Origin of the sequence: Pseudomonas bijieensis (genome assembly GCF_013347965.1) — a bacterium.
In the GTDB taxonomy this organism is placed as follows: Bacteria; Pseudomonadota; Gammaproteobacteria; order Pseudomonadales; family Pseudomonadaceae; genus Aquipseudomonas; species Aquipseudomonas bijieensis.
In genome coordinates, this window is the sequence record NZ_CP048810.1 from 288,358 (window position 1) to 1,211,103 (window position 922,746).

At 60.6% G+C, this 922,746-nt stretch carries 762 protein-coding genes, 3 tRNA genes and 26 pseudogenes (2 of these 791 cut by a window edge); 426 read left to right on the plus strand and 365 right to left on the minus strand.

Annotated elements, in window-relative coordinates; genetic code table 11:
• From GN234_RS01125 to GN234_RS01145, 5 genes are all read right to left on the minus strand, one after another.
• A protein-coding gene (locus GN234_RS01125) for an acyl carrier protein (RefSeq protein WP_163858301.1) crosses the window boundary here: on the minus strand, nucleotides 1-824 show its 5' portion. Its footprint begins 262 nt before the window's first position; only the first 824 of its 1,086 coding nucleotides appear in the window; it begins with the start codon at nucleotides 822-824; its stop codon lies beyond the left edge, outside the window.
• Between the two features lie 119 nt (nucleotides 825-943).
• On the minus strand, nucleotides 944-2,707 hold the full coding sequence (locus GN234_RS01130; RefSeq protein ID WP_109753133.1) for an FAD-dependent monooxygenase: 1,764 nt from the start codon (nucleotides 2,705-2,707) through the stop codon (nucleotides 944-946).
• Nucleotides 2,708-2,710: 3 nt separating this feature from the next.
• On the minus strand, nucleotides 2,711-3,322 hold the full coding sequence (locus tag GN234_RS01135) for an HAD-IB family hydrolase (RefSeq protein ID WP_116832642.1): 612 nt from the start codon (nucleotides 3,320-3,322) through the stop codon (nucleotides 2,711-2,713).
• On the minus strand, nucleotides 3,312-4,832 hold the full coding sequence (locus GN234_RS01140; RefSeq protein ID WP_176687664.1) for a class I adenylate-forming enzyme family protein: 1,521 nt from the start codon (nucleotides 4,830-4,832) through the stop codon (nucleotides 3,312-3,314). Before GN234_RS01140 ends, GN234_RS01135 begins: the two co-directional genes overlap by 11 nt.
• Before the next feature lie 81 nt (nucleotides 4,833-4,913).
• Nucleotides 4,914-5,927, minus strand: a complete 1,014-nt coding sequence (locus GN234_RS01145) for an SDR family oxidoreductase (RefSeq protein WP_109753130.1) — start codon at nucleotides 5,925-5,927, stop codon at nucleotides 4,914-4,916.
• Nucleotides 5,928-6,426: 499 nt separating this feature from the next.
• Here GN234_RS01145 and GN234_RS01150 point away from each other — a divergent pair, with 499 nt between their 5' ends.
• On the plus strand, nucleotides 6,427-7,023 hold the full coding sequence (locus tag GN234_RS01150; RefSeq protein WP_109753129.1) for a TetR/AcrR family transcriptional regulator: 597 nt from the start codon (nucleotides 6,427-6,429) through the stop codon (nucleotides 7,021-7,023).
• 10 nt (nucleotides 7,024-7,033) lie between these two features.
• Here GN234_RS01150 and GN234_RS29950 read toward each other — a convergent pair whose 3' ends face one another.
• Nucleotides 7,034-7,207 carry a hypothetical protein gene (locus tag GN234_RS29950; RefSeq protein ID WP_233459514.1) on the minus strand — a complete coding sequence of 58 codons (174 nt, stop codon included), beginning with the start codon at nucleotides 7,205-7,207 and terminating at the stop codon, nucleotides 7,034-7,036.
• An 82-nt stretch (nucleotides 7,208-7,289) separates the two neighbouring features.
• Here GN234_RS29950 and GN234_RS01160 point away from each other — a divergent pair, with 82 nt between their 5' ends.
• The gene (locus tag GN234_RS01160; protein WP_109753128.1) at nucleotides 7,290-8,201 is read left to right on the plus strand and encodes a bifunctional helix-turn-helix transcriptional regulator/GNAT family N-acetyltransferase; all 912 of its coding nucleotides are present in this window, start codon (nucleotides 7,290-7,292) and stop codon (nucleotides 8,199-8,201) included.
• Nucleotides 8,202-8,207: 6 nt separating this feature from the next.
• On the opposite strand, the gene GN234_RS01165 is transcribed toward GN234_RS01160, so the two are convergent.
• Nucleotides 8,208-8,951, minus strand: coding sequence for a GntR family transcriptional regulator (locus tag GN234_RS01165; RefSeq protein ID WP_109753127.1), 744 nt, complete (start codon nucleotides 8,949-8,951; stop codon nucleotides 8,208-8,210).
• 133 nt (nucleotides 8,952-9,084) lie between these two features.
• Between GN234_RS01165 and GN234_RS01170 the strand changes: the two genes are divergently transcribed.
• The 5 genes from GN234_RS01170 to GN234_RS01190 all read left to right on the plus strand — a co-directional run bounded on the left by GN234_RS01170 (nucleotide 9,085) and on the right by GN234_RS01190 (nucleotide 15,109).
• Nucleotides 9,085-9,924: an ABC transporter ATP-binding protein gene (locus GN234_RS01170; protein WP_109753126.1), complete on the plus strand. Its 840-nt coding sequence runs from the start codon at nucleotides 9,085-9,087 to the stop codon at nucleotides 9,922-9,924.
• Entirely contained in the window at nucleotides 9,921-10,922 is a 1,002-nt protein-coding gene (locus tag GN234_RS01175; RefSeq protein WP_176687665.1) for an ABC transporter substrate-binding protein, read from the plus strand. The genes GN234_RS01170 and GN234_RS01175 overlap by 4 nt, the downstream gene beginning before the upstream one ends.
• 7 nt (nucleotides 10,923-10,929) lie before the next feature.
• On the plus strand, nucleotides 10,930-11,679 hold the full coding sequence (locus GN234_RS01180; protein WP_109753124.1) for an ABC transporter permease: 750 nt from the start codon (nucleotides 10,930-10,932) through the stop codon (nucleotides 11,677-11,679).
• 61 nt (nucleotides 11,680-11,740) lie between these two features.
• The gene (locus GN234_RS01185; RefSeq protein WP_176687666.1) at nucleotides 11,741-14,110 is read left to right on the plus strand and encodes a CehA/McbA family metallohydrolase domain-containing protein; all 2,370 of its coding nucleotides are present in this window, start codon (nucleotides 11,741-11,743) and stop codon (nucleotides 14,108-14,110) included.
• A 234-nt stretch (nucleotides 14,111-14,344) separates the two neighbouring features.
• A complete protein-coding gene (locus GN234_RS01190; RefSeq protein ID WP_176687667.1) occupies nucleotides 14,345-15,109 on the plus strand; it encodes an SDR family NAD(P)-dependent oxidoreductase in 765 nt (254 codons plus the stop codon).
• Nucleotides 15,110-15,180: 71 nt separating this feature from the next.
• Here GN234_RS01190 and GN234_RS01195 read toward each other — a convergent pair whose 3' ends face one another.
• The 13 genes from GN234_RS01195 to GN234_RS01255 form a co-directional block, all read right to left on the minus strand.
• The gene (locus GN234_RS01195) at nucleotides 15,181-16,236 is read right to left on the minus strand and encodes a hypothetical protein (protein WP_176687668.1); all 1,056 of its coding nucleotides are present in this window, start codon (nucleotides 16,234-16,236) and stop codon (nucleotides 15,181-15,183) included.
• Nucleotides 16,237-16,268: 32 nt separating this feature from the next.
• Nucleotides 16,269-18,086 (minus strand): hypothetical protein, encoded by a 1,818-nt coding sequence (locus GN234_RS01200; protein ID WP_176687669.1) that lies wholly within the window; start codon nucleotides 18,084-18,086, stop codon nucleotides 16,269-16,271.
• Between the two features lie 3 nt (nucleotides 18,087-18,089).
• Nucleotides 18,090-19,394, minus strand: coding sequence for a hypothetical protein (locus tag GN234_RS01205; protein WP_176687670.1), 1,305 nt, complete (start codon nucleotides 19,392-19,394; stop codon nucleotides 18,090-18,092).
• A gap of 19 nt (nucleotides 19,395-19,413) precedes the next feature.
• Nucleotides 19,414-20,334, minus strand: a complete 921-nt coding sequence (locus GN234_RS01210; protein ID WP_176687671.1) for a hypothetical protein — start codon at nucleotides 20,332-20,334, stop codon at nucleotides 19,414-19,416.
• A 177-nt stretch (nucleotides 20,335-20,511) separates the two neighbouring features.
• Nucleotides 20,512-22,899 carry a hypothetical protein gene (locus tag GN234_RS01215; RefSeq protein ID WP_176687672.1) on the minus strand — a complete coding sequence of 796 codons (2,388 nt, stop codon included), beginning with the start codon at nucleotides 22,897-22,899 and terminating at the stop codon, nucleotides 20,512-20,514.
• Between the two features lie 10 nt (nucleotides 22,900-22,909).
• Nucleotides 22,910-24,052, minus strand: coding sequence for a hypothetical protein (locus tag GN234_RS01220; protein ID WP_176687673.1), 1,143 nt, complete (start codon nucleotides 24,050-24,052; stop codon nucleotides 22,910-22,912).
• On the minus strand, nucleotides 24,022-25,476 hold the full coding sequence (locus GN234_RS01225; protein WP_176687674.1) for an alkaline phosphatase family protein: 1,455 nt from the start codon (nucleotides 25,474-25,476) through the stop codon (nucleotides 24,022-24,024). Before GN234_RS01225 ends, GN234_RS01220 begins: the two co-directional genes overlap by 31 nt.
• The gene (eboE, locus tag GN234_RS01230; protein ID WP_176687675.1) at nucleotides 25,466-26,695 is read right to left on the minus strand and encodes a metabolite traffic protein EboE; all 1,230 of its coding nucleotides are present in this window, start codon (nucleotides 26,693-26,695) and stop codon (nucleotides 25,466-25,468) included. The genes GN234_RS01225 and eboE overlap by 11 nt, the downstream gene beginning before the upstream one ends.
• Nucleotides 26,692-27,576 (minus strand): TatD family hydrolase, encoded by an 885-nt coding sequence (locus GN234_RS01235; RefSeq protein ID WP_109753112.1) that lies wholly within the window; start codon nucleotides 27,574-27,576, stop codon nucleotides 26,692-26,694. The genes eboE and GN234_RS01235 overlap by 4 nt, the downstream gene beginning before the upstream one ends.
• Before the next feature lie 39 nt (nucleotides 27,577-27,615).
• Nucleotides 27,616-28,389 (minus strand): EboA domain-containing protein, encoded by a 774-nt coding sequence (locus tag GN234_RS01240; RefSeq protein ID WP_176687676.1) that lies wholly within the window; start codon nucleotides 28,387-28,389, stop codon nucleotides 27,616-27,618.
• Complete coding sequence (locus GN234_RS01245) at nucleotides 28,386-29,276, minus strand: UbiA family prenyltransferase (RefSeq protein ID WP_176687677.1); 891 nt, start codon at nucleotides 29,274-29,276, stop codon at nucleotides 28,386-28,388. Before GN234_RS01245 ends, GN234_RS01240 begins: the two co-directional genes overlap by 4 nt.
• The gene (locus tag GN234_RS01250; protein WP_176687678.1) at nucleotides 29,273-31,147 is read right to left on the minus strand and encodes a 3-dehydroquinate synthase; all 1,875 of its coding nucleotides are present in this window, start codon (nucleotides 31,145-31,147) and stop codon (nucleotides 29,273-29,275) included. Before GN234_RS01250 ends, GN234_RS01245 begins: the two co-directional genes overlap by 4 nt.
• Nucleotides 31,148-31,352: 205 nt before the next feature.
• Complete coding sequence (locus tag GN234_RS01255; protein WP_176687679.1) at nucleotides 31,353-32,168, minus strand: helix-turn-helix transcriptional regulator; 816 nt, start codon at nucleotides 32,166-32,168, stop codon at nucleotides 31,353-31,355.
• Nucleotides 32,169-32,261: 93 nt separating this feature from the next.
• Here GN234_RS01255 and GN234_RS01260 point away from each other — a divergent pair, with 93 nt between their 5' ends.
• Entirely contained in the window at nucleotides 32,262-33,218 is a 957-nt protein-coding gene (locus GN234_RS01260; protein WP_176687680.1) for a threonine dehydratase, read from the plus strand.
• 302 nt (nucleotides 33,219-33,520) lie between these two features.
• On the plus strand, nucleotides 33,521-34,030 hold the full coding sequence (locus tag GN234_RS01265; protein WP_167659325.1) for a hypothetical protein: 510 nt from the start codon (nucleotides 33,521-33,523) through the stop codon (nucleotides 34,028-34,030).
• Between the two features lie 63 nt (nucleotides 34,031-34,093).
• On the opposite strand, the gene GN234_RS01270 is transcribed toward GN234_RS01265, so the two are convergent.
• From GN234_RS01270 to GN234_RS01290, 5 genes are all read right to left on the minus strand, one after another.
• The gene (locus GN234_RS01270; RefSeq protein WP_162893907.1) at nucleotides 34,094-34,684 is read right to left on the minus strand and encodes a helix-turn-helix domain-containing protein; all 591 of its coding nucleotides are present in this window, start codon (nucleotides 34,682-34,684) and stop codon (nucleotides 34,094-34,096) included.
• A gap of 53 nt (nucleotides 34,685-34,737) precedes the next feature.
• On the minus strand, nucleotides 34,738-34,899 hold the full coding sequence (locus GN234_RS01275) for a hypothetical protein (protein ID WP_162893838.1): 162 nt from the start codon (nucleotides 34,897-34,899) through the stop codon (nucleotides 34,738-34,740).
• A 121-nt stretch (nucleotides 34,900-35,020) separates the two neighbouring features.
• On the minus strand, nucleotides 35,021-35,734 hold the full coding sequence (locus GN234_RS01280; protein WP_109753105.1) for an ABC transporter ATP-binding protein: 714 nt from the start codon (nucleotides 35,732-35,734) through the stop codon (nucleotides 35,021-35,023).
• A gap of 3 nt (nucleotides 35,735-35,737) precedes the next feature.
• Nucleotides 35,738-36,583, minus strand: a complete 846-nt coding sequence (locus GN234_RS01285; RefSeq protein ID WP_109753104.1) for an ABC transporter permease — start codon at nucleotides 36,581-36,583, stop codon at nucleotides 35,738-35,740.
• A 63-nt stretch (nucleotides 36,584-36,646) separates the two neighbouring features.
• Complete coding sequence (locus GN234_RS01290; RefSeq protein WP_109753103.1) at nucleotides 36,647-37,639, minus strand: aliphatic sulfonate ABC transporter substrate-binding protein; 993 nt, start codon at nucleotides 37,637-37,639, stop codon at nucleotides 36,647-36,649.
• Between the two features lie 303 nt (nucleotides 37,640-37,942).
• On the opposite strand from GN234_RS01290, the gene GN234_RS01295 reads away from it, so the two are divergent.
• Nucleotides 37,943-38,890 carry an ABC transporter substrate-binding protein gene (locus tag GN234_RS01295; RefSeq protein ID WP_109753102.1) on the plus strand — a complete coding sequence of 316 codons (948 nt, stop codon included), beginning with the start codon at nucleotides 37,943-37,945 and terminating at the stop codon, nucleotides 38,888-38,890.
• A 90-nt stretch (nucleotides 38,891-38,980) separates the two neighbouring features.
• Here the strand turns inward: GN234_RS01295 and GN234_RS01300 are convergent, their stop codons facing one another.
• Nucleotides 38,981-39,529 (minus strand): TetR/AcrR family transcriptional regulator, encoded by a 549-nt coding sequence (locus tag GN234_RS01300; protein WP_233459515.1) that lies wholly within the window; start codon nucleotides 39,527-39,529, stop codon nucleotides 38,981-38,983.
• 211 nt (nucleotides 39,530-39,740) lie between these two features.
• On the opposite strand from GN234_RS01300, the gene GN234_RS01305 reads away from it, so the two are divergent.
• Both GN234_RS01305 and GN234_RS01310 read left to right on the plus strand, forming a co-directional pair.
• Nucleotides 39,741-40,949: an efflux RND transporter periplasmic adaptor subunit gene (locus GN234_RS01305; RefSeq protein ID WP_109753100.1), complete on the plus strand. Its 1,209-nt coding sequence runs from the start codon at nucleotides 39,741-39,743 to the stop codon at nucleotides 40,947-40,949.
• A 16-nt stretch (nucleotides 40,950-40,965) separates the two neighbouring features.
• Complete coding sequence (locus tag GN234_RS01310; protein WP_176687682.1) at nucleotides 40,966-44,130, plus strand: efflux RND transporter permease subunit; 3,165 nt, start codon at nucleotides 40,966-40,968, stop codon at nucleotides 44,128-44,130.
• A gap of 58 nt (nucleotides 44,131-44,188) precedes the next feature.
• Here GN234_RS01310 and GN234_RS01315 read toward each other — a convergent pair whose 3' ends face one another.
• The 3 genes and pseudogenes from GN234_RS01315 to gstA all read right to left on the minus strand — a co-directional run bounded on the left by GN234_RS01315 (nucleotide 44,189) and on the right by gstA (nucleotide 46,862).
• Nucleotides 44,189-45,148, minus strand: a complete 960-nt coding sequence (locus GN234_RS01315; protein ID WP_176687683.1) for a quinone oxidoreductase family protein — start codon at nucleotides 45,146-45,148, stop codon at nucleotides 44,189-44,191.
• Nucleotides 45,149-45,223: 75 nt separating this feature from the next.
• On the minus strand, nucleotides 45,224-45,877 hold the full coding sequence (locus tag GN234_RS01320; RefSeq protein WP_233459516.1) for an AraC family transcriptional regulator: 654 nt from the start codon (nucleotides 45,875-45,877) through the stop codon (nucleotides 45,224-45,226).
• 384 nt (nucleotides 45,878-46,261) lie between these two features.
• A pseudogene (gstA, locus tag GN234_RS01325) lies at nucleotides 46,262-46,862 on the minus strand (glutathione transferase GstA).
• Between the two features lie 113 nt (nucleotides 46,863-46,975).
• Here gstA and GN234_RS01330 point away from each other — a divergent pair.
• From GN234_RS01330 to GN234_RS30265, 3 genes and pseudogenes are all read left to right on the plus strand, one after another.
• Complete coding sequence (locus GN234_RS01330) at nucleotides 46,976-47,881, plus strand: transcriptional regulator GcvA (protein WP_163858324.1); 906 nt, start codon at nucleotides 46,976-46,978, stop codon at nucleotides 47,879-47,881.
• Nucleotides 47,882-48,057: 176 nt separating this feature from the next.
• Nucleotides 48,058-48,687: pseudogene (locus GN234_RS30260) on the plus strand (PAS domain-containing protein); the annotation flags it as partial.
• Nucleotides 48,688-48,849: 162 nt separating this feature from the next.
• A pseudogene (locus GN234_RS30265) lies at nucleotides 48,850-49,323 on the plus strand (methyl-accepting chemotaxis protein); the annotation flags it as partial.
• Here the strand turns inward: GN234_RS30265 and GN234_RS01340 are convergent.
• Nucleotides 49,304-50,941, minus strand: a complete 1,638-nt coding sequence (locus tag GN234_RS01340; RefSeq protein WP_109753092.1) for an ATP-binding response regulator — start codon at nucleotides 50,939-50,941, stop codon at nucleotides 49,304-49,306. The pseudogene GN234_RS30265 and the gene GN234_RS01340 overlap by 20 nt on opposite strands.
• 131 nt (nucleotides 50,942-51,072) lie before the next feature.
• Between GN234_RS01340 and GN234_RS01345 the strand changes: the two genes are divergently transcribed.
• Complete coding sequence (locus GN234_RS01345; RefSeq protein ID WP_163858325.1) at nucleotides 51,073-51,462, plus strand: hypothetical protein; 390 nt, start codon at nucleotides 51,073-51,075, stop codon at nucleotides 51,460-51,462.
• Nucleotides 51,463-51,515: 53 nt separating this feature from the next.
• Here the strand turns inward: GN234_RS01345 and GN234_RS01350 are convergent, their stop codons facing one another.
• Nucleotides 51,516-52,013 (minus strand): hypothetical protein, encoded by a 498-nt coding sequence (locus tag GN234_RS01350; protein ID WP_116832614.1) that lies wholly within the window; start codon nucleotides 52,011-52,013, stop codon nucleotides 51,516-51,518.
• A gap of 309 nt (nucleotides 52,014-52,322) precedes the next feature.
• The gene (locus GN234_RS01355) at nucleotides 52,323-52,961 is read right to left on the minus strand and encodes a response regulator (RefSeq protein WP_163858326.1); all 639 of its coding nucleotides are present in this window, start codon (nucleotides 52,959-52,961) and stop codon (nucleotides 52,323-52,325) included.
• A 104-nt stretch (nucleotides 52,962-53,065) separates the two neighbouring features.
• On the opposite strand from GN234_RS01355, the gene GN234_RS01360 reads away from it, so the two are divergent.
• The 5 genes from GN234_RS01360 to GN234_RS01380 all read left to right on the plus strand — a co-directional run bounded on the left by GN234_RS01360 (nucleotide 53,066) and on the right by GN234_RS01380 (nucleotide 59,690).
• Nucleotides 53,066-54,673 (plus strand): ATP-binding response regulator, encoded by a 1,608-nt coding sequence (locus GN234_RS01360; RefSeq protein ID WP_176687685.1) that lies wholly within the window; start codon nucleotides 53,066-53,068, stop codon nucleotides 54,671-54,673.
• Nucleotides 54,674-54,886: 213 nt separating this feature from the next.
• Nucleotides 54,887-56,941: a 2Fe-2S iron-sulfur cluster-binding protein gene (locus GN234_RS01365; protein WP_176687686.1), complete on the plus strand. Its 2,055-nt coding sequence runs from the start codon at nucleotides 54,887-54,889 to the stop codon at nucleotides 56,939-56,941.
• A gap of 184 nt (nucleotides 56,942-57,125) precedes the next feature.
• On the plus strand, nucleotides 57,126-57,755 hold the full coding sequence (locus GN234_RS01370; protein WP_109753087.1) for a glutathione S-transferase family protein: 630 nt from the start codon (nucleotides 57,126-57,128) through the stop codon (nucleotides 57,753-57,755).
• 103 nt (nucleotides 57,756-57,858) lie between these two features.
• A complete protein-coding gene (locus GN234_RS01375) occupies nucleotides 57,859-58,779 on the plus strand; it encodes a LysR family transcriptional regulator (protein ID WP_163858328.1) in 921 nt (306 codons plus the stop codon).
• Nucleotides 58,779-59,690 carry a LysR family transcriptional regulator gene (locus GN234_RS01380; protein ID WP_176687687.1) on the plus strand — a complete coding sequence of 304 codons (912 nt, stop codon included), beginning with the start codon at nucleotides 58,779-58,781 and terminating at the stop codon, nucleotides 59,688-59,690. Before GN234_RS01375 ends, GN234_RS01380 begins: the two co-directional genes overlap by 1 nt.
• 3 nt (nucleotides 59,691-59,693) lie before the next feature.
• Here GN234_RS01380 and GN234_RS01385 read toward each other — a convergent pair whose 3' ends face one another.
• Nucleotides 59,694-60,602, minus strand: a complete 909-nt coding sequence (locus GN234_RS01385) for an AraC family transcriptional regulator (RefSeq protein ID WP_176687688.1) — start codon at nucleotides 60,600-60,602, stop codon at nucleotides 59,694-59,696.
• Between the two features lie 110 nt (nucleotides 60,603-60,712).
• On the opposite strand from GN234_RS01385, the gene GN234_RS01390 reads away from it, so the two are divergent.
• The 3 genes from GN234_RS01390 to cynR all read left to right on the plus strand — a co-directional run bounded on the left by GN234_RS01390 (nucleotide 60,713) and on the right by cynR (nucleotide 62,471).
• Entirely contained in the window at nucleotides 60,713-61,060 is a 348-nt protein-coding gene (locus GN234_RS01390; protein ID WP_060741839.1) for a carboxymuconolactone decarboxylase family protein, read from the plus strand.
• A 200-nt stretch (nucleotides 61,061-61,260) separates the two neighbouring features.
• Nucleotides 61,261-61,491 carry a hypothetical protein gene (locus GN234_RS01395; RefSeq protein WP_109753083.1) on the plus strand — a complete coding sequence of 77 codons (231 nt, stop codon included), beginning with the start codon at nucleotides 61,261-61,263 and terminating at the stop codon, nucleotides 61,489-61,491.
• 59 nt (nucleotides 61,492-61,550) lie between these two features.
• Nucleotides 61,551-62,471 carry a transcriptional regulator CynR gene (gene cynR / locus GN234_RS01400; RefSeq protein ID WP_176687689.1) on the plus strand — a complete coding sequence of 307 codons (921 nt, stop codon included), beginning with the start codon at nucleotides 61,551-61,553 and terminating at the stop codon, nucleotides 62,469-62,471.
• Here cynR and GN234_RS01405 read toward each other — a convergent pair.
• Together GN234_RS01405 and cynS are read right to left on the minus strand one after the other, a co-directional pair.
• Nucleotides 62,407-63,066, minus strand: coding sequence for a carbonic anhydrase (locus tag GN234_RS01405; RefSeq protein ID WP_176687690.1), 660 nt, complete (start codon nucleotides 63,064-63,066; stop codon nucleotides 62,407-62,409). The two genes, cynR and GN234_RS01405, sit on opposite strands and share 65 nt — an antisense overlap.
• Nucleotides 63,067-63,176: 110 nt before the next feature.
• Complete coding sequence (cynS, locus tag GN234_RS01410; RefSeq protein WP_176687691.1) at nucleotides 63,177-63,644, minus strand: cyanase; 468 nt, start codon at nucleotides 63,642-63,644, stop codon at nucleotides 63,177-63,179.
• Nucleotides 63,645-63,871: 227 nt separating this feature from the next.
• On the opposite strand from cynS, the gene GN234_RS01415 reads away from it, so the two are divergent.
• Nucleotides 63,872-64,372, plus strand: a complete 501-nt coding sequence (locus tag GN234_RS01415) for a GNAT family N-acetyltransferase (protein WP_176687692.1) — start codon at nucleotides 63,872-63,874, stop codon at nucleotides 64,370-64,372.
• Between the two features lie 23 nt (nucleotides 64,373-64,395).
• Here GN234_RS01415 and GN234_RS01420 read toward each other — a convergent pair whose 3' ends face one another.
• From GN234_RS01420 to GN234_RS01430, 3 genes are all read right to left on the minus strand, one after another.
• A complete protein-coding gene (locus GN234_RS01420; RefSeq protein ID WP_176687693.1) occupies nucleotides 64,396-65,277 on the minus strand; it encodes an AraC family transcriptional regulator in 882 nt (293 codons plus the stop codon).
• A 109-nt stretch (nucleotides 65,278-65,386) separates the two neighbouring features.
• Nucleotides 65,387-65,785 (minus strand): VOC family protein, encoded by a 399-nt coding sequence (locus GN234_RS01425; RefSeq protein WP_176687694.1) that lies wholly within the window; start codon nucleotides 65,783-65,785, stop codon nucleotides 65,387-65,389.
• 91 nt (nucleotides 65,786-65,876) lie between these two features.
• Entirely contained in the window at nucleotides 65,877-66,833 is a 957-nt protein-coding gene (locus GN234_RS01430; protein WP_176687695.1) for a DMT family transporter, read from the minus strand.
• Between the two features lie 74 nt (nucleotides 66,834-66,907).
• Here GN234_RS01430 and GN234_RS01435 point away from each other — a divergent pair, with 74 nt between their 5' ends.
• Complete coding sequence (locus tag GN234_RS01435) at nucleotides 66,908-67,762, plus strand: LysR family transcriptional regulator (protein WP_176687696.1); 855 nt, start codon at nucleotides 66,908-66,910, stop codon at nucleotides 67,760-67,762.
• A 43-nt stretch (nucleotides 67,763-67,805) separates the two neighbouring features.
• Here the strand turns inward: GN234_RS01435 and GN234_RS01440 are convergent, their stop codons facing one another.
• Nucleotides 67,806-69,512, minus strand: a complete 1,707-nt coding sequence (locus tag GN234_RS01440) for an amidase (RefSeq protein WP_176689542.1) — start codon at nucleotides 69,510-69,512, stop codon at nucleotides 67,806-67,808.
• Between the two features lie 244 nt (nucleotides 69,513-69,756).
• On the opposite strand from GN234_RS01440, the gene GN234_RS01445 reads away from it, so the two are divergent.
• From GN234_RS01445 to GN234_RS01475, 7 genes are read left to right on the plus strand one after another with little or no spacing between them, the layout of a single operon-like run.
• Entirely contained in the window at nucleotides 69,757-70,434 is a 678-nt protein-coding gene (locus tag GN234_RS01445; protein WP_176687697.1) for a thermostable hemolysin, read from the plus strand.
• Nucleotides 70,424-71,905, plus strand: a complete 1,482-nt coding sequence (locus GN234_RS01450) for an AMP-binding protein (RefSeq protein ID WP_176687698.1) — start codon at nucleotides 70,424-70,426, stop codon at nucleotides 71,903-71,905. The genes GN234_RS01445 and GN234_RS01450 overlap by 11 nt, the downstream gene beginning before the upstream one ends.
• Nucleotides 71,902-72,576 (plus strand): TenA family transcriptional regulator, encoded by a 675-nt coding sequence (locus GN234_RS01455; protein ID WP_176687699.1) that lies wholly within the window; start codon nucleotides 71,902-71,904, stop codon nucleotides 72,574-72,576. The genes GN234_RS01450 and GN234_RS01455 overlap by 4 nt, the downstream gene beginning before the upstream one ends.
• Nucleotides 72,563-73,372 carry an SDR family oxidoreductase gene (locus GN234_RS01460; RefSeq protein WP_163858338.1) on the plus strand — a complete coding sequence of 270 codons (810 nt, stop codon included), beginning with the start codon at nucleotides 72,563-72,565 and terminating at the stop codon, nucleotides 73,370-73,372. Before GN234_RS01455 ends, GN234_RS01460 begins: the two co-directional genes overlap by 14 nt.
• Nucleotides 73,369-74,013 carry a tetratricopeptide repeat protein gene (locus GN234_RS01465; protein ID WP_163858339.1) on the plus strand — a complete coding sequence of 215 codons (645 nt, stop codon included), beginning with the start codon at nucleotides 73,369-73,371 and terminating at the stop codon, nucleotides 74,011-74,013. The genes GN234_RS01460 and GN234_RS01465 overlap by 4 nt, the downstream gene beginning before the upstream one ends.
• Before the next feature lie 11 nt (nucleotides 74,014-74,024).
• Nucleotides 74,025-74,687, plus strand: coding sequence for a response regulator (locus GN234_RS01470; protein WP_109753070.1), 663 nt, complete (start codon nucleotides 74,025-74,027; stop codon nucleotides 74,685-74,687).
• The gene (locus GN234_RS01475; protein ID WP_176687700.1) at nucleotides 74,684-76,051 is read left to right on the plus strand and encodes a sensor histidine kinase; all 1,368 of its coding nucleotides are present in this window, start codon (nucleotides 74,684-74,686) and stop codon (nucleotides 76,049-76,051) included. The genes GN234_RS01470 and GN234_RS01475 overlap by 4 nt, the downstream gene beginning before the upstream one ends.
• A gap of 20 nt (nucleotides 76,052-76,071) precedes the next feature.
• On the opposite strand, the gene GN234_RS01480 is transcribed toward GN234_RS01475, so the two are convergent.
• The 3 genes from GN234_RS01480 to GN234_RS01490 form a co-directional block, all read right to left on the minus strand.
• The gene (locus GN234_RS01480; protein ID WP_109753068.1) at nucleotides 76,072-76,491 is read right to left on the minus strand and encodes a DUF6691 family protein; all 420 of its coding nucleotides are present in this window, start codon (nucleotides 76,489-76,491) and stop codon (nucleotides 76,072-76,074) included.
• A 2-nt stretch (nucleotides 76,492-76,493) separates the two neighbouring features.
• Nucleotides 76,494-76,928, minus strand: coding sequence for a YeeE/YedE family protein (locus GN234_RS01485; RefSeq protein WP_109753067.1), 435 nt, complete (start codon nucleotides 76,926-76,928; stop codon nucleotides 76,494-76,496).
• A gap of 251 nt (nucleotides 76,929-77,179) precedes the next feature.
• Entirely contained in the window at nucleotides 77,180-78,103 is a 924-nt protein-coding gene (locus tag GN234_RS01490) for a universal stress protein (RefSeq protein WP_163858341.1), read from the minus strand.
• Nucleotides 78,104-78,521: 418 nt separating this feature from the next.
• Here GN234_RS01490 and GN234_RS01495 point away from each other — a divergent pair, with 418 nt between their 5' ends.
• Nucleotides 78,522-79,433, plus strand: a complete 912-nt coding sequence (locus GN234_RS01495) for a universal stress protein (RefSeq protein ID WP_176687701.1) — start codon at nucleotides 78,522-78,524, stop codon at nucleotides 79,431-79,433.
• Between the two features lie 56 nt (nucleotides 79,434-79,489).
• On the opposite strand, the gene GN234_RS01500 is transcribed toward GN234_RS01495, so the two are convergent.
• Nucleotides 79,490-80,053, minus strand: a complete 564-nt coding sequence (locus tag GN234_RS01500) for a GNAT family N-acetyltransferase (RefSeq protein ID WP_176687702.1) — start codon at nucleotides 80,051-80,053, stop codon at nucleotides 79,490-79,492.
• Between the two features lie 335 nt (nucleotides 80,054-80,388).
• Between GN234_RS01500 and GN234_RS01505 the strand changes: the two genes are divergently transcribed.
• Both GN234_RS01505 and GN234_RS01510 read left to right on the plus strand, forming a co-directional pair.
• Nucleotides 80,389-81,093, plus strand: coding sequence for a phosphoribosyltransferase (locus GN234_RS01505; protein WP_176687703.1), 705 nt, complete (start codon nucleotides 80,389-80,391; stop codon nucleotides 81,091-81,093).
• Between the two features lie 179 nt (nucleotides 81,094-81,272).
• Complete coding sequence (locus GN234_RS01510) at nucleotides 81,273-82,040, plus strand: EAL domain-containing protein (RefSeq protein WP_109753063.1); 768 nt, start codon at nucleotides 81,273-81,275, stop codon at nucleotides 82,038-82,040.
• Between the two features lie 98 nt (nucleotides 82,041-82,138).
• Here the strand turns inward: GN234_RS01510 and GN234_RS01515 are convergent, their stop codons facing one another.
• Both GN234_RS01515 and GN234_RS01520 read right to left on the minus strand, forming a co-directional pair.
• Nucleotides 82,139-83,482, minus strand: a complete 1,344-nt coding sequence (locus GN234_RS01515; protein ID WP_109753062.1) for an OprD family porin — start codon at nucleotides 83,480-83,482, stop codon at nucleotides 82,139-82,141.
• A 35-nt stretch (nucleotides 83,483-83,517) separates the two neighbouring features.
• On the minus strand, nucleotides 83,518-83,940 hold the full coding sequence (locus GN234_RS01520) for a helix-turn-helix domain-containing protein (protein ID WP_109753061.1): 423 nt from the start codon (nucleotides 83,938-83,940) through the stop codon (nucleotides 83,518-83,520).
• 274 nt (nucleotides 83,941-84,214) lie between these two features.
• Here GN234_RS01520 and GN234_RS01525 point away from each other — a divergent pair, with 274 nt between their 5' ends.
• The 7 genes from GN234_RS01525 (at nucleotide 84,215) to GN234_RS01555 (ending at nucleotide 91,988) form a co-directional block, all read left to right on the plus strand.
• Nucleotides 84,215-85,204 carry an MBL fold metallo-hydrolase gene (locus GN234_RS01525; RefSeq protein ID WP_116832596.1) on the plus strand — a complete coding sequence of 330 codons (990 nt, stop codon included), beginning with the start codon at nucleotides 84,215-84,217 and terminating at the stop codon, nucleotides 85,202-85,204.
• A 293-nt stretch (nucleotides 85,205-85,497) separates the two neighbouring features.
• A complete protein-coding gene (locus GN234_RS01530; protein ID WP_176687704.1) occupies nucleotides 85,498-86,229 on the plus strand; it encodes a GntR family transcriptional regulator in 732 nt (243 codons plus the stop codon).
• Between the two features lie 132 nt (nucleotides 86,230-86,361).
• A complete protein-coding gene (locus GN234_RS01535) occupies nucleotides 86,362-87,651 on the plus strand; it encodes an MFS transporter (RefSeq protein WP_109753058.1) in 1,290 nt (429 codons plus the stop codon).
• A 28-nt stretch (nucleotides 87,652-87,679) separates the two neighbouring features.
• Entirely contained in the window at nucleotides 87,680-88,510 is an 831-nt protein-coding gene (locus GN234_RS01540; RefSeq protein ID WP_176687705.1) for an amidohydrolase family protein, read from the plus strand.
• A 193-nt stretch (nucleotides 88,511-88,703) separates the two neighbouring features.
• A complete protein-coding gene (locus GN234_RS01545; RefSeq protein WP_176687706.1) occupies nucleotides 88,704-90,887 on the plus strand; it encodes a PAS domain-containing sensor histidine kinase in 2,184 nt (727 codons plus the stop codon).
• On the plus strand, nucleotides 90,884-91,285 hold the full coding sequence (locus GN234_RS01550; protein ID WP_109753055.1) for a response regulator: 402 nt from the start codon (nucleotides 90,884-90,886) through the stop codon (nucleotides 91,283-91,285). The genes GN234_RS01545 and GN234_RS01550 overlap by 4 nt, the downstream gene beginning before the upstream one ends.
• 259 nt (nucleotides 91,286-91,544) lie before the next feature.
• A complete protein-coding gene (locus tag GN234_RS01555) occupies nucleotides 91,545-91,988 on the plus strand; it encodes an HIT family protein (RefSeq protein WP_176687707.1) in 444 nt (147 codons plus the stop codon).
• Between the two features lie 23 nt (nucleotides 91,989-92,011).
• Here the strand turns inward: GN234_RS01555 and GN234_RS01560 are convergent, their stop codons facing one another.
• A complete protein-coding gene (locus GN234_RS01560; RefSeq protein WP_109753052.1) occupies nucleotides 92,012-92,869 on the minus strand; it encodes a LysR substrate-binding domain-containing protein in 858 nt (285 codons plus the stop codon).
• Between the two features lie 242 nt (nucleotides 92,870-93,111).
• On the opposite strand from GN234_RS01560, the gene GN234_RS01565 reads away from it, so the two are divergent.
• The 9 genes from GN234_RS01565 to metC are packed head-to-tail and all read left to right on the plus strand — an operon-like array spanning nucleotide 93,112 to nucleotide 103,267.
• Nucleotides 93,112-93,954 carry a transporter substrate-binding domain-containing protein gene (locus tag GN234_RS01565; RefSeq protein WP_176687708.1) on the plus strand — a complete coding sequence of 281 codons (843 nt, stop codon included), beginning with the start codon at nucleotides 93,112-93,114 and terminating at the stop codon, nucleotides 93,952-93,954.
• 53 nt (nucleotides 93,955-94,007) lie between these two features.
• Nucleotides 94,008-94,859 carry a transporter substrate-binding domain-containing protein gene (locus GN234_RS01570; RefSeq protein ID WP_176687709.1) on the plus strand — a complete coding sequence of 284 codons (852 nt, stop codon included), beginning with the start codon at nucleotides 94,008-94,010 and terminating at the stop codon, nucleotides 94,857-94,859.
• Nucleotides 94,856-96,280, plus strand: coding sequence for an FAD-binding oxidoreductase (locus GN234_RS01575; protein ID WP_109753049.1), 1,425 nt, complete (start codon nucleotides 94,856-94,858; stop codon nucleotides 96,278-96,280). Before GN234_RS01570 ends, GN234_RS01575 begins: the two co-directional genes overlap by 4 nt.
• Nucleotides 96,277-97,488 (plus strand): aminotransferase class I/II-fold pyridoxal phosphate-dependent enzyme, encoded by a 1,212-nt coding sequence (locus tag GN234_RS01580; RefSeq protein WP_176687710.1) that lies wholly within the window; start codon nucleotides 96,277-96,279, stop codon nucleotides 97,486-97,488. The genes GN234_RS01575 and GN234_RS01580 overlap by 4 nt, the downstream gene beginning before the upstream one ends.
• Nucleotides 97,485-98,219 (plus strand): amino acid ABC transporter permease, encoded by a 735-nt coding sequence (locus GN234_RS01585; protein WP_109753047.1) that lies wholly within the window; start codon nucleotides 97,485-97,487, stop codon nucleotides 98,217-98,219. Before GN234_RS01580 ends, GN234_RS01585 begins: the two co-directional genes overlap by 4 nt.
• Nucleotides 98,209-98,997 (plus strand): amino acid ABC transporter permease, encoded by a 789-nt coding sequence (locus GN234_RS01590; protein ID WP_176687711.1) that lies wholly within the window; start codon nucleotides 98,209-98,211, stop codon nucleotides 98,995-98,997. The genes GN234_RS01585 and GN234_RS01590 overlap by 11 nt, the downstream gene beginning before the upstream one ends.
• Nucleotides 98,984-99,820: an amino acid ABC transporter ATP-binding protein gene (locus GN234_RS01595; protein ID WP_109753045.1), complete on the plus strand. Its 837-nt coding sequence runs from the start codon at nucleotides 98,984-98,986 to the stop codon at nucleotides 99,818-99,820. Before GN234_RS01590 ends, GN234_RS01595 begins: the two co-directional genes overlap by 14 nt.
• Before the next feature lie 30 nt (nucleotides 99,821-99,850).
• The gene (locus GN234_RS01600; protein WP_025569695.1) at nucleotides 99,851-100,450 is read left to right on the plus strand and encodes a cysteine dioxygenase family protein; all 600 of its coding nucleotides are present in this window, start codon (nucleotides 99,851-99,853) and stop codon (nucleotides 100,448-100,450) included.
• 45 nt (nucleotides 100,451-100,495) lie between these two features.
• On the plus strand, nucleotides 100,496-103,267 hold the full coding sequence (metC, locus tag GN234_RS01605; protein WP_176687712.1) for a cystathionine beta-lyase: 2,772 nt from the start codon (nucleotides 100,496-100,498) through the stop codon (nucleotides 103,265-103,267).
• 60 nt (nucleotides 103,268-103,327) lie between these two features.
• Here the strand turns inward: metC and GN234_RS01610 are convergent, their stop codons facing one another.
• The 5 genes from GN234_RS01610 to GN234_RS01630 all read right to left on the minus strand — a co-directional run bounded on the left by GN234_RS01610 (nucleotide 103,328) and on the right by GN234_RS01630 (nucleotide 108,457).
• Nucleotides 103,328-104,047, minus strand: a complete 720-nt coding sequence (locus GN234_RS01610) for a sulfotransferase domain-containing protein (RefSeq protein WP_109753043.1) — start codon at nucleotides 104,045-104,047, stop codon at nucleotides 103,328-103,330.
• Nucleotides 104,040-104,999 (minus strand): hypothetical protein, encoded by a 960-nt coding sequence (locus GN234_RS01615; RefSeq protein WP_176687713.1) that lies wholly within the window; start codon nucleotides 104,997-104,999, stop codon nucleotides 104,040-104,042. The genes GN234_RS01610 and GN234_RS01615 overlap by 8 nt, the downstream gene beginning before the upstream one ends.
• Before the next feature lie 3 nt (nucleotides 105,000-105,002).
• On the minus strand, nucleotides 105,003-105,914 hold the full coding sequence (locus tag GN234_RS01620) for a Rossmann-fold NAD(P)-binding domain-containing protein (protein ID WP_109753041.1): 912 nt from the start codon (nucleotides 105,912-105,914) through the stop codon (nucleotides 105,003-105,005).
• 113 nt (nucleotides 105,915-106,027) lie between these two features.
• Entirely contained in the window at nucleotides 106,028-107,311 is a 1,284-nt protein-coding gene (locus GN234_RS01625; protein WP_109753040.1) for a hypothetical protein, read from the minus strand.
• A 54-nt stretch (nucleotides 107,312-107,365) separates the two neighbouring features.
• A complete protein-coding gene (locus tag GN234_RS01630; RefSeq protein ID WP_109753039.1) occupies nucleotides 107,366-108,457 on the minus strand; it encodes a hypothetical protein in 1,092 nt (363 codons plus the stop codon).
• 770 nt (nucleotides 108,458-109,227) lie between these two features.
• Between GN234_RS01630 and GN234_RS01635 the strand changes: the two genes are divergently transcribed.
• Nucleotides 109,228-109,746 carry a hypothetical protein gene (locus tag GN234_RS01635; RefSeq protein ID WP_109753038.1) on the plus strand — a complete coding sequence of 173 codons (519 nt, stop codon included), beginning with the start codon at nucleotides 109,228-109,230 and terminating at the stop codon, nucleotides 109,744-109,746.
• 22 nt (nucleotides 109,747-109,768) lie between these two features.
• Here the strand turns inward: GN234_RS01635 and GN234_RS01640 are convergent, their stop codons facing one another.
• Nucleotides 109,769-110,560 (minus strand): response regulator transcription factor, encoded by a 792-nt coding sequence (locus GN234_RS01640; protein ID WP_025569585.1) that lies wholly within the window; start codon nucleotides 110,558-110,560, stop codon nucleotides 109,769-109,771.
• A gap of 138 nt (nucleotides 110,561-110,698) precedes the next feature.
• Here GN234_RS01640 and GN234_RS01645 point away from each other — a divergent pair, with 138 nt between their 5' ends.
• Nucleotides 110,699-111,802, plus strand: a complete 1,104-nt coding sequence (locus GN234_RS01645) for a polyamine ABC transporter substrate-binding protein (protein WP_109753037.1) — start codon at nucleotides 110,699-110,701, stop codon at nucleotides 111,800-111,802.
• A 149-nt stretch (nucleotides 111,803-111,951) separates the two neighbouring features.
• The gene (gene tssI / locus GN234_RS01650) at nucleotides 111,952-113,280 is read left to right on the plus strand and encodes a type VI secretion system tip protein TssI/VgrG (RefSeq protein ID WP_176687714.1); all 1,329 of its coding nucleotides are present in this window, start codon (nucleotides 111,952-111,954) and stop codon (nucleotides 113,278-113,280) included.
• A 222-nt stretch (nucleotides 113,281-113,502) separates the two neighbouring features.
• On the opposite strand, the gene GN234_RS01655 is transcribed toward tssI, so the two are convergent.
• A complete protein-coding gene (locus GN234_RS01655; protein ID WP_109753035.1) occupies nucleotides 113,503-114,471 on the minus strand; it encodes an AraC family transcriptional regulator in 969 nt (322 codons plus the stop codon).
• 101 nt (nucleotides 114,472-114,572) lie between these two features.
• On the opposite strand from GN234_RS01655, the gene GN234_RS01660 reads away from it, so the two are divergent.
• A complete protein-coding gene (locus tag GN234_RS01660; RefSeq protein ID WP_176687715.1) occupies nucleotides 114,573-115,823 on the plus strand; it encodes an MFS transporter in 1,251 nt (416 codons plus the stop codon).
• Between the two features lie 62 nt (nucleotides 115,824-115,885).
• On the opposite strand, the gene GN234_RS01665 is transcribed toward GN234_RS01660, so the two are convergent.
• A complete protein-coding gene (locus tag GN234_RS01665; RefSeq protein ID WP_162893835.1) occupies nucleotides 115,886-116,227 on the minus strand; it encodes a winged helix-turn-helix transcriptional regulator in 342 nt (113 codons plus the stop codon).
• A 73-nt stretch (nucleotides 116,228-116,300) separates the two neighbouring features.
• Between GN234_RS01665 and GN234_RS01670 the strand changes: the two genes are divergently transcribed.
• On the plus strand, nucleotides 116,301-116,870 hold the full coding sequence (locus GN234_RS01670) for a carboxymuconolactone decarboxylase family protein (RefSeq protein WP_025569596.1): 570 nt from the start codon (nucleotides 116,301-116,303) through the stop codon (nucleotides 116,868-116,870).
• A gap of 64 nt (nucleotides 116,871-116,934) precedes the next feature.
• Nucleotides 116,935-117,471, plus strand: a complete 537-nt coding sequence (locus GN234_RS01675) for a dihydrofolate reductase family protein (RefSeq protein WP_025569598.1) — start codon at nucleotides 116,935-116,937, stop codon at nucleotides 117,469-117,471.
• A gap of 9 nt (nucleotides 117,472-117,480) precedes the next feature.
• On the opposite strand, the gene GN234_RS01680 is transcribed toward GN234_RS01675, so the two are convergent.
• The 8 genes from GN234_RS01680 to GN234_RS01715 form a co-directional block, all read right to left on the minus strand.
• Nucleotides 117,481-119,247 (minus strand): S8/S53 family peptidase, encoded by a 1,767-nt coding sequence (locus GN234_RS01680; protein ID WP_176687716.1) that lies wholly within the window; start codon nucleotides 119,245-119,247, stop codon nucleotides 117,481-117,483.
• A gap of 97 nt (nucleotides 119,248-119,344) precedes the next feature.
• The gene (locus GN234_RS01685; protein WP_176687717.1) at nucleotides 119,345-119,911 is read right to left on the minus strand and encodes a DUF6630 family protein; all 567 of its coding nucleotides are present in this window, start codon (nucleotides 119,909-119,911) and stop codon (nucleotides 119,345-119,347) included.
• A 38-nt stretch (nucleotides 119,912-119,949) separates the two neighbouring features.
• On the minus strand, nucleotides 119,950-120,243 hold the full coding sequence (locus GN234_RS01690; RefSeq protein ID WP_163858367.1) for a hypothetical protein: 294 nt from the start codon (nucleotides 120,241-120,243) through the stop codon (nucleotides 119,950-119,952).
• Nucleotides 120,244-120,290: 47 nt separating this feature from the next.
• The gene (gene arsH, locus GN234_RS01695; RefSeq protein WP_176687718.1) at nucleotides 120,291-121,025 is read right to left on the minus strand and encodes an arsenical resistance protein ArsH; all 735 of its coding nucleotides are present in this window, start codon (nucleotides 121,023-121,025) and stop codon (nucleotides 120,291-120,293) included.
• Nucleotides 121,026-121,321: 296 nt separating this feature from the next.
• The gene (locus tag GN234_RS01700) at nucleotides 121,322-121,483 is read right to left on the minus strand and encodes a DUF2986 domain-containing protein (protein ID WP_163858372.1); all 162 of its coding nucleotides are present in this window, start codon (nucleotides 121,481-121,483) and stop codon (nucleotides 121,322-121,324) included.
• 35 nt (nucleotides 121,484-121,518) lie between these two features.
• Nucleotides 121,519-122,442, minus strand: coding sequence for a hypothetical protein (locus GN234_RS01705; RefSeq protein ID WP_176687719.1), 924 nt, complete (start codon nucleotides 122,440-122,442; stop codon nucleotides 121,519-121,521).
• Nucleotides 122,443-122,596: 154 nt separating this feature from the next.
• Entirely contained in the window at nucleotides 122,597-124,063 is a 1,467-nt protein-coding gene (locus tag GN234_RS01710; RefSeq protein ID WP_233459517.1) for an FAD-binding oxidoreductase, read from the minus strand.
• Nucleotides 124,060-124,677, minus strand: coding sequence for a YebB family permuted papain-like enzyme (locus GN234_RS01715; RefSeq protein WP_233459518.1), 618 nt, complete (start codon nucleotides 124,675-124,677; stop codon nucleotides 124,060-124,062). Before GN234_RS01715 ends, GN234_RS01710 begins: the two co-directional genes overlap by 4 nt.
• A 113-nt stretch (nucleotides 124,678-124,790) precedes the next feature.
• On the opposite strand from GN234_RS01715, the gene GN234_RS01720 reads away from it, so the two are divergent.
• Nucleotides 124,791-125,525 (plus strand): helix-turn-helix domain-containing protein, encoded by a 735-nt coding sequence (locus tag GN234_RS01720; RefSeq protein WP_163858376.1) that lies wholly within the window; start codon nucleotides 124,791-124,793, stop codon nucleotides 125,523-125,525.
• Nucleotides 125,526-125,565: 40 nt separating this feature from the next.
• On the opposite strand, the gene GN234_RS01725 is transcribed toward GN234_RS01720, so the two are convergent.
• Together GN234_RS01725 and GN234_RS01730 are read right to left on the minus strand one after the other, a co-directional pair.
• Complete coding sequence (locus GN234_RS01725) at nucleotides 125,566-126,594, minus strand: alpha/beta hydrolase (protein ID WP_176687720.1); 1,029 nt, start codon at nucleotides 126,592-126,594, stop codon at nucleotides 125,566-125,568.
• Between the two features lie 25 nt (nucleotides 126,595-126,619).
• On the minus strand, nucleotides 126,620-127,066 hold the full coding sequence (locus GN234_RS01730) for a cyclophilin-like fold protein (protein ID WP_176687721.1): 447 nt from the start codon (nucleotides 127,064-127,066) through the stop codon (nucleotides 126,620-126,622).
• Nucleotides 127,067-127,191: 125 nt separating this feature from the next.
• On the opposite strand from GN234_RS01730, the gene GN234_RS01735 reads away from it, so the two are divergent.
• The 5 genes from GN234_RS01735 to GN234_RS01755 all read left to right on the plus strand — a co-directional run bounded on the left by GN234_RS01735 (nucleotide 127,192) and on the right by GN234_RS01755 (nucleotide 133,518).
• Nucleotides 127,192-128,085, plus strand: coding sequence for a LysR family transcriptional regulator (locus GN234_RS01735; protein WP_109753012.1), 894 nt, complete (start codon nucleotides 127,192-127,194; stop codon nucleotides 128,083-128,085).
• A 306-nt stretch (nucleotides 128,086-128,391) separates the two neighbouring features.
• The gene (locus GN234_RS01740) at nucleotides 128,392-128,874 is read left to right on the plus strand and encodes a formate dehydrogenase subunit gamma (protein ID WP_109753011.1); all 483 of its coding nucleotides are present in this window, start codon (nucleotides 128,392-128,394) and stop codon (nucleotides 128,872-128,874) included.
• Nucleotides 128,868-130,427 carry a formate dehydrogenase beta subunit gene (locus GN234_RS01745; protein WP_176687722.1) on the plus strand — a complete coding sequence of 520 codons (1,560 nt, stop codon included), beginning with the start codon at nucleotides 128,868-128,870 and terminating at the stop codon, nucleotides 130,425-130,427. Before GN234_RS01740 ends, GN234_RS01745 begins: the two co-directional genes overlap by 7 nt.
• Entirely contained in the window at nucleotides 130,424-133,300 is a 2,877-nt protein-coding gene (gene fdhF / locus GN234_RS01750) for a formate dehydrogenase subunit alpha (RefSeq protein ID WP_176687723.1), read from the plus strand. Before GN234_RS01745 ends, fdhF begins: the two co-directional genes overlap by 4 nt.
• On the plus strand, nucleotides 133,297-133,518 hold the full coding sequence (locus tag GN234_RS01755; protein ID WP_109753008.1) for a formate dehydrogenase subunit delta: 222 nt from the start codon (nucleotides 133,297-133,299) through the stop codon (nucleotides 133,516-133,518). Before fdhF ends, GN234_RS01755 begins: the two co-directional genes overlap by 4 nt.
• 92 nt (nucleotides 133,519-133,610) lie before the next feature.
• Here the strand turns inward: GN234_RS01755 and GN234_RS01760 are convergent, their stop codons facing one another.
• The 9 genes from GN234_RS01760 to xylA form a co-directional block, all read right to left on the minus strand.
• On the minus strand, nucleotides 133,611-134,141 hold the full coding sequence (locus tag GN234_RS01760) for an AidA/PixA family protein (RefSeq protein WP_163858383.1): 531 nt from the start codon (nucleotides 134,139-134,141) through the stop codon (nucleotides 133,611-133,613).
• A gap of 272 nt (nucleotides 134,142-134,413) precedes the next feature.
• On the minus strand, nucleotides 134,414-134,932 hold the full coding sequence (locus GN234_RS01765) for an isochorismatase family protein (RefSeq protein WP_176687724.1): 519 nt from the start codon (nucleotides 134,930-134,932) through the stop codon (nucleotides 134,414-134,416).
• A 366-nt stretch (nucleotides 134,933-135,298) separates the two neighbouring features.
• Nucleotides 135,299-135,577, minus strand: coding sequence for a fructose-bisphosphate aldolase (locus tag GN234_RS01770; RefSeq protein ID WP_176687725.1), 279 nt, complete (start codon nucleotides 135,575-135,577; stop codon nucleotides 135,299-135,301).
• 247 nt (nucleotides 135,578-135,824) lie between these two features.
• Nucleotides 135,825-137,219, minus strand: coding sequence for an epoxide hydrolase family protein (locus GN234_RS01775; protein ID WP_233459519.1), 1,395 nt, complete (start codon nucleotides 137,217-137,219; stop codon nucleotides 135,825-135,827).
• A 14-nt stretch (nucleotides 137,220-137,233) separates the two neighbouring features.
• A complete protein-coding gene (locus tag GN234_RS01780) occupies nucleotides 137,234-137,695 on the minus strand; it encodes a GNAT family N-acetyltransferase (RefSeq protein WP_176687726.1) in 462 nt (153 codons plus the stop codon).
• On the minus strand, nucleotides 137,695-138,831 hold the full coding sequence (locus GN234_RS01785; protein WP_176687727.1) for a sugar ABC transporter permease: 1,137 nt from the start codon (nucleotides 138,829-138,831) through the stop codon (nucleotides 137,695-137,697). The genes GN234_RS01780 and GN234_RS01785 overlap by 1 nt, the downstream gene beginning before the upstream one ends.
• Nucleotides 138,832-140,388, minus strand: a complete 1,557-nt coding sequence (gene xylG, locus GN234_RS01790; RefSeq protein WP_109753001.1) for a D-xylose ABC transporter ATP-binding protein — start codon at nucleotides 140,386-140,388, stop codon at nucleotides 138,832-138,834.
• A gap of 184 nt (nucleotides 140,389-140,572) precedes the next feature.
• Complete coding sequence (gene xylF / locus GN234_RS01795; protein WP_109753000.1) at nucleotides 140,573-141,574, minus strand: D-xylose ABC transporter substrate-binding protein; 1,002 nt, start codon at nucleotides 141,572-141,574, stop codon at nucleotides 140,573-140,575.
• 148 nt (nucleotides 141,575-141,722) lie between these two features.
• Nucleotides 141,723-143,039 (minus strand): xylose isomerase, encoded by a 1,317-nt coding sequence (xylA, locus tag GN234_RS01800; RefSeq protein ID WP_176687728.1) that lies wholly within the window; start codon nucleotides 143,037-143,039, stop codon nucleotides 141,723-141,725.
• Nucleotides 143,040-143,193: 154 nt separating this feature from the next.
• Between xylA and GN234_RS01805 the strand changes: the two genes are divergently transcribed.
• The 3 genes from GN234_RS01805 (at nucleotide 143,194) to GN234_RS01815 (ending at nucleotide 146,251) form a co-directional block, all read left to right on the plus strand.
• Nucleotides 143,194-144,381, plus strand: coding sequence for a XylR family transcriptional regulator (locus GN234_RS01805; RefSeq protein WP_109752998.1), 1,188 nt, complete (start codon nucleotides 143,194-143,196; stop codon nucleotides 144,379-144,381).
• 244 nt (nucleotides 144,382-144,625) lie between these two features.
• Nucleotides 144,626-145,753 carry a saccharopine dehydrogenase family protein gene (locus GN234_RS01810; protein ID WP_109752997.1) on the plus strand — a complete coding sequence of 376 codons (1,128 nt, stop codon included), beginning with the start codon at nucleotides 144,626-144,628 and terminating at the stop codon, nucleotides 145,751-145,753.
• A gap of 3 nt (nucleotides 145,754-145,756) precedes the next feature.
• Nucleotides 145,757-146,251 carry a DUF2269 family protein gene (locus GN234_RS01815; RefSeq protein WP_109752996.1) on the plus strand — a complete coding sequence of 165 codons (495 nt, stop codon included), beginning with the start codon at nucleotides 145,757-145,759 and terminating at the stop codon, nucleotides 146,249-146,251.
• On the opposite strand, the gene GN234_RS01820 is transcribed toward GN234_RS01815, so the two are convergent.
• Nucleotides 146,248-146,733: a thiol-disulfide oxidoreductase DCC family protein gene (locus GN234_RS01820; RefSeq protein ID WP_109752995.1), complete on the minus strand. Its 486-nt coding sequence runs from the start codon at nucleotides 146,731-146,733 to the stop codon at nucleotides 146,248-146,250. The genes GN234_RS01815 and GN234_RS01820 overlap by 4 nt on opposite strands.
• Before the next feature lie 112 nt (nucleotides 146,734-146,845).
• Between GN234_RS01820 and GN234_RS01825 the strand changes: the two genes are divergently transcribed.
• Nucleotides 146,846-147,724: a hypothetical protein gene (locus tag GN234_RS01825; RefSeq protein ID WP_116832570.1), complete on the plus strand. Its 879-nt coding sequence runs from the start codon at nucleotides 146,846-146,848 to the stop codon at nucleotides 147,722-147,724.
• Here GN234_RS01825 and GN234_RS01830 read toward each other — a convergent pair.
• Nucleotides 147,721-147,957, minus strand: coding sequence for a hypothetical protein (locus GN234_RS01830; RefSeq protein WP_116834230.1), 237 nt, complete (start codon nucleotides 147,955-147,957; stop codon nucleotides 147,721-147,723). The genes GN234_RS01825 and GN234_RS01830 overlap by 4 nt on opposite strands.
• A gap of 150 nt (nucleotides 147,958-148,107) precedes the next feature.
• Here GN234_RS01830 and GN234_RS01835 point away from each other — a divergent pair, with 150 nt between their 5' ends.
• Nucleotides 148,108-148,449 carry a YajG family lipoprotein gene (locus tag GN234_RS01835; protein WP_109753375.1) on the plus strand — a complete coding sequence of 114 codons (342 nt, stop codon included), beginning with the start codon at nucleotides 148,108-148,110 and terminating at the stop codon, nucleotides 148,447-148,449.
• Between the two features lie 105 nt (nucleotides 148,450-148,554).
• Here the strand turns inward: GN234_RS01835 and GN234_RS01840 are convergent, their stop codons facing one another.
• Nucleotides 148,555-149,457 carry a LysR family transcriptional regulator gene (locus tag GN234_RS01840; protein WP_163858404.1) on the minus strand — a complete coding sequence of 301 codons (903 nt, stop codon included), beginning with the start codon at nucleotides 149,455-149,457 and terminating at the stop codon, nucleotides 148,555-148,557.
• A 92-nt stretch (nucleotides 149,458-149,549) separates the two neighbouring features.
• Here GN234_RS01840 and GN234_RS01845 point away from each other — a divergent pair, with 92 nt between their 5' ends.
• The 4 genes from GN234_RS01845 to GN234_RS01860 all read left to right on the plus strand — a co-directional run bounded on the left by GN234_RS01845 (nucleotide 149,550) and on the right by GN234_RS01860 (nucleotide 153,229).
• Complete coding sequence (locus tag GN234_RS01845) at nucleotides 149,550-150,557, plus strand: aldo/keto reductase (protein ID WP_109752992.1); 1,008 nt, start codon at nucleotides 149,550-149,552, stop codon at nucleotides 150,555-150,557.
• 108 nt (nucleotides 150,558-150,665) lie between these two features.
• A complete protein-coding gene (locus tag GN234_RS01850) occupies nucleotides 150,666-151,460 on the plus strand; it encodes a DeoR/GlpR family DNA-binding transcription regulator (RefSeq protein WP_109752991.1) in 795 nt (264 codons plus the stop codon).
• Nucleotides 151,461-151,591: 131 nt separating this feature from the next.
• Nucleotides 151,592-152,518 carry a Gfo/Idh/MocA family protein gene (locus tag GN234_RS01855; protein WP_109752990.1) on the plus strand — a complete coding sequence of 309 codons (927 nt, stop codon included), beginning with the start codon at nucleotides 151,592-151,594 and terminating at the stop codon, nucleotides 152,516-152,518.
• A gap of 15 nt (nucleotides 152,519-152,533) precedes the next feature.
• Nucleotides 152,534-153,229: a tRNA (adenine(22)-N(1))-methyltransferase gene (locus tag GN234_RS01860; protein ID WP_176687729.1), complete on the plus strand. Its 696-nt coding sequence runs from the start codon at nucleotides 152,534-152,536 to the stop codon at nucleotides 153,227-153,229.
• 176 nt (nucleotides 153,230-153,405) lie between these two features.
• Here GN234_RS01860 and GN234_RS01865 read toward each other — a convergent pair whose 3' ends face one another.
• The 4 genes from GN234_RS01865 to GN234_RS01880 all read right to left on the minus strand — a co-directional run bounded on the left by GN234_RS01865 (nucleotide 153,406) and on the right by GN234_RS01880 (nucleotide 157,004).
• The gene (locus GN234_RS01865) at nucleotides 153,406-153,783 is read right to left on the minus strand and encodes a hypothetical protein (protein WP_176687730.1); all 378 of its coding nucleotides are present in this window, start codon (nucleotides 153,781-153,783) and stop codon (nucleotides 153,406-153,408) included.
• A gap of 57 nt (nucleotides 153,784-153,840) precedes the next feature.
• The gene (locus tag GN234_RS01870; protein ID WP_233459520.1) at nucleotides 153,841-154,566 is read right to left on the minus strand and encodes a CPBP family intramembrane glutamic endopeptidase; all 726 of its coding nucleotides are present in this window, start codon (nucleotides 154,564-154,566) and stop codon (nucleotides 153,841-153,843) included.
• A 90-nt stretch (nucleotides 154,567-154,656) separates the two neighbouring features.
• A complete protein-coding gene (locus GN234_RS01875) occupies nucleotides 154,657-155,427 on the minus strand; it encodes a class I SAM-dependent methyltransferase (RefSeq protein ID WP_176687731.1) in 771 nt (256 codons plus the stop codon).
• A 332-nt stretch (nucleotides 155,428-155,759) separates the two neighbouring features.
• Complete coding sequence (locus GN234_RS01880) at nucleotides 155,760-157,004, minus strand: acyl-CoA dehydrogenase family protein (RefSeq protein WP_176687732.1); 1,245 nt, start codon at nucleotides 157,002-157,004, stop codon at nucleotides 155,760-155,762.
• Nucleotides 157,005-157,381: 377 nt separating this feature from the next.
• On the opposite strand from GN234_RS01880, the gene msuE reads away from it, so the two are divergent.
• From msuE to GN234_RS01915, 7 genes and pseudogenes are all read left to right on the plus strand, one after another.
• Nucleotides 157,382-157,945, plus strand: a complete 564-nt coding sequence (gene msuE, locus GN234_RS01885; RefSeq protein WP_109752984.1) for an FMN reductase — start codon at nucleotides 157,382-157,384, stop codon at nucleotides 157,943-157,945.
• Nucleotides 157,946-157,984: 39 nt separating this feature from the next.
• Nucleotides 157,985-159,082, plus strand: coding sequence for a dimethylsulfone monooxygenase SfnG (sfnG, locus tag GN234_RS01890; RefSeq protein WP_109752983.1), 1,098 nt, complete (start codon nucleotides 157,985-157,987; stop codon nucleotides 159,080-159,082).
• Between the two features lie 14 nt (nucleotides 159,083-159,096).
• Nucleotides 159,097-160,257, plus strand: a complete 1,161-nt coding sequence (locus GN234_RS01895; protein ID WP_176687733.1) for an AMP-binding protein — start codon at nucleotides 159,097-159,099, stop codon at nucleotides 160,255-160,257.
• 13 nt (nucleotides 160,258-160,270) lie between these two features.
• Nucleotides 160,271-161,053 carry an ABC transporter ATP-binding protein gene (locus tag GN234_RS01900; RefSeq protein ID WP_109752981.1) on the plus strand — a complete coding sequence of 261 codons (783 nt, stop codon included), beginning with the start codon at nucleotides 160,271-160,273 and terminating at the stop codon, nucleotides 161,051-161,053.
• Between the two features lie 67 nt (nucleotides 161,054-161,120).
• Entirely contained in the window at nucleotides 161,121-162,002 is an 882-nt protein-coding gene (locus tag GN234_RS01905) for a branched-chain amino acid ABC transporter permease (protein WP_109752980.1), read from the plus strand.
• A gap of 11 nt (nucleotides 162,003-162,013) precedes the next feature.
• Nucleotides 162,014-163,081, plus strand: a complete 1,068-nt coding sequence (locus GN234_RS01910) for a branched-chain amino acid ABC transporter permease (protein WP_116832562.1) — start codon at nucleotides 162,014-162,016, stop codon at nucleotides 163,079-163,081.
• A 72-nt stretch (nucleotides 163,082-163,153) separates the two neighbouring features.
• A pseudogene (locus GN234_RS01915) lies at nucleotides 163,154-164,480 on the plus strand (ABC transporter substrate-binding protein).
• A gap of 63 nt (nucleotides 164,481-164,543) precedes the next feature.
• On the opposite strand, the gene GN234_RS01920 reads toward GN234_RS01915, so the two are convergent.
• A complete protein-coding gene (locus tag GN234_RS01920; protein ID WP_109752977.1) occupies nucleotides 164,544-165,647 on the minus strand; it encodes a sigma-54 interaction domain-containing protein in 1,104 nt (367 codons plus the stop codon).
• 309 nt (nucleotides 165,648-165,956) lie between these two features.
• Here GN234_RS01920 and GN234_RS01925 point away from each other — a divergent pair, with 309 nt between their 5' ends.
• The 3 genes from GN234_RS01925 to GN234_RS01935 all read left to right on the plus strand — a co-directional run bounded on the left by GN234_RS01925 (nucleotide 165,957) and on the right by GN234_RS01935 (nucleotide 169,814).
• On the plus strand, nucleotides 165,957-167,216 hold the full coding sequence (locus GN234_RS01925; RefSeq protein WP_176687734.1) for a serine hydrolase domain-containing protein: 1,260 nt from the start codon (nucleotides 165,957-165,959) through the stop codon (nucleotides 167,214-167,216).
• Nucleotides 167,217-167,333: 117 nt separating this feature from the next.
• Nucleotides 167,334-168,671 (plus strand): alginate export family protein, encoded by a 1,338-nt coding sequence (locus GN234_RS01930; protein ID WP_109752975.1) that lies wholly within the window; start codon nucleotides 167,334-167,336, stop codon nucleotides 168,669-168,671.
• Between the two features lie 39 nt (nucleotides 168,672-168,710).
• Complete coding sequence (locus GN234_RS01935) at nucleotides 168,711-169,814, plus strand: polyamine ABC transporter substrate-binding protein (RefSeq protein ID WP_176687735.1); 1,104 nt, start codon at nucleotides 168,711-168,713, stop codon at nucleotides 169,812-169,814.
• Between the two features lie 51 nt (nucleotides 169,815-169,865).
• On the opposite strand, the gene GN234_RS01940 is transcribed toward GN234_RS01935, so the two are convergent.
• A complete protein-coding gene (locus tag GN234_RS01940) occupies nucleotides 169,866-170,477 on the minus strand; it encodes a TetR/AcrR family transcriptional regulator (protein ID WP_109752973.1) in 612 nt (203 codons plus the stop codon).
• Between the two features lie 523 nt (nucleotides 170,478-171,000).
• Between GN234_RS01940 and gabP the strand changes: the two genes are divergently transcribed.
• The 4 genes from gabP (at nucleotide 171,001) to GN234_RS01960 (ending at nucleotide 177,146) form a co-directional block, all read left to right on the plus strand.
• Entirely contained in the window at nucleotides 171,001-172,401 is a 1,401-nt protein-coding gene (gene gabP / locus GN234_RS01945; RefSeq protein WP_116832559.1) for a GABA permease, read from the plus strand.
• Nucleotides 172,402-172,709: 308 nt separating this feature from the next.
• On the plus strand, nucleotides 172,710-174,431 hold the full coding sequence (locus tag GN234_RS01950) for a type I secretion system permease/ATPase (RefSeq protein WP_109752970.1): 1,722 nt from the start codon (nucleotides 172,710-172,712) through the stop codon (nucleotides 174,429-174,431).
• Complete coding sequence (locus tag GN234_RS01955) at nucleotides 174,424-175,794, plus strand: HlyD family type I secretion periplasmic adaptor subunit (RefSeq protein ID WP_109752969.1); 1,371 nt, start codon at nucleotides 174,424-174,426, stop codon at nucleotides 175,792-175,794. Before GN234_RS01950 ends, GN234_RS01955 begins: the two co-directional genes overlap by 8 nt.
• A gap of 2 nt (nucleotides 175,795-175,796) precedes the next feature.
• Entirely contained in the window at nucleotides 175,797-177,146 is a 1,350-nt protein-coding gene (locus tag GN234_RS01960; RefSeq protein ID WP_176687736.1) for a TolC family outer membrane protein, read from the plus strand.
• 680 nt (nucleotides 177,147-177,826) lie between these two features.
• Here GN234_RS01960 and GN234_RS01965 read toward each other — a convergent pair.
• Nucleotides 177,827-183,439 (minus strand): putative Ig domain-containing protein, encoded by a 5,613-nt coding sequence (locus GN234_RS01965; protein WP_176687737.1) that lies wholly within the window; start codon nucleotides 183,437-183,439, stop codon nucleotides 177,827-177,829.
• A gap of 382 nt (nucleotides 183,440-183,821) precedes the next feature.
• On the opposite strand from GN234_RS01965, the gene GN234_RS01970 reads away from it, so the two are divergent.
• The 3 genes from GN234_RS01970 to hemN all read left to right on the plus strand — a co-directional run bounded on the left by GN234_RS01970 (nucleotide 183,822) and on the right by hemN (nucleotide 187,117).
• The gene (locus tag GN234_RS01970) at nucleotides 183,822-184,265 is read left to right on the plus strand and encodes a CopD family copper resistance protein (protein WP_109754268.1); all 444 of its coding nucleotides are present in this window, start codon (nucleotides 183,822-183,824) and stop codon (nucleotides 184,263-184,265) included.
• A 93-nt stretch (nucleotides 184,266-184,358) separates the two neighbouring features.
• Nucleotides 184,359-185,732, plus strand: a complete 1,374-nt coding sequence (locus GN234_RS01975) for an oxygen-independent coproporphyrinogen III oxidase (RefSeq protein ID WP_176687738.1) — start codon at nucleotides 184,359-184,361, stop codon at nucleotides 185,730-185,732.
• Nucleotides 185,729-187,117 (plus strand): oxygen-independent coproporphyrinogen III oxidase, encoded by a 1,389-nt coding sequence (gene hemN / locus GN234_RS01980; RefSeq protein ID WP_109754266.1) that lies wholly within the window; start codon nucleotides 185,729-185,731, stop codon nucleotides 187,115-187,117. Before GN234_RS01975 ends, hemN begins: the two co-directional genes overlap by 4 nt.
• 187 nt (nucleotides 187,118-187,304) lie before the next feature.
• On the opposite strand, the gene GN234_RS01985 is transcribed toward hemN, so the two are convergent.
• Nucleotides 187,305-189,983, minus strand: coding sequence for an excinuclease ABC subunit UvrA (locus GN234_RS01985; protein ID WP_163858435.1), 2,679 nt, complete (start codon nucleotides 189,981-189,983; stop codon nucleotides 187,305-187,307).
• A gap of 195 nt (nucleotides 189,984-190,178) precedes the next feature.
• On the opposite strand from GN234_RS01985, the gene GN234_RS01990 reads away from it, so the two are divergent.
• From GN234_RS01990 to nahK, 9 genes are all read left to right on the plus strand, one after another.
• Nucleotides 190,179-191,657 (plus strand): hypothetical protein, encoded by a 1,479-nt coding sequence (locus GN234_RS01990; protein WP_109754264.1) that lies wholly within the window; start codon nucleotides 190,179-190,181, stop codon nucleotides 191,655-191,657.
• A 284-nt stretch (nucleotides 191,658-191,941) separates the two neighbouring features.
• Nucleotides 191,942-194,110, plus strand: a complete 2,169-nt coding sequence (gene nosR / locus GN234_RS01995; RefSeq protein ID WP_233459521.1) for a transcriptional regulator NosR — start codon at nucleotides 191,942-191,944, stop codon at nucleotides 194,108-194,110.
• A gap of 53 nt (nucleotides 194,111-194,163) precedes the next feature.
• Nucleotides 194,164-196,083 (plus strand): TAT-dependent nitrous-oxide reductase, encoded by a 1,920-nt coding sequence (nosZ, locus tag GN234_RS02000; protein WP_176687739.1) that lies wholly within the window; start codon nucleotides 194,164-194,166, stop codon nucleotides 196,081-196,083.
• Nucleotides 196,084-196,109: 26 nt separating this feature from the next.
• Nucleotides 196,110-197,429 (plus strand): nitrous oxide reductase family maturation protein NosD, encoded by a 1,320-nt coding sequence (locus tag GN234_RS02005; RefSeq protein ID WP_176687740.1) that lies wholly within the window; start codon nucleotides 196,110-196,112, stop codon nucleotides 197,427-197,429.
• The gene (locus GN234_RS02010; protein ID WP_116832551.1) at nucleotides 197,426-198,343 is read left to right on the plus strand and encodes an ABC transporter ATP-binding protein; all 918 of its coding nucleotides are present in this window, start codon (nucleotides 197,426-197,428) and stop codon (nucleotides 198,341-198,343) included. Before GN234_RS02005 ends, GN234_RS02010 begins: the two co-directional genes overlap by 4 nt.
• Entirely contained in the window at nucleotides 198,340-199,170 is an 831-nt protein-coding gene (locus GN234_RS02015) for an ABC transporter permease (RefSeq protein ID WP_116832550.1), read from the plus strand. The genes GN234_RS02010 and GN234_RS02015 overlap by 4 nt, the downstream gene beginning before the upstream one ends.
• A 32-nt stretch (nucleotides 199,171-199,202) precedes the next feature.
• Nucleotides 199,203-199,730 carry a nitrous oxide reductase accessory protein NosL gene (locus GN234_RS02020; RefSeq protein ID WP_176687741.1) on the plus strand — a complete coding sequence of 176 codons (528 nt, stop codon included), beginning with the start codon at nucleotides 199,203-199,205 and terminating at the stop codon, nucleotides 199,728-199,730.
• 241 nt (nucleotides 199,731-199,971) lie between these two features.
• Nucleotides 199,972-201,135: a nitric oxide-sensing protein NosP gene (nosP, locus tag GN234_RS02025; protein WP_109754257.1), complete on the plus strand. Its 1,164-nt coding sequence runs from the start codon at nucleotides 199,972-199,974 to the stop codon at nucleotides 201,133-201,135.
• On the plus strand, nucleotides 201,065-203,707 hold the full coding sequence (nahK, locus tag GN234_RS02030) for a hybrid sensor histidine kinase/response regulator NahK/ErcS' (protein WP_411828781.1): 2,643 nt from the start codon (nucleotides 201,065-201,067) through the stop codon (nucleotides 203,705-203,707). Before nosP ends, nahK begins: the two co-directional genes overlap by 71 nt.
• Nucleotides 203,708-203,852: 145 nt before the next feature.
• On the opposite strand, the pseudogene GN234_RS02035 reads toward nahK, so the two are convergent.
• The 6 genes and pseudogenes from GN234_RS02035 to GN234_RS02060 all read right to left on the minus strand — a co-directional run bounded on the left by GN234_RS02035 (nucleotide 203,853) and on the right by GN234_RS02060 (nucleotide 209,064).
• Nucleotides 203,853-204,520 (minus strand): annotated as a pseudogene (locus GN234_RS02035) (response regulator).
• Between the two features lie 58 nt (nucleotides 204,521-204,578).
• Nucleotides 204,579-205,112: a PQQ-dependent catabolism-associated CXXCW motif protein gene (locus GN234_RS02040; RefSeq protein ID WP_116832547.1), complete on the minus strand. Its 534-nt coding sequence runs from the start codon at nucleotides 205,110-205,112 to the stop codon at nucleotides 204,579-204,581.
• 250 nt (nucleotides 205,113-205,362) lie between these two features.
• The gene (locus tag GN234_RS02045; protein WP_109754254.1) at nucleotides 205,363-206,157 is read right to left on the minus strand and encodes an ABC transporter permease; all 795 of its coding nucleotides are present in this window, start codon (nucleotides 206,155-206,157) and stop codon (nucleotides 205,363-205,365) included.
• Nucleotides 206,154-206,885, minus strand: coding sequence for an ABC transporter ATP-binding protein (locus tag GN234_RS02050; protein WP_109754253.1), 732 nt, complete (start codon nucleotides 206,883-206,885; stop codon nucleotides 206,154-206,156). Before GN234_RS02050 ends, GN234_RS02045 begins: the two co-directional genes overlap by 4 nt.
• Nucleotides 206,882-207,871: a YVTN family beta-propeller repeat protein gene (locus tag GN234_RS02055; protein WP_109754252.1), complete on the minus strand. Its 990-nt coding sequence runs from the start codon at nucleotides 207,869-207,871 to the stop codon at nucleotides 206,882-206,884. Before GN234_RS02055 ends, GN234_RS02050 begins: the two co-directional genes overlap by 4 nt.
• Nucleotides 207,872-207,897: 26 nt before the next feature.
• Nucleotides 207,898-209,064: an ABC transporter substrate-binding protein gene (locus GN234_RS02060; RefSeq protein ID WP_176687742.1), complete on the minus strand. Its 1,167-nt coding sequence runs from the start codon at nucleotides 209,062-209,064 to the stop codon at nucleotides 207,898-207,900.
• A gap of 154 nt (nucleotides 209,065-209,218) precedes the next feature.
• Here GN234_RS02060 and GN234_RS02065 point away from each other — a divergent pair, with 154 nt between their 5' ends.
• From GN234_RS02065 to GN234_RS02075, 3 genes and pseudogenes are all read left to right on the plus strand, one after another.
• On the plus strand, nucleotides 209,219-209,485 hold the full coding sequence (locus tag GN234_RS02065) for a hypothetical protein (protein WP_109754250.1): 267 nt from the start codon (nucleotides 209,219-209,221) through the stop codon (nucleotides 209,483-209,485).
• Nucleotides 209,486-209,487: 2 nt separating this feature from the next.
• Complete coding sequence (locus GN234_RS02070) at nucleotides 209,488-210,741, plus strand: HAMP domain-containing sensor histidine kinase (RefSeq protein WP_176687743.1); 1,254 nt, start codon at nucleotides 209,488-209,490, stop codon at nucleotides 210,739-210,741.
• A pseudogene (locus tag GN234_RS02075) lies at nucleotides 210,741-211,380 on the plus strand (response regulator). The gene GN234_RS02070 and the pseudogene GN234_RS02075 overlap by 1 nt, the downstream one beginning before the upstream one ends.
• A gap of 187 nt (nucleotides 211,381-211,567) precedes the next feature.
• Here the strand turns inward: GN234_RS02075 and GN234_RS02080 are convergent.
• Nucleotides 211,568-212,212: a pentapeptide repeat-containing protein gene (locus tag GN234_RS02080; RefSeq protein WP_176687744.1), complete on the minus strand. Its 645-nt coding sequence runs from the start codon at nucleotides 212,210-212,212 to the stop codon at nucleotides 211,568-211,570.
• 248 nt (nucleotides 212,213-212,460) lie between these two features.
• Entirely contained in the window at nucleotides 212,461-214,317 is a 1,857-nt protein-coding gene (exaA, locus tag GN234_RS02085; protein WP_109754246.1) for a quinoprotein ethanol dehydrogenase, read from the minus strand.
• Nucleotides 214,318-214,571: 254 nt separating this feature from the next.
• Between exaA and pedF the strand changes: the two genes are divergently transcribed.
• The 31 genes and pseudogenes from pedF (at nucleotide 214,572) to nudC (ending at nucleotide 252,225) form a co-directional block, all read left to right on the plus strand.
• Entirely contained in the window at nucleotides 214,572-215,033 is a 462-nt protein-coding gene (pedF, locus tag GN234_RS02090; RefSeq protein WP_109754245.1) for a cytochrome c-550 PedF, read from the plus strand.
• A 5-nt stretch (nucleotides 215,034-215,038) separates the two neighbouring features.
• A complete protein-coding gene (locus tag GN234_RS02095) occupies nucleotides 215,039-215,914 on the plus strand; it encodes a substrate-binding periplasmic protein (RefSeq protein ID WP_176687745.1) in 876 nt (291 codons plus the stop codon).
• Nucleotides 215,915-215,924: 10 nt separating this feature from the next.
• Complete coding sequence (locus GN234_RS02100; RefSeq protein ID WP_116832540.1) at nucleotides 215,925-216,683, plus strand: quinoprotein dehydrogenase-associated SoxYZ-like carrier; 759 nt, start codon at nucleotides 215,925-215,927, stop codon at nucleotides 216,681-216,683.
• A gap of 16 nt (nucleotides 216,684-216,699) precedes the next feature.
• Nucleotides 216,700-217,635, plus strand: coding sequence for a quinoprotein relay system zinc metallohydrolase 1 (locus GN234_RS02105; protein ID WP_116832539.1), 936 nt, complete (start codon nucleotides 216,700-216,702; stop codon nucleotides 217,633-217,635).
• 284 nt (nucleotides 217,636-217,919) lie between these two features.
• A complete protein-coding gene (locus GN234_RS02110; RefSeq protein WP_109754241.1) occupies nucleotides 217,920-219,695 on the plus strand; it encodes a PQQ-dependent methanol/ethanol family dehydrogenase in 1,776 nt (591 codons plus the stop codon).
• Nucleotides 219,696-219,989: 294 nt separating this feature from the next.
• On the plus strand, nucleotides 219,990-221,510 hold the full coding sequence (gene exaC, locus GN234_RS02115; RefSeq protein ID WP_176687746.1) for an acetaldehyde dehydrogenase ExaC: 1,521 nt from the start codon (nucleotides 219,990-219,992) through the stop codon (nucleotides 221,508-221,510).
• Nucleotides 221,511-221,779: 269 nt separating this feature from the next.
• Nucleotides 221,780-221,851, plus strand: coding sequence for a pyrroloquinoline quinone precursor peptide PqqA (pqqA, locus tag GN234_RS02120; RefSeq protein WP_003243383.1), 72 nt, complete (start codon nucleotides 221,780-221,782; stop codon nucleotides 221,849-221,851).
• Nucleotides 221,852-221,983: 132 nt separating this feature from the next.
• Nucleotides 221,984-223,141, plus strand: a complete 1,158-nt coding sequence (gene ercA / locus GN234_RS02125; protein WP_109754282.1) for an alcohol dehydrogenase-like regulatory protein ErcA — start codon at nucleotides 221,984-221,986, stop codon at nucleotides 223,139-223,141.
• The gene (locus tag GN234_RS02130) at nucleotides 223,125-224,495 is read left to right on the plus strand and encodes a hybrid sensor histidine kinase/response regulator (protein WP_109754239.1); all 1,371 of its coding nucleotides are present in this window, start codon (nucleotides 223,125-223,127) and stop codon (nucleotides 224,493-224,495) included. Before ercA ends, GN234_RS02130 begins: the two co-directional genes overlap by 17 nt.
• Nucleotides 224,496-224,655: 160 nt before the next feature.
• Nucleotides 224,656-225,861, plus strand: a complete 1,206-nt coding sequence (locus GN234_RS02135) for a DUF1624 domain-containing protein (protein ID WP_176687747.1) — start codon at nucleotides 224,656-224,658, stop codon at nucleotides 225,859-225,861.
• A gap of 385 nt (nucleotides 225,862-226,246) precedes the next feature.
• A complete protein-coding gene (gene mqo / locus GN234_RS02140) occupies nucleotides 226,247-227,890 on the plus strand; it encodes a malate dehydrogenase (quinone) (RefSeq protein ID WP_109754237.1) in 1,644 nt (547 codons plus the stop codon).
• Between the two features lie 476 nt (nucleotides 227,891-228,366).
• Complete coding sequence (locus GN234_RS30270; protein WP_116832535.1) at nucleotides 228,367-228,969, plus strand: transposase; 603 nt, start codon at nucleotides 228,367-228,369, stop codon at nucleotides 228,967-228,969.
• Between the two features lie 68 nt (nucleotides 228,970-229,037).
• A complete protein-coding gene (locus GN234_RS02150) occupies nucleotides 229,038-230,600 on the plus strand; it encodes a ShlB/FhaC/HecB family hemolysin secretion/activation protein (protein ID WP_411828799.1) in 1,563 nt (520 codons plus the stop codon).
• A gap of 17 nt (nucleotides 230,601-230,617) precedes the next feature.
• Nucleotides 230,618-232,417, plus strand: a complete 1,800-nt coding sequence (locus GN234_RS02155; protein ID WP_176687748.1) for a DUF2341 domain-containing protein — start codon at nucleotides 230,618-230,620, stop codon at nucleotides 232,415-232,417.
• 10 nt (nucleotides 232,418-232,427) lie between these two features.
• Nucleotides 232,428-232,853, plus strand: coding sequence for an ExbD/TolR family protein (locus GN234_RS02160; RefSeq protein WP_003201710.1), 426 nt, complete (start codon nucleotides 232,428-232,430; stop codon nucleotides 232,851-232,853).
• A gap of 2 nt (nucleotides 232,854-232,855) precedes the next feature.
• A complete protein-coding gene (locus GN234_RS02165) occupies nucleotides 232,856-233,560 on the plus strand; it encodes an energy transducer TonB family protein (RefSeq protein ID WP_116832532.1) in 705 nt (234 codons plus the stop codon).
• Between the two features lie 40 nt (nucleotides 233,561-233,600).
• Nucleotides 233,601-235,292: a putative porin gene (locus GN234_RS02170; RefSeq protein WP_176687749.1), complete on the plus strand. Its 1,692-nt coding sequence runs from the start codon at nucleotides 233,601-233,603 to the stop codon at nucleotides 235,290-235,292.
• 15 nt (nucleotides 235,293-235,307) lie between these two features.
• Nucleotides 235,308-235,955, plus strand: coding sequence for a DNA repair protein (locus tag GN234_RS02175; protein ID WP_176687750.1), 648 nt, complete (start codon nucleotides 235,308-235,310; stop codon nucleotides 235,953-235,955).
• A 22-nt stretch (nucleotides 235,956-235,977) separates the two neighbouring features.
• A complete protein-coding gene (locus GN234_RS02180; RefSeq protein WP_109754230.1) occupies nucleotides 235,978-236,457 on the plus strand; it encodes a YbjN domain-containing protein in 480 nt (159 codons plus the stop codon).
• Nucleotides 236,454-237,398, plus strand: a complete 945-nt coding sequence (locus GN234_RS02185; RefSeq protein ID WP_176687751.1) for a peptidylprolyl isomerase — start codon at nucleotides 236,454-236,456, stop codon at nucleotides 237,396-237,398. Before GN234_RS02180 ends, GN234_RS02185 begins: the two co-directional genes overlap by 4 nt.
• A 238-nt stretch (nucleotides 237,399-237,636) precedes the next feature.
• A complete protein-coding gene (locus GN234_RS02190) occupies nucleotides 237,637-238,617 on the plus strand; it encodes a LysR family transcriptional regulator (protein WP_176687752.1) in 981 nt (326 codons plus the stop codon).
• A gap of 133 nt (nucleotides 238,618-238,750) precedes the next feature.
• Nucleotides 238,751-238,855, plus strand: a pseudogene (locus GN234_RS02195) (GNAT family N-acetyltransferase); the annotation flags it as partial.
• A gap of 158 nt (nucleotides 238,856-239,013) precedes the next feature.
• Entirely contained in the window at nucleotides 239,014-239,508 is a 495-nt protein-coding gene (locus GN234_RS02200) for a hypothetical protein (RefSeq protein ID WP_109754226.1), read from the plus strand.
• A gap of 117 nt (nucleotides 239,509-239,625) precedes the next feature.
• The gene (locus tag GN234_RS02205) at nucleotides 239,626-240,297 is read left to right on the plus strand and encodes a DUF3313 domain-containing protein (protein ID WP_109754225.1); all 672 of its coding nucleotides are present in this window, start codon (nucleotides 239,626-239,628) and stop codon (nucleotides 240,295-240,297) included.
• A gap of 125 nt (nucleotides 240,298-240,422) precedes the next feature.
• Nucleotides 240,423-240,923, plus strand: coding sequence for a thiol peroxidase (gene tpx / locus GN234_RS02210; protein WP_109754224.1), 501 nt, complete (start codon nucleotides 240,423-240,425; stop codon nucleotides 240,921-240,923).
• Between the two features lie 191 nt (nucleotides 240,924-241,114).
• Nucleotides 241,115-242,431, plus strand: coding sequence for an MdtA/MuxA family multidrug efflux RND transporter periplasmic adaptor subunit (locus GN234_RS02215; RefSeq protein ID WP_163858479.1), 1,317 nt, complete (start codon nucleotides 241,115-241,117; stop codon nucleotides 242,429-242,431).
• On the plus strand, nucleotides 242,428-245,523 hold the full coding sequence (locus GN234_RS02220; protein ID WP_176687753.1) for an MdtB/MuxB family multidrug efflux RND transporter permease subunit: 3,096 nt from the start codon (nucleotides 242,428-242,430) through the stop codon (nucleotides 245,521-245,523). Before GN234_RS02215 ends, GN234_RS02220 begins: the two co-directional genes overlap by 4 nt.
• 182 nt (nucleotides 245,524-245,705) lie before the next feature.
• A complete protein-coding gene (locus tag GN234_RS02225; protein WP_176687754.1) occupies nucleotides 245,706-248,810 on the plus strand; it encodes an efflux RND transporter permease subunit in 3,105 nt (1,034 codons plus the stop codon).
• Nucleotides 248,807-250,282 carry an efflux transporter outer membrane subunit gene (locus tag GN234_RS02230; RefSeq protein WP_109754219.1) on the plus strand — a complete coding sequence of 492 codons (1,476 nt, stop codon included), beginning with the start codon at nucleotides 248,807-248,809 and terminating at the stop codon, nucleotides 250,280-250,282. Before GN234_RS02225 ends, GN234_RS02230 begins: the two co-directional genes overlap by 4 nt.
• A 293-nt stretch (nucleotides 250,283-250,575) precedes the next feature.
• A complete protein-coding gene (locus GN234_RS02235; protein WP_176687755.1) occupies nucleotides 250,576-251,388 on the plus strand; it encodes a crotonase/enoyl-CoA hydratase family protein in 813 nt (270 codons plus the stop codon).
• 6 nt (nucleotides 251,389-251,394) lie between these two features.
• Nucleotides 251,395-252,225, plus strand: coding sequence for an NAD(+) diphosphatase (nudC, locus tag GN234_RS02240; RefSeq protein ID WP_176687756.1), 831 nt, complete (start codon nucleotides 251,395-251,397; stop codon nucleotides 252,223-252,225).
• On the opposite strand, the gene GN234_RS02245 is transcribed toward nudC, so the two are convergent.
• The 8 genes from GN234_RS02245 to GN234_RS02280 all read right to left on the minus strand — a co-directional run bounded on the left by GN234_RS02245 (nucleotide 252,193) and on the right by GN234_RS02280 (nucleotide 261,635).
• Nucleotides 252,193-252,972 (minus strand): TSUP family transporter, encoded by a 780-nt coding sequence (locus tag GN234_RS02245; protein ID WP_116832522.1) that lies wholly within the window; start codon nucleotides 252,970-252,972, stop codon nucleotides 252,193-252,195. The genes nudC and GN234_RS02245 overlap by 33 nt on opposite strands.
• A 266-nt stretch (nucleotides 252,973-253,238) precedes the next feature.
• Nucleotides 253,239-253,994 (minus strand): ABC transporter ATP-binding protein, encoded by a 756-nt coding sequence (locus tag GN234_RS02250; protein WP_176687757.1) that lies wholly within the window; start codon nucleotides 253,992-253,994, stop codon nucleotides 253,239-253,241.
• Nucleotides 253,988-255,046 carry a FecCD family ABC transporter permease gene (locus tag GN234_RS02255; protein WP_176687758.1) on the minus strand — a complete coding sequence of 353 codons (1,059 nt, stop codon included), beginning with the start codon at nucleotides 255,044-255,046 and terminating at the stop codon, nucleotides 253,988-253,990. The genes GN234_RS02250 and GN234_RS02255 overlap by 7 nt, the downstream gene beginning before the upstream one ends.
• Nucleotides 255,043-256,221: an ABC transporter substrate-binding protein gene (locus GN234_RS02260; protein WP_176687759.1), complete on the minus strand. Its 1,179-nt coding sequence runs from the start codon at nucleotides 256,219-256,221 to the stop codon at nucleotides 255,043-255,045. The genes GN234_RS02255 and GN234_RS02260 overlap by 4 nt, the downstream gene beginning before the upstream one ends.
• Nucleotides 256,222-256,283: 62 nt before the next feature.
• Nucleotides 256,284-258,713 carry a TonB-dependent receptor gene (locus tag GN234_RS02265; protein ID WP_176687760.1) on the minus strand — a complete coding sequence of 810 codons (2,430 nt, stop codon included), beginning with the start codon at nucleotides 258,711-258,713 and terminating at the stop codon, nucleotides 256,284-256,286.
• 89 nt (nucleotides 258,714-258,802) lie between these two features.
• Entirely contained in the window at nucleotides 258,803-259,768 is a 966-nt protein-coding gene (locus GN234_RS02270; protein ID WP_176687761.1) for a FecR domain-containing protein, read from the minus strand.
• A complete protein-coding gene (locus GN234_RS02275; protein WP_109754210.1) occupies nucleotides 259,769-260,284 on the minus strand; it encodes a sigma-70 family RNA polymerase sigma factor in 516 nt (171 codons plus the stop codon).
• Between the two features lie 118 nt (nucleotides 260,285-260,402).
• A complete protein-coding gene (locus tag GN234_RS02280; RefSeq protein ID WP_109754209.1) occupies nucleotides 260,403-261,635 on the minus strand; it encodes an MFS transporter in 1,233 nt (410 codons plus the stop codon).
• 282 nt (nucleotides 261,636-261,917) lie between these two features.
• Between GN234_RS02280 and GN234_RS02285 the strand changes: the two genes are divergently transcribed.
• Nucleotides 261,918-261,991 (plus strand) — tRNA-Cys (locus GN234_RS02285).
• 193 nt (nucleotides 261,992-262,184) lie between these two features.
• A tRNA-Leu gene (locus GN234_RS02290) sits at nucleotides 262,185-262,271 on the plus strand.
• Between the two features lie 233 nt (nucleotides 262,272-262,504).
• On the opposite strand, the gene GN234_RS02295 is transcribed toward GN234_RS02290, so the two are convergent.
• Complete coding sequence (locus GN234_RS02295) at nucleotides 262,505-262,867, minus strand: NUDIX hydrolase (protein WP_176687762.1); 363 nt, start codon at nucleotides 262,865-262,867, stop codon at nucleotides 262,505-262,507.
• Between the two features lie 287 nt (nucleotides 262,868-263,154).
• On the opposite strand from GN234_RS02295, the gene GN234_RS02300 reads away from it, so the two are divergent.
• Both GN234_RS02300 and GN234_RS02305 read left to right on the plus strand, forming a co-directional pair.
• A complete protein-coding gene (locus GN234_RS02300; protein WP_109754207.1) occupies nucleotides 263,155-263,340 on the plus strand; it encodes a hypothetical protein in 186 nt (61 codons plus the stop codon).
• Nucleotides 263,341-263,427: 87 nt separating this feature from the next.
• Complete coding sequence (locus tag GN234_RS02305) at nucleotides 263,428-263,655, plus strand: PLD nuclease N-terminal domain-containing protein (protein WP_109754206.1); 228 nt, start codon at nucleotides 263,428-263,430, stop codon at nucleotides 263,653-263,655.
• 23 nt (nucleotides 263,656-263,678) lie between these two features.
• Here GN234_RS02305 and GN234_RS02310 read toward each other — a convergent pair whose 3' ends face one another.
• The 3 genes from GN234_RS02310 to GN234_RS02320 form a co-directional block, all read right to left on the minus strand.
• Nucleotides 263,679-263,873 (minus strand): hypothetical protein, encoded by a 195-nt coding sequence (locus GN234_RS02310; RefSeq protein ID WP_109754205.1) that lies wholly within the window; start codon nucleotides 263,871-263,873, stop codon nucleotides 263,679-263,681.
• 94 nt (nucleotides 263,874-263,967) lie between these two features.
• Entirely contained in the window at nucleotides 263,968-264,198 is a 231-nt protein-coding gene (locus GN234_RS02315; protein ID WP_109754204.1) for a hypothetical protein, read from the minus strand.
• Nucleotides 264,199-264,362: 164 nt separating this feature from the next.
• Entirely contained in the window at nucleotides 264,363-264,617 is a 255-nt protein-coding gene (locus GN234_RS02320; RefSeq protein ID WP_053125507.1) for a DUF6555 family protein, read from the minus strand.
• A gap of 217 nt (nucleotides 264,618-264,834) precedes the next feature.
• Between GN234_RS02320 and GN234_RS02325 the strand changes: the two genes are divergently transcribed.
• Nucleotides 264,835-265,734: a polysaccharide deacetylase family protein gene (locus tag GN234_RS02325; RefSeq protein WP_163858503.1), complete on the plus strand. Its 900-nt coding sequence runs from the start codon at nucleotides 264,835-264,837 to the stop codon at nucleotides 265,732-265,734.
• Nucleotides 265,735-265,846: 112 nt separating this feature from the next.
• The gene (locus GN234_RS02330) at nucleotides 265,847-266,038 is read left to right on the plus strand and encodes a DUF2188 domain-containing protein (protein ID WP_163858505.1); all 192 of its coding nucleotides are present in this window, start codon (nucleotides 265,847-265,849) and stop codon (nucleotides 266,036-266,038) included.
• 75 nt (nucleotides 266,039-266,113) lie between these two features.
• Here GN234_RS02330 and GN234_RS02335 read toward each other — a convergent pair whose 3' ends face one another.
• From GN234_RS02335 to GN234_RS02345, 3 genes are all read right to left on the minus strand, one after another.
• Entirely contained in the window at nucleotides 266,114-267,910 is a 1,797-nt protein-coding gene (locus GN234_RS02335) for a DAHL domain-containing protein (RefSeq protein ID WP_176687763.1), read from the minus strand.
• 276 nt (nucleotides 267,911-268,186) lie between these two features.
• Nucleotides 268,187-269,047, minus strand: a complete 861-nt coding sequence (locus GN234_RS02340; RefSeq protein ID WP_109754200.1) for a prohibitin family protein — start codon at nucleotides 269,045-269,047, stop codon at nucleotides 268,187-268,189.
• A gap of 127 nt (nucleotides 269,048-269,174) precedes the next feature.
• Nucleotides 269,175-269,262, minus strand: a tRNA-Ser gene (locus GN234_RS02345).
• Between the two features lie 124 nt (nucleotides 269,263-269,386).
• On the opposite strand from GN234_RS02345, the gene GN234_RS02350 reads away from it, so the two are divergent.
• Together GN234_RS02350 and GN234_RS02355 are read left to right on the plus strand one after the other, a co-directional pair.
• Nucleotides 269,387-270,058 (plus strand): Bax inhibitor-1/YccA family protein, encoded by a 672-nt coding sequence (locus tag GN234_RS02350; RefSeq protein ID WP_014338124.1) that lies wholly within the window; start codon nucleotides 269,387-269,389, stop codon nucleotides 270,056-270,058.
• 400 nt (nucleotides 270,059-270,458) lie between these two features.
• Entirely contained in the window at nucleotides 270,459-271,808 is a 1,350-nt protein-coding gene (locus GN234_RS02355) for a hypothetical protein (RefSeq protein ID WP_109754199.1), read from the plus strand.
• A 42-nt stretch (nucleotides 271,809-271,850) separates the two neighbouring features.
• Here the strand turns inward: GN234_RS02355 and GN234_RS02360 are convergent, their stop codons facing one another.
• Nucleotides 271,851-272,288: an Lrp/AsnC family transcriptional regulator gene (locus GN234_RS02360; protein ID WP_109754198.1), complete on the minus strand. Its 438-nt coding sequence runs from the start codon at nucleotides 272,286-272,288 to the stop codon at nucleotides 271,851-271,853.
• Nucleotides 272,289-272,424: 136 nt separating this feature from the next.
• On the opposite strand from GN234_RS02360, the gene GN234_RS02365 reads away from it, so the two are divergent.
• Complete coding sequence (locus tag GN234_RS02365) at nucleotides 272,425-273,318, plus strand: DMT family transporter (RefSeq protein WP_116832513.1); 894 nt, start codon at nucleotides 272,425-272,427, stop codon at nucleotides 273,316-273,318.
• A gap of 18 nt (nucleotides 273,319-273,336) precedes the next feature.
• Here the strand turns inward: GN234_RS02365 and GN234_RS02370 are convergent, their stop codons facing one another.
• From GN234_RS02370 to GN234_RS02450, 17 genes are all read right to left on the minus strand, one after another.
• On the minus strand, nucleotides 273,337-274,962 hold the full coding sequence (locus GN234_RS02370; RefSeq protein WP_176687764.1) for an NADP-dependent glyceraldehyde-3-phosphate dehydrogenase: 1,626 nt from the start codon (nucleotides 274,960-274,962) through the stop codon (nucleotides 273,337-273,339).
• A gap of 233 nt (nucleotides 274,963-275,195) precedes the next feature.
• Complete coding sequence (locus tag GN234_RS02375) at nucleotides 275,196-276,110, minus strand: autotransporter domain-containing protein (RefSeq protein ID WP_116832512.1); 915 nt, start codon at nucleotides 276,108-276,110, stop codon at nucleotides 275,196-275,198.
• A 294-nt stretch (nucleotides 276,111-276,404) separates the two neighbouring features.
• Entirely contained in the window at nucleotides 276,405-278,864 is a 2,460-nt protein-coding gene (locus tag GN234_RS02380) for an autotransporter family protein (RefSeq protein ID WP_176687765.1), read from the minus strand.
• A gap of 179 nt (nucleotides 278,865-279,043) precedes the next feature.
• Nucleotides 279,044-279,808 (minus strand): endonuclease/exonuclease/phosphatase family protein, encoded by a 765-nt coding sequence (locus tag GN234_RS02385; protein ID WP_269154783.1) that lies wholly within the window; start codon nucleotides 279,806-279,808, stop codon nucleotides 279,044-279,046.
• Nucleotides 279,809-280,081: 273 nt separating this feature from the next.
• Nucleotides 280,082-280,846, minus strand: a complete 765-nt coding sequence (locus GN234_RS02390; RefSeq protein WP_109754192.1) for a PIG-L deacetylase family protein — start codon at nucleotides 280,844-280,846, stop codon at nucleotides 280,082-280,084.
• Nucleotides 280,847-281,095: 249 nt separating this feature from the next.
• Nucleotides 281,096-283,255 (minus strand): glycogen debranching protein GlgX, encoded by a 2,160-nt coding sequence (gene glgX, locus GN234_RS02395; RefSeq protein WP_176687766.1) that lies wholly within the window; start codon nucleotides 283,253-283,255, stop codon nucleotides 281,096-281,098.
• 206 nt (nucleotides 283,256-283,461) lie between these two features.
• Nucleotides 283,462-283,803 (minus strand): DUF2934 domain-containing protein, encoded by a 342-nt coding sequence (locus GN234_RS02400; protein WP_116832509.1) that lies wholly within the window; start codon nucleotides 283,801-283,803, stop codon nucleotides 283,462-283,464.
• A gap of 20 nt (nucleotides 283,804-283,823) precedes the next feature.
• Entirely contained in the window at nucleotides 283,824-286,610 is a 2,787-nt protein-coding gene (locus GN234_RS02405) for a malto-oligosyltrehalose synthase (RefSeq protein ID WP_176687767.1), read from the minus strand.
• On the minus strand, nucleotides 286,607-288,685 hold the full coding sequence (gene malQ / locus GN234_RS02410) for a 4-alpha-glucanotransferase (RefSeq protein WP_176687768.1): 2,079 nt from the start codon (nucleotides 288,683-288,685) through the stop codon (nucleotides 286,607-286,609). Before malQ ends, GN234_RS02405 begins: the two co-directional genes overlap by 4 nt.
• Complete coding sequence (gene treZ, locus GN234_RS02415; protein ID WP_116832506.1) at nucleotides 288,682-290,484, minus strand: malto-oligosyltrehalose trehalohydrolase; 1,803 nt, start codon at nucleotides 290,482-290,484, stop codon at nucleotides 288,682-288,684. Before treZ ends, malQ begins: the two co-directional genes overlap by 4 nt.
• Before the next feature lie 7 nt (nucleotides 290,485-290,491).
• Nucleotides 290,492-292,063, minus strand: a complete 1,572-nt coding sequence (glgA, locus tag GN234_RS02420) for a glycogen synthase GlgA (protein WP_176687769.1) — start codon at nucleotides 292,061-292,063, stop codon at nucleotides 290,492-290,494.
• A gap of 647 nt (nucleotides 292,064-292,710) precedes the next feature.
• A complete protein-coding gene (locus GN234_RS02425) occupies nucleotides 292,711-293,673 on the minus strand; it encodes a D-2-hydroxyacid dehydrogenase family protein (protein ID WP_116832505.1) in 963 nt (320 codons plus the stop codon).
• Between the two features lie 11 nt (nucleotides 293,674-293,684).
• Entirely contained in the window at nucleotides 293,685-294,716 is a 1,032-nt protein-coding gene (locus GN234_RS02430; RefSeq protein WP_163858514.1) for an alpha/beta fold hydrolase, read from the minus strand.
• An 85-nt stretch (nucleotides 294,717-294,801) separates the two neighbouring features.
• Nucleotides 294,802-295,236, minus strand: coding sequence for a YqaA family protein (locus GN234_RS02435; protein ID WP_116832503.1), 435 nt, complete (start codon nucleotides 295,234-295,236; stop codon nucleotides 294,802-294,804).
• Nucleotides 295,236-295,682, minus strand: a complete 447-nt coding sequence (locus tag GN234_RS02440) for a DUF411 domain-containing protein (protein WP_109754182.1) — start codon at nucleotides 295,680-295,682, stop codon at nucleotides 295,236-295,238. Before GN234_RS02440 ends, GN234_RS02435 begins: the two co-directional genes overlap by 1 nt.
• A 250-nt stretch (nucleotides 295,683-295,932) precedes the next feature.
• Nucleotides 295,933-297,927 (minus strand): methyl-accepting chemotaxis protein, encoded by a 1,995-nt coding sequence (locus GN234_RS02445; RefSeq protein WP_109754181.1) that lies wholly within the window; start codon nucleotides 297,925-297,927, stop codon nucleotides 295,933-295,935.
• 143 nt (nucleotides 297,928-298,070) lie between these two features.
• Entirely contained in the window at nucleotides 298,071-298,208 is a 138-nt protein-coding gene (locus tag GN234_RS02450; RefSeq protein ID WP_014338251.1) for a hypothetical protein, read from the minus strand.
• A gap of 150 nt (nucleotides 298,209-298,358) precedes the next feature.
• Here GN234_RS02450 and GN234_RS02455 point away from each other — a divergent pair, with 150 nt between their 5' ends.
• The gene (locus GN234_RS02455; protein WP_003202135.1) at nucleotides 298,359-298,547 is read left to right on the plus strand and encodes a hypothetical protein; all 189 of its coding nucleotides are present in this window, start codon (nucleotides 298,359-298,361) and stop codon (nucleotides 298,545-298,547) included.
• Nucleotides 298,548-298,556: 9 nt separating this feature from the next.
• Here the strand turns inward: GN234_RS02455 and GN234_RS02460 are convergent, their stop codons facing one another.
• Complete coding sequence (locus tag GN234_RS02460; RefSeq protein WP_109754180.1) at nucleotides 298,557-298,937, minus strand: fe2+ zn2+ uptake regulation protein; 381 nt, start codon at nucleotides 298,935-298,937, stop codon at nucleotides 298,557-298,559.
• A 295-nt stretch (nucleotides 298,938-299,232) separates the two neighbouring features.
• On the opposite strand from GN234_RS02460, the gene pvdQ reads away from it, so the two are divergent.
• Entirely contained in the window at nucleotides 299,233-301,581 is a 2,349-nt protein-coding gene (pvdQ, locus tag GN234_RS02465; RefSeq protein ID WP_176687770.1) for a bifunctional acylase PvdQ, read from the plus strand.
• Nucleotides 301,582-301,758: 177 nt separating this feature from the next.
• Here the strand turns inward: pvdQ and GN234_RS02470 are convergent, their stop codons facing one another.
• Nucleotides 301,759-302,760 carry a FecR family protein gene (locus tag GN234_RS02470; RefSeq protein ID WP_163858517.1) on the minus strand — a complete coding sequence of 334 codons (1,002 nt, stop codon included), beginning with the start codon at nucleotides 302,758-302,760 and terminating at the stop codon, nucleotides 301,759-301,761.
• Between the two features lie 159 nt (nucleotides 302,761-302,919).
• A complete protein-coding gene (locus GN234_RS02475) occupies nucleotides 302,920-307,752 on the minus strand; it encodes a dermonecrotic toxin domain-containing protein (protein WP_176687771.1) in 4,833 nt (1,610 codons plus the stop codon).
• Between the two features lie 293 nt (nucleotides 307,753-308,045).
• Here GN234_RS02475 and GN234_RS02480 point away from each other — a divergent pair, with 293 nt between their 5' ends.
• Nucleotides 308,046-309,077 carry an Ldh family oxidoreductase gene (locus tag GN234_RS02480; protein ID WP_163858521.1) on the plus strand — a complete coding sequence of 344 codons (1,032 nt, stop codon included), beginning with the start codon at nucleotides 308,046-308,048 and terminating at the stop codon, nucleotides 309,075-309,077.
• Nucleotides 309,078-309,178: 101 nt separating this feature from the next.
• On the plus strand, nucleotides 309,179-309,892 hold the full coding sequence (locus GN234_RS02485) for a GntR family transcriptional regulator (RefSeq protein ID WP_176687772.1): 714 nt from the start codon (nucleotides 309,179-309,181) through the stop codon (nucleotides 309,890-309,892).
• A gap of 149 nt (nucleotides 309,893-310,041) precedes the next feature.
• Here the strand turns inward: GN234_RS02485 and GN234_RS02490 are convergent, their stop codons facing one another.
• The 3 genes from GN234_RS02490 to GN234_RS02500 all read right to left on the minus strand — a co-directional run bounded on the left by GN234_RS02490 (nucleotide 310,042) and on the right by GN234_RS02500 (nucleotide 313,117).
• The gene (locus GN234_RS02490) at nucleotides 310,042-310,992 is read right to left on the minus strand and encodes a PDR/VanB family oxidoreductase (RefSeq protein ID WP_109754174.1); all 951 of its coding nucleotides are present in this window, start codon (nucleotides 310,990-310,992) and stop codon (nucleotides 310,042-310,044) included.
• Nucleotides 310,989-312,074, minus strand: coding sequence for an aromatic ring-hydroxylating oxygenase subunit alpha (locus GN234_RS02495; RefSeq protein WP_116832494.1), 1,086 nt, complete (start codon nucleotides 312,072-312,074; stop codon nucleotides 310,989-310,991). The genes GN234_RS02490 and GN234_RS02495 overlap by 4 nt, the downstream gene beginning before the upstream one ends.
• Before the next feature lie 137 nt (nucleotides 312,075-312,211).
• Nucleotides 312,212-313,117: a LysR substrate-binding domain-containing protein gene (locus GN234_RS02500; protein WP_163858529.1), complete on the minus strand. Its 906-nt coding sequence runs from the start codon at nucleotides 313,115-313,117 to the stop codon at nucleotides 312,212-312,214.
• Between the two features lie 159 nt (nucleotides 313,118-313,276).
• Here GN234_RS02500 and GN234_RS02505 point away from each other — a divergent pair, with 159 nt between their 5' ends.
• The 9 genes from GN234_RS02505 to GN234_RS02545 all read left to right on the plus strand — a co-directional run bounded on the left by GN234_RS02505 (nucleotide 313,277) and on the right by GN234_RS02545 (nucleotide 324,850).
• Nucleotides 313,277-314,401 (plus strand): NAD(P)/FAD-dependent oxidoreductase, encoded by a 1,125-nt coding sequence (locus tag GN234_RS02505; protein WP_176687773.1) that lies wholly within the window; start codon nucleotides 313,277-313,279, stop codon nucleotides 314,399-314,401.
• On the plus strand, nucleotides 314,391-314,720 hold the full coding sequence (locus GN234_RS02510; RefSeq protein WP_116832492.1) for a (2Fe-2S)-binding protein: 330 nt from the start codon (nucleotides 314,391-314,393) through the stop codon (nucleotides 314,718-314,720). The genes GN234_RS02505 and GN234_RS02510 overlap by 11 nt, the downstream gene beginning before the upstream one ends.
• Nucleotides 314,713-316,086, plus strand: coding sequence for an FAD/NAD(P)-dependent oxidoreductase (locus tag GN234_RS02515; RefSeq protein WP_176687774.1), 1,374 nt, complete (start codon nucleotides 314,713-314,715; stop codon nucleotides 316,084-316,086). Before GN234_RS02510 ends, GN234_RS02515 begins: the two co-directional genes overlap by 8 nt.
• On the plus strand, nucleotides 316,083-316,433 hold the full coding sequence (locus GN234_RS02520) for a RidA family protein (RefSeq protein WP_176687775.1): 351 nt from the start codon (nucleotides 316,083-316,085) through the stop codon (nucleotides 316,431-316,433). The genes GN234_RS02515 and GN234_RS02520 overlap by 4 nt, the downstream gene beginning before the upstream one ends.
• Before the next feature lie 144 nt (nucleotides 316,434-316,577).
• On the plus strand, nucleotides 316,578-317,360 hold the full coding sequence (locus GN234_RS02525; RefSeq protein WP_109754167.1) for an ABC transporter substrate-binding protein: 783 nt from the start codon (nucleotides 316,578-316,580) through the stop codon (nucleotides 317,358-317,360).
• Between the two features lie 80 nt (nucleotides 317,361-317,440).
• Entirely contained in the window at nucleotides 317,441-317,857 is a 417-nt protein-coding gene (locus GN234_RS02530) for a GlcG/HbpS family heme-binding protein (RefSeq protein ID WP_109754166.1), read from the plus strand.
• Nucleotides 317,858-318,094: 237 nt separating this feature from the next.
• Nucleotides 318,095-318,931: an AraC family transcriptional regulator gene (locus tag GN234_RS02535; RefSeq protein ID WP_176687776.1), complete on the plus strand. Its 837-nt coding sequence runs from the start codon at nucleotides 318,095-318,097 to the stop codon at nucleotides 318,929-318,931.
• A gap of 54 nt (nucleotides 318,932-318,985) precedes the next feature.
• Complete coding sequence (locus GN234_RS02540; protein WP_109754164.1) at nucleotides 318,986-319,588, plus strand: LysE family translocator; 603 nt, start codon at nucleotides 318,986-318,988, stop codon at nucleotides 319,586-319,588.
• Between the two features lie 153 nt (nucleotides 319,589-319,741).
• Complete coding sequence (locus GN234_RS02545) at nucleotides 319,742-324,850, plus strand: dermonecrotic toxin domain-containing protein (RefSeq protein WP_176687777.1); 5,109 nt, start codon at nucleotides 319,742-319,744, stop codon at nucleotides 324,848-324,850.
• Here GN234_RS02545 and GN234_RS02550 read toward each other — a convergent pair.
• Nucleotides 324,845-325,795 carry a class I SAM-dependent methyltransferase gene (locus tag GN234_RS02550; protein ID WP_176687778.1) on the minus strand — a complete coding sequence of 317 codons (951 nt, stop codon included), beginning with the start codon at nucleotides 325,793-325,795 and terminating at the stop codon, nucleotides 324,845-324,847. The two genes, GN234_RS02545 and GN234_RS02550, sit on opposite strands and share 6 nt — an antisense overlap.
• Before the next feature lie 88 nt (nucleotides 325,796-325,883).
• The gene (locus tag GN234_RS02555; RefSeq protein ID WP_116834227.1) at nucleotides 325,884-326,567 is read right to left on the minus strand and encodes a murein L,D-transpeptidase catalytic domain family protein; all 684 of its coding nucleotides are present in this window, start codon (nucleotides 326,565-326,567) and stop codon (nucleotides 325,884-325,886) included.
• Between the two features lie 162 nt (nucleotides 326,568-326,729).
• Between GN234_RS02555 and GN234_RS02560 the strand changes: the two genes are divergently transcribed.
• Complete coding sequence (locus GN234_RS02560; RefSeq protein WP_176687779.1) at nucleotides 326,730-328,292, plus strand: L,D-transpeptidase family protein; 1,563 nt, start codon at nucleotides 326,730-326,732, stop codon at nucleotides 328,290-328,292.
• 2 nt (nucleotides 328,293-328,294) lie between these two features.
• On the opposite strand, the gene GN234_RS02565 is transcribed toward GN234_RS02560, so the two are convergent.
• Nucleotides 328,295-328,924, minus strand: a complete 630-nt coding sequence (locus GN234_RS02565) for an NAD(P)H-dependent oxidoreductase (protein ID WP_176687780.1) — start codon at nucleotides 328,922-328,924, stop codon at nucleotides 328,295-328,297.
• 82 nt (nucleotides 328,925-329,006) lie between these two features.
• Between GN234_RS02565 and GN234_RS02570 the strand changes: the two genes are divergently transcribed.
• From GN234_RS02570 to GN234_RS02585, 4 genes are all read left to right on the plus strand, one after another.
• Nucleotides 329,007-329,630, plus strand: a complete 624-nt coding sequence (locus tag GN234_RS02570) for a TetR/AcrR family transcriptional regulator (protein WP_109754159.1) — start codon at nucleotides 329,007-329,009, stop codon at nucleotides 329,628-329,630.
• 569 nt (nucleotides 329,631-330,199) lie between these two features.
• Nucleotides 330,200-332,761 carry a nitrite reductase large subunit NirB gene (gene nirB / locus GN234_RS02575; protein ID WP_176687781.1) on the plus strand — a complete coding sequence of 854 codons (2,562 nt, stop codon included), beginning with the start codon at nucleotides 330,200-330,202 and terminating at the stop codon, nucleotides 332,759-332,761.
• A complete protein-coding gene (gene nirD / locus GN234_RS02580; RefSeq protein WP_109754157.1) occupies nucleotides 332,761-333,147 on the plus strand; it encodes a nitrite reductase small subunit NirD in 387 nt (128 codons plus the stop codon). Before nirB ends, nirD begins: the two co-directional genes overlap by 1 nt.
• A gap of 50 nt (nucleotides 333,148-333,197) precedes the next feature.
• Nucleotides 333,198-333,638: a CBS domain-containing protein gene (locus tag GN234_RS02585; RefSeq protein WP_176687782.1), complete on the plus strand. Its 441-nt coding sequence runs from the start codon at nucleotides 333,198-333,200 to the stop codon at nucleotides 333,636-333,638.
• 3 nt (nucleotides 333,639-333,641) lie between these two features.
• Here the strand turns inward: GN234_RS02585 and GN234_RS02590 are convergent, their stop codons facing one another.
• Nucleotides 333,642-334,679 carry an AraC family transcriptional regulator gene (locus tag GN234_RS02590; RefSeq protein WP_163858544.1) on the minus strand — a complete coding sequence of 346 codons (1,038 nt, stop codon included), beginning with the start codon at nucleotides 334,677-334,679 and terminating at the stop codon, nucleotides 333,642-333,644.
• Between the two features lie 9 nt (nucleotides 334,680-334,688).
• Nucleotides 334,689-335,603 (minus strand): GGDEF domain-containing protein, encoded by a 915-nt coding sequence (locus GN234_RS02595; protein ID WP_116832483.1) that lies wholly within the window; start codon nucleotides 335,601-335,603, stop codon nucleotides 334,689-334,691.
• A gap of 473 nt (nucleotides 335,604-336,076) precedes the next feature.
• Here GN234_RS02595 and GN234_RS02600 point away from each other — a divergent pair, with 473 nt between their 5' ends.
• The 5 genes from GN234_RS02600 (at nucleotide 336,077) to GN234_RS02620 (ending at nucleotide 342,768) form a co-directional block, all read left to right on the plus strand.
• On the plus strand, nucleotides 336,077-338,599 hold the full coding sequence (locus tag GN234_RS02600; RefSeq protein ID WP_176687783.1) for a TonB-dependent receptor: 2,523 nt from the start codon (nucleotides 336,077-336,079) through the stop codon (nucleotides 338,597-338,599).
• 196 nt (nucleotides 338,600-338,795) lie between these two features.
• Nucleotides 338,796-340,721, plus strand: coding sequence for a phytase (locus GN234_RS02605; RefSeq protein WP_176687784.1), 1,926 nt, complete (start codon nucleotides 338,796-338,798; stop codon nucleotides 340,719-340,721).
• Nucleotides 340,722-340,785: 64 nt separating this feature from the next.
• Nucleotides 340,786-341,493, plus strand: coding sequence for a protein TolQ (tolQ, locus tag GN234_RS02610; protein ID WP_109754151.1), 708 nt, complete (start codon nucleotides 340,786-340,788; stop codon nucleotides 341,491-341,493).
• Between the two features lie 13 nt (nucleotides 341,494-341,506).
• Complete coding sequence (tolR, locus tag GN234_RS02615; RefSeq protein WP_176687785.1) at nucleotides 341,507-341,953, plus strand: protein TolR; 447 nt, start codon at nucleotides 341,507-341,509, stop codon at nucleotides 341,951-341,953.
• A complete protein-coding gene (locus GN234_RS02620) occupies nucleotides 341,950-342,768 on the plus strand; it encodes an energy transducer TonB (RefSeq protein ID WP_176687786.1) in 819 nt (272 codons plus the stop codon). Before tolR ends, GN234_RS02620 begins: the two co-directional genes overlap by 4 nt.
• 84 nt (nucleotides 342,769-342,852) lie before the next feature.
• On the opposite strand, the gene GN234_RS02625 is transcribed toward GN234_RS02620, so the two are convergent.
• The 5 genes from GN234_RS02625 to GN234_RS02645 are packed head-to-tail and all read right to left on the minus strand — an operon-like array spanning nucleotide 342,853 to nucleotide 348,402.
• Entirely contained in the window at nucleotides 342,853-343,749 is an 897-nt protein-coding gene (locus GN234_RS02625; protein WP_176687787.1) for an AraC family transcriptional regulator, read from the minus strand.
• A gap of 30 nt (nucleotides 343,750-343,779) precedes the next feature.
• Nucleotides 343,780-344,247, minus strand: coding sequence for a response regulator (locus GN234_RS02630; RefSeq protein WP_109754147.1), 468 nt, complete (start codon nucleotides 344,245-344,247; stop codon nucleotides 343,780-343,782).
• Nucleotides 344,244-346,556: an ATP-binding protein gene (locus tag GN234_RS02635; RefSeq protein WP_176687788.1), complete on the minus strand. Its 2,313-nt coding sequence runs from the start codon at nucleotides 346,554-346,556 to the stop codon at nucleotides 344,244-344,246. Before GN234_RS02635 ends, GN234_RS02630 begins: the two co-directional genes overlap by 4 nt.
• On the minus strand, nucleotides 346,553-347,221 hold the full coding sequence (locus GN234_RS02640; RefSeq protein ID WP_109754146.1) for a response regulator: 669 nt from the start codon (nucleotides 347,219-347,221) through the stop codon (nucleotides 346,553-346,555). Before GN234_RS02640 ends, GN234_RS02635 begins: the two co-directional genes overlap by 4 nt.
• Nucleotides 347,218-348,402 carry a sensor histidine kinase gene (locus tag GN234_RS02645; protein WP_176687789.1) on the minus strand — a complete coding sequence of 395 codons (1,185 nt, stop codon included), beginning with the start codon at nucleotides 348,400-348,402 and terminating at the stop codon, nucleotides 347,218-347,220. The genes GN234_RS02640 and GN234_RS02645 overlap by 4 nt, the downstream gene beginning before the upstream one ends.
• 173 nt (nucleotides 348,403-348,575) lie before the next feature.
• Here GN234_RS02645 and GN234_RS02650 point away from each other — a divergent pair, with 173 nt between their 5' ends.
• The 4 genes from GN234_RS02650 to GN234_RS02665 all read left to right on the plus strand — a co-directional run bounded on the left by GN234_RS02650 (nucleotide 348,576) and on the right by GN234_RS02665 (nucleotide 353,208).
• On the plus strand, nucleotides 348,576-349,097 hold the full coding sequence (locus tag GN234_RS02650; RefSeq protein ID WP_109754144.1) for an SgcJ/EcaC family oxidoreductase: 522 nt from the start codon (nucleotides 348,576-348,578) through the stop codon (nucleotides 349,095-349,097).
• Nucleotides 349,098-349,263: 166 nt separating this feature from the next.
• Nucleotides 349,264-349,773: a sigma-70 family RNA polymerase sigma factor gene (locus tag GN234_RS02655; protein ID WP_109754143.1), complete on the plus strand. Its 510-nt coding sequence runs from the start codon at nucleotides 349,264-349,266 to the stop codon at nucleotides 349,771-349,773.
• A complete protein-coding gene (locus tag GN234_RS02660) occupies nucleotides 349,773-350,717 on the plus strand; it encodes a FecR domain-containing protein (protein ID WP_176687790.1) in 945 nt (314 codons plus the stop codon). Before GN234_RS02655 ends, GN234_RS02660 begins: the two co-directional genes overlap by 1 nt.
• A 67-nt stretch (nucleotides 350,718-350,784) precedes the next feature.
• Nucleotides 350,785-353,208: a TonB-dependent receptor gene (locus tag GN234_RS02665; protein WP_176687791.1), complete on the plus strand. Its 2,424-nt coding sequence runs from the start codon at nucleotides 350,785-350,787 to the stop codon at nucleotides 353,206-353,208.
• A gap of 36 nt (nucleotides 353,209-353,244) precedes the next feature.
• Here the strand turns inward: GN234_RS02665 and GN234_RS02670 are convergent, their stop codons facing one another.
• The 4 genes and pseudogenes from GN234_RS02670 to GN234_RS02685 all read right to left on the minus strand — a co-directional run bounded on the left by GN234_RS02670 (nucleotide 353,245) and on the right by GN234_RS02685 (nucleotide 356,238).
• Nucleotides 353,245-353,646 (minus strand): hypothetical protein, encoded by a 402-nt coding sequence (locus GN234_RS02670; RefSeq protein ID WP_003202036.1) that lies wholly within the window; start codon nucleotides 353,644-353,646, stop codon nucleotides 353,245-353,247.
• A 147-nt stretch (nucleotides 353,647-353,793) separates the two neighbouring features.
• A pseudogene (locus GN234_RS02675) lies at nucleotides 353,794-354,755 on the minus strand (IS110 family RNA-guided transposase).
• A gap of 376 nt (nucleotides 354,756-355,131) precedes the next feature.
• The gene (locus GN234_RS02680; protein ID WP_109754140.1) at nucleotides 355,132-355,611 is read right to left on the minus strand and encodes a nuclear transport factor 2 family protein; all 480 of its coding nucleotides are present in this window, start codon (nucleotides 355,609-355,611) and stop codon (nucleotides 355,132-355,134) included.
• A 48-nt stretch (nucleotides 355,612-355,659) separates the two neighbouring features.
• Nucleotides 355,660-356,238 carry a TetR/AcrR family transcriptional regulator gene (locus GN234_RS02685; protein WP_109754139.1) on the minus strand — a complete coding sequence of 193 codons (579 nt, stop codon included), beginning with the start codon at nucleotides 356,236-356,238 and terminating at the stop codon, nucleotides 355,660-355,662.
• A 121-nt stretch (nucleotides 356,239-356,359) separates the two neighbouring features.
• Here GN234_RS02685 and pssA point away from each other — a divergent pair, with 121 nt between their 5' ends.
• From pssA to GN234_RS02740, 11 genes are all read left to right on the plus strand, one after another.
• Nucleotides 356,360-357,703: a CDP-diacylglycerol--serine O-phosphatidyltransferase gene (gene pssA / locus GN234_RS02690; RefSeq protein WP_109754138.1), complete on the plus strand. Its 1,344-nt coding sequence runs from the start codon at nucleotides 356,360-356,362 to the stop codon at nucleotides 357,701-357,703.
• A gap of 11 nt (nucleotides 357,704-357,714) precedes the next feature.
• Nucleotides 357,715-358,731 (plus strand): AraC family transcriptional regulator, encoded by a 1,017-nt coding sequence (locus tag GN234_RS02695; RefSeq protein ID WP_109754137.1) that lies wholly within the window; start codon nucleotides 357,715-357,717, stop codon nucleotides 358,729-358,731.
• 247 nt (nucleotides 358,732-358,978) lie between these two features.
• A complete protein-coding gene (locus GN234_RS02700; protein WP_176687792.1) occupies nucleotides 358,979-359,950 on the plus strand; it encodes an NAD-dependent epimerase in 972 nt (323 codons plus the stop codon).
• A gap of 32 nt (nucleotides 359,951-359,982) precedes the next feature.
• On the plus strand, nucleotides 359,983-360,726 hold the full coding sequence (locus tag GN234_RS02705) for a glycosyltransferase family 2 protein (protein ID WP_176687793.1): 744 nt from the start codon (nucleotides 359,983-359,985) through the stop codon (nucleotides 360,724-360,726).
• A gap of 1 nt (nucleotide 360,727) precedes the next feature.
• Nucleotides 360,728-361,021, plus strand: a complete 294-nt coding sequence (locus tag GN234_RS02710) for a lipid-A-disaccharide synthase N-terminal domain-containing protein (protein ID WP_109754136.1) — start codon at nucleotides 360,728-360,730, stop codon at nucleotides 361,019-361,021.
• A 100-nt stretch (nucleotides 361,022-361,121) separates the two neighbouring features.
• Nucleotides 361,122-362,546, plus strand: a complete 1,425-nt coding sequence (locus GN234_RS02715; RefSeq protein ID WP_233459522.1) for an ArnT family glycosyltransferase — start codon at nucleotides 361,122-361,124, stop codon at nucleotides 362,544-362,546.
• A 379-nt stretch (nucleotides 362,547-362,925) separates the two neighbouring features.
• On the plus strand, nucleotides 362,926-364,590 hold the full coding sequence (locus GN234_RS02720; protein WP_176687795.1) for an AMP-binding protein: 1,665 nt from the start codon (nucleotides 362,926-362,928) through the stop codon (nucleotides 364,588-364,590).
• Between the two features lie 16 nt (nucleotides 364,591-364,606).
• The gene (locus GN234_RS02725; protein ID WP_109754133.1) at nucleotides 364,607-365,368 is read left to right on the plus strand and encodes an SDR family NAD(P)-dependent oxidoreductase; all 762 of its coding nucleotides are present in this window, start codon (nucleotides 364,607-364,609) and stop codon (nucleotides 365,366-365,368) included.
• A gap of 12 nt (nucleotides 365,369-365,380) precedes the next feature.
• A complete protein-coding gene (locus GN234_RS02730) occupies nucleotides 365,381-366,571 on the plus strand; it encodes an acetyl-CoA C-acyltransferase (RefSeq protein WP_162893830.1) in 1,191 nt (396 codons plus the stop codon).
• Nucleotides 366,572-366,580: 9 nt separating this feature from the next.
• Nucleotides 366,581-367,708, plus strand: coding sequence for an acyl-CoA dehydrogenase (locus tag GN234_RS02735; RefSeq protein WP_109754132.1), 1,128 nt, complete (start codon nucleotides 366,581-366,583; stop codon nucleotides 367,706-367,708).
• A 13-nt stretch (nucleotides 367,709-367,721) separates the two neighbouring features.
• Complete coding sequence (locus tag GN234_RS02740) at nucleotides 367,722-368,495, plus strand: enoyl-CoA hydratase (RefSeq protein ID WP_109754131.1); 774 nt, start codon at nucleotides 367,722-367,724, stop codon at nucleotides 368,493-368,495.
• Between the two features lie 260 nt (nucleotides 368,496-368,755).
• Here GN234_RS02740 and GN234_RS02745 read toward each other — a convergent pair whose 3' ends face one another.
• The 8 genes from GN234_RS02745 to GN234_RS02780 all read right to left on the minus strand — a co-directional run bounded on the left by GN234_RS02745 (nucleotide 368,756) and on the right by GN234_RS02780 (nucleotide 376,940).
• The gene (locus GN234_RS02745) at nucleotides 368,756-369,907 is read right to left on the minus strand and encodes an acyl-CoA dehydrogenase family protein (protein WP_163858574.1); all 1,152 of its coding nucleotides are present in this window, start codon (nucleotides 369,905-369,907) and stop codon (nucleotides 368,756-368,758) included.
• Between the two features lie 3 nt (nucleotides 369,908-369,910).
• On the minus strand, nucleotides 369,911-371,017 hold the full coding sequence (locus GN234_RS02750; RefSeq protein WP_109754129.1) for an enoyl-CoA hydratase/isomerase family protein: 1,107 nt from the start codon (nucleotides 371,015-371,017) through the stop codon (nucleotides 369,911-369,913).
• Between the two features lie 134 nt (nucleotides 371,018-371,151).
• Nucleotides 371,152-371,859 (minus strand): HPP family protein, encoded by a 708-nt coding sequence (locus GN234_RS02755; protein ID WP_176687796.1) that lies wholly within the window; start codon nucleotides 371,857-371,859, stop codon nucleotides 371,152-371,154.
• A gap of 177 nt (nucleotides 371,860-372,036) precedes the next feature.
• Complete coding sequence (locus GN234_RS02760; RefSeq protein ID WP_163858578.1) at nucleotides 372,037-373,416, minus strand: UDP-glucose dehydrogenase family protein; 1,380 nt, start codon at nucleotides 373,414-373,416, stop codon at nucleotides 372,037-372,039.
• 97 nt (nucleotides 373,417-373,513) lie between these two features.
• A complete protein-coding gene (locus GN234_RS02765; RefSeq protein WP_109754126.1) occupies nucleotides 373,514-374,449 on the minus strand; it encodes a LysR family transcriptional regulator in 936 nt (311 codons plus the stop codon).
• 67 nt (nucleotides 374,450-374,516) lie between these two features.
• Nucleotides 374,517-375,056, minus strand: coding sequence for a hypothetical protein (locus GN234_RS02770; RefSeq protein WP_176687797.1), 540 nt, complete (start codon nucleotides 375,054-375,056; stop codon nucleotides 374,517-374,519).
• A gap of 41 nt (nucleotides 375,057-375,097) precedes the next feature.
• Entirely contained in the window at nucleotides 375,098-375,901 is an 804-nt protein-coding gene (locus GN234_RS02775) for a putative hydro-lyase (RefSeq protein WP_116832462.1), read from the minus strand.
• Nucleotides 375,902-375,992: 91 nt separating this feature from the next.
• Complete coding sequence (locus GN234_RS02780; protein ID WP_109754123.1) at nucleotides 375,993-376,940, minus strand: LysR family transcriptional regulator; 948 nt, start codon at nucleotides 376,938-376,940, stop codon at nucleotides 375,993-375,995.
• A gap of 253 nt (nucleotides 376,941-377,193) precedes the next feature.
• Between GN234_RS02780 and GN234_RS02785 the strand changes: the two genes are divergently transcribed.
• Nucleotides 377,194-378,477: an MFS transporter gene (locus GN234_RS02785; RefSeq protein ID WP_162893829.1), complete on the plus strand. Its 1,284-nt coding sequence runs from the start codon at nucleotides 377,194-377,196 to the stop codon at nucleotides 378,475-378,477.
• 118 nt (nucleotides 378,478-378,595) lie between these two features.
• Nucleotides 378,596-379,834 carry an OprD family porin gene (locus GN234_RS02790; protein WP_116832461.1) on the plus strand — a complete coding sequence of 413 codons (1,239 nt, stop codon included), beginning with the start codon at nucleotides 378,596-378,598 and terminating at the stop codon, nucleotides 379,832-379,834.
• A 3-nt stretch (nucleotides 379,835-379,837) separates the two neighbouring features.
• Here the strand turns inward: GN234_RS02790 and GN234_RS02795 are convergent, their stop codons facing one another.
• Together GN234_RS02795 and GN234_RS02800 are read right to left on the minus strand one after the other, a co-directional pair.
• Nucleotides 379,838-380,518, minus strand: coding sequence for a class I SAM-dependent methyltransferase (locus GN234_RS02795; protein ID WP_116832460.1), 681 nt, complete (start codon nucleotides 380,516-380,518; stop codon nucleotides 379,838-379,840).
• Nucleotides 380,519-380,581: 63 nt separating this feature from the next.
• Complete coding sequence (locus GN234_RS02800; protein ID WP_116832459.1) at nucleotides 380,582-381,211, minus strand: LysE family translocator; 630 nt, start codon at nucleotides 381,209-381,211, stop codon at nucleotides 380,582-380,584.
• 157 nt (nucleotides 381,212-381,368) lie between these two features.
• Between GN234_RS02800 and GN234_RS02805 the strand changes: the two genes are divergently transcribed.
• Nucleotides 381,369-382,748, plus strand: a complete 1,380-nt coding sequence (locus GN234_RS02805; RefSeq protein ID WP_176687798.1) for an XAC2610-related protein — start codon at nucleotides 381,369-381,371, stop codon at nucleotides 382,746-382,748.
• An 83-nt stretch (nucleotides 382,749-382,831) separates the two neighbouring features.
• Here the strand turns inward: GN234_RS02805 and GN234_RS02810 are convergent, their stop codons facing one another.
• Entirely contained in the window at nucleotides 382,832-383,455 is a 624-nt protein-coding gene (locus GN234_RS02810; protein WP_176687799.1) for a TetR/AcrR family transcriptional regulator, read from the minus strand.
• A gap of 112 nt (nucleotides 383,456-383,567) precedes the next feature.
• Here GN234_RS02810 and GN234_RS02815 point away from each other — a divergent pair, with 112 nt between their 5' ends.
• Entirely contained in the window at nucleotides 383,568-384,572 is a 1,005-nt protein-coding gene (locus GN234_RS02815; protein WP_176687800.1) for an NAD(P)-dependent oxidoreductase, read from the plus strand.
• A gap of 101 nt (nucleotides 384,573-384,673) precedes the next feature.
• Here the strand turns inward: GN234_RS02815 and GN234_RS02820 are convergent, their stop codons facing one another.
• From GN234_RS02820 to GN234_RS02830, 3 genes are all read right to left on the minus strand, one after another.
• Nucleotides 384,674-385,198, minus strand: a complete 525-nt coding sequence (locus GN234_RS02820; RefSeq protein ID WP_176687801.1) for a hypothetical protein — start codon at nucleotides 385,196-385,198, stop codon at nucleotides 384,674-384,676.
• A gap of 130 nt (nucleotides 385,199-385,328) precedes the next feature.
• Nucleotides 385,329-386,876, minus strand: coding sequence for a TerC family protein (locus GN234_RS02825; RefSeq protein ID WP_176687802.1), 1,548 nt, complete (start codon nucleotides 386,874-386,876; stop codon nucleotides 385,329-385,331).
• Between the two features lie 234 nt (nucleotides 386,877-387,110).
• Nucleotides 387,111-387,716, minus strand: a complete 606-nt coding sequence (locus tag GN234_RS02830; RefSeq protein WP_116832455.1) for a class I SAM-dependent DNA methyltransferase — start codon at nucleotides 387,714-387,716, stop codon at nucleotides 387,111-387,113.
• Nucleotides 387,717-388,083: 367 nt separating this feature from the next.
• Between GN234_RS02830 and GN234_RS02835 the strand changes: the two genes are divergently transcribed.
• The 4 genes from GN234_RS02835 to GN234_RS02850 all read left to right on the plus strand — a co-directional run bounded on the left by GN234_RS02835 (nucleotide 388,084) and on the right by GN234_RS02850 (nucleotide 393,232).
• Complete coding sequence (locus GN234_RS02835) at nucleotides 388,084-388,767, plus strand: hypothetical protein (protein ID WP_176687803.1); 684 nt, start codon at nucleotides 388,084-388,086, stop codon at nucleotides 388,765-388,767.
• On the plus strand, nucleotides 388,764-390,758 hold the full coding sequence (locus GN234_RS02840) for a hypothetical protein (RefSeq protein WP_176687804.1): 1,995 nt from the start codon (nucleotides 388,764-388,766) through the stop codon (nucleotides 390,756-390,758). Before GN234_RS02835 ends, GN234_RS02840 begins: the two co-directional genes overlap by 4 nt.
• Nucleotides 390,759-390,771: 13 nt before the next feature.
• Nucleotides 390,772-391,743, plus strand: a complete 972-nt coding sequence (locus tag GN234_RS02845; protein WP_176687805.1) for an ATP-binding protein — start codon at nucleotides 390,772-390,774, stop codon at nucleotides 391,741-391,743.
• Between the two features lie 415 nt (nucleotides 391,744-392,158).
• Nucleotides 392,159-393,232 (plus strand): hypothetical protein, encoded by a 1,074-nt coding sequence (locus tag GN234_RS02850; protein ID WP_176687806.1) that lies wholly within the window; start codon nucleotides 392,159-392,161, stop codon nucleotides 393,230-393,232.
• A gap of 85 nt (nucleotides 393,233-393,317) precedes the next feature.
• On the opposite strand, the gene GN234_RS02855 is transcribed toward GN234_RS02850, so the two are convergent.
• Complete coding sequence (locus GN234_RS02855) at nucleotides 393,318-393,785, minus strand: helix-turn-helix domain-containing protein (protein ID WP_176687807.1); 468 nt, start codon at nucleotides 393,783-393,785, stop codon at nucleotides 393,318-393,320.
• Nucleotides 393,786-394,006: 221 nt separating this feature from the next.
• Between GN234_RS02855 and GN234_RS02860 the strand changes: the two genes are divergently transcribed.
• From GN234_RS02860 to GN234_RS02870, 3 genes are all read left to right on the plus strand, one after another.
• A complete protein-coding gene (locus tag GN234_RS02860; RefSeq protein WP_176687808.1) occupies nucleotides 394,007-394,738 on the plus strand; it encodes a metallophosphoesterase in 732 nt (243 codons plus the stop codon).
• Between the two features lie 499 nt (nucleotides 394,739-395,237).
• A complete protein-coding gene (locus GN234_RS02865) occupies nucleotides 395,238-395,735 on the plus strand; it encodes a hypothetical protein (protein ID WP_176687809.1) in 498 nt (165 codons plus the stop codon).
• Between the two features lie 53 nt (nucleotides 395,736-395,788).
• Nucleotides 395,789-396,424 (plus strand): HAD family hydrolase, encoded by a 636-nt coding sequence (locus tag GN234_RS02870; protein ID WP_176687810.1) that lies wholly within the window; start codon nucleotides 395,789-395,791, stop codon nucleotides 396,422-396,424.
• Between the two features lie 27 nt (nucleotides 396,425-396,451).
• Here the strand turns inward: GN234_RS02870 and GN234_RS02875 are convergent, their stop codons facing one another.
• Nucleotides 396,452-397,567 (minus strand): DUF3800 domain-containing protein, encoded by a 1,116-nt coding sequence (locus GN234_RS02875; RefSeq protein ID WP_176687811.1) that lies wholly within the window; start codon nucleotides 397,565-397,567, stop codon nucleotides 396,452-396,454.
• Between the two features lie 652 nt (nucleotides 397,568-398,219).
• Between GN234_RS02875 and hmgA the strand changes: the two genes are divergently transcribed.
• The 5 genes from hmgA to GN234_RS02900 all read left to right on the plus strand — a co-directional run bounded on the left by hmgA (nucleotide 398,220) and on the right by GN234_RS02900 (nucleotide 404,032).
• Complete coding sequence (gene hmgA / locus GN234_RS02880) at nucleotides 398,220-399,506, plus strand: homogentisate 1,2-dioxygenase (RefSeq protein WP_176687812.1); 1,287 nt, start codon at nucleotides 398,220-398,222, stop codon at nucleotides 399,504-399,506.
• A gap of 22 nt (nucleotides 399,507-399,528) precedes the next feature.
• Nucleotides 399,529-400,827: a fumarylacetoacetase gene (gene fahA, locus GN234_RS02885; protein WP_176687813.1), complete on the plus strand. Its 1,299-nt coding sequence runs from the start codon at nucleotides 399,529-399,531 to the stop codon at nucleotides 400,825-400,827.
• The gene (maiA, locus tag GN234_RS02890) at nucleotides 400,824-401,456 is read left to right on the plus strand and encodes a maleylacetoacetate isomerase (RefSeq protein ID WP_176687814.1); all 633 of its coding nucleotides are present in this window, start codon (nucleotides 400,824-400,826) and stop codon (nucleotides 401,454-401,456) included. Before fahA ends, maiA begins: the two co-directional genes overlap by 4 nt.
• A gap of 50 nt (nucleotides 401,457-401,506) precedes the next feature.
• The gene (locus GN234_RS02895; RefSeq protein WP_176687815.1) at nucleotides 401,507-402,874 is read left to right on the plus strand and encodes an MFS transporter; all 1,368 of its coding nucleotides are present in this window, start codon (nucleotides 401,507-401,509) and stop codon (nucleotides 402,872-402,874) included.
• A 357-nt stretch (nucleotides 402,875-403,231) separates the two neighbouring features.
• Complete coding sequence (locus GN234_RS02900) at nucleotides 403,232-404,032, plus strand: IclR family transcriptional regulator (RefSeq protein WP_176687816.1); 801 nt, start codon at nucleotides 403,232-403,234, stop codon at nucleotides 404,030-404,032.
• 263 nt (nucleotides 404,033-404,295) lie between these two features.
• On the opposite strand, the gene GN234_RS02905 is transcribed toward GN234_RS02900, so the two are convergent.
• Nucleotides 404,296-405,273: an EthD domain-containing protein gene (locus GN234_RS02905; RefSeq protein ID WP_218950895.1), complete on the minus strand. Its 978-nt coding sequence runs from the start codon at nucleotides 405,271-405,273 to the stop codon at nucleotides 404,296-404,298.
• A 64-nt stretch (nucleotides 405,274-405,337) separates the two neighbouring features.
• Entirely contained in the window at nucleotides 405,338-406,534 is a 1,197-nt protein-coding gene (locus GN234_RS02910) for an MFS transporter (protein WP_176687818.1), read from the minus strand.
• 142 nt (nucleotides 406,535-406,676) lie between these two features.
• Between GN234_RS02910 and GN234_RS02915 the strand changes: the two genes are divergently transcribed.
• From GN234_RS02915 to GN234_RS02930, 4 genes are all read left to right on the plus strand, one after another.
• Nucleotides 406,677-407,600, plus strand: a complete 924-nt coding sequence (locus GN234_RS02915) for a LysR family transcriptional regulator (RefSeq protein ID WP_176687819.1) — start codon at nucleotides 406,677-406,679, stop codon at nucleotides 407,598-407,600.
• Between the two features lie 418 nt (nucleotides 407,601-408,018).
• Entirely contained in the window at nucleotides 408,019-408,978 is a 960-nt protein-coding gene (locus tag GN234_RS02920; RefSeq protein WP_176687820.1) for an MBL fold metallo-hydrolase, read from the plus strand.
• Nucleotides 408,979-409,690: 712 nt separating this feature from the next.
• Nucleotides 409,691-411,073, plus strand: a complete 1,383-nt coding sequence (locus GN234_RS02925) for an MFS transporter (protein WP_176687821.1) — start codon at nucleotides 409,691-409,693, stop codon at nucleotides 411,071-411,073.
• A gap of 306 nt (nucleotides 411,074-411,379) precedes the next feature.
• Complete coding sequence (locus GN234_RS02930; protein WP_176687822.1) at nucleotides 411,380-412,738, plus strand: OprD family porin; 1,359 nt, start codon at nucleotides 411,380-411,382, stop codon at nucleotides 412,736-412,738.
• 103 nt (nucleotides 412,739-412,841) lie between these two features.
• Here the strand turns inward: GN234_RS02930 and GN234_RS02935 are convergent, their stop codons facing one another.
• From GN234_RS02935 to GN234_RS02945, 3 genes are all read right to left on the minus strand, one after another.
• Nucleotides 412,842-413,765, minus strand: a complete 924-nt coding sequence (locus GN234_RS02935) for a LysR family transcriptional regulator (RefSeq protein WP_176687823.1) — start codon at nucleotides 413,763-413,765, stop codon at nucleotides 412,842-412,844.
• 381 nt (nucleotides 413,766-414,146) lie between these two features.
• Entirely contained in the window at nucleotides 414,147-414,509 is a 363-nt protein-coding gene (locus tag GN234_RS02940; protein ID WP_176687824.1) for a hypothetical protein, read from the minus strand.
• A 116-nt stretch (nucleotides 414,510-414,625) separates the two neighbouring features.
• The gene (locus GN234_RS02945; RefSeq protein WP_176687825.1) at nucleotides 414,626-415,573 is read right to left on the minus strand and encodes a tyrosine-type recombinase/integrase; all 948 of its coding nucleotides are present in this window, start codon (nucleotides 415,571-415,573) and stop codon (nucleotides 414,626-414,628) included.
• Nucleotides 415,574-415,771: 198 nt separating this feature from the next.
• Here GN234_RS02945 and GN234_RS02950 point away from each other — a divergent pair, with 198 nt between their 5' ends.
• Nucleotides 415,772-416,761, plus strand: coding sequence for a DNA-binding protein (locus GN234_RS02950; protein WP_176687826.1), 990 nt, complete (start codon nucleotides 415,772-415,774; stop codon nucleotides 416,759-416,761).
• Nucleotides 416,762-417,100: 339 nt separating this feature from the next.
• On the opposite strand, the gene GN234_RS02955 is transcribed toward GN234_RS02950, so the two are convergent.
• Nucleotides 417,101-418,057, minus strand: a complete 957-nt coding sequence (locus GN234_RS02955) for an aromatic alcohol reductase (protein ID WP_176687827.1) — start codon at nucleotides 418,055-418,057, stop codon at nucleotides 417,101-417,103.
• A gap of 96 nt (nucleotides 418,058-418,153) precedes the next feature.
• Here GN234_RS02955 and GN234_RS02960 point away from each other — a divergent pair, with 96 nt between their 5' ends.
• Complete coding sequence (locus GN234_RS02960) at nucleotides 418,154-418,612, plus strand: winged helix-turn-helix transcriptional regulator (protein WP_176687828.1); 459 nt, start codon at nucleotides 418,154-418,156, stop codon at nucleotides 418,610-418,612.
• Nucleotides 418,613-418,618: 6 nt separating this feature from the next.
• Here the strand turns inward: GN234_RS02960 and GN234_RS30150 are convergent.
• From GN234_RS30150 to GN234_RS02995, 8 genes and pseudogenes are all read right to left on the minus strand, one after another.
• Nucleotides 418,619-418,912 (minus strand): annotated as a pseudogene (locus GN234_RS30150) (transposase domain-containing protein); the annotation flags it as partial.
• Entirely contained in the window at nucleotides 418,909-419,316 is a 408-nt protein-coding gene (locus tag GN234_RS30155) for an IS66 family transposase zinc-finger binding domain-containing protein (RefSeq protein ID WP_325073124.1), read from the minus strand. The gene GN234_RS30155 and the pseudogene GN234_RS30150, both read right to left, overlap by 4 nt.
• Nucleotides 419,237-420,106 carry an HNH endonuclease gene (locus GN234_RS30160; RefSeq protein WP_176687829.1) on the minus strand — a complete coding sequence of 290 codons (870 nt, stop codon included), beginning with the start codon at nucleotides 420,104-420,106 and terminating at the stop codon, nucleotides 419,237-419,239. The genes GN234_RS30155 and GN234_RS30160 overlap by 80 nt, the downstream gene beginning before the upstream one ends.
• A complete protein-coding gene (locus tag GN234_RS02975) occupies nucleotides 420,103-421,686 on the minus strand; it encodes an AAA family ATPase (protein ID WP_176687830.1) in 1,584 nt (527 codons plus the stop codon). Before GN234_RS02975 ends, GN234_RS30160 begins: the two co-directional genes overlap by 4 nt.
• Before the next feature lie 356 nt (nucleotides 421,687-422,042).
• The gene (locus tag GN234_RS02980; RefSeq protein ID WP_176689548.1) at nucleotides 422,043-424,226 is read right to left on the minus strand and encodes a DEAD/DEAH box helicase; all 2,184 of its coding nucleotides are present in this window, start codon (nucleotides 424,224-424,226) and stop codon (nucleotides 422,043-422,045) included.
• Nucleotides 424,227-424,269: 43 nt separating this feature from the next.
• Nucleotides 424,270-425,565, minus strand: coding sequence for an ATP-binding protein (locus GN234_RS02985; protein ID WP_176687831.1), 1,296 nt, complete (start codon nucleotides 425,563-425,565; stop codon nucleotides 424,270-424,272).
• Complete coding sequence (locus tag GN234_RS02990) at nucleotides 425,562-427,982, minus strand: tellurite resistance TerB family protein (RefSeq protein WP_176687832.1); 2,421 nt, start codon at nucleotides 427,980-427,982, stop codon at nucleotides 425,562-425,564. The genes GN234_RS02985 and GN234_RS02990 overlap by 4 nt, the downstream gene beginning before the upstream one ends.
• A gap of 333 nt (nucleotides 427,983-428,315) precedes the next feature.
• Nucleotides 428,316-428,468 (minus strand): hypothetical protein, encoded by a 153-nt coding sequence (locus GN234_RS02995; RefSeq protein WP_176687833.1) that lies wholly within the window; start codon nucleotides 428,466-428,468, stop codon nucleotides 428,316-428,318.
• 101 nt (nucleotides 428,469-428,569) lie between these two features.
• Between GN234_RS02995 and GN234_RS03000 the strand changes: the two genes are divergently transcribed.
• Entirely contained in the window at nucleotides 428,570-428,911 is a 342-nt protein-coding gene (locus GN234_RS03000; protein ID WP_176687834.1) for a hypothetical protein, read from the plus strand.
• A 22-nt stretch (nucleotides 428,912-428,933) separates the two neighbouring features.
• On the opposite strand, the gene GN234_RS03005 is transcribed toward GN234_RS03000, so the two are convergent.
• The 5 genes from GN234_RS03005 to GN234_RS03025 form a co-directional block, all read right to left on the minus strand.
• Nucleotides 428,934-429,335 carry a helix-turn-helix domain-containing protein gene (locus tag GN234_RS03005; RefSeq protein WP_176687835.1) on the minus strand — a complete coding sequence of 134 codons (402 nt, stop codon included), beginning with the start codon at nucleotides 429,333-429,335 and terminating at the stop codon, nucleotides 428,934-428,936.
• Between the two features lie 641 nt (nucleotides 429,336-429,976).
• Complete coding sequence (locus GN234_RS03010) at nucleotides 429,977-430,294, minus strand: hypothetical protein (protein ID WP_176687836.1); 318 nt, start codon at nucleotides 430,292-430,294, stop codon at nucleotides 429,977-429,979.
• An 80-nt stretch (nucleotides 430,295-430,374) separates the two neighbouring features.
• Nucleotides 430,375-432,339, minus strand: a complete 1,965-nt coding sequence (locus GN234_RS03015; protein ID WP_176687837.1) for a DUF3732 domain-containing protein — start codon at nucleotides 432,337-432,339, stop codon at nucleotides 430,375-430,377.
• Nucleotides 432,336-432,824 (minus strand): three component ABC system middle component, encoded by a 489-nt coding sequence (locus GN234_RS03020; protein ID WP_176687838.1) that lies wholly within the window; start codon nucleotides 432,822-432,824, stop codon nucleotides 432,336-432,338. Before GN234_RS03020 ends, GN234_RS03015 begins: the two co-directional genes overlap by 4 nt.
• Nucleotides 432,821-434,095, minus strand: a complete 1,275-nt coding sequence (locus GN234_RS03025) for an ABC-three component system protein (protein ID WP_233459523.1) — start codon at nucleotides 434,093-434,095, stop codon at nucleotides 432,821-432,823. The genes GN234_RS03020 and GN234_RS03025 overlap by 4 nt, the downstream gene beginning before the upstream one ends.
• Nucleotides 434,096-434,630: 535 nt before the next feature.
• On the opposite strand from GN234_RS03025, the gene GN234_RS03030 reads away from it, so the two are divergent.
• From GN234_RS03030 to GN234_RS03055, 6 genes are all read left to right on the plus strand, one after another.
• The gene (locus tag GN234_RS03030; protein WP_459213874.1) at nucleotides 434,631-436,511 is read left to right on the plus strand and encodes a DUF4209 domain-containing protein; all 1,881 of its coding nucleotides are present in this window, start codon (nucleotides 434,631-434,633) and stop codon (nucleotides 436,509-436,511) included.
• A 249-nt stretch (nucleotides 436,512-436,760) separates the two neighbouring features.
• Entirely contained in the window at nucleotides 436,761-437,516 is a 756-nt protein-coding gene (locus GN234_RS03035; RefSeq protein WP_176687840.1) for a hypothetical protein, read from the plus strand.
• Nucleotides 437,517-437,539: 23 nt separating this feature from the next.
• Complete coding sequence (locus GN234_RS03040; RefSeq protein WP_176687841.1) at nucleotides 437,540-437,692, plus strand: hypothetical protein; 153 nt, start codon at nucleotides 437,540-437,542, stop codon at nucleotides 437,690-437,692.
• A 297-nt stretch (nucleotides 437,693-437,989) separates the two neighbouring features.
• Nucleotides 437,990-440,056: an ATP-dependent nuclease gene (locus tag GN234_RS03045; protein WP_233459524.1), complete on the plus strand. Its 2,067-nt coding sequence runs from the start codon at nucleotides 437,990-437,992 to the stop codon at nucleotides 440,054-440,056.
• Nucleotides 440,053-442,041 (plus strand): UvrD-helicase domain-containing protein, encoded by a 1,989-nt coding sequence (locus GN234_RS03050; RefSeq protein ID WP_176687842.1) that lies wholly within the window; start codon nucleotides 440,053-440,055, stop codon nucleotides 442,039-442,041. The genes GN234_RS03045 and GN234_RS03050 overlap by 4 nt, the downstream gene beginning before the upstream one ends.
• Before the next feature lie 254 nt (nucleotides 442,042-442,295).
• A complete protein-coding gene (locus GN234_RS03055) occupies nucleotides 442,296-442,988 on the plus strand; it encodes an ImmA/IrrE family metallo-endopeptidase (protein WP_176687843.1) in 693 nt (230 codons plus the stop codon).
• Between the two features lie 129 nt (nucleotides 442,989-443,117).
• On the opposite strand, the gene GN234_RS03060 is transcribed toward GN234_RS03055, so the two are convergent.
• Nucleotides 443,118-443,486, minus strand: coding sequence for a histone-like nucleoid-structuring protein, MvaT/MvaU family (locus GN234_RS03060; RefSeq protein WP_176687844.1), 369 nt, complete (start codon nucleotides 443,484-443,486; stop codon nucleotides 443,118-443,120).
• Between the two features lie 303 nt (nucleotides 443,487-443,789).
• Between GN234_RS03060 and GN234_RS03065 the strand changes: the two genes are divergently transcribed.
• From GN234_RS03065 to GN234_RS03075, 3 genes are all read left to right on the plus strand, one after another.
• Nucleotides 443,790-444,917, plus strand: coding sequence for an alkene reductase (locus GN234_RS03065; protein ID WP_176687845.1), 1,128 nt, complete (start codon nucleotides 443,790-443,792; stop codon nucleotides 444,915-444,917).
• 44 nt (nucleotides 444,918-444,961) lie between these two features.
• The gene (locus GN234_RS03070) at nucleotides 444,962-446,671 is read left to right on the plus strand and encodes an RNA-directed DNA polymerase (RefSeq protein WP_176687846.1); all 1,710 of its coding nucleotides are present in this window, start codon (nucleotides 444,962-444,964) and stop codon (nucleotides 446,669-446,671) included.
• Nucleotides 446,672-446,832: 161 nt separating this feature from the next.
• Nucleotides 446,833-447,051 (plus strand): antitoxin Xre/MbcA/ParS toxin-binding domain-containing protein, encoded by a 219-nt coding sequence (locus GN234_RS03075; protein WP_176687847.1) that lies wholly within the window; start codon nucleotides 446,833-446,835, stop codon nucleotides 447,049-447,051.
• A 173-nt stretch (nucleotides 447,052-447,224) separates the two neighbouring features.
• Here the strand turns inward: GN234_RS03075 and GN234_RS03080 are convergent, their stop codons facing one another.
• Nucleotides 447,225-447,539, minus strand: coding sequence for a DUF7693 family protein (locus GN234_RS03080; protein ID WP_176687848.1), 315 nt, complete (start codon nucleotides 447,537-447,539; stop codon nucleotides 447,225-447,227).
• Between the two features lie 141 nt (nucleotides 447,540-447,680).
• Here GN234_RS03080 and GN234_RS03085 point away from each other — a divergent pair, with 141 nt between their 5' ends.
• The 4 genes from GN234_RS03085 (at nucleotide 447,681) to GN234_RS03100 (ending at nucleotide 451,960) form a co-directional block, all read left to right on the plus strand.
• Nucleotides 447,681-448,496, plus strand: coding sequence for an NADPH-dependent oxidoreductase (locus GN234_RS03085; RefSeq protein WP_176687849.1), 816 nt, complete (start codon nucleotides 447,681-447,683; stop codon nucleotides 448,494-448,496).
• Between the two features lie 136 nt (nucleotides 448,497-448,632).
• Nucleotides 448,633-449,667, plus strand: coding sequence for a hypothetical protein (locus GN234_RS03090; protein ID WP_176687850.1), 1,035 nt, complete (start codon nucleotides 448,633-448,635; stop codon nucleotides 449,665-449,667).
• Nucleotides 449,668-449,724: 57 nt separating this feature from the next.
• Nucleotides 449,725-450,867 (plus strand): hypothetical protein, encoded by a 1,143-nt coding sequence (locus GN234_RS03095; protein WP_176687851.1) that lies wholly within the window; start codon nucleotides 449,725-449,727, stop codon nucleotides 450,865-450,867.
• Nucleotides 450,868-450,940: 73 nt separating this feature from the next.
• The gene (locus GN234_RS03100) at nucleotides 450,941-451,960 is read left to right on the plus strand and encodes a hypothetical protein (protein WP_176687852.1); all 1,020 of its coding nucleotides are present in this window, start codon (nucleotides 450,941-450,943) and stop codon (nucleotides 451,958-451,960) included.
• Nucleotides 451,961-452,080: 120 nt separating this feature from the next.
• Here the strand turns inward: GN234_RS03100 and GN234_RS03105 are convergent, their stop codons facing one another.
• Nucleotides 452,081-452,590, minus strand: coding sequence for a hypothetical protein (locus tag GN234_RS03105; protein WP_176687853.1), 510 nt, complete (start codon nucleotides 452,588-452,590; stop codon nucleotides 452,081-452,083).
• 555 nt (nucleotides 452,591-453,145) lie between these two features.
• Between GN234_RS03105 and GN234_RS03110 the strand changes: the two genes are divergently transcribed.
• The 4 genes from GN234_RS03110 to GN234_RS03125 all read left to right on the plus strand — a co-directional run bounded on the left by GN234_RS03110 (nucleotide 453,146) and on the right by GN234_RS03125 (nucleotide 457,573).
• Complete coding sequence (locus GN234_RS03110) at nucleotides 453,146-453,436, plus strand: hypothetical protein (RefSeq protein ID WP_167655374.1); 291 nt, start codon at nucleotides 453,146-453,148, stop codon at nucleotides 453,434-453,436.
• Nucleotides 453,433-453,711, plus strand: coding sequence for a hypothetical protein (locus tag GN234_RS03115; protein WP_176687854.1), 279 nt, complete (start codon nucleotides 453,433-453,435; stop codon nucleotides 453,709-453,711). Before GN234_RS03110 ends, GN234_RS03115 begins: the two co-directional genes overlap by 4 nt.
• A gap of 1,224 nt (nucleotides 453,712-454,935) precedes the next feature.
• Nucleotides 454,936-455,391 (plus strand): (2Fe-2S)-binding protein, encoded by a 456-nt coding sequence (locus tag GN234_RS03120; RefSeq protein ID WP_116832454.1) that lies wholly within the window; start codon nucleotides 454,936-454,938, stop codon nucleotides 455,389-455,391.
• A gap of 49 nt (nucleotides 455,392-455,440) precedes the next feature.
• Nucleotides 455,441-457,573 carry a xanthine dehydrogenase family protein molybdopterin-binding subunit gene (locus GN234_RS03125; RefSeq protein WP_176687855.1) on the plus strand — a complete coding sequence of 711 codons (2,133 nt, stop codon included), beginning with the start codon at nucleotides 455,441-455,443 and terminating at the stop codon, nucleotides 457,571-457,573.
• A gap of 31 nt (nucleotides 457,574-457,604) precedes the next feature.
• Here the strand turns inward: GN234_RS03125 and GN234_RS03130 are convergent, their stop codons facing one another.
• The gene (locus tag GN234_RS03130; protein WP_176687856.1) at nucleotides 457,605-458,513 is read right to left on the minus strand and encodes a LysR family transcriptional regulator; all 909 of its coding nucleotides are present in this window, start codon (nucleotides 458,511-458,513) and stop codon (nucleotides 457,605-457,607) included.
• A 206-nt stretch (nucleotides 458,514-458,719) separates the two neighbouring features.
• Between GN234_RS03130 and GN234_RS03135 the strand changes: the two genes are divergently transcribed.
• From GN234_RS03135 to GN234_RS03170, 8 genes are all read left to right on the plus strand, one after another.
• Complete coding sequence (locus GN234_RS03135; RefSeq protein WP_163858657.1) at nucleotides 458,720-459,037, plus strand: DUF3861 domain-containing protein; 318 nt, start codon at nucleotides 458,720-458,722, stop codon at nucleotides 459,035-459,037.
• Entirely contained in the window at nucleotides 459,034-460,176 is a 1,143-nt protein-coding gene (locus GN234_RS03140) for a DUF3500 domain-containing protein (protein WP_176687857.1), read from the plus strand. The genes GN234_RS03135 and GN234_RS03140 overlap by 4 nt, the downstream gene beginning before the upstream one ends.
• A gap of 195 nt (nucleotides 460,177-460,371) precedes the next feature.
• A complete protein-coding gene (locus tag GN234_RS03145) occupies nucleotides 460,372-461,091 on the plus strand; it encodes a response regulator (protein WP_134926628.1) in 720 nt (239 codons plus the stop codon).
• Nucleotides 461,088-462,503 carry an ATP-binding protein gene (locus GN234_RS03150; protein WP_163858661.1) on the plus strand — a complete coding sequence of 472 codons (1,416 nt, stop codon included), beginning with the start codon at nucleotides 461,088-461,090 and terminating at the stop codon, nucleotides 462,501-462,503. Before GN234_RS03145 ends, GN234_RS03150 begins: the two co-directional genes overlap by 4 nt.
• Before the next feature lie 395 nt (nucleotides 462,504-462,898).
• Nucleotides 462,899-463,393, plus strand: coding sequence for a DoxX family protein (locus tag GN234_RS03155; protein WP_163858663.1), 495 nt, complete (start codon nucleotides 462,899-462,901; stop codon nucleotides 463,391-463,393).
• A gap of 22 nt (nucleotides 463,394-463,415) precedes the next feature.
• The gene (locus GN234_RS03160) at nucleotides 463,416-464,597 is read left to right on the plus strand and encodes an efflux RND transporter periplasmic adaptor subunit (protein ID WP_176687858.1); all 1,182 of its coding nucleotides are present in this window, start codon (nucleotides 463,416-463,418) and stop codon (nucleotides 464,595-464,597) included.
• Nucleotides 464,594-467,692 (plus strand): efflux RND transporter permease subunit, encoded by a 3,099-nt coding sequence (locus tag GN234_RS03165; RefSeq protein ID WP_370873678.1) that lies wholly within the window; start codon nucleotides 464,594-464,596, stop codon nucleotides 467,690-467,692. Before GN234_RS03160 ends, GN234_RS03165 begins: the two co-directional genes overlap by 4 nt.
• Entirely contained in the window at nucleotides 467,689-469,065 is a 1,377-nt protein-coding gene (locus GN234_RS03170) for an efflux transporter outer membrane subunit (protein WP_176687859.1), read from the plus strand. Before GN234_RS03165 ends, GN234_RS03170 begins: the two co-directional genes overlap by 4 nt.
• Nucleotides 469,066-469,184: 119 nt before the next feature.
• On the opposite strand, the gene GN234_RS03175 is transcribed toward GN234_RS03170, so the two are convergent.
• The 7 genes from GN234_RS03175 to GN234_RS03205 all read right to left on the minus strand — a co-directional run bounded on the left by GN234_RS03175 (nucleotide 469,185) and on the right by GN234_RS03205 (nucleotide 476,327).
• Nucleotides 469,185-469,685, minus strand: a complete 501-nt coding sequence (locus GN234_RS03175) for a lipocalin-like domain-containing protein (RefSeq protein WP_109754113.1) — start codon at nucleotides 469,683-469,685, stop codon at nucleotides 469,185-469,187.
• 46 nt (nucleotides 469,686-469,731) lie between these two features.
• Nucleotides 469,732-471,054, minus strand: coding sequence for an NTP/NDP exchange transporter (locus GN234_RS03180; protein ID WP_109754112.1), 1,323 nt, complete (start codon nucleotides 471,052-471,054; stop codon nucleotides 469,732-469,734).
• 69 nt (nucleotides 471,055-471,123) lie between these two features.
• Nucleotides 471,124-472,176 (minus strand): oxidoreductase, encoded by a 1,053-nt coding sequence (locus tag GN234_RS03185; RefSeq protein ID WP_176687860.1) that lies wholly within the window; start codon nucleotides 472,174-472,176, stop codon nucleotides 471,124-471,126.
• Between the two features lie 44 nt (nucleotides 472,177-472,220).
• Nucleotides 472,221-472,481, minus strand: coding sequence for a DUF2790 domain-containing protein (locus GN234_RS03190; RefSeq protein ID WP_109754110.1), 261 nt, complete (start codon nucleotides 472,479-472,481; stop codon nucleotides 472,221-472,223).
• A 137-nt stretch (nucleotides 472,482-472,618) separates the two neighbouring features.
• On the minus strand, nucleotides 472,619-473,959 hold the full coding sequence (locus GN234_RS03195; RefSeq protein WP_233459525.1) for a heavy metal sensor histidine kinase: 1,341 nt from the start codon (nucleotides 473,957-473,959) through the stop codon (nucleotides 472,619-472,621).
• Between the two features lie 32 nt (nucleotides 473,960-473,991).
• Entirely contained in the window at nucleotides 473,992-474,696 is a 705-nt protein-coding gene (locus GN234_RS03200) for a heavy metal response regulator transcription factor (RefSeq protein ID WP_109754108.1), read from the minus strand.
• 197 nt (nucleotides 474,697-474,893) lie between these two features.
• Nucleotides 474,894-476,327 (minus strand): HD domain-containing phosphohydrolase, encoded by a 1,434-nt coding sequence (locus GN234_RS03205; protein ID WP_176687861.1) that lies wholly within the window; start codon nucleotides 476,325-476,327, stop codon nucleotides 474,894-474,896.
• Between the two features lie 114 nt (nucleotides 476,328-476,441).
• On the opposite strand from GN234_RS03205, the gene GN234_RS03210 reads away from it, so the two are divergent.
• From GN234_RS03210 to GN234_RS03280, 15 genes are all read left to right on the plus strand, one after another.
• A complete protein-coding gene (locus GN234_RS03210) occupies nucleotides 476,442-477,203 on the plus strand; it encodes an alpha/beta hydrolase (RefSeq protein WP_109754106.1) in 762 nt (253 codons plus the stop codon).
• Between the two features lie 172 nt (nucleotides 477,204-477,375).
• Nucleotides 477,376-478,929 carry a GMC family oxidoreductase gene (locus tag GN234_RS03215; RefSeq protein ID WP_176687862.1) on the plus strand — a complete coding sequence of 518 codons (1,554 nt, stop codon included), beginning with the start codon at nucleotides 477,376-477,378 and terminating at the stop codon, nucleotides 478,927-478,929.
• 450 nt (nucleotides 478,930-479,379) lie between these two features.
• Nucleotides 479,380-481,605, plus strand: coding sequence for a type VI secretion system Vgr family protein (locus GN234_RS03220; RefSeq protein WP_109754104.1), 2,226 nt, complete (start codon nucleotides 479,380-479,382; stop codon nucleotides 481,603-481,605).
• Nucleotides 481,606-481,621: 16 nt separating this feature from the next.
• On the plus strand, nucleotides 481,622-482,080 hold the full coding sequence (locus GN234_RS03225) for a DUF6484 domain-containing protein (RefSeq protein WP_109754103.1): 459 nt from the start codon (nucleotides 481,622-481,624) through the stop codon (nucleotides 482,078-482,080).
• A gap of 15 nt (nucleotides 482,081-482,095) precedes the next feature.
• Complete coding sequence (locus GN234_RS03230) at nucleotides 482,096-483,211, plus strand: DUF2169 family type VI secretion system accessory protein (protein WP_176687863.1); 1,116 nt, start codon at nucleotides 482,096-482,098, stop codon at nucleotides 483,209-483,211.
• Nucleotides 483,208-484,245, plus strand: a complete 1,038-nt coding sequence (locus GN234_RS03235; protein ID WP_176687864.1) for a hypothetical protein — start codon at nucleotides 483,208-483,210, stop codon at nucleotides 484,243-484,245. The genes GN234_RS03230 and GN234_RS03235 overlap by 4 nt, the downstream gene beginning before the upstream one ends.
• On the plus strand, nucleotides 484,245-485,327 hold the full coding sequence (locus tag GN234_RS03240; RefSeq protein ID WP_109754100.1) for a PAAR-like domain-containing protein: 1,083 nt from the start codon (nucleotides 484,245-484,247) through the stop codon (nucleotides 485,325-485,327). The genes GN234_RS03235 and GN234_RS03240 overlap by 1 nt, the downstream gene beginning before the upstream one ends.
• 10 nt (nucleotides 485,328-485,337) lie before the next feature.
• Nucleotides 485,338-486,246 carry a hypothetical protein gene (locus GN234_RS03245; protein WP_163858684.1) on the plus strand — a complete coding sequence of 303 codons (909 nt, stop codon included), beginning with the start codon at nucleotides 485,338-485,340 and terminating at the stop codon, nucleotides 486,244-486,246.
• A gap of 37 nt (nucleotides 486,247-486,283) precedes the next feature.
• Nucleotides 486,284-487,570 carry a TIGR02270 family protein gene (locus tag GN234_RS03250; RefSeq protein WP_116832443.1) on the plus strand — a complete coding sequence of 429 codons (1,287 nt, stop codon included), beginning with the start codon at nucleotides 486,284-486,286 and terminating at the stop codon, nucleotides 487,568-487,570.
• A 450-nt stretch (nucleotides 487,571-488,020) separates the two neighbouring features.
• Nucleotides 488,021-497,629 (plus strand): non-ribosomal peptide synthetase, encoded by a 9,609-nt coding sequence (locus tag GN234_RS03255; protein WP_176687865.1) that lies wholly within the window; start codon nucleotides 488,021-488,023, stop codon nucleotides 497,627-497,629.
• Nucleotides 497,626-515,430 (plus strand): non-ribosomal peptide synthase/polyketide synthase, encoded by a 17,805-nt coding sequence (locus GN234_RS03260; RefSeq protein ID WP_176687866.1) that lies wholly within the window; start codon nucleotides 497,626-497,628, stop codon nucleotides 515,428-515,430. Before GN234_RS03255 ends, GN234_RS03260 begins: the two co-directional genes overlap by 4 nt.
• The gene (locus GN234_RS03265) at nucleotides 515,420-516,736 is read left to right on the plus strand and encodes an MFS transporter (protein WP_176687867.1); all 1,317 of its coding nucleotides are present in this window, start codon (nucleotides 515,420-515,422) and stop codon (nucleotides 516,734-516,736) included. The genes GN234_RS03260 and GN234_RS03265 overlap by 11 nt, the downstream gene beginning before the upstream one ends.
• A 16-nt stretch (nucleotides 516,737-516,752) precedes the next feature.
• A complete protein-coding gene (locus tag GN234_RS03270; protein ID WP_109754094.1) occupies nucleotides 516,753-517,532 on the plus strand; it encodes an SDR family NAD(P)-dependent oxidoreductase in 780 nt (259 codons plus the stop codon).
• A 179-nt stretch (nucleotides 517,533-517,711) separates the two neighbouring features.
• A complete protein-coding gene (locus tag GN234_RS03275) occupies nucleotides 517,712-518,644 on the plus strand; it encodes an NAD(P)-dependent alcohol dehydrogenase (RefSeq protein ID WP_176687868.1) in 933 nt (310 codons plus the stop codon).
• A 33-nt stretch (nucleotides 518,645-518,677) separates the two neighbouring features.
• Nucleotides 518,678-519,349 (plus strand): helix-turn-helix transcriptional regulator, encoded by a 672-nt coding sequence (locus GN234_RS03280; RefSeq protein ID WP_116832438.1) that lies wholly within the window; start codon nucleotides 518,678-518,680, stop codon nucleotides 519,347-519,349.
• A gap of 205 nt (nucleotides 519,350-519,554) precedes the next feature.
• Here the strand turns inward: GN234_RS03280 and GN234_RS03285 are convergent, their stop codons facing one another.
• Nucleotides 519,555-520,436 carry a LysR family transcriptional regulator gene (locus tag GN234_RS03285; RefSeq protein ID WP_176687869.1) on the minus strand — a complete coding sequence of 294 codons (882 nt, stop codon included), beginning with the start codon at nucleotides 520,434-520,436 and terminating at the stop codon, nucleotides 519,555-519,557.
• A gap of 153 nt (nucleotides 520,437-520,589) precedes the next feature.
• On the opposite strand from GN234_RS03285, the gene GN234_RS03290 reads away from it, so the two are divergent.
• Nucleotides 520,590-521,798 (plus strand): MFS transporter, encoded by a 1,209-nt coding sequence (locus GN234_RS03290; protein ID WP_176687870.1) that lies wholly within the window; start codon nucleotides 520,590-520,592, stop codon nucleotides 521,796-521,798.
• 20 nt (nucleotides 521,799-521,818) lie between these two features.
• Here GN234_RS03290 and GN234_RS03295 read toward each other — a convergent pair whose 3' ends face one another.
• The 8 genes from GN234_RS03295 to GN234_RS03330 all read right to left on the minus strand — a co-directional run bounded on the left by GN234_RS03295 (nucleotide 521,819) and on the right by GN234_RS03330 (nucleotide 530,556).
• Entirely contained in the window at nucleotides 521,819-523,138 is a 1,320-nt protein-coding gene (locus tag GN234_RS03295) for an MFS transporter (protein WP_116832437.1), read from the minus strand.
• Nucleotides 523,135-524,376 carry an acetylornithine deacetylase gene (argE, locus tag GN234_RS03300; RefSeq protein ID WP_176687871.1) on the minus strand — a complete coding sequence of 414 codons (1,242 nt, stop codon included), beginning with the start codon at nucleotides 524,374-524,376 and terminating at the stop codon, nucleotides 523,135-523,137. The genes GN234_RS03295 and argE (GN234_RS03300) overlap by 4 nt, the downstream gene beginning before the upstream one ends.
• A 23-nt stretch (nucleotides 524,377-524,399) precedes the next feature.
• Complete coding sequence (locus GN234_RS03305; RefSeq protein WP_005733019.1) at nucleotides 524,400-525,347, minus strand: EamA family transporter; 948 nt, start codon at nucleotides 525,345-525,347, stop codon at nucleotides 524,400-524,402.
• A 46-nt stretch (nucleotides 525,348-525,393) separates the two neighbouring features.
• Nucleotides 525,394-526,677 carry an ATP-grasp domain-containing protein gene (locus GN234_RS03310; protein WP_176687872.1) on the minus strand — a complete coding sequence of 428 codons (1,284 nt, stop codon included), beginning with the start codon at nucleotides 526,675-526,677 and terminating at the stop codon, nucleotides 525,394-525,396.
• A gap of 9 nt (nucleotides 526,678-526,686) precedes the next feature.
• Nucleotides 526,687-527,544, minus strand: coding sequence for a TauD/TfdA dioxygenase family protein (locus tag GN234_RS03315; RefSeq protein WP_176687873.1), 858 nt, complete (start codon nucleotides 527,542-527,544; stop codon nucleotides 526,687-526,689).
• A complete protein-coding gene (locus GN234_RS03320; RefSeq protein WP_116832435.1) occupies nucleotides 527,535-528,704 on the minus strand; it encodes an NAD(P)/FAD-dependent oxidoreductase in 1,170 nt (389 codons plus the stop codon). Before GN234_RS03320 ends, GN234_RS03315 begins: the two co-directional genes overlap by 10 nt.
• Nucleotide 528,705: 1 nt before the next feature.
• A complete protein-coding gene (locus tag GN234_RS03325) occupies nucleotides 528,706-529,713 on the minus strand; it encodes a pyridoxal phosphate-dependent aminotransferase (protein ID WP_232200816.1) in 1,008 nt (335 codons plus the stop codon).
• Between the two features lie 132 nt (nucleotides 529,714-529,845).
• Nucleotides 529,846-530,556 (minus strand): iron-containing redox enzyme family protein, encoded by a 711-nt coding sequence (locus GN234_RS03330; RefSeq protein WP_109754084.1) that lies wholly within the window; start codon nucleotides 530,554-530,556, stop codon nucleotides 529,846-529,848.
• A 301-nt stretch (nucleotides 530,557-530,857) separates the two neighbouring features.
• On the opposite strand from GN234_RS03330, the gene GN234_RS03335 reads away from it, so the two are divergent.
• The 10 genes from GN234_RS03335 to GN234_RS03380 all read left to right on the plus strand — a co-directional run bounded on the left by GN234_RS03335 (nucleotide 530,858) and on the right by GN234_RS03380 (nucleotide 541,551).
• Nucleotides 530,858-531,415 (plus strand): helix-turn-helix domain-containing protein, encoded by a 558-nt coding sequence (locus tag GN234_RS03335; RefSeq protein ID WP_109754083.1) that lies wholly within the window; start codon nucleotides 530,858-530,860, stop codon nucleotides 531,413-531,415.
• Between the two features lie 157 nt (nucleotides 531,416-531,572).
• A complete protein-coding gene (locus GN234_RS03340; protein ID WP_176687874.1) occupies nucleotides 531,573-532,592 on the plus strand; it encodes a LacI family DNA-binding transcriptional regulator in 1,020 nt (339 codons plus the stop codon).
• Entirely contained in the window at nucleotides 532,576-533,580 is a 1,005-nt protein-coding gene (locus GN234_RS03345; protein ID WP_109754082.1) for an ABC transporter substrate-binding protein, read from the plus strand. The genes GN234_RS03340 and GN234_RS03345 overlap by 17 nt, the downstream gene beginning before the upstream one ends.
• A gap of 15 nt (nucleotides 533,581-533,595) precedes the next feature.
• On the plus strand, nucleotides 533,596-534,450 hold the full coding sequence (locus tag GN234_RS03350) for an ABC transporter permease (RefSeq protein WP_411828800.1): 855 nt from the start codon (nucleotides 533,596-533,598) through the stop codon (nucleotides 534,448-534,450).
• Nucleotides 534,447-535,241 carry an ABC transporter permease gene (locus GN234_RS03355; RefSeq protein ID WP_116832430.1) on the plus strand — a complete coding sequence of 265 codons (795 nt, stop codon included), beginning with the start codon at nucleotides 534,447-534,449 and terminating at the stop codon, nucleotides 535,239-535,241. The genes GN234_RS03350 and GN234_RS03355 overlap by 4 nt, the downstream gene beginning before the upstream one ends.
• Nucleotides 535,238-536,269, plus strand: a complete 1,032-nt coding sequence (locus tag GN234_RS03360; RefSeq protein ID WP_176687875.1) for an ABC transporter ATP-binding protein — start codon at nucleotides 535,238-535,240, stop codon at nucleotides 536,267-536,269. Before GN234_RS03355 ends, GN234_RS03360 begins: the two co-directional genes overlap by 4 nt.
• A 25-nt stretch (nucleotides 536,270-536,294) precedes the next feature.
• A complete protein-coding gene (locus GN234_RS03365; protein WP_109754078.1) occupies nucleotides 536,295-537,125 on the plus strand; it encodes a phosphodiesterase in 831 nt (276 codons plus the stop codon).
• Between the two features lie 178 nt (nucleotides 537,126-537,303).
• A complete protein-coding gene (locus tag GN234_RS03370; RefSeq protein WP_176687876.1) occupies nucleotides 537,304-538,623 on the plus strand; it encodes an OprD family porin in 1,320 nt (439 codons plus the stop codon).
• Nucleotides 538,624-538,824: 201 nt separating this feature from the next.
• Nucleotides 538,825-539,298: a (2Fe-2S)-binding protein gene (locus GN234_RS03375; RefSeq protein WP_176687877.1), complete on the plus strand. Its 474-nt coding sequence runs from the start codon at nucleotides 538,825-538,827 to the stop codon at nucleotides 539,296-539,298.
• 12 nt (nucleotides 539,299-539,310) lie between these two features.
• Nucleotides 539,311-541,551, plus strand: coding sequence for a xanthine dehydrogenase family protein molybdopterin-binding subunit (locus GN234_RS03380; RefSeq protein WP_176687878.1), 2,241 nt, complete (start codon nucleotides 539,311-539,313; stop codon nucleotides 541,549-541,551).
• 46 nt (nucleotides 541,552-541,597) lie between these two features.
• Here the strand turns inward: GN234_RS03380 and GN234_RS03385 are convergent, their stop codons facing one another.
• The 3 genes from GN234_RS03385 to GN234_RS03395 all read right to left on the minus strand — a co-directional run bounded on the left by GN234_RS03385 (nucleotide 541,598) and on the right by GN234_RS03395 (nucleotide 544,810).
• Nucleotides 541,598-542,506 carry an AraC family transcriptional regulator gene (locus GN234_RS03385; protein WP_116832424.1) on the minus strand — a complete coding sequence of 303 codons (909 nt, stop codon included), beginning with the start codon at nucleotides 542,504-542,506 and terminating at the stop codon, nucleotides 541,598-541,600.
• Nucleotides 542,507-542,751: 245 nt separating this feature from the next.
• Nucleotides 542,752-543,498, minus strand: a complete 747-nt coding sequence (locus GN234_RS03390) for a YkgJ family cysteine cluster protein (RefSeq protein ID WP_176687879.1) — start codon at nucleotides 543,496-543,498, stop codon at nucleotides 542,752-542,754.
• Between the two features lie 238 nt (nucleotides 543,499-543,736).
• Nucleotides 543,737-544,810, minus strand: a complete 1,074-nt coding sequence (locus GN234_RS03395) for an alpha/beta fold hydrolase (RefSeq protein WP_176687880.1) — start codon at nucleotides 544,808-544,810, stop codon at nucleotides 543,737-543,739.
• A 309-nt stretch (nucleotides 544,811-545,119) separates the two neighbouring features.
• Between GN234_RS03395 and GN234_RS03400 the strand changes: the two genes are divergently transcribed.
• Nucleotides 545,120-545,728, plus strand: a complete 609-nt coding sequence (locus tag GN234_RS03400) for a hypothetical protein (RefSeq protein ID WP_176687881.1) — start codon at nucleotides 545,120-545,122, stop codon at nucleotides 545,726-545,728.
• Nucleotides 545,729-545,856: 128 nt separating this feature from the next.
• Here GN234_RS03400 and GN234_RS03405 read toward each other — a convergent pair whose 3' ends face one another.
• The gene (locus GN234_RS03405; protein WP_176687882.1) at nucleotides 545,857-547,368 is read right to left on the minus strand and encodes a methyl-accepting chemotaxis protein; all 1,512 of its coding nucleotides are present in this window, start codon (nucleotides 547,366-547,368) and stop codon (nucleotides 545,857-545,859) included.
• Between the two features lie 179 nt (nucleotides 547,369-547,547).
• On the opposite strand from GN234_RS03405, the gene GN234_RS03410 reads away from it, so the two are divergent.
• The gene (locus GN234_RS03410) at nucleotides 547,548-548,696 is read left to right on the plus strand and encodes a MalY/PatB family protein (protein WP_109754069.1); all 1,149 of its coding nucleotides are present in this window, start codon (nucleotides 547,548-547,550) and stop codon (nucleotides 548,694-548,696) included.
• A gap of 163 nt (nucleotides 548,697-548,859) precedes the next feature.
• Here GN234_RS03410 and GN234_RS03415 read toward each other — a convergent pair whose 3' ends face one another.
• On the minus strand, nucleotides 548,860-549,264 hold the full coding sequence (locus GN234_RS03415; protein WP_176687883.1) for a VOC family protein: 405 nt from the start codon (nucleotides 549,262-549,264) through the stop codon (nucleotides 548,860-548,862).
• Between the two features lie 185 nt (nucleotides 549,265-549,449).
• Between GN234_RS03415 and GN234_RS03420 the strand changes: the two genes are divergently transcribed.
• On the plus strand, nucleotides 549,450-550,307 hold the full coding sequence (locus GN234_RS03420; protein WP_176687884.1) for an SDR family oxidoreductase: 858 nt from the start codon (nucleotides 549,450-549,452) through the stop codon (nucleotides 550,305-550,307).
• 65 nt (nucleotides 550,308-550,372) lie between these two features.
• On the opposite strand, the gene GN234_RS03425 is transcribed toward GN234_RS03420, so the two are convergent.
• The 3 genes from GN234_RS03425 to GN234_RS03435 are packed head-to-tail and all read right to left on the minus strand — an operon-like array spanning nucleotide 550,373 to nucleotide 551,856.
• On the minus strand, nucleotides 550,373-550,816 hold the full coding sequence (locus tag GN234_RS03425) for a DUF421 domain-containing protein (RefSeq protein ID WP_109754066.1): 444 nt from the start codon (nucleotides 550,814-550,816) through the stop codon (nucleotides 550,373-550,375).
• A 7-nt stretch (nucleotides 550,817-550,823) separates the two neighbouring features.
• Nucleotides 550,824-551,342 (minus strand): hypothetical protein, encoded by a 519-nt coding sequence (locus tag GN234_RS03430; RefSeq protein WP_109754065.1) that lies wholly within the window; start codon nucleotides 551,340-551,342, stop codon nucleotides 550,824-550,826.
• Nucleotides 551,343-551,355: 13 nt separating this feature from the next.
• Entirely contained in the window at nucleotides 551,356-551,856 is a 501-nt protein-coding gene (locus GN234_RS03435; protein ID WP_116834224.1) for a CinA family protein, read from the minus strand.
• A 167-nt stretch (nucleotides 551,857-552,023) separates the two neighbouring features.
• Here GN234_RS03435 and GN234_RS03440 point away from each other — a divergent pair, with 167 nt between their 5' ends.
• A complete protein-coding gene (locus tag GN234_RS03440) occupies nucleotides 552,024-552,635 on the plus strand; it encodes a Yip1 family protein (RefSeq protein ID WP_109754064.1) in 612 nt (203 codons plus the stop codon).
• A 36-nt stretch (nucleotides 552,636-552,671) separates the two neighbouring features.
• Here the strand turns inward: GN234_RS03440 and ligD (GN234_RS03445) are convergent, their stop codons facing one another.
• The 4 genes from ligD (GN234_RS03445) to GN234_RS03460 are packed head-to-tail and all read right to left on the minus strand — an operon-like array spanning nucleotide 552,672 to nucleotide 558,840.
• Nucleotides 552,672-555,299: a DNA ligase D gene (gene ligD / locus GN234_RS03445; RefSeq protein ID WP_176687885.1), complete on the minus strand. Its 2,628-nt coding sequence runs from the start codon at nucleotides 555,297-555,299 to the stop codon at nucleotides 552,672-552,674.
• Complete coding sequence (locus GN234_RS03450) at nucleotides 555,296-556,459, minus strand: carboxylate-amine ligase (protein WP_109754062.1); 1,164 nt, start codon at nucleotides 556,457-556,459, stop codon at nucleotides 555,296-555,298. Before GN234_RS03450 ends, ligD (GN234_RS03445) begins: the two co-directional genes overlap by 4 nt.
• Nucleotides 556,431-557,444 carry a methyltransferase gene (locus tag GN234_RS03455; protein ID WP_176687886.1) on the minus strand — a complete coding sequence of 338 codons (1,014 nt, stop codon included), beginning with the start codon at nucleotides 557,442-557,444 and terminating at the stop codon, nucleotides 556,431-556,433. Before GN234_RS03455 ends, GN234_RS03450 begins: the two co-directional genes overlap by 29 nt.
• 10 nt (nucleotides 557,445-557,454) lie before the next feature.
• On the minus strand, nucleotides 557,455-558,840 hold the full coding sequence (locus GN234_RS03460; RefSeq protein WP_176687887.1) for an iron-containing redox enzyme family protein: 1,386 nt from the start codon (nucleotides 558,838-558,840) through the stop codon (nucleotides 557,455-557,457).
• A gap of 393 nt (nucleotides 558,841-559,233) precedes the next feature.
• Here GN234_RS03460 and GN234_RS03465 point away from each other — a divergent pair, with 393 nt between their 5' ends.
• Nucleotides 559,234-560,571, plus strand: coding sequence for a cation:proton antiporter (locus GN234_RS03465; protein ID WP_116832412.1), 1,338 nt, complete (start codon nucleotides 559,234-559,236; stop codon nucleotides 560,569-560,571).
• A gap of 12 nt (nucleotides 560,572-560,583) precedes the next feature.
• Here the strand turns inward: GN234_RS03465 and GN234_RS03470 are convergent, their stop codons facing one another.
• Nucleotides 560,584-561,120, minus strand: a complete 537-nt coding sequence (locus tag GN234_RS03470; RefSeq protein WP_109754058.1) for a hypothetical protein — start codon at nucleotides 561,118-561,120, stop codon at nucleotides 560,584-560,586.
• 151 nt (nucleotides 561,121-561,271) lie between these two features.
• Between GN234_RS03470 and GN234_RS29960 the strand changes: the two are divergent.
• Nucleotides 561,272-561,503: pseudogene (locus GN234_RS29960) on the plus strand (hypothetical protein).
• 188 nt (nucleotides 561,504-561,691) lie between these two features.
• Here GN234_RS29960 and GN234_RS03475 read toward each other — a convergent pair.
• Both GN234_RS03475 and GN234_RS03480 read right to left on the minus strand, forming a co-directional pair.
• Nucleotides 561,692-563,620, minus strand: coding sequence for a hybrid sensor histidine kinase/response regulator (locus tag GN234_RS03475; protein WP_176687888.1), 1,929 nt, complete (start codon nucleotides 563,618-563,620; stop codon nucleotides 561,692-561,694).
• A 65-nt stretch (nucleotides 563,621-563,685) separates the two neighbouring features.
• Complete coding sequence (locus GN234_RS03480; RefSeq protein ID WP_176687889.1) at nucleotides 563,686-565,989, minus strand: ATP-dependent DNA helicase; 2,304 nt, start codon at nucleotides 565,987-565,989, stop codon at nucleotides 563,686-563,688.
• 227 nt (nucleotides 565,990-566,216) lie between these two features.
• Here GN234_RS03480 and GN234_RS03485 point away from each other — a divergent pair, with 227 nt between their 5' ends.
• On the plus strand, nucleotides 566,217-567,179 hold the full coding sequence (locus GN234_RS03485; protein ID WP_116832135.1) for an IS110 family RNA-guided transposase: 963 nt from the start codon (nucleotides 566,217-566,219) through the stop codon (nucleotides 567,177-567,179).
• A gap of 30 nt (nucleotides 567,180-567,209) precedes the next feature.
• Here the strand turns inward: GN234_RS03485 and GN234_RS03490 are convergent, their stop codons facing one another.
• Nucleotides 567,210-568,886: a VRR-NUC domain-containing protein gene (locus tag GN234_RS03490; protein ID WP_176687890.1), complete on the minus strand. Its 1,677-nt coding sequence runs from the start codon at nucleotides 568,884-568,886 to the stop codon at nucleotides 567,210-567,212.
• Between the two features lie 223 nt (nucleotides 568,887-569,109).
• Between GN234_RS03490 and GN234_RS03495 the strand changes: the two genes are divergently transcribed.
• Nucleotides 569,110-569,334, plus strand: a complete 225-nt coding sequence (locus GN234_RS03495; protein ID WP_109754053.1) for a YgdI/YgdR family lipoprotein — start codon at nucleotides 569,110-569,112, stop codon at nucleotides 569,332-569,334.
• Nucleotides 569,335-569,452: 118 nt separating this feature from the next.
• On the opposite strand, the gene GN234_RS03500 is transcribed toward GN234_RS03495, so the two are convergent.
• The 8 genes from GN234_RS03500 to GN234_RS03535 form a co-directional block, all read right to left on the minus strand.
• Entirely contained in the window at nucleotides 569,453-571,306 is a 1,854-nt protein-coding gene (locus tag GN234_RS03500; RefSeq protein ID WP_176687891.1) for a polyurethane esterase, read from the minus strand.
• Between the two features lie 49 nt (nucleotides 571,307-571,355).
• Nucleotides 571,356-574,415, minus strand: coding sequence for an autotransporter serine protease (locus GN234_RS03505; protein ID WP_176689551.1), 3,060 nt, complete (start codon nucleotides 574,413-574,415; stop codon nucleotides 571,356-571,358).
• 221 nt (nucleotides 574,416-574,636) lie between these two features.
• Nucleotides 574,637-575,986 carry a TolC family outer membrane protein gene (locus tag GN234_RS03510; protein WP_176687892.1) on the minus strand — a complete coding sequence of 450 codons (1,350 nt, stop codon included), beginning with the start codon at nucleotides 575,984-575,986 and terminating at the stop codon, nucleotides 574,637-574,639.
• Between the two features lie 14 nt (nucleotides 575,987-576,000).
• Nucleotides 576,001-577,335: an HlyD family type I secretion periplasmic adaptor subunit gene (locus tag GN234_RS03515; protein ID WP_176687893.1), complete on the minus strand. Its 1,335-nt coding sequence runs from the start codon at nucleotides 577,333-577,335 to the stop codon at nucleotides 576,001-576,003.
• Nucleotides 577,332-579,107, minus strand: coding sequence for a type I secretion system permease/ATPase (locus GN234_RS03520; protein ID WP_176687894.1), 1,776 nt, complete (start codon nucleotides 579,105-579,107; stop codon nucleotides 577,332-577,334). The genes GN234_RS03515 and GN234_RS03520 overlap by 4 nt, the downstream gene beginning before the upstream one ends.
• Before the next feature lie 152 nt (nucleotides 579,108-579,259).
• Nucleotides 579,260-579,682, minus strand: coding sequence for an AprI/Inh family metalloprotease inhibitor (locus GN234_RS03525; protein WP_109754271.1), 423 nt, complete (start codon nucleotides 579,680-579,682; stop codon nucleotides 579,260-579,262).
• A 71-nt stretch (nucleotides 579,683-579,753) separates the two neighbouring features.
• Nucleotides 579,754-581,211: a serralysin family metalloprotease gene (locus GN234_RS03530; RefSeq protein WP_109754048.1), complete on the minus strand. Its 1,458-nt coding sequence runs from the start codon at nucleotides 581,209-581,211 to the stop codon at nucleotides 579,754-579,756.
• A gap of 333 nt (nucleotides 581,212-581,544) precedes the next feature.
• On the minus strand, nucleotides 581,545-582,450 hold the full coding sequence (locus GN234_RS03535; protein WP_176687895.1) for a LysR family transcriptional regulator: 906 nt from the start codon (nucleotides 582,448-582,450) through the stop codon (nucleotides 581,545-581,547).
• Nucleotides 582,451-582,577: 127 nt separating this feature from the next.
• On the opposite strand from GN234_RS03535, the gene GN234_RS03540 reads away from it, so the two are divergent.
• Both GN234_RS03540 and GN234_RS03545 read left to right on the plus strand, forming a co-directional pair.
• Nucleotides 582,578-584,041: an MFS transporter gene (locus GN234_RS03540; protein ID WP_176687896.1), complete on the plus strand. Its 1,464-nt coding sequence runs from the start codon at nucleotides 582,578-582,580 to the stop codon at nucleotides 584,039-584,041.
• A gap of 193 nt (nucleotides 584,042-584,234) precedes the next feature.
• On the plus strand, nucleotides 584,235-584,513 hold the full coding sequence (locus GN234_RS03545) for a DUF1652 domain-containing protein (protein WP_003201764.1): 279 nt from the start codon (nucleotides 584,235-584,237) through the stop codon (nucleotides 584,511-584,513).
• Nucleotides 584,514-584,659: 146 nt separating this feature from the next.
• Here the strand turns inward: GN234_RS03545 and GN234_RS03550 are convergent, their stop codons facing one another.
• Entirely contained in the window at nucleotides 584,660-587,125 is a 2,466-nt protein-coding gene (locus GN234_RS03550) for a UvrD-helicase domain-containing protein (RefSeq protein ID WP_176687897.1), read from the minus strand.
• Nucleotides 587,126-587,362: 237 nt separating this feature from the next.
• Between GN234_RS03550 and GN234_RS03555 the strand changes: the two genes are divergently transcribed.
• Nucleotides 587,363-588,058, plus strand: a complete 696-nt coding sequence (locus GN234_RS03555; protein ID WP_109754044.1) for a pirin family protein — start codon at nucleotides 587,363-587,365, stop codon at nucleotides 588,056-588,058.
• A gap of 54 nt (nucleotides 588,059-588,112) precedes the next feature.
• On the opposite strand, the gene pgm is transcribed toward GN234_RS03555, so the two are convergent.
• From pgm to GN234_RS03575, 4 genes are all read right to left on the minus strand, one after another.
• Nucleotides 588,113-589,759, minus strand: coding sequence for a phosphoglucomutase (alpha-D-glucose-1,6-bisphosphate-dependent) (gene pgm, locus GN234_RS03560; protein ID WP_109754043.1), 1,647 nt, complete (start codon nucleotides 589,757-589,759; stop codon nucleotides 588,113-588,115).
• 91 nt (nucleotides 589,760-589,850) lie between these two features.
• Complete coding sequence (locus GN234_RS03565; protein WP_109754042.1) at nucleotides 589,851-591,248, minus strand: aminotransferase-like domain-containing protein; 1,398 nt, start codon at nucleotides 591,246-591,248, stop codon at nucleotides 589,851-589,853.
• A gap of 96 nt (nucleotides 591,249-591,344) precedes the next feature.
• Complete coding sequence (locus GN234_RS03570; protein ID WP_109754041.1) at nucleotides 591,345-592,835, minus strand: hypothetical protein; 1,491 nt, start codon at nucleotides 592,833-592,835, stop codon at nucleotides 591,345-591,347.
• Between the two features lie 679 nt (nucleotides 592,836-593,514).
• On the minus strand, nucleotides 593,515-594,540 hold the full coding sequence (locus tag GN234_RS03575) for a zinc-dependent alcohol dehydrogenase family protein (RefSeq protein ID WP_109754040.1): 1,026 nt from the start codon (nucleotides 594,538-594,540) through the stop codon (nucleotides 593,515-593,517).
• A 257-nt stretch (nucleotides 594,541-594,797) separates the two neighbouring features.
• Here GN234_RS03575 and GN234_RS03580 point away from each other — a divergent pair, with 257 nt between their 5' ends.
• A complete protein-coding gene (locus GN234_RS03580) occupies nucleotides 594,798-595,712 on the plus strand; it encodes a LysR family transcriptional regulator (protein ID WP_109754039.1) in 915 nt (304 codons plus the stop codon).
• Nucleotides 595,713-595,918: 206 nt separating this feature from the next.
• On the opposite strand, the gene GN234_RS03585 is transcribed toward GN234_RS03580, so the two are convergent.
• The 4 genes and pseudogenes from GN234_RS03585 to GN234_RS03600 all read right to left on the minus strand — a co-directional run bounded on the left by GN234_RS03585 (nucleotide 595,919) and on the right by GN234_RS03600 (nucleotide 599,519).
• On the minus strand, nucleotides 595,919-596,311 hold the full coding sequence (locus GN234_RS03585) for a RidA family protein (RefSeq protein ID WP_116834222.1): 393 nt from the start codon (nucleotides 596,309-596,311) through the stop codon (nucleotides 595,919-595,921).
• Between the two features lie 1,137 nt (nucleotides 596,312-597,448).
• Nucleotides 597,449-598,219: a molybdopterin-dependent oxidoreductase gene (locus GN234_RS03590; RefSeq protein WP_176687898.1), complete on the minus strand. Its 771-nt coding sequence runs from the start codon at nucleotides 598,217-598,219 to the stop codon at nucleotides 597,449-597,451.
• Entirely contained in the window at nucleotides 598,212-598,772 is a 561-nt protein-coding gene (locus GN234_RS03595; RefSeq protein WP_411828801.1) for a cytochrome b/b6 domain-containing protein, read from the minus strand. The genes GN234_RS03590 and GN234_RS03595 overlap by 8 nt, the downstream gene beginning before the upstream one ends.
• A 134-nt stretch (nucleotides 598,773-598,906) precedes the next feature.
• Nucleotides 598,907-599,519, minus strand: a pseudogene (locus GN234_RS03600) (hypothetical protein).
• Nucleotides 599,520-599,734: 215 nt separating this feature from the next.
• Here GN234_RS03600 and GN234_RS03605 point away from each other — a divergent pair.
• Together GN234_RS03605 and GN234_RS03610 are read left to right on the plus strand one after the other, a co-directional pair.
• The gene (locus GN234_RS03605; RefSeq protein ID WP_109755453.1) at nucleotides 599,735-600,430 is read left to right on the plus strand and encodes a heavy metal response regulator transcription factor; all 696 of its coding nucleotides are present in this window, start codon (nucleotides 599,735-599,737) and stop codon (nucleotides 600,428-600,430) included.
• Nucleotides 600,403-601,797: a heavy metal sensor histidine kinase gene (locus tag GN234_RS03610; protein ID WP_176687900.1), complete on the plus strand. Its 1,395-nt coding sequence runs from the start codon at nucleotides 600,403-600,405 to the stop codon at nucleotides 601,795-601,797. Before GN234_RS03605 ends, GN234_RS03610 begins: the two co-directional genes overlap by 28 nt.
• A gap of 58 nt (nucleotides 601,798-601,855) precedes the next feature.
• Here the strand turns inward: GN234_RS03610 and GN234_RS03615 are convergent, their stop codons facing one another.
• Nucleotides 601,856-602,362 carry a nuclear transport factor 2 family protein gene (locus tag GN234_RS03615; protein WP_109755451.1) on the minus strand — a complete coding sequence of 169 codons (507 nt, stop codon included), beginning with the start codon at nucleotides 602,360-602,362 and terminating at the stop codon, nucleotides 601,856-601,858.
• Nucleotides 602,363-602,441: 79 nt separating this feature from the next.
• Nucleotides 602,442-603,299: an SDR family oxidoreductase gene (locus GN234_RS03620; RefSeq protein ID WP_233459527.1), complete on the minus strand. Its 858-nt coding sequence runs from the start codon at nucleotides 603,297-603,299 to the stop codon at nucleotides 602,442-602,444.
• A gap of 123 nt (nucleotides 603,300-603,422) precedes the next feature.
• Between GN234_RS03620 and GN234_RS03625 the strand changes: the two genes are divergently transcribed.
• Nucleotides 603,423-604,880 carry an MFS transporter gene (locus tag GN234_RS03625; protein WP_176687901.1) on the plus strand — a complete coding sequence of 486 codons (1,458 nt, stop codon included), beginning with the start codon at nucleotides 603,423-603,425 and terminating at the stop codon, nucleotides 604,878-604,880.
• A 1-nt stretch (nucleotide 604,881) separates the two neighbouring features.
• Here GN234_RS03625 and GN234_RS03630 read toward each other — a convergent pair whose 3' ends face one another.
• On the minus strand, nucleotides 604,882-605,742 hold the full coding sequence (locus tag GN234_RS03630) for a LysR family transcriptional regulator (RefSeq protein WP_025569826.1): 861 nt from the start codon (nucleotides 605,740-605,742) through the stop codon (nucleotides 604,882-604,884).
• 118 nt (nucleotides 605,743-605,860) lie between these two features.
• Between GN234_RS03630 and GN234_RS29965 the strand changes: the two genes are divergently transcribed.
• Together GN234_RS29965 and GN234_RS03645 are read left to right on the plus strand one after the other, a co-directional pair.
• Nucleotides 605,861-607,723: an NAD(P)-binding domain-containing protein gene (locus GN234_RS29965; protein WP_233459528.1), complete on the plus strand. Its 1,863-nt coding sequence runs from the start codon at nucleotides 605,861-605,863 to the stop codon at nucleotides 607,721-607,723.
• 150 nt (nucleotides 607,724-607,873) lie between these two features.
• Nucleotides 607,874-608,527: a hypothetical protein gene (locus GN234_RS03645; RefSeq protein WP_025569559.1), complete on the plus strand. Its 654-nt coding sequence runs from the start codon at nucleotides 607,874-607,876 to the stop codon at nucleotides 608,525-608,527.
• 145 nt (nucleotides 608,528-608,672) lie between these two features.
• On the opposite strand, the gene GN234_RS03650 is transcribed toward GN234_RS03645, so the two are convergent.
• Complete coding sequence (locus GN234_RS03650) at nucleotides 608,673-609,608, minus strand: AraC-like ligand-binding domain-containing protein (RefSeq protein WP_109755448.1); 936 nt, start codon at nucleotides 609,606-609,608, stop codon at nucleotides 608,673-608,675.
• A gap of 571 nt (nucleotides 609,609-610,179) precedes the next feature.
• Here GN234_RS03650 and oxdA point away from each other — a divergent pair.
• The 9 genes and pseudogenes from oxdA to GN234_RS30275 all read left to right on the plus strand — a co-directional run.
• The gene (gene oxdA / locus GN234_RS03655; protein WP_176687902.1) at nucleotides 610,180-611,235 is read left to right on the plus strand and encodes an aliphatic aldoxime dehydratase; all 1,056 of its coding nucleotides are present in this window, start codon (nucleotides 610,180-610,182) and stop codon (nucleotides 611,233-611,235) included.
• 87 nt (nucleotides 611,236-611,322) lie between these two features.
• Nucleotides 611,323-612,189 (plus strand): transporter, encoded by an 867-nt coding sequence (locus GN234_RS03660; RefSeq protein WP_176687903.1) that lies wholly within the window; start codon nucleotides 611,323-611,325, stop codon nucleotides 612,187-612,189.
• Between the two features lie 160 nt (nucleotides 612,190-612,349).
• On the plus strand, nucleotides 612,350-612,874 hold the full coding sequence (locus GN234_RS03665; protein ID WP_025569551.1) for a group I truncated hemoglobin: 525 nt from the start codon (nucleotides 612,350-612,352) through the stop codon (nucleotides 612,872-612,874).
• 303 nt (nucleotides 612,875-613,177) lie between these two features.
• A complete protein-coding gene (locus GN234_RS03670; RefSeq protein ID WP_109755444.1) occupies nucleotides 613,178-614,692 on the plus strand; it encodes an amidase in 1,515 nt (504 codons plus the stop codon).
• A 76-nt stretch (nucleotides 614,693-614,768) separates the two neighbouring features.
• The gene (gene nthA, locus GN234_RS03675; protein ID WP_176687904.1) at nucleotides 614,769-615,431 is read left to right on the plus strand and encodes a nitrile hydratase subunit alpha; all 663 of its coding nucleotides are present in this window, start codon (nucleotides 614,769-614,771) and stop codon (nucleotides 615,429-615,431) included.
• Between the two features lie 19 nt (nucleotides 615,432-615,450).
• The gene (nthB, locus tag GN234_RS03680) at nucleotides 615,451-616,104 is read left to right on the plus strand and encodes a nitrile hydratase subunit beta (RefSeq protein ID WP_025569547.1); all 654 of its coding nucleotides are present in this window, start codon (nucleotides 615,451-615,453) and stop codon (nucleotides 616,102-616,104) included.
• Nucleotides 616,101-616,541 (plus strand): nitrile hydratase accessory protein, encoded by a 441-nt coding sequence (locus GN234_RS03685; RefSeq protein WP_109755442.1) that lies wholly within the window; start codon nucleotides 616,101-616,103, stop codon nucleotides 616,539-616,541. The genes nthB and GN234_RS03685 overlap by 4 nt, the downstream gene beginning before the upstream one ends.
• Nucleotides 616,542-616,600: 59 nt before the next feature.
• Nucleotides 616,601-617,278 carry an energy-coupling factor ABC transporter permease gene (locus GN234_RS03690; RefSeq protein WP_176687905.1) on the plus strand — a complete coding sequence of 226 codons (678 nt, stop codon included), beginning with the start codon at nucleotides 616,601-616,603 and terminating at the stop codon, nucleotides 617,276-617,278.
• Nucleotides 617,279-617,554: 276 nt separating this feature from the next.
• Nucleotides 617,555-617,670, plus strand: a pseudogene (locus GN234_RS30275) (methyl-accepting chemotaxis protein); the annotation flags it as partial.
• 137 nt (nucleotides 617,671-617,807) lie between these two features.
• Here GN234_RS30275 and GN234_RS03695 read toward each other — a convergent pair.
• A complete protein-coding gene (locus GN234_RS03695; RefSeq protein WP_109755441.1) occupies nucleotides 617,808-618,701 on the minus strand; it encodes a LysR family transcriptional regulator in 894 nt (297 codons plus the stop codon).
• A gap of 99 nt (nucleotides 618,702-618,800) precedes the next feature.
• On the opposite strand from GN234_RS03695, the gene GN234_RS03700 reads away from it, so the two are divergent.
• Nucleotides 618,801-619,970 (plus strand): mandelate racemase/muconate lactonizing enzyme family protein, encoded by a 1,170-nt coding sequence (locus GN234_RS03700; RefSeq protein ID WP_109755440.1) that lies wholly within the window; start codon nucleotides 618,801-618,803, stop codon nucleotides 619,968-619,970.
• Between the two features lie 102 nt (nucleotides 619,971-620,072).
• On the plus strand, nucleotides 620,073-621,380 hold the full coding sequence (gene dctA / locus GN234_RS03705; RefSeq protein WP_176687906.1) for a C4-dicarboxylate transporter DctA: 1,308 nt from the start codon (nucleotides 620,073-620,075) through the stop codon (nucleotides 621,378-621,380).
• A gap of 103 nt (nucleotides 621,381-621,483) precedes the next feature.
• Here dctA and GN234_RS03710 read toward each other — a convergent pair whose 3' ends face one another.
• Nucleotides 621,484-622,110, minus strand: a complete 627-nt coding sequence (locus GN234_RS03710) for a TetR/AcrR family transcriptional regulator (protein ID WP_162893826.1) — start codon at nucleotides 622,108-622,110, stop codon at nucleotides 621,484-621,486.
• Nucleotides 622,111-622,210: 100 nt separating this feature from the next.
• On the opposite strand from GN234_RS03710, the gene GN234_RS03715 reads away from it, so the two are divergent.
• Both GN234_RS03715 and GN234_RS03720 read left to right on the plus strand, forming a co-directional pair.
• Nucleotides 622,211-622,969: an SDR family oxidoreductase gene (locus tag GN234_RS03715; RefSeq protein ID WP_116832393.1), complete on the plus strand. Its 759-nt coding sequence runs from the start codon at nucleotides 622,211-622,213 to the stop codon at nucleotides 622,967-622,969.
• 252 nt (nucleotides 622,970-623,221) lie between these two features.
• Nucleotides 623,222-623,956, plus strand: a complete 735-nt coding sequence (locus GN234_RS03720) for an NADPH-dependent F420 reductase (RefSeq protein WP_233459529.1) — start codon at nucleotides 623,222-623,224, stop codon at nucleotides 623,954-623,956.
• 56 nt (nucleotides 623,957-624,012) lie between these two features.
• Here the strand turns inward: GN234_RS03720 and GN234_RS03725 are convergent, their stop codons facing one another.
• The gene (locus GN234_RS03725; protein WP_116832391.1) at nucleotides 624,013-624,930 is read right to left on the minus strand and encodes a LysR substrate-binding domain-containing protein; all 918 of its coding nucleotides are present in this window, start codon (nucleotides 624,928-624,930) and stop codon (nucleotides 624,013-624,015) included.
• Between the two features lie 190 nt (nucleotides 624,931-625,120).
• Here GN234_RS03725 and GN234_RS03730 point away from each other — a divergent pair, with 190 nt between their 5' ends.
• The 5 genes from GN234_RS03730 (at nucleotide 625,121) to GN234_RS03750 (ending at nucleotide 630,148) form a co-directional block, all read left to right on the plus strand.
• Entirely contained in the window at nucleotides 625,121-625,870 is a 750-nt protein-coding gene (locus GN234_RS03730; RefSeq protein WP_109755436.1) for an SDR family NAD(P)-dependent oxidoreductase, read from the plus strand.
• Nucleotides 625,871-625,964: 94 nt separating this feature from the next.
• Nucleotides 625,965-627,266: an MFS transporter gene (locus GN234_RS03735; protein WP_163858786.1), complete on the plus strand. Its 1,302-nt coding sequence runs from the start codon at nucleotides 625,965-625,967 to the stop codon at nucleotides 627,264-627,266.
• 17 nt (nucleotides 627,267-627,283) lie between these two features.
• Nucleotides 627,284-628,132, plus strand: a complete 849-nt coding sequence (locus GN234_RS03740; protein WP_109755434.1) for a transketolase — start codon at nucleotides 627,284-627,286, stop codon at nucleotides 628,130-628,132.
• Nucleotides 628,129-629,151 carry a transketolase family protein gene (locus GN234_RS03745; protein WP_109755433.1) on the plus strand — a complete coding sequence of 341 codons (1,023 nt, stop codon included), beginning with the start codon at nucleotides 628,129-628,131 and terminating at the stop codon, nucleotides 629,149-629,151. The genes GN234_RS03740 and GN234_RS03745 overlap by 4 nt, the downstream gene beginning before the upstream one ends.
• A gap of 52 nt (nucleotides 629,152-629,203) precedes the next feature.
• Complete coding sequence (locus GN234_RS03750; RefSeq protein WP_176687908.1) at nucleotides 629,204-630,148, plus strand: alpha/beta hydrolase; 945 nt, start codon at nucleotides 629,204-629,206, stop codon at nucleotides 630,146-630,148.
• A gap of 66 nt (nucleotides 630,149-630,214) precedes the next feature.
• On the opposite strand, the gene GN234_RS03755 is transcribed toward GN234_RS03750, so the two are convergent.
• The 3 genes from GN234_RS03755 to GN234_RS03765 all read right to left on the minus strand — a co-directional run bounded on the left by GN234_RS03755 (nucleotide 630,215) and on the right by GN234_RS03765 (nucleotide 633,620).
• Complete coding sequence (locus tag GN234_RS03755; RefSeq protein WP_176687909.1) at nucleotides 630,215-631,663, minus strand: APC family permease; 1,449 nt, start codon at nucleotides 631,661-631,663, stop codon at nucleotides 630,215-630,217.
• 203 nt (nucleotides 631,664-631,866) lie between these two features.
• Nucleotides 631,867-632,607 (minus strand): IclR family transcriptional regulator, encoded by a 741-nt coding sequence (locus tag GN234_RS03760; protein ID WP_176687910.1) that lies wholly within the window; start codon nucleotides 632,605-632,607, stop codon nucleotides 631,867-631,869.
• A gap of 44 nt (nucleotides 632,608-632,651) precedes the next feature.
• Complete coding sequence (locus tag GN234_RS03765; protein WP_109755470.1) at nucleotides 632,652-633,620, minus strand: helix-turn-helix domain-containing protein; 969 nt, start codon at nucleotides 633,618-633,620, stop codon at nucleotides 632,652-632,654.
• Between the two features lie 215 nt (nucleotides 633,621-633,835).
• On the opposite strand from GN234_RS03765, the gene GN234_RS03770 reads away from it, so the two are divergent.
• From GN234_RS03770 to GN234_RS03780, 3 genes are all read left to right on the plus strand, one after another.
• The gene (locus GN234_RS03770) at nucleotides 633,836-635,209 is read left to right on the plus strand and encodes an aspartate aminotransferase family protein (protein WP_109755429.1); all 1,374 of its coding nucleotides are present in this window, start codon (nucleotides 633,836-633,838) and stop codon (nucleotides 635,207-635,209) included.
• Nucleotides 635,210-635,251: 42 nt separating this feature from the next.
• Nucleotides 635,252-636,706: an aldehyde dehydrogenase family protein gene (locus GN234_RS03775; protein WP_163858790.1), complete on the plus strand. Its 1,455-nt coding sequence runs from the start codon at nucleotides 635,252-635,254 to the stop codon at nucleotides 636,704-636,706.
• A 105-nt stretch (nucleotides 636,707-636,811) separates the two neighbouring features.
• Nucleotides 636,812-637,375, plus strand: a complete 564-nt coding sequence (locus GN234_RS03780) for a cytochrome b (protein ID WP_109755427.1) — start codon at nucleotides 636,812-636,814, stop codon at nucleotides 637,373-637,375.
• A gap of 99 nt (nucleotides 637,376-637,474) precedes the next feature.
• Here the strand turns inward: GN234_RS03780 and GN234_RS03785 are convergent, their stop codons facing one another.
• A complete protein-coding gene (locus tag GN234_RS03785; protein WP_176687911.1) occupies nucleotides 637,475-638,812 on the minus strand; it encodes an alginate export family protein in 1,338 nt (445 codons plus the stop codon).
• 481 nt (nucleotides 638,813-639,293) lie between these two features.
• On the opposite strand from GN234_RS03785, the gene GN234_RS30165 reads away from it, so the two are divergent.
• The 12 genes from GN234_RS30165 to GN234_RS03840 all read left to right on the plus strand — a co-directional run bounded on the left by GN234_RS30165 (nucleotide 639,294) and on the right by GN234_RS03840 (nucleotide 648,472).
• Entirely contained in the window at nucleotides 639,294-639,437 is a 144-nt protein-coding gene (locus GN234_RS30165) for a hypothetical protein (RefSeq protein ID WP_325073154.1), read from the plus strand.
• Nucleotides 639,438-639,511: 74 nt separating this feature from the next.
• Nucleotides 639,512-640,276 (plus strand): hypothetical protein, encoded by a 765-nt coding sequence (locus GN234_RS03790; protein WP_116832386.1) that lies wholly within the window; start codon nucleotides 639,512-639,514, stop codon nucleotides 640,274-640,276.
• A gap of 224 nt (nucleotides 640,277-640,500) precedes the next feature.
• Nucleotides 640,501-642,009, plus strand: a complete 1,509-nt coding sequence (locus GN234_RS03795) for an alpha/beta hydrolase domain-containing protein (protein WP_176687912.1) — start codon at nucleotides 640,501-640,503, stop codon at nucleotides 642,007-642,009.
• Between the two features lie 21 nt (nucleotides 642,010-642,030).
• A complete protein-coding gene (locus tag GN234_RS03800; protein ID WP_163858795.1) occupies nucleotides 642,031-642,513 on the plus strand; it encodes a DUF6644 family protein in 483 nt (160 codons plus the stop codon).
• Nucleotides 642,514-642,552: 39 nt separating this feature from the next.
• A complete protein-coding gene (locus tag GN234_RS03805) occupies nucleotides 642,553-643,041 on the plus strand; it encodes a DUF6644 family protein (RefSeq protein ID WP_116832383.1) in 489 nt (162 codons plus the stop codon).
• Nucleotides 643,041-643,775 carry a DUF6162 family protein gene (locus tag GN234_RS03810; RefSeq protein WP_116832382.1) on the plus strand — a complete coding sequence of 245 codons (735 nt, stop codon included), beginning with the start codon at nucleotides 643,041-643,043 and terminating at the stop codon, nucleotides 643,773-643,775. The genes GN234_RS03805 and GN234_RS03810 overlap by 1 nt, the downstream gene beginning before the upstream one ends.
• A complete protein-coding gene (locus GN234_RS03815; RefSeq protein WP_163858799.1) occupies nucleotides 643,772-644,704 on the plus strand; it encodes a metal ABC transporter solute-binding protein, Zn/Mn family in 933 nt (310 codons plus the stop codon). Before GN234_RS03810 ends, GN234_RS03815 begins: the two co-directional genes overlap by 4 nt.
• A gap of 14 nt (nucleotides 644,705-644,718) precedes the next feature.
• Nucleotides 644,719-645,399 carry a metal ABC transporter ATP-binding protein gene (locus GN234_RS03820; protein ID WP_232200779.1) on the plus strand — a complete coding sequence of 227 codons (681 nt, stop codon included), beginning with the start codon at nucleotides 644,719-644,721 and terminating at the stop codon, nucleotides 645,397-645,399.
• Nucleotides 645,396-646,301: a metal ABC transporter permease gene (locus tag GN234_RS03825; RefSeq protein ID WP_109755417.1), complete on the plus strand. Its 906-nt coding sequence runs from the start codon at nucleotides 645,396-645,398 to the stop codon at nucleotides 646,299-646,301. Before GN234_RS03820 ends, GN234_RS03825 begins: the two co-directional genes overlap by 4 nt.
• Nucleotides 646,298-647,293: a metal ABC transporter solute-binding protein, Zn/Mn family gene (locus GN234_RS03830; RefSeq protein WP_233459530.1), complete on the plus strand. Its 996-nt coding sequence runs from the start codon at nucleotides 646,298-646,300 to the stop codon at nucleotides 647,291-647,293. The genes GN234_RS03825 and GN234_RS03830 overlap by 4 nt, the downstream gene beginning before the upstream one ends.
• Nucleotides 647,294-647,348: 55 nt before the next feature.
• Nucleotides 647,349-647,639 (plus strand): hypothetical protein, encoded by a 291-nt coding sequence (locus GN234_RS03835; RefSeq protein ID WP_232200777.1) that lies wholly within the window; start codon nucleotides 647,349-647,351, stop codon nucleotides 647,637-647,639.
• Between the two features lie 8 nt (nucleotides 647,640-647,647).
• The gene (locus GN234_RS03840; RefSeq protein ID WP_109755415.1) at nucleotides 647,648-648,472 is read left to right on the plus strand and encodes a DUF4198 domain-containing protein; all 825 of its coding nucleotides are present in this window, start codon (nucleotides 647,648-647,650) and stop codon (nucleotides 648,470-648,472) included.
• Between the two features lie 37 nt (nucleotides 648,473-648,509).
• Here the strand turns inward: GN234_RS03840 and GN234_RS03845 are convergent, their stop codons facing one another.
• From GN234_RS03845 to GN234_RS03890, 11 genes are all read right to left on the minus strand, one after another.
• On the minus strand, nucleotides 648,510-648,917 hold the full coding sequence (locus GN234_RS03845; RefSeq protein ID WP_109755414.1) for a hypothetical protein: 408 nt from the start codon (nucleotides 648,915-648,917) through the stop codon (nucleotides 648,510-648,512).
• Nucleotides 648,914-649,900: an acrylyl-CoA reductase (NADPH) gene (gene acuI, locus GN234_RS03850; protein ID WP_109755413.1), complete on the minus strand. Its 987-nt coding sequence runs from the start codon at nucleotides 649,898-649,900 to the stop codon at nucleotides 648,914-648,916. The genes GN234_RS03845 and acuI overlap by 4 nt, the downstream gene beginning before the upstream one ends.
• A gap of 84 nt (nucleotides 649,901-649,984) precedes the next feature.
• Complete coding sequence (locus GN234_RS03855; protein ID WP_109755412.1) at nucleotides 649,985-650,818, minus strand: oxidoreductase; 834 nt, start codon at nucleotides 650,816-650,818, stop codon at nucleotides 649,985-649,987.
• Nucleotides 650,819-651,136: 318 nt separating this feature from the next.
• Nucleotides 651,137-653,392, minus strand: coding sequence for a beta strand repeat-containing protein (locus GN234_RS29925; RefSeq protein ID WP_218950896.1), 2,256 nt, complete (start codon nucleotides 653,390-653,392; stop codon nucleotides 651,137-651,139).
• The gene (locus tag GN234_RS29930; protein WP_218950897.1) at nucleotides 653,326-654,894 is read right to left on the minus strand and encodes a M10 family metallopeptidase; all 1,569 of its coding nucleotides are present in this window, start codon (nucleotides 654,892-654,894) and stop codon (nucleotides 653,326-653,328) included. The genes GN234_RS29925 and GN234_RS29930 overlap by 67 nt, the downstream gene beginning before the upstream one ends.
• Before the next feature lie 90 nt (nucleotides 654,895-654,984).
• Nucleotides 654,985-656,325 (minus strand): TolC family protein, encoded by a 1,341-nt coding sequence (locus tag GN234_RS03865; protein ID WP_176687913.1) that lies wholly within the window; start codon nucleotides 656,323-656,325, stop codon nucleotides 654,985-654,987.
• A 1-nt stretch (nucleotide 656,326) separates the two neighbouring features.
• Nucleotides 656,327-657,637 carry an HlyD family type I secretion periplasmic adaptor subunit gene (locus GN234_RS03870; protein WP_232201567.1) on the minus strand — a complete coding sequence of 437 codons (1,311 nt, stop codon included), beginning with the start codon at nucleotides 657,635-657,637 and terminating at the stop codon, nucleotides 656,327-656,329.
• A gap of 19 nt (nucleotides 657,638-657,656) precedes the next feature.
• Nucleotides 657,657-659,372, minus strand: coding sequence for a type I secretion system permease/ATPase (locus GN234_RS03875; RefSeq protein ID WP_176687915.1), 1,716 nt, complete (start codon nucleotides 659,370-659,372; stop codon nucleotides 657,657-657,659).
• Between the two features lie 284 nt (nucleotides 659,373-659,656).
• Nucleotides 659,657-660,949 (minus strand): beta-ketoacyl-ACP synthase II, encoded by a 1,293-nt coding sequence (gene fabF, locus GN234_RS03880; protein ID WP_116832376.1) that lies wholly within the window; start codon nucleotides 660,947-660,949, stop codon nucleotides 659,657-659,659.
• 52 nt (nucleotides 660,950-661,001) lie between these two features.
• Complete coding sequence (locus GN234_RS03885; RefSeq protein WP_109755406.1) at nucleotides 661,002-664,082, minus strand: efflux RND transporter permease subunit; 3,081 nt, start codon at nucleotides 664,080-664,082, stop codon at nucleotides 661,002-661,004.
• Nucleotides 664,079-665,188, minus strand: coding sequence for an efflux RND transporter periplasmic adaptor subunit (locus GN234_RS03890; protein ID WP_176687916.1), 1,110 nt, complete (start codon nucleotides 665,186-665,188; stop codon nucleotides 664,079-664,081). The genes GN234_RS03885 and GN234_RS03890 overlap by 4 nt, the downstream gene beginning before the upstream one ends.
• Nucleotides 665,189-665,395: 207 nt before the next feature.
• Between GN234_RS03890 and GN234_RS03895 the strand changes: the two genes are divergently transcribed.
• Both GN234_RS03895 and GN234_RS03900 read left to right on the plus strand, forming a co-directional pair.
• The gene (locus GN234_RS03895) at nucleotides 665,396-666,856 is read left to right on the plus strand and encodes an efflux transporter outer membrane subunit (protein WP_176687917.1); all 1,461 of its coding nucleotides are present in this window, start codon (nucleotides 665,396-665,398) and stop codon (nucleotides 666,854-666,856) included.
• A 44-nt stretch (nucleotides 666,857-666,900) separates the two neighbouring features.
• A complete protein-coding gene (locus tag GN234_RS03900) occupies nucleotides 666,901-667,686 on the plus strand; it encodes an SDR family NAD(P)-dependent oxidoreductase (protein ID WP_109755467.1) in 786 nt (261 codons plus the stop codon).
• A gap of 124 nt (nucleotides 667,687-667,810) precedes the next feature.
• On the opposite strand, the gene GN234_RS03905 is transcribed toward GN234_RS03900, so the two are convergent.
• The 4 genes from GN234_RS03905 to GN234_RS03920 all read right to left on the minus strand — a co-directional run bounded on the left by GN234_RS03905 (nucleotide 667,811) and on the right by GN234_RS03920 (nucleotide 671,217).
• Nucleotides 667,811-669,082 carry an OmpP1/FadL family transporter gene (locus GN234_RS03905; RefSeq protein ID WP_176687918.1) on the minus strand — a complete coding sequence of 424 codons (1,272 nt, stop codon included), beginning with the start codon at nucleotides 669,080-669,082 and terminating at the stop codon, nucleotides 667,811-667,813.
• Between the two features lie 50 nt (nucleotides 669,083-669,132).
• On the minus strand, nucleotides 669,133-669,957 hold the full coding sequence (locus tag GN234_RS03910; protein WP_232201563.1) for a thioesterase family protein: 825 nt from the start codon (nucleotides 669,955-669,957) through the stop codon (nucleotides 669,133-669,135).
• Between the two features lie 113 nt (nucleotides 669,958-670,070).
• The gene (locus GN234_RS03915; RefSeq protein ID WP_109755402.1) at nucleotides 670,071-670,691 is read right to left on the minus strand and encodes a TetR/AcrR family transcriptional regulator; all 621 of its coding nucleotides are present in this window, start codon (nucleotides 670,689-670,691) and stop codon (nucleotides 670,071-670,073) included.
• Nucleotides 670,692-670,791: 100 nt separating this feature from the next.
• On the minus strand, nucleotides 670,792-671,217 hold the full coding sequence (locus tag GN234_RS03920; protein ID WP_018601473.1) for a VOC family protein: 426 nt from the start codon (nucleotides 671,215-671,217) through the stop codon (nucleotides 670,792-670,794).
• A gap of 101 nt (nucleotides 671,218-671,318) precedes the next feature.
• On the opposite strand from GN234_RS03920, the gene GN234_RS03925 reads away from it, so the two are divergent.
• The 8 genes from GN234_RS03925 (at nucleotide 671,319) to GN234_RS03960 (ending at nucleotide 684,139) form a co-directional block, all read left to right on the plus strand.
• Complete coding sequence (locus GN234_RS03925; RefSeq protein WP_176687919.1) at nucleotides 671,319-672,197, plus strand: LysR family transcriptional regulator; 879 nt, start codon at nucleotides 671,319-671,321, stop codon at nucleotides 672,195-672,197.
• 247 nt (nucleotides 672,198-672,444) lie between these two features.
• Complete coding sequence (locus GN234_RS03930; protein ID WP_109755466.1) at nucleotides 672,445-673,209, plus strand: substrate-binding periplasmic protein; 765 nt, start codon at nucleotides 672,445-672,447, stop codon at nucleotides 673,207-673,209.
• Between the two features lie 337 nt (nucleotides 673,210-673,546).
• On the plus strand, nucleotides 673,547-674,800 hold the full coding sequence (mexE, locus tag GN234_RS03935; RefSeq protein ID WP_109755399.1) for a multidrug efflux RND transporter periplasmic adaptor subunit MexE: 1,254 nt from the start codon (nucleotides 673,547-673,549) through the stop codon (nucleotides 674,798-674,800).
• A gap of 15 nt (nucleotides 674,801-674,815) precedes the next feature.
• Nucleotides 674,816-677,995 (plus strand): efflux RND transporter permease subunit, encoded by a 3,180-nt coding sequence (locus tag GN234_RS03940; protein ID WP_003202298.1) that lies wholly within the window; start codon nucleotides 674,816-674,818, stop codon nucleotides 677,993-677,995.
• On the plus strand, nucleotides 677,992-679,413 hold the full coding sequence (locus tag GN234_RS03945) for an efflux transporter outer membrane subunit (protein ID WP_176687920.1): 1,422 nt from the start codon (nucleotides 677,992-677,994) through the stop codon (nucleotides 679,411-679,413). Before GN234_RS03940 ends, GN234_RS03945 begins: the two co-directional genes overlap by 4 nt.
• A 346-nt stretch (nucleotides 679,414-679,759) precedes the next feature.
• Nucleotides 679,760-680,818: a tetratricopeptide repeat protein gene (locus GN234_RS03950; RefSeq protein WP_109755397.1), complete on the plus strand. Its 1,059-nt coding sequence runs from the start codon at nucleotides 679,760-679,762 to the stop codon at nucleotides 680,816-680,818.
• Between the two features lie 151 nt (nucleotides 680,819-680,969).
• Nucleotides 680,970-682,472, plus strand: a complete 1,503-nt coding sequence (locus GN234_RS03955; RefSeq protein ID WP_176687921.1) for an ATPase domain-containing protein — start codon at nucleotides 680,970-680,972, stop codon at nucleotides 682,470-682,472.
• The gene (locus tag GN234_RS03960; protein ID WP_176687922.1) at nucleotides 682,469-684,139 is read left to right on the plus strand and encodes an ATP-binding protein; all 1,671 of its coding nucleotides are present in this window, start codon (nucleotides 682,469-682,471) and stop codon (nucleotides 684,137-684,139) included. The genes GN234_RS03955 and GN234_RS03960 overlap by 4 nt, the downstream gene beginning before the upstream one ends.
• Nucleotides 684,140-684,345: 206 nt before the next feature.
• On the opposite strand, the gene GN234_RS03965 is transcribed toward GN234_RS03960, so the two are convergent.
• From GN234_RS03965 to GN234_RS03985, 5 genes are read right to left on the minus strand one after another with little or no spacing between them, the layout of a single operon-like run.
• Nucleotides 684,346-684,723, minus strand: coding sequence for a response regulator (locus GN234_RS03965; protein ID WP_109755394.1), 378 nt, complete (start codon nucleotides 684,721-684,723; stop codon nucleotides 684,346-684,348).
• Nucleotides 684,716-685,996 carry a hybrid sensor histidine kinase/response regulator gene (locus GN234_RS03970; protein ID WP_109755393.1) on the minus strand — a complete coding sequence of 427 codons (1,281 nt, stop codon included), beginning with the start codon at nucleotides 685,994-685,996 and terminating at the stop codon, nucleotides 684,716-684,718. The genes GN234_RS03965 and GN234_RS03970 overlap by 8 nt, the downstream gene beginning before the upstream one ends.
• A 5-nt stretch (nucleotides 685,997-686,001) precedes the next feature.
• Nucleotides 686,002-686,589: a chemotaxis protein CheB gene (locus GN234_RS03975; RefSeq protein WP_109755392.1), complete on the minus strand. Its 588-nt coding sequence runs from the start codon at nucleotides 686,587-686,589 to the stop codon at nucleotides 686,002-686,004.
• A complete protein-coding gene (locus GN234_RS03980) occupies nucleotides 686,586-687,401 on the minus strand; it encodes a CheR family methyltransferase (protein ID WP_109755391.1) in 816 nt (271 codons plus the stop codon). The genes GN234_RS03975 and GN234_RS03980 overlap by 4 nt, the downstream gene beginning before the upstream one ends.
• The gene (locus GN234_RS03985; protein WP_176687923.1) at nucleotides 687,401-690,883 is read right to left on the minus strand and encodes a response regulator; all 3,483 of its coding nucleotides are present in this window, start codon (nucleotides 690,881-690,883) and stop codon (nucleotides 687,401-687,403) included. Before GN234_RS03985 ends, GN234_RS03980 begins: the two co-directional genes overlap by 1 nt.
• A gap of 259 nt (nucleotides 690,884-691,142) precedes the next feature.
• Here GN234_RS03985 and GN234_RS03990 point away from each other — a divergent pair, with 259 nt between their 5' ends.
• The 11 genes from GN234_RS03990 to GN234_RS04040 all read left to right on the plus strand — a co-directional run bounded on the left by GN234_RS03990 (nucleotide 691,143) and on the right by GN234_RS04040 (nucleotide 703,161).
• Nucleotides 691,143-691,514 carry a response regulator gene (locus GN234_RS03990; RefSeq protein WP_109755389.1) on the plus strand — a complete coding sequence of 124 codons (372 nt, stop codon included), beginning with the start codon at nucleotides 691,143-691,145 and terminating at the stop codon, nucleotides 691,512-691,514.
• Nucleotides 691,515-691,591: 77 nt separating this feature from the next.
• Entirely contained in the window at nucleotides 691,592-692,884 is a 1,293-nt protein-coding gene (locus GN234_RS03995) for a glycosyltransferase (protein WP_116832368.1), read from the plus strand.
• Between the two features lie 70 nt (nucleotides 692,885-692,954).
• A complete protein-coding gene (locus GN234_RS04000) occupies nucleotides 692,955-693,860 on the plus strand; it encodes an AraC family transcriptional regulator (RefSeq protein WP_109755387.1) in 906 nt (301 codons plus the stop codon).
• Between the two features lie 293 nt (nucleotides 693,861-694,153).
• Nucleotides 694,154-695,464 carry an ABC transporter substrate-binding protein gene (locus GN234_RS04005; protein ID WP_163858824.1) on the plus strand — a complete coding sequence of 437 codons (1,311 nt, stop codon included), beginning with the start codon at nucleotides 694,154-694,156 and terminating at the stop codon, nucleotides 695,462-695,464.
• Nucleotides 695,465-695,627: 163 nt separating this feature from the next.
• Complete coding sequence (locus GN234_RS04010; RefSeq protein ID WP_053184628.1) at nucleotides 695,628-696,563, plus strand: carbohydrate ABC transporter permease; 936 nt, start codon at nucleotides 695,628-695,630, stop codon at nucleotides 696,561-696,563.
• A gap of 10 nt (nucleotides 696,564-696,573) precedes the next feature.
• Nucleotides 696,574-697,404: a carbohydrate ABC transporter permease gene (locus GN234_RS04015; protein ID WP_109755385.1), complete on the plus strand. Its 831-nt coding sequence runs from the start codon at nucleotides 696,574-696,576 to the stop codon at nucleotides 697,402-697,404.
• A 39-nt stretch (nucleotides 697,405-697,443) separates the two neighbouring features.
• Complete coding sequence (locus GN234_RS04020; protein WP_116832367.1) at nucleotides 697,444-698,547, plus strand: ABC transporter ATP-binding protein; 1,104 nt, start codon at nucleotides 697,444-697,446, stop codon at nucleotides 698,545-698,547.
• Between the two features lie 15 nt (nucleotides 698,548-698,562).
• A complete protein-coding gene (locus GN234_RS04025; protein ID WP_163858828.1) occupies nucleotides 698,563-700,044 on the plus strand; it encodes a mannitol dehydrogenase family protein in 1,482 nt (493 codons plus the stop codon).
• A gap of 210 nt (nucleotides 700,045-700,254) precedes the next feature.
• Entirely contained in the window at nucleotides 700,255-701,742 is a 1,488-nt protein-coding gene (gene xylB / locus GN234_RS04030) for a xylulokinase (protein WP_116832365.1), read from the plus strand.
• Between the two features lie 12 nt (nucleotides 701,743-701,754).
• Nucleotides 701,755-702,693: a carbohydrate kinase family protein gene (locus GN234_RS04035; protein ID WP_176687924.1), complete on the plus strand. Its 939-nt coding sequence runs from the start codon at nucleotides 701,755-701,757 to the stop codon at nucleotides 702,691-702,693.
• A gap of 204 nt (nucleotides 702,694-702,897) precedes the next feature.
• A complete protein-coding gene (locus GN234_RS04040) occupies nucleotides 702,898-703,161 on the plus strand; it encodes a DUF2790 domain-containing protein (RefSeq protein WP_109755380.1) in 264 nt (87 codons plus the stop codon).
• A gap of 81 nt (nucleotides 703,162-703,242) precedes the next feature.
• On the opposite strand, the gene GN234_RS04045 is transcribed toward GN234_RS04040, so the two are convergent.
• From GN234_RS04045 to GN234_RS04060, 4 genes are all read right to left on the minus strand, one after another.
• A complete protein-coding gene (locus GN234_RS04045) occupies nucleotides 703,243-703,542 on the minus strand; it encodes a DUF1652 domain-containing protein (RefSeq protein WP_109755379.1) in 300 nt (99 codons plus the stop codon).
• Between the two features lie 319 nt (nucleotides 703,543-703,861).
• Nucleotides 703,862-704,926: a threonine ammonia-lyase, biosynthetic gene (gene ilvA / locus GN234_RS04050; protein WP_176687925.1), complete on the minus strand. Its 1,065-nt coding sequence runs from the start codon at nucleotides 704,924-704,926 to the stop codon at nucleotides 703,862-703,864.
• Nucleotides 704,927-705,288: 362 nt separating this feature from the next.
• Entirely contained in the window at nucleotides 705,289-706,437 is a 1,149-nt protein-coding gene (locus tag GN234_RS04055) for a PQQ-dependent sugar dehydrogenase (protein ID WP_109755377.1), read from the minus strand.
• 47 nt (nucleotides 706,438-706,484) lie between these two features.
• A complete protein-coding gene (locus tag GN234_RS04060; RefSeq protein ID WP_109755376.1) occupies nucleotides 706,485-706,826 on the minus strand; it encodes a hypothetical protein in 342 nt (113 codons plus the stop codon).
• A gap of 275 nt (nucleotides 706,827-707,101) precedes the next feature.
• Here GN234_RS04060 and ku point away from each other — a divergent pair, with 275 nt between their 5' ends.
• Nucleotides 707,102-707,992: a non-homologous end joining protein Ku gene (gene ku, locus GN234_RS04065; protein ID WP_176687926.1), complete on the plus strand. Its 891-nt coding sequence runs from the start codon at nucleotides 707,102-707,104 to the stop codon at nucleotides 707,990-707,992.
• Nucleotides 707,993-708,129: 137 nt separating this feature from the next.
• Nucleotides 708,130-710,010 (plus strand): annotated as a pseudogene (ligD, locus tag GN234_RS04070) (DNA ligase D); the annotation flags it as partial.
• Between the two features lie 15 nt (nucleotides 710,011-710,025).
• Here ligD (GN234_RS04070) and lpxO read toward each other — a convergent pair.
• Nucleotides 710,026-710,925, minus strand: a complete 900-nt coding sequence (lpxO, locus tag GN234_RS04075; protein WP_109755465.1) for a lipid A hydroxylase LpxO — start codon at nucleotides 710,923-710,925, stop codon at nucleotides 710,026-710,028.
• A 403-nt stretch (nucleotides 710,926-711,328) separates the two neighbouring features.
• Here lpxO and GN234_RS04080 point away from each other — a divergent pair, with 403 nt between their 5' ends.
• Nucleotides 711,329-712,918, plus strand: a complete 1,590-nt coding sequence (locus tag GN234_RS04080; RefSeq protein WP_003181279.1) for an ABC-F family ATPase — start codon at nucleotides 711,329-711,331, stop codon at nucleotides 712,916-712,918.
• 210 nt (nucleotides 712,919-713,128) lie between these two features.
• Nucleotides 713,129-714,322, plus strand: a complete 1,194-nt coding sequence (locus GN234_RS04085; protein ID WP_116832359.1) for an MFS transporter — start codon at nucleotides 713,129-713,131, stop codon at nucleotides 714,320-714,322.
• A gap of 105 nt (nucleotides 714,323-714,427) precedes the next feature.
• Here the strand turns inward: GN234_RS04085 and GN234_RS04090 are convergent, their stop codons facing one another.
• Entirely contained in the window at nucleotides 714,428-715,465 is a 1,038-nt protein-coding gene (locus GN234_RS04090; protein ID WP_176687927.1) for an alpha/beta hydrolase family protein, read from the minus strand.
• Nucleotides 715,466-715,649: 184 nt separating this feature from the next.
• Entirely contained in the window at nucleotides 715,650-716,258 is a 609-nt protein-coding gene (locus GN234_RS04095; RefSeq protein WP_109755371.1) for an FMN-dependent NADH-azoreductase, read from the minus strand.
• A 128-nt stretch (nucleotides 716,259-716,386) separates the two neighbouring features.
• On the opposite strand from GN234_RS04095, the gene GN234_RS04100 reads away from it, so the two are divergent.
• Nucleotides 716,387-717,295 carry a LysR substrate-binding domain-containing protein gene (locus GN234_RS04100; protein ID WP_109755370.1) on the plus strand — a complete coding sequence of 303 codons (909 nt, stop codon included), beginning with the start codon at nucleotides 716,387-716,389 and terminating at the stop codon, nucleotides 717,293-717,295.
• Nucleotides 717,292-717,642 (plus strand): MmcQ/YjbR family DNA-binding protein, encoded by a 351-nt coding sequence (locus GN234_RS04105; RefSeq protein ID WP_109755369.1) that lies wholly within the window; start codon nucleotides 717,292-717,294, stop codon nucleotides 717,640-717,642. Before GN234_RS04100 ends, GN234_RS04105 begins: the two co-directional genes overlap by 4 nt.
• A 4-nt stretch (nucleotides 717,643-717,646) precedes the next feature.
• On the opposite strand, the gene GN234_RS04110 is transcribed toward GN234_RS04105, so the two are convergent.
• A complete protein-coding gene (locus tag GN234_RS04110; protein WP_109755368.1) occupies nucleotides 717,647-718,066 on the minus strand; it encodes a DUF1294 domain-containing protein in 420 nt (139 codons plus the stop codon).
• Nucleotides 718,063-718,893 (minus strand): undecaprenyl-diphosphate phosphatase, encoded by an 831-nt coding sequence (locus GN234_RS04115; protein ID WP_109755367.1) that lies wholly within the window; start codon nucleotides 718,891-718,893, stop codon nucleotides 718,063-718,065. Before GN234_RS04115 ends, GN234_RS04110 begins: the two co-directional genes overlap by 4 nt.
• A gap of 273 nt (nucleotides 718,894-719,166) precedes the next feature.
• On the opposite strand from GN234_RS04115, the gene GN234_RS04120 reads away from it, so the two are divergent.
• The 9 genes from GN234_RS04120 (at nucleotide 719,167) to GN234_RS04160 (ending at nucleotide 727,507) form a co-directional block, all read left to right on the plus strand.
• Nucleotides 719,167-720,801 (plus strand): methyl-accepting chemotaxis protein, encoded by a 1,635-nt coding sequence (locus GN234_RS04120; protein ID WP_116832355.1) that lies wholly within the window; start codon nucleotides 719,167-719,169, stop codon nucleotides 720,799-720,801.
• A 300-nt stretch (nucleotides 720,802-721,101) separates the two neighbouring features.
• Complete coding sequence (pnuC, locus tag GN234_RS04125) at nucleotides 721,102-721,665, plus strand: nicotinamide riboside transporter PnuC (RefSeq protein ID WP_109755365.1); 564 nt, start codon at nucleotides 721,102-721,104, stop codon at nucleotides 721,663-721,665.
• On the plus strand, nucleotides 721,662-722,186 hold the full coding sequence (locus GN234_RS04130) for an AAA family ATPase (RefSeq protein WP_176687928.1): 525 nt from the start codon (nucleotides 721,662-721,664) through the stop codon (nucleotides 722,184-722,186). Before pnuC ends, GN234_RS04130 begins: the two co-directional genes overlap by 4 nt.
• Before the next feature lie 322 nt (nucleotides 722,187-722,508).
• Complete coding sequence (locus tag GN234_RS04135) at nucleotides 722,509-722,955, plus strand: hypothetical protein (protein WP_176687929.1); 447 nt, start codon at nucleotides 722,509-722,511, stop codon at nucleotides 722,953-722,955.
• Between the two features lies 1 nt (nucleotide 722,956).
• Nucleotides 722,957-723,550 carry an adhesin gene (locus tag GN234_RS04140; RefSeq protein WP_176687930.1) on the plus strand — a complete coding sequence of 198 codons (594 nt, stop codon included), beginning with the start codon at nucleotides 722,957-722,959 and terminating at the stop codon, nucleotides 723,548-723,550.
• A gap of 59 nt (nucleotides 723,551-723,609) precedes the next feature.
• Nucleotides 723,610-724,587, plus strand: a complete 978-nt coding sequence (locus GN234_RS04145) for a heme utilization protein (protein WP_109755362.1) — start codon at nucleotides 723,610-723,612, stop codon at nucleotides 724,585-724,587.
• A 104-nt stretch (nucleotides 724,588-724,691) separates the two neighbouring features.
• Nucleotides 724,692-725,372 carry a C39 family peptidase gene (locus tag GN234_RS04150; protein WP_109755361.1) on the plus strand — a complete coding sequence of 227 codons (681 nt, stop codon included), beginning with the start codon at nucleotides 724,692-724,694 and terminating at the stop codon, nucleotides 725,370-725,372.
• 58 nt (nucleotides 725,373-725,430) lie between these two features.
• Entirely contained in the window at nucleotides 725,431-726,177 is a 747-nt protein-coding gene (locus GN234_RS04155; protein WP_163853757.1) for a hypothetical protein, read from the plus strand.
• A 46-nt stretch (nucleotides 726,178-726,223) separates the two neighbouring features.
• Nucleotides 726,224-727,507 carry a transporter gene (locus tag GN234_RS04160; RefSeq protein ID WP_109755359.1) on the plus strand — a complete coding sequence of 428 codons (1,284 nt, stop codon included), beginning with the start codon at nucleotides 726,224-726,226 and terminating at the stop codon, nucleotides 727,505-727,507.
• A gap of 139 nt (nucleotides 727,508-727,646) precedes the next feature.
• Here GN234_RS04160 and GN234_RS04165 read toward each other — a convergent pair.
• A pseudogene (locus tag GN234_RS04165) lies at nucleotides 727,647-728,973 on the minus strand (sigma-54 dependent transcriptional regulator).
• Nucleotides 728,974-729,314: 341 nt separating this feature from the next.
• Between GN234_RS04165 and GN234_RS04170 the strand changes: the two are divergent.
• The 3 genes from GN234_RS04170 (at nucleotide 729,315) to nhaB (ending at nucleotide 732,652) form a co-directional block, all read left to right on the plus strand.
• Nucleotides 729,315-729,581, plus strand: coding sequence for a hypothetical protein (locus GN234_RS04170; protein WP_109755357.1), 267 nt, complete (start codon nucleotides 729,315-729,317; stop codon nucleotides 729,579-729,581).
• Nucleotides 729,582-729,764: 183 nt separating this feature from the next.
• Nucleotides 729,765-731,054, plus strand: a complete 1,290-nt coding sequence (locus GN234_RS04175) for a hypothetical protein (RefSeq protein WP_176687931.1) — start codon at nucleotides 729,765-729,767, stop codon at nucleotides 731,052-731,054.
• A 95-nt stretch (nucleotides 731,055-731,149) separates the two neighbouring features.
• A complete protein-coding gene (gene nhaB / locus GN234_RS04180; protein ID WP_116832350.1) occupies nucleotides 731,150-732,652 on the plus strand; it encodes a sodium/proton antiporter NhaB in 1,503 nt (500 codons plus the stop codon).
• Nucleotides 732,653-732,824: 172 nt separating this feature from the next.
• Here nhaB and GN234_RS04185 read toward each other — a convergent pair whose 3' ends face one another.
• From GN234_RS04185 to gnd, 3 genes are read right to left on the minus strand one after another with little or no spacing between them, the layout of a single operon-like run.
• Complete coding sequence (locus tag GN234_RS04185; protein ID WP_109755354.1) at nucleotides 732,825-733,646, minus strand: HAD family hydrolase; 822 nt, start codon at nucleotides 733,644-733,646, stop codon at nucleotides 732,825-732,827.
• The gene (zwf, locus tag GN234_RS04190) at nucleotides 733,643-735,163 is read right to left on the minus strand and encodes a glucose-6-phosphate dehydrogenase (protein WP_109755353.1); all 1,521 of its coding nucleotides are present in this window, start codon (nucleotides 735,161-735,163) and stop codon (nucleotides 733,643-733,645) included. The genes GN234_RS04185 and zwf overlap by 4 nt, the downstream gene beginning before the upstream one ends.
• A complete protein-coding gene (gene gnd, locus GN234_RS04195; RefSeq protein WP_109755352.1) occupies nucleotides 735,160-736,140 on the minus strand; it encodes a phosphogluconate dehydrogenase (NAD(+)-dependent, decarboxylating) in 981 nt (326 codons plus the stop codon). The genes zwf and gnd overlap by 4 nt, the downstream gene beginning before the upstream one ends.
• A gap of 274 nt (nucleotides 736,141-736,414) precedes the next feature.
• Here gnd and GN234_RS04200 point away from each other — a divergent pair, with 274 nt between their 5' ends.
• On the plus strand, nucleotides 736,415-736,588 hold the full coding sequence (locus GN234_RS04200) for a DUF6026 family protein (RefSeq protein WP_018601582.1): 174 nt from the start codon (nucleotides 736,415-736,417) through the stop codon (nucleotides 736,586-736,588).
• A 388-nt stretch (nucleotides 736,589-736,976) separates the two neighbouring features.
• Nucleotides 736,977-738,716, plus strand: coding sequence for a phosphoethanolamine transferase CptA (locus GN234_RS04205; protein ID WP_176687932.1), 1,740 nt, complete (start codon nucleotides 736,977-736,979; stop codon nucleotides 738,714-738,716).
• 24 nt (nucleotides 738,717-738,740) lie between these two features.
• On the opposite strand, the gene GN234_RS04210 is transcribed toward GN234_RS04205, so the two are convergent.
• From GN234_RS04210 to GN234_RS04225, 4 genes and pseudogenes are all read right to left on the minus strand, one after another.
• Entirely contained in the window at nucleotides 738,741-739,235 is a 495-nt protein-coding gene (locus GN234_RS04210) for a GNAT family N-acetyltransferase (protein ID WP_163853763.1), read from the minus strand.
• A 56-nt stretch (nucleotides 739,236-739,291) separates the two neighbouring features.
• Nucleotides 739,292-740,414 (minus strand): annotated as a pseudogene (gene zapE, locus GN234_RS04215) (cell division protein ZapE).
• Between the two features lie 259 nt (nucleotides 740,415-740,673).
• A pseudogene (locus tag GN234_RS04220) lies at nucleotides 740,674-741,016 on the minus strand (nuclear transport factor 2 family protein).
• A 51-nt stretch (nucleotides 741,017-741,067) separates the two neighbouring features.
• A complete protein-coding gene (locus GN234_RS04225) occupies nucleotides 741,068-741,784 on the minus strand; it encodes a helix-turn-helix transcriptional regulator (RefSeq protein WP_109755347.1) in 717 nt (238 codons plus the stop codon).
• Between the two features lie 269 nt (nucleotides 741,785-742,053).
• Between GN234_RS04225 and GN234_RS04230 the strand changes: the two genes are divergently transcribed.
• On the plus strand, nucleotides 742,054-742,524 hold the full coding sequence (locus tag GN234_RS04230) for an LEA/WHy family protein (protein WP_109755346.1): 471 nt from the start codon (nucleotides 742,054-742,056) through the stop codon (nucleotides 742,522-742,524).
• A gap of 1 nt (nucleotide 742,525) precedes the next feature.
• On the opposite strand, the gene GN234_RS04235 is transcribed toward GN234_RS04230, so the two are convergent.
• A complete protein-coding gene (locus GN234_RS04235; RefSeq protein ID WP_176687933.1) occupies nucleotides 742,526-743,449 on the minus strand; it encodes a carbon-nitrogen hydrolase family protein in 924 nt (307 codons plus the stop codon).
• Between the two features lie 86 nt (nucleotides 743,450-743,535).
• On the opposite strand from GN234_RS04235, the gene GN234_RS04240 reads away from it, so the two are divergent.
• Nucleotides 743,536-744,444 carry a LysR family transcriptional regulator gene (locus GN234_RS04240; protein WP_116832342.1) on the plus strand — a complete coding sequence of 303 codons (909 nt, stop codon included), beginning with the start codon at nucleotides 743,536-743,538 and terminating at the stop codon, nucleotides 744,442-744,444.
• Nucleotides 744,445-744,447: 3 nt separating this feature from the next.
• Here GN234_RS04240 and GN234_RS04245 read toward each other — a convergent pair whose 3' ends face one another.
• A complete protein-coding gene (locus GN234_RS04245; RefSeq protein ID WP_003181187.1) occupies nucleotides 744,448-744,702 on the minus strand; it encodes a hypothetical protein in 255 nt (84 codons plus the stop codon).
• Between the two features lie 158 nt (nucleotides 744,703-744,860).
• Between GN234_RS04245 and GN234_RS04250 the strand changes: the two genes are divergently transcribed.
• Nucleotides 744,861-745,178 (plus strand): ElaB/YgaM/YqjD family protein, encoded by a 318-nt coding sequence (locus GN234_RS04250; RefSeq protein ID WP_163853770.1) that lies wholly within the window; start codon nucleotides 744,861-744,863, stop codon nucleotides 745,176-745,178.
• 182 nt (nucleotides 745,179-745,360) lie between these two features.
• Here GN234_RS04250 and GN234_RS04255 read toward each other — a convergent pair whose 3' ends face one another.
• From GN234_RS04255 to GN234_RS04265, 3 genes are all read right to left on the minus strand, one after another.
• Nucleotides 745,361-747,238 carry a feruloyl-CoA synthase gene (locus GN234_RS04255; protein WP_176687934.1) on the minus strand — a complete coding sequence of 626 codons (1,878 nt, stop codon included), beginning with the start codon at nucleotides 747,236-747,238 and terminating at the stop codon, nucleotides 745,361-745,363.
• A 139-nt stretch (nucleotides 747,239-747,377) separates the two neighbouring features.
• Nucleotides 747,378-748,826, minus strand: a complete 1,449-nt coding sequence (locus GN234_RS04260; protein WP_176687935.1) for an aldehyde dehydrogenase — start codon at nucleotides 748,824-748,826, stop codon at nucleotides 747,378-747,380.
• 108 nt (nucleotides 748,827-748,934) lie between these two features.
• Nucleotides 748,935-749,765, minus strand: a complete 831-nt coding sequence (locus tag GN234_RS04265; protein ID WP_109755341.1) for a p-hydroxycinnamoyl CoA hydratase/lyase — start codon at nucleotides 749,763-749,765, stop codon at nucleotides 748,935-748,937.
• A gap of 214 nt (nucleotides 749,766-749,979) precedes the next feature.
• On the opposite strand from GN234_RS04265, the gene GN234_RS04270 reads away from it, so the two are divergent.
• The gene (locus tag GN234_RS04270; RefSeq protein WP_109755340.1) at nucleotides 749,980-750,468 is read left to right on the plus strand and encodes a MarR family winged helix-turn-helix transcriptional regulator; all 489 of its coding nucleotides are present in this window, start codon (nucleotides 749,980-749,982) and stop codon (nucleotides 750,466-750,468) included.
• Between the two features lie 12 nt (nucleotides 750,469-750,480).
• On the opposite strand, the gene GN234_RS30280 is transcribed toward GN234_RS04270, so the two are convergent.
• The 7 genes and pseudogenes from GN234_RS30280 to GN234_RS04300 all read right to left on the minus strand — a co-directional run bounded on the left by GN234_RS30280 (nucleotide 750,481) and on the right by GN234_RS04300 (nucleotide 760,098).
• Nucleotides 750,481-751,395: a methyl-accepting chemotaxis protein gene (locus GN234_RS30280; protein ID WP_411828802.1), complete on the minus strand. Its 915-nt coding sequence runs from the start codon at nucleotides 751,393-751,395 to the stop codon at nucleotides 750,481-750,483.
• Nucleotides 751,384-752,439, minus strand: a pseudogene (locus GN234_RS30285) (methyl-accepting chemotaxis protein); the annotation flags it as partial. The pseudogene GN234_RS30285 and the gene GN234_RS30280, both read right to left, overlap by 12 nt.
• Before the next feature lie 112 nt (nucleotides 752,440-752,551).
• A complete protein-coding gene (locus tag GN234_RS04280; protein ID WP_109755338.1) occupies nucleotides 752,552-754,987 on the minus strand; it encodes an efflux RND transporter permease subunit in 2,436 nt (811 codons plus the stop codon).
• A gap of 43 nt (nucleotides 754,988-755,030) precedes the next feature.
• Nucleotides 755,031-756,110 carry a WD40/YVTN/BNR-like repeat-containing protein gene (locus tag GN234_RS04285; RefSeq protein WP_176687937.1) on the minus strand — a complete coding sequence of 360 codons (1,080 nt, stop codon included), beginning with the start codon at nucleotides 756,108-756,110 and terminating at the stop codon, nucleotides 755,031-755,033.
• An 84-nt stretch (nucleotides 756,111-756,194) separates the two neighbouring features.
• Nucleotides 756,195-757,556 carry a DUF1329 domain-containing protein gene (locus tag GN234_RS04290; RefSeq protein ID WP_109755336.1) on the minus strand — a complete coding sequence of 454 codons (1,362 nt, stop codon included), beginning with the start codon at nucleotides 757,554-757,556 and terminating at the stop codon, nucleotides 756,195-756,197.
• 18 nt (nucleotides 757,557-757,574) lie between these two features.
• Nucleotides 757,575-759,221: a DUF1302 domain-containing protein gene (locus tag GN234_RS04295; protein WP_109755335.1), complete on the minus strand. Its 1,647-nt coding sequence runs from the start codon at nucleotides 759,219-759,221 to the stop codon at nucleotides 757,575-757,577.
• A gap of 109 nt (nucleotides 759,222-759,330) precedes the next feature.
• A complete protein-coding gene (locus GN234_RS04300) occupies nucleotides 759,331-760,098 on the minus strand; it encodes a coniferyl-alcohol dehydrogenase (protein WP_109755334.1) in 768 nt (255 codons plus the stop codon).
• A 274-nt stretch (nucleotides 760,099-760,372) separates the two neighbouring features.
• Between GN234_RS04300 and GN234_RS04305 the strand changes: the two genes are divergently transcribed.
• On the plus strand, nucleotides 760,373-762,202 hold the full coding sequence (locus GN234_RS04305; protein ID WP_109755333.1) for a sigma-54-dependent Fis family transcriptional regulator: 1,830 nt from the start codon (nucleotides 760,373-760,375) through the stop codon (nucleotides 762,200-762,202).
• A 110-nt stretch (nucleotides 762,203-762,312) separates the two neighbouring features.
• On the opposite strand, the gene GN234_RS04310 is transcribed toward GN234_RS04305, so the two are convergent.
• From GN234_RS04310 to GN234_RS04325, 4 genes are all read right to left on the minus strand, one after another.
• Nucleotides 762,313-762,966: a TetR/AcrR family transcriptional regulator gene (locus GN234_RS04310; protein ID WP_176687938.1), complete on the minus strand. Its 654-nt coding sequence runs from the start codon at nucleotides 762,964-762,966 to the stop codon at nucleotides 762,313-762,315.
• 65 nt (nucleotides 762,967-763,031) lie between these two features.
• Nucleotides 763,032-764,003, minus strand: a complete 972-nt coding sequence (locus GN234_RS04315; protein WP_176687939.1) for an alpha/beta hydrolase — start codon at nucleotides 764,001-764,003, stop codon at nucleotides 763,032-763,034.
• 19 nt (nucleotides 764,004-764,022) lie between these two features.
• Nucleotides 764,023-765,465 carry a coniferyl aldehyde dehydrogenase gene (locus GN234_RS04320; RefSeq protein WP_109755330.1) on the minus strand — a complete coding sequence of 481 codons (1,443 nt, stop codon included), beginning with the start codon at nucleotides 765,463-765,465 and terminating at the stop codon, nucleotides 764,023-764,025.
• A gap of 383 nt (nucleotides 765,466-765,848) precedes the next feature.
• A complete protein-coding gene (locus GN234_RS04325; RefSeq protein WP_116832335.1) occupies nucleotides 765,849-767,156 on the minus strand; it encodes an OprD family porin in 1,308 nt (435 codons plus the stop codon).
• 316 nt (nucleotides 767,157-767,472) lie between these two features.
• Here GN234_RS04325 and mhpT point away from each other — a divergent pair, with 316 nt between their 5' ends.
• Nucleotides 767,473-768,684, plus strand: coding sequence for a 3-(3-hydroxy-phenyl)propionate transporter MhpT (gene mhpT, locus GN234_RS04330; protein ID WP_109755328.1), 1,212 nt, complete (start codon nucleotides 767,473-767,475; stop codon nucleotides 768,682-768,684).
• Nucleotides 768,685-768,695: 11 nt separating this feature from the next.
• Here the strand turns inward: mhpT and GN234_RS04335 are convergent, their stop codons facing one another.
• Entirely contained in the window at nucleotides 768,696-769,598 is a 903-nt protein-coding gene (locus tag GN234_RS04335) for a helix-turn-helix domain-containing protein (RefSeq protein ID WP_116832333.1), read from the minus strand.
• A 246-nt stretch (nucleotides 769,599-769,844) separates the two neighbouring features.
• On the opposite strand from GN234_RS04335, the gene GN234_RS04340 reads away from it, so the two are divergent.
• Entirely contained in the window at nucleotides 769,845-770,618 is a 774-nt protein-coding gene (locus GN234_RS04340; protein ID WP_109755327.1) for an L-iditol 2-dehydrogenase, read from the plus strand.
• Between the two features lie 194 nt (nucleotides 770,619-770,812).
• On the plus strand, nucleotides 770,813-771,664 hold the full coding sequence (locus GN234_RS04345) for a CAP domain-containing protein (RefSeq protein WP_176687940.1): 852 nt from the start codon (nucleotides 770,813-770,815) through the stop codon (nucleotides 771,662-771,664).
• A 201-nt stretch (nucleotides 771,665-771,865) separates the two neighbouring features.
• On the opposite strand, the gene GN234_RS04350 is transcribed toward GN234_RS04345, so the two are convergent.
• The 3 genes from GN234_RS04350 to GN234_RS04360 are packed head-to-tail and all read right to left on the minus strand — an operon-like array spanning nucleotide 771,866 to nucleotide 775,023.
• A complete protein-coding gene (locus GN234_RS04350) occupies nucleotides 771,866-772,663 on the minus strand; it encodes a transglutaminase family protein (RefSeq protein ID WP_109755325.1) in 798 nt (265 codons plus the stop codon).
• Nucleotides 772,660-773,610 (minus strand): alpha-E domain-containing protein, encoded by a 951-nt coding sequence (locus GN234_RS04355; protein WP_003201699.1) that lies wholly within the window; start codon nucleotides 773,608-773,610, stop codon nucleotides 772,660-772,662. Before GN234_RS04355 ends, GN234_RS04350 begins: the two co-directional genes overlap by 4 nt.
• Before the next feature lie 3 nt (nucleotides 773,611-773,613).
• Nucleotides 773,614-775,023 (minus strand): circularly permuted type 2 ATP-grasp protein, encoded by a 1,410-nt coding sequence (locus GN234_RS04360; protein ID WP_003201697.1) that lies wholly within the window; start codon nucleotides 775,021-775,023, stop codon nucleotides 773,614-773,616.
• Between the two features lie 631 nt (nucleotides 775,024-775,654).
• Here GN234_RS04360 and GN234_RS04365 point away from each other — a divergent pair.
• From GN234_RS04365 to GN234_RS04395, 7 genes are read left to right on the plus strand one after another with little or no spacing between them, the layout of a single operon-like run.
• On the plus strand, nucleotides 775,655-776,245 hold the full coding sequence (locus GN234_RS04365) for an amino acid synthesis family protein (protein WP_116832332.1): 591 nt from the start codon (nucleotides 775,655-775,657) through the stop codon (nucleotides 776,243-776,245).
• Between the two features lie 45 nt (nucleotides 776,246-776,290).
• Nucleotides 776,291-777,124: an alpha/beta fold hydrolase gene (locus GN234_RS04370; protein ID WP_116832331.1), complete on the plus strand. Its 834-nt coding sequence runs from the start codon at nucleotides 776,291-776,293 to the stop codon at nucleotides 777,122-777,124.
• On the plus strand, nucleotides 777,121-778,602 hold the full coding sequence (locus GN234_RS04375) for an aldehyde dehydrogenase (protein ID WP_176687941.1): 1,482 nt from the start codon (nucleotides 777,121-777,123) through the stop codon (nucleotides 778,600-778,602). The genes GN234_RS04370 and GN234_RS04375 overlap by 4 nt, the downstream gene beginning before the upstream one ends.
• Before the next feature lie 12 nt (nucleotides 778,603-778,614).
• Nucleotides 778,615-779,100, plus strand: a complete 486-nt coding sequence (locus GN234_RS04380) for a flavin reductase family protein (RefSeq protein ID WP_109755322.1) — start codon at nucleotides 778,615-778,617, stop codon at nucleotides 779,098-779,100.
• A 46-nt stretch (nucleotides 779,101-779,146) separates the two neighbouring features.
• Entirely contained in the window at nucleotides 779,147-779,551 is a 405-nt protein-coding gene (locus GN234_RS04385) for a carboxymuconolactone decarboxylase family protein (protein ID WP_109755321.1), read from the plus strand.
• 60 nt (nucleotides 779,552-779,611) lie between these two features.
• Complete coding sequence (locus GN234_RS04390) at nucleotides 779,612-780,364, plus strand: GntR family transcriptional regulator (protein WP_109755320.1); 753 nt, start codon at nucleotides 779,612-779,614, stop codon at nucleotides 780,362-780,364.
• A gap of 1 nt (nucleotide 780,365) precedes the next feature.
• On the plus strand, nucleotides 780,366-780,929 hold the full coding sequence (locus GN234_RS04395; protein WP_109755319.1) for an NUDIX hydrolase: 564 nt from the start codon (nucleotides 780,366-780,368) through the stop codon (nucleotides 780,927-780,929).
• A 6-nt stretch (nucleotides 780,930-780,935) separates the two neighbouring features.
• Here GN234_RS04395 and GN234_RS04400 read toward each other — a convergent pair whose 3' ends face one another.
• Entirely contained in the window at nucleotides 780,936-781,229 is a 294-nt protein-coding gene (locus tag GN234_RS04400) for a DUF1330 domain-containing protein (RefSeq protein ID WP_176687942.1), read from the minus strand.
• 82 nt (nucleotides 781,230-781,311) lie between these two features.
• Between GN234_RS04400 and ribBA the strand changes: the two genes are divergently transcribed.
• The 8 genes from ribBA to GN234_RS04440 all read left to right on the plus strand — a co-directional run bounded on the left by ribBA (nucleotide 781,312) and on the right by GN234_RS04440 (nucleotide 789,412).
• Nucleotides 781,312-782,421 (plus strand): bifunctional 3,4-dihydroxy-2-butanone-4-phosphate synthase/GTP cyclohydrolase II, encoded by a 1,110-nt coding sequence (gene ribBA, locus GN234_RS04405; RefSeq protein ID WP_176687943.1) that lies wholly within the window; start codon nucleotides 781,312-781,314, stop codon nucleotides 782,419-782,421.
• A 283-nt stretch (nucleotides 782,422-782,704) separates the two neighbouring features.
• Nucleotides 782,705-783,730 carry an ABC transporter substrate-binding protein gene (locus tag GN234_RS04410; protein WP_109755316.1) on the plus strand — a complete coding sequence of 342 codons (1,026 nt, stop codon included), beginning with the start codon at nucleotides 782,705-782,707 and terminating at the stop codon, nucleotides 783,728-783,730.
• Complete coding sequence (locus GN234_RS04415; protein WP_176689554.1) at nucleotides 783,727-784,650, plus strand: ABC transporter permease; 924 nt, start codon at nucleotides 783,727-783,729, stop codon at nucleotides 784,648-784,650. The genes GN234_RS04410 and GN234_RS04415 overlap by 4 nt, the downstream gene beginning before the upstream one ends.
• A gap of 6 nt (nucleotides 784,651-784,656) precedes the next feature.
• Nucleotides 784,657-785,466: an ABC transporter permease gene (locus tag GN234_RS04420; protein ID WP_053125546.1), complete on the plus strand. Its 810-nt coding sequence runs from the start codon at nucleotides 784,657-784,659 to the stop codon at nucleotides 785,464-785,466.
• Nucleotides 785,467-785,483: 17 nt separating this feature from the next.
• Nucleotides 785,484-786,635 carry an ABC transporter ATP-binding protein gene (locus GN234_RS04425; protein WP_109755313.1) on the plus strand — a complete coding sequence of 384 codons (1,152 nt, stop codon included), beginning with the start codon at nucleotides 785,484-785,486 and terminating at the stop codon, nucleotides 786,633-786,635.
• Between the two features lie 44 nt (nucleotides 786,636-786,679).
• Nucleotides 786,680-787,165, plus strand: coding sequence for a flavin reductase family protein (locus GN234_RS04430; protein ID WP_109755462.1), 486 nt, complete (start codon nucleotides 786,680-786,682; stop codon nucleotides 787,163-787,165).
• A gap of 29 nt (nucleotides 787,166-787,194) precedes the next feature.
• Complete coding sequence (locus tag GN234_RS04435; protein ID WP_109755312.1) at nucleotides 787,195-788,238, plus strand: LLM class flavin-dependent oxidoreductase; 1,044 nt, start codon at nucleotides 787,195-787,197, stop codon at nucleotides 788,236-788,238.
• 175 nt (nucleotides 788,239-788,413) lie between these two features.
• Nucleotides 788,414-789,412, plus strand: coding sequence for an acyltransferase family protein (locus GN234_RS04440; RefSeq protein WP_325073128.1), 999 nt, complete (start codon nucleotides 788,414-788,416; stop codon nucleotides 789,410-789,412).
• 69 nt (nucleotides 789,413-789,481) lie between these two features.
• On the opposite strand, the gene GN234_RS04445 is transcribed toward GN234_RS04440, so the two are convergent.
• On the minus strand, nucleotides 789,482-791,596 hold the full coding sequence (locus GN234_RS04445; protein ID WP_176687945.1) for a TonB-dependent siderophore receptor: 2,115 nt from the start codon (nucleotides 791,594-791,596) through the stop codon (nucleotides 789,482-789,484).
• Nucleotides 791,597-791,806: 210 nt separating this feature from the next.
• Between GN234_RS04445 and GN234_RS04450 the strand changes: the two genes are divergently transcribed.
• Nucleotides 791,807-793,603, plus strand: a complete 1,797-nt coding sequence (locus tag GN234_RS04450) for a methyl-accepting chemotaxis protein (RefSeq protein WP_176687946.1) — start codon at nucleotides 791,807-791,809, stop codon at nucleotides 793,601-793,603.
• A gap of 196 nt (nucleotides 793,604-793,799) precedes the next feature.
• Here the strand turns inward: GN234_RS04450 and GN234_RS04455 are convergent, their stop codons facing one another.
• Together GN234_RS04455 and GN234_RS04460 are read right to left on the minus strand one after the other, a co-directional pair.
• Nucleotides 793,800-793,997 carry a YbdD/YjiX family protein gene (locus GN234_RS04455; protein ID WP_003201656.1) on the minus strand — a complete coding sequence of 66 codons (198 nt, stop codon included), beginning with the start codon at nucleotides 793,995-793,997 and terminating at the stop codon, nucleotides 793,800-793,802.
• Nucleotides 793,998-794,010: 13 nt separating this feature from the next.
• A complete protein-coding gene (locus tag GN234_RS04460; RefSeq protein ID WP_116832321.1) occupies nucleotides 794,011-796,071 on the minus strand; it encodes a carbon starvation CstA family protein in 2,061 nt (686 codons plus the stop codon).
• A gap of 314 nt (nucleotides 796,072-796,385) precedes the next feature.
• On the opposite strand from GN234_RS04460, the gene GN234_RS04465 reads away from it, so the two are divergent.
• Together GN234_RS04465 and GN234_RS04470 are read left to right on the plus strand one after the other, a co-directional pair.
• Nucleotides 796,386-797,747, plus strand: coding sequence for a cache domain-containing protein (locus GN234_RS04465; RefSeq protein WP_116832320.1), 1,362 nt, complete (start codon nucleotides 796,386-796,388; stop codon nucleotides 797,745-797,747).
• 31 nt (nucleotides 797,748-797,778) lie between these two features.
• Complete coding sequence (locus GN234_RS04470) at nucleotides 797,779-798,411, plus strand: response regulator (RefSeq protein ID WP_109756583.1); 633 nt, start codon at nucleotides 797,779-797,781, stop codon at nucleotides 798,409-798,411.
• A 115-nt stretch (nucleotides 798,412-798,526) separates the two neighbouring features.
• On the opposite strand, the gene GN234_RS04475 is transcribed toward GN234_RS04470, so the two are convergent.
• Both GN234_RS04475 and GN234_RS04480 read right to left on the minus strand, forming a co-directional pair.
• Complete coding sequence (locus GN234_RS04475; RefSeq protein ID WP_176687947.1) at nucleotides 798,527-799,399, minus strand: SDR family oxidoreductase; 873 nt, start codon at nucleotides 799,397-799,399, stop codon at nucleotides 798,527-798,529.
• Between the two features lie 56 nt (nucleotides 799,400-799,455).
• Nucleotides 799,456-800,685, minus strand: coding sequence for an arabinose transporter (locus tag GN234_RS04480; protein ID WP_176687948.1), 1,230 nt, complete (start codon nucleotides 800,683-800,685; stop codon nucleotides 799,456-799,458).
• 141 nt (nucleotides 800,686-800,826) lie between these two features.
• Here GN234_RS04480 and GN234_RS04485 point away from each other — a divergent pair, with 141 nt between their 5' ends.
• Both GN234_RS04485 and GN234_RS04490 read left to right on the plus strand, forming a co-directional pair.
• Complete coding sequence (locus GN234_RS04485) at nucleotides 800,827-801,465, plus strand: TetR family transcriptional regulator (RefSeq protein WP_109756586.1); 639 nt, start codon at nucleotides 800,827-800,829, stop codon at nucleotides 801,463-801,465.
• 108 nt (nucleotides 801,466-801,573) lie between these two features.
• The gene (locus tag GN234_RS04490; RefSeq protein WP_116832317.1) at nucleotides 801,574-802,365 is read left to right on the plus strand and encodes a transporter substrate-binding domain-containing protein; all 792 of its coding nucleotides are present in this window, start codon (nucleotides 801,574-801,576) and stop codon (nucleotides 802,363-802,365) included.
• A 159-nt stretch (nucleotides 802,366-802,524) separates the two neighbouring features.
• On the opposite strand, the gene GN234_RS04495 is transcribed toward GN234_RS04490, so the two are convergent.
• The 3 genes from GN234_RS04495 to GN234_RS04505 are packed head-to-tail and all read right to left on the minus strand — an operon-like array spanning nucleotide 802,525 to nucleotide 805,433.
• Nucleotides 802,525-803,544, minus strand: a complete 1,020-nt coding sequence (locus GN234_RS04495) for a TRAP transporter substrate-binding protein (protein ID WP_109756588.1) — start codon at nucleotides 803,542-803,544, stop codon at nucleotides 802,525-802,527.
• Nucleotides 803,545-803,595: 51 nt separating this feature from the next.
• Entirely contained in the window at nucleotides 803,596-804,876 is a 1,281-nt protein-coding gene (locus GN234_RS04500; RefSeq protein ID WP_109756589.1) for a TRAP transporter large permease subunit, read from the minus strand.
• A complete protein-coding gene (locus GN234_RS04505) occupies nucleotides 804,873-805,433 on the minus strand; it encodes a TRAP transporter small permease (RefSeq protein ID WP_163853806.1) in 561 nt (186 codons plus the stop codon). The genes GN234_RS04500 and GN234_RS04505 overlap by 4 nt, the downstream gene beginning before the upstream one ends.
• Before the next feature lie 933 nt (nucleotides 805,434-806,366).
• Between GN234_RS04505 and wecB the strand changes: the two genes are divergently transcribed.
• From wecB to GN234_RS04535, 6 genes are all read left to right on the plus strand, one after another.
• Complete coding sequence (wecB, locus tag GN234_RS04510; protein WP_109756616.1) at nucleotides 806,367-807,593, plus strand: non-hydrolyzing UDP-N-acetylglucosamine 2-epimerase; 1,227 nt, start codon at nucleotides 806,367-806,369, stop codon at nucleotides 807,591-807,593.
• 38 nt (nucleotides 807,594-807,631) lie between these two features.
• Nucleotides 807,632-809,845 carry a hypothetical protein gene (locus tag GN234_RS04515; protein ID WP_176687949.1) on the plus strand — a complete coding sequence of 738 codons (2,214 nt, stop codon included), beginning with the start codon at nucleotides 807,632-807,634 and terminating at the stop codon, nucleotides 809,843-809,845.
• A gap of 12 nt (nucleotides 809,846-809,857) precedes the next feature.
• Nucleotides 809,858-811,972 (plus strand): glycosyl transferase family protein, encoded by a 2,115-nt coding sequence (locus tag GN234_RS04520; protein WP_176687950.1) that lies wholly within the window; start codon nucleotides 809,858-809,860, stop codon nucleotides 811,970-811,972.
• Nucleotides 811,969-813,972 carry an NfrA family protein gene (locus GN234_RS04525; RefSeq protein WP_176687951.1) on the plus strand — a complete coding sequence of 668 codons (2,004 nt, stop codon included), beginning with the start codon at nucleotides 811,969-811,971 and terminating at the stop codon, nucleotides 813,970-813,972. Before GN234_RS04520 ends, GN234_RS04525 begins: the two co-directional genes overlap by 4 nt.
• Before the next feature lie 87 nt (nucleotides 813,973-814,059).
• A complete protein-coding gene (locus tag GN234_RS04530) occupies nucleotides 814,060-814,935 on the plus strand; it encodes an alpha-amylase family protein (RefSeq protein WP_116832311.1) in 876 nt (291 codons plus the stop codon).
• A gap of 200 nt (nucleotides 814,936-815,135) precedes the next feature.
• Nucleotides 815,136-815,384, plus strand: a complete 249-nt coding sequence (locus tag GN234_RS04535; RefSeq protein WP_109756595.1) for a phage infection protein — start codon at nucleotides 815,136-815,138, stop codon at nucleotides 815,382-815,384.
• 52 nt (nucleotides 815,385-815,436) lie between these two features.
• On the opposite strand, the pseudogene hpaR (GN234_RS04540) reads toward GN234_RS04535, so the two are convergent.
• Together hpaR (GN234_RS04540) and hpaA are read right to left on the minus strand one after the other, a co-directional pair.
• Nucleotides 815,437-815,860, minus strand: a pseudogene (hpaR, locus tag GN234_RS04540) (homoprotocatechuate degradation operon regulator HpaR).
• Between the two features lie 214 nt (nucleotides 815,861-816,074).
• A pseudogene (gene hpaA, locus GN234_RS04545) lies at nucleotides 816,075-816,981 on the minus strand (4-hydroxyphenylacetate catabolism regulatory protein HpaA).
• 186 nt (nucleotides 816,982-817,167) lie between these two features.
• On the opposite strand from hpaA, the gene GN234_RS04550 reads away from it, so the two are divergent.
• The 8 genes from GN234_RS04550 to hpaI all read left to right on the plus strand — a co-directional run bounded on the left by GN234_RS04550 (nucleotide 817,168) and on the right by hpaI (nucleotide 824,577).
• Nucleotides 817,168-817,845 carry a fumarylacetoacetate hydrolase family protein gene (locus tag GN234_RS04550; protein ID WP_109756599.1) on the plus strand — a complete coding sequence of 226 codons (678 nt, stop codon included), beginning with the start codon at nucleotides 817,168-817,170 and terminating at the stop codon, nucleotides 817,843-817,845.
• Nucleotides 817,842-818,612, plus strand: a complete 771-nt coding sequence (locus GN234_RS04555) for a fumarylacetoacetate hydrolase family protein (RefSeq protein ID WP_176687953.1) — start codon at nucleotides 817,842-817,844, stop codon at nucleotides 818,610-818,612. Before GN234_RS04550 ends, GN234_RS04555 begins: the two co-directional genes overlap by 4 nt.
• A gap of 5 nt (nucleotides 818,613-818,617) precedes the next feature.
• Nucleotides 818,618-820,078 (plus strand): 5-carboxymethyl-2-hydroxymuconate semialdehyde dehydrogenase, encoded by a 1,461-nt coding sequence (hpaE, locus tag GN234_RS04560; RefSeq protein WP_109756601.1) that lies wholly within the window; start codon nucleotides 818,618-818,620, stop codon nucleotides 820,076-820,078.
• Between the two features lie 218 nt (nucleotides 820,079-820,296).
• A complete protein-coding gene (hpaD, locus tag GN234_RS04565) occupies nucleotides 820,297-821,154 on the plus strand; it encodes a 3,4-dihydroxyphenylacetate 2,3-dioxygenase (protein WP_027911702.1) in 858 nt (285 codons plus the stop codon).
• A gap of 44 nt (nucleotides 821,155-821,198) precedes the next feature.
• On the plus strand, nucleotides 821,199-821,591 hold the full coding sequence (locus GN234_RS04570) for a tautomerase family protein (RefSeq protein ID WP_176687954.1): 393 nt from the start codon (nucleotides 821,199-821,201) through the stop codon (nucleotides 821,589-821,591).
• Nucleotides 821,592-821,644: 53 nt separating this feature from the next.
• On the plus strand, nucleotides 821,645-822,949 hold the full coding sequence (locus tag GN234_RS04575) for an MFS transporter (protein ID WP_176687955.1): 1,305 nt from the start codon (nucleotides 821,645-821,647) through the stop codon (nucleotides 822,947-822,949).
• A gap of 12 nt (nucleotides 822,950-822,961) precedes the next feature.
• Nucleotides 822,962-823,765: a 2-oxo-hept-4-ene-1,7-dioate hydratase gene (gene hpaH / locus GN234_RS04580; protein WP_116832307.1), complete on the plus strand. Its 804-nt coding sequence runs from the start codon at nucleotides 822,962-822,964 to the stop codon at nucleotides 823,763-823,765.
• Between the two features lie 14 nt (nucleotides 823,766-823,779).
• Nucleotides 823,780-824,577, plus strand: a complete 798-nt coding sequence (hpaI, locus tag GN234_RS04585; RefSeq protein WP_176687956.1) for a 4-hydroxy-2-oxoheptanedioate aldolase — start codon at nucleotides 823,780-823,782, stop codon at nucleotides 824,575-824,577.
• 173 nt (nucleotides 824,578-824,750) lie between these two features.
• Here the strand turns inward: hpaI and hpaR (GN234_RS04590) are convergent.
• From hpaR (GN234_RS04590) to GN234_RS04600, 3 genes and pseudogenes are all read right to left on the minus strand, one after another.
• Nucleotides 824,751-825,174 (minus strand): annotated as a pseudogene (gene hpaR, locus GN234_RS04590) (homoprotocatechuate degradation operon regulator HpaR).
• A 132-nt stretch (nucleotides 825,175-825,306) separates the two neighbouring features.
• On the minus strand, nucleotides 825,307-826,248 hold the full coding sequence (locus GN234_RS04595; protein WP_176687957.1) for a p-hydroxyphenylacetate 3-hydroxylase reductase component: 942 nt from the start codon (nucleotides 826,246-826,248) through the stop codon (nucleotides 825,307-825,309).
• 58 nt (nucleotides 826,249-826,306) lie between these two features.
• Nucleotides 826,307-827,476, minus strand: a complete 1,170-nt coding sequence (locus GN234_RS04600; protein WP_109756608.1) for a p-hydroxyphenylacetate 3-hydroxylase oxygenase component — start codon at nucleotides 827,474-827,476, stop codon at nucleotides 826,307-826,309.
• A 312-nt stretch (nucleotides 827,477-827,788) separates the two neighbouring features.
• On the opposite strand from GN234_RS04600, the gene GN234_RS04605 reads away from it, so the two are divergent.
• From GN234_RS04605 to GN234_RS04630, 6 genes are all read left to right on the plus strand, one after another.
• Nucleotides 827,789-829,087, plus strand: a complete 1,299-nt coding sequence (locus GN234_RS04605; protein ID WP_163853819.1) for an NAD(P)/FAD-dependent oxidoreductase — start codon at nucleotides 827,789-827,791, stop codon at nucleotides 829,085-829,087.
• A 107-nt stretch (nucleotides 829,088-829,194) separates the two neighbouring features.
• Nucleotides 829,195-829,560 (plus strand): cupin domain-containing protein, encoded by a 366-nt coding sequence (locus GN234_RS04610; protein ID WP_109756611.1) that lies wholly within the window; start codon nucleotides 829,195-829,197, stop codon nucleotides 829,558-829,560.
• 51 nt (nucleotides 829,561-829,611) lie between these two features.
• The gene (locus tag GN234_RS04615) at nucleotides 829,612-830,271 is read left to right on the plus strand and encodes a helix-turn-helix transcriptional regulator (protein WP_109756612.1); all 660 of its coding nucleotides are present in this window, start codon (nucleotides 829,612-829,614) and stop codon (nucleotides 830,269-830,271) included.
• A 78-nt stretch (nucleotides 830,272-830,349) separates the two neighbouring features.
• Complete coding sequence (locus GN234_RS04620; protein ID WP_176687958.1) at nucleotides 830,350-831,171, plus strand: molybdenum cofactor biosynthesis F family protein; 822 nt, start codon at nucleotides 830,350-830,352, stop codon at nucleotides 831,169-831,171.
• A complete protein-coding gene (locus GN234_RS04625; RefSeq protein ID WP_109756614.1) occupies nucleotides 831,164-831,964 on the plus strand; it encodes an SDR family NAD(P)-dependent oxidoreductase in 801 nt (266 codons plus the stop codon). The genes GN234_RS04620 and GN234_RS04625 overlap by 8 nt, the downstream gene beginning before the upstream one ends.
• A complete protein-coding gene (locus tag GN234_RS04630) occupies nucleotides 831,957-832,730 on the plus strand; it encodes an SDR family oxidoreductase (RefSeq protein ID WP_176687959.1) in 774 nt (257 codons plus the stop codon). Before GN234_RS04625 ends, GN234_RS04630 begins: the two co-directional genes overlap by 8 nt.
• A gap of 134 nt (nucleotides 832,731-832,864) precedes the next feature.
• Here the strand turns inward: GN234_RS04630 and feaR are convergent, their stop codons facing one another.
• From feaR to GN234_RS04645, 3 genes are all read right to left on the minus strand, one after another.
• Entirely contained in the window at nucleotides 832,865-833,827 is a 963-nt protein-coding gene (feaR, locus tag GN234_RS04635) for a transcriptional regulator FeaR (RefSeq protein ID WP_163853821.1), read from the minus strand.
• 122 nt (nucleotides 833,828-833,949) lie between these two features.
• Complete coding sequence (locus GN234_RS04640; protein WP_162893824.1) at nucleotides 833,950-834,570, minus strand: DUF3156 family protein; 621 nt, start codon at nucleotides 834,568-834,570, stop codon at nucleotides 833,950-833,952.
• Nucleotides 834,515-836,014, minus strand: a complete 1,500-nt coding sequence (locus GN234_RS04645; protein WP_176687960.1) for an APC family permease — start codon at nucleotides 836,012-836,014, stop codon at nucleotides 834,515-834,517. Before GN234_RS04645 ends, GN234_RS04640 begins: the two co-directional genes overlap by 56 nt.
• Before the next feature lie 292 nt (nucleotides 836,015-836,306).
• Between GN234_RS04645 and GN234_RS04650 the strand changes: the two genes are divergently transcribed.
• Nucleotides 836,307-837,635, plus strand: coding sequence for an alginate export family protein (locus GN234_RS04650; RefSeq protein WP_109756219.1), 1,329 nt, complete (start codon nucleotides 836,307-836,309; stop codon nucleotides 837,633-837,635).
• A gap of 42 nt (nucleotides 837,636-837,677) precedes the next feature.
• Here the strand turns inward: GN234_RS04650 and GN234_RS30290 are convergent.
• Together GN234_RS30290 and GN234_RS30175 are read right to left on the minus strand one after the other, a co-directional pair.
• Nucleotides 837,678-837,878, minus strand: a pseudogene (locus tag GN234_RS30290) (methyl-accepting chemotaxis protein); the annotation flags it as partial.
• A 105-nt stretch (nucleotides 837,879-837,983) separates the two neighbouring features.
• A pseudogene (locus GN234_RS30175) lies at nucleotides 837,984-838,646 on the minus strand (PAS domain-containing protein); the annotation flags it as partial.
• A gap of 208 nt (nucleotides 838,647-838,854) precedes the next feature.
• Here GN234_RS30175 and GN234_RS04660 point away from each other — a divergent pair.
• Nucleotides 838,855-840,342 carry an aldehyde dehydrogenase family protein gene (locus tag GN234_RS04660; RefSeq protein ID WP_176687961.1) on the plus strand — a complete coding sequence of 496 codons (1,488 nt, stop codon included), beginning with the start codon at nucleotides 838,855-838,857 and terminating at the stop codon, nucleotides 840,340-840,342.
• Nucleotides 840,343-840,489: 147 nt separating this feature from the next.
• Here the strand turns inward: GN234_RS04660 and GN234_RS04665 are convergent, their stop codons facing one another.
• From GN234_RS04665 to GN234_RS04685, 5 genes are all read right to left on the minus strand, one after another.
• Nucleotides 840,490-841,947 (minus strand): amidase, encoded by a 1,458-nt coding sequence (locus tag GN234_RS04665; protein ID WP_116832294.1) that lies wholly within the window; start codon nucleotides 841,945-841,947, stop codon nucleotides 840,490-840,492.
• A 17-nt stretch (nucleotides 841,948-841,964) separates the two neighbouring features.
• A complete protein-coding gene (locus tag GN234_RS04670) occupies nucleotides 841,965-843,221 on the minus strand; it encodes an MFS transporter (protein WP_176687962.1) in 1,257 nt (418 codons plus the stop codon).
• 12 nt (nucleotides 843,222-843,233) lie between these two features.
• On the minus strand, nucleotides 843,234-844,166 hold the full coding sequence (locus GN234_RS04675) for a SphA family protein (protein ID WP_176687963.1): 933 nt from the start codon (nucleotides 844,164-844,166) through the stop codon (nucleotides 843,234-843,236).
• 69 nt (nucleotides 844,167-844,235) lie between these two features.
• Nucleotides 844,236-845,228, minus strand: coding sequence for a helix-turn-helix domain-containing protein (locus GN234_RS04680; protein WP_109756096.1), 993 nt, complete (start codon nucleotides 845,226-845,228; stop codon nucleotides 844,236-844,238).
• A gap of 111 nt (nucleotides 845,229-845,339) precedes the next feature.
• Nucleotides 845,340-846,347, minus strand: coding sequence for an ABC transporter substrate-binding protein (locus GN234_RS04685; protein ID WP_109756097.1), 1,008 nt, complete (start codon nucleotides 846,345-846,347; stop codon nucleotides 845,340-845,342).
• Nucleotides 846,348-846,597: 250 nt separating this feature from the next.
• Here GN234_RS04685 and GN234_RS04690 point away from each other — a divergent pair.
• Nucleotides 846,598-846,951 (plus strand): annotated as a pseudogene (locus tag GN234_RS04690) (type 1 glutamine amidotransferase family protein); the annotation flags it as partial.
• 201 nt (nucleotides 846,952-847,152) lie between these two features.
• Here the strand turns inward: GN234_RS04690 and GN234_RS04695 are convergent.
• Entirely contained in the window at nucleotides 847,153-847,770 is a 618-nt protein-coding gene (locus tag GN234_RS04695) for a hypothetical protein (RefSeq protein WP_109756098.1), read from the minus strand.
• A gap of 448 nt (nucleotides 847,771-848,218) precedes the next feature.
• Between GN234_RS04695 and GN234_RS04700 the strand changes: the two genes are divergently transcribed.
• Entirely contained in the window at nucleotides 848,219-849,130 is a 912-nt protein-coding gene (locus tag GN234_RS04700) for a LysR substrate-binding domain-containing protein (protein WP_003201562.1), read from the plus strand.
• Nucleotides 849,131-849,340: 210 nt separating this feature from the next.
• On the opposite strand, the gene GN234_RS04705 is transcribed toward GN234_RS04700, so the two are convergent.
• The 6 genes from GN234_RS04705 to GN234_RS04730 all read right to left on the minus strand — a co-directional run bounded on the left by GN234_RS04705 (nucleotide 849,341) and on the right by GN234_RS04730 (nucleotide 855,347).
• The gene (locus GN234_RS04705; protein ID WP_233459564.1) at nucleotides 849,341-850,321 is read right to left on the minus strand and encodes an ABC transporter substrate-binding protein; all 981 of its coding nucleotides are present in this window, start codon (nucleotides 850,319-850,321) and stop codon (nucleotides 849,341-849,343) included.
• 238 nt (nucleotides 850,322-850,559) lie between these two features.
• Complete coding sequence (argE, locus tag GN234_RS04710) at nucleotides 850,560-851,729, minus strand: acetylornithine deacetylase (protein ID WP_176687965.1); 1,170 nt, start codon at nucleotides 851,727-851,729, stop codon at nucleotides 850,560-850,562.
• The gene (locus tag GN234_RS04715) at nucleotides 851,722-852,396 is read right to left on the minus strand and encodes a DUF1028 domain-containing protein (protein WP_176687966.1); all 675 of its coding nucleotides are present in this window, start codon (nucleotides 852,394-852,396) and stop codon (nucleotides 851,722-851,724) included. The genes argE (GN234_RS04710) and GN234_RS04715 overlap by 8 nt, the downstream gene beginning before the upstream one ends.
• Nucleotides 852,397-852,407: 11 nt before the next feature.
• Nucleotides 852,408-852,818, minus strand: coding sequence for a RidA family protein (locus GN234_RS04720; RefSeq protein WP_003201555.1), 411 nt, complete (start codon nucleotides 852,816-852,818; stop codon nucleotides 852,408-852,410).
• On the minus strand, nucleotides 852,818-854,143 hold the full coding sequence (locus GN234_RS04725; protein ID WP_116832288.1) for a flavin-containing monooxygenase: 1,326 nt from the start codon (nucleotides 854,141-854,143) through the stop codon (nucleotides 852,818-852,820). Before GN234_RS04725 ends, GN234_RS04720 begins: the two co-directional genes overlap by 1 nt.
• Nucleotides 854,144-854,432: 289 nt before the next feature.
• Complete coding sequence (locus tag GN234_RS04730) at nucleotides 854,433-855,347, minus strand: LysR family transcriptional regulator (protein ID WP_109756103.1); 915 nt, start codon at nucleotides 855,345-855,347, stop codon at nucleotides 854,433-854,435.
• A 120-nt stretch (nucleotides 855,348-855,467) separates the two neighbouring features.
• Here GN234_RS04730 and GN234_RS04735 point away from each other — a divergent pair, with 120 nt between their 5' ends.
• Both GN234_RS04735 and GN234_RS04740 read left to right on the plus strand, forming a co-directional pair.
• The gene (locus tag GN234_RS04735) at nucleotides 855,468-856,307 is read left to right on the plus strand and encodes a pirin family protein (protein ID WP_176687967.1); all 840 of its coding nucleotides are present in this window, start codon (nucleotides 855,468-855,470) and stop codon (nucleotides 856,305-856,307) included.
• A 50-nt stretch (nucleotides 856,308-856,357) separates the two neighbouring features.
• Nucleotides 856,358-857,434: an alkene reductase gene (locus tag GN234_RS04740; RefSeq protein ID WP_176687968.1), complete on the plus strand. Its 1,077-nt coding sequence runs from the start codon at nucleotides 856,358-856,360 to the stop codon at nucleotides 857,432-857,434.
• A gap of 237 nt (nucleotides 857,435-857,671) precedes the next feature.
• Here the strand turns inward: GN234_RS04740 and GN234_RS04745 are convergent, their stop codons facing one another.
• Nucleotides 857,672-858,727: a LacI family DNA-binding transcriptional regulator gene (locus GN234_RS04745; protein WP_176687969.1), complete on the minus strand. Its 1,056-nt coding sequence runs from the start codon at nucleotides 858,725-858,727 to the stop codon at nucleotides 857,672-857,674.
• 127 nt (nucleotides 858,728-858,854) lie between these two features.
• Between GN234_RS04745 and GN234_RS04750 the strand changes: the two genes are divergently transcribed.
• The 3 genes from GN234_RS04750 (at nucleotide 858,855) to GN234_RS04760 (ending at nucleotide 862,048) form a co-directional block, all read left to right on the plus strand.
• Complete coding sequence (locus GN234_RS04750; protein WP_176687970.1) at nucleotides 858,855-859,778, plus strand: TIM barrel protein; 924 nt, start codon at nucleotides 858,855-858,857, stop codon at nucleotides 859,776-859,778.
• A gap of 20 nt (nucleotides 859,779-859,798) precedes the next feature.
• Nucleotides 859,799-860,968 (plus strand): Gfo/Idh/MocA family protein, encoded by a 1,170-nt coding sequence (locus GN234_RS04755; RefSeq protein ID WP_176687971.1) that lies wholly within the window; start codon nucleotides 859,799-859,801, stop codon nucleotides 860,966-860,968.
• A 177-nt stretch (nucleotides 860,969-861,145) separates the two neighbouring features.
• A complete protein-coding gene (locus GN234_RS04760; RefSeq protein WP_116832281.1) occupies nucleotides 861,146-862,048 on the plus strand; it encodes a sugar phosphate isomerase/epimerase family protein in 903 nt (300 codons plus the stop codon).
• 6 nt (nucleotides 862,049-862,054) lie between these two features.
• Here the strand turns inward: GN234_RS04760 and GN234_RS04765 are convergent, their stop codons facing one another.
• Nucleotides 862,055-862,513 (minus strand): metallophosphoesterase family protein, encoded by a 459-nt coding sequence (locus GN234_RS04765; protein WP_109756110.1) that lies wholly within the window; start codon nucleotides 862,511-862,513, stop codon nucleotides 862,055-862,057.
• Between the two features lie 127 nt (nucleotides 862,514-862,640).
• Here GN234_RS04765 and GN234_RS04770 point away from each other — a divergent pair, with 127 nt between their 5' ends.
• The 3 genes from GN234_RS04770 to GN234_RS04780 all read left to right on the plus strand — a co-directional run bounded on the left by GN234_RS04770 (nucleotide 862,641) and on the right by GN234_RS04780 (nucleotide 868,422).
• On the plus strand, nucleotides 862,641-864,209 hold the full coding sequence (locus GN234_RS04770; protein WP_176687972.1) for a sensor domain-containing diguanylate cyclase: 1,569 nt from the start codon (nucleotides 862,641-862,643) through the stop codon (nucleotides 864,207-864,209).
• A 118-nt stretch (nucleotides 864,210-864,327) separates the two neighbouring features.
• Nucleotides 864,328-866,328, plus strand: a complete 2,001-nt coding sequence (locus tag GN234_RS04775) for a peptidase U32 family protein (protein WP_163853843.1) — start codon at nucleotides 864,328-864,330, stop codon at nucleotides 866,326-866,328.
• Nucleotides 866,329-866,682: 354 nt separating this feature from the next.
• Nucleotides 866,683-868,422, plus strand: a complete 1,740-nt coding sequence (locus tag GN234_RS04780) for a dipeptidase (protein ID WP_176687973.1) — start codon at nucleotides 866,683-866,685, stop codon at nucleotides 868,420-868,422.
• Between the two features lie 143 nt (nucleotides 868,423-868,565).
• On the opposite strand, the gene GN234_RS04785 is transcribed toward GN234_RS04780, so the two are convergent.
• Nucleotides 868,566-868,793, minus strand: a complete 228-nt coding sequence (locus GN234_RS04785) for a DUF3079 domain-containing protein (RefSeq protein WP_028237016.1) — start codon at nucleotides 868,791-868,793, stop codon at nucleotides 868,566-868,568.
• Nucleotides 868,794-868,996: 203 nt separating this feature from the next.
• Here GN234_RS04785 and GN234_RS04790 point away from each other — a divergent pair, with 203 nt between their 5' ends.
• The 4 genes from GN234_RS04790 to GN234_RS04805 are packed head-to-tail and all read left to right on the plus strand — an operon-like array spanning nucleotide 868,997 to nucleotide 872,124.
• A complete protein-coding gene (locus tag GN234_RS04790) occupies nucleotides 868,997-869,527 on the plus strand; it encodes an iron transporter (RefSeq protein ID WP_109756115.1) in 531 nt (176 codons plus the stop codon).
• A 2-nt stretch (nucleotides 869,528-869,529) separates the two neighbouring features.
• A complete protein-coding gene (locus tag GN234_RS04795; RefSeq protein WP_109756116.1) occupies nucleotides 869,530-869,892 on the plus strand; it encodes a cupredoxin domain-containing protein in 363 nt (120 codons plus the stop codon).
• Nucleotides 869,893-869,914: 22 nt separating this feature from the next.
• On the plus strand, nucleotides 869,915-870,769 hold the full coding sequence (locus tag GN234_RS04800) for an FTR1 family iron permease (RefSeq protein WP_163853852.1): 855 nt from the start codon (nucleotides 869,915-869,917) through the stop codon (nucleotides 870,767-870,769).
• Nucleotides 870,757-872,124: a 4Fe-4S binding protein gene (locus GN234_RS04805; protein WP_176687974.1), complete on the plus strand. Its 1,368-nt coding sequence runs from the start codon at nucleotides 870,757-870,759 to the stop codon at nucleotides 872,122-872,124. Before GN234_RS04800 ends, GN234_RS04805 begins: the two co-directional genes overlap by 13 nt.
• Before the next feature lie 165 nt (nucleotides 872,125-872,289).
• On the opposite strand, the gene GN234_RS04810 is transcribed toward GN234_RS04805, so the two are convergent.
• The 12 genes and pseudogenes from GN234_RS04810 to GN234_RS04865 all read right to left on the minus strand — a co-directional run bounded on the left by GN234_RS04810 (nucleotide 872,290) and on the right by GN234_RS04865 (nucleotide 888,758).
• Nucleotides 872,290-873,909, minus strand: a complete 1,620-nt coding sequence (locus GN234_RS04810) for a methyl-accepting chemotaxis protein (protein WP_116832275.1) — start codon at nucleotides 873,907-873,909, stop codon at nucleotides 872,290-872,292.
• 112 nt (nucleotides 873,910-874,021) lie between these two features.
• Entirely contained in the window at nucleotides 874,022-874,717 is a 696-nt protein-coding gene (locus GN234_RS04815; RefSeq protein WP_232199924.1) for an anaerobic ribonucleoside-triphosphate reductase activating protein, read from the minus strand.
• Nucleotides 874,714-874,875 carry an anaerobic ribonucleoside-triphosphate reductase gene (gene nrdD / locus GN234_RS04820; protein ID WP_003202433.1) on the minus strand — a complete coding sequence of 54 codons (162 nt, stop codon included), beginning with the start codon at nucleotides 874,873-874,875 and terminating at the stop codon, nucleotides 874,714-874,716. The genes GN234_RS04815 and nrdD overlap by 4 nt, the downstream gene beginning before the upstream one ends.
• A 31-nt stretch (nucleotides 874,876-874,906) precedes the next feature.
• Nucleotides 874,907-876,922 carry a ribonucleoside triphosphate reductase gene (locus GN234_RS04825; RefSeq protein ID WP_176687975.1) on the minus strand — a complete coding sequence of 672 codons (2,016 nt, stop codon included), beginning with the start codon at nucleotides 876,920-876,922 and terminating at the stop codon, nucleotides 874,907-874,909.
• Nucleotides 876,923-877,274: 352 nt separating this feature from the next.
• Nucleotides 877,275-878,268 (minus strand): annotated as a pseudogene (gene moaA, locus GN234_RS04830) (GTP 3',8-cyclase MoaA).
• A gap of 25 nt (nucleotides 878,269-878,293) precedes the next feature.
• Nucleotides 878,294-879,262, minus strand: a complete 969-nt coding sequence (locus GN234_RS04835; protein WP_176687977.1) for a peptidylprolyl isomerase — start codon at nucleotides 879,260-879,262, stop codon at nucleotides 878,294-878,296.
• 10 nt (nucleotides 879,263-879,272) lie between these two features.
• The gene (gene narI / locus GN234_RS04840) at nucleotides 879,273-879,953 is read right to left on the minus strand and encodes a respiratory nitrate reductase subunit gamma (RefSeq protein WP_109756125.1); all 681 of its coding nucleotides are present in this window, start codon (nucleotides 879,951-879,953) and stop codon (nucleotides 879,273-879,275) included.
• Nucleotides 879,946-880,701 (minus strand): nitrate reductase molybdenum cofactor assembly chaperone, encoded by a 756-nt coding sequence (gene narJ, locus GN234_RS04845; protein ID WP_109756126.1) that lies wholly within the window; start codon nucleotides 880,699-880,701, stop codon nucleotides 879,946-879,948. The genes narI and narJ overlap by 8 nt, the downstream gene beginning before the upstream one ends.
• A 2-nt stretch (nucleotides 880,702-880,703) precedes the next feature.
• Nucleotides 880,704-882,242 (minus strand): nitrate reductase subunit beta, encoded by a 1,539-nt coding sequence (gene narH, locus GN234_RS04850; RefSeq protein WP_030137649.1) that lies wholly within the window; start codon nucleotides 882,240-882,242, stop codon nucleotides 880,704-880,706.
• Between the two features lies 1 nt (nucleotide 882,243).
• Nucleotides 882,244-886,017 carry a nitrate reductase subunit alpha gene (locus GN234_RS04855; RefSeq protein ID WP_116832269.1) on the minus strand — a complete coding sequence of 1,258 codons (3,774 nt, stop codon included), beginning with the start codon at nucleotides 886,015-886,017 and terminating at the stop codon, nucleotides 882,244-882,246.
• A gap of 64 nt (nucleotides 886,018-886,081) precedes the next feature.
• Nucleotides 886,082-887,479: a NarK family nitrate/nitrite MFS transporter gene (locus GN234_RS04860; protein WP_109756128.1), complete on the minus strand. Its 1,398-nt coding sequence runs from the start codon at nucleotides 887,477-887,479 to the stop codon at nucleotides 886,082-886,084.
• Nucleotides 887,457-888,758, minus strand: coding sequence for an MFS transporter (locus GN234_RS04865; RefSeq protein ID WP_411828803.1), 1,302 nt, complete (start codon nucleotides 888,756-888,758; stop codon nucleotides 887,457-887,459). Before GN234_RS04865 ends, GN234_RS04860 begins: the two co-directional genes overlap by 23 nt.
• Nucleotides 888,759-889,067: 309 nt before the next feature.
• On the opposite strand from GN234_RS04865, the gene GN234_RS04870 reads away from it, so the two are divergent.
• From GN234_RS04870 to GN234_RS04880, 3 genes are all read left to right on the plus strand, one after another.
• On the plus strand, nucleotides 889,068-890,867 hold the full coding sequence (locus GN234_RS04870; protein ID WP_176687979.1) for a HAMP domain-containing protein: 1,800 nt from the start codon (nucleotides 889,068-889,070) through the stop codon (nucleotides 890,865-890,867).
• Nucleotides 890,864-891,511, plus strand: coding sequence for a two-component system response regulator NarL (gene narL / locus GN234_RS04875; protein WP_176687980.1), 648 nt, complete (start codon nucleotides 890,864-890,866; stop codon nucleotides 891,509-891,511). Before GN234_RS04870 ends, narL begins: the two co-directional genes overlap by 4 nt.
• A gap of 256 nt (nucleotides 891,512-891,767) precedes the next feature.
• Nucleotides 891,768-892,445, plus strand: coding sequence for a Crp/Fnr family transcriptional regulator (locus tag GN234_RS04880; protein WP_109756132.1), 678 nt, complete (start codon nucleotides 891,768-891,770; stop codon nucleotides 892,443-892,445).
• 152 nt (nucleotides 892,446-892,597) lie between these two features.
• On the opposite strand, the gene ubiT is transcribed toward GN234_RS04880, so the two are convergent.
• The 7 genes from ubiT to norR form a co-directional block, all read right to left on the minus strand.
• A complete protein-coding gene (gene ubiT, locus GN234_RS04885; protein ID WP_116832266.1) occupies nucleotides 892,598-893,068 on the minus strand; it encodes a ubiquinone anaerobic biosynthesis accessory factor UbiT in 471 nt (156 codons plus the stop codon).
• Nucleotides 893,062-893,952, minus strand: coding sequence for a U32 family peptidase (locus GN234_RS04890; RefSeq protein WP_109756134.1), 891 nt, complete (start codon nucleotides 893,950-893,952; stop codon nucleotides 893,062-893,064). Before GN234_RS04890 ends, ubiT begins: the two co-directional genes overlap by 7 nt.
• Before the next feature lie 11 nt (nucleotides 893,953-893,963).
• A complete protein-coding gene (ubiU, locus tag GN234_RS04895) occupies nucleotides 893,964-894,959 on the minus strand; it encodes a ubiquinone anaerobic biosynthesis protein UbiU (RefSeq protein ID WP_176687981.1) in 996 nt (331 codons plus the stop codon).
• 81 nt (nucleotides 894,960-895,040) lie between these two features.
• Nucleotides 895,041-896,288: a molybdopterin molybdotransferase MoeA gene (locus GN234_RS04900; protein ID WP_176687982.1), complete on the minus strand. Its 1,248-nt coding sequence runs from the start codon at nucleotides 896,286-896,288 to the stop codon at nucleotides 895,041-895,043.
• Complete coding sequence (moaB, locus tag GN234_RS04905; RefSeq protein ID WP_176687983.1) at nucleotides 896,285-896,839, minus strand: molybdenum cofactor biosynthesis protein B; 555 nt, start codon at nucleotides 896,837-896,839, stop codon at nucleotides 896,285-896,287. The genes GN234_RS04900 and moaB overlap by 4 nt, the downstream gene beginning before the upstream one ends.
• 88 nt (nucleotides 896,840-896,927) lie before the next feature.
• A complete protein-coding gene (gene pdxH / locus GN234_RS04910) occupies nucleotides 896,928-897,575 on the minus strand; it encodes a pyridoxamine 5'-phosphate oxidase (RefSeq protein WP_163853876.1) in 648 nt (215 codons plus the stop codon).
• A 206-nt stretch (nucleotides 897,576-897,781) separates the two neighbouring features.
• Nucleotides 897,782-899,314: a nitric oxide reductase transcriptional regulator NorR gene (gene norR / locus GN234_RS04915; RefSeq protein WP_109756139.1), complete on the minus strand. Its 1,533-nt coding sequence runs from the start codon at nucleotides 899,312-899,314 to the stop codon at nucleotides 897,782-897,784.
• A 160-nt stretch (nucleotides 899,315-899,474) separates the two neighbouring features.
• Here norR and ytfE point away from each other — a divergent pair, with 160 nt between their 5' ends.
• Complete coding sequence (ytfE, locus tag GN234_RS04920; RefSeq protein ID WP_109756140.1) at nucleotides 899,475-900,149, plus strand: iron-sulfur cluster repair protein YtfE; 675 nt, start codon at nucleotides 899,475-899,477, stop codon at nucleotides 900,147-900,149.
• Between the two features lie 169 nt (nucleotides 900,150-900,318).
• Here the strand turns inward: ytfE and GN234_RS04925 are convergent, their stop codons facing one another.
• On the minus strand, nucleotides 900,319-900,756 hold the full coding sequence (locus tag GN234_RS04925; RefSeq protein ID WP_370873809.1) for a hypothetical protein: 438 nt from the start codon (nucleotides 900,754-900,756) through the stop codon (nucleotides 900,319-900,321).
• A gap of 16 nt (nucleotides 900,757-900,772) precedes the next feature.
• Nucleotides 900,773-901,963: an NnrS family protein gene (locus GN234_RS04930; protein ID WP_176687984.1), complete on the minus strand. Its 1,191-nt coding sequence runs from the start codon at nucleotides 901,961-901,963 to the stop codon at nucleotides 900,773-900,775.
• Between the two features lie 662 nt (nucleotides 901,964-902,625).
• Here GN234_RS04930 and GN234_RS04935 point away from each other — a divergent pair.
• Nucleotides 902,626-903,309: a Crp/Fnr family transcriptional regulator gene (locus tag GN234_RS04935; RefSeq protein ID WP_109756143.1), complete on the plus strand. Its 684-nt coding sequence runs from the start codon at nucleotides 902,626-902,628 to the stop codon at nucleotides 903,307-903,309.
• Entirely contained in the window at nucleotides 903,306-903,506 is a 201-nt protein-coding gene (locus tag GN234_RS04940) for a protein DnrP (protein ID WP_176687985.1), read from the plus strand. Before GN234_RS04935 ends, GN234_RS04940 begins: the two co-directional genes overlap by 4 nt.
• Before the next feature lie 4 nt (nucleotides 903,507-903,510).
• On the opposite strand, the gene GN234_RS04945 is transcribed toward GN234_RS04940, so the two are convergent.
• The 6 genes and pseudogenes from GN234_RS04945 to GN234_RS04970 form a co-directional block, all read right to left on the minus strand.
• Nucleotides 903,511-905,349, minus strand: coding sequence for a nitric oxide reductase activation protein NorD (locus tag GN234_RS04945; protein ID WP_176687986.1), 1,839 nt, complete (start codon nucleotides 905,347-905,349; stop codon nucleotides 903,511-903,513).
• A 177-nt stretch (nucleotides 905,350-905,526) separates the two neighbouring features.
• Nucleotides 905,527-906,954 (minus strand): cbb3-type cytochrome c oxidase subunit I, encoded by a 1,428-nt coding sequence (locus tag GN234_RS04950; protein WP_176687987.1) that lies wholly within the window; start codon nucleotides 906,952-906,954, stop codon nucleotides 905,527-905,529.
• Nucleotides 906,955-906,957: 3 nt separating this feature from the next.
• Nucleotides 906,958-907,399 (minus strand): annotated as a pseudogene (locus GN234_RS04955) (c-type cytochrome).
• 278 nt (nucleotides 907,400-907,677) lie between these two features.
• Nucleotides 907,678-907,890: a cytochrome C oxidase subunit IV family protein gene (locus tag GN234_RS04960; protein ID WP_176687988.1), complete on the minus strand. Its 213-nt coding sequence runs from the start codon at nucleotides 907,888-907,890 to the stop codon at nucleotides 907,678-907,680.
• Between the two features lie 46 nt (nucleotides 907,891-907,936).
• On the minus strand, nucleotides 907,937-908,521 hold the full coding sequence (locus tag GN234_RS04965) for a cytochrome c oxidase subunit 3 family protein (RefSeq protein WP_116832256.1): 585 nt from the start codon (nucleotides 908,519-908,521) through the stop codon (nucleotides 907,937-907,939).
• Nucleotides 908,505-909,239: a CbbQ/NirQ/NorQ/GpvN family protein gene (locus GN234_RS04970; protein ID WP_370873808.1), complete on the minus strand. Its 735-nt coding sequence runs from the start codon at nucleotides 909,237-909,239 to the stop codon at nucleotides 908,505-908,507. Before GN234_RS04970 ends, GN234_RS04965 begins: the two co-directional genes overlap by 17 nt.
• 267 nt (nucleotides 909,240-909,506) lie before the next feature.
• Between GN234_RS04970 and GN234_RS04975 the strand changes: the two genes are divergently transcribed.
• The 11 genes and pseudogenes from GN234_RS04975 to GN234_RS05025 all read left to right on the plus strand — a co-directional run bounded on the left by GN234_RS04975 (nucleotide 909,507) and on the right by GN234_RS05025 (nucleotide 918,805).
• A complete protein-coding gene (locus GN234_RS04975; RefSeq protein WP_176687989.1) occupies nucleotides 909,507-911,186 on the plus strand; it encodes a cytochrome D1 domain-containing protein in 1,680 nt (559 codons plus the stop codon).
• 24 nt (nucleotides 911,187-911,210) lie between these two features.
• Nucleotides 911,211-911,520 (plus strand): annotated as a pseudogene (locus GN234_RS04980) (c-type cytochrome).
• Between the two features lie 263 nt (nucleotides 911,521-911,783).
• Complete coding sequence (locus tag GN234_RS04985) at nucleotides 911,784-912,053, plus strand: c-type cytochrome (protein ID WP_176687991.1); 270 nt, start codon at nucleotides 911,784-911,786, stop codon at nucleotides 912,051-912,053.
• Nucleotides 912,050-913,228, plus strand: a complete 1,179-nt coding sequence (locus tag GN234_RS04990) for a cytochrome D1 domain-containing protein (protein WP_109756154.1) — start codon at nucleotides 912,050-912,052, stop codon at nucleotides 913,226-913,228. The genes GN234_RS04985 and GN234_RS04990 overlap by 4 nt, the downstream gene beginning before the upstream one ends.
• Nucleotides 913,229-913,230: 2 nt before the next feature.
• Entirely contained in the window at nucleotides 913,231-913,689 is a 459-nt protein-coding gene (locus GN234_RS04995) for an Lrp/AsnC family transcriptional regulator (protein WP_176687992.1), read from the plus strand.
• Nucleotides 913,686-914,198, plus strand: coding sequence for a siroheme decarboxylase subunit beta (gene ahbB, locus GN234_RS05000; RefSeq protein WP_176687993.1), 513 nt, complete (start codon nucleotides 913,686-913,688; stop codon nucleotides 914,196-914,198). The genes GN234_RS04995 and ahbB (GN234_RS05000) overlap by 4 nt, the downstream gene beginning before the upstream one ends.
• The gene (locus GN234_RS05005; protein WP_163853895.1) at nucleotides 914,191-914,634 is read left to right on the plus strand and encodes an Lrp/AsnC family transcriptional regulator; all 444 of its coding nucleotides are present in this window, start codon (nucleotides 914,191-914,193) and stop codon (nucleotides 914,632-914,634) included. The genes ahbB (GN234_RS05000) and GN234_RS05005 overlap by 8 nt, the downstream gene beginning before the upstream one ends.
• Entirely contained in the window at nucleotides 914,609-915,178 is a 570-nt protein-coding gene (gene ahbB / locus GN234_RS05010; protein ID WP_176687994.1) for a siroheme decarboxylase subunit beta, read from the plus strand. Before GN234_RS05005 ends, ahbB (GN234_RS05010) begins: the two co-directional genes overlap by 26 nt.
• A gap of 73 nt (nucleotides 915,179-915,251) precedes the next feature.
• Entirely contained in the window at nucleotides 915,252-916,430 is a 1,179-nt protein-coding gene (nirJ, locus tag GN234_RS05015) for a heme d1 biosynthesis radical SAM protein NirJ (protein ID WP_176687995.1), read from the plus strand.
• A gap of 39 nt (nucleotides 916,431-916,469) precedes the next feature.
• Nucleotides 916,470-917,312 (plus strand): uroporphyrinogen-III C-methyltransferase, encoded by an 843-nt coding sequence (gene cobA / locus GN234_RS05020; RefSeq protein ID WP_163853901.1) that lies wholly within the window; start codon nucleotides 916,470-916,472, stop codon nucleotides 917,310-917,312.
• The gene (locus GN234_RS05025) at nucleotides 917,309-918,805 is read left to right on the plus strand and encodes a nitrite reductase (protein ID WP_176687996.1); all 1,497 of its coding nucleotides are present in this window, start codon (nucleotides 917,309-917,311) and stop codon (nucleotides 918,803-918,805) included. The genes cobA and GN234_RS05025 overlap by 4 nt, the downstream gene beginning before the upstream one ends.
• A gap of 144 nt (nucleotides 918,806-918,949) precedes the next feature.
• On the opposite strand, the gene GN234_RS05030 is transcribed toward GN234_RS05025, so the two are convergent.
• The 3 genes from GN234_RS05030 to GN234_RS05040 form a co-directional block, all read right to left on the minus strand.
• Nucleotides 918,950-920,134: a porin gene (locus GN234_RS05030; protein ID WP_109756162.1), complete on the minus strand. Its 1,185-nt coding sequence runs from the start codon at nucleotides 920,132-920,134 to the stop codon at nucleotides 918,950-918,952.
• Nucleotides 920,135-920,557: 423 nt separating this feature from the next.
• Entirely contained in the window at nucleotides 920,558-921,832 is a 1,275-nt protein-coding gene (locus GN234_RS05035; RefSeq protein ID WP_176687997.1) for a glucarate dehydratase family protein, read from the minus strand.
• Nucleotides 921,829-922,746 carry the 3' portion of an MFS transporter gene (locus GN234_RS05040; RefSeq protein ID WP_233459565.1) on the minus strand. The gene runs 384 nt beyond the window's last position, so only the last 918 of its 1,302 coding nucleotides appear in the window; its start codon lies beyond the right edge, outside the window; the stop codon is at nucleotides 921,829-921,831. The genes GN234_RS05035 and GN234_RS05040 overlap by 4 nt, the downstream gene beginning before the upstream one ends.

Sequence of the window (922,746 nt, forward strand, 5' to 3'; positions counted from 1 at the left end):
GCCTGCGGCTGGGGATCGGCCAGGGCAGCTTGAATCAGAGCGATGGTGGCCTGCGGGAACTTGGCGTTGGCCAGCTCGCTACTGTGGGCCTTGAGCTGCGGCCACATGGCAACTGCCGCTTCCAGGAAGTCCAACTGCACCAGCGAGTCCAGGCCCAGGCTTTCATAGCTTTGTGTCGGGTCGATCTGCTCAGCCGTAAAGCCGGTGATGGTCGCCAGTTGGTCGACTACCCACGCTTGGACGTCCATCGCGGGTGCCTGCGGATCGGCTTCAAGCCGTGCCAGCAAGGCTGTCGGGGTAGGGGCATCGAAGAGCTGCGAGGTGAGGTCTTTCTTTTCCGGGAAATGTTGGGCCAGGGACTCGAAAATATCCACCAGCCCCAGCGAGTCGATCCCCAGGCTCTCGAAGCTTTGATCAAAGTCGATCTGTTGCGCCTGGAACCCGGTGACCGAGCTGATTTCGGCGCGCAACCACTGTCCGTAACTGAGCGCGGCTGCCTGTTCGACGGCTTCGGCTTCGACTACGGGCGTCGGAGCCAGTATTGTCGGGTTCGAGTGAACCGGCTCCAGGGCCGCGATACTCTTGCTGACAGGGGCTTCGATCCCATTGGCATAAACGCCTTCAAGGACTTGTTGATGAGCATTGAAATAATGCGCAGTGACAGTTTCGGCCTGTTCCAGAAGCCGCAGTAATATCGATTCCTTGGCGATATTCGATTCGCACAATGAATCAATGATCTTTTCTGAGAGGGAGAAATAGCTATGGGCTATTCTTCCATTGGACACGATGAATTCCTGTACAACATCGTTAAGTTGCAAGCGCATGGGAATCTCCTAACCAAGTCGGTCGAAATTTCTATAAGTAAGAAAGATCAAGAAATCATGGCCCAGGGCAGGGCCTTGTTTATGTCAATTAATCAAACTGGCAGTAGTCATGGAGCGACTTAAAGTTGGAGTTCCACTGCGTCGGTCTCGCAAGATATTGTTTTTCTGGCGCCCTTGAGCAACCCCGACCTTACGTTCAGATAAGTCACCAGCGTCATTGCATCGGCGCCGAGGAAAGCGATATAGCCGTCAGGCCGGATCAGCATCAACATGCCTTCCTTGGCGTGGTAGCGCTTGTGCAGCCGCCAATCGGGGTCCAGCAGTGTCGAGTGCCAGGCCGGCAGCCCGGCACTGCTCAGGGCATCGATCACGCAATAGGCCTTGATTCCCGGGTAGTCCTTTTCCACCGACTCGGCCAGCGCGTAGTAGCCTGGCAGCAAAGGGGAGAACTGGTCGGCCGCGCTGAAAATCAACAGCGTGAAGGTTCCATGGAACAAGTCGATCAAGCGTTTTGCCGGCATCCCTTGCAGTTGCCACAACTCGACATCGGGTGCCAGTTGCCCGGCGCGAGGCGGTGCACTCTGGAACTCGGGTTTCTTGCCTTTCTTGTTCCAGTTCCGGCGCTGTTTTTTCGTCACCGATTCTTGAATGTAGTCACTCTTGTCGTAGTGATACTGATGACCGGAAATCATCGACGGTAGTTTGCGCTGGACCTTGTTGCGGTTGCTCAACAGGGGCAGGACATTGTCGCGTAGCCAGACCAGGGCACGACGCCTGACGGTAATCAGCCCTGTCAGCCGGTGGGCGGTGTTCTCGACTTCCAGGGCAACCGGATAGCGCTCGTCGTTGTAGCTGTCCAGCAAGGACGGATCCGCCAGGTCCTGATCGACATAAGCCATTTTCCAGGCCAGGTTATAGGCCTCGGAAATCCCCAGGTTCATCCACTGCCCGCCGATGGGACTGCCGATGTGCGCCGAGTCCCCCAGCAGAAACACAGAGCCTTGTTGCATCGATTGCACGCGGCGATGCTGGAAGGAGGCGATGGTGGTCGATGAAATGTTCGACAGCGTCATCTTTTGCCCGCGTCCTTCGCACAAGCGTTGGAAATTCTCCAGGCTCAAGGATGGGCGTTCGCCTTCTGGCGGCAGGTTGTAGGGCATTTCGATGAACAGCCGATAACGCGATTGAGCACTGATCGGCGCAACCGCCACATAACCGTCCTGCGCACCCAGGAAGAACGCGCCCTCATCCTTGCTTCCGGACCATTGGATATCGGCATCGGCGAGCATGAAGAAGCGATCGTAGGATGAACCTTCGAAGGTCATGTCGAGGCGTTTTCTGATGTTGCTGCGAGCGCCGTCACAGGCGGCTACCCAGCGACTGGTGAAGTTTTCATCGGTGCCGTCGGCATGTTTGAGTGTCATGCGCACCGAGCCCGGCAGGTTTTCGATGTCCACCAGTTCGGTATTCCACTCCACCTCGGCGCCCAGTTCCTTCAGCCGCTCAAGGAGAATTTTCTCGGTTTGCGGCTGTGGCAGGCTCAGGAGCAGGGGATAGGTCGCATCCAGGTAGGAGAAGTTGTAGTTCAGCACCCGCTTGGCATTCGACTGCACCGAAAACTGGTTGATCGTGAAGCCGGCGCTGATGGCTTGCTCGGCAACGCCCAGGTCGCGAAAGATTTCCAGGGTCCGGGAATGGATGGCCATTGCCTTGGTCGCCGTCGAGGGGCCGGCGTTCTTTTCAATGATGCGAAACGACACGCCCCATTTCTTCAGCAGGATTGCCAGGGTCAGGCCAATAGGGCCGGCACCTACGATCATCACGGTAGGGGCGCTGCCAGGTCGCTTGAAATGCTTGGGGGCCAACGTGCTCAGAGTGTTCATCGATCAGTACCAGTTTCTGTAGAAGGGGGAGTTGGCAATGCTGAGCAGGGCATCGTCGCCTGATGAGTCGCCGTAGGCATAAATGTAAAAATCATCAAGGTTGCTCAAGCAGCCTTTGAGCCGCGTGACTTTCTCTCGCTCTACACAGTTGGTACCGGATATCCCGCCGGTCAGCTTGTTCTTGGCCGTTGCCAGGCGGGTGCCGCACACATAGTCAAAACCCGCGGCCTGGCCCCAGGGGATCAGGTAATTCTCCGGCGAGTTGCTGACCAACGCCGTGACGTGTCCCATGGATTGATGCCACTTCAGCCGCCGCAACGCCTCGGGCCTGAGCCAGAGCGGCAGCTGCTCGCTGATGAAGTACTTGGCATGCTCGCGCTCTTGCTCCACCGACAGGCCGCCCAGGTAACAGGCAATGAAGGCCAGGCGCGCTTGCATCAGCGGGGTGATGCCCACGATCACGCTGAGCATCTTGGGCAGCAGGGGAATGATCCTGAGCCAGAACGAACGGGTTCCCACGATAAAGCGCATGTAGCGCCAGAATGTGTGGCGGTCGGTCAGTGTGCCGTCGAAGTCGAAGACGGCCAGTACCGGTTGTGTGCTGTTAGCGTGCATGTGCCTCTTCCTTGAGAGAAGTGATCTCGATGGTCTTGGGCAGCTTGAAGCCCGATAGGTAGCGCGAAAGCAGGGTGGAAAGCGCGTTCTGGGTCAGCTCGCCGGTCCCTTCGACGCACAGGTGCAGCACGTTGACTTCCTTGTGGTCCGGGACGATATAGGCTTTGGCGCGCACCACGTCAGGGTGCTTGAGAGCGATGGATTCGATTTCCACCAGGTCGACCATCTGCGCCTTGATCTTGGAGATTCGCAGGCGTTGGCAATAGAAAAACACATGCCCATCGTCGTCCTGCCAGACCAGGTCACCGCTGTGGAACCAGCCGTCGCGGAAGAACCGCGCATTGGCGTCCTCGGCATCGTTGTAGCCGTCGATCACCATCGAGCCGCGTATCAGCAGTTCACCGATGCGCCCTGGCGCCACGTCCTGGCCCTGGGCATCGACGACTCGCAGTTCCACACCGCTGATCGGCTGGCCCATGGCGCCACGGTGGACCGTGCCAATCGAGCTCTGGACGATCACAGGCATGCTTTCGGTCAACCCATAGCCTTGCAGCACCGGATTGCATCCCAGCAGCTTCCCCAGTTTCTCGGCTTCGTCGGCCGGCAGGTGACTGCCGCCGGAGTAAATCATCAACTGCGGGTGCAACGGCAAGAGCGCGCCTTTGCGCTTGGCCAGCCGCGTATTGAAGTAGCGAATGACATCGGGCACCAGGCAGGCAAAGGTGACCTGATGTTCGGACAGGACTTCTGCCAAGTCTCGATTGAGCAGGGTGTTGGTCATGAGCAGGGTGGCGCCCACGCTCAAGGGAAACACCATCATCACCGACAGGCCGAAGATGGCATACAGCGGCAGCGTCACCAGATGAACGGAGCCGACGCCTTGCAGATGAAACTGCTCATGCAGCCCATCGCTCGATTGCGTCAGGTCCAGATAACGGTGCGAAACAGCCAGAGGCCTGCCGATACCACGATAGGTGAACTGTACCGAGACGATCGGATTGCCCTCGGGCAACAATAAGGGCTCGATCTGGCGAGGAAGTTGAGAGATGGCCGTTGTGTTGGCGGGCAGGGGGGATGACGGTTCGCTCTCACCGTCCACCAGCAGGGAGTGCCTGACGCCGTTGTCAGCCTGGAACACCTCACTGTGTTGCCCCCATAGCGCTTCGGTCGTGACCACTAGCATCGGCCTGGCGAGACTGACGACGCTGTTCATTTCGAAGGGAGTCAACTTGTAGTTGAGGATGACCGGAATTGCACCCCGCCCGATGATCGCCAGGTAATAAGCGATGAACGCCACCCCATTGGGCAGCACCAGCGCTACTTTGTCTCCAGGCAATACACCGAGTGCCGTAAGGGCGCCGTTGCATTCTTCAGCCTTGATTCGCAACTGACGGTAAGTGACGGTGTCTTCTTCCGCGTCCAGATGCCGAATAGCAACTTGTTCGGGGAAAGATTCCGAAAAACCGACAAAACGATGCAGAAAACCTTCTTTATATGAAAGGCTTTTCATTTACCAACCTCTCTCAATCCTTGGATGTTTGGCTAGTCAAAAAAAGTACTACAGAGGCAGGCTATATATGAATTGTTTCAATTAAGCATCTGTGTAGTTATTGTTCCGATACCAATTCAGGGTATCGGTCAGGGTTTCAGCGACAGGGCGGAACTTGCACTCCAACTCCCTTGCACTTTTACTGTGGCTGAAATGAGTACGGCCTTGTTCCTGCTCCATGAGCTTGACCGTGGAAGTACTGATGAGCACCGGTTTTTTGGTAATCCGGTAATAACCTTCATAGATAAGTGCGATGATTCTCAGCATGAACAGCGGCACTTTTCGCTCTGGAGCCTTTATCCCGCTGACATTCGACAGCGCCTGGAAAATGCTCTTCATGTCCATGTGATTGCCGGCGGCCAGGTAACGCTCTCCGGACCTGCCGCGGGTGATGGCTGCGATTTGATGCTCGGCCACATCCCGGGCATCGACAACGGAAAAGCTTCCGGGGAGTACACCGGGCAATTTTTGTCCGACAAAGTCAAGCAAGAACTGGCCTGAAGAAGTAGGGCCGATATCACCAGGGCCGAACATCCACCCGGGCAGGACCATGGCGACAAACATGTCCGGGTGTTCTGCCAGGAATTGCTGGACCTTTTGTTCGGACAATATTTTGCTCAAGTAGTAATCGTCAGCCTCCACCTCACTGCGAGACATGGTTTCATCGATCACTTGATCCCTATTGCCCTTCAATACGGCAATTGAAGAGGTATGGACTGCACGACGGATACCGGCGTCATAAGCCGCTTGCAACAAGCGCTCGGTACCGACCACATTAGTGTCGTAGAGTTTTTGCCAATGTTTCCCGCCTTTGTAACTGTCACGGAAATAGGCGGCTGTATGAAACAAGGCGTCACACCCTTGCAGGGCATGGCTGAAGGCATCGACATTAAGCATGTCGCCTTCGACCAACTCCACGGGCAAGCTGCCGAACTGTTTCCTGGCTTTCTCTACGGAACGAACCAGTGCTTTTACTTTAATGTTTCGTTTCAACAACGCACGAACGACATTGTTTCCGAGCAGGCCAGTAGCGCCTGTAACGAAGGCATATTCCATTAAAATCCCGCTCCTTTGAGGTGACCTGCCATTGCATCAAGGCTGGTATCGCTGACTCGATGCCCTGATCAGGGGTTGGGCTCCACCAACGGCGCAAGTAAAAACCATACGGTATCTGAAAATCAAGCGGTATTTCGTCGGATTGTCGAACGGATGGCTCTGAACCGGGCCTAAGACGCGGTTTTTCACGCTTGAGCGGGGAGCGCAGAAGCGAAAAATCCGCGGTTAAGCCATGCAAAAGAGGCAGCGGAGCTCAAGAAGCAGCGGGACGTGATCGCCTGTACTACGGCAAAAAACGTGGCAGGTAGCTCATCTAGCGCACCCTTTCGATGGCGCAACTACATGGCACATACATGGCACTTTTTGAAAGTTAAAATGTAAATGATTGAACAAGGCGCGTATAAGATATGATGGCGAAAACGGGTTCCGTACAGCGAGTAGACGATTCGTTGCATTCAGTTACACATAGATATCTTGTTTGGCCAAAGGAGCCGAGGGCGTGATTAAAAAGAGACTAGGTCGAGAAGAGAGCCAGCAAGTAACAAGAGACAAATTGTTCGACACAGCCACTGAGCTGATGATCCGAAAAGGCTTCCATGCCGCCAGCGTCAACGTTATTGCCGAGGAGGCCGGCTTTTCCAAAGGCGCCTTTTTTTCAAATTTCTCAAGTAAATCGGACTTGCTGCTACAACTGACTCAACGCTTCAAGCGAGTTGAAATCGACCGATTGAGTACGACCCTGGCATCGGGATATTCGTCGGAGCAGTTGAGTCACGGCTTGAATGCCTATATCGACACGCTGAAGAACAATACCCGCTGTGCGATCCTCGATGCCGAGTTGCAATTGATCGCCTTGCGCGATGAAGAATTCTCGCCGCATTACTACGACTTGCATGAAGAAAACAGCGAGGCTTTGGGCAAGTTGATTACCATCATATTCAATCATGCTGGCAAGAAGCCGCCCCTGGCCAACGCCGCGCTGGCCAAGACTTTCACCGCCCTGGCGGAAGGCCTGATATTGCAAGGGCACAAAGACCCGGCTGTTGAAATCAAGCTGGTGTTGAACTCGCTCATCCAGACCGCAGAGCCTCTATAGGCCTCTGTCGTTATCGCTGATAGGCCAGCAACCGACGCTCAGCCAATCGGCCCACCAGCGCGTACGCCAGCGGTATGTAGAGCTGGGCGCCAATGCCATAGGCCTGGAAGGGCTTGAAATGATCCTGGGGTTGGGCCGCCAGCTTGACTGAATGCGCTGATGGGTATTTAGTTGTGCGATGCAACTAATTGCGCATTGCGTCCGAGGTCCCCGTGAACCATTGCCCACCAGATCTGATTGAAAAAATCCGTTCGGCGTCTCGTCTCATGGTGCGAGAGCTGGGGTTCATGCATACCACACTGGCTGCAACGGGTTATCCGCCGTCGTCGGTGCACACAATCGTGGAGCTCGGCAATCGCCAATCCCTGACTGCTGGAGAGCTTGTCGAGCTGCTCGGTCTGGAAAAATCCAGTGTAAGTCGGATGGTTCGCAAACTCATCGAGGCCGGTGAGATTGAAGAAATTGCCCATGAACAAGATGCGCGTGCCAAGAGACTGCGCCTCACTGCGCAGGGGCAAACCACCCTTCGAGCCATCGATGCTTTTGCCACGCAGCAGGTTGTCGCAGCCATGTCTCACTTATCCAACGATCAATGCCAGGCCGTGAGTGAGGGGATTGCCAGCTATGCCATTGCGCTACAGGCTCATCGGCTCGGTGCAGAGCCGCCTGTGCCGGCGCAATTGGAGATTGCAAGAGGCTACCGTCCTGGTGTCATTGGCCGCATTGTGCAAATGCATGCGGACTATTACGCCAGGCATTCGAACTTTGGCCAGTCGTTCGAAAGCCTGGTTGCATCGGACATGGCCGAGCTGATGGGCCGCTTGCACAATCCGCGCAACGAGGTCTGGGTGGCCCTGGACGGTGAGCGAATGGTCGGTTCGATTGCCATTGACGGCGAAGGAGAGGGCGGCAGTGCAGTGCTGCGTTGCTTCATTCTGGATGATTCGGCGCGAGGCAAGGGCGTCGGCAGACGCCTGTTGGCTGAGGCGATGAAGTTCTGTGACGAGTGGAGCTTCAGCTCAACGAGCCTCTGGACGTTCCAGGGGCTCGACGCCGCCCGCAAGCTGTATGAAGCGTTTGGTTTCAGGTTGGTGCAGCAACAAGAGGGGCAGCAATGGGGGCGGCAGGTGACGGAGCAGTGTTTTGTAAGACCGGGCCCAGCCGCGTCGCCCATTTGAATCGTATCAATTGGCGCTATTGGATTTGAAAACCCCGCTGAGGATAAAGGCATAGCGTTCCGGGCGGATGAAAAACGTCGTGCGGTCGCAGCAGCGGCCATCGGCAAAATAGGACGTGCGCTCCATGACCAGCAGCGCGGCGCCGCGTTTGACGTGCAGCGCGCCGGCCAGGCTCTTGTCGGCTTCCTGGGCACGGATGGCCAGGTCGGCACGGGTGACCGCCAGGCCGGTGATCGACTCGAGAATGGAATAGATCGGCTGATGTTCGACTTCAGCCCAAGTCACATTGGCCAACTCTGCCGGTAAGTGACTGCGTCCCAACGCGATGGGTTCGTCATCGACGACGTGCAGTCGCTCCAGAAGCAGGCAGTCGCCTGCTTCTTCAAACAAACCACGCATGGCTTCTGGAACAGGCCGCAGGGCATGGCTGAGCACCTGCATGCTCGGTTGCAGCCCTTGCAGCAACAGCGCCTCATGAAAGCTGCGCAACGCATCCAGGCCGTGGCGCACCTGTTTGGCCGCCACGAAGGTGCCTTTACCTTGCTTGCGTTCCACCACGCCGTCGTCGCTGAGCTTGCCCACTGCCAGACGAACCGTGACGCGGCTTACCCCGAACCGTTCGCCCAACTGCGCCTCGGACGGTAGCTTGCCGCTGGGTTCGTAGTCGCCGCGCTGGATTTCCTCCAGCAGTTGATGGGCAATCTGTTCGTAGAGCGAGGTGGTGCTGTCGCGAAGAATGGAGGTGGACACTGTCAGCTTCCATGGACTTGAGTGGGGCGGGGGCCTTCACTTCTAAGGTTATAAAAATCGGTTATTGGGACTACTTGTATTAATACGTATTATGTCAGGCATTCCCATTGTAAACGACCTGACGACACTTGCCATGCTCAAAAACTTTCCATACGCACCGCCGCAAGCCGATGCCCTGACGGTCGATGACATCAGCTTCAGCTACCCCAATGGCCACCGGGTGTTTTCCTCTTTCAGCCTGAACGCCAAACCTGGCGAGTTCGTCGCGATCCTCGGGCCATCGGGCTGTGGGAAAACCACCTTGCTGAATTTGCTGTCCGGTTTCGTGCAACCGCAAAGTGGCCGCATCACGATCAACCAGACAGCGGTACGCCCGGAGCGTTCGGAATTGGGTTATGTGTTCCAGGCGCCGCAATTGTTTCCCTGGCTGAGCGCTTTGGAGAACGTGCGTTTCGGTCTGCGGATGAGCGCCCACACCGACGAATCGCAGCAGCGCGCACAGGCGTTGCAGTACCTGCGCCTGGTCGGTCTGGAGAGCGCGGCGCATCGGCTGCCGCACCAGCTTTCCGGTGGCATGCAACAGCGTGTCTCCCTGGCCCGGACCCTGGCCCTCGAACCCAGCGTGCTGCTGATGGACGAGCCGTTCGCCGCGCTCGATGCCATCAGCCGCAACAGCATGAACGAGGAGACGTTGCGCCTCTGGGCCGAACTGGGCCAGACGGTGTTGTTCATTACCCACGACATCGACGAAGCGGTGTTCCTGGCCGATCGGGTCATCGTGCTCAACATCGCGCCCGCAGGGATTCACAGCGAATTGGAAATCCATCTGCCGCGTCCCCGCACCAACCTGAAAACCCGCCGGTTACCGGCGTTCCTCGATTACCGCAATGAGCTGATGACGCGCATTGCCCAGGTGATGGACGCTTGCGACGCCACGGCTTATCCCACCCCTCGACTTGAGCTGACAGCATGATCAAACGTTCGCTGCTTGCCCTTACCTTGTCTGCCGCCACGTTGGCTGGTAGCGCCTGCGCTGTGGCTGGCGAGGAGAAACCCTTGCGCGTGGGGTATGTCTTCGCCATGGCCAACGCCCCGGCGTTGATCGCGGATAAACAGGGTTACTACCGTGAGGAAGGCTTGAATGTCGACCTCAAGGCGTTGGGCGATGGCCCGGTGATCCAGCAGGCACTGGCCGCCGGTGAGCTGGATGTGGCCTATGCCGGCACCCCACCGGTGTACCAATGGTTTTCCCGCGGGCTGCAAAGCCGGATCCTGGCGAAGGTCAATTACGGCCAGGCCGCGGTGATTGTCGACGCCAAGAGCCCGATCACCGACCTCCAGGCGCTCAAGGGCAAAAAGCTCGCCGGGGTCAAGAAGGGCAGTGGCATGGATGTGCTTCTGCGCGGTTATGTCCTGAAGGAAAAGGCCGGGCTCGATCCTGACAAGGACCTGGACATCGTCGACATGCCGCCGGGCAACATGAACGCAGCCCTTGAGCGCGGCATCGTCGACGCGGCATTTTCCTGGGAGCCCTTCGTCAGCCAGTCGGTGTTGCGCGGTTCGAGCCGGATCCTGCTGGACGTGAACCAGGCATTGCCCCAATACCCGTGGTACGTGGTGATTGCCTTGCCGAAAACCTTGCAGGAGCGCCCGGATGAGGTGGTGAAGCTGCTCCGTGCCCATCGCAAGGCCATCGCCTTCCTCAATGAGCATCCCGCCGAGTCGAACCGGCTGATCGCCGAGGCATTCAAGCTTGAAGCGGTGCAAGGTACTGACGGCAAGATCATCGCGCCGCAGGCCATTGTCGCCCAGGCCCGAACCCGGCTGGGCTGGTCGGCGGACTTGCAGGCCTCGGATATCCAGTTCATCCAGCGCCTGATGGATTACTCCCACGACCTGGGCTTTATCGATACCACGCTCAAGACCGAACAGATCGTGGATACCTCCTACCTGGAAAAAGCCGCGCACTGAGTCCGTCATGTCCCTGCCAAAACCGAATTGGGGATGGGCGTCGCTGCCATTCCTGCTGTTGATCTGGGTCGCCCTGGCGAGCCGCTTTCCCACCTACATCCTGCCGCAGCCCTGGGACGTCGCCCGCGAGGCGCTGCGGTGGCTAGGCGACCGTTCGCTGTGGCAGCACCTGCAGGCCAGCGTGCTGGAAGAGCTGGGTGGTTTTTGCGCCGCCGTGCTCGTGGCGCTCCTGCTGGGCACGGCCGCTGGCCTGTCCTCGCGCTTTCGCGATTTTGTCTCGCCGCTCAACAGTCTGTTCATGGCTATCCCGCCGATTGCCTGGGCGCCGCTGATCATGATCATTTTCGGCCTGGGCTATGTCTCCATTGTGCTGGTGATTTTCATTGCCGCGATGTTCCCCATGGCAGTGACGATCCAGGAGGGCGTGCAGAGTATCCGCGGCGGTGAAGTCCGCGCGGCACGCACCTTGGGCGCCAACGCCTGGCAACTGTTGGCCCATGTCTACCTGCCGGCCTCGTTGCCGTTCGTGACCGCCGCCTTGCGCATCGGCTTCAGTCAGGGCTGGAGGGCGCTGGTCGCGGCGGAAATGATCGGCGCGTCCCGGGGCATTGGCTGGATGGTCGCCACGGGCGGGCAGATCGGCAACAGCAGCCAGGTGCTGCTGGGCATTGTCGTGATCGGCCTGATTGCCTGGCTCATGGAGAGCTTTGTGTTCCGGCGTATCGAGCGCCACTACCAGAAATGGCGCGTGCAATAAGCACCGTCGCTGTCTTCGCTGCCCCTTCAAACCTTCAGTGGACCACTGCACGAGGTGTCATGTGAGTAATGTTTTCGATCCCCGCGAAGCCGGGCACTACATCGCCCCGCAAGGCCTGTACGAGCGCAACAAGAAACGTCCGTTCCTGGGCAGTATCCACTGTGACCGTGACGTGCTGGTCGCCGGGCAGTGGGATGAGATCACCCTGGTCTACGAAGTCGGTGGCAGTGGCCTGGCCGACGGCGCCTGGCTCAAGCTGGCCTTCAAGTTCTATTCCGACTGGGCCCTGTTCCAGACCTCGAACCCGGCGGGTCCCAATTATGTGAGTGCCGAATACCAGGCCGGTGAGTTGGTTCCCGGCCAGAGTCAGGCCACGGTGCAGCACTTGAAAGTGCGCTTCGACCAGAAGGGCCATGAACGGCCATTCCAGAAAGCGATCATCATCGACATCATCGACGGTTACCTGAACCCGGGCGATAAAGTCATCATTCGCCTGGGTGATAGACGTCAGGGCGGGGCGGGAACACGGGTCCAGAGTTTCGTCGAGAAGGACTTCCGTTTCCGCCTGTTCATCGACCCGTTGGGCAGCTCGAAATTTGCCGAGGTGCCGGGTGATCCATTGCTGGACATCGTGCCTGGGCCGGCGCGGCGTGTGCAGTTGATCGTGCCGCGACTGGTCAGCGCCGGCGAGGCGTTCGATGTCCTGTTGCGGGTGGACGATGCCTGGGGCAACACTTGCCGGAACTTGCCGCTCAATGGTGTCTTGGCCTTGGTTGACCCGGAAGGCGGCGAGCGTCTACAGCCGTTCACGTTGGCGTCCGAAGGCTGGGCGACGGCCCGGATCGAGGGGCTTGGTCTCGGCGCCGTGGGCGAGTGGCGTCTGTCCGCCACGGTGGAGGCGCCCTTTGTTGACGCTGCCCAGGCCTTCGTCACCGTCGATCCCGCCGGTACTGCATTACGCCCGCTCTACGCCGACCTGCATGTGCACTCCGATGACACGGTGGGCACCAACGACACCTTGTACAACCTCAGTTACGGCCGTGATGTCGCCGGGCTCGATGTGCTTGGCTACACCGCCAACGATTTCAATATCACCGAGCAGCGCTGGGACCAGGCGGTCAGGTTGATCCACGAGCTCAACGAGCCAGGTCGGTTCGTGTGCTATCCCGGAACCGAGTGGTGCGGTAACTCTTGTGCGGGTGGCGACCGCAACGTCGTCTTCCTGCATGACCGCAAACCCGAATTCCCTTTCGACAATCAAGGGCGACTGGTGCGCTCCTTCGAATGGAACGAGTTCACTGCCGGCACCATCAAGCCGGGCGCCTGGCCGGTGGACGAGTTGTACGCCGCCTATGCCAAGGATCCCGAAGGTCATCTGATGATGCCCCATGTCGGCGGACGCCGTTGCAACCTCGACTGGCATCACCCGGAGCTCGAGCGGCTGATCGAGGTCGGTTCGGCCTGGGGCCAGTTCCATTGGGTCTACGCCGAGGCGCTGCAGCGAGGCTATCGGGTCGGCGCCGCGGCGAACAGCGATGAACACCAGGGACGCTGCGGTGGCGGCGTTCCGGCCACGGCGGTGTTCGGCTCCCGGGGCGGGTTGACCGGCGTTGTCGCCGAGGCTTTCGACCGAGCCAGCGTCGGCAAGGCCCTGCGCGCTCGTCGCACCTTCGCCACGACCGGGGAGCGTTCGTTCGCCAGCCTGCGCCAGGGCAGGCACTTCATGGGTGAAGTCTTCACCGCTGATTCGAATGCCACCCTGGACTATCGGCTGCTGGGCGAGGCGGGCTGGGAGCAGGTCGATCTGTTCGATGGCGACAAGCTGATCTGGTCGCGCAACCTGCATCAGGAACTGGGTTTTTGCACGCAACGCATTCGCCTGCGCCTGGGAGGCGCGCGGATCAAGGACCGTTATCGCGGCGCCTACTGGAGCGGCGAGATCCGCATCACCGGCGCGGTCATCAATGGCTTTCGCGCCTTGGGCCTCGATCATCCCGAGCAGACCGTCTGGCGCAAGGATGCAACGGTCCTGGCGTTTCGCACCGACACCAACGGCGATACCGACAGCATTGAAATCGACCTGTCGCAACTGGCCGGCGCCACGCTGCAGATCCACAGCCGGATCGACAACTACATCAAGGTTGGCGACCCGTCCGAACCGCAACCATATGTACATGCGCCGACGGTGTTGATGGAGCTGTCCGGTGATGAACTGCTGGCAAAATCGCAAGTGGTCGAAGCGTTGCCAGGCGCGGAGTTGAAGATGTCCCTGGAGCGGATGACCGCTGCCCCGTTGCCCCGTGAATTGCAGGGCAAAATCGAACTGGCCCGCCTGGGGCTTGAACCAGGGCGTGAACACCCCTTGTTCATCTGCGCCCGCCAGCGCGATCAATCACGGGTCTGGACGTCCGCGCTGTTCCTGACCCTGTAGGTCTCCGGGCTGGCGAAGGTCTCATTAACCTGTGGCGAGGGGATAAATCTCCTCGCCACAAGCTCGCGGAACAGCATTATCTGGGCAGATTCGCGCAAAACCCCGACAGTCCCAGCAAACCTGCGAAAGCCCGGCAGTCGTCGTTGCGAGAAAGTGAAGCCGTCGATAACGACAGCGCCCACGGGCGCCGGGCTGGCGAATGTCTCGTCTGCCCGCTCACGCTGGAGAGCGATCATGACCGATATCCAACACAACATTCCCCACGAAGTCGAAGGCAAGGTTGCACTGGTCACCGGCGCCGCCAGTGGCATCGGCAAGGCCATCGCATTGCTGCTGCACGCCCGCGGCGCCAAGGTGGTCGCGGAAGACATCAACCCCGCCGTCCATGAGCTGGCCCGTCCGGGGCTGGTGCCGCTGGAGGCCGACATCACCGAGGATGGTGCTGCCGAGCGCGCGGTCGGCCTGGCCGTCGAGCAGTTCGGCCGGCTGGACATCCTGGTCAACAATGCCGGGATCATCATCAACAAGCTGGTGATCGACATGACGCGCCAGGACTGGGAGCGCATCCAGGCGGTCAACGCCACCGCTGCCTTCCTGCATTCCCGCGAAGCGGTCAAGGCGATGATGCCCAACAAGTCGGGCGCCATCGTCAACATTGCGTCCTACGCGTCCTATTTTGCCTTCCCGACCATTGCCGCCTACACCGCGTCCAAGGGTGCCCTGGCGCAACTGACGCGCACCCTGGCGCTGGAAGTCATCGAGCATGGTATTCGTGTCAATGCTATCGGCGTTGGCGATGTGGTCACCAACATTCTCAATGACGTGGTCGAGGACGGCCCGGCATTCCTCGCCCAGCACGGTGAAGCCGCGCCTATCGGCCGAGCCGCACAGCCGGAAGAAATTGCCGAGGTGGTGGCGTTCCTGGCCTCGGAACGTGCCAGCTTTATCGTTGGTTCGGTTGTCATGGCGGATGGAGGCATGACGGTCACTGCTGGCTGAGTCAAGAAAAACGGCGCTTATCCCATGAAGGGTAAGCGCCGTTTTTTTTGCCTTCGGTCTTGAGTGTTCGTTCAGAGTTGCACTCGACGAAGTTTGCCACTTAACGGCACAACGCTTCCATCTGGCGTAGGCAGTGGCCGCCCGACCAGTCCCATGCCTTCGCTGACCAGTACCGCGTCCGGTAACAGGCACAGGTTGGAAGGTGTATCCAGGTCGCGGGCGAGCACCGTGACCTGGGCTGTTTGCAAGTCGCAGCTCAGCAGTCGCCCACTGAACCGGGTAAAGCCACCATGCAGGGGTTCGCCGTTCCAGTCGGGGAGCAGCGGTTGCTGCAGGCGCTCGCAGAGTTCCAGCACCAGCAGATTGCCGTTGGGGCGCAAGGCCAGCCCGGTGGGCAGTTGCAGGCCGCGAATCAGGACGTCGATTTTGGCGCTGGCGGGCCAGACCCGGATCACCTGGCCGGCCTTCTCGGCAAAGTCGATGCCCTTGCGGCTCGGTTCGCCGTGCAGTTCGCCGGAGAACAGACTGATCAGCACCGCGTCTGTCGCCGGTTCGTACACCAGGGTCACGGGAACGGCTTCCTGGCCTTGATCCAGTTCGGGCAGTTGGGCCAGCACGCGCTCCTCCTGGCCCATGGCGAACTCCACCAACTGATTGGTATCGGGCTTGACGGCCAGCCAGCTGCGACGGGTCGGGTGGTAGCACAGCGCGTTCAGATTACCGCGGCTATGGAAGACCGGCTCGGGTGGTGTGAATTGCAGGTCCAGCAGCTTGGAGCCGGCGACGTAATCGGTCTGGCTGACCAGGCAGCGTCCATCACCACAGGCGATGTCCGACACCCCCATGATTTCATCGCGCAACATGCGTGCCTGCATGTTCATGGCACGAAACCCTTGGGCCAGTGTTTCGCGGGGCAGGTAGGCGCCGGGCCGCTGCGGATCCGGTCGCAGTCGACTGATACGACCGCTGAAGGGCTGGTCGGGCAACCCCGAGCCTGCTTCGGTGAGCAGCAAGCTGCCGTCGGCCTGCTGGCAGAGGCCACGAGGGTTCAGCAGGTCTTCGACGATGAAGGTGCTGGGACGCAGGGCTTCGCTGGGATGCGCGGGAATTTGAAAGGGAACGGACATAGGTTCTCTCCATGAACAAAAGGGGGACGCATTCATTGCGGCGGTTGCCAGGGCTCACCGGTGAGATAGGCCCGCAGCAACGCTCGTTGGCAGGGCGACATCGAGCGCACTACCGGCATGAACAGCGTGGTGCCTTTGTAGGCATCCGAGGTGCGGGCGAGGATGGGGTTCTTGGCGCCCATGATGGCGTCGGGTTGATTCAGCGGGATATAGCGCGACATGGCGGGGAACGCCAGGTAGTGAAAGCGCAGGACGTTGGGGTACATCAGCGGCCAGGTGATGGTGGTGCCCGAGGGAATGCCGAAGTCGGTCTGGGCGTACTTGCGAAAGTTGGTGAAGTAAGCACTGCTGTCGAGGCCATTGGCCGTGCAGGTCAGGGCGACGAAACCCGCCTGGGCGGCGCTGCCTGGTTTGACGGTGACGGGGAAGCTGACCGAAAGCTGGCCGGCGCTGACCGTCAGGGAATCAGGGTAGTCGAGGAAGTCCCAGTACTGCGGTTCTTTATACACGGGGGGATCAGCTGCCGGGATTGCCTGCAGGCCGATTTCGGTGGTGCTGGGGACCGCTCCGCCCAGGTACCTGACCTGGAGAGTGATCGACAGGCCGTTGGGGTAGTCCTCCAGATAGACGTTGCGCTGGTCGGCATAGATCCGATAGGTCGATTCGGTGGCTTGCAACGTGGTCCCGGCGACCGTGCCCGGCGCGTTGATCGCCAGGGCGCCGGTGCGCACCGCCTGTTGCTGGCTGGTGGTCAGGGGCAGGTCGACGATGCCGCCATACACGTAGTAGTCCACCAGAGGGCTACTGGTCGGGTCGAGGGTCGTCAGGGTGGTGGAGCCGGCGCTGATGGTCACGGTCCCGTAATTGGCGTTGGGTCCGATCGGGCTGGTGATGTCGTCCCTGACGGCCCGGAAGGTTTCCTTCGGAATGACGTTCACCATGTCGATGCTCAGGTAACCGCTGTTGCCCAGGTCGGCATAGCCGGCGTTGTCCGTGCTCTGGTTGACCAGTTGCCGGCCCGGCTGGCAGTTCAGCGGCTCGTCGGCGAAGGCCGGCGCCAGTGTGCCGATGACCCGGCCGATGCTCGGGTTGGGCGTGTACCTGCCGGCGGCGTAGTCGGCGTCCAGTTGTTCGGTGGTCATCGTGGGGCACATTTCGAACATGACGAAACGCAGGACGATGCCTGTTGCCCCCGGTGCCTGAATGATCGAGCGCAGGCCGCTGCTGTTCTGGTTCCAACTGACAATGCTGCTCAAGGGGAAGGTCAGTTGAAACGTGCCGCTGGCGTGGAAAGAGCCCGGCGCGTCCATTTTTTTCGGCAGCAGCACACGTCCCGCCACGTCGAAACTGCTGCACACGGTGTTGTTGCGGATCAGCAATTGGATGTTGTCGTTGCCACCGATTTGCAGGCCGCCAACGAAGATTTGGGTGGTCGTCGAGGCGGTGGGGTCCAGGTCCACCATCATCGGGCCGGAAACAGGCCCCTGGCCGGTCACCGGGTCCACCGAGCCGAGCAAATAGACAGCCTGGCCCACCAGGTCGCCGGTGGTGCTGATGCTGCCAGGGATGCCCTGGGAACTGATCAAGGCGTTCTGCATGTCGACGACATGCTGTCCGTAATGATTCCAGCCCCCGGCGGTGTAGTAGTTGCCGGTGGGGGCATTGATCATGTTGTTCAACTGGTCGTCGGTGTAGGACTGGGCGCCTGGTGCCAAGGTCGAGGTGGTCAGGTCGAAGAGCGGCCAGTGATCGTTGCCATCGTAAGGAATGGTCGGGGAGTTGTTCGGCAGGCTGACGTCGGTGCGGATGCCGCCCCAGAAATTCAGCCGTGGTCCGTTCAGGATGCTCATGTTTTATTCCTCGTCCTTGATGGTTTTACCGACAGGCGCATTGGCGAATTTGAACAGGTAGGAATAGTCGGCCTTGTAGGGGCTTTTGACCGGTGTCGCCATGGAGTGGCAATTCATGCAACTGCTGTTGGGCTGGATGTAGCTTTCCATGGTCACGTTGGCCGAAAGGGCGGGGGTCGGCTGGCCCAGTGGGTTGCTGGGGTTGTCCGGCATTAGCGGGCGCTGGGTGGTGATGAGTTGGTAGTACTTCAAGACGCTGCGTTGCAGGCCCGGGTCGCTGCGGTAACGGGCGTTGACCTCGTTGGTGATCTCGGCGATCGGCGTGACGCGGTTCAGCGGGTTCGGGGTCTGGAAGGTGGTACCGGGTTTTGGCACGCAGACCAGATGCGTGCCCTGGGTCTGCCAGTCACAGGGCGACTGGTTGAGGGTGGCTGCCGGAGCGCTGGGGTTGAAGTAGGAATACGCCGTGCCGGATGTTGGCTGGTCAACCCATACGCCGTTCACCTGCACTTTGGGTGGAACGTTGTCGATCTGCTCGAAGGTCGACCAGATCCACTGCGGATAGCCGTTCACCTTGGTGATGACGTGCAGCCCCACCAGCCCCAGGTAGGCCTCGGTGACACCGCTGCGCTGGCCCTGGTCGTCGAACGTGGCCACGCGTGCAAACATGGTCAGGTAGCGGCTGGCATTGTCGTTGGGGGTGAGAATGCGCCAGCTCGATTTGACCTCGATGACCCCGTAGGGAAAGTTGATGTTGTTGGCTTTGGAAACCACATCGGCGTTATAGAACCGGTTGGCGACGATGTAGTTATAGGAGGTCTCGTTGGCCGAGATATCGTAGTAGGTCGGGTTGCCGGCCTGGTCGATCAGCCAGCCGCCGACGGCCTGGTCGACGGCATTGACCTGGGAGCTGTTCTTCAAGGCGGCGATGTTGATGATGCCCAGGCTCTTGGCAAGCTGCGGGGTGTTCCAAGGGCCTGGATCGGCCCCGCGTGGCAGGAAGGTTTCCTCCACGGTCTTGTAGGTCTGCCAGACGGTGTAGCCAGGATCCCCCGGTTGTTTGCTGCAGTCGGGATCACCTCGCTGCCCCGCCTGGGCGGGCCAGTTCACGGCGATGAACAGTTGCCAGCTGTATTGATCGAACAGATCCTGGCTGGCGTTGGCCGCTGGCGCTGTGCTGGGTGGCTGGCAATTCAGGTTCGTGGCCTGCGCCCGTGGCATGGCGTGTTCCTGGGATTGCTCCAGGGCCAGGGCCGGGAGGCTGGTCAAACCCAGCAGGACCAAGGTGAAACGCAGTGAAGTGTTCATGGCGATCCTCCGTCATTGCTCAGGGTTTACGCTGCATGAGCTTGTTCCACTGCGCCTTCTGGCCGTTGCTCTGTGAGGCCGGTGGCTCGAACAGTTGGCAGGGCGGTGGATTCGCCGGGCACATCGCGGCCACCTGCGCCCAGGTCTGGGCCGGGTCCGGTTTGGCGATGCGGAAGTTGGTGTAGTTCTGGCTGACGATGGGGGCATTGGCGACGCTGGTGTCACCGGAGAAAAAGAACGATTGCGGCTGCCGGTAGGGCGGTTGCCCCGTCATTTTCTTGTAGAAGGCATAGCCGAACAGGATCGGCCCCTGGGGCGATTGAAGGTCCAGCGCGTAGGCTTGCACGCTGGCGTCGAGGTTCTGGCTGCGCTCGGCGCTGTAGGGCAGGTGCTGGATGAAATCTTGCCGCGGCGGATGATTCATCGGCGAGAACATGCAGCAGGCCGGCATGTCCTTGGGGCGATCCTGCGGGTAGGTCAGGAAGTAGGCCTTGTTGCCCAGGGACACGAAGGAGCAGGTGTAGTTATTGTTCTTGATCGGGAAGATCGGCAGGCAGTACTTCTCATAGTGTTCCATCATCGCGCCGAAGCCATCGCCATCGGCCGGGATGTAGGTGGTGTCGTAGTAGCTGGTCCCTCGGGAGACGGTGTAGTCCGCCGGGGTGAGAGTGGAGGGCGGATTGCTGTAGGGCGGCGGGTTTTTTTCGTAGTTGTGCATCACCCGGTACATGGTCCAGTCGCTGATCCAGAACGCCGGAAAAAACGGATCGGAAGGGTCGCCCGGGGCACGCTTGGCGATACAGTTGCCGTTCTGTTCGTTGCAGCCCTCGGTGTTATGCACGCCCATGGTGAAGTACACGGCACCGCTGTCCTGGGCGAACAGAGGTGGGCTGAACAGCAGGATCAACAGCAACAACCGGTTCAAGATACTGGTTTTCATAGGTCATTCCTTTGAAAAGTACCGGGTGACACTGTGGGAGTGTGGGGGCAAAGCTTGCTCGCGATGAACGATAACTCGGTCATTCGAAAGACCGCGGTGCCTTCATCGCGAGCAAGCTCAGCGCCCACACAAGCTCGCTCCCACAGTGGTTTATCCTCCTTGGTAACAGCGTTACGGTCAGAGGTTGTCGTAATCGCTCATCTTGAGTTGTTGTGGCGGATAGTTGCGTTTCACCAGTTTCTTGGCCCACAGCTCCAATACCGCACGGCGACTCTGGGACATGTCACGGGTGATAGGCATCGAGAGCGTGCTTTCCTCCTGGTAGGGCTTGCTGATCAGCACAATCAACTGGTCTATGGCGCCTTCGACACGTGCCTGGGAGTTGAGCGGCATGTACTTGTTCATGATGGGGTACAGGTAATAGAAGGTCTGCAGGATGCGTGGGTAGAGGAAACCCTCCCACAGCTGCGTTGCGGCGTTCTGATCCTTGTAGACGGTGTTCCAGTAGTTGATGAAGTCCCTTTGCAGCTGCATGTCCAAGGGCAGGACGCGGAGCGGGGTGAGGAAGTCGATGTAGGCTTGGGGCAGCGGGAAGCTGAAGGGGATGACCGGATCGCTGTCGCCTTCCTTGACGAAAAAACGCAAGGTCGGGAAGCCCGGGGCCACGGCCCTGAAGCTCACCTGGGCGATGCCGTTGGCGTCGGTGGTGGTGGTGACATAAGAATAATCCACCGGAGTGGCGTGGATGTCGTCGCTCAGGGTTCCGGTGGCGTAGACGCCGGCATCGAATGCCAGGCAAGGGTGTAAGTCGATCGTGACCGGTTTGCCGTCGCCCTGCAGGAATTGCTGATAACCGATCGGGTCTCCACTGGACTGATCCGTATTCTGCAGCGCGGTCAGTCGGCGGCCGCTGCCTTCGGCCAGATAGTTTTGTACGGGCGGCGCGTTATTGAAGTTCGGCAGATTGGCCTTGTTCAGGTTGGGATCGTTTGGGTGGTCGAAGAACAGCGTGAAATTGGCCGCGTTGCTGGAGGCCAGGTAGTAGTCGCTGGTGGTCACCATGTAGGGGTTGCCGTATTCCGCTACCCACAGCGTGGTGTTGGCGGCCGGTGCACCATTTTTCTGCACCATGATGGTCAGCGTCTTGTGGTCGCCCACGTCGATGAAACTGCCGCTCTCAACCACTTCGGCGGTCCAGGTTTGCTGGGTGGCGGCGATCACGGGTGTCGGGGCGACCGGGGCCTTCAGTCGCAGCTCCAATGGAAGACCTGGTTGTAGTTTCGTCAGGTCTGCGTCGCTGAGGGGGAAGTCCTGCAGGCCGGAGCGTTTGTCGAAGGCTGCCTGGTTATACCGGTCGAAACCGAAGTCGACCACCGGCGTGAATTGATCACCCTCGCGTACACCCAGTTGATAGTCGCCGGCCTGGAATTTTTCGGCGGTCAGGATGTCGGCATTGGGCTCTACCGGATAGAACGGGAACGTGTTGGCCAGATCCAGCGACAGGGTGTTGCCGGTAATCTGCACCGAGGTCACGCCCAGTGTGGCGTTTTGGGCAGATGCGCCGGGTTTAGCGACAGCTACGGCCTGCGCTGGCACCAGGCGCCGACCGGCGGGGGCGGTGGGGTATTCGTCGGCGAACCAGAGGCCCAGGGTCGCGGCGGTGCGGCTGTAGGCGGGGTTGAAGAAAATACCGGAAACGTTGTCCAGGCCTTTCTGATACATCGCTTGCAGACGAGCCGTATCCGAGGGGGCGTTGGAGCGGGTGTTGACGTACGGGAAGTCGTTGAAAACACCGTTCCTGTCGTAGCAGGTCAGGTAAGTGGAGAACCTGAACATCAGGCCCTTTGCCCCTTGCAGCTTCATCTGCTGCTGGAGGTTACTCAGCAGCGCCGAATCGCCGATGACCCATTCCAGATTCTCCTGAGGAAAGCAGGACTGCCAGGTGGTGGTGACATACACCAGGCCATGGAAGGTGCTGGCCCAATTAAAATTCAGGAAACGATCCATCATCCGATACTGGCGATTGAGGGTCAGGCCACACGTGGCATCCCCCAGCATCAGCTTGTCGAAATACAACGCGGTGAAGGTGTTCTGCCACGGACTGACATCCACGAAGCGCGCGGCAGTCGGGGCGTTGCTGCCAAAGGGATTGCCGAGCAATTGGTAGTCCCTGCCAACCAGCACATCCTCGGTGATGTAGGTGTCGGCCTGCAGCTCGCCGCCGATGATCGTTGAGCGAGTACCTTTGTAGCCCACCGTGCCGCAGGCATTGTCGCCAAACAGATCCCATTCTGCGGGCATGTACGGGTAGGTTCCCGGGTTGGCATTGGTTGGTACCTGCAACATATAGGCCGGTAGCTCTGCCATTGTCAGGGGCTTGATGGTCCAGGGCATCAGTAGGGTGGGGGCGTTCGTGGCGTTGATGTCGAAGTGGCTCATGAACGGCCAGTTGATGTCCGCGTTGACCGCGTCATACAGCGGATACACGTCGTTGTTATTGGCCGTTGGTGGATTCCAGAACATATGGCCATTGAGGTAGATGCGGGGGAAATTCAATACGCTCATGTCATGCTCCTTAGCGTTGCCACTGGGCGCGTTTCAGCGACCAGACAAAGTCCAGTTTTTTGTAGCCGTCGAATGCCGAGGGCGGCAGCGGGGTGGTGGGATAGACGATGCCGCCCCCGTGGTTCAGAGCGAAATTGAAGTAGCCTTTGTCGTTCGAATAGGCGGCGGTGCCGTGGCAGGCCAGGCAGGACGAGGTGTTCTGGAACGCCGATTCCAGTTGTGAGTTGGCCAGTACTTGGGTGATGGGTTGGAACTCGACCCCGATCAACTCGTACTTCGACAGGTTCCGGTTGTTGGCCTGGAAGCTGGCATTCACCGGCTTGGCGGCCGGAGTCGGCCCCGTGGTGTTGGTCATCGGCGCAGGCGGGGCGGCATTGGTGACGGTGTATTTACTGTTGTTGATGTTTTCGAAGGTGGTCCAGACCCAGTCGGCGTTCAGTTTGTTGACGACATGCAGACCGCTCAATGCCACATAGCCGACCTTGTAAGTACCGTCGTCCTGCTGGTAGTAGGCCTGGGCAATGTAGTAGCCGTCGTTCACCAGGGTTTGTCGGTAGGTCGTGTCTGTGCCGATCCACAGCCACGCGGCTTTCAGCTCCCAGGCGGTGGGTGGGAAGTTCAGGTCGTTGGCCAGGGCGGCCTGGCCGTTCACGTTGTAGACCTGCTTCTGCACGATGTAATCGAACGTGTCCTTGCCCATCAGTAACTGAAAGCGTACGGGGTGGCCTTGTTGGGCATCGGGCACGGCACCGCCCATTTGCAGGATCAGGCCATCGACCTGTTGGGTGGCATTGATGTTATGGAAGGATCGGGACAGGTCCATGCCTTGTGCCTTGGCTTGCGTCACCACCGCGGCCGGGAGCGGCGCGGAGCTGTCATAGGCGCCCGGTGGTGCGCCGTTGGGCAGGTAGACCTGATCCGAGGGCTTCATCATCTCCCACACAAGATTGCTGCTTTGCGCGGTGCTGGGTTGGTTCAAACAGACGAACCAGTTCCAGGCCATGGTCTCGGGACTCTGGGCAAACGCGGTCCGAGTCTGGTTGATGTCTGCTCCAAACTGCAGGAAGTTGCTGCAATCGAAGTTGTTGGTGTCCTGTGCCTGGGCCAATCCGGCCAGGGCACTTAGAACAGTGATGGAAATGGTTCGCCGCATGGAAGCTCCTTGGCATTCGCCGTATCGGCACGAGGGTGCCCCCGGAAGTGTTCCAGGAGCAGTTGCTTCACCGCCGTGGCCGCAAGGTGCTGCGGTAACGACAGATCACAATTGGTGATGAGTAGCGGACCGGTCTTCTCGCTCGTGGGCAGCCGTCCGTGGCTGCCGCGGACCAGGCGGGTGTCCAGCGGAATCAGGTCCATGTAGTAGCGAAAGCCGAGCTTTTTCTGCAGCAGGCGGCGCGCCACTTTCAGTTTCGGGAAGCGAATGGCCGGGTCGATGAACAGCTCGAGCGGGTCGTAGCCCGGCTTGCGATGGATGTCCACGGTGCGGGCAAAGTCGGGGGCCTTGCGATCGTCGAACCAGTAGTAGTAATCGAACCAGCAGCCGGCGGCGGCCACGGCCACCAGCTCGCCGCTGCGGGGGTGATCCAGTTGCCAGGCGCGTTGTTCGGTTTTATCGAGCACCTGCTCGATGCCGGCCTGGCGTTGCAACAGCGCCTTGACGCGCGGGATGTCGTGCGCATGCTTCACGTAGATGTGCGCGACCTGATGATCGGCCACGGCAAACGCTGCACTGGCACCGGGATCGAGCAACTCCCAGGTCAGCGATTGGCGTACCTGCAACAAGCCCTCGGCACGTAACAAGCGGTTGATGGAAACGGATTGGGTGACGGCTTCGATCCCGTATTCGGACAGCAGCATCACCGCCGCGCCTTGCGCTTGGGCAAAGGCCAGCAGACGTCCCACTTCGCTGTCGATGGCCCGTACCTCATCGGCAATCGACGGGTGATCGGGCCCCAGGCGTTGCAGGCTGTAATCGAGATGGGGCAGGTAGATCAATTGCAGGTCGGGTCGGTCGAGCTGGAATTCGGCGATGGCACAATCGACGATCCAGCGGCTCGAGGCGATGCCGGCCGCCGGCCCCCAGAAGCCCGGAAAGGGAAATTCGCCGATCTGCTGCTCGATACGCTCATGCAACGAGGCGGGCGTCGAGTACAGGCCGAACACCTTGCGCCCATCGGCCGGGTAATGCGGCCGTGGGGTAATGGCGGCGTCCACGTCCGCGTACATGTTGTACCACCAGAACAACTGGCTGCAGCGAAACCCGGGGTGCTGGCGCTTGAGTGCCTGCCAGACCTTTTCCCCCTGGATCAGTGCGTTGGGTTGCAGCCAGAAACGCACTTCGGCCTGGTCGCGAAAATACCAGCCGTTGCCGACGATGCCGTGGTCCGACGGTGCCAGCCCCGTGAGGATCGAGGCCTGCACGGTGGAGGTGACCGCCGGGAACACCGGTTGCAACGTGGCCATCTTGGCCGTTTTCAACAGGGCATTGATGCACGGCGTCGCGGCACCCAGCAGCGCGGGGGTCAGGCCGACCACGTTGATCAGCAGCAGCGGCTGACGCGCAGGATCAGAGGGCATCGGCGCAGGCCTCCAGTGCTTGGGGTTGCAGCAACTGGCGCTGCCGTAACTGCTCCTCGACCCAATGCAGCTCCGCCGCGATGCCCTGGAGCTGGGCGTGCTCGGTGGTGGGCCGCAACTGGCTGGGCAGGACGCCCCAGCTGTAGGTTTCCACTTCCAGTACGGGGCGAAAATCCCCATGGTCGGCCAGAAAGTCGAAGGTCTGCGCCAGGGCGACCTGGCTGCCGCTGAGTTCGGGCAACAGCAGGTGTTCGCTGAACAGCGGAATGTGGAAGTGAATCCTCAGTTCGGGATGGGAGGGGCCATTGCGCTCACAATCATCCAGGGCCGCGGGGAGGTCGGCCCAGGCTGATAATCGCTCCTGCCCATCGCGGGCTTTCACTTGATGCAGGTAGGTGGGTTCGGCAAATCCGCCCAAGGTCGTGAGCACCTGTTTGCGCCGATGCGCGTCCTCAGGTAGCCGGCAAATCAGCGCATTGGATAACTGGATCTTGCCGATGGGTACCTGGGCCTGACGCAATCGGTCCAGTGACTGATAGCAGTCTTCGAACATCACGGCCTGGTGGCAAACGTCAAAACACAGCGCCAGGTGTTCATGGTGCGGGTCGATGGCTTGCCAGTGGCGGAAGAAGGCGATGGCCTGGTCGGTGTTTTCCAGCACGCAATCGGGCTCCATCTCCAGGCAGATGACGATCTTCTTGCCCGTCTCCCGCTGCAGTTGGGCCAGCGCGGCGGTGAGTTCGCGCAGTTGGTGCTCGGCACGTTGCTGTAGCGTCGGGCTCCAGTGGGCGGCATAGCCCAGCGGCACGCTGGAGATCACCCCCTGGGAACAGTCGGCTGGCAGGGCCTGGGCGAGAATCCGTGCCAGATCCAGGCTGTATGCCAGCCGCTGCGGGTCGGCCCAACTGGGCAGGTAGACCTCGGCTTTCACCGCGCCGTGGTGGAATTGGCCGTACGGGAAGCCGTTGAGCGAAGTCAGGCGTAGACCACTGCGTTGCAGCAGGGCGAGGAAGTCCTTGCGGGCCGATGCCTGTTGGAGTTCGGCGGCGGCAACGGCGCTGATCCACAGGCCGCTGTCCTGGGTGTCCAGCCCGCGCAGTGTCCGTACGCTCTGGAAATGCCGCTCGATGGATGCGCGCAACCCGCCCAGGTCACGGGTCGGGTGCACGTTACTGCAATAGCCGATCTGCGTGGCTGTCCAACCCGTGCGGGCACTCATTTGACCACCGGCTCCTGGCCCCGCAAGGCCGAGTTGTCCTGCCACTGCCGCCGCTGATCGATGGGCAGGGGCGTGCCGACCAGGGCTTTGTCCAGCTGGCCGCTCTGGGCAAAGAAGTCCACCGGGTTGTGGAACAGCACCTGTTCGACCTGGGTTTCACTGAAGCCGGCGGCCAGCATCGCCTGGCCGGTCTTGGGCACCTTGAGCGGGTCGCTGATACCCCAGTCGGCGGCACTGTTGACGACCATTTTTTCTGTGCCGTACTGCTGCAGCAGGGCGACCATGCGCTGTTCCGACATCTTGGTGTTGGGGTAGATGGAATGGCCGCGCCAGCAGTCGCTGTCCAGCACCAGGGGCAGGGTCAGTTCGTTGAGGTGGTCAATGATCACCAGGTGTTCGGCGATGCCGACCTCGCGAATGACGGCGAGTGTGCGTTTGGTGCCACCGATCTTGTCGCGGTGCGGGGTATGCACCAGCACCGGCAGATTGAATTGTTTGGCCAGCTCCAATTGGGCGGCGAGAAAGCGATCTTCTTCCGGGGTGATGTCGTCGTAGCCGATTTCACCCACCGCCACCACCCCGTCTTTCACCAGGTAGCGCGGCAGAATCTCCAGCACCTCGTTGGCCACCGACAGGTCATTGGCTTCCTTGGGGTTCAGGCCGATGGTGCAGAAGTGATGGATGCCAAACATGCTGGCGCGAAAACGCTCCCAGCCCAGCAACGTGTCAAAGTAGTCGATGAAGCTGCCGACGCTGGTCCTGGCCTGGCCCTGCCAGAAGGCCGGCTCGATCACCCCGGTGATGCCGGCGGCTGCCATGTTCTGGTAGTCGTCAGTGGTGCGGCTGACCATGTGAATATGCGGGTCGAAGTACTTGAGCATGGTGAATCCTCGTCAAAAAAACAGGGGGACGGTTGGGCATCAGTTCGGCGAAGCGCCGCCCATGTGCTCGATCCATGGCGACGGCAAGCGTTGTTGCTGGCCCAGGCCGGCCAGGCGCTGACGTTGCGCCGGACTCAGCAGGTCGAAGGCAATCACTTGGGGCAGGCCGGCGGACACCGTTCGTTCGGCGGCGAGTTGTTCGTCCAACAGGTCGAGGGCCAATTGATTGAGGGTGACGCTCTGGCGTTGCGCCAAGCCGATCAGGCGTCGTACATCGAGGCCCATGCCCAGTGCTTTCAGCACCAGTTGGTTGAAGGCTCGTTCGTCGTAGTGGCGGGACGGGTAGGCGGTGTCCAGGGCAAGGGCGGCGAACACCTGGCTGTTGCTGGTGCGTCCGGCCTGGCGTGCAAGTTCCACGCACTGCCCGCGGCTATCGAGCCAGTCGAGGGCCTTCAGGATGGCGATCTTTTCCTGATCGTCGCCCCACAGGAACAACTGGTGTAGCAGGGGGACTTGCCCGGCGAGGGACTGCAGTTCCAGTACCTGGGCCAGCAGCAACGCCCGCGCCAATTGGACGTTGCTCCAGCCGTCAGTGTCAGGCTGGGCACGTTCCTTGAAGTGGCGCTTGCATTGGCTGCCCAGCAGCGCTGCCGTGTTGGCGTCCGGGCGTTGGGCAAGCTGCGTCTGTGCCTGCTGCCACCATTGTCGTTCGGTTTCATCGAGAGACTGGACGAAATTCCGGCGTTGTTCGTTCAGGCAGTCGTGGCGCATGTCGAGGGGCGCCGAGGTCGGTGCAGTAACGTCCGTGTTCATGTTGGTTTGATCCAGCGCTGGAAATGAGGAAGCAGGAAAAACACCAGGGCACACAGCAGGCTGCCCAATGGCTGGTCAGCCACGGCCAGCACCAGGGCATCGAACAATGGCAGGGCTGCCAGGCCGGCGCCGATAAAGGCCCGGACCTGCCGTTGCCGGGGATTGGCCAGGTTGCGCCAGTAGTGCCAGCCCAACCAGCCAAGCCATAACAGCAACACCGGCCAAAACCAGGCGTTGCCTGCGTAAATCGCCAAGGCCAGCGGGCTCAGCATCAGCAGCAGGGGGAGGCGGCTGATCAGTTGGTTACGGTGTTCCTGGCGAGCCAGGTAGGTCAGGCCGCTGATGTAGACACCGAGCAAAATCGCGCAGAGCCAGATCGGCTCTGGTGGCATCGCCAGACTGGCCGCCGCGGTGAGGTAGAGCGCCGAGCGGCACGCTCCCATCAGCCAGACGCTGTTGGCGTACTTCTTGTGCAGCAGGTTGTAACCGAGAATGCAGCCTACCAATAGGGTGGCGCTGCCCAACAGCCAGTGCGGTTGCTCGATCAGCCGACTCAGGCCCAGCAGCGAAGCCGCCGCCAGCACCAGCAACAACGCAGTGGCCAGTCGCACTTGCTGGCGGCTGACCAGGCCCAGGGTAATAGGGCGGGGATTATCGTGTTGTTGGTCCCAGTCGGCGTCCAACAGGTCGTTCAGCAGCATGCCGGCCAGGTACAGCAGTGACAGTGCCGCCAGCAGCAGGATCCACACCAGGGACGACGGCGGCGCCAGGGCTCCGGCGCTGCTGGCCAGCAGGGCGGCGGCGAGCGTGTTGGTCCACACCGTGGGCAGGTTGGACACCCGGCCGAGGGTCATCCAGGTCTTGAGGTTCAACGATGCCTGGCTCATTGCGCACAGCTCTCGTTCAGGGTGAGCACGAGATCGACCTGGGTGGACAGCCGCTGCAATGCCTGCTCCATTCGCGCGGTATCGATTTCATGCAAATCCACCGACTCGCCGATCCTGCTGAGCATGGGGATGGAGAGTTGCCCGCCCAAATGCTGGCGGAACTCCTCCAGGCCCAGCAAAACCTGGGAGCGCCCCAGTGCATCTTTCAAGGCCAGTTCCGGCGGATTCAGGCAGAAGCCGAGCTTGAGCAGCAGGTGCAGTACCCGTTCGGTGTCGCCATCGCTCAACAACCCCAGGGCATTGGCATAGAGTCCATCCAGGGCCATGCCCACCGCGACGGCTTCACCGTGGCGCAGTCGGTGGTGACTGAGATTTTCCAATTTGTGGGCGGCCCAGTGCCCGTAGTCCAACGGCCGTCCGTTACCGCGTTCGAATGGGTCACCGGCACCGGTGATGTGCGCCAGGTGTAATTCGGCGCAGCGGCGGATCGCATAGCGGCTGGCCGTGTGGTCGAAGTGGGCGAGGGCGTCGGCCTGTTGCTCCATCCACTGGAAAAACGCCTGGTCCTTGATCAGCGCCACCTTGACCGCCTCGGCCAGTCCGGCGATCTGGTCGCGCCGGGTCAGGCTGGTCAGCAATTGAAAGTCGTTGATGACCGCGGTGGCGGGGTAGAAAGCCCCCAGCAGGTTCTTCTGGCCAAAGGCGTTGATGCCGTTTTTCACGCCGATACCGGCGTCGTTCTGGGCGAGTACGGTGCTTGGGATGCGAATCAGGCGGATGCCGCGGTGGAAGGTGGCGCAGGCATAGCCCACCGCATCGAGCACCGCGCCGCCGCCGAGGGCCAACACGTAGCAATGCCGATCCAGCCCATGTTGCAGCATGTCGCTGTACAACTGTTGCAACACCTGTGAATCCTTGCTCGCTTCGCCAGCCGGGACCGCGATGGGTGGCGCCTGTAAATGCAAGTCGGGAAAATGGTTGGCGAAGTAGGCATTGATCTGTTCCAGCAGTTGCGGGGCGCTCTGCAGCAACTGCTCATCGGCGAAGATCAACACCGTTACCGGCCCCCTGTGCCCGGCCATGAGCTGGCGGTGCAGGCAGGGATTGAGCGGATCGAACAAATGGTCGGTGAACACCACCGGGTAGTCGTAGCTGACCTTGAAGCGCCCGTGCAGAGGTTGCCCGGCGTCGTGCCGGCGAATGCTTTTGAACAGGCTGTATCCAGCGATGAAGACTCCGGGTAATACCATGCTGGCGAGCAGGGTCACCAACAGCGCGTTCTGTTCGACGAGAAAGCTGCCAATGGCGCTGTAGGCCAATGCGAGGCCGGCATTGGCCAGGGTGGTGACCAGGATGAACGCACGCAGCGGATAGCGTTGCATGCCGGCGGCGACGACCGAGGTTTCCGCCAGTACCGGGACGCCGCGCAGGCAGATCAGCGACAGCGTGCCCAACCGGTACGCCAGTTGCCCTGGCTGGCGCTGATGCAGGCCGAGGCGGCCGGACAACAGACGCAAATAGCCGGCTCCCAGTGCATAGCCCAGCCCGGCCCCCAGGCACAACCCGATGAAAATCGCCAGGTAACCCCCCAGGCTGCCGAGCATGGCCACGGCCAGCAGCGCGACCATGCTCGATGGCACCGGCAGCACCACGTCCAGTGCCAGCAGGGCGATCAGCAGCAACGCCAGGTAGAGCTTCTGCGAAGGCGTGGAGGGCAAGTACAGGTTGAGATGGGTCAGGAAGTCCTGGATCTGTTGCTCGAACAACAAGAAGCTGGCGATCACCAGGCCAGAAAAGCACACCAATGACAGCCAGAAATATCCGGCTGGTCCTTTTTGCGAGCGCAAACGATACCCACGGCTGTGCTTCATCAAGCATCCCTCTTGTTGTTATGACTGATTCCGTGTCAGTAATTGAAAGCAACGCCAACTATGTGTTTTAGGCCAATAGACGCTCTCGCCCGAGGGGCTGTCGTTGGTGGTTGATGATGTGGTTGGAGACAGATTTGAATCTAGACGGCCAGGATGTTTTTGCAAGGCCATTTGATGGCAATCTGATTGGCCGCGATTTCCCGCTTCAGGGCTTTGAATACCCGCGCAACTGCGCCGGGCTGACGCCAAGGCGTTGCTTGAACAGCGTGGTCATGTGGGCCTGGGAATTGAAGCCGCAGACGTGAGCGATCTCAGCCAGTCGGGCGCTTGAATCACGCATCAGCGCCCGGGCCTTGGCCAGGCGTCGGTCGATCAGGTAACTGTGTGGGCTTTTGCCGGTCGCCTGTTTGAATGCCCGCATGAAATACCCCTCGGACAAGCCAAGCAGCGCCGCCATTTCCTTTATCCCCAGCGGACCGTCGAGGCCGGTGTCGATGAACTCGTCGAGCAAGCGCATCCGGCCCCCCGTGATGGAGCCGTTGGGGTGGGTCGAAAATGCCTTGTGGTCCTTCACTCGCTCAGCCAAACCGAGCGCCCAGGCCTCCCAGTCGTGTTCGGCGGTGGCGCGCAGTAACGCACTGCGCATCCTCAGCGCGAGGGTGGTGGCCAGCGGGTCAATACGATTGTTGAACGCATGTTCCCCCGACAACGCCATGCCGTCGGTGCGCACCACCCGCAGGTATTCACCGCCCCTTGGGGATTCGGAGAACACGTCGCATTCGGCGGGGACGAATGCCAGGCCGTTGGGTATCGCCTCGAAGGGCTGCACTCGGTCGCTGCCGATGGCGTGCAGGCCGCGCTGGCTGTCGAAGGCAAAGCCGATCGCCGACTGAGTCGCGACATAGCGGGTGGCGTAGGCGCAGCCGGGCAGCAATTCGATCGCCCAAGGCCCAGCCTCGATACGACGGACCGGTTCGGGCGGGGGCGGTTGTTGGCGGTTTCGACGGTTCATGAGTCGCATAGTAGTGAAGAGCGGGCCTGAAAGTCAGGTCAGTTTTCTGAAAGCCCGCCGCAGTCGGGCCGATTAGGCTGAGTAAAAACCTGGAGGCCAATCATGCACACACTGACCCGCGACGCGATCGAACAAGCTGCCCGCCATCTCTACCAAGTCATGCCTGCCACTGCCCAGTATGCCTGGCCCTTGCTGGCTGAGCGGTTGGGTTGCACGGTGTGGGTCAAGCACGAGAATCACACGCCGATCGGGGCCTTCAAGGTGCGCGGCGGCGTGTCCTTCGTGCATTGGCTCAAGCGCGAGCACCCCGAGGCGAAAGGCATCGTCACGGCAACCCGCGGCAACCATGGCCAGAGTCTGGCGTTGGCGGCTACTGCATTGGGTTTGAAAGCGTTGATCGTCGTGCCGCAAGGTAACTCGGTGGAAAAGAACAATGCCATGCGCGGTTTTGGCGGCGAGGTGGTCGAGTATGGCCGCGATTTCGACGAGGCCCGTGAAGAAGCTGTGCGCCTGGCCCAAGCACATGGCCTCTACCTGGTGCCGCCGTTCCATCCCGAGTTGGTCAAGGGCGTGGCGACTTATGGGCTGGAGCTGTTCAATGCCGTGCCGGACCTGGACACCGTCTACGTGCCGATAGGCTGTGGCTCGGGGATTTGCGGGGTCATCGCCGCCCGCGATGCCTTGGGCTTGAAAACCCAGGTGGTGGGCGTGGTCTCCACCGAGGCCACGGCGGCGAAGTTATCGTTCGAGTCTGGAACGCTCTGTGAAACCGCTTCGGCGAATACCTTTGCCGACGGCCTGGCCGTGCGTAGGCCCATCCCCGAGGCCTTTGCCATCTACGGGGCCGCAGCGGCGCGAATCGTATCGGTCAGCGACGCTGAAATTGCCGAGGCCATGCGGGTGTATTACACCGACACCCACAACCTTGCTGAGGGTGCCGGCGCCGCAGCCTTGGCAGCGCTGATGCAGGAGCGTGAAACGATGCGAGGGAAAAGGGTGGCGGTGATTCTGTCCGGTGGGAATATCGACCGCTCGGTGTATGCGAAGTTGATTGACTGAACCAGGGTTTGCCACCGTGGCGCTAGATACCAGGGGCGAGTTTAGATCGATTATTTCTTACGGTTATTTATATAGCTTTGGAAGGCATATCCATGGCCGGAGAATCGAAGCTGTCGTGGGTGAAGCATCTGCAATGGAAGCGAATGAAGTGCAATAGCGGACAACTATGCGCGCGTCGCTCCGGTAAGCCTGCTTGAACGTTCATTCCTGCTGTTCGATCGCCATCTTGTCGGGCCCGGGCCAGTCCTTAGAATCCGCCCCATCAGCTTCGTCCGACTCTCGAACCTACAGGGAACCACACCATGATGAACGCCATGCAGATGCAAATGCCGATGAACGCCAACATGCCGATGATGCCAATGATGGGCATGCCGATGATGATGGCGACCATGACCTGCGAAATGATGGATGACGGCATGCTGTGCAAAATGATGCCCGCTGCCGGCATGGACATGGCCATGTTCAAGAACAGCGCCGACATGATGCAGATGATGATGAACTGCGGCATGCCGATGATGATGCACTGCGGCAACATGAGCATGATGTGCATGTCCCAGGCGAGCATGGCCATGCCGATGGCGAGCATGATGATGCCAATGCCGATGATGGGCATGCCGATGCCGTCGATGAAGTGCGTGATGGAATGCACGGTGATGGCTGACTGCATGATGTGCAAAGTCATGCCAATGGCCGGCATGAACATGGACATGATGAAGAACTGCTGCGCCTTGATGATGAAGATGATGAACGACTGCAGCATGCCAATGATGATGAGCTGCAACGGCATGCCGATGATGTGCTGCACCTGCTGATTCGTCGCGACTGGCACTATCCGTTGTGGCGAAGGCAAATCCCCTCGCCACAATGCGGTGTATTCAGTCCAGGCGTTCCGGGTAGGTCACCACTAGATACGCCACCGCCTCACTGTCCGCCGGGTTGCGATAGCGGTGAGGCTGGTCAGCGTAGAACAGAATCGAATCACCCGTGGAGAGCAGGTAGCGCTCGTCGTTGACGCTGATCTCCAGCACACCTTGGGACACCACCAGGTTTTCCTGGACGCCAGGCCCGTGGCCTTCGGACTGGTCTTCGCCCAAAGGGCTCAGGCGCAGCTCGTAGAATTCCGACTGGCGTGCCACATCGAACGGGAACAGGGCGCGGCTGACGAACGCGCCATTGGCGCTGACCAGGCGTTTGCTCTGGCTGGCCGACAACACCGCCACCCCTTCGAAAGCCCGGTGTTCCAGGAACGCGGCGACCGACACCTTCAGGCCCTTGGCGATTTTGCACAGCACCTTGATCGACGGGACGCTGCGTCCGGATTCGATCTGCGCCAGCATGGCCCGGCTTACCCCGCACTGGCGGGCGAGGGCGTCGAGGGACAGGTGGCGCTTGCCGCGCAGGCGTTGCAGGTTCTGCGCGACCCGTTCGCAGATCGGATCTTCATCCAGGGCTTCGAGGTTGTTCAGGTCCACTTCGGGCTCGTCGGTACTCGCCAGAAAGCGCGAGGGCTCCTGGGCGCTCACGCGTGGTACGTCCTGGTCGATTGGGACGCCTGGACCCAATGGAACGCCTGGTAACCGGCATTACGTGCGTACATTTCCCACATGGTCCGGGCCAGTTGCTGGGCCTGCTTGCGTTTGCGCATTTGGACGAAGTCGATAACGTTGTCAGTCGGTTTCATAAGGCACTTCACTGTCGTGACCAATGGGACGGGATGAGCTGAGAGTACGTGGTTCTGTTTATAACCATAAATACTGATTGTTTATTTATTAATGCCTTTGTGTTCTTAGTGCCGTGTCTGATCAAATCACATGGGCGCGATGCAGTTCCGTCAGGGCCAGCGCCTTGAGTCGGGCCAGCAACGGGTCGCGCCGGTCGCGTGGGTGGTCCAGTTGCACCGCCAGCTCTTGGCGAATGCTGCTGGGGCGGTTATCCATCACCAATACCCGGTCGCTCAGATACAGCGCCTCATCGACATCGTGCGTCACCAGCAACAGGGCGATGGCGTACCGTTCGGCCAGTTGCAGCAACAGGTCCTGCAGTTTCATGCGGGTGAAGGCGTCCACCGCACTGAAGGGCTCGTCCAGCAACAGCACCCGCGGTCGCGAATACAAGCCGCGTGCAATCGCTACCCGTTGCGCCATGCCGCCGGACAACGCCTTGGGCAAGGCGTCGGCAAAACCGCTGAGGCCCACTTCCTCGATCAACTGCGCGACCCAGGCCTTGTCGTAATCGTCGTCATCACTGAAGCCGATGTTCTGTTGCACCGTCAGCCAGGGCATCAACCGCGGTTCCTGGAACACGAAGGCCAGTTGTTCGGTGTGGCTGAGCAGTTGCCCTTCAAAGTCCTTCTCCAGGCCGGCGACGATGCGCAGCAAAGTGCTTTTGCCGCAGCCACTGGGGCCCAGCAGGCTCACGGTTTCGCGGGGTTGCAGTTGCAAGTGGATGTGATTGAGCACGGTGGTGGTGGCGAAGGTCTTGCGTTCGACGTGGATCTCCAGCAGGGCTTGGCTCATGGCTCACTCCTCGGTGCCGTTAAAGGTGTCGCGCCAGGCCAGGAAGCGTTTTTCCAGACCGGCCAGCATGCCGTCGCTGAGCTTGCCCAGCAGGGCGAGCACGATGATTGCCGCCAGCACGATGTCCGGGCGCGAGGTTTCGCGGCCATCGCTGAGCAGATAGCCCAGGCCTTTGGTCGCGGCGATCAGTTCGGCGGCCACCAGGAACATCCAGGCCAGGCTCATGCCGCTGCGCAACCCGGTGAACAGGCCGGGCAGGGCGGCCGGCAGGAGAATCCGGCGCACCAGACGGCGGCGGTTGAAACCATACATATGGCCGACCTCCACCAGCTTGCGGTCGATGTTGCGAATGGCTGCCACGCCATTGAGGTAAACGGGGAAGAACGCACCGATGGCGATCAGCACCACTTTCGAGGTTTCGTCGATGCCCAGCCACAGCAGGAGCAACGGCACCCAGGCCAGGCTGGGGATCGAGCGCAGGCCGGCGAAGGTCGGTTCCAGATAGGCTTCGGCTTCGCGGCTCAAGCCAACCCAGGCGGCGAAGACCAAGGCCAGGCCGGCGCCGATGGCAAAGCCCAGCAGCACTCGCAACAGGCTGGCGCTGATGTGTTTCCACAGCGCACCTTCGGCCAGGTCGCCGAGGGTCAGGGCGATCTCGCTGGGGGCCGGCATCTGGTAGGCGGGCAACCAACCGATGCGCACGATGATCTCCAGGAGCACGATGATCAGCACCGGCAGGGCCAATCCCTTGAGGCGCAGCCGCCAGCGGTCGGAGTTGAACAGGGGCGTTTTGCCCGCTGCGGGCAGGGCCAGGCGCGGGCTGGAGAGGTCTTTGCTGTTGCTGCTCATGGCGGTTCTCCGGCAACGCCGAATCCGCGCCAGGCGCGGATCGGTTGTCACTTGGGCAAGGGGTTATTGACGGGCCACGGCCTGCTGGCGGCCGGTGTCGAGCAGTTGATCGATCACCTGGTCCACATTCACTCCGCGACGGACCAACTCCTCGGAAACCAGGATCGGTGCGGCAGCCTTGGAGGCCAGCACATCCTTGGCACTCAATTGCGGGCTGCCCAGGTCGGTGCGTGACAGTTGCAGCCGGGCAACTTCCAATGGCAGTCCGGATGCGTCGGCCAACAATTTGGCCAACTCTTGCGGATGCTCCAGCGACCACGCCCGGGCCTGTTCGTAGGCGGCGAGCACGGTGTCGATGGTCTGCGGATGCTCCTGGGCATATTTCTCCGTGACGCTGACCACGCCGTAACTGTTGAAGGCGGGGTTGCGATACAGCAGGCGCGACCCGGCCTGTACTTCGCTGGCGGCCATGTGCGGGTCGAGGCCGGCCCAGGCGTCGACGTCGCCTTTTTCCAGGGCGGCGCGACCGTCCGGGTGTTGCAGGTGCACCAACTCCACATCGTCTTTTTTCAGCCCTGCCTGTTGCAGGCTGCGCAGGGTGAACAGATAAGGGTCGGTGCCCTTGGTGGCGGCGATCTTCTTGCCCTTGAGGTCGGCGATGGTCTTGATCGGTGAATCCTTGCGCACTACCAGGGCCGTCCATTCGGCGCGGCTGTAGACATACACCGATTTGATCGGACTGCCGTTGGCCCGGCTCAGCACGGCGGCAAGGCTGGCGGACGAAGCGAAGTCGACGCCGCCGCTGTTGAGGTATTCCAGGGAGCGGTTACTGCCCTGGCTCAGCACCCAGCTGACCTTGGTCTGGGGCAGGGCCTTTTCCAGATAACCGAAGTGCTTGAGCACCAGGCTGACCGGCGAGTAATAGGCGTAATCCAGATGCACTTCGGCCGGCGGGCTTTCTGCGGCCAGGGTCATGGACGGCAGGCCCAGCGCCAGGACGCAGGCGCTGATCAGGTATCTGGCGCGGGCCAGGGAGAAGCGGACGTCGGGTTTCATGGAACAGCTCCAGACAAGGCGGCGAGAAGGCAATGTTCTTATTTCCGAAAGATCGGACCGCGAGAGGAAATCCCGCTTGAAAGGAATATTGCAGGCTCTGTGCCACAGCCCGGGAAAGGGCGGTTTACGGGCGTTGCCATGGAGTAACGGTTTCAGGGAAATGTTGCCCAGCCAACAGTCTGTTGCCGCGCTGTTGCGCCATCAACATCGGCTGCCTGTGATCATGAGCTTATGCAATAAAAGAATTTAGAATGTGAATTACAAGGACGTTATGTTCTATGAAACTCACTCAGGAAAGTCTTCATGAAGGTCTCCCGATCCCTGCGCCGTCTGCTCCTCAGCACATTGTTCGCCGCACCTTTGGTCCAGGCCGCCGAGCCGTTGGTACTGCACGTTGGCGACCAGAACTATTACAACGTACGGGCTTCGGTGGAGGCCTCGGGCGTGCTTGAAGGCGCTGCCTACCGTGTCGACTGGAAACATTTCCAAGCCGCCGCGCCCCTGGCCGAGGCGCTGAATACCGGCGACCTGGACTTGGGTTTTCTTGGCGATTCAGGTTTTCTGTTTTTGGCGGCCAAGCAGGCGCCGGTGAAGTTGATCGGCGTTTCGCGGCAGAACCCGGACACTATCGCGTTACTTGTGCCCAAGGACTCGCCGGTCAAGACCATCGCCGACCTCAAGGGCAAGAAAGTCGCCTATTGGCCCGGTGCCTGGAGCCAGCAACTGACCTTGCGCGCCCTGGAGCAGGCCGGCCTGCCGGAGAATCATGTCGAATTCATCAAGCTGATGCCGATCGACGCGGCTGCGGCCTTGCCCCAGGGCAGCATCGATGCCTTTCCGGTGTGGGAACCCTATATCTCGCAACAGATCCTGTTTTCCGGCGCCCGGCCAATCCTGACGGCGAAAAACCTCATGCCCGGCCTCAGCGCCATTGCCGCTTCGACGTCGGCCATCGACAGTAAGCGCGAAGCCATCGCCGATTTCCTCGGGCGCGTGAAGCAAGCCCGTGCCTGGGTCGACAACCATACCGATGCATACGCCGACCTGTGGGCAAAAAAAGCCAATCTCGACCAGAACGTCTCACGCCATTGGTTGCGCCAGGCCCACATGAGCGTCGGCCCGGTAGACCAACAGGCGGCCGCCGACCTGCAAAGCACGGCGGACTTCCTGTTCAAGGTCAAGGCGCTGCCGGCCCCGCTGGTCACCGCCGGGATTATCGACACGTCCTTCAGCCAGGCCTTGAGCCATTGAGCAGGGGCAGGGCGCTGCGCGAAACCGGCGTTGTGGCGAATGCACGCCCTGAGTACTCGACCAGCTTCTAGCACCGTCCTTGCTGGGCAACTAGGCCCCTTCGTGCCCCCCGACCGTGGGGGCTTCGACACAGTAGGCCGCCAGGAAGGTCTTCACCGCCCGTTCGACAGCCTGTCTGATTTGCGGCCTGGAAAATTTTTCCTCGACCCCCAGGGTCAAAGGCATAACCGTTTCGCACTCAAGGAGCGCGCTAAGCTGGATTGCCGCCAGCAGAGGATCGGATCGTCTCAGGTTGCCTTGGGCCATTTGCCTGTCGAGGAAGTCTGCGATGTTCTGAAAGCCGACCTTGGGGCCCAGTTCGTAAAAACGCTTTCCAATGTCGCTTCGTCCGGACTCGGCGATGATGGCCCGCCGCGTCTGGATCCTGTCCGGGGAGCACAAGAACGCCAGGACCTTTTCGCCACAGGCCTGCAAGGTCTCCCGCAAGTTGTCGACTTTGTTGTTGAGTGTTGCAAAGACGGGCTCGAACTCCTTGCTCGCTTCCTCGTGCATCGCCGCTACGAACAGTTCTTCCTTGGAACCGAAGTAGCCGTACAGCGTCGCCTTCGAGCCGCCAACCCGACTGGCGATTTCGCCCATCGACGCACCTTCGAAGCCTGAATCCCGGAACACTTGCGAAGCGGCTGCGAGAATGGCGTCGCGCTTGGCTTCCGTTTTGACTCTCATCGCCTTGGATCTCTTTTATCTATACCGATTGGTTCAGTATTACTTGACTTCGAATGATCGTCAAATAACTATACCGAACCGTACGGTTATAGTTCTTGCGATCAGTCCCTCTCGGAGTTCCATCATGCGCAAAGCCAGTTTCCTTTGGCCCATAACGTTCTTGACGATGTCTTGTTTTCTAAGCGCATGTGGCAAGCCCCCGATGGGGCCGCCCCCCGTCGCCGGTACGCCGGTGGTCGGGGTATTGACCGTGCGCGAGCAACCGGTGGCGCTCACCACGGAATTACCTGGGCGCACCGTGGCTTACCTCATTGCCGACGTGCGGCCACAGGTCAACGGCATCATCAAGGCGCGAAATTTTCGTGAGGGCAGTGATGTGAAGGCTGGGCAGACGCTCTACCAGATCAATCCGGCGACCTACCAGGCGGCCTACGACAGCAACGTCGCAGCGTTGGCCAAGGCCCAGGCGAGCCTCAAGACCGCGCGACTCAAATCCGATCGCTACAAGGAGCTTGTCGCCATCAAGGCCGTGAGCCAGCAGGAGTACGACGATGCTACTTCCAGCCTGGGCGAGATAGAGGCTGACATCGCGGCGGCCAAGGCCAATGTCGAAACCAGTCGTATCAACCTGGCTTATGCCCGTGTGGATGCGCCCATCTCCGGCCGGATCGGCCGCTCGACCGTGACGCCCGGCGCACTGGTCACGGCCAGTCAGGCCAGCGCGATGGCGACTATCCAGCAGCTGGATCCTATCTATGTGGATGTGACGCAGCCGAGCGCGGCATTGCTCGACCTTAAAGAGTCGCTTGCAAATGGCGAGCTTCAGAAGGCCGGAGCCAATGCCGCGAAGGTGTCTTTGGTGTTGGAAAACGGCCGGACTTATCCAATTGAGGGGCAGTTGGAGTTTTCCGACGTTACCGTCAACCAGGACACCGGCGCGATTACGCTTCGCGCGGTGTTTCCCAATCCCAATGCCGATCTCCTGCCGGGCATGTATGTCCGTGCCGTCTTGCAGATAGGCATTAAAGAGCAGGGGGTGTTGGTGCCGCAACAAGCCGTCACTCGGGACAGTACGGGCAAGCCCACGGTTTATGTGGTCGGCAAGGATCGCAAGCTGGAGCGTCGGGTTCTGGAAACCGACCGTGCCATTGGCGATCAGTGGCTGGTCCGTAGCGGCCTGCAGGTCGGTGATCAATTGGTCGTGGACGGGCAACAGCGCGCGGCCCCCGGTGTTGAAGTCCAAGTGACACCTTGGCCCTCCAATCCGCCATCGACTCCCTCCATTGCCACGCTTGAAGCCGTCAAGGCGACAAAGCGGCCCGATATCAACTGACCGGTGGGAGTCGACCATGGCGCGTTTTTTTATTGATCGTCCCATCTTTGCCTGGGTACTTGCCATCATTGTGATGATCGCCGGTGCCATCGCAGTCATCACATTACCGATCGCGCAGTACCCGGCCATTGCGCCGCCCGCGGTCGCGATTGTCGCCACCTATCCCGGTGCATCGGCCAAGACCCTGGAGGACACGGTCACCCAAGTCATCGAGCAGAAAATGAAGGGGCTGGATCGGCTCAGCTACATGGCCTCGACCAGCGAGTCCTCGGGCACCGTCACCATTACACTGACCTTCGAGAACGGAACGGATCCGGACACGGCGCAAGTACAGGTCCAGAACAAGTTGGCGCTTGCCACCCCACTGTTGCCGCAAGAGGTCCAGCAGCAGGGCGTATCCGTCAGCAAGTCGGCCAGCAACTTTTTGAATGTACTGGCCTTCACGTCCGAAGATGGCAGCATGAATGGCGCCGATCTCTCAGACTATGTGGCGGCGAACGTCCAGGAAGCGATCAGCCGGGTCGAGGGGGTGGGTGACACGACTTTGTTCGGCTCCCAGTACGCCATGCGCGTGTGGCTCAATCCAGACAAGCTGATCAGCTACAACCTCACGCCGCTCGACGTCAAGACAGCCATCCAGGCGCAGAACGCCCAGGTGTCGGCAGGCCAGTTGGGAGGACTGCCCTCGGTCGGCAACCAGCAGATCAATGCCTTGATCACCGCGCAAACGCGCATGCGCACCGCCGAGGAGTTCGAAAACATACTGCTGCGCACGCTGACCGATGGGTCCCAGGTCCGGTTGCGGGATGTGGCTCGTACAGCGTTGGGCAGCGAGACGTACAACACCGTAGGGCGCTACAACGGCAAACCCGCCGCCGGCCTGGCGATCAAGCTGGCGACAGGGGCCAACGCGCTCGACACGGTCAAGGCTATCGATGCGCGCCTGGAGCAGTTGCAGGCGTTCTTTCCCGCCGGCATGAAGGTCCACAAGCCCTACGACACCACGCCTTTCGTGCGGATCTCGATCGAGGAGGTCGTGCGCACCTTGGTTGAGGCGGTGGTGCTGGTATTCCTGGTCATGTACCTGTTCATGCAGAACCTGCGGGCCACCCTGATCCCGACGATCGCGGTGCCAGTGGTGCTCCTGGGAACGTTTGGAGTCCTGGCGCTGTTTGGCTTCACCATCAACACCTTGACCATGTTCGCCATGGTGCTCGCTATCGGCCTGCTGGTGGATGACGCCATTGTCGTGGTGGAAAACGTCGAGCGGGTGATGACCGAGGAGGGCTTGCCGCCCAAAGAGGCCACGCGCAAGTCCATGGGGCAGATTACCGGCGCGCTGGTTGGCGTGGCGATGGTGCTGGCGGCGGTGTTCGTGCCGATGGCGTTCTTCAGCGGCTCCAGCGGGGTTATTTACCGTCAGTTCTCGATCACCATCGTTTCGGCGATGACGTTGTCGGTGCTCGTTGCATTGGTCTTCACCCCGGCCCTGTGTGCCACCGTGCTCAAGCCGGTGACCAAAGGGCACGCCTTGAGCACCACCGGTTTCTTTGGCTGGTTCAACCGCACCTTTGATCGAGGCAATCGTGGTTACCAGGGGATCGTCAACCATATGCTGGGCAAGGGCTGGAGGTACATGATCGGGTATGCCGTGATTGTGGCACTGGTGGCGTTCGGTTTCATGAAGTTGCCTGTCGGATTCTTGCCGAACGAAGATCAGGGAACACTCTTCACCAACATGCAGTTACCTCCTGGAGCGACCAAGGCTCGTACCGACGAAGTGATCAGGCAGGTGGAGGATCACTTCCTGGTCGATCAGAAAGACGCAGTCGAAGGCGTGTTCTCCGTGTCGGGCTTCAGCTTCGCGGGTAGCGGCCAAAACATGGGTTTTGCCTTTATCCAGCTCAAACCCTGGGATGAACGCACGGCCTCCGGCCTGAGCGTCACCGACGTCGCGGCCAAGGCCGGCGCCTTTTTTGCGACGATCCGCGATGCGAAGATCTTTGCATTCGCGCCGCCGGCCGTATCCGAACTGGGCAACGCGACCGGGTTCGATCTCATGATCAAGGACGAGGCCAACCTTGGACACGCGGCAATGATGCAGGCACGTGACCAACTGTTGGGGATATTGTCCAAGGACCACCGCCTGGTGGCTGTGCGCCCGAACGGCCTGGAAGACATGCCGGATTTGCGCCTGCATGTCGATCCGCTCAAGGCCGGTGCGCTGGGTGTTTCCATGGCGGACATCAACTCCACCCTCTCGGCGGCGTGGGGCAGCAGCTACGTCAACGACTTCATTGACAAGGGCCGTGTCAAGAAAGTGATGCTGCAGGGGGAAGATCGCTTTCGCATGCTGCCGACGGATATCGACCGTTGGTACGTGCGCAACAGCGCGGGCACCATGGTGCCGTTCACCTCCTTTGCAAGCGCCAGCTGGACCACGGGTTCGCCACGACTGGAACGCTACAACGGCGTGCCGTCGATTGAAATCCTGGGCATGGCGCTTCCAGGAAGTGCCTCGAGTGGCGAGGCGATGGCCATTGTCGAAGCTGCGGTCGCAAAACTGCCGCCGGGCATTGGCTTCGAATGGACGGCCTTGTCGCGCCAGGAAAAAGCATCGAGTGGCCAGGCGGGCATCCTGTACGGTTTGTCGATCCTGATCGTGTTCCTGGCGCTGGCGGCACTGTACGAGAGTTGGGCTGTACCGTTTTCGGTGATCCTGGTCATTCCCCTTGGGGTATTCGGCGTGCTGCTCAGTGCCTTTTTGACGTGGAAGTTCAACGATATCTACTTTCAGGTCGGACTGCTCACCACCATTGGCCTGGCCTGCAAGAACGCCATCCTGATCGTGGAGTTTGCAAAGGATCTTCACGAAGCCGGCAAGGGGCTCGTCGACGCCACGATGGAAGCCGTGCGCATGCGTTTGCGCCCGATCCTCATGACTTCATTGGCATTCATCCTGGGCGTGCTACCGCTGGTGCTGGGCAGTGGCGCGGGGGCCGGGGCCCAGCATGCACTGGGCTCTGCCGTGATCGGTGGCATGCTGTCAGGCACCGTTCTGGCAATCTTTTTCGTACCGCTGTTCTTCGTGCTGATCATGCGCCTGTTCAAGCCCAAGCGGGTATCGCTTGCCGATCCGATTGGCTCGACAGCCACTACGGCGCCCTTGCAAGGCGGGTGATGCGGCAAAATCGCCAACCTCCAATGGCCTGCGGCTTCGATAGCCGCAGGCCACGGGATCAGGGTACCAGTACGGCTTTTGCACTGCTGCCATGGGCGATCAGCGCGTACTGGGCCTTGCCGTCTGCCAGGGGAATTTCAAGGATATCCGTGGGAGCGTCGATGACGCCTGCCTCGAAGTGGCGGCCAAATTCTTCAAGCATCCGGGCGCAATCGGTGTTGTCGTAGAGCAGCGAGTTCACGCCGATCAAGACGCCGCCTTTGCGATAGAGCGCCAGGGCAGGGAAGTGCACCATCCCATCTGGCGGGGCGGCAATGATCGCGATGCGACCGAAGTTGGCCAATGCCGATACTGCTTCTTGCAGCCAGAAGCCAGTGGTGTCGAAGATGACCTGCGCGCCTGCGGGAAACACGGCTTTGACCTGTTCCGCAAGGCTGCTGGGTGCGCTGGTCACGATGACTTCGTAACCTTTGGCTTGCAACTCGGCGGCCCGTTCCGGTCGCCGTACCGCCGCAAGCACACGTGCACCACGGGCCTTTGCCAGGGCCAGCGCTGCGCTGCCTACCGCGCCATTGGCGCCAATCACCAGAAACGTCGTGTCACGCTGCACGTTGGATCGTTCAACGGCATCGTAGGCGGTGGTGAAAGGTACGCCGATGGCCGCCGCCTGGACGAAAGACAAGCGCTCGGGTTTCAGGGCCACGCCACTGGCCGGAACCGTGAGGAATTGCGCATGGGAGCCGTCACGCAGGAACCCCGGGCCCTTGCCGGTACCCCAGACCGCTTTGCCCAGCAGATGTGCGGGGCCTTGCTCGACCACCCCGGCGAAATCACGACCGGGCACACGGGGCAAGGTGGTATAGGGAAAACGACCCTCCACATTTTTAACATCACTGGGGTTGATCCCGGCGGCCTTGACCCGGATGAGGACTTCATCGGCACCGGGAACGGGGGTTGGCAAGTCGACAAGCGAGAGATAGTCCAGGCTGCCGGTGGCGCAAAACTGTAGGGCTTTCAAGCTGCAATACTCCTCGACGAAATGAGGGTCGAGGATAGCGTCCGAGCCGAGAGCGAGCCCGCCAGAGACTTTCGTCTATCGGACAAACCCCCTGGATGCCATCGCGTGTTTATACGCTGACGGTGCAATGCCCAGGGAGCGGCGGAACATCTCGCTGAAACTGCTCAGCGTATAGCCCAACCGTGCCGCTATCGCCCCCACCGAGTCGCCCTCCAGGAGTGCGGCGACGGCGTGGGCAAGTTGCACTTGTCGGCGCCACTCGGTAAACGTCAGGCCAAGCTCGGCATGGAACAACCTGGCCAACGTGCGCGTGCTGGCCCCCACCGACTCGGCGTGTTGCTCAAAGGACATGGCCAGTCCGGGGACATCGAGCACTGTCTCGCACAAATTGCGCAAGCGTCGATCCCCACCAACGGGCATGGGCACTTTGAGCACCGCCGAGCGCAGTTCACGAAGTTCCAGCACCAGCAGGTTGTCCAAGGCATCACGCATCGCCGGATCAGGACGGTTGCCCAGCGCCACTCGACGGATGATCAGTTCGCGCAGCAGTTTGCTGACCTCGAGTACTTCCAGCTCAAGCCCCACGCTCATGGCGAGTTCTGCACGCAAATACAGATTACGCATTTCCAAGGGCGAAACGACTCGGATCCCGTGTGTGACCCGAGGCGGCAGCCACACCGCGCGCTGCGGCGGCACCAACAGTGCCGCGCCGGGCGTATCGACCCACATGAGGCCACTTTGCGCGTAGAGAAGCTGGCCCCATTCATGATGATGAGGCGCGATCAACATCCCGGACGGGTAGGTGCGGGAAAGTGGTTGGACAAGATGAGTCGTGTCCGTCAGATCGGGGGGGGTGAAGCAAGGGCCATGACCGGAGCTCGGAATGATATCGGTGCTTTTTAGCACAAGTGCGCAGGGGTTGGAGCCTGGCTGGGCCAGCCCGTCAGAGCTTGCTTGGGGCGATTGTGCCGCCGCCATCGCGAGCAGGCTCGCTCCCACAGTTTTCCGGGGTGACAGTGAGATTCGAGAGACACCCTCAATCCCCTGTGGGAGCGAGCCTGCTCGCGATGGCGGCGGCTCAGGTCGTACTAGGATTGAATGTTGCGCCGATGACTATGCCGCCTCCGCCGCTATCGCCGCCTGGACGCTGGGGCGTGCTGCGATTCGCGCCATGAACGAGGCCAGCACCGGCCAGTCCCCGATCTGGATATTGAACGACGGCAGCCAGTTCAAGACGGTGAACAGATAGCCGTCGGCCAGGCCGAAGGTGCCCATCAGGTAATCCTGTTGTTCAAGCGCCTGGCTGAGGTAGTCCAGGCGCCTGAACAGTTTTTTTCCTGAAGATGGCTTTGGTCGGCTCGGCAATATCGGCGTTGAACAGTGGGGCACATCCGCCGTGGATCTCGGAACTGATGAAGTTCAACCACTCCTGCAGGCGCACCCGCTCCCAGGTGCCATTGGCTGGCGCCAGCGTGTTTGCGGGGACCAGATCGGCCAGGTACTGGACGATGGCGGGCCCCTCGGTCAGGACATTCCCGTTGTCCAGGACCAAGGCGGCCACGTAGCCCTTGGGGTTGATGGCCAGGAAGTCGAATCCGTCGGCGGTTCGTTTGGTCTTGTTGTCGACCCGAATCAATTCAAAGGGCAGGCCCAATTCCCGCAGCACGATGTGCGGGGACAATGAGCAGGTCATGGGGGCAAAGTACAGTTTCATCGTTTCCTCAAGGACGGGGGACGTGCCGCCAGGATCCGTGAGGGAAGGAACATTTTCAAAGGACATCTTCAGTGCTAGAGTATGACAAAATATCATGAGCAAGACAAACCTCCATGGCCAGTCGAATCCCTTCTCTCAATGGCCTGAAAGCATTCGAATCAGCCGCCAGGCACATGAGCTTTACCAAAGCCGCGCAAGAGCTGAACGTCACTCAAACAGCCATAAGCCACCAAATTCGCCGGCTCGAAGATGAGTTGGGCGTGCGCCTGTTCCTGCGGCTCAAGGATGGCCTGGCCCTGACAAACGAAGGCCATGCCTATTTTCCTGGCGTTCGTGCGGCGTTCCAGGAGTTGCGCTATTGCACGCAGACGTTGCTGGAGAATCGCAATAACAGCGTGTTGACGATCAGTACCCTGGTTTCATTTGCCTCCAAATGGCTGTTACCACGCCTGGCGTCTTTCCAGCAGGCATTCCCCACTATTGATGTGCGCGTCACGGCGTCCACCGAATGGGTGGATTTTCGTCAGGGCGGCGTAGATGCGGCCATTCGCTACGGTCATGGGGGCTGGAAGGGGATGCGGGCCGACTGGCTGATGGCCGATGAAATCTTTCCGGTGTGCAGCCCCAGGCTACTGCAAGGTCCAACGGCCTTGGAGAAACCGGGCGATCTGGCCCGGCACACGTTATTGCAGGTTAGCGGCGTGACCGGCGACGACTGGAGTTCATGGTTGAGTGCCGCCGGCCAATCGAAAAAACTGGCCGAAGGCAGCCGGTTGACCTTCGACCTTGCCATGATGGCTGTACAGGCTGCTGTCGACGGCCTGGGGGTATGCATCGGACGTTCAACTTATGTCGAGGATGACCTGAAGGCAGGACGGCTGGTAGCACCCTTCGATCTGCGATTGAAGTCTGATCTCGGCTTCTATTTCGTGAGCCCCCATGACATGGCCGATTCCCCAAAAGTGCAGGCTTTTAGAACCTGGTTGATGGATTCCGTGGGTTTTGGTGCAGAAAAGTGATTACAGCGTACCGTTCAGTCTCCAGCCAGTGAGCCGATATAAATTAAGAAGGTCCGGTTACTTTCAGGGTTCACCGAGGGTACGTCATGTTTAATAAGAAACTAAAAAATGAACTGACGGCTAGGACGGCCGAATTGGCAACATACAAGGGACTGGTTGGCGCCTTGGAGCGGTCGATGGCGGTTATCGAGTTCAGCCCCGATGGCAAGGTCCTTCGGGCGAACGAGAATTTCCTGAGCACGATGGGCTACCGTGCGGATCAATTGGCGAACCTGTCCCACAGGGATTTCTGCACCCCGGCGCTGACGGGCAGCGCCGAATACCGTGAATTCTGGAACCAATTGCGCGCCGGCAAATTCGTTTCCGGTACGTTTCAGCGCCGCAGTGCGTCAGGCCAGAATGTATGGTTGGAAGCCAGCTATAACCCGGTCATGGACGAGCAAGGCCGCGTCGTGAAGGTGGTCAAGTACGCACTCGATGTCACCGCCAGAGTGGCCAATGAGGCCGAAACCCGTGGCCGGCTGGCGGCGCTCGATCGTGCCATGGCAGTGATCGAGTTCGACCTGGGTGGCAACATCCTGACCGCGAACGACAACTTCATGAATGTCATGAATTACTCGCTGGCCGAGCTCAAGGGCAAGCATCACCGGATGTTCTGCGAGCCCAGCCTGGTGGGCAGTGCGGAGTACAGTGATTTCTGGCGGCGTCTCAACGCCGGTGAATTTTTCAGCGGTCAATTCAAGCGTCTCGGCAAAAACGGCAAGGTCGTCTGGCTGGAAGCCAGCTACAACCCGGTCTACGACGCCGAAGGCAAGTTGTGCAAGATTGTGAAGTTCGCCAGTGACATCAGCGAACGGGTGGAGAAATTCGAAGAGGACTCCCGCGGCGCTTCCCGTGCCTATCACATCTCCGCCGAAACCGAACGGGTGGCCGAACAGGGCGCCCAGGTGATCCACCAGACCGCCAAGGAGATGCGCGAGATCGCCGACAACATCGGTGCCTCCGCGCGTCTGGTTGGGCAACTGGGGGCGCGTTCGGAAGAGATCACCGCCATCGTCAACACCATTCGCGGCATTGCCGACCAGACCAACCTGCTGGCCCTCAACGCGGCCATCGAGGCTGCGCGCGCCGGTGATCAGGGGAAGGGCTTCGCGGTGGTGGCCGACGAGGTCCGGCAACTGGCCGGGCGCACCAGTCGCTCCACCTCGGAGATTGCCGAAATGATCGGCATGATCCTCTCCGAAACCCGCGATGCGGTCGCGAGCATGAACATAACCCATGAAGGCGCATTGCGCGGTGTCACCCTGGCGGACCAGGCCGGATCGGTCATCGTGCAGATCCGGAACGGGACCACCGATGCCCTCGATGCGGTGAGCATGTTCGCGTCCAAGCTCGACGAGTCCGAGGTGATTCCCAAGACGGCTATCGGCTGGGTGGGTTGACGTGAGCTGAGGCCTCGCCCTTGCGATCCATGCGCTTGACCAATTCAAGCAGTACCGCGCGCAACTCTGGCGGTCGCACGGGCTTGGCCAGCACCGAGATATTCAGGCTTTGCAGTGATTGACGGATCCGCTCGATCTCATGCCCGGTGATGACCAGCGCCGGGACTTGCCAGCCGCGCTGTTCGCGTATCGCGGCGATGCATTCGGAGCCTGAAATTCTTGTGCCCAGGTCGAAATCGGCGATGACGATGTCGCAATCACTGGCCAATCCCTCGCCGTCGCTGTGGGCCTCGACCTCGCAGCCCCATTTTTCCAGCAGCGCCGAGGTCGCCATCAGCACGTTGGCGTCGTCTTCTACCAGGCACACTCGCAAACCGTCCAGGCGATTCTGGACGGGCACGACCTTGGGCGACGTGATGCGTGGTGCCGCTGGTTCCAGGCCGCTGATCGCCACCCTGGTGCCTTGTCCGACCTTGGAGCGGATGTGTATATCGACGTCCAGTAGCTGGCTGATGCGCTTGACGATGGACAGGCCCAGGCCAAGGCCCTCGACATCTTTGTCGCGCACATGACGCACGCGGTAGAACTCCTTGAACACTTCGGGCAAATGTTCGGCGGCAATGCCGCGTCCCTTGTCGTAGATCACCACGGCCAGGCGTTTGCCCTGGCGACGCACGCCGATCAGCACAGGTTGGCCGGGCGCGTACTTGAGGGCGTTGGACAGCAGGTTCTGGACCATCGTGGTCAGCAAGCCGGGATTGACGCTGACCCAGTAAGGACAGGCGCGCAGACGCAGTTCGACACCGGCCCAACGGGCCGCCTCGGTGTTTTGCTTGACCACGTCTTGCAGCAATTGGCCCAAGTGTACGGTGTCGGCCTTCGGCATCAGCTGGCCGTGATCCAGGGTGTAGATATCGAGGATCGAGCGAAACAGTTGCGATACGGTGTGCAGCGAGCGGTCGATGTTGTCCACCAGCCGCAACTCTTCAAGCCCCAGCCGGGCGTCACGCAGGCAGGCGGTGAACAGGCCGATGGAGTGGATCGGTTGGCGCAGGTCATGGCTGGCCTGGGCCAGGAACCGCGACTTCTCCTGATTGGCCGAAATGGCCTCTTCGGAGGCAATGCGTGTGCGCTTGAGCAAAATGTGCGCGTAGGCAGGCACCACGATGGTGGTGACAATCAGCATCAGGAACATGTAGGGCTGCGTGCGCCAGAATGGGTTCAGCCAGAAAATCAGCACCAGGGTCGACAGCGCGATAACGGTTGCCAGCGCCAGGTAGCGCGAGCCGAAGCGCATGCCATTGCCTAAAGTGACCCAGAGCAGCGCTGCGTAGATCGGCAGTGCGCTTTCACCTCCCAGCACCATGGCGAACGCGATGCCCGTGTAGTCATGCAGCATCGAGAAAAGGCGTCGCCAGAAGAAGTGTCCTGGCCAGCGCTTGATGATCATGCGCAGGAATACCGAGGCGACGATAAACGTCACGATGTAGACGATGATGGGCACGTAGCCTGTGGCACCACCGGGATGGATACTGGCCAATACGGCGATATACAGCAGCGCACAGGCGCTGACGATCAGGCGCAAGGTGGCCTGGTCGAGTTCACTGTTCTTTTCCACTGGTTTTTGAACCTCATGAGCTCCTGATGCCTTGAGCAAGCGTAGCGGCTAGCCCATCCGTGCTATTCAGAATTGTTGCCCGAGCCGGGATACTTCAGGGGGTATTACCACTCAGGACGTCGGGAGAGTACATGAACGGAGTCGTTCGTTTTGTCAGTGTGATCAGCGCCACGATGCTGTGCGCTTCAGTGGCCCATGGGGGGAGCCAGGCGTGCACGATGGAGGGCGAAATGACTGTCATGGGGCAACACATCGAGGCGAAGGACTGCGTGCAGGCCAGCGATAAGCAGCCGGTGGCCAAGTTCCGCTCCAGCTGTGAGGCCTATGCCAACATGCCGGTCGCACTGGGTGGCGAAGCGGGCAGAATCACCTATTCACAGACCTGCCCGGAAAATCCCCAAGGCACCTGTTTGAATGTGAATGGGCAGGGCGTGGACTTCTATTACTACAAACGTACCGCTGAGCTGTTGGACAGTACACGCAAGGGTTGTGCCTTGAGTGGAGGTACTTGGAAGGAGTGATCGGCGAGGGTGGGGGCAGGCTTGATGCTGCCCCCACCGGACGAGCCATTACGTCAGTAGACCCTGTAGTACTTCACGACGTCATCGACGAAATAGATGGTCAATACCGAGCCTTGGGTCTGGCTTTGGCCCGTTTTCGTGCCGGTCACGCTGCTGACGTCGTTGGCCACGGTCTGTGCCTTGGACAGTTGTGCCGAGGTGTCGTACATCTTCTGGCGCGTTTCGGTCGACACGTATTTATTGGCCAGCTTCATGTATTTATCCAGACCCTCATCGCTCTTTTCATAGGTCCAGTTCGACTCGTTGCTGGTACTGGTCGAATTGAGTTCTTCATTGGTCGGCGCGCCGAACATCTGTGTGATCTGGCCTTTTGTCGTCTTGCCCGGAATGATCGTTTGCTTGAGGTAAGCGACGTCGTATTTCCTGGCGCCCTGATTCAAGGAGCTCATCAAGTTACCCAAGTCACCGGTGTTTGCACAACCGTTGAGTACGCCCGCCAGCACGCACAGCGCCAATCCATTTCTAAGTGTTTTTCCATATTCGAAGGACATGATGACTTACCTTGAGTTAATGTCAGGACCATTCCATTTCAACCGGGTGACGGTGAAGTTGACCCAGCATTGCGCCGCCTACCGATTTATTTGAGTAATAGGCTTCGCACGCCAAAACGTTTCAATAGGCACAGGGATACTGCACGGCGTATGGCGCGTTGGCTTTTATGTCTGGCTGTTCGAACAGCCTTTTTAAGGAGCGTCCACAGCTTAGGGGGGAGTACTGGGCGAAGCTATAGTACAAGTGTGCTATGGCCTTGGAGGCGGGCAAAGAGGATAACGCTCAATTAATATTGCGGCGGCATATATTTAATTGTCTTGTTTTTCCGACCATCCGCCATTACTGGGGAAATTGGAAAATTGCGCCGCGGCCGCCGCGCGTGTGGGGACACCCAGGGATTTGAGCAGGCTTGAGACATGGATGCGCACCGTGAAGGGGGAAATGCCCAAGTCCCGCGCGATCTCCTTGTTGGTCTTGCCGGCGGCGATCAAGCCAAGCACTTGCCGTTGGCGCGTGGTCAGTTGGGAAAGTGCATCGTCCATGATCGAGTTTTCGGCTTGATACTTCACTACCACTTCGCCTTCGCGTATTGCCATGATGGCGTCGGCAATACCGGCGGGGTCGATATTCTTGCCGATGAAACCGTCGGCACCCAGGCCCATCACCTGGGAAATAACCTCGATGTCATCCACCATTGAAACCACGATGATCGAGGTGCGTTTGAATTCACTGCGCAGTTGGCCTATGACTTGCAAAGATTTGATCCCGGGGAAGCGCAAGTCGAGTATCAGGGAGTCTACTTCCACCCCGGACCGTGCCAGCGCCAATACTTCGTCCAGATTGCCAGCTTGTTCTATGGTTGCAGTTGGCATGAGTCGTTCAATGGTCCTGAGCATTCCTTCGCGAAACAAAGGATGGTCGTCTGCAACAATTACTCTGCACGTCATGTTTTCAGATCCTTCTGATCTTCAAGTCCGCGAATCGTAACCTAAACTACCCCCTCGGGTTTCAAGTTTGATACAACCTTTCATGTTGGAATAATCCTGTGACCATGACGGAAAAGAATAGCGAGCTTGATCAGGCTACGTTGAGATTGACGGTCGGGGCCTGTGCTTCACTCTACGTCATTGTCGTGGCGTGTCTGGCCAGTGACTTCGATACCTATGTACCGATCCTCTGGTACATGACGTTTTTCTTCGGCGTCGCGGTCCCGCTGCGCATGGCGGTCAAGCGCTGGCCCGGGCACTTCTTCCTGCGTCGGCTTTTTGCCATGACGCTGGACTATGCAAGCCTCGCCTTCGCCTTGATCGTGGGTGGGGAGGGCACGCTGCCGGTGTACGCGGCAGTGCTCTGGGTCACGTTGGGCAATGGCATGCGTTTCGGCTCGCGCTACCTGGCGCTGGCAACCGCTATCGCGCTGTCGACCCTGGGGGTGATTTTCCTGCTCACGCCGTTCTGGCGTGGCCAGCCCTACCTGTTCCTGACGTTGATCGTCACCACCATCGTGGTGCCTGCCTACGCGCATATCCTGCTGACCCGTACCCGCATCGCTTCGGAAGAGGCGATTGCCGCGAACCAGGAGAAATCCCGCTTCCTGGCCCAGGCCAGCCATGATTTGCGCCAGCCGATCCACTCGATCGGCTTGTTCACCGCCTGCCTGCGCGACGCCCGGCTGGGCCAGGAAGAACTGCGACTGGTGGATAACATCGACCGTTCGCTGCATATCGTGTCGCAGCTGTTTCGTTCGATCCTGGACATCTACACCCTCGATAACGGGCAGCTTGAACCCCAGGCCGAACCCGTGCACCTGGGCGCGTTGCTCCAGGACGTGGTCAAGCAGAACACCGAAGCCGCCCGTTGGGCCGGTGTCGAGTTGCGCCTGCGGCCTTGTCGGCATTGGGTCAACGTCAATGCCGGCCTGTTGGCGACCATGGTGCAGAACCTGGTCTCCAATACGCTCAAATATGCCCCCGGCCAACCGGTGTTGATCGGCGTGCGTCCGAAAGGCAGTGGCCTGGCCATCGTCATCTATGACAAGGGCCGAGGCATTGCCGCCGAACACCTGCCCGAGGTGTTCAAGGAGTTTTATCGGGTACGCCATGTCCGTGACAAGGATGTCGAGGGGCTGGGGCTGGGGTTGTCCATCGTCAAGCGCATCAGCCACTTGATCAATCTGGACATCCAGCTGGACTCCCGGCTCGGCCAGGGCACCCGCGCCATGATCCAAGGACTGGAAAGGGTCGCGCCGAGGGCTGCGGTGGACAGGCCGGTGCCCACCCAAAGCCGCTTGCAGGGCTTGCGGGTGTGCCTGGTGGAAGATGACGCCAACGTGCTGATGGCGACGTCCGCGCTGTTGGAGAAATGGGGATGCGAAGTGGAAACCCACAGCGACGGAGTGGGCGTGACCAGTGACTGCGACATCATCATTGCCGACTTCGACCTGGGTACGAAGGTCTCGGGTTCCGAGTGCATTGCCGCGATTCGCGAACACCGGGGCTGGGAAGTCCCTGCCATGATCATGACCGGCCATGAAATCGAGAGAATTCGCCATGCGCTGCACCACATGAACATTTCGATCCTGGCCAAGCCCGTGCGCCCCCCGGAGTTGCGGGCGACCTTGCTCGAGCTGACCAAGACTTTCGCCAGCATCAGGACATGACCCCACCCAAGCCATGCCAAGCAGCCATCAGCCGGGTTTTCCACCATTCCATTTTATGAAACGGTGGATTGCAGTTTGTGCGTATTCCTGCGCAGCCGCTTTGGGCAGAAGATGACTCCAGCCACTTGCACACCTGTGCAGACGATGGCGGAGAATCCCTAACCGTAGCGCACTGGCGCAGGCGTTCATGCTGCGAAGCGCGAGGAGTAGCTGATGGACGAAGCCTTGCAAGCAAAAAACTCGCCCTGGCATGAAGGAGAGCTGGCGTTGCAGCGCTCCGTCGGAGCAGTCGACATGATGGCCAGTGTCGGTCAGCGGCAACTGGCGCGCACCTGGATGCCGGACCAGCATCGCGAGTTCTACACCCAACTGCCTTTCGTAGTGCTGGGGGCCGTAGACCGGCAAGGCGATGTGTGGGCGACCCTGCGCGCGGGGCAACCGGGCTTCATGAACTCGCCCGATCCGCAGACCCTTCACATCAACCTCGAGCCTGAGCCGAGCGACCCGGCCCAGGAGGGCATGGGCGAAGGGGATGCCATCGGGATGCTGGGCATCGAGTTACACACCCGCCGCCGCAACCGCATGAACGGTGTCGTGCGTCGTCAGCTCGAGCCAGGGCTCGAAATTTCAGTGAGCCAGGCGTATGGCAACTGCCCTCGCTACATCAACCTGCGCCAATACCATTTTGTCGACGCACAGGCCGTCGCGCCGGTTCAATTGTCTGTGTCAGACCCGCAAGTCCGGCGCCTGGTGACGGCAGCCGATTCGTTCTATATCGCCACCTATGTGGTGCGCGATGGCGAGCGGCAGGTCGATGCTTCTCATCGTGGCGGCAAGCCGGGGTTCGTGCGCATGGATGAGGACGGGTCGCTGACCATCCCGGACTTTTCCGGCAACCTGTTTTTCAACACACTGGGCAACATCCTGCTCAACCCACGGGCCGGGCTGGTGTTCGTCGATTTCCAGACGGGCGATCTGCTGCAAATGAGCGGCTCGGCGCAAGTCCTGCTGGATGACCCACAGATCAGCGCGTTCCAGGGCGCCGAGCGGCTGTTGCGCTTTACGCCGCAACGCATCGTTTATCGCCCGGCGGCCATTGCGCTGCGCTGGAAGGATCAGGACGAGGGCGAGTCGCCCAATTCAATGATGACCGGCAGCTGGGAGCAGGCCACCGAGCGCTTGCAGGCTGAGGCACTGCGTAGCCGCTGGCGTGCGTTGCGGGTTGCGCGGGTGGTCGATGAAAGCCCCAGCATTCGCTCGTTCTATCTGCAAGCGAGCGATGGCTTGGGTTTGGCCCGGTTCGACGCCGGGCAACATTTGCCGGTGCGGATCTTGCTGGAGGGCCAGACCATGCCAGCGATCCGGACCTATAGCGTATCCAGCGCGCCGTCGGATGATTTCTTGCGCATCAGCGTCAAGCGCGATGGCTCGGTATCGTCCCACCTGCATGAGCGGGTGCAGGCGCTGCACGAGATCGAAGCGCGGGCGCCCCAAGGCCATTTCACCGTCCAGGCCACCGAGCGGCGTCCGTTGGTATTGCTGGCAGCGGGGGTGGGCATCACGCCGCTGTTGTCGATGTTGCGCGAGGTGGTTTACCAGGGGCTGCGCATCAGCCGCATGCGCCCGGTCTGGCTGGTGCAAAGCGCCCGTACGGTGGCCGACCTGGCGTTTCGTGACGAAATCGACGAACTGGCCGCCCGCGCCGGCGACAAGTTGCAGGTTTTGCGCATGGTCAGCCAGCCACCCACTGAGGCCGGCGACGCCGCTGGCTACGACCTGGCCGGCAGGATCGATGTGGAACTGCTCAAGAAACTGCTGCCGCTCAATGACTACGACTTCTATCTGTGCGGGCCGGGCAGCTTTACCCAGGCGCTGTACGACGGGCTGCGCAAACTGCGCATTCCTGACGATCGCATTCACGCGGAAACCTTCGGTCCCTCCACGCTTGTACGGGATATCGAAGTCACTGTCCCGGCGCCACAGCAGGTGCCGGCCGCGAGCGAAGCGGTGAAGGTCTTGTTCGCCAGCTCCGGCAAGGAAGCGCGTTGGGAACCCGGCAGTGGGACGTTGCTCGAACTGGCCGAAGCGCGCGGTTTGAACCCGGAATTCAGTTGCCGGGGCGGTTCCTGTGGCACCTGCAAAACCCGCTTGAGCCGCGGCCAGGTGCATTACTTGAGCATGCCGGCCGAACCGGTTGGCGAAGGTGAAGTGCTGATCTGTTGCGCGGTGCCGGCCCAAGGGAGCGAGCCGTTGGTGCTTGAGGCCTAGTGGCCTGTGTGGCTAATTCGTGCACTCAACTTCGGCGCAGGCCACTAGTCTGGCGAGCCGACTGTTTCACCGAGTGAAATGCTGGATTGTAAAAGCTGGTTATTCCGCTCTGCGGCACGGGAGCAGAGGATAGCGCCATCGACGCGATCACCGCTTCGAGCCAAAAAACAACACGGAGTACGTCATGTCTGAGAAAGCGATCAAACTTTATCGCCATCCGTTGTCGGGTCACGCCCATCGTGTCGAACTGATGCTCTCGCTGCTTGGCCTGCCGACCGAGCTGATATTCGTGGACTTGATGAAAGGCGAGCACAAGACCCCGGAGTTCCTCGCCATCAACAGTTTTGGCCAGGTGCCGGTGATCGATGACAACGGCACCGTCCTGGCTGACTCGAACGCGATCCTGGTCTACCTCGCGGCCAAGTACGGCAAGGGGCAATGGCTGCCCGCCGATCCGCTGGCCCAGGCGCGGGTGCAGCGCTGGCTTTCGGTGGCGGCGGGGCAGATCAACCAGGGGCCGGCCAACGCCCGCCTGATCACCGTGTTCGGCGCCGGTTATGACGCCGAAGACGCGATCAAGCGTTCCCACGCCCTGTTGCAAGTGATGGAACGGGAGTTGGGGCAAAGCCGGTTCCTGGCCGGTGAGCAAGCGACCATCGCCGACGTTGCCGCGTACACCTATGTATCCCACGCGCCGGAAGGCAACGTCGCGCTGACCGAATACCCGAACGTCCGGGCCTGGTTGGGCAGCATCGAAGCCTTGCCGAACTTCGTCGGCATGCAGCGTACCGCCAAGGGCTTGCAGCAAGCCTGATTCAAGGCATAGGAGCTTGCCGGGCAGCATCTTCCGGCAACCCCCTTGCGTTACCCGGCAACGACATTCAATTCACGTGCCCTCAACCAAGGCTGGATCGCCCATGGATCGCTTTCAGGAAATGCAGATTTTCATGGCGGTTGCCGAGGAGGAGGGGTTCGCCGCTGCTGCCCGTCGACTGCGCATTTCGCCTCCGAGCGTGACGCGCGCCATTGCGGCGATGGAGGAGCGGATCGGCACCCAGCTGTTGTCTCGCACCACCCGCAATGTGCACCTGACCGAAGCGGGGCAACGCTATCTGGAAGATTGCCGGCGGATCCTCAGTGAACTCGAGGAAGCCGAGGAGGCCGCTGCCGGTAGCTACTCGATCCCCTGCGGGTATTTGACGGTCACCGCTCCGGTGCTGTTTGGCGAGTTGTACATTGCACCCTTGCTGACGGATTACCTGGATCAGTTTCCTTCGGTACACCTCAACGCCTTGTTGGTCGACCGCGTGGTGAATATCGCCGACGAAGGCATCGACGTGGCGATACGCATCGGCCATTTGCAGGAAAACAGCCAGCACGCCATCAAGGTGGGAGAAGTGCGCCAGGTGATTTGTGGCGCCCCGGCTTACTTTCAGCGACATGGACGGCCAACGCATCCTGGCGAGTTGAGCAAGGCCAATATCGTGATGTCTTCGGCCAGTCATCTGCTGAGCCACTGGCAGTTCATGGACGAGACCAACTCGCTGAGCTTGCGCTTCGATCCACGCCTGGTGGTGACTGCGAATCAGGCGGCGATCAATATCGCCTGCCAGGGCTGGGGCGTTACCCGAGTATTGTCCTATCAGGTGGCCCGACAGGTCGCCGATGGTGAACTGGAAGTAGTGCTCAAGGCGTTCGAGCCGCCGGCGTTGCCGATTCACGTGGTGTATCAGAAGAGCAATCGAGTGCCGGCCAAGGTGCGCACGTTCGTGGACTTTCTCAGCGATCGATTGGGCGGCGACGTGACGCTCAAGCCTGTCGAAAGAGGCCTCGCCTGATGGCGCGTCACCACGAAATGCTGATGTTCCACGCACTGTCGCAATGCCCCAGTCTCGCCTCGGCAGCCCTGCGCCTCAACGTATCCGGACCGACCGTGATGCGCGCCGTCGCTCGGCTGGAGGCGCGACTGGGCGTGCAATTACTGTCGCGAAGCACGCGCGGGGTGGTGCTGACAGAGGCCGGGGTCGGCTTCATGGCCGATTGTTCACGTATCCTCAAGGCCATCGACGAGGCCGAGGTGTCTGCCAAGGGCTGGCATGTCCAGGCGCAGGGCAACCTGACGGTCCTGCTGCCCCTGCTGTTCAGCCGCTATATCATGGCCCCGATGCTGGCGGGCTATATGGACCAGTACCCTGATATCAAGGTATTTGCCCACTACCACGATCGTTTTCCGAACATGCATGAGGAAGGGATGGATGTGGCGGTGCTGGTGGGGCATCTACCCAGTTGTTCATTGATAGCACGACCTGTCGGTAGCGTTCGCTCGCTTGTCTGCGCCAGTCCTGGCTACCTGGCGCTGCATGGTGAACCGGTTGTCCCGCAGGACCTGCACCACCATCGACTGATCGCCACGCAGGCCAACCAGGATTGGGTTCAGTGGCCCTTCCAGCAAGAGGGCGAGGCCAACTCCCTCAAGGCACGCACACGACTCAACTGCGCCACGCTACAGGCGGCTATCGACGCCGCTGCTCATGGTGCCGGGTTGATGCGCTGTTTGAGCTATCCGTTGTACGACTATCTGAGCAGTGGGCGCTTGCGCCGGGTCTTGCAGCCCTATGAGCCGCCCTCGATACCGGTTCATGTGGTCTACCGGGAAAGACGCAAGGCGCCGATGCGCGTGCGCAGTTTCGTGGACTACATCGTCGAGCACCTGCGCGAGCACCCAGCCCTGCGCGCTGATGCTTGTTGAGTGTCAGTGGATCCCACGGCGTAAGCGTCCTGGGGCCTCACCGTAGGTTTCCTTGAATTTCTTGCTGAACGCGGCCTGGGATTGGTAGCCAACCTGTACCGCGATATCACTCAAGCCCAGATGTGAATGGCTGAGCAGGCTGAAGGCCAACTCCATTCGTACTTGCGTCAACAGCACCCACGGCGAGACGCCGGCCACCTTGATGAACGCGCGCATGAAGCTGGCCCGGGACATGCTCGCGATCTCCGCCAGGCCTTGAATGGTCCACTCGTACGCAGGGTCCGCCAGCATCGCTTGCCAGGCTCGGCCCAGACGTTTATCGCCCAGCAGGGCCAGTGAGCCGCTGTCCTGCCCGTGGCTGGCCAGGTGCGCACGCAGGATCAGGGTGAACAGGGCCTGGGACAGGACGTCGAGCAAGAAGCGCGCGCCGGGTTTATTTTCATCCGCTTCCCCGCGAAGGATCTCCACCAATGCCGGCAATGGTCCATTGGCCGGTAATGCGCCGCTGGGAATCACCAGGTACTCGGGCAAGGCGCCGAACAGCAACGAAGCCCGGTTGAAGTGAAAACCACCGCAAAGCATATCCAGCTCCGCGCTGGCACCGCCAATGCGATGAATCGGCAAAGTGCCCCCGGTCACGACCCGGGGCGAGGTCGGCGTCACCGTTTTCCCGGGGCTGTGCATGACGTGTGGGGCGCCGCGCGGCAACAACAGGATGTCACCGGCGCGCATGGGCAAGCGCTGCCCGTCGGCAAACTCGACGCGACATTCGCCGGCCAGGACGATGTGATAGGGCACCGTGCCCAGGGCTTGTTGCCCGTGATCCAGGGCCCAGTCGCCCTGGAATTGACAGCGCAGGTCCAGGCTGCCGCGAACGTTGGCCAGGCTGATGAGTTTATCGATCGCATTCATTTGAGCGTTTCGCCAAAAAAACTGAGCGCATTGAGCAAACCGCAGTGGCGCCGGGGTGAAAAACTGAGGGCGTCAAAACAGTACACCCAACCCACTCAGGAGTTAATGCCATGTTCAATAACTGGTCCGAATTGTTGCCCACCATCCAGAAAGCCTTTGGCGCGCTGGGTCGCAGCAACCCGAAAATGGTCAAGGCCTATATGGCGCTAGGGGAGGCCGCCAGCGAAAACAATGTGCTCGATGCCAAGACCCGCGAGCTGATCTCGATCGCCATCGCCGTGACCACCCGCTGCGACGGCTGTATCGCCGCCCACACGGATGCGGCGATCAAGGCCGGCGCGAGCCGTGAGGAAGTCGCAGCGGCCCTGGCAACGGCGATCTCGTTGAACGCGGGTGCTGCCTACATCTACTCGCTGCGGTCGCTTGAAGCCTATGACACGCTGAAAAAGCCGGCGTGATTTGCACCCGATCCCCAGCCCTGGAGCCTGAACGGTACCAGGGCTTTTTTTGTGCTGTCCGCTGCGATTGTTTCAGGTGGCGCAATTGAGTCATGAGGCTGCTGGGCATTCTCTAAAAATGGTTTGCCAGTGAAACTGATCCTGAAAGTGATTGACCACTCCAGGTCGTCGCAGCGCTCTGCACACAGCAGGAGATTCCCATGAACGACGCTACTTGCACTGACAGCCTTTGGCCGGATACCTCCGTCGCGATGTACCCAGAGCACGAAAGCGGCTTCCTGTTGCCCCAATTGATGGGCGCCTTGGCAAGCGAGTCCGCCGGCCCCGTTTCGAATGGCCTGTGTCGGCGGCGCTCGAACGGCACCGTGTTGACGAAGGCTGGCGCCTTTGTGATGCGGGTGCTGATTCATCGCGCGTCATGGCGGATGTAGATGCATCGTGTACGCCTATACAATGCCTGGAAATGCTCAAGCTCCAGGTGGTGGTTCCGATGTTGCTACGTCACTTGCGGTATCTGCTGGCGGTCGCTGACCACGGCGGCTTCACGCGCGCCGCCGAGGTGCTGCACGTCTCGCAGCCGACCCTGTCGCAACAGATTCGGCAACTGGAAGAAACCCTCGGTGTGAGTCTGTTCGACCGCACGTCTCGCACGGTCAGGCCGACGGATGCGGGCGCGGCCTATATTGAATGTGCCCGTCGGGTGCTGGTGGAACTGGCGGCCGGAAAGCGGGCGCTGCACGACGTCAAGGACCTCTCCCGCGGCACTTTGCGGCTGGCCATGACCCCGACGTTCATGGCTTACCTGGTCGGGCCGCTGGTGCGTGACTACAGCGCGCGATACCCGAATATCCATCTGCAGATCTTCGAGCTGTCGATGGTCGACATCGAGGCGGGGCTGGCCAATGACACCTTGGACATCGCCATCGCCTTCGATCAGGCCAGGCATGCCGATATCGAATCGATCCCGGCGTTCAGCGAGACACTGGGGCTGATGGTGGGGCGCAATCACCCGTTATACGACTGCCAGGTCGCACTGACGGCTGAGGAGGTCGGGCAACTGGAATTTGCTTTGTTGACCCCCGACTTTGCGACCCGTACGTGCATCGACGAGTACTTTGCCCGGGCCCGGATCACGCCCAGAGTGAGCATCGAGGTCAATTCGGTCAACACACTGCTGGAAGTGATCAGGCACTCGACCGTTGCCACCATTCTTCCGGAGCCCATCGCCACCCAGGAGCGTGCACTGCACAAGCTGGCGTTGTTGGACGCGGCGCCTCGGCGTGGGGCCGCGCTGTTGCGGCGCAAGAACAACTACCACAGTGCGGCATCCGTTGCCTTCATGGACCTTATGCTGCAGTCGCCGTGCGGGCCGGCACGGCACACGCCCGAGGATTTTCAGCCAGGGACCTGAAGCTGCGATTGTCGGCGTCCAGGGCATCGATGGATCCGGTCTCGATGTCGTAGACCCAGCCATGCAGGTTCAGCAGGCCTTTCTCCTGGGCCAGCCGCACGCTCGGGTGCGTCTGGATGTTCGCCAATTGGGCGATGACGTTTTCACGCACCATCGAACTGACTTTCGCCGCGTCATCGACGTGAGGTCGTGACCCGTTGATGACCCTGGCCGACTCGGCGTGTTGCAGCCAACCGCTTACCGCTGGCAGATGATCCATGCAAGCGCATTTGGCGACGGCCGTCATCGCGCCGCAATCGGAATGACCACAGATTACGATGTCCTTCACGCCCAGTACCGCGACGGCATATTCCACCGTGGCGGAGACGCCGCCTGGATGTGGGCTGTAGGAAGGCACGATATTACCGGCATTGCGGATCACGAACAGTTCGCCGGGCTCCTGCTGGGTCAGCAGCTCAGGCACCACGCGGCTGTCGGAGCAGGTGATGAACAAGGTGCCTGGGTGTTGCGTGGTGGCCAGGTGTTTGAACAGATCGGTCCGTTGTGGGAAGACCTCTTCCTGGAACTTCAGGAAACCTTCGATGAGCGCTTTCATGATGTTCGCCTTGTAATGAAATTGGAGATGAATGAAGTGACTGGCTGCGGGGAGCAGCCAGTAGCAAGATCGTTGAGTGGTTTGGCCGCAGCCTACAGGCCAATGACCGGTCAGAACGGACGCAGGGGCAGGAACTTGCCGTCCAGTGTGATCACCGCGCGGGAGCCACCTTCCGGGTCCTCGACTTTCTTGATATCGAGCTTGAAGTTGATCGCGCTGATGATGCCGTCGCCGAACTGCTCATGGACCAACGCCTTGAGGGTGGTGCCGTAGATCTGGATCATTTCGTAGAAGCGATAGATCGTTGGATCGGTTGGCACACCGGCGAGGCTGCCGCGCAGGGGAATGATTTGCAGGCGGGCTACCGAGTCAGCGGTCAGGTCGAGTTTCTTGCCAATCACCTTGGCCGCGTGTTCCGGCAACGGGTGCTGGCCGAGCAGGGCTGCGGTGACGTAGGCAAGGCTCAGGCCGGTGTCGTCGGCCAGGTCCTGCCAGGACAGGTTCTTGCGCGCCTTGGCATCCAGCACTTCGGTGGTCAGGGCCAGGCTGGTGTCGTTGTAGGCGTGGGACTGTTGCATGGCGTAGCTCCTATCGGTTTGGGGCGGGTTGATGTCGCTTGGGTGAAGCCATCATCTGCCGCTTGAGCTATAGCGTCCAAGACCGATATGCAATGCGATGTATTGGTGTTGCCTATGGGTTAATGCCTATGTTGTTGAGGTATAAATCTTGAAATTGTTGGCATGTACTAATCTCTTCGCAGGCACGGTAAAAGCAGTCATTTAACCAACCAGCAGAGATACCTCAAATGACGAGTCATGAAACCGTTGTCGGCAGAGCCAATGAGGCCGATCTGGATGGAATCCTGGCGCTTCAGGCCGCGAATCAAATGGCCCGCGGCGGCTCGCTTTCAGCGAGCCTACCAGAGGCCCGTGTGGTGGCGATGATGCAGGAAATGCCTTTGATTGTTGCGCGTCGCGATGGCCGTATCACGGGTTTCTTGATGACCACCACGCGCGCGATGAATGCCGACCTGCCCATCGTACAGGCAATGTTCGCCGCTTATCAGGGCGCGCCGAACGCCTATGTCTATGGCCCGATCTGCGTAGGCGAGGAAGAGCGTGGCAAGGGCTTGGCCCAGCGAATGTTCGCGGATCTTCGGCGGCTCGAGCCAGGGCGCGAAGGTATTCTTTTCATACGCAAAGACAATGAACCGTCGCTCCATGCGCACTTGAAAATGGGGATGAAGGAGGTTGCTTCTTTTCCCTTCAATGGCTTCGACTTCGCTGTTTATTCGTACATTGGCTAGAGGGGGAAGCTGCGGATAACCGATCATCTGAGTGGTAGAAAGAGCTCGGTAACGGCTTCGTTCTCAGCAACGTCCGGAAAGAATGTCATGCGCTGGCAATAGAGCGGAAAATCTCCCGGTTCCTCACCACTGGCCGGCAGCCAGTCCTTGTACAGGTACAACGCAGCGGGTTCGAGATTGTCGGCTGCACCCTCGACCCGCAGGACTGCACAGCGACCGGCCGGAATGCAGCCGTCCTTGATCGTTTCCCCGTTCGGCACGATGGGCTGGTCCGTTCCCGCGCATAAATCCAGGCGATAGTCTTCCGGCAGTGTCGTGTGCGGGTCAGAGTGGAATACGTTGAACGTCGGGCTGGCCGGCGGAATCAGACCGACACTGCGCCGCCAGGCAATGAAACGCTGGATCGTCGTACCGATCGTCGAGGGATCGCCTCGGTGTTCCATGATGGCGATGGGCGTTGTGGGTACCCTGCGGATCTGCACGTCGCTGGGCTGATAGGGCGTGGGCATGAAACGGTTCCTCGCAGTGTGCAATGGTGTGAAAGTGGTGTTCCAACGCTGCCAGTCGGGAGACTTGCGGAAACTCGACGGTTGTTGGCCCACGCGTTGTCGAAAGGCACGGGCGAAGGCGTCAGGCGCACCGTAACCGGCGCCCATGGCGATCTGCGTAATCGTTTCATGTTCGCGAAACGCCAGTTTGTAGGAGGCGCGCTTCATGCGAGCGAGTTGCACATAACGATTCAACGGCACACTGAACGTCGCCATGAACTGCCGATGAAAATGGTATTTCGAAAAAGCCGCGACGCCGCTCAACGTATCCAGGTCCAGGCAGTCATCAAGATGCAGGTCAATATAATCGAGCACCCTCTGCATCCGGGCCTGGTAGTGCTTTTGTGTGTCGGTCATGGTTCCTCCCGTCGAGGACACCAGCATGAGGCCGGCAAGCATAATGCGCTCGACTGATCTTGCTATCTTGAGCGGATATTACGTCTTGGCCGACGAATCGATCAGCAGGCTAAGTCGACGCTGAATCATGGCAGCAGACACAAAGCTTGTTGCCGTCGAGATCTCGAAAGTAGGCGCCGTAGTAGTCGGGGTGGTAGTGGGGTCTCAATCCAGGTTCTCCCTCACAAGTCCCGCCCAGTGCCAGAGCTGTTGCATAGCTGTTCCTGACGGCTTCCCGACTGGGCGCAAGCAGGGCCACCATCTGTCCGTTGCCGGGTTCGTTTGCCTTGCCGTCGAACGGTTTTCCAATCACGAAGATCGGGCGAGGTGAGCTCTCGGTAACCCAGCCAGCCCAGCCTTTGCTGGCATCGCGAAATTTCAACGTAAGGCCCAGCCCGGCCATGACCTTTGAATAGAACGCGAAGGCGCGATCAAAATCGGCGATACCTAGAAAAACATGAGAGATCATGATTGTGACCGTTTTGCCTGTGAGCGCGAAGGGGATATGAAACTCCAGCGTACGCTGCCACAGGAATCATCGCGCTGCCAAGGCCCGGCTGTTACGACGTTCTCTCAGCCCTTTTGCGCCGGGTCTGCCGGGCTTCGGTATCGACGACCAGCCAGATGCCGATGGCGGATATCGCCATGCCCGACGCCATCTGCCATGAAAGCGGTTCGTTGAACATGGCCCAGGCCCAGAGCATCGTAACGGGCGGGCTGAGGTACAGGACGCTGGCAACTCGGGTGGCCGTCGCGCGGCGCAGGCACAGCCAATAGAGTCCATAGCCACCCATCGTCGATAGACCCGCGGTCCACACTACGCTCAGTGCAAAGCCTGTGCTGGGCAGCGGCGCCAGGCTGCCATGGGCGCCCTCGACCAGGGCGAAGGCAAGGCCTGACACGCAACATTGCAACCACAGGTTGGGCAGCAGGCCCAGTGATTGTTCGGCGGTCAGATCCTTCTGCCACAGGGTCGCGACGGCGAGCGAGAGCATGCCAAGCAGCGGCAGCCCATAGGCCCACAACGGCGCATTGCCCCGCGCCAGCGCGCCCTGGGTCACCAGCATGGCACCGAGCAGACCGATGAGCAGGCCGACCCAGACCTGCCAGGCCAGTCGCTGTCTGAGCACGCCCGCAGCCAGCAGCGCCAGGCCCAGAGGCAATAGGTCGGCGACCAGTGCGGCCAGGCCCGCCGGTACACCCAGGGCAATGCCTTGGGTGATACCGGCCAGGTAGCCCGCCATCGCCAGCAAGCCGATGCCGGCATTTTTCAACAGCACCACACCTGAGGTTCGGCGTAGCTCCCTGGCGACGAAGGGGAACAGGACAAGCGTGACCACCACGCAACGCCAGAACACCACCAGCAGTGCTGGCGCGTAATCGATGGAAAAGCGCGCGCCGATGAAACCGGAGCTCCATGACAGAAGCAATGCGGCCTCGAGTAACGGCAATGGAATCAGCCAATACCAGGCGGGCCTGGGCAGGGACGTGCATGTCATCGATTTATTCGGGTTCATGACCACAGGCTACGAAACCCGGCTAATCTAATAAATCAAAATGTAATGCATCAGTCATTCACGAAGATTGAATCATGACGGCCATACTCGATATCGACTTGATACGGACTTTTCATGCGGTGGCGCGGATCGGGAAATTCAGTGCGGCGGCAGAACAACTGCACAAAAGCCCGGCGGCGGTCAGCGTGCATATCCAGCGCTTGGAAGCGGTCGCTGGCGGGCGGTTGCTCAATCGGGACAATCAGTCGGTATCCCTCACCGCGTTGGGCAAGCGTTTGCTCGTGGCGACCACGGAACTGCTGAGCACCCATGACCGGGTGCTGGCCGACCTGCACGGAACCCGTTTGGCCGGACGCATCACTTTGGGGGTGCCGGATGAATACGCAGACCATGTCATCCGCGACATCCTCCCGACGTTCGCCGCCGCGTGGCCTAACGTGGTGCTGGAGCTCAAGACCGCGCCAAGCTACGCGCTACGTGACCTGGTGCAGCGCGGCAAGCTCCAGGCAGCGGTCGTCGCGCAGCCGAAGGGGCCGTTGAGCTCAGAGGCGCAAGTGCTGGTTTCCACCACGCCGGTCTGGGTCGGTCCGGTCCACACGACGGTGGCCTCGATGGAGCCGCTGCCGCTGGCCGTGCATGCGGCGCAATGCCCTTATCGGCAAGCGATGATGGAGGCCCTGAGGCAAAGCGGCCGCAGGATCCGAGTCGTCCTGGAAAGCCCCTCCACCCAGGCCGTCAAGGCGTGCGTGGAGGCCGGGCTGGCGATCAGCCTGATAGACCGTGCGCGGGTGACGGATGCCATGCGGATCCTCGAAGACCTGCCGGTTATCGCGGAGCATGAGGTGGTGTTCATGCGCTCCCTGGCGTCACACGAGGATGAAGCCGTGAGCCTGCTATCTCGTGCGATGCAACAGTATTTTCGACTGTAGACCGGTGTGGGGGGCTGCACAGCAGCCCTCCACAATGAACGGATCAAGCCGACAACGGCGGCGTCCGAGGCGGAACCAGGCGTTTGGAGCCCGTCGCTTCAAACGCCGAAGCCAGTTGCAACAGCCTCGAATCATCATAGGCACGGCCAGCAAACGTCAGCCCGACGGGCATGCCGATGTCCGCCATGACGCCCATCGGCACGGTGACCGTGGGCACGCCCAGGTGGCGGATGGCGAGGTTGCCGTTGGCGACCCAGATCCCGTTGCTCCAGGCGATATCGGCAGACGTCGGGTTGACGTCCGCATCCGCCGGCCCGACATCGGCCACGGTCGGGAAGATCACCGCGTCCAGGCCCAGCCGCTGCATCCACTCTTCCAGATCGATTCGACGCGTCTCTTCAAGCCCGCGCAAGCCGTCGGGCAGGGTAGGGATCTGGTCCCAGGGCGTAATGCCCCGTTGGGCCATCTTCACGTATTTATCCATGCCGGCGGCCAGATCGTCTTCCCGGTTGGGCAGGGTGCCCGGGTCGTGGGGGAAGATTTTCGGGCCGTCGACGTCGGCCAGGCGATTCAACTTCGGATCACCGTTGGCCCGCAGGAAGTCATCGAATGCCCAGGCCGACAGGTCCCACAATTCGTGGTGCAGGAACTCCTTGGACACCAGGCCGCGAGTGAATACCGTCGGTGCGCCGGGACGATCGCCCTCGCAGTTGGATACCAGGGGGAAATCCACCTCGACCACTTCGGCACCGCAGGCCTCAAGGGCCTTGCGCGCTTGCTCCCAGAGGTCGATCACCGAAGGCCGGGTGATGATCCGCTGTCCCGTCGGGCCGCCGATGCCGGGAGCAGGGGCCGTGCCCGCTTCAGGATCGGCGTTGATGTACATCCGAGGCACGCCGAACCGAACGCCTGACAGCGCGGCTGGGCTGCTGGCAAGGCTCGGATACGAGACAGGACGAACCGAGGCGACGCTCGGAATCGGCACCCAGGGTTGCAGGCGCCACAGGTCGCCACGGGTGTCCGGGTCATCGGCTACCACCACGTCCAGCACTTCGAGCAGGTCGGCCATGGTCCTGGCGAAGGGCACGACGACGTCCATCGTCGGCGTCAGCGGCCAGTTGCCACGCACCGAGATCACGCCGCGCGACGGCGTATACGCACACAAGCCATTGTTCGACGCCGGACCGCGTCCGCTCGACCAGGTTTCTTCAGCAAGGCCGAACGCCGCGAAACTGGCGGCGGTTGCCGTACCCGCACCATTGGAGGAACCCGAGGCAAAGGGCGCGGTGAGGTAGTTACCGTTGTATGGGCTCTCGGCACGGCCATAGACCCCGCGCTGCATGCCGCCGTTCGCCATGGGCGGCATGTTGGTCTTGCCCAGGCAGATGGCCCCGGCGGCGCGCAGCCGCTCGATGGTGAACGCATCGCGATAGGCAACCAGGTCCTTGAACGCCGGGCTGCCGGACGCCGCAGTGAGCCCCTTGACCAGGTAACTGTCCTTGGCCGTATAGGGAATGCCGTCAAGCGGACCCAGGGTCTGGCCGTTGGCCCGACGGGCATCGCTGGCCTGGGCCTCCTTCAATGCGTCGGGGTTGCGAACTACCACCGCGTTGAGGGCCGTGGGCGTGTCGGGGCCGTCGTAGGCATCGATCCTGGCGAGGTAGGCCTGGACAAGCGCCACCGCCGTCGTCTGGCCCGACTCCAGCGCAGCGCGCAATTGGGCAATGGAGGCTTCGGTGATTTCGATCATGTTGTTAGCGCCGCGGCAGAGGGATGGCGGGGTGTTCGGGTCCATTGAAGTTGCTCCTGACACTTCAGGTCATCTCAAAGTGGATATTTATCGGTCTTTGCCACTGTACTACGGAATAACAATAAGGGGCAGCTCAGATTTGGCAGGGCTGTTTCTTCAACGAGCGCAAATTTGTCACCTTCAGACTTCGTTAAGAAACGGCCCCGATACTTTCTCCCAATAGCCCGAGGGAGAACCTTGACCCATGCCCGATTTCGACTGGAACATCCACTTGCCGCTGGCCTTTGGCGACGCCGGCCCACCAGTGCGCCACTTGCACCGGGCCCTGCCGGGACAACCTCGGCGAGCTGAGTTCGAAGCGTTCATCCAGCAGCGTTTTCGCCAGGTCCATGGCGCCGATATTCGTCACTTCATGCCGGAGCTGTTCGGCCTCGACGATGTCCACGGCACGCTCTGCGCAGCGGCTGGGGTGCGCCGGGCCGCACAGGGGCCGCTGTTCCTCGAACGTTACCTGGACAGTTCCATCGAGCCTTTGATCAGCGCCCCCGCCGAGCGTCCGGTGGACCGTGCCGGCATCGTCGAGGTGGGCAACCTGGCTGCCAGCGACACGGGAAGCGCCCGACTGAGCATCATTGCGATCACTTATCTGTTGGCCATGGGCGGCCTGGAGTGGGTCGCGTTCACCGGCAACATCGGCCTGGTCAACAGCTTCCATCGCCTGGGGCTCAAGCCTGTAACCCTGTGCCCGGCCGACCCGCAGCGTCTCGGCGAGGATCGCCACCTCTGGGGCCGCTACTACGAGAGCCAGCCATGGGTTCATGTCGGGAATATCCGCGCCGGTTTCATTCATCTGCGCAATACCGGCCTGTTCAATCGCCTGGGATTGCCGACGGACCTTGGAGAAACCAGCCATGTCGCCTGAGATGGAACGATTCAAGCGCACCCTGCGCGGTCACGCTGAACGCAGGGGCCATGTCGTGGCGCTGTGGGGCGACGGCTCGCAGCTCGACTACGCAACGCTTTATTCCGAAGTGGTGTACCGCCAGCAACGTCTGCGCGATGAACACATCAGCGTTGTCGCCCTGGCCCTGGACAACGGTATCGAACTGATGCTCTGGGACCTTGCCGCACTGTTCGAAGGGCTGACCTGCGTCATCCTGCCCGGTTTTTTCAGCCAGGCTCAACGTCGGCACTGCCTGGAACAGAGTCAGGCCGAGCGGGTGATTGCCGAGCCTGCGTTCGAAGCGGAGCTGCAAGCCGCCGGATACCAGCACGGCGGTGAATTCTGGCGGCGGCACTTCGACGGGACAAGCCGCCTGCCGGCGGGCACCGCCAAGCTGACGTTCACCTCCGGTACCACCGGCACTCCGAAAGGCGTTTGCCTGAGCGCCGACAGCCTGTTGCGGGTAGCCCGTGAACTGGAGCAGGCCAGCCAACCGGTCGAGGCCCGGCATCACCTGGCATTGCTGCCCCTGGCGATTCTGCTGGAGAACCTTGGCTGCTACGCGGCGTTGTATGCCGGAGCCAGGCTGAGCCTGCCCAGCCAGAAGACCCTCGGCATCCAGGGTGCCAGCGGGGTCGACCCCACGCGCCTGCTGGGGTGCCTGGCCGAGCGTCGGGCGCACAGCCTGATCCTGGTTCCGCAACTGCTGTTGATGCTGGTCACGGCCGCCGAACAGAAGATGTTCAACCCGCACATCGTGCGATTCGCCGCCGTTGGCGGGGCACGGGTGTCCCACGATCTGTTGCAACGGGCCCAGCGGGTTGGCCTTCCGGTGTTTGAAGGCTATGGGCTGTCGGAGTGCGCCTCGGTGGTCTGTCTCAATCGGCCCCAGGCTCATCGCGCTGGCAGTGTCGGCCAGCCTCTGCCCCATGTGGAGGTCCGCCTGGCCGATGACGGCGAAGTCATGATCAAGGGCACGACCCTGCTGGGTTACCTGGGTGAGCCCCTGCACACCAGCGAGTGGTGGCCCAGCGGTGACCTGGGTGAATTCGACGAAGACGGTTTTCTTTACCTGCGCGGTCGCAAGAAGCACCAGTTCGTGACCAGTTTCGGTCGCAACGTGAACCCCGAATGGGTTGAAGCCGAACTCACCCAGGGCGGTGACATCGCCCAGGCCTTCGTTTATGGCGAAGCCTTGCCCCATAACCATGCGCTGCTCTGGCCCGTCCGCGCCGATTGCACTGATCAAACCCTGGAACTGGCCGTGGCCAAGGCCAACGACACGTTGCCCGATTACGCCCGGGTCCATCGCTGGACACGCCTGGATCAACCCTTCAGCGCTGCCAACGGCATGCTCACCGCCAATGGCCGGCCACGCCGGGATGCCATTGTCGAGCATTACCGGGCGCAGCTCACTTCATCTATCTTGTCCGAGGAGTCCCCGTCATGAGTTTTTTTGACACGTTGCAAGGAGTCACCCAGCAAGAGCGCCAGACCCTGTTCAATCTGCCGATCATCCGTGATGCCCTCGACGGCCAGGTCAGCCTGGCCAGTTACCGGGGATTCCTGATCCAGGCGTATTACCACGTGCGCCATACGGTGCCGTTGATGATGGCGTGCGGGGCGCGCCTGCCAGCGCACCTGGAGTGGCTGCGCAAGGCCGTGTGCGAATACATCGACGAAGAGTACGGCCACGAGCAATGGGTGCTGGATGACATCGCCGTGTGCGGTGGCGATAAGGATGCGGTGCGCAACGGCCAGCCATCGTTGCCCATCGAGCTGATGGTCAGTTACCTCTATGACTTGATTGCCCGGGGCAACCCGGTGGGCCTGTTCGGCATGGTCAATGTGCTCGAGGGCACCAGTATCGCCCTGGCGACCCATGCCGCCGACAGTATCCGCCAGCGCCTGGAACTGCCGCCCACGGCGTTCAGCTACCTCAGCTCCCATGGTTCGCTGGACATCGAGCATATGCAGACCTATCGCGGTTTGATGAACCGATTGGACGATCCGGCGGACCAGGCTGCGGTGATCCACGCCTCCAAGGTGGTGTACCGGTTGTACACCGACATGTTCCGGGGTTTGCCTCGTGACGGGGAGCATGAACATGCGCCTGTGTGATGCGCGTGTCGTGCTGACGGGTGCCAGCGGCGGAATCGGCCAGGCCATCGCCGCCGCCTTGTGCGCCAGTGGTGCGCGGGTGCTGGCCGTGGCCAGGCATCGTGAAGCCTTGCAGCCCTTGCTGGAGCGCTACCCGCAGCATTTGTTCTGGGTCGGTGCCGACCTGACCTTCCTGGCCGACCGACGCAAGGTACTGGTCGCCGCCGAGGCCCAGGGTGGCATCAACCTGCTGATCAATGCCGCTGGCGTGAACCACTTCGCGATGCTCGAACAACTCGACGACAGTGAAATCAACGCCATGCTGGCGTTGAACATCAGCGCGCCGATCTGCCTGACCAAACTGTTCTTGCCGCTGCTCAAGCAGGCCGACAGCGCGATGGTGGTCAACGTCGGTTCGACCTATGGATCAATCGGCTACCCGGGCTATGCCAGCTACTGCGCGAGCAAGTTTGCCTTGCGCGGTTTTTCCGAAGCCTTGCGCCGGGAACTGGCCGACACCCGTGTCGGGGTGCTCTACGTGGCGCCCCGGGCCACCCGTACCGCGATGAACAGCCCGGCGGCCGACGCGCTCAACCAGGCGCTCAAGGCCAACGTCGACGACCCGCAAACCGTGGCGACCGCAGTGGTCCACGCCATCGTCGGTGACCGTCGCGAGCTCTACCTGGGTTGGCCCGAACGCTTTTTCGTCGGCCTCAACAGTCTGCTGCCCAACCTGGTGGACCGAGGCCTGCGCAAGCAGTTGCCGCTGGTCCGCCGCCTCAGTCACAAACCCGAAAACGAGCACCTCAAGCCATGAAACAAATCCTCGCTTGCCTATTGATCGGCACTTTGAGCCAAAGCGTCTGGGCGTTGGAGGCTGCCGACCAGCAACGCCTGGGCGACATCCAGCAGAACTGGGCACACATTCAATACGAGTTGCCCGAGGGCCAACGGGCCGAGGCGTTCGAAAAACTCGCGACCCAGGCCGCGGCGTTCAAGCAGGAGCGCCAGTCGCTGGCCGAAGCCTGGATCTGGTCTGGCATCGTCAACAGCAGTTGGGCCGGGGCCAAGGGCGGGCTCGGTGCGCTGGGCAAGGTCAAGGAAGCCAAGGGCGACCTGGAAAAAGCCCTGGCCCTGGACGCCAAGGCCCTGCAAGGGTCGGCTTACACCAGCCTTGGCGCACTCTACGACCGGGTGCCGGGCTGGCCCCTGGGTTTCGGCGATTCGGACAAGGCCGAGCAGTTGCTCAAGCAGGCCTTGCAACTCAACCCGAACGGCATTGACAGCCTGTACTTTTGGGGGGATCACCTCTACCGTCAAAAGCGTTACAGCGAAGCCAGGGCGGCGTTGCAAAAAGCCTTGCAGGCAGCGCCGCGGCCGGGTCGGGAAACGGCTGATGCCGGGCGCCGCAAGGAGATCGACGCTTTGCTGGTGGATGTGAACAAGCAACTGAACTGACAGGAGCGGGTGTGCGTTTATTACTGATCGAAGATGACGTGGCCTTGGGCGAAGGCATCCACCAGGCCCTGAGTCGTGAAGGCTATACCGTCGACTGGTTGCAGGACGGCAGCAGCGCCTTGCATTCGCTGCTCAGTGAAACCTTCGACCTGGCGGTACTTGACCTGGGCCTGCCACGGATGGACGGCCTGCAAGTGTTGCGGCGCTTGCGTGACAGTGGCTCCAACCTGCCGGTGCTGATCCTTACCGCCCGGGATGCCACCGAGGATCGTATTGCCGGGTTGGACGCCGGGGCCGACGATTATCTGGTCAAGCCCTTCGATCTGGCGGAACTCAAGGCCCGGCTAAGGGCCTTGTTGCGCCGTAGCGCCGGCCGCGCCCAGGCGTTGATCGAACATGCTGGCATCAGCCTGAACCCCGGCACCCAGCAAGTCAGTTACCAGGGCAAACCGGTGGCCCTGACGCCCAAGGAGTATCAGTTGCTCCATGAACTGCTCTCGCCGCCGGGCCGCGTCATGACCCGCGATCATCTGATGCAGCTGCTCTACGGCTGGAACGAGGAGGCCGAGAGCAACACACTGGAAGTGCACATCCATCACCTGCGCAAGAAGTTCTCCACCGACCTGATACGCACCATTCGCGGTGTCGGTTACCTGGTGGAGGAGCATCGATGAGTTCGATCCGGCGTCGCACCCTCACGTTGATTCTCGGCCTGCTGTTCCTTGGCCTGTTGATCATCACCGTATTCAACCTGCATGACAGCAACCACGAAATCGCCGAGGTCTACGATGCCCAGTTGGCGCAGAATGCCCGGTTGTTGCAGGGCGTGATGCGCATGCCGATGGCGAGCAAGGAGCATGCCGAGCTGTATCAGGCATTCAATTCGGCGTTGGGGCAGGCGGTGCCGAAAGTCGACGGCCATCCCTATGAAAGCAAGATCGCCTTTCAAGTCTGGAATTCACAAGGTTCGGTGCTGGTGCATACGTCCAGTGCGCCGTCTTTTACCTCGCCGCCGAGTGCGCCCGGTTTCAGTGAGATCGTGGACCAGAAGAACCGTAAATGGCGGGCATTCGTCCTGGACGATGCGCAATATGGCTTGAAGATCTGGGTGGGTGAGCGCGACGACGTGCGTGCCGACCTGGTCGACCGGATTGTCCGTCACACCGTCGTGCCCAACCTGATCGGCAGCGTTCTGCTGGCCGCGGTGATCTGGCTGGCCATCGGTTGGGGGCTCAAGCCCCTGGTCGATATGGCGGCCAAGTTGCGCGCCAGGCATCCCGGCTCACTTGACCCCCTGCAAATGATGCCGCTTCCTACCGAGCTTGAGCCCATGCAGGCGGCACTCAACCGTGTATTGGCGCAGATCCAGGAGGTGATGGGCCGTGAACGGCGTTTCATCGCCGACGCCGCCCACGAGATGCGCACGCCCTTGGCGGTGCTGCGGGTGCATGCGCAGAACCTGATGGAGGCGGGGAGCGAGCAAAGCCGTCGCGAGTCCCTGGAACACCTGATCGCCGGGGTCGATCGCACCACGCGCCTGGTCAATCAACTGCTCACCATGGCGCGGCTTGAACCGCAGACAGGCGTTCCGACGCCTGCGGTCATCGACCTGCCGGCCACGGTTCGTGCGAGCCTGGTTCAACTGACTCCCTGGTTGCTGAGCAAGGGACTCGAGCCGGTGCTGGATGTCAGCGAGAATATCGGCCCGGTTCGCATCGACCCGGTGGCCATCGACATTGCCTTGAACAACCTGGTGACCAACGCGGCCAATTTTTCTCCGGCCAACGGCACGATCACCGTACGGCTGGCCAGGAAGGGCGACCACTACGAGCTGTCAGTCGAAGACCAGGGGCCGGGTATCGACGAGGCCGAGCGTGAGCGGCTCTTCGAGCGGTTCTACAGCCGTGGCAACGATCAGGGGGCCGGGTTGGGGCTGACGATCGTACGCACTATCGCCGAGCGCCTGGGTGGTCAGATCCGGCTGGAGAATCGGGCCGAAGGCGGGTTGTGCGCGACCTTGGAGATTTGTCGCTTTTAGCACCTATCAACGATTTTGCCTCAGTGGCCCCGTCGGTTTTCCAATACCGTGAACAGCATCATGCCGGCCAGCATGGCCAAGGCGAATACGATGGCTTGCCAGTGACCGGTCAGCAGCATGGCCACGGCGGGGCCTGGGCAGATGCCGGCGATGCCCCAGCCGATGCCGAACAGCAGGCCGCCGCCGATCAGGCGTCGGTCCAGTTCACGCTTGGCCGGTAATTGCATGGGACTTCCCAGCAACGAGTGGCTGCGTTGGCGTGCCCAGGTCAGCGGGACAATGGCGGTGCCAATCGCGCCGATCATCACCAGGGCCAGGGAAGGGTCCCAGGCACCGGCCAAGTCCAGGAACGCCAATACCTTTCTCGGGTTGGTCATGCCCGCCAGGAGCAGGCCGAAACCGAACAGCAGGCCGGCCATGAACGCCGTGAGTTTGAGCATGTTCAGCCCCCCAGCAAGTGACGCAGGACAAACACTGTGACGAAGCCGCTGAACATGAAGCAGGCGGTGGCTACCATGGAGCGCGGCGAAAGCCGCGATAGGCCGCACACGCCATGACCACTCGTGCAGCCTGAACCGTAGCGGGTGCCGACGCCGACCAACAGGCCCGCGAGGATGAGCCCCAACACGCCGCTCTGGAATTCGATCGGTGGAAGGCTGGCAAACACCCCCCATAAAAGTGGCGCGACCAGCAGGCCAAGGAGAAACAGCGCTTTCTCACTGATGCCCTCGCCACCCCGTTGCAGGAGGCTGCCAATCAAGCCGCTGACGCCCGCGATGCGCCCATTGGCGACGACGAACAGACTGGCCGCCAGGCCGATCAGCATGCCGCCTGCAAGGGCGGACCATGGCGTGAAGTTGAGCCAGTCGATGTTCATGGCGCTTCTCAGGCAAAAAGTGATTGAGGCCGAGCGATTCGGGCATGTACCGGGAGGATAGCCGACAATGCATTTGAGCACTGGGGGCTACAGGCTTGTTCCCGATGCGGGTGCGGCAGGCAAGGGCTCGGACAAGCGCACTCGAATCCTTGCGCAGGCAACGCGTGCCAAGCCTCGGCGAATGTGGTGCCCGAGCGTCTCATCGAGCAAGGAGTCCCATGCCCGCGGGTCAGTCATTGCCGATCACGCCCTCAGCCGACCTGCTGCGGTGCGACCACCCACACGCTGCAGGGCATCTTGTACAGCAGGCCTTCCACGGTACTGCCGATCAGCTTGTCCAAGCTGCCGTAGCGCACGCGCCCCATGACAATGACATCAATGTCATGGGATGCGGCGTAGCTGGCCAACACCTTGGCCGGGTCTCCCATGATCATGCGCCGTTGGTCCGGGGCGATGCCGTTGCGTTCGGCCAGTGCATCGAAGGCCGCGCCCTGGGATTCGTAGAGCTGGCGGGCCAGGGTCGAGGAGAAGAACAGCGAGCCGTTGCCATAACCGTATTCGGCGGCGGTAATGGACGAGAGGTCATAGGCGTAGATGACTTCCAGCGTCGCGTCGCAACTGGTGGCCAGCTTGTTGGCTTCGCTCAGGATCCGGTCATTGAGGCCTTCGTAACGCCCGTCCTGATGAAACGGATCGATGGCCGCCAGGATCTTGCGCGGACGAGCGTGGACGACCTTGTTGACGAAGTGCAGGGGAACTTCGCATTCGCGCAGCAGATGCACGTCCAGCGGTGTGAACATCAATCGGGAAAACCAGGACTCAGGATCCACCGACTTGATCAGCGCATCCATGGGCGCTTCCTTGAGGTGGACCAGGATCTCCTGCAAGGGGCGCTCGACCCACGTTACTTCTGTCGTGACCTCGATACCGAGTTTGCGCAGCGGCCTGGCCTGTTCCTCCAGCCAGTGCCGATGGCGCTCAATGTAGCCCAGGCGCATCTGCTCCAGTGCTTGCTCGTTGACCAGGCCGGCCGTGGCCAGGCCTTCGAGGTAGTCAAACGCGACAATATGCAGCGCGGCGCCTTCGGCCTTGGCCAGCGCGGCCGCCCGGTCGAACGCCGGGCTGTGTTCCATCAGTGGCGAGACGACCAGCATCAAGCGTGATTGCGTAGACATGACAAACCTCCCGGGCAAGGACCTGTTGGCACCGGGCGAGTGTTCGCGCGGCGTGGTGTCTGTCATTGATCATGAGCGCCACGGCGCCTGGTAACTTGATTTGCATCAAACACACTTCAAAGCGTGCATCGAAGGCCGCGGCGGCGAGTCAATCGCGCTATGTTTGAGTATGAACAGCCGCCTCAGGTCATGAGCGCAACCGGCTCTGGCCCCTGGATCAGTGGTGGGCGAAGTTTCGCCGGGTATGTGATCCCCGGCCAGGTGCTGGCAACGTTGGCGATGTGGGCGGGGCTGTTGCTCCCCTGTTTGTCAGCCTGAATGATGGCCGTTTGATGAAGATCAAGTCCTGTCCCTGGCAGGCGTCCATTCTGGAACCCTCAATCCTTTAAGTGGCTGTCGCCACGTGCCGAGGTGTTCCATGTCCCAGACTCAACGTTTGTTGCTATTGGCCCCTGACGCCATGATCCGTACGACGGCGTTCGACCGCGCCACCGAGTTGGCCCTGGCGTTGGACCTGCCCCTGCACATTGTGGCGATCGACTACCTGGAGCTGCTCTCGGTGGCCGGCCTTTTCGCCCCGGAGCAGGTCAGGCAAGCGCGTGAGGGCTATCTGGAAACCCATCGACATTGGTTGTGGCAACAGGCCGAACTGGCGCGCCGGCACGGCGTCGAGGTGACCTGTGAGGTAGTTTGGAGCAAGGATGCCTTTCAAGCCTTGCAGCAATACGTCAAGGAGATGCCGATGGCCTTGATCATCAAGGATGCGCAGCCGGAACCGGCGATGAAACGGGTTTTCTTCACGCCCCTGGACTGGCGTTTGCTGCGTGACTGTCCCGTGCCGGTGCATCTGGTCACGGACTCCCGTCACCCCCGGCCTCGGCGGGTCCTGGCGATTGTCGACGTGCTGCGCAGCGAAGAGCAGGACCTGGTGTTCAACGACCGGATCGTCGACGCCGCCGTCAAACTGGCTGAACAATGCAACGCCCAGGTCGAGTTGCTGCACGCCTTCGATTGGACGGCCGTCTACGCCGCAGATATGGGCATTGGTGCGCTCCCTCTCGCCACCGGGCTCTACGAAACATTGGGCCAGGCGCAGCATGAGGTGTTCGAATCCCTGGCCGAGCGGCATGGCGTCCCGCCACAGCAGCGCCACTTCATCGAGGGGGCGCCGCTGAACAGCATTTGCACGTTCGCCGCCGATCACCAGGTTGATGTCATCGTCATGGGTACCACGGCGCATCGTGGCTTGGACAGGCGCCTGGGCACCACCGCCGAACTCCTGCTGCAACGGGCGCCTTGCAGCGTATTGGCGATCAAGCCGCAAGCATGATGGGATCAACACTGGCGCGAAGCCGTACCAAGGCCTCGCGCCAGCGTACTGGTTAGCTAGATGTAGAGGCGGTGAATGACCTGGCGGGGGTCGTCGGGATCGCTGTGGGTTTCAAAACCCAGGCTGTGGGCCAGGTCCCGCATCGGGGCATTACTGGCGGCGTCGACGGAGTACATCTGGCGCAAGTCGTTTTTACGCGCGGCGTCGATCAGATGTTCCATCAACAGCGTTCCCAGCCCCAGATGCTGCCAGGGGTCGGCGACTGTCACCGCGCACTCGCATTCGTGTTCCTGGGTCACGCAATAGCGGCTGACCCCGATCTCGATCAATTCGCCGTTGTCATGGACCAGGGCGATGTAGGCCATGCGCGTCTTGCAGTCGACTTCCATCAACTGATCGAGCAGTGCCGCGCCTGGTTCGTTGATCTGGGCCAGGAAGCGCATGTGCCGGGACTCCGGCGACAGGCGCATGATGAAGTCGTACTCGCGCTGGCGGTCCTGTTCCCGAAGCGGTCTGATCAGCACATGCCGGCCGTCCTTGAGTGCCTGGATCCAGTGCTTGCCGCTGATGCTGGCATACAGGGCAGCGGCGCGTTCGTTGTGGTCTTTGACGGTGAGCATGGTGCGATCCTCCCTCGGACGTGCACGTGCGGTGCGGTAAAAAGCTAGGTAATCGGTACTGTTCTACGCCCGCCACGGCGAACGATTCTGATCTGGATCAGTGCCTGGGTATCCGTCCGTCGATTGGCCCGCGCTTGATTCCGATCAAACCGCTTGAGCGCTTACGCTCGACTTCACCGCCCGTCAGGCCAATGGGCAGGCACAGTTCAAGTGCGCTGCAATTGCAAGCGCAGCAGGCACGCTCCTCCAAGACTCTTGAGATAAAGGGGGGCATGGGAACCTGAGGATGTGTTCGCAACGAAACGACAGGCACCATCGCCTGGGGAGGCTTTCCAATGACTCAGAGTCCCTCATTGCAAACGGTCTTGAAGAACCGATGCGCCGCAGGACAAGGGCTGGTGGAACATTTGCTCAAATACGCTCAGAGGCCTGAGGTGATCATCCTGGCCTTGCCTCGCGGTGGAGTTCCGGTGGCTTACGAGGTGGCCACTGCCCTGCGGGTCGATCTGGACCTGATGCTGGTACGCAAGCTGGGCGTGCCGTCCAGGCCTGAATTTGCCATGGGCGCCATTGCCGGCGGCGGCATACAAATCCTGAATGACGATGCGCTTCGTGCTCATTCGATCGATCAAGCCAGTTTTGACGCCGTGGTCGCGCGGGAGACCCAGGAGCTGTCGCGGCGTGAGCAGGCGTATCGGGGCACTCGTCCATCTATGCAGCTCAAGGACCGAGTGGTGATCCTGATCGACGATGGCCTGGCGACCGGGGCTTCGATGATGGCGGCGATCCACGCGGTGCGAATGCAAGCCCCTTCGCGCATCGTCGTCGCCGTGCCGGTTGGTCCGCTTGAAACGGTGGAGGCACTGCGCAGCGAAGTGAATGAGGTGATTTGCCCGCTTATGCCTGATTGGATGGTTTCAATTGGCTATTGGTATGAGGACTTTTCGCAGACCTCGGATGAAGTCGTTGTCGATTTGTTGGCACGAGCCTGGCAACGAGAGGCCCATGACCACCATTCCAGCCGCTCGCCAGTTCCATAAAAGAGGCCCCTCGAAGAAGTTGCAGTGCCGCCGCTGGGCGCTTGATCGGTAAGAGTGGGGCAAAGTCTTCAGGGGGCAGGGTCTGCCTTTCCAATAGGCCCATGTTCATTCAGTGAGGATGGCTACACTTCTGTGCAGCGGCAAAGACATGCCATTACCACCACGGAAGACTGATCACGATGAAAGGCTCTGCGTTCCAATCACTCGGTTGCGCCGAGTGCCGTAACCATGAGGCGCTGGGATTTGATTTCACCATGGCCTTCCAGCCGATCTTCAATGTCCGAACGCGCGCGGCGTTTGCCTATGAGGCGTTGGTCAGGGGCGTCAATGGCGAGTCGGCAGGCTACATTCTGGGGTTGGTGAACGACGGCAACCGCTACCGATTCGATCAGGCATGTCGCGTGAAGGCCATCGAAGAAGCGGCAAGATTGGGCATTCTGGACATCCCCGATTGCTTGCTGAGCATTAACTTTCTGCCCAACGCGGTGTACCGGCCCGAGACCTGTATCCGGGCCACCCTGGAAGCTGCGCGCCTGACAAATTTCCCGCCGGACAGGCTCATGTTCGAAGTCACCGAAGGCGAAAGGGTGGACGACCCGGATCATCTCAAAGCCATTTTCGCGGAGTATGAGCGTCAAGGCTTCACGACTGCCATTGACGATTTCGGTTCTGGCTATTCGGGCCTTAACTTGCTGGCCATGTTCCAGCCCCAGGTGCTGAAGATTGATATGGCGTTGACCCGCACTATCGATCAAGACCCCGTCAAGCAAGCGATCGTTGAAGGCATCATCCTGGTCGCCAGGCGCCTGGGGATTCTGGTTATCGCCGAAGGTGTCGAGACCCGTGCGGAAAGCTCGACGCTATCAGGCATGGGGGTTGAACTGATGCAGGGGTATCTGTTCGCACGGCCTGAGGTCGGACGGCTTTCGGCTGGCAGCTTTGATTAGTTTTTTTTTGCGATTCCAAGGATATCAATTGTCAGAAAGCACCATTGGAAGGCAACAGGACGCCGCCGCACTACAGCAGTTCTTCCACAGCGCTAACGTCAGAACGGCCCCAGCTTGAGCGGGTACTCAATGACGATATACAGCCGGTCGATGTCATCGCCGCCCTGGCTGCTGTTGGCGCGATGGGTGACATGGGACAGTTGCAACGACAGGTCCTTGGCCGGGCCTGACTGCACGATGTAGTGCAGGTCCAGATCGCGCTCCCAATGGCGTCCGCCGTCCCCCTGTTGTGGACGGTAGTCGCCGGTGTCGCTATCGAACGGGTTGTAGGCACCGCCTTGGGGGGCATGGCTGCCATCGATCCCGCGTCCAGTCACATAGCGGGCCATGAAGCGCAGGCCGGGGATGCCCAAGGTGCCCAGGTCAAGGTCGTAGCGCGCTTGCCATGAGCGCTCGCCGGGGCCGTTGAAGTCGGCATATTTGATCGAGTTGGCCAGGTAGATGGAGTCGCCGCCGACGAAATCGAAGGGCGTGTCGCCGTTGATTTTCTGATAGGCCAGGGTGAACGCCTGGGCATTGAGCCGGTATTTGCCGCTCAGGCTATAGGCGGTGGTGTCGATAGCCCCGGCGACGGCTTTGCCATAGTCGCGGGTGTGGTAGAGGTTGCCGTCGAGGAACAGCTCGCCAAGCGTAGTGTGCAGGTTGGCGTAGTACTGGCGCCAGGTATCGCTCAGTTCGGAGGCATAGAGCGCACCGCCGAGGGCTTGGCCGGTGAGCAAGTCGGCGCCGATGAAATCGATGGCGCCGTGGCGCGTCGTTGCCCCATAGCCGGAAAAATCGCCCTTGCTGGTTGAGGCGTCCTGATTCTTGAACGCGCTGAAGTGACCCGCTTGCAGGTTCACCCCTTCGAACTCGCGGCTGGAGAGCAGCAGGCCGCTGGCGTATTCCGGTTGCAGGCGCTTGTCTGCGGTGTCGAATACCGGACTTTCCACGGTCATTTCGCCGACCGCCAGGGTGGTGCGAGAGGTGTTGAATTTCAGCGCGCCACCCGCGCTGGAATACTGGTCTTCGCTTCGCCCATCCTCATCCAAGGGCAATAATCCCGTTCCGGAGTGTCCCTTGCCGCCGTCCAGTTTCAGACCCAGGAATGCGTGGGCATCGATGCCTACGCCGATCGTACCGGGAGTGAAGCCGGACTCGAACGAAGCGATGAAGCCTTGGGCCCATTCCTGTTTGTAGCTTTTGCCAGCTGGGGCCTGGGTGCGATAGTCATTGTTGAGGTAGAAGTTGCGGCTGAGGATTTCAAGCCTTGCCCCGTCCAGAAAGCCAGGTGCGCTTTGTGCGGGTTCTGCCGCCATCGCCGACGCGGTGCTGCCTGTGAGCACGGCGAGCAGCCAGAACGGTTTCAAGGTAGCGGTTGAGTATTGTGGTGCAGGCAACATGCTTCGTTTCCGTGTGAGATGGGCGGGCGAAGGGGCTACGCACAGCCAGGTGTGTAGGGTTGAGCACGCAATTGCCGGCAACGCCAGGCAAATGGATTGATGCCTTCGCTGTGGGTGAAGATGTGGCAAAAGTGCGCCTGATCGCAGAACCCGCATTCCAGGCTGATTTGCGTCAGGGTCAGGTCGGTCTCTCGGATCAGTTGTTTGGCCCGGGCGATGCGCTGGCTACGGATCCAGGCCTGAGGGGACTGACCGGTGCTGCACTTGAAGGCTCGGGAAAAATGACTGCGGGACAGGGCGCAGGCCTTGGCCAGCTCAGCGATTTCCAGGGTGTCGCTCAGGCCGTCGAGAATCATTTTCTTGACCAGGCTTTCGCGCCAGGGAGACAAGCCACCAGTAGCGGATTTGCGCGTTGGATTGATGGGCGCCTTGACGGTGGTGTGCGATGGATGAGCCATGACTAAGATTCCGTGTCAGTGGGAAATGCCCGGCGCACCGCACGGTGGGCTGGCAGCTTCCCGCTTGAGAAAACAGGTCTGAGCAGAGGGCTTCATTCTTGGACGCGGAGCGCGGGCATGCGAGTTAAACGTTGTTAATTGCGTTCGGGTGCGGCGCCGAGCGCGCACTCATTCAGCACATGGCTGCAATTTTTGCGCTGTGAGGCGAGTGCATGATGACCTTCTCCGGCTGGCGTATGGGTGGCCGTTCTTCCGACTCGATCAAGGTGAAGGTATGAAGCATTCTCTGGTGTGCGCACTGCGCGGAGCGGGCCTGGCATTGGCGCTGACATCGTTGGACGCCCTGGCCCAGGCGCCGCTGCAGGCCACTCAAGTTCCCGGTTATTACCGCCTGGCGGTGGGCGACTACGAAGTGACGGCGCTGTTCGACGGCTACAACGATCTGTCGCCCAAGCTGCTCGAAGGCCTGAGCCAAAGCCAGATCCGCGCCTTGCTCGCCCGTCGCTCGATTGAAACACCGGGAGTGCAGACCGCGTTCAATGCTTTTCTGGTCAATACCGGTCAGCAACTGATCCTGGTGGACACCGGTGCCGGTCAGTGCATCGGCGCCACGGCTGGAATGCTCTCGGCGAACATGCAGGCCGCCGGTTATCGTCCGGAGCAGGTCGATGCCATCCTGCTTACTCATTTGCATCTGGATCACGTGTGCGGGCTGGTCGACGACAAGCAGCAACCGCTGTTCGCCAACGCTACGGTCTATGCGGCGAAGGCAGAAGCCGATTACTGGCTCGATCCCCAGGCGATGGCCAAGGCACCCGCCGGTGCCCGGGAGTTCTTCAAGATCGCTCAGGATTCCACCGCGCCTTATGTGGCAGCCGGCCGCTTCAAGACCTTCGCCGGCGGCCAGTCACCGCTGCCCGGTGTCGATGCCGCGCTGGAGCCAGGGCACACGCCGGGTAGCACCACGTACCGCTTTACCTCCCAACGCCAGAGCATCCTGTTCATGGGCGACCTGGTGCATAACCTGGCGGTGCAGTTCGAGCATCCCGAGGTATCGATTCGTTTCGATGTCGACAATAAACGGGCGATCAAGAGCCGGGCCAAGGTGTTCAACGAGGCAGCCACCGCCAAGACCTGGGTGGCGGCAGCACATCTGCCGTTTCCAGGCATGGGGCATATCAGTGCAGTGGGCGGGCACTTCCAGTGGGTGCCGGTCGAGTATGGGCCTTATCAACGGGCAGCCAAGGTGCCGATGATCGAATGAAATCCGATTGCTTGCGCCGATAAAACAGGCCTTGCTTCACTGCCGGAACAATAATCGATCTTCAACACCCGAGAGTCGGCGTCAGCGTGTTTCGACCTGAGCCCTGACGTCGACCCAATGTCGGTAATTAACCCCCACCCAACCTGACTACCACTCGCCACCGTGACGGGTAGAGCAGAGTGCTGGCCATTTGTCAGCCAGCTAGCCCGCGCGTTCTTGACAATCAATCTGCTTGGGCAAATACTCGCGTCCATATTCATATATATGACTAGATAACAAGGTGAATAAGGTCGATGAAAGCTCTCTCCAGCGATGTCCGTCTGCCGCTCTATCAACGTTTGCGCGACCAATTGGCCGAGCAGATCGCCAATAATCGCTGGCGCCCGGGGGAGGCGATCCCGACTGAGGCTGCGTTGTCGGCAGAGTATCAATTGTCCACCGGTACTGTGCGCAAGGCTGTCGATGCGCTGGTCAACGAGGGCATCCTGGAGCGTCAGCAAGGGCGCGGTACTTTCATTCGTCGACCGCAGTTCCAGTCGTCGCTGTTCCGTTTTTTCCGCTTTCAAAGTGCATCGGGCGAACGTCGGGTTCCCGAGAGCCGCATCCTGTCCGTAGAGCCGGTGGCCGCGCCTTCGGCGGTGGCCCAGGCGCTGGGGCTGCCGGTGGATGCACCGGTCATCCGCATTGTGCGAGTGCGTCTGCTGGAGGTGAAACCGGTGCTCGCCGAGGAAATCTGGCTACCCCGTAGCTGCTTCCAACCCTTGCTCGAAATCGACCTGAGTCAACAGGGCCCGCTGCTCTATCCCATCTACGAAGAAACCTGTGGCCAGGTCGTCGCCTATGCCGAAGAAACCCTTACCGCCGAATCAGTGAATGAGGTGCACGCAAGATTGCTGCAGGTGCCGGTCAACAGCCCTGTGGTGGTGATTGAGCGCCTGGCACGTGACTACGCCGGCAATCCCCTGGAGTGGCGACGCTCTCGCGGGCATGCCGAGCACTTCCGCTACAGCGTGGAAATTCGCTGACGCGGCCCGGCTAGGGGCGTCCAGCGGCGAGTGGGTCGCCGCTGTCTTTATCGTTTTGTTTGCCATGACTGGCCCTGTAGCGGCGCGGTTCGCTCTCGGCTGCCTTTCGTTCCACTTATAAGGATAAGAAGCATGTTCAGTTGGTATCGCCAAGTCACTGCGCGGGAGCGCAAAACGTTTTGGGCCTGTTTCGGTGGATGGTCGCTCGACGCCTTGGAAGTACAGATGTTCGGCCTGGCGATACCGGCGCTGATCGCCGCGTTCGCCCTGACCAAGGGCGATGCCGGGTTGGTCAGCGGCGTGACCCTGGTCACTTCGGCCCTGGGCGGTTGGGTCGGCGGGACGCTGTCGGACCGCTACGGTCGGGTGCGCACGTTGCAATGGATGATCTTGTGGTTTTCGTTCTTCACCTTCCTGTCGGCGTTCGTCACCGGCTTCCACTCGTTGTTGATCGTCAAGGCGCTGCAGGGCTTCGGGATCGGCGGGGAGTGGGCCGCCGGTGCGGTATTGATGGCCGAGACCATCAACCCAAAATACCGCGGCAAGGTCATGGGCACCGTACAAAGCGCTTGGGCGGTGGGTTGGGGGCTGGCGGTCGGCGTCTTCACGCTGATCTACTCCCTCGTGCCGCAGGACATGGCCTGGCGGGTGATGTTCGTCGTGGGCCTGCTGCCGTCGTTCCTGATCATCTGGGTGCGGCGCAACGTTGAAGAGCCCGACAGTTTCCAGCGGCTGAAAAAAGACAACGTCATTCCCCAGAGTTTCTTCAAATCCCTGGCCGGCATCTTTCGTCCCGAGTTGATCCGTGTGACCTTGTTTGGCGGGTTGCTGGGGCTGGGTGCGCACGGCGGTTACCACGCCGTGATGACCTGGCTGCCGACTTTCCTCAAGACCGAACGCAACCTGTCGGTGCTCAACTCCGGCGGCTATCTGGCGGTGATCATCTTCGCCTTCTGGTGCGGCTGCGTGGTCAGTGGCTTGTTGATCGATCGCATTGGTCGTCGGAAAAACATCGTGTTGTTCGCGCTGTGTTGTGTGGTCACCGTGCAGTGCTATGTGTTCCTGCCGTTGACCAACACCCAGATGCTGTTCCTGGGGTTCCCGCTCGGCTTCTTCGCGGCCGGTATTCCGGCGAGCCTCGGGGCGTTTTTCAACGAATTGTACCCGGCGGATGTGCGCGGCGCCGGCGTGGGGTTCTGCTACAACTTCGGCCGGGTGCTCTCGGCGGTGTTCCCGTTCCTGGTCGGCCACATGAGCGATTCCATGTCCTTGGGCTCGGCCATTGGCATCGACGCCGGGATCGCCTACGGCGTGGCGGTGATCGCGGCGCTGTGCCTGCCGGAAACCCGTGGCCGCAGCCTGGAAGCCACTGTTGCATCTGCGCCTGTGGTTGAGCGTGACAGCCAGGGCGCCCGGGCCTGATTTTCCTTATTGTCGATAGATGAGCCTCATGCCTGATACCTGTACTAAACCGATCACCGGCATTGACTGCCACGCCCACGTGTTCAGCCGCGAGCTGGAGCTGGCCGCTGTCCGGCGCTACACACCTGACTATGACGCCACGCTCGCTCAATACCTGAGCCACCTGCACGCCCACGGCTTGAGCCATGGCGTGTTGGTGCAGCCGAGCTTTCTCGGCACCGATAACCGCTACCTGCTCGCTGCGCTACGGCAAGCACCGGAGCAGTTGCGTGGCGTCGTGGTTCTGGAGCGGGACGTCAGCCGCGCCGTGCTGGACGACATGGCCCGGCTGGGCGTGGTCGGTGTTCGCTTGAACCTGATGGGCAAAGCCTTGCCTGATTTTCGCGACGTCGCCTGGAACGGTTTTTTGGGTCACCTCGCGGAGCTGGATTGGCATGTCGAGTTGCATGCGAACCTGGCGGACTTGCCGGGGCTGATCGGTCAGCTGTTACCGTTTGGCATCCGTTTGGTGGTCGATCACTTCGGTCGCCCGGATGCGCGTGTGGGGCTGGATCAACCTGGCTTTGCCCAATTGATGGAGCTTGGGCGAGGCGGGCAGGTCTGGATGAAGGTGTCCGGCATCTATCGACTGGGCGCAACGGCCCCGCAGAACCTTGAATTCGCTCGCGCCTCGTTGACGCTGCTGGAACAATCTTTCGGTCCCGAGCGCCTGGTGTGGGGCAGCGACTGGCCGCACACGCAGCATGAAGAAAGTGTCGGCTTTGACACGGTCATGGGGCAGTTGCGCGCATTGCAGTGTTCGGCGTCACTGATGCATGCGTTAATGGTTCAGGCCCCCCAGGCATTATTCAGGTTTTGAGGTGCAAGGCCTGTGACGTCGAGTTTTCCTGAACTCGCCCGGTGAATAGGGATCTAGACTCCATTGAAGCCCTGTGAGCAGTAGCCGTATCCGTCTCTAGAAGGATTTGCGCGCTGGAAGCATCGGCCCAGGCTATGGCGGCCGGGGCGCTGGACAGCGAGGGCGTTTCAGCCAGGCGGTTTGAGGAAGACTGATGTCGAACATTGAAGAGCTACCCATGGAAGCGCGCACGGCAAGCGAGTATGAAAGCTTGATCGCGATGGGGACGAGCGCGCTCGATGCCATTCCCGGTGCGGTGTACCTCTGCGATCGTCAGGGGTGGCTCGTGCGGTACAACAGTGAGGCGGCCGAGCTGTGGGGAAGGGCGCCAGTACTCGGAGAGAATGGCGACCGTTTCTGCGGTGCCTATCGTCTGTTCCTGGCCGACGGTACGCCGCTGCCATTCGAACACTGCCCGACCGCCTCGGCGCTCAATACCGGCATAGCCTCGCGCAACCAGGAAGTGCTCATCCAGCGCCCGGATGGTTCGCGGTTCGTGGCGCTGATGAACATCCGCGCCCTCAGGGATCGGCGCGGCGTCGTCCAAGGGGTGATCAATTGCTTCCAGGACGTCTCGGCGCATCACGCCATGGCCGAGGAGCTGCGGCGCAAGAGTGCCGACCTGGAAGACTTTTTCGAAAACAGCGCCGTGGGCCTGCATATCGTCAGTGGCGAGGGCATCATCCTGCGCGCCAACAAGGCGGAGCTGGCGCTGCTGGGTTATCCGGCGCAAGAATACATCGGGCGGCACATCACCGAGTTTCATGTCGACGAACCGGTTATCGGCGACATCCTCACCAAACTGGGCAGTGGCGATTGCCTGGAGAGCTATCCGGCGCGCCTGAGGGCGAAAGATGGCTCGATCAAGCATGTCACGATCACCTCGAACGGGCGCTTCGAGGACGGAAAGCTCTTCAACACCCGTTGTTTCACCATTGACAGAAGCTGCGTCCATGCGGCCGAGGCGGCACGCCAGGACAGCGATGAGCGGCTTTCGGCGACCTATGAGGCGGTGACCATCGGAATTTCCGAGGTCGATATCGACGGTCGCTTGCTCCGGGTGAACGATGCCCTGTGCAACATGCTGGGGCGGTCGCGCGAAGAGCTCCTGTCGATGACGTTTCTGGACTACACCCACCCGGACTGTATTCAGCAGGATGCCGGGTTGTACGCCCGCCAGGTGGCCGGTGAGCTGGAGAACTACGTGCTACGCAAACGCGCCCTGAAGCCCGATGGCGAAGTGGTTTACCTCGACATCCACAGCTCGTCAGTGAGGGACGCCAACGGTACGTTTCGTTATGGCGTGCGGGTGCTGCAGGACGTCACGCTGGCGCGGCGGATGGAAAACCAGCTCCGCGAAAGCGAGCGGCACATGCGCAATCTGCTCGAAGCCTTGCCTGCCGCGGTGTACACCACCGACGCCGAGGGGCGCATCACGTTCTTCAATCGCGCCGCCGTCGAGTTGTCGGGGCGCACGCCGCAGTTGGGCGAGATGTGGTGTGTGACCTGGAAACTGTTCAATACGGACGGCAGCGCACTTCCCCACGATCAATGCCCGATGGCGGTGGCGCTGAAGGAAAACCGGCCGATACGCGGCGTCGAGGCGGTTGCGCAGCGGCCGGATGGCAGCCATGTACCGTTCACGCCGTTTCCCACGCCGTTGCATGACGCCGATGGAAATCTGGTGGGCGCCATCAACATGCTGGTCGATATTTCCGAACGCAAACAGGCGGAAAACCGGCAGAAGACGCTGATCGATGAGCTCAATCACCGGGTCAAGAACACCCTGGCCACGGTGCAATCCCTGGCGGCCCAGACCGCGCGCAATGCAGAGGATGCGAAAGACGGCTACAGGCGTTTCGAGGCCAGGCTCCTGGCGTTGTCGCGGGCACACGATCTCTTGACCAAGCGCCATTGGGGGCAGACTCCGCTTCACACCCTGGCCCTTGAAGTGCTGATGCCGGTCTTTGGCCATGAACCTGGCCGCGTCGTGATCGAAGGTGCTTCTGCGGACGTCGGTACCCGGGTGGCGCTCAATCTGACGATGACCCTCAATGAACTGGCGATCAACGCGCTTAAATACGGGGCCATGTCGGTCGAGACGGGGACGCTTTCAGTTACCTGGCACCTGCAAGCGCAGGCAGATGGAACGCTGCTGACCCTCGACTGGCGTGAACAAGGCGGGCCGCCCGTGTCACCCCCTGGACGGGAAGGGCTGGGTTCTCGCTTGATGAAGCGCTGCATCGAGCGTGACCTGGCTGGCAAGTTCGACCTCATCTACGCTCCGCAAGGCGTTTGCTGCCGCTTTTCGTTTCTGATTGGAGTATCTGGGGCATGACCCCATTTGCTGGGGTCAGGGTGCTGGTCGTCGAGGACGAAGGCGCGATTGCCCTGTTGATCGAGGAGATGCTGGAAGAGCTCGGATGCGAAGTGGTGGCGTCAGTCGCCCGGCTCGCTGCGGCATGTGATATAGCCGGTTCGGTGCAGGTTGACCTGGCGATCCTGGACGTCAACCTGGCTGGCGAGCGTGTTTTCCCGGTGGCCGAAATTCTTCGCGGTCGCAATATTCCCTTTCTATTCAGCACCGGATACGGCGCCAGCGGGCTATCCGCCGAATATGCCGGGTGCCCGGTTCTGCACAAACCGTTCTCACAAAGCGAGCTGCAGCAGAAAATTGCCGTTACGCTGGCGGGCGCTCGCGACAGCGACTTGGCCTTCAGCTCCGATGCCAACTGACCCGGCGCTATCGCGAGCAGGCTCGCTCCCACAGTTTTTTCGAGTACTCGCAAAAGTCGTGTCCGGCCCAAATCCCTGTGGGAGCGAGCCTGCTCGCGATAGTGGCGGCACAGCCAACATCGCAGCCGACTGATGCAACACTATCGCCAGCAAGCCCAGCCCTGACTTTCAAACCGGCCTCTACGAGACGTTGCCTCTGGACTGTGCTAAATCTCTACCGGCAGCCCACCAACCGCTATTACCCATTGAAGGAGTGATCATGAGTCTCCACGGTCATTACGATCCGCAGAACATCTTTGCGCTGATCCTTCGCGGCGATGCGCCGTGCTACAAGATTTACGAAGACGCCGATGTGCTGGCCTTCCTGGATATTTTTCCTCAATCGCGCGGCCATGTCCTGGTCATCCCCAAAGGCTCCCAGGCACGCAATATCCTTGAGGTCGAGCCCGCTGTCCTGGGCGCGATGATATCTGCCGTGCAGCACCTGACACGGATCATCGTGGACGAATTGCAGCCGGACGGGGTTCAGGTCGCGCAGTTCAATGGGGCCGTGGCCGGGCAAACGGTCTATCACATTCACATGCACATCATTCCACGCTGGGAAGGTGAGGCGCCCGGTGTGCATGGCAGGGGCAAGGCTGATCCCGCAGAGCTGGAAGCACTCCAGGCTCGTCTGGTCGAGCGCATTCGCTCAGAGGCGTGATAGCGCGCGGGGCACGGGGCGCATCAGTTGCCGTGCCCCTGGCTGTTGCGGACCAACTCATAAGCCCGGCGTACCAATGGATTGACAGTATTCGGTCGAATCCACAGGTGATAGGTCACGTCCGGTAGCCGCGGTAAACCATCGTTTTCTCCCAATACCCGCATATCCGGCCCGAGCATTTCCATGCTGCGGGGCGTGACGCCCAACCCAGCGCGGGTCGCGGCCTTGATGCCGATCAGGTTCGAGGCCAGGTAGGCCTGGCGCCAGGGGATATTGGCGCGTTCGAGCGCCTCGAGGGCATAGCGGCGATAGATGCTGGGTTCGTCCACCAGGATCAGCGGCAACGGCTCGCCGGGATTGTGAAGGTACTGGGCCGAGCAGATCCACCACACCGGCGAGGTGCGCAAGGCGAAGCCTTCGAGGCTGGGATCCTGGCGGGTGGAAATGATCATGTCGACCTTGCCGCGACGCAGGTCGTCCATCAGGAACGGGCTGCGCCCGACATCGATCTCCAGGCGCAGGCGCGGGGCCGAGCGGGCGATGTGGCTGAGGATCGGTGGCAGGATGGTGTCGGCGATGTCGTGGGGCGAACCGATGCGCAGTACACCACTGAGGCTGCTCTCTCGCAGGGAACTGAGGACGTCATCGTTGAGCGATAGCATCTGCCGCGCATGCCTCAGCAATTGCTGGCCCGCTTCCGTCAGCTGTTTTTGCCGCCCGCGCTTTTCGAACAGGCTCACCCCGACCTGTTGTTCCAGGCGTTGCATGTGCTGGGTCACCGACGATTGCGTGCGGGACAGTTGGGCGCCCGCTTCGGCGAAGCTGTGGTGGTCGACCACAGCGATGAAGGTGCGCAGTAATTCGAGATCGAGGGTCGACATGGCGATTGCTTCATATCAAGGGTGCAAACCTAAACATTACAGAATTTTATGAATTTATGGGAAGAATGTGGCTCGTGGCTTTCTGTGGGCCAATAAAATAGCGGTTATGCGTTTTTTGCCTGAAAGCCAAACCTTGGAAGTTATAACGATATTAGATATTTGAATTTCCTTTGCCTTCGGGGGATACCTAGGATGCCCACTCATCAGGCCGGGGGACGCCGGCCATTCATGAGGGGAAATCCATGTTGCTCGAGCGCTCACCCGTAAAACGATTGCTGCCTGTCATGCTGGGCGCCTTGATCTCATTGTCGGCCGTCGACAGCGTCCGGGCCGATGCCACCCTGGACAAGATCGAGCAACGCCACGAACTGGTGGTCGGCGTGCTGCTGTCCGGTGGTCCGTTCGGTGGCATCGACCCCGCCATCCAGAAACCGCGTGGCTTGAACGTCGACCTGGCCCAGGAATTGGGTCGGCAACTGGGCGCCGAGGTGCAATTGGTGCCGGTATTGCCCGCCAACCGCGTGCAGTTCCTGCAGCAGGGTAAAGTCGATGTGCTGATCGCCAATATGGAATGGACCGCCGAGCGCGGTGAAATCCTCGGGTTCGTGCCCACGCCGTTCTACCGCGTCGGTGGCACCGCGGCGGTACTCAAGGACAGTACGATCAGCCGCTGGGAAGACCTGAAGAATCAACCGGTGTGCACCTCCCAGGGCAGCAGCTATATCAAGCCGCTCACCGAGTTGGGCGTCGAGATCAAGGCCTTCAAGAGCTCCTCGGAATCACTCCTGGCGCTGCGGGGCAACAACTGTGTTGCCGCGGTGCACGACGCCACGCTGATCAATCCGCTGATTGCCGACAACGCCGAATGGCAGGGCTACCGCGCCCTGAGCCCGGAGCTGAACCCGGCACCCTCGGTGATCTGGACGCGCAAGGGCGAGAGCGATACCCAGGCCAGGCTCGATCCGATCATCAAGCAATTGCACCGCAGCGGCTGGCTGATCGAGGCCCAGACCCGTAACCGCATCACGCCGGCGTCACCGGCCTTGGTGGAGTTGCAGAAACAGTTCCAGGCCAACGGCGCCTGAGGACTGTCGCGCCTGCCTTCTCTCCCAACGACCGACGCTCAAGGTAATCACCCATGACTTCATTTTTCATCCCTCGAACCCTGGTCAGCCTGTGCCTGGCATGGTCCATCGGATCTGCTGCCAGCCTGGCCCAGGCCGATGCCACGCTGGACCGGATCGAGCAACGTCACGCGATCAGCGTCGGGGTGATGCTCAGTGGCGCGCCCTTCGGCACGATCGACCCCAAGACTGGCGAACACCTGGGCTACAACGTCGAATTGGCCCAGGGCATCGGCAAGGCGCTGGGCGTGGAGACCCAGACCGTATCGGTCCTGGCGCCAAACCGCGTGCAATTCCTGCAACAGGGCAAAGTCGACATCCTGATCGCCAACATGCAGTTCACCGAAGAGCGCGGCGAGATTCTCGACTATGTGCCCACGCCTTATGAGGAGGTTGGTGGCGCGGCGTTGATTCGCAAGGGTTCCGGCATCAGCCAGTGGGCCGACCTCAAAGGCAAGCCAGTGTGCGTGTCCCAGGGCAGCAATTTCATCAAGCCCCTGCAGGAAACCTATGGCGCACAGATCAAGGCTTTTCGCAGCCAGTCCGAGTCGCTGTTGTCGTTGCGCGGCAATGGCTGCGTGGCCGCGGTCCATGTGAGTCCGACCCTGCATGCGCTGCTGAGTGAAGACGAATGGGCCGGCTATGAAATTCCGCTGCCGGGGGATCTGATTCCGTCGAATTCGGTGATCTGGCTGCGCAAGGGCGAGCACGATACCCAGGCGAAACTCGATGCCATCGTGCGCGACTGGCACCGCAGCGGCTGGCTGATCGAGTTGGGCGAGCGTACCGGCATGGCGCCGTCCCAGGCCCTGCGTGATCTGCATGCCAAGTACAGCAATGCCGCCCCCCTGGCCGCGCAACCATGAGCCAGTCGTTGTTTGCGGCGTTGCAGGCATTGGTGGGTGCCAGGCATGTGCAGAGCAGTGAAGAAGCCGCGCCGTACCTGACCGACAAGCAGGGCCGTTACGTCGGCCAAGTGATTGCCGCGGTACACCCGGCCAGCACCGAAGAGGTGGCGGCGGTGGTCCGGGCTTGCGTCGCGACCGATACGCCCGTGGTGGTGCAGGGCGGCAACACCGGACTGATGGGCGGTGCCACCCCGGACGCCAGCGGTCGCGCCGTGTTGCTATTGCTCGACCGAATGAATCGGGTACGTGCGGTGGACACCGACAACGACACCCTGACTGTCGAGGCGGGCTGCATCCTGCAAACTGTCCAGGAGGTTGCGCGTGCGGCCGGTCGCTTGTTCCCTCTGAGCCTCGGCGCCGAAGGCAGTTGCACCCTCGGCGGCAACCTGGGGACCAATGCCGGCGGCACCGCAGTGCTGCGCTATGGCAATACCCGCGAACTGACCCTGGGCCTGGAAGTCGTGACCGCCCAGGGTGAGATCTGGAACGGCCTGCGCGGCTTGCGCAAGGACAATACCGGCTACGATCTGCGGGACCTGTTTATCGGCAGCGAAGGCACGCTGGGCATCATCACCGCCGCGACCCTGAAGCTGTTTCCACTGCCCAAAGCCCAGGCCACCGCGCTACTGGCGTTCGACTCGTTGGAGCAGGCAGTGGCCTTGCTGTCTCACGCCCGCGCCGGTTTTGGGGCCAGCCTGACGGCCTTCGAGTTGCTCAGCGCCGGGTGCCTTGCATTGTTGCGCGAGCAGTTTCCCGACGGTCCGCGGCCATTCTCCAATGCTCACCAGCCTTGGTTCGCACTGTTGGAACTGTCCGATAACCACAGTGAAAGTCATGCACGGGAAGTCTTCGAACAGGTGCTGGGCGAGGCCTTCGAGCAACACCTGCTGGCCGATGCGCTGATCGCTGAAAACCTCGTCCAGAGCCAGGCGTTCTGGCGACTGCGGGAAAACATGAGCGATGCGCAAAAGCGCGCCGGGCGCAACATCAAGCATGACATCTCGGTGCCGATTTCCCAGGTCGCGGCATTCGTTGCCCATACCGATGCGCTGCTGCAACAGCATTTTCCCGGCGTGCGGCACTACACCTTCGGTCATCTGGGCGACGGCAACCTGCATTACAACGTTGCCCATCCGCTGGGCTCCACGGTTGACGCGCACATGGCCCATTACACTGCGCTCAGCCAACTGGTCCACGACAGCGCCCATGCCCACGGTGGCTCGATCAGCGCCGAACACGGTATCGGCCAGCGCAAGGTTAATGTGCTGGGGCGCTACAAAAGTGCGGTGGAACTGGACCTGATGCGTCGGATCAAGCAGGCGCTGGATCCGCGCAATCTGCTCAATCCGGGCAAGGTGCTGGAGGACACGCGGCCATGACGCTTTACCTGTCCAAACGCGTGCAGCGGGTCTCGCTGTCAGCCAATGCCGCCGCCAAGTCCCGGGCCACGGCCCTGCGTGAGGCCGGTCGCGACATCCTCGACCTGACCACCGGCGAGCCGGATTTCGATACGCCGGTGCACGTCAAGCAGGCCGCCTACGCCGCCATTGCGGCCGGCGCCACCAAGTACACGCCGACGCCGGGCGTAAGGGCCTTGCGTGAGGCCGTGCAACACAAGCTGCGCACGGAAAACCAGCTGGACTATCCGCTGGCATCCATCGTGATTGCCAACGGTGCGAAACAGATCATCTTCAACGCCTTCGCAGCGACGCTCGATGACGGCGACGAAGTGCTGGTACCGACGCCGTACTGGCCGTCCTTCCCGGACAGTGTGCGTTTCAATGGTGGTGAACCGGTGTTCATCGAATGCGGGCTGGACCAGGGCTGCAAGCTCACGCCGCAACAACTGGAGCAACACATCGGCGAGCGTACGCGCTGGCTGATCCTCAACAGCCCTGGCAACCCCAGTGGCGCGGTGTACAGCGAGGCCGAACTGCAAGGCCTGGCCCAGGTACTTCGGCGTCATGCCCACGTGCTGATTCTGCTGGATGAGCTCTACGAGCACATTCGTTTCGACGGCCGTCCGGTCCAGGGCTTGCTCAACGTCGCGCCCGATCTGCAAGCGCGCTGCCTGCTGGTGGGCGGGGTATCGAAAACCTATGCCATGACCGGCTGGCGCATCGGTTTCGGTGCCGGGCCGCAAGCGTTGACCGAGGCCATGACCGTGGTGCAATCGCAATCCACTTCCGGGGCTTCCTCGGTCGGCCAGGCGGCGGCGTTGGCGGCGTTCGAGGGTGGGCTGGATTTTCTCGCGGAACAGGTCGCGGCTTATCGTCAACGCCGTGACGTGCTGGTGAGCAGCTTGCGCAATGTCGAGGGCCTTGAAGTCCTCGAGCCTCAAGGTGGTTTTTTCGTATTTGTGCGCTGCGCCGGGTTGTTGGGGCGCTACCGCCCGGACGGCCAGCGTCTGGAGCACGATACCGACGTTGTCGAGTACCTGCTGGACGAGGGCGTCGCTGGCGTCGCGGGCGGTGCGTATGGCTTGTCGCCGTGGTTTCGCCTGTCCATCGCCACGGCGACCGCAACCGTTGCCGAAGCGGGTCACCGAATTGCCCACGCTTGCGGCCGATTGAGGGGCGAGCGATGAGCCATTGGCTGGAGCAGTTCGTCCATTGGAGCGCCGGGCTCGGCCTCAACTACAACTTTTTGCTCGATGCCTATCAGCGCGGCACGCTGGAGCAGGGCGCGTTGACCACGGTGTTGTTGTGCCTGTTGACCATCGTCGGCAGCCTGCTGGCGGGCGTCGGCCTGGCGGCACTGTTGACCTCGGGCAAGCCCTGGCTCGCCAGGCCGGCGCGGGTGTTCATCGAAGTCACCCGCAATACGCCGACCCTGGTCCAGCTGTATTGCGCCTTCCTGGTGCTGAACATGCTGCTGACCGAGGCCGTCGGTGCGGCCAACCCGCTGACACCCTTCGCCTGGGTGGTGATCGTGATCTCGCTGCACAAGGGTGCGTTCCATGCCGAAGCGCTGCGGGCCGGCATCGAGGCGGTGCCTGCGGTGACCCTGGAGGCCGCCAGTTCGCTGGCCTTCGATCACCGCCAATTGTTATGGAACGTGCAACTGCCCCTGGCCCTGCGTTTTGCCTTGCCGTCGCTGATCAATAACCTGATCGACCTGGTGAAAATGACCGCCGTGGCCTCGGCCATTGCCGTGGGCGACATCACCTACGCGGCCATCATGATCTGGACCCAGAGCGATAACGTGCTGGAGCTGATGATTCTGATCCTGGGTTTTTTCGGCTTGCTGAGTTTCACCGTCAATTGCGTGGGGCGCTACCTTGAAGCGCGCCTGAGGATGCCCGGCTATGGCCATTGATTCGTCCGTCATCGTGCCGCTGACTTGGCCGCGTCGACATTTCGGCAAGGTGCTGCTGGGGATCGGAGCGCTGTCCTGGCTGGTGTATTTCGCCCCGCACAGCCCGGTGTTCAAGGCCTTGCTGCAATGGTCACCGGCCCTGGCCGCAGGCTTCGGCCAGAATATTCTCATCAGTCTGCTGGCCATTGGGCTGGGTTCTGCCGCGGGGTTGGTGGTCGGCGCCATGGTCCTGTCGCCCCTGCGCTCGCTGCGCTGGCCGGCACGGATCTGGGTGCAGGTCTTGCGCAACGCGCCGTGGCTGGTGCTGATCTATTTCACCACCTATGTGTTCCCGTTCGAGATTCGTATCGGCCACGGCTATGTCTCGTTTCCCGACTGGATCAAGGTCACCCTCGGCCTGGCGTTGCCGGCCAGTGCCAACGTCGCGGAAATCTTCCGGGGCGCGATTGCCTCGATCCCCAGTACTCAATGGGAGGCCGCGCGCTCCCTGGCGTTCACCCGTGGGCAGATTTTCCGCTCGATCATCCTGCCGCAGTGCTTCAAGCGCATGTTGCCGCCGTGGATGAACCTCTACGCGGTGATCACCATGGGCACCGCGCTGGCCTCCCTGGTGGGCGTGCATGACGTGATCGATACCGCGCAGATCGCCAGCAATACCGTGAACCTGACCGGCTTCACCGTGGTGATCTACCTGAGCCTGCTGGTGCTGTTCTTCGCCTATTGCTACCCGATTTCCCGCCTCACCCAATACCTGGAGCGACGTTATGCCTTCTACTGAAACCGTCGCCGAACCCCTGGTCAGCCTGCGCGACCTGCACCTGTCGTTCGGCAGCAACCCGGTGCTCAAGGGCATTGACCTGGATGTGCGCCGTGGCGAGGCCGTGTCGATCATCGGCCCGTCCGGCTCGGGCAAGTCGACGATCCTGCGTTGCATTACCGGCCTGTTACAGCCCCAGCGCGGCAGCATTCGCGTCGGTGCCACCGAAGTCCACACCCTGGCCCAGGAAGCCCAGCGCATCGAGTTGCGCAAGCGCGTGGGGTTTGTGTTCCAGCAGTACAACCTGTTCCCGCATCTGTCGGTGCTGGAGAACCTGGTGATCGCACCGCGCAAGGTCCTGGGTCGCAATCGGGCCGACGCCGAGAAAGACGCCCGCGCCTTGCTCGCCAAGGTGCGCATGGAGCACAAGGCCGATGCCTACCCGGGGCAGCTCTCGGGCGGCCAGCAACAACGGGTGGCGATTGCCCGCGCCCTGGCGATGCGTCCGGAGCTGATTCTGTTCGATGAAGTGACCTCGGCCCTGGACCCGGAAACCGTCGGCGAGGTGTTGACGGTGATTCGCGAGCTGACCGAAGAGGGCATGACCTGCGTGCTGGTGACCCACGAAATGCGCTTCGCCGAGGAGATCAGCGATGTCGTCTATTTCACCGAGAACGGTGTGATCGTCGAGCACGGTAGCGCCGCGCGGATTTTCCAGCACCCCACCAGCGAGCGCACCCGGGAGTTTCTGCGCCATGCCTTGGGTGACCCAGGGCGGCGTCTGCCCAACGCCGATGATCCGTACCTGTTGACCAACCTGAGTCGCTACAGCCTGTCCGTTTAATTGTCTGTTCTGAACAATGGAGCCTGCCCTATGAGCGTGTTTAGCCGTCCCGATGTCATCGAAGCCTTCCTGCAGAAAGTACGCGTCATCCATCAGCGCGGGGTCGATCGTGCCGCGCTGACTGAAATCGTTGGTCTGTTGGAAGGTCTGGCCGAGCGCCGCGACCTGTTCAACTTCGAAACCTTTCCGGCGCCGGTGCCGGGGCAGGGCAGCACCGCGTTCCGCTACCGCCTCAATGACGATGGCGACACTCCGACGTTGTACCTGAACTCGCTGCTGCCGGGCAAAAGCACGATCCCTCACAACCACGAAACCTGGGCGATTATCAGTGCTATCGAGGGCCAGGAAATCAACTACGTCTACCAGCGCGACGACGAGGGGCGTGAACCGGGTTACACCACCCTGCACCTGGAAAAAGAAGTGATCGTGCAGCCCGGCACCTCGATTTCGTTCCTTGGGGAAGATCTGCATGGCATTCGGGTCGCCGGAGAGCAGCCGACCCTGCATTTCCACCTGTATGGCTTGCCGCTGGAGTCGCTCAATGGCCGTTATGGAGTCGAGGCCGATGGGCGGATTCTCAATTACAACGCCTCGCAAATGGCCCCGTCGATCAAGGCCTACGCCCACTGACGCCACCTCGTGCTCCAGTCACTCCATTTTTCCAGCGGGACTCCCATGAGCCAGACCATAACTCCCGGACAACTGCAGCAGTGGTTGTTCGATGGGCAGGAAATCGCCCTGTTTGATGTGCGCGAGCACGGCCAGTACGGCGAAGCCCATCTGTTTTTCGGGGTGAACCTGCCCTATAGCCGATTGGAGTTGGAGGCGCGGCGGCTGGCGCCCAACCCTCGGGTGCGGTTGGTGATCTATGACCAGGATGGCGCGGACCTGGCGGTGCGGGCGGCACAACGCCTGCAAGCGCTGGGCTACATCAATGTGTATAGCCTGGAGGGCGGCGCCGACGGTTGGCAGGCAGCCGGCTATCAGCTGTTTGCCGGTGTGCACGTACCGTCCAAGGCCTTTGGCGAACAGGTGGAGGCCGTCCGGCATACGCCTCACGTCAGCGCCCGTCAACTGGCGCAATGGCAGGCCCGGGGTGAACCCTTGGTGGTACTCGACGGCCGACCGTTGGAGGAGTATCGCAAGATGACCATCCCCGGTTCGATCTGTTGCCCGAATGGCGAACTGGGCTACCGCGTGCACGACCTGGTACCGGACGAGCAGACCCCCATCGTGGTCAATTGCGCGGGTCGAACCCGCAGCATCATCGGCGCCCAGACGCTGATCGACCTGGGGCTCAAGAACCCGATCTATGCCCTGGAGAACGGTACGCAAGGCTGGTACCTGGAAGACCTGCAACTGGAGCATGGTAGCGAGCGCCGTTATGCCGACCAGGTATCGGCCGCTACATTGCCGGCGCAGCGCTTGGCGGCGGCACGACTGGCCGAACGGGCCGGCGTGCCTACCGTCGAGGCTACTCAGGTCGAGCAGTGGGCTGCGGACGCTGGGCGCAGTCTTTTTCTCTGCGACGTGCGCACCGCTGAAGAATTTGCCGCCGGCACGCTGCCAGGAGCACAACACACGCCGGGCGGGCAGTTGATTCAATCCACCGACCTGTATGTTGGCGTACGCCAAGCGCGGGTTGTGCTGTTCGATGATGACGGCGTGCGCGCACCGATCATCGCCAGTTGGTTGCGGCAGTTGGGGCATGAGGCTTTTGTATTGTCGGGTGGGCTGAGCAGTGGCTTGGCATTACCGGTTCCAGCAGTCGTCGCGCCTGAAAAACTGCCGCTGATCAGCGTGCGGGCCTTGGCCGATGCCCTGAAGGATGACGCGGTGGCATTGATCGACCTGCGCTCGAGCAGCGCCTATCGCAAAGCGCATATCGCCGGCGCGCGTTGGTCGATCCGGCCCTTGCTGGCCGCCGCGCTGGCAGATGAACGACGGCCAGTGGTGCTGGTGGCCGATGATTCCCGGCTTGCCGCCCTGGCGGCGCTGGAGCTGCCGCACACGGCAGTGCGCTGGTTGGCCGACGGCGTGGATACCTGGCGTTCGGCAGGCCTTGCATTGCAAGAGGGTGCCCAGACGCTGGCAGATGAACAGTGTATTGATTTCCTCTTCTTCACCCACGACCGCCACGCTGGAAACAAGGACGCGGCGCGCCAATACCTGGCCTGGGAAATCGGCCTGCTGGCACAGATGAGCGCAGACGAAGTCGCCAGCCTGAAGCCGCTGCAACCAGGGTCGCAAAGCGTTGTCGGTGGGCTGGATCGCACCCGCCTGGTCCAGGGCGCGCGCCCGGAAAAAGGCAGCGGTGCCCGCTCGGTCAACGTACCGGTCAGCCGCCTGAGCACGGTGCTGTTCGACAACCTGGCACAGATGCGTGACGCCCGTTCCCGGCGCGACAGCGAGCGAGTCCTGAGTTATGGCGCCCGGGGCAATCCGACGGCCTTCGCCCTGGAAGACCTCGTCACTGAATTGGAAGGTGGTTATCGTACTCGTTTGTTTGGCACTGGCCTGGCTGCCGTGGCGCAAACCTTCCTGGCCTACCTGCGGCCTGGCGATCATGTACTGATCACCGATGCGGTGTATGCCCCGGTACGGCGCGTGGCCCGGGACTTTCTCGAAACCTTCGGCATAGAAGTCGATTACTTCGCCCCCGACGGCAGCGACCTGCCCGGACGACTGCAAGCCAACACCAAAATGGTCTACACCGAAGTGCCCGGTTCATTGCTGTACGAACTCTGCGACTTGCCGGCCATTGCCGCACTCTGCAAGCCGCGGGGCATCCTGCTGGCAGTGGACAATACCTGGGGTTCGGGCGTGCTGTACCGGCCACTGACATTGGGCGCCGACATCTCGATCATGGCCCTGACCAAATACTTGAGCGGCCACAGCGACGTGGTCATGGGCAGCGTTTGCACTCGGCAGGAGACTTGGCCGGCACTGGCGGCCATGAGCGACACCTTTGGCAATACCGTCAGCCCGGACGACGCCTATCTTGTCCTGCGCGGCGCTCGCACCCTGGCGCCACGCCTGGACATGCACGAACGACAGGCGCTGGAAGTCGCCCATTGGTTGCAGGCACAACCGCAGGTGAAGCGCGTCTTTCATCCAGCCTTGCCCGACCATCCTGGTCACGCCCTTTGGCAGCGGGATTTCAAGGGCAGCAACGGCTTGCTGTCCTTTGAGCTTCGCGAAAATGACGACACTTACCTGGAGCGATTCATCGACGCCTTGCAGGTGTTTGGGTTGGGTGCATCCTGGGGCGGGTTCGAGAGTTTGGTGACTGTCGCTGATACCAAGGACCGGCAACGTGCCGAGGATCGGGCGTTGAATCCGGTGGTGCGCTTGCATGTTGGGTTGGAGGATGTCGAGGTGTTGGTCGAGGACTTGCGGCGGGGGTTCGCACAGGCCGCTTTCGAGCCGCTCACACCCGACCGTTGAGCCTGGAAGCACTGGGGGCACAACCACACCCAGGTTGTGCGCTCCACTTGTTTGAACCTGCTAAACGCAAGCATTGCCAGATAACCTGGGCTTCAGGTTATGTAGGTTTTCATAATGCGACACGGCAACCTTCAGCTTTTTTTTGTCGAAAGAAAATGTTCTCTTTTCTATGTGTTCAGCCTTGTATTCCTGGCTACTAAGCGCTTTTTTGAGCAGTCCGGATACTTGAAAACCAGGTGGATCGTTCGGTTTTATGTATTGGTCGTACTGATCCGGGAGGGACACGCTGCCCATGGCCTTTCTGATTAAATTTATTTTATTACGGCAGTCTGCTTCATCTTCCAGGATTAAAGAAACCGAATCCATTTCCTGAAGATATTTTGTATGCATTCGCACTGTGTTGTCATAGGCTTGCGAGAGGCGTATTGCTGCCTCATCCGGAGTAACTTTAAAAGAAGCAATCCATGAGGACAAACAGTCGACAGGGTTGCGAAGAATAGTGATCAGCAGAATTTTCTTTAGGCTGAGGTTATTCGCCAAAATTTCTACTGGATCATAGGTTGCCTCCGAAGCAAGGTATGGGCCAAAGGCCTCCTTTAGCACCAGCCGTTTGCCAACAAAATCTCTAAGTGAAATTTTTGGATCAACTTTCATGTGTTCACATCTTAAAATGTGTTTTAACGGTTGGAAGATTCCTATGTAGTGAGAGGATGCGAGTGCGTTAAAGAGGAATGTGGTGCCACTTCTGCAGGGGCCAAGAATCAGCACGCAATCATACATTTAATATCTCCTTCTCAATCTGATGCGTTAAGCCCTCTAGATCAGAATAACTCCAGTCGATAGAAACAGTGCTTACCTTCTCAAACAGCGAGGTCAGAGGGAAGTCTTGTGGGGCACTAAAGCCTAGCCATTTGGGACGTTGGGGATCTATTGGAGAAAGCATCTGGCTCGCAACGATTTCCGCCGGTGATGAATCGCTTTGAATACGGGTCGGAAGAATTATTTTCTTTAGGTACACCGGTTTTTTTTGTATGCGCGATGGATCTACGTGTTCGGTAACACGTACAACTTCTTTTTTTGTGCTGCCGGGGATGACCAAGCGGATCTCTTCAAACCAACCTAGAACCTTGAATCCTTCCCCGTTTGGAATGACAGGTAATCTGTCATTGGTAAGGTAGCCCACGCCGGGTATCTGGAGAGATTGGAGCAGACTTGTTGTTTTGCCTTGGCCTTTTTCCCCGATGAAACAGAACCCGTAATCTGCGAAGGAGACAGCAGAGGCGTGGAGTATTGCTCCACCCTGGCGCTCTATCTCAGTAACAATAAGCTGTTTCAACAAGCGCTGAAAATCCTTGGCGAATGAACTGTTGTTGCGATACTCGACTTCAATGGTGTTTTTGTCTATTGAAAATAACGTTCCGGAAATGGGATTGTAGATTGTACGAGAGGTATCGGAGCTGTACTTTATAAGACCAGTACCAAAATCACTTATGGCGTTATCGGTAAGGGGGTTGAAAAAAATGATTTCTGACCAGTCAGAGAAATTGGCTTTAAAGTCAGAGGTGTTTTGGCGTAGGTTTATTTTATAATCGAAGGCGTCGTGGGGAGCCTCGCTAATGGACAGGAATGGGAAAAGGTTCGTTTTATAGAGTTCTAGAAAGGCTTGTTTTTCTGTGGAAGAATCAAAGGTTACGAGAAAAATAAATTCATCATAATAGTTTAGGTATAACATGATTTACGCCACCTTGTAGTTGGATAGTTGATCGAGGTGCATATCTATGAATTGCATGAGGCAGCTGTCACTGCAATGCAGATTTTTTCCCATCAGTGGCACGCCAATAAAGTAGCTGGAGCCTCCCGGGGTTACAATGCAAACCTCAGAGTGAGTCACTTTGCAAGTGCTTTCGTTTAAATTAGACAAGGTTTGCATGATCGCCAATGCGCATGAGTAGGAAGAGCTATTGACGACAGTATGGTATCTCTGGATTTTCCACCATTTATGGATGTCATTCTCCATGAATGTGGAGTGTAACTTCTCAAAATTGCCATTGCTCACATAATCGTCCTGCTGGTTGCGAGCCTCAGAGTAAACATCTGTAGACTTGAATCCATCAAACAGAAGTTGCTGATGAGTATTGAAATAACACTGCTCGTTCAGGTTGTGTGCACCCATCACAAAATCGACATGGGGGCACTGGAATTTCAGGCGATTGAAATCATTTTGAACGCCAACACCTACGATGAAGGAGTCGAGCCTCTCCCCTAAATAGGTGCCTAATAATGTTGTTGGGTTGGTGACCAAAATTACGTTTTTATGATTCAAGAAATCCAAGTAGGGGTCAATGACTTCCTTGTTGAGTTGGTACAGATCGCTTTTTCCGCTTCCTCGACTGGTTCGTTTTCCTGCGATCAGAATAACAGTGTCGGATTTCTGAATTGCTTGTGGAGATCGACAGATTTCAAAACTGACCAGATTATCCTGGAAACTAGCGCGGAGCTTGCATTCTTGCTCGTAGCTTTCAGCGTAAAATGCGATCGAGAATTTATTGGCTGTTTTCAGGAAAGAAACCAGTGTTTGGCCTACTTTGCCCGTGCCGCCGATGATGCAAACTTGTTTGACTGGGTATCCTTCCCTGAGTAACTTCATGTTTATCCTTTGTCACAGGCTGTAGGGATTCGAATTTTCAAACTTTACAAATGCCAAGCTGATGACGTTGTGCACGGTTCGGAGCACTCATAAAAAGTACCGTTAGAAAATGTCTACAGCGATGGCTGTAGTTGTTTTGCTTGGAAATAGTGTACGTTGGCACCTAAAAACAAGAAGCTCAACAGGTAGCAGAGCGAGTAAGTGGTTAACAAGGTGGATCCAGGCATGCTTGAGTCAGCGTACCTGAAGATATAGCCCACATAGCCTATGTAAACGACGGCGTTCATGACTATTTGAGTGATGATCGTATTGCCTAGCGCTCGGATGTGGGCTGATACGAGCATCATCAGGCTTGTGCAGCAAAACATGAAAATCAGGCTGGGGTTCAACCAGGGGTCTGCTTTATACATGTGAGCAGTAACGCCAAAAAGCTGACCGATTTCAATGCCCCATACTGCAAGGATGGCGATAGGTATAAACATGCTAAGAGCGAGGTAGCGAAAAACCATCGACGAAAGACCGGGTTTGCCATTTCTGGATACGTAGATGCTGTGAATCTGAGTAAAGGCTGAAACCGGGATTATTAATAAGGTTGTTATGCTCACGGCAATTGAAAAAATAGACACTAAGTCTTTGTCAATTAAAAATAGTTTTTTGTTTGCCATGAAAAATGCGAGTCGTTGGGACGCGAGACCAAGCCCGTTGGGGCCTCCAATTATAAAAAGGTGTCGAAGTACAGAATGATTGAAGCTGAGTTGCCAAAGCTTGAGAGTGCTGCTTTTATAGAGGTAGTAAGCCAGTTCCAAACATTCGCAGCCAAGCATGAGGTATGCAATGGTGAGCGAATAATTTTCTTTGTCGCTCAGTACGAATGCCGCGCCTGAAAAAAACATGAAAGGACAGAAGTTCATGAGTCGGGCGATGCTGCTGCTGTTGCCTTTTACGTGAGCTTCAAAATAGGCGTTAAAGAAGCTTGTAAGGATGTAGATCGAGATATAAATAAGGTACACATAGCAAAATGTCAGCGCTTTATAGTTTTTGGACAGACTGTCTATTTCACGATCGGATGTGATTGTGATCAGGTAACAAGCGGCTGCTACCAGGAATGAACAGGCAACGACCAAAAAAAAGGATGACATGAAGATATTCTGACGCGTGCGTCCTCCCTCCAGTGACAGATTTCCCACCGCCCTGAACATGAAAGTGACAACAGTCGCAGGAAATATAAATGCTGATGTGATGTAGCTGAAAAAGGCGAATTCATCGAAGTTTTTGTTTGCGACTAAAATTCCGGCAAATGCCATGCTGACAAAGGGAAAGAAACGATTTGCAGAAAACTTGATTATGCTGGAGTAGTAGAAGTTTGCATAACTTTGGTCCGTGGCAGCTGCTTTCATTTGTCGCGAATCCATTTTCAAATGATCTTGTACCGATAAGCCGCAGGCTGGTAATTATATCGCTCTATCGATTTTGTGAATTTCAAATGAGCGCGAACTGATGGCCTTGGCTGCGGCCAGTGCATCTAAATACTCAAGGCAAATGTTGTCAGGTATTTTCAGGTGCTCTCTGGCACTGTCAATAATAACGTTCACTGATTGCGCGTTGTTTATTAATGCCCAAAAAAGTGCGGCCGAGCTTGGGAGCTCTAATATCGCTTTAGACTCGATCGTGAGGTACCATCTTGACATATGAAGCATGACGCGAGCGTCCGGATTTTTCAGAATCAACGGTTCATCATTTTCTTGGTCAGTGTCGATCAGCCGGGATTCAACAAAGAAAATTTCTTCCGGCACGATATCGGCAAGGATTTTGTAATCCGTGACCATTTGATGGAATTTCTTGACAGAGTTTAAGTATTTTTTACTTTCAACTGTCGATGAAATTGGAATGGAGGAGGCGAGTTCAAGAAAACGACGGAACCCAAGATGATTCTCTCCCAGGTATCGAACTGCGTAGCGTACATGCCATTTTTCCAGGACTGATGTCGATCCGTGTATTGCCAGAAGTACACTGAGACTGTGCCTGAGTGCTTTATGCGCGCTGAAGAGTGCTGAGCGCGTGTCATCAACCAACTTGAAGCCATGCGATACCTTGAATTCACGCTCAGCGTTGAGCAAAGCTAATTCAGCGAGCCTGGTCCTGAATGTGACGACATCGAATTCTTTTTTTATACTGTCGAATGCGGGTTCTCCACTAAGGGCAATACCGGAATACACTCTATGGCAAATTAGCATTTCATAAGCGCTAACAGACGCGAGGTTTTCACCTTTTGAAATGATGTCCATTATTCTGTGTATTTTTGAGAGCGGAATTTTCGTGAGTTCTACAGGACGCTGGAGTTCCGAAATCAAGACTTCTTCCTCTGTGCAGTCATCAAATACTGCATAGATGTCGTAATCGGAATTGGGTGTAGAGATTCCTTCCGGGATGGAACCCGATAGAAAGCTGAAAATGGGTTGCGCCGTTGAGTGGAAATAGTCGTTGACTAAGTTTTTTAAGGCGTCAAGCTCTTCAATAGAAATGTCTGCTGATGTTTGTTGCATGACATACCTCCCTGTATTACTCAGTCCCATCAGCCGAAACCATCGGTGATTTTTAATGCTTGCAAGGCTGTAGATTCTAGTGAGGTTCGTGCACTTCCATGTGCATAGGCTATCCCTGCTTTACTAGTGACTACGCCGTGGCTTATTAAGCCACGCCGCCACCGCCACCACCGCCGCCACTTTTGGTGAAGGCAGCAGATGCACTGATGGCTTTCTGCTCTTGTGCACTGAGTACACGAATTGTCGTCGTCATAGCCTAATTCCTTCTAGTAAGGTTTTGTTCGAAGCAAATTACTTCGAGCCCAAAACCTAGTCTTGGACAAAACATTTGTCAAACATCGAAATATAAAAAAGTTAAAACTTTTTTTTGAAGGATATGTGCTGGCGCGCTGGGCGATAATTATGATATGTGTCCCGGTAGTGTTACGTGGCCATCATTTGTAAATTGTATTAAATATGTAATCGGCAGGTCCGCTGATTGTTATGCCTGGTGCCTCATATGCCTTGATTTTTAAAGAATTATGACTGTTGCAATAAAGTATTTAAGGTTGTCAAATGAAAACATTGATATGTGTGATACAAATCAATGATTTCGAATTCATAGCCAAGGGTGCTCGGTGGTACATGCCAACCTCAATGCACACGGCCCCAGCGCTTTGGTGAGCAAGGTTGTGCGCCTCCCCACAAAATCTATCGACAAGTGGCTACCAAATCCCGCTCCAACCGCTACCATTGCGCGCTGACCTCCCGACACCTCGGATTTCACTTTCATGAAATTGCGCCTGCTGACCGCTGTCTTGTTTTTCACCTGTACCCTGACTCACGCCGCTGAATCAAAACCCGTTCCGAAAGCCTTGGAAGAACAGATCGGGCACCTGGTAGCACTCATCAAGGACAGCTATGCCACCGGCTATCCTGAAGCGACGCTGGTGCAGACGCTGGATACCGGCGAGGACAGCCAGGTCACTCTCGCGGTCTTCACCGTCGAGGGTTTCGGCATGGGCAACAACTACAGCCAATACCTGGCGGCCTTTACGCCCGAAGAGAACGAAGAAGGCGTGCCGCATTACAGTCTGTTGGACGTGATGCGCATCGGTGGCGACAGCTGGCGTGCCATCGACAAATTGGATGCCAAGTTGGTGAGCGACCCGACGGGTGAGCAGACCCTGATCGACATTCCCGTGATGGAGAATACCGACGACGATGCGCCGAATTTCCCAAGCAAGGCTTCCGTGATTCACCTGTCCCTGGAAGGTTCACAGTCACTGCGATTGGTGGAGAAAAGGTAAGCCTCTCAGCTCGGTCGGATTTTCAATTTGTAGCGGGAATATTCTGTTTTGGCATGAAAAATCGAGCAAACAGCTCAGATTGCGACTTGATATTCAATTTTGCGTAAATGTTGCGGCGGTGAACTTTTATGGTTTCCGCCGAGAGGGAGAGCTTTCCGGCTATTTCTTTATTGGAGAAGCCGCTGAGTAATAAGCGGAGTACGTCACTTTCGCGTGCTGTTATTTGTGTGCCAAGCTGGTTGACCGTTTCTGGCCACAAAGGCGGCTCAGTCAGAGTTTTTTCTTCGTCAATTTCAAAACCCATGCGCTGATGCATCAATGCAGTCACCCATGGCTTGATAATGTCGAGCATGGTTATTTGTTCTTGGCTAAAGCGGGCTTTGCTGCCGATGGAAATGCATAACGTCCTATCGGGGTCGAGCTGGACATTGTACTGTGCTTCATCCATGGAGATGTATTGTGCAAAATACTGATGATAATACTCGGTCTCCAGAAAATACTCCGGTGCAATATCCAATAGATGAAAGAAGCCGCTCTGTGGGTTCTCTCGGTTGGCTATATAAAATGGATCCAGCAGATAAAGCCCTTTCACATAGCGATGAGTGAATGCATCAATCTCTTCCGCATCGGCTACCTCGGGAAGACTGACGACCTGCACGTGTTGACTACTGAAAATCAATACAACCCAATTATCGATCTGGACATATTCATTTAATGTGCGGACCAGCGAGCTCCAGAATTCCGGACGGTTCAGTTGCATGATCAGCTTTCCAATCGATCGATGCCAAGCCAGGCTGTGGAGGTCAAACGGCATTTTCTACCCCTTTAGGGTTAGGGATTCTTCGGTCAAGGGTAAGTATTCGTAGGTATTTACTATTTAGTCGCACCCGGTATATTCGCTGCCAGGGTTTACGATGGCCATGAGGGCATATCGTCTTGACAAGGATGTTGCATGAGAAAGTCACATTTGCGAACCATTTTTTCGGCCACGCTTCTCTGCGTAGGGATAAGTACATCAGTGGCGGCTGTAGAGCCTGGGATGTATCTGTATAACTGGTTCGGGTTGCTCGCGCCGGAGACGCCAAAGGAGTTTGAGCAGGAAACTGGCACGAGCGTGCACATGGATGCGTTCGACAGCGCAGAAATCATGCAGAGCAAAGTCATGGCTGGGCGCACGGGATACGACGTGGTCGTGGCGACCTCCAATGTGTTGCCAAGCCTGATCCAGGCAGGAGTCCTTCAGCCTTTGGATCGTAATCAGCTGAGTAACTTTTCACATATCGACCCTGATATCTTGTCCCAACTCGCGGTCAATGATCCTGGTAATCGCTATGCTGTGCCCTATTTATGGGGTACTACCGGCATTGGCTATGACATTGACAAAGTCAAAGCGGCATTGGGTGATGATGCTCCGGTGAATAGCTGGGATCTGATCTTCAAAGAGGAAAACATCAGCAAGCTTCAGTCGTGTGGTGTGGCAATGCTTGATTCTCCCAGTGAGATCATTTCGATTGCTTTGAATTATCTGGGACTTCCTAGCAACAGCAAGAATCCGCAGGATTACCAAAAAGCTCAAGCCCTGCTGTTGAAAATCCGCCCCTACGTCCTCTATTTCGATTCGTCCAGAATCGACGCCGACCTGGCTGACGGCAATATTTGTGTCGTTGTGGGATGGGCCAATGGTGCCCTTGCTGCACAGGCCATCAACGAAAAGGCCAACACGGGGCGCAAGATTACCTACAGTCTTCCTCGCGAAGGCGCGCTGTCCTGGTCGGAGAATCTGGTACTGCTAAAAGATGCGCCCCATCCCAAGGAGGGGTTGGCGTTCATTAATTATATGTTGCGACCGGAAATTATCGCCAAGACCTCAAACCACACGCTGTACCCTAACGCCAATAAAGATGCCGCTGAATTTGTCGAGCAGAAGCTGCGAGATAATCCTTGGATTTATCCAGATAGAAAGACGATCGCTACACTCATTCCTCTTGAGCCACTGCCATTGAAACTGGAGCGAATCCGCACGCGGATCTGGACCAAAGTGAAGAGTGGTGTGTGAGCTGACTTTTTGATGTCTGGAAAGTAAGACGTAAACACCGATATAGAGGGGCGCTGGGCTGCTGGGTTGATATCTGTTAATTCATCAGTCCGGCATTATCCAGTGTCTTCCGGTCCATTGCGCCGCCTTATGTAAAAAGAGAACAGCGGATGTTCAGCCCAGTCAATCAAACGTATTTCAGTTTGACAATCGACGGTTTCGAGCACGACTTTCAAGTGCTCGCATTCACTGGAGAAGAGGCGATCAGCAGGCCTTATCTCTTCAACGTGGAGTTTGTTAGCGAACGGTCTGACCTGGATCTCGAAAATCTCTTCGACAAAGAAGCTTTTCTGACGTTAGACGCGAAGGGTAGCGGCATTCATGGACGAATCTATCACATCGCTCAAAGCGGTCATCGCCAGCATTCGACATGTTACAGCCTAGCGCTAGTACCGCACCTGTCCTACTTGCGCCACCGCATCAGCCACAGGATCTATCAACAGTTCTCGGTGCCGAAAATCGTTGCCTTGATATTGGAGGAACACGGCATCGTGGGCGACGCCTATCGGTTTCATCTGAAGGCAACCTACCCGGAGCGTGGCGACTGCACCCAGTACGACGAAACGGATTTGCACTTTATTCAACGCTTGTGCGAAGAAGAAGGTATCCACTTTCACTTCCAGCACAGCGCTCAAGGTCATGTGTTGGTTTTTGGTGACGATCAGGCGGTTTTTCCCAGGATCGGACAGCCCACCGCCTATCGGCAAGAGCGCGACAGGATGTCCAGCGAGCCATTGATCAAGCGCATCAACCTGCGTCTGGGACAGCTCACCAGTCGTATCTCGCAGCGCAACTATGATATCGAGCAACAGCTGGACGTTGAAGAAGATGGCAGGCTGGAGCGTTTCACAGGTCATGAGCACGGCAAACAGATACGTCTTCGTGCTATGGAGCGTCGCCATGCAGCTTATCGTCAAGCCGAAGGGCAGAGTGACCAGGCTCGGTTAGCCAGCGGCCATGTGCTGGAACTCTCAGGCCATCCACGCCAGGAGTGGAACGCCCTATGGCTACTGACTAAGGTCATTCACGAAGGCCGGCAACCACAAGTAATGAATGAGGACGTCGCCAGTGGCAACACTGCGAACGAAGATGACGTCCATCAGGGTTACCGCAATCGCTTTATCGTTCTTCCATGGAATGTTTCCTATCGTCCGTCGTTGGCCCACAAAAAACCTCGGATGCCAAGTAACCAGACCGCTGTAGTCATCGCTCTGGAGGACGAAGAGATCCAGAATGATCGGCTCTTCGCAAGGATCAAGGTCAAGTTCCCCTGGGACCGCGAGGATAGATTTGACGACAAGAGCCGTTGTTGGCTGAAGAGGGGCTCCGACTGGAGTTGTGAGATTGGGCCGCCCCGGACGGGTATGGAGGTAATGGTCACATTTCTTGAAAACGACCCCGATCAGCCGCTGGTCAGTGGGTGCTTGTGTTGTCGTTAAGGGCGTCCTGCCGCTGCTTTGCTTAGGGGCACGGTTGATACTGCTGAGCATCAGCTTTTGGGCCAGACTCCATCATTCCTACCGGCCGACTTCGGCCAGAAGCGGACGGTGGGAATCTAACCTAATGCGCCTGCTATTCTTGGTCATTGAACGAAGAGGAATAGTCAGGTAATGGGAAAAATCAAAGAGTTGGATGAGCTCACCCACCACTTCCGCTCGGCTTCAGGAAACAGCGGACTGCCTCGACTGACGACTCAATCCAGGCGTCTTGCCGGTAATGCGCTTGAATGCGCGGCTGAAAGCGGCCTGAGAGGTATAGCCCAAGCGCTGCGCCACCTCTTCAATCGGTAGTCTTTCGAGCGTCAGCCACTGGCTCGCAAGCCGCATCCGCAATTCGGTGACGTAGCGTAGCGGGGCCATGCCAATCGTCATTTGGAAACGGTCGGCGAAGACCGAGCGCGAGGTGTTGCATTGCTCCGCCAGCTGAGCAACGGTCCAATCGCGCCCCGGTTGTTGATGCAGTGCCAGAAGTGCATTTGCCAAGCGTGGATCGCGCAATGCGGCGACCAGGCCAGAGGCATTGCCGCAGGCGCACTCCACCCAACCGCGAACGACCATGGCGGCCACCACGTCGGCCAACCGCGCGAGGATGCCGGCGAAGCCGATACGTGCGGCGCTGACCTCGCGCTCCATGGTGGTCAGGATAGGCACCAGCCCGGGGTAACGCTGGCCACCGGCATCAATCAGCATCAGGCCCGGCATCAGCCGGCCAAGGCCATGGATACTGCCCAGTTCAAACTCCATGCAGCCACTGAACAGAACGGTGGTCGGCGTGGGGCTGGCATCGGTTCCGGTATCCACCGCGCTGACGGCATCACCAAGGGGGGCGCCGTCTAGACGGTCGATGTCCTGAACAGGCACGTCCGTATGGGAAAGCAACTGATGGGCCGCGCCATGGGCGATGAAGATGGCGTTGCCGGCAGTCAGCGCATACGTTGTCCCGTCTTCCATCTGCAGCACCGCATTGCCGACCGCCAGAAAGTGGAACCAGGCATGCCCCGGTTTGGCTGCGAAGCCCAGGCCGAAGGTTGGACCGGCTTGGATACGCCGGTACTCGACGCCACGCAGGCGCATGCCGCGCAACAGCTCATTGATGAGATCCGAGGAGAGAGCAAACTGATCTGTAGGCATGGTCAGGTGTTTCGGTCAAAAAATCGAGGTTTTCGATCATAGATCATCCAGTTTCTCGCGCCTAGACTGCGGGTCGCGATTAAGATTGGGAGATCCGTGCAATGACTGACTGTGTTTGTAATGCCGTATCCGACAGCCGTCCCGGCGTCGGGCTGGATGTGGAACCTGCAACCCCCGCGTGGATGGCAGTCTTCTCGTTGGCTATGGGGGTGTTCGGATTGCTGACCGCTGAGTACCTTCCGGCCAGCCTGTTGACGCCGATGGCTACCGATCTGGGTGTGTCCGAAGCGCTGGCTGGCCAGGCGGTAACGGTGACAGCAGTGGTGGCACTGTTCGCTGGCCTGCTGGTGCCAGGCCTGACCCGCGGTATCGACCGTCGCTGGGTGCTGCTGGGTTTTTCCACGTTGATGATCGTATCCAATCTTTTGGTCGCCGTTTCCTCCAGTCTCGCGGTGCTACTGGTGATGCGTATCTTGCTGGGTATTGCCCTTGGCGGGTTCTGGAGCATGGCGGCAGCGGTGGCGATGCGCTTGGTACCGGGGGCTTTGTTGCCCCGAGCGCTGTCGATCATTTTCAGTGGCATTGCCGTCGGGACGGTGGTTGCGGTCCCGCTGGGCAGTTACCTGGGTGGGCTATATGGCTGGCGCAGCGCGTTCTTTGCCGCGGCGGCGGTAGGTGTGGTGACCCTGGCTTTCCAGTCGTTCACGCTGCCACGCCTTGCGCCGCGCACACCGGCACGCCTGCGCACCGTACTCGAGGTGTTGCAGCGCCCGGGTATCGCCATGGGTATGTTCGGTTGTGTGCTGGTGCACAGCGGCCACTTCGCGATGTTCACCTATGTTCGGCCATTCCTCGAGGGCACTACCGGCATTGGCCCGCAAGGGCTGTCGCTGATGCTGCTGGGTTTCGGTGTGGCGAACTTCGTCGGCACGTTGTTGGCCGGGTGGCTGCTTGAGCGTCGTCCACTGGCCACGCTGGTGTTGATGCCCGCGCTGGTGGGCGTTGCAGCGCTGGCGTTGGTGCTGTTGCCGGCCTCGGTGCCGGGGCAGGCGGTACTGCTGGCGATCTGGGGTCTGGCCTTTGGTGGTGTGCCAGTGGCGTGGTCGAACTGGGTCGCCAGCGCAATACCCGATCAGGCGGAAAGCGCCGGGGGCATGGTGGTGGCGTCTGTGCAGTCGGCCATCGCAACAGGCGCCGCCGCTGGCGGTGCGATGTTCAGCCTCGGTGGCAGCGCAGGCGTATTCGTAGCGGCGGCCGTGCTGATGCTGCTGGCCGCGTTGCTGATTGCGTTGCGTGTGCGAGTCCCTTCTATCCGTGGCAGTGCCCAGGCCAGGCCGGCGCTGCACCTTTGAATGGGGCAGTCGCGTTCACTTGCCGGAGGCCAGGACCTCATTGATGCAACGAACCGGGTTGTTCAAAATGAATCGAGTTCCCGCTCCAGGCAGTCTGCCCATTTGCCCGCAAACCGATAGAGGGGCATGAATGCCTCCGATAGCTCCAAGCCAAGTGGTGTGAGGCTGTAGCCGCTGTCGACTCTCTCGACAATGCCCGCATCGCGCAGCTCATTGATTCTGCTTTGCAACACGGTGGGAGAGATGTCTCCCGCCGCACTTCTTAAAGCCCTGGAACTCATGGCGCCATCACGCAGTTCCCAAAGGACCCTTAGCGCCCATTTTTGTCCGAGTAAGTCCAGGAGCGCCATGATTGGCCGGCGTCCCTTGAGTATTGATGAAGCGCAGCCGTGGTTATCATTCATCGTTATTGACCTTGCTTGCTACATATTCAGTAGCGATTATCCTTGCTACACATTTGATAGCGGAGGATACGCGATGTCACGAATCAAAGCACTCAATGAACCCTACCCAGACGAAGTCAGGGCGGATTTCGACAAGATAATGGGAGTAGGGGTACCGCCTCTCGTTCTATTCTCGACCGTTGCATGCAGTGATCGCGCGTGGCGAAAATTCAAGGGAGGTTCGCTGCTCGATGGCTCTCTGCTGAAGCTTCGCCAGAGAGAACTCGTCATCAATAGGGTTTGTGCTCGCACGGAGTGTGAATACGAATGGGGGGTGCATGTGATGGCCTTCGCACAGGCCGCCGGGCTTACCAGAGAAGAGGTCGCCGGCACATTGGAATATCCCCTTCGCCCAGGGCTGTGGCGCGAGGAAGAGGCCGCTCTGCTGATCGCGATCGATGCGCTTCATGACCGAGCAGCGTTGAGCGATGAAGAGTTCTTGGCCCTCAGAAAGCATTTCGACGACGATCAGATCCTGGAAATTCTAATGCTCGCGGGCTTTTACCGTACGGTCTCCTACATTGCGAATGGCCTTTTATTGCCGCTGGAGCAAAATGCTGCGAACTTCAGTGAATATCGGAAAGGGAGGCCAGCCGAACATTGATGGGTTCTGGTCGAAGTCTTTCTCGGGTCCAACCGATATACGCGCTTTCAACAAGGAGTCCCAATTGCCCACCGCCCACGTTTTCATCGCCACCAGCCTGGATGGCTTCATCGCCCGGCCCGACGGCGACATCGACTGGCTTCTACAGCGCGACGATCCATCCGAAGACCACGGCTATTCAGACTTCATCGCCGACAAGGACGTCATCGTGATGGGGCGTGGGAGCTATGAGAAGGTACGGACCTTCGACACCTGGTTCTACGACCGGCCCGTGGTGGTGGTGTCTGAGCAGTTAGCCGATTCGCCAGTGCCCGAGGTGTTGAGGGGCAAGCTGCGTTTCTCCAGCCTGGCACCCAAGGATTTGATGACGGAGCTGGCAAGCCAAGGCGTGCAGCGCGTCTATGTGGATGGCGGACAGGTGGTGCAGTCGTTCCTGCGCGATGGCTTGGTCACCGATATGGTGATCACCACCGTTCCCGTGTTGATCGGCTCGGGGCGGCCGTTGTTCGGGGGGCTTGGGCGGGATGTGGATTTGCAACTCGTATCCAGCCGCAGCTTTCCTTCGGGGCTGGTGCAGTCCACCTACCGATTGGTCCCATGACCCGCCGACTCAGCGTACACGGTCGCGGCTTTGCACCGCCAGGTCCAGGGCCTTTTGCATATCCAACCGTGCCGAGCGGCCGACGTCTTTGTCGTTTAGCTGGTAGCGACGCTCCGACGGCAGGATGGGCGCGGTGAGGTCTTCGGCGTCCATCTGTTCGAAGTCGTGGTTGTCGCCGATGGTCATGGCGCTGCGGCGTAGCAACATGCGCAGTTGTTCGGGTTGCAGTTGCGGGTTGATGGACAGCATCGCCGCCAGCAGGCCCGCGACCATGGGGGTGGCGTAGGAGGTGCCGCAATGCACTGCGCTGTCCTGGCCGGCGCTGGTCGTCGAGGCGTGGGCGCAAGCGGCGGCGGTGATGTCGACGCGCATGTCGATGTTCGAGGAGCTGCGTTTGACCGCATAGGCCGGGTCGTCGACGCCGACATCAGTGCGCTCGCTGCGCTGGTGCCCGCCGACCACCAGCAATTGTTCGGTGATGAAGGAGGAGGGCAGGCGGTATTCATCGCTGCCCGAGAACGAAGATCCATTGCCGGCGGAGTTCACCACGATCACGTCAGGATGTTCCTTGCGCAGCCAGAGGAAAAACTCCTCCAGTAGCTCCTCGTAACCACCCATGGCGATGCCCGAGCGCAGCAGCGAGTCGACGTCATCGCCCTTGATGTCTTTGGCGCCGACGCGGTGGATGCCCCAGCTCCAGTTCAGCACGCGCACGCCGTCTTCCACGAGGTTGACCGAGGCGGCGATATTGGCGGTGATCCCGGCATCGGAATTGCGTTCGACGATGACCTCGAAACCACCACTGGCCTTGTCCAGGCCGCGGAGGAAACCGGTGTTGCCGCTGTCGTCCCAACGCGCGGCGAGGATGCCAGCGACGGTCGTGCCGTGGTTGTCCGACTTGTCTGCATCGCGTGCGTAGACACAGGTGCGCGGGGGCGAGCAGGCGCCGACGTTGTCTGCGAAATCCGTCGTGTCGAAATCCACATCGCGCTCGATCAGGCCGATGCGCACCGGCTGCGGTTGGATGGGTGGTTGTCGCCCGGGGATACGGCGTTGGTAATAGTTCACCGCGTCGAGAAAGCGATTTGCGGCCCATTCGTCGGAGTCCAGGGCCGGTTTCTTCGGTTCTTCTGGATGAGTTGCGGCCTGCTCGGTTTCTTCGGCCGAGGACTCCTCGATCACCACAGCATCCACGCTGGTCTCGCTGCCCAGGCGCAGCACCAGGGCGTCGCGCTGCACCAGGTCCTTGGCCGGCAGGCGCAGCTGATACAGATTCAGGGGCGAGATGCTGCCGACCACTTTTGCCCCGTACTTCTGGGCCAGGCGCTCGGCTTCCTGGCGGCCATCACGGTCTTCCTCGATCAGCACGCTGACCAGGTCGACGTAAGTGGTCAGGCCGTCCATGTTCTTCGCCACTTCGTCCGGCCCGGCAGCCAGCACGTGACTGTTGCGCAGGGTCAGCCAGGCGGCATTGCTGGCGCGCGGGCCGTCCTGCAGCCAGAGTGGGCCGCTCTGGTAATTGGCGCCGTCCAGGCGCAAGCGCAGGTTTTCCCCTTCACGCTGGACCGCATCTGCGGGTATCGTCTTGGCGCCCAGGTTCAATTGCGGCGTTCCGTCTCCCAGCCCGCGTACGGTCAGGCACCAGTCTTGGTGCTGGGTTTCCAGCAGGTCGCCGCAGCGTTTCAGGTTTTCCAGCCGCAGGGGTTCAGGCGCAGCGGTCGCTGTGCCGGCATTGAACGTGAACAACGTGGCGAGGGCAGCGAATCGTAGGAGCATGAGCCAGGTTTCTTTGCCGAGGGTCTTGTTGCTCCGACTGTTACGTCGCTCGCTTCGTTCAGCGGGATAACGACACTCAGCGAGTACCCGTTCCGGTTCAGAAGCTTTCGAGCCGCACTTCAAGACCCGCGTGCCGTGCGAGCTCGATCATGGCTTCAACCTGGTCGGCATTGGCGATGAAGCCGATATACTCGTCGCCACCGGAGTTCAGGTGCAGATAGCGTTTGTCGAACGCCGCCAGCCATTGGTCGAGATTGGCCAGCGTCTCCGACATCGACAGCGGGCCCTCATGGCGGTAGGGGTAAATTTCTTTCACCCCGCTGGCGCTGACCAGATAGGGCACCAGATATTCGAAACCATCAAAGCCGTTCCAATCGACGCCTAGCAAAGCCAAGTGTTCGAGCTTCTGGCCCCGGTCTGCATCCAGCACACCGTCCACCAGCGCGGTGGCCGGCTCCTGGCCCGAGCCGTAAATGCGCAGCACGCGCCTGACCAGCCTGGCACGTTCGGCTTCTGGCATGCGGGCCAGTAGGGCTTGCGTGAACGTCTTGAGTTCGGCGCGATAAGGATGCAGCTCCCGCATGATCGCCGCGTCGCTGACGGTCGTTTCCTCCGGTGGAGGCAAGGTAAAGCGGCCACCGAACAAGCGATCAAGAATGCCCATTCCCTTTCCTTAAGTCGTCCATTCTTTCTAGCCAACCGTTATACGCGCTCAACGTGAACGCGATACTTGATGTCCCGATCAAAATGATCTTCTGGGTTTTCGTAAGCTTCAAGCTTTTCCAGGAACCCTGCTTGCTCAAGGATCAGCAAATCCTCAAGGGTCCAATCAAACGGGAAGTCGCTGGAAAAGCTTTCACCCTGGTACTCAACCCAGTGAAAAACCGGGAAGGGCAGGTAACCGAGCCACTCTGATCGATAGGTGATCTCGTCGGATTCGCTACTCGTTACCACGGCGCGGATCTTGTGTTTGATCGCTTCTTGACGTTCATCCATGGTGTTTCGATCCTGACTGTTTACCACTGGCGTCCCAACCACCGCGCCTAGATAGACCTCTGGTTAACCCGCTTGGAGAGCGCTTCGGCGCTTTCCTTGCGCTCGGAGTAGCGGTCGACCAAATAGTTTTCTCGGCCGCGCACCAGCAAGGTGAACTTCATCAGTTCCTCCATGACATCGACAACCCGGTCGTAATAGGACGATGGCTTCATGCGCCCGGCTTCGTCGAACTCAAGGAAGGCTTTGGGCACGGAAGATTGATTGGGGATCGTGACCATGCGCATCCAGCGACCCAGCACCCGAAGTTGGTTCACCGTGTTGAAGGATTGCGAGCCGCCGCACACCTGCATCACCGCCAAGGTCTTGCCTTGCGAAGGGCGAATCGCACCCAGGGCGAGCGGGATCCAGTCGATCTGCGCCTTGAACACCGCCGACATCGAACCATGGCGTTCTGGCGAGCACCAGACCTGGCCTTCCGACCACATCACCAGGTCGCGCAGTTCCTGCACCTTGGGGTGATCGACGGGGGCATCGTCCGGCAGCGGCAGCCCGGAGGGATCGAAGATTGCGATTTCGGCGCCCATGAGCTCCAACAGGCGTGCCGCTTCGCGGGTCAGCAATTGGCTGAAGGAGCGCTCGCGGGTTGATCCGTACAGTAAAAGTATGCGCGGTTTGTGCTGTGGCTCTGCGCCCTTTGCGAGCTTTTCCGATGTGGGTGCATCGAAGAGCGACAGGTCAAGATTTGGAAAGTCATTCGGGTTTTCGCTGGAGGACTCGGTCATCACAAATCTCCAATCCGGAACGTGAACAGGACTTGCATGGATGGCTCCTGCCGCTTTTGGCGGACATCAAGGGCTCAAGTGCAGAGCCGAAAGAGTGATCGATATATGGATGCGTGCATATTCGTATTTCCATATATTTATCGCAAGTCGCAATTATCTGACTGCCTGGGATTTTACTGATGGCAGATGACGACAAAGGGGAAGGGCGGCAGCCTGGAGCCAGCCCGGCAGAACTGAAGCTCAAGCTTGAGATCAGCAGCGAGGCGCAGCGCTTCAGAGGAGGGTGGTGATGTGGATCAGCTTTCCGCGGGCGTGATGGGCGCATCACTGGCTTCAGCCGCCAGTTTCAGTCGGTCGGCTTTGCTGATGTATTGATTCTTGCTTTTGGGCGCCAGCTTGGCACTGGCCTTTTTGGCGTTAGCCTTCAATAACTGGTTTATTTTCTTGCGGCGATTCATGTCGTTTTGCTCAGCGTGTCAATGTTTGGATGGTATCAGCTTTCCGTTTTCTCAGGATTTTTCCTGATGTTGGCAACGGGCTTCACCCGGCGCTCGATGATGATCGAGTCATTCGGAATCTCCAGCCGGATCGCCGTTTCCTCGGTGCGCATTTCAATGAGCGTCGAGTTGCCCACACCTCGGAAAATCACCGTCGCATTTTCAAAGCGTTTGTAATTTTCCAGCGGGGAATCCTTAGGGGCTGGCAACAGGTTGGCATAAGGTGGTTTCACCAGAATCGTGGCCCTTTCTATGCGTATTTGCGCGAAGCGCATGGCCGCTTGCAGCAAGTCCGAGGTCACGCCTCCCATGAGCAGGGGCGTCAGCAGGATGACACAGACAATCATCGCCCTGGTTTTCTTCAAGGGTTTCATTTCAGCATGGGGCTTGTGCTCAGGATGCTCTGGACCGGTGACTTCAAGCGCTGCTTTTATTTTCTTGTTCTGCTCCAGATAGGCTGAGTAAACGATGTACTGAAAAACGGGCAGAAGGATAAGCGGGATGTGTTCCAAGGGGCTTCTGCGGGTAAGGAAATAAATGGTCACTGCGCCGCATATTCCAAAAAACACCGAGAAGAACGTAATTTTCGGTCGCTTGAATTCCAGTATGTTTTTTTTACCGGTGACTTTTCCATGTAGCCAGGCGAAACCTCTAAGCACGGGAATGAAAAATTGGGAAAGCAGCACCCCGGCCGCCGTGACGGAAACTGAAAAGTAAACACACACCAGCCCAAAGCAAAATGCCGCGACCAGAAATAACAAGCTGTCTCCAATCGAGACGCCTTGTGGGTAATGGCCGTTGCTCAATAGGTAACTGACGATGCACGTGCCGCCGATCAGTAATCCTATTTTTGCTGACAGAGAGAGAAGCTTTGTAGCGATCTCAATCTGCTTTTCGAGTCCCGTGGTTGCTTCCTGCATCACCCAATCTCCTTGATATTACGCATAGGATGGTCGTTACCTGACTCATCGCTCTGTGGGTAGCATAGTGATGATTTTGCTTCTTGTGGCGAGGCGGCAGCCGAGGTCTGTCGCGGGAGAGATCCGTGGACCTGGCCCCCGTCCTCCGGCCACGCTATCCCACGTAATACTTATCCCAAAGCTTGTTCCGGAATCGTTTCTGCGGATCGAACCGCGCCTTGAGTGCGAACAACCGTTGCGCCCCGGGATAGGCCCGCGAGAACTGTTGTCGCGTTGCATGCAACTGATAGGGCAGGTAGTAGGTGCCCCCAAACGCCAGGGCAATATCGATCAGTTCGCGTGTCCATACGCCGACCTTCTCGCGGTCGGCCACGCCAACGTGTTGCCAGTAATAAAGTACGAATGAAAAGACTTCCTCCCGTGCCCAGGACAGGCACGAGTCAGGGGTGGGTGGCGCGTGCCGGATGGAAATGTTGATGGCATCGACGTCATGCACCTTGAGTAGATCGGCCATTTGCATGACAAACGCGTTGAGGTGGGCCACCGGTACAAAATATTCCTGCAACGCGTAGGTGCTATTGCGGGTAGCGATCGGTCCGAGGGAGGCGACGTCCCGGCTGGCCTCGTAATTGCGGCGTACCACCGGGTGGCTGAGGTAGCGTAATGGATCGACCACATCCTTGCGAAGCAACGGGCCGCCGGGGAGTCTGGCCACGCCCCACATGATGGTTTGATCGAATGTGTACGATTGCCCCGGTGCAACCAGCCGATCTTCGACGGTCAGCGCTTTTTCCGTGGCGTACCAGGTGATGGCGGTGGCCTGGTCAAAGTTGGGCGGCGCCAGATCGGCGTTGTGCAGGATTGCCTGATCGTTTCCGCGGATCTGCTCATTGAAAAATTTAGGGTAATCGGCAACCGGCATGTGGTGTACCTGGCGTTCCATCGTGACGTTGGATGCCAGCTCCAATTCGATTTCTGTGATGACGCCCATCGCGCCATAGCCACCGATGGTTGCGTGAAACAGGTCGGTATTTGTGGTGCGAGAGGCTTCCACGACTGAACCGTCGGCGAGCACCAGTTGCAAGGCGCATACCGAGTTGTTCATCGGGCCGGCACTGACGTAACGCCCATGAGCGTTGACTGACAGCGCCCCGCCGACGGTGAAGTTGGCGTAGCTCTGCATGATCTTTACCGAAAGATCGTCTGGGTCGATGACGGTTTGAAGGTCGCGCCAGCGCATTCCTGACTGTACGCGTATGACCTTTTGCTCAGGTGAGTAGCGGATGACTTGATTGAACTGACGCATATCGAGGTGCAGGCTGTCTTCGGTGGCAATCTGTCCACCCATGCTGTAGCGACCACCCCCGATGCTCACCGGGCCTGCCCACAGGGCCAACGCCTGTCGGATCTCATCGGTGGTGCGCGGAGCCAGCAGGCGATTCACCCAGACCGGGTTGAGTCGTGTCACATCGTTGACCAGGACGCCCGAAGAGGCTGCCCAGGACGACCAAGGCGACAGCACGCCGAAGGCAACCCCGGTCATGCCTGCCTGAAGCAGGCTGCGCCGGGTGAGACAGGGCGACGATCTTGAAGGGTCAAACACCTGTGCATCGTTGGTCATGCGGTGTCACTCAGTTGTGAATCGAAAATGACACGCACGTCCGGGCTTTGAAGCAGGCTGGCCGGCGTGACGGTACGACGTCGCCAAGGAATTCGGCCGAAATACCACAGCCGCCAGAAGGCCAGGTTCGGATCGGCATTATCTTGCAGCAAGGTCGCGAACGTCTCCACCTCACCGAGCTGGAGGTTCGTCGCTTCATCGATCACCTCACGCACGAAACGAGAGCAGAACTGGCGCCGCGAGCTTATGTTGAAGCCGGTGTCATAGAACGTACCCAGCCGATGATCGGCGGCGTTCTGAAGCGCCTTGCGTTGCGTGTCGGTGAGTGGCCGCGTGAGCCTCGCCACTGTGCAGCGTCCATGCTCGGAGCGCTTGATAAACCGGGTGAGCGAGGTGGTGCGCGAAAGCGGAAACGTGCTTTCTGCAATCAACGGCTCACCACCATGGTTGTCGACCACCACACCCACATGGTTCGTCCATGAGTTCGTCGCATTGGCGACTTCCAGGAAGGGCCGCGCGGTGACCCGGATGAACACCATATCGCCAATCTGCAGATCGACCATGGATGGTCCGCCTGATGTTGGAGAAACGTGCGCTGCATTTTTGCTGAACATGCTGACCTCTCGGCTCTGTTGAGCTTCAAGCATGGGGAGGTGGTTGCGTAATTCGCAACTTGTTCGTGCGTATTTCGCTAAGCTGATACCGACGGTATCGGATATCAATACTTATGACCCAGATTACTCAACTCATCTCCACCCTGAAGCAACGCCTCAAGGCCGCCGGCATGACCTATCGGGACGTTGCCCAAGCGCTCGACCTGTCGGAGCCCAGCGTTAAGCGTTTGCTCGCCAGCGGTCGCCTGACGCTCGAACGCCTGGCCCAACTCTGTGAGTTGCTGGGCCTGACGATGGCGGAATTGCTTCAAGAGGCAGAGCGGTCGGCCCCACGCCTGCAGATGCTGACGCGTGAGCAGGAAGCGCAACTGGTCTCAAACGAAAAGTTATTGCTGGTGGCGGTGTGTGCGCTGAATCACTGGTCACTGGAAGACATGGTGTCTGCCTACTGCGTGTCAAAAGCCGAGTGCATCAAGCATTTGTTGGTGTTGGAGCGGATGGGCCTGGCGGACCTGAAGCCGGGAAATCGCATCAGGTTGCTGGTCGCGCGGGATTTCGATTGGCTGCCGGACGGCCCTATCCGAGGGTTCTTCCTGCGACAGGGTTTGCCGGATTTCATGGCGAGCCGATTCGACGTCCCCGATGAAACCCTGCACTTTGCCCATGGCATGCTGACCCAGCCCGCTTACGCCCAGTTGCAAGTCGACATCCACAAGTTGCGCAGCAAACTGGCGGCGCTTCATAACGAATCGTTGACCGCGCCGCTGTCCGAAAAACGTGGGACTGCGCTGTTGCTGGCGATGCGCGTTTGGGAGCCGCAGGTGTTCAGGCAGCTTAAGCGGGGGTAGATCGATAGGTCACTTGTGGATGAATCGACTGGGCCAGGTATTACTTCAGGGCGCTCTGGAAGAAGGTCGTCAATTTGTCGAAAGGAATGAGGTTGACCCTGTCGTAAAGATCGACATGCCCGGCGCCGGGGATGATGACAAGTTCCTTCGGCTGACCGGCGAGTTTATACGCTTGCTCGCTGAACTCCCTGGAGTGTGCATCGGCTCCGGCAATGAACAACATCGGATGAGGCGAAATGGTCTCGATGTCATTGAGCGGGTAGAAATTCATGAACTTGACGTTGCTGGTCAGCGTCGGGTGCGTGGTCAGGTCTCTGGACGAGCCGGATGGCGTGAACTCGCCGCGCGGGGTGCGGTAGAAGTCATAAAACTCACGTTGGATAGGATGAGTATTGTCGTCCAACTGATGCACCGTACCGCTGGTATAAAGCGTTTCGCCGCCTGCGAACTCCACATTACGTTGTTGTGTGGCTTGGGCGATGATCGCCCGGCGTTGTTCGAGCGTTTGGGAATGCTTCAATCCATTGCGATTGACGCCACCCATGTCATACATGCTCACCGTTGCGATGGCTTTCATGCGCGGGTCGATCTTGGCTGCGCTGATCACGAAGCTGCCACTGCCACAGATGCCGATGGCGCCAATGCGCTCCTTGTCGACGAAAGGCTGGGCGCTGAGAAAGTCCACTGCGGCGCTGAAATCCTCGGCATAGATATCCGGCGAGACGGCATTGCGCGGGCGCCCCTCGCTTTCGCCCCAGAATGACAAGTCCAGGGAGAGGGTCACGAAGCCTCTTTCCGCCATTTTCGTGGCATAGAGGTTCGCGCTCTGCTCCTTGACCGCGCCCATCGGGTGGCCTACGACAATCGCTGGATTTCTTGTCTTGCCATTGAGTTTCTTCGGAATGAACAGGTTGCCTGCCACGTTCATTTGATATTGGTTCTTGAAATTGACCTTCTGTACGGTCAGGTCGTCGCTGGAATAAAAGTTATCTGCGCCGTTGGACATATCGGCTCCTATTGCTGAGAGGGAACAGACGAGAAGGGTGAGTAAAACGATGATCTTTTTCATTGGGAATCCTGTTGATGCGGAGTCATCAGTGTTGGGAAAACGTCACTTGCACATCCCGCCGGCCCAGCGCTTGAGCCAGTTTCGCGGTGGCGTCCACTTGCCCCAGGCGCGTGTAGGCGTAGGTCGAGTTGAAGTTCGTATAAAAGACGACCAGGGTGTCCGTGCCGTACAGCATCAGGTCGCCATTGCGGATCGCTCCCGGTTTGCTGGCTTCGGCAGGCAGCGCTTGGGGAAGGGGGGCGTATTTCTCGTTGCGGTTGAGGTCGCTCATCTCCAACGTCAGCGGCAACAACGTGACAAACGCGCGGGCGGCAGCGTTGTCGGCCAAGGTGATGGCGAAGTGTTGTTCGCCGACGGTCATCCACATCGCCATTTTCTCCCCTTTTGAAGATGCCAACGCGGCACCATTGATCGTTGCGTAGCCGCCAAGCACGAGCATTACCGTCAGCAAACCGAGCCGGGCCGATCTCATCGCAACGGGGCATTTGTTTCTGTTCATAGGGTTCATGGTGACTTGGGAGCAGTTATGCGACTAGCTAATGAGTGCTTAACAAGGCTATAAGCAGGGCTAATCAATCTGCTTGAAGTGCTGTTGCCATGGTCAAAAGAAACCTTAACGATCTGCTGTCTTTCGTCACGGTGGCGCGCGAAGGCAGCTTCACGCGAGCTGCCGGGACGCTGGGGGTCTCACAATCTGCACTGAGTCAGGCGATCAGGGGCCTGGAAGCACGCTTGCAGATCCGATTGCTGACGCGGACCACCCGCAGCGTTTCGCCGACCATTGCCGGTGAAAGGCTGTTGCAGGCCATCGGTAATCGTTTCGATGAGATTGAAGCCGAACTGGATATGCTCACGGACATGCGCGACAAGCCCGCTGGCACCGTACGCATCACTTGCGGCGATCATGTCCTGCGCACGACCCTGCTGCCCAAACTGGTCGGGCTGCTACACGATTACCCGGACATCAACGTCGAGTTCGATGTCAGCTACGGATTTCGAGACATCGTGGCGGATCGCTTTGATGCAGGCGTGCGCCTGGGCGATACCATCGACAAGGACATGGTTGCGGTCCCTATCGGCCCTGCGTTGCGGATGGCTGCGGTGGCTTCGCCAGCGTATTTCGCCACTCGCACCGTTCCCGAGCATCCGCGCGACCTGATGATCCATCGTTGCATCAACCAGCGTATGCCGACCTCGGGTGGGCTTTATGTCTGGGATTTCGAGCGGCGAGGCAAACAGGTGAACGTGCGGGTAGACGGCCAGCTCATTTTCAACACGTCGACTCATATCGTGCAGGCGGCGGTGGCCGGGCTGGGCGTTGGCTACCTGCCTGAGGAGGAGTTTGAACCCCACCTGCAAGAGGGGCGGCTGGTGCGCGTGCTCGAAGATTGGTGCCCGCCGTTTTCAGGCTACTATTTGTACTACCCCAGTCGGCGGCAACCTTCGCCTGCATTTACGTTGGTTGCCAATGCATTGCGCCAAGCCCATTAAGGGCGAGTGACCGTTCATAAGCGGATCCGGCGTATGTCTATCGAGTTCGGGCAACGCTGATTCACGGCTACGGCTTTCAAGTAGTCGCTTTCAGAACACGTTTCGTCGTCCATGTGCAATCGCCAACCCCCGGGAGTGGCAAGCTGTGAGGATGCCCCGGACCAGGTGCGCCAAAGACACCTGGCCGGAGAGCGAGAATGGCGATCGGATGTGCCACGCTACCGTGACGTGGGCCGGACGCCGCAGCCAAGACTCCGGACGGCTGCCGCTATGCAGCGGTGGCGTTCGAGATGCCGAGGTACGTTTATGCCTGATGAGACGCTTCACCTGCCTTTGATCCATAGCGTGCTTGCGCGCGAAAAGGACACCCCCGGTGCCTTGCTGCCGATTCTCCATGCCATCCAGGCCGGCTGCGGATATATCCCCGACAATGCCGTCCCGGAGATCGCCCACGCCCTGAACCTCAGCCTGGCCGAAGTGCGTGGGGTCATCAGTTTCTACCACGATTTCCGTACCACGCCGCCGGCGCGCCATACCCTGCGCCTGTGCCGGGCCGAATCCTGCAAGAGCATGGGCGCCGAAGCCCTGGCTGCGCAGTTGCGTGAGCAATTGGCGCTGGACGATCACGGCACCAGCGCCGATGGGAGCATCAGCCTGCGGCCAGTCTATTGCCTGGGCGCCTGCGTCTGCTCGCCGGCCCTGGAGCTGGACGGGGAGTTGCATGCCCGGATCACGCCCGAGCGTCTGCGTCAGTTGGTCAATGACTGCATGGAGGAGGGCGCATGCTGACGCTCTGTATCCCCCGCGATTCGGTGGCCCGTGCCGTGGGCGCGGACAAGGTGGCCGATGCGTTGGCTCGTGAGGCTGAACGTCGGCGGCTGCCGCTGGAGGTGTTGCGCACCAGTTCCCGTGGCCTTTATTGGCTGGAACCGCTGGTGGAGCTTGAAAGTGCCGGTGTCCGGCTGGGTTTTGGTCCCGTCACACCGGCCGATGTGCCGAGCCTGCTGGATGCGCTGGCAGGCGATCCCGGCAGCCATCCGCTGGCCCTGGGGCCGGTGGAGGACATTCCTTATCTCAAGAGCCAGCAGCGCCTGCTGTTCGCTCGCGCCGGCATCACGCAACCGCTGTCCCTGGATGACTACCGTGCCCGAGGCGGCTTCCTCGGCCTGGCCCGGTCCATCCAGATGGATGGCGCGGATGTCGTCGCCAGCGTGCTGGATTCCGGCCTGCGCGGTCGGGGCGGGGCGGCATTCCCGGCGGGCATCAAGTGGCGCACCGTGCGCGATGCCGCGGGGGTACAGAAGTATGTGGTGTGTAACGCCGATGAAGGCGACTCCGGTACGTTCGCCGACCGCATGTTGATGGAAGGCGACCCCTTCCTGCTGATCGAAGGCATGATCATCGCCGGCATCGCCATAGGCGCGACCATGGGCTACATCTACGTGCGCTCGGAATACCCGGCCGCCATCAGCACGCTGAACGAAGCGCTGGGCATTGCCCGTGACGCCGGTTACCTGGGGGCGAACGTGAGCGGCAGCGGCTGCGCCTTCGACATTGAGGTTCGTGTGGGGGCGGGTGCCTATATCTGTGGCGAGGAAACGGCGCTGCTGGAGTCCCTGGAGGGCAAGCGCGGCACGGTTCGCGCCAAACCGCCACTGCCTGCCATTCAAGGCCTGTTCGGGCTGCCGACGCTGGTGCATAACGTGGTGACCCTGGCCTCGGTGCCGATCATCCTGGAGAAGGGTGCGCAGTTCTATCGCGACTTCGGCATGGGCCGTTCCCTTGGCACGATGCCGTTCCAACTGGCCGGTAACGTCCGTCACGGCGGCCTGGTGGAACGTGCCTTCGGCCTGAGCCTGCGCGAATTGGTGGAAGGCTATGGCGGCGGTACCGCCAGCGGTCGCCCGCTGAAGGCTGCACAGGTGGGTGGGCCGCTGGGCGCCTGGGTGCCGCCTGCGCAATTCGATACGCCGCTGGACTATGAGGCGTTCGCCGCCATGGGCGCGATGCTCGGCCATGGTGGCGTGGTGGTGGCCGACGACAGCCTGGACATGGCCCAGATGGCCCGGTTCGCCTTGCAGTTCTGCGCCGAGGAGTCCTGCGGCAAGTGCACGCCATGCCGGATCGGCTCCACCCGTGGGGTGGAAGTGGTGGATCGCTTGATCGCCAGCACGGAAGTGGGTGCTCGTCAGGAACAGGCCCTGCTGCTGCAGGATCTGTGTGACACCCTGCAATACGGTTCGCTCTGTGCCCTCGGTGGGATGACGTCCTACCCTGTCGCCAGCGCCCTCAAGCATTTCCCCGCCGACTTCGGTCTGGCGACCACGGAGGCCGACCAATGATCAACATCTTCGACCCCAGCACCGATATCGACCTGGGCACCCCGGCACGCGACAGCGACGTGCAGGTCAGCCTGACCATCGACGGGCGCGAAATCAGCGTTCCCTCCGGCACCTCGGTCATGCGTGCCGCCGCCATGCTCGGCACTACCATTCCCAAGCTCTGTGCCACCGACAGCCTGGAAGCCTTCGGCTCCTGCCGCATGTGCCTGGTGGAGATCGATGGCATGCGCGGCTATCCCGCTTCCTGCACCACGCCGGTCACCGAAGGCATGGTGGTTCGCACGCAAACCTCCAAGCTCGCCACGCTGCGGCGCAACGTGATGGAGCTGTACATTTCCGACCACCCGCTGGACTGCCTGACATGCCCAGCCAATGGCAACTGCGAATTGCAGACCGTGGCGGGGCAGGTGGGCCTGCGCGAAGTGCGCTATGGCTACGAAGGCGCCAACCACCTGGCCGAGGCCAAGGACGTTTCCAACCCGTATTTCGACTACGACCCGAGCAAATGCATCGTGTGCAGCCGCTGCGTGCGCGCCTGCGAGGAAATCCAGGGCACCTTCGCCCTGACCATCAGCGGACGTGGTTTCGATTCCCGGGTGGAGGCGGCCGGCGGTGACAATTTCCTCGATTCCGAATGCGTGTCTTGCGGCGCCTGCGTGCAGGCGTGTCCGACGGCGACTTTGATCGACAAGAGCGTCGTGGAGATCGGCCAGCCGGAGCGCAGTGTCATCACCACGTGTGCCTACTGCGGCGTGGGCTGTTCGTTCCGTGCCGAGATGAAAGGCGAACAACTGGTGCGCATGGTCCCGGACAAAAATGGCCAGGCCAACCATGGCCACTCCTGCGTCAAGGGTCGCTTTGCCTGGGGCTACGCCACGCATCCAGACCGCATCACCAAGCCGATGATCCGCAAGCACATCAACGACCCGTGGCAGGAAGTCAGCTGGGACGAGGCGGTCACTTACGCCGCCAGCGAATTGCGCCGGATCCAGCTCAAGTACGGGCGTGACTCCATCGGCGGCATCACCTCCAGCCGCTGCACCAACGAAGAAACCTACCTGGTGCAGAAACTGGTGCGCACCGCGTTCGGTAACAACAACGTCGACACCTGCGCCCGTGTCTGCCATTCGCCCACCGGTTACGGTCTCAAGCAGACCTTGGGCGAGTCCGCCGGGACCCAGAATTTCGACTCGGTGATGAAGGCCGACGTCATCCTGGTGATGGGCGCCAACCCCACTGACGCGCACCCGGTGTTCGGCTCCCAGCTCAAGCGCCGCTTGCGCCAGGGCGCTCGTTTGATTGTCATCGACCCGCGCCGGATTGACCTGGTGGATTCACCCCATGCCCGCGCCGACCTGCACTTGCAACTGCGCCCGGGTACCAACGTGGCGATGCTCAACGCGCTGGCCCATGTGATTGCCACCGAAGGCTTGATAGACCAGCCTTTTGTCGAGGCGCGATGCGAGGCGGCGGACTTCGCTCGCTGGCGTGATTTCGTCAGCCTGGCGGAAAACTCCCCCGAGGTCCTGGGCCCGGTGTGTGGTGTGCCTGCCGAGCAGATCCGTGCCGCCGCACGGCTCTACGCCACCGGCGGCAACGCGGCCATTTACTACGGCCTCGGCGTCACCGAGCACAGCCAAGGCAGTACCTCTGTCATGGGCATCGCCAACCTGGCCATGGCGACCGGCAACATCGGTCGCGAAGGTGTCGGGGTGAACCCGCTGCGTGGACAGAACAACGTCCAGGGTTCCTGCGACATGGGCTCGTTCCCTCACGAGCTGCCGGGCTATCGGCATATTTCCAACGAAACGGTGCGCGCCCAGTTCGAACAGGCGTGGAACGTGACCTTGCAACCTGATCCGGGCCTGCGCATTCCGAACATGTTCGAGGCGGCCCTGGACGGCACTTTCAAGGCGCTTTATTGCCAAGGCGAGGACATTGCCCAGAGCGATCCCAATACCCAACACGTGACTGCCGCCCTGAGCGCCATGGAGTGCGTGGTGGTGCAGGACATCTTCCTCAACGAGACGGCCAAGTTCGCCCACGTGTTCCTGCCGGGCAGTTCGTTCCTCGAGAAGGACGGCACCTTTACCAACGCCGAACGCCGCATCTCCCGCGTTCGCAAGGTGATGGACCCGTTGGCCGGCAAGGCCGACTGGGAAGCCACCATCGCCCTGGCCGACGCCCTGGGCTACAAGATGCACTACAACCATCCTTCGCAAATCATGGATGAAATCGCCCGCCTGACGCCGACGTTCAGCCGCGTCAGCTACGCCGAACTGGAGCGTCATGGCAGCCTGCAATGGCCTTGCAACGATGCTGCGCCGGACGGTACGCCGACCATGCACATCGATCAGTTCGTGCGCGGCAAAGGGCGTTTCATGCTCACCGGCTACGTGCCCACCGAAGAGAAGGTCAACAACCGCTATCCGCTGCTGCTGACCACCGGACGCATCCTCAGCCAGTACAACGTCGGCGCCCAGACCCGGCGTACTGACAACGTGGCCTGGCACGAGGAAGACCGGTTGGAGATCCATCCGACCGATGCCGAGAACCGGGGGATTGTCGATGGCGACTGGGTCGGTATCGGCAGTCGTGCCGGGCAGACCGTACTGCGGGCGAAGGTGACCGAGCGAGTGGCGCCGGGTGTGGTCTACACCACGTTCCACTTCCCTGAATCGGGCGCCAACGTGATTACCACCGACAACTCCGACTGGGCCACCAACTGCCCGGAATACAAGGTGACGGCGGTCGAAATCGTGCGGGTCAGCCAACCTTCGGAATGGCAGAAACGCTACCAGGCGTTCAGTGATGAACAGGGGCGTCTGCTGAAGGAACGCCGCCATGCCGAGAGAGCCGAGGTGCGTCGATGAGTTCTGAAAGCCTGATCAAGATGGCCAACCAGATCGGCCAGTACTTCGCCAGCGAGCCGGACAAGGCAGTGGCGGTGCGTGGCGTGTACCAGCACATCAAGAGCTTCTGGACGCCGGCCATGTGTCGCGAGTTGATGGCCTGGCAAACGAAACATCCCGACGCGGTCCTGCACCCGCTGGTGTTGGCGGCATTAATGGAGTTTGAAAAAGCGGCTTAGTCGTAGGAGCAAAGTCCTGTAGAACCTGCACAGCCCCGACCGGCGCTCTCGTCAACGACGAAGGGAATCGGCCGGGGCTGCGTGCGTTTCAGTTATTGGTTATTGACGGTGACATAGGGGTCCCAAGTGTTGGTCGGGCCAATCTGGTTCAGGTTACGGTCCAGTAGAACGAAGTAGATTTGGTACCAGAGCTTTCCTGGGCTCAGCGCAGTGGACTGCCAGAAGGTATAGGTCACATCGGTTTTGGCGATACCGCCGGGGGCACCGTTGTCCAGATAGGGCACAGGGATGCCGGGGATGTTAAACGGTGTCGGTTTGGAAATGGTGCCCTTGTAATCACCGCCCTGGTGAGGGTCGCCGATCTCGATGTCTTTGATCAATGCGATGCGGTCGAAATTGCGCGACAGCGTGGTGGCGCGCCAGCGAATGATGTCGCCGGGGTTTACATCGAACCACAACTCGTTACCGCCTTCGCCTTCGCCGCTGCTGATGTTGGCGTGGCTGTCGATGGCGCTGCGGGTCACCAGCATGGCAATCGCACCGCCTACGTCATTGGGGTGGGCGAGCAGGTAGTCGGCGTCAACGTTGACGAGCACATCAATGGTTTGGGTCGCTCCAGACATTTTGTTGCTCCTTGAGGGTAATGACATTGAAGACCGCGCCTACAAAGGCGTCCGGGCCACCCGGTCCCTGGGTGCGGGCTCGAGAGGAACGATAGGTGATGGCTTTGTAGTGTCAAATTTCGAATTCTTGACGCTGGCGAAACGGAGCGAAGCGCAGCACAACCAAGGCTTTGATTTACCTTTGTCATAGTCGATCTCTTAATGGATTTTTGGTTGTTTTCTGGTGAGTGAGTGGGCAAAGGCGCACGGACGTTGTCGGTGATTGCTATGGATTAGAAACTCCACTCTTGAGCGTAAACAACTCGGCAGAAAGGGCCGGCCAGTGTTGCGTTGTGATGGGCGATGATCATTTCTGCCGCCAATTCAGGGGTGTCGATGCACGTATGCCCGTCGGCGATCAACACCGCGTCGAAGCCCAAGTCCCGGGCCGCGCGGCAGGTGCTGTCGACACAGTATTGGGTCTTCATTCCGGTGATGACCACGCCGTCAGCGCCACAGGCCGTTAAGCGATTGCCCAGGTCGGTCATGGCAAAAGCATTAGGGCGTCTTTTTTCGAAGATGACCTCGTCGCCTTCCAACCGCAGTTCTTGCACCAATTGCGTCAATGGACTTGCCGGTTCGATGGGCGAGCCGGGTGGCCCGACATGACGCGCCAGGAAAATCGGTGCACCGGCTTCGCGAGCCTTGATCAACAGGCCATTGAGCGTGTTGAGCAGCGCTTCTCCAGCCCAGGGTTTATCGGAGCCATGGAACAACCCAACTTGCATATCGAGAATCAACAGAGCATGCATGGTGCTTTCCTTGCGTTTGGGCCAGCGACGCAAGGGCAAAAGAAAAGGCCCTTACCATCGCTGGCGGGCCTTTGGGATTCGTGTATTGCTAACTCACGACACCTCACGACCCGCCTTGGCGGTCGTGGTTGTGGTGGTCGAGGCAATCTTTGGAAGGTTCATGGTGCTGACAGTAGCTTCACACCTTCGGGTTTGGCAAGCGTGTTTCCAGGGCGCATGCGATCTCTTGTGGCGAGGGGATTTATCCCCGCTCGGCTGCGTAGCAGTCGTAAACCGGTCAACGCGGTTCACCTGTTGCAGCGCGGTGTTTGGTTTTGGGGTCGCTTCGCAACCCAGCGGGGATAAATCCCCTCGCCACAAAAGGGATCAGGCTTCGAGGCCGCGCCGCTCGATCACGCCAAACACATCCGCCACATCCTGCACCAGGATCCGGGCGACGTTGGTGATGGTGTTGATGTCGCTCGTTGCCGAATCACGCAGGCTGCTGCAAGCGACCAAGGTCAGGTAATCGAGGGTGGCGTGCAGGCGTTCGCTGGCGCAGGCGTGGAGTTCGGGGAGTGGGGCTTGGGTGTCGATCAGCAGGACGGGGTGGGTGGTGGCTGTTTGGGTGAGAGGGGTGAAGCGGCTGGATGAGTGAGTTGTCATGAGGTTGAATTCCTTTTAAGAAAGAAGAAATGCCACCTTTTTGCTGCGAATCAAATGGGTGGCAGTTGCGCGAGGGTTCGCAGACCGAGGAAAGAATCCAAAAACTCGGCAGACCCGAAAGTCTCCCGCGCACAACCGCCATAAAATGAACGCGGGCAAGTTTGCCTGAATTTCATTTGACGGTATTAGATCTTTTTCATCGAGGGCTGCGAAACCCAGCCACCGGCCAAAGCCAGCGACGACCCAACTATAGAAGTCGATCCCGGTACCCACAACCGACCTGTAGGACGCACGCGCCCCCTGTGGCGAGGGGATTTATCCCCGCTCGGCTGCGCAGCAGTCGCAAAACCGGTGCCTGCGGTATACCTGGCGAAATAAGGTGTCTGGTTTGGGGCCGCTTCGCAGCCCAGCGGGGATAAATCCCCTCGCCACAAAGGTAAATTCCTACGAGTTTTTCAGAAGGCCAAATCACCGCCGGAGGGGTGAGTACTTTCTGGATTTCTAGCGACAGCTGCGAAAAAATACCCTGATATCCTCCGCCAACAACTCCGGCTGTTCCAACGCCGCAAAGTGACCACCCCCGGGGCATCACGGTCCAATGCTTCACGTCGCAGCAGCGCTCCACCCAGCTCCTTGGCGGCATGGGCAGTTCCTTGGGAAACAGCGCAACCCCAACCGGCGGTTTCAGCCGTTCACCGTGGTTGAACAGCAACGGCCGCTTGCTACCTTCCACATACTGGCGAAACGACGAGCCGATGCAGTTCGTCAGCCAGTACAGCGTGACATTGGTCAGCAGCCAGTCACGATCGATGGCAGGGTGGGTATCGCACCAGGACAGGATCTTCTCGCCCATCCACGCCAAGAGTCCTGCCGGTGAATCATTCAGGCCCACCGCCAGGCTCTGCGGTTTGGTTCGCTGGATGTGCCCATAGGCGCCTTCGGCGTCGGCAAATGCAGCGGCGCGTTGCAGGAAGGTCGTTTCCGCCTCCGTCAGCGCTGGCTCGGTTTCGCCAAGAGGAGGGCGATAGGAACCCGGGATGTAATTGAGGTGAATGCCGGTCACCCGCCCGGGAAACCGTACGCCGAGCCAGCTCGACACGCCCGCACCGATGTCCCCGCCCTGGGCGCCAAACTGCTCATAGCCGAGCCCCGTCATCAACTCACCCCACAAACCGGCCACTTCATAAGGCCCCATGCCGGATTGCTTGAACGGCGCGGAAAAGGTGTAGCCGGGCAGCGACGGCACCACTACATCGAAGGCATCCGCAGGGTCGCCGCCATGGCTGGCAGGGTCCGTCAGCAGTGGGATGATGCGCTGCATCTCGATGAACGAGCCGGGCCAGCCATGGGTGAGGATGAGAGGCATCGGATTCGGCCCGACGCCTCGCTGATGAATGAAGTGGACCTGCTGCTCGCCGATGTCGGCGACAAATTGCGGCAAGTGATTGAGCGCCGTTTCCTGGGCGCGCCAATCGAACGCGCCCGACCAATAGGCGAGAAGCTCCCCAAGCACGTCCATGTCCATACCCTCGTCCCAACCTTGCCCGGCCAAGGGCTCCGGCAACCGGGTGTTCCTCAGGCGATGCCGCAGCTCTTCAAGGGCGTGTTCGGGGATATCGATGGAGAAGGGTTTGATGAACATGGGGGGCGCCGTGATCAGGTGGCATCTACAAATGACATGACATGCGTCGCAGAATCGTCCTGGACCTGCTGGAATCCGCAGCGCAAGTAAAATGCGGCTCCCTGCGGTGTATCCGTGGACAGGCGAACGACACGGAAATTCAGGGCCGCATATTCCAGAAGGTGTTTCACCAGAACCTTACCCACGCTCTGGCGCCTTGAAGCAGGTGCGACATACACCCGGCGTAGTCTACCGGTATCCGGCCCGACATAGGGATCGCAAGAAAGACCACCTATGGCAATCAGTTGCCCATTGCAGAAGGCTCCAAAAAGCCCTTCACCGGGGCGGTCGAACCGATTGGAGCCGTTTTTCCAATCTGTTACCAAACGGGTGAGGAACCTGAAACCCTCTGCAACTGCCTCGGTTTCCAACTGCGGAATTTGAGGAGCAAGGGCTGAGATTTGGTGTATCGCCAATTCATCGGCTGACCTGACCACTAGCGTCGACCCGTGCGCGTACTCACATCCACCCACACCGCCAGCACCAGAATGCTGCCCTTGACGATCATCTGCCAATAACTGTCGACATCGAGCATGGACATGCCGTTGTCCAGGCTGGTGATCACCAGCGCGCCGAGCAGGGCACCGTAGACCGTGCCGGAGCCGCCGCGCATGGAGGTACCGCCGATGAAGCAGGCGGCGATGGCGTCGAGTTCGCCCATGTTGCCCGCCGAGGGCGAACCGGCGGCCAGGCGCGCGGTGTTGACCACGCCAGCGAGGGCGCACATCACGCCCATGATGCCGAAGATCCACAGCTTCACGGCCTGTACGTTGATGCCGGACAGGCGTGTGGCTTCCATGTTGCTGCCTACCGAATAGACCCGTCGGCCAAACACGGTCTGGCTGGTGACATAGCTGAACACCCCCAGCAGGATCAGCAGAAGTAGCACCGGTACCGGGATGCCATCGTAGCTGTTGAGGGTATAGACGAACCCGGCCAGCACCGCGCCGATCAGCACCACGCGCAATACGTCACGCACCAATGAGTGCGCCGCCAGGCCATGCAGGGCGCGGTTGCGCCGCTGTTTCCAGGTCAGGAACAGGGTCAGGGCGAACAGCAGGATGCCGAGCCCGGTCCCGACCGTGTGCGGCAAGTAACCCTGGCCGACGTACACCAGCTCCGGTGACACCGGGGCAATGGTGGTGCCGCCAGTCACCCCCAGCAGGATGCCGCGAAAGGCAAGCATGCCGCCCAGGCCGACGATGAACGACGGGATGCGCAGGTAGGCCGTCATATAGCCGTTGCCCAAGCCAATCACCAGGCCACACAAGGCCACCAGGCTCAGGTTCGCCAGCAGCGGGATGTGATAGACCACATCGAGAATCGCCGCCAGGCCACCGAGCAGCCCAAGCAATGAACCCACCGACAGATCGATCTCGCCACTGATGATCACCAGCACCATGCCGCAGGCGAGGATCCCGGTGATGGACATCTGCCGCAGCAGGTTGGAGAGGTTGCGCGGGGTCACGAACCCGCCCTCGGTCTGCCAGCTGAAGAACAGCCAGATCACCGCCACGGCGATCACCAGGGCGAGCATTTTGTAGCGGCTGAAAAGTTGTTTGACCTGATTCATCTACGCGGACTTCCGATCATTATTGTTATGGCCATCGGGCTGGCTGAGTGCGGCGGCGAGCACCTGTTCCTGAGTGAGTTCGTGGTTGATGAAGTCGCCGCGCAACTGGCCTTCGCCGATCACCAGCACGCGGTCGGATACCCCCAGCACTTCGGCCAGTTCCGAGGAGACCATGATGATCGACACGCCTTCGGCCGCCAGCGCGCCCATCAACTTGTAGATCTCATACTTGGCGCCGACGTCCACGCCGCGGGTCGGCTCGTCGAGAATCAGCACGCGGGGTTTGGTCAGGAGCATTTTCGCCAGCACGGCTTTTTGCTGGTTGCCACCGGAGAGGCTGGTGATCGGCAGGAACGGGCTCGCGGTCTTGAGGTGCATGCGCGAGATTTCCTTGTCGATGCTGCCCAGTTCGGCTTCGGCGTCGATGCGGGTCAGTTTCGAGTAGTTGTCCAGCACCGCCAAAGTGATGTTCTGGCCGACGCCCAAGTCCGGGATGATGCCTTGGCGCTTGCGGTCTTCGGGGACCATGCACAGGCCGGCGCGGATCGACTTGAGGGGCGTGCGCGTGTCGATTTGTTGGCCGCCCAGCCAGACCTCGCCTTCGTAGCGCCCGGGGTAGGCGCCGAACAGTGCCGAGACCAGTTCCGTGCGACCGGCGCCAACCAGCCCGGCGATGCCGAGGATTTCCCCGCGCTTGAGCACGAACGAAATGTCGTCGACTCGTTTGCGCTTGGGGTTGTCGACGTCGTAGCAGGTGAAGTGGCGTGCTTCGAAAATCACCTCGCCGACCTCATGGGGTTCGGTGGGGTAGAGGTTGCTCATTTCTCGTCCGACCATCTGGGTGATGATCTTCGGAATGTCCATCTCGGTCATCGCGGTGGTGGCGATGTGTTTGCCGTCGCGGATCACCGAAATGGTGTCGCACACGGCGGCCACTTCATCGAGCTTGTGGGAGATGTACACGCAGGCAACGCCCTTGGCCTTGAGGTCGCGGATGATGTCCAGCAGCACCTCGATTTCCGAGCGGGTCAGGGCCGAGGAGGGCTCATCGAGGATCAGCAGCCGTGCCTGCTTGTTCAGTGCCTTGGCGATTTCCACCAATTGCTGGTAACCACCGCCGTACTGCGAAACCGGTAGCGAGACGTTCATGTCCGGCACCTTGAGTTCACGCATCAAGGCTTCGGCGCGGTGGATCATCGCCGGGTAGTTCATGCGCCCGCCGGGCAGCGTCAGCTCGTGGCCCATGAAGATGTTTTCGGCCACCGACAGGTCGGGGACCAGGGTCAGTTCCTGGTGAATGATGACGATCCCGGCGGCCTCGGTTTCGCTGATCGATTGCGCCTTGAGTGGCTGGCCGTCCCAGAGGATCTCGCCGTCCCAGGTGCCATACGGATAGACCGCCGAGAGGACTTTCATCAGCGTCGACTTGCCGGCGCCGTTCTCGCCGCACAGGCCGACGCACTCACCCGGCCGGACCTTGATGTCGATGCCATTCAGGGCTTTGACACCGCCAAAGGTTTTGACGATTCCGTTCATTTGCAGCAGGTAGTCGGACATGGCGAGGGCTCGAATAAAGAGGGCTCAGGCATCACCCCGATGCCAGTCAAGTCACAGGGCATGTGGGAGCGAGCCTGCTCGCGATGGCGATGGGTCAGCAGGCATCAATAGTGGATGTGCTGCCGTCATCGCGAGCAGGCTCGCTCCCACAGGATCTTTGCTTAACCAAAGATCCGGGCTTTGGTCACTGCCCGGCGATCTGCGCCTTGGTGTAGAACCCATCCTTTTCCAGCAGGTCGATGTTGTCCTTGGTCAACGGTGTCGGGGTGAGCAGGATGGTATCGACCTTTTTGCTACCGTTGTCGTATTGCGAACTGAAGCTGGGTTTCTCGTTACGCGCCAGTTGCACCGAGAGCTTGGCGGCTTCGGAGGCAATCAGTTTCAGTGGCTTGTAGACGGTCATGGTCTGGGTGCCATCGATCACGCGCTTGACTGCGGCGAGGTCGGCATCCTGGCCGGAGATCGGTACCTTGCCGGCCATTTTCTGCGCGGCCAGGGCCTGGATCGCGCCGCCAGCGGTGGCGTCGTTGGAGGCGACGATGCCATCGATCTTGTTGTTGTTCCGGGTCAGGGCGTTTTCCACGATGCTCAATGCTTCGGTGGGGTTCCATTCCTTGACCCACTGTTGGCCGACAATCTTGATGTCACCCTTGTCGATGGCCGGTTGCAGCACTTTCATCTGGCCTTCGCGCAGGACCTTGGCGTTGTTGTCCGTAGGGGCGCCGCCGAGCAGGAAGTAGTTACCCTTGGGCGCCGCTTTCAACACGCCGCTGGCCTGCATCTCGCCGACTTTTTCGTTATCGAAGGAGATGTAGGCGTCGATGTCGGCGTTGAGAATCAGGCGGTCATAGGACACCACCTTGATCCCGGCCTTCTTGGCTTCGGCGACGGCGTTGGTCAGCACGGTGGCGTTGAACGGCACGATGACGATCACATCGACGCCACGGGAGATCAGGTTTTCGATCTGCGAGATCTGTTTCTGCTCGTTGGCATCGGCGGACTGGACGAAGACCTTGGCGTCGAGTTTTTCCGCCGCCGCGACGAAGTAGTCACGGTCCCGCGACCAGCGTTCCAGGCGCAGGTCATCGATGGAAAAACCGATCTTCGGGTGGGCCGCATCGGCCATGACCGGGAGAGACAGGAGGGCGAGGGCGCCGGCGAGTAACGTGCGTTTGAAGGTTTTCATGGTGGTGCGTCCTTTTATTGTTGTTTGAAAGACACTGCCTGACGATGAGCGTGATACCGGGGTAGAACTGTAGAGCGTTGCAGGGCGCCGTGGGCACAGATTTGTCGCGAGAATGTAACAGCCCCTGTGCCCCGAACATCGCCCGTTGTCAGGGGTAGATAAACCGATTGACCACGTTTTCGAGCATCTCCTGGCGACCGCTGACGGCCTGGGGATTGAGCTCGTGGGTGAAGGCATGCTCGGCCAGTGATTCAAGACTGAAATCACCGGCCAGTACCGCCTTGCCAAACGGTTGCTGCCAACCGGCGTAGCGCTGATCCCTGAACTGTTGCAACCGGTCGTTCTGCACCATGGCCGCCGCGCGCTCCAGAGCCAGGGCAAGAACGTCCATGGCGGCGATGTGGCCGTGGAACAGGTCGAGTTCGTCCAGGCTCTGGCGCCGGACCTTGGAGTCGAAGTTGAAACCACCATTGCTGAACCCCCCGGCCTTGAGGATTTCGTAGGTGGCCAGGGTCATTTCCTCGACGCTGTTGGGGAACTGGTCAGTGTCCCAGCCGTTCTGCGGATCGCCACGGTTGGCGTCGATGCTGCCGAAAATTCCCAGCGAGACGGCGGTAGCGATCTCGTGATGGAAGCTGTGCCCGGCCAGGGTGGCATGGTTGGCTTCGATGTTGACCTTGATCTCGTTTTCCAGGCCGAACTGTTGCAGGAAACCGAACACCGTGGCGCTGTCGTAGTCGTACTGGTGCTTGGTCGGCTCCTGGGGCTTGGGCTCGATCAGCAGGTCGCCCTTGAAGCCGATCTTGTGTTTGTGCTCGACCACCATGCGCATGAAGCGGCCCAACTGTTCGCGCTCGCGTTTCAAGTCGGTATTGAGCAGGGTTTCGTAGCCTTCACGACCGCCCCACAACACGTAGTTGGAGCCTTTGAGGCGCTGGGTGGCGTTCATGGCGCTGAACACCTGCGCGGCGGCGCAGGCGAACACTTCCGGGTCTGGGTTACTGGCGGCGCCGGCGGCAAAGCGTGGGTTGCTGAAACAGTTGGCGGTGCCCCACAACAGCTTGATCCCGGTCTCTTCCTGATGGCGCTCCAGGTGGTCGATCATCTGGGCGAAGTTGTTACGGTAGTCCTTCAGCGAACTACCTTCCGGGGCGACATCGGTGTCGTGGAAGCAGTAGTAGTCGATGCCCAGTTTGGAGAAGAACTCGAAGGCCGCTTCGGCTTTGCCAATGGCCAGTTCCATCGGGTCTCCGGCGTGCTGCCATGGGCGCTTGAAGGTGCCGGCACCGAACACATCCGACCCCGGCCAGACGAAGGTATGCCAGTAGCAGACCGCCATGCGCAGGTGCTCGCGCATGGGTTTACCGAGCACCAGTTTGTTGGCGTCGTAGTGGCGGAAGGCAAGTGGCGAATCGCTGGCGGAGCCTTCGTAGCGAATCTTGTCGACACCGGGGAAGTACGGCATGTGCAATTTCCTTTTTATTCTTGGCGGTGTCCCGATACTAACGCCGGCCCTATGGCTGCTGATTATGAAAATCACCAACGGGCCGTTCGATTTTGAGTATTGAGATTCGCTGGCTGCACGCCTAGTCTGTGCTCATCGGCCCAGGGTTAAACCAATGAAAACCGTCCCGCCCGTTCACCGCATTGCGCTCCTGTTCAACGGCAGCAAGATCTACGACCGCGGCATCATCAGTGGCATCGGCAACTACCTGAGCAGCACGCGCGCGTCCTGGGACTTGTTCCTCGAAGAAGATTTTCTCTGCCGCTTGAAAGGCATCGAGCGCTGGCAAGGTGACGGGATCATTGCCGACTTCGACGACCCGCTGATTGGCGAGGCGCTGGCCGGGATCAAGCTGCCGGTGGTGGCGGTGGGTGGTTCGTATCAGGATGAACGCGCTTATCCGAAGGGCATTCCCTATGTCGCCACCGACAACGAAGCGTTGATGAAGTTGGCCTACGAGCACCTGGTCGAGGCCGGGTTGACCCGTTTTGCCTGTTTCAGCCTGCCTGAAGCACAAGCCAATCGCTGGGCCCAGGAACGGGAAAAGGCCTTTCGCCGGCTGATGCAGCGCGATGGCCTGCACGCCGAGGTCTATCGCGGCATGGGCACCAGCGCACCGCTCTGGGACAGCGCCGTCGAACAGCAGATCGCCTGGCTGCAAAGCCTGCCCAAACCCATCGGCATCATCGCCGTCAGCGACGCGCGCGCCCGGCAGCTGCTGCAAGCCTGCCTGACCGCCGGGATCGCCGTGCCCGAGCAAGTGGCGTTGATCGGCATCGACAACGACCCGCTGACCCGCAGCCTGACGCGGGTGCCGCTGAGTTCGGTGATCCAAGGCACCGAAACCATGGGCCGCACCGCCGCGCGCCTGCTCCATCAAATGCTGCACGGCATGCCGTCCACGGGCACACAGATTCTGATACCGCCTGATGCGATCAATGTGCAGGTTTCGAGCCTGCACCAGCCGTTGGGCAACCCTTATGTGATGCAGGCAATGCTCTTCATCCGCCAATACGCCTGCCAGGGCATCAAGACTGCCCAGGTGGCGGCCTATGTGGGCGTGTCGCGTTCATCGCTGGAATCGCACTTTCGCAAGGAGCGCGGCTGTAGCGTCCACGACGAAATCCTGCGCTTCAAACTGGCCGCTGCCGCCAACGGACTGGAAAACACCAACTCGCCGATTGCCGACATTGCCCAGAATTGTGGCTTCAAATCGGCGCAGTACCTGCATACGGTGTTTCGCCGTGAGTTCGGCTGCACGCCTCGGGAATATCAGCAGGGAGCCAATACGGCCACTCACTGACCCACGGCCGAACCGCTCTTGTGGCGAGGGGATTTATCCCCGCTGGGGCGCGAAGCGGCCCTGAAACCTGGCAGCCTGGTGTGTCAGGTTGATTGAGTGGATAACATTGGAGCTGCTGCGCAGCCCAACGGGGATAAATCCCCTCGCCACAAAGGCACGGTGAGCCACCGCCACAAGGGGTACACCATCGAGTCTTCCTTGTGGCAAGGTTGCTGGCTTCATCGAATATTTAGGGAAGGATTGAATGACGCTCAGGGTGATGGTGGTCGGCGGGTATGGAAACTTTGGCAGTATCGTTTCCAGGCACCTGGTGGTGATGCCAGGCGTAAAGTTGGTGATTTCAGGGCGCGACACCCAAAAACTGCAGCGCAAAGTCGATGAGTTGAAGGCTCAATCGGGCACTGTGTGTGAAAGTTGGTGCGGCGACGCCATGGGAGCGGGTTTCAAATCTGTCCTGGGCTTGATGAACATCCAATTGGTCATCCATACCGGTGGCCCATTTCAAGGGCAAGCCTATGCCGTTGCCGAGAGCTGTATCGACGCGGGTGTGAACTACTGTGACCTGTCCGATTCCAGAGCCTTCGTCACCGGCATTAGCGCACTCGACGCCCGGGCAAAACAGGCAGGCGTCGCGGTCCTTAGTGGTTGCAGCTCAGTGCCGACGCTCTCGGCCGCCCTCATCGATCAGCAGCGGCATCGCTTTAAGCGTATCGACTCGATTGAGCATGGTATTTCCTCTTCGGCCAAGATGCCGGGGTTGTCCACCGTCGAAGGCGTTCTCGCCTACGCAGGCAGGCCGATCAAGCAACTGCGGGATGGCCGGGTACATGAGGTCCTGGGGTGGCAGGATCTGACGCTTCGCAGAATGCGCTATATGGGGACCCGGGTACTGGCCAATGTCGACGTGCCGGACATGGATATCTTCGCCAGCCGCTATGGTGCCCGGACCCTGAGCTTCAAGGCCGGCTCAGGCCTGAAACTCGGCGGCATTGCCAACTATCTGCTGGCCCAGGCAATGAGGATGGGGGTGGTGCGTGACCATGCCCCTTGGGCCACCAGGCTTCATCGGTGGGGGCTCTGGTTCGAACGATTTGGCGATGGCAAAAGCGCAATGTACATCGACGTCCAGGGCATCGGTGTCGATGACGAACCGCTGTCGATGAACGTGCAGCTCACCGCCATGAATGACAAGGGGCCAGAGATTCCCAGCTGCGCAGCCGTTGCCTTGGCGGCAAAAATCAGCCAAGGGTATCTGCCCGAACCCGGTGCTCGGGCCTGCGTGGGTGAAATTACCGTCGACGAATACATGGCTGCTATCAACGACCCCGAAAACTTGAGCCTGTCCGTACACTTCTCTGACGAGCAGGGCTGACAGATGCTCTATCTTTGCCTGAAGTACCTCCACATCATTGCTGCCATTTTCCTTTTCGGCTTCGGCATGGGGTCCTACCTCTACCTGATCGCTGCCAGCCGCACCGCCAACCCTCAGGTCATTGCCCACGTGGCCAGGACAGTCGTCCAGTTCGACACTTGGATTACCACGCCTGCGGGCTTTATCCAGATAGCGACGGGCTACCTGCTGCTGAAGCTGGCCGGACTTCCCCCGACCACGGAATGGATAATGACATCGCTGATCATTTTCCTTTGCGTAGGGGCGCTGTGGCTTCCTGTGCTGGTGCTCCAGAAGCGCTTATACGTGATGGCTTCGAGCGCAGTTGGAGACGGGCGCGCGCTCGATGATCGATACTCATCCGTGTATCAAAAGTGGTTCTGGATGGGCGTCTTTGGCTTTTTGGGGATGTTTGTCATCGTGCTGATCATGGTGACGAAGATGACGCCACGTCAGTGGATCGAGCTTCTGACGGGCTAAGTACCGATCCGTTCCACCGGATTGATCCCAAGCGTGGGTGCCTTCAAGAAACGGCCTTCATGATCCGGGCTCGGCAAAAGGCAAACGTCGTACTTGCCAAACAGCCGATATCGATTCAGGGCAATGCGATCATAGGCCCAATCCCGAAGCCTGCGGGGGACGTAACGCAGCAGTTTCACCGAGCGCCAGGCCCAGGGCAGTAGGGCAACGATTTCAAAAATCGCCTCCGAACGCACCCAGTAATGCCGATCTCGAACCACAGCCATGGTGTCGAACTGCTGCAAGGGCAGGCCCGCCCAGGCCAGCAGCGCTTGCCCTTCGGGTGATTGTACGGAGGCCAACCGCACGCGTCGGGCGTGGTCATGGCGGATCAGGAACTTTGCCCAGCCATTGCACAGTTTACAAACGCCGTCGAACAGGACCACTGTCTCGCCTGGCTCGAGCAAGGGCGCGGGTGAGGGGCGAGTTTGGGAGATGGGCATGAATGTGTGTCTACATGGCGCCTGGTTACCCGGATAATACGCGTGTTCCAGCGTCAAAGGGCGCCCCGAAGGGTTGCTCGACCATGATGATTTCAAGGGCATGATCCGATCCATGAGCGATGACACTTACACCCTGTACATGCGCTTCCAGACCCCCGATCCTGGCATCGGCCCCCGGGAGCAGGCGCCGATGCTTGCCCAGGAACAGGCCTGGGCGCGTGAGCGTGCGACCATGCATCGCTTCAGCTGGATCGAGGTGCTGGTGCCGCCGTTGTGCCTGGGTCCGGTATTGCCGGGCATCGTGTTTTTGCTGGGGCTGCTGGTCTATCAAGGATTATCCGCCTCAGGCGTCGACCTCGACCGGATCGCCGGGGCCTCCCTTGGTTGGCTCGTGCTTGCCACCTTGCTGTTCATGGCTGCGTGGATCCTGCACAACTTCCTGCGCGATAAGCGCGACCCGACCAAGCGTTATTGGCAATCGATGCCTGATCAAGGGGTGGTCGAGCTCGAACACCATACCCTGGTCTCCGGCATCAGCCTGTGGTCCAACGACTATGATCCGGACTGCAACACCCTCATGCAGTGGTCCAACGACAAGTTGAAATGCGTGCAAGACAGCGGTGTGTCGCAGTGGATCCTGGCCAAGACGGCGGCAGGACACTGGCTGGTGCTCAAGGAGCAGTATCCGGGCGACTTCAGCTACGGGCGGGTAGGGCAAATGCCGGCACCGGACAAGCTGCTGCAACCCCAGCAGCAACTGGCGATTGCTTTCGCCCCCGGCACGAACCTGCAGCTGGGCCGGCGTTTCGACGGTGCGCCGATGCCATTGGTGGATACGCCGTACTGGATGTCTGCCGATGAGCTCAAGCGCTTGGAAGAGGCCGCCCATCACTGGAATTTTCTACCGCCGAACCGCTATGGGGTGGTCAATGACCAGGATGCGGCGTGGGTGCAACGTTTGGTGAGCAGGGCGCATCCAGCCGGGCGCTAAAGCCACGTATCCACCACCCGCCGATCCAGTTCTTCCCAGTCCGCCATGCCCAATACCCGAGTGGTGTTCAACCCGCGCAAATAACCGCGCAGTTGATTGGCCGTGTCCCGCTTGAGCTCCGGGTCGGGTTCGGTGCTGCTCAACAACACGCTTTCGTACTGGATCAGGTAATCAGCCACCCGCTCACGGAAGTCGGGCAATACCGCGTCGCGAATCAGATCAAATGTTCTCATGGCCATACCTCATCAATTGTTCTCGGCTTGCAACTATTGCTAGGAGTAATAGTGACCATTACCAAATGCAAGTTCTGCTTTGCCGGCAATCATTGGAAAATCAGCGCCATCGAACACGCAGCTCACTATTTTTATTTTCAGGACCCGACCATGCGCCGTTTATTTTTGCTTCCCCTGGCGTTTTCCCCGTTGTTGCTGGCCGGTTGTGCCTCGGCGCCGAACGACCCGACCCTGACCTTGCAGACCAGCAAGACGCCGGCCCAATACGCTGAATGCGTCGTACCGAAATTGCAGGGCAGCGCCTTGAACCCGATGGTCTCGCAAACCCAGCGCAGCTATCGCATCGTGGTGCCGAGCAAAGTCGCGGCGGACAACGTGCTGGAAGCCTACAAGGCCGGCAGCGGCGGCAAGGTATTCATCTACGAGCGGCATTTGCTGGCCTCCAACCTCCTGCCCTCGAGTTTTGAACGCGCTGCACAGGAATGCATCTGACCGGCCCGTAAACGTTTTTTACCGTGCTCCTTTGGTTGGCCGCAACCAACCAATTCCCTTGCCCCGCACCGCATTCGGTCGCGGGGCTTTTTTTGTCTGCTGGTTTCAGGTTCGCCAATCATCCGCCCGAATGAATTCGATGAGCGCTTTGAGGGCCGGTGGCACATGGCGGCGGCTGGGGTAATAAAGAAAAAACCGGCTTGGTGGGGCTTTCCACTGCGCAAGCAGTTCCGTGAGCTGCCCATTGCGGATGTCATCGCGCACCAGTTCCTCGTAAACATAGGCAATCCCGGCGCCATCTTTTGCTGCCTGGATCATCAGCCCATCGTCTTCAAGAATGAGCGGACCGGTGACGGACAAGCGGATCGGTTGCCCATCCGCCTGATACTCCCAGGCATAGAGTTTGCCGCTGGGAAAACGCCGGGCGATACAGGCATGGTCGAGCAAGTCCCGTGGAGCCTGGACGATGCCCTGTGTGCCCAGGTAAGCCTGTGAAGCGACGGTCACGAACGATTGAGGAGGGCCGACAGGGACCGCGATCATGTCGCCGGCCAGGCTTTCGCCAAAGCGCACGCCCGCGTCAAACCCCTCGTCCACGATGTCGGTCAAGCCATCATCGGTGACCAGGTCCAGTTGAATACGGGGATACCTGGCCACGAATGGCGCGAGCACCTTCGCAAATACCGCTCGCGCCGCCGGACGCGCCACGTTGAGGCGAAGCTTGCCGGCGGGCACTTCCTGCATCGAGGTCAACTGCGCCAGTGCATCGGCAACCTGTTGCAGGGTAGGGCCCAGCGTTGCCAGCAGTTGGTGACCGGCCTCGGTCGGAGTCACGCTACGCGTGGTGCGGTTGAGCAGCCTGACACCCAGGCGTGCTTCCAGTGCCCGCAGCGCATGACTCAACGCTGAGGCCGAAACGCCACGCTCGTCGGCGGCCTTGCGAAAACTGCGATGGCGAGCGACGGCCGCAAAGGCGTCCAGTTCGGAAAGATCAGGGTGCTTATTCATGAATCCTGTTCATTAGTTCAAGCGGGATTGCCCATCTTATCGTCGTAAGATCGCTCGCCGATACTGTCCACATCATCTGTGGAGAACTCGCTATGCAAAAGAATCGCCTTGGATCATCGGATTTACGGATTTCGCCCATTGGCCTGGGAACCTGGGCGATTGCTGGTACCGGTTGGGAATACAGCTGGGGCGCGCAGGACGACGAGGACAGCCTGGGCGCCCTTGAATATGCCGTCGAGCGCGGTGTGAACTGGATCGACACGGCGGCGGTTTATGGCTTGGGCCATGCCGAGCAATTGGTCGGGCAACTGTTGCGTCGGGTGCCGGTTTCGCGGCGTCCGTTGGTATTCACCAAGGGTAGCCTGGTCTGGGACCCGGTCACCAAGGCGATCTCGCACTCGCTGGCGCCCCAGTCGCTGCTCGCCGAGGTCGATGCGAGCTTGCGCCGGCTTCAAGTCGAAACCATCGATCTTTATCAGATCCACTGGCCGGCCTTTCCTGCCGATGGCAGCAGTGAAGGGATCGAGAGCGCGCTTTCAGCGTTGGCCACCGCCCGTGAACAGGGGAAAATTCGTGCTATCGGCGTCTCCAATTTCGACGTTGCGCAACTCGAGCGTGCGCGGGCGGTGACCGAGATCGTGTCACTCCAACCGCCTTATTCCGCCTTGATGCGGGACATCGAGGACGCCGTCCTGCCCTTTTGCGAGCAGGCCGCAATGGGTGTCCTGGCCTATTCCACCCTTCAATCGGGGCTGCTTTCCGGCAGCATGACGCGCGAGCGCATCGCCCAATTGCCCGACGACGATTGGCGCAAGGCCCGAAGCGCGGACTTCCAGGAGCCTCGCTTGAGCGCGAACCTGGCGCTGGTCGAGGTCTTGGCCGGTATTGGTGAACGGCACGGGGTGAGCGCGGCGGCAGTCGCTATTGCTTGGGTGTTGCGCAAACCAGTGGTCACCGGTGCCATCGTCGGTGCCCGCCGCCCCGCGCAGGTCGATGGGTTGGTTGCCGGTTCACAGTTGCGCCTCAGCGCCGAGGAAATTGACGAGATTCAACCTTTCCTGCCCTCGGGTATGGGCACGAATGTCCCAGGGGTCGCTTGACCTTCATCGTGCAACCGCTTGGTTGAGCGGGTTTGACGCCTCGCTGCATAACCGGCACTATTTGCTCGTTTGTGATCATTAGTGCTCGTTTATGCAGGTTGTGATGTCATGACTTCTCCTCACGAAACGTTCCCCGGCGAACGCCAGCAATTGATCAGCCAGCGTCTTGCCCGGTATGGCCGGGTGATCGCGGCCGACCTTGCCAGCGAATTCAATGTATCCGAGCACTCGATACGGCGTGACCTGGGCGCATTGGCGGCGGCGGGGGTGTGCAAGCGCGTTTATGGCGGCGCAATACTCTTGCCCGCTGTCGAAGGTCCGTTGGACGTACGCGTGCGCAAAGACCCGGCGCGCAAGGGCAGTCTCGGCCAGGCGGCCGCTGCGCTGCTGCGCGCGGGCCAACACGTCTTCATTGACGTCGGCTCAACCAACCTGGCGGTGGCCTGCGCCATCGATCCGCAACTTCCGTTGACCCTCACCACCAATTCGCCGCTGATTGCGGTTCAGTTGATGAAGCTGCCCCGCGCCGAGGTCATCCTGCTGGGTGGCCGCTTGAGTCCAAACGCGGGTGGTGTGATCGGGCTGACGGCTGTCCAGCAATTGCGCCAATTCAGTTTCGACGTGTGTGTCCTCGGCGCCTGCGCCATCGATCCGGACAATGGCGTTACTGCGTTCGGCCTGGATGACGCCGAGTTCAAGCGCGCGGTGGTCGCGGCAAGTGGGCAAGTGATCGCGGCGGTGACCAATGAAAAGCTGTCCAGCGTAGCCCATTACCAGGTGGCCTCCTGCGAAGAAGTCGCCACCCTGGTGGTGGAGCACGACGCGCCGCGTGAACGACTGGAGCCCTTCTTCGGCCGGGTGACCAACGTCGTGACGGCGGCCCGTGAACAGCGACGGACCTGACGTCTTTGCCGCACCGCTGTGGCCAAATTGCGCAGGACAATCGCATGGATACTGCCCGATCCCCATTGTCCGCCGGACGATTTGCGTCTAGTTTGCTGCCCGATCACAAGTACAAAAATCAGGAGTCATCGATGCAACCGATTCGTCTCGGTCTGGTGGGCTACGGCAAGATTGCCCAGGATCAACACGTTCCAGCCATCCACGCCAACCCCGCGTTCCAACTGGTAGCGGTCGCCACGCAAGGGCAGCCTTGCCCCGGAGTGGAGAATTTCCGGTCCCTGGGCGAGTTGCTCGAGAACGCTCCGCAGGTCGACGCGATTGCGTTCTGCACGCCGCCACAAGGTCGCTTCGCCCTGGTGCAACAGGCACTGGCGGCGGGCAAGCATGTCCTGGTGGAAAAGCCGCCGTGCGCCACCCTGGGGGAAGCCATGGCGTTGGTGGAGCAGGTCCGCGAGCAAGGCGTCAGCGGCCTGTTCGCCTGGCATTCGCGCTACGCGCCGGGCATCGAAGCCGCCTGTGACTGGCTGGCGAGTCGCACCTTGCACAGCGTGCAGATCGACTGGAAGGAAGACGTGCGCAAGTGGCACCCCGGCCAGGCGTGGATCTGGCAACCCGGTGGCTTGGGCGTCTTCGATCCAGGCATCAATGCCTTGTCGATCGTGACTCATCTGTTGGCGCTGCCGCTGTTCGTGGAATCCGCCGAGTTGCGTGTGCCGGACAACTGTCAGTCGCCGATTGCCGCCAGCATCAAGATGGCCGACGCGCGCCACCTCGATATCCGTGCGGAATTCGATTTCGACCATGGTCATGACGAACTCTGGAGCATCGAGATTCGCTGCGCCGAAGGCGTCCTGCGCCTGGACAACGGTGGTGCACTGTTGAGCATCGACGGCGTACGCCAGGCCGTATCCGAAGAAGGTGAATACGCTGCGGTGTATCGACATTTCCAGCAACTGATTGCCGATAAAACCAGTGACATGGACCTGCAGCCGTTGCGGTTGGTCGCGGACAGCTTCTTTGTCGGCAGTCGGACGGCGGTCGAGCCGTTCTACGATTAAACCAAGGAACCGCAGTTGAACGAACAGACATTGTCCATGCGCCTGGAGCGTGTCGCGGCGCATATGCCGGCAGGTGCGCGCCTGGCCGACATTGGCTCGGATCACGCCTACTTGCCGGTGGCCTTGCTGCGCCGTGGCGTCATCACGGCGGCGGTGGCCGGCGAGGTGGCGTTGACACCGTTTCGCGCCGCCGAACGCACCGTGGGCGAGAGTGACCTGGAGCGGCAGATCAGCGTACGCCTTGCCAATGGCCTGGCGGCGATCGAGCCGGAAGATGGGATCACCGCGATCAGCCTCTGTGGCATGGGCGGCGAGACGATCCGCGACATCCTGGACAGCGGCAAAGCGCGGTTGAACGGGCAGGAGCGGCTGATCCTGCAACCCAACGGCGGTGAGCAGCCATTGCGGCAATGGCTGATGGACAACGACTACCGCATCCTCTGCGAGGAAGTGCTGCGGGAAAACCGTTTCTACTACGAGATCATCGTCGCCGAGCGCGCCGGACCGGTGACGTACACCGCCGAACAGCTGTACTTCGGCCCGCTGCAGATGCAAGCCCGCACCCCAACCTTCCTGGCCAAGTGGCAGCGCCTGCTGCACCAGAAGCAAAAGACCCTCACCAGCTTCGCCAAGGCGCGGCAAGCCGTGCCGGAAGAGAAGCTGCAGGACGTTGCGCGGCAGGTCCGGTGGATCACCGAGCTGTTGGCTTGAGTTGATTGAGGTGGATGTGCCGACGTCATCGCGAGCAGGCTCGCTCCCACAAGAGGTTCTGTGGTGAGCCGGAATGCTGTGAACACCCGCAATTCCCTGTGGGAGCGAGCCTGCTCGCGATGGGGGCATCAGTGACTTCACGGATCTGAGAAATATCGCGTTCTTCGGCTGCCCGTCTATCGACCCACTACCGGGTAGTGCTTGATGCGACACGGATATGAGTGGCCGTCGCCTTTACAGATGCCATCCAGATAGCGGTAGTCGACCTGTACCGACTGTCCTTTCGCGGGCCATTGTCGGCGGGGGAGCGTGGCTTGGTAGTCCGGGGTTTCCGGGGTGAAGGTGAGCGACGAGCCTTGCACTGGACACTCCACCGAGGAGGACTTCGGCGTGACTTTCACAATCTGCGCCTGGAGCTGCGGATAGGGTTGTTTCAGCACCTCGACGATACGCAGCTCCATGTGACAGATCTGCCAAGTCGAGGCCTGGACGGGTTCGCACAGGAAGGGGAGCGTCAAGGCAAGCAGTCCGAGGCCTGCTATGTGAGTGTTCATTATTGCCCTTGTTTGAAGTGCTGAGGTTCGTGAATCATAGCCTCGCCTTTGGCTGACTCAACCGTAAAGCCCCATCTGGGCGAAAGATTTGTCAGTGGTCAGCGCGACAATTTCGGCCAGCGAATGCAGGAGCACCGGCACCAGCAGGCCACCGCTGACCACTCTGGCGACGGCGAACACGCCTCCACAGGCGAAAATCAGCGCGACAGTTATCCAATTCCCGTATTGGATGTGCATGCCGGCGAAGACGGCTGAGGTGACGATGATCGCGATCCATGTCCAGGCACGGCTGTTCTCGTAGGGAAACAGTCGCAACATGTAATGACGGAAAAACAGCTCTTCGGCGATGGGCGGCAGCACGATCAGCGAGGCAACCTTGACCATGGCCTGCCAATTGTTGAGTCCGTCCAGAAGCTCGGCCATGAACACTTCTCGCGGCAGCCCCAGCACGAGGATGGCAACCCCGAAAAGCAGGTAGGACCCAATGATGCCAAGCGCACCCCACTTGAGCGGTTTGCCTATGCAGTGACCACGCCATTGAGCACGCGCATCGGAGCGGTACTGCCAGGCGAAGAGGGCGAGGAGAACGAGCGCGGTTATACCGGAGGTGGCGGTGAACGTCAGGTAGGCCTGCATGTCTGCGGGTACGAAAAGGACCTCGGGCACTGCTGCCAGGAAGACTATCAGGGTCGCAAGCACAAACATCCCGAGCCGGGGAAAGAAGCGGTAGGGCGATAAAGTGGCAGCGGGAGCAAACTCAGGGGCAGCACAAAGATTCGTCACAGTCACTCCATGAGTGCAAGGAAAAAAGCATGATGCCAGTATTTTGAGGGCGTCAGGTACGAGTTCCCGCTGAGTTGATGGCGGCGTGATTCAATCCAGGCGGCGACATGAATAAGCGTGGGTCTGATAAGGGAACTCAATGTGCTTGCGCCCGCGTAGCGCCGGATGGTTTTGAATCAAGGCCAGTAGTTGATCCGCTACCTGTTTTTTCCCTGCGTCAGGCAGCGCTGCGATGAAGCTCACCGACAGAAAGCGATCCAGGATGACCGCCTCGGGGCTGCCTGCGTGGGTGTAACTAAAACAGGTCAGTTCGGGCTCCGAGAAGTAACGTCCGTTGAAGGGGCGTCGCCAGTTTCCAGTATGAAAGCGTGGGGTATCGCCTTCGAAGGGGGTGATGATTTTAGTGATGTCGGCCACCCAGTCCACTGACTCATCACGCACGTTCCAGATCAGGCCGAGTCGGCCGCCCGGTTTGAGTACTCGGTGAATCTCCTGGAGCGCGGTTTCATTCGCGAACCAGTGGAAAGCCTGGGCGCATACGAGCGCCTGCGCCGCCCCTGCCTCAAGGGGAATGGATTCGGCCGTTCCTTCCAGAATCCTGGCGTTCGGTAAATGTTTGGCAAACTCGATTCGCATCGCCTCGACCGGTTCGATGGCGATGGTATTGATCGTCATTGAGTCCAGCAGGCGAGTGAACTTACCGGTACCGGCTCCTAGCTCAATGACTGTCGATCCTGGGCTGATTTGCAGTGTACTGCTGAGCCATGCCTGTATTTCGCTTGGGTAGTCTGGGCGACCTTGGGTATAGGTGCCGGCTTCTGCTGAGTATCCTATCTGAGCGGCCTTATGGATAACTGTCATCTTCAGCGACCCTTCGGGTGGATGGGGTAGATGGATTATGCGGTGTGTTCAGGTCGTCAGCTAGTTGATCCTTTTTTGGGCTTGGTCTCACGCGCTTGCGTTGGGGCAGATGGCTTGACTCACCCACATGGGTTACAAATCAGTTCACGCACATAGGTAACAGTTTTTAACTGGCAGGCTCGCTCTCACATGGATTTACGGGCGTTCACAGTCTCTGGACGCAACACAAAACCTGTGGGAGCGAGTTGCTCGCGAAGACGTCAGCACAGCCGATATCATCAGCCAACTGACCCTCCGTTACCGCAGCAATGGATATACACCAACCTACCTACTCAAAGCTGCTTCGACCCCCCGCCAATCTGCCAGACATACGGCGGCTCCGTCCCATTGATTTCCCAATCACCAATAATGCGCTCCTTGTAGATCAACGGATTGTGCGAAGCCGCGGTGCGGGCGTTGCGCCAGTGGCGGTCGAGGGCCTTGCTGGTGCTGGTGGCCGAGGCGCCAAGGGCATTGAACAGGTCGCTGGTGGCGCGTAGTACCAGGTCGGAGATGACCACCTGGGCCTGGGCCGACTCCAGTTCGGCGGCGATGTTGGCGGTGTGTTCGGTCTCGGCGTTCTGACTGAAGCGGCTTTCATAGGCGCGCTGGGAGGCGCTCGCGGCTCGCAGGGCGGTGGCTTCGGCGGCATAGACCTGGGCCGAAGCCTTGCCGATCACTTGCTGCACCTGCACGTCCTGGCTCACTGCGCTGGCATTGCCGGTGCTGAAAATCCGTGTGCGTTTGCGCACTTGCTCGGTGATGTCGTGGACCGCGGCGCGGCCGGCGCCGGTCAGCACGGCGAGCAAGACCAGTTGATAGAACGCAGTCTGGTATTTGAAACGGGTAGAGAAGTCGATGAGGTTTTCCGCCTCGACCAGTGCATTCTCGAACAACGACGTCCCGCTGCCGGTGGTGCGTTGACCAAAGCCGTCCCAGTCATCGCTTTGCTTGACGCCTGGCTGGTGCACGCGCACGGCGGCAATCACGTCGGCACCATTGTCGTCGCGCTGGGCATACACGTCGATCCAGTCGGCGAAGATACTGCCGGTGCTGTAGTACTTGGTGCCGTTGACGACCCATTGATCGCCTTGCCGGGAAACCCGGGTAACCACTTCACCGATCTTCACGGCGCCGACTTCAGTCCAGGCATTGCCCACCAGTTCCCCCTCGACGAAGCGCTTGAACCATAGGTCCTGTGGACTGCTGGCGTGGGCATTGAGGCGGTCCTCGACAAATGCGAAGTGCCCGCGCAGGGCCTGGGGCAGGTTGGAATCGGCTTCGGCCAGCTCGATCAGCAGTTGCAACAGCTGTGGCAACGAGGCCCCGGCGCCGCCATATTCGACTGGTACGCGGATGGCACCAAAGCCTGCTTCCTTCAGCCATTTCACCTGTTCGAAGGGCAGGCTGCGTGTCTGCTCACGCTCCAAGGCGCCGGCCTGGATGCGCGCAAAGATCGGCCGAAAGCGTTCGGCCAGGGGCTCATAGTCGGTGCCGGTGGAAAGAATCGGTGGCAGGTGTTGTTGCTGTGCGGTCATGGCGATGTTCCTTCTTACTGACGAGTAGGCGGGCAGGGGAGAAACCTGCCGTTGCCAGTGGCCATTGCACAGTCCATGCCCGAGGCCAAACGCCCGTGAATACGGGGCTTGAACTGGGTTCATCAACGAAAGAGCTGCCCTTGCTGCGGACAATCTGTTGCGCAACTGTGTGCCGGGCAACAGTTGTTGCCACGAACCTCGACGCAGCGGATGTTCGCCAGCCAACAGTGGATCAACAGCTTGTCCGTCGAGCGACAGCGAAGTGATTGGGCTGTTCTTCTAATTAATTGATTATTAAGGAAATATCTAGATGGCACGGTTGCTGCTCTATCCCTTGTGCAGACGCTGAGGTGGCGTCTCCAGGCATGGGGTAAGCGATGAGCAAGCAATTCAAAGTGGTGGCGGTGTCAGGCAGCGTGCAGCACCCGTCACGCACACTGGTCCTGCTCCAGGCGTTGGTGGAGCGGCTCGGGCAGCAACTGCCGATCGAGCTGCGCTTGATCGAGCTGGCCAAGGTCGGTCCACAGTTCGCCGGGGTGTTGCGTCGCGAGGCGTTGCCGGCTGCCGTGCAGGATGATTTGCAGGCCATTGAATCGGCCGATTTGCTGATTGCCGCCAGCCCTGTCTATCGGGCCTCGTACACCGGCCTGTTCAAGCATCTGTTCGATTTCGTTCATCACGAAGCCCTCAAGAACGTGCCGGTGCTGTTGGCCGCGACGGGGGGCTCGGATCGCCATGCCTTGATCATCGATCACCAGTTGCGGCCGCTGTTTGGCTTTTTCCAGGCCCTCAGCCTGCCGGTGGGGGTCTATGCCAGCGAAACCGATTTCACTCACTACCGGATCTCCAGCCCACAGGTGCTGGAGCGTATCGAGCGCGCCGTCGAGTCGGCGTTGCTAAGCCTGGTCCCGAGCGCCCGACGCGACGCCAGCGCCGCTTGACCAATTTCTTCTTTCAAAACGAGCCGTGGAGTACATGCAATGAGCCAGGACACGATCAAATTTGCCTACTGGGTGCCCAACGTCAGCGGCGGGCTGGTGGTCAGCAAAATCGAGCAGCGCACCGACTGGGGCATCGACTACAACCGCAAGCTGGCCCAGATCGCTGAAGCGGCCGGTTTCGACTACGCCTTGTCCCAGGTACGCTTTACCGCCGGTTACGGCGCCGAATACCAGCATGAGTCCGTGGCGTTCAGTCATGCCTTGCTGGCCGCCACCACGCGGCTGAAAGTCATTGCGGCGGTGTTGCCGGGACCATGGACGCCGTCGGTGTTGGCCAAGCAGATCGCAACCATCGATCAGCTGACCGGCGGCCGGGTCGCGGTCAACATCGTTTCGGGCTGGTTCAAGGGCGAGTTCACGGCCATTGGCGAGCCGTGGCTGGAGCACGATGAGCGCTATCGCCGTTCCGAAGAGTTCATCACCGCGCTCAAGGGTATCTGGACCACCGACAACTTTACCTTTCGCGGTGACTTCTACCGCTTCCATGACTACACCCTCAAGCCAAAGCCGTTGCAGCAGCACCCGGAAATCTTCCAGGGCGGTAGCTCACGTGCCGCCCGGGACATGGCAGCCCGTGTCTCCGACTGGTATTTCACCAATGGCAATACCGTTGAAGGGATCAAGGCCCAGGTCGACGACATCCAGGCCAAGGCCGCGGCCAATAACCACAAGGTCAAGGTCGGAGTGAACGCGTTCGTCATCGCCCGCGACACCGAAGAGGAGGCGCGTGCGGTCCTTGCCCAGATCATCGACCAGGCCGACCCCGAAGCGGTCAATGCCTTCGGCGATGCGGCGAAACAAGCCGGCAAGTCCAGCCCGGAAGGTGAAGGCAACTGGGCCAAGTCCAGCTTCGAGGACCTGGTGCAGTACAACGACGGCTTCAAGACCAACCTGATCGGCACGCCGCAGCAGATCGCCGAACGCATCGTCGCGCTCAAGGCCGTGGGGGTTGATCTGGTGCTCGCAGGTTTCCTGCATTTTCAGGAAGAAGTCGAGTATTTCGGCCGCAAGGTCCTGCCGCTGGTGCGTGAGCTGGAGCAGCGCAAAGCGGCAGCCAAAACGGCGGCAGTCGCTTAGGCGCGGGAGGCAGCATGGGCACCTTCACCGACACCGCCGTTGCGCTACCAGCCAGCTTGCCCCAGTGGCTGCAACAACAGGCGCAGCGGCATGGCGCGGATGTCGCGCTGCGCCACAAGCACCTGGGTGTCTGGCAGGAGTGGACCTGGGGGCTCGTGGCCGACGAGGTGCGCCGTTTGGCGAGCGCCCTGCAAGCCCGCGGTTTTTCCACGGGGGCGAGCCTGACGATCATCAGCCGACCCAGGCCGCAGGCATTGCTTGCGGCATTGGCTGCGCAGTGGCTGGGTGGCGTGGCGAGCCTGTTCGACCCGTTGGAGGCACGGGCCGAACAGGTGCAACTGCTCGGCACATTGCAGCCGGATTTCGTTCTGGTCGAGGGCTTGGAAGAAATGCTGCGTCTGCGTGCGGCGCAGGTGAACCCGAGCGTGCTGGTTTACCTCGACAAGCGTGGCTTGTCGGATTCGATGCCATTGGCGCAAGCGCTGGATTACGCCGCGTTGGTTGCCGAGCGGCCCACCGACGAACTGGCACCGCAAGGGCAAGTGCTGCAAACAGCGTTTGTCTTTTATCGCGGGGCGGGGCAGGCAATTGAAGAGCAGCGCGTCAGCCACGCCGAGCTGCTGCAGGAGGGCCAGCGGTTGGTGACGCGTGAAGGCCTGGGACGGCAAGAAGAGGCATTGGCCGCACGGGCGTTCGCCTCGGGCGGACAAGCCCGCTATTTGCTGGCGCCGTGGTTGATCGCCGGTTTTCGCCTGAACTTTCCGGAGAATCTGGCGACCCGTGATCGCGACCGCCGCGAGCTGGGCCCGACATTGGTAGCCGGGACGCGTGAAACCTACGAGCGCTTGTACCGTTATGCGTTGGAGCGTTTGCCGGAGTCGGGCAGTTGGTCGCGCCGGCTGGTGGATTGGGCGTTGGCGGCCCAGCCGGGGCTCCTGCAAAGGCAACTGGGTAACTGGCTGGTTCGTCGGCCCTTGCGTGATGTGCTGGGTTTTTCCCGGACCCATGCACCGCTGCTGGTGGGGGATGCCTTGCCGCCCGAGACCCAGGCGTTTTTCCAGGCGTTGGGTATCCGGGTTCGCCAGTGGGGCGATACAGCCCACTGGGAAGCGCCGACGAACCTTGTGAAGCAAATCAACCCTGACTGGACCGGGCTCCAGTCGCAACCGGCCTGAGAGGAAACACCCCATGACGCAGACGGCCGCCACGCATTTGCTGGAGCTGGAACATATTTCACTGTCATTCAAAGGCGTCAAGGCGGTCACGGACATCAGCTTTCGCGTTGCCACTGGTGAGATCTGCGCCTTGATCGGCCCCAACGGTGCCGGCAAGAGTTCGCTGCTCAATGTCATCAGCGGTGTGTACCACGCCCAGGACGGACGCATCCGTTTCGATCGACAGGAGCGGCGCCGGATGCGCCCCCACGATGTGGCGGTACGCGGCATCGCCCGGACATTCCAGAACATTGCGCTGTTCAAAGGCATGAGCGTGCTCGACAACGTGCTCACCGGACGCAACCTCAAGCGTCGCAGCAGCTGGGTCGAGCAAGCGCTGCGCATCGGTCGCGCCCGGGCCGAGGATGATATCCAGCGCGAAGCGGCTGAACGCGTCATCGCGTTCCTGCACTTGCAGCCCTGGCGCGATGCGGTGGTGGGTACGTTGCCCTATGGCTTGCAGAAACGGGTCGAGTTGGGCCGGGCGCTGGCGGCGGAGCCTCGGCTGTTGTTGCTGGACGAGCCCATGGCTGGGATGAACGCCGACGAGAAACAGCAGATGAGTCGCTTCATCGTCGATATCAATCGAGAACTGGGCACCACCGTGGTGTTGATCGAACACGACATCGGGGTGGTCATGGACATCAGCGATCACGTGGTGGTGCTCGATTACGGTCGCAAGATCGGCGACGGCTCGCCCGAAGACGTACGGCAGAACCCCGAGGTCATTTCGGCCTACCTGGGCACTCGCCACTGACACCTGACATTCGACGCCTTCCCGCCAGGGAGGGCAGGCAAGTTGCGCCCGCAGAACAGGAACAGCTATGGAATTTTTCTTTGAAGTATTGATTGGCGGGTTGTTGGCGGGGGTGATGTATGCCCTGGTGGCCATCGGTTTTGTACTGATCTACAAGGCCTCCGGTGTGTTCAATTTCGCCCAGGGCGCGATGGTGCTGTTCTCGGCGCTGACTTTCGTCAGCCTGTTGGAACGCGGTGTGCCGTTCTGGCTGGCGTTCGTCATCAGCCTGGCGGCCATGGTGCTGATCGCCGTGGCGGTGGAACGCGTGGTGCTGCGCCCGTTGGTCAACCGCTCGCCGATCACGCTGTTCATGGCCACCCTCGGGCTGTCCTACGTCATCGAAGGCTTCGCCCAGGCACTGTGGGGCACCCAGGTGCACGGGCTGGAACTGGGCATCAGCGACGAACCGCTGGAACTGGGCGGGATGTTGTTGTCGCAGTTCGACATTTTTGCCGCGCTGACGGCGGCGTTCCTGGTGTTGCTGTTGTCCTGGCTGTTCAACAAGACTCGGCTCGGGCTGTCGTTGCGGGCGGTGGCCGATGATCCATTGGCAGCGCTGGCCGTGGGCATTCGCTTGCAACGGGTCTGGGTGGTGGTCTGGGCGGTGGCGGGGTTTGTCGGGCTGGTCGCCGGCCTGCTCTGGGGCGCTCGCCTGGGCGTGCAGTTCTCGCTCTCGCTGGTGGTGCTCAAGGCCTTGCCAGTGTTGATCATCGGCGGCTTCACCTCCATCAGCGGCGCGATTGTCGGCGGCTTGATCATTGGTGCGTCGGAGAAGCTGGCGGAGGTTTACCTCGGGCCCTTCATCGGCAGTGGCATCGAGAACTGGTTTCCCTACGTGCTGGCGCTGCTGTTTCTGCTGGTGCGTCCGGCGGGGTTGTTTGGCGAACGGGCGATCGAACGGGTTTAGGGGAGCGCATCATGTTTTATCGAGAAGCAGGCCAGTTCAACACTCGTTATGCCCAGGACCGTCGGGTCTTCGCGCTGCGCCAGGACCGTCACGGGCTGGCCGCGTTGCTGCTGTTTGCCTTCGTCGTGGTGCCCTGGCTGGGCAATGACTACTGGTTCAGCGCGATCCTGATTCCGTTCCTGGTGCTGTCCCTGGCCGGGTTGGGGCTCAATTTGCTCACCGGTTATGCCGGGCAGTTGTCCCTCGGTTCGGCGGCGTTCATGGCGGTGGGGGCCTTTGCCACCTACAACCTCGAAGTGCGGGTCGCCGGCTTGCCGTTGCTGGTCAGCATTGCCCTGGGTGGCTTGACGGCAGCGCTGGTGGCATTGCTGTTCGGCCTGCCGAGCCTGCGCATCAAAGGTTTCTACCTGCTGGTTTCGACCCTGGCGGCGCAGTTCTTCGTGACCTGGGCGCTGACCCGCTTCAGTTGGTTTTCCAACAACAGCGCCTCGGGCGTGATCAGCGCGCCGCGCCTGGAAGTCTTCGGGGTCAACCTGGACGCGCCGGCCGGCCGCTATCTGTTGACCCTGGGCGTGGTGGTGGCGCTGTTCTGGCTGGGCAAGAACCTGGTGCGCAGCGAGCTGGGGCGCAACTGGATGGCGGTGCGCGACATGGACACCGCCGCAGCGGTGATCGGTATTCCATTGGCGAAAACCAAGCTGCTGGCGTTCGCCATCAGTGGCTTTTTCCTTGGGGTGGCTGGCGCGCTCTGGGCCTTCGCTTACCTGGGGACGGTGGAGCCCCATGGCTTCGACCTCAATCGCTCGTTCCAGATCCTGTTCATCATCATTATCGGTGGCCTCGGCAGCCTGCTGGGCAACTTTCTCGGCGCGGCCTTCATCGTGCTGTTTCCGGTGTTGCTCTCGAACCTCGTGTCGCTGCTGCCCGGCGGACTGGTGGACGCCGGGCAGGTGGAAAACCTGCAGAAGATGATATTCGGCGCCCTGATCATCCTGTTTCTGATCAAGGAACCAGAGGGCCTTGCGCGCCTCTGGCAGAGATTTCGCCAGCGCGCACGGCTGTGGCCGTTGCGCTACTGAGCGAACCGCACAACGCGGGTTTGCAGTTCCATTTTGTTGGCTCATCCATGGCTTCATAACAAGGAAAATCCGATGTTCAAACGATCATTCGCCAGCAGCCTGGCGCTGGCCCTGAGCCTCACCGCCGCGGCCTTCACCGTCCAGGCGGACAACGAACAATACTTCCCGCTGCAAAGCTATCGCGTCGGCCCTTATGCGGCCGGTGGCACGGGTTTTTTCGGCGGCTTCATCGACTACCTCAAGTACGTCAACGCCAACGGCGGCGTGAACGGCGTCAAGCTGACCTGGAGCGAGTGCGAAACCGAATATGTGGTCGAGAAAGGCGTGGAGTGCTACGAACGCCTGAAGAAAGGCTTGAACGGCGCACCCGCGGCGGCCACCAACCCGCTGTCGGTGGGTATTGCCTATGCCACGCTGGAACGCTCGACGGCCGACAAGCTGCCGCTGATCACCATCAACCACGGACGCACGGATTCCACCGATGGCAGCGTGTTTCCCTACGTCTTCCCGTTGCAGTTGAACCCCTATTCGGAAGTGTCGGCGATCATCAACTACATCGGCCAACGCGCCGGGGGGCTGGACAAGCTCAAGGGCTTGAAGATTGTCACCCTGTATCACGGTTCGCCCTACGGCAAGGAAACCAATGAGGTCCTGCAAACCCTGGCCGACAAGTACGGCTTTACGCTGACCCTGCTGGAGGTGCCGCACCCGGGCAACGAACAGCAGTCGCAATGGCTGAATATCCGTCGGGAAAAACCCGACTGGGTGATCCTGCGCGGTTGGGGAGTGATGAACCCGGTGGCGCTGAAAACCGCGCAGAAGGTCGGGTTCCCGGCGGACCATATCATCGGCAATATCTGGAGCAACTCCGAAGATGACGCCGCGCCGGCAGGTGCCGCGGCCAAGGGCTTCATCGCCATCACTACGCACCCCTCGGGCACCGATTTCCCGGTGTTGCAGGGCATCAAGAAACAAGTGGTCGACGCCGGCCAGGGCGACCTGGCCGACCCCAAGCGATTCGGTACGGTGTATTACAACCTCGGCGTGGTCAACGGCATCCTCAACGTCGAGGCGGTGCGCATTGCCCAGCAGAAGTTCGGCAAGCAGCCGCTGACCGGTGAACAGGTGCGCTGGGGGGTTCGAGAACCTCAAGCTCGACGACGCCCGACTCAAGGAACTGGGGGCGCTGGGCCTGGTGCAGCCGTTGCAGTTGTCGTGCTCGGACCATGAAGGCGGGGGCGCGGTGCGCTTCCAGCAATGGGACGGCAGCCAGTGGAAGCTGATCAGTGACTGGGTGCAGGCCGACCGCGCCTTGCTGCGGCCGATCATCGAAGCGTCTTCGCACCAGTACGCCCGGGAAAAAGGCATTACCCCACGCGATTGCAGTAAGGAGTCCTGAGTACCCGTCGAATAGTTTTGTGGCAAGGGAGCTTGCTCCCTTGCCACGGAACCCCCTGGTAGCTCAGGTCGACAGATTGATCACCTGGCCATCCTGCGTGCTCAGTGCCGGGCGGCGTCGATTGACCACCAGCTCGCCAATCCTGATCAGCAACGTTCGCGTGACGTTTCGGCTCAGGCCCAACAGGCTGGCGGTGTGGACTTGGTTGCAGTTGGCATATCGATAGGCCGCGCGCAACAGCTCGGCCTCGACCTTTTCATACAAATCGCCATGCTCCTGCTCGAGCAGTTTCTCAAAGGCTTTGTGCAACAGCTCCTCCGCACTTTGAGGCGTAGATTGCGGTGGGTTGTCCTGGCGTTCGATACGAAAGTTCGACAGATGCAAGTCCTGCGCGCCGATCACGTTGTGGCGGCAAATCAGCAGTGTGTGGTGGATGACGTTTTCCAGCTCGCGGATATTCCCCGGCCAGGAATAGTCGAGCAATTTGCGCTGGGCCTGGGCATCCAGCGTCACTTCGCCGTGCCCGAGCCGGCGGCTGTACTCCGTAATGAAGTGGCGTATCAGCGGCAGGATGTCACCGGGGCGTTCGCGCAAGGGCTTGAGCACCAGGCTGACCACGTTCAGGCGGTAATAAAGATCTTCGCGAAAGTGCCCGGCATTGATGGCTTTTTCCAGCTGCACGTTGGTGGCCGCCAGCACGCGCACATTGATCTTGATGCTCTTGCGCGAACCCAGCCGGACCACCTCGCGCTCCTGGAGAACCCGGAGCAGCTTGACCTGGATCGGCAACGGCAAATCACCGATTTCATCCAGGAACAACGTCCCGCCGTCCGCTTCCTCGAACCAACCGGCCTTGGCCGTCAGCGCACCGGTAAAGGCGCCTTTTTCATGGCCGAACAGCTCGGCCTCCACCAGGGTCTCGGAAAACGCGCCGCAGTTGACCGCAACGAACGGCTTGTGGCGACGGGCGCTGAGGTTGTGCACGTGGCGCGCCACCAGTTCCTTGCCGGTTCCGGTCTGGCCGATGATCAGCACGCTGGCGTCACTGGGCGCTACTTGTTGCAGGTGAGCCAGCAAAGCGCGGGAGGTGGGGTCTTCGAAGACCTGGGCCGTGGCACGAATGGAAGTGGCAAGGCCAGGGGAGGGAGGTAGCGTTAGAAGCTGCATGACGGTGGCCCGTTAATGAGATTGCCGTGACTGAAGTAGGGCGTGCCATCGCTCCTTGATGACAACACCGCAGGAAGCCATTGGGCTTAAGCTGTAATTTAAATGATCTAAAAAATATAAAACAAATAACCTTTAGTTATTTGCTTAGGGCTATGTCCGCAAGGATGCAACGCTGGACTGATAGCCCTGGTAGCGATAGCGGCAATCAATCGAAGGTACGGTAAAAAGTTTTATTGACTAAAAAATAACATCGAGTAATTATTTCCCTGCATCTGCTTTCACGCAGAGTCATTTCGCAGGGGCAACCCGATGAATCAGAACACCGCGCCTTCATTGGCCTGTCTTTACGTCGAGACTCACGAGTCGTCTGACACCCACACGGCGCCTTCGCTCATGCAAGGTTTTCCCGCCGAACCCCACCGCCGCGTCACCTGGCACAACTGGATGAGCCCGCCGTTCAACCAATGGGGCTTCCGCAACCTGGCCCGCTTGCGTCCTTCCATCGACGTGCAGGCCGGCACCGGGCCGGTCAGCGCCTTCAAGCAGGCGCTCCAGCCGCTGGATGAGCTGCACTTCGACAGCGAGTGTGGCTTGAGCATCAGCGTGATCGACCACCTGATCGCCAGCCAGACCGATGCTTTCCTGGTCCTCAAGGGCGACACCGTACTGTTCGAGCGCTACTTCAACGGCCAGCGTCCCCGGGACCGGCACATCATGTTCTCGGTGACCAAGTCGCTGATCGGGGCGTTGGGCGAACAACTGGTCTGCGAAGGCCTGCTGGATCCGATGCTGACGGCCGCACACTACGTACCGGAACTGGCGGGCAGCGCGTTCGGCGATGCGACCGTGCGCCAGCTGTTCGACATGGCGGTAGCCGTCGATTACAGCGAAGTCTATGAGGATCCGGATTCAGAGAGTTCCCAATACGGTTACGCCTGCGGTTTCCAGCCGGCACCGGCGCAGTACACGACGTTCGAATCCCTCTACCAGTACTTGCCTTCACTGCGCAAACGCGGCAGTCACGGTGGCTTTTTCCATTACGTGACGGCCACCACCGAGGCGTTGGCCTGGGTCATGGAGCGGGCCTCTGGCAAGGCTTGCCACCAGTTGCTGCAGGCAGTCTGGAGCCAGTTGGGCTGTGAGCGTGACGGCTATTTCCTGGCCGACCCCTGGGGGCGCAGCGTAGCCGGTGCCGGGTTCAGTGCGACCTTGCGTGACATGGCGCGTTTCGGTCGCCTGCTGGTCAACGATGGTCGCCGGGACGGGCGACAACTGCTCTCGGCCGAGGCGCTCGCCGGTATCGCCGCCGGGGCCGATCCGGCGATCTACGCCGCATCCCCCGACTTCTCGAGCTGGACCCCTGGTGCGTCCTACCGCAGCCAGTGGTATGTCTTCAACGACCACAGCCAGGCGCTCATGGCCGGTGGCATCCATGGCCAATACCTGTTCATCGACAAACCGTCCGGCGTGGTGATCGTCAAGCAGTCGTCCCTGGACGATGCCGTCAGCCCATTCGACGGCGACAGCGTGCGCATGCTGCGTGCCATCGCAGCGCACCTGACGCCCTGACTTCATCCGATAACCACAAGAGTCTTGCGTTCCGCTCACCTGGCCTAGCCAGGTGTTGGCGCGGTTTTGCGCGCCTTTCACTGCCCTGTAACAACAATAATCACACAGGAGCTCCATATGGTTTCCATGACGCGTTTGTCCCGAACGTTCCTCATGCTCGGGTTACCCTTGACCGCCCAGGCTGCATGGGCGGGCTACACCTTCGAGGAGGGCAACCTCAAGGGTGAGGTCAACTTGAGTGCCGGTGGCGCCATCCTCTCTACCCGCAACGTCAACTTTGGCGGCGGCGTGGTGGATATGCGCAGCGGCAAGAATCGCGGCACGAAAATCGACTGGCAGGAGTTCTACGTCAAGCCAGGCGTCAAGTTGGAATACGCCGTGCAGCCGGATTTCAGCCTGCTGGCCGGCGGCTCACTGGTGGGGGCGACCACCTTCGGTGATGGCGATGCCGGTGGCTTCACCCGCAGCTCCGATGGCAAGGTGTCGACCGAAGAGTTCTATGGCGGTTTCCGCGCAGGGGAGTGGACGGTGACGGGCGGTCGCCAGAACTACATGATCGGCAACGGTTTCATCGTGATGGATGGCAACCTCGACCAGTTGAACGACGGCGCCTATTGGCTCGCCCCGCGTACCGCCTTCAAGGATTCGGCGGTGGTCGCCTGGGACCATGGCGCGCTGAAAGTCCAGGGCTTCAGCCTGGGAACCGACAGCGACCTGGGGGACTTTCGCATGAGCGGCGCGAACCTGGACTACAACCTCGACGACCAGGTGACGCTCGGGGCCACGGTGTTGAAGGTCAAGGCCATGGGACCCAAGGGCAGTACGTTACCGCGCCGCCGCGATGGCATGCTGGTGTACAACGTGCGGGCCTTGAACGCCAAGCTGCCGGGTATCCCGGACCTGACCCTCAACGCCGAATATGCCCTGGAGCGCGGCAGTGGCGAAGGCGTGGACTACGATGCCGAGGCCTGGTACGGCCAGGCCGATTACACCTTCAGCACGCTGCCGCTGACCCCGGTCATTGGCTACCGCTACGCGAGTTTTTCCGGCGACGACAACCTCACGGACAACCGCCAGAAAGCCTGGGATCCGTTGAGCAAGGGCTTCGTCGACTGGAGCACCTGGCTGATCGGCGATGTCGTCGGCAACTACCTGCTGTTCAACAGCAACGAAAACGTCCAACAGTTCTCGCTCAAGACCCACCTCAACGAAACCCTCACCCTTGGTGCGATTCACTACCAGTTCTGGCTCGACGAAAAAAACTACATGGGTACCGCCGTCAGCGACCGGCGTTTTGCCGACGAGAGTGTAGTCTTCCTCGATTGGGCACCGTCGAAGTCGCTGTCCACCTCACTGTCCTATAACTGGGTCAAGCCCATGGCAGCGGCCAAGCAGGTCTTCGGCGACGACCGGAAATTCAGCGCGCTGGAACTCTACTTCACCTACCGCTATTAAGTGCCGCGAGCCTTCGCGGCCGCGCTGGAGTGTTTGATCATGAGTACGTTTTTGCGTAACACCTTGCTGGGCGCTGTTGTTTCGATGCTGATCAGTGGTGCGAGCCTGGCCGAAGAGCGGACGGTGCGAATCTACAATTGGATCGAGTACCTGCCGCCGGAAATCCTCAAGAGTTTCCAGGAGGAAACGGGCATCCGTCCCATCTACGACGTCTTCGATAGCGTCGAGACCTTGGAGTCCAAGCTCCTGACCGGCAACTCCGGGTATGACGTGGTGTACCCGAGCAGTTCCAACGTCAGTCACCTGATTGCCGCCGGTGCCGTGCAGCCCCTGGACCGCAGCCAATTGCCGAACTGGCAGCATCTGGACCCCGAGTTCATGAAGTCCCTGGAAGCGGTAGGCGATCCAGGCAACCGTTATGCGGCGCCGTATCTGTGGGGCACGACCCTGATCGGCTACAACGTCGACAAGGTTCGGCAGGTGCTCGGCGCGGATGTGCAAATGAACACCTGGGACATCCTGTTCAAGGAGGAGAACATGGCCAAGCTGGCCAGTTGCGGCGTGGGTCTGCTCGACGCCGCCAACGAGATCGTACCCATTGCCTTGCACTACGAAGGGCTGGACCCCAATAGTCAGAAACGTGAGGACTACCCGAAGGCGCAGACGGCCATGCTCAAGGTTCGCCCCTACATCACCTATTTCAATTCGTCACGCTACGGCATGGACCTGGCCAACGGCGAGATCTGCGTAGGGGTGGGCTGGTCGGGCGGCGTGGCGTTGGCCAAGCGACTGGCTGAAGACGCTGGGAAGGGAGTCAAGGTGGAAATGGCGCTACCCAAGGAGGGCGCACCGATGTGGTCGGACGTCATGATGGTGCCCACCAATGCGCCCCATGCCACGGAGGCCTACGCGTTCATCAACTACATCTTGCGTCCGGATGTCATTGCCCGGATCAGCAACAAGATCGGTTACCCCAACCCGAACAAGGACGCCACGGCGTTGGTCAATGCTGAAATTCGCAACAACCCCGCCATGTATGTGCCGGACGAGGCGCGCAAGACCTTGTTCGCGTTGGAGCCAGTACCCGCCGCTGTGGAACGGATCCGCACCCGTACCTGGATCAGCATCAAGACCCATCAGTGATCAGCGTGACCCGGCGCTGCGGCGCCGGGTCCGTATCGGTGGGTGACGCCCTCAGGCGCGCATGCCCAGGAAGAGCAGTTCGGTGATACGCCGGACCTGGGTGGAGTGGGCCTCGATATCCGGCTGTTCCTGGTTGACCAGCCTGAACAGCTGTAAGTGCGAATAGTCGTTCAACAGGAACGCGGCGAGGTCGACGTCCAGATCAGCGCGCAACTTGCCAGCCTCTTGCAACTCCCTGATCAGCCCGCTGATCTCGGCCCTGAGCGCATCGTTCATGGCGCGATAACCTTCGGGCAACCCGTTGTCGCCACCGAACAGGATCAGCGGCAGCAATTCGCGCCAAAGGCTTGGGTGCATGACTTCCAGCGCATAACCGGTGAGCAACCGCTCCAGATAACACAGCGCTTCGACCGGATCCTCGATTTCAGGCATCTGGCTGCGGGTGTCCGTAAGTGCGCGCTGGTCGGCGTCATGCAGGATTTCGAGGATGATTTCCTGTTTGTTGCCGAAGTACTTGAACACGGTGGGAGCCGATACGCCGGCCTGGTTGGCGATCTGTTCGATGGTGGTGTTCTGGAAACCCTGGCGCTCGAACAGTTCGACCGCTGCCTTGCTGATGGCTTGGCGGCGTTCGGCTTTTTGACGTTCACGCAGTCCGCTCACGGGAGGTCCTTGTCATTGAAATAAAAAAGAGGCGACCGGAGCAATGCCAGCCAGTTGCAGATCAACCTGTGGGAGCGAGCCTGCTCGCGATTGCACTGAAGCAGCCAACATTGACGTTGACTGACACTCCGCAATCGCGAGCAGGCTCGCTCCCACCGGTGTTATGGCGGATAGCAATAGCACCTGATGCCCCACGCAAAATACTTAACCCAGTAAAGTTTTTAAAGGGTTTATTTCGTTTACGCCCCTCAAGGACTTGGCTGAATGCCACGGTCCAGACGCCTGGCAAGAGGCAAAACGCCATGCCCCACGTGGCGACATCAGGCACAGAGGTGGCGCGTTCAGGTAACTGACTGGGGAGAAAACACAGGTAACGTGGCGCGACTTTTCACCGCAAGTGCGCACGTTCGCCCAGGGTGGATCAACACAACCAAGCGGTATCGCTTTCAGGAGGAGCGAGAAAACCAGCAACACCGACTGTCCCTGCGCGCGTCTCAATGTTCGATCACAAGAGAATAAGAAAATGACCAGCCCCAGCTTCAAGGATTCGAACGGCCATTTGGCACAGGGCTTCAAGCCTCGTCACGTCACCATGCTCTCCATCGCCGGGATCATCGGTGCCGGTTTGTTCGTCGGATCGGGCCATGCCATCGCCGCCGCCGGCCCGGCTGTCATGCTGGCCTACCTGTTCTCCGGGCTGTTGGTGGTCCTGGTCATGCGCATGCTGGGTGAGATGGCGGTCGCCAATCCGGACACCGGCTCATTCTCCACCTATGCCGACCAGGCCATCGGACGCTGGGCAGGCTTCACTATTGGCTGGCTGTACTGGTGGTTCTGGGTGCTGGTGATTCCCATCGAAGCGTTGGCCGCTGGTCATGTACTCAACCAATGGTTTCCCGCCGTCGATGCCTGGCTGTTCGCCTCGGTATCGATCGTCCTGCTGGCCGTGACGAATCTGTTCAGCGTCTCCAAGTACGGCGAGTTCGAGTTCTGGTTCGCCATGGCCAAGGTCGTGGCGATCATCGGTTTCATCTCCCTGGGTTTCGCGGTGCTGATGGGGTGGATACCCGAGCGTGAAGCCAGCGGCCTGAGTCGGTTGATGGAGGAGCATGGTGGGTTCGCCCCCAATGGTCTGTCGGCGGTGGTGGGTGCGTTCATCACCATCATGTTCAGCTTCATCGGTACGGAGGCGGTAACGATCGCCGCCGCTGAATCCGATAACCCTGCGCGGAACATTGCCAAGGCCACCCGTTCGGTGATCTGGCGTATCGGTGTGTTCTACCTGCTGTCGATCTTCGTGGTCATTTCCGTGGTGCCCTGGAACGATCCGCTCCTGGCTTCAGTGGGTTCCTACCAGCGGGCCCTGGAGCTGATGAACATTCCCCATGCCAAGTTCCTGGTGGATGTGGTGGTGCTGATCGCCGTGGCCAGTTGCATGAACTCTTCGATCTACATCGCCTCGCGGATGTTGTATTCCCTGGGGCGCCGTGGCGATGCACCAAAGGCCGTGAAGGTCACGTCCTCGGCCGGTGTGCCACGGTCTGCGGTGATTGCCAGTACCGTGTTGGGCGCGGGTGTCACTTTGTTCAGCTACTTCATGCCCGCCGGCCTGTTCCAGTTCCTGCTCGCCAGCTCCGGCGCCATCGCCTTGCTGGTGTACCTGGTGATCGCCATCTCGCAACTGCGCATGCGCCGGATGTTGCAACGGCAGAATATCGAGCTGCCTTTGCGCATGTGGCTGTTCCCCTGGCTGACCTGGTTGGTCATCGTGTTCATCTCGGCGGCGCTGGCGGTCATGATGGTCACGCCCGAGCATCGGAGCGAGGTCAGTACCACCCTCGGCCTGGCGCTGGTCATTTCCTTTATCGGCCTGTTGACGTCGCGACATTCGCCCCAGCCTGAACAGGTTGCATCCCTCGGTTAACCGTGCCGTTTTTACCCTGTTGACGCCACGTTACTGGCGTCAACAAAACCTCGTTTTGGGCCTATTCAGGACGCCATAACCTCCGTCCTGAAGCGCGGCCCGCCCGCCTGTCACCCACTTGCAAGCCCACCCCTGCGAACCGGCACTAACCGGCGGCTGCGTTGTCAGTAATTGGCGCCTGTAGGGATGAGGATCGCCCCTGATAACAGCACGCCGACTGGATTGATTTTTTCTCGAACAGCCTCGGGAAAAAAGCCTCGCGATGGATTGCGTCCTGGACCGACCATTTCTCTTGCAGGCGATTTCCCATGGGGTTTCTACTCGATCCGCGTCATGACATCGATGCTGCCTTACTGAGCTATCGCCGGGTGTTCTGGGCCTTGGCATTGTTCAGTGGCGTGATCAATCTGCTGGTGCTGGTACCGTCGCTCTACATGATGCAGGTCTACGACCGGGTCCTGACCAGCCGCAACGAAACTACCTTGTTCATGCTCACGTTGATGGCCCTGGGGCTGTTCATGTTCAGCGCCCTGATCGAGTGGGTGCGCGGCGAGGTGATGATTCGCATGAGCGCAGGGCTGGACGAGGCCTTGGGCGAACGGATTTTCGACGCCGCCTTCGCCCGCAGCCTGCGCGAGCACAACGCCAATCCGGCGCAGGTGCTCACCGATCTGGCCACGCTGCGGCAGTTGATTACCGGGCAGGGCCTGATTGCCTTGCTCGACGCACCCTGGCTGCCGATCTTCCTGCTGGTGGCGTTCATTTTTCACCCCTGGTTTGGCGTGCTGACGCTGGTGCTGGCGCTGGTGCTGATCGGCCTGGCGCTGTGGGGCGAACTGGCGACGCGAACACGGCTGGGGGAGGCCAATCGGCTGGGGGTGCAGTCGTCCATTTATGTGAACAGCACGCTGCACAACGCTGAAGTCATCCAGGCCCTGGGCATGCTCGGGCCGCTGCGTCAGCGGTGGAGCCTGTTGCAGCAACGGATCATTGCCGCCCAGGCCCATGCCAGCGACCGTAGCGCGCGTATCACCTCGACGACCCGTTTCGTGCGTATCTCCGGGCAGTCCCTGGCGCTGGGGTTGGGCGCCTTGCTGGTACTTGAAGGCCAGCTGTCGGCGGGCATGATGATTGCGATGTCGCTGTTGCTGGGGCGGGCCCTGGCGCCCGTGGAAATCGCCATCGGCTCGTGGAAGCAATTCAACGCCGGACGCCAGAGTTACCAGCGCCTGAGTCAACTCTTGGCCCAGCATCCGCGCGAACGCCTGCGCATGCCGTTGCCGCCACCTACCGGCGCGGTGCGCCTGGAACAATTGTATGTCGGCCCGCCGGGTGCTTCGCAGCCGATCCTGCGCGGCATCAATTTCAGCCTCGCCAAGGGCGATGTGCTCGCGGTGGTCGGGCCCAGCGCCAGTGGTAAATCGACATTGGCGCGGGCCTTGGTCGGGGTCTGGCCGGCCATGGGCGGGTCGGTGCGCCTGGACGATGCCGAGATCAGCCAATGGTCCCACGACGCCTTGGGCCCGTACCTTGGATACCTGCCACAAGACATCGAGCTGTTCGACGGCACGGTCGCCGACAACATTGCCCGCTTCGGTGAGCAGGACGCCGACAAGATCATCGCCGCCGGGCGTCATGCCGGCATCCACGAGATGATCCTGCGGTTTCCCAAGGGCTACGACACGCCGCTGGGGCCCGGCGGGCTTGGCTTGTCCGGTGGGCAAAAACAACGCCTGGGCCTGGCTCGCGCGCTTTACGGACGACCATCGCTGATCGTGCTCGATGAACCCAACTCCAATCTCGATGACGCCGGGGAGCTGGCGCTGGTACAGGCCATCAATGCGCTCAAGACGGCCGGCAGCACCGTGGTGTTGATTACTCACCGGCCCAGTGTACTGGCGGTGGTCGATCACATCCTGGTGCTCAAGGACGGTACTCAACAGGCGTTCGGCCCACGGGACCGAGTGCTCAAGGCATTGATGCCGGGGCCAAGGCCGGCCGCGGTCAGGGAGGCTGGCGAAGATGCGTGATCTGATCCCCGAGGCACAGACCTACAGCGAGCACGGGCTGAGCGTGCGCAGCACCACAACGCTGCCCAGCGCCAGTACCGACGCTGGAAGCGCAGCACGTTATGGCGTCGGATTCCTGGTCCTGACCCTGGGTGGTTTTCTGCTCTGGGCCTGCCTGGCGCCGCTCGACCAGGGCGTGGTGGGCAGCGGCACCGTGGTGGTGGCGGGGGAGCGCAAGGCCGTCCAGTCGTTGGTCGGTGGGGTGGTGGAAAAGCTGCTGGTCAGCGATGGCGACCGCGTCACCCAGGGGCAATTGCTGGTACAGCTCAACACGGTGCAGGCGCAGTCGCAACTGGACGTGACCCTGGGCAAGCTCCTCAATGATCGCAGCATCGAGGCGCGCTTGATTGCCGAGCGCCTGGGCAGCGCCGAGATCCAATGGCCCGCCGAACTGCTGGCCCACGCCGACGAGCCACGGGTCAAGGCGGCCATGGCCTTGCAGAGCCAATTGTTCATCACCCGCCGCGCGGAGCTGGGCAGTCGTTTGCAGATCATCGAACACGAAGCCGCGGCCTTGCAGCAACAATTGCTTGGCTATGAAGGCGTCAAGCGCAACTACGATGCGCAGATGCGTTTCCAGCAGCAGGAACTCGAAGGCCTGCGTGACCTGGCCCGCGAAGGCTACGTTCCGCGCAACAAACTGTTCGAGGCCGAGCGCAACGCGGCCCAATTGGCGGGACAGATAGCCTCTGGCGTGGGCGATGTCGGCAGGACTCGCCAGGCGATCAACGAAAGCCGGCTCAAGGCCTTGCAGGCACAACAGGAATTTCGCCGCGATGCAGAAACCCAGCTCAGCGAAGTGTCTGCCGAGGCGGCCGGCTATGCCGATCAGATTCGTGCCTTGCAGTTTGAAGTCGACAACGGTGCGATCCGTGCGCCAGTGGCCGGGCAGGTCATGGATGTGAGTATTCATACGGTCGGCGGCGTTGCGCAGGCCGGGCAAACCCTGATGCAGGTGGTGCCGCTGGATGCGCCGATGGCGATCACGGCCCGTTTCGAGCCGCTGATGGCCAACAAGCTGCGTCCGGGTCTGCCGGTGCACGTGCATTTCACGGCGCTGCAACGGGTGGATACCCCGACGGTCACCGGAACGGTGACGACGGTGTCGGCTGACCAGTTGATCAATGAGCAAACGCACCAGCCGTACTTCTCCGCCAAGGTCGAGATTCCCGCCGACACCGTGGCTGCGTTGCAGAGCGCCGGCTTGCTGGTACGCCCCGGCATGCTCGCCGATGTCACGGTGGTGACCGGAGAACGCACCTTGATGAATTACCTGATGAAGCCTTTGCGTGAACGCTTGCTTGCAGCCTTCAAGGAGGAATGAGCATGGTCGACCGTGGCCGCTACCGTTTGCGTGTGTTGCTAAGCCTGTGTACCGGATGGGCGGCGATCAATCCCGTGTGGGCTGCCGAGGGGGGCCTGAGCCTGACCGCCGCCTACGATGCCTCGCGCCTCAACGATCCGACCGTGCAATCGGCGGCCCACGCCTTCGAAGCTTCACGCCATGAAGAGGACATCGGTCGCGGTGGGCTTTATCCGCAGGTGTCGCTGACTTCGCGCTACGGCTACGGCGGGCGCACCGACGGCGGCGATGACAGCACTTACGTCAACAGCAACGATTACCAGGCGAACAACGTGACCCTGGCGGCGCAGCAGCCGCTCTACGACAAGGCACGCTGGGCGGCGTACCAGGAAGGCAAGGCGCGGGGACAATTGGGCACCCGGGTGTTCGACGTGGCCGGCCAGACCTTGTATGACCGGGTGGCAAAGGGGTATTTCGAGGTCGCCCGGGCCGAGAATGAGATCAAGCTGATCCAGCAGCAAAAGGCGGCCATCCAAGGCTTGGTCATCCAGAGCAAAAAATTGTACGAGGGCGGCCAGGGCGCGATTACCGATATCGACGAAGCCCAGGCGCGGCTCGACCTGGTGCAAGCCCAGGAGGCTGAAGCCCAGGCGCGCCGGGTGGCGGCCTTGCGGGCGTTGTCCGGGCGTGCCAGCGTGCCCATCGATGACATCCTGCCGATGCGTGAAGAACTGGCCGCCGGCAGCCCGATCCCGCCGGAGCAGGACCTGCCGTACTGGACGGCAATTGCCCGGGAGGCCAGCCCCGAGCTGGCCGCCCGGCTGGCGGCGGTGAAAGTCGCCGAGGCCCAGGCTGACAGTCAGCGCGCCGGGCATTATCCGACCCTGTCGTTGACCACTCAGTTGACCCGCCGGGAAACCCGTCAATACCAGGAACTCGACCCGCGCCAGGACACCTACTACGTCGGGGTGCAGTTGGATATTCCGCTGTATCGCGGCGGGGCGGTACGAGCCTCGGTGGCCAAGGCCGAGGCGCAACTGGCCGGCGCCCAGTCCGACTACGATGTGCAGCGCCAGCAATTGGCCGAGGACATCGAGGCCGATTACCTGGGTGTCGTAGTCGGGTTTGCCAAGAGCAAGGCGATGCAGCGGGCAGTTGAGTCCAACCAGCGAGCACTGGCCTCGACGGAAAAAGGCTTCCAGGGCGGCGTGCGCTCCACGGTGGACATCCTCGATGCCCAGCAGCGGCTGTTCCAGGCCCGTCGAGACCTGCTCAATACCAAGCTCGACATGCTGCAGAGTTATGTGAGCCTGCACACCCACACCGGCCAGATGAACCGCGCGGTACTGGAGCAGGTGCAAAGCCTGTTCTAGACAATCCTTATCCCTCGCCACAGAAACGGTCCAGGCCTTGTGCTTGCCTTCAACCTTTCAGGCACAGCACGACCCTCTGTGGGGTTGTCCTGGATTTTTCAGGCACAGCACGACCCATGTGGGAGCGGGCTTGCTCGCGATAGCGATGGGTCAGTCAGCATCTTTGTTGGATGTGCCGGCGCCTTCGCGAGCAGGCTCGCTCCCACAGTTTTGATCTGTGGTTGACCTGGATTTTTCAGGTATAACACGACCCCTGTGGGAGCGGGCTTGCTCGCGATAGCGGTGGGTCAGTCAGCATCCATGTTGAATGTGCCGGCGCCATCGCGAGCAAGCCCGCTCCCACAGTTTTGATCTGCGGTTGACCTGGGTTTTCTGGCACAGCACGACCCTGTGGGAGCGAGCCTGCTCGCGATAGCGGTGGGTCAGTCAGCATCCATGTTGAATGTGCCGGCGCCATCTCGAGCAAGCCCGCTCCCACAGTTTTGATCTGCGGTTGACCTGGATTTTTCAGGCATAACACGACCCCTGTGGGAGCGGGCTTGCTCGCGATAGCGGTGGGTCAGTCAGCATCTTTGTTTAATGTGCTGCCGCCTTCGCGAGCAGGCTCGCTCCCACAGTTTTGATCTGTGGTTGTCTTGGGTTTTTCTGGTGAATCAAGCCCCCTGCTAGAGGGGCTTTATTCAGGCGGTGAAGTCGCTGGCGTGCAGCTCCTTGACGCCCACCAGTTCGAATTCGAACTCGGGGGTGGCGTCGGCGTTGGTACTGCCGTAGAGAATGCCATCGGCAAAGCGCAGCTGACCGGTGGCGTTGCTGGGGTCGAAGGCGTTGCTGCCAATGAACGTGAAGGCATCGACCGTGGCGGTCAACGGGTTGGCGTCCAGACCGGTGAGGTCCAGTTTGTCGAACTCCGCACTCTTGAAACCGTTGATCACATCGCGCGAAGCGCCGACGCCCATGTCCGCCAGCGCACCAAAGGCGTAGGTGTCGGCGCCCGTGCCACCGGTGAGATTGTCGGTGCCTGCGCCGCCGATCAACCGGTCATCGCCCGAGCCACCTACCAACGTATCGTTGCCCGCACCGCCGTCCAGGACATTCGCCGTGCTGTTTCCCGAGAGCGTGTCGGCGTAGGCGCTTCCTTTCAGGTTCTCGATGAATTTCAAGGTGTCGAGCCCGGACCCCACGGTGTTCTGTTGCGCAGATGTCGAGAGGTTCACGGTCACACCGGAGAGGGCGCGCTCAAAACTCGCCGTATCAATGCCATCGCGGCCATCCAGGACATTGTTGCCGGCGCCGGCGAACAGCGTATTGTCCAGCGCGTTACCCGTGCCATTGGCGGCACCGGTGCTATCGACATACAGGTTTTCGACGTTGCTGCCCAAGGTATAGGCCGCCAGGCTGCTGTGCACGCCGTCGACCCCGCCGGTCACCGTATTGCTGTTGGTTTCGATCACGCTGTCATCGGCATTGTCGACAAAGTAAGTGTCGTTGCCATCGCCACCGCTCATGCTGTCGGCCCCTGCGGCGCCGTCGAGCACGTTGTTGGCGGCATTGCCGGTGATGAAATTGCGTCGTTCATTGCCAGTGCCGTCGATGTCCGATACACCGGTGAGTACCAGGTTCTCGAGGTTGGCCCCCAGCGTCCAACTGACCGAGGCCTGCACGGTATCGATCTGCGCGGTCGAGGTGTTGGTTTCCACCACGCTGTCGAAAGCATTGTCGACCACGTAGATGTCGTTGCCATCCCCCCCGGTCAGGGTGTCGGCGCCGAGATCGCCATCCAGGGTGTCGTTGCCCGAACTGCCCACCAGGGTGTCGTCCTGGTCGGTGCCAGAGATCATCCCTCCTTGGTTCTGGGCGTTGTCGAAGATGTCCTGCACGCTGTTGTTGTCGTTGGGGTTGCCCTGGAAGCCCAGGTCATCGGCAATGTAATCCGCCAGGCGCTGGCCGACGATTTCCGCCGATTCTTCGTGCAGGTGCCAGACGTCATCGGGATACACCAATGGATCGACTTCGTAGCGCAAGGGCAGGTCGGTGTAGTCCACCGCCAGCTTGACGTCGGCACGTTCGGCGGCCATGGCTTCCTGGGCGGCGCGGACATAGCCGACGCCCTCGACAATGGCGGCGATCTTCTCTTCCGAATAACCCCGGGCCCGGGCCGCGTCCTCTGAGTAATGACCGGTTTCCATCAGGTACACGCTGAAATTGCCGAACTGGGCATGCAGGTAATCGAACACTTTCAGGGTCGCGGCCTTGTACGCCGCAGCGGCCGCGACCTTGTCCGTGGCGCGGGCGATTTCCTGGGCGGCTTCCTCGCCCTGGCCCCAGATAATGCCCATGGTGACGTTATCGATCGACTGCAGTTCAGTGCGCTGGTCGCGCAGCAACGTCACCGCCCGCAACAGTGCGGGTCCAGGTTGGTTGGTGTCGGTCAACCACCAGCACAGCTTGAGTTCCTCGGCGCTGAGGGTGGACAGGCCGTTGACCGTGCTACCACCGACCGCGATGTCGATACCGTTGCCATCGGCATCGGTGAACTGGCTGCGCACGTCGTAGGTGGTGTAGCGGTCCAGGTCTTTGACCAGCATCGAGGTGCCGGATTGGTCGTCGTCCTCGGTCATGCGCAGCAGACGCGCGTTGGATTGACCGAGGGTTGGCAGGTAGAGAATGTCCTGCTGGGCGCGCTCGCCGAAGACGAAGTCGTTGGCGGTGAGGGTGTTGAGGTAGTTGCCGTTGAGGGCGATCTCGAAGCGATTGCCATCGGCGTCGGCTTCGGCGGACTTGACGTAGGTCTTGTCGCCGGCCGAATTCAGGGTCATGTACAACGTGTGGTTGCTGCCATCGCCGAGGCCGAGAAAGCCCAGCCCCGAAACGTCGATTTTGTCGACGCCGACGGTGAAGTCATAAATCGTGTCGGTGGCCGTGACACCGCCGGTGTCGTAGTCGCGGTAGCTGTCGGACAGGTTGCTGTAGCGAAACGTGTCGGCGCCATCGCCACCGTACAACGAGTCCCGTCCGGCGCCGCCGTCGATGACGTCCGCGCCGGTGCCGGCCTTGATCGTGTCGTTGCCGCCGAGGCCGAGGATCAGGTCCGCGCCTGTCGTGCCGTTGAGGGTTTCGGCGTTGTTGGTGCCGGTAATGGTGTTGGCGGGCGCATCGGCCACCACCAGGGTGAAGTTGTCGCTGACCGAGGCGCCTGAGGGATCGGTGGCCTTGACCAGTACGTCGTAGTTGCCCGCCGCGGTGCTGGTTGGCGTGCCGCTGAAGGTCAGGCTGGTGGCATTGAAACTCAGCCAGGCGGGCAGGGCGTTGCCGTTGGCGAGGGTCGCGGTGTAGGTCAGTACATCCTGGTTGGCGTCGGTGAAGCTGTTGCTCGCCACGGTGTATTTGAATGGCGTGCTCTCACTGGCGTTCTGGTCCAGGAGAGGGGTCGTCACGACCGGCGCCGAGTTGGTGGGGTTGGTCTGGTCGGCGAAGACGAAATGATTGGCCGTCAGGCTGCTGACGAAGTTGCCCGCCATCGAGATCTCGAACCGGTTGCCGTTGGCGTCGACCGTGAGGTCCTTGAGGTAGGTGCGGTTGGTCGACGAACTGTAAGTGACCTGCAGGGTGCCGTTGAGCCCGTTGCCCAGGCCGGTGTAGCCGAGGGCCGACACATCGATCTTGTCGGCGGCCACATCGAAGTCGAGGATCTGGTCACTGGCGCTGGTGGAACTGGTGCGGTAGCTGTCGAGTTTCGAGGTGTAGCGGAACACATCAGCCCCGGTGCCACCGGTGAGTTTGTCGACTCCGGTGCCGCCGACCAGGATGTCGTTGCCGGCGCCGCCATTGAGGGTGTCGTTGCCCGCGCCCCCGAACAATTGTTCGTTGGCTGCGGTGCCGGTCAGCGTGTCGTTGTTCGGCGTGCCATTGATCACGATGGCGGTGGGGGCGTCTTGCACGGCGAGGGTAAAGCTGTCGCTGACGGTGGCGTAGCTGCCGTCGGTCGCGGTGACCTGAATGGCGTAGGTGCCCGACGCGGTGTCGGGTGGCGTGCCGCTGAAGGTGCGCGTGGCGGCATCGAAGGTCAGCCAACTGGGCAAGGCGCTGCCATTGGCGAGCTTGGCGGTGTAGCTCAGGCTGTCATTATCCGGATCGGTGAAGCTGGTGGCCGGCACCACGTAGCTGAACGGGGTGTTTTCGCTGGCGTTCTGGTCCAGCAGTGGCGTCGCCAGCACCGGCGCCTGGTTGGTCGGCGACGTGGTGGCGAAGACGAAGTTGGCGCTGGTCAGGGTGTTGAGATAATTGCCGTCCAGCGCCACTTCGAAGCGGTTGCCATTGGCGTCGGCCTCCAGGGACTTGATGTAGGTCTTGGTGCCGGCACTGTTGAGCACCAGGTACACGGTGTTGTTCTTGCCGTCTCCCAGGCCGGTGAAGCCCATGGCCGACAGGTCGATCTTGTCGGCGCTGACGTTGAAATCGGTGATCAGGTCGCCCAGGTTGGCGCCGCCGGTGTTGTAGTTGCGGTAGCTGTCCAGGCGATTGGAAAACACAAAGGTGTCCGCCCCGGCACCCCCGGTAAGGGTGTCCATCCCGGCTCCGCCGTCGAGCTTGTCGTCGCCGGCGCCGCCACTGAGGCTGTCGTTGCCCGCCAGGCCGAGCAGGGTGTCGGCCGCGTCGCTACCCAACAGCGAGTCGGCGCCGCTGGTGCCGGTGATCACGCGATTGAAGATGAAGTTACTGGCGGTCAGGGTACTGGCCAGGTTGCCCGTCAGAATCAGTTCGAAGCGGTTGCCACTGGCGTCGGCGTCGAAATCCTTGATGTAGGTGCGGTTGTTGCTGGCGCTGTAGCTGACCTGCAAGGTGCCACCGCGGCCATTGCCCAGGCCGGTGAAACCGAGGCCGGCGAGGTCGATCTTGTCCTGGGTGACGTCGAAGTCGGTGATGGTGTCATCGAAGCTGGTGGTGGCGTTGCGGTAACTGTCCGATTGCGCGACGAACCGGAAGGTATCGGCCCCGGTGCCGCCAGTGAGCTTGTCGATGCCGGCGCCACCGACGAGGATATCGCCGCCGGCCGCGCCATTGATGGTGTCGTTGCCGGCACCGCCGTAGAAAATTTCGCTGGCGGCGCTGCCGAGCAGGGTGTCGTTGCCCGCGGTACCTTGCACGGTGGTCATGGGCACGGTGGCGCTGACGTAGCTGCCGTCGCCATAGACCAGCGTGGCGCCCTTGCTCGTGTGGCTGATGGTGTTGGCGATGATGGCGTTGCGGTCGGTACCGTCTTCGTTGCGCTCGGCAACGCCGTAGGTCGACAGGTCGCTGCCGCTGATGATGTTGCCCTGGATGAGGTTGTCGCTGCCGTTGAAGTACTTGCCGGACACACCCAGGGTGTCGTCATAGGACTGGATGATGATTTCCGGTACGGCACTGCCCAGGGCGTTGTTGTTGAGGGTGTTGTCGATGACGTCGACGTGGTTGCTGCCGTAGATGCGGATCCCGGCGCTGGTGTTGTCATGGATGTCGACGCCAGTGACGGTCACTTCGCTGGAGAGCTTGATCAATACGCCTTCGGAGCCGTTGCCATACACCTCGCCGCCAGTGATGGTGATGTTGCTGGGCGAGGGGATGTCCTCGCTGCCGCGCTGGATCACGATGCCATTGCCGCCATTGTCGTAGGCAACGTTGTTGGTCATGGTGAAATCGTGGGTGCTGGTGACGACGTTGAAACCGTGGCGGTCGTTGTTGTAGGCGACGTTGTTTTCGAAGGTGCTGTCGCTGAGGAAGTCGGCGACGAAGCCGTCCAGGCCGTTGCCGTGGGACACGCTGTTCTTGATGACCATGTTGACGGTTTGCTCGTGGGGGTCGAAACCGTACCCGGAGCAATCCTTGATCTCGACGCTGTCGAGGGTGACGTTGGAGTCGTAGCCTTCTTCGCCGGGAATGTAGCCGTTGAACCAGCCGTCGACCTTGCCGGTGGTGCTGTCGCGGTTGCCGTCGATGGTGAGGTTGCTGACGCCGAAGTCGTGGGTTTCCTCGCCGTAGGCCGAACGGATGATCCCGGTGATCTTGGTGTCGGAGCCATCGACCAGCTTGACCGTGGTTTCGCCCATGCCGTCGCCGTACAGGTAGACATTGCTCTTGAGCATCAGGCAGCCATCGGAAGGTTCCTCTCCCCCCGAAACGATGTAGGTGCCGGCCGGCATGTACACCTGGCCCCCGCCCGCAGCGGCCGCCGCATCAATCGCACTCTGAATGGCTGCCGTGTCGTCGGTGATGCCATCTCCTTTGGCGCCAAAATTTTGTACGTTGAAAATCATGAGCTTATCTCCGTATCAGGCTTAAACCTCGGTAGACGCCAATATTCCATCGACGACCTCGGTGTTATGACCCAGCGGAGCGCAAAAGTTGTGACCGCATATCGGGGAAAGTGTCAAAAAGCCGGACTAACTGATCAGCGGTTGTTTGGAGGGTGCGCACGAGTAACGTTCCGTTGACGCTTTTGGGCGGTGAATCCTGTGGGAGCGAGCCTGCTCGCGATAGCGGCTGTTCTGTGGCGCTGATGTTGGCTGATACACCGCTATCGCGAGCAGGCTCGCTCCCACAGACGGTTTCCTTGATTGGCATCAACCCCACTTCGGGGACCGGGCGATAACCTTGAATAAACCATCGCCCCGATGAAGAGGGCGACCGAGGAAGCTCATGAGTTATCCGCTGTTTCTGACCTTGCACCTGTTTGCCGCGCTGGTTTTCATCGGCACGGTTTTCTTCGAAGTCCTGTTCCTCGAGAGCATTCGCAAGCAACTGCCGGCCAAGGTCATGGTGTTGCTGGAGCAAGGCATCAGCCTGCGTGCCCGGCAATTGATGCCGTGGGTGCTGCTGGTGCTGTTCGGTGCAGGCATTGGCATGGTCTGGCTGCGGTATTGGCCGCTGCTGTCGTCACCGATGCAGTCATCCTTCGGTTTGCTGCTGGGGCTGAAAATCCTGTTGGCGGGCAGTGTGCTGGGGCATTTCCTCTGGGCCATGTGGCTGTTCAGGAGCGGGCGCATGAACGCCCGCTACGTGCACATCATCCATGCCAGTGTGTTCCTGCATATGGTCGCGATCGTGCTGCTGGCAAAAGCCATGTTCTACGTCACCTGGTAAGCGCTGGCGTGGTTCCAGGGCGCTTGATACAGGTCAAGGTGGCCCGGTGGGTTACCCCGCAAACTGCTTGCGTACAGCCACTCGGAGATTGTCATGTTCGACCCGTTCCATACCCTCGGTGAGCGACCCTCGGGACGTGCCCCTGTGGTGGCTGATTTCGATTGTCCGATCGGTACGCATAGATTCCACGCAGGCATCGGTTCACTCGACCTGCTTCGAGGGTTACGCAGCAGTCGCCAGAAACGACGGCCCTTGTCTCTGGCGGTGCACCTGCCTTCGCGCTTGCGGCTGGCGTCGTGTTCGCCCCTTGCCAGCGATTGCCGGTGCGGCGAGATCGAGGGTTATCTGCAACGCTTGACCTATGAAATGGGCTTGGTCGGTTGCCACCTGGGCGCAGGGCGGCGCGTCGAACAGTTTTGCCTGACCGGTGGTACGCCGGTGATCGCTCATTTGCAGAAGCTGATGAGTGACCTGCGCAAGCGTTTCGATTTCAGTGAATACGACGGCGGCGATTACAGCATCGAAGTGGACCTGCACCACACGGACTGGTCGACCATGGGCCTGATCCGTGACCAGGGTTTCACCCACGTCAGCATCGGCGTGCCCGACATCGGCCTGGACAGCGATCTGTCGGTCGATTGCTACCAGAACCCGGCACCGATCCATTCGTTGATCGATGCGGCGCGCACGTTTGGTTTTCGCTCCATCAACATTGACTTGGGTTACGGTCACGCCTGGCAGACCCCCAACAGCTTCGCCCTGAAACTGGCGACCCTGATCGAGCTGGAGCCGGACCGGCTGCACGTCTTCGACTATGCCCACGCGCCTTATCGTTATCGTTCGAAGACCGCCGGTGCCGCCGATGTCTTTTGCAGCCCCGCCGACAAAGACGCCATGCGCCGCATCTGTTGCGAACAACTGATCGGTGCCGGTTATCACTACATTGGCCTGGGCCAGTTCGTCAGGGCCGACGATGACCTGGCGGTGGCCCAGGAACATGGACGCCTGCATCGCAATTGCCAGGGTTTCACCCGTCATGGTTGCTGTGATCACGTGGGCTTCGGCTTGGCCGCTATTACTCAGATCGAGCACCTGTACGTGCAGAACACCGACGACCTTCTTCACTATTGTCAGCAGTTGGATGCCGGGCAATTGCCGGTCTGTCGTGGCTGGCGCTGTGAAGCGCAGGATCAGGTCAAGGCGAGCGTGACCGAGCAACTGTCCTGTGACCTGGAGCTGGATATCCTGGCCATCGAGGCGCGTTTCGGCCTGGTGTTTCGCGAGCATTTCGCCTCCGTCTGGCCGCAGCTGGAAGCGTTGCATGACCAGGGATTGATCGAACTGTCGAGCCGGTTTATCGGCATCCTGCCCGCCGGGCGCTTGAACGTGGATGCGATCTGCAATCTGTTCGACTCAGGACCGGTTGACGCAAGCCCACACTCTTTTGAAAAGTTGAACCCATCATGAATGCTGCATCCGGTTTCAATCGTGCCCTGGTAGAGAAATACGACCGCCCGGGGCCGCGCTACACCTCCTATCCGACGGCCCCGCAGTTCCACCAGGCCTTTGCCATGGATGAGTACCGCCAGGCTGCCCAGCGCAGTAACCAGGCGCCATTACCCAAGCCGTTGTCGGTGTACATCCATATCCCGTTCTGCCAGAGCCTCTGCTACTACTGTGCGTGCAACAAAATCATCACGCGCAAGACTCATCGCGCCGCCGAATACCTGACCTACCTCAAGCGTGAAATCGCCCTGCAGGCGGCTTTGTTCGACCGCTCGCGCAAACTGACCCAGCTGCATCTGGGCGGGGGTACGCCGACTTACCTGACCCATGAGCAACTGGCCGACCTGATGGACTGCCTGCACCAGTCGTTCGACATGGACGACAGTGACGCCCATGAGTTTTCCATCGAGGTCGATCCCCGGACCATCGATGCGCAACAGATCCAGGGCCTGCGCCAGTTGGGGTTCAACCGCCTGAGCTTCGGCGTCCAGGATTTCGATGCCCAGGTGCAAATCGCCGTCAATCGGGTGCAAAGCGAAGCCCAGGTCGTCGAGTTGGTGGAGGCGGCGCGCCTGGCGCGCTTCAAGTCGGTCAGTGTCGATCTGATCTATGGCCTGCCATTGCAGACCATCGCCAGTTTCGATGTCACCTTGAGCAAGATCATCGCCCTGCGTCCGGACCGGATCGCGGCCTACAGCTACGCCCACCTGCCGCAACGGGTGCGGGCGCAACGAATGATCCGGCCCGAAGACATGCCGCCGCCAGAGCGCAAGTTGGAGTTGTTGGAGCTGACCATCAATCGCCTGACCGAAGCTGGCTATGTCTACATTGGCATGGACCACTTCGCCTTGCCGGATGACGAATTGGTACGCGCCCGGGCCCAGGGCAGCCTGCAACGCAATTTCCAGGGTTATTCCACCCACGCCGACTGCGACCTGATTGGCCTGGGGGTGTCCTCGATCGGCAAGGTGGGCGACAGCTACAGCCAGAACGTCAAGGAGCTCTCCCAGTATTACGCCCGCCTGGATCAAGGCATGCTACCGGTGCAGCGCGGCTATCGGCTGAGCGACGATGATCGGCTGCGGCGCGAGGTCATCAGCGAACTGATGTGTCACGGGCGCATCGATTTCGGCGCCATCGAGAGCGCCCACGGCATTCGGTTCACCGAGTACTTCGGCGACACCCTGGACCGGCTCCAGGAGCTGGTGCGCGATAGCCTGCTGGACCTTCGCGACGACGAGTTGGTGTTGCTGCCCCAAGGGCAGTTGATGATGCGCAACGTGGCCATGGCCTTCGACGCATACCTGGGGGCAGACCAGACGGTTCAGTATTCGCGCACGGTCTGAGGTGGGCGCGGCGGGCTGATATACCTGTGGCGAGGGGATTTATCCCCGTCGGGCTGCGAAGCAGCCCCAAGAATGCTGATTGCATGAACCTGACACACTGCGACGTCAGGTCTCGGGACTGTTGCGCATCCCAGCGGGGCGGTGCGACGTTTCGCTAAATCCCCTCGCCACAAGTGACTCATTTCCTCTATCGAGAACGATTTCGTTTCGGTTCCCCGGGCTGCAGAGCCCTTTTCAGGAATGGCGCTGTCCGGCTTTCTCGACAGGCCGCGACTTTCCCAGGAGCCCCGCAGGCCACGACGCTCCCACCTTGGGATCCCGCGCCCGGGCCGATATCGATGACCCAGTCGCTCTGCGCCACGACGCGCATGTCGTGTTCCACGACCACCACCGTGTGGCCTTCATCCACCAGGCGATTCAACTGCACCAGCAAGCGATCCACGTCCTGGGGATGCAGCCCGTTGGTTGGCTCATCCAACACATACAAGGTCGCGCCCCGGGCCTTGCGCTGCAGTTCTGTCGCCAGCTTGATCCGCTGGGCCTCGCCGCCGGACAGTTCCGTGGCTGGTTGGCCCAGGCGCAGGTAGCCCAGCCCGATATCCTGCAACACTTGCAATGAGCGCCTGGCCGCTGCTTGCTCGGCAAATACTTCGAGTGCCTGATTTACAGTCAGCTGTAGTACCTGGGAAATGTCCAGGCCCTGCCAGCTCACCGCCAGGGTCTGCGGGTTGTAACGCGCGCCATGGCAGGTGGGGCAGGGGGCGTACACGCTGGGCATGAACAGCAATTCGACACTGACGAAGCCTTCACCTTCGCAGGTTTCGCAACGGCCCTTGGCGACGTTGAAGGAAAACCGTCCGGCATCGAATCCCAACTCCCGCGCCTGTTCTGTCGCTGCGAACAGTTTGCGCACGTGGTCGAACAAGCCGGTGTAGGTGGCGAGGTTGGAGCGCGGTGTGCGGCCGATGGGTTTCTGGTCCACCTGAACCAGCCGCTTGACCGTATCGAGCCCGGCGACAACGCGCCCGGCGCTGGTTTGCACCGGTTCGTCTTCCAGGCTTTGCTCGTCGGATTCGACGTTGGGGCCGGGCTGGCCAAGATGGGTGCCGACCAGGTCCAGCAGGGCCTGGCTGACGAGGCTGGATTTGCCCGAGCCAGAAATACCGGTCACGGCAGTGAAGCAGCCCAAGGGAAAGGCCGCGCTCAGGTTGTCGAGGTTGTTGCGGGTGATGCCTTCCAGGCGCAACCAATCCCTGGGTGTCCGTGGGCTACGCGCCGAAGCCTGCTCTTCGTCAAAGAGGTAGGCGCGGGTTCGTGATTCAGGCACTTGTCCAAGACCCGCCGGCGGACCGCTGTAGAGCACTTTCCCGCCTTGTTCGCCAGCGTCCGGGCCGACGTCGATGAGCCAGTCGGCGCGGCGCATGGTATCGAGGTCGTGCTCGACCACAAACACAGAGTTGCCAGCGGCCTTGAGGCGTTGCAGGGCGCCAAACAGGGCTTCGCTGTCGGCCGGGTGCAGGCCGGCGGAAGGCTCGTCCAGCACGTAGATCACGCCGAACAACTGGGAATTGAGCTGGGTTGCCAGGCGCAGGCGTTGCAGTTCGCCGGAGGACAACGTCGGTGTGCTGCGCTCCAGGGCCAGGTAACCCAGGCCCAGGTCGATCAGGGTAACGATGCGTTCCAGCAGCTCGGCGGCGATGCGTTGGGCGGCCAGGCGCTTCTCCAGGGAAAGGTTGGGGGTATGACGGGCGTCCGGCCCGCCCGCGTGCGGGTTGTCGCCTCTGGCAGCGCGTTGCTCACGGGCCTCTCGGGTTTGCCGGTGGCTGAGGACGTTCCCCGTTTCTTCGGCCTGTTCAAGGTAGTCGGGCGCCAAGACACCCTTGAGCACCTCGGCCAATTCCAGCAATGGCAGGTGCGAAAGTTCGGCGATGTCCAGGCCGGCAAAGGTCACGGTCAGTGCCTGGCGTTTGAGGCGCTTGCCCTCGCACACGGGGCAGGGGCTGGCGCGCATGTATTGCGCCACGCGTTTGCGCATCTGGGCGCTTTGCGAGTGCATGAACGTGTGCAGCAGATAGCGTCGGGCGCCGCTGAACGTGCCCTGGTAACTGGGTTCGAGCTTGCGCTTGAGGGCGGCGCGGGTCTGGGCCGGAGTGAGTCCGGCGTATACGGGAACGGTAGGGGTTTCTTCGGTGAAGAGAATCCAGTCCCTTTGTTTTTTCGGCAGGTCGCGCCAGGGTATGTCGACGTCATAACCGAGGGTCACCAGGATGTCCCGCAGGTTCTGGCCCTGCCAGGCCATGGGCCAGGCGGCCACGGCGCGCTCACGGATGGTCAGCGACGGGTCCGGCACCATGGACGCTTCAGTCACTTCATAGACTCGACCCAGGCCGTGGCATTCCTGGCAGGCACCCTGGGGCGTGTTGGGTGAAAAGTCCTCGGCGTAGAGCATCGGTTGGTTGGCAGGATAGCTTCCGGCGCGGGAGTAGAGCATGCGGATCAGGCTCGACAGGGTGGTGACGCTACCCACCGATGAGCGCGCGCTGGGTGTGCCGCGCTGTTGCTGCAAGGCGACTGCCGGGGGCAGGCCCTCGATGCTGTCCACGTCCGGCACGCCCACCTGGTCGATCAGGCGCCGCGCGTAGGGCGCAACGGACTCGAAATAGCGACGCTGGGCTTCGGCATAGAGCGTGGAAAAGGCCAGCGACGATTTGCCAGAGCCCGACACGCCGGTGAACACCACCAAGGCATCGCGGGGGATGTCCACGTCGACATTCTTGAGGTTGTGTTCGCGGGCGCCACGTACCCGGACGAAGCCGGTGGTTTCAGGCAATGAAGCGATGGGGGCGGGGCCGGAGCGTGAGGGCATGGGGCGTTCCTTGTGGGCGTCTGCTTGGGCCGTCTTGGCGTTCAGGTGAAATGGCGTCACAGGGGAGAATGGAACCTGAGTCACAGCGTTGACAATTATGCGACCGGGTTCGTCCGTTCTCGTGCGATAAAAATTTACTCCGGACAAAAGAGATGAGAAAAGCTTTGCAGTTTTCCCATGGATACGGACCTCCCCATGCCTCGATCAAAACTGCTCACGACTCTGTTTGTCGCACTGCTGGCCGGCGCCGCGCTGTGGTACATGTGGATGATTGCCAGCGCCAAGCTGGAGTGGGGTGGCGACAGCCCTGACCAGCAGCAAGTGGGCGCGGTGAAGGATACTCGGTTGCGAGCAATGACCCAGTATTGCACGGGGGTAACGGTGACTGCGCAGGGAACCTGGCTGGTGGCGCGCCTGGAGAGCGACGCGCAAGCGCTCGAGCCGGCCGCTGACGTCGTGAACCTGGATGTGGTGGTCTATGGCAAGGCGGATGAGAACAAGGAATCGGAAGAGTCCGGGGCCTTTGCCGGTTTGTTCTCTCGCGGCGACAAGGAAACCTCTTTCATTTCCCGCCTGGATGCCCACGGGCAATTTCAACTGGTAGCGCATGTCAGCGGTGCCGCCTGCCTGGTGGCCAGTCCGGATGGGGGCAGCGTGTTCCTGCTCACGGGCCTTGATCGGCCTGAAACTGCGAACACCGATGAGATCCGCCAGACCGTGGTCCTTCGCAGCGATGACCAAGGCCGGCGCTGGACCTGGTTGACCAAAGGCTGGTTCCCCGAGGCCGATCAGTTGGCGTGGAACCTGGCCCCCTATTTCCATGGGTCGAATGAAGTCTGGGTCTTGGGGCGACCGAGCGCACCGGACGAGGGGAGCATGCAAGGGACGCCAGGCGCGATCTCCACGGGTGTCTTTTACTCTGCCGATCGCGGTGCGAACAGCACCCCGATAATGGCCCCCGAGTCGCTGCTGGTATCGACCGAATACCTGCACAACAAACGTCCCGACGTCACTGAGTGGCAGACAAACGCAGGCGAACATGGGGAAACCCAGACCAATGTCCTGCAGTTGGACGCCCAGCACGCGTTTATCTGGGTGTCTCAACGCTTCTGGGGCAGCCATCCAGATGGCGTCAGCGACAACATTGCGTTCAACGTCACCACGCGAGCCCGGTTGCACGCCAAGGCAGGGCAGTGGCAGGTGGTTGACGTGCAGCGTGATGACAACCTGTTTGTGGGCAAGCTGATACAGAACGATGCCGGGCGGGTGATCGGGCTGATTGACCAGGGGGACCACGGGCAGGACGTCGTCGCCGAACTGGACACCACCGCGCTGACCTGGACACCCTTGAGCGACCTGCCCAGTGTGTTTGCGCCATTGGCATCGGACAGTAGATTGCGCGGTGGCAATTTTTGGGTGGGCCGTGACACCTTGTTGATCAACACCAGCAGCGAACACCACCCACCGCGCTGGCTCTACTGGTGGTCGGACGCGAACATCTCCGCCGACGGAGTGTTCTATTCCAGGGATTGGGGCCGCTCCTGGCAACGCCTCGACATCGATGGCTACCTGGGCATTCTGGGCTTTCAACCCGCGCAGGACCGCGTGATCTGGGCCAAAGGCAACTGGTACGACAATAATGACGGGCGCATCTACTCCTATGGGTTGCGCTGAGGTTGGACCGAGCGCTGTTATTTGAATTGACATCAACTTGTGGCGAGGGGATTTATTCCCGCAGGGTTGCGAAGCAGCCCCTATGAGGCTGATCAGATTCAATCTGGCACACTGCGGGGAAGGACTTTGGGGCTGCTTCGCAGCCCAGCGGGGATAAATCCCCTCGCCACAGGTTATTTGTGAGTAGGGGTTAAGTTTTTCCCAAGTTGATTTCAATCAAGGGCCGATAAGGGGGGCGGACCCTACGATGATCGCCAAGATCCTGTCTTTAAGACCTGGCGTCCATGACCCCTCTTTTCGTGATGCAGCACCCATCCCGTTTCTGGCTCCGCGCACTGTTCACCCTCCTGTTTTTATTCGCGGGCCTGGCCCAGGCCAAGGACTACGGCGACATCCAGCAACAGCGCATCCACCATGTCCTGAAGCAGACCGACTCGATCTCCGAGCCCGAAGGGCGGTTCAAGGTGCGCAAGCTGTCCGCTGCCGGCAAGGTCCTGGGTTATGTGTTCCAAAGCCTGGACGTGGTGGACATTCCCGCCTATTCAGGCAAGCCAATCAATGTCCAGGTGATCCTCGATCCGACCGGTGTGATTCTCGATGCCTATGTGCTCGAACACCATGAGCCGATTCTGCTGATTGGCATCGCCGAAGAAAAACTCCATGCATTCAGCGCGCGCTACAGCGGCATCAAGGTCAACCAGCGGGTGGTGGTGGGGCATTCCAGCGACCCGAATGCCGTGACGGTGGATGCCATTGCGGGGGCCACCGTCACGGCGATGGTGGTCAACGAGGTCATCGTGCGTGCCGCCCATGATGTCGCGGTGTCCCTGGGCCTGGTCAAGGGCGATGCCGGGTTGGCCGTGGCGCCAGCCCGTGTGCGCGAGGATATCTACGAGCCTGCCGACTGGAAGACCCTGACCGGCAACGGCGCTGTACGGCGCCTGCACCTGACTCGCGGTCAAGTGGACGCCACCTTCAAAGGCACCGAGGCCGAACAGGTCGAAGTCGCCAGCGCCGAACAGGCCGACGATACCTTTATCGACCTTTACGTTACGCACCTGAACCCGCCCACCATCGGCCGCAATCTGTTGGGCGAGACGCAATACCGCGCGCTGATGAGCGAGCTCAAGCCGGGTGAACAAGCCATTGCCGTGATGGGCAGCGGGCGCTATTCCTTCAAGGGCTCGGGTTATGTGCGCGGCGGCATTTTCGACCGGGTGCTGTTGCGCCAGTTCGGCGATGTCATCAGCTTTCGCGACATGGACTTCCAGCGCCTGGATGACGTGGCCGTCGAGGACATGCCTGAGTTCGATGAAATGGCGATTTTCATCGTCCGCGCGTCCCACCGCTTCGATCCCGGCTCGCCCTGGAGCCTGGAGCTGCTGATACGCCGCCAGACCGGGCCGGTCAGTGGCATCTTCAGCAGCTTCGAGCTGGCCTACCAACTGCCCGAGCCGTACCTGGAGCGGCCATTGCCGACCGCTGAGCAACTGGCGGCCGCCGAAGAAGCCAGCCGGCCGATGTGGCTGACGCTCTGGTATCAGAAAGGTGTCGAAATCACTGTCCTTGGCATCGCCCTGCTGGTGCTGACGGCGGTCCTGTTTTTCCAGGATTCACTGGCCCGGCGGCCAACACTGTTGCATTGGGTGCGTCGCGGTTACCTGGTCTTCACCGTGGTGTTCCTTGGCGGCTACGCCTTGGCGCAACTGTCGGTGGTCAACGTGCTGACGTTCGTCCATGCCTTGTTCGAGGGCTTTCGCTGGGAGCTGTTCCTCACCGATCCGCTGATCTTCATTCTCTGGGTGTTCACCGCCGGCAGCATTCTGCTCTGGGGACGCGGAGTGTTCTGCGGCTGGCTGTGTCCGTTCGGCGCGTTGCAGGAGCTGATCAACGAGCTGGCGCGCAAGCTCAAGGTGCCGCAATACGAGTTGCCATTCGCCGTTCATGAGCGGCTGTGGGCGATCAAGTACATCATTTTGCTGGTGCTGTTTGGCGTTTCGCTGGAGTCCATGGCCACCGCCGAACGGCTGGCCGAAGTCGAGCCCTTCAAGACCGCCATCACCCTCAGGTTCGACCGCCAGTGGTGGTTCGTGGCTTACGCAGTGGGCCTGCTGGTGATCAACCTGTTTACCCGCAAGGTCTATTGCCGTTACGTCTGCCCACTGGGCGCAGCCCTGGCGATGCCGACCCGGCTACGGCTGTTCGACTGGCTCAAGCGTCGCAAGGAATGTGGCAATCCCTGCCAACTGTGCGCCAAGGAATGCGAGATCCAGGCGATTCATCCCGATGGCCGGATCAACGCCAACGAATGCCATTACTGCCTCGACTGCCAGATGACCTGGCACAACGAAAACAAATGCCCGCCGCTGATCAACAAGCGCAAGAAGCGCGGCAAGGCGACCGTGACCGATCCGCAACTGATTCCCGTGGTGCAGGTGAACCCGGCGCCTTGAGGCACCCCAATGGCCTGTCCCTTGACCGTTTCATTCTTCATGGAGCACACAACATGAGCGATAAAAAAAACCAAACCCCTGGCGCGGCGGAAGAGCCCAGGGGGGTCAGTCGGCGCAGTTTTCTCGGCACCGGTGCGGTAACGGGTGCGGTACTGGCCGGCGCAACGGCGCTGGGGGCCGGGACGTTCACCCGTGAGTCCTGGGCTGCGGCGGCCAAGGAGGCCAAATCCAAGATTCACGTCGGGCCTGGGGAGCTGGACGAATACTACGGTTTCTGGAGCGGCGGCCACCAGGGCGAGGTGCGGGTGCTGGGTGTGCCATCGATGCGTGAGCTGATGCGCATCCCGGTGTTCAACGTCGACTCGGCCACTGGTTGGGGCCTGACCAACGAAAGCAAGCGCATCCTGGGCGACAGCGCCAAATACCAGAACGGCGATTGCCACCACCCGCACATCTCCATGACCGACGGCAAGTACGACGGCAAGTACCTGTTCATCAACGACAAGGCCAACTCCCGCGTCGCGCGCATCCGCCTGGACATCATGAAGTGCGACAAGATGCTCACGATCCCCAATGTGCAAGCCATCCATGGCCTGCGCCTGCAAAAGGTACCGTACACCAAGTACGTGTTCGCCAATGGCGAGTTCGTGATCCCGCACCCCAACGACGGCCATACCTTCGACCTGCAGGACAAGAACAGCTTCACGATGTTCAACGCCATCGATGCCGAGAAGATGGAGATGGCCTTCCAGGTGATCGTCGACGGCAACCTGGACAACACCGATGCCGACTACACCGGCAAATATGCCGCGAGCACCTGCTACAACTCCGAGAAGGCCTACGACCTGGGCGGCATGATGCGCAACGAGCGCGACTGGGTGGTGGTGTACAACATCCCGCGCATCGAGGCGGCGATCAAGGCCGGCAAGTTCATCACCCTGGACGGCTCCAAGGTCCCGGTGGTCGATGGTCGTAAAGTCGATGGCAAGGACTCTGAATTCACCCGCTACATCCCAGTGCCGAAGAACCCCCATGGTTGCAACACTTCGCCCGACGGCAAATATTTCATCGCCAACGGCAAGCTGTCGCCAACCGTCTCGATGATCGCCATCGATCGCCTCGACGATCTGTTCGCCGACCACCTCAAGGACCCTCGTGACGTCATCGTCGCCGAGCCGGAATTGGGCCTGGGGCCGTTGCACACCACGTTCGACGGACGCGGCAACGCCTACACCACCTTGTTCATCGACAGCCAGGTGGTGAAATGGAACATGGAGGAGGCCGTTCGCGCCTACAAGGGCGAGAAGGTCAATTACATCAAGCAGAAACTCGATGTGCAGTACCAACCGGGCCACAACCATGCCTCCTTGACCGAGTCCAGCGATGCAGACGGCAAGTGGCTGGTGGTGCTCTGCAAGTTCTCCAAGGACCGCTTCCTGCCCACCGGTCCGCTGCACCCGGAGAACGATCAACTGATCGATATTTCCGGTGAGGAAATGAAATTGGTGCACGACGGCCCGACTTTCGCCGAGCCCCATGACTGCATCCTCGCCCGGCGCGACCAGATCAAGACCCAGAAAATCTGGAACCGCAACGATCCATTCTTCGCTGACACGGTGGCCCGGGCGAAGAAGGACGGTATCAACCTGGAAACCGACAACAAAGTCATCCGCGACGGTAACAAGGTGCGGGTGTACATGACCTCGATGGCGCCGGCTTATGGCCTGACAGAGTTCACCGTCAAGCAGGGCAATGAGGTGACGGTGACCATCACCAACATCGACCAGATCGAGGACGTCACCCACGGCTTTGTCATGACCAACCATGGCGCGAGCATGGAGATCAGCCCGCAACAGACCTCGTCCATCACCTTCACCGCCGACAAGGCCGGCTTGCATTGGTACTACTGCAGCTGGTTCTGCCACGCCCTGCACATGGAAATGGTCGGGCGCATGTTGGTTGAAAGGGCCTGAGTCGGCTCGCCAAGGAGACAGATGCAATGACCGGGAACAAGCCGCAACCTGCGGGCCGAGCTCGTCAACCGCTCATTGCGCTGGTGCTTTGCCTGTTATCGGGCGGCGCGCTCGGCGCGCCGCAGCCGATCACCGATTTGCCTTTGCAGGCCGACGGCGACCAGCAATGGCGCCTGCCTGCGGGCCAGTACCGGGGCTCGTTCAGCATTGACCAGCCCATGACCCTCACGTGTGCGCCGGATGCGGTATTCCAAGGCCAGGGTGAGGGGAATGGGTTGATCATTCGCGCCCCGAATGTGCGGATCCAGGGATGTACGTTCCTGGACTGGGGCCACGACCTGACGGCCATGAACGCGGCTGTTTTCATCCAACCGGTCGCCCAAGGGACCGTGGTTCGTGGAAACCGGATGCAGGGCCAGGGCTTTGGTATCTGGGTCGATGGCACGCGGAACGTCAGCCTGATCGACAACCGTATCCAGGGCGACCCCAACCTGCGTTCCCAGGACCGTGGCAACGGCATACATTTGTATGCGGTGCACGGTGCCCGGGTCATCGGTAACCAGGTGCGCGAAACCCGTGACGGCATCTACATCGACACCTCCAGCGGCAACCTGCTCCAGGGCAATACCCTGGAGGACCTGCGCTACGGCGTGCATTACATGTTTGCCAACGATAATCGCCTGCTGGACAACGTCACCCGGCGTACCCGCACTGGCTATGCGTTGATGCAAAGCCGCCAGCTGACGGTCATCGGCAATCGCTCCGAACAGGATCAGAACTACGGGATCCTGATGAACTACATCACCTATTCGACCCTGCGCGACAACTTCGTCACCGATGTGCGCGACGGGTCTACCGGCGACACCATGATCACTGGCGCCGAGGGCAAGGCCCTGTTCATTTACAACTCGTTGTTCAACCGCATCGAAGGCAATCATTTCGAGCGCAGCGCCGTGGGCATCCACCTCACGGCCGGCTCGGAGGACAACCGCATCGCCGGCAATGCCTTCGTCCACAACCAGCGCCAGGTCAAGTACGTTGCCACGCGGTTGCAGGAATGGTCGGCGGATGGGCGCGGCAATTACTGGAGCGATTACCTGGGCTGGGATCGCAATAGCGACGGCCTGGGTGACGTGGCCTATGAACCCAACGACAACGTCGACCGCCTGCTGTGGCTGTATCCCCAGGTGCGGTTGTTGATGAACAGTCCGGGAATCGAACTGCTGCGCTGGGTGCAGCGAGCCTTCCCGGTGATGAAATCTCCCGGGGTGATGGACAGTCATCCGCTGATGGAAACGCCTGTCCAGCCCCCGCAACGCAACAGTGCTGAGGAGGACGCGTCTTGAACGTCGTCGAGATCGAAGGTGTCAGTCAGCGCTATGGCGATGTCACGGTGCTGCGCGGGCTGGACTTGAACCTGGCCCAGGGCGAGGTGCTCGGCCTGTTCGGGCACAACGGTGCGGGCAAGACCACGACCATGAAGTTGATCCTCGGTTTGCTGCGGGCCAGCGAGGGCGAGGTGCGTGTCTTCGGGCGCGCGCCCAGCGACCCGAGCGTGCGGCAGATGCTCGGTTATCTGCCCGAGAACGTCATGTTCTATCCGCAGTTGAGTGGGCTGGAAACCTTGCATCATTTTGCCCGGCTCAAAGGCGCCGCACCGGAGCAGGTGGCGCGTTTGCTCGAAGAAGTCGGCCTGGCGGACGCGGCCCGGCGGCGGGTGAGAACCTATTCCAAGGGCATGCGCCAACGCCTCGGCCTGGCCCAGGCACTGCTTGGCCAGCCGCGCCTGTTGCTGCTGGACGAGCCGACCGTGGGGCTGGACCCCATCGCCACCCAGGATCTCTATCAATTGCTCGACCGCCTGCGTTGGCAGGGCACCAGCATCATTCTGTGTTCTCACGTCTTGCCAGGCGTGGAAGCACACATCAATCGCGCCGCGATCCTCACCCGAGGTCGCCTGTTGGCCCTGGGCAGCCTGGCTCGGTTGCGCGAGGACGCGGGGCTGCCGACGCTGATCCGCGCCTCGGGCCTGTCCCGGGCCGACTGGCTTCGCCAGCATTGGCGCAGCGAAGGACACGCCACCCAAGGTTGGGGTGCCGAGGGGGTGCAGGTGTCGGCGCCGGATGGCAGCAAACTTAAATTGCTGCGCCAACTACTGGCCCAGGATGACCCGACGGACGTCGAGATCAAGCCGCCGTCCCTGGAGGATTTGTACCGGCATTACATGGTCCGTGCCGCAGCCGAGGAGGCCAGCCTATGAATCCGGTCTGGAACATGGCCCGCAAGGAATTCAGCGATGGCTTGCGCAATCGCTGGTTGTTGGCGATCAGCCTGTTGTTCGCGGTGCTGGCGATCGGCATCGCCTGGCTCGGTGCGGCGGCGTCCGGTCAACTGGGGTTTACCTCGGTGCCCGCCACGGTGGCCAGCCTGTCCAGCCTGGCGACCTTCCTGATGCCTTTGATTGCCTTGCTGCTGGCCTATGACGCGATTGTCGGCGAGGACGAGAGCGGCACCTTGCTGCTGTTGCTGACCTACCCGTTGGGGCGCGGCCAACTGTTGCTGGGCAAGTTTGTCGGTCACGGCCTGATCCTGGCCCTGGCCACCTTTATCGGATTCGGCTGCGCGATGCTCGCCATCGCCCTGTTGGTGGACGATGTCCAACTGAGCCTGCTGCTCTGGGCCTTCGGTCGATTCATGGTGTCCAGCACACTGCTGGGCTGGGTTTTCCTCGGGTTGGCCTACGTGCTGAGCAGCTTGTCGGCAGAAAAATCCACCGCGGCCGGATTGGCCCTGGGGGTCTGGTTTTTCTTCGTGCTGGTGTTCGACCTGGCTTTGCTGGCGTTGCTGGTGTTGAGCGAAGGGCGGTTCAACCCGGAGCTGTTGCCATGGCTGCTGCTGTTCAACCCTACCGACGTGTATCGGCTGATCAACCTGTCCGGGTTCGATGCCGCGTCCAGTGGCGCCGCGGTGCTGACCCTGGGCAGCGACTTGCCGGTGTCGGGGCCTTTGCTCTGGCTGTGCCTGGGCCTGTGGATGGCGGTTCCGTTGTGGCTGGCCTATCGGTTGTTCAATCGCCGGTGCCCGTGAATTTCTAAACTTGATCAAGGGAGCATGCAACGATGAACAGGGTGTACTTCAAGACGGGCCGCCTCATGGCCGGATTATTGATGTGCCTGGCGCTGGCGGCTTGCGGCAAGGCCGAGCCACCGGCGACCAGTGAGGCGACGCTGGCGTTTCATCCCAGCGATGAGTGCCATGTGTGCGGCATGGTCATCACCGACTTTCCCGGCCCCAAGGGCGCGGCAGTCGGGACCGATGGCGTGAAGAAATTCTGCTCGCCGGCAGAGATGCTGGGCTGGTGGTTGCAACCGGAAAACCATCGGGCCGACGTCAAGCTGTATGTCCACGACATGGGCCGCAGCCATTGGAATACGCCGGATGACGCTCACCTGATCGACGCCCGGACTGCCTACTTCGTCATCGGTAGCGGGCTCAAAGGCGCCATGGGCGTCGTACTGGCCTCGTTCTCCGACCCCCAGGCGGCACAGAAACTCGCCAGCGATACCGGCGGTCGGGTGCTGCGCCTGGAAGACATTGATCAGAAGCTGCTGGGGCAGGCCACGGCCATGTCGCCGATGAGCCACTGATATTGTCTGCACACCGAACGGCTCTTGTGGCAAGGACGCTTGTGGGAGCAAAGCTTGCTCGCGATAGAGGCGCCTCGATTCTGCCAGACCGCATCGCCTCTATAGCGGGCAAGCCTTGCTCCCACATAGCGGGAGTAATCTCATCCCATGGAAGCGTCCACCCGCTACCCAAGTAGCATTCGTCGACCCGGCGCGGCTTCGTACACTCAGGGCTCCTATCACGCACCCGCCGGAGGCGAAGATGCAGCAGGCCCAGAGCGAAGGTGTGGTGAGTGCCATGTCCCAGGCCACGGACGTCCAGCAGGTGGCCCAGGAGTTGGCGCGGCAGTTGTTGCACCCGTACCTGGGCTTCGTGCTGTTTTTCTGTTCCGCCGAGTACGACTTGCCGGCCCTCGGCCAGGCGTTGTCCCAGAGTTTCGGCGGGATTCGCCTGGTGGGCTGTACCAGCGCCGGTGAAATCACCACCCAGGGCTACGGCCGCAATTGCGTGACGGCGGTGGGGTTCGATCATCGGCACTTTTCCATTGCCGCCGAGCTGATCGGCGAAATGGAGCACTTCAGCCTGATCGACGCCCAGCAAATGGTCGAGCGCCTGGCGAGCGGCTGCCGCAGCAACGCCTTGGCGCCGATCAAGGGCCACAGTTTCGCCTTGACCCTGCTCGATGGCCTGTCCAGTCGCGAGGAAATGGTACTGGCGGCGTTGAGCGCCGCGCTGGGCGACATCCCACATTTCGGTGGTTCGGCCGGTGATGACAACTACCTGACCCACACCCATGTGTACTTCGAAGGCCAGTTCCACAGCGGCGCGGCCGTGGTGTTGCTGATCAACACCTGGCTGGAGTTCGAAGTCTTCACCACCCATCACATCCTGCCCCGGCAAGAGAAGTTGGTGGTGACTGGCGCCGACAGTACCTCACGACGGGTCTATGAGCTCAACGCCGAACCCGCTGCCGAAGAATACGCCCGGCATATCGGCGTGCCAGTGAGCGCACTCGACTACCGGGTCTTCGCCGCCCATCCACTGGCGGTGCGCATCAACGACCAGTACTACGTACGGGCGATCCAGCAGGTGCACCCGGACCTGAGCCTGAGTTTCTACTGCGCGGTGGAGAACGGCATCGTCCTCACTGCGATGACCCCCGGCCCGTTGCTGCACAACCTGCAAAGCCTGTTCGACGGCTTGCAGGCGCGCCTCGGCGACTTGCTGCTGACCATCGGCTGCGATTGCTTCCTCCGGCGCCTGGAGCTGGAAGATCGCGGCGGCCTGGAGCAGATCGGCCAATTCCTGCGCGAACAACGGGTGATGGGGTTCAACACCTATGGAGAACAGTTCAATGGCATGCATATCAACCAGACGTTCACCGGAGTTGCCATTGCCCGACATCGCGTCCCCGGACATCGCTGAGCTGCAGGCCCAACTCGCCAGCCTGCAGCACGAAAACCGCAAGCTGCGGCGCATCAACGAGGCGCTGATCGAGCGGGTGGAGTCCGGCGTAACCCGAGGCAACGACCCCTATGCGGCGTTCCAGCACTCGGTGGTGCTGGCCGAACAGGTGCGCGAGCGCACCGATGCCCTGAACCAGGCCATGGCCGAGCTCAAGGCGGGCAATCACTTGCTGGGCGAGGCGCGGCTGCGGGCGGAAACGGCTCATCGGCACTTGATCGATGCGATCGAAAGCATTTCCGATGCCTTTGTGCTGTTCGACGAGCAGCAACGCATTGTCCTGTTCAACAGCCGCTTCAAGGCCTTCTGGGCCAACAGCCGGGTGCGCATCATCGCTGGCATGCGTCTGTCCGAGGTCAAGCGCCTGATGACCGCCAACGGGCTGTTCAGCGAAGAACCCCGCGGCCAGGCCGATGAGCATGTGCTGTATCGCTTGCAAAATGGGCGATGGCTGCAAGTCAGCGAGCGGCCGACCCAGGAAGGTGGACGGGTGATCCTGTTCACCGACATCACCGACGTCAAGCTCAGTGAAACCGTGCGCCGCGAGCAGGCCATCGCGCAGAAGTCCCACTTGTTGCAGCGGGCGGTGGACAACCTGTCCCAAGGCGTGGCGATGGTCAACGCCCAAGGTGTGCTGGAGCTGTGGAACCGGCGCTTCCTCGAACTCAGCGGCCTGGCCCCGGTGGCGGCTCATCGGCCGTTCAACGAAGTGATCGCCGACAGCGAACTGCAATTGTTGACCCCGGCCAGCCGCGACAGTAACGGCCGGCTGATCCACGAATGTGAGCAGCGCCTGTCCGATGGCCGGGTCCTGGAGATCCGCACACATCCACTGCCTACCGGTGGCTACGTCAACACCTTTACCGACATCACCGAGCGCTACCAGCACGCCGAGGCCCTGAGCGAAAGCGAGCGCTGGATTCGCCTGATCACCGACCATGTGCCGGCGCTGATCGCCTACCTCAATGCCGACCTGGTCTACGAATTCACCAACAAGGTCTACGAGCAGTGGTATTGCTGGCCCCGTGGCGTGATGCTTGGCCAGAGCCTGCGCGAAGCCCACAGCGAACAGCATTACCAGCGCCTGGAGGCCTACGTGGCCCGGGCCTTGGCGGGCGAGAGCGTGACGTTCGAATTCGCCGAGACCAACATCAACAACCAGGAGCGCTACATGCTGCGCTCCTATGTACCGAATCGCTTGGCCAACGGCGAAGTGGTGGGGATCTTCGTGCTGATCCGCGATATCACCGAACGCCGCCGCACCGCCGAAGCGCTGCACCAGGCCTATCAGAACCTGGAGCAGCGGGTCCAGGAGCGCACCGCCGAACTGACCACCCTCAACGATCAGTTGTTGCGCGAGATCGACGAGCGCAGCCGTGTGGAATTGCGCCTGCGCGAGGCCAAGCGCGAGGCCGAGCAGGCCAACCTGTCGAAGACCAAGTTCCTCGCCGCGGTCAGCCATGACCTGCTGCAACCGCTCAACGCCGCCCGGCTGTTCACCAGTGCGCTGCTGGAGCGCCGCGAGCCGGTGGCCAACACGCAGCTGGTGCGCAACGTCAGCAATTCGCTGCAGGACGTGGAGAATCTGTTGGGCACCCTGGTGGACATATCCAAGCTGGACGCCGGGGTGATCAAGGCCGATGTCGCACCGTTCGGCCTCAGCGAGTTGCTCGATAACCTCGCCGCCGAGTATGTCCAGGTCGCCCGTAGCGAAGGGCTGGCGCTGCACTATGTCGGCTGTTCAGTGTTGGTGCGCAGCGACATGCAATTGCTCGCGCGGATCCTGCGCAATTTGCTGACCAATGCCATTCGCTATACCCCCAGCGGCCGTGTCGTGCTGGGCTGCCGGCGGCATCGCCAGAGTGTTTCGATCCAGGTCTGGGACAGCGGCATCGGTATTGCCGAAGACCGTCTGGAGGAAATATTCCAGGAGTTCAAGCGCGGCGACGTACAGCGGCCGAATCAGGACCGTGGGTTGGGCCTGGGCCTGGCGATCGTCGAGAAGATCGCCGGGATCCTCGGGCACCGGATCCAGGTGCGCTCCTGGCCGGGCAAGGGCTCGATGTTCGCCGTCGAAGTACCCTTGAGCGCCACCGCGCCCAAGCCGTTGCCATGCCTGGACATGAGCGAGCCGATGCTCGAGCGACTGCGCGGAGCGCGGGTCTGGGTGCTGGATAACGATGCGGCGATCTGCGCCGGTATGCGCACCTTGCTGGAAGGTTGGGGGTGTCGGGTGGTGACCGCGCTGTCAGAGCAAGACCTGGCGCGGCAGGTGGACAACTACCATGCCGAGGTCGACCTGCTGATCGCCGATTATCATCTGGACCACGATCAGAACGGCGTTGACGCCGTGGCCCGGATCAACGCCCGCCGGGGTTCACCGATCCCGGCGATGATGATCACCGCCAACTACAGCAACGAGCTCAAGCAGCAGATCCGCGAGCGCGGGCACACCTTGATGCACAAGCCGGTGCGGCCGATGAAGCTGAAGATTGCGATGAGTCATCTGTTGGGCCAGATCCAGAGCCATTGAGCCGAACACTGTTGTGGCGAGGGAGCTTGCTCCCGCTGGGCTGCGAAGCAGCCCCCAGGGTCTGTCTGGCATATCGAGTTGTCAGGGTTTAGGGCCGCTTCGCGCCCCAGCGGGAGCAAGCTCCCTCGCCACAGGGTTGTGCGCCTCAACGCCGCAGATAAGCCCCGAAATCAATATCCCCGGCACTGAGGATCGCCTGCACCCGGTTGTGCACATTGAGCTTGCGCAGGATCGCCGAGACGTGGGCCTTGACCGTGGTTTCGGCGATGTCCAGGGTGTAGGCGATCTGTTTGTTCGACTCGCCCTTGGTCATGCGTTCGAGTACCAGCAGTTGCTTGCGGGTCAGGGCCTGGAGCAGTTCCGGCGGGAACGCCGGGGTTTCGTTCAGGCGCCGGCCCATCGGGCTTTTTTTTGCGTGCGAATGATGTCGGGCGGCAGGTACACGTTGCCGTTGAGGATCTGCTCGATGGCGTCGGTCATCTGCGAGCGTGGCGAGGATTTGGTGATGAAGCCCACCGCGCCATAGGTGATGGCCTGCAGCACCACCTGCTTGTCCTGCTCGGCGGAGACGATCACCACGGGAATGGTAGGTGCCTCGTTGCGCAGGTTGATCAGGCCATTGAGCCCGTGCATGCCGGGCATGTTCAGGTCCAGCAGGATCAGGTCCAGGTCGTCGTGCTCGGCAGTCAATGCCAGGGCACTGTCCAGGTCGGCGGTCTCCATGACCTCGCTGCCAGGAAAACCGTCGCTGATGACGTTGTGGATGGCTTCGCGAAACAGTGGGTGATCGTCGGCTATCAGGATTTTATACATGGCCATTCACCTCGTTATTGTCGTGTGGGGCAGGGCAGTTGCACGCACTTTTGCATGATCATGGAAAGGGTTCGGGCCGGGCCGCTTGCAAGGGCAGGTTGGCCGCCTCCCAGGCATCGAGGCCATCGCGGTACCAATACACATGGTTATAGCCCATGGCCGCGGCGCGTTTTACCGCGTTCCAGCTCAGCCAGCAATCGGCGCGGCAATAAAAGACCAGCGGTAGATCCAGCCGCCCGCCGGTGGCCGTGCGCAGGTGATGGCTGAAGTAGGCCTGCCAGGTAGGGTCGAGATCGCCGTCACCGGTATTGGCCAGCCACAGGCTGCCGGGGAGGTTGGCATGGGGTTCGCTGTCGATGAAACGTCCCTGGACCCAGGGACGGCGATAGACGTCGATCAGGATCGGGGGGGAGGCTTGGCCAAGCAGGCGTTGCAGGGCCTGGGTGTCGAGGGTCTGGGCGCCGTCGACGGTGGCGGGCGTCGGGCTGCGGTATTGGGCGATGCGATAGCCCTGTGCTGAAAACAGCGCGGTATCGGCCTGCGCGACATTCAGCGCCAGGCCCAGCAGGAGGATCGCCAGCAAACGGGGCATAGGATTTATCCTTTTTGTTATGCGCCCATTACATGCCAGGGTCGAGGTCTTGTGAATGCGACCATAGACAGGAAAACCGGTACTAAAGTAGTAATTTGAGTGTTAAAGACCCGCGCGACATGGAGAACATGCACCGAACCCTGTGGGAGCAAAGCTTGCTCGCGATAACGGTGTGCCAGTCAACATCAATTCTGGATGAACCGCCGCCATCGCGAGCAAGCTTTGCTCCCACAGACTGTGCAACGAGGCGTTAGCTGCCGGCCTTGCGCAACGCCGCATGCTGCGGATTGAACGTCCACACCGCCAGCAGCGCGAACACCAGGGTCAACCCCACGCACACCACCATCGCCAGCAGGTTGAACCGCTCATACAGGGCAAACCGCACCAATTCCACGCCATGGGTGAACGGGCTGACTGCGCAGAGCCAGTACAGCCACGGGCTGGCTTCCTGCATTTTCCACAGCGGGTACAGCGCCGAAGACAGGAAGAACAGCGGGAAAATCACGAAATTCATCACCCCGGCAAAATTCTCCAGTTGCCGGATGGCATTGGACAGCAGCAAGCCCAGGGCGCTGAGCATCAGGGCCACCAGCAGCAAGGCCGGCAGGGCCAGCAGCAGGCCCATGGTCGGTGGCTGGATGCCGTACAACCAGGCGATGGCGAGGAAGGCATAGACCTGCAACAGCGAGATCAACGAGGTCGCCAGTAACTTGCTTGCCAACAGGAAAGCCCGGGGCAGGGGGCTGGTGAGCAGGACGCGCATGCTGCCCATTTCCCGGTCATAGACCATCGACAGCGAACCCTGCATGCCGTTGAACAACAGGATCATGCAGGCCAGCCCCGGCACGATGTACACCTCGTAGGGGATGTAGGTGTCGTAGGGCGCGATGATGGCGATGCCCAGGGCCGCGCGAAAGCCGGCGGCGAACACCAGCAGCCACAGCAGTGGCCGCACCAGGGCGCTGAGCAGCCGTGTGCGTTGCAGCACGAAGCGCAGCCATTCGCGCGTCACGATGCCGCTGAAACAATACCAGTACGCGCTCATGGGTGGACTCCCTTGGCGGTCAAGAGTGTGAAGGCTGAGCCGAGGCTGCCGCCGTGTTCCAGGCTCACGGCATCGGCGCGGCCACTGGCGACCAGGCGGCCTTGATGCACGATCAACAGGTCGTCGCTGGGCTGCACTTCGTCCAGCAGGTGAGTGGTCCAGAGCACGCTGATGCCTTGCTCGCTGCACAGTTGCCGGATGTGCAGGCCCAGGGCGAGGCGGCTGGCCGGATCGAGGCCGACGCTGGGTTCGTCGAGCAGCAACAGGCGCGGTTCATGGAGCAGGGCGCGGGCGATTTCCACCCGGCGTCGATGGCCGCCGTTGAGGTCGCGCACCCGCTCGTGGCGCCGCTCGGTCAGGTGCTGGCGGGTCAGTTCGGCGTCGATGCGGACGGCGCCCTGGCGTCGCGAAAAGCCGTGCAGCGCCAGGTGATAGCGCAGGTTCTGTTCAATGCTCAGGTCCAGGTCCAGGGTGCTCTGTTGGAACACTACGCCCAGCTGGCGCAAGGCCGGTCGTGGTGACTTTTGCAAGGAGTGGCCGCCAACGCGGATGTCGCCGTGCTGTAAGTCATACAGCCGGGTGAGCAGGGCGATCAGCGTTGACTTGCCGGCCCCGTTGGGTCCCAGCAGCGCGGCGAAACGTCCGGCGGGCAGACTGAAACTCATCTGTTTGAGGGCTTCGCGTGCGCCATAGGCAAAGCTCAGGTCGCTGACTTCCAGGGCGTTCATGGCGTAACCACCACGCCCCAAGGGTAGCGCCCGACTTTCACCGACTTGAGGACCTTGCGGCTCTCCACATCGATGACCGAGACGTCACCGCTGACGCCGTTTGTCGCCAACAGTTGCTTCTGGTCCGGGGTAAACGCCAGTTGCCAGACTCGGCGGCCCACCAGCAGGTAATCCAGCACTTCGAAGGTCTTGGCGTCGATCACCGCCACATGGTTGGCCGGGCCCAGCGCGACGAACGCCAGTTTGCCGTCGGCACTGAGCTTGATGCCCACCGGCTGGACCTTGTCCGGGTGCACGCCTTTGATCTGGAACGTCAGGGTCTTGAGGATTTTACGCGTAGCCACATCGAGCACGGTCAACGTGCCGCCGATCTCCGCCGAGGCCCAGAGCTGCGTACCGTCGCGATTGAATTCGACGAAGCGCGGCCGCTGGTCCACCAGGGTGTTGTCGGCCAGGGTCTGGGTGCTGGTGTCGATCCAGTGCAGCATGTTGGTGGTTTCACTGGTGTTGACCGCCCACTTGCCGTCAGGGCTCACGGCCATGCCTTCGGGCTCGACACCCACGCCGATCTGGCCCAGCACTTCGGAGGTCTGGGTGTCGATCACCGTCACCAGCGCATCGTCTTCGTTGGACACATACAGCCAACGGTCGTTGGGGTGCAGGGCGAATTGCTCCGGATCTTTGCCGGAGGGCAGTTCCTTGATGATTTTGCGGGTGGCGACGTCCATCACCTGGACCCGGTCCGAATCACTGGCGCAGATGTACAGTAGGCGATTGTCGTGGGACAGCAACAGGCCTCGGGGGCGCTGGCCCACCGGTAGGGTGTCGATGACTTCCAGGCTTTGCATGTCGATCAGGCTCAGGCTGTTGTCTTTCTCGTTGGAGACCCAGGCGATGCTGGCGGCGGCGGGGCCAGCGGCCAGCAGGGCAGCGCCCAGGGCGAGGGCTTGGCAGAGCCGGGCCGGGTAAATCAGGGAGCGACGCATGGCGGTTTCCTTATTGTTGTTATCGATCAGGGGTAACGGCAGCTCACCTCGGGCTGGTCATAGCCCAGGCTGTCCATTTCATTGGTAGGGTGGAGGAAACCGTCCTGGGGCGAGGTGCTGACCAATGCCCGGGGCTGGACCAGGGGAATCGGTTGGCGCAGTTGGCCGTTCCAGGGCCGGTAGCTGAGCTTGCGGCCCTTGAAACCGTCCAGGGGCAACTGGTCGCTGAGGGCCAGTTGGCGGATAGCGAGCGGGTCGTCCTGACGCAACTTGCTCACCGCGCTGGCGATGCTGCGCACGGCGATCCAGGCGGCGAAGTCGCGGTCGTTCATCCAGCGTCCGGCCAGGGCTTCGAAGCGTTTTTGCAACTGCGCCGCGCCGTAGGTTTCCACGGTCTTGTGCCAACCGGTGGGCGTCAGCCCTTGGGTGCCGGCCACCGGGCGTGGGTACCAGGTCTGGTAGGGCAAGTATTCGCCGAAGTCGCCGCGCTCGTCGGCCACCAGCACCACGTCGTACTCGGCGGTCTGGGTGAACAGCGGCATGTCGGCCTGGGCGCTGCGACGCTGGTCGTTGTCGAACTGCCAGGCCTTCTCGGCGACGATTTTCATGCCGAAGCGTTTCATCGCCCGGCGCAATGCGGCGGCATAGGCCTGGTCCTCGGGCGTCTGGCCCACGATCAGCAAGGCCCGCTGCCATTTACGCACGACGCTGAATTGCACCAGAGCATCGGCGAGCATGGCGCGGTCGGGCAGGCTGTGCAGCACGTTGCCCAGGCAGTCGGTGGTACGCAGGCTGTCGTCGGGGCTGCCGGCGTTGAACAGCAGGCTGTCGGGCAGGGCGGCGCTGAGCTGGCGCAGGCTGGCGGTCGGTGCATTGACCACGAACAGCCGCAGGCCCTGGTCGTGTTGGGCGCGGGCGGCCTGGAGCAGCGCTTCGGGAGTGTCGACGCTGGCGCTTTCCAGGCGGTAGTCGTGATTGAGAAAACGTCCGGTGCTGTTGCTGTCGATGATCGCCAGTTCAGCACCGCGCAAGCCGGCATCGGCCGGTTCGGCAATGACGTTGGACAGTAGCGGGCCGGGGTCGGGGCGATAGCCCAGGTAGCCGATGCGCACTTGCAGCGGTGTGGCATCGCCAGCGTGAGCGGTTGCCGCTGCCAGCAGAGAAACCAAGGCGTAACTGACGAGCCGGCGCATGACATCCTCCATTGCGGGTAGCGCCAGCATAGGAAGCCAGGGGGGCGGGGGAAATATGTAGAAAGTACCGCCGGTGCAGTACCAAGGTAGTAACTCGCCTTGGCGGCCGGGGTTTTAGCATGCAAGGCATCGTCATTGACCAGGAGGGACGACCATGCGGATTCTCAAAGCGCTGCTGCTGCCGTTTCTGCTGATCCTGAGCCTGGTTGGCGTTGACCGGCTGGCCGGTAAAAAAATCGGGTGCAATGGACATAAAAGCTGCGGCCACCCCGTAACCCCGGTGGGAGCGAGCCTGCTCGCGATAGCGGCCTCACATCCAACATTATTGTCGACTGACCCACCGCTATCGCGAGCAGGCTCGCTCCCACAAGGGATTTGTGTCCGGCGCGGATGTGAGTTCATCCCGGCAATGGGCCGCTAACCATGTCAGCCCTCTGGCGCATCAACCTCTGGGTGTCAGCCTTTTTCGCCCTGGTCACCCTGGCCTGTGCCGTCCTGTTGTTGCACCAAGCCACGACCGATGTGAGACGAGAACTGCAATCGGCCGAGTCGGTGGTGCATTACCTGCGCGAAACCGCCGAGCGCGACCCGGCCAGTCTCCAGATGCGCTTGACCGGTAGCCTGCGTCATGTGCGGGTCCACTGGTTGGCCCCTGGGGAGCTGTTTCCGGCGGATGAGAAAGGGATAAAGGCCTGGTTCGGTCGTCGACTCCTGGAGGATGGGCCCGTCGCCCAGGTGGTGGATTTGCCTGACGGTCGGCGGGCCTGGATTGCCGTGGATCCTCGGGATGAAATCGACGAGATTCTCGATTCATTGGTGCAACTGCTGGGCGTTTGCGCCCTGGCGCTGTTGCTCAGCCTGCTGGTGATCCGCTGGGCGGTGCGCCGGGGCATGCGTTTGCTCGATGAGTTGCTGCAGGCGCTGCGTCAGGTGTCTGCCGGAAACCTGCAGGTACGCCTGGGCACTGAGGGGCTCCCGGAAGCGCAGCAACTGGCGAGGTACTTCAACCGCATGACCGCCGCCCTGGCCGAGGCCCAGGCTGACAACGCCCGGCTCACCCAGGCCTTGCTGGCGGTGCAGGAACAGGAGCGTACCCGGCTGGCCCAGACCCTGCACGATGACCTGGGCCAATACGTGGCCGGCATTCGCGCTCATGCCTGCCTGCTGCGCCTGGTGACAAACCAGCCGCAAGCGCTGGAGCAGACCGTCAGCCAGCTCGAAGACCATTGCGAGCATTTGCAGCATGGCTTCCGGGCGCTGGTGCATGACTTGTACCCGGTGGTGTTGCAGCACTTGTCGTTGAGCGATGCCATAGGGGTGTTGGCGGGGCAATGGCAAAAGACCCAGGGCATTGCCTGTCGGGTGTCGATCGATGAGGCGTTGCCGCCGTTGTCCGGTGCCGACAAGACCCATCTGTATCGCTTGTTGCAGGAAGCCCTGACCAACGTCGCCCGCCATGCGGGCGCCAGCGAGGTGCGCATTCGCCTGCAACACCGTGCCGGACGCTTGCGCCTGCTGGTGCGTGACAATGGCCGTGGGGCCACGCAACCGGCACGAGCAGGCGTTGGCTTGCACTCGATGTCCGAGCGGGCCCGCAGCCTGGGGGGCGAGTTGCGCATCATCAGCCAGCCTGGCGCCGGTTGGGCGCTGGCCTTGAATATTGCCTTGGAGGCGTGATGAACATTTTGTTGGTGGATGACCACGCGGTGGTGCGGCAGGGCTATGCCAGCCTTCTGCGGGTGTTGATGCCGGACCTGCTGGTCCGCGAAGCGGCCACCGGAGAGGAGGCCTTGAGCCTGGTGCAGGAGCAGGTGCCGCACCTGGTGATCATGGACTTCGGCCTGCCCGGTATCAGCGGCCTGGAAACCACGCGGCGATTACGCCAGCGCCTGCCGCAACTGCGCGTGCTGTTCTTCAGCATGCACGATGAATTGCCGTTGGTACGCCAGGCGCTGGACGCCGGTGCTATGGGCTACCTGACCAAGAATTCGGCGCCCCAGGTGCTGGTGGAAGCAGTACGCCGGGTGCTGGCCGGCCATGCCTACATCGAACAGTCCCTGGCCACGCAACTGGCCTGCGCCAGCTCCAGGCACGATGTCGACCCACGCCTGCAATGCATGACCCAACGGGAGTTGGAGATCTTCGTCATGCTCGCCAAGGGCACCCCCCGCACGCACCATCGCCGAACAGCTGTGCATCAGCGCCAAGACCGTGTCGAACCACCTGACGCTGCTCAAGAGCAAGTTGCAGGTTAGCTCCCATGCCGAGCTGGTGCACCTGGGGATTGATATGGGGGTGGTGCGGGTGGCGGGGTGAAAACCCTCATTCCCAGGCGATGACGATCCACTGTGGCGAGGGAGCTTGCTCCCGCTGGGGTGCGAAGCGCCCCCAAAAACCGGCACCTCGGTGCATCAGGTCCATTGAGTTGACCCTATTGAGGGCTGCTTCGCAGCCCAGCGGGAGCAAGCTCCCCTCGCCACAGGGTTTATGTGCTCCAGAGCCTTCACTGATCCCAGGAAGTCGGGCACCCCGTACAACCCTGCATGTTCGCATCCTGAAAATTCCCGTAATGCTGGCGAGAACCGCTCAGGTTGGCCTGTTCCAGGTTGCTTTCGCCGAGCTTGGCTTCTTGCAGGTTGGCGTCACGCAGATCGGCGCCCTTGAGGTCGGCCTTGCTCAGCCAGGCCATTTCCAGGTCAGCGGCTTGCAGGTTGGCCTCGTGCAGTCGCGCGCCGGACAAGCGAGCGAACTGAAGATAGGCTGCGGTCAGGTCGGCACGCTGGAACTGCGCACCCTGGGCGAACAAGCCCCAACCCTGGATCGCCTTGAGCGTCGCGCCAGTGAAATCCGCCAGGCGCAGGTTGCTTTGTTGCAGGCTGGCACGGGTCAGGTTGGCGCCCTGTAGCTGGGCTTTTTCAAGGTTGGCCAGGTCCAGTCGCGCATGGCGCAGGTCGGCGTCGCGCAGGTCGGCACCGCTGAGGTTCATTTTGCGCAGGTCCTGGTTCGCCAGTTTTGCGCCACGCAGGTTGGCGCCGGGGCATTGACTGGCTTCGGCGATGAGGCAGCCGTTGATGGTCAGAGGTGTTTCGGTGTCGTCGGCGTTGGCATGGACGCAGATGAGCAGAAGCAGCAGAGGGAGAAATCTCATGGCAGTAAACTCGGTTGACTGTGGGAGCGAGCCTGCTCGCGATAGCGGCGGGACATTCAACATCACCGCTGACTGAACCATCGCTTTCGCGAGCAAGCCCGCTCCCACAAGGGATCTGCAGCGGACACAGATTTTGTGTCCGACAACCATCAACTGTGGGAGCGGGCTTGCTCGCGAAGCCGTCGGCACATTCAACATCACTGCCAACTGAACCACCGCCATCGCGAGCAGGCTCGCTCCCACAAGGGCTATTGGCGGGCCACCTTGTTATCCCAACTCGGAATCTTGAACACCCAGAACGACCCGCCCTGGGCAACCGGCTTGGTCAGTTCGGCCATGTCGCCACCCCACAACGGCACGGCGCCGCCGTAGCCGACGGTCACGCCGATGTACTGCTCGCCGTCCTGCTCCCAGGTGATGGGCGGGGAGACGATGCCGCTGCCGGTCTGGAATTTCCACAGCTCCTGGCCGGTCTTGGCGTCGAAGGCCTTGAAGAAACCATCGCCGGTACCGGTGAACACCAGGTTGCCCTTGGTCGCCAGCACGCCGGCCCACAACGGCAGTGCTTCCTTGTGCTCCCAGACCACTTTGCCGGTGGTGGGGTTCATCGCCCGCAGGCTGCCGACGTGATCGTCGTACATGCGCTTGATGCGAAAGCCCATGCCCAGGTAGGCCGAGCCCTTCTTGTAGTTCACTTCCTCGGTCCAGTATTCCTCTTTCCATTGGTTGCCAGGGACGTAGAACAGCCCGGTGTCCTGGCTGTAGGCCATGGGGTTCCAGTTCTTGCCGCCGAGGAAGGGCGGCGAGACTTCCACCGGTTTGCCCTTGGTTTCGCCGGGCAATGGCTTGGCCGGACGTTGGCCGGGATTTTCCACCGGGCGACCAGTCTTCAGGTCGATGTGGCTGGCCCAGGTGATGTTGTCGACGAAGGGGAAGGCGTTCTGCAGCTTGCCGTTGTTGCGGTCCACCACGTAGAAGAACCCGTTGCGGTCCGCGTGGGCGGTGGCCTTGACCACCTTGCCGTCCTTGTCCTTGTAGTCGAACAGCACCAACTCGTTGTTGCCGGAGAAGTCCCAGGCGTCGTTGGGTGTGTGTTGGTAGAACCACTTCACCTCGCCGGTGCTCGGGTCGACACCGACCTGGCCGGAGGTGTAGAGGCTGTCGTAATCGTGAGGGTTGCCATCCTTGGCCGTGCGCGCCCAAGTGTTCCACGGGCCGGGGTTGCCCGCGCCGACGATAATGGTGTTGGTCTCGGCGTCGAAACTGGCGCTCTGCCAAGGTGCGCCGCCGCCATGGCTCCAGGCTTCGACCTTGCCGGTTTCAGTGGTCTTGTCGTCGGGCCAGGACGGCGCCTTGACGTCGCCGGTCGGCGTACTGTCCTTGCCGTTGAGGCGGCCCATGTGGCCTTCGACGAAGGGGCGCATCCAGACTTCTTCGCCGGTGTCCGGGTCGCGGGCAAACAGTTGCCCGACCACACCGAACTCGTCGCCGGAACTGCCGTGGATCAGCAGCACCTTGCCACTGGTCTTGTCCTTGATCAGCACCGGGGCGCCGGTCATGGTGTAGCCGCCGGCGTGGTCGCCGAACTTCTTGTTCCACACCACCTTGCCGGTGTTCTTGTCCAGGGCGACCACCCGCGCATCCAGGGTGCCGAAGTAGATCTTGTCGCCATAGATGGCCGCGCCGCGGTTGACCACGTCGCAGCACGGGCGAATGTTGTCCGGCAGCCGGTGGTTGTAGGTCCACAGGCGCTTGCCGGTCTTGGCGTCGAGGGCGAACACCCGCGAATACGAGCCGGTGACGTACACCACGCCGTCGCTGACGATGGCCTGGGACTCCTGGCCGCGCTGCTTCTCGTCGCCAAACGAGTAGGACCAGGCCGGGGTCAGTTTGAACACGTTCTTGTCGTTGACCTGGGCCAGCGGGCTCCAGCGCTGGGCGTTGGTGCCCATGCCGTATTGCAGCACGTCCTTGGTGGTCAGGTGATCGTTGGCGATGTCTTCCCAGGTGACGGCAGCGCTGGCCACGGGGCTCAGCGACAGACTACCGGCCAGCAGCAAGGCAACGGTCAAGGAAGAGAGGGCGGGTAGCGTTTTTATTCTCATGGTGGCAGTTCCCAGTGAAAGGTTTTGGCCTGACTAGGGTGAGTCGCGCCATGGCCTGGCCGATACGGAAAAAGTCCCGCCTTCGCCGGGAAGACTTCCCGAACCGCCTGTCTTTGCGACCTGCGTCGGATGGCTTGCTACCAAGGAACTAGAACGCGGCCACCAAAGCAGCATTCGGCTGGGGCAGGGGGGTTCCTAAGATGACGGCACGGCTTCTTCACAGAGGTCTTGCGTGCAATCCAGAGGGCATAACAATGACAACTAAACGCAACGCCATCATCGCTACCGCACTGCTGATGGGGCTGATCGGCGCAGGCTCCGCATGGGCCCATGGCAACGTAGTGCCCCAGGCAGTGGAAACCAAGGGGCTGACCCCGATCAAGGACGCCAACTTGCCGTTGGACGCTGATGGGTGGGCTTCCCAGAACCCGTATCGCAACTCCCCCGAGCGTGACAAAGCCGTGGAAATCGGCGCCTCGGCCTACAACCAGAACTGCGCGGCCTGCCATGGCCTGGAGGCCAAGTCCGGCGGGATCGCCCCGGACCTGCGCATGCTCGACGCCGCCGAAGCCGGCGATGAGTGGTTTGTCGAGCGCGTCCGCCACGGCGCGGTGCGCGACGGCCGGGTCTACATGCCGAAAATGGCCGACTACCTGAGTCAGGAAGCCTTGTGGGCGGTGCGCACCTATCTCGACAGCGTGCACGTCGAGGAGTGATCGCCATGCGCCTGTTCGCGTGGGTAATGTGCAGCTTGCTCTTGTGTGGCCAAGCGGTGCAGGCGCAGGTGCGCAGTTACGACCAGATGATCGCCGCCGGGGAGTTGAAGGTGGCGGTCTACAAGGACTTCGCGCCCTACAGTTTCGAAGACCACGGCCAACCCAGGGGCGTGGACGTGGAGCTGGCCCAGGCCTTGGCCAAGGCGCTTGGCGTGCGCTTGCAATTGATCTGGGCACCGCCTGGCGAAAAGCTCGACGACGACCTGCGTGATTACATCTGGCGCAGCAGCCCACTGCACGATCGGCAATTGGCCGACTTGATGATGCGTGTGCCCTACGATCACGACTACGTGCAAAGGCGCAACGACATCGGTGAGCTGGAAAATGCCCAGGTGGTGATGTTCGGGCCTTATCAGCAAGAGTGCTGGCAGGTGGCATATGACCGCCGCCGACTGGATTCGGTGGGCAGCGTCGCGGTGTTCCAGCAACACCCCATTGGCGTTGAAGTCGACAGCGTGCCGTCGTTCTACCTGACGTCAGTGTTCAACGGCATGCTCAGCGCCAAGACCCACCATTATCCCGGTGTCAGCCAGGCCTTCAAGGCCATGCAGGCCGGGGAGGTGGACGCCGTCATGGCCATGCGTGGGGAAATCGACTGGCAGGTGCACGAGGCGGCCGATCCGCAACTGGCGCTGGCGGAAAATGCCTATCCGAACATGGGCAAGCAACGCTGGGAAATCGGCATGGCGGTGCACGAAAGCAACCGTCAGTTGGCCTATGCGGTGGAAGAGGCGCTGGAAGGCTTGATCCGCGACGGCAGCGTCAAGACGGTCTATGCCCATTACGGCCTGCGTTACGACGTGCCCGAGATGTACCAATAGGAGCGCAGGGATGAAATGGCTCGTGTGGTGCCTGCTGTGGTGCAGTCTGCCGATGATCGCGTGGGCGGCTGTCGAGCCAGGCAAGGATCCGGTGCCGTCGGTGATGTGGGCCTTTTATCACAAGCAACTGTTGGGCGACGCGCCGTTCGTGTTCGACGACCGGGTGCGGCTGCTGGCACCACCCTTTGCCGAAGACGCTCGCCAGGTTCCACTGGAAATCGATGCCCGGGCCTTTACCGGCGACGTCGTACGAGTGTTGGCCTGGGCCGAGCTGAACCCGTTGCCGAAAATCGTCGACTTCCAACCCGGAGCGCGGGTGCTGCCCTGGCTGTCGATCCGCATTCGTATCGAACAAGCCACCCCGCTGCGCGCGGCGGTGCAGACCCGCGATGGCCTGTGGCACGTCGGTTCGACCCTGATCGATGCCGCCGGTGGTGGCTGCACCGCACCCAGCGTAGTGCGCACCCAACCGGGTTGGGAGGAGCATTTGGGCGAGGTGCTGGGGGCCCGCTATCCCCGGGGCGAGTCGAGCCGCCTGCGCCTGCAGGTGGCCCATCCGATGGATAACGGCCTGGTGAGCGGCATCCCGGAATTCTTCCTCAACCAGGCGCAACTGCTGGACGCCGACGGCCAGGTCCTGGCGCGCCTGGAGTTGTTCCCGGCAGTCAGCGAAAACCCCAACCTGGGTTTCGACATCCAAGGCCCCGGGCAGACCCGCCTGTTGCTGCACGATAACAGCGGCAATGCGTTCGAAGCGGCGATTCCCTGACTACAAGGAGCGCGCCATGCGCTGGTTGTTGCTGATCTTCCTGAGTCTGTGTCTACCGACGTGGGCCGGAACAGACTATTCGCTCAAGCCTCGGCAGATCGCCGAAGGCACCTGGCTGCTGGAAGGCAGCACCGAGAATTTTGCCAAGGCCAACGGCGGTAACATCGTCAACACCGCGTTCATCGTCACCGATACCGGCGTGGTGGTGATCGACACCGGGCCGTCGAAGCGCTACGGCGAGGCGCTGCGCCAGGCCATTGCCACGACCACCGATAAGCCAATCATCCAGGTCTTGCTGACTCATCATCACCCCGACCATGTACTGGGCAATCAGGCTTTCAGTGACGCGCCCATCGGGGCTTTGGCGGGCACCACGGACCTGCTGCGGCAACAGGGCGATGCGCTGGCGGAAAACATGTACCGGCTGGTGGGCGACTGGATGCGCGGCACCGAGGTGGTGTTGCCAACCCAGGTGCTGGAGCCCGGTGTGTTGAAGGCGGGTAACCATACCTTGCGACTGCTGCAACTGGCCGGGCACACCGGGGCCGACCTGGCGATCTTCGACGAAACCACTGGCGTGCTGTTCGCCGGCGACCTGGTGTTCTACGAACGCGCTTTGACCACTCCCAACAGTCCGGGACTCGAAGTCTGGCTCAGGGATCTGGACACCTTGCAGGCCTTGCCCTGGAAGCAGATCGTGCCCGGCCACGGCCCGGTCGCGACCGATGCCCGGCCTTTCTTGCAGATGCGCGACTACCTGGGCTGGCTCGACCAACTGATGCGCGACGGCGCGGCCCGGGGCGACGACATGGCCGAGATGATCCGCAGCCCCATTCCTGAGCGCTTTGCCGGGATCAGCCTGAGTCGTTATGAGTTGATTCGCAGCGTCAGTCATCTCTATCCACGTTACGAGCGGGCGGGGATGAAGCGGGTGGACACCCAACCCGAATGATTCAGGCTGTCCCGTGGCGAGGGAGCTTGCTCCCGCTGGGCTGCGCAGCAGCCCTGTTATCAGTCACTCTGGCCATCAATATTGACTGGGCTATTTTCAGGGCCGCTGCGCTCCAGCGGGAGCAAGCTCCTCGCCACGGGGGGGGGGCGCTGCTCCTCCACATGTACCAAGGAACTAGAAAACTCAACACAGCGGGCAATTGTTGGCAGCGGCCCCGAGCCCAAGAATCTGTGGCAGACCGGGAAAAATTCCCGGGTATAACAATAACCGCAGAGGTAGCCGTCATGAGTCATCCCGCACGTCGCCAACCCTTCGCCGTGAGCCTGCTGCTCAGTGCCATGCTGCTGTCCGGTTCGGCCCTTGCAGCCGTGACCGATCAGGAAATTCTCCAGGACCCGAAAAACCCGCAACAGGTCGTGACCAACGGCCTGGGTGTCCAGGGCCAGCGCTACAGCCCGCTCGATACCCTCAATGTCAATAACGTCAAGGACCTGCGCCCGGTCTGGGCGTTCTCCTTCGGCGGCGAAAAGCAGCGTGGCCAGCAAGCCCAGCCGATGATCAAGGACGGGGTGATGTACCTCACCGGTTCTTACTCGCGGGTATTCGCGGTGGACGCGCGCACCGGCAAGAAACTGTGGCAGTACGATGCGCGCCTGCCCGATGACATCCGCCCTTGCTGCGACGTGATCAACCGTGGCGTGGCGCTGTATGGCGACCTGGTGTTCTTCGGCACTCTCGACGCCAAGCTGGTGGCCCTGAACAAGGACACCGGCAAAGTGGTGTGGAGCAAGAAAGTGGCCGACCACAAGGAAGGCTACTCCATCAGCGCCGCGCCGTTGATCGTCAACGGCAAGCTGATCACGGGCGTGGCCGGTGGCGAGTTCGGCGTGGTAGGCCAGATCAGCGCCTATGATCCGAAAAATGGCGAACTGCTCTGGACCCGTCCAACCGTGGAAGGCCACATGGGCTATGTCTACAAGGACGGCAAGGCGGTCGAGAACGGTATTTCCGGCGGCGAGGCCGGCAAGACCTGGCCGGGCGATCTCTGGAAAACCGGCGGTGCCGCGCCTTGGCTGGGCGGTTACTATGACCCGGAAACCAACCTGCTGCTGTTCGGCACCGGTAACCCGGCACCGTGGAACTCCCACCTGCGTCCTGGTGACAACCTCTATTCCTCGTCGCGCCTGGCCCTGAACCCGGACGACGGCACCATCAAGTGGCACTTCCAAAGCACGCCTCATGACGGCTGGGACTATGACGGCGTCAACGAACTGATCTCGTTCAACTACAAGGACGGTGGCAAGGACATCAAGGCAGCGGCCACCGCCGACCGTAACGGCTTCTTCTACGTGCTCGACCGCACCAACGGCAAGTTCATCCGTGGCTTCCCGTTTGTCGACAAGATCACCTGGGCCACTGGCCTGGACAAGGACGGTCGGCCGATCTACAACGAGGCCAGCCGTCCGGGCGCGCCGGGCAGCGAGGCGAAGGGCAGCTCGGTATTCGTGGCACCGGCCTTCCTCGGCGCGAAAAACTGGATGCCGATGGCCTATAACCAGGACACCGGGTTGTTCTATGTGCCATCCAACGAGTGGGGCATGGACATCTGGAACGAAGGCATCGCCTACAAGAAAGGCGCGGCGTTCCTTGGCGCCGGTTTCACCATCAAGCCGCTGAACGAAGATTACATCGGCGTGCTGCGGGCCATCGACCCCAAGACCGGCAAGGAAGTCTGGCGCCACAAGAACTTCGCGCCGCTGTGGGGCGGGGTGCTGACCACCAAGGGCAACCTGGTGTTCACCGGTACGCCTGAAGGCTTCCTGCAAGCGTTCAACGCCAAGACCGGGGAAAAGGTCTGGGAATTCCAGACTGGTTCCGGCGTGCTCGGCTCGCCCATCACCTGGGAAATGGACGGCGAGCAATACGTCTCCGTGGTCTCTGGCTGGGGCGGCGCGGTGCCGTTGTGGGGCGGCGAAGTGGCCAAGCGCGTGAAGGACTTCAACCAGGGCGGCATGCTTTGGACCTTCAAGTTGCCAAAGGACTTGGTGGCCAAGCGCTGAGCTGAATCTGGGGCGGGTGCAGCCCTTGTGGCGACTGCTCTGTGGGAGCAAAGCTTGCTCGCGATGCAGTCGCCTCGGTTACCTGAGAGACCGCATCGCCTTCATCGCGGGCAAGCCTTGCTCCCACAGGGGCGATGCGTCGTTTCACCAAAAAACCTCGTCCCAATGCTTGAAACCTACGACCAAATAACGAGAGTCCCCCCTGCCAACGACGCATTCGTCCGGCTGGCGGGGCTCTCTACCATCGGCCTATCGCCTGTCCCGTGACAGGCATCGACCAGGCAGAGGCCCATCATGATCTACGCACAACCCGGAACCCCAGGCGCCGTCGTTTCCTTCAAACCGCGTTATGGCAATTTCATCGGCGGCGAATTCGTCGCGCCGGTCAATGGCGAGTACTTCACCAACACGTCCCCGGTCAACGGCGAAGTCATCGCCGAGTTCCCACGCTCCAGCGCCGCCGACATCGACAAGGCCCTGGATGCCGCCCACGCCGCAGCCGACGCCTGGGGCAAGACCTCGGTGCAGGACCGTTCCCTGGTGCTGCTGAAAATCGCCGACCGTATCGAGCAGCACCTGGAAGTCCTCGCCATCAGCGAGACCTGGGACAACGGCAAGGCCGTGCGCGAAACCCTCAATGCCGACGTACCGCTGTCGGCTGACCATTTCCGTTACTTCGCCGGCTGCATTCGCGCCCAAGAGGGCGGGGCCGCCGAGATCAACGAACTGACCACGGCCTATCATTTCCATGAGCCGCTGGGTGTGGTCGGGCAGATCATCCCGTGGAACTTTCCGCTGCTGATGGCCGCCTGGAAACTCGCCCCGGCCCTGGCCGCCGGTAACTGCATCGTGCTCAAGCCGGCGGAGCAGACGCCGCTGTCGATCACGGTCTTCATCGAACTGATCGCCGACCTGCTGCCTCCCGGTGTGTTGAACATCGTCCATGGTTTCGGCCGTGAAGCCGGTGAAGCCCTGGCCACCAGCAAGCGCATCGCCAAGATCGCCTTTACCGGCTCCACTCCAGTCGGCTCGCACATCATGAAATGCGCCGCCGAGAACATCATCCCGTCCACCGTGGAGCTGGGCGGCAAGTCGCCGAACATCTTCTTCGAAGACATCATGCAGGCCGAGCCAGCCTTCATCGAAAAAGCCGCCGAAGGCCTGGTGCTGGCGTTCTTCAACCAGGGCGAAGTCTGCACCTGCCCATCCCGCGCCCTGGTGCAGGAGTCGATCTATGTGCCGTTCATGGCCGAGGTGATGAAGAAAATCGCCAAGATCAAGCGCGGCAACCCACTGGATACCGAGACCATGGTCGGTGCCCAGGCTTCCCAGCAGCAATACGACAAGATCCTCTCCTACCTGGAAATCGCCCGGGAAGAGGGCGCCGAACTGCTGACCGGCGGTGCGGCCGAGCATCTGGAGGGCGACTTGTCGAGTGGCTATTACATCCAGCCGACCCTGCTCAAGGGGCATAACAAGATGCGTGTGTTCCAGGAGGAGATCTTCGGCCCGGTGGTGGGTGTGACCACCTTCAAGGACGAAGCCGAAGCCCTGGCCATCGCCAACGACACCGAGTTCGGCCTCGGCGCTGGCCTGTGGACCCGCGACATCAACCGCGCCTACCGCATGGGCCGGGCGATCAAGGCCGGTCGCGTCTGGACCAACTGCTACCACCTGTACCCGGCGCACGCCGCGTTCGGTGGCTACAAGAAGTCCGGCGTGGGTCGTGAGACGCACAAGATGATGCTCGACCACTACCAGCAGACCAAGAACCTGCTGGTGAGCTACGACATCAATCCGTTGGGGTTCTTCTAACCCAGCAACACTGCACCCCCTGTGGGAGCGAGCCTGCTGTGGGAGCAAGGCTTGCCCGCGATACAGACGACTCGGTCAGCCGATCAGGCCGAGGGCGATTCATCGCGAGCAAGCTTTGCTCCCACAGCAGGCCCCACATTTGAATATGTATGCCCCTGAATTGATACCAACGCACCCCACCCACCGCTTCGAAAGTAGCATTCGAGCCCCAGGCGTGGCGTGCATTAATGACTTGCCGGAATCGCCCGGTACAAGAAGAGGAAAGACCCATGTGGACTAAACCCGCGTACACCGACCTGCGTATTGGCTTTGAAGTGACGATGTACTTCGCCAACCGATGAGTGCCGGCCCGGCCTGGAGCGTTCAGGCCGGGCTACCCATTGGTCTGATTGCATTCACAGCGGGATGCTTTAGGCTCAAGGTATTCCCAGACAATAACAACAGGCTTACCGATGAGCCACGTACCTGAAAAAATGAGCCTCAGCCCGCTGCGCAAGTTCGTTTCCCCTGAAATCATGTTCGGTGCCGGTTGTCGGCACAATGTCGGCAATTACGCCAAGACCTTCGGTGCACGCAAGGTGCTGATCGTCACCGATCCCGGGGTCATCGCCGCCGGTTGGGTGGCTGACGTCGAAGCCAGTCTCCAGGCCCAAGGCATCGATTACTGTGTCTACAGCGCGGTCTCGCCCAATCCGCGGGTCGAGGAAGTGATGCTCGGTGCCGACCTTTACCGGGAAAACCATTGCGATGTCATCGTCGCGGTGGGTGGTGGCAGCCCGATGGATTGCGGTAAAGGCATCGGCATCGTCGTTGCCCATGGCCGCAACATTCTTGAGTTCGAAGGCGTCGATACCCTGCATGTACCCAGTCCGCCGCTGATCCTTATTCCCACCACGGCGGGGACGTCGGCTGACGTGTCGCAGTTCGTGATCATTTCCAACCAGCAAGAACGAATGAAGTTTTCCATCGTCAGCAAGGCGGCGGTACCGGATGTATCGCTGATCGACCCGGAAACCACCCTGAGCATGGACCCGTTCCTGTCCGCCTGTACCGGCATCGACGCCTTGGTACATGCCATCGAGGCCTTCGTGTCCACCGGCCACGGCCCGCTGACCGACCCCCATGCGCTGGAAGCGATGCGCCTGATCAACGGCAACCTGGTGCAAATGATCGCCAACCCGGCGGACATCGCCCTGCGGGAAAAGATCATGTTGGGCAGCATGCAGGCCGGGTTGGCGTTCTCCAACGCGATTCTCGGTGCAGTTCACGCGATGTCCCATAGCCTGGGCGGTTTCCTCGATTTACCCCATGGCTTGTGCAACGCGGTCCTGGTGGAGCATGTAGTGGCGTTCAACTACAACTCGGCGCCGGACCGTTTCAAGGTGATTGCCGAGACGCTGGGCATCGATTGCCGAGGGCTCAACCACCGGCAGATCCGCACCCGGTTGGTGGAGCACCTGATTGCCCTCAAGCACACCATCGGCTTTCACGAGACCCTGGGCCTGCATGGCGTGAGCACCTCGGACATTCCGTTCCTGTCGCAACATGCGATGGATGACCCGTGCATCCTTACCAATCCTCGGGAGTCGAGCCAGCGGGATGTCGAGGTCGTCTATGGCGAAGCCCTCTGACGAGCAGCAAAAAGCCCTGGCCGGGCTGCTGGGGCTGGGCAACCATTCAACGCGCAAGAGTCACTACCCGGAACTGGCGGCGCGCCTCGATGAGCTGGAACAGGCCCGGCAACACCTGCAACAGCTCAATGATCAGCTGGAGCAGCGAGTGGCCGAGCGCACCGATGCGTTGCTGGAGGCCAACCACAACCTGCAGCAGCAGATCGCCCAGCGCGAGTTGATCGAACAGCAGTTGCGCGATGCCCGGGACGCCGCCCAGGCCGCCAATCGCAGCAAGGACAAATACCTGGCCGCCGCCAGTCATGATCTGTTGCAGCCACTCAACGCGGCCCGCCTGCTGATCGCCACGTTGCGCGAACGCCAGTTGCCTACCGCCGAGCATGTGCTGGTGGAACGGACCCACCAGGCGCTCGAAGGGGCTGAAGACCTGCTCACCGACCTGCTGGACATCTCTCGGCTGGATCAAGCCGCCGTCAAGCCCGACCTGGCGCCGTATCGGCTGGATGAGTTGCTGGGTCCGCTGGTTTCAGAGTTTCAATCGGTGGCCGGCGCCGCCGGGTTGGACCTGCGGGCGCGGTTTGGCGACGAAGCGGTGCTGACCGATTTGCGCTTGATCAGCCGTATCCTGCGCAACCTGCTGAGCAATGCCTGCCGCTATACCGATCAGGGCGGTATTCTCCTGGCGGCCCGGCGCCGGGGAGGGCAATTGAGCATTGAAGTCTGGGATACCGGGCGTGGCATCGCTGCCGATTGCCTGGAGTCGATTTTCCTTGAATTCAACCAGCTCGACGTCGGCCGGGCGGCGGACCGCAAAGGCGTGGGCCTGGGGCTGGCGATTGTCGAACGCATCGCCCACATCCTCGGCTATCGGGTCCAGGTACGCTCTCGGCCGGGACGTGGTTCGGTGTTCAGCATCGAGGTGCCGCTGTCCAGCGAAAAGCCCCTGCCCGTGTCGCTGCTCCCCGTACAGGCGGTTGCCGGCAACCCGCTGCCAGGGCGGCGTTTGTTGGTAATCGACAACGAATTGAGCATTTTGCAAAGCATGGCTGCGCTGTTGGGGCAGTGGGGCTGCGAAGTGTTGACCGCCACCGACGAAGCGGGCGCCCTCGACGTGCTACAAGAACGCGCGCCGGAGTTGATCCTGGCGGATTTCCACCTGGATCATGGGGTCGTGGGCTGTGAAGTGGTCAAACACCTGCGCGAGCATTTCCAGCAGGCGATCCCCGCAGTGATCATCACCGCCGACCGCAGCGACCAATGCCGCCGCGCCCTGCGCAAACTGGGTGCGCCGCTGCTCAACAAACCGGTCAAGCCTGGCAAGTTGCGGGCGGTGTTGAGCCAGATGCTCGGGTAGCGGCCCTCTTAAAGAGCACCGAAATCGCAACTACCACAAATCCTTGTGGGAGCGAGCCTGCTCGCGATAGTAGTTTCATGTTATGTTATCCGCTTTCGTTTGGCAGGGATTCTCATTCCTCGCCTTGCACGGACCAACGACCTTCCATCCGAGTAATGCCATGAGCCTACCTTCAAGCATGACGAGCCCGTCCGGCGTCATCGCGCCTTTACTTGTAACCAGCGCCGCCAAGACCCATGTGCGCATGCTTGCCATCGATGCCCTGCGCGGTTTCGTCATGTTGCTGATGCTGGTGGATCACGTTCGCGAGACATTCCTGCTGCATCGTCAGGTCACCGACCCCATCGATGCGCTCAGCGTGACCCCGGACCTGTATTTCACCCGTCTGCTCAGTACGCTCTGTGCCCCGGTCTTCATTTTCCTCACCGGTTTGTCGGCCTGGCTCTACAGCCAGAAACATACCGCCGGCCAGACCTCGTTGTTCCTGCTCAAGCGTGGCTTGTTCCTGGTCTTCCTGGAATTGACCTTCGTGTGTTTCGCCTGGAACGCCGAGTTCCCGCCCAAGACCCTGTGGCTGCAAGTGATCTGGTGCATTGGCATCTGCATGATCGTCCTGGCCGCCTTGCTGCACCTCAAGCGCAGTTGGCTGATCGTCCTCGGCGTTGCCATCGTCGCCGGGCACAATCTGTTGGACGGTGTGGTGCTGGGGCCAGACTCTCCGTTTTTCGTGCCGTGGTCGATTCTTCATCAACGGGCGTTCATCGATATCACCGAGTTCACCCGGGCCCGCACCACGTATCCGGTGCTGCCGTGGATTGGCGTGATCCTGCTGGGCTGGGCCATCGGGCCGTGGTTTGGCAAGGACGTTGAACCCGCCGTGCGCCTGCGGCGGTTGTTCAAGACGGGCCTGGGCCTGCTGCTGGCCTTTGTGCTCATCCGTTACCTGAACGTATACGGCGATAAACCCTGGGTCCAGACCGGCGACGCGCTGCGCACCTTCATGAGCTTCATGAGCGCGACGAAGTATCCGCCGTCGCTGATATTCCTGATGCCGACCCTGGGAATAGGGCTGATGTTGCTGGCTCTCTTTGAAAAAGCCCAGGAGCGGGGTGTTATTGCGCTGTTGGCGATCTATGGCGGCGCACCGATGTTCTTTTACCTGCTGCACCTTTACGTGCTCAAGGCCCTGTACCTGATCGCAGTTGCCATCTGGGGCACCAACCAGGGTACTTATTTCGGGTTCGATGATTTACCCATGGTGTGGTTGTGGAGTGTGTTACTGGGTGTCGTGCTGTTTTTTCCGACCCGTTGGTTCGCCGGGTTCAAGCAACGGCGGCGTGATATCGCGATCCTCAAGTATCTTTGACCCACAGGGGCTCTGGACGCGCGAACGGTGCCGATCAGGGCCATTAAAATGCCGTCATTTGGTCGGCGTTTTTGCCATGAATGTAAAAAGACGCTTCGGTCTGTTTATTTCCTTATGTAAACTGCCCCCCGCTGCGACAATCGGGCACGGCCACGCCAGGCCCGATCAACACCGTTCGCAGCGTCCCTCACCCCAGCTGAAGCCAAGACCTACAAGAAGTCAGCGCCGGAGAGACATAAACGAGAGGCCGACGTATCGCTCGGCCCTGTAGGTCCATCCTCCAGTCCGTCTCGATACCCATCCTGCTGGCGTTGCCGGTGGCCGATGAGGTCTATCCTTGACCAGGGCAGGTGGACGGAATGGCGTTCATCCTAGGGATACACACATGTTGAAGAAAACACACACGGCGCTACTGGGCCTGGCGATGGCGATGGGTCTTGCGACCACGCACGCCGCCGAGCCAAAAAAAGTGGATGTCTTGCTCATTGGTGGGGGCATCATGAGCTCGACACTCGGCGTCTGGCTCAATGAGCTGGAGCCGGGCTGGACCATGGAAATGGTCGAGCGCCTGGACGGTGTTGCCGAAGAGAGCTCCAACGGCTGGAACAATGCCGGTACCGGTCACTCCGCGCTGGCCGAGCTGAACTACACGCCGGAAGACAAGAACGGCAAGGTCGATATCTCCAAGGCCATCGAAATCAACGAAGCCTTCCAGATCTCCCGTCAGTTCTGGTCCTGGCAGGTCAAGAACGGTGTGTTGAAGAACCCGCGTTCGTTCATCAACTCCACGCCACACATGAGTTTCCTGTGGGGCGACGAGAACATCGCGTTCCTGAAGAAGCGCTACGAAGCCCTCCAGGCCAGCCCGTTGTTCGCCGGCATGCAGTACTCCGAAGATCGCGAGCAGATCAGCAAGTGGGTTCCGCTGATGATGCAAGGGCGTGACCCGAGCCAGAAAGTCGCGGCCACCTGGAGTCCACTGGGCACCGACGTGAATTTCGGCGAAATCACGCGTCAATTCGCAGCTTATCTGCAAACCAAGCCGAACTTCTCCCTCAAGCTGTCCAGCGAAGTGGAAGACATCACCCGCAACGAAGACGGCACCTGGCGCGTTTCCTACAAGAACCTGAAAGACGGTACCGAAACCGAGACCGACGCCAAGTTCGTGTTCATTGGCGCTGGCGGCGGTGCCTTGCATCTGCTGCAGAAGTCCGACATCCCGGAAGCGCGTGAATACGCAGGTTTCCCGGTGGGTGGTTCGTTCCTGGTCACCGAAAATCCGACCGTTGCCCAGTTGCACCTGGCCAAGGCGTACGGCAAGGCTTCGGTCGGCGCACCGCCGATGTCGGTTCCACACCTGGACACCCGAGTGCTGGACGGCAAGCGCGTGATCCTGTTTGGCCCGTTCGCAACGTTCTCCACCAAGTTCCTGAAGAACGGTTCGTACTTCGACCTGCTGACCAGCACCACCACCCACAACGTATGGCCGATGACCAAAGTCGGTATCGAACAGTACCCACTGGTCGAGTACCTGGCCGGCCAGCTGATGCTGTCGGATGAAGACCGTTTCGCCGCCTTGAAGGAATACTTCCCGGAAGCCAAGCAGGAAGACTGGCGCCTGTGGCAGGCTGGCCAGCGCGTGCAGATCATCAAGCGTGACGAAGAGAAGGGCGGCGTGCTGAAACTCGGTACCGAAGTGGTCGCTTCCCAGGACGGCAGCATCGCCGGCCTGCTGGGTGCTTCGCCAGGCGCCTCGACCGCTGCGCCGATCATGCTGACCGTGCTTGAGAAGGTCTTCAAGGACAAGGTCGCCAGCCCGGCCTGGCAGGAAAAACTGCGCCAGATCGTGCCGAGCTACGGCACCAAGCTCAACGATAGCCCTGAGCGTGTTGCCCAGGAATGGGCCTACACCAGCGAGGTCCTGCAACTGGATCCGCCGCCAGCGATCGGCAAGCCAGGGACCCCTGCGGCACCGGCCAAGCCGGCTGCTGCCCGCGAAGCCAATCCAGCGGCTGACATGGCGCTGTAAACCGGACACTGTCTGGTGAGGTACAAGAACGCCGCTCATTGAGCGGCGTTTTTTTTGCTCCCATCACAAGCCGCTCGGGCGTATACCGACACCCACTGTGCGGGCTTGCTCGCGAAGACGGCAGCCCATTCAACATCCCCTCCAACTGACCCACCGCTTTCGCGAGCAAGCCTGCTCCCACAGAACGCCTGAGGCGAGCATCAGATCTGAAAACACCCGAGAATCCCTGTGGGAGCGAGCCTGCTCGCGAAGACGGTAGCCCATTCAACATCCCGCCAACTGACCCAACGCCATCGTGATCGCGAGCAGGCTCGCTCCCACCAAACCTCACGCTCCATACCCTTCCAAATGAAGCTTTCATGACAAAAGTTCGGTAGCACATCGCCATTCCCGTCATGCCTGTGTGACGTGTTCGAGGGGACCTTTCAGGTCGTTTGGAGCCGGGGCGCGAAGCCGGGAGTGAGGCGATGGGGACTATGGAACGTTATTCGAAAGTGGGCATGCAGGAGCTTGACCAGCGGCTGTCGAAGATCGTCGAGGCGGCGCGCAAGCAGCCGGTCTCGGTGTATCGCTACGGCGCGCCGTGGGTCTGGATCGTTTCCCAGGATGACTGGCAGGGCGCGCTCAAGGAAGTGTCCAGCTACATTCCGCAGGGCCATTCACTGGTGTTGCTGCGGCCGCAGATCGATGACCTGCTGGATGAGCATCGCGAGGTGCTGCAAGGCCTCAACGCCAGCGCCCAGATGCTGATCGCGCCGCAAACCGCCATGCACATCCTCCTGCTGCAACTGCTCTATTCCGTGCCCAGCGAGCAGCAACTCTACGAACAACTCAACTACAACCTGCTGTTCCGCTGGTTCGTCGGCCTGGACCTGAACCAGAAGGTCTGGAGCTTCAACGTCCTGAGCAAAGACCTCGCCACGCTGCTGGGCGACGCGCGGGCGGTGCGGCTCATCCAGAAAATCATTGGTGAAGTGTTCTGTGGCGCCTTGCTGCAAATGCCGGAGTTCTCCTTGAATTTCGCGCTGCTGCATACCTGGCTGGCCCGGCATGCCACGACATCGACCGCTAGCAATTGAGCCGTACTTTGAATTCAGGGGGTGGTGTGGAGCATTTCTTCAAATCGCGGCCGGCGCTGTGGGGCTGGCTGCTGTTGGCGGCCGGGGGGCCGTCGGCATTCGCCGCAGAAGGAGGGCAGGGGGCCGAAGCGGCGCCGGTTCGCCTGGTGGACGTGAACGAGTATTTCGTGCGTGGCAACACCGTGCTTGATGCCCGGGCCATCGAAGAAGCGGTGTATCCGTTCCTCGGCCCGCAAAGGGCCTTGAGCGACATCGAAGGCGCCCGGGAAGCGCTGCAAAAGGCCTATCAGGCGCGCGGTTACCAATCGGTGTTCGTCGAGTTGCCGGAGCAGAAGGTCGAAGACGGCATCGTCTACCTGCAAGTCAGCGAAACCAAGGTCGGTCGGGTGCGCGTGGTGGGGGCCAAGCACTATTCGCCCGTGGAAATTCGTGACGACGTGCCGGCGCTCAAGGAAGGCGAGGTACCGGATTTCGCCCAGGTCCAGGCGGAACTGGCGCAGTTGAACAAGACCCCGGGGCGCCAGGTCATGCCGCTGGTACGCGAAGGCCAGCGCCCCGGAACCATGGACGTCGATTTGCAGGTCGAAGACCAGAACCCCTGGCAAGCCAGCCTGGGGCTGAACAACGACTACAGCGCCGACACCGAAAAACTGCGTACGGTCGCGAGCCTGGGCTACAACAACCTCTGGCAATTGGGCCACAGCGTTTCGCTGACTTTCTTTACCGCCCCCCAGGACACCGAAAACGCCAAGGTCTGGTCGGGTTCCTACACCGCGCCGCTGAGCGAACGCTGGAGCGTGCAGTTCTCGGGTTACCAATCCGACAGCAACGTGGCGACCGTCGGCGGCAGCAACGTGTTGGGCAAAGGGCATTCCTACGGGGTGTCGGCGATCTACAGCCTGCCGTCCAGCGGGGCATGGGCCAACAGTTTTTCGGTCGGGGTGGACTTCAAGGATTTCGACGAGGAGCTCAACCTCGGCGGTGCCAGCGACAAGGCACCGCTCAAGTACGCGCCATTCACCTTTGCCTACAACGGCTTTCGCTACACCGAAAACAGCCAGTTGGGCCTCGGCCTGAGCCTGGTGGCGGGTACGCGTAGCCTTCTGGGCTATGGCAGCACCGACGAAGAATTCGACTACAAGCGCTATCGCGCCAGCCCCTCCTTCGCCGTGCTCAAGGGCGACGGTAATTACACCTTCACCTTCGCCAATGATTGGCAAACCGCCTCCAAGGCCGCTTTCCAACTGGCCTCCGGGCCGCTGGTTTCCAACGAACAATTCTCCGCCGGCGGCGCCACCTCGGTACGCGGCTATCTGGCTGCCGAGCGCACCGGGGACGACGGCTACTTGCTGTCCCAGGAGCTGCGCACTCCGTCGCTGGCCAAGTTTCTCGGCAGCTATGTCCAGGAGTGGCGCTTCTATGCCTTCGCCGAAGGCGCGCAGTTGTACCTGCGCGACGAACTGCCCGATCAGGAAGCCGATTACAGCCTCGCCAGCGTCGGCCTCGGCACCCGCGCGAGCCTGAGCAAATGGCTGTCCGGCAGCCTCGACTGGGGCTATCCGCTGCTCGAAGGGCCGAACACCTCGAAACAGGAATCGCGCCTGCACTTCAACCTGCAAGCGACGTTTTGAACCCAGGAGTCATGTCCATGCAACGCTTACTGTTATCCCTGTTTATCTGCCTGGGGCTGGTGCTTCCGGCGACCGCCAACGCCTGGTGGCAGGACGACTGGCACTATCGCAAACAGATTTCGGTGGACACCACGCCCCAGGGCGCCGCCATCGCCCAGGCCCTGGGACGCACCGCGTTGCTGGTGCGCCTGCACACCGGCAACTTCACCTTCGACGGCGTCAAGGACGACGGCTCGGACCTGCGCTTCGTCAGTGCCGACGACAAGACCGTGCTCAACCACCAGATTGAAAGCTTCGATCCGCTGATGGGCATGGCGCTGATCTGGGTCGATGTGCCGAGCGTGGAGGGCGGTCAGCGTCAGGACCTGTGGATGTATTACGGCAACCAGAAGGCGCCGGCCACCGGCAGCGGCCAGTTGACCTTCGACCCGGATTACACCGCGCTGTACCACTTCGACGGCGCCACCGGCGTACCGCCCAAGGACACCACGGCCTATGGCAACAATGCCCAGGGCGCGACCGGCACCAGCATCGACGGCGTGATCGGGCATGCCTTGCAGTTCAACGGCCAGCCGCTGCTGTTGCCCGCCAGCCCTTCGTTGCAACACAGTGCCGGCGCGGCATTCACCTTCAGCACCTGGCTGCGCCAGGACCAGGCCAGCGGCGAGCAGATCGTCCTGGCCCGTCGCGAAGCCGCCACCAGTCTGTTGGTGGGCGTAAACCAGGGTGTGCCGTTCGTGGCGATCAATGACCAGCGCGCGGTCTCGACCCAACCGCTGAATCCCGGCCAATGGCAGCACTTGGCGTTGACCGCCTCGGGCGACCGGGTCGTGCTGTATGTCAATGGACGTGAAGCCGCCAGCCTGGCGCTGGCGATGCCGGCGTTCAATGCGCCGATTGCCTTGGGTGCTGACGTTTCCGCCGGTGCTTTCGCGCCTTTCAGCGGGGCCATGGACGAAGCGCGGTTGTCCAAGGTCGCCCGCCCGGCGCCGTTGCTATTGGCCGACGCCAATGCCCAGGGCGCCGAATCGAAACTGGTGGCCTACGGGGTCGATGAAGAACAGTCCGGCTTCGGTTTCGGCAGCCTGGGTTTCCTGCTCAAGGCCGTGCCGCTGGACGCTTGGGTGATCATTGGAGTGCTGGTGCTGATGATGTTCCAGTCGTGGATCATCATGATCCGCAAGAACCGCATGGTCAGCCGTCTCAGCGCGGCCAACGAAGCGTTTCGCGAGCAGTTCGCCAGGATCGGCACGCGCCTGGAAATGTTCGCCGACGACCAGGACCTCGCCCAGCGCCTGCAACACTCGTCGCTGTGGCGCCTGTACCTGGTGGCCGTCAAGGAAATCCGCACCCGTCGTGAGCAGGGCGCTGATACCTCGTCGGTGTCCGCCGCCACCATCGAGGCGATCCGCTGCTCCATGGACGGCGTGCGCACCCGGGAAAACCAGCAACTGAGTTCGAAGCTCTCGACCCTGTCCAACGCCATTGCCGGCGGCCCCTACATTGGTCTGCTCGGCACGGTATTGGGGATCATGGTGGTATTCCTCGGCACGGCGATGGCCGGTGACGTCAACATCAACGCCATTGCCCCGGGCATGGCCGCAGCCTTGCTCGCTACCGCCATGGGCCTGTTCGTCGCGATTCCTGCGCTGTTTGGCTACAACCGCCTGATCACCCGCAACAAGGAAGTCAGCGCCGACATGCGGGTTTTCGTCGACGAGTTCATCACGCGCCTGGCGGAAATGCACGGCGAAGGCCAGTCCGGTGAAGCGGCGCAGCGCCGCAACCATCACGCCCAATCGTCCGTACCGGCCTGAGGAAATCGCCATGGCTAGCGTAAACGCTTCACACGATGACGACGATGACGCGGCGGTCGACAGCATCAACATCACGCCGCTGGTGGACGTGCTCATGGTGGTGCTGGTGATGTTCATCCTCACCGCCACGGCCCAGGTGTCGGGGATCCAGATCAACCTGCCCAAGGCCAGCGCCTCGGTGTCGTTGTCCGAGGCCAAGACCAAGGCGATTTCGGTGAACGATGGCGGGCAGGTGTTCCTCGATGCCTATCCGGTGACCCTGGCCGAGCTGGAAGAGCGCCTGCGCATCGAGAAGGCGCAGAGCCCGGACTTTCCGGTGATCGTGCGCGGCGACGCCACGGTGCAGTACCAGAAAGTCATCGAAGTGCTGGATCTGTTGCGGCGTCTGGAACTGTCCCAGGTCGGTCTCGTCACCGGCAAACCGAGCCAGGGCTGATCATGACCGCCAGACTTCCCATCGATCCGCCTCCCGTGAAGCCCTCGCCGTTGCGCCTGCTCAAGTGGGCCGCCGGCCTGCTGCTCGGCGCCGTGGCGGCCTGGCTGCTGTGGCAGTGGGCCAACGACATGAGTGGCGTGCGCCGCGAAGCACCGAAGGTGCCGACCATCATCCCGCTGCCGCCTCCGCCCCCACCACCGCCGGAGAAACCCAAGGAGCCGGAGCCCCAGGTCGAGGAAAAGGTGGTCGAGCCAGAGCCGACCCCGGAACCCGAAGAGGTCAAGCCCGAGGAAGAGGCGCCGCCATCGCCGGTCGATGACCTGGCGAACCCGATGCAAATGGACGGCGATGCCCAGTCCGGCAACGACGCCTTCAACATCGGCGCCGGCAAGGGCGGCGGCATGGCCGGGGCAGGGGGCGGACGCCTGGGCAATGGCACCTACAGCCAGTTTTTGGCGTTCACCTTCCAGCGCTTGCTGCGAGAAAACCCCGACCTGCGCAGCCTGGCGTTCTCGCTGCAGGCCGATGTCTGGCTCAGTGCCGCGGGCGAAATCACCCGGGTCGAGCTGGTCAAGTCCAGCGGCAACCCGCAAGTCGATGAACAGGTGATTTCCGCGCTGCGTGCGGCGCCCCATTTGAGTGAACGGCCACCGGCCTCCCTGACTTTGCCCGTGCGCCTGTCCTTGCAAGGGCGCCGACCGGGTTAATCGAATTTTTAGAAAGTTTGCCAACAGGAGTTGTGTGCAGATGATTTCCAATGTGAATCGATTGTCGTGGGCGATCGGCCTGGTGGTCCTGAGCCTGGCCGGGCACGCGGTCGCCGCCCCGGCGCCTTCGGAAAACGCCACGATCAATCTGATCCGCCTGCTGGTGCAGCAGGGCGTGTTGAAGCAGGACCAGGCCGATGGCTTGATCGCCCAGGCCGAACGCGAAGCCGTGCAGGCCCGCCAGGCGGCCACGGCGGTTGCCGCAGCGCCGGCCGGTGCGCCAGGGGACGTGCGGGTGCAATACGTGCCGAACATTGTGCGTGAGCAGATCCGCGACCAGGTCAAGGCCGAAGTCATGGCCACTGCCAAGCAGGAAAACTGGGCCCAGCCCAACACCTTCCCGGATTGGGTTTCGCGTATCAGCTTCGATGGCGATATTCGCCTGCGGGATGAGTCGCGCTATTACTCGGGTACCAATAGCAACGAAATCGTCGACTTCGCCCGGCTCAATGATAAAGGCCCCTACGACGTCAACCCCAACAGCAGCTCCAGCCTGCCGCCGTTGCTCAACACCCGCGAAGACCGGGAAAACCTGTTCCGCCTGCGCGCACGCCTGGGCATGAAGGCCGTGATCGCCCCGCAATGGACCGCGGGCATTCGCATCGGCACCGGCTCGGACAACAACCCGGTGTCCACCACCCAGGCCCTCGGTGGCGGTTTCGGCAAGAAAGACATCTGGCTCGACCAGGGCTACCTGACCTGGAAGCCATCGGACGAACTGACCCTGACCGGCGGGCGTTTCGCCAACCCGTTTTTCTCCACCGACCTGTTGTATTCCGGTGACCTGAACTTCGATGGCGTGGCGGCGAATTTCAACCACAAGCTCAATCAGGACTGGGGCGTCTTCGGCACCGTCGGCGCGTTCCCGGTGGAGTACACCAACGACACCAGCACCAGCAACGGCAGCGACAAGGAAGAGAGCGATAACAAGTGGTTGTACGGTGCGCAACTGGGGGCCAACTGGGCGATCAACGACAGCAACCGGATCAAGGGGGCCTTGGCCTATTACCGCTTCGATGACATCGAAGGCCAGCGCTCTTCGCCGTGCCAGCCTTGGGCCGGTGATCCAGGCTGCGACAGCGACGGATCGCGGGTGGCGTTCATGCAGAAGGGCAACACCGTGTTCCTGCTACGCGACATCACGCCCAACCCCCTCAATCCTTCCACCACGCCGCAGCCGCAATACGTCGGCCTGGCCTCGGAATTCAACCTGCTGGACCTGAACCTTGCCTGGGACACCGATCTGCCCGAAGACCTGAAGCTGCGCAGCCAGGCCCACTACGTCCACAACCTGGGCTATGACGAGGGCGAGATGCGCAAGCGCTCCGCCGGGCAGTTCGCCAACAACCTGGACAGTGATGGCGAGGTGGAAAGCGGCGCCAACGCCTGGATGCTCCAGTTCACTCTCGGCAACTCGCTGGAACTCAAGCGCGAGGGCGACTGGAACCTGTTCGCTGGCTACAAGTACATCCAACCGGACGCCTTGCCGGACGGTTTCAACGATTCGTCATTCCATCTGGGTGGCACCAACGCCAAGGGTTATTTCCTGGGCGGCAACTATGGCCTGGCGAGCAACGTCTTCGCCACCGGTCGCTGGTTGAGTTCCGAAGCGGTGTACGGCGCGCCGTACGACATCGATGTCTTGCAGCTTGAAATCAACACGCGCTTCTAAGCGCAGGGAGGCCTCATGAAAAGGCGAGCCAAATACCCATGCCCGGCCGCGTTGCTGGTGCTGGGCCTGCTGCTCAGTGGCGTGGCTCACGGCGAAGGCCTGGAAGAGCGGCTGCGGGCACAACTGCGCAGCACCACCGCCCAGTTGCAAGCCCTGCAAAGCGAACAGGCCCAGGCCAGCGCCGCCCGGCAGGCTGCGGAGAGCCAGGCCAAGGAGGCCCAGGCGCAGATCAAGCAATTGACTGCGCAATTGAACAAGGCCCAGGCCCTGAACGAACAACTGGCCGGGCAGCAGCAAAACCTGCAAAGCCAGGCCCAGGCCCAGGTGGCTGCCAGCAACGAACAGGTCGGCAAATTCAAGAAAGCCTATGAAGAACTGCTGGCCCTGGCCCGTGGCAAAGAGACCGAGCGGGCTCGCCTGGAGGGACAATTGAGCGAGCGTGACACACAAGTGCAGCAATGTTCGGTCAAGAATCAGCAAATGTACGAAGTCGCCAAGACGCTGCTGCATGCCTACGAAACCATTGATGTGACCGACATCATGAAGATCCGCCAGCCGTTCGCGGCCAAGGCCCGGGTGCGTTTCGAGGAGCTGGCCCAAGGCTTTGGCGATGATCTCTACAAGAACCGTTTCGATGCGCCCCAGGCCTCGATCACTCACTGAACAGAACAAGGAAGAATCGCGCATGACCTCAATGATTGAATACGTCGGTGCCAAATCCCTGACCGAGTTGTTGCAGGCCGCTGGCTATCGGGTCAACGAAACCGAGCAGAACGGCATCGTGCAACTGCTCAGCGCCAGCCAGGGCATCGGCTTTGCCGTGCGCTTGGGCAATCCTGCGCCGACAGCAGGCGAATACCTGGACTTCACCTTCAGCTGTGCCTTGCGGGTACAGGGCGAGTTGCCGGCTGGATTGGCAGAGCAATGGAACGCCTCGCGCCGCTTTGCCCGGTTGTCGTTGCAGGGCGGATTCCTGGTGATGGAAATGGACGTGGTGGTGGCGGCAGGTGTGAGTGCCGATCATTTGCGCAGCCATCTGGAGCTGTGGGATCGCCTGTTGCAGGAGTTCATTGTCTACCTGCGTGAGTACAGCCAGAACGCGGCGCGCCTGCAGACCCCGGCCGAGCCCACCGAGGCGCCCTTGGAAGAGGCCGTCGCATCGTGAAAAAGCCGACCTTCGTCATCAGCGCCGCAGCGCTGGGGCTGATCGCCGTGGCACTGGTGCTTGGCCTGCGGCCGGGCAGCGATCCGGTCGCCGCCGTGCAGACCGCCAGTGTTGTCTCGGTCGACTCGCCGAGTTTGGCCCGATTGGGCAACCAGCAGGTCAGCCCCGATGAACTCAAGGCGTTGCTGGCCGCACTGGCCCCCGAGGTTCGTCAGCAAATGCGTGGCAATCGGGCCGCGCTGGAAGGCTGGATCCGTGCCCGCCTGGCGGAAAAAGCCGTGTTGGAGCAAGCCGATGCCCAGGGCTGGCGCCAGCGTCCGGAGGTGGAGCGCCAGACGCGAGCGGCGGCCGAGCAGATTGTGTTTCGCGACTACTTGCAGTCGGTCAGCCAGGTACCGGCCGGCTATCCCAGTGAAGAAGAGTTGAAGCAGGCTTACGACGCCGGGAAAGCCAACTGGACTGCGCCGGCGTTGTACCGCGTCAGCCAGATTTTCCTGGCCGCGACCGAGCCGCAAACGGTGGAAGCGGTGCGCCGGCAAGCGTTGGAACTGAGTAAAAAGGCCCAGGCCTCGCCCGCCGAGTTCTCCACCCTGGCCAGCCGTTTTTCCCAGGATCGCACCAGTGCCGAGCGGGGCGGCGACAGTGGTTTCCAGCCATTGCAGCAACTCGTCCCGCCGGTGCGTGAGGCCGTGGCGCGCTTGAAGGTCGGTGCGGTGTCCGACCCGGTGCAGAGCGCGGCGGGCTTTCATGTCATCAAACTCACCGAACAACAACCGCCCCGGGGAGCGACCCTGGACGAAGTCCGCGAACGCCTGACCCAGGCCCTGCGCGCCCAACGCCAGGAGCAGATCGCCAAGGCGTACCTGGACGGCATGCTCGACACGGCTACGTTGAGCATCGATGGCGCGCAGTTGAGCAAGGTGCTGGAGGAGGGGCTCTGACCTCGACGATCTTTGGATGTGAACACCTTTGTGAGGTGAACATCTTTTGTGGCGAGGGGATTTATCTGTGGGAGCAAAGCTTGCTCGCGATGCAAACGCCTCGGTTCCAGGGAGACCGCGTCATCTTCATCGCGGGCAAGCCTTGCTCCCACAGATACCCCCTCGCCACAGGGAGCCGCGCTGTATCTGGAACGTCGCGCAGCTCCACCGTATTCGTACAACCGACAGGGAGTCACCCATGACCTTCATCGAGCCCGCAGGACGCCAGGCTGTCACCGCATACCGCACACCGTTGCATGCCCCCGACCCCTGGTTGGCAATGGCCAGTGGTATCGAGCCGCAGGTGGCGCAGTGTTTCCTGGTCAGTGCCCGTTGCGGCTGCTTCATGCAAGCGGCCCGCAGTCTCAACGTCAAGGCGACCTGGCTGCGCAAGCAGTTGGCGCAGTTGGAGACGCGCTTGCAGCGCTCGTTGTTCAGCTTCCAGGGTAGCGCCTTGACCCTCAGCCGCGAAGGCCGGCAGTTGCAGGCGCGCTTGATCGCCCTGGCTCACGAAAGCGCGCCGCCACTGAACGATCAGCCCTTGATTCGCCTGGCCGTGGCCGAGTCGATTCTGCATGACATCCTGGGGCGCGACTTGATTTCGTTGCTGCGGCGCAACGCCAGCGTGCGATTGCAGATCATCACCCTGGACAGTGAACTGGCGTTGCAAGCCGTCAGCGCCGATCTGGTGCTCTGGTTGAGCGATACCCATGGGGCGGCGCCAGGGCCGAGCTTCGCCACGTTGCCAGCGGATCGACTGGCGCGGCTGGACTATGTGCCACACATCGCCAAGCGCTACTCACGAGCGGCCACGCGCCCGGATTGCCTGGACGACCTGAATGATTACATGCTGGTGCAATGGCAGGCGGACCGACACGTGGACTGCTTCGCCCCGTGGAACGCCTTGATAGAACAACGCCGTGCCGGTGTGGTGCAGGTGCAATCCTACGAACTGATGCTGGAAATGATTCGCTGCAGCGCCTGCATCGGTCTCTTGCCGCAGTACATGAGCCGCTTCGATCGAGGCCTGGTGGCGTTGCCGGAAATATTCGGCCTGTCGATGCAGCGGCACTTGTGGATGGCCGTCAATACTCAGACCGAAGACTCGCCGGAGGTGCAGATGCTGCGTGAATTGATCCAGCACACGCTGGATGAGCGTCGGGATTGGTTCCAGGCATAACCGAAACTGAGTGTAGCCCCCTGTGGGAGCTTGCCTCGCAACCACCCCAGGGCTTTTGTTGGGGGCAGGTTTCCCCACAGCTTGACGCGGCTTATAGTGCTCGGCCTTGTCGCGCCTCCAGGAAGGAGCCCCCATGTCCGAGTCTTCGATCACCCTCGAACGCTTCACCGAAGCCCACATCGCCGGAGTCACCGCGCTCTACAACGACCCGGCGGTGATGCGCCAGGTGCTGCAGATGCGACTATGCCGTGCGTGACGGGCGCTGGGTGGACACCCTGGCCATGGCGCGGCTGCGTTGAGGGATTGGCTACTCGGGCAAACGGGCTTTTGCGTACGCCGGCCTCTTGAACCTGTCATCATCCAGCTCCGCAGCATGCCTTAATAGAGGAACAGCCCATGGACGATATACGGCAATTGGGCGAGATGCTTCGTCACTACGCAGACAGCGAAGCGCACAAAAAACAACAGCACCAGGCCCAGTCATTGGTGTGGTCAGAACAGATCAAGGCTTTGTACGAACAAATCGGGCAATGGTTGGCGCCAGTCCTGGCACCCGACCTGTTGACGTTGAATCGTGAGAGCTATGTGGCTCACGGGCCGAGCGTTCCGGTAGAGACGTCCGGTTTCAAGACTGAAAAACTGACCTTGACCATTACCGGTAAACCGGTGGAGTTCGTGCCGGATGTGATGGGCGTGGGTGGGCTGGTTTCCTTGTCGATCATGGGGCTGGCCTCGACCCGCCATGGGAGCATTTCCTTGGTTTGCCAGCCACCATCGGTGCAATGGCAATGGCGGCGGACCAATGGATTGAAAGACCCCGACACGTTCGCTTTCGACGCAGACTTTCTCGCACAACAATTACAAAGCCTGATACCGCGCGATCGAGGCTGACGGTGTGTGGCGAGGAACCTCATCGTCATCGACCTTCTTCCAGGGCAGGCAAAAAATGGCTCATTGGCTATACCTGTAGTTCCGGCCCCGCCTCGTGTGGCTTACAGGAGTGACAGCATGAAGTTTTCGTCGATGATCGGCACTGTTTGCATTGCCTCGCTCGCTTTGGCGGGTTGCTCTAGCAAAGTTACCCAGCCGGATGAGTATTCCGGGTTCCTGGGCGATTACAGCCGGCTCAAGGAAGAAAAGTCGCCGTCGGGGGCCGAGGTCATGCGTTGGGTCGATCCGAAGATTGATCCGGGCAAGTACACCCACCTCTATATCGAGCCGACGCAGCTTTATCCCAAGCCGCAGCCGACCGTGAAGATCCCCGCGGCCACGCTGTACGGCATCACCGCCTATTACGATCAGGCCCTGAAGCGCGAAGCGGGGAAATCCTTGCCCCTGGCGACCAGTCCAGGGCCGGGTGTATTGGTGATGCGGGCGGCCATCACGGCTGTCGGCAGCAAGACCGAAGGCTTGAAACCTTATGAGGTGATCCCGATTGCGCTGGTGGCGGCCGCTGTCAGCACTGCCAGTGGCATTCGCGACCAGGAAACCACTCTGGGTACCGAAGCGGTTTTTATCGACGGTGGCAACAACGCGGTGGTCGCCCAGGTGGTGCGCAAAGGGACGGGCAAACCGTTGTCCAACGAGTCCCAGGTCATGAAGCCCGAGGACGTCAAAGGGGTCATCGATGGCTGGGCGTCGGATTTGCATCAGTCGTTCCTGAAGCTCAAGGCTAAATAGCCACGGATGTCTGCAGTGGGCGCTGGTGACGTCATGTCTTTTTATGTCCGGGCATAGGTCGCAGCTCCATTTCATGGTTAACTCCGGCCTTCACCTTTTTCAAACCTGTCAGAAGGAATCCGTTCATGGCTACAGTCACCCTCAAAGGCAACCCAGTCCAAGTCAACGGCCAATTGCCACAAGCCGGTTCCAAGGCACCAGCCTTTTCCCTGGTGGCCGGCAATCTGTCCGACGTTTCCCTGGCGAGCTTTGCCGGCAAGCGCAAAGTGCTGAACATTTTCCCTAGCGTCGACACCCCGACCTGCGCCACCTCCGTGCGCAAGTTCAACGCCCAGGCCAATGAGCTGAACAACACCGTGGTGCTGTGCATCTCTGCCGACCTGCCGTTCGCCCAGGCACGTTTCTGCGGCGCCGAAGGCCTGGAAAACGTCCAGAACCTGTCGACGCTGCGCGGTGCCGAATTCATCCGCAACTACGGCGTGGAAATTGCCGATGGCCCGCTCAAAGGCCTGACCGCCCGTGCCGTGGTGGTGCTGGACGAAAATGACACCGTGCTGCACAGCGAACTGGTCAAGGAAATCGCTGAAGAGCCGAACTATGACGCGGCCCTGGCTGTTCTGAAATAAGCGGAATGAAATAAGGTCTTTATTACAATTGTTAACGGCCTGGCCCTGTCCAGGCCGTTTTCTTTTGTGCTTCAAGCTCTTAGCCGACGATTCATCAGGTAAGCCCAACGTAAATTGCCGGTAAAGGCGCTTTGCTAAACACCCGCCAGTGCTTATCGTTCAGCCTCCTGTAAAAGAAGTCCACGCGCCCAATGGTTGATCACTCCATGCAATCCTCTGTATCCCGCAATTCCCGTCGCTGGCTGTTCGGCCTGTTCATCGTATTGGTCGTCGCGGCGCTGGCCTGGAAGTTCTGGCCCGGTGGCCCGGCCCAGAAACCAGGAGCAGGGGAGAAGGCCGCGGCGGGGCACGTGGGGCGCTCCGGTGGCATGCGGCCAGGGTTCGGTGGCGCGACGGGGCCGATCCCGGTTCGGGTGGCGCCGGTGGTGAGCGGGGATTTCCCGCTGTACTTCAAGGCGCTGGGCACGGTCACGGCCCTCAATACCATCAACGTGCGCAGCCGCGTGGGTGGCGAACTGGTCAAGATCGCCTTTGAAGAGGGACAAATGGTCAAGGCCGGGGACTTGCTGGCCGAGATCGACCCACGTCCGTACCAGAACGCCTTGCTCCAGGCCGAAGGCACGCTGTTGCAGAACCAGGCCCAGTTGAAAAATGCCCAGGTAGACCTTGAGCGGTATCGCGGCCTGTACGCCGAAGACAGTATTGCCAAGCAGACCCTCGACACCGCCGCGGCGCTGGTAGGCCAGTACCAGGGCACGGTCAAGACCAACCAGGCGGCGGTCAACGACGCCAAGCTAAACCTGGAATTCACCAGGATCCGCGCGCCGATCACCGGTCGCGTAGGCTTGCGGCAACTGGACATCGGCAACCTGGTGGCGGCCAACGACACCACGGCCCTGGCGGTCATCACCCAGACCCAACCCATCAGCGTCGTGTTCACCTTGCCGGAGAACAATCTCGACACGGTGCTCGCCCGTTACCGCAGCGGGGCGAAACTGCCCGTCGAAGCCTGGGACCGCGGCGACGTGAAGCTCCAGGCCAGCGGCGTGCTGCAAAGCCTGGACAACCAGATCGATGTCACCACCGGTACCTTGAAGTTCAAGGCTCGCTACGAGAACCGCGACCAGTCGCTGTTCCCCAACCAATTCGTCAATGTGCGCCTGCTGGCCGATACCCTCAAAGGCGTGACCCTGGCGCCGACGGCGGCCATCCAGTTCGGTACCAATGGCACCTTCGTCTATGCCTTGGAGGGCGACAAGAAGGTCACCATCAAGAAATTGAAGATTGGCGCCAGCGACGGTGCGAACACCGTGGTCACCGAAGGCCTGGCCGCCGGCGACCGGGTGGTGCTCGAAGGCACCGATCGCTTGAAGGAAGGCAGTGAAGTGGAAGTGGTCAGTGACAGCCAGGAAGTGCCCACCACGCCGACCGAGCACCTGCAGGGCAAGTCCGCAGCGGCACCCACTGAGCCGGCCACGGCCGACAAGGCGAAAAAGGGCGGCGCATGAATCTCTCGCGGCTGTTCATCCTTCGCCCGGTCGCCACCACCCTGAGCATGCTGGCGATCATCCTGGCCGGCCTGATCGCCTATCGGCTGCTACCGGTGTCGGCATTGCCCCAGGTCGATTATCCGACCATCCGTGTGATGACCTTGTACCCGGGCGCCAGTCCCGATGTGATGACCAGCGCGGTCACCGCGCCCCTGGAACGGCAGTTCGGGCAGATGCCGGGCCTGACGCAAATGGCCTCCACCAGTTCCGGTGGCGCGTCGGTGATTACCCTGCGCTTCAACCTCGACATCAACATGGACGTCGCCGAGCAGCAGGTGCAGGCTGCGATCAACGCCGCCACCAACCTGCTGCCCAAGGACCTGCCGGCACCGCCGGTGTACAACAAGGTCAACCCGGCCGATACCCCGGTGCTGACCCTGGCGATCACCTCCAAGACCATGCTGCTGCCCAAGCTCAATGACTTGGTGGACACCCGCATGGCGCAGAAAATCGCCCAGATCAGTGGGGTCGGCATGGTCACCATCGCCGGTGGCCAGCGCCAGGCCGTGCGAATCAAGGTCAATCCCGAGGCCCTGGCGGCCAACGGCCTGAACCTGGCGGATGTGCGCACGCTGATCGGTGCTTCCAACGTCAACCAGCCCAAGGGCAACTTCGACGGCCCGACCCGGGTCTCGATGCTCGACGCCAACGACCAGTTGACCTCGCCCAAGGACTACGCCGAACTGATCCTGGCCTACGCCAACGGCGCGCCGTTGCGGCTCAAGGATGTGGCACAGATCGTCGACGGCGCCGAAAACGAACGACTCGCCGCCTGGGCCAATGAAAACCAGGCCGTGCTGCTGAACATCCAGCGCCAGCCGGGGGCCAATGTCATCGAGGTCGTGGACCGGATCAAGGCCCTGCTGCCGAGCATCACCGACAACCTGCCGGCCGGCCTGGATGTCACCGTGCTGACCGACCGCACCCAGACCATCCGCGCTTCGGTCACCGACGTGCAGCATGAGTTGCTGATCGCCATCGCCCTGGTGGTCATGGTGACGTTCCTGTTCCTGCGCCGGGTCAGTGCCACGATCATTCCGTCGGTGGCTGTGCCGCTGTCGCTGATCGGCACCTTTGGCGTGATGTACCTGGCCGGTTTTTCCATCAACAACCTGACCCTGATGGCCCTGACCATCGCCACCGGTTTCGTGGTGGACGATGCCATCGTGATGCTGGAGAACATCGCCCGCTTCATCGAAGAGGGCGACAGCCCGTTGCAGGCCGCGCTCAAGGGCGCGAAGCAGATCGGTTTCACGCTGATTTCCCTGACCCTGTCGCTGATCGCCGTGCTGATCCCGCTGTTGTTCATGGCCGATGTGGTGGGGCGCTTGTTCCGCGAGTTTGCCATCACGCTGGCGGTGGCGATCCTGATTTCCCTGGTGGTGTCCCTGACCCTGACGCCGATGATGTGCGCCCGCTTGCTCAAGCGCGAGCCCAAGGCAGAAGAGCAGGGCCGTTTCTATCGCGCCAGCGGTGCCTGGATCGACTGGCTGATTGCCGCCTACGGCCGCAAGTTGCAGTGGGTGCTCAGGCATCAGCCACTGACCCTGCTGGTGGCGGTGGCTAGCCTGGTGCTGACGGTGGTGCTGTACCTGGCCGTGCCCAAGGGCTTCTTTCCGGTGCAGGACACCGGCGTGATCCAGGGCATTTCCGAGGCGCCGCAATCGATATCCTTTGCCGCCATGAGCGAGCGCCAGCAGCAACTGGCGAAAGTGATCCTCGCCGACCCGGCGGTGGAGAGCCTGTCGTCCTATATCGGTGTGGACGGCGACAATGCCACGCTCAACAGCGGCCGCCTGCTGATCAACCTCAAGCCCCACAGTGAACGGGACGACAGCGCCAGCGAGATCATTGCCCGCTTGCAACCGCAATTGGATCGCCTGGTGGGCATCCGCCTGTTCATGCAACCGGTCCAGGACCTGACCATCGAGGATCGGGTCAGTCGTACCCAGTACCAGTTCAGCCTGTCATCGCCGGACGCCGAATTGCTCAGCCTCTGGAGCGGTCGGCTGGTCGAGGCCCTGGCCCGGCAGCCGGAACTGACCGATGTGGCCAGCGACCTGCAGGACAAGGGCTTGCAGGTTTACCTGGTGATCGACCGCGACGCGGCTTCACGCCTGGGCGTCTCGGTGTCGAACATCACCGATGCGTTGTATGACGCCTTCGGCCAGCGGCAGATTTCCACCATCTACACCCAGGCCAGCCAGTACCGAGTGGTGCTGCAAGCCCAGGCCGGAGAGCGGATCGGACCGCAGGCGCTGGACCAGATTCACGTCAAGACCACCGATGGCGGGCAGGTGCGGTTGTCGAGCCTGGCCCGGGTCGAAGAACGCCAGGCGCAACTGGCGATTGCCCACATTGGCCAGTTTCCGGCAGTGATGATGTCGTTCAACCTCGCGCCGGGCGTGGCCCTGGGGCACGCGGTGGATTTGATCGAGAAGGTCCAGCACGACATCGGCATGCCGTTGGGCGTGCAGACCGAGTTCCAGGGCGCGGCCCAGGCGTTCCAGGCGTCGTTGTCGAGTACCCTGCTGCTGATCCTGGCGGCGGTGGTGACCATGTACATCGTCCTGGGCGTGCTGTACGAAAGCTACATCCACCCGATCACCATTCTTTCCACGCTGCCCTCGGCGGCCATTGGCGCCTTGCTGGCGTTGATCCTCAGTGGCAATGACCTGGGCATGATCGCGATCATCGGCATCATCCTGTTGATCGGCATCGTCAAGAAGAACGCGATCATGATGATCGACTTCGCCCTCGACGCCGAGCGTAACCAGGGCATGGACCCGCAGACGGCGATCTACCAGGCGGCGTTGCTGCGCTTCCGTCCGATCCTGATGACCACTCTGGCGGCCCTGTTCGGTGCGATACCGCTGATGTTCGCCACCGGTTCCGGTGCCGAACTGCGCCAGCCCCTGGGTTTGGTGATGGTGGGTGGGTTGTTGGTGAGCCAGGTATTGACGTTGTTCACCACGCCGGTGATCTACCTGTACTTCGATCGGCTGGGGCGCCGTTTCGCCAGACCGGATGGGAAAGAGGTGCGGGTATGACGGCGGCGCCCGGCATCCCGGAGCTTGAGCGCTTTTTGTGGCGAGGGGGGATTTATCCCCGTTGGGCTGCGTAGCAGCCCCTTTGGTGAGTGCTGCGCACTCAAGCGGGGATAAATCCCCCCTCGCCACAACAGCCTAGCCGTCTCTTGTATCCAGCGGCTTGAAGCCAGGAGCGGTGGCCGATGAACTTGTCCGGCCCATTCATCAAGCGCCCGGTGGCGACCATGCTCCTGAGCTTCGCCATCATGCTCCTCGGAGGCGTGTGCTTCGGCCTGCTGCCGGTTTCACCGCTGCCGCAGATGGATTTTCCGGTGATTGTGGTCCAGGCCAACTTGCCCGGGGCCAGCCCCGAAGTGATGGCTTCCACAGTGGCGACCCCGCTGGAGCGTTCCTTCGGCGCCATCGCCGGGGTCAATACCATGAGCAGCCGTTCCAGCCAGGGCTCGACCCGGGTGATCCTGCAATTCGACCTGGACCGTGACATCAACGGTGCTGCCCGGGAGGTACAGGCAGCGATCAATGCTTCGCGCAACCTGTTGCCCAGTGGCATGCGCAGTATGCCGACCTATAAGAAGGTCAACCCGTCCCAGGCACCGATCATGGTGCTGTCGCTGACCTCGGATGTATTGGAAAAAGGCCAGCTCTATGACCTGGCGTCCACCATCCTGTCCCAGAGCCTGTCCCAGGTGTCAGGTGTCGGCGAGGTGCAGATTGGCGGCAGCTCGTTGCCGGCGGTGCGCATCGAGCTGGAGCCCCAGTTGCTCAATCAGTACGGCGTGGCCCTGGACGATGTGCGCACCGCCATCGCCGACAGCAACGTACGCCGGCCCAAGGGCTCGGTGGAGGACGACCGGCGCATGTGGCAGGTCCAGGCCAACGATCAGTTGGAAAAGGCCAAGGACTACGAAACGCTGGTCATCCGCTACCAGGACGGCTCGGTGCTGCGGCTCAAGGACGTGGCCAAAGTCACCGACAGCGTCGAGGATCGCTACAACAGCGGTTTCTTCAACGACGATGCCGCCGTGCTGCTGGTGATCAATCGCCAGGCCGGGGCCAACATCATCGAGACGGTCAACGAGATCAAGGCACAATTGCCGGCCTTGCAGGCCGTGCTGCCGGCCAGCGTCAAGCTGAACCTGGCCATGGACCGCTCGCCAGTGATCAAGGCCACCCTGCATGAAGCGGAAATGACCCTGCTGATCGCCGTCGCCCTGGTGGTGCTGGTGGTGTTCCTGTTCCTCGGCAACTTCCGCGCCTCACTGATCCCGACCCTGGCCGTGCCGGTGTCGCTGGTGGGCACGTTTGCGGTGATGTACCTGTACGGTTTCTCCCTGAACAACCTGTCGTTGATGGCGTTGATCCTGGCGACCGGGCTGGTGGTGGACGATGCCATCGTGGTGCTGGAGAACATTTCCCGGCACATCGACGAAGGCGTGCCGCCGATGAAGGCCGCCTATCGGGGCGCCGAGGAAGTGGGCTTTACCCTGTTGTCGATGAACGTCTCGCTGGTGGCGGTGTTCCTGTCGATCCTGTTCATGGGCGGGATCATCGAGAGCCTGTTCCGCGAATTCTCCATCACCCTGGCGGCGTCCATAGTGGTTTCGCTGGTGGTCTCGCTGACCCTCACGCCGATGCTCTGTGCTCGCTGGCTCAAGCCCCACGTGCCGGGACAGGAAAACCGCCTGCAACGCTGGAGCCAGCGCCTCAATGAGCGGATGGTCCGTGGTTACGCCACCAGCCTGGACTGGGTGCTGCGCCATCGACGCCTGACCCTGCTGAGCCTGCTGGTGACCATCGGCGTGAACGTCGTTTTGTACGTGGTGGTGCCGAAAACTTTCATGCCACAGCAGGACACTGGGCAACTGATCGGTTTCGTGCGGGGCGACGATGGGCTGTCGTTCAACGTGATGCAGCCGAAGATGGAAATTTTCCGTCGCGCCGTGCTCAAGGACGAGGCGGTGCAGAGCGTCGCCGGTTTCATCGGTGGCAACAACGGCACCAACAACGCCTTCATGCTGGTGCGCCTCAAGCCGATCAAGGAACGCAATATTTCTGCACAAAAGGTCATCGAGCGCCTTCGTAAGGAAATGCCCAAGGTCCCCGGCGCTCAACTGATGTTGATGGCCGACCAGGACCTGCAGTTCGGTGGCGGTCGCGAGCAGACCACTTCGCAGTACTCCTATATCCTGCAAAGCGCCGACCTGGCGTCGCTGCGCACCTGGTACCCCAAGGTCGTGGCGGCCTTCAGGGCCTTGCCGGAACTGACCGCCATCGATGCCCGCGATGGCGGCGGGGCGCAACAGGTGACGCTGGTGGTGGACCGCGACCAGGCCAAGCGCCTGGGCATCGACATGGACATGGTCACCACGGTGCTCAACAACGCCTACAGCCAGCGGCAGATTTCCACCATCTATGACAGCCTCAACCAGTACCAGGTGGTGATGGAGGTCAATCCCAAGTACGCCCAGGACCCGAGTACCCTCGAACAGGTCCAGGTGATCACCGCCGACGGCGCGCGGGTGCCGCTGTCGGCCATTGCCCATTACGAGAACAGCCTGGAAGACGACCGGGTCAGCCATGAAGGCCAGTTTGCGTCCGAGGGCATTTCCTTCGACATGGCCGAAGGTGTCACGGTGGAGCAGGGCACCGCGGCCATCGAGCGGGCAATCGCCAAGCTGGGGATGCCCGAGGACGTCATTGCGAAAATGGCCGGTACCGCCGATGCGTTCGCCGCCACCCAGAAGAGCCAGCCGTTCATGATCCTCGGGGCGTTGCTGGCGGTGTATCTGGTGCTGGGGGTGCTGTATGAAAGCTACATCCATCCGTTGACCATCCTGTCCACCTTGCCATCGGCCGGGGTCGGTGCATTGCTGTCGATCTATGCACTGGGCAGCGAGTTCAGCCTTATTTCGCTGTTGGGGCTGTTCCTGCTGATCGGCGTGGTGAAGAAAAACGCCATCCTGATGATCGATCTGGCGTTGCAACTGGAACGTGCCGGGCAGACGCCGCTGGAGTCGATCCGCAGCGCTTGCCTGTTGCGGTTGCGGCCGATCCTGATGACCACGCTGGCGGCGATCCTGGGTGCCTTGCCGCTGCTGCTCGGCGCCGCCGAAGGCTCGGAAATGCGCCAGCCGCTAGGCCTGACCATCATCGGTGGGTTGGTGTTCAGCCAGGTGCTGACGCTTTACACCACGCCGGTGGTTTACCTTTATCTCGACAAGCTGCGCCATCGCTTCAATCGCTGGCGCGGCGTGCGCACTGATGCTGCCCTGGAAACTCCGCTATGACCGACCGTTCGCCTTTCAATCTTGCCGCGGCGCTGGCGACCGCCCGTGGCTCGCGGGTGCTGAGCCTGGCGCTGTGTGTGGCGATGCTCAGCGCCTGCGCCATCGGCCCGGATTACCAACGTCCCCAGGCCGCCGCCCCGGTGCAATACAAGGAGGCCCAAGGTTGGCGCCAGGCCAACCCCAGCGATGCGCTGGCCCGCGGCGCCTGGTGGGAGCTCTACGGCGATGCGCAACTCAATGGCCTGGTGGACAAGCTCAATGCGTCCAACCAGACCGTGGCCCAGGCCGACGCCCAGTACCGGCAGGCCCGGGCACTGGTGCGCAACGCCCGTGGCGCATTTTTCCCGACCGTGGACTTGACCGTTGGCAAGACGCGCTCCAGCCAGGGCACTGGTAGCAGCAGTTCGAGCCTGAGCAGTTCGTCCAGCGGCATTCGCGACACCTACAGCGCCCAGGCGGGCGTCAGTTGGGAGGCGGACGTGTGGGGCAAGTTGCGCCGGACCCTGGAAGCCGACGAGGCGAGCGCGCAAGCCAGTTTCGCCGACCTGGCGGCGATGCGCCTGAGCCAGCAATCGGAACTGGTGCAGAATTACTTGCAGTTGCGGGTGATCGATGAGCAGAAGCGCTTGTTGCAGACCACCGTCGACAACTATCAGCGCTCGCTGAAAATGACCGAAAACCAGTACCGCGCCGGGGTGTCCGGCAAGGACGCGGTGGCCCAGGCGCAAAACCAGCTCAAGACCACCCAGGGCGACCTGATCGACCTGATCTGGCAACGGGCCCAGTTCGAGAACGCCATCGCTGTGCTGATCGGCTTGCCGCCGGCCGAGTTCAGCCTGGCCGAAACCCAGGACATTCCGTCACTCCCGCAGATCCCGGTGGCATTGCCATCGCAACTGCTCGAACGCCGGCCGGACATCGCCTCGGCAGAACGCTCGGTGATGGCCGCCAACGCCAACATCGGTGTAGCGAAGGCAGCGTACTACCCGGACCTGACCCTGAGTCTCAGCGGTGGCTACAGCAGCAGTACCTACGACAATTGGGTGAGCGTGCCGAACCGCTTCTGGTCGGTAGGGCCGCAACTGGCGATGACGCTGTTCGATGGCGGCCAGCGTTCGGCAGAGGTCGACCGTACCGTCGCGGCCTACGACCAGACCGTCGCCACCTATCGCCAGACCGTGCTCGACGGCTTGCGCGAGGTGGAAAACTATATGATTCAGCTCAAGGTGCTGGAAGACGAAGCCCGCGTGCGCCAGGAAGCCCTGGACGCCGCCCGGGAATCCCTGCGCCTGACCCAGAACCAGTACAAGGCCGGGTTGATCGCCTACCTCGATGTGGTGACCGTCCAGGCCACCGCGCTGAGCAACGAACGCAGCATGCTGAGCCTGCAACAAAGTCGGCTGATTGCCAGCGTGCAGTTGATTGCGGCGTTGGGTGGTGGGTGGGATGGGCAGTTGCAGGCGGATGAATAAGCCAGGGGTGCAAGTCCCTGTGGCGAGGGGATTTATCCCCGCTGGGCTGCGCAGCAGCCCAAATACTACTGCCACTGCGGTGTGTCAGGCCGGATAAGGGGGGGCGCTTCGCACCCCAGCGGGGATAAATCCCCTCGCCACAGGTGAAGCCTTCACAGATAAATCCCCCCTTATACAGGTGCGCCTTTGCTTGGTCGCCGGTCAGTCCCGCTTTTGGCCGATGCACTGCCTACGTCCTGTCGCCATGGCTTGTTATAGTTCAGGCCTCTTTCAGTCGGTAAAGGATAACTGCCATGTCGCAATACCAAGCGTTCAACGTCGAACTTGCAGACAACATCGCCCATGTGCAGATCAATCGCCCGGAAAAGATCAATTCGATGAATGCCGCGTTCTGGAGCGAGATCATCGAGATTTTCCAATGGATCGACGACACCGACGCCGTGCGGGTAGTGGTGCTCAGCGGTGCCGGCAAGCATTTCTCCTCAGGGATCGACCTGATGATGCTGGCAGGCGTGGCCAACGAGCTGGGCAAGGACGTAGGACGCAATGCACGGTTGCTGCGGCGCAAGATCCTGCAACTGCAAGCCTCGTTCAACGCCGTGGACAATTGCCGCAAGCCGGTGCTCGCGGCCATCCAGGGTTATTGCCTGGGCGGTGCCATCGACCTGATTGCCGCGTGTGACATGCGTTATGCCGCCGAGGACGCGCAGTTTTCCATCAAGGAGATCGATATCGGCATGGCCGCCGATGTTGGCACATTGCAACGCTTGCCCCGGATCATCGGGGACGGCATGCTGCGTGAACTCGCTTATACGGGGCGCACCTTCGGTGCCGACGAAGCACGCAGCATCGGCCTGGTCAATCGTGTCTACAGTGACACCGCCAGCCTGCTCGACGGTGTGATGGGCATTGCCCGGGAAATCGCCGCCAAGTCGCCGATTGCCGTGACCGGCACCAAGGCAATGATCAGCTACATGCGCGACCATAGCATCGGCGACGGCCTGGAATACGTCGCTACCTGGAACGCCGCCATGTTGCAATCGACCGACCTGCGCGTGGCCATGGCTGCCCATATGAGCAAACAGAAACCCGAATTTCTGGATTGACTGACCATGATTTCACGCTGGACCACCGGAGTACTCGATACCGATCTTCCTGGCGGCTGGGCCGTGGCCCGTAGCCCGGAAGGCTTTCTGTTCGATGACAACGGCGCGCTGTTTCCCCGCGAATGGCTCAAGCGCCAAGACCTGTCGATCCTCGCCGAGCATGGCATTGGTCACCTGGATGGCGAGCCGGTCTACCTGTTGGAGTTGCACAGCCCGCTGGACATCCCCGGCTGCAGCTGGAAAGGCCTGCGGGCCTTCATGCTCGAGGATGACCACACACTGTACAAAGTGCTGGGCTACGCCGCACAGATCGGCACCTGGGCCCGGGAGCATCGTTTCTGTGGCAGTTGCGGCAAGCGCATGGGGCAGATTCCGTTGGAGCGGGCGATGTATTGCGATGTCTGTGATCTGCGGCATTACCCGCGGATCTCACCGAGCATGATCGTGTTGATCACCCGCGGCGATGAAGTCCTGCTGGCCCGTTCGCCGCGTTTCGTCACCGGCGTCTACAGCACCCTGGCCGGGTTTGCCGAGCCGGGCGAGTCGGCTGAGGATTGCCTGATTCGCGAGGTGCGCGAGGAGGTCAGCATCGAGGTGAAGAACATCCAGTACATGGGCAGCCAGTGCTGGCCGTTCCCCCATTCGATGATGCTGGGTTTTCACGCCGAATACGCCAGTGGCGACATCGTGCCCCAGGAAGATGAGATCGAGGACGCCCAGTGGTTCAACGTCCATGACCTGCCGCCGCTGCCGGCCTCGCGCTCCATCGCCCGTTATCTGATCGACCTCTATGTGGCGCGGCGTCTAGGCCACGCTGAACCAGTGTTGCCAGGCTAGGCGGACAGTCAAGCCCAGCACCACGGTGATGAACACCGGTCGGATGAACTTCGCGCCGCCGCTGATGGCGGTGCGAGCACCGAAGAACGCACCGACCATCACCGACAGGCCCATGCTCAGGCCGATGACCCAGTCCACCTGCCCCGAGAAGATGAACACCGACAGCGCCGCGATGTTGCTGACGAAGTTCATGCTGCGAGCCACGCCACTCGCCTTGACCAGGTCGATGGGGTAGAGCAGCAGGCTGCTGACCGTCCAGAACGCCCCCGTGCCCGGTCCAGCCACGCCGTCATAGAAACCCAGGCTGAAGCCCTGGGGCGATTGCCACGTTTTCTTGATCGGCGCGTCGCTGTCCAGTGGCGCCTTGGGCGTGCCACCGAACAAAAGGTACAGGCCGCAGGCGAAGACGATCACGGGCAGCATCTTGTTCAGCCATTCGGCAGGCAGGTAATGGGCGACGATGGCGCCGGTCAAGGCGCCCACCAACGTGCCGACGAGGGCATGGGTCCACTGGCGGGGATGGAACAGCTTGCGCTTGTAGAAGGTGAAACTGGCCGTGGCCGAGCCGAAGGTCGAACTGAGCTTGTTGGTGCCCAGGACCAGATGTGGCGGCAGGCCAGCGGTCAACAGCGCCGGCGTGGTCAACAGGCCACCGCCACCGGCGATGGCATCGATGAAACCGGCAATGAACGCGACAATGGCGAGGATAGCGAGGGTAGTGAGGTCAACACTGAGTTCGAAAGGCATGGAATGACTTATTTGGCAGGTCGCAGAAGGGCTGCGGGGAAGGCCGGTATGTTACCCATTATGGTGCACGGCTGCGACTGCCCGATCATGCCCAGCCCTTGCACGCCATGCAAAATCCGTGGCGAGGGGATTTATCCCCGTTGGGCTGCGTAGCAGCCCTGAAGCAATGAACCCAATCTTCCTGGCGCACCGAGTTGCCTGGTTTGGGGGCTGCTGCGCAGCCCAGCGGGGATAAATCCCCTCGCCACAGAGCTCGGTTACAGCCTTCAAACCACATCATCGACAATGATATGCCGCTCACCCCGCGAGCAGCGCTCGATCCGCGCTTGGACCCGGTACACCGTGCGCAGCATCTGCTCGGTGATGACGTCGTCACTCGGACCACTGCCTTGCAGGGTGCCTTGGGCGATGACCAGCACCTGATCAGCAAAGCGCAATGCCTGGTTCAGGTCGTGGATGGCGATGAATACGATGATTCCATGTTGACGGGCGAGGGCGCGCATGAAGGTCAGGACCTGGACCTGACGGTGCATGTCCAGGGCACTGGTGGGTTCATCCATCAGCAATACCTCGGGTTCGCGTACCAGCGTCTGGGCGATGGACACCAGTTGCTGCTGCCCGCCGCTCAATTCACTGAGATTGCGAAACGACAGCTCGCTGATGCCGAGGGATTCGAGGATGCGGTCCACCGCCGCTAGCTCATCGGTTTGTACGGCCCAGCCCGGGGCCTGTTGCTTGCGGGCCAGCAGCACCGATTCATAGACCGTCAGCCGCGCACTGACGTTGAGGTTCTGCGGCATGTAGCAGATGCCCGCCGGGCCTTTGCGCGAACCTTCCAACCGCACCTGGCCGGGGCCCTCGATCAGGCTGGCGATGCGTTTGAACAGCGTCGATTTTCCCGCTGCGTTTGGGCCAATCACCGCCACCACTTCACCACCGCAGAGAACCGGAGTATTGATTGCATCGAGGATCGAGCGACCACCATAACGGGCGCCGAGGCCCGCCAGTTCAATCGTCACCATGACTGTTTCTTCCCGCCAAGAATGAGAGAGATGAAAAACGGCACGCCGATCAGTGACGTGACCACCCCGATAGGAAAGATTGCGCCCGGTATCAAGGTTTTACTCACCACCGAACTGGCCGACAGGATCAAGGCACCGGTCAGCAATGAGGCGGGCAGGAAAAAGCGCTGGTCTTCACCGATCAGCATCCGCGCAATGTGCGGCCCCACCAGACCGATGAAGCCGATGGTGCCGACAAATGCCACGGGAAATGAGGCCAGCAGACTGACCATGATCAGGGTCTGCAAACGCAACTTGCGCACATTGATGCCGAAGCTCGCGGCTTTCTCATCCCCCAGGCGCAGGGCGGTCATGGCCCAGGCGCGACGGGCGAAAATCGGCAAGGTGACAAGGATCACCAGGCAGATCACCCCCAGTTTCGGCCAGGTCGCCTTGGTCAGGCTGCCCATGGTCCAGAACACCACCGCAGCGACGGCTTGCTCAGTGGCGAAGAACTGCACCAGCGCCAGCAGGGCATTGAAGGTGAATACCAGGGCGATGCCCAGCAGAACGATGGTTTCGCTGGTCATGCCGCGACGCAGACTCAACACATGAATCAGCAGCGCCGAGAGCATCGCCATGACAAAGGCGTTGAGCGGCACCATGTATTGAGCGATCACCGGCACCAGTGCCACGCCGAACGCCAGCCCCAGGGCCGCGCCAAAACTGGCCGCAGCAGAGATGCCCAGGGTGAACGGGCTGGCCAATGGGTTGTTGAGGATGGTCTGCATCTGTGCGCCGGCCAGGGACAGCGCGGCGCCCACCGCTACCGCCATCAGCGCCACCGGCAGGCGAATGTCCCACATCACCACCCGGACCTGGGGCGCGGCGGACTCGGGTGCGAACAGCGCCCCCAGTACTTCGTCCAAGCCATAACTGGCCGGGCCGAGGGCCAGGTCCAGCAGCACGCTGAACAGCAGCAACGCCCCCAGGCCGACCAGAATCAGCCGTTTACGCCAGACCTGCGCGCGGTAGATCGTGCCAAGGGCGAGGTGATCGATAGGGCCGTTCATGGCTGGGCCTGCGCGGGCTTGAGGCTGACGAAATAGCCCGGTTCGTAGGGCACCGGCAGGAATCGGTCGTGGAACTCACGAAACGTGGCATCGGGGTCCAGGTCGGCGAACAGATCCGGGTGGAACCACTTGGCCAATTGCTGGATGGCGATGAACTGGTAAGGACTGTTGTAGAACTGATGCCAGATGGCGTGAAACCCCCGGGTTTGCTGGGCCTTGATTCCGGCGTAGGCGGGGCGCTGAGTGAACCACTGCAGTTTGCGCCGTGCCTCGACCAGATCGGCACCGGGCCCGACACCAACCCAATGTCCGCCAGGGGCGAAGGCTTGCCAGTTTGCGCTGGTGACCACCACCTGATCCGGGTCGGCGACGATCACCTGTTCGGGGTTCAACTGGCCGAAGGTGTTGGGGATGATGGTGCCGGCGATGTTGTGACCGCCGGCCAGCTCGACGAAACGGCCGAAATTTTCATTGCCAAAACTCAGGCAGCAGTCGTCGGTGTAGCCGCCGATGCGTTCGATGAAGACCTTGGGCCTGGGCGGTTGGCGGGCTTCGATCACATCGGTGACACGCCGGATCTGTTGCTGGCTAAAGGCAATGAACGCCTCGGCGCGGGCTTCTTCGCCGAACAACTGGCCGAACAGGCGCATGGTCGGCTCGGTGTTCTGCATCGGGTTGTTGCGAAAATCCACATACACCACCGGGATACCAAGGGCGTCGAGCTTTTCGATGTAGCGGGCGTCCTCGGTGGCATGCTGGGCTTCGATGTTGAGGATGATGACGTCCGGCTGTTGGCTGATCGCTTGCTCGATGTCGAAGGTGCCGTCTTCGAAACCGCCGAAGGTCGGGATTTTGGCAATGTCCGGATAACGCTGCAGGTAGGCGCCGTAGGTGTCCGGGTCGGACTGGATCAAATCCTTGCGCCAGCCAACGATGCGCTGGATCGGGTTGGCGGTGTCGAGGGCCGCCACCAGATACAGTTGACGGCCTTCACCGAGGATCACCCGGCGTACGGGAATGCGCACTTGGACCTGGCGGCCCAGCAGATCGGTGACAGTGGTTCTTGGCGTGGTGTCCGGTGTGGTGCCTGAACAGGCGAAACCGCTCAGTAGCAGGGTCATGGCGCCCAGCAGCACAGCGATGAGCGACGGGCGTTTTCGAGGTCTGGATAACATCGTTTTAACCTTTGATGGCCCGGGCCGACAGCGCGGTGTACGCGCTGCCGCGCCCGGAAAGCTCAGAAGTCGACCGTGGCCGAGAGCAGCAAGGTGCGCGGTGCCCCTTGGGAGAACGCACCGTAGGAGGCCACACCGGACCAGTACTCGCGGTCGAAGACGTTCTGCACCGTGGCACGGAAAGTCGTCGGCCGGCCATCGAGCACGGTGCTGTAGCGAGCGCCCGCGTCGAAGCGCGTCCAAGGATCGAGTTCGCGGGTGTTGGCCTGGTCGACGTACTGGCTGCCGGTGTAGATCGCGCCGCCGGTGAGGGTCACGCCCTGGACCCATGGCGTATCCCATTCGGCCCAGAGGTTGGCCTGCACTTCGGGCACGCCGACCGGCTTGTTGCCGCGATTGGCGGCGGTGCCGCTTTTGGTCAGTTCGCCGTCCAGCAACGTGACGCCACCCAACAGGCGAGTGCCTTCGCGCAGTTCACCGAACATGTTCAGTTCGATGCCACGGTTGCGTTGTTCGCCTTGGACGGAAAAAGTATTGCCAATAAGCTCTCCGCTTGGTTTTTTGACCTGGAAAAGCGCCAAGGTGGAAGTGAACGTACCGTAGTCGATCTTGACGCCGAGTTCCTGCTGGCGGGAGATATAGGGTTTGAATATTTGGTCTCCGTTGTCAGCGGTACTCGGTGCAATGTCGCCTTTGCTTAGCCCTTCGATGTAGTTGTAATAGAACGAAACATGCTCCCAGGGTTTGATGACCGCGCCGAACAGCGGCGTGGTTGCAGTCTCATCGTAGGACGGTGAGGTGCGAGCTCCTGTTCCACTGTTGTAGTTGTGCGACTCGACACGTTGTTTGCGCAGGCCAAGGGTGACTTGAATACGCTCGTCAAGGATCGACAGCGTATCGGCCAGGGCAACGCCGGACAGTTCAGTGTCGGAAATTTTCGCCACGTCAGGCGAGGCAATGGAGGGTTTGTCGCGCTCCACCGGGTGGTAGATGTTCGACAATAACGGGGTTCCGGAATTGATCCCCCTGCGCAATTCATCGCGGTAGCGACTGATCTGCAGCGTGGTGCTGTGGCTGACCGGACCGGTCTCGAAGCGGGCCCGGGCCCCCGCGTCCACGGTGTAGCGCTCCACTTCGAACTTGTAGTAACCAGGCGTCGAGCGGGTATCCCCGGCGCTATTGAGAATCGTGGGGGTCTGGTCCGACAGCCGTGCTACATCGGACTTGCCGCCCCCGGCGTGGCCAAATACCGTCAGGCTGTCGCTCAGGTCATATTCACCACTGAGCAACGCCGATTTATCGCGGGTCTTCGACCAGCCCCATTCCTGGGTCACGTTGCTGCGTCCGTTGGCGGCCGACGGTACCTCGACACCGTTCGCGATCTGAAACGGTCGGGACGGCGCGTCCCACTGTTCTTCCTGGCTGATCAGGTCCAGGCTGGTCCTGAATCGGTCGCCCTGGTAATCCAGGGAGATCGAGCCGATACCCACATCCCGCGACTGTTTGTCGATCGCCGTGTCGCCGCCCTGGAGACTGCCATTGACCCGCACGCCAAAGCGCCGTTCCTCGCCGAAGCGACGGCTGATATCGACGTGTCCACCCACTTGCGAGTCCATGGCGTAATTGGCGGTCACGCGGGTCAAGTCTTCGTCCAGTGAACGTTTGGGGACGATATTGATGACACCGCCGACACCGCTGTTGGGCGACATACCGTAGAGCAGGGCGGCCGGGCCCTTGATCACCTCAATGCGTTCGGCGTACTCGGTGAATACCCGATAGTTGGGGGCCACGCCGTATACACCGTCGAACGCCAGTTCCCCAAGGTTGCCTTCGCCCACGGGAAAACCGCGAATGAAAAACGAATCGACGATGCCGCCGGTCTGGCCAGTGGAACGCACCGAGGAATCACGCTCCAGCACGTCGGCGACGGTCACGGCTTGTTGGTCTTTCATCAGGGCCGAGGTGTAGTTGCTCACACTGAACGGCGTGTCCATCAGGTCCTTGTTGCCCAACAAGCCTACACGACCGCCACGGGCGACCTGACCGCCACTGTAGGCGGCCGGCAAATCATCGGGGCGGGCTTCGGTGGCGCTGACGGTGGTTGGCGCCAGGGTCAGTCCGCCGTCGGTGCTGCGTTTTTGCAAGGTGTAGCTGCTATCGTCGCGAGCCACAAGATCCAGACCGCTGCCGGCCAGCAGCCGGGCAAACGCTTCGCGCGCGGTGAACTGGCCGGACAGGCCCGGGCTGTCCAGGCCCTGGGTCAGGGACGGTTCGAACGACAGGGCGATGCCGGCCTGCACGGCGAACGTCGAGAGGGTTGGCCCCAGGGGGCCGGGTTGAATGTTGTAGGACTGGCTGGCGATGCTGTCCAGCGGCGCGCCCGGTGCGGCCCAACTGCCTGGGCTTAAGGTCGAAAGTGCAAGGCCGAGCATTGCACTGCGAATCGCCAGATTCAGCGTGCGATCCGAGCGCAGGGGGCGGGCAACGGGCATGGCTTGATGATCCTGTTCAGAGGGGTTTTGTTCTCTAGCCAGCCAGGATCGAAAAAAGTATCACCCTCGCACGATTATTTTTTTGGGGTTCACGCCGGCGTCAACATGACCCAGTAGTCGCCCAGGCGCGAAGTGACGCGGATGGGGTAAGTCCGGGCGAGCATGTTCAGGGTTCGTTGCGTGTCGCTGACGGGGAAGGCACCGGAAATCCGCAGGTCGGCAATGGCTGGGTCGCAACGCAGGACGCCGTTGCGATAGCGGGCCAGTTCGCCAATGAAATCGGCCAGGCGCATGTTGTCGGACATCAGCATGCCTTGGGTCCAGGCCAGCACCGATTTATCGACAGGTTTCAACCCGTCAATGGCGAACGCTGTAAAACCACTGCTCTGACCGGCCTCGACGACTTTCTCACCAATGCCTTTGAGGTGGATACTGACTGCGCCCTCGAGCACGGCGAGGCGGGTGTGCCCGCGCTCTTCGCGCACACTGAAACGCGTGCCGAGCGCCTGCATCCGGCCCTCGTGGGTTTCCACCCTGAATGGCCGGGCGACAGGCGACGGGTCCGGTGCGGTCTGGATCAGTATTTCGCCGCGGCGCAACAGCAACAGGCGCTGGCGCTGATCGAAATACACATCGATGGCGGTGTCGGTGTTCAACGTCACGCGAGTACCATCGGTCAATGTCAGGTCGCGACGCTCGCCCACGGGCGCGCGGTAGTCGGCGGTCCAGTTCTGCCAGTCGTTGAGCTTCCAACTGCCCCAGGCCAGTGGCGCCAGCGCGAGCAAGGTCGCCAGTTTGCCCATGGCGGCACGGCGCTCGGGGTTGCTGGGACGGTCCAGCGCCGGCATGGCCAGGGCCGGTGGCAAGCCTTGCAGTTTGCTCAACAACAATTCCGCCCGCGCCCAGGCCTGGCGGTGCGCCGGGCTGCTGTTGCGCCAGCGTTCCCATTCCAGGCGCTCGGTGTCGTTGACACTGCCTTCGCTCAGGCGCATCAGCCAGTCGGCTGCTTCATTGAGGATGGCGGGATCGACGGCATGACTATCGCGAGCAGGCATTCAGTCCACCCACATCAGGCAGTGCAGGAAGGCCTGCTTCATGTAGCGCTTGACCGTAATCAGCGAGACTCCCAACTGATGGGCGATGTCGTTGTATTTCAAGCCGCTGATTTGCGATAACAGAAATGCGCGTTTGACCGGCCCGGGGAGGGTGTCGAGCATGGCATCGATTTCATGCAGGGTTTCCAGCACCAGCAGGCGGCGTTCCGGCGAGGGCGCTTCGGGTTCGGGCAGCAGCGCCAGCGCCTGCAGATAGGCGCGCTCCAAAGCCTTGCGCTGGAACCAGTTGACCAGGATGCCACCGGCCACGCAACTGAGGTACGCCCGCGGCTCTTCGATGACCGCGACCTTCGAGGCGAGGATACGGATGAAGGTGTCATGCGCCAGGTCTGCGGCATCCAGCGCATTGCCCAGTTTGCGGTAGAGTCGGGCGTACAACCAGCCATGGTGTCCGCTGTAGAGGTCTGCGACGGTGCGCAGATGACAATCGTTGGTCGCTGAACCCGGATCGCTCATGGCTGTTTATATTTTTGATAGTGAGAATTATTCCCAATATTAGTGGAGGCGCTCGTCGGCACGCAAGATCGATCTTGAGGCAATGAGCAATTGTGCTGGGGCAGGGTTGTGCGAATCGCTATTCGCTTGCCTGGTCCGGCACCCCGACCGGCCTGTAGCGCAGCAGCACCAAGGGCAACAGCACCACGCCGTAGGCAATGCTGACATAGAGGTAGGTGTATTGAAGGCCATAGACCTGGCTGAGCAAGGCCCCCAAGGAAATGCCGATGATGGACGCCGTTTGCGAAACGCCCTGGGCGAGTCCCAGCACCTGACCCTGGCGGCTATTGTCGGTGCTTTTGGAGATGAGTGCGGTCAGCACCGGTGTAGTTGCGCCCAAGAGGACGCCCCAGGCGAAGTAGACAATGGCGAAGACCAACGGCTGACGTGTCAGGCCGGCCATGGCGGTCAGGGTCATGCAAGCGATCACGATGGCGGTGATGGCTCGCAGCGTCTGTGTCGGGTTGCGCTGCTCGAAGTAGCGTGACCAGGTGGTTGCGCACAGGATGAAGCCCAGGGCCAGCAGGCCATAGCAAAGCCCCACCAGGGCATTGCTGACGTCGAAGGTCGAACTCACATACAGCGAAAACGAAGTCTGCGGCAGCATTCGCGCCAGCAACAGAAGCCCCATGATGCCCAGCAGCGATACTGTCAACGGGTTGTATAGCCCGGGACGCGAGGGTGCGGACGGAACGCTGCCGGCTGCGGTTGTCTTCCCGACAGGCGCTACGTCAGGCAGCGTCAACGCCGCGACCACGGTGCACACTGCGCACAGGCCCGAGGCCACGATGTTGATCCAGAAAAACGTTGCATGGTCCAGGATCAGCCCGCCCGCCACCGCCCCCAGCAGCGAGCCGACATTGGTGGAAATCTGCAGGATGGCAAACAGCCTGGCCCGCCGCGATGGCGCCTCGATGCTCACGCCGTAGGCCTGGGCGGGGGCGATATAACCGGCGAACGCACCTTGCAGGAAGCGCAGGACCAGGATCACCCAGATATCGCCGCATAGCGCCAGGCCAAGCTGGGTCAGGGACAACCCGGCCAGTGCCCGGATCATCATCAGCTTATGGCCGTAGCGATCACCGATACGGCCCCAGAAAGCACTGGTCAGGATGATGCCCAGCATCGGGCCGACATACACCGCCGTGCTGGCGAAGCTGAACAGCGCGTCGTTGCTGGTCAGTTGTCGCAGGTGAACAGGCCAGAACGGCCCGCTCATCTCCATCGCACCCATGGAAACCAGCTGGATCGCAAACAACAGATAAATCAGCAAGCGAACGCTTGAACCCTGGGGGATACCAACACGGGGCATGGACAGACTCGCAGAGGCGGAAGGCTGTGTCTTATCCGACAGTGCGTGGATCTGAGCAAGAAAAAAATGCAGCAGGTTCCTCCGGAAGCCGAACAATCGACGATTTTTTTTTGAAATCAAGGGGTTGTCAGTCTAGGCAAATGAGTACATAATTGCGCCCATCGAACGCACTGAGATGTAAAAAATCTCAATGTTTTCAAGGAGATAGCGCTTCAAAGAGGTTCTGTTTCCAGATCAGGTTTGTACGCGGTTGATGTGGCTGCATTGCATCAAACGTCTTGAGGCCGAATAGCAAAATGGTTATGCAGTGGATTGCAAATCCACCTACGCCGGTTCGATTCCGACTTCGGCCTCCACTTTTAAAAAGCTCTGTAGATCTATGATTTACGGAGCTTTTTTATTTTCGAAGCATTGAAAGGTTTTGTGTTGAAAAGGGCGCGAGCTACCTTGCTTCACAGGGGAGGGATGTATATATTCCCCCTCTTGCTGCACCAGCCAGGGCTTCGGCGATTGGATTTTGCCGACGCTCCCATGGCTAACCGCGCTACCGCCCGAATGGCGAAACTGGTAGACGCATGGGACTTAAAATCCCCCGCTCGTAAGGGCGTGCCGGTTCGATTCCGGCTTCGGGCACCATCTAAAATCAAGGGTTTGCGAGCGAAAGCTAATGCAAACCCTTGTTCGTTACGGCTTCTGAAACTACCGAAGAAACGGAGTCCTGCCTCCGGAGCCTCTGCACTCGGCATTGCGATTAGCGGGTGAGTGCTCAAGCGTTACCTGCTGTCCAAGCCCTGCCTAATACGCGAATCCCTTGACCATGATATTTATCATGTAGCCTCTTCTGTATCAGCACGGCTTGTACCGACTCGTCACAATCGCCGGCGAAACGCCTCGAGGATATCCCGCGTGCCCTTTTTCATTTGCAGTTGGGTGATGGCATCCAGCGGGTGCCAGAGGCAATCGCTGATTTCGTTCTGTGGCCTGGCCGCCGTCGAATCGCTGACTGACGCTTCGAATACGTGATGCTCGGTTTGCCCGTCACTGATTCGCATCACGTAGAGCAGGTTCTCGACGTCCAGGCCAGTTTCTTCGGCCAATTCCCGAATGGCTGCCCCAGCATGGGTCTCGCCGCGTTCGACGGTACCGCCCGGCAGCATCCAGCGGCTATTGGCTTTGCGAACCAGCAAGATATGGCGATTTTCCTCGCAAATGACGGTCGCTCGAATTTTCATGGCCGTGCTCAATCAGTGACTGTCATTAAAGTGAAATATAACTGCAATATTTGAGCCTGGCATCAATTGGCTTTGCTCAAACTGTCGATTTTTTCAATGTCTTATCCAGTACGACCGCGACGGCGCGAGAAAGACTGGGCTCATTTGAGGCAGTCATCGACCCATCCCATCTGTCCGACCACCAGCACTAGGCTTTCGACCGGTTATCGCCTCAAATGAATCAGCTTCAAAAAAATGAATCCATGTTGGGTGCATTGGCCGGCCCCTCCCGGGGAAGGAAGCGAGATATGACCAGCGTTGAAGACTTCAAGATCAAATCCCATGAGCTCCTGGTGGAGCTCGATGCGGCAACGTCGGAAATGATGAAGCTCATATGTATCCATCAAATGAGTGGATCGACCTGGGATGAAGCGGTCCGCCGTCAACATGAAGCCTATGAGCAATGGGTCGCTTATTTGAATGAGCGGGGATAGGTCCTTTGGGTGCACCAAGGGTAAAAATTCTTTGAACGGCGTCTCAACGGCTGTGCCTAATCCTTAAACCGACAAGAGGATTAGGCCATGACCGAATTAGCCAGTTATTTTTGGATCGCTGTCGCGGTGCTTTTGCTCCTCGTCGATTTATGGGCGATCGTCAGCGTCTTTCGAAGCGACAAGTCGGCTGGCACCAAGGCTGGCTGGGCCCTGTTGCTGATCATTCTGCCGGTTGTGGGCCTGGTTATCTGGGGCGTAGCTGGGCCGCGCGGGATCAAGGAAGGGCCGTCATCGCCGGAGCACAGCAAGGGCTAGAAACGGCTCTCCGAGTCAACTTTTCACTGGTTTATCCAGTTACCGCCGGTGCTTTCGCAGTCTTCCTGGGCTTGCTGCAACTGTTCGATGCCGTAGTAGTACCAGGTCACCTTGGCATTATCGGGAAGATTGGCCGACCCACCGTGCTTGTCCTTGCTGGTGCAATCAATAGCAGGAATCTGGCAATCATGAGGTTTCTCCCTTTGTGGCTTTTGCACCGGTGCCTATCAATTTCGAGGTGCAAAAAAAGCCCGTGTTCCATCGGTTTTCCAACCGGTAGAACTCAAGGGGGCACATGTCTGGCGCGGTGCGTCAGCGGAACTTGGGCAGAGGGCGTTCAGCGGGCTTTAGCGACGTCAGTGCGCTTTGGATCGATGGGGCGTCTTTCTCGATGTCGTTGAGCCGGTCACGGATGCGCACCGCAGTGGGATGCCCGCCTTGGTGGTCGACCCAATCGGCGATTTCCTTGCAGGCTGCCGTAAGCCTGGCCTGACGCGATTCCAGCAAGGTGAGCAGGGTGGTGATGGACTCTTTTTCGGACATGTCACACCTCCATTCAGGGTTGCATTGAGCGTTGATGAGGCAGCACAAAACCCGCCAGGGGCGGGTCATGCTATCGCTTAAAGCGTAGTTGAGTTATCTCGGTTTTGTCGAAGAATCCGGCGCCCGGCTGGACAACCGGTGCACCGGAAACAGGGTTATTTAAATCAGCCGGACTCCTTGACCCAGGACGGCGCGACGCTCGCTCGCCAACGCACGTCGGTAATACCGTATTTCTCAGCAAGGGGTTTTGAAACCCGCTTGACCTTTTCCCGTCCGAATTTCGGAATGCGCCCGACCCCCGCGTCGCAACTGGCCCAATGCCAAGCTTCGGAGTTATTCATCACTTCGGCGCGAATGATGAATGACTTCGGCTCGCCATGGAGCATGTAGTCGATGATGTAAAGCGATGGCCCGCCCATAAATCCTCCCTAATTAGTTCTATACGGATGGATACGGAGGCGTGCGGAAAATTCCATCGGATTATCCAGACGGTCAAAAATCACACCAGGTAGTCACGCAGCCAAGTCGCTGCTCGCTGTCCGGAACCAAACCCGGTTAACCTTCTCCAAGGTGAGCTTCACACCATGTGCCAGGGATTAACAGGCAAGACAGTGCGGTATCAGATAAAGGCAGAACATGAAAAACATCGCCAGGGCGCTGGTTATCGCAGTCCTCGCCATCGGTGTGTCGGGATGCATCGGCCCGCCCATCGAACTGACTCCACAAACCGAGCAAAGCCTGCTGGCACAACCCCCGATCCGTTTTTTGCTGACCTTCGATGACGGGCCCAGTGCCTCGTCTTTCTGGAACCCGAGCCTGGAGGTGCTGGATGCCCTCGCGCACAACCCGGTGCAGCCGGGGATCAAGGCGGTATTTTTTGTCCAGACCCGTGCACTAAGAGCTGGCAACAGCGACATCGGACGCTCGGTGATGCACCGTGAACAGCGCGAAGGTCATATCCTGGGCTTCCATACGGCGACTTACTGGCATACCAACCATCGCTTTCTGAGTCCTGACGAACTGGAGCAGTCACTGGTCAAGGGCGGGGGTGATATCGCCGCCATCACAGGGGCAGCGCCCACCCTGGTGAGGCCGCCGTTCTGGAGTTACGACAGGCGCACCTTCGCCGCTTATCAGCAGCACGGCTTGCACGTATTGCTGACCGACCTGAGCGCCAACGATGGTAAGGTCTGGGGAATCACCGCCAGCCCACGACGGCGAATCAACCTGACGCGCCAGCTCTCTGAAGTGCGCGAACGCATCGCCGCCGGGCAGTTGCCCGCGGTTGACGGGGTGATTCCGGTGGTGGTCACCTTTCATGACCTCAACCGCTATACCGCCCGACATGCCCGGGAATACTTGCAAATCCTGCTCGACGCTGCCCGAGCCACGGGCGTGAGGACCGACGCCAAGCCCTTCTATGATGACCGTCAGGCGCTGGAGCGGGCCGCGATGGCGCGCACGGTCAAGAACACTAGCGAACCGGTGCACTTGCCGGGTTTGTGGGATTGGTTGTGGGATTCGGATTCCCATTGAGAGGCTCAGGCCTGCGTCGTTGTGCAAGGTTGCGACGCTCGGTTGGCTCCCTTGCGCAAACTGAGTGTAAGGTAGGTGGCGTAACCCTGGTTTATCTCGAAAGGAGGTGACAATGAGTACTGCGATGCTGACCAAAATGCATATCAACGGGTATGACGTGCTCAGCGTAAACAGCGGCCCATGGCGGGTCTGCACTCAGGCCGACCGATTGGGCTCCTTTGCTTCCCGTGAGGAAGCACTGGCCTACGCCGCCGCATTGCCGGCCAGGAAAAAACACGGCCGCCAGGCTACGACCGCCAAATAGCGCCGTCAAAGGCGAGGGGAGTTGGCTGCGAACCGAGCCGTATGGTTCGTTGCGCAGCCGATTCCTCCATCTCTGTCAGGTGGGTGCCAGTTCCAGCGGAATTTCCAGGGTGAACAGCGCTCCCTGTCCAGGGCCGTCGCTATGCACATGGAGGTGGCCATTCATTTCAACCGCCGCCAAGGCGCAGCTGTGCAAGCCGAAGCCATGGCCGTCCTTGCGGGTGGTGAACCCGTGGTTGAAGATGCGAGTCAGGTTCTCGGGCGTAATGCCTTCGCCTCGATCCTTGACGCTGACGCACAGCGTTTTCTGATCGACGACCCGGATTCCCAAAGTCATTTCCCGAGGATGATCGCTGACGTGCGACATCGCGAATTTGGCGTTACTGATGAGGTTGATCAGGATCAACAGCAACCTGTGCTTGTCACCCATTATCATCGGGACGTCCTGATAGTCCTTGATGACGGTGACGTGGTGCCGGCTCAGCGCGCCCGAGTTCATGCGTAACGCATCTTCGAACAGATCACTGATGCTCAGTGCCTCGATCAGCCTGGCAGCTCCGGCGTAGGTTTGCTGGGTGGTGACGATTTCCTTGATGTGGTCGATGCTTTTGGTCAGTTGCGCCAGTTCTTCGATAAGCAGTGTTTGCTCGGCGGCGATGGAGTCGACCAGCTCATTGAAGTAGCGGGGCAACAATTTGCCCTTTTCATCGCTGGTGATGAACTGGCCCAGGTCGTCGGCATGTTCATTCATCATTTTTACGGCTTTTCCAAGGCCCAGTGTCTTGCTGCTGCGCAACTTGCGGGTTACCAGGTCCGCGGAAATATTCACGCTGTTGAGCACATTCCCGACGTTGTGCAACACGTTAGTGGCGATCTCGGCCATGCCTGCCATCCGTGCGGCGTCCACCAGTTCACGTTCAGCCTCTTTCAGTTCGCGAGTGCGTTCTTGCACGCGCTCCTCGAGCCGTTCATTGGACGATTGCAGTTCGTGGTTGATCTGGTTGATGACGGCGTAGCTGCGAACCAGCCGCACCGCCAGGTAGATCATCAATAGCGCCATGAGGCTGGCGCACACACCCAGGTAGACATGGTATTGACGGTCCGCAGCAGCCGTCCTGCGCTGCGTCTCGTTCAACAGTTCGTTGATGCTATCCAGTTCCTGGGCCACCGGAATCACGCTGATGCGGTCAAGAAGGTCATTGACGATCGGTTGTTCCTCGATAATAGCTCTGACGTGCTGCGCCAGGGTGATGAAGGGAGGTTGGTAGGTCGCGGGTAACTGGCTGATGTATCGTTCCAGTTCATTGAGCTGGTTCTGCACCTCCTTGGCTTTGTCCGAGGTGACATACAATGCGTACTCCAGCGTCGTCAGTGACAGCTCAAGCACATTGGAAGCCACCGTAAGGCGTTCCGCAGGGCTTTTGACTGTCATCTCCTTGAGCAATGTCTGAATGTCGTCTTCGATGACCGGCAGAGCGTCCAGGGCAGTGCGCAGCTTGGCGTTGTGTTGCTGGAATTGATCGACCAGTACTGTCTTGTTCTTGACCGCATCCACATAACCTTGGCGCCTGGACGCCCAAAGAGTCGCCAGGGGACCTGCGTTATTGAGCTGCTCCAACTGCTCCCATCGGCTGCCCGCCTCAGGCGGTGGCGCCAGCGACAGATTGTTGTTGACGCCGATTTTTTTCCTCAGGATCTTGACGCTCCAGTTAGCGTCGGCCTGCTTGAGTTGGCGGATGAAGTCACGGGATTCGAAGTAGGTCGATGAGTCGTACGTATAGGACTTGATCAGAAAGAATATCAGGGCTGAAAACGCAATCAGCGCGACGGCCAGCAAGGCAGGCCATTTGTACTTCTTGATAATGTAGGTCACGCGATTCTCCTGTTCAGGGCGCCTGTCGAGGGTGTCGGTGAATGCCCGGGCGGGCGGGAAATGTCAGAGCGTGAGGCGAAGAGAGCGTTGAACTGTCGTAGCGATGTTTGCGTGGGTTTGCTTTTGCCTTGGTACACATTGAGCTCCCTGCTAACGGTGAACGTCGGGGGTCGTCAGTGACGTGAGTGTAGCGTTAACGAGACAGCTCGATGGCATTGGCCGTGAAGGCTGAGACGGTGGACGAGCGCGGCCAGGACTGGCCGCGCTCGTGAGGGTTTACTGATTCTTGATGTCAATGAAGGGCAGGGCGCCGTTCGGCAGCACGGTGGTGGGTAATACACCATTCCAGCGCTCGGCCTTGGTGAGCTCTACCAGATTCTGGTTGCTGGCCAAGGCCTGGGCACGTGCCTTGATCGCTTCGGCTTCGGCCTTTCCGCGCAATTCGGTGGCCAGTGCGTCTGCCTTGGCCTGGGCAACTTGAGAATCGGCTTCTGCCTGGGCCTGGGTGACACGAATCTGGGCTTGAACCTGCTCGGTCGCCAGTTGCTGCTCACGGGTCTTGACCTGCACTTCGGCGGCCATGCGCGCTTCAATGGCTTTTTCATAAGCGTCACTGAAGTCGATGTTTTCGACCTGGACGCTGTCGATGATCACCGGCCCGGTAATCGTCGCCTTGATTGCGGTCGAAATATCGTTGACCAGTTGGACGCGATTCTGCACGGCAGCCACGGCGTTGAACTTGCCAAAGACGTTTTCCACCTGGGTCGGCACCTGACGGCTGATCATCCGGTCGCGGATGCCTTCAAGATCCTTGAACTGGGTATAGACCTTCGCGACATCGGAAGGCGCGATGTGCCAGGACACGGATACCTTGAGCTGGGCGGACTGTTGGTCCTTGCTGTAGGCCTGGAGGTCTTCATAAGCCGTCACTTGGCTCTGGACGCTGATCAGGCGCACAGACTCGATAAACGGCGTCTTGAAGGACAGTCCCGGTTCAACCACCCCGACCAGCGCCCCGTTGCGCAGAAGAACGCCGCGCTCGGTTTCGTCGACCGTGTACCAACTGCCAAAGAAGACGCACAACAGGACGATGCCTACGATTGCCGCAACGAGAGAACCGATGGTTTTACTGGTCACTTTTCTTTCCTTGAGTGGAGGGGTGGTTTTTGCCATGACGGTATGTCAATCCTGAAAGACCGAAGCAGGCATTCTGAATGCCAGACACGAAAAAGCCCTGAATAATCAGGGCTTTAACGTTAGAAGATGGCGGAGGCGATGGGATTCGAACTCATGGACCTGTTACAGTCGACGGTTTTCAAGACCGTTGCCTTAAACCACTCGGCCACACCTCCGTATTGCGTTGCGGGCGCCATAATACCCGAATGAAACACACTGTCAAACTCTCTACGTAGCTTGTTACAGAGCGTCTGTTATGATCCTTGCCACTGAATGTTTCAAAACCGGAGGAGTGTCGCCATGCGCGAACAGGATTACGCAGTGAACAACAGCGTGCAGGCTGAGCAGCTAGAGGTTAGCCGCGTCCTGCGCAACACTTATGGCCTGCTGGCACTTACGCTCGCTTTCAGCGGTGTGATGGCCTACGTCGCACAACAGATGCGGGTGGGTTACCCGAACATCTTCGTCGTGCTGATCGGTTTCTACGGCCTTTTCTTCCTTACCAACAAACTCCGTGATTCGGCCTGGGGCCTGGTGTCGGCTTTCGCCCTGACCGGTTTCATGGGCTTCCTGCTCGGCCCGATCCTCAATCGCTACCTGCAAATGCAGGGCGGCGCCGAAGTGGTCAGCTCGGCCTTTGCAATGACCGCACTGGTATTTGGTGGCCTGTCGGCCTACGTGCTGATTTCCCGCAAGGACATGAGTTTCCTCGGCGGTTTCATCACCGCAGGTTTCTTCGTCTTGCTGGGTGCGGTGCTGGCCAGCTTCTTCTTCCAGATCAGCGGCTTGCAACTGGCGATCAGCGCCGGCTTCGTGTTGTTCTCGTCGGTCTGCATCCTGTACCAGACCAGCGCTATCATCCACGGCGGCGAGCGTAACTACATCATGGCCACTGTCAGCCTGTATGTATCGATCTACAACCTGTTCGTCAGCCTGCTGCAACTGTTCGGCCTGATGGGTCGCGATGACTGATTGCATCCGCAATGAGTGAAAAGCCCGCTTCGGCGGGCTTTTTTTCGTCCGCGTTTTGAGGTCGTGGCCAATAGCCTTTAAAAAGCCTTAAGCGTGATGGCACCTTTGAATAAATGATCTACACCTATGGCTAGGAACTGCATTGCCAGGGGCGGCATGAAGTGGATCGATCAGCGACTGCGCGAAATCTCGCCACACCCTCCGGATACCGTTCGCATTTGGCTATCAAGCCTTGTCTGGTCGTGCCCGATTCTTGGGCCCAAGGAGGTGGGCAACATCAGTGACCGTGGACCGTGAGCAGGTATGGGCATGGTGCCCAAGCCTGATAACAGAAGGAGACCCTGCGCATCGTTCAATTGTTCGATGGGACGGCGGGCGTTCTCCCTATAAGGAGATATCGATGAACCACCCCCAAGGAAAGATCGCTGCATTGCTGACCCTGACAGGCGCGCTGACCATGGCGGGCGCCCACGCGGGGACCTTCCCTGATTTCGGCTACGGGCCACCCAAGAGCGTCTACTCCGGTCCATTATTCCGGCTCAGCCAAGACTATCCCACCGTGGCCCCGGGCCCTTCCTCGATGCCGGCATTCTTCAAGCATCTGCCCACCACGTTCAGCAATGATTTTGAAACCTGGCGTTCCTATATGAACGAGGTCAAGGCTTATTGCCTGGAAGGCAATACGGGGATCGGCTGGGATGTGCAGAAAAACAAGGTTCGCCAGTGGTATCACATGCCATGGCAACACTATGGCCCCAATGGTCGCGAAGGTATCCGAGGGCTAACCAAGGAGGCACCGATCAAGCCATTGCAATTGGCGAGCACTCAAAAAGGCAGTGGCCAGACCTACGCAGTAGGTATCTATAACGATATAGGGGGCTACACCATTGGCCAGGTCTGGAAAGACCCGCAGAACCCTGACCCGAGCTACACCTCACAACCTAAGGGCTTTCCCAACGGTACAGTCGTCTGCAAGGCGTTGTTTGCCGATATAGACGTCACCACGGTGCCATTCCTGGCCAATCCATTGCTCTGGAATGCGTACACCACCAAGACGTTCACCTCGACAGAGCGCGCGGTGACCCAAGTCGCGCTGATTCAGATGGACATCGCCGTGCGGGACACCCGCGTGAGCGACACCGGCTGGCTGTTCGGGACGTTCCAATACAACGGTGCTGTGACCGGTAAAGCGAACTGGAACAATCTGGTGCCCGTGGGGATTATGTGGGGCAACGATCCCAAAGAGACCGGCAACGCGTTCACCAACCCGACCCCTACCGAAACCAAGATCAACCCGGCGCTCAAGCAGACAGCCATCAACGCGAACACCAAAGAGCTGCCACCCACCCATCTGGGTTGGAACGGGCGCCTCAACGGTCCCGTGGACAATCCCCAGGCCTCCTGCCTGAGTTGCCACATGACCGCTGAGTACCAGCAATTGGCGCTGATGAACCCGACCTTCCAAGCCAACCCGCCACCCGTGGGCGGTGAGGAGTGGATGAAGTGGTTCCAGAATATTCCAGCCGGCCAACCCTTTACCCCTGGCACCCGAAGCACCGACTACAGCCTGCAATTGTCCGGTTCCCTGGCCAACTTCTATGACTGGAAATGCAACCACAGCGGAGTGTATGCCGACGGCCAGAATGCTTGCGCCAAAATACAGCCCCTTAATCTGATGAAGGCGAGCAATGCGCCTGAGCAAGAGGTGCACAAAGTCCAACGCAGCCCTGAACTGGAAGACCTTCAGTAGCGTGGCCTCCGGCCTCGGACACGAACCGAGGCCGGATCCGACTCACGCCATTGGCGGCAAGCGCCGTTTGACGGGCGTTTTCTTGACGATGGCCGTATTGGTCTCGGCCAGGACATTGAGCCTGTCCAGCAGCGTGTCCAGCTGTTCCATCGAGCGCACATGCAGTCGGGCAATGAAACAGTCTTCGCCGGTCACCTTGTCGCATTCGGTGAATTCAGCGATGGCCTGGATCTGCCGTTCAACTTCCTGCAACTGCCCCGGCAGCGGGCGGATACGCACGATGGCCTGGAGTTGATAGCCGAAGCACTTGGGGTCTACCTCGACGGTGTAGCTCCTGAGCACGCCGCGTTCTTCGAGCCGGCGAAGGCGCTCGGCGACGCTGGGAGAGGACAGGCCACTCAGGTTCGCCAGAGCCTTGAGGGAGCGTCGGGAATCTTCCATCAGGGCGCTGATGAGGATCTGGTCGATGTCGTCAGTCATTTTTCAGTTCCATTAGGCGAATGCTCGAAGTTGCCTTGATAAAAAAGGTCGAAAGCCAGTTTAGCCTTTTTCAGACCATGGAGAACCCAACCACTGGCTCGGCATACTGTGCCTCACTTGCTGAAGGAGCCTGAAGATGGACAAGACCCTACGCCGCGGTTCGCTCGAAATGACTGCCGCCATGCTGATCTCCGGAACCATAGGCTGGTTCGTGCTGGTCTCGGGCCTGCCGGTACTGGATGTGGTGTTCTGGCGTTGCGTGTTTGGCGCCGCCACTTTACTGCTGATTTGCGCCGGTTTCGGCTTCTTGCGTCCAGGTATCCTGACACGCACCACGTTTCTGCTGGCGGTGCTCAGCGGGGTGGCGATTGTCGGCAACTGGGTGCTGTTGTTCGCCTCTTACTCCCGAGCCTCGATTGCCATCGGTACGGCGGTGTACAACGTCCAGCCGTTCATGTTGGTCGGGCTGGCGGCTCTGTTCCTGGGAGAAAGGATCACCGCGCAAAAACTGTTCTGGCTGGCGGTATCGTTTCTCGGAATGCTGGCAATCGTCAGTTCCCACGGCGAACAAGGGCAGGGCGGCGGTGACTATCTGCTGGGCATCGCGCTGGCGCTGGGCGCAGCGTTGCTGTACGCCATCGCAGCGTTGATCATCAAACGCCTGACCGGCACGCCGCCGCATCTGATTGCACTGATCCAGGTCAGCACCGGCGTATTGCTCCTGGCACCCTGGGCGAACTTCTCAGCGTTGCCACAGCACGCCGGGGCGTGGGCCAGCCTGTTGACCCTGGGCATGGTGCATACCGGTGTGATGTACGTGTTGTTGTACAGCGCGATTCAACGATTGCCGACGGCGATCACCGGCGCGCTGTCGTTCATCTATCCGATTGCGGCGATCTTCGTCGATTGGTTCGCCTTCGGTCATCGCCTTGAACTCCTGCAATGGTTGGGTGTGGCGGCGATCCTGTTGGCGGCCGCAGGCATGCAGCAGGGCTGGGGCATCAAGTTGCGCCGCGCAGCCCTGTCTTGAGACACCGTTCGGCGCGGCTCAGAAGATGTAGTCGGTGGTCAGGAAGTTGGAATCGCGTTCGCGAATGATGTCGCTGATCAGCGCTTTGTTGCTGTCCTGGAACTTGGTGGCCACCAGCGTACGAATAGAGAAGGTGCGTAGCGCATCGTGAACGGACAAGGTGCCTTCGGCTGAGTTTTTCCGGCCATTGAACGGGAAGGTATCCGGGCCGCGCTGGCACTGGGCATTGATGTTGATACGTCCGACCTGATTGGCGAAGGTGTCCACCAGCTTGCCGACTTCCGCCGGATTGGTGCCGAAAATGCTCAGTTGCTGGCCGAAGTCGGACTCCAGCACATAGTCGATCACGGTATTGAGGTCACGGTACGGCACGATGGGCACGACCGGGCCGAATTGCTCTTCGTGGTAGACCCGCATCGCCGTATTCACCGGGTAGAGCACTGCCGGGTAGAAGAACGAGCTGCGTGATTCGCCCCCGTGGGCATTCTTCACTTCTGCCCCCTTGGCGAGCGCATCGGCGACCAGCGAGTGCAAGTAATCGACCTTGCCCGCCTCGGGCAACGGCGTCAGCGCCACACCGTCCTCCCATGGCATGCCGGGTTTCAGAGTGGCGAGCCTGGCGTTGAACTTCTCGATGAACGCTGGCGCCACGTCCTCATGGACAAACAGGATTTTCAACGCCGTGCAGCGTTGGCCGTTGAAGGAGAGCGAGCCGGTCAAGGCTTCGCTGACGGCGTTGTCCAGGTCAACATCCGGTAGCACCAGCCCGGGGTTCTTCGCATCCAGCCCCAGGGCGGCCCGCAAGCGGTGCGGACGCGGGTGGAGCTTCTTCAGGTCACTGGCAGCCTTGTTGGTGCCGATGAAGGCGAAGATGTCGATCTTGCCGCTGGCCATCAGTGCGCTGACAGTTTCCCGGCCACTGCCGTAGATCACGTTGATCACGCCCGCCGGGAAACTGTCGCGAAAGGCCTCCAGCAATGGACGGATCAGCAACACGCCGAGCTTGGCTGGCTTGAACACCACGGTGTTGCCCATGATCAAGGCGGGAATCAACGTGGTGAAGGTTTCGTTCAGCGGATAGTTGTACGGGCCCATGCACAAGGCCACGCCCAGGGGGACGCGGCGGATCTGCCCGAGGGTGTCCTGTTCCAGCTCGAAGCGGCTGGAGCGTCGGTCCAGCTCCTTGAGGGCGTTGATGGTGTCGACGATGTAGTCGCAGGTGCGGTCGAATTCCTTCTGGGAATCCTTGAGGTTCTTGCCGATTTCCCACATCAGCAGCTTGACTACGGCCTCGCGTTGGTCGCGCATGCGCGCCAGGAAGGTTTCCACATGACGGATGCGCTCGGCGACGCGCATCGTCGGCCACTGGCCCTGGCCGCGGTCGTAAGCCCGGACGGCGGCGTCCAGGGCGGTGAGGGCGGTCTCGGCATCCAACAGCGGTGTGCTGCCTAGAATCACTTGCTCGTCGCCCAGCTCACCCGCCAGGTAAACGGGGCTGCGCACGACGGCCAGTGGTCCCTGCCAGGTTTTCAGGATGCCGTCGACCAGGTATTCGCGCTGTTCGATCCGGCCTTCGAGGCGGTAGGCGTCCGGAATGTCGGCGGCACTGGGAAACAGGTTGGCGAGAAAAGGGGCGGTGGTCATGTCGTTACTCCATCAATGAAATGAGCCATGGGCGGACGGCTTGCAGGTATAAATCGCTTTTAGCGTTATACGCCTTAATGGAGGTGTTTTTTAAGTGGCGGCAGATTGCTCGCGCCTGGCGATGTCGTAGGAGCTACCTCGCGAAGCGAGGCTGCGATCTTTCCCCTGGCACTTGAGTTCCAAGCGAAAGATCGCAGCCTCGTTGCACTCGACAGCTCCTACAAAGCTTTTGCTCACCAGCGCATCCGCACGCCCATGCTGGTGATGATGCCATTGAGGTCGTTGTCGTCGACGTCACTGCTGTAATCGGCGCTGACATACAGGCTTACCGCCGGCGTGACCCGTGCCACCAGGCCCAGGCCGACTTCGACGGTGGAGGATTTCCGGCTGCTGCTGATCTTGTCGACCTTGTCCAGGGACAACGTATCGGCGCTCTGCACCGTGTGCCACAGGTTGGTGCGCACATAGGGCTCCATGCCCAGGCCATTGACCTGGTAGTTACCTTTGAGTCGTGCACCGACGCGGCCGCTCCAACTGCTCAGTTCATTGCCGGTACCGCTCTCGGTATTCGGCGTATCGAGGGTGATGCGCTGGTTGATCAACTGCGCCTGGGGTTCGACTACCCAGTGTGTCCCGATGCCAATCGGAAAGCCACCTTCGACCGACAGCGTCACCGCATTACCTTCGGCGGCCTGGCGCTGGCCTTGTTCGGTGCGACTGTAGCCATTGACCCGGCCGCCACTGGCGCTCAGGTCCACGTGCCAGCCCGCAGGCCCGGTCAGGCTCCAGTAGGCGCCAAGGCTCGAGCCTTTGAGGTTGACGGCATCCTTGCCTGGATCGGCCATGACAGGCGTCACCAGCAGGCCATTGCCGGTTGAAATAATCTGGTTTTGTCCACTGATCAGCCCCATGCGCTGGGTATGGCCACTGTCGTTTCGTAATGTGAACAGGGCGGGGCTCTTGCTGGAGGCGGGGTCACTGCCGATCGCTGCGGTACTGAGGTCGTGGGACTGTGTTCGGCCATACCAGGGCTGCGTTGTCTCCTCGCCAGGCCAGGCCTGTACCTCCATGGAGGAAAGCAGCAACAACGAAGTAGAGAGGGTGTGGAAGGTGATGGTGATCTCTTGTGGACGGAGGGAGGTTTTCATGGTGGCCTGCCTTGCAATCGCATGCATTTCTCGCTTTTTGGCGTCTCTCCTACCCCGAATGAGGGGCGACCGAATGGATTGAGGCAAGCCTCTGGCGGCCCGCGTTTGCGGGTTCCAGAGGCCTGCCCCTGACTGTATTTCCGGGGGTAGTACCGTGTAGTCAAGAAGACTGATGGCACTGCGTCAAGAAAATGGACGATGAATGGCAGGCTGAAATCAGCCTCAATAAGAGGCTGATTTCAATTGCTTATTTCGGATCATATTTGGGCGTCAAATCACCGTCGGGGTTCCTGTCTACCAACTGATCCGTAAGCCGATTCTGCCGGCCACGGCGCGTTGCTGGTTGCTGTCGAAGTTTTGGCTGTAGTCCGCGCCGGCATACATGGCGACTGTGGGCGCCAGGCTCACGGTGACGCCAATCCCGAGGTCACCGGTGGACGCGCGCTGTTGGGTCTCGACCCGTTCGGTGTCGTCGAACGTCACCGAGTCGGTGCCGGAAAACGTGTGCCAGAGGTTGGCGCGCAGGTAGGGTTCCACGGGCATGCCGCTGACCTGGTAGCGGCCCTTGAGGCGAGCCCCGAGACGGCCGGTCCAGGCACCGTCGGAATCGAACTCGACCTTGGAGACCCCATCGTTTTGCGTGTCCAGGGACACTTTCTGGTGGATGATCTGGGCCTGGGGTTCGACGACCCAGTTGGCGCTCACCGCGAAGGGATAGCCGGCCTCCGCCGAAACAGTCAGGGCGTGCCCACGATTGTCGATTTTCAAGCCGCGTTCGGAGCGGTTGTCACCGTTCAGTCGCGTGCCCATCACCACTGCATCGACGTAGCCGCCGGTAGGGTCGGTGAGCGTCCAGTACAGTCCATAGCTGTCGCCGTCGAGTTCTATCTTGCCGGCGTATCGATCTTCGAAACCCAGGTTGAAGCCTTTGACATCGCCGTTCAGCTCCGTGTGGCCGACGAAGAAACCAATGCGTTGGGTCTGGCCGCCGGACAGCAGGGAGCTGTACAGATCGTTGCCCACCTGGAACCCCTTGATCGACCCATCGAACCGCGGCGTCACCGTACCGGCCCAGGTTTGCTCCAGATCCTTGCCGTAGACCCGGCCCCAACCCGCGCCGAACGCGCCAGTTTCCGTGAGCAGGCGCTGGTCGCCCTGGCGATCATGGAACGTGCCCAGGGCCATCAGGGTCAGTTGCGCCGCCGCTGGAGGCAATACTGACCAGGTCGGCACTTCCGGGCGATATAACGGGATAGGTGCCGCGCCGGGCACCGCAGTTGGCAACGGCGGTAGCGTCGGGACCGGTGGCGCACCTGGTGCGGGAGGCGCCGTTGGGATGGGAGCGGCTACCGGCCCTTCAATCAAGCTGGAGCGCAGGTACCAGTTGTTTGGATTACCGGTCGCGCCGCCCTTGAACAGGCGGTAATCGAACGCACCGGCCGAGATGGACTGCCCCTGTGAAAAGGCATTGATGTCACTGACCGCGCCCCCCTGGGCCTGGACCACTTCGATACCGTCCTGGGTCGTCCGCGCGCCCGTGCCGCCCAGGTTCGTGACTATGATGGTGGTAGTGCCGGTGAGCGTCCCGCCATTGACCACCAATTTGTCACTGGCAGAGCCATCGGCGCCGACTGCCGTTTGCACATGCAACTGGCCATTGTTGCCGACGTAGTTGCCCTGGACGGTAAGCGTGTCGTTGGTGCGGGTGTTGCCTTGGGTGAGGTCCACCGTGCCGGCGTTGTTGAGCGTCGCCAGTTGTCCGGCAGTAAAAGGGGCGATGACGCCCTGGGTCGCCGTCAGCGTGCTGCCGCTTTCGATGTTGAGCGTCCCGGTGCCGGTGGCGCTGTCACCCAAGGTCAGCGTGTCGTTAAGGTCCAGTTGCGAACCTTGGGTGAGGTTGACCGTTTCCCAATTGAGGTAACGGGCGCCGGTGCTGGAGGTGCTGCCTTCGAAGGTCAAGACGTCCTGGCCCAATCCGCCATTCACGCTAGGGGTGATGCTCAGCCCGGCTTCATCTAGCGTGCTCAGCCGTGCCGTGTCGTTGCCTTCGCCCATCAGGATGGCCGAGTGAATGAGGCCGCCGCTCCATTGGAATTGGTCATCGCCGGCACTGGCCCGGACTTCGCCGAGGATTTCGCCACCGCTGACGGTAATGCTGTCGTTGCCGCCGCTGACACTGACATTACCGCCGATCCGTCCTGCGGAGAGGATGATGGTGTCCTGGCCGAAACCGGTCACCAGGTTGCCGATGATGTTTCCGCCGGACATATTGAAAACATTGTCATCGAGTTTCATGTCGACCCGGCCAATGGTGCCGCCGGTCATCTCGGCGTGGTCGCCGTCTTCGAACGCATCGACGATGGTCCCACCCGTCATCAGGAAGGTATCGAGGCCGTCGCCTTGGGCCAGAGACAGGATCCTGCCACCATTCATGACGAAATCATCGGCCTCCGACCCTTGCTCGACATCACCGTCAATCACGCCGTTGGCGTTAATCACGATGCGGTCGAGCCCGGTGCCGAAGGTAACGTCGCCGGAAATGACGCCGCTGCCGTTGGCGGGCAGGGTCAGGCTGTTGTTACCTGCAAGGTCCGTCAGCCCGGGGCTGGTGCCGCTGTCGCAGACATAGGTGTCATCGCCTGCGGTTGGTGCCAGCGTGCAGGCTGCCATGGCGGCCGGTGCGGGGAACAGGAAAGGGGCCGATACCCATAAAGCGTTGAGCAGCCGATTGAGTCGTTTGTTGTGCCGAATCATGTGCTATCCCTCTGCATCGGCATTTCGCAAATGCCGGTTCCAGCATTGGTTGCACAACAGATGGCACACAGGGCCTGGCAACGCTCGCTGTATGGGATGGCACCCTAGCAACGAATAAAGGGCGTCGCTACTGTCAGAACTTACAGGTCACTGCGCAGAAACAGCAGCCAGGATCAGCCTTACAAATGCACTTCCACCGAAAGTGGCAGGTGATCGCTCAGGTGCGTCCAGGGTTTGCTCCCAAGTATTTGCGGGGCGTGGCTGCTGGCGTTACGCAGGTATATGCGGTCCAGGCGCAGCAGCGGAAAACGGGCCGGGTAGGTCCTGGCCGGGCGACCGTGGTGGTGCTCGAAGGCTTCATGCAGGGAGCCATGGCGGGCGAGGGTGAGGTTACCCCGCAATTGCCAGTCGTTGAAGTCGCCGGCGATGATCACAGGGGCGTCCTCGGGCAGCGAATCGAGCAGTTGGCAGAGCAGTTTGAGCTGTAGTTGACGATGGCTTTCCAGGAGACTCAGGTGCACGCAGATCCCGTGGACGGCGGCGTGGCCGGGCACATCCAGCACGCAATGCAACAATCCGCGCCGCTCCGGACCGGTGATGGACACATCGAGATTGCGGAACTGGCGGATCGGGTACTTGGAGAGCAGGGCGTTGCCATGATGGCCATCGGGGTAGACCGCATTGCGGCCGTAGGCGAAATCGTTCCACATGCTGTCGGCGAGGAATTCGTACTGGGACGTCTGGGGCCAGTTGTCGTAGCGTGACGCGTGTCGGTCGTGTTCGCCCAGCACCTCTTGCAGGAACACCAGGTCGGCGCCGGTACTGCGCACCGCTTCGCGTAGTTCGGGCAGGATGAAACGACGATTGAGGGCGGTGAAACCCTTATGGGTGTTGACCGTCAGGATCCGCAGCCGATGAACCGCCGCGGGCGCGTCCGATGGCATTGGTTCGACGGCGCGCCAATCGGGATCTTGAGACACGTTCACTCCTGAATCAGACGTACTTGTTCATGCGACTGACCCAAGGTGCCGGCAGTTCCGGATTTTTCATATCCTTGCCGATCGCTATCGCGAGCAGGCTCGCTCCCACAGGGGGCGCAGGCGTGCGCAGATGTTGCAGTACCCCGCAAATCCAATGTGAGAGCGAGCCTGCTCGCGATTGGCGGTGTGTCTGAACCACCGCCCTCCGCGAACAAACCCAGCTTTACAGGTGCGTATTCAGATGAACACAATCTCATAGGGCAAGCCCATCCGGTCAAGGATGACCCTGGGTAACAGTGGGGCGATGCCGCTCGCCGGTTCGCCGGCAAGTTGGCTGACGTAGGCGTACATGGCGTGACGCTTGCGGGCGGTGGTCCAGACGTCGAGGCGCAGTTTACGGGCCCGGTGCCAGGGGATTTTATTTTGCTCGCGCACTGGCCAGTGCCAGGCCCACACCGGCAGTTCGTTGAACGCCACACCGACTTTGTCGGCGGCCAGCGCCCCGGCGCGGCCGACGGTGTCGTGATCGCTGTCGCCATCCTGGCGCCAGGTGCTGAATACCACGTCACCGGGCCGCAGGTGGCGAGCTATGAAGCTAGCCAGTTCGGCCTCGTGTTCGGCCAGGGCCTTTTCCGGGAAGCCGCCGCGCACCCATTGCAGGCCGTTGGCCGCAATGCCAAGGCGATGCAGGGCGTCCACGCTTTCCTGGGGGTGAGGGCGGTGTGTACGCAGGCGTTCGTCGGTCCACAACGGTGAGCCGGGGTGGGCCAAGTCTCCGTCGGTGACCGAGATCAGCAACATGGGTTGGTTCAGGTTGCTCAGCAATTGCAGCAATCCGCCACAGGCCCCGACCTCATCGCCTGGATGGGGGGCGAGGATGACCGCACGGGCGCCGGCGGGAATGAGCGTCTGGGTACTGATGATTGGAATATCGGCCAGTTGCGCAGCACTGTTCCAGATTTGCGGGTGCTGTCGGCCAGGCAAGCGAGAGGCAGGTTTCATAAGCGACATCCTTGTATGTGTTCAATCTTTCAGCCATGCACCGGGCCTACTGTCCGGTGGTTCCGATGTGGGCATGACTGCGATTCACAGCGCTCCGAATCCTGGAGACTACCGCATATGAAGTATTGACCATCTCGGCCGATTCGTCTCGTGACATGTGCATCTGCACTGCATTTTTTTCTTCAAACTGGCAGGTGTGCATCGAAAACCGCTTCCTTGCGGTCCTCATGGCAGCTTACAGCGGGTGTTTCATTCCTCGTCTTCGCGTTGCAGTTCGAACAGCAGCAGCGAGCGCCCGGTGACGGAGTATTCAGAATCGAACTCAAAGCGCTCCTGTCCTCGAACGGCCGGTTGATTGGTGTCGACCATGCAGGTCCAGAAACTGCCCTCGGGGACTTCCGGCAAGCTGAAATTGACGATGTCATGATGCGCATTGACCACCAGCAGCAGCGTCGCATCGCCGCCCTTGCGTCGAATACCGGTCTCCTGGGCTCGCCCGTCCATCAGCATCCCCAGGCAGCGACCATGGCCGTCCTGCCATTGTTCAGTGGTCATTTCGCTGCCGTCCGGGGCCAGCCAGGTCACGTCCTTGACGCCGATGTCCTCGTTGTAGTTACCCACCAGGAATCGCCCGCGCCGCAGGATCGGGTAGGTCAGGCGCAATTTGATCAGGCGCTTGACGAACTTGAGCAGCGCCGCGCCATCCTCGCTCAGGTCCCAATTGACCCAGCCGATCTCACTGTCCTGGCAATAGGCATTGTTATTGCCGTGCTGGGTACGGGCAAATTCGTCGCCGGCAACGAGCATCGGGGTGCCTTGGGCCAGCAGGAGGGTGGCGAAGAAGTTGCGCATCTGCCGATGGCGTAGCGCGTTGATCTCCGGATCGTCCGTCGGGCCTTCGACGCCATGGTTCCAGGACAGGTTGTTATTGCTGCCGTCCTGGTTGTTCTCGTCGTTGGCTTCGTTGTGCTTGTCGTTGTACGACACCAGGTCATTCAAGGTGAAACCGTCGTGGGCTGTGACGAAGTTCACCGAGGCGTATGGACGCCGGCCACGCTGGTTGAACATCTCGCCCGAGGCTGTCATGCGGCTGGCGAAATCGGCGAGCTGGCCATCATCCCCCTTCCAGAAGGCACGCACCGTGTCGCGGAACTTGTCGTTCCACTCGACCCAGCCCGGCGGGAAGTGCCCCACCTGATAACCTCCAGGACCACAGTCCCAAGGCTCGGCGATCATCTTCACCTGGCGCAGTACCGGGTCCTGGCGGCAGGCAACGAGGAAGCTGTGGCGTTCGTCGAAGCCGTCATGGTAGCGGCCGAGAATGGTCGCCAGGTCGAAGCGGAAGCCATCGACGTGCATCTCCGTGGCCCAGTAGCGCAGGGAATCGGTGACCATTTGCAGAACGCAAGGATGGCTCAGGTCCAGGGTGTTGCCGGTGCCGGAGTCGTTGATGTAGTAGCGCTTGTCATCGGGCATCAGCCGGTAGTACGAGGCGTTATCGATGCCGCGCATGGACAGGGTGGGGCCCTGTTCGTTGCCTTCGGCGGTGTGGTTGTAGACCACGTCGAGGATGACTTCCAGGTTGGCCTCGTGCAGGTGGGCGACCATCTCCTTGAACTCGGCGATCTTGCCGCTGGCCAGGTAACGTGGGTCCGGGGCAAAGAAGGCGATACTGTTATAGCCCCAATAATTGGTCATGCCTTTGTGCAGCAGGTGCTGGTCATTGACGAAGGCATGGATGGGCAGCAGTTCCACCGAGGAAACCCCCAGCTTGCGGATATGCTCCAGCACATCGTCGACCATCAGCCCGGCGAATGTACCGCGCAGGTTTTCGGGCACCGCGGGGTGGCGCATGGTGAGGCCGCGCACATGGGTTTCATACAGGATGGTCTTGTCCCAGGGCACGCTGACGCGATGGTCGTGGCCCCAGGTGTGCGCCGGATCGATGACTTTGCACTTGGGGACGAACGGGGCGCTGTCACGCTCATCGAAACTGAGGTCGCCGTCGGGATGGCCAATGGTGTAGCCGAACAGGGCTTCGGACCACTTCAATTGACCGACCAGCTGCTTGGCGTACGGATCGATCAGCAGCTTGTTCGGGTTGAAGCGATGACCGTTCGCCGGGTCGTATGGACCATAGACCCTATAGCCGTAGACCAATCCCGGGTGGGCATCGGGCAGATAACCGTGGTAAATCTCGTCGGTGTATTCCGGCAGTTCGATGCGTTCGAGTTCGACTTCGCCGGCATCATCGAAAATGCACAGTTCGACCTTGGTGGCATTGGCTGAAAACAGCGCGAAATTGACCCCGAGGCCATCCCAGGTTGCACCCAGTGGAAAAGGCAGCCCCTCACGAATCCGCGAAGCCTCGATAACGGGCGGCGGCGTGGTTTTGTTTGGACGGGTCATAGTTGCTCCTGCAAAAGACAGACAGATATAGCGATGCGGTTCACTTGAGAGGGGTGGTTCCCCCTTCACCCGTGGCGAGGAGAGTTATCCCCGCTGTGTGGGACAAGTTGCTCTCTGTGGGAGCAAAGGTTGCGGCGATGAAGCGATGCGCTTGTTTCGCGAGCAAGCTTTGCTCCCACCTGGCAAGGAGACCGATGGGAGATGAATCAAACCGCTGGTGGTTTGCGCGCCGCCCGGGGCTTTTTATCCGCAGGCTTTTGCGCCTCGGTGGTCGCGACCGGTTTGGTCGCCGGCTTGGCCTTGGGGGTCGCGCTTTTTGGAGCGCTCTTGGCAGCGGTGCTCTTGGTCGCCACGGGGGGCTTGGCGCCATCCGCTTTGCTGGCCGTTGACTTGCTCGCCGCCTTGGGAGGCTTGCTGGGCGCCAGGGCTTCGGCTTCGGCGAGTTTGCGCGCCATCTCCCAGTGGCGTTTTTCCTGCCCGCTGGGCTTACCCTCGGACTCCCAGATCTGATAGGCGAATTCGCGGATGCGTTTATCGTCGGTACTCATCGCAGTGCTCCTGATTCAACTCAAGATTGGATAAAGACATTGACCGGGAAATCCCCCAGTGCGGTGCTGATCAGCAGCTCCCTTTGGGGTGTGACTGTTGCACTTGAAAAAAGTCCCTTCAGTTTTTCCTCCTCGGCGGCGAACGGTAACGACACGCGGGTATCGCCCCAATCCGACGCAGCCACCAGCGGCACGGCACTGTTTTCCAGCAAGTGCGCCGCATGGATAGGCGCGACAATGATCGCCCGTTGTTGCCCGTCCTCACGCATGAAGGCCAGTACCCGTTGGGCCTGTTCGCCGAGCACTTCCAGCGGCTGGTAGCGGCCCTGTCGCCATAGCGACGGATACTCGGCTCGCACGGCCAGTGTCCTGGCGATCAATGCCTGTTTGACTCGCCCGTCACGCCAATCGCGTATCAGCGCGGCTGGAGAGTTGTCGGCCCGTAGCGCCTCGCGGCGGGCCTGGAAGTCCACAGGTCGGCGGTTGTCCGGATCAACCAGGCTGAAGTCCCAGAACTCGTTGCCTTGGTACAGGTCCGGTACGCCGGGTACGGTCATGCGCAGCAAAGTTTGCGCCAGACTATTGAGGGCACCCGCCGGGGCGATGGCCTGGACCGCCTCGGCGATGGCGCTGCGCAACGGCAGCCCCTCATCACCCAGCAGCAACCGTTCGAGAAACATCTGCGTCGCTTGCTCATAAGCGTCGTTGACGGCCGCCCAGCTGCTTTGCAGCTTGGCTTCACGCAAGGCCTTGCGTTGCCATTGCCACAGGCGTTCGTTGTAGTCGGCCAGGGCCTTGTGGTCCTGCAGGTTGAGGTCCAGCGGCCAGCTTCCGAGCAGCGCCTGGTACAGAATCAGCTCATCACCGGCCGAAGGCGCCGACGGGTCGCTGTGCAGCGAAGGCGCAAGGATGCGCCATTGCTCCACGCAGGCGGCATACCAGTCGGCGCGCTCGCTGAGTACGGCCAGCCTGGCACGGGTGTCTTCGCCGCGCTTGTGGTCGTGGGTGGCGGTGGTGATCAGGTTGTCGGGAAAGTGTTTGAGTCGCTCAAGGCAGGCGTGGTGGAACACCTCGGCCGGGGCGCTGAAGCGCTCGGTGTCATAGCCCACGTCATTGCGCGACAACAGCACTGCCGAGCGATAGAGCGCGGTGTCTTCCACGGCTTTGGCGGCGGCTGGCGAGGTCAGTTGCTGGAAACGCACGCAGGCATGGCGCAGGCGTTTACGCTGGCTGCCGCGCGGACGTTGCCGCCAGGGCATCCCACCGAGCCATCCGGCCAGGCAATCGAGCACCGGCCAGTCAGCTTCGCTGAGGGTTTGCCGGGCGCCTTCCAGGGCCTGGTTGAAGAACACTTCGTCTTCGGCCGACCGCCCCAGGGGCGTGATGTAGGTGCGATACACCGGGAAATGCACGATCAGCTCTTGCAAGGCCCGGCGGATCGCGCCCAGGGTCAGGTCGCGGGTCATCACATCGTCCCGGGCCACTTGCAGCAGGGCCTGGGCGACGCTTTCGAAGTCGCCGGCCAGGGAACCATTGAGAATCTGTTGGCGGGCCAGGCGCGCTTCTTCAATGAAGTGCGCCGGTCGCTCACTGTGCCGGCTCCAGAATTCGGCAAGGGGCTCGGCACCGGCCGGGTCATGCTGGAGAAGCGAAACCTGATTCATGAACTCGTAACCGGTGCTGCCGTCGATGTTCCAGTCCCGTCGCAAGGTTTCGCCATCGCCAAGGATTTTCTCGACGAAAATCGGCAGGTGCCGCGACGGCGAAAGCGAATCGACGCGTCTGCGCAATTTGCGGCAGTAACCGCGAGGGTCGGCAAGGCCATCGATGTGATCGATCCGCAGCCCGTCCACCAATCCTTCACCGATCAATTCGAAAATCTTGGCATGGGTCGCCTCGAATACCGCCGGACGCTCGACCCGCAGCCCGCCCAGTTCGTTGACATCGAAAAAACGCCGCCAATTGATATCGTCCGCGGCTGTGCGCCAACTGGCCAGGCGATAGCTTTGGCGCTCCAGCAATTGATGCAGGCGTTCGAAGCCCTGGGGCTGGGTAGAGTCGTAGCCGCCCAGGTTGTCCTCGATGGCGCTCAGGATGCCGTTATCTGTCGCCAGGCTTTGCAATTCTGCTTGCAGTGGGCGGGCGAGGGTGTGGGCATCGGTCTGGTAATTGAGCGTGGTGAAGCGCTCGGCCAGGGATTTGAGCGACTCGGCTTGCCCGGCGGGCAGGGTTTCGGCGGGTTTGAGCAGTTCGCCGTAGTACATCGGGCAAATGGGGAAGTGGTGTTCGTAGTGCTCGACATAGAAGCGGCCATGGGCGGCATCGAAGCGCAGTTTCAAGGTGCCTTCCTGCAACGCCACGCCGTAGTCGCTGCCCAGGAACGGCAGCAACAACTGGCCCTCCATCAGCGGGTCCGGGGAGTGCCACTGGATGTCGAAGAATTCACCGTAAGGGCTCAGGCGGCCCCATTCGAGCAAATCCAGCCACCAGGGATTGTCATTGCCGCCAACGGCCATGTGATTGGAAACGATGTCGAGGATCAAGCCCATCCGGTGCTCGCGCAAGGCTGCGACCAGGCGCTTGAGCGCTGCTTCGCCGCCAAGCTCGGGGTTGACCAGGGTCGGGTCGACGACATCGTAGCCGTGCATCGAGCCGGCCCGGGCCTTGAGCAGTGGCGAGGCATAGATATGGCTGATGCCCAGCGCGGCGAAGTACGGCACCTGGGGGATGGCATCGTCCAGGGTGAAGCCTTTATGAAACTGCAGGCGCAATGTTGCCCGCAGGGGTTGGATCAATGTCTGCTTCATCGGTCACGCTCGTTCGCCTGAAGTCTGGCACAGGCGAGTATTTCCAGACGCCGGGCGGCGTCCGGGTCATCCAGTAACGCCTGGCTTTGCTGGGTCAGGCGGCGGCGCCAATTGGGGTGGGTGTCGATGGTGCCCGGCAGGTTCGCCTGTTCCTCGATGCCCAGGGCGTCTTCGAGAGGCAGCAACACCAGCGGCGCGCGGGTGTGGCCGAGGAAGCGCACGCTGGCATCCAGTACCTGGTCGGTTTCGCGGTGTTCCTCGCGAAAGTTCTGCGGATCCTGGTTCAGTACCTGGCGCAGGCCTTCACGTTCGCGCTCGCGGTGTTTGCGCCAGTCCATTTCGGTGTGGGAATCGATCAGGTCCAGCCGGGCGTTCCAGTCGATGTCGTGACCGTGCCACCAGCCATTGAGCGTTGGCAAGTCATGGGTGCTGGTGGTTGCCAGGGCATTGTCCGGCCAATCGAGGATTGGCTTGAAGTGGGTGTTGTCCTGTTCGAACAACAGCACGCGCATGCCCAGGATCGAGCGGGCGCTGAGTTTTTCCCGCAGGCCATCTGGCACGGTGCCAAGGTCTTCGCCGAGCACAATGGCTTGGTGACGATGGGATTCGAGTGCCAGCAGGCGCAGCAGGTCGTCTACCGGGTAATACAGGTAGGCGCCATCGGAGGGTGGGGCGTCGTTAGGAATCACCCAGAGCCGTTGCAAGCCCATGACATGATCGATGCGCAAGCCGCCGGCGTGGGCGAAGTTGGCCCGCAACATTTCAATGAATGCGCGAAAGCCGTTACGCACCAGGCCTTCCGGGGAAAACGCGGAGATCCCCCAGCCTTGGCCGGAGCGGTTGAGAATGTCGGGCGGTGCGCCCACGGTCAGCGAAGCGAGCAGTTCGTCCTGTCGGCTCCAGGCCTGGCTGCCACCGCCATCGGCACCCACCGCCAGGTCGGCGATCAGGCCAATGCCCATGCCGCTGGATTTGGCTGCGCTCTGGGCACGTTCCAGGCAGCGAGCGATCAACCATTGGCAAAAGGCGTGGAAGCCGATTTCATCGGCATTTTCTTCGGCAAAATGGCCCAAGGCCGTACTGCGCGGATCGCGCCATTCTTCCGGCCACTGCCGCCAGTCGAGGCTTTCGCCGCGGGCGGCGCGTTCGGCCTGCAAGGCCTCGAAGCGGCAATGGTTCTCCAGGGCTTCGCCGCTGGTGTGACGGAAACTGCTGAAGTCTTCATGCAGCGGATGCTCGCCCTGGCTGAAGCCGTCGTAAAGGGCGCGCAGAATTTTCTGCTTGGCTTGGGCGGCGACCGGCCAGTCGATCAGTGGCTGCTCTTCCAGGGTACGCAGTTGATTGGTCAGGCCGGTGGCGTCGATGGCGGTGCGCAGGGCGCGTTCGCCGAGGATGGTCCCCGGCGCCGCGTACAGGCTGTTGAGAAACAGTCGGCTCGACGGTGAGTAGGGGCTGTAGCGCCCGGTGTCGCTACTGAACATGGCATGCATCGGGCTGATGGCAATGGCCTCGGCCCCGCGCTCGCCGGCCACCCGTGCCAGTTCCTCCAGGGCTTGGGTATCACCGAAGCCGCCGTCACCGGGACGCCTGAGGGCATACAGTTGTGCGCTCAGGCCCCAGGCCCGTGGCGTCGGGTCGTCCACCGCATCGGCCACGCTGTAGCAACGGGCCGGTGCGACGGCGAGGGTGAAATGCTGGTCCTGGATGCTGACATGCTGATAACCCACTGGGACCATCCCCGGCAGCTTGGCGTCGGCATCGAGGTTCAGGTTCAGTGTCGCGCCATCTTCGAGTTTGATTTCGCAAGGCGTCCCCGCCTCGAAGTAGCGGCTCAAGTCCAGGCTGGCCCCGACGTCGGCGGTGATCAGCGGTGGCAATTGATGGTTCTGTTGAGCTTCCTGCAACTGCAGCAGGCTGGCGTCGATTTCCTGGGCGCTGCCGGCTGGGTGGCCCAGGCCGGTAAGGACCGAGCGCAAGACGGCCGGCGAGACTTTCTGGGCCCGGCCATTGGCATCGATCCAATCCACCGCCAGGCCTGCTCTTGCGGCGAGGATTTCCAGTTGCGCATCGCTCATAGGCGCTCTCCAGTGATGTTGGGCAAGGTTGTCGCCTGCGTCAGACTGACCAGCGCGCTGTAGGGCGCAAGAACGCCCTGTTGCAACAGACCCTCGAGCGGCTGCGGATGTTCGAAAAGAATGCGTACCTCTTCCGGGGCGCTGTGTGCGACGGGCTGATCACTCAGGTTCAGGTCGATGCGCAACACACTGCCATCGCCCAGCCGCCAGCGTGCGCTGACGGCGCCACGGCCCAGCACATCGGCGCCCAGGGCCTGGGCACCGGGCAGGCGCGGGACGATTTCTTCACGGCGAATTTTCAGCAGTTGTCGATACAGCGCCTCATGGGCCTGTTGCTCCGGGCCTTGCGATTCCAGGCTCGGGCGTGAAGCCTCGAAGGTGCTGGCCGCGTTGGGGTCGGGAATCTGTTCGCGTTTCTGCGGATCGGCAAAGGCACTGAAGGCCTTGAACTCGCTGCGTCGGCCTTCGCGTACGAGTTCTGCCAGCTCGCCGTGGTGGCTGGTAAAGAACAGGAACGGTTGTTCGGCCGCCACCTCGTCGCCCATGAACAGCAGCGGGATCATCGGTGACAACAGCAACAAGGCTGTCGCCGCTTGCAGTGCCTGGGGCACGGCGAGCTGATGCAGGCGTTCGCCCAGGGCTCGGTTGCCGATCTGGTCATGGTTCTGCAGGAACAGTACGAACGCGCTCGGCGGCAGGTGCCCACTGGGTTCGCCCCGGGATTCGCCATGGCGATTGATGTGGCCCTGGAAGACGAACCCCTGGCTGAGGCAACGTGCCAGTTGTTCCGTCGGCTGTTCGGCATAGTCGGCGTAGTAAGCGTCCGTTTCACCGGTCAGCAGCACGTGCAAGGCATTGTGCCCGTCGTCGTTCCACTGGGCGTCGTAGCCGTGTTCCAACAGGCTGGCCTGGTTGTGTTCGTTTTCCACGGTCAGCCAGACATGCCGGACCGGGTCTACCTGCTCGCGCACCCTGGCCGCCAGCTCCTGGAGAAAGTCCGGGTCTTCAATGGCGTGTACCGCGTCCAGGCGCAAGCCGTCGAAACGGTATTCCAGGAGCCACATGAGCGCGTTGTCGATGAAAAAGTCCCGTACCTCACGGCGCCGGAAATCAATCGCCGCGCCCCAGGGCGTGTGCTTGTCTTCGCGAAAGAAGCCCTTGGCGTAGCGGTGCAGGTAGTTGCCGTCGGGGCCGAAGTGGTTGTAGACCACATCGAGGATGACCGACAACCCATGGCCGTGGGCGCTGTCGATCAGATGCTTGAGCTGTTCGGGTGTGCCGTAGGAGGCCTGGGGTGCGTAGGGCAGGACGCCGTCGTAGCCCCAATTGCGATCCCCAGGAAACTGCGCCAGCGGCATCAGCTCGATAGCGGTGACGCCCAGCCCGGCCAGGCGTGCCAAATGCTGCTCGACTCCGTTGAAACCACCCAGGGCGCCGACGTGCAATTCGTAAATCACGGCTTCGTGCCAGGGGCGGCCGGACCATTGAGTGTGCCGCCATGAATAGGCATGCGGGTCGACCACCACGCTGTGGCGATCGATATCGCCGGCCTGGGCGCGAGAGGCTGGGTCCGGCACTTCCAGCTCGCCATCGATGTTGTAGCGGTAGCCGGTGCCAGCGGGGCAACGGGTCTGGATCATGAACCAGCCGTCGGCTTGGGGCAGTAGCGGTATTGAATCTCCAGTGTCGAGCTCGACACTGACAAAAAAGGCATCCGGGGCCCAAAGGGCGAAGCGGGTGTGCTCCTCATCCAGCATGACCGCCCCGTGGGTCCATGTCTCAGGCGTCCTTGACGTCATTGTTACCTCATTGTCTGGCCGATTTTCCCAGTGACTTAGCCACCAGCTGTTCGTAGAGTTCGGCGTAGGGTTCGACGGCCTTGCACCAGTTGAACGGCGCCGACATGGCCCGGCAGCGCATGGCGTTGAGCAGGTCGGGGAACTCGAAGACCTTGAAGGCCCGGCTCAGGGCCTGTTTGTAGCTTTCCACGGTGGACTCATCGAACAGGAAGCCGGTGATGCCATCTTCGATAGTGTCTGCCAGGCCTCCGGTATTGCGCGCAACCGGCAGTGAGCCGAAGCGTTGGGCGTACATCTGGCTCATGCCGCAGGGCTCGTAGCGAGACGGCATCAGCAGGAAATCGCTGCCGGCGAACATCCGCCGCGCATCGGTTTCGTTGAAGCCGATGCGCACGCCGATGCGTCCGGGAAAGCGCAGCGCGAGTTCGCGCATGGCCTGTTCTTCTTCCGGTTCGCCGCGGCCAATGATGGCGATCTGGCCGCCGGACTCGACGATGAACTCGGCGACCGCTTCGGTCAGGTCCAGGCCTTTCTGGTAGACCAGGCGCGAAACCACCGCGAATAGCGGGCCAGTGGAGTCATCGAGGCCAAAGAGTTCACGCACGTGGCTTGCGTTGACTCTCTTGCCTTCCCAGTCGCCCATGGCGAACTGGCGGAACAGATGCGTGTCGGTGGCCGAGTCCCAGCTTTCATCGATGCCGTTGGGGATGCCGCTGAGCAAGCCTTGTTGGGTCTTGGCCGCGAGGAAACCGTCGAGCCCGCAACCGAACGCCGGGGTGGTGATTTCCTGGGCGTAGGTGGCGCTGACGGTGGTGATATGGCTGGAGTAGGCCATCCCGGCCTTGAGGAACGACAGCTTGCCGTAGAACTCCATGCCTTCCTGTTGCAGGGCGTGCTCGGGGATGCCCAGTTCCGGGCAGGACGCCAGGCTGACGACGCCCTGATAGGCCAGGTTGTGGATGGTAAACAGCGTAGGGGTGCGTTGCCCACGCCAGTGCATGTAGGCCGGTGCCAGCCCGGCTGGCCAGTCGTGGGCGTGGACCAGGTCCGGGCACCAGTGGATCTGCGCGAGGTTGGCGGCGATGTCGGCGGCGGCCAGGCCCAGGCGGGCGAAGCGAATGTGGTTGTCGGGCCAGTCGCGACCGTTGTTGGCGCCGTAGGGGGAGCCTTCGCGGGCAAACAGTTCCGGGCAGATCAGTACGTAGATCACCAGGCCGTCGGCCATGTCCATGCGCCCGATCTTGCAGGGCGGCAGTGCTGCGTGGCCGCCCAGTTCGCCGATGATGTGGATCGGATTGCCGCTGTTCATCACTTGCGGATAACCGGGGATCAGCACCCGGACATCATGCAGCCCGGCCATGGCCCGGGGCAATGCGGAGGAGACGTCGCCCAGGCCGCCGGTCTTTACCAGGTCGGCGATTTCCGAAGTGACGAACAATACTTTCTTGCGGTTGGGATTCTGTCGAACGACGGGGAGCAGTGCCTTGCCGCCGGTGGCCAGCACCGGTGCCGTTGGCGATTCGGCCGCCGGCGGTAATTGCGAACGGACTTGTTGTGGTTCCAAGGCAGCACTGATCATAAATATCTCCCATTTTCTCGATCTGTTTCCGGCAAGCGCCAGAGCTGTTGTTTCATTGGCCGAATCCTGCGGCCAGGCGCACAAGCGCTACGCAAGGAAAGCGAACGGCTACCCAATGCGGCGAAGCGAATCAGCTGTGAAGGAGCTGTTGCAATGACCAGTGCAAGGACTGCACCAGTCGCTGTTGCCCTACCTCTAACCTGACCTGTCGCCGTTGCGAAAAGTTTCGACTTTTTTTCGTCCGGATGACCGGTCGGTTTTCTCCCCGGTTAGGCAGTCTAGGTCAGAACTTAGAGCGGTGCGGCTCGGTTCGTCGCATTGTCCGACAATCACGGTTTTTGTCGGCAATCTCCTACACGACAAAGAGGGATACGCACCGACGAAGTGCAGTTTCCTGAAAACAAAAAGGTGTAAAGGGGCAGCCTTGTGTCATCGGCGTGCGCGATGGAATGGCGTGATGCACCATTGGGGGGCGGGCGGAATGGAGGCGTTTTGATGGCTATTGTCTGCGCTGGAAGCACACTATCCTGTGGAGCGGGCTTGCTCGCGAATGCGGTGTATCAGCCAGCAAATGTGTGGCTGACAAACAGCATTCGCGAGCAAGCCCGCTCCTACAGAGAGGTATCCAGGATATTTGGGGCCGGGGCTTAGCCCGTCGGCGTCAGCAACCGAATCGGCGTGCCCGCCGCCCATGCCAGCAGGTCTTCGATCATCAGGGAATAGAACCGCTGGTAATTCTGTCGGCTGACGTAACCCACATGAGGCGTGGCCAGTACGTTTTCCAGGGTTCGGAAGGGATGGGCGGCTGGCAAGGGCTCCTGGGCGAAGACGTCCAGGGCGGCGCCAGCCAGGCGCTGGTGCTGGAGGGCGTCGATCAGGGCGGCTTCATCGACGATCGGCCCGCGTGAGGTGTTGACCAGCAGCGCCTCGGGCTTCATCCAGGCCAGTGCCTGGGCATCCACCAGGCCGCGGGTGCGTTCACCGAGCACCAGGTGGATCGAAAGAATGTCGGCCTGCTCGAACAAGGCCTGCTTGCTGACGTAGGTCACGCCGACTTCGGCGGCTCGCTCGGCGCTGAGGTTCTGGCTCCAGGCGATCACCCGCATGCCGAATACCTGGCCGAACTGCGCCACCCGCGTACCGATGCTACCCAGGCCGAGGATCGCCAGCGTCTTGCCGTGCAGGTCGCCGCCCAAGCCTTGCTGCCAGAGGCCGGCGCGCAGGGCATTGGCTTCCTGTACCAGGTTGCGGGTCAGGGCCATGATCAGCGCCCAGGTCAGTTCGGGCGTGGCGTGCTTGTAGCTGTCGGTCCCGCACACCTGGATGCCCAGTTCGGCGGCAGCCTTGAGGTCCAGGGCGGCATTGCGCATACCACCGGTGAGCAACAGCTTGAGATTGGGTAGGCGGCGCAGCAGGCCTTCGTCGAACAAGGTGCGCTCACGCATCACGCAGATTACTTCGAAGCGCTGCAGGCGCTCGGCGAGGGTGTCGCGGTCGGCGGGATAGTCGTGGACAAACGTCACCTGGCCGATGCGGTCCAGCACCGACCAATCCACCACGCCACGTGCCACATCTTGCCAATCGTCTATGACTGCTATTTGCACCGCCATGGAACACCTCGTCAGGGAATGGGTTTGTCCAACCAGCCCAGCAGGGCCTTGTGGAACCGGTCCGGCTCTTCCATCTGCGGGGCATGCCCCAGATTGGGGAACTCCACCAGAGTCGAACGGGGAATCAGCTCGGCCACCTGTTTGCCCAGCACCTCGTAGTGACCCAGCCTGGCCTTGACCGCCGGCGGCGCGATGTCACTGCCGATGGCGGTGGTGTCGGAGGTGCCGATCAGCAGCAGGGTGGGTACGGTCAGGTCTTTGAACTCGTAATAGACCGGCTGAGTGAAGATCATGTCGTAGATCAGCGCCGAGTTCCACGCCACTTGGCGATGCCCCGGGCCTTTGTTCAAGCCGGCGAGCATGTCTACCCAACGCTCGAACTCAGGCTTCCAGCGGCCTGCGTAATAGGTCGTGCGCTCGTAGTTGCGAATGCCCTCGGCGGTGACTTTCAGTTCCCGCGCGTACCATTGATCCACAGTGCGATAGGGGACGCCCAAGGCTTTCCAGTCTTCCAGGCCGATGGGGTTGACCATCGCCAGGCGTTCGACCTGGTCGGGAAACTGCAAGGCGTAACGGGTGGCGAGCATGCCGCCGGTGGAATGACCGAGGATGATGGCTTTCTGCACACCGAGGGCCTTGAGCAAGGCCTGGGTGTTGCTTGCCAATTGCTGGAAGCTGTACTGGTAATGCTCAGGTTTGCTCGATGTGCAGAAGCCGACCTGGTCCGCCGCGATGACCCGGTATCCGGCCTCGCTGAGGGTCTTGATCGAATCGCCCCAGGTGGCGGCGCAGAAATTCTTGCCGTGCATCAGCACCACGGTGCGGCCATTGACCTTGCCTTGGGCTGGCACGTCCATGTAACCCATCTGTAACGACTGGCCCTGGGACTGTAAGGCGAAATGCTTGAGGGTGTAGGGGTATTCGAAGCCCTCCAACTGCGCACCGTAGGCCGGGCCTTCAGGCGGGTTGGCGGCCTGGGCGAGCAGGGGCAGGGCGGCGGTGAGGAACAGGCTGGGCAACCAGCGCGCGGTGATGCGGGACATGGTCAATCTCCTTATGGCCGCCGCCGATCCTGGTGCGGCCCGATTATGGCGACATTAACCACAGGCAATCGAACGACGCGAACGTTCAGTCCATCCAGCCCAGTGTCGCCAGGGCGAGAACGCCATAGCGCAGGCCCTTGGCAAGGGTCACGAGCAGCAGGAAGCGCCGCCACGGTTCGCCCATCACCCCGGCCACCAGGGTCAATGGATCGCCGATGATCGGCAGCCAGCTGAGCAGCAGTGACCAGCGACCGAAGCGTTGGTAATGCCCACGAGCCTTGTCCAGGTGGGCGGGACTGACCGGAAACCAGCGCCGGTCCTTGAAATGCTCCAGGCGCGTGCCCAGCCACCAGTTCACCAGTGAACCCAGGACATTGCCGAACGTGGCAACCCCCAGCAACAGCCAGGCTTCATGGCGCTGGCTGAGCAGCAGGCCGACCAACAACGCCTCGGATTGCAGCGGCAACAGGGTTGCCGCGCCGAAGGCCGCGAGGAACAGGCCGATGTAGGCTTCGCCCATCAGTGGGCCGGATAGTCCGCCACCACGGTTTGGGTCCCGTCTTTTTTCAGGCCGATCACTTGATAAGCGTCGCTCATGCCGTCCATTTCCATGCCGGGCGAGCCCATGGGCATGCCCGGTGCGGCCACGCCGAGCAAGTCATCGCGCTTGCTCAATGCCAGCACCTGGTCGGCCGGGACGTGGCCTTCGACGAATTTGCCGTTGATCTCGGCGGTGTGGCAGGAACGCAGGTTCGGCGCCACGCCCAGGCGCTGTTTGACCAGGCTCATGTCGGCTTCGACATGGTCGTTGACCTTGAAGCCGTTTTCTTGCAAATGCGAAATCCACTTTTTGCAGCAACCGCAATTGGCATCGCGGTGTACATCAATGGTGACCGGTTCGGCGGCCTGGGCCAGGGTGGAGACGAACAGGGCGCTCAAGGCGAGCAAGTGCAGGGGATGGGCCATGGAGGTGGTCTCGTGTCAAACGGTTTGGAGGGAGGATACCAGAGTAGCGAGCGTGAGCTGACAGGGGGCTGAGGCGGGGATTACACAATTGTCAGGTTGAGAGGGAGACAATTCGCAGAGGAATGGAAACCACTGAACCCTGTGGGAGCGAGCCTGCTCGCGATGATGGCAGCACAGGCGCCATCACCGCAGTTGACCCACCGCGATCGCGAGCAGGCTCACTTCCACAGGTTTTGTGGCGGGAGCAGATTCAGCGCACCTTGAACCGCCCCATGATCGCATTCACCCGAGCATTGGCTTCCAGCAGTTGCCGGGTGTTGGCCTCGCTGGCCAGGCCGCCTGCCACCAGTTCTTCCACCATGTGACGGATCTGCACCATGCTGCGATTGATCTCCTCGGTCACCGCGCTCTGTTGCTCGGCGGCGGTGGCGATCTGGGTACTCAGGCTGTTGATCTGGCTGACCGAGCCTGCCATTTCGTCCAGCCCGGAGTTGACTCGGGATGTGGCATCGGCGGCCGACTGGCAACTGGCCTGGGTGTTTTCCATGGCTGAGACCGACGAGCTCACGCCTTGCGTCAGGCGGGTCAGCATTTCGTTGATTTCCGAGGTGCTGGCCTGGGTGCGGGCGGCGAGGGCACGTACTTCGTCGGCCACCACGGCAAACCCACGGCCTTGCTCACCGGCCCGGGCAGCTTCAATGGCGGCGTTGAGAGCCAGCAGGTTGGTCTGCCCGGCAATGGCGCCGATGACGCCGAGAATTTCGGTGATGCGCTGCGCGTCCTGTTGCATGCTCTCGACCTTGCGAGTGGCGCTGGCCACTTCATCGATCAGCGCCACCACACTGTTGGACGCCTCACCGACCACTACGCGGGAGCGGTCGGCATGCTCGTTGGCGCGCTGGGTGAACGCTGCGGTCTCGGCCGCATTTTGCGCGACGCTTTCGGCCGTGGAGCTCATCTGGGTGATGGCGGTCACGGTCTGGTCGGTTTCCGAAGCGTGGCGCATCAGGATTTCACTGGTGTGGGCGGAGGTCCGTTGCAGATCGCCCAGGCTCGATGCCATGGCGCCAGTGGCCTGGGTGACCTCGCCGATCATGCTTTGCAGGTAAGCGATGAAGCGGTTGACTGAATGACCGATCGCCCCCAGTTCATCCTCGGCCCGGATAGTGATACGTCGAGTCAGGTCGGCATCGCCCGTGGACAAGGCGTCGATGTTGCCCTTGAGGACCTTCATGCGGTGGGTCAATTGACGGATCGCGTAAAGCTGCATCAGTACCAGCAGGATCACCATCGGAATCTGCAGCAGGCTCAGTGTGCTCAGTACATCGTCGCGCTGGGCGGTGATCAGTCGGGTTGGCAATGCGGTCGCAAGGAACCATGGCGAACCCTCGATAGGGCGCATGAAAAACGTGCTGGCCTCGCCCTTGTTGTCGAACTCGACCCGTTGCAGCGGCTGGTCGCGCTTGGCCAGGCCAGCCTGGACCTGGGCGGCGAATGGCGAGGTTGCCGCCAGTTCACTGATGTTTTTCAGTACGATCGGTCCGCTGATGCGCGAACTGTTGCTGATGATCTTGCCGTCGCCTTCGACGATCAGCATCTCGGCGCTCAGGTCGGCTTCCTTGCGTGCCACCAGGTCATTGAAGAAACCCAGGGTCACGTCGATGGTGGAAACGCCATAAGGCACGCCGTTCTTCTGGATGGCCATGGCGCAGTTGGTGCGTGGTTCGGCGCTGGCATCGTCTTTATAGGCCGCGGCCCAGGCGCATTTGCCCGGCGGGGTGGCCATGCCGCCCTTGTGCCAGGGTTGTTCGTAATAATTGGGCGCGGCGTCACTGTTCCAGAAGGTATTGACCGCCAGTTTGCCGGACGCGTCGCGGTGCCAGAAGGTGCTGAATTTATTGCGTCCCTCGGCCCGCTGGTTGGGCAACGGCCAGATCCCGCCGCCAAAGACTTTCAACTCGCCGTACTGATCCACCAGTCCCGGCAACACTTTGTCGATGGCATCGCTGTCCAGCAGCGGGATGGTCTGGGTGATGCTGCGTTGCTGCGCCTGCACCTTGTTCAGTTCGCCCTGGATCTGCTCGGCGACCTCGGCGATGCGGTTCAAGGCCACTTGCTCTTCGGTCTGGCGCAACTTGGGCGCGACCAGATAACTGATGCCCACCACGGTCAGGATGGATAACACCAGCATGAATACAATCAGGAACAGCGTGTAGCGAGCCTGAATAGTTCGGAATGAGGGCATGTGGGGAGTCCTTGCACGAAGGCGACTTTCTGCAGCAGGCGGATGGGCAGTCCTGTATGTATCGGCCTGCGGTGACGCAGCTTTAGGAGAGGGCAAGGTGGGATGAGAGGTTGGCGAGGAAGCGGCTTCCTCGCCAAGGGGCATTAGCGGGGCATGTCGAAGCCCGGGCCGCCACGGTGGTCAGGTCGATCCCCATGACCGCGGTCGTGGGGGAAAAACAGGCAGCCACTCAGGGTCAGGGTGGACAATAAGGCAAGCAACAGGCTGATACGACGAAACATACATAATTCCTCATGATAAACCGCCGCGGTTGCGCGAATACGCTCCTTCGGCTGTACCATGGGACCCCGTTGGCAGCCCGTCATCCCCGCAATTCGGTAGGGACTTGGCAAGCCTTCGGATACAGAACGGATACATTCAGGAAATTGGTAATGACTCATTCACAACGTTTGAAATACTCGATTCTGATCGTCCTCGTCGTCCTGGCAATCATGCTGGGGCTGTCCTGGATGCAAGGCAAGGGCATGATCAGCGAGCAGCTGTTTCAATACATCGCCATCGCCGTGGCGGTCATCGTGGTGGTGATCAACGGCGTGATGCGGCGCAAGGTCAAGTCCTGAGCGCCGGCTTCAATCCTCGGCCTGGAGCACGGCCATCGCACTGGGGTGCAGGCAGTAGCTTTTATCCGGGTTGAGGGTGACGACTCCCTCGCTGCACAGGCGTTTCAACACCTCGCGCACACTGAGAAAGGACAATGGAATGTCCAGCCCCAACAACTGGCTGTGCACGCCGCGCACGCCCAGGCTGCGATTTTCGTTGGCGGCCTTGAGCAGCGCGTCGATGACTTTGAGGCGAATCAGGCTAGTCCTGAGCCCGAAACTCTTGAGCAAGCGCCTGATGTGGTCGTTGCCGCCTCGATCTGCCGGCTTGTCGAATACACGGTGGGGGGCGCTCAGCGAGACGCCGCTCGGCCTTGGCTTGCCCTCCATGGGCTGTTGCGCGTTACGCATGCAAAAACTCCTTACAAGCCTGATCAGAAAAGGTCACGGATACTCTCCTGTAATAGGACGAACGAGGATTCGCAATCATGAGGACCATGATGTGAAAAAATTGCCCGTGCTTCGTCAAACCCCCGTATTCAAACGGCTGCCAGCCATTAATTTTTTTTCATCCGGTTCGTTTTGAAGGTAGGCACATTCCGGTTCAGCACGCGGCGTGTGATTTCCCAGGCGGGCCGAGTGTTTGTCTACTTCGCTCCGGTAGCCGTCCTGGTTTCTGAAGTTTTTATCAGGAGTGAGCGTGATAATGTCCGGGCAGTTATCGAGGATTGGCCTCGCAGGCGCTTTTCTGGGGATCGCCCTCGGGCTCATTCCCGTGGTCAATGCGCAGGATGATGGGCAGCAGGCCAGTGCCGAGATCCGTCGCACTCGTTTTGGCGTGCCGCATATCCGGGCTCAGGATGAACGCGGGCTGGGTTATGGCATCGGCTATGCCTACGCCCAGGACAACTTGTGCCTGCTGGCCAATGAGATCGTCACGGTCAACGCCCAGCGCTCGCGCTATTTCGGGCCGCAGCAAGTCACGGTCGAACAGCGGGAGAACCGCGTCAGCGATGTGTTTTTCAGTTGGCTCAACACACCGCAAGCGGTTTCCGGTTTCTGGCAGGCCCAGACGCCTCAAGTGCAGCAACTGGTCGAAGGCTACGTGGCGGGCTACAACCGTGCGTTGGTCGAGCGCAAGGCCAAGGGCCTGCCGGAACAATGCGCCGGCGAGTGGGTGCGGCCGATCACGGCGCTGGACCTGGTCAAGTTGACCCGTCGACTGTTGGTGGAAGGCGGCGTCGGCCAATTCGCCGAGGCCCTGGCCGGTGCACAACCGCCCCAGGCGACGGCACTCACGGGTGTTCCAGCCAGCGGTTTCGCTGCCGCCGCAACCCGCCAGCAGCGTTTTGCCCTGGAGCGTGGCAGCAATGCGCTGGCCATCGGCAGTGAGCGCTCGTTCAACGGCCGCGGGATGTTGCTGGCGAATCCGCATTTTCCATGGTTGGGCGGCATGCGTTTCTATCAGATGCACCTGACCATTCCCGGCAAGCTGGATGTCATGGGGGCGGCCCTGCCGGGCCTGCCGATGATCAACATCGGCTTCAGCCAGCATCTGGCCTGGACCCACACTGTCGACAGTTCAAAACACTTCACCCTGTACCGCCTGCAACTCGACCCGAAGGATCCGACTCGCTACCTGCTCGACGGCAAGTCTGTGCCGATGAGCCAGCAGACGGTCGCGGTCGACATCAAGCGACCTGACGGCCAGGTGCAGACGATTTCCCGAGTGGTCTATGGCTCGCAGTTCGGCCCGATCGTGCAATGGCCCGGCCGGCTGGACTGGGACAACCGATTCGCCTACAGCCTGCGGGATGCCAACCTGGAAAACGATCGTGTGCTGGCCCAGTGGTACGCCATGAACAAGGCGGTCACGCTCAAGGATTTGCAGGACGCCGTCCATGAGATCCAGGGCATTCCCTGGGTCAATACCCTGGCGGTGGACGATCAGGGGCAAAGCCTCTACATGAATGTGTCGGTGGTGCCGAACGTCGACGCCGATAAACTGGCTCGGTGTAGCGATCCCAGGGCCGGGCTGCAACTGATCGTGCTGGATGGGGCTCGCAGCGAATGTGCCTGGGGGATCGATGCCAAGGCCGTGCAAAAAGGCATCTATGCCGCCGACAGGCTTCCGCAGTTGCTACGCCGCGATTATGTGCAGAACTCCAACGATTCGGCCTGGATGGTCAACCCGTCGCAGCCGCTGTCCGGTTATTCCCCATTGATCAGCCAGCAAGGCCAGCCGCTGGGACTGCGGGCGCGTTTTGCGCTGGAACGGATGGACGCGCTGGCCAAGGATGGTCCGGTGAAGGTGGAGGATTTGCAGCGCATGGTCATGGACGATCAGGTTTACCTGGCCGACCAGGTGATGCCGGATCTACTCGGCGTTTGTGCCGGTGACCTGGGGCAGGACGCTTCGGCCCTGGTCGAGGTTTGTGCCAGCCTCAAGGCCTGGGATCGTAAGGCCGGCCTGAAGAGCGGCCTGGGGTTCGTGCATTTCCAGCACATCATGGAAGAGGTGCGGGCTGCCCCGGGGTCGTGGCGCGTCGCGTTCGATCCCAAAGACCCACAACACACACCGCGAGGCCTGGCGATCGAGCGACCGCCTGTACTCAAGGCCGTGCGCGAAGCCATGCTGGCCTCGGTGGAAGCGGTGAAGGTCGCCGGGTTGTCGAAGGACAGCCAATGGCAAGATATCCAGGTGTCCAGCAGCGGCGGTCGACTAACGCCGATCCATGGCGGCCCCGGGGAGCTGGGCATCTATAACGCGATCCAGAGCGTACCGGGGGCGAGCGGTAAGCGGGAGGTGGTCAGCGGTACCAGCTATCTGCAAGTGGTGACGTTCGACGGTAAAGGTCCGCAGGCCCAGGGCTTGTTGGCCTTTTCCATTTCCAGCGATCCGGCATCGCCTTACTCGGCAGATCAGACCCAGGCGTTTTCGCAGAAGCAGTGGAGTGTGCTGCCGTTTACCGAACAGCAGATCAAGGCCGACCCGCACTATCAGGCGCTGATTATCCGTGAGCACGATGAGGCGGGCAGGGTGGTAACGCAGTAACTTTTGTTGGGCTGTGGACGAGGGGGAGCTCACATCCCCGATGGATGCCGGCTGACCTACCGTTATCGCGAGCCTGTGGGAGCAAAGCTTGCTCGCGATGACGTCGTCACAGACATCACCTCTATAAGGCTGTAAAACCGCTATCGCGAGCAAGCTTCGCCCCCACCGGGGGAGGTTTCAGTTATTGGTTGGCCGTTGCCCGATGGAATTGAGGACCGGGTTGCCGTCCTTGTTCTGGGTCAGGTAGACCGGCAGTACTTTGGGCAGCGAAGGCACCAGGTTCTGCACTTCACTGATGTTGTAGACCCCCCCGATACGCAGGCCGCCGGTGCTGTTGTCGGCCAGCATGACGGGACGGTCGAGGTAGCGGTTAATCAGCGGCAGTGCGTCGCTCAGGGCGAGGTTATCCAGCACCAGCTTGCCATTGCGCCACGCCAGTGAGCTGTCGTTGGGGGCTATCTCACGGACTTGTGGCTGGTGGTCGCCCGCCTTGTAGCTGGCCTGCATGCCCGGGGAAAGCGGCAGGCCGTCACGGCTGAACGCCTGATTGCTGGTCACCCTTACCGAGCCCTCCAGCAGGGTGATCCGTACCTGGTCCTGGTACATCCAGACGTTGAAACGAGTGCCGGTCACGCGTACCTGGCCTTGGCCAGCCCGAACGACAAATGGATGCTGCTTGTCATGGCTGACGTCAAAAAACGCCTCGCCCTTTTCCAGCGTTACCCGACGCTCGTTTTTGTAGTTGGCAAATACCAGCTCACTGCCCAGATTGAGTTCTACCTCGCTGCCGTCGCCCAGAGTAACGTGACGTACGCTTGCGCCGGCTTCGAAGCGCTGATAGGAGTTGGCAACCCAGCCCAGGTTCCAGCCGGTGTAGGCGGCGATGGGCAGACCCACGACGAATACCGCAGCGGCGACCGCCAGGCGGCTCCAGCGCGACCGTGGGCGGGGCGCTGGGGCTGCCGGCGCCGACTCGACGCGCGGCAGATGATCGGCAACCGCCCAGATCTCCAGCATGGCTTGGTATTCGAAAGCATGCAGGGGATCGGCATCGTGCCACTGCTTGAACGCTTGCCGTTCGGCATCGGTGCAATCGACGGCATGCAAACGCATGCACCAATGGGCAGCGGCATCGGTGATGGCGTCGTATTCGGCTTCCGAGAGGGTATGTTCGGTCATTGACTCTTCCTGGTTTGCCGCATTCTAACCTTCGGCATGAGCTGCCGAGAACAGCCGTCATGGCATTTACGCATCAATGAGCCCGTTTTTTACTCAAACATTCGTCGTAGCCTAGCGTCGCATACATTGCGTGAAAAAAAGATCAACAACTCAAACGCTTCACGGCACGGTAATCTGCCGGGACGGGCTTGGGTCGAGTTGGCGTCCCATTTCACAAATCAAGAGCGTGATCGAGTCGGCGTTACGAAGTATGACGTCGATGCGCTTGTCCGGCAAAATCGGATCGAGAAAATCATCGCGAGCGTTATCCATGGTTCTGGCGCCGGTTATCCTGAGGATTTCCCGGGTGGTTTCCTTGTACCCAGGCAACAGTTCCATCTTCTTGTAGGTGTTATCCGTGCTGTCCCATTGCGTAAACAGTTTTGACTTGGGTGTGGTCAATGACAGCCCGTTGAGTTGCAGGTCCTTTTGCTTGTCGTATTGCGACTTTCCTGAATAAGTCGCTGTTGAAATCAAGTCCAGAAAGGGCAGCGAGGCATCCAGGTAGATGAAATCGAACGTATTGAACAACTGGTGGGAAACTTCGTGGATGAAGGTCGCCCCCTGGGCATGGGCATCGACATTAAAGGACGACGGTACGACGGCCTTGTACCAATCCAGGCCCATGTCGAAGAAAAACTGCGTGATGTAGATTCTTCCGACGGCTGCGGGCTCAAGTACGAAGGCGGTCGCTCTATCTTCCAGGTGCTTGAGGTGGCCGACCACGATGCGCTCGGCATTTTGCAACTCCCAGGACGGATCGGCCAATGCCCGGCATATGGGCGAGATCGCCGCCTCTATCTTGCTGATAAGACGGGCGTCGATGCTGTCGACCCCAAAAAACAATCTGAGGAAACTATCCAGCCGAGAGCCCGTAAGCGGTCGTCGCTTGAATTGCTCAAAGTTGTGAAGGGCATTGAATGAATAGAACCTCGCGGTCTCCAGTGCCTGGACAATCATATTGGCGCGGTACGGATACTTCCTGCGTATCTCAGACATTCCCCGCGCTTCAATATTCAGTGAGCCCTTGGCCTTGAAGTCGCTGTAGGTGACGGCCATTTTCGACCCTGCTTTGCCGAAGCGTATGGTCTGGCGTTGTGGGTCGAGTTCCCATGTCCGGCCGTCAGACGATTTTTTCAGCAACGGCCCCTCTCCGTGCTCATGCACGATTCGCCAGGTTTGGTTGGCTCTCGCCACCTGGAAGACTTTGCCGGCGAGGGGGACATAACGCCTGCCATTTTCCAGTGCCTTGTAGGTTTTCTCGATCGGGTCTATTTGCAAGTTCGCCAGGCTGATACCCATGGCCTCAAAAACGTTCAGGTCGGTCCGAATCTGGGCGGTGGAAGCGATGTTCTTCCAGTCACCCGCCAGTGTCGCGCCTTGCGAGACCGGTTCTATGGGATCGAGAAGACCAAATGTATCCTCACGATTCAGCATGCCCAGCGACACCATTTCTGCGGCGCCGGCGATAAAATCGTGCAAGCCTGTTTTCCAGTCATGCTGCTGCAAGGCTTCGGCTGAGGTCTTGAAGTCCTGATAGCTTTCCCAGAGGGTTTCGATAAAAGTCAGTTTGCCCGCCAATTGCCCGCCCACCAGCTTGACGCCGGAGGTGAACAGGTGCAGGACTGTTCTCCAATCAAGCTGACGGTTTTCAATTGTCTGTGTGGTCAGCATGTCCAATAACAATGCCGTATTGTCGTTGAACAATGTGTCGAGCAGATTGGTCTGGATAGGATTGGAGGCCAGGGTCATCTCCGATCGCTGCCCGAGCGTGGCGGCGAGCAGGTTTCTGAAAATGGCCTGTTGGTTCTCGGGAAGCCGGCGAATCAGCAGGTCCTGAAGCGATCCTGAGGTATTGAGTGCGGCTATAACGCTTTTTTCGTCCTTGAACTCGCTGAAGCAATGACCCTCATGGTAAGGCGAGTACAGGACCTGGGGGCCTGCTGCATCGAGGCTCGATCCGATCAAGTAAAGCCCCAGCGCCTTGACCGGTACCGCGCCGCCGGTCTTGATCAATTCCAGGGGGCGAATAACCGCGCTGGCACCCTCAACCGCTTTGCGGGCGATGGCATCAGGCATGTCCATCACCTGACGGATCAGGTCGAAAGCCAGGGGGGAAAGGTGTTGTTGTAGATGACGAGCGTGAGCGTGTTGCAGCAACTGCCAGGGTAATTGTTGGCGGAAGGCTGTTTTTCTTTGCTGGACATCCGCGGTGGTGCCGGACAGTTTTTGCGCTACATGTTTTTTATAGTCGGTAGAGATATTCAATGAGGACAACATTTGCCGGACAGCGGTTTCGTTCAGGCCGTCCGGCAGCTTCTGCGTGGACGTCGAAGACACTTTGAAGCCTTTGCGGGTCACTTCGATGTGCTGCAAGGCAAAGTCGGTCAGCGAACTGGCCGGCCCGACAATGGCAAGGTTCGGCGTGATTTGGATGGTATCGGGGTCAAGGTTCTTTGCAGCGAAGCGTGCGTCCAACAGCATTTTGAGTTTATTACGTGCATAGGTTCGCAGCGGCTCGATACCGTCCAGGTAGTCCTTGCCGTCGGCCACGCTGTTTTTATATTGCTCAAGCAATTCAATGTGCAGGCGTTGGTCTTCAAGCACCGCTGCGCCGAGCCAGGCGGGAAGTTTCTGTTGCCGTCTGTTGGCCTGGGCGATGTGTGTGGCGCGCTTGAGGTTGGTGGGCGCGCCTTTGTTCAACATTGCCTGAAGGCTTTTTAGTAATGCATTGCCGGTCAGTTGCCAGCTTCCGGCTTTCAACGTGCTCAGATACCCTTGCTCGGCCTCGAAGTGTTTGATGAACGAACTCATTCGATTCACCAGCACGTTATCTTCGATCAGTTCGTACGCCTGGAGCTGATAACGCCCATGTGGCTTGCGTTGGTCGGGCGTGAGGTTGGTGAGCAAACCAAAGCGCTTTCGGGAGTCGAGCAGGTGCCGATTCAGTTGCTGGGTGGCCACTTCGACGGACGAAAAGGCCTGCAAGCCATCGGCGGGTGTCCAGAGGATTGCCATGCCCGAATAGGGTGTATCGAGTCCTCCGCGTTCAGTTAATAGAAAGCAGTTGGCGAGGGGCATATAAGCCGTTCGATCTCCTACGCTGCAGACCAGCGTCAACGAATAGACATCCGGTCGAAACCCCCTGACCCCGATACGTTGTGAGCGGTCCGGATATTCTGAGTCGTAGGCAAAGACTGTTCTGATCAAGTCATTCGCAATCGCCGGCAGGCTCGCGTTGAGTTCCCTGAGTTCGGCTTCGGCGCGTATGCCTAAGGAAAAAACATTGATCAGTTCAGGCAGTAACTGCCTGAGCCCGTTGTGCAGCGAAACGCCATGGGATGCTGGCAACCGAATAAAGAGGCCATTGAAAGCCTTTTCAACATCGGTATAGCTCTTGACCTTTCTTTCCAGTTGATCGGCCATGAAGTTGGACGGGCGCAGACTTCCATGAAAGGCGGGATGAGTCCCCCAATGTCCGGCGGTTGGCTGGCTCAGCAGGCTTTTGTTGATGAAGCTGCGTATATCCAAGGCTTTGTCGATGAGCGGGTGAATGTCGACATCGCCCTGGCGAGACATTTCCAGCGCGTAATGAAGATTATCCTTCTGCTTTTTGATGATTGCGTTCGCCAGGGATTCGGACACGGGCAAGTCCAGTGGTTCGCCCGAGACCTGTGGCTCGTCAAAACGCAGGAAGCGGTTGCGCTCTTCCAGGCCCAGGAGGCTATAGAGTGCTTCCTTTTTTGCTGTGGTTGCGGGGTTACCGAACAACGCTTCCTTGAACCCCAGGTAGTTGTCTATCTTCTGAAAACCATGAATGGGGGTATAGAGGTAGTTTCCTTTGGCGCTGATCATCAGAGAGCCTGCAAGCTCTACATAGTGCGGCTCGTATTCCCAGAGGCGAATCGTTTCGATGAACAACAGCGCCTCGTCCCGGCGGGAAGGCCGGAACAGTCGCAGCAACTCGCGACTTTGTTCATCCGTCAGTTGCCTTTTTTCCCGTTCCACCAGGATCGCAGCCCAGAGCCCATCGTGGATGACTTGGGAAAGCAGTTTGCGCCGAGACATATAGACGCGCGCTGTTGTGTTTTCCCAGAAGGCATCGAGGCAGCCCTGAAGTGTCGGAATCAGTTTCCTGGCCGTGTCCTTTATGATGTTTTCCCATTGCAGCGGGGTGTAGGACGATGGGAGTGTGCCCGGGTGGGTCAGATCGATGTCATGCCCGGGCGGCCAGCCTTGGTTATGGAAGTAGCCCAGGATGGCGTCGCTCAGTGGAATGCTTTCGGTCACCTGGATTGCCTTTGGACCTGCCAGGTGCCCGCCCTTGCTGAATGCCACGCGGATCTGTCGATGATCCAGGTCCGGCAGTGCCTCGCTCAATATCTGGTCAAGCATCGATCGTAACGAGGGCAGTCTGATCAGCTCGTTCACCATGGCCAGGGCATTGAGGCTCTGGGCGTCCTCGATGGATTTGAGTTGAGCCTGGAACACATCTTCTTCGATGAGTTGCCGGGTCTGTCTGATGTCGGTCGTGCTGATCAATTCGCTGCGCTGGGAAATCGACAAGAGGCGAAACAGGTCGTCGCGTTGCGCAGCGTCCTGGCGCATCCGATCGATCTTTTGTTCGAGGGATGCCAGGTTGTCGAGTTTTTCGATTCCACCACTGGGTGTGTAGAGGAACGCCGGTTGGGTGCTCGATGCGCTGCGGTCTGTCGAGGTGCTGAGGGCAAGGCAGCCGGCCAGTGCGATGGGCGGTTTGTTCTCGGCTTGCAACAGAATCGTTTCGGCGAACATCGGTGGCGTCTGCGCCGTGCGCCGGATGTGGTTGGGCAGGGCGATATGGTGTAACCAGTCGAGGTCTGCCTGGGTCAGCCCGTGGGTGGCGGTCAATTGGTCCAGGCGATGGGCGTTCAATACCTCGGGAAATAAAAGTGGTGTGGTTTCAGTGAGCATCGTTGCTTCTCGATCAAGGCGCCTCAAGGCGGCGCGAACGTGGAGGAAGCCGCCAGACTAGGCAACGATGAATGGGCAAAGGTGGTACATAGTTACCGCACGCTGGGTTTGAGGCCTGTCAGGCTGGAATATCGATGCAAGCGGACCTACCGCTATCGCGAGCAGGCTCGCCCCCACTGGAGAGCTGTGGCGGCTTTTGCGAGCAGGCTTTGCTCGCACCGCGAAGCGGTGTTTAATCACCCGGCGAGTCCTTTACGCTGTTGCTACCTCCAACAATCATTCTGGAGCTTCAGATGTCTGCGCCATCCGATCATGCCGCTTCTTGCACCTTGTCCTACGATGCTCTGGTGAACCTGCTGGAGAAGATTTTCCTGCGTCATGGCACGTCGACCGACGTTGCGCGGTGCCTGGCTGAAAACTGTGCCGGGGCCGAGCGCGACGGAGCCCATAGCCATGGGGTGTTTCGCATTCCCGGTTATGTCTCGACGCTCAACAGCGGTTGGGTCAACGGTCAGGCCGTGCCGACGGTCGAAGATGTCGCATCAGGGTTTGTCGCAGTGGACGCCGGTAACGGGTTTGCCCAGCCAGCCCTGGCCGCCGCGCGTCCATTGCTGGTGGCGAAGGCTCGCAGCGCCGGTATCGCTGTCCTGGCCATTCGCAACTCCCATCACTTCGCCGCGCTCTGGCCGGATGTCGAGCCGTTTGCCTATGAAGGCCTGGTGGCGTTGAGTGTGGTCAACAGCATGACGTGCGTGGTGCCCCATGGCGCCGACCGTCCATTGTTCGGCACCAATCCCATTGCCTTCGCCGCACCGCGGGCCGACGGCGAGCCGATTGTCTTCGACCTCGCCACCAGCGCCATCGCCCACGGCGACGTACAGATTGCCGCACGCAAGGGCGAGTTGTTGCCGCCGGGCATGGGAGTGGACAGCCTCGGCCAGCCGACCCGCGACCCCAAGGCGATTCTCGAAGGTGGTGCGCTCCTGCCATTTGGCGGGCACAAGGGCTCGGCGTTGTCGATGATGGTCGAGTTGCTGGCCGCCGCCCTGACTGGCGGTAATTTTTCCTTCGAATTCGACTGGCACAACCATCCGGGCGCCAAGACGCCGTGGACCGGCCAGTTGTTGATCGTGATCGACCCGAGCAAGACCGCCGGGCAGGATTTCGCCGAGCGCAGCCAGGAATTGGTCAGGCAGATGCATGGCGTCGGGTTGCGCCGGCTGCCGGGGGATCGTCGCCATCGCGAGCGCAGCAAATCCAATGAACATGGGATTACCTTGGACGAGCAGGCCTTGGCGCAGTTGCGCGAGTTGGCGGGGAGTTGAACAACCTGGGAGCGACCCCATCGACCGGGGCCGGTGCCTTGCCGTGACACGCTGCGCCAAGCCTTTTACTATGACGGCTTCTTTTCTCTGGAATCGCCTGGATGAGTAAGCCCGGCCAAACGGTGCTGGTTGCGCTGCGCAAGATGATCGCCTCGGGCGAGCTGGCCGCTGGTGAGCGCTTGATGGAAGTCCCCACGGCTGAGCTGTTCGGTGTTTCGCGCATGCCGGTGCGCATGGCGTTCCGCACCCTGGAGCAGGAAGGGTTGCTGGTGCGCTTCGGCGGACGAGGTTTCCAGGTACGTTCGGTCAGCGCCGAGCAGATCGCCGGGGCCGTGGAGGTGCGTGGCGTGCTGGAGGGCCTGGCGGCACGGCAGACGGCCGAGCACGGTTTGTCTGAAGAGGCCCGCGCGATACTCGAGCAATGCCTGGTGCAGGGCGATGAACTGTTCGCCAAGGGCTATGTGACCGAGGACGACCTGGAGGTGTATCACGACCTCAACATGCGCTTTCACCAGGTGATCGTCGAAGGTAGCCACAACCCGGCGATTGCCGATGCCCTGTCCCGCAACGATCATCTGCCATTCGCCTCAGTGACCGCCCTGGCGGTGGATCGCCAGAACATGGCCGGCGAGTTTCGCCGCTTCAACTATGCCCATATGCAACACCATTCGGTGTTCGACGCCCTGATCAACCGCCAGAGCGGCCGTGCCGAGGCCATCATGCGCGAGCATGCCAATGCGACCCTGCGCTACGCCGAAGTGTTCGGCTCGACGCTGGCTGACGAGCGGATGACGGTGATTCTCCGTTCGGAGTGAACAGCCCCAATTGTGGATGACTGCTGGATTTGTGACCCACCACAGACCCCCTGTGGGAGCGAGCCTGCTCGCGAAAGCGGTGGGTCAGTCACCCTCGATGCTGCAGAACCGACGCCATCGCGAGCAGGCTCGCTCCCACAATGCCGGTGTTAGAGGTCCAGTACCAAGACTGGTGTCCTGGACCTGGAACAACACGGTGTGAACTGGTCGTTGCCGGCCTGTTCCGCCTCGGTCAGAAACATGTCCCGATGTTCCGGTACACCTTCCAGCACACGCGTCAGGCAGGTGCCGCATACACCTTGCTCGCAGGAAATCGGAATCTCGATGCCATGGCTCTCCAGTACCTGCACCACACTGCGGTCCGCCGGCACCTCGAACACTTGGCCGCTGCGGGCCAGCTTGACCGAAAAGCTGCCATCGGCGCGGGTATCGGTGGGGGCGGCGGCGAAGTATTCGCGGTGCAGGCAGGCTTCTTGCCAGCCCTGGCTCTTGGCTGTGTCGAGGATGTGCTGCATGAAACCACCGGGCCCGCACACGTAGAGGTGCAGGTCATCGCCGGGCGCGGCCAGGACCCTGGCGGCGTCCAGCTGGGTTTGCGGTTCTTCATCGAAATGCAGGAATACCCGGTCGGCGTAAGGGGATTGGCGCAGGCGCTCGACAAAGGCCGCGCGGTCCCGGGCGCGGGCGCAGTAATGCAGCTCGAACGTCGCACCGCTCTGGGCCAGGTGCTCGGCCATGCACAGGATCGGCGTAATACCGATGCCACCAGCGAACAACAAGCTGCGCCGGGCTTGCGGGGCGAGGGCGAACAGGTTGCGCGGTTCGCTGATGTGCAAGCGCATGCCTGGCTGGATCAGCTCATGCAGGCTGCGCGAACCACCGCGGGACGCCGGATCCTTGAGCACGCCGATGAGGTAGCGATGCCGTTCCTCGGGATGATTGCACAGCGAGTACTGGCGAATCAGCCCGCCGGGCAAATGCACGTCGATATGGGCGCCGGCGGTGAAGGCCGGCAACGGCTCGCCATCGACACGCGTCAGCTCGTAGCTGCAGATGTCGAGGGCTTCGTTGTGTCGCGCCGCGACCTGGACTTCGATCATGGCCGCTGCTCCGCCACTTGCGGTTGATGGCTGCTGGCGATCAAACCGGCCTGTGCTTCCCGTTCCCGTGCGATCCAGCGCTCCAGCACCCGACGGGACTGCACACCACCGGCATCGATGTTGAGCTTGAGCAAATTGCGTTGCGGATGATCCAGCAGGTTGCGCTGTTGGCGCTCGAGCATTTCCAGGTCTTCGCTGAAAATCTTGCCTTGGCCTTCGCGAATGGACGCGGTAAGGGCTTCATCCTGCGGTTGGAAATGTCGCGCCATGCCCCAGAAATACCAGATCGAGGTCTCGGTTTCCGGCGTGATGAAATCCACCACGATGCTCGATGCCTTGAATTGCGGCGCGGCGTGATAACCGCCGTTGCCGGCATGGGCGACACCCACTTCGATCAGTACATGGCTGGGCGGGGTGAAGCGGCAGATCTGCCAGCGGTCCACCGGCACATCGTCGGCCAGGTTGTTGCCGCGCAAGGCCATGCGCCAGAACGGCGGGGCCATGATGTTTTCCATGTGCCGGGCGGTAACCACTTCGTCACCTTCGACCGTGGTCACCGGCGGTGCCTCGTCGATCTCCTTCTGGCCGATGCTTGAGGCATGGACGTAGGTTTCGTGGGTCAGGTCCATCAGGTTGTCGATCATCAGGCGATAGTCGCACTGGATGTGGAACAGGCCTCCGCCATAGGCCCATTCATCGCTTTCGGCCCATTCCAGATGATGGATCAGCGCCGGGTCGGCCAGCGCCTGGTCACCAGGCCAGACCCAGATGAACCCATGCCGCTCCTGGACCGCAAAAGTCTTGTTGCAAGGGAACCCTCGTACCCGCTGCCCTGGCATCTCGACGGTCTTGCCGTCGCTGCCCATCACCAGACCGTGATAGCCGCACACCAGGTTGCCGTTTTCGACATAACCCAAGGAGAGCGGGGCGCCGCGATGAGGGCAGAAATCTTCCACGGCCGCGACCTTGCCCTCATGCCCGCGGTAAAAAACCATCTTCTCACCGCAGATCTGGCGACCCAGGGGGTTGTCGGCGATTTCATCGGGGGTGCAGGCAACGTACCAGGCATTTTTGGGGTACATGACGGATCTCCAGGCGGATGTTGTTCTTGTCTGTGGATCCATTAACTCTCTTAACTAATTTGCTTGTCAATTGTTTTGCTGGATTTGTGGATGATTGGTTATTTAGTGGATCCATTGATGCTGAATCGACGATTGCATCAAAACCGATAGGCCGCCGGCACCTGCGCTTCGATAAACCGCTGCATGTGCTCCAGAAAACTGGCTTGCAGCCTGGAAACCGGCCCCTGGATGGGCAGGAGCATGCTGAAGTCCATTTCTATCGCCGGTTCGAAGGCCCGGAAGACGATGCCCTGGCCCCGGTACTCGACAGCACTGATGGCATCCACCAGCGCCACGCCCAGACCTTGTTCGACGAACGCGCACATGGGCAACGAGAGCTGGGTTTCCAGGCGCAGCTCACGGTCTACGCCATGGGCGGCGAAGATGGCGTCGATGTGTTGGCGTGAGGCAATCGCCTGCGGGTAGGAAATGAACGGTTCGCCCTGCAGATCCTCTGGACGGATGGTTGCCTGGTCCTGCAAGCGATGGCCGGCCGGTAGGGCGCAGAGCATGCGCGTTGCCAGCAATTTTTCGGCGCGGGGGCTCGGGTAAGTGTTGGGCAGCACGATCAGGCCCAGGTCGCAGCGCTGGCCCACCACCAAGTCCACCACTTCCCGGGACGAATGCACCACCAGCGATATCTGTACTTGATCGTGTTCAGCCATGAACGCGGCAATCGCCCGGGGCACGAATGACAAGCCCATGGCCGGTGCGCAGGCAATGTGCAGGGAGCCGCGCTTGAGCGTGCGGATGTCCTGGGCGGTCCGCGCAATGCGTTCCACGCCCAACAACGAGCGCTGCACTTCCTGATACAGGGTCATGGCCTCGGCGGTGGGTTGCAGCCGCCCCTTGACCCGGTCGAACAGGCTGAAACCGATGTCCTCTTCCAGGCTGGCGATCAGCCGGGTCGCCGCGGGTTGCGAGATGTGCAGCATTTCGGCGGCGCGGGTCACGGTCTGGCCCAGGATCACGGCGCGAAAAGCTTCCAGTTGACGGAGGTTCATAGTGCGCTTCCAGTCCATAACAAAAAGACATGAGATTGCCAAAATAAAGCATTTTTCAAGAGATTGTCATCGCCCTAGGATCGTCCACAACCGCTTTAACCAGCCACAGGGCCGGCACTTTACTAAGTGTAAGGCATCAAAAGCAGCGATAAGAGAGCCATGCAAAAAACTGATGTCATTGTCGTGGGGGGCGGCCTGGTGGGGATGTCCATCGCCTATGGGCTGGCCTTGCTCGGGCGCCGGGTGAGTGTGCTCGATGAAGGCGACGATGCCATTCGCGCGGCCCGAGGCAACTTTGGTCTGCTTTGGGTCCAGGGCAAGGGCTACCGCATGAGCCCATATGCGCAGTGGACGCGGGAATCGGTGGCGCTCTGGCCTCGGTTCGCCAAGGCGTTGCAAGCCGATACCGGCATCGACGTCCATTTGCGCCAACAGGGTGGGTTCCAGTTGTGCCTGAGCGATGGAGAAATGGCCGAGGAAAGCCGTCGGCTGGGTTGGCTGCGTGACGCCTTTGCCGGCAACTACCCCTTTGAATTGCTGGACGCTGCGCAACTACGCACCCGCTTGCCCGGTATTGGGCCAGACGTGGTGGGCGGCTGCTTTTCGCCCATGGACGGCCACGTCAACCCGCTCAAGCTGCTTCGCTCGCTCTACGCCGCCTGCCAGGCGCGCGGGGTCAAACTCATTAACGGCCATCACGTCGATGCTATCGACGCGGGTGCCACGGGCTTCGAACTGCGGGCTGGAGACCAGCGCTGGTCTGCTCGCCAGGTGGTGCTGGCCGCCGGCCTCGGCAATCGGGCGTTGGGGGCCAGGGTGGGGCTGGACGTGCCGGTGCAGCCAAACCGGGGGCAGATCCTGGTCACCGAGCGGCTTGAGCCATTTCTACAGTACCCCACCACCTATGTCCGCCAGACCGATGAGGGCACGCTGCAACTGGGCGATTCCCACGAGTCAGCGGGCTTCGATGACGGCACCGGCAGCCAGGTCATGGCCGCTATTGCCCGGCGCGCGGTGCAGTGTTTTCCACGGTTGGGCCAGGTGCGCCTGGTGCGGGCCTGGGGGGCGCTGCGGGTGATGAGTGCCGATGGCTTTCCGATCTACGAAACGCCCCAGGGCTGCCCGGGGTTGTCGATTGTCAGCTGCCACAGCGGCGTGACGCTGGCCGCTGCCCATGCCTTGCGCCTGGCGCCGTGGATCGCCGGCGAATTCGATGACCCGGCGGTGAAGCCATTCGGGCTGCAACGTTTCAACCCGCAAGCAGAGGTGCGCCATGTCGGCTGACAGCCTGTTCCGGCCGCTGATCTTGGGAGATCACAGCGTGCAAATCGAATTCGAAGGCACGCCGCTCACGGTGCCCGCCGAGGTATCCCTGGCTGCGGCCCTGTTGGCCTGCGGCATTCGCCACACCCGCGAGAGCGCCATCAACGGTCGTGCCGGTGCGCCTTATTGCATGATGGGGGTGTGCTTCGAATGCCTGGTGGAGGTGGACGGACAAGCCAATACCCAGGCGTGCCTGGTGCCGGTACGTTGCGGCATGCGCGTGCGTCGCCAACGCGGAGCCGCTTGCCTGGCACCGTGGGAGGAGGGCGGCGATGAATAACGCAGTCATCGACCTGATCATCATCGGTGCTGGCCCGGCGGGAATGAGCGCTGCGCTCGAAGCCAGGGCTCATGGCCTGTCAGTGGTCGTGCTGGATGAACAGGCCAGCCCGGGCGGGCAGATTTATCGCCAGGTGCTCCAGGCTGACGTACGCAGCCGCGCCGTGTTGGGTGACGACTATGTTGCCGGGGCGAAATTGGCCGCCGACTTTTTGCAATGCGGTGCCCGCTATCTGCCTGGCGCGGCCATCTGGCAGGTGACGCCGCAGCGTCAGGTGCACTACTTGGTCGAGGGGCGCGCTGAAGTCTTGCAGGGGCGCCACCTGTTGATCGCCACCGGGGCCTTCGAGCGGCCGATGCCGATTCCCGGCTGGACCCTGCCGGGCGTCATGACCGCCGGAGCCGGGCAGATCTTGCTCAAAAGCGCGGCCATGGTGCCGGCCACGCCAGTGGTGCTGGCCGGCTGTGGTCCATTGCTCTACCTGCTGGCGGTGCAATACCTGCGCGCCGGGATCGCCCTTGAGGTCCTGGTGGACACCAGCCAGCGAAGCGATCTGCTGCGGGCCTGGCGGGCAATTCCCGGTGCGCTGCGCGGTTGGCGCGACCTGCTCAAAGGGCTGGGGCTGCTGGCGGAGCTCAAGCGTGCCGGCGTTCGGCATTTTCGCAGCGCTTGCAACTTGCGGGTTGAAGGCACGGACCGGGCCTGCGCCTTGAGCTTCGACAGCCAAGGCCGCTCACAGCGCATTCACGCCGATTTGATCCTGCTGCATCAGGGGGTGGTGCCGAACACCCAGATCAGTTGGTCGTTGCGTCTGGAACATGACTGGAATGAACAACAATTGTGCTGGATTGTGCGCCGCAATCAATGGGGTGAAAGCAGCGTGCCGGGCATCTTCATCGCCGGTGACGGTGGCACCATCGGCGGGGCCCGGGTGGCGCAACTGGAGGGGCGCCTGGCTGCGTTGGCAATCGCTGGCCAGTCCGCGCAAGCGTCTTCCCTGCAACGGGCGTTAGGCCGCGCCCGCGCCATACGGCCGCTACTCGACATCCTGTATCGCCCCGGCATGCAAAATCGCATTCCCGCCGACGACGTCACGGTGTGCCGCTGCGAAGAAGTCAGTGCTGGCGACATCCGCCGTCATGTCGACCTGGGTTGCCTGGGCCCCAACCAGACCAAGGCCTTCGGTCGTTGCGGCATGGGCCCGTGCCAGGGGCGCCAGTGCGGTCTGAGCGTCACTGAAATCATCGCCGAACACCGCCAAGTATCACCCGCCGAGGTGGGCTATTACCGCATCCGTTCACCCCTCAAACCTATCACGCTCGCCCAATTGGCCGGCGAGCGTCTCTCCGTCGAGGAACCCACATGAGTATTCAACGCATCGAAAGCAACCCACGCCTGAGCCGCAGCGTCGTGCACAACGGCGTGGCCTGGCTCAGCGGCGTCGTCGCCACCGACTGCAGCCAGGACATCCAGGGCCAGACCCGTCAGGTGCTGCAACGGGTCGATGAACTGCTCGCCGCGTCGGGCAGCGACAAGCACAGGCTGCTCAGCGTGCAGATCTGGATGAAAGACATGGGGCGGGATTTCGCCGCCATGAACGCGCAGTGGAGCGAGTGGGTCGATGCCACGCAGACGCCAGCGCGAGCCACGGCCCAAGTGGCCTTCGATGACCCTCAGATTTTGCTGGAGCTGATTGTCACGGCGGTGGTCTGAGGCCGTCGGCCGGATCACCGTTGTGCTGTCACCGGGCAGGCGACCGCCAGAGTCATCGCCCGGGCTTGTTCACATTGCTGCTGCCATAACGGATGACTTCTATGGAGCGTCCGGAATCAATAACATCGCATCTGGAGCAACTGAATGAACGTTAAACGCATCGCCCTGAAACTGGGTCTCGTCTCGCTGCTGGCTTTCGGCGCGAACCTGCAAGCCGCCGAGTCATCGCTGCGCATCGGCATCGAGGCAGCTTACCCCCCCTTCGCCTCGAAAACCCCGGACAACACCATCGTCGGCTTCGACTACGACATCGGCCAGGCGTTATGCGCCGAAATGAAGGTCCGTTGCATCTGGCAGGAACAGGAGTTCGATGGCTTGATTCCGGCGCTCAAGGTGAAAAAGGTCGACGCGGTGATTTCCTCCATGTCCATCACCCCCGAGCGGTTGAAGTCGGTGGACTTCAGCGACCGTTACTACCGGATCCCGGCGCGCCTGGTGTTTCGCAAGGGCAGCGGTATCAACGATATCCCGGCCCAGCTCAAAGGCAAGCGGATCGGGGTGCAGCGGGCGACCAACTTCGATCGTTATGTCACTGATCACTTTGCCCCGGCGGGCGCCGAGGTAGTGCGCTATGGTTCGCAGAACGAAATATTCCTCGACCTGTTGGGTGGGCGCCTGGACGCGACCATGGCCAGTTCGGTGGTGATCGACGAGAGCCTGCTCAAGCGTCCGGAGGGCAAGGACTTCGAATTTGTCGGGCCCAATTTCACCGAGGAACAATACTTCGGCACGGGCATCGGCATTGCGGTACGCAAGAACGATGCGTTGGCGAGCCGTTTCAATCAGGCGCTGGCGACCATTCGCGCCAACGGCACGTACGACAGGATTCGCCAGAAGTACTTTGATTTCGATATCTACGGCGAGTAAATCTCGGGGTGTTTTCGGCCCGCAGACATTGGCTTGCGGGCTGTCTTACCGGCTTGTTGCGGCACAACACGGAGTGATCCATGAAAACCAAAGCGGTACTCACTGAACAGGACGTTGAGCAATTGCTGGTGACGGCCAAGAAACTGGCGCACCAGCGTCAATGGGCGGTGTCGATCTGCGTGGTGGACGACGGTGGTCATCCCCTCGGGCTGTCGCGCCTGGACGATGCCTCGCCGTTATCGGCCTATATCGCCACCGAAAAAGCGCGCACCGCCGCCATGGGCCGGCGCGACAGCAAGGTCTTCGAAGACATGATCAACGGTGGCCGCTACGCTTTCCTCAGCGCCCCGCACCTGCAAGGCATGCTCGAAGGCGGCGTGACCATCCGCCACGACGGCCAGTGCATCGGCGCTATCGGTGTGTCCGGCGTCAAGGCCGAGCAGGATGCCGAACTGGCTCGTTTGGCGGTGGAGGCGGTGATTACTCCGGATGCCTGAGGCTTCGGTCGAGTCGCGAAGGCGGCCTGACAGCCGGCCTGGTTCTTGGTGGGACCGCGTTTCTCCTGTGGGAGCGAGCCTGCTCGCGATGGAGGTGGGTCAGTCAACAAATGTATTTACAGACCCGAACGCTTTCTCGAGCAAGCCCGTCTCCACCAAGGTTTGCACAAATCTTCCAGACACGCGCCTCATCAGCAGTTAATCTGCCAAGAGCACATCCACTGAACGGGACAGGGCATGACCGCGCGCAACTGGATCGATCTCAAGCAGGACGCCACGTCCGGCATCGAGACCGTGCGCGCGCATTTCGAGGGGCATGCCTACGATCCCCATTGGCATGACGCCTATCTGGTGGGCGTGACCGAGCAGGGCGTGCAGCAGTTTCATTGCCGTCGCCAGCAGCACAACAGCACGCCGGGCAAAGTGTTCCTGCTTGAGCCCGGCGAGCTCCACGACGGCAATGCCCCTCACGCTCAAGGGTTTACCTACCGCACGTTGTACCTGGAGCCCCACTGGCTGGAGCGCGAGTTGCGCTCCTTGTTCGATGTGGCGCCAGACAATGCCCAGTTGGGGTTTGCTGCCACCCTGACTGACGATGCGCGGCTGGCGAATGCCACGGCCTTGGCCTTCCAGAGCTTGCATGAGCAGGAGATTCGCATCGTGCGCCAGACGGCCCTCGATACCCTGTTGGCCAACCTGACCCAACACCTGCAATGGCGCGCACGGATCAACCCCGACCCGCGCCTGCCATTGGTGGCGCAACAGGCCCGGGATTATCTGCACAGTCACCTGAGCGAAGACATCGGCCTGGATGACCTGGCGCGGGTCACCGGCGTGGATCGTTTCCGCCTGACCCGGGCGTTCAAGGCGGCTTTCGGCCTGGCGCCCCATGCCTATCTGATCCAGTTGCGCCTGGCCCGCGCCCGACGTCTGCTGGCCTGTGGCGAGAGCGCCGTGGCGGTGGCGACCATGCTCGGTTTTGCCGACCAGAGCCACTTGGGCCGCTGGTTCCAGCGCGCCTACCGTTTGAGTCCGGCGGACTACCGCAAGCGCTGCTCAATTGTTCCAGACTGACCACGCCTTCGTGGGGATGATCAAGGCATCGATCATCCACCGAGACGTTGCTCCATGGACCAGTTACTGCCGTTTGCCTTGTTCGCCTTTGTCGCCTCCATCACCCCGGGCCCGACCAATATCCTGGTACTGAGCCACAGCTCGCGCTTCGGCCTGGCAACCACCGTGCCGATCATCCTCGGTGCCTGCGCCGCGGCGGCTTTGCTGGTGTTGCTGGTGGGCACGGGATTGGGCGATTTACTGGCGCGCCACGCTACGGTGCAGACCGCGCTTTCATGGGCGGGCATTGCCTGGTTGAGCTGGATGGCCTGGCAGATTTTCAGCGCCCCGGCCCAGGCCATCGACCCGGATCGGCCGGTCGAAGGCCCGCGTCTGGGCCTGGCAGGGGCCGCCGGATTGCAGTTGGTGAACCCCAAGACCTGGATGATGGCGTTGGCCGTGGTCAGCGTTTTTGCCGGCGCCGAGGCCGACCGTACCGTGCGGGTACTCTGGCTGTCCCTGGCGTTTTTCGCCATTTCGATTCCATGCATGACCGTCTGGGCTTATCTGGGGCTTGGTGCGGCCCGGTTCTGTCGTTCCGCCGTAGCGATGGGGCGGTTCAACCGGGTCATGGCGGTGATGCTGCTGGTGTCGGCGTGGTTGACGTTGGTGATGTAGCTGCGACGTACCTTTATCACCCCGGGTACCGCAATCCCTTGCAACGGTTGGACGGTATCAAAACACAGTTGATTTGGAGAGCATCGGCCACGCCAGAACCCAAGGTGTTTTAGCGCTCGAACCAACAAACGACCCCAAGGAAGGAGGTCCAGCATGTCCACTCAAGATACCCACATCGATTTTATCCAGGCCAGGTTGCCCGTCTGGTTGAAGCGGGCCACACGGGCCCAGCAGAGACGTTTCAAAGTGCTCAGCCGGCAATTGCAGCGCGACAGTGATGCGCTCAATGCACTGCTCACCGACCTGCCGGGGCCCTATGCGTTCACCCTCGATCGGCTCAAGACCCAGCCGCAAGTACAGGATTGGAACCAGGTGATTGGCACCGGCACTGTGGCGGATGCGGTACGCCGGGCCAAGGTCAGGCGAAGTTCCTTCATCACCGACCCCTCGCTGTCGGTGATCGAGGCGGCCATGCGCAATTACCCTCCCGCCGACGCGGTTGTCGGCAGCGATTTCGATAACAAGGGCGAACTTTTCATCCAGGGCCAGCGAGGGGAGTTCTCTCTAGGGGACGCCTCGTCGGACACCGCGACACTGGCCACGACCCCGGCCAGTTTCGCCAGCCTCTGTCGCCGCATGGATGTGGGCGGAGCCTATCGACAGTTGCTCGAACACAAGATGCCTCGTATTGCCAATGAGGTGCCCGCGATTGCAAAGGCCTACATGGCGTACGCACGCAGCCAGCTCGCCTATGACGCCTACGAAGCCAGGCTGGATGGGCGCCTGGATGAAACCGGTGAACGCTTGCTGGCCCACGTGGGCGTTCATCTTGAAGAGCGGCCCGTCGCTTCCCTTGCCTGCGAGGTCAAGGTGCTGGAGTTGCTCTCGGCGCCCTTGTTCGGTGTGCGGGTGTACTGGGGGCTGAAGGGCGACGTCCATGGCGTTCGCCCGATCGTCTTGCACATGCCCCATGACACCGTGGCGCCGCTCAAGCAGTTCCCAAGCCTGCAGGCGCTGTCGGCGGAGCTCACCGAACGGGTGCGCAAACGCCGCTATCGCCAGGGCCTGATGCATTACCTCCCGTTGCGTCTGCAGACCAGCCTGGGCACGGCGCTGCACGATCAAGTGGAGTGGACGGTGACGGACAACCTCAATCTCTTCCAGGAAATTTATGCGCGCATCACCGGTTGGCGCGAGGGTGAGCGGGGCGAGGATGGCAGCCACCGACGCATCCGGATACCCACGCCCAAGGTGGCCTGGGGCCTGAAGGACCTGCGTGAGGACCATTGGCACGCCTGCTATCACGAGTGGCGCGGCCACGCCCTGGCCAACGCCTCGGCGCTGATGGTCCCGACGCGGGACCAGGACTGGCGCGCGCTGCTGGCTCGCATCGACTATTGGGAGAGTCTTATCGAGCGTTCGCTGATGGTCGCCGCGACCTTCTTCCCGTTTTGCGCGCCTATCGGCATGACCGCCGCGGCGGTCGGTGGCGTGCGCCTGGTGTACGAAATCTTCGAAGGCATTCAGGCATTCAATGAAGGCCACGCGCAAGAAGGGATCGAGCATATCTTCAACGTGCTGTTCGGGGTCGCTCAAGGCGCTTACCTGGGATTCGTCGGTGGGGCCATTGAACCCATGCCGGTGAGTGACGGCACTACGCGCCTGTGGAATGGCGACATCAGTGCCTTCGAAGCGCAACGCTTGCCCCCCGTGGAGGCCGAGCAGGACGCCTGGGGTGTCTGGCGCACGACAGACGAGGCGTGGGTGCGTATCGAGGACCGCTATTTCGAAGTGCAGGGCAGCAAGGACGCTTTGAACCTGCGCCTGCCGGCCGGGCACCGAGGTGTGAGGCCGCCGCTGGAGTGGAGCCGTGCCCGCGGCTGGCAGTGGGCCCATCGCAATCCGTTGCAGCGAGATAGCCTGGCGTTGTTGCGTGCCTTTGCCGAGACGCCCGCCGAGCTGAACGACAACGCGCTCCTGGCCTTGCAACGGCAGGTTGGCATCAGCGAGGCGCACCTGCGCTACCTGCAAGTCGAGGGCCAACCGATGCCGGCGATATTGGCCGATGCCTTGGATGAGGCGCGGAACTGGCAAGGGCTGCGGCAGGCCATTGGACGCCTGCGCCGGGGCGAAGCGCCGGGGGGCACGCATTTTCGCATCGCTCAGACCCTCGTCGATCTACCGGGATGGCCCGAAGGCTTGACGTTGCGCTACCACGATGGCGTGAGGCTCTACCCGGTGGGTGACATCGCCGACACGCGCTTCTTGTTGTTGAGCAAAACGGACCTGGAGCACGACGCCTGGGCGGCCCGCATCCTGGGAAACTTGAGCATGGACGAGCAGAGTGTGCTGCTCGGGCAACGCAGTTTCGGCCTGCTCCCGTTGGAGCGCAGTCGCTTGTTGGCCGGACGCTGGGCCGGGTACCTGGAGCGCAATGCCACGCGGGTGAGCGCGGCCATGGCTCGTCACATCGGGCGCGATCCCTTGGCCGTTGCGGTGACCCGGACTTTTCCGAGTCTGACCGAATCCATCGCCAACGAGCTGGTCCACGAGATTTCAGGTCATGATCGGTTGCGTTTGCTCGAAGGCAAGGTGAGCGAGAACCTGGGCAAACAGTGTGCCGAAGCCTTGCGCGAGCTGCGCCTGACTCGTGCCCTGCGTGCCCTGGAGCGCGGCGAAAGCACCGTGGATCGTGACCGCATCGTCATCGGCCTGCTGGGCAATGCGTCCCGGTTGCAAGGCCGCGTGCATCTGCGTCTTTGGCTGCGCGAGCTGCACGACCCGATAACGCTGGGGAAGGATGGCCCCTTGAAAACCATTCGCCAGGAAGGCGAAAAATATCGCCCCTTTGACGAAACCGGCGAAGAACTGGCAGGGGCCATGAGCCTGGAGGACGCGCTGCTGAGGGCATTGTCGGACGACGCGCGCCAGGCGCTGGGCCTGAATATCTGGGAGGCGGATAAGCTTCGGACCCAATTACTTGCACAGGCCCTGGATGATCGGCAAGGCCTGCGCCCCTATCTGTCGATGAGGCGCCAGGGCAGCGTCGGATCTCGGCCGCAATGGTTGAACGGGCACTTGGTATATCCCCTCAGCGGTCGTGGCAGGCTACCGCTGCAAGTCTGGCGCGGCAGCCTGGAGCAGCGTCTCGAGCGGCTCTATCCCAGCCATGGAGGGCAAAGTCTCGCACAGCTACGGGCGAGCCTGACCGAACAGGCCGAGCGCCAAGGCATCAGCCTGGGCGAGTTGGTCGGCCAGTTGGAAAACGAATGGACCACGTTGGACGATGGACTGCGCCAGTGGGTGGACCATGAAGGTTTCCACCATCCCAACGAACAGCAGCACGACCGTGAGACCCTGGTTGGGCAACGCCATGCCATCGCCAGGGAACTGCGCCGTGCCTGGCAGCGTACACCTGATCCGGGACAGGAGGGCAGCGAACTGGCACTGCGCCTGAGGTCTTTCGACGTGGGCCGGTTGCCCCCCATCAGCGCGCGTTTCGAGCATATCCGCTCGTTGGTGCTGAGCCATATGGCCCTTAGCGAGGACCCGTCGGACTTCCTGAGGCTGTTCCCCAACATCGACACGTTGCACCTGACGGGCAATCAGCTCACCACGATCCCGGTGGCGGCAGGCGAGTTACGTTTTCTAGTGGAACTGTCAATGGACAGCAATCCGCTCCATCTGAACGAGAATGTCTTCACGCCGTTGACCGGAGTTGAACCCGCTAGCCGTATATGGACCCTGGGTCTGTCAGGGATCAGTAGCGGCCCGGAGACGGGAACCAGTGCGCAGGTGATCGCTGCCATTGACAGCCTGGCCGCGCTGCCGGAACTGCGGGAAGTGGTATGGGCCGATAACCTGCATTTCACGCCCGAGCAGTTGCAGGCGCTGACCCGGTTGCCGGATTTGCGAGCGCTGGAGCTGTCGCGCTGTGGCCTGCGCCTGGATGAGGAGGGCAGTGCGTTTCTGCGTACCGCGACGCGTTTGGAAGACCTGCGCCTGAGCGAAAACAGCTGCAGGGACCTGCCCGACTTGCCGGAGCTTACGAACCTGTCCGAGCTGGAACTGGCCAGGACCGGACTCGATCGGGTGCCCGCATTGGCATTGGCGGTGCTCTCCAGGCATTCGTCCGATGGATTCGTCCTCGATCTTCGAGGCAACCGCATCACCAATATCCAGGATGACTTGCTGCCCTTGCTCAACAGCTTGCCAGATCGGGACTCACCGGACATATGGCTTGATGACAATCCATTATCCAGTGTTCAGATCCAGGCCCTTCGCGCCATATTTCCCGAGTCTTTCCAGTACACCGTCGATGACTGGCTCTACATTTCACCGAACCTGCAGAGAGCGCTGGAAGTCGCCCGCGACGATCCCGGGATGCGGAATTTCATCGACTGGTTCTCCGCCGGCATCCGCAACACCGATGCCCAGACGCCTGTCGGGTTGTCTTTCGGTGATCGCCGGCGGGCGGCCGCCGTCTTGCAACACTACATCGGCTACCAGAACACTCACGACCCACTCCCGATGCTGGTGGGCGATTTCGACCAGCAGCTACGGCAACTGCGCACGCGCCTGCAAGCGCGCATCCTGGACCGGCACACGCCAGACCTTGCTGAGCTGGAGATGCACTTTTCGTTGTTCGAATCGGTGATGCGCGCTCGTCTCGCTCGACAAGGCGTGCCTTATGCCAGTTTCATGGCCGAGCATTACGCCTATTGGAACCATACCCTGACGGAGCGCTACCCCGACCTGGTGCAGCGCCAGGCGTACCTGACCCGGGAGGCGTTCATCGACTGGCTCAGCGATGCCCAGGACACCTTCAACAGCAATGACCAAACCCCGCGAGTGGGAGAAATGACCTGGCGACCGTATCTGGGGTTGATGTCCCGGGAGTGGTCCGAAGGACTGGCTTTCTGGGAAAGGCTGGATGACGACCTGGTGGACGCCTTCAGCGCACCGGTGAGTCCGTCCCGTTGGCCGCAAGTGATGCTGGACAATCTGGTGCAGCCGGACGCCCAGCTACCCAGCCCACTGGAATCCGTCACCCAAGGCGACCGGATCGTCTGGCGCCGCGTGGGGCTCGAGGCCGTGGCGGATGTGGATTGGGCAGCAGGCCGGCCGGTGATGCTCACCGAAGACCAACTGCGGCGGACCATGGCGATCTACCGCTCGGTCAAGAGCCGGGAGATCGAGTCGCTGGTGCGCAGGATCACCACGAACCTGGTCAGCGCGTGGTGGGCACCGGGATCGCTATAAACCAGGCGCCGTGGCCTTGAAGATCAACGCCTTCAGGCCACACTCGGGGTCGATGTCCGGAAATTCCGGCGGATTGTCCAGGCGCGCTTCGAACACCAGCCCGGGCGCTTCGCGGATCACCCCATCGATAAGGAAATCCGGGCCGGTGGCCGGATCGTTGCTGCAAGCCAGGACCGTGCCGTCGGCGGCCAGCAGTTCCGGCAGGCGGCGCAGGACCCGCTGGTAGTCCTTGGTCAACAGGAAACTGCCTTTCTGGAAGGTTGGCGGGTCGATGATCACCAGGTCGTAGGGTCCGCTGTTGATCACCTTGCCCCAGGATTTGAACAGGTCGTGGCCGAGGAAACTCACCTGGCTCAAGTCATGGCCGTTCAAGCGATGGTTGTCGCGGCCACGACTCAAGGCCGCGCGGGACATGTCCAGGTTCACCACATGCCGGGCGCCGCCGGCGATGGCCGCCACCGAAAAGCCGCAGGTGTAGGCGAACAGGTTCAACACGCGCTTGCCCTTGGCGTTTACCCGCACCCAGTCGCGGCCGTAGCGCATGTCGAGGAACAGGCCGTTGTTCTGCTTTTTGCCCAGGTCGATCCGGTAGCGCAGGCCACCTTCAGTCAGGGTGCATTCATCGATGGGCTGGCCCACCAGCCATTGGGTGAGGCTTTGTGGCAGGTAGCGGTGCTGCATCGCTAGCGTATGGGCCTTGCTGTGCTGCCAGGCCGGCGACGTGGCGAGCGCCAGTAGCATTGCGTTCAAATCGTCCAGATGCGTGGGGTCCGGTTCCTTGAACAGCGACACCAGCACTATCCCTTGCAACCAGTCGACAGTGACCTGTTCCAGGCCCTGCCAGCAGCGCCCGCGGCCATGGAACAGGCGACGGGTTTCTTCGGGCACTGATTCCAGGGCTGTCAGCAAGTGGTCGTGAAGGGTTTGAAGGGCTACGCAATTCATTCAGGCAACGCCAGGGATTCGAAAGGCCGGCATTTTAACCTGTGGCGAGGGAGCTTGCTCCCGTTCAGTTGCGCAGCAACTGCCTGTTTCAACCTCCACTGGTAGCCAGAATACTCGCCACCTGTTGCGGCTGACAATTGAGATAGGCCGAACGCTTGAGCCAGCCCGGGTCCGGGTACCAGGAAAACATGAACTGGCCGCCCTTGAGCTTGTCGATCACCTGGCGTGCCACCTGCGGGCGCACGGCCGGGCAACCCTGGCTGCGTCCGATGCGTCCCTGGCGCGCGCTCCACAACGGGTTCACGTAGTCGGCGGCATGGATCACGATCGCCCGATCACGGGCCAGGTCATTGAAGCCCGGTTCCAGGCCGTCCATGCGCAGCGAATAGCCGTGGGTGCCCTGGTAGCTTTCCTGGGTGCGAAACAGGCCCAGGCTGGATTGGTAACTGCCCAGGCGATTGGAAAACTGCGTGGCGAAGTTTTCCCCGGATTTCTGCCCATGGGCCACCAGGTCACGCAAGACCAGCTTCTTCTGGCGCAGGTCGAAGATCCACAGGCGACGGGCCGTGGAGGGCTGCGAGTAGTCGATGACCGCCAGGTGGCGGGCCTGGCTGGCGCCATTGGCGACCGCGCACTGCATGGCGCTCAAGGCACTTTTGAGTGCCAGGGGATTGAGTTCCGGCGCTGCCTGGGCGAGGCTGTGATAAAGCGTTTGCGGCTTTGCCTTTTTTTCCGCCAGCGCCGGGCTGCAAATGACGCCCAGGCCCAGCATGACCAGGCAAAGTCGGCGCAAAAAGCCCTGTACAGGCGAAGCATTTCCAGCGTGGTGTTCGTTCGCGGCATCCCGTCCGGTTTCGTTTGTCTGCATGATGGCGGGTCGTACCTGTCGCAAAATTCACCGTCAACGAGACGGCCATGGATTGGAGTAAAGCAGTTGTTCAAAAAGTCCGCATGTTACCTGAGCCTTTTATTGCTCACTGCGCCATTGGTCGCGACAGCCGAAGACAGTGATCCGGCACTCGTGCAGACCACACTGGCACAACTGGCGGTCGCGTGCCCGGACGTCGCGGCGGGTGCCAGCTTTCCGACGGTGCTCGACTTGCAGGCGTTCTATCAGCAAAACGCAGGCCAGGAAGTCTGGTCGGACGACGAACGACGGGGGGCGTTGCAGGTCCAGTTGCAGCAACTGGCCGATGACGGCTTGGATCCGGCCCGCTATAACCTGCCGGTCGCGGGCACAGCCCAAGGTCCTCATTGCGCCGACATCGCCATCAGCCAGCGCTATCTGCAAGCCTTGCATGACCTGCGTTTCGGTTACCTGCCTCAAGACCGGCTGGAGCCGGTGTGGAAGGCCAACCCACCGCCACAGGATCACCCGGCCGTGGTGCTGGCGATCGCCGGGCTGGGCCGGCAGAATCTGGCCGATGCCTTTGAACAGGCACGGCCGAACCTGGACCTCTACCGCAACCTGCGCGGCCTCTATGCCCGACTGCGGCAACAACCTTTAGCCGAATGGCAAGCGGTGCCGGGCGGGCCGTTGCTGCAACCGGACAAACAGGACGCCCGCGTACCTGCCCTCGCTCAACGACTGTTCAACGAGGGTTACCTGAGTACGCCGCCGCAGGTGAGCGACGAGCACTACAGCCCCATACTGGTGGAGGCGATGAAGAGTTTCCAGGCCCAGCATTCGTTGCAGGCCGATGGCGTGGTGGGACCGTGGACCGTCACCGAGCTGAACATCAGCCCGGCCATGCGCCGCGAGCAGTTGCGCATCAACCTGGAGCGCATGCGCTGGCTGGCCCAGGACGTGGAAAACGACAGTGTCCTGGTCAACGTGGCCGCGGCGCAATTGACGGTCTACCAGGGCGGCGCGCCGGTCTGGCAAACCCGCACCCAGGTGGGGCGTGCGCAACGGCAGACGCCGTTGCTCAAATCCCACCTCACCCGCCTGACGCTCAACCCGACCTGGACCATTCCGCCGACCATCATGCGTGAAGACAAACTGCCCGAGATCCGCCGAGATCCGGAGTTTCTCAGCCGCCACAACCTGCGGATCCTCGATGGCGATGGCTTGCCGTTGCTGGCGGAGGATATCGACTGGGAGCACCCGGGCAACCTCATGTTGCGCCAGGACCCTGGTCCGAAGAACCCGTTGGGCAAAATGGCGATCCGTTTTCCCAATCCGTTCTCGGTGTACCTGCATGACACACCGAGCCAAGCGTTGTTCAGCAAGGGCCCGCGAGCTTTCAGTTCAGGCTGCGTGCGGATCGAGCAAGTGATGCACCTGCGCGACCTGCTGGTCAGCCCCGCCGAACGGGCACGCACCGACACGTTGCTGGCCAGCGAGGCGACCCATGAATTCAGGCTGGCCCGGCCCGTGCCGATCCTGCTGGGCTACTGGACGGCACAAGCGGACAGCCAGGGCCAGGCGGTGTACGTCCCGGATATCTACGGGCGTGACGCGACACTGTCTGCCGCCCGTGGTCGCGCGCTCTGAGCTCAGGCGCATGCCGTCGCGGGCGCGTGGGTGGTTTCGTCGAGCGTGGCGAACAAGCGCTGGCCGATAGCGTCGGCGGCCTGCAGATGCTGCTGCGGATCGGCGGTTTCCGAGTCGAACAGAAGCTGGGAACTCACCACCCGGGCGCCGCAATAACCGAAAATGCCATGGTCGATCTGCGTGGTCATCGCCTCACCGTAGCCGTGGCGCTGGAAGCTGTCGGCATCGGCACCACCGACGCCCACCAGATGGACCCGCAAGTGCTGCAGCTTCTGGATAAACGGCTTGTCCAGGCTGAAATCGAACGCCCAGCTGTTGGAAAACACCCGGTCGATCCAGCCCTTGAGCAATGCCGGCATGGACCACCAGTAAATCGGGTAGACCAATACCAGCGCGTCGGCACGGTCGATTCTGGCTTGTTCGGCCAGCACATCCGCGGGCGGCAAGGCCTCGCGGTGGTGGACGGCGTGGTCGGCAAAGCTGAAGCGCGGTTCGAAGCCTTCGGCGGCCAGGTCGGCGATCTCGAACGTATCGACGGGGTTGGCTCGGGTGATGCCTTCGGCGATTTTCCCGGCCAGGCTGTGGGTGAGGGAGCGCGGATCGTGGTGAGCCACAACGATGAGTGCATGCATGGCGAAACTCCTTCTGGTCACGAGGTCTGGAAGACCGGTATGCTTAAGTTACGCTTAGTAAGTTACGGTTGGTAAAGTTAGCATGTCAAGTACCGAAGAACATCCGCAGTCTTCACCTCGTCGCCGTTTGTCCCGGCATGACCGCCAGCGACAATTGCTCGATGTCGCCTGGCGACTGGTGCGGGAGGAGGGTAGCGATGCCCTGACATTGGCCCGGCTGGCGGACCAGGCGGGGGTGACCAAGCCCATTGTCTACGACCATTTCATTACCCGGTCCGGGTTGCTGGCGGCGCTTTACCAGGATTTCGACGCCCGTCAGACCGCATTGATGGATGCGGCCCTCGACGCGAGCGAGGCCACCCTGCAAAGCCGCGCGGCGGTAATCGCTTCTTCCTACGTCGAGTGCGTGCTGTTGCAAGGCCGAGAGATTCCCGGGGTGATCGCAGCACTGACCAGTTCGCCGGAACTGGAGCGTATCAAGCGCGAGTACGAGGGCATTTTCCTCGACAAGTGCCGCGCCGTGCTGGAGCCGTTCGCCGGCACGAAAGGCATCACCCAGGCCGGCTTGCGGGCGATGCTCGGGGCGGCGGAAGCACTGTCCAATGCCGCCGCGACTGGGGAAATCAGCGCTGCCGAGGCAAAAGAAGAACTGCTGGCCAGTATCGTGGCGATGGTGGCCAGGACCGCCGATAACCCTTCAAGTTGACCCACCGCTATCGCGAGCAGGCTCGCTCCCACAGAGGATCCCGGATGCATGCGGATCCTGAGGTCAGCAAAATTAACGGTGGGAGCGGGCTTGCTCGCGATAGTGCAGCCCGGTCAACACCTCGGTTCAGGATTGGTCGGGGGTGTTCGAACGACTGCACTTTTATGAAGCCGCAGGCAGGGTGATCGCACCATCGCAAGGCAGTGGGTGGTGCTTGGGAAAGGGGGGCGGGCGCCGGTCGGCTTGTGGTGTTAGAACTGGCGTCTTCGCGGGCAAGCCCGCTCCCACAGGGGGGACAGCGGTGAACGCGCTGCCATGAGTAGGGGCTGGGCGAAGTTTGGCACGCTCGCTGCAAGAGGCTATCCAGGCCCACCGCGAACCCAGTCGAGTGGGCAGCTCCGTCGGTCAACGAAGATCGAATGCCAGCAGGCCGGAGGAACAACGGTAGGTCAGGGCGCAGTCGCCGGACCGCTACCGCACAGAACAGGCAAAGACGCCTGGAACCGCAAGGTTTCAGGCGTCTTTTTTTTGCTTTCAAAATCGTGATGGGCTTTTGTCGGGTGCTTTTTATGAACTCCAACGTTGCTTCTCTGAACAAGCTGCAAACGCTGATCGTGATCGGCAATGGCATGGTCGGCCATCACTGCGTCGAGCAACTGATCGAGCGCGGTGCCCTTAATCATTACCGCGTGCATGTGTTCAGCGAAGAGCCGATGCGGGCCTACGACCGCGTGCATCTGTCCGAGTATTTCTCGGGGCGCGACGCCGAGTCCCTGGCCCTTGGCGAGGCGTCGTTGTACCAGACGCCTGGCGTCACCCTGCACTTGGGCGTACCCGTACTGGAAATCGACCGTGACGCGCATCAGGTAGTGACCGCCCATGATCGCATTCACTACGACAAGCTGGTGCTCGCCACCGGTTCCTATCCGTTCGTGCCACCGATTGAAGGCGCCGAAGGCGATTCGTGCCTGGTCTATCGCACCCTGGAGGACTTGGACGCGATCCGTGCCGCCGCCAGCAATGCTCGCCGTGGCGTGGTGGTCGGTGGTGGCCTGCTGGGCCTGGAAGCGGCCAACGCCCTCAAGACCCTCGGCCTGGAAGCCCATGTGGTGGAATTCGCCCCACGGCTGATGCCGGTGCAGTTGGACACCCAGGGCGGTCTGGCCCTCAAGGCGCGCATTGAAAGCCTGGGCGTCGGCGTGCACCTTTCCAAGGGCACCCAGTCGATCACTGCCGGTGAGCAGTACCGTTATCGGATGAACTTCGGCGACGACGATTTCCTGGAAACCGACCTCATCGTGTTTTCCGCCGGCATCCGTGCCCAGGATGCCTTGGCCCGCCAGAGCGACCTGCAGATCGGCCCGCGCGGTGGCGTGGTCATCGACGATCATTGCCAAAGCAGCGACCCGCACATCTACGCCATCGGTGAATGCGCGGCCTGGAACGGCAGTATTTTCGGCCTCGTCGCCCCGGGCTACCAGATGGCCCGTAATGTCGCGGCCCGGCTGTGCGGCGAAAGCGCTGAAGCCTTCACTGGCGCCGACATGTCGACCAAGCTCAAGTTGCTTGGCGTGGACGTTGGCTCCATCGGCGATGCCCATGGCAACACGCCGGGTTCGCGCAGCTTCCAGTTCATTGACGAAACCAGCGCCAGCTACCGGCGCCTGGTGGTGGACGCCGCCGGCAAACGAGTGATCGGCGCAGTGTTGGTGGGCGACAACAGCTATTACGACACCTTGCTGCAATACATGCAGAACGGCATCGCCTTGCCCAAGGACGCTGCCAGCCTGATCCTGCCATCGTCCGAAGGCGCCCCGACCCTGGGCCCGGCGGCTTTGCCCGAAACCGCGACCATCTGCTCTTGCCACAACGTCACCAAGGGCTCGATCTGCTCGGCCATCGATGGTGGCTGTACCGATCTGGGCCAGCTCAAATGCGACACCAAGGCCGGTACCGGTTGTGGTGGTTGCGCGGCCTTGGTCAAGCAAGTGTTCGAGCATGAATTGACGGCCCGCGGTGTCAGCGTCGACAAGAGCCTGTGTGAACACTTCGCCTACACCCGCCAGGAGTTGTATGCCCTGGTGCGGGTGGAAGGCATCATCAGTTTCGAAGAGCTGCTGGCCAAGCACGGTCGCGGTCACACCGGTTGCGATCTGTGCAAACCGGCGGTGGGCTCGATCCTGGCGTCGTGCTGGAACCAGCCGATCATGGACCCGTCCCTGGTGCCGTTGCAGGACACCAACGACACGTTCATGGCAAACATGCAGAAAAACGGCACCTATTCGGTGGTACCGCGTATCGCCGGTGGGGAAATCACCGCCGACAAACTGATCGCCATCGGCGTGGTCGCCAAGAAATACGACCTCTACACCAAGATCACCGGCGGCCAGCGCATCGACCTGTTCGGTGCCCAGTTGCACCAGCTGCCGGATATCTGGGCCGAGCTGATCGAAGCCGGTTTCGAAACCGGCCATGCCTACGGCAAATCCACGCGAACGGTGAAATCCTGCGTGGGCAGCACCTGGTGCCGCTACGGCGTACAAGACAGCGTGCAAATGGCCCTGACCATCGAGGATCGCTACAAAGGCCTGCGCTCGCCGCACAAACTCAAGTTCGCGGTGTCCGGTTGCACCCGTGAGTGCGCCGAGGCCCAGAGCAAGGACGTCGGCGTGATCGCCACCGAGAAGGGCTGGAACCTCTACGTGGCCGGCAACGGCGGCATGCGCCCGCGTCACGCCGAGCTGTTCGCCACTGACCTGGATGACGCCACGCTGATCCGCTACATCGACCGTTTCCTGATGTTCTACATCCGCACCGCCGACAAGTTGCAACGCACCTCGGTCTGGCGCGAAAGCCTGGAAGGCGGCCTGGACTACCTCAAGGACGTGATCATCAACGACAGCCTGGGCCTGGGCGCCGAGCTCGAAGCGCAGATGCAATTGGTGGTCGATCGTTATGAATGCGAATGGGCCAATGCCCTCAAGGATCCGGACAAACTCAAGCGTTTCCGCACCTTCGTCAACGACGGGCGTGGTGATCCGGATGTTCATTTTGTCCGGGAGCGCGGCCAGCGCCGGCCAGTCCACGTCGGCGAACTTCACCTGATTCCCGTTACCGAGGAGGTGCTCTGATGAACCAGTCAAACGTTGTTCGTATTCCTGTCCGCGATGTCGCCCAGGAACCGTCGCAATGGCGTGCCCTGTGCAGCCGCGACGACCTGGTACCCAACTCTGGTGTGGTCGCCTGGCATGACGGCAGCCAAGTGGCATTGCTGTACCTGCCCGAGCATCAGGACAAGCCGCTGTACGCTGTCGACAACCGCGATCCCAAGTCGGGTGCGAATGTCATCGGGCGTGGTTTGTTGGGCAGCATCAAGGGTGACCTGGTGATTGCCTCGCCGATGTACAAGCAGCATTTCCGCCTGGAAGACGGCTCTTGCCTGGAGTACCCGGAGCAGCGCCTGCGGGTATGGCCGGTGCGGCTCAATGGCGATGTGGTGGAGATTGGCGAGGACTGATCCGAGCCATTGGATGAGTTGAAAACTGCAGTCAAATGTGGGGATGAACAATGAAAACCGCTGCTCAACTGGTGAGACTCAAGAGTGTGCAGAACCGACAGGTCCACAGCATCGCCCCCGAGCAGACGGTGCTCGAAGCGCTGCAAATCATGGCCGAGAAAAATGTCGGCGCGTTGCCGGTGATCGAGGACGGCCAGGTGGTGGGGGTATTCAGCGAGCGGGACTATGCGCGCAAGATGGTGCTCAAGGGGCGTTCATCGGTGGGTACGCCAGTGCGCACCATCATGAGCACTCCGGTGGTCACCGCCGACAGCCAGCAGAGCATCGACCGTTGCATGGAAGTCATGACCGACAGCCACTTGCGCCACCTGCCAGTACTGGATAACGGGCAGTTGATCGGCCTGTTGTCCATCGGTGACCTGGTGAAAGAGGCGATTGTCGAGCAGGCGGACTTGATCCTACAGTTGGAACACTACATTCGCGGCCACTGAGCCTCAGCCCAACATCAGCAATTGCCGGATCAGATTCGGCGTGCTGCCGGTCCAGCGCTTGAACGAGCGACGAAAGTTCGCCGTATCGTTGAAGCGCAGGTACTGCGCCACTTCCTCGTTGCTGAAGCCCTTGACCTGATACAAATACAACGCCACATGGGTGTGTACCCGGTCCACCTGTTGCTGGAAACCGGTGTGATGCTTGTGCAGCTTGCGCTTGAGGGTTGCCGGGCTCATGGCGAAGGCCTGGGCGGTCTGTTCCAGGCTTGGCGTCTGCTGTACATGGACGTGCAGGTAGTCGTAGAGGCAATCCAGAAAGCTGGAAACAAAGCCCAGTTGATCGAGTTGGTCGCGGGCTTCGATCCGCGCCACCTGGCCGGCGGTGGCCGAAACGTTGGGCCAGGGCTGGGCGAGGCAGTGGCGGGGCAGGCGCATCAAGTCCAGGGGGCGGTCGAATTGGGTGTGCTCACCCAGGTGCACCCAGTATTGCTCGACGTAACGCGGCTCGCTGTGGCGAAAGCTGCACTGCCAGGGCAAGCGTTCGCCGCTGAGCCAGGCACTCATCGCCACCATCGAGGTCATGCTCGCCTCCAGCACGAAGCGCCATTGCTCATCGGCGCCACAACTGTCCAGCCAATGGACATAGGCATAGTGCTCGTCCACCAGCAGCCGTGGGGCGGCCAATGGACTGAGCAGCGCCTGCTGGTCGATCAGGGTTTGCAGGGCCTGATGCAGATTCTGCGCGTGGCGTAACGCGTGGCTCGCGGGCCCGTAATGTCCCGGCAACAGCCGCTGGCCGAACAGGAAGCTGCTGTCGCTGGCATCCAGCAGGCGCCGGCTGTTGTCGATCAGGCCGAGGAATTGCTGCGGGCTGATGCGGCTTTGTCCGGCAAGGATATCGTCGTGGAACAGCCCGGTACCGCGCAGCAGGCGATGGCTGTCGATGTCCCGCGACAGTGCCAGGTCGATCAGCGCGGCAGGTTGATAGTGCCCCGGAATGAAGCGACTGTCGGTTTCGTACCAGCACGTCTTGAGTGTCATGGCACGGCCTCAGGCGCTTTTCGCCAACGTGGTGCGGGACTGTGCCAGCGCCAGGTTCAGGCGTTTGAGCAAGGCGTCGGCGGATTCGTCGAACGCCATCACCACCGCCGTGCTGGCGACCAGTTGCAAGCGTTCTCCGTGTTGCCGGGTCTTGTGGGCCAGGCTGCGCACCGATATTTCCAGCTCCAGGGCCAGGCGTCGGGCCTGGCTCTCGCCGGTATCAGGCAGCAGCACTACGAAACGATCGCCGGCCAGGCGGCACAGCAAGTCCTGGCGCCGCAGGTTCAATACCAGCAATTGGCTGACGGCCTGGAGCACCGCATCGCCTTCGCCGTGGCCGAAACGCTGGTTGATGGCGGTGAAGTTGTCCAGGTCCAGTGCCAGCAGCGACAGCGGTTGCTGACGGCGGCGTGTGTCTTCCAGGCTGGCGGACAGTTCGTGCTTGAGAAAGTCGGCGCCACCCAACGGCGTGAGTTTGTCGAACAAACGGTGCTCACGGAACAGACGCTCGCGCTTCTCCATCTGCCCATTGATCGCCAATTGTTCACGGTGCCAGTGATAAATACCGAGGGTCAGCAGGATCATGCCCACCGGCATGGGCCCGGATTCGAGCCAGTGATCCCAGGTGATGCTGTCGGGCAGGCGGATGAATTCATCGAGGCTGTCGATCCACCAGGAAAAGAAGATGCAGCCCAGGCCCAGGACCAGGTAATTGGTGACCCGCCCGGCCGGCCGGCTTTTGAGCACCAGCCCCAGCCAGACCAGCGCCAGCAGCGCCGAGCCACCTTCACCGAGGATGTCCAGCCAGACCCATTCGGCGATGGGTTTGAGTTCGCCGCTGGCCAAATGCAGGATCAACCCGAGGTTGGCCGCCAGCAGGAGCAGGGCGAGTTTGAGGCGGTGCGGGCGGAGCACGGAGAACATGGCCGGAGTCCTTTGCCAGAAGCGGAATGCGGCCCAGCACAGCAGATGAATGTGACAGCGCGGTGACGGTGGCTGAATGGATGGGGGAGGTCGAATCAGCTCATCGGTTGTCTGAACTTTTCATTCATAACATCGCCACCTATCTCATTGTGGCGAGCGGATTTTGTGGGAGCAAAGCTTGCTCGCGACGAAGACGACGCGGTTTTTCAGGGAATCGAGGCGCCTGCATCGCGAGCAAGCTTTGCTCCCACAGCGGTGCGACGTTTCGCCAAATTCCTTCGCCCTTCAGATTCTCTGAGTCTGTAAAACAGGTCATTTCAGCTCATTCCGACTCGCCAGCCCGCCTAAATCAGCCTATTCCAGCCTCCACGGCCAAGCCCTGTCACAGAACCGTCATTCCCCACCCCTAGCGTGCCCTCCCAGTTGCCGGGCCATTGCCTGGCGGAAGTTCGGATTCCTGGGGGAGGACCACCATGCACCACCGCACCAGCACTGCCGGGTTCGTCGGTTTCACGTTCACCGCATTGGCGATGGCCATTGCCAGTGAGCGTTTGAGCGCCGCCGAGCAGGCGGCCACGGAACACGTCGAAGTGGTTGGCCAGGCCGCCAGCATCGACCAGGCCCTCAAGGAGCAGCGCAGCGCCGACAGCATCAAGAGCGTCGTGCATGCCGACGGTGTGGCGCAATTGCCGGATGAAAACGTCGCCGAAGCCGTGCAGCGCCTGCCCGGGGTCAGCGTCGAGCGCGACCAGGGCGAAGGTCGGTTTGTCAGCGTGCGCGGCCTGGGGCCGGACCTCAACAGCGTGACCATCAACGGCACGCTGGTGCCGGCCCCGGAAAGCGAGCGGCGGGCCGTTGCCCTGGATGTACTGCCTTCGGAGCTGGTGCAATCCTTGTCGGTGATCAAGACCCTGACACCGGACATGGACGCCAATTCCCTGGGCGGTACGGTGGACGTCAAAAGTCTCTCGGCCTTCGACCACAAGGGTCTGTTCTATACCGGCAGCAGCGAAGCCAGCTATGACAAGAACACCGGCCAGACCAGCCCGAAATTCTCCGGTGCCATCAGCGATCGCTTCAGCCTCGGCGACGGCATCGATAACTTCGGCGTGGCCGCGGCGCTGAGCTGGCAGAAGCGTGACTTCGGCTCGGACAACGTCGAAACCGGCGGTGCCTGGGATTTCGAGCAAGGCTCACGCCTCGAAGAGTTCGAACAGCGCGACTACGACATTCGTCGCGAGCGGGCCGGTGGCGGGCTGAACTTCGACTACAAGCCCGATGACTCCAGCAGCTATTACCTGCGCACGTTGTACAGCCGCTACAAGGACAGCGAAATCCGCAACTCCACCAGCATCGCCTTTGAAGACCCGCAGGCTGCCGGTGAACTGGGTGATGCCGAGGGTCAGCGCAAACTCAAGCAACGTGAAGAAACCCAGGAGATCCAATCCTACGTACTCGGCGGTGAGCGCCTGTTCGGTCTCTGGACCTTGAGTGGCCAGGGCGGCTACAGCCAATCGAGCGAAGACAGCCCCGGCCACATTGCTGGCGCCACCTTCGAAGGCATCGATGGTTTCAACGGCGGTTTCTACGACAACGACAAGCCCCGGCCGATTATCGGCTCAGGGTTCTACGATCCGGCCAATTTCAGCCTCGACAAGGTGGACTGGGAACAGCAGAAGACCACCGACACCGAGAAAAACCTGCGTCTGGACCTGGCCCGGGACTACGACTTGCGCGGCTATGCGTCCCTAGTCAAATTCGGCGGCAAAGTCAGTCGACGGAACAAGGACAACGACCTGGACGCCTGGGTCTACGAGGATTTCGACGACCTGGGCTTCACCGACGAGCAGTTGAACCTGGGGCAGTTCCAGAAAGGCAATGTGGACTACCGCCTCGGTCGCTTCGGCCCGGGCATCAGCGCCGATGCCATCAAGCAGTTGATCGGCGGCCTCAATCGCGATGACTTTTTCGACGAGCAGGAGTCGCGCGTCAACGACTTCAAGATGAGCGAGGACATCAACGCCGCGTACCTGATGAATACCGTCGACATCAATGACTGGCGTTTCATCGCCGGCATGCGCTACGAAGGCACCGAGTTCGAGGCCAAGGGCACCGGCGCCACCGACGGTGTATTCACTGATACCGAGACCCGTCGCAAGTATCACCACTGGTTGCCGGGCCTGCATGCACGCTACCAATTGGACAAGAACACCCAGGTGCGTGCGGCGTGGACCAAATCCGTGGTGCGTCCGACCTTCGGGCAATTGGCGCCGGGTTTTGTCATCGACGATGATGAGGCGACTTTCGGCAACCCGGACCTCAAGCCGCTGGAATCGAGCAACCTGGACCTGGGCATCGAGCACTTCATGGGCCACGCCGGCACGGTCTCGGCCTTCGTGTTCTACAAGGACATCAAGAACTTCGTCTACAACACCGACCTGGCCGGCACGGGCGCCTGGACCGATTTCGCCGAAGCCCACAGCTACGCCAACGGCGACAGCGCCAAACTCTATGGCCTGGAGCTGGCCTACTCGCAAAAATTCGACTGGTTGCCGGCGCCTTGGAACGGCTTGCTGTTGGGGGCCAACACCACCTTCAGCCGTTCGGATGCCGAAATCGAAGGCTTCGACCAGGCCAGCGGTACCCAGCGCAAGCGCAGCATCGACCTGCCGAACCAGTCGGACACGGTCGGCAACCTGATGTTGGGTTGGGAAAACGACAAGCTGAGCCTGCGGCTGTCGGCCAACTACAAGTCAGCGTACCTGTTCGAACTGGCGTCCATCAGCGACCGCGACCATGACCTGCACGTCGACGCCCAGACCTTCGTCGATTTCAGCGCGCGCTATTCGCTGACCAAGAACCTGCAAGTCAGCCTGGAAGCCCAGAACCTTACCGACGAGCCGTATTTCGTCTACACCGGCCATCGCTCCTACAACGGCCAGTACGAAGAGTACGGCCCGACCTACAAGCTGGGGCTGACCTTTACCCATTTCTGAATCGCGAGCCTGATCACTTGTGGCAATAGGATTTGGCTGAGGGGGCAAAGCTTGCTCGCGACGAAGACGACACGGGTCTCCCGGAAACCGAGGCGCCTGCATCGCGAGCAAGCTTTGCTCCCACAGATGAATTCCCTGGCAATAGAAGTGAGCAACAAGCCCGTTTGAGTCTGACTGAATGACAAGGATTTTCCCGTTGAAGACGATGTTTTTCTTACCCAAGCGCTACCTACTGGCGATGGCGATCAGCCTGGCATCCGCCGCCGCCCTGGCGGCCGCCCCAGCGCCCAGGCTAAAACTGCAATCCTGGTCTCAAGCCGAGCAACTGTCGATCAACGCTCTGGCATTCCTGCCCGGCCCTTCGACGACCGAGCGACTGGCCAGTGCCCGCGAGGGCTTGTTCTTGCTCGATGCCCAGGGTCGCGAACTGACGCGCCTGAAGGGCAGCTTCGAAGGTGTCGATAGTCGTGCCCAGGGCGCGAACGTGTTGGTCGCCAGCCTCGACAGCACGCGCCAGCAAGCCCTGATCGTTAGCCTCGATCCACAAAACCGTCAGTGGGATACGCCGTTGTACCTGCCCGTGCGGGATTTCCCGGTCAACGGCCTGTGCCTTTATCGCGACGGGGCGAGCAACCTGTTTGTGTTCCTGGTCGGCGAGGAGGGCAAGGGCGAGCAATGGCTGGTGGGCAATGGCGAGCGCCTGAGCGACAGCGCGCAACGGGTGCGCGGCTTGCCATTGCCGCCGGATGCCAAGACCTGCCAGGTGCAGGACAGCGCCAATCAATTGTTCGTCAACGAGGAACGGGTGGGTTGGTGGGCCTATCCGGCATCCTCTGAGGCCGAGACCGTGCGGGTGCCCGTGGCGATGCGCGCACCGTTCGGCGACCTCAGGCAAAGCGCCGGGGCCATGGCCGTGTTGCCGGGAGGCCTGTTGGGGCTGGACCCGGAAGCGGCGCAACTGCATGTGTATCAGCAGCAGGGAGAGGGTTGGAGCGCCAAAGCCAATCTGCCGTTGGCGGGCTTGAAGGAGCCGGAAAACCTCGCGGCGCGGTTGACGAAAAGTGGCATTGAAGTGCTGCTGCGCGACGATGACAACGGTCACCTGTACCAAGGCGAAATCAGCTGGAAACCCACGCCAGTGCCTTTGCCGCCGGTCCTGCCGAGTGTCGCCGCCATCGTCCAGAGCGAGCCAGTGGCCCGCCAGGGCGATGCAGCCGATGACCCGGCGATCTGGGTTCATCCGACGACGCCCGGGCTGAGCCGGGTGCTGGGCACCAACAAGAAGCAAGGCCTGCTGGCCTACGATCTGCGCGGCAAGTTGTTGCAGGAGCTGCCGGTCGGACGCCTGAATAACGTCGATGTGCGGGCGAACTTCAAGCTGGGCACGCAAACCGTCGACCTGGCCGTGGCCAGCAATCGTGATCGCAACAGCTTGAGCCTGTTCAGCATCGACCGCACCAGTGGCGAGTTGCGCGAAGCGGGCGAGATTACGACGCCATTGAAGGAAATCTACGGCATCTGCCTGTTCCAGCCTGCCGAAGGTGAACTGTATGCCTTCGCCAACGGCAAGGACGGGCGCTTCGTGCAGTACCGCCTGAGCGCGCCGGATGGCGTGGTGAAAGGCCAGTTGGTGCGCCAGTTCAGCGTCGACAGCCAGCCTGAAGGTTGCGTGGCCGATGAGCAGCGCCAGCGTCTGTTTCTCGGTGAAGAGGATGTGGGCGTCTGGGCGGTGGATGCCCGGGCCGAGCAACCCGCCACGTTGAGCCGTGTGATCGAGGTCGGCCAGACGTTGCACGCCGACGTCGAGGGCATGGCCTTGTACCAGGCCGGGGGCCGCGACTACCTGGTGATCTCCAGCCAGGGCAACGACAGCTACCTGGTGCTCGATGCCCAGCCGCCTTATGCCGTGCGGGGTGCGTTCCGGGTCGGCCTGAACGCCGCCGCAGGCATCGACGGGGCATCGGAAACCGATGGCCTGGAGGTGACCTCGGTGAACCTCGGCGGGCCTTGGAGCCAGGGAATGCTGGTAGTCCAGGACGGCCGCAAGCGCATGCCCGAGCAGGCCCAGAACTTCAAGTTCGTGCCCTGGGCCGACGTGGCGAAAGCGCTACGCCTGCCTTGAGCAGCGTTGTCATCAACCGGTCACGAACATTTCATCGAATAACCGCCAGACAGGAGTTTCAACCATGCAAGCCACTTTGGAACACATGACGATCTGGGGCCTGATCAGCGACGCGAGTCTGCTGGTCAAGGCAGTCATGCTCACGTTGCTGCTGGCCTCGCTATTGAGCTGGTACCTGATCATCCAGCGCAGCGCCGTGTTGCAACGCAACGAGCGCCAGTTCAACGGTTTCATGCAGCGTTTTCGCAGCACCCAGGATCTGTTGCCCCTGTATAGGGAGCACGCACAAGTGCGCGAAGAAGACGGCGGCGTCACGCCGATTTTCCAGGCGGGGCTGTTGGCTTTCACTCAGCTCAACCAGCCTTCGAGCACGCCCGAGGTGGTGCTCGAAGGCGTCGAGCGTTCGCTGCAGGTGGCGATCAGCGAACAGGAAGTGCAGTTGGAGAAAGGTTTGCAGTTTCTCGCCACCGTTGGTTCGGTCAGCCCTTACATCGGTTTGTTTGGCACCGTCTGGGGGATCATGAATGCCTTTCTTGGCCTGTCCCAGGTGCAGCAGGCCAGCCTTTCCACCGTGGCGCCGGGCATTGCCGAAGCCTTGATCGCCACGGCCATCGGCTTGTTCGCAGCGATTCCGGCGGTGATTGCCTATAACCGTTTTGCGGCCCGCGGCCAGACGTTGCTGACCCGTTACTACGCTTTCGGCAACGAGCTGCAGGCGCGTCTGCACCGCAAGCTGCACGGTGCCCCGGTGAACCTGGCCTCGGCCGCTTGAAAGGAGAGGGCAGATGCTCGTCAAGCCACAACGCAAGCACGGTCCCAAGGCCGAAATGAACGTGGTGCCGTACATCGACGTGATGTTGGTGCTGCTGGTGATTTTCATGGTCACCGCGCCGATGCTGACCCAGGGGGTGAAGATCGAACTGCCCAAGGTCGCCAGCGAGGCACTGACCAACGATAGCCGCCAGCAAATTCTCACCCTGTCGGTAAAGGCCGAGGGCGGTTACTACTGGAACCTGGGCGGTGAGCTGGACACACGCCACCAGACCGACAGCGCCGTGGACCTGGAGCAGATGCGCGCCAAGGTGGCGCAGGTCGTGGCCGAGCGCAGCGATACCCAGGTGTACATCCGCGCCGACGAGCATGCCGATTATGGCCGGGTCGTCGCGGCCATGGCTGCGTTGCAGCAAGGTGGCGTGAGCAATCTCGGGCTGGTGACCGAGGCGCCACAATGACGGCGATGATCATGCACAGTGCCTCCTTGAGTACGCCGACGCTGAACCGCCACGGCGTTTGGAAAAACAGCCTGGCGGCCGGGCTCGCCGTGGCCCTGCACGCTGGCGTGGCGCTGTTATTGGTGTTGGGCTGGAACGTGGAGAAGCTGACCGTCGAGACGCCCCGGGTGTTGCGCACGCAACTGGTGATGTTGCCGCCGGCTCCGGTGCCCGAAGCACCGGCCCCGGCCCCTGTCATCCCTGTCGCCGCGCCATTGGTCGAATCCACACCGCCACCCATTGATGCGCCTCGTCCCGTTCCTGCCAAGCCGGTCGTGGACCCGCGAATCCAGGCGCAGAAACTGGAACAGGCGGCCCTGGCCCGTAAACGGGTCGAGGAGCAGAAGCGCGAGCAACAGGCCCAACAGCAGCGCGAGCGCCAGGCAAACGAACGACGCCGGCAAGACGCCGAACAGCAGGTCGCCGAGCAACAGCGTCAGGCCCGGCAGGCACAAGAGCTTGCCCAGCAACGCCTTGCCGAGCAGGCACGCCAGGCCACCGCCGACAGCCGCAGTTATCAACCCCTGAGCAAGCAAGCCCCGGATTATCCGCAACGCGCCCTGGACAAGGGGCTGGAAGGCGATTGCACCGTGGAATACAGCGTGATGCCGGACGGGCGGATCGATAACCCCAAGGTCATCGAGGGTTGCCACCCCCTGTTCATCCGGCCATCCCTGGCCGCCGCCCAGACGTTTCGTTATCAACCGCGAATCATTGATGGCAGGGCGGTGACGGTGCCGGCGGTGCGCAATACCTTTCACTACCGGATCAAATGAAATGCATGCTTGGTAGAAAGTACCTGTGCGGCCGTTCGATCGTTCCCGACACCGCCAGAACCTCACTATGGCGCCATCAGGCCTTTACTTGCGGTAATGACTCGGCGCCACGCCCACTTCGCGGCGGAAGATCTGGGAGAAGTGGCTGGCGCTGCCATACCCGACCTCCAGGCCGATATCGATGACGCTGCGCTCGGTTTCCATCAGCAGTTGCCGGGCCCGGGCCATTCTCAGCTGGATGAAGTACTGCGAGGGCGAACGCCCGGTGGCGCGCTTGAACAGGCGGCTGAAGTGGTATTCGCTCAGGCCGATGGCCTGGGCCAGGTCACCGAGGCAGAAGGGTTCGGCCAGTCGCTGTTCCATCAGTTCGATAACCCGCTTGAGCTTGAAGGCGGGCAGGGCGTTACGTCCGGACATGTCGTCGGCATCGGCATCCAGGTAATGCCGTGCCAAGTGCACCGCTACGCATTGCGCCATGCCCTGGATCAGCAAGGCACTGGTTTCACCGCGCCGGGTCAACTCTGCCCGAATCGGTTCGAGCAAGGCTGAAAGTGCTTCATCCCGTCCGCCAGAGACTTCTCGCAACTGGACCCCACCGCTGCCGCCGGCTTCGGCAATGGCGCGCTCCAGCAATGCCAACCCCAGGTACACATGCATGACCACGAACGGTTCGTGGCTGGTGACTTGCCAGCGCATCTCGTAAGGCACCGGGGATGTGGTCAGGAAGAAATCCGCGCTGCGCACGCTATTCGCTTCCCAGTCCTGGTTGGCGATGCGTTCCTCGACGATGGCTTCCCCGGACAACACCCAGACGAGCAACGGCTCGGCCACCGCCGGCACGACGATGTGTGCTTCGCTGCGCTCACGGACAAAGATCTCGACCAGGATGTCTTTGGCCGATACGCCATCGGACGTCGCCAGGCGCTCGCCGCGTATGTGTGCCTGCAGGCCGGTTGCCGATGTTCGTTCGGTGACTTCCATGCTTCGATGGCCTCGTGAGAGCCCCCGGGGTCAAGCCGGGTCGGCGGTAGGACGGTGTTGGCGCAACAGTTCGATGGATTGAGACGGAATCAACTCGCGCAACGCCTTATAGAGCGCCCGGGTTTCCAGCAGGTTCCAGATGCGCAACATGGTTTCCAGTGCGTCCAGGGGTTTGCTGATGAAATCCCGCGCACCGAGGGCCAGGGCCCGCAGGCGGGTGTCACGGGTCGCGTCGGCGGTCAGCACCAGGATGGGCAGGTAGTCGTTGGCCGGAATGCGCCGGTTGAGTTGCTCCAGCACGGCAAAGCCGTCGAACGCCGGCATGTGCAGGTCGAGGATGACCAGGTCCGGCTCGAAGCTGTTGAACAGGTCGAGCGTACGCAAAGGTTCGGTGCTGCTCAGCACATTGTGCAGCCCTTCGCGGGCCAGCAGTTGTTCCATCAGGTCCAGGTTGGGGCGTTGATCGTCGACGATCAGAATGCGCAAGTCGCGATTCATGCGGGCTCCGGTAGATAGTGCTCAAGATGGCCCAGGAAGGCCTGGATATGAATAGGTTTGGTCAGGATCGCCGTGGCACCGGCCTCGTGAAGGGCGCGGTGGGTCAGGTCGCTGGCATCGGCGGTGATCATCAGCACGGGTATGGTCGCCGTGGTCGGGGATTGGCGCAGGCGTCGCAAGACTTCCAGGCCTTCGAGGTCCGGCAGGCTGACATCCAGCAGGATCAGTTGCGGAGTGTGCTGGCGGGCGAGGTCCAGGCCCATCTGGCCTTGCATGCTCGACAATAGTTGAATGCCGGGACGGCGCTGCATGAGGGTTTCGATCAGCGCAAGGCTCGACAGGTTGTCTTCGATGCACAGGACTTTGCCGTGATAGTCCACGGGTGCACGCGTCACCGCCAGCGCGGCAATGGGCGGCAGATGCGCGCCAACCACCTCGGTACCCGGCAGTTGCAGGGTGAAACAACAGCCGTGTCCGGGCTCGCTGTGGACCTGCAGCTTGCCCTGCATCATTTCCAGCAGGCTCTTGCTCAAGGACAACCCCAGGCCGGTGCCTTCGACCTGGGGATCGGCGCCCAGGCGTTCGAAGGGCTTGAACAGTTGGTCCAGCTGTTCCGGGGCAATGCCATGGCCGGTGTCGTTGACGGCAATGCTCACCTGATGGGCCTGGACGCTGACTTCGATGCGCACCTCGCCGCCGGGCCGGTTGTACTTGATGGCGTTGGACAGCAGGTTGAGCAACACCTGCACCAGGCGCTGACGGTCAGCGAGCACGCCGCAGCCATCCGCCAGCGGTGGCAGCTCGGCCAAGTGGATCCCGGCGTCGGCGGCCATCGGTGAAACCAAGGTCAGGGCTTCGTGCAGCACCGTCGACAGGGCGATCGGCTCGATGTTCAGCGGCAGGCGACCGGCCTCGATCCGGGCAATGTCCAGCACCTCGTTGATCAACGCCAGCAAATGCTGGCCAGCCCGCAGGATATGGCTGACCTGGGGGCGTTGGCCGGCCGTGGAGTCCATGTCCAGCAATTGAGCGAAACCCAGGATAGCGTTCAATGGCGTGCGCAATTCGTGGCTCATGCGAGAAAGAAACTCGCTCTTGGCCCGGCTGGCGCTCTCGGCTTCTTCGCGGGCGGTGCGCAGGGCGATCTCGGCAGCGCGGCGGTCGGTGATGTCGCGGGTGATCTTGGAAAAGCCGCGCAGGGCGCCAGTGCCATCGTATTGGGCAGTGATGACCACGCTGGCCCAGAATCGGCTGCCGTCCTTGCGGCAACGCCAGCCTTCTTCCATGTAATGACCGTCGCGGGTGGCTTCGCGCAGGGCCATGTCCGGGTGCGCCGGGCATTCCTCGGCCAAATAGAACAGGGAAAAGTGCCGACCGATGATCTCCTGCTCGGTGTAGCCCTTGATCCGTTCGGCGCCAGCGTTCCAGGTGGTGACATAGCCTTGGGCATCGAGTGCGAAGATCCCGTAGTCCTTCACGCCATCGATGATCAGCCGCAAGCGCTCCTCGTTGTCGCGCAGGGCCCGCTCGCGTTCGGCAAGCAATTGTCCGGCTTCTACGAGACGGGTACCGAGTTGGCCGATTTCATCCTGCTCCGGCGGTTGCGGCAACAAGGGTTGGCCCAGGGCCAGGCGCTGGGCGTTGCCTTGGTCCTGCTGGACCCGGGCGACAATGCCCTTGGACAGGAACAGCACCGCGACAATGGCCCCCAGCAGTCCACACACCGCCGCCAGCAACGTGGCGAACAACAGGCGCATGCGCGTGGCCGAGGCGGCGGCGCTGCGGTCGGCGAGCAGGGCATCTTCGCGAATGCGCATGGCGCTGATCTGCTCGCGCAGCACGTCCAGCACCTGCTTGTTTTCGATCAGGATCGCGGTGATGGCCTCGGGGTCGTCGCGCTTGCCGTTGCGCAAGGCGAGCAAGCCGTCGAGTTTGTCGGCGATCAGCGGGGTGATGGTCTGGAGGTGTTCACGCATCCTGGCATCGCGAATGTTGTGGTCCAGGCGCTGCAACGCGGCATGGATCAGCGGGGTGGCCTGTTCGTAGCTGGGCAGGAAATCTTCGCGCCGGGTCAGCAGGTAACCCCGCACGCTGGCCGCTGCCTCGGCCAGCAGGGTATGGACTGTCTGGATATCACCCTGGACCAGCAGCACACGGCGCACATCCTCTTCGGCCCGGGCAGTCTGGCGTTCGGTGATGTAGATCAGCACCAGCGACAGCAGCAGGACCACCAGGGGCAAGGAGATCACCACCAGGGCCTTGCCTCGCAACGGCAAGTCGGCCCAGCGGCGGGCGGCGAGAAACCTCATGGCCATTGCCCGGCGGGTTGCGCCACCAGGCCCAGGGCAACGCCGCGCACGGCGGCCTGGGTGCGATCGGCGGCGCCCAGCTTGCCAATGACCCGCTCTACGTGGGCTTTGGCCGTGCCGGGCGCGATGCCCAGTTTTTCGCCGATTTCACGGTTGCTGAAACCGCCGGCCACCAGCCCCAATACCTGGCGCTCCCGGGCGGTCAGGGCCTGGACTTGAGTGGCGCCGTTCGCACCACGCTCGGCCATACGGCGCAATAGGCGCGCGCTGACCGAACTGTTCAGCGCCTCTTCGCCCTGGGCAACCCGTTTGAGGGCGTCGAGCACTTCATCGCGGCTGGCGTCCTTGAGGAGATAGCCGACCGCGCCTGCACCGATGGCGGCTTCGAGGTGGTCGGGACTGTCATCCATGGTGAAGATAATCACTTTGACCTCCGGCTGGCGCTGCTGCAGGATCCGCGCCGCGCCCAGGCCGTTGAGGACGGGCATGCGGATGTCGAGAATCGCGATGTCCGGTTTCAGCCGATCGCACAGGTCGAGGGCTTCCTGGCCGTCGCGGGCCTGGCCGACAACCTCGAATCCCGGGCTGCCGGCGAGCATGCTGATAAAACCGGTGCGAGTGACTTCGTGGTCGTCGGCCAGCAGCAGGCGCAAAGGTTGGTTCATGGGTGTCCTCCGTGAGCCGGTAGTGGCACGCTGGCCAGTAGTCGGGTGCCGTCGCCGGGCTGACTGCAACAGCTCAGGTGGCCGTCCAGCAAATGGGCGCGCTCCTGCATGGCGGCCAGCCCCAAATGGCAGCTGCCGTTGGTCTCGATGGGTTGCTCGAGGGCAAAGCCGCGGCCATCGTCCTCCACGCGCAGGCGAGCGTGCCCGTCTTCCACCGCCAAGCCCAAGCGCACGTGGCGGGCCTGGGCGTGCTTGAGAATGTTGTTGATGCCTTCCTGTGCAATGCGAAACAGGGCGATCTCGGTGTTGCCCGGCAGGCGTGCGGTGCTGTGCTCGGCCCAGGTCACCGTCAGGCCCGCGTCACGCAGGCGATCGGCCTCCTTGTCGACGGCTTTGTACAGGCCGAAATCATCCAATACGTGGGGGCGCAGGCCGCCGATCAACTGCCGGCCTTCGCCGACGCAGCCCTGGGCCAGCTCGAGGATGCTTTGCAGCTCGTTCGCCAGGGCCGGCGGTAGCGACGGGCAGCGCCCGGCAAAGCCCTGCAAGCGCTGGTGCAAACCGGCGAGGTTCTGCGCCAGGCCATCGTGCAGGTCGTAGGCCACACGCTTGCGTTCGTCTTCCTGGGCGCTGAACAAGCGGTGGACCAGCTCGGACATGGTGCGCTCGCGGGCCTGGAGCGCTTCGAGCAAGCGGCTGTTCTCCAGGTGCGCCGCCAACAGCGTCGCGAGCAATTGCAGCGATTCGATGTCTTCGTTGTCCGGCGCGCCGAGAGCCACGCTGTTGCCCAGCAGCAAAGCCCCGAACGCCACGCCGTCAGAGGCACGCAACGGCACCCGCAAGACCTGGGGCAGGGCGCTGCCGGGCAATTCGAGCCATTGTGGACCGGGCGTTTGCGGCTGGGCCAGGTTAGCGAGCAGCTCAAGTCGTTCCGCGCTGCCGTGGCTGGCGAGGGTGCGCAGCGGGTGGCCCGGCGCCCACTCCAACAACAGGCCATGATCCATGGCCATGAACGCGCACGCCCGTTGCAGCGCACGTTGACGCATGGCCGACAAGGGCAACTGCGTCAGTTCATGGCCGGCGCCCAGCAGCAGGCCCAGGCGTGCTGCACGGCTTTGCGACTGGCGATACTGGCTGCGAATGGCCAGGGCACTGCCGGGGTCATGGGGTGGGCTTTGCATGGGTAGCTCCAGCGTTGAAGAGGACCGGTCCGATTCACGGTGGCGTCATTAGAACGTGTCACCGGCACCGGGCCTATCTGCCGAACGGCATAGGCGATTGGCACCGGTTGGCCGATGGCGAAGGCCGAGAAGGCCGGCAAAGTGGGCTCATTGAAACCCAAAGGAACGCTTTGATGAAAATGAAAACCTGCGCCATCGCTGCTTTATTCCTGCTGGCTTCGCCGCTGGTCCAGGCTCTCGAGGCTACTCCCTACGTGTATCGCACGGTGGCCGAGCAGCCCAAGAATGTGAATGACCGGGAGATCGCGGCACTGTTCGATCGCTGGAACGCCGCGCTGCAAACCGGTAGCGCCAGCGCCGTGACCGGCCTCTACGCCCCGGATGCGATTTTGCAACCGACTGTTTCCAACAAGGTGCGCAACACGCCGGCGCAGATCCAGGATTACTTCGAGCATTTCCTGGCAGGCAAACCGGTCGGGCAAATCAACTACCGGGAAATCCGCCATCTGGGACCCGATGCGGCGATGGACAGTGGCGTCTATACCTTCACGCTCACCCAGGCCGACGGTTCCAAGCGCGAGGTCCAGGCGCGCTACACCTTCCTCTATGAGCGTCTCGACGGCCAGTGGAAGATCATCAACCATCACTCATCGGCCATGCCTGAGGTGCCGAAGACCCTGCACGCCAGTCACTGATAACGCTGCCTGCAAAAGACCTGTCTGTGTGAGCGAGCTTGCTCGCTCACACAGGGTAGGGTTTTTCCGAACGGTTATTAGACACACTTTGTATAAAGAGCTTGGATTAACGCGCGAACATTAATTAGAATCAGTCTCATTTAAGACTTTGCGCAGGCTTCTGGACATGTGTGATGCAGCTACGCCGACGGAGCATTCCCTCCATGCTTTATACCGTGACCACGGTAGTTGGCTGGAAGGCTGGTTGCGTCGGCGCATGGGCAATGCCTGGGATGCGGCGGACCTGCGCCAGGATACGTTCCTGAGGGTTCTTGCCAGTTCCCGGCCATTGGCTGACCTGCAAGAGCCCCGGGCATATCTGCTGACCGTTGGCAAACGCCTGCTGAGCAACTTCTACACCCGGCGAAACCTGGAACAGGCGTATCTCGACGCCCTGGCAAGCCTGCCTGAAGCCTGCGCACCGTCACCGGAACAACGTTGGCTGCTGCTGGAAACCCTGCAAGCCCTGGACGAATTGCTTGATGGCCTGGCGCCCTTGGTACGGCGGGCTTTTCTCTGGAGCCAGCTTGAAGGCCTGGGTTATCGCGAGATCGCCGAACGCCTGCAAGTGTCCGAGCGCACCGTAAAACGCTACATGGCCCAGGCCTATGAACACTGCCTGCTGGTGGATTTCTGATGCGCTCGGCACCTTCGCCCGAAGCCCGTGAAGCGGCGCGGGCGGCCGCTCGCTGGTTGACCCTGATGGAGTCTGACGGGGCCGCGTTCGATTCGGCGGCCTTGCAACGCTGGCGCGACAGCAGCGCTCATCACGAGGCGGCCTGGCAGAAGGCCCTGCGATTGCGCCAGCGTTTCGCCGGGGTGCCCGCGTCCCTGGGCATGGCAACCCTGGACCGTCCGGCGCTGGCCCGACGCGAAGTGCTCAAGCGTGCATTGGGCGTCGCTGCATTGGTCCCAACCGCTTGGCTGCTGGGGCGAGAGCTGCCGCTGGAGACCTGGCGCGCTGACTTGCACACCGCCACGGGTGAGCAACGGCGCTGGTCGCTGGTCGATGGCAGTGTGCTGCAACTGAACACCGACAGTGCCGTTGACCTGGACCTCAAGGCGCGCCGCCTGGTGCTGGTACGTGGCGAGATGGCCCTCAAGCTCGCCGGGAGCACGCCGCTGTCCGTTCAGTCCCCCTATGGGCTCGTCACGATCAGTGGTGGCGAAGTCTGCGTGTACCTGGGCGAGCGCGATTGCCGGGTGTCGGTGGTCAGCGGCTCGGCGCAACTGCACCCACTGCGCGGGCCATTGCTTGGACTGGAAGCGGGCCAGCAGGTCAACTTCCAGGCCTCGGGTGCGGGGCCAGTGAGAGCGTTCGACGTGGCACAGCTGGGTTGGCGTGACGGCGTATTGGTTGCCCAGGATCAGCCGCTGGGGCATTTCCTGCGAGAACTGGACCGCTACCGTCCCGGCGTGTTGCGTTGGGACGAAAGCCTCGAATCCCTGCGAGTCACGGGCAGTTTCCGCCTGGACAACACCGATCGAATCCTCGCGCTGCTTGCCGCCAGCCTGCCGCTGGATGTGCACATGCGCACGCGCTACTGGGTCACGTTGACGCTTCGCAAAAATATCGCCTGACGCCTGTCCCCTTTTTTTGTCTCGCTTGTCATTCAAGGCAACTGAACAAAAATGAGAGCGCTTTCCAATGTCCGCAGTTGCACCTTTGCGTTTTCGCCCGGCCCTTGCCGGCTGGCGTCCGCTGTTGAACCTGAGCCTCATGCTGAGCCTGAGCACCAGCCCGTTCTTTATCTCATCGAGCCTGGCCGACGAGGCTGCCCGGCGCAGCTATCAAGTGCCGGCCGGCAGCCTCGGCGCGGCGTTGACCCGGTTCGCCGGATTGGCCGGGGTCAACCTTTCGGTGGATCCGGCCTTGGTGAGTGGTCGGGACAGCGCCGGGCTTTCGGGTGAGTTTGGGGTAGAGGAGGGGTTTGCCCGACTGTTGCGGGGTTCGGGCCTGCAACTGCAAGCGGTGGGTGAGCAGGCCTATATCCTGACCCCGGTGCCGGAAGGCGGCAGCCTGCAACTGGCACCTACCTCGATTCTGGGCGCCACGGCTTCGGAGGACAGCCCGGCGTATGCCGGCGGTCAGGTTGCTCGTCGTGGTTCGCAAGGCTTGCTGGGCTCGCGGGACTTCATGGAAACGCCGTTCAGCATGACCACCTACACCAGCGCGGCGGTCAAGAACCAGCAAGCGCGTACCTTGGGTGACCTGATCGCCAGCGACCCCTCTGTCCGCGCTACCAACCCGGCGGGCGGGCGCTATGAGCAATTCACCATTCGCGGTTTCAGCCTGTTCAACAGTGACGTCGCGTACAACGGTCTCTACGGCGTCCTGCCGACATACACGATTGACATGGAGATGGCCGAGCGCGTCGATATCCTCAAGGGCCCGAGTCAGCTCATCAACGGCATTTCGCCACGGGGCAGCGTGGGTGGTGGGATCAACGTGGTGCCCAAGCGCGCGACCGATAAACCCATCACCTCGTTCACCGGCAACTATGCCTCCAACAACCAACTTGGCGGTGCCGTGGATGTCGGGCGGCGCTTTGGTGAAGACAACAAGTTCGGTATTCGTTTCAATGGCGTGAAGCAGGCGGGCGACACCGAATGGGACCACCAGAGCGTGGACCGCGAGATGGCGGTGCTGGGCCTGGATTTTCGCGGTGAGCGCCTGCGCCTCTCGACGGACATCGGTCACACCGAACGCGATACCGACGCACCCCAGGAGCGCGTGCAGGTCGGCGCCAACGCCCAGGTTCCCCATGCCAGCGATGTGCGCCGCAACTATGCGCAAGCCTGGAGCAAGGCACGGACCGTGGACACCTTCGGTACAGTGAACGCCGAGTACGATGTCAACGATTCGGTCATGCTGTACGGCGGTGTGGGGGCGCGCAAAAGCAATCATGATTTCCTCCGGCATGCCGTTTCGGTCACCAATGATGCGGGTGACTTCACCGTTTCTCCCCGGGACTTTACCCGGGATGAAAACGTCCAGACGGCCAATGCGGGCGTACGCAACTGGTTCCATACCGGTCCGGTGAGCCATGAGGTCAACCTGGCGGCGAGCTATTTCTACATGGATTTCACAAACGGCGGTGCGCGCTATGCCAACGGCCGCAGTAACCTGTATGACCCGGTTGAAACATCGACGCCAGGCAACCCAACGCGACAGGATCCCAAGGTCTACACCGAAAACCACTTCAGCGGCTTGGCGTTGTCCGACACCTTGGGCTTGTTCGATGATCGACTGCTGCTGACCCTTGGCGCCCGCTGGCAGCGAGTAGAGGTTGACGACTGGTCGGACGGTGTCAAAGGTCCCACTGCCTACGATGAGGAAAAGGTCTCGCCGTCGGGTGGCATCCTGTTCAAGGCCACCGATAGATTGTCCCTGTATGCCAACTACATGGAAGGCCTGAGCCAGGGCAAGATCGCGCCGTCGACGTCGGTGAACGAAGATGAGATCTTCCCGCCGTTCGTCAGTCGCCAGGTCGAAGTGGGCGCCAAGTATGACGCTGGAGCGCTCGCCGTCACCGCTGCCGTGTTCCGGATCAAGCAGCCTGCCTACGCCACCGACGCCACGACGCGTATTTTCGGCCCGAATGGCAAGCGTGAAAACACTGGCGTGGAACTCAATGTGTTTGGTGAACCTGTCAAGGGCACCCGGTTGCTCGGCGGGGTCATGTACATCGACAGTAAGTTGACCAACACCACCGGTGGGACCTTCGATGGTAATCGGGCGCCTGCGACACCGGAGTACAACGTCAACCTGGGCGCCGAGTGGGATGTGCCGAGCGTCCAGGGCCTGACCCTGACCACCCGCGGCATCTACTCCAGCTCACAATACCTGGACCAGTCCAACACCAAGCAAATCGATTCCTGGGAACGCTTCGACGTGGGCGCCCGCTACGGGTTCAAGGTCGATGAAAAGAACATCACCTTGCGGGCCAACATCGAAAACGTGACAGACAAGCGCTATTGGAGTTCGGCCGGCGCGTCGGATGACAGTGAGCCTGGCTTGACGCTGTCGACGCCGCGCACCTACCTGCTGTCCGCGACGGTTGATTTCTAAGCTGATGGGGCGCTCCAGGGACGGAGCTGGCTGGGTTCAGATATCGCGAAACAGATCGTGGGCATCCAGCAGTCGCCAGGCAATCTCGGGACGTTTTTCCAGCCCTCGGCGGATGGCGGCGGGAATCGATTGGCGAATCTTGCGACACAGGCCTGGCTGGTCCTGGAATTCTATGGCGATACCGCGCATGGTCCGCACTTCGTTGTAGCCGGGCTCGACGCTCAGGCGGATCCCCAGGTTTTCGTACAAGCGTTGTTGCAGGCGCTGGAGTTCGTCGAGGCTCTGGATGTTCTCCAGGCGCTCAAGCAGGCGTTTTTCTTCCTGGCGATTCAGGCAAAGGATGCGCAGGTCGCTGCCCGGCGCTTGCAGCAACGCATCACGGCCGCAATCACAGACACCAGGCGGGCAGGGGGGACGGATCGGGATCGACGCGGTCATGGGCTCCACAAAATCTGCTGCACGATGAAACAGCCAGCTTATCGCCGGCCCAGGCAATGTGATGCCTGGCGGCAGGCGGGTCAAGCCTGTTGGAGGGGCCGCTTGTCTGGCGCTGCTGTGTACCCCACCGCTTTATTGTGGGAGATTCTATGTTGCAGGGGAACCCTGCAACCGTGAATTTGGTTGGTATTCGCTCTGATTTTTCATCAGGGCGAATGCTACCCGACACAACTTGCGGGCGAGGATAACCAAGGCCTGAGTTCTGGCCAGGCCTCGTGCCAAGAAGGCCTCATAGTAAGGTTTCCAGGCAGGAGACCGACAGGCCGCCATCGCGGCGTTGTGCGCCAGGCGTCGTAGCTCCCCGTCCCCTTTTTTGCTCAAGTGACGAGGACTGTGCTTCTTCCCTGAATCTTTGGACGCAAATCCATCCCCAAGAAAGCAATGAATGCATCGCCACTGACAAAGTGACCGCGCATGAATGCGGTCGCCAAGCCAATGGCCGTCAGTTCACCAATCCCTTCGATGGCTTTGCAGCGGTTGATGTTTTCAGTGATCCCTGCCGCTTGGCTGGCCTCACGCATTAGTTTCTGAATGGCCTGATCGGACTCTTTGAAGACCTCCAACTGCCGGGCCAAGATGTCCTTCAGACACGGTTCGTTCGAAAAACTCAGCACGATACTGACGCGGGCCTTGATGAGTGCCGCACGTTTTCTAAGCAGGTTTTTTAACACTTTGTAGGCTTCTGGAGGTGGGCTCCAGATACGCAGCCTTGCTTGCTCGTTCGTTAGATACCGAGCCAGCAAACGCGCATCACAAGGATCAGTTTTAGCCCGCAGCCCAATACTTTCACGGTAATGGGCCACCCGATAAGGATCCACAACGTAAACATGAAACCCCATTCCATGGGCCAGCTCAGCTGTGTCCAGGTGATAAAAGCTGGTGGCTTCCAGCGCAATCGAGCTTTGGGCTGGTAGCGTTTTGAGCCACCGGCCAAGAGCTTCGCGGTGGTTGGCGATGGCTTGAGTGATTTTCAGGTCTTCGCGGTAAACGACGATTTCGGCCTTCGCTACATCGATACCAATAACCGTTGGTGAGTTAAGGATTGTCATGACGAATCCTCGGAGCTAGGGTTTAGGTGCTTGTCGGGGTCTACCTTTGCGCTGGCTTGCCTCTATCGTCGGTTTTACCGATGAATTCCTTATCGGCGCTTTAGGTAGAAAGGGCGGAACGAGAAGTCTCCCACGGTCCGTACTGGCTAGAGTCGGAATCGAGCTTTTAGTCCCGCCCACCCCTTCAAGTCTAAACATACAAGCGAGCTTGCTCGCGATAGCGGTGTAACAGTCAGCCTCGATGTTGAATGTCAGTCCGTCATCGCGAGCAGGCTCGCTCCCACTGGGAATCCACGTCGGACACAACAGGTGTGTTCGCTGAAGTCCAAATGTGGGAGCGAGCCTGCTCGCGATAGCGGTGGATCGGTCGAGGCAATTACAACCCCAACTCGGACAGCCCCGGATGATCGTCCGGCCGGCGGCCCAGCGGCCAGTGGAACTTGCGCTCGCTTTCCTTGATCGGCATGTCGTTGATGCAGGCGTAGCGGTTGTACATCAGGCCTTGCTCGTCGAACTCCCAGTTCTCGTTGCCGTAGGAGCGGAACCAGTTGCCCGAGTCGTCGTGCCATTCGTAGGCGTAGCGCACGGCGATGCGGTTATCGGTGAAGGCCCAGAGTTCCTTGATCAGCCGGTAATCCAGCTCCTTGGCCCACTTGCGGGTCAGGAACGCCTTGGCTTCCTCGCGGCTATGGGCGAACTCGGCGCGGTTACGCCACTGGGTATCCAGCGTGTAGGCCAGGGATACTTTTTGTGGGTCCCGAGAGTTCCAGCCGTCTTCGGCCAGGCGAACTTTCTCGATCGCCGATTCACGGGTAAACGGTGGCAAAGGCGGACGAACTTCAGAAGCAGCAGACATGGCAGATCTCCAGTGGGTCATTGACGAATAGCACGGTGGTTCAATGGATCAAACGTGGGGTATCTCAACAGGCAGCAACATTTTCAGCATGTCCTGGGCGTGGTCAGCCGCGCTATGGTCGCCCATGACCAGGGCCACGGTAATGGCACCGTCAATCAGAATCAGCAGCTGGCGGGCCAGCGCATCCGGGTTCTCGACACCTTGTTCGACGCACAGCCGGGTCACGTAATCGAGCAATTTCTGTTTGTGCATCTTCGCCACTTGGCGGACCGGATCCAGCGGATCGCCGGTTTCGCCGCTGGTATTGATGAACGCGCAGCCGCGAAAACCTTCGCTGTCGAACCAGCCCTTGAGCACGGTGAACAGGTTGAGCAGCCGTGCAGCCGGGGTCGGTGCCTTGTCCACCTCGGAGCTGAACCAATGCATCCAGCGTTCGTCCCGTCGCTTGAGGGCGGCCACGATCAGGTCGTCCTTGTTGGCGAAGTAGCGATAGACACTTTTCCGGGAGACGCCGGCGGTTTTCACCAGAAGGTCCATGCCGGTGGCGGCGATGCCACTTTTATAGATCAACTTTTCGGCGACATCGAGAATGATGTCTCGTGTTTCATTTCCAGTAATTTCATTCATGGAACAAAAGTAGAATGATCGTTCTCCTTGGTCAAGTCTTTTTTTCTTGAGGACAGGAAGACCCAAACCCATCCATGGTGTAAGCTCATCCGTTCTTCGGAATCGACCTTTTGCGAGCCCTATGCCGTCGCTTTTCAAACGCTCCCTGCTGCCCAAGCTGCGCAGCTTTGCACTGACCGCCGACGCGGTGACCATCCTCGATGGCGCCGCCCAATTCCGCCGTTGCCTGCTGGAGAAAATCGCCCAGGCCACCCAACGCATCTACATCGTCGCCTTGTACCTGCAAGAGGACGAGGCCGGCCAGGAAGTCCTCGATGCCCTGCATGCCGCCAAAGCGGCGCGTCCGGAACTGGACGTGGTCGTGGTGGTGGACTGGCTGCGGGCCCAGCGTGGACTGATCGGTGCCAAGAAGCAGCCGGGCAACTCGGCGTGGTACCAGGAGCAGACCCGTACCCATGCCAGCGAAGTGCCGATCTACGGCGTGCCGGTGCAAACCCGCGAGCTGTTCGGCGTGCTGCACTTGAAAGGCTTCGTGATTGACGACTGTGTGCTCTACAGCGGCGCCAGCCTGAATAACGTCTACCTGCACAAGTTCGACAAATACCGCTATGACCGCTATCACCTGCTGCAGAACACGGCACTGGCCGATTCGATGCACCACCTGGTGCAGCACGGCCTGATCACCTCCAGGGCCGTGCATCGCCTGGACCTGCCGAACCTGCCCAGCACCCGCAGTTTGCGCAAGGACATCGGCGACCTGCGCAGTCGCCTCAAGTACGCGACGTATGACACCAGCGTTGGCAGTCTCGACAAGAGCGGCCTGTCGGTAAGCCCGTTGTTGGGGGTAGGCAAGAACAATCCACTGAGCCGGGTGATCGGTGAACTGATCGCCAGCAGCCGCCAGCAACTGACCATCTGCACCCCGTATTTCAACCTGCCCCTGGCGGTGACCCGGGAGCTCAACCGCGCCCTGGCCCGCGGGGTCAGGATCGACATCATCGTCGGCGACAAGACTGCCAACGACTTCTACATTCCGCCAAGCGAGCCGTTCAAGATCATCGCGGCGTTGCCCTACCTCTACGAAATCAGCCTGCGGCGCTTCGCCAAGCGGCATCAGCGTGCGATCGACAGCGGCCAGTTGAACCTGCACCTATGGCGTGACGGGGATAACACCTATCACCTCAAGGGCATGTGGATCGACGAGCGCTACACCTTGCTGACTGGCAATAACCTCAACCCACGGGCGTTTCGCCTGGACCTGGAAAACGCGCTGTTGCTGGACGACCCCAAGGGCGAGTTGCTTGCGCCGCGCCAGGCCGAGCTGGAGCGGATCTACCGCCACACCCAGCGGATCGGACGTTACCTGGACCTGGAAACCTTGCCGGATTACCCCGAGGCTGTGGCCAGGTTCTTGAAACGGGTCAGCCGGGTGCGGATAGAACGGCTGCTTTACCGGATCCTGTGAACGCTCGCGCCATGTCGAAAAAAGACACCATCTCCATCCAGTTGGTGCGTGAGGCGCTGTTGCAAAGCTGCGCTCCCGGAGCGGCCACCGATGAAGTCCTGAGCAAGGTCGGCATAGACCCTGCGTTGCTCGACGACGCGCAGGCACGGGTTCCGGCCCATGCTTATGCGCGGCTCTGGCGTTTGCTCGCCCGACGCCTGGATGACGAGTTTTTTGGCATGGACCCGCGCAAGCTCAAGTCTGGCAGCCTGGCGTTCCTCTGCCAGTGCGCCATGGCCCAGCCCTCGCTGGCGAGCGGCTTGACGGCGGGGCTGGGGTTTCTGTCGCTGATGCTCGAAAACCTGCCGGCCCAGTGGATGCGCCAGCAAAGCCTGGCGGAGATCGTGCTGCTGGAAGACGATCAGGAACCGCGCCGGGCTTTTACCTACTTCACCTACTGGATGATCGTCCATGGCGTGGCCTGTTGGCTGGCCGGGCGGCGCATTCCCATCCTCTCCGTCGAATTGCGCTGCTCGGCACCGGATTTCTGCGACGACTATCGGGTGATGTTCTCCCAGAACCTGCGCTTCGACCGGCCCCGAACCCGGATGATTTTCGCGGCCGAATGCCTCGACCTGCCGATCAGGCGCAACGCTGACGAGCTCAAGCGCTTCCTGGCCCAGGCGCCGGCCAACATCCTGGTCAAATACCGTAACCCGCAAAGCCTGGCCAGCCGGATCAGGCACGACCTGCGGCAGTTGCCTGCCGAACGGTGGCCGGAAACCGAGGCCCTGGCCCAGCAGTTGTGCGTGTCCGCGTCTACCCTGCGTCGACGCCTGGCGGAGGAGGGCCAGACTTACCAAGGCCTCAAGGACAGCGTGCGCAAGGACCTGGCGATCACCTGGCTGGCCGAACCCTCCATCAGTTTCGTCGAAATCGCCTCGCGCCTGGGCTTTGCCGATGCCAGCTCCTTCTACAAGGCGTTTCGCAAGTGGTCCGGGTCCAACCCGGGGCATTATCGCAGCCTGATTCTCAACGACTCCGATTGATCCCGCTGAATCTGACACCAAGAGTCTTCCCTGTGGCAGCGAGCTTGCTCGCGATAGCCATTTAACAATCGACATGTGTGTTAACTGACCCATCGCCATCGCGAGCAGGCTCGCTCCCACAGAGGGTGCTTGGCAGGTTGGGCTGCTCATAAAACTGTCATTTTTTTTTGATAAAAGCCTGTGCAGGTGCCGGAAAACCGGGCCATCTATCAGGGTAATGTATGCAAGTGACCGTTTTGGGCCGCGTATGAGAGTACTGGTCACCGGCGTCGCAGGGTTCATCGGGTTTCATACCGCCAGGCGGTTGTGCCGCGAGGGCCATCAGGTCATCGGTATCGACAACCTCAACAGCTACTACAGCGTCGAGCTGAAACAGGCCCGACTGGCGCTGTTGGCCGAATGCCGCAACTTCCGCTTTCAGAAGCTGGATGTGGCCGACAAACAGGCGCTGCTGGATGTGTTTGCACACAATGCATTCGAGCAAGTCATCCACCTGGCGGCCCAAGCCGGCGTTCGCTACTCCATCGATAATCCCGACCTGTATGCCCAAAGCAACCTGGTGGGTTTCCTCAACGTGCTGGAGGCCTGCCGCGCCCATCGGCCGGCTCATCTGGTTTTCGCCTCGAGCAGCTCGGTGTATGGCTTGAACGACCGTCTGCCGTATGCCACGACCGACCCGGTCGATCAGCCGGTGTCTTTCTATGCGGCTACCAAGCGTGCCAATGAGCTGATGGCCCACGCCTACTCGCATCTCTACGGTACTCCCACCACCGGCCTGCGTTTCTTTACCGTGTATGGACCTTGGGGACGGCCCGACATGGCGCCGTTCAAATTCACCGACGCCATCCTCAACGGCCGCGCCATTGACCTCTACAACGAGGGCGCGATGTCGCGGGACTTCACCTATATCGACGACATCGTCGAAGCGCTGGTGCGGCTGTTAGCGCTTCCGCCTGCCAATGAGACCGGCGTGTGCAACAAGGTCTACAACATCGGCTTCGGCGGGCCAGTGAAGCTCTTGCAGTTTGTCGAGTGTCTGGAAGAGGCACTGGGGATCGCTGCGATAAAAAATTTCTTGCCATTGCAGCCGGGCGACGTGGTCGACACGTGGGCGGACACCCGCGAGCTGGAAGAACGCGTGGGGTTTCGCCCGCAGGTCGCGGTGCCCGTCGGTGTGCAGTCGTTTGTCGATTGGTACCGCGAGTATTACCGCGTTTAACCCCTCACTCCTCAGCTTTTGACTGGAGCGTCATGCACCAAACTCCTTATGTGTCGGTCCTTATCCCGGCAAAGAACGAAGCAGGCAACCTCATTCCACTGTTGGAAGAAGTCCGTGTGGCGCTGGTCGGCGAGACTTTTGAAGTCATCGTGGTCGACGACGGCAGCACTGATGCCACCGCCGTTGAACTTCGGATGCTGCAAGGCAGCGGCTATCACCAATTGCGGGTGCTCAGCCATGCCCGTTCCCTCGGGCAGAGCACCTCGATCTACCATGCCGCTGAAGTGGCCCGTGGGCACTGGTTGGCGACCCTCGATGGCGATGGTCAGAACGACCCGGCCGACCTGCCGAAAATGCTCGACCTGGTGCGTGGTTCGGAGGGCACGCCTACGGGCGTCAAGTTGGTGGCCGGGCATCGGGTCAACCGTCGGGACACGGCGAGCAAGCGTTGGGCCTCGCGATTTGCCAACAAACTGCGCGCCAGCCTGCTCAAGGACCAGACGCCCGATACCGGTTGCGGCATCAAATTGATAGAGCGCGAAGCGTTCCTGCGCTTGCCGTATTTCGACCACATGCACCGATTTATTCCGGCACTGATCCGTCGTCACAACGGCCGGATGCTGGTTCACCCGGTGAATCATCGTGAACGCGGGGCAGGGGTGTCCAACTACGGCAACCTGGACCGGGCATTGGTGGGCATTGTCGATCTGTTCGGGGTGTGGTGGCTGATAAAACGCACCCGCCTGGATATCAACGCACAAGAGACCGAGGTTTGACATGGGCAGAGAAACGTTGTGGCTGGCCGTTGGCTTCGGAGGGCAATTGGCATTCACCGGGCGTTTTGCCCTGCAATGGCTGTACAGCGAATACAAGAAGCGCAGCATGATTCCCGTTGGTTTCTGGTACCTGAGCATCATCGGTAGCGCGCTGTTGCTGGCCTATGCCATCTACCGTGAAGATCCGGTGTTCATTGTCGGTCAGTCCTTCGGCTTTATCGTTTACCTGCGCAATTTGCAGTTGATCGCCAAGCATCATCAGCAGGAAAACCGCGAACTGGCCGAGAAGGGCTGAGACGGTGCGGATACGGTTATCCTCCTCGCGACTGGAGCTTCTGGCGTTTGTAGCGTTGGCCTTGATCCTGGTGGGCGCTGGCCTGGGCTGGCGCCAACCGATGAACGTTGATGAAGAGCGTTTCCTCGGCGTGGCCCTGGAGATGCTGCAGAACGGTTCATGGTTCATTCCCCATCGCGCCGGTGAAATCTACGCCGACAAACCGCCGCTGTTCATGTGGATGGTGGCGTTGTTCGTGCAACTGACCCACTTGCCCAAAGTAGCCCTGTACTTGCCCGCGTTGCTGGCAGGCGCCGTCACCACTGCGTGTCTGTATGACCTGGGCCGGCGCTTGTGGGGGCGACGCGTGGGGGTGATCGCTGCGCTGTTGTTTCTCGCCACCTACCAGACTTACAGCATCCTGCGAACCGGGCAGATCGACGGTTTCCTTGCGCTCTGGACCATCCTGGGGGTCTATGGCCTGTGCCGGCATTTACTGCTCGGCCCGGCCTGGCGCTGGTACTACGTTGCCTGTGCGGCGATGGGGTTCGGGATCATCAGCAAAGGCGTGGGGTTTCTGCCGGTGTTGATGCTGATTCCCTATGCTTATGCGCTGCGCCGGGGTTGGAAAGGCGTGGTGTCCATGCCTGGCAAGGCAGGCGCCTGGTGGTTGGGGCTGGCCGTGGCGCTGGCAGCCATCGCGCTATGGCTTGGGCCTTTGCTGCTGATCGTGTGGCAGGGCAGCCCCGACAGCCTGGCGTACGCCCAGGAAATCCTGCTGAAGCAGACGGCTGGGCGCTATGCCAATGCCTGGGAACACCGCGAACCCTTCTGGTATTTCTTCGTCCAGGTGATTCCGAAGTACTGGTTGCCGATCTTTTTCATGCTTCCCTGGCTGGTGCCAGCCTGGCGCAAGCAGTTGCTCAAGCATGACGGTCGAGTGTTGGTGTTGCTGGGCTGGGTGCTCCTGGTGCTGTTGTTCTTCAGCCTGAGCAGTGGCAAGCGCAAGCTGTATATCTTTCCCGCATTGCCGGCCTTGATCCTGTTGGTGGCGCCGCTGGTGCCGTGGATGCTACGCCGCTGGTTTGGCTCAAGGCCGAGGGGCAGGGTGGTATTCGCCACATTGACGGCAGTGTGGCTGTGCGCCTGGCTTGTGCGCGGTTTCATCGAGCCCCACAGGGAAGGCATCAACCCCCACGAAAGCCTGATGCGTGATGTCGCGGGGCTGACTTCGAATGCCGAATTGGTGCTCGTGGGGTGGCGTGAGGGGCATTGGCTGTTCGCCCAGCAACCCATCGTGCATTTTGGTTTCCATGACAGCCAGTCTCTGGAACGATCCGTCACCTGGCTACGCAGCCACCCGCAGGCCTTCGCCTTGGTGCCCGCGCGGAACCTGGCCCGCTGCTATGACCCGCAAAAAGCGCGCCGGGTTGGCGGTACTTCAAGGGCCGAGTGGTTCCTGGTGGGGGCTGATGCGGATAACCAGCGCTGCCAGCCCCCGGCGCCGGAGAAGGTTTATTCATTTGCCTGGAAGCATCCCTTGTAGCGGCTGGACCGCCGTCATCGCGAGCAGGCTTGGACGGTCACAAAATCCAGGCTCACCACTAATCACCTGTGGGAGCGAGCCTGCTCGCGAAGACGTCCTGACAGCCGATCACGATGTAGCTGAACCACCGCTATCGCGAGTAGGCTCGCTCCCACATGAATGGTTGGGGGCTCGCCAAATCGGGGTCCACCGCAAATTCCCTGTGGGAGCGAGCTTGCTCGCGATGACGGCCTTACGGGCAACACATCCCTCGAACCATGGCCAAACCAGTCAAGCAACTTGATGGCTTTGACCATTGCCCCCAACGCCCTCCGGCGCGAGTATTTCCCTGCTGTCTACGGTTCCCCCAACCAATAAAAAATACAGAGGGATTCTGCTCATGCGCGATTATTCGTCCGCCACGTCGCAGTTCGATTACCTGAACACCGTCAACGCCGCGCTGCACGGCTCGCTCGAGGCACTCAATGCCTGTGTCGAGTGTTGTGACCGGCACGCGTTGCCAGGGCGCATTGCCCTGTTCTGGGAGGGCCGCGACGGCAGCGACGCGACTTGGACTTACCGCGACTTGCAGGACCGCGCCGCGCGGTTCGCCAATTTCCTCCTGGCCCAAGGTGTGGGCAAGGGCGACAAAGTGGCCGGCCTGCTGCCACGCACCGCTGAACTCTTGATCGTGGTGCTCGCCACCTGGCGCATCGGGGCGGTGTATCAACCGCTGTTCACCGCGTTCGGGCCCAAGGCCATCGAGCACCGCCTCGGCAGCTCGGGCGCGCGGGTGGTCGTCACCGATGCGGTCAACCGTCCCAAGCTCAACGAAGTCGCTGGTTGCCCCACCGTGGTCACGGTCGGCGGCGAAAAAGGCCAGGGCATCGTGCGAGGCGACTACAGTTTCTGGGCCGAAGTGGCAAACCATTCCGACCAGTGCGAACCCGTGATGCTCACTGGTGAAGACCCGTTCCTGCTGATGTTCACCTCCGGCACCACGGGGCCCGCCAAGGCGCTGTCGGTACCGCTCAAGGCCATTGTCGCGTTCCAGAGCTACACCCGAGACGCGGTGGACCTGCGCCCTGAAGACGCTTTTTGGAACGTCGCCGACCCAGGCTGGGCCTACGGCATTTATTTTGGCGTGACCGGGCCGCTGGCGATAGGGCACCCCATCACGTTCTACGATGGCCCGTTCACCCTGGAAAGCACCTGCCGAGTCATCAACAAATACGGCATCACCAACCTGACCGGCTCGCCCACGGCCTATCGCCTGCTGATTGCCGGTGGCGAGCAGTTCGCCCGGTCGATCAAGGGCAAGCTGCGCATCGTCAGCAGCGCCGGCGAGCCGTTGAACCCGGAGGTGATCCGTTGGTTCGCCGACAACCTGAACGTGGTGATCCACGACCATTACGGCCAGACCGAACTGGGCATGGTGCTGTGCAACCACCACGGCCTGGAACACCCGGTGCACCTGGGCGCGGCCGGTTTCGCCTCGCCTGGCCACCGGATCGTGGTGCTGGATGAAAACCATCGCGAGCTGGGCATCGGCCAGCCCGGGATCCTTGCCGTCGATCGCAGCCAGTCGCCGATGTGCTGGTTCGCCGGCTACGAAGGCGGGCCGACCAAGGCCTTCGTCGGTGACTATTACCTGAGTGGCGACACCGTGGAACTGAACCCGGACGGCAGCATCAGCTTCGTCGGCCGCAGCGACGACGTGATCACCACCTCCGGCTACCGGGTCGGCCCGTTCGACGTGGAGAGCGCGCTGATCGAACACCCGGCGGTGGTGGAAGCGGCCGTGATCGGCAAACCTGATCCGGAACGCACTGAGTTGGTGAAGGCTTTCGTGGTGCTCAGCGCCCAATACCGCGCCGCGCCAGAACTGGCCGAAGAATTGCGCCAGCATGTGCGCAAACGCCTGGCGGCCCATGCCTATCCCCGTGAAATCGAATTTGTCAGCGATTTGCCGAAAACCCCAAGCGGCAAGTTGCAGCGCTTTATCTTGCGCAACCAGGAGATCGCCAAGGCCCAAGAAGCCGCGGCGCCTAACGTTTCAGCTTGAACCCAAGGAAACCATGATGCAGATCGACAACAAGATTTTTCTCGTCAGCGGCGGTGCTTCCGGCCTCGGCGCGGCCACTGGTGAGATGCTGGTCAGGGCCGGCGCCAAAGTGATGCTGGTGGACCTGAACGCCGAAGCCGTGGCTGCCCAGGCGCAGAAACTGGGCTGCCAGAGCGTGGTGGCCGACATCAGTAACGAAGCCGCGGCTGAAGCGGCGGTCAAGGCTACGGTGGATGCGTTCGGGGGCCTCAATGGCCTGGTGAACTGCGCCGGCATCGTGCGCGGCGAGAAGATCCTCGGCAAGAACGGCCCCCACGCGCTGGCGAGCTTCAGCCAGGTGATCAACGTCAACCTGATCGGCAGCTTCAACCTGCTGCGCCTGGCAGCTGCCGCGATCAGCGAAACCGAGGCCGATACCGACGGCGAGCGCGGCGTGATCATCAACACCGCTTCGGTGGCAGCCTTCGACGGCCAGATCGGCCAGGCAGCCTATTCGGCGTCCAAGGGCGCCATTGCCAGCCTGACCCTGCCGGCCGCCCGGGAACTGGCGCGCTTCGGTATCCGGGTGATGACCATCGCGCCGGGCATTTTCGAAACCCCGATGATGGCCGGCATGACCCCGGAAGTACGCGATTCCCTGGCCGCCGGCGTGCCATTTCCACCGCGCCTGGGCAAACCCGCCGAGTACGCGGCGCTGGTCAGGCATATCATTGAGAACAGCATGCTCAACGGCGAGGTGATCCGTCTCGACGGTGCCTTGCGTATGGCTGCCAAATAATCAGGAGGATTCATGATGTCCAACGATCCTATTGTCATCGTCAGCGCCGTCCGCACCCCCATGGGCGGCTTTCAAGGTGAATTGAAAAGCCTCACGGCCCCGCAACTGGGGGCTGCCGCGATCAAGGCGGCGGTAGAACGGGCCGGCATCGCGCCGGGCGCCGTTGAAGAAGTGCTGTTCGGTTGCGTGCTCGCCGCCGGCCAGGGCCAGGCACCGGCGCGTCAGGCTGCGCTGGGCGCCGGGCTCGACAAGTCGACCCGCTGCACCACGCTCAACAAAATGTGCGGTTCGGGCATGGAAGCGACGATCCTTGCCCATGACATGCTCATCGCCGGCAGTGCCGAGGTGGTGGTGGCTGGCGGGATGGAAAGCATGTCCAACGCGCCGTACCTGCTCGATCGGGCCCGCGGCGGTTACCGCATGGGCCATGGCCGGGTGCTTGACCATATGTTCCTCGACGGCCTGGAAGACGCCTATGACAAAGGTCGGCTGATGGGCACCTTCGCCGAAGATTGCGCCGAGGCCAATGGCTTCAGTCGCGAGGCCCAGGATGCCTTCGCTATCGCCTCAACTACCCGCGCCCAGCAGGCGATCAAGGACGGCAGCTTCGACGCCGAGATCGTGCCGTTGCAGGTCATGGTCGGCAAGGAACAAGTGACCGTGCGCCACGACGAGCAGCCGCCCAAGGCGCGGATCGACAAGATCGCCTCACTCAAACCGGCATTCCGCGAGGGCGGCACGGTGACGGCGGCCAACGCCAGTTCGATTTCCGATGGCGCCGCTGCCCTGGTGCTGATGCGCCAGAGCCAGGCGGTCCAGCGTGGCCTCAAGCCTCTGGCGGTTATTCACGGCCATGCGGCGTTTGCCGATACACCGAGTCTGTTCCCCACCGCGCCGATCGGTGCCGTGAAGAAACTGATGCAAAAGACCGGCTGGTCGCTGGATCAAGTCGATCTGTTCGAAGTCAACGAAGCCTTTGCCGTGGTGGGCCTGGTGACCATGAGCAAGTTGGAAATTGCCCATGACAAGGTCAACGTCCATGGCGGCGCCTGTGCGCTGGGCCACCCGATTGGCGCGTCTGGCGCGCGGATCCTGGTAACCCTGTTGTCAGCCCTGCGCCAGAAAGGCCTGAAGCGCGGCGTTGCGGCGATCTGCATCGGCGGCGGCGAAGCCACGGCCATGGCTGTCGAATGCCTGTACTAAGGAATCACCATGCTCCCGACTGAAGAACAGACGCAAATCCGTGACATGGCCCGGCAATTCGCCCAAGAGCGCTTGAAACCGTTCGCCGCTGAATGGGACCGTGAGCACCGTTTCCCCAGGGAAGCCATCGGTGACATGGCCGAACTGGGCTTTTTCGGCATGCTGGTGCCGGAGCAGTGGGGCGGTTGTGACACCGGTTACCTGGCCTATGCCATGACCCTGGAGGAAATCGCCGCCGGCGACGGCGCGTGCTCGACCATCATGAGCGTGCATAACTCGGTGGGCTGCGTGCCGATCCTCAAGTTTGGCAGCGATGAGCAGAAGGCGAAATTCCTCACGCCCCTGGCCAGTGGCGCGATGCTCGGCGCCTTTGCCCTGACCGAGCCCCAGGCCGGTTCGGACGCCAGCAGCCTCAAGACTCGGGCGCGGCTGGAGGGCGATCATTACGTGCTCAATGGCTGCAAGCAGTTCATCACGTCGGGGCAGAACGCCGGGCTGGTGATTGTGTTCGCGGTGACCGATCCGAGTGCCGGCAAGCGTGGTATCAGTGCGTTCATCGTCCCGACCGATTCGCCGGGCTACAGCGTGGCGCGGGTCGAAGACAAACTCGGCCAGCACGCGTCCGACACTTGCCAGATCCTCTTTGAGGATGTGAAGGTGCCACTGGCTAATCGCCTGGGGGAGGAGGGTGAGGGCTACAAGATCGCCCTGGCGAACCTCGAAGGCGGCCGAGTGGGCATCGCCGCGCAAGCGGTGGGCATGGCCCGCGCTGCGTTCGAGGCGGCCCGTGACTACGCCCGGGAGCGCGCCAGCTTTGGCAAGCCGATCATCGAGCACCAGGCCGTGGCGTTCCGTCTGGCCGACATGGCGACCCAGATCGCCGTGGCCCGGCAAATGGTGCATTACGCCGCCGCGCTGCGGGACAACGGCCAGCCGGCGTTGGTGGAAGCGTCCATGGCCAAGCTGTTCGCCTCGGAAATGGCTGAAAAGGTCTGTTCCATGGCGTTGCAGACCCTGGGCGGTTACGGTTACCTCAACGACTTCCCGCTGGAGCGTATCTACCGCGACGTGCGGGTCTGCCAGATCTACGAAGGCACCAGCGACATTCAGCGCATGGTCATTTCGCGCAATCTTTGAACAGGAGTCCTGCATGAGCTACGAAACGATTTTATTGGAGATCAAGGACCGCGTTGGCCTGATCACCCTCAACCGCCCCCAGGCCTTGAACGCCTTGAATGCGCAGATCGTCAGCGAGCTGAACCAGGCGCTGGACAGCCTGGAAGCCGATCCGAAGATTGGCTGCATCGTGCTGACCGGCTCGAAAAAAGCCTTTGCCGCCGGTGCTGACATCAAGGAAATGGCCGAGCTGACCTACCCGCAGATCTACCTGGACGACCTGTTCAGCGACAGCGATCGCGTGGCTAACCGGCGCAAGCCGATCATCGCGGCGGTGAACGGTTTCGCCTTGGGCGGTGGCTGCGAGCTGGCGTTGATGTGTGATTTCATCCTGGCCGGCGACAATGCCAAGTTCGGCCAGCCGGAGGTCAACCTCGGCGTGCTGCCGGGCATGGGCGGCACTCAGCGCCTGACCCGGGCGGTGGGCAAGGCCAAGGCCATGGAAATGTGCCTGACCGGGCGCTTCATCGACGCGGTGGAAGCCGAGCGCTGCGGCATCGTCGCACGCATCGTGCCGGCTGATGAACTGCTGGATGAGGCCCTGAAAACGGCGGCGTTGATCGCCTCCAAGTCGGTGCCCATCAGCATGATGGTCAAGGAAAGCGTCAACCGCGCCTTTGAAGTCAGCTTGTCCGAAGGTGTGCGCTTCGAGCGCCGGGTATTCCACGCGGCGTTTGCGACACAGGATCAGAAGGAAGGCATGGCGGCATTCGTGGCCAAGCGGGCGGCGGAGTTTCAGGATAAGTAATGCGGCGTCATTACTGCCGCCATCGCGAGCAGGCTCGCTCCCACATTGGATCTGCTGTGAACACAAAATTTATGTTCGCCTAAGACTCAGTGTGGGAGCGAGCTTGCTCGCGAAGGCGGTGGCACATTCAACATTGATGCAAGCTGACCCAGCGCTTTCGCGAGCAAGCCCGCTCCCACATGGGATCTGGAGTGCATTCAGCATCTGCATACACCACCAAACCTGTGGGAGCGAGCCTGCTCGCGATGCTTTTTCAGCCATCACACCAGGTAGTTCTTCAACTCCCGGGCAATGACCATCCGTTGTATTTCGCTCGACCCTTCATAGATCTGGGTAATCCGCGCATCGCGGTAGTAGCGCTCCACCGGATAATCCTCGAGATATCCATAACCACCATGAATCTGTATCGCCGAGGAGCAGACTTTCTCGGCCATTTCCGAGGCGAACAGCTTGGCTTGGGAGGCCTCGGACAGGCACGGTTTGCCGGCGCTGCGCAGGCGAGCGGCGTGGAGGATGAGCAGACGGGTGGCGTTGATGCGGGTGTGCATGTCGGCCAGCAGGTTGGCGATGCTCTGGTGCTCGATGATCGGCTTGTCGAACTGCACGCGATCGCGCGCGTAGGCCAGCGCTGCTTCAAATGCGGCACGGGCGATGCCCAAGGCTTGCGCCGCGATGCCGATGCGGCCGCCTTCCAGGTTGGACAGGGCAATCGCCAGGCCTTTGCCGCGCGCGCCCAGCAGGTTGGCCTCGGGGATGGCGCAGTTGTTCAAGGTCACGGCGCAGGTATCCGAAGCACGGATGCCCATTTTGTGTTCGGTGCGATCGACGATGAAACCCGCTGTATCGGTGGGCACCAGGAACGCTGAAATGCCTTTCTTGCCCAGCTCCGGGTCCGTCACGGCGAACACGATTGCCAGCTTCGCCCGCTTGCCATTGCTGACGAACTGCTTGGCGCCGTTGATCACCCACTGGCCATCGCGCAATTCGGCGCGGGTGCGCAGGTTGTGGGCTTCGGAGCCGGCCTGGGGCTCGGTCAGGCAGAAGCAGCCAATGGCCTGGCCACTGGCGAGCTCGGCCAGCCAGGTCTGCTTTTGTTCATCGGTGCCGAAATTCAGGACCGGCCCGCAACCTACCGAGTTGTGGATGCTCATCAGGGCCCCGGTGGCACCGTCACCGGCGGAAATTTCCTCCACCGCCAGGGCATAGGCCACGTAGTCGACGTAAGTACCGCCCCATTCTTCCGGCACCACCATCCCCAACAGGCCCAGTTCGCCCATCTTCGCTACCAGGCCGTCGTCAATCCAGCCGGCCTTTTCCCACGCCTGGGCATGGGGGGCGATTTCACCACGGGCGAAGTCCCGGGCCATGTCGCGGATCATCACTTGTTCTTCGGTCAGTTCGAGGTCGTGCATGGCTCAGTTCCCGTGGTCGTCGAAGCCGTCGAAGAAACTCGCCACGTGGTTGGCGTCCAGCGCCTCCAGGGTCGGCGGGTTCCAGCGCGGGTTCTTGTCTTTGTCGATCAGCAAGGCGCGCACGCCTTCGATCAGGTCACCGCGTTCGAACCATTGCCGGTCCAGATGCAGTTCCAGGGCAAAACAGTCTTCCAGGCTCAAATGCCGACCGCGCCGCAGCATCTCCAGGGTCACGGCCATGGCCAGGGGAGAACGGCTGTCCAAGAGGTCGGCGGTCTTCAGCGCCCATTCGTGGCTGTTGGCGACAGTGACCTGGCGCAATTGCTCGACCATGCTTGGCACATCGGGCAAGGCAAAGAAATGATCGATGGCCGACCGCAAGTCAGCCAGGGGCGGCGCAGGCAGCTGTTGCTGGCCGAGCTTGGCCAGCAGGCTTTGCAGGTCCTTGAGCGGCGTGTCGTGCCACTCAAGCCGATCGAGACGTTCGTCGAGTTGCTTGAGCTTGCGACTGTCGAGGTACCAGTCGGCCAACCCGCAATACAATGCATCGGCGGCGCGGATCTGCACGCCGCTGACCCCCAGGTAGATCCCCAGCTCACCGGGAATGCGCGGCAGGAAATAGCTGCCGCCCACGTCCGGGAAATACCCGATGGCGACTTCCGGCATGCCCAGGCGACTGCGTTCGGTCACCACCCGCAGGTCGGCGCCTTGTACCAGGCCCATGCCGCCGCCCAGGACGAAGCCGTCCATCAAGGCGAGGATCGGTTTGCGGTAGTGGTGGATCGTCAGGTCGAGGGCGTATTCCTCGACGAAGAAATCTTCATGCAGGGTGTCGTCCTGCTTGTGGCTGTCGTACAGCGAGCGGATATCACCGCCGGCGCAGAAGGCCTTGTCACCGGTGCCACGCAATACCACGGCGCGGATCTGCGGGTCGAGTGCCCAGGTATCGAGTTGTTGCTGCAAGCTGCGCACCATGCCCAGGGTGAGGGCATTGAGGCCGGCGGGTCGATTCAGGGTCAAGTGCCCAATGTGATTGCGAACGTCGACCAGCACCTCATAGGCCGCGGTTTCGCTGGTTTGCGCGGCTTGTGATGAAACCTGAGCAGTCATCGCTAACTCCCTGCTTTTATTCTTCTTTATGAATTGTGTCGCGCGTATCCGTTCAGGATCGTACCAGTGCAAATTTGCATTGCACAACCGGGATACGTGCAGGTCCTGTCTGCATATTTATAGCAGCCACAGGCTCAACCGCGACCAGAGAGAACCTCCGTGATGCTGCGGCGCTTGGCATTTCGCTCGCTGGCGTGGATCAACTGCTCGAGATCTTCTGGCGTGACGTCAAAGAATGCTTCCATTTCCGCCAGGGCCAGTTTCAGGTCTTCGGCCGTGATGGCGTGCCGGTCGACGGGAGAGTGGTCAGCCGGTATGACGGCCACCGGTTCACTGGTGCGCTTTGGATAGCGCACCCGGGTCAGATTGTTGTAGGCCAGCGCAAAGGCGAGCAGTCCGGAGCCGGCCAGCATGGCCGCGCCTACGGCCTGCCAGTCCAGGGCGATGATGGACGGGGCGGCCAGCACCAACGTTGCCGCCAGGGCGCCTGCCGGTGGGTGCAGGCAGCGCAGCCAGCACATCAACACCAGCGCCATGCCAGCCGCCAGGCAGGCGCTGCCCAGCGTGCGGCCCAGTACATGGGCCACCAGCAGCGCGACGACCGACGCACACAGGTAGCCGCCGACAATCGACCAGGGCTGGGCGAGCGCGCCCGAGGACACCGCAAACAACAATACAGCCGAGGCGCCGAGGGGGCCGATCAGGTGTTGCGCCACCTCAAGACCGAATACCTGTCCACAAAGCCAGACACTGAACATCGTCCCCAACGCCATGCCGATGGCGGCGCGGCTCCATTCGGTGGGACGGGTATTGATAGCGGCGGGGAACCAGCGAGAAAGCATTAAACGAAAATCCAAAAAACGAACAAAAAAAGGGGCTTACGGGTGAGTCCCAGAAAGCCCTTTAAATGTTCCAACAGTTGGGGGAGGAACGCTGCACAGTGTGCCGTTCACAACCATTGGTTACAAATTCATATTAATGCTGATTGAGTGCATTAATTTTGAGGTATCGCTCAGGGCTCAAGCACTTCTCGAGGGCCGGAACCATGTTTGCTGGGCAACGGGCAGGTTGCGCGACTGCCCGCGACCCATCGGGAAATAAGTAAAACCCTTGTCGGCCATGCGCTCCGGATCGAACAGGTTGCGACCGTCGAAAATCACCGGGGCCTTGAGCCGTTGCTGGATCAGGTTGAAATCCGGCGCCTTGAAGGGCTGCCATTCGGTGCAGATGACCAGCGCGTCGGCCCCCGGCAACACCGATTCCGGCGTGCCCATCAGCATGAGTCGGGGCTCGTCGGGGTAGAGCAACTGCGTCTGCTGCATGGCTTCCGGGTCGAATGCGCGGACGCTGGCACCTGCGGCCCAAAGCGATTCCAGCAGGGTGCGGCTCGGTGCATCGCGCATATCGTCGGTGTTGGGCTTGAACGCCAAGCCCCACAGCGCGAAGGTCTTGCCGCGCAGATCGCCCTGGTAAAACGCGTTGATCCGCTCGAACAGCTTGTGTTTCTGCCGTCCGTTGATGGCTTCCACCGCTTGCAACAGGTCGCTGGAGCAGTGGGCCTGCTCGGCGGTGTGGATCAGGGCACGCATGTCCTTGGGAAAGCATGAGCCGCCGTAGCCGCATCCCGGGTAAATGAAGTGATAGCCGATGCGCGAGTCGGCGCCGATGCCCAGGCGCACGGATTCGATGTCGGCCCCCAAGTGTTCGGCCAGTTCGGCGATCTGGTTGATGAAGCTGATCTTGGTCGCCAGCATGCCGTTGGCGGCGTATTTGGTCAGTTCGGCGCTGCGCAGGTCCATGAACAGGACCCGGTCGTGGTTGCGGTTGAACGGGGCGTACAGGTCGCGCATGGTTTCGCGCACTTCATCGCGCTCGCAGCCGATCACGATGCGATCCGGACGACGGCAATCGGCGACCGCCGAGCCTTCCTTGAGGAATTCGGGGTTGGAGACGATATCGAACTGCAGCAGGCGACTGGCCTTGAGCAGGCATTTGTCGATGTGCGCCCGCAGAACATCGCCAGTGCCCACCGGCACGGTGGACTTCTCCACCACAATGACTGGTAGCTCGCGGTAGCGGGCGATGGCCTCGCCGACGGCCAGGACCTGGGCCAGGTCAGCGCTGCCATCGTCGCGGGATGGTGTGCCCACGGCGATAAACAGCACTTGGCCGTGCTGCACGGCGAGTTGTTCGTCACAGGTGAAGTGCAAGCGTCCGGCCTCCAGGCCTTCACGCACCAGCGCGGCGAGACCGGGTTCGAAAATACTCACCTGGCCTTGGCTCAGGCTTTCCACCTTGCGCTCGTCGATGTCCATGCACACCACGTCATGGCCCACCTCGGCCAACACCGCGGCTTGCACCAAACCTACGTAGCCACTTCCGAATACACTGATTTTCATGGCGGATTCCCTGGGTCATTCCGAGCGGGCGACATGCACAACCAGCGTTCGCCGCAGTGCGCTTGGCTCAGAATAAGTCGGGGATATTGCAGTTCACTTACAGTCCGCTGATGTCTTGTGTCGGCAATCGGTACGCTGCTGGCAGTTGCGCGACGAACTCGCCGACCACTTCCCGGGTCAAGCTGACAATGTCTTCCACTCTTTCCATTCCGGCACCGGTGCGCCAACTGGCTACGATGTCCATGACCGATGGCAGCGGCACGCCGTCCACTAAGGTCAATGTGCCTTGGGTCAGTTCGCCGACAACCAACGCCGCGGGCATGGCACCGATGCCGAAGCCATCGCGAACCAGGCGGGTGATGGCCGACGCGGAGTTCACACAGTTGATGCGGGGCGAGACGATGTTGGCTGAATGCAGCAGGTTGAGAATGTCCTGGTGGGGCCGCGAGTTGCGCGAGAACGTCACGATGCGCTCCTGGGACAAGTCCTCCAGCGACGCATAGGATCGGTCATAGGGGGAACCAGTGCGAACCACCCAGTGCATCGGGTAGCGAGTCAGCAGTGTATTGCGCACGCTGTCCAGGCGCAGGATGTCGGTCTGGAAAATGATGTCCTGGTAGCCTTTCTCCAATTGTGAGCACAGGTTGCTCGCGGTGTCGGCCGACAGCTCGATTTCCAGGGCTGGGTAGTATTCCATCAGGCGTGTCACCAAGGGGCTGAGCCAGGTGTGGATCACCGTATCCATTGCCCCGATGCGGATCCGGCCGCGTACCTGGCGTGGATCCTTGATCACGGCTTTCATGCTTTGCATGGTGTCCATGATGCGCTCGGCGTATTCCAGCACGCGCTGGCCTTCGGAGGTCAGCGATACGCCTTTGGAATCGCGCACGAACAGGCGCACGCCCATTTCGTCCTCCAGGGCCGCGATCCGGCTGGAAATGGACGCCTGGGTGGTGAACAGCTTTTCGGCGGTGAGACGAAAGCTCTTCAGGCGGGCAACCCAGACGAAGGTTTCGAGAAACTTGATGTTCACTTGGGCGTTTCCTTGGCGCTGGCTTAGAAACCGTGGCGAGGGGGGATCTAGGTTAGTTTCATGTTCTTCACTGCTGGGTATTGGCCAAGTACCGAACTACCTCCTTCATCTCGCCCAAATCCGGCGCGTTATCAATAATCGCTTCAGGCCTACACCATGGATAGTCCAACTTCGATACCCAGGCCATGATCATCGGCAGATCGGTCGCCGGCAGGGTCTTCATGTGTTCGATGGTGATGGTCAGTTGCTCGGCCAGTCTCGACGCTGGATCGAACTGCCAGTCATACAGGCCACAACCGACACGTGCTTCACCGCTGCTTTTGTCTGACATCGCCACCAGCCATTTGCACTCGAACGCCTCTGTGTTGGCGGGCGGAGGGGCGGCCAGGCAGAACGTGTAGACATTTTCGAAGGTCTGGCCAAAGCGACTGACCAACACGTCGCCAATGGCGGTACGGCCTTCGACGTGGGCGGGAAACGCGATGGAACCGGTGCGCACGACCATGTCCAGAATAGCCGCCGGTGTAAAGGCCTGGGCCAGCAGGTGAGGGCGGTTGCCGTCCTTGGCGTGGATGTACTGTTGAATCGATCGCTGAGCGGTGTTCATCGCGTGTCCTTTCAGGTTGAAAAACAGCCTTTGTTCGAGGTTTACAAATCACTGTTCCATAAGTCCGTCACCAGCATGCAACCCGGAGCGTGGGTGATGCACAGCGGTGGACGCGAGGCCTGGACCACGGATTGGGGCGTTACGCCACAGGCCCAGAATACCGGGATTTCGTCCGCTTCCACCGGTACGGCGTCGCCATAATCCGGCGTGTCCAGGGACCGGATGCCGATCAATGAAGGATCACCGATGTGCACCGGGGCGCCGTGAACGTTGGGCATGCGCCCGGTAATCTGGATCGCCTGGATGGCCGCGGCCGCTTTCATCGGCCGCATGCTTACCACCATCTTGCCAGACAGGCGAGCGGTGGGACGGGTGTCGATGTTGGTCTGGAACATCGCGACATTGCGCCCCAGCTCGATGTGCCGCAAACGGATGCCAGCCTCCAGCAAGGGCTGTTCAAAGGAGAATGAGCAACCGAGGGCGAAGGCCACCAGGTCGTCCTGCCACAGGTGTGCGATGTCCAGCGGCGTTTCGCTCAACTCGCCGTGGCGGTAGACCCGGTATTGAGGCACCTCATGGCGGATATCGATGGCGGCGCCCAGGTTACGGAAGAACGGATCCCCAGGCTCGGTCACGTCCAGCACTGGGCAGGCCTGGCGGTTGAGGGTGCAGTAGCGCAGGAATTCATTGGCCCAGTCGCTGGGCAGGATCACGATATTGGCTTGCACGCGCCCTTGGCCCAGGCCGCTGGTATGGCCCTGGTATTGGCCGGCGGCGATGCTCTGGCGCAGGGCGACGGGCGTGCATTGCTGCAGTTGTTCGAAAGGCAGGGCGGGTTGATTCATCACGGGGTCTCCAAGCGTTCGTCCGTTACTTTGAGAACAGCATGGCGATGACGTCCAACAAGGAATATTGGTACCCCGTGACAACTAAAAGTTATTCCAGAGGCGCTTGGCTGTTCAGGCCCGGGGCCGCCACCATGCGTTGCGGCCCGACATCAGCGGCGTATTGGCTGACCACCTGGCGACTCATCTGGACGATGTTCTCGATCAGCTCCAGGCCGACGCCAGCGCGCCAGGAGGCGACGACGTCGAGTTGGGGCAGGGCGGTGCCGGGCTCGAGCTGGATCAATTCGCCGCTGGCCAGCGGCTTGGCCACCAGCGCTGCTGGCAAGGCACCGATGCCGAATCCGTCGCGAATCAGCCGGGTCATGGCCGACACCGAATTGACGCAACTGACCCGCGGTGCCGTGACCCCATGGGCGTACAACAGGTTGAGCACATCCTGGTGCGGACGCGAATGCTTGACGAAGGTGATGATGCGCTCGCCCGCCATCTCCACCAGCGAAGCGTAGGGGCGGGCATAGATGGACTGGCTGGCGGCGATCCAGTGCATGGGATAGTGACCCAGTTCCAGGTTGCGCACGCTTTCGTGGCGGACCAGATCGGTCTGGAACACGATGTCCAGGTAGCCTTTCTGCAATTGCTCACAGAGGTTGCGCGCCGCATCGGCGGTGATTTCGATTTCCACGGCGGGAAAGGCTTGCATCAGCATCGACATCAACGGGCTGAGCCAGGTATGAATCACCGTATCCATCACGCCGATGCGCACCAGGCCTTGCTGCGGGCTGTTGGTGTCCAGTGACTGCTTCAACGCCCGCTGGACTTCGAGCATCTGTTCGGCGTAGTCGAGCACCTTGAGGCCTTCGGGTGTCAGCGAGACCCCGCGCGAATCGCGCACGAACAGGCGCAAGCCCAATTCTTCTTCCAATGAAGCGATCCGGCTGGAGATCGCTGCCTGGGTGCTGAACATCTTCTCGGCGGTGAGGCTGAAGCTCTGCAGTCGGGCGACCCAGACGAAGGTTTCGAGGAATTTGAGGTTCATGAAGGCTCTCTGGGTGCGTGTGGTTCTTATGATTGCAATTGTTACTCCAGATCAGGCCATTGGACGCATCAAATTTTCTTATGCCCGATCGGGTGTTTTTCCCGTTTGACGCTGCGTGGATTTGCCACAAAGAATCCGCCCCACGACGCAGCCACTGCGTCCGCATCCCCAACGACAACGCCTTCACAAAAGAATAACGAGGCGTGTCCGTCATCTTCGCTTGCTGCCGCAGGAACCTTCCATGGAAAAGACCATGACTGACGGCGTAACCACCGGGACAGGGCGCACGGGCCCATTCAGTTGGTACGGCCCCCTGTCGAAAAATGAAAAACGTACATTCTGGAGCTGCAAGATCGGCTATGCCTTGGACGGCATGGATACGCAGATGCTGAGTTTCGTTATCCCGACCCTGATCGCGACCTGGGGAATCTCCAAGGGCGACGCCGGCATGATCGGCACCTGCACCTTGTTGGCCTCGGCGGCAGGCGGGTGGATCGCCGGAATCCTGTCCGACCGTATCGGCCGGGTACGGACCCTGCAACTGACGGTCCTGTGGTTCGCGTTCTTCACCTTTTTGTGTGGGCTGGCGCAGAACTACGAACAATTGCTGGTGGCCCGGACCTTGATGGGCTTTGGCTTCGGCGGGGAATGGACCGCGGGGGCGGTGTTGATCGGCGAGGTTATCCGCGCCAAGGACCGTGGTAAAGCAGTGGGCATGGTGCAGGCCGGGTGGGCGCTGGGCTGGGGGCTGACGGCGCTGCTGTATGCCGGGCTGTTCACTTTCCTGCCACCGGAACAGGCCTGGCGGGCGTTGTTCATGATCGGCCTGGTACCGGCGCTGTTTGTGCTGGTAATCCGTCGACTGGTCAAGGAGTCGGACACCTTCGAACATGCTGTGCGGGAGCGCCAGGCCAAGCCAGAGCTGGGTTCGCGGTGGGCATTTTTCGAGATATTTGCCCCACGGATGCTCAGCACTACCTTGCGTGCCTCGCTGTTGACCACCGGTGCGCTGGGCGGCTACTACGCAATCACCACATGGTTGCCGACATACCTGAAAACCGAGCGCGGCCTGAGTGTGCTCGGTACCGGCGGTTACCTTGCGATGGTCATCGTCGGTTCCTACGTCGGCTATGTGACCAGTGCGTTGTTGACCGATGCCATCGGCCGCAAAAAGAACTTCATTCTGTTCGCCGTCGGGTCCATGGCAATCGTCCTGGCCTACACCCAACTGCCTATCGATAACGCCTGGATGCTCTGGCTGGGCTTCCCCCTGGGTTTCTTCGCTTCGGGCATCTTCGCCGGCATGGGCGCGTTCCTGACTGAGCTGTTTCCCACCCGTATGCGTGGGTCGGGTCAGGGGTTCTGCTACAACGCCGGGCGCTCCATCGCGGCGCTGTTCCCGTTGTTCATCGGCACGCTGAGCAACACCTTGCCCATCGGCACCGGGATCGGTGTGTTCGCCGCCGGCGCCTATGGCGTAGTGATCCTGGCGGCGTTGAGCCTGCCGGAAACCCGCGGCAGACAGCTCGAATCCTGACTGCCCGTGGCGTCCGCGCAAAGAGCGGACGCCGTACCAACCTTTAAAACAACAACCATCGGACGCGAAGGCAGCGCCCCCGAGAGGGTTCGCTCGCGTCCATAAAAAGGAGCATGCCATGCGGCATTTCACATCCACCTGGTTTCATACCCCCGCCGGTACGTTGCTCGGCCTGAGCCTGATCGGCATGCCGAACGCCCAGGCCGACTTCATCGCCGACAGCAAAGGCAGCCTGGAGGCCCGCAACTTTTACTTCAATCGCGACTTCCGCCAGGAGGGGGCACGGGACAAGGCTGAAGAATGGGCCCAGGGCTTTTTGCTGCGGATGGAGTCGGGTTACACCGCCGGAACCGTGGGTTTCGGCCTCGATGCCTTGGGCATGGCCGGCTTCAAACTCGATTCCGGGGGCGGCACGGCGGGCACCAATCTGTTACCGGCGGATTTGTCGGGCGGTTCGCAAGACCGTTATGGCGAACTCGGTCTGACTGCCAAGGTGCGCCTATCCAATAGCACCTTGAAGCTGGGGACGTTGCAGATCAAGGACCCGGCGGTGAGCTCCAACGACACGCGCCTGCTGCCGGGAACGTTCAAGGGCGGGTTGTTGAGCGTGCAGGAAATCGATCGCTTGAAGCTGAGCGCCGGGCAACTCACGCAGATCAACTTTGTCGACTCCACCGACTACCAGGACATGACTGCCAATCGCATCGGTGGAAGCAGCGACAAGTTCCAGTTCGCCGGGGCGGACTATCAGTTCCTGCCGAACCTCACGGCGCAATACCGCTATAGCCAGTTGGAAGACATCTACCAGCAAAACTACCTCGGGTTCGTCCACACCCTGGACCTGGGCGCAGGCCAGTCGTTCAAGAGCGACGTGCGCTATTCGCGCAGCACCGAAGACGGCAACTTTCGCGATCTCGACAACCAGGCCTTCGGCGCCTTGTTCACCTACAGCCTGGCGGGCCATGCGTTGGGCCTGGGTTATCAACGCATGAGCGGCGACGATCCGTTCCCCTACATCGGACGCAGCGATCCGTACTTGGTCAACTTCGTGCAGATCGGCGACTTCGCCAACATCGACGAGCGTTCCTGGCAGGCGCGTTATGACTACAACTTTGCCGCCATTGGCGTGCCCGGGTTGACGTTCATGACCCGCTACATCACTGGCGACAATGTCCAGCGCACCGCACCAGGCGAAGGTAAGGAGTGGGAGCGCAACACGGATATCGCCTATGTGGTGCAGGACGGCACGCTCAAGGGGCTGGGCTTGAAATGGCGCAATGCGACGGTCCGTTCGAATTTTGGCAACGATCTGGATGAGAACCGGTTGATCGTCAGCTATACGATGGCGCTGTGGTAAGAATCATCGCTCTGCCGACCGGTATTGTTCGGCCACCAAAAGCAACGACTGCGGCACCGGACTTTGTGGGTGCTGCGGTTCCTGCAGCACCACCAGTCGGAAACCGGCCATGTCCAGGGCATTGAGCCAACTGGACAAGGTGCGGAAGTACCACGGCATGGGCCGCCATTGGCCCTTGAACCCGTCGAAGGTTTCTTCTCGCCAGCCGTCCTGGTAATTGCCTGCCGCCACAGTCCACGGGTGCAGTGTCTGGATCACTAGCGCTCCGCCCGGGTTGAGCAGGGCGTTCATCGCCGCGAGCAATGGGATGATGTCCTGGTGCAACAGGGCGAAGTTGGCGCAGATCAGGTCGTAGCCGCTGCCGACGTCCACCTTGGCCTCCACCAGCGCTTCATAGCTTGCCAGGTGCACCAGGGAGGAGCCCGCTGCCCGGGCCGCATCGATCAACGTCGCGTCGCCATCCACACCGACCGCCTCGATGCCCCGTTCAGTCAGCGCCCGCAACAGCCAGCCTTCGCCGCAACCCAGATCAAGCACACGCTCGGGCTGGCGGCTCAGTACCGCCAGCAGCATGGCCTGGTCCGTGACCGTCAGGCGGCTTTCGATGGCCCCCGTGCGGATGGCTTCGATCCAGGCCTGGGCATTGTGGTGCCAGCTTTGGAGGAGGGTGGTTTCGGAGGACATGGGTCCAGCTCCGCAGTGGATTGGATAAGCATAGGACAATCGCTGGCGCAAGGACGCCGCGGGTCAAAGCGGACGGTCGAGAAACAACAGGCGTGCCGCCAGCGCTGCCATGACCCCGGCAAAACCATACGTACCCAGGCGCCTTGAAATCCCGCTGTTTGCCAGTTTCGCCCTGAGCTGTGCGGCGCAAACACCCAGCAGCGTATGGAAGACGAATGCAATCAGTGCCAGCAACGCTCCGAGGAAGATCAGTTGCAGGCTTACGCCGCCGGCCTTGACGTTGACGAACTGGGGCAGAAACACCATGAAGAACAGCAGCGCCTTGGGATTCAAGAGGCTGTTGAGGGCGCCTCGGCAGAAGATTTTCCACAGCGAAGCAACCTGGAGCTGGCTATCCTGAGTCGCAGCCGGCGCTCTCAGTGCTTGCCAGGCAAGCCACAGCAGATAAGCGGCTCCGGCCAGGCGCAGCACGTCGAACGCCGGTGCCCAGCTCATCACCAGCGCGCCGATGCCAGCGCTGACCATCATGGTCATCAGCACGTCCGCCAAGGAAATGCCGAGGGCGGCCGCGACGCCAGCACGCCAGCCGTGGGCCAACGCATGGCTGGTGACAAAGGCCATGTTGGGCCCCGGAACGATCAGCAAAAGCACGACAGCAACCACGAACAGGTAGAGATTGGCGGTATCCGGCATGGGAATCACTCCGTGGGATGAGCCTCGACAGTAAGCGAACGGCGAGCAGGGCGTCAGTTACAGTCCGGGCCTAACTGATAGCAACAGTCGTCTCTCTCGCGATGAATCACGGGAGTCGCTAAACTGCGGCCCCGAATTTCAGCAAGGAAGTGGGTGGATGCGTTCGCTCGTCAGCAGTGTGCTTCTTTCCATGACTGTGACGGCTCCGGTCATGGCCGAGCCAAGGGCGTTCGCGGTGAATGACCGCAGTGGCCAATATCTGGTCGAAGTGCTGTTCCCGGAGCCGCCGGAAGACCCGCATCAACTGGCCCAAGCGTTCATCACCGTGCGCGACAACAACACCCACGAAGCCCTGCAGCAATTGCAGACGCCCGCCGGCAATGTGCCCGTGGACCGCAACGGCAAGGTCGATAACTGGCTACTTGGCCCTCAGAGCCTGTTGTACTTCGACGACTTCAACTTCGATGGCCGCCAGGACTTGGCGATCCGCAATGGCAACGATCCCGACGCGAGCTACAAACCGACGTTCGACGTCTATCTGCAAGACCCGCGGAAAACCCAATGGATCCTCAATCCGGCCTTGACGGCCCTGGCCAGGGAGGACAGCAAAGGCATGTTCTCTGTCAGCCCGTTGGACGGCGTCCTGCTGTCACAAACCGACCGTGACTGCTGCTGGACCCGCGCCACTCAATGGAAAATGCGCGGCGACGAGCTGGTCCTGCTTCGCTCGGACACCGAGGAGCAAATCCAGCCGACCGAGCCAGGCGAAAACACCAGCATGCCCAGCGGCTACACGCTGCGCACCACGGGTGAATTGAAAGAGGGCCAATGGCTTGAGCAATCGCGCCTGGAAGGCCCCGAGAAGGAGGACCCCGTGATCCTCGCCGGTACCCTCGACACAAAGACCCCGGTAGAACTCTGGTACCAGGTGCAAGGTGCCGTGATCGTTGGTGAGGTGCGCTATACCCAGGCGGGCAACGGCGAACCGATCAAGCTGCTGGGCATTCGGGAAGACGCGGATGACGACCTTATCAGCCTCCATGAATATGCCGGCGATGGTCGTCAAACGGGTACCTGGCGGATCTCCCGGGAAAAAGTCGAACCGTACTCTTTCACCGGTATCTGGGTCAGCGGTGCCAAGGGCGACGACCACCAAGGGGCTGTCCTGCTGCACGATGAAGAACGCGAGTTGGATAACGACAAGATCGACGATGTCGACGCGGCCCAGCGTAGCGGCCATTACCAGATGCAGGACGCACTGGGGCACGACGCCGATCTGGACCTGAAGATTCTCCCTGAGCGGGATGCCAATGGAAGAGAAGTCGCCGAATTCACCATGACCACAAAGGACAGCGTGACCGAGCATCACATCGTGCCGATGGACAGCAGCAACCTGATCATCGTGCGCGAGCCGCAAGCCTCCGGGAAGAACGGTCCATATCACATTCAATTGGTGAAAGGCTTTGCTGTCATTGCCTACAACGCGGTTCCGGATTCACAGGACGGGCTGGCCGGGGTGTATTTGAAGCAGCGTTGAGCACGGAGCAGCAATCCGCAAGCCGTAGAAGAGCTTGCAGTCCATCGGACATGTAAACGATCTCGGGTCCGCTATCACGACGTCTAAAGTTGCGCCTCTGTCGGCTTTACGACGCTGCGGATCAGTGAAGCGAATGTTTCAATGACCTCGTCTTCGCCATGCCGCCCTCGTACCAACGCGCAGGACAGGGCTTCCCCCGCGCCAACCAGGCCAATGCAGCATCGTTCGAGTTCGTCCGCTGGCCACGTCGTATGAGGTTCGAGCACAGATATGAACATCTGCACACAGTTATCCAAGAGCTCCTGGAACACCGCCGCCTTCTCTTCGCTGCCTGCCAGGGCTGCGCCCACAGCATGGAATTCGTCGGTGTTATCGGCCGCGCAATGAATGTAGGCGCTGGACAGGACCAAGGCTGTCTCTTCCAGGCTCCGCGCAGTCTTGGACATGGCGTCACGGAAAGCGCTGACCCGCTCGGTATCGATCCATTTGTAGAGCTCGATCAACAGACCCGAACGGGTGCCGAAATGATCGTAGACAACCGGTTTGGACACGCCGGCGCGAACGGCCAGATGCCCCAAGGTCAGCCGATCCGCGTCTTCCTCGTGCACGATCAGTAGCGCGGTATCCAGCAACTGTCGCCGCCGTTCGGCTTTCGCAAGCCGGCGGGGAGGGGAACCGACAGGGCTGTGCTCAATGTCTTTCTGCACGGTTTTTTGCTCCTGACCGCTAAAAACCTACCAATGGTAGGTTGAAGTGCGTGATGTTGTGTTAGGTTACCTACTGAAAGTAGGTTTAAACCAGAGACAAGGAGAACACACCATGTCACTTGATCCTATCTTATTAATGGGCGGTTCCGGCGCCATTGGCCATCACACTGCCCGGGCGCTTCGCGCCGCCCACCCCGAGGTACCACTGCTGATCGGTGGTCGCGACCTTGCCAAGGCTCAGCGCGCCGCGGATCACATTGGCGGGGCGCAGGGCGTGGCGATTGACTCTAACGCAGACGATCTAGGCCTCGGCGATCGCCCGGTCAGCGCCGTCGTGGTCTTTTATATGGACCACGCCCTTGCCGGATTGCGTTTTGCGCAAAAACGCGGCGTGCCGCACCTCAGCATTTCCTCCGGCGTTTTCGAGATCGCGCCGGAAATTGCGACGTACATGCATACGCCTGACGCCTCGCCCATTGTCCTCGGTTACGAATGGATGGCAGGGGCGACGACCGTGGCGACGCTGAGCGTTGCCCGGGCATTTGGCCGGGTCCAGGACATCCGTATCAACGCGCTGGTCGATGAGCAGGACACCGGCGGCCCAACCGTCGCCACTGACTTTGAACACCTGAACAAAATGCTGCCTGCCGCACTGACACGACGCGACGGTGTGTTCGTTTGGCGCGAAGGAGAGGATTCCAAGGCACGATTCCATTCGGTGGATGGTACGGAAATCGAGGCCACGGGCTTCTCGTCCATTGATGTGGTTGGCCTGGCGGCTGCGACGGGTGCAGCAAATGTCCAATTCAACTTGGCCACCGCAGTGAGTTCAACCCGGCGCCAGGGCAGGCCGATGTCCACCGAGATCATCATCGAACTCGTTGGCGAGGACCTCCAGGGCGAACCCTTGCATACGCGTCATGCAGTCATCCACCCGGCAGGCGCTGCGCCATTGACCGGCCTCAGCGTCGCAATGACGCTTGAACGACTCCTCGGGTTGGACGGCCAGCCACCGACGCCGCCAGGGCTTTATTTCCCTTATCAACTGTTGGACGCCGCCATGTATCTGGAGCGTCTGAAGGAGGAGGGCGGGGAGTTACGCAAGCTGCAGGGGTAATGAGTTACGAAACTCCGTGTGCTGATCGTTTCCTCGGCGGCTTATCAAAAAAAGCACGGGCCTCGCAACGGCGATCAACATGGCTGACCGAGGTTTTGCTATCAGGGGTAGACCTGCTTCTTAGTATCCCGTTCAAGTACGTAGGAATTCACCCTGATCTGCATTTGCTCACTCCCTGAGACCCCTATCATGGATGTCGACGATGACCACGTAGCCAAATAACGCTTGCCGGCTTCCAACCTGATGTCCGGGGCACTGAAGCCGCATTTGCCTCCACCTGTACCCAGTTTGTTCATCGAGACCCAGCACCATTCCAATGAGTGCGGACCTGGCGTCAACCGAACGGCTTGGTAACCGAAGTACTCCAGGATTGAGTGCTTACCGGCATAAGGTAAGGACTGGCCATCCACCCGGGTTGCGAGAAGCAGGCGGTGGAACGGCACGCCCAGATCCCGATACTGGAGCGTCTCGAAGTAGATAACCGGGGCATCGGCGACTCCATCGGACAAGTCCAAGACCTGGAGGGCAGGATCATCTAAATTGCCGACAAAAGATCTGTACTGATAGTTAGAGCAAGCGGATAGCAGTAGTAGGGCCGCAGCAGCTCCCAATAGCCGAAACGTCATCGAATCCTTCCTGGAGGTGACATCAGAGGGCGCGCAGTTTAACTGCATCTGATTGTGGAGTGGACCCTTTTTAGCCGGTTCTGGAGGTGCACACGTGCGGTGGGCTAGCATCTGCGGCCTCGCTCTACGCTTATTCCTTACGTAACAGCACCCTGGTCACCCGGCGCTCTTCGACCTCCAGCACAGTCATGCTCCACTCTTGCCAACGAAGAGTGTCTCCGATGATTGGCAAGCGATCCAGCAGGCTCATCACCAAGCCGGCGAGCGTCTGGTAATCTTGCGTCGCTTTCGCCTGGAAACCGATGTGCTCACAGATCTGACTGAGGGGCAGGGCGCCGCTGACGAGAAAGCCTCCATCCTGGGCGACAATATTCGGGCCTTCAATTTCACTGGCATCCGGCAGTTCACCTGCAATGGATTCCAGGATGTCAGTCATTGTGAGAAGGCCGACGAAGTCACCGAACTCGTTCACCACGAACGCGATGTGGGTCGACTCTTTACGCATTTGCTCCAGTGCGTTGAGGATCGTGAAACTGTCGAGCAGGTTGATGGCTTTGCGCGCCATGACTTCCAGATTGGGCTGATTGCCCGCCAGTATTTCCTTGAGCAGTTCTTTCTTATGGACAAAGCCTAGCGGCTCATCCACGCGTCCTTCCCGGATCAACGGCAAGCGTGAGTAGGAAGAGTGCATCAGTGCCGTACGGATTTCCTGCGCTTCATTGGCCAAGTCGAGGTGGTCAATTTGCGCACGAGGTGTCATCACGCTGCGTATCGGGCGCTCGGCCAATTGCAGTACGCCACTGATCATGACCCGCTCGCGCCGATGGAAAACCTGCTCCGGTTCGTCGCCTTCCAGCATGTCGGCGATTTCCTCACCGACTTCATCGGCCCCCAGCTTTTGGCCGCCCAACAGGCGCAACACCGCATGGGCGGTGCGCTCGCGCATCGGCCGAAGACCTTGCAGACTTTTCTTGCGACGGGAGCGCGCCAACTGGTTGAACAGTTCAATCAGAATCGAGAAACCAATCGCAGCGTACAAGTAGCCTTTCGGAATGTGGAAGCCCAGGCCCTCGGCGGTGAGGCTGAAGCCGATCATCATCAGAAAGCCCAGGCACAGCATGATGACGGTAGGGTGGCCGTTGACGAATTTTGTCAGCGGCTTGCTCGCGACCATCATCAAGCCGATGGAGAACATCACCGCGATCATCATGACCGACAGATGCTCAACCATACCCACGGCCGTGATTACCGCATCCAGGGAAAAGACCGCGTCCAGTACCACAATCTGCGCAACGATAGGCCAGAACATCGCATAGGCCGCGTTGCCGGACCGTTGGGCCACGTGGCCTTCGAGTCGCTCATGCAACTCCATGGTTGCCTTGAACAACAGGAACACACCACCGAACAGCATGATCAAGTCCCGGCCCGAGAACGTCTTGCCGAAGACCTCGAACAGCGGATTGGTCAACGTGACCATCCAGGAGATGCTGGCGAGGAGGCCAAGACGCATCAGCAACGCCAGAGACAGACCGATGATACGGGCACGGTCGCGCTGCTCGGGCGGCAGTTTGTCAGCCAGGATGGCGATGAATACAAGGTTATCGATGCCGAGCACCAACTCCAGCACGATCAAGGTCAGCAGGCCGAGCCAGGCCGTGGGGTCAACGATCCATTCCATGGGTTATTCGCTCCCTCGGGCGATCAATGCGAGGGAAGAAGGTGCTGGAGCGCTGGAGGGAATTCTGTTCTTTGGAAAGCTACTGGGAGGTTCCTGGGGCGTGTTCATACAGACCTGGAAATAATTGGGAAAGAAATCCTACAACGGTTTCCAGCATTTCATACGAGACGATTTATTACAGGATCTGACAGGGCGGCGATCTGCGCTTGGCGGTTTGTACTCGACGCGACGTTTCTAACAGCTAACAGCTAGCCAAATCGTGTGACCACCACAAGCCGGATCTTCCGTTGTTTGCTCAACGACATTGAAACCATGGGTTGTGAGCAAGTCGAAGTATTCATTGTGGTCCAGGCTGGCGTGATAAAGCGTTTCACCTTCGAAAGTGCCTAATGCAATGCCATGGGCCGGCCCGCTGGTAAACATCAGTGCAGCGCCTGGCTGGGCATGGGCCTGGAAAATCGGGAACATCCGACGCTGATCCTCAGGCGTCAGGTGAAAGAAACTGTCCCACGCCAGAATGCCAGCGAAACGCTGATCAAGCGCCAACTGTCGCATATCGGCAACATGCCAATCGTGCTGCGGGAAACGTTGCTGGCATAGGCTGATCATCGCCTTGGACGAATCAATGCCACATACGGCATGTCCCGCGTCGATCAAGTAACCAGCCATGGGTTCGGCGCAACCACAGCCAATGTCGAGGACATGAGCATCGACAACAGGCATGGCCTGACGAAAACGATCCAGCCATGATTGCTCGACGAGGCACCGCGGGCGAACGCGATCCCATGTTTGAGCGTGACGCTCGTAGAGGTCGATGATCTGATGGGCTGCCTCATGCATGGGAGAAAGTCCGCCGAAGTAAACCTGACCCTCATAGCCCTCCAACAACCCCCCTATAAATCAGCAGCTTGATAAAAGCCAGCCACTCGCGCGTGCACGTAAGCCACTAGGGTTGTTTCCGCTCACCAGTAGTAAAAGTGAACCCTTAGACGCGGAAAGAAGAAATAGTGACCCTATGGCCGCACTCCTGTTAACCCTACAGTCCACGATTTCTAGACATCCACACAGCGACAGCCGTAAACCCGCGTTTTTCATCGCCAATTGAAATTTCAACGCTGCACTTTGTTGCGAATAGTTCCTATACCCTCCTGCTGCAAAGCTAAGCTTTCGGAAGCAATTCACATCCCTTCGTGACAGGGTAGGTAGCATGGCGAGCCCGAGAACCCACCTACGACGGCAGCTCACAGCCTCACGAAAGGCGTCGGGCAATAACTACAGTATTTGGCTTTTTTATAGCCCCAAGGTGCAGGAAGATATTGCACTGGTTGGTGATTGTGAGGTTTTGCACTGGGTTACAAACCTGGAACCCAATCCAAAGGTGGCTAGCTTCAAGCTTGGCGTAGAGGTCGAGGTTTCGGCAGAGGAACCAGCGGCAGACGATAAATTCGAAGTCATCAAATGCACTAAAGTCTTATGCTTGAATGGTGCTGTTGAGCTGCACAGGATTTTCAAAAGCGACGATGCTAAGGATGAGGTGCGCCGCGTTCCCGTCTGGTTCAAGGAGGTCGGCAGCGCCATTTCAACAGGCACGCTTGTAGACCTGCCAAGCACAAACTTTTATTTGGCGAGCAAGAATCTCGGCTTTTGGGTAAAGGTCATTGCGTTTGCGTCGCAGGTGCGCAGCTACAATCTTAAACACGAAATGGATTTAATTCACTCGACGATTTCAGTGCAAAAGGGCGGGGATGTGCGCACACTCCTAGCCAGCACTCCGATTCAAGATACTGCGCTCGCGCTTGGTGCGATGTGCCAAATGATCTTATCGGGCACCATTAAAGTGGAAGCAAACGTCGATGGCTTTGGTAACAATACCCGGTGGTCTTTACCATGACAGCACGAAACAGTCGTGCGACCACTGTACGGCTTCTTGAGTCAACGATGCCATGGGAGCCTGTTTGCACTGATTCGTTTTCTGAGGATGCACTGAACACGTTCAACCGTAGGGTTTCTGCCTTGGAAATGTATATGGCAGGTGCTTCGCTTTCAGTGATAAAGCAAAAAACCAAGATTGGCGGCAACTATCTGAGAAAGCTCATTGCGAAATGTCTTCTCGTCGATGCGCGTGGCGTTGTGTACGGATATACGGGGTTGATACCAAATATTCGAATTAAAATCTATAAAAGAACGGCCCCAGTTACACCGCGAATAGGTGGTAGTGGCCTTTCCGGAGTGCTTGGCCTCCTATTTCAACAATACCCCGATCTAGAGAACTATCTACGAGCATTGATCTTGAAGCGCGAGAAGCCTCAGCCTGGCACTGGAAATGTAGTCATACATGAGGCTGCAATAAAACCAAAAGGGGTTCATCATGGCTTCATAAAATTTCTAGAGAAAAAATCCCATCCCAAAGATGCATGGCCCTACACAACTGAGGGTCACGGTGTTAAAACGATTTCAGAATTTACTCGCAGAGTCCGTGCTGAAAATTTTGATCGTGCCGTTCATATCATAGGTGACGTGTCTGCAGTTGCGCATTTGGCAGTAGGGAGGGGTAAGTCCACACTGGCGAACCTGAAAAACCTGTATGACTCTGTAGTGATCGATAGTCATACGATCGATTCTGAGTTTGTGATCGAATTCGAAAATTCGTCGGGCTTGGTAAGCTCAGTGGAACTTAAGCGCCTCCATGTAATTGCGGGTTTGGAACCATCTTCCTTCGCAGTATTGTGGTTTCATGTGGTGTACGGCCTGGACGCAGATGCAGAAGATGTCATCTCGTTGTTACGGGAGATGCTAAGTCGGAATTTGCCAAAGCCTGATGTGCTCATTCCAGATTTAGAGCTCAAGCCCGGCGCCGGCTTCCCCACTGAGATTTATCCTGAACTTGCCTGTGTAATACCATCAGTTTTGCGGCTGGACAACGCATTGGCACATTTGTCCACAAAAGTCAGTTGCGAGCTCCGCAAGGAGCTAGGTTGGGCTGTGGAATACGGCCCGCCCAGACATTTTGAAAGACGCCCTGGAATTGAAAGACTTTTTTTAGAATTTGAACGCGAATTGTTTCAGCGGTCGGTAAACACAGTGGGATCTCGACCTGGGGGCAACTCAGGAGACAGCGCAGGCAAAGCAGCAGTGAAGTACAATATTAAAAGCTCATATTTAGAGCAGCTTTGCTACACTGTTTTTGCCAATCATAATGCAGAGCCAACGGAAGGAAAAGGATTCTTAAGCCCGCTGGAAGTTATTGGGCAGCGAATACACCAGGGAAACAATCACTTCATCCCTAGGTTTCTGCCTGCTGATAAAATGAATACGATCGCCTTGGCTCTGAGATCAGAAAGGCGCACAGTACGAGGCAGTATTGAAAAGGGCATCAGGCCCTATGTAAATTTCGAGCGGGCCCGCTATTCCAATGACGTCCTCAGAAAGGAAAGTAGTCTCATCAATCAAGCAATCATTCTCAAAGTCAATGAAAGTGACGTGCGGACGATTTATGGGTATCGCTTGGATGGGCGCTCTCTAGGAGCTCTCCAAGTTGAAGGTCATTGGCAAGATGTCAAACATTCTAGGAAAACCCGCAAAGCAGTTAATAGCGGGAAACGCAAAAAGACTGTGAGCAATGTTGAGGGCCAAAGTCCTGTGGTGGTTTTTCATAACCAGCTGGCAACGGAGCTAGAGCACAGCCTTCAAACCAAGTCGAAGTCGAAAAAACTTGCGTCGCAACTGGATCGTTTGAGGCATGAGATGGAATGGAGCACGAACAGTGAAAATGGTGGCGGGACAACCTCCACGACAGATATTCCTGCTCGCCCTGCTCCTGAGCGGGAATGGGTGTTGCCTGAGGATAGTGTAGACATTGATGCATTAATCAAGAAGATTTAACGAGGAGCGGTCGATGGAAGTTTATGAGCCGACAGATTTGGCGATGCAGCTTAAGTACTTCCCCAGCCATCCTCTTATTATAAAAGACTATACGATTGTCACGCCCAGCATACCCCCAGTGCTAAATATTGTCGTAGAGAGCGTCATGCTGCATAAGAGGAGTATCTGCTTCCGGGCTTATCCCCAAATGGGAAAGTCCACAGCCTGCCGGCTTTCACGTGCGGCCATTGACGAAGGGCAAAGTTTCAGAGATCGTTTTTGCTTAATGATCACTGCGGATCCACGCCGCCATGAACATATAATCCGTACGATTGTGAGGAATTTGAATCTTGCAATCCCGAACCAGCCAAAACTCGAAAACCTGCGCCGAGATGCTCTGGCGGCAATCGAGAACAAGCTCAGGTCGGTGAATGGCAGGCATTTCGTTCTGTTGATCGATGAAATGCAGGCATTGCAGATTTCGGAATATGAACACCTCCAGTTCTTGCAGAACGAACTGGCCTTGCAGGGGATCGGTATGACTGTGATCGGATTCGCCCAGACACAGGTGGATGACTCAATTACGTTGCTGAGGGAGCAAGGGCGACCCGAACTACTTGTTCGGTTTTTAAATGAAGTCTACGACCTGCCGCACTGCACGAATGTTGGATGGCTTACGGAAACCCTCACATTTTTTGACGAGAAGATGACCTACCCTTCGAATAGTAAATGCACATATACGGAGTTCTTTCTACCACTAGCCTTCGCAGACGGTTTCAGATTAGCTGATAGCGCAAAGCTTATTTTTTTACAAATGGAGCAAGCTATTCGCGAGGCAAGCTTGAAGCTTCTTCCGACTGCTCATGTGCTAGAAGTATGCAGGCTGATATTAATTCGCGCAAAAAAGCTCGATCATGCGGGATTTGAACTTCCACAAGATGTCGTTAAAGCAGCCGTAGCGGAAGCAAATTTGGCAAGCTACACAACTAATCTGACTAAAAAATAATTATTCAGGTGGCAATATGCTCATTTACCCTGCCATAGTTGCGTCATATCCTTCCTCATGGCAGGTCTACTTAGATATTCTGAGGTGTAATCGCCTCGCAGACTATCATGCTCTACAGGTTTTCGTATTGGGCAACCCAATCCAGGAGACATGGTGGAACGGCTCAGGCTCATTGCATGACTTGAGCGCCGAACTGGGAATGTCACCTGTAGAGCTGAAACTATCATTCGTCGATGGTTGGTTTCCGGCTCCCAAAACATATGATCATGATTTAACAAATCAGAGGGAGCGAGTTCAGATCCGACATTGCCCTCAATGTATAAAGTACGGTTACCATTCCGTAGTATTTTACTTTGGCGTTGTCACCCACTGCCCCTGGCATGGAGATGCCCTAGAGCGATGTGAGCAGTGCTCAATGATTCTTGATCAGCAGTGGGGCATACAAAAGGGTATTTATAACGCTGATAGTCTCTGTGAACACATCCCAATTATCTTAAGGGTTGCAAAAAACGACCCGTTGCCTGCAGATCTAGCTGACGTTATACGGACGTGGTGCAATACGTTTTTCACGTGGGTTCAGCGAGGTCACGAACTGTTAGGCGAGAGAGTTTATGATGTAATCGCTATAAATCATGCCAGTGCGTTGCAAGATGTCCACGTAGCGCTTGGGTACTTAGTTGAACGACTGGGCGTGCCAGGTTTCACTACTAGGCATTCTGAATCGACTGTTGTCTTCAGAAATACTCCCCCTCAAACCTTGCGCTCACGGACATTCCCAGCTTATGCATGTTGCAATAATGAGTTGATGCCTGCAGGCAGTCGGGTGATATCTAGTACTGAAATGCGAGCGGTTGTCCGGGCGTTGCGAAGGTATCTTTTTCGCGTATATGTGAAACCTCATCGATCCTGTCTCAAAAAGCTTAAAAAACTCGGCAAAGAAGAGTGGGTAAGAATGGATGCAAGAGCGATATGCCCTGGCGTCCTTGCTTATGCTTTGGTTTGCGCAAAGTATTGGCAGGTTCCGCCTTATTATTTTTTTCGAGGAACTTGCTCTTATGACTGCACAGTCGGATTTAAGCAAAGAACCATCAATTTGAATAATGGAGGTGTTGGGGCAAGCTTTGAGTTGGACGCTGTCAGTGTATTGCGCTCCTTTTATGAGGTGCTCGATGGTTTAGCAAACCACGAAAAAACCGGCGCTGAATGCATTATGTTCAGCTCTCAATTTTTTTGTTCTAAGCGGACATGCAAATATTCGGGCATCTTTGAAATTGGTCGCAATCGTGGCCTCCCTGCGCGTGAGGGGGCCTACATATTTATGAAAAATCCAGAAGTCCTAGCCAGCCTTTGTAGAAAGTGCAAGAGCCCGCACCGACTGATCATCGATAGCAATGATGTCGAGCTTCGAAGGCTCGATAGGCACACAATCTATTGCGCTATTTACAACTTTTCAAAGGGAGCCTCAGGCTCGTGCGATTTTTACATCTGAACCATTGCAGATGAATAAAGTCGCCAGCAGTTTGCTTCCGTTGAGTGTTTCGAAAGTATTTAGCCACCTGACACTCACTCGCGTGTCAGGTGGCCTGCAAGCCGAGTTTCTTCAAATGGTTGCTAACAGTTTGACGGCTGACCCCTAGCTGCCTTGCAACCTCTGCCTGGCTTAAACCTTGACCCGCAAGTTCCTTAATTTGCACGCGCAACTCTTCAGCAGCAGCGGTTACAGGATGAATAGCCTTTGAAGGTAGCGGAGGGATCTCACAATGGAGCAACCGTGTGGCTTTCAGGTCGCTCTCCAGGTGCTCCAGAACCTGCTGCGGCGTCACCCCGCGTTCCGCGGCGTATGCCAGCACCAAAAGGGTGAGAGGATCCACGTCAAGTGCTTCGGCAATTTGCTGGCTGACGTCAAGGGTAACTGAGCGCGAACCTGCTTCGAGTCGGCTCAAATAGGAGGGATCGGCCGCATGGGCCAGTTCCTGCTTGGATGAGTCGCGATGAGTACGGAGGTACTGCAAAGCCGATGCGTAGGCAGAGCGAAGCGACATAATCGGATCCGTGCAAACGGAACGATATGCTGAATTTGCGTCGTCATACGCAAGTGACTATAGTCATGAGGCTTTGCACTGGGTATGCTCGTCGACAGCGGGCCCTTCTGCCATGCGGGTTTTATCAATATACGCTTAAAACGAATTTCAGCTTCGGCGTGCAGCGAATCGGGTCTCGACCCTGTGAGCGCATGCCAGCAGCCAGGCCAAACCACCAGTCCATGAAAGTCCTCATCTACTCAGACCTACACAACGAATTCGACCGTTTCATCCCGCCAGACGTACCAGTGGATGTCGTGGTGCTCGCTGGCGACATCGATATCCAGGCACGGGGTGTTTTGTGGGCAAACGAGACCTTCCAATGCCCAGTGATCTACTGCGCTGGGAATCATGAAGCCTACAAAGGCCACCTCGACCGGACGCTGGAAAAGATGAAAGCTGCAGCAGCTGCTCACGTCCATGTGCTGGAGAACGAGTCCTGGATATTCCGCGGGGTGAGGTTCCTCGTCGCAACTGCCTGGACGGACTTTACGAGCACGGGCGACGCTGTCGCGGCATCGATGACCTGCGCTAGGCAGATGAATGATTTTCGGACGATCAGAGCCGACTCGAACTATCGCAGGCTGCGGCCGGCCGACCTGGTGGCAAAGAATGAGGCCACCAAGGCGTTTCTGAGTCGGGTGTTGGCTGAGCCATTCGACGGGAAAACCTTCGTTGTCACCCATCACTGTCCAATACCGGAGGTCGCCGGAGATGAATATGAGGGGCATTTGAGCGCTGCCTTTTACAACAGGTGGCATGGCTTGGTCGAGCAAGTGGATTACTGGGCATTCGGCCACACGCATCATTCGGTGGATACGATGCTGAGAGGGTGTAGGTTGCTTTCTAATCAGCGCGGTTATCCCGGTGAAGACTGCGGATTCGAACCAAGAAAATTAATTGAAATCGGTTGAGGGATGGTTAGTAGCGTGAGTGCTTGTGAATTGTTCGATCTTCCACTGCAGGTCGCCCAGGCAACCCGGATTGATTGGGGGATACCGATTGACGCGTACTTGATGGACGTAGCGCGGGTAGGTGATCGCCTCACAGGCTTGGTCTACTGCGACCTGTCTCGCGTGAGTAGTGACGGAATGACTGTCGTAACCCCGGAGATTCGGGATGTCCGGCAAGTCAACGGGTTCAAGCTGGTGCGGAGCCTGACCCGTCGTGATCACTACGTGATTGTGTCGGAACTATCTACGGGAGATCCAGGTGACGCGTGAGATGCCGGCTTGCTTTCGGCCCTGACTCACTCATGCCCCGTTAACCTGTAGCACGCGAGCGCTCTGATAGAAATCAGCCGAGTACAGCGCACCCGGAGACGAACCAGCGGCTTTAGCCTGGTGCGTCCCCGTGCCCACTAGCTCGCCCCCAATGGCTATTAAGAACAAGTTGTAATACTTAAGGAAAGGTATGTCTGATCTCAAGAAAACGAAACTCACTGTCAAAAACTATAATCTTAAAGCCAGTGGCGACTTAGATGCGGTTTATGACCAGGTTAGATGCGAGGATGTGGAGGGCCGTACTTTTCACTTTAAGGAAGTCGCCATGGTTGACTATTTGAAAAGGCATGGTGCGCTTGTCTTGGACAGTCCTCGCACCTGGTACTATAAGAACCTTGGAAAAAAATCAATCGTCCTTATTGCTGTAGAGAAAAGCAATGGAAAAGTCGAATACGATCTTGACAACCTGCGGCAGGTTGCAAAATCCAGTATTCTGAAAGGGATCTTGATGGCGGTAGCGGCAGTTCCTGGTGGAATCATCATTGCGACAGCCACATATGGTCTTGGTCTACTGTTTATTCCGTTTGCACTTTACTATACATACCGAGGTGTGTTCAAAATTCCAGGAATGTTGCGCCGCAAAACGTTGGTAGATGATTTGGCTGCCCATGGAGTTATTGTACGGTAATTGCCAAAGCCATTATCATCGCTGGGCCACTTCGGGATCATGAGGCGCTCTTAATGATTACAGCGGTTATTTTCGATGCGTTCGGCACGCTTATCGAAATTCTGAATCGTGAGAACCCTTACAAGCGTCTTCTCCGGATTGGCGTCCAACAAGGCCGAGTGGCTTCACCTTCCGACCTGCGTACCGTCATGGCGTTGAACGGAGGCCTGCTGGAGGCTGCTCACCTTTTTGGAATCAAACTCAAGCCTACCCAACTGATCGAGCTGCAGAGTGCGCTAGATCGTGAGCTTGAGTCGATCAAATGCTTTGATGACGCTCTGCCTGCCTTTGAGCGTCTCCAAGAGCATGGGATCAAAGTAGGGGTGTGCTCAAACCTGGCCGGGCCTTATTGCTCAAAAGTCAGGAGCCTGCTTCCTGGCCTGAATGCTTATGCGCTGAGCGCTGAAACTGGTGTGCTCAAGCCAGACCCGGAAATCTACCGGATCATCTGCAGCATGCTCAACGCTCATCCTGGAAAGGCCCCAGGATCTGAAGGCTCAAAAGTGCTGATGATCGGCGACTCCAAAAGGTGCGACCAGCTGGGGCCGCGCTCTTATGGGATTCTGGGGCATCATCTGGATCGCCATGGGGCAGGGCAGTTTCGTAGCCTGATCGAATTCACAAATGCTGTTTCACAGGGGATTCTGTGAACCCGATGAATTTAAATAGGACAAGCGCTATGCTGGGACGTCTAGCACGTTATGACACCATACATAATTGACCCCGTACCCTTTCAGTTCATTCTCAGCCTCAGCCATGAGATGAAAGGCAGTGGTGAGCTCAGGCGCTGGCTCGACCTTGTAGACCAGCCGGTCTTGCGCATAACGCACGATAAACCCAGTCAGAATATCCGCAGCCTGGACGCCGACAGAGTCCTCGGAACGAGCAATAGATAGCTCCGCTTGCTGCAGGAACTGGTAGTTAGCTACGGGAGAAACTTCTCGTTCAGGCGAGGCTTCCTCGGCTGCCTTTTTGGCCGAAAATAGAATATCGTCGAATTGAGTCTGAACGTCATGTACCAATTTCACTCGTTTTATATGGCCATCATGTGCATGGTTGATTCGAGCATACATGTTGGTGAGTGAAGAGTAATTCGGGAGTATCCACACGTCCTTTCCTTTCTTACCTTGATCAGGCATGGGTAGAAAACGGCGCACTGCTTTTTCCTCGGAGGACTCTTGAGTCAACATCACCTGAAAGTCATCCATCGTTTCAACTACAGACTCCGCCATGGCTGCGTGTTGGGGCGAAGTACCGGTGCGTGCGAATTCGAGAATGCAATCGAAGGCACGGAGCAGATCATCTTTGCTTTGGCTCTGGCAAGCTTTGAAATACATGCTGAAAACTTGGTTTGGTGCTTCTTTGGTTAGTATCTGCGCGAACACCGTGCGAATGTAATCAGCTTGTTTACTACCAGGCCCGGAAAAATAAGGCGGCCATACAAGATAGAAGGCCAGGTTCGTCGCAGCAAAAAATTTCTTTTCTACTAGTTCGATAAAAAAAGGAATTTTATTGCTTGCAATCAGCTTGATTAGATCAAGTATGAACCCTGGCTTGTTTTTGTAGATTTTGGTTGACTTCAGATCATTGGCTTGTATGCGGTGTTTCAGCTTCAAAGCCGTTATGTCAGCTTCAAATTGGGTCAGGTCGGTGATGCCAAGGCATCCTAGTCCAAAGTAGGGCTGTCCCCCGTAACTCAAGGTCTCGCCCCCGAGAATCAGATCCCCCGTGTTCCCAGACTCGTCGATGAAGTAGGTAATTTCAGTCGTATCCTGGTTTGCCTGACCGTTCATGTCTTCTCCCCGGCACTGCGGCCATCTGACCAAAAGGTCAATACGTGATCGACACATTCCCCGCCCGTTGCGCGTGGAATCCTTGGATGCCGGCGGGGAGAGTAGAGGTTTGCTGGAAGACCGACTAGGCCTAGTCGATCTGACGCGCACGGCAAATTTCGTGTTCAACCTCGCCAACGTTATGGCATTCCTTGGATAGCGAGGCCGGATGGGAGGGCAGGTATGTGTGGTGATCGCAGCCTCAGCAGGTTTGGTAGGACGAATGCCAGGGCGATCCTCGCTAACCCGAACCTCCTCCTCATCGAAGTCCCTCTCGTCATGGGCCCCAGGCAAGCCCGAGGGCAAACGAACTCAGACCGTCCACTCTGGACAAGCCTGGTGGTGCCGCCTGCGGGCTCGGTCTGAACACGGATCTTAGGCAGTGGACGCCTGACTCCCTCCAATCCAACGACCGCCAACGCCAAGTTTGCCGAGCGGAGCCTGCACGTAGTGAGGCTTCAAGGAATTGTCGTACCTCTGAATGAAAGAGCGCTTTCCAGAGTGCCTGGCTCGAAATCTTCCCTGCGACGCTTGACCGCACCTCTGCGCATAATTACGATTAGCGTAATCCGATTACGACAAATACAACACACGTAGCGCCGCAGGAGGAACGATGACCACAGAGCACAGCATCGGTTACCAGTCTGGATTTGGTAACGAGTTTTCCAGTGAAGCGATTGAAGGCGCTCTGCCAGTTGGGCAAAACTCGCCGCAGCGAGTAGCCCATGGGCTGTACGCTGAGCTGTTCTCCGGAACGGCATTCACGATGCCTCGCCACGAGAGTCGTCGCACCTGGATGTACCGCATTCGTCCCTCTGCGGCGCACCCGACCTTCAAAGCAATTGGGTCACCGATTCCTCTAACCACCTTAGCTCCCGCAAATCCGAACAGGCTGCGATGGGAGGCACTGGATATACCGTCGGAACCGACAGATTTCATCGATGGTTTGCGCGCTATGGTGGCGAACTCCAGCCTTGATCGTCCGAATGGCATAACGGTTTACCACTACGTAGCCAACCGTTCGATGGAACGGGCGTTCTACAGTGCGGACGGGGAGATGCTCATCGTCCCCCAACAGGGCCGGCTCCTACTGGTTACGGAGTTGGGGCGCATTGAGCTGATGCCTCTTGAAATCGCCGTCGTCCCACGTGGCTTGAAATTCAAGGTCGAGTTACTTGACTCAACCGCGCGCGGGTACGTGGCCGAGAACCATTCGGCGCCGCTTCGCCTGCCAGACCTCGGCCCCATCGGCAGCAATGGCCTGGCAAACCCTCGGGATTTCCTAACGCCGAATGCATGGTTCGAGAAGAACCAGGGGCCAACTCGCCTGGTTCAAAAATTCCTGGGAAGCTTCTGGGAGGCCGAGCTTGACCATTCGCCGTTTGATGTCGTCGCCTGGCATGGCAACAACGTGCCCTACAAATACGACCTCCGTCACTTCAACACGATTGGCTCGATTAGTTTTGATCACCCGGATCCTTCCATCTTCACCGTCCTTACCTCTCCGACCAGCGTGCCTGGGCTGGCGAACCTGGACTTCGTGATATTCCCGCCACGCTGGCTCGTTGCAGAAAATACCTTCCGGCCACCATGGTTCCACCGCAATCTCATGAACGAGTACATGGGGTTGATTGAAGGTGAGTATGACGCCAAGGCTGATGGCTTTACCCCCGGCGGCTCCTCCCTACACAGCTGCATGAGTGCTCACGGCCCGGACGCGCAGACTTCCGAGAGGGCGATGGCTGCATCGCTTGAACCGCAGAAGATCGACGGCACCATGGCGTTCATGTTCGAAACATCCCAAGTACTTCGTGCGACCGAATTCGCGATGACAACTTCTGCCTTACAGAAAAATTACGACGCCTGTTGGGAAGGGCTTGCCGGAAAGTTCGATAACTAATTTCTTTTTGAGAGGCTTTTAAATGAATAGCTGGGTTGCTTCGGCCAATGGCCATCCTGATTTTTCTCTGGCGAACCTACCTTACGGTGTATTTAGCCTGCAGGGTGGTGAGCGCCGCTCCGGCGTGGCGATTGGTGATGAGATTTACGATCTCCAAGTCGCTCTCGATGCGGGTCTGTTCGAAGGTCTTGCGCTAACGGCAGCAAGCGCCGCTATCGGCGGAGAACTTAATAGCTTTTTCGCCTTGCCACGTGAAGTCAGGCTGGCACTGCGCGAACGACTGATTGAGCTTTTGGTTGAGGGCAGTGAGGAGACACCAGCGCAGCAAAAAATCTGCGATCGGTTATTGGTTGCCGCTGCTCAGTGCACCCTACATGTGCCGGCTCGCATTCAGGACTACACCGATTTCTACGTAGGGATCCATCACGCAGAAAACGTGGGCAAGCTCTTCCGTCCAGACAACCCGTTGATGCCGAATTATAAGTATGTACCGATTGGCTATCACGGCCGGGCGTCCACCATCGTTGCCTCGGGTAAGCCCTTCGTCCGCCCATCAGGGCAAATCAAGCTGCCAGATAGCGATGAGCCAATCCATGCACCTTCTCGCCGGCTTGATTACGAGCTCGAAGTTGGACTTTGGGTTGGCCCAGGCAATGTACTCGGGGAACCGGTCGACATTGCTAACGCCCGTGAACATATTGCAGGCTTTTGCCTGTTGAATGACTGGTCAGCACGGGACATCCAGGCGTGGGAATATCAGCCACTGGGCCCGTTTCTGTCGAAGAGCTTCGCGAGCACGATTTCGCCATGGGTAGTGACGCCAGAAGCGCTGGAGCCTTTCCGCTGCGCCCAGCCAGCGAGGCCTGAAGGCGATCCCACTCCGCTTCCTTATTTGCTGGATGCCGAAGATCAGAGCACCGGCGCATTCGACATCGCCCTTGAGGTTTACATCCTTACGCCGACGATGAGAGAGAAGGGCGTGGCTCCAGTGCGACTTAGCTTGAGCAATACCCGCAACATGTACTGGACGTTCGCTCAGATGGTTGCCCACCATACGGTAAACGGCTGCCAACTTAACCCAGGTGATCTTTTTGGTACCGGCACGCTGTCTGGCCCAGATCGCAACTCGATGGGTTCACTGCTTGAGATGAGTGAAGGCGGTAAGCACCCGGTAGAGCTCCCTACTGGCGAGATGCGGACGTTCCTCGAAGATGGTGACGAGATCATCATCAAGGCTCGCTGCAGCCGGGATGGCTTTGGCTCCATCGGTTTCGGTGAATGCCGAGCAGTAGTGCTCCCAGCCTGGGGGCGTACCTCGTGATTCTGTACTCCTACTATCGGTCGACTTCTTCATACCGTGTGCGGATCGCGCTCGAGTTAAAGGGCTTGGAATACACCGTCAGGCCTGTGAACCTGGTTAAGGATGGCGGGGAGCATCGTAGCAGCACCTATTTGGAGCTGAATCCGCAGGGCCGAGTGCCGACTTTGATTGATGGCGATGTGAAAATTATCCAGTCGCCTGCGATCATCGAGTACTTAGAGGCTGTATACCCGGCAAACCCTTTACTGACAGGGAGCCAGGCCGATCGGGCCCTGGCTCGTTCAGTTGCCAGCATCATAGGGTGTGATATCCATCCGCTGCACAACGTGTCAGCCCTGAACAAGCTGCGGGCGGCGGGGCATGATGAAGCGTTCGTCGAACAGTGGATTCAGGGCTGGATTGCTGATGGCTTCAATGCCATCGAATCCTTGATCAAAGACAAGGCCTGGGCGCTTACAGATGAGCCGGGGCTGGCGGATGTGTACCTGTTGCCTCAGGTATACGCCGCACAACGCTTTGGACTGGATCTCGCTTGCTTCCCTCGAATTGCTCGCGTCGCTGAGCTTGCCAAGTCCCACGCAGCCTTCCAGAGGGCGCACCCTGCCAGTCAAATAGATTCGCCTGCTTAACTCCGCATCATCCTAAAGCGTGGCCTCAGAACAATAATCGGACTGCCAAGATGAATAACCAGATTGACGCCTTTCGTAAGGCACTGGATAAACGACCGTTCTCGCGGTATCAGATCCGAACCCTAGTATTGCTGATTTTGCTGCTCATTTGCGATGGTTACGATGCCCAGCTTTTAGGCTTCGTTGTTCCGAGCCTGGCGCATGACTGGGCCACACCCAAGTCGGCGTTCGGTATCATCTTCACCAGCAATTTGATTGGCTTGACCATAGGGTCGCTGCTGCTGACGCCGCTCGCAGACAGGTTTGGAATCAGGAAAACCTTACTCTCCTGCGTTCTACTTTTTGCGAGCCTAACTTTACTATCGGCATGGGCTCACAATATCGAGACATTGGCAGTCATCCGGTTCCTGTGCGGCATAGGGATGGGGGGCGCAATGCCGAGTGCTATGGCACTCATGGCCGACTATGCGCCTCCTCGGTTGAAAACCTTCTGTGTGACGCTTGCTGCTTGTGGCTTCTCGTTCGGTGGGGCTGCGGGCGGTTTCATCGCGGCGAGCATGATGGAACACTATGGGTGGCAGAGCGTGTTTATCGTCGGTGGCGTTGCCCCCCTTGTGCTTTTGCCCTTGCTCTTCCTGTGGCTACCAGAATCGCTGGCCCGGCTTTTCAGCGCCAAGCATCTGAGTGCCTCTCTCAACAGGATGCTTCATACTCTAGTTCCCCAGTGGACACCTCCTGCACCTGTCCTGGAGCACGGACGGCCACAAAAAGGTACGTTCGTTGACTTGTTCCGTCATGGCTATCTAAGGCCCACCATTTTCATATGGTGCACCTGCGTTTCCACTTTGATCCTCCTCTACTTCATCATCAGCTGGTTGCCAACGTTGCTAGGGGAGGCAGGTTTCTCTTCCACCGCTGCGAGCTTGGCGACGTCCTCGTTCCTCGCCTCAGGGACGATAGGTGCGATTGCCTTTTCGTATCTCGCAGACAAGGTCGCAAGCAAGGAACGGTTACTCTGCCAGATCATGCTTGTGTGCGGTCTCGCTACTGCGGCGATTGGATACGATCATGGCTCGTCAGCTTTGACTGTAGCGGCAGTGATGGTGGCGGGCTTCTGCTTAATCGGTGGCCAGCTCACGTTGAATGCCGTGATTAGCAACTTTTATCCGGCCCACATTCGAGCCACTGGGGTGGGTTGGGCGCTGGGAGTTGGCCGCTTAGGTTCCATCTCTGGCCCGCTCGTAGGTGCCATGTTGATTGCCATGCAGTTGCCGCTGACCAGCGCGATGCTACTGGCTGCGATCCCCGCGCTGTTGGCCGCATTTTTCGTCGTGAAGATCGCTCATCCAGATAATCAACGGTCTAAAGAAGCAGATCATCTCGGGGAGTCTGACTCCCGCGCCGGAGCTCGAAAATAGCCGATCCGGAACGTCTTTAATTACTTCGAATATGGTTTACCTCGCCCTGTCGTGCCTATGGCTCGGCGGGGCTTTTTTTGAAGTTACATCAGGGCGGTTGGCTGGCAGGAAGCTTGATCCAGGTCTTGATGGTAGGCAACCAACCAGCGCATTTTATGAAAGGGTCAATGCCCTGCCAGAGAATGGGTGCAAACGAGATCAGCAGGAGTGACCGTGGTAGGCAAGAGGCTCAAACACATTCCCTTCTCGGACAAGGGGTTTTCTAGCCTGTACCGGAAGAGGCGCCCAGTTGCCGCCCCGTTTGCTCAACATCAATCTGACGCGCTATAAAGCACGTTTTAGCCCCGAGAAAAATGCATGGGAAATGCGCCAGTCGCTGCCGCCAACAAACAGACCGTAAGATCAGCGGAAGTCGGGTCTGAGATCCTGCGAGCGCTCGCCAAGCTGTCACCATCTACCACGCTTAGTGCTCTGGCCAAGTACATTGATATGCCCGCAGCGAAAACCCACAGGTATCTGCAGGCGCTCATCATAAGCGGGTTTGCAGAGCAGGATGAGCATACGAGCCACTACCGTCTAGGCCGGGAGGCTCTTTACGTTGGGTTGGCCGCATTGAACAGTGTGGACGTCTATCGCAGTGGCGGAGAGGTACTCGTCGGCCTGCGGGACGCCATCGGGGAAACCTGTTTCCTGGCAGTGTGGGGGAGCGAGGGCGCAACGGTGATCAAGGTGGAAGCTGCGCCTCGATCAGTCACCGTGGTCACGCAAATAGGTTCGGTGCTGCCAGTGTTCCGGTCATCTACCGGTTTAGTGTTCGGTGCCTATTTGCGCCAACTCGATTTTCAGTTCTGGCTCGACAAGGATGCAGGCCAAGGCACACCAGGCGGTGCTTTGAGTAGGAAGGATATCGAGGCTCAGTTCGCTGGAATTCGTGATCAGCGTATGTGTTCCATCCGCGGCAAATTCATGCCCGGGATCAATGCGCTGTCCGCGCCCGTTTTCAACGCGTTTGGCGAAATCATCGGTGTTCTGACGGCTGTCGGCTCCGTATCCAGCTTTGGTGCTGAGCTGGACAGTCTACAGGCCCAATTACTTGATCAAGCAGCGAGGAAGCTGAGTGATGACCTAGGATTTCGCGAGAAGGTGACACCCAGCTGAAGCACCTCACACTGAGAGCGCCAGTTCAAGACTGAGCCAGTTTGCATGCTTTTCGCCACCCAGGGCGCGGATGAATACCCGACTCAGCGACTGTATTTACGAATCGTCGTTCCTCCAGTCACCAAGCTTGGGACTGTCAGCGATTGGGTGATTGAGTTAACAACGCCACGCCCTCATCCTGTTGCCGCAAATGCGTGGTTAGCGGCTACAGGCTGAGAGCATGAACTCTGCCGAGGGAAGGGGCTACCTTCCCCCGATGGCGATTAAAGTGACTCTAAACCGCTGAATGGCTGAGGTCGGTCATCAATCGCAGTTGTCTTTTCATGGGTCATTCGGTTCACAATCGTCATGCTAATGGTTGTCCACCATTCGCCGGCGCTGGCATCGATCATTTGTTCCTCATCTCGTAAAATTGCCAGGTAGTCTTCGTTTCGCAAGAAGTCCTCCAGGTCATTGAGGCTTGCAAAATTCAGCAGGCTCACCCCGTCAAATTTACTCGCGTCTGGATGGTAGAACGGCTCACCTGGTTCGGTTGGGCCAAGGCTATGGAGCTGAACATAGCGCCGAATCAGTCCCCCGGTGTGCTGCATGACGACCGCGGCATGTTCGTGCAGCCACCAGTGCTGGAATTGAGCGCGGGTCGTACCAGTTTTTCTTGCATGGAGCTTCACCAGCGTGATTGGGTCGTTATCCGCGATGCTGGGCAGGACGATAAATTGTTTAGCAGGTATTGGCGCAATGTTCCTGAACATTGCATGATCCTCAGGAACGATTTTCTGGCGTATGCGCTCATTCCCGAAAACCAGACCCATGTCGTCCATGCGTTCAAAATGCAGGTAAGCAACGCCGTCCCATGCAGGACGATGATATGGGGGGACATGGCCTACGATTGTTGGCCAGAGCTTTCCTTCGTCATCAACAGGGAAACGATAAGGGGGGGCATTAAAGCTGGTGGGCCCAGGTGCGAAGCGATGTAGCTGGTCATACCTCAGCAGTCGCTCCAGTGACTTGTCATCCGACTCCTCCACATGCGCAAAACGCGGGCCATGTACTTTGCGCCAGTATTCTCCCCAATGCTCGAAGCTTAGGTTCGGATTGCCCTCCAGAGCGTTGTTCGATGGGTCAGCAGAGGGATCCTCAATCACATTTCCGTCGTTATCCAGGCCGAACCCTTGAGCTCGGCTACGTTCATTCAACGGAGTACTGTCGGAACGGGAAAGCAGCGAGAACAGAACGGTCAAAGGTGCCCTGCCGGCCAACTTGGGCTCGATGTACGGGGTACGCAGGAGGCGGTCTTGTCTGGTGTTATGCATAATGCTGTTCCCGTTTCGGTGCGTGGTGAAGATAGGTAATGGCCAACGCGGCAGTGCCAGCGATGGCTGCAAATGTGAACATGCCACGGGCCCCGAAGTGAGTGAATGCTACGGTGCCTAGTGCAGCACCAACCGCCATGCCGGCCATCGCGCCGGCCATCATTAGTCCATTCAACCGGCTGCGTGCCAGCGGATCGAGACCATTGATGATGCTCTGATGGGACACCAAGCCTGCCTGGACACCCAGGTCAAAAAATACTGCGCCTATGCCCAACAACACCAAGCTAGGTGGGAGTACAGCCATGGCGATAAACGACACGATTACCAAACCGCACCCTGCACGGATTGCAATCAGCGGCCCGCGACGATCAGCCAGGCGCCCAAACAAAGGTGCGGCCAAAGCGCCGGCGGCACCGGCTATCCCGAATGAGCCAGCCACACTAGCGCCAAGTTGGAATGGCTCTTCCGCAAGCACGAGTGCCAAGCACGACCAGAACGCTCCGAGGGTCGCCGCCAGCAGGCCCTGAACAATCATGGAGAGCTTCAGCGCCCGGTGTTCACCCCATAATGTCCATAGGCTTGTGAGCAGTTTGGTGTACGGGGTACGCATGGGTGGTGGAGTCGGGGCAAGCGTCACTGCGGTGATAAGGATGACAACCAACATCAATCCTGCAGCAAGAAATTGCATTTCGCGCCAGCCGAGGCTATCAGCCACGAAGCCGCCAAGCGTCCGAGAAAGCAAAATGCCGGTCAACAATCCTGTTGTGACCATCCCGACGGCATGACCGCGTGATTTCTCAGGCGCGAGGTGAGCCGCGACGGGAATAAAGTCTTGGCCGACGCTCCCCAGCAGACCTACCACCATGCAAGAGAGGAGCAGATAATTCAGATTTTGCGCCATGCCTGTTGCGACGAGCGCCAATACCAAAATCATCGATTTAATGATTATCAGCTTGCGCCTCGAAATCACGTCTCCAAGCGGAGCCAGGAGCAGCATACCCAGGGCATAACTGATCTGTGTAAGGGTAGGTACCCAGCCTATCTGTTCTATGGTCGCACCCAGATCGGACTTCACCAATTGGAGGCTCGGCTGGAGATAATAGACGTTCGCTACACCAAGACCTGAACACACCGCGAGCAGAAAAAGCGCGATGTTCAGGGGTAGCTTTGAGGGCGTTGCAGCGTTCATGTTCCTTCCATCAGTAGCTCTAAGTAACGCGCCGAGAGAGGGCGCGTTTCGTGATGTATATACTATTGACGAATTTGCTTTCGATATACCATGCTAGGATCGCAATAGAGTTGACCCTTGGTCGTCAATTGGATTTCAGACAATGAACACATCAGATCCATTCCGAGGTATCTCCATCTTCCTAGAGGTTGTGGATGCAGGGAGCTTCACGGACGCCGCCGAGCGTCTGGACATGAGCAAATCGGGGGTAGCGAAAAGCATCTCAAAGCTGGAGAGCACGCTTGGCACTCGTCTTTTTCACAGAACGACGCGCAGTCTGACATTGACGGATGAGGGCGCTCGATTCAGCGAAGGGTGTCGACGATCATTGAATGAGCTCAAGCAAGCGCAAACTCTATTGTTAGCTCAGCAACAGGAATTGAGTGGACGTTTGCGTGTCACGCTCCCAATGGTGCTGGGAAAGCGTTGGGTGCTTCCCGAGCTTCTTGATATCGCCAAACAGCACCCTGCGCTTGAGCTGGACATCAACCTCACGGATCGATTGGTCGACCTGGTGGAAGAGGGGGTTGATCTTGCAATTCGTATTGGCCCGCTGCACGACAGCGCCACTCTGATTGCGAAGCCTTTGGGTGTACAGCGAGCGGTGTTGTGCGCTGCTCCGGAGTACATTGCAGCGAATGGAGTTCCTGCCTCGCTTGACGATCTCCACTCTCACGCATGCATTACCTTTGGCAGTGGCGGCCAATCAAGGTCGTGGTATTTCCTGGATGAGAACGGACACAGTCACTCCATGGCAATCCGCGGCCGTGTAGGGTTAAACGATAGCGGCGCCATCTTGGTTGCTGCACTCGCGGGCTTCGGTATCGCGTTGATCGCTGATTGGCTTGTCAACGAGTACATCGCTGACGGGAGGCTCTCTGTGGTGTTGCCGGAGGTCAGGACGGTGGGCTTTCCAATTCACGCTGTCTGGCAGCGCAATCAACTGCTGTCGCCAAAGGTTCGGCATGTAGTCGACCTCCTGGCTGCACGGTTTGTACCCGAACAACCTTGGGAGGTTAGGGACTAACCCAGATCGGAGCCATTCCCCATGTCGTGGGGAACCCATATGTTCGACTGAGGAGGGAAGGACTTCACTATTCCCGGTCGAATGAATGAGCCAGCCGAGCAGAATCAGGGCCGCATCGGTTTGTGCCAAGCCAAACCGCAGCCGATCGCATGGCAGAGCCCTCATGCGTCCAGGCGCTTGCGCCATCTAGGCCGCATGGTCTCCGGCTCGAAGCTGTGGGCTAGGATATAGAGGTGCAGCTCGGATCATTGACGACTGGCAGTCAACACTCTTGCGATAGAGACCCTATATATCTCACCAAATTAGCTCTTTAGTATGGATTCAGGACACTAAGCCGGGCCCACTTCCTCGTCATAGTACGTGGCACCGAGGGCCCCTAAGAACAGGTGTGTTCTCAATTATTCTAAGGAGAAAATCCGTGGCAAAAGCCTTTGCTTCTTCAAATGACACTGCTGAAAAAATCGAAACTCTTGAAGTCCTTGCTGAGGGTGTGTATGCCTATACCGCCGAAGGGGATCCGAATGTCGGTGCTTTCGAAGGTGAGGACTTTGTTGTCTGCTTTGATGCGCGCGCCACTCCTGCCTCCGCTAACATCTGGTTGGACGAACTGCGTAAGCACACCGACAAACCGGTCAAATACTTGATTCTGAGCCATTACCATGCTGTCCGCGTATTGGGCGCTAGCGCTTTTAATGCAGAGCATATCCTGGCGAGCACCAATACTGCGAAGCTGATTGAAGAGCGTGGCCAGCAAGATTGGGACAGTGAGTTTGGCCGCATGCCGCGACTGTTCAAGCAGCCCGAAGGAATTCCTGGGCTTACTCGCCCAACTAAAATCACCGACGATTACACAATTGATCTCGGTGGCGATCGCGGCAAACTTGAAGTCAAATTTGTTGGTCGTGGACACACCGCTGGTGATTTGGTTGTGTGGCACGAGAAGAGCAAAACTCTCTTCGCAGGGGACTTGGTTGAAGCAGAGGCCGCTCTGTATACCGGTGATGCTTTCCACTACGACTGGTCAGGAAAAACGTTGGATGCGGTGAAAGCGTACCGGGCTGAATTCTTGCTGGGTGGGCGTGGGCCAGTGGCCAAAACTGTCGCGAACACCGACGCAGCGATTGAGCAAACACGTCACTTCATTCAAAGCATGATTGAAGAAGTAGAGAAAGTGCATAAGCGCGGAGGCTCTTTGAAAGAGGCTTTCGAAGCCACTCATAATAAGCTCAATGCTGAATATGGTCACTGGCCTATCTTCGAGCACTGCCTGCCATTCGACGTCAAAAGGGTTTGGGACGAATGCTCGAAAATTGACTGGCCAGTTATTTGGACAGACAAGTTGGATAAAGAAATCTGGGCAGAGCTGCAGGGCGACTAATTAACTGCTCTCCAGCGCATGTGCCGGCTCGCTTTGCTTATCTGAATCAATAAGTTTTTTGGGCGTCGTGCTAGCAATGAGGGCAGCTCTGTTGCTCTCATTGGTGACTCCTGGAAACTATTGGCTGTGTAATCTTGATGTTTGAGGTGTCTCCAGAGGTTTCGGAGGTTGCTCTCCAATATGCTGGGTAAAGCAGCAGGCATTTTACTGAGATCAACTAGTTGTTGGCTTGAGTAGTGAATGATCTATTAGAAAACGTGCAATGTGTGATTAGAAGTTTCGGAAAAATAGTGACTCGACTGTTTTCTTGAAAAGCTCTAGGCAGTGCATTCGCGACCCGTAGTATTAAACGCCTTCTCAGGGTGTGTATAGGGATATCGATCTATGATCGACAGGATGAGGACGCTTCGCTCCACTCATTGATCCAACGCGCGTTCTGCGGCGGATTTGGAGCGGTAGAGGCGTTGGGCGGGCCTATTGGAGAGGCCTGGGGTGATGAGACGTGCCTGGAGGTGCGTTGAAGGTGCTCAGATCCGAGCGGTTCTGGCATTCGGTGTGGGTGCAGCTTTTCCAAAATGCTGGTCTTCACCGTCCGGCGGCCGTGCACCCTGTATTTCAGCTTCCCTACCCTGAGGGGCAGGCCAACACCCGACCGTCGTAGAAGTGACGACAAATTCTTACGTGGCCTCACAAAAATAATCGGAATGCCATGATGAATAACCAAATTGACGCCTTTCGTGCTGCACTGGATCAACGGCCGCTATCGCGGCATCAGATCCAAACACTTGTACTCCTGGTTCTGTTACTTATCTGTGATGGATACGATGCTCAGTTATTGGGTTTTGTTGTCCCAACTCTTGCCCAAGAGTGGGAAACGCCGAAAGCTGCCTTCGGTATTGTATTCACATGTAACTTGCTTGGACTGACCGTTGGCTCACTTTTGTTGACCCCTTTAGCTGATCGCTTCGGTATCAGAAAAACGCTCCTGACCTGCGTATTACTGTTCTCTGGGCTGACTCTTTTGTCCGCCTGGGCAGACGATATCTATACCCTCGCAGCCATACGCTTTCTTTGCGGGATCGGGATGGGTGGCGCTATGCCAAGCGCTATGGCTTTGATGGCTGATTATTCACCTCCAAGGATGAAGACGTTTTTCGTAACTATGGCTGCTGCAGGTTTTGCATTTGGTGGAGCAGTTGGCGGGTTTATCGCGGCCGGCATCATGCAAACTTACGGCTGGCATAGCATTTTCATCGTCGGCGGTGTAGCGCCTCTACTGTTGATGCCTTTCCTCTATCTCTGGCTACCAGAGTCCCTCTCTAGACTGTTCCGTGCAAAACATCTGTGCGATGCACTAGGAGCTATGCTCGACAAATTCTTGCCGCAGTGGACTCCGCCAGCCCCCGTATCGGATGGGAAACCTCAGAAGGTCACAATCGTTGATCTATTCCGCTATGGCTATCTGAAGCCTACGATTTTCATCTGGGGCTCATGCATTGCCAGCTTCACCGTTTTATATTTCACAGTAAGTTGGCTGCCTACACTTTTGCGAGATACTGGTTTCTCGTCCGGCGCTGCAAGCCTTACCACTTCTGCTTTCCTGGCATCAGGTACGCTTGGAGCTGTCTCGCTTTCATACTTGGCAGACAAGGTAAAGAGCAAGGTTTGGTTGGTAGGTAAGGTTATGGTGATCTGCGGCATCGCTACAGCTGTGGTCGGTCTCGAGCATGGGAACCCCACGCTTACCGTCCTTGCCGTTATGGTGGCTGGCTTCTGCCTCATTGGAGGATCGCTCACCTTAAACGGGGTCATCAGCAACTTTTACCCACCCCATGTCCGCGCAACTGGTGTGGGCTGGGCGCTGGGTGTAGGGCGGCTAGGCGCTATCGCGGGCCCCCTCGTTGGAGCGATGCTGATAGCCATGCACATTCCCTTCGTAGGTGTAATGCTGCTTGCGGCTATACCTGCGGTGCTTTCCGGGATCTTTGCCATGAATATCGCCAGCCCTAAATCAGTGTCATCTGAGAACACAGCGCCTGTTTCCGATACTGTAGAACCGCCTAAAGTTCAAAATAGCCAGCCAAAGTATCCTTAAGGCGAGGTTACTCGACCCTGCACAAGATCGTCCTGCAGCTCCTACGGTGCTGCAGGCATTCTTAGATCTTGGGTCGAAAAATAAATGAATGCGTAGAGCATGGCCGTTACTTAACTAACGTCCAAATCGCTGGGCGCGCCATTAGATTTATAAAATGGGTCTGCTCAGACTCATCGAAATCGAAGTTATTTAGAGTTGCTTGGCGCCGGTAGAGCCGGCGAGCACGGCTGTTCTGAATAAACATATTTAGGATTTTATAGTTCACCCAAGCGTGCTGCTTTGTCTTCCTTACTACAAAAACAATAGATGGGTAAAAAGATGGCATTAAATAAAGCAACCTGTTTCGCACTGCTTTCTGTCTGCTTTTCCGAAGTTCAGGCTGACGAAAAATCTTCTCCTGATTTTTTTGGGGATAGTAAGCTGTCAATTACATCCCGAAACTTCTACTTCAATCGGGATTTCCGACACGGGATGAGCAATGGTGGTGGCACCAATGCCTTCAAAGGGGCAGGGGAGCGCAACGGTTATGCCGAAGAATGGGCGCAGGGATTTATGGCCAATTTCTCCTCAGGGTTCACACCTGGAGCCGTCGGCTTAGGTTTTGATGCTTACAGCTTCTTGGGCTTGAAGTTAGACAGTGGAGGTGGTAGAGCAGGAGTCCGGCTGACACAGTTAGACAGTGATGGTGAACCCCGCGACCACTTCAGTAAATCAGGGGCGGCGTTAAAACTGCGTTATGGTGGTGGCCTGTTCCAATACGGAAACCTCTTTCCAAGCGTTCCGGTATTGTCGGTGAATACAGTCAGGCTCTTCCCTAGTTCGGCTACAGGAACAATGCTCGGATGGGATGTAGAAAAATTGCATCTTGACGCAGCTCATTTTACTGGTCAGGGTGGTGTCGACTCGTCGAATAACGATGATGATTTTACGACGGACTATGGTTTGCCAATCGCAATCAAGTCCGTTAGCTACGTAGGCGCAAAGTATAGCTTTGGAAGCTCATTGAAAGCGTCTGTGTACGCTTCCGAAGCGGAAGATACTTGGAGGCAGTACTACCTCAATGGCAACTACACCCATACTATCGATCCTGCCCAGTCCGTTATCTTTGATGCCAACGTATACCGTACGGTTGATGCTGGTCGCAAACTAGCGAGCGTAATTGACAACACTACCTACTCGTTATCCCTTGCCTACCGGTTCAATGCCCATACGGTTACGCTCGCATATCAAAAGGTTCAGAGCGATGAGCCTATGGACTGGCTGGGATTTGGTACATCTCCAGGTGTCGTTTCGCTGGCCAATGCGATCCAGTATTCGACATTTACCGAGGCTAATGAGCGTTCTTTTCAGATTCGTTATGACATCGATATGGCGCCGTTTGGAATACCAGGTCTTTCGTTCATGACACGGTATGCAAGAGGGGATAACGTCAGCAACCGGGACAGCGACAATACATTTTATACGCGCCGATATGTCTATCCCGAAGGTGACGACGTGCGCCATTGGGAGCGAGATATTGAAGCAAGGTACGTCGTACAATCTGGCCCAGCCAAGGCTCTGTCCGTTCGCGTGAGGCAGGCTACCCACCGAGGATCGGCCGGGTATCGATATGCTGATAACAACGAAGTTCGTGTAATCGTTGACTACCCAATATCGATCTTCTAATGATCAGGGCAGCGGCCGTGTTAGGCGTGCTGCTAGAGAAATCATGCGTCCCTGGAGTTAGAGCGAACGGACGGTCTCGTCGTGCCCGGGCCCTCTAGCCAAATCAAAGGCTCTCCCAATAAGGCGGAGAGCCGATTTTCTCGATGAGAAAGTTTGATACCTCACGCACTTTCCTTGAACGAAGCCTATTCTCTGGAGAAAGGATTTGTACCTGCATCTGTTCGGCAGAAGCAGAAACATCCCAGTCGGTGAGTAGCTTAAGAAGGCGACCCTCTCGAAAGCTCAACGGATCGAAAAGCCAGCTTGGGAATAGGACGAGGCCCTGACCTGCCATGGCAGCCGCAACCAAAACCTCGGCGTTATTGCTTCTGAGTGGCCCGCTCACCTCCAACATTTTGAAAGTCTCCTCGGGAGGGCGTTTGCAGTACCAGCGTTGTGCGCCCTGGTCACCCTTGTAGAGCAGGCATGCGTGATCACTTAGATCACCGGGAGAAAGGGGCTTGCCGTGTGTTTCGAGGTAGGCGGGACTGGCGGCAAGTACGTAGCGTTGACCACTGACAGTGCGCCCGATCAAACCTGAATCGATGACATGGCCCACCCGGATGGTGATGTCAGCTCCCTCCTGGACAGGGTCAATGAGAGCGTCCGTGAGAGTGAGCTCCACCTCCAGTTCAGGGTATTCCTTCTGCAGGCACACTATAAGCGGGGCTACGTGACGCCGACCCAGTGCGACGGGCGCATTAATCCTGATGAGCCCCTTCAATCCGACGTCTGCCTGCGCCAGGTCTTCCGCTGCAGCATCGAGTAGCCCAACGGCTTCCTTCACCTGCAGGTAAAAACGCTCTCCATCCTCAGTGAGTTTCACCGCCCTGGTGCTCCGGTAGAACAACTGGCGCCCCAGCTCTTCTTCTAAGGCCGCGATGAATCGAGAAACTGACGATGCCGGCACTTCAAAATGCCTGGCTGTAGCGAGGAAGCTCCCAGTCGTTGCAACCATGAGAAAGTAGCGTAGGGCTTTAATTTGCATGGGGTGCCTGCACAGGTTTTGAATGCAAAAATGCGATAAAAGCAATTATGTCATTATCATTATGGCCTATATAGCATCGATTTATGGGGTGCTGGCCTCTGAGTCCCTGCCTAGAGCGGCAAGGTGCATTACCGACTTAGCGGAAGAGTAAATCTGCGTATGCGAGTCTGCCCTGGTGTCCCAGAGCGACTGCCTAAGGCTTTTTCAGTTATGAAAACTCTCGCAGGCCGATCATGCAGGTATTGCAATGAGATGGGGCTCTATACGCAGATGCCTAGGTCTGTGCCCTTCACTGGGCGACGTTTCGAAGGCTGATCCACCTGCGACAAGCGCGGATTGATCATCACTGACCATCTCGCATACCAGCACGCGAACGCTTAATCATGCATCGGGGTGGATGTACCGGATGGTGATACGTACATTCGCCCAATCCTTCCTCATCTCATTCAGCACTTCGTGGCGCGCGTTGTTGAGATGCCACCGGACATCGCTCCTGGGTTGGTGGGCGATTATCTTTTTGAGATTCAACTCGCCTGCCTCAATTGCTTTTGCAAAGACTGGGATCTCAAGATTGTTGGCCAATATCTGAGTTTGAAGCTCTCCCAGAGCTGTGGCACCAAGGCGCCGAATGCTTTCGTTGGTGGTCGCATACTCTGGATCATATTTCAGTAGTTCCGCCTCGCGAGCATACGAAACGAGAAACCACATCCTTTGATCGTAAGCCTTCAACAATTCACGAAGCATTTTACGGTTTTCAGTCGCGAGCCTCACTATGCAACCTCCTCAGGCAACCACTAGATCGAGGCAAAAGAGTTTACTGGCGTGAGGGCGATCACGACCACGTGATTGTTTTCTGGTGATCACCCTTCAAGCTTTCTGATAAGCCCACCAAATTGTTGCGCAGGCTCAACATAGCGTAGCGCGGACTTCATATCGCTCCAGCCAACGTACTCCATAAGCGTTTTGATGTCCCAGCCTGAGCTCGCGGCCCAAGTGGCAAATCCACGTCGGATTGAATGAGCACTGTAGATTTCCGACGGTAAGCCGCACCTTCCCAGTGTGTCACGAAGCAGGGGAATAAGACTATGGGCCGCAATCGGGCGATCACTGATGTTGCCCCAGCGATCAATCGCTCTGAAGACACCGCCGCGGTTTAAGCCGGCTGCTTCAATCCAGGTCAGATATGCTTCGACCGGGCACAGTCTGCTCAACGATGGTGTCTTGTACTCACGCCCGATGTTCTGCCGGTCTCCTTTAGTCGATCCCAGGTAAAACCGGATCCCGACGTAGCGCTCGGCATGGGTATTCTCGATCGTGAGTCTGGCTAGCTCATCTCCGCGAAAGCCCCTCCAAAAACCAATAGTCAGCAGGGCGATGTCCCGCGTCCCCTTCAGAAGTGCGGCCATGTTGCCGACGGCTCTTGCCTGAGCAACTTCATTCTCCAGGTGCGCTACCGCTTTTTCGAGGTGCAGTAGCGCCAGAGGAGCTGCTTGCTTCTGTTGCACGGGGTGTACCGCCCGAATGCCCTTCAGCAACTGCCTGACCTTAGGGGCTTTGGTGGGGTCGGGGAAGCCGTTGCTTTGGTGCCAGTTGGCAAGCGCGGCTAAGCGTTGCTTAAGAGTGCTGAGCGCTAGCTGGTCTGCGTACTCAGCGATGTACCGTACCACCGACTCAGTGGTGGTGGGGAGATAGCCGCCCCACGCCACCTCGAAGTGGCTTAGGGCAGCGGCATAGCTCTTCGATGTGTTCTCTCGCACGCTCGCTTCTAGATAGCGATCGGCTTTGCTGGGCACCTCGACCACACACATTCCCCACTCGAGCCCTTGGTGGCCCGTCTCTGCCGTTTGTTACCTTGACAAGCCATTTTACGCCCGACCGTTCGCCTGGCAAGCCATAACCCTCGATTATCTCTTGCCAGTTGTCGGCAAATTCTCAGCAAGGTTTAACATTTTCGTATTATGTAATCGCATGACATGTGACATGACACGAAATAGTCTGGAGGGCGTATGGCGCGAGGCGGCGTTAACCTAGCGGTGGTGCAAAAGGCGCGAAACAGCCTGCTAATGCGCGGTGTGTATCCCAGCATTGATGCAGTCCGGGTGGAGATAGGAAATACCGGGTCAAAGACCACGATCGCGCGGTATCTAAAGCAGCTGGAATCACCAGGATCAGAAGCGAACCCTCGTGAACGCATGAGCGGCGCGCTACGCGGGGTTGTCGAAAGCTTGTTGGATCAAGTCCAGGAGGAGGGCAGTCAGGCCTTTCTTGAAGCACGAGCAGAGTTCGAGCACGAGCGTAAGCTCTTGGTCTCCCGAGCCGAGGCACTTGAGAGCGAGCTCGATGAACTCAAGCTCCGTTTCAACGCGCAAGGGCATATCTTGGCTACTCAGACTGAAGAGCTCAAGACCGCCCAGTCCACACTGCAGACTGAGATCACGCGCAACGCCAGGCTCACCCAGAGCAACAGTGATCTCGAAGTCCGGATTCAAGAGAAGGATGGGCAGATCCAGTCTCTGGAGCAAAAGCATACGCATGCCCGGGAGGCCCTCGAACACTACCGTTCTTCGATCAAGGAACAGCGAGACCAAGATCTGAACCGCCACGAGTCCCAGGTCTATCAAATGCAGCAGGAGCTGACCGTCATTCAGCAGGCGCTCATGGTCAAGCAGGAGGAGATCACGCGATTGATCCGGGATAACGAGCGCTTCATTGCCGAAAATCGCCAGCATGCCAGGGACGCCTCGCAATATCGTGAGGCTGTCGAAACCCTGCGGGGTGAGTTGAGCATTGCCAATGCTGCTACTGCGCGTGCGGAAGGTGCGAAGGAACTGCTCGCTCAACAGTTGGAAGCAAAGGCTAAAGAGGCTGGTGAGTCTCAGTCGAAAATCGCAGCCGCGAAGCTAAGGGAGGTGGATCTGGCACACAAACTCACCACCGCAGAGGCTGAGCTGATGGCTTTGCGCGTATCGAGTGAGGCGGATGGCTCGCAGGCGTAATCCAGAGAACCTTGAACCCATTAGCACATCGCGGAGTACATTTGTACTTCTTTCAGAATTCGCAGCTCGCGATCCGAGCCAGGTAGTCCCCATGCGAACCAACGCCTGCCATACCCTCTAACGTCAGGCTTACCAGTATCTGTATAGCCGAAGCCAGCTCGCTCAAAGTAAGCGTCTGACGAACACGCATTCAAAAATCCACGATCATGGCAAGCGTTTGATTAAAGCGCTGTGGTTTGCAATCCGCGCTGAGAAAACTCAATAGCTGGTGGCTTTGGAGCACCTGAGACCTCGCAGCGATTCAGTAGGTCAACTCCCTGCGCGGAAACGCTCGTTTGGCTACTGCACTAGCGCTGAAGAGGTTGCCAGATTTGCCCGGGCCCACTCCTCAGCGGTCGTGACCTGAATCGATTGCTGCGCGTTGAAGGTGCCTGCTTTAGGCCAGGCCACACCTCTGCCCTGAGCGAAAACAGCGCGGTACTTCTTGATGTGATGCGTTGGGTCTTTATCCAATTCTTGGAGCAAGTACGGAACAGTCCATACGTTACGTTTGAACGGGCGGCCCAGTGCACGTTCGAGGAGGCTCGCAACCTCTCCGTATGTCACAGTGTCTCCCGAGAGGTACACAATCTGATTGCGGAAGCGAGGTTCAAAGAAAACGATTTCCGCTGTCAACGCACCGATGTCGTCTGGAGTCGTAAGCGTCACGCTGGTCTCAAGACTGCCTAGTGCGTTCACGGTATCGTTTTCCAAGTCCACAACCTCGAATACAGGCTCGAACAGAAAGCTGGTGAACATACCCGTCGAGATGATTACCCATTCAGTTTTATCCTGGGCACGAAGCAATTCGCGAACATCAAGCTGAGCATCGAACAGATCCTGAGGACTGCCCCGACCGATTACCTCGAAGTCGACACCAAACTGCCACGGGAAGTAGCGCTTCACACCGGACTTCAGAGCAGCGGTAGCCAGTTTCATAGGGGTTTCCCGGCCTGCAACCATGCCTGCACAGCCTATTACGGTATCGAAACGTGCGAATACTTCAGCCAGCTGATCGATTGAGTCATTCACGAGGTCTGCGGCCACCATCTGGATGCCGAGGCCCCGAAGCTCATCGATTTCGACCTTTTTCTCGGGCACCTCAGTGTTGATGGTCGAATCCCTGAGCAGCACGCTGATTGTGGAACCGGGCGCGCGCTTTGCTACTCGCGCAAGATTACGCAAAACCGGTAGCCCAAGCTCACCGGCGCCTAGAACGAGAATAGATTGGGGGGGAAACTGGGTCACTTCGGTCATGATTTCTCCTGAGATCTGTTGCCTGTAAGATGAACAAATGCTTGCATGATTTGCCAACGCTCGTAAGAAGGCACACCTGTGATACCAGAGAATGAAATGACCAATCAGGCTGTTCTCAGCCAGGCAGAGACAATCTGCCGGACGCTTAGAGAAGATGATGATGGCGTCAGGCGGGAGGTGCTTGCTCACGCAGGGAGCCGCTGGTCGTTAGGAATCCTGCATGCCTTGGGGGTGTACGGGAGGATGCGCCATGCCGAAATAAAAAGGCAGATGACTGGTGTGACTCAGCGGATGCTGACGAAAACGCTCCGCTCTATGGAGCGGGATGGCCTGGTAGCTCGGCGAGAATATGGTGAAATTCCCCCACGCGTTGAGTACGAGCTGACGCCGCTGGGGATGGAGCTGTTGATCCGCATGTCTCCTATCTGGACTTGGGTTGTCGAAAACGTTGAGGATTTCCGCAAGGCCCGACGCATTTTCGACAGCCAGGACGGCAAGCAACCCGCATGGCAAACACCCACATCGACACCATTAGATTTAGAAGCGTCTGACTAATGGCTATTAAGAGCCCGGCGACCATCGATGCGGTAGTAGTTGGCCAATCGTGCTGTCCTTTTGTGTCGGCAACCGGGTCAGTACATCCTTGAGGTAGGCGAACGGATCATGCCCGTTCATGCGTGCCGACTGAATCAAGCTAATTATTGCCGCAGCCCGTTTGCCGCTCCGCAGCGATCCGGCGAACAGCCAATTGGAATGCCCAAGTGCCTGCGGCCTGATCGTGTTTTCCACCGGGTTGTTGTTGATGGGCACTGCACCATCATCTAGGTAGCGCGTCAGCGCTACCCAGCGTTTCAGGCCCACTTCCCACGCACATGTTGCTCAACGGTAAACACGCCCGGCGTGTAATCCAGTTTCTCGCTGACGTCTTCGCCGATACGCTGAAGTTGGCAGCCGCAGGCGCACTGAGTGCTTTGCGGTTCCTGACGAATTAGGGTACGTGGGAACTGCGCAGGCAACGGAACACGCTTGGGCTGCTGACTGGGTTTGTCGGGTGCAAGGGCGGGACGATGTGCTTTCAACTCGGCGTCGATGGCTTCGAGCTCGGTGCTGAGCAGATCATCCAGCAAGCTGCCTTGCGCCGGGCTTATTTGCTCGCTGCGCTTGGCAAACTTGTGCCGTTTACTCGAATGCTCGGAAGCCCTCGTCGCAGTACCACTCACTTCTGAGAAGCGCTTGGTACATGGCGGTGTCCCAAGCATTCACATGGACAGCCTTTTTTCCGGCCGCAATTACCCGAAGGTGATCTTGTACTCCGGCTAGGGCGGAGTCCGACCAGACCAGGTCGAGCGTGTCCTTAAGATTCGCGAGTTCGTTACTGGCCTCGATTGAGAACCTTGAAGCCAGTTTGTAGTCCCTGAAATGCGCTAGCACCCTGGTCTTATCGACCTGATCCCAATCCTCTGGGGGGCTCACGAAAAACTCGAGAACGGGCGGGGTTCCAGTAATCACCCGCGCGTGTAGCCACTGGTCACTAACCATCCGCTGATGCTCAAAATACGGATGGAGGGTTTGTTGGTCTTGCGTAGTCGCAGTGGCTGCATTTTTGCCAGTATTGCAGTCCTTGCAGGCGGGTACGAGGTTCCACGGCAAGACGGACAGTATCGGGAATTTGGCTTTCGGCAGGTAGTGGTCGAGAGTGCTCGCCTGGCCGAACCCACAGAATGGGCACTTTTTACGCGGAGCCTTACCGAGTATGTCGGTGTACACCCTCCTAGCGGGTTTCGAGTCACCCACCATGTGAGAGGAGTAGGTAGCTTTCAGCTCCTTCTTGGTTACTTGGCCGACCACGATGTCGTCGTTATCGCAATCGATAGCAGGGATCGCGAAGAGGTGATTGATAAGGCCTTTCTGCTGGTAGTCTACTGCAGCGGCAACCACCTCTGCTGTAATGGCTTGCAAGCGAGCTCTCAGATCCTCGTCAGCAATGCTGTTTACACAGAGGTCGTAGACCAGCTGCGGATCCTGAGCGGGAACGCTGATTGCTCTCATAGGTCAGACTCCCACTGCTTGTCACGTGCGATGGTCATGGATCTCAAGAGTGCCTGGCCTTCGGTGCCAATCTGACCTGCGTAATCCCCCCTGATTTGCTCGTAGGGAGCACCTGTTCGGACGTCGGCGGCTAGGAGCTCGTGGAAGCCTGATTTGCTCACCTCCAGACCGAAGACGTGTCGAGTCAGGACGCCAACGTTCTCTGCAAACGTCTCGGCATCCGGGCGGTCGATAGTCGCTGTCTCGCCACTCCTGTTGATGATGGATACGCAAGACTTGGGTACTTCCTGCAGAACTACAGGTGAGTGGGTGGCGATGATCGCTACAGCGTTTCGCGCCGTGAGCAAATCGGACAATGCCCGGGTGAAAGCAGACAGCAGAGGAGGGTGCAGGTGGCTTTCTGGTTCATCAATCAACACCAGCGTTTTCTCGTCTACGGTTTCGACGAGCTGGGTAATGGTCAGCAGAACAATAGCGTGGCCAGAGCTCATCCCTTCGAGCATGGTAGTGCTGCGTCGGACGAACTCGGCCTTGGTTTCTGATCCATCGGCGTCAAAAACCGCAATCAGCTGGATGAGGTTCATTTCCTCGAAATTGAAATCAGATTCGAGCTTGTGAATAGCTTTGATCCACCGTGCTCTCTTTGCGCTAAGGCTAAGGCAGACTTTGAGACTATCGGCCAAATCAATGCAGAGGTGGGGCTTGGTTTTCAACCCCCAAACATCCTCTCCCTCGGCGGCTAGCACCTTGTGCTTAAGGCCTACATATCGATATCTCATCCCCTGACTGGGGTCATCCTGGTTCGGCGGGGGATCAAATGGATCGAACGCGCTGAACGAAACCGACACCACACCTGCAAAGTCATCATTGGTCAGCGGTCGCCTGAAGCTCCACATGTTCTTGTTGAAAAAGCAGCCTTTGGCGTACACCTCTTCACTTGGCGTGACCAAGGAGTCAACCATGCCATTCAACAGGGTTGTTTTACCCACCCCGTTTCGGCCAATCAAGATGTGAACATTACTGGAGGGTTTGACATCTGGATCGACACTGAACTCGAGAGTCAGCGGTGCGATTCCGTCTGATCTTGCCTTTTCGTAAAAGAAGTCGTAAGGGGTCAGTGGGGCGTCCCCGGTGAGGATCCGCTTGAATTGGTGGTCAATCGTTGTTGGGTTCACTGCCCGAAGCAGGGAAGTGCTAAACGCTAACTCTGAAGAGGAAGCCTCCCGACGCTCCTTGGAGAAAGCCACATCCCCTAACGCGTGGAGGATTGCATGAGCCTCCTCCAGCGAAAACAGCTCAAGTAGTTTCCGATAGTATTCGACGTCCTGCCCCAGGCTGAAAAATTTGGGTTCTAACGACGTGAATTCATCAGGCATCCCGTGTTCAGTCCAGCCTTCAGATTGCCCTTGGTAAGCGATCTTCAAGTCACCAACTCTATGTTCGACCCCAGACCCATCAACGATGACAAGGACAAATTTGGTTTTGTAGCCGTAGTCGTCCCAGTTATCTACATACAAAACCCCAGAGTTTCTTGCATCCTGCTGGAGCTTACCTCGGTGTTGAACCTTGATGAATTTCATGCTCATGACGTCCTTGCTCTGAGGGCACACGCGGTGTGTTTTTGGTGATGGCCATTTGGCTCCATGTTAACGGATCGATATGCTCTGAGGAACCTGATGGGAGTTAGTGGACTGGAGGAAGCAAAAACGCCGCCTATAAGTTAACCTCCGAAGTTGAGCGGGCAACCGGGGGCAGCACGAAGCCTGAAATTGCGTTTGATGCCGACTTGGCCAAGCAGGCCAACGTATAGGCTAGTTATGCCCTGTTCGAGGTCGCCGCGAGGAAGTAGTGGGAAGCTGAGTTGATGCAGAAGCTTTCCAATGTCGATGCCGGTCTCGAAAAATGGGCGACGGGATGTAGGAGAGTAGTGCTATCGCTATTCCTCTCCCTGCGACTCCAGTGTAAGGAGTCGAGCTGTGGTGACCGCGGCTTGGAGATCAAGATGGCTTGAGGCGAACGACTTCATGAGGAGCGGGCGGGGAAGGGCCCAATCCCATTTCTCTCGGATCATGTTTTCGACATTTTCCAAGATCGGCTCTACGTTCGAGATATCCATTTGACCGACCACGTGCAACGCTCGCAATGTGTCCTCCGCGCCGAATGCAACTTCCAGGAGTAGCCCGGTGTTTTCACACTGAATGCCCACATGCCTGAGCAACAAGGCCAGCGCATCGTTGGTGTAATCCCCTCGCCAGGTTGCCACATGGCTTACGCTGGCAGAGCCAATTATCGCCGCGTCACCCAACCTGAGAGCGCGGAAGTTACTCCGAGCCTCGTCTAGTAGAGCTTGAGCGTGTTTGTCCAGGAAGGGACAGGATGTGGTTTCCATCAACACGTTTCGCATTTCAAGCCTGACACGATCATCCACCTGGGCACCAAGTCCATCAAACTGAGGAGGCTCGCCGCCCCGCGCCGGTGTGACCACGATCACCTTTGCTTCGAGGTCGACATCCTGAACCTGCCAACGCCTTCCGCCGAAGATGATGCGCTGTCCCTTGGTCAGGGGTTTGCTGACCGGCAGCGAGCCAAGTGGCTTGCCATCCCGGAGCAAACGAAACTCTTCATCGCTTGTGAAGGCGGTGTAGAATTCATAGTGGTTGATCAACCGCTCCCCGAGTTCGCCAGGCAGCAGAAGTCCTGAGCTGTCCTGGACGATCAATTCCTTCTCACCCATACCCTTGAGCAAAGCCAGGAAATCAGGCTTGGTTACGCTCGCAAAACTGCCGCTTGCTATGAGATTTCCCCATAATTGCGCCGCCGAGGCACCGCCGAGCTGAGCAATCGAAGACAAACACTGCTGCACCAGTGTCGAGGCGTGTAGGCCTCCCGATCGAGGCGGCTCAAACCATCCACTGATCAGCAAGCGGATCATAGCGACCGTTTGGACAAGGCCCTCACGTAATTGATCGGAGAGATCCGACTTATCTGTTAAAGGGCGCTCCTGGCAGTACGCCCTGAGCATCGCAGGCTCACCGGGTCGACGACCAGAGCGGCCAAGCCGTTGCCTGAGACTTGCCACAGAGGGTGGACAGCCGATCTGTGCGACCGTCCTGATACTACCGATGTCTATACCCAGTTCCAGGGTGGTAGTGCATACGGCAGAAGCTGGAGGATCTCCCGCTTTCAACGCCCGCTCGGCATCCTGGCGTAGCTCCTTGGACAAGCTACCGTGATGCGGCCAGAACTCGTTCGGTACACCATCGTTTTCGCATAGTGAGCGCAGACGGTCGGCAAACCATTCAACCTCTTGGCGCCTGTTGGGGAAGATCAGGTTGTTATGCCCCCTCAGCACCTTGTACAGGTGACCTGCGATAGCCACTTTGGTACCTGAGATGTCTTCCTTCTCTGCGCCTTCATCTGTTGATGCATTCCTTGGGTGTTCCACCACCAGCCGCTGCATGGGCTGCTCAATATAGCCACGCACCTGTACCTGGAGCTCTTGGCCAGAGGACTTTGACTCAATAACCGTGATGCCATCTGGGCACACTGGCCTCAGGAACTTGCGGGCCAGCGACATCTCCCCAAGCGTCGCCGACAGCCCTACACGGGGCAGGGTTCTACCTACGACGATTTCAACCCGTTGCATTAGCGATTGCAGCTGCTTTCCACGCTCACTTCCGATGAAGGCATGAAGCTCATCGACGACGATGTAGCGAAGGTTCTGAAATGCCCCTGGTAAGCCTGAGCCTCTGTTTACGAACAGGGCTTCTAGGGACTCCGGAGTGATCAGCAAGATGCCCTCAGGCGATTTCAAAAACCGTTGTTTCTTGCTTGCTGCCACATCGCCATGCCAAGCAACGACGGGCAGTCCGAGCCTCTCACATAACCGGCTAAGCCTGTCCCACTGGTCGTTGATCAGCGCCTTGAGCGGGCTGATATACAGCACCGCGCCGGCTGGCTCACTGTTGTTGAGCAGGTTGGTCAGGATCGGCAGGAATGCGGCCTCTGTTTTACCTGCGGCAGTGGACGCTGCAATGATCACATCGCGATCGGCGCCCACCAATGCTGGTACCGCCCACTCCTGCGCATCACGCAGAGACGTCCACCCCTGTGACCAGATCCATTGCTGAACCTCCGGGTGTAGACGCTCGAACGAAGAAGAGTCAGAGCTTGAAGCTGGCGAGCTCATCGTCGGCCTCAACTTCAAGATCTTGCTGCCCGGCCTCATCCTTGGTCAGCTCCACGGCGCCCAGCAAAGTTCGCCAATCCGCGGTAGGGTTTTGCTCGATCACCGCGAGCAAGTTGATGAAAGCCGTAATGGTCGTGCGCGGCGTCCGGAAATATGCCTCGCCCAAGCGCTGATTACAGTGCGCCATGAAAGCGGGGATGGCTTCATCCGGCAGCAAAAACTTCTCAGGCTCACCATAGGCGTAGACATTGCGCAGCTTCTGTAGAAGCACGTAGAAGTCTTCAGGTGTCAGGCTGCTGAGTCGAATGACAGGCCCAGAAAGGTCGACCAGGCCAGACTTCGCAAAGCTGTTTTCAGCGAGGCGCGATTGCAGGGCAGGGTAGCTGTAGAGCCCCCGACGAGTGTCCATCAGAAACTCTGGTGTGCCGCCCAATACAAAACCCAGGCCTTCAGCGGAACCCTGCAACGAATCGTTCAGGATGCGCAGAATCTGTTCGTAATTGGCGTTACGGGCCTGGGTGTTTGCCAGTTTGTACAGGTTGACCAGTTCATCCAGGCAGACCATCAAGCCGCCGAAACCAGCCAGGCGCACGAATCGTGACAGCAATTTCAGCTGGTCGTAGACAGAAGCATCATCGACGATCGTCCGCACGCCCAACGCAGCGCGGGCGTCAGTCTTGGTGGAGAATTCCCCGCGTAGCCAACGAATGGCGTCAGCCTTGAGCTGCTCGTTACCTTCCTCGAAGCCGCGGCAGTAGGCGGCAATGACGTCGGCAAAATCATACCCATTGACCATCTCGGTGAGCTCTGCCAGGTACTCACGAATGACCGCCTCACTCTCGACACCTTCGGTCTTGGCTTCCGTCTTAGCCTGGGAGATGAACTTCTCAACGATACCCTGCAGAGCGCCGCCTTCTGGCTTGGTGCGGGTGGCCATATTTTTAGCCAGCTCCGAGTAAAGCGAGCGCGCTTGGCCACCTGAAGCGTGAAGCCGGCGGTCTGGATTCAAATCGGCGTGCATGGTGACAAGCTTGCGCTCCATGGCGATGCCGCGCACCAGGTTTAGGAAGAAGGTTTTGCCCGCGCCGTACTCGCCAACGACGACGCGAAAAGCCGAGCCGCCATCCGCGAGACGATCCACATCTTTGAGCAGCGAATCGAGTTCACCCGCTCGACCTACCTGGATGAGATGCTGCCCAACACGGGGCACTACGCCCGCACGCAGCGATTGAATGACCGCGTCGCGATCCTTGGCTCGTATCTTACTCATAGGGCTAGCTCATCCAGAATGTCGGGGTTGATTTCGATGGGATCATCACCTTCGGTCACGGGCATGTCGAACAGCTCAAACGCTGTGTCGTTGATCCGCTCCAAGGCGCCATCCAGCATCAGTTCCATATCACTGGCTGCGTCTTCCAGCTCGGCACGACTCCACTCAGGCCGTGACACCAGAAGCCGAAGGAACGCTGAATGCTCGACGTCCAGGCCATGTACGGTAGCAAGCTGTTCGGCGGTACTTTCTTCCTGCCGTTGGGGCGCCTCGGGCTCCAGGGCGCTAGGCGTCTCAGTCAGCGATTCTTCATTGAAGACGCTGGCCAGGAGCGCCGACACTTCTGCCGTTTCTTGTTGCAAGCGAGCGACCTTGTCCATGTCCAGTGCAAAGCCAGAGCCAGTGCTTTCTGATGTCTGTGTCGCAGTGGCCAGCGCGGCATTCGCAGTCAGTGCCTCCACTCCATGGGAGGGACGAACAGCTGCACTGTGGAGGTCGCTGTAGACGAACTGCGGATCGAGGGCGAGCGACTTGTATACGCGCTCAAGGAGCTTAACTTCCTGTGGCGTCACCTCGCCATCCGCTTGTGCCAGGTGGGCCAGGAAGCTGGCAATTTTCCGCTTGGCCTCGATCGTCAGCGGCTCAAGCTTCTTCTTGAGGCTTGCCAATGTCGGCGGTTGCTTCAGTTGAATCTGGAGGTGCGCCTTCAAGCGTTTTCGATGCGCGACGCAGAGGTGATCCCATGAGTCAATGTGGCCGGACAGCAGACTCACCTCTTCTAGCGAGGTGTCACCGTCTGCCGCAGCCACTGCACTGGCCAGGTCTAAAGTCACTGCTGCAGCGCTGTAAGCATCGGTCGACCGAAGAGTGCCTTCATCAGAGTCCGCTGCGAACAGTGCAATGGTGTCTTCTGCCTTGGGCGTACGGCTGCCAGAAAGCACATCGGGCTCTAATCCGATCCGCTTGCTTTCCAAAGCCCGGGCGAGTGCCACGACTTTGTCGCGGGAAAGCGCGCCGGCGGATTTGAAACGGCCTGCCAGCTCAGCGAAACTCATGCAGATAGTTTCGCCGCCGACGCGTTGTTCCAACTGTTCGAGTTCGGCTTTTGCTTCAGCAGGCCAGAGTTCTGTTGGCAACTGCAGGATGGCTTCCAGACTATCTCCAGCGTCTGGGTTGCGCCCCAGATATCGACTGTAAGCGTCGAGAACGGTGGTGCATTCTTCCACTATAACCTGCAGCTTGTTACGCGTTCCTGAGGTTGCCGCGACATCGGGGAGGTCGCCTACGGCCGCTGCCGGGATGCTCAATCCGGAAGAGGCGGGGCGATAGGCAATCTTCAGCTTGGTCTTGTTCTGAGGAAGCACAAGGCCATTGGGATACCGTTTTGCGAATTCGTTTTTGAAGAGCGCTGCGAATTGCTCAGGACAACGGGTCACAGGTGTACGCCTGGAAATGTTTGGCTCAGCGAGTGCCCAGGCTAGTGCCCAGTGCGGGGGGAGTGGATACTTGTCCACGGCCATCTGGCCTAGCGCGACGCGCAGCGACATGGGCAGCTCGTATCCATCTGCGGCACTGGCGGTGGTTTCACTCATATAGCTTTGAGGTTGAACAGAACCCGCGTCGATATGGGCGAGAAAGCGGGTAGCGTAGCCGCGGAAAGAATGGTTGTCCCCGTAGAGACCAAGCAAGCGTTCGACCTCGGCCTTAATGGCAGGGATCTCTGCCTTGGCCTGAGGATCGCTCGGTGCATCGATCAGCGCGCGGCGTTCAAGCCCGTAAAAAAACAGGAACACGTATCCCGCATCCGCAGGCTGACGGCGACCTCCTGCCAACCATTGCAGATACGCTCGCCGCGCCTCAGGCGTGATGCTTCGGTAACTCGGCCAATAGGGCATCTGCCGCTCGGTAAGGCTCATGGGTGAGCGTGCGACTCGAAGCGTGGCATCAATCAGGGACGGTTCAGTCTGACCGAACTGGGTTGCCCGCTCGGTGATGTAGAGCATTCCACCCGGTATGGCCAATCCGGCCACGGTGATAGATTCACCTTCGGCAAGCCAGCGAACCCCCATGGGCTTTGCACTTGGCTTTGGAATGGCGTAGCTCTGACTATCGCTGGACGAACCGAATTGGACAGTATGGAAGTCTCGCTCGCGGGTACTGGTGCCGAACTGGACGGTGAGACTGGGGGAGGTTACCTGTCGAGATTCAGCGGCGATCTCCGCAACAATGTCATCTTCAGACGCGTAAGGCTTTGCCTGGGTGGCGCGTCTGACCGCCCATACCAACGCACTTACGCCCAAGATAACTCCAAGGGCGATCCACGCTTGCTTTGGAACCTGCGCCAAAAGGGCAACAACGAATAACAAGGCGTACAGAGCGATCGGCCCGCCGCCGCTCCCTTTGCGCTTCCGTGGCATATGAGTATTCCGTACAGTTGGTAATGGCCAGATGACATTCTTACGGATTTCACGAGGCGGGCCAAGCGGAACAGACGAAGGGAGCTCTGGGGCAAGATTACTTAAACGGATCCCCAACAGAGCCATCTGCTTACAAGGCTATATCAGTGCTGAGTTGCGGGAGGTGAAGGGATCGTGGCGCTGCTCTTTATACGCCTAATTTTCAGTGAGACCGTAATCTTGGTAGCGTCTCGCGATGGGTGATCAAACCCAAGAGTACACATGTACTCCTTCGCATCTCAGGCGCCTCAACTGGTCGATTGAGGCAGCTTTCGACGACGTCTCTCCTGCACTTCAAATAGCGTCTTCCAATGCAGCGATCAGCGCCTCCAAAGCCTCAGCCAGGCGGGCGTCTTCACGGGCATCTCCGCTTTCGGGAACAAACTCTTGGCAGTGCCGTAGCAGTGCGTCGCGGTCGTTACGGTTCAGATCAAATTGAATGAGCATGTTCGAAAATCCCTAGATGGTTGAACTGCAGCCGCCCCCTGGCGCTCAAGCACGCTTTGGTCGAATATTGCGCGCCGATTGGAAGCGAGGAGGACAGGGCATTGAAGGTCGAGCAGGAAGCGCAGGTGTGGTTGTGCGCCGCTGAGCACTATCGTGATTCTCTCATGGCGATAGTGGGTGATGCAGTCGCCAGCTTCCGCCGTAAACCGGGCCTGGACAGTTTGACTCGCATCTACAAGCAAGACGTTGGCGCCGTAGCGTTTGCAGTGCTTGAGCGCGTCCTGCCCAGCGCGGATTTGCCGCGCACCGACAGCAGCTACATCCCTGTCCGGGAACAGTTACGGTCACATCTGATTTATCAGGTGCTAAAACGTCTTGTAGAAGAGGAGGCCGTTCCAGTTGAGCTTAGGGATATCCTGTTTTCGATTGACCTTGGACTCTGACACTCGGCGATCTCAACCTCTGCTACTCGGCAAAGCACAGTTCAGCTTGAGATGACGGGTAAATAGCCTTGTGCCGGCGTGCCGACGAGGGCTTTGTTATGCAGATAGGTGTCGCTGATGAGACTACTAGGCCGCTGAGCGCGCCATTGGCCTCCAGATCTGCAACGTCAGCTTTCAACCTCTGTACCAGGGTATCAATCGGTTGACCGCTCTCCACACTCAACGTCAGTGTGAAAAGCGTCAAAGGGCTGAGCCCCATCGCATCACCTATCGCAGTCAGCTTCTCTACCGTAGGGCTTGATAGGCCGTGTTCCAGCTTCAGCATGTAGCCACGGCTGCTCGCTACTGCCATATCCTTATGCGTCAACCCGCGGCTAATGCGCATGGTTTTCAGTACAGTGGCGAAAGCTGCTTTCAGCGACATAGATGCTCCTGGCCAATGTCAGGCGAGAAAGACCCGCAAACCATTTTCAGCGGAAATACCCGACGTAGAGCATCTGACAGTATCACAGAGACCTTCCCGCCGGTCTCAACGAAGAACCTTTTCAGGCCAGCATCGGGATAGGCCTGCAGCTTTCCCGGCGCGGACTGCCCGAGACTATCGCGCACCACAATCTAGTTGTTTTCACTGATTAACCTCGCGGAATCAGTGATTTTCTCTGTATTTCAACTATTTTCCTGCATGCACCCTTGAAATTTTTTTCGCGAGACGGAGTTCTATATTTGAGGACAAGAAAAAAGCGAGTGGTGTGCAGTCGCAGGTGATCTGCAAGGTTCACACACGGTTTTTCCGGTTCGGCTTTTGCTTTTGACGGTTTCTAGATTTGGTCTCTGTTGCCAGGGTTGCATCTGTATTGCCCCGCAGGGGCTGAGGGGGAGATCGCCTTCTTCGCAGCCTTTGGCTGCGCTTATGCTTTGAATACAAACAAACGCGCTGTTTTTTTAAAAAACTGAGCGGCTCCAGAGTTTCCAGCACATGGAGTCCAAACATACTCATTCATGATGCCTGATCCTCAGCTAGCCATGTACTTCGAGGTCAGGCATCGGCGCATAACCAAACCTCGATCAGTCTTCGTACGAATCCGTATGACTCTGCTCAATCCGACCATCGCGGATCAGCTCTATGGTCATCTTGTTGCGGTCAGGCTTCATCTGGCCAGGTGAACTGGTATCCCAGGATTTTATCGCGAGAGTGACTTGGGCCAGGGTGGAGTCGGTGTATCCGTATTGGTACTCCAGCGTCGTGACATTTCCGTCCTTTTCGCCTCCAACCATCCCGCCAGCTTCCGCTGCAGATTTGACTACCGCGAAAGACTCTTCCGCGACTGAGCGGTCAATCGCTTGCTTCAACTCATCAAACAACTGTTCTGCTGAAAGGGTCATGATTCATCCATTATCGATAAAAAAGGGGATTGATTGGGTAAGCCTGCCTCCCTTTATTGGCCAAGAGAGACAGGTGGTGCTCACTGGCCCGCTGGGCTCTTGAGCGGCCAGTCCTCAGGTACCAGTGCTGGTGGCTTGCTCCAGGGTTCTTCTACCAGCGAATTCTGGAACCAGTCGTCGCGCAGGTTGGCGTGTTCAGTCACGATAATCTGGAACCCTGGCACATCCTCAACCGCGAACTTGTAGAGCAGGTTGAAGAGCTTGCGCACCGAGTCCATGTCGGCATCCGACTGTTCAGTCGTTTCGACTGACCCATCAACGGCTTTGTAGACCTCCTCAGATGGAAAGTACACTTGTGTGGGCTGGTCGATCATAAGGAACCGAGGCATGGGGCTCTTGCTCTCGGCGCAGTACCAGTGAAGTGCCAGGAGCGCAGACAGATGGTAGGCGAGATGGTTTTCAGCACCTCCCGTTTTGGACATCGGCACCTGTCGCTCGGGCCGGTCAAACACTACTGTGAGACGCTTCAGATCAAGTCGCGCGGGAAGATTGCAAAACTCGGATTTGAAACGTTTGTTGTAGACGCCCATCTGGGCAGAAATGCTGTTCAGGATCGAGGCTAGGCGATCATCGACATCGATGCCTGCCAAAGCTTTCTCGAGCTCCTTGACCCGAAGTTCTTTACGCCGATGTTCAGCTTGTTGCTGCTTCAACGAGTTATCGGGAACGTACCCTTCCAAGAAGAGGCTAACGCGGCCGACCACGTATTTGGCCGCATCGCTTTGCTTCTGGGCTTGAGCCAGCAACGTATTCGCAGCGATCACAGCTGCTAACTCAGCTTCTCGTTCCGTGATGAGCTGGTTCGTGTCTCGCAGCCGTTGCGTTTCCTCTGCGAGGTAATCCTGTAGGTGAGGGCGCTGGCCCAGCACCGTCTGCATTTCTACTTCAAGGGATTTGAGCTCACTGATCAAAGCCTTGGCAATGGGTGTGTCCATACCCAGGTTTTTTTCTGCGAAAGGCCACTGCCATTCACCGGTTGCAGTGTTCTTGGGCAAGGCTTTGATAGATGCCAAGCGGTCAATTTGCTCAACAGCCTCGCGCTCGAACCCACTTGCTCTGCGCTCAAAGTTTTGCCCTGCTTCGATCTTCGACTTGATTTCGCGCCGATCCTTGCGAAGTTTCGCCAACTCCAGCTCAAGCTTCGGTGCTTTATCTTCGGCTTGAGGCTGCATCGCGGCAGGCACCCACTGGGCAGCCATGCGGAGCGCCACAAGAATCTCTTCAATCTCACCAGCATCATGATCGGCTGGCAGAATACCGACGGTTTTGGCTTCGGCCAGCAAGCCAACGGCCATATTACGGCTGTTGCCAATCACCTGTTTAGACTGATCGAGCAGCTTTGCATGTGCTCTCAGGTCACGCTGAGCGGTTCGCAGTTTCGTTTGCAGCTCATACCGCTCGTTGGTTGAAGCACCCAGTAATATGGGCAACGTGTCCTTGATGGCTTGGGGTTGAAACGCCTCGCTCTGACGGTAAAAAAGCTGGTCTTTGCTGGTGACCAGCCCCTGCTTTTGGAAGAGGTAGTAATAAGAATGCTTGATCGACGCTTCGTAGCTCACTCGGGTGTGTTGCTCAGCCACCTCTGTGCGGTTCTCTGGGATACCGAGCTGGCGGGAAAGCAGAGAGGTGACTGCAATGTCATCGGTATTGGCGATCAATTCGGCGTATTCGGGCGGGGCAACAAATTCTCCCGTACGCGTCATTGCCATGCGGCAGCTGTCACCGCCCCTAGGAGGCGCAGGCTTGGCCACCAGCACTTGAACATCTTCGAATTGGTAGATGACCGCGAACCAGGACACCTTGTCCCGAATCACACCTTCGGCCACGTTAAATTCAGAGCGGCCCATGCAATATTCGATGATGTCGGACAGCGCCGATTTACCAGTCGAAGAGCGTCCAGTAATCACATTGAGACCATCGATCTCGAAATTCACGTCGCGGCGTTGGCCATCATGGCTGTAGATGTGGATGGAGCTGATTTTCATGGTCGGATTCCAAATGCCGTGTAGACCGTTACTCTGTCCGCGATTCGGGCAAACTCTTTGCCGAGCAAAATGGCCGTCTGCTGACATTCCATCGATTCTTTTGTGCCGTCGACGGTTGCCTTAAGCCGGCGGGCCTTGGGCAGCAGACGTCCCTCGGCAGTGACTTCAAAACAGTCCGATTGGTGCGCAACTCCAAAGGCCTCGAATCCGTAGGGCATCATCTCTGTGACGCGCTCTGGGAAACCAATTAGCAATTGCGGGTGTACCGAGACAGCCTTGAGCAAGTAGCTTCTGGCGTATTCAAGAATTACCGTTCGCGATTCTTCATGAAGCGCCAGTGGCAGTATCAGAAGTGACAGTGAAAACGGCATGCCCCGTGGATCTATCGTCGTGTACGCCTTGATCGAGCGCATCAGAACCACTGCGCAGAAAGCCGGGTTGAAAAGATTTTTGGTTTCAAACGGACGCTGATCCCATCGGTTCATTCCGATTCTCCTGAGCCGTCAGTAAGGCGATCCAAGAGTTGTGGATGCCAGTACACGGGAGGTGTCGGGCGTTTATTGGCGAGGATCTGGTAGCTGCCTCGCACCACGTAAGGGGCCGTAACACGGGCTCGAATCTTAAGGTGTTCCAGTTTTTGAGCATCGACCTCTGCCCAGGTGTATAGCTTCTTCCCAGCAGCCACGAAACCGGACTCAGAACGGTCTTCTTCAACCACTTCCAATGCGTCATCAAAGATGATGTCCCGGTGTCGCTTCCACTCCCTGGTTAGCCGCTCCTCGTAGGCTTCGATTTCTCCGGCTCCTGTTAAGCGCTGGCGTGCCCAAACCGATCGCTGTTCGAAAGCCTGGTAGTAATCGAGTATTGCGCTCCTAATCCGGCCTTGACTGAGCTGCAGGTGCCGTAGCTGGACGACAAACAGGCGGTTATCGGCTGCCACTTCAATTGGCGCTTCGGGCTCAGCGTCTTCAAATGTGATGGGCAGGTTATCGGCGCGATACTCCTCGCTGAACGCATGGAGCTTCTCTGATACGTCAGAACCGCAGATCGGATCAAAGTCAGAGTCACACAGCATTTGGATGACCAAGTCGTTCCACCAACCCTCTAGGCGCTCAAAAACCGCGTCTCGATGTTCAAGACGAATTGCGCGCATTTTTTGGTCTTTGATAAGCGCCGGAAGGTCTTGAATCCTCGGAATGTCGTCGACGATGGTGATCCTGGAGACAAAGTCTTCTTTCTCGGCGTCGGACAGGCTCGAGAACAGCACCTTCACATTCCCAAGTGCCTTGGATTCACTGGTGTGCAGCGTGGCATCCGTCACTTCCCATACGCTGGGTAGAGCGTTGGTCGTATCGGCGCCATGGAGAAAAAATTCCAGGAAGGATCCGGGTGCCACGGTTGAGGTGGTGAACAGAAAAAACTGGAAGTTCGACTCGATACGCCCATTGGCGTTATATCGAGTAAGCCAGATATTGACGGACTTCCAGAAATCGATGGACAGGTCATTCAGCCGGTCACCCACTGCCTTGTGTTTCAGGGATGCTAGGGTTTTTATGCCTGAGGCATCCTCGAAATCCAAGTCATCTTCTTTTTCGATGAGAATCGCAGTGTCTTCTGGGAGATCCAGCGCTTGGAACAACGCAAAACGGGGCTGAAAAATATAGCCCAAGCCTTGTTCTCGAGCACTGTAGCGGTCAGCAGCAGCCTTCTGGCCTTGCTGAGAGTCAGGTATCGCAGAACTCATGATGCGGCCCATGGTTGGTGAGCAGTAATGGGAAGGAGAGGGTGGAGCAGCGTCCGTCCCTCCATGCGGGTTACCGTGAACCCCAGAAGCTCAGGAAAGTGCGCTGGAAAGTCCGCCAGCATAGACCGACGTGCTGACGAGTCATTGCTCAGCCGTTTCGAATCGAATGGTGTGTAGAGACATGCCATCAGTGAAAGGTGCTGACGGGGAGCTTGGTGGCGCTGAGCGTCGTAACTGCCGAGGTGACGGCAAGTGATGCCAGGCAAACTCTGAGGTAGGTAGATTCGCGGGCACTGGACTACGGTACGCGAGGTGAGTGCCCCCCGTGCTCCGCCGCTGTTTCTTCCTGAAACTGTCATTCCCATGCCCAGATCGTTCGTGATCGTCGAAGTTTTTAGCTGGGCTATTCTGATCTGCATGATGGCAAATGGCAATTATTGCCTTGACCGCGGAATGAGACACTCGTAATCAACAGCCATGGATAGCGGATATGATCACGCTCCGAGCATGTGAGCCGCTCTAAATCGGCCCCTCATGAGGATTAGCTGTGTCGCTAGAGTTCTATCGTTATCCTGAAAGCACGCCACTGACCCCAGAGGCACTACACGCCATAGACCTCCCCACCGCACTCGAGGGTGTGGCAGCACGTTACGAGGACATATGGCGTGCATTAGCTGACGCCGCGAGAGCAAAGTTGGCCAGCGAGGAGTTCGCCCAGGCCCGGGTACTTTGGCTCCTGTCTGACCTCTGCTCCATGATGCTAAACCCCTCGAATCCGAATGAGCCCCTCAGCCCCTTCGCGATATTGGAGGACAAGCGGTCACTGGACATTGCCGATGTAACGGCCGATGAGCTCGATTTCCTCGAAGCTGTGACCGATGAGCTCAGTACCGGCCTCGTGAAGGCACGCGTTGCAGAAGTCCTCTGGATCACCCCGGGACGGCGTCACATCAAGCATGCCCAGGCGGCGCTAGCGGGATATCAGACCGTGCCGCTGGATGACGACACTTGGTGGCGCGGCGGCGAAGATTGCTGGGGTCGTGCACTAATGCTGGCGCCAAGGCTGGGGAAGGCCGGCAAGGAAATCGCAGAACAACTGTCGAATCGTTTGTTCGAGGCACTCGACCGAGAATTTGATACCCCGTCCCCCATGCTGGCGCCAATCGCTACCTTGATACTTGAGCATCGCGTGGTGCACAGCCAAGCAGCAGATCTGCCGTCAAGGTTGGAAAAAGTCGGCCGGGATTCAGAGCGCAGTGGTCATATCCTAAGGGCTCGACGGTGCTATGAGTTGAGCATGGACGCGTACCGCGCAGCTAAAGACCCTGTTTCATCGGCACGCATGACAGCAGCCCTTGCCAATACGTGGGTGGCAGAAGCGGAGGTGATTGGTGATGGAGAGGGCGCGCAGCCGCTGATCGCCCTGAACAACCTCGAGAAGGCATTACAGATCTACAGAAAGGTACCGCAGAGATTCAGGGATCAGCTTGGCATCACCGAACTCTTGTTCCGCTTGCCTCAACGCATCGCAGATGCAGGCAATCGTTCGGTGGGGATGATGCGCGTGATCTCGACGCCACCTACAGATATCTCAGGCTTTGTCAATGATGCGTTGGAGAAGGTTTCGGGCAAGTCCCCGGTTGAAGCACTCCGTGCATTGGCCACGCTGTATCCATTTGCTAAGAAGGAGGACGCTCGGCAAGCAGCCTTGAACACGCTACGCGTAGGGTTGATCGGCGCGCTCACTGGAGCGACATACCTCGACAAGGGTGGCCGTGTGATCGCCAAGACCAAACCATTGTCATTAGGCGCTGAGACCTCGCAGGATAACGAGGAGCGCATTTGGGCAGAAATGGTCAAAAACCACGCGTTCACACGCAACCTAACCGTGCAAGGCGGCGTGATTCCAGCACTGGGCGTTATGCAGCGGGAACACTGCTACAAAGAGCAGGATCTGGTTGAACTTGCCAAGGCGTCGGCCTTGGTACCGCCTGATCGGGCGCTCATGGTCGGCAAGGGGCTGTATTGGGGAATGGCGGGTGATTTCGGCATGGCGGTGCACTTCCTGATCCCGCAGTTAGAGAATATCGTCCGGTTCCACATGAAAGGAGCGGAGCTGAAAACCTCCAACACTGACTTGGAAGGTATCGAGAACGAGAACGGCCTGAGCACGCTTCTAGACGTCGATGGCGTCGACGCAGTCTTCGGTGGCGACATCGTGTTCGAGATGAAAGCTTTGTTCTGCAGCGCGTTCGGGCCGAACCTGCGAAACACGTTCGCTCATGGCCTGATGGACGATGACGATTTTTATTCGGCGGACGCCGTTTACGCTTGGTGGTTCATGTTGAGATGGGTAGCCATGGTGTACTGGGCCCAGCCAGCTGTAAGCCATCAAGCCGCTGCCGAGGAGCAGCAAGCTTCGGTATAGGGTGACCGAGCAGCGGCTGGCGAGCCGGAATAGCCGCCGCGTAATCTGCCAACCTACAACGAGGGTTTTGTCAGCAACGAGGCCCAACCCTCGATTCACGCCACCTCTCAGATGACACCCTGTTCGACCAAGGTCTTAGCTAACGGCTCTATCTCAAGCCTTGGCGCTCCACACACGGCGAGTTAGTCTCATGCTTTTACGTTGAGACTGCCGATGCGAACGAAGCGAAGGATTACCCGAGCCTACTGCGTGGAACTGGGTGAAGAATTAAACATTGGTGGTGCACATCAAGCCTATTTCAACCAAACGCCGCCACGTATTCGTTTTCAGTTCCAGTGCTCATCGCCGGAGTGCAGAACTCTCCAGGTGGTGCCCAAAATCACAGCAGTCAATTACTACATCCACCCGACCGACAAAACGCGTGTCAAATCTCCGCATTACAAGGATAACGAGCATTATGCGCATCATGCAGAGTGCGAGTGGGTGCTGCCTGATGAGGACGAAAGTAGCGATGCATCATTACCTGGAGAAACGGAGCAGCAGACCCGCACACGTCTAGCTAAACGACAACTCACCTCGGTCATCGACATCTTTGTTCCCCCGACGCAACCTGAACAACCCGTAGTGCGTCCACCTCGGGCCGTGCTAGGCGACGAGGACGAGGCGGGAGCCAATCGTCGACGGGGCGGTGCTGGCACGGAGGGTACCCGAACCGATCGGAAGCATCGTAGCGGTGATCTGCGAGAGCTCGTGGATTACTACCACGACACACGCGAGGCCCTCAAAGAACTTTTCCCCGAGGTAACCATCAACGTCACAGGGCGTGGCGAGATACCGCTACGCTCGTACTTCAAGAAGGTGGCTTGGGCCAGGCCCGATACTGCAGGGTACGTCTACAGCGGCGGCGGACGAATTGAGCGGCGGGAAGGGGCTGGCTTCGTATTCAGGTTCTTTGACAAGGTCGCAGATAAGGACGCCTTTCTCCAGGTCTCTGATGAAGCATGACTCAACACCGATCAAGGCGCTATGTGAATGAGCTCCTCGAGCAGGCCCGGCTGGTGAGGTACCTCACGTTCTACTTCCTAGGCACCTTTACCCATCACGAGGCCGGCGACGCCATGGTTGCTCAGGTCAACGACCTTCGTTGCCTGGCAATTGACCTGGGGCCATTGAAAAGCTGATTAGTAGACGAGGCATGGCGACGCTAGGGATCGCTCCATTTTGAGTTGATGCCCTCGACCGGGAGGCTGCTTCGTTGCTGATGGAAGCCATCAAGCGGGGCTGCACTGATACTTGCTAAGGCTACATGCCCACAGGCGGATGCTGAATGACCATGCTCCGGTAGGAGCCGGCCAAATCGTCTAGCCCCAATAGACTTTTCATGGCATATAGCTAACGCATCCAGGGAGGGATGGTGTCGGCCAGGTTGACGCTCTGCAACCCTCTCCCTGCCACTGAACAAGGATGGGGGCAGCGCTGTGTACCTTTCGGCTTTGAAAATCGAAAATTTCCGCCAGTTCGGCCATGGTGATCATGCGTTGAACATCCAGTTCAACGAAGGCGTGACGGCTCTCGTCGGCGAAAACGACGCTGGCAAGACCGCGGTCATTGATGCGATTCGTTATGTGCTGCAAACCCGGGATGCCGAATACCTTCGACTGCAGCTCGAGGACTTCCACATCTCCAGCGGTGGCATCCAGGCCGAGAACATCACGCTGAGGTGCACTCTGGAAGGACTGAGCTCCGCGGAATTGGGGGCTTTCGCTGAGTATGTGACCTACACCGGTGGCGTAGGGCGGCTCTACGTACACTGGTCAGCCCGCCGCGTTGTCGCCTCAGCCTCAACTCGCAAATGGGTGGATATTTCGGTTCGTTCGGGGGAGAACGGGGAAGGGCCGTCTCTAGACGTCGGTGTACGGCAACTGCTCGCCACTGCCTACCTTAAACCGCTGCGCGATGCAGAACGGGAAATGTCTCCAGGCCGGAATTCCCGGCTATCTCAAGTATTGAGCAGTTTCCCTAATATTGATGCGGGCGATTCTTTCGATCCCGCAGCACTCCCGACAGACCTCACTGATGCAGAGGCGCTCAGCATTGCCGGCATGGGTGATTTCCTGCGCCACTTGGTGAATCGTCACAGTGCCATCGTGTCCGCTCAAACGGAGATTAACGACACCTACCTTCGCCCGCTGTCACTGGCAGGCCAACCCCTCACCAGTCGCATCGGCTTCGGGGAAGCCGGAACTGACCCAGCCAAGCTCAAGCAGATCCTGGAGCGATTGGAGCTTGGTTTGCTGGATCATGCCACTGGAGAGGCGCGCGGCATCTACGGCCTGGGCTCCAACAACGTGTTGTTCATGGCCTGCGAACTCCTACTTCTCGGCAAAGAACCCGATGGACTCCCGCTGCTCCTTATCGAGGAGCCGGAGGCTCACCTGCACCCGCAACGTCAGCTCCAGTTGATGGAGTTCCTCGAAGCCGCGGCAAAGCCCTCCACGGAGTTAAGGCCGGTTCAGGTCATCCTCAGCACCCATAGCCCCAATCTGAGCTCCAAGATACCTCTGCAGAACCTGGTGTTGATGCAACGACAGCGGGCCTTCTCGCTCGCTGAGGATCAGACATGTCTCGCGTCTGATGATTATCGATTCCTCAGTCGATTCTTGGATGTGACCAAGGCTGGGTTGTTTTTCGCGAAAGGGTTGCTCGTTGTCGAAGGAGATGCGGAAGCAATCCTCCTGCCGTCACTAGCGCGTCGCTTGGGCAAGGATCTCACCAAACATGGGGTCTCCATCATTAACGTAGGCGGTGTCGGTCTGCGACGCTATTCGAAAATCCTGCAGCGCAAGGACACATCGAAGGGCGAGATCACCGTTCCCACCGCCTGCATCACCGACATGGATGTGATGCCAGACTGCGCGCCTGAGATTCGGGGTCTAAAGGGTGTGAAGGGGCCAGTTTGGCCAGACATCGCCAAGCGGCGCTGGCGCGCCAGAAAAGACTTTGGCTCCACACCGGCCGAAGTTGAAAGGGGCCTGAAGGCACATCGCGAGAAACGAGGCGAAAGTGATGGGCAGTGTGTGCGCACATTCGTCGCCGACCACTGGACGCTCGAATATGACCTGGCACTGAAAGGCTTCTCGAAGGAAGTCCATCACGCGGCATACCTTGCCATCTATGAGGAGAAGATCGACAAAGGCACGGAGACCAAAGCCGGCCTGCTGAAGAAGGCGCAGACCGCCTTCGAAAAAATTCAGACCACCCATGCCACCGAGGAAGCCCGTTGCTCCGCTATCTACAAACTCTTCAATCGGGCGTCAAAAGCGATCGCAGCCCAGTACCTGATCGACTTCATTGACCAGGGTTTCGAAAAAGGTTCGATGGATGCCACGACACTGCGAGGGAAGTTGCCGACCTATGTCGTCCACGCGATCGAATATGCAACCGGCGGTTCAGCCTTGGCTACAACCTCCAGCCCGGCTCATCCCCTCATGGTGCCAGCAGCGCCGGCAGGATCCACTGATCCGCTGGAAGAGGCCGCCGAATGACGCTCAGCCAACTTGTAACGCCCATCACCGACGCTGATGTGGACTGGGTAGTTACGCTAATGGGACTGGAAACGCTTGACGAGCCCCGTCGTGCCTTCTTGAAGTCCATGGATACCATCGATGTAGCGGCTTGCCCGGGGAGCGGCAAGACCACCCTGGTCGTGGCTAAACTTGCCATCCTGGCTCGCCATTGGAAGAGCCGTATGCAGGGTATCTGCGTGCTTTCTCACACCAACGCAGCTCGGGAAGAGATCGAGAAACGCCTCGGCGACACTGAGGTAGGCCAGCGGCTCCTGCGCTTTCCCCACTATATCGACACCATCCATGGTTTCACTGGCCGATTCCTAGCTTCACCGTGGTTGCGCTCTAAAGGGATTGCATTGCAGGCGATTGACGATGAGCTCACGCATAAGGCACGTCGGAGGGGGCTGACGAACAGCGAGCATTTCGGTGCAAAGGCTGCCTTCGAGGCGAAGCACAAAAACCTCCACAGCTTGCGAGTCCGGTCTGCCGATTTCGATGATCCACTCGGAGGTGAAGATATCGGTTTTGCGCCACACACTCCTACCTACAAGAGTGTCGTGAAATCGCTGAGCGGAGCCGCCAAGGCTGGTTACTTCTGTTTCGATGAAGTGTTCGTACTAGGCCACGCGTTGCTTGATCAGGAGCCGACAGTGGGCGGTGCATTGCGTCTGCGCTTCCCATGCGTGTTGATAGATGAGATGCAGGACACCCAGCCAGACCAGGCGGACGTGCTGCATCGGGTTTTTCCTCACGATGATCCGGATGTTCGCGTCATTCGCGTTGGCGACCCAAACCAAGAAATTTTTGAGAAGACCGCGCCACTCCAGGATCCATTCCCAGACCCTGGGCGCCAGTTAGAGATCGCGAGCAGCTTCCGGTTTGGTCAGGCCATTGCATCGATTGCCAACCCGTTTGCGTATGTCCCTATCACGACTGGCCTGATCGGGCTTCGTGCTCCGCAGGCCCCGGACAACACACCTAACACGATCATCGTTTTCCCCGACGACGATGCGACTGGTGTACTTGATGAATTCGGGAAGTTAGTGCTGAAGCACCTGTCGACGGAATCCCGCAAGGCTGGTGTATTCGCAGTCGGGGCGGTGCACCGGCTGGACAACTTCAAGGCGAATCAGTACCCGAAAGCTCTGGAGCACTACTGGCCATCCTACCGGTCTGACACGACGAAGACCTCGTTCAAGCCTCGTACGTTCGCGGAAGGTGCTCATATCGCCCGGCGTTATGCCATGAAAGAGCCCACCGCCTCTTCGGCTGTTGAGCTGTTGGCTTTGTGCCTGGCCAACCTCGGTGAGTTGGCGTTTCCATATAGCCTGGTTCAACTGAAGGGCCGACGCCAAGCTGCGGTACAGGAGAAACTCACGACCAAGCCTGAATCGTTTGCCCAGTACCGGGAATGCCTACGGCAGATCCTGTTCGTGCCATCCGAGGTCACGCAGCATGATTGGATCAACGAAATCTCTCCGAAGCTCCTGATGCTGGCGGCTGCTCTTCATGACGCCGAGGGAAATGCAATTCATAGCGAAGGCCATCGTTATCTCGCCTGGGAGCCTGCTCCCGCGGCTACTGAGGTCGGAGAGAGTGGCGGATCCCTGGTTAATACTTATCGGTTCCAGGATGGTGGCGATGGCGTCGACATCCGGATGGCATCCATTCACTCGGAGAAGGGCAAGACTCATGCCGCGACGCTGATTCTGGAAACTTTCCGGGGCACCCATTTCATCAAAAAGCTCATGCCGTGGCTTGAGGGCAAAAAAACAGCTGCCAAACGCCCCCAAGTAACGGCGAAGAGAGACATGATGCTGATGTACGTGGGGATGACCAGGCCGTCGCACATGCTGTGTCTGGCTGTACGGCAGAGCAGCCTGGGAGAGGGACGCAGCGGGGAGAAGCGAAGGGCTGCCCTGGAAGCAGCAGGGTGGTCGATTCTGGATCTAACTACCTGATCTGGAGCATCGTTAAATCGGGGAGCCAGTCCGGAGCATCGCACCCAGCCTCCCCACCAACGACTGGTTCGAATTTCGGGTGAGCGTACTTCATGCCTAAGTGGGACATGGTTAGCATGATGATAATTGCCCATGATCTCACCGAGGCAGCCTACCGTTCGTCGCCAAACCCCATATATTGCGTTAGCTGCACCTTGAAGGCACTACATATTGGGCTAAATTGAGCTTGAGAGCCTATATCTGGTGTTTTTGCCATGAACGACGCTTATATCGAGAAGGCAGCGACTGACCTGCTCATGCAGATTTACCGTGACCGGCGATACCTTTGGCCCGATCAAGACGTTATTCCGATGATGATGCGCAGCCCCAGTATCGCTGCTTTGGTCTGTGGTTATGATTTCCAAGTCCATTCCACCTTAGGGGACACGCAGTTCAATCGGCACAACACCGGTACTCGTATTGCAGGCTTGATAGATCGTCAATCGATCAAGATTGCAGTTGCCACAGAGTTCGGAGAAAAAGTCCAACTCTTCACTGGAGCCCATGAGATCGGCCATCTCGTGCTTCACGAGAACACCGTCATGCATCGTGATCGTGCCTTTGATGGGAGTCCGTTGCAGATACCGCGTCCACCCGCAGAGAGGCAAGCGGATCGCTTCGCGGCTTGTTTCCTCATGCCGCAGAAGCTCGTTCGAGAGCGGTTCGAGTTCATGTTCTGCTGCAGCGGGCAATTGCGCTTCAGCGACGTCATTGCCTATCACCTCGATCCCATCAATCCAGATCGACTGCTCTACGCTCCAAAAGAATCGAAGGAACGTGAGCTGGCGCTGGCGCGGTGCACCCGTTTCAACAACAGGAACCTAGTGTCCTTGGCCCAGCAATTTGGGGTCTCAGATTCGGCTATGGCCATTCGGATCAAGGAGCTGGACTTAGTACGCTGGCCTTAAAGCGGGCAGGGAGCTCGGGGAGATTTGGGATGTGGGGATGGCGGTGACAGACAGTCCGGGTAAAGACAGTGACCACTGTTGTTGTAGAAAAAAAGGGCCATGACCAGGCCCTTTCTCATAGTCCAGGATTTACTTAGCCAGCCAGCTTTCAACCTCGTCAGAACCGTACTGGCTTTTCCACTCTTTCAGGGTCTTATGGTTACCACCCTTGGTTTCCACGAGCTCACCGGAGTGGGGATTCTTGTAAACCTTGGTCTGACGCGGCTTGCGGTTGCTCTTCTCAGCAACAACAGCTGGCGCTCGTCGAGAAGCGGATTGTGGATCAAGAATGGCTATGATATTGCGCAGGCTGTAGCCGTATTCAGAGAGCAGATCACGAAGCTTTTTTTCGAACTCGATTTCGCGCTTTAAACCATCATCGTTTTTGAGGCTCTCGAGCTCGGCCAACTGAGCAGCCAGTTGTTGCTCCAACGCACGAAATTCTGCAAGTCTGGACATTTGATACTCCTGTATGGGATGCGTGGAGTATAGGTGGCGCGTGCCATCAATGCTCTGTGCTGTATCGCCAAGCCGTTCCGATCCTAAGGGTCGCTCTGGATTTGAGCGAAAAAAGGCTCGACCGGCTCCTAGCTCAGAAATGCAATGTCACGTAAGTCGCCACAGAAATTGCGATTCCAGCAATTTTAATTTGCCAATTATCGCTGTAGTCGCATCAATCACTGATGCTTAGCATAGGGTAATCGCCTCCGTCACCCAGTGCAGACGAGGTCGTAAAACTTACCCTCATCAGTGAGACTTACTATGACTGACCTTTTCAGACCTTTTGATCTCTCGGGCCTCAATTTACAGAATCGCATCGTAATGGCACCCATGACGCGCGCCAGGGCATCCAATGATGTCGCGGACGAGCTGACGGCGCTCTATTACACCCAACGTGCAACAGCTGGTTTGATCGTCAGCGAGGGGACATCCATCTCACGGGAAGGTCGGGGCTACCTGTTCAACCCCGGAATTTACAGCGCAGCGCAGATCGATGGCTGGAAGCTGGTAACCGATTCGGTGCATGCGATCGGTGGGCACATTTTCGCTCAGCTGTGGCACGTAGGGCGTGTCTCGCATCCTTCGATTCAGGACGACGGCAAGTTGCCCGTCAGCCCTAGCTCTCAGCGTGCCAAAGACTCCGCAGCATTTGGCTACAACGAGAAGGGTGAGCCAGATCGCGTCGAACCTCCAGCGCCACGGCAACTCCGCACCGATGAGGTCGAGCGGATCGTCGAAGACTTCGCACAAGCTGCTGAAAACGCAATTCAGGCCGGTTTTGATGGCGTTGAAATTCACGGAGCAAACGGCTATCTCCACGAGCAGTTTTTGAATCCAGGGGTCAATGACCGCACAGATAAGTACTCCGGTGACCTGCTGGAAAATCGGCTGCGCTTTACCGTTGAGGTTATTGATGCAGTCGTCAAACGAATTGGCGCGCACCGTGTGGGGATTCGAATCTCACCCTATGGTCAACTTTTCGACATGCCCCTCTACGATCAAATTGATGAGACCTACCTCGCGCTTGCCGAGGAGATCGGCAAGCGCCACCTGGCTTATGTCCACGTGATGAACCAAGACAGCTTCGAGCGAATTGATCGGGCCGTTCAGGGCGAGTCCGGCGGTGGCCTATTTGGACTGTTGAAGCAGATCAAGCCAAAACTCGGCGCTACCGCACTGATATTGGCCGGTGGGTTGAGCCGTCAACGCGCTGAGGAGCTGATATCTGAAGGCCTGATTGACCTCGCTGGGTTCGGCCAGGCTTTCATCAGCAATCCGGATCTGGTTGCCAGGCTCGAGCATGGCTGGCCGCTGACTCCTGCAGATCGTGACACCTTCTACGGCGGCGATGAGAGAGGCTACATTGACTATGCGCCTCACAAGGGGTGAACTGCGATCTTTCATTCACCACTGCCGGATTGCCAAGGAGAGCCATGCAACTACAGGACTTGCTTTCGAGAGGGTATTTTCCTATCCAACTGCCGGTCGGCTTCAGCACCAAGCAATTGGCAGAAAACATTGGGGCACTCCAAGCCTGCTGGGATGACGCACTGGACGGAAGAAGGCGAGTACTCTCCCAATCAGAACGATTTTCTGTGGCCAGGTCGTCATATAGTAGACGTACAACTTCTATACCCAACCCCGTCAATTTCTATGGGCTGGCCCAGGACATCTGCCGGTATTGGCCACAAATCCAAGAGCATTTCAACAAGAGTGAAATCTCTCGCAGCATCCCAGGAGAAGGAGGCTCGCTGCGGGCAATTGAGCTGACGAAATTCACTGATTTGTACGAAGAGCGCGTGCGCCGCTCGGCAGGAGCACGCTTTGCACTGGTCACTGATATTTCGAGCTATTTCCCCACCATTTACACCCATACGATACCATGGGCTTTGCATTCGAAAGCTGTTGCCAAGGTAAACAGGGGCAAAATCCCTCAGTACTTCGGTAACATTCTAGATCAGCGCTGCATGGGCACACAGGATGGCCAGACCATTGGGTTGCCCATTGGCCCGGACACTTCACACATTATTGCGGAAATGATAGGCGTCGCAATTGACGAGTCCATCCGAAATGCCCTGGGCGGCTGGCCCAAAGGCTTTCGGTATGTCGACGATTTCACCTTCTTCTTCAACACTCGGGAAGAGGCAGAACGTGCGCTGGCTGTCATTATCAAGTGCGTCAGTGCATTTGAGCTCCAGATCAATGCTTCAAAAACGAAGATTGTTGAAGTTCGCGAGCTAGTCCAGGAGTCTTGGAAATACACCCTCAAGAAGCTGAAAGTCTCAGCGAAGCGGCGGCAGCAAAAGGACGACATCCACCACTATTTCGAGGTGTTGTTCTCCCTGGAGGCGCGGTTCAAGGACGAAAGCTTGGTGAAATATGGCCTAAAGCAGCTTTCGTCCACCATCATCAAGAAATCTAACTGGCCCATTGCCGAAGCGTACCTACTCAAATGCGGGTATGGATTTCCCAACACGCTTCAGGTGATCACTCAGATTCTCGTGACCTACCATGGCCATCGGTATCAATTGAATATGGAAGCACTCGGCGACTTCTGCAGAAACCTCCTTGGATCAGCGTCAGCGGCGAACCATCATAGTGAAACGGCCTGGTTGCTTTGGTTGTGCAAGGAGCTTCAAATCCCTCTGGACGCAGCGCTTGTGCAGCAGGTACTACAGATGGAGAGTTCCGTTTGCTCCCTCATAGCCTTGGATCTGAATCACTCAGGTTTGGTGCGCGGTGATCTTGACCTTAGCGACCTCGGGCCTTTGGCGATGACTCAGGCACTTCTAGGCAATAATTGGATGCTGGCTTATGAAGGCGGACGTCGGAGCTGGCTTGCCAACGAAAGCGTTGAATTCATCCGGGATGATGCTTGCTTCGCAGTACTGCTAGATGCTGGAGTTGGCTTTTATAGTGAAGCGGCTCAGCTTCCTCCCATCTTCCAGGTCAAGCAGTCAGCGCCCGTCGATATTGATTTCGACTCCGACGACGAAATCGAAAACGACTTTGACTTTGATGACATGGATGAAGAGTACTTTGACGCAACCGACCAAGGCGATGATGATGACGGCGAGCCAGGAATAGCCGCGCAGCCAGTTCTTAACGCTGCCGACGACATCGATCTAGACGAAGTTTGGTAGAGGGGCGAGTAGGGCACCAATGGCGGTGGCTAGGCGAGCTCATGTAGGCCTTGCCTTTGGAATACCGCTCAGGCCAACTCGTATGCAGGCCCAGCCCCAAGGCAATCATCCTTGCAAATCAGCCTTCGACGGAGGGCTGCTAACCCAGACGGAATCTCTCAATGAGCAATTTGCCCCCTGATCAACGCGCCCGCTATTCAGAAGTGCTCGATGCAGCAACGCGTCTGTTCGGCGGCGATCTTGATGCAGCTCGGCGCTGGATGTCGGGCCCGCTGAAAGCGTTTGGCGGCAAAGCTCCAGAGGCCATGGTCACAACAAGGCTCGAAACTGATACGGCCATTGAGTACGTCAGGCGCTTGGAGCATGGGTTTGTGGCCTGATTGTCGTCAAGCAGCGCTTTAGAGGCGTGTCAGATGTCGAGCCTGATTCACCTCAGGGCTGGCAAGTCAGCCACACCCACCTCCATGTGCCCACCGGGCCAATTGGGCGTGCGGCTTCTCAGAAGTCCTAGGTGAGGTTAATTCTTTCTCGATCTATGCTGATTGCGGGGCGTCTAGGCGTCTCTCAACAACTTTTCAAACGTGGCCTGCTCCCAAGTGCTCAACAGCTCTACAGGGTCGGTACTGTACGACTGCAGCGAGTCGAAAACGTAGGCACGCCCCTCCGGGCTATAGCAGCTGTCGCAATAGTCGAGCGTGTCGCAATCGTTGTAGGACGTGAGCACCAAGCCATCGGCTTCAACGGTCATCTGACCGCAGTAGATCTCAGACCAAGACAGTCCACCCAAACGACGCATGGTGCGAACCCCTATGGCGATGTCCCGCAGGATTTGATAGGCCTCGCGGGCTGTTAGTGGTGTTGGTGCCAAACGAAAGCTACTTGTGTGTTTTGAGGCTTTGGGCCTGCTCGTACCTGGCCTGGGTCGGCAGCATGGTAAATGAAATTTGGCGTTCTGCGCGTGTGACACCGGCATCGATTTGATAGCCTTCGGCTTTTTGGGAAGACGATCATGACAGCCCACTCAAAGCTCACCGCTCGCTACGGCACGCCTGACATTTCACCGCTCACTCAATGCAATGAAATCGTCGAGCAACTCCTCGATCACCGGAGCGTCCGCGCTTTCACAGACCAGCCTCTGCCTGAGGGTACCATCGAGACTTTGGTCGCAGCTGCTCAGTCTGCGTCTACGTCCTCAAACCTGCAGGTGTGGAGCGTCGTCGCTGTTCAAGATGGCGATCGTAAAAAGCGCCTGTCCGCCCTGGCCGGCAATCAGGCCTACATCCATCAAGCGCCGCTCTTTCTTGTCTGGCTTGCAGATCTGTCTAGGGTTTCGCGTATCGCGGAGCAGCAGGGCATAGCGCTGGAAGCATTGCCTTACCTGGAAAGCTTGCTTCTGGGCACCATTGACACAGCACTCGCAGCCCAGAACGCCGTCGTTGCGTTGGAGTCGCTGGGGCTTGGGAGCGTGTACATCGGTGGTATCCGTAATGACATCGAAGGCGTTGCCAAGGAGCTGGCGCTGCCGGCCCAGGTCTATCCCGTCTTCGGCCTGTGCGTCGGCTACGCATCCCCTGACCGACCAGCGAAGGTTAAGCCGCGGCTGCCCCAGGAGGCAGTGCTGCACCACGAAACCTACTCGGCCGCGGGCGAGGAGGGGGTTCTCGCGCACTACGATGAGCGCCTGGGTGCGTTCTATGAGCGCGAAGGGATGAAGGCTTCGGGCTGGACAGCGCAAGTGGTCAGCAGGCTGCGGAGCGTGTCGAGCCTGCATGGGCGTGAAGAGCTGCTGGGGGAGCTGGCGCGAATGGGCTTTGGGCTGCGTTAATACTCCATCCTCGAAGGTTTGCTGAACCATTTAGCTGAGAAGACGCTCGCGAGGGCTGGCCTAAACCCTGACTCCAAGCGCAGTGGACGAGCGCGCGCCGGCGCATATTTTTACTGTAGAGAAGGATCTATCCTGAATGACCAAGGCTCATGGCGTCGACGTTGAAGCATACCTAAGAGGGGAAATGGTACTGCATTTCCGCAGTATCACCTTGACTCAGCGGCACGCTGCCAACCCCATCGTTTTCAAAGGGTCTGGTCATGTCCACCTTGATAAGGGCCATCTAAGGTACGTTGTCTACCACACCTGTGTCGGTGATGAAGCAAACCGACACATGGCCATGAGCTTCTCGGGCCAGGCGGGGGAGCTGATCAACCTGGACTCTCTTTTCGATTTTGAAGGGCAGGATTTGAATGGCAAGATCTGGACGGCCGAGGGGGTTGATACCTCTGGCGGCAACTACCGTTCTGAATTCTGCGTGGTCGAAGGCTCTATAGAGTTCCTCAGCTCTCAACACCCGTTTAGCGGAAGCGCCCCGAATACACTTCACCAGATCTATTTTCACGACCATCACTTCCCAGCACCCCAGCTGCATGTTGCGCCTGGACTGGAATTCCTCTGCGGCGAATCTACTGTCACTATCACCAGGGATGAGTCAGGATGCGATGTGTCGGTGCTGGAAGGCCATCTGAGTGACGAGTTTTGCCGAGCAATCAGCAAGGCACTGAACGTGTTGAGCGGCGTTCGCCTGCAGCTAGGCGTTACCGAGAAGATCTATCAGGGCGTCTCCACCGTTCAGCTGTATTCAACGGACGTCCAGTTAAGCAACCAACAGCTTCCTCCACCAGTTGAAATTCCCTTCAGATGCGCCTCGGACTTTTTCGGGCAGATCTTCAATCTCTTTGTCGAGTTTCTTGAACAAGACGGGGTGGTGTACTACGACAACTGGAACAAGCTGAATAGGGCTTGGCAAGCAGGCATCGAGTCGGCTGCGCTCAACGTGAGCGTGTGTATCGAGGGTGTCCTCAAATTATTCTACGAAATTCTTTTCGCGATCACTGGCTACACAGGTGAACGGATAGACTACGAGAGCCGCGGATTCCCTTCTGCTTCGCCTTCGACAAGACGTCACGAAACGCCCAATGCAGAGGAAGGCATCAGACCCAGTTGATCATTCCAGGGTGAGCTAAGATCATTCAGCCCATGGCCAAGTGAAGGGAGGGTAGTTATGGCAGTCGTGTTCTTTCTACCTTGGGTAGCGGCTGCTGAAGAGTTGCGGATCGCTGACATTTGCTTGATGCCTTACGAACGTGGGCGGCTACCTGGCGAGCTTCTGGGCATCCCGCAAGCAGCTTTCGACGGTGTCCTCGGCAACTACGGCGACCGGGAACTCGGTTCTCAGCCCTCTCATCCAGTCCATCAGGCAGCGCTTGTCATCTGGAACGATGACACACCTGGCATGGAGGTTTCGGACGTCCAGATCCAGCAGCGCTTGGTGCAGAGTTCCTATCTTGCGTTCTCAGCCTTGGCAGGCCGATCGCTATGCTCAGCCTTCGAGTACTACAACGCCGACACACTCCAGGTCGTCGCGCAGCGATTTGATATCGCCTCACCGGCTCAATCCTGTATGACCACCCGTCGGCGTGACGGTGGAACGCAAAACATGCTGGCGGGGAGTGGAGGGCTCAAGTTCATTCGGCCGTACCACGTCGACAATCGCGCGGGGATCTCGATCGACACGCCACTGCTCGAAGCTCTGCTCAAACTACCTGACGGGGAACTAAAGGAACGCATAGACGAGGCGATAGTGTCCTTTCTTAGGGCCAACACCGATGCCCCATCCATGGATGAGCGATCCGAGCTGATCCTGATGAGGGTTGCCATAGATACGCTGCTCAACGTCCCACATGACAAAGCTGCCTTCCGCAGGGCGATCAACGAACACTTCGATGAGCTACCGAATCAGCCCATCTGGCATAAAGGGAGTCTGGACGAAGCTTGGTGGCGCGAGCATTGGGACAAAAACGTAAATCGCCCGCTCGACGCCTGGGTTCATGATTTCTGTGCCGCTCGCAACGCCGCAGCTCATGGCCCCGCAAATGGTGAGAAGGGAAGCATCTGGCCTCGCCATAACCACCTCATTTTCTCCGCCTGGCTATTACCCCTGATCGTCAAAAAGCTGCTTGTCCAAGCGGGGCTTTACGAGTTCAGCGCCGAGGACAAGGTCGCCCGGGCGGGGTTTGAAGTCTTTCTGGCCCACGATCTGCTAGCAGCCACCGACGACCATGAAAACAAGGTCTGGTGGCAGGTAGCTGAATCCGCGCTTTTCCTGCCACTCTTCGCAGAGCGATTACGCCAAGCCTGTGAATGAGGGCTACAGCCTCAGCAGCGATCGCAATTCTGAAACAAGTGCTACTCCAGTTCACACCTCAATAGAGACCGACATGTCCTTCACTCATGCGCATCAGACAGCAATGGCGCAGCAGCGCAACAGGGGGCGGTGCCTTCACTACGAAAATGGGGGCCGCTGCGACGCCATCATCTCCGCGCACTCAATTCAGAAGGGTGGCCAGCTCAACCTGATCGTAGAGCAAGGTCATGTCTACCAGCTGTCCGCCGATCTCACCATGTTGAAATCAACCGGGGGTAAGCCTCAACTGAAGAAAGTGGGCATCAACAAGGTGTCCACCTTCCGTGGTATGTGCAAGCATCACGACAATAGGTTGTTCGCACCAATCGATGACAGACCACTGGCATTCGATCACGAACAGATAGCTCTCTATGCCTATCGCAGCATTTGTCGTGAGTATTTCGTCAAAGAAAATGCCGCACGCTCTCTAGCAGCGATGATCGACCACCCTGACGTACCTCAGGCAAACCGCCAGTTGCTGGTGGACTCAGCTCAAGGGCAGGCATTTGGTTTTCAACACCTCCACCGACACAAGCTCATCTACGATGCGGCGATCTCAGAAGGCAATTTCGCGGAGTTCCGATTCATCGTTTTTCGGTCGAGCTCCCCTTGCTCGGTGCAGGACTCAGGGCTGCTTTTCCCTGATTATGACTTTCTTGGTCGCAAGCTTCAGGATCTCGGGCCAGAGACAAAGGCGCTCGACTTACTGACATTCTTTACCGCCCCCACGCAGGACGGATGGGCGTATGTGCTCGCCTGGCATGAGTCGAGCGACCAATCCTGCCAGTGGGTGCGCGAGTCCATGCAGGAAGGCTTTAACAGAGGGGCAAAGCTTGAGGATATGCTGATGCGGCTTTCTCTGGCCTGTGAGAATCATGCTATTCGAATCTCCTGGTGGGACGGTTTACTCCCATCGGCCCAGGGCGCCGGGTTTGCTGCACTGTCAGTAGGGACTGATCCAAGAGTAGTTACACCACCAGACTATCTGGCTCATGGATGCGAGGGCCTTGCTGACTGGACGTTTGACTATGTCCAGGACGGAGCAGCAATTTAGATCACCAAAGTGACTTTGTAGGTTCAGGCAGCAGTTGCGATGCCGGTCAGAAAATCAAGTATTCTGCTCCCAACCGGTTCGTTGCTTACAGGCCTGTCAGCCCCAGGGCCGTGGGGTCAGCTATGAGATCCTGAACTCCAATCGAGGCCGAGGAGGGTTCCCCACCACCGAGCAAATATTAAATTCACAGCTAACATCGAACGCAGCCAGTTGAGCTACCCATCGCTCGACCTCGGCATCCCAGTCTGAGCTACAGAAATCTGTATTGGGCCAGTAATTTTGTAGCGTGTCGTAATCAAGCTGCAGGGCTTTGGTTCTCTCGGCCGCACCGATCACGCACCAAGCTGTACGCATGCGGTCTTTCCAGGTCGGCGCAGACAGTATGTGCACCGGGTCGAAGGGTTCAAACCCCAACGCTGCGACCTCCGCATCGAAACCCAACATGGCTCCGATTGACCCTGCTAGATCTGCCGGATCTTCGGATAGCGCATCAACCCAGCGAAGCAGGTAACCGAGCGCCTGAAAATTACTGAGCTGGCGGCTCTCGTTCTTCTCGATGCCATGGGTACAGACCTCGCGACTACCGTTGGGGGAATTGACTGTGCGAAAGGTGAACATTGCTTTTGGCATGGGATACGCTCCTTCTCGTTCTTATCGTTCTAGGTCTTTCCAGGATACGAATGGAGCAACGGGCGTGACTAGGCTTAGGTCACGGAAGCACTTCAGGTCTATGAGGAGGCGCTGGCTTTGAATCCAATTTGGCCGAAACGACGGTTCGGCATAGCAACCAGAGACGCCAAAGGTCAATTATTGGGATGGTCGATCTCTCGCAACCGTACGGGTCTTCGAGCGACCAAGACATTCGGCTCAGATGTGGTGGGCGTCATCGCAGCGGGAACTAAATTTTCGGCCCGACGGCATGGAGGCCAATTTTTGAGCAGTTTTTCTCTTTCAATATATGCTTAAAGCAGCCCTTGGTTGGAGCCACAAATATTGCAGGGCGCCTACGGATTTTTGGCATTGTGCCTAAATCTGTAAAAATCTATTGAGCCCCGTTTTAACGCCAGGTTTGAGTTACCAAGGTTGCAACAATCTGGATTTTGAATCAGACGGGCGGTACTAGGGGGGAGGGTGGTGCAGTACACTCTCCCCAACCGATCACGAAGGTCAAGCATCGGAGTCCTTATGAGCCCCTCACCACACGGTTTAGTCGGCATCCGCCTCGCAGAAAAGCAGATCGAAACGCTCAGGCAGCGGATTGATACGCTCCAGCAGGATCCAGGCTATGCGCAGGACGTGGAATTCTACGGAAAGCTTCAGGGGCTGATGCAAAAATTTGGGTTTACCTCTCAGGATGTGGTGGAACTGCTGATGTTGAGGGGAGATCTAGAGCTTGCACCGAACCTAACCGTATCGCGTTTGAGGCACATCTTCAGCCTGATCGAGGGTGAGGCCCGGGTAGAAAGGGGGGCATGAAGATGGGTGAGAGCCAAGGCAAAACGATCCATCAGAAGCTGGGCCGGCTGATCGAGCTGAATCAGGACATCGGGCTGCGTTATCGCTTGTCCTGCGAACTGATGGAGGATCCGGGAGTGGCGGATTGCTTAAGGTTTCTCGGGGAGCTCGATCACTTAGCGCTTCAGTACGGATTTAGTCCGAGCGAAATCATTGCGCTGCTGAATGCGGAGGACAAAGAGCGCGTGATAGAAAGATCAGAGCCGGCGGGGTCTGAGCCTCAGATGAAACCTTGAAATCTACTTCAATAAAGTATTACCACCCAACTCAACTAAATGAATATTTAGTTGAGTTATATGGAGGCAATGCTATGGATCCCATGATAGTACGAAGCAGCGGCGAAGGGTAACGGAAACCTGGATTATGCTTTTTCAAAGCAGTCATTTAATAGCGATAAAAATCTCCAGATGGCTGCTGTAATCGATGTTGGCATGGGCTCTGCTCAGAATCTAGGACGCAAGACGGCTAGACCGCAGTGGCGGCGATATCGGCAAGCTAAATCGAAAGGTACGAAGGGTGTCCAGTTACCCAATGGCGCCGATCCGCTTGGAGGGATGGCAAAAAATGTATCCTCGATGACCTGATCATCCACCTGAACTCGATATGCGGTAGTTAAGGAATATATTGGAGTTTGACGCATTAAACATTAAAGGTGTCGCGCCTCAGATTTGATGCCATGCATCTCAGATTACTTCCTTGATGCCAAGCATCCATGTTCGCTTCCAGCAAACTTTTAGAACCACTTGTCCGATTTCTTCGGCATGTTTAGAGAAGCGTGGTTTCATGGAACATGGAAGCAAACTTACAAACGTCGATTCCTGAATGACTTTCTCAACGTCTCCAAGCTCTTTCAAAGGAACATTCAAATCTAGGATGGTGACGCAGAGGCATTGAACGGTTGACAAGCGTGCCGAAGTGATCTCGAGAAAAACGTATGAAGCGAGAAGTAAAGTGAACCCTATGGAGTCGAGACCTCAAGAAAACGCGATTACTACCAGGTTTGGGGTCAAGGTTGGTTCGGCGTACTGAGAAGATCCTGGGGAATGTGGTCGAGGGATGTGACTGAGTTTTCAAATGTGCCTGGGAGATGGCCTGTGTGGAATATCTGTTGGTACGTGTAATGTATATTATGTTAAACAGCGTGTTTATGATTTTAAGGCGGATGCATTCGTACTGATTCTACTAACCCACTTCTGACGTCCACTCTCTCATCGGGCCATGTCCTTCATGTTCAAGGCGAATCCTTCTTTGGTGTCCCTCCTGATTGTTAGTCCCCCCTGCACAGACCATTCAATTCTCCTGTCTTTATGATCGGAGCGCGCGACTTGTAAGCTTCGTCTCAATCCCTATGCCCCCAACAGCATTGCGGCCATCCGTTAACCATGATCGACAGTAACCGAGCCAAGTGCGGCCTGTTGCCTGTCATAGCGGATCTTTGCGGTCGCAAACAGGAGCTAACGATGAAGCTACAGGTCAATGGACAGGAACTAGAAGTGGACGCACCAACCGACATGCCGCTGTTATGGGTACTGCGTGATCTCATGCACATGACCGGCACCAAGTTCGGCTGCGGGATGGCCCTATGTGGCGCCTGCACCGTGCATATCGATGGTTCGCCACAGCGTAGTTGTGTCATGCCGGTCGGTGCCGTGACTGGCAAAAAGATCACCACGATCGAAGGTCTATCAGCAGATGTCAGCCATCCGGTACAGCGTGCCTGGGCCGAACTTGATGTAGTCCAGTGCGGTTACTGCCAGTCTGGCCAAATCATGAGCGCCGCGGCGTTGTTAGCGAGCAACCCCACCCCCACCGATGCCGATATCGATCAGGCCATGGCCGGGAATATATGCCGTTGCGGTACTTACCAGCGTATTCGTAACGCGATTCATCGCGCTGCCGAGTTAAGCAAGAGCTGACGTTTCGCCCTCTCTTCCATCGGCCCTATTCCAGCTAAGGAGTTCTCTGATGAACCCCGTTCTTGTCCCCTCTCGTCGCGGTTTTCTCAAGTCTGGTGCGGTGCTCGGCAGTGGGCTGATCGTCGGCTTCTCGGTTCCCGGCGCCAAACGCCTGATGGCTCAGACCACAGACTCCGAATTCGCGCCCAATGCCTTTCTGCGAATCGCGCCGGACGACAGCGTTACCATCCTGCTGGCTCACTCTGAAATGGGCCAGGGAGTCTGGACCACCCTGACGATGCTCATCGCCGAAGAGCTGGATGCCGATTGGAGTCGACTCAAGGTCGAACATGCGCCAGCGGCTGCGGCGTACGCCAGCCCTCAACGAGGGTTTCAGGCCACCGTCGGTTCATCCAGCATTCGCGAAGAGTTCGAACGCTACCGTCGGGCCGGTGCAATGGCCCGCACCCTGCTGATCCAGGCCGCGGCCATTCGCCTTGGGCAAGCGCCCAGTGCATTGCGTACCGAAAATGGTGTGGTCATCATCGGTAATACCCGTTTGCGCTATGGTGAGCTGGCCGAACAGGCCGCCCTCCTTCCGGCTCCGGACCCTGCCACCCTCACCTTGAAAGAACCTGGTGCCTGGACGCTGATCGGCAAAGGTGCCTTGCGTCTGGACTCGCCAGAGAAAATCAGCGGTCGTGCGCAGTACGGTATCGACATTCAACTCGACGGTTTGCTGTGTGCGGTGGTAGCTCGTGCGCCGATGCTAGGCGGCACTGTGCGTGCCTTCGATGCGACTCAGGCCCGGGCGCTCCCCGGAGTGCGCAACGTGGTTCAGATCCCCAGCGGTATCGCTGTGATCGCTGATCACTACTGGGCGGCCAAGAGAGGTTGCGATGTGCTGCAGGTGGAATGGGAAGCTGCGAGCGGTGCCGTCATCTTCGACAGTGATCGGCAACGCGAGGATCTCGTCAGGCTGACTCATACCCCCGGACTGGTCGCGACACAGAACGGTGACGTCGAGGAAGCCCAAAAGGCTGCGCATAAAGTGGTCGAGATGCAGTATTGCGTGCCCTACCTCGCGCACGCGGCCATGGAGCCGCTGAACTGCACGGTGAGGCTCAGTGCCGACGGTTGCGACATCTGGGTTGGTAGCCAGATGCAAACCTTCAATCAACGAACCGCCGCAAAAATCACCGGCCTGGCCCCGGAACAAATACGCATCCACACCACCTTCCTGGGCGGTGGTTTCGGCAGACGCGCCGTACAGGACTTCGTAGCGGAGGCGGTACAGGTCGCCAAGGCCGCGGGAGTGCCGGTGAAGACCCTCTGGAGTCGCGAAAATGATATGCAGGGCGGCTATTACCGCTCAGCCTTCGCGCAACGTCTCAAGGTAGGCCTGGGTCGTGACGGCCAACCGCTGTCTTGGTCGCAGACCAGTGCCGGCCAGTCGATATTCCCCGATGCCGAGGGTATTCACCCGACATCAATCGAAGGGATGAGCGACTCGCCCTACATCAAGCACACCCCTGCCTATCGAGTCGAAGCGCACTCGCCCCGCTCCAACGTTCCCGTGTGGTACTGGCGCTCGGTTGGACACAGCCATAATGCGTTTGTCATGGAAAGCGCGGTTGATGAACTGGCGCATGCAGCCGGCCAAGATCCATTGGCCTATCGACGCTTGCTGCTCAAGACTGAACCCCGTCACCTGGGGGTGTTGAACCTCGCCGCTGAACGCTTTGGTTGGGGGCGTAAGGCAGCGGCTGGTCGGGGCCAGGGTATTGCCGTGCACCAGTCCTTCGGAAGTTTCTGCGCTCAGGCGGTGGAGATATCCATTGAGCGTGACGAGATCCGTGTCCACCGTGTGGTCTGTGCGATCGACTGCGGAATCCCGGTCAACCCGGACAACATCAAGGCGCAGATGGAAGGCGCTATCGTCTTCGGACTGAGCGCGGCGCTGTTCGGGCAGATAAGTATCAAGGAGGGACGCGTCCAGCAGTCCAACTTCCACGATTATCGGGTATTGCGCATGAATGAGATGCCGCAGATCGAGGTGCATGTCCTCCCCAGCACCGAGGGGCCCGGCGGAGTGGGCGAACCGGCGACGCCGCCAGTGGCACCGGCAGTGGCCAACGCGCTGTTCGCCCTGACGGGCCAGCGCTTGCGAGAGTTGCCGTTACGCCTCTCAAGCCATGCATAAAGCAGAATCTGGAAAGCAGGCCCTGCTCTTCTCAGGTCAAGGGCCCGAAGCGCTGGGCATACAACCCGCTCACCCACTCGACAAAGACCTTCAACCTGGGGGAAAGCTGGCGATGATAAGGATACAGCACCGAGACCGGCAGTCCGGCGCTGGGCCAGTCCCCCAGGACCTCCACCAACTGCCCCGTTGCCAGGTATTGCTCCACGCGAAACCGTGGAACCTGGATCAGGCCACAACCGCTGAGCGCGCAACTCCTGTAGCACTCAGCATCATTCACCGATATCCAGCCACCCAGTTCCTGATCGACGACCTGGCCGTCGATGAGAAAACTGAAGGGATAACGAATGTCGTGATTACTGGCAAAAAACCCCACCGCCTGGTGCTCGCCTAGCTGCTCGGGGGATGTCGGTGTGCCGTGCTCCGCCAGATAGCCGGGACTTGCACAAACGACCTCCGGCATCAACGCCAGGCGCTTGGCTACCAGTGACGAATCGCGCGGGTTACCTGCACGCACTACACAATCGACGCCTTCGCTCACCAAGTCCACCAGCCGATCACCACTACTGATCGCCAGGTTGATTTCGGGATAGCGCTGATGGAAGTCCTGGATGTTCGGCAAGATGATCTGGGTCGCATGCGAGCCGTGCAGATCCAGGCGCAACGTGCCACGTGGATTTGCCAGTACCGTGCTGAGCGAAGACTCGGCATCTTCCAGATCCCCAAGAATACGCTTGCAACGCTCATAGAATGCCTGGCCATCCAGCGTTGGCCGAACCTGCCGCGTCGTACGCTCGAGCAGGCGTGCACCGAGCTGTCGTTCCAGCTCCTTGATAGCCAGGGTAGCAGTGGCTCGTGGGATGTTCAGGGCATTGGCGGCACGGGTGAAGCTGCCCTGCTCGATGATACGGATGAAGAGTTGCAAGGCGTCGAATTTGTCCACCGTGTAGCGCCCTATTGTTGGTGAGAGGTAAATAGTCTTGCCAGTTATTCCGCATTTATCCATCCCCTGGAAGCAATCAGAATTACTTTTGTGGTGAGGATGGTGCCTCGCTAAATGCCCAGGTCATTCGTGCCGGCGGTGGTTTCGCCTGAGGCGCGCCATGGCGGCGCACATGTCATTTCGAATCCGTCTTGTGAGAGGCAGCGATGAAGGCCAATCATTATCAAATCAGCATCCAGCCCTTGGATGAGCAGAGCGAGGGCGCTCCCCCTGCCCTGCAGTTCGAATTCGTCAACCATGACGACCTGTTGCATATCGTCGAGCTGCTCCAGGCTGGCCTGAGCTATGCACCTGCCTCGACCGCCGCGCTGGCGATCGGGGTGAAACTGTTCAGCGCGGTGATGCTGGCAAACCGTTACGATCCACTGTTCGCGGACATCGACCCGGCCATGCGCGCGTTCATTCGCAAGCTCAAGCAGCGAGTGTCAGCGGTTAGTCTGACGTCTGGAGCGACGCAGCCATGAAGCGTTTTCTAGCGGAACAAGGCAGGCATCTACGCAGGCTGGGCGGAACCACACTTTCCACCATCACAGCCTTTTTGTTCCTGGCCAGCCCGGTCTCTTCGGCGATCGAACCCTACAGGGGTATCGCTTACGACGAACGCGTGGATCCGTCGCTGCACAAACGCAAATCCACCGGCGTCAGTACGCAAGCGATCGCCGAGGCCACCACCCACCTGCTGGATGGCTTGAGCGCGCCACAGAGACAGCAGGCGAGTTTCGCGGTGGACAGTGAACAATGGCGGGTATGGAGCAACTTCCACCGCTCCAGTGGGCGCCTTGGCCTACGCCTGGGGGATCTGTCTGTGACCAGCCGCGCCGATGTCTTTGAGCTGCTGCGCCAGTCGCTCAGCGCCAAGGGACTGAAACTCAGCGAGGACATCATCAAGTTGAACCATGTGCTGGGCGTCATCACCGGCGACACCCGCAGTTTCAACGAGGACGAGTACTACTTGGCGCTGTTCGGCCGCCCTTCGGATAACGAACCCTGGGGGTTTCAGTTCGAAGGACACCATCTGGTCATCAACTACTTCATTCTCGGCGATCAAGTGGTGATGAGTCCGACTTTCTGGGGTTCAGAGCCCATGTACAGTCCGCCTGACGCGGCACTACCGCCACGTTATCAGGGGTTGTCCGTGCTGCAGGTTGAACGTAGTGGCGCCAAGGACTTTCTCGCCTCTCTGAACCCGGAGCAGGCTAAGAAGGCCCGCCTGCACGGTTGGCAGTCGTTCATCTCGGGAGCCGGCAACGACAATGCCAAGGTTCCACAAGAAGGCATACGCGGCAATGAGTTGCAGGGCAGCCAGCGTCAGGCGCTGGCCGCCTTGATCGAAAACTTTGTCGGCAATCTGCGTGAAGGCCACGCGGACATTGCCATGGATGAGGTCCGGGCACATCTCGACGACACATGGTTTGTCGCCCGGGAGCGTGATGATGGTCGAATCTACTATCGGATTTTCAGCCCTGTGATCCTCATCGAGTTCGACGAGATCCACGGCACATTCACCGATCATCAGCATGTACATGCGGTAGTGCGCACGCCCAATGGCAACGACTACGGCCAGAGCCTGTTGCGCCAGCACCTGGAGCAGCATCCGCACTGAAAGAGGTCACTCTCTACGGACAATCGATGCCCGTTGCCTAGCCGTTTGTCGCGAAATATCACACACAGCTCAACGGGCACAGATTGATAAGAAATAGTTGAAAACCCGCCGGGCCGGGGACTTTCGCAGGTGCGTGAAATACTCAAGAATCTGCGCATACCCTGCCTGCACGGTTTATGGCACATGGAGTTTCCGATGGAGTCGTCCCCCCACATCATTGTTGTCGACGACCATCGCGATATCCGCGATCTGGTCGGCAAGTACCTCGGGCAACATGGTTATCGGATCAGCATGGCTGAAAGTTCGGCGGCGCTGCGAAGGTTGATGGAACGCAGTGCACCGGACCTGATTATTCTCGACGTCATGATGCCTGGAGAAGACGGGCTGACAGTCTGCCGCCAACTGCGTAGCAGCACCGACATCCCGATCATCTTCCTCACCGCGATGACCGAAGAGCTGGACCGCATCATCGGCTTGGAACTGGGAGCGGACGATTACCTCTCCAAGCCCTTCAATCCCAGAGAGTTGCTGGCACGAATCAAAGCCGTGCTGCGCAGGGTCAACAGCCTGCCTCCGCAGCGCGGTATTTCCAAGTCGAAGGTGCTGCGCTTCGATCATTGGGTGCTCAATGTCGGCCGCCGGGAGTTGCTGGGAACCGATGGTGTCGCCATTCCTTTAAGCACCGCAGAGTTTCGGCTGCTGAACGTGTTTCTCGATCACTCGGGCATCGTGCTCAGTCGCGACCAGTTGCTGGATCTGACAGTTGGCCGTACCTCGGACTACTTTGACCGAAGCATCGATAACCAGGTCAGCCGTTTGCGCAAGAAAATCGAAGTCGATCCGCGCAACCCGGCCTTGATCAAAACACACTGGGGCGGAGGCTACAGCTTCACGGCCCAGATCGAGCGGGCATGATGGGTATCTGGCAACGCAGCCTCGCCGCGCGTTTCATCCTGTTGTTATTGCTGGCCCTGGCGCTGTCCCAAGGCGCGGGTTTCCTGATCTCCTGGGATGAGCGTGGGCAGGCACTGCGTAGCGCTGCCAAAAGCGAATTTTTCAGCCGCACCGCCTCACTGACACTCCTGCTGGAGAGCACACCGTCGGCGTTGCACAGCGATATCCTGAATGTCAGCGGGACCAACTACAGCCGGTTCTGGATCTCGACCGAAGCCCCCAGGGACGCCTCGTCCTGGTGGCAGGACGCGCGTGCACAACTGCTCAAGCCATTACCCAACCGCACGGCGGCGCCGGGGGATGCCGAGGAACGGGAAGTATCAACAAAACTGACCGCAGTGCCTTCGCAGGCGATCGAATCAGGTTTGGTCTGGAGCCAACTGCCCTCCACCTCCTGGCCGCTCTCCCGTCCTGCCCTGTACCTGCCCCTGGAGGCCGCGAACGGATCAGGACTGGCCGTACGGCTCGCCGACGACGTCTGGCTGAATGCGGTGTATGCCAAATCGATACCCAATTCACCGCTGACCCTGCAATCGTTGTTGTCATTGGCGATCACCGCACTTGCACTCTCCCTGATAGCGATTGTGGTCGCGCGGGGCATTACCCGTCCGATGCGACACCTGGCGGCGGCAGCCGAGTTGTTGGGACGTGGCGAATCAGTTCCGCATCTGCCGGAGTCGGGCCCCGATGACATCCGGCAAACAGTAGAAGCCTTTAACCGCATGCAGGCACGTATCCAACGCTTCGTTGACGACCGGACCCGGATGCTCGCGGCCATCGGTCACGATTTGCGCACACCGATCACATCACTGCGCTTGCGCGCGGAGTTCGTCACCGACCCTGAGGTCCAGGAGAAAATGCTCGCGACCATCGAGGAGATCCGCAGCATGACCGAGGCTGCCATCGCCTATGCACGTGAAGAAGCGACGGTTGAAGCGACCCGTGCGGTAGATGTTTCGGCGCTGGTTGAAAGCCTGTGTGACGATCTTGCGGAGCTGGGTATGCAGGTCAGCTATATGGGCGGTCCGAAGATCATCTACCGCTGCCGACCCGACGCCCTGCGCAGAGCGCTGCGTAACCTCATCGAAAATGCCGTCAGGTATGGCGAACAGGCTCGGGTCAGTATCCACCACGCCATGGAAGGTATCGACATCATCATCGAGGATGACGGACCGGGCATCCCGAACCATGCCCGGGAACAAGTGTTCGCCCCGTTCTTCCGGCTGGAGGACTCCCGCAGTCGCGATACGGGAGGCATTGGCCTGGGCCTGTCCATCGCCCGGGCCATAGTGCGTCACCATGGAGGTGACATCAGCTTGAACAATCTGGATGCGGGCATGCGTGCCCTGATTAATCTTCCACTGACCCGCTAACCCCCTTCTTCTTTGCTCCAAGCACGGAGCAATGCCTCAGCGCTTGCGCAAAATGTCACCCAGGCCTCCTTCCCGACATTTTGCGACAAAGCGCCCTCCTCTCGACAAAGTCTGCATACAAGCGCTGGGCAAGCTCTGAATCAGGACCCGCCACCTGGCTGTCTAGCTTGTCGGTCACGGTTATAGCGCCCTACGCCACCCTTTTCGGGGCTTTCTGGAGCAGGTGTGTCTGCCCATCAGCGATTGTTTATCCGAGATGAATAGCCATGGCAGTTTATGCGGATTTATCCACTGGCAAACAGCGCCCCACAATACCGGGTCGGTGCGCGCTTCGTTGTAACAGCGGTTCGACGCACTTGCACCGGCCCCATTGAACAATGCCAGGACAACCTCAGATGAAATCGACCTCTCATTCCTCAGATGCGCAATTGCAACCGAAACTGCTGATCCCGGCCCTGGGCACTTTTTATCAATGGGGCGAACCCCTCGCCTACGCGTTGCTGAGGTTATGCCTGGGCATCGTCATGCTGACCCATGGCCTGCCCAAGCTGTTGGGAACCTCACACGGCTCCATGGCCGACCCCATGGCGGGTTCGATCCGCTTGATCGAAAGCATCTTGCATCTCCCTGCGCCCGAACTCTTCGGCCTGTTCGTCGCCTGGCTTGAAGGACTCGGCGGATTGTTACTGGCGCTGGGGCTGGCAACCCGGGTACTCGCGGTGGCCATGGCCCTGCAGATGGCGGCAATCGCCTACATCCTTGGTCCGACCTGGCCCTGGATCGATCGCGGCATCGAGTACCCGGTCCTGATGGCGTTTCTCTTCATCTACATCGCCTTCAGGGGGGCCGGCCGCCACTCGCTGGACCGCCTGCTCGGGCGCGAACTCTAAATCCTTCAGGGAAGTCGCCGTCATGTCGCAATCCAAGATATCCAGAACCTTTTTCAGTGTATCTCTGACACTCGGCAGCCTGTTGACCCTGGGTGGCTGGACTTACTGGTTGTGGCCGGGCCAGTCCGCGGCAGCCGTGACCGCGACCCCGCCCTCCGTACCGGTCAGTGCGTTCGAGGTACAACATCAAGACGTCCCGGTGTTGATTCACGCGATCGGCAACGTACGTTCCCTGCACAGCGTGGAAATCCGCTCGCAGGTCGACGGTTTATTGCTCGAGTTGCCTGTCAAAGAGGGGCAACGGGTCAAGCGTGGCGATCTTCTGGCTCGGATTGATGATCGCGCCATAGTCGCCGCCCTGGAGCAAGCCAAGGCCCAACTGGCCGTGGCCCAGGCCCAACTGGCTTCGGCAAACGTTGATCTCAAGCGCTATCGGGCCCTAGCCACGACCCAAGCGGTTTCCGCACAGACCCTTGACCAGCAGCAGGCACTGGTCGCCCAACTGCATGCAACGGTGCAGAGTCAGCAGGCGACTGTCTCCGCCAACCAGGTGCAACTGTCCTACACACGGATTCTGTCCCCTACCGATGGTCGGGTCGGTATCCGTAACTTCCATGAAGGCAGCTACGTCCGGGCGAGTGACGCGCTGGCATTGTTCTCCGTGGTGCAACTGGACCCGATCAGTATCGAGGCCGCCCTTCCCCAGGCGCTCCTGCCACAGTTGCAAGCACTGGTTGCTGGCTCGGGACAAGCACCGGTGATCCTGCGCGCTTACTCGGGCGACGGTGGTGCGCTGCTGGGCGAGGGTCGCCTGGGCCTGATCGACAACCGGGTTTCCGACGCCACCGGGACGGTACGGATCAAAGGCAATTTCGCCAACGCACAAGGACGTCTGTGGCCGGACCAATCGGTGGTGGTCAACCTGCAGGCAGCGACCTTGCGCGAAGCACTGGTGGTGCCCCAGCGTGCCTTGCGCCAAGGCGCGCAATCCACCTTTGTCTGGCGCGTCCGGGACGGCAAGGCATCCCCACAACCGGTACGGGTCACCTATGCAGACGCGGAGATCGCAGTGGTCGAGGGCATCGTAGCGGGTGACCGGATCGTCGACGACGGCTACTCGCGGCTGCGCCCCGGAACCGAGGTGCACATACTCGAGCCTGACGATGCGGTTCACTCCACTGTCGCCAGCGGAGGAGTCTTGTGATGGCCCGCCGCAATGTCTACGCCTGGTGCATGGACCATCCCATCGGCACCATCCTGTTGAGCTTCGCCTTGGTGTTGCTTGGGGTGATTGCCTATCCGCGTCTGTCCATTGCGCCACTGCCGGAAGCTGATTTTCCGACGATCCAGATCACCGCGACACTGCCTGGCGCCAGTGCCGAGACCATGGCCTCTTCAGTGGCGACACCGTTGGAAGTTGAACTGAGCTCGATCCCCGGTATTACCGAGATGACCTCGGCTAGCTCGTTGAGCATGTTGACCCTGACGCTGCAGTTCACGCTGGATAAAAACATCGACGCCGCCGCCCAGGAAGTCCAGGCGGCGATCAATACGGCGTCGGCGCGTTTGCCCAGCGACATGCCGAGCCTGCCGGTATGGCGCAAGGTCAATCCAGCTGACAGCCCGATCCTGATTCTCAGCGCCTATTCGGCCAACCTGCCGCTGATCGAGGTCAGCGACCTGGCCGATACCGTGCTCTCGCGTCAGCTCAGTCAACTCGAAGGGGTGGGCCTGATCAACGTAGTGGGTGAACGTCGTCCGGCGATCCGTATCCAGGCCCGCCCGGAAGTCCTCGCCGCGGCCGGGGTAACACTGGCGGACATCCGCTCGGCAGTGCAGACGGCCAGCGTCAATCTGCCCAAGGGCGCTCTGTTCGGTGGGCACCGGGTTTCCAATCTGGAGGTCAATGATCAACTGTTCGAGCCCCGGGAATATGACGATGTCATCGTCACTTATCGCAATGGTTCGGCTGTGCGGGTACGCGACCTGGCCCGGGTTACCCTCGGGTCGGAGGACGACTACACGCAAAGCTGGCCCAATGGCGAATCCGGCGTGGCCCTGGTAATCCGGCGTCAGCCGGGGGCCAATATCGTTGCCACCGCGGATCGCATCCTGCAAGCCCTTCCCCGCCTCAAGGCGTCCTTGCCGGCGGACATGACGGTCGAAGTGCTGAACGACCGCACTCGCACCATTCGCTCCTCCTTGCATGAAGTGGAGTTGACGCTGGGCATCGCGATCGTCCTGGTCATAGGGGTGATGGCGCTGTTCCTGCGGCAGTGGTCGGCCACGTTAATCGTCACCATCGTGCTTGGTGTCTCGCTGGTGTCGACGTGCGCGGTGATGTACCTGGCCGGGTTCAGCCTGAACAATTTGACGCTGGTGGCCATCGTGATTGCAGTCGGTTTCATCGTCGACGACGCCATCGTGGTGATCGAAAACATCCACCGTCACCTGGAACTGGGCGAGAACAAGCGTACCGCGGCGCTCAAGGGCATCAGCGAAATCGGCTTCACCGTGGTGTCTATCAGCGTGTCGCTGATTGCCGCCTTTATCCCCCTGCTCTTCATGGGCGGCGTGATCGGACGGTTGTTCCGCGAATTCGCCTTGACCGCCACTGCTGCCATCGTGATTTCAGTCCTGGTCTGCCTGACCCTGGCCCCTACCCTGGCCTCTCTGTTCATGAAAGCCCCCAACCATCACGGCGAGTCCGACAAAGGTTTCTTCGGCAGCTTGCTCACAGTCTACGATCGCGCCTTGAGTTGGGCGCTTGGGCACCAGCGCATCATGCTCGGCGTGTTTTTTGCCAGTGTGATGCTCAGCGTGGCCAGCTTCATCATGATCCCCAAAGGCTTCTTTCCTCTGCAGGACACGGCCTTCATCCAGGGCTTCACCCAGGCATCTGCCGATATCTCCTACGATGAGATGGTTGAAAAGCACAAGCAACTGGAAGCGATCTTCAGCAAGGATCCGGCGGTCATCAGCTATAACCACGCCGTCGGTGGCAGCACTACGGACTCGATCGGCAATGGCCGGGTCTGGTTGGTATTGAACGATCCCGGGGAGCGTGACGCGACGGTCAGCCAGGTCATTGATCGGTTACGTCCACAACTGGCACAGGTTCCCGGGATCCAGGTGTTCCTGCGCGCCGTGCAAGACATCAACCTCAGTGCTGGCCAGCCCCGGGCCCAGTATCAATACGTGTTGCGCGCGCAGAGCAGTGCCGAACTGGCGACCTGGGCCACCACACTGGCCGATCGCCTGCGGGCCAACCCACTGTTTCGCGATGTCTCCCATGACCTGCAACTGGATGCCAACATCACCCGCATCACCCTGGATCGTGACGAGGCTGCACGTTATGGCTTCACCGCCCAGGACCTGGACAACGCGCTTTACGATGCCTTCGGGCAACGACAGATCAGCGAATACCAGACCGAGGTCAATCAGTACCAGGTGGTGCTCGAACTGAGTACGGCACAGCGTGGCAATGCCGAAAGCCTTAGCTACTTCCACCTGCGTTCACCGCAGACCGGCCAGATGGTCCCGCTCCTGACATTTGCCCGGATCGAGCCGCCGTCAAGTGGCCCGGTGGTGATCAACCATAACGGCATGCTGCCAGCGGCCAACCTGTCCTTCAATCTCGCTCCCGGTGTTGCTCTGGGGCAGGCGGTGAGCGCACTGCAGGACATAGAGCGGGACATCGGCATGCCAATCTCGGTGAGCGGTACCTTCCAGGGATCGGCCCAGGCGTTCCAGTCGTCCCTGGCCAGCCAACCGTTTCTGATTCTGGCCGCGCTGGTGGCGGTCTACATCATCCTTGGCGTTCTCTATGAAAGCCTGGTGCATCCGCTGACTATTCTTTCGACCCTGCCGTCGGCAGGTATTGGCGCCATCGTGCTGCTGTGGGCCTGGCAGTTGGACTTTTCGATCATGGCCCTGATTGGCCTGATCCTGTTGATCGGCATCGTCAAGAAAAACGGCATTCTGCTGATTGATTTCGCCATCCACGCCCAGCGTGAACGCAACCTGTCCGCCCGAGATGCCATCCATCAAGCATGCCTGGCGCGTTTCCGGCCGATTCTCATGACAACTCTGGCAGCCCTGCTCGGTGCCGTGCCCCTGATGATGGCCTTCGGTACCGGCGCCGAGCTGCGTGAGCCGCTCGGGGTTGCAATCGTCGGTGGCCTGATGCTCAGCCAGGTGTTGACGCTGCTCACCACACCGGTGGTGTTCCTGACACTCGACAATCTGTTCCACCGACGCAAAGGTCAGCCGGTTGCCGGCCTGGAGCACAGCGCATGATAAACCGAACCTCGCTCATGACCTTGGCCCTGCTGTCCGCGCTGGCAGGGTGCAGCAGCCCCATGCAGGAGGGTTCCCCAACCGCAGGTGACCAGATGCATGGCCAAGACCTCGCGCCCTCTCTTGCCACTCAGTTGCCGCGCTGGTGGGAAGGCTTCAACGATCCTGCACTCAATAGCCTCATGGAGTCGGCGTTGCGCAACAACCTGGATCTGGCCAGCGCCGTGGAACGAGTTCGGGAGGTCCGGGCTCAGCGGCGCTTGGCTGCGGCCCAACGGTATCCCGATATTGGCTTGGCGGCGAACTACGATCGCTCACGCACAGCACTGAACGGCACCAATGAGGACTACTTCTACGGCATGGACCTGAGCTGGGAAGTGGATCTGTTTGGTCGTCTCAAGGCTCTGCGTAATGAAGCCGATGCGCAGTTGAAGGCCTCGCAACAGGACTATCTGAGCCTGCGTATCAGCCTGATGGCCGAGGTGGCCAACAATTACTTGCAATACCGTCTGGCGCGGCGAGTGGAACAGATTGCCAGCGAGGCCAGCACCGCACAGAAACAAACCGCGGATGTCACCCGGGCTCGCTTGGAACAGGGCACCAGCAACCGTCTGGATCTGGAGCGCATCGAGTCCCAAGTGGCTGTCACCCTGGCCGAGGTACCGGTCGCTCGGCAACAGGCGGAGACCGCTCGTTACAACCTCGCTTATCTGCTGGCCAGTGAGCAGTCCGTGGTCGATCGGCTGCTGGCTGGTGAGGATCCGGCGGCAGTACCGCCATCCCCCTCCGCCCTTTCGTTGTCCTCGGTACCTGTGGAGGTACTGCGCGAACGGCCGGACGTGCGTGCGGCCGAGCAACGCTTGCAGGCGGCCGGTGAGTTTCTGGCAGCGGAAAAGGCAGCGCGTTACCCGCAACTGACATTGGGGCTGCTGTCCGGTTTCGAGCAAGGCGCCGGCGCTTCGACCTGGGCGCTGAGTACTCAACTGTTTCAGCCGTTGTTCGACTTCGGCCGCATCAGCTCACGCATCGAAGCCGGCGATGCTCGACACGAACAGGCCAGGCTCGCCTACAAGTCGAGCCTGCTGCAGGCCTTGCGAGAGGTGCACACCGCGTTCCAGGCTTACAACCAAGGTGTCGAGCGACAGGGCAATCTCGACCAGGCGACGGTTGCTGCCGTGCGCGCTGTCGACCTCGCCAAGCAGCAATATGCCGCCGGTACGGTTTCCATGCTGGAAGTGCTGGATGCCGAACGCAGCCTGTTCGACGTGCAGCGCAGCCAGGTACAGGCCAGGGCGGACGTGGCGCTGCGCTGGGTCGAGATCAACCGCACCTTGGGTATCGCCCCACCGGGGCCGGCCATTGCGACACTATAGAGATTTCAGCAGCACCGCCACTCCACTCAGAGCTGCCGGGGATTGGCCAGGAAATGAATGTATTCGACAGAGCGCTGGAACCGCCCTGTCTCACGAGAAGTATGGAAGATGCTTCGAAGCTACTTTACACGCTCCCAGACGATGTGAACCTTCATCCCATCCGGGCGCCGAAAATCTTCCACCATCCGGTCGCCGTCAACCTTCAGTTGCAAGTCATCCTGGGTACGCACAGCGCCCACCCAGTTTGGAAACGTAGATCCTTCGACGGTGTTGCCCGTGAACTCGCCGTTCTGGTTAACGGTATATCGTCCAAAGAAACCGATGCTACCGAGCATGGCTGCGCGGTTTTCCTCATCGGTGCCTTCGCCACGCACGTTGGAGCGAAACGGCGGCACGCGTGGATCCGTGAGCACTTCAACAAACGTCAACTCCGGGGTGAAAACGAGCCAGCCATGAGGATTGGGTCCATAAGCATCCGAGCTACTGCCCTGGTGCTCAACCGTTGCGCTGATCATGCGCCAGGTGCCGATCAACGAGTTTTGTTCGCCCGCGAAGGCTGTGGGGAAAACCGAAAAGGCAATGACCGCACCTACTGCCAGTACGCTGTTTTTTAGAGTCATCTGTATCACCTCTCACTGTAAGGATGCGATGGAGAATAAAAAATCTTCATGCCCTGGCCGAGATAATTGCCAGGCGTAGTTCCCGCGAAGCGGCATAATCGGCCTGCCGTCCCAATTGCCAGCCCAAGTAACCCCACAGCAACGCGCAACACGCGCCAATCATCGCGGCCAGGCCGGCGCCCTGCCCCAGCATGTCAAGCAGGCTCTTGGCCCAGCCACTCATGGCGTCACCGGCGCGATAAACCACGGTGTCGATGAAGTTCTTCGCCTTGTATTTACTCTCGGCGTCCAAGGGTGCGAAGAGCATTTCCCTGCCCGGCCGGACGAACGCGTACTCGCCGATTCGTCGTACGATCATCAACGTCGTAAGCAGCGCAAACCCGGGCGCCAACGCCAGGCCCAGGAAGCCGATGGACATGAGCAACGGCACGATGGCCAGCAACGCGCGTACCCCCAGCTTCGGTGCGATACGGCCGGTGATGAACAGCTGGGACAGCAACGCGCCCGCCTGCACGATGATGTCGATGGTGCCAAAGATGCGAACTTGCGATTCGCGATCCGGATAGTGCTCGGCCACCAGGCGCGCCTGCTCGAAATACAGAAAGGTGCTGACGGTCGCCAACAGCACCACGAACCCGGCGATCCCCAGCAGGTAAGGTGATCTGAGCACGGTCGTCAAGCCGCTGAACGGGTTGCCGCGCAGTGGCTGCCGAGGGCTTTGCGTCGGCGCGGCACCCGGTCGGCCTGCCCCACCCTCCTCGCGCCATCTCATCAACGCCCGCTTCAAGACCAGCGTGGCCCCGAGCAACAAGGCCGCCAGCAGCATCAACCCAGAGGCGCCGAGGGTATCGATGAGCAGCGCGCTCAGGGCCGGCCCCAGCAAACCGCCGATGCTGGCGCCGGCAGCGATGAAGGCAAATAAACGCTTGGCCTGCTCGCTGTCGAATACATCCGCCATCAAGCTCCAGGCCACGGACACGACGAACAGGTTATAAACCGAGATCCAGACGTAAAAGACCCGGGCCAGCCAGACACTGTCCGGCTGGAACTGGAAGAACTCGACGAACATCAGCAGATTGATGCCGAAGAAGCCGTACACCCAATCGATGAGGCGCAAGCGCGGTACCCGGGAACTGAGCCAGGCGAACATCGGAACCGCCGCCAGCATGACCAGGAAGGTCGCGGTAAACAGCCATTGCAGATTCTCCACGCCCGCCGCGATGCCCATCGATTCGCGGATCGGGCGCAGCATGAAGTAACCGGTAAAGAGGCACAGGAACAGCAGGAATCCGTACAACGCCGGACGCAGCTCACCGTCGCGGGCATTAAGGGCGAGGCTCAGCCGGTGCAGATAGGAAGGCGTACTCATGGGAGCTCCAGGAAGGCGGCAACAGGCCAGAGGGTGGGCACGGGACGGACACCCGCGCCCAAGGTTGCATCAGGGGTAGGTGACGCCGGTCAGCCGTTCGGAGACGGCCCAAAGCCGATCGGAATCCGCCTCCCTGGTTGCTGCGGCAGGCGTTTTGGCAAAACCCAGCGGGCCGCGTTTTTCCTGGTCTCCGGTCGGGCCGTAATAGGCGCCGCCGACGGCCTGCTTAGCGGTGGCGGCATACAGCGTGGGCAACGCCCCTTGTGCCGCTGAGTGGTAGGCGTCGCGGTCCTGGGCCCAGCGCTGGCCGAATTCACTGTTGAGGCCGGGGCCGCGTTCGACCAACTCGGTTACGGCAACGCCGGGGTGCGCGGCGATGCTACGAATGCCCCAATTTTCGGCATCGCTGCGTCGCTGCAACGCGAACGCCCAATGCAGGATGGCCAGTTTCGATTGCGCGTATGTCGCATACGGGTCGTACTTCTGGTTGGCCTGTAGGTCATCGAAGTTCATCGCGCCACGGGTCGCTGCAATGCTTGAAAGGCTCACCACGCGTGCGTCCTGGCTTTGACGCAGGAGCGGCACCAGCAGGCCGGTCAACGCGAAGTGCCCCAGGTAATTGGTTGCTAACTGAAGTTCGAAACCATCGGCTGATGTACCTCGTTCGGACGGCGCCATGATGGCGGCATTGTTGATCAACACGTCGAGGCGCGGCAGCCTCTGATTAAGACGCTGGGCCAGGTCGCGCACGGATGAAAGGTTGGCCAGGTCCACGGCCTCGAACTGCACCTTGGCATCGGGCACCGCCTGTTGAATGCGTGCAATGGCCTGTGCGCCGCGCTCTGGATTGCGAGCAGCGATAATCACCTGCGCGCCGGCACGGGCAAGTGCCAGCGCATCCTCATAACCCATGCCGCTGGTGCCGCCGGTGACCAAGACGATTCGGCCCTTCTGAGACGGCATGTCGTTGGTCGACCAGTCGGGTTTCGGTGCGACACGAGCCGATGCTTCGATACTTACGGCACTGAGCAGCGCGACACCGGCGACAAGTGCCCGGACCAGTCTCATCAACGGGTTTATGGTGTTCAGAAGGCCGATTGCGGGGGTTGCTGTGTTCCACATGGTTGAATCCTCTATTTGAAACAATGAACCGACACGACCGGCGATCACTGGATGGAACACGCCTCAGCCAGTTGCAGAAAGCTGACTTGGCGGGTTTGCCCTTGCGTATCCACATAGGTCATTTTTGCCCGCACAACCTCACACACTTGCGAGCTCGGTGCCTCGATGCGAATGGCGTGGGCGATGTCCAGCGGCATGCCATACTCGTAAGCCGGTGGTTCCGTGTTTTCTTTGGCGAACAGAGGTGAACCGCTCAACGTGATGACGGCCAGCAGACTGGCGATCGACAGGTTTTGGATATTCATGATGGTCTCCATGACTGCCTTTACCGGGATGGTCTTAGCACTCTAGGAGGGGGACACTGACGTCAAGGTGACTGCTGACTGACAGGAAGATGTCAAACGCCGATGTTGGGGAAACACCGGCGTTCGCTAAGACGCAACTAGCGCGCCGCTTGGCTCGTCAGGGAAAATCCGAAGGTATTGAGCCCATCCTTGCTGTGGGCAAACACTCGTCCACCGTGCATGGACGCCACGGCCCGCACAATGGAAAGCCCCAGGCCATGGTGCGCGTCGCTCCGGGCCCTGGCGGCGTCGGCGCGATAGAAGCGTTCGAACAAATGCTCCAGATGCACGTTGTCGATAGGCTCGCCTGCATTGGAAACGCTCACCTGGGCCTGCATGCCATGGCTTTCCAGGCGGACGATGATGACGCTCTCCGGCACCGCGTATCGCGCCGCGTTTTGTATCAGATTGGCGAGGGAGCGGTGAAACAGGCGTCGGTCGATGCATACGCGCATGTCGCCTTTGATCACCACGTTCAGCTGTTTGTCATGCAAGACAGGCTCAAGGTATTCCACCGTCTTCGACGCCTCTTCATAAAGCGAGACATCACTGAGCTCGGTCGCCCGCTGCCCACTTTCGGCACCCGCCAGGAACAGCATGTCATTGACGATGGTGCCCATCCGCTCCAGCTCTTCGAGGTTGGACTGCAACAGATCCTGAAGCTCATTCACGTCCCGCCCGTGGGCCAACGCAACCTGGGTCTGCCCGATCAGGTTGGTCAACGGCGTTCGCAGCTCGTGGGCCACATTGGCATTGAACCCTTCGAGCTGGCACCAGGCCGCTTCCTGGCGAGCCAAGGCGCCGTTGAACGACACCGCCAACTCCTGCAATTCGCTTGGCAGCGCCTCGGTGTCCAGTCGCTGCTTCGAATCCCCCGGCGGCAGGCTGTTGGCCTGACGGCTCAGGCGCCTGACCGGCCCCAGGCCAAAACGCGCGATCCAGTAACCGAGCAATGCCACCAGCACAACGCCCAGCGCCGAAATCAGGATCAGCATCTTGGTGAATTGGTCCAAGGTCTTCATGAACGGCGTTGAATCGAGCCCCACGATAAAGCGCAACTCCGGCCGGCTCCCCATGGCGGCGATGGTCTTGACCAGCAGCACCATGGGACGATGCCGGTCAGGTAACTCGACCGTGGAGAATCCATCCGGGCGCTTCGACCAATCCTGGCCGTCCGGCATGGCCCCGCCATAACTGTAGGCCGGGTCGTCAACCAGCACCCAATAACGCACCCGCTCGTCCGCGGGAGTCAGGCCATCCAGCTTCTCACGCAAGCCGACCCAGAACGCCGGCGAATCGTATTTTGCGAGCACGGGGTCGAGTACGGAATGACGCAGGATCAGCTCGTTCTGCATCTGATCTTCGAGCGATTGCTTCAAGGAACAGCGCAACAGCGTCGCACTCACCGCGGTGATCAGCATGACCGAAAGCGCAAACATCAGGCCGAGCCGCCTGGATATCGATCCTTTCATCATGGCGTACCGTTTTGCCTGCCATCGGCTTCGCGGCTTTCCAGTACATAGCCCATGCCACGGACCGTATGCAGCAGCTTGCGAGGATAAGGCGCATCCACTTTAGCGCGCACACGCTTGATCGCAACCTCGACCACGTTGGCATCACTGTCGAAATTCATGTCCCAGACCTGCTCGGCGATCATCAATTTGGGAAGAATCTCGCCCTGGTGCCGCGCCAGCAGGCTCAACAGACAGAACTCCTTGGCCGTGAGGTCCAGCCGCACCCCGGCCCGGGTGACCTTGCGCGCTTGCAGGTCGACCTCGAGGTCATCGATGCGCAAGTGCGTCGGGTCGGCCGTGTCGTCGGCGAAACGCCGGATCAATGCCTGGATGCGCGCAACCAGTTCGGCAAATGAAAAGGGTTTGGCCAGGTAATCATCGGCGCCCTCTCGCAGCCCACGGACGCGATCATCCACCGTACCCCTGGCCGACAACATGATGACCGGGGTTTTCTTGTACAGGCGCAAGCCCTGCAGCACGCCGTAGCCGTCCTTGCCCGGCAACATGACATCCAGGATAACGACGTCATAATCCATTTCCAGCGCGTAGTGCAGGCCATCGATGCCATTAGTCGCGACATCAACGATGTAGCCGAGCTCGCTCAAGCCACGATGCACATAAGAGGACGTCTTTTCTTCGTCCTCGACGATGAGCAAACGCATCGGGTAACTCCTCCGTAGAAGCGGCGCGGGTCGAGACGGACTTTTATCCATCTCTCAAGCATTCTGGACAGGCTGTGTGCACCATTTTCCAGACTACAGAACAAAGGTGTCCTGAACCTGACCGCTTCCTGACATTCTTGTCAGAATAGACCGACGTCTGGCCCCGTCGCTGGAAAAACCATCGTCCGGAAAGCGCCTCAAATCAACCCTAGCGTCAGGGCTTTGAGCGTCGCAGCCGCACGGGTGGTGCATTGAAGTTTACGGAACACGTTTTCCACATGGGTACGAACCGTGCTCGGACTGATGCCCAGTTGACGCGCCACTTCCTTGTTGCTTCCGCCTGCACTGATGCGCCGTAGAATTTCGGTTTCACGCTCGGAAAGCAGGCCACCGCCAGGCTTGCAGGCGGTCATCGTGGTATCCCCGCGCGCCGCCGCGATGACCGCCTGACAGGCGCGTCGGTCAAAGCGTCCCTGGTCCGCTTCGTCCAGCAACAGGCGGGTGGCATCGTCATGACTGAGGGCCGGTCGCCACGGTCGGTCGCTCAGCAACGCTTGCCAAGCCAGGGCCGCGGCAAGCAAGAGGTGTTCGCTTTGCAGCGCGTCGCCGCTGAGACTGCGAAAGTAACCACTGCCATCCAGTCGTTCGTACGCGTGAGCCGCTATCTGACCCGACACGGCCAGCGCCGGTATCTGGCCGCAGGCCCGCGACGTCCAGTAAGGCACCAACCGCACTTGCTCAAGATCGCCCTCCAATAACGCTCCGGGAATGTTCCAGACTCGATTGGGCACTGCTGCGCGGCCAATACCATGGATGAGCGCCGCTTGGCCGAGATGGTCAACGGCTGATGCCGACAGGCCGGAAAGCCTGGCGGCCTCGCGCACCAGTTCCGAGGCGCAGCGCGAATATCCCGACAGCCACGGGAGCTTGAGATCGATCACATCGCCGACCAGGGTCAGCGGCACCTGTGCCGTGGTTTCCCGCGGATCGACAGACTGTGGTGTCCGCAGCTGATCCAACCAGTCCTCAGCGTGCTTCAACATTTCGCTGGCGAGCGCTGCTGGATAACGTCGGTCGCTCTTGCTGCTGATCCACTGTAAAGCCACCTCCAGACCGTGGCTGCGGGACAGAATTTCCAGATCCCCTGCCAGCAACACCTGATAAACCACCTCCGGTACCTGCGGATGACGCAGGCCGAACGGCCTTCCCTCCCCGTCGTATTGCTCGAACACATGACGCAGCCCGTGTTCGACTTCGGTTCTCAAGCCCAATGTATGAGCGATATCACCGGACACCTCGCAATGAATCTGTGCCAGCGGCGTAGACCTGCGCATCGCTCGCTGGCCCGCTGCACTGAGGGTATTCGTCAGCATCGCGTTGCGGCCCTCGACGTCATCGCCCAGCAGTTGGGTGAAACCCTGCGCATTGGCGGTACACCCTGACCAGCGCAGCAAGGCCACCTGGCGTCCGATCTCGGTGTGCTCGCCAGCACCATTGCACGCCTGCGCGAGCATCAGCACCAATCGGGCGGTGCGGCGTGACTGATCGAACGGTTGGCCCATGCTCAGGTCGCCGACCATGGACAACGCCAGAATGGCGTCTTCCAATTCGATACAGTCACCTGCCGACATGTCGTTTCCTCCGGACATTCGATTGAACATTATTGATGGCCTCGGATAAATGACCGATACCTCAGCCGCCGAGTATCGCTGAAACTGCGCTCACCCCATACAGGAGATCGCATCATGTTCAAACCCAAGGCCCTTGCCCTCACACTCGCCATGACCTGTTCCTTGTTCGGCGGCGCAGTACATGCCGCGACGCAGCAACCTTCTGTCGTCATCGTCCATGGCGCTTTCGCCGACGGGTCCGACTGGGGCAAGGTCGTCCCGCTGCTGCAGGCGGAAGGCATCAAGGTCACCGTGGTACAAAATCCGCTGACCTCGCTGGCTGACGATGTCGCCGCCACGCAGCGTGTACTGAACAACCAGGAGAACGACGTCGTATTGGTCGGCCATTCCTGGGGCGGCACCGTCATCAGCGAGGCTGGCACCGACAAGAAAGTACGCAGCCTGGTGTACGTCGCCGCGTTCGCCCCGGATGCCGGTCAAGCCAGTAAAGACCTGGGCAAGGACTACCCTGCCCCGTCCGGTGTGAAAGACATCGCCGCCGACAAAAACGGTTTCCTGTACATGACCGCCGAGGGCATGGCCACCGGGTTTGCCCAGGATCTTTCCGCACAGCAAACCGCGGTAATGGCGGCGACGCAGGGGCCGATCCGCGCCTCGGCCTTCGATGACAAAACCAGCGTCGCCGCCTGGAAAGGCAAGCCAACCTGGTACGTCGTGGCCAAGGAAGACCGGATGATCCAGCCTGATCTGCAGCGGGCTTTCGCCAAGAAGATCGGTGCCAAGGTCAGCGAAGTCGACGCCAGCCACGTGCCGCAACAATCGCGCCCGGCCGATGTTGCAAAAGTCATCATCCAGGCTGTTCAGAAGAGCCAGTAATCCCTGGCCCCTTCTGCGCTGAGGTCGAGGGAAGTGCGCTGCACCTGGAATGTTTGCCGCCGCGAGTCATAGCGCAAGCGGTAGCCGAACAGCCAGCCGCAACGTACCTCCCTGCCCTGGCGAAACTCCATGAATCTGGCGAACGAAACACTCCGCCCAAGGAGCCCTGCTCATGAGTTCCGAGCTGAAAAAACATCATTTCGACTTTATCGTCTGTGGAGCGGGCACCGCCGGCTCCGTCGTGGCCGGACGGCTGGCCGAAAATCCCGAGGTCGAGGTATTGCTCATCGAGGCTGGGGGCGGCGATGAACACCCCCATGTGCTGGAGCCGGGAAACTGGCCCCTGAACCTTGGCAGCGAGCGCGATTGGAACTTCGTAGGTGCCGCGAACCCTCATCTCAACGACAGGAAAATCCCGCTGAATATGGGCCGCGGATTGGGCGGTGGGTCCAGCGTCAATGTCATGTTGTGGGCCCGCGGTCACAAAAACGATTGGGAAGATTTTGCCGCGCAAAGTGGCGATCCTGCGTGGAACTACGCCTCGGCCCTGAAGATTTATCAACGCGTGGAAGACTATCAGGGGGCCTGCGATCCAGTCCGTCGCGGCAAAGGCGGACCGGTTCATGTCGCGCCTGTGCGAGACGCCCAGCCGATTGCGAACGCCATGCTCAGCGCGGCTGCCGGAATGGGTATACCGGTTTTTGACAACCCGAACGGCGCCATGATGGAAGGCCGCGGAGGTGCTGCCTTGAACGATCTCATCGTCAAGGATGGCCGGCGTAACTCCATCTACCGCGCATACGTCGCGCCACGCCGTGGCCAGCCCAATCTCACGGTCTTGACGGATACGCTTGTCAGTCGCGTGCTATTCAGGGACCAACGCGCCATCGGCGTGCAAACCATAAGCAATGGCCAGACCGAGTGCTTTTACGCCAATCACGAAGTCATTCTTTCGCTGGGAGCGGTCAACACGCCGAAGGTCCTGATGCAATCAGGCGTGGGGCCGGAGGAAGAATTGCAGCGCCATGGCATTGCGCTCGTCCAGCAGCTCCCCGGTGTTGGCGCCAATCATCAGGATCACGTGTCCTTTGCGGTTATTTTCGAATACGCGACGCCACAAGCGGTGGGTTACGGCGGTTCGGAGGCGACGCTCTACTGGAGCAGCGACAGCACTTTGCGTCTCCCGGACATGTTCCACTGCCAGGTCGAATTTCCAGTACCCAGCGCAGAGACCGCCTCACTCGGCGTGCCCGTACACGGCTGGACAATGTTCGCCGGCCTTGCCCACCCGGAAAGTCGCGGACGGGTCAAGCTCAGCGGCCCGAATGTGACCGATGCCCCCATCATCGAACCCAACACGCTGTCGCATCCGGCCGATCTGCGCAACGCGCTGGAAAACATTCGATTTGTCCAGGAACTGGGCGCGCAGGCCCCCTTCAAGGGCTTGGTAAAAGGTGAAAGCCTGCCTGGAAAACTGAATACCCAATCGCTCGAACACTACGCGCGCAACGCGGCCGTGACTTACTGGCACCAATGCGGTACGGCAAAAATGGGCCAGGACGCGATGTCCGTGGTAGATGGTCAACTGCGGGTCTACGGAGTCCAGGGCCTGCGCATTGCCGACGCTTCCATCATGCCGCATGTCACCAGCGGCAATACGATGGCCCCGTGCGTCGTGATCGGTGAGCGGGCCGTGGAGGCTATACGGGCCACTTACGACATATAGCATTGATGGCGGCACCATTGCGACGGCTTCATAGAAAGTGTGGGGCGGCTTTGGCTATCCGCCTCGACCTTCAGACAGCCAATGCGGGCGCATGCGGAACCAATTCGCAGGCACATGGATGCCGGGGGCTTTTTCAACGGGTTCCGGCAATGATCCGGGACGATGTGCTTGTTAATCCGCATCATCTCTTATGTATATTTGGAATTAAATAAATAGCTAAAGAAACTAAATAAACGACCTTAGCTCACCTATCTTAAAATCTTGAAACCCCTCAGGTTCCTGTTGAATAAAGAGGATTGCGAGGCCGATATGGAGATCACCTTCGTGGTGGATAGGCAGCAGTTGTTGGACTCGACTTCCCCTGGCCCTTCCTGTGGCGACAACCCTGGATCCGACGCCGCCTTCCTTAAGGCTGACTGACGCCCGAATACGAGCCACAGGAAGCCGTTCATGGCAATCACGCAAAACAATCGCTTGGTGCAGGTCGACAGTCCTCTCGGCGAAGATGTGCTGTTGCTGCAAGGCATGGAAGGTAGCGAAGAGTTGGGGCGGTTGTTCCACTACGAGTTGGACCTGACTTCCGAAGACCGAGCAATCACGTTCGACCAGTTGCTGGGCAAGCCGATGGGCCTGACCCTGGAGCTGTACGACGGCGGCAAACGCTACTTTCACGGCATTGTCTGCAGTTGCCGGCAATTGACCGGCCACGGCCAGTTCGCCGGTTACCGGATCAGCTTGCGTCCCTGGTTCTGGCTGCTCACGCGCACCTCGGATTGTCGGATTTTCCAGAACAAGACGGTGCCGGACATCATCAAGCAGGTGTTTCGCGACCTCGGTTTCTCCGATTTCGAAGACGGCCTCAGCGGCAGTTACCGCGAGTGGGAATATTGCGTGCAGTACCGCGAAACCAGCTTCGACTTCGTCAGTCGGCTGATGGAGCAGGAAGGCATCTATTACTACTTTCGCCATGAGAAATCGCGGCATGTCCTGGTATTGGCCGATGCCTATGGCGCTCACACCACTGCGGCGGACTATGAATCAGTGCCCTTTTATCCGCCCGATCGACAAATGCGCGAGCGTGATCATTTCTACGACTGGCAACTGGCCCGGGAAGTACAACCCGGTTCGCTGGCGCTGAACGACTACGACTTCCTACGCCCTCGCGCCAGCCTTGAGGTGCGCTCCAGTGTGCCGCGCAACCACAGCAACGGCGACCATCCGCTCTATGACTATCCCGGTGAGTACGTACAGAGCAACGATGGCGAGCACTACGCGCGCACCCGCATCGAGGCTATTCACAGCCAGTTCGAGCGTGTGCAGTTGCGCGGTCGCGCTCGCGGGCTGGGTTGCGGCCATATGTTCACGCTGACGGGCTATGACCGCGCGGACCAGAACCGCGAATACCTCGTGGTGGTCGCCCGTTATCAGATCCGTCAGGAAGCCTATGAAAGCGGACAGTCGGATATCGCCGAACAGTTCGTCAGCGAACTGGACTGCATGGATGCCAACCAGGCCTTCCGCCCTCTCCCCCTCACGCCCATGCCCATTGTCCGCGGGCCGCAGACTGCCGTGGTGGTCGGCCCCAGTGGCGAGGAGATCTGGACCGACCAGTATGGCCGGGTCAAGGTGCATTTCCATTGGGATCGCCATGACCAATCCAACGAAAACAGCTCCTGCTGGATTCGCGTGTCCCAGGCTTGGGCCGGGAAGAATTGGGGCTCGGTGCAGCTCCCGCGGATCGGTCAGGAAGTCATCGTCAGCTTCCTGGAGGGCGATCCGGATCGTCCGATCATCACCGGCCGCGTCTACAACGCCGAACAGACCGTGCCCTATGCGCTGCCGGCCAACGCCACCCAGAGCGGGGTGAAAAGCCGTTCGAGCAAGGGCGGCTCACCGGCCAACTTCAATGAAATCCGCATGGAGGATAAGAAAGGCGCCGAGCAACTGTTTATCCACGCCGAAAAGAACCAGGACATCGAGGTCGAGAACGACGAGACCCACTGGGTCGGTCATGACCGCAGCAAGACCATCGACAACGACGAAACCGTGCACGTCAAACACGACCGCACCGAAACCGTCGATAACAACGAAACCATCACCATCGGTGTGGACCGCAAGGAAAAGGTCGGCAACAACGAAACCATCTCCATTGGCGTGAACCGCACCGAGGATGTTGGCAGCAACGAGAAAATCACTATTGGTGCCAATCGCACCGAGAGCGTGGGCAGTAACGAGACCATCACCATCGGTGCCGACCGCACGGAAAAAGTCGGTGCGAACGAAAAAATCAGCATCGCCAGCAACCGCACCGAGGACGTGGGTGGCAACGAGACCATCGGCATCAGCGGCAACCGCAACGAAACGGTCCAGGGCAACGAAGGGATCGAGATCAACGGCAACCAGAGTACCCAGATCGGCCAGAACGAGTCCCGCGATGTCGCTCAGAACCGCAGCACGAGCATCAAGCAGAACGACAGCCTGGATGTGGGCAAGCACTTCTCCCTCAACGCTGGTGACTCCATCAGCCTGACCACGGGCGCGGCCAGCATCACCATGAAGAAGGACGGCACCATTGTGATCAGCGGCAAGAACATCACCATCGACGGATCCGGCGCCATCAACATCAAGGCCAACAAAAACGTGGTCGTCAAAGGCCAGAAAATCCTGCAGAACTAGCCACGGAGTGGGCGCCATGACCGTTGAATATCATTTCCCCGTTTCCTCTACCGCCACGCCCGCGCGCGTGGATGGCGTCGTGATTGGGGTGCTGCTGGATGTGCCCGGGGCAGATGCCCCGGTGGTGGCCTTCCCTGGCTGCCCCGGCGAAACGGGCCTCGCCGCGCGCACCACCACCCCGCTCGCCCGTGAAGACATCGGCGCCCAGGTCGCACTGATGTTCGAGGCCGGCGATTTGACCCGGCCGCTGGTGATCGGTCGCATCCAGCGCCTGCCGCAAACCGCCACGCCAGCCGTCGCCCACCTGGACGGCGAGCGCTTGGAGTTCACGGCAGAGCGGGAAATCGTCCTGCGCTGCGGTAAGGCGAGCATTACCCTCACGCGTGAGGGCAAGGTGCTGATCCGTGGGACCTATCTTTCGAACCGGTCATCCGGCGTGAACCGCATCAAGGGCGGTTCGGTGCAGATCAACTAGACAGGTAGTCGACTCATGGAGCTGCTCAACGCCAGCAAACTGTTTGCGGCCTACACCCAGGGCCTGGAGCCCGATGGTCGCGAATCCCTGGTGATCGTGGCCAAAGGCACGTTTGATTTACCGCTGGACGGCCGTGCGGCAACCCTCGCCGACACCCAGCAACCGCTGCTGATGGCCGACACCTTCCTCGGCGAGCCGGGCCTCAGCGCCCCGCTGCAGGAAATGGACTTCGCCCCGGTCAAGCCATTCTGCGATGTGCTGGTACGCGGCAAGGCCTATGCCCCAGGCGGGCGGCCCGTGACGCAGCTGGCCGCGGGCATTCGCGTCGGGCAGATGAGCAAAGCCTTTTCCGTCCTCGGCCCCCGACAATGGCAACCGGGGCTATTGGGGGTATCTCCCGGTTTACCGCAGCCCTTTACCCAGCAGGACATCTCCTATGCCCAGGCCTACGGAGGCTCCCATCCCATGGCCAAGAATCCGGATATGCGTCATTGCTACCCGGACAATCCAAGCGGTTGCGGTTGGTTTCCAGGCAGCATCGACAGTGCTGAAGTCGCTTACAAGCCAATGCCGAATACGGAAGAACTGGGCAAGCCGATCGACAGCCCCTCCGGCGATTTTCGCCCCATGGCCCTCGGCCCCATCGGTCGTAGCTGGCCACAACGCGCCCGTTTCGCCGGTACCTACGACGAGGCCTGGCTGGCCGACTGCTTTCCGTTTCTCCCGCAAGATTTCGACCGTCGCTACTTCCAGGCAGCCCCTGACGATCAGCAGATTCCTTACCTGCGTGGCGGCGAGGACGTGCTACTGCTCAACCTCACGCCCCAAGAGCGCGCGGGCTTTCGCATCCCTGAAATGGAGGTTCCGGTGACGTTCTTCTTGAAAAAAGGTGGCCATGAGACTGTGCAGGCGGTAATCGACACCCTGCTGATCGACACAGACGCGCGCCAGGTGCAACTGACCTGGCGTGTTTCCCGTCCTTTGCGGCGCAACCTGTTCGAGATCGCCCAGGTGCTGGTTGGCACAATGTCCACGGGTTGGTGGCGCGCCCGTGAACTGGGCAAGGATTACTACCCGTCGCTCTCCTCCCTGGTAAAATCCAGGCGCGCCCCCGAGGAGATGGACGGATGACCGCACTTTGCATCATCGGCTCCGGCATGGTCAGCGCTGTCGGCCTCAGTGCACCCGCGAGCTGCGCGGCGATCCGCTGCGCCATCGACAATTTCCAGGAAACCCGTTTCATCGACCAGGGTGGCGAATGGCTGATGGCCGCCAGCGTACCTCTGGAGCAGCCCTGGCGCGGCCGCACCAAGTTGCTCAAGATGGCCGCTCGCGCCATCGCCGAAGCCTTACAGAGCACCCCCGGGGTCGATCCGGAAAAAACCCCGCTGCTGCTGGGCGTGGCCGAAGTCGAGCGTCCCGGCCGCCTCGCCGGCCTCGACAAGGGGTTGCTGCAGGCTATCGAAACCGAACTGGGCCTGCGTTTTCATCCGGACTCTTACATCATCGCCCGTGGTCGGGTCAGCGCCGCCGTGGCCCTGCTGAATGCGCGCACGCTGATCTACCAGAGCGGCCATCGCCACGTACTGATTGCCGGCGTCGACTCTTTTCTGAACGCATCGACGTTGGCCGCCTTCGAAGAACGCGAGCGCCTGCTCACCAGCCAGAACTCCAACGGCTTTATCCCCGGCGAAGGCGCCGCCGCCGTGGTGCTGGCGGCCCCCGTCGCCCGTGAAGAGCCGCAACTGGCCTGCATGGGGCTGGGGTTCGGCGTGGAGAAGGCCACCGTGGAGGCCGAAGACATTCCCCTGCGCGCCGATGGTCTGACTCATGCCGTGCGCGCAGCCCTGAGCGAAGCCGGCTGTGGGTTGGAGCAGATGGATTATCGGCTCACCGACATCTCCGGTGAGCAGTACTACTTCAAGGAAGCATCCTTGGCCCTCAGCCGAACCCTGCGCGTGCGCAAGGAGTTCTTCCATCTCTGGCACCCGGCCGACTGCATTGGCGAAGTCGGCGCCGCCATCGGCCCGGCCATGCTCTCCGTGGCCCTGGCTGCCAGTCGCAAGGGCTATGGCGAAGGACCGAATATCTTCTGCCACCTCGGCAACGACGCTGGCGAACGCGCCGCCGTGATGCTCAGTTACCAGACTGTGAGGGCTGCGTAATGGCGAATGAGGTGTATGCCAACAATATGGAAATTTCCTGCAAGGCGGCGGATGGCAAATCGATCGCCTGCTTCCCGGATGTCTGCTTCACCCCGCCCCAGGCCCCGCCCACCCCGCTGGGGGTGCCGATTCCCTACCCCAATACCGGCATGGCCAAGGATACGACCAAGGGCACGCGAACGGTTAAGATCAGTGGCAAGGAAGCCATGCTCAAGGATAAGAGCTATTTCAAGACCAGTTATGGGGACGAGGCTGGCAATGCCCCGAAAAAGGGGATCATCACCGGCAAGATCAAAGGGAAGGTCTATTTCACGGCCTGGTCGATGAATGTGAAATTTGAAGCTGAAAACGTCGTACGAAATATGGACCTGACCACCCATAACCACGGTTCAACGTCCAACACACTGGCATGGCCCTATTTGGATGCGGTAGCAATGGCCGACCCCAACAACCCTTGTGTCAAGTCAGGCACCGTGGAAAAAGTAAAGGCGGCCTGCCCGCCGCCAGCCAAGTCATTGTCTCGCGGCGCAATACCCGGCCCCGCCGACAATACAAGCCCCGCGTGCTGTGAAGCACGCAAATGCATGCTGGTACCAAATTCGCCCAAAACCCGCTGTTCAAAATGTGGGGGAAAGACCCCGCACCACCCGGTACCGGTAGCAGATTTATCGACACCCCGGCCCATCAATCCGAAAACCGGGAAGCTGAAAGTCCGTGGTGATCCTTTCGTCCCGACATACGATCACAACAAGGCCCCCTGCATATGTGTAGAGGGCGCTGACCACAACTCTCGTCAAGGCCCGACGGAAAAACTCATGCAGCATGGACGTATCGGTAGGGGGTACGTGGTCAAACGAGATGCGATGTTGGACGGTCGTGATGATTTCACCTACGCGCAAATAAGTGACCTCTCGGCCCAAGCGGTCGCCGATGAGACGGGCTGCGATAAAAACTGCCTGAAGGCTCAGATCGACAAAGGTCACGCAGACCTGGGCGTTGGCCCGGAATCAAGTATGCGCAGGGGGGAAGTTCGCGCACCCGCCCTTGAAAAGAAGCCGAAGAACCCGGCCCCCTTGATATAGAGATGCCATCATGAACAATGAAGACTCCCTGTTTTTCACCTGTGGCCTAATTGTTAAGCCGGGCACAATCGTTATTCCTGCGCAGTACAACTCCCTGCCGGACGAACAGATGTCCAGGGTCGCCTTCTGCTTCGATGGAAATTGGGTCTACAACGACGTAGACAACGATGTCATCGGGGCGGTCTGCTTCAGACGCAGTGACAACAGCCTCTGGATGCTTGGACGAAATGGCAACCTTCGTTATGTGAGGTCTGGCTCGGCGGACTTCACTCTGGACAACATTCGAGGAAAGTTCGAAAACCATCGCATCGAAACAGGTCGGCTTGGCGAGCTGCTTTGCATAAGAGAAGTCGAGAACCAGTTGTACATCTGCGGCCAGTCATCCCAGGTTTATCGTCACTCAAACGGTGCATGGACGAACATGAGCCCTCCCGGAACGAAAATAGGCTCTCCAACCTTGGAAAGCCTGGATGGCCTGTCGCACGACAATATCTATGCGGTGGGTGAAAAGGGCCTCATCCTGTACTACGACGGATCGTACTGGAGCACCCTGGACTCCCCAACCAATCGCCCGCTGTCATGCGTAAGGTGCAAGAGTGAAGAGGAGGTTTATGCATGCGGGAATGATGGTCTGTTGCTGCTAGGCAACCGCGATCGATGGCAGGTCATCGACACAGAGAGAACCATGAATTTCTGGGACATGGCGCTGTACAACGGGGATCTGTACCTTTCCCATGTGCACGGCATCGTTCGATATGATGGGCAGGACTTCTTCGACATCGATACGGGCCTTATACCCCCTCCCGGCGCCCATAAACTTGATGCCCGTGATGGACTGCTGTACTCCTTTGGTGTTGACGACATACTCAAGTTTGATGGCAATCAGTGGGAGCGGGTGATATGCCCGCACAACACATGAGTTTGCCCGCCACCTCGATCATTGCGATGCTTGGTTCATGAACAACTCGCTGTCCCGGGTGGTCGAGCAGCACGCCGAAGAAGCCAGCTTCCTCGTGGTCCTGCGCGACTATGCCCTGCGCGCACCGCACTACGACATCGAGCACCTCGACAAACTCGATAACCGCCTTGACGCCCACCTTGATGGCTTGCGCATCGCAACCCCTGACGGCCTGCAAACTCTATTGGCCCAGCTCGGCCCGCACGCCATCGGCGAGATGTTCGCCAGTGTGGTGCTGGCTTTCGAGGCGGCCGATGCGAACGTGCTGTCGCGGCTCAGCGAACATTTGCGCACGGCCATGGAAACGGAGCGCGGTTATCTGATGGCCTTGGGCTGGCTCGACTGGGAGCGGATATCGCCCTGGATCGAGCGCATGCTCGCCGCCCCTGCCCCGCTGTTCCGCCGCCTCGGCCTCGCCGCCTGCGGCATGCATCGCCACGACCCAGGCCCCGCCCTGCTGGCCGGACTTTCCGATGCCGACCCCAGCGTGCTGGCGCGTGCCGCGCGCACGGCTGGCGAACTGCGCCGGCGTGACCTGCTGCCGGTGATTCGTGCCCACCGCCAGCATGAAGACGCCGCCACGCGCTTCTGGGCCAACTGGGCCACCACCCAAATGGGCGATCAGCAGGCCTTGGAGCCTCTGCGCTCATTCGCCGAACAACCGGGCGAATTTCAATACCGCGCGCTCTGTGTGCTGCTGGCCTGGCAGGAACGCGAGCCCAGCATCGCCTGGATACGCCAGTGGGTACAGGATCCCCGGGATCGGCGCATCGGCATCGAGGCCCTTGGGCTGCTGGGCGATCCGGTCTGCGTGCCCTGGTTGATCCAACAGATGAGCGACCTGCCCTTTGCCCGGGTCGCCGGCGAAGCCTTCAGCCTGATCACTGGCGCTGACCTGGCGTTGCTTGATCTGGAACTGCAGGCCCTGCCGGATTTCGATGCGGGCCCGAACGACAACCCTGAAGATCCCAATGTCGCGATGGACCCCGATGAGAACCTGCCCTGGCCCGACCCGCAGGCAATCGAAAAATGGTGGCAAGCCAACGGCGGACAATTCCAGGTGGGTACGCGTTATATGCTGGGTTTGGCCCATAGCGAACACAGTTTTCAGCAAGCCCTTGTCCACGGCCAGCAACGCCAGCGCATCGCCGCCGCCTGCGGCCTCGCCCGCTATCGGCCAAACGAAGTGCTGTTTCCCACTAGCGCGCCGGCCTGGCGGCAAAAGAGGTGGTTGGCAGCGGTCAACGCCGCATCGAACATCAGCGGCACGAAACCACCGAGCTAATCCTGTACCGGCGGGCATTTGTGATCCCGATCGGCTGCGATTCCCGGGTGTGTGGCCTGAGGCGCGGCAGGGTAACAACGTTTTTTGGTGAAGCAGCACACAAAATGTAAGAGATGTACAAAATAATTATCCTACGTTTCGGTCGCTAAAACAGCGATCTTCCAGGGAATGCGCGCGTCTACTGGGCCTTTGAGCCCGTGGGCTTTGAGCCTTTAGCGCTGGCCGCATCGGACATCACATCTCTCTCCGTCTACCGATTTTCAACGGTTGACCGCCCAGTCATAGCGTCCTAGCCTAAGCGCGCGGCAAAAACCGGAGCAGTCATAGGACGTCGCATCAACGAACAGTCCTTTCTGACGCTCCTCTGGCAAGGGAATGTGCCGCGAGCGACTGCCGGCTCCAGTCTCATGGAACCAGCTTGCACCAGCCCTCACATTACATGGACGTGTCATGATCGAACCGCGATGCTTTTCGTTAAGCTCCACGCAGCAATCCGTCTGGCTCGACCAGTTGTTATCGCCCGATATCCCCTCCTACAACATCGGCGTCACGGTGCAGGTCCACGGTGCGGTGGACCTTACGGTATTTGCCGCTGCGGTGCGGGTGGTAATCGCTCAACACGATGCGTTGCGGCTGATCTTCAGCGAAAGCGACGGGCACGCGCAGCAGCGGGTAGCGACCGACCTGGAGGCGCCTTTCGCCTACCATGACTGGCGCGGCGAGCCCGAGGCACGCGCCAAGGCCCTGGCCACTATCACGCAACTGAATCGCACGCCGTTCGCACTTTATGAGCAACCGTTGTGGGGCATGGAATGGTTTCAGTTGTCCGACACCGAGGCCCTGTGGAACAGCCGGTATCACCACCTGATCTGCGATGGCACTTCGGTGGGCCTGGTCGGCCAGGCCGTTAGTGCGGCCTACAATCAGTTGCTGCGTGGTGAACAACCGGTGCTGGACCCCGAACTGGCCGAAGGCTACCGAACCTTTGCGGCCAGGGACCAGGATTACCTGCGCTCGTCGCGCTACGACAAGGCCCGTGAATACTGGCTGGAGCAGTTTGCGGCGCTGCCGGAACCGTTGTTCCAGACCGCCCGGTCGCCGAGCGTACAACGCCAGCCACAGCCCAATGCAACCGCTCATGCTGTCAGCGCCCAGGCAACCTGGCCATTGGGGACACGGCGCCTGGATGCTCTGAGCCAGCTGGCAAAAGCCCAGGGCGCTACGCTGAGCCATTGTCTGAGCGCCTTACTGGCCGCTTACTTCAGCCGGGTGACCGATCAACGGGAGCGCCTGGTCATCGGTCTGCCGGTGCATAACCGCGCCAATGCCTTGCAAAAACGTACCGTGGGCATGTTTTCTTCGGTGCTGCCATTGGCGGTCGCGGTCGATCCTCTCGCCAACTTTACCCAGACCGTGCAACAGGTCGCCAGCCAGACCCTGCGCAGCTATCGGCACCAACGCTATCCGCTGCAAGCCTTGCATCGCGAGCTACGCGCGCGGGCCGGACATCCCGGCCACCTGTTTGAGCTGATGCTGTCGGTCGAGCAGTACCCCGGCGATGTCAACCTGGGGTCGGCGCGTTGTTCGCTGCGCACCTGGCACAACGGCTACGAGCGTTATCCGCTGGCCATCTACCTGCGGGACTACGAGGCCCAAGCCGAACCGCTCCTGGAGTTCAACTACGACCCGCGGCTGTTCAACGCCGAGCAGATCGCCGCGCACCTGCGACGGCTCGAACACCTGACCGAGCAGGTGCTCGCCGACCCCACCCGGGTGCTGGCCGATTGGCCGTTGCTCGATGACACCGAACGGCATCAGGTCATTGAAAAATTCAACGCGACCGCCCGTGACTACCCCGTCAATGAGCCACTGCATATGTTGTTCGAGGCGCAGGTACAGCGTCGACCCGAGGCGACGGCGGTGTTGGATGGCGACCACTCGCTGAGCTATCGCCAGCTCGATCAGCGCGCTGAACGGTTGGCTCGCCACCTGGCGACAAGTGGCGTCGAAACCGGCAGCAAGGTCGCAGTGTGTATGGCTCGAGACACGTCGCTGATCGTGTCGATCCTGGCGATCTTGAAGCTCGGCGCGGCCTATGTGCCCATCGATCGAGACGCCCCGGCCGCCCATCAAGCCCGAGTGTTGATGGATTGCGGCACGGCTTGGCTGCTCAGCGCAGGTGACAGCCCAGCGCCGAAGGATGGCGTCCAGGTCATCGATGTCGAGGCCTTGAACGAAGATTCGACCGCTGGCCCAAGTCGTCTACTGACGAATAGCGCAGGCGACGTCGCCTACGTCATGTACACCTCTGGTTCTACTGGCGCGCCCAAGGGCGTGCAAGTACCCCACCGTGCGGTTACCCGGCTGGTACGCAACAACGGTTTCGCCGAGTTCAACGCCCAGGACCGGATTGCCCTGGCCGCCAACCCGGCGTTCGATGCCAGCACCCTGGAGATCTGGGGCGCATTGCTCAACGGCGGCTGCCTGGTGGTCTGCCCACGCGATACCCTGCTCGACGTTGCGCGTTTCAATGAGCATCTGCTGCACCATGAAGTCAGCGTGCTGTGGCTCACCGCCGGGCTCTTTCATCAGTTCGCCGAACCCTTGGCCCCTGCGTTTCGCAACCTGCGCTACCTGATGGTCGGCGGCGATGTGCTCGACCCTCGGCGCATCGCCCAGGTGCTGCGCCATTCGCCGCCCCAACACCTGCTCAACGGCTACGGTCCGACCGAAAGCACCACCTTCGCCACCACCCACCGCATCACCCTCGAAGACGCCCTGAACGGCGATATCCCCATCGGCAAACCCATCGGCAACACCCAGGTCTACGTGCTCAATGAACAGCGCCGTCCGCTGCCCATTGGCGTTGCTGGCGAGCTGTACATCGGCGGTGACGGGTTGGCCCTGGGTTACTTGAACCAGCCGCAACTGAGCGAACAACGCTTCGTGCCCAACCCGTTCCAGCCGGGCTCGCGTCTGTATCGCACCGGCGACCTGGCTCGCTGGCGCGCCGACGGTGTGCTGATGTTCCTGGGGCGTAACGATTTCCAGGTCAAGATCCGTGGCTTTCGCATCGAACTGGGCGAGATCGAAGTGCAGCTCAAGGCCTTGCCCGAGGTGAGCGAAGCCGTGGTCCTGGCCGATGCCCAGCAACGTCTGCTGGCCTATTTCACCGCCACCACGGCCCAGGAACCGAGCGAGTTGCGCGCGCGCCTGGCCGCCGTGCTGCCAGACTACATGCTGCCAGCAGCCTTCGTGCAAGTGGACAGTTTTGCCCTGACCGCCAACGGCAAGCTGGACCGTCGCGCCCTGCCCGAACCCGACGAAAATCATTTCGCCCAACAACGCTACGAAGCGCCGCAAGGGCCAGTGGAAACCCGCCTGGCCGAGCTTTGGGCCCAGGTCCTCGGCGTGCCGCGCGTGGGGCGCCAGGACAACTTCTTTGCCCTCGGTGGGCACTCGTTGATGGCGGTGCAATTGGTCGAACAATTACGCGTACAGGGCTGGAGCCTGGATGTCGGAACGTTGTTCAACGCCAGCAACTTGCTCAACCTGGCCCTGGCGCTGGAACACCCCGGCGAGCCCGTCGAGGCCGGCGAACCGGTAACAGCGTCCATCCCGCCGCACTGTGTCCGCATCACCCTAGAACATGTGCCGCTGGTGAACCTGCCCCAAGCGCAGATCGATCGCATCGTCGCCAGCGTCGACGGCGGCATCGCCAACGTGCAGGACATCTACCCCCTCGCGCCGTTGCAGGAAGGCCTGCTGTTCCAACACTTGCTGCAGCCCACGGACGATGCCTACCTGCTGCGAGCCACCCTCGCCTTCGACAGCCGCGAGCGCCTGCAGGGGTTCATCGCAGCGTTCGACCAAGTGATTGCCCGCCATGACATCCTGCGCAGCGGGGTGCTCTGGCAGGGCCTGGACGAGCCGGTGCAAGTGGTCTGGCGCACTGCCCGTCTGCCCGTGGTCCTCCTCACCGATGGGGAAACCTTTGCCGAGCGTGCACTGGACATTCGTCGCGCGCCGTTGGCGCAGGCGTTCACGCGCTTCGACGCACCCCGGCAACAGTGGCAGTTGCAATTGGTCCACCACCACCTGGCCATCGACCATGCCACCCTGGGCCTGCTATTTGCCGAAGTCCGCGCCTTGATGCTCGATCCCGATCATCGGCTGCCGCCTAGCGTGCCATTTCGCCCGTTCGTGGCCCAGGCCCGCGAGCCTCGGCGTCAAGCGAGTGCCGAGGCATATTTCCAGCGACTGCTTGGCGACGTTGACGAGCCGACCCTGCCCTATGGTCTGCACGATATCCAAGGCACGGGCCGTGACAATCGCGAGGCGCAGTGCCAGCTCGAACCGGCCTTGTCCCTGCGCTTGCGGCGCCAAGCCAAGACCCAAGGGGTGGGCGTCGCCAGCCTGTTCCACCTGGCCTGGGCGATGCTGGTCGGCAAGACCAGTGGCCGCGACGACGTAGTCTTTGGCACGGTGCTGTTCGGGCGGTTCACCGGGGGCCAGCAGGTCGACCGGGCCCTGGGCATGTTCATCAACACCCTGCCACTGCGCATCGACCTCGACACGCCGCTGCACACTGCGTTGCGTCAGATCCATACGCGGCTGATCGAATTACTCGCCCATGAACACGCGCCTCTGGCCCTGGCACAACGTTGCAGCGCCTTGCCGGCCCAGGCGCCGCTGTTCACGGCCCTGCTGAACTTCCGCCACAGCCAGGCCCAGCACTCGGCACGCCCGGAATTCAACCTGCCAGGCATCCAGGTGCTGGGCAGCGTGGAACGCAGCAACTACCCGTTCTGCCTGTCTGTCGATGACTTGGGCGATGGATTTGCCCTGACCGCGCAAATCCAGCGTTCGGTCTGCGCCGAAGCGGTCCTGGCGCATATGATCCAAGCCCTGTGGGTGGTTGCGCAGACCTTGGAAACGGCGCCGATGACCCTTGCCTGCACACTCGACAGCTTGCCCGCGAGGCAACGCGAACAAGTACTGGAAGTGTTCAACGCGACCCATCAGCCGCACCCACGTGACACCCTGCTGCAACAACCGTTCGAACAGCAGGCCGCGTTGCGCCCCGACGCCGTGGCCGCGTATGTTGCAACCGCAACCGCCGGTACCACGACGCTCACCTATGGCCAGCTCAACCGCCAGGCCAACCAACTGGCCCATGCCTTGCTGGCGTCCGGCCTGCGCCCCGATGATCGGGTGGCGATCTGTCTGGAGCGCGGCCCGCACCTGCTGGTCGCCTTGCTGGCCATCTTGAAGGCCGGCGGCGCCTACGTGCCCCTGGACCCTACTTACCCGCCGGCACGCCTGCTGCACATGCTCGAAGACAGCGCGCCGCGCATGGTCCTGAGCAGCCAGTCACTTCGAGGTCGGCTACCGACCACGCCGACGACCGAGCGCTGGGAGCTGGACGACCCGGCGTTGCAAGCGCAGTTGTCCGCCTTGCCGATGGAAAATCCCGACGTCAACGGCCTGCACGCGGCGCACCTGGCCTATGTGATCTACACATCCGGCTCGACCGGGCTGCCCAAGGGCGTGATGATCGAACACCGAAACGCCTGCAACCTGCTGCACTGGGCCCTGCGCAGCTTCGAGACGGATGAACTGCAACGCAGCCTGTTCGCCACCTCGATCAATTTCGACCTGGCGGTGTTCGAATGCTTTGTCCCCTTGACCGCCGGCGCGGCCCTGCAACTGGTCGACAATGCCTTGGCCCTGGTTTCGCAGCCCAGCGCCGTATCGCTGATCAACAGCGTACCGTCGGCGGTCGAGGAGCTGCTCAGGATCGGCGCCATCCCCGGCGCGACCCGAGTCGTCAACCTGGCCGGCGAACCGCTCAAGGCGCGCCTGGTGGAACAACTGTTCGCCCAGAGCGCCACGCGTCGGGTTTGCAACCTCTACGGACCGACGGAAACCACCACCTACTCGACCTGGCTGTCGATGCGTCGCGAAGAAGGCTACGTAGCCGGCATCGGCCGACCGCTGGACAACACCCGCGTATACCTGCTCGATCGGCATCGCCAGCCGGTGCCGCTGGGGGTGGCCGGGGAAATCTACATAGGCGGCGCGGGCGTGGCGCGCGGCTACCTGAACCGGCCGGAGCTGAGCGCCGAGCGGTTTCTACCCGACCCTTTTGTCACCGCGCCCGACGCGCGCATGTACCGCACGGGTGATCTGGGGCGCTGGCGTGCCGATGGTCACTTGGAATACCTGGGGCGTAACGATTTCCAGGTCAAGGTACGCGGCTTTCGCATCGAACTGGGTGAGATCGAAGCCCAATTGCTCGGCATGCCGGACCTGCGCGAAGCGGTGGTATTGGCCCAACCCGGCCCTTCCGGCGACTCGCGCCTGGTCGCCTACCTGGTGCCCCATGACCCCGCCAGCCCTGCCCCGGATCTGGCCGAAGTCCGCGCTCATCTGGAAAGCCGTTTGCCGGACTACATGCTGCCCAGCGCATGTGTCGTCCTGACTCACCTGCCACTGACACCCAACGGCAAACTCGATCGCCAAGCTTTGCCAGCGCCTGCCGCAGCGTCCGCTGGCCACGCCAAACAGGTGCCACGCGGGGACACCGAACGGCGCCTGGCAGCGATCTGGACGCAGATACTCGGTGAACCGGACATCGGTCGCGAGGATGACTTCTTCAGCCTCGGCGGGCACTCGTTGTTGGCGGTACAACTGCTCGAACAACTGCGGCGCAACGGCTGGGACCTGGACATCCGCAGCATTTTCGAACGTCCGACCCTCGCCACCTTGGCCCAGCGCCTGGAGACACTCGGCACTGGCGCCGCGCCTGAAGCCAGTGTCACGCGCATTCCTACCCCTTGCTCACGGATCACCCCGCCGATGCTCGACCTGGTCGAGTTGCCCCAGGCCCAGATCGACCTGATCGCGGCCCGGGTCCCCGGCGGTGCCGCCAACATCCAGGATATCTATCCGCTGGGCCCTTTGCAGGAAGGCATGCTCTATCACCATCGCGCGCAAAGCGCCGGGGATCGCTACGTGTTGCGCAGCCTGTTGGCGTTTACCGACGAGGCATACCTGCAAGGCTTTTGCGCCGCATTGGAGCAGGTCATCGCCCGGCATGACGCCTTGCGTACCCTGGTGCTCTGGGAAGACTTGGACGAACCCCTGCAAGTGGTCTTGCGCCAGGTGGCCTTCGTGCCTCGTCGTCTGTTGTTCAGCAGTGACGACGTCGCCGGGCAATTGCAGGCCAGCGCCGATCCCCGCCATTACCGGCTCGACTTGTGCCAGGCACCGCTGATCGAGGCGCGGGTGGCGTTCGATGCCGTCCATGAGCGCTGGTTGCTGTTGCTGCTGCATCATCACGTAGTGGTGGATCACACCTCGCTGGAGCTGATGATCGAGGAGATCGCCTTGATCGAAGGCGCCCGCCAGGCGGACTTGCCGCCACCCACCAGCACCCGCGGCTTGGTGGCCCAGGCGCGACAGGCGCACGTCGTGGCGGCTGCGCGGACATTTTTCAGCGAACAGTTGGGCGACCTGGAGGAACCCACCCTGCCCTTTGCCATCGACCTGGAAACCGATCCGCGCTGGCAGGCCCTGGAACACCGGCAAGCGCTGCCAGCCGAACTGGCGCGGCGCTTGCGTCAACAGGCCAGCGCCCACGGGGTGAGCGCGGCCAGTGTCTGTCACTTGGCCTGGGCGTTGGTCTTGAGTCACCTCAGCGGGCGCGATGACGTGGTCTTCGGCACGGTCCTGTTCGGGCGCCTGCAGGCCGGGGCCCACGCGGACCGGACCGTGGGGCTGTTCATCAACACCTTGCCGTTGCGCGTGCGCCTGGATGACGGTGTGCAGGTAGTGCTGGCCCGGGTGCAGCATGCGTTGAACGGTTTGCTGAGCCACGAGCAGACCCCGCTGGCCTTGGCCCAGCGTTGCAGCGCCATGCCGGCGGGCACCGCGCTGTTCAGCGCGTTGTTCAATTACCGCTACAGCCATGCCGAGCAGGCGGACCTGCGCCAGGCCATTCCGGGAATGAGCTTGTTGCACAGCGAAGAGCGCACCCATTATCCGTTCAACCTGGCAGTGGACGACCTGGGCGAAGGTTTCCAACTGACCGCCCAGACCCACCCCGGACACGCCCCGGCCCGGCTCGTCGGGTTCATGCAACAAGCCTTGGTTGCGTTGGTGGAAGCGCTGGAGCAAGCCGGCGATACCTCCGTGCTGCAATTGTGCGTGCTGTCTGACGAAGAAAAGGCGCAATTGGACCGCCTCAACCCACCGCTCGCCGCGCAGGCCCCCGACGCGACCTTGCAACAACGCTTTGCCGAACAGGCCGCGCGCAGCCCGGACGCCCTGGCGGTCATCGACGAACACCAGGCCCTGAGCTTTCGTCAGCTCAACCAACAGGCCAATCGCCTGGCCCATCATCTGCTCGCGATGGGTATACAGCGCGGCCAGCGCATCGCGGTCTGCCTGGAACGCGAGGCCCATCTGGCGATCGCCCTGCTGGCCGTGTGGAAAGCCGGTTGCGCCTATGTACCGCTGGATCCGGACTACCCGGTGACACGCCTGGCTTACATGCTCAGCGACAGCGCCCCGGCCGCCCTGCTTACCCAGGAACACCTGCGCGACCGGCTACCGTCTTTCGACGGCAGACCGTTGCTCAGCCTCGATGCACAATCGCAAGGGCTCGCGGCCTGGCAACAGGCCTGCGCAGACAACCCCGATGGCGCCGCGCTGGGTCAGCAACCCAGCGACCTGGCCTACCTGATCTACACCTCCGGTTCCACCGGACAGCCCAAAGGCGTCATGGTCGAACACCGCTCGGTGCTCAACCTCTGGGCCGGGTTGCGCCAACGCCTGGACGATCTGCTGCCCGGCACACGCTGCTCACTCAACGCCTCGGTCGCCTTCGATGCCTCGGTGCAGCAGCTCTGCCAATGGCTGAGTGGCCACTGCCTGGTGCTGGTCCCCAAACGTGTGCGCCTGGATGCCGGCGCCTTGCTCGGCTACCTGAGCGCCCAGCAGGTCACTGTATTCGATTGCACTCCAAGCCAGATGCAGGCCTTGCTCAAGCACCGACAAACGCTGGCATCGGCCGTACCGTTGCCGCGGCGCATCCTGCTCGGCGGCGAAGCAGTGCCCAGCGAGTTGTGGACGCAGTTGGCCAGCGAGCACGAGGTACGGGTGTTGAACGTCTACGGCCCCACCGAATGCACGGTCGACACCACCAGCGCCTGGCTCGATCACCATTCGCAGCCAAGCCTCGGCCAGCCGCTGCCCAATACCCAGGTGCAGGTGCTCGATGGCCATGGCCGACGCGCGCCGTTGGGGGTGGCAGGGGAAATTCATATTGGTGGCTATGGCGTGGCCCGTGGTTACTGGCAACGCGAGGACCTGACCCGCGAGCGCTTCATTGTCGACCCGTTTACCCGCCAGCCGGGCGCGCGGCTCTATCGCACCGGCGACCTCGGACGCTGGGAGCTGGACGGCAGCCTCAGCTACTTGGGGCGCACGGACTTTCAAGTGAAGATCCATGGGCACCGCATCGAGCTGGGTGAAATCGAAAGCCACCTACTGGCGCTGCCCGGCGTGCGCCAGGCCGTGGTGGTGGGGCGCGCCGACCGCCATGGCGTGACGCGCCTGGTCGCCTACCTTCAGGGCTCGGCCCTGCCAACCCCGAGCCAGGCACGCACCACCCTCGGTGAACGCTTGCCCGATTACATGCTGCCTAGCGCGTATGTGCGCCTGGACAGTCTGCCGCTGACCGCCAACGGCAAGCTCGACCGCAACGCCCTGCCTGAACCTGACGCCCAGGCCTACGTGCAAACGCACTATGAAGCCCCCCAAGGCGAGGTGGAGATCACCCTGGCGGCGCTCTGGTGCGAGCTGCTGAATGTCGAGCGGGTCGGTCGCCACGACAATTTCTTCGCCCTGGGCGGTCACTCGTTGATCGCCATGAGTCTGGTCGAACGCATGCGCCAACACCGCTTGCGGGTGGATATCAGCCAACTGTTCACCGCCCCGACCCTGGCAGGTCTGGCCGCGGCCACTACCCCTTTGAAGGAGATGCTCCTGTGACTGCGGCTCAACTGCTGGCTCTGCTCAAACAACGTGGCGTGACCCTGTCATTGCGTGGCGATCAATTATCGGTGGTGGCCGACGACCAGGTCCTGGCCGACCAGGAACTGATCGCGCTGCTGCGCAGCCACAAACCGGCACTTATCGAAGCCTTGCGCCAACCTGTCGCACTACCGCCCCTCGAGAGCGGATTGCCCAAGGGCACCACGCACATTACCCCGGCGATGTTCGACCTCTGCCAGTTGGACGAAGCCCAGCTCGCCAGCATCGTCGCCGGCGTACCAGGCGGCGCCGCCAATATCCAGGACATCTACCCACTGGTGCCCTTGCAAGCGGGCATTCTGTTTCATCACCTGCTTCAACAGCGCGGCGACACCTATCTGCTCAATGTGCTGCTGGCCTTCGACGACGAGCCCTGTTTGCAGCGCTTCATGGACGCGCTCAACCAAGCCATCGCCCGCCATGACATCCTGCGCACCGCCTTGGCCTGGGAGGGCCTCGATGAACCGGTGCAGGTGGTCTGGCGCCAGTCGCCGTTGACGCTGGAACTGATCAACCCCGCCCAGGCCGATGTCGAGGCTGCATTGCGCGCCCACACCGATCCACGGCAGCGGCGCCTGGACCTGCGCCAGGCGCCCTTGATGCGCGCGGTGGCCGCCGAGGACCCACGCGCCGGACGCTGGCTGTTGCAACTGTTGCACCACCACGCGGTGATGGACCACACCTCGCTGGAACGGCTGGTTCGGGAGGTCGCGGCGATCCAGCAAGGTCGGCTGGCCGAACTGCAACCACCACAGCCGTTCCGCGATTTCGTGCTGCGCGCTCGCCAGGGGCTGAGCGAAGCGCAACATGCCGCGTTCTTCACCGAGCTGCTGGGCGATATCGATGAACCCACCGCACCGTGCGGGCTGCTCGACGTACGCGGCGATGGCAGCCAGGTCCAGACCCTGGAGGCACCGCTGGCGATCGATCTGAGTCGCCGGATCCGTCTGCTCGCACGCAACCTGGGCGTCAGTAGCGCCAGTCTGTTGCACCTGGCCTGGGCCCTGGTCCTGGGCAAGACCAGCGGCCGCGACGACGTGGTGTTCGGCACGGTGATGTTCGGTCGTTTGCTCGGCGCCGGCGAAGCCGCGACCGCCATGGGGCTGTTCATCAATACCCTGCCATTGCGGGTGCGCCTGGCGGTGCCGGTGGAACAGGCGCTGCGCGACACCCACGCGCTGCTCAGTCGGTTGATTGCCCACGAGCACGCGCCCCTCGGCCTGGCCCAGCGTTGCAGTGCCTTGCCCAGTGGCACGCCGCTGTTCTCGGCGTTGCTCAACTACCGGCATAGCGCTGCCACCGAGCACGCCCCAATGCTGGCCGGCATGCGCGTACTGGGGGGCGAGGAACGCACCAACTACCCATTCAACTTGTCGGTGGACGATCTGGGCGAAGGTTTTTCGCTGAGCCTGCAAATCGACGCCCAGGTCGGTGCCGAACCGGTGCTCGACTGGCTCAACACAGCGCTGCAGAACCTGCTGGAGGCCCTCGAACGGCATCCACAGACCCTGGCGTGCCAACTTTCGGTGTTGCCTGGTGCGCAACAGGAACGGCTGTTACGCACCTTCAACGCCACCACCCGCGCCCTTCCTGGCCCGGGCTTGCTGCACCTGGCACTGGAGCAACAGGCCGAGCGGCAACCACAAGCCATCGCCGCACGTTTCGAGGCCGCCGATGGCTCGAGTCCGCTGACCTATGGGCAGCTCAATGCCCAGGCCAACCGGTTGGCGCACCGTCTATTGCAGGCCGGGGTCGAGCCCGACAGCCGTGTCGCGATCTGTCTGGAACGCGGCCCGCACCTGCTGATCGCCCTGCTCGGGATTCTCAAGGCCGGCGCCGCCTATGTGCCGTTGGATCCGGCGTATCCTCGGGAACGTTTGCTGCACATGCTCGAAGACAGCGCGCCGCGGGCACTGTTGACACTTCGCGCCCTGCAATCCAGCGTTCCAGCGCCCAGCGGTTGCGAGCTGCTGTGCCTGGACGACCCCCATACCCAGGCCAGCCTGGCCGAACTCCCCAGCGACAACCCCGACCCAGCTAGCCTGGGCCTGACCAGCGCGCACCTGGCCTACGTGATCTACACCTCAGGGTCCACGGGCACACCCAAGGGCGTGATGATCGAGCACCGCAACGCCTGCAACTTGCTGAACTGGGCGCTGCACGCATTCGACGCGGTCAGCCTGCGGGACAGCCTGTTTGCCACTTCGATCAACTTCGACCTGGCGGTGTTCGAGTATTTCGTCCCTCTGGCCGCTGGCGCGACCTTGCACGTGGCCCGCAATGCCCTGGCCTTGCTCGACTGCCCGGTGCCGGTGACGCTAATCAACAGCGTGCCTTCGGCGCTTGACGCGCTGGTCGGTGCCCAGGCGATCCCGGCCTCGACGCGTGTGGTCAACCTGGCCGGCGAGCCCCTCAAGCAGAGCCTGGTCGAGCAAGTGTTCGCCCACAGCGCGGTGCAGCGCCTGTGCAACCTGTACGGTCCTTCGGAAACCACCACGTATTCGACCTGGGTATCGATGAGCCGCGAGCAGGGTTTCGTGCCCGGTATCGGACGGCCGCTGGACAACACCCAGGTGTACATCCTCGATGCCCATCGGCAGTTGGTACCGCTGGGCGTGGTCGGGGAGCTCTATATCGGCGGCGCCGGGGTCGCCCGTGGCTACCTGAATCGGCCAGCACTGAGCGCAGAGCGCTTCCTGGAGGACCCGTTCGCCACCCAGCCCGGCGCAAGGATGTACCGCACCGGAGACCTGGGCCGCTGGACCGCCGAGGGTCAGCTCCTCTACCTGGGGCGCAACGACTTCCAGGTCAAGGTGCGTGGCTATCGCATCGAGCTGGGGGAAATCGAAGCGGCCCTGGGCCGGGTGTCGGGCGTGCAGCACGCCGTGGTGATCGCTCGGGAAGAGGTGGCCGGGGATCCACGCTTGGTGGCGTACTGGGTGGCCCAGCCAGGCGTGTCGGTGTCCGAGGTGCAACTGCGCGACGTCCTGGCCTCTGGCCTGCCGGAGTACATGCAGCCCAGCGCTTACGTCGCCTTGTCGGCCTTGCCGCTGACGCCCAATGGCAAGCTTGATCGCAGCGCCCTGCCCGCGCCCGAGCATGGCGCGACCGGGGGGCACTTCGAACCGCCCCAAGGTCCACTGGAAATCCAGTTGGCGGCCATTTGGAGCCGTTTGTTGGGGTTGCCACGGGTCGGTCGGGACGAGCATTTTTTCCAAGCCGGCGGCCATTCGCTGCTGGCAGTGCAGTTGATTTCCCAACTGCGTCAACAACTGCGGATCGAGCTACCGCTGGCCTGCGTGTTCGACCAGCCAACCCTGCAGCGTCAGGCCCAGGCTATCGAAGCCTTGGCCGCGTCCGGACAATACGGTGCGGCGCCCATCCCGATCGTTGCGCGGCCCGCACGGCTACCGCTGTCGTTTGCCCAGCAGCGCTTGTGGTTTATCGCCCACCTGGATGCCCAGGCCAGCGCCGCCTACCACATGGCCGGTGGTCTGCATTTGCGCGGAGCGTTACACGAATCGGCATTGCGCGCGGCGCTGTCGCGCATCGTTGAGCGGCATGAAGCCTTGCGCACCCGTTTCGTGTCCGAAGGTGGTGAACCGGTCCAGGTCATCGCCCCACCGCAGGCCTTCGTCATGCCCAACGAAGACCTGCGCGGCCAGCCACAGGCGATATTCCAGGCCCGCTGCGCCGCCGAAGCACAGGCGCCATTCGACCTGGCGCGCGGCCCGTTGATTCGCGCGCGCCTGTTGCGCCTGGCCGACCAGGAGCACGTCCTGCTGGTCACCTTGCACCACATCGTCGGCGATGCCTGGTCGCTGGGGGTACTCACCCGCGAACTGACCGAACTGTACCGGGCCTTTGTCCTGGACCAGGCCGACCCGCTGCCGCCGCTGGCCATCCAGTACGCCGACTACGCCCTGTGGCAACGCTCACCGCGCCAGGCGCAACGAATCGCCGAACAACTGGCTTACTGGCGCACCCAGCTCGAAGACGCCCCGCCACTGTTGAACCTGACCTTGGACCGGCCACGTCCGGCGCACCAGGATTTCACCGGTGCCAGCCTGGAAGTCAGCATCGACACGGGTCTGGTCCAGTCCATCAAACAGCTGAGCGACCGGCACGGCAGCACCTTGTTCATGACCGTCCTGGCCGCCTGGTCGATCGTGCTGGCGCGGTTGTCCGGGCAGAATGACCTGGTGATCGGCTCGGTGCTGGCGAACCGGACCCGTGTCGAAGTCGAGCCGCTGATCGGCTTTTTCGTCAACACCCAAGCGTTGCGTATACGGCTCGACGAGGTCAGCCAGGTTGCGCAATTGCTCGCCCAGGTGCGGCGCACCGCGCTGGACGCCCAGGCCCATCAGGAGGTCGCCTTCGAGCATTTGGTCGAGGCCTTGAATCCAAGCCGTTCGCTGGCCCACAGCCCGATCTTCCAGGTCATGTTCGCCTGGCAGAACGCTCCGCAACCGAGCCTGGCGCTGGGCGCCCTGGAATTGACGCCGCTGAGCACCGACGAAGACAGCGCCAAATTCGACCTGACCCTGAACCTGCACGAACGCGACGGCGTGATTGGCGGTCGGTTGACCTATGCTACGGCGCTGTTCGAGGCCAGCACCGTGCAGCGGCATTGGCAGGCCCTGTGCGCCACGTTGCAGGCCATGGTCGACGATGACCAGCAACCCCTCGATGGGCTGTCGATTCTCGGCGCAGCCGAGCGCGAACACGTGCTGCATGCCTTCAATGCCAGCGCCCTCGATTACCCGTCAAGCGAGTCGCTACACACGTTATTCGAGGCCCAGGTACAGCGCCGCCCCGAGGCGACGGCGGTGCAGGATGGCGACCATTCGCTAAGCTATCGTCAGCTCGACCATTACGCCGAACAACTGGCGAACTGGCTGGCCGAACACGGCGTGCGACCGGGTGATCGGGTGGCCCTGCGCCTGGACCGTGGCCCGCGTCTGGTCGCGACAATCCTGGCGATTCTGAAAAACGGCGCAGCCTATGTGTCCATCGACACGGCCACCCCGCTGGAGCGGCAACGTACCCTACTGCACGATTGCGGCAGTGCCTGGTTGCTCACCGACGAACCGCCCTCGAGCGTGCTCGACCCGACGGTCCGACACCTGGCCTTGGCAGCCTGGGAAAACACCCTGGCCCAGGGCTCTCTCGCCACGCCGCGCCAGCATCCCTCGGTGTCTGCCGAAGCGACCGCCTACATCATGTATACCTCCGGCTCCACTGGCGCGCCCAAGGGTGTGCAAGTCCCCCACCGTGCGGTTACCCGGCTGGTGCGCAACAACGGTTTCGCCGAGTTCAACGCCCAGGACCGGATTGCCCTGGCCGCCAACCCGGCGTTCGATGCCAGCACCCTGGAGATCTGGGGCGCATTGCTCAACGGCGGCTGCCTGGTGGTCTGCCCACGCGATACCCTGCTCGACGTTGCGCGTTTCAATGAGCATCTGCTGCACCATGAAGTCAGCGTGCTGTGGCTCACCGCCGGGCTCTTTCATCAGTTTGCCGAACCCTTGGCCCCGGCATTTCGCAACCTGCGCTACCTGATGGTCGGCGGCGATGTGCTCGACCCTCGGCGCATCGCCCAGGTGCTGCGCCACTCGCCGCCCCAACACCTGCTCAACGGCTACGGGCCGACCGAAAGCACTACTTTTACCACCACCCACCGCGTCACCCTTGAAGACGCCCTGAACGGCGATATCCCCATCGGCAAACCCATCGGCAACACCCAGGTCTACGTGCTCGACGAACAGCGCCGTCCGCTGCCCATCGGTGTCGCTGGCGAGCTGTACATCGGCGGCGACGGGTTGGCCCTGGGTTACTTGAACCAGACGCAACTGAGCGAACAACGCTTCGTGCCCAACCCGTTCCAGCCGGGCTCGCGCCTGTATCGCACCGGCGACCTGGCTCGCTGGCGCGCCGACGGTGTGCTGATGTTCCTGGGACGTAACGACTTCCAGGTCAAGATCCGTGGCTTTCGCATCGAACTGGGCGAGATCGAAGCGCAGCTCAAGGCCTTGCCCGAGGTGAGCGAAGCCGTGGTCCTGGCCGATGCCCAGCAACGTCTGCTGGCCTATTTCACCGCCACCACAGCCCAGGAACCGAGCGAATTGCGCACGCGCCTGGCCGCCGTGCTGCCGGACTACATGCTGCCTGCGGCCTTCGTCCAGGTGGACAGTTTTGCCCTGACCGCCAACGGCAAACTGGACCGTCGTGCCCTGCCCGACCCCGACGAAAATCATTTCGCCCAACAACGCTACGAAGCGCCGCAAGGGCCAGTGGAAACCCGCCTGGCCGAGCTTTGGGCCCAGGTCCTTGGCGTGCCGCACGTGGGACGCCAGGACAACTTCTTTGCCCTCGGTGGGCACTCGCTGCTGGCGGTGCAACTGGTCGAACACATGCGTGCCGAAGACTGGGCCATTGATGTTCGCACCCTGTTCGGTGCGCCCACCATCGCCGCACTGGCCACGGCGCTGGCGCACCGCGAAACGCCCCCCAGCCATGATCCCGAGGTACTGGGAGCGTCCCTGCCGTTGGGCTGCACCCACATCACGCCTGAGTTGTTGCCGTTGGTGGAATTGACCCAGGCGCAGATCGACCGCATCGTCGCCAGCGTCGAGGGTGGCGCGGCCAACGTGCAGGACATCTATCCCCTGGCGCCGTTGCAGGAAGGCCTGTTCTTTCACTATTTGTTGCAAGACGAAGGCGACACCTACCTGCTGCACACCACCCTGGCCTTTAGCGACGAAGCTCGACTGGACGCTTTTTGCCTGGCGCTGCAACAAGTCATCGCCCGCCACGACATTTTGCGCACCGCCCTGGCCTGGGAAGACCTGGAGCAACCCGTGCAGGTGGTCTGGCGGGAGGCGCCGCTGCCCATCGAGATCCTGCGCATTACCGAAGCCGATGCGCTCGCTCAACTACAGGCCCACACCAATCCCCGGCAACGGCGCCTGGACATCCGCCAGGCGCCGCTGCTACGGGTGGTGAAGGCGTTCGACGCCGGCCAGCAACGTTGGTTGCTGCAGGTCTTGCACCATCATTTGGTGCTGGACCACACCACCCTGGAACGCATGGTCGAGGAAATCGTGCTGATCCAGCAGGGCCGCGAGGCGCAGTTGCGCGCACCGGTACCGTTCCGGACCTTCGTCGGGCACGCCCGGCGCGGCCAGGACAGCGCCCGACAGCAGGCTTTTTTTCAAACCATGCTCGCCGACGTCAGCGAACCCACCGCCCCGTTTGGCCTGCTGGATGTGCAAAATACCGGTGAAATCGACGAGGCCCACGGGTCGCTGGACCCCACGCTGGCGCTCGCCCTGCGCCAGGCGGCACGGCGCCATCAGGTGAGTGTCGCCAGTCTGTTTCACCTGGCCATGGCGCTGGTGTTGGGCAAGGCCACCGGACGCGCCGACGTGGTATTCGGCACTGTCTTGCTCGGTCGTTTGCAAGGCGTGCAAGGCGCCGATCAGGCATTGGGGGTTTTCATCAATACCTTACCGTTGCGCATCGGCTTCGCGCAGAGCTCGGTAAGCGACAGCCTGCAACGTACTCATCAGGCCTTGCTGGGGTTGCTCGAACATGAGCACGCACCGTTGACCATGGCCCAGCGCTGCAGCGGCGTGCCGGCCAGCACGCCGTTGTTTTCCGCGCTGTTGAATTTTCGCTACAGCCTGGAAGACACGCCACACCAAAGTGTCGAGGGCATGCAAGTGTTGAGCAGCGCTGAACGCACCAACTATCCCTTCACCGTTTCGGTGGACGACCTTGGCCAAGGCTTCGGCGTGACTGCGCAAATTGCCGGTTCGGTGGGGGCGCAACGGGTCTGGTCCTTCCTGCACCGTGCCCTCGCCAGCCTGGTCGAAGCCCTGGATCACAACGCGCAACAGCTCGCCCAAACCCTCGACGTCCTGCCGGCGGACGAGCATCAGCGCTTGGCCCGGTTCAACGCCACGCAGCGTACGCAGCCCGAACGTGCCTTGCTGCACCAGCGCTTCGAAGCACAGGCTCGCTTGACCCCGGAGGCTGAGGCGGTGCGTTGCAAGGGGCGCGTGCTCAGCTACGGACAGCTCGACCGCCAGGCCAATCGCCTGGCTCGGCAACTGCAAGCACTGGGTGTCGGGCCCGAGGCACGGGTCGGTGTTCACTTGCGCCGCTGTCCGGAATTGATCGTCGCGCTGCTGGCCGTGCTCAAGGCGGGCGGCGCGTACGTTCCGCTGGACCCGGCCTACCCGACTCAACGCCTGGCCTACATGCTCGACGACAGTGCCCCCGTGGCAGTGCTGACGATGGGCGACGCGCCGCTGGGCCTCACCCTCGCCGCTACCTGCCGGCAGCTCAATGTCGACGAGGCCTTGCACACCGGCGACACGACGCCGTTGGCTGTGGCGTTGGAGGCCAGCCACCTGGCCTACATGATCTACACCTCCGGCTCTACCGGGCAACCCAAGGGGGTGATGATCGAACACCGCAACGCGCGCAATTTCCTCGACTGGGCCCTGCGTAGCTTTAGCGCTGAAACCCTTGCCCACAGCCTGTTCAGCACTTCGATCAACTTCGACTTGTCGGTGTTCGAATGCTTCGCGCCGTTGTCCTGCGGCGGCACCCTCGAACTGGTCGACGACGCCCTTGCCCTGCTTGAGCACCGTCCCGCCCTGAGCCTGCTCAACAGTGTGCCGTCGGCCGTTGACGCCTTGCTGCGCGCCGATGCGCTGCCGGACTCGCTGGGCACCGTCAACCTCGCCGGCGAAGCGCTGCCGCGACACTTGGTCGAGCGGCTGTTCGCCCATGGCGCGGTGCACCAGGTCAACAACCTCTATGGCCCGACCGAGACCACGGTCTATTCGACCTGGGCCTCGATGGACCGCGCGCGCGGCTTTGTCCCGCACATTGGCCGGCCCATCGACAATACTCAGGTGCACGTGCTGGATGACGCGGGGCAACCATTGCCGGTGGGCGTGACTGGCGAGTTGTATATCGGCGGGGCCGGCGTGGGGCGTGGCTACCATCGGCGGCCCGAACTGAACCGCGAGCGCTTCCTGCCCGACCCGTTCAGTGCCGAGCCGACGGCGCGGCTGTACCGCACTGGCGACTTGGGTTTCTGGGACGCCGACGGCCAGTTGCATTACCTGGGGCGCAACGATTTCCAGGTCAAGATTCGTGGTTTTCGCATCGAACTGGGGGAAATCGAAGCGGCTCTGCTCGCGCTTCCACACGTGGCCGCCGCAGCAGTGCTGGCGGTCCAGCGTAATGGTCGCGAGCCCGCGCTGGTGGCCTATGCCGTGGCGACGGCGGACGCAGCGCCGTTGACGCCAACGGCGCTGCGCGAGGCCCTGGCGAGCCGCTTGCCGGGGTACATGGCGCCAGCGCTGGTCGTGCCCCTGGACGCACTGCCCCTGACCCCCAACGGCAAACTCGACCGCGCGGCCTTGCCGGTGCCCGGCGAAGACGCCTGGACCGCCCAGGCTTATGAAGCGCCAAGCGGTGAACAGGAAACGCTCATGGCCGAGATCTGGCGCGACCTGCTGGGCGTCGCCCAGGTGGGACGTCATGATCATTTCTTCGAACTCGGCGGACACTCGCTGCTGGCGGTGCAATGGGTCTCCCGGGTGCGCCAGCGCCTGGGGCTGGAATTGCCCCTGGCGACCTTGTATGCGCACCCGACCGTGGCCGCGCTGGCCAGTGTCATAGGCAATGCGACGCGCAGCGCCCTGGCGCCGATCACGGTGCTGCCGCAGAGCGTTGCGCGCCCCTTGTCGTTTGCCCAGCAACGTCTATGGTTCATCGCCCGCCTGGATGAGCAAGCGAGCGCCGCCTACCACATCAGCGGCGCCCTGCGCCTGGATGGCGAACTGGACGAAGTGGCGCTGCGCAACGCCTTGACGCGCATCGTCGAGCGCCACGCCGTACTGCGGACCCGTTTCATCGAGCAGGACGCGGAAGTCCGCCAGGTCATCGACGCGCAGCCGCGCCTGGCGTTCGCCTGCCTGGCGCTGGACACTAGCGACCCGGCCCGCCTGCAACAAGTCATGGCCAGCGAAGCTGCCCGGCCGTTCTCATTGAGCGAGGGCCCGTTGCTACGGGTGCTGCTGGTGCGGCAGAGCCCTTGCTGCCACGTGCTGCACGTGACCCTGCACCACATCATCGCCGACGGCTGGTCCATCGGGGTGCTGATCGACGAACTGTCGACCTTGTACAAAGCGTTCCGCCAGGGCGCGGCGGATCCGCTTCCGGCCTTGGCGATCCAATACGCCGACTATGCCGCCTGGCAACGCGATTGGCTGGCCGGCGAGCGTCGTACCGAGCAGTTGGCCTATTGGCTCGAACACCTGCGCGATGCGCCCGAGCGGGTCGACCTGCCCAGCGATCGTCCACGGCCGCCCCGCCAGGACTTCGCCGGTGCGCGGTTGACGGTCGCACTCGATGAGCCGACCAGCGCTGCGATCAAGGACTTGAGTCGCCGCCACGGCACGTCGCTGTACATGACCTTGCTGGCGGCCTGGGCAATTGTGGTCGGGCGCCTGGCCGGCCAGGAACGCGTGGTGATCGGCACCCCGGTCGCCAACCGCACACGCAGCGAAGTCGAGCCGTTGATTGGCTTTTTCGTCAACACCCAGGCGCTGTGCATCGACCTGGCCGGGCAACCGGACGTCAGCCAGTTGCTGGCCCAGGTGCGTGAGCACGCGCTGCAGGCCCAGGCGCACCAGGACGTGCCGTTCGAGCATGTGGTCGAAGCCCTCAACCCGCCCCGCTCGCTGGCACACAGCCCGGTGTTCCAATTGATGTTCGCCTGGCAGAACGCCCCACGCAGCGCGCTGGACCTCGATGGCCTGAGCCTGACCAGTCTGGCCGCCGAGCAGGTCACTGCGCCTTTCGATCTGTCCCTGGAACTCTATGAGGCCGAGGGGCGCATCGTCGGCGGGCTCAACTACGCTACTGCGCTGTTCGATGCCGCCAGCGTGCATCGGCATTGGCGCTACCTGGTCAACGTGTTGCGCCAGCTGTGCGCCGACGACCGCCAACCGCTGGCCCGCCTGTCGTTGGTCGATGCCCAGGAGCGCGAGCACCTGCTGCACGGCCTCAACCCGGCGCCAACCGCCTACCCGCAGGCCGGCTGGGTGCACCAACCGTTCGAGCGCCAGGCGCTGTTGCAGCCCGACGCCATCGCGGTCGAACTGCATGGACGCGGGCTGAGTTACGCTGAACTCGATCGCCAGGCCAATCACCTGGCCTGGCAGATGAGCGAGCTGGGCGCGGGCCCCGGCCAACGCGTGGCGATCCATCTGCCGCGCAGCCTGGAGATGGTGCTGGCCCTGGTCGCCACCCTCAAGACCGGGGCGGCCTACGTGCCGCTCGACCCGAGTCAGCCCCTCGCCCGCCGGCAAGGCATCATCGAGGATTGCCAGCCGTGCCTGCTGCTGTGGGATGCGCAGCGCGTCGAAGCGTTGCAATGCAGCGACCGTTGCACGCCGCTGTCGGTGCGCTTGGCGGCAACGGCGATGCAGGCACCCTCCGCGCCATCGCTCGGGCAACCGAGCCCCGATGACCTGGCCTATGTCATGTACACCTCCGGCTCCACCGGCCTGCCCAAGGGGGTCGCCATGGGCCATCTGGCGTTGAGCAACCTGCTGGCCTGGCAGGCCGAACAGCCGTTGCCCGGCCCGGCTCGTACCCTGCAATTCGCCGCGCTGGGATTCGATGTCGCGTTTCAGGAGGTTTTCTCCACCCTGGGCAGCGGCGGCACCCTGGTGTTACTGGACGAAGCCCAGCGCCTGGACCTCGCGAGCCTGCCGCGCTGGCTCGGCCAGGCGCGTATCGAGCGTTTGTTCCTGCCCTATATCGCCCTGGCAGCGATGGCCGACAGCTGGGCCGACGCCCCGCTTGAACTGCCCATGCTGCGGGACGTGATTGTCGCGGGCGAGGCGCTGCGCATCACCGGCGCGTTACGCACATTGTTCAGGCACCATCCCCACGCGCGCCTGCACAACCACTATGGCCCGACCGAAACCCATGTGGTGTGTACCCACACCCTGCCCGACGATCCGGACCAATGGCCGGACGTACCGGTGATCGGACGGCCGATTGCCAACACCCAGGTGTGCCTGCTCGATGCCCATGGCCAATGGGTGCCCCAAGGCGCTGTCGGCGAACTGCATGTCACCGGCGTGGCCCTGGCCCAAGGCTACTTGAACCGTCCCGAGCTGACCGCCGAGCGGTTTATCGAGGCCCCGTTCGACGCCACTCCCGGCGCGCGCCTGTACAAGACCGGCGACCTGGCCCGCTGGACCGCCGAAGGGACGCTGCAGTACCTGGGGCGCAATGACTTCCAAGTGAAGATTCGCGGTTATCGGGTCGAGCTGGCCGAGGTGGAAAGCCGCCTCGATCAATTGCCCGGGCTGCGCGAATCGGTGGTCGTCGTGCTGCCGGCGGACCACGGCGACCCGCGCCTGGTCGCCTATTTCAGCGCCGAGCAGACCTTGTCGCCGCTGGACCTGCGTAGCCAACTGAGTGAGCGTCTGCCCGAATACATGTTGCCCAGCGCCTTCGTACAGCTGCATGCCCTGCCGCTGACCAGCAATGGCAAGGTCGATCGCCAACGCTTGCCGGCACCAGCCCCCGAGGCGTTTGCGCAAACGGAATACAGCCAGCCCGAGGGCGAGCTGGAGATGACCCTGGCGGCGATCTGGAGCGAGTTGCTGGGTGTCGCATCCATCGGTCGCGAAGACGATTTCTTCGCCTTGGGCGGACACTCGCTGCTGGCATTGCGGTTGCTCGCACAAGTGCGCCATCGACTGGGCCTGGAAGTGCCGCTCTCGGCGGTCTTCGCCCAACCGCGCCTGCACGCGTTGGCGGCAGTGCTGGCCGACGCCGGGCGCAGTCGCTTGGAACCGTTGCAGGAAGCCGACCGCAGCCAGCCCCTGCCACTCTCGTTCGCCCAGCAAAACCTCTGGCTGATCCAGCAACTCAACCCGGACTCGACAGCAGCCTTCAACATGCCGGCGGGCTTGCGCCTGCGCGGCAAGCTCGACATCGAGGCGCTGCGCCGCAGCCTGGATCGCATCGTGGCGCGCCACGAAAGCCTGCGGACCCGGTTCGTGAGCCTTGCCGGCCAAGCGCGGCAGGTGATCGACCCACCACGGGCATTGGCCCTGGACGTACTAGACCTGAGCGCGCCCGGCGCGGCGGATTGGCAGGTGCTGTGCGCCGAGGAAGCCGGCCGACCGTTCGACTTGACCTGTCAGTGGCCGATCCGCGCACGCCTGTTGCGCCTGGATGTCGACGATCATGTCGTGCTGGTGACGGTGCATCACCTGGTCTCGGACGGCTGGTCCATGGGCGTACTCACCAACGAGTTCTCCCGTCTCTACCAAGCCTTCAGCCAGGATCAGGTCGATCCCTTGCCGCCCCTGGCGCGCCAGTACGGCGATTACACGCTGTGGCAACGCCAATGGCTGCAGGCGGACGAATTGCAACGCCAACGTGCCTATTGGCAGGCCCACCTGGACGGCGCGCCGACCTGCGTGACCCTGCCCACCGACCGCCCGCGTCCGACTCGACAGGACTACGCTGGGGCGAGCCTGCCGGTGCGTATCGATGCCGAACTGAGCCATGGGCTCAAGGCCCTTGGACGGCGCCATGGCACCACCTTGTACATGACCTTGCTGGCGGCCTGGGCCGTGGTGGTCAGTCGGCTGTCGGGCCAGGCCGAGGTGGTGATCGGCTCACCTGTCGCCAACCGCAACCGGGTCGAGCTGGAGCCGCTGATCGGCTTCTTCGTGAACTTCCAGGCCTTGCGCATCGACCTGGGCGACGCGCCTCGGGTGGGTGCGCTGCTGGCCCAGGTCAAGGGCCTTGCGCTGGCCGCCCAAGAGCATCAGGACCTGCCGTTCGAGCAAGTGATCGAAGCGCTCAATCCACCGCGTTCGCTGGCTCATAACGCGATTTTCCAACTGATGCTGGCCTGGCAGAACGCTCCACAGGGCGACCTCGACCTGGGCAACGGACTGCAATTGCACAGCGTCGGCGCGCCGGTCAGCACGGCCAAGTTCGACCTGGCCCTGGATGTCCATGAAGCGGGCGATGTCATCGAGGGTGGCTTCAACTACGCCACCGCGCTGTTCGATGCCGACACCGTGGCCCGTCACTGGCAGGCGCTGTTGGCCGTGCTGCGGGCCATGGTCGACGACGATCGCCGGGCCGTGACCCGCATTGACCTGCTCAGCCCGGCCGAGCGCGAGCAGTTGCTGCATGGCTTCAATCCGGCGCTGGCGCTGGCGGCCCCGAGCTGCGAACGATTGCACCAACGTTTCGAGGCCCAGGTCGCACGTCGGGGGGACGCCGTCGCGCTCCAATACGAGAGCTTGACCCTCAGCTACCGGGCGCTCAACGAGCAGGCCAATCGCCTGGCCCATCGCCTGCGCGACCTGGATGTCGGCCCGGACAGCCGCGTGGCGATCCACGCCGAGCGCGGCATCGAAATGCTCATCGGCATACTCGCGGTCCTCAAGGCCGGAGGCGCCTATGTCCCGCTGGACCCGGTCTACCCGGCGCAGCGCTTGAACTTCATGCTCGACGACAGTACGCCACGGGTCCTGCTGACCCTGGCTGCGTTGCCTGAGACGCTGCAGATCCCCGCATCGTGCGCAGTGGTATCCCTGGACCCGGACACCGGTGAATGGGGGCATTTGTCCAGCATTGACCTGGCAGCCGATCCGCGAGCCAGTGACACGGACCTGGCCTACATCATTTACACCTCGGGCTCGACCGGCGTGCCCAAGGGCGTAATGATCGAGCATCGCGCGGTGATGCGGCTGTTCAGCGCTACCGACGCCTGGTTCGGCTTCAACGACCGGGACGTCTGGACCTTGTTCCACTCTTTCGCCTTCGACTTCTCGGTGTGGGAAATCTGGGGTGCGCTGCTGCACGGTGGCCGGTTGGTGGTGGTGCCCTACTTGACCTCGCGCAGCCCGGAGGATTTCTACCACCTGCTGGTGGACGCCGGCGTCACCGTGCTCAACCAGACCCCTAGCGCCTTTTATACCTGGATGAAACAGACCCGCGCCGAACCCCATCGGTTGCGCTGTGTCATCTTCGGTGGCGAGGCCCTGGATGCCGCCGCGCTGCGGCCCTGGTTCGAACGGCCGGACAGCCAGGCTACCCGCCTGGTGAACATGTACGGCATCACCGAGACCACTGTGCATGTGACCTACCAGCCGATCGAAGCCACCGACTGCCATGCCCAGGCCGGGCTGGCACCGATTGGCCGGCCCATCCCGGACTTGCGGGTCTACCTGCTCGATGCCCACGGCGAACTGGTACCACGCGGCGTGGTCGGCGAGCTATATGTCGCCGGCCCAGGCCTGGCGCGCGGCTACCTGAATCAACCGGCGCTCGATGCCGAGCGCTTCCAACCGGCGCGCTTTCTCGGCGGCCAAGGCGAGCGTCTCTACAAGACCGGCGATCTGGCACGCTGGACCGCCGACGGCACCTTGCACTACCTGGGCCGTAACGACCAGCAGGTCAAGGTGCGTGGCTTCCGCATCGAACTGGGCGAAATCGAAGCCCGGCTGAGTGCCCTGGACGGCGTGCGCTCGGCGGTGGTGCTGGCGCGCCAGGACGATCCCGGCGATGCGCGCCTGGTCGCCTATCTGCTGGCCGAGCCGGGCCGGCACCTGGAGCCTGGGCAATTGCGCTCAGCACTGATCGGACAATTGCCAGCGCACATGTTGCCCAGCGCCTATGTGCAGCTGGAGCAATGGCCTTTGACCGCCAACGGCAAACTTGACCGGCGCGCCCTGCCGGCTCCCGATCAGCAAGCCTTGCAACAGCGTCCTTATGCGGCGCCACGCGGCACCACGGAAACGCGACTGGCGCAACTGTGGTCGCGACTGCTGGGCATCGAGCAGATCGGTCGTGACGACAACTTCTTCGCCCTGGGCGGGCATTCGTTGCTGCTCGTGCAACTGCTCGACGGCTTGCGCGCGCAGGGAATGGATGTGGCCATCGGCGCCCTGTTCAGCGCTGAAAGCCTCGCCGCGCTGGCCCGCGAGGTCGTTACGCTGGACGTTGCCAGCGTCGCGGCCCAAGGCCTGCTGTGCATTCGCGCCGGTTCGCCGGGTCGCGCGCCGCTGTTTTTCATCCATGAAGGCACGGGCGAGGCGTTGCCGTATGTCCGGCTAGCGCAGCATCTGGACCCGGAACGGGGGATCTATGCCGTGCAGGCCGCCGCCGAACTGGACGACGGCGTCGACAACACGACCTTGGCCAGACGCTACATCGAGCTGCTGCGCACGGTCCAACCGCACGGTCCCTATCAGCTCGCCGGCTGGTCGGCGGGCGGCGTGCTGGCCTATGAAATGGCCCGCCAACTGCTGGGCGAGGATTGCCCGGTAGCGTTCCTAGGGCTGATCGACAGCAGCCAGCCGGGCGCCCTGCGCGCCGCACCGTTGGCGCTGAGCTTCGACGAAGCCGGCCTGCGCCAGCAACTGATCGGGTACTTTGCGCACCACCGGGTCGGCGACAGCGCCGATGACCCTGCCCAGGACACCTGGCATGCCGGGCTCGATCTGGACGCGGTGATCGCTGCGGCCCAGGCACGGGGTTGGCTGCCAGCCGGTTTCGACCGCCAGGAGCTGAGCCGCCGAGCCCGTCTCAACCTGAACCTGCGCAATGCCATGGTTCGCTATCGGCCGGCGCCGCTAGGCCTGCCTGTGCACCTGTTCCGCGCCACATCGGCAGGCCCTGCGGGAAGTGGCTCGCGAGATCTGGCAGCCGACTGGCGCGCGCTGCTGGGGGCCGAGCTGGTCGAGCAGCGTATCGAGGGCGATCACTGGTCGATCATGCGCGACCCCGAGCATTTGCAACGGCTGGCGCAGGCTTTGGAGCAGGCGCTGGCGCGAGCCGAGCAGCGCCCTGCCAGTCCGTCGGGCGCGCGCGTCAGCCTGGTCCTGCAAACCGGCGCGCCGAACGCGCCCTGCCTGTTCATGATCCCCGGTGCCGGCGCGAATGTCGCCAGCTTCGTGCCCCTGGTCCGGCAACTGGACCCGCGATTGACGGTGATCGGCCTGCAAGCCCGTGGTTCCGACGGCCAGCGCGAGCCCCATGCCTCGGTGCAGGCTGCAGCCAGCGCTTATGTACGGGAAATCCGCGCGCAGGTTCCGAACGGTCCCTACTACCTGCTCGGGCACTCATTTGGCGGCTGGCTGGCCTTTGAAGTCGCCCGCCAATTGCACGCTGAGGGTACTGGGGTGGCACCGGTGCTGGTGCTCGACAGTCGCGCGCCTGGCACGCGGTTGGCCAGTGATTCGCGTGGGGCCCTGGCGCACTATGTGGCGTTGCTGGAGATGGAGGTCGGGCGTGAGCTGGGCCTCGACGTCGACAGCCTGGCCAAGCTGGAACCGGACGAGCAATGCGCCCGATTGCTGACGCGCATGCAAGCCGTCGGTTTGATGCCCGCGCAAGCCCGTGCCGATGCGTTGCGTGGTCCTTTGCGGGTGTTTTACGCCAACCTGGCGAAAGACTATCGACCGGCATCGGTCTATCCGGGCCCCGTGGTAGTGTTCAAGGCCGGGCGAGGTCATGGCGAAACCGAGGATGGCTGGGAGGCATTCGCCGGGGACTGTCAGCGCCACGTGCTTGAAGGGTGTGATCACCTGTCGATTCTCAAAGCGCCTGCGGCACGGACTTTGGCCGAGTACCTAAAACACTATTGGCCCGCGCTGGAGGCGTTTCAAACCCATGAAAATTGAGCATTCGGTGCGGCCCTGGGTATGGGCGTGGGCGGGTCAGGTCGTCTCAACCTTGGGGTCGGCCCTTGCAGCCTTCAGCCTGGGCATCTGGTTGTTGCAGCAGCACGCCAGTGTGACGGACTACGCCCTGGTCATCGCGCTGTCTGCGTTGCCGGGACTGCTCCTGGCGCCCGTGGCGGGCTGGTTGGTGGACCGCTGCGAGGCGCGGGCGATCCTGCTCGGCGTCGAGGCCGGTAGCGGTTTCGCGGCGCTGATCCTCTGGTGGCTGTTCGAGCAAGGCGAGCTGGAACGGTGGCAGGTGTATGCCTTTGCCGCCGTCAATTCCAGTGGCCAGGTCATGCGCATGCTCACTTGCCAGGCAGCGATCCCGCGAATCTTGAGCAGTGCGCAAGCGATTGGCCGGGCCAACGGCCTGATGCAACTGATGGTCGGCTTGCCGCAACTGATCGCGCCCACCCTGGCGGCCCTGTTGCTGGGCAGCGTTGGAGTTCCTGGACTGTTGTTGCTGGATGTCGGTGCGGTGCTGTTTTCCGCTGGCATGCTCGGTTGGCTCGCCTGGGTGGCGACGGCGGTGCGCGCCACCGGCCAGGGGCGTGTCGTGGCCGTGGGCGGATTGGCAGCCGTCTTGGCGGTGCTGCGCGGGCGTCCGGCGTTTTGCGCGTTGCTTGCCTACCTGGGCGTCGAGCATTTGATGCTCGGGCTGGCCTCGGTCCTGTTGGCGCCCATGGTTTTGGAGCGTTATTCGGTATTGGTGCTGGGCACACTGATGACCTGCGGCGGCCTGGGCATGCTGGGCGGCTCATTGTGGGTGGTTGCCCGTCCACCACAGCGATTGATCCGCACGGTATTGCTCGCGGACCTGATGCTCGGCGTCAGCATCCTGGGCATAGGTGTCAGTACCTCGCCGGTGGTTTTGTATGCGGCGGCATTCGTAGCCTTTGGCTGCTTTTCACTGAGCACCAGCAGCGACCAGAGCTTCTGGCAACGCAGCTTGCCCAACGCCGTCCTCGGTCGGGTGCTGTCAGCCCGGCAGATGGTCTGCCTGCTGGCCATGCCGCTCGGTGCGTTGGGCGCGGGCGCGCTGGCCGACGGTTGGGCGATTCCGTTAATGAGTCAAAGCAGCGAGCTGCAAGCCAGACTGGCCCCCGTGCTCGGTATCGGCAAGGTCGGCGGCTTGAGCTTGCTCTTCGCAGTCGCCGGCCTGCTGTATGTGCTGCTGGCCGGCCTGGGATTGACCATCGCACCGTTTCGTCGGCTTGAGCCTGGGTGGGTTGCGTCCACCCAGGTCGTGGCCGAACCTGGCTGATCATTTGGAGAGCACCATGCCAAACGCGGTAATGCAGGATCATGTGGCAATCGTCAGTGGCGCTGGAAGTGAGATCGGCATTGGGATGGCAATCGCACGCCGGCTTGGTCTGGCCGGAGCCAGATTGATCATCACCGCCAGCAGCGCTCGGGTCTTCGATCGAGTCGAAGAACTGCGTACCGAAGGCTTCGAAGTCGAAGGGCGGGCCGTCGACCTGACCGATGAAAACCAGGTACGCGAGTTCAGCCTTTGGGCAGAGTCGCGCTGGGGGCGGATCGATATCCTGGTTAACAACGCGGGCATGGCCATGCAAGGTTCCCCAGAGGTGCTTTCGGAGCTGGCGATCATGGATTTGCAAGCCTGGAACCTTTCGCTGGCTCGAAATCTGACCACGGCTTTTCTTCTTACACGGGCTGTTCTGCCCGGTATGCAGGCGCGCCGTTACGGGCGCATCGTCAACATCAGTTCCACTACCGGCACGCGCTGCAGTAACCCCGGCGAGGCGGCCTACAGCGCTGCGAAGGCCGCGATGGTAGGGATGAGCATGGGCCTGGCTCTGGAAGTCGCCCGGCAAGGGATCACGGTCAACAGCGTGGCTCCCGGCTGGATCACTACAGGGTCGACCACGGCCGAGGAAGCCAAGGCGGCCGATTACACGCCGATGGGCCGGGCGGGACGTCCCGAAGAGGTGGCGGCACTGGTCGCTTTCCTTGCGTCTTCGGAAGCGAGCTACATCACGGGCGAGGTCATGGTGGTGGATGGCGGAAACTGCCTGGTGGAGAACAAGGCCCCTTGATCTGAACATGCGCCGCAACGGCCGCTCGCCCCTGGAGCCTGGCAAAACAATGGTGCCAGAAACTGACCCTGTCGATGGTTAGAGTGAAAGGGTTGGCCGCAGGAAACGATGCGCTGGAAACAGCGCCCCTGCCCCAGCCCTGTTTCCATCTCATCAACCATCCAGAGTAAGCGTCGGCTATGAAGCGTATCCAGTATCACAATTACGGCGGGCCGCAGGTGATGAAGCTCGAGGCATTCACGTTGGCTTCACCGGGCCAGGGCGAAGTCGCTGTGAAAATCAGATTCGCCGCCATCAATCCTATCGACTGGAAGTTGCGCAGCGGCCAGATGAAGATCGTCACGGGCAGATCCTTCCCCCGGGCCATGGGCATGGATTTCTCGGGCACCGTCACCGCCGTGGGCAGCAACGTGACGCGGTTTAAAGTGGGCGATGCCGTCTTTGGTCTCGCGCGCTTCAAGGAAAGTGGTGCACTGGCTCAAGCCGTGGTCACCAAGGAATCGCTGCTGGCCAGCAAACCCGATGGTGTTTCCTTCGAGCAAGCCGCCTGCCTCGGGACACCGGGCATGACGGCCTGGAACGGCTTGCGGGACAAGGCCGGGCTGAGCGCGGGCCAGCGTGTCTTCATCAATGGTTGCAGCGGCGCGGTCGGTGAAGCCTGCGTGCAGATAGCGCGCATGGTGGGGGCCACGATCACTGGTGCTTGCAGTGAAGAGACGCTGGAGCGGGCGCGGCAACTGGGGGTCGATACGGTTTACGACTATCGCAGAACCGATCTGTCCAAGCTGCCTGAACGTTTCGATGTGGTGTATGACACGGCGGCCACCCTGTCCTTGCCGGTCAGCCTCGACCTGCTGCGCAAAGGCGGCGTGCTGCTTGACCTGAATCCGAGCCCCGGCAAGTTCATTCGCTCCTTTTTTGATAAACGCTTGAAACCCGTCATCTGCACACCGCGCCCCGAGGTCCTCGACACGCTCGCCCACGCCGCCCAGAATGGCAGCTTCCGGCTTCCTGTAGCGGAAGTGGTGCCTCTTGACGATGCGATCGAGCTTGTCGCGGCCATCGAGGGAGGCAGGAAGCTGCGTGGCAAGGCCCTTGTGGCCATGGACTGAAGCGTGTCAAGAAGCCATAGATTATTCGATCTCATGCAAGTGCTTCGGCGTCATCGCGGGACGGTTTCCGGTGTCACGCTGTCCCGTGAGCTGAATGTCTCATTGCGTACCATCCGCCGGGACGTCATCACGCTGCAGTCGATGGGGGCGGACATCGTTGGCGAACCCGGCGTTGGCTACATCCTGCGCCCGGGGTTTCTGTTGCCGCCCTTGAGTTTCACCGAGGAAGAAATCCAGGCGCTGATGGCCGGTGCGCAATGGGTCAGCCGCCAAACCGATGAAGGCCTGGCCCACGCCGTTCAGAACGCGCTGGCAAAAATCGACAGTGTCCTGCCGCCACACATGCGGCGAACCTTGGACCACGACACGATCTACGTCAGTCGCAATCAAGGCGCCCCGGCGGCGTTGGATCTGGCCCAGGTCCGGCTGGCGCTTCGCGAACAGCGGAAAATGCAGATCGTCTACAAGGACGAAAATGAGGAGCGGACGCAACGAATCCTCTGGCCGATCATGCTGGGGTTCGTCGAGTCGCAGCGGTATATCGCAGGCTGGTGCGAACTGCGCGGCGACTATCGTTTATTCCGAACGGACCGGATCGTCGAGGTGGTTGTCCTGGAAGAGCGCTACGCCCGTCCCAGGCAACAGCTGGTCAAGGAGTGGCGCTCCCGGGAAGCGCACCCGTGCAAACAGAAGGATTGCAGCTAGCAGCCGACTTGCTCTATGGCCAACCCATTTCCTCTGTGGGAGCGAGCTTGCTCGCGATGAGGGCCGCAAATCCAACATCCCTGTAACTGCACCACCGCTATCGCGAGCAAGCTCGCTCCCACAGAGGAGTTGGGATGGGCATGAATGTTGTGCTCGCTGAAGATCGAATGTGGGAGCGAGCCTGCTCGCGATAGCGGCGGTTCAGTCACTTGAACAACTCACTGCTCATGAAATCAATGAACACCCGCAGCTTTGGCGCCAGGTGTTTGCTTGAGGGCCAGAGCATGCGGAAGGTGCTCTGATGCCTGTTGAAGTCGTCCAGGACAGTGACCAGCTCACCGCTGGCGATGGCCTCGCGCACAGTGAAATCCGGCACGCAGGCGATCCCCAGCGCATCGTGCACCACGTGCAGCAACGCCTCGGTGGTGTTGCAGACCAGGGTCGCCGGCAGGTTGAGTTCCGGCTCCCCGTCCCCGTTTACCGGCCACACTTGCATCCTGCCAGTACTGGGGAACTTGTAGAGCAGGCAGGCATGGCGCAGCAGGTCCGCCGGTGCGTGCGGTGTGCCGTGTTCGGCGAAGTACCGGGGCGAACCGACCACAACGAGCTTGAACGGGCCCAACGGACGGGACATCAGCCGGGAGTCGTTCGGCTCTCCGGTTCGAATGACCGCATCGAAACCCTCCTCGATGATGTCCACCAGCCGATCGGAAAAATCCAGGTCCAGCTCGATACTGGGGTAGCGGCGCATGAAGGCGATCAGCGTCGGCATGACCAAATCCGCAACGAGGGGCAAACTCACGCGCAGTTTGCCCCGTGGCGCTTTGCGGGTTTGCGACAGTTCCTGTTCGGCCGCTTCGACTTCGCAGAGAATGCGCCGGCAACGCTCAAGGAACAGCGTCCCTTCCGCCGTCAGCGTGATACTGCGGGTGCTGCGATGAAACAGCCGCACACCCAGTCGCGCCTCGAGCCGGGCGACGCTTTTGCCCACCGCCGAAGACGAAATGCCCAGCGCCCTGCCCGCTTCTGAAAAGCTGCGGGTTTCAGCCGCGCGCACAAAAAAATCAATCCCGCTCAGTGATTCCACGCCTGGCCCCCATTACGGACATTTTTTCCGATGTGTTGTGCACTCTAGCATTCTTGTCTCGCCAAAGACGGGCACCTACCGTAGTCGACACTTATCAATCTGCAATTGACCGCGCCGTCCCGGCGGGTCAGGCGCGCTCCAAACAGGTGACCCATGACGATTGCCAATACCCACATCGACGCCGAGGCCGAGGTTGTTCAAACCACGGCACCGCTCCCCATCGGATCACTGTTTGCCCTTGCCCTCGCGGCGTTCGTGACCATCCTCACCGAAGCCTTGCCCGCCGGACTTCTTTCACAGATCAGCGAAGGGCTGGCGATCTCCGAGGCCCTGGCCGGCCAGTTGGTAACGGTCTACGCGATCGGCTCCTTGCTGGCGGCCATTCCATTGACCGCCGCGACCCAAGGTATGCGACGCAGAACACTCTTGTTGCTGGCCATCGCCGGCTTCGCCGTTGCCAATACCGTCACGACGCTTTCCACCCATTATGTTTTGACGATGGTCGCGCGCTTGCTCGGTGGCGTATCGGCCGGGCTGCTTTGGGCGTTGTTGGCCGGTTATGCCGCCCGCATGGTGCCTGAGAGCCAGAAAGGTCGAGCCATTGCGATCGCCATGGTGGGCGCGCCCTTGGCGTTATCCCTCGGCGTACCGGCCGGCACATTGCTCGGCAACCTGATCGGTTGGCGAATGAGCTTCGCCATCATGAGCCTGTTCGCCGTGGCCTTGATGGTCTGGGTACGACTCAAGGTGCCTGATTTTCCTGGGCAGGCCACCCATAAACGCCTCGCCTTGGGTCAGGTCTTCACGCTGCCGGGCGTTCGCTCGGTGTTGTTCGTGGTGCTGGCTTTTGTCCTGGCGCACAACATTCTCTTTACCTATATCGCTCCGTTTTTGGCGGCGGCGGGCCTGGGCGAGCGGACGGATCTGGTCCTGCTGGTCTTTGGCGTCGCGTCGTTGCTGGGGATCTGGGTCGTCGCCGTGTTGATCGATCGCCATCTACGGGCGTTGACGCTTGCAGGTACGGTGCTGTTCGCCCTCTCGGCAATGACGCTAGGGGCGATGAGCGACAGGCCAGCGGCGGTGTATATCGCCGTGGCCGCCTGGGGAATCGCTTTCGGAGGGGCTGGGACGCTGTTCCAGACGGCCATCGCCAAGACTGCCGGAGACGCAGCGGATCTCGCCCAGTCGATGTTGGTCACGGCCTGGAACCTGGCCATTGCCGGCGGCGGAATCGTCGGAGGCATTCTGCTCGATCACCTGGGGGTCGTTGCATTTGCGCCTGTCCTGGTGGTTCTCCTGCTTCTGACGTTGGCAGTCGTGTGGTCAGCCAAGCAGCGCGGATTCCCCCGCAGTCGTCAATGAGGTTCGTTGCTCATCTTCGCTCACGTCTCATGCTCGACAACCAACGCCGGATTAGCACTTGCCCGATATTTCGACAGGCTTACCCAGGCCAGTGGTATCGCACTCAGGCACGCCGCCGCGAACAACCAGTGGGCGGCGGCGAGCGCATCCCCGCTCTGTCGGTAGATCAGGGTAATCAGGGTCGGCGTTGAACTGCCGAAGACGGTCACCGACAAGGCGTACGCCAGCGAAACCCCCAGGGCCCTGACTTGCACCGGAAACAGCTCTGCCAATGCCGCCGAGGCCGGGCCCGTGTAGAGCACCATCAAGACCGCCAGCCCGCATTGGAAGCTGATCAGCGTCTGGAGGCTGGGGCTGCTGTTCAACCATACGAACCCTGGATATGCGCAGAGCGCGACCCCCACGGCACCGATGAGCATGACGGTATAGCGCCCGATGCGGTCCGATAGCAGTGCGGTCAAGGGACACAGCAGCGTGATGAGACCGACCAGCACCAGCCCCAGATAGGCCTCGTTGCGTGGAACTGCAAGCACCATCGACGCATAGGTCGGCATGAAGTTGATCAATTGCGTCGCGACTGTCCAGAGGACGACGATCAACACCCCCATCACGAGGTTAGGCAGATAGGGGCGAAGGCTTGCCCCCTTCCCTGCCAGCGCTTGATTACCCTGGCTATCGAGAAAGCGGCGCAGCGGCTCGCTTTCCTCGAGGCTGCGGCGAATCTGCAAGCCCGCCACCACCACGAGCAGTCCGAAGACATAGGGCACGCGCCAACCCCATTCATCCAGCTGGGCTGGCGTCAATGCGCTCGACAACAGGCTCGCACTTAAGCCACAGAGTAAAAATGATCCGGCTTGTGCCACTTGTTGACTGGAAGCAAACAGACCACGGCGGTCGGCGGGTGCCGTTTCGACAAGATAGGCCAGCGCGCCACCAATCTCTCCTCCTGCCGCGACCCCCTGCAATATGCGTGCGACGACAATGCTCAATGGGGCCCACCAACCAATGGCCTGGTAGGTCGGGCACACCGCAATGATCAGGGTCCCGGCGCCCATCAGCATGATGGACAGGGTCAGCGCGGCCTTGCGCCCCCGGCGATCGGCATAACGTCCCATCAGCAGCGCCCCCAATGGCCGGGCAACGAAGCCGACGGCGAGCGCCAGGTAGGAAGCGAGCAACGACATCAAGGGGTCGGAAGCCGGAAAGAACGCTGCGGCGATCTGCATGGCAAAGATCGCGAACAGGGTGAAGTCGAACCATTCCAATGCGGCGCCCACACTCACCGCCAGCACCAGCTTTTTGCGTTCGCGCCCCTGGCTATCCAGGGCTGCGGCGCTCATTGCTCACCCCTGGCTGGAAGTGGAGGTAATGACTCACAACGCGCCAGGCGACGCAGGAATCGTTCACAAGCCTCAAGTTGAGCCAGGTCCACATACTCGTTCGCCTTGTGCGCTTGCTTGATACTGCCCGGGCCACAGACGATCGTGGGGATCCCCTCGGCCTGGAACAACCCAGCCTCGGTGCTGTACGCCACGCGCTGTCGGCCATGGGCCATCGAACTGGCCTGACGGATCCACTGCGCGAACGCCTGATTACCCCTCTCATCCAGCCCCGGGGTATGCAGCGTGTGGGAAAACTCGATGGACGCCCCCGCCGAGCGATCATTCATTTCGCCGTGCATGGCCTGGTTGGCGTCGTCCTTGATCTGTACCAACAGCTGCTCGGCATCGCATCCGGGCAGGTAGCGAATCTCGAAGTCGAAGCTGCATTGGCCAGGAATGACATTGCCAGCGACACCGCCGTTGACCCGACAGACCTGAACCGTGGTGTACGGGACATCAAACCCGCCGTCCAGCGGCCCTTTCGCCAGCCGCTTGGCCACTTGCTGAAGCTGCATCTGCACCCTCGCGGCATAGTCGATGGCATTGACCCCCTCGCTTGGCAGTGATGAATGCGCGACTTTGCCATGGACACAGCAATTGATTTCATGACGCCCTTTGTGGCCGATCACCAGCTCCATTGAAGTCGGCTCGCCGACAATGCAACCGGCGGGCTCCAGCTGTGCCTGCGAGATGAAGGGCGCCAGATGTTTCGCACCCATCGCGCCCACCTCCTCGTCATAGGACAAGGCCAGGTGAAAGCTTTGCCGTGCAGACGCCATCAGCTCGGGAGCCATCGCCAGTACGACAGCGATAAACCCTTTCATATCCGAACTGCCGCGACCGTACAGCCGTCCGTGGTCCAGGTGGGCGCTGAACGGGTCCTGCGCCCAGGCCTGGCCCGCGACGGGCACCACGTCGGTATGTCCGGACAGGATGATGCCCCCGGGGCGCGGCGGTCCGAGACTGGCAAACAGGTTCGCCTTGCGCCCGGTGACGTCCGGTAGAATCTGGGCCTGCACCCCGACGCCGTGCAGGTACCCGCTCACCCATTCGATAAGGTCCAGATTGGAACGATCGCTGACCGAAGGGAAACCAATCAGGGTTCGTGCGATTTCCAACGTGCGTGCGAGCACGCTGCGGCCGTCATTCGAGCAAGCGTCTGCCGCCCCCTGTGCGAAGGCCAAGGAAAGAGTCATGGGATGCTCCAGTAAACCGAAGTCTATTTTTGAAGGGCGACAGGCATGGGGCCCGAGCGAACAACCTGCCTGTCTCGCGAAAACCAGACGTTGGACAACAACACCGCCACGCACACCACCGTAACCAGGACCGGCACCCAGGGGCTGTGCCAGGTGGAGAGCACGAACTCGGCCGCCAAGGCAATGACCGGCACGCACGGTGTGAGAATGGACACCCGCCCGCCCCCCAAATGCTGAATGGCAAACTGCAGGGTGAACACCGGAATCAGCACGCTGACGAATGCCAGCTTGATCAATTGGCCGAGCATGGCGGTATCAAGCGTGAGCAACTGGTGCAGGTTTTCCCGGCCGACCCATCCCGTGACAATCAAGAGCAGGAAGAACCTGACGCACAGAATATCCATGGCGCTGTACTTGCTGTCGCGGTTCAGTCGAGCCGAGCAGAACACGTAGATCCCGCCAGTGATCCCGGCGACAGAGGCCAGGGCAATGCCCTCATGCAAATTGACAAGACTGACCTGGGCCGTGACCCCCAGCGCGAGACGCATAAGAACCAGGGCCATCAGTGACAACAGGATCAGCAGCGCGCCCAGCCACCGGGAACGACTGACCGAGGACCGCGCCACCAGCATTTCGCAGACCACCACCACCAGCGGCATCCAGCCCTGATAGATGGCCGATTCCACCGACGCCTCGATGCGCTGCAGGGCCATGAACATCAGCCACCAACTGAACAGCGTCAGCACATTGAGCAGCAGCACGCCGCGCCACTCCTCGCGCAGCAGGCGAAACGGGTCATGACCACGCAAGGTATGCACCAGGAAAAATACCGCCCAGGCCATCAGGAAGGTAATGAATGTCAGCGCCGCCCCACTGATACGGGTGAACGCCACCATGACCCAGACGGCCGAGAGCGCCGTCGAGATGCAGTAGACCGCCATGCTGACGGCACCGAGTATTCCTGTCTTCATGCCTGCTCCTTGAGAAAAACCTGTTGCCTGCCGCCCACTGGATTGATCATGCGGTTCCCGGCTCCAGCACTTCCACCTGGGTTGGCACGTACTGCTGCAAGGCTTCGAAGTCGGCGCGCAGTACCTGTGGATCCGCGTTGTACAACGTCAGGATGCCCGCGGTATCGGCCAGGGATCGGGAGTCCACCACCATGCCCGGGGCGACCCGCCAATCGATGTCGTAGGCACTGGAAATGGGCGGTTCGTTGAGTTGGCTGATCCGGCCTTTGCGCAAGGGCAACAAGGCGGACACCACGTTGTTCTTCTCGTTGGGCTTGATGTCATCGAGCGCCGCGGCACCGGCCACGAGGTAGAGATTGGCGTCGATCAGGTTGATGTCGCTGTTTTTCTCGTGATACGGCACGCCGATGCCGCCAGGTACGCGTGCGGCAATTTCCAGGAACACCGGATAACCGCGTTTGCGGTCAACAAAAACCTCGTGGTGCGTCGAGCCGTTGCGAAAGTTCAGGGCCGCGATCACGTCCCGGTTGAAGGCTTCCAGGGTCGCCCTGAGCGCAGGGTCGGCCACGGGAATCACGCTCAAGGGCTTGCCCTGGACAAAGTCGAAGTTGGTGCAACCCAGTTCCAGGACGCCGCAGTAGCGGATTTGGCCGTCAACCACAAACGAATCGCACTGGAACATGTCGCCGTCGATGAACTCGTCCACCTCATAATCGAAATGATACGGTGACGCCAATACTTGCTCGCGGGCCTTGTTGAATTCGGCCTCGTTGCGAATGATCGACACCTCGAAACTGCCTGCCGCGTTCACCGGTTTCAGGACCAGGGGCAAGCCCAATTGCGTCGTCAGCTCGGCGTAGTAAGCCTGTGGCTCGGCCGATAGGCGTACGTGATCCAGTGGTACGAATTCGGGAATGCGTATCCCCTTCTGGCTGACGGCGTGCTTCATCAGCACCTTGTCGCGAAAATTCGCCACGATCGCCTGTGTATCGCCCTCTAATCCGAACTCCTCGCGTAACTGGGCCGCCAGCTCAACGTGGCATTCTTCCTGGCAGAAAATACGCAATGACGACGTGTTGCCCTGCACGGCGCGCAACTCATCGCTGATGACATCTCGACATTGGTCATGATCGAGCAACGGGCGAATGTTGCGCTGCAGGTCGGCATCGACGCGCACTACCTGCGAGACGTTGCGCTCGAGCACGGGCGGCAGGACATCGGCATGATAGGCGATCAGTACGGTGCGACAGTCTCGTCCCAGCGTCTGCAAGGCCTTCTCGGAGGCGAAGTTCAGGTAATGGGGCGTCAGGAAAACGATAGTCTTGATCATGGTAATGCCTCACTGGAAGTCGACGTTCATGCGATAGAGAAGGCGCGCATCGGCCCCCCCTTCACTTTTGGGGATTGGCGGACCTTTATGCAGCGTTGAGAGGTTGTCCCAGATCACGATGTCGCCTGGGCGGTAGGCATGCCGATAGCGCGGCGCCTGCTGAACGAGGAAGTCGACCAGACTGTCGAGAATGCGATGGGACAGTGCAGGCGTTACCCCTTCTATTTGCATGGCCGTGGCGGCCGGCGCATAAAGCGACGTCGTGCAGGAGAGCGGGTGTTTGAGCACCAGGGGGTGAACCACGGTGTCTTCCAGCGCGCCTGCCTCCTGGGGATTGAGCTGTTGCACCGCCGCGGCGGCATTGCGCAGGGTGTCGCGATTGCCGAAACGGTGGTGAACCCGCAGGTTTTCCAGATCGAGGCCCTTCAGGTGCTGCGGGCAACCCGGACTTGCCAGCCACTGGCGAACCTGGTGCAGGCCTGCGACACAATCGATGAATTGAGTCTCGCCGTGCTGGTCCGGCACCTGCACCGACAGCAGTGACGTGAACACCGTATTCGCCGATTTGTACGACATGTCGGTGTGCCAATACCCGCCTCCTTCATGCACGCCCAAGGCCTGGCCGTTGCGATGGAGATTGGTCACGGTCAGCACTTCCCGATAATCCTCGAGGCAGTACTTGGCCAACACATGGTGCACAGGCGAACCCAGCCTGCGCATCAACTGCACATAAGGGGCAACACTGACGTCCTGGTTGGCGATGACCAGCACCTTGGCCCGGGCGATGGCCTGCTTGAGCTCCGCTGTCGATTGCTCGAGCACATCGCCAAGGTCCATGCGCAGCGGCTGGAACATCCTCACGCCCATGACCGCAGCCCTTCTTGCAGCGATGGCGTGGCACTCATTTCCGCTGCTGCGGGCACCATCGTGTTGATCGACGCATAACCTGAGGCTGCCCCCGCGAAATACAGGCCTGCGACAGGGCTTTTCCCATCCTGGTGGCAGGTGAATCCGGTCTGTGGGTTGAGCAGTTGCGGCCAGTCGGTGGCGGGCAGTTGTGCGGTGACGCCGATGGCCGAAACCAGGCATTGATCCTTCGCCGATATATCCAAGTGCAGCTCATACCCCTCGGATGCCTGGGCTTCGACCAGCCGGCCGGCCTCTCGAGCCTTGCGGCAGGAAGCCTGGAGCAGCGAATTGCCGTTGAGTGACGCCGGAAGATCCAGGACGACCTTGTCGCCTTCCTGGCGAATGCTGTTGTAGGCATGCAGCCAGATATTGGCCCGGCCCGTACTGTTGGCGCTGTTGAGCGGCCCTTGAAAGGAACTGGACGACGTCTTGGCTATCATCTCCAGCGTGCGCTGGCTCAGGGACCTGAGGGCAAACCGATCATCGGTCTCCTGGGGATACAGCCCCAGATAGGATTTGATCAGGATCGACACATTGCGGGCGAACGGGGCAAGCAGCAGTGCGATCTGGAACGCACTGTTACCGCTGCCGAAGATGACGACATCCTGCTGCAGGAACCGCTGAACCTGGCCCCGCGCAACCATTTGGTAGACGTCAAAGCAATTGAGCCAATGCGCATTGGGCATTTCGAAGGGCGGAGCCTTCGGGCGAATCCCGGTCGCGAGGATAATCTGCTGCGCACGCAAGGGATGCCCCTGGGAACCCGGGGCCAGGTTTACCTCGAACAGCCCCTGCGCCTTGCTTACGGTGACCACCCGTTGCTGGATCCTGGTCAATGGCAAGGCTTCGAAGTTGCTCCGGATATAGGCGGCGTATTCCTCGCCAGTGGGGCTGACACACAACTTGCGCATGAACCGATGCAAGGGATAGGGGGCCCCTTCGATCTCCAGTTCATTGCAGTACGACTGCAATGGATGGTCCCCCATCATGCCCATGCATCCCCCGAATACATCGCTGATGACCGCGACTTTCAGGCCCAGATCGATCAACCGGATACACTCGCTCAGCCCTGCGGGACCGCCGCCTACGACAATGACGTCGAACACATGCTGCTCCATTTCAAAAATCCTCCAGGCGGGCACAAGCTTGATCAACAATGGGTTTGGCTACCGAGAAAGAAAATCTGACATAGGTGGGGCACTGCCCCAGATAGAAGGGCGTCGCGGGCAATGGCATGACCCCGCAACGAACGGCCAGGTGTTGACTGAATTCAACCGGGGACAATGAAGGCGCCCGCCGTGAATAGTCGGCCATGAGGTAATGGCCGCCCGCCGGTAACTGGATATCCAGCCCGGCGGCCATCAGCGCACCTGCCAGGCGATCGCGTTTGTGCTTGTAGTGCTCGCGCAGGCTTTCGAGTCGCCCGATGGTCAACTCATCGAGCAAAACCGCGACGGCTGCCTGTATGGGGGTGGGTTGGCAATAGCTCAGGTACAGGTGATGGGCATAGGCTCGCGCCATGAAGGTTGCCTGCGCGCACAACCAGCCGATCCGGACTCCGGTCATGGACAACAACTTCGAAGCGCTGCCTGCCACCATCATGGGAATCTGTTGATGGGGGTACTGCGTCGGTGCGTCGGTGTCGTACTGATAGTGACGGTAGGCTTCGTCGACAATCACCATGAAGTCATGGTTTTTTGCCAACGCCACCAGATGCTGCCAATCATCGGCGGACATGCACCATCCGGTCGGGTTATGGGGTGTGTTGAGCAGCAAGATGCGAACACCGGCACGCAATTGCTGCTCGAACATTGCCCAGTCAGGCCCCCCTGCCGCCAACGGCAGTGCAACAGACTCCAGCCCCAGCAGTGTGGCCATTCCGGGGTAATAGGGATAAAAGGGTTCAAAGAAGGCGACCTTGCTGCCGTATTGCGAAGACGCTGCGTAGAGGGCCAAGTACAAGGCCTCGGTACAGCCGCTGGTCACCAGCACTTCGCTGTCAGGTGCATAGCCGGCACTGTGGGCCGCAATGCTTTCACGCAAGATCATTTCGCCGCGAGGGTCGGCGTACTGCCAGCCCGACCGGACCTGGTGGGCCAACGCCGCATTCATGGCATTGTCAAACAAGGGTTCAGGAAGTCCTTGCGACAGGTTCAACGCCCCTGAGGATGCCGCATATGCACTGGCATCCCTGAAGGGCGCCACTCGACCAATCAATGTCATATCGTCCATGACTTCCTGTCCCCTTGTACCGATCGGTCAGGCGTGAGTGGCTACTCGGTTGAGTCCTTGCCAGAATCGGGTCAACAAGTTCAATACATCGGCAGCACCCTCCAGGATATTGTTGCCGTTGTCAGTGTCCCGGGCGGCCTCCATGACCGCATCACTGATCCACTGCACATGATCGGTTTCCACCAGCATGTGCAGGTAGAAGTAGGTGAAGTCTTCGTGTTTCCAACCGCTGTAGAGACGGAAACCTTCGTACAGGTTGGCGATCATCGGAAAACCGAACTCTTCGATGACGTAGTGAGCACCAATGGCGTGCTCCGTCGAACCTTCGAGAAAGATCCGGCGCAGGCCGTCGACCAGCTCGCTGGCTTCGGGAATGTATTCAACCTTCTTCCAGTCATCCAGCGTGATGCCGACACCGGCAAGTACACGCTCAAACATGATGAAGTGTGCTTCGCCTACCCCATCGCCCAGCTCAGACACCACCGTGCGCGCCAACTTCATCCGAATCACTTCGCTGTCAGTGCGGTGCGAAGTACCTGCCAGGATCTGGGGGAACGTACGAATGTAATAAAAGTACTGTTGGAACACTTTCTTCAACGTTGCCTTGGGCAGCGGGGCCTGGCGAAACGTTTTGTAGAATGCGTTGGTGTTGATCCCCGAAGCCGTGATCATTCCTTTAATCGAATGGATGATTTGCTCACCCGTCAGATAGCCTTGTTCCATTTGCTGAGCCGGCATAGATCCCCCCAAATACGATAAGGTAGCTTGGACGACGGCGACGGAATGTCGCTGCGCGTTTCAGATAGTAAACAAGCAATCCATGCAAACAAATTGATAGTTTTAATCGGTGGCGATAACAACAATAGATTTATTTTGAAACGAAAAAATCCAATAAATATTAACCTTTAAAATCAATAGGTTACTTTAATATTAAAAATAATCTGCACAAAAATGGCGCATTATTTATTTTCCGCACTAAATAGATGCATCCAGCTCGCTAAGCTACAAATAACTCACCCCGCCTTGGAAGTCCTCTATAGTGAACAACCAACCCATTGACATCGCATTAACCATCAAAGCCGAGCGAACCGCGCGCCAATGGTCCATCGGCGAGCTCGCCCAGTTCTCTGGTGTATCGAAGGCAATGATCAGCAAGATTGAAAACGCGCAGGTCAGCCCTACCTCGACGATCCTGGGACGATTGTCGGGCGCTTTTGGTTTGCCCCTGTCCACCCTGCTGCATCGAGCCGAGGGGCGCTCGGGGCTGCTCTCAAAGGCTGCGGAGCAACCACGTTGGGTCGACCCGGAAACCGGCTACGCGCGCCAGCAAGTCTCCCCGCGGGAGGGTTGGCCACTGGAGCTCATCAGCGTGCAACTGCCCCCGGGCGTGCGCATCAGCTACCCCGCCACCGCCTACGCATTCCTTCATCAGCAGGTGTGGACCACGCAAGGCACGCTGACCTTTACCAAGGGCACCACCACCTACGTCCTGGAACAAGGCGACTGTCTGCAATTGGGGCTACCTGAAGAAGCCTGCACGTTCGAAAACGCCACGGCGCATGTTTGCGAGTACGTCATCGCCCTGATCCGCAAATAGCAACCGTCATGAGCAACCGGGCACCGCATACGCGTCCTGGATGGCCGTCAGAGGCGGACATCAGAATCTGACATCAAATCGTCATCACTTTGTCGCCAAAATGCCACGGTGCCTGGGTACTGTCCTCGCCAATGAGATCGATCTCAAGCGAGTGATCATGACGGATTTGAAAGAAGTGGCACGTTTGGCAGGGGTTTCGCGAGCAACCGCCGCTCGCACCTTTGCCTCCCCTGAAGTGGTGCGCCCGGCCACCCGCGAGCAGGTGTTCGCCGCCGCGCGCCAACTGGGTTTTCGACCCAATCGCCTTGGCCGTCAACTGCGCTTGCAGGTGACCAAACTGATCGGCGTGGTAGTCCCCAACCTCCTCAACCCGGTGTTCGCCGAACAATTCCAGGCCATGGAGCGTGCTGCGCGTTTGCGCGGTTACAACCTGCTCCTGGCAACGACCGACTACAGCAGTGAACGCGAAAGCGTGGTGGTCGAGGAACTGTTGCGCCAGCGCGTCGATGGCCTGGTGCTCACGGTGACCGACGCCGAGAGCAACCGCGTGCTGCAAAGCCTGGACAACGAGGACACGCCCTTTGTGCTGGCCTATCACCAGCCGGGCAACCCGGACTACAGCGCCGTGTCGGTGGACAACCGCGCCGGCATGGCCCTCGCCACCCGTTATCTGCTGGAGGTCGGGCATTGGCGCATTGGCATGGTTGCCGGCCCTGCCCTGCAATCGGACCGCGCTCGCCAGCGCTACGCCGGTTATTGCGACGCCATGCGTGAGGCTGGTCTCGACAGCCTGCCGGTGATTGAAATGCCGGCCCATACCCAAGCCGATTTCGCCGCCATCGAGCCGCTGCTGCAAGGCCCACAGGGGCTCAGTGCGCTGGTTTGCTCCAACGATTTACTCGCCATCAGCCTGATTGCCGAGTTGCGCCGCAACGGCTGGCACGTGCCCCAGCAACTCTCGGTCATTGGCTTTGACGGCATCGCCCTCGGCACCCAGATGCACCCGACGCTGTGCAGCGTCGTTCAGCCCATCGAGGCGCTGGCCTGCACGGTGATCGATCAACTGCTGGCGCAGATCGGCGGCGCCCCCCCGGTTTCCCATTGCCTGCCCTGCCATATCCGGCCGGGCGAAAGTACTCAACCTTACGAGGAGACACTTGATGATCCGCTTGCGTAAAACCCTGGCGACGTTGCTGCTGTGCGGCGTTGCCAGCCTGGCCCAGGCCGCCGAAACGGCGATTTGCTACAACTGCCCGCCGGAATGGGCCGACTGGGGCACTCAGCTCAAGGCGATTGCCGACACCACCGGCGTGCAGGTCCCGCTGGATAACAAGAACTCCGGGCAGGCGTTGGCGCAACTGGTGGCCGAACAGGCCGCTCCAGTGGCGGATGTGGTGTATTACGGCGTGACGTTCGGTTTGCAGGCGCAAAAAGCCGGGGTGGTTGGCACTTATAAACCCAAGGGCTGGGAGCAGATTCCGGCCGGCTTGAAGGACCCGCAAGGACACTGGTTTGCCATTCACTCCGGCACCCTGGGCTTGATGGTCAACGTCGATGCACTGGGCGGCCTGCCTGTGCCGCAAAGCTGGAGCGACCTGCTCAAGCCAGAATACAAAGGCATGGTCGGCTACCTGGATCCGTCCAGCGCGTTCGTCGGCTACGTCTCTGCGGTCGCGATCAACCAGGCCATGGGCGGTAGCCTGGATAACTTCGCCCCGGCTATCGATTACTTCCAGAAACTGGCGAAGAACTCGCCCATCGTGCCCAAGCAAACGGCCTATGCACGCGTGCTGTCCGGCGAGCTGCCGATCCTGGTCGATTACGACTTCAACGCCTATCGCGCCCGTTACAAGGACAAGGCCAACGTTGCTTTTGTGATTCCCAAGGAAGGCAGCATCAGCGTGCCTTACGTGATGAGCATCGTCGACAACGCCCCCCATCGGGCCAACGCCGAGAAGGTCCTGGATTTCGTCCTGTCCGAGCAAGGCCAGGCACTTTGGGCCAAGGCCTACCTGCGGCCGGTACGGGCGATGAAGATGCCTGCCGAGATCGCTGCGCAGTTCCTGCCCGACAGCGATTACGCCCGGGCCGGGGTGGTCAACTACGAGCAAATGGCGGCGGCACAGGAAGCCTTTTCCGCACGCTATCTGCGTGAGGTCAAGTAAGTGACCGCCTCGGTAATAAAAGCCCGGGCAGTCCGCTCGGGCAGGGCCTCGCTGCCGCGTTTACGGCTGACCGCGGCCTGGGCCCTGGCGCCTGCCGCGGCGGTGTTGTTCGCGTTCTGGCTGTTGCCGCTGGCGCACCTGATCGCGCTGGGCGGGCAAAGTCGCGAGGGTAGCGAAAGCGGTTACTGGCAAGTGCTGAGCAGCGCGCAATACCTGGGCAGCCTGGCGCAGACCTGCCTGCTTGCCCTCGCCACGACCCTCGCGGCGCTGCTGGTGGGTGGCATCAGCGGGTTTTTCCTCAGTCGCCAGCGCTTCTTCGGTCGTTCACTGCTGGTTGCCTTGTTGACCTTCCCGCTGGCATTTCCCGGTGTGGTCGTCGGGTTCCTGGTGATTCTGCTGGCCGGCCGCCAGGGCTTGTTCGCCAGTCTCGGTCTTGAGCTGGCCGGTGAGCGCTGGATTTTTGCCTACTCGCTGATGGGGCTGTGCCTCGGTTACCTGTACTTCTCGATCCCGCGAGTGATCCTCACGGTGATGGCTGCTTGCGAGAGCCTGGATCGCAGCCTGGAAGAAGCCGCTCAATCATTGGGCGCCGGTCATTGGCGGGTGGTCTGTGATGTCATCGTCCCCGGCCTGGCACCGGCACTGGTCTCCTGCGGGGCGATCTGCTTTGCGACTTCCATGGGCGCGTTCGGTACGGCGTTCACCCTCGGTACCCGGCTCAATGTGACCCCGGTGGCGATCTACAACGTGTTCACCAACTACGCCAATTTCGCCGTGGCCGCCGCACTGTCGGTGGTGTTGGGGGCACTGACTTGGGCGGTGCTGCTACTGGCCAGGCGCCTGGCGCACAATGCGAGGACTGTCCTGTGAGGCGCTCAACGCTGTTTGTCGGGCAACTGCTGTTCACCTTGCTGGTCTGCGCCTTCATGTTGGTGCCCGTGCTGATGTCGCTGCTGGCCGGGCTGACCCGCAATTATTTCCAGGGTGTCTCCAGCGGCCTGACGTTCGATTGGCTGGTGCAGGTCTGGCAGGCCTATTCGCCGACGGTCTGGCTATCCCTGCAACTGGCGGTGGCCTGTGCGTTGTGCGTTTGCGTGGTCGGGGTACCGGCGGCCTACGCGCTGGTAAGGATGAACAACCGCTTCAGCCGCGCGTTCGAGGAGTTGCTGGTGCTGCCGGTGGCAATGCCAGGCCTGGCCAGCGCCTTGGCGTTGCTGCTCACCTATGGCCAGTTCGGCGGATTTCGCGGCAGTTGGTTGTTCATTCTTGTCGGCCACGTGCTGTTCACCCTGCCGTTTCTGGTGCGGCCGGTAATGGCGGTGATGCAACGCCAGCACCTGCCGGTCCTGGAAGAGGCCGCCGCCAGCCTGGGTGCCGGACCGCTACGACGGTTCTTCAGTGTGGTGGTGCCCAACTGCCGGGCGGGGATCCTCGCCGGAGTCTTGATGGTCGTCACGCTGTCGCTGGGCGAGTTCAACCTGACCTGGATGCTGCACACCCCAATGACCAAGACCTTGCCGGTGGGCCTGGCTGACAGCTATGCCTCGGCGAGGCTGGAAGTCGCCAGCGCCTACACCCTCATATTCCTGTTGATGATCGTGCCGCTGCTGATTGCGCTGCAGGCCATCAGCGCCCGCCTTTCCCGTGGAGAAAAACGATGAGCGGAACCACCATTCGCCTGGCGGGTTGCCGCAAGGCGTTCGCGGACGGCACCGTGGCCGTGCATGACCTGGACCTGACCATCGACGCCGGAGAAACCCTGGCGATCCTCGGCCCGTCCGGTTGCGGTAAAACCACCACCTTGCGGCTGATTGCCGGGCTTGAGCGCCCGGATGTGGGGCAGGTTTTTTTTGGTGACACCGATGTCACCCGCCTGCCCATCGAACGTCGTGACGTGGGCATGGTGTTCCAGAACTATGCGTTGTTCCCCAACCTGGATGTGGCCGGGAACATCGTCTATGGCTTGAAGATTCGCGGCATGGCGCCCGCCGAACGCAACAAGCGTTGCGCGGAGTTGCTGGAACTGGTCGGTCTGCGGGATCACGGCAAGCGTGGCATTCATGAGTTGTCCGGCGGTCAACGCCAGCGGGTCGCCCTCGCCCGTGCCCTGGCGCCCAAGCCCCGGGTCCTGCTGCTCGATGAACCGTTGGCGGCACTGGACGCGCAGTTGCGTGAGCGCCTGCGCAGCGAGTTGGATCAGTTGCTCCGCCATCTGGGCATTACCGCGGTGTTCGTCACCCACGATCAGGGCGAAGCCATGGCCCTGGGCAATCGGATCCTGGTCATGGAACACGGCCGCGTCGCGCAGTTGGCCAGTCCACGGGACATCTACCAACAACCGGCCAACACTTTCGTCGCCAGTTTTGTCGGCAACCTCAACGCTTTCCCGGTACTTGAGCACATGCCCCTGGGCTTGAAAGTCAGTGGCGGAGAGTTGCCGTGGCGCGGTGGCGGGCTGCCTGCCACCGTCTACTGCCGGCCCGAGCATTTGCGGGTGATGGACAGCGAGGGGCATCTGCGTGGGCGCTTGGTGGGCCAGTTTTTCCAGGGCGCCCAAAGCCGCTTGCTGGTCGACGTCGGCGCCGACCAACCATTGCTGGTGGACAGCACCGACGGCGTCATCCACACCCCCGGTTCACTGATCGCCTTGGCCGTCGAGCCGCAGGTGCTGTTCACCCTGGCATCGTGATATTCGTGTTTTCAGAGGCCTTATTTTGAATCATCCGTTTCTCATTGCGCAGATCAGCGACCTGCATCTCAAGGCCGGGGAAAAACTGACCTATGGCGTCGTCGATACCCTCGCCGCGTTGCGTCGTGCCGTCAATCATTTGAATTGCCAGGTGCCGCGTCCCGACATTGTGGTAGTCAGCGGCGACCTGGTGGACTTCGGTCGCCCTGACGAATATGCCGTGCTGCACCCCGAACTGGCGCGCCTGCACATGCCTTGCTACCTGGTGCCCGGCAACCATGACAACCGCGAACACTTGCGGGCGGCATTTGCTGATCACCACTACCTGCCAAGCTTGCCCGGCGCCCCCCTGGATTGGGTGGTCGAAGAGTATCCGCTGCGCCTGATCGGCCTGGACAGCACGATTCCCGGCGGCCATGGCGGTCAGTTGCTGGACAGCCAATTGCGCTGGCTCGATGAACAATTGGCCTGTCGTCCCGAGGTGCCAACGCTACTGGTCCTGCACCATCCGCCGTTTGTCAGCGGAATTGGTCACATGGACCGCGAACCGTTCATCAATGCCTCGGCGCTGGAACAGGTCATCGCCCGCCATCCGCAGGTGGAACGCTTGCTCTGCGGACATTTGCATCGGCCGATGCAACGGCGCTTCGGCGGTAGCCTGAGCTGCGTCTGCCCCGGCACATCGCATCAAATCGTCCTGGATCTACAACCAACCGCTCCTGCGCATTTCAATCTGGAACCACCGGGATACTTGCTGCATCACTGGCATGGCCAGGGTTTGGTGACCCATAACGGTGTGTTTGGCGAATATCCCGGGCCGTATCCGTTTTATGACGCTCATGGATTGATCGACTGATAACCCAGGGACTTTCACTGATAGCACTCTTTGGAGACTTATCCCCTAACCCACTCTATGCATTGAAGATTTTCTAACGAGTCATTTAACGCATCGGCCAATCATGTGATCGGCCGAGCGCTTCCTGTTGCCTTTTCAACATGCCCGGAACAGTGATTCCGCGGCGGAGTTCGCCCTGATGAAAGTTCTATTTAACGTACTGAGTGTTTTAACGGGTGGCGTGACGCTTGTCCTCAGCCCATTGGCGTCGGCTGACTTTATCAACGACAGTAAAGCCAACTTGAACTTGCGCAATTTCTACTTCAACAACGATAACCGTGACGGAGCCGCCGCGCCTTCGAAGACCGAAGAGTGGGGCCAGGCCTTCATGCTCAATTATCAATCCGGCTTTACCGACGGCACCGTCGGCTTCGGCCTGGACGCCATGGGCCTGCTGGGTTTGAAGCTCGACAGTGGTGCGGGCCGACATGTCGGTGGCTCGATGTTCCCCAACGACGGTGACAAGGCGGCGGATCAATGGGCCCGCCTCGGTGCGACGGCGAAGATGCGCGTCTCCAAGACGGAACTGCGCTACGGCACCTTGCAACCGAAACTGCCGATCCTGGTTTCCAACGATGGCCGCCTGCTGCCGCAAACCTTCGAGGGTGGCCAGGTCACCAGCAATGAAATCGACAACCTGACCTTCACCGCCGGCCAACTGGAACACGCCACTGGCCGTGCTTCCAGCGACAGCGCCGGTCTGGCCGTGGCGGGCGGCAGCCAGGAAAGCAACAAATTCACCTTCGCCGGTGGCGATTACAAACTGACCAAGGATCTGACCGCCCAGTATTACTACGCCAATCTCGAAGACTATTACCAGCAGCACTTCGCCGGTTTGCTGCATGTGTTGCCGCTGGGTGAATACGGCTCACTGAAAACCGACTTGCGTTACTTCAAGACCACCTCAGACGGCAAGAACAGCAGCGCGGCTGGTCGCGCCAGCGGTTACAAACTTGGCGGCTATACCAAGGACGGTAGCGGTGAAATCGATAACGATACCTGGAGCGCGGCGTTCATCTACTCATTGGGCGGCCACGCCATTACTGCCGGTTATCAACGCGTTTCCGAAGACAGCAACTTTACGCAACTGAATCAAGGCGGCCTGGTGGGTAAAGGCGAAGGCGGCGCCAGTCTGTATCTCTACACCGACCGCACCATCCAGACATTCATCCAGGCCGGCGAACGCACGGCATTTGCCCAGTATGCCTATGACTTCGCAGCGCTTGGCGTTCCGGGTTTGAAGGCCTCGGTGATGTACCTCAAGGGCGACAATATCCAGACCACCAGCGGCAATGACGCCAGTGAATGGGAACGTGACATCTCCCTGGATTATGTGATTCAGAGCGGCGCATTGAAGAACGTCGGTTTCGGCTGGCGCAACGGCATGTCGCGAAGCGATATTGCCCGCGACCAGGATCAGAATCGCCTGATTGTGAGCTATAGCATTCCATTGATGTAACCGTGCAGAAGGAAGGAGCCGGCAGTACGCTCACTGCGGCTCCTTTCCTTCTACCCTTGCTGCGCTGAAACAACCGCGCGCACCTTCATGGGGCGTGGCGATTCGCATGATCAGGCAATAATCAGCCCGGATCGTGCAATCGGTCCCCAACATTGCTTTCTATAGTTAACCAGAGCCAAACCATCTGGAGCTGGTACCCCTATGAGCGCCCTCAATATCAACGGCCGTGAATACACGGTTGACGTAGACCCAAGCACCCCGATTCTTTGGACCCTGCGCGACACGCTGGGCATGACCGGCACCAAGTTCGGCTGCGGCGCGGCGCTGTGTGGTGCCTGCACCGTTCATCTGGATGGCCAGGCCATTCGCTCCTGCGTAACGCCCATCGCCGCCGCTCAAGGCAAGAAAATCACCACCATCGAAGCGGCAACCAATGGCAGCGACCCGGTCGGCACTGCCGTGCATGAGGCCTGGGTCAAGCACGACGTGGCGCAGTGCGGTTACTGCCAGAGCGGGCAGATCATGAGCGCCACGGCGTTCCTCAAGGCCCAGCCCAAGGGCAAGCAACCCACAGTCGCCGAGATCGACTCGGCCATGGCCGGCAACATCTGCCGCTGTGGCACCTACGCCCGTATCCGCGCCGCGGTGGCGGATGCCGCCAAAGCCCTTGTCTGATCGGAGCCCACCATGTTGAACGAAATTTTCCCCAATGAGCTGCCTCGCGTCCTGCAGCACAGCTTGGAGAGCGATCAGGCCGATGGCCCCGCCGCCCTTCCCCGTCGCAGCTTCCTCAAGATTGTCGGCATTGGCGGCCTGGCCCTCGGCGCTTTTCCTCACCTGGCGCTGGCCCAGGAGGCCAACGGCTCAGCCGCAACGCCGCTGAAACCGACTCAGCAGCCCTCCGCATTCGTGCAGATCGCCCCTGACGGCGTGGTGACGGTGACCCTCAACCGCCTGGAGTTCGGCCAGGGCGTACAGACCAGCCTGCCGATGATCCTCGCCGAAGAACTCGATGCCGACTGGAGCCTGGTGCGCAGTCGCAACGGCAACAGCGACGCCGCCTACCTGGATCCGAATCTAGGTATTCACCTCACCGGCGGTTCCAGTTCAATCAAGAACAGCTATACCCAATACCGTGAACTGGGCGCCCGTGCTCGCGCCATGTTGCTCGCAGCGGCAGCCGCGCGTTGGAACGTGGATGTGGCAAGCCTGAGCACCCAAGCCGGCACGGTGTTCGGCCCGGGGGGCCGTAAAGCGAGCTACGGCGAACTGGCCGAAGCCGCGATGGCAATGCCGGTGCCGGAAAAGGTCACGCTCAAGGATCCCAAGGACTTCCGAATCATCGGCCAGGCCACCACGCGCATCGATGCCAAGGCCAAGAGCAGCGGCCAGCAGGATTTCGGCATCGATATGCATCTGCCGGGGCAACTCACCGCGGTGGTGGCGCGTCCGCCAGTGTTCGGCGCCAGGATTGCCTCTTTGGACGACAGCGCGGCGCGGGCAACCAAAGGGGTAAAAGCCGTGTTTCGGGTGCCACTGGACCGAGGCGCCGAAGGCGTTGCGGTGGTGGCGGACGGTTATTGGCAAGCGAAGCTGGCGCGCGATGCGCTGAAGCTGGAATGGGACCTGACCAACGTCGAGAAAGTGGACAGTGAAAAACAACTGACCCAATACCGCGAGCTGGCCACTCAACCCGGGCCACGACAGTTCGACGCTGACATGACACCGCTTGCCAGCGCGCCGCATCAGTTGCAGGCCGAGTTTGTGTTCCCTTACCTCGCCCACGCGCCCATGGAGCCGTTGAACTGCACCGTGCAACTTGCCCAGGGCCGTGCCCAGTTGTGGGTCGGCACGCAGTTTCCCGGCGGTGATGGCGCGGCGGCGGCACGGGTCCTGAATCTGCAACCCGAACAAGTCCAGGTCAATGTGCAGACGGCGGGCGGCGGTTTCGGCCGGCGTGGCGTGCCCACCAACGATTTCGTCGTGCTGGCTTGCGAGGTGGCCAAGGCCGCGCACGCCGCCGGGCTTGATGTACCGATCCGCACGCTCTGGAGCCGTGAGGACGATATCAAGGGCGGCTACTATCGCCCCATGCACCTGCACCGTGCGCACATCGGTTTTGACGACAGCGGCAAGGTGCTGGCCTGGGACCATGCCCTGGTCGGGCAGTCCATCGTCAGTGGCACTCCGTTCGAAGGAATGATCAAGAACGGCATCGATGCGACTGCAACAGAGGGCATGCGTAATCCTTATCCGCTGCCGATGCGCCTGACAGTCCATCACCCCAAACTCAACGTCCCCGTATTGTGGTGGCGCAGCGTGGGCTCCACTCATACGGCTTTTGTGATGGAAACGCTGATCGACGAGATCGCCCGCACCACCAAGCAGGATCCGGTGGCTTACCGGATGAAGCTGTTTGGCGACGAGAACCCGCGCCATCGCGCTGCGCTGCAACTGGCCGTGGACAAGAGCGAATACGGTAAACGTCAGCTAGCGGCGGGCCGCGCCTGGGGCGTGGCGGTCCACGAGTCGTTCAGTTCGGTGGTGGCCTACGTCGTCGAGGCCTCGGTAAAGGACGGGCGTCCGGTGCTGCACAACGTGACTGCCGGCGTGCACTGCAATCTGGTCGTCAACCCACGCAGCATCGAGGCCCAGGTACAAGGCGCGGCGCTGATGGGACTGTCGATGTGCCTGCCTGGTGGCGCTGTCACCCTGAAGGATGGTGTGGTGCAGCAAAGCAATTTCGCTGACTTCAGCGTGCCGCGCATCACCGACATGCCGGAGTTTGCCGTTCACATCGTGCCTAGCGCCGAACCGCCTACGGGAATGGGCGAACCCGGCCTGCCGGCGCTGGCTCCTGCTTTTGCCAACGCCGTGGCGAGCCTGACAGGTAAACCGTTGCGTGAGTTGCCGTTCAAGTTAGCATGACAGGCGTGTGAGGCTGTCTGGTCGCAATGCCAGACAAGCCTCACGATCACAAACGAATCCGCTTGATATCCCGCTGCGGTGGAGCCCCAAACAGGCGGCTGTACTCACGACTGAACTGCGAGGCACTTTCATAGCCAACCAGCCCTCCTGCACTGCTCGCGTCGACGTTCTGGCTCAACATCAACTGCCGAGCGGCTTGTAGCCGCAATTGCTTCTGGTATTGCAACGGACTCATTCCGGTCACGGAGCGAAAATGCTGGCGAAACGTAGAAGGACTCATGTGGGCTTGTGCCGCCAGATCGTCCATGCGCAACGCCTGGCGAAAATTCAGTTTCAGCCAGGCGACCGTCTTGGCGATGTGCTGGCTGGGTGAACCGGCAGCGATCACATGCAGCAACTGCGGCGCGTGGGCACCGCTCAACAGGCGAGCGACAATCTCTTCCTTGATCAGCGGAGCCACCGTATCGAGCAGTAACGGTTCCTCCAGCAGGTCTATCAAGCGTCGCAGGGCGTGCAGCACCCCGGCATCCAGTGCCTGTACGGTAATCGGTCGAAACGCGTCGTCTCTCATGCGTTGTGACAACTGCATGCGCTCGGCTACCTGCATCACCATCGTGCTGTCGAATCGCAGCATCATGCCCAGGAATGGCTTGGCAACGCTGGCTTGGGAGACATGGGAAATGACCGGCAGATCCACGCAGGTCACCATGGATTGGCCGGGCGCGTAGGTCAGTATCTCGTCCCCGATCATGGCTTGCTTGCGACCTTGCAAGGTCACGCCGATCCCCAGGCCGTAGATGCAATGCATCGGCGCGGTGATTGCTTTGCGCCGATGCAGGCTCAAGCCGGCAATGGCGGTGATCTGGTCGCCATCGCTTGGCACAAGCTGGCTGACCGAACCGGCCAGACGACTGATGTCGCTGACAACCTGGTCGCTTTTGAAATCGCTGTGCACACTTCACTCCTTGAAAACATCGGGCTCACGACTTGTGGTGATGGCGAACACTGTTCGGCATCACCGCAAGTCGTTGATCAATATGGACGCAAGTATGCTGGGTCGGCGATTCTAACCGCTTGCCTGATTGGCGTAATTTCTTGCACGATTCAACGAGCCGTAACCGACACCAACCACCCCAGGCCAGGTATGACAAGATGTTTCAATGAGCCAGGGATGCACAAAGTGATGGCTTGGATCGAAAACTAAAGACCCTGGAAGATGTAGCCGGTTGAACGTTGATCGTCCAACGCGACACCTGCTTGCCGCAGTCGTTGGGCCAGGGCCGGCGTTTCGACCCGCACTTTCCAATCCAGGCCTTTCGGTGCCACGGGGGCGCGGTCGTAACGAATGATCGCTTCAGCCAACTGCTCTCGATCAGGCAAGTACACCGCCAACGCGTTGCCCTTCCAGGCAGCGACGTTCATGCCCATCGCTTCACACAGCGCAATCTTGGCCTGGGCATCGTCCCTGTCCGCCTGGCGGGAGCGTTCGATCTGATCAGCCAGGATCGGATCGACGACGCGGTCGGTAAACAGAACCTCGCCCGCCTCCCAGACCTCAGGAGGACAGACCTTGTCGGCTGGACGCAAGGTAATGAGCGGATTGATTTCCATCGGGTAGATTCGACAGACCAACGGCCGCTCTTCATAGATACCGCAACGCCCATCGTCACCAAGGTTGCGGCACTGCGTCAGCGCATTGCCCGCCAGTACCGCAACGACTCGAATCTGGGCATCGCCACTGGTGACAGCCACGGCCCGTTGAGCGCTGTGGGCGAATTGTCGAGGCTCTGAAGACCAAGTCGTCTCATCGAATGCCTCCAGTACGACCGCCACCTCATGTCCGCGTTGTAACCACTGTCTTGCTTCGTCCAATGTCAGTGGAATCAGCCGCCCCTTGCAGCAGATCCCGCAGCCGTTGCAGGCAAAGCGGATCGTGTCGTTTTCCATATCAAGCACTCATACACATGTTTTCGAACGCCTACAGAAGCCCCCGCCACTCGGATACACGCGTGGCAGGGCCTCAGGGCCGCGAGAGTATGTGGAGCGAAACGCCAATCCGTTTGCCGGATCCGCCGGCATAGTTGCCTGATCCAAGGTGATTCCAGGTCTCAGACAAATCGAAACCCTGCGATTTGGGCCGATGAACATCAGGAGTCGTTATTACCGTAGGATGCAGCTCCCTGGGCTAGCGCAGATGATCAGCATCAATCACAGCCTGGGCGAACGCCTGCGGCGCCTCTTGCGGCAGGTTGTGACCGATGCCGCCCTCGATCAAACGATGCTCGTATTTGCCGGTGAATCGCTTGGCATAGGCCTCGGCCGGTGGGTGCGGCGCACCGTTGGCGTCACCCTCCAGAGTGATGGTTGGCACGTTGATGGACGGAAAGGTCGCGAGTTTCTTCTCCAGCCTGTCGTACTTTGCCTCGCCCTTGACCAGACCCAGGCGCCAGCGATAGTTGAAGATCGAGACGGCGACATGATCGGGGTTCTGCAAAGCGGCGGCGCTGCGGTCATAAGTCGCGTCATCGAAATTCCACTTCGGCGACGCCAGCTTCCAGATCAGCTTGGCGAAGTCGTGGGTGTTCTTTTCATAGCCCAAGCGGCCACGTTCTGTCGCAAAGTAGAACTGGTACCACCACTGCAACTCGGCGGCCGGCGGCAGCGGTGTCTTGCCGGCTTCCTGACTGCCGATCAGGTAGCCACTGACCGCCACCAGGGCTTTCACCCGTTCCGGCCACAGGGCCGCGACGATGTCGGCGGTACGGGCACCCCAGTCGTAGCCGCCGAGCACGGCCTGCTTGATGTTCAGTGCGTCCATGAAGTCGATGAGATCGCTCGCCAGCGCAGAAGGCTGGCCGTTACGCACGGTCTTGGCCGACAGGAAGCGTGTGTCGCCGTAGCCGCGGGCATAGGGGATCAGCACGCGATAGCCCTTCTCGGCCAAAGCCGGAGCGACATCGGCGTAGCTGTGAATGTCATAGGGCCAACCGTGCAGCAGGATGACCACCGGCCCATCGGCAGGACCGACCTCGGCATAGGAAACGTCCAGCAGGCCAGCCTTGACGTGTTTCAACGGGCCGAAAGATGTGTGGCTGCCCAGCGTGATGGTGCCGATGGTGCTGGCCGGTACGTCGGCAGCGCTGGCCTGTGACGAGGCAAGTCCCAAGGTACCCAATTGCATCATGGCGAGTACCAGGATGGAGGGCGCGAGCAGGCGGCGGCGTGGTGCAGAAGTGTGGTGCTTCAGCGTCGTGTCCATGGCGGATCTCCTTGCGAACGGCGGGTGAGCCCGTGAGACGGCTTATGCTGTCTCGATGGGTTCATTTGACGCCGGCGAGGTATCCCGGATGTGTCATCGATGCGCTTAAAAGAAACAGTCCGTATCTGTACGTGCGGTGGATACACAGAGATACATTGACTGATGGGTATCACGTGCCCACAAGGGCTTAACCCACGAGTATCTGCGACGTAGTCATCGCCAAAATCGGAAAACTCACATCCGTAGCATCCTTGCCAACTGATATCATTACGCCTTCACTCATGTAGCCGATATCTAACAAGGATTTTCATGTCCACCGATAAAAACCAGTTTGACGACTGGCTGAAGAAAAATCTCGTTCGTGACCTCGTATTCCGGGCGTTGGTCTGGTTGATCATTTCGGGAATCGCGACCTATTTTGCGATCCATACGCTAAATATTCAGCCGTTGGATTACCTGGACAGAATGGGTAACTCCCTGGGCCGGTTGGTGAACAGCGTGGGCAGTGCGTCGATCTTGCTCTGCGTGCCGGCACTTATGTTCAAGGATCTGGAGGCCAGCATAAAAAATCCCACGCTTAAGGCCTTCATGGGGCGAGGCTTTGCAGGCGTAATCCGCCGACTGGCGGGCGATCTTTCATTGTGGACATTGGGCGCCGTAATAACCTTGTCGTCTTCCTTCCTCATGGTCGCCACGATAGTGGAGGTCAAGCGCTCCGATTACCTTCCGTTGGGGTTGTTCTCGATAACTGCCCTCATGATGATTACCGGGGTGGGAGCTATCAACTTTTTCGTCAGGCGCAGTGCGCCTACACCGTTGACGACACTCACGAACAATCCGATCTTGATTTCCCTCGTCTATGGGCTTGCCACAGCTCTGCTCGTTTTTATCGTGCTGAAGCAACTCCAATTCATATAGTCCCTCATAATCAGGGATGTCTTCGCGCGCTGAACTCACACGCAGCGCGCACATTTAGATGCATCAACGCAAAACATCTGAAATTTTTCATGACGCTTTTCCATCCCATACCTGGATTTATAAGCTTTTCAGACCGCCCCGCCCTTCCTGTGAAACGCCTCCCCCAACAGCGCCAACCGCTGCACCATTGGCGGCAGGCTTTGACTGCTTCGGGTCAGGATGCCAATGTTGTCGGCGTTGCGCTCAGCCACGGTCTGCACGCTTTGCAAGCGCTCATTGATACCCATCGACGCCTTGGATTGTTCCTGGGTGGTGCTGGCGATGAGGTCGTTGAAGTGGTTGATCACGGCAATGTCTTCCACCACGGCGTGCAGCAATTGCGAGGCCAATTGACTGGCGGACACGCAGCGCTCCACCCCGTCGCGGCTGTCTTGCATGGCGACAGCGGCCTGGCGGCTGCCCTGCTGTAGCTTGGCAATGATCTGCTGGATCTCCGTGGTGGATGTCGAGGTCTTTTGGGACAGGGTCCGGACTTCGTCGGCCACCACCGCGAAACCACGGCCCTGCTCGCCGGCCCGAGCGGCCTCGATGGCGGCGTTGAGGGCCAGCAGGTTGGTTTGTTCGGCGATTCCATTGATCACATCGAGCACCTGGCCGATCTGCTGTGCCTGTTCAGCCAGGACTTGCACGGTTTCGTTGGTCAGGTTGATGCGACCGGCCAGCTCGACGATCTCTTCTCGGGTCTGATCAACCGTGCTGCGCCCGCGATTGACCTGCTCGTTGGCCTGGCCGGCGCGCTGCAAGGTCTGGTCGACATGGCCGGCAATGTTCTCCATGGCCTGGACCAGATGGCTGATCGCACTGCTCATCTGTGCCACTTCATCGAGCTGGTGGCGGGCGCCGGTTTCCAGGGTCTGGCCGACCTGGGACAGGTCCTGGCCCAGGTCCGAGAGGTTTCGGGTGTCGCGTACTACGCCGTCCACCAGTTGGGTAACCTGCTGGAGGAAATGATCGAAACGCTCGCTCGAAGAGACCTTGACGCCCTCGCTGTGCTGCCTGCCAGCGTCGTTGCTCAATTGCGCGGCCGCCACCAGAACCTTGTCGAGCACATCCTGGTTTTCCGTGGCGTCGGCCAGGCTCTGGTTCGCCAGGTAAATCAGGATCACACTTTCCACCACCACGTAGAACGCGTGGAGAAAAATCATCGACCAGCCAGCGTGGGTATCCATCACAAACACCGGATAACCCTGGTGTTGGAGCCAGTGAAAACCGAGGTGATGAACCGCAATGGTGGCAGCGGCAACGACAATCGGCAGCCAGTCACGGTAGAACGTCAACACGGCCAGCAGTACGAAGATCCCGAAGTGGAATTCGATCACGCCCCGGGTCTGGTTGATGTGCAATGCCGCCATGACCATCAACGCCACCGCGATAATGCAACGCATGGCCCGAGTGCCCGCCAGGACACGGTAAAGCGCGGTGCTCGCCACGCAGGTAGTCGCCCCGACCAGCAGCGCCTGGGCAAACGTCGAGTGCAGGTATGCCAGGCTCAGGGAATACAACAACGTGAGCCAGAGCAGCCCCAACATGATGCGATCGGCTTTACGGTGGTGATCGTTAAAGCGCACGGGCGATGTCATGGGGTCGTCCTTTTCAAAGACTCGGAGGGTCCGTTACCAATGCCGTTCACGTCTTGGCGGCGTTTCGAGATGGAACTTTAACTGATTACCATTAATTAGTGGCGCTACGCCACCAAGCTTTTCTCATAGGTCTTTGCTTTATGATGTTCGCCATCCCATGACTGACTGATGGAACCCCCATGACTTTCGATTTCGACACGGTATTGGAACGCCACGGCACCGGTAGCACCAAATGGAGCCGCTACCCGGCCGATGTGTTGCCAATGTGGGTCGCCGATATGGACTTCCCTGCCCCGCCGGTGATCATCGACGCACTGCACAAGCGCCTTGAACATCCGATGCTGGGCTACAGCGTGGCCCAGGACAATCTGCGTGCCGCCGTCGTGGCTGACCTGTGGAGCAAGTACGCGTGGCGCGTCGAGCCCCAGCAGATCGTGTTCCTGCCGGGTGTCGAACCGGGTTTCAACATGGCGCTGCATGCCTTGGTAGAACCCCAGCAGAATGTCGTGGTGCAGGTGCCCAACTATCCACCGCTGCGCAACGCCCCGGGTCACTGGCAGTTGAACAAAGTGGAATTGCCATTCAACCCGGTCAACGGTGAATTCCAGACGCCATTGGCCGCGTTGCGCGAAGCGTTGCAAGGCGGCGGCGCCCTGTTGCTGAGCAACCCTCACAACCCGCTGGGCAAGGTGTTTGACCGCGAAGAGCTCAAGGCCGTGGCGGACATTTGTCTGGAGCAGGACGCCTGGATCATCTCCGACGAAATCCATGCCGAGCTGTGTTTCGACGGCCGCGTGCATATTCCCACCGCGTCCCTCAGTGCGGAAATTGCCGAGCGCACCATCACCCTGATGTCCGCCAGCAAGGCCTTCAACATCGCCGGGCTGAAAACCTCGTTCGCCATTATCCAGGACGCCAAGGTGCGCGAACGGGTCAACAGTGCCCGGGCCGGCATGGTCGACAGCGTCAATGCCCTGGGCCTCGAAGCGACCCGTGCGGCCTATAGCGAAGCCGGCCCATGGCTCGAAGCCTTGAAAACGTATCTGCAAGCCAACCGTGATTACCTGGTCGAGGCGGTGCACACTCGCCTGCCGGGCGTCACCATGACCGTGCCCCAGGGCACTTACCTGGCCTGGCTGGATTGCTCCGGGTTGGGGCTGGATGACCCGCATGGATTCTTCCTCAAAGAAGCCAAGGTCGGGCTGAGCGCCGGGCTGGATTTTGGCGATGATGCCGGTCAGTTCGTGCGCTTGAACTTCGGCTGCCCGCGGGCGTTGCTGGAAGAAGGCATCGCGCGGATGGAGCGCAGCCTGAAGGCCAGGGGCTGATCCGCCCTGTGGCGAGGGGATTTATCCCCGCTGGGATGCGAAGCGGCCCTAAAAACAGATCACTCGTTGTATCAGATTAACTTCGTGTGCTGTTTATTGGGGCTGCTTCGCAGCCCAACGGGGATAAATCCCCTCGCCACAATAGTCATCTGCCATGATCGCTTTATTCATGCATATCCGGCGCATGGATAAAGCACAGCTTGTTCCCTTCCGGATCGCGGCAATACGCCCCGAAATAGCCTTCGCAATACTGCGGCCTCGGGCCGGGTGGGCCTTCGTCGAAGCCGCCCATGGCAAGCGCCTGCTCCCACGCGGCGCGAACGGTTTGTGGGGAGTCGGCGGCGAAGCTCACTTGCATGCCATTGCCCCAGGTGGCGGGCAGCCCATTGAAAGGCAGCTGGACGAAAACCTGCGGCCAATGCTTGCCGGGCCGCCGCCAACCCTCCCCCGGTGGGCCCGAGTCGTTTTCGCCCTCGATGCGCTCCAGCCCAAGGCAGCCGAGGACCGCGTCGTAAAAAGCGACCATTTTCGGCAGATCGCGCGCACCGATCTGTATGTGGCTGAACATTGCCTTGCTCCTTATCGAAACCGTACCGACATTGGAGAATACAGCATCGTCCGATGTTCGCCGGTGTCCGCTACTCAACGACGAAACGCCCGTCATCACGCTCATCGACTGGCAAGAAAATCCGACCGAACTCTGCCCGAAACCCCATAGTCCACCCTCCATTGCAACCAGCCTGGAGAATGACAATGGTCGACTACCCTTTCCCGCCTTTCCCGAAACAAAGCCAGCCGGTGCCCGGCAGCCAGCGGAAAATGGAACCCTACCCGGACTGCGGCGAACAGAGCTACACCGGCTCCGGAAGACTGGCGAACAAAATCGCCCTGATCACTGGCGCCGACAGCGGCATCGGTCGAGCCGTGGCCATTGCCTTCGCCCGTGAAGGCGCGGATGTGGCGATTGCCTACCTGGACGAGCATGAAGACGCCAAGGAAACCGCACGCTGGGTCGAGCAGGCCGGGCGTCAATGCCTATTGCTGCCGGGTGACCTGGCCAACAAAGACCAGTGCCGCAAAATCGTCGATGAAACCGTCGCCCGCTTCGGGCGCATCGACGTCCTGGTCAACAATGCCGCCTTTCAAATGACTCATGAAAGCCTCGAGGAAATATCCGACGAAGAATGGGTGCGCACCTTCGATATCAACATCACGGCGATGTTCAGGATCTGCCAGGCCGCTTTGCCACACATGAAGCCCGGCAGCTCGATCATCAACACCAGCTCGGTCAACTCCGACATGCCCAAGCCGACGCTGCTGGCCTATGCCACCACCAAGGGCGCCATTGCCAACTTCACCGGCGGCCTGGCGCAAATGCTCGGCCCCAAAGGCATTCGCGTGAACAGCGTGGCGCCAGGGCCGATCTGGACGCCATTGATCGTGGCGACCATGCCTGAGGAGGAGGTTCAGAATTTCGGTTCTCAAACGCCGCTTGGCCGCCCGGGCCAACCGGTTGAAGTGGCGCCGATCTATGTGCTGCTGGCCTCGGACGAAGCCAGCTACATCTCCGGAGCCCGCTATGGGATTACCGGGGGCAAGCCGATCCTTTGATCGAGCAAACCGAGGCAGATTTTGTGACGAGGGGATAAATCCCCTCGCCACAGTCAACTTCGGGGCTACTCCTTGGCAATCACCGAAATCTTCCCATTGCGCTCGATGATCGCAAACTTGATCTGCTCCAGCGTTTCGATGCCCTGGCTCGAACGTGCGGCCTCCATGATGTCCTCTTCCACTAATCGGGCATGGCGCATGCGGCCCTGGAGTATCCGACCGTTCTCGACAATGATGGTCGGACCGCCGTCGATCAATCGTGAAACCCGTTTGGAACGCTGCTTGAGCAACGACAACCCGACGTCGATGGCAATCAAGGTGACGATCACCATCAGCGCGTTGGTCAACGAAAAATCGTCTCCCAGCAGCGCCTGTTGGGTGGCCTCGCCGATGATCATCAACAATACGAAGTCGAAAGTGGTGAGGTCCGCCAGGGAGCGACGCCCGGCGATCTTGAACAACACCAGCAACGCCATATATATCGCGGCGGCCCGCAGTACCGAATCCATAGGTCACCTAAGGGAAAATGAATTGATCGAAACCGAGCGAGGTGCCACCGGGCATGGAGAGGCGGCCGTGATAAATCCCCAGACCCTGACCGAGCAATGAGAGATACAGGCTGGCCTGCCCTTGGGCATCCGCCTGGACCCAAAGCCGCATGCCTTGACCGGCACTTGCAGAGCGCATAGGCAGAGGTTGCAACGTTTGCACCTCAAAACCTTGCAGCCATGCGCCGCCCAATTCAACTTCCAGCACTGCGTTGGGTTGGCCCTTCATATGAATGATCATCGGATTGCTGGAGCCGTTGCGATGGAACATCTCGTACTCGACACCGAGACTGCCATCGCCGCTTCGTAGATCGCGCGAACTCAAGGGGCCGCGGGAGAACAAGCCAAGTAGCGTCATGATCACCAACGCCACCAGGACATACCAGCCCACCCGTTCGAAACGCCAAACCTTGAGTTGGTAATCCATATCCTCTCGCACTGGATACACGCGGCTGTGAAAGTCCTCTGGTTCAATGTGCCGGGGCATGGTGACTCCTTATTTATCTGCGTTCACCGGCCAAAGCCCGTTGGTGGAAGTGCCGCAGTTGAAGAAGCGCGTGTTCAGCAGCCCATAACTGCACCTGGCCGCGACTGCCAAAGAAGCGTTCCTGGCGACTGAACAGTGCGCGTTGGCCGTTCACATCGAACGCCCAGGCAAAGCACACCGTACCGGCGGGGATACCATCCATGTCGTCCGGCCCGAGAATGCCGGTGGTGGCCACCGCCGCATTGGCGTTAGCGTCGTGCAAGGCGCCGAGGACCATCTCCTCGGCCACTTCGCGGCTGGTGAGATTGAACATCTCGATGGTCCGCGGGCTGACCCCAAGCAGCCGTTGCTTGGCTTCCGGGGAGTACACCACGTAGCCGCTTTCGATCAGCGAACCGCAGCCCGGCACCTCGGCCAGTAACGTGACGATCTGGCCAGCGGTGCAGGATTCGGCTGTGGTCAGCCGCAGTTCATGTTCACGCAGGTACTCACAAATGAAGTGGGCAACGGTCATGGCAAGCAGTCCTTTCAGGGGGCTGATGGGTTGACCCTTGCCGCTGTTATTCATTCCCTTTATCGCGCCGCGGACCGCATACGGCAAATAAATGAAACCGTGCCCCGATCCTGAACCTCAAATCCATAGGAGCCTCATGCAGAGGCCGTCTTGATCAGGAGGTCGTCATGTCTGCACCTTTCGTCAAACTGTTCACCCATCCCGAGTTCGCCTGGGCGGACATCCGCGAACAAGAGCAGGCTCATCCGCGCCATTATCTGGGCCATCTGCTGTTGCTGGCCTTGATTCCTGCGGTGTGCCTGTTCATCGGAACCACCTGGACTGGCTGGAGCCTGGCCGAGAACGAAACAGTACGGCTCAGCAGCGCCAGCGCACTGCAATTGTGCGTGCTGCTGTACCTGACCATCGTCGCTGGCGTAGCCCTCATGGGTTTGTTCATTCGCTGGATGTCACGCACTTTCGACGCGCGTCCAACGATCAACCAGTGCATTGGTTTCGCGGCCTATACCGCCACGCCTTACTTTCTGGCCGGAATCTTCGGGCTCTATCCCAGCCGGTGGCTGGCGGTCGCCGCATTGGGCCTGGCCTCGGCGTATTCGACGTTCTTGCTGTTTGTCGGGCTGCCCAAGTTCATGAGCCTCAAGAAGGAACAAGGCCTGCTGTACTCAGCCAGCGTCTGGGGCGTCGGATTGTTGGTGCTGGTGACCATCCTGGTGGAGATGATCCTGCTGTGGTTCAACGTGTTGCAGCCGGAATACCTGCGTTTTCCGGCGAGTTGAGCGCCGACTTTTGGCGAGGTTCACCTGTCACTGGGCCTACTTCTTGGGCTTTTTCATGCCAATCCGCCGACGCATGTCGGCGGTGATGCTTTGGCGGGTTTTCTTGAGGTCGGCCCAAGGCTCATGACCAACCTCCGCCAGACGCTCATGAACATTGTGCACATTCCACAGATTCGCCCCCTTGAGCTCGGCCACCTCCTCGCGAAAGATCGGCACAGACACCGGTAACCCTTCCCGGGTCCGCGCGGCGTAGGCGCAGATGGTGGTCGCGCCCAAACCATTGCGCAGGTAATCGATGAAGATCCGCCCTACCCGGTTTTTCGGTCCGGACACCGCCGAAAACCGGTCCGGCAACAACTTGGCCATGTGGCTGACAATCGCATGGCTGAAGTCCTTGACCTCGTCCCAACCCAATTTGCGCGTCAATGGCACCACCACATGAATGCCCTTGCCACCGCTGGTCTTGAGGAACGCCTTGAGCCCCAATTCATCGAGCACCGATAGCGTGAGCTGCGTCGCTTCGACCATGCTTTTCCAGGGCAGCGCCGGGTCCGGGTCAAGGTCGAGGACGAAGCGATCGGGCTTGTCCAGGTCAACGGAAGTCGCATTCCAGGTGTGCAGTTCGACCGTGCTCATCTGCACCGCGCCGATCAGCGCCTCGGCGTTGTTGATGATCATCACCGGCTGCACGGTCAGCGCCTTGTCCAGGCTGGTGATGCCGGGAATCGCCAGGCGCTCGGCGTTTTTCTGGAAGAACAGCTCACCAGCGATACCTTCTGGCGCCCTGACCAAGGCCACCGGGCGATCCGCCAGTTCCGGCAGGATGAACTCGGCAATGCTGGCGTAGTATTCGGCCAGTTGCAACTTGGTGGTGCCACTGCTGGCATCAATGATTCGTTCCGGATGGGTGATGCGGACCTTGCCGTCCATGGCCGGTGTCTTGGCTTTTGCCTTGGACCCGCCCGTGCTTTTGCTCGGTGCCACGGCAGGCTCATCCTTGGCGCGGGTTTTCTTCGCTGCGGCGGTTTTTTTCACGGGTTTGGCAAGCTCCTGAGTGATGTCCCTGGCCGGCTTGTCGTTGCGCAAACCATGGAAGACCGCATGGCGCACCGAGCCTTCCTTGGTCATCTCGGCAAAGGCCACCTCGGCCAATAGCGTCGGTTCGAGCCAGTGCACGCCCTTGGCTTCGTAACCGGTGGGCGGGTTCACCACGGCGGCCTTTTTCGTCTCCAGCGACAGCAATTGCTGGTAGATGCTTTTAAGGGTGGTTTCGTTGAACCCGGTGCCGACCTTGCCGGCGTAGCGCAACTGGCCGCTGTCGGCGTCATGCAGGCCCAGCAGCAAGGCTCCGAAGGCGCTGCGCGCGCCTTTGGGGTCGCTGAAACCCACCACCACGAATTCCTGGCGATTCTTGCACTTGAGCTTGATCCAGTCGTTGCTGCGCCTGGACACATAGGCGCTGCCGACGCGCTTGCCGATCAGCCCTTCCATTTGCATCTGGCAGGCGCTGTTGAGCAGCGCCTCAGGGGTTTCCTCGAAGGCATCGGAAAACCGCAACAAGGGGCTTTTGTTGGGCTCCAGCACCGCGGCCAATGCGGCCCGGCGTTCTTGCACCGGTACTTTGCGCAAATCCATGCCGTTGAGGTAAGGCACGTCGAACAGGTAATAGGCGATCTTGCCGCTGCTGCCGACCTCGAAGGCGTTCTGCAAGGCCTGGAAGTCCGGAACGCCCTGGTCGTTGGCAACCACCATTTCACCGTCGAGCCAGGCCGATTCCAACCCCAACGCGATCAAGGCTTCGGCCTGTTTTGGCAGTTTGTGAGTCCAATCATGACCATTGCGGGTGAGCAGCCTGACGTCGCCGCTTTCGATCCGCGCCATGACCCGGTAACCGTCGAACTTGATTTCGTAGAGCCATTCGCCGTCGGGCGCACTTTCCACCAGCGTCGCCAGTTCCGGCTTGAGGGTTTCCGGCAGCGGCCCGGCGACCGCGCCGCTGAGCGTGGTTTTCGAAGAACGTTTCGGCGATTTCGGCTGAGCGGCCTTTTCCGGTTGTTTCACCGCTTTGGTTGCAGCGGCCTTGCCGCGGCGCTTGGGCACGAGGGTGCGATCGCTGAGCACACTGTCCGGCTCGGCCTGGACCACGTCATATTCGCTTTCAGGGCGAGCCGCATGGTCCTGATGCTTGATCAGGAACCACTGTTCCTGTTTACCGGGCATGTGCGTGCGCACCAGGTTCCACAGGCCGCTGAGCTTTTCGCCTTGCAACTCGAACTTGAGCCGGCCTTTTTCATAGGCCTCATGGGGGTCGCCCTGGGGAATCCAGACGCCCCGGTCCCAGACGATGACGTCACCGGCGCCGTAATGGCCTTCGGGGATGCTGCCCTCAAACGTCGCGTAATCCAGCGGATGGTCTTCGACATGCACCGCCAGGCGCTTGGCTTTCGGGTCCAGGGAAGGTCCCTTGGGCACTGCCCAACTCTTGAGCGCGCCGTCCAGCTCCAGGCGGAAGTCATAATGCAAGCGCGAGGCGTCGTGCTTTTGAATGCAGAACTGCAACGCGTGGGCGGTTTTCGCCGATTTTCGTGAACGCTTCGCCGCCGGCTCCGGGGTGGCGGCGAAATCACGCATGCGGTTGTAGTCATCCAGGGTCTTGCTGCTCATGGACCACCTGCCACCTGCTGCAGCGCTGGAGAGGCGGCCGGCATGCCGGCGGTTTCCGCGAGCAGTTGATCAACCACGCGGTTCAAGGCCTGTTCGACAGAATCGCCCAGCAGCAGCCCCTGTTCGAAGACGACGATTTGCCGGTCGGCGCTGGTGCCTTCCTGCACCATGCGCCGTGCCTGCTTGAACACCTCCTGGACGCCCAGCTCGGCCGCGGTCTCCCCGAAGGTCTGCTCCGCCAGGGTCAGCCATTCACCGATCAGCATCGGCTGTTCCTGCCCCTCGACGATAAATTCCGCGAGAATCCCGTGGCGCTTGGCCCGCCAGCGGTTTTGCTTGAGGATCCACTGGGACATCTGGCTGTAGCGAGCGCCCGGCCGAGGTTGTGCCACGGCGTGGGCTACCATCAGGCGAAACAACGAGACGAGGCAAAGGACGTCTTCGACCCGCGGACAAGCATCGCAAATACGCATCTCCAGCGTGGGGTAACGTGAGGACGGTCGTATCACCCACCAGCAATCGCTGGGCTGGTGAATGGAACCAGTGCGCATGAGCATGTCGACGTAGCCGGCGAAGGCCGACTCGTCTTCGAAGTATTCCGGCACGCCCATGCGTGGCCATTCATCGCAGGCCACTTGCCGGTAGCTGCTAAATCCACTGTAGCCACCGTTCCAGAACGGCGATGAAGCGCTCAGGGCCAGGAACATCGGCAACCAGGGCAGGATCTCATTCATGACCCGCACCCGATCCTGCGTGGCCGGGACTTCCACATGGACATGCAAGCCCGACAGCACGCTGCGCCGCGCTACCCGCTGGTAATCATCGAACAGTTGCTGGAAATGCAGCTCGTCGGTGGGTTGCAGCACCTGGGCCGCCCTCGGGTGTGAACCGGCGCTGAGCAGGCCCAGGCCATACGGTGCCAGTCGCTGGTTCAGGCCCGTACGTACCTGGCTCAGGTAGTCGGCGGCCTCGGCCAGGCTGCGAAAGATGGGCGAGGCCATCTCGACCTGGCACTGGAACATTTCATGGGCGAAATGCTTGCCCAATTCGGCCTGGCACGCCGCAACCGCTTGCGCGGGTGGCTCGCCTGGCATGCAACGGGTTTGCAGATCGGTAATGAAATACTCCTCTTCAATGCCGAATTTCATGCGCCTGTTCATCGATAGTCCCTCCGATAACCCCGCCTATACCTGCTCCGATGCGGGTTACAACCAACGCCACCACGGCGATCCTTTCCACGTCCTGATAACCCGGCGTCAGCAATTCCTCACCGAACACGTCCGGGTCCAATTCCTTGTAGGTCCAGCCGAAGTCCGCTGAGTCACGCCACTGGCCCAGGGCCTCCAGGAACGGGTCGCGTCCATCTATCATCGCCACACCGGTGTAGAGCACCAGCGAGCCACCAGGCGTGAGCCGGGGCAAGGCCTGGTCGACGATGCGCAACGACAGCCCGGCACCCAGTACGCCGCCGCCATGGCGATAGGCGCGCTCGGATGGATCGGCCATGTACGGCGGGTTGGCGACGATCAGGTCGAAGTTGCCTGGCACGTCCTGCAGTACGTCGCTGTGGGCGACCTCGACATTGGCCACCTCGGCCAGCGCCGCATTCACGGCGCTCAGGCGCAGGGCTTGCGGATTGATGTCCACCGCCAGCACCTGAGCTTCACGCCGGGCGCGAGCGATCACGATCGCGCCAACGCCGGCGCCACAACCGATATCCACGGCACGATGCACCGCCGTGAAATTCTGTTGCAGATGAGTATGGATCAGTTGGGCGAAGCGGTAGCTGTCAGGGCCGAAAAACACCGCGTCGGTGGCCTGTGTCGGGAACTGCGAATGAGCGAACAACAAACCATCCAGGCTCGACCAGCGCACCCGGCTACGCAGCAAGCCGTCACACTCCTCCAGCACCTGGGCGTCTTGCAATTGCCGCTGTTCATCGGCGCTGATCAGCCCCGGCGCAAACGGCCGTGACCAGCCGAACACGTCCCGCAAAGTCTTGGAACGCTCGTTGCCGGGACGCTGGTTGACCCGTTCGTGGGTCAACGGGGTCGGGGTGATAAAGCGGTAGCCGTCGGCTTGCAGGCGTCGGCCCAGTTGCAGCAGCGCAAGGTCCTGTTCGGACAAGCGTTCTTCTTCATTCATGCAGGGCTCCCTAGCGAAGAGCGGATTTGAGTTCAATGAACCGGCGAGTCGCCAACAGCCCTGCCGGATGGCTATGACACCGGGCGCAGAGCCAGGGCATCAGAATCTGCATCTGCTCATCGGGTGCCCGGCCTTGCAGGGACTGTTGCAGGCTTTGCACATCGGGATCATCAATCGACGTCGCCGGTTCGCAAGCCGCAACCGGACCGCGCCGGGCGCCGGACCCGGTGCTCTCGTCCAGCCAGTCACCAGCAATCCAGTCATGCAGCAGCTGTTTCTCGTAGGGGCTGAACACCCCGAACATGGCCGCCCCTGCCCCGTCGATCAGCGTCCAGAAGCGGCTGTTCTGCGGGTCTTCATGGCGCTTGATCCAGCCTTTGTTCTGCATGGCCGCCAGGAACCCCTCCAACTGGCCCGGCACCGAGAGCCACTGGTTGACGGTTTTGCCTTCGAACTTGCAGTAATCGGAATGCATGTGCTGGCCGAACGGGCGTTTGCGCTCGAGCATGTCCAGCATTTCGCGGTCCAGGTCGAACGAACCGATGATGTCCCGGCTGCCCTGCCCCAGGTCATTGAGGCGATAACCCAACGTGACCCGGTGCCAGAAAGCTTCACGGTCGGCCTCCAATGGCAGTAGTTGCAGCAATGCTTGCACGGCCTTATGGGCGTGGCCGGTGCTGGCGTTGTCGATGGTGACGTGAAGGGTGAAATAGTACGGATCGATGTCCAGTTCGCTCAGCTCATAGGCGCTGATCAACAGATGCAGGGGCAATTGTTCATAGCCCAGGTTGTAGCCGATGACCTCTGGCAGGTATTCGTCGCCGGCATAACCCAGGGCCAATTGCACGGTGCCTTGCAGATACAGGTCGTCGTCGATGTCCGGGGCGTCGGACAGGTCGTATTCGGCGAGCAACTTGCGATAGATCACCACATGGTTTTGCGAGGGATGACCGTCCCCCAACTCTTCCAGGTAGGTGCACAGCAACCCTTCGAACCGATGGTCGTGCCAGTGTTTGAGCACGCCGTACAGCCAGGCGCCGTCGACCCGTTTGGTCGGGGCTACAGCCTGCAGAAAGTACAAGGCATGGGCCTTGCCACTGAAGAACTCCCGTGGACCGCCGCTTTTGCGTCGTTCCAGATAATCAGCGTATTGCCGGGCCACGCCGGCGCTGTGCTGCTCGACCCAGGCCTGCAGCGCCATGGGCTCATCTGGCATTTCCTGGGGGAGCGCCGCAGCATTTGCGATGCATTCCTTCAGGAACGCCTGGGCGACGGCTTGCTTGTCAGCGTCATCGGGGCCCTGGAGCAGTCGCTCATAGCACTGGCGCACGTGCCCGTCGGGGCTGACAGGGTGCATGGTTGCCGGCTGGGATTGAAGGGGTGTCAGCGCAGTCATAAGGGCCTCTTGAGTTCTCGGCGGACGCTGAGTCAGAACGTCTCTTCTCTTGCAGAGCGCCAGGAGCGGCGAAAAATTCCGTTGGATTGAAAGGCAGGCGGATAAACGGAGCTGTGCGGTTTTGGTGGGAACCCTCGCTTCGCTCCGAGCCTCGAATGAGTGACAAGTGCGCCAATACCAGAAAGTAGACACTTTGTGGCGAGGGGATTTAGCGAAACGTCGCACCGCCCCGCTGGGTCGCGATATGGCCCCATGCAACTGGCTCCTCGGTGTTGCAGATTGATCGAGGGCTGCTACGCAGCCCAACGGGGATAAATCCCCTCGCCACACGGTTTGATGTGGGTCGCACATCCCTGCGTTGTGGCTGGCCTATCCGATACCCAAGGAGCAACGATGACGTTCACAGTATGGGTAGCGGTGCTTGGCGCCGTGTTGCTGACCCTGGCCCTGACCTCCTCCTACCTTCGCTGGATGCCGGTCACCACCTCGGCGATGTGCCTGGTGTTGGGCGTCGCCATCGGGCCGATGGGTTTGGGTGTGCTGAAGCTGGACATCAGCGACTCGTCGGTCTGGATGGAGCACCTCACGGAAGTCGCGGTGGTGTTTTCGCTGTTCGTCAGTGGCCTCAAGTTGCGCTTGCCCCTCAAGGACCGAACCTGGCGCGTAGCCTATGGGCTGGCCGGGCCGGTGATGATCCTGTGCATCGCTGGCCTGTGCCTGGCATTGCATTATCTGTTCGGTCTCGGTTGGGGTGTATCGATGCTGATCGGCGCGATGCTGGCGCCCACCGACCCGGTATTGGCGGCGTTGGTGCAGGTCAATGATGCAAGGGATGACGACCGGGTGCGTTTCGGGCTGTCGGGCGAAGCGGGACTGAACGACGGCACGGCGTTTCCCTTTGTGATCCTCGGCCTGTTGATGCTGCACGAGGACGGCAGCGGTTTTCTCGGTGACTGGTTGTTGCGTAACGTTCTCTGGGCCGTGCCGGCCGGGCTGCTGGTCGGTTACTGGATGGGCCGCGGTATTGGCAAGCTGACCTTGTCGATGCGCATCAGGAATGCCGACAGTACGTTGTCACCCAATGATTACCTGGCCCTGGCACTGATTGCCCTCGCTTACGTCGTGGCCGAGTGGATCCAGGGCTACGGCTTTCTTTCCGTGTTCGCCGCGGGCCTGGGGCTGCGTCAGGCCGAGGTCAAATCCACCGATGAAGCGGCACCGCCGGCGGAACACCTGGTGCAACCGGTGGTGGGCCACGAGACCGTCGATCCCCAACAGGCCGTCCTCGGCGATACCGAGTCGCTGGACGATAGTCAATTGGCCGCAGGGGTCATGATGAGCGACATGCTGGCGTTCGGCAGCCTGGTGGAGCGCTCGATGGAAGTGTTCCTGGTGACCTTGCTGGGGGTTGTCATGGCAACCCATTGGGATAGCCGTGCGCTGCTCATCAGCGCCCTGCTGTTCATCGTGATTCGCCCGCTGAGTGTGCTGATCGTGCCCTGGCGGCGATTGCTGGACACGCCGCAACGATTGCTGATCGGCTGGTTTGGCATTCGTGGGATCGGCAGCCTGTTTTATCTGTTCTTCGCCTTGAACCATGAGCTGCAACCAGAAGTGGCGCAACTGTGCATCAATCTCACCCTGTCGGTGGTGGCCTTGAGCATTCTGGTCCATGGCGTCACGACCCAGCCGACCCTGGCCTGGTACGAGCGTCATAAAAAATCGAGCTGAGGCGAGTGGGCCTCAACTACCTGGATCGGTCAGTTGAATAAAGACCGAATACACCCCCAGCAGCACCCAGAACGTGGCGAAGATCCACGGTGTGCGCACCGAGAACAGCAACGATTTACGGTAGCCTTTGTGCGTCGATTCCCGCTCGTTGAACAGTGGCGATTCGTCGTAGGCCATGCCCATCAAGGGTTCGGCGCGCAATAGCTCGCTCTGTTTGAAATGCCAGTGATCGATGATCTCGTAGGCCGCTCGAATACCCGGCCAGGCATTGAGTGAGCTCAAGAATCCCAACAACGCCAGCAATGGCGGCACGATCAACGTGAACAGCTTGCCCCATTCCGGGTTCAGGTTGGCCATGCACGAGGCAAAGGCGATCACCAGGAAGGATTGGGCGGCCAGGTAGGCATCGGTCCGATTGGCCAGGATGCTGGTTTCGTACTGGATCTCCCGGCGATAGAAATCCAGTCGCTCCTTGGGCGAGCCGAACAGTTTGGCGTTGTGTTCCGTCAGTTCTTCATCCGGAGTCTGGCTGGTGAGGATTCTGGGCATCGTGTGGCTGTATCTCAGTGTCGATTCGGACTCATTAGAAGAACCCGGTGCGCGGCAAGTTCAAGCCAATGGACCGCAGGTGTATCGAAGTCCGAGGAAACGCTCTCCCACCGTCAAGGTCTCTAGGGTGTCAGGACAAGAGGAGGGTTATGTGGATTATCTTGGATGGGTGCAATGGCCGGCGATGATCGTCACGGTGCTGGCTGCCTGGTTGATCGGCTCACGCCAACCCCGACGCAGGGTGGCGGGATTCAGTTGTTTTATTGCGAGCAACATTCTATGGGTGGTCTGGGGGGCTGCATACGGATGCGTATGCATTGATCGTGTTGCAGTTTTGCCTGTGTGCGATGAATTTGCGTGGGTTCAGGAAGAACACCGAATAGGCATGATCCCCTTTGTGGGCAGGCATACACCCCCTGTGGCGAGGGGATTTATCCCCGCTGGGCTGCGCAGCAGCCCCCTGGATCGCCTGATACACCGAGGCGTCGGTACGACGGGGGCCGCTTCGCGCCCCAGCGGGGATAAATCCCCTCGCCACAGGGGGGAGCCGCATTCAACCTGGGATCCGTATCTATTTCATCGTCTGCGCAATGATCTGCACCAGGTCAATTTGCTTGAATGGCTTGATCAACCGAGGCAAATTCGCGGCGAAACCTTCCAGGCGTTCGGCATAACCGGTAGCCAGGATGATGGGTAGGTTCGGTTGGCGATCGCGCAACAGTTTCGCCAACTGCGCACCGTCCATCTGCGGCATGGCCATGTCGGTGATCACCATGTCGATATCCGGATTGCGCTCATGCAGTTCCAGTGCCTGGGCGCCCGATGACGCGCAAAGGACCCGATGCCCGAGGTCCTCGATCAGCAAGCGTGTGCTGGTGAGCACCAGGCTGTCATCGTCGACCACCAGCACCCTCAATTCGTCGACGGGTTGCGGCGTTTCCTGGACCGATACTTTGTCCGGTGCCGGGTTGTCAGCCACTGGTAGCCACAACTGCGCGGTAGTCCCGACACCTTTCTGGCTCCTGAGAATCAGGCGGCCTCCCAACTGTTCCGCCAGGCCATGCACCATGGATAACCCCAGGCCGGTCCCCTTGCCGACCCCTTTGGTGGTGAAGAACGGGTCCACGGCCGAGGCCAGCGTGGCCTCATCCATGCCCTCGCCCTCATCGGTCATCGTCAGGCAAATGTAGCGCCCCGGCGCCATTGGCTGGTCCGGGGCCGCATCAGAGCCCTGCCGCTCTTCGGCTGTAATCGTGATCTGGCCGCCATGGGGCATGGCGTCCCGGGCATTGGTCGCCAGGTTGAGAATCGCCAGCTCCAGTTGGTTGACATCGGCCAGCACCGGCGACAGCGCCTCGGCAAAACAGGTCCGGAGGTGTATCGACGGGCCCAGGGAGCTTTGCAGCAGGCCGCTGATGCCCTGCACCAAGGCCGACAGCTCGACCGATTCGTAGGTCAATTTCTGCCGGCGGGCAAATGCCAGCATCCGCTGGGTCAGGGAAACACCGCGCAGCGCGCCCTGGGTCGCGTTGTCCAGCAATTGAGCGAGTTTCGGATCGCCAGGCATGCGCTTGCGCACGATTTCCAGGTTGCCGAGGATGACCGTCAACAGGTTATTGAAATCATGGGCGATGCCGCCACTGAGCTGCCCGATGGCTTGCAGTTTCTGCGATTGGAACAGCGCCTCGCGGGCCTGCTCGAGGGCTTCCTGGGCCTTGGTGGCGTCGGTGATGTCGCGGGTGATCTTGGCGAATCCCAACAGTGTGCCGGTGTCGCTGCGAATCGCATCGATGACCACGTGGGCCATGAAGCGTGTGCCATCCTTGCGCATGCGCCAGCCCTTTTTCTCGAAACGCCCTTCGCTGGCGGCGATGCTCAGCGCGCGCTGTGGTTCACCGGCTTCACGATCCTCCGGGGTATAGAACATCGAGAAATGCTGGCCGATGGCTTCGATCGGCAGATACCCCTTGATCCGCTGCGCCCCCTGGTTCCAGTTGGTGACCTGGCCCTGCGGGTCGAGCATGTAGATGGCGTAATCGGTGACGCTTTGCACCAGCAGGCGGAACTGCTGCTCGCTTTGCTTGAGGGTTTCCTCGGCCATCTTGCGATCGGTCAGGTCACGGGTGATCTTGGCGAAGCCGAGCAAGGTGCCGCTCTGGCTGTCGATGATCGGATCGATCACCACATGGGACCAGAACAACGTGCCGTCCTTGCGCACCCGCCAGCCCTCGCCTTCGAAGCGCCCCTCATGCACGGCCGTGTCCAGCGCCCGTTGCGGCAGGCCGGCGGCGCGGTCCTGGTCGGTGTAGAAACGGGAGAAGTGCTGGCCCAGGATTTCGGATTCCTCGTAACCCTTGAATCGCCTGGCGCCGGAGTTCCAGCTGGTGATGATGCCCGAGGGGTCGGTCATGTAGATGGCGTAGTCGACCACAGCGTCGATGAGCAGGCGAAAGCGCTGCTCTTCGTTCATGAGTGAGGTCTTGGAGTCTTTCTCAAGCATCTGGCCGAGGCGTCCATGTGGATTTTTTGCGGAGTATGGAGCAAGTCGGGCGCCAGGAAAAATCGTCAAACCTGGTTCCCACCGGGAGATTTGTGCACCTCTTGAGTAACTGACCACCAACGCGGCAACAAGTGCTGCACCCTCGCCTCGCCAAACCGATCATCTATCAGCAGCACCACCCCGCGATCCTGCTGGGTACGGATGACGCGGCCAGCCGCCTGTACGACTTTTTGCAGGCCGGGGTACAGGTAGGTGTAGTCGTAGCCGTCGCCGAAGATCGCCGCCATGCGTTGTTTCATCTGCTCATTGACCGGGTTGAACTGCGCGAGCCCCAAGGTGGCGATGAAGGCGCCGATCAGGCGTGAGCCCGGCAAATCGATGCCCTCGCCGAACGCGCCGCCCAACACGGCAAAACCGATACCTTGGCTGTGCTCCATGAAGCGCTCGATAAACGCCTGCCGAGGGGCTTCGCCCATGCCCCGCGATTGCGTCCAGAGTTCAATCTGTGGGTACCGTTCGGCAAACAGCCCGGCCACTTGCTGCAAGTAATCGAAGCTGCTGAAAAAGGCCAGGTAGTTGCCTGGCCGCTCGCGGAACTGGCGAGCCATCAACTCGACAATCGGCTCCAGGGACGCCTGGCGGTGAGCAAAACGGGTGGAGATGCGGCTGACAACCTGCACGTCCAGCTGTTCGGCCTTGAATGGTGATTCGACATCGATCCATACCGTGTCGCCCGGCGTCCCCAACAAGTCCGCATAGTAGTGTCGAGGGCTCAGGGTCGCGGAAAACAGCACCGTGCTACGGGCGGCCGTCAGCCTGGGGGCCAGGAATGCAGCCGGCACCACATTGCGCAGGCACAGAGTGGACAGGCTGCGCTGGCGACCGAGTTCGCGCTTGTGGATGTCGAACACAAAGTGCTCGTCGAAGGATTCCGCCACTCGGCCAAACTGCAAGGCATCGAAGTAAAACGCCTGTAAACCGCTGTCCAGGCCCTGGGGATGATCATTGAGGTAATCGCCGATGGCCGTGGTACAGCTAGCCAGGGCCTGGAGCAGTTTTTCCGGCAGCTTTTCATAGGCCTGATAGGCCGCCATCTGGGGCGTGTGCAAGGCGTTCCACTGGCGATTGACCCGCTCCAGGGATTTCTTCAGTGGTTCAGGGGCGGTTTTTCGCACGCTGGTTAGCGCGGCCTGGTCGAGGGTCGCGCTGTACATCTGTCGTCCGCGCTCCACCAGGTTGTGGGCTTCATCCACCAGGGTCGCGACGGTCCAGCCATTGGCCTGGGCCAGGCCGAAGAGCAAGGCGTTGAAATCGAAGTAATAGTTGTAGTCGGCTACCACCACATCGGCCCAACGGGCCATTTCCTGGCTTAGGTAATACGGGCAGACCTCATGGGCCAGCGCAATTTCGCGCAACGCCGCCTGGTCGAGCAACGTGACCTGGCTCGCTGCCGCCCGGGCGCCCGGCAAGCGGTCGTAGAAACCGCGGGCCAGCGGGCAGGATTCGCCATGGCAGGCCTTGTCCGGGTGTTCGCAGGCCTTGTCCCGGGCGATCATTTCCAGCACCCGTAACGGCATTGACGGTGCGCTGTGAGTAAGCACTCGTGCCGCATCCAGGGCCAGCTTGCGCCCTGGGGTCTTCGCCGTTAGGAAGTACACCTTGTCCAGTCGCTGCGGCGCCAGGGCCTTGAGCAACGGAAACAAGGTGCCGATGGTCTTGCCAATGCCAGTGGGTGCCTGGGCCATCAGGCAGCGACCGGTGCTGACCGCCTTGAACACCGACTCGGCCAAGTGCCGTTGCCCGGGCCTGAAACCGGCATGCGGAAACACCAGCGACTGCGCGCCAAGGTTGCGTGCCTGTCGATGGGCCATTTCCTGTTCGGCCCAGGCCAGGAACAACGCGCATTGCGCTTCGAAAAAGGCTTGCAGCTCCGTCGCCTCGAAGGGTTGCGTGATGCAGGTTTCCTTTTCGCTGACGATGTCGAAGTACACCAGCGCCACGTCGATGTGCGACAACTGCAGCTTCTGGCACATCAGCCAGCCATAGATTTTCGCCTGTGCCCAATGCAGCTGGCGATGATTGGCGGGCTGCTTGGCCAGGTCGCCCCGGTAGGTCTTCACTTCTTCAAGGCACTGGCGATCCGGGTCATAGCCGTCGGCCCGGCCTTTGACTTTCAGTGCCTGGTAGTGACCTTCGAGGGCCACCTCAGACTGATAGCCTTCGCTGCGCCGCGAGGCCACGGTGCGATGGCCGGCGATACCTTCCAAGGCCGTGGGCGACGGTGTGAAGCGCAGGTCGAGGTCACCCACCTTGGCAGTGAACTCACAAAGCGCCCGCACGGCGATGCTGTAGCCTGGCAGCAGATTCATGTGTGCCCATCGCGAGCAAGCTCGCTTGTATGTTTAGACTTGAAGGGGTGGGCGGGACTAAAAGCTCGATTCCGACTCTAGCCAGTACGGACCGTGGGAGACTTCTCGTTCCGCCCTTTCTACCTAAAGCGCCGATAAGGAATTCATCGGTAAAACCGACGATAGAGGCAAGCCAGCGCAAAGGTAGACCCCGACAAGCACCTAAACCCTAGCTCCGAGGATTCGTCATGACAATCCTTAACTCACCAACGGTTATTGGTATCGATGTAGCGAAGGCCGAAATCGTCGTTTACCGCGAAGACCTGAAAATCACTCAAGCCATCGCCAACCACCGCGAAGCTCTTGGCCGGTGGCTCAAAACGCTACCAGCCCAAAGCTCGATTGCGCTGGAAGCCACCAGCTTTTATCACCTGGACACAGCTGAGCTGGCCCATGGAATGGGGTTTCATGTTTACGTTGTGGATCCTTATCGGGTGGCCCATTACCGTGAAAGTATTGGGCTGCGGGCTAAAACTGATCCTTGTGATGCGCGTTTGCTGGCTCGGTATCTAACGAACGAGCAAGCAAGGCTGCGTATCTGGAGCCCACCTCCAGAAGCCTACAAAGTGTTAAAAAACCTGCTTAGAAAACGTGCGGCACTCATCAAGGCCCGCGTCAGTATCGTGCTGAGTTTTTCGAACGAACCGTGTCTGAAGGACATCTTGGCCCGGCAGTTGGAGGTCTTCAAAGAGTCCGATCAGGCCATTCAGAAACTAATGCGTGAGGCCAGCCAAGCGGCAGGGATCACTGAAAACATCAACCGCTGCAAAGCCATCGAAGGGATTGGTGAACTGACGGCCATTGGCTTGGCGACCGCATTCATGCGCGGTCACTTTGTCAGTGGCGATGCATTCATTGCTTTCTTGGGGATGGATTTGCGTCCAAAAGATTCAGGGAAGAAGCACAGTCCTCGTCACTTGAGCAAAAAAGGGGACGGGGAGCTACGACGCTTGGCGCACAACGCCGCGATGGCGGCCTGTCGGTCTCCTGCCTGGAAACCTTACTATGAGGCCTTCTTGGCACGAGGCCTGGCCAGAACTCAGGCCTTGGTTATCCTCGCCCGCAAGTTGTGTCGGGTAGCATTCGCCCTGATGAAAAATCAGAGCGAATACCAACCAAATTCACGGTTGCAGGGTTCCCCTGCAACATAGAATCTCCCACAAGGGACCGACTGCCCCAGATCACCTGTGGGAGCAAGCTCGCTCGCGATGGGGGGACTCCACCCACTGCACATAACAAACAGCGACGGGCATCTGGTGCTCGTGACAGAACTCCAGCCAGCGCAGCTGGTTGTCTTGCAGGCGATCGCCGGGGCCTTTGACTTCGATCATGCGGTAGGTCTTGTCCTGCGGCCAGAACTGGATCAGGTCCGGCATGCCGGCGCGGTTGGCCTTGATGTCCAGCAGCAAACGGTGGAACCAGTGCTTGAGATGCTCCGCCGGCAGGCAATCGAGGGCCTGTTCCAGCAAGGACTCGGACAACGCGCCCCAGAACACGAAAGGTGACTGCACACCCCACTTTTGCGCGTAGCGACGGACGATGGTCTGTCGATAGCGGCCATCGTCCAACTCTGCCAGGCAAGTTGCGAACAGCTCGGCGCGACGGGCGTGGAAATCTTCGTTGAGCAGGTCGACCGGCCCGCGCTGGAACGGGTGGAAAAACGCTCCCGGCAGCGGCGCGAAGATCGCCGGCCAACACAACAGGCCGAACAGCGAATTGATCAGGCTGTTCTCGACGTAATGCACCGGTGCGGCTTCGTCGTGCAGATGGGCCTGGACGTGGTACTCCACCGATAAGGCCGGATCGACGCGAGGCAGGTGCAGCTCCAGGCGCTCTTCTTCCCGGGCCATGCCCCGTGGCACCGGTGGCCCACCCAACTTGCGCCGCAGACGGGGCAGGATCCGCAGCAAGGCCTGGGTTTCGGCGGCACTTTGCGGTGCCTGCGCCGCCGCCTCGCCCAGTTCAAGAGCCAGGGTGTACTCACCCACGCGCTCCAGCACCCGGACCATCCGCAGCCGTGCGCCGGGGTAGGTGCAATCGCGATAGATGCCCAAGGCCAAGGCAAAATCGCCGATGCGTTCGCCATGCTGGCCGATCTGGAACAACAACTTGCCCCGGCGTCGCTCCAGCCATGGATTGTCCAGGGACAGTTGGTTGACCTGGGCGACAATTTCTTCCAGGGGGTCGCCGGCTTCGAAGCGCTGCTGGCAGTCGTGCAGGAACACGCAGGCATCGACGTCTTCGCGACTGCGCAAGCCCCGTGACTCGGCGCTGAACTCGACGGTTTCGTAGGTGAAAATGCCCAGGTCCGCCAGGACGAATTCCGACCAGTCCTGGTAAAGATTGCCGAAAAACATCAACCGCAGCCTGTCGCACAGATGCATGATCGTCAGGCTGTACAGCCGATCGTCAAGCTGCGGGCACCAGGCCCGGAACGGCTGGGGTTGACTGAGGTGTTCGTCCAGGGCCTGGAGCCATTCGGTCTTTTTCGCCTTGGGGTGTTCGATCAAGTGGCCCAGGCACAGGAGGATTTCCGGCTTGAGCAGCACCTCGAACAGCTCGACGAGCCCGATGGGAGCCTGTTCCTTGACCCAACCCAACGCCAGCAACGGCGCGACGGCTACGCCTATGTCGCCGATTTCCGGGTAATTCAGCTTGCTATGGCGAAACCGCAGTCCCTTGCGCATCACCATCCGCACCAGCAAGCCCTGGGAGCCACGCGGCAGCGCTAGGAAGTGGTCGATGAAGCGTTGTTCTTCGGGGCTGAGCACATCGGCATACCGCTGGGTCAACCAAGCGAGTACTTGCTGGAAGTTGTTCAGGTAGTAAAACGGATCGTCGAGAGCGCGGGCTGCCACGGAAAAGAAACGCCAAGAGTTTTGGGGTACTGGTTATGCATACAGATAACAGCTGTAAACCACTCAGGCAACCGCAAAAGATGAACGGTCTCCTATATTTAAGGTGAAATCCTTCAGCCAGCGATGAACTTTCCTACGGCAAGCGAGACCAATGGCGGTTGACTAACGTGATGGCGCGGTCGAATCAGCTGATCCGTGTCCTTTTGATTGAGAGGTTATGGTTATGAACATCAGGTTTCTGGGCCTGCCCCTGGTCGTCGTGGCATTTCTGGCTCTGTCTGGCTGCGCCTCGCCAACCGTGGTGACTTTGCAGAACGGTACTCAGTATTTGACCAAGGACACCCCCAATACCCGCACCGCTGATGGTTTCTACGAGTTCGAGGATATTTCCGGCAAGAAAGTCCGGGTCCGCGCCGATGATGTGGCTACCATTCGCAAGGAAGACTGAGTTCGACAGCTACACCGTCATCGCGAGCAGGCTCGCTCCCACATTTGTGCTCGGTGCTCACAGAATCCTGTACTCACCGTCCGTCCCTGTGGGAGCGAACCTGCTCGCAATAGCACTATCAAGCGAACACGATCCCGTCGCCGCCAACCTGACCGATACCAACGCCCACCAGCGTCACGGAACTGTCGCCGACCTTAAGCAGCGTGTCGCTGCCCACTTGTGACAGGTACTGGCTGTAGTCATGCTCCGCCCCGGCGCCTGGTACGCCGAGGAACACCAGCTTGTCCCCGGCCTCATAACCGCTGATCCGGTCCTGGCCGAATGCACCGTTGAAAAGGAAGGTGTCACTGCCGCCTCCCGCGTGCATCTGGTCATTGCCCGCACCGCCGACGAAGGTGTCGTTACCGGCGCCGCCCACCAACACATCGTCACCGTCCTGGCCGAACAGCCAGTCCCCCTTCGCTCCCGCCACCAAGGTGTCGTTGGCCGCGCTGCCCTTGACCGAAGACGCATAGGCGGTCAGGTTGGCGCCAGCCACCAGGCCATTGGCGGTGACGCTGTGGCTCACTTCATCCTTGAGCAGCCCCCAGAACAACCCGGACTCCTTACTGACCAACGTGCCAATGTCGCGGGTGATGCTGATCGCGCCATGGACATCGCGCACATACAGCGTCCCGGCCCCGTCATGGGCGAAACTGAAATCCTTCACCGACTGCTGCAGTTGCAAGGTATTGCTGCCCTGCCCGCCCAGTATCACGTTGTAGCCACCGCCATCGCGAAAGGTGTCATTGCCTGCTCGCCCCTCCAGGTAGTCACTGGCCTGGCCGCCCTGGATCAGGTCATTGCTGTCGCTGCCGATGATAAACGTGCTGCCGGTGTGGGTTTCCGCGTTGCGGTTGAGGTCCTGCACCCAGGTATTGGCCCGCGCGGGGTCTGACAGGTTGGCGACGATGACGGTGGAGTCTTTTTCAGTGAGGTCGTAGAACGCCGAAGTCATGATCCGACCCATGCCATCGCCGTAGCCGGTGGGCAGGTGGGAAATCCAGGTGGGGATGTTGAGGATGGAAAATGGCAGTACGTTCCAGGCCGCTGAAGCGTAGTGGTCGTTGAAGCTGACGATATTGTTGGTGGCCGATTCCTGCTGCCCGTCGTGCACGCCCACCGACGCGAGGTTGAAGGTCGAACCGTCCAGGGCGCGAAACACCGGGTCGTTCTCGTAACCGATGTTCAAGACCTTGTCGGTACTGCTCTGGGTCGGCGAGGCGTAGGCGATGTAGTTGGCACCGGAATAGAACCCTGACCATTTGCTGGTGCTCAAGTCCGCCAGGCTGTTGACCGCCAGCCCACCCAGGCTATGGCCGCTGACCAGCACGTCCTTGCCTGTCAGGCCGTGGGCCTGGGCAAACTTCGCGACGTCCCCGAGCAGGTTGCCAAAAGCTTCGCCGACGTAGTTTTTCGCATAGTCCTTGGGCCCCAGGGCGGCCATCAGGTCGTTGATCACATCGCCAATGGAATCGCCAATCAGGTTCTCCCGAGGGCCGCTGGTGCCGCGAAACGACACGCCGATTTCCTGCAGGTACCCCTCGGCGTCGTACTTGCCAAGGATCTCTACCTGCGCGGTGGTGTAGCCGGCCTTTTCACCGAAAAACGTCCCGCGGCCATCGACCTTACCGGCGTAACCCAGTTGCGTGGCGCTGATGGGCGTCCAGCCGGCCTTCTGCACCGCCTCCAAGGCGAGTTTCTCCGAGTCGGGATTCCACGGCACACCGGGAATCACCCCTTGGGAATCGGTGCCTCCCAGCAACGCGGTAACCAGGGTCGCCGGCAGGCCGGCACCGAAGCCGTTGTGCTGGTAACCGGCGGCAAAGCCGTTGTCGAGGTTGTGGTAGGAATACAGCATGATGGCCATTGCGTCGCTGACCAGTGCCTTGGATTCGGTGGTGCCGAGGTTCTTGTAGTCGTAGATACCCATGGTTGTCGCTCTCTTTTGTTGTTGGAATGCTGGGAACCGGGTGGTGTGGTCAGAACTGCCAATCCAGCGTCAGGCCCACGCCATGGGTTTTATCCCGGGAGCCGAGCACGCCGTTGTAATCCAGGTTGACCCGCACATCCTTGGCGACCGCGAGCCCCGCGCGGGCGCCGATCACGGCGGCGTTGCGGTCCATGGACACGCTTTGCACCGCAAAGGTGTTGCTGCTGCCGGCAAATGCCAGGTCCTGTTCGGAATGGATACTGCTGAGGTTGTGCTGCCAGCCGAGGGAACCGGACAGTTGCAGTTGCTGTTGATCCGACAGCGTCAAGGTGTGGCTGGCCCGCACGCCCAGGGTCGAAAGCAGCGCATCGCGACGGTCCTCTCCACCGTGCAGGGCGGCGTTGTCGCCTTTCTCATGGAAGCTGTCGCTGTCCAGGTGTACATAGGCCAGGTTGGCGAACGGTTCCAGGGCCAGCGGTTGCAAGTCCAGGCGATACGCCGCTTCGGTGAAGAGCTGGGTGGTCCGGGCATCGCGCTTGGTTTTCTCCCGGCCACTGGTGTCGCCCCATTGCAGGTCACGCTTGACGTCGATGCGATGCCAGCTGTGGGCGCCGCCGACGGTCAGGCGCAGCGCATCGATTTCATGCCCCAGGTAGGCCCCCAGGTGATAGCTGTCGGCCTTGGCCGAGGAATGGGTGCCATCGCCCATGCTCAGCGAACTGTCGCTGTAGCCGGTGACGAAGCCCAGTCGCGTCTGGTCGCTGATCAGGCCATCGACACCGGCCAGCAGCCCGCCGATGGAGCTGGTCGTACTGGCTTGGTCATGTCCACCGTCGCTCTTGCCCCAAGCGCCCAGCACCTTGAACCAGGCATTGCTGCTGGCATCGGTCGGCGTACCGGCGTCGTACAGTGCGTCCTGGCGCAGGCGATCACCCACGGCGTCGCGCAATTGACGGCTGTCGTTGATCAGCAGCGTGCCGATGGCCGGATGGATTTCCCCAGACAGTTGCTGGAATGCCTGTTGCGCCACGGCGGCGCTGGGTGACAGCAACAAGGCTTCATACAGCCCGTTGCCGGCGCCCAATTGCTCGGCGGCGCTGGCCACGGCACGTTGGTTGGGCGTCAGGCCGAGGCTGGCAAATGATGCGTCATTACGCTCGACCGCCAGCTGAATGCCACTGGCGCTGTACGCCAGGTCGCCCCCCAGAAACGCGTAGTTGGGCAAGACTTCAGCGAAGCGCCCGTCAATGCCCCCGGCGGCCTGCAGGATATTGAACTGCCTGCCCAGCAGGCTTTTCACCTCGCCGGCCGTGAGTAGCGTCGGACTGTTTTCCAGGGACAACGACACCGTCGCCCCGTCAATGGACGCCTTGCCGTCGGCCACGATCAGGTCACTGGAGGTGGGCGAGACTTCCACCGCGTAGTTCGAACCGGGTTGGAAGGTCACATCGCCGGCCACTTGCAACGTGCCGATGGAGTTACCGGGCGCCACGCTGCCACCGCTATTGGCGCTCAGGCTGGCGATGCGCCCGTTGCCGCCGAGGATACCGCCGTCGTTGACCGTCACGGCCGACGCCAGCGAGCCATTGATTGCCAGTCGTCCTTGATTGACCACGGTCGGCCCGCTGTAAGTGTTTTCGCCGGTGAGCACCAGGGTGCCGATGCCCTCCTTGGTCAGCCCGCCGTGACCGGCGATGTCGTTGCGCCAAACGTCCAGGCCACATTGGATACCGCTGCACACCCGCTCCGTGGGTTTGCCGGCATCGATGATCGCGCCGATGCCCGGCAGGTCCGCCACGAACTGACCGGAGCCGTAGGCGCCATCGATGCGAAACTCCTCGGGAATGTCCTGAGCGGTCACCAGCATCGATGGGCCGTCGATGGCCTTGCCCAGGTTGATCATGCCCCAGCCATACAACGAATCGACGCCCGGCGCGCCCATGTCGGTGGCGGTGGTGCGCAGCACGCTGGCGACCTGGGCGCCTGTCATGTACGGAAAGCGCTCCATCAACACCGCCACGCTGCCGGCGACGTGGGGCGCGGCCATGGAGGTGCCGCTCTTGTTGGCGTAGCCCACGGTCAGGTCGTCGGCACTGGTGCCGCCGATCACCGCGCTGTAGACCCGGGTACCCGGCGCCGACACGCAGAAACTGGCGGTGTAGCCGCAGCGCGAGGAAAAGGTACTGATGGTGTACGGATCGGGGCTGGCGGTGTTCGGGTTGACCTGCAGCGCCGCCACGGTGAGCCAGTTCGGCGCGATGTCCGGGACGAAATACGCCAGGCCCGCGATGGCATCAGGGTTATTGAGGTTGTAGTCATTGCCGGCGGCGAAGATCGTGACGATACCGCTGCGGGCCGCGGCGATGGCGCCCTCGTAGGCACCGCCAGGCTTGGTGCCCAGCAACGGCTTGATCTGGTCGAATTGCAGTTGCGCGTCCTGCACGGTGAAATGCGGGAACGCCGGGTCGCGACCGCCCTGGTCGAAGCGGTCAGTGATGCCGATGCCCCAACTGTTGTTGATGATGCGGGCGCCGCTGGCGATCAACGCATCCCAGCCTGCCTTGTACACCGCACCATCGTTGCCACGGATGATGCCATCCTCGGGGCCCGGATCGCCGTTGTCGGCGCTGATGATCTGCGCATCGAACGCCACGCCGTGCATTGGGCTGCCATCGCGGCTGCCGGCGGCGATCCCGCCGACGTGGGTGCCATGGGAGCCCAGCTTGCCGTCGGAGCCAACGGTGGGCGAACCGTCGTAGCGGAATGGATCACCCGCCTTTACCGGGATATACGGATCGGTGTACTCGCGGATGCCACTGGTGACCAGGGTCACCACTTTGCCAGTGCCGGAGAACTCCGGATGAGCTGCGTAGACCGGCTGGTCGAAGATCCCCAGCTTGACGCCCTTGCCGGTGTACCCGGCGGCGTAGGCCTGCTGCGCGTTGATCGCCCCAAGCCCCCATTCGGCGTTGAATTCGCTGCTGCGCCAACTGTCCGGGTTACCCGCCCTGCCGTTCTCGACATAAGGCGCCGCCTGAGCCGTGCCCAAGGTCGCCAGTGCGCAGAGCATGGCGTGGTTGAGGGTCTTGAGCAGAAATACGCGCCCCATCTGCCTAGGCTGTTTTTTGTTATCGATTTTCATCACGAACCATCCTTAGTAACGCGTTATGGATTGCTGCAACAACTCACCTGTGGCGAGGGGATTTATCTGTGGGAGCAAGGCTTGCCCGCGATAAAAACAACGCGGTCTCTCTGGAACCGAGGCGCCTGCCTCGCGAGCAAGCTTTGCTCCCACAGATAAATCCACTCACCACTAAAGCCACGCGCCGGTCATTGAATTGCCCCCTGGGACACAAACGCCTCATCCACCTTCGCCAGATCCTGCGGGCCGAGGGTGCCGGCGTAGTAATGCAACTTGGTCCAGGCCATGAGGTAGTCGTAGCGGGCCTGGGCCAGGTCGCGGCGGGTGGTGTAGAGCTGTTGCTCGGCATTGAGCGCATCGAGGTTGACCCGCTCGCCACCAAGAATGCTTTGCCGGGTGGATATCACCAGTGCTTCGGCGGAACTCAGGGCCTTCTGATAGGCGCGCAGCTTGTTCACACCCGACACGCAGGCGCTGAACTGACGGCGCAGTTCGATCAGCGTCTCACGGGTCTTGGCATCCAGCTCGTACTCGGCCTGCTCCATGTTGCGGCTGGCCTGGCGGGTCGACGCCGAGACCCCGCCGCCGGCGTACAGCGGCACGCTGACTTCCAGGCCGATGGTGTTGGTGTCGTAACGCTGGTTGTAGGTGTTGCCACTTTCCGATTCGTTCTGGCGCATCGTCGCGTAGGCACTGACTTTGGGCAGGTGGCCGGCGCGGTTGCGCTCGACCTCGAAACGCGCCACGTCCACCGCTTGGCGCTGGGACGCCAGGCTGGGGTTATTGCTCACCGCCAATTCATGCCAGGTATCGAAGCTGGCCGGCTGCAAGGCAAAGGTCTGGAACGTGTCGTGCAAAGGGGCCAGGTCGCCGATATCCAGGGCCGGGACGCCAATCAGCGAGCCCAGCTCGCGCAAGGCGGCGTCTTGCTCATCGCGCGCCTCGATCTCTTCTGCGATTGCCAGTTCGTAGCGCGCCTGCGCCTCGAGGATGTCGGTACGCGTGCCTTCGCCCTGGCGAAACAGATGCTCGTTCTGATGGAATTGCTGCTCGAAGGCTTTTTTCTTGGCCTGGGCAATGTCGATCTGGTCCTGGGCGAACAGTGCCTGGGTGTAATGGCTCAGCACCCGCACCAGCAGTTCCTGGCTCTTGCCCCGAAAACTTTCGTCGGCGAACAACGCTTGGGCCACGCCCTTTCGGTAGGCGGCGTAAGCCTCGTAGTCCAGCAGGGGTTGTTGCAGTGTCAGGCTGGAGCCGTAGCTGCTGTAGTTGCGATCGTCATGCTGGCTGGCGCCACGGTCGTTGAGATAAGTGACCTTGGATTGGTTACGGCCCTTGTTGTAGCTGTAGCCCAAGTGCGGCAACAGCCCGGCGCGGCCAATGGCGCGGTTCTCCAGGCCCGCATCGCGCTCCTTGATCGCGCCCAGGTAGAGCGGGTCATTGCGCAGCGCCTGCTCATAGAACTCGAAGGGCCCCATGGCCCAGGCGGTGTTGCACGCACAAACGGCCAGCACGGCCACCCAATAGAAACGCTTCATACCGCCGGACATCCTTATTCTTCAGTCAACGCAGAGCCGGCTCGGTCGAGCAGCGGTTTGAACAGGTAGTTGAGCAACGAGCGCTCGCCCGTGCGCACGAACATCTCGGCCGGCATGCCGGGCTTGATCACCAGGCCGTTGAGCTTGTCCATCGCCACGTCGCTGACGCTGCTGCGCAGCACGTAATACGGCGCACCGGTCTTCTCATCGAGCATCTGGTCGGCGGACACCAGGCTGACTTCCCCTGGCACCCTTGGCGTACGGTTCTGGTTGAAGGCGGTAAACAGAATGTCCACCGGCAAATGCGGGCCGACCTTGTCGATCAGGTGAACCGGCAGGTGCCCTTCCACCTCCAGCCGCGTGCCCTGGGGCACGATTTCCAGCAGGGTGTCGCCCTGGCGCACCACCGCGCCTTCGGTGTGCACCCCCAGGTTCACGGCAATGCCGTCGGCAGTGGCGAGGATTTCGCTGTGTTGCAACTCGAACCCGGCGGATTTGAGTTGCTGTTGCAGGGTTTCGCTCTTGAGCTGGGCGTCGGCCAACTGGCTGCGCACCTCTTTCTGGTATTCCTCGTTATGTTGCTGCAACTTCAGGCGCGACTCGACGATCCCCTGCTCCACACGCCCGCTTTCGCCGCTGTTCTGCGCCAGTTCCTGCTGTACTTGCGACAGTTGGCGTTGATAGTCCAGCAGCCGGTTGCGCGGGATGTAGCCGTTGTCCGCCAAGGGCTGCAGGTTGCCCAGTTGCAGGCGCAGGGATTCAGCCTGGGCGGTCAAGTCGCTGCGGGCCCGGCGCATGCCCGCCAACTGCGCCGTAGCCCCTTCGATGCTGGCGCGCAACGCTGCCTGCTCCCGAGCGAAGGCTTCGCGGCGGCTGCTGAACAGTTGTCGCTGGCCTTCGAGCACCAGGGCCAGGCCTGGATCGGGATCGCGGCTCAACTCAGCCGGGAAACTCACCTGCAGCAGGTTGTCCCGCTCGCTTTGCCAGCGTGCCAGGCTGGCCCAGGTCATCCGGTACTGCGCCTGCAGCGATTGCACATCGGCGGCAGCCTGGGTCTGGTCCAGGCGAAACAGCGGCTGGCCCTGCTTCACCGCCTCGCCTTCACGCACCAGGATCCGGCTGACCACGCCGCTGCTCATCGATTGCACTGCCTTGCGCTTGCCTGAAACCACTACGGTGCCTTGCACGGGGATGCCCTGGTCCAGCGGTGCCAGGCTGGCCCATGTGAAAAAACTACCCGCGCCAATCAGCGCCAAGGCCCAACCCAGGCGGGTAAAAAAAACAGCGTCGCGCTCCGGGCGCGCCAAGTCGTGAGACTGTTCCAGATTCATGTCGCGATCCTTGCTCATACGCCACCGGGTTTGCTGGCGGCCTGGTACTGACGGCTCATGCTCAGTCCGTTGGGGGCTGCCTGGGGTTTGTCCCGTTGGGATTCCGACTGCCCGGACAAAGCCCGCAATACTTCCTGGCTTGGCCCGAAGGCCTGGAGCCGGCCTTCGTTGAGCACCAGCAGCTTGTCAGCCTGGGCCAGTGCCGAGGAGCGATGGGTGACCAGCACTACGCTGGTGCCCTGGGCTTTCATCTGGGCGATGCCACTGGCCAGCGCCGCTTCGCCGACCGTATCGAGGTTGGAGTTGGGCTCGTCGAGTACCACCAGGCTCGGCCGGTCATACATCGCCCGGGCCAGCGCGACCCGCTGTTTCTGCCCGCCCGACAAACCACCACCGTCCTCCCCCAGCACCGTGTCGTAGCCCTGGGGCAGGCGCAGGATCAGTTCATGGACACCGGCCTGTTGCGCGGCGGCGACGATTTTTTGCGGATCGGCTTGGCGAAACCGGGCGATGTTCTCGGCGATGCTGCCGCTGAACAGCTCGATGTCCTGGGGCAGATAGCCGATGTGCGGGCCGAGTTGGTCACGATTCCAGCGATGAATGTCGGCCCCGTCGAGGCGCACCGTACCCGCCAGGGTCGGCCACACACCTACCAGCACCCGGGCCAGGGTGGACTTGCCGGAACCGGACGCCCCCAGCACACCCAGTACTTCCCCCGCGACCAGGCTGAAGCTGACCTGTTGCAGTGTCGCGTTGCGTTGTCCTGGCGGCCCGGCACTGACGTGTTCGAAACTCACCTGGCCCTTGGGCGATGGCAGCGTCATGCCATCGTCCTGGGGCGCAAACGCCTGCAACAGCGCGTCGAGACGACGGTAAGCCAGTTTGGCGCCGCTCCACTGCTTCCACACGGCGATCAACTGGTCGATGGGGCTCAGTACCCGCCCCATCAGGATCGACCCGGCAATCATCATCCCGGCGGTCATGTCACCCTTGATCACCAACAGTGCGCCCAAGCCCAGCACCAGTGATTGCAGGCACAGGCGCAGGGTCTTGCTCAAGGAACTGATCACTGCGCCAGTGTCGCTGGCCTGGTTCTGCAGGCCGAGAAACCGTGAATGCACGGCGAACCAGCGACCGCGCAGCGCCCCGAGCATGCCCATGGCCTGGATCGTCTCGGCGTTATGCAAGTGGCTGGTCGCCAGTTGGCTGGACTGTTGCGAGTAGACACTGGCTTGCCCCAGGGCTTTTTTGGTCATGGCTTCGTTCAAGCAGGCCAGGCCGATCAGCAGCAGCGTGCCAACGGAGGCGAACACGCCGAGCCAGACGTTGAACAGATAGATCACCAGCAGATAGATGGGAAACCACGGCGCGTCGAAGAAAGCGAACAGCGCCGGCCCAGTGAGGAATTGACGAATATGCGTGAGGTCGCCCAGGGATTGCCCGGCGTTGCCTTCACCTTGGCGCAGATTGCGCTCGAACGCGGCCTTGTACACCTGGAGATTGAGGCGTCTCTCCAACTGACTGCCAATGCGGATGACCACGAAGCTGCGGACCATTTCCAGCAGCCCGATGAACACGAAGAAGCCCACTACCATCAATGACAACATGGCCAGCGTGGTCTCGTTCTGCGATGACAACCCGCGATCATACACTTGGAGCATATAAATCGAAGGCGCAAGCATCAGGACGTTAATCAGCGCGGTAAAACAACCGACACTGATCAGAATGTTTTTATAATCACCCAGCGCTTTAAACAGCGGCACCGCGGCAGCGCTCCTTGCCCTATTCATGATCTTCCTTGCTGTTGGCTTCGCCAGCGAACCGGCCATTAGTTCAACTTACCAATCTTCAATTATTGTTCTGGCCCACAGCCAAACGCGTATCGAGACACGCGCGCATTTAAACAAACGTGCTTCGATCACGGATCAACTGTACTCACTCGTTAATGAGCGCTCTGGGACTTATTGCGTTCAAGCCTGAGTATCAAACCGGACTTCAACGTCATTTGATAATGATCGCCCTGGCGCAGCCCCAGGTGAGTCCTGGAGTCTTGCCTGCCAATCAGGGAAAGACCGTCGGGTTCGGTGAACCAACGCACCGGTTCATCCCCCAACCAGTGGCCCAGGCAATCGGTTTGCCCACCCAAGGTCTGGTCCAACTTGAGTTCGACGAGGCAACTGTTGGACGGTTTGTCCTGCATCGCCTGGGTTTGCGCATTGTCCTGCGGGCTCGACAAAACGGCCTGCCACTGACCGGCCAACTGCGAGGGTTCAACTAACAACAGGCTGCGCGCCATGGCGTTTTCTCCACAAAACATCATCAGCGTAGCGAATAACCCGGCGATTGCCTGGACGCTACTGGGCATGAATTTTCTACGCATAGCTTTCATCCTGGCCGGGATCCCGCAGGAGCATCCGCCCCCACGGGACATGGACATCAGGCCACGATATCCGAGACCGCTGCCTGGCCCACGGTGCTGACCAGGAAATCCGCCACGCCTTGCCCGGAGAAATCCACCGACAGCAGGCTGTTGCCGCCCGATGTCGACAACACCGCATCGCCCGCCGCACCGGTGAACGCGCTCACAAAGTGCAGGCCTGCGCCCTTGGTGATACCGGTCAGGTCGATCTTGTCCAGGCCGCTGACGAAATCGAGGATCTGGTCCGTCGCCCCCGGCCGCGAATCGGAACTGGCGGCGAACACGAAGGTGTCCGAACCCGAACCGCCCCAGAGTTTGTCTGCACCACCGGCGCCCCAGAGGATATCGTTGCCAGCACCGCCCTTGAGCTCGTTGGCCACCGCGTTGCCGATCAGCAGATCGCTGCCCGAGCCGCCGATGGCGTTTTCGATGACTGCACCCTTGGCGATGGACACGTTGCCCACCATGCCGCCAACGTCGGAGAACGAGGCGTCATTGAGATTGATTTTCTGGTTCTGGGTGAAGCCGGAGAAATCCAGGGTGTCGCGGCCGCCGGCGTCCCATACCGAAAACACCACTTTGTCCGACGACGAAGACGCGCTGAGAAAATCGCGCCCGGTGTTGGAGTTGAAACCGTAGGTCGAATCGCCGGTACGGGTCGTGGTGTTGGCACCGTAGAGTTTCTGGATGGCCGCGATGTCATCCATCAGCGGACCGGAGGCATAGGCTTCGACGCCGCCCTTGCTGAAGTTCTGGCTGGTATTGCTTTCGCTCCAGTAGCTCATGACGCTGTAGCCACGGGTGTCCTGGCCATACGTGGCGTCATCGTAGGTCGGGCTGCCTTCGCCAGCGTTGTAGTCGCCTGGGTGGGCCAGGCCGAGGGTATGACCGATTTCGTGGGTCAGGGTCTGGCGGCCGTAGTTGTTCAAGTCCGGGGTTTTGTTCTGGGTGTAGCTGCTGTTGATCAGGTACCAGGAGGTCCCGTCATAGCCGGCACCAGTGCCCGGCAGATAAGCGAACGCCGCCGCGCCATCCTGGCCGCCGCTGTAGTTGCCGAAGGTCATGTGAGCGTCGCCACCGCTGGCTTTTTCGGTGAAGGTGACATTGGCCACGTCCGCCCAGGATTGCATGGCCAGGGCGGCCTGGCCTTTCTGCTGCGCGCTGAACTGGCTGAAGCCGCTGATCCCATGCTTGTTCATGGTGCTGGAAGAGGCGGAAGTCAGGAAGGTGTAGGTCAGCTCGATCTTGCCGCTGCCGTCCCGGTCCTGGTAAGCCGCGCCGTCTCGCAGCAATTGAGTGGCCGCCTCGTCGACGGAGTATGACGGTTTGCCGTTGACGGTCAGGTTACCACCGCGGTCGTATTGGTGGCTGAAACTATTGATCTGGTTGAACGCATTACTGGGTGCCGCCAACGATTGCGGCGCCCAGAGGAGTTGTTCGGCAGAATCAATAGCACTGCTTTTGACTTTCGACATAAACACACTTCCTTGTTTGCTAATGGAACAATTTTAGTCAGACAGACGATCTCTGGCGAGATCGTCCTATCACTCGCCCAATGAGGACGTAAGAAACCTGACACAATTGGAAATCAAACGTCTAGTCATTTTTTTCGTTCAATTTCACGCCCGGCCCCTTAACGCCAATAAACAATAGGTTTCTCCCTGCTTAGTGCGCATGCTCAACTGTCCGAGTTGCGGATTGTCAGACAAAATTCTATTTAAATATTAAATAACGATAACTAGCCAATTGCGGACGGCGTCGCACTTTCGCCAACTAAGTGCCAGCGAAATGCTATTAATTAATATCTACTAAACCTTAACGGTTTTACGCGCGCATACTTCCCGCAGGCAGCCCCGAAGCCAGCGATGCACAGGATCGGCGTCCATCCGCGGATGCCAGAGCATGGCGATCGTGAATTCAGGCACCGGAAACGGCAGCACAAAACTGTGCAGGCCGACCCGCAGGCTCGCGGTGTAGCGTTCAGGCACGCTGGCAATCAGCTCGCTTGAGCGGGCCAACCCCAGCGCCGAGGAAAAACCTGGCACGGTGGTGACGATTTCCCGAGACAGGTTCAACACCGCCAAGGCCTGGTCGATGAGGCCATGATCCAGGCCGCGCATGGAGACGCCCACATGCCCGCCCGCCGCATAACCCGCAGCGCTCACCGCCGCCTGGCTCAACGGGTGCCCCGCACGCACAACACCAATCAAGCGGTCGCTGAACAACGCCTGGGTACGCAGCTCCGGACTGGTGTCCTTGTCCACGACGGCGGTCTCCAGGTCCACGGTACCTTCGCGAAGCGCCGTGCTGTCCCGATCGGTCTTTTCCACGAAACGCAGCCGCACGCCGGGGGCTTGCTCGCGGATGCGGCTGATCAGGTCGATGGCAAAGTTTTCCACGAACCCCTCACGGGTTCGCAACGTGAAGGTACGGTTCAAGCGTCCAAGATCCGGTGTCGTCACTGGCCGCAGCACGGCCTGGGCCTGCTGTACCAGGTCGCTGACCTGTTCGCGCAACGCCAACGCACGAGGTGTCGGCACCAGCCCTCGCCCGGCCCGCACCAACAGTGGGTCGCCGGTGGTTTCACGCAGCCTTGACAGCGCCCGGCTCATGGCCGACGGGCTGAGCCGCAAGCGCCGGGCGGCCCGGGCCACGCTGCCTTCCGAGAGCAACACGTCGAGGGTGACGAGCAAATTGAGGTCGGGCGAGGACATAGTTGGATCTCGCAGAGATGGCGTTTGGTGCAGCTATAACATGCAAATGCTGCGTCTTCCGCCATGTTATGCCCAGGCGTAACGTTCTGACAGCTCCGTTTCGAGCGCCACGGATACAGGTAACCCCATGAGACCCGTCAATACGCAACAAAACCGGCAGACAACCGCGCCCGCACACCGACACCTGTCACCTCGTTGGGCCCTGGCCAGCCTTGCGCTTTCGACGCTGCTCGCGTCCCTTGGCGCCAGCGTGGCCGCGGTGGCCCTGCCCACGCTGGCCCAGGCACTCGATGCCTCCTTCCAGCAAGTGCAATGGGTAGTGCTGGCTTATCTGCTGGCAATCACCACGCTGATTGTCAGTGTCGGCCGCTTGGGAGACCTGATGGGCCGGCGCAAGCTGCTATTGGCCGGTATCGTCCTGTTCACCCTGGCCTCGGCGGTATGCGGCCTGGCGCCCTCGCTTTGGTGGCTGATTACAGGTCGGGCGCTGCAAGGCTTGGGAGCCGCGATCATGATGACGCTGACCCTGGCCCTGGTCGGTGAAACGGTCGCCCAGGAAAAAACCGGCAGCGCCATGGGGTTGCTGGCAACGCTGTCGGCGGTGGGCACGGCCCTTGGACCGTCCTTTGGCGGCATGTTGATCGGCGGGTTCGGCTGGCAGGCCTTGTTCCTGGTCAATCTCCCCCTCGGCCTGCTGACGCTGGGGCTGGCGTGGTACTCGCTGCCGGTGCGGCAAGTGCCACCGAAAACCGAAGGAAAACGCTTCGATGTAACCGGGACATTGCTGTTGGCGATAACGCTTGCCGCCTATGCCCTGGCCATGACCTCCGGGCGCGGGAGTTTTAGCGGGTTGAATGTCGCCCTGCTGCTGATCGCGCTCCTGAGCGGCGGGCTGTTCATTCGGGCCCAGTCCCGGGCGGTGTCGCCGCTGATTCCCTTGGTCGTCTTTCGCGACCGGTTGCTGGTCTCTGGCCTGGCGACCAGCGCCCTGGTCGCGACGGTCATGATGGCGACGCTGCTGGTCGGGCCATTTTACTTGTCCATCGCCCTCGGACTGCCTGCAGCCCTCGTCGGACTGGTGCTGGCGGCCGGGCCAGCCGTCGCGGCGCTGGCGGGAGTCCCTGCCGGTCGCCTGGCGGATCGCTTCGGCGTAATACCCATGCGACTCGCCGGCCTGGCGACCATGGCCCTCGGCTGCCTGATGCTGTCACTGGTTCCCCCTGCCCTTGGTATTTTCGGTTACATCATGGCCATCGTGGTGACGACCCTGGGCTACGCGTTCTTCCAGACGGCCAACAACACGGCAGTCATGGCCGATGTGGCGGCCCAGAGCCGAGGCGTCATCGCCGGGCTGCTGAACCTGTCGCGCAACCTGGGGTTCTTCACCGGAGCTTGCGTGCTTGGCGCCGTGTTTGCGACTGCGGTAGCGACGAATGACATCTCCCGTGCCGGTGCGGAGGCAGTGACGAAGGGTCTGCACACGACCTTCGCCGTCGCCCTGGCGATGGTAGCCCTGGCCCTGGGCATCGCCTGGAAATGCCGCGTACCAGAGCCATTACCCGAGCCCCGGGACAACCCTGGCCAAGCGTGATGGCATTCTGAACATTGCCGCTTAAGTCGTGATCCAGATCAAAAAAAATGAACCAATCGCAAAACGGACTGAAAAAATCCACATGAGGTTCATTTTCAGGTGCTATTTTTAGTTCTCACTGGTAGAGCCATGATGGCTCTTCCTTCCTGACCTGAGCAAAAGGAAGCGCTCGATTGAAGAAGGCGGGCAACACATGAATAAAGGTTCTTTCAGCAAGGTTACGTTCCCCAACGCTTGCCAGTTGATGCGCTGGCACTTCCATCCCATGGGCTTCGAAGCGAGCATGGATGCGCCTGGCAGTATGGTTGCCCGGCTGTTTGACCGTGCCAGCGGCGAGACCATGATCGCCATTGCGGGCATTCCCTGCGCGACCGTAATGAATGCGCCGGATGTGGAACGAATAATCGAGGCGGTAGAGGCCGAGCTGGAAGCCTTTGTGCCACCGGTGGGGTTGCGGCGGTTTGCTTCCTGACAGGGAAATACTGGTAGCTTGAGCATACGTGAAGGCGGCGCCTCCCATTTTTTATGGAAGGTGCCGTTTTTTTTGGATGGATTGGTACATATCTGTTACCGAAGAAACGGATATACACACCATACCCATACCTGGAAACAGCCCCCTTATCCTTTACGACGATGGTCAGCAAAAAAGGCCTTGTCCGCAGCAACACGATCCGAAGCCTTGGGCCCATTGGCCGCCTGGCCATCCTGCCCATCGACATACCAGTAGCAATGCTGCACCGCACGAGTGATCCCCACATACGCCAAACGCAGGATCTCGTCCTTTTGCGCCGTGTCGTAAGGTTCGGCATCTCCATCCTGGCCCAGCCCAGCCATTCGATAGACCTGGTTCTTGTAGGGAGAACTGCTCAAGTGCTGACAGTCACCCAACAGGAACACCGCATCGGCCTGCAGCCCCTTGGCACTGTGGTAAGTCATTTTCCGGATCCGTCGTGCATCGTACGGCAAGCTAGAATCCACATTAACTATTGGTTGAATATGCTTTTCTATCAATAATTTATCGCTACTTTTTCGATACAACATCAAGATCGAATCGCCCTTGCGATAGTGCTCTTCCAGCCGCAGCGCCAGCCCTTCGTCGTCTCGATCCAGCACGTTGACCGGACTCAGCGAGCGAGCCCTGCCGCTGGCCTTGGCTTTTTTGCCAGGAATAGCCGCAGCGGCGCGCACGATGTGTTCAGCCGCGTCGATGATGTGCTGGTGGCTGCGATAGTTGTCGGTGAGCATGACCCGGGTCGTCGTCGGCGACGGGAATTGCTTGTTGAACGCCATGAAATAGCTCGGTGAACTGCCGCGCCAGCCGTAGATCGATTGCCAATCGTCCCCGACACACAACAAGGAAGAACGCTGGGCGCCACGCCCCACGTGCATCGCTGGACCACGACGGCGGATTTCCCGAAGACTGGCTCGAAGCCAGGAGACGATCTGCGGTGACACGTCCTGGAACTCGTCGATCATCAGGTGCGAAAGCGGCCTGAGCAACGCATCTCCCAGCAACTTGAAATTTTCCGGCGAGTGCTCGCTGAACAGCGCGAACATACGGTTATAGGTCATGACCGGCGGGGATTGATCGAGCAGATGATCTTCGAACGCCCGCCAGTAGCGACTCAACGCCTCGAAGAAATACCGATCGGGGTCGTCCTGGGCGAAGGACATCCGGCCCACGGCATCCGGGACGTCCAGGCCAAGGTTCTCGATAAAGCCTGCCGCCGCGACAAAACAGTCCAGCAATGGCGCTGAACCCAACTCGCCCTTGACCTTGTAATCGAATCCCGGCCCTGCGCTGGCATCGCCGGCCATCGAAGCCAATACACGCTTTGAAGCCTCATAACTTTCAAGCCATATCAGTGGCTTACGGCAGAAAGCTTGAAACAGGGTTCGCTTTACCGCCCATTCTGCACGGATGCTCAACTTGGCGCCTGGACGACTGAGGCGTGCGTCTTCCCGCGGATCGAACCCCAGTATCACCCAGGCATCCAGGGAGGGTGCGTAGCCATGGCAGTGGAACGTCGACCCATTGATCTCAAACGTTTGTCGCTTCGGCTCGATACCCTTGATCGGCCAGGCACCGGCGCGAAACCACAGGTCTTCGATGGCGTCACACAATTCTTCGTCGCGCTGGGCTGCCAGCTCGGTCACCGCGACCCGTTTCTGCACATCCGGATGATCACGCTCCAGCTCCTTGAGTTGCAGGGCGTGGCGGGACAACGGCTGGATCAGCTCACGAAAACGCGCGTCCCGTTGATAAAGGTTGTAGTAACAGGCGTTGAGCTGCTGGCGTTGGGCGTCGTTGATGCGTAAATCGAACGGATTGCCCTGGGCATCATCGTCACCCGCTTCGGCACGATGACTCAGGGTCTCGAAGGCCTGGAGCCGTTCGAACCCGGGCAGACTGCGGACCATAGGCAAGATACGTGAATGGAACGTACGCACCAGATCACGGGCTTCCTTGAGGCTGACGGTTCGTCCCCACAGGCCAAACACTTCGATCAGTTTCTGGATGAAATCCTTGCGCGATTCCCGGGTAAACGTCACCACGGTCATCGAGTCCAGTTCAAAACCCAGGTAATGAGACAACAGCACAATGCGCAGCACCAGGGTCGTGGACTTGCCCGCACCGGCTCCGGCGACCACCGAGGTCGACGGCGTGTCGCTGAAAATCATCTTCCATTGCGCGGCACTTGGTTGCGCGTGCGCCGGCAGCAATCGGGCGACATCCGACTTGATTCGCTTCTTCAGCTCGGCGGTTAGCGGTAGGTGCCAGTCATCGAACAGCAAGTCATCGACCTGCGGTGCCGGATGCTCCGTGCTGCGCGAATCACGGATCAACAGGACCTGACGCCCCTCCTCAAGCCCTTCGGCCCGGCCCTCCTTGTAGCCATAGTCAAAACCGGCGGTATGACCGCTGCGAAAGCCGTCGGCCTGGCCATGCAACCAGGATGCTCGATGCTGGGCGCGCAGGCGCGTCAGCCCATGGCCGAAGAACCGGGCGGCCAGGCGCTTGAACAGCGGCATCTGGGCCAGGGATAAAAGCTCGGGGGGAAGATCGGGAGTGTGTTGCGCCACGCTGGGAACTCCGGTGTTCATGAACCATGACGGCTATGGTGTCTGTATTTGCCGCCAGGTGCCACCCAAAAGCTTTTAAGTCATGGGTTTAGGTGATGAAGTGAAAGTGAGCTCGCGATTTTATATCTAAATAAACGATGGTTTTGACGCGCTTTTTAAGCTTTTTATCGATGATTTCCTTGGCGAAAATAGCCCCATCAACCATCGTTTTCGCACTCAGCGGAAAAGGACACGAACATGCTCGAACTCAGGCCCTTCGCCACCTTAGGCGCCGCCAATCACGGCTGGCTGGATGCCCACCACCATTTTTCGTTCGCCGAGTACTACGACCCACAGCGCATGCACTGGGGCAACTTGCGGGTCTGGAACGATGATGTCATCGCCCCCGGCAGCGGTTTTCCTCGACACCCGCACCGGGACATGGAAATCATCACCTATGTGCGTGAAGGCGCGATCACCCACCAGGACAATCTGGGCAACCAGGGCCGTACAGAGGCTGGTGATGTGCAGGTCATGAGCGCAGGCACCGGGATTGCCCACAGCGAGTACAACCTGGAATCGACGGCCACGCGTATTTTCCAGATATGGATCATTCCCAATGAAGAAGGCCTGGCACCGTCCTGGGGCGCCAAGCCATTTCCCAAGGATTCGCGTGAAGGCTTCGTGACCTTGGCCAGTGGCAAGGCCGGCGATGACCAAAGCCTGCGCATTCGCGCCGACGCGCGCCTGGTAGCGGCCAATCTCAAGGCGGGTGAAAGTGCCGAATATCGACTGGACGCCGCACGTCGGGCCTATCTGGTGCCGGCCACTGGATTGATAGAAATCAATGGGTTGCGCGCAAAAGCTCGAGACGGTGTTGCTATTGAAGACGAGCAGGTGTTGCAGGTGACCGCCATCGAAGACAGCGAAATCGTTCTCGTAGACCTCGCCTAACCTGCGCGGCCGCTCTTGTGGTTAGGGAGCTAGCTCCCTAACCACAAGCCCACATCACTTGCTGGCTATAGCCCCATCCACCAACGTTTGCGCCTCATCCACCAATTGCTTGAGGTGCGCATCGCCAATGAAGCTTTCGGCGTAGATCTTGTAGATATCCTCGGTCCCGGATGGGCGCGCCGCGAACCAGCCGTTTTCGGTCATGACTTTCAAACCGCCAATGGCCTGGTCATTGCCCGGCGCATGACTGAGGATATTCTGGATCTTCTCCCCGGCCAGTTCGGTGGAAGCCACCTGATCGGGCGATAGCTTGCTCAACAGCGCCTTCTGCTGCGGGCTGGCCTTGGCATCGACGCGTACCGAGAACGGTTCGCCCAGCTCATCGGTCAGGGCGCGGTAGGCCTGGCTCGGGTCGCGACCGGTGCGCGCGGTCATTTCAGCGGCCAGCAACGCCGGGATCAAGCCATCCTTGTCGGTACTCCAGACGCCGCCATCCTTGCGCAGGAACGAAGCCCCGGCGCTTTCTTCGCCGCCGAAGCCCAGGGAGCCATCGAATAGCCCGTCGGCAAACCACTTGAAGCCCACCGGCACTTCGTAGAGACGACGACCCAGGCGCTTGGCCACACGATCGATCAGGCCGCTGCTGACCACCGTCTTGCCCACGGCGGCATCGGCGCGCCATTGCGGGCGATTCTGGAACAGGTAGTCGATGGACACCGCCAGGTAATTGTTCGGCGCCAACAGGCCGCCGGACGGCGTCACGATGCCATGGCGGTCATGGTCCGGATCGCAGGCGAAGGCCACGTCGAAGCGCTCCTTCAGGCCAATCAACCCTTGCATCGCATGGCTGGAGGACGGGTCCATACGGATCTGTCCGTCCCAGTCGACGGTCATGAAGCGGAAAGTGGAATCCACGTGGGTGTTCACCACTTCCAGGTCCAGGCGGTAGTGCTCGGCAATGGCCGGCCAATAGCGCACGCCTGCGCCACCCAACGGATCGACGCCCAGGTGCAGCCCGGCGGAGCGAATGGCATCGAAATCAATGACATTGATCAGGTCCGCCACGTACGTGTTGACGTAGTCGTGACGGTGGGTGGTGTCGGCCTTCAGGGCTTGCTCGTAACTGACGCGCTTGACGCCGGCGAGCTGGTTGGCCAGCAGTTCATTGGCCTTGGCTTCGATCCATTTGGTGATGTGGGTGTCGGCCGGGCCGCCGTTGGTAGGGTTGTACTTGTAGCCGCCACTTTGCGGCGGGTTGTGGGACGGCGTGATGACGATACCGTCCGCCAGGCCCGAGGTGCGGCCACGGTTGTAGCAGAGAATGGCGTGGGAAACCGCCGGTGTCGGGGTGTATTCATCACCTTCGGCGATCATGACGGTCACACCGTTGGCCGCGAACACTTCCAGCGCGCTGGCACCGGCCGGGGTCGACAGCGCGTGGGTGTCGATACCGACGAACAATGGCCCGTTAATGCCCTGGGCCTCGCGGTACAGGCAGATCGCTTGGCTGATTGCCAACACGTGCCACTCGTTGAAGCCCAGGTCAAAGGAACTGCCACGGTGACCGGAGGTGCCAAAAGCCACACGCTGGGTCGCAACCGAAGCATCGGGTCGGCCGGTGTAATAGGCCGTCACCAGTCGCGGGATATCGATCAGCAACTCTGCCGGTGCCGGCTTGCCCGCAAATGGACTGACTGTCATGCAAAACCTCTGAGTGGAATGGCTCGGGAAATGGGGTGCAGTTTACTGACAGTTCGACCATGGCGCGATGGGTTCGATCCATCGCCGCCGATTACGATTGTTCGAGCCTCAGGGCATCTGCCAGCGCGCAGAGCGCAGCGTCCATGTCCTGCGGCCCATTCAGGGCATGAGTCAGGCGCATATGTTGCCCATACAGACCCTGAAGGCTGAACAGCTCCCCCGGCGCGATGACGATGCGCTGGGCAAGCAGCCGATGGAAAACCCTGCGCAAGTCGACCCGTCGCGTCGACTGCATCCAGATTGTCGCGCCACCTTGGGGCTCTGCCCATTGCAGGCTGTCCCCCAGCCGCTCGCGCAGCAATTGCGTGGTCGAAGTTGCACTTTCGCGTAGCAAGCGCCGCAAGACCAGCAAGTGCTGGTCGATCCGACCATTGCTGTACAGTCGGGCGATGGCTTTCTGGCGAATCGGCGACAAACGAAACGCGCGCAGCAGGAAATGTCGCTGCAGGTGCAGGGTCAACTGGCGCGACAACACGTAGCCATACGGCGCCTCCGGACCGATGGTTTTCTCGAACGTCGAATAGACGATCAGCCGATCCGGGTCGAGCAAGTCTCGAAAAGGTGTAACCCTAGCCTCGAACACCAGGTCTGTATGGCTATCGTTCTCCAGCACCCAAGTGCCATGCCGCTCCAGCAGATGAGCGATGGCGCGACGGTTTTCTTCAGGAACGAACGTGCCCCTGGGCATGTTCAAGACTGAAGACAGCACCACCAGGCGTACCGTTTCGCTCAGCAGCAGGTGTTCCAGCTGCTCGATATTGATTTCCCCGCCAGCCAGTAGCGGCAATTCGATGACGTGGACCTCCGCCGCCTGCAGCAGGCGCAGCACTGTCCAATCGCAGGGTGATTCGATCAGCACCACGGCGCCCCTGAGGGCCAGCACTGCGATCAGGATCTCCAGGGCGCCCCGCAGGTCGGCGCCAATATAGACGTCATCGGCATTCCAGCAACGGGCCGGTGAGGAGGTATAGCGGGCAGCCAGCGCGTTGCGAAGCTCCAGCTCGCCCCAGGGTTGCGAAGGCGCCTGCGGGGAGCGTGGGTACTGGCGCAGCAATTCGCGCTCGAGCAACAACAACGGGCTGTCCAATGGCTGCATCGACGCCGGTTCATCCGCACTGAGCACCTGCATGCCTGGCCGTCGGGCGTTGACGTACAGGGTCTCGAGTAAATCGTCACCGCCGTCCAGGGTCGTCATGCTGGGCGCGGGTAGTGCGTAGTAACCGGACTTGGCGATCGAATAGACCCGCCCTTCCTTCTCCAGCAGCGAATACGCGTACTGGATGGTCGATATCGACACGTTCAGACGTTCGGAAAGTTGCCGCAGCGACGGCAGACGAACCCGCGCATCCACCTCCAGCTCGTTGATCAGCGTGGTCAGGTATCGATAAACCGCCTGGTAGGCGAAGTCCGTCTCCCGGCAGCCTTTCATCGGCTCAGGCCGGGAGCGCAGGTCGTGGCCAGTCCTGTCGTAACGCAGGGGGCAACGACTTGGAACGAGGTAGATGAGTCAGTCAAACCTCGTTCCTCAATGCCTTGCCGAGCGTTCGTGCCGCTCATCGACGGCCGGTTCGGCTTCTGCAGTGTCTACGTCGTCAATGGCCTGCTGAAGATCGTCGCTCGGGGTAATTTCCGGTTGTTCCGGCAGGGAGGCACTCGCCCGGTACAGTTTGCCAAGGATGTCGATGGGCAGGCCGCTGACATCGACCATCCACTGCGCTATCTGATCGGCGACGGTCGCGCCCTGCATGGCCTTGTGCAGGTCCGGCATCGCTACCAGCATGCCGGGATGGCAGCAACGCAGAAAGTGCTCAAGGCCAGTGCCCTGTCCCACGAAGGGAGCGAACAGCATGCACACCAATTGCGTTTCGCTGAGCCCCAGGATCTTTTGCGCCTCGAGAGCGGCGTAGGCACGACGCTCGGGAATCGACGACGGAGAGCCGAACAGCGCCCGAGCCTGTTCGCAGGCGTGCTCCGGCAGTTGCTTGCGATGCATGATCATGATCGCCCGTTGCACGTAGTCCCCGTAGCCCGTTTCATAGCTGCGGCCTTGCAGATAGCAGGCCTGCAGGCCATGCAAATGAGCCGATAGCAGCGGGCTGAGATACTCGTTTTCAGGCGCTGATGGGACAAGACCTTCGGTCTGCACCCGCAGGAACTCGTTGAAGAGCGGCCAGTTGGTCCCCTCCGAACGATCGACGATCAGGTCGTCGATGCCGACGTGGCCCACTCGCCGGCAGGCCTCGAAATGGCCCTCGGGCCGCCACGCATCGAGGCGATCCGGACCATAGAAATGCCGGTAGACATCACCGCCCAGGGTGTCGAGATGGGCAAAGAGGTTGTCGAAACCGCAGGGGTGGTCGGTCAGCAGGCCGATCTTGCGGGTGGCGCGGCGCAGGCCCGATATGAATTGTTTTTGCTGGCGCGGCGTATCGCTGCTGACCAACGAATCCACGCCAGACTCCCAGCGGGCCATGTGCCGGTAGAACTCGGCCATCGCCAGGTAGCCGTCATCGCCAATCTCCAGGGGGCTGTCGGCCGTACGAAGGTGTCCCAGGACCAGCAGGTCCATGCGATTGGCTTCGTGCCCCGCCACCGACAAGGGCTGCCGGTGATTGAACGGCAACACCTCGCGGTTATCCGCCATCAGCAATTCGACCCGGGGGTCATCGTAGACAAACAGCGCGCTGTAGCAGCGGTGGATGTTTTCCAGCGTCGCCTGGGTGGTCTCGCTCAGGCGTGGCGTGGCAACGCGCAAGGCGAAGGTCACTGGATGCCGCCCGGCGATGCTCAGCTGTGCGGCTCGCAAGGCGGTCAGCACATAAAAACTCTCCCTGCTCCCGTTCTGGACCGTCAACACACGATAATCGCCAATCCGGTCGATGCCTCCGGCGGCGACAATTAAACGCTGGATCAAAAGCTGCAACGCGGTACGTTCTGCCCGGGAATAAAAACCCGACAGTCGTTGCAATATCTGTTGATACACGTGAGTCATTGCCTGCTCATGAATTGCACTCATAGCCATTTACCTGGAAATTCAACTATCGGCGTCGCACCCGCACCAACGTGACTGCGCGACGTGTTGGTCTAGATGGGTTGTTCTAGTACTCAAAGAGTATTAGCAATACGCTCAAGCATCGCTTGTCGTAATTATTTGACACATATGCCGGGAGTCGGCCTTCGCCCTTTCTGGTCTCCGCCGGGAGCCTTTAAAAACGGGGCTCTTGCCGGCTGACCGGGGCGTCCTAGGAGAATTCCGACAACGTCCCACAGATAATGAGCACGAGAAATAAAGAACTTGCCGAACTTTAATTGATGCTCTACCCCACCCTGTTTCCTCCAAGGTCGATAGATAGCCTCGCACCAATTAATGCCCGTTGCCTTTTGAATGCGCCCTGAAGGTTGAAGACCTTCGAAAAAGTTATACCGCACCACGACTTCTTCCTTGATATGGAAATCAGCGTTCAATTATCAAGACTTAAACACTGATTAGAAGATACAGATTGAGGGCAAAAACCAGTTCAGATGTTGGCCGACAAACCGTCTCAGTCTTTGAGCGAACCGGGGCAGGCAATTCAGGGCGCGAAATGGCGAGCTACGAACGCAGCCCCGCCAGGCAGGAACTGCCGTAAGAAAGGATGGGGATCAGGACGGCAGCGCAAGAGCCGAGGTGATGACTCTTGCGCAAGACAGGGGGTTCAGGCCGGGTCGACGACCTGAAGGGCAACGCGCTCACGGCAAGGGCACTCGCCCATGTAACGGTGAGCCTCGACGAACTCGGAGAACGGGAAGACCCGAGTCTTGAGTGGCAACAGCACGCGATCGGCGGTCAATTGATTGATATCCCGCAGTGCTCGTTGCAAAGCCACATGGTCCTGGAGGATGCCCAGTTCCGGCTTGCCGGTGAAATTGCCGATGCAGTGTACAAAGAACTGAATGTTCTTCTGGAACGCCGCGCAGGCTGGGAACGGTGTCTGGTTGCCGCCCTGCAAGCCATACAGCACCAGGCTGCCACGAGGCGCCAATACATCGCCGAGCAGCGACATCTGCGGCCCGCCGAGGCCGTCGAAGACTACATCGACGCCGCGGTTGTCAGTGAGCTTGTTGATTTGCATCAGCAAGTCCTGTTCTTCGGTAACGATGACCTTCTCGGCGCCCAGCGACAACAGGTACTCCCGTTCGTCAGCCGTCTTGGTGGCCGCGATCACCCGCACACCCAGGGCCTTGCCCAGCTGTACGAAGGAAGGACCGGCGCAATGACTGGCATCGGTCACCAGGGCGAATTGCCCCGGCTTGACCCGCGCCAGGTCCATGTAGGCGAAGTACGCAATCAGCAGCGGCGTGTAATGCACGGCAGCTTCGATGGGGCTGAGCACGTCGGGATAACGGGTCAGGGCGGTGCGTGGCAGCACGATGACTTCACCGTACACCGGATAATCGTTCGGGCTCTCGGCAGGGAAGCTGGCGACCTTGTCGCCCACGGCCAGATCATCGACACCATCGCCGACAGCCGTGACTACCCCGGCCATCTCATGGCCCAGGCCCGAAGGCAGGCGCGCCTGGGAAGATGCCAGGTTCTGGCGCCACAAGGTGTCGTACCAACTGATGCCGATCGCTTCGACGCGGACCTGCACTTCTCCTGGCGCAGGAAGAGCCGCCGCATGCTCTTCGCATTTGAGCACCTCGGCACCACCAAACTTGTGAAAACGGATCGTGCGGGACATCGCAAACCTCGTCAAAGTAACCTCTAATGCCATGAACTCTATCCGGGCTTTGTACCCAAGACCATCAGTGGCTATTAATAGTCGACATGCCTGTCATTGATTCCGCAGTAAGAAAAACCAACCAATCCTGTAGGACTTAACCTAAGAAAACGCAATTAGCCGGTGCAGAGTACCAGCCTTTCCCCGTAAGATTCATGCCGGCCATTGTTCCCATATGGCCGCTCACGTCAAGCTTGCCGAATCTGCCAGGACCCCAGATGAATCGTAATGACCTGCGGCGTGTCGATCTGAACCTGTTGATCGTGTTCGAAACATTGATGCATGAACGCAGCGTGACCCGCGCTGCCGAGAAGCTGTTCTTGGGCCAACCGGCCATCAGCGCCGCGCTGTCGCGCCTGCGCAGCCTGTTCGATGACCCATTGTTCGTGCGCACCGGCCGCAGCATGGAGCCTTCGGCCCGGGCAGTCGAGATCTTCGCCCTGCTCTCCCCAGCCCTGGATTCGATTTCCACGGCAGTCAGCCGCGCGGCGGAATTCGACCCGGCCACCAGCACCTCGGTATTTCGCATTGGCCTGTCGGACGATGCCGAATTCGCCCTGCTGCCCATGCTGCTCAAGCGCCTGCGGGCTGAAGCGCCCGGCATTGTGCTGGTGGTGCGCCGGGTCAACTACATTTTGATGCCAAGCTTGCTGGCCTCCGGTGAAATTTCCATCGGCGTCAGCTACACCGACGACCTGCCGGCCAACGCCAAGCGCAAGGTCTTGCGTCGCAGCTTGCCCAAAGTATTGCGGGCCGACACCGCGCCGGGCCGACTGACCCTGGACGAATTCTGCGCTCGCCCCCACGCCCTGGTCTCCTTCGCAGGGGACTTGAGCGGCTTCATCGACGAAGAACTGGCGAAACTCGACCGCAAGCGCCATGTGGTGTTGGCCGTACCGCAGTTCAACGGCCTGAGCACCCTGCTGTCGGGCACCGACATCGTCGCCACCGTACCCGACTACACCGCCGACGCGCTGACCGCCGCCGGCGGCGTCCGCGCCGAAGACCCGCCCATACCGGTGCGCAGCTTCGAACTGCACATGGCCTGGCGCGGATCCCAGGACAACGACCCGGGGGAACGCTGGTTGCGTTCGCGGATTCAGATGTTTTTTGGGGATCCGGAGAGTCTCTAGGTTTCACCGGACAGGCTGTTATCTGATCATTTCAGCCTTTCCACAAACCATGGAGCGCCATTCACTTCCAGTGGATTGCTACATTGGGGGCACATCTGAGGGCATGCTGGATGATTTGAAAAGGATGCCCCCAGCCTGAGGTCCAGCAGCCCCCTCCTCAAAACCTCACCCGCTAAGATTTGTATATCCAGCTGCCCATCAGAAAATTATCGCTCTACGGCGACGCATTTGATCTCCACCAGAAGGCCGGGGCGAGCCAGTTCACCGACACCTATGCATGTCCATGCACAAGTGCCCCTGGGAAAGACTTCATCTTTCACGCGTCTAAAAATGGGCATATGGCGGTGCATATCGACGTGATAAGTTGTCATTTCGACGACATCTTCAAATTCGCAGCCACCGGCTTTCAAGACAAGCCGAAGATTGTCCCATGCTGCCAAAAACTGCTGCTCGGGGTCTTCGATAACTGATAATTCCGGCGTCCGGCCTACCTGACCAGCGCAATAAAGAGTTTTTCCTACCTTTACAGCTGGTGCATAACCAGCATGCTCGTAGAGCAATCTCATGCTATCTGGAACAATAATCTGACGATCAGTCATGGTTGTGGGGCCCAAAATATAAACGGATACGAAAGCTGACCCAGGCGCCAGAGCGGAGTCCACTCGGGTCACTCCTCATTAATCAATCAAATCCGGCAGGTAATAGGCGGACGCTTACGCGGAATCTGAACAGTTCAACCAGCCTCCTGCTTCCTTCGATGGGTAGGGATAATCAAAGGCCCACCGAAATCGCCGTAGCTGCATTCCCCGTAGAAATCCTAGTCTGTGGCGAAAGAGCTATCGAGAGCCGTCTGTTTCCCCCCTTTCCTCTGAATCTGACTGGTCGAAAAGATGGCTCTCGGCTGAAGAGGGCTTGCGACGGCGCAAAATCCGAATATTGGGCGATCGTAGTGGCGCTCGAACAATCTCAATCGGTATCCAGGTGAGGGTTATCGCGGACAGAGCCACTGCAATTGCGAATGCATTCAGCCCCCCTCCGCAGATAACGTCAGAGGAGAGTTCGCTTTCTTCGCCACCAGAAGTACACACGGCCCGGTCATCAAAAGCCTTCAAGTAGAGCGGCCTACCCTCCTCATTTAGGCAGCTCTGTTGGATAACTCCACTGGTAGCCAAAACGCCTCGAACGGGGAAGTTGAAGCCCGTAGTATCCAGGCCACCGGCTCGCGTACCTGGCACTGTGCGACCTGGTTTGCTCGGAGCGCTCTGCGTACGCTTGCGCCATGCCAACATTTGAAGCATTGCCTCCATCTCCGGTCGGCGTGACACGTTCATGGTCGAGTCAGATAACACCTGTGCGCTTGTTGTATCCGGCTGCTGCACATGTGACCTGGACTGAGCCTGCAAGTGGGAGCGGAAATCGGCTCCATCGGTAGGAACTCGCATTTTGCTTTCTGAAGTAGGCAACACGGTTGGAGCTGGCGGTACCGCAGAAATACCGGTCATAAGAGCACCTCATACCAGAGCTGATGTCATCACTCACTCCGATGCTCCTGGCGTTGCTATGCACTACCAGGACGGAATGGCGCTACCTCGACCTGCCTGCCCCATGGGGGCAAGAGTGGCTAGTAGCGCGGGTGAGATGGGGAGTTAACGCGCATCCAAGAGAAAACTGATTCGGCCGTAAGCGTCAGGAGCGGTTTCTGCATCGAATGTCTATTGTTTAGGTTTTTTGCCTCATCAGATCCCACTGAACCAGTTGTATCCCTGGTCTTCCCAATACCCACCCGGGTTGTCGTTGCTCACGAAAATCTCGACAACATGCTTGGGGTTTTTGAAGCCTAACTTGGTGGGTACTCGAACCCTGAGCGGGTAGCCGTATTCGGGCGGCAACGCGACGTCAGCGTAATCCAGCGCCAGCAGTGTTTGTGGGTGCAAGGCAGTTGGCATGTCCAGACTGGAGTAATAACGATCAGCACATTTGAAACCGACAAACTTCGCTGTGGTGTCGGCCCCGATGTGTTCCAGGAAGGTTTTGAGCGGTACTCCTCCCCATTGCCCGATGGCGCTCCAGCCTTCAACACAGATCAAACGGGTGATATCGCTACGTTGCGGCAGTTTGCGTAAGCTTTCGAGTGTCCAGGAGGCCTTGTCCCTGACCTGGCCGGAGACGGCGAGCGAGTAACTTGCCAAGTCCACCTCTGGGATGTCGTCCTGACCATAGAATGCGTTGAACGGAAATGGCGTGGTGATCTGCGCCCTTGTGAAGGTTGGCGCCAGTTTCCGTCCGCTGAACAGCCAGGCCTGGACCCGATCGTTCCAGCGCGACATGGCCCAAAGGACCTTGTCGACCTGATCGCCGTCCTGCAGGTTGCAACCGGTCAGCATCGACATCGCGCCCACGGTCAAGCCGGCACGAAGAAAATGGCGGCGCTGAATGTTCTCAAGTTCAAGCTGTTGCGCAGGTTCAAGCCTGACGCGCTGAAGAGTTTTTTTTCTGGGTTCAGTCATGGCCATTTTTCCCGGTATCAAGAGACCGCACTCCACCCGTAATCATTGGCAGCAGGGTTTTCGGTACCAAAATCACCAAGGCCAGATGAATCACGACGAATGAAGCAATCATCGCCATCGCCCCGAAATGTACATAACGAGCAACGTCATAGCCGCCCAGCAGCGCGACCAACTCTTGCAGTTGAATGGGTTTCCAGATCGCCACGCCCGAGATCACGACGAGTGCGCCTGCCGCCAGCACCATCCAGTACATCAGACGCTGCACCGCGTTATAGACGCCCTTTTCATGCACCAGCCGTAAGCGCAAAGCGTCCGTCAAATCATGCTTCAACGCGGCTAGCCCGATGGGCAGCAACTCACGTTTGAAATGCCGACTGGCGAACCCGTACAGCAGATAAATTGAGCCGTTGATCAGCAGCAGCCACATGAATGCGAAATGCCAGGCCAGCGCCCCGCCCAACCAACCGCCCACGGTCACCGCTGCCGGAAACCTGAAGCCGAACAGCGGCGAGGCGTTGTAAATGGCCCAACCGCTCATGAACATGCAGACCATGCAAACGGCGTTGAGCCAGTGGGTAAGGCGAACCGGCCAGGGATGAAGCTTTTTCTGTCTCACGTGTTTCCCCTTGGAAGCCATCCATGTAGCGGAGCGTTGCCAGACGACAGCGCCCCTGCCTTTTCAGGTAATTACATCGGTGGTTGGAAGCCATCCTTGCCAACCGCGATGCCGCGCGCGGTGGTTCCATCTGCGGCCGGGAACACGACAATTTTCGTACCTTTGACCAGTTCATCGGCTTTGCCTGGCTCGACGTAGGCGATTGGCACATCATCCGGTACGACGATTTGTTTCTCGCCGCCCTTGTAGTTGACGGTCAATGTGCGGCCGTCAGCTTTGGACAGTTTCCCCCACGGTACCGTTGGTCATGGTGCCTGTGCTGCCATCCGCATTCTGCCAGCCGTAATGACCTTCGCCGCTGCCCTTGAGGCTGGCGTCGAATACCGTGACCTCCAGCGCCTTCAATGTTCCGTTGGCCTGCGGGATGGCCGCCGAGCCAATGAAGCTGTCGGATTTGATCGAGTCGATATTGGCCTTCGATACCCGGTTGATACCGGTCTTGTCTGTCAGTCCGATCGTCTGCTGGGCGCCGGAGCGGACAGTGAATGTCAGCGTGTTGTTGCTGACGCTCTCCACCGTACCGCGCAACGGTTTGATGACCGGCATGTCGGCCGCGGTGGCAATGACGGCAGCACTGAGCATCAACAAACCGAATGTGGTAGACAGGGCGTGTTTGAGTTGCATGGCGACGATTCCTCATGGGTTGATGTGCCGCCATCCTCGACCGCAGACCGGGACGTCACGATGACCGCCGAATGACATTTTTGTCATTCGCCAACCCTGCCCTTGAATGACAGAAATGTAACCGACTGCGCCGGCTCATCTCGTTACACTGCACAGCCGAGATACCGATGTCGCGGGCTGAATCCCGTCATGAAGAGACCCGAGCGCGCCTCACGATGCATATCCTGCTGATCGAAGATGACACCAAAACAGGTGAGTACCTCAAAAAGGGGCTCGGCGAGTCCGGTTACAACGTCGACTGGACCCAGCATGGTGCCGACGGCCTGCACATGGCCTTGCATACGCGCTACGACCTGATCGTGCTGGACGTCATGTTGCCCGGGATTGACGGGTTTCAGATCATTGAGCTCTTGCGCGCCAGACAAGACGTCCCCGTGCTGTTCCTCACCGCTCGCGACCAGTTGCATGACCGCATTCGCGGTCTGGAACTGGGCGCCGATGATTACCTGGTCAAACCTTTTTCGTTTACCGAACTGCTGTTACGCATCCGCACCATTTTGCGTCGCGGTGTAGTGCGCGAAGCCGACCATTTCCACCTCGCCGACCTGGAGCTGGATCTGGTGCGGCGCCGCGTTACACGCCAACAGCAGGTGATTGTGCTGACCAACAAGGAATTCGCCCTGCTGCATCTGTTTCTGCGTCGGGCAGGCGATGTGCTGTCCAGGACACAGATCGCTTCGGAAGTCTGGGACATGAATTTCGACAGCGATACCAACGTGGTGGACGTAGCGGTCAAGCGTCTGCGCAACAAAGTCGACCAGCCGTATTCGATCAAACTGATCCATACCATTCGTGGTATCGGCTATGTCTGCGAGGTGAGGCCATGCGGTCCCGACGCCAACCCTCTCTGACCCTGCGATCGACCGTGGCGTTTTCCATGGTAGCGATGCTGGCCGTGGCCGGTGCGGGTGCTTATCTGTATCAGACGATGAAAGCCTCGGTATTGGTATACAGCGATCATGCGGTCATGGGCCGTCTGGAGCACTTTCGCAAGCTGCTGCATTACGAGCTCGCCATCGAAAAGCTGCGCGACAGCCCGCAGATTTTCAAGAACATGCTCGACAGCGAAGACGACATCTTCATCATTGAAGAGCCGGGGCAGCCACCGGTAATCCAGGTCAACCCACTCAACGTCACGCTGCCTGAACTGCCGGTGATCGGCCAGGATACAAAGCTGAGCGTCAGTGACCTGCGCAGCGGCGTGACTGACTCGGGGACAATGCTGCGCGCCGCGACCGTCGTCACGACGTCGGGTGGACGTGAAGTCCGACTGACCGCCGCGCACCTCATGGGCAAGGAAATGGCTATGCTCGCGGCGTATCGCGAGCGTATCTACCTGGCCGTTGCCCTGGCCTTTCTGGCAACCGCGTTGCTGGGTTACCTGGTACTGCGTCGAGGGCTGCGCCCGTTGCGCAAAATGGCCGCCCATGCGGCAGCCATAACGCCCGAGCGTCTGCACAGCCGCATGGACAGCGCCGATACGCCGGTTGAACTGCAACAGCTGAGTGACGCCTATAACGCGATGCTCGATCGCCTTGCCCAGGGTTATCAGCGGTTGACGCAGTTTTCCGCCGACCTTGCCCATGAAATCCGCACGCCGGTGGGATCGCTGATGGGGCATTGCCAGGTCGCCCTTCGCCAACGCCGCAGCGAGGATGACTATCAGGCACTGATCGCTTCGAACCTTGAAGAGCTCGAACGGATCTCGCGCATCGTCGAAAGCATTCTGTTCCTTGCGCGCGCCGATGAAGCGCAAGCAGTGGTGGAGCGCCAAAAGCTATCGCTGCATGACGAATCACAGCGCATTGCCGAATATTTTGAAGGCTTGGCCGAAGAGCGGCAAATGAGCTTCCAGATAACAGGCGATGGCAACGTGCTCGCCGACCCCTTGCTGCTGCGCAGAGCCTTGAGCAACCTGGTAGCAAACGCAATTCGCTACGCCTACGAAGGCACCGAGATTCTGATGCGGGTAATGGAAAACCACGGCGGTGCCCGGATTGAGGTGGAGAACCAAGGGCCTGTGCTGAGTGACGAAACCTTGGGCAAACTCTTCGACCGCTTTTACCGTGGCGATGCGTCTCGCCACCAAAACTCCGACTCTTACGGCCTTGGCCTCGCCATCGTCGTGGCAATCATGCAACTGCATGGGGGGCACGTGCGTGTCGAACAGCCGAAACCCGGAACTATCCGTTTTTCGCTGTCATTCCCTGCAGCTTGAACGACATCAGCGGGCAGCGTTTGTCGTTCGCGCCTTCACTGAACATCATGCAAGCACGTTATCCCTTTGAAAGCGTGCTCCGGCTCTGATGTTGCTCCACTGCGTACTTTTCATCACCCGATATGGGTACCCAATCTTTCAACGGTGTCAGGAAATGCAGTTCAAAACGACGTGACAAGAACGCCCATTTTCCGTCCCGACGTTCAAACCTGTCGTGGTACAACCCGCTGACTTGCACCGGGCCTTTTTCAATGTCATGGAACAGGCAATCCGCAGCTACCGTACCTACCGCGCTGTCACCCTCGATTTGGATCAGCGGATTGGCCATCCAGTGGTGCATATGTGGCATCTGGCGCCAGCTGTTTTGCGCCATAACCAGGATTTCGTCACGGTTTCCGGCCTTGCCGAAACCCGGTAGATCCAGTGTCGATTCTTCGTGCCAGATTGCGCTCAGGAGCGACGCGTCGACGCGGTCGAAGGCATTGGCGTAGGCGCTGATCAGCGACTCGATGGCGGCGCGACTTTCCAGGGCGTCCAGTCGGGTGGTCAGTTCTTCAATGTTCATGATGAGGTTTCCTGCTGAGGCTTCGCAAAAGCGCTGAAAGCAACCCTCTGAGAGGGCTGCGCTACGGTTGAGCGAGTGTTCAGATCTGCGACAGGCCGCCGTCGACCATCAGTTCCACACCGTTGACATATTTCGCATCGGCGGATGCAAGGAACAGTGCCGACGAGGCGATTTCTTCAGGTTGGGCCATATACCCCAGCGGAGTGATCTGCTCGACATGCTGGCGCAGCGCGGCAATGTCGCTTTCGCTCATCTTCAAGCCGTTATCCATCAGAGGGGTGCGGGTGAAGCCTGGGCTCAGGACATTCGCTCGAATCTTGCGACCTTTCAGTTCGTTGGCCCAAGTTCTTGCGAAAGACCGCACCGCAGCCTTGGATGCGTTGTAGAGGCTCAGTCCTTCCATCCCATTGCTGGAGCAGATAGAAGCCGTCAGCACGATCGAAGCGCCATTTTTCAACAAAGGCATCAACGTCTGCACAGTAAAAAAGACGCCCTTCACGTTAATGTCGAACATGTTGAAGTAAGCCGCCTCGGTGGTCTCGCCCAGCGGATTTTTTTCGCAAATACCCGCGTTGGCAAACACTGAGTCCAACTGATCGTTGCGGGCCTCGATCGTCGCCTTGAGCTTATCCAGATCAGCCTGGCGCGCGACATCGGAAGTGACCGCGATCGCTCTATCGCCCAGCTTGGCCACCGCCGCTTCCAGCGTGGCTGCAGAACGCCCAGTGATGTAAACACGTCTGGCCCCCTCGGCAATCAAGCCCTGCGCAATCGCAAACCCGATCCCGGTGGATGCGCCGGTGACGACCGCAACCTGATTAGCGAATTTACCTGACATATCTGACTCCTCAGTCTCGGTTGTGTGGATCGACTGAAACCACAGTGCGGCCATTTTGAGAGGAGTCAGGAGCTGGGCGGCACTGCCATAAATGAACATTGGCCGTTCAATTATGTGAGGCGTAAGCGAAGGTTTGATCGTTTAGATTGGAGCCAGCTGATTCAGAGCATGACCCGCAATCGAGAATATTCTGGAACCGAATGGTTTCAGACAGGAGACCCTATGCCTCAGAAAAAAGTCGCCCCACCAGAACCGCGGCGCTGGTTGATGTTCGCCATCTTATTGGTCGGTGCGTTTTTACCGCCTCTGGATTTTTTCATCGTGAACGTGGCGCTGCCCTCGATTCAGCAATCGCTGGGCACGGCCTCATCCGCCGAACAGTTGATCATCTCCTCGTATGCGACGCTTTATGCCGTGACACTGATTACCGGCGGACGGCTTGGTGACATCTACGGTCGCATGAGAATGTTTTTCCTTGGCCTGGTTGGTTTCGCAGTTGCCTCACTGATCTGCGGCGTCGCCGAATCACCTTGGGTGTTGATCGCCGGACGTTCGCTGCAAGGCGTGACGGCAGCCGTCATGGCGCCCCAGGCACTCGCTTCGGCGCAGGCTATATTTCCCGAGTCCGAAAAGCCCTTGGCGCTGAGTCTCTATGGCGCGGTCTTTGGACTGGCGTCGGTAGTCGGCCAGGCACTTGGCGGGATATTGATATCGCTCAACCTGATGGGCTTGGGGTGGCGGGCGATATTTCTGGTTAATTTGCCGATTGCGTTGCTGGTCATCCTGATCGCAATTCCCGTGGTCAGGGAAACCCGCGCACAACATACAAGCAAGCTGGATCTGGGCGGAACGGTACTGTCCATGGTGACGCTTGGGGCTCTGATCGTTCCATTGATCGAAGGGCGTGAGGCGGGCTGGCCTTTGTGGGCCTGGCTGTCGCTTGCGGCGGTGCCGCTGCTGGCCTGGCTGTTCTGGCACTACGAAGCCCGTTTGCACCAAGCGCAAGGCGCACCGTTGCTCAATCCTGCCGCACTGCGCACGCCTGGGCTGGGCCGGGCACTGCTCGTCGCCCTGACCTTTTACGCGATCGGCGTGTTTTTCTTGCTGTTTTCCATTTATTTACAGGGAGCGCTGCATACGAGCCCACTCAATGCAGGCCTCGTCTTCCTTCCTTTCGGCGCGGGATTTTTGCTGGGACCACTCTCCACCCCTCAATTCAGGCGTTTTCTGGGGGCATACGTCAATCCGGTCGGGATGGGACTTGAAGTGTTGGGATTCGTGCTCCTGGCCTGGCTCGTGGCGCACACACCGATGGCCGTCACGCCCCCTGCGCTGCCCCTCGCCGTCATCCTCTTTCTGATCGGTTTCGGACAAGGACTGGCCCTTCCGACATTGATGCGCATGATCACAGGACGCGTGGCGCCCGCATATTCCGGCATGATTGCGGGCATTGCCAGTTCCACCCTGCAAATCAGCACGTCACTGAGCGTGGCGATAATAGGCGGCATTTTCTACACCCTTCTGGGCACGGATACAGACGCGGCGGCCATCACCCACGCCTTCACCGTTTCCATATTCTGCATCGCGGCATGCCTGGCCTTGGGCGCGGGACTCAGCCTTACCCTGGCACGCCAACCTGCTGCGCAATTGCAAACGGCAGCCATGCGCCCGGCAGAGTGAGTCAACTGCCTTCCTGCGAGCCGATCATGCTCGAGGCAAGGTCGGCAAGGGCGCGAAGGCTGTCCATCCGCCGCATGTCCTGGTGATAACCCATCCATATGTCGCGACCCGGTGGCGGTTCATGCGGATCAATCAGCCGCAGCGCCGTTAACTGGTCGCCCAGGACGCGGGGCAATACGGCGACACCCTGCCCTTGCGCGCACATTTGCGCCTGGACTGTGCGGCTGCTACTGGTGAACACAGTACGGGCCAGAGGGTAACGCTGCTGCAGCCACTGCACATCGGGATAATGAGACTGGGCAACACTCATGGTAATCAAACCAACCCCGTCGCCCTGTGGCGCGGGGTCAGGAGATCCGACGGCTGCGTATAACCCATAGCTCAGGGTAGTCAGCTTGCGGTGAACGATATCGGGTTCGGTGAAAGGCACGATCCGAAACGCGATGTCGGCGTCGCGACGAGCAAGGTCAAACAATCGATGCCCCGCGATGACCTCGGGCACGATCAGCGGATAACGTCGCCCCAGTTCGTTCAGGACCGGGGCCAGCACGTAACAGGCGAACCAGTCAGCGGAAGAAATGCGCAACACACCTTCTGGCTGTGCGCTGTCCCCCGCAAGGCGCCTTTCGATTGCCAACGCACTTTGCTCCATTTCCTGCGCCAGGCTGAGCAGCTTTTCTCCGCTGTCGGTCAGTACAAGACCTTGGGTGGTACGAAGAAAAATGGGCTGGCCACTGGACTGTTCAAGCACCTGCAAGCGCCGCCCCACGGTCGGATGGCTAACACCCAACTGCTTGGCGGCAGCGCCCAACGACCCGCTGCGGGCAATCGCGAGAAAGACCCGCACATCACTCCAGTCCATGCTTTACCCCGTACAAAAATGAACAGTGAGAGTGCAGCAATGGCACTGCCGTAGCAATCCCGGGCCCGACATACTTCTGCGCATACACCTTCGTCGAAACACCAACCGGGGACTGCAAATGAAGATTGGCTTTATCGGTGTGGGAAGCATGGCCAGAGCGATCATTCCGTTGCTCATCCGGGCCGGCCATCACGTATCGGCGTGGAACCGTAGTCACGCTGCGGTTATGGATCTGGAAGGAGTAAGCGTTCTCGAATCCCCGTCCTCGGCATTTCAGCAGGAGGTCGTCATCAACATGCTTGCCGATGATGCCGCCGTCAGGGAGGTGTTGCTATCCAGCGCAGCTCTGGAAAAAGCAGACAGGGCTTGCGTTCATATCGTGATGTCGACCTTGTCGCCTTCGCTCATGGTGGAGTTGCAGGGCGTGCATGATGCAATCGGCATTGAATTGATCGCGGCGCCAGTTTTCGGCGTGCCTGCCGTGGCGGCAAATGGCGAGTTGAATATCCTGGCGGCCGGATCGCAGGGAGCGATCTCGACGGTCCAACCGCTGTTTGACCTGCTCGGGAAAAAGACCTGGTACCTGGGCGATCAACCTGAACAGGCGTGTATCGCGAAGATCGCCGGCAACATGATGATCACTCAAGCCATCCAGTCGCTGGGCGAAGCAACCGAACTCGTTCAACGCCATGGTCTGAGCCCCTCGATTTTCGTCGCCCTCATGACCCAGACACTGTTCGCCTGCTCTACTTATCAGCGCTATGGGCAGAACATCGTGAACGGACGTTTTGAACCGGGTTTCAAACTGTCTCTTGGCCTCAAGGATATAAATCTGGCTATTGATGCGGCACGTCTCAAGAGCCTGGAATTGCCTGCAGCCGATGCCGCGCGATCGAAAATGACGTCGGCAGTAACCCGGGGATACGGGCTCAAGGACTGGTCGGTTTTCGCTACGCAGACAGTTATCCGATCAACCGATCACGCCCAGCAACCCTGGCGAACCGCACCGATAAAACGCTCGCGCCGTGGCAACTTCTGGGTGACCGGAGCCCGCGTTACCCATAACGGTAAAAGCTACCAAAAGGGGCCGATGTACGTAGCCTGGGAATCCCCTGAGCACATCACTCAGCCCTATCCCGTGGTGCTGGTGCACGGTGGCACGCTGCAAGGCACTGAATGGCTGGATACACCCGATGGTCGTCCGGGCTGGGCCCAGCGGTTCGTCGAAGCAGGCTTCGTAGTCTTTCGCGTCGACAGGCCCGGCCACGGGCGATCGCCGTATCACCCCGACATCATGGGACCGGTGGGGCCAGCGTTCTCCTATGAGCGCGCCCGCGAAGTCTACTTTCCAGAGGGAGGTGGAGAAACGCAATGGCCGTTTGAGCCAGATGACGAAGCGGCGTTTGACGCCTTCATAGCAGCTTACGGCCCCATGCCGGCTGACCTTGCGGCCTCGCAGACCCTGGACGCGGATCGACTGGCCGAACTGCTCGACAGAATCGGCAAGGCCATCATCGTTACACATTCCGCTTCCGGGCCCAGTGGCTGGTTGGTCGCCGATCGTCGACCCGACCTGGTCGCAGGTATTGTGGCGGTGGAACCTATGGGGCCGGTATTTGGCCACACGCCGGGTATAGGCAGCCTCGACTGGGGCCTGACCGCCGCCCCTCTGACCTTTGATCCACCTCGCAAAACGCCGGAGCAAGTCCGCACAGCAGAACCATCAACCCTGAAAATCCCCGGATTGCAGGGTGTTCCGGTAGCGCTGTTGACAGGTGAGACATCAGCGTTTGCTTCTTACGCATCCAGCATCGTCCCTTTCCTGCGAAATGCGGGTGCCAACATTCAACACCTGGATCTACCGGCACTGGGCATCCACGGCAACGGCCACGGATTGATCTATGAACGCAATTCAGATTCGGCTTTCAAGGTAGTCGCGCAGTGGCTGGAAAAATCGTTGAGCATGCCCGATCCCGCGTAGAGCGCCTGGTCAGGCTCTCCGTCCCCCCAACTAGACGCCCGGGAATCGCTGATAGATCGCAGACAGCTCGATAAGAGAAGCGACTGAATAAGCCCCTTCCTTCGACCGATTCCTGCAAGGCAATTAGACAACCAAGACGAGCAAAACCGCATGAAATGGCCAACGATCGATCAAATTCGCAGTTTCACTGTTTTACCCTCTGGCTACACATGGGATTACCTGAAACGCAAGGAGATCGATGTAGCAATAATTTTTTTCCAGACGTGGTTTCCCTCCATTACGGTGGGGTTAGGGAGCCTTTTTCTGAACCAGCAATTTTATGAAGACAACGTGGTGCTCGAAGACGATTTGGAGCGGGGAATATTCGCTATCGTGGTTCGCCAGAACCATGAGATCGTCGCTATAGCAACGTGGGAAAAAATTGACGGCGCCGATGTCATCTTCGGGCGAGTGGGCGCGGTAGCCAAATATCATAGACAAACCAAACTGGCCGTCGCTGCCCAAGACCTCGGAGAAAAAATGGGAAGGTTCATGGGAGCGGGCTTGATCTATGGCATGGCGACAACCAGCGCTCCGTATATGCAGCAAGCTTTGGAGCATGCAGGTTACAAAGCCGTAGGAATAATGCCTGGCTTCGACCAAGAGGAAACAGAGCCCGGAATCGTGCGTAGGGTATACGAGGTCATCTACGCAAAACGACTCGCACCCCACTCAAACTTTCTGATTCCTTCAGTGCAAAACCTCACACCTACCGTCGCTCGGCTTTATGCAGAAATATTTCCCGAAACAATAATGATTGACTGAGTTATCGACCTGAAAAAACCGGCCTAGAGCCAAGTCAAAATGCCCTCTTCGGGGATCCAGATAGCCTGTAACGGCTCTCGCCCGTATTAAAAACTCTTTACTAATAGAAGGTTATAGGGATTTTCAGTCCGCCGCCGCATTCTTTTCACTCTCGCCGCAGGAGAGTGTGGGGAGCAATGCCGAATGCCTTGCGAAAGGCGTGGCTGAAATGAGAGAAGTCGGAGAAACCGAAATCCAGCGCCGCCTGAGAAATACTGCGGACTTGACCACGCTCAATCGCGTCGCGGCTCGCGAGCAATCGCGCCTTCCAAATTTCCGCGACCGGCGATTTCTGATGACGAGCGAAAGCACGCGTAACAGTGCGCGTGGAGACATGGTGAGCTTGAGCAATGCGTTCGAGCGACAGGTCCGCCTCGGTCAAATATTGGCGGATGTAATTCATGATCCGACCATACAGGTCCAACTCGTCATGAGTCTGCTTTAAATCCTGGAGTTCCAGGCTGACCACCAGAAGGTCGAGCAACGTGCTGGAGTAACGACTGGATACTCCTGTGTTCTGGAAGCCTAATGGCATACTCGCAGCCTGGCGTAGCATCTCGCGTAACGGAATCACCCCTGGACGACGATCATCCAGAACCACAGCGGTGCAATCTGCTATGCCGGGCAACCGCTGGCTGAGCAGTTGTCGCGGAATGCGGACAAGGTGATTGTCCGTACCACCGAAGCTGAATCTGAACGGCTGGGATGCGTCATAAAGAAACAGATCGTCCGCCGTCAGCTTCGTCCGTCGGTCAGCTTGCTCCAGTTCGCCATAACCGCTCCTGGTAAAGCCCAACCACAAATCGTCGTTAGGATCACTGCGTAAGTGCTGGGCGGACCGCTCCCAATAGTGCAAGGGTGCGGACAACGTGCAGATGTCCAATACGCCCATGCTATGTACCTCCAGCGCCCCGTCAAAATCGCTCTGCGCCAGCAGTTTGCTGTCTGCGTCCAGGCAGTGGTGACAAACCACTTCCTTCCAGTAATCGAACCGCAGGGGTGCCGTAACGGCAAGGGTTGAATACTGACATGGCTGACTCATTGCATTCACCTCGCGGCGGCGGTTCAACAAAAAAGCGTGGTAACGTTTTTTGCGAGCCAAGCAATTAGCAGGCCATCTCCATAGCCTGATTCCCGCTGCCAGACACCGTGGAAGATAGCCACCTGCGAACTCGGCTGGAGTTACATAGGTAGATCCCTCCAACACTCCCCATGCCACCTCTCGGGGCGCTCGTCCCCTTATTTCACAAGCCCCGCACCATTGCTGCGCGCTGATATGCCGGCCTTTTCTACCTGTCCTTCTTAACCAAACGGTTGTCCATTCGAGCCAAGCACGTTTCATCTCCCCTGGATAATTTTTACTCCACGCCGTGTCCCTACAAGCACGAATGATGAGGTGTCTCATGCATCCACGAGAACAGCAGCGACTGTCCGATTCATCCTGGTTTTTACAGCGATGGGACATGGCACCCGAAGAGTTTGCCACTTACCTGCTACAGCTCGGGACCTTGGTGCTGCAACGCCGATGGAGTGGTACCCACCGCAAAACACCAACATCCACTGGAATGTAGAACAGAAAACCGTCCGTTTGAGACGGAAATAAAGGAGCCCCCATGGAATCTGCAATCGATAAACATCTCAAATGTCCCCGGACTTTGTCCCGTCGTGTTCACGACGATTACAAGCCACCCTTCCCGATGTTTGTTGGGCGAGCTGACGAAAACGTGAAGCAAGTTGTGATGGCCTACCTCGGGGTGCAATTTCGCGACGAACAACGCGCCGCCGCCCTGCAGGCCATGCGCTACATTGACGCCAGCTTTGCCCTCTCCGATGGCCCTGGGAATCACGACCTGACCTACCACCTCGACAATCAGGGTTATGAAAACTTCATCGCCGTGGGCTACTGGCGTGATCCCGCCGCCTATCACCGTTGGTTACTTTCAGCGCCTGTAGCCGACTGGTGGGGTGACGAGGCACGCCTGAGCGAGGGACTGGGGTATTTCCGCGAGGTCATCGCACCGCGCGCCGATCAGTTCGAGACGTTGTATGCATTCAAGGAAGATTTGCCAGGTGTCGGTGCGGTCATGGACGGCATCAGTGGCGAGGTCGAAGAGCACGGCTACTGGGGTTCGGCACGCGACCGATTTGCCATATCACAGACCGATTGGATGCAACCGACCGGCGAACTACAAGTGATTTCCGGGGACCCGGCCAAGGGCGGCAAGGTCGTGATACGCGGCCACGACAACCTGACGCTGATCCGTTCTGGACAGGACTGGGTCGAAGCCGGCGAGGAAGAGCGCGCGCTGTACTTCACCGAAATGCTCCCCCCTCTACAAGACGGCATGAACTTCCTGCGTGACGAGGGCCAGGCGTTGGGCTGCTACAGCAATCGCTTCGTACGCAATGTCGACCTGGATGGCAATCTGCTCGACATCGCCTATGACATCGGTCACTGGCGATCACTCGACAAACTGGAACGCTGGGCAGAATCCCATCCCACTCACTTGCGTATTTTCACCACGTTCTTTCGCGTGATCGGGGGCCTTTCGAAGCTGCGGCTGTATCACGAGGTCTCGGTAGCGGACGGTAGCCAGCAACTGTTCGAGTACATCAACTGCCATCCGCAGACCGGGATGATGCGCGACGCGCAAGTGTCGCCCACCTGATTCCATCGCTGACTCCACTTTTAGCCCTGCGCGTCGCCTGATTGGCGCCTGCGGGGCTCTTTTTGCCCGAAAAAAGGATCTTCGATCATGAAACAGTTTCGCTACCTGTCGCTTGCAGCCCTCCTCCCCTGCCTTTCCTCCCACGCTCTCGAGGTGGATCCTGGCGATTACGAGCCGCTCCCCGTTGGGGCGACCATTGGCGTGGTCTACTACCAGCACGCCACCACGGACAATGCCTACTCCCAGGGGCACAAGACCAGTTCCGATTTCAACCTGACTTCCGATATCGGCATTCTGCGTCTGCTGCACGTCTACCAGTTGAGCGAGCGGCTGACCATCGAGCCGCAATTCCTGTTGCCCTTCGGTCATGTCTCAGGCGGTGGTGACGCTTCTGGTTTAGGCGACGCCAGCGGCATCGGCGACCTCATTCTTACAGCGCCGCTCAAGTACCGGCTCAACGATGCCAATGACACCCTCGGTGCGACTGCTTACTTGTACGTGCCTACTGGCGACTATGACAAAGACGACGCCCTCAACCTTGGCGAGAACCGTTGGAAGGTTGATCTCCAGGCCGCTTACGTCAAGCACTTCTCGGACAAGTGGGCCATCGACCTCGTAGGTGACGCCATCTGGTACGCAGACAACAACGACTTCGGCGCCAGCTCCGCCCGTCGGGAGCAGGACGCTTCCTACGGCGCTCAGTTGATGGGGCGCTACATGCCCGACGAGACAACTGCACTGGCTATCGGCTTCGGCCACAGTTGGGGCGGGGAAAACCAGGTCGATGGTGTCAACCAGGACGACAAGACGGAAACCACCAACGTCCGCGTCACGGCCAGAAAGTTTTTCACCGCCAAGGACCAAATCCAAGTGCAACTGGGACGCGACCTTGCGGTGGAGAACGGCCCCAAGGAGGACTTTCGCATGAACCTGCGCTACGTGCGGGTTTTCTAGATCCGCCCGCCTCCACCAACCGTTGTCCTTATCAACCAAGCGTGTGCCCAACGACGAATTCGACTTGGATCCGTCGCAAGACTTCACATCCCGTAGCAACCGTGCCAACGCGACAGTTGGCTAATGAGATGACCCTCACTCGAAACGGAGAAACCAGGCAATGACCGACCAGCAACCCTCCATGGAAAAACAACCCTCCCTCTATACCCGTCTTGGTGGCTATGACGCTATCTATCAGTTCGCAGGCGCAGTGTTGAGAAAAACAATGGGACACCCCGCCATCGGGCACATCTGGGCCCATATGTCGGAATCAACGTTCCAAAAGGAGCACATCAATTTTGTCGATTTCCTTTCCGAGCACTGGGGTGGAAGCGCCAAATACAGGGGCAGAGACATGGTCACCGCGCATCGCGGAATGGGTCTGACCGAGGTGCATTGGCAAGCCGTGCTCGATTGTCTCGAGGCGTGCTACGACGACTATGGTCTGGCCCCGGATCTGCGCAAGGAGGTCAATGACTTCCTCATCAAGTTCAAACCGGCGGTGATCGGGAGCCCCTCCTATCGGGACGTCGTACTCGCGCACCCGGAAATGGACCCAGCCAAAGGAATGAAGAGCGTTGGGGTTTTCTGGCCGAAACCCGGGAAGTCCTCGCAGAAACAGACCACGCCTGAATCCGAAAACTGACACGCTCGTCAAAACCTGAGCCACACCAATGGGGGCGCATCCATGGGGTGTCCCCCATGCTGCCGAGGCTCGCTCTGGCAGCCGACGGTTACCGCGGTGTGACTAAAAAAAACACGGGCACCCGCGTCCCGCTCAACCAAGCGAATGTCCTCCTCAACCAAGCACCGCTCAATTTGCGGAGATAGCTTGATACCAGCCCCGGCCGCGACTTCGTCAATAGTGCACGCCGCGCCCGGGCATCCCGAGATGACGTTTGAACAGACATTGCCACCCTACGGGTTGGCACAGGAAACAGGACACCCCATGGCCATCATCCGCCCGACTCTCGAACAAGTGCAGGATCTCGCCAGCCGCCTGCACATACAGCTGACACCCGAGCAAGCCAGCGAATACCTGGCACTTATGCAACCCAGTTTTGATGCCTATGATCTCGTCGATGAGTTGCCAGACTTCATCCCTCCAGTGCGCTATGAGCGCAGCTCTGGTTATCGCCCTTCAAGCACGGATAATCCGCTAAACGCCTGGTACTACAGAACGGAGGTGATGGGTGCCAGTTCGGGCAAACTTGCTGGCAAGACGGTAGCGCTCAAAGACAATATCTCTCTGGCCGGTGTCCCCATGATGAACGGTGCCGCACCACTGGAGGGTTTCGTACCGTCGTTCGATGCCACCGTGGTGACGCGTTTGCTCGACGCTGGGGCAACCATCCTTGGCAAAGCCACTTGTGAGCATTACTGCCTCTCCGGTGGTAGCCACACCTCGGACCCGGCTCCTGTGCACAACCCTTATCGCCATGGTTTCACCACCGGCGGCTCCTCTTCTGGCAGCGCGGCGCTTGTGGCGTCGGGCGAGGTCGACCTGGCTGTCGGTGGAGACCAGGGCGGCTCCATCCGCATTCCGGCAGCATGGTGCGGCATTTACGGAATGAAGCCCACCTTCGGTCTGGTGCCCTATACCGGCGTCATGGCGATCGAGTCCACTTTCGACCATGTCGGCCCCATGACGAGCAACGTGCGCGATAACGCTCTCATGCTGGAAGTGATGGCCGGAGCCGACGGGCTCGACCCTCGCCAGAGCGCCCCCAAGGTCGATGCCTATTGCGATTATTTGGAGCGAGGCGTGATCGGACTCAGGATCGGGGTTCTCCAGGAAGGCTTCCAACTCGCAAACCAAGATCCACGTATCGCAGAAAAGGTGCGCAGCGCTATCGCCCGACTCGAGGCGTTGGGCGCGCGGGTCGAGGAGGTCTCGGTTCCCGAACACACCCTGGCGGGATCGTTGTGGAGCCCAATCGGCTGTGAAGGCCTGACCATGCAAATGATGCATGGCAACGGAGCGGGTTTTAACTGGAAGGGGCTTTACGACGTGGGCCTGCTGGACAAACAGGCCGGTTGGCGCGATCAGGCGAACGCATTGTCCCCGTCACTCAAGCTCTGCATGTTCGTGGGCCAGTTCGGTCTGGAGCGCTACAACGGTCGCTACTACGCCAAGGCCCAGAACATTGCGCGCTTTGCCCGAGCTGCCTATGACAAGGCGTTGAACACCTATGACCTGCTCGTCATGCCAACCGTACCAATCACCGCTCAGCCGCTGCCGGAACCGGGGTCTTCAATCACCGAGACCGTCACTCGTGCGTTGGAGATGTTAGGCAACACGGCCGCTCAGGACGTTACCGGGCACCCCGCCATGTCGATCCCTTGTGGCCTGGTGGACGGACTGCCCGTAGGGCTGATGTTTGTCGCAAGACATTATGCCGAAGGCACCCTCTACCAAGCCGCAGCTGCATTCGAGGCCTCTGTCGATTGGCGGACGTTGTAAACCTGCGCATCGCATTGGCGAACAAACACCGGCAAGTAGCACTGAAAGTAAGTACCAACTTCAGAGGAGCCAATACATGAGCCATACGCACGAACATCATCACCATCACCATCACCATCACCATCACCATCACCATCACGACCACACCGAGCCACCCGAGACCATCGCCTTGCGTGTCAAGGCGCTCGAATCCCTGTTAATAGAAAAAGGCCTGGTCGACCCAACCGCCATGGATGCTCTGGTGGACACTTACCAACACAAGGTCGGCCCGCGCAACGGCGCTCAGGTGATCGCCAAGGCCTGGTCCGATCCCGAATACAAACATCGGCTGCTGGACGATGCCACGGCGGCCATTGCCGAACTGGGTTTTTCCGGCGTGCAGGGCGAAGACATGGTGGTGGTGGAGAACACCGCGACCGTGCACAACGTGACGGTCTGCACGCTGTGCTCCTGCTACCCCTGGCCGACCCTGGGCCTGCCCCCAGCCTGGTACAAATCCGCGCCCTATCGCTCACGGATCGTCATCGATCCGCGCAGTGTGCTGGCCGAATTCGGTTTGCTTATTCCCAATGACAAGGAAGTTCGCGTCTGGGACAGCAGTGCTGAGCTGCGCTACCTGGTACTGCCGGAACGTCCGGCTGGCACTGACGGCTGGAGCGAGGAACGACTGGTCGAGCTGGTGACGCGGGACGCCATGATCGGCACCGGCCTGCCCAAGACGCCGGGCGACGAAGCCTGACCCCGAGAAGGAGAAAACCATGAACGGTGTACACGACTTAGGCGGTATGCACGGTTTCGGCCCGGTGCTCACCGAAGAAAATGAACCGATCTTCCATCACGACTGGGAGCGCAGGATCTTTCCGCTGTTCGCCTCGCTCTTCGTCGGCGGACACTTCAATGTCGACGAGTTCCGGCATTCCATTGAACGCATGGAGCCGTCTGAATACTTGCAGTCGAGTTACTACGAGCACTGGCTGCACGCCTTCGAGACCCTGCTGCTGGAAAAAGGCGTGATCAGCGCTGCCGAACTGCAGGGCACGGCCAAACCGACCTCACCGGCACAGCCCCCTACGGTGCTCACACCGGACATCGTCGAGGCGGTGATCCTCGGGGGAGCCTCTTCCCGGGCAAAGGAACATGTCAGCGGCCGCTTCCGGGTCGGTGACCGGGTGCGGACGAAGAATCTCAATCCAACCACCCACACTCGACTGCCGCGTTACGCGCGCGGCAAGGTCGGGACAATCGAGATTGCACACGGAGCGTTTGCTACCCCAGACACGATGGCCCACGGTCTAGGCGAACAACCCCAACAGGTCTATGCCGTTCGCTTCAGTGCTACAGAGTTGTGGGGAGTGGCGCGACCGGACAGTGTTTGCATTGATCTGTGGGACAACTATCTGGAGGCCGTATGAGCGCAAGCATGCCTTTCATCCCGCCAATAGCCGGTCTGTCTCTCGACGATGAAGGCCCGGTGTTCGACAAACCTTGGCAGGCCCAGGCCTTTTCCCTGCTGCTGCACCTGCACCAAACCGGTCTGTTTCCCTGGAAGGACTGGGTGCAGGTATTCAGCGACGAGATCAAGGCTGCCCCGGCGCAACCCGGAGAAAGCGTCAACGACACTTACTACCGGCAATGGATTACAGCGATGGAAAGAATGATCACCACACTCGGCTTAGCGGGTATGGAAGACATCACCCAGCGCACCGAGGAATGGCAGCGAGCTTACTTGAATACCCCCCATGGACAACCGGTGGCACTGCTCAATGCGAGTTGCCCACCGGCCCATGGAAACGGGCACGAACACCTGCCACGGCACGAGCCCGTAGCGATCAGCCGTGCCACTCGCTGAGGCCTGGATCGTCTTATTTTTAACTTTCGAGGTCGCGAAGCGGCCAAGGGGCAATCGTCATGCATATCGAACCTAACCTGGTGGAAGCTGGAAAAATCTGGCTGAGCTATGTCACTGCCGCAGGTGTCGGCGCCTACACCCTCAAACTCGCTGCGCAAGCCATCGGTGAGCGTGGTGTCTTCTCGCTGCTAGCTCGCACTGTCACTGCCACGGCCTTGGTGTTCAGCTTCTTCGAGCTACTACCGCACTATCCAGTCGGTGTTTCCGAGGTGCATCTCATCCTGGGGTCAACCCTGTTCCTGCTGCTTGGCGCCGCCCCCGCGGCGGCGGGTCTCGCCCTGGGACTGCTGATTCAGAGCCTGTTCTTCGCGCCATTCGACCTGCCGCAATACGGCATGAACATCACCACCCTTCTGGTACCGCTGTTCGCAGTCGCTACCCTGGCGAAACGCATCATCGCGCCAAACACGCCGTACGTGGAGCTGAGCTATAGACAAGCTCTGGGGCTGTCGACGGCCTTCCAGGCGGGCATTGTCGCCTGGGTTGCCTTCTGGGCCTTCTACGGGCAAGGCTTCACAGCAGAAAACGCAATGTCAATTCTGACCTTCGGCAGTGCCTACATGACCGTTGTCACCCTCGAGCCGCTGTTGGACCTGGCCGTGCTGGCCGGTGCCAAGGCAACCCATCGATTGCGTGGTAGCACGCTGGTCGAGCGCCGGCTGTACCAGGCCGCCTGAGTCAGCGTACGCCAGTCCAAGTTCAGACCGTCCCCGGGCATTCGAAGGCCGTAATGCTCGGGGCATCAAGAGCAAGAACCGCCCAGAAACCTCGTGAGCAAAGGCAGAGGTATTGATGTTTTTCAGAAATAGCACTCGCAAGGAGCTGAAGCTGCTCGGCGACAGGCTGGAACAACCCGATGGCGAGGGGGTATCCATAGCGGCGAAAGATTCGTTACTGCGGCGGGTACTGGATGGCATAGAACGCCTGCTCGCCGATCGCACGGCGCTCCGACGGCCAGAGCCGGTGAGGCCGAAAGGGCTTCGCAGTAGTCGCCGACGAGGTCCGCAAGCTGGCCACCCGTACCAGCCAGGCGCTCCAACAGGCGGCCGACATGATCGAGAAGTACTGAGTTCGAGCTACTCGGTGCGAATGGGGGGAAAAATGGGGCATAACTCGATTTTTTTGAGCTGAAACCACCGTCCTAGAGCCCAGTCAAAATGTTTTTCGGGGATCCTGAGAGTCTCTGAATCATACCAGAGCAACCTGTCATGTGGACGGCTGCGGTTCACTGCCCGTCCTGCCCCAGAACTCTTCGGCAGACTGACTGAGGACTGCTTTTGGGCGAGTCAGATGAATTTCCAAAGGTATATCCCAGCTTTCGTCGAGCGCTCTGACTAAGCGCCCATCCAGGATTTCTTGCTCGGTGAGGCTCTTGGGTAACCACGCCACGCCTTTGCTTTCCAGGGCCATGGACATGAGTACCGCTGCAAGGTGGCTGCTGAAAAGTGGTTTGAGGTGGAGGTAGTCTTCCTTGCCACGCAGTCTGTGAGCAACGATACGCCCCAGTCCAGACTCATGGGTGTAAGCGAGGTATGGCAATGCCGCAGGCGAGGTGCCGAAGTTAGCGCAAGCACTCGCAAGAGGAACGAGAACGTCCTCACCCACCTTTTTGCTGATGAACTGATCGGGAGCCAGTAGAGGCGGAACGTCGGGATGACGGTGGCAGAGCAGAAACTGGACGTGGCCATGTATCAGCATCTGCTCACAAACAGCCATGCTATCCGAGTGCAGTTTCACGGCCTCAATCGGGGCACCGTTTTCCGAGCTTCGAAGCCACTTGGGGAAAAAAGTAAACGACAGCGAGTGAGTTGCAGCGAATTGCAGCGACCTGGCTGCCATTCCAGCGACCTCCTGAGCCTCGTTGCGCATCCGGTACAAATGTCGGGCAGCTTCCTGGGCGCTGGGCAAAATTTTCCTTCCTGCCTCGGTAAGGATGGCTCCTTGTGGGGTGCGCACAAACAGTTCAACCCCCATCCAATTCTCCAATGAACGCACTCTGCGACTGAAAGCCGGCTGAGTAACATGCCGCGCTTCTGCGGCACGAACAAAGCTGCCGTATTCCGCTAGCGCTGAAAGATCTTCGAGCCAAACGAGTTCCAAGGGCCATGCCTCCCGTGCATAGGGTGCGGCATTAATAGCATTGGGCGGGTGACATCGCAAAGCATAACGTGGGGTCACAAACAACAAGAGGACCCCGTCATGCGCATCGTAGATATTCGTGAAAAAACTGTGTCTATCGCCTCGCCGATCGCCAATGCCTACATCGATTTTTCGAAAATGACCTGCTCAGTTGTCGCGGTCATCACAGATGTGATTCGCGACGGCAAACCCGTCATCGGCTATGGCTTCAACTCCAACGGTCGCTACGGCCAAGGCGCACTGATGCGTGATCGCTTCCTGGCGCGCATCACCGAAGCTGATCCGGATACGCTGGTCGACCATGAAAACAACAACCTGGATCCGTTCGCCATCTGGAAAACCCTGATGACCAACGAAAAGCCAGGCGGCCACGGCGAGCGCTCGGTCGCCGTTGGCACCATCGACATGGCTGTATGGGATGCCGTCGCCAAGATTGAAGGCAAACCGCTGTATCGCCTGCTGGCTGACCGCTACCGTAACGGCGTCGCGGATGACAAGGTCTGGGTCTATGCAGCAGGTGGCTACTACTACCCTGGCAAAGATCAGACCAAGCTCAAAGCAGAAATGCAGAGCTATCTGGATCGTGGCTACGATGTCGTCAAGATGAAAATTGGTGCGGTACCACTGGATGAAGATATTCGTCGCATCGAAGCGGTGCTTGAGGTGGTTGGCGACGGTCGTCGATTGGCGGTCGATGCCAACGGGCGTTTCGATCTACAGACCGGTATTGCTTACGCTGAAGCCATCAAGAAGTACAACCTCTTCTGGTACGAAGAGGTCGGCGATCCGCTGGATTATGCACTCCAGGCTGAGCTTGCCAATCACTATGAGCTGCCCATGGCCACTGGGGAAAACCTGTTCTCCCACCAGGATGCTCGTAACCTCCTGCGCCACGGCGGTATGCGACCTGACCGCGATTACCTCCAGTTCGACTGTGCTCTGTCCTACGGTCTCGTGGAGTACATGCGCACCCTGAAGGTGATGGAAGAAATGGGCTGGTCTTCCCGCCGTGTGGTTCCTCATGGTGGTCACCAGATGTCCCTGAACATCGCAGCCGGACTGCACTTGGGCGGCAACGAATCTTACCCTGACGTGTTCCAGCCCTTCGGCGGTTTCGCTGACGGCATCCGGGTCGAAAACAGCTATGTCGGGCTGCCGGATATTCCAGGTGTCGGCTTCGAAGCCAAGTCCGCTCTGTACGCAGTCATGCGTGAGCTGGGCGAAGGCTGATCACCCTCGATCTGCGGTTTCTTTGAAAGAGGCCGCAGACTTAGGCGTCACCCAGTGACGCCAAGCCACATGCCCATCACAAAAATAAAATGAGGTGCTTACGTGGAAACTTCCAAGTCCCGCTGGTACAGCCAGCTGTATGTCCAAGTGCTGATCGGCATCGTGATCGGTGCAGCAATCGGTTACTTCGTACCTGATATCGGAGCCAAGCTCCAGCCCTTCGCCGATGGCTTCATCAAACTGATCAAAATGCTATTGGCGCCGATTATTTTCGGCACCGTGGTCGTGGGTATCGCAAAGATGGGCAGTATCAAAGAGGTCGGTCGGATTGGCGTAAAAGCGCTGATCTACTTTGAGATCCTATCCACCATCGCCTTGGTCGTTGGTCTCATCGTCGTCAACATCGTCAAGCCCGGCGTCGGCATGAACATTAACGCCAGCGCGCTTGATGGAAGTGCTGTCAGCAAGTACAGCCAGGCTGCCAGTGAACAGGGTGGCATCATTGATTTCTTCCTCAACATCATCCCCCCGACGTTCCTTGGCGCATTTTCCAATGGCGTCATGCTCCAAGTCATCCTGCTTTCGGTATTGATGGGTATTGCTCTGGTTCAAATGGGTGAAACCAGCAAACCGCTGATCAACACCATAGATCTGTTCCTGCAAGGGCTGTTCAAGATCGTTGCCATGGTCATGCGCTTGGCGCCCATTGGGGCTGGTGCAGGTATGGCGTTCACGATCGGCAAGTACGGGATTGGTACCTTGCTGTCACTCGGTCAGTTGCTGGTCGCGCTCTACATCACAACCCTGGCTTTCATCGTGGTTGTGCTCGGTTCGGTTGCCAGATGGTCAGGTATGCCGTTGATGCAATTTCTCCGCTATTTCAAGGATGAAATTCTCATCACGCTTGGCACCTGTTCAACAGAAGCCGTGCTGCCACGAATGATGGTGAAACTTGAAAAGCTTGGCTGCAAAAAATCGGTGGTGGGCATGGTGCTGCCTACGGGTTACACCTTCAATGCAGATGGCACCTGCATCTATCTCACCATGGCCGCTATCTTCATCGCCCAGGCGACCAATACCCCCCTGAGTTTCATGGATCAGATGATTCTGTTAGGCGTATTCCTGCTGACATCCAAAGGCTCGGCCGGTGTGGCGGGTGCGGGGTTTGTGACGTTGGCTGCAACGCTGACAACCATCCACTCCATTCCACTGGTGGGACTCGTTTTGCTCTTGGGCATTGACCGGTTCCTGAACGAAGCGCGGGCCGTGACCAATCTGATCGGCAATGGCATCGGCACCATCGCCATTGCCAAGTGGGATAATTCGTTCGATGTCGAGGCCTGCGAGCGTGAAATTGCTGCCATGAAAAATGAAAAGGCGGCACGGAAGGCATTGCTGGCGCAAAAATAATCTGTAAGCGATCCGGTCATTGCGCGTCAAAAGCGGCTATGACCGGTAGTGCCTTCCAGGTCTCGTTCAACACATGAGGCCTAATGTCCGCAATCAACGCGACCTACGAGGCGCTGGGCGGACAAAGTGGCATGGAGGAAGGCGCGTTACTCTTTTTCAGACTTTCGGGGCTGCCAGCACACAGACCATCCATCACCAAGTTCATCAGTCTTGCGAGACGCGAGCGCCATTCGCTCTGGGCATCCATTTGCCATATTCCAGCGATGGCTAGAAAGAAGTCATCATTGGTTATCCCGCTGCGAATCGTTCCGGCCTTTTCATTTGCCCTCAAAAGCAACTCGGCTGCCGCCTGGACGGGAGCGTATCCGCACTTTCCCGGGAACTCATAAATGGACGCAGCTTGTTGTATGGCAGTCGCGAGCCCTGCCTTCGTCATCGCATATTCAGCAAGGCAGTCCATCCATTCACGGAGGGCCTCTTTAGGTGGTTTGGTCGCGAGGAACTGTTCCGCCAACGCTGCCACCTGCTGCATCTCGAATTGATAAACCTCGAATACCAGCTTCTCTCGGGTGGCGAAATGGCGATAGAACGTGCCCTGCCCCACACCAGCCTTCTTGGCGATCGTGCTCAAGGGAACCGCAGGATCGCGAGTCAGCTCAACCACCGCGACCTCCAGTATCCGTTCGCGGTTTTTCTTGGCGTCAGAACGCATCACCAGCTCGTCAGTCATGAGCAAAGTTTTCCTTCAATGCATTGCTAAGCGGACAGCTGTCCGGTATTTTCTAAAAGTGGACACTTGTCCGATTAACCGTTTTCCCTTGGAGTTTACTATGAACGGCACTGGCAACACGATTCTGGTTACTGGCGGCACCTCGGGCATCGGCCTCGGTCTGGCGCTCAGGCTTCATCAGGCGGGCAATAAAGTCATCATCGCTGGACGTCGCAAGGCTCTGCTCGACAAGATCGCGTCGGAGCATCCAGGTATTGAATCAGTATTGCTGGACATCTGCGATCCGCACTCCATCCAGCGCAGCAGCGAAGCGCTTGCGATCAGCCATCCAAATCTCAACGTTCTCATAAACAATGCCGGGATTATGCAGTGGGAGAATCTGACTGAGCCGCAAGGCCTGCGCACAGCCGAAGATATCGTGACAACGAACTTACTTGGCACGATTCGCATGGTGTATGCATTTACTCCCCAACTGCTCAAACAACCCAGCGCAACCATTATGAACGTCAGCTCGGCCCTGGCATTCGTTCCACTACCTGCCACACCGACCTACAGCGCCACCAAGGCAGCGGTTCATTCGTTCACTCAAAGTCTTCGAGTACAGTTGGAGGACTCCTCCGTCGAAGTTATCGAGCTTGCGCCGCCGGGTGTGCGCACCACTTTGCTCGGGCAGGAAAATGACGAGCACGCGATGCCTCTGGAGGAGTTTTTGGATGAAATCTTTGAACTGCTAAAGATCTCTCCGACCCCATCAGAACTCGTTGTTGAGCGCGCCAAACCATTAAGGTTTGCTGAAGCGACGGGTTCACATGACGAAGTGTTGAAAATGCTTGCGGCGTACAAACCTCCGGCAGAGTGACATTGACCTTGTGGGTATTGCCTTATGCGGTCATTCGGCTAACCAGATGAGATCGCTCCAGGCAACCACATGCACACGGATCGTGCATTGTTTACCAACAGCATGACCTCTCATTCTTGAAAAGTCGTATTTACCAGAGTCAGACGACAGGCGTGCGCATCCCAGGTTGCAGGCTTCACGGTGCGCTAATTCATTCGCATACCCAGGCAGACAGTCACTTAAATATTGGTTGTAGGTAAGGAGGTTCTTAAAGTGAAAATCGGAATTATCGGTGCCGGCAATATTGGGGCTACCCTAGCCCGCAAGCTCGCTGCGTGCGGCCATGAAGTTAAGCTGGCAAACTCGAAAGGCCCTCAGAGCATCCAGAACCTTGCCAATGAAATCGGCGTGCACGCGGTGACCAGGGAAGATGTTGTTTCCGAGGTAGACGTGATCATCCTCTCGATCCCCTTCGCGAAATACCCAGATCTCAAACAGACGCTGAGTAGTGTCCCCAAGAAAATCGTCGTAATTGACACATCCAATTATTATCCCGGGCGCGATGGGGCAATCAAGGAAGTTGATGACGGCAAGCCCGAGAGCATTTGGGTAAGCGAGCAGATCGGCCACCCGGTCATCAAGGCTTGGAACGCGGTCCTCGCAGCGACCCTTGCCGACAATAGGCAGGCAGACGGGGCTGCAGCACGCATCGCCTTACCGGTAGCCGGGGATGACACTCAGGCTGAGTCAATCGCACGGCATCTCGTTGAGGATACGGGCTTTATCGCACTTGCCGCGGGTAGCCTTGAAGATTCGTGGCGTCAGCAACCAGGTACACCCGCCTACTGCACCGAGCTGACATTGCCGGAGCTGAAATTGGCGCTGCAAGCGGCAGACAAGGCGCGAGCGCCTCAAAACCGCGACGCATTGATCGCCAAGTTTATGACTCCCGACAGTCAGTTCACACACGAGCAAATTGTTGCCACCAACCGCGCTATGACAGCCTGACTATCGTGTTCGATTGCTGAAAATCATGGTGGTCGCCCTTCGTACGACCACCCCCTTTAAAACACGAAGCTATGCCCCAACTCCCCTTCCATCCAACCCAAGAATCGCCTGACCCTGGGAAAACTGGAGTGAGCCTTCGGGAACACCAGGTGGTGGGCGGCCACCGGAGAACTCAAGGCTTCGGGGGCGACCTCAACCAGCGAACCATTGGCGAGGTATTTTTGTGCCAGCAGTGTGCTTTCGAGGGCGAATCCCAAGCCGTGGCTCGCCGCTTCCAGGCTCATGTAGGATCGGTCAAAACTCAAGGCGTAGGGTTTTTCAGGGCGTGCCAGGCCATGCTGGGCGAACCACTCAGGCCATCGGAGCAAGGTCGCTTCGGAAAGGATCAGATCTTCAGCCAGGAGATCGGTTGCGTTTTTTACCGCGCAGCGCGCGATCAGCTTGGGCGAAGCCAGCACAGCGAAGCTCTCGTTGCGCACGGTGCGCACTTCATAGCTGGGCCAATTCGGCCGACCGTGGCGAATATCGACATCGATCTTGTCCTGGCTGAAATGCAGCGATTCGTAGGAGCAAGACAAGTTGATCTGGATGTCCGGGTTGCTCAGGCGAAATGACTCCAACCTTGGCATCAGCCAGAGCAAGCCAAAGCTGGGGGAGGAATGCAGCCGCAGGCAATCCAGACTGACGTCACTCGCTGCCCGCTCGGTGGCGACCTCGAGGCTCTGCAACAAACCGGAAATGTCCTTCAAGTACTGCTCACCGACCGGTGTCAGCGTCACCCCACGGGCTGCCCGCACGAATAACTGTCGGCCAATCATGACCTCCAGTTTGGCCAGTTGGTGGCTGATCGCTGACGGCGTGAGGTCCAGCACTTCGGCGGCTCTTGCCAGGTTGCCAAAACGGGCGGTCTGCTCGAAGGCTTGAATTGCTCTCAGCGGTGGCAGGTTGGATGAAGGGGTATCGTCCTGGCGCATCGGTATTCAGCCTATTGTTTTTGGTCTCGAACGGGTAAGTGCCATTCAAGCATTTGCGATCCGCGTTGACGAGTGCTGAATTTTATTCATCTAGCAGTGACGTTTGCGTTATTGCTCGACATGTCGAGGGAGCCCACTCTGAGTCATCGATCGCTGAATCGAACCATAAAAACAATCAGAGGTACCCCTCATGCTTCTTCAAGACAAAGTCGCGATTATCACTGGCGCCGCATCCGAACGTGGTATCGGCCGGGCAACGGCTGTCACCTTCGCCAGACACGGTGCTCGCGTCGTGATCCTGGATCTCGACGAGGCCGCCGCCCGTGATGCCGCGGCCACCCTCGGCGAAGGCCATCTGGGCCTGGCTGCCAACGTCGCCGACGAAACGCAAGTCAAAGCCGCCGTCGCCAAGGTTATCGAGCGCTACGGCCGTATCGACGTACTCGTCAACAATGCCGGCATCACGCAGCCGATCAAGACCCTGGATATACGCCCAAGCGACTACGACAAGGTCCTGGATGTCAGCCTGCGCGGCACGCTGTTGATGTCCCAGGCGGTCATTCCGCTGATGCGCGCTCAGGCTTCGGGCAGCATCGTCTGCATGTCATCCGTATCGGCCCAGCGTGGCGGCGGCATTTTTGGCGGCCCACACTACAGCGCAGCGAAAGCCGGCGTGCTCGGGCTGGGCAAGGCCATGGCGCGCGAATTCGGCGCAGACAACATTCGCGTCAACTCCATCACGCCAGGCTTGATCCATACCGACATCACCGGCGGGCTGATGCAGGATGAGCGCCGCCACGCGATCATCGAAAGCATCCCGCTGGGTCGTCTGGGCGCCGCGCAGGATGTCGCCAATGCGGCTCTGTTTCTCGCCAGCGACTTGTCCTCTTACCTAACCGGCATCACGCTCGATGTAAACGGCGGCATGTTGATCCACTGACGACAGGTGTAACCACCGCCGCCCATTAAGTTCTGGATCGAAGATACGTCGGGCTCAAGCCCGGCGTTCTATAAAAACAAGAGATCAGACCATCATGATGACCACCATGACGCTCGACGCTGTGTCCACAGTGCGCTCAAGCGCGTATCGCAAAACCGCCTGGCGACTGATGCCTTTCCTGATGCTGTGCTACCTGTGCGCTTACCTGGACCGGGTAAATGTCGGGTTTGCAAAGCTTCAGATGATGAGTGACCTGTCCCTGAGCGAGACCGTATACGGGCTCGGCGCCGGCATGTTCTTTCTTGGTTATTTTCTCTGCGAAGTGCCAAGCAACCTCATTCTCCACAGGGTCGGTGCCCGCCGCTGGATCGCGCGCATCATGATCTCGTGGGGCATCATCTCCGCCCTCTTCGCCTTCGTGGAAACGGCCTGGCAGTTCTATACGCTGCGTTTTCTGCTCGGGATCGCCGAAGCGGGTCTCGCCCCGGGCTTGCTGCTCTACCTCACTTACTGGTTCCCCTCTTACCGCCGGGCAAAAATGACCGTGCTGTGGTTCATTGCCATCCCCCTTTCAGGAATGATCGGTGGACCGCTCTCAGGCTACATCATGACCAAGTTCGCAGGCTTTCACGGTTGGGCGGGCTGGCAGTGGATGTTCGTGATCGAGGCCATTCCGACCGTCATCGTTGGCCTGATGGTGCTGGCTTACCTCAAGGATGGCGTCCACCAGGCGACCTGGCTCACGGAGGAAGAAAAAGCCCTGGTCAGCAAAGAACTGGCCGAGGACAACAGCCGCAAAGTCACCCATGCATCGGTCGGGGCGTTCCTGCGGGACCGCCGCCTGTGGATTCTCGCTTGCATCTACTTTTGCGTGGTCATGGGCCAGTACGCGATCACCTTTTGGCTGCCGACGCTGATCCGTAACGCAGGCGTTGCCGATCCGATGCACATCGGATTGCTCACCAGCCTCCCTTACTTGTGTGCCATCGTCGCGATGGTGCTCATGGGCCGCAGCGGCGACAAGCACCAGGAGCGCCGCTGGCATCTGGTCGGGCCAATGATTGCCGGCGCTTTGGGCCTCACGTTGGCTGCGGTGTTCGGCGGCAACCTGATGCTGTCGGTGTTGTTCTTGTGCCTTGCAGCAGCAGGCGTGTTGTCGGCGTCTTCACTGTTTTGGATGCTGCCTACCACATTGCTCGGTGGCGTCTCCGCCGCAGCGGGGATCGCCGGGATCAACAGCTTCGCCAATCTTGCGGGGTTCTGCTCGCCGTACCTGATTGGATGGATCACCACCACGACCGGTTCGAGCGCCATCGGCATGTACCTGATTACCGGTGTGCTGTGCATCGGTGCCTGCTTGGTGCTGCGCATTCCCGCCGCTTCGGTCAATCGTTGAGTTAACGGAGAATTTCCATGACTGCCACTTTATCCCGCGCCTCCACCACCACCCTGGTGCAACGGGCCCATAACATTCGCCGCCATGCCTTGCGCATGGGGCAAGTCCAGGGCCAGGGCTATGTCGGCCAGGCGCTGGGCGCCGCAGACTTGCTGGCTGTGTCGTACTTTCACGCCTTGAACTACAAGCCCGAACATCCCGAGTGGGAACAGCGCGATCGTTTTTACCTCTCCATCGGCCACTACGCGATCGCGCTGTATGCCGCTCTGATTGAGGCTGAAATCATTCCACTGGATGAGCTTGAAACCTACGGTTCGGATGACAGCCGCCTGCCCATGTCTGGCATGGCCGCCTACACCCCCGGCATGGAGATCACCGGTGGCTCGCTGGGCCAGGGGCTGGGCATCGCCGTAGGCGCCTGCCTGGGTTTGAAGCGCAAGCAATCCGCCTCTTTCGTTTACAACCTGTTATCGGATGGCGAACTGAATGAGGGCTCCACCTGGGAAGCGGTCATGTCAGCCTCCCATTGGAAACTCGACAACCTGATCGCCATCGTCGACGTGAACAATCAGCAAGCCGACGGGCACTCCAGCGAGGTGCTGGCATTCGAACCTATCGTTGATCGATGGCAAGCCTTTGGCTGGTTCACTCAGCGAGTAGACGGTAATGACCTGGACGCCCTGGTCAAGGCGTTCGACGCCGCCCGCAGCCATCCCACCGCGCAACCGCGCGTCATCATCTGCGATACCAAGATGGGCAAAGGGGTGCCGTTCCTGGAAACCCGCGAAAAAACTCACTTCATTCGCGTGGACGAGCATGAATGGGATGTGGCCCTGAACAACCTCGAAGAAGGCAAAACAGCATGAACAACTCACACAACACTAACGCTCAGGTGCCCGCGGTCGCGAAGAAAAAACTGACGACCTCGGCGATGATTGCCTCGATTGCCGCTGAAGGTCAGGCCACCCAATCGGCGCCCTTCGGTCACGCCTTGGCCGCACTCGCGAACCAGCGCCAGGATATCGTGGGTTTATCGGCTGACTTGTCCAAATACACCGACCTGCACATTTTTGCGAAGGCGCACCCCGAGCGTTTCTACCAGATGGGTATGGCTGAGCAGTTATTGATGAGTGCGGCAGCGGGCATGGCGCGGGAGGGATTCGTGCCCTTCGCCACCACTTACGCGGTATTTGCTTCGCGCCGGGCCTATGACTTCATCTGCATGGCGATTGCCGAGGAAAATCTCAACGTCAAAATCGTTTGTGGTTTGCCAGGACTGACCACCGGATATGGCCCCAGCCATCAGGCGACTGACGACTTGGCGATCTTCCGCGCCATGCCGAACCTGATGATCGTCGACCCCTGCGACGCCCTGGAAATCGAACAGGCGGTTCCTGCCATTGCCGCCCATCAAGGGCCCGTCTACATGCGGTTACTGCGGGGCAACGTACCGCTGGTGCTCGACGAATACGGTTATAAGTTCGAGATCGGCAAAGCCAAGACTCTGCGCACGGGCAACGAGGTTTTAATCATTTCCACTGGTTTGATGACAATGCGTGCTTTGGAAGCGGCCAAGGAACTTCAGGCTGACGGCGTGGATGTCGCAGTGCTTCACGTCCCCACCATCAAGCCTTTGGACGAGCAGACCATTCTGGCTGAGGCGAGAAAGCCGGGACGACTGGTCGTGACGGCGGAAAACCACTCCATCATCGGTGGATTGGGCGAAGCCGTGGCGACCGTGCTGTTGCGCAATGGCGTCACGCCGACGTTCCGGCAAATCGCGCTGCCGGACGCCTTTCTCGATGCTGGAGCGCTTCCGACATTGCACGATCGCTACGGGATTTCCACCCAGGCTGTGTGCGCGCAGATCAAGGGTTGGTTATAGGGTTTAGAACCTGCGGGGGCTGAATAAGCCCCTGGCAAGGAGGAAGTACCCTTTGAACACGGATCACCTGCTTGACCCCGATTATGGTTTTTTCCTTGAAGAGCCTTCCAGTCAATGGACCCTCGCCGCTCTCCCCGGTATCCGAGACCGAGTAAGCGCCAACTCGAAAACTCCCGAGATGTCGCGCGGCGAACAGCGCTGGACAGGCGCTACCCCTGGCGCCGATAGCGTGCGCATGTGTATTTACCGGCCTGCCCCGGCCTTCGAGGACCAGATGCTCCCGGCTATCCTGTACTTGCATGGTGGAGGTTTCGTCCTGGGAAGCCCGGAAATGGTCGACGACTACCTGGCCGATCTCGCAGGCCAGTTGAGAACGGTGATCGTCGCGGTCGATTATCGACTGGCCCCGGAGCATCCGTTTCCTGTTCCGCTGGAAGACTGTTACACGGCGCTGGGCTGGCTTTTGCAGCAAAGCCATACGCTGGGCCTTGATCGACAAAAAATCGTCATCATGGGCCACAGTGCCGGAGGCGGCCTGGCCGCAGCGCTGGCCCTACTGGTTCGGGAGCGACACCAATACTCCGTCGCAGGCCTGGTCATGATTTACCCGATGCTCGATCACAGGACCGGCTCGGCGGCAGCCCCCTCGGCCAATCCCACAACCGGCGCATTGAGTTGGAGGCCGCAAGCCAACCAGTTTTGCTGGCAATGCCTGCAAGGGCCCTACGCCCCTGGGGACGAAAAAGCCTTCCTGTTTTCCCCCGCGCTCGCGGTTGATTTGCAGGGTTTACCCCGCAGCTTTACTGGTGTTGGGGGCTTGGATCTGTTTCTGGAGGAAAGTGTGGACTTCGCGCTGAAACTTTCGCGCTCAGGCGTGCCCAGCGAGCTTCACGTCTACCCGGGCGTCCCGCATATGTTCGATCAGTATCCGGGGCGGATGACAGATCAGTGCAGGAACGACGTCGCGATTGCGCTCGGGCGAATGTGGGCAGCATGAGCACTGGGCCTGTCCGACGTTCTCCAAAGCTCAGTCCCAGAGCAATTTGTCCAAAAAATGCGGCTTTCAGAGCTTGTGGCTGCCCAGTACCAGGTACCGCTGTGGCGATGTCTTGCGCAGCCGCGCCGCCAGAAACACACCCGCCAGCAGCGCTGCGGGAATGATCGCGCAGAGACCATAGGACAAGGCCTTGCTCGCGCCCGTCAGCACATCGAAATGCACCACCGCGATAACCAGGACCGCCAATAACGCAAGGCAGGAGAAACCGGGGAAAATCCGCCCACGCCAGATCCCCAGCTTGAGCTCGGGGTGGCGCTGGGCGAAGACCCATACCGCCGCGGAAGTGAGCGCCATCAGCAAGATCACGCAAAGCGTCGCCAGGTTGGACAGCCAGGCGAATAATTGCAGGATCGGATCGGCGTCCATCGCCGCGAAAATCAGCACGACCACGGCGGAGATCAAGCTCTGCAACGCCGAGCCCATGTGCGGGCTCTGGTGCACACGATGGGTGGTTCCCAGCCGGCTGGGCAGCAGACCGTCACGGCCGATGGCATAGAAGTAACGGGCCGCGGCATTGTGGAACGCCAGCAGCCCGGCGTAGATGCTGACCATGAACAGCACGCGGATGACCTGGGTCAGCTGCGGGCCGACAAAGTGGTCGGACATGCCATAGATAAAGGTCGTCGGATCCTGCAACGCCTGGAGCGTGGCGACGATTTTGTCCGCCCCTACGCCGATCACCATCGACCAGACCGATAGCGCGTAGAAACCACCGATCAGCAACACCGAACAGTAGGTGGCAATCGGGATCGTGCGTTGCGGGTTCTTGGCTTCTTCGCCGTAGATGGTGGTGGCCTCGAAGCCGATGAACGCGGCGAAGCAGAACAGCAAGCCGATTGACGGGGTGCCGCTGAGTACGTGGCTGCGATCAAATGCGTCGAGATTGATGCCACTGTCACCGCCCGTCCTGAGAATGGCGAAGTCCAGGAGCAGGATCGCCAGGTATTCGGCGATCACGATGACCGACAACACCCGGGCCGACAGGTCGATCTTGCGATAGCCAAGGATCGCAATGCTGGCCATCGCCATCAGCGAATACGTCCACCAGGGCAACACCAGGCCGAACACACTCTCCATCGTGCCGCTGACCACGCCACCGAACATGCCATACAGGCCCACCTGAAGGATGTTGTAGGCGAACATCGCCAACACCCCCGCAGCCCCGCCAGCCAAACCACCCAGGCCGCGAGCAGTGAATGCATAGAAACCACCGGCGTTGGTGACATGCCGGGACATGGTGGTGTAGCCCACCGAGAAGGCCAGCAACACCAGCAGGGCCAGGATCAGCAATGCCGGTGTACCGGCGCCGTTGCCCAGCATGATGCCTATGGGGAAGCCGCCAGCGATGACACTCAAGGGACTCGCCGCCGAAACCACGAAGAAGATGATGAAGCCGACACCCAGGGCCCCACGCTTGAGCTCCGTGGAGTTGTTGACCGGGAGAGATACACTCATGTTTTCTTGACCTTATTGTATGAGGCAGTCGCTGTGGGATCGATGCAGTCAACCGCTCACCGCCACCGAATAGCGTTGTTGTTCTTGTTGCACGCTGGATTCGATCCTATGCCTCTCCCTGAACGCTCCACTATCCCAAATCGGTAACCAGAGTTCGCTCGTCAAAAAAACCGAAGGGCTGTCATCCGTCCCCCGCTATCACCTCATTGCAAAGCGATGCGCGCCGTCAGTTCCGTCGCTGCGCCGGTCACCAGGTCGCACAGGTAGCCCGGTTGAAACGCACGGAACCGCTCACTGCGTCCAACCAGGGTCATGCTGCCAAGGACGCGCTGCTTTTCGTCGAAGATCGGCGCGGCGACGCCACTGCGTCCCGGGTGCAGCTCGCTTTCGCTGATACAGTAACCCTGCTTGCGAATGGCGAGCAGGCTCTTGCTGAACGGCTTCCACGCCAAGCCCTGCTGCTGCGGTTCGGTTGGCTTCGCGTGAACGTCATAGATGCGGCGGATCTGGCGCGGCAGCAGATACGCCAATACGACCCGGGAAGTCGCGCTGTGGAGCAGATCGATCGGTCGCCCCCTGTCGCCACCGACCGGGCCGGCATCGGAACCCCGCTGGATCAGCACGTTGACCACTGAATCACCATGCCATTCGCTGACCAGCGCATCCAGGCCGGTATCGTCGACCAATTTATCGACCAGGTCCCGGCTGCACGCCAGCAACGGATCGTACTTCGTCATCTGATGCTCCAGCGTGACGATTCGCGGGCCGAGTGCGTAGCCGCGCGGTAATCGCTTCAGGAAGCCCGCATCGCCGAGCTCGCGCAGATAACGATAGGCGGTCGCGGGTGTAAAGCCGAGCTCCTGGCAAATGGTCTCCACGTCAATGACCGGCTGATCAGGGCGAAACAGGTCGAACACCATGAGCAGGCGGCGAAGGCTATTCATCTTTGCTACATCCTTGTGCAGTCGACACCATGCTCGGTAGATGCTCAGGCGCGCGCGCAATCGGCGATGGCCGCGCGGGTGGTATGGGAGGGCAATTCTGCGAACAGTTCCTGGTACTCCGCCGCAAAATGGCTGAGGTGATAGAAGCCCCATTGGGCCGCGGCATCGCCGATCGAGAGGTGCGCGGCCTGGGTGGACATCAAGGTCCGACGAACACCGTTGAGCCGCACGGAGCGCAAGTAATTGATGGGTGTCGTCTCGGCAACCGAACGGAAGCTGTTCTGCACGGTACGTCGACTCACCTGGAGCCGCTGGCACAACTCATCCACGCTGGGCACGTTGTTCAATTCCGCGGTCGCCAGGCGATGGCATTTCTCGACAATGAAGCTGCGTGTGGAGCTTGGAAGACGCTGCTGCTTGTCGCAGGCCGGGTCGGTCATCAGTTGCAGCAACTCGCCGAGCATGGCCTGTTCCAGTTCCAGTTCCCGATCTTGCGTATTGCCAAGATCTTCGTTCGAGAGCGCCTGGGAGAATACAGCCAGCATTCGACGTCGTGCGTCTGCATAGCGTTGCGTGGAGACCCTGATCACCGGCTGACGCAGCAACTGGCTGATTTCCTTGGCCGACGCCGTTTGCGCCAATGCCTGCTCGAACAGTTCACGTTCGAAGGTAATGGCCAGCAGTTCCATGCCCATCGGCATGTGAAACATGAACTCCTCGCCACCGTGAAGAAAGAACAGGCTGCTGTCGTCCACTTCCCGCCCCTGCATTCGAATCGAACCCGGGACGGTGATGGGCACGGCAAAGCACATCTTGCCCCGGGGCGCCACGCCATGCTGCACCACGCGTTGGTTGATCTGCTCACGGAATATGTGGCAACGCGCCGTCGTCAACTGTATGAGCGAACTCTCGATCGAGCCAGCGGTTAACTGGCTGTAGTCCTGATTCCACTCCTGGACGGTAGCGGCGTGGACATGGATGTCACGAAAGTGGCTGATGTTCTGAATTTTCATGATGACGAAAGCCTCGGCCAATATTCTTCTTTTTAGGTTGCCTTCTTGTGCGATATTCTCACATTAAGAGAATTATGCAAATTTCTTTACGCAAGGAGCCGCTCATCGAAATCAGCGTTCGAGGCGACCCTCCCAATGTGCCGATTCGGGCTACCGGCCAGGCGGAAGCGACGGGGATGATCGAGACACTGAAACCGACATCCTGAGAGACCGTCATGAGTGAAACCAAGCTTGAATCCCTCCACTTCGCGGATGCCCCGCGGATCATTTCCACCATTCCCGGTCCCAAGACCACCGAGGCCCTGGCGTTGTCGGCGCGTACCGAGTCGATGGCCCGCGGCGGCGGACGCATGCCCGTGGCCATGGACCGGGCGTTCGGCGCGACCTTCAAGGACGCTGATGGCAACACCTATATCGATTTGTCCGCAGGCGTGGGCGTCAGCAGCGTAGGTCGCTGCCACCCGAAAGTGGTGCAGGCCATCCGCGAACAGTCCGAAGTGCTGATGCACGCCCTGGAAGTCAACAGCACCCGTCGCACCGAGCTGGCCGCCAAGCTCTCCGAGATCGCGCCCGACGGCTTGCGCGGCGATTGCATTACGTTCTTCACGCAAAGCGGTAGCGATGCGCTGGAAGCCGCGATCAAGTTCGCCAAACGCGTCACCGGACGGCACCAGATCATCGCCTTCCATGGCGGCTACCACGGCGTGTGGAACGCCTCCGGTGCGCTGACCACCGGTACGGCCTACCGCAAGGGCTACGGTGCCCAGATGGGCGGCGTCATTCACGCCCCCTACCCTTATGCCTACCGCTTCCCCTTCGACACCACGCACAAAAGCGCCGAACAGATCGCTGGCGACTACGTGGATTACCTGCTGAATACCCCTTACACCGCCGCCGATGACGTGGCCGCCGTGATCGTGGAGCCGGTACAGGGTGAAGGCGGCTACGTGCCTCCCTCGCCAGAGTTCCTGCAACTGCTGCGCAAGGCCTGCGACCTCAGCGGCGCGCTGTTGATCGTCGATGAAGTGCAATCCGGCGCGGGGCGTACCGGCAAGATGTGGGCGGTCGAACATTCCGGCGTGAAACCCGACATGCTCACCTTCGGCAAGGGCATTGGCAGCGACCTGCCGATGGCGGGCCTGATCATGCGTTCGGACCTGGCAGCCGCGATCCCCGACGGATCGATGCCCAATACCTTCGCCGCCAACTCGCTGTCCGCGGCAGTGGCGCTGACCAACATCAGCATCCTGCAGGACCCGGAGCTGGATCTGCTCAATCGCGCGCACACGCTGGGCCTGGAGGCTCAGGAACGTATCCGTGGCTTCAAGAGCCCCTTCGTCGGCGAGGTTCGCGGTCGTGGCCTGATGATCGGTATCGAGCTAGTCGAAGACCCGGTCACCAAGGCACCGCTGGAGGGCGCCAAGATCGGTCAACTCATGGGTTACCTGCTGAACCACGGCGTGCTGATGATTCCCTGCGGTCGCTACAGCAACGTGATGCGCGTCATGCCCTCGCTGACGATCACACGCTCGCTGTTTTTCAAGGCGCTGGACATCTTTGGCGACGCCCTGGCCTCCCTCGAAGCATGAGGCGTGCCCCACCGATCACTCACATTACGCAGGGCCCCTGACATGACTCAGCACCTGAATCACTTCATCCAAGGAGCGTCCTTAGAAGCCTCCGACGGTGGACGCATGACCCTCATCAACCCTGTGACAGAGCAGGTGTACGGTAGCTCCGCATGCGGCACGAGCGCGGATGTGGACCGCGCCGTGGAGGCAGCGCGCAGCCAACTCGAGGGTGGCGCCTGGAGCCAGCTCGACGGCGCCCAGCGCGGTCGACTGCTGTCGAAGCTGGCTGACCTGGTGGAACGCGACACCGACTTGCTGGCCGATCTGGACGCCAACGCCATCGGTCGCTCCCCGGTCGAACCGCGCCGGATGGACCTGCCCAACGCGGTCGCCAACCTGCGCGCCGCTGCTGGCTGGGCCAACCAGTTGGAGGGGCGCACCATTCCCACCGGCGGCTATTTCGGCAGCAAGACCCTCTCGTACACGGTGCGCGAGCCGGTGGGCGTGGTCGGTGCCATCGTGCCCTGGAATTCGCCGCTGATGATCACGGTCTGGAAGCTCGCCGCTTTGCTGGCCGCCGGCTGCACCGTGGTCATCAAACCTTCGGAAGAGACACCGCAATCGGCCCTGCACCTGGCCGCGCTGGCTCAGGAAGCGGGCTTCCCTGACGGTGTGATCAACGTGGTTACCGGCTACGGTGCACAGGTGGGTCGCGCCTTGTGCGAACACCCGCACGTGGCCAAGATCAGTTTCACCGGCAGCCCCGAGGCCGGACGCGAGATCCAGCGCACCGCCGGCGTGCTGTTCAAGCGTGTGGCACTGGAGCTGGGCGGCAAGAGCCCACAGATTGTCTTTGATGACGCGTCCTTCGACGACGCGTTGCGCGGCTGCGCGCTCGGCTTGTTCGTCAACCAGGGCCAGGTCTGTGCCGCCGGCTCGCGTATCCTGGTACAACGCAGCATCGCCGATCGCTTCGCCGCAGCGCTTGCCGATGCTGCTCGAGCAGTCAAGGTAGGCGATCCTCGACAGCCCGACGTGCAGATGGGGCCAGTGGCCAAGAAAGCACAGTTCGAACGGGTCAACCGTTACATCCAGCTGGGCATCGAACAAGGCGCCTCCCTGCTGGCCGGCGGCGTATCGAACCCCGAGCGGGGCTGGTTTGTGCAGCCGACCATCTTCGCCAACGCCAGCAACGACATGGCGATCGCCCGAGACGAGATCTTCGGCCCCGTTGGCACGGTGATCACGTTCGACAGCGAAGATGAGGCGATCGCAATGGCCAACGATTCCACCTACGGCCTGGCGGCCACGATCTGGACCAGCGACCTGGTGCGAGCGCACCGCGTTGCCGCGGCGGTAAAGGCCGGTGCCGTGGGCATCAACTGCTGGAGCCCGCTGGACGCCAACCTGCCCTGGGGCGGCGTCAAGTCCAGTGGCATTGGCCGTGAAGGCGGGTTCAGCGGCGCGTTGGCCTATACCGAAGAAAAGGTCATCACCGTGTTGCTGCCTAACTGAGAACAAAAAACCGCACTGACCGGACCACCCTCCAAGCCCTGTGTCGTAGAGGGTGGCCGTTCAAATGTGCATTCCGATGCCTTGATGATCGATGGAGAGACTGCGATGAATCCGGTAAATCAAACAACAATTGATCGGTATCCGACGTCCCTGCGTATGTTGCACTGGGTGCGCGCCGTGCTCATCGCCGGCCTCCTCTGGGCTGGCTGGCACATGACCGGGATGAATGATGAAGTAGCAAGCAAATACGAGCTCTATTACCCGTGGCACAAATCCTTTGGGGTGTTGATGCTGTTGGTGGTCCTGGTCCAGATCACCCTGCGCTGGCGCACCCCCAAGCTTCCACAACCGCTGGAAACACTGGCTGGACATGAGCGGTTTTTGTCACAGCTGGTGCAACGTGCCATGTACGTACTGATCGTGATCGTGCCGTTGATGGGTTACTCGATGTCGAGCACCTACACGATGAGCGACGGGGTATTCTTTTTTGGGGTGAACCTGCCGGAGCTGCTACCGAAAAATGACGACTGGTTCGTCGTCTTCCAGTGGCTGCACAAAGTGCTCGCCTATACCCTGCTCGGCCTGATCGTGCTGCATGTCGCCGGCGCCCTCAAGCACCGCTTCTTCGACCCGGACCCTCGCAACGACGTCCTGCGCCGCATGCTGTGACCGTCCCGTCTTAATCACCTTTCCCGCCGGAAAGCGCCACCGCTGGTGGCGCCTACGCATCAAACTCCCTGCAACAGATGCCGCCAGCGGCGACTCAGATCAGAACGTCACCCACACGATGAACTGCAAGTAAGTGTTGGTTGATGCGCTCCCGCTCTGCAAACCACCGTCCTCGAGCCACTTCTTTGGCTTGTAGAAACCCACCAGCGGCGACAACGTGATGTTGTCCGTCACCATCCAGTCCAGGTACAGGTCGACCTCACGGGCACTGAAGTCTTGGGTATCCCGGTCGGAGAGTTGGTGATAGTGGAAGTACATCGCGTTGAGTGTCAGTTTGTCGGTCGGCTGCACCGAGAACAGCACATCGTTGATTTGCATGTTCGAGGTCACTGAACCGGCGTAGTTCGCGGCGACTTCACCCTGGTACCGCTTGCGGAAACCGCCTTGGAACAGGAAGTCCCAGCCTTCGGAATAGCGCGAATAGCGGTAACTCACTGCCGGTTGCCATTTGACGTCGGCAAAGGTGTAGCCCGCGTCGAAGAACATCGCCCGCTGCGACCCCGAACGTTTTTCCTGGCGCGCCACCTCGAATGCAAAATCAGCGTTCTCGATGCCGGCATTGCCCTGGCCGCGGATACTGTAGATATCCATACCCTTGCGCTCACTCCGATCGGCGAAGGTGTATCGCTCGTTGACATCCAGCCCGTGTACATAGGTCGAGCCGATCGAGCCGATGGGCGTCGTGTAGTCGATGGTGGCGGCCGCCACTTCGGTCTCCGACTGTCCTGGATTGTCCGACTTCAACCACATCAGGCTGCCGTGAAGCCCATCCGTACCGCCCAGTTTCAGGACGGCCGTATTGCCAAAGGCCAATCGCGGCCCCAGGTAAAAGGCGCCGCCGCGATTGAACCGACCGTCCGCCACACCTGGGATGGGGCTGAAGGCCTTGCCGGGAGCGAACCCGTCGTCGGTGATCAGGAAACCGTCCACCGTCACGAGCTGCCGGCCAAAGGAGAAATCAACGCCGTCCGTACCCAGGGCGGGAATCAGGTCGCCTGACTTCCAGCCCAGATAGGCGTCTTCTACCGCCGTTCTTCTTTCATTCCCGGCAGTGATCGCTCCCGCGTCCCCGTCGCCCCATGAGCCCGTGCTGATCAGGCTGAACCCGCCGTAGATCGAGCCGGGACCGATCTTGTTCGTCGTGCCGTTTAGACCGTACTTTGCGAAGCCTTCCTGCCATCGCATCCTGCCGGGTTCCTCCTGCGGGTTGGCGAGGTAGTTCTTTTCACTGCCGAACCAACCAAATCCAGCCCAGAGGTCGGCATTCAGGACGGTAGCACCATCGTCTTCGTTGTAGAGCTCGTAGGCCTGTGCCTGCGGCCCCAATGTACAGAGTGCAACCAGAGAAATTAATGGAGCGTAGTGGGGGGTGCGCATGACGTCTCTCCTGTTTTTATATTTATGAGGCGAGTCATGAGTGTTCCGATTCGGGCCGCCCATGCGGTAGCCCAAATCAGCATGTGCACAGGGCGGCGCCCCTATTCCCTTGGTCCCATCGCTGCCCACTGAAAAACCTGTCCTGGGATTTGAATGGTTGCCGTTTTGGGCTACGGCCTGCGCAGGTGTCCCCCCCCTATGCTGGGGCCATAAGAACGCATAAGAACGAGGCATCCGTCATGACCCCATCCCCGCTGTTACGTCAGGGGCTTTGCCTGCTGACCATCGTCGCTTGCAGTGCCCTACCGTCCCTGGCCACCGCTCACCACTCATTCGCGCTTTTCGACCAGACCAAGATGGTCACGGTCCAGGGCGTGGTCGAGCGCTTTGCCTGGACCAATCCGCACATCACGATTTACCTCGATACGCCCGGCCCGCCCCCCCCCAGCGCTTCAAGATCGAGACGGGCAGTGTCAACGCGCTGCAGCGCGCAGGCTGGAACGCTGATTCGATCAAGGCTGGCGAAAGCGCCGAGGTGTCCTTCAGACCGCTGAAAAACGGTGATCCGGGAGGACTGCTCGTGGAGATCAAGATCGGTGACGTCGTGCTCACGGGCGGCGGTTAGGCGAAGTCCCTCCTCCGCTTCATGACTACCGAACTCAACCGAACCAGACAGGCCAGCAGCGTGGAGACGTTTCAATGAAACCGACACGAACCTTGAGCGCAGCAACGATCTTCCTCGGCGTCGTCCTCGTGACCGTCGCCGGGATGTGCAACGCGGCAGCGCCGAAGACCCAGCACGACAAACGCCCGGACATCAGCGGCACCTGGGAAAGAACCCCGGACGATTGGTTCGGTGAAAACCCGGACGAGCCGGTGCACCCGGGCGGACCGATGGACCTGAAGGAACCCTATGCCAGCCAATACGCCGAGCTGAAGAAAAAACAGGCCGCCGCGAACGAAGCCGGGACGCCGCTGGCCACGACGAGTTCCAAGTGCCTGCCCGAGGGCATGCCGACGTTGATGGCGGCGCTCTTCCCGATCCAGATCATTCACGACGACAAGCAAGTGGTCGTCCTTGGCGAATATCTCCAGCAGGTACGCCGGATTCTCTTGAACGAGGCAATGCCGCCCAAAGAGAAGCTCGACCCCAAGTACCAGGGCCATTCGCGAGGCCACTGGGAAGGCGACACGCTCGTCGTGGAGACACAACGTGTGCGAACGGACGTGACGTTCTATGACGTTCCCCATGGTGCAGACATGAAGATCACCGAACGCATCAGGCTGCGGGGACCGGACCACTTGGAGGACCAAGTCGTGATTGAAGATCCACAGGTGCTCAACACCCCGTATCGCTTCACGTTCGACTACAAGCGCTCCGACTACGCCATTCAAGAATATGTCTGCGAGAACAACCAGATCGTGATCGACAGCGAGGGCAAGGCGTCCCTCAGCCGTGAGTGAAGCCCACCGCGAGGTCGATGTTGGGGCTGCTGCGCAGCCCAGCGGGAGCAAGCTCCCTCGCCACAAAAGGCGGTGTTTGCCAGAGGTTGGCGGGCAACGTAATGGGGTCTGATTACCCCACACCACCACCCAGCCAGACACAAAACCGTGGCGAGGGAGCTTGCTCCCGTTGGGGTGCGAAGCGCCCCCCACCAGGCTGACTTTGCGCCCTTGGAGATGACCGGATGGAACGATCAATAACGATCAGCCTCCTGCGGCCGACGCTGCCAGGCGTCCTGCTGTCGCTGATGCTGACCTCGAACACCTTCGCCGAAGTGCCCCGCATGCCCACAGTCGTTGCCGTGCCGCCCTCCAGTGTGCCACCGCTGTCGTCGGCGAAACGTCCGGGTACCGAACACAGCGACCTCGACATGTACGACTACGTCGAAGAGGAGTTTTACCTGCAAGGCGTCGCCCCGGCCATCACCGCCGCGGGCAAAACCCTCTTCGAGGCGCCCTATACCACGCGCATTCTGGTGCGCAAGCCGGCAGACCCTGCGCACTTCAACGGCACGGTGGTGATCGAGCCGTTCAGCTGGTTTGGCGAGCGCGCCGCAGGGTGGATCCTGACCCGTGATTACTTGCTACGGCGTGGCTACGCGTACGTCGGCTACACGCTGAACATGAACAAGCCGGCCGTCGACCCCAAGTTCATCTCGGACACCCCGGCCGCCGAGGCCGAGCAGGTCGCCCAATACGGACGGATCGTGAACTTCGAATTCATGCGCCGCTTCGACTACGCACGCTATGCGCCGTTGGGCACCTATTACGATCCGGAGCGCTTCACTCGCGGTGCAGGTCCCGATCCGTTCGTTCCACAGTCCCAAGGCATTGCCGCACAACTGGCGCTGCTGCTCAAGACCAATGCGGCGCAAGGCCCGTTGGCAGGCCTCAATGTGCAACGCGTCTATGTCAATAGCTGGGCCGTGACCGCGCAAGTCTGGATGGACTACCTCGACCAGGGCCGGCACCAGCAATGGCGCATGCCTGACGCAAGGCCACTGATCGATGCCTACATGACAGGCCGCATGGCCTATGGCGAGGTGGGCGGCGATGTCATCCGACTGCCGCGGCAGATGCCCGACGGCGTGCCGTTCGTGACCGTCTACAGCCAATCGGAACTGATGCATGACGTGATCGAAGGCATCGACCTGCCGCCGGATACCGACAGCCCGCAGCTTCGCTACTACGAAGTGACCGGCATGCCCCACCTGCGGCTGGCCGACCTCGGTACGGAGCATACCGAACTGCTCGCTGCCGACATCGGCAAGGGTGACGACCCACGGTGCCGGACGTTGTACGACGAACCGGCGGAACTGGTCGTTTCGGCGCTGCTCGATGGCATGGACCAATGGGTGCGCGAGGGCAAAGCCATGCCGAAGGCGCCGCGAGTCCTGCGCGAAGGCAAAACCGTCGCACGCGACCCCGCCACCGGCAACCTGCAAGGGGGCGTGCGCCCGCCGTGGATCCAGGTGCCCAGCGCGACCTACCTCACGGACCAGGAGACCGGTTGCGGCCTGATCTACGACACCAAGGTGCCCTATTCCAAGGAAGCGCTTGGCCAACGTTACGGCAGTTTCAGCCACTACGAACAGGCATTCGAAGACGCCAAGGGCCTCTCGATCAAGCAGGGCTATCTCCTCCCGGAGGATGCAAAGGGCCTGCGTCCGATCGCAAAACCCCAAGACTTCTAACCCCACGCGGAAGCAAAGCAAATGTCACCAGAACTCATCATCGCCTGGATCTACGCGACACCGTTGAGCACCGCCATCAGGGACCTGTCCTGGGTCGTGCCCACCATCCAGAGCGTTCATATCGTCGCCATCGCAGTGATCTTCGGTGCCGCCGTGATCTCCGACCTGCGGCTGGCCGGCGTGCTCGCCACGGACGAACCCTTGCGCGGCGTCATTCGCCGTTACTACCCGTGGATGCGCGCCGCACTCATCGTCCTGCTCCTCACCGGGTTGGTCATGATCATCGGCGAGCCTGACCGCGTACTGGTCAACACGACGTTCTGGCTGAAGATGTTCATGGTCGTTGCCGTGTTCACCCTGGCCTGGTCAATCCGACGTCCATTGCTGCGCCCCGCCGCTCAGGCACAAGGCGATAACGAGAAGCCGCCCATCAAGGCACTGGCCTGGCTGTCGATCGCCCTATGGTGCGGCGTGATCTTCTGCGGCCGCTGGATCGCCTACTGATCCCAGCGTTTTCAACGAACGTTTTCTCAGGTATTTGCCATGGACATTCAATCGATACTGCAAGCCCTCGAGGGCACCCCGATCGCAGCCTATATCAGAGAGTCGGGCTCCATTTTTCCAAACCTGGAGTCGCTGCATGTGATCGGCATCGCCCTCGTGTTCGGGACCATCGCCGTCGTCGACTTGCGCCTGCTTGGCGTCGCCTCCCATCGCCGAAGCGCGCTACGGCTGATTCGGGAACTGCTGCCATTTACCTGGGTTGCCTTCGCAGCCTGCGTGATCACCGGCTTGCTCATGTTCGCCTCCAATGCCACCACCTATGCGCAAAACAGCGTTTTCTGGTGGAAGATGGGGCTGTTGGCGCTGGCCGGCCTCAACATGGGGATATTCCACCTGGGCGCCTATCGCCGGATCGCCGAGTGGGACACCATCCTGCCGCCTCCCAGCCAGGCCCGTATCGCCGGATTCAGCTCGCTGGCACTGTGGGTGGGCGTGATATGCCTTGGCCGCTGGATCGGGTTTGTCTGATGGCTCACCTGTCGCGAACCAGCCTCGGCGATGACGCAGACGACGCGGTCCATGTCGTGCGTCCGGCTTCCAGCCGCTGGGAATCGCTGGCCCTGCTGTTTGCAGCCCTGGCAATCATCGCCAGCGTGACAGGTTATGTGCTGCTGCGCCCACAGCACGCCGGCCCACCGACACCCTTGAGCTGGCAGGTGCGCTCCTTCGATGGCCTCGGTGCAGTCGACCAGGCCATCCACAGCGCCCTGCTGCCCGCCGGTGAAGAAATCATCTGGAACAATAACGACACCGGCGGTTGGATCACCCTGGAGCAAGCCCAGAAGATCTTGTTGCCGCCGTTCTACCGAGACGCCTTCTGGAAGACCAATGGCGAGGTGCACTGGCAGTTGATTTTGCCTGGCACCCACCTGCCTCATGCCGGTTCCGTCGATGATCACGACGACGCCGACGCCCCGACGCCCCCCAGCGACGTCTCGAAAGCCACCCTGGGCCAGGGCGCCACGGTCTACTACGGCTCCGCCGGCCGCGCGCCCGGCCAGAGCGCCTACCTGCTCGTCATTGGGCACGCCCATGCCGGCGTCATGTGGGCCAACCAGGCCACGATCTGGATCCACCGCGACCCGAACGCACCTTACCCAGGCATCGTCAAGCCCGAATCGCTGGTCGGCCAAGGTTGGCGCCAGGTCATTCCTTACGACGGTGCCAGCGAAGTCGAACGTGTAAAAGGAAACCAGCCATGACCGTTTCTACCAGACACCGCGCACTGTGGCGCAGTTGCCTTGCGCTGCTGGTGCTGATACCTGCCCTTGCATTCGCCGACCCGACTGCCCCCTTGGACAAGAAGCTCAAGATCGGTGTCACCCTGCACCCCTACTACAGCTTCGTGGCGAACATCGTCGGCGATCGGGCCGAGGTCGTTGCGCTCATTCCGGCGCAAGCGAACCCGCATAACTATCAGCCGCAACCCGACGACATCACCCGTGCGATGACCCTCGATGTCTTGGTCGTCAACGGCATCGGCCACGATGAATGGGCCTTCCAGATCGTCAAGGCCGCCGGTCGCGGGGCAACGCTGCCGATCATCCAGGCCAATGCCTCGGTCGCCCTCATTCCCATCGGCGGCGACCAGGACGGTGCCAAGGTGGTCAATCCGCATACCTTCGTTTCCACCACGGCAGCGATACAGCAGGTCTTCGAGATCACTCGCAGGCTGGGGGAGCTGGACCCATCCAACGCTGCTGCGTATCGACAGAACGCCCTGGCCTATGCCGCACGCATTCGCGCGCTACGGGCCGGTTTCATGACCCGCTTCGCCGCGCTGGATCTGTCTTCCTTCCGTTGTGCGACCACGCATGCCGGCTACGACTACATGATGCAGGAGTTCGGCCTGTTCGTGAGCGCCGTGATCGAGCCCCGTCACGGCGTCGCGCCGACCGCGCGGCAACTGGCCAACACCATCGACGCAATCAAGAAGGCCAATGTGAAGGTGTTGTTCGCCGAGAAAAACTTCTCCCTCGATCTCGCCAAGCCTATCGAGGCCGCCACCGGCGTGAAGGTCTTCTCGCTGTCTCACATCACCGGCGATACCTACAGCGCGGACGAATTCGAGGTGGCGATGCGCGAAAACCTCGAGACCTTGGCCGAAGCCGTCGAGTTCACGCAGCGATGAAGGAGAAACAAGCGATGTGCGGTCCCGCCATAGTGTTCGACAACGTCTCCCTGCGGCTGGGAGGCACGCAAGTGCTTGAAGACGTCAGTTTTCGGGTGGAAGCCGGGGCGCTGCACTGCCTGGTCGGGCCGAACGGTGGCGGCAAGACTTCACTGGTGCGTGCGCTGCTGGGCCAGATGCCGCATTCGGGAGCGGTCCGCTTCGAGGGCCAGCTCACGACCCCGGTGGGCTATGTCCCGCAATTGCCAGACTTCGACCGCAACGTGCCGATGACGGTCAACGATCTCATGGCCCTTCTCGGTCAACGCCGGCCGGCCTTCCTGGGCGCCAACCGATCCGCCAAGTCGGCCAATGCCGAGGCCCTGTCTCGTACCGGCATGGCAGGAATGGGCACCAAACCCTTTGGCAGCCTGTCCGGTGGCCAACGTCAGCGAGTATTACTGGCCCAGGCGATCAGCCCGGCGCCCTGGCTGCTGATCCTCGACGAACCGACTGCCGGCATCGACGAATCGGGGGTGCGGCTGGTGGAGGCGCTGGTGGCCGAATTGCACGGCCGTGGCGTCACCATCCTGTGGATCAACCATGACCTGGAACAAGTCAGGCGCATCGCCCAATCGGTGACGGTTATCAACCGCAGGGTGCTGTTCCATGGCGCCCCCGACCAAGTCGCTTACTCGCAGGAGGGGGCCCAATGAGCGCCCTGTACGACTTCATTCGCAACTACCTGCAGGCGCTCGCCGCCAGTGGCATCCTGCCGCAGCCGTTCGAGTATGAGTTCGTGATCAATGCCCTGCTCTGCGCAGTGCTCATCGGCCCCCTGCTGGGCGTGCTGGGCACGATGGTAATGATCAAGCGCATGGCGTTTTTCAGTCAGTCCGTCGGCAATGCCGCGATGACCGGCGTCGCGATTGGCGTGCTGATCGGTGAATCCTATACATCCCCATACTTCTCGATGTTCGGCTTCTGCTTGCTGTTCGCGCTGACGCTGAAGTACACGCAGCATCGCACCACGTTGGCCAATGACACGCTGATCGGTGTGTTCCTGTCCATCTCGCTGGCGGTCGGTGCCTCGCTGTTGCTGTTCGTGTCGGCAAAGATCAACACCCACGTGATGGAAAGCGTGCTGTTCGGCTCCATCCTGGCGGTGGACCACACCGACATGAACGTGCTGCTTGGCGTAACGGCGCTGTGTGCCTTGCTCGGACTGCCGCTGTACAACGGCATGTTGTTGGCCAGCCTCAATCCGAGCCTGGCCCATGCTCGCGGTGTGCGGGTGCGAAGCGTCGAGTACCTGTTTGTGGTGCTGGTCACCCTGGTGACGGTCGCTTGCCTGAAAATCATCGGCGCCGTGCTCGTCGAAGCCCTTCTGCTCATACCGGCGGCGGCAGCACGCAACATCAGTCGTTCGCTCCCGGGGCTGGTGGTGCGCGCCATCCTGATTGCGACCTTTTCCTGCGTGGTGGGAATCCTGGCGCCGATGCAATTCCACATCCCCGTACCTACGGGCGGGGCAATCGTGATAGTCGCCGCCCTGGTGTTCGTCGTCACCACCGTCATGCGCGCTACCGCGTCACGATTCAGGGGGGCCAGCGTATGAATAGGAAAGGGTTCTACAGATCCTGGCTGACGATGCTGACCCTGTTGCTGGGCCTGCCGTTTTCGGTCTTTGCCGATAACGCAAGGCAGCAGGTGCTTGTCGCGCTGCCTGCCGTGTATGCGCTCACCTCGGCACTCAGCGACGGCACGGCCCTTGAGGTCGTTCGTGTACCGGCAGGCGCGGCAGTGCCCATGGAAAGCCAGGCCAACGCACTGTCGCGCCTGGACGCCGCAGTGTTCCAACAGGCCGAAGCCGTGGTCACCCTCAGCAGTCTCTGGCGCGCGGATCCGCTGTATGCGACGGCGCGCCGCCACAATCTACGGATCATCGAGATCGATGCCTCGCGCTCATGGGACACGGTCAAACCCAGCGTGGCGGTGACCCGCGTGCCGTCGAACGATGTTCCCTGGGCCGCGGCGAGCGATGTTGATGAAGGCCAGTCCCCGTACGCCTGGCTCGGCCCCGTCAACGCCATGCGCATGTCGGCGCTGGTCGCCACCGACCTGGAGCGCCTGGCCCCCGCCGATGCGCCGCGAATAAAGCGCAACCTCGCCGCACTTGAAGACCGCTTGCGCCGGCTCAAGGCCGACTACGGTGCCCGGCTGACAGCGGTGTCGGATCTGCGCGTGCTGTCGCTGGCCAATGAGTTCACCTACCTGTTCGGCGAATTCGGCGTCTTTGTCGACGGCTGGTTCGTCCGACAGGACATTGACTGGAGCGACGCTGACTACGCCGCGCTGACCCACTACCTGCGCGAGCGCGATATTCGCGTGGTGGTCCACAAGTGGGCACCGGACGCCAAGATCATCAAAGCCATCGAGGACGGGGGCGCGCGGTTGTTGGTACTCGATACGGGCAACCCGGGAATACTCGCCGACACGGCCAACGGATACGAGGCACTCCTGGGCTCGAACCTGGAAGCCTTGCTGGCGGCCTTCGCCGCGACTGGCAACGACAACACGAGAGGCGACGGCCAGTCGCCTGCCCAATGATCGATCTTGACGGCGAGGCGTTATGAAACCCATAGGTTCAGCAACACGGATAACGATGGCAGGCGCCCTGGTGTTCTGCCAGGTGACCTTCGCTCATGGCCCCGTCTTCGATTGCTACATCGAGGGGGATAACCAGGTGAAGTGCGAGGCGGGCTTCACCGATGGCAGCTCGGCCGCCGGCCGAAAAATCCATGTCCAGGACCCGAGCAACAAAGTGTTGCTCGAAGGCGAAGTCGGCAAGGACAACGCCTACACGTTCCAGCCCCCCGCCGGAAATTACTCCGTGGTGTTCCTCGGTGGCGCCGGCCATGAGCTCACGATTCAGTCTTCCGACATTTCAAGGTGAAAGCGACCATGACGTTCAAACGAAAATTGCTCCAAGCCCTTGCCGCTACGACATTCACTGGCTTGGCCGGCGCTGCACACGCCCATTTCCAGATGCTTTACGTGGAAGAAACGGCACTGCAGCGTGCGGAAAACCTCGAGTTCGCGCTGGTGTTCACCCACCCCTTCTCCGGCGGCCCCACCATGGCCATGGGTGCACCTCGCGCCTTCAGCCACAGCAGCTCCCACGGCGAGGAAAAAATCGACCTGAGCAAATACTTGCGTCCCGTCGAGTGGCAGAGTCGCGACAACCGGACCACGGCCTATCGTGCCTCGATTCCACGGGAGTTGGTGCGTTCACTGGGTGACCATATCTTCGTACTCGAACCCGAGCCATATCTGGAAACCGAGGAAGATGTCTACATCCAACAGTTCACCAAGTTGATCGTGAACGTGGGTGGAGTTCCCGGAAACTGGTCAGAGCCACAAGGGTTGCCGGTGGAGATCCAGCCACTGAACAAGCCTTATGCCAACTGGACCGGCGGCGTGTTCCGCGCCGTGGTGCTGGCCGATGGCAAGCCTGTTCCGTTCGCCGAAATCGAAATCGAATACGTCAACCACTCCATCGATCTCGAAAAAAACGCCTTCGGCCAGCAAGACTATGTGACGGCACCTCAAGCTTCATTCAAAGCCCTGAGCACCTACGCGGACGCCCAAGGCATCGTGACCATTGGCCTGCCCCGGGCCGGCTGGTGGGGCATTGCGGCGCTCGACATCGGTGCGACGAAAACCCACAAGGGCAAACCGCTGTCGCAAGATGCCGTGCTGTGGGTGCAGGCCAGGGACATGAAGTGACAATGCGCGGCAAATCCCGAGGCTCACCCTCAAATGTTCACCGGTGAGCCCTGGTCCGGCCTTCGGCACCTGCGATGACCAGGAAGGCCAGCGCCAGGGCAACTTCGACCAGCACCGCCGGCAGGATGCCCGACTCGACATTGCCCACGGCCCACTCGACCAGCCCCAACAGTGCAAGCAGCGAGCACGTGGTGACAAATCCCGCCACTACGGCGGTTCGCCCTGGCGACGGCGGCGCATTGCGTACCAACAGCAGCGCAACCCCAATGCCCGCGTAGAGCGGTGCAGCACGCCGGCCTACCAAGCCCGTGGTAGCGCCATCGAAGACCACGCCCCAATTGCCCAGCAACGTGGCCGGCGCTAACAACCAGATGATCGCCAACGTAAAAAACAACAGCGCCGAAAAACTCGCCAGGTAGCGGAAAGCGCGGGAAGCATTGTTCATGCGTTCACGTCCACGACAGTACGCCCGCGCACCTTTCCTTCCAGCACCCGACCCGCAACGGTCGGAACCTCTGCCAAGCCAACCATCTGGGTGGTGCGGGCCAGCCTGCTCAAATCAAGGTCCTGAGCGAGCCGCGACCATGCTTGCAGACGTACTTCCTGCGGGGCATTGACCGAGTCGATACCGGCCAGGGTCACGTTGCGCAGGATGAAAGGCAACACCGAGCCAGGCAGGTCCGCGCCCTGGGCCAGGCCGAAGGCAGCGACAACGCCGCGATATTGGGTGTGTGCCAAGGCGTTGGCCAGGGTATGGCTACCCACCGAATCAATGACACCAGCCCAGCGTTCCTTGGCGATCGGTGCGCCCGGCTGCGACAAAGTATTGCGGTCGATGACCTGCGTCGCACCAAGGTCGCGCAGGTAGTCGCCCTCCTCTTGCCGTCCGGTCGAGGCGATCACTCGATAGCCCAGGCCCGACAACAGTGCGATGGCCACCGAGCCGGCGCCGCCGCTGGCGCCGGTGACCAGGATATCGCCACGATCAGGGGTCAGCCCGCCATGCTCCAATGCCAGGACGCTGAGCATCGCCGTGTAGCCTGCGGTGCCGATAGCCATGGCTGCCTGGGTCGAGAATACTTCCGGGATTTTTACCAGCCAGTCACCGTTGACCCGCGCCTTCTGCGCAAAGCCACCGTGGTGGGTCTGGCTCAGCCCCCAACCGTTGACCAGCACACGGTCGCCGACTTTGAACCCCGGATGGCTGGACGTCTCGACGATACCGGCGAAGTCGATGCCCGGAATCAGCGGAAACTGGCGAATGACGGGAGAACGTCCGCTGAGGGCCATGGCGTCCTTGTAGTTAACGGTCGAAAACTCGATCGCGACGGTGACGTCACCGGGCATCAGGTCCTCGTCCTTGAAGTCAACCAGATGGGTCGAGATCGTTTCGCCGGTTTTGGTCGTGAGCAGCGCCTTGAATGTCATTGCTTTTGTCCTGTTCGTTCAAACGGATCGTCATCGCTGCCCTGTAGATGCAACAGACACAGCAAAGGGTATGGCCAGGCCGGGTCAGTGTGCCTGAGAAGGCCGTTTGGTTTCGAGTTGCAACGCCCTGCGGATGCCCGTGTCCAGCAAGCGCGCCGGGGCAAAACTGCGCATGAACTGCAGCTGGCCGGCCGCTTTGCCAGCGGTATAACGCAACTTCGGGCGCTCGGCGCGCGCGGCCTGGAGTACCACTTCAGCCACCACGTCGGGGCTGTCGGCGGTGGCCATGGCCTGTTGCACCACTTTCGTCACGTTCATTCGAATGTCTTCATACACGTCGAGTTTAGCGTCGGCCTGGAGGTTGTTGCTCTCGAATTGAGTCTTGGTATAGCCGGGCTCGACGACCGTGACCCTGATGCCGTGTGTGCGTAATTCGTGATCCAGCGCTTGCGAATAACCTTCCACCGCATGTTTGCTGGCTGAATAGAGGGCCGCGTAGGGAACAGGCACGACGCCGAGGATGGAACCGATATTGATGATGCGACCCGCACCTTGGCGTCGCATGTGTGGCACAACCGCGCGAGTCATGCGTACGATACCGAGGAAGTTGGTGTCGAAAAGGGCCTTGGCCTGCTCGACAGAACTCTCCTCCGCAGCGGCGGGCGCGATGCCGAAACCGGCATTGTTGACCAGCAGATCGATCCGCCCCTCCAACGTCAGCAACTCCTGGATGACAGCTTCGACGCTGGCATCGTCGGTGACATCAAGCACCAACAGTGGCCCCCCCTTTTGCCCCGCCCGCCCGCCGCGTCGACTCGTGCCATAGACGCTGTAGCCTGCCGCGACGAGCTTATGGGCGATGGCCTCTCCGATGCCGGATGAAGCGCCGGTCACTAACGCGACGGGTTTGTTGATCATCATGAGTTTCCTTCCGGTTATCGAGGTTATCCGGTCAGAGATCGCAACTGTGGGCTGGCATGGCTCCGACGTCAGTGCGTGTCATAGACTGGCAGCCTTATGATGATGAGCATAATCGTAGCGGTCAATATTTTTGATGCTGATTGACATCAAAAAAAATGCCGGTAGCAGCCTTGCTCCCGGCACTTGGATAAATCAGTACACATGAAATCAATGATTAATCAGGCGGTCGACGACCTTGTGGCGAATAAGCTTGCTCGCGCTTGAACGCAAAGCGGTCCGGCCCTGGACTGTTTCCCACAGGGCCGAACCGCTCTATCAAGCGATCAGATCGTTGGCAGTGAGGGTATTGACACCCACCAGCTGGATTTCAAAATCCGCTCCCAGGTCGCCGTTGACGTTGCCATACAGCACCTGATCGACGAAGCGCAGCTGTCCGGCAGCAGTGAAGTCATTCGAATCGATGAAGCTGAACGTGTCGACAAACGTGGTCAGAAGATTGGCGTCGATTTTCGACAGGTCCAGCTTGTCGCCCTGCAGGCTGCTGAAGTCGGAAATGGTATCACGGGTAGAACCTATGCCCAGGTCGCTCAGCGTGTTGAAAACAAAGCGGTCGCTTCCATCTCCGCCGGTGAGGCTATCGGTGCCCTGGCCGCCACTCAGAATGTCATTGCCCGCCCCACCATCCAGCACGTTACGCCCGGCATTGCCGATCAGCACGTTGTTCAGACCGTTGCCGATACCTATGAAGGCAGTGCCGGTCAGTGTGAGATTCTCCAGGTTGGCACCCAGGATCCAGCCTACCGAGGAGCGCACGGTATCGATTTCACCAGCCAGGGTGCTGGTTTCGCTGATGACATCACTGAGGTTGTCGACCACGTAGGTATCGTTGCCGGTACCGCCGACAAGCGTATCGATACCGCTGCTGCCGTCCAACGTGTCGTTGCCTGCCCCACCACTCAGCACGTTGTTGCCGGCGTTACCGATCAGTACGTTGTTCAGGGCGTTGCCGCTGCCGTTGAGGTTGGCGCTGCCAATCAGTGTGAGGTTCTCCAGATTGGCACCCAGGCTCCAATTCAGGGAGGAGCGCACGGTATCGATTTCGCCGACCAGGGTACTGGTTTCGCTGAGAATATCCTTGAGGTTATCGACCACGTAGGTGTCGTTGCCAATACCGCCAATCAAGGTATCGGCACCCGCACCACCATCAAGAACATCGTTGCCTGCCCCGCCCTGAAGGTTGTTCACGGAGGCGTTGCCCACCAGGCTGTTGTTCAGATCGTTGCCAACCACCGTGAACGCCCCGGTGCCGCTCAGGACGACGTTCTCGACGTTGCGCAGATTGCTCAGGCCCAGGTTGACAACGCTGCTCGACGAACTGGCGGCATAGGTGACGATCAGGCCATCACTGCCCTGATTGACAGTTTCTTGTACCAAGACCAATTCATCAGCCCGGTCGAGCACATAAGTGTCGTTCCCCGCGCCACCGATCAGTGTGTCCCGCCCGGCCCCACCGTTGAGTACGTTGTTGCCAGCGTTGCCGGTCAGCACGTTGTTCAGGGCATTGCCGGTGCCATTGAGATGAGCGGAGCCGGTCAGGATGAGGTTTTCCAGGTTGACGCCCAGGGCCCAGCTCACCGAGGAGCGCACGGTGTCGATTTCGCTGGCCAGGGCGGTGGTTTCGGTGACGACATCCTTGAGGTTATCGACCATATAAGTGTCGTTGCCGGTACCGCCAATCAAGGTATCGATACCGCTGCTGCCGTCCAACGTGTCGTTGCCTGCCCCGCCACTTAGCACATTGTTGCCGGCGTTGCCGATCAGCACGTTACCCAAGGCGTTGCCGGTACCGTTGAGCAGGGCGGAACCGGTCAGGATGAGGTTTTCCAGATTCGCGCCCAAAGTCCAGGTCACCGAAGAGCGCACAGTATCGATTTCACCAGCCAGGACGGTGGTTTCGCTGACGATATCCTTGAGGTTGTCGACGACGTAGGTATCGTTGCCGGTACCGCCAACAAGCGTATCGATACCGCTGCTGCCGTCCAACGTGTCGTTGCCTGCCCCACCACTCAGCACGTTGTTGCCGGCGTTACCGATCAGTACGTTGTTCAGGGCGTTACCGCTGCCATTGAGATGGACGCTGCCGATCAGTGTGAGGTTCTCCAGATTGGCACCCAGGCTCCAATTGAGGGAGGAGCGCACGGTATCGATTTCGCCGACCAGGGTACTGGTTTCGCTGACAATATCCTTGAGGTTGTCGACTACGTAGGTGTCGTTGCCAATACCGCCAATCAAGGTATCGGCACCCGCACCACCATCAAGAACATCGTTGCCTGCCCCGCCCTGAAGGTTGTTCACGGAGGCGTTGCCCACCAGGCTGTTGTTCAGATCGTTGCCAACCACCGTGAACGCCCCGGTGCCGCTCAGGACGACGTTCTCGACGTTGCGCAGATTGCTCAGGCCCAGGTTGACAACGCTGCTCGACGAACTGGCGGCATAGGTGACGATCAGGCCATCACTGCCCTGATTGACAGTTTCTTGTACCAGGACCAATTCATCAGCCCGGTCGAGCACATAAGTGTCGTTCCCGCGCCACCGATCAGTGTGTCCCGCCCGGCCCCACCGTTGAGTACGTTGTTGCCAGCGTTGCCGGTCAGCACGTTGTTCAGGGCATTGCCGGTGCCATTGAGATGAGCGGAGCCGGTCAGGATGAGGTTTTCCAGGTTGACGCCCAGGGCCCAGCTCACCGAAGAGCGCACGGTATCGATTTCGCTGGCCAGGGTACTTGTTTCGGTGACGACATCCTTGAGATTGTCGACCACGTAAGTGTCATTGCCTGCACCGCCAATCAAGGTATCGATACCGCTGCCGCCGTCCAGGGTATTGGCACCGGAGTTGCCGTTGATGCGGTTGTTCAACGTGTTGCCCGTGCCGTTGATATTGGTACTTGCGCTCAGCGTCAGGGTCTCGATGTTGGCACCCAGGGTGTAATTGACGGACGAGATGACAGTGTCGATTTCGCTCGCCAAGGTGCTGCTTTCCTGCACCTTGTCACCGATATTATCGACAACGTAAGTATCGTTGCCCGCTCCACCGATCATCGTATCCTTCCCGGCACGACCGTTCAGGAGGTTGGCCAATGCATTGCCGATCAATGTGTCGTCATTGGCCGAGCCGACCGCGTTTTCAATTTTGGCCCCGTAGGCGATCGCCAATCCTTCATTGAAGGCCGTCTGGGTGTCGAGTTTCAGGAACGCTTGGCCGATCTTGCTGAACTGGCCTTCATTCAGGTTGATGCGCACCGCTGCCAGCTGATTGCTTGCGTCGATCGTGTCATTGCCGCCTGCGTCCCAGATCGTCTCGAAAACCGATTGGCCGACGGCCCAGCTGTAAGTGGTATTACCCGTCTGCCACTGGGTGTTTGCCCCATAGAGACTCTGTATGGCGGCAATATCCAGCAACATGGGCGTAGTCGGCTCATAGGAATACGCGGTGTTGTAGCTCATAATTGTGTAACGAACGTCGTCGAACTGAGCGGAAAGCACGGTGGAGTTCGACGAGCTTGGCGAGAACGGATGCTTGAGGCCCAGGGCGTGACCGATCTCATGCATGAACACCAGATAGTCATAGGTGCCCTTGGCGGGAGCCGGGTTATTCGTGATTGGCCCCAGCCAGACATCACCGGCGCTGGGGGTATTACCAGGAAAATAGCCCCAGGCAGCGGTGTCATCGTCCATGTACAGGTAACCGCCGAATCGCAAGTCACCGACGTTGCTGGCCGTCTCGCTCACTTGTTGGAATTTGATGTTGGCAACCGAACTCCATGTACTTAGCGCACTGACAATGCCGTTCTTCTGCGCCGACGAGAGGACGTAGCCGTACTCATATTCATTTTCGCTGCTGTAGGCGCTGGCGAAATACGAACTCATGGTCATGAAGCTGTACGTCAGAGACGTGGTGAACGCTCCGGTGCTCGTATTTCCAGCCCAATAAGTGCCGTAAAGCAAGCTGTTGACCTGTGCGTTACCAGTCAGCTTTGCGTACGAAATGGATGAGTAACCTAATGGACTGGGCATCTATATTTCCTGAGGGCTAGCTGCGGACCTTCCTGGATGCGGCCGCTACATAAGGGTATTTTGCACGAGAAACAGGAGTTTTGATATCACTTAGCCACTGCTTTTTAATTCAATATTCGACAACGATGGCGCAACCAACCACTCATTGGCCCGGCGAATATCCCCATCTCCCAGCCTTCCGCTCCAGCGATGCAGCACCAGCAAACTGGTCACGAACTTGTATTGGGACTGATAGAAATCACGCCGTGCACGAAACTCTTCCTTGATGCTGTCCAACACATCGACAGCATTCTTGACCCCATAGCCGAACGCTTTTTCCGTGGCCGCCCGTGACTTTTCAGCCGACTCCAGCGCGCGCCGTGTTGCCTTGATCCGGCTGAGTTCGGCCGTCATGCCGAGATAAGCGGTACGGGTTTCCTTGACGACCTGACGACGCAAGGCTTCCAGCTCTTGCTGGGCGGCCTCCCTGTCACTTTCGGAACTCGATACCCGTGCCCGGGTGGAGCCCCCACTGTAGAGCGGCATCTGCAAGTCGAGAGAAGCAACGAGGTTGTCCGAGCGAGGCGTCACTGCGCCTTCATAGCCGATATCACTGCGTTGCGCCGTCAAGTTCAGGCCCAACCGAGGAAGATGACCCGCCTTGTTTTCGTCTATTGCCGCCTCGGCGGCTCGGACGCTGTGCTCCCGGGCATGCAGTGCCGGGTTGCTGTCGAGCGCAGTCTGCACCCAGTAGTCTTGCGCTTGCGCCGGCAGGCTGAAGGCCGGATTGTCGCCGATGCGCTTGAACTGCTCGCTGACATCACGCCCCACCAGTTCGGAAATGGCCTCACGACTGACCAGGACTTTATTGCCGGCTTCGATCTCGTCGGCCTTGAGCGCATCCACTCGCGCTTCAAGATCCAGTGCGTCGGTCACCATCGCCATCTGCCGCGCGTACAAGGCCTTGACCCGCTTGAGGTTGCGCTCGGTCGCCTCCAGCTCGCTGCGCACCAGCGACAACTCGTCCTCTGCCGCAAGAACGGCGAAGTAGCGCTCGGACAGATCAATGCTGGCCTGCACCTGGGTATCGGCCGACTCGTAGCCACTTTGCCGGGTCAACTCAATGTACTTCTGGTAACTGCGCCAGACCTGCGGATCGTAGATCACCTGATTGAGCACCACGGCCATGCGCTTGCCGTTGTACTGGATACGGTTCAAGTCGTCATCGCGCCGGCTGCGGTTGACGCTGCCGCTGGCGTTGAGCTGCGGCAATAATTGACCAAAGGCCGCACGCTCCTTGCCCTCGCCGCTTCGGACCAGGGCTTGCGCCCGCAGCACACGCGGATCAGCCCCCTGCGCTTCCTGATGCAACTGCCACAGGTCAACATAAGTATCGTCAGCGAGCGCTCCCAGTGGCATGAGGGCCAGGCACAGGGTGATCAGGAACTTCATCTCAGTCCTCGATCAGCGAGCGGGCGAACACATTGCTGGCCGGTTGCATCAAGTATTGCAACAGCGTCCGCGCCCCCGTATTGACCAGCACCTCGACCGGCATGCCCGGCACCAGGGTCAGGTTGCCCAGCGTCTGACGCCCCTTGTCCGTCAGGGCCACGCGCGCCAGGTAATAAGCGGTGCCGGTGTCCTTGTTGATCAAGCGGTCGGCGGAAATCTGCACCAGTCGCCCCTCGATGACGGGCGTGGTGCTGCTCTTGAACGCGCTGAAGCGAATGTCCGCCAGCTTGCCCAATGCGATGCGGTCGATGTCCATCGGCGACACCTGCGCCTCGACGATCAGTTCCTCGTTGGCCGGGACGATGTCCAGCAGCGCTGTGCCGGGGCTGACCACGGCGCCTAGGGTGTGGACTGTCATGCCCATGACCATGCCTGACTCGGGCGCGAGAATATCGGTACGCTGATCACGGTCCTGCAGGGTCGCCAACCGCTCGCGCAGTTCATACACCTTGGTCCGCGCATCGCCCAACAGGCCGGCGACTTCACTGGCGAAGGCCTTTTTCAACTGCAGGATCTTCAACCTCGCTTCATCGATATTCACCCGCGCCTGCGCGATCCCGGACTGGCTTTCGGCTACTTCGGTTTGCAGCCTGGAGAGGCTGCGCTCTTGCTCGCGTAGCCGTTGTTTGTCCACGTAGCCTTCGGCAAGCAGCGCCCGCAAATCGACTATTTCTTCTTGATAGGAGGCCGCCAGCATCTGCTTGCTGGCGATGATCGCCTTGAGTCCGCGGATCTGCTCCTCGATTTGTCCGATGGTCTTCTCTTGCAGGCCGATTTCGCCCAGCAACGAGGTTCGTCGGGTTTGGAAAATCCGCGCTTCACTGTCGCGAGCCTCTTGTACTCGCGGGTCCGTGGGATCCAAGGCAGGCACCGCCACAGGTTCGGGCTGCCCGTCGCGCTCAGCCTCCAACCGCGCCTGCAATTGGAGCGCGGCGATCAACTGGCTGCGTGTCGTTTCCACTTCCGAACGCGCCTGGGTGTTGTCGAGCACCAGCAACACATCGCCGGCTTTTACCAGGTCACCGTCATGCACGCGCAGTTCCCGCACGATGCCGCCTTCAAGGTGCTGCACCGTCTTGCGGTAGCTTTTGACCGTGACCACGCCCGGTGCGAGTGCCGAGCTGTCGAGCGGGGCCAACGCAGCCCAGCCACCGAAAAGGCCAAAGGTGACCAGCAACATGAGGTAGCCGATGCGTCGAACCGGCTTGTCATCGACGGGCAACGTGTTGGATGAGTGCTGACTGTTTTGCATGAGATGGCTCATCCGCTTCCTACGATTGAATCCCAGCAGCCTGGCGGGCCGCGGGCGTCGCTTCCCGCAGTCGCGCCAGGACCTTGTCACGCGGCCCGAACAGGCTCAGTTCGCCATGATTGAGAACCAACAATTTATCCACCTGCGCCAACACCCCGGCTCGATGGGTGATGACAAACACTGTGGCCCTGCTCTGCCTGAGCTTTTGCAGCGCCTCGGCAAGCATTTTTTCGCCGGCATCATCCAGGTTGGAGTTCGGTTCATCGAGCACGACCAGGCGCGGCTCACCATACAAGGCGCGCGCCAGGCCGATACGTTGCCGCTGGCCGCCGGACAACCCACCGCCATTGGCGCCGATCAGGGTGTCGTAGCCATCAGGCAGTTGCAGCACCAGTTCATGCACACCGGCCATTCGCGCGGCGGCGACCACGGCAGATGCGTTCAGCGGGCCGAAGCGGGAGATGTTCTGGCTGATGGTGCCCTCGAACAGCTCGATGTCCTGCGGCAGATAACCAATGTACTGGCCCAGTTCCTCCCGACGCCACTGGCTGATATCCGCACCATCCAGGCGCACGGTGCCGGCCAGGCTTGGCCAGACACCCAGCAACGCCCTGGCAAGGGTCGACTTCCCGGCACCGCTGGGACCAATGATGCCCACTGCTTCGCCCGCAGCCACCTGAAAGTCCACACCACGAATAATCGGTTTGCGAGCATCCGGCGATCCTGCCGAGAGTCCCTCGACGCGAATCGCCCCTTCAGGCGCCGGCAACGACATGCGCTCGGGCTCGGCGGCAATCTTGAATAGCAACTCGTGCAACCGGGCATATTGCGCGCGGGCACCCAGAAAACCTTTCCATACGCCGATCAACTGATCGATGGGCGCCAACGCACGCCCCAGCAAGATCGAGCCAGCAATCATCAGCCCGGAAGAAATCTCGTGATTGATCGTCAAATAGGCGCCCAGGCCCAGTACCAACGACTGAACGATCTGTCGGAATGTCCTGGACACCGATGTCATGGTCGCGGCGCGGTCACTGGCCACGCTTTGCAGCGCGAGAATCCTGTGGGTTCGCCCGCTCCAGTGCTGGCGCAGGCTGGCAAGCATGCCCATGGACTCCACCACTTCGGCATTGCGCAAGCTCTTGTTGGTGAAGGCGGTGGCCGTCATCTGCTCACGGTTGGCAGCCTGCAGCGGCCCGTGGGTGAGCTTTTCATTGGCGAAGGCCAGCCCCCCCAGCAACGCGGCACTCACGAGCCCCATCCAGCCGTACCAGGGATGAAACATGAACATGACGGCCAGGTAGATCGGGATCCACGGCGCATCGAAAAACGCAAACAGGCCGTTGCCGGTCAGGAACTGGCGCAACCCGTTCAGATCGTTCAACGGCTGGGCCGTGGCATTCATGCCACTGGTATTGAGCGCCTGCTTGAAGCTGGCGTCGAACAGCCGTTGGCTCAGCAACGTGTCCAGGCGAGTGCTGATCCGCACCATAATCCGCGAACGGACCCACTCCAAGCCACCCATCGTGATCATCAACAACAACATGATCAGCGTCAGCATCAACAGCGTCGACAGGCTGGCGCTTCCTACCGCCCGGTCATACACCTGCAGCATGTAGAACGAAGGAACCAGCATCAGCAAGTTGACGAAAAAACTGAAAAAACCAACGGAAAGAAAACTACCTTTGCAGACGGCAAGGGCGCCTTCCAGTTCGGTTCTGGCGTGGGCTGGCATGGTTCATTACCTGAGGTCCGATTCTGCTCAAACCTGAAAAAACACAAGGGCACAGGCGCGCGAACGCCTCGAATATCTTTGGCAGGACACCCCGGGAGCGCCCGCACAATCGGATCTACCGCGATGTATCGGCACGTTTGGGCAGTTCTTAAGAAAAAAATGGCGCCACTGGCGAATGTGGGAGCAGGCTCGCTCCCACAGGATGAATGCAGGTATGCCGACCTAGGCGAGGTACCCTGAAATCCCCCTCGTAAAAACTACATCGCGGAACGAAATATCAATACTCAAGCCTCAGGCACCCAACGGCGCAACAGCAGGCTGGCATTGACCCCGCCGAATCCGAAGCCATTGGAGAGCGCGTGGGTGATCGGCATCTTCCTGGCCTGCAGACCTACCAGATCAAGCCCGGCAGCGGCCTCGTCGGGATGAATCAGGTTCAGGGTGGGCGGGACGATCTGGTCACGAAGCGCCAGCACCGTAAAAATGGCTTCAATACCGCCAGCCGCCCCCAGCAGATGCCCGGTGGCCGACTTGGTGGAGGTGATCGCCACATCGCAATCGCGCCCGAACACTGAGCGGATCGCGGCCAGCTCACCATTGTCGCCAACCTGGGTGGACGTCGCATGGGCGTTGATATGTTGCACATCCAAGGGGCTGACAGCGGCCTGGCGCAGCGCCTGCTCCATCGCGCGCCGGGCACCGTTGCCGTCTTCCGGGCCTGCCGTCAGGTGATAGGCGTCGGCACTGGTGCCATAACCCACCAGTTCCGCCAGGGGCTTGGCGCCACGTGCGAGGGCGTGTTCCAGTGATTCAATCACCAGCAACCCGGCCCCCTCGGCCATGACAAAACCGTCGCGATCACGATCGAAGGGCCGCGAGGCCTCTTGCGGACGCTCGGCAAAACCCGTGGACAGCGCGCGAGCGGCGGCAAAACAACCGAGGGTCACGCGGTCTATCGCCGCTTCCGTCCCGCCGCATATGGCGATATCCGCTTCATCGCTCCTGATCAGCCTCGCCGCGTCGCCAATGGCCTGCACCCCCGCCGCACAGGCTGTTACCGGTGCCCCCAGAGGGCCTTTGAAACCATGCCGGATGGAAACGTGCCCCGCCGCCATGTTGGCGAGGAAGGCAGGTGCGGTGAACGGGGACAATTTGCGCGGGCCGCGGGCATCGGTGGTGCGTACGGCACCGGCAATCGCGCCAAAACCGCCCACGCCTGAGGCGATGATGGTTGCCGTCCGCTCCTGGTCGGCGGCATGGGTCGGTTGCCAGCCTGCCTGTTGCAACGCCTCTTCGGCAGCCACCAGCGCGAACTCGATGAAGCGATCCATCTTCTTGCGATCCTTGGCCGGGATAATGCGCTCCGGATCGTAACCGGCGATGACGTCCTCTTCCAACGACGGCACCTGGCCGCCCACGGCCACCCCTGTCCCCTCGGTGATATCGCCAGGCAGGATACGAATGCCGGAGCGCCCCGCCAGCAACCGCTGCCAGACTTCTTCTACGCCACAACCCAGTGGGCCGACAATGCCCACGCCGGTGACAACGATGCGTTTTTGACCTTGGGAAGTCTTCATTGGAACCTCTTCATGTCTCAGTCAATGTCCACAAAATAACGAACACGCCGGTTTACGCCTGCGGTGCCGTTTGCGTGTGTGCTGAATGGTCAGGACGGATCTTGAACCAGATGGAATACATCGCCGGTAGAAACACCAGCGTCATGATGGTGCCGACGAACGTGCCGCCGATCAGCGTGTAGGCCAGCGTGCCCCAGAACACCGAATGCGTCAGGGGAATGAAAGCCAGGATGGCCGCCAGCGCCGTCAGCAAGACCGGCCGGGCCCGTTGCACCGTGGCCTCGATGACCGCGTGAAACGGATCCAGCCCTTCCTGGGCGTTGTGATGGATCTGCCCGATCAGGATCAGCGTGTTGCGCATCAGGATGCCCGAGAGTGCGATCAGGCCGACCAGGGCGTTGATCCCGAATGGCTGCTGGAAGATCAGCAGGGTCGGCACTACGCCAATCAGGCCCAGCGGGGCGGTGAGGAACACCATGATCATGGCCGAGATCGAACGCACCTGCACGATGATGATCAACAGCGTCAGGGCCACCATGATCGGCACCAGAGGCACGATCGCCTTACCGGCCTTGCCCGATTCCTCGATGGCGCCGGCCTGCTCGATCCGGTAGCCGCTCGGCAGGGTGTCGATGACCGGCTGCAGCGCCTTCAGGATTGCATTCGAGACGTCCGGTGGCTGCAAACCTTCGGCAATGTCGCCGCGTACGGTGATGGTCGGGGTGCGATCACGACGCCGAAGAATCGGATCCTCCATGCGCACATCGACCTCACCCACCTGGGACAGCGGAATGCGCTGGCCCGCCGCGCCGACCAGGGTAAACCCTTCTATCCTGGCCGGATCGAGGCGAATATCACCGGCAGCACGGCCGACCACCTGCACCGAACGGATGTCCTCGCGAACCGCCGTGATCGGTACTCCTGCAAGCAGGAACTGCAATTGCTGCGCGACAGCATTCGACGTCAGCCCTACCGCCTGCAAGCGATCCTGGTCCAGGGTGAAATGCAACGTCGGCGTCAGCGGCCCCCAGTCGGTATTGACGGTCCGCATCAGCGGGCTCGCCTGCATGACATCCCGGACCTGGCCGGCGATCTCACGCAATTTCGACGGATCAGGTCCCATCACCCGGTAGGCTACGGGAAATGGCGAATACGGACCGAACACCAGTTGAGTCACCCGGATACGCGCCTCTGGGGCAAGCCCCTCGGCCGCCGCCTCGCGCAGACGGAACTTGAGGGTCTCGCGCGCCTCCTGACTGTCGGTCAACACCACGATCTTGGCGAACGAAGGATCGGGTAGCTCCGGTGCCATCGCCAGGTAGAAGCGTGGCGCGCCCTGGCCGATGTAGGCCGTGACGATTTTTGCCTCATCCTGCTTCTGCAACCAGGCCTCGACCTTGGCGGTGGTGGCACTGGTCTGCTCGATGGAGGTTCCATAGGGCATTTGCACTTCGATCAGCACCTCCGGGCGGTCGGAGGTCGGGAAGAACTGTTTCTTGACCAGGCTCATACCGAGAATCGCCACGACGAACGTCACGATCACGCTGCCGGCCACCCACCATTTGCGGGCGATGATGCGGGTCAGGACCCGGCGAAAACGATTGTAGTGACGGGTGTTGTAGATGGCCGCGTGGCCGCCTTCGACCTGTTTGATATCCGGCAACAGCTTCACCCCCAGGTAAGGGGTGAACGCCACGGCCACCACCCAGGAAGCGATCAGGGCAATGCCGACGATCCAGAACATGTTGCTGGTGTACTCACCGGCGGTCGACTGGGCGAAGCCGTTAGGCATGAATCCGATAGCCGTCACCAGCGTACCGGACAGCATCGGTGCGGCTGTATGGCTCCAGGCATACGCGGAGGCCTTGATCCGGTCGTAGCCCTCCTCCATTTTTACCACCATCATTTCAATCGCGATGATAGCGTCGTCCACCAACAACCCGAGCGCCAGGATCAGCGAGCCGAGAGTGATGCGGTCAAAGTTCTTTCCCGTGGCCGCCATGACCACGAACACCACGGCCAGCGTCAACGGCACGGCCGCCGCGACCACGACTCCGACACGCCACCCCATGCTGAGAAAGCAGACGATCATCACCACCAGCAGCGCGACAAAGAACTTGACCATGAATTCGCCGACGGCCGAGTCGATGTTCACGGACTGGTCGGTGACCTTGGTGAGCGTCATGCCCAAGGGCATGGCGTCATTGATCCTGGCCGTCTCCGCGTCCAGGGCCTTGCCCAGGTCCAGGCCGTTCCAGCCTTCGCGCATCACGACGCCCAACAACAGCGCTTCTTCGCCGTTATTGCGCACCAGGAAAGTGGCCGGATCTTCATATCCGCGCTCGACGGTCGCGACGTCCGAGAGCTTGAGCGTGCGTCCTTGGATCGCAAGGGGGGTGTCACGGATTTTCGCCAGTTTATCGAAGGCGCCGTCCACCCGGAGGAACACCTGTGGCCCGTTGGTTTCGATGGAGCCGGCGGGCGTGAGCACGTTCTGGCTGTTCAGCGCGGCGAAGATGTCCTGGGGCGAGACGCCCAAGGTGGCCAGCCGGTCATGGGAGAAGGAAACAAAGATGCGCTCGGCCTGCTCACCGATAATGTTGACCTTTTTCACTCCCGCCACATGCAACAGGCGCTGGCGCAGCGCTTCGGCATCGCGCACCAACAGCCGCTGTGGCTCGCCTTTGGCTTTCAGGGCGAACAGTGCGAACGTCACATCGGAAAACTCATCATTGACCATTGGCCCGATAACGCCCGCCGGCAATTTGAGCGCTTCGTCCTGGAGCTTTTTGCGCGCCTGATAGAACTCCTCCTGCACTTGCGAAGGTGGCGTGCGATCGACCAGTGACACCATGGTGAAGGCCAGGCCGGGACGGGTGTAGGTTTCCGTGCGGTCGTACCACTTCAATTCCTGCAGGCGCTTTTCAAGCGGCTCGGCGACCTGGTCCTGCATCTCCTGGGCAGTCGCACCCGGCCATGCGGTGATGACGGTCAACTGCTTGACCGTAAACGGCGGATCCTCGGCACGTCCCAACTGGAAGAACGCCAAGGTTCCCGCGACGGCAATCAGAAAGATCAGGAACACGGTAATAGAGCGCTCGCGAACCGCGAGTGCGGACAGGTTGAGGCTCATGGACGGCCCCCGGCAACCTTCACGTCACCCGGCTGAGCCAGTCGCACTTCCTCACCCTCATGCAGCAAATGGGCACCGAGTCCGACAATACGCTCGCCAACATTGAGCTGGCCGGCGACGCGCGCGGCGTCATCGCTCAAACCCAGGACTTGCACAGGTCGCCAGGTGACTTTCGCCGGTTCGCCGTTTATGACCCACACGCCAGTGCCTTTGCCCGAGTCGAAAACCGCAGCGATCGGCACTTGCAGCGCCTGCCGTTGCGCGCTGTCTTCGAAAATGCGCAGCGTGACCGTCGACCCCAGCGGCGCATTGGCCAGCGGCCCCTCCAGCACGTACCGCGCCTCGAAGGTACGCGTCACGCGGTCAGCCGAATCCGAGAGCAGTCTCAGCCTCGCGGTGACCGCTCCCGTGGTAACGCCATAAAGGGTCGCTTGTGCGGTGGCGCCTGCGGCAGGACGCAAGGTCTCGGGCAATTGCACAACGGCTTCGCGCTGCCCTGCCCGCGCCAGTCGGACCACGGTTTGTCCGGGGCTGACGACTTGCCCGGGCTCGGCAAGCGTTTCCATCACAACGCCATCGGCATCCGCGAGCAGCACGGCATAACCAGAGGCGTTATGGGCGACGTCCGCCTGGGCTTGCGCGGCGCTCAGTTGTGCCTTGGCGGTATCGGCAGCAGCCTTTATCTGGTCGTAGCCCGATGCGGAAATAGCACCCGCGGCGACCAGATCGCGGTAGCGCGCCTCGTCGTCGGCGGTCTGCTTGGCCCGGGCTCGCGCGGCAGCGACCGCCTCTTGCTGGGCGCGCGCCTGCAACCCGAGGTCGATGGGGTCCAGGCGCATCAACGGCTGTCCTCGCTTGATGGCTTGCCCGCTATCGACCAGGCGCTCAAGCACCTTGCCCGAGACCCGAAAGCCCAGGTCACTCTGGACCCTGGCCGCAACGATACCGGTAAAAGATCGCGAGAGATCGGACGAACCCTGGACTTCAGAGACCCGCACCAAGGGGGCAAGCGTACGCGGATCTTTAGCGGTGGATGGGTCGCCACACGCCGTCAGGACGAGAGGCAACAAGCAGACGGCAAAGGTGACAGGTCGAAGCCGGAGCATAGGTTCCCTTACTTGAGCAATGAGGACAGGAGCCACATTCTCAATCTCGTGACCAATACTGTCAATGGTCACATATCGCTAACGGCTTAGCCGCTAAAAACCCTCCCTGACGTTCTTTGCCAGCCAAGAACTATGTGGCTGAGCCGCAATTGACAGGAAGTGACCATAATATAATATGGTCACAAATCACCCTTCTCCAGGTATCCCATGTCGCCTCTCCTCCCCCTTACCCTTTTGGTGAGCGCCAGCTTGATGGCAGGCTGCGCGGTAGGTCCGGACTACCATCGTCCGGACGCTGCGCTTTCGCACCGTTTCCTGGGTCAGTCGTCTGTCGAACAGAGGCCCAGCGCAACGCGAACCAACCTTGTAGCCTGGTGGGAAGGCTTTGGTGATCCGGTATTGACCGAGTTCATCGCCAAGGCACTTGAACAGAACCTGGACCTGGCTCAGGCGGCGGCGCGAGTCGCGCAAGCACGGGCGGGCCTGGGGGCAGCCAATGCCGCGTTGTTGCCCTCGGCAACCATCAACGGTCAAGCCGCGCGCGCCTATCAGTCAGTGCAAACCCCACTCGGCCAGGTGTTGAACTCGACGCCTGGGTATGATCGGTATGGAAGTTCCTACGAGGTCAACCTCAACGCCAACTGGGAGGTGGACCTCTTTGGCGGTCTGCGCCGCGGGCGCGAGGCGGCACTGGCCGAGTACCAGGCTAGCGAGGCAGGCGCCGCCGCCACACGACTGGCTGTCGCCGCACAGACCGCTGATATCTACATCACTCTTCGCGGGCTGCAGACCCGGCTGGACATCGCCAACCGACAAGTCAAAACCCAACAAGACCTGTTGGAAAAAGTCCGATTGCTTTACAGCAAGGGCCTCGCCGCCAGCTATCAGGTGCACCAGACCGAGGGGGCGCTGGCGCAAGTCCAGGCAACAGTGCCAGTGCTGAAAACCGGCCTGGATGCTGCGATGAACGCATTGGATGTCATGCTCGGCACACCGCCAGGCACCCATCGCCAGCAACTGGCAACTGTCGGGAACATCCCTGCGGCACCACAGATAACCGCCATGGGCACGCCGGCCGATCTGCTGCGCCGCCGGCCAGACCTCATCGTGGCAGAGCGCCGCCTCGCAGCCTCCAACGCGCGCATCGGCGAAGCCATCGCCGAGTACTATCCAAAATTCTCTCTCAGTGCCTTGCTTGGCAGCGCCACGGCGGTTTCCGCCGGCAACTTGTTCAGTGGCGACGCCAGTCAGGCAGCCGGCGTATTGGGATTGCGTTGGAGGCTGTTCGACTTTGGCCGCATCAACGCTCAGATCGATCAAACCAAGGGGCAGGAAGCCGAAGCACTCGCCGCTTACCGCCAGTCCGCGCTGCGCGCCACCGAGGACGTCGAGAACGCTTTTTCCGCGCTGGTCAATCGAGAAGCCCAGGCCACCACCCTCAGCCAGGGCGAAGCTTCGTTGACCCAAGCTCGGCAATCGTCGTTCATTGCCTATCAGAAAGGTACGGCCAGCCTGATCGATGTCTTGAATGCCGACGAGACACTGCTGCAAGCGTCCGACTCCCGAGCGCAAGCACGAACCGAATCAGCACGGGCGGCGGTCGCGGCATTCCGGGCGCTCGGAGGTGGCTGGCAGCCACCTGACGCCCTGCCGGTGGCTGCCAGATGACTGACGCCCCTTTTCTTTCAACTCAACAACCCGAGATCAGCGAGATGAAACCGAACGATAACTCCTGGGTGCTCATCACAGGTGCTTCAAGCGGATTTGGCGAGGAGTTTGCCCGGCAATACGCCGCCCAAGGGAAATCTCTCGTCCTGGTAGCACGCAGGCTGGAAAAGCTCGAATCGCTATCAGCGCAATTGCGCGAACGTTTCGGCGTTGATGTCATTGTCGAGCAAGTAGACCTTTCCTCGATCCCGGCAGTCATCGAACTGCACCAGCGGCTGCGCGAGCGCGAAGTCGTGATTGATGTGCTCATTAACAATGCGGGGCATGGCTTGCAGGGACCTTTCCTGGATCAGCCCCTGGACCAGGCCCTGGCCATGATTGATTTGGATATCGCCAGTCTGACAGCCCTTACACGACTCTTCGCGGTAGACATGCGGGCCCGCAAACGTGGACACATCCTGATGGTCGCAAGCCTGTTGTCCTTTCAGGGTGTGAAGAGTTTCGCTGTTTATTCTGCAGCGAAGGCCTATGTACTTCGTTTCTCGGATGCGCTTCATCGTGAACTCAAAAACGACGGCATCGTCGTGACCGCACTTTGCCCTGGGATGTCGGACACCGGGTTTGCAGAAAGCGCCAGGCAAACGCTCACGCCAGCCTTGAAAATGGTCATGATGCAGCCCCAGCCCGTTGTGGCAGCGGGAATCCGTGCATTGCAAGCCGGACGCATGAGTGTCGTACCAGGCTTTGGCAACAAGGCTGTTACCGTCCTGACCTGGGCCACACCTCGCCGGTTTCACCAGGGTCTTATGGCACGCATCATGGGTGTCTGAGCAGGTCATGAAGCGGCCTTGCACACGCTACGCAATCACAATCATCAATGCCTTCGTCGTAGCCGACTTCACTCACACCCAAGGCCGGGTAGCATGCGCCCCCGGCCTTTAGAGCAGCACTCAATCAGAAGCGATAGCTGACTGAAGTGCCAAACCCGCTCGCACTGTTTTTGTACTTGGAGCTGTAGGCGCCGCGGGTCGCCGACGCATCGTTGACCGATACGCTCTCCTCCCAGAGATAGGAATAAGCGACGTCGATCGTGACATCTTCCACTGGCGTCCAGCCGGCCCCGAAGCTGAGCACCTTCCGGTCGCCGGTAGGAATACGTGGTCCGCGGTTGGTATTGTTGGCAGGCGATTGGTCAACCGAAAAGCCTGCACGCAGCACCCACTGATTATTCAACCGATACGCCGTACCGATAGCGTGGGCCCACGTGTCATGCCAATTCTGCTCTTCACTGATGGTACCCAACTGGCCGCTCAACAACGGCGGCAACCCCGAGTTTTCGATGGTCAGCTCCTTGAAGCGACTCCAACGCGTCCAGGTGCTGCCCAGGTAAAGCGTCCAGTCCGTGTTGAGCTGGTGAGTCACCGAGAAGTCCACCGCCTCCGGGGTATCCACATCCAGCGAAGCGTCATAGCTGCGCCCACTAACCCCTACCAGGCTGAAGATGCCGTCGCTGACTTTGGTCTTGGCATCCAGGTGATAACTGACCTTGGAATGATACGTCAGCCCCAAGCGGGTTCGATCTGTAGCCTGCACCAGGACGCCAGCGTTGAAACCCAGGGCCGTGTCGTCGCCTGTGCTTTTGAGCTTTGCGTCATTGCGGCCAGGGCTGAGTGGATTGGGCACCATGCCTGATATCTCACCGCTGATACGGTTAATCGTGGGGCCGAACCCGATCGACACGATGTCGTTGAAGGCATAGCTGATCGTAGGCTGAAACGTGAGTGTCTTGACCTCGCTCTTATTTGCGTAATAACGCCCGGCAAAATCGCTGCCGTAATCGGTAATCAAACCGAACGGCACATAAAAACCAACGCCGAACGCCCAGTGCTCATCAACGGGTTTGACGTAATAACCCATCGGCACCGTGGTCGTTGGCACCATGTCATCGCCGTCCTGACCTCCGAAAGTGCTACGGGTCTGGCTTATGTCGGATTTCGCGAACAGCGTCGCCGCTCCCAGGCTGAACTGCTCCTTCTTCAAGCGAGACATCCCCGCCGGATTACCGAAGACCGTGCTCGCATCTTCGGCGGAAGAAGAACGGCCGGCAAATCCCGAGCCCATCCCACTGATGCTTTGTTCATTGAGCGCGAAGCCGCTGGCGAATACATGGGAAGTTGCGAACACAAAGCAGAGACCCACCGGGGTCTTGAGCAATATTTTTTTCATTATTAGAACTCTGGAAACGTAGCGCGGGTAATGGGAGCAGTGGTTTTGTATTACGTGAAGATCGCCACGGTCTGGCGTGCCCAAAGCACACGCCGGCCGCTTTCGTCCCAGATTTCCATGTCTTGGAGCGAATAGCCTTCCAGCGCTTGCTGGCTAAAGGAATTGATCAGGAACCACTCACTGGCGACGGCCGGCTGCGGCAGGTCAATCATCCAGGACGCAGAACTGATGGCAGCGGGTTCGGTGAAGCAGGTCATGGCCGCTGGCGGCAAGCTGTCAGCCAATGCAATCAAGGCGACCGCCGGATCTACGCCCCGAGCATCCAGGTGGCGTACCCACATCAGTAATTCCGGATTATCAGCGCCGGATACCGGCAGAGAACCGCCCGCAGGGCGCATCTCAAAGTTATAGGCGCAGGCCGGCGCGATCTTTCTGTCCAGCTTCAATGGCGCATACCGGGACGGCCCCTCTACAAGCGGACGGCCCCAGGCATCATGGGCAATACAACTCGCCCGCGGCTGTGCGAATAGTAGGGTCGTGCGCAACGCCAGGTCGTCGCCCGACAAGCAGTCGACCGATACGGAGGTGACGGATCGTCCTTGACGCAACACGCTGACATCGAATGTCTGGGCCTGCGTGACCGGGCCTATGAACGACACCTGGGCGGACTTGAATGGAGGAAAACCTGTCGGACGCTCAAGCAAAACCGCTTGCAGAGACAGCGCAGCGGACAGCCCGCCAAAGATCGTACGGCCCTGCTGCCAGTTGGGTGGAGACACAAATGGCGCATCCGGATCGAATTGCTGCAGCAATTGGGCGAAGCTCGTCATGTCGACGTTCTCAGGACTAAGAGCAATACGCCATATCTTATTCATGTGACCATTTGTGTCAATAGTCACAATCAAGATAAACAATTACCTTTGTCAGCCCATCATGACCGAGCACTGAAATCGATTGGAATGCGTTGCTTGGAATCGTCAGCCCAAGGTCACGGCATGAGGCTACGCAAGATGAGGTTGGCGGTGAGCGTGGGAGCCTCTTCGATGACGTCAAGGCTGTACTGCAGCAGCAAAGGGTTGACGAAAGGCCGCAGCGCCAAGTGGATCGCGTCTACTGTCTCGTCCAGTGGCGTCTTGCGTTCAAACTCACCGAGTTCTCGCCCCTCGCGTACGACTTGCAATACGAAGCCTTTGATCCGGGCGTCGTAACCCCGTGAACTGGGCCAGTGCTCCGAGGCAGAGAACGCAGCAATGTCGTAGAGCTTGCGATCATTGAAGAACAGGTTCACGCCCGTGGTAACCAGGGTTTTGACCAGGCGTCGAAAACGCTCCGTCGACGAGAGTCCTTCTTCGTTGATGGCCTGCTCCACAGCTGCAACGATTTCGGCCAGGCAGCGGGTACAAATAGCTTCGCCAATCGCCTGCTTGGAGTCGAAAAACTTATAGATGTATGCCTTGGAAAACCCGATGGCCTTGGCCAAGTCAGAGACTGTGGTCTTGCCGTAGCCGTATTGACTGAAATGCTCATTGGCCGCCGCGACGATCTGGTCTCGGATGTCGTGATCGGCCGGGCCTCGGGTGCTGGGCGAAGGTAGGGATGACTGGTTCATGGGGGCAGCTTACGCATCCTGAAGTCGGTTGACAACTTGTGACCAGGTCGTGATTTCGTCACATTTTGCCCATTCCCCAGAAATTGCCCCCCTGCGCCTGCTATTTGGCGAAAAGCTGGCTCATATCCTTGAACGCCTTGAACTCCAGCGCATTACCGCAAGGATCGAACAGAAACATCGTGGCCTGCTCCCCCACCTGCCCCTTGAAACGTATGTAGGGCTCGATCACGAACTCGGTGCCAAAGGATTTCAGCCGCTCGGCCAACGCCTCCCACTCCTGCCATCCCAAAATGATGCCGAAGTGAGGGACCGGCACGTCATGCCCATCTACCGGGTTGCTGTGGACGCTCTCTTGAGAAGCGGTCTTTGGCTGTTCATGAATCACCAACTGGTGGCCATAGAAGTTGAAGTCGACCCAATGGGCACTGGAGCGGCCCTCTTGTAGCCCAAACACTTCGCCATAAAAGGCCCGAGCGCCTGGAAGGTCGTAGACAGGGATTGCGAGGTGGAAGGGAGAAAGGCTCATCATGGCACCTGTTGCTTTTATAAGGACAGGACCATCGTAAGGCCGGGCTAAAAACAAGAAAAACAATATATTTCTCTCAATAACACAATTAATATTTGTGAATGATAAAAGAACTCAAGACCCTTATTGCCGTAGCGCGGGAAGGTACTTTCGCTGCCGCAGGCAATAAAATCGGCCTCACACAGGCCGCGGTCAGCGCGCAGATCCAGCGCCTGGAGGCCGAACTCGGCTTCGAGATCTTCGACCGCAAGGGCCGCTCGGCCCACCTTAATCGGATGGGCCATCAAGTACTCCTGCAAGCGCAAGAGTTGCTGCGTCTCTACGACAATCTCGGCACAAGCACTGCCGGGCTTGCACCTAGCGTCCTGGTGAACATCGGCGCTATCGCGTCGGTGCAGCGCTCCTACCTGCCAGACGCGCTCGCCAGGTTTCACCAGCAATGCCCGCAATGCCGCACGCGCGTGTTGCCTGGCGTATCGATGGAGTTGCTCAACCTGGTGGATGCCGGGGAAATCGACATGGCCGCCATCATCCGCCCGCCTTTCTCGCTGCAAAGCGATCTGCGCTGGAGGCCCCTGGCACTGGAGCCCTATCGACTGATCGTACCAAGCGCACTACCCGGGGAGGACTGGGCCGAACTGCTTGGCGGTCAACCCTTCATTCGCTATGACCGTGCATCGTTCGGTGGCCGGCAGGTGGACCGCTTCCTGCGCAAAATGCACTTCACCTTGCATGAAGTCTGCGAGCTGGATGAATTGGAGGCGATTATCAAGCTGGTTGGAAACGGCGTTGGCGTGGCCCTGGTGCCGCAAACCGCGACTCACCATAAATGGCCGCAGGGTGTACGCGCCCTCGACCTCGCAGAGCACACCTTCCACCGTGAGATCGGCCTCGTCCACCGGGCTCGACAAAGTCTCAACGAACCCGCAGGAAGACTGGTGCAACTGATCGTGGAGCAAGCCCAGGCCAACCCGGTATGAATCCCCCTGCATCGACCCAGACAAAAACCAATGCGCAGGGCTCAAGGTTTTTGTCGAGCGGATGATCTATACCTTCAAGTACACGCAGCCAGGCCAAGACAACATACTGGCGTGTCCTGATAAAACGACCGCGGCGCCCCGCTTCAAGTGCGCTGCGTCACATAAGACGTCGGCCTGCAAGACGCTGTTTGCGCGCCAAGCATCCTTTGAATGGCGCCCCCCCCTTCCAATGCCTGAAGTACCGATCATGAGCCTAAGCAAACGCGCTTTGAATGCCCCCACCAGAACACTATCCAGGCTTTGTCTATTACTGCCGCTGTTGGTTGCACACAACGCGCGCGGTGAACCCCTGGAGATAGAACTGCACATCCTCGACGCGCCGCCGCTGACGTTCGTCAATGACCCCAGGGGGCACGGAATCGTTGGTGATGTCGCCGTCGCGGCCATGACAAAGGCCGGGTACACCGTAAAAATCCATGTGCTGCCCTGGGCCAGGGCTCAGAAACACGTCAGCGAAGAACACGACCACTTGATCACACCCCTCTCGCGCATACCCACTCGTGAGGATCGTTTTACCTGGATCGCCTCGATCATGCCCATGGAACGAGCTTTTTTCAGCCTTGAGCGGCGGGTGAACAGCTTCGCCCAAGCGAAAGAAACCTACCGCAAGATCGGCGTCGGCCTGGGCAGTGCGCAGGAAGATATCCTGCGCACCGAAGGTTTCAGCGATGAGCAGATCTATCCGCTGGCCATTGGCGACAACCCCGCCCAGCTGCTCTTGATGGGGCGCATCGATGCCTGGTTCAACGGCGTGCCCGAGAGTCGATACATCTGGCCGAAGGTGTCTAAACGCAAACTGCTCATGAGTCGGGTCGGCAGCAGCGCCGATCTTTACCTGGCCTGCTCGAAACAATGCGCGCCCAAAATGGTCGAGGATTTACGCGAAGCGGTTGAAGCGCTTCGGGCGGATGGGACGCTCAAGCAAATCCATGACCTCTATTTGCCGCAATAGGCCGCGACCCATCAATACATTTGATAGCAAAGAACCCAAGCTCGCCCTGAAACGGTGCAGTGTGTTCAAGGTTTGCGTGAGTCATTGCGGCAAGGGAGCTTGCTCCCGATTGGGCGCCAGGAGCTCATAAACAGGGGCTGCCAGGCAGCCCGGCGGGAACAAGCGCCCTCGCCACGGTTCCTCGGCTTCCAAATAGTGGCACACATCGCCGGACTAGAGGCCTTGTCGATGGCTTATATCATTCTGAATGATAGTTACCTTTGCTTCATTCGATTCGTTCCTCTGCCTTGCTCCACGCATCATCCGCCCATTCTCAATACATTGGCGGATGCTATCCATGGAACATTCACTTTCAAAACTGCGTTTTCCTCTCGCGCTGCTGGCGGTACTGGTGATGAGCGCCTGCGGCAAGACTCCCGACACGGCAGCTTCCATGCCGCCAGCCAAAGTCAGTGTGGCCAAGGTACTGGAACAACCAGTCAACGAATGGGATGAATTCACCGGACGCCTTGAAGCGCCGGAAACCGTCGAAATCCGTCCGCGGGTATCCGGACAAATCGACGAAGTGGCCTTCACCGAGGGCGCGCTGGTCAAGAAAGGCGACCTGCTGTTCCAGATCGACCCGCGCCCCTTCCAGGCTGAAGTACGTCGTCTCGAAGCCCAACTGGCCCAAGCCCGTGCCACCGCCACCCGCAGCGAGAACGAAGCCCAGCGTGGCGAACGCCTGCGTCTGAGCAATGCCATTTCCGCCGAGCTGGCAGACTCGCGCACCAGCGCCGCCCAGGAAGCCCGCGCTGCCGCCGCGGCGATCCAGGCACAACTGGACCTGGCCAAGCTGAACCTGAGCTTCACCCGTGTCACCTCGCCCATCACTGGTCGCGTCAGCCGGGCAGAGATCACCGCAGGCAACCTGGTGACCGCCGACGTCACCGCGCTGACCAGCGTGGTCTCCACCGACAAGGTCTACGCCTACTTCGACGCCGACGAACGTGTCTTCCTCAAGTACACCCAACTCGCCCGCCAAGGCCAGCGCGGCCAGGCCACGCCGGTCTACATGGGCCTGTCCAACGAGGACGGCAATCCACACCTGGGCCAGATGAATTTCGTCGACAACCAGGTCAACCCGCAGACCGGTACGATCCGTGGCCGGGCCGTGTTCGACAACAAGGACGGCACCTACACCCCTGGCCTGTATGCCCGACTGAAGCTGGTGGGCAGCGGCACTTATTCCGCCGTGCTGATCAACGACGAAGCCGTGGGCACCGACCTGGGCAAGAAATTCGTGCTGGTGATGGACGCCGAGAACAAGCCGGCCTACCGCGCCGTCGAGCTAGGGCCGAAGATCGAAGGCCTGCGCATCGTGCGTAACGGCCTGAGCAAGGACGACACCATCATCGTCAAGGGCCTGCAGCGGGCTCGTCCAGGTTCGCCGGTCACACCTGAAACCGTGCCGATGGCCAGCGACGAAACCATTGCCGCCCTGGCACAACAACGTAAAGCGCTAGAAGCCAGCAACCTGCCCCAAGTCGCGCCATCCAAGGACGCGTCAGGGGCGGCAGGCAAACTGGCCGCTGCGACCCCACGCGGTTAAGGGACTGAATCCAAGATGAAATTTTCCCAGTTCTTCATTTCGCGGCCGATCTTCGCAGCGGTACTTTCGCTGCTGATCCTGATCGCCGGCGCCATCTCACTGTTCCAATTGCCGATCAGCGAATACCCGGAAGTCGTGCCGCCGACCGTGGTCGTGCGCGCAAACTTCCCAGGTGCCAACCCCAAGGTCATCGGCGAGACCGTGGCCGCTCCTTTGGAACAAGCCATCACCGGCGTCGAGAACATGCTGTACATGTCCTCGCAGTCCACCGCCGATGGCAAGATCACCCTGACCATCACCTTCGCCCTGGGCACCGACCTGGACAACGCCCAGGTGCAGGTGCAGAACCGCGTCACCCGGACCGAGCCCAAGCTGCCGGAAGAAGTGACCCGGATCGGCATCACGGTGGACAAGGCGTCGCCCGACCTGACCATGGTCGTGCACTTGACCTCGCCGGACAAACGCTACGACATGCTCTACCTGTCCAACTACGCCCTGCTCAACATCAAGGATGAGCTGGCGCGCCTGGGCGGCGTGGGTGATGTGCAGCTGTTCGGCATGGGTGACTACTCCCTGCGGGTCTGGCTGGATCCGAACAAGACCGCTTCGCGCAACCTGACCGCCACCGACGTGGTCACCGCGATCCGCGAACAGAACCGCCAGGTGGCTGCCGGCGCCCTGGGTGCGCCGCCAGCGCCCAATGCCCAGGCTTTCCAGCTGTCGATCAATACCCAAGGGCGCCTTGTGAATGAGGAGGAGTTCGAGAACATCATCATTCGTTCCGGCGCCAACGGTGAGATCACTCGCCTGAAAGACATCGCCCGGGTCGAACTGGGCTCCAGCCAATACGCTCTGCGTTCGCTGCTGGACAACCAGCCGGCGGTGGCGATCCCGATCTTCCAGCGTCCAGGCTCCAACGCCATCCAGATCTCCAACGATGTTCGCGAGAAAATGGAAGAGTTGAAGAAGGGCTTCCCGGCCGGGATGGACTACAGCATTGTCTATGACCCGACGATCTTCGTCCGCGGTTCCATCGAGGCAGTGGTGCACACCCTGTTCGAAGCGCTGATCCTCGTGGTGCTGGTGGTGATCCTGTTCCTGCAGACCTGGCGTGCATCGATCATCCCGCTGGTGGCTGTACCGGTGTCGCTGATCGGTACGTTCGCGGTGATGCACCTGTTCGGCTTCTCGCTGAACGCCCTCTCATTGTTCGGCCTGGTACTGGCGATCGGTATCGTGGTGGACGACGCCATCGTGGTGGTGGAGAACGTCGAGCGAAACATCGAACTGGGGCTCACCCCAGTGGAAGCGACCAAGCGCGCCATGGGCGAAGTGACTGGTCCGATCATCGCCACCGCCCTGGTGCTGTGCGCGGTGTTCGTTCCGGCGGCGTTCATCAGTGGCTTGACCGGACAGTTTTATAAGCAGTTCGCCCTGACCATCGCCATCTCGACAGTGATTTCGGCGGTCAACTCCCTGACCCTGTCGCCAGCCTTGGCTGCCGTGTTGCTCAAAGGCCATGACGCGCCCAAGGACCGTTTCTCGAAGTTTTTGGACAAGCTCTTCGGTGGCTGGCTGTTCCGTCCGTTCAACCGTTTCTTCGAGCGTGCCAGTCACGGTTACGTGGGCACCGTCGCCCGAGTGATTCGTAGCAGCGGCATCGCCCTGGTGCTCTATGCGGGCCTGATGGTGTTGACCTTCTTCGGTTTCTCCACCACCCCGACCGGTTTCGTGCCCGGCCAGGACAAGCAATACCTGGTGGCCTTCGCCCAATTGCCGGACGCCGCGAGCCTGGACCGTACCGAAGACGTGATCAAACGCATGTCGGACCTGGCCCTCAAGCAACCGGGGGTTGAAAGCGCCGTGGCCTTCCCGGGCCTGTCGATCAACGGCTTCACCAACAGCCCGAACGCCGGCATCGTGTTCGTGACCCTCAAGCCCTTCGACGAGCGCAAGGACCCAAGCATGTCGGCCGGCGCCATCGCCGGAGCCTTGAACGGCCAGTACGCCGGGATCCAGGAAGCCTACATGGCGATCTTCCCACCGCCGCCAGTACAGGGCCTGGGCACGATCGGTGGTTTCCGCCTGCAAATCGAAGACCGAGGCAACCTGGGCTACGACGAGCTGTACAAAGAAACCATGAACATCATCACCAAGAGCCGCAGCGTGCCGGAACTGGCCGGGTTGTTCACCAGCTACACCGTGAACGTGCCCCAGGTCGATGCTGCCATCGACCGTGAAAAAGCCAAGACCCACGGCGTGGCCGTCAGCGACATCTTCGACACCCTGCAGATCTACCTGGGTTCGCTGTATGCCAACGACTTCAACCGTTTCGGCCGCACCTACCAGGTCAACGTCCAGGCCGAGCAGCAGTTCCGTCTCGAGTCGGACCAGATCGGCCAGCTCAAGGTGCGCAACAACCGTGGCGAGATGATCCCGCTGGCGACCTTCATCAAGGTCAGCGACACCTCGGGGCCGGACCGCGTGATGCACTACAACGGCTTCATCACCGCTGAAATCAACGGTGCCGCCGCCCCGGGCTACAGCTCCGGCCAGGCTGAAAAAGCCATCGAGAAACTGCTCAAGGACGAATTGCCCAACGGCATGACGTACGAGTGGACCGACCTGACCTACCAGCAGATCCTTTCGGGCAACACCGCGCTGTTCGTGTTCCCGCTCTGCGTACTGCTGGCGTTCCTGGTGCTCGCGGCCCAGTACGAAAGCTGGAGCCTGCCATTGGCGGTGATCCTGATCGTACCGATGACCCTGCTGTCAGCGATTACCGGGGTGATCCTCTCCGGTGGCGACAACAACATCTTTACCCAGATCGGCTTGATCGTATTGGTGGGGCTTGCCTGCAAGAACGCGATCCTGATCGTCGAGTTCGCCAAGGATAAACAGCTCGAAGGCATGAACCCGCTGGCGGCGGTCCTCGAAGCGTGCCGCCTGCGTCTGCGGCCGATCCTGATGACCTCCTTCGCCTTCATCATGGGCGTGGTGCCCCTGGTGTTCTCCAGCGGCGCGGGTGCGGAAATGCGCCATGCCATGGGTGTGGCGGTGTTCTCCGGGATGCTCGGCGTGACCTTCTTCGGCCTGCTGCTCACCCCCGTGTTCTATGTACTGATCCGCAACTTCGTCGAGCGCAGCGAGGCCCGCAAGGCGGCCCGGGCTTTGAAACTGGAGGCGCAACAATGAGTTTGAAAGCGTTCATGCCGAGCTTGCTGGTATTGGCACTGAGTGCCTGCGCCGTGGGCCCGGACTACAAGGCCCCGCAAACGGAGGCGGCGAATATCACCGCCGCCACCGACGGCGCCGCCGGCCAGAAGAATTTCGACCGCGCCCGTTTCGAAGGCATCTGGTGGCAGCAATTCGACGACCCGACGCTCAACGCGTTGGTGACTCGCTCCCTGGAAGGCAACCGCGAGTTGCGCGTAGCCTTCGCCCGCCTGCGGGCAGCCCGGGCGATTCGCGATGACGCCAGCAATGACGCCATGCCCACCATCACCAGCCGCGCCAGCAGCAACCTGGGCAAAGGCCAGGTCCCGGGGCAGACCACCGACCGGGTCAATACCGAGCGTTACGACCTGGGCCTGGACATGGCCTGGGAGCTGGACTTGTTCGGACGCATCCAGCGCAACCTGGAAGCCACCGATGCCGACCAGCAGGCCGCCGAAGCCGATCTCTATCAGTTGCAGGTGACGATGATCGCCGAGCTGGTGGACGCCTACGGTCAACTGCGCGGCGCCCAGCTGCGGGAAAAGATCGCCCTGGCGAACCTGAAGAACCAGCAGGACTCGCGCAAGATCACCGAAAGCCTGCGTGATGCCGGCGTCGGCGACCAGCTCGACGTGGTCCGCGCCGATGCCCGCCTGGCCTCGGTGGAAGCCAGCGTCCCGCAGTTGCAGGCCGAACAAGTGCGCCAACGCAATCGCATCGCCACTTTGCTGGGTGAGCGCCCGGACAAATTGAGCGTGGACCTGAGCCCGAAACAGTTGCCAGCCATCGCCAAGGCCCTGCCCATCGGCGACCCGGGTGAGCTGCTGCAACGGCGCCCGGACATTCTCAGCGCCGAACGCCAACTGGCCGCTGCCACGGCGCGCATCGGCGTGGCCAAGGCTGACCTGTTCCCACGGGTCAGCCTGAGCGGTTTCCTGGGCTTTACCGCCGGACGCGGCTCGCAGATCGGCTCCTCGGCCGCCAACGCCTGGGCGCTGGGCCCGAGCATTACCTGGGCCGCCTTCGACCTGGGCAGCGTGCGGGCTCGCTTGCGCGGTGCCAGCGCCGAGGCGGACGGTGCCCTGGCGACCTACGAACAGCAAGTGCTGCTGGCCCTGGAGGAATCGGAGAATGCCTTCAGTGACTACGGCAAGCGCCAGCAACGGCTGATCTCGCTGATCCGTCAGAGCGAATCGAGCCGTGCCGCCGCCGACCTGGCCGAGATTCGCTACCGCGAAGGCACCGTGGACTTCCTCGTGCTGCTCGACGCCCAACGTGAACGCCTGGCCGCCGAAGACACCCAGGCCCAGGCGGAAGTGGACCTGTACCGCGGCATCGTCGCGATCTACAAGGCCCTGGGTGGCGGCTGGAAACCGGAGACCGTTGCCAGCAACTGATCCGCCCTGCTCAACCGAGCTCCTTTGGTTGGCCGCAACCAACCAAATCCTTGCCCCGCGTTTCATTCGGACGCGGGGCTTTTTTTCGCCAGCGACTCCACAGATTCAGCATTCAGCACAACCCCTGTGGGAGCGAGCCTGCTCGCGATAGCGGTGGGTCAGCTTGCATAGATGTTGAAGATACCGATGCCGTCGCGAGCAGGCTCGCTCCTACATGGGTTTTGGGGAGGGTCACAGATCTGCATCCACAATCACCGGTGGAGCGAGATGCGTCACAAGGTTTGACTCAAGCCCCCACCTGACCGAAGCTTGCGACATTTCAAGCTTCTGGTAATGGATTTCCTGCATGCCCTCGCCTCGCCGCCGCTATCTGCTTCTCAGCCTCTGTATCCTGTTGGTGATCGGTCTTGTCGCAGTGTGGCTACGCAGCACCACCCCGCAAATCCCCGAAGCGATCAAGCGTGGCTACAGTGAAGCCTTGGAAAACGCCCGCAACGGGCAGCCAGGGGCGGCGCGGATGCTCTACCAGCAACTGGGGCGCCCGGACCTCTCGCCCAAGCGCCGCGTGTGGCTGCACGCCGAACTGCCCAACTACCCCAGCCCCCAGGCCTTGAAACTGGCGGACGCGGATCTGCACAGCGAATCACCGGACGTGCGCAAGGCAGCCATCGGCAGCATCGTCGGTCTGGTGCCGACGGGCCAGCGCAGCCTGTTGCTCGGCTCGCTGCTGGATGATGACGACCAGAGCGTCCGGTTCGCCGCCGTGAACGCGCTGCTGGGCCTGTCACCGGATGATCTGGGCTTGTACTTCGGTGCAATGCAGATCGCCATCGATACCTGGGAACAGGTACTCGAGGACGGCCCGAAAACCGCCGAGACCCACTACCAACTCGCCCGGCTGCACCTGCACAACGCCGAACTGAAGAAAGCCCAACTGGCCCTTGAGCAGGCCCTGCGCCTGCAACCGGACAACCTGCCGGCGCTGGTCATGCAGATCGAAGTGCTGGACAAACAGGGCCAGGGCGAAGCTGCACGACAATTGCTCGCCCGGCAGTTGCAAACCCAGCCAGCGTCGGCTTATCTGCAACATGCGCTGGGCATGTGGTTGCTGCAACACGGCCAGAGCGAATATGCGGTGCTTGGCCTGGCGAAAGCCGTGGAACTGGAGCCCGAGAACCGCCATTACCGCTATGACCTGGCGACTACCCTGCATGCCGAGCAGGAGGTGGAAGCTGCGCAGAAACAGCTGCAGGAAATCGTCCAGCGCTACCCCGCCGACCGCAAGGCCCGGGTGTTGCTGATCAACTATTGGAAGGAAACCGGTCAATTGCAGAACGTTCAGATCCTGTTGGCGCAACTTGAACAGCTGAACCCCGATGACCCGGCGTTGCAACAGGGTCTGTAGGCCCTGGTTGCACGCTGAAAGTTGTGCAGTACACCGCGTTTTGTAGATGTAAGCGGAACCGCCATCACCGCCAAAGGTCAAGTGTTCAGGCAGTTAATTTCAGGCGCTACCCCGCCTGCTGCCCACTTCCCTAGTCATGAGAGGGCTATTTTTGTCTACATCTAACGAGTTGATCAGTGCAAAAGCCGCCACCGGCATCGAAGGACTGGACGATGTCCTTTCCGGTGGTTTGTCCCGCGGCCACGTGTTCCTGCTTGAGGGAGAACCGGGGACTGGCAAGACCACGGTCGCGCTGCATTTTCTGTTGGCCGGCGCCAAGGCTGGCGAGCGCTCGTTGTACATCACGCTATCGGAAACCGAGCGTGAACTGCGTCAGGGCGCAGCCTCCCACGGGTGGACGCTGGACGACAACATCCATATTTTCGAGTTGACCCCGCCCGAAAGCCTGCTCAATGCCGAACACCAGCAGAGTCTGCTGTACTCCTCGGACCTGGAGCTGGGCGAAGCGACCCGGCAGATCTTCGAAGTGGTCGAACGGGTCAAGCCGACCCGGGTCGTGCTCGACAGCCTGTCGGAGATCCGCCTGCTGGCGCAAAGCTCCCTGCGTTACCGTCGCCAGATCCTGGCGATCAAGCACTACTTCGTGCGCTACGACGCCACGGTCCTGCTGCTCGACGACCTGACCACCGAGTCCCTCGACAAAACCGTGCACAGCGTCGCCCACGGCGTGATTCGCCTGGAAGAACTGACCCCCAACTATGGCGCCGAGCGGCGGCGGATCCGGGTGGTCAAGTATCGCGGGCAGAAGTACCGCGGCGGCTACCATGACTTCACCATCATGGGCGATGGCGTGCACGTCTTCCCGCGCCTGGTGGCTGCCGAACACCGCGGCCGGTACCTGCGCCAGCAACTCTCCAGCAGCATCGGCGAAATGGATGCGCTGCTCGGTGGCGGTATCGAGACCGGCTCCAGCACCTTGATCCTGGGCCCGGCAGGGACCGGCAAATCGCTGATTGCGCTGATTTTTGCCGCAGCCGCCGTGCATCGCGGCGAGAAAGCGGCACTGTTCATCTTCGATGAAGAACTGGGCTTGCTGTTCGAGCGCATGAATAACATCGGCATCGATCTGCGGGCCTTGCAGGAGACCGGCAACCTGCTGATCGAACAAGTGGACGCCGCTGAGCTGTCCCCGGGCGAGTTCTCCCACCGCGTGCGCCGTTGCGTCGATGAGGGCGACATCAAAACCGTGGTCATCGACAGCATCAACGGCTACCAGGCGGCCATGCCGGAAGAGAACGCCCTGGTGCTGCACATGCATGAATTGTTGCTCTATCTCAACCGCAAGGGTGCGGCGACCTTCATGACGGTTGCCCAGCACGGGCTGGTAGGCGACATGCAAGCGCCCGTGGACATTACCTATCTGGCCGACACGGTGATTCTGTTGCGATATTTCGAAGCACTGGGCAAGGTTCGCCGCGCGATTTCCATCATCAAGAAACGCACCGGCAGCCACGAGTCCACCATCCGCGAATACCGCATCAGCGGCCAGGGCATGACCATCGGTGAACCGCTGGAAGCATTCCAGGGCGTATTGCGTGGCGTGCCGACCTACATGGGAGCGGATCACCCGCTGCTCAAGGATGATCTCCAGTGACCTTGAGCGAGCCCCTGTCGGAGCGGGCATTGATCCTCGCGCCACTGGGACGAGACAGCCAGATCGCCTTGATGATCCTCAACGAGGCCGGTTTTGCAGGCCTCATCTGCCGTCATCTGGGGCATTTGTGCCAGGAACTGGAAGACGGTGCCGGCCTGCTGGTGATTTCCTCGGAAGCCCTGGTCGGGCCCGACCTGGAAACGCTGTCCCTGCATATCGAGCAACAGCCGGCCTGGTCCGACCTGCCCATTGTCTTGCTGACCCATCATGGCGGCCCGGAACAGAACCCGGCGGCACGTATCGGTGCGCAATTGGGCAACGTCACCTTCCTCGAGCGCCCTTTCCACCCGGTGACCCTGATCAGCCTGGTGACCACCGCCCTGCGCGGCCGCCGAAGGCAGTACGAAGCCCGCGACCGCTTGATCGACCTGAGTAACAGTGAGCTGCGGCTGCAAAACACTCTCGAAACCCTCGAACAGCAGGTGGAAGAGCGCACCGCCCAACTGCGCCACAACGAAGAAGCCCTGCGTCAGTCGCAGAAAATGGAGGCCGTCGGCCAATTGACCGGCGGTATCGCCCACGACTTCAACAACATGCTCACCGGGATCATCGGCAGCCTCGAACTGCTGCGTCGACGCCTGGCCCGGGGCCGCACCGAGGACCTGGACAGCCTGATCGACCTGGGCGTGACCTCGGCCAACCGCGCTGCCGGCCTGACCCATCGCCTGCTGGCGTTTTCCCGACGACAATCGCTGGACTCCAAAGCCGTCCAGATGAACACGCTGGTGCTGTCCATGGGCGAGCTGCTGCAACGCAGCCTCAACGAAAGCATCCACCTGGACATGCAGTTGGACGAACAACTCTGGATCGCCGAAGCCGACCCCAACCAACTGGAAAGTGCCCTGCTCAACCTGGTCCTCAACGCCCGGGATGCCATGCCCAACGGCGGGAACCTGGTGGTGCGGACCTCTAACCGACACCTGGACGCCGACTTCACTAACGCCTACACCAACCTGGAACCCGGCGATTATGTGGTGCTGAGCGTACAGGACAGCGGCTGCGGCATGCCCGAAGCCGTCATCAGCCGCGCTTTCGACCCGTTCTTCACCACCAAGCCAATCGGCCAGGGCACCGGGCTGGGCCTGTCGATGATCTATGGCTTCAGCAAGCAGTCGCGTGGCCATGTGACCATCGACAGCGAAGTCGACAAAGGCACCACCGTAAATCTTTATCTGCCGCGTTTTCGCGGCGAAGAAATACATGAACCCCAAGTCACTACCCAACACGTGCCGTATGCACAAGACGGTGAGACCGTGCTGATCGTCGAGGATGATCCAGCGGTGCGGGTGCTGGTCAGCGCGGTATTGAGCGAGCTGGGTTATGCCTTTGTGGAAGCGGCCGACGCCAACGGCGCGGTACCGATCCTCCAGTCAGGCCAACGCATCGACCTGCTGATCAGCGACGTGGGCCTGCCCGGCATGAATGGTCGGCAACTGGCGGAAATCGGCCGGCAGATCCGCCCGGACCTGCGGGTGCTGTTCATCACCGGCTATGCCGAACATGCAGCGGTACGCGGCGGTTTCCTTGACCCGGGAATGCAGATGATCACCAAGCCGTTCACGTTTGATTTGTTGACGGCCAAGGTGCGGGAGATGATCCAGGTTTGAGGCGATGGGAGGACATCGCCTGGGGGCATTTTGAGCACTGTGGCGAGGGGAGCTTGCTCCCGCTGGGGTGCGAAGCGCCCCCAATCAAGCTGATCAAGACAATCTGACACACCCCCTTCGCCTGGCATTGGGGCTGCTGCGCAGCCCAGCGGGAGCAAGCTCCCTCGCCACAGGGGTTGCTGCCAGGATCTCCCCCCTCTTCCTACCTACGACAACATCGACTGCATGATGCGCTGCAGCTCATCCAGGTCAAACGGCTTGTCCAGAATCGGCGCCTTGCGGGTGATGGGGCTATCGGTGTCGCGCACTTCCTGCGCGTAGCCACTGATGAAGATGACTTTCAGGTCGGGGCGCAACCGGACCGCCGGCTCAGCGATCTGCACACCGGTGATACCGCCCGGCAGGCGGAAGTCGGTAATCATCATGTCCAGGTGAGGCTTGCTCGCCAGGATCTCGAACGCCTGCTCGCCGTTTTCTGCCTGCAGCACCCGATACCCTTCGCCCGATAAATAGGCCGACAACACCATCAGGATCGACGGGTCATCCTCGACGATCAATACAACATCTTGCGCATCTTCACTCATGAGAAGCCTTTGTTCGATCAATAGCTGCTGATACGACCTTGGGGTCTCTCAGAGGTTGCGTCTGTTGGGCGGTTTTGTCCAAGACAGTTTTCTGCAAGGGCAGGCAAACACGAAACAACGCGCCTTCATTGAGCCGACTGTTGACCGTGATTGTCCCGCCATGGGCCGTGACGATCTGCTCGGAAATGAACAACCCCAGCCCAAGGCCTGCGGCGGCCGCCTTGGACGATACGCGCTCGAATTGCTGGAAGATACGCTTCTGGTTTTCCTCGCTGATACCGATGCCATGGTCCTGGACTTCGATGCAGGCATGCTCCGGCGTCTTGTAGACACGCACTTCGATCGGGCTCTTGCCGCCGTAGCGCAAGGCATTGGTCAACAGGTTCGAGACCACCTGCTCGATGCGAAACTCATCCCAGAGCCCCTCCACCGATGGTTCGGCCATGCAGGTCAACGAGCACTCGGCGATGGCGATCTGCGGCTGAAAATTGCGCAGCAGATTTTCCACCAGCGCCGTCAAGTTGAAGCGAGTCGGACGGATCGACAGCTTGCCGGTGCGAATCCGCGACACGTCCAGCATGTCCTCGATCAGCCGGATCAGGCTCTTGATCTGCCGCTCGTCGCGTTCGACCATCGCCCGCACCTTGTCCAGGCTAAACGCCGCGGCGTTGTCCCGGGCCAAGTGCATCTTGCGCAACTGTGTCTCGAGAATGAGCCCATTGAGAGGCGTGCGCACCTCGTGGGCGACGATGGACATGAAGTCGTCACGCATGCGCACCGCCTGCTCCAGTTCACCGCGAGTAGCCTCCAGTTGCTGCAACAGGACCTCCTGCTCGCGGCGACTCTGCTCAAGGGCCACGACCTGCTCCTTCATGGCCTTTCGTTGGCGATACAGCTCGACGAACACATTGACCTTGCTCTTGACCGCCTGGGTGTCCAGTGGCTTGTGCAGGAAGTCCACCGCACCGTTTTCATAACCGGTAAAGGCATAGTTGCGCTCACGGCCGGCGGCACTGACGAAGATGATGGGAATGCTGCGGGTCTTCTCCGTACCGCGCATCAGCTCGGCCAGTTCGAAACCGTTCATCTCCGGCATCTGCACATCGATGATGGCCAGGGCAAAGTCGTGTTGCAGCAACAGGGACAGCGCTTCGTCCGCCGACAGGGCCTTGAAGACCTCGCGGTCGCCTCCCCTGATCAACGCTTCCAGGGCCAACAGATTCTCAGGCAGATCGTCGACGATCAGCAGTTTGGCTTGAATATCTCTTGGCATGTGGTTCATTCCAGCCCGGCCAGCAATTGGCCGATGCCCTGTAAAGTAAGGATATGGTCGGGCTTGTGCAGGGCCAGCGCCGCTTCGGGCATGGTCGAGACCTGGGCTTCGCCGGGGTCCTGGACCACCGTGATCCCGCCCAGCGCCTTGACCCTCGCCAAGCCCAGGGCTCCATCGTTGTTGGCACCGGTCAGCACCACGGCGAGCAGTTTCTGGCCGTAGACATCGGCGGCCGACTCGAACAACACATCGATGGACGGCCGTGAATGGTGTACCGGTTCCTCCAGGCTCAACGACAGGCTACGGTCGGCCTCGACCGACAAGTGATAGCCGGGCGTGGCGACGTACAAGGTTCCCGGCACGATGTCCTGCTTGTCCCGGGCTTCCTCCACCGGCACCGCCAGACGATGACCGAACACATGGGCCAGTTGGCTGTTGCGCTCATCCGGCAAGTGCAATACCACCATGATGGGCACGCCAAAGCCTTTGCGCAGGTGTCCGAACACCCTGAGCAGCGCTTCGACACCGCCGGCCGACGCACCGACGACAATGGCCTCGATGGGCGAATTGGATCTGTCCTTCGTGTGGTTCATAACTTGCGATAGATCCGTTCCTGTTTGACCAACGGCTCGAATCGATGGCCGTAAGCCGAGAAATCCAGCGTTTCCTTACTGCCCAATACCAGGAAACCACGGTGACAAAGGGACTCATGAAACAATCCAAACGCACGATCTTGTAGCTTTTTATTGAAATATATCAATACGTTACGACAAGAAATTAACTGAGTCTCTGAGAAGACACTGTCGGTCGCCAGGCTGTGATCGGCAAAGGTCACGTTCTCGCACAGGGTTTTGTCGAACATCGCATAATCGTAGGCGGCGGTATAGTAATCGGCAAACGAGCGCCGCCCTCCGGCATTCTGGTAGTTCTGGGTATAGGTGCGCACGTTTTCCAGGGAAAAAATCCCCTGCTTGGCTTTTTCCAACGAACGCGGATTGATATCGGTGGCATAGATGAATGTGCGGTCCAGCAGGCCCTCTTCGCGCAGCAGGATCGCCATGGAGTAGACCTCCTCCCCCGTGCTGCAACCGGCGATCCAGATCTTGATCGAAGGATAGGTCCTGAGCAACGGCACGACTTCCTCGCGAATGGCCAGGAAATGCGAAGGGTCGCGAAACATCTCGCTGACGGGGATCGTCAACAGTTGCAGCAACTGCATGAACGCTCCCGGATCGTGCAGTACGCGCTCCTGCAATGCCGAAATGGTCTTGCACTCGAATTGGTTCAGCGCATGGTGGACCCGGCGCTTGACCGAGGCACCGGAATAATCGCGAAAATCGTAGCTGTACTTGAGGTAGATCGCTTCGATCAACAAACGCAGTTCAATGTCAGAGTCACGTTCCACTAAATTCTTTCCATATTCGGCAACCACACGCGAATCAGCGAAAACAGACGATCCAGGTCGATCGGTTTGGCCAGGTAGTCGTTGGAACCCGCCGCCAGGCAGCGTTCCTGGTCATCCTTCATGGCCTTGGCCGTCACGGCAATAATGGGCAGCTTGCGCCAGCGCGGGTCCTTGCGGATCAGCGCGGTGGCCTCGAAACCGTCCATCTCCGGCATCATTACATCCATCAGCACCAGGTCGATGTCGTCGAATTCGTTCAGGCGATCGATCGCCTCGAAGCCGTTACGGCCGATGACAACGATCGCCCCCTTCGCCTCCAGGGCGCTGGTCAGGGCAAAGATGTTGCGCACATCGTCATCCACCAGCAGCACTTTGCGGCCTTCAAACACCTTGTCGCGGCTGCGGGCAGTCTTGAGCATCCGCTGCCGTTCATGGGACAACCGGGATTCGACTTTGTGCAAAAAGAGTGTCACCTCGTCCAGCAGGCGCTCTGGCGAACGAGCGCCCTTGATGATGATCGAGCGTGAATACTTGCGCAGTTCGGCTTCTTCGTCGCGGGTCAGGTTGCGCCCGGTGTAGACGATCACCGGTGGGAAGGAACAGATGTCTTCGCTGGACATGCGCTTGAGCAGGTCATTGCCGAGCATGTCCGGCAACTTGAGGTCGATGATCATGCAGTCGTAGACGTTGCTCCGTAGCAGGTCCAGGGCTTGCTGGGCCAGGCCAACGGCAGTGATCTCTATGTCATCGTCGCCGATCAGGCGGGTAATGCTGTCGCGTTGCAGGTCATCGTCCTCCACCAGCAGCACGCGCTTGACCTTCTGGGTCAGCTTGGCTTCCAGGCGGGCGAATACATCCTTGAGCTCTTCGCGAGTGGTCGGCTTGACGGCATAGCCAATGGCGCCCATGTGCATGGCGGCTTCGACGCGGTCTTCGACGGAAATCACGTGCACCGGGATGTGCCGGGTTTCGGCCCGCTCCTTGAGCCGCTGCAACACCGTCAGCCCGGAATGGTCTGGCAGGCGCATGTCCAGCAGGATCGCGTCGGGGGCCAATTGCAAAGCCAGGTCAAAACCTTCATCGGCGCCGTGAGCTACCAGGCATTGATAGCCGAGTTCGTGGGCCAGGTCGAACAGGATCCGGGCGAAACCGGGCTCATCTTCGATCACCAGGATGCAGCGGGTGTCGAACGGTGCCTTGTCGCGGTCGTCGGCAAATCGGGCAATCGGCGTGTCCACTTCTGCGATCAGCGGTGCCGGTGCGGCTTTTGGCGCAGCCGGTGCTGGCGCGGCAGCCGTCGGGGTGAACGTCATCGGCTCTATCGGTGTGTCCCCGGGCTCGACATAACGTTCAGGCATTACTAACGTAAACACGCTGCCCTGCCCCGGTTTGCTGGAAACGGAGATCGAGCCGCCCAGCAACGCGGCCAGGTCCCGGGAAATGGACAAGCCCAGGCCGGTGCCGCCGTAACGACGATTGGTCGTGCCATCGGCCTGGCGGAACGCTTCGAAGATGCTCTGCTGCTGATCGGCGGCGATGCCGATCCCCGAGTCGCGCACCATGAACGCGATGCCCGAGCCTGGTTGGCCGGCCACGGACAGGCAGACGGAACCTTGCTCGGTGAACTTCACGGCATTGGACAGCAGGTTCTTGATCACCTGCTCCAGGCGCTGGCGGTCGGTATAGAGCATCGTCGGCGCATCGGGTAGCAGTTGGACCTCGAACCTCAGGCCCTTATCCGCCGCCAGAGGCTCGAACATATCCCGCAACCCATCCACCAAACGCTGCACGCTGGTGTTTTCCGGGCGCACTTCCAGCTTTCCGGCCTCGACCTTGGAGATGTCGAGAATATCGTTGATCAGGTTCAGCAGGTCGTTGCCAGCGGAGTAGATCGACTCGGCAAACTTGACCTGCTCCTCGCTGAGGTTTTTCTGCGGGTTTTCCGCCAGCAGCTTGGACAGGATCAGCGAGCTGTTGAGCGGCGTGCGCAGCTCGTGGGACATGTTGGCCAGGAACTCTGACTTGTACTTGCTCGAACGCTGCAGCTCTTCGGCGCGCTCCTGCAACTGGATCTGGGCCAGGTTCAGTTCGCTGTTCTTCTGGTCCATGGCGTCGCGCTGCTCGGCCAATTGCTCGTTGGTCTGCTCCAGCTCCTGCTGCTGGGTTTCCAGGTGGGCCTGGGATTCCTTGAGGATGCGCGACTGTTCTTCCAGTTCCTCGTTGGCGGTCTTGAGTTCTTCCTGCTGGACCTGCAGCTCTTCGTTCAACTGCTGGGTTTCGGCCAGCACTTCCTGCAAGCGCTGGCGATAACGGGCCGCTTCGATCGAGGTGCCGATATTGCCGGAAATCAGCTCCAGCAGCTCGACGTCGCGCTCGGTCAATGGCCGCAGGAAGCCCAGCTCGATGACACCGTTGATCCGGTCATCGTCACTGGTAGGCACCACCAGTACGCTGTTGGGCAGGCCTCGCCCCAACCCGGAGCTGACTTTCAGATAGTCGTCCGGTACGTCATCCAGGCGGATGAGGCGTCCCTGTTGCACAGCCTGGCCAGCGATGCCTTCACCGTCGACGATCACTTGCTGCTGTTCGTCATCCTCCCGGGACAGGCCGTAGGTGGCGACGCGCTTGAGGACACCATTTTCTTCCCGCGCATAAAGCGCAGCGACCGCGACATCCAGGTACTTCGCGCAGAACTGCAGGATGTTGCGGCCCAACAGGTTCAGGGACAACTGCCCCAGGACCTGCTCGGCCAGCAGCGTCTGGCCATTGCGCAACCAGGCCTGTTTCTCCAGGTGCAAGGCGCTGCGCTGCTGGACTTTCAGGCTGGCGCTGTAGCTGTTGGACAGGCTCAGCAGATCCCGGCGACCGACGTAGGCCAGCAACCCGCTGACCGCGGCGACGAACAGCAGGTACAGGGCAATGCTCCAGACCGTGGTGGTGCGTACATCCTGGTTGCGCGCCGCACGCAGTTGCTGCTCGGTCTCGACGATGTCTTCGAAAGACTTGCGAATTTCATCGGTCAGGCGCTTGCCCCGCCCGGCCTTTACCGCGCCCCGGTAATCGCCGCTGCTGCGTTGCAGGTCGATCATGCTCTGGGCGTAATTGGCCCACTCCGTCTGAAGGGCTTGTATCTTGTGCAGGCGGTCGGTCTGGACGGGGTTGTCGGCTGTCAATTCCAACAGAGTGTCCAACGCGACAGCGATCCGCGGCTTGGCTACTTCGTAGGGGTCGAGGAAATGCTCGTCACCGCTCAGGAGGTAGCCACGCATGCCGGTTTCCAGGTCCACGCTCAGTTTGAGCGCTTCGTTGGCATTATTGATCACCCTGTCGGTATGCCCGACCCATTGGATCACCGACAGCAGGTACGTGATCAGGATGATGAAAAACACCGCGCTGAGGGCGCCCATGCCCAGCGGCAGGCTGATATTGCGGCTCAGGAGTTTACGAAAACTTTTCTCGTCGACCGAAGACGAAGGAGTCATGGAAAGGGCCTTGGTGGACAGTTGAAAACCGTGGAGTTTGCCCGAAAAACGGCGGTTGGATCCACACTTTCCGACGAGTCAAAGACGCAAGTCCCGCGACGATCTGCCTTGTAGCAAGGAAGCGACTATCCTAGTCAGCTCTTGTACTATAGATCCTTTCTTGTACAACCCAGGGAACTTGTGCCGCCTTGGCACTTACTCATGAATGAGGCCGTATTTTTTACCTTCCCTCCCGTCCCTATCTTCGAGAATGTCAACTATGTCCACCCCTCCTCCTGCCATCCCGCCCACCATCCTGGTAGTCGAAGACGACGACATTGTGCGGATGTTGATCGTCGACGTACTGGAGGAGCTGGAATACCAGGTGCTGGAGGCGGACGGTTGTGAGCAAGCACTGGCATTTTTACGCGACGAGGAGCAGGCCATCGCCCTGATGATGACCGATGTCGGCCTGCCGGTGATGGACGGGCGGGAGTTGGCCAAGCAGGCTCGGTCCGTGCGCCCGGACCTGCCGGTGCTGTTTGCCAGCGGGTATGCCGAAAGCATCGACGTGCCTGAAGGCATGTCGGTGATCGGCAAGCCCTTCTCCATCGATCAGCTGCGTGACAAGGTCAAGCGCATTCTTTCTTGAGCCGGATCGCATTCTTGGTCACTATCGGCGCCCCGCGCGCCGATGGCGCCTGATCCGCTTCGAGGAATCCCCTGCCCATGCTGCCCCCCACCGCCACCAAGGTCCTGGTTATCGGCTATGTCTGGCCCGAGCCGCGTTCATCGGCTGCCAGTGGGCACGTCATGCAGATCCTCGACACTTTTCTCGGGCAAGGCTGGGACATCACGTTCAGCAGCCCGGCAAACCCCGGCGAAAACCGCGCGGACCTGATCACACTGGGCATCCGCGAAGTGCCCATCGAACTCAACAGCAGCAGCTTCGACGCGTTCATCCGTGAACTGGCGCCCGACATCGTGCTGTTCGACCAGTTCATGATGGAAGAGCAGTTCGGCTGGCGGGTCGAGAAGCATTGCCCCGACGCCCTGCGGCTGCTGGAGACCTCCGATCTGCAAAGCCTGCGCCACGCCCGGCATCAGCGCCTGAAGGACCGTTTGAAGCGCGACGAGGCCAACGAGGATTTCAGCGACCTCTTCGCCCCGGCCCTGGCCGAGGAATTCCAGCTTATGGCCGACACCGACCTGGCCAAGCGGGAAATCGCCGCCCTGTATCGTTGCGACCTCGCCCTGATGGTGTCCGAGGTGGAAATCGAACTGTTGGTGGAACATTTCAAGTTGCCCCGCAGCCTGCTGCACTGGTGCCCGTTGATGTTGGATCTGCCCGGTGAACAATCGGTGCCGTTCGAGGAACGAGCGCATTTCCTGAGCATCGGCAACTTCCGCCATGCGCCGAACTGGGACGCCGTGCTCTGGATGAAAAACGCCGTCTGGCCACTTATCCGCCAACAATTGCCCGGCGCGCAACTGCACCTGTACGGCGCCTACACGCCGCCCAAGGCTGCCGCGCTGCATAACCCGGCCCAGGGCTTTCATATCATGAACTGGGCCGAGGACGCCTTGCAGGTCATGTCGGCGGCGCGCATCTGCCTGGCGCCGTTGCGTTTCGGCGCCGGCATCAAGGGCAAGCTGATCGACGCCATGCTCTGTGGCACACCCAACGTCACCACGCCCGTGGGGGCCGAAGCCATGCACGGCGACATGCCCTGGCCCGGCGCGATTGCCCAGAGTGCCGAAGGTATCGCCAACGCGGCAGTGCAGTTGTATCGCGACCAGGGGCGCTGGACCCAGGCCCAGGCTGCCGGCCTCGCCCTGCTCGCAAACCGCTACCGGCAACAGGTGCACGGCCCGGCGCTGATCGCAAGCATCAATGCTTGCCGGGCGAACCTGGTGCAACGCCGCCGGGACAATTTCACCGGCAGCATGCTGCGTCACCACCAGCACAAAAGCACCCAGTACATGTCCCAGTGGATCGAAGAAAAAAATCGCAACGCTTAGAAGTCAGAGTGGCACCCGCCTGGCGAAGGGGGCATTATCCAACGGCGATAACAATAAAAGCGCCAGGCCCATGACCCGACCAGCCAGAGTCACCGACCCTTCCTATGAATTGATGGACGACCATAACGGGCTGTCCATCATCTACCGCCAGCACGGTTTCCCCTGCCCGCTGGTGCGCTGGCATTTCCACAAGGAATACGAGCTGCACCTGATCGTGGCCAGTTCCGGCAAGGTGTTCATTGGCGATTACATCGGCAACTTCTATCCGCAGTCGCTGTTTCTGACCGGCCCCAACCTGCCCCACAACTGGATCAGTCAGGTGGCCGAGGACGAAGTGGTGCCCAAGCGCGACATGCTGGTGAATTTCACCGATGAGTTGTTCGAAAGCGGCCACCAGGTATTCGCCGAACTCAAGACCGTCGCACCGCTGCTTGAACGCGCCCAGTACGGTATCGAGTTCCGCTGCAAGCGCACCATCCGCCAGGCCATGATCCTGATGCAACGCATCGCCGATTCCCAGGGCATGAGCCGCCTGGGGCATTTTTTCATCCTGATGGAACTGCTGGCCGCCACGGACGACTATCAACTGCTTTCCGGCGCCACGGCCCCGCAAACGGCGGACGAACATAGCATCGACCGCACCAACCGCGCGGTGGACTACATCTTTGCCCACTACGCCCGGGAACTGTCCCTGGAAGAAGTGGCCGAGCATCTGGGCATGAAACCCACCTATTTCAGCCGGGTGTTCAAACAGGCCACCGGCCGCTGCTTCATTGAATTCGTCAATCGCCTGCGCATCAGCAAATCCTGCGAGTTACTGGCCGATGGCGACAAACCGGTGACCGACGTGTGCTTCGAATCCGGTTTCAACAACATCTCCAACTTCAACCGGCGTTTCCAGCAGCTCAAGGGCATGACCCCGTCCCACTACCGGCGACTGGCGGTGCAGCGGTTGACCGAGCAGAACCAGGGCTGAATCTCGGCTCATTTCTGTGGCGGGATTTATGTGGGAGCAAGGCTTGCCCGCGATGCAGACGCCTCGGTTCCCCGAAAGACCGTGTCAACTTCATCGCGGGCGAGCCTTGCTCCCACAGATAATTCCCATCGCCGCCCCATGCAGTGCAAAAAAGTATCAGCACAAGTGCGACGGATGATTTGTCATGCCGTCCATTGAGGGCTGTAATCAGCGCACATTCTTCCCTTCATCCGGAAGACACAAAAACAATAACTGTCCTTCTGCAGCCTTTGGGCGCGGAAAAGGAGTGCGCGATGAAACCTTCGGTAAAAGCTCTGCTTGTCTCCACCTGCATGACCCTCAGCAGCGTCAGTTTTGGCGCACAGACCCTCACCATTGCCACCGTCAACAACAGCGACATGATCCGCATGCAAAAGCTCTCGAAAACCTTCGAGGCCGAGCACCCGGACATCAAGCTGAACTGGGTGGTGCTCGAAGAAAACGTCCTGCGCCAGCGCCTGACCACCGACATCGCCACCCAAGGCGGACAGTTCGACGTATTGACCATTGGCATGTACGAAGCTGCACTCTGGGGCGCCAAGGGCTGGCTGGAACCCATGAAAGACCTGCCCGCCTCCTATGACCTGGACGACGTCTTCCCTTCCGTGCGCGATGGCTTGTCGGTCAAGGGCTCGCTGTACGCCCTGCCGTTCTATGCCGAAAGCTCGATCACCTACTACCGCACCGACCTGTTCAAGGACGCCGGGCTGACCATGCCCGAACACCCTACCTGGACCCAGATCGGTGAGTTCGCCGAAAAACTCACCGACAAGACCAAGGAGCAATATGGCCTGTGTCTGCGCGGCAAGGCCGGTTGGGGCGAAAACATGGCGCTGATCACGACCCTGGCCAACGGTTTTGGCGCGCGCTGGTTCGATGAGAAGTGGCAGCCGCAGTTCAATGGCCCCGAGTGGAAGAATGCCCTGAACTTCTACGTCGACAACATGAAGAAATCCGGCCCGCCGGGCGCTTCCAGCAACGGTTTCAATGAAAACCTGGCGTTGTTCAACAGCGGCAAGTGCGCGGTCTGGGTCGATGCCAGCGTCGCCGGCTCGTTCGTCACCGACAAGACCCAGAGCAAGGTGGCCGATCACGTCGGATTCACCTTCGCCCCCCATGAAACGACCGACAAAGGCACCTCGTGGATGTACTCCTGGTCGCTGGCCATCCCCACCAGTTCCAAGGCCAAGGACGCGGCCAAGGTCTTTACCACCTGGGCGACGTCCAAGGAATACAGCCAATTGGTCGCCAAGACCGATGGCATTGCCAACGTACCGCCAGGCACACGCACCTCGACCTACAGCGACGACTACATGAAGGCCGCGCCGTTTGCCAAGGTGACCCTGGAGTCGTTGAAAGTCGCCGACCCGAAAGCCCCCACGCTCAAGCCTGTGCCCTATATCGGCATCCAGTTGGTGACCATTCCCGAGTTCCAGGCCATCGGTACCCAGGTCGGCAAGTTCTTTTCGGGCGCGTTAACCGGCCAGCAGACCGTGGACCAGGCGTTGACCGCAGCGCAGTCCACCACCGAACGCGAGATGAAACGCGCCGGGTATCCCAAGTAAAGGCCTGTAAACATCCATTTGTGGCGAGGGAGCTTGCTCCCGCTGGCGGGCGAAGCCCGCCCTGGCGATCGAGAGGATTGCCTATCGGCATGGGCCCGCTGCGCGGTCCAGCGGGAGCAAGCTCCCTCGCCACAGGGAATGCGTCGCATAAGAGTAAGCACTCATGAATAGCTCAACGACAACTGCCAAAGCCCCAATCGAGATTGCCCCGCCGCCAGCGCGCAAGATCCGCCTGGCCAACCCCGGCTGGTTCCTGGTCAGCCCATCAGTCGCTTTATTGCTGCTGTGGATGATCGTGCCGCTGGGCATGACCGTCTATTTCTCCATGATTCGCTATAACCTGCTCTACCCCGGCGAAAACGAATTCGTGGGGCTGGAGAACTTCACTTATTTCCTCACCGACTCGGGCTTCATGCCCGGTGCGACCAATACCCTGCTGCTGGTGGGCAGCGTGTTGCTGATCAGTATCGTGCTAGGGGTGTTGATCAGTGCGCTGCTGGAAGCCAGTGAGTTTTTTGGGCGCGGCATCGTCCGGGTGCTGCTGATCTCGCCATTCTTCATCATGCCCACGGTGGGCGCGCTGATCTGGAAGAACCTGATTTTCCACCCGGTCTCGGGAATCCTTGCCTCGGTGTGGAAACTGTTCGGTGCCCAACCGGTGGACTGGCTGGCCCACTATCCGTTGCTGTCGATCATCATCATCGTGAGCTGGCAGTGGTTGCCCTTCGCGATCCTGATCCTGATGACCGCCATGCAGTCCCTCGATCAGGAACAGAAAGAAGCCGCGCGCCTGGACGGTGCCGGCCCGATCGCGATTTTCTGGCACCTGACCCTGCCGCACCTGGCCCGCCCGATTGCCGTGGTGCTGATGATCGAGACGATCTTCCTGCTGTCGGTGTTCGCCGAGATCTTCACCACCACCAACGGCGGCCCCGGCTACGCCTCGACCAACCTGGCCTACCTGATCTACAACCAGGCGCTGGTGCAGTTCGACGTCGGCATGGCTTCGGCCGGTGGCCTGATTGCCGTGGTCATCGCCAACATCGCCGCCATCATCCTGGTCCGGATGATCGGCAAAAACCTCACCGACAAGCATTGAGGCCGTCGCCATGACTCTTCAACAAACCCGTCGCCTGCAAAGCCTGCTGCTGGGCACGTTGGCCTGGGCCATCGCGATCCTGATCTTTTTCCCGATCTTCTGGATGGTGCTGACCAGCTTCAAGACCGAAATCGACGCATTCGCCACGCCGCCGCAATTCATCTTCGCGCCGACGCTGGAGAACTACCTGCACATCAACGAGCGCAGCAACTACTTCAGTTTCGCCTGGAACTCGGTGGTGATTTCCTTCAGCGCCACCGCCCTCTGCCTGCTGATCGCGGTGCCGGCAGCCTACTCCATGGCGTTCTACGAAACCCAGCGCACCAAAGGCACCTTGCTGTGGATGCTCTCCACCAAGATGTTGCCGCCGGTGGGCGTGCTGATGCCGATCTACCTGCTGGCCAAGCAATTTGGTCTGCTGGATACGCGGATCGCGTTGATCATCATCTACACCTTGATCAACCTGCCCATCGTGGTCTGGATGATTTACACCTATTTCAAGGACATTCCTCGCGACATCCTCGAGGCCGCGCGTCTGGACGGCGCCACGCTGTGGCAGGAAATGGTCCGCGTGCTGCTGCCGATTGCCAAGGGCGGCTTGGCATCCACCGTGTTGCTGTCGTTGATCCTGTGCTGGAACGAGGCCTTCTGGTCACTGAACCTGACCTCGTCCAAAGCCGCGCCATTGACGGCGTTGATCGCCTCTTACTCCAGCCCGGAAGGTCTGTTCTGGGCCAAATTGTCGGCCGTCTCGACCCTGGCCTGTGCGCCGATCCTGATTTTTGGCTGGATCAGCCAGAAACAGCTGGTGCGCGGTTTGTCTTTCGGCGCGGTGAAGTAACGCGCCCTACACAATAATCAGAAGTGGAGGCCCATCATCATGGCCAACCTGAAAATCAAGAATCTGCAAAAAGGTTTCGAAGGCTTCTCCATCATCAAGGGCATCGACCTTGAGGTGAACGACCGCGAGTTCGTGGTCTTCGTCGGGCCATCGGGCTGCGGCAAGTCCACGCTGCTGCGGCTGATCGCCGGCCTGGAGGAAGTCAGCGACGGTACCATCGAGCTGGACGGCCGGGACATTACCGAAGTCAGCCCGGCCAAACGCGACCTGGCGATGGTGTTCCAGACCTACGCCCTCTACCCGCACATGAGCGTGCGCAAGAACATGTCTTTCGCCCTGGACCTGGCCGGTGTACCCAAGGCCGAGGTCGAGAAGAAGGTCAATGAAGCGGCGCGCATCCTCGAACTGGGGCCAATGCTCGAACGCAAGCCCAAGCAACTGTCTGGTGGCCAGCGCCAGCGTGTGGCAATCGGCCGGGCCATCGTGCGCAACCCGAAGATTTTCCTGTTCGACGAACCGCTGTCCAACCTCGACGCCGCCCTGCGGGTGCAGATGCGCCTGGAACTGGCCCGGCTGCACAAAGAGCTGCAGGCGACCATGATCTACGTGACCCACGACCAGGTCGAAGCCATGACCCTGGCCGACAAGGTGGTGGTGCTCAATGGCGGGCGCATCGAACAGGTCGGCTCGCCGCTGGAGCTGTATCACCAACCCGCCAATCTGTTTGTCGCCGGGTTCCTCGGCACACCGAAAATGGGCTTTCTCAAAGGCAAGGTCACGGGCCTGGACAGCCAGGGCTGCGAGGTCCTGCTGGACGCCGGAACCCGTATCAGCCTGCCATTGAGCGGTGCCAGCCTGAGCGTTGGCGGTGCGGTGACCCTGGGGATTCGTCCGGAGCACCTGAACCTGGCGCAACCGGGCGATTGCACGCTGCAGGTTACCGCCGATGTCAGCGAACGCCTGGGCAGCGACACGTTCTGCCATGTCGTGACCGCGTCGGGTGAAGCTTTGACCATGCGGGTTCGCGGCGATCTGGCGAGCCGTTTCGGCGAGCAACTGAACCTGCACCTGGACGCTGAACACTGCCATTTATTCGATGCCGAAGGCGTAGCGGTGACCCGTGCGCTGCGCGCCGCCGCCTGATTGTAGAGACTTGTGATGAAACTCAACCGACAGAACCTGCACAACCTCAACGCCGAGGTCGCCCTGCCCGCTTACAGCCTGGGCGACCGTCGCCAGGGTATCGCCCACATTGGCGTCGGTGGTTTCCACCGCGCGCACCAGGCGTATTACACCGATGCGTTGATGAATACCGGCGAAGGCCTCGACTGGGCCATTTGTGGCGTAGGTCTTCGACCCGAAGACCGTCGCGCCCGGGATGACCTGGCAGGCCAGGATTATCTGTTCACGCTTTATGAGTTGGGCGACACCGACGACACCGAAGTCCGCGTCATCGGCGCCATCGCCGACATGCTCTTGGCCGAAGATAGCGCCCAGGCGCTGATCGACAAACTGGCCGATCCGCTGATCCGCATCGTTTCGCTGACCATTACCGAAGGTGGCTATTGCATCGACGACAGCAATGGCGAGTTCATGGCCCACCTGCCGCAGATTCAGCATGACCTGACCCATCCCGAGGCACCGAAAACGGTTTTCGGCTTCCTCTGTGCCGCCCTGGCCAAGCGCCGTGCTGCGGGGACGCCGGCGTTCACGCTGATGTCCTGCGACAACCTTCCCCACAACGGAGCGGTCACTCGCAAGGCACTGCTGGCGTTTGCCGCACTGCGCGACCCGGAACTGGGCCAATGGATCGACGGGAACGTAAGTTTTCCCAATGCCATGGTCGATCGCATCACCCCGATGACCAGCGGCGCCCATCGCTTGCAGTTGCATGACGAACATGGCATTGACGACGCCTGGCCGGTGGTCTGCGAACCGTTCGTGCAATGGGTGCTGGAAGACAAGTTCGTCAACGGTCGTCCGGCCTGGGAAAAAGTCGGCGTGCAATTCACCGATGACGTTTCACCCTATGAAGAGATGAAAATCAAGCTGCTCAACGGCAGTCACCTGGCGTTGACCTACCTGGGCTTTCTCAAGGGTTATCGCTTCGTCCACGAGACCATGAACGACCCGTTGTTCGTGCGTTACATGCGGGCCTACATGGACCTGGACGTGACGCCGCAACTGGCCCCGGTACCGGGCATCGACCTGACCGACTACAAGAACACCCTGGTGGAGCGTTTTTCCAACCAGGCGATTGCCGACCAGTTGGAACGGGTCTGTTCGGACGGTTCTTCGAAGTTTCCGAAATTCACCGTGCCGACCATCAACCGCTTGATCGCCGACGGCGGCGAAACCCGCCGCGCGGCGCTGGTCGTGGCGGCCTGGGCGGTGTACCTGAAGGGTGTGGACGAGAACGGCGTGACGTATTCGATCCCGGACCCACGGGCGGCATTCTGCCAGGCCTTGGTGGCTGACGATGCGCTGGTAACTCAGCGGCTGCTGGAGGTAGAAGAAATCTTTGGCACCGCGATTCCCCGCTCGCCGGAGTTCGTGGCAGCATTCGAATGGTGCTGCAATAGCTTGCGCGAGCACGGTGTTACGCGGACGCTTGAGCGGGTGTTGGCTGACGCGAACTGAGGCTCGACCGTGAACCGCTTTTTGTGGCGAGGGAGAGCTTGCTCCCGCTGGGTTGCGAAGCGACCCCCTGGGTTTGTCAGGTTCACCGCGCTGCCTGGACTCAGGGGCTGCTGCGCAGCCCAGCGGGAGCAAGCTCCCCTCGCCACAGATGTGTTTGCTGAACGAATTGCTATTACCTGTTGGTGATTTGATCTGACACAAAGGATTTTTATGGCAAACCAACAATTGTTCCTGGGCATCGACTGCGGCACCCAAGGCACGAAGGCGCTGATCCTGGATGCGTTCAGCGGCCAGGTACTCGGCCAGGGCGCCGCTGCCCACAGTATGATCAGCGGGGCCAACGGTCGCCGTGAACAAGATACCCAGCAATGGCTCGATGCATTTACCCAGGCGACCCATCAAGCCTTGGCCGCCGCCGGGGTCGATGGCCAGGCAATCCTCGGCATCGGCGTTTCCGGCCAGCAGCACGGCCTGGTCTTGCTCGATGAGCAAGGCCAGGTCCTGCGCCCGGCCAAGCTGTGGTGCGACACCGAAACCACTCCGGAAAACGAACGGCTACTGGCCCACCTGGGCGGTGAAAGCGGCTCCCTGGAACGCCTCGGCGTGGTCATCGCCCCGGGTTACACGGTGTCCAAGCTGCTGTGGACCCGCGAACAGCATCCCGAGGTTTTCGCCCGCATCGCCAGCATCCTGCTACCCCACGACTTTCTCAATCATTGGCTGACCGGCCGCCATTGCAGCGAATACGGCGATGCCTCGGGCACCGGCTATTTCAATGTACGTACCCGGCAATGGGACGTGCCGTTACTGCAACACATCGACCCCAGCGGCCGCTTGCAAGTGGCGTTGCCGGAACTGATCGACGCTCATCAGCCGGTCGGTCGGATCCTGCCGGCCATTGCCGCGCACCTGGGCATCAACCCGAATGCCGTGGTGTCCAGCGGTGGCGGCGACAACATGATGGGCGCCATCGGCACCGGTAACATCCAGCCCGGCGTGATCACCATGAGCCTCGGCTCCTCCGGCACGGTCTACGCCTATGCCGCAGAGCCAGTGGTCAGCCCGGAAGCGTCGGTGGCGACCTTCTGCTCTTCCAGCGGTGGTTGGCTGCCGCTGATCTGCACCATGAACCTGACCAACGCCACTGGTGCGATACGCGAATTGCTGGACTTGGACATCGCCGCCTTCAACGCCCTGGTGGCCCAAGCCCCGATTGGCGCCGAGGGCGTGTGCATGCTGCCGTTCCTCAACGGTGAGCGCGTTCCCGCCCTGCCCCATGCCAGCGGCAGCCTGCTGGGCCTGACCACCACCAACCTGACCCGGGCCAACCTGTGCCGGGCCGTGGTCGAAGGCACGACCTTCGGGTTGCGCTACGGCCTGGACCTGCTGCGGGCCAACGGGCTTGAGGCCCAGAGTATCCGCCTGATCGGCGGCGGTTCGAAGAGCCCGGTGTGGCGGCAGATCGTCGCCGATATCATGAATACCCCGGTCATCTGCACCGAACAGAGCGAAGCCGCAGCCCTTGGCGCGGCGATTCAGGCGGCATGGTGCCATTCAGGGACGCAAGAGAACCTGACCGAACTGTGCGAGCGCTGCGTCAAGCTCGACCTGGACAGTGAAACCCAGCCCATCGCCGGGCACGTCGCGGCCGCCCAACACGCTTATGAACATTATCGACAACACGTCGCAACCCTTTGAGAGCAGGCAACTATGTATTTGGTGTGTGGTGAAGCACTGTTTGATTTTTTCAGTGAAACCGAGGCTGGCGGCCCGGCCTCGCAAGTGAACTTCAAGGCCATTGCCGGCGGCTCGCCGTTCAACGTGGCGGTCGGGTTGCGGCGCCTGGGTGTCGAGTCAGCGCTGTTTGCCGGGCTGTCCACTGACTACCTGGGCCGACGCTTGCAGCAGGTGCTGCTCAACGAAGGCGTCAGCGCCCGATACTTGCTGGACTTCGACGCACCGACGACCCTGGCGATGGTGGCCGTCGGCGCCAACGGCTCGCCCCACTACAGTTTTCGCGGCGAAGGCTGCGCGGACCGACAATTGAGCCTGGCCCATCTGCCGACGTTGGGCCCGGAGGTGCGTGGCTTGCATTTCGGCTCGTTCTCGCTGGTGGTCCAGCCGATTGCCGACACCCTGCTGGCCCTGGTACAGCGCGAGAGCGGCAAGCGCCTGATCAGCCTCGACCCGAACGTGCGCCTCAACCCGCAGCCGGATATCGAACTGTGGCGTTCACGGATCGCAACGCTGGTGCAATATGCCGACCTGATCAAGATCAGCGACGAAGACCTGCACCTGCTCTACCCCGAGCTTGAGCCACAAGCGGTCATTGATGGCTGGCTGCAGCACCGTTGCCAACTGGTATTCTTGACCCGCGGCGGCCAGGGCGCCACGGTATTCAGTCGCCAACACGGTTCGTGGTCAATGCCCGCCTGCTCGGTGAAGATCGCCGATACTGTGGGCGCCGGCGACACCTTCCAGGCTGCGTTGATTACCTGGCTCACCGAACAGCAATTGGATTCGGTCGAAGGCCTGAACACCCTGACCCGCGACCAGATCAGCGCCATGCTCGACTTCGCCATACGCGCCGCGGCCCTGACCTGCGCAAAGACCGGCCCAGACCTGCCTTACCGGCGACAGTTGAACTGACGCTCGCAACCCGCCGCTGCCGAACGCCACCGAGCCTTCGGCAGCGGTTGCCACCCCACACAAAAGCCAAGCGATTCGCTTTAACCCTCGTTTAATCCCGCGATCCGACACTGTCCCGGACCGCGTATCCCTCCTGAGGTCCCGCGCGGCAGGCCCGATGTTTGAACATCAGGTCGATTTTCTCTCTGCTGCGGAGTCTCGCTCATGAATATTCGTCGATTAGTCGCCGCGTCGTCTTTGGTACTGCTGACTGGCATCAGCGTGATGGCCCAGGCTGACAACGCCGGACAACCCACGCCCTACCGTTATGGCATGCCGCTGGAGATCAAAAAGGTGGTATCGCTGAAGGAGCCATCAACGCCTTATTGCAAGGTCGTGACGGCGCAGATGGTGTACATCGACAAGACGGGGCAAACCCGTGATGTCTCTTACCGCAAACTATCGGATTCCTGCAGTTATCAAAATTGACTGGCGGGTGGCGGACAACAAAACGCCTGGCTCGGACAATGACCGGGCCAGGCGTCGATGTGCTTGTACAGGGCGCGTATTTTAACGCCCGGTCATCCGATGTAACTGATGAAAATGATTGCCGGCGGGATTGTGGTGTTGATTCTGACCGTGGTTCTGGTCGAGTTCGGTGCGCAGTTCGGCAATCAAGTCGTTGATTGCACGGCAACCCGTGAGTTTTTGAGCATCGATGCCAGTTTTTACCAAGGCCACGCGGTCGGTTTCATGATCATCGTAGATCTTGATGGTCATCGACAAATCGGGTGACAAGGTGCATTGCGAGCGCTTGGGCAGCAAGCTGCTTTCAATGATATTTCGCATTTCGAGGGCAGATAAAAACATGGCAACTCTCTCCTGTTGAGGCGGCCAATTTATGTACACAACGGCGGTATTCTTTTCGTCCGTTTCTTCCATGCGGACTGGGACTACGAATGCCGTGCCGTTCTTCGTTTTTGGCGTTTCTAATCAATGAGCCCCATTAAGCGAACTCCTGAATCATCCCGCAAATAACATGCCTGAATTCACGACGCCCTGGCTTGATTCAAATCAATCACTTAGCTTTACCTGACGCCGGACCGGTCGTGCAGAATGCAAGGCAACGGTAAGAAACCCATGCAAACTGCAATCGCTTTTCTCCTGTCGAAAGCTAGAGTAGCCCCTATTACGGCTGGGTGAGAGGGCATCCGTCGCCTCGTGCAAAAAAACTGTGACTCGGGCTGCAAACCGGACTCATGGCCGCGCGCTCGGCCACATGCCGCAAGCTGTCGAAGTTGATATTGGCACCGGAATCGATCGCCACCAGGGTCTGGCCGTGCGCGCCGGTTCGGGCCACGTACTGCTTGATGCCCGCCACAGCCAAGGCGCCAGAGGGCTCGGTGATTGAGCGGGTGTCGTCATAGATGTCCTTGATCGCCGCGCACAGTTGATCGTTGCTGACGGTCATGACCTCATCGACACAGAAACGGCAGACCTCGAAGCCATGGGCGCCGATCTGTGCGACGGCCACACCATCGGCGAAGGTTCCCACACTCGGCAGCGTCACCCGTTCCCCCGCCACCAACGCCGCCTGCAGGCAGGCGGAGTGTTGCGACTCGACACCGATGATGCACACTTCCGGACGCAGGTACTTGACGTAGGCTGCGATTCCAGCGATCAGCCCACCGCCGCCGACCGGGACAAAAATCGCATCCAGCCTGCCGGGGTGCTGGCGCAGGATCTCCATGGCGACGGTGCCCTGCCCCGCGATCACGTCCGGGTCATCGAAAGGCGACACGAACTCCCGCCCGGTCTGCCGGGCCAAATCCAGGGCGTACTCCAGGGCAAACGGAAAACTCTCCCCGTGCAGCAACGCCTCAGCACCCCGGTTGCGTACGCCCAGCACCTTCAATTGCGGAGTGGTCAAGGGCATGACGATGGTGGCCGAGATACCCAACTCCCGCGCCGCCAGCGCCACGCCTTGGGCATGATTGCCCGCCGAAGCGGTGATGACCCCACGGGCCCGCTGCTCCGGGGTCAATTGAACCAGTCTGTTGTAGGCGCCGCGGATCTTGAAGGAAAAGGTCGGCTGCAGGTCTTCACGCTTGAGCAGGATCGTGTTGCCCAAGGCTTCGGACAATGCAGGGGCCGCTTGCAGTGGCGTGCGCACAGCCAGTTCGTACACCGGGGCGGCCAGGATCTTTTTGACGTAATGTTCCAGCAGGGCTTGCTCGGCGGGGGTAGCGGTCATGGCGGTCTCCTGGTTTGGACAGAACCCTGGAGACAGAAAGAAAAAACCCGCCTCTAGGGCGGGTTGGGTGCAGTCGTCAGCTAGCCCGCCAAATAAGGAATGGCGGTAATAATGCTTGGCTGGCTGCGCAGTACGGTGGAAGTCATGATTGAAAGTTAGCTGGGGGATGGGGGCCAAGTCAATCCAAAATACACAGATGGGCTTGGTTCACCCGCTTGCGGCGAGGGGATTTATCCCCGCTGGGCCGCGAAGTGGCCCCCATGAATCTGGATGCAATCAACCGGACATCCGGCGGTGACCGGTTTGAGGGCCGCTGCGCAGCCAACGGAGCGGTGCGACATTGCGCTAAATCCCCTTGCCACTTACTGCAGGCCAACTTTATACAACGCCCCATCGCCTTCATCCGTCAGCACATACAAGAAACCATCCGGCCCCTGGCGAACGTCACGGATACGCTCGTCGAGTTCACCAAGCAAACGCTCCTCGTGCACGACCTTATCGCCCTTTAATTGCAGGCGGATCAGGTTCTTGGAGACCAGCGCACCGATGAACACGCTGTGCTGCCAGGCCTTGAAGCGATCACTGTCGTAGAACGCCATGCCGCTGAGCCCCGGGGACACCTGCCAGACATGGTGAGGACCCAGGGTGCCTTTGACCGTCGTGCCCTGCGCTTCGGGAATCGGGGCACCGGAGTAATTGATGCCGTGGGTCGCCAACGGCCAGCCGTAATTCTTGCCACGCTCGATAATGTTCAGCTCATCGCCCCCCTTGGGCCCATGCTCGTTTTCCCACAGCGTGCCGTTACGTGGGTTGAGGGCCGCTCCCTGAGGATTGCGAATACCGTAGGCCCAGATCTCGGGGCGGACGTTTTCCTGGCCGACAAACGGGTTATCGTCCGGCACCTTACCGTCGGGGTAGATGCGCACGACCTTGCCTTGCAGCTTGTCCAGGTCCTGGGCAGTGGGCCGGTCGTTGTTTTCCCCCAAGGTGATGAACAGGTAGCCGTCCCGGTCAAACACCAGGCGCGAGCCAAAGTGGTTGCCCTTCGACAGCTTGGGCTGCTGGCGAAAGATCACGTTGAAACTGTTCAGCCTCTTCAAGTCTTGTGACAACTGCCCACGGCCCACCGCAGTGCCGGCCTTGCCGTCTTCACCGACCTCGGAATAGGACAGGTAGACCGTGCGGTCCTGTTTGAAATCCGGTGACAGCACTACATCCAGCAAACCGCCCTGGCCCTTGGCCCAGACCTTGGGAACGCCCCTCAACGGCGCCGATAACTGGCCATCGGGGCCCACCAGGCGCAGGTTGCCGGGGCGCTCCGTGACCAGCATGCCTTGCTGGTCCGGCAGGAACGCCAGCGCCCAAGGGTGCTCCAGGCCCTTGACCACGGTGATCACCTCCAAGGTGCCCTCCTCGCTTTTCGCTCGCTGGGTTTGTGCGGCAGCGGCCGGCGTGGCAAGGGTCAGAACAGCGTTGGCGCAGAGTGCGGCCAGGAGTGTTTTACGCAACATGCACACCTCCTTCTGTAGCGTGGAAAGAAACAGCCAGGATTCAGCGCCTAGCGATTGCCGTTGTTCGTGCTCCTGGGCGGCGGGGTGTAGTCGAGGTTGGGCCGTGGCGAAGCCGGCGGCTGGCCGGAACGAGGGTAGCCATTGCCGATACCGCCGTTTTCCAGGGTCGGTGGACGAGGAGCCGGTATCGTCGGGTTGTTTTGAATCATCGGCACGTTGGGCCGGGTACCTTGCATGCTATTGGGATTGGCCCGGCGAGTCGGGCTGTTATAGGGGTTGTTGTTGCCCGGTAGGTTCTGGGCCAGGACCATTGGGCCTGCACTGGGCGTGGCAGCCTGGGCGGCAGCGGTCAGTAGTAACGCCATGATGGCGAGCATCAGCCTGTTCATTCGAGCACCTCTTGGGTTCAGGCATATCGAAAGCAAGCTACGCCGCAGGTTCGCCGTTGTTAAGCGAAATGTCCCGGTGAAGATGTAACGAAGCGTCTCCGAACCATTGTGGAAGCGAGCTTGCTCGCGACGCTGGGGGGGCAGCTTGCACCCATGGCGTCTGTACCGTCGCTATCGCGAGCAAGCTCGCTCCCGCAGTGAAGCAGGATGGTGGAAACTTTTGCCAAGGCGCGACGGTCACCAGAGAGACATCCATCGGCAAGGAAAACACCACCATGGCACGGGCAATCTGGAAAGGCGCAATCAGTTTCGGGCTGGTCCATATTCCTGTAGCGCTGGTGTCGGCCACCTCTTCCCAGGGGGTGGATTTTGACTGGCTGGACAAGCGCAGCATGGACCCGGTTGGCTACAAGCGGGTCAACAAGGTCACGGGCAAGGAGGTGACCAAGGAAAACATCGTCAAGGGCGTCCAGTACCAGAAAGGCCAATACGTGCTGCTCAGCGAAGAGGAAATTCGTTCCGCCCATCCCAAGTCGACCCAGACCATCGATATCTTTTCCTTTGTCGACAGCGAGAAGATTCCCTTGCAAAACATCGATACGCCCTACTTTCTCGCCCCCGACAAGCGCGGCGGCAAAGTCTATGCCCTGCTGCGCGAGACCCTGGTCAAGAGCAACAAGGTCGCCCTGGCCCACGTCGTGCTGCATACCCGCCAGCACCTGGCAGCGCTCATGCCCCTTGAATCGGCGCTGGTGCTGGTGATGCTGCGCTGGCCCGCAGAGGTGCGCGAGCTGGATGTCCTGGAGCTGGGCGACGAAGTCACTCACCCGACCCTGGCCAAGGGCGAGCTGGAAATGGCCAAGCGCCTCGTGGAGGACATGAGCGCCGATTGGACACCGCAAGAATACCGGGACAGTTTCGAAGACAAGATCATGGAACTGGTGGAGAAAAAAGCCAACGAAGGCCGCCTCGAAGCGGTGGAGACCGACCCAGGCGAGGAGCAGCGCAAGAGCGCCGATGTCATCGACCTTACCGAACTGCTCAAGCGCAGCCTGGGCAGCAAGGGCAAGGCACCTGACAAATCCTCTGGGAAGGCCCCTGCAAAACCGGCGAAAACCGGCAAATCCGCTCCTGCTAAAAAAGCCACCAAGGCCTCCCGGGGGTAAACCCTGGCGTGCGCAATACAAAGGAATCTGTCATGGCCAACGCCGAGAGTGAATATGCTCGTTCGTCCGATACCGAATCGGATGCAACGACGCCCCGCAACCCTGGCCGAATGGGCAAGACAGCCCCTTGAAACCGCCTCCCCGAACGCCTGGCCCCGCAACTGGCCACGCCCGTGGAAGAACCACCCACCGGCGACTGGCGCTATGAGGTCCAATTCCACGGTTATCGCCTGCTGACGCGCATCGAACACGGTGAAGTCCGGTTATACAACCGCAATCATCAGGACTGGACCGAGCGGCTGAAGCTGCATGCCGACGCCCTGGCCGGGTTGAACCTGGAGGACAGTTGGCTCGACGGCGAACTGGTCCTGCTCGACGATACCGGCCACAGCGATTTCGCGGCCCTGCGCCAGGCGTTCGAAATCGGCCGCACCGTCGACATGGTGTATTTCCTGTTCGATGCGCCGTTCCTCAACGGTGTCGACCTGCGCCAGGCGCCGGTGGAAGAGCGCCGTGCAGCACTGAAAAAAGCCCTTGGCAACAACGCCAGCAAGCGCCTGCGCTTTTCCGAGTCGTTTTCCGCCAGCCAGCACGAGATGTTCGAAAGCGCCATCGCCCTGTCACTGGACAGCGTGGTCGGCAAGCGCCTGGGCAGCCCCTATATGTCCCGACGTAGCGCCGATTGGGTAAAACTCAAGTGTCGGTTGCGCCAGTCCTTTGTCATCGTCGGGTTCACCCGGCCCCAAGGCAAGCGCGCCGGTTTCGGCGCGCTGCTGTTGGCAGTCAACGGGCCGGAGGGGCTGGTGTATGCCGGTCGGGTGGGCACCGGGTTCAGCCAGGCACAAATCAAACAGTTACACGCACAACTGAGCGCGCAACAGCGCGAGACTTCACCATTGGCCTTGCCACTCGCCGGTGCGCAAGGACGCGGCGTGCAATGGGTCGAACCTGGCCTGACCTGCGAGGTCGAGTTCGTTGAATGGACTGCCGACAGCCAGGTGCGGCAGGCGATTTTCCTGGATTTGTCGAACAATACGCCGGCCAACAAGATCGTTCGCGAGCAACCCCTACCGATAAAACCTGCGACAAAACCCCAGCGTCGCAGCAAAGCCCGCGCGGCCAAAGTCGACGGCGTGATGATCACCCACCCCGACCGGGTCATCGACAGTGTCAGCGGTGTCCAAAAGGCTGAGCTGGCGCAGTATTACCTGGACATCGCCCCTTGGATCCTGCCGCACCTCAAGCAGCGGCCGGTCGCGCTACTGCGGGCACCGGATGGTATCGGCGAAGAACAGTTCTTTCAAAAACACGCCGATCGCCTGGAGATTCCCCATATCAAGCAGTTGGATCCTGGACTGGACCCAGGCCACGCACCGCTGATGGAAATCGATGACATCCACGCATTGGTCAGCGCGGCGCAGATGGGTACGGTGGAGTTGCACACCTGGACCGCGACTCATGATCGGATCGAGACGCCTGACCTGTTTGTCCTGGACCTGGATCCGGACCCTTCGTTGCCCTGGAGCGCCATGATCGAGGCGACCGGCATGACCTTGGCCCTGCTCGACGAGTTGGGTTTGCAGGCCTTCCTCAAGACCAGCGGTGGCAAAGGCATGCACGTGATAGTGCCCCTGGCCAGAAGCGAGGGTTGGGACACCACCAAGGCATTCGCCAAGGCCATCTCACAGTTCCTGGCCCGGCAGATGCCAGAGCGCATGACCGCCACCATGGGGCCGAAGAACCGCGTCGGGAAAATATTCGTCGACTACCTGCGCAACGCCCGTGGGGCCAGTACAGTGGCCGCCTACTCGGTGCGCGCCAGGCCAGGCCTGCCGGTTTCGGTGCCAATTGCCCGGGCCGAGCTGCAGACCCTGCGCAATGCCCAGCAATGGGACATTTATACCGCGCTGGAACGGGCTAAAGGCCTGCGGACCGATCCTTGGGAAGGCTACAACCACCGCCAGCGGATCACCACCAGGATGTGGGCGCAGCTGGATGCGCAAAAACCCGAGGCATGAGGACGAACACGGCGTTCAAATCCAGACGAAGATCGCCAGCAAACCGCCAAAAAAAGCCCATTTCTGCAGGTAATAAAGCGTGCGGTTGCGTTTCTTCAGGGCCTTGCCCTGCAAGCGGATCTTGTACAGCCTGGAGAACGCCCGGTTCAGGCCGCCCGTCCTGTCGCCCGCGTCGTTGGGCGCACCGGCCGCCGCCATCACGGTGCGGCTGAACCAGCGGTTGAACGCGGTGGCCCAGCGAAACTTCATGGGCCGCTCCACATCGCAGAACAGGATGATGCGGTTATGGTCGGTGGTGTTCTCGGCGTAATGAATGAAGGTTTCGTCGAAAATCACCGCCTCGCCATCGCGCCAATGATAAGGCTCGCCATCGACATTGATGTAGCAGCCGGCATCGTTGGGCGTTTCCAGGCCCAGGTGATACCGATAGGACCCGGCATACGGGTCACGGTGCCGGACCAGCTTCGAGCCCGGAGGCAACTCGGCGAACATCGCCGCCTTGATCGAACCGATGCTCTGCACCAGCTCGGTGGTGCGTGGGCACAGCTTCATGGCCGAGGGATGGCTATCGCCGTACCACTTCAGGTAGAAACGCTTCCAACCGGTCTTGAAGAACGAGTTGAAGCCCACGTCGTCATATTGATTGGATCGCTTGATCTCTCCCGCATGCAGCAGGCTCTGGCCTTCGGCCCGGATCTCTTCCCAGTGAGCCTGCAACGGGCTCAGGTCCGGAAACTGCGCCGGGCTCAGGAACGGCTTGTTGGGCAGTTTCGAGCACAGGTAAAGCAGACAATTGATCGGGGCGAGAAAAGACGAGTGATCGCTCAACTGGCGCCCGAACTTATGCCGCACGCGCCCGCGCAGGTGGACGTAGCCAATGGAGAGGATGTAGATCGCGGCAATGATGAGCTTCACGGAATCCGTCACAATGCAGGAGTGAACAGGCTGCTTCTCCAGGCCAGCCAAGCGGCAAGGGAGATCGCATCGGGTGAGATGGCATTTTAGCCGCAGTTTGTAAGCAAAAGTTATCCTGCAAATGTGAAAAACTGTCTTGTCCGGGCAATACCCTATCGTTTATGCGGCCAGATCAGTACAATCGCCGCCAACTATCACGCGCCCCCTTTTGGCCGAAACCGTTAACCCGGCTTCGGCGCACGTCTACCGGGCCAGGCGCTCCGTATGCTGCTGTCCTCTTATGCCGGATGGACCCTTGCGCTTGCGACCGCGACGCCTTTGCGCGGTCGGGACGTGCGCAAACAGGTACTGAACAGGTACTGCCGCACCCTTAGCTACTCTGAATGTTCCGCAGGATAAACCTTTGATCTCTACAGCTAACATCACGATGCAGTTCGGCGCCAAGCCACTGTTCGAAAACGTCTCGGTCAAATTCGGCGCGGGTAACCGCTACGGTCTGATCGGCGCCAACGGTTGCGGCAAGTCGACCTTCATGAAAATCCTCGGCGGCGACCTCGAGCCGTCCGGCGGCCAGGTCATGCTCGAGCCGAACGTGCGCCTGGGTAAACTGCGCCAGGACCAGTTCGCCTACGAAGAATTCACCGTGATCGACACGGTGATCATGGGTCACGAAGAGCTGTGGAAGGTCAAGGCCGAGCGCGACCGCATCTATTCGCTGCCGGAAATGACCGAAGAAGACGGCATGGCCGTGGCCGAGCTGGAAACCGAATTTGCCGAAATGGACGGCTACACCGCCGAATCCCGCGCCGGTGAACTGCTGTTGGGCCTGGGGATTGGCATCGAGCAGCATTTCGGCCCGATGAGCGAAGTGTCGCCAGGCTGGAAACTGCGTGTGCTGCTGGCCCAGGCGCTGTTCTCCGACCCGGAAGTGCTGCTGCTGGACGAGCCGACCAACCACCTGGATATCAACACCATCCGCTGGCTGGAAAACGTGCTGACCCAGCGCTCGAGCCTGATGATCATCATCTCCCACGACCGTCACTTCCTGAACAGTGTCTGCACCCACATGGCAGACCTGGACTACGGTGAGCTGCGCCTGTTCCCGGGCAACTATGACGAATACATGACCGTGGCGACCCAGTCCCGCGAGCAGTTGCTGTCGGACAACGCCAAGAAGAAAGCGCAGATTTCCGAACTGCAGTCGTTCGTCAGCCGTTTCTCGGCCAACGCCTCGAAAGCCAAGCAAGCCACCTCCCGCGCCAAGCAGATCGACAAGATCCAACTGGCCGAGGTCAAGCCATCGAGCCGCGTCAGCCCGTTCATTCGCTTCGAACAGACCAAGAAACTGCACCGCCAGGCGGTCATTGTCGAGCGCATGGCCAAAGGCTTTGATGGCAAGCCGCTGTTCAAGGACTTCAGCTTCACCGTCGAAGCCGGCGAGCGCGTGGCGATCATTGGCCCGAACGGTATCGGCAAGACCACCTTGCTGCGCACCTTGGTCAATGAACTGGAACCGGATGCCGGTACCGTGAAATGGACCGACGCCGCGGAACTGGGCTACTACGCCCAGGACCATGCCCACGACTTCGAAGACGACGTCAACCTGTTCGACTGGATGGGCCAATGGACCCAGGGCGGCGAACAACTGGTGCGTGGCACCTTGGGCCGCATGCTGTTTTCCAACGACGAGATCCTCAAGTCGGTCAAGGTCATTTCCGGTGGTGAACAGGGCCGCATGCTGTTCGGCAAACTGATCCTGCAAAAGCCGAACGTGCTGGTCATGGACGAACCGACCAACCACTTGGACATGGAATCCATCGAAGCGCTGAACCTGGCGCTGGAAAACTACCCGGGCACGCTGATCTTCGTCAGCCACGACCGTGAGTTCGTCTCGTCCCTGGCCACTCGCATCATCGAACTGAGTGCCGACGGCGTGGTGGACTTCAGCGGCACCTATGATGACTACCTGCGTAGCCAGGGTGTGGTGTTCTAAGCACAGCCCTCAGCTGTAAGCTGCAAGTGAAAGCCCTGTCCGTAGCGACAGGGCTTTTTGTATTCCAAGATCACAACTGGGCCTGTGGGATTTGTGGTGGCTTCCCAGATTGAAATCCGCTTGCGTCAACACATTTAGTTAGCCTGCTTTCTTTTATCCCCACCTCGCGCCATGATGAGGCTCTCTTACCGCCGCCCGCGAACGAGCCCCATGCCCACGCCCTCACCTGCCCCCAGTTCCCTGTCGATCACCCTGCAGATCGTCTCCATCGTTTTCTACACCTTCATCGCCTTTCTCTGCATCGGCCTGCCCATTGCCGTACTGCCGGGGTATGTCCACGAACAGTTGGGCTTCAGCGCAGTGGTCGCCGGGCTGACCATCGGCTCACAATATCTGGCTACCCTGCTCAGCCGTCCCATGGCCGGTCGGTTGTCGGACAGCGTCGGCACCAAGCGGGCAATCGTCTACGGGCTGTCGGGGATTGTGCTCAGCGGCGTGCTGACGCTGCTCTCGACCTTGCTGCAAGGGTTTCCCCTGCCCAGCCTGCTGATTCTGATTGCCGGTCGCTTGCTGCTCGGCGTGGCCCAAGGGCTGATCGGCGTAGGCACCATCAGTTGGTGCATGGGCCAGGTGGGTGTGGAACACACGGCTCGCTCGATTTCCTGGAACGGCATCGCCTCGTACGGGGCCATTGCCATTGGCGCCCCGCTGGGTGTGGTGATGGTTGGTGAACTGGGTTTCGCCAGTCTGGGCATTGCGTTGTCGTTGCTGGCGGGCGCTGCGCTGTTGATGATTCGCAACAAGCCGTCGGTGCCGGTCATTCGTGGCGAACGCTTGCCTTTCTGGGCGGTATTTGGACGCATTGCGCCGTACGGAGCAGGCCTGAGCCTGGCATCGATCGGCTACGGTACGCTCACGACGTTTATCACACTGTTTTACATCAGCCGCGGCTGGACCGGCGCGGCGTGGTGCCTGACGGTTTTCGGCGTCTGCTTCATCCTCGCGCGATTAGTGTTCATTTCCAGCATCGCCCGCTTCGGCGGCTTCAACTCGGCCATTGTCTGCATGAGCATAGAAACCCTCGGGCTGGTATTGCTGTGGCTGGCCCCATCCACTCCGTTCGCCCTGGTCGGCGCCGGGCTGGCCGGCTTCGGGCTGTCGCTGGTGTATCCGGCGCTCGGGGTGGAGGCCATCAAGCAGGTGCCGAACACCAGTCGTGGCGCGGGCTTGAGTGCCTACGCGGTGTTCTTTGACCTGGCGCTGGCGATTGCCGGTCCGCTGATGGGCGCGGTGGCATTGAACCTGGGTTATTCGTCGATCTTCTTCTGTGCCGCGTTGCTGTCCGTCAGCGGCCTGGGGCTGACCTTGCTGCTGCGTCGCCGGGCCATAAACTCACCTTATTGATCGTAATACTGTTCATTGCCGTTTTTTGGCTTTTTGAGAAGACCCGGTATTTACTTGCTCTGGTGTGTATATCCATTTCTGCGGTAACGGATATACACACCATCCTTATTGATCAGCCGTCCTCATCCCCGCCCGGGTCGGCTTGCCCAAAGCCTCGCCAAAAAAGCGGCTGGCCTCGGAAATCATGGTGCGGTGGATATCCTTGCGGTCGACACCGTCCGCATCCGTGCAGAGCGCTGGCATCGCGGCGATCTGCTCGTCGGTACACGGGGCCAGGAAGACAAAGTGCCCCGCGCCGGCCAGGGTCTTGAAATCCGGTGCGGTAGGCAGCTTGCGGGCCAAGGCGGCAGCGTTCTTGTCGAAAGCCACGAGTTTGTCGCCATCACCGCTGTACAACAGCACCGGCACATGGACATCGGCCAGGGTGTGACGACCGAATTTCAGGCTCAACGGCGCCATCAGCAGCAATGCCCGGACCCTGGGGTCGGCCACAGGTTGCAGGTCGTCGCGGTCGGCGATCAGTTCGCCCTGGGTGTTACAGGCATCACGGTCGTCCGGTCGCTCCTGGCAGTAGCGACGCAGGCGATTGAGATCCGGCGTCGCACCGGACAGGATCAGCGCCGTCTCGCCACCGGCCGAATAGCCGATCACCCCGACCTGCCCGGCGTTGACGAACGGCGAGAGCATCGGGTCGTTCAACGTTGCGGTAATGGCTTCGGAAATCTGGATCGGCCGGCCATACAGGTTGCTCAGGGTCCCGAGCCGGCTGTGGTCCTGGGCGTTGTCGCCGGGATGAATCACCGCCACCACGACAAATCCCTTGCGCGCCAGCGAGGTGGCCAGGTCGTGCAGGGCCAGCGGTGTACCGGTATTGCCATGGGACAGCATCAGCAGCGGAAAGCGGCCGATGGCGATCTGGGCGTCTGGCGCGGCATCGATCTGGTAGCCACCCAGCAGGCTGGACTGTTCCCGGTCGGTGGACGGATAAAAGGCGAAAGCGTGCATCGGCTGCTGATCCAGCGGATCGAGAAAGCTCAGCTCATGGACGCCGGCGCTCCAATGCGGATGCGGCCCCGGTGCGGCCTGCACTGAACCGAGACTGGCAAACAAGCAAAGCAGCAGCGCTGCACCAAAACGTGTCATCGAATCTTCCACCTTCACCAGCGCCCGGGAAGACCCCGTCGCTCGCACTCTTGGCCGTGCATAACCTGCGCCATGAAGCCCAGCGCCGAATGCAGCAAAACCCTGCATCCCGACCATCCAATGACGATGAGAATACAGGGTTTTGCCAAGGTTGCCCGAAGAGCTTGGTGCCTTTACGCAGATTTTAGGCAACGGCGAATTGCTGGCTGATTTTCGACTTAGCTTCGCGCATGCCCTTGGTGTGCAAGTCATCCCCCTTGTTCAACCCTTCGGCACGAACGATTTCGATGTCGCTAATGCCCAGGAAGCCGAACATAAATGTCAGATAGTCTTCATGACCCACGCCACTCGGCTTGCCGGCATGCAACCCGCCAGCTGTGGAAACGATCACCAGCTTCTTGCCACCACACAAACCTTCATAGCCTGAATCGCCATAGCGGAATGTCTGGCCAGCAACGGCAATGCGGTCAATCCAGGCCTTGAGCTGGGTCGGGATAGTGAAGTTGTACATGGGCGCGGCAATGACCAGCGCATCCGCCGCCAGGAACTCTGCCATTGTTTCAGCGCTGAGGTCAGCTTCGTATTTCAGGGCAGCGTCGCGCAATTCAGCACTGGTGCCGGCAGCAACCAGCGTCTGGGCGGAAAAATGGCTGATGGCGTCGGCGGCCAGGTCACGGTAAGTGACGGTGATGCCTGGCTCGGCAGCTTTCCAGGCTTCAACCACTTCACGGCTCAATTGGCGGGAAGCGGAGTTGTCGCCGAGGATGCTCGAATCGATGTGCAGCAGTTTCATGTGAGTGCTCTCCAAGTGAGGACCGCACCAGGCGATCAATTGGCGACCATCCTATCGATGAAGCCAATGATCGATAAGTCAGCATAAATGCGATAGTTTGTCCCACTGACAGGACAATCGAGTTCACCATGCAAGACCTCAATGATTTGTACTACTTCGCCAAAGTCGTCGAAGCCGGCGGTTTCGCGGCGGCCGGGCGCCTGCTGGGCATTCCCAAGTCGCGATTGTCGCGGCGTATGGCCGAGCTGGAAGAACGCCTCGGCGTCCGGTTGCTCCAGCGTACTACCCGTCAGTTGAAATTGACCGCGGTCGGCGAACGTTACCTGCGCCATTGCCAGGCCATGTTGCTGGAGGCCGAGATGGCCGACGAAGCGGTGGCGAGCATGTCCAGCGAGCCCCGTGGCCGATTGCGGGTGTCGAGCCCGGTGGGCCTGGCCCACCAATTCCTGCCCGTAGTGATCGAAACCTTCCTGGCTAAATACCCTTTGGTGCAACTGGACATGACCCTGCTCAACCGCCGGGTCGACCTGATCGGCGAAGGCATCGACGTGGCGTTGCGGGTGCGCGACCTGGGGGATGAAGACCCCTTGCTGATGACCCGGCGTTTGCGCCGGGCACGACTGATGCTGGTCGCCAGCCCGGCCTTTGTCGAAGGGCGGCGGATCGAATCCCCGGATGATCTCAAACAGTTGCCAGTACTGGGGGCATTGGAAGCCGATCGCCAGGTGCACCTGCGCCTGGTCAGCGCCGATGGACAGCGTGTGGAACTGAGCCTGGAGGCCCGCCTGGGCATTGACGACTTCATTGTGCGTCGCGCCTGCACCCTCGCCGGCCTGGGCTTCACGTTATTGCCGAGCATGTATTGCGAGCAGGAATTGCTTGACGGCACACTGGTGGAATTGCTGCCTGGATGGTCGTTGCCCGATGGCTGGCTCCAGGCGGTCTACCCGCATCGACGCGGCATGCTGCCAGCGGTGCGTGCATGGATCGACCATTTGGTGGAAGCCTTCGAGGGCTGTGGAGATAGAACGCTATGAGTTTGAGCGAAGAGGATGTCGCGCGGTTTTGCCTGGGCCTGCCCGGCGCCCGGGAGGACTACAAATGGGGCGGCGTGCGGGTGTTTTCCATTGCCGGGAACAAGATGTTCGCCCTCCAGGGCCTGAGGAGCGACTCGTTGGCGTTCAAGGTCGACAAGGATCTGTTCCTGGGTCATTGCGACCGGCCGGGCATTCACCCCGCGCCTTACCTGGCGCGGGCCCAGTGGGTCATCATGCAGGTGCCCTACCCGCTGGGTGCCGAAGAGCTGCGTGGCTTGCTGCAACGCTCACATCAATTGGTGGTGAGCAAATTGCCCAAGCGCACGCAGGTGGGTTTGTTGCTCTAGCCATTCAGAACAGATAGCTGCCCAGGAACAACTGGTCGATCCAGAACACTTGGTGCAACATCACGATGAACCAGAACACCATCTGGAACGACACCTTGCGGGTCTTGTGGCGAAACAGCTGCTGGGCCAGCAAGGCGCCAGGCCAACCGCCGGCCAGCTCCACCGCATGCAGCACGTTCTCCGGAGTGCGCCAGGCGTCGGTGCGTGCCTTGCGCTTGTCGCTCCAGTACAGCAGGAACGCCACCACGCTGACCACACCATAAGCCACCAGCGGCACCCATGACACCGCCCGCAGCCCGAACAGCAGTGAACCGAACAGCGGCAAGGCACAGAGCAGCGCAAACACCATCAGTTTGAGCCGCAGGTGCTGCACGGCGCCGTCGGCACTGCGCCCGGTACGTTTGCGGCCACCTGAATCGTTCATGGCTTGGCAGCGCTCCAGTCCACCCAGCCGAACTGCCAGGTGGCCAGGATCAACAGGCCGAAGGCGATTCGATACCAGGCGAACACGGCGTAACTGTGACTGGCGATGAACCGCAGCAGGCCCTTGACCGCAATCATGGCGAAAATGAACGCTGTGACGAAGCCAATGGCGAACACCGGGAAATCCGCCGGGACGAACAGCTCGCGGTATTTGTAGCCCGAGTAGACCGCCGCGCCGACCATGGTCGGCATCGCCAGGAAAAACGAAAACTCGGTAGCGGTTTTACGCGACAGGCCGAACAGCAGGCCACCGATGATGGTCGCTCCGGAACGCGAGGTGCCCGGGATCATCGCAATGCACTGGGCCAGGCCAACCTTCAGTGCGTCCTTCCAGGAGATCTCGTCCACCGTTTCGGCGTGCACCTGGTGCTGGCGCTTCTCGGCCCAGAGCATCACCAGGCCGCCCACCACCAGCGCGGCGGCGACGGTGATCGGGTTGAACAGGTAGTGGTGGATCCAGTCGGCGAACAGCACACCCAAGACCACGGCCGGCAGGAAGGCGATCAGCAGGTTGGCGGTGAACCGGCGGGCGCTGGGTTGCGTCGGCAGGCCCAGCACCACGTCGAAGATCTTGCGCCGGAACTCCCAGACCACCGCCAGGATCGCGCCGAGCTGGATGATAATGTTGAACGCCATCGAACGTTCGCCACCGAACTCAAGCAAGTCGGCGACAATGATCTGGTGTCCCGTGCTGGAAATCGGCAGAAATTCCGTCAAGCCTTCCACTACGCCAAGAATCAGTGCCGAAAAGGCGGTCCACAAATCCATTCATCCCCCAAAAAAGACGCTGTTCATGCAGGTCTTATCAATATTCAAGTGTCAAGCAGGTGCTCGCAGCGGGTGCACGATAACTGTGATCTTTCAAAAAAAACCAATGAAAAATCAGAACAGGCTCAGGTTTTGCGCTGCGGGGCCGAAATCCTATCAGACAAGCCCTGATAACGCTGCCGCGTTATGACCCAGGTCAATTACGTATAGCTGCCGGGCGCTAAAGTGCCGGCCGTCGTTAATGACAAGAATAAGAAACCGGAGTGACAGCGTATGAATAGCTTGCGCAGTGTGTCGATCAGCCGACGCTTGTGGCTCATCCTGGTGGTGGCCATCGTGATGTTGTTCACGCTTGGCGCCTTGATGCTTAAACAGATCCATACCGACCTTTACCAAGCCAAAGTGCAGAAAACCCAGCACGTGGTACAGACCGCCAGTGGCGTGCTGAGCTACTACCATGGCCTGGAAACCGCTGGCACCCTGACTCGCGATGCCGCGCAAAAGCAGGCCCTCAGCGCCGTGCGTGGCCTGCGCTATAACCAGAGTGACTACTTCTGGATCAACGACCTGACGCCCGTCATGGTCATGCATCCGACCAACCCGAAGCTTGAAGGCCAGAACCTCTCGGCCATCCGCGATCCGAACGGTTATGCGCTGTTCAACGAGATGGTTGCCATCGCCAAGTCCAAGGGCGCCGGCATGATCAATTACCTCTGGCCGAAGCCGGGCGCCGAGGCCCCAGTGGGCAAGACTTCCTATGTCCAATTGTTCGAGCCCTGGGGTTGGGTCATCGGTTCGGGCGTGTACATCGATGACGTCCAGGCCGAGTTCCAGTCCCAGTTGATCAAGGCTTCCGTGGTCGGTTTGATCATCACCCTGCTCATGGGCCTGCTGTTGACCCTGATCGTGCGCAGCATCGTCGGCCCGCTGCAGGAAACCGTCAACGCCATGGCCAACATCGCCAGTGGCGAGAGCGACCTGACCCGCACCCTCGACACTCATGGCCAGGACGAAGTTACTCAACTGGCGCGGCATTTCAACGCCTTTACCGCCAAGTTGCGGCAAGTGGTGACCCAACTGCAAGCCTCGGCCAGTGCGCTGGGGCAATCCTCCAACGAATTGGGCAACGATGCCGCCCAAGCCCAGGAGCGCAGCCAGCAGCAGTCGCAGCAAATGGAGCTGGTGGCGACCGCGATCAATGAAGTGACCTATGGCGTGCAGGACGTCGCCAAGAACGCCGAGCACGCAGCCAGTGAAATGCGCGACGCCGAGTCTCAGGCCCAACAAGGCCAGGTCAACATCGACGGCAGCTTGCAGCAGATCGACCGCCTGTCTCAGACCATCGATCAGGCGGTGGAAGTGATCCGTACCCTGGCGAGCGAAAGCACCCAGATCGGCAGCGTGCTGGAGGTGATCCGCTCCATTGCCGAACAAACCAACCTGTTGGCCCTCAACGCCGCCATCGAGGCTGCCCGCGCCGGCGAACAAGGCCGGGGCTTTGCGGTGGTCGCCGATGAAGTGCGACTGCTGGCCCAACGTACACAGAAGTCCACCGCAGAGATCCAGGCGATGATCGAGCGCCTGCAAACCCATTCCGAGGCCGCGGTGAAAGTCATCAGCGACAGCAGCCGTGCCTCGCAACTGACCATTGAACAGGCCGGCCTGGCCGGTGCCAGTCTCAACGCCATCGGTCAGGCCCTACGCAATCTCAACAGCCTGAACGCCTCCATCGCCAGTGCCACCCTGCAACAGGCCCATGTAGTGGAAGACATCAATCAGAACGTCACCCAGGCCGCCGGACTGTCCCACAGCACCGCCATGGCCGCCGAACAATCCAGCCAGGCCAGCAGCCGTCTCAAGGCGCTGAGTGAACAGTTGAACGGGTTGCTCAAGCAATTCCGAGTGTGAGGGTTGTGCAGGGCCTCTCTGCGGGGGGCGATGCTCAGTTAAAGCTGTTGTGATTTATTGTGGCGAGGGAGCTTGCTCCCGCTGGGCTGCGTAGCGGCCCCCTTTTTTGTGAGCGCTTCGCGCTCAAGCGGGAGCAAGCTCCCTCGCCACGGACTCGACTTGCTCTCCAGCTACGCAACATCTCTCTGCGGGAGCGCGCCTGCTCGCGATGGCGGCGGCACATCCCGCACTGATATTGGAGCTGCCCACGCCATAACGTTTACAATCCCCGCCCTCTCCTCTTTTCCCCAAGGAACCGCCATGTCCGGGCTTGAACTGTTTGCCGCAGCCCTCGGCGTGATCGCTGTCTGGTTGACCGTCAAGCAGAACCCCTGGTGCTGGCCGATCGGCCTGGTCATGGTGCTGCTGTACAGCTGGATCTTTTTCGAGGTGAAGTTGTATTCGGACATGCTGCTGCAGGTTGTCTACGCGGTGTTGCAACTCTACGGCTGGTGGCAATGGACTCGTGCCGGGCACAATCATGATGGACGCCAGGTCACTCGCCTCGGTGGGCCGTCGGTGTTGCTCGGCTTGGCTATCGGCGCAGCAGGCAGCCTGTTGTTGGGCGCCGCCATGGCTCACTGGACCGACGCCGCCCAACCCTGGCTCGATGCCGCACTCACCGGCTTCAGCCTCGTGGCCCAATGGTGGATGGCGCAAAAACGCGTGCAATGCTGGCCGCTGTGGATCGCCCTGGATGTGATTTTCGTCGGCCTGTTCATCTATAAGGGCTTGCACCTGACCGCCGCACTCTACGCCCTGTTCACCCTGCTGGCCGTGCAAGGCTGGCGGGAATGGCGCGCCGACCCGGCCCTGCGCGCATGAAGGTAATAGTGCTGACCGGCCCGGAATCCAGCGGCAAGAGCTGGCTGGCGACGCAATTGCAGGAACACTTTGGTGGCGTGCGGGTGGATGAATACGTGCGCCACTTCATGGAACAGACCCAGCGTGATACTTGCCTGGCTGACATCACCAACATCGCCGCCGGCCAACTGGCCTGGGAAGATGAAGCACGTGCCCGCCGGCCGGCGCTGTTGATCCTCGATACTCACCTGTTGAGCAACATCCTCTGGAGCCAGACCCTGTTCGGCGACTGTCCGGCCTGGCTTGAGCCGGCCCTGCTGGCCCGCCATTACGACTTGCACCTGCTGCTGCGCCCCGAGCAGGTGGAATGGACCGACGACGGTTTGCGTTGCCAGCCCGAACTGGAAGAGCGGCAGGCGTTTTTTGAAGCGATCGAGGCCTGGCTGAGCCGACATCGGCAACCTTTGCAGGTCATTCACGGCAATTGGGCGCAACGCCAACAGCAAGTGTTCGCAGCCGTTGCCCACCTGCTTGAAGCCTGATCACAAGGGTGATCTGTTCCATTCCTGAAACAACGGCGTCGCACCAAACCCGGATCCAAAGCCGCTTCGCGCGATTGTCATCAAGACTGTCAAGCTTGTGAAACACCCGCCTAAAAGCCTGGATCCAGAGCCCTGGGACAGTAAATGACCGATTAGTCACCATGTACCTTGTCTCAGCGCTGAAACAGGCTTCTTCCCAGGCATCTCGGCCATTAATACAAGTCATTGAATTAAAAGGTATTAAAAAAACCGGCACAACACCTGCTCTTCCCACTTCGCAACGCTGGACCAGGGCCAGCCCACCGAAGAAGGAACCGATGCCGTGGGGACTTTCGAAAGAAGTTTGACCTGTCTGTTGTTGATCGGCTGCGCCGCCAGCGCAACGCTCAGCTTGCCAGCGCGGGCCGAGGGCAACGGCGTCATTGTGCTCACCCGTGACGTGCAGCCCATTGCAATCGGTCGCAACGGTGGCAAAGACCCCTACCCGACCACTGTCAATGCCAACCCCTCCGAACGCATCAACCAGGCGACCGCCAGCACCGAACTGAGCGATGGCGAGTTCGCCAGCGTGGCCAGCGGTTCGTCGATCCGCAACATCGTCACCCCGAACACCGGTGTGCAAGGCCTGAACGTCGTGACCAACCCCAACGGCATGCCGGGCATGAGTGCCGGCCACGGTGGTGGTAGCGGCGGCGCGATCTCCGGCACCATCAACCGCTCGCTCAGTTCCGGCCTGGCTCCGTTGGGTCGGTTGGCGGGAGGCCAGTGACATGAAGCCCGCCCTGTTTCTCCTCGCCCTGCTCATGCTTTCCCTGCTCAGCTCTTTCAACGTATTTGCCGATTCGGGTGTTGCGGTGATCAGTAGCGCCAACCTGCAGGATTCCGGCAGCCATTACACCGGCAACTTCAACGTCAACCAGGCGGCCGGCGACCAGACCCAGCAGACCAACACCCGAGCCATCGCCATCGGCAGCCACGCCCAGGCCAGCACCCATGTGCAACAACGCGTCGACACGCCGGCCAACCCGTCCATGAACGCCACCGCCCGCATCGGCGGCCAATCCTTTACCAACGGCAACGGTGTGCTGGGCGTCAACCAGTCCGCCGGGGCCAACAACCAGATGGCCAATGTCATGCGAGTGGGCATCAATGCCCATCCGCAGAGCATTGACGACAGCGCCCTGTCTCAACAGAACGTGGCGTTGCTACCGAACTCAGGAGCAACTGGCGCCCCAACCGGCAGTCGCCAGGTCGTTACCAGCGACCAGGCCTTCACCGGCAGCCGAGGGGTCATCCAGGTGAACCAGAGTGCCGGGGTGGGGAACCGCATGGCCAACACCCTGAGCATCCGGGTCGCTGATTGACCCGGAGGCTACATAAGAAAGTACTGACACTTAACCAACGACAAGCAAGGAGAAACACCATGAAACCTACAATGGCACTCAAACCATTGGTTTTCGCTCTCGCCGCTGTCATGGCAATGGCTGCGCAGGCTGGAGGAAACGACAACGGGCACGGTAATGGTCATGGCCACCATGGTCCTAAAGGCCCAACGTGGGAAGAACAGCTTTCCATCAACGCCAGCGCGATGGCTACCGTGATGGATGAGCAGAACAGCGACGGCAACGAGGTGCTCAACCAGGGTACTAAAAACACCGCCGAAGCCACCGACTCCCTCAATGGCAGCAACGGCAACATGGGGGCCAACATCGCCGCCGGCGACGGTAACCAACAAGACAACGCCGCAGCGCTGGCGACCGCTGACGAAAGCTTCATCTTCGGCTCGGCTGTCGCCGCCTCAAGTGCCACGCAAACCAATACCAACAACTATGTAAAAAACAACTCGACCCACAACAACGCCTCGCTCACCAATGCGGGCAACAACGGCTCCGGCAACATCGGCATCAACGTGACCGCCGGTAACTTCAACCAACAGAAAAACAACCTGGCCATCGCCGTATCGGGTGGCCGTGTCGCACAGGCCTCTGCCGAGGCCAATCAGTCCTCCACAGGCCTGGTGGTCGACAACAAAGGCGTGCGGACCTACAAAACCGACACCCTTACCAGCACCTCCAGCGCTTCCGGCACCTTCAAGGCCAAAGGCACCGGCACCGTCGAGGATGACGGCCATGGCGGATGGGGCAACAAAGGTGGCTACGGTGGCGGTCACGATGACGACAAGTTCAAGTTCTCCGCCGTGGGTACTTTCGAACTGTCCGGCACCAACACCCAGCAAGTGCTGACCCGCGACGGCTGGAAAAACCCTGTGCTCAACAACGCCACCATGACCAACTCCATGAACGGCTTCTCCGGTAACGGCGGCGCCAACGTGTCGGCGGGCGTGGGCAACCAGCAGAGCAACTCGCTCTCCATCGCTGCCGGCTGCAGGGCTTGCATGTAAAAAGTACCACTGCGGGGGTAGTTGCCCTGTGGGAGCAAGCTTTGCTCCCACAGGCTCGCTCCCACAGGGGCCTTTTTCCAGGGTTCCCACCAGGCGTATCGATCATGCGTGTCACTGCTGTTTCACTGCTGCTCTGCATGGCCTGCGTGGCCGAAGCGGCGCAGATACCAGTCGCCGCCCTGCCTGGCGGCATGCTGGTCTACAAACCGGTGCAAAGCATACGCGAGCGCAAGTTCAGCGACATCGTCGAGCAGAAAACCGATTTCAGTTGCGGCGCCGCCGCGCTGGCCACGGTGCTGCGCCAGGCCTATTGGCTGGACGTCGATGAAGAGCACGTCATCAAAGGCATGCTGGTCAATGCCGACCAGGATCTGGTCCGTACCCAAGGGTTTTCCATGCTGGACATGAAGCGCTACGTGGAAGCCATCGGCATGCGAGCCCGAGGCTACCGGATACCGCCAGAGAAACTCGAAGCGGTGACGATCCCGGTGGTGGTCCTGATGGAAATCCGCGGCTACAAGCACTTCGTGGTGTTGCAGCGGGCCGACAAGCAATGGGTCTACATCGGCGACCCGGTTCTGGGCCACAAGCGCTACGCCCACGATGATTTCGTCAAAGGCTGGAACGGCATCGTCTTTGCGATCGTCGGCCCCGGCTATGACAAGACCAATACGCTGCGCAACCCTCCGCAACCACTGACGGCACGTAACAAACTGGACGGGTTCAACCCGGTCAGGGATGCAGAACTGATGGATTTCGGCTTCATACAGAGCGACTTCTTTTAATCGCCGACCAACTGCCAACATAAGTACAAAAAGGAGCAGGACGCTCCGGGAGCAGCACATGAAAACTTCACACTGGCTGTCGCTGGCCTGCCTGGCCGCGGCTGCCTCGGGCTATGCCCATGCCGGCTTCAAACCCATCGAAGTCAAGGACCAGGAGCTTGCCGAGCTGCGCGGTCGTTATGTCATGCCCGGCCGAGTCATCAGCTTCGGCATCGTCATGAGCAGTACCTGGCGCAACGCCAGCGGCGACCTGATCGGCGCCACCAGCACCATGCAAATCCAGTCCGCCACCGTCAAACCCCAGTTTTATGTCTCCACCATCAAGCAGACCGGCAACGGCAGCGTCCCGGAACAGGGTAGCGGCAATATTACCGGTGGCGCCGGCCTTGGCACGAGCCAGGGCGTGACCCAAAGCGTACGTGCCGCCGGCGACGGCAATACCGCCTACAACAACGTCAACATCAATGTGAGAGAGAGCAACCAGGCGCCCGCACTCGTGCCTTCCCAAGGTCAACTGCTGACCAAGGGCCAGACCATCAGCGGCAGCAACGCCGCCGGCAGTGTCGCGGTCACCGCCACCGGCAGTGGTGTGCAAATGGCGATCCAGGCCAGCCATAACCAGGGCAGTACCCTGCAACAAGTGGCTCAAGGTGGTTTGCTGCAAAACACTCGCCTGCTGGGCAACAGCAACCTGGTCAACAACATGACGCAACTCAACGTGGTGCTGAACAATAACGGCGCCAGCGCCGGCGCACTGGACTGCAACCTGACCCAACTGCGCGGCCTGCGTAACCTCGGTTATTGAACTACGCTGGTTTCCGATCATTGGGCAATTAGGGACGGCATATTTCATGTATCGATCCGTATCGTTGCGCGCTGTGATGTGTTTAAGCACGTTGTTCCCGGCGACCGTGTTGCACGCGGCCCCGGATGCCGAAATAGAGGCCCTGAAACAGGAGCTTCTCGAGCTCAAGCAACGCTACGAGGTCCAACAGAAGGCCCTGGCGGTGCTCGAACAGCGGGTTCGCCAAGTGGAGGATCAACCCGCCGCTCCACCGCCCAAGCGCCTGGCCAAGTCCCCCGCCGACATGAAAGGCAACCAGACCGTGGCCGGCGGTGGCGCGGCAACGACCGGCGGCAGCGGCTATGGACAATCCCTGGCCGATGATTCCCAGCCGGCCCAGAGCGTCTCCAACCTCTATGACGAGGCCAGCGGTTTCTTCGGCGGCGGCAAATTCAGCTTCGAGACCGGCGTGACCTATTCGCGCTACGACACGCGGCAACTGATCCTCAATGGTTTCCTGGCCCTGGACTCGATTTTCCTGGGCAACATCAACCTCGACCGGATCAAGGCCGACACCTGGACGCTGGACCTCACCGGTCGCTACAACTTTGACAACCGCTGGCAGTTCGACCTCAACGTCCCGGTGGTCTACCGCGAATCCACGTACCAGTCAGGCGGCGCGAACAACGGCGCAGCCGGCGTCACCAGCGAAGAAACCGTGACCCGCGACCCCACCATCGGTGACGTCAACTTCGGCATCGCCTACAAGTTCATGGATGAGTCGATCAACTACCCGGACGCGGTGGTCACCCTGCGGGTCAAGGCTCCAACCGGCAAGGACCCGTTCGGCATCAAGCTGCGTCAATCCCAGGCCAACACCAACCTGTTCGTGCCTGACGACCTGCCCACCGGCAATGGCGTGTGGTCGATCACCCCTGGGCTTTCGCTGGTCAAGACCTTCGACCCGGCCGTGTTATTCGGTACCCTTTCCTACACCCATAACTTCGAAGAATCGTTCGACGACATCAGTTCCACGGTCAACCAGAAAGTACCGGGCAAGGTGCGGATCGGCGACAGCTTCCAGCTCGGCGCGGGCATTGCCTTTGCCTTGAACGAGAAGATGAGCATGTCGTTCTCGGTCTCTGACCTGATCCAGAAGAAAAGCAAGCTCAAACAGGACGGCGGCGACTGGGAATCGGTGGTCTCCAGCGACGCCAACGCCGGCTACTTCAACATCGGCATGACCGTCGCTGCCTCGGACAACCTGACCATCGTGCCCAACCTGTCCATCGGGTTGACTGACGATGCGCCGGATTTCAGCTTCAGCCTGAAATTCCCGTATTACTTCTAGCGCAGGATGACGGTCTTGACACCGTACCCTGTGGGAGCGAGCCTGCTCGCGATAGCGGTAGATCAGTCATTTTAACTGTGACTGACACACCGCTATCGCGAGCAGGCTCGCTCCCACAAGGAATCGTGCAGGGCTTGAGTCAGCGGATCTGATGCTTGTGCAGCAACCGATAGAACGTCGGCCGGGACACGCCCAGCACCCTCGCGGCCACGCTCAGGTTGTCGCTATGACGATTGAGCACATCGCTCAGGGCTTGGCGCTCGGCGCGGGTCTTGTAGTCCTCCAGCGTACCCATCGGGGCCGCCACGCCTTGGTGACTGGCCAGGCCGAGGTCCCGGGCCTCGATTTGTCGCCCCCTCGGCCAGCACCAAGCCGCGACGGACGCGGTTGGCCAATTCCCGCACATTGCCGGGCCAGTCATGCATGCCCATCGCCACCAATGCATCGTCGCTGAAGCTGCGGGGGCGGCGGCCGGTTTCCCGGCTGTAGAAATGGGAAAAGTGGCTGGCGAGCATCGCCAGGTCGCCATGGCGTTCGCGCAGCGGCGCCATCACCACTTGCAACACATTCAGGCGGTAATACAGATCCTCGCGAAACCGCTTGTTCTCGATGGCCGCCTCAAGGTCCACATGGGTAGCCGCCAAAACTCGCACATCGACCGCAATCGGCTGGCTACCACCGACCCGCTCAATGTGTTTTTCCTGTAGAAAGCGCAGCAGGTTGGCCTGTAACTCCAACGGCAGGTCGCCAATTTCATCGAGAAACAACGTGCCGCCGTGGGCCGCCTCGATCCGTCCGATCTTGCGTTGGTGAGCGCCAGTGAACGCGCCCTTCTCATGCCCGAACAACTCGGACTGGATCAGGTGATCCGGGATGGCTCCGCAGTTGATGGCAATGAACGGCCGGTTACGCCGGTGAGACTGACAATGCAGGGTGCGCGCCACCAGCTCCTTGCCGGTACCGCTTTCGCCCCGGATCAACACCGGCGACTCGGCAGGCGCCAGCTTGCTCAACAATTTACGCAGCTCGCGAATCGGCTTGCTGTCGCCCAGCAGCTCATGTTCGGGCTGATCAATGTGGATCGAGCCCTGCCCCCGCAGGCGCGCCATGCCAAACGCCCGGCCCAGTGTCACCTGGACCCTGGACACGTCGAACGGCAAGGTATGGAAGTCGAAAAACCATTCGCAGACAAAATCACCGACGTTCTGCAGGCGCAACACTTCCTGGTTGAGCACGGCGATCCATTCGGTACCGCTGCGACTGATCAACTCCTTGACTGCTTCCGGGCGTTCCAGATGGAAGGGCTGCAACCGCAAAAGACCGACGTCACAGGTCCGATCGCCGGCGTGTTCGAGGGAGCAACTGTCCACATCCCAGCCAATGGTGCGCAAACCTGGCAACAAACGATGACAATCGTCGCAGGGATCAACCACGAGCAGACGACGTGACGTACTGGCTTCGATCATGACTGATCCTTGGCGCCAAAATAAGGAAATATGATTAGAAACAGTCGTTTGGCAAACCTGCATGTAACAGTAGCAAGAAGTTGACGCCTCCTTGTATCAATTGATTATCGAAATCGCGTCAAAGTGGTTATAAGCGAGCGTTTCGTTAGTTGTCGCGCACCTGTTTCTTTCATGGCGCTTTCAAACAAAAGCCCAAAAGCCTGGTCTGAAAGAAAATCGAAATTTATTTAAATAATGTGTGACCCGCGTGCGGGTTCGGAACATCAGTACAAGTAACCAGCCGCACGGTACGCCCAACCGACGGCACATCATTTGTTTGGGCACACTTAAGAGAAAACGCCATGAACGCCCCGCTCCGTATCAACGAAGCTCTTTTGATTGCCGACCGCGCATTCCGTCCTTTCCAATGCGTGGCCTGGGCTCCACAAGACGGCAACGGTGAACTCAGCCTGACCGTCATCGACCGTACCAATACTCATATTGGCCGCACCCAGATTCCGAGCAGCGCCTATACCGACCCGGTCCAACTGGCCGACCTGTTGAAACAGGCCCGTGCCGAACTGAGCCAGGAAGGCTACAAACTGCAATCCTGGTCGATGCCTGAATAACGACCTGTAAAGCCTGTTATCGATTGCAGGCTTGGCTCTGGGTTGTAAAGCCATTGTTATGGCACGAATCGCCGCTGTATCTGTAGAACATGACAGTTGTGCGTTACCACATTCAGGGATTGAATGATGCCCTCATGCAGTCGTCGCCCTTTCGGGCCGGTCGATACGCAAGGAGAGGCAGGCATGCTCGATCAGTTCGCGTTTGTGCTCCCCGGGGCCATGGCCCACGCCGGGCAACTTGACTCAGGCTTTGCCGCCAACGGCAAAGCCTGGATTCATTTCGAAGACAGCACCTCGAGCCTGACCACCGGGCTGACCCTCGACCACGCCGGACGAATTCTTGTGGCAGCCAGGATCGAGACAGCCCGCGGCAGTCGGTTCGGGTTGGCGCGACTCAATCATGACGGCTTGCCTGACCCGGGCTTCGGTACCGACGGTTGCGTGATTGGCTCATTTGAAAACGGCTTCGAAGCAACCGCAGGCCAAGTGATCGAGTTGCCCGACGGGCAGATCCTGCTGTCCGGCCTGCACTACGAAAACAACGACCACACCCTTCCTGCCCTGGCGCTGTTCGACCAGCAAGGTCGCGCCGTTCAAAGCTTCGGCAACGGCGGCCGGCACATCATCCGGCTTTGCGGCAATCTCTCCCAAGGCCTGCGCGATCCGTGGCTGCCGCCCGGCGTGCCGGGGCTTGAAGCCTGCGACATGCAAGTGCAGGCCGATGGCCGGATCCTTGTGCTCGCCAACCACCACTACCAATTGTCCGATCATGTCGGCGTACTGATCCGCCTCTTGCCGGACGGAACATTGGATACCTCGTTCAACGGTCGCGGTTTCGTGATGGTCCGACGCTTATTGAAAAATACCTGGCTCGGCTGCCTGGTGCTCCAGGCTGACGGTCATATTGTCGTCGGCGGTGCCATCGACTTGCCCCAGCATGGTTTGATTGCCCGCTATGACAGCAGTGGCAAACTCGATGACAGCTTCGGCGAGAACGGCTTCATGACAATTCTGGCGCAAGGTCACAGCGTAATGGTCAGCCAGATCGTTCAGGATGCGAACGGTGATCTGCAAGTATTCGGCAGCAGCCGTGACCCGATGCATAGCCTGGCCCTGAAAGTGCGCCCGGACGGCAAGCCGGACCGTCACTGCAACCAGGGCCAGTGCCGGCTCATGGCGATCGGACGCAACACCAGTCAGTGGACCGCCGCTCAACTTCAGCCGGACGGAAAACTGGTGACCGCCGGTGCCACCATCGGCGGTATCGAGGCCGATTTCATACTTGCCCGGCACTTGCCGGATGCCAGCCTCGATCCGGATTTCGGCCAGGGCAAAGGCTGGGTTCGTACGCGACTCGGCTACAGCCTGGACACCGCCACCGCCCTGGCGGTGCAGGCTGACGGCAGAATCCTGGTGGGCGGCTATTCGCTCCACGGTCGTTATCGAGCGGTGGTTGCGCGATATTGGGCCTGAACCGAATTATCCCGGGGGAACAGTATTTATTCCTACGCTTGATATTCCCCATCTCTTACGGCAAGTTGCGCGCTTCTAATTAAAAGGAGCAGCCGATGTCCGGTCCAATGGCTCAGGCTTTCGCGCACAACTTTCTGGGGCACTCCCCACGCTGGTATAAGGCGTGCATCATCACTTTCCTGATCCTCAATGCCGTGGTGCTGTGGACCCTGGGTCCGGTCATTGCCGGTTGGATGCTAGTGGTGGAGTTCATCTTCACCCTCGCCATGGCCCTTAAATGCTACCCGCTGATGCCTGGCGGCCTGTTGCTGGTCGAAGCCCTGGTGCTGGGCATGACCACCCCCAAAGCGCTGTATGACGAGCTGCTGCATAACTTCCCGGTCATCCTGCTGCTGATGTTCATGGTCGCCGGCATCTACTTCATGAAGGATCTGCTGCTGTTCCTGTTTTCACGCCTGCTCCTGGGCGTGCGTTCCAAGGCGCTGCTGGCCTTGATGTTCTGCTTTCTCTCGGCGTTCCTGTCGGCCTTCCTCGATGCCTTGACCGTCACGGCGGTGATCATCAGTGCGGCCGTGGGCTTCTATGCGGTGTATCACCGTGTGGCCTCGGGCAATGATCCACGCCTGGACAGCAACGTCGATGAAGACCACGAGCTGCCGTCGCACCATCATGAAGATCTCAACCAGTTTCGGGCGTTTCTACGCAGCCTGCTGATGCATGGCGCCGTAGGCACCGCGCTGGGCGGCGTATGTACCCTGGTGGGCGAACCGCAGAACCTGCTGATCGGCCATGAGATGGGCTGGCATTTTGCAGATTTCTTCCTGAAAGTCGCGCCAGTGTCGTTGCCCGTGCTGGTGGCAGGGCTGGTGACCTGTGTGGCACTGGAAAAGCTGCGCTGGTTCGGTTACGGCACGCTGCTGCCGGACAACGTACGTACCGTACTGGCCGACTACGCCGAGCAGGACAATCGCGAACGCACAGCACGCCAACGCGCCGCCCTGATCGTGCAGGGCATCGCTGCGTTGATCCTGATCGTCGGCCTAGCCCTGCACATCGCCGAAGTCGGCCTGATCGGCCTGATGGTCATCGTGTTGATTACCGCCTTCACGGGGATCACCGACGAGCACCGGCTCGGCAACGCGTTCAAGGACGCCATGCCCTTTACCGCACTGCTGGTGGTGTTCTTTGCGGTGGTAGCGGTCATTCATGACCAGCAACTGTTCACCCCGCTGATTCAATGGGTGCTCGCCCTGCCCGCCGATCAACAGCCAGGCATGCTCTTCATTGCCAACGGCCTGCTGTCAGCCATCAGCGACAACGTATTCGTGGCGACCATCTACATTACCGAAGTGAAGCAGGCCTTCGTCTCCGGCCACATGAGCCGTGAGCAGTTCGAGACCCTGGCAGTGGCCATCAACACCGGCACCAACCTGCCCAGCGTCGCCACGCCTAACGGCCAGGCCGCCTTCCTGTTCCTGCTGACCTCAGCGATTGCCCCGCTGATTCGCCTGTCCTATGGCCGGATGGTCTGGATGGCCCTGCCCTATACCGTGGTGATGGGTGGCCTGGGCTGGTATGCGGTGACGTACTGGTTGTAGAAAATATTGCTGAACAGAAGAAAAACCTGTGGCGAGGGGATCCTTCTGTGGGAGCAAGGCTTGCCCGCGATGAAGGCGATGCGGTCTCTCAGGAACCGAGGTGCCTGTTTCGCGAGCAAGCTTTGCTCCCACAGTGGGAATAAATTCCCGTTCCACCAAAGGCCTGGGCGGTCTACCGCGGCAGGATGTACCGCTCGATCGCCAGGGCCGCACCGTCTTCGGTCACGGCGGCGGTCACGACATCCGCCTGACGCTTGATCGCCTCCTCCGCCTGCCCCATGGCAATCGACAAACCCGCACGATGAAACATCGCCGGGTCGTTGCCACCATCCCCCATGGCCGCCGTCTGCTCCAGCGGCACTTCCAGGAACGCCGCCAGGGTCGCCAGTGCTTCGCCCTTGTTGGCCTGCATCGCTGTCACATCCAGGTAGATCGGTTGTGAACGTGACACCTGGGCCTGGCCTTTGAGCAGCGGATGCAGCCGAGCCTCCAGTTCCACCAGCAGGTCCGTGTTGGCGCTGGTGGCGACAATCTTGTCGATACGTTCCAGATAGGGTTCGAAGCTGTCGACCTGCACCGGCGGATAACCCAGCCCGCGGGTTTCAACCGGCACCATCGGCCCGTTGGCGTCACGCACCAGCCAGTCGCCGTCGGCAAACACCCAGACCTCGATGCCAGGCTGATCGGCGTACAGCGCCAAGGTGGCTAGCGCCGCCTCGGCAGGCAAGTAATGCACGGCGAGGAAACTGCCGTCGGGATGAACCAGCGTGCCGCCGTTGAACGCCGCGGTGGGCAGATCGACGCCCAAGGCCTCGATCTGCTGCAACATCGCCCGGGGCGGCCGCCCGGTGGCGAGGCTGAACAGCACGCCGGCCTCACGCAATGAACGAACGGCTTCGATGGTGCGTTGGTTGAGACTGTGGTCAGGCAGCAGCAGCGTACCGTCCATGTCACTGAGCAAAAAGCGGATGGGGTGTTTCAGTTGATCACTCATCCGAGGCCGTGCCAGACGCGACCGTCGCGTATCAGCAGATCATCGGCGGCCGACGGGCCATCTTCACCGGCCTTGTAAGGCTGGACCGCTGCGTCCTGCTGCCAGGCATCAAGGAATGGCTGCACGGCGCGCCAGCCGTTTTCGATGTTGTCGGCGCGCTGGAACAAGGTCTGGTCACCGGTCAGGCAATCGTAGATCAAGGTTTCGTAACCCGTGGACGGCTGCATTTCGAAGAAGTCCTTGTAGGCGAAGCCCAATTCGATATTGGCCATGTCGAGCGCCGGCCCCGGCCGTTTGGCCAGCAGGTCGAACCACATGCCTTCATTGGGCTGAATCTGGATTCTCAAGTATGTAGGTTGCAGTTCGTCGACTTCGGTGTCGCGAAACTGCGCGTAAGGCGCTGGCTTGAAGCAGATGACGATTTCCGTGTCGCGCACGCTCATGCGCTTGCCGGTACGCAGGTAAAACGGCACGCCGACCCAACGCCAGTTGTCGATCATGACCTTCAGGGCGACGTAGGTCTCGGTGCTGCTGTCAGGCGCCACGTTGGCCTCCTGGCGATAGCCATTCACCGCCTTGCCGCCGACCTCACCAGCCGTGTACTGGCCCCGTATGGAGTTGGCGCGCGCCTGCTCCACCGACCAGGGCCGTATCGCCCCGACGACCTTGGCCTTTTCTCCGCGCACGGCGTCGGCACCAAAGGCCGCTGGCGGCTCCATGGCCACCATCGCCAGCAGTTGGAAAAGATGATTGGGCACCATGTCCCGCAAGGCGCCGGTGTGTTCATAAAAGCTGCCACGGGTTTCCACGCCGACGGTTTCGGCGGCGGTAATTTGTACGTGGTCGATGTAGTGGTTGTTCCAGAACGCTTCGAACAGGCTGTTGGAGAAACGGCTGACCAGAATGTTCTGCACTGTTTCCTTACCCAGGTAATGGTCGATGCGATAGATCTGTTTCTCGCTCATGACCTTGAGCAGGCAGGCGTTCAGCGCTTCGGCGGTGTGCAGGTCGGAACCGAACGGTTTTTCGATCACCACGCGCCGAAAGGCCCCCTCCTGCTCCTGAAGCAGCCCGGCCGCACCGAGGCGGCTGACCACTTCACTGAAAAAGCGCGGCGCGGTCGCCAGGTAGAAAACCGCGTTGCCGGTGCCGCTGGCGGCGATTTTCGCCGCCAGCGCCTGGTAGGTGCCGTCATCGAGGAAATCACCCTGGACGTAACTGATGCCCCGGGCCAGCTTGGCCCACAGCAGCGGGTCGAGCGCACGGTTGGCATCACCGCCCTTGCTCGCCGCTTCGTTACGGATGAAGTCCTCGAGTTTCTTGGCAAAATCCACATCGCTGATAGCGTTGTGGTCAACCCCGATGATGCGCAGCCCATCGTCCAGCAGACCGTCACGACTGAGGTGGTAAAGCGCCGGCATCAGCAGACGCTTGACCAGATCGCCATGGGCGCCGAACAGGAACAGCGTGGTCGGCGGCGCGGGTTCTGCCTTGGATTTGCTGCCGATCGAGGTCATTTTTTCGGTGTCTCCACGTGGCCGCCAAAGCCGAAGCGCATGGCCGAGAGCATTTTGTCACCGTACGTGCTTTGCTGGCGTGAGCGGAAACGGGCAAACAGCGAACTGGACAGGACCGGAACCGGCACCGCTTGCTCGATGGCGGCTTCGATGGTCCAGCGCCCTTCGCCGCTGTCGGCGACTTCGCCGGAAAAACCGTCCAGTTTCGGATCGCTGGCCAGCGCATCGGCGGTCAAGTCCAGCAACCAGGACGACACCACGCTACCGCGACGCCAGACTTCGGCGATATCGGCCAGGTTCAGGTCGAAACGCTGCTCCGGTGGCAGGCTTTCGCTGGATTTGGTCTTGAGGATGTCAAAGCCCTCGGCAAAGGCCTGCATCATTCCGTATTCGATCCCATTGTGGATCATCTTCACGAAATGCCCCGAGCCGGCCGGACCTGCATGGATATAGCCACGTTCGGCGCGGTCATCGTCGGATTTGCGGTCACGGGTGCGCGGGATGTCGCCCATGCCCGGCGCCAGGCTATCGAACAACGGGTCCAGGCGCTGGACCACTTCGGCATCACCGCCAATCATCATGCAGTAGCCGCGCTCCAAGCCCCAAACGCCGCCGGAGGTGCCGACGTCGATGTAGCTCAGGCCTTTTTCCGACAGGGCCTGAGCGCGACGGATGTCGTCCTTGTAGTACGTGTTGCCGCCATCAATGATCACGTCGCCTGGCTCAAGCAGTTCACTGAGGTCATTGATGGTGTCTTCGGTGGGTGCGCCGGCCGGCAGCATGACCCAGACCGCCCGTGGCTTCTCCAGGCCGGCGACCAGCGCCGGCAGGTCCGCGACGCCTGTGGCGCCTTCCTGGCGCAGGTTTTCGACAAAAGCGGCATTGCGGTCATAAACGACGGTGGTGTGCCCATTGAGCATCAGGCGCCGCGCAATATTGCCGCCCATGCGGCCCAGTCCAATAATCCCGAGTTGCATGTGCTGATGCTCCCTACTACAAATAAAGGTGTGTCAAAGATGAAACGCTATCGACTAGTGGAGGTTAGTCCAGAGCATTGCCGCATAGTTTCCGGGTAATTCGAGCGATCACAAGGGATAACGCTCACGATCCGGCCAAAGACACAGCGACCATGAAAAATAAAAAAGTTCCAATCACAAGCAAAAGAAATCAGAATCGGCGCCGATAGTAGAGGTGTCGACCAAATACTGGCGACATCTCTATAGTTGATGTACGCCATTTGCGAGGTGAGCAATGGGCCCTGTCGTTACCGCACGTCCTCCCCAAACCCTTTATGTGACCATTCGTCGCGATGAATTGCGCCTACTCAAGGAAGAACGCGATCTGCTGCTCGATGAAGTGATGCAGTTGCGCATGCAACTGCAGCACGCACAACTGCCCCACCAAAGCCAGTCCCTGGCGCGGTAAGCGCCCCAGAGGCACAGCGCCAGCAAGTGACACTGGCATTCCGGTGTCACTCGCCTGTAGGCCCGCCATGCGTACTTGTGGCGAGGGTTCTATCCGCGGCAGCAAAGCTTGCCTGCGATAGCCGCCCGGCGGTCGAAAGGCTGAACTTGCGGCATCGTTCATCGCGGGCCAGCCTTGCTCCCACAGGTCTTGCTCTCAGGTGAATACACGTCACAAATACCTCCCTCGCCTGGGTGCATTCGCGCCAAGTTACCGATTTGTATCCGAAAAACTCACGAACTTTTCACAACCGCCTCGCAATACTCCCCGCCCTATAGGTTGTTCGGCGTAATGCCTGCGGTCGCCAATCCGGTGCCGGCAGCTTCGTCGATAAGGGCTGGAGCGCTTGATGAGCTTGTTCAAACGCAGCAAAACGACTGCGAAAGGTTTCGACTGGGCCGGACTCGGCTGGCTGTTTCTGTTCTTCTGGTACTTTTCGGGCATCACCCAACTGCTCATTCTGCTGAGCGACACCTCCGGCTTCACCGGCTTTCGCCAAGCGTTCGTGATGAGCGCGGTATGGCTGGCGCCTATGCTGCTCTTCCCCGCCCGCACACGCTTGCTCGCCGCATTGATCGGCGTGGTGCTGTGGGCCTGCTCCATGGCCAGCCTGGGCTATTTCTTCATCTATCAGCAAGAATTTTCCCAGAGCGTCATTTTCATCATGTTCGAATCGAACGTGTCTGAAGCCGGTGAGTACCTGACCCAGTATTTTGCCTGGTGGATGGTGGCGGCGTTCCTGGCCCACACCGCCGTCGGCTATTGGCTCTGGACCCGCCTGCGCCCGGTGTACCTGCCCCGGGGCCAGGCCCTGGTCGCTGCGGTCGCCATTGTCCTGGCCGTGGTCGGCTATCCGCTGATCAAGCAGACCCAGCGTACCGGCAGCTTCGCCGGTGGCCTGGAGAAGTTCGAAGATCGCATCGAGCCGGCGGTGCCGTGGCAGATGCTGGTGGCCTACCGTCGTTACGGTGAACAGCTGGAGAACATGCAAGGCATGTTGCACAGTGCCAGCAAGATCGCGCCACTGCGCAACCTCAAGGATGCCATGGCCGGCCAGCCGGCGACCCTGGTACTGGTGATCGGTGAATCCACCAACCGTCAGCGCATGAGCCTCTACGGTTACCCGAGGGAAACCACGCCGGAACTGGACAAGCTCAAGGACCAGCTTTCGGTGTTCGACAACGTCATCACTCCGCGCCCCTATACCATCGAAGCGTTGCAGCAGGTGCTGACGTTCGCCGACGAACAGAACCCGGACCTGTACCTGAGCACGCCGTCGCTGGTGAGCATGATGAAGCAGGCCGGCTACAAGACTTTCTGGATTACCAACCAGCAGACCATGACCAAGCGCAACACCATGCTTACGACCTTTTCCCAGCAGGCCGACGAGCAGGTGTACTTGAACAACAACCGTAACCAGAATGCCGCGCAATACGATGGTGATGTGATCGAACCGTTCAACAAGGCCTTGGCCGACAGCGCTCCGCGCAAGCTCATCGTGGTGCACCTGCTCGGCACCCACATGAGTTACCAGTATCGCTACCCGCCGACATTCAACAAGTTCACCGACCGTCAGGGCGTACCGGCGAGCTTGCGTGACGATCAGGTCCCGACCTACAACAGCTACGATAACGCGGTGCTGTACAACGACTTCGTCGTGTCCAGCCTGATCAAGGATTACGCCAAGACCGACCCCAACGGTTTTCTGCTGTACCTGTCGGACCATGGTGAAGACGTGTTCGACTCGCCAGGTCACGGCACGCTGGGCCGTAACGAAGGCAAGCCGACCGCGCCGATGTACACCATCCCCTTCATGGCCTGGGCCTCGCCCAAGTGGCGCGAAAGCCATGACTGGAACTTTGCCGGCGACCTTTCACGGCCCTACAGCAGCTCGCACCTGATTCACACCTGGGCCGACCTGGCGGGCTTGAGTTTTGATGAGCTGGACCGCAGCAAGAGCCTGGTCAGCGATGACTTCAAGGCCCGTCCGCTGCTGATCGGCAACCCCTATCAAGCCCCCCGCAAGGCCCTGATCGACTTCAGCCTGATGCAGCCCAAGGCGCCGTTGGCTGAAGTCGTGCAGAAATAACCGGAACCGACCAGATGCCCGCTTTTACAGGGGCTTGATCCAGAACTGCATCGTGCCATGGGCCGGGTCGAACATGCCGGCGGCAAAACCGAACTTGGTATAACTGCCTTGCGCCACGGCATTGCCCTCGAGCACTTCCAGGGTGATTTTGCAGCAGCCACGCTGACGGGCGATGTCCTCGACCTTCTGCAGCATCTTCTGGCTCAGGCCCAGGCCGCGAAACTCCTTCATGACTATCATGTCGTGGATATTCACCAGCGGCCGACAAGCGAAGGTTGAAAAACCCTCGAAACAATTGACCAACCCCGCCGGTTCGCCATTGACGAAAGCCAGCACACTAAAGGCATGGGGGCGCTTGGCCAGTTCTTCAGGAAGGTGCAGCAGCACCTCGGGAGGCAGTGAATGACCACCACCCATCGGGTCCTCGGCATAGCCATTGAGCACATGACAGATCGCTTCGGCGTGGACCGGGTTGGTGTAGCTGGCTTGCAGAACAAGAATGCCCTTGGCTTCTTCCATGACCTTCCATCTCACTTCGGTAGTACCGGCGACTCGATGCCGCCGGCAAGATACAGTCAGCCTTGCTGACCAAAACGTTGCATTTGCATTTCCTGGAGGCGACTGAGAGTACGGCGAAACGGGAATTGCAGATAGCCCTGGGTGTACAACTCATCCATCGGTACCGCGGCCGACAGGTACAACGGCACCTTGCGGTCATAGCATTCGTCGACCAGGGCGATGAACCGCCGGACACCGTCGTCGTGGATCGACAGCTGCGGCAACTCGCGATCACCCGCCTCGACCCGCGCCACGCCGTCTTCCGTGCCACGGGCGATGCGCCCTTCACGCTGTTCGGCACTCAGGCAAGGCACGTCACTGAGCAAGATAACGTTGAAGCGGTCACACAGGGCCATGAAATCAACGGCCGATAAAGGCTGCTCGCAAAGATCCGGATAACGGCTCCAGAGCACCGTGTCGCTGGCCCCGACCGGCTGGAGCCGGCGATGCCCCACTTCGATCGGCCCGCTGGCCAGTGCCTGGCCAACGGTCAACTGACCGAAAACCTCGCCCAACGGATCCGGTTGCCCGGGATCACGCAGCCAGTAGCGCTGCTGCAATCTGCCCGGATGCTGGCGATGATCCTGCCATCCGTTTACCGGCACGACCTGCATGTGCTGCTTGATGGCCGTGATGGTCGACAGAAACCGCTCACGGTTGTGGCCGTTGGCATAGAGCTCTTCCGGCGGCAGGTTGGACGTGCTCACCACCACCATGCCCAGTTCGAACATCACCTGGAACAGGCGCCCGAGGATCATGGCGTCGCCAATGTCGGTGACAAACAGCTCATCAAAACACAGCACCCGCACTTGCTGGCTCAACTCCCGGGCCAGGGCTTGCAAAGGATCCGGCGTGCCGGTGAGCTGGAACGAACGCTGATGCACCCACGCCATGAAATGATGGAAGTGTTGGCGACGGGCCGGCACCTTGAGGCTTTCATAGAAACGGTCCATCAGCCAGGTCTTGCCGCGTCCCACCGGGCCCCATAGATAAACGCCCTTGATTGACTTGCGCCCCCTCGTGCAACGCCTTGTGGCATTGCTCCAGCGTCATGATGGCCAATTCCTGGGCCTCGTCCTGGACGAAGCCGTGGTGTTCGATGGCATGCTGCCAGGCACTCAAGGGGGAGTCGAAAGTCATACGGCCCGGGTCCGGAAAACGAAGGTGGGGAGTATGCCATGACGGGCGACAGGCGAAACACTGCGCAGCGCTGTCTGGACCGGGGAGATGATGCCCCTCTCTGTGGCGAGGGGATTTATCCCCGCTCGGCTGCGCAGCAGTCGCAAACCAACCGGCGCGGTCTACCTGATGCACCGCAGTGCCTTTTGGGGTTGCCGCGCAACCCAGCGGGGATAAATCCCCTCGCCACAACAGGGTTCACATTACAGGACGCGCAACGCTAAACCGAGATATCCAGCCGACTGATCTTGCCCTGCTCATCGAGCCGGAAGGTGTAGCGCAACTCCAACGGGCTGCCGGGGAACGTCCCCGGAGATCAGGTTTTGCACCAGCACCTTGCCAGTACGTTGCTGCACATTGAGGACTTCCACCCGTGGCTGGAAACGTTGGGCGGTGTCTTCCATCCATTGGGCGATGGCCTGGGTGCCTGCACGGTGCTGGCCTTCATCGAACACGTTGGCATCCTCGGCGAAGTAACGCGTCACCGCCGAACTGTCACGGGCATTGGCGGCCGCAATGTAGCCGGCGATGGCCGGGGCCAGGGAAGAGACGGGGTTGGACATGGCATGGCTCCTTGTTTTATCGATCTGGCCCCATGCTAGAACAGCACTGTGTCAGTTTTTGTCAGGAGTGAACCGCCCGGTTTCGTCCAACTTCATCAGGGCAAACCAGTCCCGCAGCAAATCACTGCGCCGCCCGGGATAGCGCTCGCCCTGCTCGGTGGCAGCGGCAATCCGATCGGTGCGAAAAGTCCGATAGGCACCGCGCAATTCACACCAGGCCACCACCACCCGCGCCTCATTGAAAAAGCCCAGCGCCAGGGGCCAGATCAAGCGTTGGCTCGGGGTCTTGTTCACATCGGCGTAATCGATGTGCAGCTTGGCCTGGGCGCGAATGGCCTGGCGGTAGACATTCAGTTCCACGGTGTTCTGCGGATAGCCATAACCCGGTGGGCCGGGCAGTACCGTGGGGTTGCGCAAGGCGTCCCGTACATCGGGCGCCAGCACCGCGGCGACCTTCGCCAGGGCGTCGGCGGCGGCCTTGCCCAGCACCTCGTCGGCGCGCTGATCGACGTAGCGCAAACCCAGCACAATGGCCTCGATTTCATCGGCGGTGAACATCAGTGGCGGCAGGAACAGGCCACTGCGCAACACATAACCGATGCCCGCCTCGCCCTGGATCGGCGCACCGAGGGCCGTGAGTTCGGCGATGTCGCGGTACAAGGTGCGCTCGGAAACATTCAGTTCGCCCGCCAATGCCGCAGCAGTGACTGGGCAACGCTTGCCCCGCAAGACTTGCAGCAAAGTGAGCAGCCGAGTGGTACGCGACACGATGGACAGTCCGTAAGGAAAAAGTTGACGCAGATTAGCAGAGGCTGGTGTCAGAAACTGTCAGGAGCCTTGGTTCACGGTCACCCCAGCAACATACTGGCTTTGTGGCGAGGGGATTTATCCCCGCTGTGGCGCGAAGCGGCCCCAAAATGGATGATCTAGCCCGACTCGACTGGTTGGATTCAGATTTTTGGGACTGCTGCGCAGTCCAACGGGGATAAATCCCCTCGCCACAAGGGTTCGTTTTTTCATTCTTTGAGAGTCTATCCATGCGCAGAATCCTCGGCTTTTCCCTTCTCCTGATGCTGCTCAGCCTGAGCGCCTGCGCCCTCTTTCCTCACCGCGATCCGCTGAACATCAACGTGGTCGGCATCGAGCCGTTGCCCAACCAGGGCCTGGAGGTGCGTTTCGCCGTGAAACTGCGCGTGCAGAACCCCAACGAAACCGCCATCGACTACAACGGCGTGGCGCTGGACCTGGAGGTCAACGGCCGTACGCTGGCGACGGGAGTCAGTGACCAGTCCGGCTCCATCCCACGCTTTTCCGAGGCGATCGTGAGCGTCCCGGTGAGCATTTCGGCGTTTTCCGTGCTGCGCCAGACCCTGGGCCTGAGCCAGACCCAAAGCCTGGACAACCTGCCCTATGTGCTCAAGGGCAAGCTCGCCGGTGGTGTATTCGGTACCCTGCGCTTCGTCGACCGCGGTACCCTCGACCTGCCGGGTTCCGCGGCCAACTGGTGAATCAAGCGATGAAACGCACACCGGGCTTGGCGCGCTCGTCCACCACCAGTTCGAACACATCCGGCCTGGCGTAGTGCCCCACCACGTCATAGTCGTAGCGCGCCCGTACCAACTCATCGGTGTCGATTTCGGCGGTCAGCAACCCGGCGATGTCTTTCAGCGGCCCGGCCAACACATCGCCCATGGGGCCGAGGATCACACTGCCGCCAGCAATCAATGCACGCTCGGCCGGCCAGTTCGCAACCTCGATGCCCAATGCCTGTGGCGAGGCCTGGACCTGACAGGCGCTGACCACGAAGCAACGTCCTTCGTGGGCAATATGGCGCATGGTCACCTGCCACATCTCCCGCTCATCCACCGTCGGCGCACACCAGACCTCCACGCCTTTGGCGTACATCGCGGTGCGCAGCAGCGGCATCATGTTTTCCCAGCACACCGCCGCGCCAACCCGGCCGACCTGGCTGTCGATCACCGGCAAGGTCGAACCATCGCCCTTGCCCCAGATCAGCCGCTCGGTGCCGGTAGGCATCAACTTGCGGTGCCTGGCCACCAGGCCCGCCTCCGGCTCGAAATACAGCGCGGTGCAATATAGGGTGCTGCCGGCCCGCTCGATGACGCCCAGCACCAGGCTCGCCCCGGTGCGCGCCGACAGCCCGGCCAACGCCTCGGTTTCAACGCCGGGCACGTCGATGGCATTGGCAAAGTAACGGGCAAACGCCTCACGTCCTTCCGGCAGGCGGTAACCCAATTGAGTGCCGAAGCCTTCGCCCTTGGGATAGCCACCGAGCAAGGCTTCGGGCATCACCACCAAGCGGGCACCGGCCTCGCGGATGGCGTTTTCATAGGAAAGGATCTGCGCCAGGGTCGCGTCCTTGCCACCCGGCAACGAACCGATCTGCAGGGCAGCCACAATGGATTTGGGCATGGTCTTTCAACTCCTTGATCATCAGGTATTGCTGATTCTCAAGGAGCGGTCGATCATGAATAAAGCCCCGAATGCTGCTAAATGATATGAGCCTCATGAATATCGCCGATATCGACCTCAATCTGCTCAAGACCTTCGAAGCCCTGCATGACGAATCCAGCGCCAGCCGTGCCGCCCTGCGCCTGGGCGTGACCCAGTCGGCCATCAGCGCGGCCCTGCGCAGGCTCCGCGGTTTGTATGACGATCAATTATTCGTGCGCACGGGCCGGGGCCTGGCGCCGACGCTGCGGGCCAATCAACTGAAACCGGTGATCAGCGAAGCCCTGGACAAATGTCGCCAGAGCCTGGCAATGGTCGATCCGGGTGCCAGCCACTATGAGGGCCGCTCGGTCATCGTCGGCCTGTCGGACGATTTCGAGATTGCCCATGGGCGCCGCCTGATCGACGAAGTGGCCCGACGTGCGCCGGGGTTGCGCTTGATTTTCCGCCAGACCCACAGCCAGATCGTCGGTCGGGCCCTGATGGAGCGCAGCCTTGACCTGGCGATCACCGCAGGTGGTTTCGCGCAGCGCTTGCTCAGCCGCCAGGTGTTGGGCGAAGGCGATTACGCCTGCCTCCTGGACCCGGCGAGCCTGGCGCAGGGCCAACAAACCCTCAGCCTGGAAGCGTTCGTGGCCCGTGAGCATTTGCTGGTGTCTTCAGGGGGCTTCATCGGCATCACCGATGAAGGGCTGGCCGGGCTTGGCCTGAGCCGGCGGGTCTGCGCCTCGACCACTCACTTTGCCGCGTTGCCGTTCCTGCTCAAGGGCAGCCAGGCAGTGGCGACCATCCCGACCCATGCCGCCCGGGCCATCGCGGGCCTCAGTGGCCTGGCCTTGCTGCCCTGCCCCCTGGCGCTGCCCCGCTACCCCATCGAGCTGGGATGGCGAACCCACACGCAAATGGACCCGGCAGTGCTCAAGGTTCGCGAAGCCATTGCGGCAACATTTGCCTAAGGCTTATTTGTTGGCAGCCATCAGTCGGTTGACTTCACTGCGCACCATGTTGGCGTATTCCGGCGGCGACATACCGTCCAGTTCAGCACGCACCCACTCGGCCCACTTGCCCTTGCGCTTGGAGCGCTCGCCGAACAGGCGGGCGGCATCGCCCTTGGCCTTGCCCAGGTTGTTTTGCCACAGTTCAAAGAGTCGGGATTTTTCGTCTTCCAGCGCAGCGCGCTCGGCCAGGGGCTTGTCAGCCAGATTGAAGCTCATGGGAATTACCTGTTGCGTAAATAGCCGCCATCTTACACCTTGCAGGGAAACGTCTTAACCACGATTTGTGTTGGGCTGCGCTGCCAAGGCCGAACGTGCAACTTTTGTGCAAGCGCAGCACTCCATTGTTCAACGCCATCTCAGCAAGGAGTACTTCAATGGCCCGTAAAAACACCGTGCAAGCGAATGGAGAGCAAATCAAGGATCAAGCTTTCAGCGAACTGAAGGCGTTGATCGAAGAGTCGGAGAAGCTGCTCAAAAGCAGTGCCTCGCTGGTAGGCGAAGACGCTGAGGACCTGCGGGGCCAGATCTCCCAGAAACTGCAGCAAGCGCTTGATTCGGTTGCCAGCGCGCGGGAGCGCACCCGTCCCATGGTCGATGCCACCGAAGTCTACATCGGTGGCCACCCATGGCAGACCGTGGCGATTTCCGCCGGTTTCGGGCTGGTGGTGGGCTTGCTGCTGGGGCGGCGTTGAGCGACAGCCCTCAGAACGCCCAAGAGATTTTCTGAGTGGTTAGTCCTGTGGGAGCGAGCCTGCTCGCGATAGCGGTAGTTCAGCAGCACTAATGTCGCCTGACATATCGCCATCGCGAGCAGGCTCGCTCCCACAGGGGGGTGAGTAGGCATGCGATGTGTGCACACTCACAAGGCCTTGCCTCAGGCACCAGGGTCCGCCCGCAGGATCGACGCATCCTCCCCTCGATACAACGCCTCGACTTTCCCTGCCCGCCACTGCAATACCGCCCGCTGGTTGATCGAGCCCTTGTCGGTGATTTCACCTCGATCAATGGACGCCGGTTCATCGAGCAAGGCAATCCACTCCATCCGACTGGCATTGCCGCTGGCTTGGCGGTTCAGGCGTTGCAACCAGTCGGCGAACCATTGGCGTACCGGTTCGCTGGCGAGAACCTCGGCATCGCTGGCATCCGCGCCCAGGCCTGAAAGACGTCGGCACTCAGCAGGCCGTGGAAACACCAGCGCGCCCAGGCACTCGCGATCCGGCGCGGTGATCACCAGGTCCTGGACGTAGGGCGTGCCCTCCAGCACCGCCCGGTTGCGCAGCGGCCCAACGCTGACGAACACACCGGAAGACAATTTGAAATCCTCGGCGATCCGCCCATCGAACATCAGTCCCAGTTGCGGATTGCCGGGATCGGCCAGCTTGATTGCATCCCCCGAGCAATAGAAACCGTCCTCGTCGAATACCTCAAGGGTCTGCTGCGGCGAGCGCCAGTAGCCAGGCATGATGTGCGGCCCGCGAAAGCGCCCTTCGAACTTGCCGTCCACCGGCACCAGGCGCACTTCGCAACCGGGGGCCGGAAGGCCAATGTAGCCGGCCATGGACAATGGCCCGGTGGTGAAGGTGCAGGACGGCGACGCCTCGGTCATGCCCAGGCCCGCCATCATGCGGATCCGTTCGCCGCAATGCTGCTCGGCAACCTTGTCGAGCCGGTCCCAGGTGCTTTGGGACAAACCTGCCGCGGCAAAGAAGAACAGGCTGATGCGCTTGAAAAAGCGCTCGCGCAACTCACCGTCCTGCTCCAGGGCGCTGACCAGTTCCTCCCAGCCCTTGGGCACGGTCAGGTAGGCAGTGGGCGAAATTTCCTTGAGGTTGCGCAGGGTTTCGGCGAAACCTTGGGCAGTGGGTTTGCCGTTGTCCAGGTAGAACGTGCCGCCGTTGTACAGCACGATGCCGACGTTATGACTGCCACCGAACGTGTGGTTCCACGGCAACCAGTCCACCAGCACCGGCGGCTCTTCGCCGAACACCGGAAAGGTTTGCAGAAGCATTTGCTGATTGGCGCAAAGCATACGCTGGGTGGTGATCACCGCCTTGGGCAACTTGGTGGAGCCAGAGGTAAACAAGAACTTGGCGATGCTGTCCGGGCCTGTGGCGGCGAACGCCTGCTCGGCCTCGACGCCGCCGGGTTGCGCCAGCAGGCTGGCGAAGCTTGTCCTGGACCGGCCGGCCATCTCGCCACGTACCGTAATCAAGGGAACATTCGCCGGCAGTACAGCAGTGATCGCACGTTCGAACGGTGCGGCTTCGCTGACAAACACCAGCCCCGGCTGCAATAGATCGCAGACGTGGCGCAGCTTGGCGAAATCCTGGGAGAGCAATGAATAAGCCGGCGATACCGGGCAATAGGGAATACCGGCGTACATCGCGCCGAGGGCCATTTGCAGGTGTTCGATGTCGTTGCCCGAGAGCAGCGCCAAGGGTTTTTCCGCCGACAAACCGTAACCGAGCAGGCTTTGGGCGATGGCCCGGACAGTGTCGAGCATCTGCGCGTAGCTGACCCGGCGCCAGTCACCGCTGGCCTCACGGGCCGCGATAAACGTCTGCTGTGGGCGCACCTCGGCCCAGTGCACCAGGCGTTCGAGCAAACGTGCCGGCAGCGGGGCCAGGGGCTCCAGGGAACGCATGTGCAAGATGCCACGTTCTTCTCGGACTTCGACGGCAGGATGACCAATCGACACCTGGCGATAGCGCCCGGCCTCGGGTCGGGAGGACGATCTGGACTCGGAACTCACGTACATTTCCTCCACCAAGGCACGCTCGGGTCGCGATACGAGCGGAGCGTGGCAGCACTGGGCTGCGGCCTTGTCATTGTTATTCTGGCCTGCATCGGGGCGACGGCGTTCAAGGCTCGGCCCCCCAATGCGACGGATTTCAGATCGGGTAATGCCGGGGGCCGTTCTGCAAGGTCACCCAACGCAACTGGGTGAAATGCTCGATGGACGCCTTGCCGCCAAAGCTGCCGTAACCACTGGACTTGACCCCACCGAAGGGCATCTGCGCCTCGTCGTGCACGGTCGGCCCGTTGATGTGGCAAATGCCCGACTCGACCCGCTGGGCCAAGGCCAGCGCACGGCTCGTGTCGCGACTGAAGATGGCAGCCGACAGGCCGAACTCGGAATCGTTGGCCAGGCGCAGCAGCTCTTCATCGCCGTTACCGCGCAGCAACACTGCCACCGGCCCGAAGGACTCTTCGCGGTACAGGCGCATCTGCGCAGTGACGCCGTCGAGCAAGGTCGGTTGCAGGATGCTGCCTTCCAACTGCCCACCCGTAACCAGCCTTGCACCTTTGGCGAGGGCATCGTCGATCAGCCCCTTGATGCGCTGGCCGGCACTGGCATCGACCAACGAGCCCAGCACCGAATCACTGGCCGCCGGATCGCCAGCGCGCAGGGTGGCGATCTTGGCAGTCAGCCGGGCGACGAACTCATCCGCCACGCGGGCATCGACGATCAGTCGCTCGGTGGACATGCAGATCTGGCCCTGGTTGAAGTAAACCCCGAAGGCCGCCGCTTGCACGGCGGCGTCCAGATCGGCGTCGTCCAGCACCAACAGCGGCGCCTTGCCGCCCAGTTCCAGCAAGGCCGGCTTGAGATGGCGCGCCGACAGTTCGCCGACAATGCGCCCGACGTGGGTCGAGCCGGTGAAATTGACCCGGCGTACCGCCGGGTTGGCGATCAACCGTTCGACAATGGCCGGCGCGTCCGCGGGTGCGTTACAGATCACGTTGACCACACCGTCACCCAGACCTGCGTCTTGCAGTACCTGGCCGATCAGCCGGTGCACCGCCGGGCTTATCTCGGAAGCCTTGAGCACCACGGTGTTACCGCAGGCCAGGGGCATGGCGATGGCCCGGGTGGCGAGAATCACCGGGGCGTTCCAGGGGGCGATGCCCAGCACCACGCCGCAGGGCTGGCGCATGGCCATGGCGAAACTGCCAGGCACGTCGGAAGGAATGATTTCGCCATTGATCTGGGTGGTCATCGACGCGGCTTCGCGGAGCATGTTCGCCGCCAGGTGCACGTTGAAACCGTACCAGTTGGCCATGGCGCCGGTCTCGCCGGCCGCGGCGATAAACTCACCGCTACGAGCCTGCAACTGCTCGGCCGCCCGCAACAGACGCGTGCGGCGCTCGTTGGGCGCCAGGGCGGCCCAGGTGGGAAACGCGGCTTGGGCCGCGGCCACGGCGGCGTCGGCATCTTCCAGGGTGGCGGCGGCCACGCGCGAGACCACTTCACCGGTCACCGGGTTGCAGCGCTCGAAGGTCCGGCCGTCACGGGCGGGGCACGACTGACCGCCGATCAACAGGGGCACGTCCAGCATGGTGATTCCTCTTTATTGTCTTTATCGGGAATGCATCGCAGTGGTGTAACAGTAGCGTCAGGGCGACGCAGCGAACAGCGGGATGCGGCCCGCTATTCACTTGTCGACTCAGCGCTTATAGGTCTGCAAGCCAGGTTTGATGCTCTTGTCGTCGAGGAACTGCTTCATCCCCTGCTCGCGGCCACCCTCGGTGTCGAGCAGGCGCGACTGGTCGAGCTTGGCGTACAGGTAATCCTCGTTCTGCTCCCAGGTCAGTTCGCGGCAACGCTTGAAGCCATGCTTGGCGGCGCGCAGCACCACCGGGTTCTTTTCCAGCAGGTTGCGCGCCAGCTCCAGAGTGACTTCACGCAATTGCGCCAGGGGCACGCTTTCATTGACCAGGCCCATCTCGGCGGCTTTCTGCCCACCGAAGGTCTTGCCGGTCATGATGTAGTACAGCGACTGGCGGTGGCCCACGGTGTCGGCCATGGCCTTGCTGACCAGGTTGCCGGGCGGGATGCCCCAGTTGATTTCCGAGAGACCGAAGGTCGCCTCATCGGCGCAGATCGCCAGGTCGCACGCCACCAACGGGCTGAAACCGCCACCGAAGCACCAGCCATTGACCATGGCGATGGTCGGCTTGGCGTACATGCGCAGCAGCTTCCATTGCCACTGCGAGGCTTCGCGACGGATTTTCTCCTGGAGGATTTCCGGCCCGGCGTCCACTTCACGGAAATACTCCTTGAGGTCCATGCCGGCGGTCCAGGCATCACCGGCCCCGGTCAGCACCAATACGCCTGCGGCCGGATCCTGCTCCAGGGTCTCGAGCACATCGATCATCTCGCGGTTGAGGGTCGGGCTCATGGCGTTGCGTTTTTCCGGACGATTGAGGGTGACCCAGGCAATGCCCTCCTCGATATCGACCTTAACCGTTTTCCAGCGACCTTCGTAATTGCTCATGCTGCGTGCTCTCTTGTTCTGGGCTGTAGATGATCAAAAACTAAACCGGAAAATTAGTTATGTCAATTAACTATTAGCCAATTTATCTGTATTTCTTTCGCGGTCCTGGAGGAGCAGCAAATCAACAAATATGTGTTTCACCGTAGCCATGGCGCCCAAACCCCGGCAAACTGGATAGCCTTGTTAATTACTCACTTTGAGGATGCTTTCTGCGATGGCCAAGTCTTCCAAGCCTGCCGAACCCGCCGAACTCCTGGCTGCCGGCACCGAGGCGCAGGCGCCGCTGGACTCTGCGCTGGATGACCTGATCGGTTATGCCCTGCGCCGTGCCCAGTTGAAACTGTTCCAGAACCTGATCGGCCGGCTCGCCGCCCACGATCTGCGGCCGGCCCAATTTTCGGCGTTGGCGATCATCGACCAGAACCCCGGCTTGATGCAGGCCGACCTGGCCAAGGCCCTGGCGATCGAACCGCCGCAAGTAGTGCCGCTGTTGAACAAACTCGAAAGCCGGGCCCTGGCCGTGCGGGTACGCTGCAAGCCAGACAAGCGCTCCTATGGGATATTCCTCAGCAAGACCGGCGAAACCTTGCTCAAGGAACTCAAGCAGATTGCCGCACAGAGCGACCTGGACTCCACGGCAGCCCTTTCGGGTGGCGAGCGGGAGGAGTTGCTGCGGTTGCTGAAGAAGGTTTATCAGCAGTAAGAGCCAGCGCGCTCAGGTCCTAAACTGTGCAACAGCCTCACGTAATTCATGTTCCAGACTCTCCAGGTCACCACACGCCAGCACCACCTGCTGATTAACTCCCGCGCAATGCTCGGCCTCGTTTCGCACCTGCCTGACATTGCGGCCCACCTCCTCGGCCACAACACTTTGCTGCTGAGCGCTGGCGGCGTTTTGCTGGTTCATCTGCTCGATGGTCGACACTGCACCGGCGATGCCACCCAATGCGGTACTCACCTGATCGGCAAGCGACACGGTGTCTGCCATCAAACGCCCGCACCCTTGGATCTGCTCGACGCTGTGCCGGGAAAGATGCTGTAAACCGGCGATCAGCGTCTCGATCTTGTGGGTCGATTCCTGGGTCCGTCGCGCCAGCGCACGTACTTCATCGGCGACCACGGCAAAACCGCGCCCCTGCTCCCCCGCCCGGGCGGCTTCGATTGCGGCATTGAGCGCTAGCAGGTTGGTCTGTTCGGCGATCGAGGTAATCACATCAACGACGGTACCGATACTCTCGACCTGCTGTTGCAAGGAGTGGATGGCCTGCTCGGAACGCACCATCTCAGCCGCTAAACGATCGATCTGCTCACTCGCCCGTTGCACGATCTGCTCGCCACGGCGCGCCTGGTTATCCGCTTCGTCGGCCGCTTGTGAGGCTTGCTCGGCGTTCTGTGCCACCTGCTGGACAGTGATCGTCATTTGTTGCATGGCCGTGGCCGCGTGCTCGGTCTCGACCCGTTGGCGTTGGGCAGCGCCATGACTCTGGGTACTGAATGCACCCAGCGTCGCGGTCGTTTGCCCAAGGCCTGCAACACTCGATCCGATGCGCGTGACCAGTTGGCGCAAATTGGCTGTCATGTCCTCCACCGCCGCCATCAACTCTCCCAACTCGTCTCGTCGTGCAGTCATGTTATTGGCTGCACCACTCAGGTCGCCGTGGGCAATACGCTGGGCAGCCTGCAACGCTTCGCGCAGGGGCACGACGATCAGATGACGGATAACCAGGGAGGCCAACAACGCCAGGACGACGATCACCACGGCCCCCACTGCTTGCAGCCGCATGACTGAATGGCCGCGTTCGCCCATCTGTACCTGCCTGTCGGCGGCGGCCTGTTCGACCTGGCTCAATACGGTTTGCGCCTGGGCGTCCATCTGCACGGCGGTTTGTTTGCTTAGCCCACGGCTCTCGCGATAGCGCGCAAACGCCTTGCGATATTCGACCAAAGCCGCCTTTGCTGCCGCCAGGGACGCCTCGGAGCTCTCATCCACCCGGCCCTGGAGCAACTCCAGGGCGTTGCTCATTTCCTCTACCAATTCGTCCCAGCGTTGGAGAGCAGCCGGTGCGCCCTCGCCCACATAGACAAACTCGTTATTGCGGGCGACCAGCAATTTTCGCAGCAGTGCCGAGGCCTGTTCTGCCAGGCTCAGCGGATCACCCTCCAGCGCCTGGCCGCTGTTCAATACGTCGCGTACCTGGTCGTACATATCCAGTTCGACAGTCTCGAACTGCAGGCGGGCCTGCTCAGCCTGTTCCTGCATATGACGCAACGCCTCTGCCGCCAGGCGTTGGTGATCGACAAACTGTGCGAACTGGCCTTGGTAATCCTCGATGGATCGCTGCATCGCGGTCAGCAAGGGCACATCGGTGGCAGCTACCTGCGCCTTTACCGCCTGGAGCCGAGCGCCGAGTGTGCCTATCAGTTCCTTGACCTCGCGCATCGCCAGGGGCTCGGGATCCAGTGCGTAGGTTTTCTCGGCATTGCGCATCTGCAGCGTCAGGTGATTGATCTCCACCATGGTGCTGACCTGTAGGCTGTGTTCAAGCAGGCTGGCGGTGGCATACAGACCCTGGGCGATAGCGGCCACCGCGAGCAGGGAAACCAGGCCGAAACCGAGCAGCAGTTTCTGCCCCACCGAACAGTCGACGAGCAACCGGGCAGTTTTCTTCAGCATTGTTCTTATCCTTATGCCTGAAGGGAATTCAGCAGCATTGTTGGCGTATCCAGGCCGGGCAAGCCGCGTTGGCTTGCCCGGCCCGCCTCCATGGTTGCCAGCGTGCCGCCTGTCAGCCCTCTTCGACCGGCTGCAACGCGCTGGCAACCTCAGGCTTTTTTGCGAACAACCGTTTCGGCAACAGGAAGTACGCCAACGCCGGCAGCAGGATCAGCGCGCCAAGCATGTTCACCAGGAACATGAAGGCCAGCAGGATGCCCATGTCGGCCTGGAACTTGATCGGCGAGAAAGCCCAGGTCGCCACGGCGATGGCCAGGCTGATGCCGGTCAATAGCACCACCTTGCCGGTGAACAGCAGCGCGCGGTAGTAGGCCTCGGACAGCGTGGCGCCAGCACGCATGTGCGTCAGGATGACGCTCAGCACGTAGAGCGCATAGTCGACACCAATGCCCACCCCCAGGGCGATCACTGGCAAGGTCGCCACCTTGACCCCCATGCCGAGGCCGACCATCAAGGCCTCGCAGAGAATCGAGGTGAGCATCAAAGGCAGCACGGCAGCGAGCACCGCACGCCAGGAACGGAAGGTCACCCAGCAGAGCAGGATCACCGCACCGTAGACCCAGAACAGCATCTCGCGCATGGCTTTCTTCACCACGATATTGGTCGCCGCCTCGATCCCGGCGCTCCCCGCGGCAAGCATGAACTTCACCTCCGGCAGGTGCTGTTGGGCGATAAACGCTTCGCTGGCCTGCACCACCCGTTCCAGGGTTTCGGCCTTATGGTCGGCCAGGTAAACGTAGAGCGAGAGCAGTGAACAGCCCTGGTTGAACAGTTCTCGTGGCGCGCGCGTCTGTACCGCGCCGAGAGCGCCGTCGTTGGGGATCAACTCGTACCACTTGAAGTTGCCCTCGTTATAACCGGCGGCGGCGATCTTGCTCAGGGCGGCCATGGAGTTGGTCGATTCGACGCCCGGCAATTGCTCGAGCTGCCAGGCCAGGGCGTCCACCGCCGCCAGGGTTGTGTAACGGGTGCATTGGTCTTCCGGGGTTTTCACCATGACCACGAAGATGTCCGAACTGGCCGCATAGTTTTGCGTCATGAAGGCTGCATCGCGGTTGTAGCGCGAGTCTGGGCGTAGCTCCGGGGCGCCGGGATCGAGGTCGCCGATCTTCAAGTGCAGGCTGATGGCGAAACCACCGATCGCCAGGGCCAGACCGGCCAGGCAAGCCACATAGGCCCAGGAGCGCCGGGTGAACAGATCGAGAAAACTCCAGAGCGGATGTTTGACGTTCGCTTTCAGCTCGGCGGTTTCCGCCCGCAAACTGCGCTCGGCCGCCTTGGCGCCGACGCCGATATAACTGAGCAAAATAGGCAGCAGGATCAGGTTGGTGAAGATCAGCACCGCCACGCCGATACTGGCGGTGATCGCCAGGTCCTGGATCACCCGGATCTTGATCACCATCAGCACGGCGAAGCCCACCGCATCGCAGAGCAACGCGGTCATGCCGGCGGCGAACAGCCGGCGGAAGGTATAGCGCGCAGCGACCACCCGGTGCGTGCCTCGACCGATGTCCTGCATGATGCCGTTCATCTTCTGCGCGCCGTGACTCATGCCGATGGCGAACACCAAAAAAGGCACCAGCGCCGAGTAAGGGTCAAGGTCGTAACCGAGGCTGGCGAGCAGGCCTATCTGCCAGAGCACCGCCACCAGCGAGCAGAGCACCACCAGCGACGTGCTGCGCGCACAACGGGTATACCAGTAGAGCACCGCCACGGTCACCAGCACGGCAACCACGAAGAACAGCATGACCTGGACCAATCCGGCGATCAGGTCGCCGATGATCTTGGTGAATCCGGTGATGTGAATCTGGATTCGATCGCTCTGGTACTTGTCGCGCAAGGCCTCCAATTGCCGGGAGAACTCGCCAGCATCCAAGGCCTTGCCGGTCACCGGATTGAGTTCCAGCAGCGGCACGAATATCACGCTGGACTGGAAATTGCCGGCCACCAGTTGGCCGATCTCACCGGAACGGGCCACATTGGTGCGTACCTGCTCCAGGCTCGCCGCAGAACCGTCATAGGCGTCCGGGATCACCGTACCGCCATCGAGCCCCTCCTCCGTCACCGCGGTCCAGCGGGTCGTCGGCGTCCATAACGACTTCATATAAGGTTTGTCGACGCCGGGCAGCAAATAGATCTCGTCGTTGAGCTTGGCCAGGACCTCGAGGTAGTCCTTGTCGAAGATACTGCCGTCCTTGATCTCCACCGCGATGCGAATCGAATTGCCCAAGCCGCTCAATTCGCTACGCCGCTCGAGAAAGTTGGCGACGTAAGGGTGAGAGGCCGGGATGGTCTTCTCGAAACTGGCGTTGAGGCCGATCTTGCTGGCCTGGAAACCCAGCACCAGGGTCACCAGCAAGCAGAGCAGAATCACCCAGGGCCGGTGGTTGAAAATCGCCCGCTCACCCAGATTGCCGGAACGCGGATCGAAATCCTCCAGGCGGGCGATCACCACTTGCTGTTCGAGGGAGGGATTATGGTCGTTCACATCGGACTCCAAATTCGGCCGTGTAGGGCTCTGGCAGGTTGTTTCAGCGTTGGGCCGAGAAAAGGTCTTGGTTGAGACGGGTCGGGCCACTCATGCCGACGCAGATCAAACTGCCATCCGGGGCAGCCACTAAACCTGCAACCGAGGTGCCGGTCGGGCCGGCCAGGTGCCGAAAGCTGCTCCCTTGACTCGGACTGATCAGCAGATCGCCAGCCTGGCTGACCAGCACCAGCGCGCCGTCAGGCAGTTTGGTGGCCGCAGAAAACGCTACCTCCAAGCCGGTTTCGATGCGTCGCCAGCGGGCCCCCTGGTCGTTCGACCAATAAGCGTTGCCACGCAGCCCGAAGGCCACCAACGTTCCACCGGCGCCGCCCTGCAGGCCAAAAAAACTGCCGTCATAGGGCGAGTCCAGCGCCTGGAAGCTGCGACCGTTATCGCTGGAACGCAGCAGCAGACCGCGCTCACCCACGATGAACAGCGCGCCGCCGGCGGCGCGAATACCGTACAGATTGAGGCCCTCGGGGTTATCCACCTGTTGCATCCATGGCTGCCAGTTGTCGCCACCGTCCACGGTGCGCAGAATCAGGCCGTAGGCGCCGACGGCATAGCCGTTACGGCGGTCGCTGAAGTACAGGTCGAGAAATGGCTTGTCCGGGCCATCGGCAACCAGTCGCTCGGCGTCTTTGAGCTGCTTGGCGTCGTTGCCCTGTTGCGCCGACACCAACGCCAGCTGCGCGGCGGCGACACCATCGAGTTGTTTGACCCAGGTTTCACCACCATCCGAGCTGTGAAGAATCACGCCCATATGGCCGACTGCCCAGCCCTGCTCGGCATCGACAAACTGCACCGCCGTCAGGCTGACGCTCACAGGCACGCGGGCTTGGCGCCAGTGTTTGCCGGAGTCATCAGAGAGCAGGACGATGCCGCGTTCGCCGACCGCCACCAGCCGTTCGCCGGCACGGGTTACCGCCAGCAGCACCGCATGGTCGGCCTTGGCACTTTGCAGCGCTGCCTGGTCGAGTAGCGAAATCCGCGGGCTGGCCGCGGCCCAACCTGGCACCAGCAATGCCGCCAGCAGCAAGGTCGCCGGCAGCACCCTCGTGAGTGAAAAGTTAACGATCATGTCTGCTCCAACCACCCATAGAGTTATCCAAACGCTAATTGCACAACGCGCCGAACCTGGGGGTTCGGCGCCCTGGGCAATCCGTTAGCGCATGCTGTCGCTGGCCATGGCATCCGGGGTGAAAAACGCGGACGGCGGACGTGGATAGCTCTGGTACTGCACGCCCAGGTCGTTGGCCGATGAGTTCAGGAAGTAGGCGCCGGTCTCCAGGTTGTAGCTGCCCCACATCATTTGCGCGGTCAGCGCGGGCATTTCAGGCGCCAGCAGCGTCAGCGAATAGTTATGCCGACCCAACTTGCCTTGCGCGTCATACCCGTCGAGCAGCAGCACCTGCCAGGAGTCCTCGTCCACGTAATAGGTGCGCTTGGGCACCACGTGACGCTTGCCGTCCTTGAGCGTCGCGCTCACCACCCACACCCGGTGTTTCTCCCAGCGCACCAGATCCGGGTTGAGGAAGCCCGGCTTGACCAGCTCGTCACTGGGTGCCGCCGCGGCGCGGTTGTTGTTGTAAGGCACCAGCAGCTCTTTCTTGCCGATCAGTTTGAGGTCGTGGCGGTCGGTCGGGCCGAAAATCATGAAGGCTTCGTCGAAAAAGCCGACGCCCGAGGTGACGAAGTCCGGCGTGTCATAGGCAATGTTCGGCGCACGCCGTACCCGACGTTGGCCAACCAGGTACTGCCAGGCGGCACGCTTGCCCGGATCCATGTCCCAATGGGTCATCAGCCCCTCGCCCGCCTTGGACGACGGGAGTTCCGTGGCCAGCTTGCCGATCAGAAACTTGCCATCAAAGGTATCCAGGCTGCCCTCTTTGAAGTAATAGGGATGCTGGTACCAGAAACGCGCGCGGGTGGCCTGGATCTTCTTGCCGCCAGCGGTCATCAGCCAGGTATCAAAAGGCGCATAGAAGGTGTCGCCACCCTGCCAGGACAGGCGGTAGTTCCACAACACCTCGGCACCGTTCTGCGGCAATGGGAAGGGAATCCCGCCATAAGCACCGCTGACTTTCTCGGTTTCCACCTCGAGGTTTGCACGGGTGGCGTTCTTCAGGGTGTTGTCATACACCCACTGCGGGGCAGCGGCACTGCGCCGGGTCGGATAGACGTCCAGGCGGTAGCCCGGATATTTCTGCAACAGGGCCTTGGTCCCCTCGGCCAACTGATCGGCGTACTGGGCCATGTTGGACGCGCTCACCGAATACAGCGGCTTGTCGGCAGCGAATGGGTCGGCACGCTTGTCGCCGTTCTTGTAGCCTGCCGGCGCTTTGGTGTAGCCCCCGGTCCATTCGGGGATGCTGCCGTCTTTGTTACCGGCGCGCTCGGCGCCCATGGGTGTAAGGTCGGTATTAAGCCGTGCGGCCTGCTCAGGGGAAACCGCCGCCTGCACCAGGCCGGCGCTTAACAAGGCAATGGCCAGGGCCGAAATACGCAAGGAAAATTTGCTTTGCATAGCGGATGAAACCTCTTATTAGAATGTGGTTTTCACGTACATGGAGACGAAGTCACGGTCGGCCAGCGATTGCCCATAGCTGAAGTTGCCGTCTTCGCGCAGTCCCGCCTCCTTCTTGCCGAAGAAGTTCACGTAGTTCACGCCGAAGTCCCAGCGCTGCAAATAAGTGGCCTTGAGTCCGACGCTCCAGTCGCCGGCATGGGTGTTGCCGAAACCGGCCTTGCTGACCGCCGAGGAACGCCCATCGAGTACCACTCCAAAGCCCACCGGTACGGTCAGGTCGAGGCCGTCGGCCACCTGGAAGTAGGCCGGCTCGGCCAGCACCCGCAGTGCGGTGGCGTCACGGGTGGTATTGGAGTCCAATGCCGCACGGTTCTCGGTAACGCTGAGGGTGCGGTTCCAGGCCAGTTCGGCGAGTACCGAACCGCCGTCCCATAGTGCGTTGGGCGACAGCAGGTAAATGGTCGAGAGGTTGACGTGCGCGGTCTTGCCCTTGGCGTAGAGCGCGTTGTCGCTGTTGTCGGCCGCCATGCCAGGTGTCACCACCTGCAGGTTGCTCACCAGGGGCGCATCCCAACGCACCGAGCTTTCGCCGGCGAAGTTGAACGGGCCGTGAGCGGTGGAGAAGCTGACGCCGACGGTCTTGATGTCTTCGGCGTAGACCTGGCGGTAGGAGCCGAGGATCGGCAGCCCGGTAGCGGCCGCCGCTGCACCATCCAGGTAGGCATAGAGTGCGCTCGGGGCCTTGTCGTGATACTTCGCGGCGTAGAAGCCCAGCTCAAGCTCCGTGCCTTCGGGCTTGTAGCGCAGTTGCATGCCGCCCTGCCCGCTATTTTTGGCTTCGATGTCAGAGGCATGAACGGTGGTGTTGCCAAACACCTCAGTCCAGTCGCCCGAACCTTTGCCGATGCCATCGTTATCGCTCAGGTAGCTGCCCGCACCCGGCAGGTTGGAACGCTCCCATTCGAACTGATAGTACGCACCCACCGACAACTGAGGGTTGATCTGCAACTGCCCGGACACTTGATTGACCGGCCGCAGGATTTCCTTGAACTGGGTACCTGGTACGCTGAGCAGCTTGACGATGTCGCTAGGCCCTTGGGCGGCGGCGATGCCGTTGCCACCGTAGAACAGGCTTTCGCCATAGATCAGGCTGTGTCGGCCGAGGCGCACGGTGCCCTGGCTTGCGTCACCGACATCGCCGCGCACGAACACGAAGGCGTCCAGCAACTCGGCGTCACGCCCGTGCAGTTCGCGGGTATCGTCGAGGAAGTGGCGCTGGTCGCTGCTGTCGGTGTCCTTGTTATAGACATCGTCGTACCAGGCCGCCCCGCTGAGCCGCAGGCCATAGTTTTCCCGACTCAGGTCCATTTCACTGAACAGGTCCAGGCGGTTGGAGACCAGGCCGCTGCTGAAGTTCTTGTCGCCCTGGCTTTGTATCGAGGGATACAAGCCTCCCGCCGTCGGCGCGTTGACCAGATTGTCGTCGGCGCCGTTGAGTCGCCAGGCCTGGCTGTATTTGATGGTGTTGTCCCAACGCAAACGCCATTCACTGTCGCCCAAGTCTATTTGTGCGGCTTGAGACTGGCCGGCCCAGCTCGCCAGACACACCGAGAGCGCCATGGCGGAACGCTTGAAGCCTGGATAGCAACGAGAGTTGTGCATGTTGTTCCTCATTATTCTTGTTGTTGGAAGCAGGTTTTATGAGCCGATCATTCGCTCGAAAACGACCGACAATGAATTGCGCGAAAAGGCGTGGCCCAAGGTTCCTCATTCAGACGTAAGTGGACGCCAGCCCCCCATCGACGGGCAGGTTGATGCCATTGACCCAGCGAGATTCGTCAGCGCACAGGAAGGCAATGGCGGCCGCCACCTCATCGGCGTAGGCCGGGCGTTTCATGCGGTGGGCGTCAGCGTCGATGCGCTCTTTACCGAGCATGGCGACGAAATCACCCAGGATTGGGGTGAACACCGGGCCCGGAGCCACGCAGTTCATGCGAACCGAGGTCTGCAAGAACCATGGCTGGGCCTGCAAAGCGTTCCAGACGATCAAGGCTTCTTTGAAGTACTGGTAGCAGCTCTCCGGAGGCACCGGGTGTTCGGCCAACCAGGCCTGGCCATCCGCAAAACTGTCGGTACGGGCCAAGGCCTTGTGCAAATCCACCCGCAGTGGCCACTCCGCGCCCAGGATCGAAGCGACGTTGACGATGCTGCCACCGGCCCGGATACGCGGCAGCAGCGCTGCGCAGAGATGGCGCAGCCCCAGATAATTGATCTGGGCAACCCGTTGTGGATCGGCGGTGCCCGGCACCCCGGCGATATTGCACAGGCCGTCGAGGGTGTCCGGTAACTGCCGCACCGCCGCGTCGATGGCATCCGGGTGGCTGAGGTCAGCCTGGATGAAATGATCCAGGCTCAGGTGGGGCTCATTGCGATCCATGCCGATGACGATGGCGCCGTGGGCACGCAGGATTCGGGCGGTTTCGGCGCCAATGCCCGAGGACACCCCGGTCACGACTATCCTTTTACTGGTCAGCTTCATACGGGTTCCCCGATTCGTGCTTGTGCTGCCCGCGTTAGGGCGACAGCCAAGCCATATTGTTATTCGCCGAATTAGTTAATGTCGGTAACTAGTTGTAGCAAGCGATATGCCATCTCTGGACAATGACGAGGAAACCGCTCAAGCACGCGGCATTCAGCCTGAATAGGGAAAAACAGCGACAGGAAGGCGAGATGGAGCGCGTTAGAAAAGTGATGATTTCAGCAATTTCATGCTGCACTATGCGGATTATGATTACTCAAATTAAGGGTTTCTGATGGCAGACAAGCTGATTTCCCTGGCCGAACTCTCTCGTGATGCACAAAAGAAACCCGGACGTGGCGCCAGCGAGCAATTGCCACCCGGCGCCGCCCCTACCCTGCAGGACCTGACCGAATGCCTGCTGTTCAGCCCGGGCGATGGGCGCATCTGGTTGAACGGCGCGCGCATGCTGCTGATGCACAACAGCGGCATCGGCGCACTGCGCCGGGAGCTGATTGAAAGCATGGGCCTGGCCCGCGCCCGAGGGATCATGCTGCGCACCGGCTACCATTGCGGTGCCCGGGACGCCGCGTTGATCAAGGAACGCTTTCCCGAGGCCGATATCCTGGCGCTGTTTGCCGCCGGCCCGATCATCCATGCGATTGAAGGGGCGGTGAAGGTCGAGCCGGTGCACTTCGAATTCGACATGAACCTGGGAACCTATTACGGAGAGTTCCTCTGGCACCACTCCAGCGAAGATGATGAGCACATCGCCCAGTACGGCATCGGCACCGAGCCGGCCTGCTGGATGCAAACAGGCTATGCCACCGGATACACCTCGGCGATGGTCGGCCGGTTGATCGTCTACCGCGAGGTCGAATGCCGCTCCACCGGCTCGAGCATTTGCCGGCTGATCGGAAAACCCGCCGAGGAATGGGACGACGCCGAAGCGGACCTGGCCGACCTCAACGCCGAACCCTTCGTCAGCACCGGTGGACGCAGCGCCACGGCACCCAACCGCAGCGATAAAGGCGCCCTGCCCACTGGCCTGCAAGCGGGTCCGACACCGGCGCAAGACACCGACATGGTCGGTATTTCTTCAGCCTTCAACGCCGCTTGCCACATGTTAAGGCGGGTCGCGCCAACCCAGGCCACGGTGCTGTTCACCGGTGAGTCCGGGGTCGGCAAGGAAATGTTCGCCAGGATGCTGCACCGCATCAGCCCGCGTCACGATGAGCCCTTCGTCGCCATCAACTGCGCGGCCATTCCGGAAAACCTGATGGAGTCGGAGCTGTTCGGCGTCGAGCGCGGCGCCTACACCGGTGCCACTCAATCGCGCGCCGGGCGCTTCGAGCGCGCCGATGGCGGCACGCTGTTCCTGGACGAAATCGCCACCCTCAGCCTGGTGGCCCAGGGCAAGCTGCTGCGCGCACTTCAGGAAGGCGAGGTCGAGCGGGTTGGCGGCAGTCGCACCTTGAAGGTCGATGTGCGGGTGGTCGCCGCGACCAACGTCGACCTGCGCGCTGCGGCGCAGCGGGGCGAGTTCCGTGAAGACCTGTTCTTTCGCTTGAACGTGTTCCCGATCCACCTGCCGCCGTTGCGCGAACGCAAGGAAGACATCCCGCTGCTGATGACGCATTTCCTGCATCGCTTCACCCAGCGCCACGGCCGCCAGATCAGCGGCTTCACCCCGCGCACGGCCGACACCCTGCTGGCCTATGACTTCCCGGGCAATATTCGCGAGTTGCAGAACCTGGTGGAGCGCGGCGTGATCAGTGCTCCGGACGGCGGCGCAATCGACCTGGCGCACCTGTTTACCAGCGGCGAACGCCTGGCCTTACCCATGTTCTCCATCGGCAAACGCGGCCAACTGGCCGCGGCACCGAACGACCAGGCACCCTCCCAGCGCACGACTGTCGCACCTGCCGATACAGGCAATGAAGCGATCCAGGCGTTGTTCGGCGGCAAGGACCTGAGCCGGCTGTCGCTGCAAGAGATCGAGGACACGATGATCGACCACTGCCTGAGCGAGGTGAAAGGCAATGTCTCCGAAGCGGCCCGCCGTCTCGGCCTGACTCGCGCGCAGTTGTCCTATCGCCTGTCGCGGCGGCCGATCAGCGAGTAAAAGGTTGTGCGGGAGCGCTCAAGCCACTTATGGGAATGAAATCATCGTGGCGAGGGGGATTTATCCCCGCTGGGCTGCGAAGCAGCCCCCAAACCAGGCAACCCGGTGAGTCAGGGAGATTGAGTTCGCTGCTTTAGGGCTGCTGCGCAGCCCGGCGGGGATAAATCCCCTCGCCACAGGGCGCATGCTGGATAAAACATCGACTGAACATGCCGAGGGCCACTTCGACCCGCTGTTCGATCTGCTCGTCGGACCAGCTCTGTTGCACCCCAAGGGTGAAGAGCTTGAGCGGTTGGGAAATCAACAACGCGTCGATCAGTTCGATGGCCTCCTCGACATCCTCGTTTGCCAACAGCCCCCTTGCCCGCCGCCTTGCCCAGCCAGCCACGCAACAGGCCCAGGCAGCGTTCGGCACCTTCCTGATACCAGATCCGGGCAATGCCCGGCGCAGTCTCGCGCCCCTGCGCGGCCATGAGATAGAGACCCAGGGCCAATGGCGAAAGGGTCAGGCGCGCCCATAGGGTCAGGTACATGCGCAACTCGCTGAGCAGATCCTCGGCGCAGTCGATACCGCTTTCCAGAAGCAGTTCGAGGGTGGATAAGTCGCGGGCCACCAACTGTGAGAGCAACGCTTCCTTACTGGCCACCAGTAGATACACGGTCTTCTTCGAGATGCCGGCGGCGCGGGCGATGGCATCCATGGTGACATTGGCGAAGTTGCCGCTGCCAAGCGCCTGCGCCGCCGCGTCCAGCAGCAAACTCATCTGCTCCTCACGGCTGCGCAACGGAGGACGACCGCGCTTGGCGGGCTGCGCAGTGGTTTCAGGCATTACGAGCCCGGTTGATTGGCATGGTGCACGTGTCCTGACAGTGATGGTTTGGCCAAGGTGCCCAGCCTAGCGCAATGGGCTGAAAACGCCTCGCGCAAAGAGTCCTCGATGAGTTGCCAGGCCTCCTGAGCCGAGTCATCCGGCCCCAGGTGGGTGAACATATGATCGCAGCCGGCGAACATCCGCTCATGCACCGCCACGCCGGCCTGACGCAGTTTCTCTGCGTAGGCCTCGCCTTCAACGCGCAGAATGTCGTACTCGGCGGTGATCAGCGTGGTGGCGGGCATGCCCTGCAACGCCTCGAGCGGCACCCGCAAGGGCGAGGCCAGAGGGTCGTGCGCGTGGGCCGGATCACTCAGGTAGCAACTATTGAAGAAGCGCATCAGGCCCGTGCCAAGCAGCGGTTTGTCGAGGGGCGAGTGCTTCTGTTCGGGATCCAGGGCCAAGTCCAGCGCCGCATAATCGATGATCTGATGCACCACCCGCAGCCGCTGGTGTCCCCGCGCCAGATTGGCCACGCCGGTGGCCAGGTTGCCACCGGCGCTGTGCCCGCCGACGGCGATACACTGTGGGTCGATCCCCAAGGCCGTGGCCTGTCCGGCCAGCCACTCCAGCACCTCGAAGCTCTGTCGCACACCTGCGGGAAAGGGATGCTCTGGGGCCAGGACATAGTCCAGATTGACCACCAGGCAACCGAGATTGTGTGCAAGCCGCCGGCAATAGCTGTCGTCATGCTCCGGCACCCCGGCCACGAAACCACCGCCATGCAGGTTCAGATAGACCGGCAAGGGCTCCACGGACGGCGTATCGGGCCAATAGAACAGCGCCCGCGCCGGTCCCCACGCCGTCGGGATGATTTTCTCTTCGACCGCGCGTAACGGATACGCCGCTGCGTCGTAGATGAACTTGGCTTTCATGCGCTTGGCAAAGGCCCGCAGCAGTTTGGCCTTGAAGGTTTGCATCGCGTTCATGGTCAGACTCCTTGGCGACTCAATGGGCCGTCAGCAATTGATCCAGCAGGCCGTGGATCATTGCGCCGTAGGGCGCGCGCATGGCCAGGTTGGACTCACCGATCGGGCTCTGCACCACGACCGCCTTGGCATGGCTGAAGGTACGGAAACCATAGACGCCATGATAGGCCCCCATGCCGGAATGACCGACACCGCCGAACGGCAGCGCCTCGAACAGGACATGGCTAAAGACGTCATTGATCACCACGCCACCCGAGGTCGTGCGCTCCAGCACCTGCCTACGCTCATCGGCATCCTCGCCAAAGTAATAGGCCGCCAACGGTCGCGGCTGGTTGTTGACGTAATCAATCGCCGTGGCGAAATATCGGTAGGTTTTGATCGGTAACAGCGGCCCGAAAATCTCCTCGCGCAGTACCTGCATCTGCTCACGGGTGTCGAGCACCAGGGTTGGGGCAATCTTGCGGATCTCGCGATCGCTCAGATCCTCCTGCGCCGGGTTGATCTCGATCAGCCGCGCACCTCTGGTTTTGGCATCGACGAGATAGCCTTGCAGACGGTCGAAATTACGCGGGTTGATGATCGAGGTGTAATCAGGGTTGCTGCGCAAGGTGGGGTACATGGCACTGACGAAGCGCACGGCCTCGGCAACGAAGTCCTCCAGTAACTCTTCCGGCAGCAGCACATAGTCCGGGGCCAGGCAGATCTGCCCGGCGTTGAACGTCTTCACCGTCATGACCCGCTGCACCACGGTCGCGAGGTCGGCGCTACGGGAAACCAGTACCGGCGATTTGCCGCCCAGCTCCAGGGTCACCGGCACCAGGTTGTCCGAGGCAGCGCGCATGATGTGCCGGGCCACTGCGGTGCCCCCGGTAAAGATCAGATGGTCGAAGGGTTGCGCACTGAACAGCGCGCCGGCCTCAGCGTCACCGAGCACCGTGGTGAGTTCGTTCTCGTCGAAATAGCGGGCGATCAGTTCGGCGATCAACGCCGAGGTGCGCGGGGTCAGCTCCGAGGGTTTGAGCATGGCCCGGTTACCGGCGGCCAGGATGCTTGCCAGCGGCCCGAAGGCCAGCACGATGGGGAAATTCCACGGGCTGATCACACCGACCACGCCCAGCGGCTGGTAATCGACCCGCGCCTGGCAACCGGGAAACGGTGCCGGATGGGACTCTGATCGCATCCACTCGACCAAGTGCTCACGGCAATGCTTGAGGCTCGCCACAGAACCGGCAATATCCGACAGCAGGGTTTGCTCGCGACTGCGATTGCCGAAGTCTGCCGACACCGCAGCGACAATGGCTTCGCGATTATCCAGAAGCAAGGCAATGGCCCGGTCGAGGCGGTCGCGGCGTAATTCCGGGCTCGCCGGCCCTTCGTCCAGATGGGCCTGCTTCATTTTCGCCAGCGTCGCAGCGAGTTGTTCGGCGCAGACCGGCGCAGCATGATGACCGATGATGCTCATGGCGTGAATTCCTGCTGGTTGGATTGTTATTATTCAGCACTAATATTCGGCGAGCAGGCGCCTTTGCCGACTCGTTGCAGAGAAGTATGCCAAAAAACATGACAAAGGAAACCGTTAAGTTTCTTAATTTTTCAAGGCCGCGAAAGATAGAGAAACAGGTGGATATTGGAGAATAGCAAACATAAATCGGATGAAACGCACCATAACGCTGGGCGCTTGAGCGGCGTTCAGCAATGAGCAAATAATTGGCAACTAATTAATTTTAATAACTAATTACCGCAGCAACCTCCCCCCGTTTGGTTCAAGCGCAGCGGTTCTGTGGAGAGTGGATTTATCTCCTCACCACAGATGAATCCCCTCGCCATGAGCCTCGCATCAGTCCATCACCAGATCGGCACACTGTAGGTCAGCAGAAACCGCGTCTGGTTCTCATCGCGAAACGCGGCCGCCCCGGGAAAGTCATTGCGGTAAATCGATTTACGCGCAAGCAGTCCGAGGTTTTTCAATGCGCCGCTCTGGATCACATACCCCAGTTCCATCTGGAACTCGCGCTCCTTGCGGTCTTCGGCATTGAGCGCCGCCAGTTCGATGTGGTCGCCGCGCACGTAGCGCAAACGGGTCCTCAGGCCCGGTACGCCGACTGCGGCAAAGTCATAATCATGGATCACCTGCCAGGTGCGCTCCTTGGCGTTGAGAAAATCCGAGCTCATGGTCATTTCACTCAGGCCCATCAACTCGGTGCCAGACACATATGGCGTGGCCGTATCGCCGCTGGCGTGCATGTAGCCCAGGCTTACCCGGTGACCGCCCAAGCGATAACCCACCAGCGCCGAAACATTGCGGTTATCCACCTTGCCGGCCTTGGCCGCGCCGTCTTCGTCGCTGAAAAAACTGCGCAGATCGGTAGTCAACACGCCGTCGCCCAACGGCAGGTTATGCAGCAGCGCCAGCGTATTCTGTCGGTACAAGTCCGCCACTTCGGCGTGGTAGGCCCGCAGGCTGAGGTCTTTGTTGACCTGATAATCGCCGCCCACGTAAGCCATATGAGACGCGGTCGCCGCGCCATTGAAGCGACGGTTGGGCGAGGCGATGCTCATCGGCTGGTAGTCGGTGGAGTCGCGCCGGTTGATGCGGTCGATGTAACCAGTATTCAACGTTAGCCCTTCAATGCCCTTGGCACTGAGGGTCGTGCCGCGAAAGGTCTGCGGCAACAGCCGCGACGGGCTGGCGAAGGCAAACGGCAGGAAAATCGATACGTCCCCGGTCTTCACCATGGTCTGGCCGATTCGCAGCTTGCCGGTCAACGCCAGACGCGAATACTCATCGGCGGCACGCTTGTCACTGCTGGAGACCGGCAACAACTCCGTACCACTGCGGTCCGGCGACGAGTCCAGCTTGATCCCCACCAGGCCCCGGGCATCCAGGCCGAAACCGACGGGACCTGGGGTAAACCCCGATTCCATATTCATGAACACACCTTGGGCCCATTCCCGAGCCGCGGTCTTGGCGCCGTCATCCTTGTAGTCGCGGTCCAGGTAGTAATTGCGCAGGGTCAAGGTTCCGTGGCTGTCGTCGATCAATCCCTCGGCGAGCACTGCGCTGGAAGCGAGGCTCAGCCCGAGGCAGGCCAGCAGACGGACGACAGGTGAAAGAGAAGGCGCCGCAACGGCGTCCCGGACAAAGTCAGGCATGTTCAACGTCCACTTATTGTTGTTGTTTTGGTCGGCCCGAGCTTTCGTAATAGCGGGCTATGCGGACTAAGAATGGAAATGGCGCGGGTGCTTCGTCAATCCAGACTGACCGATAATCGAACATTAATATAGTTAACCAATTTTTCAGTTCGTCCAAAATAACTCGTCAACCTATTGAATTTTATCGAAATATCACCTTAATCCACCGCCAGCTCGCGGCGATTCATTTTTTAGTTAGCTTTGTTAATCTTAATTCATCTGCCGGTTTCCCCCGTTACCGGTGCTCCACAGACAAAAACAATAAGAGGGATTTGCCATGAACAGTCCGGCGCGTCGTGCGACGCTGACCATCGCCTTGTGTTTTATCGTTGCGTTGATCGAGGGGTTCGATCTGCAATCGGCCGGCACTGCCGCCGCCGGTTTGCGACAGACGTTTGCCCTGGACCCGAAAATGATGGGCTGGGTATTCAGCGCCGGGATCATCGGCCTGCTGCCCGGGGCGTTCTTCGGTGGCTGGATTGCCGATCGCATCGGCCGCAAGAAGATCCTCATCGCTGCGGTCCTGCTGTTCGGCGTGTTTTCCCTCAGCACCGCGTATGTCGAACAGTTCTCCAGCCTGCTGCTGGTGCGCTTCATGACCGGCCTGGGCCTGGGCGCCGCCCTGCCCAACCTCATCGCATTGTGTGCCGAAGCCGTGGGCGAGCAACGGCGCGGCACGGCGATCAGTGTGATGTACGCGGGTGTGCCGTTGGGTGGCGCGCTGGCGGCGGTGGTTGCCATGCTGTTTGGCGAACACTGGCAAATGACCTTTTTCATCGGCGGGCTGGCGCCGCTGCTGGTGGTGCCGTTGATGTTGCTGTGGCTGCCCGAGTCCAGCGCCTTTCGCCAGGTGCAGGGCGCCAGCGCGCCACTACGCGGCTCCACCGGCCAGGCGCTGTTTGGTGAAGGTCGGGGTCACACGACCCTGGCGCTCTGGCTGAGTTATTTCTTCACCCTGACGGTGATGTACATGCTGCTCAACTGGTTACCATCGTTGTTGCTCGAACAAGGGTTCAGCAAGCCTCAAGCCGGCCTGGTGCAAATGCTGTTCAATATCGGCGGAACCCTTGGCTCATTGCTCGGGGGGCTGTTGCTGGACCGCTGCAACGGCATCAAGGTGGTGTTGTTCGTCTATGCCGGGCTACTGAGCGCATTGGCCGGCGTCGGGTTGTCAGTCGGTATCGTGCCGATGGCGATCGCCGGCTTTGCCGCCGGGTTGTTCGTCATGGCGGCGCAATTGGTACTCTACGCCTTGGCACCGCCCGCCTACCCTACGGCCGTACGTGCGACGGGAGTCGGCGCCGCGGTGGCTATCGGGCGCCTGGGGTCGGTCGCCGGACCTTTGGCTGCGGGGCAGATTCTGGCCGCCGGAGCGGGGACGACTGGGGTGCTGCTCGCGACATCGCCGGGGCTGCTGATTGCGACTGTGGCAGCGATCAGCGTGATGGCGCGTGCGGTGCCGGTGGGTGAGGCGCAGGCTGCCCGCTGAGCATTACGGTTTCAATTGAACGACAAAGCCCCGCGCCGATACTCACTCGGCGTCTGGTTCATCTCGATGCGGAAATGTCGGTTGAAGTTGGACAGGTTGTTGTAGCCCACTTCAAAGCAGATATCAGTGACCGGCATTTCACTCTGCAACAGCAAGCGGCAGGCGCGCTGGACCCGCAGCTTGCGCATCAAGTCGATGAAGCCGTGTCCGGTGATGCGTTTGAAGAACCGCGAGAAGCCTGGTTCGCTCATGTCCAGTTGACGGGCGATCACCGACAGGCGCAGGTCGCCGGTGAGTTCGGCTTGCAGGTATTCGAAGGCTTTGTGAATGCGCTCGGAACTGCGCGCATCCAGCGTCGGTGCGTAGCAAGGGCTCGCCAGGCTCAAGGCTTCGTCGACAGGGGCTTGGTTGAGGGTGTGGAGCAGCTCCAGGAACAGCGTCAACCGCGCCAGCCCCTGGGCCGGGCCGATGGCTTGCAGCAGGTGCGCGGCTTGCAACGCCGTATCGCCGCCAAAGGCCAGGCCTCGGCGGGCGCGCTCGAACAGCCCCTGCAGATCCCCCAGTTCGGGCAGCGTTCGGCGCAAGGTCAGCAGCGTCGCGCCATCGAACTGCAACACCACGTCGCGCCCGGGCAGGTGCTCGCCCGGCGCCAGGTCCCCCATCCAGTCGTGGGGCAAATGCGGGCCAATCATCGCTACATGGCCTGGACCAAAGGGGCCAATGTAGTCGCCCGCCAACAGTCTGCCGCTTCCCTGGCGGATCAGGTGGATTTCAAATTCAGGGTGATGGTTCCAGCGCGCCATCGGGTACGGGTAGTCATGCTCGTACCAGCGAAAACTGTGTTCGGGCTCGGGCAGAATGACTTCCAGTTCGGCGGGTCGCTGCTCGAACAGGGGCGTTCGGTGATCAGGCATGTCGCGCCTCTTTTAGCGTTATAGCAGGCACCTTACGCCGAGTGCGCAGCCGTTCGCCAGTCTTGGCCTGACCGCCCGCCGATACTTTTTTAACCTGCGCCTGGCGCACTGACGAGCGTTAAAAAAGTATCAACTCGTGATCCTCCCTGCGTTTGTCGGCCTCCACGGGCGTTGGTGTAATAGGCTTGCCATTGCAGACAGGCAGCACCGCCCGACGCCACGGCCCCACAACAATAGGACAATCCCATGAAACGACTGGAAGGAAAAAGTGCCCTGGTAACCGGTGCCGCCCGTGGCATCGGCAGGACGTTCGCCCAGGCTTATATCAACGAAGGCGCCACGGTGGCGATTGCCGATATCGACCTCGAGCGGGCCCAGGCTACCGCAGTCGAGCTGGGCAACAGCGCCTATGCGGTCAAAATGGACGTGACGGACCAGGCCTCGATCGACCAGGCCATCGAGGCGGTGGTGGCCCGGGCAGGCAAGCTGGATATCCTGATCAACAACGCCGCGCTGTTCGACCTGGCGCCCATCGTGGAGATCACGCGCCAGAGCTACGAGCGGCTGTTTTCCATCAACGTCGCCGGCACGCTGTTCACCCTGCAGGCGGCGGCGCGACAGATGATCCGCCAGGGCCATGGCGGGCGGATCATCAACATGGCCAGCCAGGCCGGCCGGCGTGGCGAGGCCCTGGTGGCGGTCTATTGCGCCACCAAGGCGGCGGTGATCAGCCTGACCCAGTCCGCCGGGTTGGACTTGATCAAGCATCGGATCAACGTCAACGCCATCGCCCCCGGCGTGGTGGATGGCGAACATTGGGATGGCGTGGATGCGCTGTTCGCTCGCCACGAAAACCTGCCGCTGGGGGAAAAGAAGCGTCAGGTCGGGCAGCAAGTGCCGTATGGCCGGATGGGGACTGCGCAGGACCTCACCGGAATGGCGATTTTCCTGGCCTCGGCGGAGAGCGAATACGTAGTGGCGCAGACCTACAACGTCGATGGCGGTAACTGGATGAGCTGATAATCCGCGTTTTTATGGCCTTGAAAGGACGGAAATGGACTTATTCGCCGGAAAATTGATCCCACTACTTGAGGATCATCCCGAACGCTACCCAACGGTGCCGTTCCAAGGGATTTCAAGAGAGCGTGAATACCGTTGCCCCAGCGGGGCAAAAATTGCGCATCATAGGCGCCGTCCGCTCAAGGGAGATTTACATGCGTGCCATTTCATCCGTCATGGGTCTTGTCGTGCTGTCGCTGGGCCTGGTGTTCACCACCAGTGCCACAGCCACCGAAGAGACACAGCTGGTCGAGTCCATCAACCTTTACCGCAGCCAGTCCCAAAGCTGTGCCGGCCAGGCCTCGCTGGAGTTGCCACCGCTGGCGATGGATTCGCGGCTGATCCTGTCGGCCAATGGCATCGGCGACTTGCAGCAGGCGCTGGCGCGGGCGGCCTATCCAATGGTCAACGTGCAGGCCATCAGCCTGTCCGGGCCGCGCGACGCGCAATCGGCCATGAAAGCCGTCCAGGAAAGCTTCTGCCAGGTGGTGCTCGACCCGCAATTCGTCGACATTGGCGTCAGCCGCCTGGATCGCGAATGGCGCATTGTGCTGGCACGCCCCCTGTTGTCGGCGCGCCTGGGCGACTGGCAAGCCGAGGGCCAGAAACTGCTGAAACTGATCAACAGCGCCCGTGCCCAGCCGCGCCGTTGCGGCACCGAAGCCTTCACCGCCACCACACCGCTGGCCTGGAACGCCACCCTGGCCCTGGCCGCCGTGAATCACACCCGGGCCATGGCCAACAACAATTTCTTCGATCACAAGGACCGTGACAACCGCATGCCGGGCGACCGCGCCGAACTGGCGGGCTATCTCGGCCAGTTGATCGGCGAAAACATCGCCGCCGGGCAGGACACGGCCCTGAAAGTGGTGGACGGCTGGCTGGCCAGCCCCGGGCATTGCGCCAACCTGATGAACCCGCAGTTCCGCGAGTTGGGCGCCGGGTATGCGACCGATCCGAAAAGCGATGCAGGGATTTATTGGACGGCGATGTTTGGCACCCAATAGCGCGGTGGCAGAGCCGTCGCCATCGCGGGCAGGCTCGCCCCCACAAGTTTTTTTGGGTGTTCATGGGAACGATGCGGTACGCCATCGACCTCAATGCCGGTACTGGCGTCGTTGAGGTTTCGGCGATCAAGATGAAAGCGAAGCTGCCTGAAAGAAAGGTTCATGGCCGAATTCACAGAACAATCCTTCAGGCTTCCCCGGCTACTGGTGCTGCACCTGCACCATCGAGCTCACCTGCACCCGCGCCTGCATCTGCTCCGCACCACCGCCGCGGCGCATGCCGCGTACCGGGCAGGCGTCGAGGTAGTCCAGGCCGATCGCCAGCTTCAGGTGGCGGTCGGGAACAGTCAGGCGGTTGGTCACGTCGAAGCTGTACCAGCCGTCATCCAGCCAGGCTTCGGCCCAGGCATGGCTTGCCAGATGGCTTTCATCGTCGGTGCACAAATAGCCGGAAACATAGCGCGCGGGAATGCCCAGGCTGCGGGCGCAGGCCAGGAACGCATGAGTATGGTCCTGGCAGACCCCCGCCCCGCCGGCAAACGCCTCGGCGGCGGTACTGTTGACCGCTGTCGTGCCGGGACTGTAAGGCATCCGCGCCGCCAGCCCATTCATCAGATCGGTCAAGGCCGAACGATCGCGCCGGCCTGCGCATTGCTCGACGGCGAAGGCGCTGAGGGTCTCATCTGCCTGGGTGAGGCGGCTGGTGCGCAAAAACGGCAGTGGCGACTGGTTGTCCGGCTCCATCGCTATCGACTGATGGATTTCCACCTCGCCATAGGCCGTCAATACCAAAGCCCCATGGGGCTCGTCCATGGTCATCACGTGCAGGATGTTGCCGTAAGGGTCGATCTGGCTGCGCACCAGGCGCGGCAGCTCCAAGTGCCATTCAAGGATGCGCTGGCGCTGGCTGTCCTTGGGGGTCAGGCGCAGGAACTGGATGCTGGTGCAGACTTCATCGGCATAGCTGTAGGTGGTGTCGTGGCGTATGGACAGTTTCATACGACCTCCAGATAAGACTCATGAACGGTCTGGCCCAAGTGACGGATCTGGCCAATGAGGTCGGTCAACCATTGATGCAGGCCCGAGGCGAGGATCTCGTCGATCCCGGAATAGCGCAGGCGCGCATTCAGTTCGGCGGCCAGGCGTTGCGCCGGCCGACCGTTGTTGCCCGGCAGGCTGGCGAGGATATGGTCCAGTTCCTCGATACAGGCATGCAGCGAGCGCGGCACATCGGCGCGCAACAGCAACATCTCCGAGACCTGCTCGGCGTTGGGCGCATTGCGGTAGATCTCGTTGAACGCCTCGAACGAAGACAGCGCGCGCAATAAGGCACTCCACTGGTAATAACCGCGGGCCGAGTTGTCGCTGACCTCCTCCGATTCCTCGCCGAACATCTCATAACGCGCATCCAGCAGGCGCAGGGTGTTGTCCGCCCGCTCGATAAAAGTCCCCAGGCGAATGAAACAATAAGCGTCATTGCGCATGATCGTACCCGACGTCGCGCCACGGAACAGGTGCGAACGTTCCTTGACCCACTCGCAGAAATGGCTGATGCCGTAGCGGCCCAGGCCATTGCTGGCGATGTTGCGCATTTCCAGCCAGGTGGCGTTGATGTTCTCCCACATGTCGGCGGTGATGCGTCCGCGCACCGCGTGGGCATTGGTCCGCGCCGCCCGCAGGCAGCTGTAGATACTGCCAGGGTTGGTTTCATCCAGTGCGAAGAAATGCAGCATGCGCTCGGTGTTGAGCGCGTCATAACGGGCGTTGTAGTCGTCCAGCGTACCGGCGGCCAGCAGCGACATCGCCAGCTCGGCATGGCCGTCGCTGCGCCCGGCCTGGGGCATCAGCGACAGCGAATAGCTGACTTCAAGCATGCGCGCCAGGTTCTCGGCGCGCTCCAGGTAGCGGGACATCCAATAGAGGTCCGAAGCAGTTCTTGAAAGCATGTCTTAGTCCTCCACGACCCAAGTGTCTTTGGTGCCGCCGCCCTGGGACGAGTTCACCACCAGCGAGCCCTCGCGCAGCGCCACGCGGGTCAGCCCGCCAGGCACCAGGCGGGTTTCCTTGCCCGACAGCACGAACGGACGCAGGTCGATATGGCGCGGCGCGATGCCGCTCTCGACAAAGGTCGGGCACGTGGACAGGCTCAAGGTCGGCTGGGCGATATAGGCTTCGGGACGGGCCTTGAGGCGTGCGCGGAAATCTTCGATCTCCGCCGCGCTGGCGGCCGGCCCGACCAGCATGCCGTAGCCGCCGGAGCCCTGGGTTTCCTTGACCACCAGATCAGGCAGGTTGGCCAACACATGGGACAGGTCCTGGGGCTTGCGGCACTGCCAGGTTGGCACGTTCTTCAGGATCGGTTCTTCGGTGAGGTAGAAGCGGATCATCTCGTCGACGTACGGGTAGATCGACTTGTCATCGGCCACGCCGGTGCCGACCGCGTTCGCCAGCACCACATTGCCGGCACGGTACACGGCGATCAGCCCCGGCACGCCCAACATCGAATCGGGGTTGAACGACAGCGGGTCGAGGTAGGCATCGTCAAGGCGACGATAAATCACATCCACCTGCCGAGGGCCGGCGGTGGTACGCATGTAGACGTGGTCGTCACGCACGAACAGATCGGCACCTTCCACCAGCTCCACACCCATTTCGCGGGCGAGGAACGCATGTTCGAAATAGGCACTGTTGAAGCGCCCCGGGGTCAGCACCACAGCGGTGGGATTTTCGAGGGGGCTTGAGCTCTTGAGGGTGTCGAGCAACAGGTTCGGGTAATGATCGATAGGGGCCACGCGCTGGGCGGCGAAGAGCTCGGGGAACAGGCGCATCATCATCTTGCGGTCTTCGAGCATGTAGCTCACGCCGCTGGGTGTGCGCAGGTTGTCCTCCAGCACGTAGTAGCTGCCGTCACCGTCGCGAACCAGGTCGACGCCAGCGATATGGGCATAAATGCCCCGGTGCAGGTTCAGGCCCTGCATCGCGATCTGATAACCCTCGTTGGCGAGCACCTGCTCGGGAGGAATGATGCCTTCCTTGAGGATGTGTTGCCCGTGGTAGATGTCGGCCAGGAACATGTTCAGGGCCTGGACCCGCTGAATGCAGCCCCGCTCGACCATCTGCCATTCACTGGCCTTGATGCTGCGAGGAATGATGTCGAACGGAATCAACCGTTCAGTGCCCTGCTCGTCTCCGTAGAGGGTGAAAGTGATACCGGCTCGGTGGAACAGCAGGTCGGCTTCGCGGCGGCGTTGTTCAAGCAGTTCAAGCGGCGTGTCCGCCAACCAGCGTGAGAAGGCTTGGTAATGCGGGCGGCAGTCACCCTTCGCGTCATACATTTCATTAAAAAAAGCGTGGGGCATAGCCAACTCCCAGCCGCGTTCTACACGGCATTTCTTATCACTTCGTCATTCCAATGGTCCGGCCTTGCTTTGCTTTAATGAGCCCTGTTTCTCTGAGCACCTCGATAGGCATGGGTCTCTGGTCTGGCCTTTGCGTCTGGATGACGTGCGCCCCCTGGTTAAATTCGCGTGATGCATGGCTCCTATAGGTTGGGTTTCCTTGAAGCGGTAGCAAAGGCTGTGCCTAAGCGCAGCGAATCGGATCCAGCTTGGAAAAAACGCCTTAAAAGTGCGCCATGGCGAAATTTGTTTTCATTTCTGCGACAAAAGCCTCTTTAAAGGCTGAAACGTTTATTTCAGCTTTTCCCTACATGCCCCGGAACGGGTCGAATCGGTGCAAGAAGGTGGGTAGCCGCCGCCGGATGCCCTGAAATGGGGAAATTTATACCCATTCGCTGCAGATACACATTTCACCTGTGGCGAGGGGATTTATTCCCTCGCCACAAGAGCGAGCGCGTCGATCCCGCAGCAACCTCAGCACCTCCAGCCTTCCGTCGCCTCCCTTCGCACAAATTCATTAGCAGCATTTGCTTCGACAGTATTATGGTATACCATCATACGCATAGACTTATTCACCGCCCAGGAGCAGCCCATGAGTTTCGAAATCCGCAAGATCGTCAGCTATGTCGAAGAAACCTTTATCGAAGGCGGCAAGACCACTGACAAACCGGTGACCATGGTCGGGCTGGCGGTGGTGATGAAAAACCCTTGGCTGGGTCGCGGCTTCGTCGAAGACCTCAAGCCGGAAATCCGCGCCAACTGCTCCGACCTCGGCGCACTGATGGTCGAGCGCCTGGTGGGCATCATCGGTGGTGCGCAGAAGATCGAAGCCTATGGCAAAGCCGCCGTGGTGGGTGCCGACGGCGAAATCGAGCACGCCTCCGCCGTGATCCACACCCTGCGCTTTGGCAACCACTACCGTGAAGCGGTCAAGGCCAAAAGCTACCTGAGCTTCACCAACAAGCGCGGCGGCCCGGGCACGTCGATCCAGATCCCGATGATGCACAAGGACGACGAAGGCCTGCGCTCGCACTACATCACCCTGGAAATGCAGATTGAAGACGCCCCGCGTGCCGACGAAATCGTCGTGGTACTGGGCTGCGCCGATGGCGGCCGCCTGCACCCGCGTATCGGCAACCGCTACATCGACCTGGAAGAACTGGCCGCCGAGAATGCGCAGTGATCCAGCCTGGGCAACCACAATAAAAAAGGCATGCAGGAGCGCTCCATGATTCGGCTCACCGCTGAACTCACCCCGGCCGGCACCAGCTTCCTGGCAACCGGCCAAGGCCAACCCGTGGTCTTGATCCACGGCGTGGGCCTGAACAAAGAAATGTGGGGCGGCCAGGTCGTTGGCCTGGCCACGCAATACCAGGTGATTGCCTACGACATGCTCGGCCATGGCGCCAGCCCGCGTCCGCAAAGCGGTACCGGGCTGCAGGGCTACGCCGACCAGTTGCTGGAACTGCTCGATCATTTGCAACTGCCTCAAGCGACGGTGATCGGTTTCTCCATGGGCGGCCTGGTGGCCCGGGCGTTTGCCTTGCATTACCCACAGCGCTTGCAAGGCCTGGTGGTGCTCAACAGCGTGTTCAACCGCAGCGCCGAACAGCGCGCCGGGGTCATCGCCCGTACCGCCCAAGCCGCCGAACATGGCCCGGACGCCAATGCCGAGGCGGCGTTGTCGCGCTGGTTCAGCCGTGAATACCAGGCGGCCAACCCGGCGCAGATCGCCGCGCTGCGCCAGACCCTGGCAGGCAACGATCCCCAGGGCTACCTGACCACCTATGAACTGTTCGCCACCCAGGACATGTACCGCGCCGATGACCTGGGCGACATCCAGGTCCCGACGCTGATCGCCACCGGCGAACTGGACCCCGGCTCGACGCCGGAAATGGCCCGGCAGTTGGCCGAGCGAATTCCAGGCGCCACCGTTGCCGTGCTCGCCGAGCAGAGGCATATGATGCCGGTGGAATCGCCGCGCCTGGTCAACCAGCTGTTGCTGGAATTTCTCGACACAGCAAACGCCCGACAAAACCAAATAAAGGGGATCGTTGCATGACACTCGCACGCTTTTCGATGTGCATCGGCGGTGAATGGGTCGATGCCTTGTCCGGCAAAACCTTCGAAAGCCTGAATCCGGCCCTGGCCCAGCCCTGGGCCGAGCTGCCTGACGCCGACGAAGCCGATGTCGAGCGCGCCGTGCAGGCGGCGCAAACCGCTTTCGATAGCCCCGCCTGGCGCGGCCTGACCGCCACCGCTCGCGGCAAACTGCTGCGTCGCCTGGGTGATCTGATCGCCGAAAACAAAGAACAGCTGGCCCAGCTGGAAAGCCGCGACAACGGCAAGTTGATCCGCGAAACCCGTGGCCAGGTCGGCTATCTGCCGGAGTTTTTCCATTACACCGCCGGCCTGGCCGACAAGCTCGAAGGCGGCACCCTGCCGCTGGACAAGCCGGACCTGTTTGCCTACACCGTGCACGAAGCCATGGGTGTGGTCGCGGCGATCATTCCCTGGAACAGCCCGCTGTACCTGACAGCGATCAAGCTCGCCCCGGCGCTGGCGGCGGGCAATACCATCGTGATCAAACCGTCCGAGCACGCCTCGGCGACCATTCTGGAGCTGGCGCGCCTGGCCCTGGAAGCGGGGATCCCGCCGGGCGTGGTCAATGTCGTCACCGGTTACGGCCCGAGCACCGGCGCCGCCCTCACCCGCCATCCGCTGGTGCGCAAGATCGCCTTCACTGGCGGCGCTGCCACGGCCCGGCATGTGGTGCGCAGCAGCGCGGAAAACTTCGCCAAGCTGTCGCTAGAACTGGGCGGCAAATCACCGAACATTATCTTCGCCGACGCCGATCTCGACAGCGCCATCAACGGGGCGATTGCCGGGATTTATGCCGCATCCGGCCAGAGCTGCGTGTCCGGTTCGCGCTTGCTGGTGCAGGAGGAAATCTACGACGAATTCGTTGCGCGCCTGGTCGAACGGGCCCAGCGCATCCGCATTGGCAACCCGCAGGAAGACGCCAGCGAAATGGGCCCCATGGCCACCGCCCAGCAACTGGCCGTGGTCGAAAGCCTGGTGGACGACGCCATCGCCGAAGGCGCCCGCCTGCGCCTGGGCGGCAAGCGTCCAAAGAACCTGGGGGACGGCTGGTTCTATGAACCGACCCTGTTCGAATGCGACCGCAACTCGATGAAGATCATGCAGGAAGAGGTCTTCGGCCCGGTGGCCTCGGTCATCCGTTTCAAGGACGAAGCCGAAGCCCTGGCAATCGCCAACGACTCGCAGTTCGGCCTCGCCGCCGGTATCTGGACCCGCGACCTGGGCCGCGCCCATCGCCTGGCCCGGGACGTGCGCTCCGGGATCATCTGGGTCAACACCTATCGCGCGGTCTCGGCCATGGCGCCTATCGGCGGTTTCAAGAACAGCGGCTATGGACGCGAAAGCGGCATCGATTCGGTGCTGGCTTATACCGAACTGAAGACGGTGTGGATCAATCTTTCCCAGGCGCCAATGCCTGATCCGTTCGTGATGCGCTAGGAGTCCTGAGAAATGATCGAACCCGGCATCTACAAAGAAGTCATGAGCTCCTTCCCGTCCGGCGTCACGGTGGTCACCACCCTGGACCCGGACGGGAATATCGTCGGCATCACCGCCAGTGCGTTCAGCGCGCTGTCGATCGACCCGGCACTGGTGCTGTTCTGCCCCAACTACGCTTCCGACACCTACCCGATCCTGCGCGACAGCAAGCAGTTCGCGATTCATTTGCTCTCGGCTGACCAGACCGCCGAAGCCTACGCATTTGCAGGCAAAGGCAAGGACAAGGCCAAAGGTATCGACTGGCACCTCAGCGAACTGGGCAACCCGCTGCTTAGCAAGGCCACGGCGATTATCGAATGCGAACTGTGGCGCGAATACGATGGCGGCGACCACGCGATCATCGTTGGCGCGGTGAAGCACCTGATCCTGCCCGAGCAACCGGTCACACCGATGATCTACCACAAGGGCAAGCTGGGCCCGCTGCCGGCACTGGCCTGATGGCTATACACATCCCACAGGTTCATCCACTTTTTCAGGCAGCCCCATGAGCAACGACAAATACGAACAAGGCCTCAAGATCCGCACTCAGGTGCTGGGCGAGGCTTATGTGCAACGCTCCATCGAGAACGCCGACGACTTCACCCGCCCCTTGCAGGAAATGGTCACCGAATACTGCTGGGGCCATGTCTGGGGTCGAGAGGGTTTGTCCCTCAAGGAACGCAGCATGATTAACCTGGCGATGATCTCGGCGCTCAATCGCCCCCATGAACTCAAGCTGCATGTGCGTGGCGCCTTGCGTAACGGCTTGAGTCGTGAGCAAATACGCGAAATTCTGCTTCAGGTCGGTATCTATTGCGGCGTCCCGGCTGCCGTGGACAGTTTCCGGCTTGCCCGTGAAGCCTTCGCCGAAGCCGACGCCGAGGCCTCCAGTCAACCCTCGGCTGTTTGATCTGAACGTGCACGGATGTTGCCCGTTTGGCATGGACAGCCATATTACAGAGCGGACCCCATGAAACGCCTGCCACTCGACGACAGCTTCAAGGTCAATCGCAACCCCGTTACCCTGCGCGAGATCGTGCTGGATAAGCTGCGAAGCGCCATCATGAACTTCCAGCTTCTGCCGGGCGATCGCCTGGTCGAGCGCGACCTGTGCGATCGCCTGGGCGTGAGCCGCACGTCGGTGCGCGAAGCGTTGCGCCACCTCGAATCCGAAGGCCTGGTGGAATTCGCCGATGCCAAGGGCCCACGGGTGGCGATCATCACCCTGGCCGATGCCGGCGACATCTATGAATTGCGTTGCGTGCTCGAAGGCTTGATCGTCCAGCTCTTCACCCTGCGGGCCAAGGCCAAGGACATCAAGGCCCTGGAAAAAGCCCTCGAGGAAAACCGCAAGGCCCTCAAGGATGGCGAGCTGCAACAAGTCATCGATTCGGTGCAAGGCTTCTACGACGTCTTGCTCGAAGGCTCCGGCAACCATGTCGCCGCCACCCAATTGCGTCAGTTGCAGGCCCGCATCAGTTACTTGCGGGCCACATCGGTGTCCCAGGAAAACCGTCGCGGCAGCAGCAACCAGGAAATGGAACGCATGGTCGAGGCCATCAAGAGCGGCGATCCCCTGGCTGCCCACCAGGCGTGCGTCGACCATGTACGCGCCGCTGCCAAGGTTGCCCTGGAGTACCTCAAGCGCCAGCAGGAAGAAACCGGTGATATCCCTGAAATCACGGCGCCCATCGCCCTGAAAGAACCCCGTATAGGTCGCTGAGATGTTCAGCCCGAGCTTTTGTCCAAAGTGTGGCGGCAGTGACCTGAGTCACCGCCTGCCAGCGGGCGATACCCACCAGCGACTGATGTGCGGCGGCTGCGGCTACATCCATTACGTCAACCCGAAGATCATTGCCGGCTGCATCATCGAGCAGGACGGCAAGTACCTGTTGTGCCAGCGCGCCATCCCACCGCGCCCCGGTACCTGGACATTGCCGGCCGGCTTCATGGAAGGCGGCGAAACCACCGAGGACGCGGCGCTGCGGGAGGTCTGGGAAGAGACCGGCGTGCGCGCGGAAATTGTCTCGCCCTACTCGATCTTCAGCGTGCCGAAGATCAGCGAGGTGTACATCATCTTCCGCGCCACAGCCCTGGAGATCACTGGCCAGTACGGGCCGGAAACCCTCGACTACAAATTCTTCGCCCCCCAGGACATTCCCTGGGACAGCATCTATTACCCGGCCATCCGCCAGATCCTCGAACGTTATATCGAGGAACGCCAGGCCGGGGTCTATGGCATCTACATCGGCAACGACGACAGCGGCAAGATCCATTTCATCCGCTGACAGGCTTCAAGGCGCCACGCCCTCGACGATGATCACCTCGGCCCGTGCCACACCCTCGCGATGTTCCTTCGCCGCCTGATACTGCTCTGAGTGATAACAGGCCAGCGCCTGCTCGTATGAGTCGAACTCGATGACCACGCTGCGTTGTGGCGTAGCCCTGCCCTCCACCGCCTCGCTGCGCCCGCCCCGGGCCAGCATCCGACCACCGTACTGAGCAAACGCCGCTGGCGCCCGCTGGGTGTATTGGCTGTATTGATCGGGGTCGGTGACATCCACATGAGCAATCCAGTACGCCTTCATAGTGACCTCTCGGCTTGTTTCGTATTATGGTATACCACAACGACATTCCAGCAAGCCCCCATCCAAACAAAGAGAGCCCGACATGGCCTTTAACAGCATTCAGGAAATCATCGAAGACTATCGCCAGGGCAAGATGGTGTTGCTGGTCGATGACGAGGATCGGGAAAACGAAGGCGACCTACTACTCGCCGCCGACTGCTGCAACGCCCAGGCCATCAGCTTCATGGCCCGCGAAGCCCGTGGGCTGATCTGTCTGACCTTGACCGACGAACATTGCCAACGCCTGGGGCTGGAGCAGATGGTGCCAAGCAACGGTAGTGCATTCAGCACAGCTTTCACCGTTTCCATCGAGGCCGCCACGGGCGTGACCACCGGTATTTCCGCCGCCGACCGGGCACGCACCGTCGCCGCCGCCATGGCCGCCGATGCGGGGCCCAGCGATATCGTGCAGCCGGGGCATATCTTCCCATTGCGGGCCAAGGAAGGCGGCGTGCTGACCCGCGCCGGGCACACCGAAGCCGGGTGCGACCTGGCGCGCCTGGCGGGTTTCACACCGGCATCGGTGATCGTCGAAGTGATGAACGACGACGGCACCATGGCCCGCCGCCCGGACCTGGAGATTTTCGCCCGCAAGCACGGGATCAAGATCGGCACTATCGCCGACCTGATCCACTACCGCCTGAGCACCGAGCACACCGTGGTACGCATTGGTGAACGGGAACTGCCCACCGTGCACGGTACCTTCCGCTTGTTCACCTTCGAAGACCGTATCGAAGGCGGCGTACACATGGCGATGGTGATGGGCAACATTCGCCGGGAAGAACCGACCCTGGTGCGGGTGCATGTGATCGACCCGCTGCGGGACCTGGTGGGCGCCGAATATAACGGCCCTTCCAATTGGACGCTGTGGGCGGCCCTGCAACGGGTCGCCGAAGAAGGCAGTGGCGTGGTGGTGGTGCTGGCCAATCACGAGTCGTCCCAGGCGTTGCTCGAGCGTGTACCGCAGTTGACCCAGCCGCCACGACAGTTCAGCCGCTCGCAATCGCGCATCTATTCTGAAGTGGGCACCGGAGCGCAGATTCTCCAGGACCTGGGCGTCGGCAAGTTGCGACACCTGGGCCCGCCGCTCAAATACGCGGGGTTGACCGGGTATGACCTGGAGGTGGTGGAAAGTATTCCCTTCACCGGATAAACCCGAGACAACACACAACGCCTTGTGGGAGCGGGCCTGCTCCCACAAAAGATCGCGAAAAACCCGGCCGGACAGATAGCCGGTACGGCAAAATGCTTGCAGAAAGTTTGGAATACCATAATATGATATTCCATAGACCGAACACTTCAGCCAAGTGCCCCTCGACAGGGAAAGCACAAACAAAAGCCCTTGGCTCGGTCGCCTTTAAGGCCAGATGGACCTACTGCTCCCGATAGGCGGGCAACAAAAGCCCGCTCAAAAACACAACAATGAGGGCGTGAAAATGGTGTTGAAGAAAAGTGCAGCCGCAGTACTGTTCGCAGGTTTGCTGGCCACAGTCAGTCATGTGGCAATGGCGGCGGAAAGCGTCAACTTCGTCAGTTGGGGCGGCAGCACCCAGGACGCGCAGAAACAGGCTTGGGCCGACCCGTTCAGCAAGGCCAGCGGCATCACCGTGGTCCAGGATGGCCCGACTGACTACGGCAAGCTCAAGGCCATGGTCGAAAGCGGTAACGTGCAATGGGACGTGGTCGACGTCGAGGCGGACTTCGCCTTGCGCGCCGCCGCTGAAGGCCTGCTCGAGCCCCTGGACTTCTCGGTCATCCAGCGCGATAAGATCGACCCACGCTTCGTCTCCGATCACGGCGTCGGTTCGTTCTATTTTTCGTTCGTCCTCGGCTACAACGAAGGCAAACTCGGTTCCGGCAAGCCCCAGGACTGGAGCGCACTGTTCGACACCAAGACCTACCCCGGCAAACGCGCCCTGTACAAATGGCCAAGCCCTGGCGTGCTTGAGCTGGCCTTGCTGGCCGACGGCGTAACGGCCGACAAGCTCTACCCGCTGGACCTGGACCGCGCCTTCAAAAAACTCGACACCATCAAGAAAGACATTGTCTGGTGGGGCGGCGGTGCCCAGTCCCAGCAGTTGCTCGCCTCCGGCGAAGCCAGCATCGGGCAGTTCTGGAACGGGCGCATCTATGCCTTGCAACAGGATGGCGCTCCCGTCGGCGTAAGCTGGAAGCAGAACCTGGTCATGGCCGACATCCTGGTCATTCCAAAGGGTTCGAAGAACAAGGCCGCGGCCATGAAGTTCCTGGCCCACGCCAGCAGCGCCAAGGGTCAGGCCGATTTTTCCAACCTGACCGCCTATGCCCCGGTCAACGTCGACAGCGTCGCACGCCTGGATTCGGTGCTCGCTCCCAACCTGCCGACCGCCTACGCCAAGGACCAGATCACACTTGATTTCGCGTACTGGGCCAAGAACGGTCAGGACATCGCGACACGGTGGAACGAATGGCTGGTCAAATGAAAATAGCGGCACCGGCAACCCAGCACACCGCTGGCGCTGCCGGTGTGACAATCGCCAAGACCGTTGCCCCGCAAACCCCGTCGCCGGCCCAGCGCTGGCGCGGGAGCGGCAATCTGCTTCCCGCCCTGCTGTTCCTCGGACTGTTCTTCCTGGCGCCGCTGATTGGCCTGTTGTTGCGCGGCGTGCTGGAACCGGTGCCCGGCCTGGGTAATTACGAGCAACTGTTCGCCAACTCGGCCTATGCGCGGGTGTTGATCAACACCTTTTCGGTGGCCGGGCTGGTGACGCTGTTCAGCCTGCTGCTGGGTTTCCCCCTGGCCTGGGCCATCACCCTGGTGCCCCGTGGCTGGGGCCGTTGGATGCTGAACATCGTGCTGCTGTCGATGTGGACCAGCCTGCTGGCCCGCACCTACTCCTGGCTGGTGTTGCTGCAAGCCTCCGGGGTGATCAACAAGGCGTTGATGGCCATGGGCATCATCGACCAACCGTTGGAGATGGTGCACAACCTCACCGGCGTGGTGATCGGCATGAGCTACATCATGATCCCGTTCATCGTCCTGCCGTTGCAGGCAACCATGCAGGCCATCGACCCGATGATCCTGCAGGCCGGCTCCATCTGTGGCGCCAGCCCCTGGACCAACTTCTTCCGGGTGTTCCTGCCGCTGTGCCGACCGGGGCTGTTCTCCGGCGGGCTGATGGTGTTCGTGATGTCCCTCGGTTACTACGTGACCCCGGCACTGCTGGGCGGCGCGCAGAACATGATGCTGCCGGAATTCATCATCCAGCAGGTGCAGTCGTTCCTCAATTGGGGGCTGGCCAGTGCCGGCGCCGCCTTGTTGGTGGCGATCACCCTGGTGCTGTTCTACTTCTACCTGAAGCTCCAGCCGGAATCCCCGGTAGGTGCCAGCAACGCGAGGTAAGCCGTCATGCTCCTGACTCCCAATGCCATGAGCCGGCGCATGCGGTTCGGGCTGTACTTCACCACTGGCCTGATCGCGCTGTTCCTGCTGTTGCCGATCGTGTTCATCGTGCTGCTGTCGTTCGGTTCGTCCCAGTGGCTGGTGTTCCCGCCACCAGGCTGGACCTTGAAATGGTACGGCCAGTTCTTCTCCAACCCCGACTGGATGAGCGCGGCCCTGACCAGCCTCAAGGTCGCGGTACTGACCACCGTCTGCGCCGTGGCGCTGGGTTTGCCGACCGCGTTTGCCCTGGTCCGCGGGCGCTTTCCCGGTCGGGAAATGCTCTATGGCCTGTTCACCCTGCCGATGATCGTGCCGCTGGTGATCATCGCGGTGGCGGTGTACGCGTTGTTCCTGAAACTGGGTTACACCGGGACGATGTTCGCGTTCGTGGTCAGTCACGTAATCGTCGCACTGCCCTTCACCATTATCTCGATCATCAACTCGCTCAAGCTGTTCGACCAATCCATCGAGGATGCGGCGGTGATCTGCGGCGCCTCACGCCTGCAAGCGGTGTTCAAGGTGACCTTTCCGGCGATTCGCCCCGGCATGGTCGCCGGCGCCTTGTTCGCCTTCCTGGTGTCGTGGGACGAGGTGGTGCTGAGCGTGATGATGGCCAGCCCGACTCTGCAAACCCTGCCGGTAAAAATGTGGACCACCCTGCGCCAGGACCTGACGCCCGTGATCGCCGTCGCTTCGACGCTGCTGATCGGCCTCTCGGTGTTGGTGATGGTGATCGCCGCCGCCCTGCGCCGGCGCAATGAAATCAGCGCCTGAGCGCCTAGGAGAATACGATGAGTGCCGTCAAAGACCCCGCACAACAGCACAACAAGACCCTGGTCAGCCTGCGCAACCTGAACAAGCACTACGGCGACTTTGCCGCCGTGGACGACATCTCCCTGGACATCCAGGACGGTGAATTCCTGACCTTCCTCGGCTCCAGCGGCTCGGGCAAGAGCACCACGCTGTCGATGCTGGCCGGGTTTGAAACGCCCAGCAGCGGCGAAATCCTGGTGGGAGGCAAATCCCTGGTCAACGTGCCACCGCACAAACGCGACATCGGCATGGTGTTCCAGCGTTACTCACTGTTCCCGCACCTGTCGGTGCGCGACAACATCGCCTTTCCCCTGGCGATTCGCAAACTGGCCAGCGCGGAACGCGAGCGCCGGGTCGATGCCATGCTCAAGCTGGTGCAACTGGGCGAGTTCGCCCATCGGCGTCCTTCGCAACTCTCTGGCGGCCAACAACAGCGTGTGGCGATCGCCCGGGCACTGGTCTATGAACCACGCATTCTGCTGATGGATGAACCACTCGGCGCCCTGGATAAAAAACTCCGCGAAGACCTGCAGGACGAACTGCGCCAATTGCATCGGCGCCTGGGCATCACCATCGTCTACGTCACCCATGACCAGGAAGAAGCCATGCGCCTGTCCCAGCGCATCGCCATTTTCAGCCACGGCAAGATCGTCGGCCTGGGCAGTGGCTATGACCTCTACCAGAACCCACCGAACGCGTTCGTGGCCTCGTTCCTGGGCAATTCCAACTTCCTCAAGCTCAAGGCCCAGGGCAACGCGGTAGCCTCCTTCGAAGGCCAGCCACTGTCTATCCGCCTGACCGCTGGCCTGCAAATCGAGCAGGACGTGCTGCTGATGGTGCGCCCGGAAAAAGCCCTCGCCTTGAGCGTCGAGCAAGCCGGCCAGGAACCCTTGGCGGCTGGCTGGAATGAAGTCTCGGCCAAGGTCGTCGAAGTGCTGTTCCTTGGTGAAAGCCAGACCTGCAGCGTGGTGACCTCGGGCGGAACCTCGATGACCGTCAAGGCGCTGTCCGCCGCCGGCATGCCGCTCAAGGCCGGCGACCCGGTGCGTGTGCGCTGGGCCACCGCCGATGCCTGCGTCTACACCCAATGGGCCGAGAGCGACCTGAACAAAGCCGCAGGTGCCCATTGATGAACATTGCGCGCCCACAACCGATAAAGCCCGAGGATCGTCCGATGATCGATGCCAGTGTCTACAAACAAGTCATGGGCTCGTTCCCGTCCGGGGTGACGGTGATCACCACGCTCGATGACGATGGGCAGATCGTCGGCCTCACCGCCAGCGCGTTCAGCTCGTTGTCGATGGACCCAGCCCTGGTGCTGTTCTGCCCCAACTACAGTTCCGACTCCTACCCGGTGCTGATCAAGAACCGCCGCTTCGCCATCCACGTGCTCTCCGGCGGTCAGCAGAACGAAGCCTATGCCTTCGCGCGCAAAGGCAAGGACAAGGCCCAGGGCATCGAATGGACCCTGAGCGAGCTGGGCAACCCGTTGCTGAGTAACGCCACCGCCATCATCGAATGCGAACTGTGGCGAGAATACGAAGGCGGCGACCACGCCATCATGGTCGGTGCCGTGAAGAATCTGATCGTGCCGCAACACACACCGGGGCCGCTGGTTTATTGCCACGGCAAGATGGGCGCCCTGCCCGTCCTCGCCTGAACCGATCGCCAACAACAAGAGAAAGCGCCATGAAATTTTCCCTGTTCGTACACATGGAGCGCTGGGACGAAAGCGTCAGCCATCGCCAGTTGTTCGAAGACCTGACCGAGCTGACCCTGCTGGCAGAGGCTGGCGGTTTCAGCACCGTGTGGATCGGCGAACACCACGCCATGGAATACACCATCTCGCCAAGCCCGATGCCGCTGCTGGCGTACCTGGCCGGCAAAACCACCACTATCCACCTGGGCGCGGGTACCATCATCGCGCCGTTCTGGCACCCGCTGCGGGTGGCCGGCGAATGCGCGCTGCTGGACGTGATCAGCAATGGCCGTATGGAAGTGGGCCTGGCCCGGGGCGCCTATCAAGTGGAGTTCGACCGCATGGCCGGCGGCATGCCGGCATCCTCCGGCGGCCAGGCGCTGCGGGAAATGGTCCCGGTGGTGCGCGCCCTGTGGCAAGGCGACTACGCCCACGATGGCGAGATCTGGAAATTCCCCACCTCCACCAGCGTGCCCAAGCCGATCCGCAAACCCTACCCACCGATGTGGATCGCCGCCCGCGACCCGGACTCCCACAACTTCGCCGTCGCCAACGGCTGCAACGTGATGGTCACGCCGTTGATGAAGGGCGATGAGGAAGTCCTGGACCTGAAGAACAAGTTCCAGGCCGCCCTGGACAACAACCCCGACGTGCCACGCCCGCAATTGATGGTGCTGCGTCACACCCACGTGCATGCCGTGGATGATCCCGAAGGCTGGAAGGTTGGTGCCCAGGCGATCTCCAGGTTCTATCGCACCTTCGATGCCTGGTTCGGCAACAAGCAAGTACCGGTCAACGGTTTCCTCGCGCCAAGCCCGGAAGAAAAGTTCGCCGAGCGTCCGGAGTTCCAGCTGGAGAACATCCGCAAGAACACCATGATCGGCACGCCGCAGGAAATCATCGAACGCATCAAGTACTACCAGGAACTGGGAGTGGATGAGTTCAGCTTCTGGTGCGACAACAGTCTGCCCCATGCCGAGAAGAAGAAATCCCTGGAGTTGTTCATCCAGCAGGTGGTGCCGGTGTTTCGCTGATCGGTTATCTGGCCATCGCGAGCGGGCTCGCGATGGCCAGATAACTGAAACATAAGTGTCAAAAGTGACAATTGCCCCCACTACCCCGCCGCCGCTCCGCAAACCTCTGTTAACGGCTCGCAAAGCCACATAACGTACCGCGCAAACGGATCAACTCTGATTAAGGATGATGCGCGTGGGGGTTTATCGGTTGCTGTTGGCCCTGCTGGTGGCGGTTTCGCATATGGGCGTGACGTTCATGGGGTTCAACCCCGGCGTCGTTGCCGTGGTGTCCTTCCTGATCATCAGCGGTTTTGTGATGACCTCGTTGATCGAGAGAACCTACAAAACCCCGGGGCAAATCGGCCTGTTCTACATGGATCGACTGCTGAGGCTGTACCCGCAGTTTTTGGTGTACTTCGTCCTGTCCTGCGCGGTGATCCATTTCCTGCTGCCGGGAACACCCCAGGCAGCAGCGCTGACCCTCGAAAACATCACCACCAGCCTGCCGATCGTGCCATTGGGTTTCTACATGTTCGGCATCACCGTGCCCGAAATCCTGCCACCCGGTTGGTCGCTGGGCCTGGAAATGTGTTTTTACCTGCTGATCCCGTTCCTGATCCTCTACAAGGCGCGGGGTATTGCTTTTGCGGTGTCCGTGACGGTGTTCATGCTCGCCTCGCTGGGCTACCTCGACACCGACATCTACGGCTATCGCCTGCTGCCCGGTGTGCTGTTCATTTTTCTTTGCGGCAGCTACCTGTATCGGGTCCGGGCCAAGGGGCTGTGGATCGTGTCCGTCACCCTGCTCGTTGCCGCGTTGATGTTCCTGAGCATTGTCGTGGGGATCATTCCCCGTCGGCCTTTCAACGCCGAGGTGACCCTGGGCATCGCCCTGGGCCTGCCGGCGGTGTTTTTGCTCAGCAAGCTGAAGCATCACCGACTGGATGAGTTCCTGGGCAATATCAGCTACGGCGTGTTCCTCAACCACTTTGTGGTGATGTACGTGTTGCGGGCATTCTGGCCGGTCGAATACAACGCCCTGATCATCACCGCGGTGCTGGTGCTGTCGTTCGCGTTGAGTGGCGTGTCGTACTACGGGGTCGAGCGGCCGGCGCTGAAGCTTCGTCATGCTCTCAGGTCGGGCGTTAAATCCGCTGCCACACAGGCTCCCGTTGGCAGCACGGTGGCTTAGTCTCTGACCGCCGTACAAAAAATGCCCGGGACGCAGGTCCCGGGCATTTTGTGTTTCAGTGCGGCGGAATCAGAACGTCACGCTGGCGCTCAGCTTGGCGGTACGCGGCTCGCCGACGTTGACTTGCAACTGGCTGCCGGTGGAGGACGGGTAGTACTGCTTGTCGAACAGGTTGTCGACGTTCAGTTGCAGTGAGGTCTTGTGCCCGAACACCGGCGACTCCCAACGCAGGAAGGCGTCGGCGACGGTGTAGCTGCTGAGCCAGAAATCATTCGCGGCATTCGCGGCCCGCTCTCCAACATAACGCGCACCGGCGCCGGCGTGCCAGGCACCGAATTCAGCCGGCACGTTCAGGTGGTGGGTCAGGTAGAGGCTAGCGGTGTGCTTGGGTGCGTCGGGCAGGCGATGACCTTCGTTTTTCGGGTCATCCAATATCTCGGTATGGGTGTAGGCGTAAGTGCCTATCAAGTCCCAGCGGTCGGCCAAGCGACCGGTGATGTCCAACTCGAGACCTTGGGAGCCGACTTTGCCGGCGGCTTCGGAGACGTCGTCAACAGTGGTCACCACGTTCTTTTTAACGATGTCGAACAGGGCGAGGTTGATGTTCAAACCTGGCAATGGATCGTACTTGGCGCCGATTTCATAGCTGCGACCCTCTTCCGGTTTGAATGTACGACGATCCTTGTCGACCACGTCATTGGGTTTGAACGACCGGCTGTAGTTGCCGTACAGCGACAGGGTTTCGGTGGCTTTGTAGACCAACCCCAGGAATGGCACGAAGGCGTCACCGTTGTCATCGCGATTGACGTCATAATCCTTGCCTAAACCTTGATCGCTGTACTGGTCGTAGTGTTGATAACGACCTCCGAACACCAGAATCCAACGGTCATCCAGATGCCAGTTATCCTTCAAATAGATCGAACTGGAATTCAACTGGTTGCGCAGATCACTGTCGGTAGAGCTGACCAGGCTTGGCTCTGGCAGATTGCCGTAGACCGGTGAAGTGATATCGAAACCAGGCTGAACTTTCCCACGGTAAGTCTTGCCCCGGAACTGATCGGACACCTGATTATCAATGCCAACCAACAGGTCATGACGCTGGCCGAACAAGTCCTGCTTACCCATGAAATCCCAGCTGGCGTAACGGGTCTCATCATCGTAATGAGCGCCATTGGCCCGTCGGCTCAACATATTTCCAGTCAGGGTAACAGGCTGCGCAATCGAAAGACTGTACCGATCATTGTTCCAACCATAAGTCACACGGGTCTTCCACGCCTCACTCAACTCATATTCGAACCGCGCCGTAGCCGTTTCGCGAATACCGACACTTTTGGCCCAAGGCTCATCCATGCGCTTGTCGTAGTCGATATCCACCGGATGCCCATTCCTGAACACCGTACCCCGGTCAAACGGATTGGAATATTCGTTGTATTCATAACTCAAATTCAACGAAGCCCGCTCCCCCGTCCAAGCCAAGGACGGCGCCACCAGCGTGCTCTCATTGACGCCATAGTTGCGCCAGTAGTCCTCATGCCCCCGCTCGGCAATCAAGCGATACGCCAGGCCGGTATCGCCCAACGGCCCGGTGGTATCCAGGGCCATGGTGCCGCCACCTTCGCTGTAGGCCGAACCGCTCAAGGTGGTGCTCTGGGTGTACTCCGGCTTTTTGCTGATGACGTTGACCAAGCCACCGGGTTCCAGCGCGCCGTACAGCATCGAGGCCGGGCCCTTGAGCACTTCGACCCGCTCGGTGGTGGCACTGAAGTTGTGCCCCAGGTTCGAACGCACGCCGTCGCGCAGGATCGAGCCATCGTCATTGGTACCGAAACCACGCTTGACCAGCGAGTCCCGCGAACCGCCCAGGGTATTGCCCTGGCTGACACCGCTGACGAACTTCATCGCGTCGTTCAGCGAGCGCACCTGGTAGTCCGCCAAGGTCTGCTGGGTTACCACATTGATCGACTGCGCTTCTTCCTTGATCGGTACATCGCTCTTGCTCGCCGTACTGGCTTGCGACGTCGTATAGCCCTCGTCCTGAGTGACGCGACTGCCCTGGATGTCCGTGGCGGGCAGCTCGAGAGAGTCCTGCGCCCACAATGGGCTTGCAATGAAGCAGCAGGACAAGGTTGGCAATACACACTTGATGAAGACATTGCGATTTGCGAGGGGGGTGGAACGATTCAAGACGCGCACTCTGGAAGGGACGTTAATGAGAGCAAATATACTTTGAGAATCATTCCCAGTAAATCTTTTGTATCAAATGTAATTCCCCAAACCCTGTGTGAACGGGCTTGACCTCACAGGGTGATATCAAATAGCCCTATTGTCCTAAAGCTTTTGCGCTCGCGGTCGAATGTATTCCATTGAGAGATTTTTTTGCCCAGGAGCGGTGGCATGCAGACGTTGAAGGCCTTGTACGAGTCTATCGAGATGCAGTTTTTCGATACGCTCACCAAAAAGCTGTCGAGCCTTTTCCTGCTGGTGCTGGTCAGTGGCTTGCTCTATTGGGTAGCCCTCAGCGCCCGCGCCGAGATCCTGCTGTTGTTGCGCAACGCGCAACTGGACGGTGCCTTGCTCGGGCAGATCGAAGGCCGGCTCGATAGCCTGACCCATGCCCTGCTCTTCGGCGCGGTCCTGACGCTGGGCATGATCAGCTTCATGGTCTGGTATTTCCGCCACCTCATCGTGCGCCCTGTCACCGCCATGACCAAGGCCCTGGAAGAGATCGCCAACGGCGAAGGCGACTTGTCCAAGGACCTGCCGCTGGTGACCCACGACGAGATTCGCGTGCTGGCCGGCACCTGTAACCGTTTCCTGGCCAAGCAGCGGGAAATCATCAGCAACGTCCAGGCGCTGACCGTACACATCGCCGTAGAGTCGGCCCGCTCGCTGAAGAACATCAGCGACTCCAGCGACAGCGCCACCCACCAGGCCCGCTTCGCCAAGGAAGTGATGGACCAGAGCAACACCGCCGTGGGCCGCATCGAAGAAGTCTCGCGCCAGACCCAGGGCATCTCCAGCACCACCGCCCAGAACCTGAGCATGGCCCGCGACTCCTACGCCGAACTGTTGGAAGTGACCGGCAACATCAGCGAAATTTCCAACAGCCTCGGGGAATTCGCCACCCTGGTGAGCGCCCTGAACCAGCGTTCCTCGAGCATCAAGTCGATCGTCGGGTTGATCCAGCAGATCTCCGCCCAGACCAACCTGCTGGCCCTCAATGCCGCCATCGAAGCGGCCCGGGCCGGCGAAAGCGGTCGTGGCTTCGCGGTGGTGGCCGATGAAGTGCGCACCTTGGCCCAGAACGTCAGTCGGGCCACCGACGATATCTCGCGCAACATCGACGCCATGCTCGAGGAAGTCAGCTCCACCCACGAGCAAACCACGCAGATCAGCCACAGCGCCCGGGAAACCCAGAAAGTGGTGGAACGCGCCTCCGGCCATTTCGAAAGCATGATCGGCGATTTCGAATCCACCAACGGCAAGCTGGCGGACATCGCCACCCATATCCAAGAGTTCGCCGACAGCAACACGGGGATCAACGACCGGGTCACCCAGATCCACGCCGACAGCCAGTTGATCGACCAGCGCATGCAGCATTCGGCGACGGCCACCCGCGACCTGTCCGGCGTGGCCGAAAAGGTCCAGGCGTTGCTGGGTCGCTTCGTGCTCGGCCACGGCAAGCTGGACGCTGCCATTACCCGCGCCAGCGAGTGCCGCGATAACTTGCAGGTTCGTCTGGAAGCCCTGCAAGGCGAAGGCCTGAACCTGTTCGATCAGAATTACCAGCTGATTCCCGGCACCGATCCCAAGCAGTACATGGCCAGCTATACCGAACGCTTTGCCCAGGTCTGCCAGGAAGAATGCGACAAACTCACCCGCAGCACGCCGGGTGGCAAGGTTTCGTTCATTGTCGACAGCAAAGGCTATTGCCCGGTGAACAACAGCTGGGTCTCGAAGCCGCCGACCGGCGACCGGACGGTGGATTTGCCAGTGTGCCGCAACAAGCGGATCTTCAACGACCCGATCGGCCTGCGCGCGGCGGGCAACGTCCAGCGCTTCCTGCTACAGACCTACCTGCGCGATACTGGGGAAATCATGACCGAGATCGACGTCCCGTTCTTCTTCGGCGGCCGCCATTGGGGCAATCTGCGAGTGGGGTTCGATGCGGCGGTGTTGCTGGCGGAGTGATGGTGCGGTAGCACGACTCCTGCTCCGCCCACAAGGGTTCTGTGGTGCATGCAAATCCTGAGACCACCTCAAAACAACTGTGGGAGCGAGCCTGCTCGCGATCGCGGTGGGTCAGCCGCATGATCTGCTAACTGACACTACGCCTTCGCGAGCAAGCCCGCTCCCACAGGGGGGTTACCTCAATCCAAGCGATGCTTCAGCAGCACTTGGGCCCACCCTTGCCGCCGTAACGGGCCTCCTGGCGTTCGCGAAAGAACGCCTCGTAGTCCATCAACGGCTTGTCCGGGTGTTTGGTCTGCATGTGCTCGACGTAGTTGTCGTAGTCGGGCATGCCGACCATCAGGCGGGCGGCCTGACCGAGGTATTTACCCAGGCGACTCAAGTCATTGAACATCGTTGCAATCCTCTCAAGCGTCCGGCAGTGCCTGGAATGGCGCTTCTTTGTCCGTGCGTTCCTTGGTGCCCCAGGCGGCGATGCCGACCTTGAGCGCGTAGAACAGGATGCTGAAGACCACGAACAGGAACAACACCGTCAGCGTCGCGTTGGTGTAGGCGTTGAACACCACGTGCTGCATCTGCTCGATGCTCTTGGCCGGGGCCAGGATCTGGCCGGCGGCCAGGGCATCGTTGTATTTGCGTGCCAGGGCCAGGAAGCCGATCGCCGGGTTGGCGTCGAACAGCTTGATCAGGCCCGCGGTGGTGGTGCAGATCAACAGCCAGGACGCCGGCAGCAGCGTGACCCAGACGTAGCGCTGGCGCTTCATCTTGATCAGCACCACGGTGGCGAGCATCAGCGCGATACCGGCCAGCATCTGGTTGGAGATGCCGAACAACGGCCACAAGGTGTTGATGCCGCCCAGCGGATCGATCACGCCCTGGTACAGCAGGTAGCCCCACAGCGCCACGCAACCGGCGGTGGCGATCAGGTTGGCCGGCCAGGATTCGGTACGTTTGAGCGAAGGCACGAACGAGCCGAGCAGATCCTGCAGCATGAACCGCCCGGCACGGGTGCCGGCGTCCACCGCCGTGAGGATGAACAGCGCCTCGAACAGGATCGCGAAGTGGTACCAGAACGCCATGGTGTTTTCACCCGGCAGCACCGAGTGCAGGATCTGTGCGATCCCCACCGCCAGGGTCGGCGCACCGCCGGCACGGGCCAGCACGGTGGTCTCGCCGATGTCCTTGGCCACTGCTTGCAGCGCCTCTGGCGTGATGGCGAAGCCCCAACTGCTGACAGTCTGGGCCACGGCCACCACGTCACCGCCGACGATCGCCGCCGGGCTGTTCATGGCGAAGTACACGCCTGGCTCGATCACCGACGCGGCGACCATGGCCATGATCGCCACGAAGGATTCCATCAACATGCCGCCGTAACCGATGTAGCGGGCGTTGGTTTCGTTATCCAGCAGCTTGGGCGTGGTGCCCGAGGAGATCAGCGCATGGAAGCCCGAGACCGCGCCGCAGGCGATGGTGATGAACAGGAACGGGAACAGCCCGCCCTTCCACACCGGCCCGGTGCCGTCGGTGAACTGGGTCAGCGCCGGCATTTTCAGCTCGGGCATGGTCACCAGGATACCGATGGCCAGGGCGACGATGGTGCCGATCTTCAGGAAGGTCGACAGGTAGTCCCGCGGCGCCAGGATCAGCCACACCGGCAGTACCGCCGCGACAAAACCGTAGCCGATCAGCATCCAGGTGATCTGGATCCCGGTGAAGGTGAAGGCCTTGGCCCAGACCGGGTCGGCGGCGATCTGCCCGCCCAGCCAGATCGAGCCCAGCAGCAACAGCACGCCGATGAGCGAGATCTCGCCGATGCGGCCCGGGCGGATGTAGCGCATGTAGAGGCCCATGAACATCGCGATCGGGATGGTCGCCATCACCGTGAAGATGCCCCACGGGCTCTCGGCCAGGGCCTTGACCACGATCAGCGCCAGCACCGCGAGGATGATGATCATGATCAGGAAGCAGCCGAACAGCGCGATGGTGCCGGGGATGCGGCCCATTTCCTCGCGCACCATGTCGCCCAGGGAGCGCCCGTTGCGGCGGGTGGACAGGAACAGGACCATGAAGTCCTGCACCGCACCGGCCAGCACCACGCCGGCGATCAGCCAGAGCGTACCGGGCAGGTAGCCCATCTGCGCCGCCAGCACCGGCCCGACCAGCGGCCCCGCGCCGGCAATGGCCGCGAAGTGGTGGCCGAAGAGAATGTGTTTGTTGGTCGGGACATAGTCCAGCCCATCGTTGTTGAGCACGGCGGGGGTGGCCCGGCGCGCATCGAGTTGCATCACGTTGTTGGCGATGAAGAGGCTGTAGTAGCGGTAGGCGACCAGGTAGATGGCCACGGCTGCGACGACGATCCAGAGGGCGTTGATCGGTTCGCCGCGGCGCAAGGCCACGACACTCAACGCACAGGCTCCTAGAACAGCCACGGCAAACCAGGCGAGGTGTTTAACCAGACGGGTTGTCATTGCGTGTCTCCTGCCGATATCCAGTGGATTGCGGCGATTGTTTTTATAGTGTGCCCCGGCTATTCGGAGCCGGCCCAATATCCCTGCAATGGGTCAATAAATAAATCCGTAGTACTACGTAGAACCCCAATTTCCCCTGTGGGAGCAAGGCTTGCCCGCGATAGAGTCAATTCGGTCTTTCATACACCGCGGCGCCTGCATCGCGAGCAAGCTTTGCTCCCACATGTCTTGCGCCACAGGTTTTATGCCTCACCCATGGGTTTGGCATATGATGCCGCCATTGGCCTCCCCGCCGAGTCCGGACAGGAATACAGATGCTGCTCAAACACAAAATCGTCGCCCTCGGGATTCTGCCGCTGGTCCTGGCCATCGCCGTCATCTGCGCCCTGGTGATCTCGCTCAACCGCCAGTTGGGCGACCAGCAGGCGCAACTGATCGAAGACAGCATCCTGGCGAGCAAGCGCGCCGAGCTGAAGAACTATGTCGAAATGGCGCAGAGCCTGATCGCTCCGCTGTATGACAACGGCCAGGGCGACGAGCGCGCGCAACAGCAGGTACTGGAAGAACTGCGCAAGCTCAGCTTCGGCATCAACGGCTATTTTTTCGTGTATGACCGCCAGGGCCGTAGCCTGATGCATGCCCGCCAATCGGAGCTGGTGGGGCAATACCTCTGGGACATGAAGGATCCCCACGGCCTGCCGGTCATCCAGGCATTGCTCAAAAGCGCCGAGTCAGGCGAAGGGTTCCAGCGCTATGCCTGGAACAAACCCTCCTCCGGCCAGGTGACCGACAAGCTGGCCTATGTCGTAATGCTGGATAAATGGGGCTGGATGCTCGGCACCGGGATTTACCTGGAGGACGTCGAACGCGCCACCCAGCAAGCCCGCGACGAAGTTGCCCAGGGCATCCACAGCACCATGCAAGCCATCGCCGCGATCGCGTTGGTGGCGGTCCTGCTGGTATTTGCCGGCGGCATGACCCTCAACGTCAGCGAACATCGCCTGGCCGACAAAAAGCTGCAGCGCCTGAACCAGCGCATCGTCAGCTTGCAGGAAGAGGAACGCTCGCGGGTTTCTCGCGAACTGCATGACGGCATCAGCCAACTGCTGGTATCGATAAAATTCCAGTTCGAACTGGCCAGCCATGTGTTGGAGAACGGCCAGGAAAACGGCCTGGGCATTCTGAAAAATGCCACCGAGCGGCTGGGCGAAGCCATCGGCGAGATCCGTAGCATCTCCCACGACTTGCGCTCGTCACTGCTCGACACCCTGGGCCTGCCCGCCGCCATCGGCCAGCTCGCCACCGAATTTCAACAACGCAGCGGGCTGGAAGTGTCCTACCGAAGCAACGAATTCGATTGCCGCCTCGAAAATGGCGCCCCTGTCTCGCTGTTTCGTATTGCCCAAGAAGCCCTGACCAATATCGAGCGCCATGCCGGGGCGAAAAGTGTCGGCATCACCCTGTTCGGCTCCAGCCAGTCCTTGCGCCTGACGGTGGTCGACGATGGGATGGGGTTCAACGTCCCGCAAGTGGAACGCGGCCATGCCGGCATCGGCCTGCGTAACATCCGCGAACGGGTCGAGCATTTCGGCGGACGCCTGGAAGTGACCTCGGTGCCGGGCCGCAGCGAGCTGGACATCCTGCTGCCCATGAACCTCTCGGTCACGGAAAGCTGATGCGCCCCCATTCCAACAAGAGCACCTGCCGATGAACCTGCCCCCCGTGATTCGCGTTGCGCTGGTCGACGACCACTCTCTGGTTCGCGACGGCATCAGGGCCCTGCTCTCGGTGATGCCGCAGCTGGATGTGGTGGGCGAAGCCGAGAACGGCGCGCAGGCGATCGAAATGGTCGGTCGCTGCCAGCCGGATCTGCTGCTGATGGACATCGGCCTCAAGGACAAGAACGGCCTCGAGCTGACCCGGCTGCTGGGCAAGCAATACCCCAGCCTCAAGATCCTGATCCTCAGCATGTACGACAATTACGAGTACGTGAGTGAGTCCGTGCGTTCCGGTGCCAGCGGCTATGTGCTCAAGAATGCGCCGTCGCGGGAGATCATCGCGGCCATCGAAGCCATCATCAGCGGCGGCACTTTCTACAGTGCCGAGATTGCCCAGCGACTCGCCACCGACCCAAACACCGATAACGAGCTGACGCCGCGCGAAAGCCAGGTGTTGTACAAAATGGTCCAGGGCCTGAACAACAAGGAAATGGCCCGCGAACTGGACATCAGCGTACGGACCGTTGAAACCCATCGCCTGAGCATCCGCCGCAAGCTGAACATCGACAAGCCCGCAGCCCTGGTGAAATACGCGATCGATCACGGGATCATTTCCCGCTAGAAGAACCCTTGTGGCGAGGGGAGCTTGCTCCCGCTCGGTTGCGCAGCGACCGTAAAATATTGGGGTCGCTGCGCAACCCAGCGGGAGCAAGCTCCCTCGCCACAGGTTATTCATTTCAATCGGCGTGGTAATAGCCCGGCAACTCAAGATCGGCCAACAGGCCCGGGCTACTACTTGGCGTCCAGCCCAGCAAGGCACGGGTGTACTGGCTGGACACCGCCATGTTCGCGCCCGCCATGTGGGCGAACCAACCGAAGTGCTCGCGCTCCCGGGACTCGACCGGCAACCCCAGACCACGACCGATTGCCAGGGCAATGTCCTTGAACGGCACCGCCTCGTCGGCGACGGCGTGGTAGACGGACTGCGTCACGCCCTGTTCCAGCGCCAGCCGATAGACCCGTGCGGCGTCCAGCCGATGCACACCCGACCAGCAGTGACTGCCATCCCCGAGGTAGGCCGAGACGCCCGTCTCCCGGGCCAGGCGAATCAGGATAGGAACGAACCCATGGTCGCCGAGGCCATGGACCGAAGGGGCCAGCCGTACTGTCGCGACCCGCACCCCGCGCTCGACCAGCGCCCGGGCCGCCGTTTCGGATTTACGTGGCGAGGCCGGGCTGGGAACCTCCAGCTCGCTCGCCCCCCGCGTCAGACCCAACAGGCCCGACGTCACCAGCAAAGGTCGCTCGGATCCTTGCAGCGCGCTGCCCAAGGTTTCGATCACATGGCGATCCTGCTCAGCGTTCTCGACAAACCGCGAGAAATCATGATTGAACGCCGTGTGAATCACCGCATCCGCCGCCGAGGCGGCCTGGTGCAGCACGTCGAGGTCGTCCAGCGTCCCACGGATCACCTTGGCGCCGGTCCCGGCCAGTGCTGCTGCCTTGTCATCGGAACGGGCCAGGCCCGTGACCTGATGGCCGGCATCGATCAATTCCTGGACCACGGCAGATCCAACCCAGCCCGTGGCACCGGTAACGAATACGTGCATGTGCAATGCTCCTGTTCTAAAAAGCGAGATCGAAAATCTTATAACCCATCGAAAGCTCAGGATTTGTATAGAACTTGTGCTTCCCGCCCTCTGAGCAGCATCAAGGCCACTGCGAAGGACAGTGCAACGGCGATGGCGCCACCCAGGTAAACCGCACCGATCCCCCAGCCACTCGCCAACAACCCGGCCAGCGGGCTGGTGATACCCAGGGAAATATCCAGGAACGCGACGTAGGCGCCCATGGCAAGACCGCGTGCCTGCGGCGGTGCTCGCCGTACCGCTTCCACGCCGAAGCCGGGAAACGCCAGGGAATAACCGAAACCGGTGAATGCCGCGCCCAAATAGGCAATGGTCGCGGTGTCGGCATCCCAGATCAGCAGCAGCCCAACGGTTTCGATCAATACGCAGACCAGCGCGACCCGGGCGCCGCCGATCTTGTCCGGAAGGTGCCCGAAAAGCAGGCGCGCCGCGATGAACGCCACACCGAACGCCGTGAACGCCAAGGATGAATTGCCCCAATCCCTGGCCGCGAACAACAGCGCGATAAAGGCCGTAACGACACCGAAGCCCACGCTGCAAAACGCCAACCCCAGGCCTGGCACCCACACGGCGCCCATCACTTTGTAGAACGGTGCTCGCCGGGTCGCCGTGGGCGCCACAGCCCGGACACCCGTGACAATCGCCAGCGCCAGCAGCGGGATAAAAATCGTCGCGACGGCAATGCCCGTGAACCCCCAGCCGGTATTCAGCGCCACGCCGAGCGGAGCGCCCAGGGCATACGCGCCGTACATGGCGATACCATTCCATGCCATGACCTTGCCGGCATGCTGCGCACCGACCAGGCCGATGCCCCAGCCCAACGCGCCAGTGACGATCAGGCTTTCACCCAGCGCCAGCAGGACACGTCCGCCCAGCAGCAGCCAGACCGAAGTGACAGGCGCGGCAACGAACGCCAGGGAAACCAGATAAATCAACCCGGAAACCGCCGCAGTCACCAGGCCAACCATGACAGCGCGCTTGCCGCCGCGCATGTCGGCGAAGTTACCGGCCCAGGCGCGGGACAACAGCGCCGCGGCGAATTGCGCGCCGACCACCAGGCCGATGACCAGCGTACCCATGCCCAGCGTGTCATGCAGGTGAAGGGGCAAGACCGGCAATTGCATGCCCAGGGTGAGAAAACCGATGAATACCGTCAGTGTGAGTGGCAACAGCTTGAGCACCGTCTTGGCGTCAGCGGTTGCCTGAGGCGCCAAGGAGGCGCCCTGATGAACGTTTTTTTGAGTCATAACCCTGCTCACAGAAAGGATGCGATGTGACGTTGAACGTTGTTCGTGGAGCCGACTAGAATGCGATCAATTCGTCGCATTCAAGATACGAATAATCCGTCGCATTTCCTATTCGCATTCCCTTCCGAGGCTCATGCCTGTATGTCCGAACGCTCAAGCCCGCAGATTTCCTCGCGTAAACAACCGAAACAGGCACGCTCCACCGAGCTCGTCGCCGCCGTTCTGGAGGCGGCTGTTCAGGTTTTGGCGACCCAGGGCGCGGCCCGTTTCACCGTGGCCCGGGTTGCCGAGCGAGCGGGCGTCAGCGTCGGCTCGGTGTACCAATACTTCCCGAACAAAGCGGCGATCCTGTTTCGGCTGCAAAGTGATGAATGGCGGCAAACCAGCGATATGCTGCGCGAGATTCTTGAAGACAACCGCAATCCGCCCTTCGAGCGGCTACGTACCCTCGTGCGGGCGTTCATCCAGTCCGAATGCGACGAGGCCCAGATACGCGTCGCGCTCAACGACGCCGCACCGCTCTACCGCGACGCCCCCGAGCACCACGCGGCGCGAATGTCGGTGCAGCAGTCGGTGGACGCTTTCATGCTGCAGGCACTGCCAACCGTCCCGACACAAACCCGTGCCCTGGCAGGAGACCTGGTAATCACGACGCTCAGCACCGTGGGCAAGCGATTTTCATCAGCGCCCCGCTCCCCCGTGGAAGTTGCCACCTATAGCGACGCCATGGCCGATATGTTCTGCGCCTACCTGGAAAGCTTGCAGCGATGCCCGCTTTGAGACTGCTCTGTGTCGATTGTTCGTCAGCAATGCTCCAGTGACAGCCCGTCGACACTTTTACTACACTCCCCGATCTTGTTCCCCTGCGCTGTGAGACGTCCCATCACTATGAAAACCATAACAAGCTCGATGACGCTCTGTGGCCTGTTGGCGCTTTCTTGCGCTGCTCTCGCCGAGCCGGCCCCCTCGCTCCTGGACCAGGTCCTGCAACGCGGCGAACTGAAGGTGTGCACCACCGGCGACTACAAGCCCTATACCTTTAAAACCGCAACCGGCGAATACGAAGGCATCGACATCGACATGGCCCGCTCGCTGGCCGCCAGCCTGGGCGTCAAGGTGCAATGGGTGCAGACCACCTGGAAAACCCTGATGCCGGATATGGTTGCAGGTCAATGCGACATCGGCATGGGTGGGATTTCGGTGACGCTGGAGCGCCAGAAGAAAGCCTATTTCAGTACCACCCTGGACGTGGATGGCAAGATCCCGCTGGTGCGTTGCGAAGACCAGGAGCGTTACCAGACTATCGAGCAGATGAACCAGCCTTCGGTGCGCCTGGTCGAGCCGGCTGGCGGCACCAACGAAGCCTTCGTGCGGGCGTTCCTGCCCAACGGCCAGCTCAGCTTCCACGACAACGTGACCATCTTCCAGCAACTGCTGGACAAGAAAGCCGACGTGATGATTACCGACGCTTCGGAAGCGCTCTACCAGCAGAAACTCAAGCCCGGCCTGTGCGCTGTCAACCCGACCCGCTACCTGCAATATGGCGAGAAGGCCTACCTGCTGCCACGGGACGACACCACCTGGAAGATGTACGTCGATCAGTGGCTGCACCTGAGCAAGGCCAATGGCAGTTACCAGAAAGTGATTGGGCAGTGGCTGGCCGTTCCAGCCGCCCAATGACCGTTCGCTGACGAAACAAAAAACCAGTGGGAGCGAGCTTGCTCGCGATGGCGTCAGGTCAGTCACATTGATCTTGGCTGACACTCCGCTATCGCGAGCAGGCTCGCTCCCACAGGGCTGGATCGATCAAGCCTGATTTTGACGTCAGGCCCATTCACCTCACTGCGCCGCCCGCACCTTGGCGATCTCCTCGTACATCGTCTTCACCAGGTCGCCATCCAGGGATTTGGCGAACTTGTCGACCACCGGTTTCACCCGCTCGCGCAAGCGATCTTTCTCGGCTGGGCTTATCTCATTGACGGTCATCGCAGCGGCCAACGTGGCCTTGGCCTTGTCCATGCTCGCCGCCGTGACTTCACGCTGGAATGTTTGCGCCTCGGCCGCGGCCGCGCGAATCATTGCCTTTTCATCATCGTTGAGACGGCTCCAGGTTTTCTGGCTGATGATCAACGACTGCGGGTTAAAGATGTGGCCCGTCACGGAAAGGTACTTCTGCACCTCGTAGAACTTGTTGCCCTCGATCACCGTGAAAGGGTTTTCCTGGCCGTCGATGGTGTGCTGCTCAAGGCCGGTGTAGACCTCGGGGAACGCCATCGGCACGGGGTTGGCACCCAGAGCAGAGAAGGTTTCCAGATAGATCGGCGACTGGATGACTCGGATCTTCAGGCCCTGCATGTCCTCGAGCCGGGTCACCGGGTGCTTGCTGTTGGTCAGGTTACGAAAACCCAGGTCCCAGTAACCCAGCCCTACCAGCCCCTTGCTGTCCAGTTGCGCCGCCAGTTTCTGCCCGACCGGCCCATCGATGACCGCATGGGCCTCCTCGACGTTATTGAACAGGAACGGGAAATCGAGCATGGCGTAATCCGGTGCCTGGGCGGCCAGGATGCCGGAGTTGAGCACGGTGATGTCCAGCGTGCCGCCCTGCAACGCCGACACGGTTTGCACGTCGCCGCCCAACGTACCGCCGGGGAACAGGCGGACCTTGATCTTGCCGCCGCTCTTTTCGCCGAGCAGGTCGGCGAACTTCTGCGCGCCCTGGCCCTGGGGGTGTTCCTTGACGTTCTGGAAAGCGAATCGCAAGGTCCGCTCGCGGATCTCGTCCGCGTGGCTGGCCACACCGGTCAACAGCAAGCCCGTCGCGCACGCCCCGGCCAGCAGGGTTTTCATCAGTTTTCCCATGTCACTCTCCGATCATTATTGTTTTTAAGGTCGAGCCAGACGGCACCGCTGTCATCCGGTGAAGAACTTCAACGGCCCCAGGACCAGCTGCGGAAACAGGACCAACAGGAACAGCACCACAAACTGCGCAAACATGAACGGCCACACCCCGCGGACGATTTCCTCGAAGTCCAGCTTGGCCACCCCGCACACCACGTTGAGCACCGTGCCCACGGGCGGCGTGATCAGGCCGATGGCGGTGTTGATCAGGAACAGCACACCGAAGTACACCGGGTCGATCCCCGCCTGGATGACAGCAGGCATCAGCACCGGGGTAAGAATGAGAATGGTCGGGGTCATGTCCATCACCGTCCCCACCAGGATGATCAGCACCATCATCACCAGCAGCAGAAGGGTCTGGTTGTCCATGAAGGGCGCCAGCAGTTCCGCCAACTGCCCCGGCAGATCGGCGATGGTCACCAGCCACGATGAAACCATCGCCGCGGCCACCAGCAGCATCACCACCGAGGTGGTCTTGGCCGAGGACAGGATCACTTCGTACAACTGGCTGACTTTCATTTCCCGGTAGATCACCAGGGACACGAACAGCGAATAGACCGCCGCGACCACGGCTGCTTCCGTGGGGGTGAAGATGCCGAACTTGAGGCCCAGGATGATGATCAAGGGCAGGCCCATTGCCCAACTGCCGTCGAGCAACGTGCGCAGCACTTCGGCACGGGAACGCTTGGGCGGCGTCTCGACATTCTCGCGGCGGGAAATGAACCACCAGGCAACAGCCAGCGAAGCCCCGAGCAGCAGGCCCGGCACAATACCGGCCAGGAACAGCTTGGAAATCGACACCCCCGACGCCACGCCAAAGACGATAAAGCCAATACTCGGCGGAATGACCGGCGCGATGATGCTACCGGCGGCGATCAGGCCGGCCGAGCGCCCTCGGTTGTGTCCGGCCAGCACCATCATCGGCACCAGCAACGCCGCCAGTGCCGCCGCATCGGCCACAGCCGAACCGGAGAGTGACGCCAGCAGGCAGGAAGCGATGATCGCCACGTAACCAAGGCCACCGCGCTTATGCCCCACCAGCGCCATGGCAATGTTGACGATGCGTTTGGACAGGCCTCCGACGTTCATGATTTCACCGGCCAACATGAAGAACGGCACGGCCATCAGCGGGAAGCTATCCGCGCCATTGAGCAGGTTCTGGGCAATGATTTGCGCGTCGAACAGATCCAGGTAAACCATCAACGCCACGCTGACCACCAGCAAGGCAAACGCGATGGGCATTCCCAGCGCCATGCTACCCATCAGAGACCCGAGGAAAATAACCAGCGTCATGGGCGGGCACTCTTTGTAGGGTCAGGGGTAATGGGGTTATGTGTGATCACCTCGGCATCGTTGTCCTTGACCATCACCAGCTCGTCATCCCCGAGTTTGCCGAACAGCGCCAGGTAGAGTTCATAGAGCAGGATCGGTGCGGCACTGGCGCCAAACACCAGGCCAGCACCGTAGAACAGTGCCATGGACAACCCCGACGCCGGGGCGACGACATGCAGGTTGATCGCTGCCTGTTGCCAGCTACCACTGAAGATCAGCCAGCAGATGTACAACATCAGCAGATGGCCGATGACCAGGCAGATGCGCTTGCCTGTTGGCGGCAAGCGCTTGACCAGGCTGTCCATGCCCAGGTGAGCACGGTCCTTGAGCGCCACCAGGGCACCGAGAAAAATCATCCAGACGAAGAACCAGCGCGACAGCTCCTCCGACACACTGATGCCCGAGTTGAAGGCGTAGCGCAGCACCACATTGCCGAACACCAGCACGATCATTGCGATCATGCACAACACGATCAGCAGCTTGAGCAGCTTGAAATACAGATCCACGACTTTTGTCATCCTGAAGACCTCCGAGACTTGCCGAGCGCCGACATCTCAATGGCGCGATAAGACCGCAACAGCGTGGGCCGCTAACGGATCGAACCTGAGAGGTTGGAAGGTGTTCCTGGACTGAAACAACGGATCGAGGGGAAGACGTGCGGCGCTCGCGGACGGATAGGCATGGGGTATTCCTGTTTTTTTATTATGGTCTTGGCCACGTCAGGCAAGACAGGTTGCCGCTAAAATGTACCACCCGGTTAGTTTGGTCAATAACCCAGATAGGTGTAGATCACAAAGCGTGCGATTATCGGTCGCAATGGAGAACACCTGAACGGCACTTGGATTTGGATGGGCCGCCCCATGCAACTTTCTTATCGTAATTAATAACTCTACCTGGGAGCGTGATGACAGCAACGTGCCTTTGGACCATTAGTATAAAAGCTCAAAATAAATTGAACTTTCACCCAACAGCCAACTTCACCTCCCAGTAACTAACCAATTTAATAACTCCATCACGACGACTTACAGGCGTCATTCCAATGACACGTCGCGCCGCGACTAAGCGTGGAATTAGGCGCCAAAAAAACCACGGCGCCGCCCTCCTCAACCGCAACAGGACATTAAACCGGCGCTTAACAATTTAAAAACCCTTCAATATCAATAGGTAATTTAACTTAGAACAACCACGCAAGGCTCCCCTGCCCGACCAATAAAAAGCCCTCTAAAAAATTATTAATAACCCCCCGCATATAAACCTTTGCGCCCGCGATCTTTAATGCTATTAATCTGCCGCCCCGACCTGCAAGATGCCACTACGTCACTTCCTGTGTACGTTAAACCGCTGTCTGACAACGGGCTGTTACTCAACTTAAATCGCTTGCTTGCTCGAACGCCTCATCGCGTCCGGGCGAGCTGTTGTGCGGCGCAGCAAACTGCGCGAGGAAGGGCGTCATCGCAACTAATCATCCCCGAATCAAGGTCCTCTCGATCTTCGGTACCCGTCCGGAAGCCATCAAGATGGCGCCCCTGGTCAAGGCCCTCGCCGCCGAACCGGGCATTGAGTCGCTGATCTGCGTCACCGGCCAGCATCAGAGCATGCTCAAGCAAGTGCTGGATCTGTTCGATCTCAAGGCCGATTTCACTCTAGACGTGATGACGCCCCACCAGACACTCAACTCCCTGACCGCCGCGTTGTACGCGGCCATCGACCCGGTACTGGAGCAGACCCGCCCCGATCGGGTGCTGGTCCACGGCGACACCACTTCGGCCATGGTGGCTTCAATGGCCGCCTTCCACCGACGCATCCCTGTAGGCCACGTGGAAGCCGGGCTGCGCACCGGAGACATCTATAGCCCTTGGCCGGAAGAAATGAACCGCCGGTGCATCGACCTCAGCGCCGACCTGCTGTTTGCCCCCACCGGACAATCACGCGACAACCTGCTGGGCGAACGCCTGCAAGGCCGTTGCCTGGTGACCGGCAACACAGTGATCGACGCGCTGCAACTGACTGCCCGGCGCATCGATGAGGATGCCCGGTTGCGTGCCGAACTGGACCAACAGTTCCCGTTCCTGCAAACCCGACGCAAGTTGCTGCTGGTGACCGGCCACCGCCGGGAAAACTTCGGCGAGGGTTTCCTGGACATCTGCAAGGCCTTGCGTCACCTGGCCCAGCGGCCGGATATCCAGATCGTCTACCCAGTGCATCTCAATCCCAACGTACTGGGTCCAGTGACCGAACAACTGGGCGAATTGCTCAATGTGCATTTGATCAAGCCGCTGGACTACCTGGCGTTCGTGCGCCTGATGCAACACGCCCATGTCATCCTCACCGACTCCGGTGGCGTGCAGGAAGAAGCCCCGTCCCTGGGCAAACCGGTGCTGGTGATGCGCGACGTTACCGAACGCCCTGAAGCGGTGGCGGCGGGCACGGTACGCCTGGTCGGCACCTCGCCGGCCTCGATCATCGCCGGCGTGGACGCACTGTTCGACGATGACACGTTGTGGCGCCGCGCCTCACAGGCGGCCAACCCTTATGGCGATGGCAAGGCCAGCCAACGCATTGTCGATACCCTGATGGGACGCCCGGTCGACGACTTCGTCGTCACCCCACTGCCTGCACAGCGGTCAGTCGATACGTCACTGTCCGAGCCACGCGAATTGCTCGCCGATTTCAACTGACCACTGCTATTTCCCTTATCAGATCGAGACTTGCCTGAATGAAGCCTTCCGTTGCCATCCCTACGGGTGCGCTCAGCGCCCTTGCCTGTGGCTTGAGCCTGCTCGCGCTCATGCCGACTTTTGCCCTGGCCGCGGACAGCCCGCTGACCCAGGCCATTCATCGACTCAACGCCGATACTCGGCAGACGCGTGAGGTGCGCTTGAGCGACCTGGGCATTACGGCTCCGATCCTCTTGGGCGCCAGCGACGCACGTCGCGAGCTCTATCTGCCGGTACCTGCGGGAGTTATCCTCGATGACGCGACGCTGCAACTGGACGCCAGCTACCTCAATGGCGAAGGTGGTCGCAACACCCTGCTGCTGTCCCTCGACGGCTACCCGGTGCGCGCTGAAGGGCTCAGCGAGGCACAAGGCGATGCCAGCGCCACACTTGGCGTCGACAAGGCCGCGCGTGACAACGGCCTGGTGCGCCTGGGCATTGCCTGGTCCTCGGTGGTGTCTCGGCCATTGTGCGAAGACGACCGGGTCATCGGCAATGTGCTGCGCATCCAACCCGAGACGCGCCTGAACTACAGCTATGACGCCAGCCAGTTGCGCGATGTCGGTGCGGCTTGGGCGGCCCTGCCCGGCGAACCCGGCATCCTCGTCGCCCCCGGCTCGTTGTCCGCCGCCAGCTACGATTCGGCCTGGCGCCTGGGCGTGGCGCTGGAGCGCATCGGCAAACACAGCCGCATCCTGCCTTTCCCTGCGGTGCAGGACAGCGTCGACCTGGGCAGCCTGCGCATCCCTGCCGAGCTATTGGTCATTCCAGCCTTCGCCAGCCTCAACGGCAAAGGCCCGCACACCTTGGCCAACCCGGCCGAGATCGGCGCACTGCTGGTGTTGGGCCAGACCCCGAACGTACAGGCCGACCTGGCGATCAACGACCCGCAACTGCTCAAGGCCATCAACCAATCCCTGGACGCCTTGCAAAGCCAGGTCCAAGGCCTCGACACGACGGCAGCCAGTGCCCTGACTCAATGGCGCGAACAGCACGTCAACGCAGCACTGGCGAGCGCCGGCACCGACAATGTAAGCCTGGCCCTGCTGGGTACCCGCCCGGTACTGATGATCGCCCCGCAATCCACCGACAAGGCCTTGTCGCTGCTCGGTTCGGCCTGGAGCAAACTGGCACGAAGTCGCCAACTGACCGTCAGCGAAGCGCAAACGCCGTTGAGCGACGATGGCCGTGTGGCCCTGTCGCGACTGGGCGGCGCCCCCGGCAACTTCGACGTGGCCTCGCGATTCGATTGGAGCACCTCGTTCCCCTTGGGCAGCGTGGCTTATGACGGTCGCCTGCCCGTCACCGCCGTGGTGGACGTCTCCGCGGCCCCGGGAGCTTCCGCTACAGCGCCGGTGGCGTCGCTGTTTTTCAATGACTTCCTGATCGGTGCGCAGCAACTGACCACCGACGGTGCGTCGCAGCGCATCCAGGCGCATATCCCGCGCTACGCCCTGGGCTCGAAAAACACCTTGCGCGTATCGTTCCAACGCCAGCCGGTCAGCGATCGCTGCCTGGAAACGCCGCAAGCCTTCCCGGTGTCGGTCCTGCCGACCAGCCATATCGTCCTGGAAAAAACCTCGCTGGACGACGGCTTCTCCGGCATGGCCGCGCGCTTCGCCGTGGACACTCAGATCCTGGTGCCCCAGGCCTACCTTGACCATCCGGCCAGCAGCCTGGCGCGGGTCATTTCGGTGGCCGATAGCAGCGGTGTCTCGCCACTGCGCGCGCAGCTCAAGGTCAGCGCTGACCCCAAAGCCGTCGTCAGCCCGGACAAGCCCTTCCTGGCTTTCGAGTTGCCGCTCAAGGACAGCCAGGAATCGGTCCAGGTCGACGAGCAAGGTCGCCTGCGCATCAACCACAAGGACCAAGTGCTGCTGGACGTCCAGCCCCTCAACCAATTGGCCTCGCTGCAAGTGGTGCAGACCGCGGGCCAGCACGGCCTGGTCTACCGGGCGCTGGGCAACCAGCCGCCAAGCCTGGCCAAACCGATTGTGCTGACCCGTGGCGACGTGGCGATCCTGGACAACAATGGCGCCGTGGCGACCTTCGATACCCAGGACCCGAGCGGTAGCCTGTTGATCGGCCGCGAGGAACCCAAGGGGCTGGATGCCTGGCGTAAACCTTCGCTGCTCTGGCTGATCCCGGGCGGCATTATCCTGTTCCTCCTCTTGTTGCTGGCCGGCCGTAGCGCCCGTCGCAATCGCCAGTAACGGTACCCTTCGATGACGTCGCTTTATTGGCCCTATTGGCTGGCCCATTACTACAACTACCTGGAGATCGCGACCATCGTGGTCGCGGTACTGATCCTGATCTCCAGCCTGGACGATCTGATCATTGACCTGTGGTACTGGTCTCGTCGCCTGTACCGCAAGTTCACCGTGGACCGCAAATACCGGCCGTTGACCGCCGAACAACTGTTGGCCCGGGACGAACAGCCCCTGGCGATCATGGTCCCGGCCTGGCTGGAATACGACGTCATCGCGCCGATGATCGAGAACATGGTGTCCACGCTCGACTACCAGAACTACGTGGTCTTCGTCGGCACGTACATCAACGACCAACGCACCATCGACGAAGTCGAGCGGATGCGCAGGCGCTACAAACAACTGCATCGGGTGGAAGTGCCCCATGCCGGGCCGACCTGCAAGGCCGACTGTTTGAACTGGGTGATCCAGGCGATTTTCCTGCATGAAAAAACCCATGGCATGACCTTCGCCGGCGTCGTCTTGCACGACAGCGAAGACGTGCTGCATCCATTGGAACTGCGACTGTTCAACTACCTGCTGCCGCGCAAGGACATGATCCAGTTGCCGGTGGTTTCGCTGGAGCGCAACTGGTACGAATGGGTCGCGGGTGTCTACATGGACGAATTCGCCGAATGGCATGGCAAGGACCTGGTAGTGCGTGAAAGCATGACCGACACCGTGCCCTCGGCCGGCGTCGGCACCTGTTTTTCCCACCGTGCCTTGCGGGTGCTGGCCGGTGAAACCGAAAACCAGCCGTTCAACACCGACAGCCTCACCGAGGACTACGACGTTGGCGCACGCTTGGCCAAGGTGGGCATGAACGCGATCTTCGTACGTTTCCCGGTGCAGTTCCGGGTGCTGCGCAAATCCTGGTTCCGCAAACCCTACGAATCGACCCTGACGATGCCGCTGTGCGTGCGCGAGTTTTTCCCCGACACGTTCCGCACTGCCTTCCGGCAGAAGGCCCGCTGGACCCTGGGCATCGGCTTGCAAGGCTGGGAGCAGATGGGCTGGAACGGCTCGCTGGCCAACCGATACCTGCTGTTTCGCGACCGCAAGGGGGTGGTGACGGCATTCGTGAGCATCATTGCCTACGTCATCCTGGTACAGCTGCTGGGCTTGATCATCCTGCGCAACAGCGGCTTGTGGGATATCACCTTCCCTACGCCGTTTGAAAGCAACAGTCTGGTCAAATACCTGCTGTTGGCCAACGGCGGCGCCTTGGCCTGGCGCATCGCGCACCGCTATTACTTCACCACCGTGTTGTACGGCTGGCAGCATGGCTTGCTGTCCATGCCCCGCATGCTGGTCGGCAACTTCGTCAACTTCATGGCCGCCTCCCGGGCCTGGCGCATGTTCCTGGTGGGCAAGGTGATGAATCGCAAGCTGGTCTGGGACAAGACCATGCACGACTTCCCTTCCACCGACCTGGTGGCCATTGCGCCGCGCCGCCTGGGCAGCGTGTTGCTGTCCTGGCAAGCCATCACCGACACGGACCTGCAAAGCGCCCTCGACGAACAACAGTCGCGCAACGTACCGCTGGGACGAATTCTGCTCAATAACGGCTGGCTGGACGATGAAACTCTGGCTGAAGCCATCGCGTTCCAGAATGACCTGCCCCGGGTCTTTGACGTCGCCGAAAAAGCCGCTGCCTCGGCATCCATCTTGAGCGCCGAGTTTGCCTTGCGCTGGCGAGCCGTGTCCCTGGGACGCAACGGCGAAGGCCGCGAACAGATCGCCGTCGCCAATCCCTTGCCCGACGAAGGCCTGCAACAGGTCAGCGCCGAACTGGGCAGCGAACCTGTGCAATTGATCGCGCGCGAAAGTGAAATTCTTGCGCTGTTGCGCAAGTTGCCTGCGGACAACGGTCATGCCGTACCCGATGCCCGGGCGCCGCTGCTGGGCGACCTGCTGATCGAAATGGGGCTGCTCGATCGCGACGAATTCAGTCGCGTGATGCTCCAGTACCGGCCCCAACACCACGGCCGTATCGGCGATTACCTGGTCGACAGCGGCGTGCTGCCACGCACGACGATCGAACAGGCCGTGGCCCGCCAGCACAATCTCTACCCGACGGAGCTCCCGGCATGAACCGCCCCTTCCTGACCCTTTTGGCCACGGGGCTGAGCCTGATACCTGCGTTTGCTCCTGCCGAAACGTTGCCGTTGCCATTGTCCGGCCCGGCCTATACCGCCGCCAACGACGCCTACAGCGCCTACGAACGCAAGGATTACGACCTGGCCATCGCCAAGGCACGCGAGGCCCTGCGCCTGCGTGCCGATGTGACACGCCTGAACACCCTGATCGAGTTGGCCGAGCGGGACAAGAAACGGCGCGACCACCCCCAGCCCCTGGCAGCCTCTCGTCCCACTCGCGCGGCGCCGGGTTTCATCGCCGCATCCCAGGGATTCAAAGCCTATGACCGCGGACAATTCGGCCTGGCCGCGCAATCGGCTCGCAAGGCCGTCGCCCAGGCCCCCCGACGCCATGACTATCGCCTGTTGCTGATCGATTCCCTGGAACGCCAACAACACCTGGAAGAAGCCGACCGCGCCACCAGCGATGCCCTTGGTGTCTTTGCCAACGACAACACGTTGTTGATGCGCCGCAAAGCCATTCGCCGTCAACTGGCCGTCCCGCTGGCGACCCAGGGTTATCGCGCCCTGGAACAAGGCAACACAGCCCTGGCCGTGGACCAGGCGCGCAAAGCGGTGGCCTGGGCCCCGGAAATCGCCGCCAACCAACAATTGCTCATCAGCGCATTGTTGGCGGCGAAGGATTACGTCTCCGCCGAACAGGCCGCTTCTGCCGCGCTGGCGGTGGACGACCGCCAAGCCGCCCCTTGGGTCTTGCGCAGCTATGCCCGTAACCGCCAGGGCAAGACGCAGGCGGCCCAGGACGATCTGAACCAAGCCCAGAGCCTTGCGGGTCTGTCGGCAAGGGAGGCTCGTGAAATCCGCTCCGCCCAGGCCCAATCCACACCACCGGTCCTGCTATGTCAGGAAAGCACCTACGGTCTGACCTGCGCCATCTCGCCGGGAAACACCAACGAACAGGCTCCGCTGAGTGACCTGCAGCTTGCTTACAATTTGGTTCGGGCCGGCGACGACGAAGCAGCCCATACGGCGTTCCGCAAGGCGGACGCCACCTCTCGACTGGCACCGGCACCCGCCCAGGACGCCGCCTACAACGCCATGCGGGTCCATGAAGACGACGAGGCCGTGGCGTACTTCAAGCGCGTCATCGATGGGCAAAAAACCGCAGAGTCGCCGCTCTCCGCGCAACAGCTGTTCGATACCCGCCGCACCGTGGGTGACGTTTCGCGCACTATCGGCCTGACCAGCACCACCAGCTATCGCGGCAACAGTTCCAGTGGCCTGAGCGCCGCCCCGGGTTCCAGCAGCAGCGGCAGTCAAAGCAATGACTTGCTGCAAAACAGCACCGAGCTGTCGTGGCGTCCGCTGGGCTATCGCAATGGCCGCTTTGTCGAACTCTACGGACGCATCACCGACACTCTCTGGAGCAAGAACAGCGATTCGGACACGGGCGCGGATGCCTTGCAAGGCGCCCTCGGCGTACGGGTCAAGCCTTTCAGTTCGGTCAACATCATGGCGGCCCTTGAACGGACCTTCCCGCTCGGTTCTTCCAATGTCGACGGCGATTGGTTGGTGCGACTCGGTTACGGTTCGAGCATCGGTACCGATCTGCGGGTCGATGTGCCGAGCTGGTGGACCTCCCAGCTGTATGCCGAGGTCGGTCACTACATCGAAGACTCGCGGGATTACTTCAACAGCGAATGGCAAGTGGGCCGCAGTTATGCCATCGGCGGGACCGGCTCGCGCTGGGTGACCTTTCCCCATGTCGTCGCGGCGATCGACTACGATTCCAAGATGAAGAGCGACGCCGGCGGTGGTTTTTCTTCCGGCGACGCGGGGGGTATCGGGATAGGAAACAACGTACGCTATTGGTTCCGGGAAGACGCCTACAACGCGCCACGTTCCTATGTGGACTTTTCCCTGCAATACCGAGCAAGGGTGTTTGGCGAGGATCGCGCCAAAGGCGTGTTCGCGCGCCTGACCTACTCCTATTGAGGACGTTGGTGTGATGCCCGGTCCATCGGTACGAAAAGCGGTTCACCTTGCCGAGCCGCGACTACACTGCCTCCAGAAGGGACTTGTTTGAAAAGCTTCGCAACGCTCGTCAACCGCAAGACCGTCGCGGCGCTGTTACTGGCCGTGCTCCTCGGCGCAGGTACAGGGACGTACTACATGAGCACTATCACTGCGAAACCGAACATCGTCGGTATCGTCTGGCAGCCGGACAACCAGACCGTCGGCATCAGCGGCAATTGGGAAAGACTGGGGGTACACGAGCTACTAGTGCAATGGACTGTAGTGGACGACCAGGCCTTCGTGCCCGGCACCGGCCTGCCCAGCGTACCGGTACTGCCGGACTGGGCGCGCATCGCCAAGACGCCCTGGGCCCAGGATGTCATCCTCGGGCTGGCTGGCTACTTCAGTGAAAACCGCTCACGGGACGACATCGAGCAACTGGCAGCGCTGTCGGAGCGTATTGCCGGGTTGCCGACACCATTGCATGTCACCGGCTGGTACTTTCCGGCCGAAGTCGACCCCAGTTGGGCGGCTGCCAAGGAGTTGCCGGCCTTGCTGGCCAAACTGCCGCGCCCGCTGTGGATCAGCGTCTACGATGGCGCCAACATCGGCCCCGCCGCTACCGCAGACTGGCTCAAGCAGTGGTTGCCGAACGACATCGGCGTGTTTTTCCAGGACGGCGTCGGCGTCTACGCCCGCACCGCCCCGGTGGCCCGGAACTATGCAGATGCCCTGCGTGATCGACTTGGCAAGGATCGCGTGCGGATCATCGTCGAAGCCTTCCGTCCCCAATACGGCGGTGGCTTCCGCTCCGCCACAGTCGCCGAACTCACACCCCAACTGGCGGCCTATGCAGGCTACCCGCTCTACTTGTTCGACGGGCCGCACTACATGACGCCGACCTTGGTGGACCAACTGAAACAAGCCCTGGCCCAGCCTTGATCAGGCCTTCAAGCCATCCGCTTGCCCTCGCTTTACTGAGTTTGTATCAGTCTGTATATGAAGCGCGGACTGATACGAAACAATGGATTTCGCCCTCTCCCGACACACACCGTCGATACATCCGCGCGTTTAACTTTGATCACCGGACAGCAACACATTCGCTGCCACGGCCCACTCAATCAAGCGCAAGGAGAGTCATCATGTTCAATTTCTCGAAAGTATCGTCCCTGGCTATCGCCCTGACATTGGTGGGCGGTGTCGGCCTGTCGAACGCGGCCTCAGCAAAGAACGCCCCGGCCCAGGCTGCGCATCAACTGGCTGAAGGCGGCTCCGATCGTTTGATCCAGAATCGCGTGGCCGAGGGCGGCTCTGATCGCTTGATCGAGAATCGCGTGGCGGAAGGTGGCGCTGATCGGTTGCAGGAATTGCGTGAACGCAGCGCGGTGTGAAGCGATTTTGTGGCGTGGGAGCTTGCTCCTTCGCCACAAAAGCCAATAAGGCTCAAGGCTTGATGTTCTTCAGCTCATTGAGCAACGCAAGCAGTTGCTGCATCTTTTCCTCGCCGAACTGTTCTTCGATCCGCCGATAGTTGCTTTCCATGCCTTCGCTCATGGACACGAAGCACTGCTGCCCAAGCTCGGTCAGCCCGACAAAGACCCGCCGCTGATCCTGGCTGGACTTCTGCCGACGCACCAGGCCATCACGCTCCAGGCGACTGAGCACACCGGTCATGCTCGGCTTGAGGATACAGGCCTGATGAGCGAGCTGATGGCTTTCCAGCTCCCCCTTGCTGGTGCAGGATGCGAATCACCCGCCATTGCTGTTCCGTGAGGTCATGCTGGTTCAGCGCCGGTCGAAAAAAAGCCATGGCGGCTTCGCGGGCTTGCAACAGCGTCAGGGTCAATGAAGGTCTGGGGTTGGCCATGTTCGGATTGATTTGAATGGGCGAGTCGGCAGCTTAGTGTCGCCATCACACCGCTGCAAGAGCAGCCGTGGCGAGGGGATTTATCCCCGTTCGGGCGCGAAGCGGCCCTCAGATGAGACTCTGCGGCGCATCGACTCATTGGGTCTGCTTCGCAGCCCAACGGGGATAAATCCCCTCGCCACAAATAAGTATTGGTCTCCATCATTAGTGGTGCTCAACGCAACCCCGATTGCCGCTGGCGATACTCCCCCCGGAGTAAGCTGCGCGTAACGCTGGAAAAACCGGCTGAAATACGCCGGATCCTTGAACCCGAGCTGGTAGCAGATTTCATTGGCCGAGCTGCCGGTGAACAACAACAGGCGCTTGGCCTCTTGCATCAGCCGCTCCATGATCAGGCGCTTGGAAGGCAGGTCGGCGATACGTCGGCACACGTCGTTAAGGCGCGCCTCGGTCACGCCGATGCCTTCGGCATAGCGCGACAGCGGCCAGTGCTGCAGGTAGTGGGCCTCGATCAGCTCGTTGAAGCGATGAAAGATCTTCAGGTCCTCATGCCGCGCCGGCCTGGCCTCCAGGGAGTTCGAACACAAGCGCAATAGACTGATCATGATCAGCCGCGTCAACCCGTCCAGCGCTGCGCTGCGTCCCGGACGCCCCGCCACCACCTCCTCGCTCAGTTCCTCGAACAGGTACTCCAGCCGTCGCACCTCCCCCGCCTGCTCAGGCCCCAGTTGCGCCAGCGCCACACAGGCGGCCGGCATTTGCACGCCTGCCGGCGCCAGGCTCGGGTCGGCGTCGATCAGTTGCCATACCAATTGCTGGCGCACCGTCAGAACATGCCCGTCACTGTCAGCCTCGGTCACGAAGGAATGGGGGATGGTCGGCGGGGTGAGAAAAAACATCGGGCCGGACTCGACGTACTGCTGGTCATCGAGATACACGCGCACGGTGCCGCTCTTGACGTAGTGCACCTGAAAGAAACGATCGTGGCGGTGGACCGGCATGTTGCGGCCGAAAAAGTCGGCCAGGTTGGCGAGCCGGTCGTAATGCACTTCGGCGTCGCTGTAACGCTGGTCGTACACCTGACCGATGTTGATGTTCGGGATCGGCTGGCGGTCAGTCATCACGCAGTACTCGTTTTTATTCTGGTTCAGGTGCCTGTCGTACTCATCCTGCCTCGAATCCGACAAGGCAACCAGTGCTCGGTCATTCTGTCACGCTTGACGATAGTTAACATCTTAATTATAACTGTTAACACATTAACAATAACCGCAGAGCCCTCATCCCTCTGCCATCGCCAGGAGACAAGCATGAGCCGTGCCCTGCATGACGTCGCGACCGGCACCCTGTTCGGGGTCGCGCTGAACTACCAGGGGCTGCTGAAGCAGCGCCTCGCCGAGTTCGAGCAACCGCCCTATCAGAAGCCGCCGCTCAAGCCTGTGCTATTCATCAAGACGCCCAATACCCGCAACCGGCACGACGCCGATGTGGTTCATCCCGGTCACGGCGAAATACTGCAACCAGGGCCGGCGCTTGGCGTGGTGATGGGCAAGTCGGCCAGTCGCGTCAGCGCCGCCCAAGCCTTGGACTACGTGGCCGGCTACACCGTCGTCAATGAATTCAGCCTGCCGGAAGACAGCTACTACCGCCCCGCCGTCAAGGCCAAGTGCCGGGACGGCTTCTGTGCCGTCGGCCCGGAACTGGTGCCGACCGCCCAGGTGACCGACCCTCACAGCCTGGCGATCACCCTGTATGTCAACGGCGAGGTACGCCAGCAAAACAGCACGGCGAACTTCGTCCGCAATATTCCCCAATTGATCGCCGAGATCAGCGAATTCATGACCCTGCATGCCGGCGACGTGCTGATCACCGGCACACCTGAAGGTCGGGTCGATGTCCAGCCCGGCGATCGTGTCGAAGTGGAGATCAGCGGCCTGGGCCGTCTCGTCAATACCGTCGTGGCCGAGGAAACAGGAGCAGGTTCATGAAACACGCGCGCATTCGTTTTGACGGCCAGATCCACGCCGTTACCGTTGAAGCCGACAACGCCGTGCGCCTGGCCGACGGTCGCCTGTTGGCCGAGGATCAGGTCCAGTGGCTGCCACCGGCGGAAGGCAGCATGTTCGCCCTGGGCCTGAACTACGCCGATCACGCCGCCGAACTGGCGTTCAAAGCGCCGACCGAACCCCTGGCGTTCATCAAGTCACCCGGCACCTACACCGGCCACAACCAGGTGACCTGGCGCCCCGACAACGTCGCCTACATGCATTACGAGTGCGAACTGGTGGCGGTCATCGGCAAGGAGGCACGCAACGTCAAGCGCGAGGATGCATTGGACTACCTGGCCGGCTACACCGTGTGCAACGACTACGCGATTCGCGACTACCTGGAAAACTACTACCGCCCCAACCTGCCGGTGAAGAACCGCGACGCCACCACGCCTGTCGGCCCATGGATCGTCGATGTGGCCGATGTGCCGGACCCGAGCAACCTGACGCTGCGCACCTGGATCAACGGTGAACTGCGCCAGGAAGGCAGCACGAAGGACATGATTTTCGACATCCCCTACCTGATCGAATACCTGTCCGGCTTCATGACCTTGCAACCCGGCGACATGATCGCCACCGGCACGCCGGAAGGCCTGGCGGACGTGGTGCCCGGCGATGAAGTGATCGTGGAAGTGCAAGGCGTCGGTCGCCTGGTCAACCACATTGTCAGCGAAGCCGAGTTCTTCGCATCCCGTAAAGAGGCTTGAGCAGCATGATCAAACACTGGATCAACGGCCGTGAGGTCGAAAGCAAAGACGTCTTCGTCAACTACAACCCGGCCACTGGCGAAGCCATCGGCGAAGTTGCCAGCGGCGGTGCCGAGGAAGTGGCCCAAGCAGTCGCAGCAGCCAAGGAAGCGTTTCCGAAATGGGCCAACACCCCGGCCAAGGAACGCGCCCGACTGATGCGCAAACTCGGTGAGCTGATCGAGCAAAACGTGCCTAAGCTGGCCGAACTGGAAACCCTCGACACCGGTTTGCCGATCCACCAGACCAAGAACGTGCTGATCCCTCGGGCCTCCCACAACTTCGACTTCTTTGCCGAAGTCTGCACGCGGATGGACGGTCATACCTATCCGGTCGACGACCAGATGCTCAACTACACCCTGTACCAGCCGGTGGGGGTCTGTGGACTGGTATCGCCGTGGAACGTGCCGTTCATGACCGCGACCTGGAAGACCGCGCCATGCCTGGCATTGGGCAATACTGCCGTGCTGAAAATGTCCGAGCTGTCGCCGCTGACCGCCAACGAGCTGGGTCGCCTGGCGGTCGAGGCTGGCCTGCCCAATGGCGTGCTGAACGTGATCCAGGGCTATGGCGCAACCGCTGGCGATGCGTTGGTGCGCCACCCGGATGTGCGAGCGATTTCCTTCACCGGCGGCACTGCCACCGGCAAGAAAATCATGCAGACAGCCGGTTTGAAAAAGTATTCGATGGAACTGGGCGGCAAGTCGCCGGTACTGATTTTCGAAGACGCCGACCTTGAGCGGGCCCTTGATGCGGCGCTGTTCACCATTTTTTCCCTCAATGGCGAACGCTGCACCGCCGGCAGCCGGATCTTCATCCAGGAAAGCGTCTACCCGCAGTTCGTGGCCGAGTTCGCCGCCCGGGCCAAGCGCCTGATCGTCGGCGATCCGCAGGATCCGAAAACCCAGGTCGGCTCGATGATCACCCAGGCCCACTACGACAAGGTCACCGGCTACATCAAGATCGGTCTCGAAGAAGGTGCCACCCTCCTGGCCGGTGGCCTGGAACGTCCGGCCAATTTGCCGGCCCACTTGAGCCGCGGCCAGTTCATCCAGCCGACAGTGTTCGCCGACGTGAACAACAACATGCGTATCGCCCAGGAAGAAATCTTCGGGCCGGTGGTGTGCCTGATCCCGTTCAAGGACGAGGCCCAAGCCCTGCAATTGGCCAACGACACCGAATACGGCCTGGCCTCGTATATCTGGACCCAGGACATCGGCAAGGCCCATCGCCTGGCCCATGGCATCGAGGCCGGCATGGTGTTCATCAACAGCCAGAACGTGCGCGACCTGCGCCAGCCTTTCGGCGGCGTGAAGGGTTCCGGAACCGGCCGCGAAGGCGGACAGTACAGCTTTGAAGTGTTTGCCGAGATCAAGAACGTTTGCATCTCCATGGGCAGTCATCACATACCGCGCTGGGGTGTATGACCCAAGGTAAGTGATGAACCCTGTGGCGAGGGGATTTATCCCTGTTCCTGTGGGAGCAAGGCTTGCCCGCGATGAAGGCGATGCGGTTTTTCAGAAATCGGGGCGCCTGTTTCGCGAGCAAGCTTTGCTCCCACATAGAGGGGATATCCCTCACCACAGGCGCTGTGACTCACCGATTACTCGAAGCTCAACAAGAACAATTTTTCAGGAGAATCATCATGGGCGAAGTCGTCCTGGCTGCGAAAATCTGCCACGTTCCCTCGATGTACCTGTCGGAGCTGCCCGGCAAGCACCACGGTTGCCGCGCCGCCGCGATTGCCGGCCACAAGGAAATCGGTCGCCGCGCCCGGGAACTGGGGGCCGATACCGCCGTGGTGTTCGACGTGCACTGGCTGGTCAACAGTGCCTATCACGTCAACAGCGGCGCGCACTTCAAGGGCATCTATACCAGCAACGAGCTGCCGCACTTCATCAAGAACATGGAGTACGAATACTCAGGCGCCCCGGAACTGGGCGAGCTGATCGCCGCCGAGGCCAATGCCGCCGACGTGCGCACCCTGGCCCACAACATCCCAAGTCTTGAGCTGGAATACGGCACGCTGGTGCCCATGCGCTACATGCACATGGACGTTCCTCAGGAACAGAAATTCAACGTCGTGTCGATTGCCGCCTGGTGCGCCTGGCACCGCCTGCAAGACAGCTTCACCTTCGGCGCCGCCGTGCGCCGAGCCATCGAGAAAAGCGATCGCAAGGTGCTGGTGCTCGCCTCCGGCTCGCTGTCGCACCGTTTCTCCGATGATCGCAACGCTGAAGCCAACATCCACAACTGGACGCGGGAATTCGACAAGCAGGTCGACCTGCACGTCGTCGAGATGTGGCGCCAAGGCCGCTGGAAAGAGTTCTGCGCCATGCTCCCGGACTACGCCGAACACTGCTTCGGCGAAGGCAAGATGCATGACACGGCGATGCTGCTGGGGTTGCTCGGCGGGCCGGACTACGACAAGCCTGCCGAAATCATCACCGAGCCTTTCGGCAGCTCCGGCACTGGACAGATCAACGCTGTCTTCCCTGTTTGACACTGCGGCCGTACGGCATCCCCGTGCGGCCTGAAGGAGCCGTCATGCCTCATTTCATCGCTGAATACACCGACAACATCGAACAACAAGCCGACCTGCCCGGCCTGTTTGAAAAGGTCCACGCCTTGCTGGGCGACAGCGGCGTGTTCCCCCTGGGCGGCATCCGCAGCCGCGGCGTGCGCCTGGACACCTGGCGCATGGCCGACGGCAAGCACGACTACGCCTTCGTACACATGACCTTGAAAGTCGGCCATGGTCGCGACCTGGCCACCCGCCAGAAAGTCGCGGAAAAACTCTTCGAGATGATCACCGCTCACTTCGCCGAGCTCCAGGCCCAACGCCTGCTGGCCCTGTCATTCGAGATGATCGAGCTGCACGAACAGCTCAATTTCAAGGCCAACAACGTCCACGCCTTCCTCAAGGGCCAGGCCATCTGAATCCGTCTGCCTCGTGTTCCCCCATCGGCCTCTCTGACAAAAAGTACAAGATCATGAGCACAGCCAATACCGCCGACACTGCCGGCACCGTCGCGCACGACCGCACCCATGCCACCATCACCTGGCGGCTGATGCCGCTGCTGCTGGTCTGTTACCTCTTTGCCCACCTGGATCGCATCAACATCGGCTTCGCCAAGATGCAGATGAGCGCCGACCTGCAGTTCAGCGATACAGTCTACGGCTTCGGCGCAGGGCTGTTCTTCATCGCCTATGCGCTGTTTGGGGTACCCAGCAACATGGCCCTGGACCGGGTCGGTCCGCGGCGCTGGATCGCCACGCTGATGGTGGTCTGGGGCACCTTGTCCACCGGTATGTTCCTTATCGACAGCGCCGCCGGTTTCTATGTGTTGCGCTTTCTGCTGGGCGTGGCCGAGGCCGGTTTCTTTCCTGGCATCCTGGTTTTCCTCAACCGTTGGTATCCGGCCCGGCGCCGGGCCCAGGTGACCGCGTTGTTCGCCATCGCCGTGCCGATGGCCGGGGTGATTGGCGGGCCATTGTCCGGCGGCATTCTCGAGCATTTCCATGACCTTGGCGGCCTGCGCGGCTGGCAATGGATGTTTGTCATTGAAGGGCTGCCGGTGATCCTCCTGGGCCTCGTCGTGCTCAAGTGCCTGCCGGACAGTTTCGAGGCGGTCAAGTGGCTCACACCACAAGCCAAGCAGCAACTGCGCGAACAACTGAGTCTTGAAGAACAGCGCAAATCCATCACCTCGTTCTCGGCGATCCTCAACAACCCGCAGGTCTGGTTGCTGGTAGCGGTGTACTTCGCCGTGATGCTGGCGGTGAACACCCTGGCCTTCTGGATGCCCACCCTGATCCACGGCGCCGGCATCGGCAGCGACGGCAAGGTCGGGCTACTCAGCGCCGTGCCCTATCTGGCCGGCTGCTTCTTCATGATCGGTTGCGGGCGTTCCTCTGACCGCAATCGCGAACGCCGCTGGCACCTGTGTGTGCCGCTGTTGATGGCAGCGCTGGGCATTGCGCTCGCCGGGCTTTCACCCGGCAACCCGACCCTGGTGCTGGCTGGCCTGATCGTCGCCGGCATGGGCGCCAGCGCGGCGTTGCCGATGTTCTGGCAATTGCCGCCGGCGTTCCTGTCCAACGGTACCCAAGCCGCCGGGATCGCGCTGATCAGCTCCTTCGGCAGCATCGCCTCATTCTTCGCGCCCTACCTGATCGGCTGGATGCGCGACACCACCCAGAGCGCCAGCCTCGCCCTGTATGTGCTGGCCCTGCTCATCGCCCTTGGCGGCTTGCTGGTGCTGCGCACCCGGGCCGCCATCGTCAATCCTCACTAAGAGACCCTTGCCATGCTCGACCAGAACTTCATCCAGCAAGCCGCCGCCCGCCTCGACCAAGCCGAGCGCTGCCGCGAGCAGGTGCGGCAGTTTTCCCTCGACCACCCGGACATCACCATCGAGGATGCCTACGCCATCCAGCGTGCGTGGGTGGCACAAAAGATCAAGGACGGGCGCAAGCTGGTCGGCCACAAGATCGGCCTGACCTCCCGGGCCATGCAGGTATCGTCGAACATCACCGAGCCGGACTACGGCGCGCTGCTCGACGACATGTTTTTCGACGAAGGCACCGACATCCCGTTCGAGCGCTTCATCGTGCCACGGGTGGAAGTGGAGCTGGCGTTCATTCTCGGCAAGCCGTTGAAAGGCCCGAACGTGACGGTGTTCGACGTGCTCGACGCCACCGAATGGGTGATCCCGGCGCTGGAAATCATCGATGCGCGTATCCAGCAGATCGATCCGCAGACCAAGGCAACCCGCAAGGTCTTCGACACCATCTCCGACAACGCCGCCAATGCCGGCGTGGTCATGGGCGGTCGCGCCGTACGCCCGACCGAGATTGACCTGCGCAAAGTGCCGGCGGTGCTCTACCGCAACGGCGTGATCGAAGAATCCGGCGTCTCGGCGGCGGTGCTCAATCACCCGGCCAAAGGCGTGGCCTGGCTGGCGAACAAGCTGGCGGCTTATGACGTTACGCTGCAACCAGGACAGATCATCCTCGGTGGTTCCTTCACCCGCCCCGTGGCCGCCAACCCCGGCGATACCTTCCATGTCGACTACGACATGCTCGGTTCCATCGCCTGCCGTTTCGTCTGATCGGAGACCGCCTCATGGACATGCCCGTCAATACCTTCAAGCAACGCCTGCGCAGCGGCGAGGCGCAGATCGGTCTGTGGCTGGGGTTGGCCGATACCTACTGTGCGGAACTGGCGGCCAATGCCGGCTTCGACTGGCTGCTGATCGACGGTGAACACGCGCCCAACGACTTGCGCACCCTGCTCGGCCAACTCCAGGCCGTGGCCCCCTACCCCAGCCAGCCGGTGATACGTCCAGTGATCGGTGACACGGCACTGATCAAGCAAGTGCTCGACATCGGCGTGCAGACCTTGCTGGTGCCGATGGTGGAAAGTGCCGGGCAGGCGCGCGAACTGGTGCGCGCCATCCACTACCCGCCCCACGGTGTACGTGGTGTAGGCAGCGCACTGGCCCGGGCGTCACGCTGGAACAGCATCCCCGGCTATCTCGATAAAGCCGATGAACAGATGTGCCTGCTGGTGCAGATCGAAAGCCGCGAAGGCCTGGCCAACCTGGATGCCATTGCGGCGGTGGAAGGCGTGGATGGGGTCTTTATCGGCCCGGCGGACTTGAGCGCGTCCATGGGCTTTCGTGGCAATCCAGGGCACCCGGATGTGCAAGCGGCCATCGAAGACGCCATCGCCCGCATCCGCAAGGCTGGTAAAGCGGCCGGGATTCTCAGCGCCGATGAGAAACTGGCCCGCCGCTACATCGAACTCGGCGCGGCATTTGTCGCGGTGGGCGTGGATACGACGGTGTTGATGCGGGGTTTGCAGACGCTGGCCGCGATGTTCAAAGACACACCAAAACCTGCGGCCGGCGGCGTGTACTGAGTTTGCCGCATCCCATGTGGCGAGGGGGGATTTATCCCCGCTGGACTGCGCAGCAGGCCCTATATCTGCCGACTCGGTGTTTCGGGTCCATCAAGGTGGCTTTTCCAGGGGCTGCTGCGCAGCCCAACGGGGATAAATCCCCTCGCCACAAAAGCTGACCTCTCTTGGCGATCTCAACGCCTGATCGTCTTCAGGTCATTGAGCAACCCCAGCAACGTCTGCAATTTTTCCTCCCCCTAACTTGTCCTGCAGACGCTGGTAATTCTCTTCCATGCTCTGGCTCATCGAATCGAAGCTCGCTTGCCCTTGCGGCGCCAGGCGCACCAGCACCCGGCGCTGATCCTGTTCGGCCTTGCGCCGCTCCACCATGCCCGCCGCTTCCATGCGCACCAGCACACCGGTCATGCTGGGCTTGAGGATGCAGGCCAGCTCGGCCAGGCGATTGATCTCCAGCTCGTCGTGCTGGCTGAGAATACGGATGACCCGCCATTGCTGCTCGGTCAAGCCATGTTGATTGAGGGAAGGTCGGAAAAACCCCATGGCCGCTTCACGGGCCTGTAGCAGGGTGAGGGTCAAGGATTGGCGCGGTTTGGGCATGGAGAGTAGTCGCGAGGAGGATTAGTTAACGAGTTAACTAAATCCTAACAGCTTCGGCGCCGAGTTACCTGTGGCAAGAGGATTATTCCCCTGCCACAAGGATTGGACTCGCGCCTGAACGCCTGTAACAGCTCAAGCGCCCTTGATCACGCCCTTGAGCACCTCTTTGAAATGCTCGACCTGTTCCTCGCTGAACTGGCCGAACACCTTGTCCTGCTGCTCCTTGGCGATGGCCCAGAGCCCTTCGGTCTCATCGATGCCTTTGACAGTCAGGCGTACCCGCTCGCCCTCATCGCTCACCAGCCCCTTGCGCTTGAGGTTGGCCACGGCTTCTTCGATCTCGCGCACCGGCATCGCCACTTCCCGCTGCAGGTCGCACAGGTTCAGCCCGGCGTCGTTCTCCAGCACCATCATCATCCGCGCTTCGCTGGTGCGTAACCCCGTGGACAACTGACGTGGCTGGTAGCTGGCCTGGTAGGCCCGCAGTGCCTGGGTCATCAGGTAATACAGGTTGTGGCTCAAGCGCCCCTGGAAGTGGCTGCTGGGGGACTGGCCCTCTTCCCGCCTGGTCATGCGAGTGTGGGGCAAGACCATCGAGTAAGCGCCCTGGTGGTAGAGCAGCGGTGAGCGGCCGAAGTCATCAAAAGCCACGACCTTGCCGATCATGATCCAATGATCGCCGCCATCGACCTGCTGGAATTTTTCACAGTGAAAACGCGCCGAGCAGTCCACAAATACCGGAGCACCGCCTTCGCCGATGTCGAATTGGATTTCAGCGAAACGGTCCTCCTTGGGCCGGGCGAAGTTGTTCGACAGGTCTATCTGGTCGGCGGCCAGCACGTTCACCGCAAAATGGCTGGCGGCTTCGAACACCTCGTGACTGCTGGAGCGCTTGTCGATGCTCCACAGGATCAGTGGCGGGTCCAGGGACACCGAGTTGAAACTGTTGGCCGTCACACCGACCTTGCGGCCATCTTCAGTGGCAGCCGTGACCACGGTCACGCCGGTGGCAAAGTTACCCAGGGCCCGGCGGAACGCACGGGTGTCGAAAGCGGTATTACAAAGACTGGACATGCAAGACTCCCGGCCGCCTCAAGCGACGGCCTCGATTATTGTTCTGGAGGACAGGCGGTCAAACCATGGAAGGGTCAGGCTCAAGGCCCATCAACTCACGACCGAGGATCTGCGCGCAGACGTCGTAGTCGGTGTAGGCATGGGCGCCGGTCAGGTGGGCGTCGCGGAACAATCGCTGCAATTCATTGTTTTCGAACCAGGCGCCGCCACCGGCCGCCTCCATCAAACGGTCGACGGCCTGGATGCACATCTTGGTGGCGTAGCCCTGGTTGGTCCGCCAGAACGCCAGGGTTTCCCGGCTTGGGTATTCGTGGCGCTCGCCGTACTCGGCGTGCTCCTGCCAGGTTTTTTCCAGGAAGGCACGGGCTGCCGCCACCTGATGGGTAGACTCGGCCAGGCGCATCAACGCCGGGGTGGCGGCACCGACGGCCGCACCGGTATAGGCCCGTACGCGGTTCCTGGTTTTCTCGCGAAAGACCTCCAGCATGCGTTCGGCCACGCCCAGGCTGACCGTGGAGAAACCGCTGGCGAAGTACGGCCGGTACGGTGAGTAGAAAATCTTGCTGTCAGGGTACAGACCGAACCCGCCGGACTTGCCTTCCATCATGTCCTTGGCTTTCTGGATCCGGTGTTCCGGCACGAAAGCGTTGTCAATGATCAAGGTCTTGCTGCCACTGCCACGCATGCCCACCGCGAACCAGTCATCGCGAATTTCATAGTCACTGCGCGGCAGCACCGCAAAGCAATAATCCTGGGTGCCTTCGGCGTTTTTACGGCGAAACCCCACGATCGCCCATTCGGCATGATCGCAGCCGCTGCTCCAGCCCATTTCACCGCTGAACATCACACCGCCCTCGACTTCCTCGGTGCGACCAAACGGTGCGATGCTGCTGCTAGCGGTGGCATCGGGGTCATCGCCCCAGATGTCCTGCTGGGCCTTGGCCGGGAACATTGCCAACTGATGGCTGTGGGTGCACAACAGGCTCATGGCCCAGGCCGTGCTGGCACAGGCACCGGCCAGCAGCGCGATGCAGTCGGCGAACTGCGGCAGGGAAATCTCCAGGCCACCGTATGGTTTTGGCTGGAAAGCCCGGTGCATGCCAATGCTTTTGAGCAAGGCGATATTCTCGGCAGGCACGCTACGGTCTTTCTCCGCCTGGAAGGCATTGGCGGCAATGACCGGCAGGAGGGGCTTGAGGTCTTCGAGCAGCGGATTTGGCTTTTTCATGGACGGGCTCTTTTATTATTGGCATCTGCCGATCCCGCCTTTGCCCGACAACCCAAGGTTGCACAAGCAAAGGGATCAGCGATTAAGGCCGGTCCAGTATGGGCAATCGCAAGCAGGTGAAAAATGCACCTTCCAGATCCAAGATTGTACTTTTCATGGGGCAGGTTTCGGTCCCATGGCGCGCTCGGTCAAATACCCCGGCACGGATGATCAAGACAGGCGCCCTCATCAGGGCCCTTAATAGAGCCATCCCCTGCAATGCCTTGTGTAGGCGTTGCAACGGAGTTTCCTTTCACTTTGTCAGGTTGCGTCATGATCAATATCGAAACGCCCACCTATTACACGGCCACCAAGAAATACAACCTCAGCTTCCCCACCCTGGAACAGGACGTAGAAGCCGATGTCGTGGTGATTGGCGGCGGTTTCTCCGGCATCAATACCGCGCTGGAGCTCGCCGAAAAAGGCATCACCAACATCGTGGTGCTGGAGGCGCGTTACCTTGGGTTCGGCGGCACCGGGCGCAATGGCGGACAGATCATGGCCGGCATCGGTCACGACCTGGAAAAGATCAAGAAGGACGTAGGTGAAGACGGCCTGCGCCAGGTCTTCGAGATCAGCGACCTGGGCGCCGACATCATCAAGGACCGTATCGCCAAATACGATATCGACGCCGATTTCTGCCACGGCTACGGCTACATGGGTTTCAACGCCCGCCAGGAAAAGACCCTGCGGGCTTGGGAAAAAGACTTCAAGTCGATCAACAGCAAGCACGAGATCCGCTTTCTCGGCGGCTCCGACGTGCAGCAGATCATCGGCTCCAAGGCCTACGGCAGCGCATTGCTGCACATGGGCGGCGGGCATGTGCACTCGCTGAACCTGTTGCTGGGTGAAGCCAAGGCCCTGGTCAGCCACGGTGTGCGGATTTTCGAGAACAGCCCGGCCCTGGAAGTCAGCTATGGCGAACGCATCACCGTGCGCACCGGACGCGGCTCGGTGAAGGCCAGCAAGCTGCTTTGGGCCTGCGACAGTTTCCTCAACAAGCTGGAGCCGGAACTGCACCGTTCGACCATCAACACCTACGCCTTCCAGATGATGACCGAGCCGTTGTCGGACGAACTGATCCAGCGCATCAGCCCGATTCGCGGCGCCTACAGCGACATTCGTCCGGTGATCGACTATTACCGCGTCACCAACGAAAACCGCCTGCTGTTCGGCGCCGCCACGCCATTGGTGGAGCATATCCCCCAGGATCTCAAGGCCTGGAACCGGCGCCTGATGCTGAAAATTTTCCCGTACCTCAAGGACGTGAAGATCGACCTGGCCTGGGGCGGCCCGATGGCGTGCAGCCCGAACCTGTTTCCGCAGATCGGCACCCTGCCCGGTCGCAGCAACGCGTTTTTCGTCCAGGGCTACTCAGGTTTTGGCGTCACCCCAAGCCACATTATCTGCAAGGTGCTGGCCGAGGGCATGAGCGAAGGCTCGGCGCGCTACGACCTGGTCAGCTCGATCCACCGCCCGACCATCATCGGCAAAGACGCCATTCGCCCATTGCTGCTGACCGCCGGCAAGTCCTGGCATCAGCTGTCGGGTTACTGGAACGGCCGGCGCTGACGGTCATGATGCCAGTCAGTTAAGCGAATCCCCTGTGGGAGCGAGGTTTAACTGATTGGCACTGGACACACCCCACCTTTGTTTTTCACTCACCAGGAGTCACTGCCATGCCCCTCATCACCCTCGAAAAAGACATCCAGCTGTCCGACCTGGACGCCTGGGGCACCGTCGCCGATCTCGGTTCGCAGATTCTCGAAGGCGAAGTCAAGGCCTTCGGCAAGATGACCTTCGGCGCCCCCACCGACCCGGTCAGCAGCGCCTACTTCGGCACCACCCAAGGCAAGTTCCGGATGGTCTACCCGTTCGCCGAACAAGCCACCGTGGTCACCGGTGAAGTGGTCCTCACCGACGAGGCCACCGGCCAGAGCACCCGCTACACGGCCGGCGACAGCTGGTTCGTGACCAAGGGCACGCCGGTGCTGTGGGAAGTGGTCAGCGAAAGTTTCGTCAAGCACTACTTCGCGGTAGTCTGACCGGACAGGGCTGCCGGCACTACCGGCGGCCCGCTTGCGAAGGTTGCGACCATGAACGTCATCCCGACCCAGGACATCGCCGGCCAGTGCCTGCACGCCTTCACCCAGCTGGTTCCCGTCAGCCGGGCGGCGTTCTACTGCGTGGATCGACACCTGCAAGTCCACGACTTCAGCCTCCATGGGATGAGCGGCGAGATGCACCGCGACTACCTGGACAACTACCGCCAGTTCGACCCACTGCATCCGCGACGCTGTGCGTCCAGCGAGCTGGCCGTGGTGCCGTTGGGGCTGGCGATGGCTCGCCAACCGCTGCGTGACAACCATCGTTATCGCGACTTTCTGCAACGCTACGGCGTGGTCGACGTGGTGGAAGTCTTCGCCCATCGAGACGGCCAGCCCCAAGCCGCGATTTCGTTGCTGCGCACCGCCGAGCAAGGTGTCTTCACCTCTCAGCAGTTGAGCCAACTGAACGCGTTGCAGGCCTTGCTGCAACTGGCCGTGGCCCATCTACCGGCCCATGAAGATGCACTGGCCGACCTGACGCCCAAGGAGCGCCAGATCGCCTGGCTACTGCGCCAAGGCGTCAGCAACAAACAATTGGCCCGGGAACTGGACGTCGGCTTGCCGACCATCAAGACTCACCTGATCCACCTGTTCCGCAAAGTCGGTGTGAGCAGTCGCACCGAGTTGGTCAGCGCACTGTTCCTCTGATCAACCATTTGGTTGATAGGCCGTCGTTGCCCGGCGCCCCATGATCCGAGTGGCTACTTCAACCACCGGAGCCTTGCAATGAGCACATCTTCAGACTGGATCACCGTCGGCGCCCTGGCCGATGGCTTTGCCCCCGAAGCCTTCATCCTGCCAAACCTGGCTGACCTGGACGGCAAGACCTTCACCCTGCATTTCGCCAACGGCTGGCAGATCGAGCACCGCATCGAACAGGACACCCTGACCTGGAGCGCCGCCGATGGGCATTCCAGCGGCACCGCGACCTACCGGGCCACATCCGTACGCCCGGGCCTGTACCTGGTGGACTTCATCAAGCGCGAAGGCGAGCTGACGTCGTCGGTAAGCCTGGTGCTCGATACCGCCAGCGCCGCCTTCACCGCCGTGATCGGCCGCATGCCGAGCCACCAAGAAACCGATGAAGGTCTCTACAGCCGCGCGTTGACCGGCAAGCCCCTGACCTCGGTTCAAACGCAATTCCTGCACGGCAGTCTCGACCGTCCCTGGCAGCCTGGCCTGTGCCCGCACGCACCGACCAACGAGCTGGTGGGGCTGCGCAACCTGTATCGCTACAGCCCGAGCGAAGTCTACGAACACATTTACCTCAACGACCAGTTCTACTCCTGGCAGTGCCTCAAGGGCGTTGAGCAAGGCCTGTGCGACACCGATCGCTGCGACACCTACAGGATCGCCGATCAGTTGTACCTGTTCGTGTGGCGAGAAAAGATCATCCCGACCCTGGGCCTGGTGCTGATCGACCTGCAACAGCACCGCAGCGACGGCAAAATCTTCGGCTACGCCGGTGAATCCTTCGATGAGTTTTCCAACTTCCCGGTCAGTTCCTACTGCCAGGTGCTCAATCAGACGGAGTACCCCGATGCCTGAATCACGCACCGTGGTGATCACCGGTGCCGGCACCGGCATCGGTGCGGCCTGCGCCCGCCTGCATGCCGCCGAAGGCGCCAACCTGGTACTGATCGGCCGCCGTCGCGAGCCCCTGGAAGCGCTCGCCGAGGACATCGGCGGCCTGGTGCTGGTGGGCGACGCAGCCTGCCCCAACACCTGGGACGGCTTCGTCGAGCAGATTCGCACGCGTTTTGGCCGACTCGATGTGCTACTGGCCTGTGCCGGTGGCATGGGATTGGGCAGCGCCACCGAAACCGCCCCGTCGTCCTGGGAGGCAGCCATGCGCAGCAATCTCGACAGCGCCTTCTACAGCGCCCGGGCTTGCCTGCCACTGCTGCGGGAAAGCGCCGGCAACATTGTGCTGATCGCCTCCATTGCTTCATTGGCGGCGGGCCCGCACGTGTGCGGCTACACCACCGCCAAGCATGCTCTGCTGGGTCTCAACCGCTCCCTGGCCAGGGACTATGGGCCTCACGGCGTGCGGGTCAATGCGGTTTGCCCTGGCTGGGTGCGCACGCCCATGGCCGATGAAGAGATGCAGGTATTGATGCAATTCCATGGCGAAACCTTGCAGCAGGCCTATGACCGGGTCTGCGCCGACGTGCCGTTGCGCAGGCCAGCCAGCGCGACGGAAATCGCCAACGTCTGCCGTTTCCTGGCCTCGCCTGAAGCGTCCATCATCACCGGGGCGACGCTGGTGGCCGATGGCGGCTCCAGCATCGTCGACGTGCCGACGCTGGCCTTCAGCCGGATGGAGGCCAGCGATGTCTGACGATCTGGATTTCAGCGGCCAGACCGTACTGGTCACGGGCGGTGCACAAGGTATTGGCCGGGCCATCGTTGAAGCGTTTGCCCTGCGCGGGGCCCAGGTGGTCATCGCCGACCTGGGCCTGGCCCGGGCCGAGGCAGTGGCCGACGAATTGACCGCCGTGGGCTGTCAGGTGCAAGCCGTGGGCGTCGACCTGGCCGACGCGACGGCGATATTCGGGATGATGACCGCGCTGGAGCAACGCTTGGGCCGGCTGGATATCCTGGTGCACAACGCCGGGTATTTTCCACTGACGCCATTCGCCGAGATCACCCCGTCGATACTTGAACGAACGCTGGCGGTGAACCTGTCGGCGCTGTTCTGGCTGACCCAGGCCGCACTGCCGATGTTCCGGCGCCAGGGCCGAGGCTGCGTGCTGGTGACCTCCTCGGTCACCGGGCCGCGGGTAGCGTATCCGGGGCTCAGCCACTACGCGGCCTCCAAGGCCGGGGTCAATGGTTTCATTCGCAACGCCGCGCTGGAACTGGCGGCCGAGAATGTCCGCGTCAACGGGGTCGAACCGGGCATGATCGCCACACCGGCCATGGCCAACCTGGGCGACGATGAGGTCAATCAGGACATCGCCCGCCGGGTGCCGCTGGGTCGACTGGGCCAACCGAACGACATCGCAGGCGCCATGCTGTTCCTGGCATCGAGCCTGGCCGGCTATGTGACCGGGCAGACCTTGGTGGTCGATGGCGGTTCGACCTTGCCGGAGGTTTTAACCTGAATGGGGGTGAGTCTGCTTGCGGTGGGGGTGGCTGGACCACCGTCATCGCGAGCGGGCTCGCTCCCACATTTTATCCAGCCATCAACTCCCTCTGTGGGAGCGAGCTGGCTCGCGATAGCGATCGTCCACCTCGCTCAAGCCACCCCCTGCCCCACCTGCAAACGGCTGGAGCGAAACTCCTTGGGCGACAGCTCGAACTGCTTCTTGAATGAACGGCTGAAATGCGCCGAATCGGTGAAGCCCCACTTGTAGGCGATCGAGGTAATGGACTCGTCCCGCAGGAACGGGTTGGTCAGGTCATCGGCACTGCGCTTGAGCCGGGCCCGCTGGATGTAGCGGCAAACGCTGTCATCCTGCTCTTCGAACAAACGATACAGATGCCGCACCGAAATATTCAGCCGATTGGCCAGGCCCACCGGGGTGAGGCCGGGCTGGCTGAGTGATTCGTCGATGACCTTCTGCACATAGCTGCGCAAGTGGCTGCCCTGTAACGCAACGCCCTCGTCACGGGCATCGCTGCCCTGTTCCAGGGCCGAGCCCAACAGCGAAACGAAGGCACTCTGCAAGGCTTCACCCTCGCCCGCCGCGCCATCACCGTCCGGTGTGTCCTTGCACAACTGGTCCATCAACACATGCAGCATCCGCCCGCACGCCTTGCTGGACGACACCTTGCCGAAGGTCTTGGTTTCCCCGCCCAGTTGCCGCGACACTTTCTGGCGAGACAAGGACAGCACCGCGTGCTCGATCAGGCCGAACGGGCTGATCTCAAGCGCCCCTACGGAATCCATCAACAACAATTCACCGGGCGCCAATTGAATACTCCGGCCATTCTGAGTAATGCGGCAGTAGCCGCTGCGCTGGCTGACCAGGAGGCAATCCTGGTCATCATCGTGATCGGCGTTGGATGAGTGACGCTTGATGCTACCGGCATTGGTCCGCAGGTTCGCGAGGGCAAGGCCACCGCGATGGACATTCGATACTTCACCAATGAACAACGCACGATTGAAGGCCAGCTCGGTATCGAAGTGGCCGCAAGTCGCCCGCAGATCCCGGTTCCAGGCGTCCAGACCGTCTTGTCCAACCTGTTGCATGCTCATGGCGTTCTCCGCAGTGGCTTATTGTTTTTGTACGGCAATAGTTAACATGTTATCTATATGCACGCAACAAGTACCTGATCGCCAGAGCAGTAGCAGGAATGATGCCAGGGCAGAGAATCGAATCAGAGCGTTGCCAGCACTCGTTGCAGGCCGCTCAAGGTCGCCAGCAAGACGCTGCGCTGCTCGCGGCTCAACGGGATATAGCGACGAAAGGCCGGCATGCGATTGACCACTTCGCTACCGCCCATGTGTTCCAGGCGCACGCACCACTGGTGTCCCTGCAGGTCAATGCGCAGCCGTTTGAAATCCAGCGGCATAAGGGCTTGATACAGCACAGGGTCCTTCTCCACAGCCGTCTGCACTCTGGTCGCCAGGTCACTGTGCCCGTCCCGCTGCCGACAACGAATACCACTGCGCCGGACAGCCCCGCCGTGGTGCAATTCCAGGCGTGCCGTGCCCTCTCGGGAAGCAGGCACGCGCAGCACGAACTCGGTCATCACCAGGTGCATCAGCAACTGCGATTCGGTGCGTTCGACAACCTCCAGTTGCAGGTTGCCATCGTCGCTGACAGCCGTCGCCATCGCCGGGCCGGTGACTTCGAATCGCGCCAGTGCGATGTTGCGTCGCAGGTGCTCCAGGGTTACCCCGGGCCGATAACCGGCCGGGGGGCGCTGGGGGCTGAACAACTCAGACAGTTTTTGCAGCAGGCTCGATAAACTCGTCCGCAGGTTGCCCTGGCTCATGGGAAAACTCCTTGGCCAGTACGTCTTCCACCGACGCTGGCTTGAATGGATTGACCTTCTGCACCACCAGGGTCCAGAACAAGGCATACGCTGCGGTGCCGCCGAGCATCACCGCGAATGGAATGTAGATGTCCGCCGGGTTCATGCCAGGCGGTGTGATGAACCACATGCCCAGGACAATGCCGACACTGGACACGATTTGTGGCAACGGGAACCACGGCGAGCGATAGGCCCTCGGCAGATCAGGGCGACGAATGCGCAGGCTGACCACCGACACGGTCACCAGCAGGTAGGCAAAGCTCCAGGCACACACCGCAGCCAGCACCAGGTGCATGATGTTGTCGGTATTGCCACCCAGCCACAACGCATGCAGGCAGGGAATCAGCATCGCCACCAGGATGCACAGCAGCGGCGTCTTGAAGCGCGGGTGCAGATACGTGAAAACCTTCGGCAAGGCGCCATCCACCGCCATGCCATAGAGAATCCGCGGCACGCCAGCCATCAGGGTGTTGATGGTCGCCGCACCGGCAAACAGAAAGCCGATCCCCAGCCACATCGGGCCGATATCGCCCATGACCTGTTCGGCGAACCGTGGAATCGCCATGGGGGTGTCCAGCAGATGCACACCGCTGGTGGCATCGAGCAGCACGTTTTCCACCTGGAGCTTCATCGCCGCACCGTAGATGAACATGCAGGTGGCGACGCTGAACAAGCCCAGCATCATGGCCCGGGGCATGGTCCGGGCGGAGTGACGCAGGTCCGGGGCCAGCGGCGTGACGAATTCACAGCCGACGAACATGAACATGGCCATGCCCACCAACGACAACACCGTGACCAGATCGGTGCCCACCACGGATGCACCGAACCAGCCCTCCAGCTCCACCGCTGGTGCGGCGATCAGGCCCAACACGCCGAACACCATCAGGGTGGTCCACATGCCGAACGTCAGGATGATTTCGGCCCGGCCAAAGGCGCTGACGCCAAACGCATTGAGCACGCCAAAGACCACCACGAACCCCACGCCCAGCAACCAGGAGCCGCCTGCCGATTCGGCCAGGGTGTTGAGGTGTTCGAAATTCACCAGGGCCATGACACCGGCCAGGATGGTCTCGGCGGTGCCGGCGAACACATGGACAATCAGATAGGCCGACAAGGTACCGGTAATCGCGAAGAAGCGTCCCATGCCACAGTTGATGTAGTCATAGACCGAGCCGGTGGTGGGCAGAATCGACGCCGCCTCGGCAAACGTCGTCGCCTGGGCCAGCATCATTATCACGGCGATCAGCATCGCCACGGCAAAGGCGCTGCCGCCGATGCCAAAGCCCATGGTCGCGGTGAGAATCACGGGGCTCGCCATGATCAGGCCAATGGTGCTGGCCAACGCAGTGGGAAAACCCACCGAACCCCGGTTCAAGTGCTCGGAGAGCCTGTCATTGATCGACATGGTGCAAGATCCTCGAAAGCGGATTTTTAGTATGGATGCCACAGCCGTCCAGGAACCGGCGATCATGCCTTCCCCAACCGGTCCCTGATCGAAACGGCGTTGCGTGCAGCATTACTCTGCGCCCCCCCGCCCTGGGCGTCTTGCCCATGTCTGCCGCCGGTTTTGTTGCTGCCTGCCAACACCGCCACGCTGGCGGCCTGGGTCAATTCCCTGGCAGGCAGGTGAAAGACTTCCCCAGGTGTCACTCCCCTTAATGCCCTCTCTGCTGTCCTATCACACTGGGGAATCCATCATGGAGCACACACGTCGTCCGCCTTTGCTGCGCAACGCCATCGGCCTGGGCATCGCCCTGCTGGTCGCTGATTCATCGGCCCAGGCCTATGAGCTTTACACCGACGAAGACACCACCGTCACCGGTAACTTCCTGGCGGTCTACGGGCTGTTCAACAGCCGCAAGAACTATGACGGCACCGCCGGCGGTTCGAGCTGGCGCGAAGGCTTCATCAAGTATGGCCTGAGTATCGACCAGACACTCGGCGACCTGGGTAGCGTCTATGGCACGGCCAATCTGGTCAGCTCCGGCACTTGGGGCGATGGCGATGCGGCCGGCCTGAGCGACGGCTCCGAGCGCACCACCAAGTTCGATGAAGCCTTTGCCGGCTGGCGTTCGGGGGATCTGTTCCCGGCATTGGGCAAGGACGGTATGGACCTGTCCTACGGTCGCCAAGTGATCACCCTGGGCGACGGTTTCATCATCAACGACGATGGCCTGAACCTGGGCAAAGGTGTGGCCGATGGCGAGCTCAACCGCGGCGGCGCCTACTACCTGGCAGCCCGTCATGCCTTCGACAAGACCGCTGTCGTACGCCTGGGTGGCAAGGACGGCGTGCATGGCAGCCTGATGTGGATCAAGTCCGACAACCCTGCCCAGGCCAATACCGAGATGACCGCCAGCACCCTGGAATACACCGCCGCGCCTGGCACCCTGGGGCTGACCTATATCCATGGCATCGATGTCGATGACCGTTATGCCAGCGACTTCCAGAAACAGCGCGAAGGCATGGACATCTACAGCCTGCGCGGCGCCGGGAATGCCGGCATCGAAAATGCCCACTTCTCCTTCGAGTACGCCTGGCAGGACAAGGATGCGGGCCCGGAGAAAGCCTGGTATGCCGAAGCCGGCTACACCTTCGCCGACCTGCCCTGGACGCCGGACCTGACTTATCGCTACAGCCGCTACTCCAAGGACTGGGACTCGATGTTCAACGGGCAGAACCGTGGCTATGGCACCTGGTTCCAGGGTGAAGTGGCGGGCAACTATGCTGGCCCGTTCAACAGCAACACTGCCATCCAGCACATCGGCCTCAAACTCAAGCCAGCAGAAACCGTGACCATTGGCGCGCTGTTCTTCGACTACCAGACCCTGCACACCCGCCAAGCGCTGAACCTCGACGCGCAGGAGCTGGACCTGTACGTGGAATGGGCGGTGAATGAACACCTGATCGTCACGCCGCTGCTGGGCCTGTACAAGCCTGAAAAGGATGAGGGCAGCGGTGGCAATCAGGTAGGCGGCAACGGCACCAACGTCTACAGCCAGTTGGTGGTGGCGGTTCCGTTCTGAACGTGTCGGGAACTGCCCCAGCGGCAGTTCCCGGTCGGTCTACTGTCTGTGCTGATGCAACATGGTCTGGATCTGATGGGTTGCCTGCCGGGTACTTTGCGCCAGCTTGCGCACCTCATCGGCCACCACCGAAAAACCGCGCCCGACTTCACCGGCCCTGGCGGCTTCAATCGCGGCATTCAAGGCGAGCAGATTGGTCTGGTCGGCGATGCCCTTGATTACCCCCACGACCGTGGCAATCTGGGCGTAGGTCACCTGGTTCTGTTCGAGCATGCGCTGATGGGTGGACTGGGCCGAGCGCTCGTCACTGATATCACGTACCGCACCAATGACCCGGACCAGTTGCCCGTGTGGGTCGCGTACCGCCCGACCCCGCTCACGGCACCAGATGTAATCGCGGCTCTTGTGGCGCATGCGGTATTCGAAAACGTATTCTCCGCTGCCCTGGGGACCGAGGATTTCCCGGTCGAAGACAGCCATGATCTTCGGCAGGTCGTCCGGGTGGGTGATGCCAACCTGGGCATCCCAGCCGTCGTGCAAATCGTCAGGCCCGTAACCCAGCAGTGAACGGAACTGACTGGAAAAACGCATGCCACTGGCCGGGTGCTGGAGATCACCGTTGACGACCGTGATATCCCAGCAGCCTTCAGTCAGGGTCGATTGCAGCAACTCCCAGATCTGCGCGTCCTGGCGTTGTCGCTGCACCTGCTGGCCGAGTTCGTCCAAGCGAATTTCAAGCGCCTGCTCGCGCTCGCAGGCTTGCTCCAGCTGCTGGCGCACTAAGTGCAGTTCGTGCTCACTTTGCTGCCATCGCAGGGTTTGCGCCTCCACCTGCGCTTCGGCCTGACGCAGGTGCGCAGCGACGTTCTCCATCTGCCGCGCGTGCTGCTCAAGGAGGTTCCGCAGTTGCGGATATGCATCGAGCATCGGCGTGCCTTCCATTTCGCCGGCCAGCACGCGCTGCACCTGTACGGTCAACGCCAGTTTCTGTTTGTTGGTCTGGAGAAACATCGCCTGCCCCTATGCCATCAAGTCGAAACCTGGATCTGATCGCAAACCGGCCAGGCTGGCTTGTCCCTGCCTGCACAGGGCCTTGCTCCTGGCTGCCAACGCGCAGACTGGCAGCCACAGACATACGACGCGGCAGGCACAGTCAAGCTGGACAGCCCTGCCGGTATTACTCTCGGGGCTTTCCCTTGTCCGCGATCAGGAAACCCTCATGAGCGATATTGCCCTGCTGCCTCAGGTTCAAGCCTTCCTCGATAGACATCACGCCCTGTTCATCGACGGTGGCTACGTCGAAAGCCAGGGCAGCCAGACACTGAACGTCGTCAACCCTGCCACCGGCCAGGTCATCGCCCAGGTCAGCGACGCCACTGCCAGCGATATCGATGTGGCGGTGCAATCGTCCCGCCGCGGCTTCGAGCAGTGGTCTCAAACCGCGCCGGCGGTCCGCGGCCATGTGCTGCTCAAGCTGGCGGACCTGTTGGAGCGCAACCGCGAAGAGCTGGCGCAGATCGAAACCTGCCAGTCGGGGAAGATCATCCACATCTCCCGTGCCTTCGAAGTCGACCAGGCCGCCCACTTCCTGCGCTATTACGCTGGCTGGGCGACCAAGATCAACGGCGAGACGATCACCCCATCGTTGCCCTCCTTCACAGGCGAACGCTACACCGCGTTCACCTTGCGCGAACCAGTCGGGGTGGTGGTCGGTATCGTGCCGTGGAATTTCTCCACCATGATCGCCATCTGGAAACTGGCTTCAGCCCTGGTGACCGGTTGCAGTGTCATCATCAAGCCCAGCGAGTTCACCCCGCTGACCATCCTGCGCATCGCGGAACTGGCCATCGAGGCTGGCCTGCCGGCCGGTGCCCTGAATGTGCTGACCGGCGGCGGCCAGGTGGGCAAGGGGCTAATCGAGCATCCGCGCACCAACAAGGTTTCATTCACCGGCTCCATACCCACCGGCCTGACGGTGGGCCAGGCGGCCATGGGCGCCGGGTTGACCCGTACGACCCTGGAACTGGGTGGGAAGAATGCAGCGGGGTTCCTGCCTGATATCGACCCCGAGGTCGCGGTCAACGGCATCATCGAGGCGGGATTTCTGCATTCGGGACAGATCTGCGCGGCGGCGGAACGGTTCTTTGTCCATCGCTCGCAGATCGAGTCGATCATGGACAAACTAGCCCAGCGCCTGGGCAAACTCACTATCGGCTCACCCCTGGACGAACGCACCGAATTCGGCCCGGTGACCAACCGTCAGCACCAACGCAAGCTCGAGGAATTCTTCGCCAAGGCCCGCGCGCAGAACAACACCATCGTCCACGGCGGCAAGCTGATCGATGGGCCGGGTTGCTACGTCGAGCCAACCATCATCCTCGCCAATCGCCGCGACGACAGCCTGCTCCACGAAGAAACCTTCGGCCCGATCGCCACGTTCTTCCCTTACGACACAGAGGAGGAGTTGCTGGAGCTGATGAACGACACGCCCTACGGCCTGAGCGCCAGCCTCTGGACCAACGACCTGGGCAAGGCCCTGCGCATGGTCCCCGCCATCGAAGCCGGGACGGTGTGGGTGAACATGCACACCCTGCTCGACCCAGCCGTGCCTTTTGGCGGCAACAAGTCTTCCGGGATAGGCCGTGAATTCGGCAGCGCATTCATCGACGACTACACCGAACTGAAATCGGTGATGATCCGCTACTGAACAACAAAGGGCCCTGGAGCCACACGCCAGGGCCCTACCCACCCCAAATCCCTCTGTGGGAGCGAGCCTGCTCGCGATAGCGGAGCATCAGTCAATGTTAATGCCGACTGACACAACACTATCGCGAGCAGGCTCGCTCCCACACTTTTACCGCCGGCAGGCGTTGACCGTTGGGATTCGGCCGCGCCATGGTTGGGCGCGCTCCAGTTGCGCGGCCAGCGCCAGCAGCGTGTGTTCCTCGCCGAAACGACCGGCAAAATGCGCGCCCATCGGCAGGCCATTGGCGCTCCAGGACAACGGCACGGACATCGCCGGCTGGCCGCTGGCATTGAACAGCGCGGTGAACGGCGAATAACTGTGGTAGCGCTCGATCAGTTGATCCAGGCTCATGCACACGTCCTGCAGATCCAGCTCGCCAATTGGCACCGGCTCACGAGTCAGGACCGGGGTCAGGATCACGTCGTAATCCTGCATGAACACCGCCAACTGCCGGCCGAGGGCATGAATCCACTCCACCGCCGCGGCATACTGGGCGCCGCTGACGTTGCCCTTGTCCCGCAAGATGATCCGCGTGCGTACCTCCAGCTCTTCGGCTTGCACGGCAAACCCACGCATCTGGCCCAGCAGGTCGACATAGTGACGAGAGCTGGCGCCGATGATGGTGAACACGTGATCGAGAAATTCCAGCAGCCCCACCGGCAGGCTCACCGATTCGACGCGATGCCCCAACGACTCGCACAACCGCGCGGCCTCGCCCACCGCCTGAAGGCTCTGTGGTGACGTAGGCCAAGGACCGAGCTGCTCGACCAGGGCTATGCGTAGCGGCTTGGGATCGGCCTGCACTGCCATCGCATACGGCAACGCCTGGATCGGCGCGGCGTAAGGCGCGCCCAGGTCCATCCCAGCAGTGGCATCCAGCAACGCCGCACTGTCGCGCACCGACAGGGTGATGGCATGAGGTGTGCCCATCCCCGCCCAGCCCTCGCCCACTATTGGTCCTGACGGCAGCAAGCCACGGCTGGGCTTGAACCCGAACACACCGCAGCAGGACGCCGGCACGCGCAATGAACCGCCACCGTCGTTGCCGTGGGCGAACGGCACCACCCGGGCCGCCACCAGTGCCGCCGCGCCACCGCTGGAACCACCGGCGCTGTGGTCGGTGCTCCAAGGGTTGCGTGTGGCACCAAAACGCGCAGACTCGGTGGAGTATGAAGTGCCAAACTCAGGCGAAGTACTGGTGCCCATCACCTGACATCCGGCACGCCGCAAACGCGTCACGATTTCCGATTCGAAATCCGCACGAAAGTCGCCCAGTGCGCGAGAACCGTTGGTCATCGCCGCACCATGAACTGGTGAAAACAGGTCTTTGATCAAGGTCGGCACACCGGCCAGCAGGCCTTGACCGACCTGTGGCGTGCGCGCCGTCTGCCGGGCCGAATCGTACAAGCGCTCGGCCACCGCATTGAGCTGCGGCTCGACTCGCTCCAGACGCTCGATGGCAGTCTCCAGCAGTTCGCCTGGCCGGACCTCGCCACGCCTGACCCATTCGGCCAGCGCCGTGGCATCTTCACTGTCCATCAAGTGGTGAATGTCTTGCGTACCCATGTTTCAGGTTCCTTATGTCACGACGATTGATGTGATCCGACGGTGCTCGCTTGCCCTTGGCCGCGTGTGCGCAGGCCGGCAACGACCCAGAGCAGCGCCAAGGCAAAACTGGTCAGGGCCAGCCACTGGATGGCGTGACGCAGGTCACCGGCGAACACAATCACCAAGGCCACCACCAGCGGACTGACGAACTGGCCGATATACAGGCACGAGGTAAACCCGCCCAGGCCCCGGCCGCGGGTGCTGGCGGTCAACGCATTCATCACCGGCGCCATCACGTTGGGCACCAACAGCCCGGCCCCCAGGCCTTGGATGAACACCGCCACCAGCACTTCGTTATAGCTTTGCCCGCGCATCAACAGCCACAGCCCCAGGCCCATCAGGCCAAGCAACAACGCATTGCAACCGGCGATGCCGAAGCGACGGCGCAGCAACGGCCACGTCAGCGAACCGACCAAGGTCGCCAACAGGCTCAGCCCCGCCGCCAGGCCGATCATCGTGCTGGAGGTGATGCCGAGGCTGACCAACAGCGTCGGCGCCTGGATAGGCATGATGAACGTCAGGACCATGCCACCGAGGATCATCAGGTAGCCGACCAGCAGTTGAGGCAAGGCGACCTTGGCCGGCCCCGACGCCTCGACGTGCGGCTCGCCCCCCTGCGGCTTCAAAACCGGCGGTTCCCAAAGCACCTTCATCATTGCCGGCACCAGCAACAATGGCAGCAAGTACAGGAGGAACGGCGCACGCCACGAGTTTTCTCCAAGCGCACCTCCCACTACGAAAAACAGCGCTCCCACCAGGCCGATGGTCACCACTTGCCGGTTGACGTAGCGCAGTCGCTCCTCACCGTGCCAATAGTCCGCTATCAGCGTCGCGCAACAGGTCATCACCGCCGCCTCCGTACAACCGAACAACAGCCGCACACCGACAATCGAGGGCAGGCTATCGAGCATGGCCGGCAACGCGCCGAGCAAGGCGTAGAGAATCGTCGCAAGCACCAGCAAGGCCTTGCGCCCGACCCTGTCGGCCAGCCAGCCGGCCAATGGCGCGCACAGGGCAATCGCCAGGGCCGGCCCGGTGACCGCCAACGGCACCAACAGATCGGCGCGTGGCTCCAGGGGCCCGAATTCTGCGCCCAACCTGGGCAAGACGGGCGCGACCATCACCGAACCCATGATTGTCAGACTGCTGCCTAGCATCAGCACCAGTCCTTCACGCCAACTGGCCTGGCGAGACAGGATGGTCGCCGTTGAAACGGAACTTGATTGGTTCATGGCGAGCCCCTTTTAGAAACTGTGAGAAATACGCAGCGCCGTGGTGTAGCCCTCAGCGCGGTTTCGCGCGTCGAGCTCCTTGTAGACATGCAGCCACACTGGGGGCATACCTGGCTTGAAGTAGCTCACCGCCGGCCCGACAGCCAGCACTCGGGCGCGATTGCCTGTTTCCAGGCCCGGGGCATCGTCGTCGGTGAATTGCCGGTAGTAATAGCCACCCATGCCCACGGTCCATGGGCCGACGTGCTGGCCCACGGCGAACTCGTGGCGGTACTCGACACCGTTCTTGTAGTCGGTGGCGTGGTTGCGCGTGTTGATGTCGGCCTCAAAGCTTGAGGACACTTCGAAGCCGCTGTCGGAGATATAAGTGGCGTTGAGGATCGGCGAGAAGGTCCAGTGGTTCAGACCCGGCGAGATCAAGCGATTCTTGTCGTAGTCGCCTGTGGGAGCCTGGATCTGGAACTGGGCGTTGACGAACAGGTTCGGCGACAGTGTCCACTGCAGGATCACCGGCAGCACCTGCATGTCGGCCATGCGAAACGGATCGGCCTCCAGGTTCATTGGGCCGACAGGCGTCTGCACCTGTAGCGAAGCGTCCATCTGGAAGAACGGCACGACGGCGCCGAAGCCATACTTGGCGCCCAGCACGGTGTAATCGGTCATGCGCATGTAGGCGACGCCGATGGACAAGACATCCAGGGAGAAATTGTTGTCCACGGACTTGCCGTGGCGATCCTTCTGCACGTTGGCCGAATAGAACGCGGTGCGCAGGCCGACGGTGCCAAAGGGCGTGGCCGGCGGCATCATGCCCGCGCCGAAATCGTAGACCCCGACCGCCGTGGTCGGCGCGCCGTTTTCGGTGCCATGGGCAGCACCGCATGCACCGATCAGCCCCAGGGTTAACCACGTACAGTGCCAGACGTTTGTTTTTTTATTTTGGTACATCGAATGCCCCTCCAACCATGTGGTGTCGGGGTCATCCTAGGGAGGCGGCCGGTCAGCCGTTATCCGTTTTCAGCACAGATGCGTGCGGCGCAGGGTTTGGGAAGGTGTCTCGCCGAACAGCACCCGATAGTCGCTGGAAAACCGGCTCAAGTGCCAGAACCCCCAGCGTGCCGCCACCTCCTGTACACCCTGGGCGTGGCGGCCGCTGCGCAGTTCACGGCGCACGGCATTGAGGCGCAACGCCCGCAAATAGGCCACCGGATTGATACCCAGGGTTTCCTGGAAGCAATACTGCAATTTGCGCCGGCTGGCACCGATGTGATTGCACAGGTCGAGGATCGACAGTGGCTCATCGACATGGGCCAAGGCGTACTCCCGGGCACGGTCGACCATGCGCTTGCGCGCCGTGGGGTTGAGCGGCGGTGCCTCGTCCGGTGCCACCAGTTCCAGTATGTGCAACATCACCGTGTCACGCAGGCCACGGCGAATCGACTCGTACCCCAGCAATGAGTCTCGCCCCTGCTCGCCCCCTTCAAGCTCATCGAACAACGCCGCGAGCTCGGCCGGCAGCGTCGAGTTGCCAAGACGGTAACACTTGGGAAGATCGGTAATTCGAAAGTGACTGCCTTGACACGCCAGCACATGCTCCAACGCCTGCTCGTCGACGGTGACACCGAGCAGATCCAGATGCTGGGGCGTGCGCAGCTCGGGCAGGTTATGGCCGCGAGCGACCAACAGGCTGGGCTCGATAATCGGGTGCCCGGAGCAAAAGAGCGGCCCGTCCGCACTCAGCGGCACGCTGAAAGTGATGGCGCCTTCCCAGGCCATGCCCCGCTTGGTCAGGGCTTGATTAGAGCGGTCGCGCACCAGTTGCATCCAGTCCGAGCGGAACTCGATCAACTCACCGTCGAAGCGTCCGGGGGTCAATTGGTCATAGCAGACCTGCCAGCCTCCCATGTTCCGGGCGTGCTCGTCGATGTCTGTGGTGCGGAACCGATTGATCGGCAGCGTCGGCAACAGGTCCGACGAAACCGCTGGCAGCGCCATGTTGGAGTTGTTCATTGACCCGACCTTTGATGATTCCAGGGCTTACGGGTCAAAGCTCAGGCAAGTTCCATTCCGCCCCGTGGACCGGTCGTTCAATTGTGCCGAAAACGGATAACCGGCCAGGGTTCAGCTGCCGGCGCCGGCATGGGCCTCTTCAAAGAAATAATCCTTCCAGCTGTCGGCCTTGTTTTTCAACACGCCCAGTTCGTGCAGTTTCTCGGCATAAATGTAGGTACGTTGCGGAACTACGGTGAAGTCGATTTCAGGGTCGGTGACGATTTTTTCCACCAGCGACAGCGGCAACTTGGACTGTTCCACACGAATGTAGGTCTGGGCAGCCGCCGGCTTGTCGGCCTGGATAATGCCTTGTGCCTCCACCAGGGCGTCGTAGAACGCCTTGTAGGTCTTGGGATTTTCGTCGTGGAATTTTTCCGTAGTGTAGAGCACGTTGAACGTCGCCGGCCCACCCAGCACATCATAGGAACTGAGCACCTTGTGTACGTTGGGGCTTTGCAGTGCCTGATACTGGAACGGTGGACTGGAGAAGTGCGAATTGATTTCCGACTGGCCGGCAATCAGCGCCGCCGTCGCATCCGGGTGCGGGAGGCTGACCGAGATGTCGTCGAACTTCTTGAAGTGGTCGTTCCCGAACACCTTGGCGGTTTCGATCTGCAACGTGCGCGACTGGAAGCCGACACCCGCCGCCGGAACGGCGATCCGGTCCTTGTCGGTGAAATCCTTGAGGCTCTTCACGTTCGGGTTGTTGGTCAGCAGATAATTGGGCATCGACCCCAGCGAGGCGATGGCCTTCACATTCTGCTTGCCGCGAGTCCGATCCCAGATTGTCAGCATCGGCGGAACTCCCGCCGACACCACATCCAAGGCACCGGTCAGCAAGGCCTCGTTCATCGCCGTAGCACCGGAAATGCTGTTCCAATCCACCTTGATATCCAGGCCCTGGGCCTTGCCATGCTTCTCGATGAGCTGCTGGTCGCGCACCACATCGAGGATCAGGTAGCCGATACCGAATTGCTGGGCGATGCTGATCTTGCCTTCGGCGTGGGCCAAGGGATTGAGCAGCGCAGTGGCCGCCAGGGAAACCAACAAGGTGAGCGCAGAACGCTTGAAAGCCATGGTCTGGTGAACCTCACAGTAAGTTGAAAAGACTGAAGGCCACGACTTTAAAGCTATAAGAAAATTAATTTAAATACCTAGATAGCATAACAATAGCACCTAAATGTTCGCACCAGAGCCCATGAGTCTCGCACTCACCGGCGCGATCGCTTGATAATCTTTGGAGACCTGCATCAAAGCGATACAGTAGCGGTGCCTGCTCCCCCAATCGTCCCCGACGAATACCAAGCGCGAAGCAATCATGAACGAGATGACCCTGGATGTGGGGATCGCCGCCGAGTCCATTTCCCAGCCGCGCACACTGGTGTTCCTGGCTTACCCGCAGATGGGCCTGTTGGACCTCGCCGGTGCCCAGACCGTTTTCTGGGCCGCCACCAAAGCCATGACCAAACGTGGCCTGCCCGGCTATGCAATGCACACCGCGAGCCTGGAAGGTGGGTTGATGCGAACTGCCGAAGGTTTGGTGGTAGATACCCGGGCCCTGCATGAGCTCGACGGAACGCTCATCGACACGCTGATCGTTCCCGGCGCCCCGGACATACAACAGGCGATGATCGACTGTGTCGACCTTGTGCAGTGGCTACGCAGGGCCTCGGTCCAGGCCAGTCCCTCCTTTCTGCGCCGGTCTTTCCCAGACGCCTGCCAATGATGCTTGGGCAGGCGTTCTTTTATGAAAACCAGAACAAAACCGATGGGAGCAACGCTACTGGCGATAACTGTATGTCAGTCAACATTGATGTGGCTGGTCCGCTGTCATCGCGAGCAGGCTCTCCCCCACAAGTGTTTCTTCGATCGCCGGGTCTGTTTACCAGGTATTGATCTGTGCGAGCTTGGTCGCCAACGGCAAACCGTTCCAGGTGTCCTTGGCAGCACAACCGACCGGATTATGTGCCCAGCGATACCAGACATGAAGGTTCTGGGCCCCGGCGATCAACCCCGCAAAAGGATTAAGAAGCCCCCCACCTCCGACGCCTTGCAGCCATGGCAAGCAATACACGCAGGGATGCAATTGCACATACATCACCCAATCACCGGCATTCGGCGCGACAAGGCCATAGGGCACCAAGCCATTGCCGCCCGCCACCACCAAGGCGTTACGCTCCGCATGACCGGAAAACCCGACCGCAGGCGCGCCGGGCACTACAGCCAAGGCGCCAACGATTGAAAAGCGTGAATTTCCAAAGACCACGCCATACGGCAAGGCCGCCCCGCCCGCTACGGCATTCCCCAAGGGAAAACCTGCGCCCGGATTGGGCACGGTTGCCAATGCGGCCCAACAAGAGCCGTGGGCAATACCAGCACCCGGTAGGGCCTGGGTATGGGCATGGGTCGCGCACTGTCGGGCCAGTTCCAACGCCTCGAGATAACCTGGATTCATGACGCCGCCGACGGCCACGGTGAACTGATGCAAAACAACCGGCATAAGATTATCCCTATCTTGATCGGGTTGACATCGGGCCGCTGTTGAACTCGTCCAGAATTTCAAGGCCCCTCCAGAGCACGCCAACTGAGACTAGTCGCCGAGATAAAAAATGCAAAATGGAGCGCCACGGCTCATCTACCCCATCCGCACCGCAAACGCCTGGAGCTCCCACACCATCTCGATATGTATCTATCCGCCTGGTGGCTGATCGCGCGACCTCCCCGCCGATTCCGGTGGACTGAGCCTCGTATCCGGCCAGTCCGTCCTGTCTGCGCGGGTCTTTCCCAGACGCCCGCCAACGATACGTGGGCAGGCGTTTTTTTCAGGCGCTCATCCCCAAGCCAGCCTGAATATCGTCACTGCCCAGAAAAATCCGTATCAATGCCCGCCCCTTACTCCTTGTGCACAAGGTAAGGTAGGCAGTAATCATCCGTATCGAGGTGTGCCCGTGGCGTCCTATTCCTTGCGTCAGCTGAAGTACTTCGTCACCACCGTCGAATGTGGCAGCGTCGCTGAAGCGTCCCGCAAGCTGTACATCGCCCAACCGTCGATCGCCACCGCCATCAAGGGATTGGAAGACAGTTTCGGTGTGCAATTGCTCATTCGTCATCACGCCCAGGGGGTATCGTTGACGCCCGGTGGCGCGCGCTTCTATCGCAAGGCCCAGGAGCTGTTGCGCATGGCCCGGGAGTTCGAGCAGAACGCGCTGGCCGACAATGATGTGGTCAGCGGGCAGATCGACATCGGCTGCTTCGAAACCGTCGCCCCGCTCTACCTGCCACGACTGATCGCCGGCTTTCGCCAGCGCTTTCCCGGGGTGGAAATCCGCGTGCAGGATGGCGAGCAACAGGAGTTGGTACAAGGTCTCACCGGTGGTCGTTTCGATTTGGCGATTTTCTATGAACACGACCTCGACAGTACCATCGAGACCGAAGCACTCACGGCACCGCAACGCCCCTATGCGCTTTTGCCGGCGGGCCATCGCTTCGCCGATCAGGCCCAGGTGTCGCTGCGCGACCTGGCCCTCGAACCGATGATCCTGCTGGACGTACAACCCAGTCGCACCTATTTCGTGAGTATCTTCGAGGAGCTGGGCCTGACGCCCAACATCGTCTTCAGCTCGCCGTCCATCGAGATGGTGCGTGGCATGGTCGGCCAGTCCTTCGGTTTTGCCGTGCTGGTGACCCGTCCGCACTCCACCTGCACCTACGATGGGCAACACCTGGTGTGCGTCGACATCGCCGAGGACGTGACCGGTTCAGCGTTGGTGGCAGGCTGGCTCAAACGCACTCACCTCACCAAGCCGGCCCAGTTGTTCGTCGACTACTGCAAGGAACAGTTCAGGCAATGGTTGGCCTGAGCCAACCAGCCCACACCATCGCCCTGCTAAACACTCACTCTTGTGGCGAGGGGATTTATCCCCGCTGGGCTGCGCAGCAGCCCCCAAACCAGTCAGCTCTATCTGCCTGACACGCTAAGTTTGTCGGTATTTTGGGGCCGCTTCGCGCCCCAGCGGGGATAAATCCCCTCGCCACAGGTCCGTATTTACAATTGATGGGACGTTCGGTGTCTAGCGAGCCGCCCAGGCGTTGAAGCGTTGTTCCAGTTCCTCGCCATGGTCGACCCAGAACTCGGCATCCACGGCCCGAGCTTCAGCCAGGTTGGCCTCGGCGGTGGGCAACTGTTCCTGTACCGCCGCCGGCAACAACGCGAGTGTCTTGCGATGCACCGGACCATAAGGGATGTTTTCCGAGAACACCTTCTGGGTCTGCGGCTGGCTGGCAAAGGCAATGAACTGCTCGGCCAAGGCCTTGTTCGGCGTGCCCTTGACCACGGCCCAGTACTCCGGGTCGTACAGGCTCTGCGGCCAGACAATACTCAGCTTCATGCCTTCCTTTTGTGCCGACGCGATGCGCCCGTTATAGGCCGCACTCATCGCCACATCCCCCGCCACCAGCCATTGCGCCGGTTGGGCGCCGGCTTCCCACCATTGGATGTTCGGCTTGATCTGGTCCAGCTTGGCGAAGGCCCGGGACACGCCTTCCGGTGTGTTCAACACCTTGTACAAGTCCTGGGACTTGACCCCATCGGCCAGCAAGGCGATTTCCAGGGTGTACTTGGCCCCTTTGCGCAAACCGCGTTTGCCCGGGTAATCGGCCACATTCCAGAAGTCCGCCCAGGATTTCGGCGCCTTGGCGAGCTTGCTCTGGTCATAAGCCAGGACCATCGACCAGACATAGGTGGCCACGCCACATTCGGTGAGTGCCCCCGGGACAAAATTCGCCGGGTCGCCCAGGGCCGTCTGGTCGAGCTTTTCAAACAAGCCCTCCTCACAACCACGCAGCAACTCGGGGCTTTCCACTTCGACCACATCCCAACTGGTGTGGCCGGCCGCGACCATGGCCTTGATCTTCGACAGTTCGCCGTTGTATTCGCCGGCCACGATGCTTCCCGCACCGCTGGCGTTGAAGGGTTGGAAGTAGGCCTTGTCCTGGGCCTGCTTGGTGGCGCCGCCAAAGGAAATCACGGTCAAGCTCTGGGGCGCGGCCATGACGCTGGTACTCAACAACGCCAGTGCACACGCAATATTGCAACGCAAGGATCTGGACATGAAGCGGTTCCTCGAAATGCCGGCTCGCCCGCACGAGCCGGTGACGGGACTCAAAGGTGACCGTAAACACGGGCGGTATGGTCTACAGCAAAGGCTCTTGTCGGCCTGTTCGTTGTCGCCTGGCTGACCACCAGGAATCTCCGTCCATTGAAATCGTTCTCCTCAGGCACCCTGGCGGTCAGCAATCAATGGGTTCACAGAGATAGCTCGCCAGCCGATCCATCAAGCGATCGCAGGCGGCCATTTGCTCAATGCTCACGTATTCGTCGGGCTTGTGCCCCTGGTCCATGCTGCCGGGGCCACAGACCACCGTTGGCACGCCGGCCTGGTGAAACAGGCCGCCTTCGGTGCCGAAAGCGACGGTGCCGAAAGCCTCGCTGCCGCATAGTCGCGCGACCAGTTGGGCGGCGGCGCTGTCAGGCTCGGTCGCCAGGCCCGGGTAGGCGGACAGCGCTTCAAAACGGATCGCCGTGTCGCTCGCTACCGCCTGCATCGCCGGCAGCAGGGTTTGTTCGGCATACCCCTGCAATTGCTCGGCCACCACCTGCGGATCGAAACCCGGCAAGGCGCGCACTTCGAAATCGAAACGGCAATCGGCCGGGACGATGTTCAACGCCGTACCGCCCTGGATCACGCCGACCTGCACCGTCGAATAAGCCGGATCGAAGCGCGCGTCATGCAACGAGGGATCGGCCAGCGCTGCGCCGATCTCCCCCAACCGGCCGATCAGGCGCGCTGCCTGCTCGATGGCATTTACGCCGTAAGGTGCGTAGGCCGAATGACAGGCCGCCCCCTTGATGTGGCAACGCATCGCCAACTTGCCTTTATGCCCCAGTACCGGTTGAAGTTGGGTGGGTTCGCCAATCAGGCACAAGGCTGGTGGGGGAACTCGCCGAACCAACACGTCCAACAGGCTGTGAACGCCCAGGCAACCCACCTCTTCGTCATAGGAGAACGCCAGATGCACCGGTCGCCGAAGCGCGCTGGCGAGAAACATTGGCACCGCTGCCAGAACCGAAGCCAGATACCCCTTCATGTCCGCCGTACCCCGCCCGAACCATTTGCCGTCCATCTCGCTCAGGCAGAACGGCTCGACCGTCCAGGCTTGTCCGTCCACCGGCACTACATCGGTGTGTCCGGACAACACCACGCCACCGGGCGCCGCGGGGCCGATGCTCGCCAGCAGGCTGGCCTTGGTGCGCTCGGCGTTATAGATCAGCTCGCTGTCCACACCCAGCCCTTGCAAGTAGTCGCGCACGAACTCGATCAAGGCCAGGTTCGACTCGCGGCTGACCGTGGCAAAACCCACCAACCGTTCGAGCAACACGCGGCTGCGCAGCTCACTCATCGCCCGGCACTCCATAACTTGGCGCCTGGGTCGGATCGAGTGCGCGGATCAGGTAATCCTGCAGTTGCGGCTGATAGGCGAGCCAGAGTCTTTCCAGTTCGTCGATGGGATTTTCCTCGGCCCAATCCACCCGCAGATCGACGATGGGCCAGGTCAGGTCGTCAACCACCGACAGCGCCGCCGAATGCACCGGCCCGGCTTCACCGCCCGCCGCCTGCCCGGCCTGCAACGCATTCATCAAGCGTGCGGCAAGACAACCACCGCTGCGCTCGAAGGCCCCGACCATGGCCTCGATCACCCCACCATTGGCCAACAGATTGCCGGCCGCCACGCATTGCTCTCCGGCCACTGCGTTGTGGGTGCCCAGGGTGTGTTCGCCGCTGAACATCGCCGTGCGCCCCTCGGCATCGATCACCGCCACCTGCCGGTATTGGCTGTAGCCATTGCGTGCCAGGGTCCGCTCCAGCGCCGCCTGCGCCACCAGGCCGCCGGCCAGTTCATCGAGAATCTGCGGTCCCAGGGCCGGCAGGGTGATGTTCTGGCTCGACACCGCACCGACGCCCGCCCGCAACCACGGGCAACGGGCGCCGACGGCAATGCTCGAGGAACTGATGGCGATGCCCAGCTGGCCGGTTTCGGCACAGCGCCCAACGATGGAAAAGGTCATGTTCCGTTCCTTTATTCAGGGATCACCGCGATCACGTCGATTTCCATCAGCCACTGCGGCTGGCCCAGGGCACTGACCACCAACCCGGTGGAGATCGGAAACACACCCTTGAGCCACTTGCCGACCTCCTGGTACACCGGCTCGCGGTAACGCGGGTCGATCAGGTAAGTCGTGGTCTTGACGATATGGCTCAAGTCGCTGCCGGCTTCTTCCAGCAACTGCTTGACGTTGCGCATGGCTTGCTCGGCCTGGGCGCGTGGATCGCCAAGCCCCACCAGTTGGCCGTTGAAGTCCGTGCCGACCTGGCCGCGCACATAAACGGTGTTGCCGGCGCGCACGGCCTGGCACAGGTCGTTGTCCAGCGTCTGGTTCGGGTAGGTGTCCTTGGTGTTGAACATGCGAATACGTGTGTGAGTAGGCATCAGCGGACTCCCGAGAGACTGGTTTTCGAACGGTGTGAATCGCTGTCGAGCGCCGAGGCCTGGCGCTGGGCAGCATCTTGATAAGCGAGGTAAATGCGTTGCTTCACGATGTGGTCGGCAATATGCCGGGCGTCATGCCAGACGCCCCAGATGAACGCCGAGCCCCGACGTGACAACCACGGCAAGCCGACGAAGTACAGGCCCGGCTCGCTGGAAACGCCGCGCTGATGCCGAGGCTTGCCGTTGGCGCCGAGGGCGTCGACCTTCAACCAGCTGTAATCCACCGAGTAGCCGGTGGCCCAGATAACGCTGGTCACACCGGCGGCGACCAGGTCCAACGCCAGGATCGGCTGGGTCAGGCACTGCGGGTCGGGCGGCAGGTTGCGGGCTTCAGGTTCAAGGGGCAGATCCAGGCCATTGCGGGCGATGTAGGCATCGGCAGCATCCAGCAGCGCCAGGTAGTTTTCGTCGCCGCGGGCAATGTTTTCGGCAAGATTCGATTCAAAGGTCACCACGCTGCCGTTGAACGATTTCGTCAGCCCCACCAGGGTGATGCCCTCGTGGGCCAACCGGCGGAAATCCACGGTATGGCCGCCACGGGCACCGCTCACCGCGATGGTGACGTGTTCCTTGCCTGGCTGGACCGCCTCGGCGTCCCACTCGCCCAGCACCCCCAGCCACCAGCAGAAATCGCGGTTGCGATAGGCCCGTGGCGGACGATCATGGGCGCCCACCGAAAGATAGACCTGCTTGCCGGCGCGCTGCAGTTCATCGGCGATCTGCACCCCCGACGACCCGGCACCCACCACCAGCACCGCCCCCTTGGGCAACTGCTGCGGATTGCGATATTGCGCGGAGTGAATCTGGGTGACCGTCGCCATCTCAGGTGCGATGGGCGGAATCACCGGTCGCTGGAATGGCCCGGTGGCAACGACCACATGGATGGCCTCGATCAGGCCCTCGGACGTTTCAATGGTGAACCCCGGGCGGCCGACATTGCGCTCGACTTTCCTGACCTCCACGCCGGTACGGATCGGTGCATTGAACTTGCGCGCATAGGCTTCGAAGTAATCGGCCACTTGATCCTTGGCGGCGAAAGCATCGGGGTCGAGTCCCTCGAATTCCAAGCCAGGAAAACGGTCATGCCAGGCCGGGCCGTTGGCCACCAGCGAATCCCAACGCGCCGTGCGCCAGGCCTCGGCAATCCGATTGCGCTCCACGACCAGGTGAGGCACACCTTGTCTGCTCAAGTGTTCACTCATGGCCACGCCGGCCTGGCCGGCGCCTATAACAAGCGTATCGATGCGTAAGGTTTCAACGGGCATGTCTGTGCACTTCCGGCAGAGGGTTGGTTCAGGCCGGCATGGCGCCGCCTCGGGTTCTGATTTTTTGTTCTGCGATTGCGACTATCGAAATGAGGTGTCGAGGCGATTGTGTTGGCAGGCGCGGATTTGCGAAACGAGGGTTTTTGTCGTTGCTAGGAAGGAAAAAAATGGGCTATTGCCCGAGCGTGATGATCACGGCAACAAAGCACATCTTATTAGACTTGGAGCACATCGCTCCCGTGGCGAGGGAGCTTGCTCCCGCTGGGCTGCGCAGATCGCATTGGCCAATTCACTGCATCAGTGCCGGAAACGCCTTGAGTTCCAGCTTCTGCATCACCAACCCGATGAACGCCGAAACCGCCAGCGGCAACTGCCGTCGGCTCGGATACAGCACATTCAAGCCGAAGCCACTGCGTTGGTACTGCGGCAACACGCGCACCAACCTGCCGGCTTCCAGGTCGAGGGCGCTCAGTGCCCCCGGCAGCACGGCGATGCCCAGGCCGGCGACGGTCGCCCTGCGCAACGCTTGGGCGGTGTTGGCGTGGAAGCGGCTGGCGATCTGCACGTGCTCCTCGATGCCGTCCGGGCCGACGAGTCGCCAGTCGGTCAAGCCGCTGGGGTGGGCGAAACTCACGCCGTCGTGGTGAGCCAGGTCCTGCAGCGCAAGCGGTGCGCCGCGTGCGGCAATGTACGCGGGGCTGGCAACCATGCCGTCACCGTCGTTCTGGAGCAGTTGGCGACCGACATACCCCGAGTCCTGCAACGGACCGCCGCGAAAGGCCACGTCGATGCGGTCGGCAATCAGGTCGACACGGGCATCGCTGAGCACGAAATCGAGTTGCACACGCGGGTGCGCGGCTAAAAAGTCGGCCACCCATTCCATCGGGAAAAAATCGAAAAAATCCGCCGGCGCCGCGATGCGCACCAGGCCGCTGGGCTCTTCGCTGCCCATCATCAGTTCCTGCCCTGCCTCCATCAGACCATCCACCGCCTCCACGCAGCGCTCATAAAACCCCTGGCCTACCTGGGTCAACGTGAGTTTGCGGGTCGAGCGCTGCAGAAGTCGCGACTCCAACTGCGCCTCCAACTGTTGGACCCGGCGACTGACGGTGTTGGCAGGCATGCCCAAGCGCCTGGCCGCCTCGGCGAAGCTGCCACTGCGGACCACTTGGACAAACAGTGCGACATCGTTGAGATCGAGCATGGCGTCGACATTCCTTCGTTTAATGGATGAGTTCAATCCGATTGTATCGACTAATCAATCCATTGCCAGGCACTTATCCTTCTCCCATCGAGGCTCAACGCCCATGACTTGGAGGCCCCCATGAACAGCATCGTCGCCGCACCACCGCGCGCCATCGTCCATCGCACCACCGGCAGCAGCCACGGGCCGATCACCCGGCTCATGAGCCCCGGCGACCTGGGCCAACTCTGCAAGCCCTTCGTATTTCTCGATCTCTTCGGGTTCAAGGCCGGCGCCATGCAGAGGGGGTTCGGCATGCACCCTCATTCCGGGATCGCCACGCTGACCTACATGATCGAAGGCCAGGTGATCTACGAAGACACCACGGGCCAGTCCGGCACGCTGCCTAGCGGCGGCATGGAGTGGATGCAAGCCGGCAACGGCGTATGGCACACCGCCCGGCCGGTCGATGGCACGCCGATCCAAGGTTTCCAACTCTGGGTGGCGCTGCCGGCGGCAGAAGAAAATGCGCCGGCCCACAGCCTCTACCTGGCGCCCGCCGAGATCCCCCGGGAAGGACCGGCGTGGGTATTGCTCGGCCACTACGGCGCAGCCCGCAGCCGCGTCTCCTCCCCGGCGGACATGAATTACCTCGCCGTGCAGTTGCAGGACAACGAGCGCTGGCGCTACACGCCACCGGCCGGGCATACCGTCGCCTGGCTGGCGGTCAACGGCGGCAGCCTCGACGCTGGCGGCAACGTCAATACCGGAGAAATGGTGGTATTCGAAGAGTCCGTCGCGGCCATCGACATCGTTGCCCGGGGCGCGACGTCCTTCGTGCTGGGCTCGGCAGTCAAGCATCCCCACGACCTGGTGATGGGCTATTACTCCGTGCACACCAGCCAGGCCGCCCTGGAAAAGGGTGAGAAAGAAATCCAGCGCATCGGCGCCCAGTTGCAACAAGAGGGTCGGTTGGCCTGACCGCCCCTCGACTCAATCCCTGTTCATACCCGCTCCCTTAGAGGTGAATCATGACTGACATCGGTCTCGATCTTCTGTTGTCCCGTACTCAAGTCGGCAAGCTGTCGCTGAAAAACCGCATGGTCATGGCGCCGATGACCCGCAGCCGCGCAGGAGCAGGCGATGCAGCCACGCCCCTGATGGCCGAGTACTACAGCCAACGCGCCAGCGCCGGCCTGATCATCAGCGAAGGCTCCCAGGTGTCGGCCCAGGGCAAGGGTTACCTGCGTACGCCAGGGATCTTCACCCGCGAACAAATCGCTGGCTGGAAACAAGTGACCGACGCAGTGCATGCCCAGGGCGGTCAGATCTTCCTGCAGCTCTGGCACGTAGGCCGTCTTTCTCATCCGCTGGTGCAGGTCAACGGCGCCCAGCCCGTGGCCCCTTCGGCGATCAAGGCCGATGGCGAGATCTACACGCCCGAAGGCCTCAAGCCCTACGAACTGCCACGGGCATTGGAGCTCGATGAAATGCCAGGCGTGGTCGCCGACTTTCGCCAGGCTGCGGCCAACGCGAAACTGGCCGGGTTCGACGGCGTGGAGATTCATGGCGCCAATGGCTACCTGATCGACCAGTTCCTGCGCGACGGCACCAACCAACGTACCGATGCCTACGGCGGCTCGATCGAAAACCGCGCGCGTTTGCTCAAGGAAGTGGTCGAGTCGGTGATCGAAGTCTTCGGTGCCAGCCGAGTCGGCGTTCGCCTGTCGCCGATCTTCAGTTACTTCTCAATGAGCGACAGCAACCCACAGGCGACTTTTGAATACGCCGCCAGGATGCTCAGCCGTTATGGCCTGGCTTACCTGCACATCGTGGAACTGGGCGAAGGCCCGTTCGACTTCCTGGAACTCAAGCGCCGCTTCGGCGGGCCCTACATTGCCAACGGCGGCTACAGCACCGAACGTGCAGCCGCGGCCATCAGCCGTGGTGAAGCAGACCTGGTAGCGTTCGGCACGCCGTTTCTGGCGAACCCGGACCTGGTGGAACGTTTCAAACGGGGCCAAGCGCTGAACACCCCTGACGCGTCGACGTTCTACCAGGGCGACGAACGTGGTTATACCGATTATCCAACCCTGACTAAAGCCTAAGCAGGCCAGCGGGCTTAACGCCCGAGACCTGTGGGAGCGAGCCTGCTCGCGAAAGCGATGTGTCAGTCACCCTCCATACCGACTGCCCCCGCGCCATCGCGAGCAAGCTTTGCTCCCACAGCTCCTGCTCAAACAAATCTGATGGGTGTACCTCCGCAAGAGCCAGGCCGGCTGTCAGGCCGCCATCGCGAGCAGGCTCGCTCCCACACGCTTTTGCATGGGCACCCCCTGGCGGGGTCAGATGCTCTCAGACACATCGATCTGCAGCGGCACCACCCGCTTCGGCGCCGGTCCGGGTGGCGAGGCTGTCGCGGCCTCGACCAGGGCGTCGACGGCCTGCTCCGCCAGCGCCACGACCGGATGCGACAGCACGGCCTGAACCAGCCCCGCCTTCAACGCGTCACGCGTCAGAGGCGTCAGGTCATGACACACCACGATGGGCAAGCGAAGCTGTTGCTCCTTGAAGCCCCGCAATGCCCGCAACACCCCCGCAATGCCGCCTCCGGCCACGTAAAGCCCGACAAGATCAGGTTCCGCCGTGAGCAAGTCCAACGTGTTGCCATAGGCGAATTCATCGTCCTCCAGCGTCAGGCGCGAGGCGAGCAGTTCCCATTCACTGGAGTGATCCGCCAGATAACTGCGAAAGCTCAACTCACACAACTCCTGGCACTGGAAACGCTGGCTGCTGAGCATGACGGCCACCGGCCCAGGTTGGCCGGCAAGGCGACTGACGAACCAGCCCGCCGTGCGCCCGGTCAGGCGATTGTCCAGGCCTGCGTAACCGGTACCGGCGGCGCTGGACAGCTCCGACAGCAGCGCCACCACCGCAACACCGGTCTCGCGCAATTGCGCAACCGCCTCCCGGACCCGGGGATGATCCACCGCCACCACGCCCAGGCCGTCCACCTGATCGCGCAAGGCCAGGATGCGTTGCGCCACCGTGACCGGGTCGAGATCGTCCAGATAACCGATGACCACGCGAATCCGCGCGCGGGTGCAGGTCGCGGCGGCGTTCGACAAGGCGTGGGCAAGCCCCTGGTAAAAAGGCACGCCGCTTTTCTGCAACAGGAAGCCAAGCCGCAAGGTCGGGCGGTCGTTGAGCACCCGCTGCTCGATAACGCCCTTGGCATGGAACCCCAACCGCGCGGCCGCCGCAGCGATGCGCTGGGCGGTGTCGGCGCGCACGTCGGCACGCAGGTTCAGCACCCGGTCGACGGTGGACAGGCTGACTCCGGCTTCTCGAGCGACATCGGCCATCGTGGGACGCAGTTTACGACGTGGTTTTTCTGACATGTCTTGACACCTCTTCGAGGCATCATGAGGGGTTTTGACAGATTAAGCCATCACCCCATGGCCCCCTCTGCGGCAACCCAATAGCATCAGGCCAAGCACATAAAAACAAACACAGCCGGAGTGCCCCATGACGATCCACATTTGCACCGCGCCTTGCTGCTGGGGCGTCGACGACGTCAAGAACCCTTTCCTGCCGCCGTGGCGCCGAGTGCTTGGCGAAGCGGCCGAGGCCGGCTACCGCGGCATCGAGCTGGGGCCGTACGGTTACCTGCCGCTAGACGTCGGAACCGTCAGCCCAGCCTTGTCCGAACTTGATCTGCATGTGGTCGCCGGGACGATCTTCGACGACCTGGTAAGCCCCGCCAACCTGCCTGAACTGCTGCGCCAGACCCACGACATCTGCACGCTGCTCAAACAACTGCCGCCCATGGAACGGCAAGCCGGGCAGCGTCATGCCGGGCCCTATCTGGTGATCATCGACTGGGGCCACGAGGAACGTGACTACGCAGCCGGCCACTCCGACCGCGCCCCGCGCCTGGACGATGCACGCTGGAACGCAATGATGACGCACATCCGCGCCATCGCCGACCTCGCCTGGCACACCTACGGCATCCGCGCCGTCATCCATCCTCACGCCGGTGGCTACATCGAGTTCGCCGATGAATTGGCGCGCCTGATGGACGAGATTCCCGATGAAGTCGCCGGGCTGTGCCTGGACACCGGGCACCTCTACTACGCCGGCATGGACCCGGTCGCCTCGTTGCGCACCTACGCCCATCGCCTGGACTACCTGCACTTCAAGGACATCGACCCGGTGGTTTTCGACCAGGTGCTGAACGAACACATCCGTTTCTTCGCCGCTTGCGCCCGGGGCGTGATGTGCCCCATCGGGCGTGGTGTCATCGACTACCCAGCGCTGCACAGCCTCGTGCATGAATTGGGTTACCAGGGCTGCATCACCGTCGAACAGGAACGCGACCCGCGCAACGCCGGGACCAGCCTGGACGACGTAGCGGCCAGCCGCGCCTACCTGGCCCGAATCGGTTTCTGATCAGCACAAGGACAAACCCCATGATCAACGGCAGCAAAACCCTTACGCGTCCCATCCGCTGGGCCATGGTCGGTGGCGGTGAACACAGCCAGATCGGCTACATCCACCGCTCGGCCGCCCTGCGCGACCGGAACTTCGAATTGCTCGCCGCGGCGCTGGATATCGATCCCGCCCGCGGCCAGGCCTTTGGCGAGCAACTGGGTATCGACCCTGCGCGCTGCTATCCGGACTACCTCAGCCTGTTCGAGCTGGAGGCACAACGTCCCGATGGGATCGAGGCGGTGTCGATCGCCACGCCCAACGGCACCCACTACGCCATCACCCGCGCCGCTCTGGAAGCCGGGCTGCATGTGGTCTGCGAAAAGCCGCTGTGCTTTACCCTCGAACAGGCCGAGGCACTGCGCACCCTGGCGCAATCCAAGGGGCGCATCGTTGGCTTGACCTACGGCTACGCCGGGCACCAGTTGATCGAACAGGCCCGGGAGATGATCGCGGCGCAGGCATTGGGCGAGATCCGCATGGTGCACATGCAGTTTGCCCATGGTTTTCACAGTGCGCCGGTGGAGGCGCAGAACCAGGCCACCCAGTGGCGCGTCGACCCGCGCCAGGCCGGGCCCAGCTACGTGCTGGGGGATGTCGGCACCCACCCGTTGTACCTGGCCAAAGTGATGCTGCCCGACCTCAAGATCAAACGCTTGATGTGCAGCCGGCAAAGCTTCGTCGCCAGCCGCGCCCCGTTGGAGGACAACGCCTACACCTTGATGGAATACGAAGGCGGCGCCATGGGCATGGTCTGGTCCAGCGCGGTGAATGCCGGTTCCATGCATGGGCAGAAAATCCGCGTGATCGGCTCCCGTGCCAGCCTTGAATGGTGGGACGAACGGCCCAACCAACTGAGCTTCGAGATCCAGGGCCAACCCGTGCAGATCCTGGAACGCGGCATGGGCTACCTGCACCCCGACGCGCTGCAGGACGACCGCATCGGTGGCGGCCACCCCGAAGGGTTGTTCGAAGCCTGGTCCAATCTCTATCGCCGCTTCGCCTTGGCCATGGATGCGGCCAACCGTGGCGACAGCACGACGCTGGCCGCCCTGCGCTACCCCGACATCAACGCCGGCGTGGAAGGCGTACGCTGGGTCGAACGCTGCGTTGAATCAGCCAACCGGGATTCAACCTGGGTCGCCTATTGACCCCTGTGGCGAGGGGATTTATCCCCGCTGGGGCGCGAAGCGGCCCCCGACATTCCATTCTGATACACCGCAGTAGCAGATCCATATGGGACCGTTTCGCGGTCCAGCGGGGATAAATCCCCTCGCCACAGAAAGCTCCCTCGCCACGGTAATGAGCGTTTCCTAAGGAGAACAACAATGAAAATCGCCCTCGACCCCTACATGCACCGCCACCTGAGCCTGCCGGACCTGTGCCGCAAGACCGCCGAGCTCGGCTACGAATACCTGGAGCTGTCACCACGGGAAGACTTCCTGCCCTGGTGGGTACGCCCCCGCGCCCACAAGGAGCGCATCGCCGAGTTCAAGAAAGCCCTGCGCGACCATAACCTGCAACTGGCCTCGCTGTTACCGATGTATCGTTGGGCCAGCCCCCATGAAGACGAACGCCGGGCAGCGGTGAATTACTGGAAGGAAGCCATCCAGGTCGCCGTGGAGATGGGCTGCACGACCATGAATTCAGAGTTCGGTCGCGGGCCTTCACCGGATCGCGGGCATAAAGTCAGCTGCTGCGGTGGCGTGCACAGCCATGAGTCCAGCGAAGCGGCCTGGTGGCGCTCGATGGAGGAACTGGTGCCGATCCTGGAAAGCGAGGGCGTCACGCTGAACGTCGAACCGCATCCGGAAGACTGGTGCGAAACCCTGCACCCGGCCCTCGACATGCTCAAGACCATCGGCTCGGACAACGTCAAGTTCCTTTACTGCACGCCGCACACCTTCTACTTCGGCGATGACATGAAGGCCATGATCGCCGAGGCCGGGTCGATGATCGCCCATGTCCACATCGCCGATACCTACAACCACAAGGCCTCCTCCGGCCTGCGCTACATCGTCAACCCACCTGGCGCCAAAGTCACCGTCCACCAACACATGGACATGCACCAGGGCGAGATCGACTGGGACCTGTTCTTCAGCGAACTGGCCAAGACCGGCTTCGACGGTATCGTCACCGCCTGCGTGTTCGGCTGGGAAGAACGGGCGGATGACTCCGGGCGCTTCATGCGCAAGGAAATCCAGGCCTACATCGACAAGTACTTCAGGTAGACGGGTTCATTCCAACAACCCGACCAGCCGCGGCTCGATCGCCTGTTCACTCACCTCAAGCAGCGCCAGCGTCACCGGTAACTTGAACCGCCGCCGGCCGGCGCTGCCAGGGTTGAGATAAAGCCGCTCGCCACGCCATTCGATCAGCGGTTTATGGGAATGGCCGGTGATCACCAGCCTCACGCCCGGGTCGAGTGCTGCCGGCACATCCGCGAGGTCATGGACCAATAGGACCTGCCACCCCCCCAGGTCGAATTGCAGGCAATCGGCAAGGTGCCCTGCCCACTCGGCCTCCAGGTCGTTGTTTCCGCGCACCACGTGCAGCTCGCCGATGGCAGCCAGGGCGTCGAGGATTTCCGGGCTGCCGATATCGCCGGCATGAATGATCCGCTCACAGCCTTGCAGCGCGGCAAGCGCTTCGGGGCGCAGCAGGCCGTGGGTATCGGAAATGACGCCAACTTTCATGAAACCTTTCTCCCCAATCGTGTGTCGCCGGTTATACCTGCCTCGTCGCAGCTAGCTAACGTGCTGAAATCGAATAAGATAGGCTTCGCATCAATAGTGCGCAGACCCGTCGTAAAAGGAAATGTTGATGCTCGGACGCAAACGGCCAGAGCCAAAGATCGAAAGCTCTGATGAAGCCTTTTCCCCCCAAGCAGTCCGGGCCGGAGCGGCATTGCGCCTGACCGTGAGCTTCATGCTGGTAGTCATCATCGCCTTCCTGGCCGTCGAAGGCTGGCGGACCTGGCGCGACTACCGCGCCGCTTTTGCGTCTGCCCGGGATTCGGTGACGAACCTGGCACGGGCGACGGCCCAGCACGCCGAAGATACCATTCGACAAGTGGATGTGGTCACCGCTGCCCTCGCCGAACGCGTGGAGGGCGACGGCCTGCAGAACCTGGACGTGCCGCGCATCCATAAGCTATTGGTGCAGCAGGCCGCGATCATGCCGCAACTGCACGGGTTGTTTATCTATGGCCCGGACGGTCAGTGGCTGGTAACGGACAAGGAAAACATTCCGGAGCCGGCGAACAATGCCGACCGCGACTACTTCCAGTATCACCGTACTCACGAGGACCGAAGCGTGCGCATCGGCACAGTGATCAAGAGCCGATCCACCAACGACCTGATCATCCCTGTCTCCCGGCGCTTGAACAATCCCGACGGCTCATTCGCCGGTGTGCTGCTCGGAACGGTCAAGGTCAGCTATTTCGTCGATTACTACGGTGACTTCAAGATCGATGACAAAGGGGCGCTGGTCCTGGCGACACGCAGCGGAACGATTCTGGTGCGCCGTCCTTTCGTCGCCTCGGTGATTGGCAAGAGCCTGGTCAATAGCGTGATCTTCAGGAACTACTTGCCCACGTCGAATCAGGGCGTCGCGGAGGCCAGGGCCGTCGTCGACGATACCGAGCGGCTGTATGGCTATCGCGCCTTGACCACCTATCCGCTGGTGGTGGAAGCCGGCTTGTCCCGCGAATCGATCATCGCGCCCTGGCGCCGCGACTTGCTCAAGACCGGTCTGGTGCTGATTTTCCTGATCGCGGTACTGGTGGGCTTCGGGCTCATCGTATTGAGCCAACTGCGCTACCGCATGACCATGGAGAAGCAGATTCGCAGCGCCCACCAGGCCATGCGCGACATGGCGCTGACCGACAGCCTGACCGGGCTGGGCAACCGCAGGCGGCTGGACATCGCCCTGGCCGATGAACTGCGCCTGGCCAGGCGCCAGGGTTCGTCCCTGGCCCTGATCATGCTCGACGTCGATTACTTCAAGCGTTTCAACGACCGGTACGGCCATGCCGCCGGCGATGATTGCCTGCGGGCGATTGCCGCCGCGATCGGGCAGACCATCAAAAGGCCGGCCGACCTGGCGGTCCGCTATGGCGGTGAAGAGTTCACCGTGTTGCTGCCAAACACCGACAGCGCCGGTGCCGCCAAGGTCGCCCAGCAAATCCTCAAAGCCGTCAGGGCCTTGAACATTGAACACGGCGATCATCCGTTGGGCCTGGTGACTGTCAGCGCGGGCGTCACCACCAGCCAGCCGAGCGGCGAGGACGTCACCCCGGCCATGCTGATCAAGGCTGCCGACGCCTTCTTGTACCTGGCCAAGAACACCGGGCGAAACCGCTGGTGCAGCGCCGGCTCGACGCCGGAGTGAGCCTCGCGGGAGCGCCGCGCATCGGTCAGGATCGTGCAAACCCAAGGCCACAGGTGCCGACCAGGCGCCTGGCGGCTACAATGCTCGCTTCGTCCGTGACCAGCCTGATAAAAAATACATGTCCTTGCCCAAACATCATCTGGAATTGCTCAGCCCCGCCCGCGACGTGACCATCGCCCGCGAGGCCATCCTGCATGGCGCCGACGCCGTGTACATCGGTGGCCCGAGTTTCGGCGCGCGTCATAACGCCTGCAACGAGGTGGGCGATATCGCCCGGCTGGTGGAGTTCGCCCATCGCTACCACGCCCGGGTGTTCACCACGATCAATACCATCCTGCACGACAATGAACTGGAGCCGGCCCGCCAGCTGATCCACCAACTGTACGACGCCGGCGTCGACGCACTGATCGTCCAGGACCTGGGGGTGATGGAGCTGGATATCCCGCCCATCGAGCTGCACGCCAGCACCCAGACCGACATCCGCACCCTGGCTCGGGCAAAGTTTCTCGACCAGGCCGGTTTCTCGCAACTGGTCCTGGCCCGTGAGCTGAACCTGCAGGAAATCCGTGCCATCGCCGACGAAACCGAAGCGGCCATCGAGTTTTTCATCCACGGTGCGCTGTGCGTGGCCTTTTCCGGCCAATGCAACATCTCCCACGCCCAGAACGGCCGCAGCGCCAACCGTGGCGACTGCTCCCAGGCCTGTCGCCTGCCCTACACCCTCAAGGATGACCAGGGTCGCGTGGTCGCCTATGAAAAACACCTGCTGTCGATGAAAGACAACAACCAGAGCGCCAATATCCGCGCCCTGGTCGAAGCCGGCGTGCGTTCGTTCAAGATCGAAGGGCGCTACAAGGACATGGGCTATGTGAAGAACATCACCGCCTATTACCGCCAGCGCCTGGACGATGTCCTCGAAGACCGCCCGGACCTGGCCCGCGCCTCCAGCGGCCGTACCGCGCACTTCTTCGTCCCCGATCCGGACAAGACCTTCCACCGTGGCAGCACCGACTATTTCGTCAGCGAGCGCAAGATCGACATCGGCGCCTTCGATTCGCCAACGTTCACTGGCGTGCCGGTGGGCGTGGTGGAGAAAGTCGGCAAGCGCGACCTGCAAGTGGTGACCTTCGATCCGCTGTCCAACGGCGATGGGCTCAACGTGCTGGTCAAGCGCGAAGTCGTCGGTTTCCGCGCCAACATCGCCGAGCCCAAGGGTGAATTCGAAGAGGACGGCCAGAAGCGTTACCGCTACCGCGTCGAACCCAACGAGATGCCGGCGGGCATGTACCAGTTGCGCCCCAACCATCCGTTGAGCCGCAACCTGGATCACAACTGGCAGCAAGCCTTGCTCAAGACCTCCTCCGAGCGCCGGGTCGGCCTGGCCTGGGTTGCGCGCCTGAGTGAAGCGCGCCTGGAACTGACCGCTACCAGCGAGGAAGGCATCAGCGCCAGCGTCACCCTGGACGGGCCGTTCGGCCTGGCCAACAAGCCGGAACAAGCCCTGGAACAATTGCATGACCTGCTTGGTCAGCTGGGCACCACCGAGTACCACGCCACCGCAATCGAGCTGGATGCGCCCCAGGCGTTCTTCATCCCCAACTCGCAGCTCAAGGCGTTGCGCCGTGAAGCCATCGAAGCCCTCACCGCCGCCCGCATCGAGGCCCACCCACGCGGTGGCCGCAAGGCCGAGACCAGCCCGCCGCCGGTGTACCCGGAGTCGCACCTGTCGTTCCTGGCCAACGTCTACAACCAGAAGGCCCGGGATTTCTATCACCGCCACGGGGTCAAGTTGATCGACGCCGCGTTCGAGGCCCATGAAGAGACCGGTGAAGTGCCGGTGATGATCACCAAGCACTGCCTGCGCTTCTCGTTCAACCTCTGCCCCAAGCAGGCCAAGGGCGTCACCGGCGTGCGCACCAAGGTCGCGCCAATGCAACTGATCCACGGTGATGAAGTGCTGACGCTGAAGTTCGACTGCAAACCCTGCGAAATGCACGTGGTCGGCAAGATCAAGGGGCACATCCTTGACCTGCCATTGCCCGGTAGCACGGCGCAGCCCGTGGTCGGCTACATCAGCCCTGAAGACCTGCTCAAGACGATCCCCCGCGCACCGCATTAAGCATGAGCAATGTGGGAGCTTGCTCCCACATTGGGCTGAGGGTGTTCACTACACTTATGAACAGATCCCTTGTGGGAGCGAGCCTGCTCGCGATAGCGGTGGGCCAGCTTGTAGAGAGACTGACCGGACCACCGTCATCGCGAGCAGGCTCGCTCCCACAGGTCCAACATTCAACTCAGACCAGATGGGTGCCAGCTCTCCCACACTGTTTTTCATTTCTGCGCCGTTTTTGCCTCACTGTGCGACAGATTCCCCCGCAAGACTCCCCTACCCCGCACTCGCCTGTTAGGTTGTAAATGTTTGTGTCACAAATCAGACACTTAACCCCTACAGCCTGCAAAGGAATGCCCAGCAATGGACTTCTCGCTCAAACACCTGGCCATGGCCACCCTGATGCTGTCCAGCCTCGCATCGATGACCACGCCGGCCTTCGCCAACATCACCGCCCAACAAAGCGCGGCCATCGTCAAAACCTTCTCTGACACCTCAGTCACGGATTTCCGGCAGTTCCTGGCAAGCGTGGCCAAGAGCGACCTGGCCAACACCGCCAACCTCGGCCCGGCCATCGATGCCTTCGTCGCTAACAAAACCCTTTCGGCTGAACAGCAGAACGAAATCCATCGCCTGCTGGGCCTCTATGCCCGAGTGAAGTACGGCAACGCAGCCACCGAGACGCTGAAGGAACTGGTCGCCATCCCGACCTTTCGCAAGGACGGCGTAGCCCAGCACGAGAACCCGGAGTTCCTCAAGATCGCCGCCAAGATCAAAAGCCTGGCCGAGTCTTTCAACCTGAACTTCCGCAACGTCGACAACCGCGTCTATGAGATTTCCCTCGACGGCAGCGGCGACGAAGTCGTGGGCATTCACGCCCATGCCGATGTGGTGCCGGTGACGCCGGAAAACTGGGTGCTCAAGGACGGCACCCGTCTCGATCCGTTCAAGGTCACCCTGGTGGGCGACCGCATGTATGGCCGCGGCACCGAGGATGACAAGAACGGTATCGTCGTGGCGCTCTACGCCATGAAAATCATCAAGGAAGAGAAACTGCCGCTGGCGCGCAATTTCAAGCTGCTGGTCGACACCACCGAGGAAACCACTGGCGACGCGATCCCCTATTACTTCGAACGCAACCCGACGCCCAGCTACAACCTGGCGCTGGATGGCGGCTACCCCGTGATCATTGCCGAGAAAGGCTACGGTACCGTCATGGCGAACTTCACCCGGCGTGCCGCACAGGGCAAGGGAGCAGAAATTACCGCGCTGACGGGCGGTCTGGCGACCAATCAGATTCCGTCGACCTCCGTTGCCACCTTCGCCAGCGACAAGCCCGCCGAACTGGCCGCCAGCCTGCTCAAAGCCGCGACCGACTATACCAAGCGTAACGGTGGCAACTTCGAAGTGAGCACTCAGGTCGTCGGCAAGGACGTCAAGCTGACCTTCACCGGCGTTTCCGCGCACTCCTCCGAACCCGAATCCGGCGTCAACCCGGTGGCGAGGATGCTGGACTTCATCAACAGCCTCGACGGCAAGGTCGCACTCAAGCACAACCACATCACCGACGCCGCTCGCTACGCCGCCGACAACTGGGGCCTGGACTACCTGGGTAGCAAACTGGGGATTGGCTTTTCCGATGCCTTCATGGGCCCGCTGACCGCGTCCCTGACCTACGTTGGCATGGATGAAAAAACCTTCAAGCTGGCGGTCAACCTGCGAGTGCCAGTCGGCAAGACCCCCGAGGCCCTCAAGACTGAAATTGCCGACAAGCTGGCCGCCTGGAGCAAGAAGTCCCACGTTGCGGTGGCCTTCGACTGTTCCGTTGACGCGCCGATGTACCGCAACCCCGAGGGTGAATGGGTCAAGGCCCTGTTGGCCGTCGCCACTGAGAATCTCGGCATGGAACACAAATACGGCACCTCCGCTGGCGCCACGTCGGTCCACGACTTGCCCAACGGCGTGCAGTTCGGCCTGGCGATGCCCGACGTCAAGTACACCGGCCACAACGACAACGAGTTCAAGACGGTCGAGCAGTTCCTGTTGGACTTGCAGATCGTGACTGAGATGATGGGACGGATCGGGCAGTTGCCGAAGCTCTGATCGGCCCAGCACGGGACCGTTATCAAGGTCTGTTGGTTTTCATTGTGGCGAGGGGATTTATCCCCGTTGGGCTGCGCAGCAGCCCCAGGATGTTGCGGTCGCTGCGCAACCGAGCGGGAAAGTCCCCTCGCCACAGCTTTATTTCATTCCTTCAGGTGGGTTGCGCTTGGGTCAATGACCTTGGCGGTAATGTCCACCAGCTCCAGCCCCCAATCCCCATGCAGGTACCAGTCCTCCCCGATCATCTCGGCCGGGTGCATCGTGCGATCGGCACCGTTGCCACAGGCCAGCGCACTGGTCGGACAGTAACGATCACAGCCCCAGCAAATGCGCTCGGGATGTTTGGGACTGATGGGAAAAGGCTTTGCCATGACGACCCCTTGTGACCGATGGGTATACCCGCACCCTAGCGCGTCGGGGCCCTGCCTCCCTTGATCCCGATCAAGAACAGCCGCACGGCAGCGAACCGACGTTCGCCGATCAAAAATTCGCGCTGAAAATTGACAAGAATCATTATTATTCGCAGCAAAGCTTCCTAGACTCGGCCATCTCTAACGTCGTCCAGGAAGTCACCATGCGTACCCTTGCTCCGCTGTCTCTCGCCCTGCTGTTTCTCGCACCGCTGGCCCAGGCCAAGGAATACCCCATCGGCGAACCGCAAATGTGCCCGGGGCTGGAGGTCGGTGCGGTGTATCTGCAGCCGATTGAAATGGCACCGGCCGGGATGATGCGGGCCACGGCCGATTCCGACGTGCACCTGGAAGCCGACATCCGCGCCACGGCGGACAACAAGCAGGGCTTCCAGGAAGGCAGTTTCGTGCCCTATCTCAATGTGTCGTTCCAACTGAAGAAACAAGGCAACGACACCGAGCTCAAGGGTGACTTCCACGCCATGGTCGCCAACGACGGGCCGCACTATGGCGACAACGTCAAACTGCTCGGCCCTGGCAAATATCAACTGACCTTCACCGTCCTGCCACCTGGCGGCCACGGCTCCCTCGGTCGTCATACCGACAAGGAAACCGGTGTGGCACCCTGGTTCGACCGCTGCGAACTGCATTACGAATTCGTCTACGCCGGGATCGGTAAAAAAGGCGGGTACTGAGCATGGGCCGCTCCTCCTGCCCCCGGCACATCGCGGCTCATCGACGCCTGGCCTGGTTGACGCTGGCCGGCTTGATGCTGCCCTCGATCGCCCATGCCGAACTGCCGACCTACGAGTTGAGCATCCGCGACGGGCATTTCACGCCGCCGCAACTGGAAGTGCCAGCCGGGCAACGCTTCAAGATCGTGCTGAAGAACGTCGGCCAGGGCCCGGCGGAGTTCGAAAGCACGCCATTGCGCGTAGAGAAAGTGCTCTCGCCCGGCGTCACCACCTTCGTGGTGATCCACCCGTTGCGCCCGGGGCACTATCCGTTTTTCGATGAATTCAATCCGCAACTGCCCGAGGGCGGGATTCTCGCCCGGTAATCGGCCAGCAAGAGGCATTTGCATGACTCAATCGATGTTTATTGTCTGGCGCGAAAGCGTCGAGGCGTTGTTGGTGATCGGGATTCTCCAGGCCTGGGTCAGCCGGCAGCAACAAGCCAGCCAACTGCTGCGCTACGTATGGGCCGGCGCGGCGCTGGGCTTACTGCTTTCCGGCGTGCTGGCCGGGCTGATCCTGCTGGCCGGCGAAGCCATGAGCGGTACCGCCAATGAATGGTTCCAGGCGTCGTTGGCCCTGGTCGCCAGCCTGCTGATCGTGCAGATGGTAGGCTGGATGCACCGGAACGCGCGGACGCTCAAGCATGACTTGACGCGCCACGCCGACCAGCGCCTGAGCCGCCAGGGCGGCCTCGGGCTGTTGCTGCTGGCGTTACTCGCCGTGAGCCGCGAAGGCAGTGAAACCGTGGTTTTCCTGTACGGTGCCGGCGCGCGCCTGCAAGGGCCGCAACTGGGCCTGTTCGCCGTCGGTGCGCTGGCCGGGCTGGTACTGTCGTTGCTGACCGTCTCCTTGTTGCACAGCAGTCGCCGGTTCATCTCATGGCCGCGGTTCTTTGCCATCAGCGAAGCGATCCTGCTGCTGTTGGGCGCGGCGTTGCTGGTCAGTGGTATCGAGCGGGTCGGCGGGCAACTGCTTGCGATGGATTGGCCCGAGGCGGTGTATCGCGGCATTGGCGACGCATTGTGGGACAGCAGCGCGATACTCGACGACGGTCATGGTTTCGGTGGGTTCCTGGCGGATTTCACCGGCTATCGAGCCAGCCCGAGCGCGATGACACTGCTGGTGTGGCTGGGCTATTGGGGCTTAGTCGCGGGCTGGCTGCGTCCACGCAAGGCGGAAAACCTGCCATGCCCGACCTGAACCCCTGGCTCCAGCGCCTGGGCGACGGCATGCGGCGCCACGGTGCAACCATTCGTGTCGTGCAATGGGCGGTGGTGCTGTTCTACGCGGTGCTGCTGGTGGTGCCGGCCCTGTCGGCGCTGCCCAGCAGCCAGGCGCGTCTGTTCGACAACCTCACGCTGCTGGCGCAGTTTCTGTTCTGGGGCCTATGGTGGCCGTTCGTGCTGCTGTCGATCGTGCTGTTCGGTCGCCTCTGGTGTGGCGTGCTGTGCCCGGAAGGCGCCCTGAGCGAATGGGCCAGCCACTACGGCAAGGGCCTCGGGGTGCCGCGCGGGTTGCGCTGGGCCGGCTGGCCGACCCTGGCGTTCTGCCTGACCACGGTCTACGGCCAGTTGATCAGCGTGTACGACTATGCCCAGGCGGCGCTGCTGATCCTGGGGGGCTCGACCGTCGCCGCAGTGATCGTCGGCCTGTTATTCGCCCGGGGCAAGCGGGTGTGGTGCCGTTACCTGTGCCCGGTCAGTGGTGTCTTTTCCCTGCTGGCTCGCTTGGCGCCGGTGCACTTCCAGGTGGACGAACAACGCTGGCTGGAGAACCCGCCGCCGCGTCGCCCTCCTCCCAATTGCGCACCGCTGCTGGACATCCGTCGCCTGCGCGGCGCCGCCGATTGCCACGCCTGTGGTCGCTGCAGCGGCCAGCGCGACGCGGTGCGGCTGATTGCCCGCTCCAGCAGCGAGGAAATCCTTCATTCGACGGCTAACACGCTTTCAGCCTGGGATGCTCGCTTGCTGCTGTTCGGTGTGATCGGCCTGGCCATGGGCGCCTTCCAGTGGACCGTCAGCCCTTGGTTCATTGACTTCAAGCAGAGCCTGGCCCAGTGGCTGGTCAGTCACGATTGGCTGTGGGCACTCCAGGACAACGCACCTTGGTGGCTGCTGACGCACTATCCGCAGCTCAATGACAGCTTCAGCTGGCTCGATGGTTTTTGCATTGTTGCGTACCTGGGCACGAGTGCGCTGCTGATAGGCACTTCGCTGATGCTGCTGATGCGTCTTGCGGCGCGACTCACGGGTGACAGCGCACAATATTGGCCCTTGGCCATCACCCTGACGCCCCTCGGCGGTGCAGGGTTGTTCCTCGGCTTGTCGGCCACCACGGTCAAACTGCTGCGCTATGAAGGACTGCTGCTGGAGTGGGTACAACCGGCACGGGCCGGGTTGCTGGTAGCGGCCATAGCCTGGAGTTTGTGGCTGGGCTATAGGCGTCTGGAACAAACAACCGCATCACCCGTCCGGCGACTGCTCGCCATGGCCTGCCTGGTATCGGCCAGCGGCCTGGTGGGCTATGGCTGGTGGCTGCAATTCTGGGGATGGTGATCACGGCTCCAACATCTGGATTTCTGTGGAGCGAGCCTGCTCGCGATGGTGCCGGCACATCCAACATCACCACAAGCTGACCCAACGCCATCGCGAGCAGGCTCGTTCCCACAGGGGATATCAGGTGTACGCGATTGCCGCGCACACCTGCCCCGCGATGGTCACCTACACCTTGAACCGCGCCACCGTCTCATGCAGTGACCCGGCCATCTGCGCCAAGTCCTGGCCCGCCGTATCAGTATGCCGGGCGCCCAGCATGACCTGCTCGGACAGGTTGCGAATACCCATCAGGTTACGATCCACCTCTCGCGCCACCAGGGCCTGCTGTTCGGTGGCACTGGCGATCATCAGGTTGCGCTCGTTGATCTGCGAGATCGAGCGGGCGATTTCGTCCAGGGCATCGCCGGAACGCTGGGCGACTTGCAGCGTGACCTGCACCAGCTCGCTGTTGCTTTGCATGGAGCTCACCGCGTGCCCGCTGTCCAGGCGGATGTTGCCGATCATGCCCTCGATTTCCCGAGTCGAATCCTGGGTCCGATGAGCCAACGCGCGGACTTCATCGGCCACCACCGCAAAGCCACGCCCGGCATCGCCGGCACGGGCCGCTTCGATGGCGGCGTTCAGGGCCAGAAGATTGGTCTGCTCGGCGATGCTGCGGATCACATCCAGCACCGAACTGATGTCCTGGACCCGTCCGGCCAGTTGCTGGATTCGCCCGGAACTGTCCGTGACACCTTCGGCCAGCGCGGTAATGGAAACGACCGTTTCCTGAACCTGTTCACGACCGCGCTGGGCAGTTTGCTCGGATACTCGCGAAGCTTCACTGGTGCTCACGGCATTGCGCGCCACTTCATCCACCGCCGCGGTCATCTGGTTCACGGCCGCGGCAGCCTGTTCGATTTCCTGGCCTTGCAACTGCAAGGTGCTGCTGGTCTGGCTGCTCACGGCGCTCAGCTCCTCGGAGGAACTGGCCACTCGATCCACCGAGGCCGCGATATGCCGGACCATGCTGTTGAGACTCTGCTGCATGTCGTGCATGTTGCTCATCACGCTGTCATTGGCGCCGACACCCACGGGTACGCGGATCGTCAGGTCACCCTGGGCGATATGGCTGAGCACCCGCGCCGCGTCATCGGGCTCACCGCCCAGGGGACGGGTCACGCTGCGGGTCACCAGGATCGCGACAGTACTCACCAGGGCCAGGCAAGCCAGCACCATCGCCAGCATGTTGCGTCGCGCATCGTTGTAGCGCGCCTGTGCCTGGTGCTCACGCTCGACGAAGAGCTTGCCCTGCATCGCCATGATCCCTTCGAGACTCTTGTACACCTCGCGCTCCGCCGGGATCACTCCTTGCTTGAGCTGCGTCATCGCCTCCTCCGTCGCGCCCTGGCGGATCAACGCCTGCACCTGGACGAACGCCGCCACATAGGCCTCGCGACGTTTCTTCAGTTCGGCATACGCGGCCTTGCCTTCGGGCTGATCGAACAGCGGCTCCAGCGTGGCGAAGGCCTGGGTAATCCGTTGCCGGGTGGCGTCGATGGATTGCTGGACCTGCGCATTGTTCTTGTCGATCAGCAAGTCCCGGGTATTCCTGGCGTTATCGCGCACGCCCGTGGCGATCACCATGATCGGATCGATCTTCGGCCAATCCTGCCTGACGACCTGCTCGGCCTGGTCGCGCAACATCGCCAGGTCGCTCAAGGCGTAGAACGTCAAGGCGATCAAGGCCAGCGGTGCGATGGCGAAACCGAGCACGATACGTCGGGCGGTGGTGAGTCTGGTCATGTCAAATGCTCCCTGTTCAACTACCTGCCGGCTGGCAGCGCATTTGAAAACCTTGAAAAAAGAAGGGCCCGGTCATCCCGGGCCGCTGTCGGTCGCTCATTCCCGCGCTCGGTCAACTGCGTAACACGAACGAAGGAAACATCTCACGCAGCGCGGCCCACAGTTCAGGCTGCAAGCGGTGTGCCGAGACGCTGGAAAGATGCGGATCGAGCATCCGCGCGGTACGTACCAGCTGCACGGCAAACCGTGTGACGCCCCGTTCGCTCAAGCGCCGGGCGAGGGTCAACAGGCGCTCGGGGTCGAACAGGTGCCAGTGCACGGTGGTGCGACATTCGTAATCCACGCCGCTGGCCAGCAGATGGTCAAGGCTGCGCCAGTTGGCGGCGCCGCTGCCTTCGACCCGGGTCACGTCCAGGGCATCTTCGGGCAAGGCCTTGATGTCGAACCCCACCCAATCGGCTTGCCCGACCACTTTGGCGAAGGCCGCCGGCTTGATGCCGGCGCTGTGCAGGCCGATGCGAAAGCCCATCTGCCGCACTTCCTCCATGGCTGGCGCCAAGCCGTCCTGCAAGGTCGGCTCGCCACCGCTGAACACCACGGCGTCGAGCAGATCCTGACGGCGTTGCAGGAACGCCAGCACCCGGCACCAATCCACCTCCTCGCTGCCGCGCGGCGGGATCAGTTGCGGGTTATGGCAGTAACGACAACGCCAGGCACAGCCCTGGCAAAACAGGACGCACGCCAGTTGGCCCGGATAATCGAGGGTGGTCAGGGGCACCATGCCCCCGACCCGTAGCACTCGACTCATGGACGCCCGGCCGCGCGTTCGGTGAAGTGCACCCGCTCGCGGTGCTCGGATTGCTTGCCCGGGTTGAAGGCCGCCACCGGGCGGTGATAACCCATCACTCGGGTCCAGACTTCGCAACGTTGACGCTGTGCCTGCGGAAGAGATTGTGATGCGTTCATGGATGAAGCTCCTTGCGGTCGATGGATCGGGTCAGTGAACGCTGCCCTGGCGCTGTTGTTGCAGCAGCAAGGCCTCGTCGCATTTGGGGCAAAACTCGTGTTCGCCGGCCAGGTAGCCGTGCACCGGGCAGATGGAAAAGGTCGGCGTGATGGTCAGGTACGGCAGGCGGAAGCGCCCCAGGGCCTTGCGCACCAATTGCTTGCAGGCCTGCGTGGAGGAAATCTGCTCGGCCATGTACAGGTGCAACACGGTGCCGCCGGTGTATTTGCATTGCAGTTCGTCCTGCAGCTCCAGGGCTTCGAACGGATCCTCGGTGAAGCCCACCGGCAGTTGCGATGAGTTGGTGTAGTACGGTGCGACCAGGCTGCCGGCCTGCAGGATATCCGGGTAGCGCTTGAGGTCTTCCTTGGCGAAGCGGTACGTGGTGCCCTCGGCAGGCGTGGCTTCCAGGTTGTAGAGGTGGCCGGTTTCTTCCTGGAAACGCAGCAGCGTGGCCCGTACGTGATCCAGCAGCTTCAGGGCGAATTCCCGGCCCTGCTCGGTGTGCAGGCCTTGCTGGTCGTCGGTGAAATTGCGCAGCATTTCGTGCAGGCCATTCACGCCGATGGTGGAGAAGTGATTGCGCAAGGTGCCCAGGTAACGCTTGGTGTAGGGGTACAAACCGGCATCCATGTGATGCTGGATAACCTTGCGCTTGACCTCCAGGCTCTCTTTCGCCAATTCCATCAGGGCATCGATGCGTTGCAGCAATGCGCTGGTATTGCCTTTGTACAGGTAGCCCAGACGGGCACAGTTGATCGTCACCACGCCCAGGGAACCGGTCTGTTCCGCCGAACCGAACAGGCCGCCACCGCGCTTGAGCAGCTCGCGCACGTCCAGTTGCAAGCGACAGCACATCGAGCGCACCTGGTTGGGTTGCATGTCCGAGTTGAGGAAGTTCTGGAAATACGGCAGGCCGTAGCGGGCGGTCATTTCGAACAGGCGGTCGGCGTTCTCGCTGTCCCAGGGGAAGTCATGGGTGATGTTGTAGGTCGGGATCGGGAAAGTGAACACCCGGCCTTTCGCATCGCCGGCCTGCATCACTTCGATGTAGGCGCGGTTGATCAGCTCCATTTCCGCTTGCAAGTCACCGTAGGCGAACGGCATTTCTTCGCCGCCAATCACCGGGATCTGTTCGCGCAGGTCCTGTGGGCAGACCCAGTCGAACGTGAGGTTGGTGAACGGGGTTTGCGTGCCCCAGCGCGACGGCACGTTGAGGTTGTAGATGAACTCCTGCAACGACTGGCGAACCTCGTCGTAGCTGAGTTGGTCCTTGCGCACATAGGGCGCCAAGTAGGTGTCGAATGAGCTGAACGCCTGGGCGCCGGCCCATTCGTTTTGCAGGGTGCCGAGGAAATTCACCATCTGCCCCAGGGCACTGCTCAGATGCTTGGGCGGCCCGGCCTCGACCCGCCCTGGCACGCCGTTGAGGCCTTCGTGCAACAGGGTGCGCAAGGACCAGCCGGCACAGTAGCCGGCGAGCATGTCCAGGTCGTGGATATGCAGGTCAGCCTCGCGATGCGCCTCACCGATGGCTTGGCTATAAACTTCGTCGAGCCAGTAGTTGGCGGTGACCTTGCCCGATACGTTGAGGATCAGCCCGCCGAGGGAATAGCCCTGGTTGGCGTTGGCCTGAACGCGCCAGTCTTCGCGATCCAGGTATTCGTTCATCGACGTGGCGACTTCCACCAACGTACGGCGATCCCGACGCAGGCGTCCGTGTTGCTCGCGATAGACGATGTAGGCCCGCATGGAGAGAAAGTAACCGGCGTCCATCAGCACTCGCTCGACCCGGTCCTGGATCTGCTCGACGTTCAACCGCGCCTGCCCTTCCAACCGCGCCAACACCGCCTTGAGCAACCCCTCGGCTTCGGCTTCGGCGTACTCGCCCGTGGCCTTGCCCGCAGCGATCAGCGCCTGGCGGATCTTGTCCGCGTCAAAGGCAACCACACTGCCATCGCGCTTATGCAAGCGGTTACATCCTACTGTGATCAACGTGCTCTGCATTTTGGCTCCACACACTACATATAGGCTTTTTTTAATTAAACAAACACAATATGCAGTGTAGGGTACGGGCAAAAGCCAGGGTTGCAATTGATCGACATCAAGAATCGAGGGCGACTGTCCATCAGCCTTGAAAGGTCATTTGGCAGCACCTCGCTCCCACACAGGTTTCGAAGTGACCGTTGGATTTGGATTCACCACAGATCCCTGTGGGAGCGGGCTTGCTCGCGAAGGGGCCAGCACATTCAACATTAATGCAAGCTGACCCACCGCCTTCGCGAGCAAGCCCGCTCCCACATGAGTTTCGGGGTGACTGCAAAATTTGTATCCACTACAAACCCCTTATGGGACTTGCTCAGCCCCCACTCATGTTCATGAACCGCACGATCTGCACTTCCCCCACCCGGATTGAAGTCATGGCGCAGTGGCTTGCCGCACAGCGCCTGCTGCACCGCCTGGATCACCGGTTGGTCTTCCAGCGGATAACGCCGCAGCAAGCCGCGCAGGTCGAGGGAATCCTCTTGTCCCAGGCACAACAGCAAGCGCCCTTCGACAGTCATGCGGACACGGTTGCAACTGGCACAGAAGTTATGGGTGTTGGGTGAAATGAACCCGATCCGAGTATCCGGATGACGCTCCAGGCGCACATAGCGCGCCGGTCCGCCACTGCTCTCGGCGCTGTCGAGCAGGCGATGATGCCGGGCAATCTCGGCCCGGACCTCATCGCTGGAACAGAACGACTCGCCCCGGGAACGCCCGACCTCTCCCAAGGGCATTTCCTCGATGAAGCTGATGTCGATGCGTTGATCGATGGCGTACTGCACCAGCGCCGGGACTTCATCGAAGTTGCGCCCTTTCATCACCACGCAGTTGAGTTTGATCCGTTCGAACCCGGCCACCTTCGCCGCTTCAATGCCAGCCAGCACCTGGTCCAGGTTGCCGTTGCGGGTGATCGCCCGAAAGCGTTCACCGTCCAGGCTGTCGAGGCTGATGTTCATGCGCTTGACCCCAGCCTCGACCAGCGGCTGGGCCAATCGCCCCAGCTGCGAGCCGTTGCTGGTCATCACCAGTTCCCGCAGGCCGGGCAATGCCGCAATGTCGCGACACAGCCCGACGATGCCTGGACGGATCAGCGGCTCGCCACCGGTCAGGCGGATTTTCTTCACCCCCAGGCCGACGAACAGCCGCGCCAGGCGCTGCAACTCCTCCAGGGTCAACACTTGCTGACGCGGCAGGAAGGTCATGTTTTTCGCCATGCAATACACACAACGAAAATCACAACGATCGGTCACCGACATCCGCAAATAATCGATCTGGCGCCCAAAACCGTCCTGCAACACCGCGTTCATGAAGATCTCCCGATTGAGCCAGTGCTCACTGCACCAGCGGCGAGTCGGCACCCTGAAGGTGAATGCCGCGGATGTCCGCCGCACCGATCAGGGTTTGCAGATACTGCACCAGCGCCTTTTGCCAAACCCCCTGCTGCAACTGGGTACGAATTGCCGTCGCCACCGCCTCATAGGGCAACGGCTGGCCATCGATGCGCTGGTCGATGCTGATCACGTGCCAGCCGTAGCGACTTTCCAGCGGTTTGCTGGCCAGGCCCGCCGGCAGGGTGAACAACTGCCGCTCCAGCTCAGGCACGGTCTGGCCCTTGCTGATCTGCCCCAGCGAGCCACCCTGCTCCTTGGACGGACAGGCCGAATACTTCAGCGCCAGCTCGGCGAAACTGCCGGGGAACTGGTCCAGTCGTTCCAGCAGCAGCTCGGCCTGTACATGAGCCAGGCTGCGGGCCTCGGCATCGTCCGGGGCACATTCGAGCAGGATGTGCCGCACCGCCAGCAACGGTGCGTTGTGAAAACGCGCCCGGTTGCTTTCGTAATAACGCAGGCAGGTGGCCTCGTCGCACTGCGGCACCTGCACCTCACGTTCGAGCAACAACCGCGTGGCTGCCTCTTCTTCGTTTTCACCGGCACCGACCTGCAACGCCAGGCCCAGTTCGGCGATACGTTGCTGGAGCAATTCGCGAATCACCAGGGCCCGAGCGGCCTGGTAGACCGCATCCTCGCGACTGTCAGCCGGGTGATATTGCAGCTCCTGGGCCATCGCCTGCGGGGTGATCGACACCCCATTGACGCTGATGATCGGCCACTCCTGCTCACTGCTGGCAATCAACTGCGGCGCTTCATCCTCCGCCACCGGCCCAACCTGGGCCGGCTCGAACTGCACCGTCCCCGCCGGTTCGGTATCGACAATCGGCGCGATCACCGCTGCCGCTTTTGCCGAGGAACCGCAACCACCACTACCGCCGCCACCACCGCCACATCCGCATCCACTCGCCATGATCTTCTCCTCAAAACTTCTGCCGAACGATTTGATAACGACGTCCCAGGTACCAGACCGGCGCGCTGACGATATGGACCAGACGGGTGAACGGGAACAACACGAACAGGGTCAGGCCCAGCACCACATGGAGCTTGTAGATCAGGCTCACCGGTGCGATCGAGGTAGCGGCTTCAACCGGACGCAACAGCACAGTGTTCTGGGCCCAGTCGGCCAGCATCACCATCACCGAACCGTCCATGTGTGCGGTCGAGGCGACGATGGTCATCAGCCCCAGCACCAGTTGCACCAGCAACACCACCAACACCAGGATGTCCGAGGCATTGGACGTGGCACGCACCCGTGGGTCGGTCAGGCGACGGTTGAGCAGCATCACCAGGCCGATCAGGCCCAGCACGCCGAAGAAACCGCCGGAGACCATCGCCAACAACTGCTTGTTCTCGGTGCTCAGCACATGGTGGTAAATCGCCGATGGCGTCAGCAGCCCGACAAAGTGCCCGGCCAGCACGAACAGCACGCCGATGTGGAACAGGTTGCTGGCTACGCGCATGCCGCGCTTGTTGAGCATCTGGCTCGAACCGGCCTTCCAGGTGTACTGGGACAGGTCGAACCGCGCCCAGCTACCGATCAGGCAAATCGCCAGGGCGATATAGGGGTAGACCCCGAACAACAACAGATCCCATTTAGACATTGCCCACCTCCCCGGCTGGCGCTGCGGCCAGCCCTTCATGCTGAAAATCCACCCAGTGCAGCGGTACCGCACTTTCGTCCCGCGCCTTGCCCGGCGCGCTTGGCATCGAGCTGCAACGGTCTTGCTGCTCGGCCTTCATGAAATCCACTGCCTCTTCTTCCCAGACCCTGTCCAGGGCTTCGAGGGAGTCGTCCCGTGGCTCGGCCTTGACCTGCTCACGCAGTTCGGCGACCGCGCCCTGGGGTTCGGCCCCGGAGATCTGCAACAAGGCCCGGAAGCAACTGGCGTAGGCGCTTTCACGCTCTTCCAGGCGCGCCGCGAGCAAGGCCAGCAGGTGTGCTACATCGGCCAGGCCCTCGCGGGCCTCGATGTCTTCGCGGGTGGAGAGATACTCCAGGTACAGCGGGATGTAGTCGGGCAGTTCCTTGACGCCGATGGCGAAACCGGCTTCTTCGTACTGGGCCATCATGTCGACCATGGCCTGGCCGCGGTCGCGGGACTCGCCGTGCACGTGTTCGAACAGCAGCAGCGAGAGCGAACGGCCGCGGCCGAACAGCGCACCGTAGTGCTCCTGGCCGTCCATCAGGTCCTTGCCGCAGATCACCTCGAGCAATTCGAACAACCCGGCGCGCTGGTTGGGACTGATTTCCCGTGCCTGGAGAATCGCTTGTTCCAGCTCATCCCGACCGGCCACCAGGGTCTCGGTCGGGTAATCGAGCAGCAACGAAATCACCTTGAGAATGCGCATGCTCATTCCTCCCACAACTGCACGGTTTTGATCACGTCGCGGCGGTTGGCCTTCTTGCCACCGAACATGTTGGTGTCGGAGCTGCCGCTGCAACCGCTGCCAAAGCTGAAACCGCAGCCGGAGCGCTCGGCGAACGCATCGCTCATGGCGTCTTCGCGGTGAGCGCTTGGCACGACGAAACGGTCTTCGTAGTTGGCAATCGCCAGGTAGCGGTACATCTCTTCCACCTGGTTCACGCTCAAGCCAACGTCGGCCAGCACTTGCAGATCCTGCACGCCGTCGACCTGCTCGGAACGCTTGTAGGCACGCATCGCCAGCAGGCGCTTGAGGGCATGCTTGACCGGTTTCTCATCACCGGCGGTGAGCATGTTCGCCAGGTAACGCAGCGGAATGCGCAGGCTGTCGACATCCGGGATCACCCCGTTCATGCCCACGGTGCCAGCCGCGGCGGCGTTCTGGATTGGCGAAAGTGGCGGCACGTACCAGACCATTGGCAAGGTGCGGTATTCCGGGTGCAGCGGCAGTGCGAGTTTCCAGTCCACGGCCATTTTGTAGACCGGCGAGCGTTGCGCCGAATCGATGACCGACTGCGGCACGCCATCGGCCAGGGCCTGGCGAATCACCGCCGGGTCGTTCGGGTCGAGGAAGATCTCCAGTTGTTTCTCGTACAAGTCCTGCTCATTGGCAGTGCTCGCCACTTCACTGATGCGATCGGCGTCATACAGCAGCACGCCGAGGTAACGGATGCGGCCAACGCAGGTTTCAGCGCAGACGGTCGGCATACCCGCTTCAATGCGCGGGTAGCAGAAGATGCATTTTTCCGACTTGCCGCTCTTCCAGTTGAAGTAGATCTTCTTGTACGGGCAGCCGCTGATGCACATGCGCCAGCCGCGGCATTTTTCCTGGTCGATCAGGACGATGCCGTCCTCCTCGCGCTTGTAGATCGCCCCGCTTGGGCAGGACGCCGCGCACGCCGGGTTCAGGCAGTGCTCGCACAGGCGCGGCAGGTACATCATGAAGGTGTTTTCGTACTCGCCGTAGATGTCCGCCTGGATCTTGTCGAAGTTCTTGTCCTTGCGCCGCTTGGCGAATTCGGTGCCGAGGATTTCCTCCCAGTTCGGACCCCACTCGATCTTCTCCATGCGCTTGCCGGACACTACCGAACGTGGTCGCGCGGTAGGCTGGTGCTCGCCCAGCGGTGCGGTGTGCAGGTGCTGGTAGTCGAAGTCGAACGGTTCGTAGTAGTCGTCCAGGCTCGGCAGGTCCGGGTTGGCGAAGATGTTCGCCAGCACGCGGAACTTGCCGCCGATGCGCGGGTTGATCGAACCGTCCGCGTTACGGATCCAGCCGCCCTTCCACTTGTCCTGGTTTTCCCACTCCTTGGGATAGCCGATGCCCGGCTTGGATTCGACGTTGTTGAACCAGGCGTATTCCATGCCTTCGCGACTGGTCCAGACGTTCTTGCAGGTAATCGAGCAAGTGTGGCAGCCGATGCATTTGTCCAGGTTCAGGACCATGCCGATTTGTGAGCGAATCTTCATCTCAGTTCTCCTCGATATCAGTCGGCAGTGGACGCGGCAGATCATCGCCACTGGAACCGTCGAGCCAATCGACCTTGGCCATCTTGCGCACCACGACGAATTCGTCGCGGTTGCAACCGACCGTGCCGTAGTAGTTGAAGCCATAGGCCTGTTGGGCGTAGCCACCGATCATGTGGGTAGGCTTGAGCACCACGCGGGTCACCGAGTTGTGGTGGCCGCCACGGGTCTTGGTGGTTTCCGACCCCGGCACGTTCACGATGCGTTCCTGGGCGTGATACATCATCACCATGCCTTCCTTGACCCGCTGGCTGACCACCGCCCGGGCGGTCAATGCGCCGTTGACGTTGAAGCACTCGATCCAGTCGTTGTCCTCGATGCCGGCACGCTTGGCGTCGATTTCCGAGAGCCAGACAATCGGGCCGCCACGGCTGAGGGTGAGCATCAGCAAGTTGTCGCTGTAGGTACTGTGGATACCCCACTTCTGGTGCGGAGTGATCCAGTTCAGAACGATCTCGGTCTGGCCATTGCTGCGCTTGCCTTTCACGCCAGCGATGGTGCGGGTGTTGACCGGCGGCCGATAACTCATCAGCTGCTCGCCGAACGCCTGCATCCACGGGTGATCCTGGTAGAACTGCTGGCGACCGGTGATGGTGCGCCATGGGATCGATTCATGGACGTTGGTGTAGCCGGCGTTGTAGCTCACGTGGTCGTCTTCCAGGCCGGACCAGGTCGGGCTGGAAATGATCTTGCGTGGCTGGGCCTGGATGTCACGGAAGCGAATCGCCTCGTGCTCCTTGGACACCGCCAGGTGGCTGTGGTCGATACCGGTGAATTCCGACAGCGCCGCCCAGGCTTTCACCGCGACGTGGCCGTTGGTTTCCGGGGCCAGGGACAGGATGACTTCGGCAGCGTCGATGGCGCTGTCGATTTTTGGCCGCCCTTGGCTGATGCCCGCTTCGACTTCCTTGTGGTTCAGCTCACCGAGGAACTTCACTTCGGTGTCGGTGTTCCAGTTGATGCCCTTGCCGCCGTTGCCGAGTTTCTCCAGCATCGGGCCCAGGGAAGTGAACTGCTTGTAGATGTTCGGGTAGTCGCGCTCCACCACCTGCAGGTTCGGTGCGTTCTTGCCCGGTACCGGCGCCACACCGGCGCTTTTCCAGTCAGTGCCACCAAACGGCTGGGCCAGTTCGCCGACGCTGTCGTGCATCAACGGTACGGTGACCAGGTCTTTCTCGACACCCAGGTGGCCGACCGACATGGCGGAAAACGCCTTGGCGATGCCCTTGTAGATTTCCCAGTCCGAACGCGATTCCCAGGCCGGATCGATAGCCGCCGACAGCGGGTGAATGAACGGGTGCATGTCCGAGGTGTTCATGTCGTCTTTTTCGTACCAGGTGGCGGTCGGCAAGACGATGTCGGAATACACGCAGGTCGAGGACATGCGGAAGTCCAGGGTGGTCACCAGGTCGAGCTTGCCAATGGCGCCCTCATCGACCCATTCGGCTTCGGTAGGCTTGCAGTCGCCGACCTGGCCGATGTCTTCGTTCATCACGCCGTTTTTGGTGCCCAACAGGTACTTGAGCATGTACTCGTGGCCTTTGCCCGAGGAGCCCAGCAGGTTGGAGCGCCAGATGAACATGTTGCGCGGGAAATTCACCGGGCTGTCCGGTTGTTCGCAGGCAAAGCGCAGGGAGCCGTCCTGCAGCGACTTGACCACGTAGTCCTTGGGCTCCAGGCCCGCGGCGGCGGCATCACGGCAGATGTGCAGCGGGTTGGTGTTGAGTTGTGGTGCGCTCGGCAACCAGCCGGCGCGTTCGGCGCGGATGTTGTAGTCCAGGGCGTGCTCAGGGAACTGCGACTTGTCGGCCAGGGGCGAGAGCACATCGTGCATGCTCATCTTCTCGTGGCGCCATTGCGAACTGTGACCATAGAAGAAGCTGGTGCCGTTCATCTGCCGTGACGGACGGTTCCAGTCCAGGCCGAAGGCCAGGGGCAGCCAGCCGCATTGCGGACGGAGTTTTTCCTGGCCGACATAGTGGGCCCAGCCGCCGCCGGTCTGGCCGACGCAACCGCAGAGCATGAGCATGTTGATCAGCCCGCGGTAGTTCATGTCCATGTGGTACCAGTGGTTCATCGCCGCACCGACGATGATCATCGAGCGTCCACGGGTCTTGTCGGCGTTGTCGGCGAACTCACGGGCGATCTGGATCGCCTTCTCGCGGCTCACACCGGTGATCTGCTCCTGCCAGGCCGGAGTGCCGGGCACCGAGGCGTCGTTATAGTCCTTGGCAACGTTGGCGCCGCCCAGGCCACGGTCGATGGCCAGGTTGGCCGCCGAGAGGTCGAATACGGTGGCGACTTTCGCCACGCTGCCATCGGCCAGCACCACGCTGTGCACCGGCACCCGACGGAACTGCACCGCTTCACCGGCCACATGCTGGAAGTGCTCCTGGGCTTCACCGGCGAAGTATGGGAACGCCACCTCGGCGACGTCGCCGCCGATCAGGCTCAGCTTGAGGTCGATCTCACGCCCCTCGCCACCTTCACGGGGCAGGATGTTCCACTTGCCCTTCTCACCCCAGCGATAGCCGATGGAGCCTTGGGGCGAAACCAGTTCGCCGGCGGCATCCAGGGCGATGGTTTTCCATTCCGGGTTGTTTTCCTGGCCGAGGTTGTCGGTCAGGTCGCTGGCCCGCAGGAAACGGTCCGGCTGGTAACCGGCACCGGGCGCCGCGCCGAGCATCGGCTTGAGCATCACCAGCACCGGCAGGTCGGTGTAGCGCTTGGCGTATTCGGTGAAATAGGCGCTCGGCTTGTCCAGGTGGAATTCTTTGAAGATCACATGGTTGAAGGCCTGGGCCAGGGCGGCGTCGGTGCCCTGCTTGGGGTTGAGCCACAGGTCGGTGAGCTTGGCGACTTCCGAATAGTCCGGGGTGATCGCCACGGTCTTGGTGCCCTTGTAGCGCACCTCGGTGAAGAAGTGGGCGTCAGGGGTACGGGTTTGCGGGACGTTGGAGCCCCAGGCAATGATGTAGTTGGAGTTGTACCAGTCGGCCGATTCCGGCACGTCGGTCTGCTCGCCCCAGACCATGGGCGAGGCTGGTGGCAAGTCGCAATACCAGTCATAGAAGCTCAGGCACACGCCACCGATCAGCGACAGGTAACGCGAGCCGGCGGCATAGCTGACCATCGACATGGCCGGGATCGGCGAGAAGCCCACAACCCGGTCCGGGCCGTGCTCCTTGACGGTGTAGACGTTGGCGGCGGCGATGATCTCGTTGACTTCTTCCCAGTTGGAACGGATGAAGCCACCCATGCCGCGCTTGCTCTTGTACGAGTCGGCCTTGGCTTTGTTCTCGACGATGCTGGCCCAGGCTTCCACTGGCGCCAGGGTCTGCCGGGCTTCGCGCCACAACTTGAGCAGTGGCTTGCGGATCTTCGGGTACTTGAGCCGGTTGGCGCTGTAGATGTACCAGCTGTAGCTCGCGCCGCGAGGGCAACCGCGTGGCTCGTGGTTGGGCAGGTCGTTACGAGTGCGCGGGTAGTCGGTCTGCTGGGTTTCCCAAGTGATCAGGCCGTTCTTGACGTAGATCTTCCACGAGCACGAGCCGGTGCAGTTCACCCCGTGGGTGGAACGCACGATCTTGTCGTACTGCCAGCGGGAGCGGTAGACGTTCTCCCAGTCCCGGGACTCCTTGCGGGTCTCGCCGTGACCATCGGAAAACTCGCCTTGCTTGCGGTTGAAAAACCGCAGTTGATCCAATAAATGACTCACAGTGTGTTCCTCTCAGGCTTGCTCCGCGGGGTCTGCGCCCCGCCCACGCAGGTTTAGGTTCGGCTTAGCAAGGTGTTGCGGCGCCCTTGCGGGCGTACCACCACCAGGTCACCACGATGCAGCTCAGGTAGAAGCCGACGAACATGTAGAAGGCCATCTCCGGGCCGCCGGTCAGGGCCATCGAAGAGCCGAATGATTTAGGAATGAAGAACGCACCGAAGGCACCCATGGCCGAGCTGAAACCCAGCACCGCGGCCGATTCCTTGCCGGCGTTCTTGATCGCTTGCTCGCGCACCTCGGGCTTTTTCCCCAGGGCGGCTTTTTCATGCAGGGTGCGGAAGATCACCGGGATCATGCGGAAGGTCGAACCGTTGCCCACGCCAGTGGTGATGAACAGCAACATGAACATGCCCAGGAAGCCGTAGAAGTTGCCGCCCTGGCCGCCTTGAGGCAGGAAGTGCAGGACCCCGAACACCATGGCGATCATCAGGACGAAGTTCCACAAAGTGACTTTCGCGCCGCCGAGCTTGTCCGCCAGCCAACCGCCCAACGGCCGTACCAGCGCACCCACCAGTGGCCCGAGGAAGGCGAATTTCAAGGCAATGACGTCCGGGAACGAGGTCTTGATCAGCAGTGGAAAGGCAGCGGAGAAGCCGATGAACGAACCGAAGGTTGCCAGGTACAACCAGCACATCAGCCAGTTGTGCTTGCGCTTGAAGATCACCGCCTGCTCGCTGAACGAAGCACGGGCGCTGGACAAATCGTTCATGCCGAACCAGGCGATCAGGGTCACGGCAAGGATGAACGGCACCCAGATGAAACCGGCGTTCTGCAGCCACAGCGAACTGCCGTCAGCCAACACCTGCGGCTGGCCGCCCATGAAGCCGAACACACCGAAGGAAATCACCAGCGGTACACAGAACTGCATCACCGACACACCCAGGTTACCCAGCCCGGCGTTCAGGCCCAGGGCCGTGCCCTGCTGGGACTTGGGATAGAAGAAGCTGATGTTGGACATGCTCGAGGCGAAGTTGCCGCCACCAAAACCGCAGAGCAGCGCGATCAGCACGAACACGCTGTAGGGCGTGGTCGGATCCTGCACGGCGAAGCCCATCCACAGTGCAGGTGCCAACAGCGACGCGGTGCTCAGGGCGGTCCAGCGCCGGCCACCGAAAATCGGCACCATGAACGAATAGAAGATGCGCAAGGTCGCACCCGACAGCCCCGGCAATGCCGCCAGCCAGAACAACTGGTCGGTGCTGAAGCTGAAGCCGATGGCGTTCAGGCGCACGATCACCGTGCTCCAGACCATCCACACCGCGAAAGCCAACAGCAGCGCCGGGATGGAAATCCACAGGTTGCGCCGGGCGGTCAGTTTGCCGCTGCGGCCCCAGAATGCGGGATCTTCCGGGCGCCAGTCATGAATGACCGGGCCTTTTTCAGGCGTTTGCAGAACGGACATGTTCTTCTCCTTGGGCAATGCTGGAAAACGGGGATTGGCTGGCCGACGACTGTTTACCCAGCAGCGGGCGCTTGCGCATTTCGCTGAAGTACATCCAGGTCAGGGAGACCCAGACCACGCCGTACATCAACATGAAGCAGGACGAGCGCACGCCGGTGAGGTCCACCAGGGCGCCGAACATGATCGGCAGCACGAACCCGCCCAAGCCGCCGGCCAGGCCGACGATGCCGGACACTGCGCCCATGTTTTTCGGGTAGTCGTTAGCGATGTACTTGAAAACCGAGGCCTTGCCGAACGCGAAAGCGATGCCCATCACGAACAGCAGTACGGTGAACAGCGTGGCGTTGAGGCCGATGTGAAAATCGACGATGCCGTTGACGGTCTTCACTTGCAGTTGAGTCTGGGGATAGGACAGCAGGAACAGGCAGATCCAGCTGACCCACAACACCCACCAGGTCACGCTCTGGGCGCCCCAGCGGTCGGACATCCAGCCACCGACGGCTCGCAGCACGCCACCGGGCAGGGAGAAACACGCCGCCAGCAACGCTGCGCTTTGCAGGTTGAAACCGTATTCCTGCACGTAGTATTTGGTCATCCACAGGGCCAGGGCCACGTAGCCGCCGAACACGATCGAGTAGTACTGGCAGTAGCGCCACACGGCCGGCTCTTTCAGGGTTTTCAATTGCTCGCGCAACGTCGCGCCGCCGGTGCCGCTGTGTTCCTTTTTCTCGCTGGTGAGGAACCAGAACAACAGTGCGGTGATGAACAGGATCGCGCTGAACACTTTTGGCACCAGGTGCCAGGAGCCGAAGGCGATCAGCGCCGGGGCGAGGAACTTGGTCACCGCCGCCCCCGCATTGCCGGCACCGAAGACGCCCATGGCAAACCCCTGGTTCTGCTTGTCGAACCACTTGGCGACGTAGGCGATGCCCACCGAGAACGAGCCACCGGCCAGGCCGACGAACAGGCCCAGCACCAGGAACTGCCAGAAGGCCGTGGCGAGGGTGATCAGGTACAGCGGCAACACGCAGGACAGCATCAGCAGGAAGAACACGATCCGTCCGCCAAAGCGGTCGGTCAGAAGCCCCAAGGGCAAACGCACCAGCGAACCGGTCAACACCGGCGTGGCGGCCAGCAGGCCAAACTGGGTTTCATTGAGGGCCAGCAGTTCCTTGATCGGAACGCCCAGTACGGCAAACATCATCCAGACCATGAAGCACACGGTGAAGGCCAGGGTACTCATCCCCAGTACCAGCCCTTGTTGCACTTGCGCTCGCATCACGATGCACTCCGTCAGTTCGATGAGCGCAGCCTAGTGATACGAACCCCGCAAAAACTTGACTTGGGTCAACGTGCCCCGGGGCGGTACAGGCCTATGCTTGGCCCGCCTACCTCCAAGGAGGTAGATTCCGATATCGATAAAACCCTTTATTTATCAATATCTTGAACAAGTCTGCCGAAGCTTTTATGGAAACGGAGCGGCCGACAACTCTTTAGAGGTAGTGCGCCCAGGATTGGCTGCTACACCCCCCAGGTCCAGGGCGCCTCCTATGCTCGGTTCACAGTTTTGCCCCACAGGCCCGCGTCAATGATGCGTTGGCTGCGCAGTTCCCTGCCCGCTCGCGCCGGGCTGGCGGTGATCCTGATCGCCATCCTGGCCCTGGCCAGTTCCTTGAGCGCCGGGTTGATCGCCTGGTTCAGCCAGGGCGACGCCGCCGCCATCAACACCGCCGGTTCCGTGCGCATGGAGACCTACCACCTGAGCTGGAAACTGGCGGCGGGAGCCACCGATGAAGTCCCGGCGATCATCGCCAGCCTGCAACAACGCCTCGACAGCCCGGCCCTGCGCGCCGTGCTGGAAGACGGGCCGACGACTTCCCTGCACCAGAGCTACCAGAACCTGGTGCAACGCTGGAACCAGACCCTGCGCCCGGCCATCGAGCGCGGCGATTCGGCGTTTTTCCAGAACAGCGCCAACTCTTTCGTTGAGCAGTTGGATCAGTTCGTCACCCTGCTGCAACGCCAGAGCGAGCACAAACAAGGCTGGCAGCAGACGATCCAGGGCATGGCGCTGTTCAGCACCATGATCATCCTGCTGATCGGCCTGTATGAATTGCAGTACGGTGTGGTCACGCCCTTGCAGGAACTGGTCGACGCCACCCAGCGCTTTCGCCGGGGCGAGTTCCAGGTGCGGGTCAATCATCAGTCCGAGGATGAGCTGGGCCAGTTGGCGACGAGCTTCAACACCATGGCCGAGACCATCGAGCAATCGCACCGCACCCTGGAAAACCAGGTCCAGCAAAAGACCCTGAACCTGCAACAGGCCAATGCCGCCCTGGAGTTGCTGTACCAGAGCAGCCGCAACCTCGCCACCCGTCAGGCCAACGCCGAAGGACTCGACGAATTGATCCGGCGCTTCCAGCAGCGCCTGCCCGGCCTGCGCCTGACGCTATGCCTGCAAGGGCAATTGCAGACGCCGGCCCGGCACCTGTTGGCCCTGCATGGCGCCAGCAGTCGCCAGGTCTGCGCCAGCAGCGATTGTGCCAGTTGCCATAAACACAACGCTGCGCGCCCGCAGGCCTTCAGTATCAGCAACCAGGGCAATGAGCTGGGTGAACTCAAGGCGCATTTTGTCGACGGCCACACGGCGCAGCCTTGGGAAACCGCACTGATCCAAGCCCTGGCCAACCTGATCGGCACGTCGCTGTCCCTCAAACGCCAGCGCGAACAGGACCACCGCCTGCTGCTGCTCGACGAACGCACGATCATCGCCCGCGAGCTCCACGATTCCCTGGCCCAGGCCTTGTCGTACATGAAGCTGCAAGTCAGCCGCATGCAGACCCTGATGCGTCGAGGCGAGCCGGTGCAGACCCTGGAAACCGTCACCGGTGAGCTGCGCGAAGGGCTGAACAATGCCTATCGCCAATTGCGCGAACTGCTGACTACCTTCCGCTTGCAGATCCACGACGACGGTCTGGTGGAGGAGCTCAAGGACACCGCCGAAGAATTCTCCAACCGTGGGAATTTCAAGGTGCACCTGTTCGTCGACAGCCTGGCTTTCGAGCTGTCGGCCAGCGAGCAGATCCACATCCTGCAGATCACCCGCGAGGCGCTGTCCAACTGCCTGCGCCACGCCCATGCCGAAAACGCCTGGCTCGAACTGCGCCAGGAAGGCGAGACCGTACGACTGTCGATCGAAGACGATGGCCGCGGCTTCAGTGGCGAAGTCGACCAGCGCGAGCACCATGGCCTGAACATCATGAACGAGCGGGCCCGCAGCCTGCGTGGCCAATTGCAGATTCTCTCCCGTACACCCCAGGGCACCCGTATCCAGGTGCATTTCCAACCGGAATTCCTGGGCCAACACACCGAAGGCCTCGCAACATGAACGCCCCCCTGCGCCATACCCTGCTACTGGTCGACGATCATCCGATGATGCGTCGCGGCATCCGCCAGATGCTTGAGCTTGAAGACGATTTGCAGATTGTCGGTGAAGCCAGCCACGGCGAAGAAGCCCTGGCCCTGATCGAGCCGCTCAAGCCCGACCTGGTATTGCTGGACAACAACATGCCGCAGATGAACGGCATCGAGACCCTGCGTCGGCTGCGTGCCATGAATTACACCGGCAAGGTGCTGCTGTTCACCGTATCCGACGCCGAGGACGACATCCGCGACGCCCTGCGCCTGGACGCCAATGGTTACCTGCTCAAGGACATGGAGCCCGAGTTGCTGATCCAGTACATCCGCGACGCCCTCAACGGCGCCCTGGTGATCAGCCCCGGCCTGACCCGCGTCATGGCCCAGGCCCTGCGCTCCCCGCCGCGCCAGGCCGATGTGGAGCTGACCGAGCGCGAACGCCAGGTACTCAAGACCATCGCCGGTGGCTACAGCAACAAGGTCATCGGGCACAAGCTGGGCATCACCGAAGGTACGGTCAAGGTCCATGTGAAGAACCTGCTGCACAAGCTCGGCTTGCGTTCACGGGTCGAAGCCGCAGTGTGGGCGATGGAGAATTTGCGCGGGGTGGGCTAGCTCTGGTTGGGATCCATGAATAAACACACAACCTGTGGCGAGGGAGCTTGCTCCCGCTGGGGCGCGCAGCGGCCCTATTTTTGGGGCTGCTGCGCGGCGGCGGGCAAGCTCCTCGCCACAATATCTGTGTTCTGCAGGCATTGATTTGACTGACAGACTGGCACGGCCGCTTCCCATCCCTCTTCCGAGGTAGGCCTGCCGAGGCATAGGCCGACGGCGACTTGGGCCCTACCATGACGGCACGCGGAGGTACGCCATGCTGACCCACCCTTCCATCGTTTTACTGTTGCGTCGTCACCACCTGTTCAGCCAATTGCCGGAGCGGATTTTCGAGGACGTGTGCAACCTCGCCGTCCTCAAGCGCCTGCCCTGCAACAGCACGCTCATGCACCAGGGCGACCCGGCCAAGCGGTTTTTCCTGCTGGTCAGTGGGCAGATCAAGTTGTATCGGGTGACCGGCGAAGGCCAGGAAAACCTGGTGGAAATCATCCAGCCCGGCCAGACCTTCGCCGAGGCCCTGTTGTTCAGCCAGGCCCGTTGCTACCCGGTCAGCGCGTCGGCAATCAAGGACAGCGTGCTAGTGAGTGTCGAAGGCAACCATTACCGGAACGCCCTGGAGGACCAACCGAAGGTCTGCCTGGCGATCCTGGCGAGCATGAGCATCCATCTGCACCAGCGCCTGAAGGATATCGACAACCTGACCTTGGCCAGTGCCAGTCGGCGGGTGATCAATTTCCTGTTGCAGGAACGCGATCCGCGGGATGGTCAGGTGGTGTTGCAGGTGTCCAAGCGTCTGGTGGCTTCCAAGCTGGGGATCCAGCCGGAGACGTTTTCGCGGATTCTTCATCGGTTGGTGGATGGGGGGTTGATTGCCATGGAGCGGCGCAATATTCGCATCCTGGCCGAGGATGAGCTGGAGGCTTACCAGCAATAGTGGGCCCAGACCCAGTTCCCTTGTGGCGAGGGGATTTATCCCCGCTGGACTGCGAAGCAGTCCCAAGGCCATGTATCGGGCACATTGAATGGGGCCGCTTCGCGACCCAGCGGGGATAAATCCCCTCGCCACAAGAGCCAATGCAATCTACCTTAACTTGCCGCCAACCCCTTGCCCGCCCGCTCCAGATTGCGCCACAGCCACGGCGGCAACACCTCCGGATCAAGACTGTCGATCAAGTTCTTCAACGCCAACCCCAGCTCGGTATCCCCCTCGATCACCAACCGGCGACGAAAGAACAACGTGTCCGGGTCTTCCTGACGACTGGCCAGCAGCAGAAACTCACGCCAGTTGCCGCTGATGGTGACCTGGGCCTCGGCCCGTTCGGCGATGCGCAGTCCGTCCCGCGCCAGGGTCAGGTACCAGCACAGTTTCAGGTCGGGCACGCGCAGGCACAACCAACGCCCGCGCAGCACATCGAACCCGCCATCGCGCAGCGGCTCGGCCAGGCAACGGTTGAGCGCCTGCTGCAACGTCAGCCGCTGCACCACGAACGGCACCTTGCCCACCAGCGGCAGCAAGCGGTCGGCACCTTTGAGCAGCCACTTCTTCGGACTCAACACAGGCCCGCCTCCTCTACCTTCAACATGCCGGCGTGACCATGCCAATAGCCATTGCAACCGTCCACGAACAGCGGTGGTGCCTCGCCCTGACGCACCTTGTCGAAGGCCGTGACCACCTCGGCCATGCCCTGGGCGCGCGGGCTCAGGCGCAGCACGTCGGCACCGCAGGCCATCAGCGCGTTGTAATCGGCCAGCAGGTTCGTCACCTCGCCGGACATTGTCTGGATGCCGTTGAGGGTGAACAACTGCTGACCTTCCTGACTGCTCAACGCCAGCCCGTCGGGGTAGTTGATGCAACAGAACTGGCAGTCGTCCTTGGGCCGGTTTTCGGCCCGGGCGGTAAAGCAGCGCGCCGAGTACGCCAAGGGCAGATGGCCGTAGGCGAAGATCTCTACTTCGGGCACGTCGCGGTCCATGTCCCGCACCTGCTCCAGCACATCACCGATCAGCGCCGCCGAGCACTCCACGGGCGGCACCCAGCGGATCATGCCGCTGTCTTGCAATTGCGCCAGGGCGTGGCCGTTGTACAGGTTCAGCGCCGGACCTGCGACAAAGGGCAGCTTGCGTTCGGCCATGAACTGCACCGCCCCCATGTCGTTGGCTTCCACCAGCAATTGACCGTTGTCACACAGGCGGCGCAGCGAAGAAAGCTCCGAGGCCGCTTCGATCAGCGTCAGGCTCGATAACACAATCTGTGCCTGGCTGCAGGTTTGCAGCTCGCGCCCCAGGCCCAGCCATTGATCCAGGGAGAACGCCCGGCGTTTCGAACACACGGTTTCCCCCAGGTAAATCACGTCCAGCGGCAATGCCGACATCTCGGCATAGAAATTCCCCAGTTGCGCTTTGTCCCAGTAAAACAGGACCGGTCCCAGGCTGAGTTTCATCTGGCCTCCCCTCATTGCCATGATCGATGGTAGGCACCCAGGGTGGTCTGGCTGCCTTCGGACAAACCCGCCAGCACCTGGCGCCATTCTTCCTGCACCCGGAACCGTTGCGGCGCGACCTGGTGGGCGTCCAGTGCGGCGCGCCAGACCCCGGTCACTTGTTCAACGTAGGCCGGGCTGCGTTGGCGCCCCTCGATCTTCACTGCTTCGACACCGATGGCCGCCAGTTCCGGCAGCAGGTCGAGGGTGTCGAGGCTGGTGGGTTCTTCCAACGCATGGAAGCGCTTGCCGCCTACCAGGAAGCGGCCTTTGCACAAGGTCGGATAACCGGCCGGTTCTTCGGGGGTGTAGCGGTCGATCAGCACCTCGCTCAGGCGTGCGCTGAGGCCTTGGGCGTCCTCGCTCCAGCGCACCGCCTTGGCCGGCGAACAGACTCCACACAGGTTCGGCGACTCGCCGGTGATGTAGGAAGACAAGTGACAACGGCCTTCGGCCATGATGCACAAGCTGCCGAAACCAAAGACCTCGATCGGCACCGGACTGGCCGCCGCCACCTGCCGCACCTGGGCCAGGGACAGTACCCGTGGCAGCACGGCGCGGCGGATGTCATAGCGCTCGGCGTAAAAAGCCAGGGCCGCCGCGTGGGTCGCCGAGCCTTGGACCGACAGATGCAACGCCAACTGTGGATGGCGCTGGCGGGCGTAACCGAGCACACCGGGGTCGGCAGCGATCAACGCATCCACGCCAAAATCGGCGGCGCGGTCCACCGCCCGTTGCCAGCGCTCCCAGCCCTTGGGTTGCGGGTAGGTGTTGACCGCCACGTACAGTTTGCGTTGGTGTTGACGGATGTGCGCGACAGCCGCGTCGAACTGCTTGTCGTCCATGTTCAGCCCGGCGAAGTGCCGGGCATTGGTGTCATCGCGAAAGCCGACATAGACGGCATCGGCGCCTTGGCGCACCGCCGCTTTGAGGGCAGGCAGATTCCCTGCCGGGCAAACCAGTTGCATGGGGCATCCTCGTGAGAAAACTAAGGGCGCCGCCAGTCTAGCCAGCCCTCGGCCGGCCACCTTGACGGCAATCAATTGCCGTCAATGCATCAGGCTCGCGAACGGCAGATACATCACTTTGTCGTGCTTATGCACTTGCGCCTGGCACTCCACCACGGCCAAGCCATCGGCCCAGCAGGCGGCCGCCAACATGGCCGAACTCTGCTGGGGATGCAGCTCGACACACAGCGAGCCATCGGCGGCCGGGGTCAATTTCGCCCGCAGGTACTGCCGTCGCCGGTTGGGTTTCAACCAGTCGAACCCGGCCGGTAACTGCAACGCCGTGGGCAACACCTCATCCATGCCCTGGGCCCGGAACAGGAACGGCCGCACGACGATCAACGCGGTAATCAGTGCCGCCGAAGGGTTGCCCGGCAGCCCGATCCAGGGTTTGCCGGCCACCTCGCCAAAGGCCAGGGGTTTGCCCGGCTGGATCGCCAGGCGCCACAGGTCAACGCTACCCAGGGCTTCGATCGCTTGCTTGAGATGATCTTCCTCACCCACCGACACGCCGCCGGAGGTCAGCAGCAAGTCGCATTCGGTTGCCGCCAGGCTCAAGGCCTGACGACTGGCAAGCAGCTTGTCAGGCATGACGCCGTAGTCATGTACCTCAAGGCCCCAGCCGCGCAGCAGCGCCATGAGACTGTGGCGATTGCTGTTGTAGATCTGCCCTGGCGCCAGCGTTTGGCCGGGTTCGCGCAGTTCATCGCCACTGCTGAGCAGGCCCACCTGCAAGGGGCGATAGACCTCTACCCGGGCAATCCCGGCACCGGCCAGCAACCCCAGTTCCTGGGCGCGCAAGCGTTTTCCGGCCTGGAGCAAACGGTCCCCGCGCTGCATTTCCTCACCTTCCCTGCGCACATGCTCTGCGCCCTTGACTGGTGGCAGCCAGACCCGCTCACCTTCCACCCGGCAACTTTCCTGGGGCACCACCGTGTCAGCCCCCGGCGGCAGCGGCGCGCCGGTAAAAATGCGCACCACCTGCCCGGCCTGTAATGGTTGACCCGGTGCCTCCCCGGCGGCAATGCGCCCGGCCAAGGTCAGATAACCGCCATCGACCGGCAGGTCGGCGGCCCGCAGGGCATAACCGTCCATGGCGCTGTTGTCCCACGGCGGCAGGTTCATGGGACAGCGAACATCGGTCGCCAGCACGCGACCCAAGGCCTGGTCCAGCGCCACCCGCTGCACCGGAGGCGGCAGCGGCGCCTGATCCAGCAAATAGCGGATGGCTTCATCCACCGGCATCAGCGCACCACTGTCACAGACGCTGCCACACCCGCCGCGGCTCATGAACGTGCCTCACAAGGTAGCAGGGCAATGCCTGGCTGCGGCTTGAGGTGGGGGGTGAAATTGCACGGGCCGGTGCGGCTGTCCAGTTGCCCGGCCAGGATCTGTTCCCAACCAGTCCGACAAGCTCCCGGCGAACCCGGCAAGCAGCACACCAGCACACCGTTGCTCATGCCCGCCAACGCTCGCGATTGCAGGGTGGACATGCCGATCTCGGCCAGCGACACCTGGCGGAACAGCTCGCCGAAACCGTCGACCTGTTTGTCCAGCAACGGTGCCACCGCTTGGGGCGTGTTGTCGCGCGGGGTGAAACCGGTGCCGCCGGTCATCAACACCACCTGCACCTTGGGGTCGGCGATCCACTGTGAGACCTGGGCACGGATCTGGTAGATATCGTCCTTCACCAGGCCACGGTCGATGAGCACATGCCCGGCCGTTTGCAGCAGGTCCGCCAGGGTCTGCCCCGAGGTGTCGGTGTCGAAGGTGCGGGTGTCACTGATGGTGAGGACCGCGATGTTCAACGGTTGAAAGAGACATTGCGTCAGATGGGCCATGATCAGCCGTCCTATCAGAAAAAGATGGCCCAGCCTGAACCGCAATCGTTGCCGGGCCTATTCCTCCTTGGAGGTACCTCCCTCGGCGTCAGGGCGCCAGACGCGTGCGCTGCCAGGCGCCGTCTTGCAGGCGATAGTCGAGACGATCATGCAAACGGTCGGCACGGCCCTGCCAGAACTCCAGTCGTTCCGGTCGCAGGCAATAACCGCCCCAATGCGCCGGACGCGGCACCGATTGGCCGGCGAAGCGTTGTTCGGTCTGCGTGAGCAAGGTTTCCAGCACGGCCCGATCCGCCAATGGTTGGCTTTGTGGCGACGCCCAGGCCCCCAGGCGACTGGCCACGGAGCGGGACTCGAAATAGGCATCCGACAACGCCGGGGCGAGTTTGTGGACCGGCCCTTCGATGCGCACTTGCCGTTCCAGCCCCGGCCAGAAAAACGTCATCGCGGCCCTGGGATTGACCGCCAGGTCCTGGCCCTTGAGGCTGTCGTAGTTGCCGAAAAACACAAAGCCGTCCGGACCGAACCCCTTGAGCAACAGCACCCGGCAATGAGGCTGGCCCTGCTCGTCCACCGTCGCCAGGGCCATGCTGTTGGCTTCCACCGGCGGGCTTTCGGTGTCGCGGGCCTGCTGCATCCACAACCCGAACAAAACCATCGGGTCGTCCGGCGCCTGGGCTTCATCCAGGCCATCGAGGGTGTACTGGCGGCGCATTTTGGCCAGGGAAAGGGGCATGGCGGTGATCTCCACTATGGGTTTTGGCCAGTGTGGATTCTGCGGCGTTGGCGGGCCTTGATCGTTGTCAATGCCGGCTCTTGTGGTGAATGTGCCGGCCTCTTTGCGAGCAAGCCCGCCCCCACAGTGGATCGACTGTGTTCACAAGCACCCTGTGGGAGCGAGCCTGCTCGCGATGAAGACGCCTCGGTGTAACAGGCAAACCACTATTTGAGCCCCAACCGCCGCGCCAGCTTATGCAGATTGCTCGGGTCAACCTCCAACAGCCGCGCCGCCCCGGCCCAGTTCTGCCCGCAACGCTCCAGGGCCTTGAGAATCGCCTGGCGCTGACAACCATCGACGGCTTCGCTCAAGGGTTGCATTGGTGCATCCAGAGCCTCCAGGGCTTGTTCAGGCAGCGCCTGGGCCGAGGCTGCGCTGGCATTGACGTCCAGATCCAGCACCTGCGGTTCCAAGGTCATGATCAAGCTGCGATTGGCGCCGTGGCTCAGTTGCTTCAACGCGGCGCGACTGATCACGTGTTCCAGCTCCCGCACGTTCCCCGGCCAGGAGTACGCCAGCAGTGCCTGTTCGGCCGCCGGCGACAGGCGCAAGCCGCGCAAACCCAGTCGCGTGCGGTTCAGTTCGAGAAAGTGCCCGGCCAGCATCAACACATCATGACCGCGCTCGCGCAGCGGTGGGATCGGCACCGGGTAGACCGAAAGCCGGTGATACAGATCGGCGCGAAACAGCCCGTCGCGAATACTGTCGGGCAAATGCCGGTTGGTGGCGGCGATGATCCGCACATCGACGTGCAGCGGCTTGTCCGCCCCCAGGCGCTGGATCTCGCCGTTTTGCAGGGTGCGCAGCAACTTGGCCTGCACACTCAACGGCAATTCGCCGACCTCATCGAGAAACAACGTACCGCCATTGGCCGCGTCGAAACGCCCGGCGCGGTCGGTAGTCGCCCCGGAGAACGCACCTTTGACGTGGCCGAACAACTCGCTTTCAGCCAGGGACTCGGGCAACGCTGCGCAATTGACCTGGACCAACGGCTTGTGGCCGCGCCGGGACAGGCGATGCAGGCGGCGGGCGAACAACTCCTTGCCCACGCCGGTCTCCCCCAGCAACAGCACCGGCAGTTCGGAGTCGGCCAGCACGTCCAGCTCATTGAGCAACTGCTGCAAGCCCTCGCTGCGCCCGAGGATCTCGCCCTCTTCGGCCGGCAGGCGCAGGTCCGTCTGGTCGCTGCGCGAGGCTCGCAAGCTACGGTTTTCCTGTTCCAGCCGAGTGACCCGTACCGCCGCCTCGATCTGCAACGTACAGCGCTTGAGTTCCTCCCGGGCGCGGCTGTCGAAGGTGCCGGCGTGCAACGCATCCAGGGTGATCGCGCCCCAGAGCCGGCCTTCCACGTACAGGCTCACGCCCATGCAGTCATGCACCGGCAGCGGCTCGCCGACGTGGTTGTCGAGCAAACCGTCATAAGGATCCGGCAAGCGACTGTCCGGCTCGAACCAGGTGGGTTCGCGCGACGCCATGATCGCCGCCAGGCGCGGGTGCTGGGCAATCACGAAGCGCCGACCCAACGCTTCGTGGACCAGCCCCACGGTGGCCACGGGCCTGAGGCTGTCATCGTCCAGGCGCAGCAGCCCCACGGCGCCACTGTTGAAGTATTCGCGCAGGGTCTGCACCAGGCGCTGCAATCGCACCGCATTGGGCAGCTCGACGATCAGGTCGGCGGCCAGGCTTTCACGCAGCATGGTAGTGATGACCCTCCAGGGTTCGTTTGACCCTTCACAATCAGGGTGACAATCACCCTGCAAAAAATTTAATGCTTTATTTTCAATCGGTTGAATCTGGCATACCGACTGCAAAGTCCGCTCATCTGTCCCTCCCCGGGATTCCACCCAAGGAAACATGATGAGCCTCGATCTGCTGGAACAAAGCCTTGGCCAACTGGCCTGCGACATTCCCGGTGCCACGCGCACTTTCCATCATTACAACCTCGACTTCTGCTGCGGCGGGCAAAAGTCCTTGCGCGAAGCCGCGCTGGGCAAGGGCCTGAACCCGTTGCTCATCGCCGATGCCTTGCGCACGCTGCAAGCCGCCGGCGAACTCGGCCATGACTGGCGCGACGAGCCCCAGGCCCTGCTGATCGCCCACATCCTGGAGCGCTACCATGCGCGCCATCGCGAACAACTGCCGGAACTGATCCGCCTGGCCCGGCGCGTCGAGCAGGTCCACGGTGCGCGCCCCAACTGCCCGAACGGCCTGGCCGATCACCTGCAGGACATATATCAGGAGCTCGAAGGCCACATGCTCAAGGAAGAACAGGTCCTGTTCCCGATGCTGCAACAGGGCCTCGGCGAACGAGCCTCGGCGCCGATCCAGGTCCTGCGCTACGAACATGACCAGCACGGTGAAGCCTTGGAAACCATGCTCGCCCTGACCGACCAGATCACCCCACCCGCCAACGCCTGCAACACCTGGCGCGCCCTGTATCGCGGGCTGGTGGAGTTTCGTGATGATCTGATGCAGCACATTCACCTGGAAAACAATGTGTTGTTCGTCAATGCGATGAAGCCTGCCCGCTGACTCTCAAGCATTGCATACCCCTTGTGGGAGCGAGCCTGCTCGCGATGGCGTCGGATCAGTCGGTACGAGGTGCCTCACACACCGCCATCGCGAGCAGGCTCGCTCCCACAGGGATTGATGTTGCTCACCCTATTTGCAATGACCTCAAAATTTTCTTTCACTCTCCCGCTCAAAACTGCCAATAGAACATCGCCTTGGCCAACACCACGATCAGCAGCATGTGCCCCAGGATACTGCGGCGCAGCCAGCAGGCTCGGCTGGGTGTCAGGCGACCGCTCTTGAGCCAGTACGCCAGCCACAAATAGTGACCGATGATACTCAGCGCCAGCAGGATCTTCAGGCTCAGCAGCAGGCCGAAGCTGCTGCTCAATGGCTGGCTCAATGCGCCGCGATGCTGCCAGGCCAGGGCCAGGCCAGCACCGTACAGCACCAGCACAACGCCGTGCAGGACGTGCCGCGAGCGCTTGGCGATGGCCTGGTCGGCGGCGTCTTTGACGCCTTGGGCCAGGGGCCGGCGGGCGGCATGCCAGATAAAAACCTCGAAAAACAACGTGCCTATAAAAGCAATAGCCGCCAATAGATGAGTGATTAGCAAAACCCCATACATCATCGATCCCCTCGACTCATCCCGGATGCCCATCCACCCGGGCCTTCAACAGCATCGGCCCATAACGCCAGGCGTATAAACCGTACGCCAACGCCCAGCACACCCCTGCCAGCCACAGCCCGGCCAACGGCAACAGCAGCACCAGCAGCACGCGGCTCAGACAGGCCAGGTTCAACAGGATGAAGGCCAGTGTCATGCCCACCGGCGGCTCAAGGGGACGCCCGGTATGCCCCAGGCTGACCCGGGCGATCATCGCCAGGATCAACCCGGCCATGGCGCCGATGGTCAGACTGTGCACCGCCAGGCTCGGGTTCACCGGTACGCCGAAGTGCCACAGCGCCATGCCCAGGCAGGCCACCGCCAGCCAAGCGTAGGCCAGGTGCAACGACCACAGCAGCGGCACCCGCCACAAATCCCGATCATGCCAACGCACCAGTCGAATCCCGTGCCCCACCGCCAACGCCGCGAACAACAGGCCGACCCAGGTACTGGCCGCCAGCGCCGGGCCGAAGGCATACAACAACGCCACCAGTGCCGAACCGGCCAACAACAGGCGATCGAGCCACGGCCATGGCGCGACGCCCTCGACCCGCCCGAGGCCTCGCTGGGTAAAGAACGGAATCACCCGTCCGCCGATCAACCCCATCATCGCCGCCACCAGCCACAGGCCGGTGAGCACGCTCTGGCGCTGCAAGCCCTCGTTGTGCTGGAGCAGGCCGAACACGGACAGGCCATCTGCGGCGGCCAACAGCAGCAATACCAGCACGATCGGGTAATTGCGCTTCTGCCGCACACGCCACAACGTCACGCCCATCAACACGGCGACCGCCAGGGCAAAACCCAGCTCCAGCAGCGCCAGCAACGGCCAGGGCGCATCGATCAGCCAGGCCAGCCGCGCGCCCAGCCACAACAACGCCAGCGTTGCCAAGCGCTTGCCGCTGAGCCCCGGGGTTCCGGTCCAGGTCTGCACCGCCGTCAGCAGGAACCCAGCGATGATCGCCAGGCCGAAACCGAACAACAGTTCATGCCGGTGCCAGGCCAACCAACCTCCGGCCGGTTGCCAGGCCGACAAGCGCCCGGTAAACGCCGCGAGCCAAAAGGGAATGGCCAGCAGCGCCAACACACAACCGGCCAAAAAAAACGGCCGAAACGCCAGGCGCCACAGCGGCGCGATGGCCATGGCCTTGCGACGGTCAAGCACTTGCATACACCACTCCTTTGCCTCGCTGAACCGTCAGCGAGGGACGACAAACCAGGGTTCGAATGATCGGCTATCGACACCGGCAGGCCTTGTCTCAGATCAAGCCAGCTCATCGGCAACCTCCCGCCTCGAACAGGCACTAGCAAGGGGCTTGCCGAACAGGGTCATTGTGGGAGCTCACTTAAGGCATTCGATAACCCCGTGGCGAGGGAGCTTGCTCCCGCTGGGCCGCGAAGCGGCCTACACCCGCCAAATGCGGAGCATCAGACACTCCGCACCCGCCGGTTTACGACTGCTTCGCAGCCGAGCGGGAGCAAGCTCCCTCGCCACAGGTCCATCACTTTTTTTGTGTACAGCATTGTGCTCCCACAGGGACTGTAGGCGAACGGGGGTATTTATGACCCTTTCATGGTTGTTTTAACCCTATTGCACCAGGGTCATTTCTACCCTCTCCAACCCCAACGCCCCGCCAATCAATTTCCTCAGGTCTGGCCCGGCTCTTGCTCAGGCCTGGCATTACCTTCGTTGCCGGGGCTCTCCATGAAATCTGTCGTTCTGCCGCTTACCTGGTTCTTCGTGCTCTCCTGCGTCGTGGCGCTTGCCAGCGGCCTGTCCCTGAGCCTGGTCTGACCCCGGCCCCATCATTTGCCACAACAAGGATCCATGCCATGGTGCTCCACCGTGTCCATCACCAGATTCTGCGCAGCCATCACCTGTTCGAGCCGTTGAACGAAGAACAGCTCGACGAACTGATGAGTAACAGCCAACTGCTGAACATCGACAAGGGCGACCCGCTGTTCCGCCAGGGAGAGCCGGCACAGGCGTTTTACTTCGTGATTTCCGGCGCCGTGAAAATCTACCGGCTGACCCCGGACGGCCAGGAAAAAGTCTTCGAGGTGATCGGTGAGCGCCAGACCTTCGCCGAAGCCATGATGCTGATGGACACACCCAACTACGTCGCGTCCGCCGAAGCCGTGGGCCCGACCCAGGTGTACCGGCTGTCCAACGCCACCTACATGCGTTTGCTGCAAAGCAACAGCCGACTGACCTTCGCCCTCCTCGGCAAGCTCTGCGTGCGCCTGCACCAACGGGTCAACGAGATTGAAACCCTGTCGCTGAAGAACGCCACTCACCGCGTGGTTCGCTACCTGCTGACACAACTGGTACGCCTGCAAACCGTGGACAGCCAGTTCGAACTGCCGATGGCCAAGCAGTTGATCGCCGGACACTTGTCGATCCAGCCGGAAACCTTTTCGCGGATCATCCGTCGCCTGATCGATGAAAAAATCATCACTCAGGACGGTCGCCAGATCGCCATTCTCGATCGCCTGCGCCTGGAACAATTCGAATGAGCGCACAGCCCACTTGCCTGTATTGCCAACAGGCCAACCCCGTCGATGAAACCGAGTGTCGCCAGTGTGGCATGCCCCTGCCGGCTGAAGCAGCGCTGGCCGGCGAGCGCCGGCTGCGGCGCTTCACCTGGTTTTGTGTCGGCTTGACGATCTTCTGCATCGTCATGTTCTTCTGGCTGCCCCGCGACATCGTCTGAACCCTCAATCCTGAGTCAACTGCCGGTACAACTGCGGTAAACGCAGCGGCAGTTGCTCGGGCTGGTGAATCAGGGTGTAGCCGTTGGCCCCGAACATGTAGGGTAGGTAATCCCCCGCTTCGCGATCGATGGTGATGCAGAACGGCGTCAGCCCTTGGCGCCGCGCCTCGAGCACCGCCTGGCGGGTGTCTTCCACGCCGTAGCGGCCTTCGTAAAGATCCAGGTCATTGGGCTTGCCGTCACTGAGCAGCAGCAACAGTTTGCGCCGGCGCTTGCAGAGCGCCAGTTGTTGCGTGGCCTGGCGAATCGCCGCGCCCATGCGTGTGTAGTAACCCGGTTTCAGCCCCTGGATCCGTCCCCGGGTGTGATCGTCGTAACGCTGGTTGAAAGCCTTGAGTTCATGCAGGCGCACCTGCTGGCGACGCAGGGAAGAGAACCCGTACAAGGCAAAATCGTCCCCCAGCACCGACAGGGTTTCGCCGAACAGCAACAGGCTGTCGCGAATCACATCGATCACCCGGTGCTCGTCATTGAGGTGGGCATCGGTGGACATCGACAGATCGGCCAGCAGCAGACAGGCCAGGTCACGGCGAGTCTGGCGCTGGTCCATGAACAACCCGTGCTCGCTGCACTGCCCGTGCTGGCGCTCGACATGAAAGTCCAGCCAGGCTTGCAGGTCCAGTTCCGAGCCTTGGGTTTGCTGGCGCAACCACTGGCGATCGTTGCGCAAGTGTTCGAACTGGCGACGCAGGTGCTGGGCCGAGCTTCGCAGGCGTGCGGGTAACGGCTGGGGCTGGCAATCGCGAGGGGTGAAGGTTTGCAGGCTGACGAAATCGTCCTGCAGTCGTTGCTTGCGGTAATCCCATTCCGGCAAGAGGATGCCTGCGCCCAACGGGATATCATCCACATCGGCCGGGGGCAGGTCCAGGTGCAGTTTCAAGCCACCGCCCTTGCGCAAGCGGGTGCGCGACAAGGTCAATTGGTCCAGGTCCTCGGCGACGCGAGCGGCGGCCGGGTCTTCGCTGTCATCCGCCCAGCGATCCAGGTCCACATGTTCGGTCCAACTGAACAGGTTCTCCAGGCGCACGATCAGCAGCCCACCGTCACGGCTGGTGTCGTCGATTCGCTCGGCGCGCTTGCGACCGCCCTGCTGTTCGCCGGGTGGTGTCGCCAGGTATTGCTCGGACTCCTCAAGGTCGGCGGCCTGGGGATTGCCCAGGTGTTGGGGTGGGTACAGCCACAGCGGCAACGGCCAGGCCGCCCGCTCGCTGCGTGGAAAATGTTCGACACTGCCCGGTTCGCGCAGGGCTTGGCACAACGCATGCTCCAGGGCGGCTTCGGCCGGGTTGAGCGTGGCCGGATCGGGGCGCAGGGACAGGTGTGCGTCCACCAAGCGCCGGTAGCGAGGCCGCAGTGCCGGGTAGCGCTGCAACACCGCCAGGGTCCAGCGCTGATTGTCCCGCCCCCAGTGCGTCATCGGTCCCGCCTGTGCGGCCAGCAAGGCCAGCCAGCGATACAATTCCTCGTTGAGCCCGACATCGGGGAACGCCGCCAGGCTCGCCGGCAGGCGCAGGTTATCGTTATCGCACCAGGCCAGGGGGACTTGCTTGCAGGTCCCGGCGATCTGCTGCAACAGGTTGCGACGCAGCAGCAGGTCGCGATCGCTGACGGCCTCCACCCCCAAGTGAGACGCACCGCCGGTGGCCCGCAACAACACCTGGAGTGCGCGTTGCCGGGGGATCAGCTCCACCCGCGCTTCGGGAAAATCCACACTGGCGCGGCGAGTGATGAAACGGTGCCAGACACTGCCGACCCACTCTTCCAGCTCTAGGGTGAATGCCATGGTTACTCTCCTATCGACCCGCTGCAGTGAAGGGACTGGCTCGCACTGCTTTTGTGGCGAGGGAGCTTGCTCCCGCTGGGCTGCGCAGCAGACCCATTTTGTGAGCGCTTCGCGCTCAAGCGGGAGCAAGCTCCCTCGCCACAAAGGCGCTCTCGCCACGGATTCAGTGGTGGCCTCTCAAGAAGGCACCACCGCCGCCGGTGCACGCAGGGCCGCACGACCACGTTGACGGAAGCTGAACAGGTAGCAGAGCAACCCGGCCAGGAAGCCGATACCGCTGACCAGTCGCGCCCAGAACAGCGGCTTCAAATGATCCATCGTGGCCATGAACGGCAAGGCACTGCCATCGGCCATCCAGCGCTGCAACCAGACCTGGACGACACCGGCCGCGGTGAGGAACAAGGTGATCATCACCATCGACAGGGTCATCAACCAGAAGCCCCAGATCTCCAGGCGCTGCGAGCGTTCGTCCGCCGCTTCACCCAAGCCCCGCAAGCGCGGCATGGCGTAGCTGATCAGCGTCATCACGATCATTGCGTAGGCACCGTAGAAGGCCAGGTGACCGTGGGCCGCGGTCAGTTGCGAACCGTGGGTGTAGTAGTTGACTGGTGCCAGGGTGTGCAGGAAACCCCAAACACCCGCACCGAAGAACGCGGTGACCGTGGTGCCCTTGGCCCACAACGTGGCCGCGCGGTTCGGGTGGTGCCGACGACGGTTCTTCACCATGCTGAAGGCGAAGACCACCATCGCCAGGAACGGCAGCGGTTCCATCGCCGAGAAGATCGAGCCGACCCACAACCAGACCTCAGGCGCACCGATCCAGAAGAAGTGGTGACCGGTGCCGATGATCCCGGTGATCAGCGCCATGGCGATAATCACGTAGAGCCATTTTTCCACCACTTCGCGGTCCACGCCGGTGATCTTGATCAGGACGAAAGCGAGCATCGAACCCATGATCAGTTCCCAGACGCCTTCCACCCAAAGATGCACCACCCACCACCAGTAGAACTTGTCACGGGCGAGGTTTTCCGGGTTGTAGAAGGAGAACAGGAAGAACACCGCCAGGCCGATCAGGCCGGTCATCATCACCATGCTGACGGTGGTCTTGCGACCTTTGAGCAGGGTCATGCCGATGTTGTAGAGGAACCCCAGGCACACCACCACGATACCCATCTTGGTAATGGTCGGCTGCTCCAGGAACTCGCGTCCCATGGTGGGCAGCAAGTCGTTACCGGTGAACTTGGCCAGCGTCGCATAAGGCACCGAGAGGTAGCCCAGGATCGTCGCCACGCCAGCGGCGGCGAACACCCAGAACAGCAACAACGCCAGTTTCGGGCTGTGCAGTTGGCGATCGGCCTCCTCCGGTATCAGGTAATACGCCGCGCCCATGAAGCCGAACAGCAGCCAGACGATCAGCAGGTTGGTGTGGACCATGCGGGCCACGTTGAAAGGAATCAGCGGGAACAGGAAGTCGCCGACCACGTATTGCAGGCCCATGATCAAACCGAACAGCACCTGCCCCAGGAACAGCATCAGGGCAAACACGAAGTAGGGTTTGGCGACGGCCTGCGAGGCGAATTTCAGATGCGGATTAGCCATGCTCATCTCTCAGCCCTCCTTGTTTGGCGGCCAGCCATTGGTATTGATTTTCGAGCTCCACTTGAGGAACTCGGCGATGTCGTCGACCTCCTGCTCGCTCAGGTTGAACTGCGGCATGGCCCGACGACCCGGAACGTTCAGCGGCTGCATTTTCATCCAGGCCTGCAGGAACGGCTTGAAGGCTTCCTCGCCACCGCGCCGGTTGACCACGTTGCCCAGCTCCGGCGCAAAGTACGCGCCTTCGCCCAGCAGGGTATGGCAGCCGATGCAGTTGTTGCGCTCCCAGACGCCCTTGCCGCGTATCACCGATTCGCTCAATTGCGCCTGGTTGCTGCGTTCGGGAAAGGTCTGTTCCGTGTGGTAGGTCAGGGCCAGGAATATCAGGAAGAAGAACACGCTTCCCCCCGAAGTAAATATTCCTGGCCATGCCTTTGGTGAAGGTATCTGACATGGTCACTTCCTCATTGCTTGGCGTGTTCATTCTAGGAAGCGCGGGGTCAGAAACCGCTTGATGGCGATCAAGAATCTCCGATGGTTTTGGTGGGTTGTTCCAACACCGCCCGAAAGGCAGGTGAGCTGTTGTGGCGAGGGAGCTTGCTCCCGCTGGGTTGCGAAGCGACCCTAAAACCTGCTGACGGGGTGTGCCAGATGGATTGAGTTGTTGCTGTTGGGGCTGCTTCGCAGCCCAGCGGGAGCAAGCTCCCTCGCCACAGGGGATTGCATCGGGAATCAGAGCGTGAATGAGATTGCAATCGCAAGCACCACCGCCCAGCTCAACACCAACCGCCGCCACAACCGCGGCGCATGGCGCAGCTCCATGAAGCCGTCGGCGATCAACCAGGCCTTGGTCACCGCGACCGCCAGGATGGCGATGGACACCAGCCCGCTAGCCGCGACCTGCCCCAGGGCGACGGTACCGGTGCTCAGCACCGCCAGCGCCATCCAGCAGGCAATCAAGACAGGGGGAAGCGGACATGAGCACCTCCGCTCAATCAAGGATGTAGACAACCGGGAACAGCAGCACCCAGACCAGATCGACCATGTGCCAATACAGCACGCCGGACTCCAACCCGCTATGTTCCTGCGCACCGTAGCGCCGACGTCGGCAACCTTCGGCCAGCCAGGCGAGAATCACCATGCCCAGCAGCACATGAAGGAAATGAAACCCGGTAAGGATCCAGTACAAGGTGAAGAACGTGTTGTGCTCCATCCCCAGGCCGTTCGCCAGCAGATGGGCGTACTCAGCGAGCTTGATCCCCACATAGCCGCAGGCGAGCAACAACGCCACACACAACAACAACGCACCTCGACGCGGCCGGGCCTGCCTGACCTGCTCCTGGGCCAGGGCGGCGAACAGGCCGGCGGTCAGCAGGCTGAGGGTCATCGCCAGGCCCGTGGAGCGGTCCAGCAACTGCCGGCCTTCGCTGAAGACCTGCGGATACAACGCCTGGGCGACGGTGAACGCCAGGATCAACAGCGCGAACACCGACAGCTCGGCGAGGATGAAAAACCACATCGCCAGGTCCCCGGGCAAGCGCCGGGGCAAGGCGATGGTTTCAGCCGAAGTGGACATCGACCACATCCATCAACGCGGCAACGGTCTGCGGGTCGTCGCTCAATGGCTCGGCCAGGCAGGCCAGGCAGGCTTGGCGCGGGTCCATGCCGGAGCCGATCATGCGCGCGGCGAAGATCAGCAGGCGCGTCGAGGCGACTTCCTCCAGGTCATGCTGGTCGAGCCGACGCAGCGCCTGTCCCAGGCGCACCACCTGGGCCGCCAAGGCCATGTCCACGTTCGCCTCACGGGCGACGATGCGCTCTTCATCGGCCACCGCCGGATAACCAAAACGCATCGCCACGAAGCGCTGGCGAGTGCTTGGCTTCATGCCTTTGAGCAGGTTCTGGTAACCCGGGTTATAGGACACCACCAGCATGAAGGACGGCGGTGCCTGCAGTACTTCGCCCGTGCGCTCCAGGTACAACTGCCGACGATCATCGGCCAGCGGATGCAACACCACGGCCGTGTCCTGGCGCGCTTCGACCACCTCATCCAGATAACAGATGCCGCCCTCGCGCACCGCCCGGGTCAAGGGACCGTCCTGCCACCAAGTGCCCTGGGCGCCGATCAAGTGACGGCCCACCAGGTCGGCCGCGCTCAAGTCATCGTGGCAGGCCACGGTGTACAGCGGCAGTTTCAGGCGGTGGGCCATGTGCTGGACGAAACGGGTCTTGCCGCAGCCGGTAGGGCCCTTGATCAGCACCGGCATGCCGTGATGCCAGGCCTGCTCGAACATCGCCTGCTCGTTGTCCTGGGGTTGATAAAAGGGTTCGTCGGGGTGCTGCAAAGTGTGGATAGCGTTCATGGCAAGGCCTGATCAGACAACACGATTGCAGGCCACGCTACGGTGCCCTGCGACAACCTGGCAAGGGTTGCGGCCGGCAAACTTGATCGCCGTCAAGCGGCCAACCACCAGCCTGGGCATAGCCTTGCATCGCACCAAGAACCTGCGCGCCGAACGTCAATTACTGCGCAGCGCGGGTCACGCCTGAGGAGAAATGGAATGCTGATCAGCCACAAAAAATCGTGGGCCCTGCGGGTCACGGCGCTGTGTACAGCGCTGGCCGCCCCCCACGCCTTCGCCGACCAAACCACTGCGCCGGAGCAACCCCGCGTGGCCAAGACCGAAGGCGCGCCAGACCTGAGCCAGGCCGACTTCGACTCGGCCAAGGAAATCTACTTCCAGCGCTGCGCCGGTTGCCACGGGGTCCTTCGCAAAGGCGCCACCGGCAAACCATTGACACCCGATATCACCCAGTCACGCGGCCAGGCCTACCTGGAGGCGCTGATCACCTACGGCTCGGCCGCCGGCATGCCGAACTGGGGCACCTCCAACGCCCTGACCAAAGACCAGATCACGGTGATGGCCAAGTTCATCCAGCACACCCCGCCGACACCGCCGGAATGGGGCATGGCCGAAACCCGCAAGACCTGGAAAGTGCTGGTCAAGCCCGAGGACCGGCCGACCAGGCAACTGAGCACCCTCAACCTGCAGAACCTGTTCTCGGTGACCCTGCGCGACGACGGCAAGATCGCCTTGATCGACGGCGACAGCAAGAAGATCGTCAAGCTGATCGACACCGGTTATGCGGTGCACATCTCGCGCATCTCGGCATCAGGTCGCTACCTGCTGGTGATTGGCCGGGACGCCAAGATCGACATGATCGACCTGTGGCCGAAAGAGCCGACCAAGGTCGCGGAAATCAAGGTGGGTATCGAAGCCCGTTCGGTGGAAACCTCCAAGTTCAAAGGCTACGAAGACAAGTACACCATCGCCGGTTCGTACTGGCCGCCGCAGTTCACCATCATGGACGGCGAGACCCTGGAGCCCAAGCAGATCGTCTCGACCCGCGGCATGACCGTCGACACTCAGCAATACCACCCGGAACCTCGAGTCGCAGCCATCATCGCCTCCCACGAGTGGCCTGAGTTCATCGTCAACGTCAAGGAAACCGGCAAGGTGATGCTGGTCAACTATCAGGACATCAAGAACCTCACCATCACCAGCATCGACGCCGCGCCATTCCTGCATGACGGCGGTTGGGACAGCAGCCATCGCTATTTCATGACGGCCGCCAACAACTCCAACAAAGTCGCGGTGATCGACTCCAAGGAACGCAAGCTCACCGCCCTGGTGGACGTGGGCAAGACCCCGCACCCGGGACGCGGCGCGAACTTCAACCACCCACTCTACGGACCGGTCTGGGCCACCAGCCACCTGGGCGACGCCGGGGTTTCGCTGATCGGCACCGACCCGATCAAACACCCGCAATACGCCTGGAAACAGGTCGGCTCGTTGCAGGGCCAGGGTGGCGGCTCGCTGTTCATCAAGACTCACCCCGCGTCCAACCATCTGTATGTCGACACCACCCTCAGCCCCGACGCCAAGCTCAGCCAGTCGGTGGCGGTATTCGACATCAACAAGCTCGACGCCGGCTACACCGTGCTGCCGATTGCCGAGTACGCCGGTATCAAGAAAGGCGCGTTACGCGTGGTGCAGCCGGAGTACAACAAGGCCGGCGACGAGGTCTGGTTCTCGGTCTGGAGTGGCCAGGAAGACGAGTCGGCGCTAGTGGTGATCGACGACAAGACCCTCAAGGTCAAGAACGTGATCAAGGACAAGCGCCTGATCACCCCTACCGGGAAATTCAACGTCTACAACACCCAACACGACATCTATTGAGCCCCATCAATAAGAGGAAAAACCATGAAGCCTATTCTGATTGCCTTGGCCCTGACTGCCGCCTACAGCCTGCCGGTGCTGGCACAAGACGGCCCGACGCTGTTCAAGAGCAAGCCCTGTGCAGCCTGCCATTCCATCGACACCAAGGTGGTGGGCCCGGCGCTCAAGGAGGTCGCGGCAAAAAAACGCCAGTGTCCCGGGGGCGCAAGACGTGCTCGCCAAACACATCAAGGAGGGTACGCAAGGCAACTGGGGACCGATGCCGATGCCGGCCAACCCCGTGACGGAAGAAGAAGCCAAGATCCTCGCTGCGTGGGTCTTGACCCTTAAATAACACAGGCAGAAAAGGCCTTGTAGGCAGGACCTGCCTGACACAAAACCCGTGGCGAGGGAGCTTGCTCCCGCTGGGCTGCGCAGCAGCCCCAATAGCAACCTGGCGACTCAGTGTGTCAGGTAAACCCAAGGGGCTGCTGCGCAGCCAGCGGGAGCAAGCTCCCTCGCCACAAAAGCGATGCAACTCAATCTCGGAGGACGTCATGGAACGACACCGCTTTACCACCTCGATGACCACCCTCCTCTTTATTTTTTTCCTCCTGCGTGCTGGCCGCTCCCGACAGCCAGCGCCAGGCCCAACTGCAACACCTGCTGGACCAGGATTGTGGCGCCTGCCACGGCCTGTACATGACCGGCGGCCTCGGCCCACCCCTGACCCTCGAAGCCCTGGCCGGAAAATCCCGCGACAGCCTCATCGCCACCGTCACCCTCGGACGGCCCGGCAGCGCCATGCCCGGTTGGGCACCGCTGCTTGCGCCCGACGACATTCGCTGGCTGGTGGACCGGCTCCTTCAAGGAAAACCCGCCTCATGATCCGTTCTTTCCTGTCCTTCACGGCCATCGCCCTGCTGCTCTGCGGTTGCACCCAGACACCGCTGCGCGGCACCGGCGATCTGGGCGTAGTGGTGGAGCGTGCCAACGGCAGCCTGCAAATCATCGAAAGCGATACCCGCACCGCCCTCGCCCGCGTTGAAGGCCTGGGCGACCTCTCCCACGCCTCGGTGGTGTTCTCCCGCGACCAGCGCTACGCCTATGTGTTCGGCCGCGATGGTGGCCTGAGCAAAGTCGACCTGCTGAGCGCGCGCATCGACCGCCGGATCATCCAGGGCGGCAACAGCATCGGCGGCGCGATCAGCCAGGACGGCAAGCTGATCGCCGTCTCCAACTACGAACCCGGCGGGGTCAAGGTGTTCGATGCCCAGACCCTGGAACAGGTCGCCGACATTCCGGCCACACCCTTGCCTGACGGCAAGAAACGTTCGCGAGTGGTGGGTCTGGTGGACGCCCCGGGACAACGCTTCGTGTTCAGCCTGTTCGACACCGGCGAGATCTGGACCGCCGACTTCAGCCAGGGTCTCACCCCGAGCATCGAGCGTTTCACCGCCATCGGCCAACAACCCTACGACGCACTGATCACCCCGGATGGGCGTTACTACATGGCCGGGCTGTTCGGTGAAGACGGCATGGCCCAACTCGACCTGTGGCATCCGGAACACGGCGTAAAACGGGTGCTGGGGCATTACGGGCGCGGCCAGGATCGGCTCCCGGTGTACAAGATGCCGCATCTGGAAGGCTGGGCCCTGGCCGACCAGCAAGCCTTCGTGCCTGCCGTCGGGCATCACCAGGTACTGGTGATGAATGCCCGGGACTGGCAGCAGACCGACGCCATCGCCGTGGCCGGCCAACCGGTGTTCGTCACCGCGCGACCGGACGGCCGGCAACTGTGGGTCAACTTCGCCTACCCGGACAACGACCGCGTCCAGGTCATCGACACCCAGACTCACGCCGTCGTCGCAGACCTGCGACCGGGACCGGCCGTGTTGCACATGGAGTTCACCGCACGAGGTGACCAGCTGTGGCTGTCCGCCCGGGACGGTGGCGAGGTACAGGTCTGGAACCCGTATCGGCTCGAACGCCTGGGCAGCCTGCCGGCCCTGAGCCCCAGCGGTATTTTCTTCAGCAGCCGCGCGCACAAGCCGGGGTATTGACCATGACATCCAGCTCACTGGCCCGGCGCCTGATCGATCAATTCCAGCATGGCCTGCCGTTGTGCGCCGAGCCCTATCGAGCCATGGCCGAGACCTTGAGCTGCAGCGAAGCCCAGGTCATCGACTGCCTGCAACACCTGCAAGTGGCCGGGACCTTGTCGCGGGTCGGCCCGGTGTTCGAACACACCCGGGCCGGCGCCAGCACCCTGGCCGCCCTGGCTGTGCCCGAAGACCGCTTGCACCAGGTGGCGGCACGCATCAGCCAATACCCGGAAGTCAATCACAACTATGCCCGGGAACATCGCTACAACCTGTGGTTCGTACTGACCGGCCCCACCCGTGCCCACCTGGAAAACATCCTCCAGGAACTGGAACACGACACTGGTCTCACCCCGCTGGACCTGCCCATGCTGACCGCCTATCGCATCGACCTGGGCTTTGCCCTGGAGGCCACCCCATGAAAAACGCCCTGAGTGAGCAACAGTCACTGGAACTGCGCCGTCTGCTGGAGACCGGCCTGCCCCTGACATCGCGGCCCTTCCAGGCCCTGGCCGAGCAGATCGAGGCCAGCGAGCAACAAGTGCTCGAGCAGATGCAGCGCTGGCATGGACAGGGTCTGTTCCGGCGCGTAGGCCTGGTGGTCAACCATCGCGCCTTGGGATTTGCCGCCAACGCCATGCTGGTGCTGGACGTGCCCGACGCCTTGGTCGATGAAGTCGGCCGTCGCCTCGGCCAGGCGCCGGGCATCAGCCTTTGCTACCAACGCCCCCGGCGTCTGCCCCAGTGGCAATACAACCTGTTCTGCATGATCCACGGTCGCCAGCGTGACCGTGTCGAAGCCCAGGTCCAGGCGCTGCTGGAAGAGCATCTGCTGGACGACCTGCCCCACCAGTTGCTGTTCAGCACGCACCTGTTCAAGCAATGCGGCGGACGTTTCGCCGCGCCGGCCGGAGCCCGCTGCGATGGATGACCTGGACCGCCGCCTGATCAATCGCCTGCAACTGGGACTGCCGCTGGTCCGTCATCCTTGGCAGGCCCTGGCCCATGAACTGGACAGCAGCGCTAGCGAATTGCTCGACCGCCTGCATGAGCTGCTCAACGACGGCGTGCTCACCCGCTTCGGCCCGATGTTCGACATCGATCGCCTGGGCGGTGCGTTCACCCTGGCGGCGCTGGCGGTGCCCGAGCCGCGCTTCGAGGCCATCGCCGAGCTGCTCGCGGACATGCCCGAGGTCGCCCACAACTACCGCCGCGAGCACGCCTGGAACATGTGGTTCGTGCTCGCCTGCCCCAGCGAACAGGCAATCAACGACACCCTGCTGCGCATCGAACATCTGACCGGCCTGGTGCCGCTGAACCTGCCCAAAGAGGAGACCTACCATGTCGGCCTGTATTTCCCCGTCTGAGTCTTTGTGGCAAGTGCCACCACGGCCGGATGAAACGCCCCTGGCCCTGCGGCTGGTGGAACTGACCCAGGCCGGCCTGCCCTTGCTCGAAGACCCCTGGGCCTGGCTGGCCGAGCAACTGGGCCTGAGTGTGGAATCCACCCTCGACCTGCTCAAGCGCTTGCAGGCCGAAGGCGCGATCCGCCGCATCGCTGCCGTGCCCAATCACTATCGCCTGGGCTATCGCCACAACGGCATGACGGTCTGGGACGTGGCCGACACCGACATCTCACGCCTCGGCGCGCTGCTGGGCGCGCAGCCCTTCGTCAGCCATTGCTACCGGCGCCCGCGCCGGCCCGGCTGGCGCTACAACCTGTTCGCCATGGTCCATGGCCGTAGCCGCGAAGAAATCGACAGCTACCGCGAACACCTGCGCTACCTGCTGGGGGACGCCTGTGCCGCCGACGACATGCTGGTGAGCAGCCGCATCCTGAAAAAAACCGGCCTGCGCCTGTCGCCTGTGGGAGCAAAGCTTGCTCGCGAAACAGGTGCGTCGGTTTTATGAAGGACCGCATCGGCTTCATCGCGGGCAAGCCTTGCTCCCACCAAGCCTTGCTCCCACAATGAAGGAACGCTTTATGTTGAGGATCAGCCACTACCTGCGAGCCCTGGCCGGGCAATGCCCCCCTCCACGGGTCGCGCCACCGGGCAGCCAGCGCCCGCCGGTGGTGATCTGGAACCTGCTCAGGCGCTGCAACCTGACCTGCAAACACTGCTATGCGACCTCGGCCGACAGCGTGTTTCGCGATGAACTGGACACCGCGGCGGCGCTCCAGGTCATCGATGACCTGCATGATGCCGGGGTTCGCGTGCTGATCCTGTCCGGCGGCGAACCCTTGCTGCGCGACGACCTCTTCCAGCTCAGCGCCTATGCCCGCGGCAAGGGCCTTTTCCTCGCCCTGTCCACCAACGGCACACTGATCGACGCGAGCAATATCCAGCACATCAGCGAGGCACACTTCGATTACGTCGGCATCAGCATCGACGGCCTGGAAGCGATCCACGATGAATTCCGCCAGCTCAAGGGCAGTTTCGCCCGCTCCATGGCGGCCATCCGGCTCTGCCGCGAACAAGGGATCCGGGTCGGGTTGCGCACCACCCTCACCCAGCAGAACCATGCTCAACTGCCCCGGTTGCTGGACCTGATGAACGAATACGATGTGCAGAAATTCTATCTGTCGCATCTGAACTACAGCGGACGCGGCAAGCGCAGTCGCAAGCTCGATGCCCACCAGCAGATGAGCCGCGAGGCCATGACCTTGATCTTCGAGCGGGCCTGGCACGACATCGAACAGGGCCGCGACAGTGACTTCGTCAGCGGCAACAACGACGCCGATGCGATCCTGTTGCTGCAATGGGTATCCCGCCGACTACCGCAACACTACACCGCACTGGAACGGATGCTGCGGGCCTGGGGCGGCAACGCGTCGGGTAGCGGCATCGCCAACATCGACAATACCGGCGAGGTCCACCCCGACACGTACTGGTGGCAGCACTCGGTGGGCAATGTCCGCCAGACCCCATTCAAGAGACTCTGGTCAGAGCGCCCCGATGCCCTGCTGCTCAAGCTGCGCGAACACCCGCGGGCCGTGGGTGGCCGCTGTGGGCAATGCCGCTGGCTGGCGATCTGCAACGGCAATACCCGCACCCGCGCCTGGGCCGACGGCGACCTCTGGGGCCAGGACCCCGGCTGCCACCTCAGCGACGAAGAAATCGGCTTGCACGCGATCCCCAGCGTTGCGACGCCCTGCGCCTGATGACCGACGGCGAACCTGATATCGAACCAAGGAAGTCCCATGCCTGCCTCCATCGTTTTGCCCGCTGCCCTGCAATCGCCCTTCAGACCGGGTGAAGTCGCCCTGGTCGGCGCCGGTCCCGGTGACCCGGGCCTGCTGACTCTGCGCGCCTGGAGTCTGTTGATGCAGGCCGACGCGGTGGTCTACGACCGTTTGATCAGCCCGCAATTGCTCAGCCTGATCCCACTGACCTGCGCCCGGCATTACGTCGGCAAGGCCGCCGGTTGCCACAGCCTGCCCCAACCGCAGATCAACGAACTGCTGGCTGACCTGGCCGACCAGGGACAACGGGTGGTGCGACTCAAGGGCGGCGATCCGTTCATCTTCGGTCGCGGCGCCGAGGAACTGGAGTATCTGCTGGCCCGGGGTATCGATTGCCAAGTCGTGCCGGGCATCACCGCCGCGGCCGGTTGCAGCACTTATGCCGGCATTCCCTTGACCCATCGCGACCTGGTCAATTCCTGCCGGTTCATCACCGGCCACCTGCAACGCGAAGGGGATTTGAACCTGCCTTGGCAAAGCCTGGCGGATGACAGCCAGACCCTGGTGTTCTACATGGGCTTGTCGAACCTGGGCACCATCGCCGCGCGGCTGATCGCGGCAGGTCTGGCGGCCGATACCCCGGCGGCGCTGATCAGCAACGGCACGCGCCCCGACCAGCAGGTCCTGCGCGGCACCCTCCAGCAATTGCCGGAGATGGCCCTGGCATGCGCCGAAGGCCTGCCGACCTTGACGGTGATCGGCAAGGTGGTCGGTTTGTTCGCCCATCAGCTACTGGAGCATCCGGCCCGCCTGCACCCGGCCATACCGCTCCAGCCTGGTATCGCGAGGGTGGCATCATGAGAATCGGTTGGCTTGCCCCGTTGTTGTGGATCGGTGTCGTCCCGGGCGCTACGGCGGCTGAACCGGACCTGGCCTTGGCCGAACAGACCTACCAGCAACACTGCCAGCAGTGCCACGGGGTGAATCGCATCGGCGCCGCCGGGCCGGCGCTGTTGCCCCAGAGCCTAAGCCGGATCAAGCCCGACGAGATCCGCCAGGTGATCGAGAATGGACGCCCGGCCAGCCAGATGGCGGCCTTCGGTGCGGTGCTGGAGCCTGCGCAGATCGATGGCCTGACCCACTATCTCCAGCGTCCGCCCGCCGTCGAACCGACCTGGAGCGAGGACGACACTCGTCGCAGTCATCACCTGCTGGCGGATGTCGCTACCCTGCCCGATAAACCCCAGCACCACGCCGACCCGCTGAACCTGTTCGTGGTGGTGGAAGCTGGCGATCATCACGTCAATATCGTCGACGGCGATCGCTTCGAAGTCCTGGCGCGCTTCGCCTCACATTTTGCGGTGCATGGCGGCCCCAAATTTTCCCCCGACGGGCGCTTCGTCTATTTCGCCTCCCGGGACGGCTGGATCAGCCTGTATGACCTGCATAACCTCAAGCTCATCGCCGAGGTACGGGCCGGGCTCAATACCCGCAACCTGGCGGTGAGCAAGGACGGTCGCTGGGTGCTGGTGGGCAATACCCTGCCCGGCAATCTGGTAGTGCTCGATGCCCGCGACCTGTCACCGGTCAAGACCCTTGCAACGGTGGGGCTGGACGGCCAGGCGTCGCGAGTCAGTGCGGTCTATACCGCGCCGCCGCGCAACAGCTTCATCGTGGCTTTGAAAGACGTCAAAGAGGTCTGGGAACTGTCCACCGGGCCGAACCCGGACTTTGTGCCCAGGCGTATCGAGGCCGAGGATTACCTGGACGATTTTTCCTTCTCGCCCGATTACCGGCAATTGCTCGCCACCTCGCGCAAGGCTCAGGGCGGACAGGTGATCGATCTCGACACCGGCCGGGTCGTCACTGACATCGCCTTGCCGGGCATGCCCCACCTGGGCTCGGGGACCTATTGGAAGCGCGATGGGCATTGGGTGTTCGCCACGCCCAACATCAGCAAGGGGCTGATTTCGGTGATCGACTTCGACACCTGGAAAGTCATCAAGCAGATCCCCACGCTGGGGCCGGGTTTCTTCCTGCGCAGCCACGCCAACTCGCGCTACGCCTGGACCGATGTGTTCTTCGGCCCCGACAACGATGCCATCCACCTGATCGACAAACAGACCCTGGAAATCGCCCACACCCTGCGACCCGTGCCCGGCAAAACCGCCGCCCACGTCGAGTTCACCCGCGATGGCCGCTACCTGCTAGTGAGCATCTGGGATACCGATGGCGCGCTGATCGTCTACGACAGCAACACCCTCAAGGAGATCAAGCGCCTGCCCATGAACAAACCTTCGGGCAAGTACAACGTCGGCAACAAGATCGAGTTCGCCGAGGGGACGTCTCATTGAAAAAAGGGGGCTGATGCGCAGCCCCAATAGCAAAGGCCTGTGGGAGCAAGGCTTGCCCGCGATGAACGATAACGCGGTTCCACTGTTTGACCGCGGCGTGGCTATCGCGGGCAAGCCTTGCTCCCACAGACAGCGTCGTCCCCCTTACCAGGTGAGCACCGCCCCCACCGCAAAGGTGTCGGTGTCTTCGTTCTGGGCACTGGTATCGTGGCCGTTGATTTCGAACTGGTTGTACTCGGCCACGAGCTTGAGGTTGTCATTGATGTCGTGGAACAACGCGACGCCACGGGTTTCGTAATCGGCGCCACTGCCCACCACGCCATTGCCGTCGTCATCGGTCTTGCCGTAGGACAGCGCCAGGCGGTTCTTGCCCAGCTTGTAGGAGCCCTGCAACAGGTAGCCCTTGCTGTCGACATTGCGCAGGGTGGCTTCACCGGCGTTGTTGGTGAAGAACGGGTTGATGCCCTTGGCCTGGAACCCCGAACCGGTGAGCGACAACCCGCCCATCTTGGCCTGCACGCCATACCCCAGGCCCTTGGAAGTGACCGATTCGACGGTGGAGTCGGTATTGTCCGAGGTCTGGTAGCTGCCGTTGAGCCAGCTGTAGATCTTCGCCCCGCCCAGGTCGAACTGGTAGGTGATCTCGCTCTCGGTACGCGGGTTCTCCTGGTAGGCCTTGCCGGTGGCGCTGTTGTCGTTGGTGTCCACCGGGTCCATGATTCCCACCGCCACTCGCAAGCCATCCATCACCGGCGTGCGGTAGGTGATCTGCGAGGTCGGGAACGGGTACGGATAACCACTGCCGATGTTGCCGAACGAGACGCCACCGCCGTCTACCAGCCCCAGGGTGTCGCTGACCTGACCGTAACCGGCCAGCAGTTCGTCCAGCAGGATGTTGGAGCGGGCAAACAGACCGAAGTCTTTGCCGATCAGCACCTCGCCCCACTCCGGGTTGGCCACGGTGCCGTAGAACTGGCGCACGTCGATGGCGGTGTCGGTGCCGTTGGTTTCGCTGTCGTTGATGGTCACCCAGAACGAGGCCCGGGCACCGAGCTTGAGGTCATCGACCTGCTTGCCCATGTTGAAGCCCAGGTAGTTGGGCAAGAAGCCCATCTTGACCCGCGCCTGCCGACGGTCGTACTGCTCACCGGCGCGGTCCACGTCGCTGTTGACGTAAAAGGCGTTGATGTAGCCGTCGGTGGAAAAGGTGGTCTGGTCCTTGTCGTACAGCATGATTTCGGCGTTGGCCCAAGGCATCAGGCCCAGGCTCGAAACACCGGCGAGGACTGCAGGCAAAAAACGTTGGCGGGTATTTTTATTGTTGTGCATGGCGCGCTCCGCAACAGGGGACGGGATGTCGGAGGCGATTATCGAAAGGCGCCGGGGCGCGTCATACGCTGCCTTGGAGGCAATTGGCGAATGCTTTGGAAGCGCCGGCCTGGCGCGGCAGTTTGGGTGTAAGACGGCGAGGTTGGCGGGTGCGGCAGTTTGGGTGTAAGACCCCGATGCAGGCGGGTGCGGTACTTTGGGTGGGGGCCGCAGGATGGCCGGGGAATGTAGGGGGGATCAATACCACCGACCTGTGGCGAGGGGGATCTGTGGGAGCAAGGCTTGCCCGCGATGAACGATAACGCGCTTCAACTGTTCGACCGCGGCGCGGTTATCGCGGGCAAGCCTTGCTCCCACAGATAAATCCCCTCGCCACAGGAGCTTGCCCCCGCTGGCCTGCGCAGCAGGCCCCTCACCTTCGCCTCAGAACCGCGGCTTGACGGTTTTCCAGTCCGGTCGATAGCGCTGCATCTGCCGCACATCATCGCGCTGGCGGATGCCGCAACCGAGAAACTGGTCATGCAGCTTGCCCAGTTGATCCCGGTCCAACTCCAGACCAAGGCCAGGCGCCCGGGTGATCTTCACGCAGCCGTCGACAATCGGCAGCTTGCCGCCCTTGACCACTTCCTCATCCGGTTCCTGCCACGGGTAATGGGTGTCGCAGGCATAGTCCAGATTCGGCACCGCCGCCGCCACATGGGCCATGGCCATGAGGCTGATGCCCAGGTGCGAGTTCGAATGCATCGACACGCCCAGGCCGAAGGTGCTGCACATTTTCGCCAAGGCCTGGGTGTCCCGCAGGCCGCCCCAGTAATGGTGGTCAGCCAATACGATCTGCACGCTGTTCAACGCTACGCTACGGCGAAACTCGTCGAAATCGGTGACCACCATATTGGTCGCCAGCGCCAGTCCCGTGCGCTTGTGCAGCTCGGCCATGCCTTCCAGCCCCGGCGTCGGGTCTTCGTAGTACTGCAAGTCATCGCCCAGCAGCTCGGCCATGCGAATCGAGGTTTCCAGCGACCAGTTGGCATTGGGATCGATGCGCAGCGGATAGCCGGGAAACGCTTGTTTCAACGCCTTGATGCAGGCGACTTCATGCTCTGGATCGAGGGCGCCGGCCTTGAGCTTGATGCTCTTGAAGCCATAGTCCTGGATCATCCGCCGGGCCTGGGCAACGATCTGCTGCTCGTCGAGCGCCTCGCCCCAACTGTCTGGCGGATACGGCGAATCGATGTGCTCGGCATACTTGAAAAACAGATAGGCGCTGAACGGAATCTCGTCGCGAATCGCACCACCCAACAGGTCCACCAGCGGCACGTTCAGGTAGTGGGCCTGCAGGTCCAGGCAGGCCACTTCGAACGCCGAATAGGCATTGCTCACTGCCTTGCTCGCATGGGAACCCGGCGCCAGTTCGGCACCGGCCAGGCTCGGCGGTTTCTGTGCGGCGACGGTCGCCTGGACGATGGCTCGCAACTGGTTGAGATTGAACGGATCCAGGCCAATCAACTGGCTCTGCAACTGCTGCTGGATCGCCAGGGCCGGCGCATCGCCGTAGCTCTCCCCCAGGCCGATGTAACCGTTGTCGCTCTCGATCTCGATGATCGAGCGCAGCGCGAACGGCTCATGGATGCCGCTGGCGTTGAGCAAAGGTGGGTCGCGAAAGGCGATGGGGGTGACAGTGACGCGTTTGATCTTCATACAGCGGCTCCCGATGGGCCAGGGTTCAAGGCTTGGTTTTTTTCCGGCTGGTCGGCATCGGCAACGGTTCCAGGTCGACCGGCATCCGGGGTGTCGCGCTTGGGCGCGGTGCGGGCGAAAAAGATCACCACGGCGGCGACGAGCGAGGTTATCGCCAGCCCATACAGACCGCCCTCGATGGACCCGGTGGTTTGCTCCAGGAAACCGAAGGCCGTCGGCGCCACGAAGCCGCCGAGGTTGCCGATGGAGTTGATCAGGGCGATCACCGCCGCGGCGATGCGCGCATCCAGGTAGCCCTGAGGAATCGGCCAGAACAACGCCGACGCGGCCTTGAAACCGATCGCCGCAAAACAGATCGCCACGAAGGCAAAGATCGGCCCACCCGTGGTGGACATGAACATGCCGAACGCAGCCACCACCAGCGTCACCGCAACCCAGGCCTGCTGGAACTTCCATTTGCCGGCCAGGGCGGCAAAGCCGTACATGGCAACGATGGAAATGATCCACGGGATAGAGTTGAGCAAACCGACCTGGAAGTCCCCCAGGTTGCCCATTTTCTTGATCATGCTCGGCAGCCAGAACGTGGCGCCGTAGATGGTCAGGGCGATGGAAAAGTAGATGAAACAGAACAGCGCGATCTGTCGGTCGGCCAGCAACTTGAACATCGACGGCTTGATCACTTGCGCCGCTTCCCGGGCCCGTTGCTCTTCGGCGATGGCGGCGATCAATACGGTTTTTTCTTCAGTCGTCAGCCATTTGGCCTGGCTCGGGTGCGATTGCAGCCAGAACCAGACGAACCCGCACAGCACAATGGAGGCGAAACCTTCGATCAGGAACATCCACTGCCAGCCATGCAGGCCCATCCCGCTGATGTGCAGCAAGGCGCCGGACACCGGGCCGGAAATCACCGAGGC

Coding starts and splice junctions, on each gene's coding strand:
- GN234_RS01130 (WP_109753133.1), bottom strand. CDS start 2,707: ATGAACACTCTGAGCACGTTGGCCCCCAAGCATTTCAAGCGACCTGGC.
- GN234_RS01135 (WP_116832642.1), bottom strand. CDS start 3,322: ATGCACGCTAACAGCACACAACCGGTACTGGCCGTCTTCGACTTCGAC.
- GN234_RS01140 (WP_176687664.1), bottom strand. CDS start 4,832: ATGAAAAGCCTTTCATATAAAGAAGGTTTTCTGCATCGTTTTGTCGGT.
- GN234_RS01145 (WP_109753130.1), bottom strand. CDS start 5,927: ATGGAATATGCCTTCGTTACAGGCGCTACTGGCCTGCTCGGAAACAAT.
- GN234_RS01160 (WP_109753128.1), top strand. CDS start 7,290: ATGGTGCGAGAGCTGGGGTTCATGCATACCACACTGGCTGCAACGGGT.
- GN234_RS01170 (WP_109753126.1), top strand. CDS start 9,085: ATGCTCAAAAACTTTCCATACGCACCGCCGCAAGCCGATGCCCTGACG.
- GN234_RS01175 (WP_176687665.1), top strand. CDS start 9,921: ATGATCAAACGTTCGCTGCTTGCCCTTACCTTGTCTGCCGCCACGTTG.
- GN234_RS01180 (WP_109753124.1), top strand. CDS start 10,930: ATGTCCCTGCCAAAACCGAATTGGGGATGGGCGTCGCTGCCATTCCTG.
- GN234_RS01190 (WP_176687667.1), top strand. CDS start 14,345: ATGACCGATATCCAACACAACATTCCCCACGAAGTCGAAGGCAAGGTT.
- GN234_RS01195 (WP_176687668.1), bottom strand. CDS start 16,236: ATGTCCGTTCCCTTTCAAATTCCCGCGCATCCCAGCGAAGCCCTGCGT.
- GN234_RS01200 (WP_176687669.1), bottom strand. CDS start 18,086: ATGAGCATCCTGAACGGACCACGGCTGAATTTCTGGGGCGGCATCCGC.
- GN234_RS01205 (WP_176687670.1), bottom strand. CDS start 19,394: ATGAACACTTCACTGCGTTTCACCTTGGTCCTGCTGGGTTTGACCAGC.
- GN234_RS01210 (WP_176687671.1), bottom strand. CDS start 20,334: ATGAAAACCAGTATCTTGAACCGGTTGTTGCTGTTGATCCTGCTGTTC.
- GN234_RS01215 (WP_176687672.1), bottom strand. CDS start 22,899: ATGAGCGTATTGAATTTCCCCCGCATCTACCTCAATGGCCATATGTTC.
- GN234_RS01220 (WP_176687673.1), bottom strand. CDS start 24,052: ATGCGGCGAACCATTTCCATCACTGTTCTAAGTGCCCTGGCCGGATTG.
- GN234_RS01225 (WP_176687674.1), bottom strand. CDS start 25,476: ATGCCCTCTGATCCTGCGCGTCAGCCGCTGCTGCTGATCAACGTGGTC.
- eboE (WP_176687675.1), bottom strand. CDS start 26,695: ATGAGTGCCCGCACGGGTTGGACAGCCACGCAGATCGGCTATTGCAGT.
- GN234_RS01235 (WP_109753112.1), bottom strand. CDS start 27,576: ATGCTCAAGTACTTCGACCCGCATATTCACATGGTCAGCCGCACCACT.
- GN234_RS01240 (WP_176687676.1), bottom strand. CDS start 28,389: ATGAACACGGACGTTACTGCACCGACCTCGGCGCCCCTCGACATGCGC.
- GN234_RS01245 (WP_176687677.1), bottom strand. CDS start 29,276: ATGAGCCAGGCATCGTTGAACCTCAAGACCTGGATGACCCTCGGCCGG.
- GN234_RS01250 (WP_176687678.1), bottom strand. CDS start 31,147: ATGAAGCACAGCCGTGGGTATCGTTTGCGCTCGCAAAAAGGACCAGCC.
- GN234_RS01255 (WP_176687679.1), bottom strand. CDS start 32,168: ATGCGACTCATGAACCGTCGAAACCGCCAACAACCGCCCCCGCCCGAA.
- GN234_RS01260 (WP_176687680.1), top strand. CDS start 32,262: ATGCACACACTGACCCGCGACGCGATCGAACAAGCTGCCCGCCATCTC.
- GN234_RS01265 (WP_167659325.1), top strand. CDS start 33,521: ATGATGAACGCCATGCAGATGCAAATGCCGATGAACGCCAACATGCCG.
- GN234_RS01275 (WP_162893838.1), bottom strand. CDS start 34,899: ATGAAACCGACTGACAACGTTATCGACTTCGTCCAAATGCGCAAACGC.
- GN234_RS01280 (WP_109753105.1), bottom strand. CDS start 35,734: ATGAGCCAAGCCCTGCTGGAGATCCACGTCGAACGCAAGACCTTCGCC.
- GN234_RS01285 (WP_109753104.1), bottom strand. CDS start 36,583: ATGAGCAGCAACAGCAAAGACCTCTCCAGCCCGCGCCTGGCCCTGCCC.
- GN234_RS01290 (WP_109753103.1), bottom strand. CDS start 37,639: ATGAAACCCGACGTCCGCTTCTCCCTGGCCCGCGCCAGATACCTGATC.
- GN234_RS01295 (WP_109753102.1), top strand. CDS start 37,943: ATGAAGGTCTCCCGATCCCTGCGCCGTCTGCTCCTCAGCACATTGTTC.
- GN234_RS01300 (WP_233459515.1), bottom strand. CDS start 39,529: ATGGGCGAAATCGCCAGTCGGGTTGGCGGCTCGAAGGCGACGCTGTAC.
- GN234_RS01305 (WP_109753100.1), top strand. CDS start 39,741: ATGCGCAAAGCCAGTTTCCTTTGGCCCATAACGTTCTTGACGATGTCT.
- GN234_RS01310 (WP_176687682.1), top strand. CDS start 40,966: ATGGCGCGTTTTTTTATTGATCGTCCCATCTTTGCCTGGGTACTTGCC.
- GN234_RS01320 (WP_233459516.1), bottom strand. CDS start 45,877: ATGTGGGTCGATACGCCCGGCGCGGCACTGTTGGTGCCGCCGCAGCGC.
- GN234_RS01330 (WP_163858324.1), top strand. CDS start 46,976: ATGGCCAGTCGAATCCCTTCTCTCAATGGCCTGAAAGCATTCGAATCA.
- GN234_RS01345 (WP_163858325.1), top strand. CDS start 51,073: ATGAACGGAGTCGTTCGTTTTGTCAGTGTGATCAGCGCCACGATGCTG.
- GN234_RS01350 (WP_116832614.1), bottom strand. CDS start 52,013: ATGTCCTTCGAATATGGAAAAACACTTAGAAATGGATTGGCGCTGTGC.
- GN234_RS01355 (WP_163858326.1), bottom strand. CDS start 52,961: ATGACGTGCAGAGTAATTGTTGCAGACGACCATCCTTTGTTTCGCGAA.
- GN234_RS01360 (WP_176687685.1), top strand. CDS start 53,066: ATGACGGAAAAGAATAGCGAGCTTGATCAGGCTACGTTGAGATTGACG.
- GN234_RS01365 (WP_176687686.1), top strand. CDS start 54,887: ATGGACGAAGCCTTGCAAGCAAAAAACTCGCCCTGGCATGAAGGAGAG.
- GN234_RS01370 (WP_109753087.1), top strand. CDS start 57,126: ATGTCTGAGAAAGCGATCAAACTTTATCGCCATCCGTTGTCGGGTCAC.
- GN234_RS01375 (WP_163858328.1), top strand. CDS start 57,859: ATGGATCGCTTTCAGGAAATGCAGATTTTCATGGCGGTTGCCGAGGAG.
- GN234_RS01380 (WP_176687687.1), top strand. CDS start 58,779: ATGGCGCGTCACCACGAAATGCTGATGTTCCACGCACTGTCGCAATGC.
- GN234_RS01385 (WP_176687688.1), bottom strand. CDS start 60,602: ATGAATGCGATCGATAAACTCATCAGCCTGGCCAACGTTCGCGGCAGC.
- GN234_RS01390 (WP_060741839.1), top strand. CDS start 60,713: ATGTTCAATAACTGGTCCGAATTGTTGCCCACCATCCAGAAAGCCTTT.
- GN234_RS01395 (WP_109753083.1), top strand. CDS start 61,261: ATGAACGACGCTACTTGCACTGACAGCCTTTGGCCGGATACCTCCGTC.
- cynR (WP_176687689.1), top strand. CDS start 61,551: ATGTTGCTACGTCACTTGCGGTATCTGCTGGCGGTCGCTGACCACGGC.
- GN234_RS01405 (WP_176687690.1), bottom strand. CDS start 63,066: ATGAAAGCGCTCATCGAAGGTTTCCTGAAGTTCCAGGAAGAGGTCTTC.
- cynS (WP_176687691.1), bottom strand. CDS start 63,644: ATGCAACAGTCCCACGCCTACAACGACACCAGCCTGGCCCTGACCACC.
- GN234_RS01415 (WP_176687692.1), top strand. CDS start 63,872: ATGACGAGTCATGAAACCGTTGTCGGCAGAGCCAATGAGGCCGATCTG.
- GN234_RS01420 (WP_176687693.1), bottom strand. CDS start 65,277: ATGACCGACACACAAAAGCACTACCAGGCCCGGATGCAGAGGGTGCTC.
- GN234_RS01425 (WP_176687694.1), bottom strand. CDS start 65,785: ATGATCTCTCATGTTTTTCTAGGTATCGCCGATTTTGATCGCGCCTTC.
- GN234_RS01430 (WP_176687695.1), bottom strand. CDS start 66,833: ATGAACCCGAATAAATCGATGACATGCACGTCCCTGCCCAGGCCCGCC.
- GN234_RS01435 (WP_176687696.1), top strand. CDS start 66,908: ATGACGGCCATACTCGATATCGACTTGATACGGACTTTTCATGCGGTG.
- GN234_RS01440 (WP_176689542.1), bottom strand. CDS start 69,512: ATGATCGAAATCACCGAAGCCTCCATTGCCCAATTGCGCGCTGCGCTG.
- GN234_RS01445 (WP_176687697.1), top strand. CDS start 69,757: ATGCCCGATTTCGACTGGAACATCCACTTGCCGCTGGCCTTTGGCGAC.
- GN234_RS01450 (WP_176687698.1), top strand. CDS start 70,424: ATGTCGCCTGAGATGGAACGATTCAAGCGCACCCTGCGCGGTCACGCT.
- GN234_RS01455 (WP_176687699.1), top strand. CDS start 71,902: ATGAGTTTTTTTGACACGTTGCAAGGAGTCACCCAGCAAGAGCGCCAG.
- GN234_RS01460 (WP_163858338.1), top strand. CDS start 72,563: ATGCGCCTGTGTGATGCGCGTGTCGTGCTGACGGGTGCCAGCGGCGGA.
- GN234_RS01465 (WP_163858339.1), top strand. CDS start 73,369: ATGAAACAAATCCTCGCTTGCCTATTGATCGGCACTTTGAGCCAAAGC.
- GN234_RS01475 (WP_176687700.1), top strand. CDS start 74,684: ATGAGTTCGATCCGGCGTCGCACCCTCACGTTGATTCTCGGCCTGCTG.
- GN234_RS01480 (WP_109753068.1), bottom strand. CDS start 76,491: ATGCTCAAACTCACGGCGTTCATGGCCGGCCTGCTGTTCGGTTTCGGC.
- GN234_RS01485 (WP_109753067.1), bottom strand. CDS start 76,928: ATGAACATCGACTGGCTCAACTTCACGCCATGGTCCGCCCTTGCAGGC.
- GN234_RS01490 (WP_163858341.1), bottom strand. CDS start 78,103: ATGTCTACGCAATCACGCTTGATGCTGGTCGTCTCGCCACTGATGGAA.
- GN234_RS01495 (WP_176687701.1), top strand. CDS start 78,522: ATGTCCCAGACTCAACGTTTGTTGCTATTGGCCCCTGACGCCATGATC.
- GN234_RS01500 (WP_176687702.1), bottom strand. CDS start 80,053: ATGCTCACCGTCAAAGACCACAACGAACGCGCCGCTGCCCTGTATGCC.
- GN234_RS01505 (WP_176687703.1), top strand. CDS start 80,389: ATGACTCAGAGTCCCTCATTGCAAACGGTCTTGAAGAACCGATGCGCC.
- GN234_RS01510 (WP_109753063.1), top strand. CDS start 81,273: ATGAAAGGCTCTGCGTTCCAATCACTCGGTTGCGCCGAGTGCCGTAAC.
- GN234_RS01515 (WP_109753062.1), bottom strand. CDS start 83,482: ATGTTGCCTGCACCACAATACTCAACCGCTACCTTGAAACCGTTCTGG.
- GN234_RS01520 (WP_109753061.1), bottom strand. CDS start 83,940: ATGGCTCATCCATCGCACACCACCGTCAAGGCGCCCATCAATCCAACG.
- GN234_RS01525 (WP_116832596.1), top strand. CDS start 84,215: ATGAAGCATTCTCTGGTGTGCGCACTGCGCGGAGCGGGCCTGGCATTG.
- GN234_RS01530 (WP_176687704.1), top strand. CDS start 85,498: ATGAAAGCTCTCTCCAGCGATGTCCGTCTGCCGCTCTATCAACGTTTG.
- GN234_RS01535 (WP_109753058.1), top strand. CDS start 86,362: ATGTTCAGTTGGTATCGCCAAGTCACTGCGCGGGAGCGCAAAACGTTT.
- GN234_RS01540 (WP_176687705.1), top strand. CDS start 87,680: ATGCCTGATACCTGTACTAAACCGATCACCGGCATTGACTGCCACGCC.
- GN234_RS01545 (WP_176687706.1), top strand. CDS start 88,704: ATGTCGAACATTGAAGAGCTACCCATGGAAGCGCGCACGGCAAGCGAG.
- GN234_RS01550 (WP_109753055.1), top strand. CDS start 90,884: ATGACCCCATTTGCTGGGGTCAGGGTGCTGGTCGTCGAGGACGAAGGC.
- GN234_RS01555 (WP_176687707.1), top strand. CDS start 91,545: ATGAGTCTCCACGGTCATTACGATCCGCAGAACATCTTTGCGCTGATC.
- GN234_RS01560 (WP_109753052.1), bottom strand. CDS start 92,869: ATGTCGACCCTCGATCTCGAATTACTGCGCACCTTCATCGCTGTGGTC.
- GN234_RS01565 (WP_176687708.1), top strand. CDS start 93,112: ATGTTGCTCGAGCGCTCACCCGTAAAACGATTGCTGCCTGTCATGCTG.
- GN234_RS01570 (WP_176687709.1), top strand. CDS start 94,008: ATGACTTCATTTTTCATCCCTCGAACCCTGGTCAGCCTGTGCCTGGCA.
- GN234_RS01575 (WP_109753049.1), top strand. CDS start 94,856: ATGAGCCAGTCGTTGTTTGCGGCGTTGCAGGCATTGGTGGGTGCCAGG.
- GN234_RS01580 (WP_176687710.1), top strand. CDS start 96,277: ATGACGCTTTACCTGTCCAAACGCGTGCAGCGGGTCTCGCTGTCAGCC.
- GN234_RS01585 (WP_109753047.1), top strand. CDS start 97,485: ATGAGCCATTGGCTGGAGCAGTTCGTCCATTGGAGCGCCGGGCTCGGC.
- GN234_RS01590 (WP_176687711.1), top strand. CDS start 98,209: ATGGCCATTGATTCGTCCGTCATCGTGCCGCTGACTTGGCCGCGTCGA.
- GN234_RS01595 (WP_109753045.1), top strand. CDS start 98,984: ATGCCTTCTACTGAAACCGTCGCCGAACCCCTGGTCAGCCTGCGCGAC.
- GN234_RS01600 (WP_025569695.1), top strand. CDS start 99,851: ATGAGCGTGTTTAGCCGTCCCGATGTCATCGAAGCCTTCCTGCAGAAA.
- metC (WP_176687712.1), top strand. CDS start 100,496: ATGAGCCAGACCATAACTCCCGGACAACTGCAGCAGTGGTTGTTCGAT.
- GN234_RS01610 (WP_109753043.1), bottom strand. CDS start 104,047: ATGTATGATTGCGTGCTGATTCTTGGCCCCTGCAGAAGTGGCACCACA.
- GN234_RS01615 (WP_176687713.1), bottom strand. CDS start 104,999: ATGTTATACCTAAACTATTATGATGAATTTATTTTTCTCGTAACCTTT.
- GN234_RS01620 (WP_109753041.1), bottom strand. CDS start 105,914: ATGAAGTTACTCAGGGAAGGATACCCAGTCAAACAAGTTTGCATCATC.
- GN234_RS01625 (WP_109753040.1), bottom strand. CDS start 107,311: ATGAAAGCAGCTGCCACGGACCAAAGTTATGCAAACTTCTACTACTCC.
- GN234_RS01630 (WP_109753039.1), bottom strand. CDS start 108,457: ATGCAACAAACATCAGCAGACATTTCTATTGAAGAGCTTGACGCCTTA.
- GN234_RS01635 (WP_109753038.1), top strand. CDS start 109,228: ATGAAATTGCGCCTGCTGACCGCTGTCTTGTTTTTCACCTGTACCCTG.
- GN234_RS01640 (WP_025569585.1), bottom strand. CDS start 110,560: ATGCCGTTTGACCTCCACAGCCTGGCTTGGCATCGATCGATTGGAAAG.
- GN234_RS01645 (WP_109753037.1), top strand. CDS start 110,699: ATGAGAAAGTCACATTTGCGAACCATTTTTTCGGCCACGCTTCTCTGC.
- tssI (WP_176687714.1), top strand. CDS start 111,952: ATGTTCAGCCCAGTCAATCAAACGTATTTCAGTTTGACAATCGACGGT.
- GN234_RS01655 (WP_109753035.1), bottom strand. CDS start 114,471: ATGCCTACAGATCAGTTTGCTCTCTCCTCGGATCTCATCAATGAGCTG.
- GN234_RS01660 (WP_176687715.1), top strand. CDS start 114,573: ATGACTGACTGTGTTTGTAATGCCGTATCCGACAGCCGTCCCGGCGTC.
- GN234_RS01665 (WP_162893835.1), bottom strand. CDS start 116,227: ATGAATGATAACCACGGCTGCGCTTCATCAATACTCAAGGGACGCCGG.
- GN234_RS01670 (WP_025569596.1), top strand. CDS start 116,301: ATGTCACGAATCAAAGCACTCAATGAACCCTACCCAGACGAAGTCAGG.
- GN234_RS01680 (WP_176687716.1), bottom strand. CDS start 119,247: ATGCTCCTACGATTCGCTGCCCTCGCCACGTTGTTCACGTTCAATGCC.
- GN234_RS01685 (WP_176687717.1), bottom strand. CDS start 119,911: ATGGGCATTCTTGATCGCTTGTTCGGTGGCCGCTTTACCTTGCCTCCA.
- GN234_RS01690 (WP_163858367.1), bottom strand. CDS start 120,243: ATGGATGAACGTCAAGAAGCGATCAAACACAAGATCCGCGCCGTGGTA.
- arsH (WP_176687718.1), bottom strand. CDS start 121,025: ATGACCGAGTCCTCCAGCGAAAACCCGAATGACTTTCCAAATCTTGAC.
- GN234_RS01700 (WP_163858372.1), bottom strand. CDS start 121,483: ATGAATCGCCGCAAGAAAATAAACCAGTTATTGAAGGCTAACGCCAAA.
- GN234_RS01705 (WP_176687719.1), bottom strand. CDS start 122,442: ATGCAGGAAGCAACCACGGGACTCGAAAAGCAGATTGAGATCGCTACA.
- GN234_RS01710 (WP_233459517.1), bottom strand. CDS start 124,063: ATGACCAACGATGCACAGGTGTTTGACCCTTCAAGATCGTCGCCCTGT.
- GN234_RS01715 (WP_233459518.1), bottom strand. CDS start 124,677: ATGTTCAGCAAAAATGCAGCGCACGTTTCTCCAACATCAGGCGGACCA.
- GN234_RS01720 (WP_163858376.1), top strand. CDS start 124,791: ATGACCCAGATTACTCAACTCATCTCCACCCTGAAGCAACGCCTCAAG.
- GN234_RS01725 (WP_176687720.1), bottom strand. CDS start 126,594: ATGAAAAAGATCATCGTTTTACTCACCCTTCTCGTCTGTTCCCTCTCA.
- GN234_RS01730 (WP_176687721.1), bottom strand. CDS start 127,066: ATGAGATCGGCCCGGCTCGGTTTGCTGACGGTAATGCTCGTGCTTGGC.
- GN234_RS01735 (WP_109753012.1), top strand. CDS start 127,192: ATGGTCAAAAGAAACCTTAACGATCTGCTGTCTTTCGTCACGGTGGCG.
- GN234_RS01740 (WP_109753011.1), top strand. CDS start 128,392: ATGCCTGATGAGACGCTTCACCTGCCTTTGATCCATAGCGTGCTTGCG.
- GN234_RS01745 (WP_176687722.1), top strand. CDS start 128,868: ATGCTGACGCTCTGTATCCCCCGCGATTCGGTGGCCCGTGCCGTGGGC.
- fdhF (WP_176687723.1), top strand. CDS start 130,424: ATGATCAACATCTTCGACCCCAGCACCGATATCGACCTGGGCACCCCG.
- GN234_RS01755 (WP_109753008.1), top strand. CDS start 133,297: ATGAGTTCTGAAAGCCTGATCAAGATGGCCAACCAGATCGGCCAGTAC.
- GN234_RS01760 (WP_163858383.1), bottom strand. CDS start 134,141: ATGTCTGGAGCGACCCAAACCATTGATGTGCTCGTCAACGTTGACGCC.
- GN234_RS01765 (WP_176687724.1), bottom strand. CDS start 134,932: ATGCATGCTCTGTTGATTCTCGATATGCAAGTTGGGTTGTTCCATGGC.
- GN234_RS01770 (WP_176687725.1), bottom strand. CDS start 135,577: ATGACAACTCACTCATCCAGCCGCTTCACCCCTCTCACCCAAACAGCC.
- GN234_RS01775 (WP_233459519.1), bottom strand. CDS start 137,219: ATGTTCATCAAACCCTTCTCCATCGATATCCCCGAACACGCCCTTGAA.
- GN234_RS01785 (WP_176687727.1), bottom strand. CDS start 138,831: ATGAATCAGGTCAAACAACTTTTCAGCCGCTACAAAATGCTCGCCCTG.
- xylG (WP_109753001.1), bottom strand. CDS start 140,388: ATGTCCGACTACCTGCTGCAAATGAACGGAATCGTCAAAACCTTTGGC.
- xylF (WP_109753000.1), bottom strand. CDS start 141,574: ATGAAAACCTTCAAACGCACGTTACTCGCCGGCGCCCTCGCCCTCCTG.
- xylA (WP_176687728.1), bottom strand. CDS start 143,039: ATGCCGTACTTCCCCGGTGTCGACAAGATTCGCTACGAAGGCTCCGCC.
- GN234_RS01805 (WP_109752998.1), top strand. CDS start 143,194: ATGAAAACCGTCCCGCCCGTTCACCGCATTGCGCTCCTGTTCAACGGC.
- GN234_RS01810 (WP_109752997.1), top strand. CDS start 144,626: ATGACGCTCAGGGTGATGGTGGTCGGCGGGTATGGAAACTTTGGCAGT.
- GN234_RS01815 (WP_109752996.1), top strand. CDS start 145,757: ATGCTCTATCTTTGCCTGAAGTACCTCCACATCATTGCTGCCATTTTC.
- GN234_RS01820 (WP_109752995.1), bottom strand. CDS start 146,733: ATGCCCATCTCCCAAACTCGCCCCTCACCCGCGCCCTTGCTCGAGCCA.
- GN234_RS01825 (WP_116832570.1), top strand. CDS start 146,846: ATGAGCGATGACACTTACACCCTGTACATGCGCTTCCAGACCCCCGAT.
- GN234_RS01830 (WP_116834230.1), bottom strand. CDS start 147,957: ATGAGAACATTTGATCTGATTCGCGACGCGGTATTGCCCGACTTCCGT.
- GN234_RS01835 (WP_109753375.1), top strand. CDS start 148,108: ATGCGCCGTTTATTTTTGCTTCCCCTGGCGTTTTCCCCGTTGTTGCTG.
- GN234_RS01840 (WP_163858404.1), bottom strand. CDS start 149,457: ATGAATAAGCACCCTGATCTTTCCGAACTGGACGCCTTTGCGGCCGTC.
- GN234_RS01845 (WP_109752992.1), top strand. CDS start 149,550: ATGCAAAAGAATCGCCTTGGATCATCGGATTTACGGATTTCGCCCATT.
- GN234_RS01850 (WP_109752991.1), top strand. CDS start 150,666: ATGACTTCTCCTCACGAAACGTTCCCCGGCGAACGCCAGCAATTGATC.
- GN234_RS01855 (WP_109752990.1), top strand. CDS start 151,592: ATGCAACCGATTCGTCTCGGTCTGGTGGGCTACGGCAAGATTGCCCAG.
- GN234_RS01865 (WP_176687730.1), bottom strand. CDS start 153,783: ATGAACACTCACATAGCAGGCCTCGGACTGCTTGCCTTGACGCTCCCC.
- GN234_RS01875 (WP_176687731.1), bottom strand. CDS start 155,427: ATGACAGTTATCCATAAGGCCGCTCAGATAGGATACTCAGCAGAAGCC.
- GN234_RS01880 (WP_176687732.1), bottom strand. CDS start 157,004: ATGACCGCACAGCAACAACACCTGCCACCGATTCTTTCCACCGGCACC.
- msuE (WP_109752984.1), top strand. CDS start 157,382: ATGAGCAAGCAATTCAAAGTGGTGGCGGTGTCAGGCAGCGTGCAGCAC.
- sfnG (WP_109752983.1), top strand. CDS start 157,985: ATGAGCCAGGACACGATCAAATTTGCCTACTGGGTGCCCAACGTCAGC.
- GN234_RS01895 (WP_176687733.1), top strand. CDS start 159,097: ATGGGCACCTTCACCGACACCGCCGTTGCGCTACCAGCCAGCTTGCCC.
- GN234_RS01900 (WP_109752981.1), top strand. CDS start 160,271: ATGACGCAGACGGCCGCCACGCATTTGCTGGAGCTGGAACATATTTCA.
- GN234_RS01905 (WP_109752980.1), top strand. CDS start 161,121: ATGGAATTTTTCTTTGAAGTATTGATTGGCGGGTTGTTGGCGGGGGTG.
- GN234_RS01910 (WP_116832562.1), top strand. CDS start 162,014: ATGTTTTATCGAGAAGCAGGCCAGTTCAACACTCGTTATGCCCAGGAC.
- GN234_RS01920 (WP_109752977.1), bottom strand. CDS start 165,647: ATGCAGCTTCTAACGCTACCTCCCTCCCCTGGCCTTGCCACTTCCATT.
- GN234_RS01925 (WP_176687734.1), top strand. CDS start 165,957: ATGAATCAGAACACCGCGCCTTCATTGGCCTGTCTTTACGTCGAGACT.
- GN234_RS01930 (WP_109752975.1), top strand. CDS start 167,334: ATGGTTTCCATGACGCGTTTGTCCCGAACGTTCCTCATGCTCGGGTTA.
- GN234_RS01935 (WP_176687735.1), top strand. CDS start 168,711: ATGAGTACGTTTTTGCGTAACACCTTGCTGGGCGCTGTTGTTTCGATG.
- gabP (WP_116832559.1), top strand. CDS start 171,001: ATGACCAGCCCCAGCTTCAAGGATTCGAACGGCCATTTGGCACAGGGC.
- GN234_RS01950 (WP_109752970.1), top strand. CDS start 172,710: ATGGGGTTTCTACTCGATCCGCGTCATGACATCGATGCTGCCTTACTG.
- GN234_RS01955 (WP_109752969.1), top strand. CDS start 174,424: ATGCGTGATCTGATCCCCGAGGCACAGACCTACAGCGAGCACGGGCTG.
- GN234_RS01960 (WP_176687736.1), top strand. CDS start 175,797: ATGGTCGACCGTGGCCGCTACCGTTTGCGTGTGTTGCTAAGCCTGTGT.
- GN234_RS01965 (WP_176687737.1), bottom strand. CDS start 183,439: ATGATTTTCAACGTACAAAATTTTGGCGCCAAAGGAGATGGCATCACC.
- GN234_RS01970 (WP_109754268.1), top strand. CDS start 183,822: ATGAGTTATCCGCTGTTTCTGACCTTGCACCTGTTTGCCGCGCTGGTT.
- GN234_RS01975 (WP_176687738.1), top strand. CDS start 184,359: ATGTTCGACCCGTTCCATACCCTCGGTGAGCGACCCTCGGGACGTGCC.
- hemN (WP_109754266.1), top strand. CDS start 185,729: ATGAATGCTGCATCCGGTTTCAATCGTGCCCTGGTAGAGAAATACGAC.
- GN234_RS01985 (WP_163858435.1), bottom strand. CDS start 189,983: ATGCCCTCACGCTCCGGCCCCGCCCCCATCGCTTCATTGCCTGAAACC.
- GN234_RS01990 (WP_109754264.1), top strand. CDS start 190,179: ATGCCTCGATCAAAACTGCTCACGACTCTGTTTGTCGCACTGCTGGCC.
- nosR (WP_233459521.1), top strand. CDS start 191,942: ATGACCCCTCTTTTCGTGATGCAGCACCCATCCCGTTTCTGGCTCCGC.
- nosZ (WP_176687739.1), top strand. CDS start 194,164: ATGAGCGATAAAAAAAACCAAACCCCTGGCGCGGCGGAAGAGCCCAGG.
- GN234_RS02005 (WP_176687740.1), top strand. CDS start 196,110: ATGACCGGGAACAAGCCGCAACCTGCGGGCCGAGCTCGTCAACCGCTC.
- GN234_RS02015 (WP_116832550.1), top strand. CDS start 198,340: ATGAATCCGGTCTGGAACATGGCCCGCAAGGAATTCAGCGATGGCTTG.
- GN234_RS02020 (WP_176687741.1), top strand. CDS start 199,203: ATGAACAGGGTGTACTTCAAGACGGGCCGCCTCATGGCCGGATTATTG.
- nosP (WP_109754257.1), top strand. CDS start 199,972: ATGCAGCAGGCCCAGAGCGAAGGTGTGGTGAGTGCCATGTCCCAGGCC.
- nahK (WP_411828781.1), top strand. CDS start 201,065: ATGGCATGCATATCAACCAGACGTTCACCGGAGTTGCCATTGCCCGAC.
- GN234_RS02040 (WP_116832547.1), bottom strand. CDS start 205,112: ATGCCCCGTTTGCTGGCGATCCTCCTGCTGGGCCTGGCGCTGAATGTC.
- GN234_RS02045 (WP_109754254.1), bottom strand. CDS start 206,157: ATGAGCGCGTACTGGTATTGTTTCAGCGGCATCGTGACGCGCGAATGG.
- GN234_RS02050 (WP_109754253.1), bottom strand. CDS start 206,885: ATGAACGCCCTGGAAGTCAGCGACCTGAGCTTTGCCTATGGCGCACGC.
- GN234_RS02055 (WP_109754252.1), bottom strand. CDS start 207,871: ATGCGTCGCTCCCTGATTTACCCGGCCCGGCTCTGCCAAGCCCTCGCC.
- GN234_RS02060 (WP_176687742.1), bottom strand. CDS start 209,064: ATGCGCCGGCTCGTCAGTTACGCCTTGGTTTCTCTGCTGGCAGCGGCA.
- GN234_RS02065 (WP_109754250.1), top strand. CDS start 209,219: ATGCGGATTCTCAAAGCGCTGCTGCTGCCGTTTCTGCTGATCCTGAGC.
- GN234_RS02070 (WP_176687743.1), top strand. CDS start 209,488: ATGTCAGCCCTCTGGCGCATCAACCTCTGGGTGTCAGCCTTTTTCGCC.
- GN234_RS02080 (WP_176687744.1), bottom strand. CDS start 212,212: ATGAGATTTCTCCCTCTGCTGCTTCTGCTCATCTGCGTCCATGCCAAC.
- exaA (WP_109754246.1), bottom strand. CDS start 214,317: ATGAGAATAAAAACGCTACCCGCCCTCTCTTCCTTGACCGTTGCCTTG.
- pedF (WP_109754245.1), top strand. CDS start 214,572: ATGACAACTAAACGCAACGCCATCATCGCTACCGCACTGCTGATGGGG.
- GN234_RS02095 (WP_176687745.1), top strand. CDS start 215,039: ATGCGCCTGTTCGCGTGGGTAATGTGCAGCTTGCTCTTGTGTGGCCAA.
- GN234_RS02100 (WP_116832540.1), top strand. CDS start 215,925: ATGAAATGGCTCGTGTGGTGCCTGCTGTGGTGCAGTCTGCCGATGATC.
- GN234_RS02105 (WP_116832539.1), top strand. CDS start 216,700: ATGCGCTGGTTGTTGCTGATCTTCCTGAGTCTGTGTCTACCGACGTGG.
- GN234_RS02110 (WP_109754241.1), top strand. CDS start 217,920: ATGAGTCATCCCGCACGTCGCCAACCCTTCGCCGTGAGCCTGCTGCTC.
- exaC (WP_176687746.1), top strand. CDS start 219,990: ATGATCTACGCACAACCCGGAACCCCAGGCGCCGTCGTTTCCTTCAAA.
- ercA (WP_109754282.1), top strand. CDS start 221,984: ATGAGCCTCAGCCCGCTGCGCAAGTTCGTTTCCCCTGAAATCATGTTC.
- GN234_RS02130 (WP_109754239.1), top strand. CDS start 223,125: ATGGCGAAGCCCTCTGACGAGCAGCAAAAAGCCCTGGCCGGGCTGCTG.
- GN234_RS02135 (WP_176687747.1), top strand. CDS start 224,656: ATGAGCCTACCTTCAAGCATGACGAGCCCGTCCGGCGTCATCGCGCCT.
- mqo (WP_109754237.1), top strand. CDS start 226,247: ATGTTGAAGAAAACACACACGGCGCTACTGGGCCTGGCGATGGCGATG.
- GN234_RS30270 (WP_116832535.1), top strand. CDS start 228,367: ATGGAACGTTATTCGAAAGTGGGCATGCAGGAGCTTGACCAGCGGCTG.
- GN234_RS02155 (WP_176687748.1), top strand. CDS start 230,618: ATGCAACGCTTACTGTTATCCCTGTTTATCTGCCTGGGGCTGGTGCTT.
- GN234_RS02160 (WP_003201710.1), top strand. CDS start 232,428: ATGGCTAGCGTAAACGCTTCACACGATGACGACGATGACGCGGCGGTC.
- GN234_RS02165 (WP_116832532.1), top strand. CDS start 232,856: ATGACCGCCAGACTTCCCATCGATCCGCCTCCCGTGAAGCCCTCGCCG.
- GN234_RS02170 (WP_176687749.1), top strand. CDS start 233,601: ATGATTTCCAATGTGAATCGATTGTCGTGGGCGATCGGCCTGGTGGTC.
- GN234_RS02175 (WP_176687750.1), top strand. CDS start 235,308: ATGAAAAGGCGAGCCAAATACCCATGCCCGGCCGCGTTGCTGGTGCTG.
- GN234_RS02180 (WP_109754230.1), top strand. CDS start 235,978: ATGACCTCAATGATTGAATACGTCGGTGCCAAATCCCTGACCGAGTTG.
- GN234_RS02190 (WP_176687752.1), top strand. CDS start 237,637: ATGACCTTCATCGAGCCCGCAGGACGCCAGGCTGTCACCGCATACCGC.
- GN234_RS02200 (WP_109754226.1), top strand. CDS start 239,014: ATGGACGATATACGGCAATTGGGCGAGATGCTTCGTCACTACGCAGAC.
- GN234_RS02205 (WP_109754225.1), top strand. CDS start 239,626: ATGAAGTTTTCGTCGATGATCGGCACTGTTTGCATTGCCTCGCTCGCT.
- tpx (WP_109754224.1), top strand. CDS start 240,423: ATGGCTACAGTCACCCTCAAAGGCAACCCAGTCCAAGTCAACGGCCAA.
- GN234_RS02215 (WP_163858479.1), top strand. CDS start 241,115: ATGGTTGATCACTCCATGCAATCCTCTGTATCCCGCAATTCCCGTCGC.
- GN234_RS02220 (WP_176687753.1), top strand. CDS start 242,428: ATGAATCTCTCGCGGCTGTTCATCCTTCGCCCGGTCGCCACCACCCTG.
- GN234_RS02225 (WP_176687754.1), top strand. CDS start 245,706: ATGAACTTGTCCGGCCCATTCATCAAGCGCCCGGTGGCGACCATGCTC.
- GN234_RS02230 (WP_109754219.1), top strand. CDS start 248,807: ATGACCGACCGTTCGCCTTTCAATCTTGCCGCGGCGCTGGCGACCGCC.
- GN234_RS02235 (WP_176687755.1), top strand. CDS start 250,576: ATGTCGCAATACCAAGCGTTCAACGTCGAACTTGCAGACAACATCGCC.
- nudC (WP_176687756.1), top strand. CDS start 251,395: ATGATTTCACGCTGGACCACCGGAGTACTCGATACCGATCTTCCTGGC.
- GN234_RS02245 (WP_116832522.1), bottom strand. CDS start 252,972: ATGCCTTTCGAACTCAGTGTTGACCTCACTACCCTCGCTATCCTCGCC.
- GN234_RS02250 (WP_176687757.1), bottom strand. CDS start 253,994: ATGGTGACGATTGAACTGGCGGGCCTCGGCGCCCGTTATGGTGGTCGC.
- GN234_RS02255 (WP_176687758.1), bottom strand. CDS start 255,046: ATGAACGGCCCTATCGATCACCTCGCCCTTGGCACGATCTACCGCGCG.
- GN234_RS02260 (WP_176687759.1), bottom strand. CDS start 256,221: ATGTTATCCAGACCTCGAAAACGCCCGTCGCTCATCGCTGTGCTGCTG.
- GN234_RS02265 (WP_176687760.1), bottom strand. CDS start 258,713: ATGCCCGTTGCCCGCCCCCTGCGCTCGGATCGCACGCTGAATCTGGCG.
- GN234_RS02270 (WP_176687761.1), bottom strand. CDS start 259,768: ATGCCTGCTCGCGATAGTCATGCCGTCGATCCCGCCATCCTCAATGAA.
- GN234_RS02275 (WP_109754210.1), bottom strand. CDS start 260,284: ATGAGCGATCCGGGTTCAGCGACCAACGATTGTCATCTGCGCACCGTC.
- GN234_RS02280 (WP_109754209.1), bottom strand. CDS start 261,635: ATGCCCCGTGTTGGTATCCCCCAGGGTTCAAGCGTTCGCTTGCTGATT.
- GN234_RS02295 (WP_176687762.1), bottom strand. CDS start 262,867: ATGAAAATTCGAGCGACCGTCATTTGCGAGGAAAATCGCCATATCTTG.
- GN234_RS02300 (WP_109754207.1), top strand. CDS start 263,155: ATGACCAGCGTTGAAGACTTCAAGATCAAATCCCATGAGCTCCTGGTG.
- GN234_RS02305 (WP_109754206.1), top strand. CDS start 263,428: ATGACCGAATTAGCCAGTTATTTTTGGATCGCTGTCGCGGTGCTTTTG.
- GN234_RS02315 (WP_109754204.1), bottom strand. CDS start 264,198: ATGTCCGAAAAAGAGTCCATCACCACCCTGCTCACCTTGCTGGAATCG.
- GN234_RS02320 (WP_053125507.1), bottom strand. CDS start 264,617: ATGGGCGGGCCATCGCTTTACATCATCGACTACATGCTCCATGGCGAG.
- GN234_RS02325 (WP_163858503.1), top strand. CDS start 264,835: ATGAAAAACATCGCCAGGGCGCTGGTTATCGCAGTCCTCGCCATCGGT.
- GN234_RS02330 (WP_163858505.1), top strand. CDS start 265,847: ATGAGTACTGCGATGCTGACCAAAATGCATATCAACGGGTATGACGTG.
- GN234_RS02350 (WP_014338124.1), top strand. CDS start 269,387: ATGCGCGAACAGGATTACGCAGTGAACAACAGCGTGCAGGCTGAGCAG.
- GN234_RS02355 (WP_109754199.1), top strand. CDS start 270,459: ATGAACCACCCCCAAGGAAAGATCGCTGCATTGCTGACCCTGACAGGC.
- GN234_RS02360 (WP_109754198.1), bottom strand. CDS start 272,288: ATGACTGACGACATCGACCAGATCCTCATCAGCGCCCTGATGGAAGAT.
- GN234_RS02365 (WP_116832513.1), top strand. CDS start 272,425: ATGGACAAGACCCTACGCCGCGGTTCGCTCGAAATGACTGCCGCCATG.
- GN234_RS02370 (WP_176687764.1), bottom strand. CDS start 274,962: ATGACCACCGCCCCTTTTCTCGCCAACCTGTTTCCCAGTGCCGCCGAC.
- GN234_RS02375 (WP_116832512.1), bottom strand. CDS start 276,110: ATGAAAACCTCCCTCCGTCCACAAGAGATCACCATCACCTTCCACACC.
- GN234_RS02380 (WP_176687765.1), bottom strand. CDS start 278,864: ATGATTCGGCACAACAAACGACTCAATCGGCTGCTCAACGCTTTATGG.
- GN234_RS02385 (WP_269154783.1), bottom strand. CDS start 279,808: ATGCCATCGGACGCGCCCGCGGCGGTTCATCGGCTGCGGATCCTGACG.
- GN234_RS02390 (WP_109754192.1), bottom strand. CDS start 280,846: ATGAAACCTGCCTCTCGCTTGCCTGGCCGACAGCACCCGCAAATCTGG.
- glgX (WP_176687766.1), bottom strand. CDS start 283,255: ATGACCCGTCCAAACAAAACCACGCCGCCGCCCGTTATCGAGGCTTCG.
- GN234_RS02400 (WP_116832509.1), bottom strand. CDS start 283,803: ATGAGTACCGACGATAAACGCATCCGCGAATTCGCCTATCAGATCTGG.
- GN234_RS02405 (WP_176687767.1), bottom strand. CDS start 286,610: ATGAAGCAGACATTGATCCAACCCCTGCGGGCAACATTGCGCCTGCAG.
- malQ (WP_176687768.1), bottom strand. CDS start 288,685: ATGAGCGATGCGCAACTGGAAATCCTCGCCGCAAGAGCAGGCCTGGCG.
- treZ (WP_116832506.1), bottom strand. CDS start 290,484: ATGACGTCAAGGACGCCTGAGACATGGACCCACGGGGCGGTCATGCTG.
- glgA (WP_176687769.1), bottom strand. CDS start 292,063: ATGATCAGTGCTGCCTTGGAACCACAACAAGTCCGTTCGCAATTACCG.
- GN234_RS02425 (WP_116832505.1), bottom strand. CDS start 293,673: ATGGCGGTGCAAATAGCAGTCATAGACGATTGGCAAGATGTGGCACGT.
- GN234_RS02430 (WP_163858514.1), bottom strand. CDS start 294,716: ATGTCCCGCATCACCGCGCGCTGGTTGCCCAGCCTGTTCCTCACCGCC.
- GN234_RS02435 (WP_116832503.1), bottom strand. CDS start 295,236: ATGGGCGAAGCCTACATCGGCCTGTTCCTCGCGGCCTTCGGCGCGGCA.
- GN234_RS02440 (WP_109754182.1), bottom strand. CDS start 295,682: ATGGCCCATCCCCTGCACTTGCTCGCCTTGAGCGCCCTGTTCGTCTCC.
- GN234_RS02445 (WP_109754181.1), bottom strand. CDS start 297,927: ATGCCCTCATTCCGAACTATTCAGGCTCGCTACACGCTGTTCCTGATT.
- GN234_RS02450 (WP_014338251.1), bottom strand. CDS start 298,208: ATGTTTCGTCGTATCAGCCTGTTGCTTGCCTTATTGTCCACCCTGACC.
- GN234_RS02455 (WP_003202135.1), top strand. CDS start 298,359: ATGACTCATTCACAACGTTTGAAATACTCGATTCTGATCGTCCTCGTC.
- GN234_RS02460 (WP_109754180.1), bottom strand. CDS start 298,937: ATGCGTAACGCGCAACAGCCCATGGAGGGCAAGCCAAGGCCGAGCGGC.
- pvdQ (WP_176687770.1), top strand. CDS start 299,233: ATGTCCGGGCAGTTATCGAGGATTGGCCTCGCAGGCGCTTTTCTGGGG.
- GN234_RS02470 (WP_163858517.1), bottom strand. CDS start 302,760: ATGACCGAACATACCCTCTCGGAAGCCGAATACGACGCCATCACCGAT.
- GN234_RS02475 (WP_176687771.1), bottom strand. CDS start 307,752: ATGCTCACTGAAACCACACCACTTTTATTTCCCGAGGTATTGAACGCC.
- GN234_RS02480 (WP_163858521.1), top strand. CDS start 308,046: ATGTCTGCGCCATCCGATCATGCCGCTTCTTGCACCTTGTCCTACGAT.
- GN234_RS02485 (WP_176687772.1), top strand. CDS start 309,179: ATGAGTAAGCCCGGCCAAACGGTGCTGGTTGCGCTGCGCAAGATGATC.
- GN234_RS02490 (WP_109754174.1), bottom strand. CDS start 310,992: ATGATCGAAGTCCAGGTCGCGGCGCGACACAACGAAGCCCTCGACATC.
- GN234_RS02495 (WP_116832494.1), bottom strand. CDS start 312,074: ATGTACCCCAAAAATGCCTGGTACGTTGCCTGCACCCCCGATGAAATC.
- GN234_RS02500 (WP_163858529.1), bottom strand. CDS start 313,117: ATGAACCTCCGTCAACTGGAAGCTTTTCGCGCCGTGATCCTGGGCCAG.
- GN234_RS02505 (WP_176687773.1), top strand. CDS start 313,277: ATGCAAAAAACTGATGTCATTGTCGTGGGGGGCGGCCTGGTGGGGATG.
- GN234_RS02510 (WP_116832492.1), top strand. CDS start 314,391: ATGTCGGCTGACAGCCTGTTCCGGCCGCTGATCTTGGGAGATCACAGC.
- GN234_RS02515 (WP_176687774.1), top strand. CDS start 314,713: ATGAATAACGCAGTCATCGACCTGATCATCATCGGTGCTGGCCCGGCG.
- GN234_RS02520 (WP_176687775.1), top strand. CDS start 316,083: ATGAGTATTCAACGCATCGAAAGCAACCCACGCCTGAGCCGCAGCGTC.
- GN234_RS02525 (WP_109754167.1), top strand. CDS start 316,578: ATGAACGTTAAACGCATCGCCCTGAAACTGGGTCTCGTCTCGCTGCTG.
- GN234_RS02530 (WP_109754166.1), top strand. CDS start 317,441: ATGAAAACCAAAGCGGTACTCACTGAACAGGACGTTGAGCAATTGCTG.
- GN234_RS02535 (WP_176687776.1), top strand. CDS start 318,095: ATGACCGCGCGCAACTGGATCGATCTCAAGCAGGACGCCACGTCCGGC.
- GN234_RS02540 (WP_109754164.1), top strand. CDS start 318,986: ATGGACCAGTTACTGCCGTTTGCCTTGTTCGCCTTTGTCGCCTCCATC.
- GN234_RS02545 (WP_176687777.1), top strand. CDS start 319,742: ATGTCCACTCAAGATACCCACATCGATTTTATCCAGGCCAGGTTGCCC.
- GN234_RS02550 (WP_176687778.1), bottom strand. CDS start 325,795: ATGAATTGCGTAGCCCTTCAAACCCTTCACGACCACTTGCTGACAGCC.
- GN234_RS02555 (WP_116834227.1), bottom strand. CDS start 326,567: ATGCTGGGCCTGGGCGTCATTTGCAGCCCGGCGCTGGCGGAAAAAAAG.
- GN234_RS02565 (WP_176687780.1), bottom strand. CDS start 328,924: ATGCATGCACTCATCGTTGTGGCTCACCACGATCCGCGCTCCCTCACC.
- GN234_RS02570 (WP_109754159.1), top strand. CDS start 329,007: ATGTCAAGTACCGAAGAACATCCGCAGTCTTCACCTCGTCGCCGTTTG.
- nirB (WP_176687781.1), top strand. CDS start 330,200: ATGAACTCCAACGTTGCTTCTCTGAACAAGCTGCAAACGCTGATCGTG.
- nirD (WP_109754157.1), top strand. CDS start 332,761: ATGAACCAGTCAAACGTTGTTCGTATTCCTGTCCGCGATGTCGCCCAG.
- GN234_RS02585 (WP_176687782.1), top strand. CDS start 333,198: ATGAAAACCGCTGCTCAACTGGTGAGACTCAAGAGTGTGCAGAACCGA.
- GN234_RS02590 (WP_163858544.1), bottom strand. CDS start 334,679: ATGACACTCAAGACGTGCTGGTACGAAACCGACAGTCGCTTCATTCCG.
- GN234_RS02595 (WP_116832483.1), bottom strand. CDS start 335,603: ATGTTCTCCGTGCTCCGCCCGCACCGCCTCAAACTCGCCCTGCTCCTG.
- GN234_RS02600 (WP_176687783.1), top strand. CDS start 336,077: ATGCACCACCGCACCAGCACTGCCGGGTTCGTCGGTTTCACGTTCACC.
- tolQ (WP_109754151.1), top strand. CDS start 340,786: ATGCAAGCCACTTTGGAACACATGACGATCTGGGGCCTGATCAGCGAC.
- tolR (WP_176687785.1), top strand. CDS start 341,507: ATGCTCGTCAAGCCACAACGCAAGCACGGTCCCAAGGCCGAAATGAAC.
- GN234_RS02620 (WP_176687786.1), top strand. CDS start 341,950: ATGACGGCGATGATCATGCACAGTGCCTCCTTGAGTACGCCGACGCTG.
- GN234_RS02625 (WP_176687787.1), bottom strand. CDS start 343,749: ATGGAAGTCACCGAACGAACATCGGCAACCGGCCTGCAGGCACACATA.
- GN234_RS02630 (WP_109754147.1), bottom strand. CDS start 344,247: ATGAATCGCGACTTGCGCATTCTGATCGTCGACGATCAACGCCCCAAC.
- GN234_RS02635 (WP_176687788.1), bottom strand. CDS start 346,556: ATGAGGTTTCTCGCCGCCCGCCGCTGGGCCGACTTGCCGTTGCGAGGC.
- GN234_RS02640 (WP_109754146.1), bottom strand. CDS start 347,221: ATGAACCAACCTTTGCGCCTGCTGCTGGCCGACGACCACGAAGTCACT.
- GN234_RS02645 (WP_176687789.1), bottom strand. CDS start 348,402: ATGCAAAGCCCACCCCATGACCCCGGCAGTGCCCTGGCCATTCGCAGC.
- GN234_RS02650 (WP_109754144.1), top strand. CDS start 348,576: ATGAAAATGAAAACCTGCGCCATCGCTGCTTTATTCCTGCTGGCTTCG.
- GN234_RS02655 (WP_109754143.1), top strand. CDS start 349,264: ATGTGTGATGCAGCTACGCCGACGGAGCATTCCCTCCATGCTTTATAC.
- GN234_RS02660 (WP_176687790.1), top strand. CDS start 349,773: ATGCGCTCGGCACCTTCGCCCGAAGCCCGTGAAGCGGCGCGGGCGGCC.
- GN234_RS02665 (WP_176687791.1), top strand. CDS start 350,785: ATGTCCGCAGTTGCACCTTTGCGTTTTCGCCCGGCCCTTGCCGGCTGG.
- GN234_RS02670 (WP_003202036.1), bottom strand. CDS start 353,646: ATGACCGCGTCGATCCCGATCCGTCCCCCCTGCCCGCCTGGTGTCTGT.
- GN234_RS02680 (WP_109754140.1), bottom strand. CDS start 355,611: ATGTCTGCTGCTTCTGAAGTTCGTCCGCCTTTGCCACCGTTTACCCGT.
- GN234_RS02685 (WP_109754139.1), bottom strand. CDS start 356,238: ATGAATGAAATTACTGGAAATGAAACACGAGACATCATTCTCGATGTC.
- pssA (WP_109754138.1), top strand. CDS start 356,360: ATGCCGTCGCTTTTCAAACGCTCCCTGCTGCCCAAGCTGCGCAGCTTT.
- GN234_RS02695 (WP_109754137.1), top strand. CDS start 357,715: ATGTCGAAAAAAGACACCATCTCCATCCAGTTGGTGCGTGAGGCGCTG.
- GN234_RS02700 (WP_176687792.1), top strand. CDS start 358,979: ATGAGAGTACTGGTCACCGGCGTCGCAGGGTTCATCGGGTTTCATACC.
- GN234_RS02705 (WP_176687793.1), top strand. CDS start 359,983: ATGCACCAAACTCCTTATGTGTCGGTCCTTATCCCGGCAAAGAACGAA.
- GN234_RS02710 (WP_109754136.1), top strand. CDS start 360,728: ATGGGCAGAGAAACGTTGTGGCTGGCCGTTGGCTTCGGAGGGCAATTG.
- GN234_RS02715 (WP_233459522.1), top strand. CDS start 361,122: ATGAACGTTGATGAAGAGCGTTTCCTCGGCGTGGCCCTGGAGATGCTG.
- GN234_RS02720 (WP_176687795.1), top strand. CDS start 362,926: ATGCGCGATTATTCGTCCGCCACGTCGCAGTTCGATTACCTGAACACC.
- GN234_RS02725 (WP_109754133.1), top strand. CDS start 364,607: ATGCAGATCGACAACAAGATTTTTCTCGTCAGCGGCGGTGCTTCCGGC.
- GN234_RS02730 (WP_162893830.1), top strand. CDS start 365,381: ATGATGTCCAACGATCCTATTGTCATCGTCAGCGCCGTCCGCACCCCC.
- GN234_RS02735 (WP_109754132.1), top strand. CDS start 366,581: ATGCTCCCGACTGAAGAACAGACGCAAATCCGTGACATGGCCCGGCAA.
- GN234_RS02740 (WP_109754131.1), top strand. CDS start 367,722: ATGAGCTACGAAACGATTTTATTGGAGATCAAGGACCGCGTTGGCCTG.
- GN234_RS02745 (WP_163858574.1), bottom strand. CDS start 369,907: ATGCACGACCTCGAACTGACCGAAGAACAAGTGATGATCCGCGACATG.
- GN234_RS02750 (WP_109754129.1), bottom strand. CDS start 371,017: ATGACTGCTCAGGTTTCATCACAAGCCGCGCAAACCAGCGAAACCGCG.
- GN234_RS02755 (WP_176687796.1), bottom strand. CDS start 371,859: ATGCTTTCTCGCTGGTTCCCCGCCGCTATCAATACCCGTCCCACCGAA.
- GN234_RS02760 (WP_163858578.1), bottom strand. CDS start 373,416: ATGAAAATCAGTGTATTCGGAAGTGGCTACGTAGGTTTGGTGCAAGCC.
- GN234_RS02770 (WP_176687797.1), bottom strand. CDS start 375,056: ATGAACACCGCTCAGCGATCGATTCAACAGTACATCCACGCCAAGGAC.
- GN234_RS02775 (WP_116832462.1), bottom strand. CDS start 375,901: ATGAATCAACCCGCCCTGCCTTTCGAACAACTGCAGCAATGCACGCCC.
- GN234_RS02780 (WP_109754123.1), bottom strand. CDS start 376,940: ATGAACCTCAAATTCCTCGAAACCTTCGTCTGGGTCGCCCGACTGCAG.
- GN234_RS02785 (WP_162893829.1), top strand. CDS start 377,194: ATGACTGACGGCGTAACCACCGGGACAGGGCGCACGGGCCCATTCAGT.
- GN234_RS02790 (WP_116832461.1), top strand. CDS start 378,596: ATGCGGCATTTCACATCCACCTGGTTTCATACCCCCGCCGGTACGTTG.
- GN234_RS02795 (WP_116832460.1), bottom strand. CDS start 380,518: ATGTCCTCCGAAACCACCCTCCTCCAAAGCTGGCACCACAATGCCCAG.
- GN234_RS02800 (WP_116832459.1), bottom strand. CDS start 381,211: ATGCCGGATACCGCCAATCTCTACCTGTTCGTGGTTGCTGTCGTGCTT.
- GN234_RS02805 (WP_176687798.1), top strand. CDS start 381,369: ATGCGTTCGCTCGTCAGCAGTGTGCTTCTTTCCATGACTGTGACGGCT.
- GN234_RS02815 (WP_176687800.1), top strand. CDS start 383,568: ATGTCACTTGATCCTATCTTATTAATGGGCGGTTCCGGCGCCATTGGC.
- GN234_RS02820 (WP_176687801.1), bottom strand. CDS start 385,198: ATGACGTTTCGGCTATTGGGAGCTGCTGCGGCCCTACTACTGCTATCC.
- GN234_RS02825 (WP_176687802.1), bottom strand. CDS start 386,876: ATGGAATGGATCGTTGACCCCACGGCCTGGCTCGGCCTGCTGACCTTG.
- GN234_RS02830 (WP_116832455.1), bottom strand. CDS start 387,716: ATGCATGAGGCAGCCCATCAGATCATCGACCTCTACGAGCGTCACGCT.
- GN234_RS02835 (WP_176687803.1), top strand. CDS start 388,084: ATGGCGAGCCCGAGAACCCACCTACGACGGCAGCTCACAGCCTCACGA.
- GN234_RS02840 (WP_176687804.1), top strand. CDS start 388,764: ATGACAGCACGAAACAGTCGTGCGACCACTGTACGGCTTCTTGAGTCA.
- GN234_RS02845 (WP_176687805.1), top strand. CDS start 390,772: ATGGAAGTTTATGAGCCGACAGATTTGGCGATGCAGCTTAAGTACTTC.
- GN234_RS02850 (WP_176687806.1), top strand. CDS start 392,159: ATGATTCTTGATCAGCAGTGGGGCATACAAAAGGGTATTTATAACGCT.
- GN234_RS02855 (WP_176687807.1), bottom strand. CDS start 393,785: ATGTCGCTTCGCTCTGCCTACGCATCGGCTTTGCAGTACCTCCGTACT.
- GN234_RS02860 (WP_176687808.1), top strand. CDS start 394,007: ATGAAAGTCCTCATCTACTCAGACCTACACAACGAATTCGACCGTTTC.
- GN234_RS02865 (WP_176687809.1), top strand. CDS start 395,238: ATGTCTGATCTCAAGAAAACGAAACTCACTGTCAAAAACTATAATCTT.
- GN234_RS02870 (WP_176687810.1), top strand. CDS start 395,789: ATGATTACAGCGGTTATTTTCGATGCGTTCGGCACGCTTATCGAAATT.
- GN234_RS02875 (WP_176687811.1), bottom strand. CDS start 397,567: ATGAACGGTCAGGCAAACCAGGATACGACTGAAATTACCTACTTCATC.
- hmgA (WP_176687812.1), top strand. CDS start 398,220: ATGACCACAGAGCACAGCATCGGTTACCAGTCTGGATTTGGTAACGAG.
- fahA (WP_176687813.1), top strand. CDS start 399,529: ATGAATAGCTGGGTTGCTTCGGCCAATGGCCATCCTGATTTTTCTCTG.
- GN234_RS02895 (WP_176687815.1), top strand. CDS start 401,507: ATGAATAACCAGATTGACGCCTTTCGTAAGGCACTGGATAAACGACCG.
- GN234_RS02900 (WP_176687816.1), top strand. CDS start 403,232: ATGGGAAATGCGCCAGTCGCTGCCGCCAACAAACAGACCGTAAGATCA.
- GN234_RS02910 (WP_176687818.1), bottom strand. CDS start 406,534: ATGAACGCTGCAACGCCCTCAAAGCTACCCCTGAACATCGCGCTTTTT.
- GN234_RS02915 (WP_176687819.1), top strand. CDS start 406,677: ATGAACACATCAGATCCATTCCGAGGTATCTCCATCTTCCTAGAGGTT.
- GN234_RS02925 (WP_176687821.1), top strand. CDS start 409,691: ATGAATAACCAAATTGACGCCTTTCGTGCTGCACTGGATCAACGGCCG.
- GN234_RS02930 (WP_176687822.1), top strand. CDS start 411,380: ATGGGTAAAAAGATGGCATTAAATAAAGCAACCTGTTTCGCACTGCTT.
- GN234_RS02935 (WP_176687823.1), bottom strand. CDS start 413,765: ATGCAAATTAAAGCCCTACGCTACTTTCTCATGGTTGCAACGACTGGG.
- GN234_RS02940 (WP_176687824.1), bottom strand. CDS start 414,509: ATGCTTCGTGAATTGTTGAAGGCTTACGATCAAAGGATGTGGTTTCTC.
- GN234_RS02945 (WP_176687825.1), bottom strand. CDS start 415,573: ATGTGTGTGGTCGAGGTGCCCAGCAAAGCCGATCGCTATCTAGAAGCG.
- GN234_RS02950 (WP_176687826.1), top strand. CDS start 415,772: ATGGCGCGAGGCGGCGTTAACCTAGCGGTGGTGCAAAAGGCGCGAAAC.
- GN234_RS02955 (WP_176687827.1), bottom strand. CDS start 418,057: ATGACCGAAGTGACCCAGTTTCCCCCCCAATCTATTCTCGTTCTAGGC.
- GN234_RS02960 (WP_176687828.1), top strand. CDS start 418,154: ATGACCAATCAGGCTGTTCTCAGCCAGGCAGAGACAATCTGCCGGACG.
- GN234_RS30155 (WP_325073124.1), bottom strand. CDS start 419,316: ATGCTTGGGACACCGCCATGTACCAAGCGCTTCTCAGAAGTGAGTGGT.
- GN234_RS30160 (WP_176687829.1), bottom strand. CDS start 420,106: ATGAGAGCAATCAGCGTTCCCGCTCAGGATCCGCAGCTGGTCTACGAC.
- GN234_RS02975 (WP_176687830.1), bottom strand. CDS start 421,686: ATGAAATTCATCAAGGTTCAACACCGAGGTAAGCTCCAGCAGGATGCA.
- GN234_RS02985 (WP_176687831.1), bottom strand. CDS start 425,565: ATGAGTAAGATACGAGCCAAGGATCGCGACGCGGTCATTCAATCGCTG.
- GN234_RS02990 (WP_176687832.1), bottom strand. CDS start 427,982: ATGCCACGGAAGCGCAAAGGGAGCGGCGGCGGGCCGATCGCTCTGTAC.
- GN234_RS02995 (WP_176687833.1), bottom strand. CDS start 428,468: ATGCTCATTCAATTTGATCTGAACCGTAACGACCGCGACGCACTGCTA.
- GN234_RS03005 (WP_176687835.1), bottom strand. CDS start 429,335: ATGTCGCTGAAAGCAGCTTTCGCCACTGTACTGAAAACCATGCGCATT.
- GN234_RS03010 (WP_176687836.1), bottom strand. CDS start 430,294: ATGACCCTTTCAGCAGAACAGTTGTTTGATGAGTTGAAGCAAGCGATT.
- GN234_RS03015 (WP_176687837.1), bottom strand. CDS start 432,339: ATGAAAATCAGCTCCATCCACATCTACAGCCATGATGGCCAACGCCGC.
- GN234_RS03020 (WP_176687838.1), bottom strand. CDS start 432,824: ATGAACCGATGGGATCAGCGTCCGTTTGAAACCAAAAATCTTTTCAAC.
- GN234_RS03025 (WP_233459523.1), bottom strand. CDS start 434,095: ATGGGCCGCATCATGAGTTCTGCGATACCTGACTCTCAGCAAGGCCAG.
- GN234_RS03050 (WP_176687842.1), top strand. CDS start 440,053: ATGACGCTCAGCCAACTTGTAACGCCCATCACCGACGCTGATGTGGAC.
- GN234_RS03055 (WP_176687843.1), top strand. CDS start 442,296: ATGAACGACGCTTATATCGAGAAGGCAGCGACTGACCTGCTCATGCAG.
- GN234_RS03060 (WP_176687844.1), bottom strand. CDS start 443,486: ATGTCCAGACTTGCAGAATTTCGTGCGTTGGAGCAACAACTGGCTGCT.
- GN234_RS03065 (WP_176687845.1), top strand. CDS start 443,790: ATGACTGACCTTTTCAGACCTTTTGATCTCTCGGGCCTCAATTTACAG.
- GN234_RS03070 (WP_176687846.1), top strand. CDS start 444,962: ATGCAACTACAGGACTTGCTTTCGAGAGGGTATTTTCCTATCCAACTG.
- GN234_RS03075 (WP_176687847.1), top strand. CDS start 446,833: ATGAGCAATTTGCCCCCTGATCAACGCGCCCGCTATTCAGAAGTGCTC.
- GN234_RS03085 (WP_176687849.1), top strand. CDS start 447,681: ATGACAGCCCACTCAAAGCTCACCGCTCGCTACGGCACGCCTGACATT.
- GN234_RS03090 (WP_176687850.1), top strand. CDS start 448,633: ATGACCAAGGCTCATGGCGTCGACGTTGAAGCATACCTAAGAGGGGAA.
- GN234_RS03095 (WP_176687851.1), top strand. CDS start 449,725: ATGGCAGTCGTGTTCTTTCTACCTTGGGTAGCGGCTGCTGAAGAGTTG.
- GN234_RS03100 (WP_176687852.1), top strand. CDS start 450,941: ATGTCCTTCACTCATGCGCATCAGACAGCAATGGCGCAGCAGCGCAAC.
- GN234_RS03105 (WP_176687853.1), bottom strand. CDS start 452,590: ATGCCAAAAGCAATGTTCACCTTTCGCACAGTCAATTCCCCCAACGGT.
- GN234_RS03110 (WP_167655374.1), top strand. CDS start 453,146: ATGAGCCCCTCACCACACGGTTTAGTCGGCATCCGCCTCGCAGAAAAG.
- GN234_RS03115 (WP_176687854.1), top strand. CDS start 453,433: ATGAAGATGGGTGAGAGCCAAGGCAAAACGATCCATCAGAAGCTGGGC.
- GN234_RS03120 (WP_116832454.1), top strand. CDS start 454,936: ATGAAGCTACAGGTCAATGGACAGGAACTAGAAGTGGACGCACCAACC.
- GN234_RS03125 (WP_176687855.1), top strand. CDS start 455,441: ATGAACCCCGTTCTTGTCCCCTCTCGTCGCGGTTTTCTCAAGTCTGGT.
- GN234_RS03135 (WP_163858657.1), top strand. CDS start 458,720: ATGAAGGCCAATCATTATCAAATCAGCATCCAGCCCTTGGATGAGCAG.
- GN234_RS03140 (WP_176687857.1), top strand. CDS start 459,034: ATGAAGCGTTTTCTAGCGGAACAAGGCAGGCATCTACGCAGGCTGGGC.
- GN234_RS03145 (WP_134926628.1), top strand. CDS start 460,372: ATGGAGTCGTCCCCCCACATCATTGTTGTCGACGACCATCGCGATATC.
- GN234_RS03150 (WP_163858661.1), top strand. CDS start 461,088: ATGATGGGTATCTGGCAACGCAGCCTCGCCGCGCGTTTCATCCTGTTG.
- GN234_RS03155 (WP_163858663.1), top strand. CDS start 462,899: ATGAAATCGACCTCTCATTCCTCAGATGCGCAATTGCAACCGAAACTG.
- GN234_RS03160 (WP_176687858.1), top strand. CDS start 463,416: ATGTCGCAATCCAAGATATCCAGAACCTTTTTCAGTGTATCTCTGACA.
- GN234_RS03170 (WP_176687859.1), top strand. CDS start 467,689: ATGATAAACCGAACCTCGCTCATGACCTTGGCCCTGCTGTCCGCGCTG.
- GN234_RS03175 (WP_109754113.1), bottom strand. CDS start 469,685: ATGACTCTAAAAAACAGCGTACTGGCAGTAGGTGCGGTCATTGCCTTT.
- GN234_RS03180 (WP_109754112.1), bottom strand. CDS start 471,054: ATGAGTACGCCTTCCTATCTGCACCGGCTGAGCCTCGCCCTTAATGCC.
- GN234_RS03185 (WP_176687860.1), bottom strand. CDS start 472,176: ATGTGGAACACAGCAACCCCCGCAATCGGCCTTCTGAACACCATAAAC.
- GN234_RS03190 (WP_109754110.1), bottom strand. CDS start 472,481: ATGAATATCCAAAACCTGTCGATCGCCAGTCTGCTGGCCGTCATCACG.
- GN234_RS03195 (WP_233459525.1), bottom strand. CDS start 473,959: ATGTTTGCGCTTTCGGTCATGCTGATCACCGCGGTGAGTGCGACGCTG.
- GN234_RS03200 (WP_109754108.1), bottom strand. CDS start 474,696: ATGCGTTTGCTCATCGTCGAGGACGAAGAAAAGACGTCCTCTTATGTG.
- GN234_RS03205 (WP_176687861.1), bottom strand. CDS start 476,327: ATGTCGGCAGGTGACTGTATCGAATTGGAAGACGCCATTCTGGCGTTG.
- GN234_RS03210 (WP_109754106.1), top strand. CDS start 476,442: ATGTTCAAACCCAAGGCCCTTGCCCTCACACTCGCCATGACCTGTTCC.
- GN234_RS03215 (WP_176687862.1), top strand. CDS start 477,376: ATGAGTTCCGAGCTGAAAAAACATCATTTCGACTTTATCGTCTGTGGA.
- GN234_RS03220 (WP_109754104.1), top strand. CDS start 479,380: ATGGCAATCACGCAAAACAATCGCTTGGTGCAGGTCGACAGTCCTCTC.
- GN234_RS03225 (WP_109754103.1), top strand. CDS start 481,622: ATGACCGTTGAATATCATTTCCCCGTTTCCTCTACCGCCACGCCCGCG.
- GN234_RS03230 (WP_176687863.1), top strand. CDS start 482,096: ATGGAGCTGCTCAACGCCAGCAAACTGTTTGCGGCCTACACCCAGGGC.
- GN234_RS03235 (WP_176687864.1), top strand. CDS start 483,208: ATGACCGCACTTTGCATCATCGGCTCCGGCATGGTCAGCGCTGTCGGC.
- GN234_RS03240 (WP_109754100.1), top strand. CDS start 484,245: ATGGCGAATGAGGTGTATGCCAACAATATGGAAATTTCCTGCAAGGCG.
- GN234_RS03245 (WP_163858684.1), top strand. CDS start 485,338: ATGAACAATGAAGACTCCCTGTTTTTCACCTGTGGCCTAATTGTTAAG.
- GN234_RS03250 (WP_116832443.1), top strand. CDS start 486,284: ATGAACAACTCGCTGTCCCGGGTGGTCGAGCAGCACGCCGAAGAAGCC.
- GN234_RS03255 (WP_176687865.1), top strand. CDS start 488,021: ATGATCGAACCGCGATGCTTTTCGTTAAGCTCCACGCAGCAATCCGTC.
- GN234_RS03265 (WP_176687867.1), top strand. CDS start 515,420: ATGAAAATTGAGCATTCGGTGCGGCCCTGGGTATGGGCGTGGGCGGGT.
- GN234_RS03270 (WP_109754094.1), top strand. CDS start 516,753: ATGCCAAACGCGGTAATGCAGGATCATGTGGCAATCGTCAGTGGCGCT.
- GN234_RS03275 (WP_176687868.1), top strand. CDS start 517,712: ATGAAGCGTATCCAGTATCACAATTACGGCGGGCCGCAGGTGATGAAG.
- GN234_RS03280 (WP_116832438.1), top strand. CDS start 518,678: ATGCAAGTGCTTCGGCGTCATCGCGGGACGGTTTCCGGTGTCACGCTG.
- GN234_RS03290 (WP_176687870.1), top strand. CDS start 520,590: ATGACGATTGCCAATACCCACATCGACGCCGAGGCCGAGGTTGTTCAA.
- GN234_RS03295 (WP_116832437.1), bottom strand. CDS start 523,138: ATGAGCGCCGCAGCCCTGGATAGCCAGGGGCGCGAACGCAAAAAGCTG.
- argE (WP_176687871.1), bottom strand. CDS start 524,376: ATGACTCTTTCCTTGGCCTTCGCACAGGGGGCGGCAGACGCTTGCTCG.
- GN234_RS03305 (WP_005733019.1), bottom strand. CDS start 525,347: ATGAAGACAGGAATACTCGGTGCCGTCAGCATGGCGGTCTACTGCATC.
- GN234_RS03310 (WP_176687872.1), bottom strand. CDS start 526,677: ATGATCAAGACTATCGTTTTCCTGACGCCCCATTACCTGAACTTCGCC.
- GN234_RS03315 (WP_176687873.1), bottom strand. CDS start 527,544: ATGGGCGTGAGGATGTTCCAGCCGCTGCGCATGGACCTTGGCGATGTG.
- GN234_RS03320 (WP_116832435.1), bottom strand. CDS start 528,704: ATGGAGCAGCATGTGTTCGACGTCATTGTCGTAGGCGGCGGTCCCGCA.
- GN234_RS03330 (WP_109754084.1), bottom strand. CDS start 530,556: ATGCCGGCTCAGCAAATGGAACAAGGCTATCTGACGGGTGAGCAAATC.
- GN234_RS03340 (WP_176687874.1), top strand. CDS start 531,573: ATGACGGATTTGAAAGAAGTGGCACGTTTGGCAGGGGTTTCGCGAGCA.
- GN234_RS03345 (WP_109754082.1), top strand. CDS start 532,576: ATGATCCGCTTGCGTAAAACCCTGGCGACGTTGCTGCTGTGCGGCGTT.
- GN234_RS03360 (WP_176687875.1), top strand. CDS start 535,238: ATGAGCGGAACCACCATTCGCCTGGCGGGTTGCCGCAAGGCGTTCGCG.
- GN234_RS03370 (WP_176687876.1), top strand. CDS start 537,304: ATGAAAGTTCTATTTAACGTACTGAGTGTTTTAACGGGTGGCGTGACG.
- GN234_RS03375 (WP_176687877.1), top strand. CDS start 538,825: ATGAGCGCCCTCAATATCAACGGCCGTGAATACACGGTTGACGTAGAC.
- GN234_RS03380 (WP_176687878.1), top strand. CDS start 539,311: ATGTTGAACGAAATTTTCCCCAATGAGCTGCCTCGCGTCCTGCAGCAC.
- GN234_RS03390 (WP_176687879.1), bottom strand. CDS start 543,498: ATGGAAAACGACACGATCCGCTTTGCCTGCAACGGCTGCGGGATCTGC.
- GN234_RS03395 (WP_176687880.1), bottom strand. CDS start 544,810: ATGGACACGACGCTGAAGCACCACACTTCTGCACCACGCCGCCGCCTG.
- GN234_RS03400 (WP_176687881.1), top strand. CDS start 545,120: ATGTCCACCGATAAAAACCAGTTTGACGACTGGCTGAAGAAAAATCTC.
- GN234_RS03405 (WP_176687882.1), bottom strand. CDS start 547,368: ATGACATCGCCCGTGCGCTTTAACGATCACCACCGTAAAGCCGATCGC.
- GN234_RS03410 (WP_109754069.1), top strand. CDS start 547,548: ATGACTTTCGATTTCGACACGGTATTGGAACGCCACGGCACCGGTAGC.
- GN234_RS03415 (WP_176687883.1), bottom strand. CDS start 549,264: ATGTTCAGCCACATACAGATCGGTGCGCGCGATCTGCCGAAAATGGTC.
- GN234_RS03420 (WP_176687884.1), top strand. CDS start 549,450: ATGGTCGACTACCCTTTCCCGCCTTTCCCGAAACAAAGCCAGCCGGTG.
- GN234_RS03425 (WP_109754066.1), bottom strand. CDS start 550,816: ATGGATTCGGTACTGCGGGCCGCCGCGATATATATGGCGTTGCTGGTG.
- GN234_RS03430 (WP_109754065.1), bottom strand. CDS start 551,342: ATGCCCCGGCACATTGAACCAGAGGACTTTCACAGCCGCGTGTATCCA.
- GN234_RS03435 (WP_116834224.1), bottom strand. CDS start 551,856: ATGACCGTTGCCCACTTCATTTGTGAGTACCTGCGTGAACATGAACTG.
- GN234_RS03440 (WP_109754064.1), top strand. CDS start 552,024: ATGTCTGCACCTTTCGTCAAACTGTTCACCCATCCCGAGTTCGCCTGG.
- ligD (WP_176687885.1), bottom strand. CDS start 555,299: ATGAGCAGCAAGACCCTGGATGACTACAACCGCATGCGTGATTTCGCC.
- GN234_RS03450 (WP_109754062.1), bottom strand. CDS start 556,459: ATGAACAGGCGCATGAAATTCGGCATTGAAGAGGAGTATTTCATTACC.
- GN234_RS03455 (WP_176687886.1), bottom strand. CDS start 557,444: ATGAATGAAGAAGAACGCTTGTCCGAACAGGACCTTGCGCTGCTGCAA.
- GN234_RS03460 (WP_176687887.1), bottom strand. CDS start 558,840: ATGACTGCGCTGACACCCCTTCAATCCCAGCCGGCAACCATGCACCCT.
- GN234_RS03465 (WP_116832412.1), top strand. CDS start 559,234: ATGACGTTCACAGTATGGGTAGCGGTGCTTGGCGCCGTGTTGCTGACC.
- GN234_RS03470 (WP_109754058.1), bottom strand. CDS start 561,120: ATGCCCAGAATCCTCACCAGCCAGACTCCGGATGAAGAACTGACGGAA.
- GN234_RS03475 (WP_176687888.1), bottom strand. CDS start 563,620: ATGCTTGAGAAAGACTCCAAGACCTCACTCATGAACGAAGAGCAGCGC.
- GN234_RS03480 (WP_176687889.1), bottom strand. CDS start 565,989: ATGAATCTGCTGCCAGGCTACAGCATCGCCGTGCGGGCGCTTTGTGAG.
- GN234_RS03485 (WP_116832135.1), top strand. CDS start 566,217: ATGACAATCCTTAACTCACCAACGGTTATTGGTATCGATGTAGCGAAG.
- GN234_RS03495 (WP_109754053.1), top strand. CDS start 569,110: ATGAACATCAGGTTTCTGGGCCTGCCCCTGGTCGTCGTGGCATTTCTG.
- GN234_RS03500 (WP_176687891.1), bottom strand. CDS start 571,306: ATGGGTATCTACGACTACAAGAACCTCGGCACCACCGAATCCAAGGCA.
- GN234_RS03505 (WP_176689551.1), bottom strand. CDS start 574,415: ATGGGGCGCGTATTTCTGCTCAAGACCCTCAACCACGCCATGCTCTGC.
- GN234_RS03510 (WP_176687892.1), bottom strand. CDS start 575,986: ATGAAGCGTTTCTATTGGGTGGCCGTGCTGGCCGTTTGTGCGTGCAAC.
- GN234_RS03515 (WP_176687893.1), bottom strand. CDS start 577,335: ATGAGCAAGGATCGCGACATGAATCTGGAACAGTCTCACGACTTGGCG.
- GN234_RS03520 (WP_176687894.1), bottom strand. CDS start 579,107: ATGAATAGGGCAAGGAGCGCTGCCGCGGTGCCGCTGTTTAAAGCGCTG.
- GN234_RS03525 (WP_109754271.1), bottom strand. CDS start 579,682: ATGCCCAGTAGCGTCCAGGCAATCGCCGGGTTATTCGCTACGCTGATG.
- GN234_RS03530 (WP_109754048.1), bottom strand. CDS start 581,211: ATGTCGAAAGTCAAAAGCAGTGCTATTGATTCTGCCGAACAACTCCTC.
- GN234_RS03535 (WP_176687895.1), bottom strand. CDS start 582,450: ATGTCCTCGCCCGACCTCAATTTGCTCGTCACCCTCGACGTGTTGCTC.
- GN234_RS03540 (WP_176687896.1), top strand. CDS start 582,578: ATGAGACCCGTCAATACGCAACAAAACCGGCAGACAACCGCGCCCGCA.
- GN234_RS03545 (WP_003201764.1), top strand. CDS start 584,235: ATGAATAAAGGTTCTTTCAGCAAGGTTACGTTCCCCAACGCTTGCCAG.
- GN234_RS03555 (WP_109754044.1), top strand. CDS start 587,363: ATGCTCGAACTCAGGCCCTTCGCCACCTTAGGCGCCGCCAATCACGGC.
- pgm (WP_109754043.1), bottom strand. CDS start 589,759: ATGACAGTCAGTCCATTTGCGGGCAAGCCGGCACCGGCAGAGTTGCTG.
- GN234_RS03565 (WP_109754042.1), bottom strand. CDS start 591,248: ATGAAAGGCTGCCGGGAGACGGACTTCGCCTACCAGGCGGTTTATCGA.
- GN234_RS03570 (WP_109754041.1), bottom strand. CDS start 592,835: ATGAGTGCAATTCATGAGCAGGCAATGACTCACGTGTATCAACAGATA.
- GN234_RS03575 (WP_109754040.1), bottom strand. CDS start 594,540: ATGTCCCGCACGATCCGTTTTCACAAGTTTGGTGGTGCCGAGGTGCTC.
- GN234_RS03580 (WP_109754039.1), top strand. CDS start 594,798: ATGAATCGTAATGACCTGCGGCGTGTCGATCTGAACCTGTTGATCGTG.
- GN234_RS03585 (WP_116834222.1), bottom strand. CDS start 596,311: ATGACTGATCGTCAGATTATTGTTCCAGATAGCATGAGATTGCTCTAC.
- GN234_RS03590 (WP_176687898.1), bottom strand. CDS start 598,219: ATGACTGAACCCAGAAAAAAAACTCTTCAGCGCGTCAGGCTTGAACCT.
- GN234_RS03595 (WP_411828801.1), bottom strand. CDS start 598,772: ATGGTCTGCATGTTCATGAGCGGTTGGGCCATTTACAACGCCTCGCCG.
- GN234_RS03605 (WP_109755453.1), top strand. CDS start 599,735: ATGCATATCCTGCTGATCGAAGATGACACCAAAACAGGTGAGTACCTC.
- GN234_RS03610 (WP_176687900.1), top strand. CDS start 600,403: ATGCGGTCCCGACGCCAACCCTCTCTGACCCTGCGATCGACCGTGGCG.
- GN234_RS03615 (WP_109755451.1), bottom strand. CDS start 602,362: ATGAACATTGAAGAACTGACCACCCGACTGGACGCCCTGGAAAGTCGC.
- GN234_RS03620 (WP_233459527.1), bottom strand. CDS start 603,299: ATGTTCATTTATGGCAGTGCCGCCCAGCTCCTGACTCCTCTCAAAATG.
- GN234_RS03625 (WP_176687901.1), top strand. CDS start 603,423: ATGCCTCAGAAAAAAGTCGCCCCACCAGAACCGCGGCGCTGGTTGATG.
- GN234_RS03630 (WP_025569826.1), bottom strand. CDS start 605,742: ATGGACTGGAGTGATGTGCGGGTCTTTCTCGCGATTGCCCGCAGCGGG.
- GN234_RS29965 (WP_233459528.1), top strand. CDS start 605,861: ATGAAGATTGGCTTTATCGGTGTGGGAAGCATGGCCAGAGCGATCATT.
- GN234_RS03645 (WP_025569559.1), top strand. CDS start 607,874: ATGAAATGGCCAACGATCGATCAAATTCGCAGTTTCACTGTTTTACCC.
- GN234_RS03650 (WP_109755448.1), bottom strand. CDS start 609,608: ATGAGTCAGCCATGTCAGTATTCAACCCTTGCCGTTACGGCACCCCTG.
- oxdA (WP_176687902.1), top strand. CDS start 610,180: ATGGAATCTGCAATCGATAAACATCTCAAATGTCCCCGGACTTTGTCC.
- GN234_RS03660 (WP_176687903.1), top strand. CDS start 611,323: ATGAAACAGTTTCGCTACCTGTCGCTTGCAGCCCTCCTCCCCTGCCTT.
- GN234_RS03665 (WP_025569551.1), top strand. CDS start 612,350: ATGACCGACCAGCAACCCTCCATGGAAAAACAACCCTCCCTCTATACC.
- GN234_RS03670 (WP_109755444.1), top strand. CDS start 613,178: ATGGCCATCATCCGCCCGACTCTCGAACAAGTGCAGGATCTCGCCAGC.
- nthA (WP_176687904.1), top strand. CDS start 614,769: ATGAGCCATACGCACGAACATCATCACCATCACCATCACCATCACCAT.
- nthB (WP_025569547.1), top strand. CDS start 615,451: ATGAACGGTGTACACGACTTAGGCGGTATGCACGGTTTCGGCCCGGTG.
- GN234_RS03685 (WP_109755442.1), top strand. CDS start 616,101: ATGAGCGCAAGCATGCCTTTCATCCCGCCAATAGCCGGTCTGTCTCTC.
- GN234_RS03690 (WP_176687905.1), top strand. CDS start 616,601: ATGCATATCGAACCTAACCTGGTGGAAGCTGGAAAAATCTGGCTGAGC.
- GN234_RS03700 (WP_109755440.1), top strand. CDS start 618,801: ATGCGCATCGTAGATATTCGTGAAAAAACTGTGTCTATCGCCTCGCCG.
- GN234_RS03710 (WP_162893826.1), bottom strand. CDS start 622,110: ATGACTGACGAGCTGGTGATGCGTTCTGACGCCAAGAAAAACCGCGAA.
- GN234_RS03715 (WP_116832393.1), top strand. CDS start 622,211: ATGAACGGCACTGGCAACACGATTCTGGTTACTGGCGGCACCTCGGGC.
- GN234_RS03725 (WP_116832391.1), bottom strand. CDS start 624,930: ATGCGCCAGGACGATACCCCTTCATCCAACCTGCCACCGCTGAGAGCA.
- GN234_RS03730 (WP_109755436.1), top strand. CDS start 625,121: ATGCTTCTTCAAGACAAAGTCGCGATTATCACTGGCGCCGCATCCGAA.
- GN234_RS03735 (WP_163858786.1), top strand. CDS start 625,965: ATGATGACCACCATGACGCTCGACGCTGTGTCCACAGTGCGCTCAAGC.
- GN234_RS03740 (WP_109755434.1), top strand. CDS start 627,284: ATGACTGCCACTTTATCCCGCGCCTCCACCACCACCCTGGTGCAACGG.
- GN234_RS03745 (WP_109755433.1), top strand. CDS start 628,129: ATGAACAACTCACACAACACTAACGCTCAGGTGCCCGCGGTCGCGAAG.
- GN234_RS03755 (WP_176687909.1), bottom strand. CDS start 631,663: ATGAGTGTATCTCTCCCGGTCAACAACTCCACGGAGCTCAAGCGTGGG.
- GN234_RS03760 (WP_176687910.1), bottom strand. CDS start 632,607: ATGAATAGCCTTCGCCGCCTGCTCATGGTGTTCGACCTGTTTCGCCCT.
- GN234_RS03765 (WP_109755470.1), bottom strand. CDS start 633,620: ATGAAAATTCAGAACATCAGCCACTTTCGTGACATCCATGTCCACGCC.
- GN234_RS03770 (WP_109755429.1), top strand. CDS start 633,836: ATGAGTGAAACCAAGCTTGAATCCCTCCACTTCGCGGATGCCCCGCGG.
- GN234_RS03775 (WP_163858790.1), top strand. CDS start 635,252: ATGACTCAGCACCTGAATCACTTCATCCAAGGAGCGTCCTTAGAAGCC.
- GN234_RS03780 (WP_109755427.1), top strand. CDS start 636,812: ATGAATCCGGTAAATCAAACAACAATTGATCGGTATCCGACGTCCCTG.
- GN234_RS03785 (WP_176687911.1), bottom strand. CDS start 638,812: ATGCGCACCCCCCACTACGCTCCATTAATTTCTCTGGTTGCACTCTGT.
- GN234_RS03790 (WP_116832386.1), top strand. CDS start 639,512: ATGAAACCGACACGAACCTTGAGCGCAGCAACGATCTTCCTCGGCGTC.
- GN234_RS03795 (WP_176687912.1), top strand. CDS start 640,501: ATGGAACGATCAATAACGATCAGCCTCCTGCGGCCGACGCTGCCAGGC.
- GN234_RS03800 (WP_163858795.1), top strand. CDS start 642,031: ATGTCACCAGAACTCATCATCGCCTGGATCTACGCGACACCGTTGAGC.
- GN234_RS03805 (WP_116832383.1), top strand. CDS start 642,553: ATGGACATTCAATCGATACTGCAAGCCCTCGAGGGCACCCCGATCGCA.
- GN234_RS03810 (WP_116832382.1), top strand. CDS start 643,041: ATGGCTCACCTGTCGCGAACCAGCCTCGGCGATGACGCAGACGACGCG.
- GN234_RS03815 (WP_163858799.1), top strand. CDS start 643,772: ATGACCGTTTCTACCAGACACCGCGCACTGTGGCGCAGTTGCCTTGCG.
- GN234_RS03820 (WP_232200779.1), top strand. CDS start 644,719: ATGTGCGGTCCCGCCATAGTGTTCGACAACGTCTCCCTGCGGCTGGGA.
- GN234_RS03825 (WP_109755417.1), top strand. CDS start 645,396: ATGAGCGCCCTGTACGACTTCATTCGCAACTACCTGCAGGCGCTCGCC.
- GN234_RS03830 (WP_233459530.1), top strand. CDS start 646,298: ATGAATAGGAAAGGGTTCTACAGATCCTGGCTGACGATGCTGACCCTG.
- GN234_RS03835 (WP_232200777.1), top strand. CDS start 647,349: ATGGCAGGCGCCCTGGTGTTCTGCCAGGTGACCTTCGCTCATGGCCCC.
- GN234_RS03840 (WP_109755415.1), top strand. CDS start 647,648: ATGACGTTCAAACGAAAATTGCTCCAAGCCCTTGCCGCTACGACATTC.
- GN234_RS03845 (WP_109755414.1), bottom strand. CDS start 648,917: ATGAACAATGCTTCCCGCGCTTTCCGCTACCTGGCGAGTTTTTCGGCG.
- acuI (WP_109755413.1), bottom strand. CDS start 649,900: ATGACATTCAAGGCGCTGCTCACGACCAAAACCGGCGAAACGATCTCG.
- GN234_RS03855 (WP_109755412.1), bottom strand. CDS start 650,818: ATGATCAACAAACCCGTCGCGTTAGTGACCGGCGCTTCATCCGGCATC.
- GN234_RS29930 (WP_218950897.1), bottom strand. CDS start 654,894: ATGCCCAGTCCATTAGGTTACTCATCCATTTCGTACGCAAAGCTGACT.
- GN234_RS03865 (WP_176687913.1), bottom strand. CDS start 656,325: ATGAAGTTCCTGATCACCCTGTGCCTGGCCCTCATGCCACTGGGAGCG.
- GN234_RS03870 (WP_232201567.1), bottom strand. CDS start 657,637: ATGCAAAACAGTCAGCACTCATCCAACACGTTGCCCGTCGATGACAAG.
- GN234_RS03875 (WP_176687915.1), bottom strand. CDS start 659,372: ATGCCAGCCCACGCCAGAACCGAACTGGAAGGCGCCCTTGCCGTCTGC.
- fabF (WP_116832376.1), bottom strand. CDS start 660,949: ATGAAGACTTCCCAAGGTCAAAAACGCATCGTTGTCACCGGCGTGGGC.
- GN234_RS03885 (WP_109755406.1), bottom strand. CDS start 664,082: ATGAGCCTCAACCTGTCCGCACTCGCGGTTCGCGAGCGCTCTATTACC.
- GN234_RS03890 (WP_176687916.1), bottom strand. CDS start 665,188: ATGCTCCGGCTTCGACCTGTCACCTTTGCCGTCTGCTTGTTGCCTCTC.
- GN234_RS03895 (WP_176687917.1), top strand. CDS start 665,396: ATGTCGCCTCTCCTCCCCCTTACCCTTTTGGTGAGCGCCAGCTTGATG.
- GN234_RS03900 (WP_109755467.1), top strand. CDS start 666,901: ATGAAACCGAACGATAACTCCTGGGTGCTCATCACAGGTGCTTCAAGC.
- GN234_RS03905 (WP_176687918.1), bottom strand. CDS start 669,082: ATGAAAAAAATATTGCTCAAGACCCCGGTGGGTCTCTGCTTTGTGTTC.
- GN234_RS03910 (WP_232201563.1), bottom strand. CDS start 669,957: ATGAATAAGATATGGCGTATTGCTCTTAGTCCTGAGAACGTCGACATG.
- GN234_RS03915 (WP_109755402.1), bottom strand. CDS start 670,691: ATGAACCAGTCATCCCTACCTTCGCCCAGCACCCGAGGCCCGGCCGAT.
- GN234_RS03920 (WP_018601473.1), bottom strand. CDS start 671,217: ATGAGCCTTTCTCCCTTCCACCTCGCAATCCCTGTCTACGACCTTCCA.
- GN234_RS03925 (WP_176687919.1), top strand. CDS start 671,319: ATGATAAAAGAACTCAAGACCCTTATTGCCGTAGCGCGGGAAGGTACT.
- GN234_RS03930 (WP_109755466.1), top strand. CDS start 672,445: ATGAGCCTAAGCAAACGCGCTTTGAATGCCCCCACCAGAACACTATCC.
- mexE (WP_109755399.1), top strand. CDS start 673,547: ATGGAACATTCACTTTCAAAACTGCGTTTTCCTCTCGCGCTGCTGGCG.
- GN234_RS03940 (WP_003202298.1), top strand. CDS start 674,816: ATGAAATTTTCCCAGTTCTTCATTTCGCGGCCGATCTTCGCAGCGGTA.
- GN234_RS03945 (WP_176687920.1), top strand. CDS start 677,992: ATGAGTTTGAAAGCGTTCATGCCGAGCTTGCTGGTATTGGCACTGAGT.
- GN234_RS03950 (WP_109755397.1), top strand. CDS start 679,760: ATGCCCTCGCCTCGCCGCCGCTATCTGCTTCTCAGCCTCTGTATCCTG.
- GN234_RS03965 (WP_109755394.1), bottom strand. CDS start 684,723: ATGAGTGAAGATGCGCAAGATGTTGTATTGATCGTCGAGGATGACCCG.
- GN234_RS03970 (WP_109755393.1), bottom strand. CDS start 685,996: ATGCCAAGAGATATTCAAGCCAAACTGCTGATCGTCGACGATCTGCCT.
- GN234_RS03975 (WP_109755392.1), bottom strand. CDS start 686,589: ATGAACCACACGAAGGACAGATCCAATTCGCCCATCGAGGCCATTGTC.
- GN234_RS03985 (WP_176687923.1), bottom strand. CDS start 690,883: ATGACTCCTTCGTCTTCGGTCGACGAGAAAAGTTTTCGTAAACTCCTG.
- GN234_RS03990 (WP_109755389.1), top strand. CDS start 691,143: ATGTCCACCCCTCCTCCTGCCATCCCGCCCACCATCCTGGTAGTCGAA.
- GN234_RS03995 (WP_116832368.1), top strand. CDS start 691,592: ATGCTGCCCCCCACCGCCACCAAGGTCCTGGTTATCGGCTATGTCTGG.
- GN234_RS04000 (WP_109755387.1), top strand. CDS start 692,955: ATGACCCGACCAGCCAGAGTCACCGACCCTTCCTATGAATTGATGGAC.
- GN234_RS04005 (WP_163858824.1), top strand. CDS start 694,154: ATGAAACCTTCGGTAAAAGCTCTGCTTGTCTCCACCTGCATGACCCTC.
- GN234_RS04010 (WP_053184628.1), top strand. CDS start 695,628: ATGAATAGCTCAACGACAACTGCCAAAGCCCCAATCGAGATTGCCCCG.
- GN234_RS04015 (WP_109755385.1), top strand. CDS start 696,574: ATGACTCTTCAACAAACCCGTCGCCTGCAAAGCCTGCTGCTGGGCACG.
- GN234_RS04020 (WP_116832367.1), top strand. CDS start 697,444: ATGGCCAACCTGAAAATCAAGAATCTGCAAAAAGGTTTCGAAGGCTTC.
- GN234_RS04025 (WP_163858828.1), top strand. CDS start 698,563: ATGAAACTCAACCGACAGAACCTGCACAACCTCAACGCCGAGGTCGCC.
- xylB (WP_116832365.1), top strand. CDS start 700,255: ATGGCAAACCAACAATTGTTCCTGGGCATCGACTGCGGCACCCAAGGC.
- GN234_RS04035 (WP_176687924.1), top strand. CDS start 701,755: ATGTATTTGGTGTGTGGTGAAGCACTGTTTGATTTTTTCAGTGAAACC.
- GN234_RS04040 (WP_109755380.1), top strand. CDS start 702,898: ATGAATATTCGTCGATTAGTCGCCGCGTCGTCTTTGGTACTGCTGACT.
- GN234_RS04045 (WP_109755379.1), bottom strand. CDS start 703,542: ATGTTTTTATCTGCCCTCGAAATGCGAAATATCATTGAAAGCAGCTTG.
- ilvA (WP_176687925.1), bottom strand. CDS start 704,926: ATGACCGCTACCCCCGCCGAGCAAGCCCTGCTGGAACATTACGTCAAA.
- GN234_RS04055 (WP_109755377.1), bottom strand. CDS start 706,437: ATGTTGCGTAAAACACTCCTGGCCGCACTCTGCGCCAACGCTGTTCTG.
- GN234_RS04060 (WP_109755376.1), bottom strand. CDS start 706,826: ATGAACAGGCTGATGCTCGCCATCATGGCGTTACTACTGACCGCTGCC.
- ku (WP_176687926.1), top strand. CDS start 707,102: ATGGCACGGGCAATCTGGAAAGGCGCAATCAGTTTCGGGCTGGTCCAT.
- GN234_RS04085 (WP_116832359.1), top strand. CDS start 713,129: ATGCCCACGCCCTCACCTGCCCCCAGTTCCCTGTCGATCACCCTGCAG.
- GN234_RS04090 (WP_176687927.1), bottom strand. CDS start 715,465: ATGACACGTTTTGGTGCAGCGCTGCTGCTTTGCTTGTTTGCCAGTCTC.
- GN234_RS04095 (WP_109755371.1), bottom strand. CDS start 716,258: ATGAAACTGCTGCACATCGATTCGAGCATCCTCGGCGACAACTCCGCT.
- GN234_RS04100 (WP_109755370.1), top strand. CDS start 716,387: ATGCAAGACCTCAATGATTTGTACTACTTCGCCAAAGTCGTCGAAGCC.
- GN234_RS04105 (WP_109755369.1), top strand. CDS start 717,292: ATGAGTTTGAGCGAAGAGGATGTCGCGCGGTTTTGCCTGGGCCTGCCC.
- GN234_RS04110 (WP_109755368.1), bottom strand. CDS start 718,066: ATGAACGATTCAGGTGGCCGCAAACGTACCGGGCGCAGTGCCGACGGC.
- GN234_RS04115 (WP_109755367.1), bottom strand. CDS start 718,893: ATGGATTTGTGGACCGCCTTTTCGGCACTGATTCTTGGCGTAGTGGAA.
- GN234_RS04120 (WP_116832355.1), top strand. CDS start 719,167: ATGAATAGCTTGCGCAGTGTGTCGATCAGCCGACGCTTGTGGCTCATC.
- pnuC (WP_109755365.1), top strand. CDS start 721,102: ATGTCCGGGCTTGAACTGTTTGCCGCAGCCCTCGGCGTGATCGCTGTC.
- GN234_RS04130 (WP_176687928.1), top strand. CDS start 721,662: ATGAAGGTAATAGTGCTGACCGGCCCGGAATCCAGCGGCAAGAGCTGG.
- GN234_RS04140 (WP_176687930.1), top strand. CDS start 722,957: ATGAAGCCCGCCCTGTTTCTCCTCGCCCTGCTCATGCTTTCCCTGCTC.
- GN234_RS04145 (WP_109755362.1), top strand. CDS start 723,610: ATGAAACCTACAATGGCACTCAAACCATTGGTTTTCGCTCTCGCCGCT.
- GN234_RS04150 (WP_109755361.1), top strand. CDS start 724,692: ATGCGTGTCACTGCTGTTTCACTGCTGCTCTGCATGGCCTGCGTGGCC.
- GN234_RS04155 (WP_163853757.1), top strand. CDS start 725,431: ATGAAAACTTCACACTGGCTGTCGCTGGCCTGCCTGGCCGCGGCTGCC.
- GN234_RS04160 (WP_109755359.1), top strand. CDS start 726,224: ATGTATCGATCCGTATCGTTGCGCGCTGTGATGTGTTTAAGCACGTTG.
- GN234_RS04170 (WP_109755357.1), top strand. CDS start 729,315: ATGAACGCCCCGCTCCGTATCAACGAAGCTCTTTTGATTGCCGACCGC.
- GN234_RS04175 (WP_176687931.1), top strand. CDS start 729,765: ATGCTCGATCAGTTCGCGTTTGTGCTCCCCGGGGCCATGGCCCACGCC.
- nhaB (WP_116832350.1), top strand. CDS start 731,150: ATGTCCGGTCCAATGGCTCAGGCTTTCGCGCACAACTTTCTGGGGCAC.
- GN234_RS04185 (WP_109755354.1), bottom strand. CDS start 733,646: ATGAGTGATCAACTGAAACACCCCATCCGCTTTTTGCTCAGTGACATG.
- zwf (WP_109755353.1), bottom strand. CDS start 735,163: ATGACCTCGATCGGCAGCAAATCCAAGGCAGAACCCGCGCCGCCGACC.
- gnd (WP_109755352.1), bottom strand. CDS start 736,140: ATGCAACTCGGGATTATTGGACTGGGCCGCATGGGCGGCAATATTGCG.
- GN234_RS04200 (WP_018601582.1), top strand. CDS start 736,415: ATGGGCCCTGTCGTTACCGCACGTCCTCCCCAAACCCTTTATGTGACC.
- GN234_RS04205 (WP_176687932.1), top strand. CDS start 736,977: ATGAGCTTGTTCAAACGCAGCAAAACGACTGCGAAAGGTTTCGACTGG.
- GN234_RS04210 (WP_163853763.1), bottom strand. CDS start 739,235: ATGGAAGAAGCCAAGGGCATTCTTGTTCTGCAAGCCAGCTACACCAAC.
- GN234_RS04230 (WP_109755346.1), top strand. CDS start 742,054: ATGCGCAGAATCCTCGGCTTTTCCCTTCTCCTGATGCTGCTCAGCCTG.
- GN234_RS04235 (WP_176687933.1), bottom strand. CDS start 743,449: ATGCCCAAATCCATTGTGGCTGCCCTGCAGATCGGTTCGTTGCCGGGT.
- GN234_RS04240 (WP_116832342.1), top strand. CDS start 743,536: ATGAGCCTCATGAATATCGCCGATATCGACCTCAATCTGCTCAAGACC.
- GN234_RS04245 (WP_003181187.1), bottom strand. CDS start 744,702: ATGAGCTTCAATCTGGCTGACAAGCCCCTGGCCGAGCGCGCTGCGCTG.
- GN234_RS04250 (WP_163853770.1), top strand. CDS start 744,861: ATGGCCCGTAAAAACACCGTGCAAGCGAATGGAGAGCAAATCAAGGAT.
- GN234_RS04260 (WP_176687935.1), bottom strand. CDS start 748,826: ATGCTGGACGTGCCCCTGTTGATCGGCGGTCAGTCGTGCCCCGCCCGT.
- GN234_RS04265 (WP_109755341.1), bottom strand. CDS start 749,765: ATGAGCAATTACGAAGGTCGCTGGAAAACGGTTAAGGTCGATATCGAG.
- GN234_RS04270 (WP_109755340.1), top strand. CDS start 749,980: ATGGCCAAGTCTTCCAAGCCTGCCGAACCCGCCGAACTCCTGGCTGCC.
- GN234_RS30280 (WP_411828802.1), bottom strand. CDS start 751,395: ATGACTGCACGACGAGACGAGTTGGGAGAGTTGATGGCGGCGGTGGAG.
- GN234_RS04285 (WP_176687937.1), bottom strand. CDS start 756,110: ATGATCGTTAACTTTTCACTCACGAGGGTGCTGCCGGCGACCTTGCTG.
- GN234_RS04290 (WP_109755336.1), bottom strand. CDS start 757,556: ATGCAAAGCAAATTTTCCTTGCGTATTTCGGCCCTGGCCATTGCCTTG.
- GN234_RS04295 (WP_109755335.1), bottom strand. CDS start 759,221: ATGCACAACTCTCGTTGCTATCCAGGCTTCAAGCGTTCCGCCATGGCG.
- GN234_RS04300 (WP_109755334.1), bottom strand. CDS start 760,098: ATGAAGCTGACCAGTAAAAGGATAGTCGTGACCGGGGTGTCCTCGGGC.
- GN234_RS04305 (WP_109755333.1), top strand. CDS start 760,373: ATGGCAGACAAGCTGATTTCCCTGGCCGAACTCTCTCGTGATGCACAA.
- GN234_RS04310 (WP_176687938.1), bottom strand. CDS start 762,966: ATGAGTTTGCTGCTGGACGCGGCGGCGCAGGCGCTTGGCAGCGGCAAC.
- GN234_RS04315 (WP_176687939.1), bottom strand. CDS start 764,003: ATGAACGCGATGCAAACCTTCAAGGCCAAACTGCTGCGGGCCTTTGCC.
- GN234_RS04320 (WP_109755330.1), bottom strand. CDS start 765,465: ATGAGCATCATCGGTCATCATGCTGCGCCGGTCTGCGCCGAACAACTC.
- GN234_RS04325 (WP_116832335.1), bottom strand. CDS start 767,156: ATGCCTGACTTTGTCCGGGACGCCGTTGCGGCGCCTTCTCTTTCACCT.
- mhpT (WP_109755328.1), top strand. CDS start 767,473: ATGAACAGTCCGGCGCGTCGTGCGACGCTGACCATCGCCTTGTGTTTT.
- GN234_RS04335 (WP_116832333.1), bottom strand. CDS start 769,598: ATGCCTGATCACCGAACGCCCCTGTTCGAGCAGCGACCCGCCGAACTG.
- GN234_RS04340 (WP_109755327.1), top strand. CDS start 769,845: ATGAAACGACTGGAAGGAAAAAGTGCCCTGGTAACCGGTGCCGCCCGT.
- GN234_RS04345 (WP_176687940.1), top strand. CDS start 770,813: ATGCGTGCCATTTCATCCGTCATGGGTCTTGTCGTGCTGTCGCTGGGC.
- GN234_RS04350 (WP_109755325.1), bottom strand. CDS start 772,663: ATGAAACTGTCCATACGCCACGACACCACCTACAGCTATGCCGATGAA.
- GN234_RS04355 (WP_003201699.1), bottom strand. CDS start 773,610: ATGCTTTCAAGAACTGCTTCGGACCTCTATTGGATGTCCCGCTACCTG.
- GN234_RS04360 (WP_003201697.1), bottom strand. CDS start 775,023: ATGCCCCACGCTTTTTTTAATGAAATGTATGACGCGAAGGGTGACTGC.
- GN234_RS04365 (WP_116832332.1), top strand. CDS start 775,655: ATGAGTTTCGAAATCCGCAAGATCGTCAGCTATGTCGAAGAAACCTTT.
- GN234_RS04370 (WP_116832331.1), top strand. CDS start 776,291: ATGATTCGGCTCACCGCTGAACTCACCCCGGCCGGCACCAGCTTCCTG.
- GN234_RS04375 (WP_176687941.1), top strand. CDS start 777,121: ATGACACTCGCACGCTTTTCGATGTGCATCGGCGGTGAATGGGTCGAT.
- GN234_RS04380 (WP_109755322.1), top strand. CDS start 778,615: ATGATCGAACCCGGCATCTACAAAGAAGTCATGAGCTCCTTCCCGTCC.
- GN234_RS04385 (WP_109755321.1), top strand. CDS start 779,147: ATGAGCAACGACAAATACGAACAAGGCCTCAAGATCCGCACTCAGGTG.
- GN234_RS04390 (WP_109755320.1), top strand. CDS start 779,612: ATGAAACGCCTGCCACTCGACGACAGCTTCAAGGTCAATCGCAACCCC.
- GN234_RS04395 (WP_109755319.1), top strand. CDS start 780,366: ATGTTCAGCCCGAGCTTTTGTCCAAAGTGTGGCGGCAGTGACCTGAGT.
- GN234_RS04400 (WP_176687942.1), bottom strand. CDS start 781,229: ATGAAGGCGTACTGGATTGCTCATGTGGATGTCACCGACCCCGATCAA.
- ribBA (WP_176687943.1), top strand. CDS start 781,312: ATGGCCTTTAACAGCATTCAGGAAATCATCGAAGACTATCGCCAGGGC.
- GN234_RS04410 (WP_109755316.1), top strand. CDS start 782,705: ATGGTGTTGAAGAAAAGTGCAGCCGCAGTACTGTTCGCAGGTTTGCTG.
- GN234_RS04415 (WP_176689554.1), top strand. CDS start 783,727: ATGAAAATAGCGGCACCGGCAACCCAGCACACCGCTGGCGCTGCCGGT.
- GN234_RS04420 (WP_053125546.1), top strand. CDS start 784,657: ATGCTCCTGACTCCCAATGCCATGAGCCGGCGCATGCGGTTCGGGCTG.
- GN234_RS04425 (WP_109755313.1), top strand. CDS start 785,484: ATGAGTGCCGTCAAAGACCCCGCACAACAGCACAACAAGACCCTGGTC.
- GN234_RS04430 (WP_109755462.1), top strand. CDS start 786,680: ATGATCGATGCCAGTGTCTACAAACAAGTCATGGGCTCGTTCCCGTCC.
- GN234_RS04435 (WP_109755312.1), top strand. CDS start 787,195: ATGAAATTTTCCCTGTTCGTACACATGGAGCGCTGGGACGAAAGCGTC.
- GN234_RS04450 (WP_176687946.1), top strand. CDS start 791,807: ATGCAGACGTTGAAGGCCTTGTACGAGTCTATCGAGATGCAGTTTTTC.
- GN234_RS04455 (WP_003201656.1), bottom strand. CDS start 793,997: ATGTTCAATGACTTGAGTCGCCTGGGTAAATACCTCGGTCAGGCCGCC.
- GN234_RS04460 (WP_116832321.1), bottom strand. CDS start 796,071: ATGACAACCCGTCTGGTTAAACACCTCGCCTGGTTTGCCGTGGCTGTT.
- GN234_RS04465 (WP_116832320.1), top strand. CDS start 796,386: ATGCTGCTCAAACACAAAATCGTCGCCCTCGGGATTCTGCCGCTGGTC.
- GN234_RS04470 (WP_109756583.1), top strand. CDS start 797,779: ATGAACCTGCCCCCCGTGATTCGCGTTGCGCTGGTCGACGACCACTCT.
- GN234_RS04475 (WP_176687947.1), bottom strand. CDS start 799,399: ATGCACGTATTCGTTACCGGTGCCACGGGCTGGGTTGGATCTGCCGTG.
- GN234_RS04480 (WP_176687948.1), bottom strand. CDS start 800,685: ATGACTCAAAAAAACGTTCATCAGGGCGCCTCCTTGGCGCCTCAGGCA.
- GN234_RS04485 (WP_109756586.1), top strand. CDS start 800,827: ATGTCCGAACGCTCAAGCCCGCAGATTTCCTCGCGTAAACAACCGAAA.
- GN234_RS04490 (WP_116832317.1), top strand. CDS start 801,574: ATGAAAACCATAACAAGCTCGATGACGCTCTGTGGCCTGTTGGCGCTT.
- GN234_RS04495 (WP_109756588.1), bottom strand. CDS start 803,544: ATGGGAAAACTGATGAAAACCCTGCTGGCCGGGGCGTGCGCGACGGGC.
- GN234_RS04500 (WP_109756589.1), bottom strand. CDS start 804,876: ATGACGCTGGTTATTTTCCTCGGGTCTCTGATGGGTAGCATGGCGCTG.
- GN234_RS04505 (WP_163853806.1), bottom strand. CDS start 805,433: ATGACAAAAGTCGTGGATCTGTATTTCAAGCTGCTCAAGCTGCTGATC.
- GN234_RS04515 (WP_176687949.1), top strand. CDS start 807,632: ATGAAGCCTTCCGTTGCCATCCCTACGGGTGCGCTCAGCGCCCTTGCC.
- GN234_RS04520 (WP_176687950.1), top strand. CDS start 809,858: ATGACGTCGCTTTATTGGCCCTATTGGCTGGCCCATTACTACAACTAC.
- GN234_RS04525 (WP_176687951.1), top strand. CDS start 811,969: ATGAACCGCCCCTTCCTGACCCTTTTGGCCACGGGGCTGAGCCTGATA.
- GN234_RS04535 (WP_109756595.1), top strand. CDS start 815,136: ATGTTCAATTTCTCGAAAGTATCGTCCCTGGCTATCGCCCTGACATTG.
- GN234_RS04550 (WP_109756599.1), top strand. CDS start 817,168: ATGAGCCGTGCCCTGCATGACGTCGCGACCGGCACCCTGTTCGGGGTC.
- GN234_RS04555 (WP_176687953.1), top strand. CDS start 817,842: ATGAAACACGCGCGCATTCGTTTTGACGGCCAGATCCACGCCGTTACC.
- hpaE (WP_109756601.1), top strand. CDS start 818,618: ATGATCAAACACTGGATCAACGGCCGTGAGGTCGAAAGCAAAGACGTC.
- hpaD (WP_027911702.1), top strand. CDS start 820,297: ATGGGCGAAGTCGTCCTGGCTGCGAAAATCTGCCACGTTCCCTCGATG.
- GN234_RS04570 (WP_176687954.1), top strand. CDS start 821,199: ATGCCTCATTTCATCGCTGAATACACCGACAACATCGAACAACAAGCC.
- GN234_RS04575 (WP_176687955.1), top strand. CDS start 821,645: ATGAGCACAGCCAATACCGCCGACACTGCCGGCACCGTCGCGCACGAC.
- hpaH (WP_116832307.1), top strand. CDS start 822,962: ATGCTCGACCAGAACTTCATCCAGCAAGCCGCCGCCCGCCTCGACCAA.
- hpaI (WP_176687956.1), top strand. CDS start 823,780: ATGGACATGCCCGTCAATACCTTCAAGCAACGCCTGCGCAGCGGCGAG.
- GN234_RS04595 (WP_176687957.1), bottom strand. CDS start 826,248: ATGTCCAGTCTTTGTAATACCGCTTTCGACACCCGTGCGTTCCGCCGG.
- GN234_RS04600 (WP_109756608.1), bottom strand. CDS start 827,476: ATGAAAAAGCCAAATCCGCTGCTCGAAGACCTCAAGCCCCTCCTGCCG.
- GN234_RS04605 (WP_163853819.1), top strand. CDS start 827,789: ATGATCAATATCGAAACGCCCACCTATTACACGGCCACCAAGAAATAC.
- GN234_RS04610 (WP_109756611.1), top strand. CDS start 829,195: ATGCCCCTCATCACCCTCGAAAAAGACATCCAGCTGTCCGACCTGGAC.
- GN234_RS04615 (WP_109756612.1), top strand. CDS start 829,612: ATGAACGTCATCCCGACCCAGGACATCGCCGGCCAGTGCCTGCACGCC.
- GN234_RS04620 (WP_176687958.1), top strand. CDS start 830,350: ATGAGCACATCTTCAGACTGGATCACCGTCGGCGCCCTGGCCGATGGC.
- GN234_RS04625 (WP_109756614.1), top strand. CDS start 831,164: ATGCCTGAATCACGCACCGTGGTGATCACCGGTGCCGGCACCGGCATC.
- GN234_RS04630 (WP_176687959.1), top strand. CDS start 831,957: ATGTCTGACGATCTGGATTTCAGCGGCCAGACCGTACTGGTCACGGGC.
- feaR (WP_163853821.1), bottom strand. CDS start 833,827: ATGAGCATGCAACAGGTTGGACAAGACGGTCTGGACGCCTGGAACCGG.
- GN234_RS04640 (WP_162893824.1), bottom strand. CDS start 834,570: ATGAGCCAGGGCAACCTGCGGACGAGTTTATCGAGCCTGCTGCAAAAA.
- GN234_RS04645 (WP_176687960.1), bottom strand. CDS start 836,014: ATGTCGATCAATGACAGGCTCTCCGAGCACTTGAACCGGGGTTCGGTG.
- GN234_RS04650 (WP_109756219.1), top strand. CDS start 836,307: ATGGAGCACACACGTCGTCCGCCTTTGCTGCGCAACGCCATCGGCCTG.
- GN234_RS04660 (WP_176687961.1), top strand. CDS start 838,855: ATGAGCGATATTGCCCTGCTGCCTCAGGTTCAAGCCTTCCTCGATAGA.
- GN234_RS04665 (WP_116832294.1), bottom strand. CDS start 841,947: ATGGGTACGCAAGACATTCACCACTTGATGGACAGTGAAGATGCCACG.
- GN234_RS04670 (WP_176687962.1), bottom strand. CDS start 843,221: ATGAACCAATCAAGTTCCGTTTCAACGGCGACCATCCTGTCTCGCCAG.
- GN234_RS04675 (WP_176687963.1), bottom strand. CDS start 844,166: ATGTACCAAAATAAAAAAACAAACGTCTGGCACTGTACGTGGTTAACC.
- GN234_RS04680 (WP_109756096.1), bottom strand. CDS start 845,228: ATGAACAACTCCAACATGGCGCTGCCAGCGGTTTCGTCGGACCTGTTG.
- GN234_RS04685 (WP_109756097.1), bottom strand. CDS start 846,347: ATGGCTTTCAAGCGTTCTGCGCTCACCTTGTTGGTTTCCCTGGCGGCC.
- GN234_RS04695 (WP_109756098.1), bottom strand. CDS start 847,770: ATGCCGGTTGTTTTGCATCAGTTCACCGTGGCCGTCGGCGGCGTCATG.
- GN234_RS04705 (WP_233459564.1), bottom strand. CDS start 850,321: ATGGCCGCGCCCCAGAGCTTGACCGTGATTTCCTTTGGCGGCGCCACC.
- argE (WP_176687965.1), bottom strand. CDS start 851,729: ATGAGTGAGCTGCGCAGCCGCGTGTTGCTCGAACGGTTGGTGGGTTTT.
- GN234_RS04715 (WP_176687966.1), bottom strand. CDS start 852,396: ATGACCTTTTCCATCGTTGGGCGCTGTGCCGAAACCGGCCAGCTGGGC.
- GN234_RS04720 (WP_003201555.1), bottom strand. CDS start 852,818: ATGCCTACTCACACACGTATTCGCATGTTCAACACCAAGGACACCTAC.
- GN234_RS04725 (WP_116832288.1), bottom strand. CDS start 854,143: ATGCCCGTTGAAACCTTACGCATCGATACGCTTGTTATAGGCGCCGGC.
- GN234_RS04730 (WP_109756103.1), bottom strand. CDS start 855,347: ATGCTCGATCTCAACGATGTCGCACTGTTTGTCCAAGTGGTCCGCAGT.
- GN234_RS04735 (WP_176687967.1), top strand. CDS start 855,468: ATGAACAGCATCGTCGCCGCACCACCGCGCGCCATCGTCCATCGCACC.
- GN234_RS04740 (WP_176687968.1), top strand. CDS start 856,358: ATGACTGACATCGGTCTCGATCTTCTGTTGTCCCGTACTCAAGTCGGC.
- GN234_RS04745 (WP_176687969.1), bottom strand. CDS start 858,727: ATGTCAGAAAAACCACGTCGTAAACTGCGTCCCACGATGGCCGATGTC.
- GN234_RS04750 (WP_176687970.1), top strand. CDS start 858,855: ATGACGATCCACATTTGCACCGCGCCTTGCTGCTGGGGCGTCGACGAC.
- GN234_RS04755 (WP_176687971.1), top strand. CDS start 859,799: ATGATCAACGGCAGCAAAACCCTTACGCGTCCCATCCGCTGGGCCATG.
- GN234_RS04760 (WP_116832281.1), top strand. CDS start 861,146: ATGAAAATCGCCCTCGACCCCTACATGCACCGCCACCTGAGCCTGCCG.
- GN234_RS04765 (WP_109756110.1), bottom strand. CDS start 862,513: ATGAAAGTTGGCGTCATTTCCGATACCCACGGCCTGCTGCGCCCCGAA.
- GN234_RS04770 (WP_176687972.1), top strand. CDS start 862,641: ATGCTCGGACGCAAACGGCCAGAGCCAAAGATCGAAAGCTCTGATGAA.
- GN234_RS04775 (WP_163853843.1), top strand. CDS start 864,328: ATGTCCTTGCCCAAACATCATCTGGAATTGCTCAGCCCCGCCCGCGAC.
- GN234_RS04780 (WP_176687973.1), top strand. CDS start 866,683: ATGGACTTCTCGCTCAAACACCTGGCCATGGCCACCCTGATGCTGTCC.
- GN234_RS04785 (WP_028237016.1), bottom strand. CDS start 868,793: ATGGCAAAGCCTTTTCCCATCAGTCCCAAACATCCCGAGCGCATTTGC.
- GN234_RS04790 (WP_109756115.1), top strand. CDS start 868,997: ATGCGTACCCTTGCTCCGCTGTCTCTCGCCCTGCTGTTTCTCGCACCG.
- GN234_RS04795 (WP_109756116.1), top strand. CDS start 869,530: ATGGGCCGCTCCTCCTGCCCCCGGCACATCGCGGCTCATCGACGCCTG.
- GN234_RS04800 (WP_163853852.1), top strand. CDS start 869,915: ATGACTCAATCGATGTTTATTGTCTGGCGCGAAAGCGTCGAGGCGTTG.
- GN234_RS04805 (WP_176687974.1), top strand. CDS start 870,757: ATGCCCGACCTGAACCCCTGGCTCCAGCGCCTGGGCGACGGCATGCGG.
- GN234_RS04810 (WP_116832275.1), bottom strand. CDS start 873,909: ATGACCAGACTCACCACCGCCCGACGTATCGTGCTCGGTTTCGCCATC.
- GN234_RS04815 (WP_232199924.1), bottom strand. CDS start 874,717: ATGAGTCGAGTGCTACGGGTCGGGGGCATGGTGCCCCTGACCACCCTC.
- nrdD (WP_003202433.1), bottom strand. CDS start 874,875: ATGAACGCATCACAATCTCTTCCGCAGGCACAGCGTCAACGTTGCGAA.
- GN234_RS04825 (WP_176687975.1), bottom strand. CDS start 876,922: ATGCAGAGCACGTTGATCACAGTAGGATGTAACCGCTTGCATAAGCGC.
- GN234_RS04835 (WP_176687977.1), bottom strand. CDS start 879,262: ATGGCGAGTGGATGCGGATGTGGCGGTGGTGGCGGCGGTAGTGGTGGT.
- narI (WP_109756125.1), bottom strand. CDS start 879,953: ATGTCTAAATGGGATCTGTTGTTGTTCGGGGTCTACCCCTATATCGCC.
- narJ (WP_109756126.1), bottom strand. CDS start 880,701: ATGCGCATTCTCAAGGTGATTTCGTTGCTGCTCGATTACCCGACCGAG.
- narH (WP_030137649.1), bottom strand. CDS start 882,242: ATGAAGATTCGCTCACAAATCGGCATGGTCCTGAACCTGGACAAATGC.
- GN234_RS04860 (WP_109756128.1), bottom strand. CDS start 887,479: ATGTCCGTTCTGCAAACGCCTGAAAAAGGCCCGGTCATTCATGACTGG.
- GN234_RS04865 (WP_411828803.1), bottom strand. CDS start 888,758: ATGCGAGCGCAAGTGCAACAAGGGCTGGTACTGGGGATGAGTACCCTG.
- GN234_RS04870 (WP_176687979.1), top strand. CDS start 889,068: ATGATGCGTTGGCTGCGCAGTTCCCTGCCCGCTCGCGCCGGGCTGGCG.
- narL (WP_176687980.1), top strand. CDS start 890,864: ATGAACGCCCCCCTGCGCCATACCCTGCTACTGGTCGACGATCATCCG.
- GN234_RS04880 (WP_109756132.1), top strand. CDS start 891,768: ATGCTGACCCACCCTTCCATCGTTTTACTGTTGCGTCGTCACCACCTG.
- GN234_RS04890 (WP_109756134.1), bottom strand. CDS start 893,952: ATGAAACTCAGCCTGGGACCGGTCCTGTTTTACTGGGACAAAGCGCAA.
- ubiU (WP_176687981.1), bottom strand. CDS start 894,959: ATGCAACTGGTTTGCCCGGCAGGGAATCTGCCTGCCCTCAAAGCGGCG.
- GN234_RS04900 (WP_176687982.1), bottom strand. CDS start 896,288: ATGAGCCGCGGCGGGTGTGGCAGCGTCTGTGACAGTGGTGCGCTGATG.
- moaB (WP_176687983.1), bottom strand. CDS start 896,839: ATGGCCCATCTGACGCAATGTCTCTTTCAACCGTTGAACATCGCGGTC.
- pdxH (WP_163853876.1), bottom strand. CDS start 897,575: ATGCCCCTTTCCCTGGCCAAAATGCGCCGCCAGTACACCCTCGATGGC.
- norR (WP_109756139.1), bottom strand. CDS start 899,314: ATGCTGCGTGAAAGCCTGGCCGCCGACCTGATCGTCGAGCTGCCCAAT.
- ytfE (WP_109756140.1), top strand. CDS start 899,475: ATGAGCCTCGATCTGCTGGAACAAAGCCTTGGCCAACTGGCCTGCGAC.
- GN234_RS04925 (WP_370873809.1), bottom strand. CDS start 900,756: ATGTATGGGGTTTTGCTAATCACTCATCTATTGGCGGCTATTGCTTTT.
- GN234_RS04930 (WP_176687984.1), bottom strand. CDS start 901,963: ATGCAAGTGCTTGACCGTCGCAAGGCCATGGCCATCGCGCCGCTGTGG.
- GN234_RS04935 (WP_109756143.1), top strand. CDS start 902,626: ATGGTGCTCCACCGTGTCCATCACCAGATTCTGCGCAGCCATCACCTG.
- GN234_RS04940 (WP_176687985.1), top strand. CDS start 903,306: ATGAGCGCACAGCCCACTTGCCTGTATTGCCAACAGGCCAACCCCGTC.
- GN234_RS04945 (WP_176687986.1), bottom strand. CDS start 905,349: ATGGCATTCACCCTAGAGCTGGAAGAGTGGGTCGGCAGTGTCTGGCAC.
- GN234_RS04950 (WP_176687987.1), bottom strand. CDS start 906,954: ATGAGCATGGCTAATCCGCATCTGAAATTCGCCTCGCAGGCCGTCGCC.
- GN234_RS04960 (WP_176687988.1), bottom strand. CDS start 907,890: ATGGCGCTGGCGGTGCTGAGCACCGGTACCGTCGCCCTGGGGCAGGTC.
- GN234_RS04965 (WP_116832256.1), bottom strand. CDS start 908,521: ATGTCCACTTCGGCTGAAACCATCGCCTTGCCCCGGCGCTTGCCCGGG.
- GN234_RS04970 (WP_370873808.1), bottom strand. CDS start 909,239: ATGTTCGAGCAGGCCTGGCATCACGGCATGCCGGTGCTGATCAAGGGC.
- GN234_RS04975 (WP_176687989.1), top strand. CDS start 909,507: ATGCTGATCAGCCACAAAAAATCGTGGGCCCTGCGGGTCACGGCGCTG.
- GN234_RS04990 (WP_109756154.1), top strand. CDS start 912,050: ATGATCCGTTCTTTCCTGTCCTTCACGGCCATCGCCCTGCTGCTCTGC.
- GN234_RS04995 (WP_176687992.1), top strand. CDS start 913,231: ATGACATCCAGCTCACTGGCCCGGCGCCTGATCGATCAATTCCAGCAT.
- ahbB (WP_176687993.1), top strand. CDS start 913,686: ATGAAAAACGCCCTGAGTGAGCAACAGTCACTGGAACTGCGCCGTCTG.
- GN234_RS05005 (WP_163853895.1), top strand. CDS start 914,191: ATGGATGACCTGGACCGCCGCCTGATCAATCGCCTGCAACTGGGACTG.
- ahbB (WP_176687994.1), top strand. CDS start 914,609: ATGTCGGCCTGTATTTCCCCGTCTGAGTCTTTGTGGCAAGTGCCACCA.
- nirJ (WP_176687995.1), top strand. CDS start 915,252: ATGTTGAGGATCAGCCACTACCTGCGAGCCCTGGCCGGGCAATGCCCC.
- cobA (WP_163853901.1), top strand. CDS start 916,470: ATGCCTGCCTCCATCGTTTTGCCCGCTGCCCTGCAATCGCCCTTCAGA.
- GN234_RS05025 (WP_176687996.1), top strand. CDS start 917,309: ATGAGAATCGGTTGGCTTGCCCCGTTGTTGTGGATCGGTGTCGTCCCG.
- GN234_RS05030 (WP_109756162.1), bottom strand. CDS start 920,134: ATGCACAACAATAAAAATACCCGCCAACGTTTTTTGCCTGCAGTCCTC.
- GN234_RS05035 (WP_176687997.1), bottom strand. CDS start 921,832: ATGAAGATCAAACGCGTCACTGTCACCCCCATCGCCTTTCGCGACCCA.